Origin of the sequence: Bradyrhizobium dasycarpum (assembly GCF_042019905.1) — a bacterium.
Classification (GTDB): Bacteria; Pseudomonadota; Alphaproteobacteria; order Rhizobiales; family Xanthobacteraceae; genus Bradyrhizobium; species Bradyrhizobium japonicum_B.
Genome location: NZ_CP169574.1, coordinates 2,667,454 through 3,585,582, shown reverse-complemented (window position 1 = coordinate 3,585,582; position 918,129 = coordinate 2,667,454). Strand labels below are relative to the sequence as shown.

Sequence of the window (918,129 nt, the reverse complement as noted above, 5' to 3'; positions counted from 1 at the left end):
GGGACGGCCTCGTTAAGACAATGGCCGACGAACATGTGATTGGGAGCGCCTCACGGGAGCGTGTAGCAATCCCGGGATTGCGCCCCGTGGCCTCAAGAATTGCGAGCCGTCATGACCGTCGACCTCACCCGCCGCACCCTGCTGCAACTCGCCGGCGCCACCTCGCTTGCGGCGGCCGCCGCGGCGGCGGCGCGCGCCGAGGGCACGCCGCAGGGCGGGGGCCCGACCTATGCCAGCCGCACGCCGATGCGGGTCGGCATGGTGACGCTGCGGGTGAAGCACCTCGACACGATCGCGGATTATTATCGCGACGTGATCGGCCTCACCGTGATGGAGCGGTCGGCGACTGCGGCAAAGCTTGGCACGGGTGGCGTCACGCTGGTGGTGCTGGAGGGGCGCCCCGATGCAGCGATCGAGCCGCGCAACGCCGCCGGCCTCTATCACACCGCCTTCCTGATGCCGACCCGCAAGGACCTGGCGCGCTGGCTGGTCCACGCGGCTTCGCACCGCGTGAAGCTGTCGGGCTTTGCCGATCACCTCGTCAGCGAATCCGTCTATCTCGACGATCCCGAAGGCAACGGCATCGAGGTCTATGCCGATCGCGATCCCTCGCAATGGCAGTGGAGTGAGGGCAGCGTGAAGATGGCGACCGACGAGCTCGACATTCCTGACCTGCTGTCGCTGACCAATCCGCGTGTGCCCGACTATGCCGGGGCGCCCGAGGGCCTGCGCATCGGTCACATGCATCTGCGGGTCGGCGATCTCGCGCAGGCCGGCAATTTCTATCATGGTGCGATCGGTCTCGATCCCACCCGCAGCCGCAGCGGCGCAGCGTTCCTGTCGTCCGGCCGCTATCATCATCACCTCGGCATCAACGTCTGGCAGAGCCAGGGCGCGGGCCAGCGCGACGATCAGACGACCGGCCTTGTCTGGTTCTCGCTCGTCACGGAAAAGCCTGACATTGTCGCCGCCCAGGAGCTGCGCCTGCGCAAGGCCGGCGCGAAGGTCACGGCGCTTGCGGACGGCCTGGAGGCGGTCGATCCCTGGGGCACGCGCATACGCTTGCTCAAGGTTTGATAGCTGTTCAACCTGCCGCGCGTTGGACGCCAGCGTATTCGTCCGACCAGACGCAACGTCCGCCTCCCGCACGCTTTGCCGTATAGAGCGCGCGGTCGACTCGTTCCAGCAATTGCGAGGCCGAGCCCGTGGTGACATCGGTACTGACGAGAATGCCGGCGCTTGCGCCGATGCAGACCGGAATGTCCATCAGCAGGAACGGCATCGACAGCTTGCCAATGGCCTGCCGCGCCAGCGCGAGCGCCTCCTCACGACCGGCTTCGCCGGGCTTGACAGGTCGGAGCATCATGAATTCGTCGCCGCCAAAGCGTGCCGCGATGCCGGTGTTGCCGACGCAGGACGCCAGCCGCTCAGCCACTTGGCGCAGCAGATCGTCGCCGGCCTGATGGCCGTGACGGTCATTGACGGGCTTGAAGCCGTCGAGATCGAGGGCGACGATCGCGAAATCGCCGCGCGTCTCGGCCAGGGCCTGGAAGAACGCGGCGCGGTTCGGCAATCCCGTGAGAAAGTCGTGCGTGGCCTGCCGCGCCAGCCGATGCTTGGCCTCGACGCGTTCGACGAACGCGGCAGACAGATGCTTCGATGCCTCGCGCAGGGTCAGCCAGAAGAACACCAGCATGATCGCGCCGATCTTGTAGGCGAATTCGGGTCGGAGCAGACCGCCGACGATCGTCGGCAGCAGGAGGATGGCGGCCGTGTTCAGGATGATCCAAGGGCGGATCGCGGCGCGCGAGACCATGCCGACGCAGAACGACATCGAGAGGCCGAACGCGATCCACGCGCCTGGGTCGTCGTCGAGTTCGAGCGCACGATAGGAGAGCAGGCCTAGCGCAAGGCCGAACGCCGACGCGCCGGCGCCGTAGAGCCGCTCCCAGCGAACCACGTCTGCGTCCGACAATTGCGTGGCGCGAGATTTGTAGCGAAGCAGGGAATAGACGCGGGCGGCCGCGGTGACGAAGATTAATCCCGAAATGACGGCATAGCCTATGTCACCGCTCATGGCCGTCAGCGCCACAGCGCCCGTTACGGATGTCACGCCGATGGCGGACACTTGCGGCAATGACGTGTACAGGAGATCGACGAGCTCGCGCCGGATACGCGGATCGGGATGCAGATACCTGGACAACATTGTCAGCGGCATGGCCGGCACCATCGCTCCATCTTCCTAACAAGGGTTGGATGCGAGGCGCGGCACGACGGCTCGATATGCAACGTCCTTAAGAAGTGGTCAATGGAATGCTTGCTGGCGGATTTTCCGCGTGTTAGCAGCGGCCAATGGCGCCGTGCGCGCCTCGATGCGTGGGAATTTGCCTGCCATGTCCGATTTTCGCGGTGTCTTCCCCTACCTCGTTTCGCCTCTCGATGCCGATGGCACGGTGCGCACCGAAGTCCTCGGCAGGCTCTGCGACGACCTGATCGGCGCCGGCGTGCATGGGTTGACGCCGCTCGGCTCGACCGGCGAATTCGCCTATCTCAATGCCGCACAACGCGTCTCCGTGGTGCAGACCACGATCGAGGCCGCCAAGGGCCGCGTGCCGGTGATCGCCGGCGTCGCCTCGACCTCCACCGTGGATGCGGTGGCCCAGGCGAAGGCCTACCAGAAGTGTGGGGCCGACGGCATCCTGGCGATCCTGGAAGCGTATTTCCCGCTCACTGACGCCCAGGTCGAATCCTATTTCCGCGCCATTGCGGATGCCGTCGACATTCCCGTCGTCATCTACACCAACCCGCAATTCCAGCGCTCCGATCTCACCCTCGACACCATCGCGCGCCTCGCCGCGCATCCGCGCATCGGCTACATCAAGGATGCCTCGACCAACACCGGCCGGCTGCTCTCGATCATGAACCGCTGCGGGGATGCCTTGCGGGTGTTCTCGGCCTCCGCCCATATCCCGGCCGCGGTGATGCTGATCGGCGGCCTCGGCTGGATGGCGGGCCCGGCCTGCATCATTCCGCGCCAGAGCGTTGCGCTCTACGAGCTCTGCAAGGCCGGTCGCTGGAACGAGGCGATGGTCCTCCAGCGCAGGCTGTGGCGCATCAACGAAGCCTTCGCGCGCTTTAACCTTGCCGCCTGCATCAAGGCCGGGCTTGCGATCCAGGGCTACGACGTCGGCGATCCCGTCCCGCCGCAGGCACCGCTGACCGCCGAGGCCCGCAAGGTCGTGGAGACGGCTTTGCGCGAGCTGACATAGCGTTTGCCACGCGGCAATTTGCCCCGGCGCCCTGTCGGGAGCAAAATGGCTCTTACCTGACGGAGAAACTTCCCTGCGCTTGCGGCGTTGCCGCGTGAGCGACCTCTGTCGCCCACGCATCTGCGTCTCAGAGCCCGCATCCAGCACAAGACACGGTGATCACCCATGAACCGTCGCTATGCGATTGCCGCGGCAGCCTTCGCCGCCCTGCTGCTCGCCGTCACGGCCGCGAAGATCCTGCATGTCCCGATCTCCTATGTCCCGTGGGGGGCGCCCTCCGCGCGCGCCATCGAGCAGCGCGGGCCCCTGTCGGACGGCGAAAAGGCGACCATCGACATCTTCGAGCGCGTGTCACCCTCGGTCGTTCAGGTCGCTGTGAAATCGGCCGTCAACCCTCTCATGGGCGACGAAGGCCAGGGCGGCGGCGCGTCCGGCACGGGCTTCGTCTGGGACCGCGAGGGTCATCTCGTGACGAACAATCACGTCGTCGCCAATGGCAGCGAGATCGCCGTGCGCTTTGCGTCGGGAGAGGTCGCGCAGGTGGACCTCGTCGGCAGGGCTCCCAACTACGATCTCGCGGTGCTGCGGATCCGCAGCGTGCGCGAGCTGCCGGCGCCAATAGGACTCGGCAGCTCGAGCGACCTGAAGGTCGGCCAAGCCGCCTTTGCGATCGGCAATCCGTTCGGGCTGGATCAATCGATGACCAGTGGCATCATCAGCGCGCTCAAGCGCAGGCTTCCGACCCATGGCGGCCGGGAGATCGCCAATGTCATCCAGACCGATGCCGCGATCAATCCGGGCAATTCAGGCGGACCCTTGCTGGATTCCGCCGGCCGTCTGATCGGCGTCACGACCGCGATCATCTCGCCGTCCGGCTCGAACGCCGGCATCGGCTTCGCGGTGCCGGTCGATGTCGTGAACCGGATCGTCCCCGAGCTCATCCGCAGCGGCCGGGTGCCGACGCCCGGCATCGGCATCGTGGCGGCCGGCGAGGATGTTTCCACCCGGCTCGGCGTCGAAGGGGTGATCGTGGTGCGGATCGCCCCCGGCAGCCCGGCAGAGCGGGCGGGGATTCGCGGTGTCAATTTTTCGACGGGAGCGGTCGGAGACATCATCATCGCGGCCGAAGGCAAGCCGGTGCGGCGCCTCTCCGACCTGACCGACGCGCTGGAGCAGGCCGGAGCCGGCAAGACCGTCCGGCTCACGGTCAAGCGCGGCTCCGAAAGCCGTGACGTGAATGTAGGCATCATCGATATCGACCGGTCCTAGCCGGCCGGTCCGCAGCAGCCGCATGGGGCACGGGCGCGCATTGCAGATGTGCCGGGGCTCGGTTGTCTGGCCCGCAAAATCCGTTAAAACCGCCGCGGTCGTTTTTGCGGATTTCGAGGACACAGCGGAATGAACATTCTTCCCGGCAATTTGCGTTTCGGAGCGGGGCAGCCCGTCAAGCGTTTGGAAGACCAGAGACTGCTCACCGGGAAGGGACAGTTCATCGACGACAAGCCGGCCGACGGCGCGCTGTGGCTGCACGTGCTGCGCTCGCCGCACGCCCACGCCAGGATCGTCTCGATCGACACGGCCGCCGCAGCCGGGATGCCCGGCGTCACCGCCATCTATACCGGCGCCGATCTCGTCAAGGACGACATCGGCGCGATCCCGACCCTGAACATCTTCAAGCGCCCCGACGGCAAGCCCATGACGGTGCCGCCGCGCCGGCTGCTGGCCCATGAGGTCGTGCGTTATGCCGGTGAGGCTGTGGCCGCGGTGGTGGCGTCCTCGCGGGTCGAGGCGCAGAGCGCGGCCGAAGCGATCGTGATCGAGTACGACGTGCTGCCCGCAGTGGTCGATCCGGTCGAGGCCGTCAAGCCCGGCGCGCCCGTGGTGTGGCCGGAGGCACCGGACAACATCGTCGGCGCGATGAGCTATGGCGATGCCGCCAAGGTGGACGAGGCCTTCGCCAAGGCCGCGCACATTGTCGAGCTCGATCTCGTCAGCCAGCGCCTGGTGCCTTCCGCGATGGAGCCGCGCTCGACCATCGCGGAGATCGACAAGAAGACCGGACGCCTGCTGCTGCACGTGCAGTCGCAGACGCCGGCCTCGACCCGCGACGTGCTGGCGGAAGCGGTGCTCAAGCGTCCCAAGGACAGCGTCCGCGTCCTGGTCGGCGACATCGGCGGCGGCTTCGGCCAGAAGACCAACCTCTATCCCGAAGACGGCCTCGTCGCCTATGCCGCGACCAAGCTGAACAAGAAGATCCGCTGGCGCGGTGACCGCACCGACGAGTTCGTCGGCGGCACCCATGGCCGCGATCTGACCTCGACGGCGTCTTTCGCGCTGGATGAGAAGGGCAAGGTGCTGGCCTATCGCGTCAAGTCGATCGGCTGCACCGGCGCCTATTCTTCCGGAGCGGCCAACATCATCCCGCTGGTGCTCGGCCCCTTCGTGCAGACCGGCGTCTACGATCTGCCGCTGGTGCATTTCGAGGTGAAGTCGGTGATGACCCACACCGCACCGGTTGGCGCCTATCGCGGCGCCGGCCGTCCCGAGGCGGTGTTCATCGTCGAGCGCCTGTTCGACGCCGCGGCGCGCAAAATCGGCATGGATCCGCGCGCGATCCGCAAGGCCAATTACATCAAGCCGGCGCAGCTGCCCTACACCAATGCGGCCGGCCAGGTCTATGATTCCGGCGCCTTCGCCCACATGCTCGACCGCGCGGTGAAGCTCGCCGACTGGGACGGCTTTGCCGCGCGCAAGAAGGCGGCCAAGAAGAAGGGCCTGCTCTACGGCCGCGGGCTCACTTCCTACATCGAATGGACCGGTGGCCGCGCGCATACCGAAAAGGTCACGCTGCAAGCGACCTCGCAAGGGCGGGTCGTGCTGCATTCCGGCACCATGGCGATGGGGCAGGGCTTGCAGACCACCTACACCCAGATGATCTCCGACACGCTCGGCATTCCCATGGACAAGATCGACGTCGTCCAGGGTGACACCGATCTCGCCACGGGTTTTGGCAGCGTCGGCTCGCGCTCGCTGTTCGTCGGCGGCACGGCGGTCGCGGTTTCCTCCAACGATCTGATCCAGAGGGCGCGCGAGAAGGCGGCCAACGTGCTGGAGACCTCGGTCGAGGACATCGAATATCAGGGCGGCATGCTCACCGTGGTCGGCACCGACCGCCGCATCAGCCTGTTCGATCTCGCCGAGAAGGAGAGCGGCGCCAAGCTCAGCGTCGATTCCGAGGGCGAGGTGGATGGTCCCAGCTGGCCGAACGGCACCCATATCTGCGAAGTCGAGATCGACCCCGAGACCGGCGTCTCCAAGGTCGTGCGCTACACCACCGTCGACGACGTCGGCGTCGCGGTGAACCCGATGCTGGTCACCGGGCAGATCCATGGCGGCGTCGCGCAAGGCATCGGCCAGGCGCTGTATGAGGGCGTGTCCTACGACGCCGACGGCCAGCTGCTGACCGCGAGCTATCAGGACTATTGCATCCCGCGCGCCGACGACGTGCCGCCGATCGTGGTGACGCTGGATGATTCGGCGCCCTGCCGCACCAATCCGCTCGGCGCCAAGGGCTGCGGCGAATCCGGCGCCATCGGCGGCCCGCCCTGCGTCACCAACGGCGTGATGGACGCACTCGCCGAGCTCGGCATCACCCAGCTCAACACGCCGCTGACGCCGCAGAAGATCTGGCAGGCGATCCGGGACGCGAAGGCGGCGGGATAAGTGCGGGTCATTGTTACGCAGTCTACTGCGCCAAACTCAACTCGTCGTCCCGGGGCGCGCAAAGCGCGAGCCCGGGACCCATAACCACAGAGAGTGGTGTTGTGCGAAGCTGGTAACTGAGTCCCCATAACCACATTTGCCTGTGGTTATGGGTCGCTGCCTTCGCGGGGACGACACTGAGGATGTGGCCCCTGTTCGTCCTCAAATCCCCAGCATCATCTTCGCGATGATGTCGCGCTGGATCTCCGAGGTGCCGCCGAAGATGGTGTAGGCGCGGCCGTTGAGATATTCCGGCACCATCGTCAGCATCTCCTCAGGGATCGCTGGCTCGTGGTTGAGCTTGTAGAGCGGGCGCATCGGCTCGACGTGAAGCGCGTCGTGGCCGATCACGTCGACGCCGAGGCGCGTGACGGCCTGGCGGATCTCGCTGTTGCGCAGCTTCAGGATCGAGGACACCGCTCCGGGATTTTGCCCGGTCTGCAGCGCCGAGAGCACGCGCAGCTCGGTCATCTCCAGCGCGTTGATGTCGACCTCGACCTCGGAGATGCGCGTTGCGATATCGGGGCTGTCGATGGCGCGTCCGGTCAGGTCCGACTCGGCAAGGTCCGCGATCGCCCTCAAGCCCTCGCGCAGCTTGGCCGATGCGATGCCGGAGCCGCGCTCGAACTCGAGCAGATATTTGCCGTAAGTCCAGCCCTTGCCTTCCTCGCCGACGCGGTTGGCCACGGGCACGCGGACGTCGTCGAAGAACACCTGATTGACCTCGTGGTCGCCGCCGATGGTGAGAATGGGACGGGTGGTGATGCCCGGCGTCTTCATGTCGATCAGAATGAAGCTGATGCCGTCCTGCTGCCGCGGCCCGTCGCCGGTGCGCACCAGCGCGAACATGCGGTTGGCATGGTGCGCGTGCGTGGTCCAGATCTTGGTGCCGTTGATGATGTAATCGTCGCCGTCGCGCACGGCGCGCGTCTTCAGGGAGGCGAGGTCGGAGCCTGAGCCCGGCTCGGAATAGCCCTGGCACCAATAATCCTCGCCGGAGAGAATCCGCGGCAGGTAGAAGTTCTTCTGCTCCGGCGAGCCGAAGCCGATGATGACCGGCCCGACCATCTTCACGCCCATCACGTTGACATTGGGCACGCCGGCCCGCGCGCATTCGGTCTCGAAGATCCAGCGTTGCGCCGGCGTCCAGGGCGGCCCGCCGTACTCGACCGGCCAGCCCGGCGCACCCCAGCCCTGCTCGTGGAGAGCGCGCTGCCAGGCCATGCCGATATCGGGATCGGAGAACACCGACGGCGTCAGCGCGGTCGCGCGCTTCATCTCCTCGGTGAGATTCCTGGCGATGAAGCTGCGCACCTCGTTCTGGAAGGCACGCTCCTCGACATTGAAACTGAGGTCCATGATGCTCTCCCGGTGTCAGGCCTTGCGGCCGAGTTCGGCGTGGCGGGCATAGTGATGCGCGCTGCCGCCGAACAGCGTGTCGAAGGCGACGAGGCGCTTGAAATAGGCGCCGACCTCCAGCTCCTCGGTGACCCCCATGCCGCCATGGAGCTGGATCGACTGCTCGCCGACGAAGCGGGCGCATCTGCCGATCTTCGCCTTCGCGCCCGACGCCGCCCGGGCGCGCTCGGTCGGCGCAGCATCCACCTTCAGCGCGGCGCGCAGCGCTATCGAGCGCGCCTCGTCGACCTGCATGGCCATGTCGGCGAGTCGGTGGCGGATGACCTGGTTGGCCGAGAGCGGCCGGCCGAATTGTTTTCGGATCTTGGTGTATTCGAGCGTGGTGTCGAGCAGCGTCTGCATGATGCCGACGGCTTCGGCACCGAGCGCGGCCATGGCGCGATCGACGGCCCATTCGATCGCCGGCAGCGCGTCATGGCCGTCGCCGAGCAGAGCGTCTTCGGGCAGATGCACGTCGGACAGCTCGATATTGCAGGCGCGCCCGCCGCCGAGGCGCGCGTAGTCGGAGATAGCAAGGCCCGGCGCCGTTGCCGGCATGGCGAACAGGCCGATCCGCCCCGAAGGGCCGTGATGGTCGTGCATGAGCGCGGAGACGATGATCTCGTCGGCGGCATGGCCGTCGAGCACCGCGATCTTGCTGCCGGACAGGCGCCAGCCCTGCGCCGTCTTGGTCGCCGATGTCGCGACCTTGGCGAGGTCGAACCGTGCCGCGCGCTCGGAATGCGCAAACGCAAGCTTCAGCGATCCGTCGGCGACCTTGGGCAGGCTCGATTGCTTCTGCTCATGGCTGCCGCATCTGGCGATCAGTGCGGCGCCCAGCACCACGGTCGCGACATAGGGCTCCGACACCAGCCCGCGGCCGAAGGCCTCCATCAGGATGCCGATCTCGACCGCGCCGCCACCGAGCCCGTCGAATTCCTCGGGCAACGGCAGCGCCAGCCAGCCGAGCTCGGCGAACTGCTTCCACACCGCGGGACTGAAGCCGAGCGGATCGTTCGCCATCCTGCGGCGGTGAGCGGCATCGTAGCTTCCGGCCACGAAGCGCTCCGCGCTGTCGCGCAGCAGCTTCTGCTCGTCGCTGAGATTGAGATCCATGTTGTCTACTCCGCCGCCGCCGGCGGCTTGCGCACGGAAGGATGCAGGCCGGAGGGATCGACGATCATGCCGAACTCCTGAAGATTGTGGGCGTGGCAGAGCTGATGCAAGGCAAAGGCCTGATCAATCGCGGCGGGCTGGCCCATCACGTCGACCGAGCGGTTGACGGCTTCCTTGGTCATCTTCAGCGCGAAGGACGGCTTGGCCGCGATCCGGCGCGCCAGCTCCAGCACGCGCGATGAGAGCTCCGCGCGCGGCACGACCTGGTTGACCATGCCGAGCTGGTGCGCCTCCTGCGCGCTCCAGCTGTCGGCGGTGAACAGGAATTCCTTGGCCTTGCGCGGGCCCAGCTCCCAGGGATGCACGAACCATTCGACACCGCAGACGCCCATGGTGACGACGGGGTCGCAGAACTGCGCATCGTCGCTGGCGACGATGAGATCGCAGGCCCAGGCCAGCATCAGCCCGCCGGCGATGCACTTGCCGTGCACCTCGGCGATCACGGGCTTGGCGAGGTTGCGCCAGCGCCGGGTGATCTGGAGATAGATTTCCTGCTCGCGCGCGAAGCGGCCATGGGCGTTCGGCTCGGCAAAACCGCCCCAATTTCCGATCGGCGGGAAATCGACGCCGGCCGCATTCTTGCCGCCGGGGCGCAGATCGTGGCCGGAGGAGAAGTGCGGGCCATTGCCGGCCAGAATGATCACCTTGACCGCATCGTCCTGCACCGCCGCGTCGAAGGCGGCGTTGAGGTCGTAGGTCATCTGCAGGTTCTGCGCGTTGCGCGCCTCGGGCCTGTTCATCACGACCCGGGTGATCGCCGGCTCGGGCCGCTCCACGAGGATGGTCTCGAACGAGGTCATCGCGTTCCCTCTGACGATTTTCGTCTTGTTGCGGAGAGTTGACTATGTCGGTCGGGGATAGGCAAGAGGCTTGCGTCAGCCGGCTGGGGCTGCCGTGCGCAACTGTTTGTCGCCGTCATTCCGGGGCGCGAACCGCACCCGGAATCTCGAGATTCCGGGTTCGATGCTACGCATCGCCCCGAATGACGTTGGGAGGCTGGCGTCTTGCGTGTCCCATCTGGTAGTTTGCGCCAGATTCCACCGGGAGAAATTTAATGCGCAAGATCCTGACCGTGCTGGCGGCGCTGGCCTCGCTGAGCCTCACCAATTGCGGTTACAACGCGATCCAGAGCGAGGACGAGCAGATCAAGGCCGCCTGGTCCGAGGTCGTGAACCAGTATCAGCGCCGTGCCGACCTCGTGCCCAATCTCGTCAACTCGGTGAAGGGCTTTGCGCAGCAGGAGAAGGACGTGCTGCTCGGCGTCACCAACGCACGCGCCAAGGTCGGCAGCATCCAGGCAACGCCCGAGGTACTGAACGATCCCGCCGCCTTCCAGAAGTTCCAGGCCGCCCAGGGCGAACTCTCCAGCGCGCTGTCGCGGCTTCTGGTCGTGACCGAAAACTATCCGCAGCTGAAGTCCGACGCCCTGTTCAAGGATTTGATGTCGCAGCTGGAGGGGACCGAGAACCGCATCACGGTAGCACGCAACCGCTACATCAAGTCGGTGCAGGATTACAACGTCACCATCCGCTCCTTCCCGAGCAACCTCACCGCGATGGTGTTCGGCTACAAGGAGAAGCCGAACTTCTCGGTCGAGAACGAGAAGGCAATCTCGACCGCGCCGAAGGTGGATTTTAACACCGCTCCCGCGCCGTCGAAATAGCGGCGCGTCCGACTCAGATGCGCGCCCAACCCACCGCTGTCATTCCCCGCGGAAGCGGGGAATCCAGTACGCCGCGGCTCCGCCGTATCCCGCTGGCGTCTCTGGAATACTGGATCGCCCGGTCCCGGCTTCGCCAAGGCTACGCCGAGGCTCACACCGGTGCTCGGCGCGCCGAAGCTTCAGCGAAGGCGGCAAGCCGGGCGACGACAGCGAGAGTGTGGTCGGCGATTGTGGTACTCGCGCTGCTGCTCACCTTCGCGCTCCCCGCCTCCGCCGACGTCGCCGTTCCCCAGCTCACCGGCCGCGTGGTCGATCAGACCGACACGCTCTCCAGCAGCGACATCGCCGCGCTGTCGAAAAAGCTGCAGGACTTCGAGAGCCGCAAGGGCAGCCAGATCGCCGTCCTGATCGTGCCAACCACGCAGCCGGAGACGATCGAGCAGTTCTCGATCCGGGTGGCGGAGGCCTGGAAGATCGGCCGCAAGAAGGTCGACGACGGCGCGATCCTCGTCGTCGCCAAGGGCGACCGGCACTTGCGCATCGAGGTCGGTTACGGCCTCGAAGGCGCTCTGACCGACGTCACGTCGCGGCGGATCATCGATGAAGTCATCACGCCGAAGTTCAGGGCAGGCGATTTCGCCGGCGGCATCTCCGATGGCGTCGACCGCATGATGCGGGTGATCGAAGGAGAGCCCTTGCCGTCTCCCTCGCGCACCGCGAACTTCGCCCACAATCTGGACGACCTCGTGCCGGTCTTCGCCGTGGCGCTGTTTGCCTCGATCGGCGTGGGCGGCTTCTTCCGGGCGATCCTGGGACGGCTGCTCGGATCACTGGTGACCGGGGGCATCATCGCGGCGGTGACCTGGGTCATCCTCGGCTCCGCAGCGCTCGCCGCCGCCGTCGGCGTCCTCGGCTTCATCATCGGTTTCATCGCCGATCTGTTTTCGGCGATCACGCCGGGCACCGGCCGCTCGCGCAGCGGCTCCTGGTCGAGCGGCTCGTCGGGAGGCGGCTGGAGCAGCGGATCGTCGAGCAGCGGCGGGTTCAGCGGCGGCGGGGGCAGTTTTGGCGGCGGCGGCGCCTCGGGGAGCTGGTAGCGGTCATGAGCATCAAGCGCATTGCCAGACATCTCGTGCAGTATCATTGGCGGGCAAGGCAGATCTTTCCGCCAGACGTCCTCGCCCGCATCGAGCAGGCGATCAGGCGCGGCGAAGCCACCCATTCCGGCCAGGTCCGCTTCGTGGTCGAGGGCGCGCTCGACGGCGTGCCGCTGTTTCGCAACCAGCCGGCGCGGGCGCGTGCGCTCGACGTGTTCTCGCACTTGCGCATCTGGGATACCGCGCACAACAACGGCGTCCTGATCTATCTCCTGCTCGCCGATCGCGACGTCGAGATCATCGCCGATCGTGGCATCGACGCGAAGGTGGGCGCGGCGGGCTGGGAGAGCATCTGTCACGCCATGGAGGCGGAGTTCGCCTCCGGCCAGTTCGAGCGCGGCGTCATCGGCGGCATCGAAGCGGTGTCGCGCGAATTGGCGCGGCATTTTCCGCCGCAGGCCTCGCCTGCCAACGAGCTGCCGGATGCGCCGGTCGTGATGTGACGGACTGTGATGTGAGGGGCGGGTGCTGCTCGCTGCGTCATTGCCAGGAGCCCTTGCGACGAAGCAATCCAGACTGCCTCCGCGGAAAGATTCCTGGATTGCTTCGCTGCGCTCGCAACGACGATGTGGCTAGAGCGGGCGCTCGATCTGTCACCGGCGCGTAGCCTCATTCCTCCGCCGTTCATCTTGCCCCGGTTACAAATTGTTTCACGCCCGCCACACCGGTTCCATCTTCCCGGCCTAATTCGGCCCCTGATAATTTCCTAAAACTTCGGTAAGCGGGTCCCAAGGTAAGGATTTCGCAAGCAATGAAAGTTACCAAAAGGTCAATCCAGAGCGGAGTATTTGAACCGTGAGCGAACCAATGGCTGAGCAGGCTGCCCAGGACAACAGCGTCGTCGAAGCCGGGACGACCGCGCCGCAGGCTGTGGAGGCTGCCGGGATCGACGCCCCCTCGATCGCACCTGACCACGAGGCGCCGCCCAAGCCGGATCCGGTCGAGCCGCCGAAGATCGAAGCGTCGAGGATCGAGCTGCCGAAGGTCGAAGCCAAAGCCGAGACCAAGCCCGAGCCGAAGCCCGGCAAGCTCATCGTCATGGCGCCCTCGGAGCGTTCGTGGAACGGCTCTTGGGACCGCGAGGATTTTGCTCCACATGTGACGGCGGACGAGCCGCGCGAGGCCGGCAGCAAGCGGCGCCTGTCGGCGATGGCCGCGGTGGTGGCTATCGCAGCCGGGGTCGGCGCGATCAGCGGCGCGCTCGCAACCGCCGGCATGATGCATTTCGCAAGCCCCGCCCAGACGCCGGTGCAGGTCACTGATACCAGCGCGCTCGATGCTTCGGTCGCGCGGATCGATGCCGATCTCGTCGCGCTCAAGGCCAATGTCGAGCACAGCTCGAAGACGGGTCTGAGCCAGTTCAATCGCGCCAATGACCGCCTCGACAAGCTCGAGAAGGCGCAGGCCGAGCCGCTCGCCAGGATCGCAAAGCTGTCGGAAGCGGTCGACAAGCTGCGCGTCACGCCGCCGGCCGCGCCCACGCAGGCTGCCGCAGCTGCGGCGCCCGCGAAGGAGATCACCGGCTCGGTCGCGCCGACCCAGGTTGCGACCACCGCCGCACCGGCTCCGGTGGCTGCCGCCCCCAAGCCCGAGGTCGGCCGTCTGCCGACGATCGAAGGCTGGCGGCTGCGTAGCGCCGGCAATGGCGGCGCGCTGATCGAGGGCCGCGACGGCCTCTACGAGGTCTATCCCGGCGATCCCATTCCCGGCGTCGGCCGCGTCGATGCGATCCGCCGCCAGGACGGCCGCTGGGTGGTCGTCACCAGCAGAGGGCTCATCTTCGGACGCTGAGGGTTTCGATCTCCGACGTCAAAGAGGCGCTTCACCAGCACGTGAGGCGCCTTTTTTGCTTGAATAGGCATCCCGGCGCGGTGTTACCTAAGGCATGAGCCGCGCGCTGCGAATTCTCGTTGCTGCCGCCGTGGTGCTTGGCGGCGCCGCCTCGTCGTCGGCCGCGGAGACCGCACAGCTGACGCGCGGCACGGCAATCACCGATCCCGATCTGTTGCGCAAGCTCGACGACGGCGACGTCCTCACGATCGCGCGCCTGCTGGCGCCGGAGCGCAAGGCGGACGGTCCGCTGACGACCGACCGGCTGTTCGCGTCGCTGCCGCAGCTCAAGGACATTCCTCCCGCGATCGACGCGGAGCTCGAGCGCTACATCGCGAGGCAGAAGGCGGCTTGGCCGACCGAGACCATCGGCACCGGCGAAGGTTTCGACGTGCAGCTGTTCGATCAGGCCAATCTGACATCGCCCGACACGCGCTTCGTGCTGGCCGGCATCATCAATCGCATGGACCGCGCCTATGTCGCCGAAGAATCCTGCGGCGAGATCCGGTTGATCTACCGGCTGGCGCGGTTCGACGGTGGCAAGCCCGCGACGCGCCTGCCGATGACGTTCAATCTGGTGATGAAGGCGCGGGATGCGCGCCGGACGGAGGGGAGCGGCAAGCCGGTCACCTGCGCCGAGATCGCGCGGCGCTGGCTCGACAACGGCAATTGGCAGGAGCTGATCCGCGGCCGGGACGACGCCATGCTCGACCGCATCGAGACCAACATCCAAATCTCCGTCGCGCCGAAATCGGCGCTTCACGATTTCCGCTCCGACTATCTGCTCAAGGTGTTCAAGTACGACGCCGCGACGAAGACGTTTGCTGAAGCGGTGCTGGAGAACCAGATCGATCGCGACCGCATCCTCGCCGACGATGCGCTCCGGCGCGATTTCAAGCACTGGCTGCTCGCGCCCGGGAATCTGCGCGAATTCGATCGCGGCACGGTGCTGATCCCGGAAAGATTCCTGGCCAAGGCTGCGGTGGTGCCGACGCCCGCCGGCCTCGACGCTTCCGCGCTGCAGCCCGAGTTCGGCATGGTGCAAGGAGAGGAGAAAGGCGAGGGCGGCGACCCGGTCTTCACCGATGACGACGTGGTCGGCGCGCTGAAGCAGGCCGCCGCGCGCGGAGACATGCAGAACATCCGCTCGGTCGCGGGCTTTCAGCGTCGTCTCAATGACGTCACCTGCTCAGGATGCCACCAGACCCGCGGCATCGGCGGCTTCCATTTTCCTGGCGTCGACTGGCTCGCTGACAAGCCGTCCAATGCCGCCATCGTGCCGGCCTCGCCGCATTTCGTCGGCGATCAGCTGCGTCGCCGCGACATCCTGACCGCCTTCGCCGCGGGCAAACGTCCTGATTTCTCACGCGGATTCGCCAGTCGGCCGCAGACCCGCGGCAGCCGCGAGCTCGCCGGAAGCGAGTATCAGGACGGCTGGGGCGCGCATTGTTCCCCTGAGGATGCGGGATCGCGAACGCCGGACAAGAGTTTTACGTCATGGAACTGTGCTAACGGTCTCAGCTGTCAGGCCGCCGCGGCCTCGCGCCGCATCGGCATGTGCTTCATCAAGACGCGTTAGCCAACAAGCGATTTGGATGATTCATGACGGATACCGGCAACGCCAACAAGGCGCGCAATCGCCAGATCGCGCAGAACGAAGAAGCCAAGCAGGTCGCCGGCAGCGCCCGCGTCAGCGTCTGGGCGATCGCGATGGCCGTCGTCGTCGGCGGCATCCTGTTCACGCTCGGCTGGCTGTCGCTGCGGTAGGATCTCTGTCGACTGAGTCTCGGAGCGAGCCGCGAGATTCGCCTGACCCCGCTTGCGGGGCGAGGCCGACGCGAAGCGCGGAGAGGGAGAAGAAGAGTGCCCGCTCACTTGGCGTGGTTCGTCATCCGCTTGCCCGGCAGCAGCTCGTACGCCGGCTTCCAGCCGGGCAGGGCGGCGATGCGGCCGAGCCAGGCGTGGATGGCGGGATGGCTCGCCGCGAAGTCGAAGCCGTGCTCGTCGCTCGGATAGTGCAGATAGGCCATCATCGAGATATCGGCGACCGTCGGCCTTGCGCCGATCGCGAAGTCGTTGTGCTGAAGATGCCCGTCGAGAATGCCGAGGAAATCCTCGAGCCGGCGGCGAAAATGCTTCAGCACCTGCGGATCGTTCTTCTCGGTGAAGGCGCGCATGGAAGCGATAGGTCGCCATGTAGCCGGTGAGCTTGTGGTTGTCCCAGAACAGCCAGCGCAGCAGCTCGAAGTTTTCGTCCTCGGTCTCGGCGCCGAAGCGGCCATATCGCTCGGCGAGCCTGAGCAGGAGCGGCGCGGTCTGCGTCATCTTCACGCCGTCGATTTCGAGCACGGGAATCTCGCCCATCTCGTTCACCGCCTTGCGCCATTCCGGCGTGCGCGTGACACCGCCGGCAAAGTCGGTCCAGACCGGCTCGAACGTCTCGCCGCACAGCGTCAGCATCAGCGCGAGCTTGTAGCTGTTGCCTGACTCGGGGAAATAGTGGAGGCGGTAGCTGGGCATTGAACGCTCCTTGCCTTCGGCGGCCTGGACGACGATATTACATATGATCCGCGTAACAGAACATTTGTTCTGTCGTTGGTCAAGAGCTGGATGCTGGGCCGGATGAGCAGGGATTCAAAAACAGAGTCGGGCGAGCGCGAGCGATCCCTGATGCAGGCGACGCTGCGCATCATCGGGCGAGATGGGCTGGACGGCGTGACCCACCGGGCGGTCGCGGCCGAAGCCGGGGTTTCGCTCGGTGCGGTCACGCATCATTTCGGACCCCGTGATGCGCTGGTAGAGGCGGCGCTGCAGTTTGCTCTGGCGCGCGAGGTCGGCCGGCTGCGTGCGTTGGCCCTCGGCCTTCAGGATAAGGCATTCGAGGTCGAGGCCTGGATCGATGCGCTGGTCGACTTCTATGTCCGGGAGCTCGGCACGGACGCCGAGACGCATATCGCCTGCTATGAAGCTTTCCTGGCTGCCGCGAGGCAACCCTGCTATCGGCCCGTGGTCGCCGAGTGGTTTGACACGTGGCGGCAGAGTGCGGAGCTTGCGCTGAAGGCCGCGAAGTCGCCAAACCCACGCCCTCACGCCGAGTTGTTCGTCTCGGCGTTGATCGGCTTGCTGTTTCGTCAACTCGCCACGCCCAGGGCCGGCTTCCGCCGTGAGGCGAAGGCGGAGCTGTTGGAGCTGGTGGGCGGCTTGCTCGCGCGGAAGTAACGCCGGCGCGCCGGCCTATCCCACCGCTCCGTTCGACCGAAGCTGCTTGATCGCCCCCTCGTCGTACCCCGCAGCGCGCAAGATCTCGTCACTGTGCTCGCCGACAGCGGGCGGCTTGCGCGGCTGCACCTTCTTGGCGCCATCGATCCAGATCGGGCTGTTGATGGTGAGCATGGTGTCGTTCTCGAACGGCACCAGCACCTCGTTGTCGAGCATCTGCTTGTCGTTGGGGATGTCGTCCAGAATAGCGACGACCCCGAACACCAGGCCACTGCCGTCGAGGATTTTTCGCCATTCGGCGAGATCTTTCGTCGCGAAGGTTTCGTCCAGGATCTTGATCAGCTCGACCGAGCGGGCGTGACGGTCGGCCTTGGTGACGAAACGGGGATCATTGATCAGATCCTCGCGCCCCAGGCATTTGGCCAGCGTCGGAAACTGCTTCTCCTCGTTCAGCAGCGACAGGATCAGCCAGCGGCCGTCCTTGCACTGGTAGTGATTGGCGACCGCGTTCAACGCGCGTTCGCGCGGGCGCCGTTCGCCGAACTTGGCGCCGCACAGCTTTGCCTGCGCTAGCACGCTCGCCGCCCATACCCCGTTCGCCATCAGATTGGAGGCGACATGCGAGCCCTTGCCGGTCTTCTCGCGCTGATACAGCGCGGTGACGATGGCACCGTAGAATGCCATGGCGCAGGGATGGTCGCCCATGCCGGCGACCGAGCGCGCCGGCGTGGTGTCGGTGTCGGCGCGGACCAGATCCATCAGGCCGGAGCGCGCCCAATAGGCGTTGCTGTCGAAGCCGGGCTTGTTGGCCTCCTCGCCCTTCTCGCCATAGCCGGTGAAGGAAGCGTAGATCAGCCGGTCGTTGAGATGAGCGAGATGATCATAGGTGATGCCGAGCTTGGCCCGCACCGGCGGCGGCATGTTGGTGATGAAGACGTCGGCTTCGGCCACCAGCTTGTACAGCACGGCCTGCGCCTCCGGCTTGGCGAGGTCGAGCGCGATGCTCTTCTTGTTGCGGGCTTCCAGCAACCAGGCGAAATTGTGCTCGCCGGTCGGATAGCCCGGCAGGTTGGGCAGATTGCGGTAGGGATCCCCGGCGCCGGGTGGCTCGATCTTGATGACATCGGCGCCGAAATCGGACAGCACGGTCGCGGCCGCGGGCGCTGCGATGAAGCTCGCGCAGTCCAGAACCTTCAGGCCCGAAAAGATGCCCTTTTCCATCGCGGCGTCGCTCCCTCAGCTCTTGTCGTTTCCCGCGCGCTGGAATTGGCGCGGGCCGGTGGTGGGAGCCATTAGACCGATGTTTTGCGGGGATGCAACGGCGCCAGGCGCAGGGCCTCACTCCTCACCCGCAAGCAGCGCCGCATTGCCGCCGGCAGCAGCGGTGTTGATGGTTACTGTCTGCTCGGTGGCGAAGCGCGCGAGGTAGTGCGGGCCGCCGGCCTTGGGGCCGGTTCCAGAGAGGCCGTTGCCGCCGAACGGCTGCACGCCGACCACGGCGCCGATCATGTTGCGGTTGACGTAGATGTTGCCGACCTGGGCGCGGTCGATGATGGCTTCGATCGTGTCGTCGATGCGGGAATGGATGCCGAGGGTAAGGCCGTAGCCTGTGCGTTCGATCGCAGCAAGCACGCGCGCGAGGTGTTCCGCACGATAGCGCACCACATGCAGGATCGGGCCAAAAACCTCCTCGGTGAGCTGGCCGGCGTCCTTGAGCTCGAAGATGTGCGGCGCGACGAAGCAGCCCTCCGGTGCGTCGCCTGCAAAGTGCAGCTTCGCCTCGTTCTTCATCCGCGCGACATGCGCATCGAGGCGCTGCTTGGCCTCGAGGTCGATCACCGGGCCGACATGGGTCGCGACATCGGAGGGATCGCCGATCTTCAATTCGCGCGCGGCGCCCGCGATCATCTCGATCATGCGGTCGGCGACGTCCTCCTGCACGAACAGGAGCCGCAGCGCCGAGCAGCGCTGGCCGGCGGAGCGGAACGCGGAGGTGACGACGTCGTCGGCGACCTGCTCGGGCAGCGCGGTGGCATCCGCGATCATCGCGTTGATGCCGCCGGTCTCGGCGATCAGCGGCACGATCGGCCCGTCCTTGGCGGCGAGCGTCCGGTTGATCAGGCGGGCGACCTCGGTCGAGCCGGTGAAGACGACGCCGGCGATGTCAGGATGTGCGGTTAGCTTCGCGCCGATCTTGCCGTCGCCGGTGACGAGATGCAGCGCGCTTCTGGGGATACCGGCCTCGTGCAGCAGGGCGACGGCTTCGCGCGCGATGCGCGGCGTCTGCTCGGCTGGCTTTGCCACCACGCTGTTGCCGGCCATCAGCGCGGCCGTGACCTGACCCAGGAAGATCGCCAGCGGGAAATTCCATGGCGAGATCGCGACGAAGACGCCGCGGCCGCGCATCGCGAGCGCATTGCTCTCGCCGGTCGGGCCGGGCATCGCAGTATCAGCGCCGAACAGCTTGCGGCCTTGCGCGGCATAATAGCGGCAGAAATCCGCAGCTTCGCGCAGCTCCGACAATGCATCGTCGAGCGTCTTGCCGCCCTCGGCTTGCAGCAGCGCGATGAAGCGGGCGCTGCGGCTCTCCAGCAGATGCGCCGCCTGTTCCAGGGCCGCCGCGCGCGTGGCCGCCGGCGTCCGGCTCCAGGCGGCAAAGCCCCCGCGCGCCGCAGCGGCTGCCGCATCGGTCTGATCCGGCGGGGCATCGGTGATGGGCTTGAGGTCCACGGCCGCAGCCTTCACGTCGGCCAGCAATTGGTCGAGCGCGAGGCGCGCGCCGAATTCGACGCCGCGCGAATTGCGCCGCTCCGGCGCGAACAGGTCGGCCGGCAACGGAATCTTGGAATGGGCCGCCGCTTCCGGCCGGACAATGGCATCCGCCGGACGCTGCAGCAGTGCCGTCACAGGCACGCGATAATCGGCAGCCTGCGCCACGAAGGAGGAGTTGGCGCCGTTCTCCAGGAGGCGCCGTACCAGATAGGCCAGCAGGTCGCGGTGGCTGCCGACCGGCGCATAGGTGCGATAGGCGATGTCGGGCTGGTCCTTGGCGAGCTGCTCGTACAGCGCCTCGCCCATGCCATGCAGGCGCTGGAACTCGAATCCGCCGCTACCTGCGGCGAGCTCCAGCACGGTCGCGACCGTCAGCGCGTTGTGGGTGGCGAACTGCGGGAAGATGCGCGGCCGCAAGGCCAGCAGCTTCGTCGCGCAGGCAACGTAGTTCAGGTCCGTCATCGCCTTGCGCGTGAACACGGGATAGCCGTCCAGCCCGCGCTCCTGCGCGCGCTTGATCTCGGTGTCCCAATAGGCGCCCTTGACGAGGCGCACCATCAGCCTGCGGTCATGCGCGCGCGCGAGTGCGTCGACATGGTCGATCACGGCGCCGGCACGTTTCTGATAGGCCTGGATCGCAAGGCCAAATCCGTCCCAGCCTTTGAGCGAGGCATCGGCGAGCGTTGCTGCGATCACGTCGAGCGACAGCTCCAGCCGGTCGGCTTCCTCGGCATCGACGGTGAAGTTGAGGTCGTGGGCCTTGGCACGCTGCGCCAGATCGAGCAGCAGCGGCACCAGCTCGGCCATCACCCGCGCGCGGCTGATCGCCTCGAACCGCGGATGCAGCGCCGAGAGCTTGACCGAGATGCCGGGCCGATCGGGCAGGGAATGAGTGCCTGCGGCCTTGCCGATGGTTTCGATCGCGCTGGCATAGGCATCGAAATAGCGCGTCGCGTCGGCCGCCGTACGCGCGCCTTCGCCGAGCATGTCGAAGGAATAGCGCGACTTCTGGCCGGAGCGCGGCTGAGCCCGCTCCAGCGCCTGCTCGATGGTCTCGCCGAGCACGAAATGGTTGCCCATCAGCCGCATCGCCTGGCGCGTCGCAGTGCGTACCGCCGGCGCGCCCAGTCGCTTGACGAGGCGGCCGATGGTGCCGTCCGGCGTCTCGCCGGGCTGGATCACCCGTGCCGACAGCCCGAGTGCCCAGGCCGAGGCGTTGACCAGGAAGGCCGTGGACTTGGTCTCGTGGTGGATGAAGTCACCCTCGCCGAGCTTGTCCTCGATGAACTGGTCGGCGGTGCGCGCGTCGGGCACGCGCAGCAGTGCCTCGGCCAGCACCATCAGCGCGAGGCCCTCCTTGGTCGAGAGCGCGAACTCCCGCAGCATGTCCTCGACGCCACCAAGATTCCCTGCGAGCCGGTCGTCGCGCTTGCGGATTGCCTCGATCAACCGGGTCGCGGTCCGGTCGATCCGTGCCTCCTGCGGCGGGGCGAGATGCGCCGCCGGCAACAGCTGCGCGGCAAGCTCGGCATCGTCCGGCGCGTAGGGGGCGGCAAAGGGAGGCGGGATGTTCGGCATGGCGTGTCCTGTGGCTGAATTCAGGATAATGCCCGCGTGACCGCAGTTCGATAGACAATCTAGCTCATTTGCCTTAGAAAATGAAGATCGACACCAAAATGGCCTCAGAAGATATGGAACTGGATCGCGTCGACCGGAAAATCCTCTCGATTTTGCAGGAGGATGGGCGGATCGCCAATGTCGACCTCGCCGAGCGCATCGGGCTGTCGCCGACCTCGATCGGCGAGCGGCTGAAGCGCCTGCAGCGCGAGGGCTTCGTCGAGGGCTACGGCGCGCGGCTCAACCCGCACCGGCTGGGCCTTGGCCTTCTGGTGTTCGTCGAGGTGCTGCTCGACAAGACCACGCCCGACAACTTCGAACGGTTCGCGCGCGCGGTGAAGCTCGCGCCTGAAGTTCTGGAGTGTCACATGGTTGCCGGCGGTTTCGACTATCTTGTGAAGGCGCGGCTGGCAGACATGGCGGCGTATCGACGCTTTCTCGGCGAGACCCTGCTGGCGATGCCGGGCGTGCGCGAGACGCGGACCTATGCGGTGATGGAAGAGATCAAGCGCGACGCACCGTTGCCGGTGGGCTGACGAAATGCCGTCGCGATTGTCATTGCTGTGGCGTTGAACGTGCGGTCTTCCCAGGAAAAATAGCTATCCTCGTGCAATCGCAACGCCGGTCGTCGAATGCACTGGCCGTCTTCTGAAATTTTCTTGGCCCGCTCCCGGAAGGTGTTCCGGGAGGCAGCAAAGGCTGGCGGGCTTATACTTTGAGGTTCTCTGCGGAAGTCTTGCCCCGGTTTGCGATCTCTTCGTATTCCACCGTCTGTCCCTCGTTCAGGGTCGACAGACCGGCCTTCTGCACTGCCGAGATATGCACGAACACATCCTTGCCTCCCGACGCAGGCTGGATAAATCCATAACCCTTCGTCGGGTTGAACCACTTGACCGTACCTTTAGCCATCACGACTTCTCCGCGGGTCTTCCTCCGAAATCTCCGAACCGCCAGTCCCCGCCAACCGGCCGGTTCGGTCCTAACAGGATACGCGGAATGTGGCGGGCTTGGTAGCTCAAACCACATCGCCATTTCGCCGAATTCCGCTCAACTTCGCGGCGCTTTTGCCGGTTTTGCCCGTTTCGCGGTCAAATGACCCGCACGCCGCAAACCATGCTGCGGAAGAGGGAAGAGCGGCGGTTCTTGCTAACCCTCCCCCTCCAGGGGAGGGTGTCAGAGCAGTTGCGCCTGACGTCTGCCTTCAATAAGTGGCGGCCAGGTAATCGACGATCTTGCCGACATCCGCATCGTCGATCGGTGCGCCATAGACCTTGATCATCTTGGTCACCTCGGCCTGCCAGAAGCCCTTTTTGTCCTTCATCGGCGGCTGTGTCTTGATGTAGTCGGCCGAGTGGCAGGCGCTGCAATTGCCCTTGACGACTTCGAGACCGGGGCCCGGCTCGAACGCTGCGACCTCATCAGGGGTCTTGTAGTTGACCGGCGCTGCAAGTGCTGGCCCCAGCATCGCGGCAAGGCCGAGCGAGACGGCGAGGAGAACGGTGCGCTGCATGATCATTCTCCCTCAGGCCACGGTCACGCGGGTGGTTTCGACGACGTTGCGCAGATAACCCGCCGGGTTCCAGCGCGGCGTGTCCGGCTGCGTCTCGCCGCCATTGCCGGTGGCGCGCACCTTGAGTTCAACGCTGCCGGCCGCGAGCTTCACCGGCAGCCTCCATTCGCGGAAGGCGTATTTGCCGAGATCCTTGCCGAGCTTGGCGCTCGTCCAGCTCTTGCCGCCGTCGGTGGAGACCTGGACCTCCTTGATGCCCTTGCCGCCGTCGAAGGCGATGCCGCGCAGCGTCACAGCTCCCGCCTTCAGCTTGGCGCCGTCAGCCACGCTGGTGATGAAGGAGCGGATGGTGAAGCGGTTGATCGGGATGGTCGCTTTCGGCGCGGTGCCGGGCTCGATCGAATTGTCCGGTGTATCCGGAATGCGATAGGCCGACTTCATCCAGAAGCCGTCATAGACATTGTCGATGACGGTGATCTCGTTGAGGTGCTTGACCCAGTAGGTGCCGAAATAGCCGGGCACGATCAGGCGCAGCGGGAAGCCGTTGAGGAACGGCAGGTCCTCGCCGTTCATGCCATAGGCCAGCATCACCTCGCCGTCATTGGCGTGATCGACGTCGAGCGCCTTGACGAAATCGGGCGTCTTGTCGCTGACCGGTCCGTCCATGCCGCCAAACGTCACCTGCTTGGCGCCACTCTGCACGCCGGCCATCGCCAGCACGGACTTCAGCGGCACGCCGCGCCAGCGCGCACAGCCCATCGCCCCGTTGGCGAGCTGGCCGCCGGCGACGCGCGGCTCGAAGAAGCCGCGGCTGTTGCCGGAACATTGCGCGACGGCGACGATCTCCGTCGCCTTCATCTTCCGGATGTCCTTCAGCGACAGCTTGAGCGGCTTGTCGACCTTGCCCTTGACCTCCAGCGTGAACTTGTCGGGGTCGAGATCGTAGGGCAGGTCGGAGAGGTGATAGCGCACGAAGAACGCGTTGTTCGGCGTGATCGGACCGTCGTTGAAGATCGCAAACGGCGTCTCGAGTTGCGGCGGCCGGCTGGTCAGGCCGATCATCGGCCGCTTCTGCGGGTATTTCACCAGCGGCCGTTCGCCATTGGCGAACGGGAGTGTGATGGTGTCGAGGGCCGCCGCCCTCGTGGAATTCAGTGTGGCCGCAAGTGCGGTCAAGCCCGCTCCCTTGAGCAGGTCGCGTCGATCGAACATCCTCGTCTCCTCCCGGAGCTTTCTTCCGTAGCGGTCATCACCGCGGACCCGCGCTCATCTGCTGCAACGATCGGAACGAAGTCAATTCGTGCTTTCGCAGCTGGCCCATGCCGCTGCGTCGCAGCAGGCCGGTGTTACGCCTGTGACGCGATGGAACGAAAGTGTAGCCGCGACGGCAATGTGCTCCCTCGCCCCGCTTGCGCGGAGAGGGTTGGGGTGAGGCGGAGTCTCCGCAAGGGAGGAAGCAGTTGGACTCGCGGAGAGGCCCTCTCACCCGCCGCGCTGCGCGCGTCGGCCTCTCCCCGCAAGCGGGGAGAGGCGAACATCACGCCGCGACGCGCTGGCTGCGATCGACCAGCGCCGCCAGCTCCCTCGCATCCGCCACCACCCGCACGGCAAGCGGCTCGTCGCGGCCGCGGATCGCGACCTCCTGGTGCGGCAAGGCATCGTCGGCCAGGCCCGCGCTGCGGCTGATCTCGTCCGACACGATCGCCTCGCAGCCCAGCGTCTTGGTCATGTCCTGGAGGCGGGCGGCGACGTTGACGGCATCGCCCAGCGCGGTGAAGACGATGTGATCGCGATAGCCGATGTCGCCGATGATGACCTCGCCGCCGTGAATGCCGATGCCGAAGCGGATCGGCTGGCGAAGATCATGGCTCAGGAGCCGGTTCAGCTCGTCGAGTTGGGTGGCGATGCCGCTTGCCGCCTTCAGCGCCTGCCGGCAGGCGGTTTGCGGGTCGGCCGTGAGCCCGAACAGCGCCAGCATGCCGTCGCCGACGAACTGGTTGGGCTGGCCGCCATTCTCGATCACGGCCTGCGACACCGCGCCGAGGAAGCGGTTGACGATGAACACGGTGTCGAACGGCAGCCGCTTCTCGGCGAGCTGCGTCGAGCCGCGCATGTCCACGAACAGGCTGACGAGATAGCGCTCTTGGCCGATGCTCGCCGGCGCCGAGGCGTGCGCGGTCGCTGTCGTCGCTTGCGGGGTGAAGAGCTGGAAGAAGGAGAGGTCCGACGTCGGCCGCAACTGGCAGGCCAGCCGGATCGAGGGATCGTTGGTGCCGACGCGCGTCAGCACGAAGGCTTCGCGCTGCGACGGCTCGGGCAGGGCGGCATGATCGCCGATGATCCGGATGCGGCAGGTCGAGCAGCGGGCCCGGCCGCCGCAGACACTGGCATGCGGCAGATTGTGGCGCAGGCTCGCCTCCAGCACCGAGAGGCCCTTGGGAACCCGCACCGTCTTGCCGTTGCCGTAGGACAGCGCGATCACGCCGCCGCGCCGCTCGCGCCAGGCGCGCACGCCGCGCGCCGCCAGCGCCAGGCCCAGCAGCCCGAAATAGGCGATGGTGAAGCCGCCGGTGATGCGATCGAGCGTCGCGGCCTCGGCCGAGGTGCCGACCTGGCGTCTGGTGAGATTTTGCGCGCGCCATTCGCCGTCATCGGCTTCGAGCACGACGTTGCGGCCGCCCTGGTAGATGCCGAGCAGCGACAGCGTCGGGATCAGCACGGCGGCGGCGAGCAGATAGGGCGCCGCGCGCGTGAAGAACGGTTTGAGGCGTAGCCAGAAATAGATGCCGATGCAGCCATGGACCCAGGCGATCACGAGCAGGATCGTCATCTGCCAGAGCCGGCCGGGCGCGGCGACGAAGAACAGGTAGAGCTCCTGAGGGTAGAGCTTCTGGTGATCGTACAGCGTGTAGCCGAGCCGCACCCCGACCACGTGGCCCATGACCAGAGCAGGGATGCTCAAGCCGAGCGCGAGCTGCAGCGGCTCGGTCGTCCGCCAGCGGAACTGGCGGCGCTGATAAAGCGCGTAGATGCCGAGCCCCATATGCGTCAACGCGGCGGTATAGAACACGATCGCGACGGGCAGGAACTGCCAGAACAGGATGTGGTAGGTAACCCCGGCCTCCATGGCCTCGACCGAGATATTGCCGAGCGCATGGTTGAGGAAATGGCTGATCACATAACAGAACAGGATCACCCCGCAGACGAGCCGCACCTGCCGCACGCTGGTCGCGCGGACGAGTTCGGACATCTGTGCAGCAGCGGTGACCATGATTCGGTTGTATCAGCTCAGAGAGGAGCGCGCCCAGCGTAGCGGTTAATTCCCGATGTGGACAGGTTCGGGATCACATGCCTGGGAGGGAGCCCCACACACCGCCGTCGTCCCGGGACAAGCGAGCCCCGGGCGCGCGGATCCAGGACCCATAGCCCCAGGGAGATGTTGGGGTCGGCTGGCAACCACGAGGCTTCGCCAGACTCCTCCCTGGGGCTATGGGGCCCGGGTCGCGCTTCGCTTGCCCGGGACGACACCCAGGTTGGGGCTCCCCGCATTGACTCCCCCTCCCGGGTTGGCGAAAAGCGCGGCCGTGACGATCGCTGCCGATATCCCTGTGAAGCCAGACGGCGCCGAACGCCGTCTCATCCTTGTTGCCGTGCTCGTCATCGCCGCGATGACGCTGCTCCGCATCGTCTACGCGTCTGCGATCGAGCTGCGTACCGACGAGGCCTATTACTGGACCTGGTCGAAGGAGGGCGCGCTCAGCTTCCTCGACCATCCTCCGGGCATCGCCTGGCTGATCCGCCTCGGCACTGCGATCTTCGGCGACACGCCGCTCGGTGTCCGCTTCGGCGGCATCGTCGCGATGCTGCTGACGCAGCTGTTGCTCGCCGACATCGTCCGCCGCCTCACCCATGATGTGCGCGCGATCGTGCTCGCGGCGCTGATGCCGGAGGCCGCGCTCTATTACGGCCTGCTGATGGCCAAGGTCGCGCCCGACGTCGCCATGATCCCGTTTGCGGTGGCGATGATGTGGTCACTGGTGCGGCTGTCGGAGAGCGGCGACGGACGCTGGTGGCTGGCGGCCGGCCTGTTCGCCGGCCTCTCGATGCTGTCGAAATTCACCGCGATCATGTTCGCGCCGGCGGTTGCCGCCTTTCTGCTGGTGCCGGATTGGCGTTGGCGCTGGCTGCGCAGTCCCTATCCGTATCTCGCCGTGCTGGTTGCCACCCTCGTGTTCTCGCCTGTGCTGATCTGGAACGTGCAGCACGACTGGGCCTCGTTTCGTTTCCAGGGCGTGCGCGCCACCGCCAATTACGGCATCTCGCTAAGGACGCTCGGCGATTACATCGGCCTGCAGTTCGGCCTGGTCGGCTTCGTCATGCTGCCGGTGGTGCTGACCGGGCTGGTGCTGACGGCGTGGCGGGGCTATCGCACGCGCGAGCCGGTCGCGATCCTGTTGTCGACCGCGGTGCTGGTGCCGTTCCTGTATTTCCTCGCGAAGTCCACCACGCTGCGGGTCGGCGATACCTGGCCGATGTTCATGTGGCCGGTCGGCTTCGCCGCTGCTGCCGTGAACCTCGTGGCGATGATGAAGGAGGATTGGTCGGCGCGCATGCTGAGATCGTCGCTGTTCTGGGCGAGGACCGCCATCGTCTCCGGCATCGCCTTCGTCGTCATCGTGTTCCTCTATTACGTCGCCGCGCCCTGGAATCTGCTCGGCAGGATCGACCCCATCGGCGCCGAGGCCGGCTATGAGCAGGTCGCCGCCCGCGCACAGGCCGCACTGGACGAGACCGGCGCGACCTGGATCGCCACGACGGATTACCGCACCTACGCCATGATGCGCTGGCTGTTCAGGGGGCGCGTGCCCGTCATCGAGATCAACGAGCGCGGCCGCTTCCAGGATTTCGCCGATCCCGGCATGGACCGGATCAAGGGCCGCGCCGGCATCTATGTCGGCCGCGAGCCGGACAACCGTTCGCCGCTATGGCAGAACATTCCGGCGAAACGTGAACAGCTCGGTCAGGTCGAACGCCGCTGGCGCGGCCTCGTGATGGATACCTACGCGATCGAAAAGCTCTCCGGCTGGACCCCGGAGCTGTCACCGCCGAAGAATTCGCCGCTGTTTTGGTGGAAGGTGCTGGCGGGGGAATTTGAAGCGAGCGCGCGCCCAGCGGCGTGATCTCTCCACACGGGCAGTATCGTAGGACCTCCTAGCCTTGGTCAAGAGCTTTTGTGCCTTGGTGCAATCAGGGTAGCGCGGTGCTCACCGCTGTCCAGGACGCTTCGCGCCGGCTCCGCCGGTGCCGATGGCATCCTGGACAGCGACATCGCGCCGCGCTGTGGGGCTCGACAAGTCGGGACGAAGGAATGGTCACAGGCGGCCGAACAAAGGAATGAGGCTTACTGACTGGTGCCGGCCTGAGCACTCCCGTGATTGGCGTCGTACAGCGCTCGGTTCCTGAGGGCTGCGCACAAGGCCGAGAGTAGGCGATCGCCGACGCCTCGCAAGGCGCGTGCACGGCCGTGGCCGCGCTGCCGCAAGGCGTCATAGCGTTGCCGAGCGGCCGGGTCGTGCTGCACGGCAACGCGTGACCAGTGATGGACAGCGGTCTGCAGCCGCCTGTTGCAGGCAAAGCGCCGGATCACGAAGCGTTGCTTGCCGCTTTGCCGTGTGACCGGGGCGGCCCCTGCCAGAGCCCGCAAGGCGTGGTAATCTCGGGCGCGCAGCGGTTGCGCTGCCTCGGTGAGCAGCGTGGCGAGAACAATCCTGCCGATTCCCGGCCAGGAGCGAAGGATTGCCACGTCACGCTGCTCATCGCTCTGCCCCGACGAGTTCTCCTCGTCCTGTGCCGCCAGACTATCGCAAAGGCCGTCCAGGGCAGCGCCGGCCTCCTTGATCTGCCGATTGACCAGGCGCATGCGCGCGACAAGGCTGCGGATATGGACGCAGGCGGCCTCCGTGGTACCTGGGGCGACGAACAAGGCCGTCTTGCGCAGGGTCTGCAGCACGGTGGCGGCGTCGAGACGGCGGATACGGTGCTCCTTGAGGATGCGCGCAATCGTCTTCTCCGAGGCCTTGGCGGCCGCAGCAGGTGTCGGCACCTTCTGCCACAAGCTCAGGAACCAGTCGTCTGCGACATCATCGGCCAGCTCGGCCGCTTGCGGGTAATAACGCCACAACTGATGACGCAGACGGTTAGACAGACGCGTCCGTTCCTGCTGCAGTTCATCCAGCAAGCGCGACCATTCGCGCAACTTGATCACCGCCGGATCGTCGATGGCAAGCTGCCGGAAGGCCTTGCGATCGGTACGCAAGGAACCGCCCAGGACAAGAGCATCACGACTGTCATCCTTGGCACCTGCGACCGTGAAGCGATCACGGAAGCGATCAAGCTGCTTAGGATTGATGGCAAAGACCAGGAACCCATGCTCGAGCAGCATCTCCACCACAGGACCATGTGGCATCTCTATCGCCACCGCGATCTGCGCCGGTGCAGCCTTCGTCTTCTCGAGCAGCCAGTCGCGCAGCTCCACCAGACCGGCTCCGCCATGGACGAACTCTCGCTCGCCCAGCCGTCTTCCTTCAGCATCGAGCAAGCAAACACGATGGCTTTGCCTCGCCCAGTCGATCCCGACAAACCAGTGCACATTCTCGACCATTGATGGACCTCCTTCGCTTCCAAAAGGCGGGCCAACTGCGATCCTGATCAATCCCTGTACCGGCGCTCGCGGCGCAAACCTCCTAGTGGATCTCGATCGCAGCCGCTCCGCCGGGGCGCGGGTCCTACGTCGGTGCTCAAAGGCACAGGTGGGCAAGGCGGCTCCCGGCGGATCGGCCCGGCCGACCAGCCTACACCAAACCGACTGGCCTCCGAACGCCAGAAGGGTACAGGGTGGGCAAAGCGGAAGCGTGCCCACGCATTTGTTGCGATCGAGATAGATGGTGGGCACGGCGCAAGTGCGCCTTTGCCCACCCTACGATTCCGGTCTAGCGGAGAGAGCTCTCACCCTCTTGCCGCTACTCCTCCCCATCCTTCTTCCGCAGCAGATCCGTCGCCAGATCCGACAGCTTGGGGGGCGGCAGTGCGGCAAACGGCAGCGGGCGCGTGACGTCGATCGCGGCGAGGCCGAGCCGCGCCGTCAGCAAACCGTTCAGCACGCCTTCGCCGAGCCGCTGCGACAGCTTCGCCGCGATGCCATGGCCGAGCATCTGCTGCACCAGGCTGTCGCTCGCGGCCATGCCGCCGGTGATGGCGAGATGGGCGATGACGTGGCGCAGCAGGCGGATCATGCCGAGCGCGCCGGGGCGGCCGCCATAGAGATAAGCGAGCTGGCGGATCAGGCGCAGCGCGGCGACGAACACGAACAGCACGTCGATCGCGGCACGCGGGCTCACCGCGGTCACGATCGACACTTTCTGCGCAGCTGACGACACCAGCCGCCGCGCCTCGGCATCCAGCGGCGACATCAGTTCGCGCTCGGCAAGCCGGATCATGTCGGCGCCGTCGATGATCTCGCCGGCATGGCTTTCCAGCGTCGCGCGGGCGCGCGCGAGCTGCGGGTTCTGGTGCGCGATCTTGAGCAGGTCCTGCACGATGACGCGGCTCTCCTTGCGGTCGTCGCTGGCAAGGACGGCGGCTGCGCGCTGGTGCAGTTGCTCGATCGTCGCAAGACGCGCGAGGCCGAACGCTTCGCGTCCGATCACCACGGCCAGCGCCAGCGCGGTGACGGAGGCGAAAGCGAGGCCGACGAAGCCGAGCGTTTCGCTCCGCGCGAACAGATCCTCGATCAGATGGACCACGGCGAGCCCGGTGCCGAGCAGCGTCAGCCCGGCGAGCCCCGACCAGAACAGCGCGCCCCAGGGAAAGCCGCGCCGTGCGGGAACGGCGGCCGCGATCGGCACCGGCAGCGCCTGCGGATCGTGCTCCGGCGTGATCTGGATGGTGGCGCGGCCGAGCCGCGCCGTCTCGTCGGTTTCGGTGACGACGACGCCGGGATCGTCGAGCCGGAACGTCGCCGGCCGCCGTGGCTTCGATCGGTCGTTCATGCGAGCTTGTCTCCGATCAGGAACTGCAGGGCGCGGTCGAGGCGGATGTGTGGCAGCGTCGGCGGCTCGGTGCCGTCGCGCTCGAGGGTAGGCGGGCGGAAGCGCAGGAAGCGGAAATCGCTTCTCTCGGCAGCCTCGGTCGCAAGGCCGCGGAACGTATCAGTGCCGTTGAACAGCGGCTCGGGATCCAGCGGCAGGTCGCCCGGAAAGGTCGCCACTTCCGTGTTGCCGTCGAAGAACTCGCCGCCGGCGCTTTCGCCTGCGGCGGGCGTTCCCAGGATCGACGGCAATTTGTCGCGGCCGCGCGCGACCTGCGCTTCCCTCGTGGCGCGCACGGCGGCCAGCGCCACCACGTCGATGGTGGCACCGGTACTTTCCGCGCGCGCTACGGCGCCCGAGACGGCGCGGCGCAGCACCGCCTCAAGCCGGTCGTGGCTGGAATGATGCAGATGGTCGGCCTTGGTCGCCGCGAACAGGATGCGGTCGATGCGCGGCCGGAACAGGCTGGAGAGCAGGGTGCTGCGGCCGATGTTGAAGCAATCGAGAATGCCGGCCAGCGCAGCTTCGAGATCGTGCAGCGCCTCGGGACCGGAGTTGAACGCGGCGAGCGCGTCGGCCAGCACGATCTGGCGGTCGAGCCGGGCGAAATGATCGCGGAAGAACGGCCGCACCACGACGTCCTTGTAGGCCTCGAAGCGGCGCACCATCATCGCCCACAGCGATCCGTCCGGTGCCTGTCCGCTCACGGGCACGTCAAGCGGCGCGAAGGTCAGCGCCGGCGAGCCTGCGAGATTGCCGGGCATCAGGAAGCGGCCGGGCGGCAAGAGGCTCATGGCGAAGCGCTCGTCGCGGCAGGCGCGCAAATAATCGGTGAAGAGCTTCGCGGCGGCGAGCGTCGCCTGCTCGTCCTCGCGCGCGTCGGGCTTGAGCGTTGCGAGATGGGCGTGCCATTCGCCGGCGAGATGCGCGCGTGGCGCCTCGCGCGACAAGGCCAGGCTCTCCGCCGACCATTGCTCGAAACTCTTCTGCAGCAGCGGCAGGTCGAGCAGCCATTCGCCGGGATAGTCGACGATGTCGAGCGTCAAGGTGCGGTCGGCGCCGTTCGGGCGCTGGTACTCGATGACGAGCCTGAGCTCGCTGATGTCGACGGTCGAATTCGGCCAGCGCCGTTCCTCGACCAGCGCGCGCAGATGGCTCTCATAGGCAAAGCGCGGCACGGCATCGTCGGGCTGTGGCGCCAGATGCGCCCGCGCGATCCGGCCCGAGGCATAGGCGTCGAACACCGGAAACCGTCCGCCGCGGGTGAGGCCGTGGATCAGCGCGGTGATGAACACGGTCTTGCCGGCCCGCGACAGGCCGGTAACGCCTAACCGCACCGTCGGATTGAAGAAGTGCTCGCCATAGTCGATCAGCGCCTGCGCGGACAGCCGCGCTTCTTCGACCATATCCTGGAAACTGAATGCCATCTGAACGTTAGAGGATCCGGGGCGGGAGGAATGTGCGGCCGTTCACAAAAGTGGCAATTGCGTGAGGAAAATCAAGCTCCATACTTCCACCGCCTTTATCGGAGAATCAGCCGTTTGAACGACGCGCCGATCCCGAAACACCCATAGCAGAGGGCACTACCTCTTTTTGCGGATTGCCATGACCGTCTTCCAACTGAAACAGCTTGCATCCAGCTCTGTCCACGCCGCGGCCGACGCGATGGGCTGGCACTACGACCGCGCCGAGCTCATCGCCGACGGCATCGTCCACGCGATCGGAGTGCTCGCCGGCATCGTCGCGGCCACCGTGCTGGTGGTGCTGACGGCGATCTATGCCGACGCGACCGACGTCGTCGGCGTCTCTATCTACATCGCCGGCCTGCTCTCGATGCTGGTGCTGTCGGCGACCTATAATCTCTGGCCGGTGTCGCCGGCCAAATGGCTGCTGCGCCGGTTCGACCATTCCGCGATCTATCTCCTGATCGCAGCGACCTACACGCCGTTCATCCTGGAGGTGAAGGACAGCGGCTTTGCGCTGGTGCTGCTCGCCGGCGTCTGGTGCGTGGCCATATCAGGCATCGTGCTGAAGCTTTGCTACCCCGGCCGCTTCGACCGCGTCTCGGTCGGCATTTATCTTGCGATGGGCTGGAGCGGGGTGATGCTCTACGACGCCGTGGTCCGGGCGTTGCCGGCGCTGGCGCTGGGCTTCATCCTGGCCGGCGGACTGCTCTACAGTCTTGGCGTGATCTTCCACGCCTGGCGGCGGCTGCGCTTCCAGAATGCGATCTGGCACGGCTTTGTCTTGGCCGGCGCGGCATGCCATTATACCGCGGTGCTCGACCTCGTGTTGAGCTGAGCAAGCTCCGCGCCGCGGAATAAGTGCGCGCGGTGTCAAGCGGTATGAGACAAGAGGAGACGTCGCATGCAGGTGACCGGCAAGGTCGTGGTCGTCACGGGCGGCGCAAACGGCATCGGCAAGGCGCTGTGCGAGGCGTTTCACAATGCGGGCGCGGCCAAGGTCGTGGTCGCGGACATGGATGCCGCCAATGCCAGGGCGGTCGCCGCCATGGTGGATGGCGCGGCCTTCAAATGCGACGTCGCGCAGGAGAAGGACATTGCGCACGTCATCGAGGAGACCGAACGGCAGTTCGGGCCCATTGACCTGTTCTGCTCCAATGCCGGCATCGGCGGCGGTTTCGATCCGATGTCGGAAAATGCCGGCGGCGCCTCCGACGAACCGTGGCAGCGCAGCTGGGCGATCCACGTCATGGCCCATGTCTACGCGGCGCGGCATCTCGTCCCGCGCATGAAGGCGCGCGGCGGCGGCTATTTCCTCAACACGATCTCGGCCGCGGGCCTGCTGTCGCAGGTCGGCAGCCCCGCTTATTCCACGACCAAGCACGCCGCGGTCGGCTTTGCCGAGAATCTCGCGATCTCGCACAAGGCCCACAACATCAAGGTGTCGATCCTCTGCCCGCAGGGCGTCGACACCAACATGCTGCGCTCGATCCCGAAGGGCCCGCAATCCGGCGACGGCGATCTCGCCCGAGCAGGTCGCCAAGGACGTGCTCGCCGGCCTCGAGCAGGAAACCTTCCTGATCCTGCCGCACCCCCAGGTGCTCGGCTACATGCGCAAGAAGACCGAGAATTACGACCGCTGGATCGGCGGCATGGCCAAGATCCAGGCCAGGATGCGGGAAGAGTTCGGGAAGTGACCGTGAGGTCATCCCGAGGCGGTTGAAGCACATTTGCGCCAAACACTCGCTGTCGTCCCCGCGAAGGCGGGGACCCATAACCACAGGGAGACGTTTGGCGAAGATTGGCAGTTGTTCGGTGCTGATACCGGTGTGTAGCCGATAGATCACGCGGTATGGGTCCCGCCTTCGCGGGGACGACAGCGGTGGTCAAGCAGCCGACTCCGCCTCGCTCCCCACCCGGCTCTGCCGCAGCGCCCGCGCATAGAGCATCATGCCTTCGCGCACCTTGCGCTGCTCGGCTTCCGTCAGCGCCGCCAGCGCGCCGCGCACCTGTTGCCGGCCGAAGGCGTGCAGCGCCTCCAGCGTGCGCCGGCCCTTCGCCGTCAGCGACAACAGCTTGCTGCGCGCATCCGTCTCGTCCGGCGTCTCGCGCAGCTCGCCGCAATCGATCAGCTTGCGCACCAGGCGGCTGACGCTGGATTTCTCCAGCCGCAGGAAATCGCCGAGCTCGCCCGAGGTCATGGGTCCGCGGATGCCGATCTCCAGGATGGTGTGCACCGCCGACGGCGGATAGTCCGACGCCGCCACCGTCGCATCCATGAAGCCGAGCTCGCGCACCATCAACCGCGAGGCGGCGCGGATGTCGTCGATCAGCGCAAGCTCCGTCATCCTTGACTCCCGGCATATAGTTGTATCATACAACTATATGGGCGCAACGGCGCGCGCAAGCGTTTTGGAGTGGACCATGAGCGGAGCTTTGCCGGCAGGTCAGCGAATGAAGGGCAAGGTCTGCCTGGTCACCGGCGGCGGCAGCGGCATCGGCCGCGCCACCGCGCTGCGGATGGCGGCCGAGGGCGCCGAAGCGATCCTGGTTGCCGGCCGGCGCGAGGCCGAGATCGAGGCGACCGCCGCGTCATGCCGCGAGCTCGGCACGCAGGCGATCGCGCTCAAGACCGACATCACGCGCGAGGACGAGGTCGAGCGACTGGTCGGCACGGCCGTCGCGCGTTGCGGCCGGCTCGACGTCGCCTTCAACAATGCCGGATTTCAGGAGCGCCGCGCACCGTTGGAAGAACAGGGCACCGAGACCTACGACAGCGTGTTCGACACCAATGTCCGCGCGCTGTTCCTGTGCCTGCGGCACCAATTGCCTGTCATGCTGGCGCAGGGGCGCGGCAGCATCGTGGTCAACACCTCGGTCAGCGGCGTGCGCAATCCCAATCCCGGCTTCTCGCTCTATTCGGCCTCCAAGGCCGCCGCGATCTCGCTGACGCGCTCGGCGGCGCTGGAGAACGCCCCGCGCGGCATCCGCATCAACGCCATCGCGCCCGGCCGTGTCGTCACCGACATGATGCTGCGCGCCGGCGTCGGCGACGTCGCGACGGTGAGCGCCGGCCTGCCGCTGCGGCGGATGGGAAGTCCGGAGGAGGTTGCGGAGGCCGTGGTGTGGCTATCGTCGGATGCCTCGTCGTATGTCGTCGGGCATGTGCTGGCGGCCGACGGGGGCTTCCTGGCGTCGTAGCTTTCGTAGCCCGGATGGAGCGCCGCGCAATCCGGGGCCGACTTCGCTTGCGGCGTGATTCCCGGATTGCGCTGCGCTCCATCCGGGCTACGCGCGCCTCAATGCTTCTGCCCGTACAGCACCGGCACCGCGGAATCCACGACGACCTCGACGAGGCTCGTGCCCTCGAACGCCATCCCGCGCTTCAGCGCCTCGCCAAGCTCCGCGGCCTTGCTCACCCGCACCGCATGGCAGCCCATGCCTTCGGCGAGCCGCACGAAATCGATTCCCGGCAGCTCCAGCCCGGGCACGTTGCGCACCTGCATCACCTGGCTGAAGGCGCGCATCGCGCCGTAGCCGGAATTGTTGATGACGATGACGGTGAGCGGCAGCTTGCGCTGCGCGCCGGTCCACAGCGCCTGGATCGAGTACATCGCCGAGCCGTCGCCGATCAGGCAGATCGTGCGCTGCTTCGGCTTGCCGAGCGCCATGCCGACCGCGGCGGGCAGCGAATAGCCGAGGCCGCCGCTCGCCATGGTGTAGAAACTGTCCTGGCCGGGCATCGGCAGAAACTTTTGCATGGCCGGCCGGTGCGAGGGCACTTCCTCGACGAGGGAAGCACGATCCGGCATCGCCTGCGACAGCGAATGCAGCAGGAACTCGACCGGCAGTGGATCGGCGGCTTGCGGCGCCGGCGGCAGGGTGCGGCCCTTCGGTGCCGCGCGCTTGCTCTCCGGCAGCAACTCGAGCAGCATGGTCAGCGCCGGCTTCATCGTCGCGATGATGCTGGTGCCGACCGGCGTCACCGCGGCGGCATCCGGATCATCGGTGATCTGAAAAATGGTCGCCCCGCCGTCGAAGATCGCGGCATGGCCCTCGACATGGAAGGTGAATACCGGCGCGCCGACGACCACGACGAGATCGTGCGCGCGCAGCGCGTCGGACAGCTGCGCCGGCGAGGCGTGCAGGAAGCCGGCGAATTGCGGATGCCGCTCCGGGAAGGAGCAGCGCGCCGAGAATGGGCTGACCCAGACACTGGCCTTGGCCTTCTCGGCCACGCGCACCATCAGGTCCACCGCGCCGGCGCGGTCGACGCCGGGGCCGACCACGAGGACAGGGTGCTTTGCGCTGGCGAGCGCGGCAACCAGCGCCTTCATCGCGTCCGGCTCAGGGCCGATCTCACGGCTGACCTTGCGCGCTTCCACCGGGGCGGTCGCATGCGCCCAATCGTCGATCGGGATCGACACGAAGGTCGGACCGCACGGCGGCTGCATCGCGGTGTAATAGGCCCGCGCGATCGCGGCCGGAACGTCCTCGGGCCGCGCTGGCTCGACGCTGTATTTGACGTAAGGCCGCGGAAATTCCGAGGCGCGCTCGGCGTAGAGGAACGCCTGCAAGGGCAGGATCGAGCGCGCCTGCTGGCCGGCGGTGATCACCAGCGGGGTCTGGTTGCGGTGCGCGGTGTAGATGTTGCCGAGCGCGTTGCCGACGCCGGCCGCCGAATGCAGATTGACGAAGCCGGCATTGCGCGTCGCCTGCGCGTAGCCGTCGGCCATGCCGACGGCGGACGCCTCCTGCAGCGCCAGCACGTAGTCGATATCGTCGGGCCAGTCGGACAGGAACGGCAGCTCGGTGGAGCCGGGATTGCCGAATACCTTTGTGATGCCGAAGGCGCGCAAGAGGTCGAGCGTCGCCTGCTTGACGGTGACGGACTTGCTGCCGGTCTTGCCGTTCCTGGCCATGGTTTCCGTCCTTTCCTAGTTCCTCATCCTGAGGAGCGCGTCTTCGCGCGTCTCGAAGGATGAAGGCCCGGCTGGTGGCCTCGCCCTTCGAGACGCGCGCGAAGGGGCGCGCTCCTCAGGGTGAGGCTCCAACTTCCCAGATCGTCGCTAAGTTCGCAATGACGCCGGGGATACTAATGTCATTCCGGGGCGATGCGCAGCATCGAACCCGGAATCTCGAGATTCTCAGGTGCGCAATTGCGCACCATAGTCCGGTCCCTGCGGACCGTCCCGGAATGACGGTGTATCCATCACCACACCGCCGTGCCCTTCATCGTCGGCTGCCCCTCCGCGTTCGCCGTCCACAGCTCCATGCCATCAGCGGTCTCGTTGGCATTGACCGAAAACTCCGTGCCCTCGAACAGCGGCTGCAGCCCGCGATAGCTGAACTTCTTCGGCGCCTTGCCGCCGTGAAGCTTGGCCGCCAGCTCGATGATCAGCGCCGCCTGCAGCGGGCCGTGGAAGATCAGGCCCGGATAACCCTCGACCTTGGTGACGTAGTCGCGGTCGTAATGGATGCGGTGGCCGTTGAAGGTCAGCGCGGAATAGCGGAACAGCAGCACGGGATCGGAGACGTGGGTCTCGCGGTGCTGCGCCTTCGGCGGTGGCGGCGGAGCCTTCGCGCTTCCCGGCGCGCTGCTCGTCATCTCGCGATAGACGATGTCCTGCCGCTCGCGGATGGCGGTGCCGCGCGGCGAGGAAATGCTGTGCTCGACCGAGACGAAGCACAGCGTGCCGGTCGAGCCCGATTTCACCTGCACATCGGCGATGCGCGAGGTCCGGGTCGATTCATCGCCGACGCGCAGCGGCTGCAGGAACTCGATCTCGCCGCCGGCCCACATCCGGCGCGGCAGCGGCACCGGCGGCAGGAAGCCGCCGCGGGTGGGGTGGCCGTCGGGGCCGAGCATCGACATCGGAAACACCGGCTGCGCCAGGCACCAATGCACTGTGAACGGCGCGGCGTCGCCCTTCCTGGGCTCGCCGACGTCCTGGAACAGCGTCGCGCGCAGACCCATGACGAGCTGCGCGGTGACGATGTCGGTCGCCTCCGTGCTGCGGCCGATCCATTGCCGCAAATGATCGATGTCGAGCTTCTCGGTCATGATGCCTCGCTCTGCTATTTCCTGGCTTGGGGCTTTTCGCCGATCGCGGGCACGGCGCCGTAGCTGCGCGTCTCGCCGACGACGATCGGCGCCGGCGCGGGATAGCTGACACGGCCGTTCGGCGTGTCCACCTCGATGCGGCGCAGATGCGGATGGTGGGAAAGGTCGGCCATGGTGTTGACCTCGGCAAACGCAATGTCGGCGTCCGACAGCCGCTTCAACAACTCGTCGCGCGTCATCCTGCCGAAGATGTCCGCCACCGTCTGGTCGGTGAAGTCGCGGTTGCGCACGCGCTCGACCATGTTGGCGACGCGCGGATCGGCGGGCAGATCCGGCTGGTCCAGCACCTTCGCGCACAGCGTCTTCCACTCGCGCTCGCTCTGGATCGAGATCAGGATGTCCTTGCCGTCCTTCGAGGTAAACACGCCGTAGGGCGCGATCGAGGGATGGCGCAGGCCCATGCGCTTGGGCGGATTGCCCGCTTCCGAATTGAGCAGCGGCACGGTGCACCAGTCCGCCATGACGTCGAACATCGAGATGCGGATGTCGGCGCCCTTGCCGGTGCGCCCGCGCGCGATCAGCGCTTCCAGGATCGCCGCATGCGCGGTGGCGCCGGTGGCGACGTCGACGATCGACATGCCAACGCGCGAGGCGCCATCAGGATTGCCGGTGATCGAGGCCAGCCCGCTCTCGGCCTGGATCAGGAGGTCATACGCCTTGCGATGCGCGTAGGGACCCTCGTCGCCATAGCCGGTGATGGTGCAGGAGATCAGCTTCGGATAGTCCTTCAACAGCCGCTCGCGGGAGAAGCCGAGCTTGTCCATCGAGCCGGGCTTCAAATTCTGGATCAGTACGTCGGCGCCGGCGATCAGCTTCTCCAGTTCGGCACGGCCTTCCTTGGTGGTGAGATCGACCACCACCGATTGCTTGCCGCGGTTGAGCCAGACGAAGTAGCTGCTCTGGCCCTTGGCCGCCGCGTCATAGCCGCGGGCGAAATCGCCCTCGGGCCGCTCGATCTTGATCACCTCCGCGCCGGCGTCGGCCAGGCGCGAGGAGCAGAACGGCGCCGCCACCGCCTGCTCGACCGCAATCACCCTGATCCCGTCAAGTGCTCCCATGGCCGGACCTCAGTACGAGCGCGGCATGCCGAGCACGTGCTCGGCGACGAAGGACAGCACGAGGTTGGTCGAGATCGGCGCCACCTGGTACAGCCGCGTCTCGCGGAACTTGCGCTCGACATCGTACTCCTCGGCAAAGCCGAAGCCGCCATGGGTCTGGATGCAGGCGTTGGCCGCTTCCCAGGACGCGTCCGCCGCCAGCATCTTGGCCATGTTGGCCTCGGCGCCGCAGTCGAGCCCCGCCTCGTATTTGCGCGTCGCCTCCTTCACCATCAGCTCGGCCGCGCGCATCGAGGCGTAGGCCTTGGCGATCGGGAACTGGATGCCTTGATTCTGGCCGATCGGCCGGCCGAACACGCTGCGCTCCTTGGCGTAGTTGGTGGCCTTGGCGATGAACCATTTGGCGTCGCCGACGCATTCGGCGGCGATCAGGATGCGCTCGGCATTCATGCCGGAGAGGATGTAGCGAAAACCCTTGCCTTCCTCGCCGATCAGGTTCTCCGCCGGCACCTTCATGTCGGTGAAGAACACTTCGGTGGTGGCGTGGTTCATCATGGTGCGGATCGGGCGGATCTCGAGGCCGTTGTTCTTGGCTTCGCGCATGTCGACGATGAACACCGACAGGCCGTCGGTGCGCTTCTTGGCCTGCTCCTTCGGCGTGGTGCGCGCCAGCAGCACCATCAGGTCGGAATGCTCGGCGCGGCTGGTCCAGATCTTCTGGCCGTTGACGATGTAGCTGTCGTTGCCGTCCTTGCGCGCGAAGGTCTTCAGCGAGGAGGTGTCGGTGCCGCTGGTCGGCTCGGTGACGCCGAAGGCCTGCAGCCGCAGTTCGCCGCTCGCGATCTTCGGCAGGTACTTGGCCTTCTGCTCGGCATTGCCGTGCCTGAGCACCGTGCCCATCGTGTACATCTGGGCATGGCAGCCGCCGCCGTTGCAGCCCGCGCGCTGGATCTCTTCCAGGATCGCGGCGGCCGCCGACAGCTTCAGGCCCGCGCCGCCATATTCCTCGGGGATCAGCACCGAGAGATAGCCGGCCTGCGTCAACGCATCGACGAAGGCCGTCGGGTAGGCCATCTCGCGATCGAGCTTGCGCCAATATTCGCCGGGAAACTGGGCGCAGAGCTTTGCGACGGCGTCGCGGATATCGGCGTAATCTTCGGTGTGGTGTTCATCGCTCATGGCGTTTCCCGTTGGTAGCGGCAGTTAAGATAACGCCGGCCGATCCTCTGGCGTTGTGAAAACAATGCCAGCCCCCTATGCTCATTTGTTATAGCGTATGGAGTAGCCTTCCAGGATTGGCAAGCATGGATTTCCGGCAGCTCAGGACCTTCAGTTGCGTGGCGGAGCTCGGCAGCCTGTCCAAGGCGTCCGACACGCTGCGCGTGGCGCAGCCGGCGCTTTCCAGGCAAATCAAGCTGCTGGAACACGAGCTGCGCACCGAACTCTTCACCCGCAACGGCCGTGGCATGGTGCTGACCGAAGCCGGCCGGCTGCTGCTGGCGCGCACCTCCGGCATCGTGCGGCAGATCGACCAGATCCGCGACGACATCCAGTCGTCCCAGGGGCCGCCTTCGGGCCAGGTCGTGCTCGGCCTCGTTCCAACCGTCAGCTGCGTGCTGTCGGCGCGCTTTGCGCGGCGCTGCGTCGAGAAGTTTCCAGGCATCTCGCTGCGCATCGTCGAGAGCTACAGCGGCCATCTGGTCGAATGGCTGCATCGCGGCGAGATGGACCTCGCCATCCTCTACGGCCGCTCCGCCGACCTGCATCTCAACGTGGAGAGCCTCGGGCGCGACAACATCGTCGCGGTCGGCCCGCGCGGCTGCGGCCTTGCGCGCAAGAAGAGCGTCGATGTCGGCTGGCTGCTGCGGCAGCGGCTGGTGCTGCCCTCTCACTCGCACGGCCTCCGCGCGCTGATCGAGCACGCAGCCGCCCAGCGCAAGATCAAGCTCAACGTCCAGCTCGAGGCGGATTCCTTCCGCGTGCTGACGAGCCTCGTCGAGGAAGGCCTCGGCTTCGCGCTGCTGCCGCCTTCGTCGGTCCATGGCGAGGTCGCGGAGGGCCGGCTGGAAACCGCTTCCGTCTCAAAGCCGATGACGCGCGAGCTCATTTTCGCTTCTCCGATCGACCGGCCGGTCTCGACGGCCTCGCTCGCCGTCACTGCGCTCCTGCGCGAGGAGGTCGCCGCCTGCCGCAAGGACGGCGTGTGGGACATCAAATTGAGTTAGATGTGCCGACGTCGTAGAACACTCGGGCGACGACTTGCCTTCGCATCTGGCGCGAGCTGTCATGCCGGAATTTTATAGCTGGAGCGGCCGACTTACCGCTCGCGTGCCCCGGACGCAGCGCAGCACGCCCGGCGATGCGAAGCATTGTCCGGCGTGATGCGCTGCAGAGCCGGGGCCCATGTCGCAACGGGATCGGCGCTTGGTCCCGGCTCTGCGCCGCACCGCCGTAAGCGCGTTCACGCGCGTCTTCGGCGCGCTATGGCGCTGCGTCGCGTCCGGGACACGAGCGAACGAGATGCCGTCGTCGCAATGACGGAGGAGAGAGCCTATCCCGGAATCCGCACCGGCAGCGTCTCATACCCCTTGATGAAGCTGGAATAGATCCGCTTGGGCTCGCCGACCACCTCGATGCGCTCGAAGCGCTTCAGCATCTCCTCCCACACGATCTTGAGTTGCAGCTCGGCGAGGCGCATGCCGACGCAGCGATGGATGCCGAAGCCGAAGGAGAGGTGGGTGCGCGGGCGCGGGCGGTCGATGATGAACTCGTTCGGCTTGTCGAACATCTCCTCGTCGCGGTTGCCGGAGACGTACCACATTACGACGCGGTCGCCCTTGCGGATCGGCTTGCCGCCGATCTCGGTGTCCACTAGCGCGGTGCGCCGCATATGCGCGAGCGGCGTCTGCCAGCGGATCACCTCGGGCACCATGGAGTCGATCAGCTCCGGATTGGCGCGCAGCTTGTCGTACTGCTCCGGGTTCTCGTTCAGCGCCAGCACCGAGCCGGTCATGGTGTTGCGCGTGGTGTCGTTGCCGCCGACGATGAGCAGGATGATGTTGCCCATGAGATTGTCGGGATCCATATGGCGCGTGGCGTCGTTATGGGCCATCAGCGACAGCAGATCGTTGCGCGGCTCCGAGTTGACGCGCTCGTTCCAGAGCCTCGACATATAGGCATAGCACTCGTCCATCTCGCGGCGGCGCTCCTCGGCGCTGGCCACGATGCCGCTCTTGGGCAGCGCGGTCGAGACGTCAGACCAGCGCGTCAGCTTGCGACGCTCCTCCCAGGGGAAGTCGAACAGCGTCGCGAGCATCTGCGTCGTCAACTCGATCGAGACGCGCTCGACGAAATTGAAGGTCTCGTTGCGCGGCAGATTGTCCAGCACGGCCTGCGAGCGCTGGCGGATCAGCTTGGCGAGCTCGTCCAGGTGCTGAGGGGTGAACATCGGCGATACCGTCTTGCGCTGCGCCGAATGCCTGGGCTGGTCCATCGCGATGAAGCTCGGCCAGTCGTAGCCTTGCGGCACGTCGCGGATCGAGATGCCGCCGAGCGTCGAATCCGAGGAAAAGATGCCGTGATTGGTGTCGACATGCATGATGTCGTTGTATTTCACCACCGACCAGTACGGCTCGATCGGCGCGTTGGTGCAGTAATGCACCGGCTCTTCCTTGCGCAGCCGCTCGAACCACGGCCACAGCGTGTCGTCCTGGAACAGCCGGGGCGCGCCGGGATGGAATTGCGACAGCGGCGTCGCATAGGCCTCCTCGCGGGCCCTGCGCATGCGTTCGGCCTTGTCCACCTTAACCGGCGCTTGGATGTTCATCGTCGTGGCTCCAGTTGTTCTCTTGCTTCGCCTCTCCGCGCTAGTGGGGAGAAGGAGTTGACTCACGCCGCAATCTTCACCGGCAGCTCTTCCAGGCCCTTCACGAAGCTCGAATAGACCCGCCTGGGCTCGCCGACCACGTCAATATGGTCGAACCGCCTAAGAATCTCTTCCCAAATAATCTTGAGCTGCAGTTCGGCAAGCCGCAAGCCCACGCAGCGGTGAATGCCGAAGCCGAAGGACAGATGCGTGCGCGGGCGGGCGCGGTCGATGATGAAATCGTAGGGCTTTTCGATCGCCTCCTCGTCGCGGTTGCCCGAGACGTACCACATCACGACCTTGTCACCCTTCTTGATCTGCTTGCCGCGGAACTCGAAGTCGGAGAGCGCGGTGCGGCGCATATGCGCCAGCGGGGTCTGCCAGCGGATCACCTCGGGGACGAAACTGTCGAGCAGCGCCGGATTCTCGCGCAGCTTGCGATATTGTTCCGGATGCTGGCTCAGCGCGAGAAGCGAGCCGGACATGGTGTTGCGCGTGGTGTCGTTGCCGCCGACGATCAGAAGGATGAGATTGCCGAGGAAGTTCTTTGCATCCATGTCGCGGGTCGCGGCGCCATGCGCCATCATCGAGAGCAGGTCGCTCTTCGGCGGCTGCTCGGCGCGTTCCTTCCAGAGGTGGGAGAAGTAGGCCGCGCATTCGCCAAGCTCGGCCAATCGCTCCTCGTCGGTGGCGACGAGGCCGTCAGGCCCGGGAATCGTGGTGGCGATGTCGGACCAGCGCGTCAGCTTGCGGCGGTCCTCCCAGGGAAAGTCGAACAGCACCGCCAGCATCTGCGTGGTCAGCTCGATCGAGACACGGTCGACCCAGTCGAACACCTCGCCGCGGGGCAGATTATCCAGGCACTCGGCCGAGCGCTTGCGGATGTTGATGGCGAGATTGTCCAGGTGCGTCGGCGTGAACATCGGCGCCACGGTCTTGCGCTGCGCGGCGTGGCGCGGCGGATCCATCGAGATGAAGCTCTCGCGGCGCAGGTCCGGATCGACGTCGCGGATCGTGATGCCGCCGAGCGCGGAGGCCGAGGAGAACACCGAATGGTTGGTCTCGATCTCCATGATGTCGTTGTAGCGCGTGACCGACCAGTACGGCCCGAACATCGAGTCCTTGCAATAATGCACGGGGTCTTCCCGGCGCAGGCGATCGAAATAGGGCCAGAACGTATCGGTCCTGAACAATTCAGGGTCGCCCGGATCGAATTGCTCCAGCGGCAATGAATTGGCGCGATCACGCAATGCGTCGAGCTTGGCCGCGCTGATGGTCCCATGCATGACCGTTCTCCCTGGCACGAACCGCGCGTTCTCGTTGAATTCTGCGCTGCGGTATTTGATTTGTAATTACAGCCGGTTGTCTGCGCCGGAGCAAGGGGGAGTTTCGCCACATCCCACCCTTGCGAGAGGGCTTGGGCAGACGCGTAGCCCCGGATGGAGTGCAAGCGTAATCCGGGGCCGGCGTCGCTTGGGGCAACATCCCGGATTGCGCTTTGCTCCATCCGGGCGACCGATCAGCGTGATCCCTCGCACACCGTTCGTCGTGAAATCGTGCCAGAAACCGATTGGAATCGAGGTACATCGAACCCGGCCGTGTTGGGGATCGACCAATCTCTGATCTATAGTTTGATTGGAACAGACCGACATCTCGAGGTTGCCGCCGTGAACGACATGCAATGGAGCCCGATCGGCTCCGAGCCCATTCCGCCGCCGCTGCCGCCGACGCGGGTCGAGTTTTCCGGCAACCGCTCCGAGTTCCGAAAAATGGTCACCAAGGGTGCCATGTTGGAGCTCGTCACCTTCGGCTTCTACCGGTTCTGGCTGGTCACCGACATTCGCCGTCATCTGTGGGCGCACACTGCGATCGACGGCGATGCCGCCGAATATACCGGGCGGGCCAGGAGCTTTTGGTCGGCTTCCTGTTCGCGCTCGCGATCCTGGTGCCGATCTACCTCGCCTATTTCCTGATCGGCATCGAGTTCGAGCGCTGGCAGGGTTTTGCCTCGGTGCCGTTGTTCATCGGCTTCTTCGCCTTCGGCCAGTTCGCGATCTTTCGCGCGCGACGCTACCGGCTGACGCGCACGGTCTGGCGCGGCGTTCGGTTCTGGATGGACGGCTCGGGCTGGGCCTATTCGTTCCGCGCCATGGCCTGGGGTCTGCTGGTGTTGCTGACGCTCGGCTTGGCGCTGCCGTGGCGCGAGGCCGCGCTCGAACGCTACAAGATGCAGCACAGCCATTACGGCGATCTCCGCGGCGATTTCGAGGGCGATGGCTGGACCTTCTTCAAGCGCGCCTGGTGGCTATGGCTGCTCAGTCCGATCGCGGTCGTCATCTTCCCGCTCGCGCCGTTCTTCTATGCCGAATTCAAGGCGCGCGAATGGCGCTGGTGGCTCGACGGCATCCGCATCGGCGGCGTCAGCCTGTCCTCGGACCTGCCTCATGACGCCTTTTACGGCCTGTACTGGAAGGTGATCGGCTGGTGGATGCTGCTCACGGTCGCCTTCGCTGCCTACATGGCCGTCGGCGGCTTGTTGCTCGTTCAGCTGAGCGGCGTTCCGGCCGAGGAGATCTTCGCCGGTGACAACGGCACCAAGAGCATCCCGATGGTGGTGATGATGGTAGCAGGCTATTTCGCCCTGGCGCTCGCGATCAACATCGTGATGCGGGTCTATCTCCAGCGCGATCTCTGGGCCAAGGTGCTCGAGACCGTCGAGGTGCACGACATCGCGGCCGCGGCGGATGTGCGCGGCAGCGGCCAGCTTGCCAGCGCGCTCGGCGAAGGTTTTGCCGACGGGCTCGATGTCGCGGGATTCTAGGCTGTGAGTGAAACATTTGCCGCGGCGCCGGCGCAGTCAGCGAAGCCGACCATCTTCTTCGACGGAACGTCGAGCCGGAGGCGGCAGGTCACGCTGAGGTTCGGTGATACGCTGGAGATTGCCGAGGAGGGCGGGGCGCCGGTTCGCTGGGCTTACGCCGACATTCGCCGCGCTGACAGTCCGTCCGGTATCTTGCGCCTTTCGTGCACCGCCGCGCCGCCATTGGCGCGGCTGGAAATCCGCGACGCTGCGCTCGCCGCCGACGTGACGGCGCGCTGCATGCGGCTCGATGAGCACAGGACCTCGCGCCGCGGTGTCGCGAAGATCGTCGGCTGGTCGGTGGCCGCCGCCGTCTCCATCGTCTGCGTCGTTCTGTTCGGCGTGCCGCTCGCGGCCGACCGTCTGGCGCCGCTGGTGCCGAAACCCGTCGAACGGCGCATCGGCGACGCTGCCGAAGTGCAGGTGAAGACCATCTTCGGCCGCAATGCGTGCGAAGATCCCGCCGGCAAGGCCGCCTTCACCAAGCTCGTCAACCGCCTGCGCGATGCCGCCGGCCTCGACGACGATACCATGACCGCGGGCGTGCTGCCGACCTCGGTGCCGAACGCGTTCGCGCTGCCGGGCGGCAAGGTGTTCGTACTGAAAGGCCTGCTCGACAAGGCCGAAAGTCCCGACGAGCTCGCCGGCATCCTCGCGCACGAGCTCGGTCATCTCAAGCATTACGACAACATGCGCGGGCTGATCTACAACGGCGGCACCTCGTTCCTGATCGGCCTCTTGTTCGGCGACGTCACCGGCTCGTCCGCCGTGATCTTCGCCTCGCGCAGCCTGGTCGAAGCCTCCTATTCGCGCGAGGCCGAGACCGCCGCCGATACGTTCGCGATCGAGGTCATGCACAAGCTCGGCCGCTCGCCGAAGCCCGCCGCCGAATTGATGTTCCGCATCACCGGCAAGGAAGGCGGCTCGACGCTCACGACGATCCTCGCCAGCCACCCGCTGACCGAAGACCGCCTCGCCCGCATGACCAGGGAAGACCGCCCGGCCTCCGGCCCGCCGCTGCTGACGGACAAGGAATGGCAGTCGCTGAAGCTGATTTGCGGCAGCGGGAAGGTGTGAACAGCCGGCCGATCACTTCGCCGGCGCAGCCGGTGCGTTCGAGCCGGTGGTGACGCTCGGCGCATTGTTCGGACTGGTCGACGTCGCCTGCGGTCCGACCTCGCGCCCATTGTAGAAGAAGACGGTTGCGATCACGGCGATCACGAAGATCGCGCCGATCGCCCAGCCGGCCGGGCTGTTGCGGCGCGCTCTGTCGGCCCTGCGGTCATTGTCCTGATAGGTCATCGAGTTCTCCATCCTGAAAGCAGGAGAACCGCGCGCGATCGAAGCTGTTCCTAAGCGGGCAAAACGCCGCCGAGAGACCTATCGCGTTCCGTAGGCGCGGTCGCCGGCATCGCCAAGGCCGGGCAGGATGAAGCCGTTCTCGTCGAGGCCCTCGTCCACCGCCGCGGTCCAGATCGGCACGTCCGGATGCAGTCCGCGCAGGCGCTCCAATCCTTCCGGGGCTGCGATCAGGCAGGCGAGGCGGATGTCCCTGGCGCCGCGCTCCTTGAGCCGGTCGATGGCGGCGACAGCCGTGTTGGCGGTCGCGACGACAGGCGTCACCACGATGGCGAGGCGCTCGCTGAGGTCGGAGGGCGATTTGAAGAAATACTCGACCGCGGCAAAGCTGTGCGGCTCGCGGTAGAGCCCGATATGGGCGACGCGCGCGGTCGGCACCAGGTCCATCATGCCGTCGACGAAGGTCGTGCCGGCCCGCAGCATCGGCACGAACACCAGCTTCTTGCCGGCGATCTTGGCCGAATGCATCGTCGCCAGCGGCGTCTCGATCACGGTGTCAGTGAGCGGCAGATCGCGCGTCACCTCGTAGCAGAGCAGCATGCCGATCTCCTTGATCAGCTCCCTGAACGATTTGGTCGAGATGGACTTGTCGCGCACCAAGGTCAGCTTGTGCTGCACGAGGGGATGATCGACGATCGTGACGCCTTCCATGGGATGCCTTTCTTCCTTCTCCCCCTTATGGGAGTAAGGTGGCGCGAAGCGCCGGATGAGGGTTCTCACCCGGCTTCGCTTTGCGAAGCCACCCTCTCCCACAAGGGGAGAGGGTTTAGAAAACCGTGCCGTCGCTGATCACCTTGATCGGCGGCGAGCCATCGGGACGACGCGAAGATGCAATGGCGCGGCCCGCGGCCCAACTGCCGCCTTCCAAAATGCTGGCAAGCGGCAAGGTCTCCGGCGTGCGGCCGAGCTTGGCGCGAACCAGGTCCGCGAGCCGGTCCAGCAGCGCAATCGTCAGCGCGCGCCATTCCACGACCAGCAGCGAATCCACCGCATGCGCGCGCGCAGCATCGGCAGGATCGCGCAGGCGCAGCACGTCATGGTCGACGAACAGGCCGCCATTGCGGTATTCGGCAAGCCCCGTGAGGCCATCGATGTCAGTGACGCCAAATCCGGCGCGCTGCAGCGGCTCGATCAGGGAATAGCTCAGCCATTGCGACAGCTTGTGCAGCGGCACGAGGCCTGCCGTCGCGTCGTCGGCCTTGATCGCCGGATGGCGCCAGCAATCGCCGAGCGGGACGCCTGCAAGCTCGAGCCGCGAGGGCCAGATCGGTCCGAGCTGGTTCAGCACTGCGGCGAGGATCGCAGGCGCGGCAACGGCGCCGCCCTTCGCCTGCGCCGCGATGTGATCGAACAGGCCGCCCGGCCGTGGCGCGTCGCGCAGGCCGAACACGTCTGCGCGCTCCGCCGCCAAGGTGCCCAGACGCTGCAGCAGGTCGACGCGTCCCTCGAGGCCGAGCAGCGGATTGGCGTCGCTGACCTGAAAGGCGGAGGCGAGGGAGGCGAGCGGCAGTCTTGCCAGCACGTCCGCATCGGCCCTGAACGGCGCACGGACGTCACCCGAGAACAGGCCGCCCGCGAACATGTCGAGGCTCGCAATCGCGAGTCCCTCGGATCGGCCGATGCTTGCGCCGCTGGTCGCATCGCGATATCGCCACGCCGCGCCGGCACCGGCGTCGAGCAGCACGCTGACGATGGCAAGGTCGAATTCCGCCCGCGCCCGTGCCTCGCGGTCCGGCCACGATGCCGCGTCGGCGAGCCGCGCCCAGCGGTCGACGCCGCCGGTCACAAAATGGCGCCAGCGCGCATGGAACGGAAGCTCCAGCGTCGGATAGGCCTGTCGCGTCACCGCGAGCACGGCCTCCGCGACACCATCCATGCGATCGAGATCAACAGTGAAGTGGCGCAGGCCGCCGGCAAGGCCGATATCGAGCATCTGTCCGGCACGCGCGCGCACCGCTCCTGCGCTGAGCAGGGAGCGGGCCTGTCGTTCCAAAGCGTCCGCCATCGCGCGATCAGTATTTTTCCAGCGAACGTCCGACCACGCCATCGACGTCCTGCTCCGGCGCGATGTCGGTCGAATAATAGCCGGCGGCCTTCTTCGCGGCGATCTCGACATGAGCGTCGGCCGGGATCAGCTCAGGCGGGATCGGCACACGCTCGACGATGTCGATTCCCTGCGAGGTCAGCGCATCGTATTTCATGTCGCTCATCGACAGGAAGCGGTCGATGCGCTTGAGGCCGAGCCAGTGGATCGTGTCCGGCATCAATTGCTGGAAGCGCGCGTCCTGCACGCCCGCAACGCATTCGGTGCGCTCGAAGTAGGCCGCGGCGGCGTCGCCGTCCTCCTGGCGCTTGCGCGCGTTGTAGACCAGGAATTTGGTCACCTCGCCGAGCGCGCGGCCTTCCTTGCGGTTGTAGACGACGAGCCCGAGGCCGCCCTCCTGCGCGCCGCGGGCGGATTCCTCGATGCCGTGGATCAGATAGGGCCGGCAGGTGCAGATGTCGGAGCCGAACACGTCGGAGCCGTTGCATTCGTCGTGGACGCGGCAGGTGATCCTGGTGCGATGGTCCGGCAGCTTCGTCACGTCGCCGAACATGTAGACGGTGGTGCCGCCGATCGGCGGCAGGAACACCTTCATGTCCGGCCGCGTCACCAGCTCGGGGAACATGCCGGCGGTCTGCTCGAACAGCGTGCGGCGCAGCTCGGTCTCGCTGGTGCCGAAGCGCGTCGCAAGGCCGGGCAGGTACCAGACCGGATCGATCGCGATCTTTACCACGGAGACGCTGCCATTGGCGTGCACGACCTCGCCGTCGGCGCGCAGACGTTTCGCGGCGAGCGCTTCGCGGATCTCCGGCAGGTCCAGCCTTGCCCGCGTCACCGCGATGCTGGGGCGGATGTCGGCGCCTTCGGCGATCTCCTGGCGGAAGTTTTCCGCGACCAGATGCCCCCAGGGATCGAGCGCGACGATCTTTGCCGGATCCTGCCACTGCTCGAACGGCCCGATGGTCGCAGCCGGAAATGTGTTGGTGAGGTCGGGCCTGCGAATCGGATCGAGCGCGCGGGCGGAGACGGCGAGCGCACGGTACATGGCGTAGGAGCCGCCATGGCTGCCGATCACGTTGCGATCGCCGGCGCGCGATACCGTGCCGATGACCGGCCCACGGGCGCGCGCCTCGCCTGCGCCCCAGTGGATCGGAAAGGCGGAGGTCCGGCCCGGCTCCGGATGGGAGGTCAGGCGGATGTGGTCGGTACGGTTCGCGCGGCTCATGTCCAGGCTCCCAAAAAGCCAACGGCCCGCCGCTCGGACGGGCCTGGCTCGCTTGCGGCACCGCTCTCGGAACAGCCGGCGACGCAAGCTCAATCCAACATATTGTAACCCCGGCGAGCGACAGACAAGTTAATCGTGCGCGGCGCCCGGGACCCCTTCCCGCGCTCGTCCGGAGCGGCGAACGGCGCCAGAATGTTTCCTATATCTATGTAATTGCTGTCATTTTTGAAGGGGTGCCCGGTGCCTTGGCGGCCCGAACAGGTGACTGGATAAAACCTGCGGCTTCGGACATATCGACCGGATCGGCTCTATTCCGGAGACCCCCATGCCCGCCAGCTACATCGACCCCCGCAACGGACAGCTCTATCCCCTCGACCAGCCGCGCTGGTGCTCGGAGGAGCGCACGCCGCTGCTGGTGACGCCGGGAGCCGGCATCTCGCGTGGCGATATCGATAGCCGCACGCGCTCGCTCTGGCGCTATCGGGCCGCACTGCCGGTCGAGATTGCAAACCCGATCACGCTCGGCGAAGGCTGCACGCCGCTGGTTCAGCAGAATTGGGGCCAGCTGCGCCCGTTGTTCAAGCTGGAATGGTTCAACCCGACCGGCAGCTTCAAGGACCGCGGCTCTTCCGTGATGCTGTCGTTCCTCCGCCAGATCGGCATCTCGGCCATTCTCGAGGACTCCTCCGGCAATGGCGGCTCGTCAATGGCGGGCTTAGGGGCCGCCGGCGGCATGCGCGTGAAGATTCTTGCGCCGGCCTCGACCTCGCCGGCCAAGATCGCGCAGGTGCGCGCCTATGGCGCGGCGGTGCAGCTCGTCGAAGGCCCGCGCGAGGAATCCGAGGCGGAGGCCATCCGCCAGTCGAGCCAGACCTTTTACGCCAGCCACAATTGGCAGCCGTTCTTTCTCGAAGGCACCAAGTCGCTCGCCTATGAAATCTGGGAGGATCTCGGCTTCCGCGCGCCCGACAACGTCATCGTTCCCGTCGGCGCCGGCAGCAGCCTCCTGGGCTGCGCCTTCGGCTTCCGCGAGCTCAAGAAGGCCGGGCAGATATCGAAGCTGCCGCGGCTGTTCGCGGCGCAGCCGCTCAACTGCTCGCCGGTCGATGCGAGCTTTCAAGCCGGCGTCGACACGCCCGTCGCGCGCGAGGTGAGCAAGACAATCGCCGAAGGCACCGCCATCAAGCATCCGCTGCGCCTGCGCGAGATCATCGCCGCCCTGCGCGAGAGCGGCGGCGGCTCCGTTGCGCTCACGGAAGCTGAGATCGTCGCCGCGCTGCGCCGCCTTGCGCGCCAGGGCCTGTTCGTCGAGCCGACCAGCGCCAGCGCGGCGGCGGCACTGGACAAGCTCGCAGCCGCCGGCGCGATCAAGTTGACCGAGACCACGGTCGCGGTCCTCACCGGCACCGGGCTCAAGACCGCGACGACTGTGGCTGATCTGGTGCAGTAGGGTCGGAGCGGGCGCCGTGCTTACCCTCCCCTCCAGGGGAGGGTAAGCAACACCTCACTCCTTCAGCTCATTCACCTGCTTCACCCAGGCGCGCACGTCGGTGAGCACGGCGGGCAGCACGGCCTTGACCTCGGCGAGGGTCATGCCTGCCTTGATGCGGGGGTCGTACAGCAGATTGAGGATGTACTGGTCGTACACGTCGAAATAGCCCATCGAGACGTTGTCGTTGAACATGGTCCAGGGCACGCTCGTGGTGTCGTTGATCGGCCCGAGCGATTGCAGCAGCTCCTCATAGGCGCAGTCGAGAAAGACGAAATCGCCGTTGTCGACGGTGAGGATCACGTCGGAATGCTCGATCTCGAAATTGTCGTTCTTGCGGAAGCCGGATAGGCATTGCGGGTCGAGCGAGGAGCGGATCTCGCGCGCCTTCGCGGCGCCGTAGAAGCTGGTGAGGGTGCGGTAGACGTCGCGATCGCGCACCAGCTTCACCCGCACATTGGCCGCTTCGGAGGTCGCGGTCATGGCGATGTCGAGATGCTGCACGCGCTTGCCGATGTCGGCTACGACCTTGGCCAGCTGCGCCTTGCGATCGGCGCGGTCGCTCTCGGCGTAGACGCGCACCGGTCCGTCGAACTTGCGGATGCGGTCGACGCGGCCGGCGAGGTGATATTCGGCGCCGAACGCCGTCTTCAGGAAGCCGTCGACGATCTCGCCGTCAGTGAAGCTCTTCTTCTCGGCGCGCTGGCGCGAGGAGATTGCGGGCAATTCGCCGGCGGCGGCAATGGGAGCGATCTCAGGCGCGCAGGTGAGCGCTGCCAACGCCAGCAGGGCGGAGCGAAGGGCAGCCAAGGACGAATTCGATGCGCTCATCATGGTGCGACGCTGCCGCATTCACGCCGCGCGCACAAGGGTGCGAGGCCGCACGTCGTGCGGTTCCCGGCGTTGTCTGTCGCAAGAGAATGACAGTGCCGTAGGGTGGGGAAAGCGGAGCGTGCCCACGCCTCTGTGGCCGATCGTAAAGATCGTGGGCACGGCGCTTCGCGCCTTTGCCCACCCTACGAGGGCTTGCCTCTGGTCAGTTGTTCAGCACCACCACGGGGGTGCCGACCGCGACGCGGCTGTAGAGATCGCTGACGTCGTCGTTGGTCATGCGGAAGCAGCCCGAGGAGACCGCCTGGCCGATCGTCTCCGGCTCGTTGGAGCCGTGGATGCGATAGAGCGTCGAGCCCAGATACATCGCGCGTGCGCCGAGCGGGTTGTCGATGCCGCCCTTCATGTGGCGCGGCAGGTCGGGGCGGCGGGCCAGCATCTGCGAGGGCGGCGTCCAGTCCGGCCATTCCTTCTTGGCGGTGATCCTGTGCATCCCGCCCCAGCGGAAGCCGTCGCGGCCGACGCCGATGCCGTAGCGCAGCGCCTGACCGTTCCCGAGCACCAGATAGAGCCGGCGCTCGGCCGTGTTCACCACGATCGTGCCGGGCGCATAATTGCCGTTGTACATGACGGTGGTGCGGGGAATCAGGCTGGCGCCGCTGCCGAGAAAGCCGGAGGGACTGGTGCCCGTGAAGTCTATCATTCCCGCCGCGGATGCGGCGACCGCGCCGGCCAGCACGAGCGCCATTGCGGCGATCTGCGCGGCAAAAAACCGGATCATTGCTTCCCCCAGAAAAAAATCGATTCAACAAAGGCCACAGGCCATATTTACGGGCATTTCGCAAGCCACGGGCGCGTGAGGCAGGGCATCCTTAACGGATGGTGTCGCCAAATCGGCAACCGCGTCAATTTGCGCAAAAACGTCGAAGCGCTGTCAAGCAAGGCGGCGCCCGGTCGGCGTCAAGAACACGCGTCGGGACGAGACGCTGATGCCCCGTTCCGGATCCACCGGAACGGAGCATTGGCCAAACCCGCGCATCGTCATGCGGGGCAGGGCCGCGATGCCGGCTCTTGCTTTGACGGGCCGAGCGAACAATGATTGATCGCATGGATCGCCGGAAGCGGCCGGTTGCGGAGCAAAAAGAATGAACGGTGCGGAAAGCCTGGTGCGGACGATGGTCAAGGGCGGGGTGGACGTCTGCTTCACCAACCCGGGCACTTCCGAGATGCATTTTGTCGCAGCGCTCGATCGCGTGCCGGGCATGCGCTGCGTGCTCGGCCTGTTCGAGGGCGTGGTGACGGGCGCTGCCGACGGCTATTTCCGCATGAAGGGCACGCCGGCATCGACCCTGCTGCATCTCGGCCCCGGCCTCGCCAACGGCCTTGCCAATCTGCACAACGCCAAGAAGGCCAATTCCGGCATCGTCAACATCGTCGGCCAGCACGCGGTCTACCACATCGGCTACAACGCGCCGCTGACGTCCGACATCGAGGGCCTCGCCCGGCCGATGTCGTCCTGGGTCCGGACCTCGCCGGATGCCAGATCGGTCGCCGCTGACGGCGCCGCGGCCATTGCCGCCGCCAAGAGCGCGCCGCCGCAGATCGCCACCCTGATCCTCCCCGCCGACACCGCCTGGAACGAGGCCGACGGCATCGCCGAGGTCCCGGCCGAGCAGCAGCGCGCGAGCTATTCGCCGCAGGCGGTCGAGCAGGCGGCAAAGGTCCTGCATGGCGACGGCGAGGGCACGCTGCTCTTGATGACCGGCAGCGCCCTCAGCGAGCAGGGCCTGGCGTTCGCCGAGCGCATCGCGAACAAGACCGGCTGCACCGTGGTGGGCCCGACCTTCCGGCCCAAGATGGCGCGCGGCCGCGGCCGCTTCTCGATCGACCGCATCCATTACGTGATCGAGCAGGCGCTGCCGATGCTGGCCAAGTTCCGCCACATCGTGCTGGTCGAGTCCGACGACCCCGTGGCATTCTTCGCCTATCCGAACAAGCCGAGCATGCTCAAGCCGCAAGGCTGCGAGGTCCATCGCATGACGTCCTGGGGCGAGAACTCGGTCGCCGCGCTCGAGGCGCTCGCCGGCGCGGTGAAGGCCAGCGCCAGGGACGTCAAGCCGCAGGCTTTGCAGGAACTGGTCAAGCCGACTGGCGCGCTGACCTTCGCCTCGATCGCGCAGGCGATCGCCTGCGCGATCCCCGAGAACGCCATCATGGTCGACGAGTCCCTGACCACGGGCCGCGGCTTCTTCCCGCCGACCGCGGCGGCGGCTCCCCACGATTGGCTGCAGAACATGGGCGGCTCGATCGGCTTCTCGACGCCGCTGTCGATCGGCGCCGCGATCGCCTGCCCGGACCGCAAGGTCATCACCATGGTCGGTGACGGCAGCGCGATGTACACGATCCAGTCGCTGTGGACCCAGGCCCGCGAGAACCTCGACATCGTCACCATCGTATTCGCCAACCGCATCTACCAGATCCTGCGCGGCGAGTTCGACAATGTCGGCGCCGGCGAGCCCGGCCAGCGCGCCAACGACATGCTGCGGCTCGACCGTCCGACGCTGGATTTCGTGGCGCTGGCCAAGGGCATGGGCGTGCCCGGCCGCGCCGTCACCAATGCCGACGAGTTCAACAAGGCGCTGGCTGAGGCCGTCGCCGAGCCCGGGCCGCGGCTGATCGAAGTCCAGATGTAGGGCTGTACGCAACGCGGAGCGCCGAGAGCCCGGAGGCACGATGCAGACCGAGCTGACCAAGGTGATCGCCGCGCTCCGGGACTTCTACGCCCACGAGGGCTTCCTGTTCGAGAAGGACATCGGCGAGCGCGCGCTGACGCACCGCTTCGCCGTGCATCTGGAGAAGCAGTTCGCCGGCTGGTCGGTCGACTGCAATTACGACCGGCTCGGCGAGCGCACGCTGCATCTACCGCACGGCACCATCATCTCGACCGACGATCATCTGGGAAAATCGATCTACCCCGATGTGGTCGTGCATCAGCGCGAGATCCCGAACAATCTGCTCGCCGTCGAGATCCGCAAGGCGAGCAATCACACGCCGCTGGAGCACGACCAGCACAAGCTGAGGGCCCTGACCGACGTGCACGTCTGGTTTCCCTACTGGATCGGCGTGCTGCTGGTGCTGGACAAGGACCGGGTGACGATGTCGGAAGTCTATGTCAGCAGCGCTGCCGACGACACGCTGTCGCGCTGGTTCGCGACGCGGCTCGCGGAGGCCGGCCTCGGCGTCGCGGGGTAGCAGGCGCAATCATGCCGGCAGGACCCGCTCCGGGTGACCACCGACGACCCGCTGCCTTGCCGGTGACCTTGATGGTCGCCGTGTCGTCCGAGACCGGCAGCGGACTGGCGAGCAATGTGATCTCGGCCACAGTCCTCGTGTGGGATCGGACCTAATGTTGACAGACTTGCACGCGTCGATGCCGCAGGCCTAGCTTCGGCCCGTTGGGATCAGGCAATTTTGGAGGTTCTGATGCAAAAGTCATACTTGCTGGCCGCGACCGCGGCGCTGGCGCTCATCATGCAGACACCGCTCGCGCTGGCCCAGACCGCGCCCGCCGCCGGCGGGACCGCCGCGCCTGCGGCGACGGCCACTACGCCGGCGACGACGGCGGCACCGGCACCAGCTGCGACCACCGACAGCGCCAGCCAGCCGACCGACGCCAAGAAGAGCGCATCGAAGAAGCCGGCGAAGAAGAAGATGACGCGGCAGCAGGAAATCGATCACTCCGTCGACACCGGCACCGTGCCCGCGCGCTATCGCAGCTCGGTGCCCAAGCAATACCACCAATATATTCCGTTCGATAAGCGGTGACGGATCGCACGGGCGGGATGCTGGGCGTCGCGCTGCTGCGACCTTGAGAACGGGGCTTTCGAACAGCCGGGCCCTCCGACCAACGGTCTGCGACGAACCGCCTCTGCCAGGAGGACTCCGCTCGCAGATCCCCGGTGGCGGTCTGCGGGAGCAGTGCTAGAGTAGGCCGAAGCCGGGGGGAATGATGAGCGACGACGTGAAGGATGCTGGCCTTGTGGCCATGATCAGCAGCATCCTCGGAGGCAACAAGCGCGCAGAGAATGTTGCACCGCCGCCGCTCGCCGAGGCGCCGCCGACAATGCCCGCGAACGGAGCGGAACCGGTTTCGGCGCCCGTCACCGAGGCGACCTCGATCCGGCAAGAGGATGCGTCCGACGCTGCACCGGCCAGAATGGAGCCGGTCGAGCAGCCTGCAAAGATCGTCACGACGCGGGATGGCAGACAACTGCTGCCTGCCGAAGCGATCGCCGATCTCGTGCTGGGCGAGTTGCGCAAGCTGGAGGATTTTCCGGCGACCGGGGCCTCGATCACGGTCTATGGCTACCGGCAATGGAACGCGATGATCACCTTCGCGCCGTTCTCGACCAGTTTCCAGAATGCAACGCGGTTCCGTCAGGCCTTGCCGGATATCGTCTTCAAGCTCCGTCGTTTCGTCGAACTTGAGATATAGTCCGGGGGCCAGCGGCGTCGCCTGGCGCCGCCCCCGGAACGGTTCGACAGGATTGTGCATTGAGCGTCGCCTTTACCAAGGAAGAAAGCGCCGAGACCGCGTCCGAGACGCTGTTGCCGGATCGCCCGATCTCGCCGCACCCCAACCTCGTGACGGAAGCCGGCCTCAAGGCGTTGCAGACGCAGCTTCGAGAAGCCCGCGAGGCCTATGAAGCCGCGCAAGCCATCGATGACGTCAACGAGAAGCGCCGGCAATCGGCCGTGCCCCTGCGCGATCTCCGCTATCTCACGGAGCGGCTGCGCACGGCGCAGGTCGTTCCCGATCCGGTGTCGAACGATGTCGTCGCCTTCGGCAGCACGGTGACCTTCAGCCGCGCGGACGGCCGCGTGCAGACCTATCGCATCGTCGGCGAGGACGAAGCCGATCCGAAGGCGGGGACGATCTCCTTCGTCGCGCCGGTGGCGCGGTCGCTGATGGGCAAGGCGGTTGGCGATGTCGTCGGGGCAGGCGCGCAGGAGATCGAGATTTTGTCGATCGCGTAGCAATGCGCGCTATCGACAGGAGCGATCTCATTCGCCTAAAGCATGATCCGGAACAGCGCGAGGCCGTCGTCTCCGCCAAACGAAGCGCGATGGTTGGATGAGACGGTTTCTATCGGGAGCATTGCCGTTCTACGCGCTGGCCGGCCTAGCCGTGTGCATGTACCTCGTTCTGTACAGGACGAGCCTGTTCGACTTGAACGCGATCGTCCACGGCGCCACCGGGTCGGCATGGTTTCCGGCCTTCATGTTCGTCTGCGTGCTGCTGGAAGCGGTGTTCCCGTACTTCGGTTATTTTCCCGGAACGGCCTTGATCCTGATGTCGGTGGCGCTCAATCCCAAGGTGGATGGCTCCGTCTTCGTCGTGGCGTGGCTCGCCATCATCCTCGGCGCCGTTCTCAGCTACGGACAGGCTCGTTTCTTCAGGCCGTTCCTGCAGCGGGTGGCCTCGAAGGCGGCCCTGCGCCGATGCGAATCGCTGTTCGATGCCTACGGTCGTTACGCGCGCATCGCCCTGTTCATTCATCCCAACGCCTGCGCGATGTATTTCACCGCGCTCGGTCTTCTCGGCCGCAATCTGATGCGGGAGCTCGCTTATCTCTGCGTCGGAGCCGCGGCCGCCGTCGGTATTCTGTTCGTCATCGTGACCCGGCTGGTGTCGTCCGTCGGCCCCACCGACGATGGCGAATTGCAGCTGCTGCTGGCCGCCGCGCTGGTCGCCATCGGGACCCTGATCGGTCTCTACACGGCCTGGCGGACGCAGCCGGCCGCCTGAAGCGCCGCTCTCTCTCCACCGTCAATGACGTGCCCTACGCCGCCGGCAGCACAACGCCTGTCAGCTTCCCCAATTCCGCGATCAGCGCGTCCTGAAACTTCGGATCCGCCGCCTCGCTGGCCGGCTGCTGCCGCGCGAGATGATGCCAATAGCACCCGCTGACCAGGGCCGCGGGATCCTCGCTGACCGCCAGCCAGGTTTGCGTCCGTTGCCCGGTCTCGATATCGACCGGCGCGCCTGCGCCGCCCATCTTCGTGCGCACCCAGCCGGGATCGACGGCGTTGCAGAGGACCTCAGGCCAGCGCCGCGCCAGCGCGAAGGCGAGCGCGACCACATGCAGCTTGCTCTCGGCATAGGCCTTGGCCGCATCCCAGGGACGCCTGGTCCAGTCGAGGTCGTCGAGCGAACCTTCTCCACCCCGGTGCAATCCGCTGCTGAGATACACCAATCGACTCGGCCGTTCGATAAGCGCCGTCAGCATGTAAGGCGCAAGCGTGTTGATCGCGAGCGTTTCGGCATGGCCTTCCGGCGTCGTGCCACGGGCTGGCCGCGTGTAGACGCCGGCGTTGTGGATGACCGCGTCCATGCGCCCGATCGCGTTGACTTGCTCGGCGACAGCCTTTGTCGCGGCTGCGCTTCCGAGATCGCCGATCGCGACACTCGCGCAGCGCGACCTCCAGTTCGCCGAGCGCGTCGGCACGATCGGCCGAGCGCGCGTGCAGCACCACGCGGTGTCCTTGATCGAGCAGCGATTGCGCCGCCGCCCGGCCGAGGCCGTCGGTGCTGCCGGTGATGAAGATGGTCGCCATGGGCTACTCCAGAGGCCAATTCGGAATGCCGTAACCCTTTGATTCGACTGAGGCCGGCTACTGTGCATGGGGTTGTTTTCGAGATTTTGCCGGAGCGGGAGCAAACGCCCCAGTCCGTCGACACGCTTCGAGCTACGCCGGATCCGCTTCGCCCTGATTGGACGTGGCTGCGCCACGCGAAGTCTCTTGGCGGTGGCTGCGCCACGCGAAGCCTTTTGGCGAAGCGTGGTGGGCGCACAAGGGATCGAACCTTGGACCTCTCCCGTGTGAAGGGAACGCTCTCCCGCTGAGCTATGCGCCCGGGACCATCATGCAGGCGGCCGGACCTTGTCGGCCAGCCGGCGCATCGGAGCCCGCGATTTAGAAGTGCGGGCTTGAGGTGTCAAGTTTTCAGGCGCTGCGGGGGCGGAAAACCTCGCCCCGGTCACCCGATGCGCCACCGAGGCGCGATTTGGGCCGCTTACGCGCCCTGCTGGCGGGCGCGGGAGGCGTGGGCCTGCAGCGCCCGGATCCGCTCGGCCAGCGTTCCGCCGCCTTCGGGCAGGCTCGATGTGCCGTTGGTCGCGGCGTCGTTGGCCGGGCGCGGCGCCGGCTTCGGCGGCTGGCCGGCCTCGGCCGCCAGCAGCGCCTCGATCGGCGAGTTCGGGCCTTCGAGCTGCATCGCGAGCTTGGCCACCTCGGCGGCGATGTCGTTGATGCGCTCGCGCAACAGCGCATTCTCCATGCGCTCGGTCGCCCAGGAGCTCTCGGCCTGCTGCTGGATCGCGTTGACGTCGCGCTGCAGCTTGGCGCGCTCGTCGCGCGCGGTGCGGAGCTGGGCCTCGAGCGCGGCCTTTTCCGCGCGCAGGGTCTCGACGGCGGCCGACGACTTCGCGCTGCTCAAGCCGGCGATGTCGACGCGCAGCTCCTTGATGGTGCGCTCGGCCGCTTCATTGGCCTGGCGGAGCTGGTTGTTCTCGTACTCGCGCTCGGCGAGCAGCTTGCCCTGCGTGGCGAGGCGGCCTTCGAGATCGGCGACGCGGCCGGACAGCATCTCGGCTTCCTTGACCTGCAACAGCAGCTGGCGGTCGAGCTCGGTGACGCGCTGGCTGAGATTCTCGACCCGGCCACGCGCCTCGCCGAGCTCGCGCGAGGCGGTCTCGGATTCGGTGCGCTCCTGCGCGAGGCGCGCCTGGGTGGCGGCAAATTCCTTCTCGGCGTCGCCGACCCGGTTCTTCAATTCCTCGATCTGCGCGCGCACGGCGAGCAGCTCGACCTGGCGGCTCTCCGCCATCATCGAGCGGTCGGAGAGTTCAGAGTTGATCCTGGCGAGCTCGGCCTGCTTGTCGGCCAGCGCGATCTCGGCTTCGCGCAAGGCTGCGGTCTTGGTGTTGAATTCCTCCTCGGTGGCGCGAAGCTGCTCCTTCACCGCCTTCTCGCGCGCTTCGAGCGCGAAGATCGTGGCGTTCTTCTCGCCGAGCTCGATCTTCATGCGGTTGATGGCGTCGCTCTTCTTGCCGAGCTCGGCGAGCTGGCTCGTGGTCTTGTTCTTGAGCTGGTCGACGCTCATCTCGAGGCCGCCGCGCCGACATGGCGAATTCGGCGCGGAGCTGGTCCTTGTCGGCCTGGATCTCTGCCATCGACAGCGGCGTGGCGGCCTCCAGCCGGCGCGTGGTCAGGCGCACGGCGCGGTTATGCACCAGCGGCACGATGGCGAGCCCGCACAGCATCGACAGCAGGAAACCGATCGCCAGGTACATGATCGGCTCGACCATGGGGCAGAACTCCCGGAGCTAAGGAAAAATTTACCAACGACCATGCCATGGCGCGCCGGCAGAAAGCCAGCCCCGGCCTGTCGTTAACCTTGATCCGTAACCGGATGGGAGCAGAAGGGCCTAGAACGGGTTCCAGGTCGCCCGCGGGGTGTATTTGAGATAGCCGATATTGGCTCCCAGCCGCAGGCCGAGCCCGGAGCGGATCGGCACCAGCACGATGTTGTTGGCGGTGAGCGCCGTCATGCCGAAGCCGCCGATGATATAGGCCGAGCCGTCGAGACCGGCGAAGCGCTGGTAGATCGCGTTGGTGGCGGGCAGGTTGTAGACCAGCGTCATGGTGCGCGCGCCGTCGCCGCCCCAGTCGAAGCCGAGCGAGGGGCCCTGCCAGTAGACGCGCAGATCCCCGGCGTTCTTGGTGTAGAGCGTGCCCTCGCCGTAGCGCAGGCCGGCGACGAAGGCGCCGGAGCCTTCCTCACCCAGGATGTAGCCGTTGGGCAGACCCCATTGGCTGACCGCCTTCTCGATGATCGAGGCGAGCCCGCGCGAGACGTTGCCGAAGAAGCGGTGGCCGGCGGTGACGAGCTCGTCCGGCCCGTAGGTCGTGGGCGTTGGGGTCCGCTGCGGCGGCGGCAGGTCCGGCGGCGGCGCCGTCTGGGCCGAAGCCGGCACGATCCAGCCGACCATCGCGGCAAGCGCGAGCGCAGCAAGGCGTGATGCGAAAGTCATGAAAGAACCCCTGGTACCGAATCCGGTCGCTTCCTTAACCTGACGCCAACAGGCATGGCTCTAGGTTGCGCCGGATGTCCCCTCGACTCGGATGTTATCCGCAGCAACTATGACGGCACAACGGCAGGAAGATAGCCCTTTGCGCCCCGGAATCGCCTTGATCGGGTTTCTCGTCTGCCTGCTGTCGGGCATATGGATCGCCGGCTCGGGGCTGCCGGCCGTGGCTGCCACCACCGAGCGGGTCGTCGTCAATCGCTTCACCGGCGTCGCCATCGAAGGCTTCGATCCCGTCGCCTATTTCGTCGATGGCCAGGCGGTGCAGGGCACGGCGGAGTTCGAGGCGAACCTGTGGGGCGCGGTCTGGCGCTTCCGCAACGAGGGCAACCGCGCCTCCTTCCTGGCGCATCCCGAAATCTATGGGCCGCAATTCGGCGGCTACGATCCTGCCGATATCGCCCGCGGCGTCACTGTCCCCGGCAATCCCCGTTTCTTCGCGATCGCGGCGCAGCGGCTCTATTTGTTCAGCCGGGAAGCCAATCGCGACGCCTTCGCCGCCAATCCCGAACGGTTCCTCTATGAGGTCGGCAAGCGCTGGCCGGCGCTTCTGGAACAGCTCGGTCAGTAGCGGCCTACCGCCTGCGGGTCGCCCCAGGCGATGAATTCCGGGATGATGAAGCCGCGCGCCTGCTGCGCACCGAAGCGCAGCTCGCCGCCCTTGCCGTCGGTCACCCTGCCGCCGGCCGCGGTCACGACCGCAGCACCGGCCCCGACGTCCCATTCACAGGTGGGCCCGAAGCGGGGGTAGATGTCGGCGCTGCCTTCCGCGATCCGGCCGAATTTCACGGCCGAGCCGCAGGTCTTTCGCACGGCGTTGGGCCTGTCATCGATGAAGGCCTCGCTCCTGGGATCGCCATGCGAGCGGCTCACCGCTGCGATCCAGGGCTCGCCCCGCGCCGGCAGCTTGCGGGTGTGGATCGGCTCGGCCGCGCCGATGGTAGCGCCGTCAAGCCTCACGCGCTCGGCGCCGCGGCCGACGATGCCGCGCCAGAGCACGCCGAGCGCGGGCGCGCTAACGATGCCGAGCAGCGGCACGCCTGACGTCACCAGGGCGAGGTTGACGGTGAACTCGTCGCGACCGGCGACGAACTCCTTGGTGCCGTCGAGCGGATCGATCAGGAAGAAGCTGGCCTCAAACGGCGGCGAGGCGAGCTGGGCCCGCTCTTCCGAGAGCGTCGGCACGTCGCCTGCGAGCTGTGCCAGGCCCTCGGCGATGATGCGGTCGGCGGCGAGATCGGCCTCGGTCACCGGCGAGCCGTCCTGCTTGCCGTCGACCCGCATTGCCGCGCGGTTGACGGACAGGATCGCCTCGCCGGCCTTCACGACCAGCGCCGTCAGCGGCTCCATCAGCCCGGAGGCGGCCGCACCGTCGATGATCCGCTTCACCTGGATGCCTCAATCATCGGCAATTCGTTCCTTCTCGACTGATTCGGCCCGATCGATCGATTGGGCTTTATGTCCGCCTCGACCCGATCGCAAGCTAGCTGCCGCGGGCTGGCGAATGTTAGAACCCGCAGCATCCGTCAAGCATGCGTGATTCGCGGCGTCCAGCGCCGTGCAATTCCAGGAACCCTCCAGGACCCCTTTATATGTCTGACGCCTCGTCGCCCGCGACCGCTACTGCTCCCGATATGCTCGAACTCGCCGCGCTCCTGTGCTCGCGGGTCTGCCACGATCTCATCAGCCCCGTCGGTGCCATCGTCAACGGGCTCGAGGTGCTCGACGACGATCCCAAGCCCGAAGACCGCGAGTTCGCGCTCGACCTGATCCGCAAGAGCGCCAAGACCGCCTCGGCCCGGCTCCAGTTCTGCCGTCTTGCCTTCGGCGCGGCCGGCTCCTCCGGCGCGCAGATCGATCTCGGCGATGCCCAGACCATGGCGAAGGGCCACATCGAGGACGGCAAGTGCTCGATCACCTGGAATCTGCCGCGGCTCCTCCTGCCGAAGAACCGCGTCAAGCTGCTGCTCAACATGCTGGTCGTCGCCCAGCATACGATCCCGCGCGGCGGCATGCTGACGATCGACCCGATCGGCGAGGGCGAGACGATGAGCTTTCGCATCACCGCGACCGGTCATAACGCGCGCCTGCCGCAGAACATCTCCGAGCTGCTGAGCGGCGAGCGCGGGCCGGCCGCCGATGCGCACGCGATCCAGCCTTATTATACGCGGCTGCTGGCGCAGGCCTGCGGGCTCACCGTGAAGCTCGCGCCGGAAGGCGAAGCCATCACCGTTACCGCTTCGTAAACGGCGCGTCGCGCCCGGCCTCTTAAGCAAGTCTTTACGAGGCGCTTCGGCTTGTCCGGAGCGCCTTATCTCTTTGTTGGTTCCGTTCTTTTGCACATACTCAACCAATATTAAACGCTTTGCGGTGAAGCTGGCATCATTCCGAAATGGCGCATCACACCTCGTGCGCGCCCTTCCTTATGAAGGCCTGTTTTCATGGATGATCTGTTGCGGGAGTTTCTGACGGAGACCAGCGAGAGCCTGGACACCGTGGACAATCAATTGGTGAAGTTCGAGCAGGAGCCGAACAACGCCAAGATCCTGGATAACATCTTCCGCCTGGTCCACACCATCAAGGGCACCTGCGGCTTCCTCGGCTTGCCCCGGCTGGAAGCGCTGGCCCATGCCGGCGAGACCCTGATGGGCAAATTCCGCGACGGCATGCCGGTGACGGCCGAAGCCGTGACGGTGATCCTGTCCTCGATCGACCGCATCAAGGAGATCCTCGCAGGGCTCGAAGCCACCGAGGCCGAGCCCGAGGGCAACGACCGCGACCTCATCGACCAGCTGGAAGCGATGGTCGAGCAGGGCATGGCCGCGATGTCAGCGTCAATTGCGGCGGCTCCCGTCGCCGACGCCCCGCCGCTGGTGCCGGAAGCTCCGGCTGCCGCACCCGCCAAGGAGATGGCCACGGGCACGCTGATCGACCAGACCCTGGAGCGTCCGCTGCGTCCCGGCGAGGTCTCGCTCGACGAGCTCGAGCGCGCCTTCCGCGAGACCGCGATCGAAGCGCCGGTGCCTGCGCCGGTTGCCAAGGCCGAAGTGAAGGCCGAGGTGAAGGCCGAGGTGAAGGCCGAGCCCGCTCCCGAAGCCCCCGTTGCCAAGGACGCAAAACCCGCCAAGGAGAAGGCCGCGCCGAAGAAGTCGATGGCCGACGAGGGCGCCGGCGAGGGCGCCTCCATCGCCAACCAGTCGATCCGCGTCAACGTGGATACGCTGGAGCATCTGATGACCATGGTCTCCGAGCTGGTCCTGACCCGCAACCAGCTCCTGGAGATCTCCCGCCGCAACGAGGACACCGAGTTCAAGGTGCCGTTGCAGCGCCTGTCCAACGTCACCGCCGAGCTGCAGGAAGGCGTCATGAAGACGCGCATGCAGCCGATCGGCAATGCCTGGCAGAAGCTGCCCCGCATCGTCCGCGACCTCTCATCCGAACTCGGCAAGCAGATCGAACTGGAGATGCACGGCGCTGACACCGAGCTCGACCGCCAGGTGCTCGATTTGATCAAGGATCCGCTCACCCACATGGTGCGCAACTCCGCCGATCATGGCCTGGAGACCCCCGCCGAGCGCCTCGCCGCCGGCAAGGGCGAGCAGGGCACCATTCGCCTCTCCGCCTATCACGAGGGCGGCCACATCATCATCTGCATCGCCGACAACGGCCGCGGCCTCAACACCGAGAAGATCAAGGCCAAGGCGATCTCCTCGGGTCTCGTCACCGAGGCCGAGCTCGAGAAGATGAGCGAGGCCCAGATCCACAAGTTCATCTTCGCGCCCGGCTTCTCCACCGCGGCCGCCGTCACCTCGGTGTCGGGGCGCGGCGTCGGCATGGACGTGGTGCGCACCAATATCGACCAGATCGGCGGCACCATCGACATCAAGTCGGTGGCCGGCGAAGGAAGCTCGGTCACCATCAAGATCCCGCTGACGCTCGCCATCGTCTCCGCTTTGATCGTGGAAGCTGCCGGCGACCGCTTCGCGATCCCGCAGCTCTCGGTGGTCGAGCTGGTGCGGGCCCGCGCCAACTCCGAGCACCGCATCGAGCGCATCAAGGACACCGCGGTGCTGCGCCTGCGCAACAAGCTGCTGCCGCTGATCCACCTGAAGAAGCTCTTGAAGATCGACGACGGCGCGGCCTCCGATCCCGAGAACGGCTTCATCGTGGTCACTCAAGTGGGCAGCCAGACCTTCGGCATCGTGGTCGACGGCGTGTTCCACACCGAAGAGATCGTGGTCAAGCCGATGTCCACAAAACTGCGTCACATCGACATGTTCTCCGGCAACACCATCCTGGGCGATGGCGCCGTCATCATGATCATCGACCCCAACGGCATTGCCAAGGCGCTCGGCGCCGCCGGCTCCTCGGCCCATGACATGGGCGACGAGAACGGTGCCCATCACATCGGCTCGGGCGAGCAGACCACCTCGCTGCTGGTGTTCCGCGCCGGCTCCTCGCAGCCCAAGGCGGTCCCGCTCGGCCTCGTCACCCGCCTGGAAGAGCTGCCCGCCGACAAGATCGAGTTCAGCAACGGCCGCTACATGGTGCAGTACCGCGAGCAGCTGATGCCGCTCGTTGCCATGGAAGGCGTCACCATCGCCAGCCAGGGTGCCCAGCCGATCCTGGTGTTCGCCGACGACGGCCGCTCCATGGGTCTCGTCGTCGACGAGATCATCGACATCGTCGAGGAACGCCTCAACATCGAGGTCGGCGGCTCCTCCTCCGGCATTCTCGGCTCGGCCGTGATCAAGGGCCAGGCCACCGAGGTGATCGACGTCGGCCACTTCCTGCCCATGGCGTTCTCCGACTGGTTCACCCGCAAGGAGATGAAGCCGTCGCTGCACTCGCAGTCGGTGCTGCTGGTCGACGACAGCGCGTTCTTCCGCAACATGCTGGCCCCGGTGCTGAAGGCGGCCGGCTACCGCGTCCGCACCGCGCCGACCGCGCAGGAGGGCCTCGCTGCCCTGCGCGCGCAGAGCTTCGACGTGGTGCTGACCGACATCGAGATGCCCGACATGAACGGGTTCGAGTTCGCCGAGACCATCCGCGCCGACAACAATCTCGGTTCGATGCCGATCATCGGCCTGTCGGCGCTGGTGTCGCCGGCGGCGATCGAGCGCGGCCGGCAGGCCGGCTTCCACGATTATGTCGCCAAGTTCGACCGTCCCGGCCTGATCGCGGCGCTGAAGGAGCAGACCGCGGGCGCCGCCGGCGCCTCCGAGCTGAGCCGGGCCGCAGCGTAACCCAGGGGATCAGGAGACAGGCTTATGGCCAACAACAAGATGCAGTCCAGCGAAGGCGCCATGGTCGAATACGTCACCGCGATGATCGGCGGCCAGCTGTTCGGCCTGCCGATCTCCCGCGTCCAGGACGTGTTCATGCCCGAGCGCGTCACCCGCGTGCCGCTGTCCTCGCGCGAGATCGCCGGCGTGCTCAATCTGCGCGGCCGCATCGTCACCGTGGTCGACATGCGCGCCCGTCTCGGCCTGCCGCAGCCCGAGGATGGCAAGGTGCCGATGGCGGTCGGCGTCGATCTGCGCGGCGAATCCTACGGTCTTCTGATCGACCAGATCGGCGAGGTGCTGCGCCTGCCCGAAGCCGGCATGGAGGAAAACCCCGTCAACCTCGATCCTCGCATGGCCAAGCTCGCCGGCGGCGTCCACCGCCTCGACGGACAGCTCATGGTCGTCCTCGACGTCGATCGCGTCCTCGAGCTCGCGCCCGAGATGATGGCGGCCTGATACCGCGGCCTCACCGCCGACGTGCCAGTCATTGGAAGTGCCCCCAACGGGGGAGGAAGCAGAGGTTCACATGCGCACTTGTCTCGTCGTTGATGATTCCAGCGTCATCCGCAAGGTTGCGCGCCGCATCCTGGAGGGCCTCGATTTCCAGATCCTCGAAGCCGAGGACGGTGAGAAGGCACTGGAGGCCTGCAAGCGCGGCTTGCCCGATGCAGTGCTGCTCGACTGGAACATGCCGGTGATGGACGGTTACGAGTTCCTCGGCCATCTCAGGCGGATGCCCGGCGGCGACCAGCCCAAGGTGGTGTTCTGCACCACCGAGAACGACGTCGCGCATATCGCGCGCGCGCTGCATGCCGGCGCCAACGAATACATCATGAAGCCGTTCGACAAGGATATCGTGACGGCGAAATTCCAGGAAGTCGGCCTTATCTGAGCGATCGGCCGGTGGCCGACCGGATTCTTCGCCGCCCGTTTTCAACTGTACCCTTTCAGTCTGAGTTGGTGAGTAATGAGTGTTGCGTTCGCAGGGAATTCGGCCACGACGGCGTCGCGCGAAGCAGGGCCGCTGCGGGTGATGATCGTCGACGACTCCGTCGTCATCCGCGGTCTGATCTCGCGCTGGGTCGGTGCCGAGCACGACATGGAGGTCGCAGCCTCGCTGCGGACCGGGCTCGAGGCGGTCAACCAGATCGAACGCATCAACCCTGACGTCGCGGTGCTCGACATCGAAATGCCCGAGCTCGACGGCATTTCGGCGCTGCCGAGGCTGTTGGCGAAGAAGCGCGATCTGGTCATCATCATGGCCTCGACGCTGACCCGCCGCAACGCGGAAATCAGCTTCAAGGCGCTGTCGCTCGGGGCGGCCGACTACATTCCGAAGCCGGAATCGACCCGCGAGGCGTCGGCCGCGGACATCTTTCATCACGACCTGATCCAGAAGATCCGTCATCTCGGCGCGCGGCTGCGGCGCAAGTCCGCAGTCGCGAGCCCACCGCTGGCGCCCGCGAGCCCGGCTCCGGCCCCGCGCGGTCCCGTTGCGCGGCCCGCTGCGACCGTGCCGGCCGCGCCGTCGGGATCGCTGGCGCTTCGCCCCTTCTCCAATCAGGCTCCCAAGGTGCTGCTGATCGGCTCCTCGACGGGAGGTCCGCAGGCGCTGATGGCGCTCGTCACCGAGCTCGGCCCGGTGATCGACCGCTTCCCGGTGCTGATCACCCAGCACATGCCGCCGACCTTCACGACCATTCTCGCCGAACATCTGGCGCGTTCGAGCCGCCGGCCGGCAGCCGAGGCGGTCGACGGCGAGCCGGTGAAGCCGGGACGGATCTATCTTGCGCCCGGTGGCAAGCACATGCGCGTCGCACGTAACGGCGCGGACACCGTGATCGCGCTCGACGACGGCCCCGCCGTCAATTTCTGCAAGCCCGCGGTCGACCCGCTCTTCATCTCCGCCATCGACATCTGGCACGGCAACATTCTCTCCGTGATCCTGACGGGCATGGGCTCGGACGGCATGCGCGGCGGCAAGGACATCGTTGCCGCCGGCGGCAGCGTCATCGCGCAGGACGAGGCCTCCAGCGTGGTCTGGGGCATGCCGGGCGCGGCGGCCAATGCCGGCATCTGCGCGGCCATCCTGCCGCTCAACCAGATCGGCGCCAAGGTCAACCGCCTGTTTGCGGGAGACCGCTCGTGACGCCCACCGATTACGATTATCTGCGCAAGTTCCTGAAAGAGCGCTCCGGGCTCGATCTCTCGGCGGACAAGCAATATCTGGTCGAGAGCCGGCTCTTGCCGCTGGCGCGCAAGGCGAGCCTTCCCGGCATTCCCGATCTGGTGCTGAAGATCAGGAACGGCGACGGCCGGCTTGCGACCGACGTGGTCGAGGCCATGACCACCAACGAGACCTTCTTCTACCGTGACAAGATCCCGTTCGATCACTTGCGCGACACCATCCTGCCGGGCCTGATCCAGGCGCGCGCGGCGCGCAAGAGCCTGCGCATCTGGTCGGCGGCGTCCTCGACCGGGCAGGAGCCCTATTCGATCGCGATGTGCCTGAAGGAGATGGGCGCGGCCCTCGCCGGCTGGCGCACCGAGATCGTCGCCACCGACCTGTCACAGGAGGTGCTGGAGAAGTCGAAGGCCGGTGTCTACAGCCAGTTCGAGGTGCAGCGCGGCCTGCCGATCCAGATGCTGGTCAAATATTTCAAGCAGACCGGTGAGCTCTGGCAGCTCAATGCCGACATTCGCGCCATGGTGCAGTTCCGCCAGCTCAATCTGCTGCAGGACTTCTCTCATCTCGGCACGTTCGACGTGATCTTCTGCCGCAACGTGCTGATCTATTTCGACCAGGACACCAAGGCCGTGATCTTCGAGCGGATGGCGAAGGCCCTGGAGGCCGACGGCACGTTGCTGCTGGGGGCCGCCGAATCCGTCGTCGGCATCACCGACGCGTTCCGTCCCATCGCGGACCGCCGCGGTCTCTACCAGCTCAATCCCGCCCGCTCCGGCCGCCCGATGGGCGGATTGATGCCGCAGCCGCTGAAGCTCGCCGCGGCGAAGTGATCTTTCTTCCTTCTCCCCTTGTGGGTGAAGCTGGCGCGGAGCGCCGGATGAGGGGTTGTTTCGGCAAACTCAAAGCGTGAGAAGGGGAGAGGGTCAGAAGACAGCTCCTTCTACAGAATCGCATGCGGCAGAAACCGCGAGCGGTTGCCCGTGATCGGGCTCTCGTCCTCGCGGATCGACAATCCGCACGGCTCGTGATTCACCAGCCAGCTTCCCACCACCGGATAGAAGCCTGAGAAATTCGGCAGCGGTGCCAGGGCCTGGCGCACGAAACCTTCGGCGCCGTAGGGGCCCGCCTGCTCGTCGAGCGGCATCCCGCCGGACACCAGCGTGACGTTGGCGCCTTCGCGCGACAGCAGCGGCTTGCGCACATAGGACGTGCCGAGCTCGGCGGCGCGCGGGTCATCCTCGAAGAACGCCGGCAGCAGATTGGGATGGTTCGGAAACATCTCCCACAGCAGCGGCAAGATGCCCTTGTTGGAGAGCACCGCCTTCCACGGCGGCTCGATCCAGCGCGTCGGCGCGCCCTTGAGCTTGGCGCCGAAGGCGTCGTGGAACATCCACTCCCAGGGATAGAGCTTGAAGGCGAGCGCGATGTCGTTCTCGTCGAGATCGACGAAGCCGCCGCCTTCACCGCGCCAGCCGATCTGCTCGATGTCGAGCAGCCTGGTCGAGAGCCCGGCCTGGCGTGCGGTGTCCTCGAGATAAGCGAGCGTGCCGGCGTCCTCTGCGTTGTCGGTGATGCCGGCGAGATGGAGATGGCGCCCGGCAGCGATCTCCTTCCACGCCGCGATCAATCGCTCATGGATGGAATTGAACTGATCGGCTCGCGAGGGGATGACGCGGCGTTCGATCGCCTGTTCGAGCCAGGTCCATTGAAACACCGCGGCCTCGAAGATCGAGGTCGGCGTGTCCGCGTTGTACTCGAGCAATTTTGCCGGACCTTTGCCGTCGAACTTCAGATCGAGACGGCCATAGAGGCTGCGATCGTCGCGCTGCCAGCTTTCGGCGATCAGGCTCCAGAACGCGTCCGGTATCTTCAAGCGCCGCAAATAGCGCTCGTCGCCGATGACGCGGCCGGCAAGCTCGAGGCACATCGCCTCGATCTCGCCGGTCGGCGTTTCGATACCGCGCTCGATCTCGTCGAGCGTGAAGCCGTAATAGGCGCGCTCGTCCCAATAGCGTTCGCCGTCGATGGTGTGGAAGACGAAGCCGCATTTTGCTGCGGTCTCTCGCCAGTCGTCGCGCTTCGAGGCAGGTGATACGTTGCATCCGCTAACCGCCGCTGTGCCCTTGGATGATTTGACCACCGCCCGTCATGTTGAGCATGACGTCTCGACGTTTCATGGCAATTCAGTCTCCGACTCTCTGGTGCTGAACCTACAGTTTCCACCAGATGAGTGGCTCTCGGCAAGGGCAGGTGCTGCCGAGCTTGATCAGTCCCGCACAGCGCCGACAATCAGAATGTCCGCGCCGGCCGGAAGGTCGCGGACGGGGCTACGCGCATCGGCGTACGCGGCGCCAGTCGCAGGGATGGGCCGGCAAGATTTTGTGGACCGACGCCGGACGGCCTGACGGTCGGTACGTTCTTCCTGTGGATTTCGGCATGACCGTAGGAGCCGTCTCCTCCGGCGGACGATCCTCCGCTGCTCCGGCAGCTGCATGACTTATTGTACCATTGACCCGTCTTGGCGTCATACCAGGCGCCGTTCTCCCGAGACGTGGCGAACGTGGTGCACTGGAAGTGCTGGCCTGCCGGACAGTGTCCTTTGGCCTGGGCCGCAGTGGGGATCGCCACAGCAGCACACACGAGCACGGCACGGATCGCGGCGGCGAACGCTGATGTCTTCTCGCGTCTCATGACCGGGCCCTTCATGAACGCAGGCAAGGATGCCCGCGTAGGCGGGCCGCTGGTTGATGTGTGTCAACGCCGAGAGGTGTGGCGTTCGAGTCGCGGGCTCGGCATCGTCGCGATCACGCTGAAGGTTGCATTGTAAGGACCTCCACGGGTCTCGCTTCAATTCGAGAAATCGAACGTTTGTTGACCCCGCTCAATTCCCGACGGCGGAGATCGGGCTTCAGATATGGGTGGGTGTTTCATCAGGATCATTGCCTATGGAAACCAGTGCGCCCCACTCGAGTCCGCACGAGCATTCGGCGGCAGATTGAACGGTAAAGGAGAAAGCTCATGAGGCGTGCAATGTTCGTCACAGCAATCGCGCTCGCAAGCCTTGCCTGCGCTGCTACAGGGACGGCGGCCGGCGCAGCCAGCTCGGGCGGCAGCTCAGTGCAGGCCGGAACGCAGCAGATCGCGCCGACCCACACGAAGACCACTGGCAAGACAAAGACCAAGAGATCAAAGGTAGAGCGCCCGCACACGAATTGGCTCAATCCGCAGCCCGAACCGCCGTCGCCGTCCGGCAACAAGCCCATCCAGGGCGGCAACTGGCTCAACCCGCAGCCGGAGCCGCCGCGGCCGGACACGGCGAAGAAGTTGCACTAGAGGCGCCGCGTCTCGGCCAACGAAGTGCTGGCGCGCGGTCATGCGCGAACCGAAACAGCGCGATGGCCTTGTCGTCGCGCTGTTTCATTGCGTCTTCTTCAGTCGTTGGGACCGGGCGACTTGTTCGGCTTCACCGTCGGTACGTTCTTCTTGTGGATCTCGGCCTTGCCGCCCCAGGTCGGACTGCCGGGCGCGTTCTCGCAGCGGCAGCGGGGCGGACTCATGGGCGGACGGTCTTGCGGTTGCGGCTTGCAAACCTGGACCATGCCGGTCGGGCAGGGCGCGGCTTCCGCGCTCGCTGACAGTGATGCCAGCGCTAACAGGGCCAGTGCCGACGTCATCATCACACGCATCATTGCACCTCGATCTTGGTCGCCACGTGGGCGCATCATCATCGAGGCTTCACCATAAAGACCGGTGGCAGGTCCGGACTTGACGTGTCTCAATCACACAGTCGATTCAGCCGCCGCCGGAGAAGCCATGGCCGAACGAGCCGAAGCCGCCGCGGCTCACGCTGCTGTGGCCGGAATCGGACGAGGTTGCCGACGATGAATGGGACGACGAATCGCTGCTGAAAAAACTCGATCGCGACGACCAGCGCGAGCTGCTGCCTGAAGAGCTGCCGCTGCTGCTGCTGCAGGTCGTGGTGGTCTGCCCCGGCACGGCGCCAGGGGTCGGCTCGCAGTTTTGCCGCGGCATCAAGGTGTAGGCGGTGGTGCCGACCGCGAGCGTGCCCATCACCAGCAGCGCGACATGACCGGATCGCTTCACCGGCGGACGCGGCGGCGGTTTCTCGGCCACCGGCCGGCGCTTGCCGAATTCCTTCTTGGAAGCTTTGTCCGCCATCTCAATAGATCATGCTGGCAGCGTTGAGGAGGCCGGCCGCAAGCGAGGACAGGCCGAGCCAGATCGCGGGCGCAAGCTCGCCGGCATCGATACGGGTCGACAGGTTCGGCACCGGCACCTTGACGAGATAGAACACGATCACCTGGACGATCAGCGCGATGGTCGCCCAGATCAGGCAGTCCAGCACGTTGGCCGAATGGGCGATGGCGCTGACCAGCGGCGCCACGAAGCCGAGCAGGCTGAGCCCGAGCGCGATCGCCGCGGCCGGCTGGTTGTCGCGAATGAGCTGGAATTCGTTATGCGCGGTGATGCGGGTGTAGACGAACAGATAGGCCACGACCGCGATCAGTCCGGTGCAGAAATAGACCAGGAAGGCGGGCAGGCCGGCCAGTGATTGCAGGATCATCGTTCCCCCGTCGTGCAGCGACCATTCGTCGCCCGGGGAAGGATAGCGGTTCAAACGTTAAGCGAGGGATGAAGTCGTCTCGGCAGGGTCGGTGCAACCTCTCCCGCTTGCGGGGGAGGTCGGCGCGAAGCGCCGGGGGGTCTTTCCACGCGGGGATTGTGCCCCCGCGGAGACACCCTCACCCCGGCCCTCTCCCGCAAGCGAGAGAGGGTGAACCCCAAAAAACAAAACCCCGCCATTTGCGGCGGGGTCCAGGCTGGGAGGAGCGAGCCCTGCGGCTCGCGACGTAACCCAAAAGGTCAGGCGGGGATGCGTTCGTCGGCCTCGTGCGGCTCGCGCAGCACGTAGCCGCGGCCCCACACGGTCTCGATGAAGTTGCGGCCCTCGGAGGCGTTGGCCAGCTTCTTGCGCAGCTTGCAGATGAAGACGTCGATGATCTTCAGCTCGGGCTCGTCCATGCCGCCATAGAGGTGGTTGAGGAACATTTCCTTGGTGAGGGTGGTGCCCTTGCGGAGCGAGAGCAGCTCCAGCATCTGGTATTCCTTGCCGGTCAGATGCACGCGCTGGCCGCCGACTTCCACCGTCTTGGTGTCGAGGTTGACGACGAGGTCGCCGGTCTGGATGACCGACTGGGCATGGCCCTTGGAGCGGCGCACGATCGCGTGGATGCGGGCCACCAGCTCGTCCTTGTGGAAGGGCTTGGTCATGTAGTCGTCGGCGCCGACGCCGAGACCCTTGACCTTGTCCTCGATGCCGGCGAGGCCGGAGAGGATCAGAATCGGTGTCTTGATCTTGGAGACCCGGAGCTGCTTGAGCACATCGTATCCGGACATGTCGGGCAGGTTGAGGTCGAGAAGGATAATGTCGTAATCGTATAATTTACCGAGATCGACGCCTTCTTCCCCCAAATCGGTCGTGTAGACGTTGAAGCTCTCCGACTTCAACATCAGCTCGATCGACTGCGCGACGGCGCTGTCATCTTCAATCAGCAAAACGCGCATGCCAGTTCCCCATAGTCGCCGCTCCTGGGCGTCAGGTCGGCCGCATTCGCGGCACTCAACAAAACGCCTTTGAACAACTGATTCGGATCCTGACAACAGATGGTTAACAAATCCTGATTCTGGAACGCAAGTCCCTCGGGTGCAATTTTTGTCGAATCGCCCTAAGGTCTTGCGGTGAAGCAGCTTTCGTCACCCAGCTCCGTTCAAGTTCCACTTTAAGAGACGGGCCTAACCGACTCCCGCGACTCAGCCTTCTTCTGAAGGGGAGTCACGCTCAGTCACAAAGACAGTGACGCAATGATTAATGATGCGGGTAAACACGAAGTTAAGCGGCGTTCAGAAATATGGCGAAACTTAAGGTTTCCTCCGTGAAGTCCCGGGGATCGCTCGGGCGATCCGGAATTTGCGAAGGCGAGCACTATATGAAGGCCCTCATGTCGAACGCGCGCTCCTGATGAAGGCTTCCCGATGAAGGCTCTTGCCGAACAGATCGGCGACATCGACGGCATCAATATCTACGGCCGGGTGGTCGGCGTCCGCGGCCTGATGGTCGAGGTGGCCGGTCCTATTCATGCCATGTCGGTCGGCGCGCGGCTGGTGATCGAGACCGGCGCCAACCGTTCGATTCCTTGCGAGGTGATCGGCTTCTCCGGCAACAATGCTGTCGTGATGCCGTTCGCCGGCCTCGACGGCGTGCGCCGCGGCTGCAAGGCCGTCATCGCCAATGCCGCCAATCTGGTGCGGCCCTCGTCGGCCTGGCTCGGCCGCGTCGTCAACGCGCTGGGCGAGCCGATCGACGGCAAGGGACCGCTGCCGCAAGGCGCCTCGCCGATGCCGTTCCGCAATACGCCGCCACCGGCCCATTCGCGCAAGCGCGTCGGCAGCCCGCTCGATCTCGGCGTCCGCGCGATGAACACCTTCCTCACCTGCTGCCGCGGCCAGCGCATGGGCATCTTCGCCGGCTCCGGCGTCGGCAAGTCGGTGCTGCTGTCGATGCTCGCCCGCAACGTCGACGCCGATGTCAGCGTCATCGGGCTGATCGGCGAACGCGGCCGCGAGGTGCAGGAGTTCCTGCAGGACGACCTCGGCGAGGAGGGCCTGGCGCGCTCCGTCGTGGTGGTCGCGACCTCCGACGAGCCGGCGCTGATGCGGCGCCAGGCGGCGTATCTGACGCTCGCGGTCGCCGAATATTTTCGCGACGAGAACAAGGACGTGCTGTGCCTGATGGACTCGGTGACGCGCTTTGCCATGGCGCAGCGCGAAATCGGCCTGTCCGCCGGCGAGCCGCCGACGGCCAAGGGCTACACGCCGACCGTCTTCACCGAGCTGCCGAAGCTTCTGGAGCGTGCCGGCCCGGGCCTGGGGGAGGGCGCCATCACCGCGATCTTCACGGTGCTGGTCGACGGCGACGATCACAACGAGCCGATCGCGGACGCCGTGCGCGGTATCCTGGACGGCCACATCGTGATGCAGCGCTCGATCGCCGAGCGCGGCCGCTATCCCGCGATCAACATCCTCAAATCCGTCTCCCGGACCATGCCGAAATCGGCCGATCCGCAATTCTGGCCCGTGATCCAGCGGGCGCGCCAGGTGATGGCGACCTATGCCGACATGGAGGAACTGATCCGGCTCGGCGCCTACCGGGCCGGCTCCAGCCCGGAAGTCGACGAGGCGATCCGCCTGCACGAGCCGCTGGAGGCCTTCCTGCGCCAGCGCAAGGACGAAAATGCATCGCTTGCGGACGGCTACCGCCAGTTGGCGCAAATCCTCGGTAATTTGGAAACGGAACGCTAACTTTGTCCGGTCATCATCCGACCCCACAGAGTAGCAGAGCCGGTCTGGGCCTCCATCGGGCCCGTGGGGTGACCGGTATCGTCCCACGTGCAGCGGGGGGACTTCTGGGGAGTACGAGTCGATGAAGTCACGAGATACCCTCATTCGCCTGAAGAAGTTTCAGGTCGACGAGAAGCGCCGCCGGGTCACCCAGATCGAGACCATGATCGCCGATTTCCAGCGGATGTCGGTCGATCTCGAACGCGAGATCCAGACCGAGCAGGAGCGCGCCGGGATCAACGATCCCTCGCACTTCGCCTACCCGACCTACGCCAAGGCCGCGATTCAGCGCCGCGAGAACCTGACCCGCTCGGCCGACGAGCTCAAGGGCCAGCTCGACGAGGCCAAGGCCGCGCTGGCCGAGGCCTTCGAGGAGCTGAAGAAGGTCGAGCTGCTCGACGAGCGCGACCAGGCCCGCGAGCGCGCCGAAGAGAACGCCCGCGAGCAGGCCGACCTCGACAGCATCGGCCTGATGCGCGCTCGTATCGGCGCCGTCGCCTGACGGCCGACAAGCAAGGCTACCAAGAAACCCGCAGAACCCGGACCCGCAAGGTCCGGGTTTTCGCATGTGCTGTCCACAGCATGGCGCCGCGCCCCTTGGTGGTCGGCTTGGCCGCGCGCTATGGTGGTGATTGGTTCACCTCGCCCCGCTTGCGGGGAGAGGTCGGATCGGCCCTGCGATGCGTAGCATCGTCCGGCGCGATCCGGGTGAGGGGGACTCTCCGCGAGTTCGTCTGCAACCTTTCTCGCGCAGACTCCCTCACCCCGACCCTCTCAGGGCGAGCGTAGCTCGTCCCGACCCCGCGGGCGGGGAGAGGGAGGAAGATGAGGGGGCTGAATGCTGACGCCAGCAGAGCTGGTCGGGTTGATTGAGGCGGTGGCGAAGGGCGATCAGGCCGCGTTCGAGCGCCTCTACGCCGCCACGCGCGCGAAACTCTATGGCGTCGTGCTCCGTATCTTGCGCCGACAGGATCTCGCAGAGGAGGTCATTCAGGAGACCTACGTCAAGATCTGGAATGGCGCCGGCCGGTTCAATCCGGCGCTGTCGTCGCCGATCACGTGGATGGCCTCGATTGCGCGCAACGGCGCGATCGACGTCGTCCGCAAGAAGTCGGAAACGTCCATCGAGGAAGAGCCTCAGGCGATGGAGGTTGCAGCCGACAGTCCCGATCCGCTGGCGCGCCGGGAGATGACCGAAGAGCTGAAGCGGCTCTTGGAATGCATCGGCCGGCCTCGAGCCGGACCGTCAGCGGCTCGTGCTTCTCGCCTATTACAACGGCTGGAGCCGCGAGCAATTGGCGGAGAAATTCGCAGCCCCCGTCAACACGGTGAAGACGTGGCTCCGGCGCAGCATGTTGGATATCCGGGAGTGCCTCGGACTATGAATGGCTCGATCGTGAGGATGGTTCTGGATCGCAATTGATGGCCTACACTGAGGACCATATCGCGCTCGCCGCGGAATATGCGCTCGGCACGCTCGATGCCGACGAGCGCGCGCAGGTCGAGACCATGATGGCGGTGGACGAGGCGTTCGCCGCGATCGTGCAGGCCTGGTCCTTCCGGCTCGGCGGTCTTAACCAGATGGTCGGCTCGATCGAGCCGCGGCCGATCGTGTGGGAGAACATCAGGGCCGAGATCGCGCGCACGGCGCGGGCGCAGCAGCCGCCCGCGCTTGCGGAAGCTTCGCCGCCACCTCCGCCTGCACCGGAGCTGCCCGCTTCGGAGGCGGCAGAGCCGGCGACGGAGACTGCGCCGATCCCGGCGGGGTCGCAGGCCGAGGCCGCGCCGCCGGACATCGCGCCGCCGGACATGCCGCGTCCGGAGCCGGATACGCTTCCCGACGTCGCGCCGCAATTCATCCCGCAGGTCCATGCCCCGGATCTTGCCGTCGCGCGCGCGCCGCAGGCGGCGGTCGTCGACGATGGCAACGTGATTCGCCTCGAGGGCCGCGTCAAGCGCTGGCGCTCCATCGCATCCGTTGCCGGTGCGCTCGCGGCGGCGCTGCTCGTGACGCTGTCGCTCCAGATCTTCCTGCCCGACGCGCTGCCGAACGGCTTGCGTCCCGCTCCGCGCATCCAGACCGTGGAAGTGAAGGCGCCGGCCGCGCCGCTCGCCGCGTCCGCGCAATATGTCGCGCTGTTGCAGGGCCAGGCCGGCGGGCCCGCCTTCATTCTCACCGTCGACGGCGCGACGCGGAATTTCACGGTGCGCAAGGTCGGTGCGACGCCGGAGCCCGGCAAGAGCTTCGAACTCTGGCTGATCTCCGACAAGCTGCCGCGCCCGCGCTCACTCGGCGTGATCGGCTCCGGCGATTTCACCGCGCGTCCGCTGCTCGCCTCCTATGATGCCGAGATCGTCAACGGCGCGACCTACGCCGTCACCGTCGAGCAGGCCGGCGGCTCGCCCGATGGCCGGCCGACCTCAGACCCGGTGTTTTCCGGCAAGCTGATCGAGACCGTGCCGCCGTCCCAGCCGCAGGCGCCCGCGCAGAAATAGGTGCGTAGCCCGGATGGAGCGCAGCGTAATCCGGGACCGCTCCCGCATCTCGCCACGCTCATGTGGGCTACGATACCGTCGCTACGGTCCGCTTTGCCGTCGCATCCCGACAAGCCCCCTGAATCGGCCCCCGATTTGAACCTCGCCGCAATCCGTGGCGTCAAATTTCCGGAAATTGCAGTCGGCGCCGCCGATCGCGGAGCCGAAAGAGGGGCTAGAGATCAAATGGATGCAGCGAAAACGCCGGGCATCGTCGTTCACCAATATACGGGACTGCCGCAGGGGGCGGCGTTCGAGCATTGGCGCGAGCGGGCCTTCGGTCCCTGCGGCCTCGACATCGGACCGAGCCATGGCGACAGCATCGATTGCCGGCTCCAGGTCAGCGTGGTCGACAACATCACGCTCGCCATTCCCGAAGGCGCCTCCGCGCAATATTCCCGCACCCAGAGCCATCTCGCCGACGGCAGCGACGACCTCGTCCTGATCGCCGCCCATGCTGGCCGCGTCCGCGTCGGGCAGAACGGCCACACCGTCGAGCTTGCGCCCGCCCAGATGGTGCTCGTCGACATGAGCATCACCGGCACCGTCGGGCACACCGACGAAAACCGCTTCACCACCATCCGCATGCCGCGCCGCGCGCTGCTCGACATCAATCCGCGCGCCGAAGGCAAGCTGTCGCAAGTGCTCTCCGACGGCGCGGTCGCCGAGACCATCTTCCGCTACCATGCGCTCGCCGCCAATCACGCGCCGCATCTCGACGCGGTGGGTCAGCGCCTGACCGCGCAGCACATGGTCGATCTCGTCGGCCTCCTGCTCGGCACCGATGCCGAGCACGCGAGTCCCGCGCGCGGCCGCGGCCATGCGGCGGCGCGGCTCGACCTGATGCGCGCCGACGTGATGGCCGCGCTCGGCCGCAACGATCTGTGCCTGTCCGAGGTCGCGACGCGCTCGGGGCTGAGCCCGCGTCAGGCGCAACGTCTGTTCGAGCAGGCCGGCACGACCTTCACCGAATTCGTGCTGGAGCAGCGGCTGCTGCAGGCACGCAAGCTGCTCGGCGATCCCCGCGCCAGGGCGCGCAAGATCAGCGACATCGCACATTCCTCGGGCTTCGCCGATCTCTCCTATTTCAACCGCGCCTTCCGCAAGCGTTTTGGCGCGACGCCGTCGGAATTGCGCGAGGCGTGAGCAAAACCGTAGGGTGGATGAGCGAAGCGTAATCCACCGCTTCCTGCCCAAGTCGGCACCGGTCGGTGGGTAACGCCCGCGCCCGCGCTTGCGCGCGGCCGCCCGCTAACCCACCCAACGCATCAACATCTTGCGTTGCCTGACGGGCGAAACACCCGAGCCATAGGTCAATCTGCGCCGCCGAAAATATTCTTCTTTCCAGAAATTCGGAAATGGCGTATGTGTCGCGCAACCCGGCCCAAGGAAGAGGGGCGTATCGCGATCGTCACGAACGCGGGCCGGGCGGCGGTGGACGCCGATGGCATCGGCGCGACGGGTTTCGCAGGGCGGAGAGCCGTGAGCGAAGCGTCTCGCGCACACGACCGGTGCAATCGGCGTACGGCAAAATCGTGTGGTCCTGGCGCCCGGGGTCTGTGCGCCAAGTGTTGCGGTGATGTGGCGGCCCAACCGGGCCCGCGCATCGATGATCCGCAAGGCGACGGGGGCAATAGTGCAACGCTCCCCGGGGAGAGCACGACATAAGCCGTCAAACCACTGCGCAGGGAAGGCCGGGATGTCTCCGGTTGCCCTGTTCTCCGCTATGCACGAAGCACACGCAGTCTGCTCTTGGCATGGCGGTCCGCGGGAGCCACCGGCTCCCGGCCTTCCCTGCGCCCTCTTCATTGATGAGGGCGAAGCGACACGCAAAGCTCGGGCGAGCAAAAGCCGCGAGGATGCAATCCCATGTCAATCATTCCCCGACGCTCTCGTGCCCCGGACGCTGCGCAGCACGAAGTGATGCGCTGCAGAGCCGGGGCCCATGGAGCAGCATGTGCCGTGGCCTGCTGGGTCCCGGCTCTGCGCAGCAACGCTTGCGCGTTGCAGCGCGTCCGGGACATTCGATTCATGCATTGCCGCCGCCACACGCTCCGTCAAGGGGTGCGTCGGGAGGCCATGCTGAATTTGGGGCGTATGCAACCGGAAGCAATCGCGACCCCAGACATGAGAAAGCGCCCGTGGGGGGCGGGCGCTTTCTGTAGTCGACTTGGGGTTGGGGTCGTCTACATATCCACGTGGCGACTTTGGGGGGCTGATAAAGAGCCGCGTGAATTCCTGAAACTCATGTTCTCCTTAGCGAACGAGCGAGGTGTTCGCGCTGGTGATGGTGACCGGCTTGCCGGCCTTCATGACGCGTGCGGTCTGGGTGAGGCCTTCGTCTGAGCTCGTCGCGCGCGCAGTGATGCCAAGGCCCGCAATGGCGATGCCGGCAACGAGGGCAACGACCACGATCTTCAGATGGGTCGAGCGATCTGCGCTGTAAATCGAGTGGTTCATGGAAGGCTCCTGCCGCCATCTACCCGAAGTAGTCGCCTGCGTATTTGGGCAGGTTCATGCTTCCGGTGCCCAACAACCTAGTATTGGGGGGATTCGTTCCCAAGAGGCCATCACAAGAGCGTGACAGGACGTGATAGGTCGCGATCAAAAGCGACCCCTGATTGTGCATTTCTGTAATTATTTCAAAGCTGTAATGTGCCCGTCAGGCATCTTTTCGGCAGCTGGTCCACAAGGCGCCAGGAACCCAAAAAGCATTTGCCTGTGCCGAAAAACACACGGCTTCTTAAGGCAAATCAGACGCTTCCGACCGTTTTCAACCTCGCCCTGGGGTGGATTTCGGCCTGCGACAGCACGGTGGTCTGGGCCCGGAACCGCTCCACCAGGGACCGGACGAAGGGGCGAATGGCCGCAGAGGTGACCAGCACCGGCGCCTCGCCCTCGCGCGCGGCACGCTCGAAGGCTTCGCGCACGGCGGTCATGAATTCCGACAGCTTCGAGGGCTGCATCGCAAGGCTGCGCTCCTCGCCCTGGCCGATGATGGATTCGGCAAAGGCCTGCTCCCATTTCGCCGACAGCGCGATCAGCGGCAGATAGCCGGCGTAGGAGGTGTTCTGGGCGCAGATCTGGCGCGCCAGGCGCGCCCGCACATGCTCGACCATGGTCGCGGGATTGCGCGAGAAGGCCAGCGAGTCCGCGATGCCTTCGAGGATGGTGGAGAGGTCGCGGATCGAGATGCGCTCGGCGAGCAGCAATTGCAGCACGCGCTGGATGCCGGAGACCGTGACCTGTCCCGGCACGATGTCCTTGACCAGCTCGCTCTGCTCCTTCGGCAGCTCCTTGAGCAGCTTCTGCACCTCGCCATAGGAGAGCAGGTCCGACATGTTGGCCTTGAGCAGCTCGGTGAGGTGGGTGGAGAGCACGGTGGCGGCATCGACCACGGTGTAACCCTTGAGCGAGGCCTCCTCCTTGAGGCTGGCATCGACCCAGGTGGCGGGCAGGCCGAAGGTCGGCTCGGTGGTGTGGATGCCGGGCACCTGCACCTGGCTGCCGCCGGGATCCATGACCATGAACTGGTTCGGCCAGATCTTGCCGGTGCCGGCGTCGACCTCCTTGATCTTGATGATGTAGGTGTTGGCCTCGAGCTGGACGTTGTCGAGGATGCGCACCGCCGGCATCACGAAACCCATCTCGATCGCGAGCGAGCGGCGCAGCGCCTTGATCTGCTCGGTGAGGCGGTCGGTGCCGTCGGGGCCATTGACCAGCGGCAGCAGGGCATAGCCGAGCTCGATCTTGAGGTCGTCGATCTTGAGCGCGGCCGAGATCGGCTCGTCCGCCGCGGCGGCGCCCGGCGCACCCGGCGTTCCCGCAGCGGGTGCGGCCTTGGCGGCTTCCTCGGCCCTGGCGGTGACGCGGTTGCGGTTGCGGGCGTTCCAGGCCAGCACGCCGGCGCCGGCGCCGAGCGCCAGGAACGGGAGGGTCGGAATGCCCGGCAGCGCCGCCAGCACCAGCATCACCGCCGATGACATCGCCAGCGCCTGCGGATAGCCGGAGAACTGCTTCATCAGCGCCTTGTCGGCGGCGCCGGAGACGCCGGCCTTGGAGACGAGCAGGCCGGCCGCGGTCGAGACGATCAGCGCCGGCACCTGGGTGACGAGGCCGTCGCCGACGGTCAGGAGTGTAGGTGCGCCCGGCGTCGGCGAACGACATGCCCTGCTGGGCCACGCCGATGATAATGCCGCCGACGACGTTGATGAAGACGACCAGGAGGCCGGCGATGGCATCGCCCCGGACGAATTTGGAGGCGCCGTCCATCGCGCCGAAGAAGCCGCTCTCGTCCTCCAGCTCCTTGCGGCGCTCCTTGGCGACCTTCTCGTCGATCAGGCCGGCCGAGAGGTCGGCGTCGATCGCCATCTGCTTGCCGGGCATGGCGTCGAGGTGGAAGCGCGCGGCGACTTCGGCGATGCGGCCCGAACCCTTGGTGATGACGACGAAATTGACGATGATCAGGATGGCGAAGACGATGATGCCGATGACGAAATTGCCGCCCATCACGAAGTTGCCGAACGCCTCGATGACGTGACCGGCGGCGGCCGTGCCCTCGTGCCCGTGCGACAGGATCAGGCGGGTCGAGGCCATGTTGAGCGACAGGCGCAGCATGGTCGAGATCAGAAGGACGGTCGGGAAGGACGAGAATTCCAGCGGCGTCTGGATGAACAGCGAGGTCATCAGGATCAGGATCGAGAGCGTGATCGAGATCGCCAGGAACACGTCCAGCACGATCGCAGGCAGCGGCAGGATCAGCACCACCAGGATGGTGAGAACGCCGAGCGCCAGCGCGATGTCGCCGCGCTTGAGCACGGTGACGATGTCGTTGAGGGAGGGGATCGAGGGCCTCGTGCTGCCTACGCCCTGTCCTGCGGTGACGTCGACCATGGTAGCTGCCTCCCCGCGCGACTGCCGTCCGCGCGCCCCAACGTCTGCGCGGCGGCCGAAGGGCCGCCGTTCCGAAAGTGAGGCACCGCACTGGCGTCCACGGGGTTCCTCCCGTTCTACGCGGCCGACGACACTCGACTTCACCCGGCAATTCTTGCCGGGTGTATGGTTAGCAAAGGGTTAACGGAGGGTGGGAAGTGGGGCGGGCGGGGTGTTTCGGTCCCCAAAGCGTCATTCCGGGGCGATGCGAAGCATCGAACCCGGAATCCATCGGGCCGCAGGCGTTGTGGAGAAATGGATTCCGGGTTCGCGCCAAGAGGCGCGCCCCGGAATGACAGGAGAGGCTATTTCGCCTTCTGCATCTTCGTCACCGTGTACCCCGAGGCCGCCTCCTCGGCCTCGAAGGTCACCTTGTCGCCGACCTTCACCTGCTTGAGCATGGCGGGATCCTTGACCCGATAGACCATGGTCATGGGGTCCTCCATGCCGAGGCTCTTCGCCGGACCGTGCTTGAGCGTGATCTTGCCGGCGCTCTCGTCGATCTTCTTGACCTCGCCGCTGATCGAGGCGCCCTCGGCGGCGAGGGTTGCAGTCGCAAGGCCGACGGTCAGCGCCAGCGCGGCAGCGATACCGATGATGCGGTTCATGTGGATCTCCTTTCGCTTTACTTCACGGTGACCTGGCCGACCATGCCGTACTCGCGGTGGTCGGGAATGAGGCACGAATATTCGAAGGTGCCGGGCTTGCTGAACTTCCAGAGGATCTCGGTCGTCTTCTTTGGTGCAAGCCGGGCCGCATTGGGCTCGTCGTGCTCCATGTGCGGATGCTTCTTCATCTGCTCCGCATGCGCGAGGTTCTCCTTGGTCGTGGCGAGCAGGAATTCGTGGTCCTCCTTGCCGACATTGCGCAGCACGAAGCGGATCTGCTCGCCGCGCTTGACCTCGATTTTCGCAGGCGTGTAGTCCATCTCGTTCATCAGAATTTCGATTGTGCGTGCGGGCTTCTTGGGATCGCCGGGCTCGCCGGCCGAAAAGGTCGCGTGAGATTGCTTGTCATGCGCAAGGGCCGGCGCGGCCGACAGCGCAACCAGCGCGAGGCCGAGCTTGATCGTCTTCATCGTCATCTCCAGTTGATGGTTCATCGAAACGCTCACATCTTGTGCTTCATCGGCGGACGGCCTGGTGTCGGCCGCGCCGGCTCCGCGGCCGGCGCCGCGACCTCGTAGGCAACGGTGCCTTGCGGAAATTTGTAAGGACCGGGATCGCGATAATCGTCGCGCGCGAGGTCCTCGCGGATCTTCATCACCGTGAACATGCCGCCCATCTCGATCGGGCCGAACTGGCCGGTGCCGGTCATCATCGGCAGCGTGTTGTCCGGCGTCGGCATCTCCATGTTGCCCATCGCCATGCCGGTCGAGCCCATCGCCATGCCGTCGGGCGCGAGCTTGCCGACGGCCTTGGCGAGATCCTTGCGCGACACGCCGATCAGGTTGCGCACGTCGTGCCCCATCGCGTTCATGGTGTGATGCGACTTGTGACAGTGGAATGCCCAGTCGCCCGGATTGTCGGCGAGCACGTCGAACACCCTGACGGCGCCGACCGGCACGTCGGTCGTCGTCTCCGGATATTGTGCGCTCTCCGGGATCCAGCCGCCGTCGGTGCAGGTCACCGCAAAGCTGTGGCCGTGCAGGTGGATCGGATGGTTGGTCATGCTGAGATTGCCGATGCGCACGCGCACCTTGTCGCCGAGCCGGACCGGCAAGGGATCGATGCCGGGAAACACCCGCGCATTCCAGGTCCACATGTTGAAGTCGGTCATCTCGTTGACGTGGGGCAGATAGGTGCCGGGATCGACGCGATAGGTGCTCATCACGAAGACGAAGTCGCGGTCGACCGGCCGGAAGCTCTGGTCGCGCGGATGCACGACGACCATGCCCATCATGCCCATCGCCATCTGCACCATCTCGTCGGAATGCGGGTGGTACATGAAGGTTCCGCTTTTCTTCATCTCGAACTCGTAGACGAAGGTCTTGCCCGGCTGGATATGCGGTTGGGTCAGCCCGCCGACGCCGTCCATGCCGCTGGGAATGATCATGCCGTGCCAGTGCACACTGGTGTATTCGGGCAAGCGGTTGGTGACGAAGATGCGGAGCTTGTCGCCCTCGACCGCCTCGATCGTCGGTCCGGGCGACTGGCCGTTATAGCCCCACAGATTCACCTTCATGCCCTCGGCGAACTCGCGCACCACGGGCTCGGCGACGAGATGGAATTCCTTCCAGTCGCCGTTCATGCGGAACGGCAGCGACCAGCCGTTCAGCGTCACCACGGGGCGATAGTCGGGTCCGCTGGCGGGATGGAGCGGCGGCTGCATCACCACCTTGTCCATGTGCGGGGCTTCCGGAATCGACGCGGCCTGCACGCGGCCTTGAACCGCAGACGCGCCGACGAGCGCGGCGGTTCCCAAAAATCCTCGGCGGGAAAACATCTCGGTCTCCGTGTCAGTGGCCGCCGCCGGCGGCAGGCGCTGCCGCGGCGATGGCGGTTGGATTGTCGCCGCCGGCGGCCGGCACGCCGCCGCCGTTGACGGCGGTCTGCAAGTCGGCCTGGGCGAGAAAGAAGCGCTGCCTGGCGTCGATCGCGCCGCGCAGCGAGGCCAGGCGTTGCCGCGCCTCGGTCAGCAGCGCGAAGATGTCGACCTGCATGCTGGAGAAGCGCAGCTGCATCTCCTCGGTGATGATCTTGCGCAAGGGGATGATCTCGCGCTGGTAGTGGCTGGCGACGTCGTAGGTCGAGCGATAGACGCGATAGGCGTCGCGCGCTTCCGAGCGCACGTTGACGGCGCGCTCGGTCAGGCGGTTGAAGGCGAGATTGTAGGTCTCCGCCGCCTGCCGCACCCGCACCTCGCCGCCATCGAAGATCGGGATCTGGAACTGGACGTCGAAGCCGCGCTCGCGGAAAGGCGGCGCTTCCGGATCCTGCGTGCGGCGGGAGATGCCGGCGAGGTCGAGCAGGGTCACGAAGCGCGTCGCCTCGGTGAGGTTCAAGGCCTTGGCCAGTGCCACCAGCTCCAGCCGCGCGATCTGCAGGTCGATGCGATGGGCGACCGCGTCGGTCTCGATCGAAGGCAAGGTCAGCGGGCGGCGCGGCAGCGCCGGCAACGCGTTCGGCAGGCGGAAGTCGAGGCCGCCGTCCCACAGCCCCATCAGGCGTGCCAGTCTTTCGCGCGAGCTCGCTACCATCTGGCGTGCGGTGGCGAGGTCGGCGGTGGTCTCGGCGTAAAACACCTGCTCGCGGGCCTGGTCGAGCTTGTTGAGGGAGCCGGTCTCGCCGAGCTTGCCGGCGAGCTGTGCGGTCGATTCCGCCGTCGCCTTGGCGTCGGTCAGCAGCGCCACCATCTCGTTGCCGGCAACGGCGCGCCAATAGGCGCGGCGGACGTCGGCGGCGAGCCTCAGCGTTGCCAGCGCCGCGCGCAGCTGGGCCTGACGAAAATGCTCGCGGGCGATCTCGGAGCGGAACGGCAGGGTGGCGAGCGCGAGGATATCGCCGACCACCTGGCGCTCGATCTCGCTGGCGCCATTGCCCGTGATGCGCGAGACCGCGAACACGGGATTGGGCGGCAGGCTCTGCTCGACCAGATCGGCCTCGGCCAACGCCAGCTCGTTATAGGCGGCTTGCAGTCCCTTGTTGTTGAGCAGCGCGATCTGCACCGCGCTCTCGACGCTCAGCGTGCGCGCCAGCAATTGCTGAACGCGCGCCTCGACCGCGCCGGCGCCGTCGGCCGTTCGCACGAAGGCGACGTCCTTGTTGATGGCCCGGCTGGTCAGCTCGGAGACGGCGCTCATGCCGCTGTCGGGCGAGAACGCGGCGCAGCCGGAGACGCTGAACGCGGTGAGGACGAGCAGGCCTCGCGCAAGATGGCATGACATGGCGCGCTCCTACCGGTCCTGCTTCGGCTGCGGCGTCACCGCGTCGTTGCGGCCGCGCCATGGCGCCGGTGTCGCTGGCCGCAGGCTGGTGTAGGGCGCGATGGTCGACCGATAGCCGACCGGCACGACCTTCGCCGCCGGATCGGCCGGATCGGCGGCCGCGACCTGCGTGGTGGCCGGCATGCAGCCGGACAGCGCCTGCGCAACCAAAGCCAGCGCCGGCCAATAGAATCGAAAGTGTCGTCCACGCACCGCAGATGTTGCGGCGGACTCCGCCCCGGAAAGCGTCAGCATGATTCATCCCTGATCTGAAGGACCACAGGCCCGCGCGCGCGGAGAGCGCGCAACGGCCCGAAATCGTCGCGTCAGATCAGGCGATGGGAGGGCGGTAGTGCAGGGGCGGCGCCGCGCTGTGCAGGCTGGCGACGATCTCCGGCGCACAGGCGGTGACAGGCAGAAGCGGCATGGCGACGCTGGGCAGATCGGCCGGCAATGCGCTCACGCACATCATCGCGCAGCAGGGGCCGACCGTGCCCTGGCCGTCATGATGATGCGGCGCCGGTGCATCCCGTTCGGCGGTCTGGTGATGCGAGTGCGGTCCAGCGGGCTGATGCGAGGTGGCCTCATGCCCGTGGCCGGCAGGCATCTGATGATGCGCCGGCACGGCGTCCGCCAGCACGGCCTCATCGAGGCAGGGCGCCGGGCCGTTGCTCAAGGCGAGGCTTGCTGCCGGCGCGAGCACGCAGAACAGATAGGCGAGGGCAATGAGGCGCCCCACCCTGATCCGCACCGATCGTCTCAATCGCAGCAACATTGCGTCGTCAGGTTCCCAACGCGGCGATGGTGCCTGCGCTGATTGCAAGCTAATCGCAAAAGTGGCGGCCGCCAAGCACCTTGTTACCGCAGTGCACAGCGCATGCCCAATATCGCGCCACGATGCTTGACCATCAAGCGCCCAGCGAACATGTTCCGGCCGTGCTCGCGCCAAATCATCCAGGACAGAGACCGGCCTCCTTCACGCCTGATTCGCGTCAGGCCTGGGTGCGCCTCGTACTTGCGCTCGTCATCGGCTCGATCGGCGCCGTCGGCATGTGGGCCGTCGTGGTCGTGATTCCCGTGGTGCAGGCCGAGTTCGGGGCGACGCGCGGCGCCGTGTCGCTGGCCTTCACGCTGATGATGTTCGGTTTCGGGCTCGGCGGGGTGATCGCCGGCAAGATCACCGACCGGTTCGGCATCGTGCTCGCGATGGCGATCAGCATTGCCTTTCTCGGCATCGCCAATGTGCTCGCGGGCCTGTCGACGCAGCTCTGGCAGTTCGTCGCCGCCTATTTCCTGATCGGCCTCGGCACCTCGGCGACCTTCGCGCCGCTGATGGCGGAAGCCTCGCACTGGTTCGAGCGCTATCGCGGCCTTGCCGTGACCATCGTCGCCAGCGGCAATTACGTCGCGGGAACGATGTGGCCGCCGATCGTGAGCTGGGGCACCGAGACGATCGGCTGGCGCTACACCCATATCGGCATCGGCATCGTCTGTGCCAGCACGATGGCGCTTCTGGTCCTCGTCCTGCGCGCGCAGATGGGCGACGACCATGTCCGCGACCATGCCAATGCGCCGCCGCCCCGCGTCGATCTCAAGCTGTCGACCAACACGCTGACCGTGCTGCTCTCGATCGCCAGCATCTCGTGCTGCGTCGCCATGGCGATGCCGCAGGTGCACATCGTCGCCTATTGCGGCGATCTCGGCTACGGCGTGGCGCGCGGCGCCGAGATGCTGTCCTTGATGATGGGCTGCGGCATCATCAGCCGGATCGGCTCCGGCTATCTCGCCGACAAGATCGGCGGCATCCGCACGCTGCTGGTGGGATCGCTGGCGCAGGGCTTTGCGCTGGTGTTCTATCTGTTCTTCGACAGCCTCGCCTCGCTCTATCTCATCTCCGCGATGTTCGGCCTGTTCCAGGGCGGCATCGTGCCGAGCTACGCCATCATCGTGCGCGAGGCGATGCCGGCGAGCGAGGCGGCGACGCGCGTCGGCATCGTGATCTTCGCCTCGGTGTTCGGCATGTCGTTCGGCGGCTGGGTGTCGGGCGTGATCTTCGACGCCACCGGCTCCTACGGCGCGGCGTTCGCCAACGGCGTGGCCTGGAACGCGCTCAACATCAGCATCGTCGTGCTGCTGCTGATCCGCTCGCGGATGAGCGCGGTGAAGGCAGGCCCGGGTTTCGCGACCTAGGCTCCCTCAGGGCGCAAGCGGGTCCAGGAAGGGCGTATCGACCGCGCTGACATAGAAGATGACGACCCTGGTCTCCCCGTCTGTGCGGTTGTAGCCGGTCATTGGTACGTTGGGCGGTTCGACCAGGGCCTCGCCCGCCCTGACCGTGAGCGGCGGTTTGCCGGCCAGCTCCAGGGTGAAGGCGCCTTCGAGCACGTACACGGTCACCGGGAAACGGTGGGTGTGATAGACGGTCTTGTCGCCCGGCTTGAACGATGCGGTCATCACCCGCACCGATTGCTTCTCATCCTTCGGCAGCCCCTCAACCGCTTGTTGCAGCACCAGGTTTGGTTTGGCGACGCCATGCGCATCGTGGCCTTGAGCGACGGCTGCGGCGGTCCAGCCCAGCACGATTGCGGTGCTGAGGACGAGGCGAGGGCGCATGTTCAGGCTCCATTGCGGATCGCGAATGTGCAGCAGCCTAGGGGCGGTCGTTCAGGCCCGGGAGCCGCAACATTGCGGGGGGCGGCCGCAGAAGTGCATAATCTCTCCATGTTCGACTGGAACGATCTCAAATATTTCCTGGCGGTCGCGCGCCACGGCAGCACGATTGCCGCCGGCAAGGCGCTCGGCATCAGCCAGTCGACCGTGCATCGCCGGCTCGACGAACTCGAACGGCGGCTCGGTCGGGCACTGGTGGCGCGTCAGCAGACCGGTTACCGCCTGACCGAGTTTGGCCATGCGATGTTGCCATATGCCGAGCGCGTCGAAGCCACTATCGGCGACTTCGCGCGGCGCGCCAACGACGTTGAGCAGGACATGAAAGGTGTGATCCGCGTGACCTGTCCGGAGCCGATCGTTGCCCGGCTGATCCAATCTGGCCTGATCGACGTTTTTCACGCGCAGCATCCCTCGCTTCGGGTCGAGTTCGTGATGAGCGACCGCTATCTCGATCTGTCCAAGGGCGAGGTCGACGTGGCCTTCCGCTCGGGCGATACCGATGATGAACTGGTGGGGCGCAAGATCGCCGAGTCGATCTGGGCGGTGTACGCCAGCCGCGACTATCTCGAACGGCACGGCAAGCCCCAGCACATCGAGGATCTCGCGGGGCATCTGCTGGTCGGCCTGGACGAATCGCTGGCCCATCACCGTGCCGTCAAATGGTTGAAGGAGGTTGCGCCGGATGCCCGGATGTCTGCGCGCATCAACAGCGTGCTTGGTCTTGTCTCCGCGATCAAGTCAGGGGTCGGCATCGGGCCGCTTCCGATTGCGCTTGGGGACGCCGAGCCGGACCTCGTACGCGTGCTCGGGCCTATCCCGGAATTGACCCGGAATTGGCGTATCCTGACGCATCCCGATCTCAGGCGCGTGCCGCGGATCGCGGCGTTCTTCGAGTTCATCGTGCTGCAGCGCGACGCGCTGAAGCCTATCCTGACGGGATGATCTTTTACCGCCTCCGCTTTGCGGTCGGCTTCGCGGGCTTGGCGACGCGTGCCTTGGCCCCAGACTGCACGCGCAAGCCGTCGACGAACACGTCGAGCATGCGCAGCACCGAGGACTGCCAGCCGGGCTGGTCGTGCATGTAGCACATGCCGACGAGCGCCCTCAGCAGATCTTCCGGGCTGATGTCGCCGCGCATCTCGCCGGCCGCGACGGCGCGGTCGAGCAGCGAGCCGATCGCCTTGGTCAGCCGGTCCATCGAGAATGCCGCAAGCTCCGACGAGCTCTGGAAGGTCAGCGCCAGCGCGGCCGACATGCCTTTCTTGGTGGCGACGAATTCGACGTTGGAGCGCAGCCAGCGCCGCAACGCGTCGACCGGGTCCTTGGCGTTCTTCAACTGCTCGGCCAGCTCGCTGAGCTGGTCGACCTCGCGCCGGTACACCGCCTCGAACAGGTCCTCGCGCGTCGGAAAATGCCGATAGAGCGTGCCGATGCCGACGCCGGCGCGTTTTGCCACGGCTTCCAGGCTGGCCTCGGGGCCTCCGGCGCTGAACACGGCCTTCGCAGCCTCGAGCACGCGCTCGCGGTTGCGCACGGCATCGGCGCGGGGCTTGCGGGTGTGATCGGCGTGGTCGTCCATGGCGGGCAATGTAGATCACGAATTGGTTAGATTGAACCCTCGCCGGACCTTCGCAGGGCTGCATCGCGTTGGTGACGCAGGGGCTTTTGACGAATTCCAGATATTTTCGCACCGGCTCTTGTTAAGCGGAGGGTGCCTCCGTATCTTCGCCTGGTTGCTGACCGGCTTTCCCCCGGTCGGCGCATATCGACGGCGGCCACGGCGGTGGCGCGCTGCACGATGACTCATGCCCATCTCTGATCGGAGCCTTGTATGAACCACTCCATCAGCCTCACCGTGAACGGTGCGCGGCGCGACTTCGTCCTCGACGATCCGCGCGTCACGCTGCTCGATCTCCTGCGTGAGCGCCTCCATCTCACCGGAACCAAGAAGGGATGCGATCGCGGCCAGTGCGGCGCCTGCACCATTCTGGTCGACGGCAAGCGCATCAATTCCTGTCTCGCGCTCGCCATCAGCCATGACGGCGCCGACATCCTCACCATCGAGGGCGTCGCGCGCGGCGACCAGCTGCATCCGGTGCAGGCCGCTTTCATCGCCCATGACGGATTCCAGTGCGGCTTCTGCACGCCGGGCCAGATCATGAGCGCGATCGGCATGATGCAGGAGGCGCAGGCCGGCAACGAGCCCGAGCGCATCCGCGAATGCATGAGCGGCAATCTCTGCCGCTGCGGCGCCTATGCCGGCATCGTCGATGCCGTGCTCGATGCGCAAGGACAGATGGACCAATCCAATCAGAGGCGCTCGGCATGAAACCGTTCGATTACATCAGGCCTGCGACGGTCGCCGAAGCCGTTGCCGCCGCCGCTCAGCCGGGTGCGGTCTACCTCGCTGCCGGCACCAATCTGCTCGATCTGATGAAGGGCGGCGTCAGCCGCCCGGATCGCCTGGTCGACGTCACCCATCTCGACGGGCTCGATGCCATCGAGACTCTCGGCGACGGCTCGGTGCGCATCGGCGCGCTGGTGAGCAATGCCGATCTCGCGCATGATGCGGCCTTTGCAAAGTCCTATCCCGCCGTCGCCGAGGCGCTGCTCTCCGGCGCTTCCGCGCAATTGCGCAATGCCGCGACCGTCGGCGGCAATCTGTTGCAACGAACGCGCTGCGCGTATTTCTACGACACCGCCAGCCGCTGCAACAAGCGCGAGGCCGGCAGCGGCTGCGATGCCCGCGAGGGTGAGAACCGCAGCCACGCCGTGCTCGGCTGGAGCGAGAGCTGCATCGCCACGCATCCGTCCGACTTCTGCGTGCCGCTGGTCGCGCTCGACGCCATGGTCGAGATCGAGGGCAGGAGCGGCCGTCGCGAGATCGCGCTCGACGAGCTGCATCGCCTGCCCGGCGACACGCCCGCGCGCGAATCCGCGCTCGAGCCCGGCGACCTCATCGTCGCGGTGCGCCTGCCGCCGGCGGCGCGCACATTCGCGGCGCATGCGCGCTACCTCAAGGTCCGCGAGCGCACGTCCTATGCCTTCGCAGTCGTCTCCGCCGCCGCCGCGTTGCGGATCGAGAACGGCAAGATCGCGGACGCCCGGCTTGCGCTCGGCGGCGTTGCCGCAAAGCCCTGGCGGGCCCGCACCGCGGAAGACGTGCTGAGAGGCGTCGCGCCCACGGCAGACGTCTTCCAGGAGGCCGCCTGGCGTGCGCTGACCGACGCGAAGCCGTCCGGCGACAATGCCTTCAAGATCGAGCTCGCACGCCGCATCGTCGTGCGTGCGCTGACCCTCGCCGCCGCCGGTACGCCCGTGCGCATCCCCGCGCTGCCGGCGTCTCCCTTTGCTTCCACGTCCGGAGCCATTCATGCCTGAGCTCAACCTCACCAGCGCACCTGCCCATATCAGGCACGGTTCGAACATCGGCCAGCCGCTGACCCGCCGCGACGGCGTCCTCAAGGTCACGGGGCAGGCGACCTATGCCGCCGACAATCATCCGCCCGGTATGCTGTTCGCGGTGATCGCTGTTTCCAGCATCTCGCATGGCCGCGTGGTCTCGCTGGACGTCGCCGCCGCAAAACGCCATCCCGGCGTCGTCGATGTCATGACGCCGGAGCACAGGCCGCAGCTGGCGATCGATCCGGAGATCAAGACCAATCCGTTCGTGTTCCGGATGGAGGCGTTGCAGAGCAACGAAGTCCGCTACGCCAACCAGCCCATCGCGGTCGTGATCGCGGAAACGCTGGAGGCGGCGACGGAAGGCGCCGTGCTGCTGGCGCCGCGCTACGAGGCGTTGCCTCCGCTGGTGGGGCTCGACGCCGGCGCGAGTTTCGTGCCGCCGGTCGTCGGCGTCGGCAACCCCACCGAAAATCACCGCGGCGATGTCGAGGCCGGACTTGCCGCGGCCGAGAAACGGATCGAGGCGACGTACGAGACGCCGCCGCAATATCACAACGCGATGGAGCCGCACGGCATCGTCGCAAGCTGGGATGGCGACAGATTGTCGATCGACATGCCGACCCAGGGCCTGAAGCTGTCGCTGGCGCGCATTGCCGAACTGTTCGGCATCGCGCACGACAAGATCCATATCCGCAGTCCATTCCTCGGCGGCGGCTTCGGCTCGAAGGGGCTGATCGGCGGGCCGCAGGTGCTCGGCATCATGGCGGCAAAGCTGGTCGGCAAGCCGGTCAAGCTGGTGCTGCGTCGTGAGCAGATGTACGGCCCGGTCGGCCATCGTGCGCCGACGCGCCAGCGCCTGCGCCTCGGCACTGACGGCGAGGGACGTCTGACCGCGCTCGATCACCACGCGCGGACCGTGTCGAGCACGTTCGACGATTTCTACGAGCCCGCGGCCGATGCCTCGCACACGCTCTACACGGCGCCAGCGATCCGCACTTCGCATGACGCCGTGCGCGTCAACACGGGAACGCCGCTGTTCATGCGCGCGCCCGGCGAGGCGACGGGCTCGATTGCGCTGGAGAGCGCGATCGACGAGATGGCCTGGGCCTGCGGCATGGATCCGCTCGCCTTCCGCCTCAAGAACTACGCCGAGGTCGAGCCGATCAGCGGCAAGCCGTTTTCTTCAAAGGCGCTGCTGGCCTGCTACGAGCAGGGCGCAGCGCGCTTCGGCTGGGCCAAGCGTTCGCTGCAGCCACGGCAGATGCGCGACGATGCCGGCCTCCTGGTCGGCTGGGGCATGGGCACGGCGACGTTCCCGGCGCTGATGTTCCAGGCGGAAGCCCGCGCGGCGATCCGGCGCGACGGCTCGGGCGTGATGGAGATCGGCGCGCACGACATGGGGCAGGGCGCCTGGACCGCGCTGGCGCAGATCGCGGCCGACCAACTCGGCCTCGACATCGACCGCGTCGCGTTCAAGGCCGGCACATCCGACCTGCCCGATGCCGGGATCGCCGGCGGATCGGCGCACACCGCGACGGCGGGAGCTGCGATCCACAGCGCCGGTGCGGCCGTGATTGCGAAGCTCGCTGAGCTCGCGACCGGCGACGAACGCTCGCCGCTGTTCGGCGCCGGCAATGCCGGCGTGATCGCGCGCGAAGGCCGGCTGGTCCGGCGCGACGACGAGAGCCGCGGCGAGAGCTATTCCGAAATCCTGGCGCGTGCCGGCGTCACCGAGGTCGAGGCCCGCGGCACCGGCGCGCCGAACCCTGCCGCGATGGAGGAATATGCCATGCATGCCCACGGCGCGGTGTTCGCGGAGGTGAAGGTCGATCCCGAGCTCGGCCAGGTCCGCGTCACCCGCATGGTCGGGGCGTTTGCCACCGGGCGGATCGTCAATCCGCGCATGGTGCAGAGCCAGCTGTTCGGCGGCATGATCTGGGGCCTGTCGTTCGCGCTGCACGAGGAGGCCATCACCGATCGCCGGACCGGCCGCATCATGAATGCCAATCTCGGCGAGTACCACGTTCCAGTGAATGCCGACGTGCCGCCGCTCGACGTCATCACGGTCGAGGAGCACGACCCGCACGTCAACGCGCTCGGCATCAAGGGCGTCGGCGAGATCGGTATCACCGGCAGCGCCGGCGCGGTCGCCAACGCGGTCTGGCATGCGACCGGCGTGCGTGTCCGCAAGTTTCCGATCCGGATCGAGGAGCTGCTGACGCCGCGCTGAGGCGGCAGGCGCGGCGAGGTTCCCTCGCTCCGCCGGGTGTCAGTTCATCATTTTGCGGAGCGACTTGATCTGCGCTCGTAGCGCCGCGATGTATTTCTCGAGGGCCGCGCGCAGCTCTCGCGAGTGCAGCTGGTCGGCGTCGCTCAGCACGTCGTGGAGTGCGGCTTCGGTATTGGCGAGGGTGGTCTTCATGCGCGAGCTCCGTCTACGAAGCGGCCCCGGAGAGCCTAGGAGCCCGGGGCCATAACCTCAGCACCTCTACGGCAGGCTGCTCGGCTATGCTTCAAAATATAGAGGCGATTTGGCCGCCGGAAATTGAGCTGGCTCAATCTGGTTCGGAAAAGGCGGGGCCTCTTATCCTCCCGGATGCGGCCGATTGCGCGTCAGAACGTCGGCGGCGTGCAGGCCGAGATCACCTCGCACGGTCTGCCGCCGACGCAGCGGAAGCGGTGCGGCCGGCGGCTCTCGAAATAATAGGCGTCGCCCGGGTTGAGAATGCGGCGCTCGTCCTCGACGGTGACTTCGAGCTTGCCCGAGATCACGATGCCGCCTTCCTCGCCCTCGTGGACGAGGTGGACGCGTCCGGTGTCGCTGCCGGGCTCGTAGCGCTCTTTCAGGATCTGCAGGTTGCGGCCGAACAGATTGTCGCCGATCTGACGGTAGGAGATCGGTTTCTTGCCGACCTCGGTGAGCTCCTCGGCACGGTAGAAGATCTTGCGCCTGGACTCCGGCTCCAGGGCGAAGAACTCGGCGAGACCCATCGGGATGCCGTCGAGGATGCGCTTGAGCGCGCCGACCGAGGGGTTCATCTGGTTGGATTCGATCAGCGAGATCGTCGAGTTGGTGACCCCGGCGCGCTTGGCCAGCTCGCGCTGCGACAGCTTGTGGCGCGCCCGGATGAATCGCAGCCGTCCACCGATGTCGACGCTCATGAGCCCAGGTCCCTGTTGCGAGTGTTGCGGATCGCGCAAATATGGACCGGCAGGTCTAGACAAATCAATAGCTTGCGGCGCACCAGAAAAGGACTTGTTGCGCATGCCAAGCCGTGCCTCTGCTATGACGTCAGCAAAGGAGCGCGGCCGTGACCCTTCATCAGATTCCGAACACTATCAAGACCGACTCGTTCTGGATGCCGTTCACGGCCAACCGGCAGTTCAAGAAGGCGCCGCGCCTGTTCTCCTCGGCCGAGGGCATGCACTACACCACCGTCGACGGCCGCAAGGTGATCGACGGCTCCGCCGGCCTCTGGTGCGTCAATGCCGGCCATGGCCGCAAGCAGATCGCCGCCGCGGTCGAGCGCCAGCTGATGACGCTGGATTTCGCGCCGTCGTTCCAGATGGGCCATCCGCTGGCATTCGACTTCGCCGAGCGGCTCGCCGAGATCGCGCCTAAGGGCCTCGACCGCATCTTCTTCACCAATTCCGGCTCCGAGTCGGTCGACACCGCGCTGAAGATCGCGCTGGCCTATCACCGCGCCACCGGCCAAGCCAGCCGCACCCGCCTGATCGGCCGCGAGCGCGGCTATCACGGCGTCGGCTTCGGCGGCACCTCGGTCGGCGGCATGGTCGCCAACCGCCGCGCCTTCACCACCCTGCTGCCGGGCGTCGACCACATCCGCCATACCCACGACCTCAGCCGCAACGCCTTCGCCAAGGATCAGCCGGAGCATGGCGCCGAGCTCGCCGACGATCTCGAGGCGTCTGGTCGCCCTGCATGGCGCCGAGACCATCGCCGCCGTCATTGTCGAGCCGGTGCCGGGCTCGACCGCGGTGCTGCCGCCGCCGAAGGGCTATCTGCAGCGCCTGCGCGAGATCTGCGACAAACACGGCATCCTCTTGATCTTCGACGAGGTCATCACCGGCTTCGGCCGCCTCGGCACGCCGTTCGCCGCCAATTTCTTCGGCGTCACGCCGGACCTGATGACGACGGCCAAGGGCATCACCAACGGCACCATTCCCTGCGGCGCGGTGTTCGCGAGCCGCAAGGTGCATGACGGCATGATGGTCGGCCCGGAAAACATGATGGAGCTGTTCCACGGCTACACCTATTCGGCGCATCCGACCGCCTGCGCCGCCGGTATCGCCACGCTCGACATCTACAAGGACGAGGGCCTGCTCACGCGCGGTGCCTCGATGGCCGAATATTGGCGCGATGCGCTGCATTCGCTCAAGGGCCTGCCGAACGTCATCGACATCCGCAATTGCGGCCTGATGGGTGCGGTCGAGCTGGCGCCGCGCGACGGCGCCGTCGGTGCGCGCGGCTATGACGTCATGGTCGACTGCTTCAACACCGGCCTTTACCTGCGCATGAGCGGCGACAGTTTCGCGATGTCGCCGCCGCTTATCGTCGAGAAGAGCCATATCGACCAGATGGTCTCGATCCTCGGCGACGCCATCAAGAAGGTGGCCTGATAATTGCTCTCGCCGTTGCGAGTTGTGTCCTTGCAGCGGCGAGCGTGATGCCGCGGGAGTTTGACGAAGCGTGAAAGTTCTGATCCTCGGCAGCGGTGTCATCGGTGTCACCTCTGCCTACTACCTCGCACGTGCTGGTCATGAGGTGACGGTCGTCGACCGTCAGCCCGAGCCGGCGCTGGAGACGTCCTTCGCCAATGCCGGTGAGGTGTCGCCCGGCTATTCCTCGCCCTGGGCCGGCCCCGGCGTGCCGGTGAAGGCGGTCAAGTGGCTGTTGATGAAGCACGGCCCGCTGGTGATCCGGCCGAAGCTCGATCCCGTGATGTGGGTCTGGCTGCTCAAGATGCTGCGCAACTGCACCAGCGCGCGCTACGCGGTCAACAAGAGCCGGATGATTCCGATCGCGGAATACAGCCGCGATTCCTTGCGCCATCTGCGCCGCGACATCGGCATTCAATATGACGAGCGCGCGCAAGGCACGCTGCAGCTGTTCCGCTACCAGGCCCAGCTCGATGGCACCGCCGAGGACATCGCCGTGCTCAAGCAATATGGCGTGCCGTTCGAGGTGCTGAGCCGCGAGGGCTGCATCGCGGTCGAGCCGGCGCTGGCAGGCGTCAAGGAGAAGTTTGTCGGCGGCCTTCGCCTGCCGCAGGACGAGACCGGCGACTGCCACATGTTCACGCAGGCGCTGGCCAAGCATGCCCAGGCGCTCGGCGTGCGCTTCATGTTCAACACCTCGATCGACCGCATCGTCACCGAGGGTGCCCGCGTCAGCGGCGTTGCGACCAGCGCCGGGCTGTTGCAGGCGGACGCTTACGTGCTCGCGCTCGGCAGCTGGTCGTCGCGGCTCGCAGCGCCGCTCGGCATCTCGCTGCCGGTCTATCCCGTGAAGGGCTATTCGATCACGGTGCCGATCAGGACGCCTCCGGCGCGCCGGAATCGACCGTGATGGACGAAAGCTACAAGGTCGCGATCACGCGATTGGGCGATCGCATCCGCGTCGGCGGCACCGCGGAGATCTCCGGCTATTCGGACAAGCTCTACGATGCGCGCCGCGCCACGCTGGATCATTCGCTGACCGACCTGTTCCCGCGCGGCGGCGATCTCGCCAAGGCGACATTCTGGAGCGGCCTGCGTCCGATGACGCCGGACGGCCCGCCTGTGATCGGCCGGACGCATTACGCCAATCTCCACCTCAACACCGGCCACGGCACGCTCGGCTGGACCATGTCCTGCGGCTCAGGCCGCGTGCTCGCCGACATGCTCTCGGGCAAGAAGCCTGAGATCGACGTCAGTGCGCTGTCGGTGGAGCGGTACAAGCACCGGTTTGGGTGATTGACGCTGTCATTCCGGGGCGCCTCGAAGAGGCGAACCCGGAATCTCGAGATTCTCAGGTGCGCAATTGCGCACCATAGTTCGATGCTGCGCATCGCCCCGGAATGACAGCAATTGGCTACCCCGCTCCCGTCACGCAATTCACCCACAGCACGACGGACTTCGCATCCTGCGCCGGGTTCGAAAACCGATGCGGCCGCCGGCTGGCGAAGCGGAAGCTGTCGCCGGTCTTCAACGACCAGGTCTCGCTGTCCACCGTCAGCATCATCTCGCCTTCGAGCACGAGGCCGGCTTCCTCGCCGTCATGGGTGTAGAGTTCATCCCCGGTGGAGCCGCCGGGCTCCAGATGCACCAGGAACAAATTGAGCTTGTTGTCGGCGCTGGCCGGGCTCAGCAGCTGCTTCGACACGCCGGTGCGCCACAGCTTCAGCTCCGGCCGCTGCTGCCCGCGCGTCACCACCTGATCGGAGGCGCCGTCGGCGCTCGGGCTGGCGCCGAACAATGCGGCGATGCCGACGCCGAGCACGTCGGCGAGCGTCGCCAGCACCCGCAGCGACGGCGAGGACAGCCCGCGCTCGATCTGGCTGAGAAAGCCGATCGACAGCTCGGTGCGCGCCGCGACCGTCTCCAGCGAGAATTGCCTGACGCGCCTGAGATCCCGGATGCGGCGGCCGACCGCGACGTCCATCGCGGGCTCCGCCGGTTTGGTCACGGCCTTGGACTTCGCCCGCTTCGCCGGCTTCGTAGCGGCCGGTTTGCGCATTCTCTTGCCACCGCTCACGTCAAACCGCTTCCTTCATGTGCATGAAAACCGCTTGCATCGTCAGCGAAAGTGTGACCAAATTTTCATATTGGTGAAAATAGGCCGAAACGGCGCGGCCCGCAACGTCTGATCACGACATGCGCGAGCGCCGCCACCGGCCGGGTCCAAAGGGGGATGCGATGAAGCGTTTTGGTCTGGCCGCGATCGCGGCACTCGCACTTGCCACCGTCGTGCCGGCTTCGGCGCAACAGGTGCTGAAGGTCGGCTCGACGCCGACGGGCATTCCCTTCACCTTCCTCGACACCAAGACCAACACCATCCAGGGCATCATGGTCGATCTCATCACCGAGGTCGGCAAGGACGCCGGCTTCAACGTCCAGATCGAGCCGATGCAATTCTCGGCCCTGATCCCGTCGCTGACCTCGAGCAAGATCGACATCATTGCCGCCGCGATGTTCATCACGCCGCCGCGCAAGGAGGTCGTCGATTTCTCCGACCCGATCTACAGCTATGGCGAGGGCCTCGTGGTGCCGAAGACCGACACCAAGGCCTACGCCACGCAGGACGACCTGAAAGGCGCGACGGTCGGCGCCCAGGTCGGCACCGCCTTCGTCGACGCGTTGAAGAAGACCGGCCTGTTCGCCGAGGTGAAGGCCTACGACACCATTCCCGACATCCTGCGCGACGTGAACACCGGGCGACTCAAGGCCGGCTACGCCGATTATCCGATCCTCGCCTACAATCTGAAGCAGGGCGGCTTCCCCGAGGTGCGCCTGGTCGACGGCTACAAGCCCGTCACGGTCGGCTCGGTCGGCATCGGCGTCCGCAAGGGCGAGGCCGCGCTGCTCGGCAAGATCAACGCCTCGCTGGCGAAGCTGAAGGCCAACGGCACCATCGAGAAGATCCTGGATAAATGGGGCCTGAAGGCCCAGGGTTGATCCAGAGGTGCTGATCGTCAGCGACGGATCGATGAAGGCTGCGCGATGAAAGGCTTCTGGCACGACGCCGCCGAATTCTTCCCGATCCTGATGAGCGGCGTCGCGCTGACGATCGTCGTCACCATCGGCTCGCTGCTGCTCTCGACGGTGCTCGGCCTCGTCTGGGCGATGATGCGGGTGTCCGGCATCAAGCTGCTGACGATGCTCAGCGCCAGCCTGATCAACGTGATCCGCGGCATCCCGATCATCGTGCTGCTGTTCTATCTCTACTTCGTGATGCCCGAACTCGGCGTCACGTTGTCGGCCTTGCAGGCGGCGATCCTCGGGCTCGGCATCGCCTATTCGGCCTACCAGGCGGAAAACTTCCGCGCCGGAATCGAGGCGATCGACAAGGGCCAGATCGAGGCGGCGCAGTCGATCGGCATGGGCTGGTGGCTCACCATGCGCCGCGTGGTGCTGCCGCAGGCCGTGCGCATCGTGCTGCCGCCCTACGGCAACGTCATGATCATGATGCTGAAGGATTCCTCGCAGGCCTCCACCATCACGGTCGCGGAGCTCGCGCTGCAAGGCAAGCTGATCGCATCCTCGACCTTCAAGAACACCAGCGTGTTCACGCTGGTGGCGCTGATGTATCTCACCATGAGCATTCCGCTGATCCTCTTGGTCCGTCACTTCGAGAAGCGGGCCGGCAAGCGATGATCGAGCTGAACGACGTCCACAAGAGCTTCGGCAAGGTCGAGGTGCTCAAGGGCATCACGGCCTCCGTCGAGAAGGGCGAGGTGGTCTGCATCGTCGGCCCCTCCGGCTCCGGCAAGTCCACCATCCTGCGCTGCATCAACGGGCTGGAAAGCTACGATCGCGGCGAGATCAGCATCGAGGGCTTGAAGGTTGACCGCGAGGCGCCGTCGATCGTGAACATCCGCACCCAGGTCTCGATGGTGTTCCAGCGCTTCAACCTGTTCCCGCATCGCACGGCGCTTGAGAACGTGATCGAGGGACCGCTCTTCGTGAAGAAGGAGCCGCGTGCGCAGGCGCTGGAGCGCGGCCGCGCCCTGCTTGCCCAGGTCGGCCTCGCCGAGAAGGCCGATGCGCATCCGCCGCAGCTCTCCGGCGGTCAGCAGCAGCGCGTCGCGATCGCGCGGGCGCTCGCGATGCAGCCCAAGGCTATCCTGTTCGACGAGCCGACCTCGGCGCTCGACCCTGAACTGGTCGGCGACGTGCTCGGCGTCATGCGCAAGCTCGCCGACGACGGCATGACCATGGTCGTCGTCACCCACGAGATGGGCTTTGCCCGCGACGTCGCCGACCGCGTGCTGTTCATCGACGGCGGCGTCATCGTCGAGCAAGGGGCGGCCAGGACCGTCCTCAATCAACCCCAGCATCCGCGGACGCAGGATTTTCTCCGCCGCGTGCTGCATCCGCTCTGACCGGTCCTCGCCATGTCGCGCCTGCCTCTGCCGCCCTCGCTCTATGCCGACACCGCCGTCGCGCCGGTGGCAACGCCGCCGCTCGACGTCGACAAGAATGTCTCGATTGCGATCGTCGGTGGCGGCTACACCGGCCTTTCGACCGCGCTGCACCTGGCCGAGCAGGGCGTCGAGGCCCTGGTGCTGGAGGCGCAGGAGCCGGGCTGGGGCGCGTCCGGTAACAATGGCGGCCACACCAATCCCGGCTTGAAGCACGACCCCGATCAGATCGAGGCCGATTTCGGCCCCGAGCTCGGCCGCCGCATGATCGCGTTCGCCTACGGCACCACCAACTTCACCCATGATCTGATCCGCCGTTACCAGATCCCGTGCGAGGCAAGGCAGAACGGCACGTTGCGCGCGGCGTACAACGAGGCGAGCGCCGCGGCGATCGAGAAGACAACGCAGCAATGCATCCGCCGCGGCATGCCGGTGACCTATCTGAACCGCGAGCAGCTCCGCGCGATGACCGGCACCGACCGCTACATCGGCGCCATGCTGGACACGCGCGGCGGCGATCTGCATCCCCTCAGCTACGCCCGCGGTCTCGCGCGCGCCGCGATCTCGGCCGGCGCGAAGGTGCATGGCGAGACGCCGGCGCTGTCGCTGCGCCGCGAGGGCAGCCGTTGGCGCATCGAGACGCCGCGGGCAATCGTGCATGCCGACAAGGTGCTGCTCGCCACCAACGGTTTCACCGGGGATCTCTGGCCGGCGCTCCGCCGCACCATCGTGCCGGTGTTCTCCTCGATCGCCGCCACCGCGCCGCTCTCCGATGCGGTGGCTCGCTCGATCATGCCGACCCGTCCGGTGCTCTACGAGAGCGGCCACATCACGGTCTATTACCGCATCGATCAGGACAATCGTCTCCTGATGGGCGGCCGCGGCCCCATGCGCTGGATCAAGTCGCCGTACGATGTTGCCTATCTCATGCGGTACGCGGAGAGACTATGGCCGCAGCTCAAGGACGTTGCCTGGACCCACGGCTGGAACAGCCGGCTCGCCATCACTGGGGATCACTACCCTCATGTGCATGAGCCGGCCGAGAGCGTCCTGATCTCGCTCGGCTGCAACGGCCGCGGCGTTGCGCTCGCGACCGCGATGGGCGCACAGCTCGCGCGCCGGCTGATCGGCGGCGCCAGGGCGGAGATCGACATGCCCATCACCGGCATCAAGCCGATTCCGATGCACGCGTTCTGGCCAGTCGGGGTAACGACCGCCGTGATCGCAGGCCGGGTGCGGGACCGGCTCGGCATATGAAGACGGCGCCGCCCGATCAGGAGCGGCGCCATGCATTATGTTGGATATAGGATGTCAGCAGCGGCCCTGCTTCCACAGGCCGGGCGGACAGCTGTGACCGCGCCAGCCGACCTTGCGACCATGGTACCATCCGAACGACTTGCCATGGTGATGATGGCCCATCGAATGACCGTGACCATGGCCATGACCGCCGCCATGACCGCCCTTGGCCAGTGCAGGGCCTGTCAATGTAAACCCGGCCGCGATGATCAGCGACGCGGCGAGCGCAAGTTTCTTCATCATGTCCTCCACTGGGGCGAGCGCATTTGTCCGTTGAGCGAACGAACCGTGCCTAGCTAAGTTCCCCGCGAATGTGGAGGAGTCATGATGCTCGCCTGGATGCGTAATCGCGCGACAGCTCAACGCGCGCTGGCAGAATCGCGCGGCGATCCCTCGCACTCAGCCTTCCGCCACCGCGTCGGCCCAGGGCTGAAAGATCTCGACCGCGCCGAAATTCGTGTCGCCCTCGCGCATCACCACGCTCGGGCAGGCGAATTTCTGCGGCAGCGTCTGCACGCGGGTCTCTTCATAGTCGAAGCGCGCGGCCAGGGTCTTGCGCACGTCCTCCGGCAAACGGGCATCGCCGATCACCACCGCGCCTTCGCTGGCATCGATGCGCGGCTGATGGATCGCGGCGTCGAGATCCATGCCGTAATCCATCGCAAACGACACGAGCTGCAGCACCGACGGCAGGATGCGGCGGCCGCCGGATGCGCCGACCGCGAGGCGCTTGCCGTCCCTGGTCTCGGCGATGACGGGCGTGTAGTTGCAGAGGCAGCGCTTGCCGGGCGCGAGCGAGTTGGTGGTGCCGGGCGTCGGATCGAACCACATGATGCCGTTGTTCATGGCGATGCCGGTGTGCGGCGTCACATATCGCGAGCCAAAGGACGAGAGCAGCGTCTGCGTCACCGCGGCGATGTTGCCGTGGCGGTCGACCACGGAAAAATGCGTGGTGCAGGCCGGCGCCAGATATTCGGCACCGAGCGAGCGTTTGCCGTCGGCATCGCCCATGTCCTTGAGCCGCTCGCGGAAGGCCGCCTGCAGAGCGAGTGCATATTCGGCATAGGCGGCCGCGTCCGGCGCGCCTGCCGGCGTCAGGCTCTGCTGCAGCAGGCGCAGCGCGTGCGCCATGGTGGGCCCGGCCGTGAGCTCGGGCGTCGCATACACCTTGCCGCCGCGATACGGGATCGCCAGCGGGTCGCGCACATGCGCGCGGAACGCGGCGAGGTCCTCGACCGACAGCGAGCCGCCGTCAGCCTTGATGTCGGAGGCGATGCTCCGGGCGAGATCGCCCTGGTAGAAGTCGCGCGGGCCGGTCTCGGCGAGATGCGCCAGCGTCGCCTTCAGCGTGGCCTGCGGCAGCCGCGTCTCGGCCTTGATGCCCCAGGGCGCGGTCGGCGGCAGGCCGTCCTTCAGGAACGCCGCCGCGCTGGCGGGATAGCGCCTGAGATCGGCGGCCGAGCCCGAGATCGTCACCGTGGTCCACCAATCGACCAGCAGGCCTTCGCCGGCAAGCGCGGCTGCCGGCGCGACCAGATCCTTCCACGGCATCTTGGCGTAGCGGCGATGCGCCTCCTCCATCCCGGCGACGACGCCGGGCACCGCGATCGAACCGGGACCGTGGATGTTGCGATCGTCCTTCACCCGCGGCCACGGGAAGAGATCGGACGCGGCGCCTTCGCCGCTGAGCGGATAGTCGGCGACGCGCAGGCTCTGCGGCGCGCACATGCCGTAATCGATCACCTCATAGCGATTTTCCTTGGCGCGGTAGAGCACCATCGCACCGCCGCCGCCGATGCCGCTGTTCCAGGGCTCCAGCACGTTCAGCGCCATGGTCGTGGCCACGACCGCGTCCACGCAGTCGCCGCCCGCCGCCAGCACCTGCGCCCCGACTTCGGCCGCCCGCCGCGATTGCGAGGCGACGATGCCGCCCTTGGACGTGACGGCGGGTTTGCGGACGATCTGGTTGAGGCTGAACTGATGAGGCATGATGTCGTCTTGATGTTCTGAGCTGGCTTCGCTGCGCTGACTTGCTCCGCGATTGGCGAAGCCCGCGGACAATGGCACATTGCAGCCAACGAGAACATCCAAAGGGAGGCGCGACATGGCTGGTGTGAAAAGGGCGCGGGATGGCGCGGTCGGAATCCTGACGCTCGACGAGCCGGCGAGCCTGAATGCGATGACGCCGGATCTGCTCGGCGCGCTCGCCGCCGCCATCGGCGAGATGTCGCAGGACGAGACTATTCGGGCCCTGATCCTGACCGGCGCGGGACGTGGCTTCTGCTCGGGACAGAATCTGAAGGCGTCGGAGGCGCTCGGCGAAGATATCGCGGCCGGCGTCATGCGTTTCTACTGGCCGGCCTTCAAGGCGCTCCGCGGGTGCCGCGTGCCCGTCGTCGTCGCCGTGAACGGGGTGGCGGCCGGCGGCGGCTTCAGCCTCGCCATGGCCGGCGACATCATCGTCGCGGCGCGGTCGGCCAGCTTCATCCAGGTGTTCAGCCGCATCGCGCTGGTGCCCGATCTCGGCTCGACCTGGCTGCTGCCGCGGCTGATCGGCCGGCAGCGCGCGCTCGAGCTGATGCTGCTGAACGAGCCGCTGACGGCAGAGCGTGCCCAGGAGATCGGCCTGGTGCGGCAGGTCGTCGACGACGCGAAGCTGATGGACGAGGCGCTTGCTTTGGCGCGCCGGCTCGCCGAGGGCCCGACGCGCGCTTTGGTGGCGACCCGTCTGCTGATCGAGGAGAGCGAGCATGCGACCTACGAGGCGCAGTTCCGCCGCGAGATCGAGCTTCAGGCGGTGATCCGCAAGAGCGCCGATGCGGTCGAAGGCCGCAATGCCTTCGTCGAGAAGCGCAAGGCGAGGTTTACGGGCAGGTAGGGCAGGAGCGCGCTTGTCCCCCAGCCGTCATGCCCGGGCTTGTCCCGCCTGCGCGGCCGAAGCCGCTTCGGCGAGGCGAAGGCCCGGGCATCCACGTCTTCGTGTCCGCATCTCCAGAACGTGGATGGCCTGGACAAGCCCGGCCATGACGAAGGAGAGACGGAGACTAACGAGAAGCAGCGGAGACCGCAGCGTCACAGCCCGCGGTTCAGCCGGCTGGCCTGATACTTGGCGCGCCATTTCGGGCCGGGCCCGCGCATATAGTGGAGCTCGGGGCGGTAGGGGTCGCCGGCGACCCTGACCAGCGTCTGCCATTTGGCGGCGACGAAGCTCAGGGGGTGGCGAAGGAGGCTCAGGGAAGCGATCAACATGGCATCACCTCAATGCGGCTTGCCAAGCATGGCGGTGAAGGGGAGATCGAAAATCTCCTCGCCGTCGTCATCGCTGACATGGATCACCCAGTCGCGCCAGTCCTCGTTGCTCGGCGTCAGGATCATCGACCGCATGATCTGAGAGGCATGGTCGCGCGCCTCGGTCAGATTGGAGACGGCGGCGCCGTAGCGGTCGATCAGCGTGCCCTCGGTGTTGGAGCAGTGAAAATAGACCTGGACCATATGCGCCTCCTGGCGGAGCAACTGGGATGGCAAAGCGATACCACCTGACGCCTTCGCGAAACATTCGGGTTGAACCCGGTCAGGGAAGTTACGGATATTGGTCGGCCCCAAGGTCGTTACAGGTTTAATCACAGGCGGGTGATGTTGAACTGGACGGCATTTCCACGGCATGGAACAGCTTTTTGCAGGGAAGTCCGGGAGGCCGCTGTGAGCTATTTCACATCTCAGCGCGAACGCCGAAGGCTGCACGCATGTGCGGCGGCCTTGGCGGCGGTGCTCGGGCTTGGCTCGGTGGTGTCATCGGAGCCGCTCCGCCGCAGCGGCTATGCGGTCGGCACGGACATCTGTGGCAACGGCGATTTCGCTTTCCCCAGGATCCAGATCGACATGAAGGCCGGATTTTGCGCCGGGCTCGTTGCCAGCGAGGAGGATCGCCTCAAGTTTCCGCGCGCGATCGTCCAGGTGCCGGGCGGCGAGCTGTTCGTGGTGGCCGACATGGGCGGCTGGGGCCACGGCGACGGACGGCTGCTGCTGCTCGATCCGCGCGCGCCGCAGGGCGGGCGGCTCAAGGAGCTTCTCGCGGGAATCGAATATCCCTTCGGCCTCGCGATCGGCCCGGACAACAAGCTCTACGCCTCGACCGCCGAGACGATCTTCCGGTTCGATCCGCTCGCCGACAATCCGCGCGGGACGGTCGAAACCATCATCCGTCACTTGCCCGGCCGCCGGATCAAATTGCCCGGCGGCACCAGGCTCGAGGAGAGCGCGCATCCGCTCAAGCCGTTCGTCTTCGACAGGAACGGGCGGCTGTTCGTCAATGTCGGCTCGCACAGTGACGACTGCATCACGCCGGCTCCGATCACAAGGCCTTGCGCGGCGGCCGAGGGCGCTGCCGCCCTGGCCTCGATCTGGCTGTTCGCGCCGCCCGCGGGCGGTGTCTTCCCGGCGCTGAATCCTGGCGATCCCGATCCGCCGCACACCGTCTATGCGCGCGGCCTGCGCAACTCGATGGCTCTGGCGCTGCATCCGAATTTCCCCGATGCCGGCTACGCCTTCCTGCAAGGCGAGAACAGCCGCGACCTGCCCGATATCTTCAAGCCGAACGAGGAGATCAACGCGATTGTGCAGGGCGGGCATTATGGCTGGCCCTATTGCTACGACCTGTCGACGCCGAGCCCTGAATTCAGAACCGTGCTGCAATCCGGGCCCTACAAGTCGTTTTGCACGGCAGGCGCGCTCTACAAGCCGCCGCTCTCGCTGCTGCCGCCGCACGGCGCGCCGCTCGCGATGCTGTATTATCGCGGCGGCAAATTCCCGGAGCTGGAGGGCAAGCTGCTGGTCGGCCTGCACGGCTATCGCCCGACCGGCAGCCGCGTTCTCGTCTACGACCTCGACGACCGCGGTTTCCCGAGGCCAAGCCCGGCACCGGTGCGCTATCACGTCAGTTGTGCGGCCGAGCCGACGCGCAGCTTTCGGACCGAGGCCGGCGAAGTCGCCGCCGCGCCGTTCGACGAGCTGATCGCGGGCTGGCACCGCGTCAACGGTGCGCGGCCGCAAGGCGCGCCGGTCGGCATGACGGTCGCCGAGGATGGCGCGATCTGGCTGGTCGAGGACAAGAACCGCAGCGTGATCCGCATCGACCGTGCCGCGGGAGATCCGCCGCCACCGCTGCCGTGCGACACGCGCAGCGAGGCGATGATCGACCAGCTTGCGGCCTTCGTCGCCCAGAACGCGCAGAACAGCGCCCGGCTGACCACGCTGCGCAAAGGTCTCGTCGAGCGGCACTGCCTCGGCTGTCATTCGGATTTCGGCTTGAAGCCGGGGCAATCGGAGGCGGAGAAGGACGGCGCTGTGCTCCGCTTCATGCTCGCGCAGGACGGCTGGATCTATCCGGGCGACCCCGCGTCCGGCAGGCTGCGCACGCGCCTGCGCGGCATCGGCGCGGAGAAGCTGATGCCGCCGGGCGGCGAGAGCCTGCCGAAGACCGAACCCGGCTATGCGCGCCTGCTCGACACCATGGACCTGCTTGTTGCGAAGATGGTTCCGGGCGGGCGGATGCGGATCAAGCCCGGCCCGCCGCAGCGCAAGTTCTTTGGCAAGACCGGCAAGGAATGCGGCGAAATACCGGCTGGGAAGGTCGTTGTCGTGACACAAAGCAGCGCTGTAGACAAACCCGGCTTCAGCCGATTCTTCCGGCCGGCCGACCCCTACCTGAACGGCGAGTGCACCGACGGCGATGGCTATTACATCCGGCAGGAATTTCTGGTGCCTGTGCAGTAGCGTCCTCCTCGCCCTTGCGACGGCTTCCGCGCGAGCGGAGACGAAGCTGTTCGAAAGCGCGCAGGTGACGCCCGCCGGCGAATACACCTTCGGCATCGAGGGCCCCGCGGCGGACCTCGACGGCAATCTGTTCGTGGTCAATCTCGGCAAGCCCGGCACCATCGGCAGGCTGCCCGCGGGCGGTACGGCGTCGGAGCCGTTCACGGCACTGCCCGAGGGCAGCATCGGCAACGCCATCCGCTTCGATCGCAGCGGCACCATGTTCATCGCCGACTACAAGAAGCACAACATCTTCGCGATCCCGAAGGGGACGACCGCGCCGGCCATCTGGTTTCACTCCGACGAGATGAACCAGCCCAACGACATCACGATCGCCCGCGACGGCACGATCTATGCGAGCGATCCGAACTGGAAGGGCAGGGAAGGTCACATCTGGCGGATCGCAAGAGCCGCCGACGGCACGGTGCAGGGACAGCCGATGACGTCACCGCGCGCGATGGGCACCACCAACGGCATCGATCTCAGCCCCGACGGCAAGACGCTCTATGTCGGGGAATCCAGCAACGGCCAGATCTGGTCCTATGCCATCAACGGCACCGAGCTGACGGCGGCAAAGCTGGTCAAGACATTCCAGCCCGACACCGTCGACGGCTTGCGCACCGATATTGCCGGCCGTCTCTATGTCGCCCGCATCCTCAAGGGTACGATTGCGTTGCTGAAGCCCAATGGTGCGGTCGAGCGCGAGATCGCACTCAAGGCCAAGGAGCCGACCAACCTCGCCTTCGGCGGCAGCGACGGCAAGACCGTCTTCGTCACCCAGCGTCAGGGCGGCTTCATCGAGTCCTTCCGCACCGACCAGCAGGGCCGCGAGCACTGCCTGCAGCGCGGGCGCTGCTGAGAGCGAGCCGCCTGGGGACGGTCTGCTTCCATCAGTAGAACAGCGGCGCCGTGCGGCATTCTTCTTGCTTGCATCTGGCCGCCGCGGGGATCAAGACTTTCGTGGCACGTCGAGAGAATCTGCGACCACGGAGTGTTTGAGTGAAAGCCGTCCATACCGAACTGCACCGCAGCCACGATCCGCAATTCTTCCTGGTTCGCGGCGTCGTCAAGCGCACCACCGAGCAGCCGGAGCGCGCCGACCGCCTGCTCAAGGGGTTGAAGGACGGCAAGCACCAGCTGATCGAGCCGACCACCTTCGGGCAGGGGCCTCGCGCGCGCATTCACAGCCCGGAATATCTGACGTTCCTGAGCGAAGCCTGGGACGCCTGGACCGCGCTCGGCGATTCCGGCCCGGAGATGATCGGCAACATCCATCCGGTGCGCCATGCCGCGACCTATCCCACCCACATCGTCGGCAAGCTCGGCTGGCACACCGCCGACACCGCGGCGCCGATCGGGCCGGGCACGTGGGCGGCCGCCTGTGCCGCAACCGACGTCGCAGTTACCGCGGCGCAGATGGTGATGGACGGCGAGGACGCGACCTACGCGCTGTGCCGTCCGCCCGGTCACCACGCCTATCGCGACATGGCCGGCGGCTTCTGCTTCCTCAACAACAGCGCGATTGCCGCAGGCCATCTGCGGCAGAAGCACGAGCGCGTCGTCATCCTCGACGTCGACGTCCATCACGGCAACGGCACGCAAGGCATTTTCTATGCGCGGCCGGACGTCTACACGGTGTCGATCCACGCCGATCCCATCGCGTATTATCCCTATGTGTGGGGCTATGCGCACGAGCGGGGCGAAGGTCCGGGCCTCGGCACCAATCTCAACATTCCCCTGGCGATCGGCACCGGCGACGACGGCTACATGCAGGCGATGGAGCTCGCACGCAAGGCGATCGAATCCTTCGCCCCCGGCGCGCTCGTCATCGCGCTCGGTCTCGATGCCTCCGAACACGATCCGCTGAAGGGACTGGCCGTCACCACGCCGGGCTTCCGCCGCATCGGCCAGGCCATCGCCAGGATGGGCCTGCCGACCGTGTTCGTCCAGGAGGGCGGTTATCTCTCGGATATTCTGGGTGCGAACCTGACCTCGGTGCTGGCCGGCTTCGAAGAGGCGAGGTGAGGTCTCTGTCGGGTCGGTCGTCATGCCCGGGGCTTGTCCCGGGCACGCGCCGCCGCGAGCGACGAACGCTCAACCCGCTTTAGCTCGAGACCTGTGCTTGTTTCGCTTTACCTTGATTCAGATCGTGAGTTTCCCCCGTCTTCCGGCGCGGCTATGAGTGCGGCCTGATGGCCATTTGAGCGCGCTCCATGCATTCCGTTGCCCTGCTGACCGCCAGCTATGCCAAGGATATCGAACGCTTCTCGCTGCTCAGCGAGAGCATCGACACCTGGCTGACGGGATACACGCGGCATTATGTTCTCGTTAACGATGAGGACGTGCCGCTGTTCGAGCGCTTCGCGTCCGACAAGCGGGTCATCGTTCCGGCCTCGCGCTACCTGCCGAAATGGCTGTTCGCCCTGCCCCCGGCGCTTCAATTCATCAGCAAGCGGCGGGTCTGGCTGTCGCTGCTGTCGTCCCCGGTGCACGGCTGGCACATCCAGCAGATCCTGAAGATCGCCGGCGTTCTCAACGCGCCCGAGCAGCGCGTCTGCATTCTGGATTCCGACAATCTGTTCTTCCGCGAATTCGACGTTGGCCAATATGCCGGCGCTGAGAAGACGCCGCTGTTCGTCACGCCGAAGGACATCGGCGCCGACCACCCGCTGCATGGGCTGTGGTTGCGGACGGTCGATCAGCTCCTCGGCATCAAGGACCGCTCCTTTCCCGCCGACGATTATGTCGGCAATGCCTTGGTCTGGGACAAGGACACCGCGCGCGCGATGACCGCCGCCATCAAATCGGCGACGGGGCTGAACTGGGTCCTGGCGCTGTGCCGGAAGAAGAAGTTCTCGGAATACCTGATGTACGGCCATTTCGTCGCGAGCTCGCCCGCGCATCTGGCCAATCACCGGGTCACGGAAGACAGCATCGCGGTCTCGCATTGGGACGACACGCCGCTCGACCGTCCCGCCATCGAAGCCATGATGCGCGCCGCTTCGCCCGAGCAGGTCGCGCTCTGCATCCAGTCCTATTCGTCGACCTCGGTCGACGACATCCGCGAGGTGTTTCGCCTCTCGTCGCGCGATCGCCGGGCTCCGGGCCTTGCACCCGATCACATCGACGACGCGGCCGCCTTCGTCGCGCCGAAGACGCGCTGAGATCCGGCGCCTTCAGGCGTCTTTCGTGAACTTGCTGATCACGTCCAGGAATGGCTTCGGCTTAAACTCGCCGTCGAGCGGCAGCGGGCGGTTCGGCTGCTTGTCGGCGCGGGCGAAGGTGCCGTTGATCCAGCTGTAGCGATCCGAAAGTCCCCAGGTCAGGATCGATCGCACCGGGCCGCTGGTCGAGATCGCCGTCAGCAGGTCGTCGACGCGCTTGGCGACGATGGCGTCGCGCTGCGCAGGACTTCCCGCCAGCTTCTGGTCGTCGACGTCGAGCTCGGTGACGAGCACATCCAGTCCCCACGAGCGCAGCTCGGTGACGAATTCGGCGAGGCCGTGGGTGTCGATCTCGAGCTCGGCATGCAGATGCGATTGCAGGCCCACGGCGTGCAGCGGCACGCCCCGGTCGAGCAGGTCCATGATGAGATTGCGATAGGCCGCGCGCTTGGCGATGAACGAGTCCTTCGCCGACTCGATGTCGTATTCGTTGATCGCGAGCTTGACCGATGGATCGGCCGCGGCGGCGGTGCGGAAGGCCAGCGGAATCCAGCTCTGGCCCAGATGCTGCGTCCAGAACGTGTCGCGCCGGTCCTTCGGACTGCGCGGGTTGTCCGGGATCGGCTCGTTGACGACGTCCCACGACGTCAGCTTGTCCTTGTAGTAGGAGACGACGGTGCCGATGTGGTCGACATAGGCGCGCTCGACGCCTCTTGTGTCCTTGATCTGCTTGGTCCAGTCCGGAATGTCGTGATACCAGGCGAGCGCGTGGCCGCGCATCGTCAGGTCGTTGTCGCGCGCGAAATTCAGGATCGCGTCGGCGCGCTCGAAATTGAACGTGTGGGCGTTCGGCCGCAGCATCGGCCATTTCAGCTCGAGCACCGGCACCACCTGCGTGCAATAGGTGCTGATGGCTTCGCCGAGCCTGGGATCGGCCTGCAGGTCCCAGAGCGTGGCGGCCGCGCCAAAGCCGGGGCGGCGCTGCGCAAGCTTCGACGCCGGGGCCGCGGATGCCGTTGCTCCCGCCGCCAGGGCTGCGGCGCCGCCGAGGAGGAATTCGCGTCTGTCGAGCCTGGTCACGGCAGTCCTTTTCGAGCCAACGCAGCATCGTACCAAGCGGGGAGCTGCGACGCCGGGATTTTGCCGTGTTGGGTTAACCCCTGCCGTTTGCCGGCCATAGCCTCGCATGATGACGTTCAGGGAAGGCCAAATTTAACGCTAACGCGCGAAAGCGGCTTGAAGGCTTCATTTGCCGCCCGATCTGCGCACTTATGTGACAATCTTGAGCGATGTTGCGGCGCAGTTCGTTCGCCTCGCCGAGGTCCCATTGATTAACGGCCGCCACACTCGCAAGACCGCCCACGGTCCCGTGCTCGCATGCTGAACCGCCATTTCTCGATCTATCTCGTCGCCTACATCCTGCCCGCGGCGGTGGGCTTCTTCGCGGTCACGGCCTATACGCGGCTCCTCAGCCCGGCGGAGTACGGCGTGTATGTCGTCGGCATCAGCCTCGCCGGCATTCTGGGCGCGATCTTCTTCGCCTGGATCAAGCTGTCGGTGTCGCGCTATCAGGCGATGTCGGCGGAGGTGGATTTTCGCGGCACGGCGATGGTGGCCTTCGCCCTCACCGCGGCCGTGCTCTGCGCCACGACCCCCTTGGTCTTCCTGGTCCGCAGCGACGTCAGCGTCGAGCTGCTGCTCGCCAGCATGTTCGTCGCGATCATGGCCAATGCCGTCGATGTCGGCCAGGAGTTCGAGCGCGCCAAATTGCGCCCCTACCGGTTCGCCGCGATCTCGATCGTGCGCAGCGTGTCGAGCGTCGGGTTCGGCCTGATCGCCATCTGGCTCGGCTGGGGCGGATTGGGGCTGCTGGCCGCGTTCGGTCTGGGCTCGCTGACCGGGATCATCCTGAACCTGGTCGGCGACCGCACCAGGATCGCACGCTTCCAGCGCAGCCAGTTCATGCAGCTGGCGCGCTACGGCCTGCCGCTGACGCTGGCCGGATTGTCGGTCGCGGTCTATTCGGCCTGCGACCGGCTCATCGTCGCCTACCTGCTCGGCAAGGACGCCGCCGGCATCTTCGGCGTCGCGGCCGACCTGCCGCGCCAGTTCATGGTCATGATCGCATCCAGCGTTGCCGCTGCCACCGTGCCGCTGGTGTTCCGGTCTTTGTCCGAGAACGACGCCGCAGCGACGCGGGAGCGCTTGACCGAGAGCCTCGAGCTCCTGCTCGTCGTGGTCACGCCCGTTGCGGTCTGGCTCGCGCTTGCGGCGGACCAGGTTGCCGGCACGCTCGTCGGCGTCGACTTCCGTGCCGGCGTGTCGGCACTGCTGCCGACCCTGGTGCTCGCCCGCTTGTTCGGGATCGCCAATCAGTTTTACGTGCAGATCAGCTTCCAGCTCGCCGAGCGGCCCTTCATGCTGGCGGCGCAGTCCTTCCTCACTCTGGTCGTCAGCGTGGTGCTGATGGTCGTGCTGGTCGCCGGCTACGGCATCTACGGCGCGGCGCTGGCGACGCTCGCGACCGAGGCGATCGGTTTGCTCGTTGCAATCGCCCTGATGCATCGCGCTCATCCGGTGCCATTCGACTTCAACCGGCTCGCCGGGGTCGCGGTTTCGGCCGCGGCGATGGCCGCCGCCATCCTCGTTGCGCGTTCTCAGGCCGGCGGCACGGGCCTCATCGCGCTCATCATCGTCAGTCTGGCAGGCGGCCTCGCTTATGCCCTCGCGGCCTGGCTCCTCAACGTCGCCAATGTCCGGACGCTGTCGCTGCGGTTCCTGCGGAGCTTCAACCGTAGGGCTCTCGGCGTCTGAGCGGCGTCCTCGCTCGCGGGCAGAGCGGACATTCTGCCGCAGTGACTGGTGCCAGCTTCGGGCCAGCCCCGGCCGCAACCGACCTTCCGCCGGCTCGGGCCATCGTATATGAGGGATTTGTTGCCGGGCCGTGCCGAATATCGCCACAGACGGAACGTAAGCCGGCTGCGATTTCTTAATTCAATGATCGCAATCTGAGACATGATCGGCACAGGCCGGCATTTTCGACCGAGGATGGCATGAACAACCGACTGACCACGGCGCAATCCACCTGGGCAATGCGGTGTTGGGGCCTTCCCGGAATTGTGACGCTGGCGGCGGTGGCCCTGCTTGCGACGGTCGCGCCGGCGACCGCGGCCAAGCAGGCGCGCCAGGCGGCCGAGGCGGTGGCGCCGCGGCAGGCCGGCGACCCGATCATGGCAATCGTGTCGATCAAGAGCCAGCAGATCACTTTCTACGATGCCGAGGGCTGGATCGTGCGCGCGCCGGTGTCCACCGGCACCACCGGTCGCGAGACGCCGGCCGGCGTCTTTGCCATCCTCGAGAAGAACCGGGAGCATCGCTCGAGCATGTATGACGATGCCTGGATGCCGCATATGCAGCGCATCACCTGGAACGGGATCGCGCTGCATGGCGGACCGCTGCCCGGCTACGCCGCCTCGCACGGCTGCGTGCGGATGCCGTTCGGCTTTGCCGAGAATGTGTTCGACAAGACCTATATCGGCATGCGCGTGATCGTCTCACCGCACGACACGGTCCCGACCGATATCTCTCATCCCGCACTGTTCGTGCCGAAGCCGGAGGCCATCGCGGCAGCGCCCCGCGAGGCCGATAAGCTCGCCGTCGAGGCGGAGGAGGCGACTAGGGCCGCGGACGAGACGAAGAAGGCTGCTTCCGTCGCCGCCAAGGAGGCTGCCTCGCTCCCCGCCGCGCTGCGCAAGCTGGAACAGCAGAAGGCCCGCGCGGATGCCGAGCTCGCCTTCGTCGACAAGACGCTCGCGAACGCCAAGACCGATCAGGCCCGCGCCAAGGCCGAGGAGCTGAAGCAGAAGGCGGCAGCCAAGGCCGCCGACGCGGCGACGCAGCTCGATGCCGCCAAGGCCGCCGCGCTGCCGAAGCGCGATGCCGTGGCCGCGACGAAGGAGGCCGCAAAGGCTGCTGCGGCCAGAAAGGCTGAAGCCGTCAAGGCCGCGACCGACGCGAAGCTCGCAAGCGAGCCGGTCTCGGTCTATATCAGCCGCGCCACGCAGAAGCTTTACGTGCGGCGGAACACGCACAAGCCGGCGCCCGACGGCGGCGGCGAGGTGTTCGACACCAGCATCGAGGTCCCCGTCACGATCCGCAACCCCGAGCAGCCGATCGGCACGCATATCTTCACGGCGATGGCGAAGACCGATGCGGGCCTGCGCTGGAGCGTGGTCACGATCGAGAACGGCGACGAGGCCCGCAACGCCCTCGACCGCATCACCATCCCGCAGGACGTGTGGGATCGCATCGGGCCGACCGCATTGCCGCGCTCCTCGATCGTCATCTCGGACGAGCCGCTGAGCAGCGAGACCAATTATCGCACCGAGTTCGTCGCGGTGCTCAGCAACGAGCCGCAGGGCGGCTTCATCACCCGCAAGCCGACCGCGCCTGCCATGATCGCGAGCGACGACGGCTGGGACAACGGCTTCGGCTTCTTCTTCCAGCAGCGCGATCCCTACGTCCAGCAAGGCAATCCGCGCCGCCGCAGCCAGTATCAGTACTATCAGCCGGCGCAGCCGATGCAGCGCGGCTTTTGGTAGGGAAGCCGGGCTGCCTGCGGCGCAGGCTTATGGCCGCGCCGTGATCACCAGGGCCTGGATCTTGGCTTCGACCGGTCCGGAGCCATGGCGCGCGCGGATCGCAGCGGCGACAGCGTCCGTCGCGGCCTGAAGATCGCCGCCGGTTCTCGCCTCGATTTCGCCGCGCAGCGGCGTACCCTGGCAATAGGCGACCGCCACGAGGTCGGGCGACGGGGCGCGGCTGGTGGCTGCCAGCGTTTCGATCGAGACGTTGCCGAAACCGGCGCGTGCGAGATCGGCCCGTATGATCGCCTGGTCGAAATAGCCGTGCGGTGTCCGCGTTATGAAGCGGGGCGGATCGTCGGGAAACAGCTTGCGCAGGGCGGTCGCTGCGTCATCGGCGAACACGTTCTCCTCGATGCGGTCCCAGACATTGAAGAGAAACGTGCCGCCCGGCTTCAGGACGCGCTTTGCTTCCGAATAGCCCTTGACGCGGTCCGGAAAGAACATGGCACCGAACTGGCAGCAGACCACGTCGAACTCGGCGTCGCCGAACGGAAGCGCCAACGCATCCGCCTGGCGCCAGGAGATGCGATCATCGCCGGCCTGACGCTGCGCCGCGATCGCGAGCATCGGCTCGTTGAGGTCGGTCGCAACGTAGCGGACGTCGCGCGGCAAAGCCGCCGCCACGGCGCGCGTCACGGCGCCGGTGCCAGCCGCGATCTCGAGCAGCGCGGAGGGTGAGAGCGCAGCGACGCGTCTTGCGATGTCGCCGGCGTAGCCGGCGAAGATCATCGGGACGAGATGCTCATCGTAGAGCTTTGGGATGGAGCCGGCGAAAACCTTGTCAGTGTCGGACATGCTTGCCTCGCTGAAGGTTCGGACGTCAGCTCCGACCTTATCACGGATGCGCCGGCGAGGATGTGAAATAGACCGCCTCAACGCGGCGTTGCGCTCTCAGCGAACATCGGCGAAGTAGGTCATCGCGCCTTACGATTTCCCGCCGCCGACCTCGCGGATCGGCCGGGTGCCGTCCCAGGTCAACGCCGCCTGGCGGACGCGCTCGAAGAACGGTCCCTTGGTGCCGCTGATGTCCGAGATCTCGATCACCGTGCCCGGATGGGCCTGCGTGTCGAAATAGGCAAAGCGTCCGCGCTCGCCGCCGATCTGGCCCTCATGGCCGATCCTGTAGCCAAGCCCGAGCGCCTTGTCGTAGAGCGCCTGGTAATCGTAGCTCCAGTACGACATGTGCTGGAGCCCTTCGTGGCCGGCGTCCAGGAACTCCTTGTACAGCGAGGGCGCGTCGTTGCGCTGCTGGATCAGCTCGATCTGGAGGTCGCCCGAATTGGCCAGCGCGATGCTCATCTCGACGGCAGAGTCCTGGCCGCGATGGCGGAACCAGTCGGTCTTGACGCGGTCCATGTAGTACCAGGGTCCGACGCCCATCACCTCGATCCAGTGCTTCATCGCGGCGTGGATGTCCCGCACCACATATCCGTTCTGGCGCACCGCGCCGAAGATGCGGCTCATGTCTGCGCTCCTGTTCTCGATCTATTTCATTGCTACGGCAGCGGAAGACTGGAGCAGCGGAAGACTGGAGCAGCGGGAGACTGGCGCACGAGCACGGCCTCATGGTTCGAGACGCCCGCCTTGCGGGCTCCTCACCATGAGGGTCCGATATCTCGCCGAGAAACGAGACCTCATCCTGAGGGCCCGCCAACGGCGGGCGTCTTGAAGGATGGCCGCACGCGAGCTGCTAGCCACTCACTCACTTGACCTCGATGCCGGCGTCCTTGGCGACCTGCTTCCAGGCCGAGATGTCGCGGGCGTTGATGTCGCGCTGCTCCTCGCCGGGCACGAATTGCGGCGTGATGCCGAGCGCGAGCAGCTTCCCCTTCACCAGATCATCGCCGAGTGCCTCCTTCAGCGCCGCCGACAATTTCTGTGCGATCGGCGGAGCAAGGCCTGCGGGCGCATACATCGCCCAGGACAGGTTGCGGTCGAACGGCACGCCCTGCTCCTTGTAGCTGGCGACGTCAGGCAGGCTCGGCGAACGCTCGCCGCAGGCGGCCAGCGCCTTGATCGAGCCGTCCTTCACCAGCGGCGTCGCGGTTGCGACGTCGAGCGTCGCCAGCGAGATGTGGCCGCCGAGCAGGTCGCCGGCCAGCTTTGCGATGCCGTTGAACGGCACGTGATCCATCTTGATGCCGGTCTGCTGCATCAGGATTTCGGCACAGAACTGCCCGGTCGAGCCGACGCCCCAGCTGCCGTATTGGACCGGCTCGCCCTTCTTGGCCAGCGCGACCAGGCCCTTGATGTCATTGGCGGCAAAATTCCTGGTCGCGACCAGCATGATCGAGGAGGTGCCGACGCGGCCGATGGTGGTGAAATCCTTGATCGGATCGTAGGGCAGCTTCGGATAGATCGCCGGGGCCAGCACATGCGTGGTCATGCCGCCGACGGTGATGGTGTAGCCGTCGTTTGCAGATGTCGCGACCATCTGCGTGCCGAGCGTGCCGGCCGCGCCCGTGTGGTTCTCGATATAGATGCTCTGTCCGAGCGTCTTGCCCATCCTGTCCGCAAGCAGCCGGCCGACCACGTCGCCGCCGCCGCCGGCCGCATAGGGCAGCAGCATCTTGATCTTGTGGGTGGGGTAGACGGCCGGATCCTCGGCGTATGCGGGCGCTGCCGCGGGCAGGATCAGCAGTGATGATGCGACGAGGCGAAGCGTCACGATGACTTGCCGCGCGGGCAAGAAGCTGGCGAGGCGTGCCATGGCGTTGTCTCCCAATTGCTCTCCGCTTATCGGACGGAGTTGAATGCCACCCGCGCGCGGACTTGGTGCTGCGTCGCGGTCGACGATCACTCGAAAAGCCGAAACGAACGATCGTTCGTACGGTTGACTAGCGAACGATCGTTCGTTAGTCAAGCCGACATGGTTGTCCCGACCTCCAAAGCTGCGGATGCAGCCGTCCCCACGACGCGCGAGCGCATCCTCGCCGAAGCGCTCAACCTGTTCGCGCAGAGCGGCTATGGCGGCGCTTCGATGCGCGAGCTCGCGCGTCGCGTCGGCATCCGCGAGAGCAGCCTCTACAACCATTTTCCCGGCAAGGCCGCCATCCTCGAGGCGATCGTGGCCGAGCACGGTCCGGCAAGCTCGGCGAGCCGGCTGGAGGAGCCGCGCTACAAGCAGCTCGCGCGCCAGCCTGCCGCGTTCTGCCGCCAGTTCGCGCTCGACCTGGTCGAGCAATGGTCGGACCCGCGCGAGCACCAGTTCCAGAAGGTCATCACCGCCGAGCGCAACCGCGTCCCCGGCATCCGCGCCAAATTCGCCGATCATTTCTACGCGCGCGAAGAGAGCCTGATGACGGCCTATTTTCGCGGCTTCGCGCTGGCCGGCCTGGTGTCGACGCCGGATCCGCGCGAGACCGCGCGGCTGTTCGCGGCAGGCCTGATCTACATTCGTCTCGAGCATTACGTGATGGGCGCAGCGCCTTCGCCGCGGGCGAAGGTGCTCGAGGCGATTGACCGCTACCTCGACTTCTTCCTGTCGCTGATCGCGGCAGGGAACAGTGCGGACAACAAGAAACGAAAGCCAAAGGGAGAGAACCGTGGCAAGGCTGCCTCTGATTGATCCGGAGACGACGCGCGGCGACATCCGCGCCTCGTTCGACCGCATGCCGGTCAAGCTCAACATCTTCCGTATGATGGCCCATGCCGAGGCCAACATGATTCCGGCGATGCGGCTCGGCAATTCGATCCTGCACAAGCAGAAGCTCTCGTCCGTCAACCGCGAGCTTCTGATCCTCCAGGCCGCGCAGCTCGAGGGCGGCGCCTATGAATGGCGCCAGCACGTACCGATCGCGCTCGGCGTCGGCTGCACGCGGGCTCAGGTCGATGCGGTGGAGCGCGGCGACTACGATGCGGACGCGCTGAATGAGGCGGAACGCGCTTTGCTGAAGTTCGGGCGTGAAGTCGTCGAGAACGTCCGTGTGCCTGAGGCCATCTTTGCCGCCGCGCGAAAACACTTCAGCGACCAGGAGATCGTGGAGTCCATCGTCGCGCTCGGCTTCTACATGATGATGGCGCGCCTCACTGAAGCGACCGAAACGGATCTCGATCCCGCCGCCGGCATGGCGGTCTATGACGGCGGCAAGAAACAGGGCGGCTGAGGATGGCGGAGACCGAGAGCAAGCCGGAGCGCTTTATCCGACCGCCGAGCGCGGAATCGCTGGGCGAAGCGCCGGGCAGGGGGCGATTGAAAGGCCGCCATATCCTCATCGTCGGCGGCGGCCAGCGTGTGTTCGATGCCGTGACCGATCCGATCGGCAACGGCCGCGCCATGAGCATCCTCTGTGCCCGCGAGGGTGCGAAGGTCGCGGTCGCCGATCTCAACCACGCCTCCGCGCAGCAGACCGTCAAGCGCATCACCGACGAAGGCGGCGAGGCCTTCGCCATTGCCGCCGACGTCACGCGTGAGACCGATGTTATCCGCATGATCGGGCAGGCGCATCGCGCCATGGGCGGCCTCGACGGCATGGTGCTGAACATCGGCACCTTCGGCAAGACCGGCCTCGACAACGTCAGCCCGGAAGAGTGGAACAGGATCTACGACGTCAATGTTCGCGGCCCCATGCTGTGCTGCCGCGCCGCGCTGCCGAAATTCGACGATGGCGGCGCCATCGTCTTCATCTCCTCGATCGCCGCGCTGAAGGCCGGATCGCAAATGGCGGTCTATGATTCGTCGAAAGCCGCGCTCGGCGGCCTGATGCGCAACATCGCCCATCTCGGCGCGCGCCGCGGCATCCGCGCCAATCTGGTCTATCCCGGCCTCGTCGACACCCCGAATGGCCGCGAAGCCGGCGCCGGCCGCCCCAATCGCGGCAAGGGCCACATCCCGTTCGGCCGCCAGGCCACGGCCTGGGAGGTCGCCTACGCCGTGCTGTTCTTCCTGTCCGACGAAAGCGTCTATGTCACCGCGCAAACGCTCGCGGTGGATAGCGGCCTGAGCGGGATGTGAACTCTGTAGCCCGGATGGAGCGAAGCGCAATCCGGGACCGCAGCCTCATCGCACGGGCTGCCCCGGATTGCGCTGCGCTCCATCCGGGCTACGGAGGCGGCAAAGCAAATGATCGAGCGAGATGTTTCCGGGTCCATAGGCCATGAGGGCGAGCGCCATGGCGGCCCAGGTGAGGTGGATCGGCCAGCCGTCGGGCAACGTGAGCTCGACGATGATTGTCATGAACAGCAGTCCAAGCCCTGCGAACCGCGTGCCGAGCCCGAGCACGAGGAGGATCGGAAACATGATCTCGCCGCAGCCCGACAGGAATGCCATCAGGGTCGGTGCCGGAAAGTAGTAAGGCCCACCCGGCAGGTGCAGCATGAACTCAGCGCTGAACAGCGTCACGGCGGTGTCACTGAGCCTGAGGAAGCCGTCCCATTTGAGCATCCCCGAGCGCCAGAACGGCACCGCCAGCGCGAGGCGCAGCACGAGCAGGACGAGCGAGGGGACGGCGATCGCCTGCACCAGCTGATTGGCCTTGTCGACGAGCAGCCAGGGCGACGGCAGGCCGCCGCCGGTCGCCATGCGTTGGTCCGTGATCATGGTGCGTCTCCAGCAGCAAGCGAGGTGAAGGCACCGGCCTCGATCAGGCCGGCGATGTTCGAGGCAAGGTCGAAGTCGGGCGATGCATCCAGGGCGGTCGCGGCAGCTTCGCCGAGCGGTTGGCCGGATGCGAGGCAGGCGGCAAAGACGGCGCCGGCGGGTGGCAGGTGCCGCACCGCGACGTCGAATGCGGCCCGTGTGATCAGCGCGTCCTCCGGCCTGGACGCATCGATGCGCGCGGGGGGAGCGCTGCCACGATTGGCGGCGAAAATCGTCACCGCGGCGTATGGCGAACGAACGATCCGCATCGCCGGGTGCGGGATGAAGACGGCGTCCGCCAGACGTTCGGGGTCGATCGCGGACAGCCGGGCCGGGGACAGCGGCGCGGCGTCACCGGCATGATAGGCATCGAGCCAGGCTCGTTCGATGCGGGCGACATCGGCGAGCCAGGGCATATCCTGCGCATGCTCATAGGCTTCGATGAACCCGGGAAACTCGCGGCCATACTCGAACAGCAGCGGCGAGGCGGGCGGATGGCTGCGGACATGGAAGCGTGCCATGGCGCGGAAGAAGCCGGTCCCGGTGATGCGCTGCACCGCCGGATAGACCGCGGCCAGCGCCTCGATCAGGCTGACGGTGACGTTGTTGCGGTAGACGTCGTAGCGCCGGCCGGCGGCCTTACCGTTCGGGCCGGTCACGATTTCAGGCGTGCTGCGTGCGGGATCCAGCAGCGCCGGCGCGAATGCAGCGGCAAAGGACAAGCCGGCTTCAGGCCGCATGACGCTCTCCTGCCATCGCGGCGGACTGATGACGGTCGAGGATCGCCTGGGCGGCAGCGGCTTCCGCCTGCAGCACCGGCCAGTCCGGAATCTTGCTGTCCCATTCGATCAGCGTCGGCACCGCGCCGCGGCGCTGGATCACGATCTCGTAGAGCTTCCAGACGGCATCCGCGACCGGGCCGTCGTGGCTGTCGATCAACAGCAGATCGCCTTCGTCGTCGGCCTGCTCGGCATGGCCCGCAAGATGAATTTCCTGGACGTGGGACAGCGGGAAATCCGCGAGGTAGTCGAGCGCCGAATAGCCGTGATTGGTGGCGGAGACGAACACGTTGTTGACGTCGAGCAGCAGCCCGCAGCCGGTGCGCTCTGCAATTGCGCGAATGAACTCGGTCTCGCGCATCGAGGATTCGCGGAAGGCGACGTAGGTCGACGGGTTTTCCAGCAGCAACGGACGGCGGATCGCCTCCTGCACCTGGTCGATGTGGTCGCAGACGCAAGTCAGCGTCGCTTCGGTATAGGGAAGCGGCAACAGATCGTTGAAGAAGCTGGTGTCGTGGGTCGACCAGGCCAGATGCTCGGACACCAGCGCCGGCTGATAGCGCACCACCAGGCTGCGGAAGCGCGCCAGATGCGCCTTGTCGAGCGGCCGCGGCCCGCCGATCGACATGCAGACGCCATGCAGGGACAGCGGATGGTCGCGGCGGATCGCCTCCAGCGCGCGATGTGGTGGGCCGCCATCGCCCATGTAGTTCTCGGCGTGGACTTCGAAGAAGCCACGCCGAGGTCCTGGCCTCGAGGATATCAGGCAGATGCTCCGGCTTGAAGCTCGTCCCGGCAACGCCGCCGATGGGAATCGCGAAGCGAAGCGGCATGGCTGCCGGTCGGGTCGGCCTGATCGACGTGCTCATCGTGCTGCTCCGTTCGTGCTTGCTGGCGACGTCGTGAAGGCCGCTAGACCGGCTTGAGCGAGCCCTTCTTGCCGCCCGGCAGCTCGATGCTGGTGCAGGTGCCGCCCTGCACGAATTTCCAGGCGTTGCCCTGGTAGTCGACGGTCGAGGTGCCCTGGCAGGTCGTGCCCGGTCCCGCCGCGCAATCGTTCTGGCCCTTCAGCGCAACGCCGAAACACTTCTCTTTCTTGGCGGCGACGGCAGCGTCGGCCTCGGACTTGGTCAGCGGGCCGGCGGCGGCGAGGGTCGCGAGCGCGGTCGACATGGCGCCGGCGAGGACGAGCGAGGTGACGGCATGCTTGGCAGACATCGAGATTCTCCTGTTCGAGATGGCATCGCCTTGCAGGCGATGTGCGCGTGGTCCCCTTCGCTGCGCGCGCAGCCGGCGTTACTTGCAGGCTGCTCACAAAGCCGTGAGACCGATTGGATCGGGCGCACCGCCGGTGCGCTTGGCCGGTATTAGCGGGCAAGCCTCTGCTCAAAGCCAATGCCTTAGCTCTATCGAGACGGTAGCCGCCGCGCATTGGCGGCCGGAGCCCGTTCCTGCAAGACGTAACGGAGGAACGCCGGCGGCGTAGAACAAGGTCAGCGGCTCGGCGTGAACCGGCAGGCGAAGAGGGCGATGAAGGTTGATCCCGAACGACGGCTTCGTGCGATCGCAGGGCTGACGGTCAGCATCCGCCTCGCGGTGTCGGCGCTGGTGCTGGCTGCGATCCTGCTGACGGCCGCGCTCTCCAGCCTGCTCTGGTGGCGCACGGCGGAGGCGACCAGCCGACAACTCGCCTCGACCATCAACGAGCAGATCGTGGCCGCGGTGCGCAAGGAGGTCTCGGCCATCGTCGACGAGGCGCGCGCCGCGCACACCGCGATCCGCACCCTGTTCCTGCAGAACGTGCTCGACACCCGCGAGGCCGACAAGCGCGAGTTCGTGTTCCTCTCGCAATTGCAGTCGCAGGCGACGATTTCCTGGGTCGCGTTCGGCTGGCCCGACGGCTCCTTCTTCGCCGCGCACAAGCTCGGCGATCGCCGCCTGGAGATGATGGAGATCTCGCTGACCGACCATGCCGGCCAGCGCCGCGTCGATGAATATGACGTGGTGCCAGGCGACATCGAGTTCGCCAACCGCCGTTTCGAGCCGACCTCGTTCCGCGTCGCCGATCAGGCCTGGTTCAAGGCCGGGCTCGACGCGGACGAACCGCATTGGTTCAGGGTGACGGAGCACGCGATCGGCGAGCGGCCGTCGATCGCGTTCGCGGGGCCGATCGACGTCTATCAGGAGCGGCAAGGCGTTCTGGCCGTCATCATCGAATATACGAGGCTCGCGCGCTTCCTGTCGCAGCTCGAGGTCGGGCGCACGGGGACTGCGTTCATCGTCGATGGCAGCGGCGAGCTCGTCGCCGCCCCGGACAGGGACGCCGACGAGCTCCATCCGGCGCGCGGCGACACGGCGCTGCTGCCGCTGGCGCGCGCAGCGCTCGACAAGGCAGGGGAGGCCGGCCGCAAGGAGGCGTGGCGGAGCCGGCTCATTTCAGGCGGCGCGGCCTACGAGGTCGCGCTGACGCCGCTGCCGTTTCCTGGCTGGTCGCTCGCCACCGTGATTCCGGAGGCGGAGTTTCTCGGGCCCGTCGAGACGACGCTGCGCCGCCTGATCCTCGGCCTTGCCATCGGCGCCGTGCTCGCGGCGCTGGCCTCGGCGATGCTGGCGCGGTCCGTCATCGCCGCGCCGCTGTCGCGCGTCGTTGGCGAGCTTCGCCATGTCGAAGCCTTCGCGCTGGAGCAAGTGCGCCGCCATCCCTCGCGGCTCAAGGAGATCGCGAGCCTGTCCGGCGCAATCGCGGAAATGGCGTCCGGCCTGTCCGCCTTCCGCAAATTCATTCCGGCTGATCTCGTCCGCGGCCTGCTGCGCCAGGGTGTCGAGGCGAGGCCCGGCGGCACTGTCCAGGAGCTCAGCGTGATGTTCATCGACATTGCCGGCTTCACCGGGCTGTCGGAGCGGCTCGGCGATCGCGTGGTGCCGCTGCTGTCGCGCTATCTCGACGTCACCTCGGAGATCATCGTCGCCAATGGCGGCACCATCGACAAGTTCATCGGCGACGCCGTGATGGCATTCTGGGGCGCGCCGCAGCCGCAGGACGATCACGCCGCGCGATGCTGCCGCGCGGCGCTCGCCTGCGGCAAGGCCGTGGCAGAGTCCGGTCTGGTCGACGATCTCGGCCAGCCGCTCCAGATCCGGATCGGCATCAATTCGGGCCGCATACTGGTCGGCAATATCGGCTCGGAGCTGCGGCTGAACTACACCGTGATCGGCGATGCCGTGAATGTCGCGAGCCGGCTCGAAGGCGCCAACAAAGCCTACGGCACGCACATCCTGATCGGCGAGACGACCGAACGCCTGGCGCGCGGCGCCGTCATCACGCGTGAGGTCGACAGCATTGCGGTCTATGGCCGGGAGGAGGGATTGTTGGTCCACGAACTGATCGGGATGGTGGATGGAGAGATCATCGACGCCGAGGCGATCGGCTGGATCGCGGATTACGAGCGCGGCCTTGCCGCCTATCGCGCGCGGCGGTTCGCCGCTGCGCTGGCCGATTTCGAGGCCGTGTTGAAACAGCGCCGCCACGATCGTCCCGCCGAGCTGATGCGCGACCGCTGCCGTCAGCTCGCATCGGCCGCGCCCGACGCCGCTTGGCGGGCCGTGGCAGCCTTGGCGACGAAATAGCGGCGTCCGAGTCCGAGAATCGTGCCATCCGCGCATTTCACATCAGGCTCTTGAGCCCGCCGGACGTCTATAGTAAGGATTGCGTGGGTCTGCAGTTCACCCAGGCGTCACCGTCCCGCGAGGGAAGCTAAACCTGCAAGGCTCAATCGAACCGACACCAAACCTCGTGCCGCGTCGTAAGCCGGTGACCTCCGACAATCCTATCCGGATCGGCACTTTGAGGATTGGTCATGGCCAGAACTCCCATTGCCTTTGTTGCGGGCGACATCTCCGCGCTCGCGAAATCCGTGCGCGCCCAGCTTTTGCAGCGGACGTCGCCACCCGGACACGTCGAGCTGCTCAACATTCTTGCGCGCGCGACGGGACATAAGAACTACCAGCACTTCCGGGCAAACGTGGTCGGCAAGCCCGTGGACGACCGCGGCGGTCCCGCGGTCCAGCACGATGCCGTCGATCAGAAGCGTGTGCAACGCGCGGCGCGCCATTTCGACGATCACGGCAGGCTGCTACGTTGGCCGGCCCGCCACAATCTGCAGCAGCTGAGCCTCTGGGTGCTGTGGGCCGGCTTCCCGCCGCGGTGCAGCCTGGCCGAGGCGGAAGTGAAGATGCTGTTGAGTAGACAGCACGCTTTCGCCGACGATGCCTTGCTCCGCCGCGCGCTGTGCGATCACGGCCTGGTTTCCCGCACGGCCGATGGGCGAGCCTATCGCAGGATCGAGCGTCGGCCGCCGATGGAGGCGGCTGCGCTTCTGCGTCACCTCAAGACCGGCGCATCCAGACAATCGGAAGCCGTGCCATGATCGCAAGTCCGGACGTATTGCCTCTCGCGGGGCCTGCTCCGATTTGGGTGCAGACTTCCCGCGGGACTGTCCAATGCGCAAATGCAGGCGAGGGGCCGGCTATCCTGGCCATCCATGGCGGCATGGGTGGCCACGACCAGTCGTGGCTGCTGGCGCGCGCCCTCGCCACGACGCTCAGAGACAAGCAGGTGGTCGCCGTGTCCCGCCCGGGCTATCTCGGCTCGCGCCTCGCGCTCGGCGCATCACCCGACGAACAGGCTGATGTCTATGGAGCGCTGCTCGACGCGCTCGGGATTGCCAGCGCGGCGGTCGTCGCGGTCTCCGCCGGCGGTCCCTCGGCGCTGCAATTCGCAGCTCGTCACCCTTCGCGCTGCCGCTCGCTCGTGCTGGTATCGGCCTGCACCGGACAATTGCGAACGCCGCCGGAGATAGCAGCGCGCCTGCGCCTGATGCGACATCTCGCGCGCCTTCCCGGCCTGCCGCGCCTGCTGAAACGGCGGGCTGAACGGAATCCGCAGGCCGGTGCGCGCCGCGCCATTCCCGATGACGCCATGCGCGAACGCACTCTGCGCCATCCGCAGGCCGGTCCGCTCCTGCGCGCCTTGCAGTCGAGTGTGTTCGAGCATCTGTCCGCCCGGCTGCCGGGGACCGTCAACGACATCGCGCAGTTTGCCGCGCAGGATCAGCTGCCGGCGGGATCGATCTCGGCGCCAACTCTGGTCGTGCACGGCCGCGCCGATAATGTCGTGCCGTTCGCGCATGCCGAGAACGTCTGCCGGGCCGTTCCTCGGGCGAAGCTGCTGGCGCTCCCCGACGGCGGCCACGTTTCGCTCTTCACGCATCTGGACGTCGTGCGCAAGGCGGTCGAGCCGCTGCTCGAGGCACGCGAACACGCTCCGTCCCCTCATCACCTCGAGGCTCTCCCATGAAGACCACGCTGCTTACACCCGAAGACTACACCCGCTCGCCGTGGAAGAACGGCGGCGGCATCTTCACCGACATTGCGGGCGCCTGGCGCACCGAGGCGGCGACGAAGGATTGGAGCAGCCTGCTGTGGCGCTTTGCGAGCACGCCGATCGTGGCGCCCGGTCCGTTCTCGCATATGCCCGGCATCGACCGGCTGCAGATGGTCGTCAATGGGCGCGGGCTGGTGCTGAAGTCGCCGACGCAGGAGTTCGACGAGCGTGAACCTTTTACGACGGTGCGCTTCACCGGCGAGATGGAGATCGTGACCGTACTCGACGAAGGTCCGGTCGAGGTCGTGAACCTGATGGCCCGGCGCGGCGCGGCGGAGATCGAGCTCGTGGCGCTCATGGAGCCGGGCACGCGGCAGCTTGCCGCCGGCACGCATCTGGTCTACGCCGCGCGCGGCGATTGCCGCGTTCGCCTCGATGGTGAGGACTTCGCCATCCCCGGCACCGGCACGCTCAGGGTTGATTTGACCGAGGCATCGACGCTCGCGCTCGTGGCCGGCCTGGCGGTGCTGGGTTCGGTCCGGCTTCTCGGCTAGGCGGCATCGGCCCCGAAGGCCCGCTGCGCACAATCCATGCAACTGGCCAGGTTGACGCGGCGAAGCCGGGGCACGATATCTGCCCCGATGCAGGCCACAGCTGTAAGGGGCAGGACATGAACGCACCGACCAACAATGCCCCGACGCAAGCCGACGGTGTCATCGACTGGCTGACCAGCGGCACGCGCGACGAGCGCTTCATCGACGATATTTTCGCGCAGATGTGCATCCGGCTGCAGCAGGCCGGCATTCCGCTCAAGCGGGCGACGCTTCACGTCCAGATCAATCATCCGCAATGGCTGGGCGCCCGCATGATTTGGGCCGACGGGATGAAAGGGGCCGAGATCGCGCGGGTCGATTACGACGTTCGCGAGCGGTCCGAATATATCGGAAGTCCTGCCAACGAGATCCATGAGGGAGCGGACGAGCTGCGCGAGAATCTCGAGCGCGATCCCTCGCTCGGCCGCAAGCACGCTCTCTATGACGAGATGCGGGCCAGCGGCTTGACCGACTACGTCGCCTGGCCGCTGTACCACACGCTGGGCAAGCGGCACATCGTCACCTTCGCGACCGGCCGGCGAGGCGGTTTTGATCCCGCGCATATCGTCGCCCTCAAAAAGCTTCTGCCGGTGCTGGCGCTGGTCAGCGAGATCCGCATCAAGAACCGCCTGGCGCGCACCCTGCTGGAGACCTATGTCGGCGCCCATGCCGGCGAGCTCATCCTGGCCGGCGCCACAAGGCGCGGCACCGGCACGACGGTGCGCGCCGCGATCATGATCTGCGACCTCAGGGATTTCACCAAGATTTCCGACAATTGGCCGCGCGACGACGTCATCGACCTGCTCAACGATTATTTCGACGCGATGTCGGAGCCGATCGCGCGGCACGGCGGCGAGATCCTGAAATTCATCGGCGACGGCCTGCTCGCCATCTTTCCGCTTCAGGATCCCAACGCCTGCGCAAACCTGCTCCATGCCGTCACTGAGGCCCGTCAGGCCATGGTCGCCCTGAACGAGCGGAACAACGCGACCGGCCGCGCGCCGCTGAACTACGGCATCGGCGTTCACGTCGGCGACGTCATGTACGGCAATATCGGATCGGCCAGCCGGCTCGACTTCACCGTGATCGGCCCCGCCGTCAACATGGCCTCGCGCCTCGAAGCGCTGACCAAGCAATTGGGACGGAAGGTGCTCCTGTCGCGCGATTTTGCAGAGCTGGTGCAGCCGAAATTCGAGCTGGAGCACGTCGGCAAGCACGAGGTGCGCGGCTTCAGCGATCCGATCGAGCTGTTTGCGTATCACGGCTGAGGCGGCCATGGCCGGGCGATGGACGCCCCGGGCCGGAGGCGGGATTCCGGGCCAAGGCTCATCTGTTGCAAACGCGGAAGTGTGCAACTACGCTTCACCGCGACCAGCCCATGGTCCCCGCGATCAGCTGCGCACATGCCCAAATTTCTTCGCATCGGAGTCCATCAGTCGAACGTATCGGGGTACACGTCGAAGGCGTGGTGCGTCCGGCGGGTTGGCGCGTCGGTGTTCCTGAAGTGGGGCGCCGTGGAGGTTCATGGTGCGGGCGATGGGCGAAGGGTCTATTGGGCGCGGGTGCCGCAGGAGAAGACCGTTCGCTGCGGCACGGCGCAGCGCGCCCAGGACTACGCAAAGGCCGCGATCGCCCGGCGCCGCAATCATCGCTATGAGCCGCTGACTGGGCCGATTGCGCCCCGGCGCCGATCGGCCGAGCGCAGTGCCGAGCTCAAGCAGGCGCGGGCCACGATCCTGATCGTCGACATCGTCGGCTCGACCGCAAAAGCCGCGAAGCTCGGCGATGCGCGCTGGACCAAGATCATGGGCCATTATTACGCCGCAGTCCGCAAGGAGCTGAAGACGTGCGGCGGCAAGGAAGTCGTGACGACGGGCGACGGCGTGCTGGCCACATTCAGGAAGCCGGACGCCGGCATCGCGTGCGCGAGCGCTATCCAGAGAGCCATGCGCACGCTGGGCCTCGAGATCCGGATCGGCTTGCACGCCGGCGAATACACCATCAGCGGCGGCGAGATGGTCGGCCTCGCCTTTCACATCTGCACCCGCGTCGCGGCGAAGGCGCGCCCCGGCGAGGTGCTGGTGTCGAGCGCGGTCAGGGAATTGATGAAGACGCAGCCTGCGATCAGCCTGAGGGATCACGGCGTGCACCGGCTCAAGGGCGTGCCGGAGCGATGGAGGCTGTGGCGGGTCGCGGGGTGAGGGTCGCGGTCACCTCATCTGCACCACGACCTTTCCCTTGGCTCGTCCCTTTTCGAGATAGGCAAGCGCCTGTCTTGCCTGGTCGAACGGAAAGACCTTGTCGATCACCGGCCGGATGCGCTCGGCCGCGAGACGCGCGCCGATCTCGGCGAGTTGCCCGCCGTCGGGATGCACGAACAGGAACGAATATGCAGCGCCAGCCTTTGGCCTTGCGAATGATCTTGCCACTCAGCAAGCCGAACAGCAGCACCATGAAGACATTCATCCGCCGTCCGCGCGCGAACGCGGCGTCCGGCGGGCCGACCGGCAGCGCGACGACCGTGCGATCGTCGCGACCGCCGCCCTGGTCGGCGCTCTCGTGCTCGCCCGCGCGGTGAACGTCCCAAGCTGTCGAACGACTTTCTTCGCGCGACGAAGAACGCAATATTGAAGTGAGATACGCCTTCGATCCAAGGAGACGCCGCTTCGATTAATGGCTGCACCTTGATCGGCGAGAGCCAGAGCAATCATCAGAGGGCTGTTCCCGGCTGGGAACTGCAACGGTTCCTTTCTCCGGCGATTTGCGGCAGTTGCGTTAAGGTCAAAGACACCACACGCCTTTACGGGTCCTTCGCCCCTCTGTCCTAGCGTTTGACGTGGCTGGGACAATCTCAATGGGTTTCTTCGCGCGGCTCCGTGACGCTTTCGCGATTGGTGACACGACCGATCCGCTCGGTCGTTCGCTGCTCGTCGAGCAGTTCCGCGTGCTCCGCAAGCAGGTGCCGGTTCTCTACGCCGCGCTTCTGGTCAACAGCATCAGCGTAGGGCTGCTCCTGCCGGACACGGTCTCGACATGGCTGCGATTTGCATTGCCAGCCGCGCTCCTGGCGGCCTGTCTGTTTCGGCTGACGCAGTGGCTGCGGCTGAAGAAGGAGGATTTCAGCGCCGAGGAGGCTTACCGGGAGCTCGTAAGGGTCCGTCTCGCCACGGTCGTGATCAGCTCCAGCTTCGTGATCTGGATCCTGGCGCTGTTCATGGTGGTCGATCCCGGCCTGCGCGTGTCGGTCTCCCTGCTGCTCTTCATGGGCTGCGTCGGGACTGCCTACTGCCTCGGCAGCTTCCCGCCGTCGTCCCGGCTGACGATGCTGATAGCCGGCGCACCGATCGCGACACTCCTGCTGCTGTCCGGCGATAGGATGCTGATCTCGGTCGGGATCAATCTGCTGGCGCTGCTCGTCCTGCTCGCCCGGATGATCAACACCAATTTCCGCTCCTTCGTGGAGCTGGTCGAGACCCATGCACGGCTGTCCGAGAAAGGCGATCGCGCCCGGGCGGCTGAGCAGACCGCGACCGCGTTTGCGGAGCGCTTCGACCGGGCGCTCAACAACATGTCCCAGGGGCTCTGCTTCTTCGATGCCGATCAGCGCCTGATCGTCTGCAACCGGCAGTACGTCGAGGTCTACGATCTCGACCCGAAACTGGTCCGGCCGGGCATGAAGCTGAATGAGATCGTCGATCTGCGCTATTCGGCCGGTAGCGCCCCGAAGATGCCCAAGCAGGATTATCTGGTCTGGCGCAATAGCACTCCGGTGATCGCCGAGAACTCCGATACGACCGTGGAGCTGACCAACGGCAGGATCGTGCGGATCCGGCATCGCCCGATGGGGAAGGGCTGGGTCGCAACCCACGAGGATATCACGGAGCGCCATCGCACCGAGAGGGCGCTGGCAGAAGCGGAAGCCTCCTTCCGCCTGCTGTTCGAAGAGAATCCGCTTCCGATGTGGGTGGTCGATGCGAAGACGCACCGGTTCATCGCCGTAAATGGTGCGATGTGCAGGCACTACGGCTATTCCCGCCAGGATCTCCTCGCCATGTCCGAGCATCAGCTCGCCCATGCGGAGCAGCAGGCGACAGCCGAACGCGACTGCGAGTTGCACAGGACGGCCGACGGCGAGGTGATCGAGGTCGTGATCGAATCCCGGCCGCTGGTCTATGACGGGCGACCCGCCCATGTCTGCGTCGGCTTCGACGTGACGGAACGGAACAGGGCACAGCAAAGGGTGAGCTATCTCGCCGGTCACGACGCGCTCACGGAGCTGCCCAACAGGGCCGCCTTGGGCCAGCATCTCTCCGCCGCGATCGAGCGCGCTGAGATCACCGATAGCGCCTTCGCAGTGCTCTGCATCGATCTCGACCACTTCAAGGCGATCAACGACCGCTTCGGTCACGCCGTCGGCGACGCCGTGCTGCGCGAGGCCGCACGACGTCTGCAGGAGGTTTCGCAAAGGTCCTACGTGGCGCGCGTCGGAGGCGACGAATTCATCGGCATCATCGATGAAGCACCGCTGCCGGCAACGGCGGAGCTGCTCGCCACCAGGATGCGGGCGCAGTTCGAGCAGCCGATCGAGGTTGACGGCCATGCCCTGAAGATCGATCTCTGCGTCGGGGTCGCGCTGTATCCGAGAGATGCCGGCGATTCCGTTGCGCTGCTGGCCAACGCGGATGCCGCGCTCTATCGCGCCAAGCACGAGGGCCGGGGAGCCGTCCGCCTGTTCACCAGCGCGATGGACCAGCAGTTGCGGGACCGCCGTGAGCTCGAGCACGACTTGCAGGTCGCCGTGGAGCGGGGCGAGCTCTATCTGGAGTACCAGCCGCAGCAGCATCGCGATGGCACGCTGATGGGCTACGAGGCGCTCGTGCGCTGGCGGCATCCGGTGCGCGGAATTATCCTGCCGGGCGAGTTCATTCCGATCGCGGAGCGAAGCGGCTCGATCGCGCAGATCGACGATTGGGTCCTGATGGAGGCGTGCAGGGAAGCGGCGTCGTGGGATCAGCCGCTGCGGGTGGCCGTCAATGTCTCGGCGGCGCAGTTCCGCCGGGAAAACCTCGACCGGCAGGTCCGCCGGTCGCTGCGCGACAGCGGGCTTCCGGCCGCGCGCCTCGAGCTCGAAATCACCGAAGGCGTCCTGATCGAGGACATGCCGCGCGCCAAGAGGACGATGCAGTCGCTCAAGGCGCTCGGCATCCTGATCGCCCTCGACGATTTCGGAACGGGATATTCGTCGCTGTCATATCTCGAAGCGTTTCCGTTGGACCGCATCAAGATCGACCGCTCCTTCGTCGCCTCGCTCGGCCAGAGCGATCGCTCGCTCGCCATCGTCCGGGCCGTGATCGGCCTCGCCCATGGGCTTGGGGTGCCGGTCCTCGCCGAAGGCATCGAGACGGAGGAACAGATGTCGCTGCTGATGCAGGAAGGCTGCGACGAGATGCAGGGATATTTGATCGGGCGGCCGCGGAGCCTTGTGTCCACCCGGCCGAGCAAGAAGGCCTCCAGGCGCGCGGCTTTCTGACCGGCGGAGGCAGCGCGCCCTAGCCGGCCGGGCCGGCCCGATCGCATTTCGGGCATCGCCCGTCCGCGGCGACCGCGAGTTGCTGGCCGATTTCTTCCCTGAGGGCGTCCGCCTCGAAGGGCGTCCCGTCGCTCTTCAGGATTCGTTTGGCACGTTCGTAGGCATGGCTCTCGGCGGCGTCGTCGCCGACGCGGATGATCACCTCGCCGTGGAACGGGCAGATCGTGGTCGCGCGCGTTGTCCTCGAGCGCGTAGCGCACGGCCGTAGAGAGATCGTCGAGCTTCGCGGACATCATGGCTGCTTCCCCTGAGCGAGGCGGTCCCGATGGAATGTCTGTTGCCGGCGGCGGAGCTGGTGGCGGGCCGGCCGGGCGAAATCAATCAGCCCCGGTTTCCGAGGAGCATTTCCAACGGGCAACCGAGGCCGATTGCATGATCTGTCCAGGGCTGGGCCATTGAACGGCTGGGCCATCCAACCCGCGGTACCGACCTTCGTTCCATCGAACCTGCCGGCGAAGCCTCCCCTTGCGGAGCCGGCTCCCTGATCGCGGACGCTTGCACCCTGTCTTGCGAAGCGGTGCCCGGAGTGCCTAGGAGTCCGGGCTCCGCTTCGTACGGCACCGGAGCGACAGCGCGCCCGATACCATGCAAAGAATAGGAGTTGGCGGGCCCTGCGCATTGACCCATCGCAAACCTGGGAAAGGCCCGTAGGGAATCGTCCGCAATTTCGCCGGCGCGGATTCGGGCGCATGAAGGAAACATGCAGCGCCAGATTCTCTTCAGATGCCCGCGCACCGGCATGAACGTCCAGCAACGGATCGACGACGAGCGGCCCGAGGGGCGCGCGCCGGCGGACAGCTATGTCCCGGTGAGGTGCCCGGCCTGCATGTCGCTGCACTTCGTCAACAGCATCACTGGCAGGCTGCTGAACGAGCCGAACGGACAGTCCGGCTCCACGCCGCGTTCCGCCTGATCCGCTCCGGCCGATTGCGCCGCCGCGAGGATGGAGCGGCTCGTGGTTCGCCGCTGACTATTTGCTCTTCACGCCCGTCGAGCCGGAGCCTGGCACGGCCTGCTGGCCGCCTTGCGTCCGCCGCGGGTCGTTCGCGCTCGGCTGCTCGGTGGTGGATCTTGCCGGTGCGCTCGCGCCGCCGCTGTTGTTGTCCGACGACGTGTTCAGGCTCGACGCACCTGCTCCGGTCGTGCCGCCGGTGCCTGTCGAATTGATGCCCGATCCGGTTCTGGACGCGCCCGCGCCGCCTTGCGCGAATGCCGAAGCCTGCGCGAGAACCGCAATGAGGGCTGCGACAACAAATATCTTCATGTTCGCTCCTGTGCCTCGGGTCAGGCGGCCTCGGCGCTGGCCAGGGGGCTGGGGACTTCGAGCCGAGGCCGCCATTTGCCGGAATCGAACAATCCCAGCGCGGGCCAATGTCTGGGGACGCAGCTCCGTTCCTATGCCTCGCGCTTCAGGCCGACCAGCGGTCCTGCTCTTCCCGGTGCGCGTGCTCGTTGAGCCGTTCGGCCAATTCATCGGCAATCTGCTCCGACTCGGCCGAGGCCACCGGCTCGCCCTTGTGGGTCCTGAGCTTGTCCTTGTCGGCTTCGAGCGGGAAGTCGTCGGGGGTCAGTTCGGCATCCCTTGCGGTAGGCTTGGTCATGGCGCGCCTCGCTGTGTGCTCCGGAACAACGCCAACGAGGGCTGATTGTTGCAGCCGGGATAAAGCGCGCCGATCGACGGGCCGAAACGGGCCGCCCCAACGATCGGGGATCGTGCCTCTTGTCTGGCTATTTCTCGACGGCCCCGGTCCAGTCCTTGAAGCCGCCGACGTTATAGACCTTCTCGTAGCCCATATCCTTCAGCACCTTGCCGGCCAGCGCCGACCGGCCGCCGGAGGCGCAGTACAGGATCACGGTCTTGCTCTTGTCGAACGCCTTGTCGTGATAGGGCGATTCCGGGTCCGCCCGAAACTCCAGCATCCCCCGCGAGACATGCACCGCGCCCTCGATCTTGCCGCTGGCGGCGACCTCCGGCGCATCCCGCACGTCGAGGACGAGGGTGTTGCCGGCCTTGATCATCTCGGCGGCCTGGTCGGACGTGATCTTGGGCACCGCCGCGTTGGCGGCTTCGAGCATTTGCTTGACGCTGGTGGGCATGGGGGACTCCGGTGCTGGTTTCGGCCGGAGCATAGCACAGTGGGGCGTGCCTCGCCTCATCCTGTTGGAGGAGAGCGTGGCGCGCGCAATGATCGGCAGGGATCACGCCGATCGCGCCGCCGGCGCTGCCGGCGATCGGCATCCTCGCCGATCGGACGGCGATTGAGCCAGGGAGAGGGCGAAGCCGGAACCGGAGCGGATGCCTCATATTGCCCGTTCTTGCCGGTGAAGACCGCTGAATTGCCGTGCGGCAGCGGATTGGCCGGTTCTCGGAGCCTTGCGGCCGCCGGTCGACGAATGCAGTCCGTCCTTGTCACCGATCGCGTCAATGATGGCCGGGCGATGGAACTCGCGCGCGCGGCGGTCGTTGCTTGGCGGCGGCAGCTTTTGCGACAAGGAGAGCATGTGAACCGACGCCAGCTTGTTCAAGGGTCGGCAATGCTGCCGGCGTTGCTGCTCGGTTCGGGCGGCGGTTTTGCGGCCCCCTCGGACGTCGCGTTTGGGCCCTCTACGGTGAGGGACTTGGCCCGTATGCTGGCGGGGAAGCCGTACGAAGCGCCGGACGAGAAGCTTCCGAGCGGATTGAAGGACCTGGACTACGATCAGTATCGCTCGATCCGCTTTCTGCCCGAGCGGGCGCTCTGGCGCGGCAAGAATCTTCCGTTCGAAGCGCAGTTCTTCCACCGCGGCTTCTTCTACAGGAACAGGGTGAACATCTTCGAGGTCGCGGACGGAAAGGCATCCGAGTTCAAGTACCGCAAGGCGGACTTCTCCTTCGGCGAGAAAGTCCCGGCGTTCGAGGACAACGACATCGGCTTTGCAGGCTTCCGTATCCATGCGCCGATGAACCGTCCCGACTATTACGACGAGGTCTGCGTCTTCCTGGGCGCGAGCTATTTCCGCGCCGTGGCCAAAGGGCAGACGTATGGGCTTTCCGCCCGGGGGCTTTCGATCGATACGGGCGAAGCCAAGGGTGAGGAATTTCCGCTCTTCAAGGCCTTCTGGCTCGAGAGGCCGGCGCCTGGTGCGACCTCGCTGGTGATCCATGCCCTGCTCGACAGCAAGAGTTGCGCGGCGAGCTATCGATTCACCCTGCGCCCCGGCGACACGACGGTTTTCGACGTCGAGATGTCGGTCTACCCGCGCGTCGAGATGCCGCGGGCCGGGCTCGCGCCCATGACCAGCATGTTCTTCTACGGCCCGAACGACCGCAACGAAATCGACGATTTTCGTCCGTCCGTGCATGATTCCGACGGCCTCGCGATCTTCAACGGGAAGAGCGAAAGCCTGTGGCGGCCGCTCAGCAATCCCCGCGACCTCCAGATCAGCACCTTCCAGGATCTCAATCCGCGCGGCTTCGGCCTGATGCAGCGGGAGAGGAACTTCTCTGCCTATCAGGACATCGAATCCAGCTTCGAGCGACGGCCCAGTCTGTGGATGGAGCCGATCGGGGACTGGGGCGAGGGCGGGGTCGCGCTGATCGAAATCCCGACCAAGGAGGAGGTCCACGACAACATCGCCGCATTCTGGCGGCCTAAGAACCCGCTCCAGGCCAAGGGCGAACACAACTACACCTACCGACTGCACTGGGGCCCCGACAGCCCGAAGCCGCATTCCCTCGCCAGATTCACGCGAAGCGGGATAGGGGCGAGGGGCGAGGACGCGCGCCTCTTCGTGCTCGATCTGATCGGCGACAACCTGAAGGGCGTCGATCCTGCGGGCGTCAAGGGCATCGTCGCGGCGGAGAAGTCCGAGGTGAAGAACATCGTCACGCAGCCCAATCCTTACACCGGTGGCTGGCGGCTGAGTTTTCAGTGCCAGGTGAAGGGAGAGCCCATCGAGCTGCGGGCGTTCTTGGCCCAAGGCGACAAGCCCTTGTCTGAAGTCTGGGTCTACCGATGGGCACCCTGAGCACGGCACCGCGTCCGATTGCCGGCGATATCGCGACCCAACGCCTGCTGCCGCGGGAAGCCCCCCTTCCGATGGCTCCTGGCGATCTCGGAAACAAAGGGGTGCCGGACCGTGTCCCTGCGCCGGTCGCCTCCACGATGGCTTGGCGGCGCGGCCTGATCCTTCTCGCGACGGCGGCGCTCACGGGGGCGGGCGGCTATGAGATGTATCGCGTGCTGGAGGTCGGGGGCGTCACCGTCCTTGAAGCCATGGTGCTGGTGCTATTCCTGGTCTTGCTCGCCTGGGTCGCCTTCTCATTCGCCTCCGCGCTGGCCGGCTTCTTTGTGTTGCTGGCCGATCGTCGGGGCCCCTTCGCGCCGGACGCGGAACTGCCTGCGATCGCAAGCCGCACCGCCATGCTGCTTCCCACCTACAACGAAGATCCGCACCGATTGACGGCGCGGCTTCGTGCGATCATCGAGTCCTTGGAGGCGACCTCGCACGGGGAATTGTTCGACTGGTACGTTCTCAGCGATAGCACCGATCCGGACATCTGGGTCGCCGAAGAAAAGGCGCTCCTCGCATTGCGGCAGGTCGTCGAAACACGGCTGTACTACCGGCACCGCGCCGACAATACGGCCCGGAAAGCCGGCAACATTTCCGAATGGGTCACACGGTTCGGCGGCATCTACGACTTCATGATCGTGCTCGACGCCGATAGTCTCATGAGCGGGCAGACCATCGTCCGACTGGTCCATGCCATGGAAAAGAATCCGAGCGCCGGGCTCGTCCAGACGCTCCCCATGGTCGTCAACGCGCGAAGCCTGTTCAGCCGCGTCCAGCAATTCGCCGGCCGCCTGTACGGACCGATGATCGCCGCCGGCGTCGCCTGGTGGCACGGCTCCGAAGGCAATTACTGGGGCCACAACGCGATCATCCGGGTGAAGGCGTTCGCGGAAGCGGCCGCGCTGCCGCAGCTGCGCGGCCGCAAGCCGTTCGGCGGCCACATCCTGAGCCACGATTTCGTGGAGGCTGCGCTGATGCGGCGCGCCGGGTGGGGCATCTACATGCTGCCGACGCTCGGTGGAAGCTACGAAGAGGTGCCGCCCTCGCTGCTTGATTTCGCGGCGCGCGACCGACGCTGGTGTCAGGGCAATCTTCAGCATCTCGCTGTCGTGCCGGCGCGGGGCCTGCATTGGGTGTCGCGCCTGCATTTCGTGGTGGGTATAGGGGCATATCTGACGGCGCCGCTATGGCTGCTGTTCCTGCTGCTCGGGATGCTGATCTCGCTGCAGGCCCGCTTCGTGCGACCGGAGTATTTCCCGAAGGGCTTCTCGTTGTTTCCGACTTGGCCCGCTCAGGATCCCGTGCTCGCCGTCTGGGTGTTCGTCGCCACCATGGGTCTGTTGCTTTTGCCGAAGCTGCTCAGTCTGGTCCTGCTCTGGATGCGCCGCTTGGTGGGGCGCCAATTCGGCGGCGCATTGCGTGCCACCGCCGGAGTTCTCGCAGAGATCGTCGTCTCCGCGCTGATGGCGCCGGTGATGATGATCTTTCAGTCTGTCGCTGTCGTCGAGATCCTGGCCGGTCGCGATGCGGGCTGGCAGACCCAAAGGCGCGACGACGGCACCGTGGAGCGCCGCGAGCTGTATCGGAAATACGGCGTTCCAACCTTGTGCGGCGTCGTGATGGCGGCAAGCGCGTACGCGGTTTCGCTGCCGCTTCTGCTCTGGATGTCGCCGGTCATCGTAGGACTGCTATTCGCCGTTCCCATGGGGGCGCTGACCGCCAGACCCGCGCTCGGCAAATTGTTCGCCACCCCGGAAGAACGAGAGCCGCCTCCGGTCCTGCGGCGAGCGAACGAATTGAGCGCGTCGGCGGACGTAGGGATCAAGCCAGCATTGGTGGAACTGCGTTACGACGCCGCGCTCCTGGCCTTCCATCTCGCGCAACTGACGCCTCCTCGCGCCGCCACGCCCGCCACGGTCGACGCGAACCTGGCGGTCGGCTGTGCCAGGATCGATGCGAGCGATACTTTCGAAGAGGCCGCAGCGCACCTGTCCGCCCGGGAGATCTTTTCGATCCTGAACGACGGTTCGGCGCTCTCGACCGTGTTGCAGAAGCGATGAACGTGCTCTCGACAATTCCGTGTCGTCGGTCCATGGGGCGTTCGTCTGGCTGGCGTCGACGGTCCTGACGGCAGCGGTGGACGTCTCCTCGTTGGCGAGCTTGTCGGCTGGATCTCCTTCAGCTGCTTGACGGCCCGGGCCAGATCGAGATCGGCGTAGGCTTTTGCCTTGCGCTATTCGCCGTCCTTCATCCAGCCGGCATACATCTTGTCGATCGGGCCTGTCTTGCAGCCGGACGGCGGCCTCGTATGGGTGCTCGGGGAAGGGCGGAGCGATGCGACATGAAGTCCTACGCTTTTGCTGCCTTTTTCTCCACAGGCCATGTCGGAACCCAGGACCGCCGTTCGTCTTGAATCCGTGTCGCCTCGAACCGGAGTTCTGCGTACATGGCCCCGCGCGCCAACTGGAAAGGCTTCCTGAGACTGTCCCTCGTCACCTGTCCCGTGGCGCTCTATCCGGCCACGTCCGAGAGCGAGAAGATCTCGTTCAATCAGCTCAACCGGCAGACCGGCCACCGCGTCAAGTACCTGAAGGTCGACGCCGAGACCGGCGACGAGGTGCCGAACGAGGACATCGTAAAGGGCTATGAGCTGGACAAGGGTCAGTACATCGAGGTGTCCAAGGAAGAGCTCGAGGAGATCGCGCTGGAGTCCACGCGCACCATCGAGATCGACGAGTTCGTCGCCCGGTCGGACATCGATCCGCGCTATTTGATCCGCCCCTATTACATCCGGCCCGACGGCAAGGTCGGCCACGACGCCTTCGCGGTGATCCGCGAGACCATCCGCGAGATGGACAAGGTCGCGATCGGGCGCGTGGTGCTGACCAACCGCGAGCACATCATCGCGCTGGAGCCGATGGACAAGGGCCTCGTCGGCACCCTGTTGCGCTACCCCTACGAGGTGCGCAGCGAGCAGGACTATTTCGACGACATCCAGGACGTGAAAGTCACCAAGGACATGCTCGATCTCGCCCGGCACATCGTCAACCAGAAGGCCGGACGCTTCGAGCCGGAGAAGTTCGAGGACCATTACGAGACCGCGCTGATCGAGCTGATCAACGAAAAGCGCGCCGGCAAGGTGATCCGGCCCAAGGAGCGGCCGAAGGGCGAGAACGTCGTCGACCTCATGGAGGCGCTGCGGCGCAGCGTCGGCAAGGAGGCCCGGAAAGAGGTTAGGCCGGAGGCCACGCCCGCCAAGGCGGACAAACCCGCCAAGAAGCCGAAGAAGGCGGCGACCGGCCAGAAGGAGATGCTGATGCCGATCGCGGGCAAGAAGGCGGCCGCTGCCAAGGAATCGTCCGCGAAGAAGCAGGCCTCAGGGGCGCGGCGGAAATCGGCATGAAGCATCCGGCGACGCCGGACGGATCGGCACATGGCCAGGACCACGCCCTATGCCACCTGGTGCGCGAAGCGCCTCGCCGCAGGCCTCAAAGGCTTTCGTCAGGGCACTCCGGACAGGTATCGCCGATCGAATCGAGGACATCGTTGATCTCCGCGACGGCTTGATCGGCGGAGACGCCGTCCGGTGGATGCTGCCGCGCAAGCGCGACCGCGCGTCCCCGCGCATGCGGGTCGGCACGGTCCCTGGCCCAGCCATGCTCCTCGCATTCGCAGATCGCGCCGGCCTCCTGCAGCACGTGGGTGGCCCAGCCCCGCAAGGTCCGGGTCGCCGGCCGTCGTTCCCTTGTCATCAGCATTCGAGATCACTCCTGCGGGACGAATCCGGGGCGCCGCCAAATCGTTCCGCGCGTTAGCACGGAGCAGGGATTCCCGAACCACAGGGCTGGGCTTTGTCCCCGTATTCCCATGGAAGGGGAGCGCGCGGTGCGCCGCGGGTCTGCATGCGTTGCAGGCACTCGGCGGAGCTAGGAGGTTCGCCTTGAGGAACCAGGCGCCGCGAGGCGACTTGTGTCGCCATCGGTTCGGAGGACTCGCCATGGCCATTGATGCGTTCGCTGGCACCACGCCGGTGTTTCTCCCTGAGCAGTTCTTCGTCGGCCGCCTGGAAGGATGGGCGGTGGTTGAGAGTCTCGTCGGTGGGCTTCTGAAGCGCGCGTCGATCAATGCTCATGGCGAGCTCGACGCGGACACCGATACTGTCGTCCTGACAGAAACCTACACCTTCGATGACGGCCACAGCGACACGCTGCGCTGGACGATTCACAAGTTGGGCGAAGGTCAGTACACCGGTCATGAAAATCGCCTGGAAGGTGAAGCCGCCGGCGAGCAGGCCGGTTGTGCATTCCACTGGAAGTACACGCGCGACACGCCCCAGGGCGATGGCAAGTCGTTCAAGCTGAACTTCGATGATTGGTTCTATGCGATCGATGATCGTGCCTGCATCGTGCGCGGAAGCGCCGGGCGCGCGGGCATCCCGTTCGCGACGGCGCATGTGACGTATCGGAAACGGTCAAGTTCGTGAGAATCTGCAAACCCGGCACAACTGGTTGATCATATTCGATCTCGCACGGCTTCTGCATCAGAAGCCGATGCTGGAGCGACTTTGGCGAATGTGTCCGATGTGACACGACCTTGGATATGCGGGGATGCGGATGTGTGTCACGCAATGGTGAGCATGCCATTCGCGCAGCCGTGATTGTTCACCGCGTGTTTTTCCCGAGCGCATACCCACCTCATGTTCATCCAAGAAACGCGAAGGAAACGCCCGCAACAGAGCAGCCGATTCGAGCCAGCGCGAATGCTCCGCACAAGAACAACAGCCGTTCGGAGCACGACCATGACTGGACTCAGGATCTTTGTTATTGCAGCGACTATGTCGATTGGCGCGATAAGCTCTGCAAGCGCCCAGTGCCCATTGTGGGCGACTCAATATCCGAGTTTGTTTCAGGCGCAATATCCCGATCGGGATGTGTTGAACGACTGCGAGCTGACTCCAGCAGGCAGAATGGGCCTGGAACGCCCTGGCGGCGCGGCTCCCGTGTTTGGGCCCAACAGGGCTTATGAGACAACGCCTGGTGTTACGCAGCACCACGGCTTTCACCACCGATCGCGGTGAGTATCTGAAAATGGATCCGGATGGTCGGATCCCGGCGGAGAAACGTAGCGCCAAGTCGAATGACCACGCCGATCGAAGCAAGCACATCGTTGATCTCTACGACCGCTTGATCGGCGGAGACGCCGTCCGGTGGATGCTGCCGCGCAAGCGCGACCGCGCGTCCCCGCGCATGCGACGAATCCGGGCCGCCGCCAAATCGTTCCGCGCGTTAGCACGGGCAGGGATTCCGGGTGCGCAGGGCTTGGCTTGTCCACGTGTTCCGGAGGGCTGTGAAGAATGCGAGCCACGGGCAACCGGCGCGGCGGCTACGAGCTCAGCTCTAATTCAATCAGCTTGTGCGGTACACGCCGGCCCCGGGGCGGGTAGTTGCACGGTGTCGTCAGCTTGACGAGCGAGACAATCACTTCGCGGAACCCCACTTTTGTGGGACCTGTAGATCAAAGCGGAATTTCGGGCGGCCTTGCAAATCCTCCGTATTCCCTTTCGAGCAGTTGGGCGAAGGCAAGTGGGGTGCGGTCCTCGAATAACGGGCCGATGATCTGCACGCCAATGGGAAGCCCTGCCTTGGAGCGGCCGATCGGCATCACGGTGGCGGGCAGGCCCGGAGGCGTCGCGAGGGTCCCCCAGACGATCAGCGACAAATAGGGGTGAGTTTCGCCGTCGATATCGATCGTTCGATCTTCCTGTTCCGGCTTCTGGTCGTGCGGGAACGCGACCACAGAAAATGGCGGACACAGAACCACGTCGAATTCCTTGAACAGACCGGCCCATTGCTGGCGAAGGCGGGCCCGCGCGATCTCCGCAGCCATCCACTGGTGGTGGCTGAGCAGCGGCGCGCGCATTCGCCATGCCTTCAGGCTGTCGTCGTCAGGCTTCAGCGCAGAGACATTCTCCTGAATCATCTTGAAGAATTCCGGAGGCCGGCCGAACGCTGCGAAGTTTCTCACCATACGGGTATGCAGGCGTGCCGATTCGGCGAAATCAGGCAGCAGCGAGCTGGACCGCGCGACTTTTGCTCCTGCCCTCGCCAGCCAATTCGCAAGTTGATCAAGGGCGGCGCGTATCTCGCTGGCCACCGGCAGCAGAGGATGACTGTGGAGCACGAGAATGCGGAAGTCTTTCAGCGCCCCATGCCGCGGTGCCGGAAGTGAAAGGCGATAGGCTTTCGCTTCGTATTCATCCGGGCCCGCGATCACGTCGAGCGCAGTTGAGAGATCGGCGGCGGTTCGCGCCATCGGCCCGCAAACGCCCAATCCGCTGGTGAGATCGGTTGCCAGCGGAGGGGATCGGGGCGGCGCGTGCCCTCGCTGCGGGACCAGGTTGGACGTCGGCTTGTGGGCAAAGACGCCGCACAAATGCGCGGGCGCTCGCAGCGAAGCGCTGAGATCCGAGCCGAGTTCCAGCGGCACATAGCCGGCGGCAAGCGCGGCCGCCGATCCGCCGGATGAGCCTCCCGGCGTGCGCTCGAGGTCCCAGGGGTTGTTGGTCTTTCCGTAGATCGGGTTGAAGCATTGCCAGTCGGCAATCGCGGTGGCGAGGTTGGTCTTGCCCAGGATCACTGCGCCTGCTGCCTTGAGGCGGGCGACTGCAACGGCGTCTTCAGCTGCCCGCCAGTCGCGACCCGTCGGTAGCCCCCAGGTGGTCGGCAATCCCCCGACATTGAAGGATTCTTTGACCGTCATAGGTATTCCGAGCAATGGTCGGCGTTCGCCGCGCATCAGCGCGGCATCGGCCTCGCGCGCAGCCGCCCGGGCGCGTTCGAAATCGCGCACGACAACGGCATTGATACGGGAATCGAGGGCTTCGATCCGGCCAACCGCCTGCTCCACCAATTCGGTCGCCGAAACCTTGCGTGCGTCGAGCAGCGACCGCAACGCGCTCACGTCAGCGTAGTCCAGGCGCTGCTCGGAAATGGGCGAACGGGCGGGCTCTTGGCCGAAAGCCCGGGTGGGCGGTTTCATGGTCATGGTCGCGACGGTGCTGGCGGCTGCCCCTAGAAGGAATCGTCGGTTCATCGTCATGGTTGGCTCCTCCGGGCCGTTTCGGCGCGCCATTCCCGCCGCGTCCGATTTGGACTAGCATTGCGGACCAGCACGACGTCGGCATGGCCGCGGTTCTGTGCGGTTGGGGGAGGCTAGGCGCGTTGGCGCCACGACACCCGAAAGAGCGCCGAATGAACGCCGAAATTGGCACGAAAACGAAGCCAAACGCGGCTGGTGGCGACAAGCCGGCCCCGACTGCCCGTGGCGGTCTTCACTTTGATGGCTTTGATGTTGACCCGGGCCGTGGCGAATTGCGCGTTAGGGGCGCCGTGGTAGCCTTGCGCCCGAAGAGCTTTGCGCTCTTGGTTTACCTCGCCCGTCATCCCGGTCAGCTTCTAACCAAGGATCAGCTCATTGAAGCCGTTTGGTCCGATGTCGCGGTAACCGACGATTCTCTGGTTCAGTGCATCAGCGAACTGCGAGCCGCGCTCGGAGACAGCGATCAACGCCTGATCAAGACCGTGCCTCGCCGTGGTTACTTGCTGGACGCGCTTGCCGTCGACACGCTGCCCCTCGATGAGGGGGGCGGACAGGGTGCGGGTGCCCTCAACTCGCTCGGCTCGGCGGCGCAGGGGGCGCCGCGTCGCGGATCACTTCCGTGGCTGCTTGCGTTCGTGACCATATGTATTGCTGCGCTTGCAGGAGCGCTCTGGTTCGGGCTTCTGCACCGTGGACAAGACGGCGCCCTCGTCAGCAAGAACACGATCACGATTTTGCCGCTTGCAGGTATCGGCGGTGACAGCGCAGCTGTCCTCGCCGAGGCCGTTACTGAGGATCTCACCATCGAAGTGTCCCGCCTGCCAGACACACTCGTGATCGGATATCCAGCAGGGCAGTCGCCGGCCGGCTCCGATAATGATGCACAGAGCATCGGCCGCCGACTGGCGGTCGCCTACGTTTTGGGCGGCAGCTTGGAGCGGCAGGGAGAAGCTGTCTCGATCGTGCTGAAGCTGCAGGCGAGCGCCACTGGGGCGCTGTTGTGGTCGGGTAGGTTCGACTATGCCGAACAAGCCGGATGGAATTGGCGCCGCGACATCACGCCGCGTATCGCCAACGAGCTGAAAGTGCGCATTGACGAGGTCGAGACGCCTTTCGACCGGCCCTACGACGGGCGCAAGTTTGCCGCTATCGATCCCACGCTGCACGGCTGGCGTCTGCTGAAGCGCATCCATACACGAGAAGAGCCGCAGCGGGCGCGGGCCCTGTTCGAGCAGGCGTTGCAGATAGACCCCGATTCGGCCTCTGCGCTGGCGGGACTTGCCCTTAGTCACATCACCGAAGTGCTGGCGCGCTGGAGCAAGGCACCGGACATGCAGACCGCGCTCGCCGCGCAAGCGATCGAGCGTTCATTGGCGATGCAACCTAACGATCCCCGCGCAAACTACGTGCGAAGCTTGGTGTTATCCGCGCAAGGTCGGATCGACGATGCGGAGCAGGCGATTCAGCGCGTGCTATCACTCTATCCGAATCAACCGCGGGCGCTGCAACGGCTGGGTTTCTTGAGGCTGCAACAGGGCCGTCCAGCAGAAGTAGCCGCCCCGGTCATGCTATCGCTCCGTCTTGATCCAATCGATGCTGAACAGGTGAGCCTTGGCTACTTCACCTTGGGGATGGCTGAATTTCACCTTCATCATGATGAAGCTGCCTACGCGCACATGCGTCAGGCAACGATCAGTAGTCCCGAAAACGGCTTTGCTTGGCAATGGCGGGCGGCGATCGATGCCCTGCACGGTCGCGGCGAGCAAGCCAGGAACAATCTGACCGAATACCAGAAGCGTATTCCCGGCCACACGGTGAGCAGCCTGAAAGCGTCGGAATCCTCGCGCAACCCCACGTTCTGGCAGGAGCGCAATCGCTTCTATGAAGGTCTGAGGATGGCGGGGCTTCCAGAGTAACACTGCGGAGCCAGCTGCCTCGGCAAGAAGACCGTCTTGACCACCTATCCGTTCACGCAAACTCACTCGCCTCCATTCACGTCCGTTGATTTTCGTGAACGCGCTTCTGTGGGCGGCGAGACGACAAGTAAGCGCCCGGTCAGGCAAGTTGTTGATTTCACGATGGTGGGGCCGGCAGGACTCGAACCTGCAACCGGACCGTATCAAAGGGCTAAGCTAATCGCATGACACGCCTCGACTCAATAGAGGTCTTCGCTCTCTTCTAACTCCCCTCCTCATCGTCGAATTCATCAACAGACAGATCGAAATCTTCGATGAAGTCTGCTCTCAGCCGCCTCATACGGTCATTGTCGCCCCTCAAGCTCCGTAGAGTTGTCGTAATGGAAGTGAACCCTGTCTCGACGGCCAAGAAGCGAACCTTCTTGTCGAGAAGCAACGAGAAGAATGGGTCCTGTTCTATGAAGGCCGCATTTGTGCGTGAGTTGATTTCTCCAACGACGCTTTCATAAGCGTACAGCCACATCGGTCCTCTCAGCCCGTCCCTGTTCAATGAGCGGTCCCAATGCTGGAAATCTATCGAACCTTGGACTAGTTGACGCGAGTTGGCGCACGCGACCAGCAATGCCACCATGGAGTTCTCCATCTCGAACAGCCTGGCAAGCCGGCTCGCCGGCAGATTAATGTTAAGTCTGATCGCAAGAAAGAGAAGCCAGATGATCTCTCCGGTTCGGTTGGCCTGCGCAAGCACCGGGATACGATGTTCGATAAAATCCTTCACGTTTCCAATTTCAACGTCGTTGTGCTCGACTTGCCTAAGAATGAGCACCTCGACGAGGAAGGATATAAGGCTGGAGTTTCTTCGATAGGCACTTATTAGACTACTCTGGATGCCCTTCCAGCCGTCGGCGCGAACAAGCGCCGATCGAGCATTCTGCAACGCGAATTTCTCAACGTTTATATCTGGGTGGGCGATACAGATTCGCCCGATCTCGTAGAAGAATTGCTGAATGGCGGAATAGCTTGGACTGCCTCTTGGGATCTGAGCACGCACAGCCTGCTTCCAACCGGTGTCGTGTCGGAAAGATGTCGGATAGATAGCCGATTTTTCGCTGTTTAGCTCGAGCTCGAATTGTGCTGCTGATTGACGGAGTGCTGCAATCAAGCTTTCCCCAGACTGATCGTCGGCACTACTAATGGTGTAATCGTCGATGTATCGAGATGCATCTCGACTCGAAATCTTAAGTTTTTCCCGAAGTTGGGTGTCAATAGCCGACGCTACGACTTCGACTATTAACCTGGAGGTGTCGGGGCCCACGGGTAGGCCGATCGTCTGACCATCCTGACTATTTCGGCAAAGAAGATCAATGAGGTTGCCGTAGTCTGCGGGGTCGCGATGAGCTTTCGACCAAGGCTTCCCATAAATTGCCCACGGAATCGCGTGGGTGTATATTGAATGGAAGAAGGCTCGAATGTCGGCTGAGACAAATTCTTCACGTCGAGATGATAGGTCGACACGGAAGTCGTCGCGCAGGTCAATGCTTGAGCGCATAAGCGCGCGGGGTCCACTCCAGTCAAAAACAGGCGGAGATGCAGAAATTCCCGACTTCTTTGCCTTCTTTCTGAGGTCAACATAGTTGTCGGCAATGACCTTGGCTAACAAAAGATAGGAGATAGGATTTGGGACGCCGTGCCTGCGATCGTCTTTGCCGTATCTAGGAAAGTAGAACCAGCTCGGCTCTGTTGTGAAGCGATAAAATGCGGGTTTGTTTCGCACAGGAGGGAGAGCCTCTATGCCGTGGATGATTGATTTTCGATTCCGTGCGAGATCTTCCGACACGAAGCATGGTGGTAGCTCTGGGGCGAAATATCCGTGCGATATCAGCCTACGAAGGCGCTCAGATTTTGTCTTCGCAGTCATTCTTAACGTGCTCGATGAGAATCGCCGTAAAGTTGTGTGTCTATCATCGCTTAACCAACTTGTAAAATCTGTCGCCTTTCGGAATGCCGCAGCTGGTCTGTCCCCGAGCGGCGCCGGTTTATCGACCCAGTCCAATAGTTGTCCGCGAGGCTTAGTTTCTCGAAGAAGGAGCGTGTTTATTGCAATTCAAGAATATCCAAACTCACGAAACGCATTCCGGAAGGCTGGTGCTCCTGCAAGAGGTCTCGTCGATCACGTGACTTCTGGGTTCGTTGTGCTGGACAAGATGTCCCACATGCGCTCGAAGCGACGATCTCTGAACTGCTTATACGACGCGATATCGAACGCGAGCTTCTTTGGATCGCTGGCATATTCAGGCAAGAGAAGGTGCTTGGTGATGTCCATGCTTGCTGATTTCATTCGCGAGAAATAGTCCGATGGCAGTTCGGCGCGCTTACGGATGTTGTCCGTCGCGCCCATAAAACGAAGATTGCCGAGATGATTGATGTCCGCGCTCAACAAACCCATCTTCGATCTCAGCATGCTCTGCGGATAGATATGATCGACATGCGGGTCGTTCCCCTTGAATTTCACGTCGAAGGGCGATGCGCCCATTTGGTCCACGTAAATTTGGTTCAATAGGATGAAACGCAAGCGTGTCTCATTCATATGCGCTCGCGTCAGCTCCGTCGCTGATCCTCGCTTTCGGAAATACTCTTTAACCTCCGTCATCGGAAATCCGGCCGCGCTCGGTTTGCCAACGATTGTATGAAGTGAATTCACGACCGTATCTGTGCCTTGCGAATACCAACCAAATAGCTGTGCTTTGTAATGGTAGGCCTTCAGCAGTGTGCGGGTCGCCTCATTGGGTTTTGGATTGTGATACAGGAAGTCAAACATTGGAATGAAGCTGTTGTAGCTTCGAATGACCTTGTCGGCGTAGATCTTGAGGTCATTCTTTAGAAAGTCCCGCAGTTCCTGAAATGCTTGCTCTGCCTTCGTCCAGTTCGTGTTTATGGCGGTCATTAACGCATCGCCGTCGGGCCCGGTGAATTTTTCGGGCGATGCTTCCGCGCCGCGACCGTGTGCCACGAGCAGACATTTTAAAGGGAACGTCTTGTCGAATTGCAAATTGGTGCCGTTCAGCATCTCGGTCGTCTGCTCGATCACCTCTTCGATGTCCGACCAAGCCTCTTTCATGGCGGCAAACATGAGATCGGACGCGTCGAGCTTGGTCCCGCCCGAGTTTACGCGAACGAAGATGTCGAGAATCCTGTCGTACGGGTACTCGTTCGCAACGCCGTCGAGTTCTTGAATCCAAAAGTGCTTCTCTTCTCGAAGCAGCGAGAGTAACTGGCCAGAGTTCCGCCGTACGCGCTTCTCCCGCTCCCTCGCCTGCGGAGGCGTTTCCCGCCCATCGGGCGGAGCCGTGGCGTTCAGGTTGTCCATGGAAGTGTTGATGCGGTCGGCGACTTCCTCTGAGTTCCTCTGTCCGTCCCTAGTGATCGCATCGGCAACGCGATACCAAGGGAGTTGAAGTGGCTCGGCCGAGAATTGGACGCGATGTAGCAGGCCACGGTCATCCGGGACCATTCCGCTCGTGATGTCGAAGTAAGCTTCGGCCCTTCGATTATCGACGGAGATTATTGCGCCGCAAAATAGCGCGTAAAGCGTCTGCAAACGCTGCTGGCCGTCCAGAACGAAAACCTTCTCGACATCCTTCTTGCTCTTGCCCGGATCGTAGAAGTCGCTGAGGTCGGCGTCCCACTCGACCTTCTCCATGAATTTGCGTGCTTTGATCTCGTCCTTAGTGCGCCAGAACAGAAATGTTTGGATTGGATAATTGCGCATGAGGCTGTCGAACAGCCGTAGCATCTGATCCTCTTCCCAGACAAAGGGACGCTGGATATGCGGAAGGAAAATGGTTCGATTAATGTCTTCGATCAACCTAAACAATGAACTTGGTTTGTAACTCACGTACTGGGCCCCCCAAAAAGGCGAGGGCCAAGACTCTCCCGTCGCCCGCTATCTTCAACCCAACATTGTGGCCCGGTGCCTTGACTTCGTTCAAGCCCCAGGAGCTTCAAACGGGCGCTTATTTATCGGCTACCCAAATAAAATGGTTACTCCTGTCAGGGGAGGACAGTCAGGCCAGCCGGTTGTCAATCCAGCGCCGTGTGACCTGATCGCCCAACAAGCAATTGATTTCACTGGTGGGCCCGGCAGGACTCGAACCTGCAACCAGACCGTTATGAGCGGCCGGCTCTAACCATTGAGCTACAGGCCCCGCCGCGCGGCGGCTCGCTTTGGTCGCGGCCGGCAACGGTGCGCGGTTCGTTTACAGGGATGGCGGCGGGGGTGCAATGCTGACCCGGGCGGATGGTATCGCCAGAACGGCATCGCCGGTGGTTTTCAAATAACCGAAATCGGCGATGATGCCTGTATACCCCTGTTTTGCCCGACGAAGCAAAACCACCTCCTGAAGGCTCCCTTTTCGGGTCCGCTAACCCATTGAAATCACTGACCTCGTCTACTGTGCATGGGGTTGTTTCGCGACTTTTAAGGGGAGGGGCTCTCCTGAGCCCCTCCCGGTGTCGTGCCGGCGGTGCCGCCGTGTCCTTCGCTAATCCACCGAGACGCCGGCGAACTCCACCACCTTGCGCCACTTCGCGGTCTCGTCGGCGACCAGCTTGCCGAACTCGGCGGGCGTCATCGGCTTGGGGATGCCGCCGGTCTCGGCCAGCTTGGCCACCAGCTTGGGGTCCTTTAGCGCTTCGCCGACGGCCTTGTTGAGGATCTCGATCACCTCGGGCGGCGTGCCCTTCGGCGCGGAGATGCCGTAGAAGCCGACCGATTCGAAGCCCGGCACGGTCTCGGCGATCGCGGGCACGTCGGGCACGCTCGGCCAGCGCTGCGGCGAGGTCACGCCCAGCGCGCGCACGTTGCCGCCCTTCACCTGCTCCATGGCCGAAGGCAGGTTGTCGAAGATCAGCTGCACCTTGTTGGAGATGATGTCGGGGAAGGCGACCGCCGAGCCGCGATACGGCACGTGCACCATGTCGCACTTGGTCAGCACCTTGAACAGCTCGGCCGACATGTGCACCGAGGTGCCGTTGCCGGACGAGGCAAAGGAGATCTTGCCGGGATTGGCCTTGCAATAGTCGACGAACTCCTGGACCGTCTTGGCCGGGAACGCGTTGGACACGACCAGCATGTTGGTGAGCTGCATGATGCTGGCGACCGGCACGGTGTCGCGCAGGAAGTCGAACGGCAGCTTCTTGTACAGCGAGGTCGAGATCGCGTTGTTGGGCGCGACGAACAGCAGCGTGTAGCCGTCCGGCGGCGAGCTGATCGCGGCGGCGGCGGCGATGTTGCCGCCGGAGCCGGTGCGGTTCTCGACGATGACCTGCTGGCCGAGCCGCTCCGACAGCCACTGCGCCATGATCCGCGCCACGATGTCGACCGGGCCGCCGGCGGAAAATCCGATCAGCCAGTGCACGGGGCGGTCGGGATAGGCGGCGGAGGCGGGAGGTGTGGTGCTGAAAAAGACCTAAGAGGACTGCAAGCCCCAACAAACCGTTACGCAAAATTCGCAACATGACATCTCCCCATTGTTCTATTGTCCTTGGCGGCATGCTTTCACAAAATCGGGCCGCTGCCTACATCGCCGCAAGTCGCTGTTGACGCGGGCCTTTGAGGAACGACCATGCGATTCGCGATCATCCTCGTCAGCGCGGCGCTGCTCTCGAGCCCGGTTGCCGCTCAAACCGGAGCCACGGCCATTCCGACCCCGACACTCAGCCTCGGCACCGCCACGCCAGGCGGCGGCTTTCCGCTCTATGGCAATGCCTTCGCCGAGGTGATGAACGCGGCCGATCCGCGCATCTTGATCGCGCCGCGCAACACCAAGGGCAGCAGCGAAAACATCCCGCTGCTGGAGAAGGGCGAGCTCGATCTCGCGCTGGTCGCGGGCGAGCCGGCCTATGAGGCCTTCGCCGGCATCGGCCGCGCGCCCGTGCGCCTGAAGATCCTCACCGCGATCTATTCCAATCCCGGCCTATTCGTGGTGCGCGCGGACAGCCCCTACAGGACGATCCGCGATCTCGTCGGCCAGCCTGTCGCGTTCGGCGCCAGGGGCTCGGGCCTGCCGATCCTGGCGCGCTACGTGCTCGACGGCATCGGCCTGAAGCAGGACGAGGACTTCAAGGCCGTCTATCTCGACCGCGCCGGCGACGGCCCGGCGATGGTCGAGGATGGCCGCGTCGCCGCGCTGTGGGGCGCCGGCATCGGCTGGCCCGGCTTTGCCGCGGTCGCGTCGAGCGCCGCGGGCGCGCGCTTCATCGCGCCTGATGTCGAGGAGATGACGCGCATCCGCGCCAAGCATTCGTTCCTGAAGCCGCTGCTGGTGCCGGCGAACAGCTATCCGAAGCAGGACGCGCCGATCGCGTCGCTCGGCTCTTGGAGTTTTGTCCTCACGCGCGAAGACTTGCCTGATGATATTGCGTATCGCCTGGCGAGGACGCTGCACGGCGTTGAAGCCAGGTTCTGCAAGAAGCTCGCCCAGGCCTGCGAGACCACGGCGTCGAACACCGTCGCCGCCGCGCCGAAGATGGAGCTGATCCATCCCGGCGTGATGAGGTATTATCGCGAGATCGGGGTGGTGAAATGACGGTCGCTTAGTCGGTCGTCATTCCGGGACGGTCCGCAGGACCGAACCCGGATCTCGAGATCAGGTTCGGTGCTTCGCACCGTCCCGGGATGACGATCGCTTTAAGCGATCGTCACTTCTTCACCAGCGGGCACGCCGGGTCCGGCGGGCCGAACGCCTTGTCGCCGGAGATCGTGGTCAGGATCTTGTAATAGTCCCACGGATATTTGCTCTCCTCCGGCGTCTTCACCTGCACCAGCCAGAGGTCGTGCACCATCAGATTGTCCTCGCGTAAGCGGCCGTTGCGGGCGAAGAAATCCTCGATCGGCTTCTCGCGCATCTTGGCGGCGACCTTGAGCGGATCGTCGCTGCCGGTCTCCTTGATGGCGTTGAGATAGTGCATCACGCTGGAATAGACGCCGGCCTGCCACATCGACGGCATCTTGTTCATCTTGGCGAAGTAGCGCTTCGACCATGCGCGGGTCTTGTCGTCCATGTCCCAGTAGAACGAGGTGGTCAGGAGCAGGCCTTGCGCCGCCTGCAGGCCGAGGCCGTGGATGTCGGTGATCAGCGCCAGCAGCGCCGCCATCTGCTGGCCGCCCTTGAACACGCCGAACTCCGAGCCGGTCTTGATCTCGTTCATGTTGTTGGGGGGACCCGCGGCGATGCCGATGATCTTGGCCTTGGAGGCCTGCGCCTGCAGCACGAAGGAGGAGAGGTCCGGCGTTGCCAGCGGCGGCCGCACCGAGCCCAGCACCTTGCCGCCATTGGCGGTGACGACCGCGGAGGCGTCGCGCTCCAGCGAATGGCCGAAGGCGTAATCGTCGGTGATGAAGAACCAGCTGTCGCCGCCGCGCTTGACCACTGCGTCGGCGGTGCCGACCGCGAGCGCGCGGGTGTCGAACACCCACTGGATCGCGTAAGGCGAGCAGAACTTGCCGTGGAAGTCGGCGGTGCCGGTGGAGTGGGTGATGAACAGCCGCTTCTTCTCGTTGGCGATGTTCTGCACCGCGAGCCCGACCGCCGAGACCGGCACGTCGACGATCAGGTCGACCTGCTCGACGTCGAACCAGCGCCGCGCCAGCGAGGCGCCGATGTCGGCCTTGAGCTGATGATCGCCGACCACGACGCTGATCGGCTTGCCGAGCACGGTGCCGCCGAAATCGTCGATCGCCATCTGCGCCGCCGTCACCGAACCCTGACCGGTCGGCGCCGAGGCCGGGCCGTTCATGTCGGTGAGCACGCCGATCTTGACGACGTCGTCGGATAGCTGCGCCATGGCGGCGCCCGACATCAGCGTCGCAGCCAGCAACGTTGCTGCAAAGCCGGCCGCGACCGGCAGTCCAAATCTCGTTGGATTCACGTGTCTCCTCCCTGATCCGGCGCTTCTGGCCGGTGTTGCCCCGGGTGTGCCCCCGGCTGAATTGGTTTCTTTTGCAACTATTCGGGGGCGGGCGTCAATGTCAGGCTGCGAACCGGATCTGGCCTGCGGCGGAGGGATCGTAGCCGGTCAGCTCCTCGGCGCGCTGGCGCAGCCGTCTTTCGCCGAGAAACCGCAGCAGGGCCTGCATGGCAGGGCGGAAATAGCTGCGGTGCCGCATCGCGAGGTCGAAATTCTCCCAGACCAGCGGCACGAAATCGAGCCCCGCCGAGCGCGCGCTGGCACGCGTCGCGATGCCGCAATCGGCCTGGCCGGCGCGGACCAGCTCGGCAAGGTCCGGGCCGGTGAGAGCCGGCGTCTCGACCCGGCGCAAATCCCGCGTCGTGGCGCCGGCGCGCTTCAGCAGCACGTCGAGCAGCATCTGCGCCCCGGTGCCCTGTTGCCGCATCGCCATCCTGGCGCCGAGCGCGAGCACGTCGGCCAGGCCGTGCAGCTGCTTGGGATTTCCTGGCGGCAGCACGAGCCCCTGCTCGCGGCGCACGAACGCCACCAGCACCGCATCATGCAGGTCGGGCGCCGCGCGCAGCGCTTCGACACTGGCATCGCCGGCGACATCGTCGGAAGGGTCCCACCCGTGAAAATGCACCGCCGCCGCCATCACCTCGTTGCGCTGCAGGCGCTCGAGCCCGCGCATGCTACCCTCGCTGATCGATCCCAGGCCCGAGCCGGATTCGCGCAGGCTCCAATCCAGGAGCTCGTCCTGACTGCCGCCCACCACCGGCGGCGGCTCCGCGATCAGCATGCCGGCTGGACGCGCGAGGCCCGAGAGCACCCAGAGATCGAGTTCGTGTCGCGGGAAGAGCCACTTTCCGGTCACCTTGGTGCAGGGGATCGCGCCGGTGGTGACGAGTTCATAGAGCTTGCGCTCGCCGAGCCGAAGATAGTCGGCGGCCTCGCTGGTCGTCAGGAATTCCATCCTGCATTCCTATTGCAAATTCTTACTTCTTCTTGACGTTCGACGCAGGCTGGAAGTTCTGCAATTCAAGAGTTCGCGGGAACCATGCCTGATCATCTCGCTGCTTTGCAACACATCCTCGCATGCGATTTCTGCTTTGGTGAACGATTCCGAAGCGCGCAGCTTTGCCGAAATTTCCCGATTGGAGCGCGCGGAGCGCGCAAACGCGTCACGAGTGCGGCGCATTCGATCCGCATCATGATCGCGTCATAGCCAATGGGAACCTGATCATGGGCCGCCTGTCCGTTGCATTCGCGCTGTTCTGCGGCCTCACCGCGGGCATCGCGGCGTCATTCGCCGAGGACCGCAGCATCGTCCTCGCCACGACGACCGCGACCCAGGAATCCGGTCTGCTCGACTATCTGCTGCCGATCTTCCGCGACAAGACCGGCATCGAGGTGACCGTGATCGCGCGGCGCGCCGACGAGGTGCTCGACGGGCCGCGACGCGGCGAGGCCGACGTCGTGCTGATGCACGCGCGGCCGCAGGAGGAGAAATTCGTCGCCGACGGGTTTGGCGTGAAGCGTTTCGACGTGATGTACAACGACTACGTTCTGATCGCGCCGAAGAGTGATCCCGCGGCGGTGAAGGGCAAGGACATCGTGACCGCGCTGAAGGCGATCGAGGCCAAGGGCGCGCCGTTCGTGACCCGCGGCGATCGGTCGGGCACCCACGCCGCGGAGCTCGCGCTCTGGATCGTCGCCGGCATCGACATCGCGGCCGCCAAGGGCGCCTGGTATCGCGAGGCGGGGCAGGGCATGGCCTCGGCTCTCGAGGCCGCGCGGGCCGCGAATGCCTATGTGCTGTCGGATCGCGGCAGCTGGATCTCGTTCAGGGACCGCGGCGATCTCGACATCGTCGTCGAAGGCGATCGCCGGCTGCTCAATCAGTACGGCGTGACGCTGGTGAATCCTGCGAAGTTTCCCAACGTGAAGAAGGATCTCGCGCAGACCTTCATCGATTGGCTGACCTCGCCGGAGGGGCAGGGTGCGATCGCCGCCTACAAGATCGACGGCCAGCAGCTGTTCTTCCCGAATTCGGACAGGTCCGGCGGGTGAGGCCCACATCGCCGGCGGTTGCCAAAGCGGGCGATGCATGGTCCATCATGGCGCATGACCCAGCGCCTGCCGCCTTCGCTGACGCCGCTCGACACCGCGCTCGCCGCATTGCTGAGCGGGCTCGCGCCGCTTGCGCCGGTGGAGTTGCCGCTGCGCGAAGCGGCCGGGTGCATCGCGGCGGGCGCTCCGTTGCTTGCGGCCCACCCGCCGCACGACATTGCCGCCACTGACGGCTGGGCGCTCTGCGCCAATGATCTGGTCGGCGCATCCTCTTATTCGCCGCTGCCTTTGACGACAGCCCCGGCATGGATCGAGGCCGGCGACGCGATGCCGGCGGGATGCGACTGTGTGCTCGATGCCGACACGGTGGAGGTGTCCGGGCCGCTCGTGCAGGTGCTGGCAGAGGCCGTGCCGGGGCAGGGCGTCAGGCGCGCCGGCAGCGACATCGCGGCGCGCACGCCTGCGGGGGCCGATGGCTCTCCGGTCGGTGCGGCCGATCTGCTGCTCGCACGTGTTGCGGGCCTGGCGAAGCTCGGCGTGCGGCGGCCGCGGCTGCGCATCGTCAATGTGCCGGGTGCAACGGCAACGATGCACATGATCGCCGGTCTCGCGCGTTCAGCAGGACTGGACGTCGAACCGCGCGAAGCCGGCGCGCGCGATGAAGCATCGATTGCCGACGCGCTTGACGCCTCCTCGTGTGATCTCGTGCTGACCGTCGGCGGCAGCGGCGTCGGCCGCCGCGACGCCGCCGTGATGGCGCTGGCCCGGCGGGGCGAGGTGAAAGCACACGGCGTTGCGCTTCAACCTGGACGTACTGCCGCGGTCGGTCGGCTCGGACAGGTTCCCGCCGTGGCGTTGCCCGGCTCGCCGGATGCTGCGCTCGCGGCCTGGCTCGCGCTGGTGCAGCCGCTCGTCGATCGCCTGACGGCGCGCCGGACACGCCGACGCATCACTTTGCCGCTGGCGCGCAAGATCGCATCCAGCGGCGGCATCGCCGAGATCGTTCTGCTGGGCGGTGAGCGTGATGCCTGGATGCCGCTCGCAGTCGGGGAATGGCCGTTCCACACCATGGCCGGTGCGGACGCATGGCTGCTCGTTCCCGGCGACAGCGAGGGATTTGCGGCAGGAATGCCGGTCGATGCCTATCTGCTCCGGGAGTGATATGGGTTCGGCATGACGATGATCACCCCGCCGCAAGACCGCAGCGGTTTCGAACAGGCACAGTTCCTCAAGATCCTCTCGCGGGAGGAAGCCCTGGCACGCTTCGAGGCGGCGTTGTTCCCACGCTCGATTCCGGCCGAGCCGCGCGAGCTTGCCGATACGCTCGGCGCAGCCCTCGCGGAAGACGTCACGGCGCCGGTCGACGTTCCCCCTTCGACCGCTCCAATGTCGACGGCTTTGCCGTGCGCTCGGCGGATCTCGTTGCGGCGGGCGAAGGCAAGCCGGTGCGCCTTGTGTTGAACGGCGAAACGATCCAGTGCGGCACTGCGCCGAGGCTGCAAGTTGCGGCGGGAACCGCGACGGCGATCGCCACCGGCGGTCCGCTGCCGCGTGGCGCCGACGCCGTCGTCATGGTCGAGCACACCCAGCCGGCAGGGTCCGACACGATCGAGGTTCGTCGTGCCGTCTCGCCTGGGCAATTCGTGTCCTATGCCGGATCCGACATCGCGCGCGGCGAGGCGCTGCTGCGGGCCGGCACCATCATCGGCTCGCGCGAGATCGGCATGCTGGCGGCTTGCGGCATCGCCGAGGTGAAGGTCGCGCGCAAGCCGCGCTTGGCCGTGATCTCCACCGGCGATGAACTGGTTCAGCCCGGCCAGAGGCTCGCCCCCGCCGGGATTTACGACACCAACGGCGCCATCGTCGCGGCCGCGATCGACGAGAACGGCGGCGAGGCGATCTTCCTCGGCGCCATTCCGGACGACGAAGCCAAGCTCGAAGCGGCCATGCGCGGCGCGCTCGCGGATGCCGACATGCTGGTGCTGTCAGGCGGCACCTCGAAAGGCGCGGGCGACCTGTCCCATCGCATCATCGGCCGGCTCGGCGCGCCCGGCATCATCGCGCATGGTGTCGCGCTCAAGCCCGGCAAGCCGCTGTGCCTTGCGGTGTGCGACGGCAAGCCGGTGGTGATCCTGCCGGGCTTTCCGACCTCGGCAATGTTCACCTTTCACGACATGATCGTGCCGGTGCTGCGCAGGCTGGCCGGCCTGCCGCCACGCTCCGATGCGAAGGTGAACGCGACGGTGCCGGTACGCATCGCGTCCGAGCTCGGTCGCACCGAGTTCGTCATGGTCTCGCTGGTCGAGGGCAGGGATGGCCTGATCGCCTATCCCTCCGGCAAGGGGTCCGGCGCGATCACGTCCTTCGCGCAGGCCGATGGTTTCTTGCGCATCGACGCGCTCGCCGACCAGATGCCGGCCGGGACCGCAACCGAGGTGACGCTGTTCACGCCGCATGTGCGGGTGCCCGACCTCGTCATCGTCGGCAGCCATTGCACCGGCCTCGATCTCGTCACGGCTGGGCTCGCGCATGCCGGCCTGACCGCGCGCTCGATCGCCGTCGGCAGCCTCGGCGGACTTGCGGCCGCCAAGCGCGGCGAATGCGATGTCGCGCCGATCCATCTGTTCGACGACACGAGCGAGACCTACAACACGCCCTATCTTGTCGACGGGCTCGAACTGGTGCCGGGCTGGCGGCGGATGCAGGGCATTGTCTTCCGCAAGGGCGACCCGCGTTTCGAAGGCCTGGACGTGAAGCAAGCGGCTGCTGCTGCGCTCGCCGATCCCGCCTGCATCATGGTCAACCGCAATCAGGGCGCCGGCACGCGCATCCTGATCGATCGGCTGCTCGGCGGCGCGCGGCCGGAAGGTTATTGGAACCAGCCGCGGTCGCACAACGCGGTCGCGGCGGCCGTCGCCCAGCACCGCGCCGACTGGGGGGTGACCATTGCGCCGGTCGCCGCTGCGGCCGGCCTCGGTTTCATTCCACTTGCGGAAGAGCATTATGACTTTGCGTTGGTGACGGCGCGCAAGGGCCGTCCAGCGGTACAGGCGTTTCTCGATGCCCTCGGCTCGGACGAGGCGCGCGCGGCGCTGGAGCGGGCCGGCTTCCGGCCCGCGTAGACCCTCATGAACTTGCGTGACCGCCGTCGCGACCAAGAGGCATGAGCCAAGTCATGACCGCGTCCGCCCCCTCAATTTCCGCAAATTCGCTGCGATCGTCGCGGCGATCGGTACGCTGTTCTGGCTCTACACCTTCTATCACATCGCCAATGTCCCGCAGGGAGACCGCAGCGGCTTTCAATGGCTCGCGGTGTTTCCGCTCGGCATGGTCTTCGGGGCGTTCTTTCTGCCGGCCTGGCTGCTGGTTGCGATCGGCCGTCTGCCGCGATTCACCACGGCCCTCGGCCTTTGCGGCCTGATCGCCTTCGCGATCATCTGGGCGCAGCTTCTCAACGAGTTTCCGAAAACGTAACGCCGCCAAAGCGCGATGCGATGAGGATGAATCCATCGCGCTTCAGGTTGTTGTTCAAGCATGATCTTTTCGGAAGACCGCTGCGCACTTTTCCGGATCATGCTTTAGGCCGCGTCATCCAGCGCAGCCAGCCGCTCGGCTTCGGCGATGTCCTCGACCGTGTTGGCGTTGAAGAACGGATCGAGGGGCTCGGCGGGCCACGTCACCGTCGCCAGCGGATAGCGGGCGGTCCAGCGGTCGATCTTGCGGAGGTCTTCGACGACCAGCGCGTGGCGCAGCTCGTCGCGCAAGGCAACCCGCCACAGGCCGATGACGGGATGCGACTGCTCGCCTGACGCGGCGACGGCGAGCTGGGCGTTCGCGCGCTCGCGTGCCTCATGCAGGCGGGCAACCAGATCGCGCGGCAGGAACGGGCAGTCGCCGGCGGCGCTGAGCACCCATTCGACGCCCGTCCGGTTCGCCGCGGTCCAGTCCAGTGCCGCGAGAATGCCGGCGAGCGGGCCAGGAAAGCCGGGCACGTCGTCGGGGACGACCGGCAAGCCGAAGGCCGCGAAACGCGCGGGATCGCCGTTCGCATTGAGGATCAACCCGCTGCATTGAGGCTTCAGGCGCGCGATCACGCGGTCCAGAATGGTGCGGCCGCCGATCGTGCGCATCGGCTTGTCGCCGCCCCCCATGCGGCGGGCGAGGCCGCCGGCGAGCAGCACACCTTGCGTGGCCGGAAATTTAGTCGTCACCACCTTCACCCTTGCGCTTGTGCTTCGCCGATTCCTCCTCGACGTAAGCAAGGTTCTGGTCGTAGACGATGCGCTCCTCGCCCGCGAGGACGATGAAGCGCTTGCCGCGGGTGCGGCCGACCAGCGTCAAGCCCACCTGCCTTGCAAGATCGACGCCCCAGGCGGTGAAGCCGGAGCGCGACACCAGGATCGGAATGCCCATGCGGACCGTCTTGATCACCATCTCCGAGGTGAGGCGCCCCGTTGTGTAGAGGATCTTGTCGGAAGCGTCGACGCCGTGGCGATACATCCAGCCTGCAATCTTGTCGACGGCGTTGTGGCGGCCGACGTCCTCGGTGTAGCAGAGCGGTGTGCCCTCCTTGCACAGCACGCAGCCGTGGATCGCGCCGGCCTCGAGATAGAGCGAGGGCATGGTGTTGATGGTCTGCGTCATCTGGTACAGCCAGGACGTCCGCAGCTCCGCCTTCGGCAATGCGACGCTCTCGACGGCTTCGAGCAGGTCGCCGAAAGCGGTGCCCTGCGCGCAGCCCGAGGTCTGCGTGCGCTTCTTCAGCTTGGCCTCGAAATTGGTGTGATGTTCGGTGCGCACCACGACCACCTGGAGATCGTCGTCGTATTCGACCTCGGTGACCGCGTCGTTATACTTCAGCATGTTCTGGTTCAGCAGATAGCCGAGCGCGAGATATTCCGGATAGTCGCCGATCGTCATCATGGTGACGATCTCCTGGGCATTCAGGTAGAGCGTCAGCGGCCGCTCCATCGGCACCTTGATCTCGACCCTGGCGCCGGTCTGGTCGGTGCCGGTCACGCTCTGGGTCAGGCGCGGGTCGTCCGGATTGGGGACGATCAGGGGCACCGGAGCTTTGTCGATCTTCATCATGGCGGCGAGGTTAGCATGACATTCGGGTCAAGCCGATATATGCATGGCGGGGAATGAGCAAAATGCCTCTGTTCGTCATTGCGAGCCAACTGGTCCGCGCGAAGCGCGGCCCGATGACAGGCGCTGCGAAGCAATCCAGGATCTTTCCACGGAGCCAGTCCGGATTGCTTCGCTGCGCTCGCAATGACGGGGAGAAGCCGGAGGTTCCATCGGCCAGCGAGCCGTTGGCGGAGATCGAACGGTTATGAAAGTCATCGGCCTTGCAGGCTGGAGCGGGGCGGGCAAGACCACGCTGTTGGCGCGGCTGATCCCGCATTTCAACGCGCAAGGCCTGCGCGTCTCGGTGATCAAGCATGCGCACCATCGGTTCGACGTCGACGTGCCCGGCAAGGATTCCTGGCGGCATCGCGAGGCCGGCGCGGCCGAGGTGCTGGTTGCCTCGTCAAACCGCTGGGCTCTGATGCATGAATTGCGCGGCGCGGCAGAGCCGCGGCTGCCGGAATTACTGGGCAAGCTGTCCGCGGTCGATCTCGTCGTGGTCGAGGGTTTCAAGCGCGAGCCGCACCGCAAGATCGAGGTGCATCGCGCGGCCAACGGCAAGCCGCTGCTGTTTCCCGACGATCCCGGGATTGCCGGGATCGCGACCGACGCCGCCATTGACACTCACCTGCCGACTGTCCATCTCGACGACATCGAGGCTGCTGCCGCGTTGCTGCTGCGCACGGCGATGCCGGTCGAGGAAGTGGTGGCGGCAAGCGCCGCGATACGCTGACGAGGCACCATGGCGCAACTGTCGGACGATTGCTTTGCCTTTGGCGGCCCGATGATGTCGGTCGACGACGCCGTCGGCCTGATCACGACGCGCGTCAACGCGATCGCCGATCTGGAGACGGTGGCGCTCACCGACGCAGACGGGCGCGTGCTGGCGCGCGACGTCGCAGCGCCGCTGCCGTTGCCGCCCTTCACCAACTCGGCCGTCGACGGCTATGCCGTGCGCAGCGCCGATCTTCCTGTTGGCGCCGAGCAGGCGTTCCCGCTGGATGGCCGCATCCAGGCCGGCGGGCTCGCCCAGGCACCGATCAAGCCCGGCCACACCGCGCGCATCTTCACGGGCGCGCCGATGCCGCCCGATGCCGAGACCGTCTTCATGCAGGAGGATGTCCGCGTCGATGCGGCCGGCAGGATCGTGCTGCCGCCGGGGCTGAAGCGTGGGGCCAATGTCCGGCCCGCGGGTGAGGACATCCCGCAGGGACATGTCGCGCTGCGCGCGGGTCAGCGCTTGCGGCCGCAGCACGTCGCGCTGGCGGCGGCGTTCGGTCTGACCAGCCTCGACGTGGTCAGGCGCATTCGCGTCGCGGTGTTCTCGACCGGTGACGAACTGGCCTCGCCCGGCGAGCCGCGCGCGCCCTCGCAGCTGTTCGATTCCAACCGCTTCATGCTGATGGCGATGCTGCGCCGGCTCGGTTGCGAGATCAGCGATCTCGGCATTCTGCGCGACGAGCGCACCTCGCTTGCGAACGGCCTGAAGCAGGTGGCGGGTCGCCACGACCTGATCCTCACCACCGGCGGCGTCTCGACCGGCGAGGAGGACCATGTCAAGGCGGCGGTCGAGAGCATCGGCTCGCTGGTGCTGTGGCGGATGGCGATCAAGCCCGGCCGGCCCGTGGCGATGGGCATCATCGACGGCACGCCGCTGATCGGATTGCCCGGCAATCCCGTCGCGAGCTTCGTGACCTTCGTCCATGTAGTGCGGCCGACGGTGCTGGCGCTAGCGGGCGGATCGCCGGAGCCGTTGACGCCGATCCCGCTGCGCGCCGCGTTTACCTACAAGAAGAAGGCGGGCCGGCGCGAATATGTGCGCGTTTCCCTGCGACGCGCGCAGGACGGCCGGCTCGAGGCCATCAAGTTTCCGCGCGAGGGAGCGGGACTTCTGTCCTCGCTGGTCGAGACCGAGGGCCTCGTCGAGCTCGGTGAGAGCATCACGGGCGTGGAGCCGGGGCAGGATGTCGGCTTTCTGTCCTACGCCGATCTGCTGTAGCGGCCCTGCGTTGACGCCATCGCTTCGTCCCGCCATGTTGCGCCCATGACCAGAACGATGCTCGATCTCACCGGACTGAAATGTCCGCTACCCGCCCTGAAGACGCGCAAGGCGCTCAAGCCATTGCAGCCCGGCGATCAGCTCGAGGTTCATTGCACCGATCCCTTGTCGGTGATTGACATTCCGAATCTGATCCGCGAGACCGGCGACAAGGTCGAGATCACCGAGCGCAACGAGGCCCGCATCGTGTTCCTGGTCGAAAAGGGCGACGGCCCGTAGAAAGGTGCATATTCACGGCGGCGGCGTTTGACTATGCTGCGCCGTCGGGGAGACAGCCGGGTTTCGCTGCAATGCGAAAGGCGTGGGCGGTTGCGTGGATGGTCTCAAACCTAAGACATCGGGCATGACTTTCTCAACATCGAGGGCTAGCGCAGCCGCACCTGCCGCGGCGGGCCGCGAGCCTGCCGTCAAGCCCGGCAAGACGACGGCAGGGCCGGAGTTCGGCGCGCTGGCGCAGGCCTCCATCCTGATCGTCGACGACGAGCCGGGCATGCGCAATTTCCTGGTGCGCACGCTTGGACCGCGATGCAAGCTGGTGGACGAGGCGGCCGATACCGATCAGGCCTCGCGCAAGCTCGATTCCAACCGCTACGACGTCGTCATTCTCGACAACATCATGCCGGGCAAGAACGGCGTCGATTGGCTTGCCGAGCAGCGCGCCGTCGGCTTTTTCGCCGACGCCATCCTGATTACCGCCTTTGCCGACCTCGACACCGCGATCCAGGCCCTGCGCGCGGGTGCGGCCGATTTCGTGCTCAAGCCGTTCCGCTCCAACCAGATCCTCAACGCGGTGGCGCGATGCCTCGACCGTGTCCGCCTCCAGCGCGAGAACTACGTCCTGCGCTATGCCTTGCGTGCCTCGTCCGACCGCACCTTTCTGCGCGACAACCTGATCGGGCAGTCGGCACCGACGCTGCGCGTGCGCGAGACCATCGCACGGGTCGCGCCCCTGCCGACCTCGGTTCTCCTCACCGGCGAATCCGGCACCGGCAAGGAGGTAGCGGCGCGCTCGATCCACTCGCTGTCCGACCGCGCCGACAAGCCGTTCGTGCCGGTGAATTGCGCAGCGATCCCGCCCGACATGATCGAGGCCGAGCTGTTCGGGCACATCAAGGGCGCGTTCACCGGCGCCGATTCGGGGCGTGAGGGCCTGTTCCTGCATGCCCATGGCGGCACGCTGTTCCTCGACGAGATCGGGGAGCTGCCGCTGCCGATGCAGAGCAAGCTACTCCGCGTGCTCGAAGACCGCCGCGTCCGCCCGGTCGGCTCCGAGCGTGAAGTTCCGGTCGATCTGCGCTTCATCTTCGCAACCAATGCCGAGCTTCAGAAGGAGGTCGAGAGGGGCCGTTTCCGGGCCGATCTGTTCTACCGGCTCAACGTGGTGCAGATCCGCCTGCCGCTCCTGAAGGATCGCGGTGACGACGTGCTGGAGCTTGCCGGCATCTTCATGAGCAAGCTGTCGGTCCAGCTCGGCATGCCGCCGGTGCCGATCGACGCCTCGGTGCGGGCGGCGCTCGCAAGCTATGACTGGCCGGGCAATGTCCGCGAGCTGCGCAATCTGATCGAGCGCACGCTGATCCTCGGGGCCTTTCCCGACGATTTCGCCGGTCCGCGCAACGACGGTCAGTCGGCGCCCGCCGACAGCCTCGCCGAGCTCGAGCGCCGTCACATTCTCGGCGTGCTGAAGGAGGTGGGCGGCAATCGCGAGGAGGCGGCCCGGCGCCTCGGCATCTCGCGCAAGACCATCGACCGCAAATGCGCGTTGTGGGATGTCTGATGCTGCCGGCCGCAGCGGCGAGCTGGTGCGGGGACGCTCCGTCCGCTTCCGGCTGCTTGCGATCGCGTTGCTGCCGATGCTGGTCATCCTGCCGCTGCTGCTCGGCGTCGCGATCTATCGCTGGAACGCGAAATTCGACGCGACCCTGATTTCCAAGGTGAACGGCGACCTCACCATCGCCCATCAATATCTCGCCCGCATCCTGGAGAAGACCGGCGTCCAGGTCCGCGCGCTCGGCCTGTCGGCCCGCTTCCACGAGGTGCTGGCGCCGGATGCGCGCGGCTCCTTGCGGGATCTGCTCGACGAGGCCCGCAAGGAGATCGGTCTCGACTTCCTGTATCTGACCAACGATCGCGGCGAGGTCCTGGCCTCGTCGCCGCCTTTGCAGCATCAACCGCGACGCGACTGGCCGATCATCACATCGGCGCTGTCGGGGCAGGCCGCTGCGACCGGCGTCGACATTTTCGGCAATGACGAGCTCGCCGCGATTTCCCCGGCCCTCGCCGAGCGCGCGCGGTTGGACCTCGTGCCGACACCGAACGCGGTGCCGACCGACCGCAGCACGGAGACGCGCGGCATGGTGGTGCATGCGGCGAGCCGGGCGATGCTGCCCGACGGGAGCGCCGCGGCGCTGGTCGGCGGCACATTGCTCAACCAGAATCTCGAATTCATCGACACGATCAACGACCTCGTCTATCGCGCCGCGAGCCTGCCGGAGGGCAGCCAGGGCACCGCGACGCTGTTCCTGGACGACGTGCGGATCTCGACCAACGTCCGTCTGTTCGAGGGGCGGCGCGCGCTCGGCACGCGCGTGTCGGCGGCGGTGCGCTCGGCCGTGCTGGGCGAGGGGCGCACCTGGCTCGACAGCGCCTTCGTCGTCAATGACTGGTACATCTCCGCCTACGAGCCGCTGGTCGACAGCTATGGCAAGCGAGTCGGCATGCTCTATGTCGGCTTTCTGGAGAAGCCGTTCAGCGAAGCCAAATACCAGACATTGCTGATCATCATCGCGGCCTTCATCGCCATTACCGCCGCGACCGTACCGATCTTCCTGCGCTGGGCGACCTCCATCTTCATGCCGCTGGAGCGCGTCACGGCGACGATCGCCGAGGTGGAGCGCGGCAACCTGTCCGCCCGCACCAAGATGCCGGTGTCCGGTGACGAGATCGGCCGCGTCGCGGTTCATCTCGACGGCCTGCTCGACCAGATCCAGGAACGCGACCGGCAGCTGCGCGAATGGAACGAGGAGCTGAACGTCCGCGTGCTGGAGCGCACCCGGGACCTCGAGCACGCCAATCTCAAGCTCGAGGCCACCACCAAGCAGCTCGTCATGTCCGAGAAGCTGGCGGCGATCGGCGAGATCACCGCCGGCGTTGCCCACGAGATCAACAATCCGATCGCGGTGATGCAGGGCAACCTCGACGTCATCCGCAGCGTGTTCGGGGCCGAGGCCGACAAGGCCAAGGTCGAGTTTCGCCTGCTCGACGAGCAGATTCACCGCATCAGCCAGATCGTGACCAAGCTTCTGCAGTTTGCAAGGCCGGAGGAATATGCCGGCTATGTCGAGCGCCATGCGCCGGCCAGCGTCATCTCCGACTGCCTGCCGCTGGTGCAGCATCTTCTGAACAAGACCGAGATCGCCGTGGTCAGGGAGGATCGCGCCAATCGGCTCGTGCTGATGAACCGGAACGAGCTGCAGCAGGTGCTGGTCAATCTGATCGTCAACGCGATCCACGCCATGCCTGATGGCGGGACCCTGACGCTCCGCTCCTTCGATGCCGAGCGCGACGGCCATCGAGGCGTCGCCATCGAGGTCGCCGATACCGGCATCGGCATGAGCGAAGAGGTGATCGAGAAGATATTCGATCCCTTCTACACCACGAAACGGCGGCAGGGCACCGGGCTCGGCCTCTCCATCAGCCAGACGCTGATCAAGCGCCAGGGCGGGCAGATCACGGCCGAAAGTCACCTCGGTTCCGGAAGCACATTCACGATGTGGCTGCCGGAAGCGAGCTGATCGGACATTTTGTCCTGGGACATCGGACATTCTGTCTGCCGCGGCACATTGCGCTGCGGGAAGTCGTTGAATCATCACGATGTGATTTCTGGCACGCGCGTTGCTCATCTCAAGACAGGGTGTTGAGGGGGGACGAGGGCGCGATCGCCGTCGCTGCAACACTGCTTGCGAAGCGAAGAGACATCGCCCGCGACCAGTTGCTTGCTCGGCGCACATGAGGCGATGCGCGCCAGACGATTCCACTTCGGCATGAAATCCGATCGGTCATGCGGGCCCGCCAAGCCCGGCACATGACCGGTCTCATACCGATGTGCCCGCAAAGGCCGCGCTTGGGAGGAAATGCTTATGACGACTGCCGATACCGTCTATGCACCGGTTGGTGCTCCCGGCTTGCTCGATCGTGAACGCACGATCGCGAAGGCCGGTTTCAATCGCTGGCTGGTGCCGCCGGCCGCATTGTGCATCCATCTCTGCATCGGCATGGCCTACGGCTTCTCGGTGTTCTGGCTGCCGCTGTCGCGCGCGATCGGCATCTCGCAGAGCAAGGCCTGCGCCGACATCTCGCTGTGGCAGGAGCTGTTCACCACCACCTGCGACTGGAAGGTCGCGAGCCTCGGCTGGATGTACACGCTGTTCTTCGTGCTGCTCGGCGTCTCCGCCGCGATCTGGGGCGGCTGGCTCGAGCGTGCCGGCCCGCGCAAGGCCGGCTTCGTTGCGGCGCTGTGCTGGGGCGGCGGCCTGTTGGTCGGCGCTTTCGGAATCTATGTCCATCAGCTCTGGATCATGTGGCTCGGGGCCGGCGTCATCGGCGGCATCGGGCTTGGTCTCGGCTACATCTCGCCGGTGTCGACGCTGATCAAATGGTTCCCCGATCGCCGCGGCATGGCGACGGGCATGGCCATCATGGGCTTCGGCGGTGGTGCGATGATCGGCGCGCCGCTCGCCAATCTCCTGATCAATTACTTCAAGAGCGCGAGCGACGTCGGCGTCTGGCAGACCTTCGTCGTGATGGGGGTGATCTATTTCGTCTTCATGACGATCGGCGCCTTTTCGTATCGGGTGACGCCGCCCGGCTGGCAGCCGGACGGTTGGACGCCGCCGAGCGAGAAGAAGTCGATGATCACCGAGCACCATGTGCATCTCAACAACGCGCACAAGACGCCGCAATTCTGGTTGATCTGGTGGGTGCTCTGCCTGAACGTCTCGGCCGGCATCGGCGTGATCGGCATGGCCTCGCCCATGCTCCAGGAAATCTTCGCCGGCAAGCTGATCGGGCATCCGGAGCTGAGCTTCAGCCAGCTTTCGGGTGAACAGAAGGCTGCGATCGCAGCGATCGCCGCCGGCTTTGCCGGTCTGCTGTCACTGTTCAATATCGGCGGCCGCTTCTTCTGGGCCTCGATGTCCGACCTCATGGGCCGCAAGAACACCTACTACACGTTCTTCATCCTCGGCATCGTGCTCTACGCGCTGGCGCCGACCTTCGCGGCGATGGGCTCGAAATTGCTGTTCGTGCTCGGCTTCGGCATCATCCTGTCGATGTACGGCGGCGGCTTCGCCACGGTGCCGGCCTATCTGGCCGACATGTTCGGAACCCAGTTCGTCGGTGCCATCCATGGCCGGCTGCTGACGGCCTGGTCCACGGCCGGAATCATCGGCCCCGTGGTGGTCAACTACATCCGCGAGTTCCAGCTCGCTGCCGGCGTGCCACGCGATCAGCTCTACAACACGACCATGTACATTCTCTGCGCCATGCTGATCGCCGGTCTGATCTGCAACTACATGATCAAGCCGGTCGATCCGAAGTGGAACATGAGCCAGGAGGAGGTCGCCAGATTGCAGGCGGCGAGTGCCAAGAGCGCGGCGTCGATCCAGCACGGCTCGTTCGGCATCGGCAAGGGCGGTCTGGACGCCCGTGCCGCAATGTTCTGGGCCTTTGTCGGCGTGCCGCTGGCCTGGGGCGTCTGGAAGACGCTGGAGAGCGCGGTGAAGATCTTCTGATCGCACATCATCGCGAGCGGGAGCGCGGCCTGCGCGCTCCCGCAGTTCATTTCATGTGAAGGGGGCACCTCGAGCCTCGGAGCCAGAAGCCCGATACGACTTCGCTATCGCAGCATGGGAAGCCTTTATTGATCTCCGGACCAATTCAGGCTTCGTTCAATCGATTGGCGCGTTGGATGAACGCAAGGCCTTGTCCGGGCAGCAGCGATCCAGGCTGGCTCTTGGACTTCTGTTAACTGCCTCGGCGAGCATGATAATTTTCTTGGCATCTGGCATGCCAAGAGCTAGAACTGAACCTGTTCTGAAGACGAGATCGAGACGAATCGATGAGCCACGACGTGCATGAGGTCCGCCCGTTCGAGCATCCCGGTGAGGGACGCCGGCGCGCCAAGGCCACGCCCAAGGGGCGCCAGGTCGATCCGACCGCCGCGCACGAGATCGAGCAGCTGCTTGGCGACCGGCCGCGGCGGCGCGATCTCCTGATCGAATATCTGCACCTGATTCAGGACAAATATCACCAGATCTCGGCTGCGCATCTGGCTGCGCTTGCCGACGAGATGAAGCTCGCCTTCGCCGAAGTGTTCGAGACGGCGACGTTCTATGCCCATTTCGACGTGGTGAAGGAGGGCGAGCCTGACATTGCGCCGCTGACGATCCGCGTTTGCGACTCCCTGACCTGCGCGATGCTCGGCGGCGAGAAGCTGCTCGAGGATTTGCAGAGCGCGTCAGGTCCCGGCATCCGCGTCGTGCGCGCGCCCTGCGTCGGGCGCTGCGATACCGCGCCCGCTGCGGAAGTCGGTCACAACTTCGTCGATCATGCGACGGTAACGAGCGTGATGGCCGCCGCGAAAGGCGGCGACACCCACGCCCATCTGCCCGACTATGTCGGTTACGACGCCTATGTCGCCGGCGGCGGCTACAAGCTGCTGGGCCGGCTGCGCTCGGGGGAACTGTCGACGGACGATCTGTTGAAGTCGCTCGACGACGCCTCGCTGCGCGGGCTCGGCGGCGCCGGCTTCCCGACGGGACGCAAATGGCGCGCCGTGCTGGGCGAACCCGGTCCGCGGCTGATGGCGATCAACGGCGACGAGGGCGAGCCCGGCACGTTCAAGGACCGCTATTACCTCGAAACCGATCCGCATCGCTTCATCGAAGGCATGCTGATCGGCGCGCATGTGGTGCAGGCCTCCGACGTCTACATCTATCTGCGCGACGAATATCCAGCCTCGCGCGAGATCCTGGAACGCGAGATCGCAAAGCTGCCGCCGGGCGGCCCGACGCTGCACATGCGCCGCGGCGCCGGCGCCTATATCTGCGGCGAGGAATCCTCGCTGCTCGAGAGCATCGAAGGCAAGCGCGGCCTGCCCCGGCACAAGCCGCCTTACCCGTTCCAGGTCGGCCTGTTCGGCCTGCCGACGCTGATCAACAACATCGAGACGCTGTGGTGGGTGCGCGACATCGTCGAGAAGGGCGCCGACTGGTGGAAGGGCCATGGCCGCCACGAGCGGCACGGCCTGCGCAGCTTCTCGGTCTCGGGGCGGGTCAAGAAGCCCGGCATGAAGCTCGCGCCCGCCGGCATCACCGTGCGCGAGCTGATCGCCGAATATTGCGGCGGCATGGCCGACGGCCATCAATTTTATGCCTATCTGCCGGGCGGTGCGTCCGGCGGCATTCTGCCGGCGTCGATGGACGACATCCCGCTCGATTTCGGCACGCTGGAGAAATACGGCTGCTTCATCGGCTCGGCCGCGATCGTGATCCTGTCGCAAAGGGACAGCGTGCGCGCGGCGGCGCTGAACCTGATGAAGTTCTTCGAGGACGAGAGCTGCGGCCAGTGCACGCCGTGCCGCGTCGGAACCCAGAAGGCGGCGCTGCTGATGCAGAAGCCGGTCTGGAACCGCGCGTTGCTGGAAGAATTGAGCCAGGCGATGCGCGACGCCTCGATCTGCGGGCTCGGACAGGCGGCATCGAATCCGCTGTCCTCAGTGATCAAATATTTCCCTGACGAGTTCAAGGAAGCGGCCGAATGACCAAGATTACGTTCGAGCTCGACGGCAAGCAGGTCGAGGCCAAACCCGGCGAGACCATCTGGCAGGTGGCCAAGCGCCAAGGCCGCGACATTCCCCATCTGTGCTATTCGCCGGCGCCCGACTATCGTCCCGACGGCAATTGCCGCGCCTGCATGGTCGAGATCGAGGGCGAGCGCGTGCTGGCGGCGTCCTGCAAGCGCACGCCGTCGGTCGGCATGAAGGTGAAGACCGAGAGCGCGCGGGCGGTGTCCGCGCAGAAGATGGTGATGGAGCTGCTCGTCGCCGACCAGCCGGCGCGCGAGACCAGCCACGATCCGGAGTCGAAGTTCTGGCACTGGGCCGAGACCACGGGCGTGACCGAGAGCCGCTTCCCCGCTGCCGAGCGCTGGGCGACCGACGCCAGCCATCCGGCGATGCGCGTCAACCTCGATGCCTGCATCCAGTGCGGCCTGTGTGCGCGCGTGCCGCGAGGTCCAGGTCAACGACGTCATCGGCATGGCCTATCGTAATCACGATTCCAAGATCGTGTTCGACTTCGACGATCCCATGGGCGAGTCCACCTGCGTCGCCTGCGGCGAATGCGTGCAGGCCTGCCCGACCGGCGCCTTGATGCCGGCCGTGATGCTAGATGAGAAGCAGACCCGCGTCACCTATGCCGACAAGAAGGTGGACTCGCTCTGTCCGTTCTGCGGCGTCGGCTGCCAGGTCACCTACGAGGTCAAGGACGAGAAGGTGATCTATGCGGAAGGCCGCGACGGCCCTGCCAATCACAACCGTCTCTGCGTCAAGGGCCGCTTCGGCTTCGACTACATCCACCATCCGCATCGCCTGACCAAGCCGCTGGTGCGGCTGCCCAATGCGAAGAAGGATGCCAACGACCAGGTTGATCCGGCCAATCCCTTCACCCATTTCCGCGAGGCGAGCTGGGAGGAAGCGCTCGACATCGCCGCCAAGGGCCTCGTCAAGATCCGCGACGAGAAGGGCGTGAAGGCGCTGGCTGGCTTCGGTTCGGCCAAGGGCTCGAACGAAGAGGCCTATCTGTTCCAGAAGCTGGTGCGCACCGGCTTCGGCTCGAACAATGTCGACCACTGCACCCGTTTGTGCCACGCCTCCTCGGTGGCGGCGCTGTTCGAAGGCCTGAGCTCGGGCGCGGTGTCGGCGCCGTTTGCGGCGGCGATGGATGCCGAGGTCATCATCGTGATCGGCGCCAACCCGACCGTGAACCATCCGGTCGCCGCGACCTTCATCAAGAACGCGGTCAAGCAGAACGGCGCCAAGCTGTTCGTGATGGATCCGCGCCGGCAGACGCTGTCGCGCCACGCGACCAAGCATCTGCAGTTCAAGCCCGGCTCCGACGTCGCCATGCTGAACGCGATGATCAACACGATCATCACCGAAGGCCTCACCGACGACCAGTACATCGCCGGCTACACCGAGGGCTTCGAGGACCTCAAGGAGAAGATCAAGGAGTTCACGCCGGAGAAGATGGAAGCGATCTGCGGCATCCCGGCGCAGACGCTGCGCGAGGTGGCGCGGACCTATGCGCGGGCGAAGTCGTCGATCATCTTCTGGGGCATGGGCATCAGTCAGCATGTGCACGGCACCGACAATGCACGCTGCCTGATCGCGCTGGCGCTGATCACCGGCCAGGTCGGCCGTCCCGGCACCGGCCTGCATCCGCTGCGCGGCCAGAACAACGTGCAGGGCGCCTCCGACGCCGGCCTGATCCCGATGTTCCTGCCGGATTATCAGCCGGTGGGTCGCGACGATCTGCGCAGCAGTTTCGAGAAGCTCTGGCAACAGGATCTCGATCCCGTGCGCGGCCTGACCGTGGTCGAGATCATGAACGCGATCCATGCCGGCGAGATCAAGGGCATGTATATCGAGGGCGAGAACCCCGCGATGTCGGATCCTGATCTGCAGCATGCGCGCCACGCGCTCGCTATGCTCGATCATCTCGTGGTGCAGGACCTCTTCGTCACCGAGACCGCGTTCCACGCCGACGTGATCCTGCCGGCCTCGGCCTTTGCGGAGAAGGACGGCTCCTTCACCAACACCGATCGCCGCGTGCAGCTCGCCCGTCAGGTGATCAAGCCGCCGGGCGATGCGCGGCAGGATCTCTGGATCATCCAGGAGATCGGCAAGCGCATGGGCCTGCCGTGGAATTATTCCGGTCCCGGCGAGGTCTTCACCGAGATGGCGGAGCTGATGCCGTCGCTGAAGAACATCACCTGGGAGCGGCTGGTGCGCGAAGGCGCGGTGACCTATCCGGTCGATGCGCCCGACAAGCCCGGCAACGAGATCATCTTCACCACGGGCTTCCCGACTGCGAGCGGCCGCGGCAAGATCGTGCCGGCCAAGGTGATCCCGCCGGACGAGATTCCCGACGCCGAATATCCCATGGTGCTCTCGACCGGCCGCGTGCTGGAGCACTGGCACACCGGCTCGATGACCCGCCGCGCCCAGGTGCTCGACCAGATCGAGCCGGAGGCGGTCGCCTTCATGTCACCGAAGGACATGCGCAGGAAGCAGCTTGCGCCCGGCGATTTCATTCGGCTGGAGACCCGCCGCGGCGCCGTCGAGGTCAAGGTGCGCTCCGATCGCGACGTGCCGGAGAACATGGTGTTCATGCCGTTCTGCTACGCGGAAGCGGCGGCGAACCTGCTCACCAACCCCGCGCTCGATCCGTTCGGCAAGATCCCGGAGTTCAAGTTCTGTGCGGCCAGGGCCGAGCGCGTGGAGCTGCGGGACGCGGCGGAGTAGGACGTTCTTGTCGGGTTTGGCAGCCTAGCGCCGCCAAATCCGACTGTCGTCCCCGCGCATGCGGGGACGACAGCTTGTGGCGGGCAATTATACCCCATCCCCCCCGTCGCTTCGCTCCTCGCAATGACGGTGGTAGATATGGCCCATGTCCAAGGTCACCCCCGCCACACGCGCACTCGCAGCCGCCGGTGTTGCCTTCACCGTCCACGCCTACGACTACGATCCTGACGCCGAGAGCATCGGGCTGCAGGCGGCCGCCGCGCTCGGCGAGGATCCCGCGCGCGTGCTCAAGACGCTGATGGCGCAGGTCGACGGCAAGCCGGTCTGCGTGGTCGTGCCGTCGGACCGGGAAGTCTCGATGAAGAAGCTCGCCGCTGCGGCAAGCGGGAAGTCGGCGCAGATGATGAAGCCGCCCGAGGCGGAGCGCGTCACCGGCTACAAGGTCGGTGGCATCAGCCCGTTCGGACAGCGCAAGGCGGTGCGTACGGTGGTCGAGCAGAGTGCGCTCGCGCAGGAGCTGGTCTATCTCAATGGCGGCCAGCGCGGCTTGCAGGTGCGATTGAAGCCAGCCGATGTGCGGGATGTCCTCAAGGCGGTCGTTGCGGATGTACTGGCGTGAGCAGGATGGAGCGGGGTCATGAGGCGGCTGCTTCTGCCGTGGCTCGCGGTGCTGCTTGGCATCGGTCTTCCGGCTGAGGCGCATCAGGTCAACCTTGTCACGGCGCGCGTGGCGCTGGACGCCGATCGCACAGTCAGCGTCGAACTCGGATTGAAGGGCAGCGATGTCGATCGCCTGATCGGCATGCGGACCTATGACCCCAGACAAGACGCGGTCGATCCCGCCGCGGTCGAAGCAGCCAAGTCCGCCATCCTCGCCTATATAAGCACGCACCTGGCTGTCACGGGCGGTGCCAAGCCCTGTGTGGCCCGAGATGCGGCGATCCTGGCCGACGGCGACGGCATTCTCTATCGCAACGGATTTGTCTGCGCTGACGCCGCCGGCGACATCGTCTATCGCTCGACGGTGCTGACCGAGAAGGATCCGGCCGCGCGTCAAATCGTCCTGATTGCGCAGGGCCGGTCGGAGGCACAGGCCTTGCTCGACGCCGGCCATACGACAATCACGCTTTCAACAGCGCCGCCGTCGCTATCGTCGACCCTGCAGCGTTATCTGTTCACGGGCATCGAACACATCTTCCTCGGCTACGATCACGTCGCATTTCTGGTCGCCGTGGTGCTGTGGGCGAGACGGCTCGTTCCCGTCGTCAAGATCGTGACGGCCTTCACCATCGCCCATTCGATCACCTTGTCACTGGCCGCGCTGGATGTCCTCGTCATCCCGAGCCGCGTCGTGGAGCCCGCAATCGCGGCTTCAATCGTCTTCGTCGCCGTGGAGAACTTCTTCTCGCGCGACGTCGACAGGCGCTGGCGCGTGGCTTTCCTGTTCGGCTTGATACACGGCTTCGGCTTCGCCGGCGTGCTTCGCGAGGTCGGGCTGCCATCGAACGCAGTCCTGCCCGCGCTGGCAGCTTTCAACATCGGCGTCGAGATCGGACAGGTCGCGATCGTCGCGATCGCATTGCCGATCCTCCGTCTGGCCGATCGACCCGGTGTTGAAGATCGGTTCGAAGCGGTGAGGGCGCCGGCGCTGGTTTACGCGCTGTCCGCGGTGATCTGCCTGCTTGGCAGCTATTGGCTGCTCGCGCGCGTTTTCGAGGCCTGATCCCGAGCCGCCAACTCCTGGGACAATGCACTCCTATTCAAGCCACTCGCGACGGCATGCGGCTTCCTGAGCACCCCACCACTTGAGTTCGGGCGGAAGCTCTGTATAGATCTGAGTAGAATAGAATGACGTTCTGCACAATAGAACGAGGGAGGTGAGGCGATGCAATCCAATCTGTTTCCCGACACCGATCCACCGGTGCCGTTCGCGCCCGATGCCGTCACCGCCGCCTTCGAGATGATCCCGGACTTGCTGGCGCGCGATGCCGCTCTGACCTTCCGTGGACGCTGGCTCGACGTCGACTGCCTGCTCGGCCCGACCACCCAGCCCTTTCACGTTGCCATCCGCGCCGGGCAGATCGTGGACATGACGCCGGCACCCGTCCTGATGCGCTCCTGGCGGTTCGCCTACCGTGCGACGCCGGCTGCGCTTGCCGCCCATTGGCAGCAGATGCCACCAGCCGGCTGGCATGATCTGCTCGCGCTGACCAAGCGGGGACAGGCGACCCTTGAAGGGGATCTGCATCCCTTCATGACTCATCTTCAGTACTTCAAGGATCTCCTGGCGCTGCCCCGACAGAACGGTTTTGGAGGCGCGTCATGAACGGCTTCATCGAGCCGATCGTCGGGCGCTACGTGCACGTTGAAATCAACGGAGAGACCAACCGCATCTATTTCGAGGAGAACGGCAGCGGCATTCCCTTGGTCTGCCTCCACACCGCCGGTTCTGACGCGCGGCAATGGCGGCATTTGCTGACCGATCCCGAGCTCACCAGACATTTCCGCATCGTCGCCTTCGACATGCCTTGGCACGGCAAGTCCAATCCGCCCGACAGCCAGTATGGCACCGAGTACCGACTGACCACCGCAAGCTACACCGCGACCATCCGCGCGTTCTGCAACGCGCTGAAGTTGGAGCGCCCGGTGGTGATGGGCTGCTCGATCGGCGGCCGCATCGTGCTCAATCTCGCCATCGAGCACGCGCGCGAGTTTCGCGCCCTGATCGGGCTCGAGGCTGCGGACTTCCAGCAGCCCTGGTACGACACGGCTTGGCTGAACCGGCCCGATGTTCATGGTGGGGAGGTCTGCGCCGCGCTGGTGTCCGGGCTGATCGCGCCCAACGGCCCGGAAGCCTCGCGCAACGAAACGCTGTGGGGCTACAAGCAGGGCGGCCCCGGCATCTTCAAGGGCGATCTTTATTTCTATCGCGTTGACGGCGATCTGCGCGGCCGCACCGCTGACATCGACGTCAACCAGTGCCCGCTTTATCTCCTCACCGGCGAATACGACTTCTCCTGCACGCCGGAAGACACGCTGCGCACCGCCGCCGGCATTCCCGGCGCGAAGGCGACCGTGATGGAGCGGCTCGGCCATTTTCCGATGAGTGAAAATCCGGAACAGTTCCGGCGCTACATCGCGCCGGTGCTGCAAGACATCCTCAACAAGCAAAATTCGTAAACGGGAGGCTTATCTTATGAAGTTGCGTTGGATCATGGCGGCAATTCTGGCCGCACAAGCGAGCACCGCATTTGCAGCCGACAATGTGATCAGGATCGGCGTGCTCAACGACCAGTCCGGCGTATTCGCCGACAATGGCGGGCGGGGTTCGGTTGCCGCCGCAAAGCTCGCCGCAGAGGATTTCGGCAACGAGCTGCTCGGCAAGAAGATCGAGATCGTTTCGGCCGATCATCAGAACAAGCCGGATATCGCATCGGCCACCGCGCGCAAATGGTTCGACAATGAAGGTGTCGACATGATCGCGGACGGCGCGGCCTCCTCGGCCGGCTTTGCCATCCTCGAAGTTGCCAAGCAGAAGAACAAGATTTTCGTCATCTCGGGCCCCGGCTCCTCCGATTTCACGGGAAAAGCGTGCTCGCCGGTCAGCTTCCATTTCAACTACGACACCTATGCGCTGTCCAAGCTCACCAGCGATGCGATCACACGGGCCGGCGGCAAGACGTGGTATTTCGTGACGGCCGACTACGCCTTCGGTCACGCGCTGCAGCGCGACGCGACCAAGTTCATCGAGGCGGCGGGCGGCAAAGTGATCGGCTCGGCCGCGCACCCGCTCGGAACCGCCGACTTCGCGTCCTTTCTGCTGCAGGCGCAGGGATCCAAGGCCGACGTGGTGGGCCTGGCGACGTCGGGTGCCGACGTGCAGACCGCGATCAAGCAGGCGGGTGAATTCGGCATCGTCGAGGGTGGCCAGAAGCTCGCTGGCCTGCTCGTTTTCATCACGGACGTGAACTCGCTCGGCCTCAAGGTCACCCAGGGTTTGCAGGTGACGACCTCGTTCTATTGGGACCTCAACGAGCAGACCCGGGCCTGGTCGAAGCGCTATGCCGCTCTGATGGACGGCAAGGTCGCCAGCATGGTCCAGGCCGGAGTCTATAGCGGCGTTCACCACTACCTTGCCGCCGTGAAGGCGGCGGGCACCACGGACGCGACGGCCGTTGCCGCCAAGATGCACGAGTTGAAAGTCAATGATATGTACAACAAGGATGTTGCGATCCGCCCCGACGGGCGCGTGCTGCACACCATGCATCTGGTCCAGGTGAAGAAGCCGGAAGAATCCAAGTACAAGTTCGACTATTACCGGGTCGTCAGCTCCAAGCCGGGCGAAGAGGTGTTCCGACCGATGAGCGAAGGCGGCTGCCCGCTGGTGAAGTAACGACGTGACCGGGCGGCCCGCAGCCGCCCGGTCACAACGGTTCGAGGGAGAAGAACGGAATGTCTGGTTCGATTGGATTCGTCGGTCTTGGCGTCATGGGCGAGCCGATCTGCCGCAACCTGTTGCGCAAGAGCGGCCGGCCGGTGCTGGCGTTCGACCTCGCCGCAGAGCCGTTGGCGCGGATCGCGGCCGACGGAGCGAAGGCGGCAAAGTCGGTCGAGGACGTCGCCGCCGGCGCCGGGACGATCTTCCTGTGCCTGCCCAGCGCCAAGCATGTGATGTCGGTCTTCGAAGGCATCTTGCCGACCATCAGAAGCGGACAGACCGTGATCGATCTCGGCACCTCCGATGTCGGCCAGACGCGATCATTCGCCAAGCAGCTGGCTGACAAAGGCGCGCTCTGGATCGACGCGCCTATCGCGCGCACACGTCAGGCCGCGCAGGACGGCACGCTCAGCGTCATGGTCGGCGCCACGCCCGAGCACTTTGGCCGGGTCGAGCCGCTGATCCGCCATTTCGCCACGGACGTCACCCTCTGCGGCGGCACCGGGGCCGGGCAGGTCACGAAGATCCTCAACAACATGGTGCTGTTCGAGACGGTCAATGCGCTGGCGGAAGCCGTCGCGATCGCCAAGCACAGCGGCGTCGAGCCGAAGCTGCTGCTTGAAACGCTGTCCAAGGGGTCTGCGGACAGTTTTGCCTTGCGCAATCATGGCATGAAGGCGATCGTCGCCGAGGAATTCCCGCTGCGGGCCTTCTCGACCGAGTATGCGATGAAGGATCTCTCCTACGCGCTGGAGCTGGGCGCACAGGCCGGGCTGGACCTGCGCGGCGCGGCGCTGATGCGCACGATCTTCCAGGAGACGATCGACAAGGGCATGGGCGATGCGTACTTTCCCGTCATCGCCAAGCTCATCGATCCCTCTGGATTCCCGGACTAGGAGCCTGCATGCCCGGTGTCGCCGCCGTCGACCGCGCCCTGACCATCCTTGCGGCCTTCGAGGATGCGCCGGAGCCGATGACGCTGGCCGAGCTCGCCCGGCGCACCGGCATGTACAAGAGCACGCTCTTGCGGCTGATGGCCTCGTTACAGGAGTTCGGCTATCTCCTGCAGCTCGCCGACGGCCGCTACCATCTCGGGCCGACGCCCTTCCGGCTCGGCGCGATCTATCAGCGCGGCAACAACCTGTATGATCGCGTGATGCCGATCCTGCGCCAGCTCGTGGCGGACGGCACCGAAAGCCCTTCCTATCACGTGCGGCATGATGCCAAGCGCCGGCTCTGCGTCTTCCGCGTCGACTCCCAGCATTCGACGCTCGACCGGGTCGAGGCCGGCATGCTGCTGCCGCTGGATCGCGGCGCGGCCGGACGGGTCATCCTGGCTTTCGACGATGAAAAAGGCGAGAGCTATGACACGATCCGCGAGAGCTGCATCGCCTTGTCTTTTGGCGAGCGCGATCCCGATTGCGCCGGGCTTGCGTGCCCGGTGTTCGGCCCCGGTGGCAAATGCGTCGGCGCCCTGTCGCTCTCGGGGCCGAAGCCGCGCTTCACGCGGGACAATATCAAGGCGATGACGTCGTTGTTGCTGAAAGCCGCCGCCCGCCTGACGCGCGCGCTGGGTGGCCCGACCGAGCTGCTCGACAGTGCTTTATCGGCTTCGTCTGAAGACGCGCGTCCCGCGCGCCGGGCGAGGCGCTAGGCCGCCTATTGTTTCTGCAACAATTTCAGCCGGCAGCGCAGCGCTTCCCGGATATGCGCGCGCGCCAGCTTTTCCGCCTTGTCGCCGTCGCGCGCGGCGATCGCCACGATCATGGCCTGGTGCTCGTCGTGGCTGGTCGAGGGGCGCCCCGATACGGTGAAGGTGGTCGGGCCGAGCAGGGCGATCCAGTCCTGCAATTCCCGCGAGGCGTTGTCGAGATAGCGGTTCCGCGCGGCGCGGCAGATCGCCTCGTGGAAGGCGCGGTTCAGCCGCGCCATCTCGGCGGCGTCGGCCGTGGACGCCTCGACGAAGGCCTGCTCGATGTCTCTGAGTGCTTCGATCTCCGGCGTCGAGGCATGCTCGGCGGCGAGGCGCGCGGCGGCACCCTCCATGATCTCGCGCATGGCGTAGAGCTCGAGCACCTCCGAGATGTCGAGATTGCGCACGATCAGCCCGCGGCCGGCGGCGGGCTCGACGAAGCCGCGTGCGGCGAGCCGGCCCAGCGCCTCGCGAACCGGCGTGCGACTGACCTTGAGCCGTTGTGCGACTTCCTCCTCGCGCAGGCGGTCGCCGGCACGGTAGCTGCCGGCCTGAAGCGCCGCGCAGAGCGAGCGGAACACGGCTTCACCCAGCGCTACGCCGCTGCCCCGCAAAATCGTTCCGCCTGCCTTTGCCGGGCGTCTGGCCATGATGTCCTCGCAGCGCGCGACGCATTCTCTCCATGCGGAGATGCCGCTTGCGCCGTCGATGTATATCTTTGTATACAAAAGTACGCAATGGCGGGACAACGGGATGGGCAGCAAGTATGACGTGCTGGTGATCGGCGGCGGCAACGCGGCGCTGTGTGCAGCGATCAGCGCGCGGCGCGGCGGCGCGTCGGTGCTGGTGCTGGAGGGAGCGCCAAAATTCTATCGCGGCGGCAACACCCGCCACACCCGCAACATGCGCTGCGCCCATGATGCCGCCACCGAGATCCTGACCGGCCCCTACACCGAGGAGGAATTCTGGGAAGACCTGCTGCGCGTCACCGGCGGGCAGACCGACGAGGCGCTGGCGCGCCACATGATCCGGGAGTCCAAGGACATCCTGGACTGGATCGTGCAGCAGGGCGTGCGCTGGCAGCCTTCGCTCGGCGGCACGCTGAGCCTCGGCCGCACCAATTCGTTCTTCCTCGGCGGCGGCCGCGCGATGCTGAACGCGCTATATCTGACCGCCGAGCGGCTCGGCGTCGACGTCGAATACGATGCCGAGGTCACCGACCTCGTGATCGAGGACGGCATGTTCCTCGCCGCACGCCTCAAGCGGCCGGTCAGAGGCGAGACCGAGATCCGCGCCACCTCGCTGGTCGCCGCCGCCGGCGGGTTCGAGGCCAACATCGAATGGCTGAAGCAATATTGGGGCGAGGCCGCCGACAATTTCCTGATCCGCGGCACGCCCTATAATCGCGGCGCGATCCTGAAGATGCTGCTCGACAAGGGCGTGCAGGAGGTCGGCGATCCCACCCAGTGCCATGCGGTCGCGATCGATGCCCGCGCGCCCAAATTCGACGGCGGCATCATCACGCGGCACGACTCGGTCGTGTTCGGCATCGTCGTCAACAAGCACGCGCAGCGCTTCTACGACGAGGGCGAGGACATTTGGCCGAAACGCTACGCGATCTGGGGCCGGCTGGTGGCGGCGCAGCCCGACCAGATCGCCTACATCATCTTCGATTCCACCGTCGTCACCAGCTTCATGCCGACGCTGTTCCCGCCGATCGCCGGGCAGACGGTGGCCGAGCTCGCCGCCAAGCTCGAGCTCGATCCGGCCGCGCTGGAGAAGACCATCACCGAGTTCAACGCCGCGGTGCGGCCCGGCACGTTCGACCACACGATTCTGGACGATTGCGTGACCGAGGGCATCACGCCACCCAAGACACATTGGGCGCGCAAGATCGAAACGCCGCCTTTTCTCGCTTATCCGGTGCGGCCCGGCATCACCTTCACCTATCTCGGCACGCGCGTGAACAAGGAGGCGCGGATGCTGATGAAGGGCGGCAAGCCGTCGGCCAACATGTTCGCGGCCGGGGAGATCATGGCCGGCAACGTGCTCGGCAAAGGCTATGCCGCCGGCATGGGCATGACCATCGGCAGCGTGTTCGGACGGATCGCGGGACGGGAAGCGGCAAAACATGCACGGAACTAGGATTCTGGACGAAGCGGACCGTCTGATGACGGTCTGCAATTCCTGTCGCTATTGCGAGGGCCTGTGCGCGGTGTTTCCCGCGATGGAGATGCGCCGCGCTTTCTCCGACGGCGACCTCAACTATCTCGCCAATCTCTGCCATTCCTGCGGCGCCTGCTACGTCGATTGCCAGTTCTCGCCGCCACACGAATTCAACGTCAATGTCCCCAAGACGCTGGCGGTCGCGCGCGCGGAATCCTACGCGGCCTATGCCTGGCCTCAGGCGCTGTCCGGTGCGTTCGCGCGCAACGGTCTCGTCATCAGCGTCATCGCTGCGCTCAGCATGGCTGCGTTCATCCTTGGCTTTGCCGCCCTCAACGATCGCAGCGTGCTGTTCGGCGTGCACACCGGTCCCGGCGCCTTCTACAAGCTGATGCCACACAATGCGATGGTCGCCCTGTTCGGCGCCGCATTCCTCTATGCCGTTCTCGCGCTGGTCATGAGCGTGCGCGCCTTCTGGCGCGACATCGGTCCTGCGATCGGCGGCCGCGCCGAAGCCGGTTCGATCTTCCAGGCGATCCGCGATGCCGGCGAGTTGCGCTATCTCCATGGCGGCGGCGTCGGCTGCTACAACGAGGACGACAAGCCGACCGACCGGCGCAAGCTGTATCACCACCTGACCTTCTACGGCTTCATCCTGTGCTTCGCCGCGACGTCGGTGGCGACGCTGTATCACTATCTGCTCGGCCGCGAGGCGCCGTATCCGTGGTGGGACTTGCCCGTCGTGCTGGGCACGCTGGGCGGCATCGGGCTGATCATCGGCCCGATCGGTCTGTTCGCGGCCAAGATGCGGCGCGATCCGGCGCTGCTCGACGAGTTCAACTACGGCATGGATGTCGGCTTCATCGCCATGCTGTTCCTGACCGGCCTCACGGGCATGCTGCTGCTCGTCCTGCGCGAGACCGCCGCGATGGGGCCGCTGCTCGCGCTGCATCTCGGCGCGGTGTTCGCCCTCTTCATCACCATGCCCTACGGCAAGTTCGTGCACGGCATCTATCGCTTTGCCGCCTTGGTGCGCTACGCGCAGGAGCGGCGGACGGCGGCGTGACGAGTGCCACGCCGCCCCGTTCGAGCCGCCTTCTGCATCTCTCCTACGCCACCTCGCGCTCCGGCGCCGACGCCTGCTCGCGCGCCATCGTCGTCGCGGTGACGTAGTCGGTCTTGCCGGTGCCGAGCAGCGGCACCTTGTCGACCACCATGATCGCCGCGGGCACGGTCAGCTCGGACGCGCCGATCGCCTTGGCCTGGGTCTGCATTGCGCTGCGCTCGGCATTCTTCTCCGTCGTCAGCAGCACGATGCGCTCGCCCTTGCGCGGATCGGGGATCGACACTGCGACCGATGCGGCCTGCGGCCACAGCGCCGCCGCGATGGCTTCGACCGCGGACAGCGAGACCATCTCGCCCGCGATCTTGGCAAAGCGCTTGGCGCGGCCCTTGATGGTGATGAAGCCGGCGGCGTCGATCGAAACGATGTCGCCGGTGTCGTGCCAGCCCTCAGGCAGCGTTTCGAGCACGCCGGGATTTTCGGCCCGCAAATAGCCGAGCATCACGTTGGGACCACGCACCGAGAGGCGGCCGCCTTCCTCGATGCCGGGGACAGGATCGAGCCGGCTTTCCATCAGCGGCGACAGACGGCCGACGGTGCCGGGACGGTTGGCCATCGGCGTGTTCATCGCCAGCACCGGCGCCGTCTCGGTGACGCCGTAGCCTTCGAGGATGCGGATGCCGTAGCGCTCCATGAACACCTGGCGCGTGCGGTCCTTGACCGCTTCGGCGCCGGCGATCACGAGGCGCAGGGTGCGGAAGTCGTAAGCGTGCGCCGAGCGGGCGTAGCCGGTGAGGAACGTGTCGGTGCCGAACAGGATGGTGGCGCCTGTCTGGTAGATCAGCTCGGGCACGATGCGATAATGCAGCGGCGAGGGATACATGTAGATCGGAATGCCCGCCAGCATCGGCATCATCATTCCGCCCGTGAGCCCGAACGAGTGGAACACCGGCAGCACGTTGAACACCTTGTCGTTGGCATTGGCATCGACCCGCGCCAGCGCCTGCGCCGCGTTGGCGAGGATGTTGCGGTGGGACAGCACGACGCCCTTGGGCGTGCCTTCCGAGCCCGAGGTGAACAGCACCACGGCGGGATCGTTGGCCTGGCGGACAACGCGCGGCTTGGTGCCGGCGAGCAGGCCCTTGATCTTGTCGGCCGCGCCGATCGAAGCGCGGACGTCCTCGAGATAGACCACGCGCGCCTCCGCGGAGATCGCGGTCATCAGCTTGTCGAGCTTGCCCTTCTCGATGAAGGCCTTCGACGTCAGCACGGTCCTGACCTGCGCGGCCTTCATGGCGGCGAGCACGTTGACCGGGCCGGCCGAAAAGTTGAGCATCGCCGGCACCCGGCCGCTGTTTTGCAGCGCCATGAAGACGACGGCGACGCCGGCCGAATTCGGCAGCAGCACGCCGACATTCTCGCCGACGTTGGTGCCGTTCTCCAGCTTGCGGCTCAGCACCTGCGCGCCGAGGATCAGCTTGCGATAGGTCAGCTTGGTGCCGAGCGCATCCTCGATGATGACCTTGCCGGTGTCGCGGTCGCGATAGGCGTGTCCGAGCGCCTCGAACAGCGAGTGATCGAGCATGGCGTTCTTGACCAGGGCGTCGATCATCACGTCCTGGAGCGCGGCGCCGGCGGCATTGCGGCGCGCCTTGCCCTTGAGCGTTTCATCGACCGGGAGCTTGACCGGCGGCAGGATGGTGACCGTCACGCGCGGAAACCACGACCGCTTGATCTGGCTGCTGGTGAGATAGCTGAGATATGAACGCTGCGCGCCTTCGATGCGAACCGGCACGACCACGGCGTCGGCCTTGTCCGCGATCATCGCGGTGCCGTCATAGACCTTCATCAGCGACCCGGAGACGGTGATGCGGCCTTCCGGGAAGATCACCACGGGCTCGCCCGCGGCAACGAGCTTGATCAGGTCGCGCGCGGCCAGCGGCTTGGTCGGGTCCATGGTGTAGTGCTTGACGACGCGCAGAAACGGCTTGGCCCACCACGCCTTGGCGATGCCGGTGTCGACCGCGAAGCTGGCGTCGATCGGCAGCACGGCGTGCAGCAGCGGGCCGTCGATCAGGCTGACATGGTTGGGCGCGATCAGCATGCGCGTGCCCGGAGGCGGCAGGTTTTCCAGCCCGCGCACCTCGGTGCGGAACAGCGCGCGGAACAAGAGGCCGCCAGCATCGCGCACGCCTTCCTTGCCCCACTTGGTCATCACGAACCAGACCGCGCCGAAGCTGGCGAGGCCGAGGCCGAAGAAGATCCAGCCGATACGGAGGCCGGCCGCCTGCAGCAGCGCGACGAACAGCGAGCCGACCACCATGAAGGCCGCCTGCAGCACGTTGCCGGCGGCGATGATGCGGGCGCGCTCGGATGCTGCCGACCAGGCCTGGACCGCGGCGAAGGATGGAACGACGAACAGGCCGCCGCCGAACGCGAAGGCGATGAAGTCGGCCAGCATGCGCAGGCCGGCGAACGAGGTCGCGAAGCCAAACGCGGTGATCTCGTGCCCCTTGGCGGTCACGCCGATGGCCCAGGCCAGATCGAGGCCGGCAAAGCCCATGATGATGGCGCCGATCGGCACCAGCGCGAGGTTCGGGCGGACGTGGCTGAGGCTTGCGGCAAACAGCGACCCGATGGCGATGCCGATCGCGAAGATGGCAAGGCACAAAGTCACCACGCCTTCGGTGCCGCCGACGACATCCTTGACCAGCGCGGGCAGCAGCGACAGCACGATGGCGCCGACCAGCCAGAACCAGGACACGATCACGGTGCCGTCCCACAAGCGATGGTCGGCGTGCAAGGTCCTGAGCAGGCTGAGCGTCGAGGTCCAGGGATTGGCATCGACGGGCAGGTCGGGCGCGGAGGGCGTCGTCTGCGGAATGCGGGCGGCGAACGCCCATGACAGCAGGGCCAGCGCGACCACGGCGGATGCGACCCAGCCCATATGCGCGGAGCCGGCCACGAACTGGCCGCCGGCGACGGTGCCGAGCAGGATCGCCATGAAGGTCGCGCCTTCGACCAGCGCGTTGCCGGTCGCGAGCTCGCCGAGCTCGAGCTGGTCCGGCAGCATGGCGTATTTCACGGGACCGAACAGCGCGGCGATGGTGCCGAACAGCGCCAGCGCTGCGAACAGCAGCGGCACCGAATGCAGGAAGAAGCCGGCGGCGGCAAAGCAGGCTGCGAAGATCTCGACGAATTTGAGCCGCCTTGCGACGACGGATTTGACGTATTTGTCGGCGAGCTGGCCGCCGAGCCCGGACAGGATGAAATAGGGAAAGATGAAGACGGCGCCGGCCACCGTCACCAGCGCATCGCCGTGGCCGGTTGCGGCGCTGTAAAGCAGAATGATGACGAGTGCGTTCTTGAGCACGTTGTCATTGAGCGCCGAGAAGAATTGCGCCCAGAACAGCGGCGCAAAGCGGCGTGACGACATCAATTCCCTGATCATGACTAGTCCTGTCTTGGAAAGGCAGCCTGAGGTTGTTACCGGTGAGGCGTCACGACCGGAAGCGTATGGGGACGACGAGTGCAGGGGACGAAGTTGCCTGCCTGCTCTGTCCCGTCCGTCCTTCCGATCCTGTTGGTCTCCAAATGCTCTCGTTAGGTTCGCAACTATCTGGTCGCGGCCGCGTCGCCTCCGGCGGACGAGCCGCGCTGACCCGGATAGGGTCCAGGCGATGAGAAAACCTGAACCGCATCACGGAGGTAAGCGAGATCGACCGCGAATGTCCGGTCATGGTGAGTCCTTCGTTGCAACCAGTCCGGGATTCGGGCCGAACTTGAGGGGCACGACTGCATTCGCCTCAGGTGAGATGGGAGAGGTGGCGAAAGGGCGAGAAGCGGCCGAGAACGCTAAACCTGCGTCCTTCGGAACGCGCACGGTCGCGGCTGGCGCGCCACATCCGGAAGGCGGTCCGACGTTCGGCGAGCACGCCGGCGACGTCGCAGGCGTTGGCGATGCGATTGATCGGCGCCATGGCGAACCGCAGCAGGGCTCGGCCAAAGCCGGTCACGAGAGCGGCGGCGTCATCGAGGAAGGTGGCGGCGATATCAACAGCGAGGGTTTGCATTTTGCAGGTCTCCTGGTTAAATTGAACAATGTTCACATGAGTAGCTTGAAAATGAACAATGTTCAAGAAGAATCGCTGCGAGACCGGAAAAAAAATCGGCGGCGGCTCCAGATCCTGGAGATCGCGCGCGGCATTATCGCAACTAAAGGCTTGAGATCGCTAAAGGTTCGGGACGTTGCGGAGGCCGCCGGCTGTTCCGTCGGCAGCGTCTACAACGAGTTCGGCGACTTCGACGGCGTGATCCTGACCGTCAATCGGGAGACCGTGCAGGCCCTCACGGCCCGGCTTCGCGGGGTTCCCGCCGATGACCCCGTGCGCCAGCTCTACGGACTCGCCGCAACCTATCTCGACTTCTTTGCCGAGCACGCCAACTGCTGCGCTCGCTGTTCGAGCACCGGATGGAGGATGACCGCCCCTATCCCGACGACATCCTGCAGATGGTGATGGACGCCTTCGCGCTGATGCATCAACCCCTGGTGCGGCTGCTGCCGGATGCGGATGACGTGAAGATCGCGCTGCTGTCGCGCACGCTGTTCTCCGCCGTGCACGGCATCATCTCGCTCGGTCTCGAGGAGCGCATGGTGGCCGTGCCGCCCCAGATGCTGCGCCAGCAGGTCGAGCAGTTCATCGACGTGCATCTCGCCGGCCTTGGCATTCTGCCTTTGCGGTGAACGATGCAGGTCAACGAGGCTTGGGCCTCAGGCCCGTGCAGCCTCGCGCGGCCGGGCTGCAACGAGCACGACGTCGGGTCTGCCGCCGTCGACCTGGACCCGGTTGCGTCCCTTCTCCTTGGCGCGATAACAGGCGGCATCCGCGCGTCGCATCGCGTCCTCGAGCGTGGTGGTCCTGTCGGCGATGCAGGCGACGCCGATGCTGGCGGTCACCGCAAAGCAGCGATCGTCCCAGGCGAAGGTGAACAGCTCGATCGATCGCCGCAGCCGTTCGGCGGTATCGACCGCGTCGTAAGGCGAGCACTGCGCCAGGATCAGGCCGAATTCGTCGCCGCCCAGGCGCGCCACCAAATCGTGCGGACGCCGATCCTGTTGCAGCAGACGCGCGACCTGGCAGAGCAGGCGATCGCCGGCAAGATGCCCACAGCTGTCGTTGACATTCTTGAACTGGTCGAGGTCGAGCAGGATCAGGCTGAGCGAACCCGCTGCCGCAACGTCCAACTCGCCCTGCAGTCGCGCCTCGAAGGCGCGGCGGTTCGACAGGCCGGTCAGCCAGTCGTGCGAAGCCTGGAAGGCCAGACGTTCCTTCTCGGCATGCAACGCGTTCTCGAACGCCTGTCGTTGCAGCACCAATCGTCTGGTGTGCCAGATCAGGAGCAGGGCGAGCACGGCGGCGGTGACGATGTTGATGCCGGTCAGCGTCAGCTTGATGGCGCGGGAGCCTTCGCCGAGGACGGCCGAGAACCGCTTGGCATGCACGGTGAACTGGGAATTGAGCTCGGAGAGCCGCGACGATAGGGCTTGCACCCGGCTTGCGTCCTGAAGAGGACCGTTCTGCCACTCGGACCGAATGACCTCGCCGAAGACGCTCAGCTCCAGCAGCATGGGATCGGTGGCTCTCCACTCCTGGATCGCTTCCTGCAGGAAGCTGACGCGGTTGAAGTAGCGAAACAGCCAGATCAATCCCGGGACGTCATCGGGATGGTTGCCGCCTTGCAGGAAGCCGATGCGGGCCGCCTCGACGTCGACCGGATCGCGCTCGAGTGCCCAGCGCGCGAACTCGTCGCCGATGGGGACGGCGAGCGAGGCCTGGTACTGCGTGAACTGGCTGGCCTCGCCGGAATGCAGATAGAGATTGAGGAAATAGACGGCGTTCTTCTGCGAACGCGACCAAAATGCTTCGCCTGCGACATAGGCGCGGACCGACGACATCACCTCCAGGCTGAATCCCGCGATCGCCGCCTGGAGCACGACGACCATCACGAAAGGCGAGACAAGCTTGACGACGTGTAGGAAGCTGCGCCTCTTCATCGACGTCGCTGTTCTGCGAAACACCCTGGCGTTCCCCGAATCGCGCAATGCCCCTAACGGAGCGCCGCGCCTGCAATGCGAAGTAGAAGCGATGGTTGCTTAACTCGGCCTGAAAGGTGCGAAGGACTGCGTCGCAGGGTGAAGGCGTCGTGAAATGATCGCCAGCAGATTGCGTCAAATGCCGTCAAATCGCCCGACCGACTGGTCGCATTCGTCGTGTGCGCCCTGCTTGGGCGAGGACGGACGTGCCCCGGGCTAGACCAGCACCGGCTTGCGCACGCGGCCGGCGTCGCCGAACACGCGCAGGTACCGCTCGATCTCCGAGGGTATGCCGGTCGCCTTCTCCGGATTGTCGGAGAGCTTGACGGCAGGACGGCCGTCGACCGACGACACCTTGCAGACCAGCGAGATCGGATCGAGATTGAACGAGCCGTCCGGCGTGCAGCCGACGAAATCATTGGTGAGGTTGGTGCCCCATCCGAAGGAGAGCCGCACCCGGCCGGCAAAGTGATGATAGGTCTCCTCGATCGAGCCGACATCCATCGCGTCGGAGAAAACGAGCAGCTTGTCCTTGGGGTTGCGGCCCTTCTTCTCCCACCAGGCGATGATTTCCTCGCCGGCCTGGATCGGCGGCGCGCTGTCGGGCCGGAAGCCGGTCCAGTCGGCGACCCATTCCGGCGCATCGCGCAGGAAGGCCTTGGTGCCGAAGGCATCGGGCAGTGCGATCAGGAGGTTGCCGCCATAGGTCTGGCGCCACTGGTCGAGGACGCGATAGGGCGCCCAGCGCAATTCCTCGTCGTCCTTGGCGAGCGCCGCCGCGACCATCGGCAGCTCATGCGCATTGGTGCCGATCGCCTCGAGGTCGTTGTCCATCGCCAGCAGCACGTTGGACGTCCCGATGAAGGACGAGCCCAGGCCTTCCTTCACCGCCTCGACGCACCAGCGCTGCCAGAGGAAGCCGTGACGGCGCCTTGTGCCGAAGTCGGACAGGCGCAGGTTTTCCAGCTTGCGAAGACGCTCCACCTTGGTCCAGAGCTTGGCCTTGGCGCGGGCATAGAGCACGTCGAGCTCGAAGCGGCCGCGGCCCTTGATCGCCGCACGGGAGCGCAGCTCGTTGAGGATGGCGAGCGCCGGAATCTCCCACATCGTGGTGTGGGTCCACGGTCCATGAAAATGCAGCTCGTACTGGCCCTCGACCTTGCGCAGCTCGTATTCGGGGAGGCGGAATTCGGCCAGCCAGCGGATGAAGTCCGCCGAGAACATGTGAGTCTTGCCGTAGAAGGTGTTACCGGCGAGCCAGATCAGCTCCTTTTTGGTGAAGCGGATGGTGCGGGCATGATCGAGCTGGGCGCGCAGCTCGCTCTCGTCGATGATTTCGGCGAGCCGCACGTGGCGCGAGCGGTTGATGACCGAGAAGGTCACCTGCTGACTCGGGTAGGTCTCCCGAATCATTTGTAACATCAATAGCTTGTAGAAGTCGGTATCAAGCAGGCTGCGGATGATGGGATCCAGCCGCCAGCTGTGATTGTAGGTCCGGCTCGCAATGTCGGTCACTGTCATGGGCGAATTCTAGCGTGGCGGCCCGCGCGCAACCAGTGGAATTGGCCAGAGCTGGTCTTCCGAAAGACGGTATCGTTATCACGCCTTGATCACGCCTTGGCGGCCGTCGCTGCCACGGTCTCGAAGCTGGTTCCTGACCCAGCGATGGGCCGGGTCCTTCTGATAGCGCTGGTGCCAGACCATGAACATCGGCAGTTCCGCCAGCGTCCGCGTGCGGGACGCCAGCGGAATCCGCGTGTGCGCGAAATCGCGCATGATCCCGGACGCCAGCAGGCTCGGCATGCTCGCCAGCATCTGCGAGCCGCGCAGGAACGACGGCACGCCGGAGAAGCTCGGCACCGAGATCGCGATGTCACGGTGAAGGCCGTTGGCCGCCAGCCGTCGGTCGAAGTCGAGCCGCTCATTGTCGGTATAGACGACCGTGATGTGGCGCGCCGCGAGATAGGCGCCGCGGCCGGCCGGCGCGGTGCGCATCCTGGGATCGAAGTAGCAGACGTAATGATCGCTCAAGAGGCGCTTCTGCACGATATCGATACCGGACGGCGGCAGCGGCGTGATCAGGACGTCGCAGCGGTTTTCGCGCAGCATCGCGGGCGAGGGCGACTGCGAAGGGATCACGCGCAGGCTCAGGTCCTTCACCTGTGCGGCGACATGAGCGAAGAACCGCGGCAGCAGCAAATCGCGTTGGAAGTCATTGGCGGCGATCGTCAGCGAAAGCTGCGCACGGGCCGGCTCGAACGTGACGCCACCGGCAAAGCTCCGCATTTCGTCGATCAGCGCCCGGGCCTTGGCGGCGAGCGCCTGGGCATGCGCGGTGGCGACGATGCCGCGGCCGGATTTCGCGAACAGCGGATCGCCTGCGATCCGCCGCAGCTTGTTCAGGCCGTGGCTGACCGCAGATTGCGTCAGGCCGAGCCGGGTTGCCGCCGCGGTGACCGATCCCTCCTCCAGCACGGCGAGGAACAGTTCGAGCGCGTGGCCGTCGAGCGCCAAATGATCGATTTCTTTCATGCAATATATTATAATCGATCTATTTATCTGGGGAATAGACCGGGTCATGATCTCCCGACAAGCCGCGCGTCCGGACCGGGCGCCCCAGGGAGAGACACGATGAATGCCCAGGCGCCAGCCTTGCGGGATGCCCGCCTCAACCGTCCCGAGCCCCTGACGCCGCCGCTCGGCGACGGTGGTTTCTTCCAGCGCGACCGTTCCATCCATCCGCCGGCGCATGCGCCGGGCTACAAATCCTCGGTGCTGCGCTCGCCCCGGCAGGCGCTGCTGTCGCTGGAGGGCTCGATCTCGGAGATCACGGGTCCGGTGTTCGGCCACAACGATCTCGGTCCGCTCGACAACGACCTGATCCGCAACTACGCCAAGGACGGCGATCCAATCGGCGAGCGCATCGTCGTCCACGGCCGCGTGGTGGACGAGACCGGCCGCGGCGTACCGAACACGTTGGTCGAGTTCTGGCAGGCCAATGCTGGCGGCCGCTACCGGCACAAGAAGGACACGTATCTGGCGCCGATCGACCCGAATTTCGGCGGCTGCGGCCGCGCGCTGACCGACGACTCCGGTTACTACTACTTCCGCACCGTGAAGCCGGGGCCCTATCCCTGGCGCAACTACGTCAACTCCTGGCGTCCCGCCCACATCCATTTCTCCGTGTTCGGCTCAGGCTTCGCGCAGCGGCTGATCACGCAGATGTATTTCGAGGGCGATCCCCTGATCCCGATCTGCCCGATCCTGACGACGATACCGGACAAGGATGCGCTCGACCGCCTGGTCGCACCGCTCGACCTCAACGCCTCGACGCCGTTCGACTCACTCGCCTACCGCTTCGACATCGTGCTGCGCGGCCAGCGCTCCACCTATTTTGAAAATCGCACCGCGGGGAACTGAGCCAGGAAATCCAATCATGCCGCAGCCGCTCAACTATCTCAAGGAAACCGCCTCGCAGACGGCCGGGCCCTACGTCCATATCGGCCTGATCCCGGCGATGGCCGGCTTCGACATCTTCGAGAAGAACTTCTCGAACGTCCTGACAACGCCGAATACGCAGGGCGAGCGCATCACGCTGGAAGGCAAGGTGCTCGACGGCACCGGCACGCCGCTGCGCGACGTGCTGCTGGAGATCTGGCAGGCCAATGCCAGCGGCCGTTACAACCATCCGGCCGATCGTTCGGCCGGCGCGCCGGATGAGGAGTTTCGCGGCTGGGGCCGCGCCGGCTCCGACTTCGAGAGCGGCCTCGTGACGTTCGAGACCATCAAGCCGGGCGCGATCGTCGACAAAGCGGGCCGGACATGCGCGCCGCATGTCAATGTCTGGATCGTCGCGCGCGGCATCAATATCGGCCTCAACACGCGGCTCTATTTCTCGGACGAGGAAGCCGCCAACGCCGCCGACCCCGTGCTCAACCTGATCGAACAGCCGTCCCGGCGCTCGACCCTGATCGCAAAGCGCGGTGAGCGTGGCGGCAAGGTCGTATATTCCTTCACGATCAATCTGCAGGGGCCGGAGGAGACGGTGTTCTTCGACGTGTGAGGCCTCAGGTCTCGTCGCCGTGGAGCTGCGCGCGGAAGGCGCGCGGCGACACGCCCGTGGCTGCGGCATAGACGCGGCTGAAATAGGCGGGATCCTCGAAGCCGAGCGTGTAGGCGATCGTCGAGACCGGCAGATTGGTGTAGACCAGGTTCCGCCGCGCCTCGCGGATCAGGCGATTGAGGATGAGGTGCGAGGCGGTATCGCCGGTCGCCGCCCGTGTGATCCGGTTGAGATGGGTTGGCGTCACCGCCAGCGCCTCGGCATAGTCGGCGACGCTCCAACGTTCCAGATGATGCTGCTCCAGTAGCGCCTCGAAGCGGCGGAACAGGCCGGATTCGACCGTGCCGTTGCCGCCGCTCTCGCTCGTGAGCGCGCGTGCCACCAGCCCGATCATGGCGGACGACAATGCGCGCAGCACATGCGCCCGGCCGAAATCGCGCGCGGCGTGCTCGGCGAAGATCTGCTTCATGATGGCGCGGATCTGCGGCGTGCCGCGCACCACGGCCGAGCGCGACAGCGCGCCGCGCAGGCCCTCGGCGGCGAGCAGCGCCTCGTCCAAAATCTCCGCGGCGATGGTCAGCACCCAGCCTTGCGTGTCGGGCACGAAGCGGAAGCCGTGGACGTGGCCGACGGGCACGTTGACGACCTGCATCGGCTTGAGCGGCACCACGCGTCCGTCCAGCGTCGCCTCGCCGCCGCCGCGCTCGATCAGCAGCACCTGGTGCAGCCGGGCGTGGCGGTGCACGGCCAGGGTCCAGTCATGCAGCACCGAGCGCGACGCGATGGTCTCGCAATGCACGACGTCGGGCAAGTCGCCGGACTCGCCGAACAGGTTGTAGATCCGGATCGCGGGGGCAGGGCCTTTCATGTTCGAATAGTACAAGACAATGACGAAACCCTCCATCGGTATGCGGCATCAAATCTGCAAAAAAGTGCCGACGGGAGGACGCAAAAATGAAAGTTCAGGTCTGTATCATCGGCGGCGGGCCGTCCGGGCTGCTGTTGTCCCAGCTGCTGCACCTCAAGGGCATCGACACGATCGTGCTGGAGAAATACAGCCGCGACCATGTGCTCGCGCGCATCCGCGCCGGCGTGCTCGAGCATGGCTTCGCCAAGCTGATGCGCGAGGCGCAGTGCGGCGAACGCATGGACCGCGAGGGCGAGATCCACCGCGGCTTCGAGATCGCCCATGACGGCGTGCTGTCCAAGATCGACCTGCACAAGCATTCCGGCGGCAATTCGGTGCTGGTCTATGGCCAGACCGAGCTGACGCGCGACCTCTACGAGGCGCGGGACCGCCTCGGCGGCAAGGTCGTGCACAATGCGGAAGACGTGACGCCGCACGATCTGACGTCGGACCGGCCCTACGTGACCTACCGATCGAACGGCGAGACGGTCCGCGTCGAGTGCGACTACGTCGTCGGCGCCGACGGTTTCCACGGCGTCAGCCGCAAGTCGATCCCGAAGGACGTGCTGCGCGAATATGAAAAGGTCTATCCGTTCGGCTGGCTGGGGGTGCTGTCGCGCACCAAGCCGGTGTCGCCCGAGCTGATCTATGTGAAGCACGAACGCGGCTTTGCGCTGTGCTCGCTGCGCTCCCAGGTGCTCAGCCGCTACTACATCCAGGTGCCCTTGACCGACAAGGTGGAGGATTGGTCGGACGATGCGTTCTGGGCCGAGCTGAAGCGCCGCCTGCCGGATCAGGTGGCCGGCCGCCTGATCACGGGTCCATCGATCGAGAAGAGCATCGCGCCGCTGCGCAGCTTCGTCGCCGAGCCGATGAGCTATGGCCGGCTGTTCCTCGCCGGCGATGCCGCGCACATCGTGCCGCCGACCGGCGCGCGCGGACTGAACAGTGCCGCCTCCGACATCTACTATCTCTACCACGCCCTGCTCGCGCATTATCAGCGCGGCGATGAGTCCGGCCTCGAAGGCTATTCCGCCAAGGCGCTCGCCCGGATCTGGAAGGCGCAGCGCTTCTCCTGGTGGATGACGATGCTCTTGCACCGCTTTCCCGACCGGCTCGACTACGAGGATCGGCTGCAGCAGACGGAATTGGATTATCTGCTCTCGTCCGAGACGGCGCAGCGCCTGCTCGCGGAGAATTATGTGGGGCTGCCGTTCTGAAGCGTGACGAATTTCGCCAAGCACGATGCTGATTTTGTCTTCTTCCCTTCTCCCCTTGGGGAGAAGGTGGCGCGAAGCGCCGGATGAGGGGTTTCTCTCCGCGGACTCATTGAGAGAAGTGTGCGCGGAGAGAGACCCTCACCCGTCTCGCCGCTGCGCGGCGAGCCACCCTCTCCCACAAGGGGAGAGGGGAAGGTGGCGCCCGTAGCTGGCTATGCTACTTCCCCTCCAGCGTGTGGACCGGCGTCCAGTCCGGCGGCGGCGGAGCCACCGTTAGCGCTCTCGCACGCTTGGCGAACAAAGCTGACGCGGGATCGCTCTTCGCTGCGCGCTCGAACAATTCAGCCGCCTTCGTAAACTCCCGCGCGCCAGCAGGCCAGCCCTTCCGCATAGACCGCAGCCACCTTGACCTGCTGGCCGCTCTCGGCGCCCGTCTCGGCCAACGGCTCGAACACCCTGATGGCCTCGCCGCGGCCCAGCACCCTGATCGCATCGAGCTCGCGCCAGGCGAAGGCATCGCCGGTCTGCGCCATCGTCGTCTCGGAGGCCATGATCGCGGTGCCGTAATATTTGTTGGCGCCCTCGAGCCGCGAGGCGACGTTCACGGTGTCGCTCATCACGGTGTAATTGAAGCGGCGGCGCGAGCCGATGTTGCCGACCACGGCCTCGCCGCTGTTCAGCCCGATGCGATGCGACAGGCCGTGGCCGGCGAAGGCAGGGTGATCGGCGTTGAGCTCCGCCAGCTTTTCGTGGCACTTCAGCGCGGCGCGAACGGCATTGGTTGCGTGTGCGGGATCGTCGGCCGGCGCGCCGAACATGGCGACGATGGAATCGCCGATATATTTGTCGACGTAACCGCCGTGGCTTTCGATGATGTCGGTCATGGCCGACAGATATTCGTTCATCAGCGTCACCAGCTCGCCCGGCGTCATGGTCTCGGCAATGGACGAGAAACCGCTGAGATCGGAGAAGAACATGGTGACGTTGCGGATCTCGCCGCCGAGCGCCGGCATCTTGCCGGAGGCGACCATGGTCTCGATCACCTCGGGCGCGAGATAGAGCGCAAAGCTCTTGCGCAGGAAGCGCTCGTCGCGCTCGGCCAGCACGAAGCGGTAGCCGATCATCATCGCGATCGCGGCAAGGCTCGCCAGCGCCGGCTCGGTCAGCGGCAGCGCCAGGGCCTGAACGAAGGCCGCGACGGCCATTGCGGCGTAGACGGCGGTGAGCGCGAACCAGGCGATCACGGCGCCCCCGGGTGCGAGTGCGCAGGCCGCGCAGGCAATGATTGCCGCGAACGCGATCGTGACAATGGCCCGCATCGGATAGCCGAGCTCGGTTACGGCGTCGTGCTCCATCAGGTTTCGGACCGCCGTGGCGTGGACGAACACGCCCGCGACGTCGCTGCGGGATTTCTGCGGCGCGCTTGCCGGCGCGGGCAGGGCGCATCGCGCGGCCGGCGTGCCGTCACGACCGCCGGACAGGCGCATCGAGGTGAGCTTGCGGTCCTCGAAATTCAGGACGGTGCCAAGCAGCACGACCTTGCCGTCGAAAGCGCGGCGGAAGAAGTCGCGGTCGCCCTTTTCGACGCAGGCGCGCAGGTCGACGAAAGAAAAGGTCGGGATGTCGCCTCCCAGCCCCCGGAAGTTGAGCGTCATCGTGTTCGGCACCGCGCTCGGGATCGCGTAGCCGGACAAAGCGGTCGTGCCGGAAGGCGCAATGTCGGGCTTTGCGCCGGTCGCGCGCGCGGCGAGCTCGACCGCCATCGCGGGGACGGGCCGCCCTTCGATGGCGAAGCTCAGCGGCATTCGCCGGATGACGTCGTCGTGGTCGGTGTGGACATTGAGCGCCCGGACGGTGTTGCGCACGGCCACTTGCTGGGCGCGATAGGGCACTTCCGGATGGTCGTTGCTGAGGATTTCGCCAAGCACCAGCTTGCCGCTGTCGGAGATCTGGCGCAGCGCGATGAGGTAATCCCGATCGAATCCTTTCATGCGGCCGCCAAGCGCGGTGTCGCCAAAGGGAATCTCCGACTGCTCGATCGAGTTCTTGAAGATGACGTCGAAGCCGATCACCTTGGCGCCGCCTTCGGTGATGCTGCCGAGCACCCGGCCGATCTCGCGGGTCCAGGTCTGCGTCGGCGATCCCTTGAAGGGCGCCGTCTCGTAAGTCTCACCGTCGATCGCCACGACGACGACCGGCGAATTGGCGGGATCGCGGCGGTCGCCGATGAGCTTGCCGCGGAGCGCCGTGAGGATGTCGAGCGAGAGGCCTTGCAGGACCTGAAGCGGCGGAGACGTGAAAATTGCGCCCGCGAGGAGCGCAATCAGAATCGCTGCAACGATGTCCCGTCCCCCGATCCGCCGCATCGCCCCGTCGCCAACTCCGCTTATTCGAGTCCGCTATTCGAGCCGCAGCAGGCGGCCGATGATCGGGGTCGGCGATGCGGTGGCGCTGGCGTCGACCTGGAAGGTGTAACGCTTGCTGCCGAGGCTTGCGAGATAGCTGCCGCCCGGGGTCAGCGACTTTCCGGCCTTGGCGAAATCATAGAACCTGCCGCGGGTCATGACGTCGCTCTTGAGCGGCACGCTGATCGTGGGCTCCTTGCCGTCGGTGCGCTCGATCACCAGCGTGCTGCCGGTCTTGGCCTGGACCAGCGGCGCGACGCCATAGATCGTCGGCAGCCTGGATGGAGCGGCCTTGGCATCGGAGCGCACGGTCCGGAACGTGGTCGCGGCACTCTGGTTCGCTTCGCGCTCGGAGAGCTGCGCCGCCTTGGTGTCGCAGGGCACCTTGGCGCGCTGCACGTCGCCGAGCTGCACGGTGCTTTGCTCGGCACCGACCAGCACGACGCCTTCGCTGATCGTCTCGCGCAGGCAGGATTTGAGATAGCTGAGCGTAATGCTGGCCTTGGGGCCGAGCTTGATGATCTTGCCCGCCGCGACATAGTCCATGAACTCGATGCCATCGACCTTGCCTTGCACCTCCTCGACGATGGCGGCAGGGGTCTCCGCCAAGGCGGGGGCGGCAACACAGAACGCGCCGACAGCGGCGCCGATCAGGCATTTCATGGGAATTCTCATCCAGTTTTCGACCGACGGTAGGACCGGTCCCCGTCCTGGTCCGGTGCTTAGCAGCAGGGGTTCCAGACAAGTGTGACCAGAATCACTCTTTGTTGTTGGTGCCAGTCTAGCAGGAACAGGTTCAACCCGGCGACCGGAGAAAAACAGAGCCGCGGCAAGCTGTTGCTCGAATTGTCAGGCAGCCGGGACGGGCGCGGCTGGACCGCTCTCCGCTGCACTCTCTGGATCGGGAACGAGCGTGGCTTCGGTCTTCTGAAACGGCGTGGCCTGCTGCCCCGCGGCGATCTCCACGACCTCGTTCCAGCGCGACAGGAACGCATCGATGCAGGCCGGGTCGAATTGCCGCCCCCGGTGCTCGATCAGGTAGTTGCGCGCCGCCTCGAGCGGCATCGGCTCTTTATAGGGTCGCCGCGTCGTCAGGGCATCGAACACGTCGGCGACCGCGACGACGCGTGCGGCCACCGGGATCTTGTCCGCCTCGAGCCCGTTCGGATAGCCCGCGCCATCCCAGCGCTCGTGATGACCTGCGGCGATCTGCGCACCGAGCCGGATCAGCTCGCAGCTGGAATCCGCCAGGATCCGCTCGCCGATCGTCGCATGGGTCCGGATCACCGCCATCTCCGCGTCGGTCAGCCTGCCCGGCTTGAGCAGGATGTTGTCGGGAATGGCGACCTTGCCGACATCGTGCAGCGGCGCGGCCAGATAGATGTCGCGGCAGAGCCGGGCCGGTAGGCCGAGCTGCTCGGCGATGATGCGGCTGTATCGGGCGACCCGCAGCGTGTGCTCGCCGGTGTCGTTGTCGCGGTATTCGACCGCGAGCGCGAGCCGCAGGATGATCTCCTCCTCGCGCTCGCCGAGCTTTCGCGTCGCTGCCGCGACTTCACTGGCCAGATGCGCGGCACGATCGCTGAGCTTGCGTACGGCTGCACCGAGCTGAATCAAATTCCGCAAACGCACCGTCATCTCGACACTTTGCGGCTGCTTGGGCAGGAAATCGGTTGCACCGGCCTTCAGCGCTTCCATCTTGACGTCGTCGGTCTGGCGCGAGGTGATCATCGCGATCGGAATGTCGGCACGGCCGGGCAGGGTACGGAAAACGCGGATGAAGCTGATGCCGTCCATATGCGGCATCTCGTAGTCGACCAGCACGAGGTCGAAAACGCGCTCGCGTGCGCAGGACAGCGCTTCGACGGGATCGAGGAAGGTGGTGGCTTCGACCAGACCTTCGGCCTCGATGTGACGTTTCAGGAAGTTGAGGACGGAGCGGCTGTCGTCAACCAGGAGCGCTTGGGTCAGCATCGGTGGCCGGGGCTCTCTTCGCTGGCAAAGGCACGGACGCGACGCATAACCCGGCGGATTTAACGCGAAGCAAATGCGCTGCGAGGCCGCGCGTCGCTGCATGTCATTTCAGCAGGCTGTGCATGCCTGCATATGTCTGCGCGAGTTCCGGGCAAATGTCACCCGTAGTTGTACGGACCATCGCGTTAGGAGTTTGCTCACGGGATTCGCGTCAAACGTGTAGCGGAATTTTAGCAAAGGCGGGGCTTTGATGGCGCTCGATCCGACGGAGCCGAAATGGTCGCTGCGGTTACCCGCCGATTGCAGCATCGCTGCTGTGCGCAGCGTCTATGATCTCATTCGCGAGGCCTTCGGGCGCGAACAGCGGCTTCGAGATCGACTGCTCCAGCGTCGACAAGGCCGACGTGACCTCGATCCAGCTGCTGCTGTCGACCGCCAAGACCGGCGAGGCCCAGGGCCGGCCGGTGGTCCTGACCTCCTTCTCACAGTCTCTGCGAACCACCCTTCGTCGCGCCGGCTTCGCCAGCGAGGCGATGATCGATCAGCATTTCCTGCAAAAGAAAGATGGCACCTGATGGCCACGATTCTCACGGTCGACGATTCCCCCAGCATCCGGCAGATGATCAAGGTCGTGCTCGAGCCGGCCGGCCACAGCGTGATCGAGGCGGGCGACGGTGCGCAAGGCCTCGCCAAGGCCCAGGCCGGCAAGCTCGACCTCGTGATCACCGACCTCAACATGCCCGTCATGAACGGGCTCGAGTTGATCCGGGCCCTGCGCAAGCTGCCGAGCGCGGTCGGCATGCCCATCGTGTTCCTGACGACCGAATCGAACGACACGGTGAAGCAGGAAGCCAAGAGCGCCGGCGCCACCGGGTGGATCACCAAGCCGTTCAAGCCGGAGCAGCTGCTCGCCGTGGTCGGCAAATTGGTGCGCGCATGAGCGCGATGGAGCCGACCGAGATATTCCGTCAGGAAGCCAGCGAGCTCTTCGAGGTGCTCGAAGGAGCCCTGCTCGATCTCGGTCTGCGTCCCGATGACCGCGAGCTGGTCGATTCCGCCTTCCGCGCCCTGCATACGATCAAGGGCTCGGGCGCCATGTTCGGCTTCGACAAGGTCGCCTCCTTCACCCACGAATTCGAGACCGCCTTCGACCGCGTCCGCAAGGGCGAGATCAAGCCGACCCAGGAGCTGATCTCGGTCGCGCTCGCCGCCAAGGACTATATCCGCGCGCTGATCGAAGATCCGCAGTCGACCGACGACGTCATCGGCGAAGCCATCCTCGACGACCTCAAGCGCTTCGTCACGGCCGACCAGCCCGCCGCACCGGTCATGGACATCGCCGAGGCGCCGCCGCTGGCGCCTGGCGCGAGCAAGCAGGCCGGTTGGCACCTGTATCTCGAATTCGAATCCCACATCCTGCGCAACGGCTCGAACCCGCTCGATCTCCTGGAAGATCTCTGCAAGCTCGGTCCCTGCTTCGTCGTGCCGGTCACCGACGGCGTCCCGTTCCTCGACGAGTTGGATCCGGAAGACTGCTATCTGAAGTGGGACGTCAAGCTGCACGCGGCCTGCGACAAGGACGCGATCGACGACGTCTTCATGTTCGTCCAGGACGAGATGAAGCTGACGCTCTCGCCGCTCGAGCAGGCCGAGGCGCCCACGCCGGCGCCGCTGTTCCAGCTGCTCGACGAGGAGGTCGTCGCCGAGACGGCTGCGCCGGCGGTCGAGCCCGCGCCGGTCGTCGAACAACCCCTCGCAAAGGCGGAATTTGAAGCCGCGCCCGAACCGAAGCCCGAGATCAAGCGTGAGGCGGCGCCCGCGCGCCGCGAGGAGGCCAAGCAGGATCGCGGCATTGCCACCGTTCGCGTTCAGGCCGAGCGCCTCGACGAGTTGATGGACCGCGTGGGCGAGCTCGTCATCGCGCAGGCGCGTCTGACCCAGCTCGCTTCGTCCGGCTCCGACCTCTCGATCAAGATGATCGCCGAGGAAATCGAACGTCTCGCCTCGTCCTTGCGCGATACCACGATGGGCGCGCGCATGGTGCCGATCGGCTCGCTGTTCGGCCGCTTCCGCCGCCTGGTGCACGATCTCTCGCGCGATCTATCGAAGCCGGTCGAATTCGTGACCTCGGGCGAGCACACCGAGCTCGACAAGACTATGATTGAGTGCCTCGCCGATCCGCTGGTGCATCTGATCCGCAACGCCATCGACCACGGCATCGAGGACACCGCCACCCGTGCGGCCAATGGCAAGACCGAGCAGGGCCGTATCGAGCTCGCCGCCGTGCATTCCGGCGCACAGGTCCTGGTCACCGTGAAGGACAATGGCGGCGGCCTCAATACCGCGCGCATCCGTGCGAAGGCAGAAGAGCAGGGGCTGATCGCACCCGGAGCCGTGCTGACCGATCACGAAATCCATCAATTCCTGTTCCACCCCGGCTTCTCGACCGCGCAGACCATCTCGGCGCTGTCCGGCCGCGGCGTCGGCATGGATGTGGTCAAGCGCACCATCGAGAACATGCGCGGCTCCATCGACCTGTCGACCAGGTTCGGCGAGGGAACCACCGTGACGCTGCGTCTGCCGCTCACGCTCGCGATCATCGAAGGTCTGCTGATCCGTGTCGGCGAGGGCCGCTACATCATTCCGCTGTCCGCGGTGGAGGAATGCATCGAGCTGACCGCCGAGGACGAACGCTCCCGCGGCCGCAATTTCCTCAACGTGCGCGGCAATCTCGTGCCCTTCCTCCGGCTGCGCGAGATCATGGCCGCATCGGGCGCGCCCGACCGGCATCAGAAGACCATCATCATCTCGACCGGCGAGACCCATGTCGGTCTCGTCGCCGACCAGATCATCGGTAACCACCAGACCGTGATCAAGTCGCTCTCCAAGCTGCACTCGGACGTCACGATGTTCTCGGGCGCGACGATCCTGGGGGACGGCACCGCGGCGCTGATCCTCGACGTCGCGCAGCTGGTCGCGCTGGCGCAGTCGAAGGTGGAAAAGCAGCACATCAGCGAGGCGGCGTGATGAACGACGGTTTGACTGGCGAGCGTCAGACGGGCGCGATGCAGGTCGTCATGATCGGCCTCGGCGAGGAGAAATTCGCTCTCGATGCCGGCCTCGTGCGCGAGATCATCGATCCGGTTCCCGTGACCAGGGTCGCCGGCGCGCGGGCTTTCGTTCCCAGCGTGATCAACGTGCGCGGCAACGTCATTCCGCTCGCCGACCTGCGCATCCGTTTCGGCATGCCGCAGCTCGACGACACCGCCGACACGCGCATCGTCGTCATCGAGCTCGAGCTCGACGGCGAGCCGGTCCTGGTCGGCGTCACCGCCGACAAGGTCTACGAGGTCACCGAGATATCGCAGACCGACGTGCAGCAGACGCCGCGCGTCGGCATGCACTGGAAGCCGGAGTTCATCCGCTTCATCGCCAAGTGGCGCGAAGAGTTCGTCATCGTTCCGAACATGGAACGCATCCTGAATTGAAGTTGAGGTCTCGGGGCGAGACCTGTGGGGGCTGAACATGAGATTTACGGTCAAGGCCAAGCTGGCCAGTGCATTTGGTGTGCTCCTGGTGCTCTCGATGGCGGCAGGCGGCCTCGCCTATGTGAAGCTGACCGAGATGATCGAGACTGCCGATAATCTGGTGTCCCGCGCCGGCCGGATGGAGCGTGCGGCAGAGATCGAGAGGGGGATCCTGACCCAGGTTCGGTCCGAGAAGAATCTGCTTCTGGCGCCCGATAGCGAAGCGGATGGCTTCGTCGCCGAGATCGCAAAGCAGCGCGAGGCGCTTCTCAAGCTGAAAGAGGAGATTCACGCCGCAGCCTCCCCGGAAGGCAAGAAGCTGATCGAGAATTTCGCCGCCTCCTACGCCCGGATGAATGCCGTTCAGGACGACGCGCTCAAGACCGCCCGGACGAACAGGCCGAAAGCCGTGGAGCAGTCCGCGGTCGAGGTTCGCAAAGCGGTCCGCGAAGCGATGGACGCCGCCCACGCCTATGTCAACAACGTCAAGAAGAACATGGCGGACCGGGCCGCCATGGCGCATGAGGACGGCAATCGCGCCCATGTCATGCTGGTCTCGGCGGTGGGCGCATCGCTCGTGATCGGTCTGATCGCCGCGATCTGGATCTCGCTCAGCATCTCCCGCGGGCTCGGCCGTGCGGTCGGCCTCGCCGGTGCCGTGGCGGGCGGTGACCTGACCCAGACCATCAATGTTTCCAGCAATGACGAGATCGGTGATCTCGTGAAATCGCTGAACACCATGGTCGGGAAGCTTCGTCAGGTCGTCGAGGAGGCTCTCACCGCGGCAGGCAACGTCTCCGCCGGTAGCCAGGAGCTCTCCGCCAGCGCCGAGCAGCTCTCGCAGGGCGCGACCGAGCAGGCCTCGTCGGCCGAGGAAGCCTCCTCCTCGATGGAGGAGATGGCCTCGAACGTGAAGCAGAACGCCGACAACGCCAACCAGACCGAGAAGATTGCGGCGCAGTCGGCCAAGGACGCCGAAGCGAGCGGCGTTGCCGTGGGCCGTGCCGTCGAGGCGATGCAGACCATTGCCGAGAAGATCACCATCGTGCAGGAGATTGCGCGTCAGACCGACCTGCTGGCGCTCAACGCGGCGGTGGAAGCCGCCCGCGCCGGCGAGCACGGCAAGGGCTTTGCGGTGGTCGCCTCCGAAGTGCGCAAGCTCGCCGAGCGCAGCCAGGCGGCTGCGGCGGACATCGGCACGCTCTCGACGGAAAGCGTCAAGGTCGCGCAGGAGGCGGGCCAGATGCTGTCCAAGCTCGTGCCCGACATCAAGAAGACCGCGGAGCTGGTGCAGGAGATCACCGCGGCCTGCCGCGAGCAGGACGTCGGTTCGGCCCAGATCAACCAGGCGATCCAGCAGCTCGACAAGGTCGGCCAGCAGAACGCCAGCGCCTCCGAACAGGTGTCCTCGACCTCCGAGGAACTCGCCTCGCAGGCCGAGCAGCTGCAATCGACCATCTCGTTCTTCCGGATCGAGGACGCCGTGCGCAAGGAGAAGGCGGCGGCCGAGCCGATCGACCGCGCCGTCGGCCAGCTCCGGGCCAAGGCCGCGCACATGGCCGCGGTCGACCGCGGCACCAAGAAGCCGGTGCCTGCCCGCAAGACGGCGCGTGCGATGAAGGTCGCCGGTGGCGGTGGCTTCGCCTTCGACATGGATGACGGCGAAGACGATCGCGACGCCGAGTTTCAACGCTGATCAACCGGTCCGGCCTCGTGCCGGACCGTGCTCATTTCCAACCTTCGGAACCCCGGACCGCATCATGGCCGCAACCTCGCAATACCTGACGCTCGGGCTCGCCGGCGAGACGTTCGGCATCAGCATCCGCAACGTCCGCGAAATCCTCGACATGCGGCCGATCTCGCGGCTTCCGCACGCGCCGGACTTCCTGCTCGGCATGATCGACGTGCGCGGCAGCGGCTATCCGATCGTCGACCTCCGCATCAAGCTCGGCCTGCCAGCCGTGGCCGCCACCGAAGCGACCCGCATCATCATCCTGGACGTGCCGATGAAGGATCGTCTGGTCGGCGTCGGCTTCGTCGCCGACTGCGTGTTCGAGGTCACCGACATCGACGAGCAGGCGATCGAGCCGGTGCCCGAGGTCGGCGGCAAGTGGCAGTCCGACTATGCCGCAGGCATCGGTCGCAAGGGCGAGAAGTTCGTCGTGATCTTCGATCTCGCCAAGCTGATGGCGAACGACAAGCTTCCGGAAGGACGCGACGCCAGCGCGGATGCGCCCCGCGCGGCCTGAGTTTGTAAGATTGAAGCGTGCACACGCGTACCCATCCAGATCCGAATTCGAACCCACGAGATTGAAATGAGATTCACCGTCAAAGCCAAGCTCGCCTCTGCATTCGGCGCAGTCATCGTCCTATCGATGATCACCGGCGGCGTCGCCTTCAACAGCCTCTCCACTCTGACCGAGCAGCAGGAGCGCATCGTCGGGCAAGCCTATCGCACCAAGCTGGCTGCCGACGTCATGAGCGCGATCCAGGCGCAGCAGCGGGCCGAGAGCCGCATGATCCAGGCGGTCGCGGACAAGGACACCCAGGACAATTACAACGCGATGCTGACGCGCCGCGAGAAGACGCTCAAGCTCAACAGCGAGCTCTACGGCAAAGCAAGCGAGAACGGCCGGCGCATGCTCGATCAAGCCGCCGGCCCGATCAAGCGCATGAACGAGTTGGAGGACCAGGCCGCCAAGTTTGCGCTGCTCAACTCCAACAACAGGGCCGCGCAGCTGTGGAAGTCCGAGGGGCAGGCAGCGGTCAAGGACATCGACATGATGTTGGATGCTGCTCTCGCGGAGCTGGGCGGCAATGGCTCTGAGAGCCAGCGTACGGTCCTTGCATTGCTGACGGCCCGTGGCGAGATCGCGCGGCTCGCGCGATCGATCGTTCTCACTTACACGGCGACGACGGCGCAGGAAGTCGATGCCGACGTGAAGGAGACCACGCAACGGCTGGGCAGTCTCAAGGCGGCCGTGGCTCAGGCCAATCACCCGACGGCCGGCGCCATGAACGCTCAATTGGACCGCCTGACGAAGGTCGTGGAGAATGTTACGCGTTTGGCCCTCGAGGCAGGCAACATGAAGGCGGCGGCGATCGCGGGTGGTGACGGACGCAAGGCCTTCAACGAGGCCCTCGACGCCATCGAGCAATACGTCAAGCGAAATGAGAAGCAGATGGCCGAGGTCGCGGAGGAGGGCGCCAGGGACGCGGCCTTCGCGAAGATGTTGCTGATCGGCATGCTTGCCGCGGCGCTGTTGATTGCAGTCGCATCGGCGACCTGGATTGCGCTGAATATCAGCCGCGGGCTTGCCCGCGCGGTCGGTCTCGCCAACGCAGTGGCGATCGGCGACCTCAGCCAGAAGATCGACGTCTCGAGCAGGGACGAGGTTGGCGATCTCGTGGCGTCTCTCAACGCGATGACCGCAAATCTAAATGCCACCGCGGCCCTCGCCAACGAGATCGCGCAGGGCAATCTCACGGTCGAAGCCAAGCCGCTGTCGGACAAGGACACGCTGGGCCTGGCGCTCGAGCGCATGGTGGAGAAGCTCCGTCAGATCGTGTCGGAAGCTCTCACCGCGGCGCAGAACGTCTCGGCCGGCAGCCAGGAGCTCTCCGCCAGCGCCGAGCAGCTCTCGCAGGGCGCGACCGAGCAGGCCTCGTCCGCCGAGGAAGCCTCCTCCTCGATGGAGGAGATGGCCTCGAACGTGAAGCAGAACGCCGACAACGCCAACCAGACCGAGAAGATCGCCGCACAGTCGGCGAAGGACGCGGAAGCCTCCGGCGCCGCGGTCGGCCGCGCCGTCAACGCGATGCAGACCATTGCCGAGAAGATCACGATCGTGCAGGAGATCGCGCGCCAGACCGACCTCTTGGCGCTGAACGCGGCCGTCGAGGCCGCCCGCGCCGGCGAGCATGGCAAGGGTTTTGCGGTGGTCGCCTCCGAGGTGCGCAAGCTCGCCGAACGCAGCCAGGCCGCCGCGGCGGAGATCGGATCGCTGTCATCCGAGACCGTGAAGGTGGCGCAGGAGGCCGGCGCCATGCTTGCCAAGCTGGTTCCGGACATCAAGAAGACCGCCGAGCTCGTCGAGGAGATCACCGCGGCCTGCCGCGAGCAGGACGTCGGTTCGGCCCAGATCAACCAGGCGATCCAGCAGCTCGACAAGGTCGGCCAGCAGAACGCCAGCGCCTCCGAGCAGGTGTCCTCGACCTCGGAGGAGCTCGCCTCGCAGGCCGAGCAGCTGCAGTCCACGATCGCCTATTTCCGCATCGAGCAGGCCGCCAAGAGCCAGGCACCGGCCCCGATCGACCGGGCGGTGAGCCAGTTGCGCGCCAAGGCGGCCACCATGGCGGCCGTCGAGCGCCCGGCGAAGAAGGCCGTGCCGGCCAGGCCAGCGCGCGCCGCGAAGGTGGCCGGCGGTGGCTTCGCCTTCGACATGAACGACGGCAGGGACGACAGGGACGCCGATTTCCAGCGCTAGGACTTGTCAGGACTCCCGCGGACCGGCCCACCTTATGACGGGTGAACCGGTCCGCCTTCAACGGCTGCGTAACCCTTAGGATCGAAGATGGCCCGTACGCCCCGACATTCAGGACAGGCGGCGATCCCGGGCCGGGGCACGCGGCCATGATGCCGGCCGTGCAGGATGCGGGCGTCCATCTGTCGGACCGGCACTTCCGGACCATCGCCGAGCTCATCGAGGGACAGGTCGGCATCAAGCTGCCGCAGGGCAAGCGGCTGATGCTGGAGGGGCGGCTGCACAAGCGCGTGCGCGCGCTGAACTTCTCCGACCTCAACGAATATGTCGAGAACCTGTTCGAGCCGGATCATTTCGACAGCGAGCTCACCCATCTCATCGATGTGGTGACGACCAACAAGACCGACTTCTTCCGCGAGCCCCAGCACTTCACCTTCCTGCGCGACGCCGCGGTGCCCGCTCTGCTCAGATCCCATCGGCGCAACAACGCGAAGCTGAAGGTCTGGAGCTCGGCAAGCTCCACCGGCATGGAAGCCTATACGACCGCGATGGTGCTGGACGACATGACGCGGAACGGTTCGCGCTTTCAGTACCGCGTCCTCGGAACCGACATCTCGACCGCCGTGCTGCGGCTCGCCAAGGCCGCCATCTACACCAGGGACGTGCTCGCCCCGGTGCCGGAGCAGTTCGTGAAGCGATATTTCCTGTCATCGCGGGACAAGTCGCGCGGCGAGGTGAGGGTGGTGCCGGAATTGCGGCGGATGACGCATTTCATGCGGATGAATCTCATGGACGCGTCCTATCCGGTCGACCGCGACGTCGACATCATCTTCTGCCGCAACGTCCTGATCTATTTCGAGCGCGAGACGCAGCGCAAGGTCATCGAGCGGTTGTGCAGCCATTTGCGGCCGGGAGGCTATCTCCTGGTCGGCCATTCCGAATCGATGATTCACAGCGCCGTGCCGGGTCTGAAGCAGGTCCAGCCCACCATCTTCCAGGTTTGATCGGAGCGCCGCACCACCATGCCGAAGGAGAAAGTTCGCGTGCTGATCGTGGACGATTCGGCGTCGGTGCGCCAAATCCTGCAGACGATCCTCAACGATGACCCTGATATCGAGGTGATGGCAACGGCTTCGGATCCGTTCGTGGCGGCGCGTCGTCTCCAGAACGAGATTCCCGACGTCATCATCCTCGACCTCGAGATGCCGCGCATGGACGGCATGACGTTCCTGCGCAAGATCATGGCGCAGCGCCCGATCCCGGTGATCATCTGCTCCTCGCTGACCGAGGAGGGCTCGAACGTGATGTTCGAGGCCTTCGAGGCCGGCGCGGTTGACATCGTGCCGAAACCGAAGATCGACACGCGGCAGGCGCTGCTCGAATGCTCGACGCGGCTCCGCGAGGCCGTGAAGTCGGCGGCGCGCGCGCGGGTGCGCCCCCGCGCGGAACGCCGGGCCATCGAGAAGAAGCTGACCGCCGACGCCATCATCCCGCCGCCGGTGCAGGGCCGGGTGCGGCCGACGACGGAGCGCATCGTGTGCATCGGCGCCTCGACGGGCGGGACTGAAGCGCTCAACGACGTTCTGGAGATGCTGCCGGCGCACTCCCCGCCCATTGTTATCGTCCAGCACATGCCCGCAGGCTTCACCGCGGCCTTCGCCAGGCGGCTCGACGGCGTCTGCCAGATCAGGGTCAAGGAGGCCGAGGATGGCGAGCCGGTGCTGCCGGGCAGCGCCTATATCGCGCCCGGGGCCCGGCACATGCTGCTCCAGCGCATCGGCCTGCGCTACCAGATCGCGATCAAGGACGGTCCGCCGGTGTCGCGGCATCGCCCCTCGGTCGACGTGTTGTTCCGCTCGGCGGCCCAGCACGCCGGCGCCAACGCGCTCGGCGTCATCATGACCGGCATGGGCGATGACGGCGCGCGCGGCATGCTGGAGATGCGCAAGCTCGGCGCCGCGACGCGGGCGCAGGACGAAGAGAGCTGCGTGGTGTTCGGCATGCCCAAGGAAGCCATCGCCTATGGCGGCGTCGAGAAGGTCGTGTCGCTGCATCAGATCCCGCGCGAGATCATGCACTGGTATCAGGCCGGGCACGCGGCGGTGGCGGGTTGATGGCCATGTCCCTGGTTCCTGCAAACACGCTCGCTGAGGCGACCGCTGCGATCGAGGACGTCTCCTCGCGCATTGAGGACGTCTTCGCGCGCGTCGGCCGCGACCTCGGGCGCGGCCACCTCATCTTCCAGGAGCTGAACCAGGGCTTGGCTGCGCTCTCGGGCGAGCTCTCCGGCGCCGAGATCGAGGGCGCCGCGACGGCGCTGCAGGAGATCGCCGCGCGGCTGAGCGAGCTGGCGCGGGCGCTGCCGGCGGAAAGCGCGCTGCTGGAGACGATCGGCAAGAGCACGGCGGGGGCGTCTTCGCTGCTCAAGCCGCTGTTCAAGCACATCCAGATGATCACCATCATCGCGCGCAGCGCGCGCATCGAGGCTGCCTCGCTCGACGGCGACCGCGAGGGCTTTCTCGCCTTCACGCAGGAAGCCTATGATCTCGGCAAGGCCGTGCAGGGCTCGATCGAAGGCTGCGCGCGGGACCAGCAGCGCCTCTCGGAAGCGGTCGCCACCGCCTCCGGACGGCAGAGGGAGTTCGAGAGCCGCTACCGGGCCCAGCTGATGTCGGAGAGTGCCGAGCTCGGCGCCGCCTATGCCGGCCTGCGCGAGCAGCGCGGCAAGAGCAGCCATCTGGCCGAGCGCGCAAGTTCCAGCACCAGGAAGATCGCCGATGCGGTCGGCAGCGCGATCATCTCGCTGCAGGCCGGCGACAGCACGCGTCAGCGTCCGAGCACGTGTGCCACGGTCTCGGCCTCGCGCCCGTCACCGCGCCGAGCCTCGTCCCGGAACCTGTTCCGAACGACGACGTCATGCGCGCGATTTGCCGATTGCAGGCGGCCCAGCTCAGGGACGCCCAGCGCGAGTTCGGTGGCGACATCGGCCAGATCGTCGGCGCGCTCACCGCCATCCTGCGCGATGCGGGCAGCGTCGCCGGCCACGGCCGTATGCTGTTTGGCGGCGAGGAGGACGGCTCGTCGTTCCTGACGCGCATCAAGCAGGCGCTGGCGCACGCGTCGAACCTGATCGCCACCTGCGAAAGCGCGGGCCGCTCGGTCGACGAGGCGCTCGCGATCCTCGAGGACACGCTGGCAAAATTTTGCCAGGCGATCGCCGGCCTTGCCGAGGCGACGGTCGACATCACGCTGATCGGCATGAATGCCGGCCTCAAGGCGAGCCATCTCGGCAGCCGCGGCAGCGCCTTCGTCGTCATCGCCAACGAGCTCAAGGCCACCGCCGACCAGGTCTCGGCGGGGGCCGCGCGCCTCCGGCCCGTGCTCGACGGGATTGAGCGCTCAGCCGGGGAGCTGAAGCAGCTGCGCGTGCAGGGTCACCCCACGCAGCTTGCCAAGCTCGAGCCGCAGATCCTGCTGGCGCTGCGCGAGGTCGAGGCCGGCAATGAGCGGCTCGACAAGCAGATGAGCCGGCTCGTGAACGAAGGCGCGGAATTCGAGAGGCTGATGAATTCGGCCCAGGGACTGATGACCACGCTCGGCGAAAGCTCGGCAGCCTTGCCCGCGGTCGCGACGCGGCTGGAGACGGCGGCTGCGGGTGCGCAGCGGCTTCAGGTGGAGGTGCAGGATCAGGCGATACTCGACGATCTCTTCGCGCGCTACACGATGGAGCGCGAGCGCGACGTTCATCGCGACTTCCTGCAAACGATCGGGCTTGAGTCGACCGCCGCCGCGCGCCGGGTCGAGGCGGCCGAGACCGCGGACGACGGTATAGAATTGTTCTGACGCGCCGCGGCGATCGCCTCGCGCGGCAGGGTCAATTTGACGGGTCGGCTTTGCAGGGCATTAACCGTGGCGGAATGCTCGCCGCATCGGTCATTGTCGCGCCGCAGACTTGGGTTGCAGATACCGGTGAGGATTGCGGTGGATGCTTTCATGATGCGAGACGGCAAATACGCGGCCTGGTTCAGGACCCCGCGCGGCCAGGGCACGGGCATCGTGCATCTGGCGGATGGACGGATCTCCGGTAGCGACAGCTTCTTCACTTATGGCGGCTCCTATCGGTTCGCTGACGACCAGCACTTCACGGCAGTCCTGACCACGCGGCGGTATGCCGAGGGCCCGCCGACCGTGTTCGGTCCGGACGAGGTCGAGGTCGAGCTCGCGGGCGTGTACAGCGGAGCGCTGGCGACCTGCTCCGGCAAAGCCAAGCAGGCGCCCGACGTGCCATTCGAGGTGACGCTGATCTTCTGCCAGGAAGACGCGCCGGCAGTGGAAACCCGGTCCGCTGTCGTGAAGCTCAATGACAAATTGCCCAAGGGGCTCGACAGCCGTTCGCGGCCGCGCCAGTTCCCTCTGCCTCCGAGGCCTCCCGCGTCTTAGCCTTGCGTTGACGCTATCGCAGCGAAGCGGGCTGCGAATGCGCCGCGGCAACGGTGCATTTAGGGGCGGAACGTTACGATGAGGCCGCATGAAGGACGGACGAAACATGCCTCAGATCTGGATGACATACGAGGAACTGGCGACCCTCAGCGGCTGCACGTCCGCGGAAGCCAGAATGCGGGCCATCCATCTGTCGCTCGACCGCCGCAAGAGCCGCGACGGCGCAACGCGCGTCAAGCTTGACCTGGCGCTGACGGCCAAGTTCTTCGCATCGATCCGCGAAGCGGATTTCGATCTCGACGGCGCCATCGCCGCGCTCCAGAGCACGCACAGGCAAATGGCCGAACTGCTGGCGCCGGCCGGGTTCCGCGAGCGCGGTGCAGCCTGAGCGCTGCGCCTTACCGGGCTCACCGCAAGAGCGGCGCCCGTCGATCTCCACTGTCTTTTCGAATCAGGCATAGTCCTGTCTCCGGAATTTTCAGCCGGGGGCCGGGGTTTCAACCGCAACGGGCCATAGAGCCCGCGAGGAGAATGCCATGAGGACAGCCAGGGATCGGATCGGCGTGACACTGTGGGGAACGGCGGTGCTCGGTGCGCTGCTGATGGTCGCCGCCGCGCCGTCGCGTGCGGAGGTCATCAAGCTGCAGGCCGAGCTCAAGGGCAGCAATGAAGTCCCTCCGAACAATTCCTCCGGTTCAGGCAGGGCTGAGGCCACGTTCGATAGCGAGACCAAAGTCCTGACCTATACCGTCACCTTTACCGATCTGTCGGGGCCGGCGATGGGAGCTCATTTCCATGGTCCGAGTGAAGCGGGCAAGAACGCCGGCATCGTCTTGCCGTTCAAGACGGTGCAAAGCCCGATCCAGGGCAGCGCCACGCTGACGGACGCTCAGGCGGCCGATCTGTTGGCGGGGAAATGGTACGCGAACATCCATACGGCCGCCAACCCGGGCGGCGAATTGCGCGGGCAGATGACGAAGTAGGGATGATGTCCCGGCGGCGCTGAAGAAATTGTCGGCGCCGTGATCGTTCAGGCTGGCGGCCGGGGCAGGAAGGCCAGGATCGTCTGGGCGAGGAGGACACCGACGGTGCCGCCCGCCGCCTTTTGCAGCACGTCGAGGAAGCCCGGATCGCGATCGGGGATCAGCGCTTGCAGAACCTCCAGCCCCATCGCGACGGCCACGACGAGCGAGCAGGCCAGAACGAGCCGGCCGGGCAACAGGAAGGACAGCAGGAAGCCCAACAGGCCATAGGCACTGAAGCGCTCGATCACGACGATCCAATAGGCCTCGTGATGCCCCATCAGCGCCGGCCGTCCCGCCAGTCTTGCCAGGGTGGCATAGACGATGAGGGCGAGGCAGATGGCCGCGGCTGCGATGAGGTGATTTCGACGCATGGCCCACCATAGCCGCCCGGATGCGGTCCCGCCTTCGAAAGACGAGAACATCGTTAAAGCGCCTTTGAACGCCGGCGGGGATGGTCAGGCGACCAGGACGTCGCCGCCCGGTGCTGCGGCTGCGGAATGGCGGCGCGACTCGACCAGCTCGCTGAACTTGGCGAACGGGAGCGGGGCGGCGACGAGATAGCCCTGTCCTTCTTCGACACCGGACGCGATCAGGGCGCTGCGCTGCTCCTCGGTCTCGATTCCCTCCGCGACGACCGTCATCCGAAAATCCTTGGCGAGCGCGACCAGCATCTCGACGATCGTCGTGGTCGACGCATCCACGGTGATGGTGTCGACGAAGAACTTGTCGATCTTGATTGCGCTGGCGCCGAGCCCCTTCAGCCGCGACAAGCCGCTATGGCCGACACCGACGTCGTCGATGGCGACGCGGAAGCCATGGTCACGCAGCTCCGCCACCACGGTCGCGGCGTGCGCGAGATCGTCGAGCTCGTCGCGCTCGGTCACTTCGACCACGATCTGGCGTGCGGAGATTCTCGCCGTCAGGACCGTGCGCCGCAGCGTCTCGACGAAGCCGGCGCTCAGCAGGTGCTTGGGCACGACATTCACGGACATCTTGAAGCCCTTGTCCGCCTTCAGCACGGCCTGCAGATCGCAAAGCGCCGATCGCAGGATCTGCCAGGTCATCGCCTGGATGCGCCCGCTGGATTCGGCCAGCGGAATGAAGTTCACGGGCGGCACCACCGAGCCGTCCTTCCGGACCCAGCGCGCCAGCACCTCGCATCCGGTGATCCGGCCGGTCCTGAGGTCGAAGATCGGCTGGTAGTACGGCTTGAATTCGCCGGCTGCGAGGGCGCGATCGAGGTCCGCGACCGGCCCCTCCGTCCGGCGGCTGCGTGCCAGCAGGATGCCGAACAGTGCACCCAGTCCAAGCGCGACCGCGAGCGCCGGCCAATACGCTTCGCTGTTCCAGCTCGAAAGCACGGCCTGCTCGAGCCGGATCGTGGCGTGAAGCGGCAGGCGCGCGGACTGCCTGTCGAAGCTGATCGGTCCCGGCAGCGGCTTGTCGGCATCGAGCCGGAATTCGCCGAGCTTCTCGCCATTGCTCAAGGTGAGGATCACCTCGCTGTGCGCGCGCAGCTCGGCGGGCATGAGATCGAACAGGCCGGAATTGATGCCGACGATGGCGACCAGCGCCGAGCTGCGATTGACGTCCCTGAGTACGCCCAATGCGTCACCGCCGAACTGCTCGACGCGGAATAAAGCGAGCTGCTGGTCCTGCGAGGGCAGCATGTCGCGGCGATCCGCCCATCCCTTGTCGAACTCGAGGCGTCTCGGAATAGGCCGAGCAGATCACCGATCCGTCCGGATTGACGAGACGGACGTCCTTGATCGCCGAGCGCTGGTAGACATGGAGCCGGATGGCTTGCAGCGCCGCCGGCGCGCAGCTGGCAAGATCGCGCTTGGCGAGGTCGTCGAGGCTGGCTGCGGCGAAATCGACAGCCAGTTCGGAACGGCGCAGAACCACCTCGGTCAGCTCGTTCAGCTGGTGCACCTGCTGGTGGCGAATGACGGCCTCTGCCGCGAAATGGCCCGCCAGCCCAAACGCCATCATGCTCGCAAGCACGAGCGCCACAAACGGAAGGTTCGGTCGCTGGTGTCTCATCCGGTCCGGGCGGAATTCAGGGAGAGGCAGGGGACGATCTTGGCAATGACCTTGAGAATATCTTGGCAATTGATCCTAGCCAGCGGGGGCTAAGATAGGGTTTAACGGGCGGACCGGCCCGGAAGGGCGACCGCGTAATTTGCCTGACCGATGGTCCGCGCGGCCCAAGCATGAAAGTTGAGCAGTATGATCAGGACGTTAAGCCTCCTCCTGTCGTTGGTCCTCGGAAGCGCGGTGGCCTCCGCGCAGGGGACCAAGGACCAGCCAGCGGGCAATCAGCCCACCAGCCGCAGCGGCGCTGCGACGAATTCCGGTTCGGACAGCATGGGCGGAGCGTTCAAGGGGACGGGGACACCGAACTACGGAACCAGCCCCGGGATGGGCTCCCAGAAGAAGACGCGCAATTAGGTCTGAACGGCCGGGCGGACTGAAGCAGGGCGCCTGGTGGCATTCACCGGAGGCGGACGGGGACGGCCTGCGGATAAGGTTCACCGGATCTGTCGATGCGGGGCGCTGCGGAATCGCGGGCGGTCCGCAGCCGCAGCACCACGAACGCGATGTTAATCGCCAGCCAAATCAACATCGCGGAAATGGCAAAATGGATCACTGCCAGACCTCACTGCGGGATCTGGTCAACATCCAACAGTTGCCTTGGTTCCGCCCTGCACGGCGACGAACTGCAGGTGAGGAAGGAGGCATTGCTGCGAGGGCGGACAAGCTGCCCTCCGCGACGAACTTTTCCAGGACTAGCCCTTCTTGCCGGTCTTCGACTTCAACGAAAGACCAAGCCGCACAGCCATGCGCTTGATCGCATCCGGCGAGCGGCCGAGAAGTTTCGCCGCCTGCTCCAGCGAAGCCGAAGACTTGGCCAACTCCATGAGCCGGCGGTCTTCCTTGAACGACCAGGGCTTGCGCGCCATAACCGAAATGATCCTTTTGTCGACACAATGACAAAGCCGCCAAGCGACCCATGTTCGCTCGACGGCTTTGCTTGGGTGGGGCCGGGCTTTGGGGGAGCCCGGTGCGAAGATGGATATGCGTTTCGCGAGACTTCGCAACAAACAACGCGGATTAAGCTAACCGCTCAACCTTACCGCGACAAAATCGGCGGGCGAGATACGTATGATCCCGGTGAACCAGGGTTCATGGTGTCGGCGGGTCGAGTCCTGTAAGAAGAACGGAGCCTCTTCACCGCACCTCTGCCCTCACGTGCCGATCAATCTTCAAGCACCACGTTGCACAAACTTCATCTTCGTCTGACAAAAGTTTCGGCGCTGCCGATCTTGAAGTCGGCGCAACGAAAAGATGAAAATGAGCGCGGGAGGAACGTTCCGGCAAACGTGGGACATTCCAAATGACGGCTGTCTTGGTGTTGGTTTCGATTTTCGCGGCGGGCTTTGGCTGCGGCTATGGTGTGAGGGCATGGCGCTCGCGGAGGCGATCGGCACGATATCGTCTTTACGCGCCCTATACCCCGGCCTCGATGGCGACCGGTCGAACCCGGCCGCCATCATCGTAGACGACGCGCGCACTCCAACTCGAAAGCCGTGGCGAAATCGAAATAACCATGTGCGGTTAGGTTAACTCGTCGCCGTGCTTGAGCGCTTCGGAAAGGCAGCCTAAGACGAGACAATTGATGACGAGCGTTTGGCCGCCTCTGTTTTTCGGAGGCGCGCAGGTGGACATATATGGCGTATCTGATTGCGTTGCTGGGCGCGACGATCTGCGTCCTCATTCTGATTGTGTTTGTTTTTGGTTTCGGCCGGCATCTGAAAGATCTTGCAGGTCCCTGGATCATGAACGAGGGTCCTTCGAATGATTGATCAACGGCACAACGCGCCGCGCAGGTATCTCGTCGACGCCCAGGGGCACCGCGTTCTGGTCGGTCTTTCGCTGGAGGAGACGGCGGAATTCGAGGCGCTGGATCTTGCGCCGACGGAGACGGTGCAAATCGCGGCCGAAACCGGCCTCGGCAAGGCATCGGGTGCGGTTGACGACGCTCGGTGGCCTCGAGCTCTATTCCAAGCACGAAGGAGCCTGGCGGGCGTGGATCGCACGAAGCCAGGCGGAGCGGCCGCAGGATTTAGGCTTTGTTAACTATGCCTGACCGAAGGTAGCGGCTTAAATCTCGAATGTGGGGATAGCCCAAATGTTTCAGCTGTTCCTGAGAGCGCGCGCACACAATCTTCTCGGCTCTCGCCGCGAGGACAAAGGGTTCAAGGCGCGCTCCGTCGAGCGTGATGCGGAGACCGACCGGGTTCGGATCGGTGCCGTCCTGGCGGCGATCGAAACCGCATTGCAGGAGGCGGAGCGGGAGCAGGCCGGCCTCAACCGGCGCGTCGATGACGCACTTGCACGTGCATCCGTCACCTTCGGCAACGGCACCGACGAATATCTCGAGCGGGAGGCGCTCGACAATCATCACCAGGATCTTTTTGCGGCCGACATCTCCAACGGCCAGCGCCGGCTCAAGGAGTTGGCGAGCAGCATTGCGCACCTGAAGTTCGTCAAGACCGCAATGCTGACGCGCTTCCCGGATTTCAAGCCGCCGCAGCTCAACAGCTGACAGCAATTCGCCGCCGCTTTGCCGTTTGGCGCTTCGTTCCTTATTGCTATGATCCGGCAAACGTTCACGGTTCGAAGGAGCAACGACGTGCCGGTCAGAAATATGCGAAGGTTGATTGGATTGGCATGCGTGCTGACACTGGCTGCGCCGGCGACGGCGTCGGCCATTACCGCCGAAGTGGCGCGCGCATGCGATGCGGCGGTGGCCAAGGCCTTTCCGCCCAGGCAGATCGGCAACCCGGCGGCCGGAAGCACCAAGGGCACGGGCAAGGATCAGCGCGAATATTTCCAGAAATGCGTCGCCAACAACGGCAAGGTCGACGACGCTCCGGCGGAGACGTCCAAGGACGGCAAGCCGGCCAAATAGGACATCGAGGCTCGGCTAGCGACGTGGCGGCGGACAGGGCGAGTAGAACGCGCCGTTCGCCGCATTGATGCGTTCGACGCATTGATTGGGATCGGTGACCGTTCCGGCCACCGTGAAGTCGTAGCCCATGCCCTTGATCACCACGACGTAGCGCCCGGGAGCGAGCGTGAAGCCGTCCTGTTCCGGTTGCAGCAACAGCATTCTCGGCTGGTCGTCGACCGGGCCCACCTTGTAGGGGTAGGACATGCTGCGGATGACCCAGGAATCTCCCGCGCTGACCATGGAGGCTTTCCCGCTGGCATCGACGCCCATGGCTCGCGAGACTTTCGCGACGACCCGAACTTCGGTCCCGGTTGCATCGACACCACCATCGGGCCTGAACACGATGAACCTGACGTCGCCGTCCATCAACGTGGTCGCGCTCGGCGTGGTGATGGCCGCCGAGATCGCGACGCGGCGGTCCGGAATCTTGCCCGGCACCGACTTGAGCTCATGGAGCTGGCCCTCGCTCAAGGCGTAGACTCCGAACGTCGTCGGCAGAGGCATCGAGGGTTGTGCCGCCTGCGCCGGCTCTTTCGCGCTATCCGGCGTCCGTTCGACCGCCTCGCCGAGGGCGGCAGGCGGGCTGGGGCTCGGTTGCGATGCCGGACTGTTCGCTGCCCGCTCGGGCGGCGGCGCCATCTGCGACAATGCGGTCAGTTGCGACCGCAGCCGGGGCCAATAGACAGCCACGGTCGCGCCTGCGCCAATGAGCAGCAGGATGACAGCCAATCGAACCAGAAAGGTGAAGGCGCTGCCGCGCTTGGGTGGATCGGGCGATTGCGGCGGTGCCACGGGACGGCGCGGTGCTCCCGTCTCCTGCGCGGTCGGCGTCGCAGCGGAAGCGGATGGCGACGGAACTGAGGGGGGAGCGGGGGTCGGGATCGGCGGGGGCACCGGGACGGCGGTTGCCGCCACACCATTCTGTGGCTCCGAGGCGGCGCTGCGCGCGAAGGAACGTTCCACCTCCCTGATGGCGCGTTCGAGCACCTGCAGAAGCTCGCGGGATTCCCGCGCGTCGGCGTGGGTGAATTGCTCGAGCAGCTTGACGCGTGCCAGCTCATAGACGATCTCCCGCATCTGCTGGGGATCGTCGGAGACGGCGCGGATGCGGCTCGACAGGAGACGGATAAAGCCGGCCTTGATCTGTTGCGTCGAGGCGGCGCTGGCCGCAGTTTCGCCGGAGTCGGTCATCAAGGGCGACCAAGTAGCCCGGATGAGGCCATTTCGCTAGGCTTTTCCGCCTCGAGACGCCACGACCGAGGCAGCCCTCCCGCTGATTGCCGGGTCTGCCGGCGCCCCGCTCGGTCGTTCGAAGGTGCTTGCTTTTAGAGGAAAACCTGTGACATTTCGCGGAGCTCCTCATTCCGGTGTTCGATCATGCGCGGCGTTCTAGCAGTCTTCACGGCTTTGACATTCCTGGCTTCGCCTGCCGTTGCGCAAGGGATCAAGGATCAGGCCAACACCACGAGCTCCAGCATCATCACGACGCCCACGAAGAAGGCGCAGACCAATCAGGCGGCGTCGCGGCCGACCGCCGTTCGAAACCTGTCAGGCAGCCTGCCCGCTGGAAAGTCGGCACAGGGCGTCTGGCGCGACGGCAAGCTGGTCGCCGTTCCCCGCTGAGGCGGCCCAACGGAACCGTGAAGGAACGGTGATCGCCTCCCTGACGTTCTTGCTCGGGAGATAATTCATGAAACCACCAATTCTGATCGCCATCGCGTTGCTCATGCCCGCCGCTGCCTGGGCCCAGGGCGTCAACGATCCTTCGACGCCCAACCGCAGCGTGACCATCGTCAATCCGTCGCAGCCGGCGCCACCCAACGCGACGCGGAACATCCCGAGCCGGATCGAGCCCCCGTGACGACGCGGGGACACGCGCGGCCCTATTACGGGAACAGAACCCGTGGCAGCGGGTCGAGCCACCGCTAACCATCGTTCACCGGGCGGCGACCTCTTTGGTTAGCTATTGCGTTTGGTTAGCTATTGCGGGTTGACCTCGACCTCCAAGGTCGAGGTCCCCGCGTCATGTCGGTTCTTGCCCGAGATCAGCAGCGTGAACTTGTCAGTGCCGCGCGTCTGGCTCTCGGCCGAATAGCGGAAGCCGGAGCCGACGACGGCCAATTGGCCGCGGGACGGTCCGCTCACGACCGAGACGTTGAAGATCTGCATGTAGGACCAACGCAGGCCCTGGATGCACTCCGCGCCAGGCGCGATCGACATCGTCCATCTCACCGTATCATGCGACAAGGCAAACGGTGTTCGCTCCTTGATGCAGAGCGGGCTGGCGTGAGCCGCGAGGCCTGACATTGCGGACGCGGCAACGCCCAACAGCAGCGATGATCTTGCACGCATGCTCGGCAACTCCAGAGGGGAAACCGGAAGCTAGCAGCAATGAGCTAATGAGGTCTTAGAACGAGCCTTTGTTCCCTTCCGGTCTTGTGGCGCGGATCTCGGATAGCAGTACATCCGTCGGTCGTACTCGGAACGATGCGATACTGCTGCTGTTTTGCCCGACCGAGCAATCCGTATTTCGGAAGATTCGTAAGTCATTGATTTGGCTGGGGCCGGCTACTGTGCATGGGGTTGTTTTTCAACTTTTGAAGGGGCGGGGGTCTGAAGCACCCAAGGGCCGATGCAGCCGACTGCGAACCGGCTTCTTGCAATTGGGAACCTCATGAGCTGAAGTTGCAGCGGCCTCGGACTGCTGTGGCCCAACCCTTGGAGTCATCGGAGTGCAATCCACTCGCCGCAGTTCCTTGTCAGGTCGCCGGATACCGGGGGATGCACCGGTCAAGGTGCTGTTGGCTGCCGCGGTCGGACTGGCCGTGTCTGTTGCCGGTCCGCCCTCATGTCTCGCCCAGAGCGAACCCGAGCCCTCGCTCAGCGACTATCTTCCGCCGAGCGAGCCGGAAGTCTCGCGCGATGAATGGCGGCAGAGGATCGAGGAGGCGCGGCGCCGCGCCAAGGAGGTCTCGCGCGAGCGGCGCGAGCATCCCGAGCTGTACAAGCCGATCCCGGAGGATCCGGACCTCGTCGCGACCGAACGTCTGCTCCGCGACGACAGCCTGCAGCGAGGCGACATCGTCACGACCAAGAAGGGCATGTTCGTCTACCAGGGACGATCCGATCAACCGCGCCGCGACCAGGACTTCGTGCCGGTCGCACCGAAATCGGTGCGCTGAGCTAGTAGCGCCGCAAGATCTCGTTGAACTTGGGGTCGGTCACTTTCGTGGTTTCGAGCAGCAGCGACTTGCCCTGCGGCGTAGCCTGCACGTAGGCCGCGACCAGCAGCGGCTCGTAACGAGAGCGATTGGCGAGCGCCGCGCGGATGTCGGATTGCGCCAGCAGCCTGATCTCCTCGTCGCTCGCCGCGGCGCCCGAGGTCACGGTCCGGACGCGAGAGATCGCCACGTCGAGCAGCACCGATCCGGTCAGATAGGACATCTTCACCGCAGGCGTTGCCGCTTGGCCGGCCTGGGCCTGCAGCGTGCCGAGCGTGAGCCAGAGCGCCGGCCTGATCGGCGAGACCTTCAAGGCTGCGACGACGGCGGCTTGCGCGGCTTCGTTCTCGCTTGCCCTTCCGGGCGCATCGGCCGAAGGACGATGAAGAACGTCAGCGGCCCTGGCCGCCGCGTAATTCGCGAGCAGGTCTCCATCCAGCGAAACAGATGCCAGAACACCGCCGGCCGCCAGCTTGGCCTTCTCGGGCGGGATCTGGCCCGAGAACAAATCGCTCGCGCGAAAATTCGGTCGGGCGAGATCGCCGTAGAACGCCATGCCAGCATGAAGCGCCAGCAGGCTCGCGGTGCAAATGCCGAGGACGCGAAGCAGGATCATACGGCTCATGGAAATCGACGAGGCCTGTGCGGGCGAAGCAAACACGGGATTGAAAGGAACGCAGCGATCCTAAATTGCCATCAGACTATCGCCCTGGATCGTCAGCAGCGTCAAGTTTCCGGTCGCGTAAGCGCCGGTGTCGATGTTGATGCGGTTCGGGCGAATGTCGGGCACGCTGACCGGCGTATGACCGTGGACGACGTATTTGCCGAAACGCTCTTCGGAGGCCAAAAATTCCTCGCGGATCCAGAGCAGGTCCTCGTCCTTCTGACGCTCGAGCGCGATGCCGGGCTTGACGCCGGCGTGCACGAAGAAGAAGTCGCCGCAGGTAAAGGACGATGGCAATTGCTGCAGGAAGGCGAGGTGCTCGGGCGGCAGCGCGCGCCTCAGTCCTTCGATCAGCTCGACCTGTTGCTCCGCCGACGGGTTCATGGTCGGCGTGATGCCGTAGGAGACCAGCGTCAGGAGGCCGCCATAATGGCGCCACTCCTGCAGGCGGGCCGGGTCCTTGAGCACCTCGAGCATGAAGACCTCGTGGTTGCCCTTCAGGCAGACCGTCTCATGCGACTTCGAGCGCGCGATCAACAGATCGAGCACGGCGCGCGAGTCCGGGCCGCGGTCGACATAGTCGCCGAGGAAGACCTGAATGGCCCGCTCGGGCGCGGAACGGGCCAGATCGGCGTCGATGACGGTTAACAGCGATTGAAGCAGGTCGGCGCGGCCGTGCACGTCGCCGATCGCATAGACGCGGACGCCCTCGGGAAGCCGCGGCTTGGTCTTCTTTCGAAAGCGTGAGGAAAGGCCCATCAGGTCGGTCGAATCGCATCCAGCGTCACGAGCGGAAGTCGCGACCGCTCTTAGCAGAACAAGTCACACATCGGTATTCTTAATTGTTTCCGACCAACTCGCCCGCATTTTGATTAAAGGATCGCGCGGCCTTTGAGGCGTATTTCAAGAGGTCTCGCGTAGCGTCTCCCCAACAAGAACGGGGAGCGCGGCATGCGCAAAGTTGTAAAGTTCCTGGCGGCGATGGCCGCCATCGTGGTTGCTGCGGGGGTGCAGCAGCGCGCCGAAGCCGCTTTCGTCGGTGCGCCCTTGGGGCTGCGCGGTGCCATCCAGTACATCAAGTTCGACCAGCCGACGCTGGCGCCGATGGCCTTCACGCTGTTTTGCCTGAAGTACAAGGACGAGTGCAGGCCGCGGCCGCAGCAGATCGTGTTCAGGGGCGGCCGGCTGAAGCTCACGGCCGAGCGGCTGGCGCAGATGCAGGATGTCAACCGGCAGGTCAATACCGCCATCCGTCCCGAGGCCAATCTGGAAGGGCTGCGCGGCGAGAAATGGCTGCTGCATCCGGCAAGCGGCGATTGCAACGACTACGCCGTGACAAAACGCCACGAATTGATCGCCAAGGGCTTTCCCGCCCGCGCGGTGCTGCTCAGCGAGGTCGTGACCACCTGGGGCGAGCATCATCTCGTCGTCGTGGTGCGGACCTTCTCGGGCGATCTCGTGCTGGACAATCTCTCCGGGCACATCCTGCCGTGGTCGAAGAAGCCCTATCGCTGGGTCCGCATCCAGTCGCCCAAGAACCCGAACTACTGGGCCTCGCTCGGCGACCGCTCGGTCTGATCAGCCGCGTGATCCGGACTGGCTGACGCTCTGGGACAGACCCAGTCCCACGATCACCGAAAGACACAGGATTGCTGCGGGCCGCAGCAATCCTGGGCCGGCGAAGCCCTGAACCAGCGCAAAGAGCAGACAGGCCGCGGCGGACGCAGGGAAAAACGAGTCGCGTCCGCGCTGCAAAGCGCCGACAACCAGGCGCACCAGAGCGAGCAGGCTCGCCGCGATCAGGGCCGCCAGACCGAGCCATCCCATCTCCGCAAAGATAGCCATCGCTGCCGACGGCGCCGTCAAGATCGCTCCAGCGTCGCTTTGATAGATCCTCCCCACCGCGGCAAAGGTCCCTGCGCCCGCGCCGAACCAGCGCGTGTCGGCCAACATCCGCTCGAGGGCGGCCCTCGTTTCGGCGCCCATCTCCGGCACCAGCCGCAGCAGGACCGGTCCGGAGCTCTTCTCGAACAGGAAGGTCAGGACGATCGCTGCTCCAATCAGAGCTGCCAGCGACAGCGCGCCCGCGGCCAACGGCGAAAGGTCGAGCCTGCGGATGACGAGGATCAGCAGGATCAGTGCGATGCCGAAGCTTGCGGCCACCGCGCTGTTCGGGCCTGAGAGGCCGAAGATCGCAAGCGCGCTGATCAGGGCGCCGACAAGGCCCAGCAGACCAAGCACGATCGAGCGAAGCAGCGAATGATGCGTTTCGGCCCGCTCCGCGGCCAGCTGCATGACCGCCAGGTTCAGGACGAGGCCGAAGCCGGCCAGGGTTGTTGCAAGCTCGGAAGCTGCGGCGGCCTGTGCGCCTGCTGGTGACAGCCGATGCAGATCCAGGGTCAGGGCGGAGACTGCGGCGATGCCAGCGAGGACGAAGAGGACCAGTTCGGCCCGGCCGCGGTCACGCACCACCAGGATGGTCACGCCGAGCGCCGAGATCGCCGCAACCGCCAGGAGCAGCGCGCTGACGGTCAGGCCGATATCGGCGGTGATCGGGCCGAGTGACAGGCCACCTAGGACGTCATGAGCGCTCGCCCAGATCGGATGTGCCAAGCTCAGCGGAAGCGGGACGAGTTGAGCCGCGATGCACAGCGGCATGGCAATCAGGATCCAGCGGCCCCAGGAGGTCGCGCGAACGTAGTGCTCGTAGTCGGCTTTTCGCGCGCTTAGCGTGGCTGCCAGCAAGCTCAGTGCGGCGGCCATCGTCCCGAGCTGTGCACCGAACTTGGCGCCGGCGATTTCGAGAGCGGAAGCGGAAACGATGCAAACGATGAGGGCAAAATAAGCGAGGGACAAACGGCGCGCTCGATGCGGAATCCTGAAACTGTCAGGTCACCATACAAGCCGTCGATTGGTTTTCAAACAGAGGTATGCCTCGGTCCAGCATTTAAACCTTGGACCGTTTGCGCGCTCGTTGCAGCGTTGACGGCGCGATCGGCTTCAGCGGCTGGCTTTGACCGGGCGACCGAAGACGCGGGCGGCCCGTGCGGCGGCAAGGCCGAAGCGAGCGCCTGATCCAAAGAGGTAGCCGGCCTGGAGGGCGATCGCTGCGAACATTACGCCTTTCAGGCTGTCGAGCACGGTGACATCGAGCATCAAGCCGGCCGGGATTGCGGCGAGCAGCATGACAAAGGTCAACGGCAGCAGCACCAAAACGCGAAAGCGTTGGCCCAGCACGGCACCTACCAGAAAGCTGAAGATCAAAAGCGCGGTCATCCGAAACACTCCGTGCTTCGGACCCTAGGTTCCCCACCCTAAAAAGACCCTTAAGGTGTATGGCTAAATTTGGCCTATTGGCCGCAATTTGCCAGCAGCGAATGATAGGCCTCGCGCAAGCCGTTCAGGGCCACCAGGCCCTTGATCTCGCTGTCGCTTTCTTTGACCACGATGGACAGCGAGGCCGTCGTCTGCCACTTGCCGGCGGCAAAGGCCGAGACCTCGTCGGGCAGCAGCACCGCGGCGCCCGCGGCGGCCATGCTGGCCTCAACGGTCAAGGTGCCGCCGCCGCTCGCGGCGATGGTGACCTTGGGGTGGCTTCGGGGCGGGAAGGGCCGGATCAAGGCCACCAGCACGTCGATCTTGCCCTTGGGCGCGCAGCGCACGATCAGGCCGGCGAAGTCCGGGTCGGATTGGGTGGTGTCCGCGGTCTTCATGATGGCCGCGAAGCTTTCGCCGTCCTTGCCCCCTTGCGTGCGGCTGAACTTCCAGATGGAGGCGGGGGAAGCCACCTCGACTACGGGGGCGCTCAGGCACGAGGATCGCGCGCAGGGACCGGCCGGGTCCAGGAAATGGTCGGCGGGGCCGTCTGTGGCGCCAAGAAGCGATCCTGCCAAAACAAGGAACAGAAGGAGTCCAGGCACGGGGTTTCCTGCTCTTAGCGAACTCAGAAAATAGCAGAGGGCGGCGCGGCCAAGAAGCCTCGCTCTCGACACACCGATGGCGATTTGCCCTCGAACGGAGCACACCAAATACAATAAATGGTCACAATGGGTTAAACCAAGCCCCAAAACGTGTCCCACGCGCAACAGTAGCCCACGGATCGCTCCGTTAACCAGCGGGAACCCTTGTCGCACCTCCCCCCAAGCCGTACCAATCTACGTCAATTGGGGACTCTCGGGCGCGATTCATGCATTCATTTGCCAAGACCTATGTGTTGAAGCCTGCGTTGCTGGCGGCCGCTTTGGCGCTCGGGGCATGCTCGACCAATCCCGGCTCGGGACCGCTTACCGACGACGTCAACAACAAGATCCAGACGGAAAACGCGCCGGCCTATGAGCTGGTGCCGCTCAATCCGGCTACGGTGAAGATCCTGCATACCCATGAGCCGAAGGGGCTCGCCGGCGTGTTCACCGATCGCCGTCCGCCCGCTAGCATCGTGTTCGGTATCGGCGACGTCGTCAGCGTCACCATCTTCGAAGCTGCTGCAGGCGGTCTGTTCATCCCGGCGGAAGCCGGCGTCCGCCCCGGTAATTATGTGACGATCCCGGATCAGTCGGTCGACAATGACGGCTTCATCACGGTGCCCTATGCCGGCCAAATCAAGGCTGCGGGCCTGACGGCGGTTCAAATTCAGCGCGCGATCGTGGAGAAGATCGGCAACCGCGCGATCGAGCCGCAGGCCGTGGTGTCGATGTCCTCGCAGCGCACCCAGCTCATCAGCGTGCTCGGCGAAGTCAATTCGCCGGCGCGTTATCCCGCGAGCGCGGCGGGTGCCAAGGACCGCGTGCTCGATGCCATCACCCGCGCCGGCGGCATCAAGGGCCAGGGCTTCGAGACCTGGGTCATGCTGGAGCGCGGCGGCAAGCGGGCCACCGTGCCGTTCGAGAATCTCGTGATGGCGCCCGAGAACAACGTCTATGTTCGCCCGGACGACAGCATCTACGTCTATCGGGAGCAGCAGAAGTTTCTGGCGTTCGGCGCCAGCGGCCAGAGCGGCGAGTTCAACTTCGATGCCTGGCGCATCAACCTCGGCGAAGCCGTGGGCAAGGCCGGTGGTCTGCTCGATGGTCAGGCCGATCCCGCTGCCGTGTATCTCTATCGCCGCGAGCCGCGCGAGGTTGCCGCCCAGCTCGGCATCGACGTGAGCAAGTACACCTCGGAGACGATCCCGGTCATCTTCGCGGTCAATTTCCGCGATCCGGGTGGCTTCTTCCTGGCCACCAAGGTCATGATGAAGAATCAGGACATCATCTACGTCTCGAACTCGCGCAACGTCGAAGTTGCCAAGTTCCTGAACTACTTGCGGGTGATCATGGCGACCGGCAGCGATGCCGTGAACCTCTCCAACGACGCCCTGATCTTCCGCAACAACGTCAAGCTGGCCCCGTAAGACGCCGACTTGATCGACCAGAGGCTATGGCACCGGGGCTTTGTCCCGGTGCCGTTTTCGTTGGTTCTTTATCTATTCTCCTCATGAGGCAGCTGCAGATTCTCGCGGTGGCTTGTCGCGAGTTCATCGCTCGGTTCGCCCCCTTATGTCCCTTCCAGGGCCAACGCGACGGTCTTTTCGGAGGGAGACGTTCGTTGTGGGCTTCCGGACAGGACTCTTGCGTCCCCAATTGCCGGCTGAGGAATTGATGGATAAATTCCGTCAAGCGCGCCAATCGCAGGCTGTCTGTATGGTGCAACCCACCGGGGAGCGAGGGAGGCGCAATCCCTTCTATTGTTCGCCTGTCAGGTTATCGGCGCTGTCAACGAATTCGGAACGCGCCATCGCCTCCCGCCAGACCGCTGAGGTCGTTTTCGGAGAGGGGATACGCCGTTAGCAATAACCCCGATCAGCTCTTTGCGCTGCGTTGACACCCGATTGATCATGGACAGAATGGAGGTCATTCGACCTGAAGGTCAGGTCGCAACCATTTTGCTGAATACATATTTGCGATGGACAGAGCATGAACATAGCGGTCACCGCGCGCGAGATCATTCGCCACGTTCTCTTCATCACCAACGTGTACTCCGCTCTAAACTTGCTGAGGCGCTGGAGAGGACAATCGATGGCTCATTTGCATGCCGAGAAGATTTCAGATCGCTTCGATGCGATTTACAACTCGGGAGTCTGGCAGCATGGGGACGAGCAAACGCCGCTCTCCGGACATGGGTCGACCGTATCCGGGACCAGGGCCCTTCGCAGTCGCTTACCCGTCCTGCTGAACAAACTTGGGGGAAAAACTCTCATCGATATCGGGTGCGGCGATTTTTCTTGGATGCAGCACGTTCGCATCGATCAGGCCTATGTCGGCATCGATGTGGTGGCATCCGTCATCGCAACGAACAAGAAGGAGTATGCGAGCCCTAGCAGGACTTTTCTCGTAGCGGATGCAATCGAAGACCCGCTTCCGGACGGCGACATTGTGATCTGTCGGGAGCTTCTCTTTCACCTCTCGTTCGAGCATATACGGAAGCTCTTGGGAAACGTGCTATCGAAGCCGAGATCGTACTTAATGCTGACGACAGACAGAGCCACAAGCTTCAATTCGAATATCCCTACAGGGGACTATCGACTGCTCAATCTTGAGGCGTGGCCGTTCAACTTTCCGCCTCCGATCCACGAGATAGACGACGCATCTGGATATTTGCAGCGCACCACGGCCGTTTGGAGCGCGGAGCAGTTGCGCGACAAGGTTTGAGTGGCGTGCAGGCACTCTCCCAGTCAGACGCGATGTCATTGTTCTGAGGGGCCTCCTATGCATCGTCGGCGTCGATGGCTTGTCTGTACGCTCATGGCGATGGCGATCGTCTTTGGGATAAGCAATAGGGCCGCTCTAGGACAGACAACACCGGGCGTTCGCCATCGGATCGACGCCGTGGTGTCGGCCGAGCCCGATGCCCCAATACTAGAGCACCTGCGCGGAAGAAAAGGGTCATTATCGTTCACGGTCAGGTTGTCGGCGAACTCAAGAGAGAGCAGGTTTTACGGTCTTCTAGACTACGCGTTTTCGGGAGTTTTGGTGCCTCGGGTCGGAGTGGTACTCCTAAAGCAGACAAAGATCTGGGAGGAGGAGAAGTGCCATCAGCGCCGAGGGCTGCCGAAGGCCACCGTCACTCAGCTTGCCGGCAGCTTCGGCGAGGGTGAGGAGAAAATCGAGATATCCGCTATGAGGCGTCACATTGGAGTTTTGTTGTCGCAAGACGAGCTTACGCCTGGAATCAAGCTTGACGCCGCGGGGCAGGACGGCACCGTGATATTTTCTCTCCGAGCGCAATCTCGAAAGAGCCACTTTAACGTTGATCTACAGATTCATCAAATCGATTGTTATTTGTAATGGCTCATTCGGAAAAAGTGATGCGCTTCCATCCGATCGACATGCGCTGGTCATTCGGTTCCTTTGCCGCCGTCATTTTGCTTGCCGTTATCGTCAGTGCGCCATTTCCTTTCGGCTCGACCAATGACCTCTCGATCTCGTTTTGGTGCGTCTGTCTTGGAGTTGCACTCATGCTGGCCCCCGCGCAGGACCTGCGCGGCCCACATTTCTGGATAATCGGAGGGGTTGCAGCAATCGCAGCCGCCTACGGTTTGGTGTTGCACGAGCAACTCTCCGACCGCCCATTTTTCGCGCCATACCACCCGATCTGGAAACAAGCTTCGGATCTGCTGGGCGTGTCCATCGTTCCGTCGGCATCGATCGAGAAAAATCGGCCTTTCTTCGCGTTGGGCGCATCCCTTGCGAACATGCTTTCCATTCTACTTGAATAGTCATCGGCGCCAACCGCTCATGGGCGCGGCGGATCGTGTGGGCAATCGCGATCTCGGGCAGCATTTACGCGCTCTATGGTGTGCTATCGTTCCTGATCGATCCGACCATGATCTTGTGGCGGGACAAGAGCGCTTATCTCAGCAGCGTCACCGGCACCTTCATCAATCGCAATACCGCGGCTGCCTATTTTGGCTCTTGTGCAGTCATCTGGACCATCTTGGTCTTGATTGACGTCCGCCGGCACATACCCGGACGGCGTTTCCGGTGGAGCAATCTGTCCCACGACCTGGCGAAAATTCCTCAGGGGCCGATGGCGCTCAAATTCAGCGCGCTGCTGATCTGCGTCATGGCGATGTTCATGACCGGATCACGGGCTGGCGTGGCTGTTTCGCTCCTTTCCATGATCCTCGTCTTTGTCGTTCTCCTGCGGAAGGACCTGCCGCGTACAGGCATCTGGATTGCCTTGGCCGCCGGTGTCGTGCTGGCGATTTTTCTCCTGGAATTGCTCGGCGGCCGTGTCGCCAGCCGCTTCGAAACTCAGGGGCTGACTGACGGTGGCCGATGGGAGGGGTGGAGATCGTCACTGCTTATTATCGCAGACAATTCGTGGTTTGGCAGCGGCATTGGGACCTTCCAGTCGGCCTTTCCGGCGTTTCGCAGTCCCGATATCTCTGTTCGCGGTACCTGGAATGCCGCCCATTCGACTCCGTTGGAGATCGCTCTGGAATCGGGGATTCCGATGGCGCTGCTGCTAGCCGCAGGTTGGGCCATCGCGCTTGTGGTGCTTGCGGGTGGTGTTTTCGACCGTAAGCGTGATGCCTTCATTCCGTTGGCGGCTATTGGCGTTGCCTTGCTTGCTCTGCTCCACTCCTGCCTTGATTTCACGCTGCAAATACCTGGCTATACCATCCCCTACTTTGCACTTATGGGAGCCGGCCTGGCTCAATCCTTCCATTCTGGAGAAGGGCGAGACGAGCCGGAATTCTCGCCGATGATAAAGCGCCAACGCGGGGGCACTCAGATATCAGCCAAAACCGTCCTGTTTTGAAAAGGTTAACCCCTTAACTATTATTTTGGAATTGGTGGACACGGCTTGCGCTTTGAATTAGTTTCTCTTCGCTTTTAGTTCCGGCCATTAAGCCAAGCCAATTCTCGAGGAAGTTATGAGCTTTATCAGGGTTACGGTTCGGGTCGCTGTAGCGATCGGGGTGGTTGGTTTTGTGTGCAGCGCGGCCAATGCGGCCGTTTATCCACCCAGTCGGCAGCTGCAGGCCCAGGTTATCTCGGAATTCAAGGGTGCCCCCTACTCGCTGTTGCAGCAGTATCCCAGCGGGGGTCCGCAGCTGATATCGCGCGTGCGCGATCTTGGGGCTTCAGATCCAACGACCGTCCCCGGGCTGATTGAGTTGTTGAAGAATCCAGCTACCTCGAAAGACCAGATGCGCGCGATTGTAGCGGGACTCGCTCAGGTGGCCCGGATGGCAGCCCAAACCGATCAAGCATTTGCCAATGAAATCCAGACGGCAATTGCGGGGACGAACAATCCGGACGTGATTGCCGCTTACCAGGCGGCAACAGGCGACGTTGCAATTGCTGCGGCAGGCGGCGGTGCGGGCGGCGGCGGCACTGGTAGCGGTGGGCCGACGACAGGCCAAGGTCTAGTCGTCGGCGGTGCTGGCTCCGGTGTCCAGAATTTCGGTGGATTGCACTACGCCAACAGCGCGACGACGTATACGGGCTCAGTCACTCCTTCGACTGCCTATCAAGCTGTCAGCCCGACTCAATAGCATTTCAGGTTTCCGGCGGCATAATCTTACGGAAAATATACCAAGGCAGCGTCTCATGCGCTGCCTTTTGGTCATATGCTAACGCTCTCGCGGCATCCTCGCTATGATGCGCGTGGTGAGTCATCGATCGTTGATGCTTCGAAGCTGTGTCTGAGTGTACAAGCATGAGGACACGACGCCCCGCGTTTGTCCGCCAAGTGATCGGCATTGATTGATTTCAGGGAATTACCGGATGTTGCAGCTGAATAAGTCCGCCTCGGAGATCAATCGCGGATTCCCCGAGACGCCGGGCTCACCGTTTCAGTCGTTGACTCTCCATTTGGATATCGTCCGGCATCAATTTCCGACAATCGTCGTGATCATGTCCGCGTGCGTGATTTTGGCGCTTCTTTATCTATTCACCGAGGCTCCACAGTTTACCTCGACCGCTTCAATCGTCATCGACACCCGCAAAGTTCAGCTCTTCCAGCAGCAATCGATGCTCGGAGATATGGCTCCTGATTCCGCGTCGGTGGAAACGCAGGTCGAGATCCTCAAGTCCGAAAATATAAGCCTGTCGGTCATTCGTGACCTGCATTTAACGGAGGACCCGGAGTTCCTTGGTGGCGGCGGTAGTTTGATTGGCGCCATCGGCAATTTCTTCTCAGATCTGTTTTCCAACGGCAGCGTTGTTTCAGAGTTCAGATTGCAGCGCAAAGCTCTACAGCGCTTCGAGAGTAATCGTACCATCAAGCGCCTCGGTCTCACATACGTCATGGAGATCGGCTTCACGTCGCGGGATCCAGCGAAAGCGGCGCAGATCGCCAATGCGATCGCTGATGCCTACATTGTCGACCAGCTGGAAGCCAAGTATCAGTCGACGCGACGCGCTAGCGTTTGGCTGCAGGATCGCATCAAGGAATTGCGTGCTCAAGCTTCTGCAGCACAGAAAGCTGTAGTGGACTTCAAGACGGCCAACAACATCGTCGATACCGGCGGCCGCTTGATGAATGAGCAGCAGCTCGCCGAAGTGAACAGCCAGCTGGTTGGGGCGCATGCCTCCACGGCTGAGGCAAGGGCGCGGCTTGATCGTATCAACGATATCTTGAAACGCGAAATCCCGGATGCGGCAGTCGCAGACGCACTCAAGAACGAAACTATTGTCAAGCTGCGAGGACAGTACGTGGACATGGCGGCCAAGGAGGCTATCTGGGCGGCGAAGTATGGCCACGATCATCTGGCGGCAGTTAATCTGCGTCGCCAGATGGACGAGATCAAGCGAAACATCGTCGACGAGCTCAAACGCATCCAGGAGTCCTACAAGAGCGACTATGACATCGCCCTTACGCGCGAGGAAAGTATCAAGACCAGTCTCGCCACCGTAGTTTCCAGATCCCAGCTCACCAACCAAGCGCAGGTCCGGCTGCGCGAACTCGACAGCAATGCGCAGTCATATCAAGCGATGTACGACAATTTTCTGCAGCGATATATGGAGTCTGTCCAACAGCAATCTTTTCCGATCAGCGAGGCGCGCGTAATCAGCGCGGCGACTACTCCCCTAGTCAAGAGCTACCCTAAAACGCTGATCGTGCTCGGTGCTGCGTTGTTGGGCGGCCTCCTGTTGAGCTTTGGTCTGGCGGTCGTCCGTGAATTGATGGATCGAGTCTTCCGAACGACACAGCAGGTCGAGGAGGTGCTCGGCACGAGCTGCATAGCGCTGTTGCCGACGCTGAACGTGACACCCAAAAAAGACGCCGATATTGGCCTATTGCGCTACGTCGTCGACCATCCGTTATCGAGATTTTCGGAGGCGATACGCTCGACGAAAGTGGCGATCGATCTGAATTCCATCGTGCGACAAAACCGCGTGATAGCGATTACATCGACGTTGCCGAACGAGGGCAAGAGCACATTGTCGTCCAATGTCGCGCAGCTAATGGCCCATGGCGGCGGGCGCGTTCTGCTGATGGATTGCGATCTCCGCAACCCGTCGCTTTCTCGCGCTCTTGTTCCGGACGCTCAAACTGGCCTGGTCGAGGTCCTGGCGCAGAAGGTGGAGGCCCATGAAGCATTCACGATCGATCCGCAGACGGGGCTGTCGATTCTATCGGCCGGCGCGACCTCTAAGCTCCTGCACACCAACGAGATCCTGGCCTCGAAGAGAATGCATAGCCTGATCGCGGAGCTGCGGGAAAAGTTCGATTACATCGTGCTCGATATGCCACCCATGGCGCCCGTCGTCGACGTGCGGGTGACGTCACCCTTCGTCGATTCCTATATATTTGTCATCGAGTGGGGCAGGACTCTGATGGATGTGGTCAGCCACAACCTGCGTGGCTCGCCGGAAATTCAAGACAAGCTACTTGGAGTGGTTCTCAACAAAGCCGACACGAAACGATTAGCTCGATACGAATCGTATCATGGTCGTCATTATTACCAGAAGAACTATGCCCGTTACGGCTATGCCGAATAGCCTCGACGACCTCTGGCGAAAATGTTGCCGCGGCGCGCTATTTTCGACAGGTCTTGCTGGAGTTCTTTGGTCGCTAATCGCCACGCCATCGTTCTGGGCGGAGGCGCAGGTAAGTTCGGTCGCAACGCGGATATTGGTTGGTGAGCAGTTCAAACAAGGCGTGCTGGACCCAATAGCATTGCGTATCAATGCCCGCTCGCAATCGGCGCCTCAGTATCCAGATTTGGTGCGAGCCCGGGCGCTGATCGCCGTGCGATTTGCGGAGGAGGCATTGCAGTCGAGGAGATCCCAAGATCCTGACCAAAAATTGGCGGACGCGGAGGGCAAGCTGAAGTCATCCCTGATGCTGAATCCGGCCGACGCCTTCCTTTGGTTGATGCTGTATTGGGTAACGAACGAGCGCAGCGGTTTCGAAGCGGCAAATATTCGATATCTTGAACAATCGTATGCGGCCGGACCATATGAAGGATGGATCGCGCTCCGCCGCAACAAATTGGCGCTCGCGATATTTCCCTCGCTCGCCGGAGAGCTGCAGCAAAAGGTCATTGCCGAGTTCGCCGGCATGGTCGAGAGCGAATTCACCGAAGATGCGGCACGTAACCTGATGGGAATCGGATGGCCTCAGAAGGACAGATTGTTGGCGAGTCTCGCGCGCGTCAACATCGTCGCGCGCGAATCTTTCGCAAAACGGCTGGCGCAGGATGGTGTGAGGGTTGCTGTTCCAGGAGTCAATTTGCCCGAAAGGATGTGGCGGTGATGGATCGATTCCTTGCTCGGCTTATCCATCGGATCTGTGTGGCTCTTGTCTTGGTGTCGATTCAGCTCTTCTCGGCGGCTCATGCGCAAGCAACCAAACCGGGATTTACCATGCAAGGATCTGCCGACACCTCGGACTCTCCGGTAATCCGTGACGCCGCCAATCGTCCCTGTCTCAATGTTGAGGCTGCTGCTAAAGGACATAATTCGAACGGCGAACTGATGGATCATATCGTGAGCGTCAAGAATAACTGCTCTCGGATGATCAGGATCAAGATCTGCTATTACCGCAGCGATCACTGCAAGGAAGCGACCGTTTACGGCTACCAAAGGGTCGATACAATTCTCGGAATGATGAAAATGTCGACCTTCCGCTATTCACTCTCTCAGAAATGAGAGACGGGCCGTTGCGGATAGTTGAAGACATGTTCTGCATGTGAGTGGCAATTTGGAGCCGACGCTAGCGGTCGGTGCCTTCACGAGTCCCGTCCCCGACTTCGTCTTTCAGAAGACGATGGAGTTCGCTAGCTATCTTCTTGATCTCGAAATGCTCTAGAAAGCACTCGCGCGCCCGCCTCTGCATACGCTGTTTATCATCCTGCGGGAGAACAAGGAATTTCTCAATCATTCTGACGGTGCCTTCAAGGTTGTCGTCCTCCACGAGGCCGGCACCTTGGCTTTCGATTACGCGCCAAATGTTCACCTTGTTCGAGATCAATACGGGCCTCGAGCAGGCCAGTGCCTCCGCGACGACGACGCCGAAGTTTTCGCTGTGCGAGGGCAAGATGAAGGCTTCGGCCGATCGAAATGCTCCCCATTTGATGTCTCCGGTTAGCATTCCCGGCCAGTGAATTCTGTTCGCGACTCCCGCATGAGCAGCTTCCTCCAGAAGCGGCTTTTTCAATCCGGATTGATTGGGGCCGGCAATGACGAGATCAATGTCTGAGAAGCGGTCCGCGACCGCTGCAAAGGCGCGTATCAGGATATCGCATCCCTTCTTCTCGTGGATACGACTGAGGAAGAGGAGATAACGCCGATTGCCCAACGCTGGGATGGCAGATCGGAAGCTCATTTCCTGGATATCACGTTGCGGCGGTGGGTCAGCCGTGCCATATCCGACCACCGCTTCTCGGTACTTGTGGCCCCAATACGTGGTCCGCGCCAAATTCCGCTCGTCTTCTGTCGTGAAGAGCACGGCTCTCGCATTGGCCAGAAGCCTCCCCTCGATGAAAAGCCAGGAAATCTGCTTCAGGACATGCTTTGATCGGAAGTTCACGCGAAACCAAGGATCCAACATCCCATGGGTGTATACGAAGTACGGCACGTGCGATGAAGGAAGCGCCAAAGATGCGGCCAATCCTGTGAAGTTCCAGAGCCCGTTGACGACCACGCAGTCATAGTTGGATGCGTTTTGCCTCAGCCACCTGAGGAATTGATAGCTCACGCCGTAACGCTTTAGAAAACGGCGCCATCCTTCTCCGATTTGGTAAGTCCCGAGAGGATAGATCTTGATTGGAAAATTCACGAGAAAATCCGATTCCGGGAATCAAGAGAAGCAATTTCCATGCTGCCGGGCATAGCGTCGTTCTGACGTAGGAGTCCTTCGATGGGGCCCCCAGACTCGGGGGATGCTGTGGCGATCAGATGAAGGATTTTCAAGCCGGTGTCCTTGTTCGGGAGGCACTAACTTCAATAATGTCGGAATGTATCTGCTCAAAGCTCAGCGGGAACGCATTCAACCATGCGAGCTACATTACAGTCCGCGTTGTTCGAGCGAACAGCTTGGCTTTCTCGGGTATTGATCGCTGATGGACGGCGGGATTGCCGCCGATCAGCGAATAGGATTCACGGGAGACGTGCGTAACCACGGAGCCTGACGCAACCACGCAGCGGTCCGGCAGGTGAACGCCCTGTAAAATTATCGCGCCCGAGCCGACCATCGTATACGCACCGATCGTAATCGGAGAGCATGTCTGCTTGCACGACATTGGATTGACGCCGTGCGTGATCAGTTGACTACGATAGCCGGCGATCGCTGAAAATTGGCATAGCTCAACCCGGTCTGTGCAGTCGATATAATGCTGATGCGTCAGCAGGGTAGCATCGCCCATGATGAGTTCAGAACGCCGGTTGCTCCTGCTTCGGAAGAATGGCGAGTTGAGGCGGTGCGATAATCCGGCAATCCAGTTGAAATTTCCGATGAACGCATCCTCACCAAGGTACAATCTGTCGAGCCGGCCGATATAATTGAAATGACCGACGTGAGCTCTTGAGGAGAGGATGCATTCATCCGCGAAGATGAGCGACAGCCCGATGTGGGCGTCCCGATGAATGGAAAAGCCCCTAAGCATGTTCAAAATCAACCGGCGGATTTTCCACGGCAGAAAAAGGCAAATCGCTTGAATAAAGACCCTTAGCATGTCCCATCCCTGCCACTCTAAGCGCAATCGCGAAAGATGCCACCTTGGCCCACAATAGCCAAGGATGAGCGTCGTTTGCTCCATTTGAGTTCTTAAGGTTATTTCTTCCTGGGTAGAGAAGATTTGGCCTCTAGTGATATCTCGGCAAAGCACGTCCAATCCGGGAGGATGGCTCTTCAGCCATCCGCGCGCCGGGTTGAGAGCTGGTGCAGTGTTCCGGCAAACTAACATGCCTTTTTCTGGATGAACGCCATCAAGACGGTCTTGAAGGGCGGCGGCGTCAAATATTGTGCGGCCCGAAATGCACGGAAGATGGTGCGGCTGTTCGCATGATAGGCCGGCTCAGGATCCCAGCCATAGACGAAGTGATCGAAACGCTCAGGAGGAAAGTACCTTCGTAGCGCATTGCGCGTGTTGAGGCGATAAAGGGCCGGAAAGACGTCTTGGTCCTGACGCTCCGGCTGTGCTGACCTAAGGACTGCCCGGCTAATTGCTTCCGGAATCAAACGATTGGCCAACGCTATATATCCGTACCTGTTGGGCGTTCGGGCGCAAATCCAGCCTCCCGGCTTCAGCAGCCTGTCGAGTTCACTGCTGCTCTTCGCGGGATCCGGCAAATGCTCGAATGTGCAGTCTGATATGATGATGTCAGCGAAATTCGACGGCAGCGGCGCGCGTCCATCGGCGTCAAGAAGCAGGGCCTCATCGAGCGAGGGATTTACGAAAACGGCGCTGTCGACGTCCAAGCCTACGACCTTCGCGACGCGTCCTTTGAAATTACACAGATTGCGTCGATAGTCAGACGCGGTCTCAAGATGGCCCACGCCGCGACCAGCACCAAAGTCAATCATAGTTGTCGTTGCCGTTACGAGGGCATTGACCCTTTGATAAAAGGCAACGGTCCCGTCAATTCTTGAAAACCCGCCAGCCGACACCTCCGGGAAAAAGTATGAGTCGATTCTGGAGTTCATCTGAGCCAATCTTGAAAGAGATGGTGTTAACCTGGCCGTTGAGAATGTGAGGATCGCTAGACCGGCTTTCGCCCGGAGGAGCCGGCGTGATAGAGCAAATCTTGGTAAGCCGACGTTTCCCGGATCTCAAAAGCACTCTCGAGCGAGATGACGGTCCTGCTTTCGCGGTTGAGATGAAAACTCACTCTTCCCGGGACTAGCGGAGTTCTAAAGGACGTAATCCCAGCCTTCGCCTTGAGGCTGTTCGCTGCCTTTTCCGTCATGATCGTGATCTCGCCTGGTTCTGTCAAAAACGCAAGGAGCTCAATGTCGTTCTGAGGGGGATCCGTGAAGCCGTTCACAAGACCGGTCGAGAACCGGAAAGGTTGGGCTGTACCAGTCTTGGGTGCGTCGGTCGATTCGATTCGATGGAAATAGTAAAGAACGTCCTTGGTAATGGCAGGCATCGCGCCCGACTTGAACCACGCAATATAGAATGCTGCGAGGTCATAGAATGCATACTGTATGCTTGTAGACGGTCGAATTTCGGATCCTTCGGAGTAGTCGTTCCACGTGCATATGTTGACCGAGTCAGCATCGACCTCCATCGCGGCTTCCCACGACGCCCGAAACAACTCGCTGTTGCGGGATTCTGAGTACCAGCGATTATGAGACCGAAAGTCCTGTGGCCAAACTATCGAGGCCCAGGTCTTGCCGGCTTGCTTCATTTGCTTTGCAACCCGTTTTAGTATCTTGAGGTCGCTTAACTTGTCCGCACCCCACATGGAGGCGCCCCCGATCAGATCAAGAAATTCGGGAGCCTTACGGACGTCCAGGAAGGTCGGCGAAAAGACCGTCTCTTCCCCCCCTCAGACAATTTCTTCAGCGTCGCCCTCCATCGATCCACGTTCCACTGTTCGGGAGAAAAGGCGCCCAACATGAGGCGATGATCGTGATGACGTTCGACGTGAGGGCTTCGTGCAAGCTCTAGTATGGTCTTGACGATCGAATCAATTGGCGTTTTCGCAAGGAGAAGCGCGTCAATGGAAAGGGCGATCTTGAAGTCTTTCGGTCCAGCCTTCGCCGCCTCGAGCATGTTTCGCAAGTGTATCATATACGGGGATTGGTCTTCTACGCCTCCCATATTGAATTGAAAGCCGTCGAGGCCTATGTCGCGCGCCAGATTGATCTCATCAAGCATGTCTAGTACCGCCCAATTTGCCTCCGGGCGTGGAGGACGAGGCAACGGCCTTTCGCGAATGAAGCCCCCTTCTGCGCGGAGCTTGCCTTGAGATCCATCCGGCGACAGATAGTCAGCGTAAACGTCGGTCTCTCGTGGTTGATTGTCAAAGGACGTCGGGAACCAGTGCCAATGAGCGTAGACTTTCCGGTAGCGCTGGGGGGCGACAACCGCCTTCGCCGCGTTAAGGTTAAACGCGGCTCCTGTCATCATGATGGCCAATGACAGCATCTCGCGACGATTCACCTCGATGAATCGTGGCGCAAATCCAAATTTTTGTTTCGAAGAAACCAATGTTTTAAGCAACACGCAGTCGGGCAAGAATACTTATGCAATTGTCAATATCTCAGATAGTTTTCAAGCGCAAGGCGAGTACTCTCCGGCAGGAATGAAGCGCGAACGGTAGGATATGAAGCTGCTCACAAATATCAGAGGTCCGCTACAATCGTACGCGACATTCGACCGAGGCTTCGACTATTTCGTCGTTGGCTCCGCCGCGATCTATTTGTTCTTGTCTTTCGCCCAGGCTTGGGGGAATCCGCGCGCATCGCTCGTTGCGGCCATCATTCTCGCGATGAATGGGGTTGGCGCCGTGGTCGGTCTGCGAATAGCCCTCGCCAAATCCTATCCTCTGTTCGTCGTCTTCTTCATTTTTTCCTTTCTGTTCCTCTCCGTTGCACCCCTTCAGCAAATCGGAAATGACTTTGATGCAATCTTCTACAATCTCGAACTGCTAACCCTCGCAAGCTTCTTGTGCGCATTCATGACCGCAGCAGGGCTCTGCTTCATCCTGTATCGGTCCTTTCGGCGCTTCGAGGCTTGCCCAAACGGTTTCATGGATAGGAGCTTGGCTGCCGAACAGAATCCGAACTACGCTCTGCTGGCGGCTCTATCCGCTGTCATCTCTCTTGGATTGATTGCCTATCTCGGCCCTTCATTGTTTGCCGCAAATCGGGAGGCGTTCGCGTCGGGAAGCGCCGATTCGAGCAAAATGAGCACCATTCTGATCAGTTCGTTTTTTCGTCCGTTCAGCCTGGTGGCTCCTGTAATTGGCTGCAGTGTTGCTCTCGCCCGCAAGAATGCGGGTTGGGTAACATGTTTTGGAATTCTGGTATTGTTGGGCATTCTCATCAACAATCCACTCATCTCCGCTCGTTTTCGGGCGTCCGCGATCATTGTGTTCTGCGTTCTCGCAGTCGTCGGCCCGCGAAGCGTGCGGCTGTTCTTGATCACTTACTTTGCAGGCTTGTTGGCGTCCCCGATCTATGGATCCGTGTTCCGATACGCCAATGCGCCTTTGGATCAGCGGACCTTCTCTCGATTCTTTGTCCACGTGGATTTTTCGGGCCTTGATATATTCTGCTATGCGATCATGTGGGTCGAGATGAAGGGATTGGAATTTGGCTCTAATATTATGGGCGCACTCCTGTTTTTTGTGCCTCGCGGGCTTTGGGAGGGGAAGGGGAGGACAGTCGGCGAGGTGATGCATGATTACATCTTCAAATTGAAGGGATTCGGCACTGATAATGTGTCGGCGCCTCCGCCTGTCGAAGGCTATTTTAGCTTCGGCGTGCTCGGCGCGATCATCATGTCCATTGCAATCGTATTTGTCATCGATCGCGTGGAACGGAGGGGAATTCGGGCGCAAGCCTTGTCACCGTGGTACTTCATCCTTTGCCTGTCCCCAATGTTGTGCATGATCCTCCTTCGTGGACCGTTCCAAGTGGGCTGGTCTGAATGGGTCATCCACAGCGCGACCGTGATGACTTCGGCCGTTCTGCTTCTTCTTACAAGGCGGGCCAGTCATACCCGGCCAGCGAGGTCTCCTGCGACGGTTGCTACTTCAGGGGGGCATGGGACTTAGCGCGCCGTAATTCCCTTTGAAGTCACCCATGCGGCTGCGACCCCATGGGCGAGGGCAAGGGACACAAAAGCGCCCGTGATACCGAACGCTGAGCAAATCGGCAGCGCGATGACGCCCGTTATTGTCGCGGAAATTAAGCCGCCAGCTTGCATTAGACCCAAGCGGTGATTGGCCCTCAACCACATTCCAACGGTCGAGAGCGCTAGTGCGAAGCTTGTCGAGATCAATGCTACGGGGATGGCTTCTCCGAGCCCCGCGTACTTTGCACCAAAGATAAGGGTGGCTGCGTCGCGGCCAAACCAGATTGCCGCGAGGGCCAGTGGTAGCGGTGCGAGAACAATCAGGGTCAGGATGAGCAGGTGCGGTGTTTCGATCTGGCTAATCCTCGCGACGGCGATGCGCGGCGTGATGAATCCCGAGATTCCGCCAAGCAACTGAGCGAAGGGGGCGATCACGGCGAACATCAATCGATAGCTTGCTACGGCTTCAGGCGAGTCGAGGTACACGAAGATGAACGGATAGATATTGGTTGTCGCCAGGCCGAGCAGATTGTTCACTAGGAATGAATATCCAGCTCGAAAATGGGACTTCAGCGGAGTGTTCTGATGATCGGCGGTCTTGGGCGGGATGTTCTGGGTTGCGGATAGCAAAAAGATCAAATTGCCGAAGATGAAGGGGGCCGTATAGGCGAAGTGCGATTGCAGATCGAGGTATGGCAGCACCCAAGCCGATACAATCAGAACTGTCGCATAGGCCGTAGCAGCCACGGCGGATGCTCGCACGTGCCCCCGAACGTGCATAATTCGCCGAATGAATTGAACCGGGCCGGCAAAGCTGAAGAACAGGCAGGCCAGAGCCGCAACTGTGGGTGGTTGCGCTTCGGGAGTGCGGCTGTTCAAGACGAGTGCGCAACCTGCGCCCAACGCCAGACAGCAGAAAAGCACATTGATCACCCACAGGCGCCGCAACAATGCTTGTTGATTGTTATGCCCGCTAATTCCAGTTGCGATAATTGGATCGCAAATGAGCGCGTGATGAGCGCCAATGAGAATGAGATAGCAAGTATATCCGAGGCTCAGCTCGGCGAATTCGGCAAGCGGTAGCCGGCGCGCCACTACGGCCAGGTAAAAGAAATTGGAGAAGCTGAAGATGACCTGCTCGCAACCCAGAACGAAATATTTGATGAGATAGGCTTTCATCTTGCTGAAGTTGGATTGCTGCTGAGGACGGCAGGTCCTTCGAACTGTGGTGCGCGTGATTGCACAACGTTATAAGGTGATGCGGGGCCCCAGGCTATTTGCGTGAGGGTCGACGCGAGCTTGCTTGAGGATAGAGTTAACCGCTCGGCTTCTCGATTGGAGTGAGCGATTTCTAGGATCGGCCTGCCCATGCGTTTACCAGCATAGCAAAATTATGGGCTGGATCCGTTCCAGAGGGCGAAGGGCAACAGATCAGTAGGCTACGGGATCGCGGGTCACCTGTACGGCGGTCCGGAAGATGATCTTGATGTCGAGCCAGATGCTCCAGTGGTTGATGTACCACAAGTCAAGGTCGACTCGAGAAGTCATCTTATCGAGAGTCAGCGTCTCGCCGCGGTAACCATTCACCTGGGCCCAGCCAGTAATGCCCGGTTTGACGTGCTGGCGAAACGCGTAGTTGCTGATGACCTGCTCATATTCGGAGTTGTGCGCAGCCGCGTGAGGGCGGGGCCCGACCAGCGACATATCGCCCCAAAGGACGTTCAAGAGTTGTGGCAGCTCGTCGATCGAAGTCCTACGCAACCATCTGCCGATCGGAGTGACGCGAGGGTCGTTCCTGCGCGCCTGCAGAATGACCGGTCCATCTTCCATCACGCACATCGTGCGAAACTTGTAAATCTTGAACGTGCGGCCGTTAAAGCCGTTTCGGGTCTGCAGGAAGAACACCGGGCCGCTCGATGTACATTTGACGAGCGCCGCGGTCATCAGTATGACCGGTGCGAATACCAGCAGGCCTAGGCTCGCGCCGATCAGGTCGAGCGCGCGTTTGACAGCTCGTTCCCCCCGCGAAAATGGCGCGCGCCGAATTTCCGCGATCGTGCTGCTTCCGGCATTCGTGAGCGGGTGGCGCAAGAACTTTGAGACATTCGGGTCCGAAACGAGACTGACCGGTATCGGAAGGATTCTCAGCGCGTCCGCGATCTTGTCGATCGTGTGCCATTGGTCCCACTTGAACAGCAGAAATACCTGTTCGATCTGGCTCTCGCGCGCGTAAGCGATGAAGTCGTCGAGGTGCGAACCGATCGAGGGAACGAGCGACGGCCGGGTTAGCCATTCCGTACAGATCTCCATGACGTGCGTGATCTGGTAGCCGTGCTGTGTGAGTTCTGCCATTGCCTCTGCTGACATTAGTCCGCGCTCGGCGATCGCGACGGCACGTCGCTTGGCAAAGGCACCGGTACGCAGCGCGGTCGTGACAAATCGCGCAATGGCTGCTTTCGACAGCAGAAGCAGGACCGGTGCGACCAGATAGAACGAGATTATCGTGCCGCGCGAGATTTGGCTGCTTGCCTTCATGGCGAAGGTGACTACGATCAGCGCGCCGAACAAGGCGGTCCACGTTGCCAGTGTTTGCTTGTAGATCCGCGCCAGGTCGGCGAGGTTCTTGAGAGCGTAGCCGTGCTGAACCTTCATCAAGAGTATAAAGTTCAGCGCAACGAGGAGGCTGAGTGCAGTATAGACGTCGAGCTGGTCGTGCTCCGGCCGCGCGTAGATCTGATAACCAGCAGCACAGCTGATGCCGCTTGCCACGACGATGGCAGCGTCGGCGAAGAGCGCCATCAATTCAACAATTTCAGGTCGTGACCATCTCAGTACTAAACTTGAGCGCGTTGATCTCGGCTCGTCGAGCGCGTGAATTTCTACCGGATTGTCCGCGGTGGAGGTCGAGCGAGCTGGTGCAATCGTCATAATATTGAACTCAGGGCCAAGGTAAATCGGGTTCGCGTGCTATCAATGAAGGCCGCAGCAGAGAAAAGACGAACGAAAGAATAACCTTACCTATTGTGATCGTATTATCCTAATTTTGCCAACTGGGATACCAATTTGAAGGTAGGAGGGGGCTGCATGCGTCACGAACGGCGGCGATCAGGATCTAGAGTGACGCGGAGAGCGGCAATTGGTCTCGCGGCACTGACTGCAACCGGCCTTGCTGTCTTCGCCGTGCTTCCCGACGTGACGCCGCCCGTTCACGCCCCAGTCGATTCCTCGCTTCCCGCTAGTTTTTTCTTGGATGGCCCCTACGCCGCTCGTTTCGCTGGGGAGATGATTGCTGCCAAGGAGGGCTATTTCAAGCGGGGCATTGCGGTGAGAACTATTCCAGACGATCCTGATTTCGTCGAAACAGTCGCGAAGGAGAATGCAATCGGGGTTACGACGGGCCAGAAATTTCTGCTTGCGGTTTGGCGGGGGGTGTCTGTCACAGCCTTTGCAGCGAGCTTTCTCGACACCCCGGTCGCGATTTTTGCGCTTGAGCAGTCGGGTTTGCGTCACCCGGAGGATCTTGTCGGCAGACGCATCGGTTGTCGCGAGGGAAGTGAGGCAGAGGTCATCTTTGATGCAATGATGGCCAAGCTTCGATTGCCACGTAGCCGAGTCGTCAAGGTCCCCGATCGGGCCACCTTCCAGGCGTTGATATCTGGGGAGGTGGACGCGATTGTCGTGCCAACCGAACAGCAGCCGAGCCACGGAAGTGCGGCCTCCGTACCGTTGAGCATTATGAAGCCTCAGGACTATGCTCTCCACGTGCCGGGGCAGGTCTATTTCGCCAGCACCGACCTCATTCGGGGCCGGCCGTCCACAATCGCGGATCTCCTGCACGGCTTGGTTCGAGGTTGGCAATTTGCCTATGCGGACTATAGCCGTTCGATTCCGATCATTGTCGATTTTGACCGGTCGCACCTCGCTCCCGAGCGGGTCAGGTTCGAAATGGAGCAGCAGCGGTCTCTGGTGCTGCCTGTTGGGGCACGAATAGGCGAATACGACGAAAGTCGATGGCGAACGCTGCGCGACATCCTGGTCTTCGCGGGTCTTGGCAAGGAGAATGATGTGCTGTTTCAGGCCGTCAACACCCGATTCATTCATGATGAATACCGGCGAGCGCCGGAAAAGGGAGCCGCCGGCGCTTTTCGCGGAGCCGATTAGGCATCCGGTTGGTTGAGGGGGCGCTATGGTCCGTTGCCTTTTTCCGATCCCGTTGATAGATGTTGACGGATAAATGGGGCGGTCCAGACTGAAGTTTGAAAATTCTCTTTCGGCCGAATTCCATGACGGATTAACGAGGGCGGTGGACGATGGTGGCAAAGCAGACTATCCGGCTTTTGGGGCTGATGGTATCGGCAATGGTCGTATCGGGCGGTCAGCAGGCAACTGCGGCGATGCAGGTGTCGGCGCGTGTCGTTTCGATGCCAATTGAACAGATAGTCCCTGCTACCTTCTGGGCTCAATCGTATCCCTACCGCTATGTGCCGCGGCGGCGTTGTCCACAAGTCCGCGTGGAGACGCCCTACGGCTGGTATTGGGATCGGGTCTGCATAACTGAGACCGCCCCGATCCTTCGCCGGGCCTACTAGCCGGGAGGTTTCGCGACGGGCTGTCTTTGCTTTTCGCGGTTGAGCAGTTGAGATCCTTGGTGAAGCGTATTCATTATTAAAATGTTCAATTCTTTACTCCGTTAAGGAGAGCTGCCACCACTCGTCGGGCGCATGTGTAAGGAACGACAGACTGGCGCTTTGCCAACTTCGAAAAGCGCACGTTCTGGTCGGAAGGGTTCGCGGATAGCGAGGCCGCCTCGGATTGTACCATGATTGCCAAGTTCGATTGTGGCCCTGGCGTGTGGATGCTGGGCGAAGGTTTTCTTTCCGATGAATTCCGCGCCTGCGCCGGAGCTCAAGCTGCGTTTGGCCGCCGGGACGGCCATCGTTGAGCGGAGGCTGCGGAGCTCGCGTGGCGATCCATCCGTGATTTCGAGTTTTGGATACGGTTTTTGTTCAGGATTGATAGAATGCGTATTCTTTTGGTCGGCATCAATTACGCTCCTGATCTCATCGGCGTTGCCAAATACAACACGGAGCTTTGCGAAAGCCTTGTTGCGGAAGGCCATGAGGTGAAGGTCATTACCGGTCCTCCCTATTATCCGGCGTGGAGCATCTCCGCCGGTTCGAATGTCTCCTATTTCAGACGCTCGATCGTGGGGGGCGTGGGAGTCATGCGAGCCCCGATCTACGTTCCCAAGCAGCCGAGTGGCGCAAAGCGGCTCCTTCATCACCTGTCCTTCGCGCTGACAAGTTTGGTCCCAGTGCTGATTGATGCATATCATTGGCGGCCCGACATCATTCTTTCTGTCGCGCCATCATTGATGTCGGCGCGATTCGCTTCTTTCATTGCTCGTCGCATCGGTGCAAAGTCGTGGCTCCATGTGCAAGACTTCGAAATTGATGCCGCCTACGGTCTTGGATTGCTCCGGAATGCCTCACTGCGCAAAGTGATGCTCAAGACGGAAGCGGCGGTCCTCAAATCGTTTGATCGCGTTTCTAGCATCTGTCCGCAAATGGTGGAGCTTTTGTGGGACAAGCACGTCGACCCGCAAAAAACGATCGAGATCCGAAACTGGATCGACACGGATTTGATATTTCCGCGTCCGAGACAAACTAAGTATCGGGCATCTCTAAATATCGACGAAGACGACGTCGTTGCTCTTTACGCCGGAACGATGTCGGCCAAGCAAGGACTAGATCTCGTCGTCGAAGCGGCCGCTCTTCTGCGTGACAATCCCCGGCTGCATTTCATTTTGGCTGGTGAAGGGCCGCACAAGGCAAGATTGATGGAGATGGCTTCTGAGAATCCGAGAATCCATTTCTTGGGGCTGCAGCCGAACGAAAGTTTCAACGAATTGCTGGCGACCGCTGACATTCACTTACTCCCGCAGAGGGCGGAAGCAGCTGATCTTGTGTTGCCGTCCAAATTGGGGGCAATGTTTGCGTCCGCGCGTCCTGTCATCGCGATGGCAGAACAGGGCACCGGTCTTGCCGCCGAGGTGAAGGGGGCCGGCTGGCTCATTCCAGCGGGAGATGTGCGGTCTCTTGCAGACGCCATTCGTCAGTTAAGCGAAGATGCTTCTCTTCGCGAGAGACTAGGTGCGGGGGGACGAAAGCATTCCATCGAGAATTGGGATCGTCGTACGATCGTGCGTCGCTGGATCGAGAGCATGAGTGCGATTTGTGATCTGCCGAGCAGGACCGGACACGGGTCGGGGGTCGTTTCCGGGAAGGCGGTAAACGCGGTCAATGACGCTCTACCTCTCGCCTGAAGTGGCACGTCAGAATGTCTCCGGCGACAATGATCGGTTCCTGCTAGGATTGACGTGCCCAAAAGATCACTTCTAGATGTCTGCGATCGTCGCGGCAGCGGATTGGAACCGTGTGTGTCTGCAATCCCGGTGAAAGGCAAGTTTCGCAAATGAGTGGCCGTGTTGCGTTGATTTCAGGCGTTACTGGGCAAGACGGTGCCTATCTCGCCGAGCACCTTATATCACTCGGTTATGTCGTTCATGGCATCAAACGACGTTCGTCTTCCTTCAATACAGCTCGCGTTGATCATTTGTATCAGGATCCCCACCTCGGTGAGGTGCCGTTCCTGATGCACTACGGTGACATGACTGATTCCACGAATCTGATCAGGCTCGTGCAGCAGATCAGACCGACGGAGATTTACAATCTCGCGGCGCAGAGCCATGTCGGCGTCAGTTTTGAGAGCCCCGAATACACCGCGAATGCCGATGCCGTCGGGGTGTTGAGGCTTCTGGAGGCGATTCGTATCCTGGGCATGGAGAAGGTGACGCGGTTTTACCAAGCGTCTACCTCCGAACTCTATGGCCTGGTGCAGCAGATTCCGCAGACGGAGACTACGCCGTTTTATCCACGATCGCCCTACGGCGTCGCGAAGCTTTACGGATACTGGATTACGGTCAATTATCGCGAAGCGTACGGGATGTTTGCCAGCAACGGCATCTTATTCAATCACGAGAGTCCCATCCGCGGTGAAACCTTCGTGACCCGCAAGATCACCCGCGCTGTTGCCCGGATCGAGGTTGGGATCGAGGATACGCTTTATCTGGGCAATCTCGAGGCGAAACGAGACTGGGGGCATGCCAAGGACTACGTTGAAGGCATGCACCTGATCATGCAAGCGGATAAGCCGGACGATTTCGTGCTTGCCACGGGCGAGACCCGCTCGGTGCGCGAGATGGTTGAACTCTCCTTCAAGGAGGTGGGGCGGGACATCGAATGGCGCGGCAAGGGCGTTGATGAGATCGGCATCGACAAAAGCAGCGGCAAGACGGTGGTTCAGATCGACCCGGCTTATTTCCGTCCTACCGAGGTGGACATTCTGGTCGGCGACGCGAGCAAAGCGAACAGGATGCTGGGTTGGAAGCCGAAGCGGACGTTCATTCAGCTCGTGCACGAAATGGTTGCCAGCGATCTGAAGGATGCAAGGCGGGAGCGCTCGAGTGGCAGCCACAGCGTTTGATCTGAATGGCAAGAGCGTCTACGTCGCGGGGCATCGCGGGATGGTTGGCGGTGCGCTGGTGCGCAGACTGGCGCAAGAAAACGTACGGTTGCTGACCACGGAGCGCGCTGAAATCGACTTGATCAACCAAGCTCAGGTGTTCGATTGGTTTGCAAGGCAGCGGCCACAGGTCGTATTCGTCGCGGCGGCCAAGGTGGGAGGAATCTCCGCGAACGACACACTTCGCGCCGAGTTCATCTACGAGAACATTGCAATCGCGGCTAACGTCATCCACGCTGCTCATGTGCACGGTGTCGCAAAGCTGATGTTCCTCGGCTCATCCTGCATCTATCCAAAATTTGCGCCCCAGCCCCTGCGTGAAGATTCGATCTTGACCGGCCTGCTCGAGCCGACCAACGAGCCATATGCGGTTGCCAAGATCGCCGGAATCAAGATGGCAGAGGCTTATCGGAGCCAATATGGATCCGACTTTATCAGCGTGATGCCGAGCAACCTCTACGGCCCCGGTGACAACTATCACCCGGAATACAGCCACGTCGCAGCGGCCCTGATACGGCGCTTTCACGAAGCCAAGGTCGCAGGAAGCAAGAGCGTCGTCGTCTGGGGAAGCGGCTCCCCGCGCCGCGAGTTCCTCTTTGTTAACGACATGGCGGATGCTTGTGTTTATCTGATGAAGAACTATTCAGATGCGAAACCGATCAACATCGGAACTGGCAGCGATATTACCATCGCTGAGCTCGCCCAGATGATCGCGAGTATCGTCGACTATAAAGGGGATATCGCCTTTGACCCGACACGTCCTGACGGAGCTCCGCGCAAGCTGCTTGATGTCAGTCGTCTCTCAACACTCGGGTGGCAGGCCAAGACCTCTTTGGAGGCCGGGATGCGGCGCGCCTATGAGGCCTACCTGGCAGCCTAGGCATTCGCATAGACCATCAGTGAAATCTAGTCTTCTGTCGGCCGGTCTTACCAGAATGCGCGAGTTCCAAAAATTGGATCAGTTTCGTGTCCCGCAGGGGTTCCGCGGACGGGCAGCAATAGTGGTGGTGCTTTGGCAATTCGTTCAATCTACACTCTTTGCATTTTCGCCTCAGCCCTTTTTTGCTTGGCGGCGCTTTCTGTTGCGCGTGTTCGGAGCAAAGATTGGCCGTAAGGTGCTGCTGCGCCCGACTGTGCGCGTGACCTACCCCTGGAAGACTCAGATAGGGGATTTTTCCTGGATAGGTGATCATGTCGAGCTGTACAGCCTGGATCGCATTTCAATCGGGTCTCATTCGGTAATATCGCAGCGATCCTATCTCTGCACGGGATCGCATAACATGGAGGACCTCGCGTTCAGCTACATTACGGCCCCCATCACGGTCGGCGATCAAGTTTGGATCGCCAGCGACGTGTTTGTTGCGCCGGGCGTGAAGGTGGGCAGAGGAGCCGTCGTCGGCGCGCGGAGCACCGTACTTAAGGACGTTCCTCCCGAGGTCGTGGCCATTGGCGAGCCCGCGCGGGTTGTGCGCAAGCGCCTAGAGTTCGGTGAGGACAAGTCCTGCAATGCACTCTCAGAGCAATCCATTCCGACCAATCCCTTGGCTTGAGCCACAGATTTCGGTTTCTTGGCCCTACGTCGTCATTAAAAGGACGACATGCAGATCATGATGCAGATCCATACAATCTGGCTAGCAAAGGCGTATACTAAACTGAGAGATGGCTAGTTTGGGGATGTGATCAATAAACTTGGGCATCGGCCCGGCTTCGTCACAGAGTTTCAGATAAACGCTTGAGCATAATGTATTATATTGGAAATATGCTCTGAACTTTTGAGGTAGTTGTCGCGCTCCTCTTTGGAGAAGAAGACGAGGAAGTCGCCGGCGAAGACCTGCTCGATCGGGTTCAGGTTGGGCTGTAGCGCGGCTGGAACAGGATGCGCTCCTGTGGTGCGGATGGCGCTCCGCGCCGCCTTGCCTTAATGGCTGCGGAGATGGTCGAGGACGACGAATCCGCCCCTTTGCGAGGGGTCGGCGCCAGCACCTGTTCGAACTCGCCGTTGATGGAGCTGTTGATCACCCATGGCACGCTGATCCGGTCATGGCGTAGCGCAGTGATAAAGATCATGGTCTTCCTGTGGCAAAAGGTGCAGACGCCCTAGGGACGTTGACCACTCGGTCATCCATCCTCGTCGGCGCAGTGTTGGTTTTGATCCAGGTCTCGTCGATAAAGTCCAGGACTGCCCTATGTTCCTCGGCGAGGTATTCCGGGCTCATCTACTCGCGGCACTTTTAGATCAACGGTTCCGTCGCGGCGGCCCTGTTTACGTCATCAGAAAAAAGGATGGTAGGCAATACAACCTATGCGGTGAGGTCGTGCCGACAATGCCTATTGATTCCTACGCCAAATACTCGAAAAATCGAAATGGGCTAGAGGCAGAGCCGGAGGAGCGGCTGATGCCAAGAACTCTTCAGGAAGTGTTAGACGAAGTGGAGAGGGACATACAGCGTTATCGGGAATTCGACGATGCGGAGAAGGCTCGGTTCGATCGTGAGTACTATTTATGGACTGCGGAGGATCGAATTGAGTGGCAGGAGACACAAGCTGACAATGCCCAACGAATTCAAGAATTGCTGGAGAGGCGTGACGCTTTGCGCAGCCGGCTTTGTTAGGCGACTAGAGTTTTTTCTGCCGCTCGTCATGCTCGCGCGAGTGCAGGTCCGCACGCTCGACGCCGGTAGGTCTAGCATTGTGTAGCAGACCGCGACTCTAGCTCAGGACTACGTATGATGCGATCTATGGAAGAGCATCATTCGTATCGGAGTCTTCGTGAATCCATGAGGTTCTGTTGAGAGATCAGAGGACGACCGTCCTTCCCGAGGGGTACACCGCTTTCAAAATGACTTCGAACAACTACGTCCGCATGGGAATCGGTCCTTCTCCAAACATAAACGGCGCATTTGTTTGAGTCGCGGAATCGCACCTTCCGGTCCAACCTACACTTCCCAGAGCTGGATGGAATTCGCCGTCGCGCAGAGGCCGCCGCATGTGACGCACCAGGCAATTGCAGAAGTTCGCCGCGGCTCATGTTGCGAGGGCGGTCGGTACGGTGTCGGCATAAAGAGGGCGCCCGCGACGTGAGTCCTCGCCACCGAAAAGCACGCGGAATGCATTTTAGAGGAGTACTTCTACCCGTCGACTACGCTCTGACCGCATGGGTGCGAGCAGGTCGCGAGATAATCAGCTCTCTTGAGATGTGCGCTCACGTCCAACCGGTTGTATAGCAGCAAGTCGAAGGTCAAGCTTCGACCTCATGGGGGTCTCCCGTCGAAGCGGCTCTCGCTCCGCCATCAGCTCTGGTGCGCCGTCTCTTCGGCCCATTATTATCGCTTCTACGATTCGTAGCTGGAATACGCGGGCTGGCCGCATACGCAATACATTATGGCCAACATGCGGACGCATGTCGGATCATCGAAAGTTCGCCAGACGAAGTATATTGCGATGCGGTGGCGGCGCTATGACAATTGTAAGGCAATCGTGCCCAATCGTGGAGCAACGTGCGTGGTCGAAGGGGCTGAAGACGACCACGACGCAGTCCCTGACCACTAACATCTACAAGGTGAATGCTCCTTCATCCGTCTCTGGACGCTAGCTGGCGACGTTAGAGTCCATGCTGGTCTCTTCAGCAAGAGCTCTTCGCGGAGGGGACGCCGCGTTGCAGACCATTGCGCCGGGCACTAATGGCAAGACCTGCCAATTGCGAGCGCCGGAGGTTGTGAATTTCCTTCAGCAACATCAGGCGTCGAAGCTGTGCTCCGTTCAGGAGTGATTCAAACAGCGTGAGGATCTCGCGCGCCTGAACGTAGACCTCCATGCTGATAGCGTGTTGATCGAAGCCGTACGATCGGAGACGGGCTTCGATGTCGAGCGCCGCAGAAGCATCCAGTTGCCAGTCCAGGGCGTTACCGATCGTGTAGACTTCGGCGACATCCTGGAAGTCCGGGGCAATGCCTGCGAGATCTACTCGGCGAAGGGTCATCTCGACGGCCTTTTGGCGATAGGTGCTCAAGACTTTATGCCGCAGAACCCGGTAGCGTTGCATCTCCCAGGAGAGTTCTGCGATGTCGATAGCGAGCAGCCACTCGATGGCGGACTGGGGATCGAGGTCGCGGAAGATGACTGCCTGAAGCGCCTGATAGTGGTCGATGTTCTCTCCGGGAAGAAGTTGCGGTGGAGGACATAGCGCCTCGAACTGAGGCGGCACGACGCTGGCCGACTGCGGTTGACGAAGGTTGAGAGCGCCGTTCATTGACCTCGCACCTCTGATACCGGTCGCGACGACGGTCCAGCAACTATTTCGCCGTTCATCAGATGGACCGGGCTCGCATCCCAAAGCAGCTTTGCGATCGGCAGGGGTGAAATTTGCAGATTGGTCCACCAGGCTCTTTCATTTCCGTGTCGGTGCAGGGATTGGTGGTGCGATCGGCAAAGCGGCACCGTGAACTCGTCGCTCACCTTGCGGCCTAACGTTCTTGGTTGAGCAAACTTGAGGTGATGCGCGTCGGCGGGGGTCTTCTGGCAGACCAGACAACCTTGGGCGCGGATGAAGGCGAGGTGTTCCTTGCTTCGTTTTCGCGGCAGCTCTTTGGGGAAGGCGAGGCCGACTTGCTGTCCGGAAGCGGTGCTGGCAGCGGCGTGCGCCTGGTCAGATATCCCCGAAGCATGCTCCTCAGGTAGAGATGGTCCGACGGCCGACGCAGGCCGCTGCCCTGTTAAATCGAATTCAAGAGGGGCTACTTCCTCGGCCCTCTTTTGGTAGGCGGCTTCGAGCACGCGAGCGTCGCCCTCCAGGAGAGAATTCTTGAGAGGAAGGGAGATCTTTGCCCAGGCGAGCAGTCCGTCGCTACCCTCCTGTAAGGCCAGCTCGCCCAGAAGTCGGTCTAAGAGCTCTGCGGAGCGTTCTTGAGGCAAGACCGGGGGCCGGTTCAGGACGCCTCCCGGCTGCTTTGCTTTCGATCCTTGTGAGAGCTGAGGCTCGCTGGCCGCTTGAGGTCCTGTGACGACGTCTGGCGCGTCCAAATCGTCTTCGCCGGCAATCCCCACGAGAGCAAATAGGGCATACCGGCGGGCGTAAGTCAGCGCCGCGCCCATCCGGTGCGGCGCCTCGACCTCCTTGGAGGCGCAGACCGGCAGGTCCGATGAGATCCATTCCCCGGAGGCGTGGGCGAGCAGAGTGGTGAGATGGATCTGCCCGGTGACCTGCTCAATCCGGATGGTCTGGATGGTGGCGATCTCCTGCTGGCTTAGCGTCTTGCGGACGATGTCCAGGCCGGAGGCCAGGGACGCATAGCGGAAGGTGCGATCATCCTCCCGGGGGAAGGGCGACCGGATCACGGCAGTCAGGGTCTTTTCGGGGTTGGTCAGTTCAGCCTGGGCCCGGGCAAGGGCGGCGGCTATGGTCCCGATGCGCTCACTGGACTGATGCATGGGATCCCTCCGCCGTCTGGGCTTCGAAGCTGATCGCGCCGGACTTAGACCGCTTGGCTTTGATGCCATGACCAGTTGCCTCCTTGGCGTCCTCCGGCATGAGTTTCTTCAGATCGGCCTTGGCGGTTTCATGCTCACCATGCGCCTCTCGGGTTCGGAGGTAAGTGGCCGCAAGCTCCGCCCATTGGTTGGACGAGGACATATCAATGACCTTGACGGCTTCCAGTCTTGGGCGCGGCGTTTCGATGTTGAACAAAGCAGGGCGTTCACCGCTCTGGACGCAACGCCAGAACTTCTTCTCCGCGGTGAGCAAGAGGTGCTGGTACAGCGGGTCGGCGTGAAGCTTGATCTCGACCCATTTGCCGCCGCCGGTGATGATGGAGAGAACGGCGCTGCGGGATGCGGTGACCCACATGTTATGCTGCAGCTGAGCCATGTGCTTCTCAGCTGCGGCCTCCTCGGTGAAGGCCCAGGGCAACATGAACTTGGCTTCGAAGACGGCGCCGGTCTGCTCGACGGTCCCGTCCAGCGTTGCCGCCATCCATTTGTGGACGGGATGGCGGACGCGCTTCTGGATGTCCTTGACCGTGTGCCCGCTTGACCGTTGATACCAAGCGCGGTTCAAGACCTCGGTCACGGTGCCGAGCTGAACGATCAGATTGTCCGAGAGATCCTGCGGCTCCGCTTCGCCGCGCTTTTCGCGCCAGAGGCGTATGAGGCTCTCTTGGTCATCGCCCATGATGATGCGGGCATCCGAGCCGCCGATGAAATGGCGGCGGTCGTTCGGATTGAACCTGATGATTTGATGCTGTGGCTCGACTTGGTTGTCACTCGGTACGCTACGCACGGGTATCTCCTACTTCAAGAACAGCGGCGGTCTTCGCCGCACTGCCTGAAGCCCCGCGTCCGCGAGGTGAGATACCGATGCCGGCTATGTACCCGGTCGACTCAGTAACGCTCCAATCGCAGGGGAATGCCAGTCCTTTCTGCAGCAATCTTGTTGCTCTTGTCGGCGCAAAATCATCGCCAAGGTTCGGCAAAGGGAAAGTTCCAGACGAGCGGACCGCGTGGGACTCGATCTCGCCCGAAATTGACAAATCAAAGCCAACGAGCGAGGGGCAAGTATATGAGAGCGGGGCGGCGCTTATGGTCTTCAAACGCTCTAAGCTGCGCTCGGCCGATTCGCTCCCGAATGCGCGGGTAGCAACGAACGTCCTCCGATCGTCGCAGTTTCTTGATCTGAGGCTTGAAGTCATAAGCGCTTCGAGTGAGGTGTCGGGAAAAGAGCGGGACCCGAGTACAAGCCGGCATGGCCTCAAAACGAAAAATCATAGCGAACCGATTGAACGCCAAGCGAAGCACGGGCCCGACGACTGAGGCGGGTAAGGCGCGGTCGAGCCGCAACGCCCGACAACACGGGCTCTCGCTCCGAAACCTGGAGGACAATGTCGGCTCTGACGCAGCCGCTGGCGCAATCACGATGAGCTTTGCGGAGCGACAGCATGCCTCGACCGTGAATGACCTTGTTCGCGCCAGTATATGGCTGGCCCACATCCGACAGGCCCGCCATGGCATGCTCGCTGCGTTGCTAGATTGCCCGAACCCAAAGCAACTGAAGCGTCTTGCCGGCCTTGAGCGCTATGAAAGCTCCGCACGTGCTGCACAAAGACGTGTTTTGAGACGTTGGCTGAATGCGGAGTAGCAGCGTCAAAAGCGTGGCTAGCTTCCTCGCGCATGTCCCCGGGTAGCGATGGGTGGCAGTGAAGCGCCTTGCCTTCATCAATCGCCGGCATTCTAGCGAGGAGCGTGGCGGCATCGTGAAGCCGTCCGGCCTCGTAGATCAGCTGCTCAATGTCTATCGAGATCCGCACCCTTCGGTCAAGCCGGCTGCCTTTGCACATGCCTGCGCAGCTTTCGCGATTTGCTGCGCCTCTTTCAATTTGACATGGACTTCGGCAAGGCATGCCTTGATGGCTGGTGCTTCCAATGGCCGGTCAGGCTCCTCTGAAGAATTTGCATGGCGGAAGCGCGGGCTAGGAAGTCGGTCTCCACCGTAAAATTGTTGATGCGTGGGTCTTCCGGAACCGACCGAGTGGCCGCCGCTACGCCCCTCCCCAGCCTCTCTTCACAGTCGGCGTCGGGGACATCAATATTCTGCTTCGAACTCATACACCGTTTCGAGTCAACGGGGCCTTTGGTTGTTTTCAGCCAGCCGGACCTTCTTTCTAAGCCTCCGAGGTCTTCCATTGCTTTAAGCAATCTCATCAATTCGGAGACCATGTGTGCCAGAGTGGGTTTGCGCAGTTTTCGGACTCTAGATTTCTGCCTCATCGCGAAACGGCTCCCTGCCAGGACCGACGGAGATGTGGCTTGACCCGCAAGAACCATGCCAGTGAGTGCAACCGCAATTATTTGGCCGGCGTCCCTTTCCACCCATACGACTGGCGTACGATCTGGCCAGTGACGTCGTCCCTGTCGTCAGAAAGACGCCAGGCCGCCACCCCGAAGCAAACGGTTAAAATTACTGCTGTTGTTAACAGTAGCATTGATAGAAACTGACTCACACCCATCCCCCGCAAATCGACGTATGAGTGAGGACCATGGAACGTCGATTCGGAAAATACAGATGCGTTGACCTAAAAGGCAGGGTATCCCCAGCAGCCAGTGCGGATTTATCCGCGTGCAGTTGTCTCCATTTTGGCCGCGCGAGCCGCATCCTGCTCGAACAGCAGAGTGCTGATCGATTGATACGAAAAGCAGCCGACTTATGAACTCACATTCGAGACGAGCCGCGGCCTTGGGGCAAAGTGCAGGCGGCAACGTTTGGTGCGGGCGCGGACCACTCCGATAACGTCGAGCCGCATCTCGTAGGCGACCTCAACCGAATGGGCATCCGCTTCCAAGAGAGTGGTCTTGAGAAGAAAGCTGGTCAGCTGCGCTGACGAATCAGCAGGCGCCGGATGGCCTCGTCTCGGCGAACGAGAAGTGGAGGAGCGCGTGGGCCCCGCGACGAGCGTGCGTTGCAACAGCAGGAACTGGGTTGCGGCGTAGGGGTTAATGGAAATTTGGCGAAGGAGATCGTCAGATGCCCCATGCCAAGCCTCTATTAATTGCCGCCATCGTCGCACGCTCATTTCTGGTGGTCCTCGCGCTAGAGGGCATCGCTCATGCCGGGTCCGGGGGCGCAGGCACCGGGACGGGCCCGAGTAGCGCCAGCGCTGGCCCATCGGCACCTTCTGGAATGGGGACGGGTGCAGGTAACGCTGGTTCGTCAGCAACCCCGGGAGTGGGAACGAAAGATACTGCCACCAACGGAAATCCAGGCATCAACGCGGAGCCGAGCAATCCGAACGTTCAGCCTGCCACGCGGGCGAGGTCGCGGGCGGCCGCCCAAGCCGCACGAAATGCAGGGGCCGGCCACGCGCAAAATGGCCTGCCGATCGGCGCGGTCGGGAGCGGCACGAGCAAGGAGGATCAGATGGCCATCGGCCTAGCGTCTTCCCGAAACAGATCCGGGTCAGCAACACAGGCCCAAGGAAACACCAATGTTGATTCGGAAGGTCTCTCAGGGAGAGGCACGAGCCTTTCGGACCAGATCAGCCTTCCGCGCGCTGCACGAGCTGGAGACAAGGTGCTGGATGCCAAGTCGCAGGTTGGGCGACGGACGATTGTCTCGCCCCGACGCGTTCCAGGTCGAGCAAAATTGGGTTTATAGACAGAGGCGAGCCTCTTTTCGCGGTGTCCTGTAAATTCAAGCCTGCTGCCGGAAATGCCGAATGGGCAGCCGCTCTGTTGCTCAACCCATAGCAAGCGGCCCAGTAAAGTTCGCTCCCTTCAGGGCAGCGGCACACATCCGTCAAGGCAGCCGGCAGAGGTAGCGCCGGATCATCTTTGGCCACTACAAAAGCAAAAGCCCCAGCTCCTGGGCGGCCTGGAGCTGGGGCCTGATCCAGCTGGCTGGGGGGCCAAGGCAGCTTGATCAGACTTTGCCGAAGAGCATGCGAACCCAGCCGATCGGCTACTCGGTCCACGCCCGCGGTCGAATTACTCAAACCTCAACGGCCCCTGTCGTCCTTGCCGTTAGGACTGCCATCTCCGCCACCATTGCCCCAACCATTGTTGCCGCGGTGGTGCACCAAGCCACCGCCGGAATGGGCGATGGCCGTGCTGGTCAGAGAGGTCGAAAGCAAGGCTGTGATCGCAGGTGGCGTCACCACCGCGAACTTTCCGCAGGTCTTCAGAAATTCGCGACGGTCGTCATCTTGGTCGGGCATGGTGTTCTCCGCGTTGGCCGAAGGATTAAGGCGTCTAAATTAAATTAAATCAAATTAAATAAGTTCACTGATGGTGTGATCACGAGAATGCGACCCGAGGCGAGTTAGGTAGTCGCGTTCAGTCGGTATTCATTGGTGGGGGACCTACTGCGCCGCCTTCCAGGCACGTGAGTGACCATATGTCCTTTGACGCGTTGGCTGTACCGCTTGGCTGGCTCGACCGCACATCGCGCCGCCAAGATCGAGACCATCCTGGCAATGTAGGCTGAGCAGTTTGTGATTCGCTGCGGGTGCGGCGGCATGAAAACGATCGTGGGGCGAAAGCTCGGCTCGGTACTGGACCAACCGCTTGAACGCATTTCCGACTGCGCAGCTCGCCAACCTTCAGCCTGCGGCAGACGGAGCGCTGATCTCTTACGAGCTGCCGGTTCAATCCGATCATCGGGTAGGCGGGACAGGCGGCAGCTTCCTGTTGCCAAGTATCGGCTCGCCTGGTGCTCGGTCCAGTGGCGGATGTGGCCTTGCGAGGCCCGTCGTACCGGGCCGCGTCTCGTTGCTCGCCGTCCTTGTGTCGACCCCATCGAGCGTCGTGACGAGCGCCGCGAGGATCGTAACGATTACCGCAATAGCGAAAATTACGACTGAAGTGCGGTGGCTATTCCACTCTTTATTCATGAGGGGCCTCCACAACTTCCGAAACGTAATACGGCCCGGATAGTTCCCCGCGCGTTACTGGTGCGATGGAGTAAGACGTCGGTGGAAGTAAACTTCCGTGGCCTGCTCAGAACCGTCGAGCGGGATTAAATCGGACTTTGCATCACGACGAGATGGGTCTGAACGATGCCGGGGCACCCGAGGATTACTCGATGACCTCGTCGCTCTGAGGCAAGCACGACGCTGTTTTGTCGGGTGCGCGGGGGGCCGTGAGCGTCGGCTCAGACCAACAAACCCTCCTGATGTGGCGCGAAGATAAAATCCTGAGGTCTGAGGGCTTCCTCGCTATGTACCACCACGTCGTTTCCCAGACCGAGCGTGATCGTGCTCTCGTGTGTTATGGGATCAAACAGCGAGATACTCAGATCGCTGAAGTTCTCTATGTGAAGCGCGGAGACATCGATGTGATCGACTCCCAAATTCGAGAGCCCCTGCCCGAAATCCTCGACCTTGTCGTGGCCGTTGTCGAAATTGAACACAAACGTGTCGTTCCCGCCTTTAGCCAAGCCAAGCATCATCTGGGCATCGCCCCAGATATCATCATTTCCGGTGCCGCTTACTAGTTTATCGTCGCCGCCCCGTGCGTGGTCGGACATGGATCGGGCATCGCCGACGAGAACGGTCTCATAGCTGCCCGCCGAATGCGGATTTGGATCATCGCCACCAACCAGTGTGTCATTACCGCCGTCGGCGTGGCCGGACATGACCGACGCATCCCCATACGCCTGATTGACCAGCCCGGAGAAAACGGTTCCGCCGATATAGATGTCGTCTCCGCCAACAGCTCGATCACCCATATTCCCGCCAGCATCGCCAAAGAAGATATTTTGGTCTTGCGTGCCTGAGGCCTGGAAAGTGTCGTCGCCGCCGTGGGCACGATCGGACATATCGCCTGCGGCGTCGCCATAGAATGTACTTCCCCCCAAGCCGGTCTTGTTGAAGGTGTCATCCCCGCCTCGGGCGGAACCGGACATGTTGCCGCCAGCGTCGCCGGCGAAGACATTTCGATCGGTCAGGGTTACATCACTTGAGTCATTGAAGGTGTCATTCCCACCGGCGGCGAAGGCGGACATGTTTCCACCGGCATCACCAAAGACAAAATTGAACGGATTGGCTCCGCTCACGGCGAAGCTGTCGTTGCCGCCAACCGCATGACCAGCCATGTCACCGCCGGCATCGCCATAGAGATAGCTGTTGTACTCAGATCCGCTCGCAGTGAAGCTGTCATCGCCGCCACGGGTATAGCCGAGCAAGCTACCGCCCGCGTCGCCAAAGAACACTAGATTACTGTCCGGTCCGACATGGCCAACGAACGTGTCGTTGCCCCCCGCCGCGCGATTGATTAAGTTGCCGCCGACGTCTCCGTACACGGTGACGGTCTGATGCCCGCCACCGGAAACGTTAAAATGGTCGTCGCCACCACGGGCGTGACCGGACAAGATTCCGCCGGCATCGCCGTAGGCATTCACCTTCACCCCGGGTGTAAAGGTCGGGGGCAGTTCGAGATTAAGGGTGTCATCGCCGGCAATAGCCCAAGCCAAGATATCACCGCCCGCATCGCCATACATATTCAGGATGAAAGTCTCACCAATGGGAACAGCAGACGCGAGCACCTGCGCTGACAACGTATCATCGCCGCCCCGTGCATGATCGTAAATACTACCGCCCGCGTCGCCGAACAGACTTCCCGCGCCGGAAGTTACCAATGTGTCGTTACCGCCAATTGCGTGGTCGAGTAAGTCCAAACCCGCATCCCCGAATAATAGGTTCGTTGGTTCAGAACCAATCAGAGTTTGGCTCCCGCCATGCTGTCGTCCCGTGAGCGACCCAGTCGTATCGCCGAATAAAACCGCCATGGCCCCCTCCGTAAATTCTGATTCACGTGAAGATGCGCGGTGGACATCTACAACGCTTCGTTGCTATATATAAATCACATTTTAAATCAGTTGAATTAATAATTTAAATGATGTTATGAGGAGCTTGGCGACGAGTTTGCTAATCTGACGATGCGGCCTGCGCGGCCGCAGCACTTCCCCTGTGCCGCGGCCTTAGAAGGAATCTCGTCCCGTCCGATCCGAACTCAGCGTCCGCGGTAACACTGAGAATCGCAGCCGTCCCGCGGCTAGCCAGCGATCGCCCGTTACAGTTCGTGCAGGGGTCGATTGGACGGTCATGGCACCGCGAACATGCAATCGCGCTGCGGCCCGTAGCGTCTCAGAGCCAAGGAGGGACCGATGCGCCTTGTGTTGCCATACGTGGGAATCGGCATCTGCTTTTGTGTCGTGCTCTGGTTCGCGTCGAAGCTTGCCCTTTAGGGCGGCATTTTGCTCGTTCGGAGCGCCCGCCGATTTTGGCGCCGAATTCGTTGCTGCGGCCATCCGCTTCAAGGAAATGTAGTCGGGGTAATCGTATTGGGGTGGGAGCGGTATGGCGTATGAAATTGCCGGGCAGGGGCTTGGCTGGCATTCGCTTAGGACTCAAGAGCCGACTTCTCCTAAAGTGGCCAGCCTGCACAAACAAAGAAACCCGCAAGCTTATTCGCGGGTTTCACTCCTTGTGCTGCCGGCAGATCGCTGGCGATCTCTCGTTCCAAAGGCGGTAGTCGCAAGCTGCTATTTCTTTGGCGCAGAGCCATCCTTCAAGGAAGCGTTGTAGTCGGCCTGCGAACTATTCATGTTTGATTGATTGACGGGCGCACTGCTACCGGTCGTGGTCCCGACCGCGTTGGGTGTCTCTCCCGGTGCATGAGAAGCCGCCCCGGGCCGGTCCTGGTTGCCCACATAGCCGGATTCGCCGGAATTGCGGGTTTTGATGCCCTTATCAGCTTCAGTTTGCACGTCTTGAGCAACACTGGATTGAGGTGGCGCGCTCGTTTGTTGCTGCGCGGCAGCAGGTATCGATATGAGTGGAAGTGCGAAGAGCAATGCCAAAGACAAGTATCGCATGGCCATTCTCCATGTAGGCCCCGCCGTTCTATCAACGCGAGCAACCCCGAACATTTCCGCTAAACCTACAAAAACTTACGACTGGAGCGCTGTCACGTTCACAGAGGACGGACTACCCCAAGGCTGAACGCAATCTGTGTCCTTTGTCCGTGCTTCGCTAAGTCTTAGTGTTCAATACTATTGTGAGGCTCGCAGGAACGAGAGCGCGACGGTTTCGTTGTGCTTGTCTTCTGGACAAGAAGGATAGCAGTCATGGACCGTGAACATGTGAAGGGCGCCGCCGACAAGGTAAAAGGCGCTATCAAAGAGGGGACTGGCAAGCTCACCGGAGACAAGGATCTACAAGCCGAAGGCAAGATGGATAAGGCCAAGGGGTCCGTCCACAACACGGCGGGAGACGTGAAGGACGCCGTGCGAGACGCTGCTGACGCGCTCAAGAAATAAGTGAAGAAGAAACGTCTGAAACTAGCCGCCTCAGGCGGCTTTTTTTATGTCAGGCACGGCGCCGGACTTTGAGCGCGCCACTAGCTGAAATCGCCACGGCTTCCGCGTGTCGCTGGTTTCCCCCGCTCGTTGAGGCACCCGGCCCCGGAGCCGAGCGATGCACCGCTAGATGCATCCAAGAGCTTTCGTTGATTCAGGGTGTGCTGCATTCGCGGCATAGGCCAGTCAAAGTGCCACCTGCATCGCAACGGCCGGGCAACAAGTTTGGGGGAAACACCATGATCCATCGGACAATCTATCTGATTTCGGCAGCAATCCTTGCAGCTGCGACCCTCCTATTTGCCGAACTAGCGCCTGCAAACGCCCAAGTCGTGGCTCTCGGTGCAAGCAATACTGCGGGCAAGGGCGTTGGCGAGGCCGCAGCGTACCCGACCCAGCTTGAGGCCATCTTGAGATCGCGAGGCTCGCCTATGACGGTCGCAAATGCAGGTATCTCTGGAGATACGACCGGCGGAATGCTCGCCCATCTCTCCAGCTCAGTGCCTCAAAGGCACCAAGTTCGTCATTCTTCAGTTGGGCGGAAATGATAGTCGGAAAGGCGTTTCCGAAAATGAGCGACGCGCGAATATCGCAGCCATACAATCGCAGCTGCGGGCGCGCGGAATCCGAACGGTGAGCGCCGACGGGCTCGTCAGATCGGCTCTGAAGTCGGGCATGGCGCAGCCCGACGGGATCCATTTGACAGTAGCCGGGCACCAGCAAGTCGCAGTCGGGCTCGCGAAGATGATCCGCTGATCGAGTGGGCGATCGCGTTCTTACCGAGCACCCTCACTAAGGACACGGAACGCTTGATTGGCGGGTTTCGAATCGTCTTGGTTGTCGAGAACATCCCATCGCCCCTCGAACGGTGCGATGGTCTTCAGGCTCATGAACGCCGCGGTGTCCCAATTCTTGGGCGTCGACATTTGCCCAGCTACAGCGGAATTTCGCACGATGAAGTAGCGCACAGGCTGTTGCGCGTCTTCCTTGCCGAGTAGCACGTAGATGGTGAGTTGCGAAAGCGAATTGCGATTGCCGCACGTACCAAGGCTGGCTTCGCACCGTCTTGACCTGGACCTTTGTCAGGGCTGGATCGCCGTGCCGGCCGACGAGCAGATCGTAGCCGGCCGTGTTGCGATCGGCGAGCTGTGCGTCATAGCCTCGGCGAAGCAGCTCGCCCATTACGAAATATTCGCCCGCGTTGCCGGTGGGAATGCCAGATTTTCTTTTCTTGAGTTTCATTGTCAAAGTTCGAGGTGCAATCTCTGCAATGCTCATAAAGCTGATCTCCTCGTCGGTACAGTAAGAGAGCGCCATGGAGATTATTTGAATCTTTCTGCAAAAATTTGAACGAAGCAGAGCACTTCAGAAGGTTTGCAGAGCGGTTCAAGCCCCCTGGCCGGTCCTGTGCCCACCTGTCTCTGTTGCGCACGTACCGGCGCAGCAGTTCCGCCGGAGCCGTTGGTCAGGGTGACTCGCGCCATCAATGATGCGGAAGCGGCCCTAGCAGGATACGCTAGGGCCGTAAGGACTTTGGCTCAATACTCGCAAGCGGCGGCTATGTTAGGAAGTGGAAGTCCGTGGCATGCACGGCGCCATTGATTGTGATGGTCTCGTCGTGTTGGTCCAGAGCCGAGTGTACGAGCCACTGATTGCTCGACCCGATCTGCGTTAGCGTTGCTCCGTCGGCGGCTAACCCAAAGCCATGAAACTCCAGCGTGTCTCCTTGGGACGCGCCATTGCCCGCAAAGTCAGTGATAGTGGCACCAGCCGTTGCTCCCGAGACGAATACGAAATTGTCATTGCCTCCCCCACCGTTCAGATTGTCATTGCCGCCGCCACCGTTGATGGTGTCGTTGCCGCCGTTGCCGTTGAGGAAGTCGGCGCCTGACGATCCGGTGATGGTGTCGCCGAAGCTGGAGCCGGCCACGTTGTTGACGCCGCCGGTGATGGCATCGGTGCCGACCGAGCCGTCGCCGCTGGCGGTGCCGGCCGACAGATTGACGTTCACCGCAGCGGTTGCGTTGTTGTACTGGATTTGGGTGGCGCCGTTGCCGGTGATGGTGTCGTTGCCGCCGTTACCCTGGAACGAGTTGAAGCCGCTGAAGCCGGAGGCATTGTAGCTGTCGGCAGAATTGCCGCCGACCGCGCTGTTGACGCCGGTGAAGGTGTCGGTGCCGACCGAGCCGTCGCCCGAGGCCGATCCCACGCCGCCGGCGCCGATGGTGATCACGACGCCGGAGGTGGCATTGCTGTACTGCACCTGGGTGGCACCGTTGCCGGTGATGGTATCGTTGCCGGCATTGCCCTGGAACGAGTTGAAGCCGTTGTTGTAGCCCGAGGCGTCAAAGCTGTCGGCAAAATTGCTGCCGATCGCCGCATTGACCCCGCCGGTGAAGCTGTCGTGGCCGGTCGAGGCGTCGCCCGTCGCCGAGCCGGCCCCGTTCACCCCGATCGTGATGCTGACCCCGCCGGTCGCGTTGCCGTAGAGCACGCGGGTGGCGCCGTTGCCGGTGATGACGTCATCGCCGCCAAGGCCCTCGAACTGGTTGAAGTTGCCGTTGCTGGTGGAGACGTTCAGCGCACCGCCCAGGCCATAGCCGGTCGCGTCATACGTGTCGGCATAGCCGGTGCCCTGAACACCCTCGATGTTGCGCAGCGTGTCGGTGCCGATGGAGGCATCGCCGGTCACCGTGCCCGCGGCCATGGCGACCGCGATGCCACCCGTCACCGTGTTCAGGCTGTTGTAGCTCGCCGTGTCGAACCCGCCGCGGCCGTCCATGTAATCATCGCCGCCGAGCGGCGTGAACGTGTTGCTGTAGCTGGAGCCAAGCAGCGTGTCGTTGAACATCGATGCCTGAACGGCGTTCACGCCGGTGAAGGTGTCGGTCCCCTCGGTTGTGCCGGTCGCACTGCCTGCAACGGTGATGGCCGTGCCGGCCGTGGTCTCCAGATCGACAGAGACCGCCGCCTGCGCGATCGCGTAGTTGAGGCGGGTGTTGCCGTTGCCGGTGATGCTGTCGTTGCCGCCGGCGCCGGCAATATCGTTGAAGTTGCCGTTGCTGGTCGAGGCATTGAGAGCACCGGGGGCGCCATAGCCGGTGGTATCGAACACGTCGTCGAAGTTCGTGCCGCGAACCGCTTCCACATTGCGGAGCGTGTCGGTGCCGATGGTAGCATCACCGGTCACCGTTCCATTGGCCAGGTTGACGGTGATCCCCGCGCCGGTCGCCGGGTCATTGTTGTAGGCGACAATGTCATAGCCACCGCGGCCGTCGATATAGTCGTCGCCGGCGCGACCTTCGAAAGCCTCATAAGTGAAGCTGGCGTTGTTGCTGCCGTAGATCGTGTCGTCGAAGGCCGATCCATACACGCCCTGCAGGGCATTGGTGAAGGTGTCGTGGCCGACATTGGCGAGATCGCCGGCCGCCGTGCCCTGACCGGTCCCGGCCGCAAGATCGACCGTCACCGCAGCCGCCGCACCAAGATACTCCACCCGGGTCACGGACTGGCCGAGGGCGTTGATCTGGCCGGTGATGACGTCATCGCCGCCGCCGCCCTCGAAGGCGCTTTGGCCTGCGGCAACACCCGCCTGCGCGCTCGATCCGGTAAAGCCGGCGGCGTTGAAGGTGTCGTTGAAGGCCCCGCCGACGGCGCCCTCGATGTTGACGAGCGCATCGCTGCCGACCCCGGCGCCGCTGGCCGTGCCGGCCGCAAGATCGACCGTGACCGATCCGGTCGCCTCGGTGTAGACCGCCCGGTCGAAGCCGTTGCCGCCATCCAGCAGGTCATTGCCGCCGAGGCCCTGCAGGCGGTCAGTGCCGTCCGACCCATAGAGGCCGTCGATCTGGCTGGTGCCGACCAGGGTATCGTTGCCGGAGGTGCCGAGGACGGTATTGTTGAACACGAAGTCGGTGGCCACGAGGCTGCCGACCGCGATGTTGGCCAGCGTGATCGTGTTGCCGCCGCCGAAGTCGATGACGGTGTTCGGTCCCTGCTGGGTCGCATGCGCCTGGATGTCGGCGAGGGTGAAGATCCCCGTCACGCCGGTGACGTTGATGCGGTCGCCCTGGCCGCGGTTGAAGTCGCTGACGAAGTCGGCGCCGCCGCCATCGGCGTAGACGAAGGTGTCGGCCCCGAAGCCGCCGTTCAGATTGTCATTGCCGCCGCCACCGTTGATGGTGTCGTTGCCGCCGTTGCCGTTGAGGAAGTCGGCGCCTGAAGATCCGGTGATGGTGTCGCCGAAGTTGGAGCCGGCCACGTTGTTGACGCCGCCGGTGATGGTATCGGTGCCGACCGAGCCGTCGCCGCTGGCGGTGCCGGCCGACAGATTGACGTTCACCGCAGCGGTTGCGTTGTTGTACTGGATTTGGGTGGCGCCGTTGCCGGTGATGGTGTCGTTGCCGGCATTACCCTGGAACGAGTTGAAGCCGCTGAAGCCGGAGGCATTGTAGCTGTCGGCAAAATTGCCGCCGACCGCGCTGTTGACGCCGGTGAAGGTGTCGGTGCCGACCGAGCCGTCGCCCGAGGCAGAACCCGCGCCGCCGGCGCCGATGGTGATCACGACGCCCGAGGTGACATTGCTGTACTGCACCTGGGTGGCACCGTTGCCGGTGATGGTATCGTTGCCGGCATTGCCCTGGAACGAGTTGAAGCCGCTGAAGCCCGAGGCGTCAAAGCTGTCGGCAAGATTGCTGCCGATGGCCGCATTGACCCCGCCGGTGAAGCTGTCGTGGCCGGTCGAGGCGTCGCCCGTCGCCGTGCCGGCCCCGTTCACCCCGATCGTGATGCTGACCCCGCCGGTCGCGTTGCCATAGAGCACGCGGGTGGCGCCGTTGCCGGTGATGACGTCATCGCCGCCAAGGCCCTCGAACTGGTTGAAGTTGGCGTTGCTGGTGGAGACGTTCAGCGCACCGCCTAGGCCATAGCCGGTCGCGTCATACGTGTCGGCATAGCCGGTGCCTTGAACACCCTCGATGCTGCGCAGCGTGTCGGTGCCGATGGAGGCATCGCCGGTCACCGTGCCCGCGGCCATGGCGACCGCGATGCCACCTGTCACCGTGTTCAGGCTGTTGTAGCTCGCCGTGTCGAACCCGCCGCGGCCGTCCATGTAATCATCGCCGCCGAGCGGCGTGAACGTGTTGCTGTAGCTGGAGCCAAGCAGCGTGTCGTTGAACATCGATGCCTGAACGGCGTTCACGCCGGTGAAGGTGTCGGTCCCCTCGGTTGTGCCGGTCGCACTGCCTGCAACGGTGATGGCCGTGCCGGCCGTGGTCTCCAGATCGACAGAGACCGCCGCCTGCGCGATCGCGTAGTTGAGGCGGGTGTTGCCGTTGCCGGTGATCGTGTCGTTGCCGCCGGCGCCGGCAATATCGTTGAAGTTGCCGTTGCTGGTCGAGGCATTGAGAGCACCGGGGGCGCCATAGCCGGTGGTATCGAACACGTCGTCGAAGTTCGTGCCGCGAACGGCCTCCACATTGCGGAGCGTGTCGGTGCCGATGGAGGCATCCCCGGTCACCGTTCCATTGGCCAGGTTGACGGTGATTCCCGCGCCGGTCGCCGGGTCATTGTTGTAGGTGACGATGTCATAGCCACCGCGGCCGTCGATGTAGTCGTCGCCGGCGCGACCTTCGAAAGCCTCATAAGTGAAGCTGGCGTTGTTGCTGCCGTAGATCGTGTCGTCGAAGGCCGATCCATACACGCCCTGCAGGGCATTGGTGAAGGTGTCGTGGCCGACATTGGCGAGATCGCCGGCCGCCGTGCCCTGACCGGTCCCGGCCGCAAGATCGACCGTCACCGCAGCCGCCGCACCAAGATACTCCACCCGGGTCACGGACTGGCCGAGGGCGTTGATCTGGCCGGTGATGACGTCATCGCCGCCGCCGCCCTCGAAGGCGCTTTGGCCTGCGGCAACACCCGGTTGCGCGCTCGAGCCGGTAAATCCGGCGGCATTGAACGTGTCGTTGAAGGCCCCGCCGACGGCGCCCTCCATGTTGACGAGCGCATCGCTGCCGACCCCGGCGCCGCTGGCCGTGCCGGCCGCAAGATCGACCGTGACCGATCCGGTCGCCTCGGTGTAGACCGCCCGGTCGAAGCCGTTGCCGCCGTCCAGCAGGTCATTGCCGCCGAGGCCCTGCAGGCGGTCGGTACCGTCCAGCCCATAGACGCCGTCGATCTGGCTGGTGCCGACCAGCGTATCGTTGCCGGAGGTGCCGAGGACGGTATTGTTGAACACGAAGTCGGTGGCCACGAGGCTGCCGACCGCGATGTTGGCCAGCGTGATCATGTTGCCGCCGCCGAAGTCGATGACGGTGTTCGGCCCTTGCTGGGTCGCATGCGCCTGGATGTCGGCGAGGGTGAAGATCCCCGTCACGCCGGTGACGTTGATGCGGTCGCCCTGGCCGCGGTTGAAGTCGCTGACGAAGTCGGCGCCGCCGCCATCGGCGTAGACGAAGGTGTCGGCCCCGAAGCCACCGTTCAGATTGTCATTGCCGCCGCCACCATTGATGGTGTCGTTGCCACCGTTGCCGTTGAGGAAGTCGGCGCCTGAAGATCCGGTGATGGTGTCGCCAAAGTTGGAGCCGGCCACGTTGTTGACGCCGCCGGTGATGGTATCGGTGCCGACCGAGCCGTCGCCGCTGGCGGTGCCGGCGGACAAATTGACGTTCACCGCACCGGTTGCGTTGTTGAACTGGATTTGGGTGGCGCCGTTGCCGGTGATGGTGTCGTTGCCGCCATTACCCTGGAACGAGTTGAAGCCGCTGAAGCCGGAGGCATTGTAGCTGTCGGCAAAATTGCCGCCGACCGCGCTGTTGACGCCGGTGAAGGTGTCGGTGCCGACCGAGCCGTCGCCCGAGGCAGACCCTGCGCCGCCGGCGCCGATGGTGATCACGACGCCCGAGGTGGCGTTGCTGTACTGCACCTGGGTGGCACCGTTGCCGGTGATGCTATCGTTGCCGGCATTGCCCTGGAACGAGTTGAAGCCGCTGAAGCCCGAGGCGTCAAAGCTGTCGGCAAGATTGCTGCCGATCGCCGCATTGACCCCGCCGGTGAAGCTGTCGTGGCCGGTCGAGGCGTCGCCCGTCGCCGTGCCGGCCCCGTTCACCCCGATCGTGATGCTGACCCCGCCGGTCGCGTTGCCGTAGAGCACGCGGGTGGCGCCGTTGCCGGTGATGACGTCATCGCCGCCAAGGCCCTCGAACTGGTTGAAGTTGCCGTTGCTGGTGGAGACGTTCAGCGCACCGCTCAGGCCATAGCCGGTCGCGTCATACGTATCGGCATAGCCGGTGCCCTGAACACCTTCGATGTTGCGCAGCGTGTCGGTGCCGATGACGTAGTTGACGTTGTCCGTCACCGTGCCGGCAGCCATGTTGACCGCGATGCCGCCGGTCGCCAGCGTCATGCTATTGTAGCTGGCGGTGTCGAATCCGCCGCGGCCGTCGATGAAGTCATCGCCGCCCAGACCCGTGAAGGTGTTGTTGAAGTTGGATCCGAGCAGGGTGTCAGCGAAAGAAGAACCTTGTGCGGCATTCACACCCGTCAGCGAATCGGTGCCCTCCGTGGTGCCGGTTGAGCTACCCACGACATTCGTGGCAGTCACCCCGGCCTGATTGAGGTCGGTTTGCAAGTTGACCGTGACGCCGGCAAGTGCGCTGGAGTAATTGACACGCGTATTGCCGTTGCCAATGACGACGTCGTCGCCGCCACCTCCCTGGAAGTCGTTGAACGTGCCAAACGAGCCGATATTGGTGGTGCCCGCCGTGCCGAAGCTCGCAGCGTTGTAATAATCAGCGAAATTGGTGCCGCGCACGGCTTCGACACTGCGCAAGGTATCGGTACCGACCGTCGCATCGCCAGTGACGGTGCCGGCCGCCATGTTGACCGTGATGCCCGTCGTAGTCGTGAGGTCAGTGGCATAAACGACGACGTCGTAGCCGCCGCGGCCGTCGATGAAATCATTGCCACGACGTCCTTCGAATGCCTCGAACGAGCCGGATCCGTTGTCGCTTCCGAGCAGTATATCGTCGTAGTTCGAACCCCAGACATTCAGAATGTTGCTGATCGAATCGTGGCCGACATTGGCAACGTCACCTGAAGCCGTTCCGTAGGCTTGTCCTGACTGGATGTCGACCGTCACCCCGGCGGATGCTCCAATATAGCTCGCACGCGTCAGAGCGTGGCCCTGCGCGTTCCTCCCGCCGATGATCGTATCGTCACCTGCACCGCCCTCGAACTCGGAGAAGCCGATGATGGCGGCTGGCAAACCGGTACTTCCGGTGTAGCCCGTGCCGTCGAGATAGTCGTTGAAGTTGCTGCCGACGATACCATCGATCGAGATCAGAGTATCGGTTCCGACGCCCGCACCGGTTGCAGTGCCCGCTCCTAGGTCGACGGTGATGCCACCGGTTGCTTCGCTGTATATAGCGCGGTCAAAGTCCGCACCGCCATCGAGAGTGTCGTTGCCAACCCCGCCTGTCAGCGCATCCTTGCCCGCGCCACCCAAAATCATGTCATCGCCGGCACCGCCCTTGAGCGTGTCGTTGCCACCGAGGCCAGAAATCACATCGTTGCCGTCGCCGCCGGTGAGCGTATCAGCAACTTCTGTACCCGTTAGCATGAGCGGAGCCGCAGCGATCTTCTGCTCGAGCGCAGTGCCAGTATAGTCGCTCTGCACGCTGCTAAAGGTGGTGCCGCCACTCGCAGCGTCAGAGAGCGCCTGCGTTGTGTCGCCAAAGGCCACCTGTGCTGCCTGGGCGACTTGGCTAAGATCGGTGGTGTTCGAAAGGCTGGTTGAAATCTGGGCGTTGGATTCCTGGACGACCTGAGCAATCGCATCGAGGTCAGTCGTCGAGAGCTGCTGCGCGGGCGGAAGGGTGTTGTTGACCACGGTAGCCAATGCAGAAACCGTCGCAGACGCGCCGAGGTCAACACTGCCTGCGGTCACGGTCTGGGCCAGCGCGCCGATGACCGCCTCGGCAGAGGCACCCGTTGCCGCCGAGAGCTGAGTCATGGTTGCCTGCACCTGGATTGAGGCGGCGAGAACGTCAGCCGCACCGGGCGCGGCCGAGACCGTGCCGGCGATCGGATCCAGCGTGGTCAGGCTTACCGCATCAGAAAGTCCAAGCGCCGCCTTGACGGAAGCTTCGGCTGCCGCAGTGTCCCCGCCGGCGCCCGCGACCGCTACGATCAGGTTGGTGAGTGGGGTCACGACGGTCGAGCCGCTAGGAGCCTTCAGCGTGCCGTTGAACGGCAACCCGGTCAACACGTCTATGGTGTTATGGTCGCCATCATGAACACTCTGAAGCACCAGTTGACCGCCCGATGTATCCAGGCTGAACGTCCCGTCGCTCGCGGTGTAAGTAAACAATTCACCGGGATCCAGAACGCCATTGTAAGCGCCGTTTCCGTCCGCTACGTCGACAAAGACCAGGGCGTCGGCAATGTATCCGTCGGCAGCGATGATCACATCCGGATCATTGACCTGGATGTTCAGTACCTCGGTCTTTGGAGCGACGTCCGCGTGATCGAAGGAGCTCGCCGTGATGCTCAGCGCGATCGTCTGCTTTTCAGCAATCGCATCAGGCCTGAGCTGGATGGCAAGAGTGGGCACATCACTGAGCTGGACGATCCAGACTCCAGGGTCGTCTCCTGACTGGAACCCATCAGTCAGCCTGTATTCGGGCGGGACGCCGGCAATCTGAACAGTCGATGCCAGCGTGTCGCTGAGGTCGAGGTCGCTGATCTGAATGTTCAGGGCAATTGGCGAGGATGTAACGTTGACCTCGATTCGATCGTGAGTGATCGTCGGAGCCGTCGCTACCGGCGCGATGCTCACGGTCGCCGTTGCCTCCGTACTTGTCAGGGCGCCATCAGTGATGGTGTAGGTGAACGTCGCGGCGCCGTTGAAGTCATGGGCCGGCGTGAACGTGACGCTACCATCGCTGTTCAGCACCGCGGTACCGCCCGTTCCGGTCGTCACCGAACTGATCGAGAGCTCGGCGCTGGAATTGTCGATGTCGGTATCGTTGCTGAGCAGTTGCGCTCGTGTATAGGTGATGGCGGAGCCTTCGGTCGCGGCGAGGGTATCGGCGAACGCGGCGGGGGCATCGTTCACTGCAATGCCAGTGATCGTCTTGATTCCCGTGACCGGCGGGGCCACTCCATCGCTGACGCTGGTCGCGATCGAGAAGCTTCCGTTGAAGTTCGCTGCCGGGTTGAACCTCACGTCCGCCAGCAGGGCGTTGACGTCGGCAATTGCTCCGGACGCCGTCCAGACTCCTCCGGCGTAAGTCGAGGTCACCGCGCCTGAACTCGCAGTGCTCAGCGTGCCGGCGGCCGGGTCTGACAGCGTGAGGGTGACCGTGACCGTGCTGCTATCGTCGGCGACCACGATGTCTGTAAGATCGAGCGGCGAATCTTCCGTATAGGTCTCGGCAGCAGAGAGGTTGGTGGCGGTCGGGCCGTCGTTGACTGCTATTCCGCTGAAGACCTTGGTCCCCGTCACCGGCGGGGCCACGCCATCGCTGACGCTGGCCGCGACCGAGAAGCTTCCGTTGAAGTTCGCTGCCGGATTGAACTTCACGCCGGCCAGCAGGGCGTTGACGTCGGCAATTGCTCCGGACGCCGTCCAGACCCCTCCTGCGTATGTCGAGCTCACCGCGCCCGAGCTCGCGGTGCTGAGCGTGCCGGCGGCCGGGTTTGACAGCGTGAGGGTCACGGTGACATTGGCGCTGTCGATGTCAGTTACGACGATGTCGGTGAGATTGAGCGGCGTATCCTCGATATAGGTTTCGGCAGCGGAAAGGTTCGTGGCTGTCGGAGCATCGTTTACGGCGGCAACATTGACGGTGACCGTCGCCGTCGACGTTGCGCCAGCGCTGTCTTTCATCGTGTAGGTAAAGCTGGCGACGCCGAAGTAATTGGCGTCGGCCGTGAACACCACGTTGCCGCTGCTGTTCAACGAAACGGTACCGTGCTGCGCTCCTTGCACCGATACGATCGTCTTCGTATCGTTGGCGTCGACGTCCGTATCGTTGGCGAGCAATGCGGAAGCCATGATCGTGAGACTCGTGTCTTCGTTGACGCTCACGAGATCTGCAACCGCAACCGGCGCGTGATTGGCCGTAGGCTCGATGACGACCTGTAGTTTTTCGATACCCGTAACGAGAAGATCGAAGCTGTTGAAGAGGTAGGTGGCGCTGCCGTGCGCCAGTTTGGCCTGCAGCGCGGCGATATCTGCGACAAATGCCGCTGAGCTCGCCATAGCCTGGCTGACGATCAGCCGAAGCGTGTCTTGTCCGTTTCCGCCATCGTAGATGTCGATCGCGTTGACGTTTTCGGATGCGCTGTAGACGAGAACGTCGTTGCCCTTGCCTGCGCTAACGAGGTCGCTACCAGATCCACCATCCAGCGTATCGTTTCCATTGCCGCCAAAGATCAGGTCGATGCCCGCGCCGCCGTTGACCTTATCGTCGCCATTGCCCGCATCGATGATGTCGTTTCCGGCGGACCCATTAATGCTGTCGTTGCCGTTGCCGGAGCTGATGAGATCTCCACCGGCGCTGCCGGTGATGGCGTCGTTGCCGTTCGTGCCGATGATAATCATGGCGTCTCATCCTCCTCAAAAAGGGCGCATGCGTATCCGCGCGCCGCACGGGTGTATCCGTGTGGCGATGTCCAGGCAGATTGCGGGTGTGCTTGAGGAGCCCCCTTGCCCCTTGGAAAGCGTCCCTGCCTCTGAAAACAGTTTACTGTCGTGATGACAGCGTAAATTGATTTGTAACCATCTTACCCACGGCCTGCCGCGTTGCTTTACCCATTTGGGTAAAGGTGTGCGAAATCGCACAGGCTACTGCGGCTTAACCTAAACAGCCCCGCGCGTGCGCTTTGCGCAGCGTATCATCGCAGCTACCTGGATGGTGCCAGGCGCAGCAGGCTCACGAGTTCAGCCTGGCGGCTAGTGCCGGTCTTTGCGAAGATTGCCTTGAGCTGCATGCAGAATCGTATTTGGCTTGACTGATAGCGCTTGCGCGGCTGCGTCCACTGAGCTGCCTTTGGCAATCATTGCGGCAACGCGGGCTTCTGCAGGCGAAAGGTCGAACAACGCTTGAAGGATTTCCGGAGGCGGGCCGGGCTGCTGAATGACTGGTGTCACGTAAAGCAGGAACTCGGCTCCCGAAAAGACATCGCGTCCCGATCCACGCATCGGCAGAACATGGACTACAAATGCCTCGCGCGTGCGCGTCCTCCGGATGGGAATGGAAGCCCCATGAGCAGAGGCGGATCTTCCCTCCGACGCCGTGACGAAAAGAGCGTGAGCAGCTGGGTTCGAAATTTCGAGTTGAGAGCCGGTGCCAATCCGAATGTCGGGCTCATAGGCGAGCAGGGCATCGTTAGCCGCCAGCACCTTGCCGCCATGACCAAGCACAGCTGCCGCCAGGCCAGTCATTTTCAGACTCTCAACCGAGGCCCGCGCTCGCTCAAGGCCAACGCGTCCCGACAGCAGGGCAGCGCGCGCGATATGGGGTCGAAGATGATCGAGCTGGTCGGCGATCTCTCGCGGTACGGGGCCTTTTTTTGGGCCTTTTCGATCGAGACAACCAGGATGTCTCCCGCAGGGGAGTAGATCGAGGTGCCGATGCACCAGCCCAGACCACGGGGCCGAAGAAAATCAGTGTAAAAGGGTTCTCGATCCAGCTCCTCGGGAGTGAATGCATCAAGATCGGTAAGGAAGCGCGGTTCTTTGATCGGGACCAACCGCTCTCCCCGAGGATTCTTTAAATAGAAGGGACTAGCGATCCAAGCTTCTATGTGGGAGCGAATATTGTCGGTCGACAGCCACCGGGCGAGTCCCGGAGCGGCGGCAAACAGTAGGGCACCTTCAGCGTCAGCCAAACGTGCCAATCCGTCGAGTACAATCTTCCACCGCTCCGGTACTATCGCGGCTTCGTAAATCTCATCGACCAAACGGTCAGAATGCATTTGTAATGCCCAGCCCATCCGGGCTCTACAAAAGAAAGAAACGTGTCGCAATCCCTACTTGAGACGAAGCAATTCGGCTCGACCTTCCCCGCCGTTGTTCAACGCCGGTTCTCCCTGGGGTCAGCCGTTTTTGCGGAAATGCTAGTGATGGCTGCTGGCTTGCTCGCCTCGGTCGGGCCTGACGCCGAGTTGACGGACGAGAGCCTATGGAGCTGCCAGCCGGTCCGGACGCCTTCGTGTCCCCAGTCACTACTGAAATCATTGGCGAGCCCGAGAGGCGGCCACGATAGCCTTTGAAGATGATGTTGTTTTTTCCCGCATGAAGCGCCGAAGCAGCTTCAGCGGATCCGCCTCAAGCGCCTCCACGATAGCGATGAACTCGACAACATCCAAGCGGCGTTCGCCGCCCTCGTATTTGGCCACAAAGGATTGCGGCTTGCGCAGCTTCTTGGCGAGGGCGTGTTGACGGACGCCGGCCTTACGTCGCGTTGCGACAAGCAGGGTGATGAGGCGGGCATATTCGGCGGATTTGAGCGACTTTTCCATTGGCCGCCGGGTGTGATGCGATTCGGCGGCAGCCAATCTGATCCTAGAACGGGATTATCCCAAAAGAGGATCGAATTAACTCTCATGTGCGAAGCTGGTTGGCGAACCGCTCGGTTGTGCTGGACTTGTGCGGCCAGCGGAGCGCAATGGCGGGGTATGACAAATCCCAATAGGAGGCTCACAATGCTCGCTGAACTGCATCAGGACCCGCTTACTTCGCACTCCCGCGCTTCCAATATTCGGGAGCAGGCGCTGCTTCATCTTCTTCTCGGCCAGCTCATGGCCGCACGCTGGCAGCAGGGGCCGGCATGACATCGAGGTGCTCACCGGCGAGGTGGACCGGGGCGGCTACGACATCGTGCTGGAGGCCAACGGCATCCTCCGGCACGTCCAGCTGAAGTCGAGCTTCTCCGGCTCCAGCGTCCGGCACGTCACCGTCAGCACCCGGTTGCTGGAAAAGCCCAGCGGCTGCGTCATTTGGCTTGAGGTCGAGCAGCGCACGCTGGCCTTCGAGCGCTACTTTTGGTTCGGCGGCGAGCCGGGAGCGCGGCTGCCGGATCTGGGCGCGAAGATCAGCCGGCACACGCGTGCGGACAGCACCGGGCAGAAGCTCGAACGCCCCATGCACCGGGACCTCGGCAAGGCCTGCTTCGAGCGGGTCGATAGCGCGGATGAGCTGCTCGCCAGGTTGTTCGGCTAGGCAGCCCCAGAGAGAAGAGCGGCCAGCGATCCGCGGTTCGTGGGTGCGGCCGCTCGTTCTCTCAACGAACGGCGCAGGCCTTGAGACAACGCCAAAGCCTTTCGGGCCATCGGGGGCGAACAAGAGCAAAAAGGCGATAGCCTCTCCAAGGCCCAGGGAAGGCCGTGGAGGAGATTTGCCTCCTGGCCGCACTCCGACAGGTCCGGAATCCTTCAAATTCGTGCTTTTGAGGCAAACTTATCAATTGCTTGGCTCATAATCTCAAGCAAAAACAACGGCTTAATCGGTGCCGGGCGAGCCGTCACGGCTCTGTTCATCCAGTTGGAACGCGTCAAGCAGGGACCCTGTTGCCGCCGTGGGGAGGCCTGGTTGGCCCAAATAATGCTATAGTTGGGTGATACATCATTGTGGAGCCAAATCGATGCACCCGCTTCCCAAAAAGGTACAGCCACCTTCCCAGTTTGAAAAGCCCGCCAAGCAGCGTTTGCTCGAAAAGGCGGATGAGCTGTTTCGTTTGCTCGGGGTCAGGGTCGCTCCAATCTCGATCGCTCACGAGGCCCACACGAACATCGACACCTTCGCTAAATATTTCGGCCACGGTGAAGCGTTGGTGGGTCGTTTCATCAAGACGCTGATCGAGGAGTGCGAAGACTATTGGCGCTCTCTCGCCGCAGAACATCCGAACGATCCCGAGGCGCAGCTGCGGTGGTGGCTAGCCTTCGAAGAGGATCAAGACGGCTACATGATCCAGCCGCGGGTGTTGCTCTCACGCACTGCGGCCGAATTGTTCGAACCTCGCAGGCAGCAGCAGCCGCTTTTGCGGCAGATCGAGGAATATTGGCAGGCGGAGAGGCGTCGCGTGGTTGGACTGTGTCGGGCCGCGGGCTTTCGCGATCCTCTCGAGGCTCGCGGACAAGCTGCTTTTACTGGTGCACGGCGCACGCAACGAACGGGGTGCTTACGGGCGCATAACACCGAGTCGCGTGCTGCAGAAGACCGGGATAGAGCTTATGGTTGCCCACGGCGCCTCTGCCAGGCGCGCGACCGACGATGCCCCCGATCTGGATTGAGATTGAGCATGAGCACGACCGATGATGCCGCTGTGGTGGTCTTTACCTCCGAGACACGGCAGGAGCTTCTGGGGCACGCGGGGTCGCGCGGCTGGGTCCTCAGTCCCAAGAGTGTCGAGCACTGCCCCTACCTTGTTTGCTGTCGGCGGCAGAACTGGGAGAACAAGGCCGAAGGCATTGCCCCTCGGACCGCATTCCTGGTCGGCCGGATATCATCGCTCACGCCGCTCGATGAGACGAAGAACTCGCGGGGACAGGCTCGGTTTCACATCGGGATATCGGAGTTCGCCGACGTTGCTGTTGATGAGGTCTGGCGCAAGGAGCTGCGCAACCCCGTCGCCTATCTTGGCCTGAAGCAGCTCGGAATCCAGCTGAAGCGGCTGAAGTTTCAACCGGTGCCAGGCACGCGGCCGGCCGACTCTGCTGAGGTGCGAGAGGGGCTGACGATCGCCGAGGCGAAGAGAGCGCTGGCCGCCACCTTTGGCGTGCGGCCTGAAGATGTCGAGATCACAATCAAGGGGTGATCGGATTAACCAACGCCGCGATCGCGGGGCCATTCTCGCGCTAGTTGGTTTGAAGTATCAAGATAGATGGTGATATAGTTTGACCTATCCTTTGGAGAGAGGTCTCAATGAGTGATTTCCGCGTTGACCATTTGCCCATCGCCGATCTGAAGCCGAACCCGGCCAACGCCAGGCGGCATTCGCGCAAGCAGCTGCATCAGATCGCGGCCTCGATCCGCGAGTTCGGCTTCAACAGCATCGTGGTGATCGATGAGGACGGCATGATCCTGGTCGGACATGGCCGCGTCGAGGGCGCGCGGATGGCGGGGTTGGAGCGGGTGCCGGTGTTGCGGGTGGGCCATTTGTCGGCCGCGCAGAAGATCGCGTTCTCGCTCGCCGACAACAAGATCGCGCTGAACTCGGACTGGGACATGGACCAGCTGCGTGGGCTCTGGCGCGAGCTGATGGGTGTCGAGATCAATTTCGATGTGGAAGTCACCGGTTTCGAGACCGCCGAGATCGACCTGCTGGTGGATGGCGAAGCGGGGCGCGAGAAGCCCGACAAGAGCGATCTCGTTCCAGCCGTTGGGTCAGATCCGGTATCGCGGCTCGGCGACCTCTGGGTCCTTGGCGAGCATCGCTTGCTGTGCGGGGATGCCTGCGATCCCGCCTCCTTCGCGGATCTGATGGATGGTGACGAGGCGCGCGTGGTGTTCACGGACCCGCCTTACAACGTGCCGATCGACGGGCACGTCAGCGGGCTCGGCGCAGTCAAGCATCGCGAATTCAAGATGGCCTCCGGCGAGATGAGCTCTTTGGAGTTTGCGGGGTTCTTGAGTGTGGTATTCGGCAATATGGCGCGGGTGAGCGTGGACGGCGCGATCCATTTCGTCTGCATGGATTGGCGCCACATGGACGAGGTGCTCAAGGCGGCCGGCGGTGTCTATTCCGAGCTGAAGAATCTGTGCGTCTGGAACAAGAGCAACGGCGGCATGGGCTCATTCTACCGCTCCAAGCATGAGCTGGTGTTCGTCTACAAGGTGGGGCAGGGGCTGCACGTCAACACGATCGAGCTCGGCAAGCACGGCCGCTACCGCACCAATGTCTGGGACTATGCCGGCATCAACAGTTTCGGCGCCAGCCGTGCGAGCGAGCTTGAAATGCACCCGACGGTCAAGCCCACCGCGCTCGTGATCGACGCCATCAAGGACTGTTCGCGTCGTGGCGACATCGTGCTCGACCCCTTCTCTGGATCCGGCACGACCATCATGGCCGCGCAGAAGTGCCGGAGGCGGGCTCGGGCGATCGAGCTCGATCCGCTCTACGTCGATGTCGCGATCCGCCGCTGGCAGGCCTATACCGGGCAGGCCGCGACCATGGCTTTGACCTGTGAGACATTCGCCGAGGTTGAGCAGCGCAGGGCCGATCCACTCCAGTAGCAGGGCATTTGCTCGGCTCCGAACAAAGACGGGGCCATTCAGCCGGCTTGATCTGCCAGGTAGAATGGTATATCTATCTTGGTAGAAGGTGGATAATGAGCCTGAATATTAAGAACCGCGAGGCGCATGAACTAGCAACCGAGCTAGCGCAGCGGACTGGGGAGTCGCTGACCGCGGCGGTCACGAATGCGGTACGTGAGCGGCTGGAGCGGGTTCGCCGCGCGCAAGGTGCACGTCTGTCGGATCGTTTGTTGAAGATCGGCGAGGATTGCGCCAAGCACTTGAAAGAGCCGTACAGATCGGTCGATCACGGCGATCTGCTCTACGACGAGCGCGGACTGCCTCGATGATCCTCGATACATCTGCGCTCATTGCCATTTTGCGTGGCGAACCCGAAGCACGGCGCTGCGCGCTTGCGATCGAAGCGCATCCCATTCGGCGGATGTCTGCAGCCAATTTCGTCGAGGCAGCTGTCGTGATCGATGCCAGCCGCGATCCTATCGCTAGCCGCCGTTTCGACGAACTGGTGAAGGAAGCACAGATTTCGATCGAAGCTGTGACCGAGGCTCAGGCGCAGGTCGCGCGCGAGGCCTATCGCGATTTCGGCAAGGGCAGCGGCCATCCTGCCAGACTAAATTTCGGCGACTGCTTTGCTTACGCGCTCGCCAAAATCACTGGCGAGCCTTTGTTGTTCAAAGGTGACGATTTCATCCATACCGATATTGCTTCGGTCGACCCGTGACGATTTCCATCGCAACGGCTTCGGGCCAGCTATATTCAATTAAACATCTGAGGTTGCCATGGGGGCGCGGATTCCGTAGGTCGACAGACACCGAGGAGCAGATTGCGCGCAAGCGCAACCGGCTCGTTCTGGAGCAGGCGCGCGACGTCGGGCTGATTGGCAGGGCAAAGGACACGCGCTTGTCTGTCCGGTTGCCGGCAGGCTTGCTCGAAACGGCAAAGAAGCGGGCTCACGTGTCCTACGATACCCAACTCCTGGAGATCGCCTTGTCGCGTTTGGCGCTCGAAGACGATTTCGGGGCGCGACTTGTCCAGCGCAAGGGAAGAATCCCGGCAGAGATCGATCTTGCGATTTGATCTCCAGGGGCTCTGCGGAGGCAGAAGCCGCACAGCGCCTAGAGCGCTCAACCCGACCCGATTGCGAACTTGCCTGGGCCTCCGACGAACCCTTGGTCGAAAGCGGGCTGATGCTCAATGCCAGTGTTGTTCAGACAGACCCCCCGGACGCCGTCGATAGATTGCTGACGTATCGCGCCTTCCATCATTTGGCCGTCTACCTTGCCGAACTAACTCTTGTCTTGGCAGCTCGTGGCGGCCTGCTCGCCAATTCGGCGGCTTTGCTTGCTCAACACCATTAATTGCGGTAGAAAGCTCTTGCCTCGTGCGAGAGCCGGGTTGGGTCCTTTTTGGGACTTTGCGTGATGCACAAACCCGGCATGTAGTGCGGAAATGATGGCGTGACGCCTGATGGGTCTGAATCTCTGCTTGCAGGGATTTGGTAACCGGAGGTCACGCCGTTTTCGTTTGCGCATGTCCTCCTGAATTCCGTCATTCGAGGAGCACAACATGGCTCGCAATCTTAAGGGACAGTTTGAAAAGGGCACGTCGGGCAATCTCAATGGACGCCCGCGGAAGCAGCCGCATCCCATCTCCGACGATCAGGTTCGCCGCGATTTCTTCGATGCAGCAGAGATGCCGGTGGCGATGGTGGTGGGAAATAAGCGCGAGTTCGTTCCAGCGCGTGTTGCGATAGATCGCCAGCTGGTGGCTAAGGCCGTATCCGGTGATATGCGCGCTATCTGCGAATATAATAAGAGAAAGGATCGGTTTACGCTTGAGCATGTCGAGCTCCAGCTGAAGAATCTTGAGGCCATCTTCGCGGCCGAAGACCGTATCCGTATGTTTCCTGAAGATGTCACTGATGACTTTAAGCGTCTCTTGGCATTGTTGCGAAAGAAGATTGATCCGGACTATTTGCCGTAAAGACCCCGGAAAAATCCAATCTAATGCTCGGGAGCGCCTCTTCGGCGCTCCCTTTTCTATTCCAGGTGCTACGCAGATGCGACAGCCTGGATGTGCCACTTATCTTGACACTGCGCTTGAGAGCGGTTGTCCGCTCGATCTTGGCCTGTCTGAAGGGCCGTTCACTGGCGACCTGCGGGATGAATGAGAGAACATCGAGTGTACGATCCTGTCGCAGGTTGCAGGCCTGACTGGGGTGCTCACCTGCATCTCGTCGTCAAGGCCTGGGCGGCCGGAAGAGGCTTCCCCACCCCGGACGACTACATCGCCGCGATCGCCGCCGTGCATGGGTTCGCCGTGGCATCGCGCGATACGAGTGCGTTCAATGCCGCGAGTCTGATGATCATCGATCCGTGGATGGTGGTCCGCTTCTAGGGGCTGAGCGGAACTCTGTCGTCGGAACTCCCGAGGGCGGCGTTTGACCCAGAGCCGAAGTGTTGGTTGATCTAAGTGAAGCTCCCGCAGTGACCGTGAGAGCCGGAGCGAGAGCGCAACATCCTACGTTCGCTCTAGGGCGCTCTTAAGGGTCTTGAGTAGATATTCGGGCCGCCACGATTTTCCGACATTAACGGCATCCCGCAAGACTTGATGGGCTTGGAGGTCGGCGGCAACGTAGCCGCTGGCGAGAATGAACGGCACCGCCATTGCGCTGAGCGTCTCTGCGACCGGCGTGACCCACTCTCCGGCGAGGTTGACGTCTAGGATGGCAGCGTCAGGCCGGTCCCCCTTCAACACCTCCAAAGCACCATCCACATCTGCAACCGGACCGATCACGCGGTATCCGGCAGTCCTCAATGCGGTATCGACCTCCAATGCGATGAGATACTCATCTTCGACAACCAAGATTCGGGGAGCGTCGTGCACAATGTGTACCGAGGTTCAAGCATCCACAGGCGCGGTGATGTGAACCCTTAAACCGGTTGGCTCATACTTCAGTTCCACCGTGCCGCGTAAGCCCTGCACGGCGCTGAGATCGATCAGCCTGGAGCCGAAGCCAGAGCGAGACGGCGGAGTGACGGGTGGGCCGTTTTCCTCTCTCCAGTCGATGTGAAGGATAGTTTCTCCCTGCTCTTGCGACGTACGCCAGCTCAGGTGAACTACCCCTCCAGCATTGGAGAAGGCTCCATACTTCCACGCGTTGGTGACGAGTTCATGCAGAATGAGGCTCAACGGCAGGATCTGCCGCGGGTTGAGACGCACCGCCGGTCGGGGGTCACCCGGTATCGCTCCGGGCCCGCGGCCTTCAGCGATTGCTCCACAAGGGCGCTCAGATCGGCTTCAGCGCTGCCAGCCAACGCGATGGTCTCGGCTTCGGCCACAGCCTGGAACCGTCCCAAGAAGGCATCGCGGTATTCCTTGGCGGTGCGGCCCTCCACATCTGTCTGATTGGCGAGGGAGCGTACGATTCCAAGAAGATTCTTCATCCGGTGGCGGGTTTCCGCGAGGAGAATGTCTTTTTGGACGTCTCGTTGCCGCCTGTCGGTCACGTCTTCGAACAGGATCAGGATGCTGGAGCTGTTATTGTCGGGGTGAACAAGACGACGTGCACTGACCAGCATTGTGCGCGGGCCGATGGCCGGGAACTCGGCCGTCACTTCGTAGCCGACCACAGCGGTGGACCGAGGAATGATCTCGTTCACAAGGCGCCTGAGCCCGGGTATGTCCCATTGACCGTTGCCAAGGTCGAACAGACTCCGTCCAACGGTATCGTCGCGGCCAACCCTGAAGGTCTCATAGAACCCGCGATTGGCCGTAAGGACACTGGCGGTCTGGTCGAGCACCAGGAGGGGCTCCTCCAGGGTGTCAACGATCCCTTGCGCTTGGACATGCTCACTGCGCAGAAGCCGGTACAAGTCTTCGAGGTTCATTTGGCGTTCACCACAGGAGGTTCCGCTTAGGCTAATACGGAGTGTGGTCGTCCACAACCAAATTGGGCCTGTGTACGGAAGTGAACGTTGGCGAGTCCTGACCAGCGAAAGGCAGATAGAGATGAGGCTCTTTTCGCCCGATACTTGACCCGCTGTTCGTTCCGCGCTCTAGCGGCTTACGCCTTTTGAGCCATTCCCCACGAGTTCCAGCGCAGAAGCGAAAACATATATCTTGCGCGGCGACTGCGAAAAGGCGCACGGTCGCAGCATCACAGCCCGGACATCGGCTACTATCTGTGATGAGAACGCCGGTAGCGCTCCCGCCCCCTCGATCTGGGAGCAGCGCCATGTCAAAACGGCGTCGTTTCAAACAGACTCAATCACTCGAAGAGCGGCTTGCTGAAGAGGCAAAGCACTTGCGCGAACAAGCTACGCTGCTTCCGCCCGGGCCTTTGCGCGAGCAAGTCATGCGCAAGGCTCGCCAATGTGAAACCGGCTCGCACATGAGCGAATGGCTACAATCGCCTGGATTAAAGCCGCCGGATTGAACGACTTCAACGAGCAACTGTCGCGTTGAGCGCGCGTTGACCATTCATGGCAGAGTCGTTCGGCAGCGAATTTACAATCGTCGAGGTGACGTCGGATTCGGACTCCACGACCGAGCTTTGGCTTGCGCTCGCCAAGCCAAGTCAGGCGGTCACTCTCGTGCTTGCTGAAGTACCAGAAGGCTGGACTGCCCAGGTCATCCCAGCAGTTTTGACCGAAAAGCAGCTGAGAATGTTTGAACAAGTCAAGCTCAACCCCGGGGAGGTCTATCGGCTTTCTTCGGAGTGAGAGCGCGCTTGCTTGCTTTGCCTCCTCGACGTCTACTCGTCGCCCGTAGCTGACCTTCACGGCGATGCCTGCTGAAGGCCGCTTGTGAAGACTGAACGGGCAAGGCTCCGCCTCTGCGCGGGCTAGTCAGGCTTCTGTAGACGAGGCCTAGTCGATGCTCTCAAGCATCCTCGCCGCTCGAGTGCGATGCACCCCTTTTCTGCATCTCCATGTCGCCCCCTGCTAGACGGTGGACCTGAAGCAGCCCTGTTCGACCCCTGTAACGACCCTGATCATCTCCTGTTCTTGATCCTGTTACTGGCGTCCCCTTGGCGGTGCAGGTGGCTCATAAACTGCTCAGATGTGGGCATTTTCTCCTGCATGTTGCCCGCCAGCGACGATATCGCGCATATTTATCAGGCAGATCAGGTGCATGAGGACGTGACCTCACCCTCTAAGCCCTCTTGCTGCCCAGTGACAATCGTCTCATCGACTCATAGAAAAACCGCCGCTGCTGATTGCTCAGCATTGCGGCGGGCTGTCGTCGATTGAGCGGTTAGTGAAGCGCTTCAGTTCGTCACCGCACGTACCAATATCCCCACCAGCGGTGCGACACCGGACGCGCCTGCGCCTTCAGGGCGGCGACTTCCTCGACCGGGCGAAGCTGGGGACCATAGATCGCGGGCGGGTAAACGTCATCCCACAGTACAACGCCGCCTTGGACGGCGGCGGCCCGGTGTGACGGCGCCAGCGCGAGCTCGGCGGCCGGTGCAACCGAGACGGTCACGGCGAGACCAAGAGCGGCCAGGGCAATCGATGGAATAAGAGCGCGGAAGTTCATTGGATTGAATCCCTCGTAATATGCGATGCGAAATAATGCGACGGGTTCCGGACGGTTGCAAGGGCGTGGGCCGACCGGTCGGCCGAAATTTCCTGTTCGCGGAAACCGCAGTCAGGCCTGCCCGACGGCAACGATGTTGGAGAGGCCGGGCCCTGCGCGGACGTCTCTCTATATAGAGTGCTCCTCATCGAGTGAGCTTGATCGCTGCGATCGATGCGCGCGAGATTGCGCCGCGTGCACGCCAGAGGTCAGGCATGAACAATCTTTCGGCGGCCGGCGGGCAGCAGGAATCATGATGTCGACACAGTGCTCGCTCTTATAAGCTCTGGACTATCCAGGGCGACTCCCATGACTTCAGCATTCGTCTCCACTTTCATTTTCAGTGTCGGACTCATCTCGGGATACGCGTTGCGTGCTTGGCGTATCCAGCGAAGTCCCGCGGAATCATCCCGTGGCGCCTCGCGCCGAACGGCCGGTGCAACTCCCACCTCAACGTTCGGTCACGCCCGGCGAGCCTTTTAGGCCGCGTCCGATGCGCTGGCAGAACGCGTGATTTCACTGATACGAATGGGGCATGGCGAGATGAGCGAACCGAAGAGGGACGCGCCCCGGCGCTACATCGTGGATGGCGCGGGACAACGCGTGCTTGTCGGCCTGACGATCTCGGAGACGGCTGAGTTCGAAGCCCTCGATAATCCAGGCGCCCTGCCTGGCGCCGACTTGCTTGTCGAGGCGCGGCGGGTGCGCCAAGCCAGGCATGGCGAGCGTTGGCTGGAGCTCTACGTCAAGCACGAGCGGGCCTGGAACGATTGGATGGCCGAGACGCGTGCGCGGCTGCAGAAGCCCTGCTTGCTCAACTAGATCGGGCTCCGGGCTTCGGCACCCTCGGCGGGCGGTCGTCGTCTCACACCGCGAGCATGCGGCTGCCCTGGATGCTCATCAGGGTCAGGTTGCCGGTCGCATAGGCGCCGGTGTCGATGTTGACCCGGTTTGCCAGGAACTCGGCGCTGCGGACCGGCGTGTGACCATGCACGATATATTTGCCGAACTGCTGCTCGCTGCGCAGGAAGTCTTCGCGGATCCAGAGCAGATCGCGTTCGGCCTGCTCGGTCAGCGGAACGCCCGGGCGAACGCCGGCGTGGACGAAGAAGAAGTCCCCGCAACTGAAGCTCAGCCGCAGATTATCGAGGAACTCCAGATGTTCGGTGGGCATTGCCCGGATCAGATCGCGCATGATCGATGCGGGCTCGTCGCGCTTCAGGTCCGGCGGGGGAGCCCGTAGGACATCAACGTCTGGGCGCCGCCCACGGCGATCCAATCCTCGAACAGTGAAGGGTCCTCGAACACGCTGACAAGGAACGCCTCGTGGTTTCCCTTCAGGAAGACCGCGTTTCCACGACGGCTCCGTTCGACCAGGACGTCGAGCGTGGCGCGCGTATCCGGGCCGCGATCGATGTAATCGCCCATGAACACCTCGACCGCGTAGCGCGGCCGGCTGTGGGCAACGTCGGCGTCGATCACCCGCAACATGGGCCGGAGCAGATGCGCGCATCCGTGAATGTCCGAGATCGCATAGATTCGGACACCCTCCGGCAATTGCGGTTTGGGAACGGGCGGACGTGGTCGGGCGAGAGATATCATGGCGCTCAATCGATCGGGTGGTCGAAAAATTTCCCCAAGTCGCCGGCACCGAGGAGCTTCCATCCAACGAACAGCGTGCATTCGGCGAGGGAGCGTCCCTGTTCTCCGGCTCGATCACGCCAAAAGAAGGGCGCGGCAGTTTTTGCCGACTGCCCATGCGGGCAACGCGAATGATCGCTCGGCCAGAATTGCATGCCTGAATCGAATTTCCAGACGCACGCCCAGATAGAAATCCATCGAAATTCTCGCAACCGCTCGGGCGCAGCCTCATTGAGGAATTGCGTCGCCTGAAAGATGGGCGGCAAGACGCTCGCGCAACGATCAGCTAACGCGCCGGATGTGGAACTTGATTCAAAATAGGGCAACGCGTTCGCTCCTATGTCATCACTGTGACGACATTTTCAGCGCGACGAATTTCGCCGCGCATTTCAACGCGACACACGATCCTTGCGACGCAAAAGTTTTGCGTGCAGCGCCACAATGTCGCTGCGATCAGTCAACACCTTCCGTGCGGGGAAGTGACGAGTCTTCAGCATCACGATGAGCGTCAGGCACTCTCTCGATAAGCAGAGGTTCGAATGGCTGTTGCAACTTATGGTTCTGAAAACGCTCACACGCTGTCGTCGACGCGCGGTGGCTCTCTTCAGAGGCCATTTCAGATCGTCGTCATGGCGGCTGACTTTCTGCTGATCTTGTTGAGCTATGTCGCCGGGGCTTCGCTGTATGGCGTAGCGGTCGCTTCGCCCAATGACGGCGCTTCGGTGGGAGCGGGGCTGTTTGTCGGCGTGGTGTTCGTGGCGGTCGCCTATTTCCGGGACGTCTATGCCACGCACCGTCTGCTCAACGTCGTCTGGCAGCTTCGCAAGGCGGTGCTGATCTGGCTGACCTCGCTGACGATCCTTGCCGTTGCGGCCTTCCTGCTGAAGTCGACGGATGATCTGTCGCGCGGCGCCGTGCTCGTGTTCGCTGTGATCGGCGGACTCGGCCTGATCAGCCTCCGCTTCGTCTGGCAGGCGGTGTTCGGCACCAGCTTTGCGCGAAGCAGGCTGGTCGATCGCAAGGTGATCCTGCTCAGCCTCAAGCCGCTCGACTTCACATCGAGCCGCTTCAAGGACCTGCGGAGGAATGGCTTCGACGTGATGCGCCATTTCGTGCTCGGAGCCGATCGGGACGACGGCCACTGGGAGCGGCAGATTCGCGACGTGATCCGTCAGTCGCGTTCGGCCGACGTCGACGAATATCTGCTGGCGATCGACTGGAACGAGTTGCCGATGCTTCGCAAGCTGGTGCCATACTTGCGCGCCGTCCCACAGCCCATACGCCTGCTGCCGGACGACCCGGTCGCTGATCTCGTGGCCCGTCCCTTCCTGCCGGTCAGTGGAACCGTAGCGGTCGAAATCCAGCGGCCGCCTCTCACCATTCTGGAGCGGCTGCAGAAGCGCTGCCTCGACATTGGCGTGGCCGTGTTCGCGCTGGTGATGCTGACGCCGTTGCTGCTGACCGTTGCCGTGCTGATCAAGCTGGACTCCCCGGAAACGTCATATTCCGGCAATCGCGCCGCGGCTTCAACGGCAGGCCGTTCGAGATCTGGAAGTTCCGAACCATGACCGTTTGCGAAAACGGCGAGACCATCGCGCAGGCGACCAAGCAGGATGCCCGGGTCACCAAGATCGGGCGCTTCCTGCGCATGACGAGCATCGACGAACTGCCGCAGCTCTGGAACGTGCTGCGCGGAGATATGTCATTGGTCGGGCCGCGACCGCATGCGCTGGCCCATGACAATTATTATGACGAGCTGATCAGCAACTATGTCTACCGGCACCACATGAAGCCCGGATTGACGGGCTGGGCCCAGGTGAACGGGTTCAGAGGGGAGACGCCGACGATCGATCTGATGGAAAAGCGGGTCGAGTACGACGTCTGGTACGTCAGCAACTGGAGCATCTGGCTCGACCTGAAGATCATGGCCCGCACGGCGTCCGCGGTGATGTTCCAGGAAGCCTACTGACTGCTCAATGGCCCGATGATCGAAAGCGGCAGGCGGCGGAGCTCAGGTTCCGTCCCGTGTCGACCTGCCGAAGAGCCGCATGATCGCATCCCGCAAGGCGAGCAGCGGCGGCACCAGCACGAAGAAAGCCCCCATCGCAACGGAGACGATGACATGGCGGATCGAGAACGGTTCGTCCTGCTCGATCTCCCGCCGGCTCGGATCGATGGGCGCGGGCGAGAGTGTCGGCGCCGCCATCGGCTGCCGACGCGCCTTGCGTGGAGGAACCACGATCAACACGAACAGGATGTTGAGCAGCACCCAAATAGTCAAAATCGTGAGGACGATCAGCATCCCGAGCCCGCCGGAAAGGAACTACAAATATGAGCCGAGATTAGCCTCAGGGAACCCAGAAAGAAAGATGCCCAAAGTCTCGGCATTTTGAGGCGTCGAAGACCGGATTGTCTCGTCTTGTCGATGAACGTTGGCCAATTGACGCACTGTCCTAGCCGTCGCCGTCTTCGTCAATCCTTGCTTTTGGCTAGAGCAATAACTGCAAGTTGTGGATTCCGGACGAATACGGAGGCCGGAGCAGGTCCGGGTCGGCTTGGCGCGATCTCCGGTGGCGCAGGCGAAAGCGCGCTCGATCGCTGTCACGCAACAATTCCGCAAAGCACGAAAAAAGGCCCGCTGCCAAATGGCAACGGGCCCGAGGTCGTTCCAGATCGGCTGAGCCGGCGCCGCGCCTCTGCCTAGGTGTGCTCGACGTAGTAGCTGTTGTGGTGCTTCCCCTTGTACGCCTCGATGCGCTTGAGCATCTTCGGGTTGGCGCGGTTGAGCACGGCACCGAGCAGCTTCTTCTGGAGGACTTCCGATCCGGAAACCGACTCCTGTAGGGCGCTTCGCGTCGTCTGCCCCCATTCGATCACGTAGACCATGGCGTCGATCAGGAGGCTGAAGGCCTTCGAGTCCGCCACCGGCATCACCGGGGCAAGGTCGATCACGATGTATTCGTAGTGCTCTCTCAGCACCTTGAGCAGTTCGGCCATCGCCTTCGATCCGATGACATCGGCCGAATTGACCATGCGGGACGCCACGACGGAGGGCAGGAAATCCAGGCCCGTCTCCTTGCTTCGCTGCACATGGTAGCCGAGGCTCGCCGGATCGCTGAGAGCCTCGACCAGTCCGCTCTTGGCGTTGGGTGCGAGCTCTCGGGTCAGCGAGCGCGTGTGTAGATCGCCGTCGATCAGGACGGTGCGATGTCCGGTAAGGGCGATCAACTGTGCGAAGTTGGCCGCCACCGTCGTTTTTCCTTCCTTGGGCAGGGAGGACACGATGCCAATCACCTTGATCTCGCGGGTCAGGCGCGCAACGTCGATCGACACCTTGATGTTGCGCAACGTCTCGGCAAACCGCGAGAAGGGATGATCGACGACGTAGCGGGACAGATCGGCCGAACTTGGTCTGGCCGAGGTCGAAAGCAGCGCTCCGGTCGCCGTTGGCGGACGAATGTCGGGCAGGACCCCGAGGCACTTGACGCCGAGTTCCTCCTCGACCTCGGCGGGGGTCCGCAACACGTCGCTGAGCAGTTCACGCCCGAACGCGACACCGAAGCCAAGGCAGAGGCCGCCGACCAGGCCTCCCACCAGCGCCAGCATCGTGCGCGGCGAGCTCTTGCGATCCGGCTTTGTGGCGGTGCTGATCAGGCGCGCCTCGCTGAGCGGAAAGCTCTGATTCTGCGTCGCGCTCTGCAGCTTTTCCAGGAAGTTGTTGTAGAGATTGCGATAGGTGTCGGCGGCACTTTCGAGATCGCGCAGCTTGACCTCGGCCTGGCCCTTGTTGCCGGCCTGGGCGACAAGCTCCTTCACGTTCTTCTCGAGCGAGGCCTCCCGGCTCTTCGCGATCTCGTAGTCGCTGCGATAGGCATCGGCGATCCGACGCACCTCGTCGGCGATGTTCTTGCGCAGCTCCTCCATCTTGTTGGCCAGATTGACCGCCGCAAGGTGAGTCTTGCCGTAGCGCCTGGACCAGTCGGAATATTGGGCCTGCAGGTCGAGATATTGGGCGCGCAGACGGGTGATCACCGAGTTGTTGAGGGCATCCGTCACGGTCGACTGCGCAACATCCTGATCGGAAATCGTGTCGATCCGGTCAAGCCGGGCCTTGGCTTCGGCGGTCGCGGCCCGCGCCTGAACTAGCTGCGTGTTGAGGTCCGACAATTGCTGCTCGGACATCAGGCCGCGGCTGGTTCCGACGATGTTGTTCTCGGCCTTGAAGGTCTGGACGGCGCGGTCGCTGGCCGATGCCTGCTCGCTCAGTTCGAGGCTGCGCTGTTGCAGCCATTCGGTGGCCCGCTTGGTGGACTGATATTTGGCCTCCAGGGCCCCGACGAGATAGGCATTGGCGATCGCGTTGGCGATCTTGGCGGCCTTGTCGGGGCTCCGCGCTTTATAGCTCAGCGACAGGACATATGTCGTCAGCACGCGCTCCGTACGCAGATTCTTCTGGATCTGCTGGACCACCGCATGCTCGATCCGTTCCTGGCTCGCCGGCTCGCGGGAGCCGAACAGCGAGGTCACCTTGCCGATGATGATGGAGAGCAGACCCGGGCTGGAGCCGTTGAACTCCGGGTCTTCCGTCAGCTTGAGGCGGCGGACGACGGACAGAATGAGGTCGTCCGAGTTGATGATCTCCACCTGGCTGTCGACGTAGCCGGTGTCGATCAGGGCGCTGCTGGCGTTGCTGTCCTTGTCCAGAACTTGCGTCTGCCGCGTATCCATCATGATGCGGGCATTTGCCGTATACATGGGCTGTGCCATGGCCAGGTAGACGATCACCAGGGCCAGCGAAGCTCCCGTACAGACCGCGATGATCGGCCATTGGCGGCGAAGGACGTCGGTCACGCGCTCGAAGCTGAGGACCGCCCCGCCGAATTCGATGCCGAATCGGTGTCCCGACTGGAAATGTTCTCTAGGCTGGTACATGTGCTAACTGCTGCCCTTGGATCAATTGGGAAGGGGGACGGGCTTGAATGGATTGGCCAGCTTGGTCCTCCACTCGCCCTCGAGCAGGGCGCCGCCGCGGCCCGGCTGCGGCGAGGTCTTGATTTGCGATTGGGCCTGGACGCCGGAGCTGTCCTCTCCGGCGCCGGAATAACCCGCCTGCACGTTGAGATCGCCGATCCGCTGCACGAAATCCCTGATCTTGCGCGCGGCGTCCGGCTTGGTCGACGTGCAACGTGCTTCGGCAAGGCGCAGCGCAGCGCCGATGGACGAGCGATCGGCTGAAGCCGACACCGAGATGAGCGTCTCGACGGACGGCAGGACCGACGGATTCGTCGCGACATAGCGCGCGAGCCAATACCGCAACTTCTCCTTGTCGTTGCGCAACCGCTCGAGGAGCGAGGACGGCGACTTCACGAAGGTGTCGAGTTCGAGTTGCGAGGCGCGGCCCGAGAATTCGACGCATTGAGCGCGAGAAGCACCGGCGCTCGAGACGATCAGCGCAGAACCAATCAAGACAATCGCTAGCCATCGCGGCTGCGCATGGCGACGTGTTAGTCCGCGGCCCATCCGTGTTCCTTGCTTCTATTGCGATAGGAGAACAGGCGAAACTTGACAGGTAACTGTGTCATCTTTTTGTGCGACGCAAAAGCTGGTGCAAAGCTGGCGATAAAACAAACGCAAGCCCGCTTGTTCGCCGGTTGCAAAAACAAGTTCTACAATGCCTGCGAGATCGGCAAATCACGCCCATGAATGTTGCAACCTGAAAACATATCGGGCACTCGCGCAGCCGCTCGTCGCAAAGCCGACACAAGTCACGACGCGCGTTTATTGTTCCCCGTTGGCAAAGATTTCTCGTGCGACATCGGCACGCAGCAATCAATGTGCTGCAAGGGCCCGATCGCAACAGTGCCGAATTTCGCGCACACTTTGCGCGCAAATACTCGCAATCATCCCATGCCGATTGGCTTGCGCGCCGAAGCAGGCGCACATTGGATGAAAAGTGGCATGAACTTGGCGCTCGCATGTCCGAATGATCTGCAAGCTTTGAAATTATTGTCGGTCGTCATGCATCGAATGCGGCTCCGTGATTGCAGAGATTGATCACGCGTTGAGACCTGATACACACTGCTGCGGTGCAACAGCTACGGAATGTTGATGTGACGGAGTTGGTTCATCGTGAGAAGGCGCACGTCCTGCCGCTCGACAGCATCCGGGGGATCGCCGCGACTTCCGTGGTGATCCATCATCTGCTGCTGATGCCAACCTTTCTCGCGGCATTCCCGCACAACGCCTGGATCAACTGCTCCTTCTTCAGGAGTGCATGGCTGCTGGTCGATCTGTTCTTCGTTCTCAGCGGAATGGTCATGGCGCTCAGCTATGTCGAGAACGACTTCACGCGCTTCTCGCTGCGCGAGTTTATGGTACGGCGCCTGGCGCGAGTCTACCCGCTGCATATCGTCATGCTGCTGGCAAACCTCGTCTTTCGCCTGCTGCGCATCGGCCTGGTCATGGCGGGGGTGGTCGTCGCCGCGCCTGCGGCGTTCGAAGTGAACAATGCCTATTCCTTCGGCCTCAACGTCCTGCTTCTCCACTCGATGGGATTCATCGACTATCTCAGCTGGAATGCGCCGAGCTGGAGCATCAGCGTTGAGTTCTACACCTACCTGGTGTTTGGTCTGATCGTTCTCATTGCCCTGCGCATGCGCTCGCTGGCGTGGTTCTATGTCCTCTCCGGGCTGCTCGCGGTCGGAAGTCTCGTCTTCATCATCTTCGTTCTCGAAAAGAAGAGCATCGAGCTTCAGACGGATTTCGGCTTGCTACGCTGCTTCATCGGCTTTTTCCTGGGCGTCTTGATGGTGAGGATCGTCGATCGCCTGCCGGCCAAGCCGGGGCCTGCCGCGCAGGGCGCATTGCAATTCGTCGCCATCATCGTGAGCATCGTCCTGGTGTCCCTGGCGGAGGCCAATCCTGCCGCGACCTTCCTCGCGCCAGTGATGTTCGCGATCTTCCTCGGCAGCCTGCTGGCCTTTCCGGATGCGCTGCTGGTGCCGCGGATCCTGGTGGCCAAGCCGCTGGTCTGGCTCGGGCGTCGTTCGTACTCGATCTATATGGTGCACGCGCTCGTGGTGCTGCTGGCTGAATACTTCGTGCGGGGCGTGGGAGCGGGGCGAATCGCCGCCCTGGATTCGATCTGGGCAGGCCTGCCGGCTACGCTGAATCTCGTCGTTTCACTGGCCGCCGTGCTGGCGGTTTCGCACCTCACCTATCTCTACGTTGAAATTCCCGGCGGCAGGCTCCTGCGAAATGCATTCGGAAGCCCCCGGATTTTGCGCCATCCCCCGCCCGATCGGCGCGGCTGAGCAACTGAGCCGCGCATGAGCACCTTCGCGCTGCAACCCCGCAGGATGATGCTGATCAGCCTCAATATCGAGGCTATTGCGCTCGCAGCCTATCTGGTCCGGGATGCCTTCGGCGGTATGATGCGGTACTACACCAGCATCATGCATTTGGATGCGCTTTGGTTCGTGCCGGATGGCATTGCGCTTCTGTGCCTGGTCCAGTTCATCGTGCATTGCATCCTGCGCAATCGCAGTATCATGGCTGCAGTTGTTCTCGTGCAGATCATGCTGTCGCTGGTGCTCGGCTACTTCATGCTGGGGACGGTCAACGCGGCGATGTCGTCCTTCAAGATGATGCTCCCGGTGTTCGTCGGATTTTGTTTCTGCGACACCAGTCTGGGCTCCTACAAGAAGTTGCTGTCGGTCATCGCCGCGACGTTCTACCTCTCGCTGATCGGCGTGCTGCTGACGAAATTCTACTTCATGCCCTGGGTCGGATACAAATATGAGTCCTTCGGCGCCGTTCGTGAGGCGGGTCGCTTATGGTGGGCCTATGGCGGTGACGACCAGCGTCTCACGGGCTTTGCTGCCGAAAGTACCATGGCGGCCTTCTTCATACTCGTGTCCTTCGCAATTACGTCGATCCGCAAGAGCACGATTTGGTGCCTTCTGTACGGCTCTCTTGCGGTCTACATCATCCGTCTGACGACCAGCAAGACGACCATGATCGTCCTCGTGCTGTACTTGATTCTGCTGGTGTTCGTGCGGATGCTGCCGGAGAAGTCGCGCTTCTCCGCGATACGGAACATTGCGTTGTGGTCGTTTGCCGCGATCCTGGTGCCGTTCTTCATGATCGTGCTTGCTTCGGGTACCGCCGCGGTGCCGCACACGACCCTGTTCAGCATCGTCGATCGCATCAACAACAGCTGGCAACTGCCGTTCGTCTACCTGAGCCAGCTCATGCCCGTTGGTCTCGTGACCGGCTGCGGCGTGGGCTGCTTCAACTATCCGCAGAAGCTGTTCTCGCCGCTCGCCGCCTTCTGGGTTCCCGTCGACAATTTCTACATCGGCACGTATCTGATGTTCGGACTCCCGTTCGTCGCATTCATGGTGATGGTATTCCGGGCGACGTTCGGCACGACCGACGTCTACAAGCTAACGCTGATCTTCGTCGTCAACTTGTTCACGATCACCGTTCTGAACTACGGCCCGGCGTCCGGCCTGCTGATCATCGCGTTGAGCTTCAGCGAGGTGTTCTCGCGGCGCGCGGCCACGGCGCGGGCGGGCGACGCCGTGCCGATCATCGTACGGCCACCGATGCCGTCATTAGAAGGCTTCCGCCCGGATGTACCGGCGGCGAGCGGAAGCAGGTGAGAACGAACAATGCATAAACGGCTCGCATTCATCGACACACTGCGCGGCATTGCCGTGCTGGCCGTCCTGGTCCAGCACGTGTTCGAGGTCATCCTGGAAAAGCACCCGACGGGTGTCTATTACGGACCCCTCCACGACATATTCGGCTACTACATGAATTTTGGCCGGTTCGGCGTCGTGTTGTTCTTCTTCGTGAGCGGCTTCGTCATACCGTTCAGCTTCCCGGACAGCGCCACACCTGTGCGCGATTTTACGATCAGCCGCTTCTTCCGGCTCTATCCGGCTTACTGGACTTCGATCGTTATCGGGCTCGTGTCGGTGCAACTGCTGGATTCGAAGAGTTTTCCGCTGGGGCAGATCGCCGCGAACGTGACGATGTTGCAGACTTTCGTGAACGTCCCGAACCTCTGGGTGTTCTACTGGACGCTGGCGATCGAGCTCCTGTTCTACGTCGGATGCACCATCCTCTTTGCGATGGGGCTCTTGAACCAGCGCTTCACGGCGGTGACCATCGTCGTTGCCGCCGCGCTGGTCGGAACCACAGCCGCACTTTTCGTTGAGAGCAGGGCAGTCTCCTCGGTGATGGAGGTCGGCTTGAACCTCTCGGCGATGTTCCTGGGCAAGATCATCCGCGACACCGTCATTGGCGGCAAGCTGCGGTGGACCCATGTCACCGTCTGCACGCTTCTGTATGCGGTCTTCGCCGCCACCCTATCCGATCGCCGGTTTGGCGGCGTGTATCACGAGAATTTCTTCTACAGTTATTCGATCGGATCGGCATATATCTGCGCGGCGCTTGTCTTCATCGGCTTTGCCGTGTTCGGCGAGCGAATGGCATGGCGCCCGATGGCATTCGTCGGCGTGATCAGCTATTCGGTCTACCTGATGTCGCCATTCGCGATCGTCTACGTCCATCGCCTGGTATGGTTCGGCGACGGACCGCTCGGATGGTCGATCTTCCTGGTCGTCATCCTGGCATTGTCGATCCTCATCAGCTGGATGACATACACGTGGATCGAGAAGCCCAGCATTTCCTTCGGGCAAAGATTCCGCTCCGCGCGAAGAAAGCCTGTCGTCCTCGAGCCAGTGCTCAGCACCCAGGGTGCCGCAGAGTGATCAAGGCACCTCACCAGCCGGGCGCCGCCTATGACGGATCGTTCCTTCCTTCGCTCCAGGGCCTCCGCGCCATCGCGGCGCTGAGCGTGCTGATGGACCATTTCTACGACATGCCGAAGGGCGGCATGTACGACATCCCGAATCCCGGTTTTCTGCCGCCGCTTTGGCCCTGGGTGCAATCGGTGATCAATGTCGGCGGGCACGGTGTCGAGCTGTTCTTCATGATCAGTGGCTTCCTGATCCCGGCCAGCCTGATACGCCACGGGTCGCTGTCGCGATTCTTCTTCGACCGCGTCCTGCGCATCATGCCGGTGTTCGTCGTGCTGCACCTTGCGCTGTTCGCGATCGGTCCGATCGTGGCCTACAAGTTCTTCCGCGGCATCGATCTCACCAGCTATCTCGCGATCTTTGCGGCCAACCTGTTCTTCGTGCAGGACGCGCTCGGCCTGCCCATTGCCCAGCAGAATGCCTGGACGCTGACCTATGAGTGGGCGTTCTACATCTGGTTTGCGCTGACATTCTCGATGTGGCGCGCAGGGGGCAGGCTGCTGGCGGCGCCTCTCATCCTGCTGGGCGTGGCCTGCCTGATGCGCTGGCCTATCACCGCGTTCTTCTGCATTGGGATGCTGTTCAGCGCGACGGGATTTCGCATTTCCATTCCCGGACGGCTCGGTCTGATCGCAGGGCTCGTCTGCGGAGCCGCGCTGTATGCGAGCCTGGTGCTGTTTCATCCGTTCGTGGGCCTCATTCCCGGATTTCTGCTGTTCGCCATGGTGCTCGCCCCGGAATCAGGCCTCGGGAAGGCCCTGAGCACGCCGGCGCTCCAATACATCGGCAAGATCAGCTACAGCCTCTATCTCGTGCACCCCTTCGTGCTCTTTCCCTTGCAGGTGATTGGACTGAAGCTGGTTGCCGCCGGCGTCGACCGCTGGCCGCTGTGGGCGGCTTTCATCGGACTCGGGCTGGTGATGTCACTGGTTGCAAGTGCGATCAGCTATGAGCTGATCGAGGTCCGGCTGAGGCGATTGCTGGACGGCGCGTTCCGCGGCACGTTCCTTCGACCGCTGAAAGTGGGGCAATCGGCTTGAGAGAGCGCGTGTCGCGCTCACTTGACGGTGCGACCGGCGAGCTTGTGATAGGATCCAAGCAACCGTTCGCCAATGTGGTCCCAGTTCAGGGGGCCGGCCGCGGTCTGCCGCGCGCCGTCAGCCAACCTTGCGGCGAGTGAGTTCGACGTCAGCACGCGCTCGAGCGCATCGGCGAGCGCAGTGGCATCGCCGGGAGGAACCAGGAGACCATTGACGCCGTCCGTCACGACGTCGGGAATGCCACCGGTGGCGCTGGCGACGACGGGACGCGCATTCCCATAGGCGGATGCGAGCACCCCGCTTTGTGATGCATCCTTGTAGGGCAAGGCAACCACCGCAGCAGATTGAAATAGACGTCCGGTATCCGCAGGCGAAATGTAGGCATTGATGGTCTTGACCGTCGGCATCGCCTCCATCCGGGCGCCGAGCCGTGCCATCTCGGGGCCGCGCCCGGCGACGATTGCTTCATGCGCGACGCCGCGCCGGGCCAACATGTCGATCGCGTCGATGAACACGTCGAGGCCCTTGTAAGCCCACATCCGTCCAAAAAACAGGATGCGCCCGGGTTCCGGCTCGGTGAACGAGTTTTTGTCCGACGGAACCATAAGCACGCCGTGCATGCTGGAAACCGTCTCGCCCTTGAAGTCGGGCGATGCGCGATGAAAATCTGCAATGCAGCTCTCGCCGTGCGTCGTGACGATCGAGGCGGCCGCACGCATGCGCCCGCGCCAGGCATCTTCACGGGGCGAGGTGCCGGAGCCGCCCTCGGAGTGCGGGATAGCATCGTGAACGGTCAGCACCAGGGGAATGCCGAGCGGGCGCAGGAGCTGAATCAGCTTGGACGTGTAGATCTCGGGAACTTCGTGACAATGGATCACGTCCGGGCGAAAGGAAATTATGTCGACGAACGAAGCAGGGATGCCGATTGCGCCGCCGCGCCGCAGACTGAGGTCGCGAACTCGTGTCTCGAACGGCGCCGTCACGGCGATGTCGGCAAGCTCCCATTGCTGGTTCGCGTCCTTGCGGTTGAGCACAAGCCGAACGTCGCAATGATGCGCCAGTCCCGATGCGAGCCGGTAGGAATATTCCGCAAAATGCGGCGCGTAGATGGCCACGCGAAGGCGCTTGGGCATGTTAGTTCTTTCCGCTCCAGAGGTCGATCGGGAATGTACTCATCAAGGCGCGATGATCAAAGTTGAGGCGCGCAGCGCCACCCATCTCCCGACCTTCGTCAATGCTCGTCGCAAACTCGACGGCGAACCGGCCGGTGCCCTCATAATAGTCATGATACTTGAACTCGGCCTCCCCACTGCTCAATCGCACGTATCGAGCAGGTATCCCGAACGCCTCGGCAACGATGATGCCGTGGAGCGAACTGGCCAGAACCAGTTCAGCTTCGAGAATGGCGTCAATTCGCCGGTTCCAGGAACCCAACGGCGAGACCACCGTATCGGCGGTAGGATCGACGAGGTTCAAATCGTGCAAATTCGGAACAAAGACCCACGGTTTCTTGGCTGTAGGGTGAAAGCGATTTGGAAACAGCTGAGGGAGCAGCAACGCCGGGTCTCCGAACACTTCGGGGACCGCGATGCCCCGGCGCTGCAGAACCTCCCGGGTACGGGGGCCGCGCACCGCTCGCACGTCCAAATTCTGCACGCGGTGGTTGAGGTTGCCCTGGCCGGGACGCCCGTTTACGCCGCTTCCCCAGATCACATCGCCATTTCGCGCGTAGTGGAGCACCGAGCCGATCGCGAACAAGCGCGTTTGCCGCGGCACCTCATCGGCGAGCGTATACCCGAATTGCCGCAAGAGATGGTCAACGACAACGATCGAAAGATGATCGCCGAAATTGATCGTTCCGTCGTCGGGACGCCAGAAGAACAAGTCCACGTGAGGATAGGGCAGTTGATGAATAAAGTCGCAACCGACCTCGTTGATCAGCCGTCGTAGATTGCCTCGAAAATTCATGCTGCCTCGGATGTAGCTGCTTTCTTGCCGTAGTGTCCTCGTAAACAAGGCGACTATTGGACCATAGCGGCCAACGGCTCATTGACGAATGTCGACCTAACCCCGAATTGTGACAGGCTTCCAATTGCGCCACGAGATTATCAAGCCGCGCTCGATCGTTTCGGGCGTCATTTGGTCGGCGCTTGATTCTGCGGTCGGGCAGGCGCTCACGCTCGCAATCTACATGATCATGGCGCGGCTGCTGTCGCCGCAGATTCTCGGCATCGTGGCAACGGGAGCGCTGGCGCTCGAGTTCTGCCGGGCAGTCCTGATCGAGAGCATCGCGATTGCCGTCCAGGCGCGTCCCGATCCGAAGGATGAGGACTACACGGCCTCGTTCTGGCTCATCGCGGGCCTCTCCTTGTTTGCAGCACTCGCACTGTTCGCCTCGAGCGGCGCCATCGAACGATTCTCCGGTCTTTCGGATCTTGCCATCGTTCTCAAAGGATTTTGCATCGTGGTGGCCGTGCAAGGCCTGTCACGGACGCACGAAGCCTGGCTGACGCGCAATCAACTCTTTCGGTCTCTCGCCATCCGTTCGATTTCTTCAATCTCAGTTGGCGGAGCCGTAGGGATCGCGCTGGCGATACAGGGGTACGGGGTCCTTGCGCTGGTCGGACAGCTCGTCTCGACTTCGTTGATCTCGTTGGTCAGTCTTTGGGTCTTGACGCCCTGGCGCCCTCGGCTCCGGGTCAGTCGGCAGGCTGTCATCGATCTTCTGAGCTATGCGCGCTACGTGGCACTGACGGGAATCACGAACTTTGCCAATGCCAATTCCGATCTGATTTTCGTCACCTGGTATACCGGCGCCGCCGGCGCGGGCTTCTACAGCCTCGCCAAGCGCCTGGTCAACGCCGTGAGTACCGTGATCGGGAATGCGTTGAACCGCGTGTTCTTTTCGACCATCGCTGGCCTCCAGCATGACCGGGAAGCATCGCGTTCGACGCTGGTCGACTTCGTCAAGTACACGTCACTGCTGACGGCCCCGCTTTTCGCGGGCATAGCGGCTCTGGCGCCGGATCTCATCGTCGGTTTCTTCGGATCCAAGTGGGGCGAGGCCGCCCCTCTACTCGCGATCATGTCGATCACCGGGTTTTTGACGACGATCGGCCTCTACAATCACTCTGTGATCCTGGCATTCGGCAAACCGCACTGGCAGACCTGGCTGACGCTGATATACGCGGTTTCGAACATAGCAATCTTCATTCTCGCTGCGCCGTTTGGCCTTATCGCGATCGCTGTCGGCTACGTCGTTCGCGCCTTGTTGCTGTATCCACTATCCGCCGGAGCTTCGATGCGGATCTTGTCGCTCGGCATCAGGCCCTATGCTGCGGCGCTGATGCCCGCACTTGCGGGCTCCGCAGTGATGGCATGCGCGGTGGTTGCTGCCTCCATTGCCATGCCGGCCACGTCGCCATGGCTGCGTCTCGCCGCGCTCGTGCTGCTTGGTTCTTCGGTCTATCTTGCCGTCGTCATGGCGGTCGCCCGGCCGGCCGTGGTGCGGATATGGCAGGAAGTCCTGGGTCGCGTGCGGCGATCGTCCAAGACCTAGCCGGAATTCGGCCTCCACGCACCAGCTAGCTTGCGTTGGCCGCCTGTCTGGCCTCGGCAAGACCGAGCGGCTCTGGCTTCGTGACGCGGGCTGATCTTGCCCCGCCAGGCGCAAGCCGGTTGATCAATCTTCTAGCGGGATCTTCGACGTAGCGATATGTCACGTCGGCAACGACTGTTAGAACGATGCAGCAGACCAACGCAAACACTGGAAACACACTCGGTTGAAGGCCGAAATAGTGCCAGGCCGGCTTGAAAAGCAGGATCAGCAGCACTTCGTGAACCATGTAGATCGCATATGATGTATTGCCGAGGCGGCCGAGCCAATCGGAGCCGGGAAACCGGGCGAAGGCGCTTTCTCCAATGGCTGTGACGAGGATCGCGAGAGAGAACAATATGAGTGCAAGGTCGGGCTTGGCAAAGAAGTTGAGGACCAGGACCGAGACGGCAAACAGCGCTATTCCGGCGAATGCAACCGGCTTCTTGCGATAGTCGCTCGAGAGCCTGAACAGGACGCTTAGGAGAATCCCGTTCAGAAAGCTCGGAAGGGCCCGTAACATCCCGAAATCGAAAGTTGCCCCGTACATCTGTGAGCGTTCCTGCCAGATCGGCAGGTGAGCATGGGCAAGGATTCCGTAAGAGAGCGCGACGATGATCGCGAGCATCAGCGGCGAGATCCTCCCGGCCAGCAGCATGAACAAGGGGAATAGAAGGTAACAGAACAGCTCGGCGCTGATGGACCAGGCCGGCGAGTTGAAGCTGAGATGATCTGTGATGCCCCACGCCTGCACGAGGAACAGGTTCTGAATGAAATCCGTCCAGCTCGCATGCGAGGTCGGACCGGATATGCCGATGAGAGCAAGGCCCGCGAAAATCAACAAGGTGAGCAGATGCAAGGGGTAGATTCGCGCGATCCGCCTGATGAGGAAGCGCGCATAGGAGCGCAGGCCTGTCGAGCTTGAAGGATAGGAGTAGGAGATCACGAAGCCGGACAGGATGAAGAACATGTCCACGAATAGGCCATAGGACCCGTTCCAGGCCGGCGAGATGCCCTTGTCGATCAGTTTCAGGTGGAAGATGAAGACCCCGAGCGCGGCGACGAAGCGGTAGAAGTCGAGAACGACAAAACGTCTTGCTTCACTGGCTTCCATAGGGGCTCGGTTTCCTTGCGCGGTTCGTCGCTTTTCTAGAGACGAATTGTGACGCAAGTTCGCAAGCGCGGCGGCTGATGCGGCACATCCCGACGATCCCTCCGAATTCATGGGGCTCATCCGATTGTGGATGGATGGCAGAGAGCCCTTCGCTCATCGATGGGGCAGGCGCCCGACCAACGAACGATCAGGGGCCGGGACATGGTCCCGGCCCCCAGCGACGTTGGCGCCCGTTTAGGCAGATTTCGCCGTGCTCAGACGAACACGAAGTCGTGGCTGGTCAGGCTGGAGACGTAGACGTTCTTCAGCAGAATCGAATCGGTCGCCGAGAACGTGATGAGCGCGTTCGTGCCGGACTGCGTGATCTGGAGGTGGCTGTAGTCCTCCGCCAGCAGTTTCGAGATCGCGATCGTGTCGTGCGTCGTCCCGCTGCCGGCCTGGAAGTTGAGGATCTGGTCCTGGCCGTGGTCGTACGCGATGGTTGTCGAGTTCGGCGCCGCCGAGAACACGTCATTGCCGGCCCCGCCCTGGATCGTCACGCCGCTGGCGACGGCCGTGACGTTGTGGGTGCCATCGGACTTGGTCTGATCGGTGTACTGGAGCGCCTTGGCGGTGTTGTAGTTCTCGTGCTGCGTGACGCCGGCATGTCCGTTGAAGTTGAACAGGAAGACGTCCCTCGAGCCGTCGGCGTGACTGGCGATCTCCTGGGTCTTGATGCCGGCACTGTCATAGATGTCGGTCAGCTTGCTGCCGTCATTGTTGATGACCTGGGTATAGTCCAGAGTGCCGTCGGCGTGGGCCCTTGTGATCTCGACGATATTGCCCGAGGCATCGAGGTGCTGGTGCTGCGTCGTGTAGGATTGGCCTGTGATGTTGTAGTTCCAATTGTCCGATGTGCCGTCGGCGTTCTTGATATAGGCAGCGGACTTGATACCGCCGGTGTAGACCGTGGTGGAACTGTAGCCGTCGCTCTTGGTCGTCACCTCGCTGGTGATGATTCCTTTGGCGTCATACCAGCCCGAGGTCTTGGTGCCGTCGGCGCTCTGCACAAGGGTGAATGCCAGGCTGTCGTCGGCGTGGGTCCGCACGATGTGCGTAAGGAAACCGGTGGTATCGTAGGTATCGTGCTCTTTCGTGTAGTTCTGACCGATGACGTTGAAGAGATAGACATCCCTCGAGCCGTCGGAGTGATAGTCGGTTTGAGTCTTCTTGACGCCTGAAGCGTCGTAATTGGTCACGACGCTGCCACCGTCGCTGCCGACGACCTGGGTATAGTCGAGCGTGCCGTCGGCGTGCCAGCGGGTCACCTCCGTCGTCTTGCCGGTAGGATCGAGATGCTGGTGCTGCGTGGCATAGCTCTGGCCGGTGATGTTGTAGGTGTAATTGTCTTGGCTCAGGTCGGCATTGGTGATGTAGGCCGCAGTTTTCAGGCCGTTGGTATAGACCGTCGTCGAGTTGTAGCCGTCCGCCTTCGTGATCACCTCGCTGGTGAGCACCCCCTTGGCATCGTACCAGTCCGTTGTCTTGCTTCCGTCCTTGCTCTGCACCAGCTTGAACGCCATGCTGCCGTCCGCGTGCTTGCGGATCAGCGTCGTGAGGAAGCCGGTCGCATCGTAGACATCGTGTTCGGTCGTGTAGTTCTGGCCGGTGATGTTGTAGAGGAAGACGTCCTTGCTGCCATCAGCGTGGTACTCGGATTGTTTCGTCCGGACGCCCGTCGAGTCATAGATGACGACGACGCTGCTCCCGTCGTTGTTGACGACCTGTTTATAGTCGAGCGTGCCGTCCGCGTGCTTGCGGGTGACGGCCGTGACCTTGCCGGACGGATCGATGTGCTGGATCAGGGTGGTGTAGCTCTGGCCGGTGATGCCGAAGGCATAGTTGTCCAGACTGCCGTCGGCGTTCTTGATATAAGCTTTCGTCTTGACGCCGTTGCTGTAGAGGGTTGTCGAGGTGAAGCCGTCGGCCTTTTCGACCACCTCGCTGGTGAGGCTGCCGGCGGCATTGTACCAATTGGTCGTCTTGGTGCCGTCGGCGGTCTGCATCAGCTCGAAGGCCAGGCTGCCGTCGGCATGCAGGCGCGTCAGGGTCGTGAGGAATCCGGTCGAATCGTAGACGTCGTGCTGGGTCGTATAGTTCTGGCCCTTGATGTTGTACGTCCAGACATCCTTGCTGCGATCGGCATGGTAGGCGGTCTCGATCAGTTTCACTCCCGTGGCGCCGTACAGGGTGATCACGCTGCTGCCGTCACTATTGTAGACCTGGGTCGAGTCCAGCGAGCCGTCGGTATGGCTGCGGATCACCGAAGTGACCTTCCCGGAGGCGTCGAGGTGCTGCACTTGGGTGGTGAAGCTCTTGCCCGTGATGTTGTAGGTATAGTTGTCCTGCGAGCGGTCCGCGTTCTTGACGTAGGCGGCTGTCTTCACGCCGTTCGTGTAGAGCGTGGTGGAGTAATAGCCGTCGGATTTCTGGACGACTTCGCTCAGCAGGGTGCCGGCCGTGTTGTAGGTGTCGGTTGTCCGGGTTGCGTCGGTTCCGACATGAACGAATTTCGTCTGTACGCCGCCGGTGTAGCTGATCACGTCCTTGGAGCCGTCGCTGTACACGACGGTGGTCGAGGTCGGCTGCCCGCTTGAATTGAGGCCAGTGTCGGATTTCGAGAGCAGCTTTCCGCTAGAATCGTAAGTCTTCGTGCTGGTCCAGGTCGCCGCCGAGTTCGTCACCGAGAACGTATATCCGCCCTGGATCTTGGACAGCGCGTTGCCGTAATGGGCGATCATGTAGTCCATGGTCGCTTTCGAGGCGACCGGCAGGACGTGCGAGTCGGTCAGCGTGATAGTCTGCAGCGCCGTCGAGTCGCTAAGATCGGACAGCTGCGGCACGATTTCGGCCGCCGTACCGGTGACGTTGGTCCTCGTGTCCGGCGGAGTCGAAGTGGCCGGGGGCGCGTCGATCTCGATGATCAGCGGGTGGTCGCTGACCGGAATCGTAATCGAGCTGACGTCGGTGTAGCTGGCAATCGCCGTGGTTCCCGTCAGGGTGTCGTACACCTTCACCGAATGATGTACGCCGCCGAGGTTCACGGTGACCGTCTGGGCCGCATTGGTCAGCTCGGTATCGGTGGAGTCGTTCCAGAGCTTCGGCTCCGCCCACACGACCAGCTCGTAGGCGCCGTTGCTCTTGCCGAGCACCATGCTGTTGCCTGAGGCCGGCATGTTGCTCAGGGTGTAGTTCAGCGGATCAGTCGGCTGCTGGCCGCCCTTGCCGTCATCGGCCAGAATGGTCGTCAGGTTGTGAATCGCCGTCGCGGCGAGCTTGGGCGTTCCGTCGGAATCGAACAATCCGAAGTTCGCCTCCGGATTGGTGTTGGCGGCCGAGGAGTCGCGGTCGAACAGCTCGTAGAGGTAAGTCGCGCTCGCGCCGGCCTTGTAGGCGACGACCAGCGTGTTCAGGATCGATTTGGCCTGCACCGTCTCGTTGACGCCGAGATACTGGGTATTGTTTTGCGTGGTATAACCGGTTTCCGTGATGACGACGGGCTTTCCCGGTGCCGCGCCCATGACGGCGCTCAGCGTCGCCGCAATAGAGTCGCTCGGATTGAGGCCGGTGCTGACATAGGCATGGGCGTTGGCATAGTCGACCGAGCCCGACATGTTGCCGAGCTGGCTGTAGCCCTGGGGATCGTTGTAGGCCAGTGACAGATTGTAGACGGGGATGCTGGCGAGCGCCGCGTTGGAATTGACGGCCTGATAGAGCGCGCTCTGGAACTGAGCCGCGGCCGAGAGGCTGGAGCTGCCATTGTAGCTGAAGGGCTGGTGATTGGCCTCGTTGAGGCCCTCGATGGCGCTGATGCTGCCCGCGTGGGTCGCCGCGAACTTCTCGAGCGAGGCGATGTACTTCTGCAGTCCGGCCGTCCCCGCCTGCGGCAGGGCGGAGGAGACCAGGAAGTCGAACTTGTAACCGGCCGCGGCAAGGCCCTCGACCACCGGCTGTGCAGCGGGGCTGGTACCCATCGCATCTCGGAGATGGGTGACGCCGATGTATTCGAGGCTGTCGGCCATCAGCGCGAGATTGTTGTAGCCGGTCCACCCGAAGCCGGCATGCGTGTTGACGCCGATGGAGTTGATGAAGCCGCTGGCGGACAGGATGGTTTGATCGGGCATTGCACACTCGAGTTTCAGCGCGAGCAAAAATGCTCGCAGGGATTTGCGTTCAAGCATCTCTGTGGAGTGTGAATTTCAGATAAAAATCAGAAGCTGCAAATCGCGAGCGAAACGAGGTTCCTTGTGCAGGAACAAGACGTGGCCCGGTGCAGCAGAATAGTTGATGCGATGCCGGATCGGCGTGGCGCGAGAAAGGCGCTTTCAAGATTTTCTCGATTTGCGCTGCTGAATGTATGCGCAGGCGGCGCAGAAAGATTTCACAGTCCTTGTTGGGAGCGGGCTCACGCGACGCGCTTGTCGCCGTTCTCAGTATTTCGTTCGCACGAGAAGTTCGCAGATGCCGCTTCCATGGGCGATTAAGTCATGGATTATGCGCGCAAGAGTTGTGCATGCTCAGAGATAGTGCAGACGCTCGTTGCTGACGATTCCGGTTCCGTGCCGGACCCGGCGTGCATGACAGACGGTCGCTGCGAATCAGCCGCGGCGGGCCAGCATCAAGAAGTCGCCGCGCCATCCGATCACCGCCGTTGCAATCGCGGCGACTACGATCTTGCCAGCCAGCCATGTCGCGGGCTCCGACGGCAGCGAGCCGAGCGATCCGATCAGGAGCGCGGCCACCGAGGCCTGCATCACCAGCGGCCAGCGCGGGAACGCCTCGAACCGCAGGGTCGGGCCGAGTGCGACCAGGATCGTCGCGAGCGTGGCGACCGCGGCGCAGCCGACCGCCCCTCGCGGCGACAGGCCGGCCGTCATCGCGACCAGGGAGGCGGACACGACGATGGCGAGCTGGCCGGCCGCGACGAGCACCAGCCTGGTCGCACGCTTCTCGAGGTGAGGGACGACCGCGATCGTCGCCTGCAAATGGGTATGGAGGAAATAGAAGGCGGCGACCATTGGCGCCGTCTCCAGAAATCCAGCCAGGCTCGCCTGGGGCACCAGGATGCGTGCTGCATCTGGAATGAATCCAATCAGTCCGCCGAGCAGCACGAGGGTCGTGCAGATCATGAATTCGAACATCCGGCGCGCCGACTGCACCGATTTTGCGCTGCCTCCGTGTTCGAAGTCGTTGACGACCTCCGGATAGCTCACGGTGTGGATCGCCGCATTGAGGACCCAGAACGGACGCTGCAGCAGGTCGAGTGCCATCGAGAATCCGGCGCCGGCTCCCGTCGCGCCGAGCCGGCCGAGGACGACGACGCGGAGCAGCACCGGCACCGACAGATGGATGACGGACGCGCCCGCCGCCAGCATGCCGTAGCGGGAGAAGTCCTTCCAGTCGGCAAGCATCCTCTGCAACGGCACGCGTTCCATCGGGGTGCGATATGCGGCCAGGCCGGCGAGGAGGCCCAGAATGTGCCCCGACGCGATGCCGAGCAGCGCCGCTTCGGCCGTCCCCGAGATCACGCCTGCCGCGACGGCACCGGCCAGAAGACCGGTGGCACGCAGCGCAAGAAGAAAGGAGGCGATGCCGAGCCGGTCGGACAACCGGACCGACAGGAAATAGAGGTCCGTCAGGCCTTGCAGGACGGAGATGCCCAGACCCAACGCGACGATCCCTGTCGGGAGCACGCTGGCCAGAGACGCGCAGCTCCCGACCACGACGAGCACGGCCGCGCTCGACAGGCCGGCTGCAAGCAGCGACCACCTCAGCCGGGCCGCCTCGTTCTCTTTGGCTGCCGCCAGAAAGCGCAGTCCCGCCAGCTGCAGCCACTCGAACATCAGGACGCAGAGCAATTGGCTCGAGGCCAGCGCGAGGGAAAAGTTGGTGTAGTCGGCGGCGGGCAACAGATGGCTGATCGCGAAGATCAGGATGATCGCCGCGGCGCTCTGATAGACGTAGCCCGCCATCGCGAAGAGGCGTGTCATCGCGGAATGAGGCGCTCCTTGCCAACGGCCCGCCCCTGCGGCGCTTCGCTCGTCGCAGCGCGCATGCGCGACATCCGCTGTTCGCGCAATTGTTCATACAGGTTCTTGTATGAAGACAGCACGTCGGCAAAGATCCACTTGTTGGTATCGGCGATCAGGCGCCGGCTGATCTCGTCGATCTTGTGCGGATCGGCCGCGACCGCGAGCATGCTCCTGGCCAGGGATTGCGGATCGGCATCGGTCAGCCAGCCCGTCACGCCGTGCTCGATGACTTCGGGCATGCCGCCAAAGCGGGTTCCGAGCAGGGGCCTGCCGGCCGCCTTGGCATCTGCGACGACCAGTGGACCGGGGTCGTGCCAGATGGAGGGCGCAATCACCACGTCGACCTGCTTGTAGAAATCGTCCGGAGCCACGAAGCCCATGAACTCGATACGCGCATCCGGCGCGAGCGACCTGAGACGTCGCTGCTCCTCGTCGCTGACCCGGCCGGCGATCATCATGCGGATGCGATCCCGGGGCAGCAGAGCCAGAGCGCGCATGAGGTTGTCGATGCCTTTTTCCTCCGTGAGGCGGCCGATGAACCCGAACGTCACCTCCGTGGTGCAGACCGGGCGGGGATAGGGCTCATGCGGCGGCTCGGTCGAGGCGTTGCGGATCACGGTGCGGATCGGCGTCTCCGCGAACATGCCCATGTCGGTATGAATCGACAGGACGCGTTCGCTGACGCCGACCACGGCGCTGAGCCAATGCGTGGCGCGCTTGCGATGAAAGGTCAAAATCGCGCAGCTCGTGCAGGTGTGCTCGCAGGACCGTCCGTTGTCGAAGCGGGAGCAGCGCGGGCAGGTCAGATAATAGTCGTGCAGCGTGTGAAGCACGGGAACGCCGAGCTGGGCGGCAACCCGCCATATCGCGGTGGTGAGGCCCGACAGATTGTTGGAGTGCAGCACGTCCGGCTTGAAGGCCCGGATGCGTTCCGCGATCATGGGGGCCTGCATCTGCCAGTCGTCGATCGCGTGCCAGATGCTGCGCAGCGCGACGTTCTTCTGCTCCGTGAAGGGCAGATACACGTTGCGCACCGGCGCGGAGTAGACGTTGATGCCGTCGCAGGTTTCCGGGCCCTGCCCGGGCTTGGACGCGGCCCGGATCACCTCCACCTCGTCGCCGCGTTGCGCCAGACCTTCGGCGAAACGACGGGCGAAGATCTCCGCGCCGCCCACGATCTTGGGTGCCTGAGGCGTCGGATAAAGCGTGGACGTCAAAAGAACTTTCATCGCGTCAACCTCATGTGTGTAAAAGGCTCTACCGCGCCGGCCTGATCTCCAGGGCGGGAACGGCACTGTCATTGGCTGCAATCAGAACCGGTGTGCTCGAGACGGGGATCCAGACCCCGGACGCAGGCCTTGCCGCCTGGTCGCACGGCATCGCAAAGCTCGCTCCTTGCGGATCACCCTTGAGCCGGATTTCGTAGCGTCGGTCCGGAGCCTCGGACCAGACCGCAATTCTGCTCCCCGACGTCGTTGATGCATTGATCGACACGACGCCGCTGGCGAGCTCGCGACGTTCGGCACTCAGGCTGGAGCGAATGAAGGCCCAGGCGCCCTGCGCCGCGCAGGCGACCGGCTTCGGCGAATTGTCGAAGCGATAGAGCCCGAAATTGTCCTCCAGCTCCGATGGATTCTTGCCACTGTCCTTGAGCTCATAGAGCCACATGCCCTTGAGCCAGCGGGCCGCTGTCGATGCCCACAGGATCAGCTGCGCCGTATTGTCGGCCTGAGCCTGCTCGCTGACACCGCATTTGTTGACGGCCGTGGTCCAGCCCGTCTCGGTGACATAGATCGGGAAGTCGGGGTTTCCGCTGGCCTGGCCGACGAGGCGGTGAAACGCCGTCAGCCGGTCGATGATCTCGGCCGAGGTACGCTTGCTCGGGCCCATGCAGAAATTATAGAGATGGATCGACGCGCCGTCGGCATATTGAAGGATGCCGGATCGCAGCATCTTCTCCGTCCATGTCCAGCCCGGATCGTCGCCGAGCGCACCGACCAGGAAAGGCGAATTCGGCGCGACCCGTTTGACCGCGGGCCGCGCGACTTGCGCGAGTGCCAGGTAGTTTTCCGGCGAGAACGCGGCATCCTTCTTTGCCGCCAGGTTCCATTCGTTCCAGAGCTCGAAGAGCGGTTGCTGCGGCAGGACCGATTGCGCCGCCGCCGCGGCATAATCGGCGAACCGCTGCCGCGCCTCGTCGGTGGTGGGCGGCGAGGAATTCGGCACCAGGTGATGACCGAACGCGAGAATCAGAAGGGGGCGCGCGACGCCGGACCTGACTTGCGATTCCAGCCTGCCGAGCCTGGGCGTGAACCCCATCCGGCGGCCCCCGTCTCGAAATCGGACCAGGGAAAATCATCGCGGAAGGCGTTGAGGCCGAGCTGCTTGATCTGGGCGACGTTCTCCGAAGGCACGTATCCGCGCGCGCTCACCGGGCCGCCCAGGCCCTGATGCGTGCCGACCCCCAGCAGGAATCGGGCATCGAGCGGTTGCGCCTGCTGGGCGCAGACGGAGGCCGGCAGAACAATGGATGCGATGAGGCTCGCGAGGCGGAGACTGTCGCGAACCAAGGTGCGTGGGAATAGCGGAGCCATCAGAAATTCTTGGAGAGATCCGATTGCAGTCCCGCCTTCGCCTCGACCGGTGTCTGGTCGTTCTGCAGCAGCTCGAGATAGACCTGCTGCAACTGCCCATGCGTCTTCTGAACGTCATACAGCTGCTTGAACCGGTCGTAGCCGCGCTGCCCCAACACCCTGAGATCGAAATCGAGTGCCCGCCGGAAACCGTCCACGAGCGGTTGAATGCCGACAGGCTCGCAAAGCACGCCGGTGACGCCGTCGACCACGATCTCGGGCAAGGCTCCGCTGCGGAACGCCAGGATCGGTTTTGCCGCGCGCATCGCCTCCAGGGCAACGAGGCCGAAGGCTTCCCATCGTGACGGGATCACGACGAGATCGGCGGCCTCGAGCTGGGTCTCGATGGTCGGGCGGTCGAGCCAGCCCAGCAGGGCGACGTTGGACGGGACGCTCGGGCCTTCGTATTTGTTGACGACGGAGGCGCCGATCATGCGGATATCAAGCACGTCTTCGAGCGTGCGCGCCGCCTCGATCAGGAGATCAAAGCCCTTCTGACGGTCGAGGCGTCCGATGAAGAGAACCTTGACCTTCTTGGAAGTCCAGTCCGCCGCGAGAGGCTGCGGCGAGCGCGTCTTCGAGATGCCGTTATGGACGATGGTGAGCCGGTCGGCAGGAATGCCGGCGCGGACGGCTTCGTTGAACTCGTCGCCGGAGATGCAGATGATCCGGTCCGACGTTCGTGCGAGAAGGTTCTCCGCCGCCTTCGTCACCACGTGACTGAGGCGGCCGGTCTCGCGCGAAAACGCCCAGCCGTGCGGGCAATAGACGACGCGTGGTCCGTCCGAGCGGGCTGCAAGCGCGGGCCGGAGCACCAGACCCGCAAACGAGGAATGCAGGTGCACGATATCGGGACGGAAGGCATCCAGCGCCTGCATGCTCGCGCGCAGCATCTGGAATAGCCCGGCGACGCCGCGGCCGGATCGCTCGAACGTCGTAATCTGGTTGTCATCGATCCCAGGGAGATCGCGACGATGATCCGAGGGCACGATGTAATGCACGTTGTCGGCGCCGAAGCTGGCCTGTTGCTGAGGATGCAACTCGTTCAGATAGCTCGCAATCCCGCCCCGAATCGTCTCGGCGACATGCAGCACTTTGATTGATTGCCTTGCATAGGGCTGCGTCGAAGAGCCGGACATCGTGTATCCCTGTTCTGTGTTCGCGAGTGCGAAACACAGTTCCTCGAATACGTAGCGATAATGGGGCAGCGATGTGGTGATGTTGCGCCAAGCTCATTGCGCGCGCGTTTGTCACGGAACGATGACATTCTGTGGAACAACGCGAAGGCGCTCGCGTTGCAGCCAGTTGCAAACTGTTTGTGCGAAAACCGACGCGCGCTATAGGTGAAATGCATTGAACTTCAAGCAGCGCTGGCAATGCTTGCCGGCGGTGCGAGATGCTCGAGCAGTGACTTGGCCGATTTTTGCCACGAATAGAATGCGACACGTTCCTGCTGTCGTCGTCGTTCCTGCTCCGAGATGGCGCCGGTTGCCAATCTTTCGAGCATGAGTTGCTTCAATGCTTCGGCATCGTTGGCGTCAAAATACGCAGCGGCGTCGCCGCACGTCTCGACGACCGCATCAGCCGTCGAGGCGATGACCGGGCAACCGAAGATCATGGCTTCGAGTGGCGGCACGCCGAAACCCTCATAGAGCGAGGGAAACACGAATGCCGATGCATGCGCATAGAGCGCGGCAATCTCGCTGTCCGTCAGGCGTCCCGCCAGCAGCAGGCCGGAAACCTCCTGGCCCGAATTGTCCTGAAAGACCTTGCTGTTATCTCCTCCGACGATGACCAGCGGAACGTCGGCCCGATCGAGCAGCTGAACGGCGCGGATCGCCACGGAAAGATTCTTGTTCTTGGTCTTGGAGCCGACGAAGAGGAAGAACTTCTGCGGCTGAACGCCAAGCCTGGCAAGAATGCCGGGATCGGGCTTCGTCGCCGCGAAGTGTTCGGCGCTGTTGGGAAATACCGGAATGCGCGACGCCGATAGATTCAGCACCTCGGCAAGCTCGCGACGGGAGAAGCCCGACACGGTTGCGATGGCTGCGTGGCGCGCCAGCAGACGGCCCATCGTGCGATGGGCGGTCAAATAGCGCCAGTTGAAGAAGTCCGGCCTGCGAAAGACCTGAGCGTCGTGGATCACGATAATGTGGTCGCGATGGAAGACGGGGCCGGAATTGGCCAGGCTGATCAGGCGGCCTCCTGCCGCGGCGCGCGCCAGATCGATCTGATCCCAGGCATGACCACGCAGGCGGCCGACGGTGCGGATCTTGATCCGGTCGAGATCGAGGCCCTCGCTTGCATCCGCTGGCGTGAGCAATTGCCAGTCAGCGTTCCGCAGCGGGGCAGCAGTATGCTCCGAGGCCAGCAGCGCATCGATGGCCTTGACCATTTCAGCGGCATAGCGCTGAACGCCAGTGATCTTTTGCGACAGAAAGCGCCCGTTGATGAAGAACTTCAATTGGCTACCATGGGTTCATCGGCTTTCGGGTGGTGGACAAGCCCCACAGGAGCAATCGTTAGGTACGGAAATATGACGCTGCTCGCAGCCCGACGCCAAAACGCTCCGATTGCACCAGCGGAGCTGCCTTGCTGCGTATGGGGGCGCGGTGTAGATGTCGGCCATGAGTGACGATGCCCACACTCTCCGCAGCGGCCGACTTGCCACCACCATCAAGGCGCACGGTGCCGAGCTGTGCTCGTTGAAGGACGGCACCACCGAATTCGTCTGGCAGGCGGGACCGGAATGGCTGCGCCATGCGCCATTGCTGTTTCCGATCGTCGGGCGCCTCGCCAGGGACGAATTGCGGCATCGGGGCAAGACCTACCGGATGACCCAGCACGGCTTTGCGCGCGACAACCGCTTTGTGTGGACGGAACGCGGCGAGCGCCGCTGCGCGCTGGTGCTCGAGGACAGCGAGGCGACGCGTGCGCTCTATCCGTTCGCGTTCCGGCTGACCGCAACCTATACGCTCGACAACGCTGGCCTCGATCTGACGCTCACCATCGCCAACACCGGCAAGGAGACATTGCCGGCTTCGATCGGCGGTCATCCCGCGTTCAACTGGCCGCTCCAGGGAGGACTTGCCAAGGAGAGCTATTCGCTGACCTTTGCGAACGCGGAATCGTCTCCCGTCCGCCGCCTCGATGGCGGATTGCTGCGCGTGGCAACGGAGCCGAGCCCGGTCCAAGGTGCGGTGCTCCCCTTGTCCGAATCCCTGTTCACCGACGACGCCGTCATTTTCGACATGATCGCGAGCAACGCGGTCCGCTATGCCGCGCCCACCGGCCCCTGGCTCAAGATGTCATGGCGCGGCTTTCGCGAGCTCGGCGTCTGGTCGAAACCATCTGGCGCGCCATTCCTCTGCATCGAGCCCTGGCGCGGTTACGCCAGTCCAGCCGGATTCGACGGCGAGTTCAGCGACAAGCCCGGCCTGATGCACATCGCGCCAGGCGCCGAAGAGAGCTTGTCGTTCCGGATCGAGGTCGGATCGAGCTGAGGGCGCTCAGACTTCGATCCGCGTGAGATCCTCGCCGAGCACGACAGGACCCGCATAGTCCCGCCTGACATCTTCGAGCAGCGCGTTCAGCATGACGTCGTTGGTGCGCGGCCGGTGATGGGTCAGCGCGAGCTTCTTGACGCCGGCCTTGGCCGCGACCTTGCCGACGGTGTCGCCGCAGGCGATCGTGAACTTCGCAAGGCGGCGCAGGTGCTCGTTGTTGATCTCCGGCGTTGCGAGGAAGCAGCACTGCACGAGCAGGTCGGCACCCTGTGCCAGCCGCTCGAGCCCGGGGCAGGGGACCGTGTCGCCGGAAATTGCAATGACCTTGCCCTCCGCTTCGAAGCGGTAGCCGAGACACATCCATCGCGCCAGGAAGGCCGGCTGCATGTCGAGACCATCGCCATGCGAGACCAGCTCGGCGCTGATCTTCCAGCGTCCGGTGTCGAGAACGGGACCCGGTATGATGTCGGTCGCGACGACGGGTTTCCAGCCGCCAAGGGTCGGCTCGCCCTGATCCCGCCAGGCGATGTCCTTGTCGTAAACCTGCGCGATCAGCGTGTTGACGAGCCGCTCGGTATCCGGCGGCCCATAGACGCGCAACGTATCCTTGCGCCCGTGCATCCATGAATTCAGCATCACGTCGTAGAGGTCGCCGATGTGGTCGAAGTGATGGTGCGTGAGGAAGACCGTGTTGACCGCGCCGAGTGGAACGCCGGCCTTGCTGAGCTGCAGCACGACGCCGCGGCCGGCATCGAACAGGATATTCTCGCCACCGAGCCTGATCAGCGTGGTCGTTGCCATGCGGCGCGGGTCCGGCCGCGGGCCGCCGGTGCCGAGCAGTATGACCTCCATGGTGCCCACTCCAGCGTGAAGATGCGCCACAGTAGATACGAAGCCGGCCATGAAGCAAGCCGCGTAGGGGGCGCGATCTCGCCTGTGGCCATCCTTCGAGACGCCCGCCTTCGGCAAGCCCTCAGGATGAGGACCAGGTGCGCTGCACGACTTTCAACAAGCACGAATGCTGCTTAGCCTCATCCTGAGGAGACCGCCACCGGGTCCGCGCATAGCGCGGCCGATGACAGGCTCCGCGGTCGTCTCGAAGGACGAGGCGTGCGCTCAGATCGCGCAAAAGCCCCATAAGCGATAGCCCGGGGGTGGGGAAGGGGGCGCTCAGCGCGTGCTGGCGGCGATGGCCGGCCGGAGGCTTGACCGGTACAGTCCCATCGTCGTCAGGCGATGCGCCAGGTCCTGCGCGCGCCGTTCGACCAGATGCCATGTGGCGCGGGCGACGAGATAGCTCAGCCCGGCGGTGACGACATAGGCGATGAGCAGCGAGATCAGCCCGTCCGCGAGCGGCCAGATCTGACGCAGTCCGTAGATCACCGCGAAGTGCGACAGGTACATCGAATAGGAACTGCGGCCGAGCGCTTCGAGCGGCTCGAAGCGGACGGCAAGCTTGATGCAACCCGTCACCAGCACGCCGAGCACGAGATTGATCATGAGATAGTTGAACTCATGCGAGCCGGTGGCGCGGTCGGCGACGAAGGACAGCGCGATGAAGACGGCGAAGATCGCGGCGTCGGATCTGGTGAAGCCGTCGCGCAGCGAGAAGAACAGCGCGCAACCGATCAGGAACACCGGAAGCTGGTTCAGGAAGCTGAGATGCAGCGTGGTCCAGACGAACCCCTCGTGGCCTGGACCGTAATGGGCCGCGAACAGCGCGAAGGCCCACGGTTTGAACAGGCAGACATTGACGAGATGCAGCACGATCGCCAGCGCGAGATAGAGATGACGGCGCGACCCGAACGCGGTGATCAGGAGCGGGAAGACCAGATAGAAGGTCATTTCCGCCGCGATCGACCAGTCGCCGGGCACCACGCTGTTGACGCTGTCCGGCCAGAAGCCGTGCAGGAACGTCGCGGTCAGGATCACTTGAACCGGCCCGATGCCGCCGGGCGCATTGTCGCTCGGCCCGGTGCCGTTGATGGCGAGGTAGATCGGGATCGCGAGCCAGAACAAAGGCGCGATGCGAAGGAAGCGTCGGATGTAGAACTTGCGGGTCGGATTGGCCTCGCCGCTGCGCTGCGTCCACATCAGGCACATCGTCATGGCACTGACGAAGTAGAACACGTTGACGCCGGTCCAGCCCAACATGAAAGCGTAATCGACGGCGCGGATGTTCGACGGAAATGCCTGCGAGACGTGGATCGCCATCACGCCGGCGATGGCGAGGCCGCGTAGCAGGTCGAGCGTGTGCGAACGGGCGAATGGCCGGGGGCCGAGTTCGGTTCGGCCGGCAGCCAATCGGGTCTGCTCCTGCATCACGCCTGCTCCGTGGTACTCATTGTGCAGGCCGGACCATAGAGGGGCAGGCGGGCTTTCCGAAGCCGAAGGCATTCTTTACGTTAACCGGCGGTCGGGTCCTGCGGCGAAAGTGCGGGATCGGCCGCCACGGGCCAAGCAGCGGCTATGCACTCTTGATGCGCTGAATGGGAATTGTGGGCCAGTTCATACTTAATACGTCAAGACCATGACCAATATTGTTTGTGCGCCGTAACGCGCCTAGTATTCCGGCGGCTAATTTCGGGGGCTCGAACAAGTCGTGAATGTCCGTTCACATGACGGCGCGTTGCGCGGCGGCTTGAATCTCCAAGGCGGGCCGCAGGCCATTCAAGGCGGGCCGCAGGCAGACAGGACACCCAAGACCGTGGTCGATTCCGCACTTCGGGAATTGCGTCCCGCGGGCCGCGAGCGGCTGATCGTCGTCGAGGACGATCCGGTGACGCGGACCATGCTGGTCGGCTATTTCAGCGACAACAATTTCGACGTGGTCGGCGCCGGCTCCTGCGCGGAATGCCGCCAGGCGTTGCGCGGGCGCACCGATCTCATCTTCCTCGACGTGCAGCTGCCCGACGGCGACGGCTTCGAGCTCGCCAAGGAGATCCAGGCGAGCAGCAACGCCGGCATCATCTTCGTGACGCGCCGCGACACCGACGTCGATCGCATCCTCGGCCTGGAGATCGCCGGCGACCATTACGTCACCAAGCCGATCAATCTGCGCGATCTGCTCGCGCGCGCCCGCAGCGTGCTGCGGCGGCGCTCGCTCGACCGCAAGGCGGCGCGCAGTCGCAATTCGATCGCCTTCGGCGACTGGATCATCGACCTGACCCGGCGCGAATTGCTCGGCAGCGACGGCAAGCCGGTGTCGCTGACCCGCGCGGAATTCGACCTGCTCGCGGCGCTGGTCGGCGCCGACGGACGGCCGCTCAGCCGCGACTATCTGATCGAGGTCGTCAGCAACCGCCAGGCCGAGGTCGATATCCGCACGGTCGACGCGCTGGTGGCGCGGCTGCGCCGCAAGCTGGTCGGCAGCGGTACGCCCGTGATCGCGACCGTCACCGGCGTCGGCTACAAGCTCGCGCTCAGCGAGCGGCTGTAGGGTATCGTCTTCAACGCGCCGCGACGCGCTTCCACTTTGCCTCGATGCGAGCCTTGATCTTGCTGACCTTGGCCTCGTGGGCCGCCCAATAGGCGCGACTGGCGGCCGCCGTGCCTTGACGATACCGGGCATAGACGGCTTTGGGCTGCACCGGCATTTTCGGGCGGCTCGCGGGCTTTGCAGGCGCCGCAGCCGCAGCTGCGATCGGGGGCGCCGGCTCCGGAACAGCCGCCGCTTCGGCACCGGCCAAGGCCGAATTCATGGCGGCAAGGCGGTTACGGGCCCGGTTGCAATAGACCTGCGACCGCGGCGTCATCGCTTCCTCGCCATGGCCTGCCCGGTATTTCATGAGGGCGCGGCAGATCTCGCCGCCAGCCAGACGCCAGGCCTGGCTGAGATAAAGCACCCCGTAATGGATGTTGATGTCGGGTTCGGCGAGTTCCGCCTCGCTGCCCCGGAAGCCCAGCATGGCGGCCGTGTCGGGCCGCACCTGCATCAGGCCGATCTCGCCGGCGCTGCCGATCACGGCCGAATTGTACCCGCTTTCCACGAAGACGACCGCTTCGGCGATGTCCGCCAGCACATTGGTGCTCGCGGTTTCTCTCTCGATGATCTTCCGGATCAGGGCCCGGGATGACGGCGTTTCGCCTGCGCCGAACTCCGTGCTGCCGTCTGCGGCGTGCGCGCAGAGCGGGGCCGACAGCAGCAGGAAGACCGCCACGGTTTGCCACGCCGCGCAAAGATGTAAGCCTGCCCGATCCCACCGCATCGCTCCGTCATAGAGCGCCGGAGTTAACAAAACGGCTCCCGCGCCCGTCGGTTAGCGCGCGCGGGCGCTCTGATCGGTGGAGGGCATTTGCGACGGGCCGGCCAGGCGGTCGTCGATCGCATAGAGCGTGCAGGTCGGCGACCATTTCAGGCAGGCGGCCAGCGAGTCGCGCCGGGCCTCGTCGGCCGTGCTACGCCCCGCGCGCCAGCCGTAGCCGCCGTTCGGTGACACCGCGAAAGCCTTGTGCGGCAGCATGCTGGCGAGATAGCGCGCGAACTCGGCCCGCGCGGCCTCGTTGAGCTGGCGCGGCGGCGGCAAGGAATCGGGCGGGCTCAGGATGTCGCGACCGAGGAGAGCGCGCTCGCGCAGGAAGGCGTCGACATAGGGCGTCCATTGCGGACGGCCCGCCACCGAATAGAGATAGTGGCCTTCGTCGCCGTAGGCCGGCGCCGCGATGAATGTCGTGTTGCCGCCGCCGGCGCGAAACCCGTCATGGAGACGGCGCGCGAGCTCGGGGCTGAAGTAGGAATCGTTTGCCGCATAGACCCAGAGCGTCGGCACGCGCGAGGTCTTGCCGAAGGCGGTGAAGGCCTGCACCAGCCCGCTCGGATTGCAGACGTCGTCGTCGTCGCGCGAGCCGCGGCCGCCGGCGAAGTTGATCGCGGCGACGAGACCGGGCGGGGCCTGCGCGGTGAGCGCGATCGTTGCCAGCCCGCCGGCGGAATGGCCGGCCGCGATCATCCCCGATGTCGTCACGTCGGCCCGGCGCGCCATCGCATCGATCGCGGCGTGCAGATCGGCAACCGCGACCGCGGCTGCGGGCAAATAAGCGGCCTTCGCGCAGCCGCCGACGCTGTCGATGCGTCCGCCGGGCGAGGTGCCGTAGCCGCGCCGCATCACGATCAGCGCGGCAAAGCCGCGCCGGGCATATTCCAGCGCGAGGCCGTAATATTTGCGGGCCGACATCGTCGCGCGGTCCTCGAAGCTGCGCGGCGAGCCGTGGCTCAGCAGCGCCAGCGGATAGCGCTTCGTTCCCGCCGGGCGGACCAGGAAGGCCTCGAGCCCCTGGGGCCCCGCTTCTGCCATGGGGATGCGCAGGTCCTCGGTGTAGAATTCCGCAGCGCGCACTGGTGCCACCGCCGCGACGAGGCCGGCGATCAGCAGAAGCAGCTTGCGGGACAGAGCCATGGGACGATTCGACGGGCCTCGATGGCGGCAAACATAACATGATCTCCTTACTCGACCGTGAGCCCGCAGCCAACGCGGTGATCCCCGGGGGGCAGCGGGCGGGCGCCCGCTTGTGTCGCCCGCTGTCAACCCGTTCCGACAAAAATATTCCACTTTACCGAAATTCGGTTTCGGCGTATGTGTCGCCCATCCCGGCTCAACCAGGAGGGGCGATCTCGAGGTCGTCTTGATCGCGAGCCGGGCTTGCGGTGGACGCGGCAGCGTCGGCACGAGAGGCGCGGGCAGGGCGGGTCGTCCCTGTGAGCCCGTGGCCGCGTGCGGACGAACGGCGCTGTTCAGTTCGTCGCGCCGACATTCGACGGCACTGTGCACGATGCCGTCGACCCTGTGGCGCGAACGAATGCGCGTACGGCAAAACCGTGTGGTCCTGGCCGTCGTTGCTACGGTCAAGCCGGATCGAAGATGTGCGCGAACCCAACCGGGCGGACGGCATCGCCAATTCGAACGGCGAGGGAGGCCAGAAGGAAAGTTCGGCTCCCGGGAGAGCACGGCATAAGCCGTCCGACCACCGCGCAGGGAAGGCCGAGTGATCGGCACCACCTGTATGCTGCTGTGCGGTTCTTCCTGCGTGTGCATTTTCGCGCAGCGGACCGCGGGTGCGATGTCGGCACCCGGCCTTCCCTGCGCCCTCTTGGCTTTGAGGGTGGCGACGCAAGCAAAGCTCGGGCGAATTTGAGCCGCGAGGCTGCGATGCCATGTCTGCGACCTGAGCTGCGTGCCATAAGTGCCGATATCGTAGGGTGGGCAAAGCGAAAACGTGCCCACGCGTCTATCGCCGCATCGGACAGATCGTGGGCACGGCGCAAGGGCGCGCCTTTGCCCACCCTACGGCCCTTCGCAATTTTGTCGCGAGCTCCTCGCAATGACGTGGAGAGAGCGTGCGCGCCGCCCACCGCTCTCGCGCCCCGGACGCAGCGCGGCGCGTCTTCAGCGGTGCGCTGCAGAGCCGGGGCCCATCCATCCGCGTGCCGTGTCGCGCTGGGTCCGGGCTCTGCGCCGCAACGCTTTGCGCGTTGCGGCTTCTTCGTGACATGCGAGCGTCAATCCATCACCCCGGCACAACAGCGGCGCCGTTGTCGCTCGACGTGTTCGCCTCTTCGGCGAGCCTCGAAGGGCGATTTACGGCTCTCTGGGAGAATGGCGGACTCTTGCTGCGGCCACCCATCCAAGGAACGCCGCCCCCTCGCGCGTGTTGTGCCCTTGGCGGGGGGCCTGCCGATGCTATGGTGCTCCGCAATCTCCGTTACGACAGGACGAGGATATTCCAGTGGCTGATGTTCATCCCGCGGCGGGCAAGCAGGCTTCGCCAGACGCGCTCACCGATATTCCGCGGCTGGTGACGGCCTATTTCGCCGGCAAGCCCGATGTCGCGGATCCCGCGCAGCGCGTGGCATTCGGCACCTCCGGTCATCGCGGCACCTCGTTCAAGAACACATTCAACGAAGGCCATATCCTCGCCACCACGCAGGCGATCTGCGACTATCGAACGGAAAAGGGGCTGACCGGCCCGCTCTTCATCGGCATCGACACCCACGCCCTGGCCGAGCCGGCGCTGGTCAGTGCCGTCGAGGTGTTCGCCGCCAACGGTGTCGACGTCATGATCGACAAGGACGGCGGCTACACGCCGACGCCGGTGATCTCGCGCGCGATCCTCACCTACAACAAGGGGCGCACCGGCGGCTTGGCCGACGGCGTCGTCATCACGCCCTCGCACAACCCGCCGGACGATGGCGGCTACAAGTACAATCCGCCGCATGGCGGCCCGGCCGACACCGATGTCACGGGCGTGGTCGAGAAGCGCGCCAATGCCTACTTGGCCGACGCTCTCAAGGGCGTCAAGCGCATGGACTATGCCAAGGCGCTGAAATCATCGAACGTCCACCCGACCGACTTCGTCACACCCTATGTCGCCGATCTCGGCGATGTGGTCGATCTCGCGCTCGTCAAATCCGCCGGCATCAACATCGGCATCGACCCGCTCGGCGGCGCCGCCGTGCGCTATTGGCATCCGATCATCGAGCGCTACGGCCTGAAGGCCACCGTGGTGAACGAGGCGATCGATCCGACCTTCCGCTTCATGACGGTGGATTGGGACGGCAAGATCCGCATGGACTGTTCCTCGCCTTACGCGATGGCGAGCCTGATCGGCATGCGCGACCGCTTCGACGTCGCCTTTGCCAACGACACCGACGCCGACCGCCACGGCATCGTGACCCGATCTGGCGGCCTGATGAATCCGAACCATTATCTGGCGACCGCGATCTCCTACCTGTTCGCGCACCGCCCGAACTGGGGCAAGGACGCCGCGATCGGCAAGACCGTGGTGTCGAGCTCCATCATCGATCGCGTCGCCAAAAAGCTCGGCCGCAGGCTGGTCGAGACGCCGGTCGGCTTCAAATGGTTCGTCGACGGCCTGCTCACCGGCGGCTTCGGCTTCGGCGGCGAGGAGAGTGCGGGAGCCTCGTTCCTGCGCCGTGACGGCGGGGTGTGGACCACCGACAAGGACGGCATCATCCTCGGCCTGCTCGCCGCCGAGATCATGGCCAGGACCGGCCGCGATCCGAGCCAGCTGTTTGGCGATCTCACCGCCGAGTTCGGCGTGCCGCATTACGCTCGCATCGACGTCGCGGCGACGGGGCCGCAGAAGACCATCCTGAAGTCTGTCACGCCCGAGCAGCTCGGTCTGAAAAGCCTCGCCGGCGATCCCGTCCGCGCAACGCTGAGCAAGGCGCCCGGCAACGGCCAGCCCTTCGGCGGCATCAAGGTCGAGACCGATTTCGGCTGGTTCGCGGCAAGGCCGTCCGGCACCGAGGACGTCTACAAGATCTACGCCGAGAGTTTCCGCAGCCCCGAGCACCTGAAGAAGATTCAGGAAGAAGCGCAGGCAGGGCTGGCGAAGGTGTTCGCGGCGTAAGTTGTTCCGAGAGGTGCCGCTCTCTTACCCTCCCCTGGAGGGGAGGGTCGATCGCGCGTAAGCGCGAGTGGGGTGGGGTGATCTTTCCTCTTGGGCAGTACCCGTGTGGAGAGATCACCCCACCCCGCTCCGCATTTCGCTTTGCTTCATGCGAAGCGACCCTCCCCTCCAGGGGAGGGTAAGGCGCGTCTTGGGCATACTTGTATACATCTGTAACGGCAACGGCATTATTATACTCCTAAACTGGCCTTGAACGTATCTGTCCCTCTGCTATTGTATACATAACGCATACATAAGCCCCGTGGGAGTGAGACCGATGACAAAGCCCTTCCCAATGAATGCCTGGTACGCCGCCGCCTGGGATGCCGAGGTGAAGCCGGCGCTGCTGCCGCGGACGATCTGCGGCAAGCATGTCGTGATGTATCGCAAGGCCGACGGCTCGGTCGCCGCGCTGGAGGACGCCTGCTGGCATCGCCTGGTGCCGCTGTCCAAGGGCCGGCTCGAAGGCGACACCGTCGTCTGCGGCTATCACGGCCTGAAATTCAACGCGCAGGGCCGCTGCACCTTCATGCCCTCGCAAGAAACCATCAACCCGTCGGCGTGCGTACGCTCCTATCCCGTGGTCGAGCGCCACCGCTACATCTGGCTCTGGATGGGCGATCCCGCGCTGGCCGATCCCGCGCTCGTCCCCGACCTGCACTGGAATCACGATCCGGCCTGGGCCGGCGACGGCAAGACCATCCACGTCAAGTGCGACTACCGCCTCGTGCTCGACAATCTCATGGATCTCACCCACGAGACCTTCGTGCACGGCTCCTCGATCGGCAACGAAGCGGTCGCCGAGGCGCCGTTCGACGTCACCCATGGCGAGAAGACCGTCACGGTGACGCGCTGGATGCGGAACATCGAGCCGCCGCCGTTCTGGGCCAAGCAGCTCGGCAAGCCCGGCCTCGTCGACCGCTGGCAGATCATCCGTTTCGAGGCGCCGTGCACCATCGCGATCGATGTCGGCGTGGCGCCCGCCGGTACCGGCGCCCCGGAAGGCGACCGCTCGCAGGGCGTCAACGGCTTCGTGCTCAACACCATCACGCCGGAGACCGAGAAGACCTGCCACTATTTCTGGGCCTTCGTGCGCAACTACCAGCTCGGTGAGCAGCGCATCACGTCCGAGATCCGCGAGGGCGTCTCCGGCATCTTCCGCGAGGACGAATTGATCCTCGAAGCCCAGCAGCGCGCCATGGACGAGAACCCGGACCGCATCTTCTACAACCTCAACATCGACGCCGGCGCGATGTGGTCGCGCAAGCTGATCGACAAGATGGTGGCGAAGGAAAGCGCGCCGCAGCGCCTTCAGGCCGCGGAGTAGGTCATGGCCGAGCGTGAGGTCGACCGCTCCGTCTCGCAGACCGTGAAGGCGCAGCTCGCGCTGCGCGACCAGATCCTGTCCGGCACCTTGCGGCCGGGCGAGCGCATCTCCGAGCTGCAGGCGGTGGAGACCACCGGCGCCTCGCGCACTCCGGTACGCATGGCGCTGGTGCGGCTGGAGGAGGAGGGCCTCCTGGAGGCGATTCCCTCTGGCGGCTTCATGGTGAAGGCGTTCTCCGAACGCGACATCTCCGATTCCATCGAGCTGCGCGGCACGCTGGAAGGCCTCGCCGCGCGCTTTGCGGCCGAGCGCGGCGTCTCCGCGCGCGAGCTCGAGCCGCTGAAGGAGTGCCTGGCCGCGATCGACGAATTGCTGCGCCAGGTGCCGATCTCGATCGAAGCGTTCTCGTCCTATGTCACGTTGAACGCGCGCTTCCACGCGCTGCTCACCGAATTGTCGCGCAGCCCGCCCTTGATCCGCCAGATCGACCGTGCCTCGGCGCTGCCGTTCGCATCTCCCAGCGGCTTCGTGATGGCGCAATCGGCGCTGCCGGAGGCGCAGCAGATCCTGATCATCGGGCAGGACCACCACCGCGTCGTGATCGACGCGATCGAGAACCGCGAAGGCGCGCGCGCCGAAGCGATCATGCGCGAGCACGCACGGCTCGCCGTGCGCAACTTGCGGCTCGCGCTGCGCAACCGGACCCATCTGGACCTGTTGCCGGCGTTCGCACTGATCAAGTCCGCAGCCGACTGAGGGCCGTCACCATGCGCTTCATCGAAACCTGGACTCCGGCAACGCTCGTCTCGACGCGCGATCTCGCCCCCGGCATCCGCGAATTCCTGATCCGGCCGGATCAGTATGGCGCTGTCGCCTATCCGGTCGGCAGCCACATCAATATCAGCGTGACCATCGACGGCCTGCCGGAGACGCGATCCTATTCGCTGGTCGGCGAGGCCTCGCCGCACGGCTTCAAGATCGCGGTGCGCCGCGCTGACGATTCCCGCGGCGGCTCGCGCTACATGTGGCAGCTCAAGCCGGGCGCGCGGCTCGACATCACCCAGCCGGCCTCGCTCCTTGCGGTGGACTGGTCACGCGACAGCTATTGCCTGATTGCCGGCGGCATCGGCATCACGCCGATCCTCGGCGCCGCGCAGGCCCTGGTGCGGCGCGGGGCCGACGTCAAACTGCACTATGCGGTGCGCTCGCGGGCAGAGGCGGCCTATCTCGACGATCTCGCCGCGCTGCTCGGCGATCGCCTGGTCGTTCATGCCGGCGACGAAGGCAAGCGGCTCGATCTCGACGCGCTGTTCGACTCGCTCCCCAAGGGCGCGCTTGCACTGTTCTGCGGGCCGATGCGCATGCTCGATGCCGCACGCCACGCCTGGATCGGCGCCGGCCACCCGTTGCCCGACCTGCGCTACGAGACTTTCGGCTCCAGCGGCACGCTGCCGACCGAGGCGTTCCGGGTGCGCTTGAAGGGTTCGAATGTCGAGCTGGAGATCCCGCGCGAGCGCTCGATGCTGGATGTGCTCAATGCCAGCGGCCACGACGTGATGTACGACTGCAAGCGCGGCGAATGCGGCCTGTGCGCCATCGACGTGGTCGATGTCGACGGCGAGATCGACCATCGCGACGTCTTCTTCAGCGACCACCAGAAAGAGAGCAACCAGAAGATCTGCGCCTGCGTCTCCCGCGCGCGGGGGACCATCACGGTGGACACGTTGCTGCGGGCGGACGCGGTTTGAGGTGATCGTAGCCCGGATGGACGTGGAGAAGACCTACGCCGCGAAGGTCGCCCGGAGCTTCCTCGTCTCCAGCAGCGCCAGCACGCTGTCCGCCGACACCGGGCGGCTGATCAGGTAGCCTTGAATCTCGTCGCAGCCGATCTGCCTGAGATATTCCAGCTGGTCGGCGGTCTCGACGCCTTCGGCCACCACGCCGATGTCGAGGTCGCGGGCAAGGCCGATCACCGACTTCACGATCGCGGCGCAGTCGGGCTGCACCAGCATGTCGCGGATGAAGGACTGGTCGACCTTGATACGGCTGAACGGCAGCTTGCGCAGATAGGTGAGAGAGGAGAACCCCGTCCCGAAATCGTCCAGCGCCACTGTGACGCCGAGCTGCAGCAGCGCGTTGAGCACCGGCTCAGCCAAGCCGTATTTCGACAGCAGCATCGATTCCGTGATCTCGATCTCGAGCCGGTGCGGAGCGATCCTCGCCTCGCGGAGCGCCTGCACGATGATCTGGAGGATGCCGGCGTTGTGAAACTGCGCCGCCGAGAAGTTCACGGCGACCCTGATCTCGTCAGGCCATTTGGCGACTGTCGCGCAGGCGCGGCGAACGACCCATTCGCCGATCTCGTGGATCAGCCCGGTCTCCTCCGCGATCGGGATGAATTCGCTCGGCGGCACCAATCCGCGCTCGGGATGCTGCCAGCGCAGCAGCGCCTCGAAGCCGGTGATCCGGCTTCGGTCGAGGTCGAGGAACGGCTGGAATACGAGGAACAGCTCGTTTCGCGCGATCGCGCCCTCGAGGTCCGATTGCAGCGCCTTGCGATCGCGCGACACCTTGTCGTCGCTGGCCTCGAAGAAGCAGATGCTGCCCGGGCCCGCCTTCTTGGCGCGGTAGAGCGCCGTATCGGCATTCTTCATGATGTCGAGCGCCGCGCTGCCGTCGCGCGGCGCCAGCACGATGCCGACGCTGGTGGCGCCCACGATCTGGCGGCCCTCGATGCGGAACGGCTCGTCGAAGGCCGCGACGAAGCGCTCGGCGATCTCCAGGGCATCTTCCGGGCGCGCCAGATTGGTCATCACCAGCGCGAACTCGTCGCCGCCGATGCGCGCGACATGCTCGGCGGCGCGTGTGCAGCGTCGCAGGCGGTTGGCGACCTGGACCAGGAATTCGTCGCCGGCGGGATGGCCTAGCTTGTCGTTGACCTCCTTGAAGCGATCGAGATCGAGCAGCAAAACTGCAAACTCCTCGCCGGACAGCGTCAGCCGCTTGAGCGCAGCCTCGAGCGTCTCGTTGAAGGCGACGCGGTTGGGCAGGTGGGTCAGGGGATCCAGCCGCACCGTGCGCTCCGCCTCGATCTGCTGCGTGACGCGCCGCGCGAACGAGAACGAATTGACGAACACGCCACGCAACAGCACGCTGCCGTAAACCACGACGAGGAAGGCGATCAGGACAAAGGCCAGATCGCCGCTCCTGCCGAGGCAGATGGCGATCCCGACGAAGATCGGTGCCGTGAAGGCGATGGCCGCGATCGGGATGGTGGCGAAGGCGAGCGCGCCGCCGGCCAGCATGCCCGAGCACAGGCAGGTGATGACGAGCTGGCCGCCGGTCGAGGCGTCGGCGAAGAACGCGGCGGGGACGATGCCCCAGGCGGCGCCGAGGACGAAGGCATTTCGCACCAGGCGGTGCATGGCGCGGCGCGAGACGAATTGCGGCTTGGTGATGCGGCCCGCGGTGCGGGATTGCAGGCCGAACGCGATCGCCGCGCCGGCCACGGCGGCGGCCCAGATCAGCGCGGAAATCCGGTCCGGCGACTGCCAAAGCGCGATGGCGAGCACGATGGCGTTGAAGGCATTGGCAAGCATGATGCCGACCGAATAGCCGAGCACGAGCGACATCTGCTCGGCACGGATATGGCCGGCCACGGCTTCGTCCGTCACGGGACCGCCGAACGCCGACAGATCGCCGGCAAACAGCCGCGCGAAATAGGTGGTCAGTTGAGTCCGCATTCCAGAGCCTGCATGCGCCGTTGGTCCGGCTCGGTGCGGAGAATTCGCCGCAAACCTTTGACGAACTATGAATTATCCTTCGCCGCGGGATTGGCGCTGACCACTTCTGCGTGTTCGTGCCAAGTATCGATAACAAATCGATACAAATGCGGGATGGCAGAGGAATGCTGGCGTCCAACGCCGCTGTCATGCTCCGCGGAAGCGGGGCATCCAGTGCGCCGCGGCTTCAACCCTCGGCCGGGGGAGACGTCGTCCTCGATCGCGTGATAGGATTTGTGGACCGACCAGGCTTCCGTGCGCCGCGTCGGCAACGGATACGTTTACGATCCCGAGGGCCTGTTCATGAGCGAGCCTTCAGCCGACGTTTCGGCAACGGTCGAATACACGATGGACAAGTGGCGGATGGACCGCCTTCCCTGGGCGATGTGGGCTTGCGTCGCCGGCCTTGCGATCGCGCTTCATGCCGAAAGCCGCGGCCAAAGCGGAGCGGCCTTGGCCGCCGTCTATCTGGCTCTCCTGGGTCTGGCGTTCGCAGGCTTTGCACTGACGACGCTGATCGGACGATCCGGGCTGCCATTGCTTCTCGAATTGTTGATCGGCGTCCTTGTCCTGATCATCGTCTCCGGCGTGATCGGTGTGATCAGCGTGTTGGTCGGCGGGCCAAGCGGACGCTCCAATTATGTCGGCGCCGTGCCCAGTCTCTATTGGAGCCGTCTCGTGAATCCATCGCTGAATGTTTTCGGCTGGATGCTGCTCTATCTGGGCTTGGGATGGATCGCGTTTTCAGCTTACCGGCACCTCTACGCGGACCGGGCGGTCGTCTCCATGTCTGCCGCCGGCATCCGGTTTCACAGGCCCTGGCTCAAGGGCCTCTTCATTCCCTGGCATGAGGTGCGCGGGGTCGGCCATCTCGTCGTTCCCGGCATCTCGGGGGTGCCGTTCGTCAGTCCATATGCTGCGGCCGTCACGGTCGGTCAGGACTTCTATGAGCAGCATATCGCTCCGAAGCGCAGCTTCTTCGCGCCGCCCGGGTCTGAAGCCATGTTCCAGCCGAAAGGCGAGATGATGCAGGTGGTGCTTAGCGGCGCCGACATGACGGTCAAGCCGGAAGATTTTCTCGGGCCTGCCGAGGCGCGATGGAAGGCGTTCCGGGATCAACCGGGGTCGTCATCCCGGAACGGCGGCACCATCGTCTATGGACGGTGGTCGATCGACGGCTCCGCGTGGCAGGCCGTCTGGTTTCTTGCGCCTCTCATCAGCATCGCCGTGGTTATGCTGTACCGATAGTGGCAATCCCCGGAAACACTCAGCGTCCGAGCTGTTTCGGATCGTAGAAGAAGCGCTCCTCGAGAATCTCATTGCCGCGCCAGGTCTGCCAGGCGATCTCCTCCAGCGTCCGCGTCACGCCCTCAGTATTGGTGAAGGAGAATTTCCAGCGGCTGGCGACAATGTCGCCAGCGATCAAGCTGGGGCCGAGGCGCACGGCGGTGACGGCCTTGAAGGCCGCCAGCACCCCACGCTCCTTGTCCGCGAGCTTGTCGCGCCCGACCACCGGCGCGGCGAGATTCTCGTAGGTCGCGGCATCGGGCGTGTAGTAGTCGAGGATCGCTCCGACGAAGTCGCCATCCTCCAGCCTCTTTGCGAACGCTTCGACTACCTCACGGCTCGGCATGACGCACCTCCAGGACATAAACCGACTGTTAGTCTGTAAATACCGACTGGCGGTCGAAAAGTCAACTGGCGGCCGGCGCATGATTGGACTAGACGAGAGCCATGGCGAAGCAGGCGGAGCGGCGGGCGGCGACATCGGAGGCGATCCTGACGGCGGCCCGCCGCCTGTTCGGGACGCGAGGCTTCGCCGCCACCACCATGGACGAGATCGCGGAGGGGGCCCGCGTAGCCAAGGGCGCGGTCTATCATCACTTCAAGACCAAGGAGGCGGTGTTCGAAGCCGTGTTCGACCAGGTCTCGCGCGACCTCGTCGTCGAGATCGACGGAGCCGCGCGCGCGGAGAAAGACGTGCTGGCCGCGATGGTCGCCGGCACCCAGCATTACTTCGCCGCGACCGCGAACGGCCCGACCGGCCAGATCATCTTGCGCGACGGCCCTGCGGTGCTCGGCTGGGAGCGCTGGCGCGAGATCGACGCAAGACACTTTGGCGGCAAGCTGCCGCGCGCGCTGGCGGCGGCGATGGACGCCGGTCTCATCGCAAAGCAGCCGGTCGAGCCCTTGGCGCGGCTGCTGCTCGGCGCCGTCACCGAGGCTGCGGTCGCCTGCGCCGGGCGCGCTGACATCGCAAGGGCGGGCGCGGAATATGCCCGTGCGTTCAAGTCGCTGGTCGAGGCGCTGCGCGTCAAGGCATGATCGTGTTAGTGACGAACCGGAACGCCCGCTCCAACAAGAAGAACCGCAGCGCATGAACGCAACTTCCTCCCTCACGCCGTCCGATCCAGAGTTCGATTACATCATCGTCGGCGCCGGCTCTGCCGGCTGCGTGCTGGCCAACAGGCTGTCGGCGAACGGTAAGCACACAGTGCTGCTGCTCGAGGCCGGGCCAAAGGATTCCAACATCTGGATCCACGTGCCGCTCGGCTACGGCAAGCTGTTCAAGGAGAAGAGCGTCAACTGGATGTACCAGACCGAGCCGGAGCCCGAGCTGAAGGGCCGCCAGGTGTTCCAGCCGCGTGGCAAGACGCTGGGCGGCTCGAGCTCGATCAACGGCCTGCTTTATGTCCGCGGCCAGCACGAGGATTATGATCGCTGGCGCCAGCTCGGCAATACCGGCTGGGGTTATGACGACGTGCTGCCCTATTTCAAGAAGGCCGAGAACCAGTCGCGCGGCGCCGATCAATATCACGGCACGGGCGGACCGCTGCCGGTCTCCAACATGGTCGTCACCGACCCGCTGTCAAAGGCGTTCCTCGACGCCGCGGTCGAGAGCGGTCTGCCCTACAACCCCGACTTCAACGGCGCCACGCAGGAGGGCGTCGGCCTGTTCCAGACCACGACACGCAACGGCCGCCGCGCCTCGACCTCGGTGGCTTATCTCGGCCCCGCCAAGGCACGCGGCAATCTCAAGATCGAAACGAACGCGCTCGGCCACCGCGTGCTGTTCGAGGGCCGCCGCGCCGTCGGCGTCGAATATCGGCAAGGCGCGCAACTCAGGCGGGCCCGCGCGCGAAGAGAGATCGTGCTGTCGAGCGGCGCCTACAACTCGCCGCAGCTGCTTCAGCTCTCCGGCGTCGGCCCCGCCGATCTCCTGCGCAAGCACGGCATTGGCGTCGTGTTGGATGCGCCGGGAGTCGGTCACGACCTGCAGGACCACATGCAGGTCCGCATCGTGATGCGTTGCTCGCAGAAGATCACGCTGAACGACACCGTCAATCATCCGCTCCGCCGCACCATGGCCGGCGCGCGTTATGCGCTGTTCCGAAAGGGATGGCTGACGATTGCGGCCGGCACCGCCGGCGCGTTCTTCAAGACCAGCCCGCGGCTCGCCTCGCCCGACATCCAGGTGCACTTCCTGCCGTTCTCGACCGACAAGATGGGCGAGAAGCTGCACGATTTCTCCGGCTTCACCGCGTCGGTGTGCCAGCTCCGCCCCGAGAGTCGCGGTTCCCTGCGCATCAGAAGCGCCGACCCGACCGTGCCGCCGGAAATCCGTATCAACTACATGTCGACCGAGACTGACCGCACCACCAACGTCGAAGGCATCAAGATCTTGCGCAAGATCCTGAACGCACCGGCGCTGAAGCCGTTCGTGGTCAGCGAATACGATCCCGGGGCGAAGGTATCCACGGATGCCGAAATATTGGACTATTGCCGCGAGCGCGGCAGCACCATCTACCATCCGACCTCGACCTGTCGTATGGGCAACGACCCGCTCGCGGTGGTCGATCAGCGGTTGAAGGTGAGGGGTCTCGAAGGCCTGCGGGTCGTCGACGGCTCCATCATGCCGGACCTCGTCTCGGGGAACACCAATGCGCCGATCATCATGATCGCCGAGAAGGCTTCCGACATGATATTGGAGGATGCGCGGTAGAGCATGATCCGGAAAGGCGGGAACCGGTTTTCCGATCAGATCATGCTCAAAGATAACGACGCGCCTCTCGAAAGGACCAGGACTTGGCTACGCGACTGAAGATCGGCACACGCAAGAGCGCGATGGCGCTGGCCCAGACGGAAGAGATCGCGCGTCGCCTGACCGCCGCCGTGCCCGGTCTCGACGTCGAGATCGTCAAGTTCGACACCACGGGCGATCTCGATCAGACCAGCAAGCTGCTGCCGCATGGCGGCAAGGGCGGCGCCTTCGTGGCGCAGATCCGGGCGGCCGTGCGGTCGGGCGAGCTTCAAGCGGCAATGCATTCGCTGAAGGACATGCCGGGCAACGAGGACACGCCCGGCCTCGTGATCGGCGCCACGCTGTCGCGCGATCCGCCGACCGACGCTCTGGTGCTGCGCGACGGCGCGACGTTGCAGGCGCTGCGCCAGTCCCGCGGCAAGGGCTTCAAGCTCGGCACCAACGCGGTACGCCGCGCCGCCTATGCCCGCCGGCTGTTTCCGGAAGTCGAAGTGATCCACTTCCGCGGCGCCGCCGACACGCGCGTGCGCAAGCTCGACAATGGCGAGATGCAGCGGCTGCCGGATGGCGGCGCCGTGGGGCCGGCCGACGCGTTGATCATGGCGCGGTCGGGCCTCGACCGCGTCGGCCTCGCCGATCGCATCGCCTATGAATTCACCCCGGCTGAGATGCTGCCTGCGGCGGGGCAGGGCATCGTCGCCGTCGAATGCGCGGCGCAGGACTGGCAGACGCGAAAGATCCTGTCGTCGATCGACGATCCCGCCGCGCATGCCTGCGCCGACGCCGAGCGCGAGGTGCTGTGGGTGCTGAACGGTCATTGCAATTCGCCGGTGGCGGGCTTCTCGACCATCGCGGGCGATCGGATGTCGCTCACCGCGTCCGTGCTCGATCTCTCCGGCAACACCATCATCGAGGCCTCGCGCGAAGGCCCGGCCGATCGCCCGCGCGAGCTCGGGCGTGCGGTGGGCCTGGACCTGCTGACGAAGGGCGCAGCCGAGATCATCGAGCGCAGCCGGCCGCGCTGACGATGCGGAGAGACCGCTCGCCAATCATCCCCGCACGCGCTTGATCATCTGCTCGACATGGGCGATCGGCGTTTCCGGCTGGATGCCGTGGCCGAGATTGAAGATCAGGCGCCCTTGCGCGAAATTGGCCAGCACGTTGTCGATCGCGCGATCGAGCGCCGCGCCGCCCGCGATCAGCACCAGCGGATCGAGATTGCCCTGCACGGCGACCTTGCTCTGCACGTGGTCGCGGATGAAGGCCGGCTCCGCGGTCCAGTCCATGCTGACCGCATTGACGCCGGTCGCCTCGACATAAGCCGGCAGCAGCGCGCCGGCGCCGCGGGGGAAGCCGATGATCTTGGCATCCGGCACCTTGGCCCGCACCCCTCGACGATGCGCCGCGTCGGCTCGACCGACCAGCGCGCGAATTCGGTTGGCGGCAGCACGCCCGCCCAGGTGTCGAAGATCTGCAAGGCATTGGCGCCGGCTTCGAGCTGCGCCAGCAGGTATTGAACCGAGTTCTCGACCAGCACGTCGATGATTTCAGCGAACGCCTCCGGATGCCGGTAGGCCATCATCCGTGCCGGCGCCTGGTCGGGCGTGCCCTGGCCGGCGACCATGTAGGTCGCGACCGTCCACGGCGCGCCGCAGAAGCCGATCAGCGCGATCTTCGGGTCCAGCGCGCCGCGCACGAGCTTGAGCGCCTGGAACACCGGCTCGAGCTTGCCGAAGTCGGCGCGCGGCGAGAGCGTCGCGACCTTGGCGGGATCATCCAGCGGATCCAGCCGCGGGCCCTCGCCAACCTCGAACCGCACCGAGCGCCCGAGCGCGTAGGGGATGACGAGAATGTCCGAGAAGATGATCGCGGCGTCGAAGCCGAACCTGCGGATCGGCTGCAGCGTCACCTCGGCTGCAAGCTCCGGATTGAAGCAGAGGTCGAGGAAGCCGCCGGCCTTGGCGCGCACCTCGCGATATTCCGGCAGATAGCGGCCGGCCTGCCGCATCATCCACATGGGCGGGATGCTCTGGCGTTGGCCGGAGAGCACGTCGATGAAGGGCATTTTTGCAGATTGGGGCACGAATGGTCCTGAACAGGGTTATCGCCCCTGATACACCGCCTCGGCCCTCAGCGGAACAGGGGAACCAGCGCAGCAGGGCCGCGTTGTCCCAGCCGACGGAGGACATCATGGCTGAATTCAATCCCGCGCCGCCCGACAAGCATGCCGACGATCTGCACGAGGCGCTGGCCGCCGATCGGCAATCCAAGCTCGACGCCGGGCTGAAGGACACCTTCCCGGCATCCGATCCCGTGAGCGCGGCGCAGCCGACGCCCTCGAAGGCCGATGCCGAGGCCGACAGTCCCTCGCTCTGGGACAAGGTCAAGGCGATCTTCAGCTAGCGGGCGGAGGTACGCCGGATTCCGATAGGATCGCTAACATGTTGTTAGCGATGCGCCGATTGCGGCGTCCGTAGGACTACCGGGAAACCGGCAGACTCTGCGTATTGCCGGCGCGATTTCAGAGTTCACTAACAGAAGCGGCAGAGGCTCCGAAACATCGGAGAAATTCTGCTGCATGAGTGTTACGACCCAGCGAACTGGATGGAGCCACCTGCCGTTGCTTGCGGCGGCTTTCGTCGCGCTGACCGGCGCGGCCATCCTCGGCGTCAGCGGCTGGCGCGAATGGACCGCGCGCGATGCGGTGCTGAGGGGTGCCGAGACCGAAATGGCGAACGTCGCCCGGTCGCTGACCCAGCATGCCGAGGACAGCCTCGATCTCCTGGATTCCGGCGTAGTTGGCGTCGTCAGCCGGCTCGAGATGGACGGCACTGCGCCGGTCACGATCGCGAAGCTGCGCATCCTGTTGGAAGCGCGCAAGAAGGCCATCGAGCGCATTCACAGCCTCGCCATCATCGACGACCAGGGCAACTGGCTGACCTCGCCTGGCACGATCGGGTCAACGCTCAGCGATGATGCGTTCTTCCGCTATCATCAGCTCTCCCTGAGACGAGAGCCCTATGTCGGCCGTCCCGTAAAGAGCCTCCTGGACGGAGAATGGGTAGTCACGCTGTCGCGCCGCTTCAACAAGCCGGACGGCAGCTTCGGCGGCGTGGTGATCGCGGCCATCAGCTCAAAGTATCTTTCGCATTTCTACGAGCAGTTCGAGATCGGCCGCAACAGCTCGGTGTCGCTCACGCATGGCGACGGCCTGATGATCGCGCGCAATCCCAGCAACGACACGTTCGTCGGACGCAACGTTTCCGACACGCCGTTCTTCCGCGACGCCAACCTGCAGCGGCCGAGCGGCGCCTACCATTTCAAGTCGCCGCTGGATAATGCCGAGCGCGTCAGCTTCTTCAAGCGCAGCAGCCGTTTCCCGCTCCTCCTGATTGCCACGATCGACAAGGACGAGCTGCTGGCACCCTGGCGTGCCGCGGCAATCTCCCGCATGCTCTACGTCGTCGCGCTGGTGATGCTGATCGCAGTCATCGGCGCCGTGCTGGTACGGCAGCTGCAGCGCGGCCAGCGCATGGCCGCGGCGCTGGTCGAGAAGGAGGCGCATTTCCGCCTGCTCGCCGAAGGCTCCAGCGACATGGTGACCCGCATCGGGCTCGACGAGCACCTGCGCTATGTCTCGCCCTCGTCCGTACGCGTCGTCGGTTGGCGCCCCAATCAATTGATCGGCACGCCGGCTCTTGCGGGCATCAATCCGGAGGATCTGCCGGCGGTCCAGGCCGTCGTCGACGCCATGAAGCGCGGCGAGCGGGAGGAGGCGCGCCTCACCTACCGCAACTCGCACCGGCAAAACGGCGAAGTCTGGCTGGAATCGACCATGCGGGTGACGCGCAAGGACAATGGCCGCATCGACGGCGTGGTCGCGATCTCCCGCGACATTTCCGAGCACAAGAAGCTGGAGACCAGGCTCGAGACGTTGGCGATCGAAGACAGCCTCACCGGCCTCGCCAATCGCCGCCGTTTCGACGAGCGGCTGAAGGAGGAATGGGCGCGCGCTTATCGCGACCGCTCCAGCCTCGCTTTGCTCATGATCGATGTCGATCATTTCAAGGCCTATAACGACGAATACGGCCACCCCGCAGGCGATGCCTGCCTGCGCCTGGTCGCAAAGATCATCGCGGCCGAGACGCAGCGCGCCGGCGATCTGGCGGCGCGCTATGGCGGCGAGGAATTTGCCATGCTGCTGCCGAACACCGATGCCGTCGGCTGCGCCCAGGTCGGCGAACGGATCCGCAAGGCCATTCACGACGCCGGCCTCGTTCATGACAGCAATCAGGCCGCCGGTTGCGTCACCGCCTCGGTCGGCGGCGCGACGTGCCGGCCCGCGCTGGAGCGCACGGCGGGCGTGAGTGCGCTGGTCGAAGCGGCCGACCGCGCGCTCTATGCGGCCAAGGACGCAGGCCGCAACCGCCTGATGATGTCCGGCGAGCTCATGAACTTGATGCCCAAGGCGTCCGGCCAGTAGGCGGCTCAATAATGCGGCGGCGGCTCGTTGGCAGGCCCAGGCGCATTGGCCTCGGCGTCCTGCAGCCGCTCGCCGAGCTCTGCGATCTTTCGCGTCAACAGATCGATCTGCTTCCACTGCGCGGTGATGGTCTGGTTCAACGTCTCGATCGTGTCGTCCTGATAGGCGAGCCGCGTCTCCAGCGTGTCGATGCGCTCGCTCAGAGTCCTGATCTCATTCGTCACGCGCTGCGTCCTTATTCCGTTCGCGCAAACCGTGGCCGAGTGCGACGCGCTCGTCGAACACGAAGCATTCGCCGCGCCATCGGCTCTGCGCCTCCGGCACCTCTTCCAGATATCTGAGGATGCCGCCCTTGAGGTGATAGACCTCGGCAAAGCCGCGCGCGAGCAGATGCGCGCTGGCCTTCTCGCAGCGGATGCCGCCAGTGCAGAACATCGCGATCTTCCGATGCTTTGCCGGATCGAGCCGCTCGGCGGCGAAATCCTTGAACTGGCCGAAGCTCCTGATGCTGGGGTCGACCGCGCCCTCGAACGTTCCCATCGCCACCTCGAAGGCGTTGCGGGTGTCGAGCAGCAGCGTGTCGGGCGCGGAGATCAGCGCGTTCCATTCGCTTGCCTCGACGTAGGTGCCGACCTGACGGATCGGATCGGCAGCGGCGTCGCCAAGCGTGACGATCTCCTTCTTCAGCCGCACCTTGAGCCGCCCGAACGGCATCGTCTCGGCGGTCGAGAATTTCAATTCGAGATTGTCGAGCCTGCCGCCGAACAGGTCGCCGTGCGTCAGCTCATGCGCGAGGGCGTCGATCGCGGCCGGCGCGCCGGCGAGCGTGCCGTTGATGCCCTCCTGCGCCAGCAGCACGCTGCCCTTCAGCTTCAGGCCGGCGCAGAACGCGCGCAGGGGCTCGCGCAGCTCGCGGTAATCCGGGAGGGCGGCGAACTGGTAGAAGGCTGCGACTTTGGTGACCGAATGCGGATCAGACATGGCGGCTCGTTTAGCAGGCGCCCGCCGCTCCGAAAACCCACATCGCCGCCGGCCGCGAAGGTCCATACGTCCAGCGGATGGCAGCCATTTCGCTGGCATGCCAGCATTGCCGAGGGCTGCGGGAATGTGTCATGTAGACCCGGTTTTCCGAGATCGCGCGCCACCCGCGCCCACGGCCAAGAGAGCAAGAAATTCGATGAGAAGCTTCCATTTCCCCGGCAGGTCCACGGTTCACGCCACCAACGCGATGGTTGCGACCTCGCACCCGCAGGCCTCGCTCGCGGCGATCGAGGTGCTGCGCGAGGGCGGCACCGCGGTGGACGCGGCCGTGGCAGGCTCGGCCGTGCTCGGCGTGATCGAGCCGCAATCGACCGGCATCGGCGGCGATTGCTTCGCGCTGGTCCAGCCGCGCGGCGAGGGCAAGATCGTCGCCTATAACGGCTCCGGCCGCGCGCCGAAGGCGGCGAATGCCGACTGGTATCTTGAGCGCAAGATCAACTCCGTGCCGCTGACCTCGGCGCATGCGGTCTCGATCCCTGGCGTGGTCGATGCCTTCGCCACCGTCTTGCGCGATCACGGCAAGTTCGGCTTCGACCGGCTGCTGCAGCCCGCGATCAAGGCCGCCGAGGAGGGCTACGTTGTCGCGCCCCGCATCGCCTTCGACTGGAAGAACCAGTTCGAGAAGTTGAAGGCCGGCACCAACACCGTCCGCTACCTGTTGCCGGGCGGCAAGCCGCCGGTGGCCGGCGACGTCATCCGCCAGGCCGAGCTCGGCAAGACCCTGCGGGCGATCGCCAAGGACGGCCGCGATGCCTTCTACAAGGGCCCGATCGCGGAAGACATGGTCGAGACGCTGCGTGGGATCGGTGGCCTGCACACGCTGGACGACTTCGCCGCGCACACCACCGAGACGACAGCGCCGATCGGCACCATGTACAAGGGCTATGATTTTTGGCAGTGCCCGCCGAACGGTCCGGGCGTCACCGCGCTCCTGATGCTCAACATCCTGTCGCGCTTCGATCTGACCAAGTACGCGCCCGTCAGCGTCGAGCGTTTCCATCTCGAGGCGGAAGCCGCGCGCATCGCCTACATGAACCGCGAGATGCATGTCGCCTCTCCCGAGCACATGAAGATCAACGTCGCCGAGATGCTCGAGAAGGGCTTTGCCGACGAGTACATCAGCAAGATCCGCATGGACGGCCTGCTCGACCTGCCGAATGTCGCGCCGCCGATGAATCCCTCAACCATCTACATCACGGTGGTGGACAAGGACCGCAACGTCTGCTCGTTCATCAATTCAGTCGCGCATTCGTTCGGCTCGGCGATCGTCTCCAACAAGACCGGCGTCCTGTTCCAGAACCGCGCCGGCGGCTTCCGCATCCAGCCCGGACATCCCAACTGCATCGAAGGCGGCAAGCGCCCGCTGCACACGATCATGCCCGGCCTGCTCACCAAGGGCGGCCGTTCGACGATGTCGTTTGCCGTGATGGGCGGACAGTATCAGCCGACCGGCCAAACCCATGTCTTGACCAATATCCTCGATTACGGCTGCGACGTGCAGGAAGCGATCGACATGCCGCGCGGCCTGCACTACGAGGGCCAGTATCAGCTCGAGGACAGCGTGCCGGCCGCAATCGTCGAGGGCCTGAAGAAGCTCGGTCACAAGACCACCAGCGTGGTCGGCCCGCTCGGCGGCGCGCAGGCGATCTGGATCGATTGGGACAAGGGCACGCTCACCGGCGGTTCCGATCCGCGCAAGGACGGCTGCGCGCTGGGTTATTGATCGCAGCGCGAGTTCCTCGCGCGACATCATGAAAAGTTGACGAAAGGGCGATGCGGCATTTGCCGCATCGCCCTTTCCCGTTCGGAACGGAGCTCATTGCTTCAGGTTAAGGGGCGATGAGCGGTGCAGGCGTGCGCTGCTTGGAGAGATCAGCGGCGGAGGCGTCGATGTCCGACACACCAAGTTCCAGGCAATCAGCATTCGATCGGCGCGCCTTCATGGCCGGCGCGGCCGGCAGCGCGCTGGTCCCGATCACGGCGCGCGCGGCCACAGAGGAGGCCCGTGCCCCGGCGGCACAGGATCCGGCGCTTCCCGTCGATGTCACGCTGCGAGTCAATGGCAAGGACAAGCGCCTGCACATCGACGCGCGAACCACGGTGCTCGATGCGTTGCGCGACCATCTCAAGCTCACCGGCAGCAAGAAGGGCTGCGACCACGGCCAGTGCGGCGCCTGTACGGTTCTGGTCGACGACCGGCGGGTGGTGTCGTGCCTGACGCTCGCGCTTGCGGCAGAGGGGCAGGAGATCACGACGATCGAGGGCCTCGCCACCGACGATCGTCTGCATCCGATGCAGCAGGCCTTCATCGACAACGACGCGTTTCAGTGCGGATATTGCACGCCGGGCCAGATCATGTCCGCAATTGCCTGCGTCAAGGAGGGCCATGCCAGCAGCGAGGCTGACATCCGCGAGTATATGAGCGGAAATATCTGCCGCTGCGCCGCCTATCCCAACATCGTCGCCGCGGTGAAGCAGGCCGCGCCCGAGATCACGAAAGGCTAGGCGCATGCGACCGTTTTCGTACCAGAGGGCAACAGATCCCGATTCGGCCGTGCGGGCGCTCGGCGCCGCTGCGGCCGCGAACGATCCGCTGACCCAGGCCCGCGCGCAGCCGCTCGCCGGCGGCACCACGCTGATCGACTTGATGAAGCTCGACGTGATGCGGCCTGCCGCGATCGTCGACATCAATCCGCTCGCCCGTAGCTGGTCGGCAATCGAGACCAAGGGCGATGGCGTGCGCCTCGGCGCACTCGCGAAGATGTCGGACGTGGCCGCGCATGACGAAATCCAGCGCAGCTATCCGGTGATCGCCAATTCCCTGAAGCTCGCCGCAAGCGCCCAGCTGCGCAACATGGCGACGCTCGGCGGCAACGTGATGCAGCGAACGCGTTGCAGCTATTTCCGCGACGTGTCCTACGAAAACTGCAACAAGCGCAATCCGGGCTCGGGCTGCGCCGCCATGGACGGCGTCAACCGCATGCACGCGGTGCTCGGCGTCTCCGACCAGTGCATCGCGACCTATCCCGGCGATTTCGCGCAGGCGCTGATGGCTCTGGATGCAACTGTCGAAATCACCGGAAAATCCGGTGCCCGCAGCCTGCCGTTTGCCCAGTTGCACAAGGCGCCCGGTACCACACCCGAGATCGAGACCACGCTGCAACCGGGTGAGCTGATCTCGGCGTTCTCCATTTCCGGACGCTGGCCCCGTTCGGTCTATCTCAAGGCGCGCGACCGGCAGTCCTACGAGTTTGCGCTGTCCTCTGCGGCGGTCGCCCTCGACGTGCAGAACGGCGCGATCCGCGATGCGCGCGTCGCGCTCGGCGGTGTCGCCACCGTGCCTTGGCGGGCGCGCGAGGCGGAGGCGCTGTTGAAAGGACAGAAATTCGATGACGGCCTGGCGCAGCGTGTTGCCGATGCCGCCTTCGCGGACGCCAAGGGGCGGCGGCACAACAGCTTCAAGATCGCGCTCGGCAAGCGCGTCGTGGCACGTGCGCTCCAGCAGGCCGCAACGATGGAGATCTGATCATGAAAGCTGCTGCTCCCGAGCCGAAGGCGAACATGGGCCAGCCTGTGCCGCGCTACGACGCGGTCGTAAAGGTGACGGGACGCGCAACCTATGCGTCCGACATGCCGCTCGCCGACCCCGCCTATGCGTTCCTCGTCACCAGCGCCATCGCCAAGGGACGGATCGACAGCTTCGACCTCGATGAAGCCAGGCGTGTCCGCGGCGTGATCGATATCGTTACCCATGAGAATGCACCGAAGTTGAAGGACTCCAAGCTCTTCAGCAACGGCGGCTATGCGGGCACGACGATCCAGCCGCTGAAATCCGCCGATATCGCCCATGACGGCCAGATCATCGCGGTCGTCGTTGCCGAGACCTACGAGGCGGCGCGCGAGGCCGCCAACCGCATCAAGGTCAGCTACAGCGCGACCACGCCAAGCGCGACCTTCGACTCGCCGGGAACGACCGCTGCGGCTGCGAAGGGGCAGAATGCCCAGTTCAAGGAAGACCCGAAAGTCGGCGATTTCGCCAAGGCATTCGACGAGGCCGAGGTCAAGCTGACCGCGTCCTCGTCCTATGAGACGCCGACGCAGCATCACAACCCGATGGAGCTGTTCTCGACGAGCTGCGCCTGGATGGGCGACGAGCTCGTCATCTACGAGCCGAGCCAGTTCGTCTACGGCCTGAAGTATGGCGTGGCCGAGCAGCTCGGTATCGACGCCGACAAGGTGCGCGTGGTCAACCCCTATGTCGGCGGCGGCTTCGGCGCGCGCGGATCGATGACGCCGCGCACGGCGATCATCGCCGGCATCGCCAAGCGGCTGAACCGGCCGGTCAAGCTGGTCCCGACCCGCGACCAGGGCTTTACCATCACCACCTACCGCGCCGAGACCCGTCATGAGATCAAGCTTGGCGCGCGCCCCGACGGCAAGCTGGTCGCGCTCAGGCATGAGGGCGCCGAGGTGTCTTCGCGCCCCGACGCCTATTGCGTCGGCGGCACCAAGACGACGACGCGCCTCTATGCCTGCCCGAATGTCGACAGCCTCGTCTCGATCGTGCGAGCCGACCGCAACACGCCCGGCTTCATGCGCTCGCCGCCGGAGGTGCCGTATCTGTTCGCGCTGGAAAGCGCGATGGACGAGCTCGCGATCAAGCTGAACATGGATCCGGTCGAGCTTCGCCGTATCAACGACGCCACCAACGAGCCCATCGGCGGCAAGCCCTACACCTCGCGCTCGCTGATGGCCTGCTTCGACGAGGCTGCCAAGGCGTTCGGCTGGGCGCAGCGCTCGCCTCAGCCGAAATCGATGTCGGACGGGGACTGGCTGATCGGTTATGGCTGTGCCGCAACCTGCTATCCGGCGCAGATGGGACCGGCCGCAGCTCGCGTACGGCTGCAGCGCGACGGCCGCACCCGGGTCGAGATCGCCGGCCACGAGATCGGCACGGGCGCCTACACCGTCATTGCCCAGACTGCGGCCGAAAGGCTCGGCGTGCCGCTGGAGAAGGTCGCGGTCTTCATCGGCGACAGCGATCTGCCGCCGGCGCCCGTTGCCGGAGGCTCGAACTCCACGGCCAGCACCTGCTCGGTGGTGACGATGGTGTGCGACCAGATCCGGCAGCGCCTGTTCAAGGCGGTGATGCCGGGCCAAAGGCTGACGGACAAGGCCAGGGAGACCGTGGGCATCGGCCAGACGCCGGCCACGCAGGCCGCGAAGGGCGACCGGCCGCTGGATCTGGAGAAGGCATTCGACGCCCTCGGAGTTGGCGTGGTCGAGGAATATGGCGAGTGGAAGCCGGAAGGCGCGCCGCCGGATTCCTTCCGTGCCATGCATAGCGGGCAGGTGCGGCTCGTGGGTGGTCACCAGATGAAGGACCAGATCGCCTATGCATTCGGCGCGGAGTTCGTCGAGGTCCGCGTCAATCGCTTCACGCATGAGATCCGCTGCCCCCGCCTGGTCGGCGCCTTCGCCGCGGGCCGTATCATGAACCCGCGCACCGCGCGCAGCCAGCTGATGGGCGGACTGATCTGGGGCATGTCCTCGGCCTTGCTGGAGGCCACCGAGATCGACGAGCGCAATGCGCGCTACGTCAACGACAATCTCGCCGATTACCTCGTGCCGGTGAATGCGGACGTCGCCGACGTCGAGGTCATTCTGTTGTCCGAGCAGGATGACCGCATCAATCCCGTCGGCGTGAAAGGCGTCGGCGAGCTCGCCAATGTCGGCACCAATGCGGCGATCTGCAATGCGCTTTACCACGCCACGGGTCAGCGCATCCGCAAGCTCCCGGTCCGGCTGGAAAATATCGAGGTGTGAGGGGTGGAAACCCCACCCGCGTTGCGCTAGACACCTTCCGCCTCAAACGGAAGGTGCCTTATGCAGCGTTTCCAGCGCGCGCTCCTCACCCTGATGTCGGCGCTCGCGATCACCGTGATCGCCGGCGTGTCGCATTTCGTCTCCACCACGGCCTCGGCCCAGACCGCAGGAAAGACCATGACCACAGCTTCAGGCTTGCAGATCATCGATTCCACCGTCGGCACCGGTGCCTCGCCGCAGACCGGCCAGATCTGCGTGATGCACTATACCGGCTGGCTCTATGAGAACGGCCAAAAGGGCAAGAAATTCGACAGCTCCGTCGATCGCAAGGAGCCGTTCGAATTCCCGATCGGCAAGGGCCGCGTCATCGCCGGCTGGGACGAAGGCGTTGCCTCCATGAAGGTGGGCGGCAAGCGTACGCTGATCATCCCGCCGCAGCTCGGCTACGGCGCGCGCGGCGCCGGCGGCGTGATTCCGCCGAACGCGACATTGATGTTCGACGTCGAATTGCTCGCGGTGAAGTGACGGCGCAGCCGTCACTCCGGGGCGGCTCTAAGAGCCGAACCCGGAATCTCGAGATCCCGGGTTCGATGCTGCGCATCGCCCCGGGATGGATGACTGAGCAAGACAAACAAATGAGCAAGACAAAACAAAAAGACCGGCCTTTCGGCCGGTCTTCTCGCATTCAGATTGCCGTGCGTCACTCCGCCGCGCGCTTTGCGGCTGCCGCGGCGCGATCAACCGCATCCTTGGCCGCGTCCTTGGCATCGCCCATGGTCTGCTGGCCCTTGCCCTTGACTTCCTGGACCACGCCTTCGCCCTTCAGTCGGTCGGAACCGGTGGCTTCGCCGATGCCCTGCTTGGCCTTGCCGATCGCCTCGTTGGCGTTACCCTTGATCTTGTCGGTCGTACTGCCCATGAAACTCTCCTTTTCATTTTGCTCATAAGGCAACGTCCCGAAGCTATGAGGGTTCCAATTTTGGTATGGCTCGCAGGCGAAGCTTCGGGTTAGTTTGCCGCCCACGGAACCAACAGAAAGCAAAGTCCCATGACCGGCCATGACCACTCGCACTCCCACCATGATCACGATCATCATGATGATCGCTGGAAACATGACGGCGTGCGCGTCATTCCCGGCAACCAGCTCGATACCAACGTGCCGTCCACGGCCGGCATGGATCGTGCGGCCGCAATCAATTTCGCACGCGTCGGTGCGCAGAAATTGTGGGCGGGCACGGTCAGCATCAAGCCCGACGCCAAGACCGGCGCACATCACCACGGCCATCTCGAAAGCGTCATCTACGTCGTGAAAGGCAAGGCGCGGATGCGCTGGGGCGAGAGCCTGCAATTCACGGCGGAGGCCGGCCCCGGTGATTTCATCTTCGTTCCGCCTTACGTGCCCCATCAGGAGATCAATGCCAGCCCGGATGAGGTGCTGGAATGCGTGCTGGTGCGCAGCGACGGCGAGGCCGTGGCGATCAACCTCGACATCGAGCCGGTCGAGAAGCCCGAGACCGTGCTGTGGATCGATCCGGTGCATCGGGATCCGAACGAGAAGAAATAGCCTGAGGGTCAGCCTGCCGGCGTATGCGGCAGAACGGCGGGGAGGCCGTCGAAAAATATCCGGAAGCGCTGTCGGATGGCTGTCGGCCCATCCGTCCTTGGGCAGAACCCGCCCAAGGAGCTTCCGATGCCCAGGATGATCTTCCTCAATCTGCCCGTGACCGACCTCAAGCGTGCGACCGCCTTTTACGAGGCGATCGGGGCGACCCGGAACCCGCAATTCAGCGACGACACGGCGAGCTGCATGGTCTTTTCCGAGACCATCTACGCGATGCTGACGACCCACGATAAATTCCGTCAGTTCACGCCCAAGCCGATCGCCGACGCAAGGATCTCGAACCAGGCTCTGTTCTGCCTGTCCGCCGATACCCGCAACGAGGTCGACGATATCGTCGGCAGGGCCGAGGCCGCGGGCGGGGTGGCCGATCCCAGCCCCAAGGACGAATACAGCTTCATGTACGGCCGCAGCTTCGAGGATCCGGACGGTCATATGTGGGGTGTGAACTGGCTGGATATGGCTTCTGTCCCTCCGCAGCCCGCGATGGCGAACGCCTGATCGCCGTCTTTCCGAGCGCCAAATCCTAGAGGAGCATTCACGATGTCCAAGGTCGTACCCTGCATGTGGTTCAACGGCGATGCCGAGGAAGCCGCGAAATTCTACACCTCGCTCGTGCCGAACTCGGCCATCACGCACGTTCAGCGCAACGTCTCGGATGGTCCCTCCGGCAAGGAAGGCTCCGTGCTCGTCGTCGAGTTCACGGTGACCGGGCAGCCCCTGGTCGCGCTCAACGGCGGCATGACGATGGAGTACACCCACGCCATCTCGCTGATGATCCATTGCGACGACCAGGCCCAGGTCGACAGTGTCTGGAATGCCTTCCTCGCTCATGGCGGCAAGGAGGAGCAGTGCGGCTGGCTTAGGGATCGCTGGGGCGTGGCCTGGCAGGTGGTGCCGCAGGTGATGTTCGAATTGTTGTCGAGCCCCGACAAGGCCGCCGCCGCGCGCGCGATGCAGGCGATGATGAAGATGGTGAAGCTGGATGTCGACGCCTTGCGCCGCGCGTTCGAGGGCAAGTCGGCGGCGTAGGCAAACGCGATCCGTGTCGTAGAGTGGGCAAAGGCGCTTTTGCGCCGTGCCCACCATCTGTCTCCGGTTGAGAGAGAGCTGGTGGGCACGTTTTGCTTTCCTCACCCTACGGGACTGTGCCTGCAGCTAGTAATTGATCCTCAGCCCAACGCCGCCGTGGATCGTGTTGCCGACCGGCTGCGGGCCGAGCGTGCCGTTGGCGAAGAGATCCACGATCCAGCCTTTCTGCACGCGGAAGCCGAGGCGGCCGCCGTATTCGAACCAGCCCTGGTTGCCTATGGTCGGCACCACCGTGCCCTGGCCGGTCACGGTCGCCACGATGCCGCTGTAGACTCGCGAACGACTGCACCCAGCCGCCGTTGATGTTGGCCTCGACGTTGCTACCGAACAGATGCGTCCACTGGCCGCCGATCTTGACCAGGCTGGTGCGGTCGGTGCCATCAGCGATGGTGGCGTCGAACGGATTGAAGGCCACCGCATTGTCGCTGTAGCCGGACACGCGCTGCCAGAGCTGCCAGACCTCGATCGAGGCTGCGACTTCGTCGCGCGGCGACACGCGGCTGATCCACCCGGCGCGGCCGTAGACCGCGTAGTTCGAGGCGTTGGTCGAGCTCGTCACGCTCACCGGGCCGAGGCTGGTGTCGTAGCTGCGGGTGTAGCGCGCTTTCTCCCATGGCGTCAGGATCGTTCCGACGTCGAAGAACGGACGCGAGGAGCCCCAGTCGGTGAAGTCGTAGCGTAGCGCGAAGGCGCCGATCGGTGCGCTGGTGATCTTGTAGCCGCCCTCATTGTAGTGCGTGTAGGCGATGCCGGCGAGCAGCGACAGGTTGTTGGTGAGCTCCTTGCGGCCGTGGATGCCGGCCGAGAACGAGCCGGCCGAGCCGAATGCGCTGATGCAATCGCCGCAATTGACCTGCTCGTTGACGCCGAGCAGCACCGTGCCGAGCACCCGGTTGGTGATCATCTGGTTGAAGCGCTGATTGGCGAGACCGCCGATCGAATTGCCGCTGGAATCGGCGCCGGTCGGTCCCGACGGCGGAGGATACGGGCTCGGCGATGGCGACGGAGCCGGGCTCGGTGAAGGCGACGGGGAGGGGGTCGGCGTTGGTGACGGATAAGGCGAGGGAGAATAGGTCGGGGACGGAGTGGGATTGGGCTCGCACTCGGACCCGCACTCCGAGGCCTGTGCAGCCGCCGGTTGGGCATCGAACGTGACGAGCGCAAACGCTGCTGCTGCGGTCAGCGCAGCGGCAAGGATGAGGCGCCGGATGGTGAATTTCGCCATGGTCAGCGCCCGCACAGCATGCCGTCGTCGTGGACGGCGGGCGTGATGGTCGGCGAGGCGCCGGCATATTGGTTCACCGCGCACAGCCCGGCACTCGCAGCGCAGTTGGCGGCGAAGGTCCAGGGCGGCGTGCTGGACTTGGTGATGCTGACCTTGCCGCCGGTCGATGTGATGATCGCGGTGTCGCCGGGCTGGGTGAGCTGCACGCACTGGAAATTCGTCGTGCAGACGCTGGCTGCGCCGTCCTGAAGCACGACGACGGAGCGTCCGCGCTGCGAGAGGATGTCGAGCGTGGTGCCGCGCACGCCGATGGTCGCAAGCGGCGTCGTGATCTTGTAGGCGGACTTATCGGAATGTCCGGTGACGAAACGGAATGCGCCGGTGGTCATGCGGATCGCGACGTCGCGATAGCTGCGCTCGTCGTTGAAGACGGTGCGGTCGAGCTTCAGCGTGGCGCTGGGGCCGAGCGACAGATTGGTGCTGTCGGCCATCACGAAGCGCGCCGCGCTATCGGCGCCGGTGCGCACGGTCTCATCGCGCAGCATGCTGTCGCCGACATTGATCGGCGTGGTGGTCGCAGCGACGCGCACCACCTCGTTCTGGATCACGACGGCTTCGCCGACGCGCGTCTGCGCCAGCGCGCAAGGACCTGCGCACAAGGCGGCCGACAACAGGGTGGAGAAAAAGCCAGAAACGCAAATTCATTTCGCAACCGATCGATATGTCCCTGATCGTACCGGATCGCGCTTGCTTGTGTTGTGGCGGAATTATCACAAGCGGCGCGGGACGTGCGTCATGCTTAGTGACAGTTGCGGCAGAATGCGTTCAATGAAAAACGAAGCTTCCATTTTTGTCCGCGGTGACGCAAATTTGCCACGCAAAACAGCCCCACAGCAGCCGCTTCAATCGCCCGCGGTTCCAAAGATGTCGCGGAGCGCAGTCATTGCTGTCGCGATTTTCCTGGTCGCGCATCTCGCGCTGCTGATTGGATTGACGACGCCGGAAAAATTCGTCTTCGACGAGGTGCATTACGTGCCGGCGGCGCGGCAGATGCTGGCACCGGCGATGTCGCAGCCGATGCTCAATCCGATGCATCCGCCGCTGGCCAAGGAGCTGATCGCGGCCTCGATCGCGGTTTTCGGCGACAACGCGCTTGGCTGGCGCTATCCCGCGACATTGTTCGGCGCATTGGCGATCGTCGCGATCTATCTGTGCGGCCTCGCGCTGTTCGCGGCGCAAGGCCCTGCGATCGCCGCGGCGCTGATCGCGGGGCTGAACCAGATGCTGTACGTGCAGGCGCGCATCGCGATGCTCGACATCTTTGCGCTCGGCTTCGGTTTGCTCGCGACGGCCGCCTTCATGCATGGATTTCGACGAGAGCGGCCGCAGGCGCTGTTCGCGCTCGCGGGCAGCCTGTTCGGCCTCGCTGCTGCCTGCAAATGGAGCGGCCTGTTTCCGCTCGGCGTCTGCATCGTCATCGTAGCCGTGATCCGCCTGATGCAGGGCTGGCGCACGCTGTTCGCCGACGCCAAGCCGGACGACTGGTATCAGCAGGACCTTTGGCCCGGCCTCCGGCTGGATCATGCCGCGTTGTGTTTCGCGATCTTGCCGGGTGTGGCCTACCTTGCCGCTTTCGTTCCGCTCTACGGGATGTCGGTGCCGGAGCTGATCGAGGCGCAGCGGCGGATCTTCGCCGACAACACCACGACCGCGATTGCCGGGCATACCTACATGAGTTCATGGCCGTCGTGGCCGCTGCTCGCGCGGCCGGTCTGGTTCCTGTTCGACAAGATCGTGGACGACAACGTCTCCGCGATCGTCTTCCTCGGCAATCCGCTGGTTCTGTGGCCGGCTTTGCTCGCGCTCGTCGTCGTGCTGCGCGATTTCGTCGTCGAGCGCCGCTGGGATGCGTTCCTGATCGCGGCGTTCTATGTCGGTCCCTGGCTTGCCTGGGCGTTGCTGCCGCGCACGCTGGGCTTCATCTACTACTATCTGCCGACCGCGACGGCGGCCTCGCTCGCCCTGGTCTATGTGCTGCGCCGGGACAGCCTGCCGCGCTGGCTGCTGTGGGCCTATGTCGGCATTGCGGCGATCGGTTTTGCGGTCATGCTGCCGATCTCGGCGGCCTTTATCGGCACCTCGATGCGGAGCTTCAACCGGCTGATGCTGTTCCAGAGCTGGATATGACATCGCCGCCCGCCGGGTTGCGGCAGGCGGCGTGTTTCGCGCGATGACGGCGATTACTTCGACGCGGTCTTGGTGTCCATGTTCACGACCTGGACGCGGCGGTTGACCGGATCGGCGCCGTTGGCGGTATCCTTCAGCTTAGTCTCGCCGTAGCCGACCGTAACGAGATCGTTGCCGTTGAGCCCGTAGTTCTGCACCAAGTACTTCTTGATGGTGTCGGCGCGCCGTTCGGAGAGGCCTTGATTGTACTGTTCGCCGCCGGTCGCGTCGGTGTGGCCGGCGACCACGAAAGTCGAGCCCTTCAGCGCCGGATCGGACAGCGCCTTGCCGAGCGCCTGCACCGAGGGCATCGAGGTCTTGGCGATATCGGCCGAGTTGTAGTCGAACTGGATTTCCAGGTCGATCTTCGGCTTGGTCGCCGCGAGCTCGGCGATCTGCTCGCGCTCGCCCGTCGAGAGCGACCGGGTCGAGCGGTTGCGCACCGTGTTCAGGAAGGTCGCTTCCTTGGCTTGCACGGTCGTGTCGGTCTGCGGGCCGACGGACAGGCCGCGGGTTACCGGCTTGGGCTTCAGTGCATCCAGGATTTTGTCGGTGGAGACATTGTTGTCGCCGGCCAGTGCCAGGCCCGCCGTCATCGACAGGGCCGCGGAAAGAGCAATCGCCTTCAGTCCAAAGAATTTATCAAAACGGGTCATTGTCGTATCCTCGCTGTTACGCCTGATAGCGATTTGATGCTGCGAGCATAGGGCAGGTTCAAAGGCCCTGATGTGATCTTGGTCACGGTGGCCGACAGCGCTTCCAGGCTTGGTCTCGCGCATTTTCCGGCTTTCGGGCGGTGAACCGGCACATTTCGCGGCCTCTGCGGGAGCGGAGCCGATCGTCCCAATAGCAGTGGTCGCATCGTCCGCGGGACAGGTTCACGCCGCGGCAGGCCCGGTGTGATTGAAATCACGTTGGGGCGCCGGCTCCTTGTCGGGGAGACGGACTACCGCAGTGGCCCGCCAGACCGGACAATGTGCCTGAGCCGGAGGTCGCTACCGGCAGCCTCGGGGGGAGCGCCCAAAAGTCGCACGCTGACAGCGGGCTTGCGCTGCGGCGCAGCAACGAAAATGTCTTCTCCCTGCAAACTTGTCGCTAAAGAATGGCTATCGTGTTGACCGGCATGGCGCCGGTTCGCTCTACGGAGGAGACGTTAGATGAAGATCTTGCTTTCGGTCGTTCTGCTCGCCGCGTTTTCGGCATCGCCGGCTTTCGCAGCCAAAATGCAGCCCTGCACGGGCGAAGCGATGGGCAAGTCGATCACCGCGATGGGAACGGTGGATTCGCCGGCCAAGCAGGCGATGGCGAAGGAAATGGCTTCGGCCAACTCCGAGATGAGCAAAGCCAATATGCGCGGCGCCTGCAAGCACTACATGAAGATGCAGAAGATGAGCGCGAAATAGCCGAGCGTTCGCTGACCGGCCGCGCTGTCAGTAGATGGCAGCGCGGTTTTCTTTGCCTCGATTGTTTGCCTCCGCGCAGATCTCGCTACATTGCATTCTGCAATGTCACGCACGCCCAAACCCCATCCCCTCACCACGAGACAGGCCCGGCAGATCTGGCTGCATGCCCAGCGGCTGGATGAGCGCACCCCGTTCGGCGAGGGAGCACAGGCTGTCGCGGATGCGGTCGCTCATCTCGGCTATGTGCAGATCGACACCATCAACGTCATCGAGCGCTGCCATCATCACATTCTGTTCAGCCGGATCCCGTCCTATCGCCGCGCCGATCTGCGCCATGCCCAGAGCGCCGACAGAAGCGTGTTCGAATATTGGACCCACGCGCTCTCCTACGTGCCGACCGGCGACTTCCGCTTCTTCCTGCCGGCGATGCGCGAGCATCGGCGCGAGGGGCACAAATGGTTCGCCTCGGTGAAGCCCGCCGACATGCGCAAGGTGATGCGGCTGCTGCGGGCCGGTCCGCTGACCATCCGCGACATCGAGGATGACGTGCTCGTCGAGAAGGAGCATCTGTGGCAGAGCCGCAAGCCCTCCAAGCGGGCGTTGCAGCTGGCCTTCTATACCGGCGCTGTCACCATCAGCGAGCGGCAGGGCATGCTCAAGACCTACGAGCTGATGACGCGCCATTTCGGCTGGGACAGGCTGCCAAGGCCGGCCTCGGCAAGGGAGATCACGACCTATCTGCTCGACCGGGCGTTGCGGTCGCAAGGTGTGGTGAGCCTCGATTCGATCTGCCACCTCGACGCGCCGCGCAAGAAGGCGGTGGCCGGCCTGATCGCTTCCCGCGTGCGCCGCGGCGAGCTCGTGCCGGTCGCGCTCGACGGCGCCGGCAAGCAGGAGCATTGGGCGGCGCCGGCCGTGCTCGAGCCGAGCAGTGAGGCGGTCTCGCCCGATCTGGTCCACATCCTGTCGCCGTTCGATCCCCTGATCATCCAGCGCAAGCGCACCAATTTCATCTTCGGCTACAACCATCTGTTCGAGGCCTATGTGCCGAAGGCCAAGCGCAAGCTCGGCTATTTCGCGCTGCCCGTGCTGGTCGGCGACGAGATCGTCGCAGCGCTCGATCTCAAGACCGACCGGCAGGCCAAGAAGCTCTTGATGCAGAAATGGACCTGGGTCGGACAGGGCAAGAAGACCGCGGGCCGCACGGCGCTGAAGCAGCGGATCGAGGAGGAGCTCGATCGCTTCGAGCGTTTTCAGCTCTCAGAGTGAATTGCAGGACACCGCTCTCGTAGGGTGGGTTAGCCGATTCAAGCAGCCAGTCGCTCAACACTGAAATCTGCAAGGCGTAACCCACCGCGGTTCATCCACTCGGAAGAGAAGTGGTGGGTTACGTTTTCGCCGTCGCTCTTCGAGCTTCGCGGACGCTAACCCACCCTACGCAGCGTCGTCAGCCTATCGATCGAGACCCCAACCGCAATCCCCACCGCATACGCCGCCAGATTCCAGAGCGAGAAGATGCGGCCGAGCAACAAGGCGCCGGCGGTCGTCAGCCGGAATGCGTCGAGCCACGGCGCATGCACCAGGCGGGAGAATTCCACGACGAGCGCGATGATCGCCGCGAGCGCTGCAATCTGCGTCCGCGTGAGTCGCGGCAGCAAAACGCCGGCCAGCAGAAACACCATCGTGGCCCACAATAGCGAGCCGCCATACTTGACCACGAAAGCGGGGAGGCCGAGCGGAAAGCCGTACCAGCGCAACGACAGCCCGCAGGCGATGATGACGAGCGCGAGAGCGGCGCGGATCATCGCCTTCTGCATCGGCGCAATGGCTTGATCCGGCTGCGTGCCGTGCATTGCTCGCTCCATTGACTCTTCGCCCGCGATGCTGAAAACCGCCACTCGCCCACAAAAGCAACAACCAAGGGGGAAGCCATGAGCCAGACCACCACCTATGCCGGTTCCACCGGCGGCGCCAAGAACGTCAAGAGCGACATCGAAACGTCGACGATCCGCGCCATTTCCTGGCGCCTGATTCCCTTCCTGGTGCTGGCCTACTTCTTCTCCTATCTCGACCGCGTCAACCTCGGCTTCGCCGCTTTGACCATGAATGCGGACCTGAAATTCACCCCGCTGATCTTCTCCTGGGGCGCCGGCATCTTCTTCATCGGCTATTTCATCTTCGAGGTTCCGAGCAACCTCGCGCTGGAGAAATTCGGAGCCAGCCGCTGGATCGCCCGCATCATGGTGACCTGGGGGATCATCTCGGCGCTGATGGCGATGGTCAGCGGCGTCACCAGCTTCTACGTCCTGCGCTTCCTGCTCGGCGTCGCCGAGGCCGGCTTCTTCCCCGGCATCATTCTCTATCTCACCTATTGGTATCCGGCCGAATACCGCGCCCGCTTCCTGGCGGCTTTCGCCATCGCGGTGCCGGTCTCGACCGTGATCGGCGCGCCGATCTCGGGCCTCTTGCTCGGGCTCGACGGCCTGATGGGCCTGAAGGGCTGGCAGTGGCTGTTCATCATTGAGGGCATCCCTTCCGTGCTGCTCGGCATCGTCACCTGGTTCTATCTCACCGACAGGCCGGAGAAGGCGGATTGGCTGTCGGCCGAGCAGAAGGCCTGGCTCAAGGCGAAGCTCGATTCGGAGATCGCGGCCAAGCAGGCGGTGAAGCATTTATCGCTAGGCGAAGCGCTGTCCTCGCCCAAGGTGATCGCGCTCAGCCTGATCTATTTCGGCTTCGTCGGCGCGCTCTACGGCATGCAGTTCTGGCTGCCGCAGATCGTCAAGGCGTTTGGGCTGACCAACGCGCAGACCGGTTTTGTCACCGCGATCCCGTACCTGTTCGGCACCATCGCCATGATCCTGTGGGCGCGGCACTCCGATGCGAGGCGCGAGCGCGTCATGCATGTCGGCGCGCCGCTGCTGCTGACGGCGGTCGCGCTCGGTGTGTCCTCCTATCTCACCGATCCCACGGCCACGATGGTGGTGCTGACGATCGCGGCCATCGGCGTGTTGTGCTGCTTCGGCGTGTTCTGGACGCTGCCGACCGCCTGGCTCTCCGGCACCGCAGCCGCCGGCGCCATCGCCCTGATCAACTCGATCGGCAACCTCGCCGGCTTCGGCGGGCCGTATCTGATCGGCTGGGTCAAGGAAGCGACGGGCCAGACCTCGAACGGCCTGCTCGTGCTCGCCGTGCTGCCGCTGCTCGCCGGCATCCTGGTGTTCGTCGGCGGACACGACAGCAAGCATGAGTTCGCCGGGCAGGGGCGGGAAGACCATTAGCCCGTAGGTAGACAAGGCGCGCTCTTGCCCGCCGTACCCACCATTTTTCCCTACGCCGGCCAGGTTGGTGGCCTGCCATACAATAGCACCCCTGGAGGGCCGCCATTCCTATCCTCACCGCCCCTTAACGATCACGCATTTCTGATGACTGACGATTATTGACTTTCATCAGTAATTAGTCGACATTCCTCCCCATCGAGATGCAGGAGTGTCCTTCGATGTTCGTCCGGTTGGTTTTATCGAGCTATTCCAGGCTGTTGGCAGGCGCCGCGCTGGCCCTGATGGCCGCGACCCTGGCCGGGTGCAATGACACCGTCGCCGAGAAGGCCGAGCCGCCGCGGCCGGTTCTGGTCGCAACCGCGCATTATGATGCCGAGACCCCGGAGCGTAGTTTCGTCGGCACCGTCAGGCCGCGGATCGAGAGCGATCTCGGCTTCCGCGTTGCCGGCAAGGTTGCCAAGCGGCTTGTGGAAGTCGGTCAGACCGTCGAGATCGGCCAGCCGCTCGCCACCCTCGACGAGGTCGATTTGAAGCTGCAGGCCGAGCAGGCGCTGGCCGAGCAGACCGCCGCGACCGGCGTGCTGGCCCAGGCCGCCGCCGCCGAGCAGCGTGCCAAGGATCTGAAGGCCAAGGGCTGGACCACGGATGCGCAGATGGATTCCAGCCGCGCCGCTGCGGACGAAGCCCGCGCCCGCCTGAACCGCGCCGAGCGCGCGCTCGAATTGAGCAAGAACTCCCTTTCCTACGCGACGCTCGTTGCCGACGCCCGTGGCGTCGTCACCGCAACGCTGATCGAGCCCGGCCAGGTGGTCGCCGCGGGCCAGGCTTCGATCCGTGTCGCCCGCTTTGCCGAAAAGGAAGCGGTCGTCGCGATCCCTGAGACGCTGGTTGGACGCGCCAAGTCGGGCGTCGCCAGCGTCACTCTTTGGTCCGAGCCGGGCAAGAAATATGCGGCCAAGCTGCGCGAGATCGCGCCGACGGCCGATCCGGCCACGCGCACCTATCTTGCGAAATTCTCGCTGCCCGAGGCCGACGACAAGGTCTCGCTCGGCATGACGGCGACGCTGACGCTGTCGGACGCCGCGACCGAGCGCGTCGCGCGGCTGCCGCTGTCGGCGCTGTTCAACGAAGGCGGCAAGCCGTCCTTTTACGTCGTCGACGACAACGGCGCGCTCACCCTGAAGCCGGTGACGGTGAAGTCCTACGAGAGCAACGACGTGGTCATCACCGGCGGCGTGGAAGAGGGCGCCAAGATCGTCGCCCTCGGCGTGCAGAAGCTCGATCCGGGCCAGCGGGTGCGGGTCGTGTCGTCACTGAGTTTTTAGTTCCCCCTGTCATTCCGGGATGGTCCGAAGGACCAGACCCGAATCTCGAGATTCCGGGTTCGGCCCTGCGGTCCGCCCCGGAATGACAAGGAAATTGAGTTACGTCGTGTGAGGCGAGTTTCGGCCCCGGCGCAAATGCTTGGGCTGAAGCGGCGAAGCGATCCAGAACCTGCCCAGCCCCTGGATTGCTTCGCTGCCTCGCGACGACGGTTTGAACGGAGTGGCTGTCGTGTCTTTGGCAATTGGATCGTCTTTTCGGAGAGAGCGATGAAGCGCTTCAACCTTTCGGCCTGGGCCGTCAGCCATCCGACGCTGGTTCTCTTCATGATGATCATTCTCGGCGTCGCCGGCTTCTTCTCCTATGAGAAGCTCGGCCGCGCCGAGGATCCGTTCTTCACGGTGAAGGTGGTCAACGTCTCCGTGATCTGGCCGGGCGCGACCGCGCAGGAGATGCAGACGCAGGTCGCCGATCCCATCGAGAAGAAGATCCAGGAGCTGCCCTATTTCGAGAAGGTGCAGACCTATTCCAAGCCCGCCTTCACCGCGCTCCAGGTCACCTTCCGCGACAACACGCCGCCGAAGGAGGTGCCCTATCTCTTTTATCTCCTGCGCAAGAAGCTGGTCGACGTGCAGGGCCAGCTGCCGTCGGGCATTCTGGGACCCGTCGTCAACGACGAATTCTCCGACGTCGATTCCATCCTCTACATGATGACCGGCGACGGCGCGGATTACGCCCAGCTCAAGAAGGTTTCGGAAGGCTTCCGTCAGCGCCTGCTCAAGGTACCTGGCGTCACCAAGGTCGATGTCTACGGCAACCAGGACGAGCGCATCTTCGTCGAGTTCAGCCACGCCAAGCTCGCCACCCTCGGCATCACGCCGCAGGCGCTGTTCGATTCGCTCGCCAAGCAGAACAACGTCACCCCTGCCGGTACGGTCGAGACCTCCTCGCAGCGCGTGCCGCTGCGCGTCACCGGCGCGCTCGACGGTGCCAAGGCCGTGGCCGAAACGCCGGTCGAGAGCAACGGCCGCGTCTTCCGCTTGGGGGACATCGCCACCGTCACCCACGGCTATGTCGATCCGCCGAGCTTCGTCGTCCGCCAGGAAGGCAAGGCGGCGATCGGCATCGGCGTCGTCACCGCCAAGGGTGCCAACATCCTCGAGCTCGGCAAAGAGGTCGAGAAGGCGACCGCCGACTTTATGAAAGCGGTGCCGCAGGGCATCGACGTCAAGCTGATCGCCGACCAGCCCAAGGTGGTCGAGCATGCCGTCGGCGAGTTCGTGCATTCCTTCATGGAAGCGCTCGTCATCGTGCTGTTCGTCTCGTTCCTGGCGCTGGGCTGGCGCACCGGCATCGTGGTCGCGCTGTCGGTGCCTCTGGTGCTCGGTATCGTCTTCATCGTCATGAGCACGATGTCGCTCGACCTGCACCGCATCACGCTGGGCGCCCTCATCATCGCGCTCGGACTGCTGGTCGACGACGCCATCATCGCGGTCGAGATGATGGTGGTGAAGATGGAGCAGGGCTGGGATCGCATGCGTGCGGCGTCGTTTGCCTGGGAATCGACTGCGTTTCCGATGCTCACGGGAACGCTGGTCACGGCCGCTGGCTTCCTCCCCATCGGCTTTGCCAATTCCGCGGTCGGCGAATATGCCGGCAGCATCTTCTGGATCGTGGCGATCGCGCTGGTCGCCTCCTGGTTCGTGGCGGTGATCTTCACGCCCTATATCGGCGTCAAGCTGCTGCCTGACATGAAGGCGCACCACAACCACGATCCGCACGCGGTCTACGAGACCCGCATGTACCGCGGCCTGCGCGCCATCGTGAAATGGTGCGTCAACCACCGCATCACCGTGGTGGCCGCGACCGTCGGCGTCTTCATCGCCTCGATCGTCGGATTCGGCCAGGTCCAGCAGCAGTTCTTCCCGCTGTCGGAGCGGCCTGAGCTGTTCTTCCAGCTGCGCCTGCCCGAGGGCACCGCCTTCAACGTCACCGAAAAAGCGGTGAAGAAGGCCGAAACGCTGCTCAAGGACGACAAGGACATCGAGACCTATACGTCCTATGTCGGCCAGGGCTCGCCGCGCTTCTGGCTCGGCCTCAATCCGCAGCTGCCGAACGAGGCTTTCGCCGAGATCGTCATCGTCGCCAAGGGCGTCGAGGCGCGCGAGCGCATCAAGGCCAAGATCGAGAACGCGGCTGCCGAGGGCTTCCTGTCCGAGGCGCGCGTGCGCGTCGACCGCTTCAATTTCGGTCCCCCGGTCGGCTTCCCGGTCCAGTTCCGCGTGATCGGCCCCGACGCCAACAAGGTGCGTGAGATCGCCTACCAGGTCCGCGACGTCATGCGTCAGAACAAGAGCGTCAAGGACGTCCAGCTCGACTGGAACGAGCAGTCGCCTTACCTCAAGCTCGTCGTCGATCAGGACCGCGCCCGTGCCATGGGCCTGACACCGCAGGACGTCTCGCAGGCGCTCGCGATGCTGATCTCGGGCTCGCAGGTCACGACCGTGCGCGACGGCATCGAGAAGGTCGGCGTGGTCGCCCGTGCGGTCCCGTCCGAGCGCCTCGACCTTGGCGGCGTCGGCGATCTCACCATCACCTCGCGCAATGGCGTTGCCGTGCCGCTGCAGCAGATCGCCAAGATCGAGTACGCCCATGAGGAACCGATCATGTGGCGGCGCAACCGCGATATGGCGATCACCGTGCGCTCCGACGTCGTCGACGGCGTGCAGGCCCCTGATGTCACGAGCCAGATCACGCCGAAGCTGAAGCCGATCATGGATCACCTCGAGCCGGCCTACCGGATCGAGCCGGGCGGCGCCTTCGAGGAATCCGCCAAGGGCAATGCCTCGATCTTCATCCTCTTCCCGGTGATGGTCATGGTGATGCTGACGCTGCTGATGATCCAGCTGCAGAGCTTCTCGCGCCTGATCCTGGTGTTCCTGACCGCGCCGCTCGGCATCGTCGGCGCCTCGCTCGGCCTCAACGTCGCCAATGCCCCGTTCGGCTTCGTGGCGCTGCTCGGCCTGATCGCGCTCGCCGGCATGATCATGCGCAACACGGTCATCCTGGTCGACCAGATCGAGACCGACGTCTCCCACGGCCTGCCCCGGCGCGAGGCGATCGTGGAGGCCACCGTCCGCCGCGCCCGGCCCGTGGTGTTGACGGCGCTTGCCGCCATCCTCGCCATGATCCCGCTGTCGCGCTCGGCGTTCTGGGGTCCGATGGCGATCACCATCATGGGCGGCCTGTTCGTCGCGACCTTCCTCACGCTCCTGTATCTGCCGGGCCTCTACGCCCTGTGGTTCAGGAAGAGCCTGGACGAGGCAGGTATCCCCGAACAGCCTACCGCGCCGCAGCATGGGAGCGATGAGCATTCAGCTATTCCGCTTGCTGAAGCGGCTGAATAAGTGAGATGAAGTACTGATCGGTGAGTCCTGACTGATGGCCCTTATTTCGGAACATATCGAAGGCGACACCCGGGATCGTATCCTCGAGGTGGCCGAACGGCTGTTCCGTCAGATCGGCTACCAGAAGACCACGGTCGGCGACATCGCCAAGGAGCTCCGGATGAGCCCCGCCAACGTGTATCGCTTCTTCGAATCGAAGAAGGCGATCCATCAGGCGGTGGCCCGCTCCCTCATGGGCGAGGTCGAGCTCGAGGCGCAGCGGATCGTGGCAAGGCCCGGTCCGGTGCCGGAGCGCTTCCGCGAGCTCCTCACCACCATCCATCGCATGAACACCGAGCGCTATGTCGGCGACAACAAGCTGCACGAGATGGTCGAGATCGCGATGCAGGAGGATTGGGAGGTCTGCGTCAACCATATGGAGTGCATCGCCGGCGTCGTCGGCCAGATGATCGCGCAAGGCGTGGCCTCCGGCGAGTTCGAGACGAAGGATCTCCAGCTGGCCTCGCTGTGTGCCTGCACCGCGATGATGCGGTTCTTCCACCCCCAGATGATCGCCCAGTGCGCCACCAAGCCGGGCCCGAATATCGACCAGATGATCGATTTCGTCATCGCCAGTCTGTCGCCGCGCCACTGACGTTTGGGCCGGTTTCCCTCTATAAGCTCACCTGCCGTCATTCCGGGGCGCGCGTAGCGCGAACCCGGAATCTCGAGATTCCGGGTTCGATGCTCTGCATCGCCCCGGAATGACGGAGAGTGGAGAGCCAGCGTGACCGACAAAGACATTTACTTCTACGAGCCCTCCAAGGGCCACGGCCTCAAGCACGATCCCTTCAACGCCATCATCGCGCCGCGGCCGATCGGCTGGATCTCCTCCCGCGACAGCAAGGGCCACGTCAACCTCGCGCCCTACAGCTTCTTCAACGCCTTCTGCTACGTGCCGCCGATCATCGGCTTCTCCTCCACCAACTGGAAGGACACGGTGTCGAACATGGAGCAGACGCGTGAGTTCGTCTGGAATCTCACCACGATGGACCTCGCCAAGCACATGAACGCGACCGCCGCGCATGTCGCGCCCGAGGTCGACGAGTTCAAGCTCGCGGGGCTCACCGCCGTGCCCGGCAAGCTCGTCAACGTGCCGCGCGTCGGCGAAAGTCCGGTCGCCTTCGAATGCAAGGTGTCGGACATCATCCGCCTCAAGGGCGCCGACGGCAAGGAGGCCGACGCCTGGCTGACGTTGGGGGAGGTCGTCGCCGTGCACATCGACAAGGCCATGATCAAGGACGGCGTCTACCAGACCGCCGCCGCCCGCCCGATCGTCCGCGCCGGCCGCCGCGGCGATTATTTCGAGATCAAGCCGGAAAACATGTTCGAGATGGTGCGGCCGGACTAGGCCGGCCACCTCCGCTCCCTCCACGCCGTCATTCCGGGGCGACGCGTCAGCGTCGAGCCCGGAATCCGTTGAGCCACAGAGTGTGTGGATGAATGGATTCCGGGCTCGCGCCAAGAGCCGCGCCCCGGAATGACGTGGGGAGACATCTGGCCCCACCGCTCTCCCGGAACTGCCAGCACGACCCGGCCGTTATGGTCCGGGGCCGCCAGGCCGCGTCAATTTTGCAGGCGAAGTATTCGCCTCCGCCAGCCAGTTTCCGCTAAAATGCCCGACAACCGCGCCGATGCATGAGGTCAGCCATGAGCTTCCGCCGCGACACCCTGACCAAGCCGATCTTCTCCTGGGCGCGCGGCGTGCTGCCGTCGATGTCCGACACCGAGCGCGAAGCCCTCGAGGCGGGCGACGTCTGGTGGGACGCCGATCTCTTCACCGGCAACCCTGACTGGTCGAAACTGCTGAAAATTGCGCCAGCCAAATTGACCGAGGAGGAGCGGGCCTTTCTCAACGGGCCCGTCAACGAGCTCTGCTCCATGCTCGACGAGTGGAAGATTTTCTGGGAATGGCGGGACCTGCCGCAGGACGTCTGGCACTTCGTCAAGCGCGAAAAATTCTTCGGCATGATCATCCCGAAGGAGTTCGGCGGTCTCGGCTTCTCGCCTTATGCCCATTCGGAGGTGGTGCGAAAGATCTCGACCCGCTCGATCGCAGCTGCGGTCACGGTGATGGTGCCGAACTCGCTCGGCCCCGGCGAACTCCTGATGCGCTTCGGCACAAAAGAGCAGCAGGAGCGCTGGCTGCCGCGCCTCGCCGACGGCCGCGACATTCCCTGCTTCGGCCTCACCAGCCCGGAAGCCGGTTCCGATGCCGCCTCGATGGTCGACAGCGGCATCATCTGCAAGGGCGAGTTCGAGGGCCGCGAGGTACTCGGGCTCAGGCTGAACTGGCACAAGCGCTACATCACGCTCGGCCCGGTCGCGACACTGCTTGGCCTCGCCTTCAAGGCCTATGATCCCGATCATTTCGTCGGTGATCAGGAAGAGCTCGGCATCACCGTCGCGCTGATCCCGACCGATCTGCCCGGCGTCGAGATCGGCCAGCGCCATCTGCCGTCGATGCAGGTGTTCCAGAACGGCCCGAACCGCGGCCGCGACGTCTTCATTCCGCTCGACTATGTCATCGGCGGCCAGGCGCGGCTGGGGCAGGGCTGGAAGATGCTGATGACCGCGCTTGCCGCCGGCCGCGGCATCTCGCTGCCGTCGCTCTCGGCCGCGGGTGCCGCCTATGCCGCGCGCACCACCGGTGCCTATGCCCGCATCCGCGAGCAGTTCGGCATCTCCATCTCCAAATTCGAAGGCGTCGAAGAGCCGCTCGCCCGCATCGTCGCGACCGCTTACCAGCTGGACGCGGCGCGCCGGCTGACCTGCGCGGCGCTGAACGCCGGCGTCCATCCCGCCGTCATCTCCGGCATCATGAAGCTGCATGCGACCGAACGGATGCGCACCGCGATCGACGATGCCATGGACATCCACGGCGGCAAGGCCGTCATCGACGGTCCGCAAAACTATCTCGGCAATCTGCACCGTGCCGTTCCGGTCGGGATCACGGTCGAGGGCGCCAACATCCTGACGCGCAATCTCATCGTGTTCGGGCAGGGCGCGATCCGCGCCCATCCCTATCTGCTCGACGAGATGAATGCACTCGCCGACACCGATCGCGAGCGTGGCCTCACCGCGTTCGACAAGGCCTTCTGGAAGCATGTCGGCCATAGTCTTCAGACGCTGTTTCGTGCCTTCGGCCGGAGCTGGACCTTCGGCGCCTTCGCGCTTGCCCCGGATGCGGGCGACGCCACGCCATTCTATCGCCAGCTCTCGCGCTATTCGGCGGCGTTTGCGCTCTGCGCCGACATGGCGCTGCTGACGCTCGGCGGTGCGCTCAAGCGCAAGGAGATGCTGTCGGCGCGCTTCGGGGACATCCTGTCCGAGCTGTATCTGCTCTCGGCGGCGCTGAAGCGCTGGAACGACGAGGGCCGGCAGAAGGAGGATTTTGCCGCGCTGGAATGGTGCATGGCGACCGGCTTCAGGACCATCGAGAACCGGCTGGCCGAAATCCTCGCCAACCTGCCCAACCGCTTCGTCGCCGGCTTCCTCAAGCTCGTGGTCCAGCCGTTCGGCGCCCGCGTGCTCGGCCCGTCCGACCGCGTCGTGCACCAATGCGCGAGCCTGGTGCTGGAGCCGTCGGCGGCGCGCGAGCGCCTGACGCCGGATCTGGCTTACGTCGATGACGACGGCGGCTTTGCCCGGCTGGAGCATGCTTTCAAGTTGGTCACCGGCGCTGAGGCTATCGCCAGGCGCATGCGCGCCGCGCATATCCGCGGCTGGAAGGATGCCGTCACCAGGGGCGTGATCACGCAGGCCGAGGGCGAGCAACTGGCCGCTGCTCATGAAGCCGTCACAAAAGTGATCGAGGTCGATGATTTTGCGCCGGAGGCGCTGTCGCCGATTTACAAGAAAACCGTCAATGTGCATCAGTTCTTCCAGGAACTCGGTGAGCAGAGGGCGGCGGGCTGATGGCACGACCGGTATTCATCGTCGACGGCAGCAGGACGCCGTTCCTGAAGGCGCGCTCGGGACCCGGGCCGTTCACGCCGGTCGATCTCGCCGTGCAATGCGGCCGTCCATTGCTGGCACGCCAGCCGTTTGCGCCCGATAGTTTCGACCAGGTCATTCTCGGCTGCGTCAACGTCATCGCGGACGAGATGAATCCGGCCCGGGTTGCCGCGCTCCGGCTCGGCATGGGCGAGGACATGGTCGCCTTTACCGTGCAGATCAATTGCGGCTCCGGCATGCAGTCGATCGACACCGCCTATCGCTACATTCGCGAGGGCCATGCCGACATGATCCTGGCGGGCGGCACCGAGGCGCTGAGTCACGCGCCGCTGGTCTGGCCCAATTCGGGCGTGCGCTGGTTCGCCGGCCTTGCTACCGCCAAGGGGGTCGCCGCGAAGCTCGCCGCGGCCTTCAAGCTCCGCCCCCGCGATCTCAAGCCGATCATCGGCCTGGAGCGCGGGCTGACCGATCCGATCACCGATCTGAACATGGGCCAGACCGCCGAGGTCGTCGGCCATCTCTTCGGCATTACGCGCGCACAATCCGACGCCTACGCAGCCGAGAGTCATCGCCGGCTCGCGCAGGCGCAAGGCGCGGGCTATCTGAAAGGCGAGGTCGAGACGGCGTTCGCGCGCGACGGCAAGTTCTTCGACCATGACGACGGCGTGCGGCCGGACTCCACGGCGGAGACGCTCGCGAAACTCCGGCCGGTGTTCGAGCGGCCCTGGGGCCAGGTCACCGCCGGCAATTCCTCGCAGATCACCGACGGCGCCTCCTGGGTGATCCTGGCTTCCGATGCGGCGGTGGCGAAGCACAAGCTGACGCCGAAGGCTGCGATCGTCGACAGCCATTGGGCGGCGCTCGATCCTGGCATCATGGGGCTCGGTCCGGTGATGTCAGTGACGCCGCTGCTGCAACGCAATGGCCTCAGCATCAAGGATGTCGAGACCTGGGAGCTCAATGAAGCCTTTGCCACCCAGGTGCTCGGCTGTCTCGCCGCCTGGAACGACGACAAATTCTGCCGCGAGATCCTCGGTCTCGACGGCGCGGCCGGTGAGATCGACCGCGACAAGCTCAACGTCGACGGCGGGGCGATCTCGCTCGGCCATCCCGTCGGCACCTCCGGCAACCGCATCGTGCTGCATCTCGTCAACGCGATGAAGCGGCTCGGCACGCGCCGCGGAATTGCCACCGAATGCATCGGCGGCGGTCTTGGCGGGGCCATGCTGATCGAGGCGGTGTGACCATGGATTCCAAGATCATGACCGCGCTCGGCGATCGCGTCCTGGAGCTCGGGCCCAAGCCCGCGCCCGACAGTCCGTACAAGCATTTCAAGCTGACGCGCGATGCCGACGGCATCGCCTGGCTGCTGTTCGACCGCGCTGACGCAAGTGCCAACACGCTGTCCTCCGACGTCATGGAGGAGTTCGATGCGGTGCTCGCGGCGATCGAGACCGAGCGTCCGGCCGGCCTGGTGATCCGCTCGGCAAAACCGTCGGGCTTCATCGCAGGTGCCGACGTCAACGAATTCCGCGGTGCCTCCGATCCCGGCATGGTCGAGACGCGTATCCGCGCCGCGCACGCCGTGGTCGATCATCTGGAGGCGTTGAAGCTGCCGACCGTCGCGGTGATCCACGGCTTCTGCCTCGGCGGCGGGCTCGAGGTTGCGCTGGCCTGCCAATCGCGCATCGCGATCGACGGCGCGCGCTTCGGCTTCCCGGAGGTGATGCTCGGTCTGCACCCTGGTCTCGGCGGCACCGCGCGGTTCACCGCGCTGGTCAATCCGACCCAGTCGATGGCCTTGATGCTCACCGGCCGCACCATCGATGCGCGCCGGGCCAAGTCGCTCGGCCTCGTCGATGCCGTCACGCAGGAGCGCCACGTCAGGGGCGCGGTGAAGGATGCCCTGTTCGGCCGCGTGAAGCGAGCCAGGCCCGGCCTGATCACGCGCGCTGCCAGTTTCGGCCCGGTGCGCGGGCTCCTGGCAAAGCGCATGCGCTCGGAGACGGCAAAGGCCGCGTCCCGCGAGCACTATCCCGCGCCTTACGCGCTGATCGACCTCTGGGAGACCCATGGCGGCAGCAAGGCCGCGATGCTGAAGGCGGAGCAGGCATCCTTCGCCAAGCTGATGGTGACGCCGACCGCGCAGAACCTGATCCGCGTGTTCTTCCTGCGCGAGCAGATGAAGAAGGCGGCGGGCAGCGGCAATGCCGTCAAGCATGTCCACGTCATCGGCGCCGGCGCCATGGGTGGCGATATCGCGGCTTGGGTCGCCGGGCAGGGGATGCGGGTCTCGCTCGCCGACATGAAGGCCGAACCGATCGCGGGTGCGGTGAAGCGCGCTTCCGAACTCTACGGCAAGATCATCCGCAAGCCGATTGAGGTACGCGACGCACTGGATCGCCTCATCCCCGACATGAACGGGGACGGCGTGCGCAACGCCGATCTCATCATCGAGGCGGTCCCGGAAAAGCTCGAGCTGAAGCAGAAGGTCTATGCCGGGCTGGAGCCGCGGATGAAGCCGGGCGCAATCCTTGCCACCAACACGTCGAGCATTCCTCTCCAGGACCTGCGCACCACGCTGGCGCGGCCGGAGCGGCTGGTCGGCCTGCATTTCTTCAATCCGGTGTCGCGGTTGCAACTGGTCGAAGTCGTCAGTCACGACGGCAACGACGCGCAGGTATTGAAGGACGCGCTCGCTTTCGTCGGTGCGATCGACCGCCTGCCGCTAGCTGTGAAAAGCTCGCCCGGCTTCCTCGTCAACCGCGCGCTGACGCCTTACATGCTGGAGGCGATGGTGATGCTGGACGAGAAGATCGACCAGCGCCTGATCGACGCCGCGGCCGAGCAGTTCGGCATGCCGATGGGTCCGATCGAGCTCGCCGATCAGGTCGGGCTCGACATCTGCCTCGACGTCGGCGACATGCTGCGCACCAAGTTCGGCGATCTCTTGCCGCCGACGCCGGCCTGGCTGCGCGACAAGGTCGCCAGGGGCGAGCTCGGCCGCAAGACCGGCAAGGGCTTCTACAGCTGGAAGGACGGCAAGGCGGAGAAGGCACCGCTCCCCGAGACCGGTCCGCGCGTCACCGACCAGATGATCGACCGCCTGGTGCTGCCGATGTCCAACGTCTGCGTTGCGGCCCTGCGCGAAGGCATCGTCGACGATGCCGACGCTGTCGACGGCGCCATGATCTTCGGCACGGGTTATGCACCGTTCCGCGGCGGTCCGCTGAACTATGCGCGCACGCGTGGTGTGGAGAAGGTCGTATCCACCTTGCGCGGGCTCGCCGAGAGGTTCGGCGAACGGTTCGCGCCCGATCCGGGCTGGGACAGTTTCAAGTGAGAGAGACATGAGCGAGCAGGCGAATATCGGGCCACGCGGCGATCTTTGCATCCGCACGCTGGCGATGCCGGCCGACACCAACGCCAACGGCGACATCTTCGGCGGCTGGCTGCTGAGCCAGATGGACGTCGGCGGCGGCGTGTTTGCCTCGAAGGTCGCGAAGTCGCGGACCGTGACGGTCGCGATCGAGGCGATGAATTTTCGCAAGGCGGTCTATGTCGGCGATCTCGTTTCGGTCTATGCCAATCTCGTCCGCGTCGGACGGACCTCCCTCACCGCGCATCTGGAAGCCTGGGCGCTGCGGCGCGGCGAGGAGCATCCGTTCCTCGTCACCGACGGCAATTTCACCTATGTCTCGATCGACGAGCACGGCCGTCCGCAAGCGGTTCGCGCGACCGATACGACGATCGCGACGTAATCGCACGCAACGCGCGGCCTCATCTTAAGAATGTGTGGCCCGCCGCCAAACGCGCGTCGCCTGTAAGTCATTATCGTCGCGGCTTCGCCAAGAACCAGTCAAGAACCAGTCATAAAACGGATGAGGTCCCGGCGTACTCAATTGCGTGTCGATTCGGGGTGGAAACGGCCTCAAATGCCTGAGGAACCTTTGGGCAGGAGCACCGTTATTTGCCCGCACTGAGGAATCCACGGACCATGCCGGACAGCTACATTATCGAAGTCGATTCGCAGACCGCAGGTATCGTCGTTCGTTCTCAGGGAGGCTATTGTTTCTTCGCCTCATCGCACCGCTTCAACCGCCTCGAAGGCCAGCTTTTTCGCAACGCCCGCGAAGCCGAGCGCGCCGCGCGCAAGCTGGTGAACGGCGATGTGAAGGAAGCGGCGTAGTCTGCGCTGTCATTCCGGGGCGCACGTAGCACGGGCCCGGAATCTATCTCGCTGCAGAAATTGCCGACCAATGGATTCCGGGCCCGCGCCGTTCGGCGCGTCCCGGAATGACGTCGATGGTCACAGCTTCGTCGCCGCCCGCGACAGCAGCTTCCACTCGTCGCCCTGCTTCTGCCAGTTCATCAGGATGTGAAGATTGGTCGATACTTTCTTCCCGTCGGCCGCCATTTCCTGTTCGCCCAGCCAATGGAACCGGACGATGGCGGCGGGGCCGACGACCTTGATGGTCGGGTCCTTGTATTCGATCGAGAGGAATTTCGACTTGCCGTCGGTGGCGTTGGTGATGAAGGTCGCCTTGTCCTCGACCTTGCCGCTGGAATGGCTGTAGCTGAGATCGTCCCAGCACAGCGCGCCGAGCGCCTTCGGGTCGGCCGCAATCTGGGCGAGGCGGAAGACCTCGACCTTCTTCGCCACCGCCTCTTCGTCTGCCGAGGCGGCGAGCGCCGGTGCCGTGAGCGCAAGCGCGGAGACGGCGAGAGTCGAGAGAGCAAGGTCGCGTCGGTTGATCATCGTTTCCTCCTTTTTGGTCTTGTAAGGAGTGTTGCAGTCGTGCGCGGCTTTGTCGAGTGGTGCATCGTCGTCATGTCGATGCGTCATTGCGCGTTCGAGCCCGTATTGATACGTCTTCCGCATTGATGCGTCGCGGACTTGGGAAAGTAGGGAAATGATCGAGGCAATCGGCAGGGCGTTGTTGTTCGACATCGACGGCACGCTCGCCAACACCGACCCGCTGCATCTCAAGGCCTTCAACCAGGTGCTGGGGCCGCGCGGCCATGTGTTCGACCACGCGCGATTCTCCAGGGAGCTGCAGGGCTTCGCCAATGTGTCAATCGGTGACCGCTTTCTGCCCGACGAAACGCCGGCGCGGCGCGCCGCGATTCTGGCCGAGAAGGAAGAGATCTTCCGCACGCTCGTGGCCGGACAGGTCGAACCGTTGCCGGGTCTGATGGCGCTGCTCGACCGCGCGGACGCCGCCGGCGTTCCCATGGTCGCCGTCACCAATGCGCCGCGTCTCAACGCCGAGCTGCTGCTGTCGGGCCTCGGCATCACCGAGCGGTTCAAGGCGATCGTGATCGGCGACGAGCTGCCCTACGGCAAGCCGCATCCGCTGCCGTATCAGGAAGGGCTGCGCTTCGTCGGGGGCAGTGCCGCATCCTCGGTTGCGTTCGAGGATTCCCGCACCGGCGTGCAATCGGCGGCCGCCGCCGGCATTCCGACGATCGGAATCCGGACCAGCCTCAGCCATGACGATCTTGTCGGTGCCGGCGCCGTTGCCTCTGCAAGCGCCTTCGACGACCCGGATCTGCTCGCGCGCCTTGCCGCCGCCATGGCATGGTGAGCACCGCCTCGTCCGTTAACCGTGATCGGCGCGCGCATTGACCGAAGGCGCGAACCGCCGCACCATGCAGCTTCCTGATGTGAGGCCCTTGCCGTGACCGGACTGACCCATCGCCAAGCCGAAATCCTCAACATCGCGCGCGCTTCGGGCCGCGTCATGGTCGAGGAGCTCGCGCGCCGCTTCGAGGTCTCGGCGCAGACCATCCGCAAGGACCTCAACGATCTCTGCGAGCGGAGATCGCTGACCCGCATCCATGGCGGCGCCATCATCGCCTCCGGCGTCGAGAACCTCGCTTACGAGGCGCGCCGCTTCGTCGCCGCCGACGAGAAGAAGGCGATCGGAGCCGCAGCCGCCTCGCTGATCCCGAACGGATGCTCGCTCTTCATCAACATCGGCACCACGACGGAGGAGGTCGCGAGCGCCTTGACCTCGCATGAGGATCTCCTCGTCATCACCAACAATCTCAACGTCGCGATGCTGCTCTACCGCCATCCCCGCATCGAGGTCGTTGTCGCCGGCGGCACGGTGCGGCGCGCCGACGGCGCCGTGGTCGGCTCGACCGCGACGCAGCTGATCGGCCAGTTCAAGGTCGACTACGCCATCATCGGCGCGTCCGCGATCGACGAGGAGGGCGCGCTGCTCGACTTCGACTATCGCGAGGTCCAGGTCGCGCAGGCCATCATCGCCAATGCCCGCAGCGTCATGCTGGTTGCCGATTCCACCAAGCTGCGTCGCAGCGCGCCGGTGCGCATCGCCCACATCACCCAGATCCAGACCTTCGTCACCGACCAGGAGCTTCCCGAGCGCCTCGCCACCATCTGCCACAGCAAGGGCATCGAAGTGGTCGCGGCGATGCCGAAGGACGCGGACATCGACGATGCGCCGGCCGACGCCCAGGATGCGGTGCCTGACGCCGCGCCGGTGGTGCGGTTGAGATAGGGCTAAGCGTCGTCCCACGGGTTGAGCAGCGGAACGCCGGCGGGTTCGAAATCCGCTACATTGCGCGTAACGACGGTCAAGCCGTGAACCAGCGCAGTCGCTGCAATGAGGGCGTCGCGTTCGGCGCGCGGGTTGGGAACGTGGAGTTGGGCGCAGCGCTGCGCCACGGCCGTATCGATCGCCAGGATCCGCCCCTCGAAGCGGGCCAGAATTTGGCCATCGATCCAGGCGCGCAAGACAGCACCCTGCGCCGCGTCTTTGCGTTCAATCAGGCGCGCTCCGAGTTCAATTTCAAGGATCGAGATGGTGGACACGAAGAAGTTCGCCGCCGGCACAGCATTGGCCCAGGCGAGCACATTGCGATCCGCTCTATCCGGCCGCCTCAGTTCGGAAATGACGGTGGTGTCCAGAAGGAACATCAGTCGAGATCAACGGACTTGAATATTCCGCCGGTTATACGTGGCGGATCGAAATCGAAGTCCGTGTTCGCCTCCGCCAAAGCTTGGGCGAGGCTCATTTGCCCGCCGCTCAGGCGCAAATAATCCTCAATTGTCAGCAGGACGTGGGCGGGACGACCACGATCTGTAATGAAGACGGGGCCCTGCGAGGCCGCCTTCTTGGCGCCGCTCGTATCTTGGTTGAATTCTCGGCTGGTCAGGGTGGTCGCCATCCGTCAGCGCCTCTTTGCCTTCGCTTATCTTACGACCCCGAACCTATGTAGATATGTTTCTACATTCAAGGATTTCGATGCGTGTCCGGAGGGGTCGGGCCGACGCCGTTCAGTTGGGCTGTTTGCCTCGAATCGTGTCCGGCCTCTTGCTGATTTCTCTGTCTCACTGCTGTAGGAAAGTCTCCCTTTCATTTCCCTTCGCTTCTCTTTCGTCTTGCTTTCGATTTCCGATATGATCTAATCAAAAACGAAAGTAGCCGCTCGACGGAACGAGCGGTCGCCCGGGGGATGCGTCTGTTGGAGCGTATTTTCGACCTCGCCATCATCGGAGGCGGTGTGAATGGCTGCGGTATCGCGCGCGACGCGGTCGGCCGCGGCAATACCGTTTTCCTGTGCGAAATGAACGATTTGGCGAGCGGGACATCGTCCTGGTCGACCAAGCTGGTGCACGGCGGCCTGCGCTATCTCGAATATTACGAGTTTCGCCTGGTCCGCGAGGCGCTGATCGAGCGCGAAGTTCTCTGGGGCATCGCCCCCACATCATCCGCCCCCTCCGTTTCGTTCTGCCGCATCATGCCGGCCTGCGGCCCGCCTGGCTGCTGCGGCTCGGCCTCTTCCTCTATGATCACATTGGCGGCCGCCATTTGTTGCCGGCAACCCGCTCGGTCGATCTGGGACGTGACGAGGTCGGCAAGCCGCTCATCCCGAATCGCTACAGCCGCGCCTTCGAATATTCGGATTGCTTCGTCGATGACGCCCGACTCGTCGTGCTCAACGCGCGCGATGCCGCCGACAAGGGCGCCGAGATCTGCACCCGCACCCGCGCCACCGAGATCCGCCAGTCCGATGGCCTCTGGACCGTCGGCATGGTCAACACGCTGACCGGCGAGCGCTCGCAGATTCAGGCGAAGGCGCTGATCAATGCCGGCGGCCCCTGGGTCGAGGACGTGCTCGGCCGCGGCGCCGGCGTCAACGCCAAGGCCAAGGTGCGCCTGGTGCAGGGCTCGCACATCGTGGTCAGGAAGCTCTACGACCACGACCGCGCTTACATGTTCCAGAATGCCGACGGCCGCATCATCTTCGTGATTCCGTATCAGGATGATTTCACGCTGATCGGCACCACGGACCGCGACTATGACGGCGATCCTGCCAAAGTGAAGGCGACGACCGAGGAGATCCAGTATCTCTGCACGGCGGCGAGCGAATATCTGGCCAAGCCCGTCACGCCGGATGACGTGGTCTGGACCTATTCCGGCGTGCGCCCGCTCTATGACGATGGCGCCAGCGAAGCCAAGGCCGCGACCCGCGACTACGTGTTCGAGCTCGACACGCCCGGCGGAGTGCCGCTGCTGTCGATCTATGGCGGCAAGATCACGACCTATCGCCGCCTCGCCGAAGAGGCGCTGGAGCGGCTCGCGCCTTATCTGCGTAGCGCGAAGGCGCGCGAGGGCTGGACCGGCAAATGGCCGCTGCCCGGCGGTGACATGAACGTGTCCGATATCGACGGCCTGATCGCCGAGCTCCAGCGTGGCTATCCCTTCCTCAGCCACGAGCATGCGCGGCGGCTCGCGCGCGCCTATGGCACGAGGGCCGTCAAGCTGCTCGGCGACGCGAAATCGGCCGACGATCTCGGCCAGTCCTTTGGCGCGACGCTGACCGAGCGCGAGGTCCGCTACCTCATGGCCAATGAATGGGCCGTCACCGCCGAGGACGTGGTCTGGCGCCGTTCCAAGCTCGGCCTGCGACTATCTGCCGACGAGGTCGGCGCGCTTGACGACTGGATCAGGACCCACGCCGTGCCGCAAAGTCCCCTGCTGGAAGCGGGAGGACGCTCATGACCGTGACACTCGACCACGTGACCCGGACCGTCGATGGAATCCCGCATATCCGCGATGTCTCGCTGACGTTCGAGAGCGGCACGCTGAACGTGCTGCTCGGGCCGACGCTGTCGGGCAAGACCTCGATCATGCGGTTGCTCGCCGGTCTCGACAAGCCGACCACGGGCAAGGTGGTGGTGAATGGCAAGGACGTCACCGGCGCCGACGTGCGCCGGCGTTCGGTCGCCATGGTCTACCAGCAATTCATCAATTATCCCTCGCTCACGGTCTATGAGAACATCGCTTCGCCCCTGCGCGTGCAGGGCAAGCCCCGCGACGAGATCGAGGCGCGGGTGGCGGAGGCTGCAAAGCTGCTGCGGCTCGAGCCGTTCCTGAAGCGCACCCCGCTGCAGCTTTCCGGCGGCCAGCAGCAGCGCACGGCGATCGCGCGCGCCCTGGTCAAGGGCGCCGATCTCGTGCTGCTCGACGAGCCGCTCGCCAATCTCGACTACAAGCTGCGCGAGGAGTTGCGCGCCGAGCTGCCGCGCATCTTCGAGGCCTCGGGCGCGATCTTCGTCTATGCCACCACCGAACCGACCGAGGCGCTGCTGCTCGGTGGCAACACGGTGTGCATGTGGGAAGGCCAGGCGCTGCAGATGGGCGAGACGACCAATGTCTATCGCCGGCCGCAGACGCTGCGCGTCGCGCAGGTGTTCTCCGATCCGCCGCTCAACCTCGTGGGCATCGAGAAGAAGAACGGCTCGGTGCAATATGCCGGCGGCACGGCTTCGCCGGCCTCCGGTCTCTATTCAAGCCTCGCCGACGGGACCTATCGAGTCGGCTTCCGCGCGCATCAGCTCGCGCTCGCCAATGGCGAGGCCGATCGCCATGCGTTCCACGCCACTGTCACGGTGACCGAGATCACTGGTTCGGAGAGTTTCGTGCATTTGACCCGCGACGGATCGAACTGGGTGGCGGTGCTGCATGGCGTGCACGAGTTCGAGCCCGGCCAGACGCTAGACGCCGTGCTTGATCCCAACGATGTCTTTGTGTTCGACGCGGCGGATCGCCTCGTCGCGGCACCGAGCTCCTGAGGAGATGCGCCATGGCCCGCATTGACCTCGTCGATCTCGCCCATTCCTACGGCGGCAACAACGCGCCGCAGGAGACTTTCGCGCTGAAGCCGGTGACCATGACCTGGCGGCAGGGCGGCGCCTATGCGCTGCTCGGGCCGAGCGGCTGCGGCAAGACAACGCTGCTCAACGTCATCTCCGGCATCATCACCCCGTCGCGGGGGAAAATCCTGTTTGACGGGGTGGACATCACACCGCTGTCAACCCAGAAGCGCAACATCGCCCAGGTGTTCCAGTTTCCGGTGATCTACGACACCATGACGGTGGGGCAGAACCTGGCGTTTCCGCTGAAGAACCGCGGCGTGCCGAAGGCCGAAATCGACAAGCGCGTGGCCGAGATCGGCCGCCTGCTCGACCTTGAGCCCTATCTGAACCGCAAGGCGACGCGGCTGACCGCCGACGCCAAGCAGAAGATCTCGCTCGGCCGCGGCCTCGTCCGTTCCGACGTCGCCGCCGTGCTGTTCGACGAGCCGCTGACGGTGATCGATCCCGAGCTGAAATGGCAGCTGCGCTCCAAGCTGAAGGCGCTGCATCGCGAGCTCGACCTTACCATGATCTACGTCACTCACGATCAGACCGAGGCGCTGACCTTTGCCGACACCGTCGTCGTCATGCATGACGGCCGCGTGGTGCAGAGCGGCACGCCGGCCGAGCTTTTCGACAAGCCGGCCCATACTTTCGTCGGCTATTTCATCGGCTCGCCCGGCATGAACATCCTGCCGGCCGAGGTGAGGGGGCGGGAGGCCAGGGTCGGCGGCCACGTCATCGCGCTCACCCGCGCCTACGACAACCTGCCGGCCGGCGCCAAGATCGAGATCGGCGTCCGGCCCGAATTCGTCGAGGTCGTTGCGCCCGCGCCCGGCCTGCTCACGGCGAAGATCGAGCGCCTCGACGATCTCGGCCGCATCCGTTTTGCACGCGCGCGCTTCGGCGACGCCAAGCTCGCGGCGCGCGCGCCGGCGGGCTTCGCCAGTTCGGACGGCATGGCCGGTCTGAAATTCGATCCGTCACACGTCCACGTCTATGCCGACAGCCTTCTGGTGGAGGGAGCCGCCTGATGGACAAGACCGTCAACCAAAAAGCCTGGTTCCTGGTGCTGCCGGTGTTCCTGGTGGTCGCCTTCTCGGCGGTGCTGCCGCTGATGACGGTGGTGAACTATTCGATGCAGGACACTTTCGGCAACAACCAGTTCTTCTGGAACGGCGTCGGCTGGTTCAAGGAACTGCTCGATCCCTCGACCGATCTCGGCGGCCGATTTCTCGCCTCGCTCGGCCGCAACCTGTTCTTCTCGCTGGTGATCCTCGCGATCGAGGTGCCGCTCGGCATCGTGGTCGCGCTGTCGATGCCGCGCCAGGGATGGACCGTGGCCGCCTGTCTCGTCATCCTCGCGCTGCCGCTGCTGATTCCGTGGAACGTGGTCGGCACGATCTGGCAGATCTTCGGACGTCCGGACATCGGGCTGCTCGGCTACGTCCTCAACGCCGCGGGCATCGATTACAATTACGTCTCCAACGACATCGATGCCTGGGTCACCGTCATCGTGATGGACGTCTGGCACTGGACCAGCCTCGTCGCGCTGCTCTGCTATGCCGGTCTGAAGTCCATTCCCGAAGCCTATTACCAGGCCGCCCAGATCGACGGCGCCTCGCGCTGGGCCGTGTTCAAGGCGATCCAGCTGCCGAAGATGAACCGCGTGCTCTTGATCGCGGTGCTGCTGCGCTTCATGGACAGCTTCATGATCTACACCGAGCCGTTCGTCGTCACCGGCGGCGGGCCCGGCAACTCCACCACCTTCGTGTCGATCGAGCTCGTCAAGATCGCGCTCGGCCAGTTCGACCTCGGCAAGGCCGCGGCGCTGTCGCTGGTCTACAACCTCATCATCCTGATCGTGTGCTGGATCTTCTACACCGTCATGACCAATGCCGGCACCGAGCGTGCTGCCAAGGAAGGAGCCGCGTGATGCATTCGATCCCCGGCCGCCGCCTCATCATGGGGCTGTTCCTGGTCTTCCTGCTGCTGCCGATCTACTGGCTCGTCAACATGAGCTTCAAGACCAACAGCGAGATCGTCTCGACGATGACGCTGTGGCCGCATACCCCGACGCTGCAGCACTACAAGCGCATCTTCACGGACGAGAGCTGGTATTCCGGCTACATCAACTCGCTGACATACGTGGTCCTCAATACCGTCATCTCGATCTCGGTGGCCTTGCCGGCGGCTTACGCCTTCTCGCGCTACCGTTTTCTCGGCGACAAGCATTTGTTCTTCTGGCTGTTGTCGAACCGCATGGCGCCGGCCGCGGTCTACGCGCTGCCGTTCTTCAACCTCTATTCGGCGATCGGCCTGTTCGATACGCCTTGGGCGGTCGCGCTGGCGCACTGCATCTTCAACGTCCCGCTGGCGGTGTGGATCCTCGAAGGCTTCGTTTCCGGCGTGCCGCGCGAGATCGACGAGACCGCCTTCCTCGACGGCTATTCCTTCCCGCGCTTCTTCATCAAGATCCTGGTGCCGCTGATCGCGAGCGGCATCGGCGTCGCCGCCTTCTTCTGCTTCATGTTCTCCTGGGTCGAGCTTCTGCTCGCGCGCACGCTGACATCGGTGCATGCCAAGCCGATCGCCGCGATCATGACGCGCACGGTGTCGGCGGCCGGCATGGATTGGGGCCTGCTCGCGGCCGCCGGCGTGCTCACCATCATCCCGGGAGCGCTGGTGATCTGGTTCGTCCGCAACTACATCGCGCGCGGCTTCGCGCTCGGCCGGGTCTGAGGAGGCATCAATGGAATCCATCGCATGGATGGCCTGGACGCTGCCGACCGCGATCTTCTTTGCCGCGCTCGCCTGCACGCTCGCGGTGATGACCTGGCTCGCCGCAGTCTATCCCGAGGCCGAGCGGATCGGCGTGCTGCGCATCCCGACCACGCGCGGCGATCGCCTGTTCGTCTCGTTGATCGTGGCCGCCGTCATCCACCTCGTGTGGATCGGCGTCGTCGGCACCGATCCGGTCGCCACGCTGCCGATCGGCGAGGAGGGGTTTGAGATTTCGAGCCTGTGGCTCGCAAGTGGAATTTCGCTGGCCACGGCCGTGCTTATTTTTCGCACGGTCTGAAGCTCGCGAAGGGACGGCCAGATCCGGGGGCAACCCGGGCCTGTATAAAAGTTTGTCGCTGCAACGGAGGAACACCATGCGACAGTTTAGGAGAAGGAAAGGTCCATTGACCAAGAGCAGTTTTCTGACCATGTCGAGCGCTGCCGCGATTGTTGCGGTCTCGTTCGCTCTCTCGGCTCCGGTACGCGCCGCTGACGAGGCGACGATCCAGAAGTGGATCGCCGAATTCCAGCCCTCGACGCTGTCGAAGGAAGACCAGAAGAAGGAGCTGGAGTGGTTCGCCAAGGCCGCCGAACCTTTCAAGGGGATGGAGATCAACGTCGTCTCCGAGACCATCACGACCCACGAATACGAGGCGCAGACGCTCGCCAAGGCATTCTCCGAGCTGACCGGCATCAAGCTCAAGCACGACCTCATCCAGGAAGGTGACGTCGTCGAGAAGCTGCAGACCCAGATGCAGTCCGGCAAGAACGTCTATGACGGCTGGATCAACGATTCCGACCTGATCGGTACCCACTTCCGCTACGGCCAGACCATCGCGCTGTCAGACTACATGACCGGCGAGGGCAAGGACGTCACCAATCCGATGCTCGACGTCAACGACTTCATCGGCAAGTCGTTCGGCACCGGGCCGGACGGCAAGCTCTACCAGCTGCCCGATCAGCAGTTCGCCAACCTCTACTGGTTCCGCTACGACTGGTTCACCAACCCCGACTACAAGGCCAAGTTCAAGGCCAAGTACGGCTACGAGCTCGGCGTGCCCGTGAACTGGTCCGCCTACGAGGACATCGCCGAGTTCTTCACCAACGACATCAAGGAGATCAACGGCGTCAAGGTCTACGGCCATATGGATTATGGCAAGAAGGACCCCTCGCTCGGATGGCGCTTCACCGACGCCTGGCTGTCGATGGCCGGCAACGGCGACAAGGGCATTCCGAACGGTCTGCCGGTCGACGAATGGGGCATCCGCATGGAAGGCTGCCGCCCCGTCGGCTCCTCGGTCGAACGCGGTGGCGACACCAACGGACCGGCAGCGGTCTACTCGATTACCAAATACCTCGAGTGGATGAAGAAGTATGCCCCGCCGCAGGCCCAGGGCATGACGTTCTCCGAGTCCGGTCCCGTGCCGGCGCAGGGCAACATCGCCCAGCAGATGTTCTGGTACACCGCCTTCACGGCCGACATGGTGAAGCCGGGCATCGCCGTGATGAACGCGGACGGTACGCCGAAATGGCGCATGGCTCCCTCGCCGCACGGCTCGTACTGGAAGGAGGGCATGAAGCTCGGCTATCAGGACGCGGGCTCGCTCACGCTCCTGAAGTCAACGCCGCCGGATCGCCGCAAGGCAGCGTGGCTGTATCTTCAGTTCATCGTCTCCAAATCGGTGTCGCTGAAGAAGAGCCATGTCGGTCTCACCTTCGTCCGTGAATCCGACATCTGGGACAAGTCGTTCACGGAACGTGCGCCGAAGCTCGGCGGCCTCGTCGAGTTCTACCGCTCGCCTGCGCGCGTGCAGTGGACCCCGACCGGCAACAACGTGCCCGACTATCCGAAGCTGGCGCAGCTGTGGTGGCAGAACATCGGCGATGCGTCGTCCGGTGCGAAGACGCCGCAACAGGCGATGGATGCCCTCGCGGCCGCCCAGGACTCCGTCATGGAGCGCCTGGAGAAGTCCGGCGTGCAGGGTGCCTGCGGTCCGAAGCTGCACAAGAAGGAGAAGCCGGAATACTGGTTCGCCAAGGCCGAGAAGGACGGCACCATCGCGCCCCAGCGCAAGCTCGCCAACGAAAAGCCGAAGGGCGAGACGGTCGACTACGACACGCTGATCAAGTCGTGGCCGGCCACGCCGCCCAAGCGCGCGGAAGCGAAGTAAGTGCGGCGTAACGTCGTCAAAATGCGAAAGGCCGGGAGCGATCCCGGCCTTTTTCTTTGTGCTTGTGATGACGTGGGACGCGCGTCCCACACGTTCGATGTCATTGCCCGCGAAGGCGGGCAATCCAGTATTCCAGAGACGGCCGTGATTGAATCGAGAGGCCGCGGCGTACTGGATGCCCCGCCCCCGTGCGCAATTGCGCACTAGGCGGGGCATGACGGTTGTCGTGTGGAGGGTGGTTACTCCGCCGGCTCGGCCGCCGGCGTCGGGTAGTCCGTATAGCCCTTGGCGCCGCCGCCGTAGAACGTGGTCTTGTCCCAGTCGTTCAGCGGCGCACCCTGCTTCAGCCGCTCGACGAGGTCCGGGTTGGAGATGAAGGGCTTGCCGAAGGCGATGAGGTCGGCTGCGTTCGCGTCCAGCACCTTGGTGGCGAGATCGAAATCATAGCCGTTGTTGGCGATGTAGGCGCCGGAGAAGCGCTTGCGCAAGGATGCGTAGTCGAACGGCGCGAAGTCGCGTGGCCCGCCGGTGGCGCCTTCGACGACGTGGAGATAGACCAGCTTCAGCGCGCTGAGACCGTCGACGATGTGATCGAACAGGGCTTGCGGATTGCTGTCGGAGATGTCGTTGGCCGGTGTCACCGGCGAGATGCGGATGCCGGTGCGATCGGCGCCGGCTTCGGCGGCGACGGCCCTGGACACTTCCAGCATCAGCCGCGCGCGGTTTTCGATCGCGCCGCCATAGGCATCGTTGCGCTTGTTGGCGCCGTCCTTGGCGAACTGATCGAGCAGGTAGCCGTTGGCGCCGTGAATCTCGACGCCGTCGAAGCCCGCTTCGAGCGCATTCTTCGCGGCGCGCTTGAAATCGTCGACGATGCCTGGAATCTCGGAAAGCTCGAGTGCGCGCGGCTCGGAGACGTCGGCGAAGCCGCCGTTCACGAAGGTCTTGCCTTTGGCGCGGATCGCGCTCGGTGCCACCGGCGCTGCGCCATTCGCCTGAAGATCGACGTGCGAGATGCGGCCGACGTGCCAGAGCTGGATGAAGATCCTGCCGCCGCGCTCATGCACCTTGTCGGTGACCTTGCGCCAGCCGGCGACCTGGTCCTTGCTGTAGATGCCAGGAGTGTCCTGGTAGCCTTGCCCTTGTTGCGAGACCTGGCTTGCTTCGGTGATCAGAAGGCCGGCGGAGGCGCGCTGGCCGTAATATTCGGCGGCGAGCGCGCCGGGCACGAACGTTCCTGGTACGGCGCGGTTGCGCGTCAGCGGCGCCATCACGAGGCGGTTGGCCAGCGTGATCGGGCCGAGCTTGTAGGTCTCAAACAATTTGGTCGAACGGCTCATTTGGGATGTTCCAGACGGTGAAAGGTCAGGAACACTTGTGCATCGCGACATCATGCGCAAGAGACGAGCCATACGGAAAGTGCAGGCGAGCTACGCGCGGCAAGTCCCGCGTAGCATAATTCGTGTGCAATTCCGGCAGCGGCAGCCGATTTCGACTGCCGCATGCGATTGGCAAGTCAGGTCAGGCCCATGAAATCGCGCTTGCCGATCTCGACGCCGTTGTGGCGCAGGATGCCGTGGGCGGTCGCGCAGTGGAAGTAGAAGTTCGGCAGCGAGAACGCGCTGAGGAATTGCTGGCCCTTCAGGGTCGTGGTCTTGTCGGGCCCGGTCGGGAAGGTGACGTCCTTGGCATCTGCGCCCTCGAATTGCTCGGGCTTGAATGACTTCACGTAGTCGATCGTCTTCGCCAGCCGCTGCTTCAACTCCGCAAAGCTCGTCTCGGTGTCGGGCGTCGAGGGGACCTCGCTGTGGGTGAGGCGCGCGCAGCCCTTGGCGGCGAAATCGCTGACCAGCTGAATCTGCCTCGACAGCGGCAGCATGTCCGGAAAGAGGCGGGAGCCGAGCAGGACGCTGGGGTCGATCTTCTTGGCCGCGCAATGCGCCTCGGCTTTGGTCAGCAGCCCGGTGACGCTGTTCAGCATTTGCAGATAGGCGGGGACGACCGCGTCGTAGAAGGACATGTGTGCTCGCTTCGTGAATGGGAAATCTCAGGAGAAAACCTGAGCCACTCACATGGGAGCCTCAGGGAAAAATACAATCACGAAATCGGCTTGTGCGATGCGAAAATTCTCGCGCTGCTCGCGGTGGCGTCGCGCCACACCCACACTGTCATAGCCCGGCTCCCGACCGGGCGATCCAGTACTCCGAGGCGGTTTGGCTGAATCGAGAGCCGCGGTGTACTGGATGCCCCGGTCAAGCCGGTGCATGACAGTGGACGGGCCGCTACCGCACCACGCCCGCCGGCTGCGCCTGGACCGTGCCGCCGCGCATGCGGGCGAGCAGCTCGGCGGTCGGCCAGGAATCGGCCGGCAGGCCGAACTTGGTCTGCATTGCCTTCACCGCAATTCGGCTCTGCTGGCCCAGCACGCCGTCGACCTTGCCGACATTGAACCCGGCGCGCACCAGGAGCTGCTGCAATTCCTTCAGCTCGTTGAACGGCAGCTGCGGCACCGGTTGGGCCGGCTTGCGCATGGGCGCGGCGCCGGCAATGCGCGAGGCGAGATAGCCCGCCGTCGTCGAATAGATCAGCGAGTTATTCCACTCGGTGTAGGCGGCGAAATTCGCATAGGCCATGAAGGCCGGACCAAAGCGCCCCATCGGCAGCAGCACGGAGGCCGGCAGATTGTCGTTCGGCAGGGGACGGCCATCGGGATAGGTGACCCCCAGCTGCGCCCATGTCGAGCGCGGCTCCCGCACGGTGAGGTCGGTCTTTTCCCACGGCAGGTTCGGCGGCACCTTGATCTCCTCCAGCCACGGCTCGCCGCGCCGCCACTTCAAGCCGTTGGCGATGTAGTTTGCGGTCGAGCCGATCACGTCGGCTGGCGAGCGCAACAGGTCGCGCCGTCCGTCGCCGTCATAGTCGACCGCGTAGTTGACGTAATGCACCGGCAGGAACTGGGTCTGCCCGAGCTCGCCGGCCCAGGAGCCGATCATCTCGTCGGGATGCAGATCGCCGCGGTCGATGATCTTCAGCGCGGCGATGGTCTCGCCCACGAACATCTCGGAGCGGCGGCAGTCATAGGCGAGCGACACCAGCGATTTCAGCGTCGGCAGATTGCCCATGTTGGCGCCGAAGTCGCTCTCCAGGCCCCAGAACGCGGCAATCACCGCCGGCGGTACGCCATAGTCCTTCTCGGCGCGCGCGAACGCAGCCGCGTGTTGCTTGATGTGCTGCTGGCCGTTCTGCATGCGATAGGGCGCGGCCATGCGGCCGGCGAATTCGGTGAAGAGCTGGCCGAACACGCGCTGGCCGCGGTCGCGGTTGACGATGCCCTGGTCGTAGACGAGATAGGGCGAGGCCTCCGCGATCGTCCGCTGCGACACGCCGGCCGCCACCGCCTGGCTCTTCACGTCGGCCAGGAAGCGATCGAAGCTCGCGCCGTTGTGGCACGAGGTGGCGCGCGGCGAGGGCGCGGTCGCCTTGGGGGCTGGGGCCCTGGCGGGCGGAGGCTGGAGCTGGGCGGAGGCAGGAAAGGACAGCGCAGCGAGAGCAACGGCCGCGATCGCAAATCGGGTCTGGAGCATGGAGTTTCCGGCGGGGAGGAGACGCTTGGATTCTGAATGAAGTTTAATGGAAGTATGGTGCGCAAACCAGTGCCGCGGCTCCGCGACGCACCTTGAAACCTTGCACTCCGGCCGGGGTCATCCCTACCTGATGCTTGCCGGCCTGCAGGTGCTTCCAGCAGCCGCGGCCGGCTCTGGGAGACGGCCATGAACTATCTTCGTACCGCAATTCTGCTCGCAGGCCTGACCGCCCTGTTCATGGGCGTCGGCTATCTGATCGGCGGCGCCTCAGGCGCCGTGATCGCGCTGGTCATCGCCGCGGCGACCAATCTCTTCACCTACTGGAACTCCGACCGCATGGTGCTGTCGATGTACGGTGCCCATGAGGTCGACCGTTCGAGCGCGCCGGAGCTGGTCGGGCTCGTCGCCGAGCTTGCGGGCCGTGCCGACCTGCCGATGCCGCGGGTCTTCCTGATGGATGAGCCGCAGCCCAACGCGTTCGCGACCGGACGAAATCCGCAAAATGCCGCGGTTGCCGTCACCACCGGCCTGATGCGCCAGCTCAGCCGCGAGGAGCTCGCCGGCGTGATCGCGCACGAGCTCGCCCATATCAAGAATCACGACACGCTGCTGATGACTGTTACCGCGACCATCGCCGGCGCGATCTCGATGCTGGCGCAGTTCGGCATGTTCTTCGGCGGCAATCGCGAGAACAACAATGGCCTCGGCATCGTTGGCTCGATCCTGATGATGATCCTCGCCCCGCTCGGCGCCATGCTGGTGCAGATGGCGATCAGCCGCACCCGTGAATACGCCGCGGACAACCTCGGTGCGCGGATCGCGGGACAGCCGATGTGGCTGGCCTCCGCGCTGGTGAAGATCGAGGGCGCCGCGCATCAGGTCACGAACTACGAGGCCGAGCGCAACCCTGCGACCGCGCACATGTTCATCATCAATCCGCTGTCGGGTCATGGCGTGGACAATCTGTTCGCCACCCATCCGTCGACGCAGAACCGCATCGCTGCACTTCAGCAGCTGGCGGCCGAGCTCGGCACGCGGGCCGCGCCGTCGGTCGGCGCCAACGAGAACTATCCCCCTCGCAGCCCGTGGGGGCGCTCATCCTGGCGCGGTCCTTCCCGCGGCCCTTCGCGCGGCCCTTGGGGCTGACGGAACCGGCCAGGATCGAGGCCGGCTTTGTGACCTGGCGCACACAGGATCGCCGGAGCCGATGCTAACACGCGCAGATGATGCTTTCTTCGAAAGGGGATGCGTGGCCGGCCCAGTGCTGGCCGCCGTCGAAGATGACCAGAACTGCCGTGCCATTGCTGATCGTCCTCGGTGTGCTCGTCGGCCTGTCCACGCACATGGTGGTCAATTGCGGTGACGAGGACGATCCCGACATCTGCTCGGCCGTGATCGGCTTCTCGCCGCTGCGCGGCTCGCTGATCGCCTTTGCCTATGAAGGGCGCGGACGGATCGCGTTGCGTCATGGCGACGTCAGGCGGGCAATCGCCGACTTCAGCGAGGCCATTGACCTCAATCCCAATCGCGCTGCGCTCTATCGCGACCGCGCGCTCGCACGCCGCCAGAACGGCGAGTTCGAGCTCGCCATCGCCGATTATGACGAGGCGATCGCGCATGATCCCAAGCTCGCTGCGCCCTATCACCAGCGCGGTCTCGCGCTCGCCGCCATCGGTGATCTCGATCGCGCCATCCTGAGCTACAACACGGCGGTCCGGCTCGATCCCAGGGATGCCGAGGCCCGTCTCGCCCGCGGCTTGGCGTTCCTGGCCCGCGGTCAGGCCGATGACGCGCGCGCCGATTTCGAGGCGGCGCTGGCGCTGCCCGCCCGCAAGGACAGCCGCGCGCGCGAAGCGGCGCGCGCCAAGCTCGCCGAACTCGCGAGCGCCGAGCCGACACTGGTGGCCGCGCCGCGAAAATGAGGATCCGGCCCGGCATTCGCTGCGGCGCCTCTCGTCTTTAGGACAGGTGGCTTGCCGCATAGCGGCAAGCCGGGCGGGGGATTGCGCAAAGCGGACTGTCGCGGCTGCCCGCTGCGCGTATGAACCAATTCAACTAGTGTTGAGTTGGATCAAGACTGGCCGGGGCCAGAGTACATCCATGTCGTGCACCCCTGGAGGAGCTTCCAATGTGCAAATGGGCTTTGACGATCTTGACCGTGACTATTGCCCTGACAGCGGGGCAGGCTCGGGCCCAAAGATATGACCCGGCTTTTCCGGTTTGCTTGTACGTCGTTTCTTTCGGAATGACCCCTTACTATCGATGCAGCTTCACGACGATGGACCAATGCAGGGCGTCGGCAAACGGTCAGATGTGCGTCCTCAATCCCTACTACGCCGGGCCGGCGGCGAGAGGAAACTCTCGGCGTCATCATCGCCAGACCTACGCGCCACCGAGGCCGCCGATCCATTACCGGGCTGCACCCTATAACCAGTTCAATGAACCCTATTATGGGGCCTCCCAAGGTTATGCGCCCGGCGAGAAAGAGCGATTTCTCCAAAGTGTGAGGCAATACATGTGAGGAATGTCGCTCGACTGTGTTTGAGCAGCGCATCCTAGGGCTGGAGGCATCCCCGAGTCGCGGTCGCCCGATTGCGGCGGGCGCGCGCGAGCGTGGCGCGAAAGACAAACGCGGCGATCCGATCAAGCCGGAGATGACAAGGCAGACAAGCCCGCGAGCCTCCAGATCGCCAAGCCCGCGGCGGCGATCAGGGAAGAGCAACGGCTACGTCTTCTTTTTCGCTTTGGCTTTCTTCGCGGCCTTCTTCGCCGGCTTCTCGTTCTTTGCCTTCTCCGCCTTCACCGTAACAGGCGTGCTGGCGGCCAGGCGCATCGACCGTGCGTAGCTGTCGGCGACGTTGTCGGCGGACATCTGGAGGCGCTTGGCGGCGGCCGTGGCCTGCTCCAGGGTGGCCTTGGCCATCATCTTGAAGCGGTCGGCGGTCTCCTTGCTCTTGGCCTTGGCAGCCAGGCCGTTGAGGCGATCCCGCCGCTCCTTGGCGCGGGTCATCAGGCCCGTATGCAGCTGTCTGGCCAGTTGCCGGATCACGACATCCAGGTCGGCGTCCGCCATGTTCTCTCATCCCCTTCGAAAAGCGCTATCGATGCGGGCCGGACTATGCAGATCGGGCCCCGCCTTGGCAATTCCCGGCTGTGCGTCATCCGCAGCTTCCAGCGGGCCAAAACTGAAAAAGCCGCGCATGCCGCGCGGCTTTTTCGACGTTTCGGCGAGCCGCCTCACTTCAGCGAGGCAACCGCACCATTCGCCGCCGCCGGCTCGGGATCGAAGCCGAACACGCCGACCAGATATTTGTAATAGTCCGGCATCTTCTCCTTGAGCGCCTCGCGCGACTTCGGGTCGTGGAATTCGCTCTTGCCGGCCAGGAAAATGCTGGCGGTCACCGCGAAGAACTCCATGGGATTCTTCATCGCATAGGTGTCCTTGGGCAGCAGGTCCTTGGACTTGGCCAGGGCGTAATAGGCGATCACGCCCTTGTTGGCATAGCCGTCCGGCAGCAGCCGCGCATGATAGGCGTGAAGCAGCTCGTGCAGCAGCACGGCCTCCTTTTCGTAGCGCATCATGTCCGGGCGCAGCATGATCACGCCGAGCCCCGAATCGACCGCGAGGTCGACGGCGTTCGGATTGGTCCAGCGCTGCTTGTTCGGATCCCACACCGTGAGCGTCCGCGGCGCGGTGCGGCGGATGTCCGGCGTGACCCGGCCGTAGCACGCGGTCGCGGCGCCTTCGTCGAGGCAAGCCAGCTCGCTCGCGACGATCGGCACGGTATGGAAGAAGCGCAACACGCGCGGCGACAGGCCGGCGCCTTCGACGAGGTCGATCTGCTGCTTCAGATTGTCGGTGAGCTTGTCGACGTCCTTGCGCTCGGAATTCTCCGACAGGTCGAACATGTAGCCGCGATAGCTCTGGAAGCCCGGCGGCAGCGGCTGCGCCGCGTCGGCATCGAGCGATCCGGCGCGGGACGGACTGGCGAAGAGCGCGCCGACGATGGTTGCGGTCAGCAGCAACGCAATGCGCATGATGAAACCCCCTGATGTCACTTCACCCGGCAGAATAGGCCGCCGTTGTTTGCGAAAAGTGAGTGGGGCAAGACTAAGGCACCGATGTTGAGGCGTGCTTAACCGCTGGTTGCAGAACGTGCGCGCGGATTAGCGCGGGGTTAACCAAGCGTGGATCGGCCGCCTGCATGGGCGTATCATCCGCTCCGGGTCACAGGCCCAAAGTCCAGATAGCCGGAGGAGGATGCCATGTATGCCGCCATCCGTCAGGCCAAGGCAAAAAGCGGGAGCGCGGAAGAGTTGGCGCGCCGCATCAAGGACGGCGCCGTGCCGATCATCAGCGACGTCGATGGTTTTCGCGCCTACTACGTCGTCTATGCCGGCGACGACACGGTCACTGCGATCTCGATCTTCGACAAGTTCGAGCAGGCCGAGGAGGCGAACCGGCGCGCGATCGCCTGGATCGAGAAGAACCTGGGCCCGCTGCTGGCCGGCGACGCGCGCGCCGTGGCGGGGCCGGTGATCGTGCATACGCTGGCGTAGGGGACGATAGTGTCGTGCCCCGGACGCAGCGCAGCGCCCCCGGCGATGCGAAGCATCGTCCGGTGCGGTGCGCTGCAGAGCCGAGGCCCATGGTGCGGAGTGCGTGGCTCGCTGGGTCCCGGCTCTGCGCAGCAGCGCAAGAGCGCTGCAGCGCGTCCGGGACACGAGAGCTGAATACCCTCACAATTCCCGTGCATTCGAGAACGCGAAGCTCGACACCCGCCGCGTCGTCTCGTCCAGGATCAGCGTGCGCGTGATCGGCGGCTCGGCGCGCTGGGCGCAGTTTTCGCGCTCGCACAGGCGGCAGTTGACGCCGATCGGCGTTCCCTCGGTCTTCTCCAGGTCGATGCCGGCGGCGTAGGTCAGGCGCGCGGCGTGACGGATCTCGCAGCCGAGGCCGATGGCGAAGCGAGGTTGCGGCAGCGGATGCGGCGCGACCGGGCGGCGCACCATCTGTGCGATCGAGAAATAGCGCGTGCCGTCGGGCAGCTCGATCACTTGCTTGAGCAGGCGATCCGGCGTGTCGAAGGTCGAGTGCACGTTCCACAGCGGGCAGGTGCCGCCGAACTTGGAGAACGGGAAGGTGCCGGAGGAGAAGCGCTTGGAGACGTTGCCGGCATTGTCGACGCGCAGCAGGAAGAACGGAATGCCGCGCGCGTTCGGCCGCTGCAGGGTGGTGAGGCGATGGCAGACCTGCTCGAAGCCGGAATTGAAGCGCTGCGCCAGCACGTGGATGTCGTAATTGAGCGCTTCGGCCGCGGCGAGAAAAGCCGGGTAGGGCATCATCACCGCCGCTGCAAAGTAATTGCCGAGCGTGATGCGGAACAGCCGGCGCGGCGCGTCGTCGAGCGGTCCGGCACGGCCGATGATGCTCTCCAGGGCCTGCGTGCATTCGCCCAGGCCCAGCTGGAAGGCGAGCTGGAAGGCGCGGCCCGGCGGGTCGACCAGCTCCGAGATCAGCAATTGGCGGCGGTGGCGATCGAAACGCCGGAGCGTCTCGCGCATCACGTCGACGGGCATGATGCGGGTCTGGATCGAATGCTTTTCCCGCAGCCGCGCGGCCAGCGCCGCGTAGAGCCCTTCGGCCGGCACGTTCAGCTCGTCGCGGAGATTCTCCGCGGCCTGCTCCAGCTCCGGAAAATAGTTGCGATTGGCCTCGATCAGCTCGCGCACGCGCTCGACCGGATTGGCCTCATAGCGCGTGCCGACGTCGCGGTCGGCCATCTGGGCGGCGGCCAGCGTCTCGCCCTGGCGCGCCTCGGTATAGGCCGCGTAGAGCCGCTGCAGCGCATGGGTGACGCCGGGACAGAGCTCGGCGAGATCGCGCAGCTCCTGCTTGGGCACGTCGATCTGGCGGAACAGGGGATCGGAGAAGATCTCGTTCAGCTCGGCGAAAAAGCGGTCCTCGTCGGCGGTGGCGAGATCGCGCAGATCGAGGTCGTAGGTCTCGGCCAGCCGCAGCAGGATCTGCGCCGTCACCGGGCGCTGGTTGCGCTCGATCAGGTTGACATAGCTCGGCGAGATTCCGAGCCCCTCGGCGATCTGGGTCTGCGACAGCCCCAATTGCTGCCGGATCCTCCGGAAACGCGGGCCGACGAACAGTTTCTTGCCGGACTCGGCGGCCATATCCTGCGATCTCCATCTGCATCAGGGCAGTCTTACTGACCTAATATTTACAAACTTTACAAAATAACATCTATTACATGTTCTGATGTTACATGACATCACCAATATAAAACAAGCCACCTGTACGAAGTTTCTGTTTTCGCGTTTAGCTCTGACACGCATCTCGCAATGCAGTGTCAAGAATGTCGATGGCTCGCCATCGCCATCGTCAGCGAAAAGGAACAGGCACATGAACTACCAGCCGCGCGGCATCAGCTCCCTCCAGGGCCCGTCCTCGTATCAGGACGAGGTCAAGGCAGCCCAGGCGCTCCTCGAGACCCAGCCGACCTGGAACGGCGTGTCGGCCGAGGCCGTCGCCCGCATGCGCCTGCAGAACCGCTTCAAGACCGGCCTCGACGTCGCCCGCTACACCGCGGCGCTGATGCGCGCCGACATGGCGGCCTATGACAAGGACCCGACCAAGTACACCCAGTCGCTGGGCTGCTGGCACGGCTTCATCGCCCAGCAGAAGCTGATCTCGGTCAAGAAGCATTTCGGCGGCAAGACCGATCGCACTTATCTGTACCTCTCCGGCTGGATGATCGCGGCGCTGCGCTCCGAGTTCGGCCCGCTGCCCGACCAGTCGATGCACGAGAAGACCTCGGTGCCGGCGCTGATCGAGGAGCTCTACACCTTCCTGCGTCAGGCGGACTCCCGTGAGCTCAACGACATCTTCCGTCTGCTCGACAAGGCGCGCAAGGAAGGCGACAAGACCCGCGAGAAGGAGCTGATCGAGAAGATCGACAACTTCCAGACCCATGTCGTCCCCGTCATCGCCGACATCGATGCCGGTTTCGGCAACGCGGAAGCGACCTATCTGCTCGCCAAGAAGATGATCGAGGCGGGCGCCTGCGCCCTGCAGATCGAGAACCAGGTCTCGGACGAGAAGCAGTGCGGCCACCAGGACGGCAAGGTCACCGTGCCGCACGAGGTCTTCCTCGCGAAGATCCGCGCCTGCCGCCATGCCTTCCTCGAGCTCGGCGTCGAAGACGGCATCATCGTGACCCGCACCGACTCGCTCGGCGCCGGCCTGACGCAGCAGATCGCCGTCAGCCACAAGCCCGGTGACATCGGCGACCAGTACAACAGCTTCCTCGATTGCGAGGAAATCACCGCGGAGAACGCTCGCAACGGCGACGTCATCATCAACCGCAACGGCAAGATGATGCGTCCGAAGCGGCTGCCCTCGAACCTCTACCAGTTCCGCCCCGGCACCGGCGCGGACCGCTGCGTGCTCGACTGCATCACCTCGCTGCAGAACGGCGCCGACCTGCTCTGGATCGAGACCGAGAAGCCGCATATCGAGCAGATCGCCAGCATGGTCGACCGCATCCGCAAGGTCGTGCCGAACGCCAAGCTCGCCTACAACAACTCGCCGTCCTTCAACTGGACCCTCAACTTCCGCTGGCAGGTCTATGATGCCTGGAAGGACGCCGGCAAGGACGTCAGCAAGTACAACCGTGCCGAGCTGATGAAGGCGGAGTACGACGAGACGCCGCTGGCGCAGGAAGCCGACGAGCGCATCCGTACCTTCCAGGCGGATTCGGCCAAGCGTGCCGGCATCTTCCACCACCTGATCACGTTGCCGACCTATCACACGGCGGCGCTCTCCACCGACAATCTCGCTCGCGAATATTTCGGCGAGCAGGGCATGCTGGGCTACGTCAAGAACGTCCAGCGCGCCGAGATCCGTCAGGGCATCGCCTGCGTGAAGCACCAGAACATGGCCGGCTCCGACATCGGCGACGACCACAAGGAGTACTTCGCGGGTGAAGCCGCCCTGAAGGCGGGCGGTGCCCACAACACGATGAACCAGTTCGGCTAACCCATCACGCCATTCGACAGGAGACTGACAATGACCAAAGGCAGCAATTTCTGGGTGATCGGCGGCGAGTTCGGCTCGATGAACTTCCACAAGCTCGTGGAAGGCTCCGCCCAGGTCAAGGGTCCGTTCAAGACCCGCAAGGAAGCCGAGGACTGCTGGAAGGAAGTCTCGGAAGAGAGCCGCCACAAGGCCGGCGTCCGCTTCTCGATCGTGGAAGAGCCCTCGCGGGTCTCGGCCTGATCGCCCTCACTTAAGAAGACGTCCAAGGACGGACGGTCCCATCCAGGCCCTGCCTGGGTGGGATCGTCTGTTTTTGGCACAGGTCAAACGGCTGTGGGCGTCGTAAGTAGCTGGAATTGTAGGTCTTTGCGGAGGGTTTGGTTGCTGATAGGTTAAAGACGATAAGTCGAGGACGAGGCCGACAATGTCAGAGCCCGAGACCAGCGGGACCCATCCCGGCCAGCCGCGCCCGGTGCGGCTGCGCGATGCGCTGCTGCGCGCGCGGATCGAGGCCGCCGACCGGACCGGCGTCGTCGTCGATCTCCGGGACGCCGAGGTGGCGCGGCTCGAGATCCTCAATGATGCGCTCGATCCCCTGTTCGCGCAGGTGCCTGATCAGATCGACCTGTTCGACCGCGGCGTCAGCCAGGGCGATACGCCGAGGCTCTGGATCGACGTCGTCGCCCACATCGTGATGGGGCGCGACAAGCGGATGTACCGCTTCGTCCAGGACACCCGTTTCGGCCGCATCGTGCTCGCCGAATCGCACGACACCGCGGCAATCGTCGAGGCCGTCACTGACTATGTCGCGCGCCGCATGGTCGAGCGCGAGCGGGCCATGGTCGTTCCTCCCGAGCCGCAGGCACCGGTCGTCGCGCCACCGCGCCGCTCGCGCTTCTGGCCGTTCGTGTTCGGCTTCGTGCTAGGTGCGGCCGCGCTGTTCGGCGTCGCGGTGCTGGCGGCCTTGCGGAGCTGGTGAGGCATCCTCCGCCGTCATTCCGGGGCGTGCGAAGCGCGAACCCGGAATCTCGAGATTCCGGGCTCGGCTCTTTGAGCCGCCCCGGAAGGACCGCCAGTTCTAAATCAACCTCACATGCTTGATCTGCCCGACCTGAAACCCCGCCCCCAGGCTCCGCACCGTCTGCTCGCAGCGCCAGCCGGCATTGTCCTTCCCGATACGGAGCAGATTATACGCCGCCGCCGGATAGCGTCCGTGCGCAAGCGCGGAGGCCGAGGGCACGCCGAGCGCGGGAATGTCGCCGTTGGGACCCTCGACCCACACGGTCGAATGAACGTGGTCGTGCCCGTGCAGGATCAGCTCGACGCCGTGCCGCTTGAGCAACTTGAGCAGCGCGGGCGCGTCCGTCATCCGCTTCTGACGGGCGTCGGATTTCAGGGGATGATGCACCAGCAGCACGCGGAAGACGTCCTCGGTCGCGAGCCGTTCCAGGACCGCTTCGAGCGAGGCGAGCTGATCGCGTCCGAGCGTGCCCGTTGCCATCAGCGGCAGCGTCGGCACCGCCGTCGACAGGCTGATCAGCGCGAGCGGCCCGCGTCGGCGCACCGAGGGAAAACCGATGCGGCCGTCGTCGCCCGTAAGATAGGGCGCAAAGGTCTCGCCGAAGCGGTGCGAGGTGGCTCGGACATAGGCGTCGTGATTGCCGGGAATCGCTGTGACGCGGTCGGGCGGGCCGACATCGTCGAGCCAGGCGCGGGCAGGCGCGAACTCGGCTTCCAGCGCGAGGTTGACGAGGTCGCCCGTCACCGCGATGTGGTCGGGAGCCTGCGCCTTCATGTCCGCGACCAGCGCGTCGAGCACCTCGCGGCGCTGGTACTTGTGGCGATTGCGCGTCCAGTTGACGTAGCCGAAGGCGCGCTTGCCCGCGAGCTCGATCAGCCGTGGTTTCGGCAGCGGCGCAAGATGCGGATCGGACAGATGGGCGAGCGTGAAGGGAGCCAGCCTGTTGTGAGTCATGGGGCGCGATTGCCTCGCTATTGCTCCGCTGTAATGGCAAGCTCGCAAGCAACGCGCAAGCACGGCCTGAGCCGCGGCGTCGAGGAAGCCTGATGGGAGAGCGTCTGAACCGAGCCCGACGCAGAGCCGAGCCGCTGCTGCGGCGATTCTTCCATGCCTATTTTCTCCTGGTCCGCGGCATGACGCTCGGCGTCCGCGCCGTGGTGCTGGATGCCGACAACCGGGTGTTCCTGGTCAGGCACAGCTACGTCAGCGGATGGTACCTGCCCGGAGGCGGCGTCGACCACGGCGAGACCATGGAACAGGCGATGCGGCGCGAGCTCAAGGAGGAGGGCGATATCGACCTCACCGGTGCTGCCGAGCTGCATGGCATCTTCCTCAACAGCCACGTCTCCCGCCGCGACCACGTCGCCGTCTACGTGGTCAGGCAGTTCAGCCAGGACCGGCTGCCCGCACCCAACCGCGAGATCGTGGAATGTGGGTTCTTCGCGATCAATGCGCTGCCCGAGGGGACCACGTCCGGCACGCGGCTGCGGATCGCGGAAGTGCTCGACGGCAGGCCCCTGATTGCGACGTGGCGGTGAGGGCGGGCCGTGTCTGCGCATGAGGATCGTCATTCGACACGAGCAGACTGACGTCTCGGAACACCCGCCGGATCGGCGCCCCAAAATGGACCGGAGCGGCTGCGCTGCCCAATGGACCGCGCCGCGTTCCAATGCTATCCCGCGATTGCCATGACCGACCTTTCACTCACCGTCCTTCCCGAGGCCGCCGGCGACGCCCAGTCGATCGAGCGGCTGCACGAGCGCACCTTCGGTCCAGGCCGTTTCGTGCTCAGCGCCTATCGGATTCGCGAGCACGTCGACCATCTGCTCGAATTGTCCTTCACCGCCCGCATCGGCACGCTGCTGGTCGGCTCGGTCCGGCAGTTGCCGATCCTGATCGGCGAGACGCCGGCCCTGCTGCTCGGGCCGCTTACCGTCGAGCCGCCGTTCCGCGGCCACGGGGTCGGCCGCCTGCTGATGGAGCGTGCGCTGAAGGACGCGAAGGCGAAAGGCCACCGTCTCGTGCTGCTGGTCGGCGACGAGCCCTACTACAGTCGTGTCGGCTTCAAGCCGGTCCCCAAGGGCCGCGTCACCATGCCGGGCCCGGTCGATGCCGCGCGCATCCTGATGTTCGAGCTCGTCGACGGTGCCTTCGAGGGCGTGTCGGGCCCGGTCGGCCCCGACTGGAGCAAGGCGCGGGCCTAGGATTGGGCTGCCGCAGGGCTCGGCCGGCGCGGATGACCCAAAGCGCGCTCCATCGCCTGTCCAAAAAGCAGCTCGCGATCTGGCAGCGGAAAAGCAGTACTTTCTTCCAGCATCGAGAAGAGAACGCCCGTCCGCACATTGTCTCTCAATGACGGGGAGCTTTCTTCGGCGGCGGCTGCAATGCGCGCTGCTGGAACAGAACGTACCGGTTCACATCGCAGTACGTGTTCCACCGGCCGGATGCCGAAGCCAGACACTGCTCTCTCGTTCGGTAAAGACACTCGCCGGAGGGGCCCAGCTCTCCACCATAGACGCACCAAGGATAATCATAAGCATGTGCGGTGGTGATGGGCGCCATGAGCATCAGTGTGAGAAGGATCGTGCGCATCGTACCTCCATTCAAGAGCGGGGTGCCAGCAGTGAGCTGGCACCGAAGCGATAAGGTGATTGTTGAGCTACATCAAAGTCTCCCAGATGCATATTGTTTCTGCTGCCAATAGTTGTACTTGCCGATCACGTCTTGCTGTACCGTCCGAACCGACAAAGAGGCCGCCGAGTCTGGCCTGGCCGCGCGGGGCTGCGGGCGCCTTGATCGGACGTTTTCTACCTCCATGCTTGCGGCGGCTCGATGCCGGCTCGGCGACGCAGGCGCGGCTCGCAGCGCTCCATCCGGGCTGCGCCGCCGTCAATTGGAGGAGCAGCGCCCACCTCTCATACTTCGTCATTGCGAGCGCAGCGACTTGTCCGCCGAAGCCTTTGCGACGGCGGAAGCAAATCCAGAATCTGTCTATAGAGACAGCCTGAATTGCCTCGTCGCAAGGGCTCCTCGCAATGACGGTATGCATCGGGGCGCCCATGCCCCGACCGACGTCAAGCCTAGAACTTGAAGTTCGCGAACGCTCGCACGCCGATGCCGGGCAACAGCACCTGGTCCTTGTTGAAGGAGACGGCATTGCGGATGTTCTCGTTCAGCAGGTTGTTGCCGACGAGCCCGACATGCATCTCGCGCGCGCCGAACCAGCTTTGATCGAGCTTCGTCTTGTAGCTGACCTCGGCCCTTAGCAGGTTGTAGCCAGGCGTCGGGGTCTCCGCGATCGGTGCGATGTCGTTCTGCGCGAACGCGTGCAGCAGGTTGATCCGCGCAAACCAGTCGGCGTCGCGATAATACACACCACCGCCCAGCCGCTGAGGTGGAATGCGCGGCACGCTGGTGCCGTCGTCGAAGGTCGCGCGCACGATGTCGTATTGACCCTCGATGCCCCAGATCCCGTTCCAGACCGGCATCACGTCGTACTGGAACTGGAATTCGCCGCCCCGAAATGTAGCGTCGCGCTGCGAATAGACCGCCTGATTCAGTTCGAGGCCCGGGCCGAGCTGGCAAGCGCCGTCCTCGCACGTGTTGCCGGTCAGGCGCCGGTAGATAAAGCCGTTGAACTTGGTGTAGTAGCCGGTGATTTCGAAGCGAAGCGGCCCGACCGCCCGTCGCAGTCCCGCCTCGACCGACTTGGCCGTCTCGATGCCGAGATTGGGATTGCCGATGTCGAACGTGGTGGTGGCATCGTGGCCGCCGCGCGAAAACAATTCCGCCGGTTTCGGCGCACGCTCGACATATTGGCCGGTGATGCTCGCGACCAGATCCCACGGAAGGTTGTGGATCAGGCCGATGCTCCCGCTCACGGGCGTGAAGTTGCGGTTGACCGCCGTTGCGGGGCCGATCGCGGCCGGATCGACGGCGAGGTCGAACACATCGGGGACGAAGGCTGGCGCCGTGCCGCTCAGCCTTGCGCTCTCGACGCGCCCGGCGATCTGAGCCTTGGTCACTTCGTTGAACTTGAACTCGTTGAAGATGTAGCCGGCAACTTTCGTGTTCTTGTTCGGATCGAACAGACCGTTGATCGGACTGCCAGGATCGTCCGGACTCGGCGCGGTCAGCTTCTGGTGCGACGCCTGAACGCCCACGGCGGTGGTCAGCGCAGCAAAGCGAACGTCGAACGGCGCAAGCTGCACCTCGACGCGGCCTTCCTGTTCCTTGCTGGTGAAGGTCTGTCTCACGCCGAGGGAGGTGAGATCGGCAGAGTCGGCGAGCCCGACCTCATCGTGTTTATAGTCGGTGGCCCCAGCCCAGAACCGGATCGCATCGATGGCCGCAGCGTCCGGCCGATATTCGCCTTTTGTCGTGAACTTGGTTTGTCGCCCGTCGATCCGCGTCAGGAACTCGCTGCCCTCGATACCGGGAATGTGGTAGAGCGCGTTGTGCTGCGTGATCGCCGCGCCAACGTATCCGCCATCGAAGATGTAGGAGCCGCCGACAGATCCGCCGTAGGCCTGCGATGCCGAATTCGGCTGGCGACCGTTGAACGGCAGCGTCGGGTCGGTCAAGAACGGGTAGCTCGGGATGCTGTAGTCGCCGGCCTTGCGGCCAAAGGCATCGGCGTGCATGGCAAAGTTACCGCCGCCGGCGTCGAGCAGCACGGCACCTTCGGCCCCGCGATCGACAGACGTCACGGCCGTCCGTGTTTCCGCGGTGATGCAGCCCGGCGATCCCACGTTTGCCAGCGGCGCCTTGGTCGGGAGTCCGTAAGTTGCAAAGGGCGCCGCGCAGGATGGCAAGGCATCCGGAATTCGATTGTTGGTTGCGCTGACCACGCCGCCGATCGCGGTGGAGCCGTAGCGCAGCGTCGCCGGTCCGCGGATGACCTCGACCTGGTTGGCTGCCAGCGGATCAACCGGCACGAAATGATCCTCGCCGAGATCGGACGCGCCGTTGCTGCCGGTGCCGTTCTCGACGATGCCGACACGGTTGGTGTCGAGCCCGCGAATGATGGGGCGGCTGGATGCGCCGGGAGCGTATTCAGAGCCGGTGATGCCGGGCTTGGAGAACAGGAGATCGCCGAGCGTGCCGCCGCCGTTGCGCCGGATCTCCTCGTTCGGCACCACGGTGACAGTCGCGAACTGATCGGTCACAACAGGCAGCACGCCTTGCTGAGGCGCGGCAGGCACCGGAGCTGCCGGCGTTGCTTCCGCCGCTTGCTCGCGGCTGCGCACCCGCGCGGTTCGTGTACCGCGGCCTGGGTTGCGCGACGGCACCACCGCCCTGCGCACGATCGGGCTTGGCGCCGTCACGGTGACGGCGGGAATCTCGGTCGACGATTGGTTTTGCGCAGGCGTTTGGGCGAAAGCGGGCGTGGCGGCAGCGCCGAGCAGGAGCAGGCTTGCTCCGCCAAGTCGTTGCACGCGTCGCGATTTGAATGACATTGTCCTGATTCCAGTCAGGCGCCGTCCGGATGATGGTCTGCTGATCGGAGGCGGCCTGCCGTCGCGGTGCGACGGAATTCGACTTCAACTCTTCCCGGCCGAGCGCCTGAAAGCGGCGACGGCGGGCGTGATCAAGTGGTGTCGGGAGTCAGGAGGCGGGAGGGGCGCGCGGCTGAAACGCCGCGCCGGCCGATTTCAGATGGAGGAATTCGGCATCGGTGGTGCGATAGAGCAAGTCGATCGCCTGCGGCAGCTGCAACAGTGGCGGCGTCGCGAACAGGATCGTACCCGCCATCGCGACGACGGCGCAGATCGCGCAATTGTCCTCGCCCGGCTGCTCGCGATCGGGGCTTGACGGCGATTGCTTGTGAACCGCCGCGCGGCCGACCGCAGCTTGATCCTTGCTGCCCTCGACTTGGTGGAGCGCGGCCTGGGCCAGCGGTGTGGCCTGAGCGAACCAATGGCTGTGGCCGAACGTCAGCGCGAACTGCACCAGCATCGCGAACAACGCGAGCCGGGCACCGTGCCTGATATTCGACCGGAACCACTTCATCGGAAAACGCCACCCCCACATCGCGAGGCGCCCAGTCCCTGGGGCGTCACGATGTTATAATGTAACATCGCTCCAATCGTCAGCTGATGTCAACGGCACTCGACCCGCGCAGCGCGGGTCGCAGGCCGATGTGGCGTTCGAGCAACGGAGCGTTCAGCGCCCCTCGCGGACCCAGGTCGCTGCAAACGCGCCGAGCAGCAGCAACAGGCCGATCAGACCGGCAAAGATCGGCAGCACGCCGACGCCCTTGACGACGCTGGCATCGCGCATCCTGACTCCCATCCAGCCGTCGCCGGCAAAGACGCTGGCCGAACGCACCGGGAGGACGCGCGGCAGCTCGATGCTGGCGCCATTCGCGACGCGCACGGCGTTGCCGCCGGTCGCCTGCGTCAGCGGCTTCAAGGTCTCGACCGTGGAGGTGACTTCCGAAAACTCCTTCGGATTGGTCGGTCCGACATTGATGAGCGCCTTCAGCGTGCCGTCGGTGGCCTGCCACAGGCCGAGCTCGCTCGCCGGCAGGCTGGCGCGCCATTCGCCGGGCTCCCCTGCGCTCAGCGTCAAATCCTGCGACACGCCGGACGGCGAGGTCACGCTCACCGGCTGGACGCTGTCCGCCATGGTCTGGCGCACCACCACGAGATTCTTGCCCTGCACCTGGAGGCGCAGCGCCTCCTCGTCGAGGTCCGGCTGCTTCATCAGCCAGTGCGACATGCGCCGGAGCAGGTCCAGATGCGGGCCGCCGCCCTCATAGCCGCGCGCCCACAGCCAGATGTGGTCGGACAGCAGCAGCGCGACGCGGCCCTCGCCGAAGCGCGACAGGAACAACAGCGGCTTGCCGTCGACACCCGTCATCACCGGTGGGTTGACGGAATTGCGGGTATCAACGGTGCGGAAGAACCGGCTCCAGCGCGGCGGCTCGGAGGCGGAGCCTTCGAGGCCGCGGGTGACGGGGTGGCGTTTGCCGAGGTCGGACAGATGCGCATAGAACGGCTTTTTCGGTCACGCCGACCGGTTCGGCCGGCAGCACCGTATCCAGCGGCGTGCGCCAGATGCTGGTGTTGGAGGCGTAGTCGGGGCCGGCCGAGACCAGCACCGCGCCGCCCGAGCGGACATAGCGCGCGATGTTGTCGAAATAGGCGATCGGCAGCACGCCCTGACGGGCGTAGCGGTCGAAGATGATCAACTGGAATTCGTTGATCTTCTGCTGGAACAATTCGCGGGTCGGAAACGCGATCAGCGACAATTCGTTGATCGGCGTGCCGTCCTGCTTCTCCGGCGGCCGCAGAATGGTGAAGTGCACGAGATCGACGCTGGCGTCGGACTTCAAGAGGTTGCGCCAGGTGCGCTCGCCGGAATGCGGCTCGCCGGAGACCAGCAGCACGCGCAGCTTGTCGCGCACGCCGTCGATGGCGACGACGGCGCGGTTGTTCACCGGCGTCAGCTCACGCTCGAGCGGGGAGGCCTCGATCTCGACGATGTTCGGTCCGGCATGCTTGATGTCGACGTCGACGCTCGCGGCCTGGCCGCTCGAGAGCGTGCGCTCGTTGATGACCTCGCCGTCCCTGCGGATCGTGACCTTGGCACGCTCGCCGGTGACGCCCTGGTCATCGAGGCGGTAGCTGATGGTCTGGCTCTGCCCGACGATGCCGAAGCGCGGCGCGGCCGTGATCGCGATGCGGCGGTCGCGCTCGTCCTTCTGGCCGGTGATCAGCGCATGCACCGGCGCCTGGAAGCCGAGCGCGGCGGCGTTCGCCGGAATGTCGTGGACGCGGCCGTCGGTGATCAGGAACGCGCCGGCGACGCGGTCGACCGGCACGTCCGACAAGGTCGAGGCGAGGGCGCCGAACAGCCTGGTGCCGTCGGTCTCGCCGTCGGCCTGTCCGGCATCGACGACGCGCACCTCCAGCCCCTTGATCTTCTTCAGGCTGTCGACCAGCGCTTCCTGCGCAGCTGCGGCCTCGCGATTGCGGTTGCCGAAATTCTGGCTCGGGCTCTTGTCGACGACGATTGCGGCGACCGAGGTGAGGGGCTCGCGTTCCTCGCGGGTGAAGGAGGGGTTGGCGAGCGCCAGCAGGAACAGCGCCAGCGCGGCCACGCGCACGGCAGCGCCGCGCGCGCGAGCAATCAGCAGCACAATGGCGACGACGGCGATCGCGGCGAGCGCGAGCCACAGCACGATGGCGGGAACGAGCGGCGTGAAGGCGATGCCGTAATTCATTAAACCACCCTATCAACGTCATTCCGGGACGATGCAAAGCATCGAACTCCGGTGCGCAATCGCGCACCTGAGAATCTCGAGATTCCGGGTCTGGTCCTTCGGACCAGCCCGGAATGACGGAGTGTGTGGATCAAGCGCGTTACCCGCATCATTGCCCCAACCGTTCGATCAGGGCCGGTGCGTGCACCTGGTCGGCCTTGTAATTGCCGGTCAGGGTGTACATCACGATGTTGGCGCCGGCGCGGTAGGCGAATTCGCGCTGGCGGGTGTCGCCGCCGGTCACCGGCAGCATGGCCTGGCCGTCGGGCCGCACCGCCCAGGCGCCGGCAAGGTCGTTCGAGGTGATGATGATCGGCGAGACACCGTCGCCGCCGCGCGCCGGCCGCTGCGCGCTGTCGTCGTCCTCGTCGCGCGGCAGGGTCTCGACCCAGGTCTGGCCGGTGACGAAACGGCCGGGGAAGTCGCGCAGCAGATAGAAGGTCTTGGTCAGCACGTGCTCGCGCGGCACCGGCTCGAGCTCGGGCACATCGAGCGAGGACAGGATCTCGCGCAGCGTCTGCATGGCGGGGGTTTGCGCCGCGCCGTTCGCGCCGGGCGGGGCTTCGATCGCGTCGCGGGTGTCGAACAGCACGGTGCCGCCCTGCTTCATGTAGGCGTCGATCTTGTTGATGGCGTCCTGCGGCGGCTTTCGCGCGCCCGGCACGATCGGCCAGTAGATCAGCGGGAAGAAGGCGAGCTCGTCGCGCGCCGGATCAATCCCGACGGGATCGCCGGCCTCGAGCGCGGTGCGCTGGGCCAAAAACAGCGTCAGCCCGTTCATCCCCGCCTTGACGATGGAATCGACGTCGGCATTGCCCGTGACGACATAGGCGAGGCGGGTTTGCGCCGTCGCCTTCATCGCGAAATCGTCCGCGGCGCCGTCGGCGCGTGACGGCGTCGGCGCGAGCGTGGTGAGCAGCAGGCCGAGCACGATCATGGCGGGCGCGGCGCGGCGGCGCAGCAGCGCGGCGATCCCGCCGCCGAGCACCGCGACGATGAGGGCGTCGATCAGGAACAGCGCCAGCGCCGTCGACAGCAGCCAGCCGCGCAGGTCGCGCGGCTCGGCATTGGTGTAGGTCGCGTGGCGGGCGCGCAGGCTCGTGGTGTTGAGGGCCGCGATGCGGTCGGCGCTAGCAAGCGTGTTCACGGCGAGCGGTCCTTCGGCCGGGCCATAGAAGCCGGGCGGATGATCTGATGTGGCGCGGTCGCGGTAATCCGCGGGCAGCGGCTTTGCGGTCGCCGGCGGCGGGCCGAAGGCGCCGAAGCCGTCGAGGATGTGCAGCGGCGCCACCGTCTCTGTGGTCGCTTCGCTGGCAATTCCTGCGCCGGGCTTGGAGGTGTAGCCGGACATGTCGACCACCCGCCGCAGCATCTCGACGAAGGTGCCGGACATCGGCAGATCCGACCAGCGCATGTCGGCGCTGACGTGGAACAGGCTGACCAGCCCCTTGCCGCGATGCTCGCCGGTGACGAGCGGCGTGCCGTCCTCCAGCGAGGCCCAGCTCTTGGTCGCGAGCACGGCGTCGGGCTCGGCCAGCACCTGGCGGCTGACGGTGACGTCCTTGGGGACCGCGATGCCGGCGAACGGGCCGTCGCCCGCGAAGGAGGCCAGATGCTGCGGCTTCTCCCAGGTCAGGCTGCCGCCGAGCGTGCGGCCGCCCTTGCGCAGCTTGACCGGCACCAGGTCGTCCTCGGCCTGCGCCAGCCGGGGACCTGCGAACCGCACCAGGACGCCACCCTGGTCGATCCAGGCATTGAGGCGCTCGCGCAGCTCCGGCGCGATGGTGCCGACATCGGCGAGGATGATCATCGGCAGCTTCTGGTCCAGAAATTGTGTGATGCCCTGCTGCGGCGAGCCCTTGTCGGCGAGCCTGACGTCGGCGAACGGCGTCAGCGCACGGGCGAGGTAGAAGGTCGGCGCCAGCAGCGGCTGCGCGGTCTCGCTGGTCGAGCCCGAGACGATGCCGATGGCGCGGCGGCGCCAGCGCTTGTCGAGCAGCTGCACCGCGCCGACGGAACGCTCGCCCGAGATCTCCAGGCGGCTGATGTCGTTGCGCAGCTCGACCGGCAGATCGAACGCGGCGTCGGTCTCCTTGTCCTGCGGGCCGAACGAGAACCGCGCTTCGCCGATCGGCGAGGCCTTCTGGTCGAGCGCGCGCACGGTGCCGACCACGATGCCGCTGTCGGTGCGCAGCACCTTCACCGTCATCTTCGCGGCGGCGTTCTCGGCCGCGACCAGCGCCAGCGGCGAGGGGGTGCCGCCATCGAAGATGGTCAGGCTGCGCTCGCCGATGGTCTTGCCGAGGCCGGCCACGAATTCCTCGCCGCGGCCGGTGTCGACGCCATCCGACAGCCAGGCGATCTCGCAGTCGCCGGTGGCTTTCAGGAAGCGGTCGATCGCGGCGAGCGTGTCGACGCGGTCGACCGAATAGGGTTTTGGCGCGAGCTGGCGCAGCGCGACGCGCGCGGCGCCCGCCGGCATCAGGGTGATGTCGCGGCTCGGCTCGGACAGCGGCACCAGCGCGATGGCGCGACGGTCGTTGTCGGCGTTGGCGATCAACTCGTCGGCGGCCCTGATCCTGACATCCCAGTGCGATGCGGCGCTCCAGCCGTCGTCGAACACGATCATCAGCGGCGCCTTGCTGCCGGCGAGGCCGGTCTGCGGATTCCAGATCGGGCCGGCGGCGGCGAAGATCACCAGCGCCGCCGCAAGCAGCCGCAGCGCGGTCAGCCACCATGGCGTCCGCGAGGGCGTCTCCTCGCGCGGGGCGATGTCGAACAACAGGCGGGTCGGCGGAAACTCGATGCGGCGCGGCCGCGGCGGCATCACGCGCAGCAGCCACCACAGCACCGGCAGGCTGACGAGGCCGATCAGAAGCAGCGGTTGGGTGAAGGCGAGCGGCAGTCCCATCATGCGGCCGGCCCCGCCTTGATGGTCGTGGTGCGGGCGCCCGACTTGCTCACCTGCATGCCGGCATGCAGGAACAGCAAGAGCTCGGCGGCGGAGCGGTCGGTGGCGTGCGTCGTGAACAGCCAGTCGAGCTTGCCTGTCTCGGCGCGGATCTGGTCGCGATGCAGCGCGAGCCGCGTGGTGTAATCCTGCGCCCAGCTCTCGGCGCGGCCGGCGGTGATCACGCCGAACCCTTCGGGCTCGACGAACTCGACGCGGCCGGAATAGGGAAACGACTCTTCGGCGGGATCGACGACCTGCACCAGCGTGCCATGCGCGCCCGAGCCGGACAGCCCTGCGAGAGTCGTCCTGATCTCGGAGATCGGCGACCAGAAATCCGACAGCACGATGGTCTCGGCGAGCGCGGCAGGCACGAAGGACGGCGGCAGGCTGGGCCGATCGGCATCGTCATGCAGCATCGCCTGCGCCATCTTGTCGATGACGCTGCGGCTCGCCGTCGGCGCCATCAGCCCGGGGATCCCGACGCGTTCGCCGCCGGAGACCAGGAGCTCGGCCAGCGCGAAGGCGACGATCAGCGTGCGCTCGAGCTTGGACTCGCGCGCGGTCTTCGAGGCGAACGCCATCGAGGGCGAGCGGTCGGGCCAGATCCAGACCGTGTGCGAGGCTTCCCATTCGAGCTCGCGGACATAGAGATGGTCGTCGCGCGCCGAGCGCCGCCAGTCGACGTTCTGCGACGGCTCGCCGGAGACGAAACGGCGATATTGCCAGAAATTTTCGCCGGAGCCGGCGCGGCGCCTGCCGTGCAGGCCGTGGATGACGTTGGCGGCGATACGGCGGGCTTCGAGCACCAGGCGCGGCAAGGACGCTGCGAGCGTGCGGCTTTCGCCATCGGCACGTCGGATCGCGATGACCTCCTTCGCCGTGTGCCCGTTCTCCGCTGCCATCAACCGATCCGTGTCTTCAATTGCCGGATCACGTCCGGGATCGTGCGGCCCTCGGCGCGCGCCTGGAAGGTCAGTGCCATGCGGTGCTTCAGCACGGGCTCGGCGAGATCGAGCACGTCGTCGACCGAGGGCGCCAGGCGGCCGTCGATCAGCGCACGCGCGCGTACCGCCAGCATCAGGGATTGGCTGGCGCGCGGGCCGGGGCCCCAGGCGATGAACTTGCCGGATTCGCCGGCGTCGGGACCCGGACGGGCCGAGCGCACCAGCGACAGGATCGCCTCCACGACGGAATCGCCGACCGGCAGGCGTCGGATCAGCCGCTGCGCGGCGATCAGCGCGTCCGCAGTCATCGATCCCTTCGCCAGCGTTTCCTCGGCGCCGGTGGTCTCGAACAGGATGCGGCGCTCGGCGTCGCGATCGGGATAGTCGACGTCGATCTCCATCAGGAAGCGGTCGAGCTGCGCTTCGGGCAGCGGATAGGTGCCTTCCTGCTCCAGCGGGTTTTGCGTCGCGAGCACGTGGAAGGGCTTTGGCAGGTCGTGACGCGCGCCGGCCACGGTGATGTGCTGCTCCTGCATCGCCTGCAGCAGCGCCGACTGCGTGCGCGGCGAGGCGCGGTTGATCTCGTCGGCCATCAAGAGCTGCGCGAACACCGGACCCGAAATGAAGCGGAAGGCGCGCTTGCCCGTGGTGGTTTCGTCCAGCACCTCGGCGCCGAGAATGTCCGACGGCATCAGATCGGGCGTGAACTGGATGCGCTTGGCATCGAGGCCGAGCGTGACGCCGAGCGTCTCGACCAGCTTGGTCTTGGCAAGGCCGGGCACGCCGATCAGCAGCGCATGGCCGCCGGAGAGGATGGTGACCAGCGTGTTTTCGATCACGCGGTCCTGGCCGAAGATGACGGAGGCGATCGCATCCTTCGCGGCGCGAATCTGGCTCGACACCTGCTCGGCCGAACGGACGATCCCGTCCTCGAAGTTTCTCGACACTCTCCGCCATCCGTTCGCTCCTTCAGCCCGCCATGCGGCTGCCTGGGCCGTCATGTCATCGCATCGCGTCAAATCATGGGCCTATGCTAGGCTTGCAGGAAGGCCATGTATTCGTTGAATTAACCTATCCCCACCTTATCGGCTTCGGGTTATGTACGGCATCACGAAGTGGCGACCTCCACACCGGACTATCCCGGATGGAACCGCGTACCCGAGTACAACGTAGACCTGCACCAATCGTGCCAAAGACAGAGTCAGGGCAAACCATGGCGAACCAAGGGCAGAGCGCCGATCGTGGCCTCGAGGGGCTGACTGCCGCCGCCAAGAATGCTGCCAATGCCGAAGGCGGCAAGAAGGGCCTGCCGCCGGTGCACCTGTGGAATCCGCCGTTTTGCGGCGATCTCGACATCCGAATCGCCTCCGATGGTACTTGGTTCTATTTGGGCACGCCAATCGGGCGTCCCGCGCTGGTGCGGCTGTTCTCGACCATCCTCAAGCGCGAGGGCGACAAGCATTTCCTGGTCACGCCGGTGGAGAAGGTCGGCATCCGCGTCGACGATGCGCCGTTCATGGCGGTCGAGATGCAGAAGGACGATGAGAGCGGCCATCGCGTGCTGCGCTTCCGCACCAATGTCGACGACTGGGTCAGCTGCGATGCCGCGCACCGGCTGCGCTTCGAGCAGGCGGCGGACGGCGGGCTGACGCCTTACCTGCATGTCCGAGCCGATCTCTGGGCCAAGGTCACGCGGGCGCTCTATTACGATCTGGTTGACATGGGCGAGGAGCGGATGGTCGATGGCCAACCGATGTTCGGCGTCGAATCGGCCGGCGAATTCTTCGTCATGGCCGATGCGGAGCAGGTGAGGGCCGCGCTTTGACCAAGCCTATTCTGAAGAGCGACCAGGTTGTGCTCGGCGCGGCGGATTTCTTCGCCCGCTCGAAGGCGAAGCTCGGCTTCGACGTGCCGGCCGGCCTCTACGATCCCAACATCATTCCCGCCTCGGGCGATCCCGGCACCGACAAGATGCTGGAGATCATCGCACGCGAGCAGCCGGTGCGCCCCGCCGCGGTGCTGATCGCCGTGGTCGATCATCCCGAGCCGACCATTCTGCTGACGCAGCGCGCGGCGCATCTCAACGACCATGCCGGCCAGGTCGCCTTTCCCGGCGGCAAGATCGACGCGACCGATTCCTCGCCGCTGGACGCGGCGCTGCGCGAGGCCGAGGAGGAGGTCGGGTTGTCCAGGGACTTCGTCGAGCCGCTCGGCTATCTCGATCTCTACGGCACGGCGTTCGGCTTCCGCATCCTGCCGACGGTGGCCAAGGTCCGGCCGGGCTTCTCGCTCACCATCAACCATTCCGAGGTTGATGACGCCTTCGAGGTGCCGCTATCGTTTCTGATGAACCCGGTGAACCATCAGGTGCACAGCAAGGAATTCCGCGGCATGGAGCGGTCCTATTACGCGATGCCGTTCGCGGAGCGCTACATCTGGGGGGCCACGGCCGGAATGCTGCGTGTGTTGTATGAGCGGATCTATTCGTCATGATCCGGACGGTTCTGACCGAGATCGGAATCTTCCTCATCCCGTTTGCCGTCTATGCGCTGTTCCTGGCCGCGGGCCGCTCCGGTGTGTTCGCGCGCTCGTCCTGGCCGGTCACGATCGTCGCGCGCCTCACCCTGGTCGCGCTTGCGCTCGTCATCGCGGGCCTGATCGGCCTTGCGGAGTTCTCCGGCGCGCCGCCGGATTCGACCTACGTTCCCGCCCATATCGAGAACGGTCGGCTGGTGCCGGGCGTGGAAAAATAGGGGCAGCACGATGAGCGCGGAGCCTTTACTCGCGCCGGTCCTTGCCGATGCGCCCTGGCTGATCTCGGGCGGGACCGCGCGCGTCCTGCAATTGCTCAATGCCGACGGCGAGGAGGCGCGGGTGGTCGGCGGCGCGGTGCGCAACGCGCTGCTCGGTCTTGTGCCCGGCGACATCGACATCGCGACCACGGCCAGGCCCGAGGAGGTGATGCGACGTGCCAAGGCCGCCGGCATCAAGGGCGTGCCGACCGGCATCGATCACGGCACCGTCACGCTGGTCATCGACAGCCATCCCTATGAAGTCACGACGCTGCGGGAGGACACCGAAACCTTCGGCCGCAAGGCCAAGGTGGCGTTCGGTCGCGACTGGGTGAAGGACGCCGAGCGGCGCGACTTCACCATGAACGGCCTGTCGGCCGATGCAAAGGGCGTCGTCTACGATTATGTCGGCGGCATCGCGGATGCCAAAGCGCGCCGCGTGCGCTTCATCGGCGATCCCGACCAGCGCATCGCCGAGGACTATCTGCGCATCCTGCGCTTCTTCCGCATCCACGCCGCTTTCGGCGCGGGCGATCCCGACCGCGACGGCTATCTCGCCTGCATCCGCGGCCGCGCCGGCCTTGCCAGCCTCTCGGCCGAACGGGTGCGGATGGAGATGCTGAAGCTCCTGGTGGCGTCGGGCGCATCCGCGGCCGCGCTGGCCATGGCCGAGGGCGGCCTGCTGCAGACGCTGGTCGGCGGCGTCGTCTACACCGGGCCGCTGGCGACGATGATCGCGGTCGAGCGCGAGCTCGGCCTCGCCGCCGGCAGCACGCGGCGCCTCGCCGCGCTGACCGTCGCCGTGACCGAGGATGCCAAGCGCGTCGCCGCGCGCCTGCGGCTGTCCAATGCCGAGACCAAGGCGCTGGATTCGATGGGACACCGCTGGTGGCGTCTCGCCACCAAGGACGAGGCCAATGCGCGGCGGCTGCTCTACCGGCTCGGTGCCGAGCGCTATCACGATCGTGTGTTGCTGGGCTGGGCGCGGAGCGGCGGCGATGTCGCCTCCACGCGCTGGCGCGCGCTCGCCGAGCTGCCGCGGCGCTGGACGGCGCCGAAATTTCCGCTGAAGGCCGCCGACTTCATCGCGCGCGGACTGCCTGAAGGACCCGCGCTCGGACACGTGTTGACGCTCGCCGAGGACGCTTGGCTTGCGGCGGATTTTCCCCTAGAGGAAGCCGCACTCGCTGCCATCGCCGATCAAGCTGCGGCCCGCGTCAGCCGCGACGAGAGAACGTGACCATCGTCTCAGGCTTCGCCGACATCTCGATCTTCCAGCTGCTGCTGGTCGCGTTGATGGCGTTGTTTGCCTCGATCATCGGCGGTCTCGCCGGCTACGGCACCGGCGCCCTGATGCCGCTGGTGCTGGTGCCGCTGGTCGGCGCCGAGCCCGTGGTGCCGATCATCGCGATCTCCGCCATCTTCACCAATTGCAGCCGCGCGGTCGCTTACCTGCGCTACGCCGACCGCCGCCGCGCAGCTATCGTGCTCGCCTGCGCCGCGGTGACCACCGCGCTCGGCGCCTACGGCTATACGCGGCTGACCAATGCGGGCGCGGCGCTGGTGATCGGCGCCATGCTGATCCTGAGCGTGCCGCTGCGCCGCGTGCTCCGCCGCCGAAGCGTGCGGATCGGCGACGGCGGCCTTGCCGCCGGCTCGGTCGGCTACGGCGTCCTGGTCGGCGGCACCTCCGGCTCCGGCGTGATCCTGCTCTCGCTCCTGATGGCCGCGGGCCTGGAGGGCGCCGCCGTGATCGCGACCGATGCGATGATCTCGCTCGGCACCGGCCTGATCAAGATCTCCGTGTTCGGCCTTGCCGGCGCCGTCACCGCGCAGGTGCTCGCCTTCGCGCTCCTGATCGGGGTGATCGCGATCCCCGGCGCCTTCCTGGCAAAGGCCTTCGTCGAGCGGATGCCGCTGCACATCCACACCGCGATCCTCGATGTCGCTGTCATCACCGGCGGGCTGGTGATGATCTCGGCGGCGGCGAGGCAGCTCCTGGCGTAGATGGGTGGGCCCGATTGGGCATGCGAAACGATGCCCGCGATCAGGCTCGTTCTCACGAACGTCGCAGCTGATCCAACGGAAAAAGCGCCGGCTCAACGGTCCGCGGCAACTGTAACCCGAAGCGGACCTCAGACCATCGAGCCCGAGTAGCGGATCGGATTTCAATGCGTATGCAGTGCCGCCGAGCCCTTTTTAGGTCGCACTATGTAGGCCGTCCGCAGCCGTAGAAGCGGTTTCTCGAAGAACTCGAATGACAGCCCCGCCACGGGTACGAATGCCGCGAAAAGCACGGTCGCAGCTGGGAGCGCCCACCAAAAGTTGGCGTCTTGGCCAGCACGGTCTTTGATGAGGAATATTAAGACCTCGCGCAGGAAGAAATGCAGGAGATAGATCGAATATGACCACTCTCCGATTTTCCGGAGGCAGAAATCAACCTTCGGGGGAATGCTAATCGCTGAATTGTCGTACCAGGCGACGAAACTGCCAAAGGCGACGGCCTGCATCGTCGGAATGACTATCCATAATGCCGAGGGAGAGGGATAGGCCCCATCGAGGTTGAAGAAGCCGCCCTCGGCGTCGAATATTTGCCAGAAGATCAGGAACAGCAGCCCACATGTGAAAGCCACGACGCGACGTGCCTTTACGCCAAGGCCAGCCGTTGCGAAGAACATGCCCATCAGAAACTGGTCGATCGCCCCGACAATGGTCCAATACGCCACGAGCTGGACCTCTCCGTATCTGACCCAGAGGAGCGCACGCAGGCAGAGGCTGAGACAGATGCCGATGAGCAGTGCATAAGGCCCAAAGCGGTTGCTGAGCGCGAGCAGGTACGGGAACAGCAGGTAGAAGTGAAACTCGATCGTGATCGACCAGGCTCCGTTCGGCAACGTCGGCAACAAGACTCCGCGCCAGATCTGACTGAAGTAAACTGGGGGGCAATGTGAAGCTTGCCGAGAATATACCAGGCGGCCAGAGACACGGCGAGCAAGGGTGCCAATCTTACGGCGCGACTCCAGAGAAACGCGGGATAGTTGATCGCCTGCCCGTTCACCAGCTTGGCGAATAGGTAGCCGCTCAGCGTCATGAAGAGCCCAACGCCAACGTGCCCCTCATCCAGCAGCGCGAAAGGGAATGGCGGCGCGGCAGAGAACGGCACCGGGAAGTCAGTCGTCAGATGGGTGAAGTGCCACACGAAAACGAGGTAGGCCGCCAGAGCTCTGATGTGATCGAGGCGAGAAAAGTATAAGCCACTGCTGGATTTCATGAGATCACGAACGATGCTCGGTCTAAATCGACCAGCTAGGCTAACCAGCTGCTCGAAGCTTCATCACTAGGGTGATCGCAAGCGGCGAGTTCGTGGGCAACGTCTCGTCAGGACTGATGCCGAGGCCGGCATCGGCCGACGTGTCAATGGTCTTTTTTTCACGCGATCGCTTTTGCTTTTGAAGTCTTTGAAGGCGTTGCGACTTCGTTCTAAATCAACCTAAGGGAGCAATCATTTCCAGTTTCATAAAGAGCGGTTGTTCCACGGGCAATTTCTCTTGGAAGGATTGTTTGGTTAGCAAAGCTTTAGTGGAACCCATGATCGTTGAAAGTGGCCAGCGATGCGAGTTCGCATCGGGCGCCTTCGCGGTCGTCACTGAATGCGGCCGTGGGGATGCGTTGACGCTTGGTCGCCGCGAGCATCAGTTGCAGCTCCTCGTGCGGACTGAAGCCGGCGCCGGTCGCAAGACCGTTCGCGTGATCTCAGCGGCCATCGGTGAGCCACCGCGTATGTCCGCTCGTGGCCCGCAGCTGCCATAGTCGAGGCGAGGGATCGAAGTCTGCTTTGGACCTCTAATGGTGCAGGAACTGAAGCACTGCTTCAGGTGATGCAGCCGCCAGCGCTCCGACACAAAACCCGACGAAGCCAACCGCAGTAGCCCCGGCTAATCCGTGAGATGCCCAGCCGGTCGCCGCGCCAATCACGGTGCCCAACGTAATCGTGCAAATCGCCCAGATCACATGAAGAACGGTTTTTATCGTTCTGCCCATTCACTCAATCTACCACGGGCTCTTTCAACGGCCGTTCACAAGTTCATTAGAAGTCGTGCACTGCAATCTGAAGAGAATGAACTGAAACCTTGCCAGTAACCGCAAGTGGCCCCCATCAGCGAAGTTGCGCGTCGGCTGACGGAGGTCCGCTCGTTGGGGCAGAGCGGACGAGATTTGCTCAGCTTGAGTTCATTGCATTTGACCCTGAGCAGACATGATCGGCCGACTTTGATCCTGCTCAAAACGACCGATGCGATGTCCCCTACAAAGGCGTTGCACTTGGCACCCCCGAGTGCGGAGTCCCCATACCCATAGCGACAAAGGCCGCCGCCCCCACGGCGGCCTTTTTTTGCACCGTCACGCCGACGTGACAAAGAGATATATTTCCCACTCTGCAGGTCGGGTTCAGAATGGATCTACGGCGCGGATCACGGGGGGTCCAATGCACCGATTTATAGCTAGAGCCAACATAGATCACTTTATCGGCCTTCTGAACGCCGGTGATCTGACGGCTGACAAACGAACGGGCATCATCAAGCTGCTGATCGCCGAGTTGGATAAGCTCGCGCATGATCTGGAACAACTCGAATTTATCGAGAGAAGAGCGGCTGAATGTCGTGAAAGAGTGAACCATGTCAGGGACATACGGAACAGTCACCCCTTCAGCACAACGGAGCGCGAACAAGCGGAGCGGCTGCTTGTAAGCTGCGAAAACGTGCGAACGGTGCTTGAAGATTTTTGTCATCGCCTGCGCGCGAGAATCAATTCGCCGGGCGGAACAATCTCTACAGGTCCCCGCCGAGACCAGATACACTGAGCCCATCACCGACCGAGGGTTTGCCGTAGGCGTCGGTGGCTGAGAGACCGATCGCGCTCCCGCCTGCAAAATAAGGAGCGCGCCATGTGGAAATCCACGGCGACGGCACCGTTTGATCGCAACTTACAGCTGGCGGTGATCGACACCGCCGGACAGGTACATGCGCTGGTCTTCCCCTGTCGCCGCGTGCTTCGGGGCTGGGTAAATTCGCAGACCGATTTGCCCGTATATGTGTTTCCGACGCATTGGCGCGAATGGAACGCCGTCATAGAGGAAGCTTTGATTGGTGAGCCAGCGCGGGATCGGCTGGGATCTGCGAGCGATCATCAAGAGGGAACGTGACGGTCTCAATTAGCCCCGTGCCGCTAGCCGTAGTCGCATTGCTGAGTTGGACGCGCAGCGTCTTCTGCTCGTGATCCTTCGACATCCAGCCATGTCCGCCTGTTGCCCTGCGATTGGCAGATCGGCGGACATCGGAGGCGCTGGAGCGGAGCAGGCCGGCCTGACCGGGATGCGGTCTTGAGCGCGCCTACTCTTCGCCCTCTTCCTCGTCTTCATCCTCCTCATCGTCCTCTTCCACCTGCACCAGCACGGCCAGTGGCAGCGTCTCGCGGAACAGGTCGCCTTCCATGCCCATCCAGAGGCAGAGCGCGTCGTCCTCCTTCACCTCCGCAACCGTCAGCGGCTGGCCGCCGGATTTCAGCATCACCACATCGCCGGCTTTCAAGTCCATGGAGTGTTCCTTTCGCGTGATCGACCCGGAAGGGAAGCTAGCAAAGGGTCATGACGGGCCGATCACGCAGACCGGTCGTACCGAGAGAATCCGGCGGTGGGTTGCGATACGGCCGATATGACGCAGACACATGCGCTCGCGATTGGCTGGGTCGGAAAGAATTGTTGCCGTTCCTGGCCGGCTTTCCGACCGGGTTGTCGGATGCATTGCGCTTCGCCTCAACGGCTTGGGTCTGGTCCTGCAGCCCGCGGCGGCAGGCCAGCAGTCGCTTATGCCGCGCCCCGGGGCGGCCCGGTGGTGCGTGTTGCGCTGGCACGGCCTCGGGTTTCCAGCTACGCTAAGTGTGCAACGGGCCCCCTGGGGGATGCGTCGATGGCGGCCGGTGAGATGGATCAGAGCAACGTAGCAAAGTTTCCGCTCGTTGACCCGGACAGCCCCGAGATATCGGCGCTGGTTGCGATCATCCGGCGCCTTTCGGTCGCACGCAGCGTGCCGGAGATCATGGATATCGTCGCTCATTCTGCGCGGACGCTGATCGGAGCGGACGGGGTCACATTCGTTCTGCGCGAAGGCGACCGATGCTATTATGCGGAAGAGGATGCAATCGGGCCGCTCTGGAAGGGGCAGCGGTTTCCGATGTCGGCCTGCATCTCCGGTTGGTGCATGCTGGAGCGGCGTGCTGCCGTCATCCCGGACATCTATCAGGACGACCGGATTCCGCAGGATGCCTACCGCCCGACCTTTGTCCGTAGTCTGGCGATGGTGCCCGTTCGGCAGGACGACCCGATCGCGGCGATGGGCGCCTACTGGGCGAATTCCCGCGAGATTCAGCCGAGAGAGGTCCAGCTGCTGCAGACCATTGCCGACGCAGCTTCGCTGGCGGTGGCTTACGTCGATCAGCGCCGTCACGATCCATGGCGGCGCCTGCGCCTGGTCAGGGACTGGGCCAGGCAGAAGGGGCTGCGGCTTCGCTCTCTCAACCTGCCATTCGAGCTTGCCAAGCTCAAGCCTTGGCAGGCCGAGAATGAGCCCAGTTTGCCCCGGGCCATAGGCGTTGCGGCCGGATCGGTCGTCCTGGCCACCCTCGTAAGACTTGCGCTGGGCGAGCTCATCGGCCCAGGTGTCATCGCGTTTGCCACTTACTATCCCGCGGTCCTGCTTTCCACCCTGTGGGCCGGAAGTGGGTCGGGCCTTCTGACGCTCTTCGGTGCCGGCGTGATCGGCTGGTACGCTTTCATGCCGCCGGTCTACACCTTTGAAATCAAGGAGGCCGCGACGGTGGCGAGCCTGGCGCTTTATCTGGCATCGGGCTCAGTGATCATTTGGGGCGCCGAGCAATACCGCAGGCTCGCGGCAGCTTTGGCCGGAAAAGATCGTGAGCGTGAGCTTCTCATGGGGGAGCTCTTGCACCGCATGCGAAACATGATCGGGGTGGTGCAAGCGGTCGTCAACCAGACGCTCTCGCATGACGAGGACGCCCGCGCGACTCTCAGTCGGAGGATTGCGGCCGTCGTCACCGCCGATGGGTTCATGCAAGATGACATGAGCTATCAAAGCGACCTCGCCGAGCTTCTTGCGTCGGAACTTGCCGGCTATGAGCGCGCACGCTTTATCCTGTCGGGACCGGCGACGCAGCTTGCGCTGGATCAGTCGCGCGCCCTGGCGCTCTCGATCCATGAACTGGCGACCAACTCCGCCAAGTACGGCGCATTGTCTTGTCCGGAAGGCCGCGTGCTGGTGTCGTGGAGTATGGCCCCTGCAGAACTCCAGTTGGCCTGGCAGGAGCTGGGCGGGCCTCCGGTACGCACTCCCAAGCGCGAGGGTTTCGGCTCCAGGTTCGTGCGTCAGATGCTGGCCAAGAAAGGCGGAAGCATCAAGACTGAATGGCTGGAAGCCGGCGTGGTGCACAAGATCGTGCTGCCGAGGCACTGAGTTTCAGTGTTCTTGCCCGCGCATCAAAGTCGTTTCGCAAAATCCGCAAGTCCTTGATATTGCAGGGACCGTCTACTGTGCATGGGGTTGTTTTTCGACTTTTTGCTTGGCGCCCAGCTCAAGATCGATCCGGCACCAACTCGGTCAGCGAGCGGATGATGCGGTCGGGCTTGACGGTCGAGCCTTCGGGCAGGCCGTCGCCGTGCACGTCGATCCAGATCGAATAGATGCCGAGCCGCTGCGGCGTCACGACTTCCCATTCCAGATTGTCGCCGATCATCCAGGTGTCCTCAGGCGTGACGCCGAGCGCCTCCATCGCGTGCAGATAGGCGCGCTCCTCGGGCTTACCGAAGCCGTGCTCGCCCTCGATCTGGATGTGGTCGAAGCGATGCGCCAGCTCGAACCGCTCGACCTTGGCGCGCTGCATGTCGGCGGCGCCGTTGGTGACCAGCGCGAGCTTGACGCCGCGTGCCCTGAACGCGTCGATCGCATCATGCGCACCGGGGAAGACGAAGATCGCTTCCTCGCGGTAGGTGGTGAAGCGGTCGGCGAGGCGATCGGCGAGATCGTCCGAGAGGGCGCGATGGCCGTCGGCGGCGAGCGCGGCGAAGCCGCCGCGCACCGTGAGCCGCCGCGCCTCGCCGAGCTTCATCCGCCAGATCGGCTCCGCGGTCGACCAGAACTGCCTGGCATAGGCCAGCACCGCGGTCGCGACCTGCGGCGGCGGCAGCGGCGCAAGCTCCTCGGCGAATTCGTTCGCGATCGTATTCCAGGCGATCTCGGGCCGGCCATAGGCCGACAGGATGGTGTCGTCCATGTCGATCAGCATGGCGCGGGGGAGCGGCTTCGAAACGGTCACGGCCATTTCACCTCCGGCGGCATCGACGACAGGATCGACTCGACATTGCCGCCGGTCTTGAGCCCGAAGATGGTGCCGCGATCATAGAGCAGGTTGAACTCGACATAGCGGCCGCGCCGGATCAACTGCTCCTCGCGGTCGGCGGCGGTCCAAGCGCTGGCGAAATTGCGCCTGACGATCTCGGGGTAGATCTTCAGGAAAGCGCGGCCGACGTCCCTGGTGAAGGCGAGGTCGGCGTCCCAGTCGCCGCTGTCGTGCCAGTCGTAGAAGATGCCGCCGATGCCGCGCGGCTCCTTGCGGTGCGGCAGGTAGAAATACTCGTCGCACCATGTCTTGTACTTGTCGTAATCGGCAACGCCGCTGTTCTGCGCGCAGGCCTCCTTCATCGCGGCGTGGAAGGCGATGGTGTCGGCATCGTCCTGCGTGCGCCGGCGGTCGAGCACCGGGGTGAGATCGGCGCCGCCGCCGAACCAGGCCTTCGTGGTGACGACGAAGCGCGTGTTCATGTGCACGGCGGGCACGTTCGGGTTGCGCATATGCGCAATCAGCGAGATGCCGGAGGCCCAGAACTTCGGGTCGTCCGCCGCGCCGGGAATCTGGGCGCGAAATTCAGGGGCGAACTCGCCGTGCACGGTCGAGCAGTGCACGCCGACCTTTTCGAACAGTCGGCCGTGCATCATCGACATCACCCCGCCGCCGCCGGGCGCGCCGGTATGGTCGGCGCGCTGCCAGGGCGTGCGCTTGAAGCGGCCGGCTTCGCCCGGATAGAGGTCTTGCGGGGCGTCGTCCTCGAGCCGCTCGAAGCTCGCGCAGATGTCGTCGCGCAAGGCCTCGAACCAGGTGCGGGCGCGGGCCTTGCGGCCTTCGATCGTCGAATTGTCCATCTGCATTTCCCGGTCGCGTCCCATGCGGAGTGTGCCGTAGGGTGGACAAAGGCGCCCTTGCGCCGTGCCCACGTCTTCTTACCGTCATCTCGAATGGTGGGCACGCTCCGCTTTGCCCACCCTGCAAAACCTGTCCCTATCTGATGCCGAGCGATTTATGTGTCTGCACGCTGAGCCGCCATTGCGGATGGCGCAGGCAATAGTCGATCGCGCGCGCGGTGTTCTCGGCGACCTCGGGGCCGTCCATCGGCTGCAGCGAGAAGCGCTCGAAGGCGAGGTGCTCGAACGTCTCTGGCGCGGCGAGGGCCTGCGGGTAGACCAGTTTCAGCTCGTGGCCCCGGCGCAGCACCAGCTCGCTGCCGCCCTTGGGGCTGACGCAGATCCAGTCGAGGCCATCGGGCGCTTCGATGGTGCCGTTGGTCTCGACGCCGATCTCGAAGCCACGGGCGTGCAGCGCCTCGATCAGCGCGGCGTCGACCTGGAGCAGCGGCTCGCCGCCGGTCAGCACCACGTAGCGGTCGGCTTCGGCGGCGCGCCATTGCGCGGCGATGGTGTCGGCGAGCTCGGCGGCCGAGCCGTAGCGGGCGCCGAGTGTGCCGTCGGTTCCGACGAAATCCGTGTCGCAGAACTTGCAGGTGGCTTCAAAGCGGTCCGCCTCGCGCCCGCTCCACAGATTGCAGCCGGCAAAGCGGCAGAACACGGAGGCACGCCCGGCATGGGCGCCTTCGCCTTGCAGGGTCAGGAAGATTTCCTTGACCGCGTAACTCAATCGTCTCTCCTCAAACCTTCAGACTTGCGGGGTCCGGACCTGCCGCAGCGCCTCGCCGGCGGCCATCGCAGCGGTCATGGCGACATTGAGCGACCGCAGCCCGGCCCGGATCGGGATCACCAGCCGCGCATCCGCGGCCTCGACCACCGCCTCGGTGACCCCGGCGCTCTCGCGCCCGAATAGCAGGATGTCCGACGTGTGGTAACGGAAATCGCGATAGTCGGTGGCGGCCTTGGTGGTGAACAACAGCAGGCGGTGGCCGTGGACGGCGCGCCAGTCCTCGAACTTCAGCCAGGAATCGTGCCTGACGATGCTGACATGGCTGAGGTAGTCCATTCCCGCCCGGCGGAACGCGCGGTCGGAGACCGGGAACCCCGCCGGTTCGATGATATGGGCGTCCAGGCCGAGGCAGGCGCAGAGCCTGAGAATCGTACCGGTGTTCTGGGGGATGTCAGGTTGGAAAAGCGCTATCTGCATCGGGAATGGCGGGCTGGTTGCGGGACGGGAATGTCTCAATAAAACATCGCCTGCCCGGGAATTCGTGCATGGCACGCCCCCGCGCCGATAGCGGGCTTGCGCTCGCCCGGCAAGGGTGCCAATAGAACGATTCTGGACTGCTGTTTCGCCTGTTTAGAGGCGAATAAGCGAAGTTCTGCCGCCGCGGGGGGCCGCGGGCGCCGGCAGCCTTTCCGGGGACCTCATGGGCGCCCCCTGGAGCGGTTCCACCGGTTGCACAAGAAGAAAGGGTTGGAATCGTGACGACAGCGTCTTCGGCGGACCATCCGACACGCCGTGATTTCTTATTCGTTGCAACCGGGGCAGCTGCAGCAGTAGGGGCGCGGCCGCGCTCTGGCCTTTCATCTCGCAGATGAATCCTGACGCCTCGACCATCGCCGCCGGTGCGCCGATCGAGGTCGATCTCAGCCCGATCGCGGAAGGGCAGGACATCAAGGTGTTCTGGCGCGGCAAGCCGATCTACATCAGCCACCGCACCAAGAAGCAGATCGAGGAGGCTCGCGCCGTCAACGTGGCGAGCCTGCCCGATCCGCAGTCCGACGAGGCTCGGGTCAAGTCCGGTCACGATCAGTGGCTGGTCGTGATCGGCATCTGCACCCATCTCGGCTGCATCCCGATCGCTCATGAAGGCAGCTACGACGGGTTCTTCTGCCCCTGCCATGGTTCGGTGTACGATACGTCCGGCCGCATCCGCCAGGGCCCTGCGCCCTCGAACCTGCCAGTGCCGCCGTACCAGTTCGTTTCCGACACCAAAATCCAGATCGGCTGAGCTTTGGACCATAGTCCGAAGCTTCGCGCCGTCTCGTCGTACTATTTCCTCAGGATCGCATCATGAGCGGACCATCCGACTACCAGCCGAGCAATCCGGCCCTGCAATGGATCGAGCGGCGCCTGCCGATCTTCGGCCTCATGCACTCCTCGTTCGTCGCCTATCCCACCCCGCGTAACCTGAACTATTGGTGGACCTTCGGCGCCATTCTGTCCTTCATGCTGGGGATGCAGATCCTGACCGGCGTGATCCTGGCGATGCATTACACGCCGAATGCCGATCTCGCCTTCAAGTCGGTCGAGCTGATCGTCCGCGACGTGAACTACGGCTGGCTGCTGCGCAACATGCATGCGGTCGGCGCTTCGATGTTCTTCGTCGCCGTCTACGTCCACATGTTCCGCGGCCTTTATTACGGGTCGTACAAGGAGCCGCGCGAGGTGTTGTGGATCCTCGGCGTCATCATCTACCTCCTGATGATGGCGACGGGCTTCATGGGCTACGTGCTGCCCTGGGGCCAGATGAGCTTCTGGGGCGCCACCGTCATCACCAACCTGTTCTCCGCCATTCCCTATGTCGGCGAGAGCATCGTGACGCTGCTGTGGGGCGGCTATGCAGTCGGCAACCCGACGCTGAACCGCTTCTTCTCGCTGCACTATCTGCTGCCGTTCGTGATCGCGGGCGTCGTCGTGCTGCACGTCTGGGCGCTGCACGTCGCCGGCCAGAACAACCCTGATGGGGTCGAGCCGAAGACGGAAAAGGACACGGTGCCGTTCACGCCGCATGCCACCATCAAGGACATGTTCGGCGTCGCCTGCTTCCTGCTGCTCTACGCCTGGTTCATCTTCTACATGCCGAACTATCTCGGTGACGCCGACAACTACATTCCGGCGAACCCGGGCGTGACGCCGCCGCACATCGTGCCGGAATGGTATTATCTGCCGTTCTACGCGATTCTGCGTTCGATTCCCGACAAGCTCGCTGGCGTCATCGCGATGTTCGGGGCGATCATCATCCTGTGCTTCCTGCCCTGGCTCGACAACGCCAAGACCAGGTCGTCGAAGTACCGTCCGCTGGCCAAGCAGTTCTTCTGGATCTTCGTCGCGGTCTGCATCCTGCTCGGCTATCTCGGCGCGCAGCCGCCGGAAGGCATCTACGTCATTGCCGGCCGGATCCTGACGTTCTGCTACTTCGCCTACTTCCTGATCGTGCTGCCGCTGCTCTCGCGGATCGAGAAGCCGCGGCCGGTGCCGAACTCGATCTCGGATGCGGTGCTGGCCAAGACCGGCAGCCGATCGACACCGATGGTGTCGACCGCGATCGTGCTGGCGCTCGCCGGCTCGTTGTTCGCGGGCTCGATCGACAGCGCGAAAGCGTCCGAAGGCGGCGACAAGCCTCCGGGCAACAAATGGTCCTTCGCTGGGCCTTTCGGTACGTTCGATCGCGGCGCCCTGCAGCGCGGCCTGAAGGTCTACAAGGAGGTCTGCGCCAGCTGCCACGGCCTGTCTTACGTCGCCTTCCGCAACCTCGCCGAGCCCGGCGGGCCCGGCTATTCGGTGGCGCAGGCGTCGGCGTTTGCAGCCGAGTACAAGGTCAAGGACGGTCCGAACGATGCGGGCGACATGTTCGAGCGTGCGGGCCGGCCGGCGGACTATTTCCCCTCGCCATTCCCGAACGAGCAGGCTGCGCGTGCGGCGAACGGTGGTGCGGCGCCGCCCGACCTGTCCCTGATCACCAAGGCGCGCTCTTACAAGCGCGGCTTCCCCTGGTTCATTTTCGACGTCTTCACCCAGTACCAGGAGCAGGGGCCTGACTATGTCACCGCGCTGCTCCAGGGCTATGAGGACAAGGCGCCTGAGGGCGTGACCATCCCGGAGGGGTCCTACTACAACAAGTACTTCCCGGGCCACGCCATCAAGATGCCGAAGCCGCTCAGCGACGGCCAGGTGACCTATGACGACGGCTCGCCGGCCACGGTCGCGCAGTACGCCAAGGACGTCACCACCTTCCTGATGTGGACCGCCGAGCCGCACATGGAAGCGCGCAAGCGCCTCGGCTTCCAGGTCTTCGTGTTCCTGATCCTGTTCGCGGGCCTGATGTACTTCACCAAGAAGAAGGTCTGGGCCAGCTCGCACTGAGGCCGCGCCTGACGAGACAAGACATGCGAAAGCCCCCGCAAGGGGCTTTCTTGTGCGTGCAGTCATTCCGGGGCGCGCCTCTTGGCGCGAACCCGGAATCCATTCATCCACCGACGTTGAGGCCCGATGGATTCCGGGTTCGCGCTATCGCGCCCCGGAATGACGGGAGTGTGGATTGCGCCGCGCGCGTCCAGTGGCCAGAATACCGTCAACCGCTCCCTCAGAAACTCACCGGAGGACATCATGGGAACCGCCATCACCTTCAAGCGGCCGGACGGCAAGGACGCCTCGGGCTATCTCGCCAATGCCGCGCGCGGCAACGCGCCGGGCGTGGTCGTGATCCAGGAATGGTGGGGATTGTCGGATCAGATCAAGGGCCTGTGCGACCGCTTCGCGCTGGCCGGCTTCGATGCGCTGGCGCCCGATCTCTACAAGGGCAAGGTGGTGCCGTATCACGACACGGACAGCGCCAACAAGGAGATGAACTCGCTCGACTTCATGGACGCCACCACGCAGACGGTACGCGGCGCCGCGCAATATCTGTCGCGCAACGGCGCCAAGGTCGGCCTGACCGGCTTCTGCCTCGGCGGCGCCGTGACCATCATCGGCGCGACCAAGATTCCGGAGCTCGCGGCCGGCGTCGTGTTCTACGGCATCCCGCCGGAGCAGGCTGCCAAGCCCGCCGACGTCAAGATTCCGCTCCAGGCCCATTTCGCAAACAAGGACGATTGGTGCACGCCGGAGCTGGTCAACGGCTTCGAAAAGGCGATGAAGGCCGCCGGCAAGTCGCTCGAGCTTTTCCGCTATGACGCCGAGCATGCCTTCGTCAACGAGCAGCGCCAGGCCGTGCACGACCGTGAAGCCGCCGAGCTCGCCTGGGGCAGGGCGACGGAGTTTTTCCGCAAGCATCTGGGGTGAGACGTATGGCGACGTCGTCTCTCACCCGCCGCGTGCGCGGCCGGATCGTTGGGGGCGTGGCCGCCATTGCCGGCATCGTCGCGTTGACGACGGCTCAGGCGGCAGCAGAGCAGGCCTTCGTCACGCTGAACGGCAACCTCAAGACAGAGGCCTGGTGGGTCATCGCGGAATTCCATCCGTTCACGACGGAGGTTCGCGGCATCCCCGCGAACCAGATCCGCAAAAGCTGGTGCAAGGCGACCGAATTCCGCAAGGACCTGATTCCCAAGGAGCTGCTGTTGGAGAATGGCGCCGATGCGATGAAGGGCGCCGGCATGTCCTTTGCCGTCGAGGGTCGCTTCGACGGCGCCGCCACGCGGCAGATTGCTGTGGTCGGCGTGTTTCAGGAGTGTGCCGGCCCAAAGGGAAGGTTCATGCTGATCCTCGATCAGCCGGACGGCGAGAAGCCTAAGGTGCGCTTTGTCGACGCCATACGTACCAACCGCCAGTTCGCGGCTCTTTCGAAGGACAAGCGCGGCAAGCTCGTCCTTTGGGAATGCATGGAATGCGACGGTTATTCCGTGCTCAAATGGGATCGGAAGAAAAGCAGGTTCGGCTGGGAGCCGCAGGCCGAGGAGCCTTAGCCCGGCATGGGCGGCAAGCCGAGCGCGGCACGGCTCCGCCGCGCGGGGGACGGGTTTCTCACCTTGACGCCGTCCCCGCGCCATGGTGAGTATCGCCCCATGAGCACCGCCGTCCGCCCAGCCCGTTTTTGGTGGCGCACCTCCTGACGAGGTGGCCGGTGCGATTTTTCTTTCCCAAATCGTCTGAGGTCGCCAACGCAGTGCGGCGGCCTGATCGTTTGTCCTGTGTGGCGTTCCCTCGGCAAGTTTCGTAAGAGGACGACATGAACAGGACCGTCTTTGCCCTCCCGGCCAGAAGCGACTATGTGACCCGCGCAGGTCTTGCGATCACGCGCGTGGCAGAGCAGTTTACCGGCGGCGCCAGCCGGCTCGACGACCTCGTCAACCTGCTCGACCGCCGCCGCGGCGTGGTGCTGTCCTCGGGCACGACCGTTCCCGGCCGCTACGAGAGCTTCGACCTCGGCTTCTCCGATCCGCCGCTCAAGCTCGAGACAACGGGCTTCCAACTTCAAGCTCGAAGCGCTCAACCCGCGAGGCGAGGTGCTGATCGCCTTCCTCGGCGACGTCCTGCGCGAGCCCTGCGTGGTGATCTCCGAGAAGACGCCCGTGCGCCTCGCAGGCCACATCATCCGCGGCGACGCGCCGGTCGAGGAGGATCAGCGCACGCGGCGCGCCAGCGTGATGTCGCTGGTGCGCGACCTCGTCGCCGCCTTCTCCGCCAATGATGACGGGCTGCTCGGCCTGTTCGGCGCCTTTGCCTACGACCTCGTCTTCCAGATCGAGGATCTCGTGCAGAGGCGCCCGCGCGAGCAGGACCAGCGCGACATCGTGCTCTACGTTCCCGATCGCCTGCTGGCCTATGACCGCGCCACCGGCCGCGGCGTCGTGCTCTCCTACGATTTCGCCTGGAAGGGCAAGTCCACTGAGGGCCTGCCGCGCGAGACTGCGGAGAGCCCGTACCTGAAGACGCCGCGCCAGGGCTTTGCCGACCATGCACCCGGCGAATATCAGGCCACGGTCGAGACCGCGCGCGCGGCGTTCGCGCGCGGCGATCTGTTCGAGGCGGTGCCGGGACAATTGTTTGCCGAGCCCTGCGACCGATCGCCGGCCGAAGTCTTCCAGCGCCTCTGCGTCATCAATCCCTCTCCCTACGGCGCGCTGATGAATCTTGGGGAGGGAGAGTTTCTCGTCTCCGCCTCGCCGGAGATGTTCGTGCGCTCGGACGGGCGCCGCGTCGAGACCTGCCCGATCTCGGGCACCATCGCGCGCGGCAGCGATGCGATCGGCGATGCCGAGCAGATCCGCCAACTGCTGAACTCGGAAAAGGACGAGTTCGAGCTCAACATGTGCACCGACGTCGACCGCAACGACAAGGCGCGCGTCTGTGTCCCCGGCACCATAAAGGTGCTGGCGCGCCGCCAGATCGAGACCTACTCGAAGCTGTTCCACACCGTCGATCATGTCGAGGGCATGCTGCGCCCCGGCTTCGACGCGCTCGATGCTTTCCTCACCCATGCCTGGGCCGTCACCGTCACGGGCGCGCCGAAGCTGTGGGCGATGCAGTTCGTCGAGGATCACGAGCGCTCGCCGCGGCGCTGGTATGCCGGTGCGATCGGCGCGGTAAATTTCGACGGCAGCATCAACACCGGCCTCACCATTCGCACCATCCGCATGAAGGATGGCCTTGCCGAAGTGCGCGTCGGCGCCACCTGCCTGTTCGATTCCGATCCGGCCGCCGAAGACCGCGAATGCCAGGTCAAGGCCGCCGCGCTGTTCCAGGCGCTGCGCGGCGATCCGCCGAAGCCGCTGTCGACTTTCGCGCCCGATGCGACCGGCTCGGGCAAGCGGGTCTTGCTGATCGACCACGACGACAGCTTCGTGCACATGCTCGCCGATTATTTCCGCCAGGTCGGCGCCGACGTCACTGTGGTCCGCCATGTGCACGCGCTCGACATGCTCAAGCAGAAGACCTGGGATTTGCTGGTGCTGTCGCCGGGCCCCGGGCGCCCTGAGGATTTTGGGATCAAGAAGACCATCGATGCGGCGCTGGAGAAGAAGCTGCCGGTGTTCGGCGTCTGCCTCGGCGTGCAGGCCATCGGCGAATATTTCGGCGGCGAGCTCGGTCAGCTCACCCATCCCGCGCACGGCCGGCCCTCGCGGGTGCAGGTGCGCGGCGGGCGCCTGATGCGCAATCTGCCGAACGAGATCGTCATCGGCCGCTATCACTCGCTCTATGTCGAACGCGACAGCATGCCGGAAGTGCTGTCCATCACCGCCAGCACCGAGGACGGTGTCGCCATGGCGCTGGAGCACAAGACCCTGCCGGTCGCCGGCGTGCAATTCCACCCGGAATCGCTGATGTCGCTCGGCAATGAGGTGGGACTGAAGATTGTTGAGAATGCGTTCCGGCTGGATGCCGGGGCGAATTGAGTGCATGTTTCATGCTCGTCATTCCGGGGCGATGCGCAGCATCGAACCCGGAATCTCGAGATCCCGGCTCGAGCCGCTCCGGAATGACAGCTAACATGAGATACAAATGACCTTTGACCACGACATCAAGGCGAGCGTCCGCACCATTCCCGACTATCCCAAGCCCGGGATCATGTTCCGCGACATCACCACCCTGCTCGCGGACGCGCGCGCCTTCCGCCGCGCGGTCGATGAGCTCGTCAATCCCTGGGCCGGCAACAAGATCGACAAGGTCGCCGGCATGGAGGCGAGGGGCTTCATCATCGGCGGCGCGGTGGCGCACCAGCTCTCCGCCGGCTTCGTGCCGATCCGCAAGAAGGGCAAGCTGCCGCACACCACCGTGCGCATCGCTTATTCGCTCGAATACGGCATCGACGAGATGGAGATGCACGTCGACGCGATCCAGCCCGGCGAGCGCGTCATCCTGGTCGACGATCTCATTGCCACCGGCGGCACCGCAGAGGGCGCGGTGAAGCTGCTGCGTCAGATCGGCGCCAACGTCGTCGCCGCCTGCTTCATCATCGACCTGCCCGAGCTCGGTGGCGCCGCCAAGCTGCGCGCCATGGACGTGCCGGTGCGCACGCTGATGACGTTCGAGGGACACTGAGCCGCTTGCCGCGGTCAGATCGGCTCGGCCTTCAGCTCGGCCCGCCAATGCAGCAGGCGCTCCTTCAGGAGCGCGTTCCTGACATAGGCGCTGTCCTCGTCCTCCAGCCGCTCGCATTCGCCAAAGGACAGGGCGGCCTCGCCATGCGTGGTCCAGGCGGCCTGGAGGCTGCGGCAAGTGTGGCCGCCCTGGCGCAGCGAGAACCAGATGCGGTTCTGGATCGTCTCCAGGTTCGGCGCTTGGCCGACCCAGGTCTGCCCCGACGCTGCGCAGCGCACGACATAGATGCCCGCAATCGTCTTGCGCTCCTTATAGGCGGTGATCACTGCTTTCCGGTCGATGCTCACGGGCGGGCCTTTGGCTGAGGAAGGTTGCTGCCAAGCCTCAGTAGCGCCAGAGAAGCCAAGCGTCAATATTACCCGGATAAAATAATCGAAGGTGACCCCTGCACCTTTCGTCATTCCGGGGCGCGCGCCAGCGCAAGCTCAGGTGCGCAATTGGGCACCCGGGAATCCACTGCGCGTCATCCTCGCGGCCCGATGGATTCCGGGCTCGCGACTTCGTCGCGCCCCGGAATGACGCCGGTCAGGACCGTTGCAGGATCAGGCTGAGCTCGAGGCTCGCGGAAGGCGAGGTAATTGCGCCGGGTCCATTGATGCAGCTCGGTGGAGGAATCCTTTTCCTGGCGCAGGTAGCGGGTGAAGGAAAAGTTCAGCCGGTCGACATAGGTCTTGAGGAAGCCGGGCAGTGCGGGCAGGCGCAGCAGCCGGCCGCCTTCCATCGCGGCCGGCAGCTCGCCGCGCACCACATATTCGTTGTCGACCGTGATCAGGTTCATGCGCGGGATCTGCATGCGCAGCATCTCGTGGGCGCGCGCCGAGACGCGGTCGGTGTCGGCGACGAATAGGATCTGGGGCGCGACGTGGCGGCGGGCTGCTTCCTTCAACAGGCCGATTTCGTCGGTCATCTTGAAGAACTCGTCGAAGGCGTGGAAGCCGAGGTCGATCACCTTGGCAAGCCCGTCGTCGACGATGACGCGGTCCATCAGCTGCATCTTGCCGTAGGTGTCGATCACGTCGGCGGTCTCGGTGACGCCGGGCAGGTAGTCGAGCAGCGACGGCTCCTTCAGATTGACGTCGAAGGCCGCGACGTTGCCGTTCTTGAGCAGCAGGAATTCGCTCAAAAGCCGCGCCAGCAGGGTCTTGCCGACCTGCGGGCGGGGCGAGCAGATGATGTAGACGGGCGTTGCGGGCATCGGCAGCTATATCAGGCCAACTCACTGCCCAATCCAGCCGTATCAGCCCGGCTTGCGCAACTATTTTTCGCTGTTGCGGGTGACGGGCTTCGAACCGACGATGTCGGTCAGGCGGATGCGGTCGAACTCGCTCCAGACGTTGGCCAGCCAGTGCCGGACATAGCCGCGCAGCACGAAGGAATAGTTCGCGGCCTCGTCGTTGATGCCCTTGTTGGCGACGAACTTCAGGAACGGAACGGAGGACACCTCGACCTGTTCATAGGCCATTTCGTTGAGCTTGGGGATGGTCAGCTCGGTGGCGTCCTTGATGCGGTGGAAGTAGGAATTATAGGTCGCCTGATCCCACTGGAAGAACTGGGTGTCGTTGATGAAGTTCTTCACCAGGAAATATTTTGCACCGGTCATGAAGCCCGCGGTCTCGGCGATCTCGTCCAGCGAGGCGATCGAGGGTCCCAGGATGTGGAACACGGCAAAGGTGATCTGGCCCGCCTTGGCGGCGTCGAGGAAGCCGATGTCGCGCAGCGAGGCGAGCGCCGGCGAGAGCAGGCCGGCGCGGACGTCGATCACGGTCACCGACGGGCTGGTCGCATTGAGGGTGTCGAAGATCTTCATCTGATCCGATGTCGTCGTCATGTCGACGATCTCGGTGATGTCGGGGTGGAAGCGCTTCAGGGTTCCGCGCGGGGACTCCGTGTCGAAGGCGCGGGTCGGCACGTTGTTGGCTGAGAAATAATCGAGCAAGGTGCGCGACACCGTGGTCTTGCCGACCCCGCCCTTGTCCGCGCCCACCACAACCACTGCCGGCTTTGCCATTGCTGTCCCCTAACGCGCCCCCGATCGCGAGGTCGCAATCGGCCGGGCTCAAATCGATGTCCCAGGATGTCCCGAGTCTGCTGTTGGGCGCGAACATGGCAGAAACAAGGGAGAATTCAATTCCTCGGCATGTCGATACGGCAATTCCTGAAGTTTTTCCCAATCGCGGCGAAACTGCCGCGCATGGCGGCACACCGCATCCCTAATGACGGCCCCAAGGACCCATAGGATTGCCTATTGGATTGCCGGCCGGCATGCCCATGGGGTTGCTGTTCGCAGTTCCGGAGGGGCCGGGTGCCGGCACGGGTGGCGGAGCGACAGGGCCGCCGGCATCGTTCCAGGGGCCGTGATTTGGCGGCGGTAGGGCGTCCTGCTGGTCGACCGGCGCCTTGGCCTCGTCCGCTTCCTCGGTCGGCGGCAGCGGGCCCGGATCATGGCCGCCGGCAAACTTGACCAGTGCGTCGACCCTGGATTGCACCGAGGGGTGGGTTGCGAAGAGATCGGCGAAGCCCTCGCGGGGATTGTCGACGCAGAGCTCCATCACGGCCGAGGTCGCGCCGGGCAACTCGCCGCGATTCTCGATCTTGCGCAGCGCCGAGATCATCGCATCGGGATCTTTCGTCAGCTCGACGGAGCCTGCGTCGGCGAGATATTCGCGCGACCGCGACAGCGCGAGCTTGACCACCTGAGACAGCAGCCAGGCCAACACGATCAGGACGATCGCGATGATGATCACGATCACCGCGCCGCCGCCGGAGCTTTTGCTGTCGCTCGACGACGAGGACGAGCGCGACGACGACGAGGAGCCCGACGAGCCGCCGGAGCTCCAGTTGAAATTCGTGAACAGGCGGAAGAACATCTCGCCGAAGAAGCCGACCACGCCGGCGATGATGACGGCGACCACCATCAGCTGGACGTCGCCGTTCTTGATATGGGTCAGCTCGTGGCCCAGCACCGCCTCGATCTCCTTGTCATCAAGCGCATCGAGGATACCCGTGGTGACGGTGATGGAATATTGCCTGGGATTGAGGCCGGTCGCGAACGCGTTCAGCGCCGGGCTCTCCATGATCTTCAGCTTCGGCATGGTGATGCCGCGCGAGATGCAGAGATTCTCGAGCAGGTTGTAGAGCCGCGGCTCCTCCTGCCGGGTGACGCCGTGGCCGCCGGTCACCGCGTCGATCATCGACTGGTGGAAGAAATAGGCGATCACGATCCAGACCGCCGCCACGATGGTCGCGACGGGCGCGGCCTTGAGCAGATCGGAGAAGGCCTGTCTCAGATAGTACGCGGCGGTCTCTGTGTCGTTGATGAAGACTTCGGCGACCAGGGCGCCGGCATAGACCAGCACATAAACCAGCGCGAACAGGCCGCCGAGCAGCAGCATCGAACGAAACTTGTTCGAGGCGATATGCGTGTAGAGACCATACGCGGCCATGAATGCTTCCGCTTCCCTGTCATTCCGGGGCGATGCGATAGCATCGAACCCGGAATCCCGAGCTTTGTCGCTCGATCGAGATTCCGGGTTCGCGTCTGCGACGCGCCCCGGAATGACGAAGGTGAGATAACGTCAGAACTTCACCTGCGGCGCCGCCTCGACCTCGGTGCGGGTGGCGCCGAGATCGAAGAAGTCCTTCCTGGTGAAGCCGAACATGCCGGCGAACAGCGCAGCCGGCAGCTGCTGGATGCCGGTATTGTATTCCTGGACCGCGCTGTTGAAGAAGCGGCGGCTCGCCGCGATCTTGTTCTCGAGGTCGGAAAGCTCGGATGCGAGCTGCTGGAAATTGGCGTTGGCCTTGAGGTCGGGATAAGCCTCCGACAGCGCGATCAGCCGGCCGAGCGCACCGGACAGCTGGTTCTCGGCCGCGGACACCTGCGCCGGCCCCTGCGCGGACATCGCCGAATTGCGCGCCTTGATGACATCGTCGAGCGTGCCACGCTCATGCGTGGCATAGCCCTTCACGGTCTCGACCAGGTTCGGAACGAGGTCGTGGCGCTGCTTGAGCTGCACGTCGATATCGGCAAAGGCCTGGCCGACGCGCTGGCTCAGCGCCACCAGGCGGTTATACGCGCTGAAGGCGAACAGCGCGAGGACGACGATGACGCCGAGAACGATCCAGCCGGTCGACATGGAGGACTCCTGAAGAGGGAAGAAGGCGGGCGCTAGGATAGACCAAATTGGCGCAGGATGAGAGCCCGACGCATAAGGGAGGTAGGACTTGGTCGAACGGGGAGCCGCTCAAGTTCAAGGCAAAGCGAGCAACGAGGTTAACTTTCAGCAATGACGGCGTCGCCCCAGCGCCAGCGCCGGGCTGCTGCATAGGCTGCCTTGTCGCGCCGAGGTACCTTCGCAAGCCCAACGCCGTCTTCTGTGCAGAGCTTGGCCGTGATCTCGGCCTTGCCGACCTCCGTCGGCGCCAGCACGCGCGCGGCGCGGCTTGCGGGTTCTGTGCGGGTCAGCGCGACGTAGATGTAGCGCTCGTCCTCGAACGGCACCTCGGCGCCCTTGATCTGCCGGTGCGCTTGCGAGCGCGGCAGGCGCTGAGAGAAATGGCACCAGTCCGGCGCGATGAGCGGGCAGGGCCGTTCGTGCGGGCAGGGCGCGGCGACGTAAGCGCCAGCCGCGATCAGCTGCTGGCGCAGCGCGAGGATGCGGCCGTAGCCGGCCGGCGTGCCGGGCTCGATCACGACCAGCGCCTGGCGTGCTTTCGCCCACATCGCCTCCGCGAGCTTGCGCTGATCAGCTTCGCCGAATTCGCCGATGATGTAGCTGGCAATGACGAGATCGGCTTGTGAGACCTCGGCGAGGTTGGCGCCGGCATCGCCGGGCAGATATCGGCACTCGGCGAGCCGCGAGCTGTTGCGCGCCAGTTCGAGCGCGAGGCGGCTCAGCGTGGCGTTGGCGTCGAGCAGCGTAAAGTCCTGCAGCGACGGAAACGCCTCCGCGGCGGCCCAGCTCGCGGTGCCCGGGCCCGCGCCGACGTCGAGCAGCGTTCCCGGAGCGAAGTCCGGCGCAATCTCGGTGAGTGCATTCAGGCTCGCGGCCACCGCCGCGTAGGTCGCCGGCATCCGCGCCAGCGCGTAGGCGAGGGCATCGGCCTCGGACTTGATCGTGCCGGAGCCGCCGCCGGCACGATAGGCAGTCGAGATCTTTTGCGAGCGCTGGGCCGCGTCGGTGCGGGAGAAACCGTGGAGCTTGCCGTCGAGGGCCGCTTTCAGCTCGGCGGGAATGGTGGGGGCGATCATGTTTGCCCGCCGTCATCCCCGGGCGCGACGCAGCCGCGAACCCGGGAGTTCGAGACTGTTGCGCGAGATTCCGGGTTCTCGCTGCGCGAGCCCCGGAATGACGGCACAGACGTCACGCCACGTTCTGGTCGAGAATGTCCACGGCCTCGGCAAGGCTGACCGACACCAGCTGCGACACGCCGCGCTCGGCCATGGTGACGCCGAACAGGCGGTTCATCCGCGCCATCGTGATCGGGTTGTGCGTGATGATGATGAAGCGCGTGTCGGTCGAGCCTGTCATCTCGTGCAGGAGGTTGCAGTAGCGTTCGACGTTGTGGTCGTCGAGCGGCGCGTCGACTTCGTCCAGCACGCAGATCGGCGAGGGGTTGGTCAGGAACACCGCGAAGATCAGCGCCATCGCCGTCAGCGCCTGCTCGCCGCCCGACAGCAGCGACAGCGTCTGGGGCTTCTTGCCCGGCGGCTTGGCGATGATTTCGAGACCGGCTTCCAGCGGGTCGTCGCTCTCGATCAGGTGCAGCGCGGCTTCGCCGCCGCCGAACAGTTCGACGAACAGCCGCTTGAAGTGGTTGTTGACGACCTCAAACGAGGTCAACAGCCGCTCGCGCGCCTCCTTGTTGAGGCTCTGGATGCCCTGGCGCAGCCGCTTGATGGCTTCGACGAGGTCGTCGCGCTCGGTGACGAGGCCGGTGTGCTGGGTCTCGACCTCGCGTAGCTCTTCCTCGGCGCGCAGGTTGACCGCACCGAGACGCTCGCGGTCGCGGCGCATCTTTTCGAGCTCTTCCTCGATGTCGTGCAGCGGCGGCAGCTCGGCGCCGGGCTCGATCTCGGCGAGGCCTGCGACGGCCTGCGGCTCGACCTCGAGCATGTCGCGGATCTCGCGTTCGACGTCTTCCAACCGGCGGCGGGCGCCTTCCATGCGTTCTTCGGCGCGGGCGGTGGCCTCGCGGGCGCTGGAGAGAGCCTCCAGCGTCAGCTTCGCAACGCGGTCGGTCTCCGCCATCGCGCTTTCCGCGGTGGCGAGCGCGTCGGCGGCCATGCGGCGGTCGTTTTCCGCGTACTCGATCTCGGTGATCAGCGCGCTGCGCTTCTCGGCGAACACGGCCGGCGCGTTCTCGGGCTCGCTGCGCTCGATCGTAAGCTCGGCGATGCGGGCCTGGATGGTGTCGATATGGGAGGCCGCGCTCTCCTTGCGGTTCTGCCACTCGGTGCGCTCGGCGAGGATCGCCTGGACGCGGCGGTCGGCCAGCTCGGCTTCGCGCGCCAGCGCCTGCGCCTCGGCGCGGACCTGGGCGGCCATGCGGCGATGGCCTTCGATGTCGCTGCGGACGGCGGCAAGACGCGTCTCGGTGTCCTCGCTCGACGGCAGCTCGCCGATGCCGGCCTGAGCGTATTCGTAGGCAGCCTCGGCCTCGGCGCGGTCGGCGGCGAGGCGGCTGTGCGCTTCCGACAGCGTCGCCTTGCGCGCGGCATGGCGGCTGATCTCGCGCTCGGCGTTGGCATGACGCTCGCGCGCCACGTTGAGCTCGCGCTGCGCGGCGCGCCAGGCTTCGCGGCTGGCGCCTTCGGTGCTCGCCGCCATCTGCAGCTCGGACTCGGCGTTCTCCAGCGCCTGACGCTTGATCTGGGCGTCGATGCGGGCTTGCTCCAGCTCGTTTTCGATGTCGACGAGGCGGGCGCGCTCGGCGAGGCGGCGGGCGGCGCCGGTCGGGGCGTGCGCCGCGGCGACGAAACCGTCCCAGCGCCAGACATCGCCTTCTGGCGAGACCAGCCGCTGGCCGGTCTTGAGCTGCGAGACCAGCTCGGCGCCGCGTTCGCGCGGCACCACGCCGATCTGGGCGAGGCGGCGCGCCAGCTCGGCCGGCGCCTGAACATGGTTGGCGAGCGGCACCGCGCCTTCGGGCAGCTCCGGATCGCCTTCGGTGTGGCCGACATTGGTCCAGCGCATCGGCGCCGACGGATCGATCGGGGCGTCGAGATCGTCGCCGAGCGCGGCGCCGATCGCCTTCTCAAAGCCCTTGTCGACGGTGATGCCGTCGATGATCGGCGGCCACAGATTCTTGGTCTCGCCGTTGACGATCTTGGAGATCGTGCGCGCCTCGGTCTCGAGCCGCTGCACGCGCTTGTCTGCTTCGACCAGCGGCGAGCGCGAGGATTCCAGGGTCTGGCGGGCCGCGACGTGGGCTGCTTCGCTGGCCTGTGCCGCAGCTTCGGACGCCGCCAGCGTCTCTTCCGCGGTCTCGACCAGAGCGGTCAGCTCGTCGAGATCGCCGAAGCCGCCGGTCGCCTCGGTGAGCTTCTGCTCTTCCGCCGCGACGTTCGCGATCTCCTGGTCGAGCCGGGCGAGCTTGTCGCGGTGGGTGCGGACGTTGGCTTCGAGCTGATTGCGCTTGGCGGTGAGGTCGGCGAGCGCAGTGGTGAGCTCGGCGAATTGCTGCTCGGTCTCGGTCAGCACCGCCTCGGCCTCGGCGACACGCTCGTCGACGCCGGAGCGCTTCTCGACCCGCGACTTGATCTCTTCCTTCAGCTCGGCGTCTTCGGTGTCGAGCCGCTGCAGCGCGACGTCGGCATCCATGGTCTGCTGCTGGGCACGCGAGATGTCGCCCTCGAACTGGGCGAGGCGGCGCTCGAGCTCGGCGACGCGCTCCTTGGCCCGCTCTTCCTCGCGGTCGAGCAGCTCGCGGGCATTGGTCAGGCGCTGCAGCCCGGCCGCAGCGCGCGCTTCTGCATCGCGCAGGGCAGGCATCTCCGCGGCGCGGATCGCCTGGATGCGGGCGGCCTCGGCCTGGTGCTGGGTGCGCTCGGCCATCTCGCGGACGGCGAGGTCGTGAGTCTGGCCGGACTCGTTGACGTCGGCATGAGCGCCGATCCAGCGCAGATGGTACAGCGTGGCTTCGGCCTTGCGGACCTTGGCCGCGACCTCGCGGTAGCGCACTGCCTGGCGGGCCTGCTTCTTCAGGCCTTCCATCTGCCCTGCGAGCTGGCCGATCACGTCCTCGACGCGGGTGAGGTTGGTTTCGGCCGCCTTCAGCCGCAGCTCGGCTTCGTGACGGCGGGCATGCAGGCCGGCGACGCCGGCGGCGTCTTCCAGCACGCGGCGGCGCTGCTCGGGCTTGGCCTGGATGATCTCGCCGATCTTGCCCTGGTGGACCAGGGCGGGCGAGCGCGCGCCAGTGGCGGCATCGGCGAACAGGATCTGCACGTCACGGGCGCGCACGTCGCGGCCGTTGATGCGATAGACCGAGCCGGCCTCGCGCTCGATGCGGCGGGAGATTTCGAGCAGCTGGCTGTCGTTCATCGCCGCGGGCGCGGTGCGATCGGCATTGTCGATCGTCATCGTCACTTCGGCGTGGTTGCGCGCGGGACGGTTGCCGGAGCCGGCGAAGATCACCGCGTCCATGTCGGCGGCGCGCAAGCTCTTGTAGGAGGTCTCGCCCATCGCCCAGCGCAGCGCCCTCGACGAGATTCGACTTGCCGCAGCCGTTGGGGCCGACCACGCCGGTCAGGCCGGGCTCGATGACGAAGTCCGTGGGCTCAACGAAGGACTTGAAACCGTGAAGGCGCAGGCGGGTGATTTTCATAAGCACGCATCTCTGTTGGCAGGCGCGAATCCCCCTGCCGGGACAATACCATGAAAGGCAATGTCGCTATCCGGGCGAGTCGCGCGAGGCGCCTCATGCGGCTGGACAATGGCCGCGGTGGGCAGCGAGGGCAACCGGCGAAAGCCGCTTTTCCCAAGGGATTTATGCCGGAAAGATACGGCTTTGGAGGCGCGAATCAGAGCTGTCGCGTGCGAATCAGCTCTTCAGCAGCGGATTGATCTTCTTGGCGAACTCCTCGAACGAGGTCTCGCCCTTGATCTTCTCGCCGTTGATGAAGAAGGTCGGCGTCGAATCCACCTTGAGCACGTCGCTGGCGTATTTCTGGTCGGCGGCGATCTTGTCCAGCAGCGCCTGGTCCTTCAGGCAGGCTTCGACCTGCTGCTGGGTGAGGCCGGCCTGCTTGCCGATCCGCGTCAGGGTCTCGGTGGTGTTCTTCATGACCCAGTCGTTCTGCTGGCGGAACAGCATGTCGGTGACCGCGAAATATTTCGGCGCGTCGTCCTTGGCGATGCAGCGCGACAGCATCGAGCCGGCGGCGGCTTTGATGTCGAGCGGGAACTCGCGGAAGATGTAACGCACCTTGTTGGTGTCGATGTATTCCTTCTTGATCTTGGGGAACACCTGCTCGTTGAAGACGGCGCAGTGCGGGCACGTCATCGAGGCGTATTCGGTGATGGTGACGGCGGCATCCTTCGGGCCGAGCGCCATGTCGGGCAGCGACACCGGCTTGGCGACGTCGGCGGCCGACTGCGCCATGGCATCGGAGATGAGGCGGAGCGGCGAGAGCCCGGCGAGCGCGGCAAGCCCGGTCAGCGACAGCATCGTGGTGAAGGCGCGGCGGGTGATGATCACGGTCGGCTCCCGAATTGGCGTGGTCTCGCCCGGGGGGTGTCGAGGTTCCCGGGCGGCCTGTCGCTAGCTTGAAACGTGGTTTGAGGCAATGGCGAGCGACGAGGACGGGTCCAGATTGGCCGCGAAATGAGGCTCAATTTCGCTTGATGGCGGCCCCGAGCCGGGCCAGCGCCGTCTTCAGTTCTTCATCTTCGATCTCCCCAAGGCTCTCGGCCACCTTGGCGACGCGTTTGGGGTCCGGCGGGGCCGGCCGCTTCCGGGCCTGGGGCCGCGATAGGGGGCCTGGCGGAAGGCCAGCTTCCCGACCGCGCTCCAACCGAAGAAGCGATTGACCCGCTCCAGGATCACGTCGGCGGAGTGCTGGATCTCCAGCGCCATCGGCCCCTCGACCCGCAGCACCAGGGTCGCCGGCTCCTGCGGCTGCCCCTCGACCGGCCGCGGCCATTGCATCTTCAAGGGCTCGGCATGGGCGGCGATCTCGGCTCCTGCAATCTGCGCCCACCGCGTCACCAGCTCGCGCGCCGCGAAGCCCTGCTTGGCATAGGCCTCGGCAAAGACGTCGTCGAGCAGGATCCCGAGCGGCTTGGCGCTGATGGGGCCGGGTTTGGGCGGGAATTTGGCCATGGGGCCTTATAACACTTCGTCGAGAAGGCTACAGACCCGCGGTTCGTCATGGCCGGGCTTTGTCCCGCCTGCGCGGCCGAAGCCGCTTCGGCGCGGCGAAGTCCCGGCCATCCACGCTCTTCCCGCCCATCCGCTTCCCGCGAAGAAACACGTGGATGCCCGCGACCAGCGCGGGCATGACGTAGAGAGGCCAGTGCATTGCCGTTACAGTGCGGGAATGAGTTCTAGAACCGTCCGCAAGCCGAAGCCGGAACCTTCCGCACCGGAGACATCGGCTTGTCCTTCATTGCTGCTCGCCTGGTACGACCGCCACCGCCGCCGGCTGCCCTGGCGCGCCGCGCCCGGAGAGGTCTCGGACCCGTACCGGGTCTGGCTGTCCGAGATCATGCTGCAGCAGACCACGGTGAAGGCGGTCGGGCCCTATTTCGAAAAATTCGTCGCACGCTGGCCGGATGTCACCGCGCTCGGACGCGCCTCGCAGGATGACGTGCTGCGGATGTGGGCCGGGCTCGGCTATTACTCGCGCGCACGCAACCTCTATGCCTGCGCCGTCGCGGTGACGCGCGAGCATGGCGGCGTCTTTCCCGACACCGAGGAGGGCTTGCGCGCGCTGCCGGGGATCGGGCCTTATACGGCGGCGGCGATTGCGGCGATCGCTTTCGACCGCCGCACCATGCCGGTCGATGGCAATATCGAGCGCGTGGTGTCGCGGCTCTTTGCGGTCGAGGAAGAGCTGCCGCAGGCCAAGCCGCTGATCCAGCGACTGGCGGCGACGCTGCTGGCCGACAGCCGGGCCGGAGACAGCGCACAGGCGCTGATGGATCTCGGTGCCTCGATCTGCACGCCGAAGAAGCCGGCGTGCTCGCTGTGCCCGCTGAACGAGGCTTGCATCGCGCGTGCGCAAGGCACGCAGGAGACGTTTCCGCGCAAGGCGCCAAAGAAGAGCGGCACGTTGCGCCGCGGCGCCGCTTTCGTCGTGACGCGCGGCGACGAGCTGCTGGTCCGCAGCCGGCCCGAAAAGGGGCTGCTCGGCGGCATGACCGAGGTGCCGGGTTCGGATTGGCTCGCCGGCCAGGACGACGCGACCGCGAAGCGGCAGGCGCCCGAGTTGAAAGGATTGTCGCGCTGGCAACGCAAGGCGGGCGTGGTCACCCACGTCTTCACGCATTTTCCGCTGGAGCTCGTGGTCTACACCGCGCAGGCGGCGGCGCACACGCGCGCACCCGAGGGCATGCGGTGGGTGCCGACCGCGACCTTGGCCGATGAAGCGCTGCCCAACCTCATGCGCAAGGTGATCGCGCATGTGCTGGATCTTGCGCCGCGCCGAACCTCCTGACAGCACGCTGGCAGCAGCGCTGCGTTAGGGATTGCGAACGGAGGCTGCCAATGGTCAAGACCGCACTCGACGACTTTCCGAGACCGCCCTGTGCCGAGCTGCTGGGATGGCGACTGCTCGATGCCCGTCCGGAGGAAGGCTGGATCAGGCTCGCCTTCGAGGGCAAGCCGGAATTCTGCAATCCGGCGGGCTTCATTCAGGGCGGCATGCTCTCGGCCATGCTCGACGACACCATGGGCCCTGCAGTGCTGGTGATGAGCGAGGGCCGACTCTACACCACCACCATCAGCATGACGGTGAATTTCCTCAGTCCGGCGAAGCCTGGGACCATCATTGGCGAAGCCAAGGTGACCCAGCTCGGCAAGACAATCGCCTTCGTCGAGGCCAAGCTGATGGCGCAGGACGGCACGGTGCTGGCGACAGCGAGCGCGAGCGAGCGGCTGCTGGAGGCGGCGAGGGTGGTGGGGAAATAGCCGGGCCGCGGATGCGGTACCCCTTCTCCCCTTGCGGGCGAAGCGCCGGATGAGGGGTTCTATCCCCGAACTCTACAGCGAGACGAATGCGCGCAGCCAGACCCCTCACCCAAGTGAGTTTGCGTCTACCGGCGTCGCTGCCCTCTCCCGCAAGGGGCGAGGGCGCATTCATGCGCATCTCGCCTCGAGCGAGCACGTTACGCACTCGCCCGTGCATCCTTGCTCACGATCGGCGGCTTGGCGTTCAGCGCTTCCACCTGGAATCCCGCGACGCGCTTGTAATTGGCGGCGATGTCTTCCAGCTCCTGCTGCGACAGCACGTCGGTGACGATCTTATAGCCCTCGGGCGCGCGCTCCTCGACCAGCTGCATCACCTGCTCCGGGCCGTTCTTGCGGTTGAGCAGGACGAGATCGGTCGTCGCGGGCCGGCGCTCGGCCTCATAGGCGAGCAGCGCCGCGCTGGTCGGCCCGTGCGCGAGAATCTCGCGGGTGATGACGCGGGCATCGAGGATCGCCTGCGAGGCGCCGTTCGATCCGATCGGGTACATCGGATGCGCGGCGTCGCCCATCAGCGTGACCTTGCCGAACGTCCATTGCGAGACCGGATCGCGGTCAACCAATGGATATTCATAGGCGTGCGGGCAGTTCTTGATCAGGCCGGGCACGTCGAGCCAGTCGAACGTCCAGCTCTCGAACCAGGGCAGGAACTCCTCCAGGCGCGCGGTGCGGTTATAATCCTCGCGCCGCCACTGATAGGTCGGCGGCATGTGCCGCTCCGCGACCCAGTTGATCAGGTGGTTGCCGTTCGCGTCAGGCTCCTTGCTGATCGGGTAGCAGACGAATTTCAGGATCTCGTGCCCGGCCATGATCATGGTGCGGCCGGTGAGGAAGGCTTTCGCCGGGGTGACGCCGCGCCAGAGGATACGGCCGTTCCAGATCGGAGGGCCTTCGTTCGGATAGAGCTTTTCTCGCGCGGCGGAATGAATGCCGTCGGCGGCGATCAGGATCGCGCCTTCATGGGTCCCGGCCGCCTTGCCGGTCGCGCGGTCGATGAAGTCGGCGCGCACGCCGCTTGCGGTCTCGGTCCATCCGGTCAGATGATGGCTGGTGAGGATGTTGTCGCGGCCGAGCCGCTCGACCGCGGTGTCCAGCAGGATCTGTTGGAGGGTGCCGCGATGGATCGAGAATTGCGGCCATTTGTAGCCGGCCTCCAGCCCGCGCGGCTCGCTCCAGATCGGCTTGCCGTGCTTGGAGAAATAGGCGAGCTCGCGCGTCCGCACGCCGCTGGCATCCAGCTTGTCCAGCAGCCCGAGCTCGATCAGCTCGCGCACCGCATGCGGCAGCACGTTGATGCCGACGCCGAGCGGCTTCAGCTCGGCGACGCTCTCGAACACTTTCACGGGAACGCCGATCTGGTGCAGGCTGAGCGCAAGCGTCAGCCCGCCGATGCCGCCGCCGGCGATGAGTACGGTCATGACAAGGTCCCCCTCCGATTGACGGCGTCTTCGCACAGCCGGGCGGCGGTGGGCAACTGCGAAGAGGTCGCCTATGGACGGCACGGCGGAGGGCCGCTAACCTCGGACTTTCCCAACGAGGTCCGACATGCTCAAGCTCTACTACGCCACCGGCACCTGCGCGCTCGCCACCTACATTACCCTGGAGGAGGCCGGCGCCGACTACACGGCCGAACGGTTGAGCTTCAAGGACAACCAGCAGAACAGCCCTGATTATCTCAAGATCAACCCGAAGGGCCGCGTGCCGGCGCTGGTGACCGATCGCGGCGTCCTGACCGAGACGCCGGCGATGCTGGCCTACCTCGCTCAGACCTTCCCCAAGGCGAAGCTCGCGCCGCTCGACGATCCCTTCGACTTCGCCCAGGTGCAGTCGTTCAATTCCTATCTGTGCTCGACCGTGCACATCAACCACGCCCACAAGATGCGCGGCGCGCGTTGGGCGACCCAGGAGAGCTCGTTCGCCGACATGAAGGCGATGGTTCCGAAGACCATGGCCGCCTGCTTCAAGCTGATCGAGCAGAAGATGTTCGGGGGACCCTGGGTGATGGGCGAGCAGTACACGATCTGCGATCCCTATCTCTTCACGCTCTCCACCTGGCTCGAAGGCGACAGCGTCGACATCAATGCGATGCCGAAGATCGCCGATCACTTCAAGCGCATGTCCGACCGCCCCGCGGTGCGCAAGGTGATGGCGGCGCAGAAGGCGTGACGACTCTTGGAGGGTGGGTTAGCCGAGCAGATGCGCAAAGCGCATTTGCTCGGCGTAACCCACCAAGCTTCATTGATCTCTCGACGAGGTTGGCGGATGACGCCTTCGGCTAATCCGCCCTACGAAGTTTGTTCTCCAACTCCCGCCCGGTCTCCAGCATCAGCCTTCGCAGCCAGATCGAGCCGGGGTCCATCTGAGCCCGGGTCGGATAAAACATGAACTGCTCGTCGATCCCGGGGTCGAGCGGCGGCGTCACCGTGACGAGGCCGAGTTGCTTCGACAATGCGGCAATCAGCCGGCGCGGCACGAAGGCGACGAGGTCGGTGCGGGCGGCGACGTGCAGCGCTTCGAGATAACCTGACACCACCAGCGAAATGTGCCGCTCGATGCCCTTGGCTCGCAGCCAGGTGTCGATCAAATCCTCATTGCTGCCGCGAATGATCACGCCGACATGGCGTGCGGCCAGGAAGCTTTCGCGCCGCTTCAGCTTTGCGCCTATCGGATGACCGCGCCGCACCGCCAATGCGCCGCTGTCGGTATAGAGCAGCTGGCGGTGAAATCCCTTGAAGGCGTTTCCGATCGAGATCACGAGGTCGATGGTGCGGGCGAATTCGGCGTGGAAGATCGCAGATCCCCGCCATGGGACAACGTCGATGCGGATGTTGGGCGCGACCTGCGTCACCTTCTCCATGAACCGCGGCACCAACAGCTCGACCGCGAGATCCGGCATCATCAGGCGGAATTGCCGCTCGCTGCGCGCCGCATCGAAGTCGTCAGGCACAAACAGCCCGCGCACCTGATCCAGCGCCTGAGCGAGCGGCGCGCGCAAGGCCTGCGCCCGCGGCGTCAGTTCCATCCGCGCGCCGGTGCGCACCAGCAGCGGATCGCCGAGAATGTCGCGCAGGCGCTGCAATGCATGGCTCGCCGCCGGCTGGGACAGCCCCATCCGAAGCGCGGCGCGACTGACACTGGTCTCGCGCAGCAATGCGTCGAGTGCGGTCAGCAGGTTCAGGTCAAGCGAATTCAAATTCATAGGGTGAATACATATCATATCCACTATCGATTTGAAGAATGTAGATCGGCCGGCGATGATCTCGGTGTTCTCACCAAACGGAGATGCTGCCATGAGCGCTGCCGCCAACAAGAAACTGATGCAGGATATTTTCGCCGCTGCCGCCGATCCGGATCCGGCCGCGCGCGATCGCGCCCTGTTCACCGCAAGCCTTGCCGACGACGCCAAATGGGTGGTCACCGGCCAGTATTCCTGGTCGCGCGCCTTTTCGGGCAAGGAGGCGATCCTCAACGATCTGCACGGCTATGTGCGCAAGCGTCTGCGCGACCGCACGCGCACGGTCGCGCACCGCTTCATCGCCGATGGCGACGTGGTCGTCGTGGAGGCCAAGGGCGACAACGTCACGGCCGAGGGCGTGCGCTACGACAATGATTATTGCCTGGTGTTCCGTCTCGAGGAGGGCAAGATCAAGGAAATCCGCGAGTATTGCGACTCGATCCTGACGGAGAGGGCGCTGGGGCCGTTTCCGCAGGCAGCCGTGAGGGCTGCGAGCTGACCGGATTGGACGACGTCGCGTTCACCGCCCGACCCTGTCCGTCCCGCCTCGCGTTGTTTGTGCGAATGTGGCGGACGCTGGTGGAGCTCGCGCGGGCCCGGCGCCAGCGATCCCGTGCCCGGCGCCAGCTCGCTGCGATGACCGAGCGCGAGCTTCAGGATTGCGGCACGACCCGGGCCGAGATCGGCTACGAGCTGAAGAAGCCTGTGCGTCGCAAATAGATCGATGACGAGGAAGCGGCGCCGCTCGCGCCGCTTCCGCTGAATCTCCAACCCTCCGGAACCTTTGCAGCTCCCCGACGTTTCCTTCGGTTTCCGGGGCAATCGCGCCCCGAGACCGCGGGCTTTCTGGGACTTGTATGCTGGTTGGGGCTTCGGACGTTACAATACATGTGGGCCGCAGCTCATCCGGTCTGCGTGAACGCCTAAGGGATGCGACGTCGGACGCCCATCGCGAGCTCGATGCGCAATTGTCCGCGTTCGACCTGACCGGCTTTTCCGGCTATCGCCGCTTCCTTCATGCCAGTGCCGGTGCACTTCTTCCGCTCGAAGCCGCCCTGGCGGACGCCGGCGTGGATCGCACCTTTCCGGACTGGCCGGAGCGGTCGCGGAGCGCTGCCATTGCGACCGATCTCGATCGCCTGGGCGCAAGCGCGGCGGCGATGGTGTCGGTGCCGCCGCTCACGCGCAGCGGCGTGCTCGGTACCATGTACGTGCTGGAGGGCTCCCGTCTGGGCGCGAAATTTCTGTTGAAGACGGTCGCCGATGCGACCGATGCGCGCATCGGTGCGGCCACCCTTTATCTCCGCCACGGGACAGGCAAACGGCTCTGGCAGAGCTTCCTGTCAAAGCTCGACAGCGAGATCTGCGACGAAGCCGAGGTGATTGCGGCGGCGCGGGTCGCCTTCGCCGCGTTCGAGCAGGCGGCGGACCGCGCATGAACGAGGCGGTCAATCTCACCAATTGCGATCGCGAGCCGATCCACATTCCGGGCTGCGTGCAGCCGTTCGGCTTCTTGCTCGCTGTGCTCTCGGATTTCACCATTTGCATGGCTTCTGACAATGTCGGCAGCTTTCTCGGAAGCGACGTTGCCGATCTGCTCCAGCGGCCGTTGTCGACCGTCATCTCCGAAGCCGCTGTCCAGACCATCCGCAGCCATGTCGACCATCTGAGCGGGCCGGATGCCACCGAGCGCCTGTTCGGTCTCGAGGCTCCAGCCCGGCAAGCCGCTCTACGATCTCTCTCTTCATTTCTCCGGCGTCTACCTCGTCGTCGAGGCGGAGCCGAGCGTGCACGAGCCTGGCGTCAATTCCGGCGAGCTTGTCCGCCTGATGCTGGAACGGATTCGCAAGACGCGCGGCATGACGGATCTCGCGCGGGAGGCGGCGCGCCAGCTCAAGGTGCTGACCGGCTTCGACCGGGTCATGGTCTATCAGTTTCACCCGGACGGATCGGGTGAGGTGATCGCGGAGACGGCGGAGACGGGGCTCGAATCCTTCCTCGGCCTGCGTTACCCCGCCTCGGATATCCCAAGGCAGGCGCGTGCCCTCTATCAGCGCAACTGGCTGCGCATCATCGCCGACGTCAATGCCAAGCCGGCTGCGCTGACGTCGACGGCGACGCACAATGCGGGTTTGCTCGACCTTTCGATGAGCGTGCTGCGCTCGGTGTCACCGATCCATATCGAATATCTGCGCAACATGGGCGTGGCCGCCTCGATGTCGGTGTCGATCCTGCGCGATGGCAAGCTGTGGGGGCTGTTCGCCTGTCATCATTACTCGCCGCGCTACATCTCGTTCGACAAGCGTACCGCCTCCGAGCTGTTCGGGCAGATGTTTTCCTGGATCGTGGAGGGCCGCGAGCGCGAAGGCGACGTCGCCTATGAGGCCCGCGCCCATCAGGTGCAGGAGCGGCTGATCGAGATCGCGGCCTCGCACGAGCACAGTCGCCGCGCCATCGTCGACTTCCTCGGCGACTATCGCAAGATGATCGACTGCGACGGCGTCGCGGTGTGGTCCGACGACAAGATCGCGCTTCAGGGCGACACGCCCACCGAGGACGAGGTGAAGGACCTCGTCGCCTTCATCAACCGGACTTCGCCGGGACGGATCTTTGCCAGCGCGGAGATCGCCAAGGTCTATGCCGCCGGCCAGTCCTTCCGCGACCGCGCCGCGGGGTTTCTTGCGATCCCGATCTCACGGACCCCGCGCGACTGCCTGATCTTCTTCCGCCGTGAGGTCATGCGGTCCGTGAATTGGGCTGGCGCCCCCGACAAGGTCTACGATGAAGGTCCGAACGGACCGCGGCTGACGCCGCGCAAGAGTTTCGAGCTTTGGCAGGAGACGGTGGCAGGCCAGTCGAAGCCGTGGTCGGCGGCCGACATCCGCATCGCCGAGAGCCTGCGCGTCACCCTGCTGGAAGTGATCCTGCAATTGTCCGACCTCGCCGCGCGTGAGCGCCGCGGTGCGCAGGAGCGGCAGGAGCTGATGATCGCCGAGCTCAACCACCGCGTCCGCAACATCTTGAGCCTGGTCCGCGCGCTGGTGGCGCAGAGCAAGGACACCGCGACGAACGTGGAGGAGTTTGCCAGCGTTCTCGGCGGCCGTATCCAGGCTCTGGCCCGCGCCCACGACCAGATCACCAATCTGAACTGGGCGCCGGTGGCGCTGCGGACCCTCGTCGAATCCGAGGCCGGCGCCTATCTCGGGGCGCGTGCAGGCCGGGTCAAGATGGGCGGGCCCGATGTCGCGCTCGATCCCAAGGCATTTGCGACGCTGGCGCTCGTCGTCCACGAGATGATGACCAATTCCGCCAAATACGGCGCGCTCGCCGATTCCACCGGCAGCGTCGAGGTGGTCTGGCGGCTCGATCCGTCGTCGAGCCTCGTGATCGAGTGGAAGGAAAGCGGCGGTCCGCCGGTGCAGCCGCCGTCGCGGCGGGGCTTCGGCACCACGATCATCGAGCGCTCGGTGCCGTTCGATCTCAAGGGCGATGCCGAGATCCGCTTCGATCTTCTGGGAGTGCAGGCGAAGTTCGTCATCCCCGCAAATTTCGTAGAATTCGTGCCATCAATAGCAGGAGCCGCCATGCGCATCGAGGACCAGCAATCCAGCCGTCCCCGGCTGTCCGAGACCGCGCTGATTGTCGAGGACAATCTGATCATCGCAATGGCGGCGGAAGTCATCCTGCTCGATCTCGGCGCCCGCCACGTCGACACCGCCGCCAGCGTCGATCAGGCGCTGCGTTCGATCGAGCGGTCGCGGCCGAGCTTTGCCCTGCTTGATCTCAACCTCGGCAACGAGAGCAGCATCAAGGTGGCGCAGAAGCTGAAAGAGATCGGCGCGCCCTTCATCTTCGCAACCGGCTATGGCGAGCGCGCGCCGCTTCCGGCGGAGCTTGCCTCGGTGCCGGTGGTCCAGAAGCCGTACACGCTCGAAGTGGTCGAGCACGCACTCGGAAAATTGCAGCAGGCCAGCGTCCTCTAGGGATTCGCGTGCCGCGCTATGCACGCCGCTGCAGATTCTTGCATGACTTCGCATAGCTGCCGATAATATCAGCAGATCCGTGCGTAACGATGCGCGCACGCGCGAAGAATTTGAAGGTTCAATTAACGAGTGTCCTCCATTGTGTCGCGGTGCAGCGTGGGTCGCAAGGACGCGACGCGCGGCTGCCGGGGTGGCCGCTGACGATCGCCGGACTCGTTCGGCCGCTCGAAGTGAAATGCATCTTGGTGGACAGTGGGAATGCCGAAGTTTCGTTTGCGGATCAGGGGACGCCTGTACGCAGGCTTCATGGCCCTGGTGGCGGTTGGTCTCGTGATGGCCGTGGTGGCGGTCTGGAATTTGCGGGTGGTGCAGGATCAGGTCGCAAGACAATCTGCGCTCTCGGACAGCACGGCGCGGGTGCTGGAGATATCGACCCACCTTCAGGCCATCCAGCGCGCCAATCTGCGCTACATCTACGATGCCAACGAACCCGCGATGAAAGAGGCGCAAGAGCGCGAAACCGCAGCGACCGAGCTGTTGCGAGTCGGCGCGAAGGGGACGCTCTCGGAGGAGCGGCGGGCGCTCTACAACGGCCTCATCGACGACGTCGCCAAGATGCGACGGCTGCGTGACAATCTCGGAGACGCCGTCAACGAGGCGAGGACGGGCAAGGCGACGTTGCTGCCGAGCGGCGAAGAGCTGGCCGTGAAAATGGCCAAGCTGGTCGATACGGCGCGCGCAGCCGTCGACGAAGACACCGCGGCCCTCGTTGCCGACCTCGAATCCAGGGTCCTCCTCGTTCGGGTCGCCAACTGGCGTTTCCTGGCCCTGCGCGACACCCAGGGGCCGGCCAACTTCCGGGCCAGTGTGGACAGGGCGGCGCAACGGCTCGCCGCGATCGAAAAGAGCCCACAGGCAGCGGAATTGCGATCCACGCTCGCGCCGGTGAAGACCGCGCTCGGCATCTACAAATCCGCGTTCGAGACCACCTCCGCCGCGATGCTCCAGGCCGACGAGATCTACCACAACAACCTCGCGCCCCTCATCGTCGACAGCATCGGCAGGCTCAAGGTTGCTGAAACGACCCTGAAGAAGGACTATCAGGATTCTGCGCACCCATGCCGAAGACGTGATCGCGGGCACGACGACCATTCAGGAGATTGCAGGCGGCCTTGCCATCCTGTTCGGCAGCATCGTCGCCTTCCTGATCGCCCGCAGCATCGTCGGTCCCCTGACCTCGATGACGCGTGCGATGGGGCTGATTGCCGGCGGCAATCTCGCGGTCGAGATTCCCGGTCGTGGCAAGGCCGACGAGATCGGCGACATGGCCAAGGCGATCCAGGTGTTCAAGGACAACATGATCGAGACCGAGCGCATGCGCGCCGAGCAGGCCGAGCTCGAGGCGCGGCAGGCCGAAAGCCGCAAGCAGGACATGGCCAGGCTGGCGGATCAGTTCGAACAGGCCGTCGGCGAGATCGTCAACACGGTGTCGTCGGCGTCCAACGAGCTCGAAGCCTCCGCCGGCACTTTGACCACGACCGCCTCGCGGGCGCAGGATTTGTCGACGGAGGTGGCCAGCGCCTCGCAGGAGGCGTCGGCCAATGTGCAGGCTGTTGCCTCGGCGACCGAGGAGCTCTCCTCATCGGTGTCCGAGATCGCCCGCCAGGTGCAGGAATCCGCGCGGATCGCCGGCGAGGCCGTCGGTCAGGCGAGCAGGACCAACGCGCATGTCGGTGAGCTCTCCAAGGCCGCCGCGCGAATCGGCGACGTGGTCGAGCTGATCAGCACCATCGCCGGCCAGACCAACCTGTTGGCGCTGAATGCCACCATCGAGGCGGCGCGCGCCGGCGATGCCGGCCGCGGCTTTGCCGTGGTCGCTTCCGAGGTCAAGGCGCTGGCCGAGCAGACCGCGAAAGCCACCGGCGAGATCGGCCAGCAGATCTCCAACATCCAGGTTGCGACCGAGCAGTCGGTCGGCGCCATCAGGGAGATCAGCGGCACCATCGAGCGGCTGTCGGAGATCTCGTCGGCGGTCGCCGCCGCCGTGGAGCAGCAGGGCGCGGCGACGCAGGAGATTTCCCGCAACGTCCAGCAAGCGGCACATGGTACGCAGCGCGTCTCGACCAATATCGGCGACGTGCAGCGCGGCGCTTCCGAAACCGGATCGGCCTCATCCCAGGTGCTGTCTGCGGCGCGTTCTCTGTCGGCCGACAGCAGCCGGCTGAAACAGGAAGTCGCCAGGTTCCTGAGCTCGGTCCACGCCGCCTGAGTCGTGACAGCAAAGGGCCACGCGCATGCGCGTGGCCCCAGCTGAAGTCTCGCGATCAGGCGACCTTGGTCGTCATGTGCTTGAACATGTTGGCGCGCGCCTCGTCGTCCATCTCGGCCTTGAAGGTGAACTTGTCCTTCAAGGCGATCGCGCGCTCCGCTGCGGGGCGCGCCGAGATCTCGTCCACCAGCCGCTTCACGTTCGGGTATCGCGCAAAGGCGTCGTCACCGAGCTTGAACGGCAGCATCCGCGCCCAGCCCCACATCGCCATGTCGACGATCGAGTAGCTGTCGCCGACCAGGTAGCGGCGGCCTTCGAGGTGAGCGTCGAGAATCTTGTAGTGGCGATCGGTCTCGTACTGGTAGCGGTTATGGGCGTAGTCGTGGTTCTGGTCCTTCGGCGCGAAATGCTTGAAGTGCACCGCCTGGCCCGAATAGGGGCCGAGGCCGGTGGCGACGAACATCAGCCATGACAGCGTCTCGCCGCGCAGGCTGGCGGCGGGCAGGAACTTGCCGGTCTTCTCGGCGAGATAGAGCAGGATCGCGTTCGAGTCGAACACGATCGTCCCGTTGTCGTCGATCGCCGGCACCTTGCCGTTCGGATTGATCTTGAGATAGTCCGGCGCGAACTGCTCACCCTTGCGGGTGTCGACCTTCACGGGCTCGTACGGTAGGCCGGCTTCTTCCAGGTAAAGCGCGACCTTGGTCGGGTTCGGCGAGCCGTTGAAATAGAATTTGAGCATCGATCTCCCTCAATTCCGTGAGCTCGAGATGGGGTGCAGCGTGGCGTCTACGGGATCTATCTGCGTCGGTTCCACCGCGTCTGCAAGATAAGACTTCGTGACCGCGGCATGATGGAAACTTAAGTGTGCATTCAAGCAAGAATTTACCCTGTCCGGATCAACAGGAGGTGGTGTCTTGTCGTGAATACACGTCCATCGTATGTCCTCGATCGCATTGCGGAGACGTGCACGATGTTTCAGGCGAAGAGCTGTTCCCGGATTGCGTCGGTCTGCCTGCTTGCGGCGGCATTGGCGCATGTCACCCCAGCGCGGGGGCAGCAGCCGTCGTCTCCAGGAGAGCGGCTCCTGCTGGGGCGCATGTATGCAGGAAGTGACCTGAACAGGTACATGGCGCAACTGCGGGACGAGTTTTTCCAGCTCGATGCCGACCGCGATGGCAAGCTGACCGAGCACGATGCGGCGCTTCACACGCTGATGGAGGCGCCGCAGGCCAGAATCGCCTCCTTCATGCTCGTCATGCGCTACGATCTCGACGGCGATGCTGCGGTGACCGAAGATGAGGTCAGGCAAGTGACGCGATACGAGCAGAGGTCCCTGCAGGCGCAGCCTATGGAAAACAGGCCGCCGATCGGCCGGCTTGAGCAGGACATGGAGCGGGTCGTCAAGACGATCATGGCGTCCGATGCCGACAAGGACGGCAAGGTCAGCCTGGTGGAAGCTTACAAGCCGGCTCAGACTTCGGCGCGTCCTTCCAATAACGGGTATCCGCAACGTGTGCGCGATGCCTTGACACTCGATGCCGCGACATCCGGCGAGCTGTCGCTGGCGGGCTATCAGGCTGCCGGCGAAGTCTTGTTTCGCACCATCGATGCTGATGCCGACGTCAAGATATCCCAGCAGGAGCTAACGGATTTCCGCCGCAAGGCCGCCGACGCGGAGAACGTGGTGGCACGGCAGAAAAAGCTTCGCGATCAAGCCGAGATCGCCCGCAAGAAGCAGGAGGCAATCGACGCCGAACGGGCAGCCTGCGCCATCCCGAAGGCCTCGGATGCGAGCAAGGTCGTGCTCCTTAGTGCGTACGAGACGGACGCGTTGTCGAGCGTCACCATCGGCTCGCAGGACAACGAGGTCCGGGCCGGCCGCATCGTGGTCGAGCCCGGCAGCGAGCCGCTCTACGTCGTGATCGCGAGCTACCACCCGACGATCTGGCAGTTCAGCGGCGCCGTCCAGCGGGTCGAGCGGCTCGTGATGACGAGTTTGGGCACCGGTCCGAACGCGGGTGATCCGCGGCAGCCCTCTCTGGTGGGTGCCACGGGTATGCCGCGCGACCGCATTACGCTTCTGTCGCGATCGAATTGCTTCGGCTATTTCAGCGAGGCTCCCTCCAGCGCATCGTTTCAGACCGCGGCTTTCATCAGTAATTCAGCGGGCAAGCCGCCGGACGTGATCGCGACCAGATATTCGGTCGCGAGCTTCAGCATCCCGTCGGGGACGATCGAGACCGCCGCGGAGCAGCGTCAGAAGCTCGTCATCCGCAAGAGCGAGGGCACCCTCAACATCATCGGCGATCTCGCCAACGTCCTCATCCGGTCTGGGCCGAGCCGGGCCAAGGAGGAGATGGATCGCTTCTTCCCGGGCGGCGTGACCGAGATCGACCCGAATGCCGTGATCGCCAGCGCCGCGGTGACGCCCTATGAGGTGCTGCCGTCGCAGGCCGGGTTGGTCCAGCTGTTGGCCAAAGGCCGGATCACCGAGAACCGCGCGGGCGAATTTATCGTGCGCGAAAAGATCCGGTTTCCCGCGCAGCTGACCGGAGCGCATTCCGTCACGTTCCTGATCATGAAAGGCGTGCCCTATCCCGACGGCGATCCCGGCCATTCCTGCGTCATGATTGAAGGAAACGGAGAGAGTAAGGGCGCAGGCTGCCGCTCGCGCTGATCGGAGGCTCGCTCCGGCTGTATGCCTGACGGCTTCGCCCCGCCAGACGGGCAGGGAGTGCCGTTAGCCGTAATATGCAAAGCCGATCGCCGCCGTAAGGACCATCGCCGCGCCGACCGCCTCCAGGCGCAGCCCGAGCCGCGCGGCGAGATGCATGTCGGAGGCCCGCGCCGCCCGCTCCGATCCGCGCGAATAGCCGTGCACGATGACGTCGTGATTGAAATTGTCGTGCGCCTCGTTGCTGCTGGCGAGCCCGACGCAGATCACGAGCACGCCGAACAATGCGAGGCCGAAGAATCCGAGCAGGGCGATCAGGAACATCGGAAACATGCCGACCAGGAAGATCGGCAGCAGCGGCACCAACAGCAATGTCTCGGACTGTCGTCGCATGGGAGCGGGCCCGCCAGGACGGTTGGACCGGGTGATCCTAGTCCCGAATGAGGAGGTCCTCGATCAACACTCCGTCATTTCCGGGCGCGCGACGGCGGAGAACTACTCCGCCGCCATGCCGGCGCGGATCTCGGCGCGTAGCTCGTCGATCAGCTTGAGACCCTTCTTGGTCTCGACGTGCCAGAAGGTCCAGCCGTTGCAGGCTTGCGCGCCTTGCGCCACCGCTCCGATGCGGTGGATCGAGCCGACCTTGTCGCCGAACATGATGGCGCCGTCGGCGCGGACCAGGGCGCCGAGCTTCTTCTTGGCGTCGAACAGCTTCGTGCCGGGCATGATCATGCCGCGCTCGATCAGTTCGGAGAACGCGACCCGCGGCGCCTCGCGCGCAGTCATGAACGGGGCGAGGCTTGCCTCGGGCAGCGGCTCAACCGCGGCGATGCGCGCTTCGGCGGCCTTGGCGTAGGTTTTGTCGCGCTCGAAGCCGATATAGGAGCGGCCGAGGCGCTTGGCCACCGCACCGGTGGTGCCGGTGCCGTTGAAGGGGTCGATCACGAGATCGCCGGGCTTCGACGAGGACAGCAGCACCCGCGCGAGCAGGCCTTCGGGCTTCTGCGTCGGATGCACTTTCTTGCCGTCGGCGCCCTTGAGGCGCTCCTCGCCGGTGCAGAGCGGAATCAGCCAGTCGGACCGTGCCTGCACGTCCTCGTTGGCGGCTTTCAGCGCCTCGTAGTTGAACGTGTAGCCCTTGGCTTTCTCGTCGCGCGCGGCCCAGATCATGGTCTCGTGCGCGTTGGTGAAGCGGCGGCCGCGGAAATTCGGCATCGGGTTCGACTTGCGCCAGACGATGTCGTTCAGGAGCCAGAAGCCGAGGTCCTGCATGATCGCGCCGACGCGGAAGATGTTGTGATACGAGCCGATCACCCAGATCGTCGCCGACGGCTTCATCGCGCGGCGGGCGGCAAGCAGCCAGGCGCGGGTGAAATCATCATAGGCGGAGAACGAATCGAACTTGTCCCAGTCGTCGTCGACGGCGTCGACGTGGGATTCGTCGGGGCGCTTGAGATCGCCCTTGAGCTGGAGGTTGTAGGGCGGGTCGGCGAACACGAGATCGACCGAACCGGCCTGAAGCTTCGACATCTCGGCGACGCAATCGCCGAGGATGACGCGATGCGACGGAGACTCAAAATTTGTGCGGGGCGCCCTTGCAGACGCCCCGCGACGCGACTCTACCATGACTCAAGAACTCTGACTCAGGCGACGCTGTCGGCGACGCGGGACCAAACAACCGACTGACCGTTACATTGAAGCGGCAAAGTAAAAATCGACTTAACCCGCCGCTTTGCTGAGCAGGCCTCAAGTCGCGTTCTGCGTGCATGTCGTCGTGCGCATTCGCCGTGTTTTACAGTGCATTTCGCGCGTCTCCGGCCGGCGCAAGCAATCGTGGCTTGAAAAAGGCCGCAAATTTCTCTCGGAAAAAATTGCTCGACCCTCGGAAAAAATTGCTGGCATCGGCATGTTGCCGCACTAGGCAATTTTTGCCGGCCACGATATTGATAAAAGCAACGGAAATTTTACGTGTGTGGCGCGTTGAGCTTTCCCGCTTATGCGTCCGACGAAGCCGACGACCTGAATCAGGGACCCCAAAGGAAGGCCGCCATGCGTTACGATGACTTCCGCCGCAGCGACGACATCGAGGATCGTCGCGACGAAGGTGGCGGCTTTGGCGGCGGCGGAGGCGGCGGATTCGGCCTGCCGATGGGCGGCGGCGGGCTCGGCATCGGCACCATCATCATCCTCGGTCTCGTCGGTTACGCCTTCGGCATCGATCCGCGCATCCTGATCGGCGGCGCCGAGATCCTCACCGGCGGCGGCCATGCCCCGAGCTACCAGACCGACCGCCAGGCCTCCTCCGGCAAGCGCGGCGCGCCGACCGACGAGATGGGCAGCATGATCTCCGGAATCCTCGGCGAGCTCGACGACCGCTGGAGCGAGATCTTCCAGGCATCGGGCCAGTCCTATACCGGGCCGAAGATCGTGCTGTTCCGCAACGCCACCAATGGCGGACGCTGCGGCATGGCGCAGTCAGCGATGGGCCCGTTCTATTGTCCGCCGGATCGCACCATCTTCCTCGACACCGGTTTCTTCCGCGAGGTCGAGACGCGCTTCCGCGGCTGCTCCGGCAAGTCGGCGTGCAATTTCACCACCGCCTACATCATCGCGCACGAGGCCGGCCATCACATCCAGAACCTGCTCGGCATCATTCCGCGGGTGACGCGGCTGCAGCAGCAGGCGGGCTCGAAGGCGGAGGCGAATGCGCTCCAGGTGAAGGTCGAACTGCAGGCCGACTGCCTGTCCGGCGTCTGGGTCAATCGCGAGGCGAAGAAGCGTCCGAACTTCCTCGAGCCCGGCGACATCGAGGCAGCGCTGACCACGGCGAGCGCGATCGGCGATGATACGCTGCAGCGCAAGTCGACGGGCCGCGTCGTGCCGGATTCCTTCACCCACGGTTCGGCGGCGCAGCGCAAGCAATGGTTCATGACCGGCTACCAGCAGGGCACGGTCCAGGCCTGCAACACGTTCGGAGCGGGGGCGTTGTAGTGCGTCATTCCGGGGCGTGCGGAGCGCGAACCCGGAATCCGGATGTGATTGCGCGAGGTTCCGGGTTCGCGCTCCGCGAGTCCCGGAACGACATTTGAGGGTGAAGAATGGCCTCCATCGACGAAACCAAGCAGTTCATCCCGCTCAATATCGCGGTGCTCACGGTATCGGATACGCGCGCGCTTGCGGACGACAAGTCCGGCCAGACGCTGGTCGATCGTCTCACCGCTGCCGGCCATCGCCTTGCCGCGCGCGAGATCGTCACCGATGACATCGAGGCGATCCGCGACGTTGTTCGCCGCTGGATCGCGGATGCCGGCGTCGACGTCGTCATCACCACCGGCGGCACCGGCTTTACCGGGCGCGACGTCACGCCGGAGGCAGTCGAGCCGCTGTTCGAAAAGCGCATGGACGGTTTCTCGATCGCGTTCCACATGCTGAGCCACGCCAAGATCGGCACGTCGACGATCCAGAGCCGCGCCACGGCGGGCGTTGCGGGTGCGACCTACATCTTCTGCCTGCCCGGCTCTCCCGGCGCCTGCCGCGACGGCTGGGACGGCATCCTCGCGGCCCAGCTCGACTACCGTACGCGGCCCTGCAATTTCGTCGAGATCATGCCGCGTCTGGACGAGCATCTGCGAAGGCCGAAGGCGCAGGGCGCGACGGCGTAGGTGCGGATGGCTGACCGGTCTCTTTCCACGCCGACAGCCTCGTAGGGTGGGCAAAGCGCAGCGTGCCCACGATTTTTGCCATTGCTGAAAGGTGGTGGGCACTGCGCGCGAAGAGCGCGCCTTTGCCCACCCTACGATCCCTCTGCTGCCCTCTCCCGCAAGGGCGAGGGCACAGCAATGCGGATGGCACCCGCAGTGAGGTTAGAGATCCCGCTCCCAGGTCTCGCCGATCAGATCCTGCCCAAAACTGTGATGCGGCTCAGTGGCCACGAGCTTGAAGCCTGCACTCTTGTAGATGCCGCGCGCGGCGACCAGGATGCTCTGCGTCCACAGCGTCATCTTGCTGTAACCCCTCTCACGTGCGCCCTGGATGCACTGCTCGACCAGCGCGCGACCGACACCGAGGCCCCGTGCCTTCTTCTCCACCTGCAACAGGCGCAGCTTGGCGATCTCGTCCGTGGCCTTGACCAGGAAGACCGAGCCGACCGGCTCGCCGCCCAATTCCGCGATCCAGCAATGTTCGCGCGCGGCGTCGTAGTTCCGGATGAACTGCGCGCAGATCTCGGCGACCAGCGCCTCGTAGCTGATGTCCCAGTTGTAGTCCGCGGCATAGGCGGCGCCCTGTCGCGAGATGACCCAGCCCATGTCGCCGACGCGATGGCTGCGCAGCATGACAGCCGCGGGCTGGCTTCGGCGTTGCTCCAGCACGGATTCGATGGTCGCCATCGCCTGCGTGAGCCGCGATACATCGCTGGCCGAAAGCTGAGCCAGCATTGCGGCGACCTCGTTTTGCGAGCTCAGGTTCAGCTTGGCGAACGCCTGGCGGCCCTTGGCGGTGAGGCTGAGCTGGTATTGCCTGCGATCCGCGGGCAGGGGCCGTCGCGCGATCAGCCCCTTTTCGTCGAAGCTCTGGACGATGCGGCTGAGATAGCCGGGGTCGAGACCAAGCTCGCTTCCGATCTCTTTGGCCGCCAGCTCGTCGCGCTGCGCGAGCTCATACAGCACCCGGGCCTCGCTGAGGGAAAACGGGCTCCTTCCCAGGTGCTGGTCGAGCACGCCAAGTTTGCGGGTATAGAAGCGGTTGAATGCGCGGACCGCTGCAATGGGGTCGTCGGTACCGTCGATCGGCATGGATCACCTCAATGCTTGCCATTGTCAAATAATTATTTGATTTTGGCAAGTATTGGCTGATCTCAGTTGATCATGACGATGCGGCTGCGCAGCATGGTGCGGGACGAGCGGCCGAGCCGCCGGAGCAGCTGTGCCTCGGAATGCCGAGCCTGCGGCGGGTAGCCGCCGATCCGGTCGTAATGACCACGGGCAATTAGAAGCCCCTGGCCTCCGAGCGGGCCAATCAGCCCGCGCGCCACGGCCCGGAGGATGTCGCGCAATCCGGTATCTGCATAAGGCGAGCGGGCATAGCGGAACACCGCGGCCCGGTCCCGTCCGCTGCTCGCGACCGCCTGGATGAACTGGGTGGTCTCCTCGATCCAGCCGGTTTCCAGCACGGCGCCGGCCGGCAGGAACATCAACCAGGGCGAACGCGCCTGGAGCGCGCCGGCGGCGAGCGCGGCGCCCTGCGAGGTCCCCTCGAAGCCGACGAAACGGCAGCCCGCGACGTCGGCGACGCGCTCGATCACCCCGTTGCGGGTGCCGTCGACCAGGAGCACTTCCCGGACGACACCGGCGGCGGCGCCGGGCACCAGCGCGGCCAGAGTCGCCACCGCCGTCTGCTCGACGCCTTCGGTCGGAATGATGACGCTCAGCATGATTGAGGCTTCAATGTCCGCATTTCGGGAGAAGCGTAGCGCTGCATGCTGTTGTCATAAACCCGAAGCGTGGCCGAGTGCAACTTTCCGGCGGTGCCGCGGCATGCGATGGTAAACCCTCGCCAGTCATTGCAGTCAAAAGTGTCCTGCGCGGGCTGGTAATATTGCCGATTGTTTCGGCACAAGCCCGGCCCGACAGTATCAAACCGGGGCTTCATGGCGGCATTCTCGCTGCGCCGGCACTCCTGCCACAGCTGAGGATGCAGCTTGCAGGGAAAGGTCGAATGAAAATGTGTGATCTTGCGCGCAGGAGAGGCCTGATATGAACGCCGATCAAATCGCCGTCGGCGGCGCCGCTCTCGCCGAAGCAGGCCGCGCCCACCTTGCGGATCCGGGCGCTGATGCTGGGCGACCGCATCAATGCTTCCGGCCTGGAGATCGGGACGCTGGTCTCTTCCACCCCGGCGGCCTTCCGGGTCCATGCCGGTCTCGCCGTGGTCTTCCGCTACGGCGTCGTGGTGCTGATCGGTCTGCTCCCGTCGGAGGAGAAGGTTCTCATCGACAACCTGACGTCACGCGTGACCGGAGAGCTCAGCCCCTACGAAGAAGAGATCGCGCAGGCCCAGCTCTGCAGCGATGAGGCCGCCGAGGCGATCCAGCCGGGCGGGCCGATCTGCCTTGCCAAATTTTCCGACGACCGGCTGCTGCTGATTGCGGATGCGCTCGCCAAGAGCACGTCGCTGGCGCGCGACGAGCGGCGCGTCGCCGCGGTCTTCGACGTGATCGAGCCGTTTGCACGGGAGCTCGCCGAACACGGCCGCACGCCGCAACGGCGCAAGGCCATCCTGCAATTGATCGGCAACGCACTGCTGGTGCAGCAGCGGGTCGCCGGCCGCGTCGCCATCGCCGAGAAGCCCGACGTGCTCTGGGAGAAGCCCGAGCTCGATCGGCTCTATTCGCGCCTGGAGGACGAGTACGAGCTGAAGGAGCGCCTCGACACGCTCGAGCGCAAGCTTGCCGCGGTGTCGGAGACCGCCAACGCGCTGACCGACATCATCGACACCCAGCGCTCGCTCCGCCTGGAGATTGCCGTCGTGGTGCTGATCCTGATCGAGGTCGCGATGGGAAGTTTTCAGCTCCTGACCGGCAGCGGTCACTGAAGCATGACCCGGAAAAGTGCGAAGCGGTTCTCCGGAAAGAACATGCGTGAACAGGAACCAAAAGCACGAGGATTCATACAATCTCATCGCGCTCTAAGACGCGGCGGCGTGCCTGTCATGTTGGGGGGATTGCGCCTGCCATGCCGCGATCTCGGCAAGCTCGGCTTCGGGGCGGGTCCGGATCGTCTCGCATCGTCCGAGATAGAGCTCTCCGGCGTCGCCCTCGATCGTCATCCACTCGCCTTCGTCAAGCGTGGCGCTTCCGAGCTGGGCCCGCTTTGCGGCGGGATCGATCTTCAGCTCGCGGCAGCCGACCACGCAGGGTTTGCCCATTTGCCGCGCCACCAAGGCCGCATGCGAGGTGCGCGCGCCGATCGACGTGACGATGCCGGCGGCAAGCGCGAAGCCTGCGACATCGGCGGTGCTGGTGTCGGGGCGCAGCAGGATGACCGGCTCGCCCGCCGCCGATAGACGCTGGGCGCTTTCGGACGAGAACACCGCCCGTCCGATCCCAATGCCGCCGGAGGCGCCGATGCCGGTCACAGCTGGTCTGCCCGGAGCAACCAATCTGGTTTCGGTGAGCGAGGCGAGGTCGACCTCCGCGATCCGTTCCAATGCCTCGTCCTTCGAGATCAGGCCTTCATGCACGAGGTCGATCGCAATCCTGGCGGCGGCTCGCGGCGTGCGCTTGGCCGTCCGGGTCTGGAGGATCCAGAGCTTGCCGTTCTCGACCGTGAACTCGACGTCCTGCGCATCGGCGAACGCGTGCTCGAGCCGCCTCAGGACATCGCCGAGCTCAGATTCCAGTTTTGGCAGCTCGCGGGCGATCGCCTCTGGCGTATCGGGTGCGCGCCGTCCGGAAACGACGTCTTCGCCCTGCGCATCGAGCACGAGGTCGATCATCGGGCGCGGCGCGCCCGTCGACGGATCGCGCGAGAATGCCACGCCCGCGCCGGAGGCAAGACCGCCATTGCCGAACACCATCGCCTGCACGGTCACGGCGGTGCCCTCGAGCGCTTCGAGGTGCTGGAGGCTCCGATAAGTCTGCGCGCGCTCGCTCGTCCAGGAGCAATAAACAGCTTGGGCCGCCGCCTCCAACTGCGCGAAGGCATCCTCCAGCGAGCCGTCGCCTTGGTCCTCGATCAGCGCCTGCTCGCGGCCGGCGAGCCGCTCGAGCGCTTCACTGTCGAGCTCGCGGTCGCTGCCGGCGTATTCGGCTGCGACGAGTTCGGAGATGCGTGTGGCAAACCCGGCCTGGTCGAGCCCGAGCACGGTCTCGCCGAAGCTCTCCAGGAAACGGCGCCGGCAATCCCAGGCGAGCCGCGGCCGGCCGGTCGCGCGGATCAGGCCGTGCACGGCGTCCAGCGTGCAGCCGACATTGAGGACGGTTTCGAGCATGCCCGGCATCGATCGCGCCGCCCCCGAGCGCACCGACACCAGCAGCGGCTGCCGACGGTCCCCGAAGCGCTTTCCGGTGGCGCTCTCCAGAAACGAAATTCCCTCCTTCAAGCCGTCGCGCAGATGCCGCGTGGCGTGTGCATGGCCGGCGATGATCTCGACGCAGAGCTTGACCGGGAGCACGAAGGCGGGCGGCACCGGCAGGCCCAGCGCCGCCATGCGGGCGAGATTGGCGGCCTTGGCGCCGATTTCTTCGGCGGGCCGCAAGTCGGCGGCGTCAGCGCCGATACGCACGATATGCATGGTGGTCCCCTCAAGCTGCGAGATCGATCATGATGTGGCGGCGGAGCAGATGGCCGAACGCGGCGAAGCGATCGGTGGCGCGCTCGACGGCGCGGGCGAGCTCGATCACCGACAGCGAGGTCGCGACGTCGCAGCCGCCGCCGAAGACCAGCGCGGTCGTCGCGCGTTCGCGTCTGTCAGCGGCGTGTTCGGCGTCGATCAGGCGCGTCACGGCGGAAAGCGCGTCCTCTGATTCGGCGCGCCGTCCTTCCGGCACGTCGATCGCAGCGGCGATGCCGCTCGCGGCCACTTCGGTCGCGATCTCGGCCACGGCGCAAAGCTCGGCCAGCGATGCCAGCAAGGACGGTTCGGTCTTTTCCGGCATCAGCGAGGCGATGAATGCGGCCTGCTCCAGTTCGTCGATCGCTTCCTCTGCACGATCGATCAACTGGCCGATCAGCGGGCGCGCATTGAGCCGATCGACCTCGTTGCGGCTCTCGATCGCGATTCTGTCGGCCTTCTGCTCGATCATGCCGCAGCGTTGCGTCAGCAGCCTGCCGTCGGCGGGCTGGGCGGCGCGCAGGGCGGCAATGTGGCGCGAGATCGCCGCGACGAGATCGTGGGCGAGACCGATCTGGCGCAGCACGGCTGCGAGAAGAGCGCCATCGACGCGATCCAGGTGCCGCATCAGATCGGCTTCGATCTGGTCGCGCACCGTCCTCACCGAGCGGCCCGCCAACAATGCCTCGGTCGAGGCGCGCAGGGATGCCTTGAGGAAATCGATCGCGGCGGTGCGCCCGAGCGCCTGGTCGAGCCGCTCGCCGAAGCCGATCCGCGTGGGAGCGGCATTCCGCACCGCCGAGCCCAGCAGCTCGTTGCCGCCGAGTTCGAGGAAGCCGCGATGGCCGATCCGCTGACGCGCCGCCCACTCCAGGATGCGTGCCGCGTCCTCTTTGGCGACCCAGGTCCGGAGCAGCTTGCGCGCCTTATTCCAGTCGATCAGAAAGACCAGTGCGGCACCGAGCGCTGCGAGGAATTCGTTGCGATCGGCGGCGTGGTCGCCCTGATACTGGCCGGTGACCAGGTAGAAGGAATTGTCCTCGCCGAGGCCGGCTGCGGTGTGGCGATCAAGACCGCTCCAACTCGCCGCGAACGCGTCGAACAGCGAGATGAAGAATTTCGCCCGCGCCAGATGCACATCGGTGTAGGTGACGGTGACCGCGTTCTTCTTCACCGCGATCACGACGACATGGGCGTCCGTGGTGCCGATGTCGTTCTGGATCAGCAGCCGGCCGCTGGCGCGTGTTGCCATGGTGTCGAGGCCGGGGTGATTGAACTTCAGACCGCGCGTCGCGTTCAGGCCCTTCATGAAGGCGGCGACGGCCGGCCGGTCCTCGCTGTGCAGGCCGAAGACATGGGCGCCGTCGAGCGCTTCTTCCGCGCAGCTCGTTGCCAGCCTGTTGAGCTGTTTGTGCAGGTCCATGACGAGGCGATGCAGGCTGTCGCCGCCTGCGTCCACGCCGGTCAGTCGCACGATGTGGGACATTGCGATCTCATCGGCGGGGTCGAGCAGGCCGGCCGCGCGGATCGTGTCGAGGCGCGCCCGCGCTTTCTCGCCTTCGTTCGCCGCCCCGGCGGCGACGGCGCGGATCATGGTCGCCGCATCTTCCGCAATCGCCTGCATCAGCTGCGCCAGATCGGGAGCCGCGAGCCGACCCTGTCCGATCGGGCGGGCGCCGCCGATCAGCGCGGCGATCGCCGCGGGGGCGATGCCCGCAGCCTGACTCTCCACGCCAAGGTCGCTCGCGGGTCGACCCGGCTCCTGCGCATGCCGGGCCGCCGCCTGCAGCGCGCTCATCCGCACCTTGATGCGGTCGTTGGCGGCGAGCCCTTCCGCCACCAGCGCGGGCAACAGGATGCCGCCTTGTCCGAGCTCTTCGATGATATGGGTCTTCATGATCTGTCCGCTCGAGGATTGCTGCGATGCTTATGCCGCGAAACCGCGGCGGCATCATTGCGGCAGATCATTCATAAAAATGTCACGTGGCGTTGCGGCTGCGGATCAGCGCCGCACAATGTCGCGCAATCGTCATCTCTTCATCGGTCGGGATGACGAACACATCAATAGCACTTCCGCCAGCGCCGATCTGCTCGCGCGCCGCATCGTTCGCCGCAGCATCGATGCGCACGCCGAGCCAGCCGAGCCCCTCGCAGATCGCGCTGCGAATCTCCTTGGCGTGCTCGCCGATGCCGCCGGTGAAGACCAGGCAGTCGAGCCCGCCGAGTGCTGTGGCCATCATCGCGATCTGCTGCGCCGCGCGGTAAGTGAAGAGCTCGATCGCCTCCCGCGCCTCGGCCTCGCCGCTCGCCAGCAACGTTCGCATGTCCGCGGAGATGCCGGAGACGCCGAGCAGGCCGGACTGGTGATAGAGAAGGTGCTGGATCTGCTCGGCCGACATCTTCTCATGCTGCTGCAGATAAAGCAGCACGCCGGGATCGATGGTGCCGCAGCGGGTGCCCATGACGAGGCCGTCGAGCGGCGTCAGTCCCATCGTGGTGTCGATGCTGCGGCCATGGTGCAACGCGCACAGGCTGGCGCCGTTGCCGAGATGCGCGATGACGCTGCGCTTGGCGATGAGCTCCGGCGCGATCGCGGCGAGGCGGCCCGCGACATATTCGAAGGAGAGGCCGTGAAAGCCGTAGCGTCGGACGCCACGCTCTTCATATTGCCGCGGAATCGCAAAGCGCCGCGCCGGCTGCGCGAGGCCGTGGTGGAAGGCGGTGTCGAAGCAGGCGATCTGCGTCAGCGCAGGCCGGATCGCCGCAAGCGCGCGAACGGGCGCGAGGCAGCGCGGCTGGTGCAGCGGCGCCAGCGGCGTCAATGCCGCCAGCTTCGCGGTGACGTCGTCCGTCAGTACGACCGGGCCTGAATAATCCGGCCCCCGTGGACGATGCGGTGGCCGGCCGCGCGCAGGCTGTGCGCGCTGAACCTGCTCTCGATGAAGGCGAGCACGTCGGCGAACAAATGGCCGCCGTCGGCGTCCGGCGCCTCCTTCCGTGCCGCGAGCAGGTCCTCGCCCGTGGGACTCTTTACCACGAGGCGCGGTCTTGCCTCATGCTCGTCGAGCAGGCCCTTGCAAAGCAGGACGGGCTCGGCCGCCGAGATGTCGAACAGGCCGAACTTGATGCTCGAGGATCCCGAATTGAGGACGAGGACCGTGTCCGACATGGCTAGTCGCCGGCTTCGGCAGGCGTGTTGCCGCCGGAACTGTTGGGCCAGACCCAGTCGCGGATCTCCGGCATGTCCTCGCCGTGCTCGCGCACATAGCGCGAATGCTCGATCAGCTTGTCGCGGAATTGCTGCTTGGTCTGCGTGGCCTTGGCCGCGAGTCCGGGCACGCGTTCGATCGCCTCGATCGCGAGGTGGTAGCGGTCGAGCTCGTTGAGCACGACCATGTCGAACGGCGTCGTCGTGGTGCCTTCCTCGGCGAAGCCGCGCACGTGCATGCCGGCATGGTTGGTGCGGCTATAGGTCAGCCGGTGGATCAGGTAGGGATAGCCGTGATAGGCGAAGATGACAGGCTTGTCGCGCGTGAACAGGCCGTCGAAGTCGCGGTCGGACAGGCCGTGCGGATGCTGATCCTTCGGCTGCAGCGTCATGAGGTCGACGACGTTGACGACGCGGATCTTCAGATCCGGCAGCGCCTTTCGCAAGAGATCGACGGCGGCGAGCGTCTCCAGCGTGGGGACATCGCCGGCGCAGGCCATCACCACGTCCGGTTCGCCGCCAGCCTTCTCCGTCCCCGCCCAGCTCCAGATGCCGATTCCGGCGTCGCAATGCGTGGCGGCGTCCCGCATCGACAGCCATTGCGGCGCCGGTTGCTTGCCGGCAACGATGACGTTGATGCGGTTGTAGGTGCGCAGGCAGTGGTCGGCGATCCACAGCAGCGTGTTGGCATCAGGCGGGAAGTAGATGCGAACGATGTCGGCCTTCTTGTTGGCGACGAGATCGACGAAGCCGGGGTCCTGATGGCTGAAGCCGTTATGGTCCTGACGCCAGACGTGCGAGGTCAGGAGGTAATTCAGCGAGGCGATCGGGCGCCGCCACGGCAACTCGCGCGTGACCTTCAGCCATTTGGCGTGCTGGTTGAACATGGAATCGACGATGTGGATGAAGGCCTCGTAGCACGAGAAGAAGCCGTGCCTGCCGGTGAGCAGATAGCCCTCGAGCCAGCCCTGGCAGAGATGCTCGCTCAGCACCTCCATGACACGGCCATCCTGCGCCAGATGCACGTCGTAGGATCTGATCGGCTCCATCCAGACGCGTTCGGTCGCCTCAAACACGGCGTCCAGCCGGTTTGACGCGGTCTCGTCCGGGCCCATGATGCGGAAGTTACGCTCCTTCGCGTTGAGGCGGATGACGTCGCGCAGGAACTTGCCGAGCTCGCGCGTCGCTTCGGCCATGACGCCGCCGGGCTGCGGCACCTCGATCGCGAAGCGGTGGAAGTCCGGCAGCTTCAGCTCCTTCTTCAGCAGCCCGCCATTGGCATGCGGGTTGGCGCCCATGCGGCGGTCGCCGCGAGGCGCGAGCGCCTGAAGCTCGGGAACGAGGGCGCCGCTCGCGTCGAACAGCTTTTCGGGCTCGTAGCTGCGCATCCAGTCTTCGAGCACTTTCAGGTGCGCCGGATTCTCGCGGCAGCCGGCGACGGGGACCTGATGCGCGCGCCAGAAGCCCTCGACCTTCTTGCCGTCGACCTCCTTAGGGCCGGTCCAGCCCTTCGGGCTGCGCAGCACGATCATCGGCCAGCGCGGCCGCTCGACGCTGCCGCGCCCGTCGCGGGCGTGCTGCTGGATCGAGCGGATGCTGGCGAGGGCGACGTCGAGCGCGTCCGCCATGGCCCGGTGCATCAATTTGGGGTCGTCACCCTCGACGAACAGCGGCTCGTGGCCGAAACCGCGAAAGAGATCGCGGATTTCCGCATCTCGCATCCGGCCCAGCACGGTCGGATTGGCGATCTTGTAGCCATTGAGGTGCAGGATCGGCAGCACCGCGCCGTCATGGGCGGGGTTCAGGAACTTGTTGGAGTGCCAGGACGCAGCCAGCGGACCGGTCTCGGCCTCGCCGTCGCCGACGACGCAGGCGACGATCAAATCAGGATTGTCGAAGGCCGCGCCATAGGCGTGCACCAGCGCGTAGCCGAGTTCGCCGCCCTCGTGGATCGAGCCCGGCGTTTCCGGCGCCGCATGGCTCGGGATGCCGCCGGGAAAGGAGAACTGCCGGAACAGCTTGCGCATGCCGGCCGCATCGCGGGCGATCTCGGGATAGATCTCGCTGTAACTGCCTTCCAGATAAGTGTTGGCGACCATGCCCGGCCCGCCATGGCCGGGGCCGCAGACATAGATCACGTCGAGATCGAGCGCGAGGATCACGCGGTTGAGATGGGCGTAGATGAAGTTCAAACCCGGCGTCGTGCCCCAATGGCCGAGCAGGCGCGGCTTGATGTGCTCGGCCCGCAACGGCTCGCGCAGCAGAGGATTGTCGAGCAGATAGATTTGCCCCACGGAGAGGTAGTTTGCGGCGCGCCAATAGCGATCAAGCAGATCGAGATCGCTGCTCGCGACAGCTGATTGTTGTTGATTTGTCATATTCTTGCCGATCGTTGCCGAGCCAAGCCTCGCGATCGTCACCAACTTTGTTCCGGCGCGATCGATCCCGGGGCGACATCAAACGAGATCGTTACGACAGCCTTGTTGCGTGAGGTCAAAGGACCGCGCTCGAAATTTGGGCGATAGCTCCGCCTGGGTTGTTTTCCCATTCCTTGTTTGTGTTCTTGATTTGTTCCTATCTCGTGCTATCTTGGCTTCATGAGTCCAGCAGCATCCTCACATGCTCTCAAGCACCCGCCGGTCAAGGCGCCCTCCGAGCCGGCGGGTGCGGACTCTGATTTTCCGGAACTCGGCGTCGCCATCGACCGCGCCCGCCGGCGAGGGCGGGGGGCGCAGTCCAATGCCAGCGGCCGCTACGAGGCCGAGGCGCGCGTCGCTTTCGACGACGGCTGGCAGAGCCTGGAAGAGCTGCCGCCGTTCAAGACCACGGTCGCAATCGACACGTCGCGCAAGGTGATCACCCGTAACGACTCACCCGACATCGGCTTCGACCGCTCTATCAATCCCTATCGCGGCTGCGAGCACGGCTGTGTCTACTGCTTCGCCCGGCCGACCCACGCCTATCTCGGCCTGTCGCCGGGCCTCGATTTCGAATCGAAGCTGTTTGCGAAACCCGAGGCGCCTTCGCTGCTCGAGAAGGAGCTCGCCGCCTCCGGCTACGAGCCGCGGATGATCGCGATCGGCACCAACACCGATCCGTATCAGCCGATCGAGCGCGAGCACAAGATCATGCGCGGCATCCTCGAGGTGCTGGAACGTGCCGGCCATCCCGTCGGCATCGTCACCAAATCAGCGCTGGTATTGCGCGACATCGACATTCTCGCGCGGATGGCCAAGCGCAACCTCGCCAAGGTCGCGATATCAGTGACCTCGCTCGATCCGAAACTGGCCCGCACCATGGAGCCGCGCGCCGCGACACCGCCGAAGCGGCTGGAGGCGCTGAAGCAGCTCTCGGACGCCGGCATTCCGACCACCGTGATGGTGGCGCCGGTGATCCCCGCGCTGAACGATTGCGAGATCGAGCGCATTCTCGATGCCGCCGCCCATGCCGGCGTCAAGGAAGCCTCCTATGTGCTGCTGCGGCTGCCGCTTGAGGTGCGCGATCTCTTCCGCGAATGGCTGATGGCGAATTATCCGGACCGCTACCGCCACGTCTTCACCCTGATCCGCGACATGCGCGGCGGGCGCGATTACGATGCGAAATGGGGCGAGCGGATGAAGGGCACCGGCCCGATGGCTTGGACGATCGGCCGCCGCTTCGAGATCGCCTGCGAGCGGCTCGGGCTGAACAAGCGGCGCTCCAAGCTGACGACGGATCACTTTGCGCGGCCGAAGCGGAACGGCGACCAGCTCAGCCTGTTCTGATCGGAAACGGAAGAGGCGTCGCATGCTAGGGGAACACAACGTGCCGGTGCCGCGGCTCACGGTCATCACGCTCGGCGTCAGCGACATCCGCGCCAGCATCGCTTTCTACGACGCGCTCGGTTTCTCGCGCCGGCTGAAGGCGACCGGCGAGGCCGTCGCGTTCTACGATACCGGTGGTCCCGTGCTCGCTTTGTATGGCTGGGATCAACTCGCGGCCGACGCGGGGCTGCCAGACCAGCCGAGGCCGCAGGCCTTCCGCGGCATGACGATCGCCTGGAACTGTCGGACCCGTGAGGAGGTCGATGCGGTGATGGCCTTTGCGCTCGGCAAGGGGGCGAAGCTGGTGAAGACCGCGCACGAGACCGATTACGGCGGCTATTCCGGTTATTTTGCAGACCCCGACGGTCATCCCTGGGAGGTCGTTGTCGCGCCCGGCATCGATGTCGGCGACGACCGGCGGGTGCATCTGGCGGAGTAGATGCCTGAATAGCGGGAATTGCGAGAGGTTCCCGGTTGCGCAGGCCGGGCGCCTTGCGCACGATCCCCGCCATGATTCGGGACAAGTCCGCCACCAAGCCGGCCAAAGATGCGCCTAATAGGCCTGGGAAGAAGGCTGCTGCGAACAAGGCAGCGCCTGCCAAGCCGGCCAAGACGGCTGCGGCCCAAGCCATGGCCGCTCCCGCCGGCAAGAAAGGTATCATTGCCGTCGCTCCCCCGAGCTTTCGCCGCGAGCGCGCGCTGATCAAGCGCGGGGTCTGGCCGGTCGCCGGCTGCGACGAGGCCGGTCGCGGACCGCTGGCTGGGCCGGTGGTGGCGGCTGCCGTGATTCTCGACCCCGACCGCATCCCGCGCGGCATCGACGATTCCAAGCGCCTGACGGCCGAGGAGCGCGAAAAGCTGTTCGACAAGATCTGCGCCACCGCGCAGGTCTCGGTTGCCGTTGCCTCGCCCTCGCGAATCGATCGCGACAACATCCTGCGCGCCTCGCTGTGGGCGCTGAAGCGCGCCGTGGTGGCGCTGCCGGAGGCGCCCAGGCATGTTTTCGTCGACGGTCGCGACCGGCTCGACACGGAATGCGACTGCGAGGCCGTGATCGGCGGCGACGGCATCGTGCTGTCGATCGCCGCGGCCTCCATCATCGCCAAGGTGACGCGCGACCGCCTGATGTGCGCGCTGGCGCAGGACTGCCCCGGCTACGGCTTCGAGCAGCACAAGGGCTATGCCGTCCCCGAGCACCTCGACGCGCTCGACCGCCTCGGCCCCACCATCCACCACCGCAGCTTCTTCGCCCCGGTCGCGGCCGCGCGCGCCAAGCACATGCCGTGGACCGTCGAGCCGGTGCAGGATCTGTTCACGGTGACCGAGGTCGAGGTGCAGGTGGACGCGAACGTCGAGATCGACGCATCGGCCGCGCTCTAGGTTCTAGCCCCACTGCTTCGCCATCGTCATGCCCAGGCTTGTCCCGCCTGCGCGGCCGAAGCCGCTTCGGCGAGGCGAAGGCCGGGCATCCAGGTTCTTTGGAGCTGGCAGGAAAGACGTGGATGGCCGGGTCCAGCCCGGTCCTGACGATCTGTTGTGCGTGTGCCTTTGCCTCTCGCCGTAAGAACGGGGAGAGGGAGCACACCGAAGTTGCCACGGCACGAGACGCCCCTTATCAAAGTGGAAGTGAGCGAACAGGGCCGGCTGGACGGGTTGGCTGCATCTTTCGGGCGTTGCATGCGGTTTACCTCCCTGGTCATCGAGCTCATTCGCGCCCGGCCGCGGCTGATCGTATGGATCGCCGTGCTGCTGCAGGCTTTGATGTGGCTGGTCGTGGCGCTGGTGTTCTACCGCAGCCCGCCCGGTACCTTGGCGACGCTGCTGGCTTTCGGACGCGAATACCGGGTCGGCACCGACCTCGGTCCGCCCCTGCCGGTCTGGCTCGCCGACATCGCCTATCGCGCCGCCGGCGGTCACATGTTCGGTGTCTATGTGCTGGCCGAGCTCTGCGAGATCGCGACCTTCATCGCGCTGTATCATCTGTCCCGCGCCGTGGTCGGCTCGCAGCACGCGGTGCTCGCCGTGCTGCTGACCATGACGGTGCTCGCCTTCTCCTCCTCGGCGCTCGATTTCGGCCCCCTCGTGCTGGCCCGGCCGCTGTGGGCGCTGCTGCTGCTGCACTCCTGGCAGATCATCGGCCAGCGCCGCGGCAATGCCTGGTTCGCCTGGTCGATCGAGGCCGGCCTGTTGCTGCTGACGACGCCCGCGGCGATCTTCCTGCTGCTGCTGATCGTCGTGTTCGCGGTCTCGACCGCCGCCGGCCGCCGGACGCTGCGCGCGCTCGATCCGCTGTTCGCGCTGATCGTCGTCGCGGTGCTGGCGCTGCCCTATGCGGTCTGGCTGATGCGGGCGGAGACGCTTGCGATGCCGGCCCTGCCGCAAGTTGCGGAGCTGAGTGCCCGCGCCCTGCATGCGGCCTGGCTGCTGGGCGGCCTCGTGCTCGGAGCCGCCGCGATCCCGGCGCTGACCTTCCTCAACACCGGCCTGTTTGCCGGCAAGGGCGAGGAGCCGCCGATCATCTACCGGCCGCCGGTCGAGCCGCTCGCGCGCAACTTCGTCTATTTCTTCGCGCTCGCCCCGGTGCTGGGCGGGGTGCTGGTCTCCGGCCTGCTGGGGCTCGAATCCGTCGTCGGCGGCGCCGGCGTCGTGCTGGTCATGTCCGGGCTTGCCGTGGTGGTCGCGGCGGGCGATCTCATTGCGATGCGCCGCGCGCGGATGCTGCGCATGGTGTGGGCCGCCGCCGTCGTGGCCCCGGCCATCGGCGTCGTCCTGGGCGTCCTGCTGCTGCCCTGGACCGGCACGGGCGAGATCGCGACCTCGATGCCGGCGCGCGCGATCTCGGACTTCTTCGACGACAGCTTTGCCCGCCGCACCAACCACCGCCTGCGCGCCGTTGCGGGCGAAACGCAACTTGCGAGCCTGATCACGCTGCATTCAGGTCGTCCGCATCTTTTCATCGATGCCGACCCTGCGCGCACGCCGTGGATGAATCACGCCAAGTTCAGCGAGACCGGCGGCGTCGTGGTCTGGCGCGCCTCCGACACCGCCGGCACGCCGCCGCCGGACATCCTCAAGCGCTTTCCCGGCATTGTGCCGGAAGTGCCGCGTGCCTTCGAATGGCTGGTGACCGGCCGCCAGCAGCTGCTGCGCATCGGCTGGGCCATCGTGCGGCCGAAGGGGACGTGACACTCTCGTGCCCCGGACGCTGCGCAGCACGAAGTGATGCGCTGCAGAGCCGGGGCCTGTCTTGCCGCACGGTACGTGGTGCTTTTTGGGTCCCGGCTCTGCGCAGCGTCACTACGTGCCGTACCGCGTCCGGGACACGAGAGCATCAACCCGCCAGCACCTTGGCGATCGCACGCAGATCCTGCCACGCCAGCCGCTTGTAGGACGGCGAGCGGAGCAGATAGGCGGGATGGAACGTCGGCAGCGCCCGGATGGTGCGCGCCCCGGTCTCGTAGTCGAACCAGCGCCCGCGGGTGCGCATGATGCCCTCGCGCGTTCCCAGCAGTGTCTGGGTCGAGGGGTTGCCGAGCGTCACCAGCACATCCGGATTCACCAGCTCGATCTGGCGCTGGATGAAGGGCAGGCAGATCTGCGTCTCCTGCGGCGTCGGCGGGCGGTTGCCGGGCGGCCGCCACGGAATCACGTTGGCGATGTAGGCGGTGCTGCGGTTGAGGCCGATGGCGCCGATCATCAAATCGAGCAGCTTGCCGCTGCGCCCGACGAAAGGCAGGCCGTCGATGTCCTCGTCGCGGCCCGGCGCCTCGCCGACGAACATGATGCGTGCCTGCGGATTGCCGTCGGCGAACACCAGCCGCGTCGCGGTGTGCTTCAGCGCGCAGCCCTCGAAATTCTGCATCAGCTCGCGTAGCGCCTCCAGCGTCGGCGCGGCGCGTGCGGCGTCGCGCGCGGAGGCCATGGCGATGTCGGGAGCCGGCGCGGCCTCGCCGCGCATCACCGCCGGCGCGGCGTGCGGCCGCGGCACCTCGATCGCAGGTGCGATGCGCGGGGTCGCGGGCGGAGCATCCAATTCCGCCAGGCGGTCGATCGGTTCCTCGGCGAGCGCGCAGTCGACACCGGCCTCCAGATAGAAGGCAAGAAGCTCTCGGACGGTGGGTGCGGGTTCGGGGATCATGGAAAGTCAGACTTTTATATCAGTTTGGGGCGCCTTGCATCCCAGCGAAATGCATTTCCGCTGTTGTCCTGCCCGGAAAAATCGGAAACAAGAGGGCGCAAACGACCGAGGACCGTCTCGAGGGCTGAGATCAGATGAGCACCGAAGAACTTCCCCCGCGCGAATCCATGGAATTCGACGTCGTCATCGTCGGCGCCGGCCCCTCGGGCCTGGCGGCCGCGATCCGGTTGAAGCAGCTCAACGCCGACCTCAACGTCGTCGTGGTGGAGAAGGGCTCCGAGGTCGGCGCGCATATTCTCTCCGGTGCGGTGATCGATCCGGCCGGGCTCGACAAGCTGCTCCCGGACTGGCGCGAGGATCCCGATTGCTCGCTCAAGACTCAGGTGAAGGACGACCGCTTCTACTGGATGACGGGCGCCGGCGCGATCAGGCTGCCGAACTTCGTGATGCCGCCGCTGATGAACAACCATCACTGCTATATCGGCTCGCTGGGCAATGTCTGCCGCTGGCTGGCGCGCAGGGCCGAGGCGCTCGGCGTCGAGATCTATCCGGGCTTTGCGGCGGCCGAGGTGCTCTACGACGAGGCGGGCAACGTCAAGGGTATCGCCACCGGAGACATGGGCATCGGCCGCGACGGCAAGCCGAAGGACTCCTTTACCCGCGGCATGGAATTGCTTGGTAAGTACACGCTGTTCGCGGAAGGCGCCCGCGGCAGCCTGACCAAGCAGCTCATCAACAAGTTTGCGCTGGACGCCAACAGCGAGCCACCGAAATTCGGCATCGGCCTCAAGGAAGTCTGGCAGATCGACCCCGCCAAGCATCAGAAGGGCCTGATCCAGCATTCCTTCGGCTGGCCGCTCGACATGAAGACCGGCGGCGGCTCGTTCCTCTATCATTACGACGAGAATCTCGTGGCCGTCGGCTTCGTCGTCCACCTCAACTACGACGATCCCTATCTCTCGCCGTTCGACGAGTTTCAGCGCTTCAAGACCCATCCCTCGATCCGTGGCACTTTCGAAGGCGCCAAGCGGCTCGCTTACGGCGCGCGCGCCATCACCGAGGGCGGTTATCAGTCGGTGCCGAAGCTCAGCTTCCCAGGCGGCGCGCTGATCGGCTGCGCGGCCGGTTTCGTCAACGTGCCGCGCATCAAGGGCGTGCACAATGCCATGGGCACAGGCATGCTCGCGGCCGAGCATGTCGCAGCCGCGCTTGCCGCCGATCGGGCCAATGACGAGCTCGTCGAATACGAGAACGCCTGGCGGTCCTCCTCGGTCGGCAAGGACCTCTTCCTGGTCCGCAACGTCAAGCCGCTGTGGTCGAAGTTCGGCACGGTGATCGGCGTCGCGCTCGGCGGTTTCGACATGTGGTGCAACACGCTGTTCGGAGCTTCGCTGTTCGGCACCCAGTCACACGTCAAGCATGACCGCGCCACGCTCGATCCGGCCAAGCAGCACACGCCCAGGAACTACCCGAAGCCGGACGGGAAGATCTCCTTCGACAAGCTGTCCTCGGTGTTCCTGTCCAATACCAACCATGAGGAGGACCAGCCGGTCCATCTGAAGGTCACGGACATGAACCTGCAGAAGACCTCCGAGCACGACGTCTTTGCCGGTCCTTCAGATCGCTATTGTCCCGCCGGCGTCTATGAGTGGATCGAGGAGGGATCGGGTCCGCGTTTCCAGATCAACGCCCAGAACTGCGTCCACTGCAAAACCTGCGACGTGAAGGATCCCAACGGCAACATCACCTGGGTTCCCCCGGAGGGCGGCGGCGGCCCGAATTACGAGGCGATGTAAGGTAGGTCACGCCGGGAATCTGCCGCACGTTCGCGTGAGGATGCGGCTGCGGCCACCCGCCGCGGCCACGATAAGGCCATAGTGGCGGCGTCTTGGGGCGCTGTTGGCGGATTTACTTGCCGATTTGGCCCGCGTGGCGGGGATCGTCGGGTCCGAATCCTTGCGGCGAAGCGCCAAAAGCGGCATTGTCGGCCCAACAATTCCGGGTCCGGATGCCTCCGGCAGCGTCCGCATGCGATACGGTCATTGCTGCAAACCCAGGCACTACCAACTCAAGGCGAGCCCTGATGTTTTCAAATCGTTTCAACCGCTGGACTGTTGCCGCCATCGCCCTCCTGGGCACAGCGATCGCGGCCGTCCCCGGCAGGGTGCTGGCGCAGACGCCGGACCATCCCTCCGACACGGCGGCGCAGTTTCCGACCCGAAACGACCTGAAGTCGCTGACCGGTGCCGGCAGCTATCTTGCCGCCCGTCACGCCAGTGTCGAGCGCGACGCGGCCTCCGCCGCCGCATTTTACCGCTCGGCCTTGCGCACCGATCCGAAGAACAACGAGCTGCTCGACCGCGCCTTCATCTCGTCGGTCGCCGACGGTGACATCGACGAAGCGGTCAAGCTCGCCGAGCGCATCCTCACCATCGACAAGACCAACCGCGTCGCGCGTCTCGTCGTCGGCGTCCACGATCTCAAGGTGAAGAAGTACGCGGCCGCGCAGACCAACATCAGCCAGTCGATCCGCGGTCCGATCACCGACCTCGTCGCCACGCTGCTGTCGGGGTGGGCCGCCTATGGCGCCGGCGATGCCAAGGGCGGCGTCGCCACCATCGACAAGCTGGCAGGTCCCGAATGGTATCCGCTGTTCAAGGACCTTCACGCCGGCATGATCCTCGAACTCTCCGGCAAGGAGAAGGATGCCGGCACCCGCTTCGAGCGCGCCTACAAGCTCGACGATTCCATGCTGCGCGTGACCGAGGCCTATGCGCGCTGGCTGTCGCGCAACAACAAGGACTCGGCTGCCGCGACCAATGTCTATCAGGCCTTCGACAAGAAGCTCGCGCGCCATCCGCTGATCCAGGAAGGCCTGCGCGAGACCAGGGCCGGCAAGAAGATGCCGCCGCTGGTCGATTCCGCGCAGGCCGGCGCCGCCGAAGCGCTTTACGGCATCGGCGCCACGCTGACCCGCCGCGGCGGCGAGGATCTGGCGCTGGTCTATCTCCAGCTTTCGCTCTATCTCCAGCCGACGCACCCGCTGGCGCTGCTCTCGCTCGCCGATCTCTATGAATCGGTGAAGCGGCCGAAGATGGCGATCAAGGTCTATGAGCGCGTGCCCGCGACCTCGCCGCTCAAGCGCAATGCGCAGATCCAGCTTGCCATCGATCTGGATTCCGCCGACCGCACCGAGGAGGCGATCAAGATCCTCAAGGGCGTCACCGCGGAGGATGCCAAGGATCTCGAAGCCATCATGGCGCTCGGCAACATCGAGCGCGGCCGCAAGAGGTTCAGCGACTGCGGCGCGACCTATTCGCGAGGCATCGACGCCCTGACACCCGGCAACGACAAGGCCAACAGCGTCTGGTACTATTATCGCGGTATCTGCGAGGAGCGCTCCAAGCAGTGGGCCAAGGCCGAAGCCGACATGAAGAAGGCGCTCGAGCTGCAGCCCGACCAGCCGCACGTCCTCAACTATCTCGGCTATTCCTGGATCGACCAGGGCGTGAACCTCGACGAAGGCATGAAGATGATCAAGCGCGCCGTCGAGCAGCGTCCCGACGACGGCTATATCGTCGATTCCCTCGGCTGGGCCTATTACCGCATCGGCAATTACGAGGAGGCGGTGAAGAATCTCGAGCGCGCGATCGACCTCAAGCCCGAGGATCCCACCATCAACGATCACCTTGGCGATGCTTATTGGCGGGTCGGGCGCACGCTCGAAGCCAAATTCCAGTGGTCGCACGCCCGCGACCTCAAGCCCGAGCCGGAAGAGCTTCCGAAGATCGAGGCCAAAATCGCCAATGGTCTCGCCGACGATAATTCGAACTCTTCGGCCGCGCAGGCGGACAAGAAGAAGGACGACGGCAGGGGCGGCTGAGGTTTTGTTGGGGGCGTGTCGCCGATGCCGGCGTTGATCGAACAAGGACGGGCGAAGGTCAACTTGAGCCTTCGCGTGGTCGGCCGTCGTGCCGACGGCTATCATGATCTTGAAAGCGTGGTCGCGTTCGCCGACTGCGCCGACCGGCTCACGCTGGAGCCGGGGGGCGAGCTGAAGCTCACCACCACCGGGCCGCTGGCCGCGGCCTGCGGCGATACCGCCGACAATCTCGTGCTCAAGGCCGCCACGCTGCTCGCCGAAGCGGTGCCGGGCCTGAAGCTCGGCGCGTTCGCGCTCGACAAGGTGCTGCCGGTTGCCGCCGGCATCGGCGGCGGCTCGGCCGACGCCGCCGCGGCGCTACGGCTCTTGGCGCGTCTCAACGATCTCTCGCTCGATGATCCCCGCATTCAGAAGGTCGCGCTCGCGACCGGCGCCGACGTGCCGGTGTGCCTCGTCTCGCGCGCCTGCGACATGACCGGCGTCGGCGAGCAGCTGCTGCCGCTGAGCCTGCCGAGCATGCCCTGCGTCATGGTCAATCCGCGCGTGCCCGTCGCCACCAAGGACGTGTTTCAGGAGCTCGGCCTGCGCAACGGTGAATTGCGGGTCGGCGTCACCGACGTCATCCGTGCTCCGGCCTGGCCGGAAGAGGGCGGATCGATTGCCGATTGGGTCGCAGTGCTCGAACGCGTTCCCAATGATCTCGAAGCGCCTGCGCTGCGCATCCAGCCGGTGATCGGCGAGGTGCTGGAGGCCTTGCGCGACTCCGCCGGCGTTCAACTCGCCCGCATGTCCGGCTCGGGCGCGACGTGCTTTGCGATCTATGGCGCGGAAAACGAAGCGCATGCCGCCGCCCAAACGATTCGTCGCGATCACCCCGGCTGGTGGGTGCATGCGGGGACGTTGAGCTAGGTCTGATCGTCATTGCGAGCGCAGGTGCCGTAGGGTGGGCAAAGGCGCAAAGCGCCGTGCCCACGTTCATCCAAGATTTGCGATGAAAGCGATGGTGGCACGCTGCGCTTTGCCCACCATACGGCAGTGAGCTAGCCGTTGTCCTCAGCCAGTCCCAAGAATCGCCTGATCTCGCCCAGCACCTCCTGCGGCTTGTCGTGCTGCAGCCAATGGCCCGCACCGGCGATGGTCTCGACACGCGCCTCCCGGAAATAGCGCTCCAGGCCTGCGGCCCTGGCGCCGGCGAGAAAGCTTTCGCCGGCGTTGAGCAGCAAGGTCGGGCAGGCGATGCGCGACCACAGCGCGAGGTGATCGTCCGGCCAGAGCCGGTGCGGCGCCGATGCGCGCTGATACGGATCGAACTTCCAGCTGTAGCTGCCGTCCTCATTCTGCCGCGCGCCGTGGGTGGCGAGATGCAGCGCCAGGTCGCGGGCGAGCCGCTTGTTGTGAAGCATCATCTGGTCCGCTGCGTCTTCGAGGGTGGCGTAGCGGCGCGGCGTGCGGTCGTGCAGCCTGTCCAGCTGGCCGACCCATTTGCCGATGCGCTCATGCGCCGGCGGCTTCGGCGCGTCCGGCAGCATGGTCACGCCGTCGAGCACGACCAGCTTTGCGACCTGTTCAGGGAACGATCCTGAAAAGATCAGGCTCACCATGCCGCCCATCGAATGGCCGATCAGGGTGACCCGAGGCGCGGCGATGACGCGGACGAGCTGGGTGAGATCGTAGACATATTCGGTCAGGGCGTAGCTGCCGCCTCGGGTCCAGTCGGAATCGCCGTGGCCGCGCAGGTCCGGTGCGATCACGTGGAAATGCCGTTGCAACGACCGGGCAATGACGTCCCAGCTCCGGCAATGATCGCGGCCGCCATGAACCAGGATGAGGGCCGGCGCGCTCTCATTGCCCCAATCGGCGTAATGCAGCCGCAGACCGTGCGATTCATAGAAGCGGCTCTGCGGGATGCTAACCATTTGCCGGCCGCCGCGCCAATGCAAGCGACAGGCCGAGACCCGCGATGAAGACGCCGGAGCCCTGGGTGAGACGCCGCATCAGACGCGGTCGCCCGATCAGCTGCGTCCGGGTCGCGGAGGCCATCAGCACCACGACGATGTCGGCCAGCGTGTTCAACGCCACCGAGATCGCACCCAACATGATGAATTGCAGCGTGGGGCTCGATCCCGTGGGATCGAGGAATTGCGGAATGAAGGCGAGGAAGAACGCGGCGGTCTTCGGATTCAGCGCCTCGACCAGCACGCCGTCGCGGAAAGCGCGATCGTCGCCGGCAGCTTCGCTCTCGAGCGACAATGCGCGGCTGGCGCTCCGAAACGTCTTGATGCCGAGCCAGACCAGATAGAGCGCGCCGACGAATTTGACGGCGGCGAACAACTCGGCGCTGGCGAGGATGATTGCGGAGATGCCGAGGCTGCCTGCCACCACATGAACCAGCCCGCCCAGCGCGGTGCCCGCGGTCGATGCAAAGCCGCTGGCGCGGCCGTCGGACAAGGTCCGTGCCGCGACGTAGAAGATGCCGGGACCGGGAACGGCGGCGATGAGACAGGCTGCGGCCAGGAACAGCCAGATGTTGGTTTCAATCATCCTGTTTTCGTAGCGCAGCGGACCGCGATTGCAAGCCTTCAGGTTCGAAGAGCCTTCGTTTAATCCATGCGGCGGAAGATCACGCTGGCATTCACCCCGCCGAAGCCAAAGCCGTTGGAGATGGCATGCTGCATCGGCATCGGCCGCGCGGTGCCGGCGACGATGTCGATGCCATCGGCGCCCGCATCGGGGTCTTCGAGATTGAGCGTCGGCGGCGCGATCTGGTCGCGCAAGGCGAGCACGGTGAAGATCGCTTCCAGGCCGCCGGCGGCGCCGAGCAGATGGCCGGTGGCCGATTTGGTCGCGCTGACGGCAATGCCGCGGTTGCGGCCGAACAGCGCGGCGATCGCCCCGAGCTCGCTCTCGTCGCCGGCGGGGGTCGAGGTCGCGTGCGCATTCAGGTGCTGCAGATCCGTGGGCGCAAGCTTTGCCTGACGGAGCGCGATCTCCATGGCGCGGCGGGCACCTTCGCCATCGGGCGGACCCGATGTCATGTGGTAGGCGTCCGCCGTCGTGCCGTAGCCGACGATCTCCGCGATCGGCGCCGCGCCGCGCGCAAGCGCATGCTCGAGCGCCTCGATCACCAGGATGCCGGCGCCTTCGCCCATCACGAAACCATCGCGCTTGCGGTCGAAAGGACGCGAAGCGCGCGCGGGCTCGTCGTTGAAGCCGCTCGACAGCGCGCGGGCCGCGGCAAAGCCGCCGAGGCTGACGATGTCGATGCAGGCCTCCGCGCCGCCGCAGATCGCGACATCGGCCTCGCCAGCGCGGATCATGCGCGCGGCATCGCCGATCGCCTGCACGCCGGCGGCGCAGGCGGTGACCGGCGTGCCCAGCGGGCCCTTGTAGCCGTATTTGATCGAGACGTGGCCGGCGGCGAGGTTGGCCAGGAACGAAGGGATCGTGAATGGCGACAGCCGGCGCACGCCGCGCTGCTCGGTGATGCGCACCGCCTCCGCCATCGCCGGGAAGCCACCGACGCCGGAGCCGATGATCGTCGCGGTCCGCTCCAGCGCGCCTGCGTCCTGCGGCGTCCATTTCGCCTGCGCGACTGCTTCTGCCGTGGCGAGCAGCGCGAACAGGATGAAGCGGTCCATCTTGCGCTGGTCTTTTGACGCGGCAGCTTGCGCGGGATCGAAGCCACCGTCTGCATCGTCGGTCTTGTCAGGCACGAGCCCGGCAATGCGTGCCGGCAGCACCTGCGCCCATTCGGGCAGTGGGCGTAAACCGCTTTGGCCGGCGAGCAGCCGGCGCCAGGACAGTTCGACGCTGCAAGCCAGCGGCGACACCGCGCCCATTCCCGTCACGACGATACGACGCATGTCAGTCTCCATCCGGCGCGACAGCCGGGTTCATGGCCTTGAGCGAAGCGAGCCGTGTGCGCATCCCGCGGCTGGCGCGGGGACCTGCGATCACGACCGCATTGGCGAGCGTGATCGGCTGCATGTCCGCGGCGTCGACCACGACCGGATCAAGCGGGCGGCGGTCATTACGGTTCGCCAGCACGATGGATTCGCCTTTGGGCGCGAGGTGCTTGTTGCCCCAGGCCAGCAGCGCCACGATGACGGGAAAGAAGTCCCGCGCCTTGTCCGTCAGCACATATTCGTAACGCGGCGGCCGCTCATGATAGCGGCGGCGGACGAACATGCCTGATGCGGTGAGATGGGCGAGGCGCCGCGACAGGATGTTCGGCGCGATGCCGAGGCTCTGCGCGAATTCGTCGAATTTCGTCACGCCCTGAAACGCATCCCGCAGGATCAGGATGCTCCACCACTCGCCGACCGTCTCGACGGCACGGCCGACCGGGCATTCCTGGATGGAGGGGGATTTAGGCTGCATGGTCGGAAGGTAGGCAAGTGGCTTGCAAAATGCAAGTGACTGCGTGCGAGGAGCTATGTGGAGCGAGTGAGGCTGGATTCTGCTGGTGAGATGAAGCGCGCTCTCGTGCCCCGGACGCAGCGCAGCGCCTCTTAGCGGTGCGCTGCAGAGCCGGGGCCTATATTGATCATGATCGCGGATGTCGCATGGGTCCGGGCTCTGCGCAGCACGTTTCACGCTGCAGCGCGTCCGGGACACGAGAGCGAGCGCTGCCGTTGCGGCGTACTAGCGCAGCGAAGCAATCCAGCTTGTCTCCGCGGCGGGATTCTGGATTGCTTCGCTACGCTCGCAATGACGGGTGCAGGGAGCGCGCAAAGCGTGAGCGTCAGTCGCCTAGTGCGACCGCGCCAGGCAGAACGCCACCACCTGCTCCAGCGCGCTCTTCATCGGCGAGGACGGGAACAGCGCCAGCGCGTCCACGGCCATGGCGCCGTAGTGCTGGGCGCGGCTGAGCGTATCCTCCAGCGCGCGGTGCTTGTTCATCAATCCGATGGCGTGATCGAGATCGCTGTCGCCGATCTCGCCGCGCTCCAGCGCCCGGATCCAGAAGGCGCGCTCGGTGTCGTTGCCGCGGCGGAAGGCGAGCACGACGGGCAGGGTGATCTTGCCCTCGCGGAAATCGTCGCCGGTGTTCTTGCCGAGCTTGGCGCTCTTGCCGCCATAGTCGAGCACGTCGTCGACGAGCTGGAAGGCGATGCCGAGATTCATGCCGACCGAGCGGCAGGCGGTCTGCTCGGCCTTCGGACGGTTGGCGATGACGGGGCCGACCTCGCAGGCGGCGGCGAACAGCTCGGCGGTCTTGCCGCGGATCACGGCGAGATATTCGTCCTCGGTGGTCGCGGTGTTCTTGGCGGCGGCGAGCTGCATCACCTCGCCCTCGGCGATGGTGGCGGCCGCCGCGGAGAGGATGTCGAGCGCGCGGAGCGAGCCGACCTCGACCATCATGCGGAAGGCCTGGCCGAGCAGGAAGTCGCCGACGAGGACGCTGGCCTCATTGCCCCAGAGCATGCGCGCCGACAGCTTGCCGCGGCGCATCTCGCTCTCGTCCACGACGTCGTCGTGCAGCAGCGTGGCGGTATGCATGAACTCGACGGAGGCGGCGAGCTTGATGTGGCCGTCGCCGGTGTAGCCGGCGAGGTTGGCCATGGCGAGCGTCAGCATCGGCCGCAACCGCTTGCCCCCGGAGGAGATCAGATGGTTGGCGACCTCCGGGATCATGGTCACGTCGGAGCCGGTCCGCGACAGGATCGTGGCGTTGACGCGCTCCATGTCAGGGGCGACAAGGGCAACGAGCTGTTCGATCGACGCGCCGGGAGTTTCGAAAGGTACGATGACGGCCACGCCGGTCTCCAATATTTGCCCCGGAAGGGCTATTCTGACGGAAAGACAATAGAAACTGGCGGCGGATGCGGCAAGTGCTGCGGAACCATTGACATTTGCCGCTGCCCCGTTTTCAGGCAGGAGACCTGGGATTTGCGTGAACTGGTTCGGACCAACGACATGGTGCTGGTGTCGGCGATCGGCGCGCTGCTCGATGGCGCCAATATCCATCATCTGGTGCTTGACCAGAACATGAGCATCATCGAGGGCTCGCTCGGGATCTTGCCACGGCGGATCCTCGTGCATGAGGACGATGTCCAGGAGGCGAGGGAACTCCTCACCCAAGCCGGCCTCAGCCACGAACTGCGTGGCGATGAGTGAGGCGGCAGACATCACCGAGGATGCCATTCTCGGCGGCCAATTGCGCCTGAAGCAGAAGCGGTCCGGCCATCGCGCCGGGCATGACGCCATCCTGCTTGCGGCGGCGACCGAGGCCCGCAGCGGAGACCGCGTGGTCGATTTCGGAGCCGGCGTCGGGACGGCCGGGCTGGCGCTCGCCCGCCGCGTCCCCGGTATCGCCCTCAGCCTGGTCGAGATCGATCCGGAGCTGGCCGGGCTCGCGCGCGGCAACGCGGCGGCGAATGCGATTGCCGCCGAGACGATCGTGCTCGACGTCACGGCCGGCGCCGAGGCCTTTGCCTCGAATGGGCTGCCGCCCGACAGCGTCGACGTGGTGCTGATGAATCCGCCGTTCAACGATCCGGCCCGGCATCGCGGCTCGCCGGATCAAGCGCGTCACATCGCGCATGTGGCGACGGAGGAGACTCTGCATGCGTGGGTGCATGCAGCGCGGCGCATCCTCCGATCGAACGGCGTGCTGACATTGATCTGGCGTGCGGACGGCATCGCCGATGTCCTGGCGGCGTTGTCGCGCGGCTTCGGCAGCCTCTCGATTCTGCCGGTTCACGGCGACGCGGGGCGGCCCGCGATCCGCGTGCTGGTGCGTGCGGTCAAAGGTGGCCGGGCCCCGACGCGCTTGCTGCCGGGCCTTATGCTCAACGACGAGACACGCGTATCAAACAGCGAGATGACGGAGATTTTGGAGGAAAAAGCGGCCTTGCCGCTGGTGGAACCTTGACGGCTTACCGGGGGATCGATTCCGATTGCTGCTCGTGCGGAGTGGTCAGTCGGATCGCCATGAACAGCGCGCCGATCAGCAGCATCAGCAGATAGATTTTCATGGTGTTCTCCACCGCCTCATTGCAGCCTTCCAAGGGGAAATCTGCAAAACACGTTCCAGGCACTTCCAATGACAGTCGCGTGATAAGAAATGGTTAATCAGAGGTAACGGCATGGCCGAACAATTGAACGATCGTGAGAGTTCCGGCCTGGCCGACAAGCTCATGCAATTTCTTCCGGCGCGCTTCCGCCCCGGTACCGCGGTGGTGCCGGTGGTGCGGCTGTCGGGCGTGATCGGCGCGGTGACGCCGTTGCGCGCCGGTCTGACGCTTGCGGAATCGCGAGAGTGCTGGAGCGCGCGTTCTCGTATCGTCACGCCAAGGCGGTGGCGCTGGTGATCAATTCGCCCGGCGGCTCGCCGGTGCAGTCGCGCCAGATCTATCTGCGCATCAAGCAGCTCGCGGCGGAGAAGAAGCTGCCGGTGCTGGTGTTCGTCGAGGACGTCGCGGCCTCCGGCGGCTACATGATCGCCTGCGCCGGCGATGAGATCATCTGCGATCCCTCTTCGATCCTCGGCTCGATCGGCGTGGTCGGCGGCAGCTTCGGCTTCCAGGAGGCGATCAAGCGACTCGGCATCGAGCGGCGGCTCTACACGTCGGGCGAGCACAAGGCGATGCTCGACCCGTTCCTGCCCGAGAATCCCGACGACGTCGCCAAGCTGAAGGCGATCCAGCGCGAGATCCACCAGATCTTCATTTCGCTGGTGAAGGAGAGCCGCGGTGCGCGCCTCAAGGGCTCCGACGATACGCTGTTCACGGGCGAATACTGGGCCGGCGACAGTTCGGTCGCACTCGGGCTTGCCGACAGCATCGGCGATCTGCGCTCAACTCTTCGTGCCCGCTATGGCGACAAGGTTCTCACCCCCGTGATCGCGCAGCCGACCGGGCTGCTCTCCGGCCTTCTGGGACGGAAATCGCCCGGCGCGGGGCAGCTTTCGGCGCTGGAATCGATCGCCGGGTTGCCGGACGATCTGATCTCGGCGGTCGAGACGCGGGCAATCTGGGCGAAATTCGGGTTCTAGCCGGTGCCGTCCCGCGCCATTTCGTCCCTCGCGATGCCAATTGCGGCGCGGCCCGGACTGCGCGAGAATGCGCGTGGGGGCTGAGCACTAGACAAGGATCGACCGATGCCGCCGTTCGTCGCTTTCGCGGGCGTGCTGGGTGGGCTTGCCGTGGTCCGTTGGGCCTACAAGACCGCCGTCAAGATCAACCAGGAGCTGGAGGAGATGCGCCTGTCGCGCGTCGCCGAGACCGCCCGCATGGGGGATATCCAGAAGCTCAAGCGTGACCCCGTGACCGGAGCGTATCGGCCAGGTTAGCCGCTCCACAAACCGCTGCCGTAGGGGGGCAAAGGCGCTCTCGCGCCGTGCCCACCAATTCCCTCGGTGGCGACAGGCGGCGGGCACGCTTCGCTTCGCCCACCCTACGGCACCGTCCCCAAAGGATAGGCTGAAGCGCGACCCCGTGACTGGGGCGAACAGGCCGGGTTAGGGGGCCTCCGCTCAATCGCCATTCCGGGCTCGCGAAGCGAGAACCCGGATCCATCGAACACGGAGCGAGCGGCGCAATGGATTCCGGGCTCGCCCTGCGGGCGCGCCGGAATGACGGCCGAATCCGGCCCCTTCGCCTTGATTCCCACCCCCGCCGTCGATACGGTCCCGCGCGATTCAAAACCCCCGCGAGAGCCTGATCTGACGATGGACGCCTCCTTGCCCGCCCATATGCGCCCGGAACGCTCGTTCCAGGGCTTTATCCTCGCGCTCCAGCGGTTCTGGGCCGAGCAGGGCTGCGTGATCCTGCAGCCCTACGACATGGAGATGGGCGCGGGCACCTTCCATCCGGCGACCACGCTGCGGGCGCTCGGGCCCAAGCCCTGGAACGCGGCCTATGTGCAGCCCTCGCGCCGACCCAAGGACGGCCGCTACGGCGAGAATCCGAACCGGATGCAGCATTACTACCAGTTCCAGGTGATCATGAAGCCGTCGCCGCCGAACCTTCAGGAGCTTTACCTGAAGTCGCTGGCCGCGATCGGCATCGATTCCGCCGTGCACGATATCCGTTTCGTCGAGGACGATTGGGAGAGCCCGACGCTGGGCGCCTGGGGCCTTGGTTGGGAGTGCTGGTGCGACGGTATGGAGGTGAGCCAGTTCACCTATTTCCAGCAGGTCGCCGGCTTTGAATGCGCGCCGGTCGCGGGCGAGCTCACCTACGGGCTCGAGCGCCTTGCGATGTATGTGCAGGGCGTCGACCGCGTCTACGACCTCAACTTCAACGGCCGCGATGGCGATCAGAAGGTCACTTATGGCGACGTCTTCCTGCAGGCGGAGCAGGAATATTCGCGCCATAATTTTGAATATGCCGACACCGCGATGCTGTTCGAGCAGTTCAAGATGGCGGAAGCGGCCTGCCGAAAATATCTCGACGCCGGCTGGCGCGACGGCGGCAACAAGAAGCAGCATCTGATGGCGCTGCCGGCCTACGACCAGTGCATCAAGGCGAGCCACGTCTTCAACCTGCTCGACGCGCGCGGCGTGATCTCGGTGACCGAGCGGCAGAGCTACATTCTTCGCGTGCGCGAGCTGGCCAAGGCCTGCGGCGAGGCCTGGATCCATACTGAAGCGGGCGGAGCGGCCTGATGCCCGATCTTTTGCTTGAACTGTTCTCCGAAGAGATTCCCGCGCGCATGCAAGCCAAGGCGGCGGACGATCTGCGCCGTCTCGTCACCGACAAGCTCGTCGCCGAAGGCCTGGTCTACGAGGGCGCGAAGGCGTTCGCGACGCCGCGCCGCCTCGCGCTCACCGTGCACGGCATCCCGGCGCGTCAGCCGGATCTGAAGACCGAGCGCCGCGGGCCCAAGGTCGGCGCGCCCGATGCGGCCGTGCAGGGCTTTCTGAAGGCGACGGGTCTGAAGTCGCTGGAAGAAGCCAAGATCCAGCGCGATCCCAAGGGTGATTTCTACATCGGCTTGATCGAGAAGCCTGGCCGCGATGCGATCGACGTGCTCGCGGAAATCCTGCCCGTCATCATCCGGACCTTCCCCTGGCCGAAATCGATGCGCTGGGGGGCGCGTTCGGGCAAGTCAGGTTCGCTGAATTGGGTCCGGCCGCTGCACGCGATCACCGCGACGTTCGGGCTCGAGACCGAAGAGCCTGATGTCGTGAAATTCTCTGTCGACGGCGTCGAGGCCGGCCAGACCACCTACGGTCACCGCTTCCTCGCCCCGACGCCGATTCAGGTGCGCCGCTTCGAGGACTACGAAGCTAAGCTGCTGGATGCCAAGGTCGTGCTCGACCCCGAGCGCCGCAAGGATGCGATCCTCACCGACGCCAAGCAGCTCGCGTTTGCGCAAGGCTTCGAGCTGGTCGGGGACCAGAACCTGCTCGATGAGGTCGCAGGTCTCGTCGAATGGCCGGTGGTGCTGATGGGCTCGTTCGAGCCGGAGTTCCTGGCGACGCCGGCGGAGGTGATCCGCGCCACCATCCGCAACAACCAGAAGTGCTTCGTGGTCAGCGATCCCAAAACGGGCAAGCTCGCCAACAAGTTCATCCTGGTCGCCAATATCGAGGCGAGCGATGGCGGCAAGACGATCATCGCCGGCAACGAGCGCGTCATTCGCGCGCGGCTGTCAGATGCGAAGTTCTTCTACGAAACGGACCTGAAGACCAAGCTCGAGGACCGGCTGCCGAAGTTCGAGCAGATCGTGTTCCACGAGAAGCTCGGAACGCAGGCCGCGCGCATCAAGCGCATCGAGCGCCTCGCAGCCGAGATCGCGCCGCTGGTCGGCGCCGATGTCGCCAAGACCACGCGTGCCGCGCGTCTGGCGAAGACCGACCTGCTGACCGAGGTCGTCGGCGAATTCCCGGAGGTCCAGGGCCTGATGGGCAAGTACTACGCGCTGGCCCAGGGCGAGGATGCCTCCGTCGCCGCAGCCTGCGAGGAGCACTACAAGCCGCAAGGACCTGCCGATCGCGTGCCGACCGATCCGGTCAGCGTTGCGGTTGCGCTCGCCGACAAGATCGACACGCTGGTCGGCTTCTGGGCCATCGACGAGAAACCGACGGGCAGCAAGGATCCGTACGCGCTTCGTCGTGCGGCGTTGGGCGTGATCAGGCTGATCGCCGAGAACGCGTTGCGTCTGTCACTCATGAAGGTGGCGGCGTCCGCGCTCGCCGGTTTGTCGGTGAAACCAGCCGATGCCTCCAAGCTGCCGATCGATCTTCTCGCCTTCTTCGCCGATCGCCTGAAGGTCCAGCTCCGCGAGCAGGGCGCGCGGCACGATCTCGTCGACGCCGTGTTCGCACTCGGCGGCCAGGACGATCTCCTCATGATCGTCCGCCGCGTCGAGGCGCTCGGCAAATTCCTCGACAGCGACGACGGCAAGAACCTGCTCGCCGGCACCAAGCGCGCCAGCAACATTCTCGGCATCGAGGAAAAGAAGGACAAGCGCAGCTTCGACGGTGCGCCCGACGCCGCACTCTACAGCCTCACTGAAGAGAAGGCGCTGGCGAAGGCGATCGACGAAGTGACGGCCGAAACCCGCGCCGCCGTCGCCAAGGAAGACTTTGCCGCCGCGATGAGCGCGATGGCCAAGCTGCGTCCGCCGGTCGATGCGTTCTTCGACAAGGTTCGCGTCAACGACGACGATGCCAAGGTGCGCGAGAACCGCCTGAAACTCCTGAACGAGATCCGCAGCGCCACGCGCGCGGTGGCGGATTTCTCGAAGATCCAGGATTGAACTCCGGTTATTGCGGCTCTCGTGCCCCGGACGCAGCGCAGCGCGCCGCGTCTTCGCGGCGTGATGCGCTGCGGAGCCGGGGCCCACGGTAGCGGCGTGCGCGGAGCTTCTGGGTCCCGGCTCTGCGTCGCAACGCTTGCGCGTTGCGCCTTGTCCGGGACACGAGGGCAGCCTACAAGAAAGTGCCCCGCCCGGCGGGGGAAGACCGGGCGGGGCCTGATGTCCGATTGAACTGCTCGCGCCAGCCTGATGTGACGCGCCGGACATCTAGTCGAACTCGGTTCGATGCCGCCTCAGTCCAGCACCTCGACGATACGGCGCGAGCGCGGCTCGACCAGCACGGTCTCGCCGTTCACGACGGTGTAGCGATAGGTGGTGGCGCCGAAACGTTGCGGCACGTCGTAATAGGTGACGCCCGCCTCAGGTAAGGTAGTGCCGACCACGACGCGATCGGGGATGCTGAAGGCCGGCACACGCTGTTCGACGACGTAGTCGCGGAAAGCCGGCCGCTGCTCGACGGCGATGGTTGGGCCGCTGTCGACCACGGCGGGCGCGCGTCCGACGGTGACACTGGTTTGCGCCTGCGCCGCCAGAGGCGAGCCGATCGCGGCCGCGAGCGCTGCAAGAGCAAGAATCCTGTTCCGCATGGACAACTCCTTCGACGTGATGGTTCGGACGCGCAACAGGCGCGACCGGTTGCCAATGCGTGCGAGGTGGCAATGTTCCGGGAAAGCCCTGCCGCATTCGCGGCAATTTCAGGCAGTTTTCGTGGGCGCCGGAACCTGCCTCGTCCGTTGCGCGTCTCTACTCGCGGAACCGGGAGGGCTATGATCCGCCCGCGATTCGCCCCCTCCACAGAAAGATAGTTCATGCACATCACCGTCGCCCACATTTCGCCGATCCTGTCGTTGATTGCGGGTGTGCTCATCCTGATCATGCCGCGGCTGCTGAACCTGATCGTCGCGATCTTCCTGATCGTGAACGGCGCGATCGGGCTCGGGCTCCTGAAGTGGCTCCGCTTCTAGGCGTTCACTTTTCGGAACTGTTCGACTTGCGCGGGCCCGCCCAAAGTGGTGTAAGGCCCGCGATTTCCCATTCCTCTCGCAGGTTGTGTGCAAGCTATGGCCAAAGCCGCCTCGAAGCCCAAGAAAATCCCAGCGAAAATGCCAGCGAAATCAAAGTCCTCTGCCGCCGCAAAGGCCGCGCCGCCAGCCCGCAAGGCGCTGGCCAAGAGCGCGCCGAAGCCGGTCGCCAAAGCCGTTGCCAAGCCCGCAGCCAAGCCGGCGGCAAAAGGCCGCGACCAAGGCCGTTCTGCCGAAGGCTGCTGCCAAGCCCGCAGCGAAGAAGGCTGCGCCCGCGAAGGCGGCCCCAAGCGCCGTCAAGGCCGGCAAATGGGTTTACACATTCGGTGACGGCAAGGCCGAAGGCCGGACGGAGATGCGCGACCTGCTCGGCGGCAAGGGCGCCAACCTCGCCGAGATGGCCAATCTCGGCCTGCCGGTGCCTCCCGGCTTCACCATCCCGACCTCGGTCTGCACCTACTTCTACGCGCACGGCAAAACCTACCCGAAGGAATTGCAGGCACAGGTCGAGAAGGCGCTCGACCACGTCGGCAAGCTGACCGGCAAGATCTTCGGCGACACCAAGAACCCGCTGCTCGTCTCGGTGCGCTCAGGTGCGCGCGCCTCGATGCCGGGCATGATGGACACGGTGCTCAACCTCGGCCTCAACGATCAGACCGTCGAAGCGCTGGCCGAATTGTCGGGCGACCGCCGCTTCGCCTATGACAGCTATCGCCGCTTCATCACCATGTATTCCGACGTGGTGCTCGGCTTCGAGCATCATCACTTCGAGGAGATCCTCGACACCTTCAAGGACAGCCAGGGCTACACGCTCGACACCGATCTGTCCGCCAACGACTGGGTCGAGCTGGTCGGCAAGTACAAGGACGCGGTCGCGCGCGAGACCGGCAAGGACTTCCCGCAGGATCCGCACGACCAGCTCTGGGGCGCGATCGGTGCGGTGTTCTCATCCTGGATGAACGCGCGCGCGGTGACCTACCGCAAGCTGCACGACATTCCGGAATCCTGGGGCACCGCGGTCAACGTGCAGGCCATGGTGTTCGGCAACATGGGCGAGACCTCGGCCACCGGCGTTGCCTTCACCCGCAATCCCTCGACCGGCGAGAGCAAGCTCTACGGCGAGTTCCTGATCAACGCGCAAGGCGAGGACGTGGTGGCGGGCATTCGCACGCCGCAGGACATCACCGAGGAAGCGCGCAAGGAATCGGGCTCCGACAAGGCGTCGATGGAATCGGCGATGCCGGAGGCCTTCAAGGAGCTGACGCGGATCTACACGCTGCTCGAGAAGCACTACCGCGACATGCAGGACATGGAGTTCACGGTCGAGCAGGGCAAGCTCTGGATGCTGCAGACCCGCGGCGGCAAGCGCACCGCGAAAGCCGCGCTGCGCATCGCGGTCGAGCTCGCCAATGAAGGGCTGATCTCGAAGAAGGAAGCGGTGACGCGGATCGATCCGGCTTCGCTCGATCAGCTCTTGCATCCGACCATCGATCCCCACGCCAAGCGCGACGTGATCGCGACCGGCCTGCCGGCTTCGCCGGGAGCAGCCTCGGGCGAGATCGTGTTCTCCTCGGATGAAGCGGCCAAGCTTCAGGCCGACGGGCGCAAGGTGATCCTGGTCCGCATCGAGACCAGCCCGGAAGACATCCACGGCATGCACGCCGCCGAAGGCATCCTGACCACGCGCGGCGGCATGACCTCGCACGCGGCGGTCGTCGCGCGCGGCATGGGCAAGCCCTGCGTCTCCGGCTGCGGCACCATCCGCGTCGATTACGGCCGCGGCACCATGAGCATCGGCTCGCGCACCTTCAAGACGGGCGACGTCATCACCATCGACGGCTCGCTCGGCCAGGTGCTCGCCGGCCGCATGCCGATGATCGAGCCGGAGCTGTCCGGCGAGTTCGGCACGCTGATGAACTGGGCCGATCAGGTCCGCAAGATCGGCGTCCGCGTCAACGGCGATACGCCGGACGACGCGCGCACCGCGATCAAGTTCGGTGCCGAAGGCATCGGTCTCTGCCGCACCGAGCACATGTTCTTCGAAGAGACCCGCATCCGCACAGTGCGCGAGATGATCCTCTCCGAGGACGAGCAGTCCCGCCGCGCCGCGCTCGCCAAGCTGCTGCCGATGCAGCGCGCCGACTTCGTCGAGCTGTTCGAGATCATGAAGGGTCTGCCCGTCACGATCCGGCTTTTGGATCCTCCCCTCCATGAATTCCTGCCGCACACCCACGCCGAGGTTGAGGAAGTGGCGCGAGCCATGAACACCGATCCGCGGCGCCTCGCCGATCGCGCGCGCGAGCTCTCGGAGTTCAATCCGATGCTCGGCTTCCGCGGCTGCCGCATCGCGATCGCCTATCCGGAGATTGCCGAGATGCAGGCGCGTGCGATCTTCGAGGCGGCGGTCGAGGCCGAGAAGCGCACCGGCAAGGCCGTCGGCCTTGAGGTAATGGTGCCGCTGATCGCGACCAAGGCCGAGCTCGATCTCGTCAAGGCGCGGATCGATGCCACGGCGCAGGCGGTGATGCGCGAGACCAACACCAAGCTGGCCTATCAGGTCGGCACCATGATCGAGCTGCCGCGCGCCTGCCTGCTCGCGGGCGAGATCGCGCAGTCGGCCGAGTTCTTCTCGTTCGGCACCAACGACCTCACGCAGACCACCTACGGCATCAGCCGCGACGATGCCGCGAGCTTCCTCGGGACCTACGTGTCCAAAGGCATCCTCTCGGTCGATCCCTTCATCTCGCTCGACCAGGAAGGCGTCGGCGAACTGGTCAAGATCGGCGTCGCGCGCGGCCGCAAGACGCGGGCGAAGCTCAAGGTCGGCATCTGCGGCGAGCACGGCGGCGATCCGGCCTCGGTTGCCTTCTGCCACCATATCGGCCTCGACTACGTCTCCTGCTCGCCCTACCGCGTGCCGATCGCGCGCCTTGCCGCCGCACAAGCCGCGCTCGGCAAGGAGATCGCAAGCCAGGCGTAAGTCGAACGCAGATGTAATGCAAAAGAGGCGGGGCCAAAACCCCGCCTCTTTCATTTTGAGCGAGGGTCTCTCCTCTCGTCATTGCGAGGAGCCCTTGCGACGAAGCAATCCAGACTGCTTCTGCGGAAAGACTCTGGATTGCTTCGCCGCGCTCGCAATGACGGAGATCGCGGGACGCACTCGCCACATACTCGCTGTCATTGCCCGGCTCGACCGGGGCGATCCAGTACGCCGAGGCAGCGCTGATTGAATCGAGAAGCCGCGGCGTACTGGATGCCCCGCTTTCGCGGAGCATGCCACCGGTGGTGATGCGGACGGCGCTTTGCGCACCACCGGGAACCGCGCGCTCCGTATTGCTACGCGCCGTCAAGAGTTCCTTCACCATTCGCGTTGACCGGTCGTTTACCGCTTCACGTGACGAGGAATTTACCAACGCGCAGCATCGCCCCGTGAAAACACCTGTGTTCGCTTGAGTGTGCTGCTCGCGCAACGCCGATTAACGCCCCGGCAACCTAAATTGGATACTTACGATAAAGATCGAATTGCACGGATGTACTGCGGCTCGATTTTTCTGGCGTAAGCGTAGCGTGAGCGTGTTGATGTCAGTGTTGCGTAACCATCCGAAGGGCGCGCGGTTCGCGTCCTTCGGCATCGGTCTCTGCATCTTCGCATTGATGCCGAGAGAGACCGGCTATCAAGACATTGCCTCTCTGTTGGCCCGGCAACCCGGCGTCGCCGAGCGTTGGCAGAAACAGGTGTTCTCCGCGGCGTCCTCGATCCAGCTCGCGACCTACAGTTTTTCCCGCCCCATCGGCACCTCGGTTCCGCAGAGCGCGATGGTGCGCCTCGCGAGCCTCGACGGCCGCGACGTCACCGGCGCGATCCGCCGCAATCCGGCGCTGCAGACCGTGCCGCGCTACCAGGCGTCCGACTTTCCCAAGGTCGATCGATCCATGAAGGGTGATCGCCTCGCAATTGCTACACCGGGCCAGGCTCCGGAGACGGCCGCGCCCGCTGCGGCACCGGCGCAGGAAGATCCCGCGACGTCGAACAGCTCGGTGTTCGGCGCCAAGACCGCCGCCCTGCCACTGCCGATGTCACCGGAATCCGCGGCCGCGCTCGATCCCGAGCTCCAGGAAGCGCTGCGCGCGCCGCCGCTGCCGCAATACACCAACGCGCCTCAGGCCAGCGACGCCGCGCGCGCGCTCGCGACCGCGCCGCTCGAGGCGCTTAAGCGGACCACCGCGCCGACCACGCCGGTGCGCGATCCCTTCAGCGTCAAGACCGCCAACCTGTTCTTCGGCAGTTCCTCGCTCGGCGGCAATCTGGAGAGCATCGAGAGCTGGCAACCCGGCGCCGAGCCGCTGATCGTGATGCCCGATCCCGACATGAAAGCGACGGCCTCGCTGACGCCGCCGACCGTGGAGATCGCCAAGGACATCGAGAGCGGCGAGAGCGTTGCGCCGAAGGGCGAGGTCAATGCCGACAACCAGCGCACGAGGTCGCCGGCGGAGCGGCTCGCGCTCGACGACAAGTCGCGCGCCAAGTCCGAAAAGTGCCTCGCCGAAGCGGTCTATTTCGAATCCCGCGGCGAGGCGGTGCGCGGCCAGATGGCCGTCGCGCAAGTCGTGATGAACCGCGTGTTCTCCGGCAAATATCCGGACACCGTGTGCGGCGCGGTCTATCAGAACAAGCATCGTCATCTCGCCTGCCAGTTCACCTTCGCCTGCGACAACAATACCGACGTGATCCGCGAGCCCGAAATGTGGGAGCGCGCCAAGAAGATCGCCAAGGCCATGCTCGACGGCCAGATCTGGCTGCCTGAGGTCGGCAAGTCCACGCACTATCATGCCTATTGGGTGCGTCCGTCCTGGGTCGCCGAGATGAAGAAGATGTACAAGACCGGCGTGCACACCTTCTACCGCCCGCGCGCCTGGGGCGACGGCAGCGAAGAGCCGAGCTGGGGCACGCCGGCCCAGACCGCAGCGCTCTCCGCCGAGCTCGCCCAGGAGGCCAAGAGCTCCGCGGAGATGGGTGAGCGTCGGTAGCGCCTTCACGAAAGACCGTCATGCCCGGGCTCGCCCCGGGCATCCACGTTCTTCGTGCTTCGTCGGCAAGACGTGGATGGCCGGGACAAGCCCGGCCATGACGTTGTGGAAGCTCAGGCGCTTGAATTAGGCCTCGATATCCAGCGCACAGTCGAAATTTGGCGCCGAATGCGTCAGCGCACCCGCCGACGCATAATCGACACCGGTCGCCGCAATCGCGGCGATCGACTCCAGCGTGACCCCGCCGGACGCCTCCAGCTCGAGGCGGCCCTCGTTGAGCCTGACGGCCTCCCGCAGCGTCGCAAGGTCCATGTTGTCGAGCAGCACGGCGTCGGCCAGCTCGCTGTCGAGCACCTCGCGCAATTGCGACAACGTATCGACCTCGATCTCGATCTTGACGAGATGGCCGGCATGGGCGCGGGCGCGCTCCAGCACCGGACGGATGCCGCCGGCGACCGCGATGTGGTTGTCCTTGATCAGGATCGCATCGTCGAGGCCGAAACGGTGGTTGAAGCCGCCGCCGCAGCGCACCGCGTATTTCTCCAGCGCCCTGAGCCCCGGCGTGGTCTTGCGCGTGCAGCAGATGCGCATCTTCGTGCCTTCGGCGCGCGCGACATAATCCGCCGTCAACGTCGCGACGCCCGACAGGCGGCCGACGAAGTTCAGCGCAGACCGCTCCGCGGTGAGAATGGCGCGCGCGGGGCCCGAGATCGTCATCACCTGCTGTCCGCGGGCGACGCGTGCGGCGTCGCGGACATGGGCGCGCACCTCGATGTCGGCCGAGAGCTTCTGCAGCGTCGCGAGCGCGAGCGGCAGGCCGGCGATCACGCCGGACTGGCGCGCCACCAGGACCGCCTGGGCTCTGGTCGCTTCCGGGATCGTCGCAAGCGAGGCGATGTCGCCGGCGCGGCCGAGGTCCTCGTCGAGCGCGCGCTGCACGGCCGCGTCGATTGCGAGCGGTGAGAGGAAGGCATCGGGATAGAGCAGTGAGGTCGGGGTCATCGGGGCTTCCTTCAGGCAATCAGAACGCTGCGCGGGACTGGCCGCTCGCTCAGGCTCTCGGCGGCCTCGCGCATCGCGGCGAGGGTGGTCATCGTCCGCTGCGCCAGCGCGGGCACCTCCGCCGGGTGGTCGATGCGGAAATGCGCGCCGCGGCTTTCGCGCCGGCTCCACGCCGAAGCGGCGACAAGCAGGGCCGCGGTCGCCATGTTGCGCAGCGTGGTGCTCGTGGCCCCGCGTTCGAGCGCGGCGAAGTGGCGCACGGCTTCCACCAGGCCGTCATCGTCGCGCATCACGCCGACGCAGGAGCTCATCGTCGCCCGCAGCCGCCGCACGGCCGCGGCATCCGGCGCGCCGCCGCGCGGTGCCACCAATGCATCGGGAAGGCGGGCAGGGGAGGGAAGAACTCGGCCGGCGATGTCGTCGGCGATGCGCGCGGCGTAGACCACCGCCTCCAGCAGCGAATTCGAGGCCAGCCGGTTGGCGCCGTGCGCGCCGGTCGACGACACCTCGCCGCCGGCCCAGAGCCCGTCGATCGAGCTGCGGCCGCGCCTGTCGACCGCGATGCCACCCATATGGTAGTGCGCGGCGGGCGCGACCGGGATGGCCTGCCTCGCCGGATCGATGCCGGCGGCGATGCAGCTCGCATGCACGGTCGGAAATCTGTCGGCGAAGCGCGCGCCGAGCGCCGCCCGTGCGTCGAGGAAGGCGCCGCGCCCGGCTGCGATCTCGGCGAACACGCCGCGGGCCACGATGTCGCGTGGCGCGAGCTCCGCGAGCGGATGGCGCGTCGCCATGAAGCGCTCGCCATTGCCGTTGACCAGCGTCGCGCCTTCGCCGCGCAGGGCTTCGGTGGCGAGCGGTGCCGGATCGCCTCCGGTCATGATGGCAGTCGGGTGGAACTGGACGAATTCGGGGTCGGCGATCACGGCGCCGGCGCGGGCCGCGATGGCAAGGCCCGAGCCGCTGGCTTCAAGCGGATTGGTGGTGACGGCATAGAGGTGTCCGATCCCGCCGGTGGCAAGCACCACCGCGCGCGCGGCGAGCAGGAGCGGCCGTGCCGCGCGATTGCCGGCTTCGCGCAACTGAATCCCGGTGACGACGCCATCCTCGGTCAAGAGGGCTTCGGCGACGAGGCTTTCGATCACGCGGATGGACGGCGTCCGGCGCACCGCTTCGCTCAAGGCCGCGATGATCGCGGCGCCCGCCCCGTCGCCGCGCACATGCACGATGCGCCGGGCCGAGTGCGCAGCTTCCCGCCCGACCGCAAGCTTTCCTTCGAGACCGCGATCGAACGGCACGCCATAGGCGAGCAGGTCGTGGATGCGCGGCGCCGCCTCGCGGGCGATCCCGAGTGCGACCGCCTCGTCGACGAGGCCGCCGCCGACCGCGATCGTGTCAGCAGCATGCGCCTCCGGCGTGTCGCCCTCGGCCACCGCGGCGGCGATGCCGCCCTGCGCCCATGCGGATGATGCGCCCTGTCCGAGCGGTGCGGCCGAGATCAGCGTCACCGGACGCGGTGCAAGCTTGAGCGCGCAAAACACTCCGGCAAGACCGCCGCCGACGATGACGACGTCGTCGGTACGAGTGAGGTTGTGGATGTTGTTGGTCATTATTCTCTCCATTCACTCCGCTGTCGTCCCTGCGTTCGCAGGGACGACAGCAGTGTTTGTCGCTACAGGTCGCCCTCAATTCTTCAGATTGATCATCCGCTCGACCGAACGCCTTGCCCTCTCCGCGAGCGCGGGATCGATCGTCACCTCCTCACGGAGCGTCAGCAGGCTGTCCAGGATGTTGGCGAGCGTGATGCGCTTCATGTGCGGGCAGAGATTGCAGGGGCGCAGCATCTCCACGTCGGGCAGCTCGGCGCGCACATTGTCGGCCATCGAGCATTCCGTGATTATCACCAGCCGCCGCGGCCGCCGCTCACGCACCCAGTTGATCATGTGCGCGGTCGAGCCGGTGAAGTCGGCTTCCGCCAGCACGTCCGGCGGACATTCCGGATGCGCGATAATCTGCACTGAGGGATCGGCCTCGCGGAAAGCGCGCAGCTCTTCGCCCTTGAAACGCTCGTGCACTTCGCAGGCGCCTTTCCAGGCGATGATTTTCACGTCGGTTTTCGAGGCCACGTAAGTTGCGAGATAGCGATCCGGCAGGAAGATCACGCTTCGAGCGCCAAGGCTCTCGACCACCTGCACCGCGTTCGAGGAGGTGCAGCAGATGTCGACCTCGGCCTTCACCTCGGCCGAGGTGTTGACGTAAGCGACGACCGGCACACCGGGAAATCTCTCGCGCAGCAGGCGGACGTCGGCGCCGGTGATACTGGCGGCGAGCGAGCAGCCGGCGCGCGCGTCGGGGATCAGCACCGTCTTGTCGGGGTTGAGCAGCTTCGAGGTCTCCGCCATGAAATGCACGCCGCACTGGACGATGATGCCGGCCTTCACCTTGGTGGCTTCGACGGCGAGCTGCAGCGAATCGCCGCCGATATCGGCGACGCAGTGGAAGATCTCGGGGGACTGGTAATTGTGCGCGAGGATCACCGCGCCGCGGGCGCGCTTCAGCTCGTTGATCGCCAGGATCGTCGGCGCCATCAGCGGCCACTCGATCGGCGGGATCACATGCTTGACGCGCTCATAGAGCGGCGCGGTGGCGCGGGCGACCTCCGGCGTCCATGCCAGCGAGGGCGTCGGCAGCCCGGCTTCCGTTCGTGCCGGTGCGGCCCGGGGGGAGGCAGTCACCTGGCCTGGAGGCCGGTTGGCAAAGTCGTCGGGGCCGTAAATTGCAGCGATCGGCATCGAAGCCTCCCTCTTAAATCGATTATGCTCATTTTGAGTATATATGAGGTCCGAAAATACCGGCCAAGAGGCCAGTCGGGATATTATCGGATCGGCATATATACTCAGTCTGAGCAAATCAAACATAGCATGCTCTACCGGGGATTGCCAAGATGCGATCTCACACAATTCCGTCAGGCTTGGACGGGTCAGGTGAGGCCACATTGAAATGCAATGCTCCCGCGACAGCTCCTCGTGGAACGCAACCGTTTTTGACTTGGGATTTTCATGCAAGTGCATTAAATGGCACGTTCGCGGCGGCTACTTTGCCGCTCCGCCAACGACAGACGAGGAGCACCATGTCGACATCAGCGAGCGAACTTGCTCCGGCCCCACGTTCCTCCAACTGGCGCACCCCGGCCATCATCATTCTGTGCGGTTGTGCGATCGGCATGCTCGGCTTCGGTCCGCGCTCGGCGCTCGGTTTCTTCGTGCAGCCGATGAGCCACGAATTCTCCTGGGGCCGCGACGTGTTTGGCCTTGCGATCGCCGTGCAGAACCTGCTGTGGGGCTTGGGCCAGCCGTTCGCCGGTGCGGTCGCGGATCGCTTCGGCCTGTTCCGGGTGATGTGCGTCGGTGCGCTCCTCTATGCCGGCGGGCTGCTCCTGATGCGCTATTCCTCGACGCCGCTGTCACTCAACATCGGGGCCGGCGTGATGATCGGCTTTGGTCTGGCGGGATGCTCGTTCAACCTGGTGCTGTCGGCCTTCACCAAGCTCTTGCCCGCGGAGAAGCGCGGCATTGCGCTCGGCGCCGGCACCGCCGCGGGCTCGTTCGGCCAGTTCCTGTTCGCGCCGATCGGCGTTGCGCTGATCGATAATTTCGGCTGGCAGCAGGCGCTCTCCGTGTTCGGCTTCCTGATGCTGCTGATCATCCCGCTGTCGCTGGCGCTCTCGACGCCGCCTGTCGCAAGCACGGCCAATACGGCGCCTGCCGATGAGCAGACCATTACAAAGGCGCTCGCCGAAGCTTTCGGCCACCGCTCCTATGTGCTCTTGGTGCTCGGCTTCTTCACCTGCGGCTTCCAGCTCGCCTTCATCACCGTGCATCTGCCGGCCTTCCTGGTCGATCGCGGCATCACCGCACAAACCGGCGGCTGGGTGATCGCGGCGATCGGCCTGTTCAACATCGTCGGTTCGCTCAGCGTCGGCTATCTCCAGAACACACTGCCCAAGCGCTACATCCTCTCGACCATCTACTTCACGCGCGCGCTGGCGACACTCGCCTTCATCTCGTTTCCGATCACGCCGTTCTCGGCGATTGCGTTCGGTGCGATCTCCGGCCTGACCTGGCTCTCCACGGTGCCGCCGACCTCGGCGCTGGTGGCGCTGATGTTCGGCACGCGCTGGCTTGCCACGCTCTACGGCTTCGCCTTCGTCAGCCATCAGGTCGGTGGCTTCCTCGGCGTCTGGCTCGGGGGCATCGTGTTCGAGAAGTTCGGTTCCTACACGCCGATCTGGTGGCTCTCGATCCTGTTCGGCGTGCTCTCCGCGCTGATCAATCTTCCGATCGTGGAGAAACCGGTGGCACGGGCGGTTGCGCAGCCCGCCTGATCGGCTAAACATCCCGGACAGACAAGTCAGGGAGTTCAGTCGTGGCCACATTCAAGGCGATCCGGATCGACAAGGCGGACAAGGGCACCGTTGCCGCGCTCACGCAGTTCGATGAAGCCGAGCTGATGGACGGCGACGTCACCGTCCGGGTCGAATGGTCGACGCTGAACTACAAGGACGGCCTTGCGCTCACCGGCAAGGCGCCGGTGGTGCGCCGCTTCCCGATGATTGCCGGCATCGACTTCGCCGGTACGGTCGAGGCCTCCTCGCATCCGCAGTGGAAGGCCGGCGACAAGGTGGTCTGCACCGGATGGGGCATGGGCGAGACCCATCTCGGCGCCTATGCCGAGAAGGCGCGGGTGAAGGGCGACTGGCTGGTCGCCTTGCCGGAGGGACTCTCGGCGCGCGATGCCATGGCGATCGGCACCGCCGGGTTCACCGCGATGCTCGCGGTGCTGGCACTGGAGAAGCACGGTTTGTCGCCGAAGAGCGGCCCGGTGGTGGTGACCGGTGCCGCCGGCGGCGTCGGCTCGGTTGCGATCGCCGTGCTCTCCAAGCTCGGCTACCACGTCATCGCCTCGACCGGCCGGGCCTCTGAGGCCGACTATCTGAAGCACCTGGGAGCTGCCGAAATCATCGACCGCAACGACCTGTCGGCGCCGGCCAAACCTCTCGCCAAGGAGCGCTGGGCCGGCGGCGTCGACAGCGTCGGCTCGACCACCCTCGCCAATCTGCTCTCGATGACGCGATATGGCGGAGCGATCGCGGCGTGCGGCCTGGCGGCGGGCATGGACCTGCCGTCCTCCGTGGCACCGTTTATTTTGCGCGGAGTGTGCCTTCTCGGCATCGATTCGGTGATGTGTCCGATCGAGCCCAGAAAGGCCGCCTGGGAGCGCCTCGCATCCGACCTCGATCGGACGAAACTGGCTGAAATCACTAAGGAAATTTCGCTTGGCGAGGTTTCGGATTGGGGCGCAAAGATTCTGGCCGGTGAGGTGCGCGGCCGTATCGTGGTAAAAATTGTCTGACGGCGTTCAGACTTTACCAACCAAGCTGCTTCAATGTCGCCATGGTTCGTATGGTAAGCAGCGGGTAAAGAGATAAGGCATCGCCCGCTGCGGGGTTGGGTTCGGAGTTGAGCATGCTTGCGCGTTTTGTGTTGGGGGCTGTCACGGCGGCAGCAACGTTTGCGCCGGCCGTTGCCGGAAGCATGAACGCCGACGAGGCACGTCGCTTCGTCGCCGGCAAAGTGTTTGCCTTCACCTGTTTCGACGGCACCCGCGGTGCAGGCCGCATCCTCGACGATCTCGGCGCCGCTGGTGCGGTGCAGTTCTCGGGCGCGGGCCCGGTCAAGCATCTCCGCCTGCCCGGCAATACGCTCCAGATCCGCGGCCAGAATGTCTGCGCCTCGATCAAGGGGATTCCGTTCGAGCCCTGTTTCAACCTGGAAAAGACCGACGATCGCAGCTTCCGCGGCTCCGTGTCGGGCATGGGCTTCGCCTATTGCGACTTCCGTCACCAGGGCGGCAACCAGATGCTGATGGCCCGCGCCGCAGCGCGCCCGCGCTCGCTGCACAGGCCGGAGCACACCGGGTCGGTTAGCCCGGCCAACACCGAGGTCGCCGCGCGCGTGGAGACGCCGCGGGTCGAGAGCAGCCGGCTCGAGCCGGTGAAGGCGGAGGCCAAGGCCGAAGTGAGGTCCGAGCCCGCCAAGAACGAGGCCCCGCTGGAGCTGCGCCGCTCGACTCAGTGAGACGGCCCGGCGGGACGCCCGCACACTTCGTCGATAAAAATCTCCATCGAACATGAAGCCGCCGCGCCGTAGTCATACGGACGGCGGCTTTCATGCGTTGGTAGCGGTTCGCGCTTCAGTTTGCGTACGGCCGGGGGCGCGGCCCGATAAAAGGGTTCAACGATGTCGCTGTACTTTTTCCGCATCAGTACCGGTCGCTATTCCGGCGCCGCCGACCAGCCATATGAGTTCGAGGATCGCGCGGCCGCCTGGACCGAGATGACGGAGGTCTGCGCCAATTTGCTCGGCGGCATCGCGCGCAGCCTGAAGCCGAACGCCGAGTGGTGCATGGAGCTGCTCGACGAGAACAAGAAGCCGGTCTTCCGCATCAGCCTCGTCGGCGAGAGCGCCGGATGCAAGTCTTCTTGAGCGCGATCTCCAGTTGCAATTGACAACCGGGGCGAGAGACATCTTTCTCGCACTCAACCGTTTGAGCGTAAAGATCAGTATTACTGCGAGGGACCTGGTTAACCAAATCGGAATGTGCGGCGCTCAATTTTTGGGCAAGGGCGCAATCAACGCCAAGGCAGCCGACAACGACTCAGCTGCGCAATTCCTTTGGAGGAAAGGTACCCATGTTGAGCCTTGCTCAAAATCTGAGGATCGGGACCAAGCTGGCGATCGCTTCGGCGCTCGGGGTGTTTCTGGTCGGAGCCATGATCGCAAGCCAGATGCTCGGCAATGCGAGCGTCCAGGAGACCAGCCAGAGCGCACTTGCACAGCGGGAAATCGCCCGCGACGCGGTCAAGGCCGAAGCTGCGGTTCGCGGCATGCAGCTCGCCGTGCGAGACCTTCGTCTCGCCAACAACACGGCAGATCTTCAGAAGGCCATCCAGGCTCTGGGCGATCGGCAGGCCGCGATGGGCTCGCTGGTCGATGCCATGCTGAGACTTTCTCATGCGGCCGAGAACCGCGCTCGGATGGAGAAACTGAGATCGTTGGCCGCGGACTACGCAAAGGCTGCGCAGCAGATCGCCGCCGTCCGTGGCGAAGCCTTGGCCGCGAGCGGTGCAGACGGCGCGCCGCGCGCCGCGAAGCTCAATGAAGATGCCATTCGCATCGCGCGCGAGCTTACCCTGCCGATCGCAGCCCAACTCGACGGGCTGATCGGCCAGATCGCCGAGTACGCGAACCTTAGGTCCGAGGAGAAGAATGCTGCGGCCGCTGCCCAAATGAAATCGAGCGAGCGGCTTGCGATCCTGGTCGGCGCACTCGCCATGTTCGTCCTCGTCGGCTCCTGGCTGATGTCGTTCGTGACCATCGCCCGACCCATTCGGGCGCTCACCGTGGCCATGGACAAGCTCGCCGACGGCGATTTCTCGGTGGTGCTGCCCGGGCTCGGCCGCAGGGACGAGGTCGGCGGCGTCGCTGCGGCCGTCGAGAAATTCAAGATCGTCTCAGAACAGAAGGCGCGCGAAGAGGCCGAGGCCAAGATCAGGCAGGATCAGATCGCGGCCGCGCAGCGCAAGGCCGAGATGCACAAGCTTGCTGACGGCTTCGAAGCCGCGATCGGCGAGATCGTCGATACCGTGTCCTCGGCCGCGACCGAATTGGAAGCCTCGGCCTCGACGCTCACATCGACCGCGGCGCGTGGACAGGAGCTCACCACCATGGTTGCTTCCGCCTCCGAGGAAGCGTCCACCAACGTGCAGTCGGTGGCCTCGGCGACCGAAGAGCTGTCGTCGTCGATCACCGAGATCAGCCGCCAGGTGCAGGAATCCGCTCGCGTCGCGGGCGAAGCGGTGAGCCAGGCCCGCACCACGACCGACCGCGTCGGGGAGCTCTCCGCGGCTGCGGCGCGGATCGGCGACGTCGTCGAGCTGATCAACACCATCGCCGGCCAGACCAATCTCCTGGCGCTCAATGCGACCATCGAGGCCGCGCGCGCCGGCGAGGCGGGCCGCGGCTTTGCCGTCGTCGCCTCCGAGGTCAAGGCGCTGGCGGAGCAGACCGCGAAGGCGACCGGCGAGATCGGCCAGCAGATCGCCAGCATCCAGACCGCGACCGAACATTCCGTCGGTGCGATCAAGGACATCAGTCACACCATCGAGAAACTGTCGGAGATCTCCTCGACGATCGCGGCTGCCGTCGAAGAGCAGGGCGCGGCAACGCAGGAGATATCCCGCAACGTGCAGCAGGCGGCGGCAGGCACCCATCAAGTGTCGTCCAACATCGCCGACGTGCAGCACGGCGCGAGCGAGACCGGCTCGGCCTCCTCGCAGGTGCTGTCCGCGGCCCAGATGCTGTCCGGCGACAGCAATCGGCTGAAGCTGGAGGTCGAAAAATTCCTGGGTACCGTGCGCGCGGCGTGACGCTCGCGGTCAGCCTCGGAGGAAGCCGCCGGCCCGCTCCAATGATGCCGCGCATCAAGCCGTGTCCGTATCGCGGCACGAGATGTCCATGCGGCTGCAACAGACGGGCTGCAGTGAATGGCGATCACGGGCGCGAGCCGTAGTTTTACGTAGGTTCCTGTTAACGCCTGTTTGCGATTATGGGCGCAATCTCTCGGGACAAGAACCAGCCAGCATTGTTGAACTGACTTCCGCCCTGTCGTCCGTCGCGACAATTGCGGCGCGGGTCATTCTCGCGTTGCTGGCTATATCGGGGTTGTCGTGATGTCGAAACTGTCGATCGTATTCAAGCTCTTGACCGTGCTGTCGGTCCTTGTTCTCTCGCTCGCCGGCGTCGGCGTGACGGCGATCGGCACCATGCAGAACATCAACGCCCACACCGTCGAGATCGCGCAGAGCTGGCTGCCGAGCGTGCGTGCGCTCGGCTCCATGCGCGCCGACATCAACGAGCTGCGCGTCGCGCTCCGTCTGCACCTGATGCAGGATACCGCCGAAGGCAAGGACGCTGCCGAAAAGCGTCTGGCAGGCTTGCGCGAGCGTATTGAGAAGACACGCAAGGTCTACGAGCCGCTGATCACCGTCGCCGAGGAGCGCTCCATCTACGAGCAATGGAGCAAGGCGTGGACCGAGTATCTGAACGGCGTGCAGGAGACGATGGCGCTGTCGCGCAAGAGCGTCGGCCGTTTCCCGACCGATGCCAACGAGATGCTGCAGACCAAGGTCGCCAAGATGGCCCAGGCCGCCGATCCTCTGCTGCAGAAGAACATCGAGCTCAATAACCAGGGCGCCGAGCTGGAGACGAAGCAGGCGGCCGACAGCTACGCGTTGATCTTCCGCGTGCTGGTCGGCATCATCGTCGCGGCCGTCGTGATCGCGATTGCCGCCGCCTATTATCTCGTGCGTGACGTCTCGCGCGGCATCGCCTCGATCATCCGTCCGATGCAATCGCTCGGCGAGGGCGATCTCTCGGCCGAGGTCCCGCATCGCGGCGAGAAGACCGAGATCGGTTCGATGGCGGACGCGCTGCAGATATTCAAGGAGGCGTTGATCGCCAAGAAGGCCGCCGACGAGGCTGCCGCGCGCGACGCCGAGGCCAAGATCGAGCGCGGCCGCCGCGTCGATGCCATCACGCGCAATTTCGAGGTCATGATCGGCGAGGTCGTCGAGACGGTGTCGTCGGCCTCGACCGAGCTCGAGGCTTCCGCGGCCACGCTGAGCGGTACGGCGCAGCGCGGCCAGCAGCTCGCAACCGTCGTTGCGGCTGCGTCCGAGGAAGCTTCCACCAACGTCCAGGCCGTGGCGTCCGCCTCGGAAGAGCTGTCGTCCTCCATCACCGAGATCAGCCGTCGCGTGCAGGATTCGGCGCGGATGGCTGCGGAAGCCGTCGAGCAGGCGGCGCGGACCAACGACCGCGTCAACGCGCTGTCGCAGGCGGCCTCCCGCATCGGCGACGTCGTCGAGCTCATCAACACCATCGCGGGCCAGACCAACCTCCTGGCGCTGAATGCGACGATCGAGGCGGCGCGCGCCGGCGAAGCCGGCCGCGGCTTTGCCGTCGTCGCATCCGAGGTCAAGGCGCTGGCCGAGCAGACCGCCAAGGCGACCGGCGAGATCGGGGCGCAGGTCGCGGGGATTCAGACCGCGACGCAGGAATCCGTCAGCGCCATCCAGGAGATCGGCGGCACCATCGAGCGGCTGTCCGAGGTGGCCTCGGCCATCGCCGCCGCCGTCGAGGAGCAGGGCGCCGCCACGCAGGAGATTTCGCGCAACGTCCAGCAGGCCGCCCTCGGCACCCAGGAGGTCTCGTCCAACATCACCAACGTGCAGCGCGGCGCGATCGACACCGGCTCGGCCTCGGGTGAAGTGCTTTCGGCAGCGAAGTCGCTGGCGACCGACAGCACCCGCCTGAAGGTCGAGGTCGCGCAGTTCCTGGAATCGGTCCGCGCGGCCTGATCTTCAGCAGCATGATCCGGAAACGCGTGCAGCGGTTTTCCGCAAAGATCACGCCTCGAGCGGTTCAGCTGGTCGTCGGCGCAGCCGGCGGCGGCACCACCTGCCGCCGGAACAGGATTCGCTGGTAGAGCCAGCCGATCGCCACCAGCACGACGCCGAGGCACATGAACGACAGCGCGCGGTAGACGCCTGTCAGCGTCCATACGTCGATTGCGAAGGCCTTGAGGATGGTCAGCGCGATGACGGCGGCAGAGGCCAGCCGCGCACGCTCCGAATTGAACAGGATCCCCGCGCCGAGCAGCACCACCCCGAACGCCAGCCAGCCGATCGAATAGGTGTATTGCTCGGCGCTCGTGGTGCCGCCGTAGAGCAGCACCGGGCCGTGGTAGAAGCGGCGGATCTCCAGCGTCACGTAGCTGAGCGCGAACACCAGTGCGCCGCCCGCGATCGTGTTGGCGTAGGCGACGGAGCGGTGGCCCGCCACCGCATAGGACAGCAGCAGCATCAGCACCGCCGGCAGCGCGTAGCCGAGCAGCAGCAGGTTGAAGACGAGGCCGCCGACATTGACGCTGGAGAGCACCATCGGATTCTCCAGGATCAAGAGACCGAACACGGCGATGAACCCGGCAATCGCCGTGAGCACGACGGCGCCGACATTGTGCACGATGCTCTGGCTCCTCAGCCGCAACCGCTCCAGTCCGATCGCCATCGCGAGCGTGACGCAGACCTGCAGCGCGAATTCGAGCAGCGAGGGGCCCGCCGTCATGCGGCCACCGGTCGCAAAGTGCCGGATCTCCATGAAGGCAAGCAGCGCGGTGAACAGGATCGCGGCCGTCTCGACCATGCGCAGCGGCGGATCGTCGGCGCGTCGGCGCAGGAAGATGCTCGCGCCCCAGAACGAGGCCGCAGGCAGGCCGTAGCCCCAGAGCAGCCAATTGAAGATCGGCGTGGTGCCGACGGCATCGCCGACGATGCGTGGGTCATAGGCGATGCGCGCAGTGACGAGCGCGGCGAAAATGGCGGCGAGCCAGCGCAGGAACGGGATCGGCCGCTGCAGCGAGATCCAGGCGGTGCCGAGCGACATCAGCGCGAGCGCGATCGTCAGCCAGCCCTTCTCCAGCGCGAAGGTCAGCGCCAGCGCCAGCGCACCGAGCGTGCCGGTCGCGAACAAGGCGGTGGAGATCATGCTGCCCGGCCGGGTCTCGCGGCGCGTCAGCGCCTCGGTCGCCGCGCCAAAGCTTGCGGCGAGCAGCACCGCGAGGATCGCGAACGGGACCGAGCGGTCGAGATGGGCGATACGCGCGTAGAGCGCGACCAGGATCGCGATCGGCGTCGCGACGCCCGCCGCTGACCACACCACCGGGATGATCGCCGAGTTCGAGCGGCCCTGCGCCAGGAAGCCGGCGATGCCGAAGCCGGCGGCGAAAAGCGCGGCCGTCACCAGATGCAGCGTCACCGAGCTGCCGATCGCGCTGGGCCCGACGCCGGACATCGCACCGCCCGGCAGCACCAGCATGTCAGGATTGGCGCGCACCGCCCATTCGGCGAACACGATGAAGACGGTCGCCGCGGCCGCGCCGAGCGCGCCGGTCGCCGCCGGCGCGCGCCAGGCGACGAGTAGCGTACCGCCGACCAGCAGCGCAAACGCGATCAGCGCCAGGTCGGCATGCGCGCTCGACAGCACGATCAGCATCGCGCCGAACAGATAGGCGCCGAGCGAACCCGACGAGATCGGCTCGATCTCGCCGTCCTCGATTGCAGGCCCGAACATGAAGCCGCAGACGACGAGCAGCGCGGCCAGCACGAAGCCGGCGATGACATGGAAGGCGTGCGGCGCGACCTGGACCTGCTCGGCGTCGAGGCCGGGGAAGAGCCAGAGCACGGCGAAAGCGATCGTGGTGACCGCAAGCCAGCGCCACAGCCGGATCCGGGCAAGGCCGAAGCTCGCGGCGGTGACGACGGCGAGATAGATGTAGAGCGCCCAATAATCGGGCTTGCCACTGGAGACGAGCACCGGCGTCACGAAGGCGCCGACCACGCCGAGGCCGGCGAGCGCCGGCCCGTGCAGCAGCGCGGCAGCGAGCGTGCACATTGCCACGATGCCGAGCAGCACGAAGGCGGTGGCGGGCACGAGGAAGCCGTAGAGCGCGTAGGCTGCATAGATGGTGGCGAACGCAACCGCCGTTCCCGCCGCGGTGAGGATCGCCGGGATGTTGGCGATCGGCAGCGCCGCGATGTTGGAGATGCTCTCCTTGCGTCGGGTCCATTCGCCGGCGCCCAGCAGCGCGGCTGCGAACAGGCCGCCCAGGAACACGCGCACGCCGGGGCCGAGAAGACCGGCCTCGATCGAATAGCGCACCATGAAGAAGCCGCCGAGCGCGAGCGCAAGGCCGCCGATCCACACCACCCAGCGCGTGCCGAGCTGCTCCTCGAAGCCGGGCGCCGGCGCGGGCAGCGGCGGCGGTGCGCTGGCTTCAAGGCCGGCTTCGAGTGGGGGCGGCGAAACATCTGCGGCGACCGGCGCAGGCGGCGTAACCTCGGGCTCGTGTGCAAGCGGCGGCGGCTCTGCCGGCGCTGTTGCGGGCGCCTCCGTCTGCACCGCTGCGGGCATCAGCGGCGGCGGCTGGACCGGCCGTTGCGCATAAGACATCGCTTCGAGTGCGTTCAGTCGCCGGCGCAGCTCGGCCGCCTGGCTGGAGGCCTTGATGGCGATCAGGAAGGCGACGATCGCGATGATCAGCGCAAAGACGTCAAACGGGCCGTCGAACATGAAGCCTCCTGGCGACCGGCGGGCAGGGGCCGATCGCGCAAATCTCAGGATCTAGCGCCGGGAGCGTACGCGCAAGCCCGGTGCAGGCCGCTCCTGGAGCACGTCGCGGCGGAAGCGGTAGAGCGCCGCCGGCCGTCCGCCCGTCTGTGTCGACATCACCCCGGTCGGTTCGACCAGGGCTTCCATTTCGACCAGGCGGCGGAAATTCTGCTTGTGCAGATGCCGGCCGGAGATCGCCTCGACCGTATGCTGCAGTTCGGTAAGTGTGAATTCGGGCGGCAAAAGTTCAAACACGACAGGGCGATACTTCAGTTTTGCACGCAGCCGCGCGATCGCCGTGGCGAGAATCCGGCGGTGGTCGAACCGCATCGAGGTCCCGAGCGGAGGCAGCGTCTTGCGCGCTAATGCCGCAGGGCGGCCGTCGCGCCGCGCCTCCTCGACCAGCCCGGCCTCGTACAGCAGTTCGTAGCGGTCGAGCACGCGCTCTTCGTCCCAGGCAGCTCCCTCGAGGCCGAAGCAGAACCGCACGCGATCCTTGCGCGGCAGCGCGCGAAACGTTTCCGTCGTCTCCTCCGCGGCCCACTCGGTCAGCGCAGGGATGATGTCGCGGGCGATGATCGCCGGCGGCTCCTCGCGCCAGTCTTCCCAGGGGAAAAAGCGATACCATGGCGCGAAGCTCGCCGCGTTGGCTGCGAGTTCGCCATCCACCGCACGCGTCAGCGCGAGATAACCGATCGACACCATATGCGCTCCGGTGTCGCCCGCCTCGGCATGACGGCCGCGATCGCCGAAGGTGTAGAGCTGCTCGACATAGCCGAGCCGCAGGCCCGCCTGCTCCTCGACCCAGGCGCGCAGGCCGATCTCGAAGGTGCGGTGCGCGAGTGCGTCGAACGGGCCGAACGGCAGGCCAGCCAGCCCGTCGCTGCCGCGCGCGGTCAGGATCAGCGGCTCATGGCCCTCGATCGCGACGATCGCCGCGGTCAGGCCGATCTCGATCGGCGTCAGGAGCGGCTCGCTCATGCGGTGAAGATCGCAGGATTGATTGCGACGGTCTCGCCGCGGACTCGCTGTAACCTCTCCAGCTTGCGGGAGAGATCGGCGCGTAGCGCCGGGAGAGGGCTTTCTCCTCTAGGGGTTTGTCCCGCTGCGAAGACACCCTCTCCCCGACCCTCTCCCGCAAGCGGGAGAGGGGGCGCAGTCCCGTCGCGGCTGCTATTCGGCGCTCTTCTCATTCGAGCTCGATCACGAAGGGGCGGTCCTCGACCATCATCGCGCCCGGACCGATCTCGTCGAGCGCGCGCAGCATGCGGCCGTTGCGGCCGAGGGCCCGGTCGGCTAGGCCGACGATGCGCCGGTTCGGCGAGGCGATCGGCGAGGCCGCGCGGATCTTCCTGGCGATCTCGAGTTCGTCGCGGTTTGGATTGAGCGCGCAGACCGCCGCAAAGGCGCTCGCGGTGGAGCGGCTGATGCCGGCATAGCAATGGACTACGAGCGGCGCACTGCGGTCCCAGCCGCGCACGAAGTTCAGCACCAGATCGATATGCGCCTCGGACGGTGCGACGAACCCGTCCAGCTCCTCGGTGATGTCGTCCATCGACACCTTGAGATGATTGGCCGGCAGCACGGAGACCGGCCGCGCCACCTGCTCGACATTGGCCATCACGGTCAGCACATGGCTGGCCCCGGTGAGACGGACGGTTTCGGGAAGCGCGGCGAGGGAACAGACGTGGATCATGGGAGACCTTTTTGCCGCCGATTATAGCGAGCGCTCGCAGGGTGGGCAAAGGCGCAAAGCGCCGTGCCCACCATCTCGCAATAGCGCGCATCACGCTCAGTTTGGTGGGCACGCATCGCTTTGCCCACCCGACGAAGGATAATGCTACGCAAACACCGCGCCAAACCGCTCCAGAAACTGCTTCCCGGCCCGTGCCGCGGTCCAGGGCGTCAGGTAGTCGCGCCGGACGCTGTCGGTGAGGCCGGGATCCCTGCCGAACAGGCGCCTTGCCTCGCTTTCGCTGAAGCCGGCAAGCTCGGTCGCCTCCAGATAGGCCGCGCCGCGATCGGCGGCCTTGATGGCCTGCGTGATCTCCTCCGGCAGCACCGGCGGCAGTCCGAAGCGGATATGGATGGCGCCGAGCAGGCGTTTCTCCACGGCCTTGTAATGACCGTCGAGCACCGCCTTGAACGGCGAGATCATGTCGCCGATCACATATTCCGGCGCATCGTGCAGCAATGCGGCGAGCCGCATCCGCTGATCGGCGCGCGGCATCTCGTGCCGCAGCACGGTCTCCACCAGCAGCGTGTGCTGCGCCACCGAGAAGATATGCGCCCCGATGGTCTGCCCGTTCCAGCGCGCGACGCGCGCCAGCCCGTGCGCGATGTCGGCGATCTCGATATCCAGCGGGGAGGGATCGAGCAGATCGAGCCGCCGGCCCGACAGCATGCGCTGCCAGGCGCGGGACGGCGCTTCGCGCGCGGTCTTCTTCGCGGTCATCTGGTCTTGAGGCGCGGCTTGCGCTGCGTCTTGCCGCAGGTCGCGTGGCAATGGCAGTCGACGAGATGGTCGTTGACCATGCCGGTCGCCTGCATGAAGGCATAGACGATGGTCGGGCCGACGAACTTGAAGCCGCGCGAGGACAGCTCCTTGGAGATCTGCACCGACAGCGGCGTCGAGGTCGGCACGCTCGCGGTGGTCTTGAACTTGTTGACCAGCGGCCTTCCGTCCATGAAGTCCCACAGCAGCTTCGAGAAGCCAGGCCCCTTCTCCATGATGTCGAGATACGACCTGGCGCTCAGGATCGCGCCGTCGATCTTGGCCTTGTTGCGGACGATGCCGGCATCGTTCATCAGCGCGTGAATCTTCTTGGGCGTGTATCGCGCGATCTTCTCCGGCTGGAAATCGTCGAAGGCTTTGCGGAAATTGTCGCGCTTGCGCAGGATGGTGATCCAGGACAGGCCGGCCTGAAAACCGTCGAGCATCAGCTTCTCGTACAGCGCGCGGTCGTCATATTCCGGCACGCCCCATTCGGTGTCGTGATAGGCGACATAGAGCGGATCATCGCCCGGCCAGGGGCAACGCGTCAGGCCGTCGGGATGCAGGCGGGGAGCGCGGCTCATGCGATGGGGTGCTTGGCTGGAATGCGCACGACGTCGGGATCCGCGAGTTTCATGGCGAGCCCGCCGGCGGTGAGAGGCTGGCCGGCATCGAGCGCGTCCGCGACACGGTCGATGCGCACCAGGGCAATGCCCTTGCCGCCCGACGTCGAGCCGATGGTGCCGACCGGCTTGTCACCGGCGAGGATGGTCGCGCCGGCTTCGGGCGAGGCGCCGTCGAGCAGCACCTTCACGCTGCGGGTGCGCGCGGTGCCGCGGTGCTGCATGCGCGAGACGACCTCCTGGCCGACATAACAGCCCTTGTCGAAATCGACGCCGGCGAGGCGGTCCATGTTGGTCTCGTGCGGGAAGGCGTCGCCATACATGAAATCGAGCCCGCCGCGCGGCACGCCGAGCGCGATGCGGTGCGCCTCATACTCGGCGGCGTCGACCAGGTCGGCCCCGATGAGGTCGGACAGCTTCTGCTTGAGATCCTCGGGGATCAGGATGCGAAAGCCGAGCGCATCGTTGCGCGGGTCAGCGAAGGCAAGGTCCGGCTGGGCCGCAGGCTGGCCGTCCCAGGCCGCGAGCACGCCGAGATCGAGATTCTCCACCGTGACCTTGGCACGCAGCTTGTAGAATTTCAGCTTGGTGGCGAGGCTCTCTGCCAGCGCCTTCGGGCAGTCGATCAGGAACCCGCCGCCATGGCCCGCAGGGACCTCGGTGATCAGGAAATCCACGATGATCTTGCCCTGCGGCGTCAGCAACGCGCCGAATCGCCCCAGGCCCGGCTTCAGCCTGTCGAGGTCGGTCGTGATCAGGCCGTTGAGGAAGTTGCGCGCATCCTCGCCCGCGACCTTGACCACGCCCCGGTCGGGAAGAAACGCTGATTTCATGCGAAAATCTCTTGCGACATGTTGCTCCGGAACGTAAGCCCGCGAGGCATAAACGACAAGACCTCCAGCCCTGCGCTTGGGGACGAGAGAGGCCTTCAGCCATGACCCAGCGCTTCGATGTGATCCTCAAGAATGGCACCGTCGTCAACCAGGACGGCGAGGGTGTTCGCGATATCGGCATTGCCGGTGGCCGCATTGCCGAGCTGGGTCCTTTGTCGCACGCCTCCGCCGCCGAAATGATCGACTGCAAGGGCTTGCACATCCTGCCCGGCGTGATGGACACGCAGGTGCATTTCCGCGAGCCCGGCCTGACGCACAAGGAAGACCTCGAGACCGGTTCGCGCAGCGCCGTGATGGGCGGCGTCACCGCGGTGTTCGAGATGCCGAACACCGCGCCGCTGACGGTGACGGAGGCCGAGTTCACCGACAAGGTGAAGCGCGCCCATCACCGCATGCATTGCGATTTCGCCTTCTTCATCGGCGGCACCCGCGAGAACGTTCAGGATCTGCCGGTGCTGGAGCGCGCGCCCGGCTGTGCGGGGGTCAAGGTCTTCATCGGCTCCTCGACCGGCGCGCTGCTGGTGGAGGACGACGAGAGCCTGCGCCGCATCTTCCAGGTGATCCGCCGCCGCGCCGCTTTCCATGCCGAGGACGAGTACCGCCTCAACGACCGCAAACCGCTGCGCATCGAGGGTGACGCCCGCTCGCATCCGGTGTGGCGCGACGAAACCGCGGCGCTGATGGCGACGCAGCGCCTGGTCAAGCTCGCGCACGAGACCGGCAGGCGCATTCATGTGCTGCACATCTCCACCAAGGAGGAGATTGAGTTCCTGCGCGACCACAAGGACGTCGCCTCCTGCGAGGCGACGCCGCACCACCTGACGCTGGCTGCGCCCGAATGCTATGAGCGGCTCGGCACGCTGGCGCAGATGAACCCGCCGGTGCGCGGCGCCGATCACCGCGCCGGGATCTGGCGCGGCATCGAGCAGGGCATCATCGACGTGCTCGGCTCCGACCACGCCCCCCATACGCTGGAGGAGAAGCAGAAGACCTATCCGGCCTCGCCCTCCGGCATGACCGGCGTGCAGACGCTGGTGCCTGTCATGCTCGACCACGTCAATGCGGGTCGGCTCTCGCTGGCGCGCTTCGTCGACCTCACCAGCGCCGGTCCCGCGCGCCTCTACAACATGGCATGCAAGGGCCGCATCGCCGCCGGGTACGACGCCGACTTCACCATCGTCGACCTCAAGCGCAGCGAGACCATCACCAATCAATGGGTGGCGTCCAAGGCCGGCTGGACGCCTTATGACGGCTTGCGCGTCACCGGCTGGCCCGTCGGCACCTTCATCCGCGGCCACCGCGTGATGTGGCAGGGCGAGCTGGTGACGCCCGCGCAGGGCGAGGCGGTGCGGTTTCTGGAGACGCTGAAGCCGTAGGGTGCGAACTTCTGCTTCTTGCTCACTCTCATGCCCCGGCTTGACCGGGGCATCCAGTACGCCGCGGCGATAGTTGGCTGATGCGACTGCCGCCTCTGGAATACTTGCCCGCCTTCGCGGGCAATGACAGTGTGCCAGGAAGCGCAAGCTCAAATTGGGAGAGTCCGATGTCCCAGCCAACGCCCCTCATCACCACCGAGCAGCTCGCCGCCATGCTCGGCGATCCCAATCTCCGCCTCTACGACTGCACGACCTACAACGAACCTGTGCCGCCCGGCAGCGACGTGCCTTACCGCGCTGTGCCCGGCGACAAGACGTTTGCGGCCGGGCACATTCCGGGCGCCGATTTCCTCGATTTGCAAGGCGAGTTCTCCGACGCCTCGTCGCAGCACTTCTTCATGATGCCCGATGTCGCGCAGCTGGAGACCGGCTTCGGCCGGCACGGCCTCGATGCGGGCAAGACCGTCGTGCTCTACAGCATCGGCACCATGATGTGGGCGACACGGTTCTGGTGGATGCTGCGCTCGCTCGGCGTCGATGCGCAGGTGCTCGACGGCGGCTTCGACAAATGGAAGCAGGAGGGACGGCCGGTCGAGACAGGCTCCCCGAAAGGCTATCCGGCCACGAGCTTCATGGCCGCGCCGCGCGCCGGCTTCTTCGTCGACAAGGATGTGGTGAAGGCGCGGATCGGCGATCCCTCGACGGTCATCGTCAACGCGCTCGGGCCGCAGTTTCATCGCGGCCTCGAGGCCGAGCCGCTACGGCCGGCCCGGCCGTGTTCCCGGCAGCGTCAACGTATCCGCTGCGACGCTCGTCAATGCCGACAAGACGTTGACGACCCTTGCCGATGCCGAAGCCAAGTTCATTGCTGCGGGCGTCACCCGCGACAAGAACGTCATTCTCTATTGCGGCGGCGGCATCTCGGCGACGATCGACCTGTTTCTGTTGACCCAGCTCGGCTACGACAGATTGACGCTGTACGACGCCTCGATGGGCGAATGGGCGAGGGATCCGGCGCTGCCGATCGAGACGGATTAGGAGTGCGCTGCGCTTACCCTCCCCCTCCAGGGGAGGATAAAATCCCAGAGAAGAAATCTGGGAACCTTTGCCCTGGGGCTGCATCCAATGTCCGGAACCAATGGAGATAGGGTACCCGCCATGCCAGGGACCGCAGCCGGGCTGACCGCCGGCATCAGGACATCGGAAGCCGAGCTGATCGAGCGCGCGCGGCGCCGCGAGGAGGCTGCACTCCGCGAGATCATGCAGGCCAACAACCGCAGGCTCTACCGCCTCGCCCGCGGCATCCTGCGCAGTGACAGCGAGACCGAGGACGTGGTGCAGGAAACCTATGTCCGCGCCTTCACGCATCTCGACGGTTTTCTCGGTGACGCGGCGCTGTCGACCTGGTTGTCGCGCATCGCGATCAACGAAGCGCTCGGGCGCCTGCGCAGTCGGAGGCCGCAGGTCGAACTGGGATCGGTGCCGGAGGCAACGCTCGAAGCCCAGATCATCAAGTTTCCCATTTCGACCGCCGCCACCGATCCGGAAAAATCCATGGCCCAACGCGAGATCCAGCGCGTCGTCGAACATGCGATCGATGAATTGCCCGATGCCTTCCGCATGGTCTTCATCGCGCGCGTGATGGAGGGGATGAGCATGGAGGAGACCGCCGAGCTGCTCGGCATCAAGCCGGAAACCGTCAAGACGCGGCTGCACCGTGCGCGCACCCTGTTGCGCGAGAACGTCGAGAAGAAGATCGGTCCCGTCGTCTTGGACGCATTTCCGTTCGCCGGGCAGCGTTGCGAGCGCCTGACCGAGGCCGTGCTCAGGCGCCTTGGCATAGGTTGATTGGCGTCGGCGTGTAATTTTTCGGGAACGTTCGCGAAAAACGCCCATCCAATCCCTGTGAAGCAACGCGCCGGCCAAGGTCCGGCATCACAGGAGTAACAAGCCATGTTCACCCGACGGAGCGCGGCGATCGCCGCGGCCATTCTGTTGTCCAGTCCCGCGCTGCTGCAAAGCGCCGGCGCCGCCGACAAGCCCACCGATCCGCAGATCGCCCATATCGCCTATACTGCGGGCGTGATCGACATCAACGCCGCCAAGCAGGCGCAGAAGAAGGCGAAGAGCAAGGACGTCAAGGCGTTCGCCGAGGACATGCTGCGCGACCACGAGGCCGTTAACAGCCAGGCGCTCGCGCTGGTCAAGAAGCTGAACGTCACGCCTGAAGACAACGACACCAGCAAGGCGCTGTCCAAGCAGGCGAGCGACAAGCTCGCCGAGCTCGACAAGCTGAGCGGTGCTGCCTTCGACAAGGCCTATGTCGCCAACGAGGTCGCCTACCACAAGCAGGTCAACGGCGCGCTGGAGACCCAGCTCATTCCGTCGGCCGGCAACGCCGAGCTGAAGAGCCTGTTGCAGACCGGCCTTAAGATTTTTCAGGGCCATCAGCAGCACGCCGAACACGTCGCGGCCGAGCTGAAATAGGGAGTGTGCGATGATGTCGGGGCAGCCGTTTTCGCTTCCTATCGTGCTTGTCGTCGCGGCGATGGCCGTTCCTGCACGCGCCGCGACGATCGAGATCACGATGGAGAACCTCGTGATCTCGCCGGCTGAGGTCTCGGCCAAGGTTGGCGACACCGTCACGTGGATCAACAAGGACGTTTTCGCCCATACGGCCACCGCGAAGAACGGTGATTTCGACGTGGCGCTGCCGCCGAAGACATCGGCGACATCAGTTCTGAAGAAGGCGGGAACGGTCGAGTATGACTGCCGCTATCATCCCAACATGAAAGCGACGCTCAAGATCGCGCCGTGAGGAGGGCGCGCATTCCCGACCCCGGCAGGAACATCTCCCGGCCATCGCGAGACTAATGCTTGTCGGGGGGAAACGGCTTCCGTGCCACAATGCCTGCAGACTTCGCGAAGCTGTTCGCCAAATCCGCTTTGCAAAGTCATTCATCCGTTGACTGGCCCCGCCCGCGTGGCGGGGTCATTTTCGGCAGGGCCTACTGCCTGCAGATGTCGACCGAGAACTCGCCGTTGCGGATGCGGCCGGGAAAGCCTTCGACGAACTTGGCGACCGCGTCCTCGCCATAGGTGCCGACCAGCTCGGCAAAGGCTGCAAACAGGCTCGCCTGTGCCAGGCAGTCGCCGTCGACGCCGTCATGGCGCGCCTCGGCCCAGGCCTCGTTGAGGTAGCTCAGTGCGGCCTGCTTCTGCTCGTGGTCGGGCAGCGGCGCGCGGGCGGGTGCGTAGGAAATCGGCTGGCTCATGAAACTCGATCAGGGCTGGGGCGCGATCCACGGCGATGCGCTGTGCAAAAAGGTTTAGCACGGTCGTTAACGACCGCTAGGCCACATCTTTAAGAACGGTTAACGGCTGTGAACAAAGTCGATGACAGGGTTCCCGTCGCGCCGCGCCCGCATCTGCCGCCGTCATTCCGGGGCGCGACGAAGTCGCGAGCCTGGAATGACAGGTGGAGAGAACCTAGTTCGCGTAGCGCGCCGTCAGATCCCGCGAGATCTTCGAGCCTTCCTCGATGTAACGGCGGATCGCCACCGTCGCGGCCGGCGTGCAGCTCCGGTAGGTCTGCTGAAAGCCGTTATAGCCGCGGTTGAAACCGGCAATCATGCGGGTGCGGCGCTCGCCGGAGGGGGTTTCGGCATCGATCAGCGCCTGCATCTCGTTGCGCCATCTGTTGCCCTCATTGGCCCCGCAGATGCCGCGCAGATAGTGCAGCCCGCCGAGAATCTCGGCCAGCCGCTGCAAATCGGCGTCGAACGGCGCCGCCACGTCCTGAGCCCTGGCGGGTCCGCAGGCGCAGGCGACAAGCAGGGCAAAAATGGCCAGAAATCGCGTGGACATCGGCGGGGTGTATGCCTCTTCGAGGCTGGGGACGCAAGGCAAGCCGCGCTGGCGGTGCGCTCCCTCCCCCGCCTGCGGGGGAGGGTTGGGGAGAGGGTGTCTCCACAATGGGACAATCCCCTAGAGGAGAGAACCCTCACCCGGATCGCTGTCGCGATCCGACCTCTCCCGCAGGCGGGAGAGGTGCACCGGCGTTCGGGGCGCCAGCTATGCTTTAATGAGCCGCGCGGCGGACTGGATCACCTCGTCCAGCCCCCCGGTCAGCTTGAGGCCATCCAGGCCCGCCAGCGCGTCCGGGGCGATCCAGCGGTAGTCGTCGAGCTCGTCGTTCAGGACCGGCTCCTTGGCCACCCAGCGGGCGGCAAACGACATGATGAGGTAATGGCCGGCGCCAGGCGCGGCGGGCAGCACCTCGCGCCAGCCGGCAAGGCCGACGATCGCGATGTCGAGCCCGGTTTCCTCCGCGACCTCGCGGCTCAGGGCCTGGTGCAACGATTCGCCGAACTCGACCCGGCCGCCGGGCAGCGAATAGAACCCCTTCGCCGGCGAGCGGGCGCGTCGGGTCAGCAGTACCTTGCCGTCGCGGAAAATCGCGGCGCTGACGGCGAGCTGGGGGTGGGCGGGCTGAACGGGCGAAGCCATTTTCTAAACAAACCGGCTCAGTTCGCCATGATGGTGTCGACGTCGGCTTCGGCGCCGCCATGGATGATGCCGCCGCAGGCCGCGATCAGCGGCTTGACCCAGAGCGCGGCCTGCTCGGCGAGGCGGACTCGGGTCGTGTCCTTCTCGACCTCGCGCATGGCTGTGCCGACCGCGGTCAGGATCGAGGTCATGGTGTCCGTCAGGTGGTCGAACTGGGCGCGCACATTGGGATCGGCCTTCTCATAGGCTTCGATGGCGAGGTCGCGCGCCTTGAAATTCGACGCCGTGAAATGCTCGGCGTAGGAGAGCGGCGTCCAGGTCAGGAAATCGTCCGCGCATTCCGGCATGTCCGGAACCATTTCCAGCAGCATCACCGCTTCATTGAAATGGTTGAGATAGTCGGTGGCAAGCCCGGTCCGCGGGTTGATGTTGGCCACGCGCAGCCGCTCGGCCCAGGCGGCGGCCTCGGGGCCCGTCTGTACATGCGTCCGCGCGGGTTGGGAGGCCGTTGAGCTCATCCGCCGCAGTGTTAACGTTCGGGGTTAAAAGGACCTGAACGGACCCTATATAGGCACCCTGGGATGTGTGGACGCTTCGTCATAACTTCGGCCCCCGCGGCCTTGCGGCAATTGTTCGGCTATGTCGAGCAGCCGAATTTCCCGCCTCGGTACAACGTCGCGCCGACACAACCTGTTCCGGTCGTTCTGATCGAGAACGGCGCGCGGCATTTCCGCTTGATGCGCTGGGGCCTGTTGCCGACCTGGGTCAAGGATCCCCGTGGGTTTACGCTGCTGATCAACGCCCGCTCCGAAACCGTGCTGGAGAAGCCCGCCTTCAAGAACGCGATTCGCCGCCGGCGCGGCCTGATCCCGGCCGATGGCTATTATGAGTGGAAGACGGAGGGCGGCCGCAAGCAGCCCTTCTTCATCCACCGCGCCGACGGCGCGCCGCTCGGTTTCGCCGCGTTGTTCGAGACCTGGGCCGGGCCGAACGGCGAGGAGCTCGACACCGTCGCGATCGTCACGGCGGCGGCAGGCGCGGATCTCGCCGCGCTGCACGACCGCGTGCCCGTCACCATCAGCGAGCGCGATTTCGAGCGCTGGCTCGACGTCAGCGGCGACGAGATCGACGCGATCCTGCCGCTGATGACCGCGCCGCGCCCGGGCGAGTTCGCCTGGCACCCGGTCTCCACCCGCGTCAACCGCGTCGCCAATGACGACGAGCAGCTCGTGTTGCCGATCAGCGCGGAGCAGATGGAGTCGGAGGCCGAGGCGGCTAAGCCCAAGAAAGCCGTGCGGAAGGCAGCCGCTAGTCCGGCAGATGACGGGCAAGGATCGTTGTTCTAGGCGCGGTGCCGTAGGATGGGTAGAGCTCTTGCGAAACCCATCATGCATCAACGTGGAAGTGGCGATGGGTTTCGCTTCGCTCTACCCATCCTACGAGAGCGGAGTAAGCGGCACTTTAAACGACCTCCTTCGCCCGCAACGCCGCGATCTCCGCCGCAGCGAATCCGAGCTCACCCAGCACCGCATCCGTATCCGCGCCCAGCTCCGGCGCCATCCGGTCCAGCCGGCCGCCGCCATGGGCGAGCTTGAAGCCGCTGCCGGCAAAGCGCAGCCGGCCATAGGGCGTGTCCAGCTCCTGGATCGCGCCGCGCGCCTTGATTTGCGGATGGTCGATGACTTCCTCGACCTTCCAGATGCTGGCGCATGGCGCGCCGGCGTCCTCCAGAATGCTCTCCCATTCGCGCGCCGGCTTTGCCGCCAGCGCCGTCTCGATGATGGCACGCAGCGCAGCTTCGTTCTCGTTGCGCGAGAACCAGTCGGCAAAGCGAGGATCAGACAGCGTGTCCTCGCGGCCCAGCGCAGCCATCAGCGCGCGATATTGCTTCTCGTTGTTGACCGCGAGCAGGATGTGGCCGTCGCCGCATTTGAACAGGTTGGCCGTGGTCCTGCGGCTCACCGCCTGGTTGCCGGAGAGTGCCTGGCGATGGCCGGCGACCGACCAGTCCGCGATCTGGCCCGATAGAAACGCCAGCGTCGCCTCCAGCATGGAGACGTCGATCAGCTGCCCCTTGCCGGTGCGGTCGCGCTGGTACAGCGCGCTCGAGACACCAAAAGCAGCCGTGGCGCCCGACAGCACGTCGCAGACCGCAAAGCCGGCGCGCGTCGGTCCCGTCTCGGGATGGCCTGATATCGCCATGATGCCCGAGAGCGCCTGCATCTTGCCGTCATAGCCGGGCCGCAGCCGATCCGGGCCGGTCTGGCCGAAGCCCGACACTGCGCAATAGATCAGTTTCGGATTGATGGCGGAGAGCGCTTCATAGCCGATGCCGAGCTTGTCCATCACGCCGGGGCGGAAATTCTCCATGACGACGTCGACGCTCGCGGCGAGCTTCTTCACGATCGCGATCGCCTCCGGCTTCTGCAGATCGAGCGTCAGGCTGCGCTTGTTGCCGTTGACGGCCTGGAACGCCGGCGCCAGCCCGCGCTCGGCCCATTCGCGGGAAAGCGGCGTGCGGCGCATGTCCTCGCCCTCGCGCCGCTCGACCTTGATGACATCGGCTCCAAGCAGCGCGAGTTGGTAGCTCGCATAGGGGCCGGCCAGCACTTGCGTAAAATCCAGGATCTTCACGCCCTCGAACGGTCGCGTCACGTCGCTCTCCCTTGGCTTATTGTTGTTGGAGGACGTCAGGCGGCGCGGTTGCCGCGCGCGATCTCCTTCTGCTTGTCGAATTCGGCGCGGCGGCGCGCCAGCTCCTCAGGGCTGAGCTGGGCGACGTTGTTGTAGTCGAGCTTCCAGGAGGCGTCCTCGCTCCAGCGCAGCGGCGACTGCATCGTAGTCTGCGGGCCGCTCGCGGTCTCCAGCAGCTTGAGCGCAAGCTCCAGCGTCTGCGCCTGCGAGGTCACGTCGTGCGGCTTGCCGGCGGAATTGCCGAGCGGGAAATCCGAGAACAGGAAGCGCGGAACCGCCGCGTGCTCGATGATGTCCTTGGCGCAACCCATGATCACGGTCGGGATGCCGTTCGCTTCAAGATGCCGCGCCACCAGCGCGGTGGTCTGGTGGCAGACCGGGCAGTTCGGCACCAGCACCGCGACGTCGACCTCGTCGGCAAGGCAGCGCGCCAAAATCTCCGGTGCATCGGTGTCGAGCGTGACGCGGTGGCTGCGATTGGTCGGCGCGCCGAAGAAGCGCGGGGCGACCTCGCCGATGCGGCCGGCGGCGGACGCCTTCAACAGCTGCGGCAGCGGAAACCAGGTGCCGTTGTCGGTCGCCGAGGTGTGCTTGCGGTCGTAGCCGATGTGCGAGATGCGCAAATCGTGCTGCTTCGAGGTGTCGCCGTCATAGACCTGGTAGAATTTCGCGCTGCCGTTATATGCCGCGCCCGGCCCCTGGTCGCCCTTGGCGGGATCGTAGGGCGCGGCGGTGGTGACGATGGTCACGCGCGATTTCGCCAGCGGCTTCTTCAGCGGCTGGAACGGCGCTGCGGTGTAATGCGCCCAGCGATACGGCGTGGTGTAGCCGATCGCCGCGTAATATTCCCGCGTGCGCTGCATGTAGGGGACGGGAGAATCATAATCGGGCGCAAAGCCGAAGTCGTCGTCGCGCGGAGCGGACATGGGCGCGTCTCCTGGTTCTTGGTTGGCGACAGACTAGAGGGAGTTGCTGGGTTGCTCAACCGGGGAAGGGGCGGCGCAGGTCTGAATTGCATTGTACGCTAAAGCCGCATGGAAGGCGCCTCTTGCCCTCCCCTGGAGGGGGAGGGTCGGCTCACATGGAGCGTAGCGAAATGTGAGACGGGGTGGGGTGACGGTCTCTCCACATCCAACAGTGCCCGAGTGGAGGGATCGCCCCACCCCGCTCGCGCTTCGCGCGATCGACCCTCCCCTCCCAGGGGAGGGTGAAGAGCGTCACCTACCTGAACACATGCAGCGCCGCATATTGCAGCAGCATGATCGCCTTGGCGTCGATGATGCGGCCGTCGGCGATCATCGCCAGCGCTTCGTCGATGGAGAGCTCCAGCACCTCGATGTCCTCGCCCTCGTGCGCGAGGCCGCCGCCGTCGCTCACCCGCATCTCGGGCTCGTACTCGGCGACGAAGAAATGCAGCTTTTCGGTGATGGCGCCCGGGCTCATGAAGGCCTCGAACACCTTGTGGACGTGGTGCAGGCGATAGCCGGTCTCTTCCTCGGCCTCGGCGCGGATGCGCTCCTCGGGCTCGGCGTTGTCCAAGACGCCGGCGGCCGCCTCGATCAGGAGGTCGTCGTAGCCGCGGATGAAGGCGGGCAGGCGGAACTGGCGCACCAGGATCACGGTCCGCCGCGCGAGATTGTACGGCAGCACGGCGGCGGCGTTGTCGCGCTCATAGGTCTCGCGATGCTGTGTCTGCCACTCGCCGCTGGCGCGGCGATACTCGAACGTCGTGGTCTTCAGCGTGGTCCAGCCGTCCGAGAGCACGCGGACGTCCTTGATGCGGACGCGGTCGGAAACGGTCATGATAAGGATCTCAATTGCTTGGCGTGGTCGCGCGGCCGTCGAGCCACTTCTGGAACATCACGGAGGTCGATAGCTCGAAGCCCAGCGAGTCATAGAACGCATTGGCCGCGGCGTTCTCGCGCCGGACCAGAAGCTGCAGCTTGGCAATGCCGGCCGCGCGCAGCCAGTCTTCGGCCGCCGCCATGATGAGGCGGCCGAAGCCGCGCTTCCGGCTGTCGGGATCGACCGCGACGTAATAGACCCAGCCGCGATGGCCGTCATGGCCGACCATGATTGTCGCTGCGATCGCGCCATTGTCGCGGCCGATCAGCACCGTGGAATTGCCGCGCCGCCGCGCCAGCGCGATGTCGGCATGGGGATCGTTCCAGGGCCGCGTCAGGCCGCAGCGCTGCCACAGCGCGACGACGGTCTCGACATCGGCGTCGGCAATGGTGTCGATCGCAAGCGCGCTCACAGCACCTTCCCCGGGTTCATGATGCCGTGCGGGTCGAGCATCGCCTTGATCGCGCGCATCAGCTCGATCGCGGTCTTGTCCTTGACGTGGGGCAGCTCGTCGCGCTTGAGCACGCCGATGCCGTGCTCGGCGGAGATCGAGCCGCCCATGCGCAGCACGATCTCGAACACCACCGCGTTCACCTCGTGCCAGCGCGCGAGGTAATCGGCCGTGTCGGCGCCGATCGGCTGGCTGACATTGTAATGCAGATTGCCGTCGCCGAGATGGCCGAACGGCACCGGCCGCGCGCCGGGGATCAGCTTCACCACCGCGGCGTCGGCCTCGGCGATGAAGGCGGGCACGGCGGCGACGGGAACGGAGATGTCGTGCTTGATCGAGCCGCCCTCCGGCTTCTGCGCCGCCGACATCTCCTCGCGCAGCTTCCAGAAATTGTTGCGCTGGGCAAGGCTCGACGCGATCACGGCGTCGTCGACGATCTCCTCCTCCATGGCGCGGGCGAGGATCGTCTCCAGCGGCGTGCGGGCATCGTCACCGGGCGACGACAATTCCATCAGCACGTACCAGGCATGCTTTTCTGCGAGCGGATCGCGCACGTCGATGCCGTGGCGGACGGAGAAGTCCACCGCCATCTCCGACAGCAGCTCGAAGCTCGTCAGCGCGCCCGCGGCTTCGCCTTGCGCGATCGTCAGCAGCTTCAAGGCCGCGTCCGGCGACTTCAGGCCGACATAGGCGGTCTCGACCGCCCGCGGCTTCGGAAACAGCTTCAAGGTCGCCGCCGTGATGATGCCGAGCGTGCCTTCGGCGCCGATGAAGAGATTGTGCAGGTTGTAGCCGGTGTTGTCCTTCTTCAGCTTCGACAGCACGTTCAGCACGCGCCCGTCGGCGAGCACGACCTCGAGCCCCAGCGCCATCTCGCGTGCCACGCCATAGGCGAGCGCGGCGGTGCCGCCGGCATTGGTGGAGAGATTGCCGCCGATGGTGCAGCTGCCTTCGGCGCCCAGCGACAGCGGAAACAGCCGGTCGACGTCGGATGCCTTCTGCTGCGCCACCTGCAGCACGACGCCGGCCTCACACGTCATGGTGTTGGAGGCGGTGTCGACCTCGCGGATCTTGTCCAGGCGCCGCAGCGACACCACCACCTCGCCGTTGTGCGGGGTCTGGCCGCCGACGAGCCCGGTGTTGCCGCCCTGCGGCACCAGCGCGATCTTGTGCGCGGAGGCGAGCTTGCAGATTTCAGAGACCTCCGCGGTCGAGCCCGGGCGCAGCACCAGCGGCGAGCGGCCGTGGAACAGGTTGCGCTCCTCGGTGACATAAGGCGCGATGTCGTTGGCATCGGTAATGGCGTGGCGCTCGCCGACGATGTTGCGGAATTGCTCGATCAGCTCGGGCGCAAGCGGAGGAATGGCGGGTGTATTGACGTTCATTCTCGTGTCTCTTCTCAAGCTTCTATCGGGCAACCGCAGCCCGGCGCAGCCGGTCGTTGATCGCTTCGCCAAGGTCCTCTTCGGGAATTGCCATCACCGCGATCCCCCGCGGGCTCTTCGCGTCGAGCTCGCGAAGATAGCCGAACAGATTGGCGGCGGCTTCATCGAGATCACCTGTGGGCGACAGATTCATGACCTCGGCGGCAGCATCGACGCCAGGCAGGCGCGCGGCGCCGAACGCCAGCAGCGCCTCGCCCGGCGCCACCTCGCGTGCATCGAGCCGCACGGGGGCGCGCGGCGCGTAATGCGAGGCCAGCATGCCCGGCGCCAGCGGCTGGCTGTCGTCGCTGTCCGCTTCCGCTGGCGGCCGCGCCAACGGTGCCCCAAGCACCGCCTCGATCCGCTCGCGTGACAGCCCGCCGGGCCGCAGCAGCATCGGCGTCTCGAAGCAGCCGACGATGGTCGATTCCACACCGACTGCGACCGGCCCGCCGTCGATGATCAGGTCGATCCGCCCCGCCAGGTCGCTCTCGACATGGGCCGCCAGCGTCGGCGAGACGTGGCCGGAGATGTTGGCGGACGGCGCCACCACCGCCCCGCCGAAGGCGCGCAGGATCGTCTGCGCGACCGGGTGGGCGGGGATGCGGATCGCGACGGTGTCGAGCCCGGCGGTGGCGAGTTCCGCCACCGGGCAGCCCTCGATCTTCGGCACCACCAGCGTCAGCGGCCCCGGCCAGAACGCCTCGGCCAGCTCCAGCGCGCGCGCGTCGAACCGCCCGATCCGCCGCGCAGCCTTGAGATCGGCGACATGCGCGATCAGCGGATTGAACGCCGGCCGCCCCTTGGCGGCGTAGAGATGGGCAATCGCGGTGGCATTGGCGGCGTCCGCGCCCAGCCCGTAGACCGTCTCGGTCGGAAACGCGACCAGCCCGCCGGCGGCCAAGGCCCTGGCGGCAGCCTCCGCGCCGGCGGCGCCGGCCGGCAAAATCCGCGTTTCAAGGCCCGTTTTCACAGGGACAAAATTCCTCATCTCGGCCGCTTGCGGTGCGTCAAACCCGACGCTATAAGCCGCCTTCTTGTCGGAGTGTGGCTCAGCCCGGTAGAGCACTGCGTTCGGGACGCAGGGGTCGCAGGTTCGAATCCTGCCACTCCGACCAATCTTCCAAAAGTTGACGTTTTCCAGAGGCTTGGCAGACCGGCCGCCGGCGCCTCGGAACACCTTTCTGCAACGATTTCGGGATCGGGTCCACGGCCGATTTGGCCGGGCAGGGCGGCTTGTCCGCTCGGCATGGCTGGTCATGGGTCGACCCCGAGGAGCGAGCGTTGCGAGGCAGGTTAGAGGACGCCGCGCCGCCCTCATGGAATTCGAAGCGCGTCCCCTTGATGCGATCGCGTTGACCTCACGAACGCTCCAGCCCACCGCATAGCTGCACTCGGGATAACTGGTTGCTCTCCGGTCAGGCCGACGGCTAGATGAACGCACAGTCGATCGCGCGTTCGAGAGCGCGATCTGCCAATAAAAAACAGGGCGGAAATGAAATCATGAACAAGAAAATCCTGGCGCTCGTCGCAGCTTTTGGCTTCGCCGCCTCTGGGCCGGCTTGGGCTGCCTGGCCGGACGACAAGCCCATCGAAGTCGTGGTCGGCTTTGCGCCCGGCGGCGGCACCGATGTCATGGCGCGCAAGCTGCTGCCCTTTGTCGAGCGCGCGCTCGGCGGCAAGGCGAAATTTGTCGTCCTGAACAAGCCCGGCGCCGGTGGCGAGATCGCGTTTGCCTCGATCGCGCGCGGGGCGCCCGACGGCTATGCGATTGGTGTCGTCAATGTGCCGGGCTACAATTTCCTGCCGATGACCCGCCAGACCCAATACACCACGGATGAGATTCGGCTGGTCGCACGGGTCGTCGAAGATCCGAACGTGATCGTGGTGCCCGCGGACAGCAGATTCCAAAATTTGCCTGACATCATTGGCGCCTTGCGCAGCAAGCCGGGGTCGGTGAGCTTCGGTCACAACGGCGCCGGCACGAATGGTCATCTGGCCATTCGCATGCTCGCGGCTGTCGCGAAGGTCGAGCCCAACGAAATCTCCTACAGAGGAACGGCGGCACAGCGCACCGATCTCTTGGGTGGGCATCTGGACGTCGGGATGGTCACTCTCAGCGAGATTCCCGAGCTGCATGGCACCAATAAGGGACCACTTCGCGTCATCGCGATCCTGTCGAAGAAGCGCTTTGCAGCGCTGCCCGACGTTCCGACGGCAGAAGAGGTGGGTTTTCCGGTCATGACGACAGCCGAGCGCGGCTTTGCTGTCCCCAAGGGCGTTCCGGACGACATCGTCAGGAAGCTGGAAGCCGGGATCGCGGAGGGCCTGCGTCATCCGGACTACCTGACGGGGTCGCCAGGGGATGAGCCGGTAATCGCCTTCATGCCTGGCGCGGAGTGGCAGAAGCGCCTCGACGAGATGTCCGAGGCCTTGCGTCCTTTCGCCGAGCAGATGCGGGCAAGCGAACAGAAGTAACCCTGTTGCAAGCGGCTGTGGCGCGGCTACCTCCTCGCCACCAGCACGCCCACCAGAAACGCCACCATCAGCGCCGGCAGCGGGGCCTCGCGCACCATGCCGCGGACCATGTCGGGCCAGTGCTGCTCGGGGACCAGTCGCGGCGACCGCACGTTCGGCGCCGCTTCGATGCCCCAATGTGAGGCGAGCTCGGCGACTTCGCTCTGCGCCAGCCGCACGCCGTCGCGGACGCGGAAGATCGCGGCCTCCGCGCGCTCGCGCGGTGCGAGCTGCATCAGCGTCGCGACCGCCGTGCGCAACGTCATCTCGCCAAAGCCTTGCAGCCGCACCTGCTCTTCGGGTTCGGACGTCATGCGAAATCCCTCACGGCGCCAAATGGCGCGAGGGGAAATGCCGCCGCCGCGCACAGCACCAGCCTGGACACCGTGCCGGCCACGCCGCGCGCGAGATAGGCTCGCGTCAGCTGCCTCGTCATGCTCGTGCTCCATGCTCTGCATGGAAATGGCGGGCGTGGAGCTTGGTTCCTTCCGCCATTCGCGAATCTCGAGCTTCGTAGCTCGTAGGATGGGTAGAGCCCTTGCGAAACCCATCACCTTCGTCTGCGCGAGAAGGGATCGATGGGTTTCGCTGCGCTCTACCCATCCTACGAACCACCCATCGAATCGCCGCGTGCTGATTACTTCCGCAGCAGCTCGCTCAAGGCCGCCGTCGCCTCGGCGCAGCGGATGTCGTCGATCTCGCGCGAGAGGCTGAGCGCGCTCGCCTTCAGCTCTTCGATCTTCCAGCTGTCCGGATGCTGGCTTTCAAGCTGACCCAGCCGCTTGTTCAGATCGTCCAGTCTGGATTGGAGATGCCCGATGCTGGCGTCCCCATTCACTTTCCAAACGCGTTGTGCACGCATCGTCGTTCCCCTGATCGTCTCACGGCCTTGTGAGAGCGGTTCATGGCCGGAATGGGAGTTTGTTTTGTCCGGCTTCAGATCGCGGGGAACCGTTGCATATCCGCAACGAAGTTCCCGAATTTTCAGGAATGGTCGGCCGGCCCCGCACGATGATACCCGCAAGGCATGGAATTTGGTTGTGTCCGGTTATGACAATCGGGCGCCCCGGCCTGTGCGCGCGGTGCGCCGCTCGATAGGCTCGGAGCTCGAGGCACTCCCGACAACGAAGGAATGACGCGTGGCGAGATTTGTGACTGTTGCAGCCGGCCAGCTTGGCCCGATCGCCAGGACCGAGAGCCGGACCCAAGTCGTGGCCCGGCTGATGGTCTTGATGCGCGAGGCGAAGGCGTGCGGCTGCGACCTGATCGTCTATCCCGAGCTTGCGCTGACGACGTTCTTCCCGCGCTGGTATTTCGAGGATCAGGCCGAGATCGACCAATTCTTCGAGCGCGAGATGCCGGGCCCGGAGACGCAGGCCCTGTTCGATCTCGGCCGCGAACTCAGCATCGGTTTCTATCTCGGCTATGCCGAGCTGACGGTCGAGGCCGGGCTCGTCAGGCGCTACAACACGTCCATTCTCGTCGACAAGAGCGGCGCGATCGTCTCGAAGTACCGCAAGGTCCATCTGCCCGGCCATGCCGAGCACGAGCCGTGGCGGAAATTTCAGCATCTGGAGAAGCGCTATTTCGAGCCTGGCCGCGGCTTCGGCGTCGTCAGCGCCTTCGGCGGCGTGATGGGCATGGCGATCTGCAACGACCGCCGCTGGAGCGAGACCTATCGGGTGATGGGCCTGCAGGGCGTCGAGATGGTGATGATCGGCTACAACACGCCGGTGCACAATCCGCCCGCGCCCGAGCATGACGATCTCTCGCTGTTTCACAATCATCTGGTGATGCAGTCCGGCGCCTATCAGAACGGCACCTTCGTGGTCGGCGTCGCCAAGGCCGGCGTCGAGGAGGGCGTCGACCACATCGGCGGCAGCTGCATCATCGCGCCCTCCGGCGAGATCATCGCGCGATGCACGACCAAGGGCGACGAGCTCGCGCTCGCCCGCTGCGATCTCGATCTCTGCAATTCCTACAAGCGCACCACCTTCAATTTCGACGTCCACCGCCAGCCGCACGCCTATGGCATGATCGTCGAGCGGAAGGGCGTGACGACCATGGCGGATGGCGCGCCGGTGCGAGCGAAGTGATGCGTTCTCTCTTGTAGCTTCCGTAGCCCGGATGGAGCGTAAGCGTAATCCGGGGCCCCTCGCGAGGCATCTTCAACCGTCCCGGACTACGCCATCGCTCCATCCGGGCTACGCGGCCGTTCCTGTGTCGGCCTCTGTCAATCCGTTCCGCTGAAAATATTCCACTTTACCGAAATTCGGTTTTGGCGTATGTGTCGCCCATCCCGGCTCAACCAGGAGGGGCGATCTCGAGGTCGTCTTGATCGCGAGCCGGGCTTGCGGTGGACGCGGCAGCGTCGGCATGAGAGGTGCGGGCAGGGCGGGTCGTCCCTGTGAGCCCGTGGCCGCGTGCAGACGAACGGCGCTGCTAGGCTTCGTCTCGCTTGTAAGTTTCCGGCTCCGTCGACAGGGCTGGGAATATTGCGGCGACAGGGCGGGCCGTGCGTACGGCAAAACCGTGTGGTCCTGGCCGTCGTTGCTACGGTCAAGCCGGATCGAAGATGCGCGCGAGCCCAACCGGGCAGACGGCATCGCCAATTCGAACGGCGAGGGAGGCCAGAAGGAAAGTTCGGCTCCCGGGAGAGCACGGCATAAGCCGTCCGACCATCGCGCAGGGAAGGCCGAGTGATCGGCACCACCTGTATGCTGCTGTGCGGTTCTTCTGCGTGTGAATTTTCGCGCAGTGGACCGCGGGTGCGATGTCGGCACCCGGCCTTCCCTGCGCCCTCTTGGCTTTGAGGGTGGCGAGACGAAGCAAAGCTCGGGCGAATTTGAGCCGCGAGAGCGACGAAGCATGTCTGTCACCACACCGCGCTGTCATCGCCCGGCTTGACCGGGCGATCCAGTATTCCAGAGGCCGCAGTGATTGAACAGGGAAGCCGCGGCGCACTGGATTCCCCGCCGGAGCCTGTCATCGGGCTCGCCGAAGGCGAGACCCGGTGGCGGGGAATGACAGTGGTGATGGGAGGAAGCAGCCTACCGCCTCGCCCACCGCTCTCGTGCCTCGGACGCAGCGCAGCGCTCCTTCAGCGGTGCGCTGCAGAGCCAGGGCCCATCCATCCGCGTGCCGTGTCGCCCTGGCTCCCGGCTCTGCGCGGCAACGCCAAGAGGCGTTGCAGCTTGTCCGGGACACACGCACCCCAGCCGGCCGGCCTCCCAGAGCGGTGCTTTGCGGCTCGTTTGCCAGTCCCGTGGCGCTGCAATTTCCGTCTCGCGGTTTGCTTGCGGCTGTAGTATTTTCGTTTCAATCAAGCCGGTTAACGGGCGGGCAGGGGGAGGCAAATGAGGCGTGCGGGGCTGCTTGGCGTACCCTGGGTACGGCCGTGGTCGTGGCAGGCGTTTCTGCTCGCTTGCATCGTCATCGCAATGTCGGCTGTGCTTCAGGGCATCTGCGTCGCGCTCGGCGCGAAATTCTATTTTGCAGCGTTCCTGCCCAGCCTGTTCGTGCTCGGCCTCGTCGCGGGCGCGCCGGCGGCGGGGTTCGCTGCGCTGTTCACCATTCCGCTGGTGTGGTGGGCGTTCATTCCGCCCGCCTTCGAGTTCAACGCGCTATCCAGCGCGAATGCCGATTCCATCAACCTGTTCTGCCTGCTGGCCGTGCTGCTGATCGGCCTGGCCGATCTCTGCCGCGAGACGATGAAGATCGTCAGCCGCAGCGGGCTGAAGCCCCCGGGCGAGAGCGCGGCAACGAATCCGCAATAGATCGCTCTCGATATCGCCCCGGCACAGCGTTGGGCGTTGCGTGCGCGCAACAATCCGGCAACCATCCGCGCGCTTGCCGCGCGCCGCTAACTTTTCGAAAAAGATTTGGCCGCAATTTCTCCCCCGGGAATGACGAGGGAGTTTTCGGACATGAATGGTCACGCCATCCTGGAGAACGTGCGGCGCTATCGCGGCATCGCATCGCTCTATCGCCAGACCGCTGCATTCCGCCCGGGCCAGAGCTGGTCGCTGCTGGAGCAGGCGAGCGAGTGGGAGGCGCGGGCGCTGTCGGAGCTGGAAGCCTATTTCGCGGCGCGCATGGACCACGCCGCGCCGCTCGCGGCCTGATCGCCAGCGTCCGGCGCGGCCGTGAACCGGCCCGCCGCGGGCGCGACCGTGCTCGTGGCCATTACGGAGTTGTGTCGCGGCCCGCCTGTGCTAGCAACGGGCCGATCGAAATCTCCTCCACGCCGGCCGGGGCAAGCAATGACCACCTTCAACCGCATCTTCACGACGCAGCGCCTGCTCCAGATCATCGCGATCCTGGCGGCCACCGTCGCCATGAAGCTGATGAGCTGAGCGCCGGCGGCTCAGCGCTCGCCGAGCTCGGGCAGGTGAGGCAGGTAGTTCGACCCTTCCGAGCCCAGAAAATCGAACATCGCCTGCGCCGGCGGCAGTAGCACCTTGTCGCTGCGGCGGATCACGTACCATTGCCGCACGATCGGCAGGCCCGCGACGTCGAGCACGACGAGCCGGCCCTCGGCAAGCTCATGCGCCACGGTGTGGGCCGAGATGAAGGCGATGCCGAGCCCGGCGATCACCGCCTGCTTGATGGTCTCGTTGCTGCTCATCTCCATGCCGATAATCGGCTCGAGGTCGGACTTCTGGAACATGCCCTCCATCAGCGTCCGCGTGCCCGAGCCGGGCTCGCGGGTGAGGAAGGTCTCGTGCACGAGATCGGTCAGGCTGAGGCCGGAATCCTGCTCGAGCCAGTGTCCCTTGCGCGCGACGATGATGTGCGGATTGCGCCCGAGCTGGCGGACGTCGACCGAGACGTCGGCCGGTGGCCGACCCATCACCGCGAAATCGAGGTCGTAGCCGTGCATGGCCTCGCGGATCTCCTTGCGATTGCCGATGGTCAGCTTGATCTCGATCCTGGGATAGCGCTTGGAGAACGCCGCGATCGCGTGCGGCACGAAATATTTCGCGGTCGAGACCGCGCCGAGATGCACGGTGCCACCGGTCCGCCCGGCCAGGAGGTCGAGCGCGCCCTGGCAGTCCGTGATGGCGGCCTCGACCCGCTCGGCCAGCGTCAGCACCTCCTTGCCCGCCTCCGTCAGCAGCATGCCGTCGCCGGTCCGCTGCACCAGCGGCAGGCCGGCGAGGTCCTGAAGCTGCCGGAGCTGCTGGGTCACGGCCGGCTGGGTCAGCCCCAGATGGCCGGACGCCGCCGTCACACTGCCCTTGGCCGAGAGCGCCGCAAGGGAGCGCAGCTGCCGGATCGTCAGATGCCGGAGCTGAGCCGCCGCATGGCCGGGGCCATTATAAGAAAATTCTTTGAGGCTCATTATGAATAGAAATTTTCCTTATTAAGCCGCCCCTGTCAATCTCCTGATGCCGGGACGGACCGCACCGACCTCCACCGGGGAGGCAATCGGAGGCGGCGCCGGCACAGGGGATGGACGCAGATGACCGGGCAAATCAGGCTGGACGATCACCTTCAACGGTATTCCGAGACCGCGCCGCACGCGTTGGCCGTGGCAGCCGCGGTCGATGCCATCGCGGCGGCCGCCATCGAGATCGCCGACCTCATCGCGTCAGGCGATCTCGCCGACGCCTCCGGCCTGACCACCGGCCGCAACAGCGACGGCGACCTCCAGCGCAATCTCGACGTGCAGGCGGATGCGGTCCTGCGCCGCTGTCTCGGCCGGCTGCCGATCGCAGCGCTCGCCTCGGAAGAGATGCGCGAGGCCCAGATCGGCGACCCGCAGGGGCGCATCTGCATCGCCATCGATCCGCTCGACGGCTCCTCCAACATCGACATCAACATGACGGTGGGCACGATCTTCTCGATCCTGCCCGCCTCGGACGACCTCACGCTCGCCTTCCACCAGCGCGGCTCGGCGCAGCTCGCGGCGGGCTTCGTCACCTACGGTCCGCAGACGTCCCTGGTGCTGACGCTCGGCGAGGGCGTCGACATCTTCACGCTCGACCGCAAGGCAGGCTGCTTCCGCCTCGCGCGCGCCGGCGCGCAGATCGCCGAGGCCGGCGAGGAGTTTGCGATCAACGCCTCGAACCGCCGGCACTGGGATCCGCCGGTGCGGGCCTTCATCGACGAATGTCTCGCGGGTGTCGAAGGGCAAGCCAACCACGATTTCAACATGCGCTGGGTCGGCTCGCTGGTCGCCGAGGCCTATCGCATCCTCACCCGCGGCGGCGTCTTCCTCTACCCTTCCGACGCGCGTCCCGGTTACGGCGACGGCCGCCTGCGCCTGGTTTACGAGGCGCACCCGATGGCCATGATCGTCGAGCAGGCCGGCGGCTCCGCCACGACGGGGCGCGAGCGCATCCTCGACCTCTCGGCGCAGAGCCTGCATCAGCGCGTGCCGCTGATCATGGGCTCGAGCAACGAGGTGCGCCGCGTCGAGGAGCTGCATTGCGATCCGCTGCTGGTCGCCAGCGTCTCCGCACCGCTGTTCGCGCGGCGCGGTTTCTTCCGGCTCTGAGCGAGGCGTCCATGTCCAGGAAGCATCCGATCATCTCCATCACCGGCTCCTCCGGCGCCGGCACCACCTCGGTGAAGAAGACGTTCGAGCAGATATTCTTCCGCGAGAAGGTCAACGCCGCCTATATCGAAGGCGACGCGTTTCATCGCTACGACCGCGCCGAGATGCGCGCACAGATGGCCAGGAGGCCGATCGCGGCAACAAGCATTTCAGCCATTTCAGCCCCGAGACCAACCTGTTCGAGGAGCTGGAGCGCGCCTTCCGTGACTACGGCGAGACCGGCACGGCGGTGACGCGGCACTACGTCCACGACGCCGAGGAATCGGCGCTGCACGGCGCGGCGCCGGGCACCTTCACCGATTGGGAGAAGCTGCCGGAGAACTCCGACCTGTTGTTCTACGAGGGCCTGCACGGCGCCGTGGTCACCGACAAGGTCAATGTCGCGCGCTATGCCGACCTCAAGATCGGGGTCGTGCCCGTCATCAATCTCGAATGGATCCAGAAGCTGCATCGCGACCGCAGCGCGCGCGGCTACTCCACCGAGGCCGTCACCGACACCATCCTGCGGCGGATGCCCGACTACATCCACTACATCTGCCCGCAATTCACCGAGACCGACATCAACTTCCAGCGCGTGCCGACGGTGGACACCTCCAATCCGTTCGTCGCGCGCTGGATCCCGACGCCGGACGAATCGATGGTGGTGATCCGCTTCAAGAACCCGCGCGGCATCGACTTCCCCTATCTGCTGTCGATGCTGCCGCAGAGCTGGATGTCGCGCGCCAATTCCATCGTCTGCCCCGGCGCGAAGCTCGACCTCGCGATGCAGCTGATCCTGACGCCGCTGATCATGCAGCTCATCGAGCGCAAGCGGAACCTGAAGTGACGTACACCAACGATAATGGGAGGATCCGATGAACATCTCGGTTCATGCCGAAGCCGACCTCAATGCGGTCTCGCACAATGATCTCGCCAACGCCGTCCGCTTCCTCGCTGTCGATGCCATCGAGACGTCGCAGTCGGGTCATCCCGGCTTGCCCATGGGCATGGCCGACGTCGCAACCGTGCTGTTCTCGCGCTTCCTGAAATTCGACTCGGCGCATCCCAACTGGCCGGACCGCGATCGGTTCGTGCTGTCGGCCGGCCATGGCTCGATGCTGCTCTATGCATTGCTGCATCTGACCGGTGGCGACGTCAGCCTCGACGACATCAAGGCCTTCCGGCAATGGGGCTCGAAGACGCCGGGCCATCCCGAGTATGGCCATACGCCGGGCGTGGAGACCACGACGGGGCCGCTCGGGCAGGGGATCGCCACCGCGGTCGGCATGGCGCTCGCCGAGCGGATGGCCAATGCGCGGCATGGCGACGGGCTCGTCGATCACTTCACCTATGTGATCGCGGGTGATGGCTGCCTGATGGAAGGCCTCAGCCAGGAGGCGATCTCGCTCGCCGGCCATCTCGGGCTCGGCCGGTTGCTCGTGCTGTTCGACGACAACGGCATCTCGATCGACGGACCGACCTCGCTCGCGACGTCGGACGACCAGCTCGCGCGCTTCGCGGCCTCCGGCTGGTCGGTGCGCAGCATCGACGGGCACGATCCCGAAGCGATCGCGCAGGCCATCGCCGAGGAGCGGGAGATTGCAAAGCCGTCGCTGATCGCCTGCCGCACCATCATCGGCTACGGCGCGCCTGACAGGCAAGGCACCGAGAAGGCGCATGGCGCGCCGCTCGGCTCGGAGCAGACGGCGGCAGCGCGGCGGGCTCTCGGTTGGGACTACCAGCCCTTCGTGGTGCCGATGCCGGTGCGCAAGGCATGGCGGATGATCGGGCAGCGCGGACAGGTCGATCGGCTCGCCTGGCTCGATCGCTATGAACGCGCGACGCCGGAGCAGCGCGATCTGTTCGTCGAGAGCAAGGCGGTTGCCTTGCCGGCCGAGTACGCGCTGGCCGCGGCGAAATTGCGCGAGCGCTTCGCATCCGAGCGTCCGAAGCTTGCGACGCGGCAGGCCTCGCAACAGGTGCTCGAGGGCATCGCCGGGACCATCCCCGGCCTGATCGGCGGCTCCGCGGACCTCACCCATTCGAACCTCACGCATGCCAAGGCGCAGGCTCCCGTCAAGCGCGGGTCGTATGCCGGTGGCTACATCCATTACGGCATTCGCGAACACGGCATGGCCGCCGCGATGAACGGCCTCGCGCTCCACGGCGGTTTCATCCCCTATGGCGGCACCTTCCTGGCGTTCTCCGACTACAGCCGGCCGGCGATCCGCCTTGCCGCGCTGATGCGGTTGCGCGCCATTCATGTGATGACGCACGATTCCATCGGCCTCGGCGAGGATGGTCCGACGCACCAGCCCGTCGAACACCTTGCCGCGCTGCGGGTGATCCCGAACCTGCTGGTGTTCCGTCCCGCCGATGCGGTGGAGACGCTGGAAGCCTGGGACTGCGCACTCAGCTCCGAGAACCGTCCGTCCGTGCTGTGCCTGTCGCGGCAGGCGCTGCCGACCTTCCGCAGCGATGCGCGAGGCAAAAACCGTGTCTCTCGCGGCGCCTATCTCGTCGTCTCGCCGGACGGCGGCCGCGACGTGACGCTGATCGCAACCGGATCGGAAGTGTCGATCGCCCTGGAAGCCGCCCGCCTGCTTGCGACCGAGCACGTCCGTGCAGCCGTGGTCTCCGCGCCCTGCTTCGCCCTGTTCGAGGAGCAGCCGGACGATTACCGCGCCACCGTGCTCGGCACCGCGCCGCGCGTCGGTGTCGAGGCAGCCGTCGCCGGCGACTGGCATCGCTGGATCGGCCCGGAGGGCGAATTCGTCGGCATGCGCGGCTTCGGCGCCTCGGCGCCGGCACCGGTCCTGTACCGGGAGTTCGGCATCACGCCGCAAAGCATTGCGGAAGCGGCCCGCCGGGCGATCGCCCGCAAGCGTCAATAAGGAGGATCAATCGTGGCTCGTATCACCCTTCGCCAATTGCTCGATCACGCGGCCAGCCACGGCTACGCGGTGCCGGCATTCAACATCAACAATATGGAGCAGGGCATCGCGATCATGCAGGCGGCGGCCGAGGTCGACGCGCCCGTGATCATCCAGGCCTCGCGCGGCGCGCGCAGCTACGCCGGCGATCTCATGCTTTCGCACATGATCGACGCGCTGGAGCGGACCTATCCGGACATCCCGCTCTGCATGCACCAGGACCACGGCAATGACGAAGCAACCTGCGCGTCCGCGATCGCCCATGGCTTCACCTCCGTCATGATGGACGGCTCGCTCAAGGCCGATGCCAAGACGGCGGCCGATTACGACTACAATGTCGCGATCACCCGGCGGGTCGTCGATCTCGCCCACTGGGTCGGCGCTTCCGTCGAAGGCGAGCTCGGTGTGCTCGGCTCGCTGGAGCACGGCGGCGGCGAGCAGGAAGACGGCCACGGCGTCGAGGGCAAGGTCAGCCACGACCAGCTGTTGACCGATCCTGACCAGGCGGTCGACTTCGTCCGGGCCACCAAGGTCGATGCGCTCGCCATCGCGATGGGCACCTCGCACGGCGCCTACAAGTTCAGCCGCAAGCCGGACGGCGATATCCTGGCGATGCGCGTGGTCGAGGAGATCCACCGCCGGCTGCCGAACACGCATCTGGTGATGCACGGCTCCTCCTCGGTGCCGCAGCCGCTGCAGGACATGTTCAACCAGTTCGGCGGCGAGATGCCGCAGACCTGGGGCGTGCCGGTCGAGGAGATCGTCCGCGGCATCAAGAGCGGCGTACGCAAGGTCAATATCGACACCGACTGCCGGCTGGCGATGACCGCGATATTCCGCAAGGTTGCGGCCCAGAACCGCAATGAGTTCGATCCACGCAAATTCCTCAAGCCCGCGATGGACGCGATGCGCGAGCTCTGCCGCGAGCGGTTCGAGCAGTTCGGCACCGCAGGCCATGCCGGCAGGATCAAGGTCGTTCCCTTGAGCGAGATGGCGCGGCGCTACCGCGCCGGCGAGCTCGATCCGCGCGTCGACGCCCGCGAGCCGGTTGCGGCCTGATCAATCAGAAGAGCAGAGAAAAGAGGAGAGAGACATGAACGCACATGCAGGCACGGTCCGCGGCAAAGAGCGCTATCGCTCAGGCGTGATGGAATACAAGCGCATGGGCTATTGGGAGCCCGACTACACGCCGAAGGATACCGACGTCATCGCGCTGTTCCGCGTGACGCCGCAGGAAGGTGTCGATCCGATCGAGGCCTCTGCCGCGGTGGCCGGTGAATCCTCGACCGCGACCTGGACCGTGGTGTGGACTGATCGTCTCACGGCCGCCGAGAAGTATCGCGCGAAATGCTACCGCGTCGATCCGGTGCCGGGCACGCCGGGCTCGTACTTCGCCTATATCGCCTATGATCTCGACCTGTTCGAGCCGGGCTCGATCGCGAACCTCTCGGCCTCGATCATCGGCAACGTGTTCGGCTTCAAGCCGCTCAAGGCATTGCGGCTGGAGGACATGCGTTTTCCCGTTGCCTATGTGAAGACGTTCCAGGGACCGGCGACCGGCATCGTGGTCGAGCGCGAGCGGCTCGACAAGTTCGGCCGGCCGCTGCTGGGTGCGACGGTGAAGCCGAAGCTCGGACTTTCAGGCCGCAATTATGGCCGCGTGGTCTATGAGGCGCTGAAGGGGGGGCTCGACTTCACCAAGGACGACGAGAACATCAACTCGCAGCCATTCATGCATTGGCGCGATCGTTTCCTCTACTGCATGGAAGCCGTGAACCGCGCGCAGGCCGCCTCCGGCGAAGTGAAGGGCACGTACCTGAACATCACCGCGGGCACGATGGAGGACATGTACGAGCGCGCCGAGTTCGCCAAGGAGCTGGGGTCGTGCATCGTCATGATCGACCTCGTGATCGGTTACACCGCGATCCAGTCGATGGCCAAATGGGCGCGACGCAACGACATGATCCTGCATCTGCACCGCGCCGGGCATTCGACCTATACGCGGCAGAAGAGCCACGGCGTGTCGTTCCGCGTCATCGCCAAGTGGATGCGGCTTGCCGGCGTCGACCACATCCATGCCGGCACGGTGGTCGGCAAGCTCGAGGGCGATCCCAACACCACGCGCGGCTATTACGACGTCTGCCGCGAGGACTTCAATCCAGCCAAGCTGGAGCACGGGCTGTTCTTCGACCAACCCTGGGCGAGCCTCAACAAGCTGATGCCGGTCGCCTCCGGCGGCATCCATGCCGGCCAGATGCACCAGCTGCTCGACCTCCTGGGCGAAGACGTCGTGCTGCAGTTCGGCGGCGGCACCATCGGCCACCCCATGGGCATTGCGGCCGGCGCGATTGCCAACCGCGTGGCGCTGGAGGCGATGATCCTCGCGCGCAACGAGGGCCGCGATTACGTCCACGAGGGCCCGGAGATCCTGGCCAGGGCGGCCGAGACCTGCACGCCGCTGAAGGCGGCGCTCGAGGTCTGGAAGGACGTGACCTTCAACTATCAATCCACCGACACGCCGGACTTCGTGCCGACCGCGCTCGAAACCGTCTAAGGAGATTTGACATGAAGCTGACTCAAGGCTGCTTCTCGTTCCTGCCCGATCTCACCGACGATCAGATCACCAAGCAGGTGCAATATTGCCTGACCAAGGGTTGGGCGGTGAACATCGAGTTCACTGATGATCCGCATCCCCGCAACACCTATTGGGAGATGTGGGGGCTGCCGATGTTCGACCTTCAGGACGCCGCTGGCGTGATGATGGAGCTCGCCGAATGCCGCAGGGTGTACGGCGACCGCTACATCCGCATCAGCGGCTTCGATTCCAGCCATGGCTGGGAATCGGTGCGGATCTCCTTCCTCGTCAACCGGCCACCGAAGGAAGCCGAATTCGAACTGGTGCGGCAGGAAGTCGGCGGCCGCGCGATCCGTTACACGACGGTACGCAAGCCGCCCGCCCACGCCGCTCAATAACCGTTCTCCTCCGCGCGGAGCTCTCCCTGCTCCGTATCCTTGGCGGACCACTGCTTCGCCGCTCCCCCGCGGCGAAGCTCCTTTCTTCGAGGGCAGCCATGCTGGATGTTCCCCACGCAGCCACGACCGAGCCCGGCGAGACCCATTTCGATCTCCGCAAGGAGGCCGAAGCGGCCGGCATCACCGAGACGCTGCAACAGCTCGATCGGGAGCTGATCGGATTGAAGCCCGTCAAAAGTCGCGTGCGCCAGATCGCGTCGCTGCTGCTGATCGAGCGCATCCGCCAGCGTGCGGGGCTGGCGTCGGCACCACCGACGCTGCACATGTCGTTCACCGGCAATCCCGGCACCGGCAAGACCACGGTGGCGCTGCGCATGGCCAAGATCCTGCACGGTCTCGGCTTCGTGCGGCGCGGGCAGGTGATCTCCGTGACGCGCGACGATCTCGTCGGCCAGTATATCGGCCACACCGCGCCGAAGACCAAGGAGATCCTGAAGAAGGCGATGGGCGGCGTGCTGTTCATCGACGAAGCCTATTACCTGCATCGGCCCGACAACGAGCGCGACTACGGTCAGGAGGCCATCGAGATCCTGCTCCAGGTGATGGAGAACCAGCGCGAGGACCTCGTCGTGATCCTCGCCGGCTACGGCGAGCGCATGACGAGTTTCTTCGCCTCCAATCCCGGCTTCCGCTCGCGCATCGCCCACCACATCGAATTCCCCGACTATGCCGAGGCCGAGCTGCTCGTCATCGCCGAGCTGATGCTGAAGGAGCGGGGTTATCGCTTCTCGGCGGCAGCGCGCGAGGCGTTCGAGAAATACATCGCGCTGCGCCGGACCCAGCCGTTCTTCTCCAATGCACGCTCGATCCGCAACGCCGTCGACCGCATCCGGCTGCGCCAGGCCGATCGCCTGGTGTCCGATCTCGACCGTATGCTCGATGTCGCCGACCTCGAAACCATCGATCCCATGGACGTCCTGGCCAGCCGCGTCTTCAGCGGCAGCACTGAAGCGGGGAGTGCCAAGCCATGACCGGAGGGATCGTCATCGCGCCTTCGATCCTGGCTGCGGATTTCGCCCGCCTCGGCGAGGAGGTCGCGGCAATCGACACGGCCGGCGCCGATTGGATCCATTGCGACGTCATGGATGGACACTTCGTGCCGAACATCAGCTTTGGCGCCGATGTCATCAAGGCGATCCGACCGGTGACGAAGAAGATCTTCGACGTGCATCTGATGATCGCGCCTGTTGATCCCTATCTCGAAGCGTTCGCGAAGGCGGGGGCCGATGTCATTACCGTTCATGCCGAAGCGGGGCCACATCTCGATCGCTCGCTGCAGGCGATCCGCGCGCTCGGCAAGAAGGCCGGCGTCAGCCTGTGTCCCGCCACGCCCCAGAGCGCGATTGCCTACGTGCTCGATCGGGTCGATCTCGTGCTGGTGATGACGGTCAATCCGGGATTTGGCGGCCAGTCGTTCCTGCAATCCCAGCTCGAGAAGATCGTGCGGATCAAGGCCATGATCGGCGATCGGCCGATCCGTCTCGAGGTCGACGGCGGTATCACGCGCGACAATGCCGCTGCCGTAGCGGCGGCGGGCGCCGATACGCTGGTGGCGGGTTCCGCGGTGTTTCGCGGCCAGAGCGTTGCCGACTACGCCGCAAATATCCAGGCCATTCGCATCGCCGCCGAGACCGGAAGGGTTCCGAAGCTGCGGGATCACGCCGTGCAGCCGACGCGTCTCGGCGAAAGCGCGCGCACCCGGTAGATTGCGGGCGGCTCACCAGGCGATTGCGCCGAGGTGTCGACGGCTCGGTCTCGGAACTTCCCGGAGTCTTACGGAGAATTTGGCGCGAGTCTGCAATACCTTCACGCCAGGGTAACCAACGGTGTGGAAGTACGCATGCAATTAACGGCGACACAATGCGCCGGCTCACAATCTGTGGTTCAAGGACTGCAGGGGGCGTGGGATGCAGATTCAATATCGTCACTGGAATGCTGCCCATGGCTGGCGCGGAGCGGAGGCCCTGCGCGAGCCTCCCCAGCTCGTGCTCTATTTCGGCAGCCGTGAGCAATTGCTGGACGGCGCTCGTTATCGCGAACTGCGCGATCTCTATCCCGATAGCCATATCGCCGGTTGCAGCACCGGCGGACAAATCCATGGCGACGACATCTGCGATGATGAAGTGGTCGCGGTCGCCTTGCGCTTCGCGCACACGCAGGTCCGGCTGGTGCAGGAGATCGTCGAAGCTCGCGATGCGTCGCGGACCTGCGGCGCGCGCCTTGCCCGCCAGGTCCTGGCGGCGGATTTGGCGGGCCTGTTCGTCCTGTCGGACGGATTGGCGGTGAACGGGGGCGAACTGCTTGCCGGACTCACTGAAGTCCTCGGGCCGGATTTGCCTGTCACCGGCGGGCTTGCCGGCGACGGAACCCGATTTGAACAGACGATCGTTGGAGCCGACGCGGAGCCGTCGCCGAACCGCGTCGCCGCCATCGCATTCTACGGCGCCTCGTTCCGTTTCGCACATGGCTGCGCCGGCGGCTGGGACGTGTTCGGGCCCCGCCGCAAGGTCACGAAGGCGCTGGGATCGGTGGTCGTGGAGCTTGACGGCGAGCCGCCGCTGGACCTCTACACCCGCTATCTCGGCGAGGAGGAAGCCAAGGCGATGCCGGGTTCGGGTCTGGCATTCCCCTTGCGCATTCACGACGAGGCTGAGCCGAACCGGCAGATCGTGCGCTCGGTGTTCGCAGTGGACCGCGATGCCCGCACCCTGACGTTCGCCGCCGACATTCCGGAAGGATGCACCGCGCAATTGATGCGCGCCAATTTCGACAGTCTGGCCGCCGGCGCGGGCGAGGCGGGCAGGCAGGCGCGCAGCGCATTGTCGGACGGGGTCGACGGCGACAAGCTTGCAATCCTGGTGAGCTGCACCGGCCGCCGCAGGGTGATGGGGCAGCGCACGCAGGACGAGCTGGACGCCGTCGCCGCCGAACTCGGCGAGGACGTCGTCCGGATCGGATTCTACTCCTACGGCGAGTTCGCCCCACCGGCCGCGTCCGGCCGCTGCGAACTGCACAACCAGACCATGACGGTCACCGTCATCGCGGAGGCGGCAGCTTGACCACGCATCGGTTGCTCGCAAGACAGATCCGCCAGGCGACGGACGAATCCGGACAGGTCGATCTAACCAGGCTCGGTGAACTCGTCAGCGCGGCCTATGAGGAAAGCGATCGCGATCGCCGCCGCACCGACCGTGCCATCAAGCTGATGATCGAGGAGCTCGAGCAGACCCATAAGCGCGCCGAACAGGATCTGCGGCGGGCGCGCGAATTCCTCGACAGCATCATCGAGAATATCCCGATCGCGGTATTCGCCAAGGATGCGAAGGACTCCGCTACGTTCTGCTCAACCGCGCCGGCGAAGAATATTACGGAATGCCGCGCGACGAGATGCTGGGCAAGACTCCGGCCGAGATATTTCCGGAGAATGTCGCCCGCGTCGTCAACGAGCAGGATCGCCGCGTCGTCGATAGCGGCACGCCGATGTACCTGGAGGGGCATCTGCTCGATGTCGGCGTCAAGGGCCGCGATCGTCTGGTCAATTCGCGCAAGCTGCTGATCAGGGACGGTGCCGGCGCGCCGCAATATCTGGTCGGCGTGATCGAGGACGTTACCGAGAGGATCACCAACGAGGCGCGGATCAGCCATCTTGCGCACCATGACGCGTTGACCGACCTGCCGAACCGCAGCGCCTTCAACGCCGCGCTCGGCGAGCGACTGGAGCTGGCCCAGGAGGCCGCGACCAGCTTTGCCGTGCTCAGCCTCGATCTCGACCGCTTCAAGGAGGTCAACGACGTGTTCGGCCATCCCGTCGGCGACATGCTGATGCGGGCGGCGGCGGACCGGCTCGCCGCGGAAGCCGACGGTGCCTTCGTCGCCCGTATCGGCGGCGACGAGTTCATGATCCTGATGCCCGACCACGTCAGCCGCGAGGACGTTCAGTCGCTCGCCGAACGCCTGGTCGAGACCATCGGCAAGGAGCTCGAGGTCGACGATTATCTCCTTCGTGTCGGTGTCAGCGTCGGCATTGCGTTTTATCCGGACGATGGCGTCAATGCCGCCACGTTGCTCGCCAACGCCGATTCAGCCCTCCATCGTGCCAAGCGCGAGGGCAGGGGGCGGGTCCGCGTCTTCGAATCCGAGATGGACCAGGAGCTGCGGGACCGCCGGCTGTTGCAGCACGATCTGCGACAGGCGCTGGAGCAGAACCAGTTCCTGGTCTACTTCCAGCCGCAGGCGCGGATCGATGGCGAGGTCATCGGCTTCGAGGCTCTGCTGCGCTGGAATCATCCGACGCGCGGCTTCGTGGCGCCGGACCGGTTCATTCCGCTTGCCGAGGAAAACGGGCTGATCGTCGAGATCGGCGAATGGGTCTTGCGCGAAGCCTGCCGCGAGGCGGCATCCTGGCCGCGGCCGCTGCAGGTCGCGGTCAATCTGTCGCCGGTCCAGTTTCAGGCCGGCGATCTCGAACGCTCGATTCACCAGATCCTGCTGGAGACGGGGCTGACGCCGACACGGCTCGAAGTCGAGATCACCGAGGGTGTCCTGATCGGCGATTTCACCGGTGCGCTCCACCTGCTGCGGCGGCTGAAGGCGCTCGGTATCCGCATCGCGATGGACGATTTCGGCACCGGCTATTCCTCGTTGTCCTATCTCCAGTCGTTCCCGTTCGACAAGATCAAGATCGATCGCGATTTCATCTCCAATCTGGAGGCCTCGCCGCAATCGGCCGAGATCGTGCGCGCGGTCCTGAGCCTCGCGCACGCCTTGAACATCCCGGTCATTGCAGAGGGGGTGGAGACGGAAGCGCAGCGTGCCTTCCTGGCGCGCGAGGCCTGCGAGGAGATGCAGGGCTATCTGGTCGGCCGGCCCGACCTGCTCGAACGCTATCTCGACCTGGTTGGAATGACGGTGGAGCGCCGGCACTATGCCTAAAGCGCGACGTCATCGCGCTTGAGATCGCTGTTTAAGGATGATCTCCTCGGAAAATCGCCTCGCACCTTTCCGGATCATGCTAGCCGTTCGGTCCCGCGGTGCGGTTCCGGGCGTCAGCCGGCACAGTTTGGAACTTTGGCCCGGATATATATTTCCTCCCAGCGAGCCGAGGCCAAGCGCGCGGTGCACACAGCAAATCTTTTGCACAACCGCCATCGGCCTGACGCAAACTGGAGTAATAAGCTCTGCGAATGCGAGGGAGGGTCTCATGGAGAACGTACGTCGCTACCGGGCGCTGGCGTCCCTCTGTCGTCAGCAGGCAGCCTACCGGCCGCTCCAGAACTGGGAACTGCTCGGCCAGGCCGAACATTTCGAACATCTCGCCGAGGTCGCGCTCAAGGCGCATTTCGACGCGTGCAACGTGAAGTACGACGAGGCCGCCGAGCCGCCCGCGACCTGGGAGACCCCGGTCGCGGCATGACGGTGCCCCTTGGTCTCAATGCGACATCAGCGTCGGCACCGTCATGGCTTCCAGCATGGCGCGGGTGACGCCGCCGAGAACGCGCTCCTGCAAGCGCGAATGGCCGTAGCCGCCCATCACCAGGAGATCGAGGGCCTCATCGGCTGCCAGCGACAGGATGGTCGGCTGGATGTCGGAGCGCGTCGCCGCGAGGCCGACCGTGCGGGTCGACAGTCCACGTCGGCCGAGATGTCTTGCCAGGCTGCTCGCTGAAGCTTCGTCGGAGACCGCCTTGGCTTCGTTGATGGTGATGATCACGATCTCATCGGCGCGCGCCAGCAGCGGTGCGGCGTCGTGCACGGCGCGGGCCGCGACGCGGCTGCCGTCCCAGCAGATGCCGATCCGGTTCGCCCTGAACTCCCCATGGAAGGTGTAGGGCAGGAACAGCACCGGGCCACCCGCCTGAAACAGGATCTCGCCCGGCACGTCGTTGTCGAACGAGCTTTGCGCCGGATCAGGCTGAAGCACGACGCTGAGGTCGTGCAGCCGCGCCATCTCGCCGATCGCGCCGGCTGCGTCCGCCGGGATCGCGCCGAACGGGCGGCAGGCGTAGGCGATGCCGGCGTTCGCCGCTTCGATCTCGAACACCGAGAGCGCGGCCTCGGCCCGCTCCACGGCGCGCTCGCGTTCGAGCTCGAACACGGCGGCGACCGCGGCGCCGCCCTCCATCACGTAAGCCGCACTGGTCGCGACATAGCCGACGGCGACCGCGTCGAGATGGGCGTTGAACTGTGCCGCGAGTGAAATCGAGCCATCGATTGCCGGACGCATGGGACGTTCGGTTGGGATGTGGACGAGAATGTCTTTGTACATGGGGCGCCTCCGATGAAAATCCGGGGGCAGTTTTTCACTGCCGGAAGGACCCGCGTTGAGCTGCATCAAATGCGAGGGACGACCTTGCCGCGGCCATCGCTCGTTCTTTGCCAAGATTTAATCGGATGGACGGGACGCCGTAAGGTGACGATGTCCATGTTGGGCGCAAGGCGACACCTATCCAACATGGACATTCCGACATGAACGATCGCGCCAATTCCGACACCCCGACATCCCGCAAGATCTTGAGACCGCGCCGGCTCGCGCTGCTCGGCACCGTGGCCGCGCTCGGCGTGGCCGTGCTGGCGGCTTCTCCCGGCGCTTCCAAGTTCGGCCCGATCTCCGTCATCGCGCCGGCCCAGGCCGCCGAGACCGCGGCGACGCCGCCGGGCTTCGGTGACCTCGTCAGCAAGGTCAAGCCGGCCGTCATCTCGGTGCGGGTCAGGATCGACCAGGACAACGACAAGAGCGCCATGCTGCAACAGAACCGGATGGATTCCGACGGGGAGACGCCGTTCGATCAGTTCTCGCGGCAGTTCGGCTTCAGCTTCCCGGGCGAGCCGAACGGCATGCCGCGCCAGCGCCATCAGATGATCACCGGCGAAGGCTCCGGCTTCTTCATCTCCGCCGACGGCTATGCCGTGACCAACAATCACGTCGTCGACCACGCCACCTCGGTGCAGGTGACGATGGATGACGGCACCAGCTATACCGCGAAGGTCGTCGGCACCGACCCGAAGACGGATCTCGCGCTGATCAAGGTCGACGGCAACAGGGACTTTCCGTTCGTCTCATTCTCCGACCAGAAGCCGCGCATCGGCGACTGGGTGGTCGCGGTCGGCAATCCCTTCGGTCTCGGCGGCACCGTGACCGCCGGCATCGTCTCGGCCAGCGGCCGCGACATCGGCAACGGTCCCTATGACGACTTCATCCAGATCGACGCGCCCATCAACAAGGGCAATTCCGGGGGCCCGGCCTTCGACATGAACGGCAACGTGATCGGCGTGAATACCGCGATCTTCTCGCCCTCCGGCGGCTCGGTCGGAATCGGCTTCGACATTCCGGCCTCGACCGCAAAGCTCGTCGTCGCGCAGCTGAAGGACAAGGGCGCGGTGACCCGCGGCTGGCTCGGCGTGCAGGTGCAGCCGGTGACGGCCGATATCGCCGACAGCCTCGGCCTGAAGCAGGCGCGCGGCGCCATCGTCGACAGTCCGCAGGACGGCAGCCCGGCGGCGAAGGCCGGCATCGCGGCGGGCGACGTCATCACCGCCGTGAACGGCACCGCGATCAAGGACTCCCGCGATCTCGCCCGCACCATCGCCACCCTGGCCCCGGGCAGCTCGGTGAAGCTCGACGTCTTCCACAACGGCACGACCAAGACGTTGACGCTCGCCCTCGGCGAGTTGCCGAACGAGCGGCAGGCCAAGGCAAAAGGCGGGGCCGACCAGGGCAGAGAGCAGCCGAGCGCCGGGACGCCGCGCCTCGGGCTCGGCCTGGCTCCGGCCGGCGAGGTTCAGGGTGCCGGCCAGAAGGGCGTTGTCGTCACCGAGGTCGATCCGGAAGGGCCGGCGGCGCAGCGCGGCATCCAGACCGGCGACGTCATCCTCAATGTCGGCGGCAAGGCCGTGGCCAATGTCGGCGATGTCCGCTCGGAGCTGGCCGAGGCCAAATCGTCCGGCAAGCGCAGCGTGCTGTTGCAGGTCAGAAGCGCTGAGGCGACGAGGTTCGTCGCGGTGCCGCTCGCCTGAGGCGCACAGCTATCGGCAGACATCGAGAAGGCGGCCCTCGGGTCGCCTTCTCATTCGCCGTCAGGATTTGCGGACGCCAATCGATAACATTCTCGTTAACGGCAGGGATGGTGACCCGGTTCATATGAAAAAGCCGTGTTCGCCCATCACACTTCGAACTTGGTCAAGGTCCGCCGCGGCAATGACGCCGCGAACGGGTTGCAAGCGTGGAACTTCGAACCGGTCGCCGCTTTGTGGAACTGGCCGGTGGTTCGGATTTGATCGGTGCCGACATGGATCGATTGAAGCTCTCGCTGAGAGGTGCGCTGCTTGCGGCGCCGTTCGTGCTCTGGGACGGAACCGCGCTCGGTCGCGACGACGGCCGCTACGCGAACTCGCCGCTCAAGCCGTGGTTCGACAGCCTGCGCAGCCACCTCGGTCCATGCTGCTCGGACGCCGACGGTTTTGCCGTCGCTGATCCCGACTGGGAATCGCACAACGGACATTATCGCGTGCGTCTCGACGGCGAGTGGATCGACGTGCCGGACGAAGCCATTATCACCGAGCCGAACCGCGCCGGCCGCACCATGGTGTGGCCGGTGAAGACCGCGTTCGGGGTCTCGATCCGCTGCTTCATGCCGGGCAGCATGATCTGAGACGGCGCGTCAACGCTTGCTGGATTTGCGCTTCGACGATTTCTTCGACGATTTCTTGGACGATTTCTTGGCTGTCTTCCTGGTCGTCCGCTTCTTGGACGACGTCTTCTCGGCAGCCTTCTTCGGGACCTTCTTGCCCTTCTTGCGCGCCTTCGACAGCCCGATCGCGATCGCCTGCTTGCGGCTCTTCACGCGTCCGCCGCGGCCTTTGCGGCCGCTCTTGGCGGTGCCCTTCTTGTAGCGCCGCATCTCGCTTTCGACCTCGCTGCCGGAGCTGCGCGAGTAGCGGCGTTTCTTTGCCTTGCGTGCCATGCATGATTCTCCGTTGGCTCAGGAAAACCATCCGGACCCACCATGGTTCCGAAACAGCAGGCCAAGGCCGGCTGCACGCCTAGCCAGGCTAGAAGGAGTTCGCCAGCTCGATCTCCGCTTCCAGCACCTGGATGCGCCGCGCGGCCTCGGTGAAGGACAGATCGCGCGCATATTGCGCGGGCTGATAGGCCTCTTCGCTCAGCCGTTTCAGCCTCAGCCCCTGCGCCCGGGTCATCTGCTCGGCGAGAAAGATCCTGGCGTCGTATTTAGCTTGAACCTGCATCCGGCGTCTCCGTCTTCAAATCGTGGCTTGACTATATGTTCTTATTTTGTTCTAACAAGCCATGGACAACAGAATTAATGAAATTCGACGTAAAATCAGCGCCTTGAGGCTGGAGATGGCCGACGTCGAGGCGTCCGTGCGGGATCGCATCAACGGGGATCGCGATTGCGCCGAGCAGGCGCTGGCGCAGCTGGATCTGCGCCGAAAGATCAACTTGCTGATCGGCGAGTGGAAGGCGGCCGGCGGCGGCGATGTCCTGCCCGACGTCCACGACCGGGTGCGTCTGCGTCTCGTGAACACAGCCGGCAAGCCCGAGCGCGCGGCCCTCCGGCGCTGACATCGTTGAGGCGCTGCGTCTCACGCGCGTTTTAGGATTGCTTGTCCTCGACGAGGATGAACACGACGCCAGTGAGTGTCGCGCCGATCGCGAAGGTCGTCACCAATGTGAGTGCGAAGACGATCACGGTCTGGCTTCCGCCATTGGCGAGCAGGCTGGCGACCGCGGGATTGCACAGGATCAGCGCGAGACTGAAGACGAGGCCGAGGGCGGCGCCCATCAATGCATGCGTCATCAGCTTGATGAGGCCGGCGGCAGAAATCAGGTCTGGCGACTTTTTTGTGCGCATGGGAACTGCATCCCGATTTGGCATGCCAACGCGAGCGGCAATTCGCTTGTTCCAGAGGAATGAAGGAAATGTCATCGACCGCTTCATCCGACGTTCATGCTGGGCTTGCGAGGATGAGGCCCAGCAAAACGGGAACATCGATATGGGTAAGGTGGTCTTTCTCTATCGCTCGCTGGCCTATCGCAACGCGGCCGCGGACATTCTTCGCAAGGCGCGCAAGCTGCCGCGCGGGGCGGAGCGAAGCGCGGCGCGCCGCTATGCCAGGGCATTGCGCGATCTCGCCCACACGGAAGCCTGGCTCGAGGGCCGGGTTGCGCGCGACCCGCGGCTGGCACGACGGATGACCAGCGCCGCGTCCGGCTGATGCTCTTTCCGCTCCGTCTGAAACGGAGCGGACGTACTCGCTTCTCGCCTTGGCGTATCCTCTCGAGGCGAACCGGTCACCAATTTCGCTAACCGGATGCGCGCTGCAATTCGGCAGAGCCGGCGTCCTCTAACTTCCCGGATGCGGCCGCCGCCGTCTTGCGGGTCAACGGCACCTCCAGGCGGCACAACAGGCCCTCGGCGCGCCAATCGAACCGCGCTTGTCCGCCGAGCTGGGACTCGACGCTCGCCAACAGGCTCCGCGTGCCGAAGCCGCGCGATTTCGGAGTCGTGACGAGCGGACCGCCCGATTCCTCCCAGCTCAGCGTCAACAATTGATCCTCGACCTGCCAGCCGATCGTGAGCCGTCCCGACCTGGTCGAGAGGGCGCCGTACTTGGCGGAGTTGGTGAAGAGCTCGTGCAGGGCGAGCGCCAGCGTCTGGGCCGTGGTCGGCAGCAACTGGACCTCCGGACCTGCCAATATGATCTGGCCGCCGAGCGAGTAGGGCGCCAGCTCCTCGTCGATCAGCCTGGAGAGCTCGGCGCCCTGCCAGCTCGACAGTGACAGGATGGTGTGCACGCGTGCCAGCGCATTGATGCGTCCCTCGACGGCGTTGACATAGGCCTTGACCTCGTCGGCCCGGGTAAGACGCACGATCGACTGCGCCAGGGCCAGCGCGTTCTTGGCGCGATGATCGACCTCCCGCGCCAGCAGGTTCTGCCGTTCCTCGGCACGCTTGCGTTCGGTGATGTCAACGGTGACGCCGCTGACGCGGACGACGCGACCGCTATCGTCCACCGTCGCCGCCGCCGTGCCGACGCACCAGCGCACCTCTCCGTCCGGACGCATGATGCGGAACTCGGTCTCGTAGGCCCGCGTGCCCCTGTTGAACTCGGCGATCGCCTTGCGCAGCTGATCGACGTCGTCCGGATGCAGCAGCGCTTGAACGTTGGCCGGGTTGACCTCGAAGCTCTCGGGACTGACGCCGAAGATGCGATACTGCCCTTCGTCCCACATCCAGTCGCCGCTGATCCAGTCCCAATCCCAGGATCCCATCTTGCCGGCCGCGATCGCCATGCTGCGCCGTTGTTCGCTCTCGCGCAGCTTCGCCGTGGAGTTCTCCAGTTCCGCCGTGCGGGCGCGGACGCGATCTTCGAGCTCCCGGTTCAGCCGCTCGAGCTCGCGGGTCTTGCGGTAGAGCTCGGCAAACACCTTGATCTTGGCGCGCAGCACTTCCGGCACGACCGGAACCGGCACATAGTCGACCGCGCCCATCTCGTAGCCGCGCAGCCGGTCGATGTCGCTGACCTGGATGGCCGAGATGAAGATCATCGCGGTCTTCTGAAAGCGTGGATGCTCGCGGATCATCGCGGCGAGCTCGAAGCCGTCGAGCTCGGGCATGCAGACGTCGACAAGGATCACCGCGATCTCGGTCTTGAGCAGGACCTCCAGCGCCTCGCGGCCCGAGGAGGCAATCACGAGGTTCTCGCCGAGATCCTTCAAGATCACCTCATAGGCGAGCAGCTTGGCGGGCTGGTCGTCGACGAGGAGGATGTTGACCTTTTCGTGGTCCATACGTGGATCCAACTCAGCGGTGCAGCCACATGCGGATCGCAAGCAGCAATTGATCGGTGTTGACGGGTTTGGCGAGATAGTCGGACGCGCCGGCCTCCAGGCACTTCTCGCGGTCACCCTTCATCGCCTTGGCGGTCAGCGCGATGATCGGAAGGCGGGCGAAAGCCGGATTTTCGCGAATGACGCCGATGGTCTGATAGCCATCCATCTGCGGCATCATGATGTCCATCAGCACGATGGCGATTTCCGGATTGGATTCGACCAGCGTCACCGCCTCGCTGCCGGTCGTGGCCGTCAGCACCTTCATGCCGCGCCGTTCCAGCACGCTCGACAGCGCGAAGATGTTGCGGGCGTCGTCGTCGACGAGCAGGGCGGTCTTGCCGATCAGGTCCTCATCGGAACTGTTCAGCTTTTCCAGCATGCGCTGCTTCTCGATCGGAAGTTCGGTGATGACGCGGTGCAGGAACAGTGCGGTCTCGTCGAGCAGCCGTTCCGGCGATTCCACGCCCTTGACCACGATGCTGCGCGCCATGGTGTGGAGTTCCGCGTCCTCCTCGGCCGAAAGCTCGCGGCCGGTGAAGACGACGACCGGAACGTTCGACAGTGTCTCGTCGTTGCGGATCTCGTCGAGCACCTCGAAGCCGCTCATGTCGGGCAGGCGGAGGTCGAGCACCACGCAGTCGCAAGGCGTCTCGCGCAGCGTCGAGAGCGCACCGGCGCCGGTGTCCGTCGTGACGATCTCGATGTCGTCGTGATGCAGCAGCTCGCGGATCGAGAGCTGCTCGGCCTCGTTGTCCTCGACGATCAAGAGACGCTTGCGCCTGGGACGGGCATATTCCTTGATCTGAGCCAGCGCCGCGGAAACGCCTTCGGTCGTCGTCGGCTTGTTGACGAAGGAGAACGCGCCGCGTGCCAGCGCGTGCTGGCGGTCCTCGTCCAGCGTAATGATCTGCACGGGGATGTGGCGGGTCAGCGGATTGTGCTTGAGCTGGCTCAGCACGGTCCAGCCGAGCATGTCGGGCAGGAATACGTCGAGCGAGACGGCTCGCGGCTGGTATTGCTTGGCGAGCTCGAGCGCCTCCGCGCCGCGGGCGGCGACGAGCACCTTGAAGCCCTTGTCGCGGGCCAGGTCGACCAGTACGCGGGCGTAGTGCGGATCGTCCTCGACGATCAGGAGGATGGTGTCGCCGGGCTCGATGTTGAGCCGGTCGTCGGGAAGCTGCTCGATGACGCGCGGCTGGTCGGGCGCGGCCGTCTGTAGCGCCGGCGGCTGGCTGTGTTGCTGTGGCGCAGGCGCCGCGCGCGGCGCCAGCGTCGGGCCGGAATATTTGAGCGGCAGATAAAGCGTAAACGAGGAGCCCTTGCCCGGCGAGCTGCGCAGATGGATCTCGCCGCCGAGCAGGCTCGCGAGTTCGCGGCTGATCGCAAGTCCGAGGCCGGTGCCGCCGTATTTGCGGCTGGTGCCGGCGTCGGCCTGCTGGAACGCCTCGAAGATCAGCTTCTGCTTCTCCAGGGGAATGCCGATGCCGGTATCGGACACTTCGAACGCGATCACGGCCGGTGCCGAGTTCAGCACCGGGTGATCCGTTCCCCAGCCGCCGATGGCACCGGTGACCTTCAGGCGCACCTCGCCCTCGGCGGTAAACTTGAAGGCGTTGGAGAGCAGGTTCTTCAGCACCTGCTGCAGCCGCTTGGAGTCCGTGACGATGCTGCGAGGAAGGTTCGGGTCGACGTCGATCTTGAACGACAGATTGCGGTTGTCCGCCTCGTGCCGGAACGGCCGCCCGACGGTCTCGAGCAGGTTCGCGGTCAGGATTTCCTCGGCGTCGACCGTCACCGTGCCGGATTCGATCTTGGACAGATCCAGAATGTCGCTGATGAGATTGAGCAGGTCGGTGCCGGCGCCGTGGATGGTGCGGGCGAATTCGACCTGCTTGGCCGAGAGGTTGCCGTCCGGATTGTCGGTGAGCTGCTGTCCCAGGATCAGGATCGAGTTCAGCGGCGTACGCAGCTCGTGGCTCATATTGGCGAGGAACTCGGACTTGTACTTCGAGGTCAGCGCGAGCTCGGTCGCCTTTTCCTCCAGGGCGCGGCGGGCCTGCTCGATCTCCTGGTTCTTGCGTTCGACCTCGACGTTGCGCTCGGCAAGCTGCTGCGCCTTCTGCTCGAGCTGGTCGTTGGTCTGCTGCAATTCGCGCTGCTGGGTCTGGAGCTCGCCGGCGAGCTGCTGCGACTGCTTGAGCAGGCCTTCGGTCTGCATCGTCGCCTCGATCGAATTGAGCACGATGCCGATGGAGTCGGTGAGCTGCTCCAGGAACGTCATCTGCGACGTCGTGAAGGAGACGAGCGAGGCGAGCTCGATCACGGCCTTGACCTGGCCCTCGAACAGCACCGGCAGCACGACGAGGTTCTTCGGCGCGACGCGGAACAGCGCCGAGTTGATCGGCACCACGTCGGATGGAATCTCGCCGACGACGCGCGGCCGCTTGTCGAGCGCGCACTGGCCGATCAGGCCTTCGCCGAACTGCAGCACGCGCGGATACGGATAGATGCCGTCGCTGGCGTAGGAAGCCAGCAGCAGGAGCTGCGGATTGTCCTCGCTCTCGACCTGGTAGATCACGCCGGTATGCGCGTTCACCAGCGGCGACAGCTCGGTGAGCAGCAGCCGGCCGACGGTGGTGAGATCGCGCTGGCCCTGCAGCATGTTGGTGAATTTCGCCAGATTGGTCTTCAGCCAGTCCTGCTCGGTGTTCACGTCCGTCGTGAGACGGAGATTGGTGATCATCGTGTTGATGTTGTCTTTCAGCTCGGCCACCTCGCCGCGGGCGTCGACCTGGATCGACCGCGTCAGGTCGCCCTTGGTGACGGCCGTCGCGACCTCGGCGATCGCGCGCACCTGCGAGGTGAGGTTGGCGGCGAGCAGGTTGACGTTGCCGGTGAGGTCCTTCCACGTGCCGGCGGCGCCCGGCACGTTGGCCTGACCGCCGAGCCGGCCTTCGACGCCGACCTCGCGCGCCACCGATGTCACCTGGTCGGCGAAGGTCGCGAGCGTCTCGGTCATGTTGTTGATGGTGTCGGCGAGGGCCGCGACCTCGCCCTTCGATTTGACCGTGAGATTCTGCTTCAGATCGCCGTTGGCGACGGCCGTGACGACCTTGACGATGCCGCGCACCTGCTCGGTCAGGTTGGCCGCCATGAAGTTGACGGTGTCGGTGAGGTCCTTCCAGGTGCCGGCGACGCCGGGCACCTGGGCCTGGCCGCCGAGCTTGCCTTCGGTGCCGACCTCGCGCGCCACGCGCGTCACTTCGCCGGCGAAGGCGTTGAGCTGGTCCACCATGGTGTTGATGGTGTTCTTCAACTCGAGGATTTCGCCCTTGACGTCGACCGTGATCTTGCGGGAGAGGTCGCCGCGCGCGACCGCCGTGGTCACTTCGGCGATGTTGCGGACCTGTGTGGTGAGGTTCGCGGCCAGGAGGTTGACGTTGTCGGTGAGGTCCTTCCAGGTGCCGCCGACGCCGGGGACGACGGCCTGACCGCCGAGGCGGCCCTCAGTGCCGACCTCGCGCGCGACGCGCGTCACTTCGGCCGCGAAGGAGCGGAGCTGCTCGACCATCGTGTTCAAGGTGTCCTTGAGCAGCAGGATCTCGCCGCGCACGTCCACCGTGATCTTCTTCGACAGGTCGCCGCCGGCGATCGCGGTCGCGACCTCGGCGATGTTGCGGACCTGCGCGGTGAGGTTCGAGGCCATGAAGTTGACGTTGTCGGTGAGGTCCTTCCAGGTGCCGGCGACGCCGAGCACCTCGGCCTGGCCGCCGAGCTTGCCTTCGGTGCCGACCTCGCGCGCCACGCGCGTCACTTCACCGGCGAAGCCGTTGAGCTGGTCCACCATGGTGTTGATGGTGTTCTTCAGCTCGAGGATCTCGCCTTTCACGTCGACGGTGATCTTGCGCGACAAGTCGCCGCGCGCCACGGCGGTGGTCACCTCGGCGATGTTGCGGACCTGGGCGGTGAGGTTGCCCGCCATCGAGTTCACGGAGTCCGTAAGGTCTTTCCAGGTGCCCGCGACGCCGGGCACGTTGGCCTGACCGCCGAGGCGGCCTTCGGTGCCGACCTCGCGCGCGACGCGCGTCACCTCGCCCGCGAAGCGGTTGAGCTGGTCGACCATCGTGTTCAAGGTGTCCTTGAGCTGAAGGATCTCGCCGCGCACGTCCACAGTGATCTTGCGCGACAGGTCGCCGCCGGCGATCGCGGTCGCGACCTCGGCGATGTTGCGGACCTGGGCGGTGAGGTTGCCCGCCATCGAGTTCACGCTGTCGGTGAGGTCTTTCCAGGTACCGGCGACGCCGGGCACGCCGGCCTGACCGCCGAGCTTGCCGTCGGTGCCGACCTCGCGGGCAACGCGCGTCACTTCGCCGGCGAAGGCGTTGAGCTGGTCCACCATCGTGTTCAGGGTTTCCTTCAGCTGAAGGATTTCGCCCGACACGTTCACCGTGATCTTCTTCGACAAATCGCCCTTGGCGACCGCGGTCGCGACCTCGGCGATGTTACGGACCTGGCCGGTCAGGTTCGAGGCCATCGAGTTGACGCTGTCGGTGAGATCCTTCCAGGTTCCGCCGACGCCGCGCACCACCGCCTGGCCGCCGAGCTTGCCTTCGGTGCCGACCTCGCGGGCGACGCGCGTGACTTCGCCGGCGAAGGCGTTGAGCTGGTCCACCATCGTGTTGATGGTGTCCTTCAGCTCCAGGATCTCGCCGCGCACGTCCACCGTGATCTTCTTCGACAGGTCGCCGCCGGCGACCGCGGTCGTGACCTCGGCGATGTTGCGGACCTGCGCGGTCAGGTTCGAGGCCATCGAGTTGACGCTCTCGGTGAGGTCCTTCCAGGTACCGGCGACGCCGAGCACGTTGGCCTGTCCGCCGAGCCTCCCTTCGGTGCCGACCTCGCGGGCGACGCGCGTCACTTCACCTGCGAAGGCGTTGAGCTGGTCGACCATGGTGTTGAGCGTCTCCTTCAGCTGAAGGATCTCGCCCGAGACGTTCACCGTGATCTTCTTCGAGAGGTCGCCGCTCGCGATGGCCGTGGCGACGTCGGCGATGTTGCGGACCTGCGCGGTCAGGTTCGAGGCCATGAAGTTGACGTTGTCGGTGAGGTCCTTCCAGGTGCCGGCCACGCCGGGCACCTGGGCCTGACCGCCGAGCTTGCCTTCGGTGCCGACCTCGCGCGCCACGCGCGTCACTTCCGAAGCGAACGAGTTGAGCTGGTCCACCATGGTGTTGATGGTGTCCTTCAGCTCCAGGATCTCGCCGCGCACGTCCACCGTGATCTTGCGCGACAGGTCGCCGCGCGCCACGGCGGTGGTGACGTTGGCGATGTTGCGCACCTGCGCGGTCAAATTGCCGCACATCGCGTTGACGGAGTCGGTCAGATCCTTCCAGGTGCCGGCGACGCCGGGCACGATGGCCTGGCCGCCGAGCTTGCCGTCGGTGCCGACCTCGCGCGCCACGCGCGTCACCTCGGAGGCGAACGAGCGGAGCTGGTCCACCATCGTGTTGATGGCTTCCTTGAGCTGCAGGATCTCGCCGCGCACGTCGACCGTGATCTTCTTGGAGAGGTCGCCGTTGGCGACCGCGATCGTCACCTCGGCGATGTTGCGAACCTGATTGGTCAGGTTGTTCGCCATCGAATTGACGCTCTCGGTGAGGTCCTTCCAGACGCCGGTCACCTCCGGCACCTGGGCCTGGCCGCCGAGCTTGCCTTCGGTGCCGACCTCGCGCGCCACGCGCGTCACCTCGGAGGTGAACACGCCGAGCTGCTTGATCATGGTGTTGACGATGGTCGCCGACTGCAGGAACTCGCCGCGGAGCGGGCGGCCGTCGACATCGAGCTTGACGGTCTGGAGCAGGTCGCCTTGCGCGACGGCAGCGACCGCGCGTGTCACCTCGCGCGTCGGCCACAGCAAATCGTCGATCAGCGTGTTGACGGACCCCTCCATGTCGGCCCAGGAGCCCGAGGCGAGGCCGAATTTCACGCGCTGCCGGGTCTTGCCTTCGCGGCCGACCACCTGGCCGACCAGCTCGAGCTGCTGCGCCATGCGCTGGTTGGCGGCGATGATTTCGTTAAAAGTGTCGGCGATCTTGCCGTCGATGCCGAGGTAGTCGCCGCTCATGCGCACGGAGAAATCGCCGCTGCGCATGGCCTGCAGGGCCTGCAGCAATTCGGCCCGGGAATCCGGATCAGACGAACCGTTGGTTTTTGGCTTTGGGACGCGACGACCGGAGCGTGATGCAGTTCCGGGATCGATGTCGCTCATACAATTTTCCCCCGCAGACGTCGGCCAGATCCACGGCAAGACGCGATTGGTCAAAATAGAGCGTCAGCCAAATTCGAAATCAAGCGCCAAGGTTGCGGCGCGAGGAAATGGAACCTGTCTTGCTCAGCCCGACGTTAATAACCGCAATCCGCTGAATTGGTTCCACATGGGGATTGAAAACAAACGACGCCGGCGACCTGCCGTCCCACCGGTCCCCAGCGCCTCCTTCGGAACGGAGCGCCGAGCCTCGCGGTTAGCCTGCGTATAGAGGGAGAATAACATGAAAGCAGGACTTGCCGCGCTGATCGCCATGTTGCTTGCCGGGGCGGCCTTGGCCCAGGGCGGCGCCCCCAGCGGCCGCGGGGCGGTGACCGGAGATCCGGCCGCCAGCTCGGCCAACCCCAAGGCGGATTCACCGACCACGGGGACGGCGGCCCGCTCCAATCCCAGCGGAAGCGGCACCTCATCCTCGGGCGGCAAGGACGATAATGGCGATGCGGGCCGGGACAAGATGCCGGAGAGCAACCGCACCGTGCGGCCGGAGAGCCAGCAGCATCATCCGAACAGCAAGTAAGGAAACAAGGCGCTACTTGTCCGCCATGGTCCGCTCGGCATCCTTGACTTGCGCGCGCAGCAGCGGAAGCTGCTCGCGCGCGAAGGCTGCGAGGGCAGCGTTGTCAGGCGCCTTCAGATAGCTTTCGAGCAGCGTGATGGCCGATTCATATTCGGGTATCTGCGAGGCATAGAAGCTTCGGACGTAAGATGGTCCGTCCGAAGTTTCGGGCTCGATCAGGCTGGCGGCGACGGACTCAGTCTTGCCGACGCGGGGCTCAGCGCCGATCGTCTGCTGAATCTGCTTGAGAGCCTTGTCGCGTTTGGCCGCTTCCTCGGCGCGCAGGGCGGCGAGGTTCTTGACCTCGGCGTTGCCCTTCAGATCGGTGCTCTCCAGCAGACCCTGCTGAAAGCGGCTGAAATTGTAGAGCCCACCGATGACGTCGGTGGCGCTCGGAGGGCGGTCGAGCGGCTTGCGTTCACCAGTGCTGTCGGCAAGCGCAATGGTGCTGATCAATGCCATCATGATGGCGACGAGAACTCGCATCGATATCAATCGCGGATGGCGGGTGAAGTTCCCCGAACGTTACGATGCGGTAAGGGCATTGCGGCCCGCGAGTTCCGTCCCCACGTCTTTCCCATGAAACAGTCTGACATCTTCAGAGATAACGCCGACAATTGCCTTCAGCTCGCGGAGCGCGCCGAAGGACAACCTGCGCATAAGCGCTATTCGCGCATGGCGGACGCCTGGACGGCGCTGGCCCACGAGCAGGATTGGCTGGATGGCGAGGTCCCGCCCGTTGCCGCTCGCTTCCCTCAACATCAGGACGCGTGAGCGTTCTCCGCTTGGTAAATCCGGGTGTGAGATTGCGCACGGAATGCGAGCGGCCCATCCGGGATGATCGGGAATGGTCAATCGCGTCGGTCTCGATTCCAGAAGGAGGTTTTGCGATGGCTCCACGTCTGGCTCTGCTTTCACTCGTCTTCGCCTTTGGCGTCTCGGTTGCGTTCGCGACGGTGACGACGGTGCGCCAGGTGCATCTGGAGAATGCATCGGCCGCGGTCCATGCGACGCGCAGCTAGGGCCCGCCGGAACATTCGACGCCGCAGCGCGTAAGCGCTTCGACACATCATGAGAGGCGAAGGCACACATGGCCCATTCCGACCACGGCATCGTCAAGGACGAGCGCGCTGAGGAGCAGCCCCGCGACAAACAGCGTGCACAGTCCGTGCACAAGGCGGATCCGAAGGGTTCCCCCTCGCGCGAGGCGACGCGCGATCCGAAATTGAACGATAACAGCAAGACGCCGGGCTCCGGCATGACGCCGGATGATTCCGGCGGTGCGCCGAGCGGCTAGACCGAACTCCAGCTTTCGTGCGGGGAACGAGATCCCCGCGCGTGGAGTCGACAGGTTGCTTCCGGTTGGCATGCCCCCGGTGCGCCGGAAGCAATCTCCAAGGACGGCCCTGGCACCCACGGTGCCGGGGTCGTTTGCTTGTGGCCGGCTTCTACGGCTCAGTCCCGGTGCCGCCTTCGGGATCTCCGTGGGTATGCCCGTCGGGTCCCCGGCCGAATACGCCAAAGCTGCTCGACTTCACACCAGCCGCCGCCTCGACGCTGGCTGCGGCCAGTCCAGATCTGAGAAGCTCGCGGACCGCTGCGGCCCGCGTCGGCATGCGGTGCTTGAACCGGAAATCGTCGAGGGCGGCCAATTCCTCCGGCGAGAGCATGACCTGAAGGCGCTCAGCGCGAAGCTCGTTCATGGTCCATCACAAATTGAGTAGGTTGAGTAGGTTACTCAACGAACCAACTTGGCGCGGGTTCCATGGGAGGCGAGGGGTCCCGGACGGCATAAAAAACCAAGTATAGTCAATGGCATCATGTTTGAAACGAGGCCAAGAGCCGGGGCGGACAATGCCGGCGCGCCTGCGCATCGATCGACCTCTGACCGCTGCGAGACGTATGGCTGCCTGATGCTGGGGAGGATGCTGCGGCGCCTCGCTGAAGGCGCGATGCGCTCGGCCTGCGCCGCGCTGGAGGTGATGCGAAGCTTTCGCCTCAGCCACCACGCCGAGACCGCCACCGCCGCCCATACCAGAATGGCGGCGACGAATGCGCCGATCGCGGTCGTCGACACCACGACGTAGAAGACCGCCGCGAACGCTGCAAGACCGATGCTTCCGAGGCCGGCACCCGCCGCGTCGAGCGCCGCGGCCTGCTGCCCGCGCCTGACTCCGCTGAGGCCGGCCTTTTCCTTGGCGCGCCGCTCGTGGCTTTCGATCAGCGTGGCGCTGGCGCAGAAGACGGCGGGTAGCGCGAGGAAGAGTCCGCCGACGGAGACGCCGAAACGCGAGCTCACGGCCCCGGTGAGAACCGCCGCCAACCCGCCGAGCAGAAAGCGAACGCCATATTCGTACCATCGCGTCTGCTTCAGCGCCGATGGAGACAGCTTGACCAGCATCAGGCCGCACCTCCGAAGCCCGCGAGCAGACTGAAGGCGACGACGAGCCACACCGCAAGAGCGGCGATGGTGGCCGGCAACGCAGCGAGACGAAACCTCATCAGGAGATGGCAGACGGCGAGGCTGTAGCAGGCGAGCGCGAGGGCGCCGTAGATCATCGTCCAGCTCTCGGCGGCGGCATATTGCGGGCCGTGCTGGACGATGGCGATGCTGAGCGTGGCCAGCGCGACTGACGGAGCTGCGCCGAGCAGCCCGGCAAAAGTCTTCGGTCGCAGCATGTCGCCCAAGATCGCGAAAGCGGAGACGATCAGACCGCCGGCGATGAAGCGCACGAGATATTCGGTCATGGCCGTATCCACGAGGCTCGAGGCGGCCGCTTCGCCAACGTGAACGGCCGGAACAGTCGCTCGACGACGACGCCAAGCGTGAAGCCTGCCACCACGTCGCTGGCCCAGTGCGCGAGCAGCGCAACGCGGGTCAAGGACAGCGCCACGGCGAGGCCGCGCGCCAGCCGCCGCCGGACAGGCGGCAACAGGCCCGCCGCCGAAGCGAGTGCGCCCATATGCATGGCGTGACCGGACGGGAACGCGTCGCCGGATCGTCCCGAGAAGGGCACACCACGCCGGTGGCCGCTGACCGTCAGCCGGTCCGGTCGGGTCTGATCGAACACGGATTTCAGAAAATGCGGCAACACCGCGCTCGCCAGCGAGACCAGCAGAACATGATCTGCCATCGGACGCTGCTGCGGTCGCCTCAGTTGCGTGTAGAGCCATCCCGCAGCGGCCAGCGCGACGAGCACGTGCTCGTCGGCACCCCAGGTCAATATCTGGGCGGCGTGCTCGAGCCCTGCATTGGTATTGTCTGCGATCTCGTTCGCGATCGCCCTATCGATCCGGCTCGGATTGACTGTTACGAGCGCCATCGGTCAACCGGCGATGTTTCCTCATGACAGTTTTGTAAAAACGAAGAGACGAGGATCGTTCCTGCATTCCAGCGTTCGTTCTGCTACGGCTGGCCTGATCCACCCGCAGCGCCGTAGACCTGGCCGGTCGCATAGCTGGCGTCGGCGGCGGCAAGCTGCACGTAGATCGAGGCCAGCTCGACCGGTTGGCCGGGGCGGCCGAGCGGTGTCATGCCGCCGAATTTCTCGAGGCTTCTCCATCGTAGCCCCGCCGGAAACCTGGAGCGGCGTCCAGATCGGTCCCGGCGCGACGCCGTTGACCCGGATGCCCTTGGAGGCGAGCTGCTTGGCCAGCGACTTCACGTAGTTCATCGTCGCCGCCTTGGTCTGCGCGTAGTCATAAAGATCCGGCGAGGGATCGTAAGCCTGCTCGGAGGTCGTGCCGATGATGCAGGCTCCGGGCTTGAGATGCCGGAGCGCCGCCTTGGTGATCCAGAACGGCGCGTAGATGTTGGTCTTCATGGTGGCGTCGAAATCCTCCGAGGAAACGTCCAGGATGGAGGCGCGGGCCTGCTGCCGCGCCGCGTTGTTGACGATGATGTCGAGGCCGCCGAGGCCTTGTACCGCCTGCTCGACCAGCTTGTTGCAGAAGGCTTCGTCCGTGAGGTCGCCGGGAATTGCAAGTCCGATGCGTCCTTCCTTCTTGATCAATGCGATCACCTCCCGTGCGTCGGGTTCTTCCGCCGGCAGATAGTTGATGGCGACATCGGCGCCTTCGCGGGAATAGGCAATCGCGGCGGCGCGGCCCATGCCGGAATCGCCGCCGGTGATCAGGGCTTTGCGGCCGGCGAGCCGGCCGGAGCCCTTGTAGCTGGTCTCGCCATGGTCAGGCCGCGGCTCCATCTGGCCGGCGAGGCCCGGCCAAGGCTGCGACTGCTTCTTGAACGGCGGCTTCGGATAGCGGCCGACCGGATCGATCAAGGCGTGCTCGGCCATGGAGCTCTCTCCTTTCGCTGTGGACGCCAGCGAGGCTGCGGCGAGCGTTGCGCTCGCGGCGTGCATGACGTGGCGGCGGGACAGTGGGGTCTTGATGTGGTTCGACATGATGCTCTCCGCGATGGTCGAAGCTCAATGCGCGGAGCCGGTCGACGTGCCAGGCAAAGGACGCCGGGCAAGCCGGCGTCCTTCAGCAATGCGTTACTTGGTGGACTGGCCGACGCTCGGCGCCTTGCCGAGCTCCTTGGCCATGTCGAGATGGTGCTTCAGGGCGGGCAGCGTTTTGCCGGCCCAATCCTTCAGCTCGGCATTGTCGCCGCCCTTGGCGTAGCGCTCGAACAGCGAGACGGCGTCTTCATGGGCGCTGACCTGGTAGGAATTGTAGTCCGAGCTGAAGTCCTTGCCGTTCGCGCTCTTGAGCTTGTCGAGCTTGCTCTGGTGTGAGCTGTCGAGCTGTGTCGGAAGCGTGGCCTGGATCTTCTTTTCGCCGACCAGACCCTTGAGCTCGGTGCTGGTCTTGGTGTGATCAGTGATCATCTGCTGCGCAAAGCTCTTTTCCTGCGCGTTGCCCTTCTGCTGGGCAAGCTTGCTCGACTCGATCTCGAACATGTCGCTGATCGCGACCTGCTTGACGAAGTCGGGGGTGGAAGGCGCGACGCCGAGCGCCGAATTGACGCCGGTCTTCTCGCCCAGCGATTGGGCGAGCGCGGGGCCTGCGAGGAGCACGCAGGCAAGGGCGATGATGGTGCGTTTCATGGTCAAATCCTCGATAGGTCGCGCGACCACTTGCCGGCGACATTGCGCCGACCAACACGCCGAGGGCGCCGAGGTTCCTAATGCTAATCTGCGGGATTGCGCCCGGTGCGCGGATTGATGGGGTCGGTCGGCTTGCGCCGCAATCGCTCCGGCAGGAACGGCTCGGCCGCCGTTGCGGTCGCATCGGCACGCACGTCGGCATGGCGCTGCGCGCGCTCATGCGGCGTCGTGTTGTCGGTGATCTGCCGTTTGACGTCGAGGCCGTCGACGGGGTCGTTGACGCCGTGCTGGATATCGCGGAAATCGCTCATGGTTCACCTCATTCCTTTCCAGGCAGGATGGTTTCGAGCACCTGCCGCGCCGCTCCCTTGATCATCCCGCCTTCGTTCGGATCGCCCTTCATCAGGGCGAGGGAGAAGTTCTTGGCCTGTTGCAGCGTGATATGCGGCGGCAGCGGCGGCACCTCGGGATCGGTCTTCACCTCCAGCACGACCGGCATCTCGCTCGCTAGTGCCTGCTCCCAGGCCGTGCCGAGCTGCTCGGGGCTGTCGACGAAGATGCCGCGCAGGCCGATCATCTCTGCGAACCGGGAATAGGGCACGTCCGGAATGCGCTGCGAAGCCTCGAACTTGGGATCGCCGTTGATGACACGCTGCTCCCAGGTCACCTGGTTGAGGTCCTCGTTGTTGAAGACGCAGACGATGAAGCGCGGATCCCTCCAGCTGCGCCAGTACTTCGCCGCGGTGATCAATTCGGCCATGTTGTTCATCTGCATCGCGCCGTCGCCGACGAGGGCGATCACCGGCCGATCCGGATGGGCGTACTTTGCGGCGAGCGCATAGGGCACCGCGGCCCCCATCGAGGCGAGGCCGCCGGACAGCGAGGCAATCATGCCACGCCGCATCTTCAGGTCGCGCGCGAACCAATTGGCGCAGGAGCCGGAATCGCTGGTGACGATCGCGCGCTCGGGCAGGCGCGGGGACAATTCCCAGGCCACGAGCTGAGGATTGACCGGAGCCGCGGGCTGATGGGCCCGGCCATCCAGGGTCTTCCACCATTTAGTGACGTCGTCTGCGATCCGCTGGCGCCAGGCGCCGTCGCTCTTGGGCTTCAGTCGCGGCAACAATGCGCGGAGCGTCTCCGCAGCATCGCCGACGAGACCGACCTCCATGGGAAAGCGGATCGACAGCATGCTGGCGTCGATGTCGATCTGCACGCCGCGTGCGGCGTCTTCCTTCGGCAGGAACTCGGCATAGGGAAAGGCCGAGCCGACCATCAGCAGCGTGTCGCACTCGCTCATCATGTTGTAGCTGGGCTCGGTGCCGAGCAGGCCGATCGAGCCGGTGACCCACGGCAGGTCGTCGGGCAGCGCGGCCTTGCCGAGCAGCGCCTTGGCGCAGCCGGCCGACAGCCGGTCAGCGACGGCGATCACCTCGTCGGTGGCGCCCAGCGCGCCGGCGCCGACCAGCATGGCAACCTTCCTGCCGGCATTGAGGACCTCCGCGGCGCGATCGAGATCGGCCTCGCGCGGCGTAATGCTGGGGGCGCTGTAGCCGATGCCGGAATGCAGCGTGCCGTGGGCGCGAGGCGGGCTTTCGTAAGGCTCCTCCTGCAGGTCGTTGGGCAGGATGATCACCGTGGGGGGTCCGCCGCGCCAGCGCGATCCGAACCGCGCGATCGATCAGGTGCCGCACCTGTGCAGGCGAGGATGCCTGCATGACGTAGGCGCCGGCGACGTCCTTGAACATCGAGAGCAGGTCGAGCTCCTGCTGGTAGTGCCCGCCGAGGGCATTGCGAGCCTGCTGGCCGACGATCGCCAGCACCGGCTGGTGATCGAGCAGCGCATCGTAGAGCCCGGTGATGAGATGCGAGGCGCCCGGTCCCGAGGTCGCAATGCAGACGCCGAGTTCCCCCGAGAATTTTGCGTAAGCGGTCGCCATGAAGGCCGACATCTCCTCGTGCCGCGCCTGGACGAAGCCGATCTTGCCTTCGGCCCGGTTCATCGCGCCGAACACGCCGTTGATGCCGTCGCCGGGATAGCCAAAGATGTGGTGCACGCCCCATTGGTGCAGACGCTGGACGATGAAATCGGAGACGGTCTGGGACATCGCGCGAACCCTGGCTGAGTGTGTGAGCTCAGAGAACGGCTCCTTTCCTGCGATGTTCCTGGCCACCTCCGGGAACGCGCTCGGAACGATCGCCGCCCCCTCGCGATTGATTCACATATGGCTGAGTGGAGAATGACGATGCTGCATCAGGGTGAACTGGACCGCGACGAAATGGGCCGGCTGATCGGAAGCGACAAGGTCGAGGGAACATCGGTGTTCGGGGCCGATCGGAACAAGATCGGCTCAATCGAACGGGTGATGATCGACAAGATCAGCGGCAAGGTCTCCTACGCGGTGCTTGGTTTCGGTGGATTCCTCGGCCTCGGCAATGATCATTATCCGTTGCCCTGGCAATCCCTCAAATACGACACCGAACTGGGCGGCTACATCACCGCGATCACGGCCAAGGATCTGGAAGGTGCTCCGAAATACGGCGAGAAGACCGACTGGAACTGGAGCGATGACGCAGCCGTGCGCGGCATCAATGCCTATTACGGCGTCCCTTTCGCGTAGAAGGATCAACCGATGAGCAAGGAACGGCCTACCGACGATCCCCGTGATCAGAACGATTGGGGTTCGCACAGGCAGACGGACAAGCCCTGGAAGGGCAACCCCGAAAAGGAGCAGGGATCGGACGAGGTCAAGCCCGATCTCGAGGAAATGGCATCGGACCAAGACGCACTGAGACAGGTGCCGTCTTTCTCAGACTATCGAGGCGAGCACGGCGCGGACTTGCGAGCGGGCCTGGGGCCTTTACTCACCCCGCGGCCTGCTGCCCCGGCCCCGCATGCACGTGCACCTGTTTGGCGTTTAGCGCCTCGCCGCATTCCGAGCACACCATGATTGGGTCGAACAGCTGGCCGCAGCTCTTGTGCTGATGCAGCATCGGGCGGCCGCGCTCGTCGCCCATGTGTGTGTCGCCCCAATGCACCATCGCCATGATGATCGGGTAGAGGTCGAGACCCTTTTGCGTGAGGATGTATTCGTAGCGCTTCGGCGCCTCGGAATAGGGGACGCGACGCAGGATGCCGAACCGCACCAGCTTCTTCAGCCGCTCGGAGAGCAGGTGCCGAGTGATCTGAAGCGACGATTGAAAGCCCTCGAAGCGGCGCACGCGCAAGAAGCATTCGCGCAGGATCAGCAGCGTCCAGCGGTCGCCGACCACGGCCACTGTGCGGGAGAGCGAGCAGGGCTCTTCGTCCAGCGTGTCCCATTTCATGATGCCATCTCCGGAGCAGGCCAGTCAGTCAGAAAAAGGAACTGACTTGAATGATCAAAGCTATTTGCACGAAAGCCTATCATTCAGCCGTGTAGTTTGACAGTTCTATTTTAGAACTATAGCCTCGCTGCCACATACACCGCTCTCACCGGAGGAGGCGACCTTGCCCAAGCGAAACGCGACAGCGGCCGTGATCGGGGCCGGCGATTTCATCGGTTCCGAGATCGCCAAGAAATTTGCAGCCGAAGGCTTCACGGTTTTCGCCGGCCGCCGCAACGGCGACAAGCTGGCGCCGCTGGTGAGGGACATCGAGGCCGCCGGCGGCGAGATCCATGCGCGCTCGCTCGACGCGCGCAAGGAGGAAGAGGTCATCTCCTTCCTCAACGACGCCGACAAGCATGCGCCGCTCGAGGTCTGCATCTTCAATGTCGGCGCCAACGTCAATTTCCCGATTCTCGACATCACCGAACGCGTGTTTCGGAAAGTGTGGGAGATGGCCTGCTATTCCGGCTTCCTTGCGGGGCGCGAGGCGGCGCGGCTGATGCTGCCGCGCGGCGGCGGCAACATCTTCTTCACCGGCGCCACCGCCTCACTGCGCGGCGGCAGCGGTTTTGCGGCCTTCGCCAGTGCCAAGTTCGGCTTGCGCGCAGTGGCGCAGGCGATGGCGCGCGAGCTCGGCCCGAAGAACATCCATGTCGCGCACCTCATCATCGATTCCGGCGTCGACACCGAATGGGTGCGGCAGCGCCGACTGGAGTCGCTCGGGCCCGATGCGCTTGATAATCCCGATCTCTTGATGCCGCCGTCCTCGGTTGCGGACGCCTATTGGCAGCTCTACCGGCAGCCGAAGAGTGCCTGGACCTTTGAAATGGAAATCCGCCCCTTCGGAGAGAAATGGTGACCGCCTCGCAAAAGTCCGGCTAGACTAAGCTCAACACAGGCGAATTCCGGGAGGAGAAACCAAGTGAAGACTGCGATCACCGAGCTGTTCGGCATCGAGCATCCCATCATCCAGGGCGGCATGCATTTCGTCGGCTTTGCGGAGCTGGCCGCCGCCGTCTCCAATGCCGGCGGGCTCGGCATCATCACCGGTCTCACCCAGAAGACGCCGGAGCTGCTCGCCAAGGAGATCGCGCGCTGCCGCGACATGACCGACAAGCCGTTCGGGGTGAACCTCACCTTCCTGCCGACCTTCGCAGCGCCGCCTTATCCGGAATACATCGCCGCCATCGTCGAGGGCGGCATCAAGGCGGTGGAGACCGCCGGCCGCAGCCCGGAAGCCTACATGCCGGCGCTGAAGCAAGCCGGCATCAAGGTCATCCACAAATGCACCTCGGTCCGCCACTCGCTGAAGGCCGAGCGCATCGGCTGCGACGCCGTCAGCGTCGACGGCTTCGAGTGCGGCGGCCATCCCGGCGAGGACGACATTCCGAACATGATCCTGCTGCCGCGCGCGGCGGAGGAATTGAAGATCCCGTTCGTTGCCTCCGGCGGCATGGCCGACGGGCGCAGCCTCGTCGCCGCGCTGTCGCTGGGCGCAGCCGGCATGAACATGGGCACGCGCTTCATCGCCACCAAGGAAGCGCCGGTGCATCAGAACGTGAAGAACGCGCTGGTCGCGGCCACCGAGCTCGATACCCGCCTGATCATGCGCAGCTTGCGCAACACCGAGCGCGTGCTGAGAAATGCCAATGTCGATCGCCTCATCGAGATCGAGCGCGAGAAGGGCGACAAGCTGAAGATCGACGACATTCACGACCAGGTGGCGGGCGTCTATCCCAAGATCATGCTGGAAGGCCAGATGGACGCCGGCGCCTGGAGTTGCGGCATGGTCGCAGGGTTGATCCATGACATCCCCTCCTGCAAGGAACTCATCGATCGGATCATGGCTGAGGCGGAACAGATCATCCGTAGCCGCCTGATGGGTTTCCTGGACGGGACGGGGACGACGCGAAAGGTCGCCTGACACCGCCAAACTTCTTAACCACGGCGGCACTTGGCCGCTGGAATTCCACGCGACGCCTCCTAAATAGGGGTAAATTACCCCTTTCATAATGGAATTTCAGGAGGCGTCTGTGGTCCTGAAAAGCGGTTCTTTTGCAATTGCCGTTGCCCTCGTCATCGCATGGGGCGGCATCGCGCGCGCCGACGACTACAAACCAGGCGAATATCTCGGCCTCGATCTCTCCAGGGCCGTGCTGTCGCCGAAGCGTCTCGGGCCCGAGACGCAGTTCGCCCCGGTCGCCCTCGAAGCGCGCGGCGGCAACGAGGCGCAGGCACGCGCCGAGCCCGTCGACGTGCCGAAGAAGGTGGCGGCCGAGCGCGTCCGTGTGACAGAGCCGAAGGCCGCGCACGCGAAGAGCGCGCAGCCGCGCGGCGCAGCCCGCGCGAAGCTGGTGCATCGTCACGGCAACCCGCTCGACGCGCAGGCGATGGACACCCGCATCCAGACCTGGCCCTGCCGCACCGGCGGCATCTGCAACTGGAAGCGCTAGGGGTGATGGGATCAGATTTGATTGCTCCAAGGCATGTGCGCTCCCTCTCCCCGCAAGCGGAAGAGGTGAACGACCCGCGGCAGTCGATTTAACCTAAACCGATTCCGCGCTAGGCAGCGGCGCTGCGGCCGCTGCATCTCGCCCCGTCATCTCCTCGTCGCAAAATCGTCGGCACGGGGTCAAGAAACCGTAAGCCGGGAGTCAAGGAGCGCAGGCACCTTCCGTCGCGATTCGACGAAGGTTTCCGAATGGCAACGCTCCGCGCTTCGCGCGCATGGACCCGGCGGCAATTCCTGGTCCGTTCGACTTCAAGCCTGGCGGTTGCCTCGCTCGGCACGCTCGCAACCCCGTATCTCAGCCGCGCCGCTGATCGTCCGCAGGTCGCCGGCGGGATTCAGTCTGGCGACGTCTGCGACGGCTCCGCGGTGGTCTGGGCGCGCGCCGACCGACCCGCGCGAATGCGCGTGGAATGCTCGACCGTCGAGAGCTTCAAGACCGTCATTGCGTCGGCCTCGCGCGACGCGCTGCCGGACGCGGATTTCACCGCAAAGCTGCTGCTGAACGATCTGCCGCCGGGACAGGAGGTCTTCTACCGCATCCGCTTCGACGACATCGCAACCGGCCTTCGCGGCGAGAGCCGCATCGGCCATTTCAGCACCGCGCCGGCCGTCGGCCGGTCGATCTCGTTCGTGTGGTCCGGCGACGTCGCGGGGCAGGGCTGGGGCATCGACGTCGCGCGCGGCGGTTATCGCAGCTATCGCACCATGCTCGACAACCGTCCCGATTTCTTCATCCATTCCGGCGATCACATCTACGCCGACTGCACGATCCCGTCGGAGCAGAAGCTGCCGAACGGCGAGACCTGGCGCAACCTCGTGGTCGAGGAAAAGTCCGAGGTCGCGCACACGCTGGCGCAGTTTCGCGGCAATTACAAATACAATCATCTCGACGAGAACTATCGCGCCTTCCACGCGGAAGTGCCGATGTTCGCGCAATGGGACGACCACGAGGTCACCAACGACTGGTCGCCGACCGGCAGCTACGATGACGCAGGCTTCGAGGATGACGGCACCCCGCGCCTGGTCGCGCGCGCCCGCCGTGCCTTCTTCGACTTCATGCCGATCCGCGATATCGGCGCGCAGGGCCGGGTTTATCGGAAGATCGCCTACGGCCCGCTGCTCGACATCTTCATGATCGACATGCGCAGCTATCGCGACGACAGCTGGAACAAGGGCAGTGACCGGCGCGGCTGGATTCTTGGTGCCGAGCAGCTCGCCTGGCTGAAGCGCGAGCTCGCCGCCTCGCGCGCGACCTGGAAGGTGATCGCAGCCGACCTGCCGATCGGTCTGATCAGCCTGGACGCCGTCGCGCTCGGCGACGGGCCGCCTGATCGGCGCGAGCACGAGATCGCCGATCTGCTCAGCTCCATCAAGCGCGCCGGTGTGCGCAACATCGTCTGGCTCACCGCCGACATGCACTACACCGCCGCGCATCATTATGATCCGAGCAGGGCGCAGTTCCAGGAGTTTGAGCCGTTCTGGGAGTTCGTCTCCGGCCCGCTGCATGCCGGGACCTGGGGCCCGGCCGCGCTCGATGACACCTTTGGTCCGGTCGCGATGTACCAGAACGGCTGCAGCGCAGCGCAGGGCGAGAATCTGGCGCCTTGTTTCGGCCTGCAATTCTTTGGCCGTGTCGATATCGACGGCCGCAGCGGCGTCATGACCGTGACCTTGAAGGACGTCGATAATCGCAGCCTCTGGTCGGTCGACATCGCGCCGCAGCCGCAGGCGCGTCCGGCCGTGGTGGCGCAGCATTCGTGAGGGGCGGGCGCTCTGAGTTCGGTCGTCATGCCCGAGCGTCCCGGACAGGTCCGGTGCGCATCTAACCCGATCTTGATTGGCGGCCTCGTGCCCCCCGCGTTATAGTTTTCATTCCCACCACCTCTTTTCCATTACCAAAGAGAAAGAGTCCGTAGCCTGCGGCCTCGCCGCGTGTCCGGCGGATGCAATACGTCAGGAGCCTGTTCATGGACAATCTGAAGACGCAGGGCATCAGCATGCCCAAGCTCGGCCTCGGCACTTTTCGCATGCAGGGCGATGCCTGCCGCGCCGCGGTCGAGAGCGCGCTGTCGATCGGCTATCGCCACATCGACACCGCGGAGATGTATGCCAATGAGGAGCCGATCGGCTCAGCCATCGCGGCGTCCCGCCTGCCGCGCGGCGAGCTTCACGTTACCACCAAGGTCTGGCACGAGAACCTCACGCCGGATGCGATCCGGCGCGCCTTCGATGCCAGCCTGAACAAGCTCAGGCTCGACCATGTCGATCTCTATCTCGTGCATTGGCCGTCGAAGGCTGCGGATTGGGGCGCGGTATTCGAGACCTTGATGAGGCTCAAGGAGGAGGGACGCACGCGCGCGATCGGCGTCGCCAATTTCACCACGGCGCTGCTCAAGCTCGCGGTCGAGGACGTCAGGGCGCCGATCGCCTGCAACCAGGTCGAATATCACGCCATGCTCGATCAATCCAAGGTGCTGGCTTATCTCGCAGCGAAGTCGATCCCGCTCGTCGCGTATTGTCCGCTGGCGCAGGGGCGGGTTGCCACGGATCCGGTGCTGGCCGAGATCGGCGCCAGGCACAATGCGACCGCCGCGCAGGTCGCGCTGAAATGGCTGCTCGACCAGGACGGCGTCGCCGCGATCCCAAAGCGCCTCGCGCCGCGAGAGCCAGCAAGCCAACCTCGATGCGCTGAAGATCACGCTCGACGATGCCGACCGCAGGAAGATCGCAGCCCTGCCGAAGGATCGCCGCTGCGTCAATCCGGGTTTTGCGCCGCTGTGGGACTAGCTTCGCTTCGAACGCTCATGGAATCGTAGGGTAGGCAAAGGCGCACTTGCGCCGTGCCCACCACCTCTCAATCATTATGGAAGCGGTGGGCACGCTTCGCTTTGCCCACCCTACGAGACCGCAAGGAAATGGCCCCGTGAGGGGCCATTTCCAGGTCGCTTACCCGCATTAGTCCCAGTGATGGTGGCGATGGCTGCGCTTGATCACCACGACCTTGTTGCGATGGTGGCCGCGATGCCAGCCATGGTCGCGATGCTTGCGGAATTCCGCGCGAGCACCGTAGGGGCCGTGATGATGATGGTGATAGCCGCTACGCTTAATCACCACCGTCTCGGCGCTTGCCAGCGTCGGTGCCGCGATCACGAGCGCACCCAGGGCCGCAACCACATAACCAAGCTTCTTCATGATGTCCTCCTCCAAAACGAATGCCGAATTTAAACCGGGCATTCGCGCGAACGTTCCGGCAGATTCGCAGGAGAATTCTGAACAGCTGTTCAGGTGTCTAATCGCAACGCTGTTGCGGCGGCGTCGGCGCGCCGGTCGCGACGTATTTGCCGTCGCGGATCGTGTACTCGCCGCGCTCGCTGCGATTGTAGATCGCGCGCAGGCTGCCGTCCTTCAAGAGCGCCAAGCCGAACTCACGCGCTTGATGCAGCGACGGGAAGTACACCATCACATTGAGCAGGCCGTCGGCGCTGATCGTGGCCGACACCACCTCGTTCTCGTCCTTGGCGTCGCCGAAATTGCGCCGGTACATCACCCGGCCGTCCTTCCGGATCTCGTAGCTCAGGAGCGCACCCTTGTCGCGGTCGGGCTTGGCGGCGCAGTCGACCGCCCACGCGCCGAGCAGGCCCCATTGCTCGACCGTCGCGGCCAGCGTCCCGGCACTGGCTGCAGGCGTGATCGCCGCCCACAGCAGCGCAGCCGCGATCCAGCGGCTCAAACAACGCGTCATGTCCTTAAAGAACCCCGCCTCGAAGAATTCCAAAGTGTAGCATCCCGCCCGTTTCCGTCCATGGCGGCCGCCGATCACTCGCGAATTTGATCGGCGTCAATGAGCCCGGGCTTCTCCGGGGTAGGATGGCGTTTCCCGAAGGCGAACCTGGATAGACCAATGCTGAATCAAGTCGTGGATTTTGCGGGCGAAGTGCTGCCGGGGAGCTGTGCCGTGCCGCCTTATTCCGAGACCGAGTTTCTGGCCGAGCTGGGCGATCGCCTGCGGTCCTCGCGCCTGCGTTGCGACCTGTCGCGCCGCGAGCTGGCCCGTCGTTCCGGGATCTCCGAGCGCTATATCGCCCAGATCGAGGCCGGCAAGGGCAACGTCTCGATCGTGCTTTTGCTGCGGCTGGCCTCGGCAATCCACGGCAGTCAGCCCCAGGCCTGACGCTTCGAGGGGACGACCATGGGGCAGCTCGCACTCGCCGCCAAGGTCACCCACGTTCCGTCGTTGATGCTGTCGGAGCAGCCCGGCAGCCCGCTGCGAGCCGCGCGCGAGCCGGCGGTCAGGTCCTTGCGCGAACTCGGGCGGCGGGCGAAAGAGCGCCGCGTCACCTGCTTCGTGGTGTTCGACACCCACTGGCTCTCCAATTTCGGCTACCACATCAATGCCAATGCGAGGCATCGCGGCTCGTTCACGAGCCACGAGGCGCCGCAGATGATTCAGGACCTGCGTTACGATCTGCCGGGCGATACGGGCCTGGCGCAGGCCATCGCTGACAGGGCGGGGGAGGCGGGCCTGAACGTGATCGCCCATCAGGTGGCGAGCCTCGGGCTCGAATACGGCACGATCGTGCCGATGCACTACATGAACCCGGACGGCTTTGCGAAGGTCGTCTCGGTGGCCTCGCCGCTCTTCACCTCGTTCGAGGAGAGCCGGATCCTCGGTGAAGCGACCCGCCGGGCGATCGATGCATCGGGCGAGCGGGCCGCAATCCTCGCCAGCGGCTCGCTCTCGCATCGGCTCTGGCCGAACAAGAAGCTCGGTCCAGAGGCCTGGACCTCGGTTGCCAGCGAGTTCAATCGTCAGGTCGATCTGCGCGTGCTCGAGCTGTGGCAGGGCCGTCGCTACCGCGAATTCCTCGACATGCTTCCGGACTATGCCACGAAGTGCAACGGCGAAGGCGGCATGGCCGACACCATCATGCTATTCGCCGCGCTCGGCTGGTACGATTATCGCGGCGCCGCCGAGCAGCTCTGCGACTATTTTCCGTCGTCCGGCTCCGGCCAGGTCAACGTGGAGTTTCACGTCGAGGCGTGAGGCCGCGGCCTCAGGCCCGTTTCTCCACATTGGCGCTGCGGGCCGGCACGCCGAACTCCTTGCGGCAGACCTCGGCCAGCACGGCGATGCCCTCGCGAATCTGCTGATGCGTCGGACTTGCAAAGCACAGCCGCAGCCGTGAGCTGGAATGGCCCTTGTTGGTCGACCATTCCGGCCCCGGATTGATCGAGACGCCGGCGGCGAGCGCTGCCTGATACAGCTTCAACGTATCGACCCGGTCGGGCAGCTTCACCCAGAGGAAGATGCCGCCCTTGGGCTCCTCGAATTCCGCCGCCGTCCCGAACTGCTCGTTCAGCGCCTCCATCAGCGTGTCGAGCTTGGTGCGCAGGGCCTTCGTCAGGGCCGGCACATGGGTCGAAAAATGCGGCTTGCAATAGGTGGCGAGCACCATCTGCTCCAGCGCGCCGGAGCCGGCATCCGTCTTCAGCGCCAGCATCCGCGACATCACCTCCCAGGGCGCCACGATGAAGCCGACGCGCAGCGCCGGCGCGATCGATTTCGAGAACGAGCCGATATGGATCACGCCACCGCCGTCGCTCATCGCGTAGATCGCCGGCGGCCGCTGCCCGGACCAGACGAGGTCGGCATAGCAATCGTCCTCGAAAATGGGCACGCCATATTCGGTCGCAAGCCGGACCATCTCGACGCGGCGGCTCTCGGGCATGATGCTGCCGGTCGGGTTCTGCACCGTCGGGATGGTGTAGATGTATTTCGGGCGGATGCCGCGGCCCTTCAGATCGGCCAGCGTCGCGGCCAGCAGATCCATGCGCATGCCGTCCTTGTCGAGGGGCACGCCGACCACGTTGACGCCGAGCCGCGCCAGGCGGGTCAGGGAGCCCTGATAGCTGTCCTGCTCGAAGATCACGGTGTCGCCGCGGCTCAGCAGCGTCGCGTTGACGAGGTCGAGCGCCTGCAGCGAGCCGGAGACGATCAGGAGATCGTCGACCGTGCAGGTGATGCCGGCATCACGCTTCAGCTTCGTCACCAGGAATTCGCGCAGGGGCAGGTAACCCTGCGGGCCGTGTGCCAGCCCGTAGGTGGCGAGCGAGCGGCCCTCGCGCCGCAGCACCGTGTTGGTCGCTTCGATCAGCTCCTCGAGCGGCACCTGCTCGGAATCGTTGTTGCCGCCGACAAAGCTGTATTTGGCAAGGCCCGTCCAGCGCGCGGACGGGGCCGGCAGCCCTGCCGGAAACAGGGGCGCGAAATCGAAGCTGGACGTCATGGGGCGTTCCTCGTTTCTGTTCTTGTTGAACCGGCCGGCGTTGCACCGGCCAGCCTTGTGTCTTGCCGGCCGTCCGGGCCGGACGGCGTTATTTCCTGGTGACCGTCCGGGTCGGACGGCCCTGGCTGATGAAAGCGTAATGCGCATTGGCGACGCCGCCAACCATCAAGGCCTCGACCACGGGCTCGGCGATCTCGCCTGTCGCGGCCCAGTCGACCAGGAAATTGGCCCCGGTCCCGCCGCGCACGTCGTCGATGGGAATGAAGACCGAGACGGTGGCCAGCGGCTTCAAGGCCACCGGCGCCTTCAGATAGTTCTCGACCTGCTTGCCTGCGGTGTCGAAATAGGCGATGCGTTTGATCACCAGCGGCTGGGTCTCGGACGCGTTGTGAACACTCAAGGTCACCGAGAAGTCGATGCGCAGCTTGCCCTGGCTCATCGCCACGCTGGAGTAGGCGGGCACGTAGAATCCGCCGGAGACGGCGAGTTCTTCCTTCGGCATCGCAGTGAGGGAATCGGCAAAGTTCTGTTCGATATTGATCTTGGATTGTGCGGCGGCGGGCACGGCAACGGCGAGAGGGCATAGCAGCATTGCTGCGAGCACCCCCTTTCGCATGTGACGAATTGCTCGCTTGCCGTGCCGCAACCCGTCTCTAGGGTGCAAAACGGACCAATTTGGTATGCACGAGCTCATTCGCGACATCACTCTTTCTATCCTCTTCGCCTGGATGCTGGGCCTGCTCGCCCATTTCTCCCGGCAGCCGCTGATCCTGGCCTACCTTATCGCCGGCTTCTGCATAGGTCCATTCGGCGCCGGCTGGGTCCATTCGCAGGAATCGATCAGCGTCATCTCCGAGCTTGGCCTGATCTTCATGCTGTTCATGATCGGCCTGGAGATCGACCTGAAGAAGATCGTGCGGGCAGGGCGGGTGATCCTGTTCGCGGCGGGCAGCCAGCTGCTCGGCGGCTGCCTGCTCGGGGGGCTGTTCTTCGTCGGCATCGGCCTGGCGCTGGGCGGCGGGCACTTCGATGCGGTCTACCTCTCCGTCGCCTGCGCGCTGTCGAGCACCGTCATCATCGTCAAGGTGCTCTACGAGAAGCGCGAGCTCGATACGCTGCCGGGCCGCATCACGCTCGGCGTGCTGGTGCTTCAGGACATCTTCGCCATCCTGTTCCTGGCGGTGCAGCCGAGCCTCGCCAATCTGCAGATCAGCGTCATCCTGCTCTCGATCGGCCGCGTCGCGGTGCTGGTCGCGGCCGCGCTGCTGGTCAGCCGCTACGTGCTGCCGCGGCTGTTTCATCAGATCGCCCGGCGGCCCGAGCTGATCCTGCTCGGCGCGCTGGCCTGGTGCTTTCTGGTCGCCGAGACCGCGTACAGGCTGTCGCTGTCGCGCGAAATGGGCGCGCTGATCGCCGGCGTCTCGCTCTCGACCTTTCCTTACGCGCTCGACGTCACCGCCAAGGTCACCACGCTGCGCGACTTCTTCATCACCCTGTTCTTCGTCGCGCTCGGCATGACCATTCCCGTGCCCGGCCTCTCGGTGATCAGCCTCGCCTTGATGATCGCGGCGTTCACGGTGGTGAGCCGCCTCGTCACCACCTTCACCCCGCTCTATCTGATGAAGCAGGGCCTGCGCGCCAGCCTGCTGCCGGCGCTGAATCTGGCGCAGATCTCCGAGTTCTCGCTGGTCGTGATCCAGACCGGCATCACCGATCACCACATCGCAGCCGAGACCGCGAACGCCGCCTCCTTCGCCTTCGTGGTGCTGGCGGTGCTCTCGACCTTCGCGATGAGCCGCAGCGACGAAATCACCCGCTGGGCGATCGGTCCCTTGAAACGGATCGGCCTGCGCGACCTCGACCATGGCAGCGGCCATGGCGAGGAGGGGCACGAGGGTGGCCACGGCGAGGCCCGCCGCATCGTCATTCTCGGCTTCTTCCGTGCGGCGAGCGCGCTGCTGGCCGAGATCGAACGGCAGACGCCGGTGCTGCTCGAGCAGATCACGGTGGTCGACTTCAACCCCGATGTGTACCAGACGCTGCTTTCGCGCGGCCTGCACGTGATCTACGGCGATATCAGCAATGTCGATACGCTGCTCCATGCCGGCATCGGCAAGTCCGAGATCATCATCCTCAGCGTGCCGGATTCGCTGCTGAAGGGCGCCACCAACGAGAAGCTGGTCCGCCACGTCCGCGCGCTCAATCCGACCGCCCTGATCGTCGCCACCGCCGACCTCCTGGCCGACGTCGGCGCCCTCTACGAGGCCGGCGCCAGCTACGTCACCGTGACCCGGCTCAGCGATGCGCACGAGCTGTTCACGGTCATCGAGGCGGCCCAGGCCGGCCTCCTGGCCGACAAGCGCGCCGAGCTCGATCAGCGGCTCGGCGAACGGCGCGAGGTGCTGCCTTGACGGCATCCGGCGGCCTTCCTCTCCGCTGTCGGCGCCTATATCCTGGTATCTTCGGTGCAAGCTGGCCTGCGATGGCCCGCCGCCCGGAATATGCGGTTGCGTCCAGGACACTAGCGCCCCGGTCCAAGTCCGGCTAAGCCTCCCGGCATAACCGATAGAGATTGGGAAATGCCCGATAGCATTCAGGAAGTCTTGCAGGCCTTTGCCCGGGGCGAGCTCGTCGTCGTCACCGATGACGAGGACCGCGAGGGCGAGGGCGATCTGATCGTCGCCGCCTCGCTCTGCACCGCCGAGAAGATGGCGTTCATCATCCGCCACACCTCCGGAATCGTCTGCGCGCCGGTGACCAGCGAGGACGCGCGCCGCCTGCGGCTCGATCCGATGGTGGCCCATAACGATTCGCGCACACCACCGCGTTCACGGTGTCGATCGACTACAAGCCCGATGGCGGCACCGGCATCTCCGCCGAGGAGCGCGCCTCCTGCTGCCGCGCGCTGGCCAATCCCAACGTCGGCGCCAACGATTTCGCCCGGCCCGGTCACATCTTCCCGCTGATCGCCAAGGACGGCGGCGTGCTGTTGCGCTCCGGCCATACCGAGGCCGCGGTCGATCTCTGCAAGCTCTCCGGTCTGCCGCCGGTCGGCGTCATCAGCGAACTGATGAACGACGACGGCAGCGTGATGAAGGGCGAGCAGGTCGCGCAGTTCGCTGCCAGGCACAAGCTGAAGCACGTCACTATCGCGGACATGATCGCCTACCGCCAGGCGCGCGAGAAGCTGATCGAGCGGGTCTCGACCTTCGTCACTGAAAGCCCGATCGGACCGTTGCAGGGCTACGCCTACCGCTCGCCGTTCGATTCCATCGCCCATGTCGCTTTCGTCTATAACGGCGTCGGTGACGGCAAGAACGTGCTGACGCGCTTCCACAAGCCGAACATCGTCAAGGACATCTTCACCGGGCACAAGCGCATGGCGGCGGTGCTGGAGCATTTCAAGAAGTCCGGCCGCGGCGTTCTGGTCTACTTGCGCGACGGCGCGGCCGGTGTGCCCGTCGCGGCGCTGCCGGACGAGACCGCGACGGAGGCCGACCGCAACCGCCAGTGGCGCGAGGTCGGCGTCGGGGCGCAGATCCTGCGCGATCTCGGCGTCACCTCGATCCGGCATCTCACCTCCTCGGTGCACGACTACAAGGGCCTATCGGGCTTCGGCATCGAGATCGTCGCCAACGAGCAGCTCGAGAGTTGACGCGCAGTAGCGTTCCGGGATGGCGCTGAAGCGCCGGACCCGGAACGACCGGAAACCAGGACGCAATTGCACTTGTTGCCGCGGCGCTTTAGTTTGTCGGGCAATTGTTGACGGAACCAGACGTGAAAGGACGTTTCATGAGCGTGCGCCCTCAGGCCAAGGACAAGCCGGCTGCGGCTTCTTTCCAGTGGGACGATCCGTTCCTGCTCGATGAGCAGCTCACCGAAGACGAGCGCATGGTGCGCGACACCGCCCGTGCCTACGCCCAGGACAAGCTGTTGCCGCGCGTCGCCAAGGCCTATCTCGAAGAGAAGACCGACCGCGAGATCTTCAACGAGATGGGCGAGCTCGGCCTGATCGGCATCACGCTGCCGGAGGAATATGGCTGCGCCAATGCGAGCTATGTCGCCTATGGCCTCGTGGCGCGCGAGATCGAGCGGGTCGATTCCGGCTACCGCTCGATGAACTCGGTGCAGTCCTCGCTGGTGATGTACCCGATCTACGCCTATGGCGACGAGAACCAGCGCAAGAAATACCTGCCGAAGCTCGCCAGCGGCGAGTGGGTCGGCTGCTTCGGCCTGACCGAGCCGGACGCGGGCTCCGATCCCGCCGGCATGAAGACGCGCGCCGAGAAGGTCTCGGACGGCTATCGCCTCACCGGCAGCAAGATGTGGATCTCGAACGCGCCGATCGCGGACGTGTTCGTGGTCTGGGCCAAGTCGGCCGCGCACGACAACCAGATCCGCGGCTTCGTGCTGGAGAAGGGCATGAAGGGCCTGTCCGCACCGAAGATCGGCGGCAAGCTCTCGCTTCGCGCCTCCATCACCGGCGAGGTCGTGATGGACGGCGTCGTGGTTCCGGAAGACGCGCTGCTGCCCAACGTATCGGGCCTGAAGGGTCCGTTCGGCTGCCTCAACCGCGCCCGCTACGGCATCTCCTGGGGCGCGCTCGGCGCGGCCGAGGACTGCATGCATCGCGCCCGCCAGTACACGCTCGACCGCAAGCAGTTCGGAAAGCCGCTCGCCGCAACCCAGCTGGTGCAGAAGAAGCTCGCGGACATGGAGACCGAGATCGCTCTCGGTCTTCAGGGCTCGCTTCGCGTCGGCCGCCTGATGGACGAGGGCAAGTTCGCGCCCGAGATGATCTCGATCATGAAGCGCAACAATTGCGGCAAGGCGCTCGACATCGCCCGCACCGCCCGCGACATGCACGGCGGCAACGGCATCTCGATCGAGTACCACGTGATGCGCCACGTCCATAACCTCGAGACGGTCAACACCTACGAGGGCACCCACGACGTCCACGCCCTGATTTTGGGCCGCGCCATCACGGGCATTCAGGCGTTCTTCTAGTCACTGTGTTTTCCGCTGCGGCTAGCTTGCTCCACTGTCATCGCCCGCGCAGGCGGGCGATCCAGTATCCCAGAGACTTCGCTTTTGTCTCTGGCGCCGCGGCGTACTGGATACCCCGCCTTCGCGGGGTATGACGGCAGCGAGTGTGGCTACAGGAAGTCCCATGTCCGACAACGACGACGTCCCGTTCAACCGCAATTTTCCGCTGCAGCCGGGCCTCGTCGAGGAAGTCCGGCCGGGCGTGCGCCGCGTGCTCTGCAACAATCCAAGCCCGTTCACCTTCACCGGCACGGTCAGCTACATCGTAGGCACCGGCAACGTCGCGATCATCGATCCGGGTCCGGACGATGAGGCGCATGCGGCTGCGCTGCTCGATGCCGTGCGCGGCGAGACGGTGAGCCATATCTTCGTCACCCACACCCATCGCGACCATTCGCCGAACACGGCGCGGATCAAGCAGGCGACGGCGGCGCCGGTCTATGCCGAGGGTCCGCACCGGGCCTCGCGCCCGCGTTTCGAGAGCGAGAAGCACAATCCGGAATCCGGCGCCGATCGCGATTTCGCACCGGACGTCAACCTCGCCCATGGCGACGTCGTCGAAGGCGACGGCTGGCGGCTTCGAGGCCGTGGCGACGCCGGGGCACACCGCCAACCATCTGGCCTTCGCCTGGCCGGAGCGGAAGTTCAACTTCGTCGGCGATCACGTGATGGGCTGGTCGACCTCGATCGTGGCGCCGCCGGACGGCTCGATGATCGACTACATGGACTCGCTGGACCGGCTCGCCGCCCGCGAGGAAGACCTCTATTTCTCCGGCCACGGCCCCGAGATCCCCGAGGGCCAGCGCTTCGTTCGCTTCCTGATCCGGCACCGCAAGGCGCGTGAGGCCTCGATCCTGCACCGCCTCGCCAAGGGCGAGACCGACATCCCGACCCTGGTCCGCGCGATCTATATCGGCATCGATCCCAGGCTGACCACGGCCGCCGGCTATTCCGTGCTGGCGCATCTTGAGGATCTGGTCGCCCGCGGCGTGGTCGCCACGGATGGCGATCCCGTGATCGGCGGGACGTATCGGATGGCGAACGTCTAACTCTCCGCCGTCATTCCGGGGCTCGCGAAGCGAGAGCCCGGAATCCATTCATCGGCAAACTCTGCCGCCCGATGGATTCCGGGTTCGATGCTGCGCATCGCCCCGGAATGACGGCGGGAGTCACTTCTTCACCGTCTTTGCCGGTGCCTTCGGCGGCGCGACCGGCGTCTTCTTCACCGGCTTGAGCGCGTCGGCATCGGCGGCGGTGTTGAGGTCGTCGATGAATGTCTTGATCCGCGCGGCGTTGCTGCCGAGATCGTTGTCGAAATTACGCGAGGCCGAGCGGATATCGACGCGGAATCATCGCCGTCCGCCACGAATCTGATCGAAATGTCCTCGCGGAAACCCATGATCGGCGTGCGCGCCACCGCCTCGATGCGGCCGATGCGGCGCGGCGGCTGCGGCGCACGCTCGTCGATGACGATCCATTTGCGCTTGTGGACGAGCTGGAGGGCGATCGCATAGGCGCGGTCGACGGAAATCTCGAGCTCGACCGGCTCGACGGCGGGATAGAAGCGGCGCTGCTGCTCCGCCGAATAGAGGCCGGCATAGACCGCGGGGTTGGTGCCCTCGCCGGTACGCAGCCGCGCCAGGGCGTCGAAGCGCGGCGGGTCGATCGGGTCGGTGGTGATGTCGTAGATCGCCGGCAGCTTGCGATATTGCAGGGCCAGATAGGCGGGATAGGCGAGGATCGCTCCGTCGATCAGGAAAGCGAGCAGGATGCGCGCCATGCCGCGCGAGCCGTTCTGCCAGATCGCGGCAAAGCCGGCGAGCCCGAACAGGATCGAGAGACCGGCGATCGCGAGCCCGCCGACGAAGGTGGCGAGCGCCGGCTTCGGCTCCAGGAAATCGAAGCGGACGATGATGATCGACACCACCACCGCCACCACCGCGAACACGGCCAGATTGCGCGCCCAGCTCGCGAGGCTGGACACGGGCTCCGACTGATAGGGAGCGGAAAACCTGCGGGCCATCGAGTGAGCTCTGCCGGGTGTTGGGCGCGGTGCCGGCCGATTGGCGCGACGCTGCGCCGTTGAGACCACGGCGCGAGGGCAAATTCAAGGGAGACCGGACTGTTACGGCCCGTCATTCCGGGATGGCCCGAAGGACCAGGCCCGGATCTCGAGATTCCGGTCGGCTCTTCGAGCCGCCCGGAATGACGTTGTGTGAGCCTCACGCTGCGGCGTTCGGGAAGCGATAATCCTTGAACTGGTCGCGCAGCGCCGTCTTCAGGATCTTGCCGGTGGCCGTGTGCGGGATACCCTCGACGAAGGCGACGTCGTCGGGCATCCACCATTTGGCGATCTTGCCGTCCATGAACTTCAGGATCTCCTCGCGGGTGGCCTGCTGGCCCTGCTTGAGCTGCACGATCAGCAGCGGCCGCTCGTCCCATTTGGGGTGAAACACGCCGATCACGGCGGCTTCCGCCACGGCCGGATGACCGACGGCGAGGTTTTCGAGGTCGATCGAGGAGATCCACTCGCCGCCGGACTTGATCACGTCCTTGGAGCGGTCGGTGATCCGCATGTAGCCGTCCTCGTCGATGGTCGAGACGTCGCCGGTGTCGAAGAACCCGTCCTCGTCGAGGATGTCAGTGTCGACGCGGTAATAGGCCTTGGCGACGGCGGGGCCGGAGACCTTGAGGCGGCCGAAGGTCTTGCCGTCCCAGGGCAGCTCCTTGCCGGCATCGTCGGTGATCTTCATCTCGACCGCGAAGGGCGCATAGCCCTGCATCTGGAGCACGTCGAGCTTGGCATCGCCCGTGGCGTTCTGGAACGGCGGCTTCAGCGCCGCGACGCTGCCGATCGGGCTCATCTCGGTCATGCCCCAGGCGTGACGCACGTTCGAGCCCATATCGAGGAAAGCCTTGATCATCGAGCGCGGCATCGCCGAGCCGCCGCAGATCACCATCTTCAGATCCGGCAGCTTGAGATTGTTGGCGGACATGTGCTGGAGCAGCATCAGCCACACCGTCGGCACGCCGGCGGTGTGCGTCACCCTCTCGGTCGAGAGCAGCTCATAGACCGAGGCGCCGTCGAGCTTGGCGCCGGGCATGACCAGCTTGGTGCCCTGCGAAGGCGCGGAGAAGGCGATGCCCCAGCTGTTGGCATGGAACAGCGGAACCACCGGCAGCATTGTCTCGGACGCACTCGTTCCGAGGGCGTCGACATTGTTGGCCATCAGCGCGTGCAGCACGTTGGAGCGATGCGAATACAGCACACCCTTGGGATCGCCGGTGGTGCCGGAGGTGTAACACATCGCGGCTGCCGTGTTCTCGTCAAAGTCCTTCCATTTGAATTTGCCGTCCGCCTGCGCGATCCAGTCCTCGTAGGCGATCACGTTCTTCAGCGTGGTCTGTGGCATGTGCGCCTTGTCGGTGAGCACGACGTAGCGCTCCACGCTCGGCAGCTTGTCGGCGATCTTCTCCAGGATCGGAATGAAGGTGAGGTCTGTCATCACGATGCGGTCTTCCGCATGGTTGATGATCCAGGCGATCTGCTCGGGGAAAAGGCGGGGATTGACCGTATGGCAGATGGCACCGATCCCCATGATGCCGTACCACACCTCGAGATGGCGCCAGGTGTTCCAGGCGATGGTTGCGACACGATCTCCGAGCTTGATGCCGTCGCGCTCCAGCATCTGCGAGACCTTGAGCGCGCGCTTGTGGATCTCGGCGTAAGTGGTGCGATGGATCGGTCCCTCGACCGAGCGTGTGACCACCTCCTGCTTGCCGTGAATTTTGGCGGCGTGTTCGATGATCCGGTGGCAGAGCAGGGGCCAATCTTGCATCAAACCAAGCATTCCGACGTTCCTCCGAGAAGCCGCTGGGCGCGTTGTCGCTCTCAGCGTTGGGCCAAAGATTGCCATGACTTTTAGCCTGCCGGACTTTCGCCGCAAATGGTCTTGTCGCGGCTATATGTCCGCCGGCGCGGCAATGGTTACCGCTGCGCTGGGCCTGTCGCTTGTGCTGGTCGAGCAGGCAGAGGCGCGAAGGCATGCATCCCCCTGGACATCTTCGGTATCGCGGCACCCCGGCCGCGTCCGGCGGTACATTCCGCCAAAATTCCGCTGCCGAGACCGCGCCCCGAGGAGGCCCCCAAAGCGCCGGAAGCGACGCCGGCGGAGGCCGAGGACAAACCTTCCCGGGACAAGCCGTCTGCCGATAAGCCGGCAGCAGACAAGCCCGCCGAGGCCGCGGCGCCGCCCGAGAAGCAGGCCTCGGCCTGCCGCCTCGCGCTGACCGAGGAGATCGCGATCGCGCCGTCCATTCCGGATATCCGCGGCCCCGGCGCCTGCGGCGGCGAGGATCTGGTGCGGCTGGAAGCCGTGGTGCTGCCGGACAAGCGCAAGGTGACGGTCAAGCCGGCCGCGATCCTTCGCTGCACAATGGCGTCCGCGATCGCCGATTGGCTGCGCCAGGACATGGTGCCGTTGGCCAGCAGCCTCGGCTCGACCATCAGCGACCTCGATAATTTCAATTCCTTCGAATGCCGCGGCCGCAACCGCGTCGCCGGCGCGCTGCTGTCGGAGCACGGCAAGGCCAACGCCGTCGACGTGCGCGCCATCAAGCTGACCAACGGGCAGTCGATCGGCCTCACCGACCGCACCATGCCGCGCGAGGTGCGCGAACGCGTGCTGCACTCGGTCTGCGCGCGGTTTTCCACCGTGCTCGGCCCGGGCTCGGACTGGTACCACGAGGACCATATCCATCTCGATCTGGCGCAGCGGCGCAACGACTACCGGATCTGCCAATGGAATATCTGGGATCCGCTACCACAGGTCGCCCCGCTGCTGCCGGCGGAACGTCCCGAGGATGCGCCACCGCGCGAGGTTGCGGCCAAGCCCGAGGCCAAGCCTGAGGCCAAGCCTGAGGTCCGGGAAGGCGCTGACGAGGCGGCGGCGGAGAAGGCTCCAGCGCCTGCGGAGAAGCCGGCGGCCGAGGGCAACAAGTCCCGGCCGCACAAGCCTGCAACAAAAAAAGCGCCGGTGAAGCCGGCGCTTTGGGATGTCAGAGCATGATCCGGAAAAGTGCGCAGCGGTTTGCCGGAAAGATCATGCGCAAATGACAACCTAAAGCGCGATGACGATTCATCCAAATCTCATCGCGCTTTAGGCAGATCGGGCGGCGATCAGTAGCTGACCGCCTGGCTGTTGCCGAGCGCCAATCGCGAATTGTACGGCGAGTCGCCGTGCTTGGGTTCGAGCACCACGACGAGGGTGCCGACCTTGACGCGATCATAGAGATCGATCGCGTCCTCGTTGGTCAGGCGGATGCAGCCTGACGAGATCGAGGCGCCGATATATTCCGGCTGGTTGGTGCCGTGGATGCGGAACAGCGTGTCCTTGCCCCCTGAATAGAGGTACAGCGCGCGCGAGCCCATCGGATTGTCCGGGCCGGGGGCGACATAGGTCGGCACGCCCAGGCGTGAAATTTCGCCGGGGGTGGGGTGCCAGGCCGGCCACTCGGTCTTGCTGCCGACCTTGGCGATGCCCGACCAGGCCATGGCCTCTTCGCCCACGGTGATGCCGTAGCGGATCGCCTTGCCGCCCTCCAGCACGTAATAGAGGTAATGGTTGTCGGAATCGACCACGATCGAGCCCGGCGATTCCTTGCGGTGGTATTCGACGATGGCGCGGCGGAACGGCTCTGCGACCGGGGCGTTCTCGTATTTGACCTTGGCGAGGAGCTCCTTGTCCTTCGGCTTGAAGGCCTTGGTGTCAGTCGCCTCATAGCGAGTGGCCTGCATGCAGCCCGACAGCATCAGGCCGGCGGCCAAAATCCCAAACATAACTTTCAGCGACGACATGGTTTGGTTCCAATCAAAACAATACCGTGCGGAATGCCTGAGCCTAACGCCCAAGTTCCTCGACTCCGTTAATCCCATTATCGTTGAAATCTGCCACAATTCCAGCACTGAAGCCCTTTTCCCGCGCTGCGAGAGCCCAGCTGTGGCTTTTCTGCCGCAAATTTTGCAGCACTGTGCAGGTTTTTGGGCCGGAAATGGCCAGCTGTCGTTTCCACGCCACAGTTGAGCCGTGACGTGACCGCAAATCCAAACGCTTCCTTGATGCACTTGTCATCGTGAACTGGCCAGAATCGCGCTAAGGGCTGGCCTTCTGTCGCAGGTCTCCGGAGTCGTGCATGTTTTCGGTCTTTGTTCCCTCCGAGTCCGCCCTGAAGAAGGTCCTGATCGAGGATCTTTCCGCGTTGCCGGACGGCGCGGTCTGGATCGATCTCGTCAATCCGAGCGCGGCTGAGGACAAGGCGGTGGAGCGGCTCGCGGGCATCGCCATCCCGACCCGGGAAGACATGCAGGAGATCGAGATCTCCAGCCGCCTCTACATCGAGAACGGCGGGCGCTACATGACCGCGACGCTGATGTGCCACTCCGATACCGACATGCCCCGGACCACGCCGGTGACCTTCATCCTCGCCGACCACCGCCTGGTGACGGTGCGCTACGACCTGCCCAAGCCGTTCGCCCTCGTCGAGGCCAAGCTCGCCCGCTCCTGCACGCCGTCCGTCACCGGCGAGACGGTGCTGATGGAACTGCTGGACGCCGTGATCGACCGCTGCGCCGACATCCTGGAGCGGTGCGGCGCCGAGATCGACCAGGTCAGCCACGACATCTTCGAGCCGGAGAGCGAGCGCCACGGGCAGGCCAAGAGATATTCCCAGATCCTGATCTCGATCGGCCGCAAGGGCGACCTGACCTCGAAGGTTCGCGAGAGCCTTGTCTCGATCGGGCGCGTCGTGGCGTTCCTGTCCGCGGTCGTGGAGGGCGTGAAATGGTCGAAGGACATGCGCGAGCAACTCAAGACCATGCAGCGCGACGTGGCCTCGCTGACCGACCACGCCTCCTATCTCTCCAACAAGATCACCTTCGTGCTCGACGCCATGCTCGGCGTCGTCAATCTCGAGCAGAACAACATCATCAAGCTGTTCTCGGTCATGGCCGTTGTCCTGATGCCGCCGACACTGATCGCCTCCGTCTACGGCATGAACTTCAAGGTCATGCCGGAACTCGAATGGGTGCACGGCTATCCGATGGCGCTGGTGATGATGCTGATCGCCGCGATCGTCCCGTACTGGATCTTCAAGTGGAAGAAGTGGCTGTGATCGCGCCGCGCGCTCGGAAAATAGCTACCGAGACCTTACGCCGGCCGCACAGAGACGATGAATCGTGTCGCAGAATAGATCGGGATTGCGGCATCGCGGTGATGGGTGCATCGTGCCGCAATTCCTCCGGTAAAATTTGAGCGGTGGGCTGAACGTTTGCGCGAAACTTGTCTGCGATAAGTGGTGCGTAGCCGCGAGGAACAACCATGGTTGAAAAACACATAACGTCGCCCCGCAACGTCATCGATCTGGCGAACTATCGTCAGGTCTTGGCGAGCGGCAAGGCGTCGTCGATGTCGGTGCGCATGTGCCGGCACTGTGGTGCTCCGCTGCTCGACGGTGAGAACGACGACGACTGCTCGACCGCATTCAGCTCGGCCGCGCCGCGGCCGCGCGACAGGTCACGTCGGATTCGAATCGATTGAGGAACGGAAGACGAGGGCGATCCAGGTCTTGCGGCGGCGTTGTCTGGATCGCCTTGCTTCCTCTCTTTGCAGTCTTTTTCAGGACAGTCAGCTGCGACGCCTGATGGGCAGGTGCGCTAGAGGCCGACTGAACCGCCCGCTCAGCTGAAACAGAGCCCTGTGTCGGCCTCTGTCAATCCGTTCCGTTGAAAATATTCCACTTTACCGAAATTCGGTTTTGACGTATGTGTCGCCCATCCCGGCTCAACCAGGAGGGGCGATCTCGAGGTCGTCTTGATCGCGAGCCGGGCTTGCGGTGGACGCGGCAGCGTCGGCACGAGAGGTGCGGGCAGGGCGGGTAATCCCTGTGAGCCCGCGGCTTCGTGCGGACGAACGGCGCTGCTAGGCTTCGTCTCGCTTGTAAGTTTCCGGCTCCGTCGACAGGGCTGGGAATACTGCGGCGACAGGGCGGGCCGTGCGTACGGCAAAACCGTGTGGTCCTGGCCGTCGTTGCTACGGTCAAGCCGGATCGAAGATGTGCGCGAGCCCAACCGGGCGGACGGCATCGCCAATTCGAACGGCGAGGGAGGCCAGAAGGAAAGTTCGGCTCCCGGGAGAGCACGGCATAAGCCGTCCGACCACCGCGCAGGGAAGGCCGAGTGATCGGCACCACCTGTATGCTGCTGTGCGGTTCTTCCTGCGTGTGCATTTTCGCGCAGCGGACCGCGGGTGCGATGTCAGCACCCGGCCTTCCCTGCGCCCTCTTGGCTTTGAGGGTGGAGTGATCAAGCAAAACTCGGGCGAATTGCGCCGCGAGGCTGCGAAGGCGTGTCTGCAACCACATACTCAGTGTCATCGCCCGCCTTGTGCGCACTTGCGCACTGGGGCGGGCGATCCAGTATTCCAGAGGCCGCAGTGATTGAACCGAGAAGCCGCGGCGTACTGGATTCCCCGCCTTCGCGGGGAATGACAGGGGTGCTTGGAGAAGCAACTCTCGCCTCATACGCTCGCAATGACGAGGAGAGAGCCGGTGCCAAACTCCACTCTCGTGCCCCGGACGCAGCGCAGCGTCACTTCGACGGTGCGCTGCAGAGCCGGGGCCCATCTCTCCACGCGTGCCCTGTCGCTTTCGGAGGCCCGGCTCTGCGCGGCGGCACTGCGTGCCGCAGCGCGACCGGGACACGGGAACGGCCGGGGCCGCCGCTACGAACGGATCACACGTGCTGGCCACCGTTGATGTGGATCTCGGCGCCGTTGACGTAAGAGCTGGTGTCCGTGCACAGCACGTAGATGATCTTGGCGACCTCGTCGGGCGTGCCGAGGCGGTGCATCGGGATCTGCTGCTCGACGATCTTTTCGGTGCCCGGCGACAGGATCGAGGTGTCGATCTCGCCCGGCGCGATGGCGTTGACGCGGACGCCGATGCGGCCGAAATCGGAGGCCATCTCGCGCGTCAGCGAGGCGAGCGCGGCCTTCGAGGTGGCGTAGGCGGCGCCCGCGAACGGATGCACGCGCGAGCCCGCGATCGAGGTGACGTTCACGACCGAGCCCCTGGCCGCCTTCAATTCCTCGATCAGCCCGCGCGCGATCATGATCGGCGCGAAGAAGTTGACGTGAAAGACATGCGTCCAGGTCTCGAGGTCGGTGTCGACCGAGCCGAGCCTCGATCCGCCCGGTCCCTTCGGCGAGATCGCGGCGTTGTTGACCAGCGCATGCAGCATGCCGCCTTCGAGACGGTTGCGGATGTCGGAGATCGCGCGGGTCGTGTCCTTGGGATCGGCGAGGTCGACCTGGATGTGGTCCTCAGGACCGGCATCCCACGGGCAGTCCTCGGGGAAGGGGTGCCGCGAGCAGGTGATGACGCGCCAGCCCGCCGAGGAGAAGCGGATCACTGTGGCGTGGCCGATGCCGCGGCTGGCTCCGGTCAGGAGCAGCGTGCGGCGCGGCGCATTGGACGAATGCGGCATGGACATCTTTCAGGTCGGCCCAAAGCTCGAGACAAGGATCAAGATGAGGCTCAAGGATACATCCGCGTCTTGGACCACTTCTGGCCGGCCGCGTCACGACGAAATTCGATGCGGTCGTGCAAGCGGAACGGGCGGTCGTGCCAGAACTCGATCCGGGAGGGCGTGATGCGCCAGCCACTCCAGCCCGGCGGCCGCGGCACTTCGCCGATGACGTATCTGGCCGCGACTTTCGCGATGGCCTGTTCGAAGGCGAAGCGGCTCTCCAGCGCCTCGGACTGCTTGCTCGCCCAGGCGCCGATCTGCGCCTGCTTGGGCCGGGTGGCGAAATAGGCGTCGGCTTCGGCGTCGGTCACCGGCGTCACGTTGCCGCGGATGCGGACCTGACGGCGCAGCGACTTCCAGTGAAAAAGTAACGCTGCCTTAGGATTTGCGGCGAGTTCGCGGCCCTTCTGGCTGGCGATGTGGCTGTAGAAGACGAAACCCTCGGTATCGAAGCCTTTCATCAGCACCATGCGCACGTCGGGGAGGCCGTCGGGATCGACGGTCGCGAGCGCCATGGCGTTCGGATCGTTCGGCTCGCTCTTGATCGCCTCGTTCAGCCAGCTCTCGAACAGCGCAAACGGCTCGTCGGCGGCGGTGAAATCACCGGATGTTAAGGGTGTCTGGTGTTTCATCGAGGTCGTGTCGGTCATGTCTGGAGTCCGAGTTGCGTCCCGCGGCCCAAAACGCGTTGTCGTCCGCTACCGCCCTATATAGGGCATGGGGACGCGTTGGCCTATCGGCGATCCGGCCGTCCGGCTTCGTCATGACGATCATTCTCGTCGGGCTCGGAGCCGGGGGCTGCAGCTTTTCCCGCACCGACCAGAGTGCCTACGCCAAGGCCGACGACAGCGACCTCACCGGCTCGATCGCGCGGCCGGCGAAGGACGCCCCGCCGACCGAGACCGATATGGCCTTCGCCCGCAACGCCGCCACCGACGTCCTCAGCAAGGGCGACAAGGATTCCAGCCAGCATTGGGAGAATCCGGAGACCGGGGCGCGCGGCTCGGTGACGCCGATCGCGCAATCCTATGCCGCCGAGGACGGCCGCAAATGCCGCGATTTCCTCGCGAGCTACGTCAACGGGACGACCGAAAGCTGGCTCCAGGGCGCCGGCTGCCAAAGCAGCCGTGGCCGTTGGGAGATTCATACGCTAAAGCCGTGGCGGAGCTAGGAATCGGCGCACGCCCCTAGTTGCAAAAATGCCACTCTCTCCCCACATGGGTCGCAGGTGGGGCGGGGAGCCCTTTGAACAATTCGAATTCTTGAAGGAGACGTGACGGATGCGCGACCCCTATGAGGTCTTGGGGGTGCCGCGGAGCGCCAGCGCTGCCGCGATCAAGAGCGCCTATCGCAAGCTTGCCAAGAAGCACCATCCCGACAGCAACAAGGGCGACCCGAAAGCCGCCGAGCGCTTCTCCGAGATCAACTCGGCGAACGAGATCATCGGCGACGAGGACAAGCGCAAGCAGTTCGACCGCGGCGAGATCGACGCCGAGGGCAAGCCGCGCTTCCAGGGCTTTCCGGGCGGTGGCGGGCCGCGCGGCCGCGCCGGCCCCGGCGGGTTCGAAAGCTATACATTCCGCTCCGGCGGCGGTCCCGGCGCGGGCGGCGGCGCGTTCGAGGATATCCTCAACAGCATGTTCGGCGGCGGGATGCGCGGCGCCCGGCCGGGGGCCGGCGGCGGCGCTCAGTTCGACTTCGACACCGGCGGCATCGGGCTCGATCTCGACGTCAACGTTGCCATGTCCGTCTCGCTGGAAGAATCGGTCAAGGGCGGCGAGAAGCGCGTCCGGCTGCCGACGGGCAAGGAGCTCAACGTCAAGATTCCGGCCGGCGTGACCGAAGGCCAGCAGATCCGGCTGCGCGGGCAGGGCGAGAGCGCGCAGGGGCATCCGCCGGGGGATCTCCTGATCACCATCAACATCGCGCCGCACCCGTTCTTCAAGGTCGAGGGCGCCGACCTCCGGATCGACCTGCCTGTCACGCTCTACGAGGCGGTGCTCGGCGGCAAGGTCCGCGTGCCTACTCTCGGCAATGTCGTGGAGCTTTCGGTCCCCAAGAACACCTCCAGTGGCCGGACCTTCCGCCTCAAGGGCAAGGGCCTGCCGAAATCTGGCGGAACCGGGGATCTCTTCGTCACCGTCAGGATTATGCTACCGGACGGGAACGACGCCGAGCTTGAAGCATTGATGGAAAAGTGGCGGGACCAGCACCCCTACAATCCACGTAGCGGGCTTGGTTAGGTAATCGAACTGAAGGGGTTCTCCTAACGACCTAGGGCATCGTCGTGGAGATGATGCTCATCATATGCTTGAGGCGTGGTAGCGCTTCAGGAATTCGACGTATCGGCCGTCCGGCGGGGCAGCCGATAAAAAGGTGCGGCCTCGAGAGGGGGACCAGCGCGGTACCAAAAACCCCAATCGAGGCCGCCCGCGTCGATCGGCGGATCGAACGCTGCTCATTTTCGCGTGATCATCCGGTGCGATAATGAGACGCGCCGATGTCTTGATTCCAAATTTTCAATGACGGAATCTGGGCACCGCGCTCAAGCGGTGGTTAGGTGCCGTTTTTCTCGGCCTGGTCGTAGACCGCCTGCGCCACCTTGGTCAGCCGATCGCGATCGCCGCCGCCGCTGACGACGTAACCGACACCGCGTTCGGCCCAGAACAGCGCGCCGTCCTTGTCGGTCCTGGCGTAACGCATTTGCGTCGCACCATTCTCGGTCTTGGCGGTGTAGATCGTGTAGCGCTCGCCCGAGGCGCCCTCATACATCAGGAACGACGCCGGGCCGCTCGGCCCCGGCAAAAGCCGGCCGCCGACCAGCTTCAGCCCGCTGGCCTCCAGGTTCGGCGCGAACACGGTCCAGCCGCAGCGCCGGGTCAGCCAGGCCTGGAGGTGGTCGCGCTCGTTGCCGCCGACCTCGACGGGGTGGCGGACCTCGACGACATAGAGGCGGTGCGCGTCGAGCGCGTCCGCGGTGAGGCTCTGGAAGGTCGAGGGGGCGCTGGCGGCGCCATGTGCGACCCAACCGGCGGTGCCGCCGGCGACGAAGGCAACCAGCACAGCCGCGGCGGCGCCATAGAGCCATTGCCGCGGGCGGCGCTCCAGTCGCTCGAGCTCCAGCCGTGCCGGGACCGGCTCGTGGGCGATGGAATCGTAGCGGGCGTGCAGCATCTCCGCCATGGCGCGCCACGACTGTACCCGCTCTGCCTCGTCGGGATGGGCGGCCAGCCAGGCCTCGACGTCGGCGCGGCGCTCGGCCGGCAGCTCGCCGTCGACATAGGCGTGCAGTTCGTCCTCGGTCACTGGGATCTTGCGCTCGTTCATCTCGATCGTCTCTGGCTCTGTGGCCCACAATGTCGTCCAAAGTTCAACTTTGCTGGCAGCGTCGGCACGCTTGGGGCGGACGATCCGCGATGCATCAACCCCGCCATCATTTCACCCGCCTGAGCGTCGGGCGCTCGCCTTCCAGCGAGGCCTTGACGTGGGCACGGGCACGGGCCAGGCGCGACATCACGGTGCCGATCGGCACGCCCTGGATGTCGGCGACCTCGCGGTAGCTCATGCCTTCCAGCATGACCAGGAGCAGCACCGAACGCTGCTCCTCGACGAGCGTCGCCAGTGCCCTCTCGATGTCGCGCCCTTCGGCTTCGGTGCCGCTGGCATCGGGGTTGTTCTCCGTCAGCTGCATGAACTGCGGCCGCCTTGCCAGCGAGCGCCGCCGGTTCTTGTTGAGGTTGGTCAGGATCGTGTAGAGCCAGCTTCTGACGTCGCCTCCGAGAAACAATCGCTCCGAGCGCAGGGCCCGCACCAGCGTGTCCTGCACCAGATCGTCGGCCGCGTCCGCATCGCGCGTGAGCGCGCGGGCGTAGCGGCGCAACGCCGGGATCATGGCTTCCACACTCTCTCGAAACGCACTCATTGCGGTCTTGACGTCCTGGTCTCGGGCGCGAGCGCCTCAATGATCATAACACCCGAATGGAACGGCTATTCCGGTGCTCGAAACAGCGTTAACGCGGCGTATTAGGGCTGTACCGCAGAGGAGGGCTGGTGTACCTCCAGACCTCAGCAAGAGTTCGACGGGACGTTCCAACATGGCGCAGAATTCAGGTCTGATGCAGGGCAAGCGCGGGGTGATCCTCGGCCTCGCTAACAACCGTTCGATCGCCTGGGGCATCGCCAAGGCATGCCATGCCGCCGGCGCCGAGCTCGCCTTCACCTATCAGGGCGATGCGCTGAAGAAGCGCGTCGAGCCGCTGGCCGCCGAGATCGGCGGTCTCGTGCTCGGCCATTGCGACGTCACCGATGCGGCGACCATCGATGCGGCATTCGCGGTGCTGAAGGAGAAGTGGGGCAAGATCGACTTCCTGGTGCACGCGATCGCCTATGGCGAGCAGCTCGAAGGCCGCTACGTCGACACCACCGCGGAGAATTTCTCCAAGTCGATGCTGATCTCCTGCTACTCGTTCACGGCGGTGGCGCAGCGCGCCGAGAAGCTGATGACCGATGGCGGCTCGCTGATCACGCTCAGCTATTACGGCGCCGAGAAGTGGATGCCGCATTACAACGTGATGGGCGTGGCGAAGGCGGCGCTGGAGGCCAGCGTGCGCTATCTCGCCGCCGATCTCGGCGAGAAGAACATCCGCGTCAACGCCATCTCGGCAGGTCCGATCAAGACGCTTGCCGCCTCCGGCATCGGCGACTTCCGCTATATCCTGAAGTGGAACGAGACCAACGCGCCGATGCGCCGCAACGTGTCGACTGAGGACGTCGGCGGCAGCGCATTGTATCTGCTCTCCGAGCTCTCGCGCGGCGTCACCGGCGAGGTGCATCACGTCGATTCCGGCTATCACGTGCTGGGCATGAAGAGGCCGGACGCGCCGGACATCTCGTTCGGCGGCAAGGACTGATCTTCAGGCTGGAATCGCCGTGCCCACGATCTACTATCTTCGCCACGGCGAGACCGAGTGGAATGCGCTCGGCAGGCTTCAGGGCACCAAGGACATTCCGCTGAACGCGCGGGGGTGCGGTCAGGCCGTCCAGGCTGGCGGCATTCTGGCCGACCTGTTCAAGCGCGAGGGGCGCGACAAGGCGGCGCTGCCTTACGTGTCGAGCCCGCTCGGCCGTGCGCGCCAGACCATGGAGCTCGCGCGCGGCAAGCTCGAACTGCCGGTCGACGACTATGCGCTCGATGATCGGCTGCGCGAGATCGGCTATGGCAGCTGGGAAGGGCTGACGCTGGCCGAAAGCGAAGCGGCTGATCCCGAAATTTACGCCAGGCGCCTCGCCGACAAATGGAGCGTGGGTCCCGCCGGCGGCGAGACCTATGCCGATGTCCAGGTCCGCGTGCGCGCCTGGTACGATCAATTGCGGGGTGACACCGTCGCGGTCGCCCATGGCGGGACCTGCCGGGCCCTGATGGTGTGCCTCGGGCTGGAGACGCCGGCCAGCGCCGCAGAACTCTACATCGAGCAGGGCGCCGTCTACGTGTTCCGCGAGGGACGGCTGGAGAAGTTCAGCTAGGCAGCTCCCCGGTCATTCCGGGGCGGCGCGAAGCGCCGAACCCGGAATCTCGAGATTCCAGGTTCGCCTTCGGGCGCCCCGGAATGACCGAGTGTGTTTGACCCCGGTGTTCCCCCGCGTTACCACCACAAGTCAGCATTGACTTACGAGCCAGAGACGAATGTCCTTCAACACCTTCGGCCACATGTTCCGCGTCACCACCTTCGGCGAGAGCCATGGGGTGGCCATCGGCTGCGTGGTCGACGGCTGCCCGCCCATGATCCCGCTCACCGAGGCCGACATCCAGGGCGATCTCGACCGCCGCCGTCCCGGCCAGTCGCGCTTCACCACCCAGCGCCAGGAGCCGGACCAGGTGAAGATCCTGTCCGGTGTGATGGCGCATCCGGAGACCGGCGTGCAGGTGACGACGGGCACGCCGATCGGGCTCCTGATCGAGAACACCGACCAGCGCTCGAAGGACTATTCCGAGATCAAGGACAAGTTTCGTCCCGGCCACGCCGACTTCACCTATGAAGCCAAATACGGGCTGCGCGACTATCGCGGCGGCGGCCGCTCCTCCGCGCGCGAGACCGCGACGCGCGTTGCCGCCGGCGCCATCGCGCGAAAAGTGCTGCCCGACGTCAGGGTGCGCGGCGCTCTGGTGCAGATCGGCCCGCACAAGATCGACCGCGCGAAGTGGGACTGGGACGAGGTCGCAAACAATCCGTTCTTCTGCCCGGACAAGGACAAGGCCGCGTTCTTCGAGACCTATCTCGACGGCATCCGCAAAAGCGGCTCCTCGATCGGCGCGGTGATCGAAATCGTCGCCGAAGGCGTGCCGGCAGGCCTCGGCGCGCCGATCTATGCCAAGCTCGATTCCGATCTGGCGGGTGCGATGATGTCCATCAACGCGGTGAAGGGCGTCGAGATCGGCGCCGGTTTTGGCGCGGCGGAATTGACTGGAGAGGAGAACGCCGACGAAATGCGCACCGGCAATGATGGCACGCGCTTCCTGTCCAACCATGCCGGCGGTGTGCTGGGCGGAATCTCCACGGGGCAGCCGGTGGTGGTGCGTTTCGCGGTGAAACCGACCTCGTCGATCCTGCAGCCGCGTCGGACCGTCGATCGCAAAGGCGCAGACACCGAAATCTTTACGAAAGGCCGCCACGATCCCTGCGTCGGCATCCGCGCCGTTCCCGTCGGCGAGGCCATGATGGCCTGCGTGCTGGCCGATCATTTCCTGCGCGATCGCGGGCAGGTGGGGCGTTGATGTCGCGGTACTAGCCCACCGTGCAGCTTGACGGCCCCGCAACTTCGTCCGCAAATGCAGCCATGAACAGCTCCGAGTTTCAGCGCGTCTGCGATTGGCTGATCGATGGCGCCTGGTCGGCGGCAGAGCCGGACGAGATGATCGCCGATTTCTGCCAACGTCTGGTCGCGGCCGGCCTGCCATTGTGGCGCTTCGGCATCTTCATCCGCACGCTGCATCCTGAAATCTTCGGCCGCAACTTCATCTGGCGGCAAGGCCAGGGAGTCGAAATCGGCAGCGTCGATTTCGAGATCCTGGATACGCCCGAGTTTGCCCGCAGCCCGCTCCGCGTCGTGTTCGAGCAGGGCATCGAGGTGAGGGGACGCCCAGGCGATCCCGACGGCAAGCGATTCCTTTTCTCGACGACATACGGGCCGAAGGCGCGACCGACTATGTCGCGGTGCCGGTGCCCTTTCTCGACGGCTCCATCCATGCGACCAGCTGGATCACGCAGCATCCAGGCGGTTTCAGCGACGACGACATCGCGGCAATCCGCTCCGTCGTGACCCCGCTGGCGCGTGTCAGCGAGATCATCAGCCAGCGCCGTACCGCCGAGATGCTGCTCGACACCTATGTCGGCAACCGCGCCGGCGCGCGCATCCTCGGCGGCCAGATCCGCCGCGGTCACACCGACACCATGCAGGCGGCTATCTGGCTCTCGGACCTGCGCGGCTTCACCGCGCTGTCGGACCGGCTGCCGGCCGAGACCGTGGTCGAGATCCTCAACGGTTACTTCGACTGCCAGGTCAGCGCCATCCTCGCTCATGGCGGCGAGGTCTTGAAGTTCATGGGCGACGGTCTGCTCGCTGTGTTTCCGATCGACGAATATGTCGGCGATGCCGCGCATGTCTGCACGCAGGTGCTGGAGGCGGCGCGCCAGTCCCGCGCCAGCGTGGAGGCGCTCGCCATTCCGGTCGGCGAGGTCGTCGAACGTTTCCGCTTCGGCCTCGCGCTCCACGTCGGCAACATTCTCTATGGCAATATCGGCGGCGGCAATCGCCTCGACTTCACCTGCATCGGCCCCGCCGTCAATCTTGCCGCGCGGCTGGAGAAGATCGCAAGCCGGCTCGGCCGCACCATCGTGGCTTCGGAAGGCTTTGCCAATAATTGCCGCCACGACTGGCGCGAGCTCGGCGAGTTTCCGATCGCGGGATTTTCCAAGGCGCAGCGCGTCTACGGGCTGGCGGATGAGGCGCCGGCGCTGGCCGATCGAGCTGCTATTCCTCCGGCTCGGTCGTGAACAGCAATGGATAGCCCTTGGCGCGGCCGGCGTCGGTGGCGCGCGTCGCCTTGGTCTCGGCGACGTCCTTGGTGAACACGGCGACCACGCAGGCGCCGAGCTTGTGCGCGGTGATCATCACCTTGTAGGCCTGATCCTCGGTCATGCGGAATTCGGCCTTCAGCACCATGGTGACGAATTCGCGCGGCGTGTAGTCGTCGTTGATCAGGATGACCTTGTGCAGCTTCGGCCGCTCGACCTTGGTCTTCGTCCTGGTTTTTGGCGTCGTGACGGTATTGTTCATCGTGTCGCGAAACCCCGGGCCTTGATGAGCTTCAGCCTCCATCATAGGGAGGCGTCCGCGTTCCTCCAAGGCGCGGCCGGCGCGGTGGCTCATGCCGCTGCCGATTGGCAGGGATGCACTGATCGCGTCTGCGTGGCTTCGGGTCATCGCGTGCGCATGATCTTTTCGGAGAGCCGCTGCAAACGTCTCCGGATCATGCTCTAGGGAAGCGCGCGGACGAGCTGCAGCGCGGCGACCAGCGCAGTCACGGACAGTACCACCGATGCGATCATGTAGGCGGCCGAAGCGACGGTCTGGCCACGCTCGATCAGATACCAGGCATCGAGAGAGAACGTCGAGAACGTCGTGTATCCACCGCAGATGCCCACCGTCAAAAATATCCGGGCGGCCTGCGGCAGGTTCCATTTCGTCGCGAACAGCCCGGTGAGAATGCCGATCAGGAATGATCCGGTCACGTTGATGATGAGGGTACCCCAGGGAAAGTCGGTGCCGAACGCCCGGCCCGCACCGATGGACACCAGATAGCGCACGACTGCCCCGAGTGCTCCGCCGGCGGCGACCGCGAGAATGTATTGGATGTTCAACGTCTCGTTCCCTGGTTTGTGACCTGCATTAGTTGTTCCGCGCCGTCAGCCCGTTGCCGACCGCAAGTAGCCCCACCAGTGAAACCAGCGCGAAGCCGAGCCCCGCGAGGAATGTTCCGACCGGGCCATAGGCGTCCCACAGCGCGCCCGCGATCACGCTTGCGGCCAGCAAGGCAAGGCCGGTGAACAGGTTGAAATAGCCGAACGCGGTGCCGCGCAGATGGGGCGGCGCGGCGTCGGCGACCAGGGCCGAGAGCAGCCCCTGCGTCAGTCCCATATGCAGCCCCCACAGCGCGACGCCGAGTGCGAGGCCTGAAAGGTTCGGCAGCAGCGCAAGCGCGAGATCGGCACCGGCAAGGACGACGAGCCCGAGCGCGAGCAGGCCGGTCCGGTTGATCCGGTCCGAGAGCGCGCCGGCCGGATAGGCCGAGAGGGCGTAGACGATGTTCATCAGCACCAGCACCGCCGGCACCCACATCGCATTGAGCCCGATATTCTGCGCGCGCAGGATCAGGAAAGCCTCGCTGAAGCGCGCGAGCGTGAAGACGATTCCGACGGCGACGACACGCCAATAGACCGCTCCGAGCCGCCGCATGGCGGCGAGATTGAGCGGATTTCCTGCGGGCTCCCGGCTCGGATCCGGGGCGGGCTCGCTGACGGCGAACGCGATCAAGCCGAACGACAGGAAGGCCGGCAGCACCGCAACCCAGAACACGGCGGTGAAATTGTCGGCGGTCCACCACATCAGGCCGATCGCGGCAAGCGGCCCGACGAAGGCGCCGATGGTGTCGAGCGATTGCCGCAGGCCGAAGCTCGCGCCGCGCAGGCCGACGGGGGCGATATCGGCAATCAGCGCATCGCGCGGCGCGCCGCGAATGCCCTTGCCGACGCGATCGACGAAGCGCGCGGCCACCAGCCATCCAACGCTGGGCGCGAGCGGGAACAGCGGCTTGGTCAGGGCGGCGAGGCCATAGCCGAGTGCGGCGAGCAGCTTGCGGCGGCCGAGCCAGTCCGACAGCGCGCCGGAAAAGATCTTCGTGATCGAGGCCGTCGCCTCCGCAATGCCCTCGATGAAGCCGACGGTCAGCGTCGAAGCGCCGAGCACGGTCACGAGGTAGACCGGCAGCAGCGCGTGGATCATCTCGGAGGAGATGTCCATCAGCATCGAGACGAAGCCGAGCACCCAGATTCCTCTCGGCAGCCCGCCACGTGCAGCATTCGGTGTCGTCGCAGCCACGTCGTTGCCTTCTCCTGGCCTTGCACCAGACAACAAAAAACCCGCCGCCGGCGGGTCTGTCCATGCTCCCGCCGAAGGCAGAGGCTCAGAAATTGCCCCTCCTCAAGCAGGAGTCATCAGCCCACACGGTGATCGACCGCCGGGCGGTTGTCGGGGGACTCCATCCCCATCTGTCTGGCCAACCTAGCACGGAAATCGCTTCGGACAAGTGGGCGGGGAACTGTGTCCCCGTGCTCGTCGCTCCCGCTTCGCGCATCATGAGCCTGATGGTGCGAGGCGCACGAGCGTGTTCCGGCGGCGCTAGCGCGGCAACGCGGGGGCGGCATTGCGCAAAGCGCGCGTCCGCCTGAGCCGCAGATTCCAACTCGAATGTGAAGCGCAAGCGATCTTCGCGCTTTGCGGCAAGGAGATTGCATGTCACCATCGCGTCATACGACGGGAGACTGCGATGCGGTTGCTGTTCTCGATCGGGGCTGTGCTGGTGGCCGGCATGTTTGCCGGAGGTGACGTTGCGGGCGTCGCGGCACCAGGACCAAAATTCGAACCGTCCAAGAAACAGCTGCAGCGGCCGGCGGCCGACAGAGACGCGCAGACGGTCGACGTCGAGCTGGTCCTCGCAGTCGACGTGTCCTACTCCATGGACATGGACGAGCTTGCGATCCAGCGCGAGGGTTATGCGCAGGCGATCCAGTCGAAGGAGTTCCTGCAGGCGCTGAAGCTCGGCCCGAACGGCCGGATCGCGGTGACCTATTTCGAGTGGGCCGCCTCCAGCGACCAGAAGATCATCATCCCTGGCGGCTGGTCGACGGTCCCGAGACGGCGGATGCGGTCGCCGCCGAAATCATGAAGACGCCGATCCGGCGCGCCTCGCGCACCTCGATCTCGGGCGCGATCGCTTTCGCGATGCCGCTGTTCGATGAGGATCCCTATCGCGGCCTGCGTCGCGTGATCGACATTTCCGGCGACGGCCCCAACAACAATGGCGGCCCGGTCACGGTGGCACGCGATGCCGCGCTCGAGAAGGGCATCGTCATCAACGGCCTGCCGATCATGATCAAGGAGCCATCCTACTCGACCATGGATATCGACAATCTCGATTTCTACTACGAGGACTGCGTCATCGGCGGCCCCGGCTCCTTCGTCATCACGATCAAGGACCGCGACAAGTTCAAGGAGGCGATCCGCACCAAGTTGCTGATGGAGGTCGCCGGCCGCACGCCGGAGCGTCCTGTGATGCGGGTCGCCGACAAGGAGCCGCGCGTCAATTGCCTGATCGGCGAGAAGATCTGGTCGGACCGCTGGGGCCGCTGAAGTCCCCGGCTGAGAGCTTTTCCCGCTTGGCCGATGCCCGAACTTAACGCCTCGTTAACCGGAGCGTGGCCCTAATCGCATGGTTTCCGTTCGTTTCCAGTCGGCATCCTGACATCGCCGCGGCGAACGAAAGCGGGTTTGTGAGGCCCGTCTCCGAGCAATCCAATGGCCATCGTCACATCGAGCACCAACCAGATTTCGCCGGCCAACGAGCGGCTGTATCGCCAGAGTGCTCTGGTCGGCGACTGGAAGGGCAATTGGGTGGGCAACAACCAGCCCGTCGGTTTCAAGGTCGTCAACATCCGCGGGGCCCGGGCGCAGGTCGAGTACACCCACAACGGACGCACCGAGCGCGGCTTCGGCGAGGTTCAGGGCACGCTCATCACCTTTGGCGGGATCACGGTCGGCACCAAGGACGGCAAGAACATGGTGATGCTGTTCTCGTTCGGCGGCGCTGGCAAGCAGACCGCCAATCTCGAGAAGCAGGCCCCGCCGGCGTCCGACAGCCGCCTGATGGGGAGCTGGGGCGGCTATTCCAGCGAGAACGGCAAGAGCGCGAGCTTCAAGGTGCTGTCCGTCAATGGCAAGGAGGCCGAGGTCAGCGTCACCACCGACGGCGTCACCCGTAAGGGCACCGGCTACGTCTACAAGAACGTTATCATGTTCGGACAGACGCAGATCGCAACCGACGACGGGCAAAACGGCAAGATCATCTACCAGGTCGGCACCAAATCCTTCATGGTGCCGGTGACGAAATATCCGCCGGCGGATTCATCGTCCTCCGTGGACAAGACCGCATAACTTTCACGACCTCCGGTCCACCGGCTTGAGTCAGCGGCTTCTGCCGGTCGAACGGCCCAGGATCAAGCGGGCCTGCGCGAAGCCGCAAGCAGCGATCGACCGCCAGACTTCATCGGACAGCTCCACAGGATCTGGAGGCGTTTGCGGCGGACGGGTGACGTCCTGCCGCGGGCGAGCAGGGAACGTGCGGCATCAGGTTCGGTTGTGGGGAGGGGGCCGGCCGTCGCGTCGGCGCGGCCGCTTCGCTGGCATTGGTGATAGCGGGGGAGTATAATTTGGCAAAGCCTTGCCGGTAGTTTCAATGTCCAGATTTGCCCCTTCACCCGTGATTGCAGCCCTGCTCGCTGTGCTTTGCCTGACTGCATCGTCGGTTCACGCCCAGGTCGCGCCGCTGAGATATTGGATCCCCGGCGGGCCCTTCGGCCTCGGGGGCGGCGCCGACCAGAGTTCCGATGTTTACGGCAGTTCCCCCAGCTTCAACGCTGGCGATCTGGATTGCGCAGCAGCGCGACGACTGGCTTTTTCGTCGGCAGTCAGCGCGGCAATCTGAATTGAGCGGCCTCAGTCAAACCGGCCTCGGTCAGTCCGGTCTTGCCGGCAATTTCAGTGCGCTCTCATATGACAGCACGCAGTTCGGCTACAACACCAAGACCATGGGCGGCATGCCCGTGACGTTCTTTGCCGGTTTCGACACGTTGAAATATGGCAACGGCATCGGCAGCTCGGTTGCGCCGCTGACATCTGGCGCGGCACCCGGCACCGGCGCATTTGCTGGCGTCGAATTCAAGCCGACCTCCAATCTCAGCCTGTCGTTCGGCGCCGGTTTCATCCAGCAGGACTCGGGCCGCATGGACAGCGATATCAGATCGAACATGCTGCCGGGCGAGTCGCCGGCTCTGAGCGGTTTGCGCCGTTAGGGCCGCATCACCTGCTCCGGCGGACGCCGCAGCGACTTCGGCAGGTCCGGACCGGTTCCGAAACGTATCACGATATCGCATCGCCGTTCGCCGAGCCCGAGCGAGGCTGCAAATTGCTGCCTCAGCGTCGCCACCTCGACCGGCTGATTGACGAAGGAATATTTGAGCCCCAGCGCGGTCGCCTGCAAACCGAAGCGCTGGCAGGCGCGGCCGACCGCGATCCAGTGCGACTTGTCGCTGCGCTCGGCCGCGAGGACGACGACGCCCGCAGAGCTGGCGAGCTGGTCGCGGTACTTCTTGTTTTCCCCGCTCTCGGTGAAGAAGAGCCTCAGAAGCGGCCGCGCCAGCCACGATGGCAGGGAGGGATTTCCCGAGGCGGGCGCGAACAATCCGTCCATGGTCGCGAGCGCCTCCGCTTCGTTGAAGCGAATCCAGCTCACGAGCTCGCGCATGAAGGCCTTGTCGCGCATTTGCGCCGAGTTGCCTTCGAGCACGTAGTCAGTGACCCCGGCGATCGCGGCGCGTTCGGTCATCAGAAGGGCCGTGACACCGGGTTCGCGACAGGCGCTCTCGAGCCGGCGCAAGGTCTCGGGCGCGGCGGGCCTGCCATCGAACGCCGCGCGGGTGCATTGCCTGACCGGAATTGCGGACACCAACGTCGATGCATCCGGCGGGGCTTGCTCGAGTGCGATCACGATCCGCTCGCCGTCGATGACCGGATTGGCGCGCCAGCCCAGCGCGGACGCCGCGAGGATGAGGTTTTCGGCGGCGCAGCCGAGACTGACGAAGAGGTGATGGTCGTCGGGATCCACGGCCGCACAGCGGCGCGAGAAATCCGGTGCGATCGTGATTTCATCGCCGCGGGCAGAGAAGATCCACGGCTGGGTGTTGTGGCTGTTGGCCGCGAGGGTGGCAAAGCGCACGAGCTCGCGATCCCGCGACACGGCCTGCAGCGCAGCCCGAGACGCCGTTACCGCCTCATCGTAGGTCATCGCCGCCGCCGCTGCAGCGGGGAAGCCGCTGATAGCCGTCGTGGAAAAGCCCAGCGCAGCCGCGGCGAACTGTCGTCGGTCAAGCAAGAACGTCCGCTCCGCATCCCATGTCGCGCCAACGTCCTTAGCACCGAACGCGCTGCGACGATTGACCGGAATCAAGACCGGGCGCCGAGGCTGGAGCGCGATGAGATCTGGATGAATCCTCATCGCGCTCCAGGTCGTTGTTTGCGCATGATCTCGCTGCGCACCCTTCTTGGATCATGCTTTAGCGCGTGAAGCGCGCCACCAGCTCCACATGCGGCGTGTGGCGGAATTGATCGACCGGCACCACCGCCTCCAGCCGATAACCGCCGTCGATCAGCAGCCGTGCGTCGCGGGCAAAGGTCGCGGCGTTGCAGGACACCGCGATCACGACGGGCACCTTGCTCGCGGCAAGCTTCAGGGCCTGCGCCTGCGCGCCCTGCCGCGGCGGGTCGAACACCACGGCATCGAAATCGCGCAGCTCCTGCGGCACCAGCGGGCGGCGGAACAGGTCGCGCGGCTCGACCTTGATCGGCTTCAGTCCCGGTGTGCGCGCCGCCTTCGCCAGCGCTGCGACGGCGCCGGCGTCGTTGTCGTAAGCGGTGATGCGCGCCTTCTCGGCGAGCCGGAGCGCGAACGGACCGACGCCGCAGAAGAGGTCGAGAACGTCCTTGGCCTTGCCGATGCGCTCGGTGACAAGCGCGGCGAGCGTCTCTTCGCCCGCCACCGTCGCCTGCAGGAACGAGCCCGGCGGCAGCGTCACCTCGGCGCGGCCCATCTTCACCGTCGGCGGCAGGCGCTGCAGCACGAGCTCGCCGTGCCGCGTCAACCGCGCCAGGCGGTGCTGCTCGGCAACGCGCGACAGCGCCGTGACCAGCGGCGTCGGCAGCGGCCCGGAGCCGCGCACGTCGACATCGAGGCCGTTGGCGGTGGCGGTGACCTGGATGTCGAGCGGCTTGGTCACCGGCATCTTCGACGTCAGCGGTTCGGCGAGCGCCCAGGCGGCATCGAGCGCGCCGTCGAGCGCGGGATCGAGGATCGGGCAGCGATCGATCGGGATGACGTCGTGCGAGCTCGTCGCCGAGAAACCGACCTTGAGAACATCATGCGTGCCGAAGCGGCCGTGCAGCGTGATGCGCCGACGGCCGGCGCCATGGGCATCGACCAGCGGCGCCACCTCGCAATCGGTGCCGGCCTGCGCCAGCGTCTCCACCACGATGCCGCGCTTCCAGGCCTGATAGGGCTCTGCCGCCCAATGCTGGATCGCGCAGCCGCCGCAGACGCCGAAATGGGGGCAGAACGGTTCGATGCGCTCGGGGCTTGCGACATCGACCGCGAGCAGCTTGCGGCGATCCGGATGGTGGCCGACGACGTGATCGACCTCGACGGTCTCGCCGCCGAGCGTATAGGGCACGTAGACGGCATCGCCCGTGGTGAGGGCAGACGCCGTCGCCGCGATGGCCGACATGATCGATGGTCAGACGCTCAACCACGGCGCGCGCCCAGGAAGAATTCGGCATTGCCGTCGCCGCCCGCGATCGTCGAGGGGAATACCTCGATGTCGGTGCAGCCGAGCGAGGCCGCGAAGGCCACGATGTCGTCGCAGATCGCCTGGTGCACGGCGGCGTCGCGGACGATGCCCTTCTTGTTGTGCTTCCTGTCAGCCTCGAATTGCGGCTTGATCAGCGCCAGCAGGCTCATCGGCGCGGCGGCGAGGGACAGCGCCACCGGCAGCACCGTCTTGAGCGAGATGAAGCTGACGTCGATGACGACGACATCGGGCCGTGCCGGCAGGCGCTTGCCCTCATAGCTGCGGATGTCGGTCTCCTCCATGGAGACGATCTTGGGATGGTCGCGCAGCGAGGGATGCAGCTGGCTGGTGCCGACATCGACGGCGAACACCAGGCTCGCGCCGTTCGCCAGCAGCACCTCGGTGAAACCGCCGGTGGACGCCCCGACGTCGAGGCAGACATGGTCCTCGATCTCGATTCTGTAGCGTTCCAGCGCGCCGGCGAGCTTGACGCCGCCGCGGGAGACGTAGGGATGCGCGGGCTCGGCCTGGATTACCGCGTCCTCGGCGATCGTCTCCGACGGTTTGGCGACCTGCCTGTCGTCGGCCCTGACGAGGCCGGCCTCGATCGCCGCGCGCGCCCGCGCCCGGCTCTCGAACAGGCCGCGCTCGACCAGCAACACATCCGCGCGCTTGCGGGCAGGGGACATCGGATCTCCGGAGGCGACTGAAAGGCTTATGTAGCGATCAATCGCGCGGCTGCCATCCGGACGCAAGCCTCGAACGCGGCCAGATCGTGCCAGACGTCGATGGGTACCGTGGCCGGCGTCACCAGCGGGCAGCCATGCAGCTCCAGCGCGTGGATCATCATGAGATTGTCGACGAGGCCGAAATCCTCGACGATCAGGCCCTGCGCGTCGATCAGCCGCCCGTCCTCGGACGTGACGTCCATGAAGCGGCTGAGGCGGTCGGCATAGGTGGCGCCGTCATTGGAATAAGCGAGGCAGAACTTGCCGCGGCCGGCCATGTAGCCGAGCTCATAGACGGTGCCGGGATCGGCGCCGGCGCCGCGGAACGGGGTGAGGTTGGCGATGATGGCGTCGGCCTCGTCCATCATCGCGTCGTTGCCGCAGAATATCTGCCGCGCGGCGTCGGGTGCGGCGACGTCGATTGCGTTGTCGAGAGGATAGAGGCCGGTGAGACCGTGCGTCGCGCAGACATCGACTTTGCGACGGCCGATCTCGATGGCATCCGGCAGGAACACGTCGGGACCTGCCAGGTAGATCTTCATGGAGTCAGAACCGGAAAAATTTGGGCAGGGGCGCAAGCCACAGTGGGCGGTCTGCTCCCTCCCCCGCCTGCGGGGGAGGGCTGGGGAGAGGGTTGTCTCGGCACCGGGACGATCTCCCAGAGGATGGAGCCCTCACCCGACGCTTCGCGTCGACCTCTCCCGCAAGCGGGAGAGGTGAACCGGCTCAAGCCAGCTTGACCGTCTCGGCCTTGACGTCCTTGCCGAGCGCTTCGAACACCTTGGCGACGATGCCCTTGGCGTCGAGGCCGGCGCGGGCGTACATCGCGGCGGGCGTGTCGTGATCCTGGAACACGTCGGGCAGCACCATCGAGCGGAACTTGACCATGCCGCTGTCGAGTACGCCCTGGTCGGTCAGGAATTGCGCGACATGCGAGCCGAAGCCGCCGACCGAGCCTTCCTCGATCGTGATCAGGATCTCATGGTCGCGGGCGAGCTTGAGCACCAGCTCGGTATCGAGCGGCTTCATGAAGCGCGCGTCCGCGATCGTGGTGGACAGGCCGTGAGCGGCGAGCTCGTCGGCGGCCTTCTCGCATTCGGCGAGGCGCGTGCCGAAGGAGAGCAGGGCGATCTTGCTGCCCTGGCGGATCATGCGCCCCTTGCCGATCTCGAGCGGAATGCCAACTTCGGGCATCTCGATGCCGCGGCCTTCGCCGCGCGGATAGCGCAGCGAGCTCGGACGGTCGTTGATCGCCACCTGGGTCGCCACCATGTGGACGAGCTCGGCCTCATCGGCCGCCGCCATGATCACCATGTTGGGCAGGCAGCCGAGATAGGCGTTGTCGAACGAGCCGGCATGCGTCGCGCCGTCGGCGCCGACGAGGCCGGCGCGGTCGATCGCGAAGCGGACGGGCAGGCTCTGGATCGCGACGTCGTGCACGATCTGGTCGTAGCCGCGCTGCAGGAAGGTCGAGTAGATCGCGCAGAACGGCTTGTAGCCTTCGGTGGCGAGGCCAGCGGCAAACGTCACCGCGTGCTGCTCGGCGATACCGACGTCGAAGGTGCGGTCGGGGAAGGCCTTGTTGAAGATGTCGACGCCGGTGCCCGACGGCATTGCCGCGGTGATGGCGACGATCTTGTCGTCCTTCTGGGCTTCCTTGACGAGGCTCTGGCCGAACACGTTCTGGTAGGCCGGCGCGTTCGGCTTGGCTTTCGCCTGGGTGCCGGTGGCGACGTCGAACTTGACGACGGCGTGGTACTTGTCGGCGGATGCTTCCGCGGGGCCGTAGCCCTTGCCCTTCTGCGTCACGACGTGCACCAGGATCGGGCCGGTCTCCATGTCGCGGACGTTCTTCAGCACGGGCAGCAGGTGGTCGAGATTGTGGCCGTCGATCGGGCCGACATAGTAGAAGCCGAGCTCCTCGAACAGGGTGCCGCCGTCCATCATGAAGCCGCGGGAATATTCCTCGACGCGGTTGGCGCGGTTGGCGATGATCTTGGGCAGGCGCTTGTTGATCTGCTTGGCCGCATCGCGCAGCGTGCGATAGGTCTTGCCGGAGTAGAGGCGCGACAGATAGGCGCTCATGGCGCCGACTGGCGGCGCAATCGACATGTCGTTGTCGTTGAGAATGACGATCAGGCGCGAGTTCATCGCACCCGCATTGTTCATGGCCTCGTAGGCCATGCCGGCCGACATCGCGCCGTCACCGATGACGGCTATGACGTTGTTCTTGCCGCCGGAGAGGTCGCGCGCCACAGCCATGCCGAGGCCCGCGGAGATCGAGGTCGAGGAATGCGCGGCGCCGAACGGATCGTAATCGCTCTCGCTGCGCTTGGTGAAGCCGGACAGGCCGCCGCCGGTGCGCAGGGTGCGGATGCGGTCGCGCCGGCCGGTGAGGATCTTGTGCGGGTAGGCCTGGTGGCCGACGTCCCAGATCAGCCGGTCGCGCGGCGTGTCGAAGACGTAATGGATCGCGGTGGTGAGCTCGACCACGCCGAGGCCCGCCCCGAAGTGACCGCCGGTCACCGAGACAGCATCGATGGTCTCCTGCCGCAGCTCGTCGGCGACCTGGCGAACCTGCTCGACCTTGAGCTTGCGCAGGTCTTCCGGCGTCCGGATGGTGTCGAGAAGCGGCGTTTTACTGTATGCGTTCACGGCGATTTCCAATTTGTCAGCGCCGGAAGGTCGTTCCGGTGCGCGATGGGTTTGCACAATATCGGCGCAGCGCGAGTCCTAACCGTCGGAGCCACCTGCATGGGGCAAAGCCCCGTCTTCAAGCTTAGGTAAGCTTAAGTGCGCTCCGGTTCAGTCTCTGTGATCCCTGTCACTTAGATCGGCTTCGTCCGTCCCAAGCCAATTTCATTAGCAGTTTGAAGCTCTTGTCGTCGGTAATCGATGCCCACGCAAGGCTTGCAAAAAGCCACACTCCGCGCAGCTTTACACCAAAGCTGAGGCCAAAGCCAACCCGCCGGACCGATTAGGGGTATGCAGGTGCAACCGGCGGCCAGAGTGGTTAACCGTGGCGCGGGAGCCCGGGTTCCAGGTTTGCCCTGTCCCTTGTCAGGTTTTTCGCGCGGTTGGAGCGCCCTCCCACCCCAAGGAACCGTTCGGAGCCGGGCCATCCCGGCCCACCGTCATGGGATCGGGGTCCCTCGCGGGCACGCCGGCGTAATCATGGGGACATGGCAGCCCAGCGAAGACATTTCACCGGGCGCCGTCAAAAATGGATAGTGGCCCGGCCTATTGAACGTCGAGCGGCGCCGTGCCGGCGGCCTGGCTGTTGGCATCGGTGGTGATCTTGTCGACCCGCGCCTCGGCCTGGCGCAGCAGTTCCTCGCAGCGGCGCTTCAGCGCCTCGCCGCGCTCGTAGATCGTCACGGATTCCTCGAGCGGCACCTTGCCATCCTCGAGCCGCTTCACGATCGTCCGAGTTCCTCGATCGCGCGCTCGAAGGTGAGCCTGGAGACGTCGACTTGGGTGTTTTCGGCCATATCCGTTTCCGATTGCCCGATTCGCTTAGCCCGGCAGTGAAAGCGGATTTTGCGGGCTTAATGTGGCGAGTGCTTTCAGGCGCCCATCAGGGCGCCGACATGCGCCGTAACAGATTCTTTCAATCCTTGCAGGTCATAGCCGCCCTCGAGCACCGAGACAACACGCCCTCCGGCGGTCCTGTCGGCGAGATCCATCAGCTTGCGCGTCACCCAGGCATAATCCTCCGCGCGCAGATTCAGCGAGGCCAGCGGATCGCGGTAATGCGCATCGAAGCCGGCGGAGATGACGAGCAGCTCGGGGCTGAATTTTTCGAGCTGCGGCAGGATCAAGTTCTCGAACGCGGAGCGGAATTCCGGCCCGCCGTCCTCGGAGGCGAGCGGCGCGTTGACGATGGTGTCGTGGTCGCCGCGTTCGCTCTTGGCGCCGGTGCCCGGAAACAGCGGCATCTGGTGCGTCGAGCAGTACATCACCGTCGGGTCCGACCAGAAGATGTCCTGCGTGCCGTTGCCGTGATGCACGTCGAAATCGACGATGGCGGCGCGCTTGATGCCGTACTTGCGCTGTGCATGGCGCGCGGCGATCGCAACGTTGTCGAAGAAGCAGAAACCCATCGGCTTGCCGATCTCGGCGTGATGCCCGGGCGGGCGCACCGCGACGAAGGCGTTGCGATGCTCGCCCGCCATCACCGCTTCGGTCGCCGCAACCGCACCGCCGACGCCGCGCATCACCGCTTCCCACGTGCCCGGCGACATCGACGTGTCGCCGTCGATATAGACCTGGCCGCTGGCCGGCGCGATGTGACGCAGCTCGGTGACGTAGTGCTCGTTGTGGCAGAGCGTGACGAGATCGAGATCGCCTTCCGGCGCCTGATCGCGCGCCAGGAACTGGAAGCGCTCATGCGACAGCGCCTCCTCCACCGCACGCAGGCGATCCGGCCTTTCAGGGTGTCCCGGCGGGGTGACATGGTCGAGGCAGGCCTTGTGGGAAAGGAGAAGCGTGCTCATCAGGTCGGCCTCACAAGAAACGGGCTTTCGTCGTCGCTTGGCGCATCCGGCGCCAAAACGCAATGCAAAACCCAATCTAGGCGCTTGGTGGGCAATGGCAAAGGGGCGTCCCGGGCCGGCCGTTTGACCTGGATCAATTCACCCGCAGGATGCGGGTCGGCGGCAGCGGACCGATCGGCCCGTGCGCCCGGAAGAACGCGAACAGCGCGTCGGCGTCGTAACCGCCATATTGCGGCGACGTGCCCTGTTGGGCGACGGTAAAACCGTCGCCCCCGACGGCAAGGTAATCATTGAGCGTGACCCGGTAGCCGCTGCCGGGCTCGATCGGCCGGCCGTTGAGCGTCATCTTCTCGGGGATCACGCGCTCGCCGAATGGTTTCGACGCATCCCAGACATAGCTGAATCCGTTCGAGACCTGGAGGATCCGCGGCCGCTTCGGATCGAGCCATTGCTGCTCCAGCATGTCCTTGAGCTGGCTGCCGGTCAGCGTAATCGTGACGAGGCGATTGCGGAAAGGCTGGCTGGCGAAGACATCGCCGAAGGAAATCGCGCCGTTCTCCTTCGGCACGATGTCGGTGCGGATACCGCCGGGATTGGTCAGCGCGATGACCGCGCTGCCATCCTTGGCGTCCTTGGTCGCGGCGAGCTGCGCATCCGCGATGACGTCGCCGAGTGCGCTCTCGCCGGCCTCGTTCGGCACGCGCGACAGCGTTTGCGTCACCGATCCGGCCGGCCGGTTGGCGATCGGCGCCGAGAGTCGGTCGTAGGCCTCGATCAGCGCCGTCTGCTCCGCGTCTTTCGCCAGCGAGGCGTTGGCGACGAGGACGTTCTCGCCCCTGGCGCTGACGATGTCGCGTGTCGCGGGATCGAGCTTCAGGTCGATCGCCGTGACCAGCGTGCCGTATTTGTCGCCGCTGGTGACGAGCCGCCCGTCGATATCGCAGACATAGGCGCGGTGCGTATGACCGCTGACGACGACGTCGACGGCGCGGTCGAACTTCTTCACGATGTCGACGATCGGCCCGGTGATGCCGGGGCATTCGTTGTAGTCGCCGGCGGGCTCGCCGCCCTGGTGGATCAGCACCACGATGGCCTCGACGCCGCGCGCCTTCAGCTGCGGCACCAGCGCGTTCACCGTCTCGGCCTCGTCGCGGAATTCGATCCCCTTGATGCCCGATGGCGAGACGATGCCTGCGGTCTCCTTCAAGGTCAGCCCGATGAAGGCGATTGGGATGCCGTCGAACTCCCTGATCTCGTAGGGCGGCAGCACGCTTCTGCCGGTCGCGGTCTCGATCGTGGATGCCGCCAGATAACGGAATTTGGCGCCCGTGAAGGGATGCGGCCCCTGGCAGCCGTCGACCGGATGGCAGCCGCCGTTCTGCATCCTGAGCAGCTCGGTCGTGCCCTCGTCGAATTCGTGATTGCCGACGGAGGTGATCGCAAGCCCCATCATCGAGAGCGCTTCGATCGAAGGCTCGTCGTGAAACATCGCCGATAGGAACGGGCTCGCGCCGATCAGATCGCCGGCGGCGACGAAGATCGTGTTCCTGTGTCCTTCGCGCAGCTGCTTGACCAGCGTCGCCATGTATTCGGCGCCGCCAGCCGCCACCACCACCTTCTTGCTCTTGTCCTCGGGATCGCCGATGCGGATGCCGCCCGGCGGCGGCCGCAAATTGCCGTGGAAATCGTTGATCGCGAGGACGCGCAGCTCGATCGGTGCGGCGGTCTGGGCAGCGGCGGGAAGGGCGCAGGTGAGGGCGAGTGCGGCGAAGATGGATTTGTATCGCATGGAGCCAGATTAATCGTTCGGCGCGAAGATTTCACGAACGTTTCGCGCCGTCATCCCGGGGGGATCGCGACGTCGTCGAAGGAGAGAGGCGGAGGCGGCGGCGTCGTGACTCGGGCCGGGTTGCCTCTCGTGCCCCGGACGCAGCGCAGCGCTACTTCAGCGGTGCGCTGCAGAGCCCGGGCCCATCTCGCCGCGATCTCTTCCCTGCCATTGGTCCCGGCTCTGCCCAGCGACGCATTGCAGCGCGTCCGGGACACATCAAACAACCTATCCCAGCAGCACCGCATCCGCCGCCGCGACCGATTCCGCGCTCTCCGTCACCGTGCGCTCGAGCGCGCCGGCTTGCACGGTAATGTTCTCGGCGAAGAAGCGCGCGAGGGAGACGTAGCGCGCGGCGTCGGTGTTGCCGTCGGCCTTGGCGGCGAGCGCTTCGGACGCGAGCAGGCAGCCGCCGAGCGTGGCGCCGAACTGCTGCAAGTAAGGCGTCGCACCGGCGAGCGCATCGTTCGGCGCGGATGTGACGCGCTCCAGCAGCCACTTGCTGGTGCGCGCCAACGCCTCCAGCGCCTCGCGCAATTTGGCTCCGGTGGTGCCGAAAGCGGGATCGTTGGAGGCCTCGACCTTCTTGACGGTGGCCGCGAGTTCGTCGAGCAGCGCCCACACCGAGGCACCGCCATTGGCCGCGAGCTTGCGCGTGACGAGGTCGATCGCCTGGATGCCGTTGGTGCCCTCGTAGATCGCGGTGATGCGGGCGTCGCGGTAGTGCTGCGCTGCGCCGGTCTCCTCGATGAAGCCCATGCCGCCATGGATCTGCACGCCGAGATAGGCGACCTCGTTGCCGATGTCGGTGGAATAGGCCTTGGCCATCGGCGTCAGCAGCGCCGCGCGCGCGGCGGCTTCAGTGCGCACCTTCGGGTCCTTGGCGCGGGTCGAGACGTCGATCGCGACCGCGGTCGCATAGCAGATGGTGCGCGCGGCGGCCGTCTGCGCCCGCATCCGCATCAGCATGCGTTTGACGTCGGGATGAACGAAGATCGCATCCGAGCCGTCGGTCTTGCTGCCCACCGCGCGACCCTGCTTGCGCTCCTGGGCGTACGACAGCGCCTGCTGATAGGCGCGGTCGGCAACGCCGACGCCCTCGAGGCCGACGCCGAGGCGGGCCTGATTCATCATCGTGAACATGCAGCGCATGCCCTGGTTCTCTTCGCCGATCAGGAAGCCGATGGCGCCGCCGCGATCGCCCATGGTCATGGTGCAGGTGGGGGAGGCGTGCATGCCGAGCTTGTGCTCGACGCCGCTGGCAAAGATGTCGTTGCGCGCGCCGAGCGAGCCGTCGGGATTGACCATGAATTTGGGCACCAGGAACAGCGAGATGCCCTTGGTGCCGGCGGGCGCATCGGGCAGGCGGGCCAGCACGAAATGCACGATGTTGTCGGTCATGTCGTGCTCGCCATAGGTGATGAAGATCTTCGTCCCCTTGATCCGATAGGTGCCGTCGGCCTGCTTCTCGGCGCGGGTGCGCAGCGCGCCGACGTCGGAGCCGGCCTGCGGCTCGGTCAGCTGCATCGTGCCGGTCCATTCGCCGGAGACGAGCTTCTCCAGATAGATCTTCTTCAGCTCGTCGCTGCCATGCGCGTCCAGCGCCTCGATCGCCGAGGCCGTCAGCAGCGGGCAGAGGCCGAAGGCGACGTTGGCCGCGCTCCAGATCTCGGTGCAGGCGGCGTTGATCGCGATCGGCAGGCCCTGGCCGCCGAAATCTTCGGGGCCGGACACCGCGTTCCAACCGCCCTCAGTCCAGCGCTTGTAGGCGTCCGGCCAGCCCGGCGCGGTCGTGACCTTGCCGTCGCCGAGCTTGATGCCGTGCTCGTCGCCCACCTTGTTGAGCGGCGCCAGCACGTCGGTTGCGAACTTGCCGGCCTCCTCCAGCACCGCCGCGACGATGTCCGCGTCGAAATCGCCGTAGTGACCGGCCTCCACGGCAGCCTTGAGGCCGGCGCCATGGTTGAGCGACAGCAGCATGTCATTGATCGGCGCGCGGTAGGTCATGGCTCACTCCCGTGGACAAATATTGGCGCCGTATTCTCACGAAACGGGGGCGGTCTCAATGGCCGGCAGGCCGGCCGGGCGCCTGCCGGATCCTCCGGGTTCTCCACAACGGAGTGCGGCGTGGCGGATCGGCGGCTCGGTGTGGTATTTTGACCCTCCAGGCGGTTGAAATGCCGCCCCTCTCCCTATAGACCGGCTGCGACCGAGGGGAATCTGCGGGGCCGGTTCTTCCGTCGTTCCTCGGTCGCCTGATGGGGCGTAGCCAAGCGGTAAGGCAGCGGATTTTGATTCCGCCATTCGGAGGTTCGATCCCTCCCGCCCCAGCCAAGAACTTCCCCTCCGCTGAAATTCTGACGAAACCGGCCCGGTGCATCTGGCGCTGGCTCACACCGGGACGATGCTCCATGTCGTCGCCGACGGCACCTAACACGCTCGGCCGCCTGGCCCTGGCGACCAAGAGCTCCTCAGAGTTCGATCTTGGACAAGCATGGGCCGACGACAAGAAAGCATTCCGGGCCTCGGCGCTGCTGGGCGCCCACGATGTCGTCGCGGGACACAAGCTGCTCTTCCCGCGCGCACCATCTTCTCTCCTATCGACACGCTGTCCGTCGAGCGAGCCGGGTAGCACGGTGATCACATTTCCGCGGCTCTGCTGTCGATGGCGTTCATCGCAGCGGGGGTTTGCAGGCCAAGCCGCGTGCGCGCCGATGCCGGCCGCGGCGCCGCCTGGCGCGCAAAGATCGGCAATCACCGCCTGATCGATTTGCCACGTGACGATGATGCGCCCAGGATCCCCAGTGCAGCCGACAGCAGTCTGCGGGCTGGACGATCGATCGAGGGATCAATAACGTGATCCGGCATGTATTGATTTGGATCGATAAATCTTACAAAAACAAGGTCTTGATTGTGACTGCGATTGCTGTCGTCGGCATCGGCTGCAGGCTTCCGGGACATATCAACTCCCCGGACGCCTTGTGGGGGCGCTCCTGGCAGGCGCCGACCTCGTGGAGGAGATTCCGCCGCAGCGCTGGAATGCCGACGATTACTACGAGCCTGTCGCAGGCGTGGCGGGCCGCTCGGTTTCGCGCTGGGGCGCTTTCCTCGACGATCCGTCGGGCTTCGATCATCGCTTTTTCGGCATCGGCGAACCCGAGGCCCTCGCCATGGATCCGCAGCACCGGCTGCTGCTCGAGGTCACCTGGGAGGCCGCCGAACATTCCGGTCGCGATCCGCGCCGCCTGTTCGGGACCGACGCCGGTGTGTTCTTCGGCCTCTCGCATCAGGACTACATGCAGGTCACGCGTGACGCGGGTGCAATGGGCCTCGCCTACGCTTTCACGGGAACGCCCTTCAGCATGGCGTCGGGACGGGTCGCCCATGCGATGGGGCTCACGGGTCCTGCCATCAGCATGGACACGGCCTGCTCGTCCAGCCTCGTCGCCGTGCACGCGGCTCGGCGCAGCCTGCTCGCGCGCGAGTGCCACGTTGCGTTTGCCGGCGGGGCCATGTTGATGTTCTCGCCCACGACATTCGCCTCGGCGTCAGGGCTCGGCATGCTGTCGCCGACAGGGCGTTGTCATGCGTTTGACGCGCGCGCCGACGGCTTCGTGCGCGCCGAAGGCGTTGGGGTGGTGATGCTCAAGCGATTGAGCGACGCCCTGCGCGATAGCGATCGCGTGCTCGCGGTCATCCGCGGTAGTGCCGTCAACCAGGACGGTCGCACGCACAACATCCTGGCGCCTTCCCGCGCGGCCCAGATCGCGGTGATCGATCGCGCGCTTGCCGAGGCGCAGGTTGATCCCTCGTCCGTCGGCATGATCGAGGCGCACGGCACCGGTACGCCGGTGGGCGATACCGAGGAGTACCAAAGTCTCTCATCGCGGTATGGGCGACAGTCGCCCTGTGCTCTGGGCTCGCTCAAGAGCAACCTCGGCCACGCGGAATCGGCGGCGGGCGTCCTGGGTCTGATCAAAGCGACGCTCGCGCTTTCACATGGCGTCGTGCCGCGATCCCTTCACTTCCATCAGCTGCCTGCGCATCTCCAGCCAATCGAGACGCGGCTTTTCGTCCCGACGGACACCGCGCCTTGGCCCTCGACCGGCGCTGACGGACTCCGCCGCGCGGCCGTATCGTCCTACGGAATGTCGGGCACGAATGCCCACGTCGTGCTCGAGCAAGCGCCTCACGCGCCAGCTTCATCTTTCTCGCCGGAAGCCGCCGGAGCACGCGAGCAGCCGTGGTTGTTTCCGATGTCTTCGACCTCGCCGGAAGCGCTTCGCGTTTCGGCCGGGCGGCTTGCCGCTTGGCTGGACGCGAGCGCCGGCCATCATCGCCCCAGTGACGTCGCGCGGACTCTCGCCTGCAGGCGCGGGCACCGGCCGGTCCGGCACGCGCTCATTGCGACAACGCTCGGCGAGCTGACAGCGCAGTTGCGCGGGCTGGCGGCCGATCAATCCATCGATGCAGATTGGCCCGACCATGACGGAAGCGGTCCCGTCTTCGTATTCTCCGGACAGGGCTCGCAGTGGGAGTCAATGGGCGCGGCGCTGATCGACATCGACCCGGTCTTCGCCGGAATGGTTGGCGCCATTGAACCTCTGATTCAGACCCTCTGCGGCTTCTCGGTGACCGATGCCCTGCGTCGACCCGCGCAACTCGACGGCATTGAACGGATCCAGCCCGCCATTTTCACCATCCAGGTCGCGCTGGCGGCGTCCTTGAAGGCCAAGGGCGTGGTGCCGTCGGCGGTGATCGGCCATTCGATGGGCGAAGCGTCCGCGGCAGTCGTGGCCGGGGCACTCGCTCGAAGACGGCGTGCGGGTGATCTGTCATCGCGCCATGCTGTGCCAAACGCTCGCTGGATCGGGTGCCATGGCCGTGGTCGGGATGACGCCGGCGGCGGTTCGCGACGATCTTGCGCGCCGGCGGATCGACGACGTCGAGATCGCCGTACTGGCTGCACCGGCCTCGACGGTGGTGGGGGGCGCCGCCGCGGCCGTGCAGCGCCTCGTCGCCGCCTGGCAGGCCGAGGGCCGGTACGCCCGCGAGGTCGCGGTCGATGTGGCCTCGCACACGTCGCAAGTGGAGCCGATCCTCGCGCAGCTGTCGGAGCGCCTTGCGGGAGTGACTGCGCACAGTCCGCACACACCGATGTACAGCACCGTGCTGCTTGATCCGCGCGAGGCCCCCGTTTGCGATGGCGCTTACTGGATCGACAATCTTCGGCAAGCGGTCCGCTTCCGTCCCGCTGTGCAGGCGGCGCTCGAAGACGGTCACCGCGTATTTGTCGAGCTCTCGCCACATCCCATCGTGTCCCACGCGGTGTTGGAGAATGCTTCCGCAACGGACTTCGCCGTCCGCGCGCTTCCGTCGATGACCCGCGGCGAGCCCATGCACAACGGGCTTCTGGACCTGGTCGGCGCCATCTATGTCGCCGGCGCAGCGATCGATTTCAACGTCCTTTATCCGGATGGCCTGCTGCTCGACCTGCCGCTGCCGGCCTGGACGCACTATCCCCTGTTCCTTGCGCCCACGACGCCGGCCGCAGGTCCGCATCACCTGCCGTCAACGCATCCGCTGTTGAACGTCCACCGCGTCCTGCACGAAGAGCCGGAGCGCCACATCTGGGCTTGCGAGGTTGGTCTCGATGCCCATCCCTGGCTTGCGGACCACCGGGTGAACGGAACGCCGCTCTTCCCGGGCGCTGCCTTCTGTGAAATGGCGCTCGCTGCCGCGCGCACGGTCCTTGGCACGTCGCTCGTCGAAGTGCAGACCATCACATTCGACCACGCGTTGCGGTTGGAGCCATCGATGCCGATCGTCTGCACGGCAGTGCCGGACCGGCCGGGTGAGCTGAGTTTCAGGCCTCGAGAGCCAGGCGGAGAGCGAAGCGCGGGTCCATGCGAGCGCCCGGCTTTCTGGCGCGGCCGCTGCAAAGCCGCCGGCCGTGCACGACGTAGCCGCGCTGCGCGCCGCTCACGCGACATCCGTCGCGGCGGACGAGGTGTGGCGGTGGTTCGACTCGCAGGGCATCCAGTACGGCCCGTCATTTCGCGCACTGGCCCCGGACTTGGAATTATCCGCGGACGGCGCTTCGCTCTTTGCGGATCTTCGGCTGCCGACCTCGTTCCGAACAAGCGCGCGGGGCTATACGGTGCATCCCGTGCTGCTTGACGCGTGCTTCCAGACCGTCGGGGCGTTCGCCCGGGTGGTTTCGGAGACAAACGGGCGCTTGCTGCTGCCGCTCTCGGTGCGAAGCCTGCGGCTCCACCGCACGGACGCCGACGCGGCCCATTGCCTGACCCGCCTGGTCGCGGTCGACGCCCTGCACGTCGAGGTGGACATCGATCTGCTCGACGCCTCCGGTCGCGTGCTGCTCAGTGTCGAGGGATTGGCAATGGGGAGCGGCGCGGCCGAGCAGCATGCCGATGCCGTCGCCTGCAACTCGCGCCTGCTCGACATCACCTGGCAGTCATGGGACATCCCTCGAGCCACGGTCAGGCCGGAGGATGGCGCCTGGTTGCTGCTCGAGGCCGATGCTGCGGGACACCGCTTGATGTCGGATCTGGACGGGAATCTGCGCGAGCGCGGGTTCAAGTCTCGCATCCTCAGCGGCGCCGCGGCGGGGAAGGGGGCGCATGGCGCGGGCAGATCGAAGATGCTCTGCATCAGCATCGCCCCGGAGCTGTGGTGGTGGTCTTGCCACGCGGCAATGAGCCGGCGAGTCCCGACGTATCCCGGGCGAACATAAGCAGCCTGATCGACGTGACGGACGCGCTGGGTCAATGCGAGCGGCGGCCCCGCCTGTTCGTCGTGACATGTCTGGCGCAACGCGTGCTGCCGGACGACACCGTTGAGCTCGCGCATGCCGGTGTGCGTGGCTGGCTGCGAGCAATCGGTGCCGAGCTTCCCGCGCTCCATCCCACCCAGATCGACGTGAACCCGCAGGCGGACGTGTCATTGCTTCGGTCTCAGCTGCTGAGCGGTTCGGACGAGGACGAAACGGCGCTGCGCGGAGCGAGCGCATATGTCGCACGATTGCAGCGAAGCCCGCTCGGCCACGTCGATCGCCGCATGGTGGACCGCGACGCGGCCCGCGATGGTCTTCGCCTCGAGATCCGCGTGCCCGGTGACCTGCAGAGCCTGGAGATGGCCGCCTTCGAGAGGCGTGCGCCGGGCGCCGGCGAGGTGGAGGTCGCCGTCCATGCCACGAGCGTCAATTTCGCGGACGTGCTCGTCGCCCTTGGCCGCTATCCCTCACTCGATGGCCGTGCGCAGGGGCTCGGCCTGGACTTCGCCGGCGTCGTCACGGCCGTCGGCCCTGGTGTTTCGGCCTTTCGCGTCGGCGACCGCGTCGCCGGGCTCTGCGGCGGGAGCGCCTGGGGCACGTATCTGACTTGCGATGCACGCCTGGTGGTCGCGATACCCCGCGCGCTCACGGATGCCGAAGCGGCCGCCCTTCTCACGACAACGGCCACGGCCATGTATGGCCTCGAGGATCTGGCCCGGATCGGGCCCGGCGACAAGGTGCTCATTCATTCGGCGACCGGCGGCGTCGGGCAGGCGGCTGTGGCCATCGCCCGCTCGGCTGGTGCAGAGATATTCGCAACAGCGGGCTCCGAGGCGCGGCGAGAGCTGCTGCGCGCCGACGGCATCCGCCACGTGTACGATTCTCGAACCGTGGCATTCGCCGAGCAGATCCGGCAGGACACGGCGGGTTACGGTGTGGACGTCGTTCTCAACTCGCTCACGGGCGTGGCCCAGCGTGCCGGCCTGGAGCTCCTTGCGGCGGGCGGGCGCTTCGTCGAGATCGGCAAGAAGGACATCTATGGGGGCACGTGGCTGGAACTGTCGCCTTTCAAGCGTAACCTCTCGTTCTTTGCCGTCGACCTCGCGCAGATGTGCATGACGGCTCCGGCCCGCGTGCAGGCACTGCTCTCGCGCGTCATGCGTCGTGTCGGGGAGGAGCGGCTACCCCTGCCGAACATCGCGACCTATCCTCTCGCCGATGCGGCTGACGCCATTCGCGTTGTTGGCGGCGCCGGCCACACCGGAAAGCTCGTGCTCACCGTTCCAACGACCGGCCGTTTCCGCGTGCCGGCGGCGCCGGAGCGGTTCACACCGTTCAGACCCGATGGTGCCTACATCGTCACCGGCGGCCTTGGCGGGCTCGGCCTGTTCCTCGCTGATGCGATGTCCGCAGCCGGAGCCGGTCGCATCATCCTCAATGCGCGCGCCAAGCCCACCGAGGCGGCGACGAGCGTGCTGAGCGCGATGAAAGCACGGGGCACCGAAGTGCAGGTGATAAGTGCCGATATCGCGGAGCCATCGACTGCACGGCGCGTTGTCGGAGCTGCCACGGCGACCGGCCTGCCGCTGCGGGGTGTCCTGCACGCTGCCGCCGTCGTCGAGGACGGCATCCTCCCCTCCGTGACAGACGAGAAGCTGCATCGAAACTGGGCCCCCAAGGTCGAAGGCGCCTGGCATTTGCATGCGGCGACGCTGAAGCAGCAACTCGACTGGTTTTGCTGTTTCTCATCGGTTGCGGCGCTGTTCGGTTCGCCTGGGCAGTCCGCGTACGCCGCCGCCAACGGGTGGCTCGACACATTCACGCAATGGCGGCGCGCCCAGGGGCTGCCGTCCTCGGCGATCGCCTGGGCGGCGTGGGCGGATATCGGCGCCGGTGCGCATCTCTCGGCCCGCGGCGATGCGCGAATGATCGAGCCGCGCGACGGTGCTTACGCATTCGAGACGCTGCTGCGGCACGACCGCGGGTATGCCGCATACGCCCATCTCGACGGCGCCCCGTGGCTGACGGCGCTCGCCGCGCGCAGCCCGTTCGCGGCGGCGATGTCGCAGGTCGCAGAGGCAAAGGCCGAACCGGCGCGCCGCCTGCGCATGGAGTTGAGACGTGCGCCGCCCGACGAGCGGCCGGCCCTGCTGAGGCGTCTGATCATCGAGCATCTCGGTGTCATCTTGCGCCGCACGGTGAATCCGGACCGCTCGTTTTTCGATTACGGCCTCGACTCGCTCGGGACGCTCCAGCTGCTGATTGCGCTCGAGGCCGACACAGGTATCCGGCTCCGTTCCGTGAACGTGACGACCGTGCGTGCACTTGCGGACACGTTGAGTGGCGCCCTGCAGAAATCGCAGTCAGCTGGAGCAGATGCCCGTGACTGATCTGCGTCCGCTGCACGATTGGTCAGGGCCTCCGGCGGTGCTGACGCTGTGGCGTCCGTCTGCTGCGTCGATGGAGAGTGCGAAACGCGCACCGGTGTCTCCCGTATTGCCGAGCTACGAGCAGGAACAGCATCTATACGCTTTCCGTGCCTGTGAGCAGCGGCACGAGGCGATGGCGCGGCTGCTCGTCGTCGTGGGGACGAGCCCGGAAGGTGTGACCTCAGAGCCATGACTCATGTGGTGACCGCGCATCTGCGCAGGCACGACACCTATCACAGCTGGTTCGAAGAGCGTGGTGGCGCAATCGTACGGCACGTACTCCCGGACCCCGCGACTATCCAGATGGAGCCTTGGACGCTGGGCGAGGCGTGCGCGGAGGATTGGCAGAAACATGTCATGGCAACTCCAGCGCCGTTTGCATGGGATTGCTTTCGATTTGGCATTCTCCAGCGTGCGAGCGGGTTCACTTGCTTCGCAAGCATCGACCATCTGCACGCCGATGCGACCGTCATAGCGTTCCTGATGACGGAGATCCGCTCAGCGTATCGCGCGGTGCTCGACGGCGAGAGGCCGTTTCAGCCGGGGTCGCCGGGAAGCTATCTGGATTACTGCAGCACTCAGCGCCAGCGGGCGGCCGCGACGACGCTGGCGGATCCCGAGGTGAACCGATGGATCGCGTTCCTGTACCGCAACGGCGGCCGGATGCCCACTTTCGCCTTGCCGCTCGGTGTGCCGGAGGATCGCTATCACGCGGAGTACCTGCATGTGGACATCCTCGAGGACACCGTGATGGACGCATTCGAGTCCGCGTGCCGTGCGGCCGGCGCGCGGGCGATCGGCGGTCTGCTGGCGTGCGCAGCGCTGACCGAACGGGAATTGGCTGGCCGCTCGCACTACAGTGTCGTCACGCCCACGACGACGCGAAGATCGCCAAAGGCATTCAGGACAAGCGGTTGGTGCGTGGGAGTGGTGCCGATCGACTTCGACGTGCAACAGCGAAAGTTTCCTGAACTTGCCTTGATGGCCCAGCGCAACTTTGACGAACGGATGAGCCTGGCCGAGCTGCCGATCGAGCTCGTGTTGGAACTGGCGGCCGGATTGCCGACGGTCGGATCCGTTGCCTCAGGGGGCGTCATGCTATCCTATATGGATGTGAACGTTCCTCCGCTCAGCGCGCAGATTGCCCGCGAATGGCATCAGGCGAATGGCAGGGTCTATATCAACCAGGGCATCGCCGCGCAGGTTGCGATCTGGTTGTTCCGTACGCAACGTGGGCTCTCGCTCACGGCGGCCTATCCGGCCAACGAGACGGCCCGTGCATCGATGCACCGCTATGTCGAGACGTTTGCGGGCGCATGCCGCCGGGCCGCCGACGTGTTGATGCCGACGTACTCCGATGTCGGTCGTGAATGATGACGCGGGCGATGGCGCACCCGGCGAACGTGTCGAGCATGTCGCCGGCATTCTTGTCCTTCGCAGATCAGGCGATTTATCTCGCGCATGTCTCGCTTGGGCAGCATGCGGTGATCCAGGTGTTGTGGCGCTATCTGCGGCCCGTAGATATGGACGCGCTGACACGGTTTCGAGACAATCTCGCGCACGGTCATCTGGCGCGACTGATCCGGCCGGCGCTGCTTCCGTTCGGACGCCATCAATGGGCCGGCGCGCCACTGCCGTCGGATGCTTTGGCGGCCGCGGAGCCGCCGCTCGCCCCCAGGGCGATGCAGGCGTGGGCCGACGCGCAGGTGGCGCTTCCACTGGACCCTGTGCGCGGACCGGCATGGGCCCTGACGATCCAGACCTTTACCGATGGTTCCACGGTGGTCTCGCTCGTGGCGTCGCACTGCATCGCAGACGGACTGACGATTGCAGCCGCCGTGAGCGACGCCGTGCGTGGAGAGCGGCGGCTGCCAGCCTGTCCTGGATATTGGGGGGGACAGCGTTCCGCGACAACGCTCGGTGCCGAGCTCCAGCGCATGGTGCGTGACGCACCGGCGACGTTTCGAGCGCTCGGCGAGCTGGCCCGTACGGCGTACACCTCGCTCGGTACGTCCAAGACATTCGCTGCATTGCCAGTGGTGGCGGCTGCAGATGACCAGACTGTCGTGTTTCCGTCGGCCTTCATACGCGTTCCGACCTTGGTCTGGGACGCCAAAGCACGGAGTCGCGGCGCCGGCCGGCTTACGCTTCTGGCCGCGATCACCGCGGCGTTCGCCGAGGCACTCGGTCGCGTCCGAGGCGATGATGTGACCTTGTTGTTTCCCGTGAACCAGCGCGAAGGTCTGTCGCACACCGGCGGAAATGACGTCGCGCTCGCCACCGTGAAGGTGCGTGTCGACGAACTGCGCGGGCGCCTGGATGCGTTGCAGCGGCGTCTGCAGGCTACGCTGCTGCGGACGAGACGGAAGCCGAATCGACTTGCCGCAATGCTGCCCTTGGTGCCCTTTGTGCCCAGACGCGCATTTTCGGCTGCCAGCCGTCTGGCGCTTGGTGCGCTCGCCGACCTGCCGGTCACGTGTTCGAACCTGGGCGACTTGCCCAATGACGTATTCCAGATCGATGGCAACGCGTCCGATCGGATCTGCTTTCGCGGTATCGACCGCGCGGTCGCGCGCCGCGCGATCGAGGCGCGTCAAGGCGTGGCGACGCTCTTCGCCGGGGTCATACCTGGATATATCGCCCTGAGCTTCGTCGCCTATCAGCCTGGCGTGGTCACGGAGCCTCGGCATCTTCGTGCGCTCGTGGTAGGTCTCCTGGCTGACTACGAGCTTGCTGGCGAGTTTTTTGATGCTTGAGGCGAGCACGGCCGGCACCCCCGCACCCACGCGGCACCGTCTCGCCTGGCTGGACCAACTTGCCTATGAATTGTTCCGGGTCACCGGCCGGAGCCAGTTGATGCAATGCCTCTGGCTCTATGATCGCGACGTGAACCACGCCGCGCTGGTGCAAACATATGAACGGCTCACGGCATTGTCCTTCAATCGGCTCATTGAGCCGTCACCTCTACCCTGGGGCAGGCCACGTTGGGTGAAGCCGGCGGCAAGGTCCGTTCCGTTCGAACAGATTTCGGACCCGCTGCCCCGATCGCGGTTGCTGCAGTGGGCCGATCAGCACGCGCGCGCCCCGATCCATCCTGTCATCGGTCCCGCCGGTCGAATGGCCATCCAGCCATTCGACGATGGCAGCACAGCCGTGAGCATCGTCGGATCGCATCTGCTGCTCGATGGGATGGGAGCCTTGCGCGTCATCGCGTCTGCCGTGAACGGCACAGGCGTCCCGAATCCCTACTTGCCCAAAGGCGCCCGCGGGCCGCTGGTCGCGTGCCTGTCAGACGCCTGGCAGATCCTCGCCGACGCTCCGCAGACGGTTGCCGCTCTCGCCCGGATCGCACACACGAACCGGCACAGGCTCGCCGCTCCCGCAAAGCGCCCGGCGCTTGCAACCGTCGCGGCGGGTCACGACCCCTCAGCGATCGTGGAGCTTCCAGCTGTTGCGGTGACTGTTGATTCGCGGGCCTGGTTAGCGTGCGAGCAGCGGCTTGGTGGTGGCATGAATACGCTGCTGCCGGGCTTCGTGGCGTCCCTGGCATCGAGTCTGGGCCGCCGCCGTTTCTCGGATGGCGCTGTCAGCCTGCTTGTCCCTAGAAGCCGAAGGCGGGGGCTGGCCGACGAACGAGCGCTGGCGATCGAATTTCACATGATGAACGTCGCGCCTGAAGGGCTGACCAGGAATCTGGAGCCCGTGAATGCCGCGAGGGCGCTGCTTCGTGGCGCGCGGAAAAGTCAGACCGATGTGCTGACGTCGTTGCTCCCGGCCATCGCTTGATGCCCCGCACTGCGGCAAAGACGCTTGTGAACGGGTTGTTTGATTATTCTGATGAGCTGCCGGTAAGCTGTTCCGACCTGGGAATGCTGCCGGAAGGGCTCGCGCGCATCGACGGCGCGCCGTGCCGGCACTTGCTGACACGAGCCGTCGATGTCAACGTCACACGCCAGGACCTGGAGCGTTCCCATGGACACCTCGTCGTCGTGGCCTCTCGCTACGACAAGCAAGTGTCCCTCTGCATCGAGGCCTGCCAGCTGCGCCCCACACCAACCACGGCCGACGAGCTTCGCCTGCTGGTTTCTCGAACGCTCGCCGATTTTGGACTTGAAGCGGTCATCGAAGCCTGAGTCCGGCGCGTGACGGGAGCCGGTTCTTGCATGTGGATTCCAATCAATGGAACTGAGACCCTTAATGGGCAGCGGTCGTATCGTGCAGCAAGCAGGCAGGGGGCTTGAGGGTTGAGCTCTTCGCTTGCCAACAAACGGCGCGACGGGAGCAGCGACCCAGATGCTGGGGCGGACGACGTCCTGTGCTATATGGACCAGGGCTCGTTCGTCGCATTGCGTGCGCTCGGGCGCGGGCCGGTGGTGCAAGTCACCTGGTTTTATGATCGCGCTATCGATGAAGCCGCTGTGAGGGAGTTCAGCGAGTGCCTCTCGGGAGGGTTGCTGGGACGCCTCCTGCAACGTTCACCGCTGCCATGGGGACGGCACCGTTGGGTGGCCAACCCTGTACCGGGCCCGGTGACGTGGTTCCGCGACCCGCTGCCCCGCGAGCGTCTGCCCGAGCTGCGACGTCTGCTGCTTGATCTGCCCGTGGACCCCGAGCGCGGGCCTGGCTGGCGCTTGGCAGTCCAGGCCCTGGAGGGCGGTGGCTGCGCGCTGACGATGCTGGTGTCGCACACGATCGCCGACATGCGTGCCGCCAGTCTGGCCATCGCCGACGCGGTGGCCGGTCGACCTCTCGACCGCGGGTTTCCGGCCCCGTCATGGCGCTGGTCTCCCGTGATGCTGGCGCGCGACAGCGTCGAGAGCCTGCGTGCCCTGCCTGACGTCTGGTGCGCTCTGGCGGCTCTCGCGCGGCGGTCGCGTAAGGAGAGGGCGGGCTTGCCTGCTTCGAGCCCCCGCGTGCGAAGCGGCCGGCACCGCTTCGAGCCGGCCGTGGACGCGCCTCTCGTGCCGGTGGTCATCGACGCGGCAGCGTGCCAGCAGCGCGCGTCCGATCTTGGCGTTGCAAGCAGCACGCTGATCATGGCATTCGCGGCACGGCTCGCGTTCCGGATCGGCCGCGTGGACGCCTCAGGCCAAGTCAAGCTGGTGCTGCCGGTCAGCGACCGCCGTACCGACGACCGGCGCGGCAACGCGCTGCGGTCGATCACCGTGATGGCGGACCCCGATCCCTGCCGCAATGATCCGCGCGCCTTGCAGCGGGATTTCAAGGCTGCGCTGGCCTCGCTGAACCAGCACGGCGATGATCTGTCGCCGCTGTTTCCCCTGATCCCGTATGTGCCGCTGTGGCTGGTGCGGCGCCTGGAGCACGAGGCGCTCGGGGAGGGCCTGCCGGTCGGGTGTAGCCTGGTCGGCGAATTGCCGCTGGACGTGAACCGCCCCTGTGGCGAGGCCTTGCTTTTGCAGGCTACGCCTCTGGAGCGCTATACGGCCTCGGACCTCGCGCGGCTCGGTGGCTTCCTCTTCATCGCGTGCTATCGTGTCAACGAGCAGCTGTTGTGTAACGTGTCCGGCTACGTGCCGAACCAGGTCACGTCCAACGCCGAGCTGATGCCCTTCGTGCGCGATGCGCTTGCGGACATGGGTCTGTGCGGGACGATCGGCTGGCGATTGCCGATTGGCCAAGCGGATGGCGCGACGCCCGCCGAGCGCTCAAGCCACGCGCAGCGCGTCGACGATGTTCATGCGGGCAGCCCGCACGGCCGGCAGGAAACCTCCGAGGAAGCCCATCACGAGGGCGAAGACCAGCGACCGCAGGACGATCCCGGGCGTTAGCACAAACCGAAACGCAAGCTCGGAGAGCGACGTCCAGTTCAGTGTCGTGATCTTCACCTGCGTCATCAGTGACGCCAACAAGATTCCAACGACCCATCCGATCAGCGCGAGCAGCAGCGCCTCGACGAGGAATGCAACCAAGATCCGCGAGCGCCGAAATCCGAGCGCGCGCAGCACTCCTACCTCCATCATGCGGCTGGCCACGGCGGCGTACATTGTAATCGTCGCGCCGATGACTGCGCCGAGCGAGAACATCCCCGAAAGCGTGAGCCCGAGAACCTGAATGAACCCTGAGAGCAGGCGTGACTGCTCCTCATAGAAGATGCGCTCGCGCTTGGCCTCGATGGTGAGGCGGGGATCCGCTTCGAGGCGCGCCTTGAGGGTGTCGAAGCCGGAACGATCGGCGAGCCGTACCGTGATCGACGAGAAGAAGTCGCGTCGGAACGATTGCATGAGCTGCTCGCTGTCGCCCCAGATCTCGGAATCGAACCCGCTGCCGCCCGCGTCGAACCGTCCCACGATCTTCCACTCCCGCTGGGCAAACCGGAGGCTCGATCCAATCTCGATGTCTTCGAAGCGCCCCGCGAGGGCCCGGCCAATGACGATCTCGTTCGAACCCGGGCGAAACATGCGCCCCTCGGCGATCTGCACGTGCGGACGCACGTCGAGGGCGGCCGGACCGACGCCGCGGATCAACAGGTTGCTCGCCTGCCTGGTCTTGCGCCTTGGCTGCGCGATCAAAACCGCCACTTCCTTCGATACAAGCGGCGCTCCTTCGGCTCCGATGACGATTTCGGGCTGGCTTTCGATGATCCTGGCCTGCCGGCGATCGATCAAGCTCTGGATCTCGACTTCCGCAGAGCGGCGCACGAAGATGACGTTCGTGTCTTCGCCGGTCGCGACCAGCGTCTGCTTCAGTCCGGAGTCGAGCATGAGCACGGCGGCGTAGACGAAGACCACGAGGGCCATGCCGGTCGCGGTAAGCAAATTGGTGAGCTTGCGCTCCTGCAGGTTTCGCAAGCTGTAGGAGAGCAGCAGTGGCATGGTCAGCCCAACGCCCGAAGGCCGTCGACGATGCGGACACGGGCTGCCCTGCGCATCGGCCAGAGTGCGGCGAGAATCCCGACCACCAACGCTGCAAGTGCCTGCAGCATGACGGTGTTGACGCTGACGAACAGGGTCGGGAACAGCGTGGCGGAGAGCTCGGCAAGGCGGCCAGCGACCGGGGGCGTAAGCGCGATGCCGATCGCGCCGCCGATCAACGCTATCAGGACGGATTCCCCGAGGATCAATCGCGCCACGTAGCCGGGACTGAAGCCAATGGCTTTGAGGGTGGCGTACTCGCGGAGTCGCTCGCGGGCCGTCATCGCCATGGTGTTCGCCATCACGGCCAGGATGATGAAGATCACCACGAAGGAGACGATCTGAATGGAAATGAGGATCGCCTCGGTCTGCTTCACGAAGCCGATCTGGAAGGCGCGCTCCGTCTCGGTGAGCGTCTCGGCCAGCGAGTTTCGAAACACTTCGTCGATGGCTTGACTGACGTCGGCAACGCTGTCCAGGCTGACGACGTCGACCGCGAACACGCCCACCTGGTCGGCTTGTGCCTTGGAGCGCACACGCAGGGTCTCGTTCAGGTAGTCCCAGCGGAAGAACAGCTGCGACGTGTCGGTTTTGGTGTCTCGGCCGTCGAAGACGCCGCAGATTACAAACTCCCAATTGCCGGGGAAGATGGTTCCGCGCAGCTGGATCACGTCGCCAGCCTTGAAGCCGTAGCGTTTGGCGAGCTTGCGCCCGACAATCGCGCCGCGGCGCTCACTCAGGAAGGCGCGCCGCACCTCTTCCGGCACCAGGAGCTCGGGGAACATGTCGAGATAGCTCGCGGCATCGATCGCAAACTGGGGAAAGAAGTTTTTCGAATCCTTGTAGACGCCGCCGAACCAGCTCAAGTGGGTGACGCGCCGCACGCCTTCGACGGCGCTGATGCGCTTCTGATAGGATTTCGGCAGCGGAAGCGTAAAGGAGACGGCGTTGCGAGTCAGCAGCCGCGACGGAACGGCGCCATCCACGCCCGCATACCACGTCTTGACGACGGTCTGGAGCACGCCAAAGGCGAGGATAGCGACGATGAGACCGACGAGCGTCAGGGAGGTGCGGAGCCGGTGGCGCAAGACGTTGCGCGCCACGAGCGTGAGCCACTGGCTCATGATCGGCACTCACTCAAGGCGCTGCTCCACGAGATAGGAGAGATCGCCCTTCTCCAGATTCATGATGCGTTTCGCATGCGCAGCGGCGCGGTGATCATGCGTGACCATCACGATCGTCTTGCCCATGTCGCGGTTGAGCCGCTGCATGATCTCGAGCACCTCCTTCGCCGACTGCCGGTCGAGGTCGCCCGTCGGCTCGTCGGCCACCAGCACCGTCGGGTCGGTGACGATCGCCCGCGCGATCGCGACGCGCTGCTGCTGTCCGCCCGAGAGTTCCGAGGGCAGATGTTTGACGCGATCGCTGAGGCCGACCAGGCTGAGCGCGAGTTGCGCGCGGTCCCGGCGGTCGCGCCGCCCCAGGGTGGTGAGCGTGAGAGGCAATTCGACGTTCTCGAGCGCCGTGAGCACGGGCATCAGATTGTAGAACTGGAAGATGAAGCCTACGTTCGCCGCGCGCCAGTCGGCGAGTTCGGCTTCCGGAAGGAGCGTGATGTCCTCGCCGCCCACCTTGATCGAGCCCTGGTCCGGACTGTCGATGCCGGCGATCAGGTTGAGCATTGTCGATTTGCCCGAGCCCGACGGACCCATCAGGGCGAGGAATTCCTTGCGGCGGATGTCGAAGGTGAGTCTGGAAAGAACCGGGACGATCTGCGCGCCGCGGCGGTAGCTCTTGCTTACGTCGCTCAGCGCGATCAGCACGTCCTCTCCGGTCGGCCGGTCGGAGATGCGAAGCACGGTCACTTCGTGGCCTGCTTCACTGCGCGCCCGTCGACGAGATCTTCCAGCGGACGGACCACGACGCGCGTGCCGGCCTTGAGGTCGCGGACCTCGATCTGGTCGCCTATCTTCGCGCCGAGATCGACGCTCCGCAGACGGGCCTTGCCTTCCTCGACGACATAGAGATGCTGGCGCCCGTCGACCTCGAAGACGGCGGCCGCCGGCACGGCAAGCACGGGCTTGCGCTCTTTCTCCGACACCTCACGCCTCGAGGAAAGCCGCCTTTGCGCTCATGTCTGGAAGCATCCTCGGGTCGCGCTGCACGAACCGGATCTTCACCAGGGTCGATGCCTTGGCGCGATCCACGGTCGGCACCATCCGGCTGACCACGCCCTCGAAACGCTCGCCGGGGATCGCGTCCAGCTGGATCTCGACCGGTTGCCCCGCGTGGATGCTCAGGTACGACGACTCCGCCACGTCGGCTTCCACTTCCAGCGAGTCCATGTCGGCAATGGTGACGACCGCACCCTTGGTATCGACCGCCTGCGAGAACGGTGTGATCGTGTCGCCGACGTTGGCGTGCCGCGTGAGGACGACGCCGTCGAAGGGCGCCCGGATCTGGGTCTGTCCGACGGCAACTTCGGAGGCGCGCAGATTGGCCTGCGCCGCGGCGATGGCGGCCCCGTATCCGTTGAACGCGGCGCGCGCCTTGGCGAGGCGTGCCTCGGCGGTTTCGCGCGTCGATTCGCTGATGATGTTCTTCTCGCCGAGGGCCTCGGAACGCTTGAAGGCGATTTCCGCCTGCGTCAGCTCCGCCCGCCCTTGGGCCAGGTTGGCTTCCGCAACCTGCACGTTGGCGGCTGCCTGGTCGCGCACTGCCACCGTGTCGCTGCTCTCGAGGCCGGGCGATCACCTCGCCCTCGCGCACCTTGCTGCCTTCGAGCACACCGAGCCACTCGAGACGGCCTGTCGCCTTCGAGGCGACGGATGCCTTGCGTTGCGCAACGACGTAGCCGGTCGCGTTCAGCAGCGTCAGCGCCTGTGACGGATAGACGGAGTAGACCACCGCCGTCTCGACGACGATCTGCGCATGGCTGCGCCACAGCCACGTCGCGCCCCCGATGCCGACGAGCAGGGCGAGGAGAAGCACGCGCCCCAGGATTTGGCGCAACCGTCGGCGGCGGCGCGAGCCGGCGCTACGATCGATTGCAAGCGCGGAAAGATCGGAGGCGTCGGGTGCGCCGTCGATGAGGGCCTGGGGCAACGTCATGGTTTGATCATGGATTTCCGAGCAAAACAGCGCAGACTTTGAAGAAAATATCGTACTGAGAAAGCCGTAAGCCATGCGCTTGACCAGTGTCAATTAGCATGAAGGGCCGCGCTTGACATCCATGATTTCGTATTCTCCAAATCTTCCCACGGCTTGAAACATGGTCGATGGCATCCGCACCGACGCGAACGCCATCACGCGACACCTTCGAAAACCGGAGCGGGACCATCAGGTTTGCCATCGCAGTCCACGGGACACGAGGAGACATCGAGCCTGCGGCTGCCGTTGCAGGTGAGCTGCAGCGCCGCGGTCACGACGTCAGGATGGCCGTGCCTCCCAATCTCGTCGGGTTCGCCGAGTCGGCCGGCCCTTGTTCGGTGAGTTCTTACGGTCCCGATTCCCAACGCCAGCTCGAGGCGGAGGTTTTCCGCGACTGGTTCAAGTTGCGCAATCCGGTCAAGGTGCTGCGCCAGGCGCGCAAGTACCTCGCCGACGGCTGGGCGGACATGAGCGCGACCCTGACCGGGTTGGCGGCCCGTGCCGATGTGATCCTGAGCGGTACGACCTATCAGGAGCTGGCCGCCAACGTTGCCGAGGCCGAGGGGGTGCCGCTTGCCGCCCTGCATTACTTCCCCGTCAGGGCGAACAACCACATCCTGCCGGTTCGATTGCCCCCGAAACTGGTCGAGCCCTTGTGGTCGCTCGCCGAGTGGTCGCATTGGCGCCTGTTGCGGCCGGCCTATGACGAGCAGCGCCGCGCCCTCGGGCTTCCGCAATCCGGAATTCGTGCTGCGCGTCATATCGTCGAATCCGGCGCGCTGGAGATTCAAGCTTATGACAAGGTGTTCTTTCCTGGGCTCGAGGCGGAATGGAGCTGGAAGAGACCGTTGGTGGGCACGCTGACCCTGCAATCCGCGTCCGAGTTCGACGATTCCGTGAACTCCTGGATTGCCGCCGGCCGCCGCCCCCTTTACTTCGGGTTCGGCAGCATGCCGGTCGACAGACCGGCGGAGACCGTTGCCATGATCACAGATGCGTGCCGGGAGCTCGGCGAGCGTGCGCTGATCTGTTCCGGAGTCCTGCCGCTTGAAGGCGCGGCTCCCACACCGGACGTCATGATCGTGCCTTCGGTCAATCACGCCGCCGTGCTGCCGCGCTGCCGAGCCATCGTTCACCATGGCGGCGCCGGCACCACGGCCGCCGGCATGCGTTCCGGCGTCCCGGCTCTTGTACTGTGGATAGGCGCCGACCAGCCTATATGGGCGAGACAAATCAAACGCCTGGGCGTCGGCACCTCGCGTCGTCTCGCCGCAACGACCCGGGACACCCTTCGACACGGCCTGCGGACCGTCCTGGAGTCGGGCTGCGCCGCCCGGGCGCGCGAGGTGGCCGGGCAGATGACTCCGCCGAGCCGGAGCCTGGCGACCACCGTCGCCCTTCTCGAAGGGCTGGCCGGCACGCGTGTGCGATCTTGAGAATGCTCGGCGTCGGGTCTGCGGAGGGCGCGAAGCGCGAGGTCCAGGCTCACGCCGGCCTTCTGTGTAATGAGGTCGGACCTATGCTGCGCTCCCCGAACTTCGCCAAGTAAACCTCTTGACAGCGGGCATAATACTTAACATGTTAAGTATGTACGGCCAGCAAGGCGACGTTGTGCGTCGGAACGCGCATTGCTTTCTGCCGTCGCCACACAAAGAGCTGCCGGTCGCAACGGCTCGAACGAGGGAGGACCCGTGATGTCCAAGCTTGCGGAGAACATCGCCAGGGCGGAACGCTACCTTGCCCGGTTCGCGCAGCATGGGGTGCTCAACCGCATCGGCGGCGAGGACGTCCCAGCTGCGGACGGCGCGACATTCGAAACGATCTCTCCCGTCGATCTGAAGCCGCTCGCCAAGGTGGCACACGGCAAGGCCGCAGACATCGATCGGGCCGCGAAGGCCGCGCATGCGGCCTTTCCGCAATGGGCCGAGACCTCCGGGGAGGCGCGGAAAGCGCTCTTGCACAAGGTTGCCGATGCCATCGTCGCCCGCGCCGAAGAAATCGCCTTCGTCGAATGCATGGATACCGGGCAGTCCCTCAAGTTCATGGCCAAGGCGGCGCTGCGGGGCGCCGAGAATTTCCGCTTCTATGCCGACCGCGCGCCCGAGGCGCGCGACGGCAAGTCGCTTCGGACCGACGGCCAGGTGAACATGACCACCCGCGTGCCGATCGGTCCGGTGGGCGTCATCACGCCGTGGAATACGCCATTCATGCTGTCGACGTGGAAGATCGCGCCGGCGCTCGCGGCCGGCTGCACCATCGTTCACAAGCCGGCCGAATTCTCGCCGCTGACCGCGCGCCTGCTAATCGAGATCGCGGAAGAGGCCGGTCTGCCCAAGGGCGTCTGGAATCTCGTCAACGGCCTTGGCGAGGACGCCGGCAAGGCGCTGACCGAGCATCCGCTGGTCAAGGCGATCGGATTCGTCGGAGAAAGCCGCACCGGCTCGATGATCATGAAGCAGGGCGCCGATACCTTGAAGCGCGTTCATTTCGAGCTGGGCGGCAAGAACCCGGTGATCGTGTTCGCCGATGCCGACCTTGATCGCGCCGCGGATGCGGCGGTGTTCATGATCTACTCTCTCAACGGCGAGCGCTGCACCTCTTCCTCGCGCCTTCTCGTCGAGGCGAGCATCTATGACAAATTCACCGCGATGGTCGCGGAGAAGGCCGGCCGGATTAAGGTGGGACATCCGCTCGATCCCGAGACCGTCATCGGTCCGTTGATCCATCCGGTTCACGAGAAGAAGGTCCTCGACTACGTCGAGATCGGCAGGGCGGAGGGCGCGACGATCGCCACGGGCGGCCGCAAGGTCGATGGTCCCGGCGGCGGCTGCTACGTCGCCCCGACGCTCTTTACCGGCGCCAACAACCGAATGCGCATCGCACAGGAGGAAATCTTCGGGCCGGTGTTGACGGCGATTCCGTTCAAGGACGAGGCGGAGGCGCTCGCGCTCGCCAACGACGTCCAGTACGGCCTCACCGGCTATCTCTGGACGGCCGACGTCACGCGCGCCTTCCGCTTCACCGACCGGCTGCAAGCCGGAATGATCTGGGTCAATTCAGAGAACGTCCGCCACCTGCCGACGCCCTTTGGCGGGGTGAAGAGCTCCGGCATCGGCCGCGACGGCGGCGATTGGTCGTTCGATTTCTATATGGAGACGAAGAACGTCGCGTTCGCGACCACCGCGCATAAAATCCAAAAACTAGGCGGTTAAGCGGTCCGCAGCAGACCAAGGAGGATATCATGGCATTGCCTACGCCCAACCTTTATCCGCCATTCAACATCGTACGTCTCAGTCATGTCGAGTTTGGCGTGAGCGACCTTGCTAGGTCCCGCGCGTTCTATGTCGACACGCTCGGTCTGCAGGTGACGGACGAAAGCTCCGATGCGATCTATCTTCGGGCGATGGAAGAGCGCGGCCACCATTGCATCGTGCTGCGGAAGTCCGACAAGATCGAGGCCCGCGATCTCGGCTTCAAGCTGTTCGGCGAAGAAGACCTCGACAAGGCAGTTCATTTCTTCAAGAGCAGGGGTTTACCGGTCGAATGGGTGGAGCGTCCCTATCAGTCGCGCACCTTCCGTACCCGCGATCCGCACGGCATCCCGCTCGAGTTCTATTCGAAGATGGACCGGTTGCCGCCGATTCATCAGAAGTACGCTCTCTACAAGGGCGTGAAGCCGCTCCGCATCGACCACTTCAATTGCTTCTCGCCGAACGTGGACGAATCCGTCGCCTTCTACAACGAGATCGGCTTCCGCGTGACGGAGTACACCGAGGACGAGGAGACCGGGCGGCTATGGGCAGCCTGGACCCACCGCAAGGGCGGCGTTCACGACCTGGCATTCACCAATGGCCGCGGCCCGCGCCTGCATCACACGGCGTTCTGGGTGCCGACCCCGCTCAACATCATCGATCTTCTCGACCTCATGGCGACCACCGGATGGATCTCCAACATCGAACGCGGTCCGGGCCGCCACGGCATCTCGAATGCCTTCTTCCTCTACATCCTCGATCCGGATGGCCACCGCATCGAAATCTATTGCTCGGACTACCAGACCGTCGATCCCGATCTCGAACCGATCAAATGGGACCTGAAGGACCCGCAGCGTCAGACGCTGTGGGGGCGCCCGCGCCGAGATCCTGGTTCGAACACGGCAGCCTCTTCGCCGGGATTACGCCGCGCGACGCCGAGCTGGCGGCCCAGCCGATCATCGCGCCCTGATCGGCTGGCAACACATTCGACAAGGAAGGCCGCGCATGTCTCGTCCAAGGTTCATCAGCTTCACCCGCAACGCTGCGCCCGGCTACGGCCTGCTCGTGGACCGTGGCGTGGTCGATCTGTCCGGACGTCACGGCAACCGCTGGCCCAGCCTGCGTGAGGTGATCGAGGACGGTGCGCTGCTGTCTCTGGCCGAGGAGAGTGACGCGCGACCCGCGGATTTTCCGGTCGAAGACATCCGCTATGAGATCCCCGTGCCGACACCGGAAAAGATCATCTGCGTCGGCGTCAACTTTCCCGACCGCAACGAGGAATACAAGGACGGGCAGGCGGCTCCCTCAAATCCCTCGCTCTTCATCCGCTTTCCGCGCTCGTTCACCGGCCATGAACAGCCTTTGCTGCGTCCCCCGGAGAGCCCGCAGCTCGACTACGAGGGCGAGATCGTCATCGTGATCGGCAAGGGCGGGCGCAGGATTGCGCAGAGCGAAGCGCTCGGCCACATCGCCGCGCTGTCGCTGTGCAACGAAGGCACGATCCGCGATTGGGTAAGGCACGCCAAGTTCAACGTGACACAGGGTAAGAACTTCGATCGGACCGGTTCGATCGGACCCTGGCTCATCCCCTATACCGATGAGAGCCAGCTTGCCGACGTCAAGCTCGAAACGCGGGTCAATGGCGACGTCCGCCAGCAGGACCGCACGAGCCGGATGATCTTCTCCTTCCGCAAGATCATCAACTACATCTCGACGTTCACGACCCTGGTTCCCGGCGATGTCATCGTGACAGGTACGCCGACGGGCGCGGGCGCGCGCTTCGACCCGCCGATCTGGCTGAAGCCCGGCGACGTCGTCGAGGTCGAAGCGGAAGGAATCGGCGTGCTCCGCAACACGGTTGCTGATGAGGCGTGATCTGTTGGCGGCGCCACGCCTGCCGACTATCTGGCTTGATCAGGTCGTCGATGCGGCTTGCACGCGAATTCGGCCCTGGTCGTCCACGGCGATCGGAATGGCGTCGAGGGTGCAGTTCAGGCCGAGTCCTTCGACGCCGACGCCGTCCTGAACACGGAATCCGGCGCTGTGATTGGTGCACCGGAGAACCGTGCCGTCCGCGCTCAGCAAATTGTCGCCGCGATGATCCAGCGGCAGGTACTGGTGGGGACATGCATTGACGTAGGCCGTCAGAGTGCCCGCCGATCTGACGATCAGGATCGGAAAATCGGCCGGGCCGGATCTGATCGATTTGAAGCTGCCTTCGCCGATGTCATTGGCGTTGCACAGGATGGTTCCCTCGGCCGGCGCGCCGCGATAGCTCCGCCATGCGTCCAGTATCGCGACCTCCCTCAGGATGCCTTCAGCACGCCGCGCTGAATCTGGTCGGCCTCGATGCTCTCGAACAGGGCCTTGAAGTTGCCCTCGCCAAAACCGTCGTCTCCCTTCCGCTGGATGAACTCGAAGAAGATCGGACCGATCACGGTCTTGGAGAAGATCTGAAGCAGGATGCGCGTCAGCCCGCCATTGACGACGCCCTCGCCGTCGATCAGGATTCCGTGCTTGCGCATGCGATCGAGCGGTTCGGTGTGACCCTTCACGCGGTCAAATGATTTGTCATAGTAGATCGAGGGCGGGCCCGGCATGAACTCGAGCCCGCGCGCGGCGATGGCGTCGGTCGCCGAATAGATGTCGTCGGTGCCGACGGCGATGTGCTGGATGCCTTCGCCCTTGTACTGGCGCAGATATTCTTCGATCTGGCTCTTGTCGTCGGCGCTCTCGTTGATCGGGATTCGAATCTTGCCGCAGGGGGACGTCAGGGCGCGCGAGGTCAGGCCGGTCAGCTTGCCCGAAATGTCGAAGTAGCGGATCTCGCGGAAATTGAAGGTCTGGCTGTAGAACTTGTACCAGGTGTCCATGTTGCCGCGCATGACGTTATGCGTGAGGTGATCGAGATAGTAGAACCCGACGCCTTTCGGGGTCGGGTCGACTTCACCGGTCCAGTCGTACTCGGCCGAATAGGGCGAGCCCTTCGCGCCATAGGTCTCGACCAGGTACAGCAGGGATCCGCCGATGCCGACCACGGCCGGGACGTCGAGCGACTTGTCGCTGCCGGTATATTCAGTTCCGCCGAGCTCGAGGACGCGCTTCAGCGCATGTTTGGCATCGACGACGCGCCAGGCCATCGCCGGCGCGCAGGGACCGTGTTCTCCGACGAAGCGCGCCGCATGGGAGTTCGGCTCCCGGTTCAGGACGTAATTGATCTTTCCCTGGCGCCAAAGGGAGATGTCCTTGGTCTTGTGCCGCGCGACCTCCGTGTAGCCCATCTGCTCGAAGAGCTTGGCGAGCTGCTGCGGCTCCGGATGGGCGAACTCGACAAACTCGAAGCCATCGGTGCCGGCCGGATTGAGCGCCGAGATCGTGGCGGGCGGGGCATCGTGAGGGAAGGGGCCCAATGTCGCACTCCTGGAAAGCTGTCTGATCCGACGGAAATATACTGCCGGCAGCTTGCACGATCCCCGCAAAATCCGCTCGACAAAGCAAAGCAATGCGTGAAGCATGCGGATATTGGCATTTTTGCGCAAGGATCACGCATGGATCAGTTCGACGTCAAATTGCTGCAGGCGCTTCAGGCCAACGGCCGCCTGTCGAATTTTGAACTGGCCGACGTCGTCGGTCTATCGGCATCGCAATGCTCGCGCCGTCGCGCGGCGCTCGAAGATGCCGGCGCGATTGCGAGCTACCACGCTCACCTCGACCGCGAAATGCTCGGACTCGGCATCGTCGTCTTCGTGCAGGTAACGCTTGCGACACACTCGCCGGACAATTCGCGGCGCTTCCTCAAGCTGATCGAGAGTCGGGAGGAAGTGCAGGAGGCCTATGCGCTGACCGGCGAAGCCGATTACCTCATCAAGGTGACGATCACCGACTTGAAGGCGCTCGCGCGGCTTCTCAACGAGGTGTTTCTGCCGCACGACAGCGTCGCGCATGTGCGCTCGTCCATCGTTCTCGATAGCTTGAAGCACACCTCGCAATTGCCGCTTGGGCACCTCATCCCGGCCGAGGCGCGGGCTGCGGAGAGCTCCGGGTCCCGACGCAAAGATTCATCACGGCCTCGACGATCCGCAAAGAGTTGAGCTGGCGTGGTTTGCAGGCGATCGGTCTACGGCATGCCGGTCACATCCTGCTGGCGGCCGAAGTGCCGTGCCCGGCGGGTCCCTGTAGCCGGCCCAGGCGCTCGTCGGTCGGGCGGGACAAAAATTTTCGACGAGCCCTCTTGAACGGAAATCGATCCCTCCCTAGGTCGTTTGCCGCCCGGGGGCCGGTTCCGGACCCGGATTTTGGACATCGCTGAACCTATCAAGGAGGATGTGCATGCATTTCCGCCCGTTGCACGACCGTGTGCTCGTGCGCCGCATCGATGCCGAGGAGAAGACCGCCGGCGGCATCATCATTCCCGACACTGCCAAGGAGAAGCCGCAGCAGGGCGAGATTATCGCAGTGGGGCCTGGCGCGCGTAACGAGCAGGGCCAGCTCGTGCCGCTCGACGTCAAGGCCGGCGATCGGGTGCTGTTCGGAAAATGGTCGGGCACCGAGGTCAAGATCGAGGGCGAGGAGCTCTTGATCATGAAGGAAAGCGATCTTCTCGGCGTGGTCGGACAGGCCGGCGCGCTGAAGAAGGCGGCGTAACTGACAGTCATCGAACAGAAAGGAGATTGCAACATGGCTGCCAAGGACGTGAAGTTCGCGACCGAGGCCCGCGAGCGCATGCTGCGGGGCGTCGACACACTGGCGAATGCGGTGAAGGTCACGCTCGGTCCAAAGGGACGCAACGTGGTCATCGAGAAATCGTTCGGCGCGCCGCGCATCACCAAGGATGGCGTCACCGTCGCCAAGGAGATCGAACTCGAGGACAAATTCGAGAACATGGGCGCCCAGATGGTGCGCGAGGTCGCTTCGAAGACCAATGATCTCGCCGGAGACGGCACGACCACGGCAACCGTTCTGGCGCAGGCCATCGTCAAGGAAGGTGCCAAATCGGTCGCCGCCGGCATGAACCCGATGGATCTCAAGCGCGGCATCGACCTTGCGGTGGATGCCATCGTCACCGACCTCAAATCGCACGCCAAGAAGGTTACCTCCAACGACGAGATCGCCCAGGTCGGCACCATCTCCGCCAACGGCGACACCGAGATCGGCCGCTTCCTGGCGGAGGCCATGCAAAAGGTCGGCAACGAGGGCGTGATCACGGTCGAAGAAGCCAAGAGCCTGCACACCGAGCTTGAGGTGGTCGAGGGCATGCAGTTCGACCGTGGCTATGTGTCCCCCTATTTCGTCACCAACGCGGAGAAGATGCGAGCCGAGCTCGAGGATCCCTATGTGCTGATCCACGAGAAGAAGCTGTCGGGTCTCCAGTCCATGCTGCCGCTGCTCGAACAGGTCGTGCAATCCGGCAAGCCGCTGCTGATCATCGCCGAGGAGGTCGAGGGCGAGGCGCTGGCGACGCTGGTCGTCAACCGTCTGCGCGGCGGCTTGAAGGTGGCGGCGGTCAAGGCGCCCGGCTTTGGCGATCGCCGCAAGGCGATGCTGGAGGACATTGCGATCCTTACCGGCGGCACGGTGATCTCCGAAGACCTCGGTATCAAGCTCGAGAACGTGACGGTGAAGATGCTGGGCCGTGCCAAGAAGGTCGTGATCGACAAGGAGAACACCACGATCGTCGACGGGGCCGGCGCCAAGAAGGACATCGAGGCGCGCAGCCAGCAGATCAGAGCTCAGATCGAGGAGACCACGTCGGACTACGACCGTGAGAAGCTCCAGGAGCGGCTGGCCAAGCTGGCAGGTGGCGTCGCCGTGATCCGGGTCGGCGGCGCGACCGAGGTCGAGGTCAAGGAACGCAAGGACCGCGTGGACGACGCCCTGCATGCGACGCGGGCTGCCGTCGAGGAAGGCATCCTGCCCGGCGGCGGCGTGGCCCTGCTGCGTGCCTTCAAGGCACTGGATGGCGTCAAGACCGCCAATGCAGACCAGAAGGCCGGTGTTGATATCGTGCGTCGCGCTATCCAGGTGCCGGCCCGGCAGATTGTGCAGAATGCGGGCGAGGACGGTTCCGTCATCGTCGGCGAGCTCCTCGAGAACGAGACCTACACGTGGGGCTTCAACGCGGCGACGGGCGAGTACCAGGACATGGTCCAGGCCGGCGTGATCGATCCCGCCAAGGTGGTGCGTACCGCATTGCAGGATGCGGCCTCGGTTGCCTCGCTGCTCATCACCACCGAAGCGCTGGTGGCTGACAAGCCGAAGAAGACCGAGGCGGCGAGCGCTCCCGCGGTCGATTTCTGAGACGAACGAGCCCGGCGCTGCCGCCGGGCTCGCTTTCCCTGAGTGTTGTCACGATCATTGGATCTGTTTTCGAACGATTGGAGGATGAGATGATCAAGTATCGTACTTTCTCCGCTCGCGCGGAGAACACGCAAATGGCGCGGCACCTCGCGGCCCTGGCCGTTGCCGCCAGCCTCGCTCTCGTGCCCGTTGCGGCCCATGGCGCCGAGAGTCCCGGCTCTGGAGCCAGTGCAGCAGACACTTTCGAACGGTTGACGTTGCCGCCGATCCCATACCTGGACACGATGCCGTGGTCGAATTGGGAGCGGGCCAACGCCACCATGAAGGTGGATACGTTGCTGTCGCCGGTTCTCGGGCCATCGGGTATCCGTCTCGACGCTACCCCGCACGAATATGGCCGGCCTCAACCTGCCACGAGCTGAGGCGTCGAAGCGGCCGCGCGCCGCTCCGCTGTCTACGGAGGCGCGCTGCCGTGAACCGATGAGCCGAGGCCGAGCATCGAATGAGCGCGACGGTCATCCGATATGCTCATGCATCATGGCTCCGCAGCGGCTCGCTTGCTCAAGCCGAAGGAGGTGATGTGAGATGAGAGGCATCGTTGTTGCCGTCGCCTTGTTGGAAATGGCAAATGCACTCCAGGCCAGGGAGACGGACTTTCCGCGCGGAGAGGTACGGAGCTCGGCCGCGCCCGTCCGGCAGCTCGCGACGAGCTCCGGTGCGGCCTCGCGCACCGACACTGAGAAGCCGCGCCGCAACGAGCGCAAGAGCGCCGACTTTTCGGCCGAGCGCATCGTCCCTGACATCTGCACCGGGTGCTGATCGGCCTCCCGGCCGATCAGCGGTTCTGATTCTCACCGTGACGCGGTGATGGCCGGAGAGCCCGGATCGGTAAGGCGGGCGCAGACCTTGGCCCTGATCCGTTGCAACGCGCGCTGCTCGATCTGTCGGACACGCTCGCGCGAGATACCGAACTGACCGGCAAGGTCCTCCAGCGTCTTGTGCGGCTCGTCCAGATATCGGGCCCTGATGATGCTGTGCTCGCGGGCCGACAGTGCGGCAAGGGCTTCGGCGAGGGCGCACTTCTCCCGTTCACGATCGCTCGCCTCCAGCAGCAGGCTTTCGGGATCGGGGGAGGGATCCACGAGACGATCCTGCCACTCGTCCCCCTCGGTTTCGGCACTGAGCGGCATGTTCAGGGAGATGTCGCCGCGCAGCCGGCCGTCCATCTCGATCACGTCGCCTTCTCTCACGTTGAGGCTGCCCGCGATCTGCTTGAGCTGATCGGTGCGCAGATCGCCATCCTCCGGGACGCCGAGCCTGCTCTTGAGCTTGCGCAGGTTGAAGAACAGCTTCTTCTGCGCGGCGGTAGTGCCGAGCTTGACGAGCGACCATGATCTGAGGATGTACTCCTGCACGGCCGCCTTGATCCACCAATTCGCGTAGGTTGCGAGCCGAAAGCCTTTCTCCGGATCGAACCGCTTGACGGCCAACATCAGCCCGACATTGGCTTCGGAGATGAGGTCGGCGATGGCGAGGCCATAGCGCCGATGTTGAATCGCGATTTTCGCCGCCAGCCGCAGGTGGCTGGTCACCAGGCGGTAGGCCGCCTCGGGGTCGCCGCAATCACGCAGGCGGCGCGCATATTCAATTTCCTCGGGCGCCTCGAGCAACGGAAATCGATGGATCTCGTTCAGATAGCGGGACAGCCCGCCTTCGGAATGGATCGCGGGAAGCGAGGAGACAGGCAGCATCGCTCACTCCTCACTGACGTCAGCTGCGCAGAGCCGGTGCGCCCTGCTGCTTGAAGCACCTCGCACGGCGAGCCCTGCAGGCCGCGCAGTTTTGGCACAGGTCTTTCTCATGTCCAAATTCTCCAGAGAGCAATATGGTCAGAACCACCTGATCGCCCGACCCGCTGAGCCCAATCAGGCGCCCAGGCGCCTCAGGCCGGTGGTGCCTCTAGAATTTTAAGATGGGCTGAATGTTCCGGCGTGAATGAGCCGCAGGGCGCGCACCAGGCTGTCCCCTTGAACTGCAACGTCTTCGTTCTACCTTGATCCATGCACGCGGCGGGGCGCGCGCGCTTGTCGAGTAGCAGAGATCTTTGTTTGGTTCGTGAATGGATAATTATCGTGATCTCGTCAGCGCGGCCCTCGCGCTGTTCTGCGCCGCCGTGATGTTGGTGGCTGGTCACCTCTTCCTCGAGTGGCGCGCCAGAAATGGGGATCCCGGCATAGGGATGAAGGCGCCCAAGAGCGAAGACCTTCCTTCGCCGCTGATCTCGAATGGATCGCCCTCGAATAGGAAAATGATCGAGCTTCCGGCGGAGCTCAGAAAGAAGCGGGCCGCGTAGAGGCCGGTCTCGCCCTGAGCCCTCGGACGCCGGCCACCTGCTCAGATCGCACGCAGGCCTTCCTTGGGCATTTCCTGGATCAGCACATCGATATCGCCCTGCTCCAAGGTTTCCTTCTCCAGGAGTTTCGTCGCCGCGCGATCCAGAATCGGCCGCCGCGTCTTCAGGATGCCCTGGGTGCGCTGGAAGACCTGGTCGACGATGGCCTTCACCTCCTGGTCGACCGCGGCCGCGGTCTCTTCCGCATAGTCGCGCTCGCGACCGGGGTAGGGGCGGTCCACGCCTGCAAGGAAACTGCCGGGATCACGCTCATAGGCGACACTGCCGAGTTTCTCGGACATACCGTAACGCGTCACCATGCTGCGTGCGATATCGGTCACCCGGCGCAGGTCGTCGGCCGCACCGGTGGACAAATGCCCGAACACGATCAGCTCGGCCGCGCGGCCCCCGAGCAGCACCGCCATCTTGTTCTCCAGCTCCTCCTTGGTCATCAGGAAGCGGTCCTCGATCGGTCTCTGGATGGTATAGCCGAGCGCCCCCACGCCGCGTGGAATGATCGACACCTTGTGCACGGGGTCGGTCCCGGGCAGCGAGAGCGCGACCAAAGCGTGTCCCATCTCGTGATAGGCGACGATCTCGCGCTCTTTGGCATTGAGCAGGCGGTTGCGCTTCTCCAGGCCTGCGACCATGCGCTCGACCGCATTGTTGAAGTCGTTCATGCTCACCGCGTCGGCCCCGCGGCGGGTCGCCAGAAGCGCGGCTTCGTTGACGAGATTGGCAAGGTCCGCGCCGGTAAAGCCGGGCGTCAGGGCTGCGACCGTCTCCGCCTCGACTTGCTCGGCGAGGCGCACCTTCTTCATGTGGACCTTGAGGATCTCGATGCGGCCCTTCTTGTCGGGACGGTCGACTAGCACCTGCCGGTCGAAGCGGCCGGCGCGGAGCAGGGCGGGGTCGAGGATTTCCGGCCTGTTGGTGGCGGCGAGGATGACGAGTCCGGAGCGGGAATCGAAGCCGTCAAGCTCGACCAGCAGCTGGTTGAGCGTCTGCTCCTTCTCGTCGTGGCCGCCGGCGAAGGGACCGATGCCGCGGGCGCGGCCGAGCGCGTCGAGCTCGTCGATGAAGATGATAGCCGGCGCCCTTTCGTGCGCCTGCTTGAACAGGTCCCGCACCCGCGCCGCGCCGACGCCGACGAACATCTCGACGAACTCCGAACCGGAGATCGAGAAGAACGGTACCCTGGCTTCGCCCGCGACGGCCTTGGCCAGCAGGGTTTTGCCTGTGCCCGGCGGACCGACCAGCAGCACGCCTTTCGGCATGCGGCCGCCAAGTCGGCCATAATCGGTGGGATTCTTCAGGAAATCGACCACCTCACGTAGCTCGTCCTTGGCTTCGTCGACGCCTGCGACGTCGGCAAAGGTGACGCCGGTGTTGGACTCGACATAGACCTTGGCCTTGCTCTTGCCGATCGCCATCAGCCCGCCGCCGATGCCGCCGCCTTCCGCCATGCGACGGCCGATGTACCACCACAGACCGAAGAACAGCAGCACGGGCATGACCCACGACAAGAGGTCACGCAGAAACGTGCTTTCGATCTGTCCGGTGAAGCGGACGTTGTATTTCTCCAGCTCCTGCGCGACGTCCTGGTCGACGCGCGTGGTGACGAATTGCTTCTGTCCGCCGGCGAGCGGCTCCTTCAGCGTGCCTTGCAGAGTCCGATCGGAAATGCCGACAGTGTCGACCTTCCCCTGGCGCAGCAATTGCTGATATTCGCTGTAGGGAATCACGGCGATTTGGCTTGCCGTGGAGATGAGATGCTGGATCAGAAACACCGCGAAGATTGCGGCAACGGCATATCCGAGATTGAAGCGGACATTCTTGTTCATGCGGAAGCAGATCCGATGTTGTTGCGCCGCCGGGTCGCGTCGAGGCGCATGTTGCGCACACGATCAGGGCCCGGGACGCGTCCGGACCTGCGTCGTATCGACAAAACTTTTCCTCCTGCCTTCTGTTCCAGTCATCCCAAACGCGCTTCGGGTGAGAGGCGCCTCGCGCGCGCCGCGCCGTGCTCAGGCGACCGAGGTGGCAGGCAGCAATAAGGCCCGGTTGCAGGCCGGGCCTTTGCATCAGCTCACCAGGGATACCAGTAAGGATATGCCGCCGGATAATATCGGACGGTCCGGTAATATCGGGGGCCATAGTAGTATCGCGGCGGACCATAGACCGGCGCATAATAGACCGGAGGTGCGGCTGCGGCGGCCAATGCTCCGGTGAACATGCCGAGCGCGATGGCCGGACCGATGCCTGGACCACCCCAATGATGATGATGGCCCCGCCAATGGGCCGAGGCCGGCGCAACCGTTCCGATGAGGAGCGTTGCTGCCGCGGCGATTGCAAGAGCAAGCTTTCTCATGTGACTTCCCTCAAGTGCACGCCCGCGCAACGCGCAGGCTTCTCGATCCTCTGCATGAGTTTCGTTTCGCCGGACACAGGGCCCGGCAGTGCCTGAACTTAGGATTGGCGAGGACGAGTTCAAGTCTCGGCAAGCCCTTCGCCGATCCGACGTTTGGTCGCAGTGCGCTAGCTCAACGCGGCCGAGAGCTTCTGCATCACCCGGTCGAGCAGCTTCACCTCCTCGGCGCTGAGCACGCCGAGTAGTTCCGTCTCCCGCGCCAGTGCGAGAGGCACGATCTTGCGATAGAGCGCGCGGCCGGCCGGGGTCAGCGCGACGATCAGCTCGCGCCGATCGTCCGGATGATGCTTGCGGCTCGCGATGCCGCGCGACTGAAGGCCCTGGACGGCGCGGCTGACCTGCATCTTGTCGAGCGTCGTCAGCGGGCCGATCTCCTTGGTCGCGATTTCCGGGCGGACGCCGAGGATCGCAAGCACGCGCCATTCCTGCCGCGTCAGTGCAAAGCGCTCGGAATAGACCTCGGCGACGGCCAGCGACACCTGTTCGGCGAGGCGCGCCAGCCGGTACGGAAAATATTGCTGCAGGTCGAGCGCGCCACCATCCTGCGCCATGATGCGCCCGGTCGCTTCCCGGCCGCGCGCCGTCCCCGAACGTCCCATCACACCATTTCCGCGCCGCAAGTCCACCTGGCGGTTTCTTCCGCGTCCGTTGATCCAGATCAAATTCAGGAAATAGTAACATCTGATACCAATTTCGCAACGGCAAGTCCAGGGAGCGAAGCATCATGAAAATCGAGAAGATCCATCACGTCGCCTATCGCTGCGTCGACGCCAAGGCCACCGTCGAGTTCTACAAGAAAGTCATGAACATGGATATTCTCGGCGCCATTGCCGAGGACCGGGTGCCGTCGACCAAGGCGCCGGATCCCTACATGCACATCTTCCTCGATGCCGGAAACGGCAACATCCTCGCCTTCTTCGAGCTGCCGAACTCGCCGCCGATGGGCCGCGATCCCAACACGCCGGACTGGACCCAGCACATCGCCTTCCAGGTCAAGGACCTCGCCGAGCTCGAGGAAGCCAAGGCGCGCGCGGAAGCCGCCGGCCTCGACGTCGTCGGCGTCACCGATCACACCATCTTCAAGTCGATCTATTTCCGCGATCCCAGCGGTCATCGCCTGGAGATCGCGGCCTGGACCGCGACGCCCGAGCAGATCGAGCGCATGAAGTCGGTCGCCCACGAGATGGTCGAGGAATGGTCGCGCACCAAGCGTCCGCCGCGCCACACCGCCTGGATGCACGAGAAGGAATTCGCGGACGCGCATTGATCCTTGGCCGTGCATCAGGAAGCGAACATGAGCTACATCTATCCGAAGTTCGGCTATCAGCGGTCCCAGGAGCAGGCCGAGGGTAACGTGAAGCGGCACCCGATCGTGGTGATCGGTGCGGGTCCGATCGGCCTGACCGCGGCGCTCGACTGCGCGGCACGCGGCCAGCCGGTCGTGGTGCTCGACGACAACGACACCGTCTCGATCGGCTCGCGCGCGGTCTGCTACGCCAAGCGTCCGCTCGAGATATGGGACCGCCTCGGTTGCGCGGCGCCGATGGTCGAGCGTGGCATCAGCTGGAATGTCGGGAAGGTGTTCTTCCGGGACGAGCTGTCCTACCAGTTCAATCTGCTGCCCGAGGCCGACCACCAATGGCCGGCCATGATCAACCTGCAGCAATATCATCTGGAGGAGATGCTGGTCGCCAAATGCAGGGCCAATCCGCTGATCGAGCTGCGCTGGAAGCACCGCCTCATCAGCCTCAAGCAGGCCGCCGATCACGCGACCCTGGCGGTGGAAACGCCCGACGGCATCTTCACCATGGAGGCGCAATGGGTGATCGCCTGCGATGGCGCCAATTCCGACGTGCGCAAGATGGTCGGCGCCGAGTTCACCGGACAATTCTTCCAGGACCGCTTCCTGATCGCCGACGTCGCCATGAAGGCGGATTTCCCGACCGAGCGCTGGTTCTGGTTCGACCCGCCGTTCCACCCCGGCCAGTCCGTGCTGCTGCACCGGCAGGCCGACAATATCTGGCGCATCGACTTCCAGCTCGGCTGGGAGGCCAATCCCGATGAGGAAAAGAGGCCCGAGCGGGTGATCCCGCGCATTCGCGCCATGCTCGGCGAGGACACCGAGTTCACGCTCGAATGGGTCTCGATCTATCAGTTCGCCTGCCGGCGCATCGACAATTTCCGGCAAGGCAGGGTACTGTTCGCCGGCGACGCTGCGCATCAGGTCTCGCCGTTCGGCGCGCGCGGCGCCAACACCGGCGTGCAGGACATCGACAATCTCGCCTGGAAGCTCGCGATGGTGCTGCGCGGCGAAGCTTCGGAAGCGCTGCTCGACAGCTATCACGAGGAGCGTGCCTATGCCGCCGACGACAACATCCTGAACTCGACGCGGGCCACCGACTTCATCACCCCGAAGACCAAGCCGAGCCGCTATTTCCGCGACGCGGTGCTGGAGCTCGCCCGCCATCACGGCTTCGCGCGGCCGCTGGTCAACAGCGGCCGGCTCTCGACCCCGACCCCTTATCTGACGTCGGCGCTCAACACGCCCGACCAGGACGCGGTGCCGGGAGGCATGCGGCCCGGCACGAATGCGGCGGATGCGCCGATCGCGGTGGACGGCAAGCCGGCCTGGTTCCTGCATTGTCTCGGCGACGGCTTTACGGTCGTAGCCTTCGGCAAGGTGAGCGACAGGACCGAGATCGCGGTCGGGCCGTTCACCGCGAAGCTCATTCTCGTCGGCCGCGACATCGAGGATCCTACAGGTCTTCTTGCGGAGCGCTACGGTGCTGCGCCCGGGACCACCTATTTGTTCCGCCCCGATCAATATGTCGCCGCGCGCTGGAGCGGATTCGACGAGGCCAGGATCACACAGGCGGTGCTGCGCGCCGCCGGCCACGACACCGCCGACCGGACGGAGCTTGCGGCATGATGCTCAATTTGTCGCCGAACATCGCTGATCCCGACGATTTCTATGCCGAGCTGATCAACAGCCAGCGCGACCTCGACGAGGAGCAGGCGCTGCGCATGAACGCCCGGCTGATCCTGCTGCTCGCCAATCACATCGGCGACCGCAAGGTGCTGACCGAGGCGATCGGCTGCGCCCGCAGGGACGGCGGCTAGCTCGCGGAGACACCGGCCGCACCGACGCAAGAGGTCGTACGAAGCCGCCGGCAGCGCCGGGTTCCGGTCGTGCGATCTCGCCGGCCGGATTCGGCGCCAAGGTCATTTCGCGTCGAAAAGCCACGGGCACAAGCTGGAGCACGAGCCGCCTTTTCTTGACTTAGCTCAAGATGAACTCGGCGAACTTCGACATTGTCCCAGGTTCACACCAAGGTCGGAGGACGTCCCATGATAGGTCGAACCGTTGCTGCAGGGTTGCTGTTCGCCATCCTGGGCCAGCCAGCTCTCGCGCAATCGCCAGCGGACCATCAGAGCCATCAATCAGGACAGGACCAGCCACCGGCATCGCTGCAGTCGAGCTCTCCTGCAAACCCATCCGCCGAGCGGCAAAGCCCGGCGCGCGGTGGAGATATGATGGGAATGATGAAACGCGGAATGATGGGCCAAGGCATGATGGGCCAAGGCATGAAGGGGCATGGCACAGGCGGTGACGCCGTGGAGCCGCCGGTTGCCTTCCGCGTCATCTTCGCGCTGATGGATGCCGATGGCGACGGAACCGTGGCGTTGCCGGAGTTTCAGGTCGCTCACGAGCGAATTTTCAAGGCGATGGATCGCGACAAGGACGGCAAGCTCACCCTGGACGAGATGATGGCGTTCATGCACAGGAACAAGAGCGCCGTCGCGCCACAGCATTGAGCCGAACCGAAGGGCGGGCGCGTCAAGCCATGTCGTTTGATCGGGTCCTGCGATGGGCATTGGTTGCGATCGCCATCGCAGGCTTGGCCGCGGGTATTCTCGCGCGAGTCGCGGGCCAGCCTGATCTCGCCGATGTCGCCTGGGCGCTCGGCACGGCGCCCGTGATCGCGGGGTTGGCGGTCTCGATCGTCCAGGATCTGCTGCGAGGCCGCCTCGGCGTGGACGCCATCGCTCTGCTCTCGATGAGTGCGGCGTTGGCGCTCGGGCAGCCCCTCGCAGGGGCTGTGGTCGCGCTGATGTACTCTGGCGGCAACGTGCTGGAGGAGATCGCGATCGCACGGGCGGAGCATGATCTGCGATCCCTGGTTGACCGGGCGCCGCGGCAGGTCCATCGCAAATCCCGTGACCGAATAGAGGATGTCGCGATTGAGGATGTCGCGGTCGGCGAAGAGCTTCTGGTGCAGGCCGGCGAGATCGTGCCGGTCGACGGGGTCGTTGCGTCGGCTTTTGCCACGATCGACGAGTCCGCGGTTACCGGCGAGCCGATTCCGGTGGAGAAGACGCGCGGAAGCGCCGTTCTATCCGGTTCTCTGAATGCGGGTGAGACCTTCCAGCTGACCGTGACCGCGCCGGCCAGCGAGAGCACCTACGCGGGCATCGTGCGCATGGTGACTGCGGCGCAAACGGCGAGAGCGCCCTTTGTGCGCTTGGCCGATCGATATGCGCTGATCTTTCTGCCGGTAACGCTCGTCATCGCCTTTGTGGCATGGCACATCTCCGGCGACGTGACCCGCAGCCTCGCCGTGCTGGTGGCAGCGACGCCTTGCCCTTTGATTCTGGCCGCACCCGTGGCCTTCATCGCCGGGGTGGCGCAAGCTGCCCGCCGCGGCATCCTGGTCAAGGGTGGGAGGGCGCTGGAGGCGTTGGCCCGTGCGCACACGGTGCTATTCGACAAGACCGGGACCCTGACCGTAGGCGGGGCGCGGCTATTGTCCGTGGAAGTTGCGCCGGGCGAGGATCCGGACGAGGTGCTCGCACTCGGGGCGTCGCTTGAGCAAGCCTCGCATCACGTGCTTGCGAAGGCCGTCGTCGCTGCGGCCCTCGCCCGGGGGCTCAAGCTGAAGCCGCCGGATCATGTCAAGGAGACCATGGGTTCCGGCCTTAGCGGCCGGATCGACGGGCGCCAGGTCATGGCGGGCTCGCGACAGATGCTTCTCTCGCGGGCCGAGCTCTCGCCATGGGAGTTGCGGGCAGTGCGTCGCGCCTCGTGGCGCTCGGCGCTGATCGTCTTTGTCGCGGTGGACGGCCGTCTCATCGGCGCGTTGCTGCTGGCCGACGAATTGCGTGCCGATACGCCGCGGGCGATCAGGCTGCTGCGCGATGCTGGCATCGCGCGTATGGTGATGGTCACGGGTGATCGCGCCGCTGCGGCGCAGGCCATCGGGGCCGCGCTCGACCTCGATGCCGTGCTGGCCGATCGCGTTCCCTCGGACAAGGTGGAAGCGGTGCGGAGCGAGCAGCGGCTGCATCCGACCATCATGGTCGGCGACGGCATCAACGACGCCCCGGCGCTGGCCGTGGCCGACACCGGGGTCGCGCTCGGCGCGCGCGGTGCGAGCGCCTCCTCGGAGGCGGCGGATGTGGTGATTCTGACGGACCGGCTCGATCGGGTCGGCGAAGCGATCATCATCGCGCAGCGCGCGCGGCGCATTGCGCTGCAAAGCATCTTCGTCGGCATGGGATTGTCGTTGGCGGCAATGGCCGCCGCCAGCCTCGGCTGGCTCGATCCCGTGCCGGCCGCGATCGTTCAGGAGGTGATCGATGTCGCCGTCATCCTGAACGCGCTGCGAGCGCTCAATCCGCCCATGGTCAGGACTGGCCCGCGCCTCAGCGCGGAGCAGGGGCTGACATTGCATCACGATCATCAGGCTCTGCTCAGGGATCTCGACCGCTTGCGACAGATCGTCGATGCGCTGGACGATGGAGGGCCCGAATCCGCCGCTGCCTTGATTGGCGAGGCCCACCACCTGGTCCAGGGCAGCGTCGTGCTGCACGAACGCGAGGACGAAGACAGCGTCTATCCGAAGCTCACGGAGGTGCTGCGCGACCGCCACGGGCTCGCTGCCATGAGCCGTGCGCATCGCGAGATATTGCATCTCGCGCGGCTGCTCGCTCGGATCGCGGAGGATCTGCCGTCGGAGAAGATCGACCGCTACCTCATTCGGGACGCCCAGCGCGTGATCGAGGCGATCGAAACGCTGGTGCGCATGCACACGGCCCAGGAGGAGGACATCTACGAGGCCGTGGCGGCATAGGCGATCGCCGTGCCGTGCGCTGGAGCCCGGCTCCGCGGCGATGGCGGCGCCATCCGGTCAGGACATGCGGTGGGCGCCGCCGGCTGCCACGGGATTTCAATGCTCCGGCGGTTGCCAACCGGCATGGTCAAAATACTCGCCGTATTGAGCGAGCGCCCGCACAATCTTAATGGCTCCCTGATCGCGGCGGGCCCCGGTCTTCATACTGGCCGCACCATCGATGATCTGCTCGAGGACCAGGTGAAGTTGCTGGTCGGCCTGCTCGGGCAGCTTGCAGTTCCCCACCACGTCATCGACTTGCGCCTGGATTCGCGCCGCCAGAGCCTCATATTGCGCAGGCGTAAACACATTGCCGTGAATGGGTGCCAGCGATTGCCTCATCGCGAGCGCGATGTCGTTCATGCCGCGCCGCAGGACAGCATCAGTCGGCCACTTCTTGCCGTGGTCGAGCGTCGGCCGGACTGTCGCGATTGGTCCTTCATGCGCGTGTGGTCCGGCGGCGAGAGCAGGCTGCCCCAGGACGACACAGAGTGCGAGGGCTGCCAGCGGGAGTGATTTGGGTGAGATGATCACGGGACTTCCTCCGAAGAGCTTCTTTGCCTTCAGGTGGGGGATCTCGGCAGGTAGGAGTTTGCGCTGGAGCAAAGTCTCGCGCGGAATGAGCTGCGGCCCCGCGACGCAGGATGCGTCGGGATTCAGCCATCAGGCCGGCGTCGGGCAATTGGCTGAATTGGAATGCTTCAAGCGCCTGCTTCGATTGAGCCCATCACGAGCAGCTTGAGTCAGCTCAATGCAACGCGGCTCGATCAGTTCAAGCTGGCGCCGAAATGCTGTGAGGCAAGGTCATGCAGAAGCTCAAACGGGTCTTTTGGGGCAGTCTGGCGGTTCTCGTCCTGCTGTGGCTGGTTGCGGAACCGCAGCCATTTGGTCCGGGTCCCTTCTTTCCACTTCGCGAGAGGATGGTCCAGTTGAGCGGCGTCCTGGCAATCGGTTGCATGAGCATGGCGATGATCCTCGCGCTACGGCCGAGTTGGCCGGAGGCGTGGCTGGGCGGTCTCGACAAGATGTACCGCTTGCACAAATGGCTCGGGATCGCAGCCCTTGTCGCTGCCGTTGTCCATTGGCTCTGGGCCAATGGTCCGAAATGGGCGGTCGGTTGGGGCTTGCTGACCCGACCAAAGCGTGGCGCGCGGCCCGCCATCGAAAACCCCATCGAGGCCTTCTTCGACGGCCTTCGTGGGCCGGCGGAGGGGCTGGGGGAATGGGCCTTCTATGGCGCCGTGGTGCTGATTGCTTTGGCGCTCATTCAAATGTTTCCCTATCGGCTTTTCTACAAGACGCATCGGCTCCTCGCCGTCGCTTATCTGGTTCTGGTCTTCCATGCGGTCACGCTGATCAAGTTCAGCTACTGGATGTCGCCGCTCGGCTGGATCGTCGGGGCGCTGCTTGCTGTCGGAACATGGGCGGCGGCCGTTGCGCTGTTGCGGCGCATTGCCGCCCGCCGGCAGGTCCAAGGCAGGATCACGTCGCTCAAATATTATCCCGGCGTCAGGACAATCGAGACCGAAATCGAGGTGCCTCATGGCTGGCCGGGGCATAGGCCGGGCCAGTTCGCATTCGCCACGTCCGACGTCTCCGAGGGCGCGCATCCCTACACGATCGCCTCCGGCTGGAACGCTGCAGACCCCAGGATCGTCTTCATCACCAAGGAGCTCGGCGACCACACCGGCCGGCTACGCGAGAAGCTCCGCGTCGGACAGGAGGTGAAGGTGGAAGGGCCCTATGGCTGCTTCACCTTCGACGACGATTGCTCGCATCAGATCTGGATCGGCGGCGGTATCGGCATCACGCCCTTCATTGCCCGCATGAAACAGGCGGCCATGAAGAACGTTCCTGGCTGCGCTGTCGCGCAGGCGGTTGACCTCTTTCACACCACCGCTGATGTGGATGAAGAAGCCCTCGGCAAGCTTGCAGCAGATGCGCGCTCGGCAAATGTTCGTCTCCACGTTCTCATCGACGCCCGTGATGGCCGCTTGACCGGCGACCGCATTCGCGAAGCCGTACCGCAATGGCGCGAGGCGAGCATCTGGTTTTGCGGTCCGGCGGCTTTCGGGGAGGCGCTCAGGCGAGACTTCCGTGCGCACGGCTTTCCTGTCGAACTGCGGTTTCATCAGGAGCTGTTCGCGATGCGATGACGGAAGCCGCATCTGCCGTCCGCTTCCCGGCTTGCCCCGGCAGCCTTTCCCTGTAATCTGCAACAAACAACAGGGAAGGGATCGATGGGAGGAGTCTTGGAGGGCGTGCGTGTGCTCGATTTCGGGCGCTATATCGCCGGGCCCTATTGCGCGACGCTGCTGGCCGAATTCGGCGCCGAGGTCATTCGCGTCGAGAAGCGCGACGGCAGCGAGGACCGCTTCGTGGCGCCGGTCGGCGAGAACGGCGAAGGCGCGCTGTTTCTCCAGGTCAACCGCAACAAGAAATGCGTCACGCTCGACCCGATGAAGGTTGAAGGGCAGGAGGTGATGCGCCGCCTGGTGGCGACCGCAGACGTCGTCGTCGCCAATCTGCCGCCGCAGACCCTGCGCGCGATGAAGCTGGACTACGAGTCCTTGAAGGCGATCAAGCCCGATATCATCCTGACCACGGCGACCGCGTTCGGCGGGCCCGGCCCCTGGTCCGACCGCGTCGGCTTCGACGGTGTCGGGCAGGTGATGTCCGGATCGGTGTACATGACGGGCGCAGGCGATCCGCCGTACCGCGCCGCGGTGAACTGGGTCGATTTCGGCACCGCGCTGCATTGCGCGTTCGGCACGCTTGCCGCCCTGATCGAGCGCGGCAAGTCCGGGCGCGGGCAAATCGTGGAGGGCGCGCTGCTCGCAACCGCGTTGTCCTTCACCAATGCGACGCTGATCGAGCAGGCGCTGATCAACGTCAATCGCGTGCCGACCGGCAATCTCGGCCAGACCGCGGCTCCCGCCGACATCTACCGCACCAGGGACGGCTGGGTGCTGTGCCAGGTCACGGGCCATCCGCTGTTCAAGCGCTGGGCGCGGCTGATGGGCGAGGAGGACGTATGGCTGAACGATCCGCGCTTTGCCGACGATATCAGCCGCGGCAACAATGGCCGCATTATCAGCGAGCGGATGGCGCGCTGGTGCGCCGAGCGCACCACGCAGGAGGCCGTCGATACGCTGGGCCAGGCCATGATTCCGACCGGCCCCGTGCTCTCACCGCAACAGGCGCTGGATCATCCGCACATCCGTGCCGCCGGCTTCATGCAGGACGTCGACTATCCCGGCCTGCCGAGCCCGGCCCCGGTGACACGGGCCGCGGTCCGGCTGTCGGAAACGCCGGGCGAAATCGCAAGCCGCCCGCCGATGCTCGGGGAGCACACCGATCTCGTCCTCAAAGAGCTCGGCTATGACGAAGCGGAGATCGCGGCGCTTCGGCAAGGCGGCATCATCTAGCATCGCAGCAGCCGCTTCAGCGCCAGCGCGTCGGCTGGGGCGGCGCTCTTCTGGTCATTGTCGAAATAGACATAGACGTCGCAGCCCTGCCGCTTCCAGGACTTGATGCGCTTGGCCCATTGCGCCAGCGCGCGCTTGGTATAGTGACCATGATAGCGCCCGCTGGGCCCGTGCCCGCGCACATAAACGAAGTCCGCCGTGCGCTTCCACGGCGCCGGCGCGTCGTGATGGTCGGACAGGCACAGCGAGATGTTCTCGTCGGACAGCATGCGCAGGATGCGCGGCTGGTACCAGCTCGGATGTCGGAATTCGAAGCTGTAACGCCGCTTCCGCGACAGCAGCTTGAAGAAGGATGCGAGGCGATCGGGGTTCGCCTCGAACTGCGGCGGCAGCTGGAACAGGATCGGGCCGGCTTTGCCGCCGAGCCGCGAGATGCGGTCCTCCAGCAGCTCGAGGCTGTTGACGGAGCGCTCCGACAGGCGCTTCCAATGCGTGATGAATTTCGAGGCCTTCCAGGCGAAGACGAAATCCCGCCCGGTCTGCTCGCGCCATCCCGTCACCGCTTCGGGCGTCGGCGTGCGGTAGAACACGCCGTTCAGCTCCGTGGTGTCGAACTGTCCGGCGTAGTAGCTGAGCTGTTGCTTCAGCGTCACGCCCTCGGGAAAGAACGGGCCGCGCCAGGAATCGTAGTGCCAGCCCGAAGTTCCGATCAGAACGCGCGCCATTGTCTCCGTGCCCTGCGTTGCCCTTGCCGGAGGGGAACGTCCGGGCGGCCGATACGTTGCTGGTGAAATCGCCATTGCCAAGGACCGGAACCGATGTACGCGCTGTTCGAAGGGAGCAAGCAGATCGGCGATCCCTTTCCCACCGAGAAAGAGGTTTGGGAAGCCGCCTTGATCGAGGGCCTCGTGACCGACGTCCCGGTCGCGGACGAGGAGGGCGGCAAGCTGCTGCCGGCCGGATATCACGTCGCGCGCGTCGAGGAGACGTTCGCGCCGAAGCGAGACTGGAAGCTGCCCCGCGAGATCTCGTGAGCTAGTTCGACGCCAGCGCCGCCTTGGCCACCTCGGCCATCCAGCTCGACGCCACGGGCAGGATGGCGTCGTTGAAATCGTAGCGCGGGCCATGCAGCTCGGCGCCGTTGCGCAATTCGCCATTGCCGATCCAGACGAAGGCGCCCGGCCGCTGCTGGAGATAATGGGCAAAATCCTCGCCCGCCATGCTGGGCGCGAGGTCGCGCCGCACGGGCGCCCGGACCTTTTCCGCAGCGATGCGCGCGAGGTCCGCCTCAGGCGGCGTGTTGACCACCACACCCACCCCCAGACAATCTCGGGCGTGACCTTGACGCCGAAGCTCGTCGCGATTCCGGCACAGGTGCGTTCGATGCCGTCGAGGATGACGTCCTTGACCGCTTCGCGGTGGTAGCGCAGCGTGCCGCGGATGGTCACGCGTCCGGCGATCTGGTTCGGCGCTGTGCCGCCTTCGATGGTGCAGAGCGACAGCACGGCGGTGTCGAGCGGATCGACGCCGCGCGCCACGATCGATTGCAGCGCCACGATCAGATGGCCGGCCGCCATGACCGGATCTCGCGTCAGGTGCGGCATGCCGGCGTGGCCCGCATGGCCCTCGATGGTGATGGTGATGCGTCCGCCGGAGGCCATGACGACGCCGTCGTGCACGGCGATGGTGCCGGCGGCAAGGCCGGGCCAATTGTGAAAGCCGAACACCCGCTGCATCGGAAAGCGGTCGAACAGCCCGGCCGCGACCATCGCGCGCGAGCCGCCAAAGCCTTCCTCCGCCGGCTGGAAGATGAGATCGACCGTGCCGCTCCAGCTGGTATCAGCGGCGAGCAGCGCGGCAGCGCCGAGCAGCGCGGCGGTGTGGCCGTCATGGCCGCAGGCATGCATCACGCCCGGCGTCTTGGACGCATAGGGCAGGCCGGTGTCCTCGGTGATCGGCAGCGCGTCCATGTCGGCACGCAAGCCGACGCGGCTCTGCGCATGCCCGCGCGTCAAGGTCGCGACGATGCCGTGGCCGCCGATACCGGCCTCGAATGGAATGCCGAGCTCGGTGAGCCTGTCCTGCACGAAGGTGGCGGTGGCTTTTTCCTGGAGCGACAGCTCCGGGTGGGCATGAAGGTGCCGGCGCCACGCGGTCAGTGTCTGGTGCAGCTCAGGTGTCAAGGCAACGCTCTCTCGCAAGGTGTCGGTTGCCGTCACCATAGCGGATTATCGGTGCCTTGCACCAAGCGCCTTGGAATGCCTCGCGTGCAGCAATGAGATCGGCGATCGCTGGGGCATCAACCGTGCCGCGTGCTCCACTTCACCTCTCCCGCTTGCGGGAGAGGCCGGGAGAGGGCTCGATCGTCATTGGGAGTCTCACTGCGGAGACAACCCTCTCCCCAACCCTCTCCCGCAAGCGGGAGAGGGGGCGCACCTCGCTTGTTGTCGCATCTCTCTAAGCCGCCAGCTTCGCCAGCCCCTTCCAGTCGAAGCTGATGCCATGCCCGGGCCGGTCCGGCGCCAGCGCCTTGCCGTCCTCGAGCACCAGCGCATGCTCGATGTATTTGTCGAGCCCAAAGCCGTGCGCCTCCAGATAGGAGCGGTTCGGGCAGGCCGCGAGCAGGTGCACGGTGATGTCGTGGGCGCCATGGCTGGTGACGGGCAGGTTGAAAGCCTCCGCCAGCCGCGCGATCTTCATGAAGGCGGAAACGCCGCCGCAATTGGTGACGTCGGGCTCGGGATAGGACACCGCGCCTGATACGATGTAGTTCTTAAACTCCCACAGCGAGCGCAGATTCTCGCCCGCCGCGATCGGCACGCCGCCGGCCTGCATGATGCGCGCGTGCCCGGCGACGTCGTCGGGGATGGTCGGCTCTTCCAGCCAGGTGAGGTCGTAGGGAACGAAGGCGCGCGCGGCCCGGATCGCTTCCTCCACCGTCCACTTCATGTTGGCATCCGCCATCAGCGGAAAGCCGTCGCCGAGATGCTGCCGCATCGCGGAGACCTTCGCGACGTCGGCCTTCAGGTCGGGCCGGCCGACCTTCATCTTGATGGCGCGAAAGCCCTTCGCGAGATTGCCGTCGGTCTGCGCGAGCAGCTCATCCACGGAGAGATCGAGGTCGATGCCGCCGGCATAGCATGGCACCCGTGCGTCGAAGCCGCCGAGCAATCGATACAGCGGCAGCTTGGCGCGCCGCGCCTTCAGATCCCACAGCGCGATGTCGAGCGCGGAGAGCGCCAGCACCACCGGCCCGCCGCGGCCGCCATAGTGCAGTGCCCACCACAGGTGATGCCAGAGCGCTTCGGTATCGTCGGCCTCGCGTCCCTCGATCAGCGGCGGGATCTCGCTCTTGAGGATGTCCGCCACAGCCCCGCCGTTGCGTCCCACCGTATAGGTGTAGCCGACACCCTCGGCACCATCGGCATCGCGGATGCGGCAGGTGATCAGCTCGAAGGCCGTGATCTCGCCATGGGTGGAATCCGACAGCGTGATCGGGAGGGGGATCCGGTAGAGGCCGGTCTCGATATTGGCGATGCGCGGCATGGTGCCTCCCTGTTTTTCTTTTGGTTCGTAGGGTGGGTTAGCTAGCGGTTGCGCGAAGCGCAAACGCTGGCGTAACCCACCTCTTCTGTTGCCGTGAATGGATATGGTGGTGGGTTACGCCCCGGGACTGCGCGCTGCGCAGCCCAAGGCTAACCCACCCTACAACCCAACTCACCGCATCGTCGCGAGTTGCACGGCCAGTGCGCAGGCGCGGTCGTATTCGTCGAGATTGATCCATTCGTCGACCGTGTGCGCCTCGTTCTGGCCGGCGCCGAAGGTCACGGTCGGAATGCCATGACGGACCATCCAGTTGGCATCGAGGCCGCCATTGGCCGTGCGCACGTTCGGCGTGCCGCCGACCGCGGTCACGGCCTCGACCGCGCGCTTGATCACGGGCTGGCTGTCCTTCATGCGGAACGGATAATAGTCGGTCTCGGCCTTGAACTTGACCTTGCCGGACTTGCCTTGCGCATTCGTGACCTTCTTGGCCGCCTTCTCGAACGCGGCCTTGTAGGCCCTGGTGATCTCCTTGAAGAACTTTCCGTCATGGCTACGGCTTTCGCCGCGCACATGGACGTAATCGGTGACGACGTTGGTGGCATCGCCCGCGGGGCGGCCTTCGCCGCCGGTGACGGGGCCGACATTGCTGGTGCCCTGCCGCTTGCCCTTCACCACCTTGCCGAACCAGCCGCCGGCCTTCACGTCGGCGAGCGCCAGCGCCATGATCATGGTCGAGGAGATGCCGCGCTCCGGCGCGACGCCGGCATGCGAGGCGCGACCGAAGATCTCGACGGTCCAGCGGTCGGCGCCGACCGCGCCGATCACGACGTTGGACGCCGCGCCGCCATCATAGTTGAACGCCATCACCGGCTTGCCGAGCGCGTCGAGCTTGACGTGGCGGGCGCCGTAGAGCCCGCTCTCCTCGCGTACGCAGAACAGCAGCGTGATCGGCGGATGATCGAGCTTCTGCTTTTCGAGCTCGGCGGCCAGCGTCACCAACACGCCGCAGCCGCAGCGATTGTCGCCACCGAGCGCGGTCCTGGCCTCGTTGACGATCTTGCGCCCGGACAGTTTCGGCTTGGCGCCGGCGCACAGCGGTACGGTGTCCATGTGGGTCATGAACATGATGCGCGGCTGGTTGTGCAGCGCGCCGCGGCCGGGCAGGTCGACGATGAGGTTGCCGGTCTCGGTCGGCACGGGAATGCGGGTGTTGGCATCATCGAGCCGGATCGCCTTCGCCGGCACGCCGCTCTCCTTCAGCGCGGCCATGAGCTCGCGCCCGATCGCCGCCTCCTGTCCGGTCACGCCTTCGACCGAGAGAAAGCACATGAGACGGTCGGTGGCGGCTTTGGTGTCGACGGGCATGGACTCGAATTCCCCTGATGCAGATTCGTAGGATGGTAGAGCGAAGCGAAACCCATCACCTCTCCGCAAGAACGATGGGTTTCGCTTCGCTCTACCATCCTACGGATTCGCAGTCGTGTAAGTCAAAAACATCACGACGCCGAGTGCCAGCATGGCAGCCATGAACAGCAGCACGGCCGGGAGTCCCGCGAGCGCTGCCACCGCGCCCGTCATCGACTGCATCAGCGCCGCGCCGAGGAAGAAGGCGAGGTTGATCGCGGCCAGCGCCTTGCCCGCCACTTGCGCATCGACGAGCTGGCGGGACATGCCGAACAGCAGGGGCTGGGCGGAGGTCGCAAGGCCAATCAGCACGAACAGCACGAGGTCGTATTGCGGCGGCATCACGGGCAGGCCTGATAGCACAGAGACCGCATAATACGGCGCCCCGAGCGCCATCATCGCCAGCAGCAGCGCTCCGGCCATATGCGAGCCCGCCACCAGCGCGCGACGCCGGCCGAGCCGGCGGTCGATCACGCCGATGACAAGCGGACCTATGATCATGGCCAGCGTGAATGCGCCGAGCTGGTTGCCGGCCTCGACCCGCGACAATCCCTTGACCTCCATCAGCCACGGCCCGCCCCACAAGCCGCGCAGCACCAGCGAGCTCGCCAGCGATACCAGCGCCAGCGCGATCAGGCCGCGCAAGGGCCGCGAGAGGCCGAGCCTGAGCACCTCGATCATCTGCGACAGCGGCGAGGACTCGTCCTTGTGCTCGGCCGGCTGATGCGGCACCAGCGCGAACACGGCGAGCGCGACCGCGACGCCGCCGAGCGCGGACATCCAGAACCCGGCGCGCCAACCCCAAGTGTCGACCACGAGGGCGAGCGGGCTCGCCGACAGCAGCATGCCGATATTGCCGATCGAGAGGATCGCGCCCGACCACAACCCGAACCGCGCCGCAGACAATTGCTTCGCCGCCAGCGTCATCGGGCACATCAGCATGCCCGAGGTAGCGACCCCCAGCATGAACTGCCCGACCGCGAAGCTCGCAGGGCCGGTGGCAAACCCCGACGCGACCGCGCCGAGCACGGTGACCGCCAGCAGGCTCAGCGACACCGGTCGCACGCCGAAGCGGTCCATCGCCGCCCCGACCGGGATCTGCGCCGCCGCAAACGCGAAAGGATAGATCGAGGTGAGGCTCGCCAGCGCCTGCGGATCGAGATGGAAATCCGCCGCCATCAGATCGAGGCTGACGGCCGGAATGGTGCGCAGCAGGGTCGAGAGCATGTGGCCGCAGGCGAGCGCCACGAGCGCAAGGATCAGCACGCGGGTGGCGGTGCTCGCGTCGTTGGCGGCTGTGGTCATGAGCGTTCCGTCCCGGCAAGGGTTTTGGATGGCTTACATGATGGTGAGGAGAGCGCCAATGGCGGCAGCGCGACCCCCTCATTCCGGATTGGGGTTTCAGCCGGCAATCCGCACGGCGTTCGCCAGGTGCTTCTGACTGTCCTGGCGAAGCACCGGGCGTGCGGTACTGTCGGCCTCAGGCCTGCTTTGCTTTAATTCGAGTCCAGTTCCCCCAGCAGCTTTCCTGCATCCTCCAGCAGCTCCTGGATCGCCCGTTGCTCAGTGATCCGATCCCGCGTGAAGGCGCCGTGCTTGCGCGCGTTGCGGTTGCCCCGTGGCGCGCCCGATCCCAGGGCACCGCCGTGCATGCGGCAGCGCAGCTTGCCGCGGACGGCCGGCGCGCGGCAGGCGAGGCCGCCGCGTGCGGGCGCCGCAGCGCGGGCTCGCCGCCATCGCGCGCGTGTTGCGCATACGATCGGCGCTCACGTGGTGGCACCCTGCAACATTTCGGTCCGGTCGTGCTCGTGGTCGCCGGCTCCGCGGGACGGGACCAGTCCCGCGACTGTCGCGGTGCCCGGCTCGCCCACGGTCAGGTGCGCATGCTGCGCGACATTCCCCACGATTGCGCTGCCGCCGTCCTGCACCGACAGATTTTGCACCGTGATCGGACGCTCGCCGTTGCCGCGGTGGCGGTTGAGCGCTTCCATCTGCGCGGCGAAGGTGCGGGCCAGGCGGGTCAATGTGCGCGAAATGCCTTCTTGCTGCGAGAGGCCCTCGGTGAAGGCGAGGCGGGATGCGGCGCGCATCGTGGCGACGTGAACGGACACCATCTGCGCCGTCAGCATGGCCTCGAGCGAATCCCTGGGGGCGATGCCTTTCACCATCGAGATCATGAAGGCAAGATTGTCCTCGTCGGGCTTCTGCAGGATCACGCTGGCTTTCATCAATTGCTTGAGGATGCCGTGCAGCGCGTCGCGGTCGACGGCGCCGAGCGCCTCGCCCAACAGCCGTTCGCCGGTCTGGGCGTCGGGATGCTGGATCACGATTTCCCGTCGATTGAGCTTGATCCGTGGGCTCGGCCGGCTGCCGTCATATCTGGCGGCGGCGGACGTCGTGCTGTTGCGGGTCAGGGCAGTCGTCATGTCGATATCTCCTTTGGGCCCACGGTAGGCGCGAGGCGGACTCGCGCGTGCGAGGCCGACCCGTGCGCTGCCGTGCGGCGGTTGCGATTGTCGGATGTCGATGAGCGGCTTGTGCGCGATTGAACAAGGCGCCCGTGGCCGGTCAGGCCGGGGTGCTCACGGTTGTCGCGACGATGCAACTATACCCCTGTTTTGCCCGACAACACAAAATCCATTTCGCCCCATCCGAAGCTTGCGGTCCTGCTGTAAGTCCTTGTTCCGACAGGGGCCGTCTACTGTGCATGGGGTTGTTTTCGCATTTTTTGTTTGGAAGCAGCGCGCACGTGCCGTGCGGCGGAATGAAGGCGCCCGAACGCGATTGCGAAATCCGGCGCGACCGCTATTCATGTTCCTCCAATGCGTCGCACCAACAAGCCTGCACAAGCGGCGCTGGTGAGGTCTGGGGAGAGAACCAATGCAACGAACCGTCCGCCTGCTGGCCGTCATCGCCGGATTGTGCGCCTCTGTGCTGCCCACCGAAGTCATGGCGCAGAAATATCCGGTGCGGCCGGTCAAGGTCATGGTCGGCTTCAGCGCCGGCGGGCCGGTCGATGTCGTCGCGCGCATCGTCGGCGATCGCCTCGGCAGCAAGCTGGGACAGCCCTTCGTGATCGAGAACCGCGCCGGCGCCAACGGCATGATCGCGGCCGAAGGCGTCGCGCGCGCCGACGCGGACGGCTACACCATGCTCGCCTGCAACTCCTCCACCATCACGCTGAACAGGACGCTGTTCAAGGACATCCGCTACGACCCCGAAAAGGACTTCGCACCGCTCACCACCGTCGTGTCGGCGCCGCTGGTGCTGGTGGTCAATCCGGAGAATCCCAAGACGGCCGACATCAAGACCGTCGCCGATCTCGTCGCCGCGGCGAAGGCGGCGCCCGGGGCGCTGGCCTACGGCTCGGGCGGCAACGGCAACCTTGCCCATCTCGCCATGGAGCTGCTTAGCCAGAAGGCCGGCATCAAACTGATCCACGTGCCCTATCGCGGCGGTTCGGCCGCCGAGGTCGGCATTCTCGCGCAGGAGGTGCTGGCGGTGTTCGATCCGCTCTCCGCCGTGCCGCTGGTCAAGGCCGGCAAGCTGCGCGCGCTCGCGGTGTCCTCGGCCGAGCGGCTGCCGTCGCTGCCCGACGTGCCGACCGTCGCGGAAGCGGGCTATCCCGGTTTCGACATCTCGTTCTGGGTCGGCTTCTTCATGCCGAAGTCGACGCCGGCGCCGATCCTCGAGACGCTGCACCGGGAAATCGTCGCGGCGGCCAAGGATCCCGCAATCGCCGAGAAGCTCGGCTCGCAAGGCGTCGTCAGCGTGCTCAGTCCCGCCGACTACGCCGCCAAGATCGCGAAGGAAACGAAGGACCTTGCCGAGGTCGTCGCCGCGGCGAACATCAAGGCGGAGTGAGTCTCTACTCGCCACCCGCCAGCTGCGCCAGCCGGTCGAGCAGGGGGCGTTGGCCTGCGTTGATCTTCTCCCGCGCTGCTTCGAGCGTGAACCATTCGGCGCGATCGACCTCCGGGAAGGTTTGCCGTTGGCCGCTTCGTGGCGGCCATTCCATCTCGAACGTGTTGCTGCGAACGCAGCTCACGTCGAGATCGAGCTCGGCGGCGAAGGCGGTGACGAGCTTGCCGCCGCGCTGCTTGACCTGACCAAGCGCGGTCAGCGGCCCGGACAGATCGAGCCCAAGCTCCTCGGCGAATTCGCGCCGCGCGGCGATATCAGCATCTTCTTCGTCCGCATATTCCCCCTTTGGGATCGACCATGCGCCGAGATCCTTGTTGCGCCAGAACGGCCCCCCGGGATGAACGAGGAGAACCTCCAGCTTCCGGCGCCTCCGATAGGCGATGATCCCGGCACTCTTCGATGGCATCGCGGGGTTCCGTGCAGAGGATCAGCTTTCGTTCGGGAAAAAGTGGAACAGGCGGTTTTTACGCCGGTTAGTAAGCACGTTCATTTGATAAGAAGGAAGTGACCCATGATCCGCCTGTTGGCAACCACGGCCTTGGGGCTGGTGCTGGCGAACACCGCCTTTGCGCAATCGCCCGGCACGGCCACGAAGTCCGAGCAGACCCCGCAATCCCAGACGAATTCCACAGCGCCGTCCACCACCTCGCCATCCGGCACCGCTGATGCGCAGCGCACCACATCGCAGCCGCAGCAATCACCGGCGACTGGAACGTCGGCACAGAATACGCAGAGCCCCGCGTCGTCTGGGGCCGCAAATCCCGGCACAACCAACAATGCCGCGAACGGCACGGACGCCTCGCGGCCGCAGAGCGGCACGGCGAACGCGAACACGGCCGGCAACCAGCCCGCGTCGCAGCAGAGCGCCAACCCGCCACCGGCCAACAGCAACCAGGCGCAGGATCGGTCCAATCCGCCTCCGACCAACAGCAATCAGGCCCAGCAGGCCCCTGCGTCGTCCGGGACCAACCAGGCCCAGCAGGCCCCGAATGCCCCAGCGAGCAATCAGGCGCAGGGCGAGCGGACCGGAACCGGCTCACAGGCGGCCGCGCCGACCGACGTCAATCTCAACCGGCAGCAGGAGACAAAGATCAGCACGTCGATCTCGCGCCTGAACGTGCGGCCTTTGACCAGCGTCAATTTCTCGCTGAACGTCGGCACGGTGGTGCCGCGCGACGTGCATCTGTCGACGCTGCCGCCGGACGTCGTCGAGATCGTGCCGCAATATCGCGGCTACAGCTTCGCGCTGGTCAAGGATCAGATCGTCGTGGTCGACCCGGCGACGTACAAGATCGTGACGGTGTTGCCGTATTCGGGGCAATCCACCGCGACAACGACGACGACCACCCGCGAGCGCAGTGCCAGCAAGTTCTCCGATCGCGATCGTGAGGTCATCCGCAAGCATGCGAAGACCCGTACCGAAGGACGAAGCGAGGCGCGGACCACCGGCAGCACGGCGCGAACCGAGATCCACGTCGGCGAGCGCGTGCCGGACACTGTCGAAGTGGAGGAATTCCCGAGCACGGTCTATCGGGACGCGCCGGGTCTGCGGGAATACCGCTACATTCATCGCGATACCCGGACCTACCTCATCGAGCCCCGCGAACGGCGCGTGATCGAGGAGATCGACTAGCGGTGATGTCGGAGCCACCCTTTAGGGTGGCTCCGAGCACTAGCCCGAAGGCCGTTCGCGCGATGCGAAGCGAACGGCGCGGGCCTTCGCGCTCTTTCCGGCCGCGCGCGCCGCAATCATGCTGCGCGCCTTGCCGTGCGCGGACGCGCTTTTGCGCAGCAGGGTCGCGAATTGCTTGCGGGCTCGGCTCGTCGACAGCCGGGCGGCGAGCTGCTCGGCCTTGCGAATGAAGCCGATGGCGGAAGGTGTCAGGTTGACTGGAACCCAGGCGACGTCCTTGGCCTTCGAGAGGCTGCCGACACCTTCGCAAGGCGCCTCGCGCGGCAGGTCGATCCGGATTGCAATCGCCTCCGAACGCTCGGTCCAGTCCTCGGCCTTGGTGCCGGTGATGATGCGGACATAGTCGCGCGTCTCGCGTGGCAGCCCACTCTCTTTGGCAAGCCACTTCTGAATGCGGCCCGGGCCTGCGTTGTAGGCGGCTGCGGCGAGGCCGAGATTGCCGAAATCATCGCGCAGCTTGCGCAGGAACTTTGCCGAGGCCGGCAGCGCCTTCATGGGATCGAAGGGATCGTCGAGCCCGACTTCGGCAGCCGTCTCCGGCATGAACTGCGCAACGCCCTGAGCGCCGGCGTGGCTGACCTCGTTGGACTTGAAGCGGCTCTCCTGCCAGAGCAGGCGGGCAAAGAACGGCACGGGAATGCCGCTGGCCTCGGCGGCTTCGCGAAGCGCATGGCAGAATTTGTCCGTCGGCGAAACGGGATCCTCTGCGACAGGTTCGCTCGCGCGCAGCGGCTCGATCGTTTCCTCATGCGCAGCGCGCGCGTTGGCGAGCTCGATGGCCTGGACGCTGGCGAGGAAGAGTTCGACCATCGGAACCAGCGGCGAGGCATGATTGTTCTGAAGAACGGCGGTGTCGAAAGTTGATGTTTTCCGGGACGCCGACGGATCGAGGTCGCACATCAGAAGCAGAAACGCGGCGCAAGCCGCGACGACAAATCGCATTTGCTGGGACAACCTCGAACTGTGGGAATGAACGGCCAGCGATGCGCCGGCGCTAGGAAGTTCTTAACCTTCCGATTGCGGCAAAGCTGCGATCTCGCCGGTTCCTTCGGTGTTAGTACGGTGTTCCCAAAAAGAAACTGCCCGCGATTGCGGATCATTATTTTCAGAATGGGACGAGCGATCATGATGCGATGGATGCTTGGCGCGGTGATGTCGCTGTGGCTCGTCTGCCCGGCGCTTGCGGGCAATCTCGATGCGAAGGCCGTGAACGATGCAGCGCGCCCGGATAAGCCGCCAGCTGCCGACAAGATCAGCGCGTCGGTGACGAAGCTTCAGATTCTGCTCGATCGTGCGCAATTCTCTCCGGGCCAGATCGACGGCAAATTCGGCGAGAACGCGCAGAAGGCGCTGAAGGCGTTCGCGGAGCAGAACGGTCTTGCCTTTGACAAGACCATCGCACCGGAACTCTGGGACAAGCTGAACGCAGCCAGCGAAGGCCCCGTCCTCGTCGACTACAAGATCACCGACGCGGACGTGAAGGGGCCATTCCTCAAGAAGGTGCCAACCAAGCTCGAGGACATGAAGTCGCTGGAGGCGCTGAGCTACACCAGTCCGCTCGAAGGGCTCGGCGAAAAATTCCACATGAGCGAAGAGCTGTTGAAGGCGCTCAATCCGGGAAAGGCGTTCGACAAGGCCGGCGAGACGATCGTCGTCGCCAACGTCGCGGCGCGACGGGAGCTTCCGCGCATCGTTCGGATCGAGATCGACAAGACGCAGGCGACGTTGAAGGCCTACGAGGGCTCTGGTCGGCTGGTCGCGTTCTACCCGGCGTCAATCGGCAGTCCGGATCGCCCGACCCCGACGGGGACGCTGAAAGTCACCAGCAGCCATGAGCTGCCGACCTATCGCTACAATCCGGAATACAAGTTCAAGAGCGTGAAATCCAAGAGGCCCTTCGAGATCAAGCCGGGGCCCAATAGCCCGGTCGGATCGTACTGGATCGGGCTATCGGCGCAGGGCTACGGCATCCACGGGACGGCCGAGCCGGACAGGGTCAGCAAGTCCGCATCGCACGGCTGCGTCAGGCTCACCAATTGGGACGCGCGCGTGCTCGGCGAGAATGCCAAGCGCGGCATCCCCGTCGTCTTCCTCGATGCGCCGACGGAATCCTCCTCGAAGCAGCGGGGCACGGCAGCCGGCAAGCGCGCGGCGAACTCGTCGAACTAGTCCTTGGGAAAGTCCTTGCGCATCGCGATCTCGGCGGCGTCGGCAGGCGACAGTACGGTCTGGTCGAAAGCGGCCTGCGGCTTCGTCATGATGTCGTAGAGCGAGATGCCCTTGATGGGCTTGCCCATCAGCTCGCGGACGCAGTCGGCGAGCGTGCCGTTGTAGACGAGATAGGGCGGGCCCCGGTCCTTCTGCCTCTCGCCCTTCAGCGACGGCCACTTCTTCAATTCGGCCGGCGCGTCAAAGGCGATCGGCGATCCCTCTTTGAACATGCGTTGGGCCCCGGTGGCTTTGGATTGCCAGGAATCCTACAGCCGCCGGGTAAACACGCGTTAAAGAATTGGTTTCAAATCAGCCGGCGACGAAGGCGAGCAGGGTGCCGTTGGCCTTGGCCGGCGGCACGCAGACCGCAGGCCCGCTGCGCACGGCAGCCGAACCAAGCGCCTTCTCCGTCGCCGCCAGATCGCCGCTGACAAGCACCAGCGCGGCGCCGCCGCGCTTGGCGAGGCCGCCGAGCGGCACGCCCGGATAGCGCTTTCCGAGCTGCTCCAGCGTGAGATAGACGAAGTCGGCGCGATCGCTGCCGGAGGCCACGGTCAGGGCGCCGTCGGGCTCCGCCTTGGGCTCGCGGTCGATCAGCCGGCCGAGATGCGCGGCGTCTTGCGCCGGCTCGGGCGTTGCGATCAGAATCTGCTTGATCCGCTTCGCCGCGTTGGCGTGCCTCATCAGCTCGGGAATCCACACGGTGTCGCGCGTCTTGTGCTGGCAGGCGAAGATGCGCACGCCGCCGGGCGCCTCGGCCGTGGGCCACATGAAGGTGCGGAATTTTGCCGCCGAGACAGTGCCGTTTGGCAGCGTCACCGGCCGCTCGAAATCGGTCGGGCCGATCGGCGTCAGGCCACGAGCGCGGATCTCCTCCGTGCCGGCGGCGGAATCGACCGCGGTGAAGGCGATGCGCTCGATGCCTTCGCCGCGCTTGTCGAGGAAGGCGCGCGCCGGCGCGTTGTGCTCGGTCGCGGCGAGCACGCCGAGCAGCTCCATATAGTCGGGATCGAACATGATGGTGTAATTGCCGGTGCCCATATGCGCGCTATGGGTGCCGCGCGGGGAGACGGTGAAGCCGAGCCGCCGGTAGTTCTCGGCGGCCTTGTCGAGGTCCTTCACCATGATTACGGCGTGGTCGATACCGATGACGTTCTTGAGAGCCACTGTTCTTGTCCCGCGAATGCAAACTGACTTGGATTACCGCTGATCCTGTCTACGCCGGATAGGCGGCCAAGTCATTTTCAAATCGGGGTGAGGTGCGGAATTTCGTTTCGTGAAATGCGACGCCGTTGGATGACCAGGTCAGTGTGCCTGCTCGAGATAGGCGGCGAGGATCGCGCGCTCCTCGCCAGTCATCTCGGTGATGTTGCCCGGCGGCATCGCGCCGGACCAGGCTGCGACACGGCCGACCATGCGGATGTTGAGATGGATGTGCTCGGGCGTATCGAGCAGGATGCCCTTCGGCGCGGTCACGATCCCGGCCCAGACCGGCTCGGCCGCGTGGCACATGCTGCAGCGGGACATCACGATCTCCTCGACAGCATTGCGCGTGGGTTGGGCTGACAGCGCGCCCGTCCTCACCTCGCGTGGGCCGGCTGCGGACAGGAACAGGATCGCGATCACGCCGATTGCCGCCACGCCCCACACCCACCATGGTGATTTGCGCCCGGCATGCCGCGCGTTGAAGAAATGGCGGATCACGGGGCCGAGCGCCAGGATGATCGCGACGATGATCCAGTTGAAGCGTGTGGCGTAGAGCAGGGGATAGTGGTTGCTGATCATCAGCACGACGACGGGGAGCGTCAGATAATTGTTGTGGACCGAGCGCTCCTTGCTGGCCTTGCCGAGCTTCGGATCGGGCGCCTGCCCCGCGATCAGGCTGGCCACGATCTTCTTCTGGTTCGGGATGATCAGCGCGAAGACGTTGGCGACCATGATGGTGCCGATGATCGCCCCGATCTGGTTGAAGGCGCCGCGGCCGCTCAGCACGTGGGTGAAGGCGTAAGTCAGCGCGACCAGGAACAGATAGCCGCCGATGGCGAAGGGCAATTCGTGCTGCGCAAGTCCGGTGCGACAGGCGGCTTCATAAAGCAGCCACGCCAGCGCGAGGCTGCAGAAGCTGAACAGCCCGGCCTGGAACGGCGTGATGTCGAGAATCGCCTTGTCGACCAGGAACAGGCCGGCCTCGAGATAATACACCACCACCATCAGCGCGAAGCCGGACAGCCAGGTCGTGTAGGCCTCCCATTTGAACCAGGTCAGCTCGTCCGGCATCTGGCTGGGGGCGACCAGATATTTCATGATCCGGTAGAAGCCGCCGCCATGGACCTGCCAGGCCTCGCCCTGCACGCCATCGGGCAGGTCGCGTCTCGGCCTGAGGCTGAGATCGAGGGCGATGAAATAGAAGGAACTGCCGATCCAGGCAATCGCCGCCACCACATGCAGCCAGCGGAGCAGCAGGCTCGCCCATTCCGATACGATGGATCCCCACATGATGCCCCCAACAATGGTGGCGGCGATGCCGCGGCTTTGCTGACCGCGACGTGCAGCCGCGCCCTGACATCTGTCGCATCGATCTGCCGCATTTTCCAGTACGATGGAACGCGCCCGATGCACATCGTGCGAGCACGGGCTGACGTGGAGTTCGGCGGCGTGTAGCTTGCCGCGGAGCATTTGCGGGGCGATCGACGTTGACGTTTGCGACGTGCAGGCCGGGAGGATGACAACGTGAAGAGCAGGATTTCGACCGCGGTGCTGGCTGCGGGGTTGATCGTGGCCGCGACCGGTGCACAGGCCGAGCCGGTGTTGCAGGGCAAGGACGCTTATGGCGATTGGCAGGCCGACAAGCCGGGCACGATCAGGCTGATCCGGCCGCAGGATCTGGTCAGGCCCGGCGCCACGCGGTCGGTTGCGAGCTCGTCGCGCGTGGTGCCGCGGCCGCCGGAGGCCGCACTCCGGGTGCCCGCGGGCTTCAAGATCGAGCTGTTCGCCGAAGGCCTGCGCGCGCCGCGCATCGTGCGGGTGGCGCCGAACGGCGATGTCTTCGTCGCGGAGACGCGGGCCGGCACCATCCGCGTGCTGCGCGCCGGCGAGGGCGGCAAGGTCGCGAGCAACGATGTCTTTGCCAGCGGCTTGCGCCAGCCTTTCGGCATCGCCTTCTTCCCGAACGGCGACAATCCGCAATGGGTCTATGTCGCCAACACCGACAGCGTCGTCCGCTTTCCCTATCAGGCCGGCGATCTCAAGGCGCGCGGCAAGGCCGAGACGATCGTGCCAAGCCTGCCGCATGACGGCGGCCACTCCACCCGCGACATCGTCTTCACGCCAGACAACAAGCGCATGCTGGTCTCGGTCGGCTCGCTCAGCAATGTCGCGGAAGGCCTGGGCACGCCGCCGGGCGGATTGGAGGCCTGGTCGAAAGCGCAACCGCTCGGCGCGGCCTGGGCCAGCGAGACGGAGCGTGCGGCGGTGCTGGCTTTCACGCCGGACGGCAAGGAACGCAAGATCTACGCCACCGGCATCCGCAATTGCGTCGGCCTTGCGGTCCAGCCACAGACCGGTCTGCCGTGGTGCTCGACCAACGAGCGCGACGGCCTCGGCGACGATCTCGTGCCCGACTACGTCACCAGCGTGAAGGAAGGCGCCTTCTATGGCTGGCCGTGGTTCTACATCGGCAGCAATGAAGATCCGCGCCATTCCGGCGCGCGGCCGGATCTCAAGGACAAAGTGACGGTGCCCGACGTGCTGATTCAACCGCATTCGGCCTCGCTCGGCATGACGTTCTACCAGGGCACGCAGTTTCCGAGCGAGTATCAAGGCGACGCGTTCGCCGCTCAGCATGGCTCCTGGAACCGCTCGAAACGCACCGGCTACAAGGTGATCCGGATCAGGATGAAGGACGGCAAGCCAACCGGCGAGTACGAGGATTTCGTCACGGGGTTTGTGGTGAGCGACACGGAAGTCTGGGGAAGGCCGGTGGGAGTGGCGGTGGCAAAGGACGGATCGCTGCTGGTGTCGGAGGATGGCAACGGCACGATCTGGCGGGTGACGCACTGATCCTACCCTCCCTGGAGGGGCAGGGTCGGCGAAGCGCCGGGGCGGGGTGATCTCTCCACTCGGGCAGCGTTCGATGCGGAGAGACCGTCACCCCACCCCGCTACGCATTCCGCTTCGCTGCCTGCGTAGCGACTCTCACCTCCAGGGGAGGGTGAGAGCAGCACGCTCGCCTCACCTAGCCCCGTCTCACGCTCGCTCCGCCGTCCACCGGCAGGGTCACGCCGGTGATGAAGTTCGCCTCGTCGGAGGCCAGAAACAGCGCGGCGTTGGCGACGTCCCACCCCGTTCCCATCTTCCTGCGCAGCGGCACCTTGCTGTCGCGGTCGGCTTCGACCTCGGCGCGGGTCTTGTGCCATTCGCGGGCGCGGGTATCGACGGCCATCGGCGTATTCATCAGGCCAGGCAGAATGACATTGGCGCGGATGCCGTATTCGGCGTTCTGGTAGGCGAGCTGCTCGGTGAAGGCGATCATCGCCGACTTCGTCGCCTTGTAGGCGACGTAAGGATAGGTCGTGATCGCCGCCATCGAGGAGATGTTGATGATGGCGCCGCTCTTCTGCGCGCGCATGATCGGGATCACTTCCTTGGCGGCGAGTATGCAGCTCTTCAGGTTGATGGCGACGACGCGGTCGAACGCTTCCTCGGTGATTTGAAGGAGCTCGGCATCGCCGCCGGAGAGGCTGACGCCGACATTGTTGTGCAGCACGTCGATCCGCCCCCAGCGCGACTGCGTCTCCTCAACCATCGCCTTGATGTCGGCCGACTTGGTCACGTCGGCCTTGAACGCCGCGGCGGTGCCGCCCTTCGGGGCGATCATCGCAACGGTCTCCTGCGCGGATTCCAGATGATGGTCGACGCACAGGACCTTCGCGCCCTCGCGCGCGAAGGTCAGCGCGGTGGCGCGGCCGTTGCCTATGCCTTCGCCGGGGCTTTGTCCGGCTCCGACCACGATGGCGACCTTGTCGTTCAGGCGCATGACGCTTTCTCCCCGCTTTTTCATCACGATAGCACGGACGATGCGAGGCAGAAGACAGATCGTGCCGATCATGGTCGCGCCCGGCGCACGCGGTCCCGCCGGGCATGCATGGCTGTATCGCGACGGCGAAAGCACATGCGGGCCAACGGCTTCCATGGCACAGGAACCGACCTCACGCGATCGGCGTTTGTTGCGGAGCCTGCCCCGCGCTAGGCTCTGTCCCGGGGGACTTCCCAACCGCCAGTGGCTTGCCGATGAATCTGCTCGATCCGCAAGGTCCCGTGGCTGCGGCCAACAGAACGATTCTGGTCGATTCCGTCTTCATCATGCTCGTGATCGTGGTGCCGACCATTGTCGCGATCCTGGCCTTTGCGTTCTGGTTTCGCGCCTCCAACACCAAGGCGCGCTACCAGCCCGACTTCGTCTATTCCGGCCGCGTCGAGATGGTGGTGTGGTCGATCCCGGCGCTCACCGTCATCCTGCTCGGCGGCGTTGCCTGGATCGGCTCGCACCAGCTCGATCCCGCGGCACCCGTGCCTGGGACCGGCAGTCCGGTGCGGATCCAGGCCGTCTCGCTCGACTGGAAATGGCTGTTCATCTATCCGGACCAGCGCATCGCCACCGTCAATACGCTGACGGTGCCGGCCGGCGCCGAGCTGAATTTCCAGCTGACGTCGTCGAGCGTGATGAACACGTTCTTCATCCCGCAGCTCGGCAGCATGATCTACACCATGAACGGCATGGTGACGAAGCTGAACCTGCGCGCCGACAATGAAGGCAAGCTCCAGGGCCTGTCCGCGCACTTTTCCGGCGACGGCTTCCCCGACATGATGTTCGACGTCAACGTGATCTCGCCGCTCGCCTTTCCCGATTGGGTGGCGAGCACGGCGAAGACCGGCGCGGTGCTGAACGAGGCCAGCTACAGGAAGCTGATGCAGCAAGGCATCGAGAAGGGACGACCTTTCTACCGCCTGGAGGATCCGCGCCTGTTCGACCTGATTGCGACCCAGCACATTCCGCCGGGGCCGGGCCCGGAGCTGATCTCCGAGGCCGGCCGTCCGCACGTTGGAGGCCATGATGCTCGGTAAGCTCGACTGGTCGGCCATTCCGTTCGATCAGCCGATTCCGCTCATCGCCGGCGCGATGGTGCTGGTCGCGATCCTCGCGGTGCTGGCCTGGGTCGTGGTGAAGGGGCATCTGCCTTATCTTTGGCACGAATGGATCACCAGCGTCGATCACAAGCGGATCGGCGTGATGTACATCCTGCTGGCATCGGTGATGCTGCTGCGCGGCGGCAGCGACGCCATCATGATGCGGATCCAGCAGGCGGTCGCCTACCAGTCGCAGGGCTATCTGCCGCCCGAGCACTACAACCAGATCTTCTCGGCGCACGGCACCATCATGATCTTCTTCGTGGCGATGCCGTTCGTGATCGGGCTGATGAACCTCGTCGTGCCGCTTCAGCTCGGCGTGCGCGACGTTGCGTTCCCGACCCTCAATTCCGTCGGTTTCTGGCTGACGGCGACCGGCGCATTGCTGGTCAATATCTCGCTCGTGGTCGGCGAGTTCGCGCGCACCGGCTGGCTCGCCTTTCCGCCGCTGTCGGAATTGTCCTATTCGCCCGGCGTCGGCGTCGACTACTACGCCTGGTCGCTGCAGATCTCCGGCGTCGGCACGCTGGTCGCCGGCATCAATCTCGTCACCACGGTGCTGAAGCTGCGCACCAAGGGCATGAACTATCTGCGCATGCCGATGTTCTGCTGGACCACGCTGGCCTCGAACCTGCTCATCGTCGCGGCCTTTCCGATCCTCACCGCCACGCTCGCGATGCTGCTGCTCGACCGCTACCTGGGCTTCCATTTCTTCACGAACGAAGCCGGCGGCAACGTCATGATGTTCATGAACCTGATCTGGGCCTGGGGCCATCCCGAGGTCTACATCCTGGTGCTGCCGGCCTTCGGCATCTTCTCGGAGGTGGTCTCGACCTTCTCCGGCAAGGCGTTGTTCGGCTATCGTTCCATGGTGCTTGCGACGATGGCGATCTGCGTCGTCTCCTTCATGGTCTGGCTGCATCATTTCTTCACGATGGGGGCGGGTCCCGACGTCAACGCCATCTTCGGCATCGCCAGCATGATCATCGCGGTGCCCACGGGCGTGAAGATCTACAATTGGCTGTTCACGATGTATGGCGGCCGCATCCGTTTCGCGACGCCGATGCTGTGGACGGTCGGCTTCATGGTCACTTTCATCATCGGCGGATTGACCGGCGTCCTGCTCGCGGTGCCGCCGGCCGACTTCGTGCTTCACAACAGCATGTTCCTGGTGGCGCACTTCCACAACGTGATCATCGGCGGGGTGCTGTTCGGCGCCTTCGCCGGCCTCGAATACTGGTTTCCCAAGGCGTTCGGCTTCCGCCTCGACGAGCGTTGGGGGAAGGCGGCGTTCTGGTTCACCTTCATCGGCTTCTACGTCACGTTCATGCCGCTCTACATCGCCGGCATGCTCGGCATGACGCGGCGGATGCAGCATTACGACGTCGCGGCCTGGCGCCCCTGGATGATCGTCGCGGCGGTCGGCGTGGCGGTGCTCACGATCGGCGTGATCTGCCAGATCGTGCAGCTCGTGGTCAGCATCCGCAACCGGGAGGCGCTGCGCGACCGCACCGGCGATCCCTGGGACGGCCGCTCGCTGGAATGGGCGACCTCGTCGCCGCCGCCGGTGTTCAATTTCGCCTTCAATCCCGACGTGCGCGGTGCGGATGCCTATTGGGACATGAAGGTCCATGCCCGGCAGCAATCGCTCGATCATGACAGGCCGGACTATCAGGACATCGAGATGCCCCGGAATTCCCCGACCGGCTTCGTCTGCGCGTTCTTCGCCACCATCATGGGCTTTGCGCTGATCTGGCACATCTGGTGGATGGTGATCCTCGGTGGCCTCGGTGCCTGGGCGACCTTCGTCGTGTTCGCCTGGCGCGACCATGACGAATACGTCATCCCGGCCGCGGACGTCGCAGCAACGGACCGCATCAATCTCGACGAGCGCCGCGGCCTCGTCAGCATGGCGGGGACGGTCTGATGGCGATGACCGCGACCGCCGGCCACGCGCACGCCGATCCGCATCACATCGGCGTCGTCATCGAGCATCCCGGACCCGCGCCGAAGCGGATCGTGACCGCCTACGGTTTCTGGATCTTCCTGCTCTCGGACATCGTGATGTTCTCCTGCTTCTTTGCAGCCTATGCGGTGCTATCGGGCCAGACCGCCGATGGCCCGAAGGGCTCGGAAATCTTCGAACAGAAGAACGTGGCGATCGAGACTGTCTGCCTGCTGCTGTCGAGCTTCACCTGCGGCATGGCCAGCATCGCCGCCGATGTGCGCAACCGGTTCTGGTTCTATCTCGCCATGGCCGTGACCTGCGTACTCGGGCTGATCTTCCTCGTGCTCGAGTTTCGCGAATTCGCCGACCTCGTCGCGCGCGGCTATGGCCCGTCGCGCAGCGCCTTCCTGTCCGCATTCTTCGCGCTGGTCGGCTGCCATGGCCTGCACGTCTCCGCCGGCATGTTGTGGCTGCTCACCATGATGGCCCAGGTGTTCGCAAAGGGCTTCCGCGCCGACATCTTGCGCCGGATGACGTGCTTTGCCTTGTTCTGGCACGCGCTCGACATCATCTGGGTCGCGGTGTTCTCCGTCGTCTATTTGCTCGGGAGCGGCGCATGAGCGATCAGACCCACACGCGCACCGACCATGACCTCGCGCCGGGCGAGGAAGAGCAGCATAGCGTCGGCGCGCGCATTCTCGGTTATGTCGTCGGGCTAGTGCTCGCGCTGCTGCTCACGGCGACATCGTTCTTCATTGCCGGCACCGACCTGGTCTGGCAGCCCTCCATCCCCGTCGCCCTGATCGTGCTGGCGATCGCACAGATGGGCGTGCATCTGGTCTTCTTCCTGCACATCACGACCGGCCCCGACAACACCAACAACGTGCTGGCGCTGGCCTTCGGATTGCTGGTGGTGTTCCTGGTGGTCGGCGGATCGGTGTGGATCATGGCGCATCTGAACGCCAACATGGCGCCGATGGACCAGATCATGCGGATGCAGTGACGAGACCCCGCCCCAAAAGAAGAGCCGCTTGTGATGACAAGCGGCCCAAGTCTAGGGAGGAAACGCCCAAGCAAAGACAATCCGATGAGGATCGTCCGCCAAGGAAACGCCCGCGCAAGCGCTTGCGTACGCATACAAATGCAGCAAGTCCCGGCCTGGTTCAATTCCGGATCAATACGGACCCGGACTACTACTCACGGCTGCGTGAAGCGCTTTGTTCACTTCGGGCGGCGGCAGTTATAAGCCTTGCGGAAGCCGGCCGCCTGGGCGTCGTCCTCCGAGCAGAACCAGCGGTCCGGCTTGGTGGTCGCCGGGTAGCTCGGGCAGCCCCGCAAATGATAGATGCCGATATTGCCGGTGACGCGCGCGCGCGCCGCAAGCTTACCCTTGATGCTGCAGCTCGGGGGCATCGTCAGCTCCTCGGGGAACAGCACGGCGCGAATCTCCTTGTCGCGATCCGGACGGCAGGCCGAGCCCAGGAGTGCGCCGTCCTTCTTGCCGGCGCGGAAATCCTGCGGCGCAACAAAGCAGCCCTTCCAGATTCCGGCCGAGGCCGTCTTGGCTTCGCTGGCCGCCGGCTTGACGTTCGCCTTGATCGGCTCTCGCGCGACCGCAAAGCCGAGCTTGATCAGCTGCTCGTTCAGGCTGGCCTTGTCGCCCTCGGCCGTGCAGATGGCGCGGTGCCGCTTGCCGAAGCTCTTCTCCGGCCCGACATCGTCGCAGCGCACGGAGCGCTTGTTGATCAGCTTGGCCAGCTGGTCGCGTGCCTCGATACCGCAGGTCCAGGGATCGGCGTGATCGTCGATGCAGACCTGGTCCAGCTCGGGCGCATCGACGCCGTCGAGCCGGTAGGTGACGTCGCCGAGCTGGATGGAATTGCCGTCGCGGGCCGTCGCGGCGGCGGTCAGCGCCGCGGCCGGCTGGGCAGACGCCAGGAGGCCGGGCAAGGCGCAGAACCAAACGAGCGCGAAGGCGCGGGCGGCGGCAAAGACATTTCGGAAGGACATGCGGTCTCGCTATCGATTGCCAGTCTGCCCGTTCCTAGCATCCGGATATGGCGATACCAATGGTCTGCACCCCGCGAAGTGCGACATTCCGGCCTCGCGGCTTTACTCCCCCGCTGCTCTGACCCTATCGTTCGCGGGCCTTGCGAACCGTGCAGGCCGAATCGCCCGGAAAGCGGCGAGGGCGGGAGGAAAAGGTTGCGATGAAAGACCCCGTGGACGTCCTGATCATCGGCGCCGGCGCTTCGGGCGCCGCGGTGGCGTGGTCGCTGGCCGAGACCAAGATGCACATTCTCTGCCTGGAGCAGGGCGGCTGGATGAACCCGGCGGAATATCCGAGCACCGGCCGGGACTGGGAGGCCAAATTCTACGGCGAGTGGTCGTCGAGCCCGAACGTGCGCGGCCGGCCCGAGGACTATCCTGTTAACGACGACAATTCGCCGATCAAGGTCGTCAACTACAATGCGGTCGGTGGCTCGACGGTGATGTACACCGCGCATTGGCCGCGGCTGCATCCCTCCGATTTCAAGGTGAAGACGCTGGACGGGGTCGCCGACGACTGGCCGATCGACTACGACGCGCTGACCCCGTTCTTCGAGGAGAACGACCGCATGATGGGCACGTCGGGCCTGTCAGGCGATCCGCTCTCGCCGCTGACCCATCCGCCGATGCCGCAGCAGCCGCTCGGCCTGTCCGGCGCCATCATCGGCAAGGCCATGAACCAGCTCGGCTGGCATTGGTGGCCGTCGGACACCACGGTCGCGACAATGGACTATGAGGGCCGGGCGCGCTGCATCAATCTCGGCCATTGCACGCCGGCCTGCGCGCAAGGCGCAAAGTCGTCCACCGATATCACCTATTGGCCGCATGCGATCCGCGCCGGCGTCGAGCTGCGCACCCATTGCCGGGTGCGCGAGATCACCACCGACGAGAACGGCATGGCCTCCGGCGTGGTCTATTACGACAAGGACGGCGTCGAGCAGTTTCAGCCCGCGCATGTCGTCATCATCGCCTGCAACGGCGTCGGCACGCCGCGGCTGCTCTTGAACTCGGCCTCCAGCCGCTTCCCGAATGGGCTTGCAAATTCATCGGGCCTCGTCGGCAAGAATTTGATGTTCCATCCCTATGCGCAGATCTACGGCTATGTGACGGAGCCGACCGACAGCAACCGTGCGCCGCCGACCTGCCTGTGGAGCAAGCAGTGGTATGACACGGACCTGTCGCGCGGCTTCGTGCGCGGCTATGGCGTGCAGTTCGTGCGGGGCGCGGGCCCGGTGTTCGAGGCCGTCGTCAGCGAGCAGAAGGGCATCTTGCCCTGGGGTGAAGATCATCACCGCATCTTCCGCAAGCTCAATGGCCATCGCCTGGGTTTCTCCGCGATCTGCGAGGATCTGCCGGAGGAGCACAACCGGGTCACGCTCGATCCCGTGCTGAGGGATAGCCACGGCATTCCCGCGCCGAAGGTCGACTACACGATCAGCGAGAACAGCCGGAAGATGATGGAGCATGCACTCGCCCGCGGCCGGGAGGTTCTGGAGACGGCAGGCGCGACCGACATCTGCATCAACTCGCCGATCTCCTGGGGAGGCTGGCACCTGCTCGGCACTGCGCGGATGGGCACCGATCCGGAGCGCTCCGTCGTCAACGAATGGGGCCGCACGCACGACGTGAAGAACCTCTTCATCGTCGACGGCAGCATCTTCGTCACCTCGGGCGGCGTGAACCCGACCTCCACCATCCAGGCCCTCGCGCTCTACATCGCCGACCAGATGAAGCAGCGCCTCGCCAATTTGTTCGATTGATCATGATGTGGATCCAAGCAAGCGACGGCCTCGGTGCACCTCTCCCGCTTGCGGGAGAGGTCGGCACGAAGTGCCGGGTGAGGGTTCTCTCCTCTGCGGGAGCCCCTCTGTGGAAAGACCCTCACCCCAACCGTCCCCCGCAAGCGGGGGAGGGAGCGCACCTTCACTGCGGCTGCAAAGTTTCCACGAGAGGACGACATGCCTGAACAGCTCACGCCGCGGCAGCGCCAGGATCTCCGCACGATCGCTGCCATGATCATTCCTCCGAGCGAGGAATATCGCGTCCCGGGCGCGGATGACGACATCATCCAGGCCGACATCCTTGCGACGCTCGGCCGCGACGCCAAGCCGGTGGCAGCGGCGCTGGACCATCTGGCGAGGCTTGCGGGGATGCCGCTCGCCGATATCGCCCCCGATGCGCGCGATGTCGTCGCGCAGGAGTTCCGCAGGGACGGCGGCGCGGCCGCCGCAACACTCGTCCGCGTGGTCCTGCAATGCTACTACCGCGACGACCGCGTGCTGCGCTCGCTCGGGCCTCGAGCTGCGCGCGCCGTTCCCCAAGGGCCACGTGCTGCCGGACGGCGACTGGTCGCTGCTCGATCCGGTCAAGGCGAGGGGCGGCTCGCTGAGGCGGGCGCCCTAGCCATCTGGGCAGTCCAGCCCTGCGGTCCCGGCGGGCACCTTGCGCGGCGGCGAACAGGCCACCATCTGTGTGAGCCTTCAAGGACTCTTGCCATGCTGGATTTCACTTCGGATATCGTCGATGGCACGCCGTCATCGCGAACGGCGGCGGCTGCTCCGGTCGATGACCGGGCGTTGCTGGACGCCTATTCCAATGCCGTGATCGACGTCACCGACCGGGTCGGCCCCGCGGTCGTGCGGGTCGAGACCGGACCAAAAGTGCCTGATAGACGCGAACGCGGCGGGCTCGGCTCGGGCATCGTGATCTCGCCGGATGGGCTCGTGCTCACCAACAGCCACGTGGTCGGCACGTCGAAGGAGATCCGGCTGCGCGATGTCGAGGGTCATGTCGGCGACGCCCAGGTGCTCGGTGTCGATCCCGATACCGACCTCGCCTTGCTGCGCGCCAACGGCGTGCGCCATTTGCCCTATGCCGCGCTCGGCAATTCCAAGACGTTGCGTCGCGGCCAGCTCGTGATCGCCATCGGCAATCCGCTCGGCTTCGAATCGACCGTCACGGCCGGCGTGGTTTCGGCGCTCGGCCGCTCGATCCGCTCGGTGAGCGGGCGCACCATCGAAGACGTGATCCAGACCGATGCCGCGCTCAACCCTGGGAATTCCGGCGGGCCGCTGGTGTCCTCGCATGCCGAGGTGATCGGCATCAACACCGCCATCATCAACGGTGCGCAGGGCATCTGCTTCGCGGTCGCCAGCAATACCGCGCAATTCGTGCTGTCGGAGATCATCCGCCACGGCTATGTCCGCCGCGCCTATATCGGCGTCGCCGGGCAGACCGCGCCGGTGCCACGGCGGCACGCGGTGCTGGCCGGCGTCGAGAACAAGATGGGCGCGCTGCTCGCGCAGATCGAGCCGGACGGCCCTGCGGCGAAGGCGGGCCTGCTGCCCGGCGACGTCGTGATCAGGCTCGATGGCGTCGAGATCAACGGCGTCGACGACCTGATCCGCGTGCTCGACCGCGACCGGATCGGCCGGCGGCTCGCCATGGACGTGCTGCGGCTCGGCCGGCTCCGGGCGATCGACATCGACCCGATCGAGCGCAAGCCGCAACGCTAGCTGCAGGCTCAGGGGCGAGGTATGACAATGTCATGCCCCGTCCCAGGAACAATGCCGCATGATGCCGGCGCATGAGACCTACGACGTCATCGTCGTCGGTGCTGGTGCCGGCGGCATGACGGCGGCCGCCGTGGCGGCGGCCGAAGGCCTGCGCGTGCTGGTGCTCGAGAAGACTGCGTTCGTCGGCGGCACCACGGCCTGGTCCGGCGGCATGGTCTGGATCCCTGCCAATGCGAAAATGATGGAGGCCGGGCTCTCCGACAGTGTCGCGGATGCCGTCCAATATCTGTCGAGCACGGTGCCCGAGCCCGCCAATGCCGGCCTGCGCGCCGCCTTCCTCACGCGCGGGCCCGAGGCGGTCGCCTATCTCGAAGCCAACACCGAGGTTCGTCTTCAGCCGGTGAAAGCCTATCCGGATTATTATCCGGAACGACTGGGCGCGACCTCAGGCGGCCGCGTGCTGGAGCCGGTTGCTTTCGACGGCAGGCGGCTGGGCCAGGGCTTTGCGCGCCTGCGGCCACCGCTGCCGGAGTCCACGCTGTTCGGCGGGATGATGGTCGATCGTCTCGATCTTCCGCATCTGCGCAGCGTTGGGAAATCGCTGCGCTCGACCATGCGCGCGGCAAGGCTGGTTTTGGCCTATGCGTTGCAGCGGCTGCGAAGACCGCGTGGCACGACGCTGCATCTCGGCAATGCGCTTGCCGCGCGGCTGTACGCCTCGTTGCTGGCGCGGCAGGCCGAGTTTCTCTTCAGCGCCGAGGTCGAAGATCTCTCGATGCAGGGTGACCGCGTCAACGGCGTGGTGATCCGCCATGGCTCCCGCGACCGGCCGATCGCAGCGCGCCGCGGCGTGGTGCTGGCGACCGGCGGCTTTTCGCACGACGCCGTGTTGCGCAAGCGTCTTTTTCCGGCGGCGGCCGGATTGGACTCGGCGGCCAACACCTCCAGCACCGGCGACGGGCTGCGGCTCGCCGCAACGACAGGCGCCGCGCTCAACACGGAGGCGACCAGCCCGGCCTATTGGGTGCCGGCCTCGCCCTTCGCCAGGGCCGACGGCAGCCGGGGCGTGTTCCCGCACATGGTGGCCGACCGCGCCAAGCCGGGCGTGATCGCCGTCAATGCCGCGGGCCGGCGCTTCGTCAACGAAGCGCTGTCCTGCCACGAATTCGTGCTGGCCATGCTGCGCGACGGCGACGGCGAGCCGGACCGGCCGTTCCATTTGATCTGCGACCGCCGCTTCCTATGGGCTTACGGTCTCGGCCGCATCAGGCCGTTCACGCGCCGCTATCGGCGTTATGTAGCGAGCGGCGAGCTGATCGAGGCAGCCGATATCGCGCAGCTCGCCACCAGGATCGGCGTCAAGCCGTCCACCCTCATGGCAACGATCGCAAACTACAATGCTGATGCGGAGGAGGGCCGCGACCCCGAGTTCGGCCGCGGCAGCACCCTCTATCAGCGCCATCTCGGCGATGTCAGCCACAAGCCCAACCCATGCGTGGCCCCGATCACGCGGGCGCCGTTCTTCGCGATGCGCATTCATCCGGCCGATCTCGGCACCGCGATCGGCATGAAGGTCGACGCGCAGGCCCGTGTGCTGCGCGCGGACGGCAGCCCGATTGCCGGCCTCTATGCCTGCGGCAACGACATGGGCTCGATCATGAACGGCAACGATCCGGCTCCGGGCATCACGCTCGGGCCGGCGCTGACGTTCGGGTATATCGCAGGACGGCATCTGGCGGAGAGAACGACGACAGCGGCGGGTGCTGCGAAGGAATCTGTCCGATTGTCGTAACTGCTATATCCGCGTCATTGCGAGCGCAGCGAAGCAATCCAGGCTGTTTCTTCGGCGGGATTCTGGATTGCTTCGTCGCATCAGCGCAAAATTGCTACGCAGTTTTGTCGCGAGCTCCTCGCAATGACGACGAGAGGCCGTCGCTCTTCTAACGGTTACTCCGCAGCGGCCGCAAAGCGGCTGTTCTCAAGCTCCGCCTCAAGCCGCGCGGTCTGGGCTGCCGCGAGCTTGACGTTGGCTTCCTTGACATGGCCGAAGCCGCGGATCGTCTCCGGCACGCGCGCGAGCCGCGCCAGCAGCGGGATCTGTGCCGCCTGCAGTCCGACGATCCGCTGATCGATCATCGCCAGATAATCCGAGACCAGCTTGCGCTCGGTCCGGCGCTCCTCGGTGCGGCCGAACGGATCGAACGCACTGCCGCGCAGGAATTTCAGCCTGGCGAGCACGCGGAAGGCATGGAGCATCCAGCCGCCAAACTCCTGCTTCTGGAGCCGGCCCGTCACCTTGTCGCGCTTGGCGAAGATCGGCGGGGCAAGATGGTACTTCAGCGTGAAATCGCCGTCGAACTTCTCAGACACTTTCTTCGCAAAGCTGCCATCGGTATAGAGCCGCGCGACCTCGTACTCATCCTTGTAGGACATCAGCTTGAACAGGTTCTTCGCGACGGCCTCGGTCAGCTCCGTTGACGCGGCCGAAACGGCGCTCTCCGCCTTGCGTACCTTGGCGACGGCCGCGAGATAGCGGTCGGCGTAGGCCTTGTCCTGATAGAAGGTCAGGAATTCGGCGCGGGTCGCGATGATGTCGTCGAGTGACTTCGCGGGCGCGGACGCACGGCTCTTGAACTGCAGCACGCTGCGCACCCGCGACATGTCGTGGGCGGCGAGGCGACCCCAGGTGAAGGCGAGCTTGTTCATCTCGATCGCGGCGCCGTTGATCTCGATGGCGCGGAGCAAAGCCTCCAGCGACAGCGGGATCGCGCCCTTCTGAAAGGCGAAGCCGAGCATGAAGGGATTGGTCGCGATGGAATCGCCCATCAGCGCCGCGGCAATGCCGGTGGCGTCGATGATGTCGAGGTTGCTATCGCCGATCGCGTCGCGCAGCACGGTCTGCATCGTGCCCATCTCGAAGTCGAGATCCGGATTTTGCACGAAGCTCGCGGTCGGCTGCAGATCGGCGTTGATATAGGCCTTCGTCACGCCGCGCTCGGCACGGCTGAGGGCGGCGGGGCCGGCCGAGACGATCATGTCGCAGCCGAGAATGACGTCGGCGCCCCCGGTGGTGATGCGGACGGCGGAGATGTCCTCCGGCTTCGGAGCGATGCGGACGTGGCTCATCACCGCACCGTTCTTCTGCGACAGGCCGGTGAAATCCAGCGCCGAGCAGCCGCGGCCGTCGACATGAGCGGCCATGCCGAGCAGGGCGCCGATGGTGATGACGCCGGTGCCGCCGATGCCGGTGACGAGGATGTTGTAGGGGCCGTCCAGCTCACGCGCCGGCGGCAGCGGCAGGTCGGCAAACAGCTGGCCGGAATCGACCGCCGAAGTCTTCATGCGCTTCAGCGTGCCGCCGTGCACGGTGACGAAGCTTGGGCAGAACCCTTCGACGCAGGAAAAATCCTTGTTGCAATTGGACTGGTCGATCTGGCGCTTGCGGCCGAACTCGGTCTCCAGCGGCTGCACCGAGACGCAGTTGGACGCCTGCGAGCAATCGCCGCAGCCTTCGCAGACCAGCTCATTGATGAAGGCGCGCTTGGCGGGATCAGGATAGAGCCCGCGCTTGCGGCGGCGGCGTTTCTCGGCGGCGCAGGTCTGATCGTAGATGATGACGGTGAGGCCCTTGATATCGCGCAGCTCGCGCTGCACGGCATCGAGCTCGCGGCGATGATGAATGGTCGCGCCTTGCGGGAAGTAATTCCCGGCTGGATACTTCGTGGGATCGTCCGAGACGATCGCGAGCCGCTTGACACCCTCGGCCCAGACCTGATGGGCGATCTGCGCAACGTTGAAGGCGCCCTCGGCCGGCTGGCCGCCGGTCATCGCGACGGCATCGTTGTAAAGGATCTTGTAGGTGATGTTGATGCCGGCGGCCGATGCCGCGCGAAGGGCGAGAAGCCCGGAATGCGTATAGGTGCCGTCTCCGAGATTCTGGAAGATGTGCTTTTCGCTCGTGAAGGGCGACTGGCCGATCCAGTTCACGCCCTCGGCGCCCATATGCGAGATCAGATCGGTGCGCCGGGTCGGCATGCTCAGCGCCATGCCGTGGCAGCCGATGCCCGCCATGGCGCGGCTGCCTTCGGGCACGCGCGTCGAGGTGTTGTGCGGGCAGCCCGAGCAGAAGAACGGCGTGCGCGCGAGCTTGATCTGCGTGCTGGTGGTGACGGGATGGTCGAACGCCTCGAGCCGAGCGAGGCGCTGCTCCAGCACCGGGCTGTGATGGCCGAGCTTGCGCAGCCGCGCCACCAACGCGCCCGCAACGATGGTCGGCGTCAGCTCGCCCTCGCTCGGCAGCAGCGGCGCGCCGCTTTCGTCGCGCTTGCCGGTGACGGTCGGGCGCTTCGAGGCATCGATGTTGTAGAGGATGCGCATCAGCTGGTCTTCGATGAAGCCGCGCTTCTCCTCGACCACGAGCACGTCCTGCAGACCTTCCGCGAAGCGCTTGGCGCCGCTTTCCTCCAGCGGCCAGGTCAGCGCGACCTTGTAGATGCGAAGGCCGAGATCCTGCGCGTCCTTGTCGGTGATGCCCAAATCCGCCAGCGCCTGCCGCAGGTCGAGATAGGCCTTGCCGGTCGCGACGATGCCGAGCCGCGCCGGCTTGGAATCGAGCACGATGCGGTCGAGCCGGTTGGCACGGGCGAAGGCCTGCACCGCGGCCATCTTCGGCCCGAACAGGCGCTTCTCGGCTTCGAGCGGCGGATCGGGCCAGCGGATGTTGAGGCCGCCGGGCGGCATCTCGAAATCGTCGGGGAGCACGATCTTGACGCGTTCAGGGTCGCTGTCAATCGAGGCCGAGCTCTCGACCGTTTCGCTGATCGCCTTGAAGCCGACCCAGCAGCCGGAGAAGCGCGACAGCGCAAAACCATAGAGGCCGAGGTCGAGATAGTCCTGCAGCGTTGCAGGATTGATCACGGGGATCAGCGCCGCGGCGAACACCTGCTCGCTCTGATGCGCCAGCGTCGAGGACTGGCAGCCGTGGTCGTCGCCGGCGAGCGCGAGCACGCCGCCGTTGAGCGCGGTGCCCGCGGCATTGGCGTGCTTGAGCGCATCGACCGAGCGGTCGACGCCGGGACCCTTGCCGTACCAGATGCCGAACACACCGTCGACCTTGGCGCCGGGAAACAGGCCGACCTGCTGGCTGCCCCAGACCGCGGTCGCGGCGAGATCTTCGTTCAGGCCAGGGACGAACGCGATGTCGTGCTGCTGGAGGTGCGACTTCGCTCGCCACAACGCGTGGTCGTACATGCCGAGCGGAGAGCCGCGATAACCCGAGATGAAGCCGCCGGTGTTGAGTCCCTGAAGCCGATCGCGTTCGCGCTGCAACATGGGTAAGCGGACCAGGGCCTGGGTGCCGGACAGGAAGATCCGCTTCGATTCGAGCCGGTATTTATCGTCCAGCTCGACCTGCAACAGCGTCATTTCGTGGAGTCCTTATTGTTCTGGTCCGGCGAGGAATTTTGCACCGCGGGAGGATTGCGGCCTTGCGAAGCGGAGGGTCCCAGTCAAGAGCATGGGGCGGCGAAGTCAATACGGCTGGCCGCATCCGTGGCGCTCCTGCTAGTCATGGCTTGCGAGCGGAGGACATCATGGCTGCAAACGCATTCGACACCGAAATCACCGAGACGACCGAGACCCTGATCGGACCGTGGCGCCAGCCGCGTCAGATGCTACAGGCGCAAACCTACGACGCGCATGCCTCGATCCATGACGACGCCACCGCGCAGAAGCTCGGCTTCAAGGGCGGCACCATCGAAGGCCCGACGCATTTCAGTCAGTTCGCCCCGCTCGGCGCGCGATTGTGGGGACAGGCCTGGTTCGAGACCGGATGTCTGTCCGCGCATTATCGCAGCGTCTGCTACGAGGGCGAAGAGGTGCAGGCGATCCTGTCGAAGCCATTGCCCGGCACCAGCCAGTGCCAGATCCAGATGGTCAAGCGCGACGGCACCGAGGTGCTGCGCGGTACGGCTTCGGTCGGTGAACCGCACGCGGCGACGGCGCTGGAGGCCCGCCTGGCCGAGCTCAAGCCGCTCGCCGATCCCGTCATCCTGCGCGATGTGAAGGTCGCGCATACCAGCAAGCGGCAGACGGTGCGGATGGCGTTCGACCAGATCATGGGCGACCTCTACCCGTTCTCCCTCAGGCAGAAGCTCGCCGTCATCACCGAGAGCTCGCCCTACTACTCGACTGCCGACGATCCGTGGGGCAGGCCGATCATCCCGATGGAGATGCTGAGCGTGCTGTTCCAGTACCGCTCCAAGGACGATCCGCTGCCGGCCAAGGGCCCGGCCGTCGGCCTGTTCGCCGACCAGGAGATCCGGCTGGTGAAGGGGCCGCTGTTCGTCAACGAGGACTACGAGGTCGAGCGCGAGGTGGTCGCGCTCTCCGGCAGCCGCCGCACCGAAAGCGCCTGGGTGAAGACGCGCGTGTTCGACAAGACCGGTGCGGTGGTGGCGACCATGCTGCTCAACATGGCGACGCTGAAGGATTCTTATGCGCCGTATGAGGACGAGTATCGGCGGTTGTACGGCGCGGGGCGGTAGGGGCAAGGCGTCGCACACACGTGCGTCGTCATTCCGGGGCGGCGCGTAGCGTCGAGCTATGATGCGCGATTGCGCATCAGAGAATCCTTTCACCTCGGGTACTGCGGCCCGATGGATTCCGGGCTCGCGACTGCGTCGCGCCCCGGAATGACGGCTGGTGGGAAGTCTCGCCACCGCTTAAGCATTGAGCAAATGCACGCCGTAAAACCGCCGCACAGCGAATGAGCACACGCGCACTCATCTCGTAACATTTTGACAAAGAAGCGAATTTCTCGAAGCTCTCCTTCCCATCGCAATTGTACACAATGGCACGCCGTTTGCAGAACTCCCAACCAAGAGAGTTCTCGCGGGGCCTGCGTCATGTTGAACTCGGTCAAGCCGACATTGGGCGTCATCGACGCCGAGCCCGAGCCGGTCAGACTCGACTGGTCCGCCACCGCGCTTCTGATCATCGACATGCAGCGCGACTTCATGGAGCCCGGCGGCTTCGGTGAGACGCTCGGCAACGACGTCAGCCAGCTTGCGCGCGCGGTGAAGCCGATCGGCGCGGTGCTGAAAGCGGCGCGTGACACCGGCATGCTGGTCATCCACACCCGCGAGGGCCATCTGCCCGATCTCTCCGACGCGCCCCCGGCCAAGATCGAGCGCGGCGCGCCGTCCTTGCGCATCGGCGATCCCGGCCCGATGGGTCGCATCCTCATTCGCGGCGAGGCCGGCCACGACATTATTCCCGAGCTCTATCCGCTCGACAGCGAGGTCGTGATCGACAAGCCCGGCAAGGGGGCGTTCTACGCCACCGAGCTCAATGACGTGCTGGAGAGATACGGCATCGAAAACCTGCTGGTCTGCGGCGTCACCACCGAAGTGTGCGTCAACACCACGGTGCGCGAGGCCAATGACCGCGGCTACCGCTGCGTCGTCATCTCCGACGGCTGCGCGTCCTACTTTCCCGAGTTTCACGAGATGGGCCTGAAGATGATCAAGGCCCAGGGCGGCATCTTCGGCTGGGTCGCGGATTCAGCCGCAGTTCTGGAGGCAATGAAGGTTTCGACCACATAGGGGTACTATCATGAGCACATTGACGGGGGCGGCCGGCAGTTCTGATCTGAACAAGTCCGAGTTCAAGCCGGCGCTATGGACATCGGGCGACTGGAATGCGTTTTTCGGCTTCGGCACCAACATCCTCGTCAACATGCTGGTGCTCACGGGCCTGTTGCGCTTCGTCCTGAAGATGCCGGACAGTCTGGTGTTCGGCCGCATCCTGCCCGCGCTCGGGCTGATGATGTGCCTGTCGACTTTCTACTACGCCTACCTTGCCTACCGTCTGGCGCAGAAGACCGGCCGCAACGATGTCTGTGCGCTGCCGTCGGGCGTCAGCGTGCCGCACATGTTCATCGTCACCTTCGTGATCATGCTGCCGATCACCCTGAAGACCGGTGATCCGCTCAAGGGCTGGTCCGCAGGCCTGGTCTGGGTGTTCTTCCAGAGCTTCATTCTCATGATCGGCGGCTTCATTGCGCCGTTCATTCGCAAGATCACGCCGCGCGCGGCGCTGCTCGGCACGCTTGCCGGCGTCTCCGTCACCTTCATCTCGATGCGGCCGGCGCTGGAAATGTACATGACGCCGCAGATCGGTCTGGTCTGCTTCGCCATCATCCTGGTGAGCTGGTTCGGCGGTGTGAAGTATCCGCGCGGCATTCCCGCGGGCCTCGTCGCCATCGCCGTCGGCATGATCATCGCATGGGGCTCCAACCTGTTCGGGCTAGGCCTCGGCGGCTTGAGCATTGCGGGCGTGGGCGCGGCATTTGCCAATTTCGGCTTCTCGGTGCCGATCCCGGCAATAGGCTATGTCTTCTCCGGCTTCGAATTCCTCGGCATCATCCTGGTCACCGCCATTCCGTTCGGCATCTACGACCTCGTCGAGGCCATGGACAATGTCGAGAGCGCGGAAGCGGCCGGCGACGACTATCCGACCACGCGCGTGCTCACGGCCGACGGCGTCGTCAGCCTGATCGGCTGCCTGATGGGCAATCCCTTCATCAACGCCGTCTATATCGGCCATCCCGGCTGGAAGGCGATGGGCGGCCGGATCGGCTATTCCGCTGCGACCGGCATCATGGTGATCGTGCTGTCCTGGTTCGGCATCATCTCGGTGCTGCTGGCCCTCGTGCCCGTCGTCGCGATCTCGCCGATCCTGCTCTATATCGGCATGCTGATCGGTGCGCAGGCTTTCCAGACCACGCCGGTCAAGCACGCGCCCGCGATCGTGCTGGCGCTGACGCCGCATCTGGCCGCCTGGGCCAAGCTGCAGATCGACACCATGCTCGGCTCCACCATGAACGCGGCGGCGACCGTCGGCGGCATGGCCGCCGACAAGGCCGACGCCGTCAAGGCGGCCGCGATCGCCGCGCTGCCGCAGCAGGGCGTGTTCTATCACGGCCTGGAGGTGATGGGTGGCGGTTCCATCCTTGGCGGCCTCATCCTCGGCGCGATCGGCGTCTTCATCATCGAGCGCGATTTCGAGAAGGCGTCGGCCTTTGCTCTGGTCGGTGCCGTGCTCACCTATTTCGGCTTCATGCATGGCGAGGCCGTCGGCATCGGCGGCGGCTTTGGCGTCACGCCTGCGGTCGCGCTGGCTTACGCTGCGATGGCCGCCGGCCTGTTCGCGGCCAGCAAGCTCGGCGCCAGCGAACATTATGCCGCGCATCCGGAGATGTCGGCGGCGCCGGCGGAATAGGCAACCCGCGAGCGCGTTCGAAGCGGCCGGCAAATGCCGGCCGCTTTCATTCAGGGCCGCACCGCCGGCGTTTCCATCGGCAGGCCACGCGCGCGCGACATCAGATAGAGCTCGAGCGCGACGAGCTCGGGCGAGCCGTAGTCATACGCTTGGGCCCGGACGCCCGTCATGCAGCTCCGCAGCCGCCGCTCGAGCGATCCCAGCGTCTGCCATTCCAGGCGGTAGAGCGGATAGCCGGTCGGCTGCGCTTGCGTGATCGGCGCGCCCGCGAGGCGCTTGTCGAAATTGTCGTCATGGCAATGGGTGCAGGCGAGATTGAGCTGGCCCTCGCGTTGCATGAAGAGCTCGCGGCCCTGCTCCACGAAGGGTTTTGCCTGCGGATCGTCGCCGGCCGTGATCGCGACACCGCGCGATTGATGGGCGACGAACGCGGAGAGCGCCAGGAGGTCGCGGCTCTCGTAGGGCAGCGGCGTTGCCTGCTGGTGATCGGCGCGGCAGAGATTGATGCGCTGGTCGAGCGTGACGGGGCGGCGAAGCGCCTTATCGATAGCGGGGTAGCGCGCCGCGACGCCCTTCATGCTGGCGCGCGCCTCCCCATGGCAATCCGCACAGGCCTTCTCCGCGCTGCCGGTCTTCTTCGTCCAGAGCGCTTCGCCATCGAGCACGAACAGCATGGCCGGATTGGAGGTGTCGTCGTCCTGCATCGCCCGGGTATCCGGCCCCATGAACGAATAGCCGGATCGGCGCGCATCGGGCGGGATTTCGCCGGCAATCAAGGCAGGGGCCGCGGCGAACAAGGCCGCCGCCGCTATCGCGCGCCAAACGCTCATTCGACCGTGATCGATGCCGATGCGGTTGTCGAATAGCCGTTGTCGCCGATCCATTCGAACTCGAATCTGCCGCTGTCCTTGGCGACGGTGAAGAACGACAGATACGGATTGGCCGCGATCGCCGGAAAAAGATCGGCGCGAAAGATCTCGGCGCCGTTGTAGCGGCAGGTGAAGCTCGTGATGATGTCGCGCGGCACCAGCTTGCCGTCCACGGTGTGGCGAAATCCGGTCTCCATGATGTGCGAGGTCAGCGCGCGGATCTCGATGACGTCGCCGCGTCTGGCCTTGGCGGGAACGTTGATGAGCGCGGCCATCAGTTCATTTCCTCGGTGCAGGCGGCCAGCGTCACGACCACGTCGGCGGCGACCTGCCAGAACGTGTCGTCGGACAGGCGCGCGATCGCCACCACTTTCTGGGTGTCGGCGAGCCTGATCCGGGTCGAGACCTGGGCCCGGCCGGAGAAGGGGCCGAGATAGAAATTGCCGATGTTCGGCTGCGGGTTCTTCTCGTTGAAGACGTGGATGCTCTTGACGTGGTCATCTGCCGTCATCGGGCTTGCGACGCTCACCGTCATCGGCACCACGTTGCCGTTCTCGACCAGCGGCGGAATGTCGAGCTTCACCCTGCCGGTGCGAATCGGGGCTTCGCCGACGATATTGCGGATCGCGTGATTGAGCATCGCGGGCGTTGCTTGAAGCGGACGCAGGGTGACGACCGGGATCGTCCCGGCGGCTGTGACGCCTCCGGCGAGGCTCAGGAATTGTCGTCGCGTGGTTGGCATGAACGATCCTAGTCGCGAAGCGTTGCAAGAAAGGCCACGATGTCCTCGATCTCGGAAGCCGACAAGATCGGCCTGCCGACGAAGTTGCGTCCGACCCGCACGAGGCCGTCGGTGCGATAATAGGACGGCATGATGGTCTGAGCGTTGAATCGTGACGCATCGACCAGTCGAAGCCGCAACTGGCTCACCGTCCATCGGTTCCCGGCGCCGGCAAGGTCGGGCGCGAGATCCCCCTGGAATCGCGTTTCTGGGAACGGGCCGGAGTGACAGAGGATGCAGGTCGTGGTGCGCGCGAGCACGAGTGCGCGTCCGCGCACGGCATCGCCGGGCGAGCCGGTGAGCGAGGCGGGAATGCCGTCGCCGACGATCTCATAGGCGACGAGCTCGTCCGCGTGGGTAGGCGAGGAGAAGCCCGCCACAATCAATACCGCGATCGCAAATGCTCGATGGGGCGACTGAGATCGCCGCGAACTCCACTTGCCTCTACCGCTTGCGGGAGAGGTCGCGCCCAACGGGTCGCGAAGGCGCGCCCGATGACAGGCTCCGGCGCGGGTGAGGGCTCTTTCCTCTTGGGGAGTCTTACAAGTGGGGACACCCTCTCCCCAACCCTCCCCCGCAGGCGGGGGAGGGAGCGCATCGTGGTCGTGGCGACAGCTTGCTCTCATCCTGCGCTAGCCAAAACATTCAGCCGTGATGGTTTCAAACCAGCGCTCCGCTTCGATCGCTTCGCGCGCCCGCAATTCGCGTGGCGCGTCGACCGGGCTGGTGGCGCCGCCCTCGACCTCGGCGAAGATGTCGCCCCTGGGCTGGTAGTTGCCGGCGAGCGAGAAGCCGTAGCCGGGCGCGACGGTGCTGTAGCAGACCCCTGTGAGTCGTGGCGCCTCCGGTGTGCGACCCGCGAGCAGGCTGACGATCGCTGCGGCGCAGGCCTTGCCTTGCCCGCTTGCAGCCGATGCCGATTTGGGAATGCCGCCGCCGAGGCAGGCATCGCCGATGACATGGATGTTCGGGACGAGTTTTGACTCGAAGCTGACGGGATCGATCGGACACCAGCCGGTCGCATCTGCAGCGCCCGCGATCTCGGCGATGCGTCCTGCCCGTTGCGGCGGGATGACGTTGGCGACATCGGGCGTGTAATTGCCGAATTCGGTGACGATGGTCATGGTCGCCGGATCGACCGAGGTGACGCGGCCGCCTTGCGACAGCGCGATGCGCTCGATCATGTCGCCGTAGAGCTCCTTCCAAGCCTTCTCGAACAGCCGCTGCTGGGAGAAATTGTCCTTGGCATCGAGGATCAGCACCTTGGAGCGGGGCTTGTTCGTCTTCAGGTAATGCGCGATCAGGCTGGCGCGCTCGTAAGGCGCGGGCGGACAGCGCGAGGGATTGGCGGGAATGGCAATGGCGACCGTGCCGCCGTCGTCCATCGCTTCCAGCTGCTTGCGCAGAAGCAGCGTCTGCGCGCCTGCCTTCCAGGCATGGGGCATTTTTTCCGATGCCGCCTCGTCGTAGCCGGGCAGGGCTTCGACATGGAAGTCGATGCCGGGCGAGAGCACGAGACGATCATAGGGCAGCACCGTGCCATCGGCCGTCGTGACGTGTCGCTGCTGCGGCTCGATCTTCGCGGCGGCCTGGCTGATCACGGTGACGTCCGCAGCAGCGAGCTTGTCGTAGCCGAAATGTTGCGTCTCCATCTTGCGCAGGCCGGCGATCACCTCGTTACTGAACGGGCAGGAGGCGAAGATCTTGTTCGGCTCGATCAAGGTGACCTGCAGGTTCGCGCCGGCGCGCTTGAGCGCACGCGCGCAGGCCGCGCCGCCGAAGCCGCCGCCGACCACGACGATGCGGCCTGCCGATTGCGCGCGCAGGATCGAAGGTATGGTGAGCGATGCGGCCGCGGCGGTGATGCCGAGGACGGCATTCCGCCGTGTCACCGGCACATTCATGGGACTTGTCCGGAAAAGCATGCGGCGGCGGCCGTCGTGGCCGCCGCCGCGTGTCTCAGGCAAAGGTGATGTTCTGGTCGCGCAGCGGCACCGAGCGGATGCGTTTGCCGGTCGCTGCGAAATACGCGTTGAGCACCGCCGGCGCCGCGACGCCGATGGTGGGTTCGCCGACGCCGCCCCAGAACCCGCCGCTCGGCACCATCACCGATTCCACCTTCGGCATCTCGCCGATGCGCATCGAATTGTAGGTGTCGAAGTTGGTTTGCTCGATCTTGCCGTCCTTGACGGTGCAGCCGCCGTAGAACAGCGCGGAGAGGCCATAGACGAAGGAGCCTGCGATCTGCCGCTCCACCTGCGCCGGATTGACGACGTAGCCGGGATCGGTGGAGGCGACGATGCGATGCACCTTGATCTTGCTGCCGTCGGTCACCGAGATCTCGGCGGCGGCGGCGACATAGCTGCCATAGCCCATCACTTGCGCGATGCCGCGATAGACGCCCTGCGGGGCCGGCTTGTCCCAGCCGATCTTCTCGGCGACCGCATTGAGCACCGCGAGGTGCTTGGGGTGATTGCCCATCAGCTTGCGGCGGAATTCGAGCGGGTCCTGGCCTGCGGCCTGGGCCAGCTCGTCCATGAAGCATTCCATGTAGATCGCGTTGTGATTGACGTTGACGCCGCGCCAGAAGCCGGGCGGGACGTGCGGGTTGCGCATCGCGTGCTCGATCAACAGATTCGGCACCGAATAGCCGAACGCGGCCTCGCCGGATTGGGCGACGCCCTGGAAGGCCGCCGGGTCCATGCCGTTCTGCAGCGCTTCGGGGCGGAGCGAGAACAGGATCGATTGCCCGGACAGGCGGTAGTGCAGCGCGATCAGATTGTTGTTGGCATCGAACGCGCCGGTCATCTTGCACTGGGTGATCGGGTGATACCTGCCGTGCGCCATGTCCTCTTCGCGCGACCACAGCAGCTTGACCGGGGTGCCCGGCATCTGTTTGGCGATCATCACGGCCTGACGGACATAATCGGTCTGGCCGCGCCGGCCGAAGCCGCCCCCAAGCATTACCTTGTGGACGTCGCACTTCTCAGCCGGCAGGCCGGAGGCCTCCAGCACGGCTGCGAAGGCCGCTTCGCCGTTCTGCGTGCCGCACCAGACCTCGCATTTATCCGCGGTGTAGAGCGCGGTGGCGTTCATCGGCTCCATGGTGGCGTGGTTCTGGTAGGGATAGGAGTAGACGGCCTCGACCTTCCTGGCTGCGCTGGCGATGGCGGCCTTGGCGTCGCCGTTCTTGTTGCCGACATAGGCCGGCTGGTCGTCCTTGAGCCCCTCGGCCAGCCATTTTGCAATCGACTCGCTCGAGACCTTGGCGTTGTCACCCTCGTCCCAGACGATCGGCAGCGCCTCCAGCGCGGTCTTGGCGTGCCACCAGGTGTCGGCGACCACGGCAACCGCGGTATCGCCGACCTTGACGACCTTCCTGACGCCTTTCATGGCGGCGATCTTGGCTTCGTCAAAACTCTTCAGCTTGCCGCCGAACACCGGGCAGTCCTTGATCGCGGCGTTCAGCATGCCCGGCAGCTTGATGTCGGCGCCGTAGATCATGGCGCCGGTGGTCTTGTCGAGGGTGTCGAGCCGCTTCACGCCCTTGCCGATCAGCTTCCAGTCCTTCGGATCCTTCAGCTTGACCTCTGTCGGCGGCGTCAGCTTTGCGGCGGCTTCGGCGACCTTGCCGTAGGTCGTGGTTCGGCCCGAGGGCTTATGGGTGATGACGCTGTTTTCGGCCGTGCATTCGGAGGCCGGCACTTTCCATCCGTCGGCCGCGGCCTGGATCAGCATCACGCGCGCGGTGGCGCCGCCCTTGCGGACATAATCCTGCGAGGAGCGGATGCCGCGGCTGCCGCCGGTGGAGAAATCGCCCCAGACGCGCTTGCGGGCGACGCTCGTGCCGGGTGTCGGGTATTCGGTCGTGACCTTGGTCCAGTCGCATTCGAGCTCCTCGGCCACGAGCTGGGCGAGGCCCGTGAGCGAGCCCTGGCCCATCTCGGAGCGGGCGATGCGGATCACGACAGTGTCATCGGGCCTGATCACGACCCAGGCGCCGATTTCGGGCGAGCCGTCCGCGGCGCGGACCACGGCGGGGCCGCCGAAGGGGATGTCGAGGCCGATGGCGAGGCCGGCGCCCAGCGTGGCGCTGCCGATGACGAAGGCACGGCGGTTCATCCTGGGAGAAACATGCTCGTTCATGGGGCGGCTCCTTACGCGCTGGCGATCGTGTGGATCGCTTCACGCACCTGTTGGAAGGTGCCGCAGCGGCAGATGTTGGTGATGGCCTCGTCGATGTCGGCATCGGTCGGTTTCGGCTTCTCGTTCAGCAGCGCGGCCACGGCCATGATCATGCCGCTCTGGCAATAGCCGCATTGCGGCACGTCCTGGGCAATCCAGGCCTCCTGCACCTTATGGAGGGTGTCGCCCGAGGCGAGCCCTTCGATCGTGGTGATCTTCTTGCCCTCGGCCTCGCTGACCGAAACCCCGCAGGAGCGGGTGGCGACGCCTTCGATGTGAACCGTGCAGGCACCGCATTGTGCAATGCCGCAACCGTATTTCGTGCCGGTCAGGCCGGCATTCTCGCGAATCGCCCACAGCAAGGGCGTATCCGGCTCGACGTCGAGGGTGAAGGTTTTTCCGTTGATTGTTAGGTTTGCCATCGCAGTCCCCTGATTGGCCCAATCCACCGATTGAACTCAGGCGCGCAATGTGTCCGGCAAACTGGAACGGTTCAAATCAACAGTCCGAGGGGTCGCTGCCGAAGAATCTGGCTATCGCGGGCCGCAAGATCTCTCTTCAGGCGCCGGCTGCCGGGCTTGAGGCGACGTCTGCGGTTCCAGCGCATGTGGCCGAGCGACAGTTTGTCCTTTTTGCCGGGATGCAAGACGACCGCGCTTTGCTACACTGCGCCGACGCAAAAGGAGTTCCATCGACGTGCCAAGCCCCTGCAACGTGTTGATGCTCTATCCGCTGTTCACGGCGGAATCGTTCTGGAGCTTTGGCGAATCTTGCAAGCTGATGGGGGTGCGGCGTCCCGCGGCTCCGCTCGGTTTGATCACCGTCGCCGCGATGCTGCCCGAGAGCTGGACGGTCCGGCTGATCGACTGCAACACGCAGGAGTTCGATGACGACGAGCTTGCCTGGGCCGACGTCGTCTTCACCGGCGGCATGTTGCCGCAGCAGGCGGATACGCTGCGCCTGATCGATATGTGCCGAGCGGCGGGCAAGCCGGTTGTCGTCGGCGGGCCCGATCCGACCTCCAGCCCGCACATCTATGAGAAGGCCGACTTCCGGGTGCTCGGCGAGGCCGAGAGCGTCATCGACGACTTCATCGCGGCTTGGGAGAGCGGGGCACGCTCCGGCACCTTCACCGCGCCGAAGTTCCAGGCTGATGTCACCAGGACGCCGGTGCCGCGCTTCGACCTCCTGAAGTTCGAGGACTATCTCTATCTCGGAGTGCAATATTCCCGCGGCTGCCCGTTCACCTGCGAGTTCTGCGACATCATCGAGCTCTACGGCCGCGTGCCAAGGACCAAGACGATCGAGCAGATGTTCGTCGAGCTCGAGACGCTCTACAAGATGGGCTACCGCGGCCATCTCGACTTCGTCGACGACAACTTCATCGGCAACAAGAAGTCGCTCCGCCAGTTCCTGCCGCAGCTCGCCGAATGGCAGCGCGCCCATGGTTACCCCTTCGAGCTGTCGACCGAGGCGTCGGTCAATCTCGCCGACGATCCCGAACTCCTGGAGCTGATGGGCGCGGCCAACTTCTTCGCCATCTTCGTGGGCATCGAGAGTCCCGATCCCGCGACCCTGGTCGCGATGCGCAAGAAGCAGAACACAAGGCGCAACATCGCCGAGAGCATCCACAAGATCTATGCCGCCGGCATGCTGGTCACCGCCGGCTTCATCGTCGGCTTCGACAACGAGAAGGTCTCGATGGCCGATGCGATGATCGATTTCATCGAGGAGGCCGCGATTCCCGTCGCCATGGTCGGCCTGCTCTACGCGTTGCCGAACACGCAGCTGACGCGGCGACTGGAGCGCGAAGGGCGGCTGCATCCGGGCCACGACGTGGCGCCGACCATCGGTGCCGATCAATGCACGGCCGGCATCAACTTCGATCCGGTCCGCCCGCTGCGCGACATTCTGACGGACTACAAGCGGGTGCTGGAGCACATCTACAGCCCCGCAGCCTATGCGGGACGTATCGAACGCCTGATGACGTTGCTCGATCGATCCAGGCAGCGCTCCGAGCTCGCCGAAGGGGATATCCGCTCCAAGCTGGGCGCCATGGATACGGTGCACAAAGTGGTCACCGCCCTTCCCGAGGCGCGGGGGCCGCTGTGGCAGGCTTTCATGAACTGCGCCAAGCGCGATACGTCATCTGCACGCATCGCGGTGCAGATGATCGCCGCCTACGCCCACCTCGGACCGTACTCGCGCAAGGTCATCGCTGCCATCGACACCCGCCTTGCCGCGATCGAGGACGAGACGGTCGTTCCGGCGGCGACGTCCGGCATGACGGCTGCCCGGCATCTGGCTTAAGGGGGCCTTACTTCACCGCCAGCCGCAGGAAGCTCATCACGCTGCCGAGGGCGGCAAAGCCGGCACCGAGCGCCAGCGCCAGCGTTGCGCCCTCGTGGCCGGCGAGCGCAAAGCAGGCGGCGGCAAGCGCGGCGCCGGTGGTCTGTCCCGTCAGGCGTGCGGTGGCGACGATGCCCGAGGCGCTGCCGCTGCGATGCGGCGGCGCGCTCGACATCACGGCCTTCATGTTCGGCGCCTGGAAGAAGCCGAACCCCATGCCGCAGATCACCATCCGCCAGATGATGTCGGCAATGGCGGGGTTGGCGGGAAGCGTCGCGAGCAGCGCCATGCCGAGGCCGAGCAGCACGAGGCCGACGCCGCCGAGCAGGCCGACGGCATGGCGGTCGGACAGGCGTCCGGCGATCGGCGCCATGATGCCGACCACCAGCGGCCACGGCGTCATGAAGAAGCCCGTCTCGACCTGCGAGCGGCCGAGCACGTCCTCGAAATAGAACGGCAGCGCGACGAAGGCGAGGCCCTGGACCGCGAAGGAGCACACGGCCGTTGCCGCCGACAGCGCGAACATGGGCCGGGCGAACAGGTCGATCGGCAGCATCGGCGCGGGATGGTCGGCGTGCCGGCGCGTCAGGATCAAGCCGAGCGCGAGCGCGGCGACCAGCTCGATGCCCACGAGCACAGGCGACAGATTGTGCGCGGCGCTGCCGATGCCGGTGATGAACAGGCCGAGGCAGGCCGACGCCAGGATCGCGCCGAGGACATCGAAGCCGTGATCGGCGCGCGGCGTCTTCGGCAGCATCGCAAAGCCGATGCCGGTCGCGACGAGGCCGAACGGGATGTTGACGGCGAACAGCCAGGGCCACGGACCGAACGCCAGGATGGCCGACGCAATCGAGGGTCCGAAGGTGAAGGCGGTTGCGACCACCAGCGCGTTGTGGCCGAAGCCGCGGCCGAGCATCCGTCCGGGATAGGCGAAGCGCACCAGCGCCGTGTTGACGCTCATGATGCCGCTGGCGCCGAGGCCCTGCAGCGTGCGCGCGAGCAGGAGGCTCTCCAGCGACCACGCCACCGCGCAGAACAACGAGGCGATGGTGAACAGGATCAAGCCGCCGAGATAGATGCGCTGGTGCCCGACGATCTCGCCGAGTGCGCCGAGCGGCAGCAGCGTTGCCACCAGCGCGATCTGGTAGACGTTAACGACCCAGACCGACTGCTCCGGGCTGACGTGCAGATCGGCGGCAATGGCGGGCAGGGCGATGTTGGCGATCGCGGTGTCGAGCGAGGCCATCGCCAGCGCGGTGAAGATCGCGGCGATCGCCCAGCGGCGCTGGGCTGCCGGGAGGCCATCGGCGATGGGGCGGTCGGGCTCGCGCGCGGCGGCGGGGAACGTGGTTGTCATTGCGTTGGCGCGGCGCTCCGGCGCGTGGCTCCAAGGTACAATTGGCATGTACTACGGCGGGACCGCCTTCCACAGCCATCCGCTTGCATGCTCTCCATGCGCGAAAAGGTGCGGCGGCGGTGCCCGGGGCTCAAAACAAAAAATCGAAAAACAACCCCATGCACAGTAGAATGCCCCTTGAAAGATAAGGGATTTTCGAAACGCCGCGTCGGCGGTTGCGATCACGTTGACGCATCGGCCAAACCCCTGCGGATGCAAACCGCGGACGCATACGGTGAAGCCCGCAGCGCGCATCTGTCGGCCGACGTCGAGCCGGATCAACACTCCCGCAGCAGGCGCGCGGAGCTTTCCTGGAGGGCGATGGAAGGGGCCGCCGACATGCAGATCCTGCTCAGGGAAATCCGGAATACTCCTTTGCTGTGCGGCAACTCATCTGCCGGCGAGGCTGATTCGTTCTCGCGGGTAGGCCCAGTCACTGCAGGTGCGAGCGGGTAATATTCGCCGCTCTACCCTTCTACGGGCCAACCTTGACCCGGTCCTCCCAGTCCTCCCACGCGACGTTATTGATCTCCAGATAGCTCGAAACGGCTGAGCCGATGGTCGGAAAGAACTGGGCTTCGCCAAGCTGAGCATACAAACCAAAACGCTTCAGCTTGTCCTTCACGGGATCCTTGAGCTCGGCAAAGCAGAGTTTAATGCCCCTGGCCTTGAGCGCCTCGTCCAGTTCGGCAACAGTATCGCAGGCGGTAACGTCTACGCTCGTGACCGGTTCGGCGGCGACGACCAGCCAGCGCACAGGCGTTGGCGATGTCTCGATCGCGGCCAGAATTCGCTCCTTGAAGAACTCAGCGTTAGCGAAGAACAGCGGCGCATCCCATCGGAACAGCACCAGTCCGGGGATCAAACGGGCATCGGGATATCTCGTGATGTCGTGATAGCCCTTGACACCGTAGGCGCGCCCGAGAATCGCGGAGTGCGGACGCCATCCGTCCCACAGGAATTCCGCAATGGCCACCGCAACGGCGAGGCCGATTCCCGGAATTGGACCCAACACGGCCACGCCCACGAAGCACAGCACGGTCAACCAGAACTCCCACCGCTGGATCCGGTAGATCCGCTTGAGATCGTTGATCTCGATCAGGCCGATCGCGGCTGCGATCACCACTGCCGCCAATGCGGCATTCGGCAGGTGCTGCAACAGATTGGGCGCAAGCAGTAGCAGGAACGCGATCGCGAGCGCGCCGACGACATTCGCCAGCTGGGTGCGCGCGCCGGCGGTTTCGGCAACCGGCGTACGCGACGAACTGCTGCTGATCGGGAAACCCTGAAAGAAGCCGGTCGCCAGGTTGGCCGCGCCAAGACCCACCATTTCCTGGTTCGGATCGACCTTGTCACCCAAACGCGCAGCATAGGTTCGCGACAACACGCTGGTGTCGGCGAACGAGACCAGAGCGATGGCGAATCCGCCGGCCAGCACGGGGATCAGATCGCTGTATCCGATCCTGGGAATAGCAAAAGCCGGCAGACCTTGCGGAAGTGGCCCCAGGACCTTCACACCATGACCGGTTGCCAGATCAAGCAGTGCCACGACAAGGGTCGCTCCGACGACGGCAATCAGGACTCGCGGAAGTCGTTTGTTGCCCTTGAGCAGCAGGATGACGATCAGCGTGCCAAGCCCGACTGCGAATGCGGCCCAGTTCATCTTGCCTTCGTGGATCCCGGTGGCGATAGCCCAAAGGTCTTTCAGCGGGCCCTCGCTCTCGATCGAGAAGCCGAGCAGCTTTGGCAGCTGGCTAATCAAGACGGTCAGCGCGATGCCGTTCATGTAGCCATAGCGTATCGGCTTGGACAGAAGCTCGGTCAAGAACCCCAACCGCGCGATGCCCGCCACAATGAGCACAGCTCCTGAAACGAGCGCCATCATCGCGGCAAGCATTGCTGCGCGCACCGGATCACCGCCAGACAAGGGGGCAATCACGCCGAGGATGACGGCAGCCAGCGCCGAGTCGGGGCCAAGCACGACGATCCGACTCGGACCGAACATCGCGTAGACAAGAAGAGGGACGATGGTGGCGTAGAGCCCGTGGATGCCCGGCAGGCCGGACGCCGCGGCATAAGCGATTCCGACCGGAACGAGCATGGCCGCCAGCACGAGACCTGCGAACACATCCTGCCGAAGCCAATCAGCTTCGTAGTGGCGAAGCGTATGGATTCCGGGGGCCCAACGTGTCCAATCGTTCACGGAGTTCACTCCAATGGCCGGCCGCCCTGCGGGCTATGGCCCATACCGGCGGCAGGCTGGTGTCGGCTCGCCGATCGCGCGCAAAGATCTGGCAGCGTCTCGAACGTTCCCTTGACGCAAATCAGCGTTGTCGACGCCTCGACGCTTCTGCGGCGTAGCAACGTTCAGGACGTGGAGCAAGAACCTGCGCTTCCGGAATTGATACCGTCGCTCCCTATCCCCCGGGGACAGATAGCATTTGGCGCGTTGCGCGGGCTGAGCGCGCGCCTCGTCCTTCGAGACGATCGCTTCGCGGCCGCCTCAGGATGGGGCTAAGCAGCATCTATGCCGTCAAACCAGCGCCACGCACTCTGTCCTCATCCTGAGGATTTGCCGGAGGCGGGCGTCTCGAAGCATGGCCGCAAGCTTGCAGCGGCAGGGCCGTCGTCCCGCCCGTCGATTGTCTCCCGGCTTCACGGCAGAAGCGTCGTGAACTCATAGATGACGACGGCGGCGCCGAGACAGCGCCGCCAAGGATTCACGCCGCGAAAAATCTCATCGATGCCCCAGATGATGAGTCCGCCTTTCAACACGATCGTCAAGCCGACGCTGGCTTTGCCTGCGGAAGGCCAGATCCAAAGCAGAACGCCCGCAACGATCACGATCCATAGAGTGAGATTGGGCCATTGCGCGATGGTGATGACACCGGTTTCGCGGCTTCGGAAGAACCACTGAAGGAATCGCCGCACGATGAACTCGCCGATCAGAGCTCGATCTCACCCTCGTCACGCCCCTTCCAATAAGCAATGCGGCTCGCCTTGACCTTGATCAGGACGATGCCCATTCCGGCCATATCCTTCGCGATTTCGGCGAGCGATGTCGTGGGCATGAACTTTCCTCCAGTGAGGCCGGAGCAACGGCGCGATGCGCTGCATGTTCCGCGCTCATATTGCTCAAACGAAAACCGCCCCCGACGTCGGTCGGAGGCGGTTTCGAATTGATCGGATCAGTGTCCAGTGCCGGGCTTGGTGGTCTTCGGCGGCTTGCCGTCTTCCATGCGGCCCTCGTTGCGAAGATCGCGTCCCTCCTGAGCCTTGCGCTGGCTCTCGGGGTCCTTGCCGTGCTCGTTCATCTCTTCCTTGATGTAACCGGCACCTTCCTTGATCTTGCCTTCAACGCTCATGATGTTCTCCTTCTATATGGGAGACAACGCGGCGGCGGACTGACCGTTCCGGCATCACCGGGCGGTGATGTTGTGCGGAACCAGCGCGTAGGATGGTTAGAGCACTTGCGAAACCCGTCATGCTGCGGCCTGGCTTGGACCGATGGGTTTCGCTGCGCTCTACCCATCCTACGGGATCGGTCTTTATCTAGAACTGATACCGCCGCAATCCGCCATCTACCGGGATCACCGTGCCCGTGATGTACCGCGCCACCGGCGAGGCCAGGAAGACCGCGAGCGCCGCCAGATCCTCCGGCTCGCCCCAATAGCCGACCGGAATTTCCTCTTCCGCAAAGCGCTCGCGATAATCGGGTGCGTAGTTGCGGCGGATCTGCTCGCTCATGATGCGGCCGGGCGGGATGCAATTGATGGTGATGCCGTGCTCGCCGACCTCGCGCGACAGGCCCTTGGCCCAGGCGTGCACCGCGGCCTTGGCGGCGAAGGCGGCGTTGAGGCCTTCGGGCTCGGACTTGCCGGTGATGTTGACGATGCGCCCCCATTTGCGTTCGATCATCTGCGGCAGCAGCGCATGCGCGATGCGGCGGTAGCTGGTGAAATTCAGCGCGATCGCCTCGTCCCATTTGCTGTCGGGCGCATCGACCGGCAGCGGCCGGCTGCCGCCGGCATTGTTGACGAGGATGTCGACATGGCCGAGCTCCTTCAACGCGAAGGCCGCGATCCGCTCCGCCGCGTCCTTGGCCATGACGTCCTGCTCGAACGGCGTGATCAGCCCGCCGCCGACTTCCTTCACGAGCTCTGCGAGCAAGTCGCCGCGCCGCGCCACGCCGACGACGCGCACGCCTTCGGCCGCGAGGCCCTTGGCAATGGCGCGTCCGATGCCGATGCTCGCGCCGGTGACAACAGCGGTTTTCAATTTGAGCCCGAGGTCCATGGTTACACGCTCTCTTGATTGTCTTCTTGCTTGTTGCTGATCGCTTCCTGTCCCATCCCGCCGGCCTTGCGAATTGCCTGAGCGGGACGAGCAGTGGTAACCAAGAGCGGCGTTGAAGGAAACACGAAAAAGAAAAAGGCGTTGAGCGATGGTCTGGGATCCGCAGCAATATCTGAAATTCTCCGGCCATCGGCTCCGGCCCGCCGTCGACCTCTTGATGCGGATTCCAGATTTTGGCCCGCGCGAGATTGTCGATCTCGGCGCGGGCGCCGGCAACGTCACCAAACTGATCAAGGAGCGCTGGCCGGAGGCGAGCGTGACTGGCGTCGAAGGTTCGGCCGAGATGGTCGCCGCCGGCCGCAAGGCGGCACCGGATGTGGAATGGTCACATGAAGATCTCGGCCATTGGCATCCGGCCAGGCTATACGACCTGATCTACTCCAATGCCGCACTGCACTGGCTGCCCAATCATGCGGCACTGTTTCCGTCGGTGATGGAGAGGGTGAAGCCTGGCGGCATGCTTGCGGTGCAGATGCCGCGCAACTTCCTGGCGCCGTCGCATGTGTTGATCGGCGAGACCGCGCTCGATGGTCCGTGGCGATCCAAGGTCGAGCATCTCGTCACGCCGCCGCCGGTCGAGGGGCCAGCCTACTACCATGATCTTCTCGCGCCGATGTCGGCCAATATCGACATCTGGGAGACCGAATATCTGCAAGTGCTCGAAGGCGACAACCCGGTCAAGGAATGGACCAAGGGGACTTGGCTGACGCGCTATCTCGACGTGCTCGCGGGGGACGAGAAGATCGCGTTCGAAGCCGCCTATGGCGCGCGCGTTGCGAAAGCCTATCCGAAAAATGCGGCGGGGCAGACCCTGTTCCCGTTCCGCCGTCTCTTCATGGTCGCCCAGCGCAAGGGCTGATGCATTGCCGCAATGCACATAAGCGCTCTTTCCCATGGACGGGCCCGCATGCCGGGTTGCGCAGACAGCGTCCGTCAAGATAGCTTGGGTGCGGTAAATTGGGCTTAGGTCTGGTTGTTCGGCTTGCGGATTGCTGCCAGTACTGACCGCAAAACAAGAAGAACCCGGTTTCGAGGTCGTTGGGGAGGTCTTCATGCGCAAACTGCTACTCGCGGTCGCGGCGGCCGCATTCGGTCTGGCCCCCGCTGCTGCGTCGGCGCAAGCCCCGATCGTCATCAAGTTCAGCCACGTCGTCGCCAACGACACCCCGAAAGGGAAGGGCTCGCTGAAATTCAAGGAGCTGGCCGAGAAATACACCGACGGCAAGGTCAAGGTCGAAGTCTACCCGAACTCCACGCTCTACAAGGACAAGGAGGAAATCGAGGCGCTGCAGCTCGGCTCGGTGCAGATGCTCGCGCCCTCCACCGCGAAATTCGCGCCGCTCGGCGTCAAGGAGTTCGAAGCGCTGGATCTTCCCTGGCTGTTCAAGGACGATGCGGTCTATGCCAACGCGATGAAGGGCACGATCGGCAAATGGCTGTTCCAGAAGCTCGAGGCCAAGGGCATCACCGGTCTCGCCTATTGGGACAACGGCTTCCACATGCTCTCCGCCAACCGCGCCTTGCTGAAGCCGACGGATTTCCAGGGTCTCAAATTCCGCATCTCCGGATCGAAGATCGCCGACCAATATCTCCGCATCATGGGCTCGATCCCTCAGATCATGGCGTTCTCGGAAGTGTACCAGGCCCTGCAGACCGGCGTGGTCGACGGCTGCGAGAACACCGCGTCGAACTACCTGACGCAGAAGTTCTACGAGGTGCAGAAGGACATCACCGTGTCCTATCATGCCCATCTGCAATATGCCGTGATCGTCAATTCCAAGTTCTGGTCGGGCCTGCCGCCCGACATCCGCGCCCAGCTCGACAAGGCGATGGCGGAGGCGACCGACTACACCAACTCGATCGCGCGCCAGGAGAACGAGGACGCGCTGACCGCGATCAAGAAGACGGGCAAGACCAATCTGCACTATCTCACCGATGCCGACCGCAAGGCCTGGCAAGAGGCGATGCAGCCGACGTATAGATGGGCAAAGGGGCGGGTCGGGCAGGAGGTGCTCGATCTCCTTGCCAAGGAACTCGACGTCAAGATGAACTGACGGCCACGGCCCAATAAGAACAACGCCGACGGTCGGGGGTGATCGCACTCCCGGCCGTTTCGCTCTTGAATGGACGAACCGAAGCTGGGGGGACCAAGTTGCTGCGAGTGCTGAATCGTTTTCTCGATCATCTCGAGGAATGGCTGATCGCGACGATGATCGCAGCCGCGACGTCGCTGATCTTCGTCGCCGTGCTGCACCGCTACGGCGCCGGGCTGTCGATCGACATCGCCAAATGGGCGGAAGCCCGCAACCTGGCTTTCCTGGCCGTTCCGATGCGCGCGGTGTTCGCCTGGCTGGCCGCGCTCGACCTGTCCTGGGCGCAGGAGCTCTGCATCTACATGTTCATCTGGATGGCCAAGTTCGGCGCCGCTTACGGCGTACGGACCGGCATCCATGTCGGCGTCGACGTGCTCGTCAACATCCTTCCGGGCGGATCGCGCCGGCGCGTCATCACCTTCGGGCTGTTGTGCGGCGCGCTCTTTACCGCCATCGTCGCCTATTTCGGCGCCGCCTTCGTCGGCCACATGTGGCACAGCGGCCAGCAGTCCAACGATCTGGAAGCGCCGATGTGGATGGTCTATCTCACCATCCCGGTCGGCTCCGGCCTGATGTGCTTCCGCTTCCTGCAGGTCGCCTGGTCGTTCTATCGGACCGGCGAGCTGCCGCACCACGACGTGGCGGGGGTCGAAGGCGTCGAGGTGGATCCCGTGCATCCGGCCCCGGTCACGCCCACCCAGGTGGTTCGGGACGAGCGCAGCCCGCTGGGCTGGATCCTGATGCTGCTGCCGGTCCTGATCGTTGCCGTGTGTATCGCGCATGCAGGCCATATCATCGCGCTGCCGCAGGGCCTCCGCGTCGTCATCGTGTTCGCGCTGCTGCTGTCCTTGATGCTGACGGGCATGCCGATCTCGATCGCGCTGGGTCTCACCGTGCTCAGCTTCATGTTCACGCTGACCGACGTGCGAACCGAATCGGTGGCGCTGAAGCTGTTCACCGGCATCGAGAATTTCGAGATCATGGCGATCCCGTTCTTCATCCTGGCCGGTAACTTCCTGACCCATGGCGGGGTGGCGCGGCGGATGATCGCCTTCGCAACCTCCCTGGTCGGCCATTGGTACGGCGGTCTCGCCTTGTCGGGCGTGGTGGCCTGCGCGCTGTTCGCCGCGATCTCCGGCTCGTCGCCGGCGACCGTGGTGGCGATCGGCTCGGTGATCCTGCCGGCGATGGTCGCGCAAGGCTTCCCGAAGCGGTTCGGCGCCGGTGTGATCACGACCTCGGGTTCGCTCGGCATCCTGATTCCGCCCTCGATCCCGATGGTGCTCTACGCCGTCTCCACCAACAGCTCGGTGGGCAAGCTCTTCATCGCCGGCATCGTGCCGGGATTGGTGCTGGCCTCCCTGCTCGGCGCCACGACGTTCTATCGCGCCTGGCGCAACGATTATCCGCGGATGCCGAAGGCGACGTTCATGGAGCGTCTCGACGCCTTCCGCAAGTCGATCTGGGGCATCCTGCTGATCGTGATCGTGATCGGCGGCATCTACAGCGGCCTGTTCACGCCGACCGAAGCCGCCGCCGTCAGCGCGGTCTACGCCTTCATCGTCGCGGTGTTCATCTACAAGGATCTGAAGCTGCGCGACGTGCCGCGGGTGCTGCTGTCATCGGCGAACCTCTCGGCGATGCTCCTCTACATCATCACCAACGCCGTGCTGTTCTCGTTCCTGATGACCTACGAGAACGTGCCGCAGGCGCTGGCGCAATGGATGATCGACCAGGGCCTGGGATGGATCGGGTTCCTGCTGCTCGTCAACCTGCTGCTGCTGATCGCGGGCAACGTGATGGAGCCGTCCTCGATCATCCTGATCATGGCGCCGATCCTGTTTCCGGTCGCGATCAAGCTCGGCATCGATCCCATTCATTTCGGCATCCTGATGACGGTCAACATGGAGGTGGGCCTGTGCCATCCGCCCGTCGGCCTCAATCTCTACGTCGCCTCAGGCATCGCCAAGATGGGGATCACCGAGCTCACGGTCGCGGTGTGGCCATGGCTGCTCACCATGCTGGGCTTCCTCGTGGTGGTGACGTATTGGCCCGGCCTGTCGCTGTGGCTGCCGAGGCTGCTGGGGATGTAGCCGAAGGAAAACATCGTAGCCCGGATGGAGGGTAAGCGTAATCCGGGGCTTTCTTCGTGCCAGGATCGAAGTCCAAAGATTGCGCTTCGCTTCATCCGGGCTAGGCATCCTTCCGTCGGCAATGGCAATCGCCCGCAGGATGCGGTTAGATGCCGCGCAGCCGGCCGGGAGGATGCAGCATGACTGAAAGCAACAGCGAGCCGAAGGACGCAACGCCGTCCGTCATCGCGCAGCAAGCGGCGATGCTGAACGCGCTGCCGTTTTCCGACACGCGGGATTTCGACGATGCCGCGCGCGGCTTCCTCGGCAGCATCGAGAACGCCGAGATCACGAGCCCGCAGGGGCGGACGGTCTGGAGCCTTCGGCCTTACGGTTTCCTGTCCGCCGAAGAGGCACCGCCCACGGTCAATCCGAGCCTGTGGCGGCAGTCGCGTCTCAACATGCAGCACGGCCTGTTCGAGGTCGTGCCCGGCGTCTACCAGGTGCGCGGGCTCGACATCGCCAACATGACGCTGATCGAGGGCGACAGCGGCGTCATCGTCGTGGACACCCTGACCTCGATCGAAGGCGCCCGCGCCGCGCTCGATCTCTATTTCAAGCATCGCGGCGTGAAGCCGGTCTCGGCCGTCATCTTCACGCACACCCACACCGACCATTGGGGCGGTGCCCGCGGCGTGGTGGAGGAGGATGCGCTCGCGAGCGGCCGCGTGCCCCTCATCGCGCCGAACCTGTTCATGGAGCACGCCGTCTCCGAGAACATCATTGCGGGACCGGCGATGCTGCGCCGGGCGCAGTACCAGTTCGGGCCGCTGCTCGCCAAGGGGGCGCGGGGACAGGTCGATTGCGGTCTCGGCAAGTCGATGGCGGCGGGATCGGTTGCGCTGTTGCGCCCGACCGACCTGATCATGGCGACCGGCGACACGCGCTTGATCGACGGCGTCGCGTTCGAATTCCAGATGGCGCCGAACAGCGAAGCGCCGGCGGAGATGCACTTCTTCGTCCCGCGCTACAAGCTGCTGAACCTCGCCGAGAACTGCACGCACAATTTCCACAACCTGCTGCCGTTCCGCGGCGCCGACGTGCGTGACGCGCTGGCCTGGTCGAAATATCTGGGCGAGGCTGTGCAGCTCTGGGACGGCAAGGCGGAGGCGATGTGCGGCCAGCATCACTGGCCGGTGTGGGGACGCGAGCGCATCGGCACGATGATCCGGCAGCAGCGCGACCTCTATAAATTCGCGCATGATCAGACCATCCGCCTGATGAATCACGGCCTCACGGCTGCCGAGATCGCCGAGACGATCAAGCTGCCGAAGAGCCTGGAGGGCGCCTGGCACGGCCGCGGCTATTACGGCCACATCCGCCACAATGTGAAGGCGATCTACCAGAAATATCTCGGCTGGTACGACGCCAATCCGGTCAATCTCGATCCGCTGCCGCCGGTCGAGTCTGGCAAGAAGTATGTCGAGTACATGGGCGGGGCGGACGCGATCCTGGCGCGGGCGCGCACCGATTTCGACAAGGGTGAATTCCGCTTCGTCGCGCAAGTGCTCGGGCATCTCGTCTTCGCCGAGCCTGACAATGCGGCGGCACGCGGTCTCTTGGCCGATACGCTGGAGCAGCTCGGCTACGCCGCCGAAAGTGCGACCTGGCGCAACGCCTATCTGTTCGGCGCCCAGGAATTGCGCCAGGGCATGCCGAAGGTGCCGGCACGCCCGCCGATGCCGCGCGAGACGCTGGCCGCGCTACGCACCTCGCAGCTCTGGGATGTGCTGGGTATTCGCCTCAACGGTCCCAAGGCGGAAGGCAAGCACATCGTCCTGAACTGGAGCTTTTCCGACACCGGCGAGACCTTCGTGCTCAATCTGGAGAACTGCGCGCTCACCTACAGAGAGGGGGTGCAGGCCGAAGGCGCCGATGCCAGCTTCACGCTGGCGCGCGCAACGCTCGACGAGGTGATCGCCAAGCTGACGAGCTTTCCGGAGGCAGTTACGGCCGGCAAGGTCAAGCTATCAGGCAACCCGATGAAGCTGGCCGAGCTGATGGGCCTGATGGACGAATTCCCGAGGATGTTCGAGATCGTCGAGCCGAAGCGGGCGGCGGTGAGGTAAGGACACTGGCGCGCCACATTCAGTGTCGTCCCCGCGAAGGCGGGGACCCATAACCCCAGGGAGAAGTGTTGGGCGACACTGGAAACTACGAGTCTTCGCAAGACTATTGCTGCGGAGTATGGGTCCCGGATCGGCGCGCGCTTGCGGCGCGCTTGTCCGGGACGACAGTTGTGGGTGTGACTACCTACTCCGCGCTGCTCACCAGCTTGATGCGCGGCGCCTTTTCTTCGGCGAGGCTGCGGTAGGCCGCGAGATAGTCCAGCGCCATGCGGCGCGCCGTGAAGCGCGTCTCGAATTGCCTGCGGATCGCGGCGCGGTCGAGTTGCGGAAGGCGGTTCACCACGCCCGCCGCGCTGATCACGTCCTCGACGATGAAACCGGTCAGGCCCTCGTCGATGATCTCGGGCACCGAGCCGCGGTTGAAGGCGACGACCGGCGTTCCGCAGGCCATGGCCTCGATCATCACGAGGCCGAACGGCTCCGGCCAGTCGATCGGCAGCAGCAGCCCGAGCGCGCCGCTGAGGAAATCGGACTTCTCGTGATCGCTGATCTCGCCGATGAATTCCACCAGCGGATTGTTCTCGATCATCGGCCGGATCAGCTCGTCGTAGTAATCCTGGTCGGCACGATCGACCTTGGCCGCGATCTTCAGCGGAATGCCGCAATGCGTCGCGATCTTGATGGCGCGGTCGACGCCCTTCTCGGGCGCGATGCGGCCGAGCACGGCGAGATATTCCTGTCGCGTGGACTTCGGCGTCAGCAGGTTCTCCGGAAGACCGTGATGGATCGTCGTCACCCAGTTGGCCTGCGGCACCGGCCGCCGCTGCGCGTTGGAGATCGAGATGACGGGCATCTTGGAGAAGGTTTTGAAGACCGGCTGATGCTCCGGCAGGTCGAGCCGGCCGTGCAGCGTGGTCAGGAACGGCGTCGGCTGCCGGTGGAACAGCGACCAGGGGTAATAGTCGAGATGGAAGTGGAGGAAGTCGAATTCCTCGTCGTCACATTTCTGCCGCACCCGCTCCAGCAGCACCATGTGCAGCGCATTGGGATCGCGCACGGAACCGTCGAGGCGAAGCGCCTTCGGCCACAACGCATCGAGCTTGGCCGAGGTCTGCGAGTCGCCGCTGGCGAACAGCGTCACGTCGTGTCCCAGGGCCACCAGTTCCTCCGTCAACCAATGCACCACCCGCTCGGTGCCGCCATACAGCTTGGGTGGAACAGCCTCCGTCAACGGAGCTACCTGCGCGATGCGCATCTCACCATCTCCTCTGCGATCATGATTGTCGAAACCCCCGCCAGTACGGCACCGGCTATGCCAGACAGGGGAACGTTCCCGCACTTGCGAAGTTCCTTCTCCCAAACGTTACTTCTTCGACACGTTGGGGAGCGTCGCGATCCTGCCACCACATCTTCGCAGATCGTCCGCATCCGCGTGTCGTGATCGCCAAGCCCGGGAACCCGGGCGAAGAGGTCGATGTTCAGTCGACCAGTAACAAACGAAGACCAACTACGGGGCGATAGCCATATGGATCAGCTTTCTGGATACGCGCGCAGGCCATTTGCCTTTGTCTTGCGCTATCTCCGGCGTCGTCTCGCGTCGCATTTGGTGATCCTGAGCGCGGTCGTTGCCGCGGTTGCCTGCTCGGTAGGCACCCAGTACGGAGTCAAATTCCTCGTCGACAGCCTGTCGGCGGGACCAGGGAATGGCGGCAGCGTATGGCTGGCATTCATTTTACTCATGTCGCTGATCGCTGCCGATAACTTCCTGTGGCGGATCGCGAGCTGGACCGCGAGCTTCACCTTCGTTGGCGTCACGGGGGATTTACGCCGTGACATTTTTCGTCATCTGACCGGGCACGCCCCGAGCTATTTCTCCGACCGCATGCCGGGCATGCTGACGAGCCGCATCACGGCGACGTCGAATGCGGTGTTCACGGTGGAGAACATGTTCGTCTGGAACGTGCTGCCGCCATGCATCGCCACAATTGCGGCAATCGCCCTGATTGGAACCGTCAGCCCTTACATGGCGCTCGGGCTGACCGTGATCGCGGGCGGCATGGTGGTCGCGATGTTCCACCTGGCCGCCGCCGGCAAGCCCCTGCATGACGATTTCGCCGACAAGGCGGCGGTCGTGGACGGCGAGATGATCGACGTGATCAGCAACATGCCGCTGGTGCGGGCCTTCTGCGGCATCGGCCACGAACATGAGCGGTTCGACGCGACGGTGAATCGGGAACTCACCGCGCGAAGCCGCAGCCTGCGTTATCTGGAGAAGCTGCGGCTGTTGCATGCCGCCGTGACCGTGCTCTTGACGGTGGGGCTGATGGCTTGGGCCGTCACGCTCTGGCAGAAGGGTGCGGCGACCACCGGCGACGTCGTGCTGGTCTGTACGCTCGGCATCTCCATCCTGAGCGCCACGCGCGATCTCGCGGTGGCGCTGGTCGACGTCACCCAGCACGTCGCCCGCCTGACCGAGGCGATCGCGACGCTGCTGGTGCCGCACGAGCTGCGCGATCACCCCGAGGCCGAGCCGCTGCTCAAGAGCGGCGCGGCGATCGCGTTCAACAACGTCACCTTCGGCTATCCCGGCGGGGAGAAGATCTTCGAGCGGTTCAGCCTTCGCTTGCAGCCTGGCCAGCGCGTCGGCCTGGTCGGCCAGTCCGGCGGCGGCAAGTCGACGCTGTTCACGCTGCTGCAGCGCTTCTATGACGTCGAAGATGGCAGCATCACCATCGACGGCCAGGACATCTCGAAGGTCACGCAGCTGAGTCTGCGCGAGGCGATCTCCGTCGTGCCGCAGGACATCTCGCTGTTTCACCGCTCGATCCGCGAGAACATCCGCTATGGCCGCCCGAACGCGACCGACGACGAGGTGCTGCGCGCGGCGATCGCGGCGCGCTGCGACTTCATCGACAGCCTGCCCGAAGGCCTCGACACCATGGTCGGCGATCGCGGCGTCAAGATGTCCGGCGGCCAGCGCCAGCGTATCGCGATTGCGCGCGCCTTCCTGAAGGACGCGCCGATCCTGCTGCTGGACGAGGCCACCGCCGCGCTCGACAGCGAATCCGAGGAGGCGATCCGCGAGGCGCTGTCGCGCCTGATGCGCGGTCGCACCGTGATCGCGATCGCGCATCGGCTGGCAACGCTGCGCAATTTCGACCGCGTGGTGGTGCTGAGAAATGGTAAGATCATCGAAGACGGATCGCCTGAGCGCCTCATGCAGGGGCACGGACCCTATCGTGAACTGGTCACGCAGGAGATGAGTAGGCTGGCGCAAGCCGCCGCGTAAGCCAACAGTCGCGTTCTCGAGTCGGTCGCGTTTCAAAACAAGCGCAGGGGAGCTGCTCATGTCGGCCGAAGCCGTAACCCAACTCGTCTCCGTGACGCGGACCTCCGAACAGGTCGCGGAGCAACCTTTCTACATTCCGATGACCGGGCCCTCGGCGCGGCCGCGGCGGTCGCTCAAGCACGACGACATGTTCATCGTGCTCGACAGCCACGGCGACATCGGCGCATCGGCAGGCGGGCCGGATGGCCTGTTCCATCACGATACGCGCTACCTCGCGCGGCTCGAGCTCGTGCTCGACGATCTCCAGCCGCTGCTGCTCGGCTCCAACCTGCGCGACGACAATTCGGCGCTGACCGTCGATCTGACCAATCCGGACATCTACCGGCAGGACAGCCTCGTCCTGCAGAAGGATCTGCTGCACATCGTGCGCACGATCTTCCTCTGGCGCGGCACCGCCTATCAGCGCATTGGCGTGCAGAACCATGGCGAGCGGCGCACCAGCTTCGAGCTGACGCTGCTGTTCGACAATGATTTTGCTGACCTGTTCGAGGTTCGCGGCGAGCGCCGCCCGCACCGGGGGACCGGCACGAGCAGATTGGTCGGGCCGACCGACGTGCTGTTCGAATATCGCGGTCTCGACGACACCGAGCGCACCACGGCGCTGCATCTCGACCCGCGTCCGACGCGATTGTCGGTCAACGCGGCGACCTGGCAGCTCGAGCTGGACCCGCACGAATCGACTTCGCTTTTCGTGGCCGTGTCCTGCAACCGGCCGATCGCGGAGAAGCCGGCGCGGTTCTTCCGGGGACTGCTCGCCCACCGCCGCGAGATGCGCCATTCCACCATGGGCGCCGCCAGCATCGAGACCTCCAACAACATCTTCAACGAGGTGCTGTGCCAGGCCATGGCCGACCTCAACATGCTGATGACGGAGACGCCGCAGGGGCGTTATCCCTATGCCGGCATTCCCTGGTACTCGACGACGTTCGGCCGCGACGGCCTGATCACCGCGCTCCAGATGCTGTGGGTCGATCCGCGCATCGCCAAGGGCGTCCTGCGCCGGCTCGCGCATTTCCAGGCGGAGGAGGTCGACCCGCTCGCGGACGCGGCCCCCGGAAAGATCCTGCACGAGATGCGCGGCGGCGAGATGGCGGCGCTCGGGGAGGTGCCGTTCGCGCATTATTACGGCAGCGTCGATTCGACTGCTTTGTTCGTGCTGCTCGCGGGAAGCTATTTCGAGCGCACCGGCGACGAGGCCACGCTGATCGAGTTGTGGCCGGCGATCGAGGCGGGGCTGGCCTGGATCGATGGCCCCGGCGATCCCGACCAAGACGGCTTCGTCGAATACCAGCGCGCGACCGAGAAGGGGCTGGCCAACCAGGGTTGGAAGGATTCCTACGACGCGATCTTCCACGCCGACGGCCAGCTCGCGGAAGGCAATATCGCGCTCGCCGAGGTCCAGGGCTACGTCTATGCCGCCAAGCAGCTCGCCGCGCGTTGCGCCTTGCGGCTCGGCAAGCTGGACCGTGCGCGCAAGCTCGACGCCGACGCCAGGGCGCTGGCCGAACGCTTCGAGCAGGCGTTCTGGTGCGAGGAACTCGGCACCTATGCGCTCGCCCTCGACGGCAGGAAGCGGCCGTGCAAGGTGCGGACCTCGAACGCCGGTCAGGTGCTGTTCAGCGGCATGATCCGCGAGGACCGCGCCCGCCTCGTCGCCGCCGATCTGATGCGGCCGCATTTCTTCTCGGGCTGGGGCATCCGCACCGTGGCGCAGGGCGAGGCGCGCTACAATCCGATGTCCTACCATGACGGGTCGATCTGGCCGCACGACAACGCGCTGATCGCGCTCGGGCTCGCGCGCTACGGCCTCAAGCACTCGGTGGCGCATGTCTTCAAGGGGCTGTTCGACGCGGCGACCTACATGGACCTGCGCCGGCTGCCCGAATTGTTCTGCGGTTTCCGGCGCGAGAAGCGGCGAGGCCCGACGCTCTACCCGGTCGCCTGCGCGCCGCAGGCCTGGGCCAGCGCCACGCCGTTCACGCTCCTGGAGGCGGCGCTCGGGCTCGAATTCGACGTGGCGCGCGGCGAGATCTGCCTGCGCAACCCGCATCTGCCGGCGTTCCTCAACGAGGTGATCTTGCGCGATCTGCGGCTGGGCGATTCCAGCGTCGATCTGCGCGTCAGCCGCCACGGCGACGACGTGGCGCTGGAGGTGATGCGCACGCGCGGCCAGATCCAGGTCTCGATCGTGCTGGCGCGCTAGCGGCGCGCAAGGAGGGCGTCATGCGTGCGAATGGAGCATTGATCCTTGGTATAGCCATCGTTGCGAGCCTGGCGGTCGCCACCTCGCACGCCGCGGACGAGCCGCCGACAGGCCCGCGCGAGGCCAACGCGCCGGCAACTCAGCCACCGGCCTCGACCGTACCCGTAACGCCGAAGGATGCCGCCCCGCCGCCGTCGGTGACCATCATCGGCGCGAGCGAGGCCCATGGCGTGCTCGGCCGCGACGTGCGCAGTGCGGCCGGCGAGGACATGGGCCGGATCGTCGACGTCATCGTCGATCGCACCGGCCATGTGCGCGCTGCCGCGATCGATTTCGGCGGGTTTCTCGGCGTCGGCAGCCGCAAGATCGTGGTGGAATGGAACGCGCTGCGCTTCGGCAAGATTGCCAACAAGAAGGACAGCATCACGCTGGAATTGACCAAGGCGCAGGTCGCGGCCGCGCCGGAATACAAGGAAGACACGCCGATCGTCGTGCTCGGCGCGTCCGGCAGCCTTCAACCGCTGCAAGCGATCCAGTGAGGTGCGGGGAGGGTCCACCGCCTGTGCTGTTGTCGAGGAAGCTGAACCATGCCAATCGCGAGGGCCGCGTTGAACAGGACAACGTCGCCGCGCCATCGGTCGCCGGCGTCCCGGCGCCGTCGCGCCAGAGCCTGCGTGGCCTCGACTGGTTCATCTTCTTCCTTGCCGACGTACAGACCGGATTCGGCCCTTTCATCGCGGTCTACCTGACCACCCAGAAATGGACCCAGGTCGAGATCGGCCTCGTGCTGTCGATCGGCGGCATCGTCGCGTTGATCGGGCAGATGCCGGGCGGGGCGATCATAGATGCCGCGAAATCGGAGCGTCTCGTCGCCGCCCTCGCGATCACGACCATCGGGGCCTGCGCGCTCGCCTATGCCGCGATGCCGATCTTCGCGGTCGTGGTGACCGCCGCCACCCTGCATGCGATGGCGAGCTGCGTGCTGGGCCCGGCGATCGCCGCGATCAGCCTCGGTCTCGTCGGCCCGCTCGCGATCGGCGAGCGGCTCGGCCGCAACGCGCGCTTTGCCTCGCTCGGCAACGGCGTCGCGGCGGCAGTGATGGGCACGGCGGGCTATCTGCTGTCGAGCCGCTCGGTCTTCCTGGTCACCTTCCTGCTCGTGATTCCGACCCTGATCGCGCTCTCGCGCATCCGCGAGAGTGAGGTCGATATCAGGCGCTGTCACGGCGAGATGCCGCCTGAAGCCGCCGACCGTGCCGACACCAATATCTGGCACCTGATCCGGCAGCGTCCGCTGATCATCTTTGCCCTGAGCGTTCTGCTGCTGCAACTGGCGAACGCCTCGATGATGCCGCTGATGGCAAGCGCGGTGACGGCGCGGTCCGCCCAATGGGCGACGGTGCTCGTCGCCTTTTGCATCGTCGTCCCGCAGGCGATCGTGGCGCTGCTGTCGCCGACGGTCGGGCGCAAGGCGCAGGCGTGGGGTCGGCGACCGCTGCTGCTGATCGGGTTCGGCGCGCTGGCGATTCGCGGCCTGTTGTTTGCGACCGTGCGCGATCCCTATCTGCTGGTCGCCGTGCAGGTGTTCGACGGCATTACCGCCGCGGTATTCGCCGTGATGATTCCGCTGATCGTCGCCGACGTCGCCTTCGGCAGCGGCCATTTCAATCTGGCGCAAGGAATCGTCGGCACCGCAACGGGCATCGGAGCGTCGCTGAGCACCGTGCTCGGCGGCTATGTCAGCGACAAGTTCGGCAACGCGACCGCCTTCATCGGGCTGTCCGGCGTTGCCGCGACCGGACTCTTGCTGATTCTCCTTGCGATGCCGGAGACGCGGCGTACGGCATGATGGCTGGCCCAAAGAAAATGGCCGGCCGAAACGGGTTCGGCCGGCCAAGTTGGTAGGGAGGAGGAGGATCAGGCGAAGCTCAGGCGTCCAGATGTTGCAGACGTTGGCGGTTGCGCAGCACGATCTGGCGGGCGCCGGAGAAGCCGAGGATGCCCTGGGTGTGAAGCTGGGACAGCGCGCGCGACACGGTTTCAAGGGTGAGGCCGAGATAGTCGCCGATGTCGCGGCGACACATCGGCAGCGCCATCATGCCGGCGACGGCGAGGCGGCGGTCCATTTCGAGCAGGAAGGTCGCGACGCGCTCCATCGCGGTCTTGCGGCCCAGCAGCAGCATGTGGTCTTCGGCATGGCGCAGCTCGGAGGCGGTCATCGCCCAAAGCTTGCGGGCAACCTGGACGTCGGTGCCGGCGGCCTTCTCAAGGCTCGCGCGCTTCACGAGGCGCACGGTGGTGTCGATGATGGCTTCGGCGGCAAGGCGGTGAGCCGGGCCGGACTCGAGGCCGAACACGTCGCCGGGAAGATGGAAAGCGCCGATCTGGCGACGGCCGTCGGAAAGCAGCTTGTAGCTGCTCACTGCGCCCGACACGACCTGGTAGACATATTCGGCCGGCTCGTCCTCGCCATAGATCTCCTCGTCCTTGCGGTAGGAGAATTCCGTGGCGACCAGACCCACGTGGCCGGTGATGGCGCCGAACTGGTCGGTGACGGGATGGGCGGGAGCGGCCTTGCCGATAATCTGGGTGTTGATCGCGGGGGTGTTGATCGTCTGGGTCAGCATTGCGCCATCTCCGTTGTGATGGCGCCTTGGTACGCGGTATCGGGGGCTTCGAAAATTTCGATCGATATCTTAAGGGGGGCGCCTTACGTAGAATCCCGTAGGTCAGGCGACGGGACGGTCCTGGATGGCGTGGCGGATGCACTTGACCAGGTTTTCCTCGAGGAAGCGGCTTCAAAACCACCTCCTTGATGCCCGCCGTCGCCGCCCGGGCCGAGATGTTCTCGTCGGGATAGCCGGTGATCAGGATTACAGGCGCATCGCGGTCGGATTTGCGCAAGCGGCCGGCCAGGTCGATGCCGTTGATGTCGGGCATCTTGTAGTCGATGACGTAGCAGTCCGGTCCGGCCGCGCTGCCGAGGTTGAGCAGCGCCGTGCCGCTCCTGAAGGTCCGCACGGCAAAGCCGTCGGTCTCCAGCAGGAACCGCAGGGATCCCAGGACGGCGGCGTCATCGTCGACCACGAAGACGGTGGGTCGGGCCGGGGATGACGGCCGCGCAGGGGGTGAGCTGACCTCGATCATGTTGTCTGGTTAGCACCGCGCCGGGAAGGTGCCTTGACCTGCCTCAATCGTTGAGCATGCCGGCGCGCATCGCCAACCGGACCAGTTCCGAGAGGCTGTTGGCCTGCATCTTGGTCATGACATTGGCCCGGTAGACCTCGATAGTGCGCGGGCTGATGTCGTATTCGCGGGCGATCAGCTTGTTGGAGAGGCCCGCAATCAGCCCTTCCATGACCTGGCGCTCCCTGGGACTCAAGGACGCGACGCGGGCGGCGATGTCCTGCGCGACGACCTCGTTCTTGGCGGCGGGCTCGGCCTGGCGGATCGCCGACTCGATCATGGCGGTGAGGCGGTCGTCGTCGAACGGTTTTTCCAGGAAGTCGACCGCCCCGAGCTTCATCGCCTCGACCGCGAGCGGCACGTCGCCATGACCGGTCATGATCAGGATCGGGAACGGGCTCTGCTGCGCCTTCATCCGCTTGAGCAGCTCGATCCCGTCGAGGCCGGGCATGCGCACGTCGGAGACGACGCAGCCGAAGCCGAGGCCGGGCAGGGCCTCGAGAAAAGCGAGTGCGTCGTCGAACAGCGTGACGTCGAAGCCGGCGGAATCCAGCAGGAAATTCAACGAATCGCGCATCGCGGCGTCGTCGTCGATGACATAGACACGTCCCTTGGTCGTCATGGTCAGCTTTCGTCCGTTGCCGGTAAGGTGAAGCGGAATGTCGCTCCGCCCGCTGCGTTGCTCTCGGCCCACATGCGGCCGCCGTGGGCCTCGATGATCGAGCGGCTGATGGAGAGTCCGACACCCATGCCGGTGTCCTTGGTGGTGAAGAAGGTCTGGAAGAGATTGGGGAGAACGTCGTCCCGGAAGCCGGCGCCGGTGTCGGAGACCTCCACCTCGATCATGTCGTCGGCGACGCGGGTGTTGGCAACGACGAGCTCGCGGCGCGGCGACTGCGCCATGGCCTCCAGCGCGTTGCGGAACAGATTGACCAGCACCTGCTGGATCTGCACCCGGTCGGCGAGCACGAGATCGGCGTCGGGATTGAGGCTGAAGCGGAGCTGCACGTTCTGCTCGCGCGCGCCGGCAAGCCCGAGCGCGCCGGCCTCCTCGATCAGCTTGGACAGGCTTTCCACCCGCTTCTCTGACTCGCCGCGGGAGACGAAGTCGCGCAGGCGCCGGATGATCTGGCCGGCGCGCAGGGCCTGCTCGGCCGCGCGATCCAGCGCGTTTTCGACCTTCGGCGTGTTGGGATCGCTGCTGCCGGCGAGCAGGCGCCGCGACCCCTTCATGTAATTGCTGATCGCCGCCAGCGGCTGGTTGAGCTCGTGGGCGAGCGCCGAGGCCATTTCACCCATCGCGGTCAGCCGCGAGACGTGGACCAGCTCGGATTGCAGTTCCTGGAGCCGGGCCTGGGTCTGCTGGTGCTCGGTGAGGTCGCGGACGAAGCCGGTGAAATAGGGCTCGCCGGCGCGCTGCGTCTGCCCGACGGACAGGTGCATCGGGAAAGTCGTGCCGTCGCGGCGCTTGCCCGTCACGATGCGGCCGATGCCGATAATGTGCGGATCATTCGTCCTGAGATAGCGTACGAGATAGCTGTCGTGACGCGACTGATCGGGCTCCGGCATCAGGATGCTGACGTTCCGGCCGATGGCTTCCTGCCGGGTGTAGCCGAACAGCCGCTCCGCGGCGCTACTGAACAGCTGCATGATGCCGCGGGAATCGATGACGATCATGGCGTCCGGCACGGTCTCGAGAATCGAGCGAAGATGATTCTCCTGGGAGCGCAGGGCGTCCTCGAGATGCTTTTCCTCGTTGATATCGAGGAAGATTCCGCTGAGGTGACGTGGCGTTCCTGAATCGTCCCGGATCACGCCGGCCCTGGCCCGTATCCATTGACCGGTCCCGGAGGCGCCGCCCAACCTGAAGGACAGGTCAAGTCCTCCGCCGCCTTCCGAGGCGCGCCCGATCGCCTTCAGAAGGTGGTCCCGATCGCCGGGTTCCAGCAAAGACAGAAAGAGCTCGTAGCTGACGGACTGGTCCCGCTCGAGGCCAAACAGCCGCCTGGCCATGTCCGACCATTCGAGGTCGTGCGTCTTTAGATCAAGGTCCCAGGTGCCCACCCCGAATTCCTCGATGCGAACCGGGAAATGCTCGCCCCGACCATCGTCTGCCGGTTGGGTCTCGCGGGTCGGCGCCAAACTCTGCTCCTCGTCTCGGCGCGGTCGGCAGGATGCCGTTACCGCTGGCGCAATTTCGCCCAAGGCGCGCTCCGAGGCAAGCGCGGACGTTGAATTCACTGGCGGATTCCATTGGGGAGGACAAGGGAGCCGGAAGCGCTCATTTTGATCTATCTCATCCTGCTGCACGGCAGCGGGCTTAGGCTTCAACAAAACCCGGTGATATGGAGATAGTCGATGACATACGCGACGGTGATGGTCAGCCTGGCGCTCGATCAGTCCAACGAGGCGCGTCTTCAGGTGGCCGGTGAGCTCGCCGAACGATTCGAGGCGGCCATCGTCGGGGTCGCCGCGGCACAGTTCGCGCCGCCGCTCTATTTCACCGACGGCGCCGAGGCCCAAGCGCTGATCGACGAGGGCGAGGCTTCGGTCAAGCGGCGGCTCGCCGGCCTCGAGGCGCAATTCCGGGTGGCGACCAAGAATCGCGGCGGACATGCCGAGTGGCGCAGCGCGATGGACTTTCCGGCGCGATTCGTTCTGACGCAGGCGCGCTGCGCCGACATCATCGTCAGCGGCGGGCAGAGCCCGGCCTTCTCCGACGCGTTCGCGCTCGCAAGTCCCAAGGACCTGGTGATGCAGGCCGGCCGCCCGCTTCTCGTCGTCCCCGATCGGGTCACGTGGCTCGACCTGCGCAGCGTGCTGGTGGCGTGGAAGGATACGCCGGAGGCGCGGCGGGCAGTGGCCGACGCGCTGCCGATGCTGCGCAAGGCGAGGGACGTCACCATCGCGACAATTCCCGAGCGGGACGACGACCGTTCGGTCGTGATGGCCGGCGTCACCGACGTTGCCGCCTGGCTCGCCCGTCATGGCGTCACGGCGACGGCGCGCCTGTGCGAAGGCACCCGGAACGGAAACGCCTCGGCGCAACTGGAAAAAGTCGCAGGGGACGTCGATGCCAGCCTGATCGTCGCGGGCGCCTATGGTCATTCGAGGTTTCGTGAACTGATCCTGGGAGGCGTCACCCAGTATCTGGTCACGCAGACCGCCCGCTGCGTGCTGCTGTCGCACTGACGGCCGGCCGGAATCGAATCGAGGAGGACGCGCCGTGTACAGATTTCTTGAACAGACAGTCGACGGTTACATGACGCGCAACGTCAAGACGGTGCAGCGCGACCGTGACTTGTTCGAGCTCAGCGAGATGTTCGAGACCGACGATTTCAACTCCTATCCGGTCGAGGACGACGGGCAGGTGGTCGGCATCGTCACCAAGTTCGATATCCTGAAGTGCTTCGCCTTCACGCCGAGCCAGATGATGCCGCGCTATGACGACCTGATGAGCCGCAGGGTCGGCGACGTCATGACGCCGGAGTTCATCTATGTCAGCCCCGATACGCGGCTGACGCGCGTGCTCCAGATCATGGTCGAGCACCGCATCCGGAGCATCATCGTGCTCAACAGCGCGCAGAAGCTGGTTGGGATCATCGCCCGCGAGGACGTCATCGCGGCACTCAAGGCGACGACGCGCGACTGACGCGCCATCCTGATCGAGAATCTCATCGTCGCCTCCGTGATTGTACGGAGGCTGCTCCCGTTTGCGCGTCACGCCGGACCAGCTCCCGCGGAAAGACGGTCGATGCGGCGCCAGCCCGCATCCAGGTGAGTTTCCTGCATGGTCTCTGCCTTCACGAAGAGAGAAGGCAATTCGATCGCCTACGGCGGAAATACAGGGAACCAGCAAGATCTTCGGCGGCTGCGGAGAACTTAAGTGCCGCCCTTGATTTCAATCAATTCCCGGTGAGGACGAATGTGGTTTCTGGCGGTGTGTTCTTTCAGAGAGAATCCGCATGAGCCAGCCCTCCATTTCCAAATCCATGACCATCGGTGAAAGCGGCTTGGCTGTCGTGTTCGCAGTCACCGCCTTCCTGTGCGTGATCGCTTCGGCCAAGGCGCTCGACGCGCCCTTCGCCTTCCATGCCGCGCTCAGCGCGGCGGCGAGCCTCGCGGCGCTGTTCGTCATCGTCAACCGCTACCTCGATCGCCCGGCGGCGCTGCCGCCGGCGGAGATCAACGGACGCCCCAACTACAATATGGGCCCGATCAAGTTCTCGGCGTTCATGGCGATGTTCTGGGGTATCGCCGGCTTCCTGGTCGGCCTCATCATCGCCTCGCAGCTGGCCTGGCCCGCGCTGAACTTCGATCTGCCCTGGACCAGCTTCGGCCGCCTGCGGCCGCTGCACACCTCCGCCGTGATCTTCGCCTTCGGCGGCAACGTGCTGATCGCGACCTCCTTCTACGTGGTGCAGAAATCCTGCCACGTGCGCCTCGCCGGCGACCTCGCGCCGTGGTTCGTCGTCCTGGGCTACAATTTCTTCATTCTGATCGCCGGCACCGGCTATCTGCTCGGTGTCACTCAGTCGAAGGAATATGCCGAGCCGGAATGGTATGCCGATTTGTGGCTGACCATCGTCTGGGTCGTCTATCTGCTGGTCTTCCTTGTCACGATCATCAAGCGCAAGGAGCCGCACATCTTCGTCGCGAACTGGTTCTATCTCGCCTTCATCGTGACGATCGCGGTGCTGCATCTCGGCAACAACCCGGCGCTTCCCGTCTCGGTGTTCGGCTCGAAGTCCTACGTTGCCTGGGGTGGCATCCAGGACGCCATGTTCCAGTGGTGGTACGGCCACAACGCGGTCGGCTTCTTCCTGACCGCCGGCTTCCTCGCCATCATGTACTACTTCATCCCCAAGCGCGCCGAACGGCCGATCTATTCCTACCGGCTGTCGATCATCCACTTCTGGGCGCTGATCTTCCTCTACATCTGGGCAGGTCCCCACCATCTGCACTACACGGCGCTGCCCGACTGGACGCAGACGCTGGGCATGACCTTCTCGATCATGCTGTGGATGCCCTCCTGGGGCGGCATGATCAACGGCCTGATGACGCTGTCGGGCGCCTGGGACAAGCTGCGCACCGACCCCGTGCTGCGCATGCTCGTGGTCTCCGTCGCCTTCTACGGCATGTCGACCTTCGAAGGCCCGATGATGTCGATCAAGGTGGTCAACTCGCTCAGCCACTACACCGACTGGACCATCGGCCACGTGCATTCCGGCGCGCTCGGCTGGGTCGGCTTCGTCTCCTTCGGCGCGCTCTACTGCCTGGTGCCGTGGGCCTGGAATCGCAAGGGCCTGTACAGCCTGAAGCTCGTCAACTGGCACTTCTGGGTCGCGACCCTCGGCATCGTCCTCTACATCTCGGCGATGTGGGTGTCCGGCATCCTGCAGGGCCTGATGTGGCGCGCCTACACCTCGCTCGGCTTCCTCGAATATTCGTTCATCGAGACCGTCGAGGCGATGCATCCTTCTACATCATCCGCGCGGCAGGCGGCGGCCTGTTCCTGATCGGCGCGCTGATCATGGCCTACAATCTCTGGATGACCGTTCGCGTCGGCGAGCAGGAAGTCCAGATGCCCGTCGCTCTCCAGCCGGCGGAATGAGGAGCTAAAGCAATGTCGTTCTGGACACGCCACCAAGTTTTCGAAAAGAACTCGATCATCCTGGTCGTCGGCATCCTGCTGGTGGTCGCGATCGGCGGGCTCGTCGAGATCACCCCGCTGTTCTATCTCAAGAGCACGATCGAGAAGGTCGACGGAGTCAGGCCCTACACGCCGCTGGAGCTGGCGGGCCGCAACGTCTACGTCCGCGAGGGCTGCTATCTCTGCCACTCGCAGATGGTCCGTCCGCTGCGTGACGAGGTCGAGCGCTACGGCCACTTCTCGCTCGCGGCCGAGAGCATGTACGACCACCCGTTCCAGTGGGGCTCCAAGCGCACCGGTCCGGACCTTGCCCGCGTCGGCGCCAAGTATTCCGACGACTGGCACGTGACCCATCTGACCAACCCGCGCGCGATCGTGCCGCAGTCGGTGATGCCCGGCTATCCGTTCCTCGGCAAGGCCGAGGTGGACCCGGATGCGATCGCCGGCGACATGCGCACGCTCAGGACGGTCGGCGTACCCTACAGCGACGAGCAGATCGCCAATGCGGCTGCCGATTTGAAGGCTCAGGCGGACCCGGACAATACCGGCGCCGACGCCTTCACCAAGCGCTACGCCAAGGCCGTCGTACGCAATTTCGACGGCAAGACCGGCTCGCCGACTGAGATGGACGCGCTCGTCGCGTACCTGCAGATGCTCGGCACGCTGGTCGACTTCAAGATCTACAACGAGAAAGCCAATCTTCGCTGAGAAGGCATGAACGATGAAAGCCATCCTTACAGTCCACAATCTTGCGTCAGATCTCGTGACGACGATCTGGACACCGGTGTTCGTCGCGATCTTTCTCGCGATCATCGCCTACGCATTCTGGCCCCGTAACAAGGCTGTGTTCGACAAGGCAGCGCACCTGCCCTTGCGGGAGGAGTAGAGAACCATGACTGATCATTCTAGCGACATCGATTCCGTCTCCGGCAAGTCCACGACCGGCCACGAATGGGACGGCATCAAGGAGCTCAACACGCCGCTGCCGCGCTGGTGGGTGATCACCTTCTACCTCACCATCCTCTGGTCGATCGGCTACTGGATCGTCTATCCAGCCTGGCCGCTGATCCAAAGCAATACCACCGGCATGTTCGGCTACTCCTCGCGCGCCGACGTCGCGGTCGAGCTCGCGAACCTCGAGAAGATCCGCGGTGACAAGATGGCGGCGCTGGGCACTGCCTCGCTCGCCGACATCGAGAAGGACCCGGCCTTGCTGGCGCTCGCCCGCGCCAAGGGCAAGACCGTGTTCGGCGACAATTGCGCGCCGTGCCACGGCTCCGGCGGTGCCGGCGCCAAGGGTTATCCGAACCTGAACGACGATGATTGGCTGTGGGGCGGCTCGCTCGACCAGATCATGCAGACCATCCAGTTCGGCGCGCGGTCCGGTCATGCCAAGGCGCATGAAGGCCAGATGCTCGCCTTCGGCAAGGATGGCGTGCTGAAGCCGGACGAGATCGTCACGGTCGCCAATTACGTGCGCTCGCTGTCGGGCCTGTCGACCCGAAACGGATATGACGCCGCCAAGGGCCAGAAGATCTTCGCGGAAAACTGCGTCGCCTGCCACGGCGACAACGGCAAGGGCAACCTGGAGGTGGGCGCCCCGAACCTGACCGACAAGATCTCGCTTTACGGCACCGACGAAGCGAGCCTGATCGAGACCATCAGCCAGGGTCGTGCCGGCGTGATGCCGGCCTGGGAAGGGCGGCTCGATCCCGCCACCATCAAGGCGATGGCGGTCTACGTCCACTCGCTCGGCGGCGGAAAATAGCGGATCCGCGGCATCAAGGCTCAAACGGGGGTGAACAAAAGTGCCCCCGTTTGAGCTGGATCAACTGACGCGGCGGTGTCGGGTCTAGGTTTAATCGCACCTCTTTCAGAAGTCCGAGCGATGAACAAGACCGTCAATCCGAACGAGCTCAAGCCTGTGGACGACGTCGGGCCGCTCTATGCGCCCCGCCAGAAGGTCTACCCCCAGAGCGTCTCCGGCACGTTCCGCCGGATCAAGTGGGGCCTGATGGCGATTTGCCTCGGCATCTACTATTTCCTGCCGTTCGTGCGCTGGAACCGCGGCCTCGGCGCCCCCAGCCAGGCGGTGCTGATCGATCTGCCCAACAGCCGCTTCTACTTCTTCTTCATCGAGCTGTGGCCCCAGGAGGTCTACTACTTCACCGGCCTGTTGATCGTGGCCGCGGTGGCGCTGTTCCTGATGAACTCGGTCGGCGGCCGCATCTGGTGCGGCTATCTCTGTCCGCAGACGGTGTGGACCGATCTGTTCTACGCGGTCGAACGCCTGATCGAGGGCGACCGGCGCGAGCGGATGAAGAAGGCCAAATCGTCCGATCCCTTGAAGCTGGAGCGTGTCTCCGAGATCGTGCTCAAGCATTCGATCTGGCTGATGATCGCCTGGTGGACCGGCGGCGCCTGGGTGCTCTACTTCAACGACGCGCCGACGCTGGTGAAGGAGCTCGTCACCTTCCAGGGGCCGATGCTCGCCTATATCTGGATCGGCATCCTCACCGCAACGACCTATATCCTCGCCGGCTACATGCGCGAGCAGGTCTGCACCTATATGTGCCCGTGGCCGCGCATCCAGGCCGCGCTCACCGACGAATGGGCGCTCAACGTCACCTATCGCTATGACCGCGGCGAGAAGCGCACCTCTGTCAAGAAGGCCGCCGAGCTGCGCGCGCTCGGCCAACAGGTCGGCGATTGCGTCGATTGCTACCAATGCGTCGCGGTCTGTCCGACCGGCATCGACATCCGCAACGGACCGCAGATGGAATGCATCCAGTGCGGCCTCTGCATCGATGCCTGCGACAACGTGATGGCCAAGATCGGCCGGCCGAAGCGGCTGATCGGCTACGACAACGACATCAACATCCATCGCCGCCAGGAAGGGAAGGCGCCGGTCTACCGGATCGTCCGGGCCCGCACCATCGTCTACAGCGCGATCATCGCGGCGGTCGGCGGCTTCATGGTCTATACGCTGGCGACCCGCAGCCTGCTCGACGTCAACGTGCTGCACGACCGCAATCCGGTCGCGGTCAAGCTCAGCGACGGCTCGATCCGCAACGCCTACACGGTGCGGCTGCTCAACAAGAGCGGCTACGATCGCGCCATCGCCATCGACGTGGAGGGGCCGATCAATCCCACGATGCATGTCGTCGGAGTCGATTCGGTGACGCCGGATCGGCCGATCATCGTGATCCCGCGCGACTCCACCAGCGAGCTGCGGCTGCTCGTCACCGCGCCCGCCGAGAACAATCCGGAGAAGTCGATTCCGGTCCGCTTCCACGTCATGGATATCGGATTGGGCGTGGCCGCGAGCGCCACCGACAATTTCGTTGCGCCGTAAGTCGAGGAGACCATCATGTCATCCAAGCCGCTGACCGGAACCAAGGTGTTCCTGATGCTGGTCGCTTTCTTCGCCCTCGTGATCGGCGTCAACGCCACCATGATGAAGCTGGCGATCGCGACGCTGCCAGGAACCGAAGTCGACAGCGCCTATGCCGCAGGCCTGACCTACGACCGCGAGATTTCGGCGGCGCAGGACCAGGCGCTGCGCAAATGGAAGGTCAACGCCCATATCGAGCGCCGCAACGACGGCGGCGCCTTGGTGCAGGTCGAGGCGCGCGACGCCGGCGGCAAGCCGATCTCGGGGCTGAAATTCGGCGGACGCCTGGAGCGGCCGACCGACAAGCGCGCCGATCTCGCCGTCGAGCTCACCGAATCCGGAATCGGCCTCTATCGCGGCGATGCCGCATCCGTTGCGCCGGGCCAATGGGACCTGGTGATCGAGGGCGAGGCGCGGGGGTCGCGCGTGTTCCTGTCGCGCAACCGCGTGATCCTGAACTGAAGGATTTTGTCATGCACGTCACGCGGGATTTCTCGCACTACGTCCGGGCCGCGGGCGAGGGCGTCCAGCACATCGACCTCGCGGTCGAAGGCGTTCATTGCGCCGGCTGCATGGCCAAGATCGAGCGCGGCTTGTCCGCCATCCCCGATGTCACGCTGGCGCGTGTCAACCTGACCGACCGCCGCGTCGCGCTGGAATGGAAGGCGGGCACGCTCGACCCTAGCCGCTTCATCGATAGGCTCGAGGAGCTCGGCTATAAGGCCTATCCGTTCGAGACCGAGAGCGCGGAGGCGGCGGAGGTCGCCGAATCGCGTCTTCTGCTGCGCTGCCTCGGCGTTGCCGCCTTCGCCACCATGAACGTGATGATGCTGTCGATCCCGGTGTGGTCGGGCAACGTCTCGGACATGCTGCCCGAGCAGCGCGACTTCTTCCACTGGCTCTCGGCGCTGATCGCATTGCCGGCGGCGGCCTATGCCGGCCAGCCGTTCTTCCGCTCCGCCTGGCGCGCGCTGTCGGCGAAGACGACCAACATGGACGTGCCGATCTCGATCGGCGTGATCCTCGCGCTTGGCATGTCCGTGGTCGAGACCATCCACCACGCCGAGCACGCTTACTTCGACGCGGCGATCATGCTGCTGACCTTCCTCCTGGTCGGCCGCTTCCTCGACCAGAACATGCGGCGGCGCACCCGCGCGGTCGCCGGCAATCTCGCCGCGCTCAAGGCGGAGACGGCCGCCAAGTTCGTCGGCCCCGACGAGATCTCGCAGGTTCCGGTGGCGGCCATCAATCCCGGCGACATCGTGCTGCTGAGGCCCGGCGAGCGCTGTGCGGTCGACGGCACCGTGATCGAGGGGCGTTCTGAGATCGACCAGAGCCTGATCACCGGCGAGACGCTCTATGTCACGGCCGAGCAGGGCACGCCGGTCTATGCGGGATCGATGAACATCTCCGGCACGCTGCGGGTGCGGGTCTCGGCCGCCTCCGAGGCGACGCTGCTGGCCGAGATCACGCGGCTACTCGACAACGCGCTGCAGGCCCGTTCGCGCTACATGCGGCTCGCCGACCGCGCCTCGCGGCTGTACGCACCCGTAGTGCATGCGACCGCGCTTCTGACCATCCTCGGCTGGGTCATAGCCGGTGCGTCCTGGCATGATGCGATCGTAACCGGCGTTGCGGTGCTGATCATCACCTGTCCCTGCGCGCTGGGGCTGGCCATTCCGACCGTGCAGACCATCGCCTCCGGCGCGATGTTCAAGTCCGGCGTGCTGCTGAATTCCGGCGACGCAATCGAGCGGCTGGCCGAGGCCGATCACGTCATCTTCGACAAGACCGGCACGCTGACGCTGCCCGATCTCGAAGTGATGAATGCCGCCGACATCCCCGCCGACATCTTCGAACTCGCCGGCCGGCTCGCCCTGTCGAGCCATCATCCGGTCGCCGCCGCCGTCGCCCAGGCCGCCGGCGCCAAATCGCCTGTCGTCGGTGCGGTCGAAGAGGCCGGGCAGGGCGTCCGCGCAACCGTGGACGGCGTCGAGCTTCGCCTCGGTCGCCCCTCTTTCTGCGGTGCCGAAGCGCTGGTCGGCAGCGTCGATCCCGAAGCCTCCATCGTCGCATTCAGCAAAGGCAGCGAGAGATTCCTCCTCTCGGTCCGCCAGGGCCTGCGTCCGGATGCGAAGGTGGTGATCGCGGCGCTCAAGGCGCGCAACATCGGCATCGAGATTCTCTCCGGTGATCGCGAAGCGGCCGTGAAGGCGGCGGCCAACGCGCTCGACATTCCCGAATGGCGAGCCGGCGTCACGCCGGCGGACAAGATCGCGCGGATCGAGGAACTGAAGCAGCGGGGCGCCAAGGTGCTGATGGTCGGCGACGGCATGAACGACGCGCCTTCGCTGGCGGCGGCCCATGTCTCGATGTCGCCGATCTCGGCCGCGCATCTGAGCCAGGCCACCGCCGATCTCGTCTTCCTCGGCCGGCCGCTGGCGCCGGTGGTTGCCGCCATCGACGCCTCGCGCAAGGCGCTGCATTTGATGCGGCAGAACCTCTGGCTCGCGATCGGCTACAACGTCCTCGCCGTGCCGGTCGCCATCAGCGGCGTCGTGACGCCCCTGATCGCGGCGGCTGCCATGAGCGGATCGTCGATCCTGGTCATGCTCAATTCGCTTCGCGCGCGTAGCGCCTCGCGGGAGATCGTGTGATGGAGATCCTGGTCATCCTGGTCCCGCTGGCGCTGATGCTCGGCGGTGCCGGTCTCGTCGCCTTCCTGTGGTCGCTGAAGAGTGGCCAGTACGATGATCTCGACGGTGCCGCCTGGCGCGCCATCGCCGACGAGGAACCGGCGCCGGAAGCTCCAACCAAGCGCTAGCGCTTCAAGGCGAAGGTGAGCAGGGCCGCGGCCGCAAGGGCCGTGCCGACGCCGAGCACGCAGGCTGGCCATCCGAAAGCGTCGAACAGGCGCCCGAGCACGGCCGTACCGACCAGCCCGCCGCCAAAATAGCATGCAAGATAGGTCCCGCTGGCAATGCCGCGGTTGTCAGCAGCCGCCTGTCCGACGAAGGCGGTGGTGGCGGCCTGTGCGAAGAACGTGCCGACGCCGACCAGAACCATGCCGGTGAGGACTTCGCTCAGATGTGGCCTCAGCATCAACGGCAGGCCGAGCCCGGCGATGGCGAGCGCGACCCAGATCGTCGGACGCGTTCCGAGCTTTGATGCCACCCTGCCGGCCAGAAGCGTCGTGACGACCGACGGCAGGAAGACGAAATAGACGACGCCGAGGTCCATCATGCCGAGCGACAGCGGGGGCCGGACCAGCACGAAATTGACGAAGGTGAAGGTGCCGATGAAGGCGAACAGGATGCAGAAGCCGATGCCGTAGGCGGCCCGGAGCGACGGATTGCGCCAGTGCGCGATCGCGGCGATCAGCGGCGATGTCGCAGGCATGGTCGCATGCATCGGCGGTACACGCTTGATCGTGAAGAAGACCAGGATTGCTCCGGCCAGATTGAGTGCGGCGAAGACGTAGAAATTCCAGGCAAGGCCAAGGCCGTCGGCGAGCGCTACCGAGAAGAGGCGGCCAACGAGGTTGCTGGCGACGTTTCCGGTGATGTAGGCGGCAAAAGCGCCACCGGCATCAATCGTGCTGCATTGCTCGCCGAGATAAGCGAGCGTCAAGGCAAAGGCAGAGGCCATGCACAGGCCCTGCGCGACCCGCAAGACCGTGAAGACGGCAAGGTTCGGCGCGCTCGCCAGCAGGCTCGTCGGGATGGCGAGGAGCGTAAGGCTGATAAGGATGCCGGTCCGCCTGTTGATGCGCGGGCTGAAGAGGCCGATCACCAGACCTGCGACGGCCATGCCGAAGGTGCTGGCATTGACGGCGAAGCCCATCGCCGCGGGCGAGACGCCGTAATGGCGCGTCAGCACCGGCAGGATCGCCTGCGTCGCGAACAGGTCGACGACCGTCAGGAAGGCGGTCAGCCCGATCACGACCGAGCGAAGCACGAGACCGGACAAATGCGCGTCCATCGCCAACGCGGACGGCTTGATCGGCGTGGAGAGGTCGGTCATGGCGTTGCGCTCCGCAGATCTGTCATCCGGGCTGGTGCGAACGGGATCGCAAAGCGGCCCGGAGCACCAGACCCGGAATCTCGAGACTCTCAGGTGCGCAATTGCGCTCCATAGTTCGCTTCGCGCCCCGGAATGACCCGTTACCAAAGGCCGTTACATATGATGGTCGTTGGGATCCTTGCGGACGTCGCCGACGTAGAGAACGACGGTCTCCTTGCCGAGGTTCTTCCACCAATGCGAGGTGCCGTGGACCTCTGGACGGATGTCGCCGGCCTTGTGCACGATCGGCTCGGCGCAGTTGGAGGCGTATTCGACGATCTCGCCCTGCTGCACGAAGATCAGCGCAGGACGGTCGTCATGGCTGTGCCACGGCACGATGCCGCCGGGCGCGATGGTCAGCTTGCGGAAGCGCAGCTCGCGGCCCTCGATACGGGCGGGCTGCTTGCCGAGGTCGATGGCGCCCAGCGTCACGTCGGTGACGCCGACCGGCTTGTAGTCGACCATCTTTTGCGCGTTCGGCTTGACCTTATCGGCCGGGCATTCGCCCGCGACGGCAGGCTGCGACGCGAATGTCAGCGCACCGACGACGGCGAGGCCGGACCAGACCAGGCGCGACAATGTGGGATGCTTGGACATGGGAAGTCTCCTGTGTTGGCCGCAACCTCGCTGGTCGCCGGCTATGACGGGAGCTTGGTCGAGATCGCGTCGATCCTGAAATGCCGGCTTGCTCTCGATGCGATAGCGATGCGCTATGTTGATGCGCGGCGGCTATCGATCCGATTGGGCAACGGCATTTCCGCTTTCGTACCATTCGGCGTCCGATGACAGGGCGCCCGATTGGCGTCCGGTATCGCGGCCGCCCCTTGCGGCCAGCCGAACCGGGAAACTAATATTCACCGAATGCAATGCCGGAGCAGACGATGACATCTCTCTCGCCAGCCGATGCCGAGCAGCTCAGGCTTGCCTTCCAGCGCTGCCGCGACATGGACGGCACGCTGAACGAGCAGCTCCGCGCCTATGCCGATGCCAGCCGTGCGGTCTTTCCGGCCTATGGCGAGGCAGTCGATCGCCTGGTCGCGAGATTGGGCGGGAACGGCGGCGGCGAGACCGCGCCGCGTCCCGGCGATGCGATGCCGCCGTTCATGCTGCCGGACGAGGGCGGGCGTCTGGTCGCGCTGCCTGCGCTGCTGGAGCGCGGTCCGCTTGCCGTGATGTTCTTCCGCGGCCATTGGTGTCCCTATTGCCGGCTCAATGTTCGCGCCGTGGTCCAGGCGCTCGATCAGATCGAGGCCATGGGAGCGCAGGTCGTCGCAATCATGCCGGAGACGCAGGAATACACTGGACAACTCAAGGCCGAATCCGGCGCGCCGTTTCCGATCCTGACCGATCTCGACAACGGCTATGCGCTCTCGCTCAATCTCGCGATCTGGCTCGGCGCCGAGATCCAGCATCTGCTGTCGTATCAGGACATGGCGAAATTCCACGGCAATGACGGCTGGATGCTGCCGATCCCGGCCGTGTTCGTGGTCGGCCGCGACGGAATGGTCAAAGCGCGCTTCGTCGATCCCGATTTCCGCAAGCGCATGGAGATCGATGATCTGCTCGCGGCGCTGGAGAGCGCGAGCCGGGAGAACTGAGCTTTTCTTCCCTTGCGGGAGAAGGCGGCGCGGAGCGCCGGATGAGGGTATCTAGTCCCATACAGGGATGTCCGCCGAGATATACCCCTCACCCAAGTGAGTCCGGATCTGCCAGCGTCGCTCCCCTCTCCCACAAGGGGCGAGGGCACAGCAATTCGCATCTCGCTAGAGCGCGGATGCTCGCCCAGCTAGCCAGCAATCGCCCGCCAGTCGGCGCCGCGCAGCATGCGCATCACGGCGTTGGCGACCGCCGTGCGCTGGCGGCCGGCCACGCCGTAGAGGCTGACGGTGCGGCGGGCGTCCAGTCCGGCGACGGTGGCGCGGGTCAGCGTTTCCGGCAAAGGCGAGGTGTGCGGTACCATGGCGACGCCGATGTCGGCTTCGACCAGCTCGATCAGGTCGCGCTCGCTCGAAATCTCGTGGCCATGCTCGATGCCGTGCTCGCGCAGGCTCGCGGAGATGCGGCGCGAATGCTCGCAGAAGGTCCGGCTCAGCAATTGCTCCGAGCGCAAATCGTCCAGCTCGATGCTGCTGCGGCCGGCCAGCCGATGTCCGTCGCCAACGACGAGCTCGAAGCTCTCGGTGAACAGCGGCCAGGCGTCGAGCCGATCCCAGGCCTCGTCGATCTCGGCGGCGATGCCGAGCTCGGCTTCTCCCTTCTTGAGGAAATCGGCGACCTCACGGCTCGTCCCGCGCAGGAAGCGCAATTCGAGCCGGTTGAACTGCCGCCTGATCTCGTTGAGATGCGGGATCAGCAATGCCAGGTCGATCGAATGCGTCAGCGCGATGCGCAGCGCGCCGACTTCACCGCTCCTGAACGAGGAGGCGAGCGAGCGCGCGCCGACCGCAGCATCATAGCACTGCTTCAGGAGCGGATGCATGCGCTGGCCGAGCTCGGTCAGTTGCGCCGCCGGTCGCTCGCGGCGAAACAGGTCGCCGCCGAGCTCGGCCTCGAGCTGTTTGATCGCGCGCGTCAGCGAAGGCTGCGTGACGTTGCACTCCTCCGCCGCGCGCGTGAAATTGAGCAGTCGCGCCACCGCGAGGAAATAGCGGACCTGGTGCATTTCCATGGATCGGCTCCCAGCAAGATCGGCTGGAAATCTAGCCGATCGGAGCTGGAAATGACATCCCGCCCGCGATAGCGCGGACGTATGGAGTCGGAAGCCAGCCGGTATTTCCGTTCGGGCCGCCGATCCTCCAGGGTTTTGCGAAGGCTTGAAGTTCAGTCATCGCCAACGGAGACCCTGCCATGAACATACCGCTGAAGCCGCAGACATCGCAGCCTGCCCGCGCGCTGGCCGGCAAGGTCGCGCTCGTCACGGGCTCGACCAGCGGCATCGGTCTCGGCATCGCACGTGCCCTAGCGGCGGCCGGCGCCGATGTCGTCCTGAACGGCCTCGGCGTCGCCAGCGAGATCGGCCGGACGCGCGAGCAGATCGCCGCCGAGTTCGGCGTCAGGGCGAGCTACTCGCCGGCCGACATGACCAGGCCGAAAGCGATCGCCGAGATGATCGCGGCGACCATCGCCGAGTCCGGCCGGCTCGACATCCTCGTCAACAACGCCGGCATCCAGCATGTCGCGCCGCTCGAGCAATTTCCTGTCGAGAAATGGGACCAGATCCTCGCAATCAACCTGACCTCGGCCTTCCACACGACGCGGCTCGCGCTGCCGGCGATGCGCCGGAACGGGTTTGGCCGGATCATCAACGTCGCCTCCGCGCACGGCCTGGTCGGCTCGCCGTTCAAGGCGGCCTATGTCGCCGCCAAGCACGGCATCGTCGGTCTGACGAAGGTGACGGCGCTGGAGACGGCGGAGGAGGGCATCACCTGCAACGCCGTGTGCCCGGGCTACGTCTATACGCCGCTGGTCGAAGCGCAGATCGACGGGCAGGCCAAGGCGCACGGCATCTCCCGCGATCAGGTCATCCGCGATGTGCTGCTGGCACAGCAGCCGAACAAGCGCTTCGCCACGGTGGAAGAGCTCGGCGCACTGACGGTGTTCCTGTCGACGGACGCGGCGGCTTCGATCACCGGCATTGCGCTTCCGGTCGACGGCGGCTGGACCGCGCATTGAGATGGGCCGGCGCAGCAAGCCGCAGCGGCATGTGAATATTCGATCGGTGCAAGCCCACCAGGAGCAGGATATGAATGGCATGCAGGACAACACGCAGAGCAAGGGCGCGGATCTGCCCGGCCAGGTCGTGCTCGTGCTCCAGGGCGGCGGCGCGCTCGGGTCCTACCAGGCCGGCGTGTATCAGGCGCTGCATGAGGCCGGCATCGAGCCGGACTGGATCATCGGCACCTCGATCGGCGCCATCAATGCCAGCCTGATCGCGGGCAATGCGCCCGGCCAGCGGCTGGCGCATCTGAAGGAATTCTGGAGGCGGATGGAGCAGAATCCGGTCTGGAATCTGCGCACCGCGTTTCCCGGCTTCAACGAGAAGCTCACCTATTGGTCGACCGTCACCAACGGCATTCCAGGATTCTTTCGCCCCAATCCGCTGGCGCATGCCGGTGATTCCTATCCGCTGGGAGCGGATCACGCCGGCTTCTATTCGACCGCACCGTTGGAGAGGACGCTACTCGAGCTGGTCGATTTCAGCCTGGTCAACAGCTGCTCGCCGCGGCTGACGGTCGGCGCAGCCCATGTCCGCAGCAGCCAGATGCGCTATTTCGACAGCCGCGACGGCGAGCTGACCGTGAAGCACGTGATGGCCTCCGGCGCGCTGCCGCCGGCGTTTCCGGCGGTGCGTATCGACGGCGAGCTCTATTGGGACGGCGGCATTCTGTCCAACACGCCGACCGAAGCCGTGTTCGACGACAATCCGCGCAGGAATTCGCTGATCTTCGCCGTGCATCTGTGGAATCCGATCGGCGCGGAGCCGACGACGATGGCGGAAGTGCTGAACCGGCACAAGGACGTGCAATATTCGAGCCGTATCGCGAGCCAGATTGCCCGCCAGCAGCAGGCCCACCGCCTGCGCCACGTGATCAATCAGCTCGCCGTGCGCCTCTCCGAGAACGAGCGCCGCGACCCCGCAGTGCGGGAGTTGATCAGCTACGGCTGTCCGACCCGGATGCATGTCGTGCGGCTGCTGGCGCCGCAGCTCGATCGTGAGACCCATACCAAGGACATCGACTTCAGCCCCTCCGGCATCATGCGGCGCTGGGACGCCGGCTATGCGCATACGCGGTCCGTGCTCGAACGAAAGCCGTGGATCGGCGAATTCGATCCGCTCGCCGGCGTGGTGCTGCACGAGCATATGGACGTGCTGCCGATCGCGGCGGAGTAGGACGGCTCTTGCATCATCGAATTGCCACAGGCCTTGCGGATCGTCGGTCACCTCGCAGCCGAAGGCCGTGCAGATGGTGTCCGCGAACGATCTCGAGGCAACGCTCGATCAGGTCCGCGCCAACGCAGCGGGAGCGGTGGCCGGCGTGTTCGGCCCTGACACGCTGACCTGGCGGATCGATCGCGAGGCCGTCATCTTTCTTGGCGCCGGCCGCGCGCTGCTGCTGCAATTGGCCCATCCCTGGGTTGCCGCGGCCATCGCCGAGCATTCCAAAACGTTTTCCGATCCGATCGGGCGCTTCCATCGCACCTTCGGCATCGTCTTTGCCATGGTGTTCGGCTCGCTCGAGCGGGCGCTGCTGTCGTCGCGCCAGCTGCACCGGCGTCACAGCATGATCGTCGGAGAGATGCCCGAGACGGTCGGCCCGTTCGCGGCAGGCTCGCGCTACTGCGCCAACGACATCGCAGCGCTGCGCTGGGTTCATGCGACGCTGGTAGAGACGGCGCTGATGGCGCACGACCTGGTCCTGCCACCGCTCTCGGCGGAAGAGCGCGAGCGCTACTGGGCCGAGAGCCAGATGTTCGGTGCGCTGTTCGGGCTGACGGGAAATGACCTGCCTGCCGACTGGTCCGGCTTCGCGGCCTACACCGCGGCGATGGTGGAATCGGACACGCTGACGGTTAGCGCGGCGGCACGTGAGACCGCGGCGCAGATCTTCACTGGCGTGCGCCCGTGGTTGCGGCCACCGCGCTGGTATCGCGCGCTCACGGCAAGGATGCTGCCGGAGCGCTTGCGTGCGGGCTTTGGCTTCGAGCTCCATGCGCGCGAGATCCGATCAGCCGACAATGCGCTGACATGGATAAGGCGCGTCTATCCGAAATTGCCCGACAGGCTGCGCTATGTCGGTCCCTACCAGGAAGCGCAGGCGCGGCTGCGGGGCGAGCCGCGGCCCGACTGGATGACGCGCTGTCTCAACCGCGCGTGGATCGGACGGCCGCAGATGGATGCGCGCGGCAAGGGGTGAGCCGATCTCTCGTGTCCCGGACCAGCCACAACGCGCAAAGCGCGTTGCGGCGTAGAGCCGGGACCCAGAGGGCCACGAACTGCGACGCGATGGCCCCGGCTCGGCAGCGCACCGTCGAAGAGGACGCTGCGCTGCGTCCGGGGCACGAGAGGGGAGCGAGGCGCTCGCAATGACGGAACGAGTGGGAGTGCCGTCGCGCCTCACACCGACGCCAGCTTCCGGTACAGCGCGCTGTAGCTGCCGGCCGAGATGCTCCAGGAGAACGATCGTCCCATGGCGCTGCGGCGCATGGTGTCGAGCTGGTCCTGCGCCATGAAGGCCGAGAAGGCCCGGCGGACGCCGCCGAGGAAGGAATCGCGCGAGGGTTTCGCGAACAGGAATCCGGTCTCGCCATCGGTGATGGTCTCGGCAAGGCCGCCGGTCTGGTGTCCGATCGGCAGCGAGCCGAAGCGCTGGGCGTACATCTGGCTGAGGCCGCACGGCTCGAAGCGCGACGGCATCAGGGTGAAATCGCTGCCTGCAAAGATGCGGCGCGCCTGGGCGTCGTTGAAGCCGATCACGACGCCGATGGCGTCGGGGCGGCGTCGATGCGCGTCGATCAAGGCCTGCTCGAGGCGCCGGCTCGCCAGAGCCGGTGACCACGATCTGGCCGCCGGCATCGACGATCTCGTCGGCCGCCGACAGCACGAGGTCGATACCCTTCTGGTGCACGAGGCGCGCGACGATGCCGAACATCGGGCCGCGCGAGACCGCTAAGCCAAACTGCTTGCGGACGTAATCCGCATTGGCCCTCTTGCCGGCCCAGTCGCCGGCGCCGAACTGCTGGGCCAGCTGGGCGCAGGAGCGCGGATCCCAGCTCTCGTCGATGCCGTTGAGGATCCCGGTGAGCTCGGCGGCGTCCGAGCGCAGGCGGAGCAGGCCCTCCAGACCGCAGCCGAACTCGGCCGTGGTGATCTCGCGCGCATAGGTGCCGCTGACGGTAGTGAGGTGCGAGGCGTAGACGAGGCCGGCCTTGAGGAAGGAGAGCTGGTCGTAGAACTCGATGCCGTCGATGTGGAACGAGCTCTCCGGTGCGCCGATCCGCCGTAGCGCGTCCTTCGGGAAGAGGCCCTGATAGGCGAGGTTGTGAATGGTCAGGATCGACGGCAGCCTGGCGCCCTGCCAGGCGAGATAGGCCGGCACCAGCGAGGCCTGCCAGTCATTGGCATGGATCAGGTCTGCTGCCCAATTCTTGTCCAGCTTGCCCATGGCCAGCTCAGCGGCGGCGGAAGCAAAGCGCGCGAAGCGGATATCGTTGTCAGGCCAGTCGCGCCCGGACTCGTCGCCATAGGGATTGCCGGGCCGGTCGTAGAGTTGCGAGCAGAGCAGTACGTAGACCGGCAACCCGTCCTTGGTCGCGGCCCGGCCGAGCGAGCATGCCGGCATTTCCGCGAACGCCGGGCAGCGGCCAACGATCTGAATATGCGTGAGTTGTTCGATGATGTCGCGATAGCCGGGCAGCATGACCCGGATATCGGCAAAGGAGCGAAGGGCGCGGGGGAGAGCTGCGGACACGGCGCCAAGGCCGCCGACGCGGACGAAGTCGTCCATCTCAGTCGTGACGAACAAGACCCTCAAGAACAGCTGCCCTCTTCCGATCCCGTTTGCTGCTATGCAAGAACGGGTCCAGTTGCCCACGAAATCTCAAAGCCCGCCCACGCGGCACGTCCGTTCGGTAAAGACTTTCCTACTCAGCCGCCGCCCTCTAGGGTCGCCGCATCAACAAGAGAGAACATTGAAGGTTCCAAGGGGCTCCGGGGATGCAGCTAGCAGATAAGCATGAGGGGACGACGACAAAGGCCTTCGCCGGCCTCCGGGTCCTGGATTTTTCGACCACCATCGCCGGTCCTCACTGCGCGCGCATGCTTGCCGACATGGGCGCCGAGGTCATCAAGATCGAGACCGAGGGCGGCGAGACGATGCGGACCCGGCCGCCGCTGCGCAAGGGCTGCAGCACCACGTTCGGCCAGCTCAATGTCGGCAAGAAGAGCGTGGTGCTCGACCTCAAATCGGAGGACGGCAAGGAGGCGGTCCGCCGGCTGGCCGCGACGTCGGACATCCTGGTCGAGAATTTTCGTCCGGGCGTGATGCACCGGCTGCGGCTCGACTACGACAGGCTGCGCGCCGTCAATCCGAGGCTGATCTATTGCTCGATCTCCGGCTACGGCCAGAGCGGCCCTTCGGCCGAGCTGCCGGCCTATGCGCCGGTAATCCATGCCGCCTCCGGCTACGACATGGCGCATCTGGCCTATCAGCCCGGCCGCAACCGTCCCGATTATTGCGGCATCTATCATGCCGACGTCGTCACCGGCACCTATGGCTTCGGCGCGATCGCGTCCGCGCTCTATCAGCGGACCGTGAGCGGGCTTGGCCAGCATATCGACGTGTCCATGCTGGAATCGATGCTGTCGCTGACGCTGACCGAGCTGCAGAGCGCGCAATTCGCGGTGAAGCCGCCGCCGCGCCCGATGTTCGGACCGACCGAGACGGCAAACGGCTACGTCATGATCACAGTCGCCAGCGAGAAGACGTTCCAGGGATTGATGGGCGTGATCGGCCGCGGCGAATGGATCACCGACCCGCGCTTCTCGACCTATGCCCCGCGTCGCGACAATTGGGCCGAGGTGATGGACGGGGTCGAAGCCTGGTCGCGGCAGCTCACGACCGATGCGTGTCTCGCCGCGCTCGGCGCGGCCGGCGTGCCGGCTTCGGCCTATCGCACCGTGGCCGAGGCGCTGGCCGATCCGCAGCTCGCGCACCGGCAGGCGCTCACCTCCGTGCAGGACGAGGGCGGCTCCTTCAAAGTGCTCAACCTGCCGTTCCGGATGTCGGGCGCCGACACCGCGCCCGCCAGGACGATGGCCGGGCTCGGCGAGCATACCGATGCGCTGCGCGAGGAGATCGGCCTCGCCGATGATGCGCCAATTCCGACAGGCAAAACGGCCGTGACACGCTGAGCAACATTGCGCCGCACTGCGGCGTGTGATCTCGCGCGCGTTCCTCTTGCGGTGGCGCGCTTTTGCCGCCACTCTCGCCTCCAGTCATTCAGCGATCCGAAACATCGGACGAGGGATCCCGGGAGGAACCATGACGAAGTTTGCTGCTGCGGCGCGCAAGCACGCGCCGATATTCCTTGTTGCGGCATTTGCCCTCCTTCCACTGACTAGTCCTGCGCAGGCGCAGAAGTCCGGCGGCAGCATCACCGTCGGCCAGGAGCTGGAGATTGCCGGCTTCGATCCGCTCAAGGTCGGCGTCTACGACACTTCGACCTTCACCGCTGCCGCCGCCATCTTCGACACGCTCACCACACTGGACGAGAAGGGACAGGCCGCGCCGAAGCTCGCGGTATCCTGGACTCATTCCGACGACTACATGACGTGGACCTTCAAGCTGCGCGAGGGCGTGAAATTCCACGACGGCACCCCGTTCAATGCGCAGGCCTTCAAGGAAAATTTCGACCGGCAGAAGGATCCCGCCAACAAGTGCCGCTGCGCCTTCTACATCACCAACATCAAGGAAGTGCTGGCGCCGGACGAATACACCCTCGTCTACAAGCTCACCGACCCTTCCGTGAATCTGCCGGCGGTGATCACGATCCAGAGCCAGAACAACGCGGTGCATTCGCCGACGGCCTGGAAGACCAAGGGCGACGACTACAATCGCAATCCCGTCGGCACCGGCCCCTACATCCTGAAGTCATGGACCGCCGGCGACCGCATGGTGCTGGAGAAGAATCCAAACTACTGGGACAAGGGCCGGCCCTATCTCGACCGCATCATCCTGAAGCCGCTGCCCGACGCACAGTCGCGCTTCGCCTCGCTGCAATCGGGCGAGGCCGACATCATCTGGGACGACGAGAACGACGCCGACAACATCATGAAGGCGCAGAAGGACCCCAAGCTCACCGTGCACACCTACAAGGGCTCGGGCGCGGCAGTCTACGCCTTCAACACCAAGGTCGCGCCGTTCGACGATGTCCGCGTCCGCCAGGCGCTGGTGATGGCGATCGACCGCCCGAAAATGTCACAGGCGATCACCAACGGTCTGAGCCGGCCCGCGAGCAATCCTTACGGCGACGGCTCCTGGGTGAAATGCAAGGACGACGGCGCGCTGCCGTTCGACGTCGAGAAGGCCAAGGCCCTGATCAAGGATTACGGCAAGCCGGTCGAGTTCAAGATGCTGGTGACCGCGACGCCGCGCGGCCGCATGGTCGGGCAGGTGCTCCAGCAGTTCTGGAAGCGTGTCGGCGCCAACATGGAGATCGAGCAGGTCGACCAAGCCACCATTCCCTCGCGCGCCTTCACCCGCCAGTTCCAGATGACGCCGTGGCGCATCGTCGATCTCGCCGATCCCGATCCGCAGATGTACGCGAATTTCCGCAGCGGCAGCCCGCTGGCGCTCGCCGGATACTCAAACCCCGAGCTCGACAAGCTGCTGGACCACGCGCGCGTTACGGCCGACCTCGGTCAGCGCAGCGAGGATTACTGCGCCATCAGCCGCCTGATCAACAAAGAGGCGATCTGGTTCTGGACCTTCCAGAACACCTATTACGCGCTGTCGAGCGCCAAGCTGAAGGGCTTCCCGAAAATGTACAATGGCGTGATCGACGTCTCGAGGACCTGGCTGGAATGATGGCGCGATGCTGAACTTCGTCGTTCGGCGGCTGCTTGCCATGCTGCCGGTGCTGCTCGCCGTCTCGCTGCTGACGTTCCTGATTGCCTCGCTGCTGCCGGGCGATCTCGCTCTCGTCATCCTCGGCGATCAGGCGACGCCGGAGAACGTGGCGGCGCTGCGCCGCGACATGGGGCTCGACCAGCCGCTGTGGTGGCGCTATCTCAGCTGGCTCGGCCAGGTCCTGCAGGGCGATCTCGGCCGTTCGTTCCGCACCGGGCAGACGGTGTTGCAGGCGGTCGCCGAGCGCATTCCGGTCTCGCTGCAATTGATGCTGATGGCCGAGTTCCTCGGCCTCCTGATCGGCGTTCCCGTCGCGATCGCCTGTGCCGCGCGTGCCGGCGGCGCGTTCGACCGCTTCATGACCGGCAGCGCGTTCGCGATGCTGTCGATGCCCTCCTTCCTGGTGGCGATCCTGCTGATCTATCTGTTCGCGGTCGAGCTGCACTGGCTGCCGGCGACCGGCTATGTGCCGTTCACCGAGGCGCCGCTCGGCAATCTGCGCTTCTTCGTGCTGCCGGCGCTGACGCTCGCCCTCGCCGAATGGCCCGGAATCATGCGGGTGCTGCGTTCCGACATGATCGCGACCCTGCAGGAGGACTATATCGCGCTCGCCAAGGCAAAAGGCCTCAAGCCCGCGCGCATCCTGTTCGTGCATGCGCTGAAGCCGTCGTCGCTGACCCTGGTGACGGTGACCGGCATCAATATCGGCCGTCTGCTCGGCGGCACGCTGATCGTGGAGTCGATCTTCGCGCTGCCCGGCATCGGCCGCCTCCTGGTCGGCGCGATCTATACCCGCGACCTCGTCATCCTCCAGGGCGTGGTGCTGCTGGTCGCCTGCGGCTTCGTCATCGTGAATTTCATCGTCGACATGCTCTACGCCGTGCTCGACCCCAGGATCCGCCATGGCCACGCTTGAGCTCTCGCTGCAGGACGAGGCGGCGCCCGTGCCGGTCGGCCGCCAGCGCAAGCTCGGCCTGCTGTTCTGGATCGCGAGCAGCTGGCTTGCGATCATCCTCGCGCTCGCAATCCTCGCGCCGGTGCTGCCGCTGCAGAATCCCGTCGACATGGACATGCTGGAGCGCCGCGCCGCGTTCTCTTCCGAGCACTGGCTGGGGACCGACGGGCTCGGCCGCGACGAGCTCGCCCGCCTGATTTTCGGCGCGCGGACCTCGCTGACGGTCGGGCTGATCGCACCGATGATCGGTCTTGCCATCGGCGGCGCGCTCGGCCTGCTCGCCGGCTATTTCCGCGGCCGGTTCGAGATCATCGTGGTCGGCAGCATGGACGTGCTGCTGGCCTTTCCGCCGCTGATCTTCGCACTTGCCGTGACCGCCTATCTCGGCCAGTCCGTCCCCAACCTCACCGTGATCCTCGGCGTGCTCGGCATTCCCGCCTTCATGCGCGTGGCGCGGGCGGCGACGCTGACGCTGGCGCGGCGGGAATTCGTGATCGCCGCCGAGGCGCTCGGCGCCAGCCATGCGCGCATCCTGCTGCGCGAGTTGCTGCCGAACGTGATCCTGCCGCTGCTCGCCTTCTTCCTGCTCGGCGTCGCCGTCACCATCGTGGTCGAGGGGGCGCTGTCCTTCCTCGGCCTCGGCGTGCCGCCGCCGATGGCGAGCTGGGGCAGCATGATCGGGGAAGGGCGCGACAGCCTCGACGTCGCGCCGCGGCTGGCGTTCCTGCCGGCGACCGGACTTTTCGTGACCGTGCTGGCCTTCAATCTGGTCGGCGACACCTTGCGGGCGCTGACCGATCCGCGCCAGGGGGGCGCTGTGAGCGCCCCGCTATTGACCATCGCGGACGTCACGGTCGAGCTGCCGACGCCGCGCGGCAATTTGCGCGCGGTGGATCATGTCGATCTGTCGCTGCAGGCAGGCCGCACGCTCGGCATCGTCGGCGAATCCGGGTGCGGCAAGACCATGCTGTCGCGCGCGGTGCTTCAGCTGCTGCCGAAGAAAGCAAAGCTCACGGGCCGCGTAATGTTCGACGGCCAGGATCTGGTGCGGCTCGCGCCGGAAAGCCTGCGGCGCCTGCGCGGCCGCGATCTCGCGGTCGTATTCCAGGATCCCATGACCTCGCTCAATCCGGTGCTCACGATCGGCACGCAGTTGATGGAGACGATCCAGGAGCATCTCGAACTCGATGCTCCGGCGGCGAAGGCGCGCAGCATCGAGCTCTTGGCCGCCGTCGGCATTCCCGCGCCGGAGCAGCGGCTTGGGCAATATCCGCATCAATGTTCCGGCGGCATGCGCCAGCGCATCGCGATTGCGATCGCGCTGTCCTGCGAGCCGAAGCTCTTGATCGCGGACGAGCCGACCACCGCGCTCGACGTCACCATCCAGGCGCAGATCCTCGATTTGCTCGCGCGCGAGCAGCGCCGCCGGCACATGGCGATGATCATCATCACCCACGATCTCGGCGTCGTCGCCGGCCGTGCCGACGAGGTCGCGGTGATGTATGCGGGCAGGGTGGTGGAGCGCGCGCCGACCTCGGCGTTGTTCAAGCGCATGCACATGCCCTACACAGAGGCGTTGCTGGCAGCGATTCCCAAGCTGGATGCCGCGCCGCATACGCCGCTGCCGGCCATCTCCGGCCGACCGCCCGATCCGACGCGGCCGCTGCGTGGCTGCTCCTTCGCGCCGCGCTGCCGTTATGCCACCGGCCGCTGTCGTGAGGCCAAGCCTGCGCTGGCAAGCGCCGAGATGCCTGATCATCTCTATGCGTGCTTCCACCCGATCCAGATGGCGGAGGGAATTGGCGCATGATGCAGCTTGCCGTGCGCGCCGAGCCGCTTCTGAACGTCGACAATCTCGTCGTCGAATATGGCCTCGGCAACAAGACCGTGCATGCCGTCTCCGGCGTCAGTTTTCAGGTCGCGCGCGGCGAGACGCTGGGGCTGGTCGGCGAATCCGGCTGCGGCAAGTCGACGCTGGGGCGCGCGGTGCTGCAATTGCGCCGCGCCAGATCCGGCCGCGTGCAGTTCGACGGCGAGGATCTCACCGCGATGGAGGGCGAGGCGCTGCGCAGGATGCGCCGCCGCGTGCAGCTGATCTTCCAGGACCCGATCGCCTCCTCAACCCGCGCCGCCGGATCGGCGACATCGTGGCCGAGCCGCTGATCATCGCCGGCGTCAAGGATGCGGCCGAGCGCAGGCGGCGCGTCCACGAGGTGCTGTCGGCGGTCGGGCTTGATCCTGACCTCGTCACAGGGCGCCTGCCGCACGAGTTCTCCGGCGGCCAGTGCCAGCGCATCTGCATCGCGCGGTCGCTCGTGCTCAATCCCGAGTTCATCGTCTGCGACGAACCGGTCTCGGCGCTCGACGTCTCGATCCGCGCGCAGATCCTCAACCTGCTGGAGGAGATGAAGGCGCGCTTCGGCCTGACGCTGCTGTTCATCGCGCATGATCTTGCTGTGGTCAAAGCGGTCAGCGACCGCGTCGCAGTGATGTATCTCGGCCGGCTTTGCGAGGTCGGCCCTGCCGAGCAATTGTTCGCGAGGCCGGCACATCCCTATACGGAGCTGTTGCTGCAGGCGATCCCGGTGCCCGATCCGGACGTTCGTCCCGTCGAGAGCGTAGCGGGCGGCGAGCCGCCATCGCCGATTGCGCCGCCGTCCGGGTGCCGCTTCCGCACCCGCTGCCCGCGGGCCGATCAGCGATGCAGCGCGGAGATACCGGAGTTGCGTGAAGTCGCACCCGGCCAGTTCGCGGCTTGCCATCATCCGCTGGCTTGAACTAAGACCGGTTTGTCTCGCCTTGCCGGCCATGGCATGGTGGCGCGGCGACAAGAAGCATGCGGGAGGACGTCGATGAAGAGTTACAAGGTTGCCGATTTCAAGGCGCCGCTGCAGGAGTTCGACGAAGCGACGCCGCAGCCGTCGGGCACGCAGGTGCTGATCAAGGTGAAGGCGGCCGGCGTCTGCCACAGCGATCTCCACATCTGGGAAGGCGGTTACGATCTCGGCCACGGCCGCAAGCCGCTGTCGCTGAAGGACCGCGGCATCAGCCTGCCGCTGACCATGGGCCACGAGACCGTCGGTGAGATCCTGGCGTTCGGCCCCGACGTGAAGCCGACCGACCAGGGCGAGCTGAAGATCGGCGACGTCGGGCTGGTCTATCCCTGGATCGGCTGCGGCAAGTGCGCCACCTGCCTTGCCGGTGACGAGAACATGTGCCTGACGCCGCGCTCGCTCGGCGTCTATTGCGACGGCGGCTATTCCGATCACATGCTGGTGCCACATCCGCGCTATCTGCTCAATCTGCGAGGGCTCGATCCGGCGACGACCGCGCCCTATGCCTGCTCGGGCGTCACCACCTACAGCGCGCTGAAGAAGGTCGAGCAGCATTTCGACACGCCGATCGTGATGTTCGGCGCGGGCGGTCTTGGCCTGATGGCGCTGTCGCTGTTGAAGGCGATGGGCGGCAAGGGCGCGATCATGGTCGATATCGACGCCAGGAAGCGCGAGGCGGCGGAGAAGGCCGGCGCGCTCGCCACCGTCGATCCCAAGGCACCAGATGCGCTGGAGCAGCTTGCCAGGAAAGCGGGCGGGCCGATCCGCGCCGTGATCGACCTCGTCGGCAATGCAGCCACGACGCAGCTCGGTTTCGATTGCCTCACCAAGGGCGGCAAGCTCGTCATCGTCGGCCTGTTCGGTGGCGGCGCGACCTGGGCACTGCCGCTCATTCCGATCAAGGCGATCACGATCCAGGGCAGCTACGTCGGCAACTTGCGCGAAACGCAGGAGCTGCTTGATCTGGTGCGGACCAAGAAGGTGCCGCCGATCCCGGTCACGACGGCCCCGCTCGCCAAGGCCAACGACGCGCTGCTGCAATTGCAGCAGGGCGCGGTGGTCGGGCGCACGGTGCTGACGCCGTAATCCATCTGTCATTCCGGGGCGGTCCGTAAGGACCGAACTACGGTGCGCAATTGCGCACCTGAGAATCTCGAGATCCCGGGTTCGGCTCTTCGAGCCGCCCCGGGATGACGCGTCCTACAGGAACCCCCATGTCCGCAAATAACGCCTTCCACATTGCCGTGCTCGCCGGGGACGGCATCGGTCCCGAAGTCATGGCGCCCGCACTCGAGGTGCTGCGCAAGGTCGGCGAGAAAGCGGGCCTCGGCTTCCGTTTCACCGAGGCACCGGCCGGGGCGACCAATTATCTGGCGACCGGCAAGTCGATGCCGGATTCGACGATCAAGCTGTGCGAGGAGGCGGATGCGATCCTGCTCGGGGCCTGTGGCCTGCCGTCGGTGCGCTATCCCGACAATACCGAGATCGCGCCGCAGATCGAACTGCGCTTCATCTTCGATCTCTATGCCGGGGTGCGGCCCGCGCGCCTCATTCCGGGCGTGCCGAGCCCGATCGTCGGCGCCGACCAGCGCGGCATCGATCTCGTCGTGATCCGCAGATCCACGGAGGGGCTGTTCGCTTCGATGGGAAAGGGCGTCGTCACCCACGAGGACGCGCGTGAGACCATGGTGATCACGCGCCGGACCTCCGAGCGCCTGTTCGAGTTTTCGTTTCGCCTGGCCGAGCGGCGCAAGGCGCGCGGCAAGCCGGGGATGCTCACTTGCGTCGACAAGGCGAATGTGTTCAAGGCGTTTGCATTCTTCCGCGGCATCTTCGATGAGATCGCGAAGAAGCATCCCGAGGTGAAGACCGACCGCCTCTATGTCGATGCCTGCTCGGCGATGCTGGTGAAGCGCCCCTGGGATTTCGACGTGATGGTGATGGAGAACATGTTCGGCGACATCGTCTCCGACATCACAGCCAGCCTGATCGGCGGCCTCGGCATGGCGCCGTCTGCCGATATCGGCGACAAATACGCGGTTTTCCAGCCCTGTCATGGCACCGCGCCCGATATCATGGGGCAGGGCAAGGCCAATCCCACCGGCATGATCCTGTCGGCGGCGATGATGCTGGACTGGCTCGCCGACAAGCACGGCGTCGAGAGCGCCGCGGAAGCGGGCGAGACGATCGAGCGGGCGGTGGATCAGGTCTATGCCGGCGGCATCAAGCCGATGGAATTTGGCGGCAGCAACGGCACCGCCGACATCACCAGGGCGTTGCTCGCGGCGCTGTAATTAAAAAGGGGCCCGCGGGCCCCTTCGTTCACCAGCGGCGCCAGTGGTGGTGATGACGCCAGCCCCACGGACGCGGGCCGTAGAAGCGCGGGCCGCCATAGTAGCCGTAGGCGCGGTAGTAGTTCGGGCGCCACCAGCAGCGGCCCCAGGGGTTACAGACCCAACGCACCTGATCGACGTCGGCGGCCGGGCCCTTTGCAATCTGGTTCGCCTGCGGAATGCCGTTCGGCATGGCCGCGAGGGCCGGTCCCGAAGCGAGCGCCACACCGCCGATGGCAGCCAGACCGAGCACAGCAAGTTTGAATGTCATCGCAACCTCCCTCATTGATGGCGGGAGAACTATCGCGCGATCAACTGGTTGCTGCCGCAGCAAGCTGCACGAGGAATTTAATCTTCCTGAATAGAGGTTCAGCTACCTGCCCTGGAACCGCGGTTTGCGTTTCTCCATGAAGGCCTGCCGGCCCTCACGGAAATCCGCGCTGTCCATGCAGGCATGGCCGATCGCCTTGATGGCGTCCATGTCGCGCTGGCTTTCGTCCTTCAGCACCTGCGCGATCGTGATCTTCGCGGCCTTGATCGCGAGCGGAGCGTTCTCGGAGATGGCATGCGCGATCGCCATCGTCTCACCCCACAGCTCATCGATCGGGAACAGGCGCTCGACGAGGCCGATCCGCAGGGCCTCCGCGGACTCGATGCGCATGCCCGTGTACATCAGCAGCCGGGCCCAGGACGGCCCGACCAGCGATACCAGATGCTTCAGGCCGTCATAACCATAGGCGATGCCGAGCCGCGCCGCGGGAATGCCGAATTGGCTGCCGTGTGCGGCGAGGCGGATATCGGCGAGCATCGCGACCTGCATGCCGCCGCCGAGACAGAAGCCCTCGATGCAGGCGATGGTCGGCTTGGGAAAGTCGGCGAGCAACGCGCGCTGGGCCGCGCTGCGCTTGGCGTATTGCTCGGACGCCGCCGCATTGTGGCGGGTCTTCTCGAACTGGCTGATGTCGGCCCCGGAGACGAAGGCCTTGCCGCCGGCGCCGCGCAGGATCACGACGCGCACCGTCTCGTCGTCGCGCAGGGCCGTCAGTGCCTCGCCAAATCCCTCCCACATCTCCAGCGACATCGCGTTGCGCTTGTCGGGATTGTTGAAGGTGATCACGCCGACGCCGTCAATGACGCGCTTGAGGATCTTGCCGTCGGCGTAGGATTTCTCATCGGAAGTGTCGGGCATCGCGCGCTCGCTTGTCATTGACAAGGTGCAATGTGCTGCGAGGGCATCGCCGCGGTCAACGGCAACAGGCGAGGCCGCCTGCATCCGCCTGTGCCGCCATTGCATGGCGGCGGTGCCGCTGCGCCGGCAAGACAGGACGAGCGACACGGAATCTGACAACAAAAGGGGCAGTCAGATCGCCCCGGAAGCGAAGGCCGCGCGCGGAAAGCGCGCGGGCCAAGACGGACGCAAGGACATGCGATCCGGATCCCGTTCAATCCGGCCGCGCCCCGTGACGCGGCGGATTGAAGATCGGCCGTGAAGGCCGATCGTCGGTCGATCTCAGCTTTCGTTCGCCGCGATCGATTCCATCAGCGAGACCAGCTGACGCTGCACCGTCTGGTCCTTGATCTTGCTGTAGGCACGCAGCAGGCGCAGGCTGAAGGCCGAATCGAGGAAGAGCAGGCTCTCGACTTCGCGCGCCTTGTTGTCGCCGTCGTAGAAGAAGGTCACGGGCACGTCGAGCGCGGAGGCGATCTGCTGAAGGCGAGCTGCGCCCACGCGATTGACGCCCTTCTCGTACTTCTGGACCTGCTGGAAGCTGACGCCGAGCTTCTCGCCGAGCTCGGCCTGCGAGATCTTCATCTCGACGCGCCGCAGGCGGATCCGCTTGCCAAGCTCGATGTCCGGCTTGCCGGCACTACGCTGCTTCATTCTCTTTGCCGCTGCTTTCATCTTCGTTCTCACCTTTGTTCTTCGGTTGAAAATCCCCCGAAGAGCTGGGTCAGGGGTTCGCCCATGTACGAGTCCTTGAATTCATGCGGGTGCACGAACTCTTCCTTAAACCACGGGAAACGAGCTGGACTGAAAGCTTCGATCAGCCAGTCGATCATGTGCCGCACGCGCGGAATACGGCCGCTACCGGGATGGTAGGACAGCCAGATATCCAGCGGTCGGTTCAGCTCGACCTCCAGTGGAATCAATTTCCCGCCAAGCGCAATGGCGTAGCTGGGGAAGACGCCGATGCCGGCGCCATTCGCGACCGCCCAATAGTTGGCGCTTCGAGACATTGGTCTTCATGACCAGAAGGTCCCGTTCCGAAACGCCCGGGAAGAAGCTTTCGAAAGATTCCTTGGCGGCGAGCTGGTCGGCGAATTGCAGCACCAGGCGATGCTTGATCAGTTCCGCGGCCGAACGCGGCGCGCCATGCTTTGCGATGTATTTCTCCGAGGCCCAGAACATCAGGTGCATGCGGCCGAGCCGCACCAGCTTGATGTCGAGGGCCGAGGGACGGGACAGATGGATGGCGACGTCGGCCTCATGGCGCGAGACATCGGCCGAGCGCATCGCGCAATGCAGGTCGACCAGGATCTTCGGATAGGCCTGCTGAAACTCGACCAGGCGCGGGGCGAGCCAGAACGTGCCGAGCCCCTCGGTGACGGCGACCCGGACCTCCCCGGACAGCGCGTTGGCCATCGAATCGCTGGCCCGCAGCACGTCGAAGGTGGCAGCCTCCATGCGCTCGACGGCGGAGACCACCAGCGCACCTTCATCGGTCAGATGGGTGCCGTGGACGTCGCGGGTGAACAGCGTGGTGCCGGTCTGGCGTTCGAAATCGTCGATCCGCCGGCGCACCGCGTTGATCGACAGCGACAGGCGTTCGGCCGCCGACCGGAAACTTCCGCATCGGACGACTTCGAGAAATATGCGGGCCGCATCCCAATCCGAGAGGCCGCTGAGATTTGTTTTTGGGCGTTCCGCCAGAGGAACGCCCCTTTCCGCCAAGGAGTGCATACAAGTCCCTTCGGACAGCTAAACTGGCAGAATCTGGCGCAAACCACAACCACTGCGGGTTGGGGGATGATAAGTTTTGAACTGTCATCCTTACTATCTAGGTGGGTGGTATTTAGATGCTGGCATGGGCCGGGAATCGGGTGAATTTGTCGCCTGAACGAGGGGTGTGGGCGTGAGTTCCGTTGCGAGCCGTGAAATGGCTGCGGGATTGCAGGCGCTGTCCGCAACGACGGTCTTTGCGCCCAAGCCGGCGCCCTCTCCTTCGATGGATCAATTGCAGCGCGCCAGGCGTTCGCTTCCGGACTACTTCGAACATCGCCAACAGAACAGCGCGGCGAGGTTGGCCGGAATTGCAGTTCCACAACAGAAACCCTCTGAAATCAGGTTCGGAGGGGCAGCGGCCTCATGCTATCCTCGATATTCCAGGGAAGCCGAGGGGATCGTCACAATCACGTCTCGCAGGCCGAATTAACGGAAAGAACGCCGGTGTCGCATTCAGACGAACAATTGCAGTCGGTGCTGGAAACGCTCGAGGGATGCCGCAAGGTGCTCAATGCGTGCAACAGCCGGGAGTCGGCCGATCTGCTGTCCATCGTCATCCTCGACGTCAGGATGAAGCTCAAAGGAATAGACAGTGCCGATCTCAAGGCATTGTGCGATGAAATGCTGCGGAGCGCTGCGAGCGAGCCGCCGCCCCCTTCCAAGCAGACGCAGGACCAGCCCCGGCGTCCGCTGCTCCGCGTGGTGAAGTAGCCGCGCCGCCGAACCTCGCTTTTTGGCGAGATTTGTGCGCGTCTCGATGCCGCACCTGTGATCGCAGACGGCATCGGGCGGAGCCCTGGTTTCGTGCGCCTCTGTTGCGCATTCTCCGGCATCGGCTACACCAGAGCCGGTTCGGCTCCGGCCGGGCGCATTTCCCGCGCGCCGTACCGGTACCTGAGATGGCTCAGACGGCATCATGCAAAATGTTTCGATCCCGGCGGCTCTGATTGCCGGCCTCGTCAGCTTCCTTTCACCTTGCGTCCTGCCGCTGGTCCCGCCCTATCTGATCTACCTCACGGGCGCCACGATCGAGCATGTCGAGAGCGACGAGCCGGCGGAGGCCTCCAAGCGCGCCATCCTGTTGTCGGCGCTGCTGTTCGTGCTGGGATTCTCCACGATATTCGTCGCGCTCGGCGCCAGCGCCTCGCTGATCGGCGGGCTGATTCGGGCTTGGTCGGCGGAGCTGTCGATCCTCGCCGGCATCGTCATCATGGTCATGGGCCTGCACTTCCTCGGGCTGACGCGCATCGGCCTGTTGATGCGCGAGGGACGGCTGCCGATCCCGAAGCCGGTCGGCCTCTGGGGCGCCTATATCATGGGCCTCGCCTTCGCCTTCGGCTGGACGCCCTGTATCGGCCCGATCCTCGCCGCGATCCTGTCGATCGCCGCGGCTGAAACCACGGTAATGAAGGGCGCGGGTCTGCTCGCGGTCTATTCCGCGGGCCTCGGTATTCCCTTCCTGATCGCCGCCCTGATGATCGAGCAGTTCTCGGCACTGTTCGCGCGCATGAAGGGCCACCTCGTCAATGTCGAACGCGCCATGGGCATCCTGATGGTGATCACCGGCATCGGCTTTCTCACCGGCGCGGTCTCGAATGTGAGCATCTGGCTGCTGGAGACCTTTCCGGTACTGCAGACGATCGGCTAGCTGCCCCGCGGGAACCGGGTTTTTACGGATGAAGATGTAGAGGAACCGTCGAAACCCGTCAGGCATGCTGTCACGGAACGACGATTCCAAACCTTTCCGGTCCCGAGGCGTTGCATCCGGGGACAACTTGCATGGTGGAGATCACGTGACCAAGACACTGCGCTTAGAACCCTTGTCGGACAACGCGGCGTTGGTTGCCTGGCAGTTTTTGGGGCAGCCGTTGCAGGAATGGCCGAGCTGGGTTCAGTCGAATTGCTCGCTGCAGAAGGATGCCGACGGAAAATTCGAGCTTCGGCACGAGCGGCGCAGCGGCACTCAGATCGTCTATCTCGGCGAGTGGCTGGTGAGAGATCTTGATGGCGGCGTAGACTTCTACACGGACGCCGAGATCTGGTCGCGGTTCGCTGCCAAGCGCTGAAGCGCTGAGAGATTGAGCCGGCGCGTCGAGTCGCGCCTTAGTCTTTCTTGCTCGAGCTCCGGGCGATCAAAAGCCTGTGTGGCTGGTGGGGCAAAAAGCCTCGCGTAGGACCCACCCACACAATGCAATCTGTAGTAATATTTCATTGTACTACACCCTGAGGGGCAATTCTTCTGAACCTATACTGAAACGAGCATTTGGACCAATCGACATCTTCGGCGCCCCTCTCCCCCTAAAGCATTTTGAGCAGGAGCAAGCGATGGGAACCGACGTGAATGTTCATCCCGGTCACGGCAAGGCCGGACGTCAACCGACGCGACAATTTCTCGATACGCTTTCCGGACACGAAGATCCGGGCATGTTTGGGCGGATGTTTCCGACCCTGGAGCTGTTGGCGGTGGACGATGGTCCGCTGCGCGAGCTCGCCGACGCGATGAAGGACCCCAACCCCGGCGACGCCGCGGAAACAATCTCAACGTGCCGGCGGGCTTCACCTATCTCGGCCAGTTCGTCGATCACGACATCACGCTCGATCTGACCTCCTTCGGCGAGAAGGAAGCCGATCCGATGGCGGTCACGAATTTTCGCACGCCGGCACTCGATCTCGACAGCATCTATGGTCTCGGCCCCGACGGCAGCCGCCATCTGTACGCGCGCAATTCGGCGAGCGACAGCGGCAAGACTCCGGGTCCCAAGCTCCTGATCGGCAAGACCGTCAACGTCGATGACATCACCGGGGATCATCGCAACGACCTGCCGCGCAATCCCGAGGGGTTTGCCCTGATCGGCGATCACCGCAACGACGAGAATTTGCTCGTCGCGCAGACCCACCTTGCGATGCTGAAGTTCCACAACAAGGTCTGCGATCAGCTCGCGGCGTCGGGCAAGCCAGCGGGCGAGATCTTCGAGGAAGCGCGCCGGATCGTGACCTGGCACTATCAATGGATGGTCCTGCACGATTTCGTCGAGCGGATCACCGAGAAGGGGATCGTGGCGAAGATTCTCGAGCAGGGGCGGCGCTTCTACCGCTTCAAGAAGACGCCCTACATGCCCGTCGAGTTTTCAGGCGCCGTCTACCGTCTCGGCCACAGCATGGTTCGTCAAGCCTACAGCCACAACAGGATCTTCACATTCGGACCAGGCAACATCCCGGCGACCCTCGACCTGCTGTTCAGGTTCACCGGGCTGTCGGGAGGGATCATTGGAGATCTCGCGCCCAATCCGATCCAGCCGCCGCTCCCTCTTCCGGTGCTTTCGAGCAATTGGATCATCGACTGGCGGCGTTACTTTCAGGTGCTGCCGAACAATCCTGCGGGCGTGACGCTCAATCCCTCGCGCAAGATCGATCCGTTCGTCGTGCCGCAGCTCCACACCTTGCCGGGCGACGGCGGCAGCCTGCCGTTCCGCAATCTCAAACGCGGCGTGTTGCTGGGACTGCCGTCCGGACAGGACGTCGCCAAGGCCATGAAGATCAAGAATCCACTGTCCCCGGAAGAAATCTCGAAGGGGAGCGACGGTGCTGTGGCGAAGAAGCATGGTCTGCACCAGCACACCCCGCTCTGGTACTACATCCTCAAGGAGGCGGAGCAGCGGGGCGGCGGCGAAAGGCTCGGACCGGTCGGCGCGACGCTGCTCGCCGAGGTCTTCGTCGGCCTCGTCCATGGTGATCACCAGTCGTACCTATGGCTCAAGGGCAAGAGCTGGAAGCCGACGCTTCCATCGCAAGTGCACGGCGAATTCACGATGGCCGATCTCTTGCGTTTCGTCGGGGATATCAGCCCGATCGACGGCATCTCGACCGTCTAGTCTTGGTCCCCGCCGGCGTTGCAGGCGATGGGGTAGACCGGCGCGCACGGCGCGCCGGTCTGGACGGTTGCAACAAGGCTCACGGCTTGAACACGTAGCCCGGCTTGATCGCTGCCGTCTCCGGGATCGGCGGCAGATCGGCGAACAGCTCGGGACGGTCCTTCATGACCTTGAGAATGTGCTTCGGCTCGATATGCGCATTGACGTCGAAGGTCGATTTGAGGATTCCGAGACGGGCGAGCCGGTCCTCGGCGCTCCACAGCGCGCGGTAATTGTTCGCCGACAGCCGGCGGTCCGCCTGCTGGATGTTGAACTGCATCGCGGTCTCGGCGACCTCCTGCTTCAGTCCCGGAATCCAGCGCGTGGCAACTTGCGCCGCCTGTTTCGGATTCTTGCGCATCCATTGGTCGGCCTCGGAGACGGCCGCGAGGAATTTCTCGATGGTCTCGCCGTTGGCCTGCACCCACGGGCGAAGCGCCACATTGAAGCCGATATAGGAGATCACATCGCCGCCCCTGATGATCTCGACCGCGCCCGGCACGTCCTTGCCGGCGACGATCGGCCAGGGATCCCAGCCCGAGAACGCATCGATACCTTTGGCGAGCAGGGCGACCGTCATGTCCGGGGGCGGCGTGTTGACCAATGTCACGTCGTCGGGTTTCAGCCCGGCCTTCTCCAGCGTCGCCAGGATATAGAGATGGTTGATCGTGCCGAAGGATGCCGCGATTTTCTTGCCCTTCAGCGTCGACAGGTCGCCCTTGACGATGCCCGAGCCTTCGCGCGCGATGATCGCCATGGTCGCGTCGGACCCGGCCTTGGTGGCGTTGCCGCTGTAATTGCCGAGTGCGACGAGGTCCATGCCGCGCAGCACGGCACCGATCATGGGCACGCCGACCTGCACGATCTCGCTCTCGCCCGCCTGCAGCGCGTTCAGCGCGTCGACGCCGGTGGCGTAGGGGCGCGCGATCGTGACGTCGAGCCCGTACTTCTCGAAGAAGCCGCGCTCGAGTGCGATCGGCAGGCCGATCTGGTCGATGCCGGTGACCATGCCGGCCTTCAGTTTCGTCAGGTTCTGGGCGCTCGCCGGCACCATGCCGGCGAGAAGCGCTAGTCCAAGCAGCACGAGTCGTTTCATAGTCTCAGCCTCCCTCTTTTATCGGCCCCACCGCTGTTACCCAGTAGGGCCGGGCGACGGCGTTGAGGTCCGTTCTTTTGACGCCACGCAGTTCGATCGAATGCTCGTCGGTGCCCGACACGCGTCCGTATTGCTGGAACGCGAGCACATGGAAGCGCTCCGGCGTGAACGGCAGCTCGATCTGGACATTCACCTTTTCCGATGTGCCTTTGAGCTCCGGCGCGATCTTGCCCGGGGCTGCGATCGTCAGCCAGAGCTGAAACAGCGCCCAGGCCGCGACGGCGCCGAGCACGACGCGTGCCTTGGTCGAGCGCAAGACATCGGAGGCGATGCTCATGCCGCACGCACCATCTGCAGCACCCGCGCGGACAGCTGCTTGAAGTGGTCGTCCTTGACGAGGTCGTCCCAGACGCGCGGACGAGGAAGGTCGACAGCGATCTGGTCGAGCACGCGCCCCTTCGACAGCACGACCACGCGGTTGGCGAGAAAGACCGCTTCAGCCACGTCATGGGTGATGAAGATCACCGTCGGCTTGCGCTCCTGCCAGATGCGGGTCAGCTCCTCCTGGAGGGTCATGCGCGTCTGCGCATCGACGCTGGCGAACGGCTCGTCCATCAGCAGGACGTCGGGATTGTTGGCGAGTGCGCGCACCACGCCGACGCGCTGCTGCATGCCGCCGGAGAGCTCGTTGGGATAACGGTGCGCCGCGTGCGAGAGCCCGGCTAGCGCGAGATATTCGCGCGCGATGCGGTCGCGCTCGGCCTTCGGCACACCACGCATCTTCGGCCCGAAGCCGACATTGTCGAGCACCGTCTTCCAGGGAAACAGCGCGAACGACTGGAACACGACGCCGCGCTCGGGGCCGGGCCCGTGCACCGGCTTGCCGTCGAGCAGGATGTCGCCCTTCGAATAGGGAATGAAGCCGGCGATCATGTTCAGGATCGTCGTCTTGCCGCAGCCGGAAGGGCCGACCACCGAGATGAACTCGCCGGGCTCGACGTCGAGCGAGACGTCGTGGACGGCGGTGACGTGTGCGCCCGCATAGGGGTCGAAATAGGTCTTGCCGAGATTGCGCAGTGAGAGCGTCTTCATGATGTCACCAATCCCCAACGCTGGCCGGTCGCGCGCTCGAGCGGCGCGAGGATCCAGGCGTCCACGATGTACCAGAGCAATCCGAGAATGATCATGCCGAGGATGATCTCGACGGTAGAGCCGGCGCGGCGGGCGTCGAACATCATGAAGCCGATGCCGGAGGTGCCGACGATCATCTCGACGGCGATCAGTGCGCGCCAGCCATAGCCGAGCCCGTTGCGCAGGCCGGTGATGATGTTCGGCAGCGCGCCCGGCAGCGTCACCTCCCACAGCACGCGCGCACGCGAGGCCCCGAGGCTCAGGGCAGCACGCGCGAGGTCCCGCGGAACGGATTCGACGCCGAGCACGGTGTTGAGCACGACCGGGAACAACACGGTGTAGACGATGACGAAGGTCATCGTCGTCAATCCGAAGCCGAACCAGATCAGCAGGATCGGCAGCCAGGCGATGTCGCCGATGGCCTGGAAGAACAGCAGCACCGGCCAGCAGATGCGATGCGCCCAGCGGCTGGTGCCGATCAGGATGCCCAGGGGAATGCCGAGCGCTATGCCGGCCGCGGCGCCGGTCGCGAGCCGGATCAGGCTGTCCTGGAGATAGTCAGGCAGGATGCCCTTGTAGGTCAGCGTGAAGAACGCACGTACGACGTCGGCCGGTCCCGGAAAGAACGCGCGCGGAAACAGACCGGCCTCGCTCACCGCGGTCCACAGCGCCAGCACCGGGATGAACGGAATGATCGCGGCGAGCCCCGGCCAGCGCTGGGTCAGGCGGGTATAGCCCGCCCAGATTTGCAGCATCAGATTCATGCGCGCCTCACCATGCCCCAGCGCTCGATGGTCGCGCGCTCGAGCGGAACCAGCAGCAGACGATCGATCAGAAGCCAGAGAACGCCGATCACGATCATGCCGAACACGATCACCTCGGTGCGGTAGAAGTCGCGTGCGACGAACAGCATGTAGCCGAGCCCGACATTGGTCGCGATCATCTCGGCGGCGATCAGGCCGCGCCAGGCAAAGCCAAGGCCCGTGCGGATGCCGGTGACGATGTTGGGGAGCGCGCCCGGCAGCAGCACCTCGGTCAGCAGCGCCCAGCGGCCGGCGCCGAGCGAGGCGGCAGCGTTGCGCAGCGTGTGCGGAATGGTCCTGACGCCGAGCAGGGTGTTGTAGGCGACGACAAAGAACACGGCATTGAAGATCACGAAAACGATCGCGCCAAAACCGTAGCCGAACCACAGCGTCGCGATCGGGATCCAGGCAATGCCGGCGAGCACCGAGAAGAAGCGGAACAGCGGCGTCAGGAAGGACGCGACCGTCGGGCTCACGCCCATGGCGATGCCGAGCGGCACGGCGGTGGCGATGCCGATCAGCGTGCCCAAGGCGACGCGCAGGAGGCTTGCGCCGACATGGGCGAACAACGTGCCGTCGCGGATCGAGATCCAGCGCGGCGGTGCCGACCGCGCCGACGGAGGGAAACACGCGCGGATTGACGTTGAAGAGCGGGACGACGGCGGCCCAGATCGCGACCAGGGCAAGCAGCGGCGCGACAAACATCGCGATTCCCGCCAGCGAATTGACGCTGCGGATCAGCCGCGACGATCGACCTTTCAGACTGCCCGTCACCTGCATCTGGCCTCCCTGACGTTCAGCTATGCCCGTTCCGGCATTTCGCGCTGATTACTCCACGGTCCTGCAACAGATCCCGGGCGAAGCAAGGCTACGGCCCGAGCCCTCGTGTTACGGGTCATGACGTCTTCTCTTGCGCTTGAGGGGCGACGTCCTCGTCACGCGCACGTCCGATCCGCCCACTCTCCGTGTCGCCGCAGCGATGACCGTCTTCCGGTTCGACAGCTTCAATCGGGTGTAGCCAAGCAGCCGCTCCATCGCGGCGCGTGCTTTCTCCGGGTTGCCGCTCTCGATGGCCCGCGCCGCCGCCGCGTGGTTCGGCAGATTGTCCTTGAACCAGCCGCCGGGGCCCTCGACGGCGACGGTGAATACGGTGCTCAGAATGGTATCGATCGCGCCGCGAAAGCCCTGAAGCACCGGATTGTGGGTCGCATCCAGGATGGCAAGATGAAAAGCCTTGTCGGCTGCGAGAGCGCTGGCCTGGTCTCTTGCCGTCTGCATCGCAGCCAGAGCCGTGTCGATCCGCCAGCGATCGTTCCTGGTCGCACGTTCGGCGGCGAGCGCTGCGGCGGCCGGCTCGATGATCGAGCGCACCTCCTGGATTGCCAGCAGAAGGTCGCGATCCGGCTCGTCCTGGCCGACGAGCCAGCTCAGCACGTCGCGGTCGAGCAGGCTCCATTCGTGGCGCGGCAGCACGTGCGTGCCGTGGCGCGGCCGCACGCTGACGAGACCCTTCGCAGCAAGCGTCTTGATGGCCTCGCGTACCACGCCGCGTCCGACGCCGAACCGGGTTTCGAGCTCAGGCTCGGGCGGCAGAGTCGTCCCTACGGGAATGAGATCCTGAGCGATCTCGCGGCCGAGCGTCGTCAGCACGGCACGAATGCGGCCGGGCTTGATCGGCTTGTCGACGGGGCTCGGGCGCGCCTCTTGCCACTCTTATGTTCTCCCGCCCCGGCCGGTCTCAGCCGGTTCATTTATTTTTGGCTGCCACGCCCGGCAGCGGCACAATCATCCGATGTTTAACATCGGATGATTGCGTGAAGGCAAGCTGAATTGTCGCAGGGATCGCTGTGTTGCGCTGCGATATGCAATGGGGCGACGTCCAGCGTGCAGATGAGCGGTGGCAGATGTCGGTGTCCGTCGTCGCCGCTGAAAACAGCTGGCGGCCGGATCTATCGGCCAGCAGCAGGATGCTGGCATCCCCATGGCGCTGAGCCATTGCACAATTGTCATGGGCCAGAGATGAAAGCTGCAGTGCAATAGATGGCGTGTCGGCCGTTCCTGCGTCGAACTGTATCAGCGGCAGGCTTATCAGCGTCCGGCCGGGGCATCCGAATTGGGCTTCCGTGCCGCCATGGATTTTCATACCCTCTCTGAACGCAAGCCGCATACCGGCTGCACTCACGGCCTGGCGACAGGGTCGGAGCATCAAAGGGAGGGGAGACGATGAAGCGAAGATCATTTCTCGCTGGTATCGGCGCGACAACTGCGGCGGCTACGATCGGCATGCCGTCGATCCTCAGGGCGCAAGCGCCGGTCACGCTGAACGGCGCGGTCCAGTTCAACGACGACCACGCCTTCAACCGGGCTCTGCTCCGGTTCGAGGAGCTGGTGAAGAAGTATTACGGCAAGCCCGTCAATTTCACCCTGCACAGGAACTCTTCGCTCGGCCTCGAGAAGCAGTATTTCGAGTACATGTCGCAAGGTAAGGCGGTCGATTACGGCATCGTCTCGCCGGCGCATATGTCGACCTTCGCCAAGGCGGCCCCGTTCATCGACGCGCCTTTCGTGTTCAAGGGCATCGAGCACATGAACAAGGTGGTCGAGGCCAGTATTCTGGCGCCGGTCGCCGACGAAGTGGCGGCGAAAGCCGAGGTCGTTCTCATCGGGTACGCCGGCGGCGGCATCCGCAACATCTTCGCCAACAAGCCGCTCAAGAACCTGGCCGATCTCAAGGGGCTCAAGGTCCGCGTACAGGGTGCGCCGATCTGGTCGAAGACCTTCGCGGCGGTCGGCATGAGCCCGACCGTGATTGCCTATAACGAGGTCTACAACGCGATTCAGAACGGCGTGATCTCGGCCGGCGAGAACGAAGCGGCCGGCGTCGAAGCGATGAAATTCTACGAAGTCGCGCCGCATCTCAACCTGACTCAGCACGCCGTGTCGATCCGGCCGATCTGCTTCTCGGTGAAGACGCTGAAGACGTTGCCGAAGGATCTGCAGGACGCGATCATGAAGGCCGGCAAGGAGGCCGGCGATTACGGCCGTCAGCTTGAGTCCAGCGAGGAGGTCGTCAAGCTCGACACGCTCGAGAAGGCCGGCAAGCTCAAGCGCGTCCCCTTCGAGGAGCGGGACGCCATGAAGAAGCTCGCCGACCCCGTGATGGCCACCTACGCCAAGGAGATCGGCGCGGAAGGCATTTTCGAGAAGATCAACGCCGTCTGAGATCCTTGCGTCCGCCGAGAGCATATCCGGGCAGGCCCCGCTTCCTGCCCGGAGTTGGCGGATGTTTTGGCGCTGGGAGTTCCAATGACTGAAATGCCCGTCCCGTCCACACCGTCGCTGTGGCGCCGCGTCACGGCGGCCTATGCCAAGTTGCTGGAATTCCTGCTGGCCGCCTGCGTCGGCTTCCTCGTTATTCCGGTCACGCTGCAGATCATCTCACGCTACACGCCGTTCATTCCGTCCTACATCTGGACGGAGGAAATGGCGCGCTTCATGTTCATCTGGACGATCATGATCGGTGCCATGGTCGGCGTGCGCGAAGCGCAGCATTTCGAGGTCGACGTATGGCCCGACCTTTCGCGGCGCTCGGAAGCGGCAGTGCGGATACTGGCGCGTCTCGGCATATTGGCGCTGGCGCTGGTGTTCGTAACGGCTGGCCTCGAGTTCACCCGCTTTGCCTGGAACAGAACGTCGGAGCTGGCCGATCTGCCGCTTTGGCTGATCCACGTCGCCTGGCCGGTCGCCGGAGTAACATGGATCGTGTTCGCGGGCGAGCAGATCCTCGATGAAGTGCGCGTCGTGGTCGGGGCAAGGCAATGAGCGGCAATGTACTCTCCGCCGGACAGGCCGCGATGGTGCTGTTCGGGGTCTTCGTCGGCCTGCTCATCGTGCGCGTACCAGTCGCCTTCGCGCTCGGCGTTGCCTGCGTGCCGATCCTGCTGATCGAGCCGCACCTGTCGCTGATGACGCTCGCGCAGGAAACCTTCAATGCCTACAATTCATTCATCCTGCTGGCGGTGCCGTTCTTCCTGCTGACGGCCAACCTGATGAGCATCGGCGGCATCACCGACCGCCTGGTGGCGCTGTCGCGCTCGATGGTCGGGCACTGGCCGGGATCGCTGGCGCAGATCAACGTCGTGCTGTCGGTGTTTTTTGCCGGGATATCGGGCTCCTCGACTGCCGATGCGGCGAGCCAGTCCAAGATTTTCATCGATGCGCAGACCAAGGAGGGTTACGATCTCTCGTTCTCCATCGCCATCACGGCGGCCTCCGCGGTTCTTGCGGTCGTCATTCCGCCCTCGATCCTGATGATCGTCTGGGGTGGGCTGATCTCGACCTCAATCGCTGCGATGTATCTGGCCGGAATCGTGCCCGGCCTGCTGATCGCGGGCGCGCAGATGGCGACGGTGCACGTCTATGCAGTGCGCCGCGGCTATCCGACCTATCCGAAGTCGAGCTGGGTCGACATGCGTTGCGCGATCTGGCGGTCGATACCGGCGCTGATGACGCCGTTCATCATCGTTGGTGGCATTCTGCTCGGCTGGTTCACCGCGACGGAATCCGCCTGCGTCGCCGTGCTCTATTCCGTGGTGCTCTCGGCGTTCTTCTACCGCGAGACGGGGATCCGGGAATTGTACAGGGCCTTGCTCGATACCGGGCGCCTCGCCGGCGTGGCGCTGTTCTGCGTCGGTACCGCCAGCGCGTTCGGCTGGTTGCTGGCCTATTACAAGATCCCGCAAGAACTGCTGGCCAATGTCTCGACCTGGGGGATGGGCGCTGTTGCGGCCGGGTTCTTCATCGCCTTCTGCTTCCTGGTGGTGGGCTGCTTCCTCGACGCCATCCCAGCGATCATCATCGTCGGCACCGTGCTGGAGCCGCTGGCCAAGTCCGTCGATCTTCATCCCGTCCAGTTCGCGATCATTTCCATCGTCTCGCTGGCCTTCGGGCTGGTGACGCCGCCCTATGGCCTGTGCCTGATGATCGCCTGTTCGATCGCCGGCGTGCGGCTGCGCTATGCGCTGAAGGACACGGTGATCATGCTGATCCCGATGCTGCTGGTGCTGGCGGCCGTCATCATCTGGCCCAGCGTGTCGCTGTTCCTGCCGCGCCTGATCGTGCCGGAGATGCTGAAATGAACGCGCCCCCGCGGCCGGCGGCCGCGGGCTCCGTTCGGCTGGCTACAGGTTGCTCTCGGTGATGGCCGCGTACACCATGCTGCGCAGCTCGCGCCGGATCGGATACGCGCTCGACGGCAGCACCTGCGTCATGAAGATCGTGATCAGCTCTTCAGCCGGATCGATCCAGAACGAGGTTGTCGCCGCGCCGCCCCAATTATATTCGCCGGGGCTGCCGGCGATCAGCGTTTCGGCGGGACGCATCGTCACGGCAAAGCCGAGGCCGAAGCCGATGCCATTATAAGTCGCTTCGGAGAACAACGAGCGGGATACCTCCGGCAGCGCGCGGCCGCCCGGAATGTGGTTGCTTGTCATCAGCGCCAGTGTCTTGGGTCCGATCAGCCTGACACCGCCGAGTTCGCCGCCGTTGAGCAGGGCGCGGCAGAAGGTGAGATAGTCGGCGACCGTCGAGCACAGCCCGCCGCCGCCGGAGATGAAGGAGGGCGGAGACAGAAAAGAGCTCGTCGCCGGATCGTCCTGCAGCGTCAAACCTTCGCGACGCTGGCCGGCATGGAAGGTCATGCCGCCACCGGGATCGGCGGAATAGCAGGCGGCAAAGCGATGCGCCTTCGAGGTCGGCACGTGGAAATCGGTGTCTGTCATGCCGAGCGGATCGAGGATGCGTGATTTAAGGAATTGCTCGAAAGGCACCCCGGAGATCTTGCCGACGAGATAGCCGAGCACGTCGGTCGAGACTGAATAATTCCAGGCGTCCCCCGGCGAGAACTCCAGCGGGATCTTGGCCAAGCCCTCGATCATGGTCTGGAGCGTGCCCGACTTCTCGACCTCGCCGATCTTCTCGCTGCGGTAGGCGGCGTCGACATTGGAGCGCTGCTGGAAGCCGTAGGTGAGGCCGGAGGTGTGGCGCAGCAGGTCGACGATCAGCATCGGCCGGGACGGCGGCCGGGTCAGGAACGCCGGATAGGTGCCGGCGACGAAGACGCCGAGATCCTTCCATTCCGGAATGTACTTGGCGACGGGCTCGTCGATCGCGACGAGGCCTTGCTCGACCAGCATCATGAAGGCGACGCTGGTGAGCGGCTTGGTCATGGAATAGATGCGGTAGATGGTGTCGTCCTTCACCGGCAGCTTGCGCTCGACATCGGCAAGGCCCTGGACGGAGCTGTGCGCGACCTTGCCGCGGCGGTAGACCAGAAGATGCGTGCCTGGGAATCGGCCGGCATCGATGTACCGGCTCTTCAGATGCGCATCGACGCGGTCGAGCGCGGCCTTGGACATGCCGACGGATTCGGGCGAGGCGGGGGTGGGCGCGAGCATCAGTTTCCTCCGGGCAGTTCTGTCGGTTCGTTGATAGCGAAATGACGGCCTCATTCCAAGCCGCTCGCGCTTAACGCAGGGGCCCCGGCTGGTGTAGGCTGTCCCCTGGAACGCCTCCAAGGAGCCCCCGGGGGCGAACGAGAAAAACACAGGGCAAGCCATCATGACCCAGTTCAACGAGACCGATCTTACCGAAGCCGTCATCAGGAGCTTCGACAGCACCCCCAATCCCCGCGCGAAATTCCTGCTCCAGGAATTGGTGAGGTCGCTGCACGATTACGTGAGCAAGACCGGCCTCACCTTCGAGGAATGGGACTACGCCATCGATTTCCTGACCCGCACCGGGCAGAAATGCACCGATACGCGCCAGGAATTCATTCTCCTGTCCGACGTGCTCGGCGTGTCCATGCTGGTCGACGCGGTCAACCATCGCGACCGCGAGGGCGCGACACAGACCACCGTGCTGGGCCCGTTCTATGTCGGCGAGCACAAGGTGACCGCGCACGGCACCGATATCTCGCCGCACAACCAGACCGGCGAGAAGATGTTCGTGCAGAGCCGCGTCACGGATCTGAAGGGCAAGCCGCTCGCGGGCGTTCCCGTCGACGTCTGGCATGCCGATGACGACGGCTTCTACGATTCCCAGAAGCCGAACTACGACGAAGTCGGCGCCTCGGCGCGGGCGCGCTTCATCACCGACGATGACGGCCGTTTCTTCTTCCGCACCATCCTGCCGTGCAGCTATCCGATTCCGACCGACGGCCCGGTCGGCGAGATGATCGTGCAGACGGGCCGCCATCCGATGCGGCCCGCGCATGTGCACTTCCTGGTCAACGCCAAGGGCTATGAGCCGCTGATCACTCACGTCTTCATGGACGGCGACAAATATCTCGATTCCGACGTGGTGTTCGGGGTCAAGGACGACCTCATCGCCAAGGTCGAGCCGCGCACCGATCCCACGATGCCCGACGGCACCAAGGCGAGCGGGCAGTGGCACCTGATGACCTACGAATTCCACCTCAAGCCCGGCGGCGGCGTGGCGCCGAAACCGCTGGGGGTGAAGGCGACCGAGTCGGCGTGAGGCGGCGTGCCTACCGCGCGTGCAGCAAAGCCAGCAGCACGACGACCGCGCAGGCGAGCGCCGCCGTTGTCAGCTTCCAGAACATCAGCGGGCTGCGCTCGAGCAGCGGCGTGATCCGGGTGTCGAGATAGGCCGGGTTGGGCGTACGCAGCTCGAAGATGAACTCCGAAAGATCCTCGTGCCGCTTGTAGGGATCGGGATGGAGCGCGCGCCGGAGCGCGCCGTCGATCCATGCGGGCACATTGCGGTCATCGTCGGCCGGGCGATATTTGAGCTTTCGCACGTCCGCCTTGCGGCGGATCCTGGCGATCTGGGCGCCGTAGGGCAGCTTTCCCGTCAGCATCTGGTAGCAGATCACGGCCAGTGAAAACATGTCGGAACGCGGCGAGCCGCCTTGCCCGAGAAAATATTCCGGCGCGGTGTACTGCATCGTTCCCAGGATTTCGTCGGCCTCGTCCGGCGGTGCGGCCTCGGCGACGCCGGCGACCCTGACCGATCCGAAGTCGATGATCTTCGCGGTGCCGGTCTTGTCGATCAGGATGTTGTCGGGCCTGAGGTCCTGATGCAGCATCTCCATGCGATGGAAGGCGCGCAGGCCCGCGGCGATCTGCTCGATGATGCCGCGCACGGTTTCGAGATCGGGCCGCGGATTGTCGGTCATCCACTGCTTCAATGTCTGCCCCTCGACGAATTCCGTGGCGACGTAGAGATAGCCGCGCCGCCGCGACTGCGACAGCGGCTTGAGCACATGCGGGCTGTCGATCCGCCGCGCGATCCACTCCTCCATCAGGAAGCGCTTGAGATAGGCGGCGTTGTCGCGCAGGTCGACCGAGGGCAGCTTGAGTGCGACCGGCTGCTCGGTCTCGGTGTCGACGGCGAGGTAGATATGGCTGCGGCTGCTGCCGTGGATCTCCCGGACGATCCGGTAGCCGTCGAACATCGCCCGCGGCTCCGGTAGCGAAGGCAGCGGCAATTCCGAGCTCTGATTGAAGATGCCGGCCGGCTCGCGCTGCGGCACCGCGTCGATGCGCAGGATCTGGACGGTGATGTTGTCGTCGCTGCCGCGCCGGTAGGCTTCCTCGACGATGGCCTTGGCCGCCGCGTCGAGGTCGGCATGTTCGTTGATCGCGCTCGTGATGTAACGCGCATCGACGAACTCATAGGCGCCGTCGGTGGCCAGCAGGAAGGTGTCGCCGGCCTCGACCTCGAACGCCTGGTAGTCGATCTCGAGCTGCGGATTGATGCCGAGCGCGCGGCCGAGATAGGTCTGCTCGGACGAGACGATGATGCGGTGATCGTCGGTCAGCTGCTCCAGCGCCTTGCCGGCGACGCGGTAGATGCGGCAGTCGCCGACATGGAACATGTGCGCGGTGGTCGCCTTGATGACCATGGCGCTGAGGGTGCAGACATAGCCCTTGTCGCGGTCATAGGCATATTGGCTCTTGCGCGTCTGCGCATGCAGCCAGGAATTGGTCGCCTCCAGCACGCGGCGGGCGGAGGTCTTCACCGTCCAGGATTCCGACGTGCAGTAATAGTCCATCAGGAAGCTCTTGACCGCCGACTCGCTGGCGATCTGGCTCACGCTGCTGCCTCGAGATGCCGTCGGCGAGGACCGCGGCGATGCCCTTCAGGCTGAGCAGCGGCTCCTCCGGAATCAGCACGCCGTGGAAATCCTGGTTGACGGGCTTGCGGCCCTTGTCGGAATGCTGGCCGACCGAAATCAGGAGTCCGCGGGTCATCGTCATCACCGGGAGAGGGGAGCCTCACCCTGCTCGGGCAAGGCTCCCCTGTCGAGACGGATTCGATCAGGCCGCGACGCGGGGCTTGGCCGCCCTGTCGACTTGGCGCTTCGGCAGGGTCATCACGTGCGTGGCATAGAGCGTCATGCCGGTGAAGGCGAGGCCGCCGACGAGGTTGCCGAGCACGGTCGGGATCTCGTTCCAGATCAGATAATCCATGATCGAGAACTTGGCGCCGAGCAGCAGGCCCGACGGGAACAGGAACATGTTCACGACGGAATGCTCGAACACCATGTAGAAGAACACCAGGATCGGCATCCACATCGCAATGACCTTGCCGGGCACCGAGGTCGAGATCATGGCGCCGACGACGCCGGTCGAGACCATCCAGTTGCAGAGCATGCCGCGCAGGAACAGCGTCGCCATGCCCGCCGCGCCGTGCGCCGCGTAGCCGAGCGTCCGGCCCTCGCCGATGTTGCCGATCGCCGCGCCGACCTTGTCGGGCGCCTGGGTGAACCCGAACGTCGTGACGAAGGCCATCATGAAGGCCACCGTGAAGGCGCCGGCGAAGTTGCCGACGAAGACCAGCCCCCAATTGCGCAGCACGCCATTGAGCGTGACACCGGGGCGCTTGTCGATCAGAGCGAGGGGCGAGAGCACGAACACGCCGGTCAGGAGGTCGAAGCCCAGCAGGTAGAGCATGACGAAGCCGACCGGAAACAGCAGCGCGCCGACCAGCGGCTGGCCGGTGTTGACGGTGATCGTGACGGCGAACCATGCCGCCAATGCCAGGATGGCGCCGGCCATATAGGCGCGGATGATGGTATCCCGGGTGGACATGAAGATCTTGGACTCGCCGGCATCCACCATCTTGGTGACGAATTCCGAAGGCGCGAGATACGACATTCAATGGTTCCTTTGCTTCGTAAGTGAGATCGACGCGCCCTCCTCGAGAGCGCGGCTGAACGTCCTGGGTCGTGCGGGCGGCCGGCCGCGCACGGGGCTATGGAAAGTTTGGAAGCCGTGGGAATCGCGTCACGAGGATTGAGCCGGCGAGGGCCGCGAAGCAGGTGAGCTTCCGGATGCAGCCGCCAGAGGCTGCAACAATGCGGCAAGCCGCAGTCTTCGTTGACGCCAATGGAAATGCAAGTTGTGTGCCGCATGGTGGTGCTTGAAAGATGTAGCAAAATCAATGAGATGTCGTTTTGCGCAGGTGTCCCTCCACGCTGTCCTTGGCCTCTTGCGTGAGCTTCTGCACAAGGTTTGTGCGCCGCACAAGAATCGAGCAGTCCGCAAATTTCACAAGCGGAACCGGCCTGCGGCAGGCTGGCGCAGTGTTATTAACCTCCTGATTTTCCGATATTTTCCGTTATGCCGGCCTTGGCACGAAGCTTGAATGGTTCCGGCCGACGCCATTGAAGCCGTCCCGCGAGACTTCTCATCCGATTTGCCGACGCCACCAAGGCGGGGGTCTCCCCCGTCGCGCGTTCGCATGCGCCAAAGATGGCGCCGCCGGACGGACGGGCTGCTCGTGTGCACAGACGCCACTCAATTCTGCAACGACGCAAAGGACGACACTGCCTATGACCAAGCGCACCCGCCGGCCCGCGGAGACGGGCCTCAGCCGCCGTCAATTGTTGAAAGCCACCGGCTCCACCGCCGCACTTCTCGCCGCAGCAAAGCTGAACTTCCCCGCCGGCGCCTTCGCGCAGGACGCAGGCCCCGAGGTCAAGGGCGCCAAGCTCGGCTTCATCGCGCTCTCCGATGCCGGACCGCTCTTCGTCGCCAAGGACAAGGGCCTGTTCGCCAAATACGGCATGCCCGACACCGACGTGCAGAAGCAGGCCTCATGGGGCACCACGCGCGACAACCTCGTGCTCGGCTCCGAAGGCAACGGCATCGACGGCGCGCATATCCTCACCCCGATGCCGTATCTGATCTCGGCCGGCAAGGTGACGCAGAACAACCAGCCGACGCCGATGTACATCCTGGCGCGGCTCAATCTCGACAGCCAGTGCATCTCGGTCGCCAATGAATATGCCGACCTCAAGCTCGGCGTCGATGCATCGCCCTTCAAGGCGGCGCTGGAGAAGAAGAAGGCCTCCGGCAAGGCGGTGAAAGCCGCGATGACTTTCCCCGGCGGCACGCACGATCTCTGGATCCGCTACTGGCTCGCCGCCGGCGGGATCGACCCCGACAAGGACATCGAGACCATCGTGGTGCCGCCGCCGCAAATGGTGGCCAACATGAAGGTCGGCACCATGGATTGCTTCTGCGTCGGCGAGCCCTGGAACCTGCAGCTGATCCATCAGAAGATCGGCTACACCGCGGTCAACACGGGCGAACTCTGGAACAAGCATCCGGAAAAATCCTTCGGCATGCGCGCCGCCTTCGTCGACAAGTACCCCAAGGCCGCCAAGGCGCTGCTGATGGCGGTGATGGAAGCCCAGCAATGGGCCGACAAGGCCGAGAACAAGGCTGAGCTTGCCGCCATCATGGGCAAGCGGCAGTGGATGAACTGCCCGGTCGAGGACGTGCTCGACCGCAGTGCGGGCAAGTTCGACTACGGCATCCCCGGCAAGGTGGTCGAGAACTCGCCGCATATCATGAAGTACTGGCGCGACCATGCCTCCTATCCCTTCCAGAGCCACGATCTCTGGTTCCTCACCGAGGACATCCGCTGGGGCAAGTACGAGGCTGGCTTCGACACCAAGGCGCTGATCGCCAAGGTCAATCGCGAGGACATGTGGCGCGACGCGGCCAAGACCCTCGGCGTCGCGGCTGCCGACATTCCGGCTTCGACCTCGCGCGGCAAGGAGACTTTCTTCGACGGCAAGGTGTTCGATCCGGAAAATCCGGCTGCCTATCTGAAGTCGCTCGCGATCAAGCGCGTCGAAGTCTGATGGAGCCCTGCGGCCGCCCGCGGGGCGGCCGCATCGTCCCCGCCAAAGCCGGAGAGAGATAGCGATGAACATGCCTGCCACGAAGATCGAGCTTGAGACCGCGACGCCTGCCGCAGCCGCTGCACCGGTCGTCGCGATGACGCCGAAGCGGCCGCCGCGCGCCGAGACCTACGCGCGCATGGCCCGGGAGACCGCAGTGCGCGTGATCCCGCCGCTGGTCGTGATTGCGCTGCTGACGCTGGTCTGGGAGCTGATCTGCCGACGCGCCGGCTCGGCGCTGCCGCCGCCGTCGAGAGTGTTCAAGGACACCAAGGAGCTGATCCTCGATCCGTTCTTCGATCATGGCGGCATCGACAAGGGCCTGTTCTGGCATTTGTCCGCCAGCCTGCAGCGCGTCGCCTTCGGCTATTCGCTCTCGGCCATCGCCGGCATCGCGCTCGGCGTGCTGGTCGGCCAGTCGGTCTGGGCGATGCGCGGGCTGGATCCGCTGTTTCAGGTGCTGCGCACGATTCCGCCGCTGGCCTGGCTGCCGCTGTCGCTCGCCGCGTTCCGCGACGGTCAGCCCTCGGCGATCTTCGTCATCTTCATCACCTCGATCTGGCCGATTATCATCAACACGGCGGTCGGCATCCGCAACATCCCGCAGGACTATCGCAACGTCGCGGCGGTGGTGCAGCTCAATCCGCTCGAATTCTTCTCCAAGATCATGATCCCGGCGGCGGCGCCCTACATCTTCACGGGCCTGCGCATCGGCATCGGCCTGTCGTGGCTTGCGATCGTCGCGGCAGAAATGCTGATCGGCGGCGTCGGCATCGGCTTCTTCATCTGGGACGCCTGGAACTCCTCGCACATCAGCGAGATCATCCTGGCACTGTTCTATGTCGGCATCATCGGCTTCGTGCTGGATCGCCTGATCGCGGGTCTCGGCAAAATCGTCACCCGCGGCACCGCGCAGAGCTGAGAGGAGAGGGCACATGACCGCCTATCTGAAACTCGACCACATCGACAAGGTCTTTACCCGCGGTGCCGCCACCACGGAGGTCTTGAAGGACATCAACCTCACGATCGAGAAGGGCGAATACGTCTCGATCATCGGCCATTCCGGCTGCGGCAAGTCGACCCTGCTCAACATCATCGCAGGGCTGACCGGCGCCACCACGGGTGGCGTGCTGCTGGAGAATCGCGAGGTAAACTCGCCGGGGCCCGATCGCGCCGTGGTGTTCCAGAACCACAGCCTGCTGCCGTGGCTGACCGTCTACGAGAACGTCAGGCTCGGGGTCGACAAGGTCTTCGCCAAGACTAAGTCCCGCGCCGAGCGCGACGCCTGGGTGATGCACAATCTCAACCTGGTGCAGATGGCCCACGCCCGCGACAAGCGCCCGTCCGAGATCTCCGGCGGCATGAAGCAGCGCGTCGGCATCGCCCGGGCGCTGGCGATGGAGCCCAAGGTGCTGCTGCTGGATGAGCCGTTCGGCGCGCTCGATGCGCTGACCCGCGCGCACTTGCAGGACTCGGTGATGGCGCTGCATCAGAAGCTCGGCAACACCATCCTGATGATCACGCACGACGTCGACGAGGCCGTGCTGTTGTCCGACCGCATCGTGATGATGACGAACGGGCCGAGCGCGCGCATCGGCGAGGTGCTGGACGTGCCGCTGGCACGGCCGCGCAAGCGGCCTCGAGCTGGCCACCAATGCGACCTATTTGAAGTGCCGCCAGCGCGTGCTCGAATTCCTCTACGAGCGTCATCGCTTCGTCGAGGCCGCGTAAACCCAGTTAACGCGAGCGGCACGCTCAAATAATCGACACCTCGCTCAATCCTTGTGCGCCGCACAAGGATTGAGCGAATCGCAAATTTACCGTGCGAACAAGCCCTGCGAAAAATTCGGGCAACGCGAATAACGTTCTGAAATCCCTGTCTTTCCCGCGTGCGCGCAACTGGCACGGAAATTGAAATGTATTTGCGCGACGCCAACGACGACGTCCCTCAACATCATCAATCAGCATCGTGAACTCGCCACCGGGGTGAAGCCTGAGCGCGCCTCCGTGGCCGGAGGCTGAGCCTGCAACGACGCAGCGGTGAGCCTGGAAGGGATACTCAATGACGAAGAATCCAACCTGGATTTCGGATTGGCGCCCCGAAGACGAGGCGTTCTGGAATGCGACCGGCAAGACCATCGCGCGACGCAACCTGATCTGGTCGATCGTGGCCGAGCATATCGGCTTCTCGGTCTGGCTGATCTGGAGCATCGTCACCACCAAGCTGCCGCAGGCCGGCTTCCACTACACCACCGACCAGCTGTTCCAGCTCGTCGCGGTGCCGGGCCTGATCGGCGCATTGATGCGCTTTCCCTACACCTTCGCAGTGACGACGTTCGGCGGCCGCAACTGGACCATCTTCAGTGCGGCGATCCTGTTCATTCCGACCTTGTCGCTTGCCTATTTCGTCAGCCAGCCCGACACGCCGTTCTGGCTGATGCTGCTGGTGGCCTCGACCGCGGGTCTGGGCGGCGGCAATTTCGCCTCCAGCATGACCAATATCTCCTTCTTCTTCCCCGACCGGATGAAGGGGTGGGCGCTCGGCCTGAATGCGGCCGGCGGCAATATCGGCGTCTCCAGCGTGCAGCTCCTGACCCCGATCCTGATGACGCTGGCCGTCTTCAACCTGTATCAGGCGACGCCCGTCGACGGCGTCTTCCTCCAGAATGCCGGCCTGATGTGGGTGCTGCCGATCGCCATCGCAGTGCTCGGCGCGGTGTTCTTCATGAACAACCTCACCACCGCGAAATCGTCGGTGAAGAACCAGCTCGCGATCGTCAAGCGCAAGCACACCTGGATCATGGCGTACCTCTATATCGGCACGTTCGGCTCCTTCATCGGCTATTCCGCGGCATTTCCGCTGTTGATCAAGACGCAATTCCCGGCGATCTCGATCTCGATCGCGTTCCTGGGGCCGCTGGTCGGCTCGCTGTCGCGTCCCTTCGGCGGCTGGCTCGCCGACAAGGTCGGCGGCTCCATCATCACCTTCTGGAACTTCATCCTGATGGCGGCGGCCACCGTCGGCGTGCTCTACTTCGTCGGACAGAAGGATTTCATCGGCTTCCTGTCGATGTTCCTGATCCTGTTCGTGACGACGGGCATCGGCAACGGCTCGACCTACCGCATGATCCCTTCGATCTTCCGCGAGCAGAACCTGTTCAAGGTGCGCGGCAAGGGCGATGCGGAGCGCGCGGCCGCCATGAAGACGGCGAGCATCGAAAGCGGCGCGGCGGTCGGCTTCATCGGCGCGGTCGGTGCGGTCGGCGGCTACCTGATCCCCAGCGGCTTCGGCAAGTCGATCGCCTTGACCGGCGGCCCGCAGCTCGCGCTTGCGATCTATCTAGGCTTCTACGCCTCCTGCCTCGCTCTGACCTGGTGGTTCTACCTGCGTCGCAGCCCGCAAAGCGAAGGCGTGCCAAGCCTCGCCGAGGCTCGCGTGTAGCACTTGGTACAAATCTCGCTTCTCCCCGTACGCGGGGAGAAGTCCCTCTGATGACGTTTGATCCATGAACTTTTTCCGCAACGGCGCGGACGAAGGCAGACCGAAACAGACAGGAGAACATCATGACGCCAGAACAGATCGCCCTCATCCAGCAGAGCTTTTCCAAGGTCGCGCCGATATCGGAACAGGCCTCGGTGCTGTTCTACGATCGTCTGTTCGAGGTGGCGCCGTCCGTGCGCGCGATGTTTCCCGAGGACATGACCGAGCAGCGCAAGAAGCTGATGGGCATGCTCGCCGCCGTCGTCGGCGGCCTGTCCAATCTGGACTCGATTCTTCCCGCGGCCTCCGCGCTCGCCAAGCGCCACGTCGCCTACGGCGCGGCGCCCGAGCACTATCCCGTAGTCGGCGCGACGCTGCTGTGGACCCTGGAGAAGGGCCTTGGCGAAGCCTGGACGCCCGAGCTGGCAAAGGCCTGGACCGACGCCTACGGCGTGCTGTCCGGCTACATGATGTCCGAGGCCTACGGCGCACAGCCGCAGGCCGCTGAATAGGAGATGTCTCGTGAGTGAACCGCTGGTCATCGTCGGTAACGGTATGGCGGCCGCGCGTCTGGTCGACGAGCTCGCCAAGTCCGCGCTCGGTCGCTACGCGGTCGCCGTTATCGGCGAGGAGCCGCGGCTCGCCTACAATCGCGTGCTGCTCTCATCCGTGCTGGCCGGCGAGACCGGCTCGCACGAGATCGAGCTCCGGCCGGCGGACTGGTGGCGCCATCGCGGCGTCACCGTGCGCTACGGCTATCGCGTCACCGAAATCGATGTCGGTCGCCGCGAGCTCAAGATCGAGGGCGAGGAGAGCATGGAATATTCCAAGCTCGTGCTCGCCACCGGCTCGACGCCGCTGCGCCTCAATTTGCCGGGCGCCGACCTCGCCGGCGTGCACACCTTTCGCGATACGCGCGACGTCGACCTCTTGCTGACGCTGGCCGCGGCCAGAAAGCGCGTCGTTGTCGTCGGCGGCGGCCTGCTCGGACTTGAAGCTGCCTACGGCCTCGCCAAGGCGGGGGCGCCGGTGACGCTGCTGCATCTGATGGACCGGCTGATGGAGCGCCAGCTCGACGGGCCGGCGGCAGATCTGCTCAAGACGCTGGTCGAGCGCAAGGGCATCCGCATCCTGCTCAACGCCTCGACCGCCCGCATCCATGGCGATGGACATGTCGAGGCCGTCGAGCTTGCCGATGGTAGCCGTATCGAGGCCGACGCTGTGATCTTCGCTGCCGGCATCAGGCCGAACGTCGCGCTGGCGAAAGAGGCGGGGATCGCTGTCAATCGCGGCGTCGTCGTCAACGACGTGATGCAGACGTCCTCGTCCGACATTTTCGCGCTCGGCGAGTGTGCCGAGCATCGCGGCACCTGCTATGGCCTGGTCGAGCCCGCCTATGAGCAGGCGCGGGTGCTGGCGCGGCACCTGGCCGGCCGGCCCGCCGCCTATCAGGGCAGCGTCGTCTCGACCAATCTGAAGGTGTCCGGCGTCAGCGTGTTCTCCGCCGGCGATTTCATGGGCGGGGAGGGCAGCGAGAGCCTGGTGCTGACCGACCGCAGACGCGGCACCTACAAGAAGCTCGTGATCGCAGACGGCCGGCTCACCGGTGCGGTGCTGATCGGCGATAACGCCGATGCGCTCTGGTATCTCGAGTTGATCCGCAATGGCGACAAGGTGACGGCGATCCGCACCGACATGATGTTCGGCCGCGCGCTCGCGCGTCCTCCCAGGGCGGCGTGACCGGCAAGCTTGACAAGGCAGTTCGACATGACGGCAATCGATCCCTCGCTCCGCGCCACCAAGACGACTTGTCCCTATTGCGGCGTCGGTTGCGGCGTGCTGGCGACGCCCGACGGCAAGGGTGGCGCGGCGATCGCGGGTGATCCTGATCATCCCGCCAATTTCGGCCGGCTCTGCTCCAAGGGCTCGGCGCTCGGCGAGACCGTCGGACTGGAAAACCGGCTGCTCTATCCGATGATCCGCTGCAAGGGCGTGCTGGAACGCGTCGCCTGGAGCGATGCGCTCGATCACGTCGCCCATCGCATGCAGCACATCGTGGCCCGCGACGGCGCCGACGCGGTCGCGTTCTATCTCTCCGGCCAGCTCCTCACCGAGGACTATTACGTCGCCAACAAGCTGATGAAGGGTTTTGTCGGCACGGCCAACGTCGACACCAATTCGCGACTCTGCATGTCGTCCTCCGTCGCCGGTCATCGCCGCGCCTTCGGCGCCGACACCGTGCCCGGCTGCTACGAGGATCTCGACCAGGCCGATCTGCTCGTCTTCGTCGGCTCGAATGCGGCCTGGTGCCATCCGGTGCTGTTCCAGCGCATGCTGAAGAACCGGCAGGAGCGCGGCGCACGGATGATCGTGATCGATCCGCGCCGTACCGACACCGCCGAGGACGTCGACCTGTTTCTCGGCCTCAAGCCGGGCACCGATACCGCGCTCTTCTCCGGGCTGTTCGTCGATCTCGTCGACAACGGCGCGTTGGACACGGATTACGTCGCGAACCACACATCGGGCTTCGAGGACGCGCTGGCGCGCGCGCGGAGCATCGCCGGCAGCGTCCGCGCGACGGCGCTTGCCACGGGCCTGTCCGAGCAGGACGTCGCCACCTTCTTCAGGATGTTTCGCGAGACCCCGCGCGTGGTCACGCTCTATTCGCAAGGAGTCAACCAGTCGGCGCAGGGCACCGATAAGGTCAACGCGATCCTGAACTGCCATCTGGCGACGGGGCGGATCGGCAAGCCGGGCGCCTCGCCGTTCTCGCTCACCGGCCAGCCCAATGCGATGGGCGGCCGCGAGGTCGGCGGCCTCGCCAATATGCTGGCCGCTCATATGGGTTTCACGCCGCCGGACATCGATCGTGTCAGGCGGTTCTGGAAGGCGCCGCGCATCGCCACCCATGAGGGCCTGAAGGCGGTGCAATTGTTCGAGGCCATCAACCGCGGTGAGGTCAAGGCGCTCTGGGTGATGGGCACCAATCCCGCGGTGTCGCTGCCGGATGCGGACTTCGTGCGCGAGGCGTTGAAGAAGCTCGAGTTGTTCGTGGTCTCCGAGAACGTGCTGTCCAACGACACCGTCGAGGCGGGTCCGCATGTGCTGCTGCCGGCGCTGGCCTGGGGCGAGAAGTCGGGCACTGTGACCAATTCCGAACGCCGCATCTCGCGCCAGCGCTCGTTCCTGCCGGCGCCGGGCGAGGCGCGCCCCGATTGGTGGATCCTGAGCGAGACCGCAAAGCGTCTCGGCTTCGGCGACAGTTTCAACTACAAATCCGCCGCCGAGATTTTCCGCGAGCACGCCGCGCTCTCGGCATTCGAGAATGATGGCAGCCGCGATTTCGACATCGGCGCGCTGACCTCGCTGTCCGACGAGGGCTTCGACGCCCTGAAGCCGGTGCAATGGCCCGTGCGCGACGGTGGCGCGCCCGGCGAGCGTTTCTTCGCGAGCGGCGGCTTCTTCACCAATGACGGCAGAGGCCGCTTCGTCGCGCCGGAGGTGCCGTTACTGCGCAGCGAGACCGGTCCCTCGCGCCCCCTCAGGCTCAACACCGGACGCATCCGCGATCAGTGGCACACCATGACGCGCACCGGCCTCAGTCAGCGGCTCGGCGCGCATCTGCCCGAGCCGTTCGTCGAGATCCACCCCGATGACGCCAGCAAATATGGCATCGTCCATGACGGCTATGCCCGCCTCACCACCGACTACGGACAATGCATCCTGAAAGCTGTTGTGAGCGATCGCCAGCAGCGCGGCGCGCTGTTCGTGCCGATCCACTGGAGCGCGATGAATGCCTCGCACGGCCGCGTCGGGGCGCTGGTGCAGTCGTTCACCGATCCGTTCTCCGGACAGCCGGAATCGAAGGCGACGCCGGCCGCGATCGCGCCGTATGAATTCGTCTTCCGCGGCTTTGCGCTGTCGCGGCAGCAGCTCGACCTTCCATCAAACGTGTTGTGGACCCGCGTCACGGTCGCCGGCGGCTTCGGCTATCTGTTCGCCGACAACGCGGATCTGTCGCGCTGGCCGGCTTGGCTCGACGGCATCGCCGGCGAGGACGTCGCCGAATATCGCGATTTTGGCGGCGGTATCTATCGCGCCGCCTCCTTCGCCGGTGATCGCATCGAGGCCTGCCTGTTCGTCGGCCCCGGGCATGACGCCGGCGATTGGGAGGTGGTCAAGACTGCCTTTGCGGCCGATCACGTCAGCGACGAGCAGCGCCGTATGCTGCTCTCGGGCAAGTCGACCGAGGGGGCGGCCTCGACCGGGCCGATCGTCTGCGCCTGCTTCGGCGTCGGTCGCGGCACCATCTGCGACACCATCGCCGCCGGCGCGCGCACGGCGGCCGAGATCGGTGCCGAGCTCAAGGCCGGCACCAATTGCGGCTCCTGCATCCCCGAGCTGAAGCGGCTGATTGCGGCGACGGATGTGCCGGTGAAAGAAGCCAAGCTCGCCGGCGCGGCGGGGTAGGCCTCGCAGGGTGGGTTAGCGCAGCGTAACCCACCCCTTCTGCTGCCGCGGAGGTGAAAGAGGTGGGTTACGCCTTCGGCCAACCCACCCTACGCAGCGCTCGCGCCGCTGCCATGTCTCCACCCAATCGACGCGCCCTCGATAGTGCCCTATGCTGCCGCGCGCTCTCCCTCAACAATCACAACAACAAATGATGTACCTGGAAACGCCGCCGCGGCCGATCGAAACCACGCTGTTCTCCGCCATGCCTGACAAGTTCCGCCGCAAGGGGGTGCGGAGCGATTGGGCCGATGCCAACCGGCCACATGTGCCGACCGACAGTTTCATCGAAGGGCCATCCTTCGACGCGGACGGCAACCTCTACATCGTCGACATTCCCTTCGGCCGAATCTTTCGCATCGCGCCCGATGGGGAATGGTCGCTGGTGATCGAGTACGAGGGATGGCCGAACGGGCTGAAGATCGCCGCCGACGGCCGCATTCTGGTTGCCGATTACATGCACGGCATCATGGAGCTCGATGCCAGAGCAGGCCGCATCAAGCCGGTCGTGACCGCGCGCAATTCGGAATCGTTTCGCGGCTGCAACGATCTGCATCTGGCCTCCAACGGCGATATCTTTTTCACCGATCAGGGCCAGACCGGCCTGCATGACCCGAGCGGCCGGGTCTATCGGCTGGCATCGAACGGCCGGCTCGATTGCCTGATCGACACCGGCATCAGTCCCAACGGCCTGGTGCTCGACCCGACCGAAACCGTGCTGTTCGTGGCAATGACGCGCGACAACGCAGTGTGGCGGCTGCCGTTCATGAAGGACGGCAGCGTGTCCAAGGTCGGCCGCTTCTGCTCGCTGTTCGGCACCAGCGGTCCCGACGGCATGACGATGGATGCGAAGGGCCGCTTGTTCGTCGGCCACGCCTCGCTCGGCCACGTTTTCGTGTTCGCCCCCAACGGCGAACTGATCGCGCGGATCAAGTCGTGCGCGGGGCCGAACTGCACCAACGTCGCGATCGGCGGCGTCAGGAAAGACAGGCTCTATATCACGGAATCGTCGACCGGCAGCATTCTGGTCGCCGACATCAGCGGATTGAACCCCTGAGCTCGTTAGCGGTTGGCTGAGCTGAAGAACGACAGCGGAGCGAACATGAACGCAAAACCCTTCGGCCGAACCGGCGCCGATGTTTCCGTCATCGGGCAGGGCACCTGGTATCTCGACCACGGCGACCGCGAGCGCGCGGTCGCCGCGCTTCAGCGCGGGCTCGATCTCGGCATGACGCATATCGACACCGCCGAGATGTACGGCGATGCGGAGCTCGTCATTGCCGATGCCATCGCGGGACGTCGCGACGAGGTGTTCCTGGTCTCCAAGGTGCTGCCGATCAACGCCTCGCGCCGGGGAACCATCACTGCCTGCGAGCGCTCGCTGAAGCGGCTCAAGACCGATCGCCTCGACTGCTACCTCCTGCATTGGCGCGGTTCCTATCCGCTGCAGGATACCGTGGCCGCGTTCGAGGAGCTGGTGCAGGCAGGCAAGATCAAGTCCTGGGGCGTCTCCAATTTCGACGCCGACGATCTCGACGAGATTCTCGAAGTCTCCGGGAAGGGCCGGATCGCCTGCAATCAGGTGCTCTACCATCTGAAGGAACGCGCGATCGAGCATGCGGTGATCCCCTGGTGCGAGACGCATGGCGTCGCGGTGGTCGCCTATTCCCCCTTCGGCCACGATGATTTCCCGGATGCGCGCAGCAAGGGCGGCGCCGTGCTGGCGCGCATCGCAGAGGCGCGTCGCGCGACGCCGCGTCAGGTCGCGCTGAGCTTCCTGACCCGTGCGACTACGGTGTTCGCGATTCCGAAGGCGTCATCGGCGGAACATGCCGGCGAGAATGCGGCGGCCGGCGACCTCGTGCTGACGAAGGACGAGATTGCAGAGCTCGATGCGGCGTTTCCGCGCGGGCCGAAGCCGCGCAGCCTGCCCATGCTGTAGTGCACAAACGCCCATTCTTAACGGAGGATTGACGCGCGCGTCGGCCCTTGCATATCGGCATCCTGTTTTCGGAAGTTGTGAACGCGGCGCATTTGGCGTTTTTTACAACCGTTCCTCGATCCGCATTTGCCCGGGTTCCTGCCGTGACACCGCCGCCCGCCGCAGCCGCAAGGCTCGACACTATTCCCATGCCCGTGCCGGAGAAGAAGCAGAAGGCCCGCCGCGCGCCTGCGCGCGTCGATCATCCCTTCAAGGGCATCGCGCTGGTGTTGCTCTCCACGATCTTCCTGGGCTGTTCCGACGTCACCGCGAAATATCTGTCGACCAGCCTGCCCTCGATCGAGATCACCTGGATCCGCTTCGTCACGTTCGCGCTGCTATTCACGCCGGTGATGCTGCCGGGCTCGCCGCTCCACGCCATGCGCACCGAGCGGCTCGGCCTGCAGCTGATGCGCGGCGCCGCACTGCTCGGCTCCTCGCTGTTCTTCATTACCGGTCTTGCATTTCTGCCCATCGCCGAAGCCTCCGCCACCGGCTTCGTCTCGCCGCTGTTCGTCACCGCGCTGTCGATCATTTTCCTCAGCGAGAAGGTCGGCATGCGCCGCTGGATCGCGACCGCGATCGGTCTGACGGGCGTCTTGATCATCCTGCGGCCGGGCACCAGCGCGTTTCATGCCGCCGCGTTCTTCCCGATCATCTCGGCATTCTGCTGGGCCGCCGCGCTGATCCTGACACGGATGATGAGCGGTCGCGAAGCGGTGCTCACCACCATGGCTTATTCTGCGCTGACCGGCGTTGCGATCCTCAGCGTCATGGTGCCCTTCGTCTGGGTCACGCCGAGCTGGACTGCAATCGGCCTCGGCATTGTGATCGGCGTTGCTTCGACCGTCGGCCAGTGGATCATCGTGCTGGCCTATCGCTACGGTGATGCCTCGGTGCTGGCGCCGTTCTCCTACACGCAGCTGCTCTGGGTCAGCATTTTGGGCTTCTTCATTTTCGGCGAGGTCCCTGACGTCTGGACCGTGGTCGGCGCCGCCTTCATCGTCGCCAGCGGCCTCTACATCGCCCATCGCGAGCGCGTCCGGCGGGCCCAGCTGCTGGTCTTGGAGGAGCGTTCCCCGAACCCCTGACGCAAGTTCGCGCGTCCCGCTTCGTGCTATCAATGGCGCCAACGAAAAGGGGAGGAGCCGGATGCGCGCGGCGATTTTCAGGAACGGTGAGATTGTCGTCGGGGAGATGGCCGAGCCCAGGCCCGGCGCCGGCCAGGTGCTGGTCAAGACGCTCGCCTGCGGCATCTGCGGCTCCGACCTGCACGCGCGCCAGCACGCCCATCGCCTGGCGGAGATGGCGCAAAAGACCGGCCGTAAGCCGATGGACCTCTCCCGCGACGTCGTGTTCGGCCACGAGTTCTGCTGTGAGATCGTCGACTACGGAGCCGGCACCGCGCGCAAGCTGAAGCCGGGCACGCGCGTCTGCTCGCTGCCGGCGCTGGTGACGCCTGGGGGGATCGAGGGCATCGGCTATTCCAACGACAATATCGGCGGCTACGCCGAGGCGATGTTGCTCAGCGAAGCGCTGCTGCTCGAAGTGCCCAATGGTCTGGCGCCGGAACATGCCGCGCTGACCGAGCCGCTTGCCGTCGGCGTCCACGCCGTGGCGAAAGCCAATATCCGTGGCGGCGAGGTGCCGCTGGTGATCGGCTGCGGCCCGGTCGGGCTTGCGGTGATCGCCGCGCTGAAGCTGAGGGGACTGCACCCCATCGTCGCCGCCGATTATTCGCCGGCGCGGCGTGCGCTCGCAGCCAGGCTCGGCGCCGATGTCGTCGTCGATCCCAGGGCGTCGCAGCCCTATGCGACCTGGGCCGAGCACGCGCAAATGTCCGACGCGGAGAAGGCGGCACGGCCGCCGTTCCAGGCGATGCTGCCGGCGCTGAAGCCCGCGATCATCTTCGAATGTGTCGGCGTGCCCGGCCTGCTGCAGCAGGTGTTCGAGGGCGCGCCGCGCGATGGCAGGATCGTCGTGGTCGGCGTCTGCATGGAGAGCGACAGAAACGAGCCGATGCTCGGCATCATGAAGGAGCTGAACGTCCAATACGTGCTCGGCTACACGCCGGAGGAGTTCGCCGCGTCACTGCGCCTGATCGCCGAAGGGCAGGTGGACGCCGCCGCCATGGTGACGGCCGAGGTCGGCCTCGATGGCGTCGCAAAGGCGTTCGCCGACCTCGCCAATCCCGAAGCGCACACCAAGATCATCGTGCAGCCATGGCGGTAGCAACTTGGCAGGGTGTTGTAGGGTGGGTTAGCCCCGCGACTGCGCGAAGCGCAGTTCGCACGCGTAACCCACCACTTCTCTTGCGGCGGAGGTAGAAGAGGTAGGTTACGCCGAGCAAATGCGCTGCGCGCATCAGCTCGTCTAACCCACCCTACGAGATCTCGCTCAGTATTTCGCGGGCACGTACATCTCCGGCGGGACCGGCCCTCGCTGATAATCGGGGTTGCGCACGCGCGGCGGCAGCGTCACCGGAGCCCGCACCACCTCCTGGTACGGGATCTGAGTCAATAAATGTGCGATGCAGTTGAGCCGGGCGCGCTTCTTGTCCACGGCATCGACGATCCACCACGGGCTGTCCGGCAGATGCGTATGCTCCAGCATCGTCTCCTTGGCCTTGGTGTACGCCTCCCAGCGACTGCGAGATTCGACGTCCATCGGGCTCAGCTTCCACTGCTTCAAGGGATCCTTGATGCGCATGGTGAAGCGGAACTGCTGCTCGTCGTCGGTGATCGAGAACCAGTACTTGACCAGGATGATGCCGGAGCGGATCAGCATGCGCTCGAACTCCGGCACTGTCTTGAAGAACTCCTGATATTCGTCCTCCGAGCAGAAGCCCATCACGCGTTCGACGCCGGCGCGGTTGTACCAGCTACGATCGAACAGCACGATCTCGCCGCCGGCTGGCAGGTGCGCGACGTAGCGCTGGAAATACCATTGCGAGCGCTCGCGCTCGTTCGGCGCCGGAAGCGCCGCGACGCGGCAGATGCGGGGATTGAGACGCTGGGTGATGCGCTTGATGACGCCGCCCTTGCCGGCGGCGTCACGGCCCTCGAACAGCACCACGACCTTCTTCTTCTCGCTCTGCACCCAGTCCTGAAGCTTGATCAGCTCGCCCTGGAGGCGGAGCAGCTCCCGGAAATAGAGCCTGCGATCGATCGTCGGACACGGCATGCCCGTCTCGTCCAGAAGCTCGTCGAACCTCGTGTCATCGAGCTCCATCTCCAGCTCTTCGTCGAGATCGTCGGCCATTTCCTGGATGATGCGCTCGCGCTTGGAGGTCTGGGATTTGCGGTCGGATGCGGTCATGGGTCCCTCTCTCGGCTCGGATACCAGCCACAACGACCATCGGCGGCGTTTGTTGCGACCATGTGACAACGTGCAGCCCCGCTGACGCAGCTCACACCGGCAGCGCGATCGAATACTTCACCTGGCTCAGCGCAAAGCTCGATCTCGATCGAGGCGATGCCGTCGAGACGGGTCAGCTTGGTCTTCAGGAACGTCTCGTAGGAGGCGAGGTCGGCGGCGACGACGCGCAGGAGATAATCGCGATTGCCGGTCATCAGATAGCATTCCAGCACCTCGTCCCATTTCGAGATCGCGCGGGCGAAGCGGTTGAGGTCCTCCTCCTTCTGCCGCGCCAGCTTGATCGAGATGAAGACGCTGACATGCAGGCCGAGCGCCTTCTGGTCCACGGTCGCGACATAGCGCGAAATGACGCCGCGCTCCTCCAGCAGCTTGACCCGGCGATGGCAGGGCGAGACCGACAGGCCGACCTTGTCGGCGAGCTCCTGCATGGTCATGCGGCTGTCGGCCTGCAGCAGGGCGAGAATCTTGCGGTCGATGGTGTCGAGGTCTGGCATTGGGATGAAACCTGCATTTCTGGCGACATTGTGGGAAACTATCCCAATTTATTCAGATGTACCGCAAGAAATTGAGATATTTGGCGACCCCCGCAGGGGTATGATCGGCGGATCAGATTCCGGAGCATCGCCATGCCCGTCGATTCCGCCCGTCTGGACACATTGACCGCCCTCAGCCGCAAGGCGCTGTGGTTGTCGTCCTGGACCATCCACCATGCCAACCACATCCGCGCCAATGCGGATGGACTCAAGGTCGGCGGCCACCAGGCTTCATCGGCCTCGCTCGCGACCATCATGTCGGCACTGTACTTCCACGTGCTGCGCCCGGAGGATCGCGTCGCGGTGAAGCCGCATGCGAGCCCGGTGTTCCACGCCATCCAGTACCTGTTCGGCCGGCAGAGCCGCGACAAGCTCGAGAACTTTCGCGGCTTCAAGGGCGCGCAGTCCTATCCGTCGCGTACCAAGGACGTCGACGACGTCGACTTCTCGACCGGCTCGGTCGGCCTCGGCGTCGCCCAGACGCTGTTCTCTTCGCTGGTGCAGGACTACGTCAAGGCGCACGGCTGGATGAAGGACCGCCGCGAGGGGCGCATGATTGCCCTGGTCGGCGATGCCGAGATGGACGAGGGCAACATCTTCGAGGCGCTGGCGGAGGGCTGGAAGCACGGCCTGCGCAACACCTGGTGGGTGGTCGACTATAACAGGCAGTCGCTCGATGCCGTCGTGCGCGAGGGTCTGTGGGAGAAGTTCGAGACCATGTTCCGCAATTTCGGCTGGGACGTGGTGATCGTGAAATACGGCCGCCTGATGCGCGAGGCCTTCGCCGAGCCCGGTGGCGAGGCCTTGAAGCGCTGGATCGACAATTGCCCGAACGCGCTCTATGCGGCGTTGTGCTTCCAGGGCGGCGCGGCCTTCCGCAAGCACCTGCATGACGAGATCGGCGACCAGGGCCCGATCACGAAGCTGATCGACAAGCGGAGCGACGACGAGATCTTGGCACTGATGTCGAATCTCGGCGGCCACGACATGGCGAGCATGCTCGAGGCATTCGACTCCATCGATCACGATCGCCCGGTCTGCTTCATCGCCTACACGATCAAGGGCGTCGGCCTGCCGTTCCAGGGCCACAAGGACAACCACGCCGGCCTGATGACTGTTACGCAGATGGAGAAATATCGCGACAGCCAGAACATCCGGCCCGGGCACGAATGGGACAAGTACGAGGGCCTGTCGCAATCCGCCGCCGAGCTCGACGCATTCCTCGCACGCGTGCCGTTCAACCAGGACGGCCGCCGCCTCAGCGCACCTGTGATCGAGGTGCCCGCCCAGCTCGCGTTCAAGCCGTCGCCGCAGATGTCGACGCAGCAGGGCTTTGGCCTCGTGCTCAACGAGATCGCGCGCAGCGACAGCGAGCTGGCGAGGCGCATCGTCACGACCTCGCCCGACGTCACCGTCTCGACCAATCTCGGCCCGTGGGTGAACCGCCGCGGCCTGTTCGCGCGCGCCGAGAAGGCGGATTTATTCCGCAGCGAGAAAATACCCTCGACCTACAACTGGGACGCCTCGCCCAAGGGCCAGCATCTGGAGCTTGGCATCGCCGAGATGAACCTGTTCATCATGCTCTCCGCGCTCGGCCTGTCGCACCAGATCAACGGCGAGCGGCTCTTGCCGGTCGGCACGCTCTACGATCCCTTCATCGAGCGCGGCCTCGATGCGCTGAACTATGCCTGCTACCAGGATGCCCGCTTCATGGTGGCGGCGACGCCGTCGGGCATCTCGCTCGCGCCGGAGGGCGGCGCGCACCAGTCGATCGCGACGCCCTTGATCGGCATGGCGCAGGATGGCCTCGCCTCGTTCGAGCCGGCCTTCGTCGACGAGCTCGCCGTGATCATGGGTTGGGGTTTCCAGCACATGCAGCGCGAGCCGGGCGAGGGTGGCTCGGTCTATATGCGCCTCTCGACGCGCAGCATCGAGCAGGCGCAGCGGATCATGACACCGGAGCTGCAGCAGGGCATCACCGACGGCGCGTACTGGTTGCGCAAGCCGGGCCCGAATGCCGAGGTCGTGATCGCCTATACCGGTGCGGTCGCGCCAGAGGCGATCGAGGCAACCGGCTTCATCGGCGAAAGTCGCCGCGATATCGGCCTGCTCGCGATCACCTCGGCCGATCGCCTGCATGCGGGCTGGACCGCCGCACGGAAATTGCGGCGCGATCGCCGCGGCGTGCAGCATCTCAGCCACATCGAGAGATTGCTGGCGCCGCTGCCGCGCGATTGCGGCATCGTGAGCGTGATCGATGGCCACCCTGCCGCGCTCGGCTGGCTCGGCAGCGTCCGCGGCCACCGCGTCGAGGCGCTCGGCGTCGAGCAGTTCGGCCAGACCGGCAGCATTGCGGACCTCTATCGGCACTACGGCATCGACGCCAACGCCATCATCGATGCGGCCGAAAGCCTCACCACCGGCGCACCGGTGCTGCATCGGAAAATGGCGGTGTAGTTGAGGTAACTCAACTGTCATTCCGGGGCGGCTCGGAGAGCCGAACTACGGTGCGCTTGCGCACCTGAGAATCTCGAGATTCCGGGTTCGATGCTTCGCATCGCCCCGGAATGACGGCCGAGAGAACCTTGCCACGTTCCCGCCATCGGCTCATATAACCTCCGTCCGCCGCAACGCTGGCCCGCATATGGCGGGTTCAATTGCCGGCGCTTTCGTGCAAGGATGCCGGCCGAAACGCCCCCACCATGCCCCCAAGAAGAGGTTAACGATGGTCAATCGCATGCAATTCTACATCGACGGCGCCTGGGTCGATCCGGTCGTCAAGAAGTCCACCGCCGTGGTCAATCCCGCCACGGAAGAGGCGATGTACGAGGTTGCGCTGGGCTCCAAGGCCGACGTGGACAAGGCGGTTGCCGCCGCCAAGCGCGCCTTCGCGACCTTCTCCCAGACCAGCCGCGATGAGCGCGTCGCGCTGCTCAGCAAGGTCATCGAGGTCTACAAGGGCCGCCTCAAGGAGATCGGCGCCGCCGTCTCCGACGAGATGGGCGCACCGCTGCCGATGGCGGAAAAGCTCCAGGCCGGTGCCGGCCTTGGCCATCTCATGACCACGCTCGACGTGCTCAAGAACTATCATTTCGAGGAGCCGGTCGGCACCGCCATGGTGCTGCGCGAGCCGATCGGCGTGGTCGGCATGATCACGCCCTGGAACTGGCCGCTCAACCAGATCGCCTGCAAGGTCGCGCCGGCGCTCGCCGCCGGCTGCACCATGATCCTGAAGCCCAGCGAGTTCACGCCGACCTCGGCGCTGATCTTCGCGGAAATCCTTCATGAAGCCGGCGTGCCGAAGGGCGTGTTCAATCTCGTCAACGGCCTCGGTCCCGAGGTCGGTGCCGCCATGAGCGAGCATCCCGACATCGACATGATCTCCTTCACCGGCTCGACCCGCGCCGGCATCGACGTGGCCAAGCGCGCCGCTCCCACCGTGAAGCGCGTCAGCCAGGAGCTCGGCGGCAAGTCGCCGAACGTCATCCTCGAAGGCGCCGACCTCACCAAGGCGGTGACCGGCGGCGTGATGCACATGTTCAACAATTCCGGCCAGTCCTGCAACGCGCCCTCGCGCATGATCGTGCCGCTGTCCAAGATGAAGGAAGTCGCAGCGATTGCGAAGGCGGTCGCCGACAAGACCAAAGCCGGTGATCCCCGCGCCGAAGGCACCACTATCGGACCGGTGGTCAACCGCGGCCAGTGGGACAAGATCCAGGGCTTGATCAAGAAGGGCATCGACGAGGGCGCAACGCTCGTCGCCGGCGGCCCGGGCCTGCCCGAGGGCGTCAACAAGGGCTTCTATGTCCGCCCGACCATCTTCGCGGACGTCACGCCCGACATGACGATCGCGCGCGAAGAGATCTTCGGACCGGTGCTGACCATCATCGGCGCCAAGGACGAAGCCGACGCGGTCAAGATCGCCAACGACACGCCCTATGGCCTCGCCGGCTACGTCTACGGTCCATCGGTCGAGGACGCCAAGCGAGTCGGGCGCCAGATCCGCGCCGGCAACGTCAACCTCCAGGGCGTGCCCAACGACCGCACCGCGCCGTTTGGCGGCTACAAGCAGTCCGGCAACGGCCGCGAGTGGGGCAAGTTCGGCCTCGAGGACTTCCTCGAAGTGAAGGCCGTCGCCGGCTTCAACGCGGCGTAGTTCATACGGCGCTTGCACTACAGGGAATGCCGGCTTCCAGGGAAGCCGGCATTCTTTGCTCGGAGACCGGCCGCTTCCACTGCGACAACAGCCCGTCAAATCAAGAAAAGCAAAGGGACGGAACGTGAGGAAATTGATCATCGCATTCGTTGCGCTGGTGCCGCTCTCAGGCGCTGCGCAGGCCCAGACGGTGAAGGATCTGCTCAACACCCTCCGGACGAAATGGAACGAACCGACCGAGCCGTTCAAGATCATCGACAACGTCTACTATGTCGGCACCAACGGACTCGCGTCCTACCTGATCACATCGCCCCAAGGGCATATTTTGGTCGATACCGTGATGCCGGAATCGACGTCGCAGATCAGGACGAGCATCGAGAAGCTTGGCTTCAAAATCAGCGACATCAAGTATCTCGTCAACACCCACGCCCATATCGACCACACCGGCGGCTTTGCCGAGTTGAAGCAGGCGAGCGGCGCGCAGATGGTCGCGGGCGATGCCGACAAGCCGTTGCTCGAAGGCGGCTACTATCCTGGTGCGCAGGAGGAGAAGGCGCTCGACTTTCCGCCGGTGAAAGTGGACCGAACGGTGCGTGAGGGCGACACCCTTGCGGTCGGCAGCGTTGTGCTGACGGCGCGCGAGACGCCCGGCCATTCGCCGGGCTGCACCAGCTGGGCCTTCTCGGTGAAGGACGGCGATGCAACACGCTCGGTCCTCATCTTCTGCAGCGGCACGGTCGCGCTGAACCGGCTTGTCGGCAACCCGACCTATTCCGGCATCGTTGACGACTATCGCAAGACCTTTGCGCGCGCCAAGGACATGAAGGTCGACATCCTGCTGGCTCCTCATCCCGAGATGTACAAGATGGCTGAGAAGCGCGCCAAGCTCGCCGTCGGCGGGCCCAATCCGTTCGTCGATCCCGGCGAGTTCAAGGTCTATGCGGCGTCGCTGGAGAAGGCCTTCGAGGAGGCGCTCGTCAAGCAGACCGCAGCGGCTCAGGAGAAGAAGGGGTAGGCGTGGTAGGTCGTGGGTGCGCTGTGGAGCCTATCCTCCCACCGCGCCCTGCGTATTCACATACAGCGCATAGATCGACTGGCTCGCGGCCATGAACAGACGGTTGCGCTTGAGTCCGCCGAAGCAGACGTTGGCGCAGCGCTCGGGCAGCGCGATGCGGCCGATCATGACGCCGTCGGGCGCGAACACCACGACGCCGTCGAGCTCGGGATCGCCCATGCCCCAGCCGCACCAGAGATTGCCGTCGATGTCGCAGCGCATGCCGTCGGGCGTGCCGGGACCGGCATCGATGTGGACGCGCTTATTCGAGATCGTGGTGCCGTCGGCCGAAACGTCATAGGCGAGGATTTTCCGGTTTGGCACGCCGCGCGATTCCACCACGTAGAGGATTGTCTCGTCCGGCGAGAAGCACAGTCCGTTCGGCCCGAGCACGCCTTCGGCGACGACGGTTGCCTTGCCGGTCGCCGGATCGAGCCGATAGACGTTCGGCTCGATCTCGGGCTCGGCCTTGTAACCCTCGTAATTGCCGAGCAGGCCGAAGGTCGGATCGGTGAACCAGATCGAGCCGTCCGATTTGACGACGACATCGTTCGGCGAGTTCAGCCGCTTGCCGTTGAATTGATCCATCAGCACCGTGATGCTGCCGTCATATTCGGTGCGGGTCACGCGGCGCCCGCCATGCTCGCAGGTGACGAGCCGGCCCTGGCGATCGCGCGTGTTGCCGTTGGCGAAATTGGAGGGTTTGCGGAACACGCTGACGGCGCCGGTCTCCTCCTCCCATCTGATGATGCGCTGGTTCGGGATGTCGCTGCAGAGGAGATAGCGCCCGTCGCCGAACCACACCGGACCCTCAGCCCAGCGCAGGCCGGTCGCGAGCCGCTCCACCGCCGACAGTTTCAGCCAGTATTTTTCGAAGCGGGGATCGAGCGCGTGGATGGCCGGATCGGGATAGTAGCTCGCCGGCCGCCAGCCCGGCCGTTCCTGGGTGTGGGACGATGCCTCATTCATGTCGGTTCTCTCGTTTCGTTCCCTCTGGACAATCCTGCTATCATTGGGGACACCTAATCGCAATTCGGACACCACGGGCGAGGAAGACATGCCGCGTATTTTGATGACGGGAGCTTCAGGCGGAATCGGCACCAGCCTGCGAAAGCTGCTGCCGCCGATCTATCCGGATCTGCTGCTCTCCGACATCAAGCCGCCCGCCGATCTCGGCGCGAACGAAAAGTTCAAGGCGGCGGACCTCGCCGATCTCGCGCAATGCGAGGCGATCTGCGAGGGGATCGACGGCATCATCCATTTCGGCGGCTATTCGGTCGAAGGCAGCTGGGACCAGATCCTCCAGGCCAACATCATCGGCGGCTACAATCTGTTCGAGGCCGCCCACCGCAAGGGCGTCAAGCGCGTGGTGTTCGCCTCGTCGAACCACGCCGTCGGCTTCTATCCGCGCCACCACAGGATCGGCACCGACGTCACCGCGCGGCCGGACAGCCGCTACGGCGTCAGCAAGGTGTTCGGCGAGGCCGTCGGCGCGCTCTATGCCGACAAGCACGGGATGAAGGTGACCTGCCTGCGCATCGGCAATTTCGGCGAGATGCCGCTCGACCAGCGCCGGCTCTCGATCTGGCTGAAGCCGGACGACCTCGTGCAGCTCTGCCGCATCGGGCTCGAGCATCCCGACATTCATTTCGAAATCTTCTACGGCGCTTCTTTCAACGAGCGCGCCTGGTGGGACAACCACCGCGCCTACGAATTCGGCTATCGCCCCACCGGACGCGCCGAGGATTTCCGCGAGCACGCCATGGCCGAGCAGGCCAAGCTGAAGCCGGATCTGGTCGGCGATTATTTCCAGGGCGGCACGTTCTGCAGCATGGAGTTCGACGCCGATCCGAGCAGGATCATCGATTGGACGAAGCGGTAGGGAGGCGCGCCCGACATGGTTTTGAGCGGCCGAAGCCTTGCTCGGCCGCTCAAACCTATGCTCGCGCCGGATCAGAACAGGCCCGGAATCAACATCGCGACCTTCTCCCTGTAGTGCCGGTACTGATCTCCGAACAGAGTGACCAGGTCGCGCTCCTCCAACCAGATGCCGACGAAGATGTAAACCGTCGTCACCGTCGCGAACAGCAGGTGGCCGAGTGTCATGGTGGGTGTCGACCAGAACGCGATGATGAAGCCGAGATAGATGGGATGCCGGATCAGGCGATAGAGGTCCGGCGTCTTGAACTTCATCGGCTCGGCGAGTCTACCTGCAAAGTGGCTGACGACTTGGGTCAGTCCGAACAGCTCGAAATGGCTGATCAGGAACGTGCTGTACAGTACGATAAGCCAGCCGGCGAAGCCGCCAACTACAGCGGCGTAGACAGCAATCGGCGTCTCGAATGCCCAAACAATGGACGTGATCGGCCGCCACTGCCAGAAGAGCAGGATCAGGCTCAGGCTCGCCAGCAGCACATAGGTGCTGCGTTCGAGCGCGGGTGAAGTGAACGCGGCGAACAACTTCTTGAAGCCTTGGCGAGCCATCCCGCTGTGTTGGACGGCAAACAGGGACATCAGCGCGAGGTTGACCAAGAGGGCCTGTGCGGTCGAGCCGGCCACACCGCTGTCGATCGTCTTGGGCACGATGAGCTGCGAAATGAAGCCCACCGCGTAGAGAAAAGTCCCGAAGAAGATGAGATACGCGAGGACGCCGTAGCCGAGCACGAAGCTTCGTGCCGCGAGCGAACTTGCCGTCTGAGCGGGTCCGTTATGCATGGTGATGGACATGATGGAGTTTCCAGTTTCGCGGAGGGGATGGAATGGCTGATTTGGTGGCGTGCCACTGTTGCCTTCATCACATTGCAGGGGCTGTCGGGAGCGTCGGAGCCTTGCATCTGCCGAGGCGTTTCTGGACCGTTGCGCCGCTCGCGCCTTCGGCATGAGGATCGTCGAACGTCGTCGCGGCCGAAGCCAGAACAATCGACGTCATGACGGCCCCGAACGTCACCATCGCCAACGCGGCGGTTCTGGTCTTGACGTTTCCCTGTTTGAAATGCCTGAATCTGGAGGACTTGGCTTCAGGAGCGTCGGATTGGAAGAAAGATTTCATGACTATTTCCTCGAATTGAAACTGTTGCTGGGACTGCAAATCCCCTGATGGTGAAGCGCGTCTTGACCCGTTCTATCGCTTGAGGTCGTGGCGTGGCCCGCATCGGCGGCCCTTCGCGAACTGCATTGCGGCCTTCTCGCGGTTCGCCAGCATGCTGGCGACAGACCGATTGATCAGTCGACGCAGCCGCAGCAGGATGCCGGCGAGATATCGCTGCGAGGGGCTCAGTGCGGGCGGCGCGTGAGACTGAATGGACATTTCCTTTCCTTTCACGGAATCGAGTATCGATGACGGCGCCCGCCGCTGATCTGCTATTCGGCGGCTGCCGTCTGCGGTGCAGGATCGCTGCGGACGACCACGGTCGTGGCGACCTTGTAGAATTCCTCGCCCGGCATGCCGACGCGCCGTGCATGCTCGCGGATCGACTCCCCGTCGCGGGCTTCATAGATGCAGAAGGTGCCGATGCGGCCATCGGCCTCATGGACCGCATAGCTGCGAATCCAGCGAACGCGGTCGGACATCTGCTCGTTGCCGATCCGCGCGGACTTCGCGCCCGCTGCTTCCAGTTCGCTCAGGTTTGCCCAGGCGCTTGGGCGACGAATGACATAGAGTTCCATAAGACGTCTCCTCGGGGTTGATGCTGCCAGTCGGTTGGTCGTGACCGATGGCCGTGAGGAGCTATAGGCGCCGCCGGCGCTGATCGTCCTTACCGGTGCCTGATCATTGCCTGATCCTTGTCTGAACCTTTTCCGTCTCTCCCAGACACACCGATATGACCCTCAGGTTTGGACCCTTCGAGCTCGACGAAGCGGGCCGTGCGCTTCTTCACGCGCAGCGGGAAGTCGCGTTACAGCCCCGCGTGTTTGACCTGCTGGTCTACCTGACGCGTAACCGGGACCGAGTCGTCACCAAGGAAGAGCTGCTCGATACCCTCTGGCCTGACGTAACGGTCACCGACAATTCCCTGCAACGGGCAGTGAGCATGCTGCGTGGCGTGCTCCGCAAGGGTGGGATGGATGGCGTCATCCGGAACATGCCAGGCAGGGGATATCGTTTCTGCATCGACGGCGTATCGGAGCTGCAGGTTGCTGCTCCCGGGACGATCGAAGAGCAAGCCCCGGACCTGCGGGCGCAAGCGCAGCGCGCCGTTGCCGCGCAGGCCTGGGACAAAGCCGCAGCGCTGTTCGAGGCGGCCGATACCGTCCAACCGCTCGAAGGCACCGACTTGCACCAATGGGCGCTGGCTTTGCAGTGCACCGGCAGGGCCGATGCGGCCCTGCCTCTCTTGGCTCGCGCAGTTGCCGTCCACACCAGGGCCGGCAACGTGCCGCTCGCCGTCACCGACGCCGTCACACTCTCCGGTTTGCATTTCGAGCGCGGCCAGTCGGCGATTGCCAAGGGCTGGCTCGCCCAAGCGGAGGATTGGGCCTGCGAGATCGAGGATCCCGCCACGACTGCGTTAACTCTCTGGATGAAGTCAAGGTCGCCGCGTTCGACGGCGAGCCTGAACAGGCGCTTTCTCTTGCCGACATCGCGTACAGCACGGTCCGGCACAAGGACGCTGTTGGCATCGAGGCGCTGAGTCTTGCCTATCGCGGGTTCTACCGGCTGTGTCTGGGCGATACGCGCGCAGGACTGGCGGACCAGGACCTCGCCGCTGCGATGGCGCTCTCCAGCGGCGATATCGATCCTATTGTCGGAGGCATCCTCTACTGCAACATCCTGTGGGCGGCGCGGATGTTCGGAGATTGGGCGAGGGCCGACCAGTGGACGCTGGGCTATCAGAAATATTGCACCGAGAGCGGGATGGAATTGACCGGGTCCTGCCAGCTTCATCGGTCCGAGGTTCTCGGCGTCAGGGGCTCGCTCGTTGAAGCCCTGTCCCGCATTCAGGACTCGCTGGCACGGCTCACCGGCGATGCACCTTGGGCGATCGGCGACGCCAACCGCGTGCTTGGCGACGTTCACGCGGCGATCGGTAACGACGACGACGCGCTCGAAGCCTATGAGAAGGCTTACGCGCGCGGCTGGTGCCCGGAACCGGGCCGCGCCATGCTGCTGCTGGAACGTGGTGAGGCTGAAGCCGCCTACGCCAGTCTCGAACGTAGTTTGATCGGAAAGACCTGGTGGACCCTGCAACGGCGAGGAATCCTGTTCGCGCATCTTGCGCTTGCCGCCGCGCACACGGGTCGTCGTGAGCAGGCATTAAAGCTGATCGAGGAACTCTCCGGAAGTCCCGACCGGTGGCCGATGCCGTCGATCCGGGCATTGACGAACGAGGCGCAATCGGTCCTCGCCCATGCGCGCGACGATTACGACTCTGCGCTGCGGCATCTTCATCTGGCCCGGCAGCTATGGTCGAGCATCGACGGTCGAGTGCAGGCCGTCAGGTTGAGGCTCCGCATCGCGAAGCTGCAGTTGGCGCATGATGACGTTCGAGGCGCTTCGGCGGAAATTCACGCAGCTCAGCTCCTGGCCAGCGAACTCGGCTCGCGGAAGTACGGGGCCGAATGCGCGGCTTTGCGGCGCGAGGTTGATATCCGAACGAGCGGACGCGCTGCCTAGCGACCGTCCACGCCGTTCGTGCGCCTCGACATCAGAAATGCAGGTTGATCCTCAGCAACGCCTGGTGCCGTTCGAACTGCTCCAGGTTGAGGCTGCGATTGTCGCCGAGCGCCTTGCCCGCAACTTGCATCTGCCATGTCCCGGAGATGCCGACTTCCTTCGAGATGCTGTAGGAGAAGGTCGGGCCGGCGAACACGGCATCGCCGAGGAAGCGGTCGAGTGCGCTGCCGTCATACGCCCGTGCGTAGCGAAGACCGAGGCCAAGCACGAGTTCAGGCTGCACTGCGTACGAGATCGCCGCCTGGAGCTGCATCTCGGAATCGTGCCGCCAAAGATTGGTGGCGATCTCGCGGGTTCCTCCGGTCCCGTACCAGACGTTGAAGGCCGCAAACAGCCTGTTCTTAACCAGCTCGCGATCGAATAGCGCGGCAAACTCCGCGCCATATTGCTGGATATGCAGGCCGGTGGCGTCGTCGATCCGGCTCCAGCCGGGCTGTGCGTGGAGGGTCAGCCCGAAGGGCGCGACGGTGCGATCGACCAGCTTGTAGCGCAGTTCGAGCGCGCCGCCGCCGAAAGAGACGTCCGAATGATCGGCAAGTCCCGGAACGCCGTTGATGCGCTGTCCGCTCAGTGCAAATCCGGGTGCGATCCGGAAATTGTCCGAGACCGTGTATTTGACCTGATTGAGGTTGCCCCAGGCCGCGTAGCTGCCGGAGCGCTTGCCGAACGCACCGACATTCTCGAACTCGATCTCGATATCGCCGGGCTTGCCGATGTCGGAGCCCATGCTGAAGCCGAAAATGTGCTCGGTGTCGATCTCCGCGTGGGCCGACGGCAACCCGCCCGCCAGCTTGTTGGCGCCGAGGCCGGGTGTGGAGCCGGGCCATGGAGCCGCATATGCGAGGCCGCGTGGGCCCTCATCAGCGGAGGCGGAGACGCAGCTCGCCAGATGACCGACGATGGTCGCCGCCGCCAATGCGCCCGGGAAGCTCGATCTTCTCACCACGACATTCCACCAACCTACGCAAACCAAGGGACCGATCGACGCCGGGGCTCTGGGTTCGCGCGCAAGCCCTCTGCGATTGCAAGTCATTCGCAAAAGGATCCCATAGAATGGCCGGGAATGCAACTACTTGCTAATCGTTCTTAGTTGCGTTCGAGACCAGACCTGCGCGTCGCAGGCTGAAGAGCAGGGAAGTCTGGTGGTGGCGCACGGGTGGTGGGGGGTCCACGAGGTTCAGCTACGTGCGCCATGAGAGCTGGAGTTCCACCGAACCGTGCCGGAGAAGCTGGAAAGCTGGCAGCACTCCGCGCGCGTTAGGGAGCATCGAGATCGGCAAACCCGATGCAGGATCACCTTGCCGTTGAAACGGCGACGGGCCGTGAGATGCTCGCTCGGGGAGGCCCCGGCCACCCACCCTCAGGCCTGCAACCCGGCTTATTGACAATCAGAGGGCCGGCCTTACGACGACTTCAAAGCTGAAGGAGCGACCTGATGACGAGTGGCTTGCGCAAGGGTTTAACCAGCTATGGCGACGCCGGCTTCTCGCTGTTCCTGCGCAAGGCCTTCATCAAGGCGATGGGCTATTCCGACGACGCGCTGGAGCGCCCGATCGTCGGGATCACCAACACCTATAGCGACTACAATCCCTGCCACGGCAACGTCCCGCAGATCATCGAAGCCGCCAAGCGCGGCGTGATGCTGTCCGGCGCGATGCCGTTCGTGTTTCCGACCATCTCGATCGCCGAGAGCTTTGCGCATCCGACCTCGATGTATCTGCGCAACCTGATGGCAATGGATACCGAGGAGATGATCCGCGCCCAGCCGATGGATGCGGTGATCGTGATCGGCGGCTGCGACAAGACGCTGCCGGCGCAGGTGATGGCGGCGATCAGCGCCGACCTGCCGACCGTGGTGATTCCGGTCGGTCCCATGGTGGTCGGTCATCACAAGGGCGAGGTGCTCGGGGCCTGCACCGATTGCCGCCGCCTTTGGGCGAAATATCGTGCCGGCGAGATGGACGATTCCGAGATCGAGGCGGTGAACGGGCGTCTGGCGCCCTCGGTCGGCACCTGCATGGTGATGGGCACGGCCTCGACCATGGCCTGCATGATCGAGGCCATGGGCCTGTCGCTGCCGATGAGCGCGACGATTCCGGCGCCGCATGCCGAACGCTTCCGTCTCGCCGAGGCGAGCGGGCGGGTTGCCGCCGAGATGGCCAAGACCAAGGGGCCGAAGCCGAGCGAGCTGCTGACGCCGGCTTCCTTCAGGAATGCGCAGGTGGTGCTTCAGGCGATCGGCGGCTCGACCAACGGCCTGATCCATCTGACCGCGATGGCGCATCGCTCGCCGCACCGGCTCGACCTCGAGGTCTTCGACCAGATCGGCCGCGAGGTGCCTGTGCTGGTCGATCTCAAGCCGTCCGGCGAGCACTACATGGAGCATTTCCATCACGCCGGCGGCGTGCCGAAGCTGCTTGCGCAGCTCGGCGACCTCGTTGATCTCGATGCCAGGACGATCTCCGGCCAGACGCTGCGCGATGTCGTGGCGAATGCCGAGGACGTGCCCGGGCAGGACGCGATCCGCTCGCGCGACAATTCGATCAAGAAGGAGGGCGGCCTCGCCGTGCTGCACGGCAACCTCGCGCCACGCGGCGCGGTGATCAAGCAATCGGCGGCGAGCCCGAAGCTGCTCAAGCATACCGGGCGCGCGGTGGTGTTCGAATCCGTCGAGGACATGACCTTGCGGGTCGACGATCCCGATCTCGATGTCACCGCCGATGACGTGCTGGTGCTGCGCAATGCCGGTCCGAAGGGGGCGCCGGGGATGCCCGAGGCCGGCTATCTGCCGATCCCGAAGAAGCTGGCGCGCGGCGGCACCAAGGACATGGTGCGCATCTCGGATGCGCGCATGAGCGGCACTGCGTTCGGCACCATCGTTCTGCACATCACGCCGGAATCCGCCGTGGGCGGGCCGCTCGCCCTGGTGCAGAACGGTGACATGATCAGCCTGGACGTCGCCAAGCGCAGCATCGAGCTGCTGGTCGATGCGGCCGAGCTCGAACGCCGTCGCGCCAACTTGAAGCCGGCCGCAGCGCCCGAAGAGGCACGCCGCGGCTACGCCTGGCTGTTCAACGAGACCATCATGCAGGCCGACGAGGGCTGCGATTTCGATTTCATGCAGAGGGCCGGGCCTGCGAAGGGTTGAGCGAGCGCGGCACTACTTGCCCTTGCTCGTGAACTTCTTCACGGCGGTGCGGAAGTCCTCGGTGTTCATTGCCATGATGATCTTGTGCTCCTCGGCATCGAGCTGCTGCTTCACCGGCGTGGTCGCGGCCTGATAGACCAGCTGCTTGGTGCCGGCGATCGCAGCCGGCGGGTTCTGCGCAAGACGCTCGGCGAGCTGTCGCGTCGCCGCCTTCAGCTCCGCGGCGGCAACGACCTTGGCGACCAGGCCCCATTCATAGGCCTGCTGCGCGGTGAAATTGTCCTCGGACAGGAAGATCTGCAGCGCCCGGCGCGAGCCGACCGTGCCGACGATGCCGACCGTGGAGCCGCCGTCCGGCGACACGCCGATCTTGGCATAGGCTGGCGTGAACTTGGCATCGTCGGCGGCGATGCAGAGATCGGTGACGAAGGCGAGGCCCATGCCGGCGCCGGCGGCCGAGCCGTGCACGCTCGACAACGAAATCTTCGGCATGCGCCTGACCATCTCGATGAAGGCATGATAGTGCTTCAAGAGCTCGCCGACGACCGGTGTCACGGTGCCTGCCTCGGCGGCCGCCCCGATCGTCTGCAGATCGCCGCCGGCCGAGAAGGCGCGGCCTTCGCCTTCGATCACCAAGACCTTGATGGCGTCGTCGTCCTCGATATAGGCCGCGAGCTGCTCGAGCTTCTGCGCAATCGCGAGGTTGATCGAGTTGTATGCGGCAGGGCGGTTGAGCGTGATGGTCGCGATCGGGCCGTCGATCCGCAGCAGGGCAGGATCGTCGGGCTTTGAAACGGGAGCTGGCATTTCGAAAATCCCCGGCATGAGGTAATTGCTGCAACTAAATCGCAGAAGCCGAGGGGTGACAATCCCCGCCTGCTGCTCTTGCACTGGGCCAAACGATAGGCTCAAATGGGCAGCCTTTTCCAAGGGACGGACACGAGCGCCGGCTCCTCGTAAGGTCAGCAACCAGAATCAGCGAGAGGAGATGGCATGGGTCACGCTCGTGTCTTCCGGAAATGGGCTGTCCAATGAGCGGCGGTCCGGTGATCATTGTCGGTGCCGGCCATGGCGGCTACCAGGTCGCGGCATCGCTGCGCCAGGCCGGCTTTTCCGGCCGCGTCTGCCTGATCAACGACGAGGCGCATCTGCCCTATCAGCGACCGCCGCTGTCCAAGGCTTACATCAAGGGCTCGGCCGGTCCCGAGAGCCTGATGTTCCGCCCCGAAAAGTTCTACCACGACCAGAACATCGAGCTGATCGCCGGCCGCGCGGCCTCGATCGATCGCGCGGGGCACAAAGTGCAGCTCGCCTCCGGCGAAACGCTTGGCTACGGCCATCTCGTGCTGGCGACCGGCGCACGCAACCGGCTGCTCGATCTGCCCAACGCCAACCTGCCCGACGTGAAGTATTTGCGCATCCTCGACGAGAGCGAAGCGCTGCGGGCGATCATGCCGTTGAAGACGCGCGCCGTGATCATCGGCGCCGGCTTCATCGGCCTCGAATTCGCCGCCACCGCGCGGATCAAGGGCCTCGAGGTCGACGTGCTCGAGCTCGCCCCGCGCGTGATGGCGCGGGCGGTGACGGCGGAGGTGTCGGACTATTTCCAGGCGCGGCACCGCGAGGCCGGCATTCGCATCCACCTCGGCGTGCAGGCGACCTCGATCGAGGCGGAGGGCGGCAAGGTCACCGGCGTCTCCCTGAGCGACGGACGGCATCTGCCCGCCGACCTCGTCGTGGTGGGCGTCGGCGTGCTGCCGAACATCGAGCTCGCGGCGGAGGCGGGGCTGCCGGTCGCGGCCGGCATCATCGTCGACGAATATCTTGCGACGGCCGATCTAGACATCTCCGCGATCGGCGATTGCGCGCTGTTCGCAAGCCCGCGCTTCGGCGGATCGCTGCGGCTGGAATCGGTGCAGAACGCGACCGACCACGCCCGCTGCCTCGCGGCGCGGCTGACCGGCGACAAGAAGCCTTACGACGGCCATCCCTGGTTCTGGAGCGACCAGGGCGACGACAAGCTCCAGATCGCGGGGCTGACCACCGGCTACGACCGCGTCGTGCTGCGCGGCAACCCGGCGAACAAGGCGTTCTCGGCGTTCTGCTACAAGGGCGACAGGCTGCTCGGCATCGAATCGATCAACCGCGCCGGCGATCACATGTTCGGCCGCCGCCTGCAGGCCATGGACCGCTCGATCACGCCGGAGCAGGCCGCGGACGAAAGCTTCGACCTGAAGAGCGCGCTGGCGTAACTAAGAGGCTCCGAGAACAGCCTTCACCTCCGCGGCCGTCGGCATCGATGGCCCCGCGCCCATCCGCTGCACGCTGATCGAGGCGGCGGCATTGGCGAAGGCGAGGGCGGCGCGCAAAGGCACATCGTCGGCAAGTTGCGCGGCGAGCGCGCCGACAAAGCAGTCGCCGGCGCCGGTGGTGTCGATCGCCTTCACGGCGCGCCCCGGCACGGTGATCTCCTCGCGCCCGGCAAGCGCAAGCACGCCGCGCTTGCCGAGCGTGACGCAGATGGTCTGATCCTGACGGGCCTGAAGTTTTCGCGCGACGTCGATGATCCTTGCGGCCTCATCGTCGTCCGACAGCTCGCTGCCCCCGAGGAAGCCGAGCTCGGTCTCGTTCAGCACGAGGATGTCGACCAGCGCCAGCAGCTCGCCCGGCATCTTCTGCGCCGGCGCAGGGTTCAAGACAGTCACGGCGCCGGCCTCACGCGCGCGCCCGAAGAATGCAGCGATTGTCGGCAGCGGAATCTCGAACTGGCTGACCGCGACGTCGCCTTTCAGCAGCGGCACCACCTCGACGTCCTCAGCGCCGACAAGCCCGTTCGCCCCGGGAACGACGACGATGGTGTTGTCGGCCTCCGCCACCGTGATGATCGCGGTCCCGGTGTGCGCCTCGGCCGTCTCCACGACATAGCCGAGATCGATGCCCTGCTCCTCGAGGAAGGCTTTCAGCTCGGCTCCGAACAGATCCTTCCCCAGGCGCCCGATCAACGTCGTCCCGGCGCCGAGCCGTGACGCTGCCACGGCTTGGTTGGCGCCTTTTCCGCCCGGAAAATACAGCACCTGTCGGCCCGCGACGGTCTCGCCGACCTTGGGGTGGCGATCGGCCGTCGCCACCACATCCATGTTGATGCTGCCCGCGACGAAGACGCGCCCCATCTGGATCTAGACCCTGACCTCGAACTCGTGCCTGACCTTGGCAATATCGACCAGCGTCGGCAGGCCGGCCTCGTTGCCGAGGCGCTGGATCTTGAAGGTCGAGGCGGCCCTCGCGAAATCGAAATGCTCGCGCCAGCTTTTGCCGGGATGAGCGAGGTAGGAATAGACATAGGCGCCGTGGAAGACGTCGCCGGCGCCGTTGGTGTCGATCACGCGTTCGCGCGGGATCGGCATCGCCGGCATCACCTGCACCGTTCCGGTCTCGTCGTACCAGAACAGGCCCTTCTCGCCCATGGTGACGCCGCCGATCTTGCAGCCGCGGCCCTTGAGATAGTCGAGCATCTTCTCCGGCGTCAGGTCCATCTGCTCGCACAGGCGCTCGGCGACGATGGCGACGTCGATGAATTCCAGCAGCTCGTGGGTGTTGGTGCGCAGGCCGCCGCCGTCGAGCGAGGTCAGGATGCCGGCCTCGCGGCACACCTTTGCGTAGTGGATCGCCGCGTCCGGCTGGTGGCCGTCGACATGCAGCGCGCGGCAGCCGCCGAGATTGAGCATCGGAAAGGGATGGATGTGCTCGTCGTCGCGGCAGCGGACGATGGCGCGCTTGCCGTCCTTGGGCATGATGAAGGACAGCGAGGACTGGTTGACCTTCCGCCCGTGCAGCGAGATCGCGTATTTCGCGCACATGTCCTGGAACATGCGTCCCAGCCAGTCATTGGCCACCGTGGCGATGAGATCCGGCACGATGCCGAGCTTGGCGCAGCAGAACGCCGCCGTCACGGCGTTGCCGCCGAAGGAGACGGCGTAGTCCGAGGCGACGTGCTTTTCGTCGCCGCTCGGCATGTGGTCGGTGATGAAGACGACGTCGATATAGGTCTGTCCGATGAAGAGAGCCTGCATTGCCTGTCCGTCATGCGCTTGTGGTCCCGGCCGGTGCGCTTACTGTAGCACCGGTTCCGCTCCGGCGGGACGCTGAAATTATTCGCAAAACTGCCGCCCGAAGCGCTTGAGGTCAGCATGGTCAGGGAATACGACCATCACCGGGCAATGCCAAGTCCGGACAAACGCCGTGTTTCGGCCCATGGGTTCCAGGGCCATGAAAGGGGCGATCAGAGGGAGAAAAATGATCACCGGCCTCGATCACGTCGTCGTACTGGTGAGGGACATCGGGGCGGCCAAGGCGGCCTACCAGACGCTGCTCGCCCGCGCGCCGGCCTGGCAGAACTCGGGCGAGGGCGCCGATCGCGTGCTGTTCACCCTTGCAAACATGACGATCGAGTTGATGGCGCCGAGCGGCTTCAGCGTGACGGCGGATCGCATGCGGGCATTGCTCGATGACCAGGAGGGCATGCTCGCCAGCCTGTGCTTCCGTGTCGCGGACATCAGCCGGATGCACCGCCGGCTGGAGCGGGTGGCCCTGAACCCGGATCCGGTCACCGAGGTCGAAAGCAGCGACATCGAAACAGGTAACGTCCTGCACTGGAAGCGCACACGCGCCGCCACGGAACTCACGCGCGGCGTGCGCATGTTCTTCCTCGAGCTGGCCGACGAGCGTCCGCTCTCGGTCGCCACCGACATCGCGCCGGTCGACGCGCTCGACCACGTCGTGGTCACCACCGAGGATTCCGAACGGGCCGCCGCACTTTACGGCGCGCGGCTCGGCCTCGATCTGGCGCTCGATCGCTCGCACCAGGATTGGGGCCAGCTGATGTTCTTCCGCTGCGGCGACCTCATCGTCGAGGTGGTCCGCCGGCCCGTCGCCGGCAGCGACCTCGCGCATGACCGTCTGTGGGGTCTGAGCTGGCGCGTCGCCGACATCGACGCCACCCGTGCCCGCCTGATCGCGGCCGGCCTCGACCTCAGCGAAGTGCGCAACGGCCGCAAGCCGGGCACGCGGATCATGACGGTGCGGAGCGGCACCTGCGGCGTGCAGACCGTGCTACTGGAGCGCTCGCCGAAGCCGGTGGAGTGACGGAGCGTACGATGTCGTGTCCCGGACGCGCTGCAACGCTCTTGCGTTGCTGCGCGTCCGGGGCACGAGATCGTTCTCAAAGGCCCGTGCGCGTGTTACACGCCATATCCAGACCACCCCAGCGAGCACCGGTTTGGCGAAGGCAAAGCGAACTCTGAAATGGCAGCGCGACCCCGAGGGGATGCGGCTGCGCATTCTCGAAGCCGCCAAGCAGGAGTTTTCCGCCCATGGTCTCGCCGGCGCGCGCGTCGACCGCATCGCGGCCAAGGCCGGTGCCAACAAGCGCATGCTGTACTACCACGTCGGTAACAAGGACGAGCTCTACCTGGCGGTGCTCGAAGGCGCCTATGACAAGATCCGCAGCGAGGAGCGGGGGCTCGATCTCGAGCATCTCGATCCGCCCGAGGCGATCAGGCGGCTGATCGAGTTCACCTGGAATTACTTCCTGCGCAATCCCGAATTCCTGTCCTTGCTCCAGACTGAGAACCTCGCGCGCGCAAAACACCTGAAGAAATCGACCAAGGTCAAGTCGATGCACTCGCCCTTCGTCGAGATGATCCGCACCGTGGTGCGGCGCGGCGTCGAGTCCGGCGACTTCCAGGTCGCGGTCGACCCGGTGCAGCTCTACATCTCGATCGCGGCGCTCAGCTTCTTCTATCTCTCCAACTCGGCGACGCTCAGCGTGATCTTCGGCCGCGATCTCCTGGACAAGAAGGCCAAGGACGAACGGCTGGCGCACATGGTCGGCCTCGTGCTGGCTGCACTGACGGGACAGTCGGTGGCGCTGTTCGAGGTCGCGAAGGCGCCGAAGTCGCGCGCCGTGGTGGCGCAGACGGTTTAGTCCTCCATTCTCTCTGCTGTCATTCCGGGGCGGTCCGTAGGACCGAACCCGGAATCTCGGGATCCTCAGGTGCGCAAGGGCGCACCGTGGTTCGATGCTTCGCATCGCTCCGGAATGACGACGCTGGTGTGCCGGAACCCGCGCCCAAAACGTCACAGGGAAAGCTCTAGACAGTATTTATCCAACGGGTTAATTTCTCGGCACAACGAAGAAGACTGCCGGGAGTGAAAATTGGCCGAGCCGAAGCCGCAAAATGCTGTTTCCAAGCTGCTGAATGCCGCCTGGGTTCGGCCGTTCTTGTTCCTGGTCTTCATCGTCGTCGCCTGGGATCTCGCCATCCGGCTCTTCAGGATCCCCGCCTACCAGATCCCGTCGCCGCTCGATGTTGTTGCCGTGCTGCGGACCGAGTGGCCGGAACTGCTGCGCCAGTCCTGGCCGACCACCTATGCGACCGTGTGCGGCTTCCTGCTGTCGGCGCTGTTCGGCATTCCCGTCGCGATGCTGATCGCCGGCTCGAAGACGGTGGAGAGCTACGTCTATCCGCTGCTGGTGTTCTCCCAATCCGTGCCGAAGATCGCGATCGCGCCGCTGTTCGTGGTCTGGTTCGGCTTCGGCATCATTCCGAAGGTGATCTCGGCGTTCCTGCTCGGCTTCTTTCCCGTGGTCGTCTCTGCCGTGCAGGGCTTCAAATCGGTCGATCCCGACATGGTCGATCTCGCCCGCGCCATGCAGGGCAGCCGTTTCCAGGTGTTCCGCGCGGTGAACCTGCCGCATGCGCTGCCGGCGATTTTTTCCGGCCTCAAGGTCTCGGTGACGCTCGCCGTGGTCGGTGCTGTCGTCGGCGAGTTCGTCGGCTCCAATTCCGGCATCGGCTACGTCATGCAGCGCTCGATCGGCACGTTCGATCTGCCGACGATGTTCGCGGCGCTCGTCATCCTCGCGCTGCTCGGCGTGGTCCTGTTCTGGATCGTGGACCGGATCGAGAAGCTGGTGATTCCCTGGCATGTCAGCCAGCGCGAGGACGTGATCTTTGCATCTTGAGGGCATGATCCGGAAAAGTGTGCAGCGGTTTTCCGATCCGATCATGCTCAAACAAAAACCAGCAACGAACGGCCACCAACGGCCGACGTAACAGACGGCAAGGGAGAGAAACGATGAAGCGGTTGATTGGGGCTGTCTCGGCGGTGCTGATGGTTCTTGCGGCCATGCCGGCGCAGGCGGCCGACAAGGTCGTGCTGATGCTGAACTGGTACGTCTATGGCGAGCACGCGCCGTTCTATTACGGCAAGGCCAAGGGCATCTATGCGGCCGAGGGCATCGACCTCGAGATCCAGGAAGGTCGCGGCTCGGCCGCCACCACCCAGGCCGTCGCGGCCAAGACCGCCGATTTCGGCTATGTCGACGTCCCCACCATGATGCGCGCCGCAATCAAGGGTGCCCCCGTGGTTGCGGCCGGCGTGCTGCTGCAGACCTCGCCGATGTCCGCCATGGGCTTCGCCGACAAGAACATCAGGAAGCCGGAAGATATCAAGGGCAAGACGGTAGCGATCACGCCGGCGGATTCCATGACCCAGATCTGGCCGCTGTTCCTGAAGAAGACCGGCCTGAAGGAGAGCGACTTCAAGACCGTTGCCGGCGACGGCCAGACCAAGCTCAACGCCGTCATCAACGGCCAGGCTGATCTGCTGCTCGGCTACGTCATGGACCAGTCGATGAAGATCAAGGACGCCACCGGCAAGGACGTCTATCCGATCAAGTTCGCCGACTACGGCATCAACATGGTTTCATCAGGCATCATCGCCAACACCGACTACGTGAAGGCCAATGCCGACCTCGTCCGCCGCTTCATGTCGGCGACCACGAAAGCGGTCGAAGCCGCCGAGAAGGAGCCGAAGGCGGCGGCGCAATCGATCCTCGATGCCAACCCCAAGGGCGGCAAGATCGACACGCTGACGCAAGGTTTCGAGCTGACCATTCCGCTGTATCGGACCGCGGAGACCAAGGGCAAGCGTCCGTTCCAGGTCACCGACCAGAACATGACTGATACGGTCAATCTGATGGTCGAATATGGCGGGCTCGACGCCAAGGCCAAGGACAACCCGAAGGCGTTCTACACCAACGATTATCTGCCGAAGAGCGGCTCGTGACCGACAAGCACACCGTCATTCCGGGGCACCCGAAAGGGCGAACTCTGGTGCGCTCTTGCGCACCTGAGAATCTCGAGATTCCGGTCTGGTCCTTCGGACCATCCCGGAACGACGGGGTGTATCGTCCAGGGGACTTAGCCGAATGAACCCCGCAACGAAGACCGCTGACATGCAGCCCGCCGCTCACCTCCGATTGGTGTCGGACCGCGCCGGCGACGCCTCCGGCATCAAGCTGTCGGGCGTCTCCAAGACCTACCGCACCCGCGACGGCGACGTGCCGTCGCTGCGGCCGCTCGACTTCCACATCGATGACGGCGAGTTCTTCGTCGTGGTCGGCCCATCCGGCTGCGGCAAGTCCACGCTGCTCAAGCTGATCTCGGGCCTGCTGGCGCCGACCACGGGCGAGATCGTGGTCGAGGGCCAGAAGGTGACGACGCCGCACGGCAATGTCGGCATCGTGTTCCAGAACGCGCTGCTGCTGCCCTGGCGCAACATCCTGGGCAACGTGATGCTGCCGATCGACATGAAGCGGCTGCCGCGGCAGCAATATCTCGACCGCGCCAAGTCGCTCCTCAAGCTGGTCGGCCTCGAAGGCTTCGAGAAGAAGCTGCCCTGGCAGCTCTCCGGCGGCATGCAGCAGCGCGCTTCGATCTGCCGCGCGCTGGTGCATGACCCCAGGATCATGCTGATGGACGAGCCGTTCGGCGCGCTCGACGCGCTGACGCGCGAACGCATGAATCTCGAATTGATGCGGATCCAGCGCGAGACCAAGAAGACGGTGCTGCTGATCACGCACTCGATTCCGGAGGCCGTGTTCCTCGCCGACCGCGTGCTTGTGATGACCGAGCGGCCCGGCGCGGTGGCCGCGATCTACGACGTGCCGCTGCCGCGCCCGCGCTCGCTCGACGCGATGGCCGATCCTGTTTTCACCGAGCTCGTGCAGCGCATCCGCAAGCATTTCTTCTCGCAGGGTGCATTGGATTAGCTGTCATGGCGTTTTCCGAAGGAGCCACGTGCACGCTGCGCTCCCTCCCCCGCCTGCGGGGGAGGGTTGGGGAGAGGGTGTCTGCGCTGGAAAGATTCCCCAAGAGGATAGAACCCTCACCCGCCGCGATCAGGCGCGCAAGTGCGCTGCCGAGCGCGTCGGCCTCTCCCGCAAGCGGGAGAGGCGAGTCGCCCGTGGGCATACCGCTCGCACCAAGCTCACCTCGTTCTGTTGTTAGACCATGTCACCCCGCCTGAAGCTGCGAGACATCGCCTTCTTCGAACGTCCCGTGCAATTCGCGCGGCCGTTCCGCTTTGGCGCGATCACGATCAACGCGACGCCGCAGCTGTTCGTGCGGGTCGAGATCGAGGTCGAGGGCAAGACTACAAACAAGGGCGTTGCCGTCGGCGCCAGTGCCGAGCTGCTGGTGCCCAAATGGTTCGACAAGCGGCCGGAGCTGTCGCCGGCGCAGACGGTCGACGGGCTGCGACGGTCGCCTCGAGATCGCGCGCGGGCTCTATCTGGCGCGGACCGGATACCAGACCGCGTTCGACCTCCATGCCTCCTGCATCGGGGCGCAGATCGCGACCTGCGCGAAGAAGAACATTCCGGCGCTCGCTGCGGCCTACGGCCCGGCGGAGATCGACAAGGCGATCCTCGATGCGCTGCTGCGCGGCGTTGAAACCAGCTTCTTCGACGGGATGGCCGGCAACATCGCCGGCATCGATGCCCGGCTTGCTCCTGACCTGAGCGAGGGGGAGATTAGGACGTTCCTCTGCAGCCGGGTGCCGCTGCAGCGTGTTGCCATCAGGCATACCGTCGGGCTTGACGATGTCGTTGAAGGCGAGGGCGGCGTTGCCGATCTGCGCGAGAACGCAGGTGCGCGCTATTTCAAGCTCAAGCTGTCGGGCGATCCTGCGGCCGACGCGGCGCGGCTTGCCCGGATCGGCAAGGAGCTCGATACGCTGGGGCATGACTACAAGGTGACGCTCGACGCCAACGAGCAGTACGCCGACCTCGCGGGGTTGCGTGCGCTGATCGACCGGCTCGATCATGACGCCGCGCTGCGCCAGATCGCGGCGCGATTGCTTTATGTCGAACAGCCAATGCCGCGCGACATCACCCGGCAATCGCCGCTCGGCGCGCTGGCAGATCGCGGTTTCATCATCGACGAAGCCGACGATTCCTACGATGCTTTTCCGGCCGCCTGGGCGCTCGGCTATCGCGGCATCTCCTCCAAATCCTGCAAGGGCCTCTACAAATCCATTGTCAACGCGACGCGCGCGGCGAGATGGAGCGCGGGCGGCGAGCAGTACTTCGTGACCGGCGAGGACCTCACTTGCCAGGCCGGTCTCGCCGTGCAGCAGGACCTCGCCCTCGGCGCCTTCATCGGCGTTACCCACGCCGAGCGCAACGGCCATCACTATGTCGACGGCTTTGGCGAGACGCCCGCCGCTGAGGCGCAAGCCTTTGCCGCCGCGCACCCCGCTCTCTACGCCGATGCCGGACAGGGCATCCGCCTTTCCATTCACGACGGCGATCTCCTGACGGGATCGCTTCATGCTGCGGGTTTTGCGACCTCAGTCCATCCGGACTGGTCGGCGCTCCGCCCGCTCGAACAGCCGACATCACTTCAGGAGTATCCGGCATGACCACCCAACGCCTCGGCCTCATCATGAACGGCGTCACCGGCCGCATGGGGCTCAACCAGCACCTGATCCGCTCGATCGTCGCCATCCGCGACCAGGGTGGCGTCCGCCTGAAGAACGGCGATCGCGTCATGCCAGATCCGATCCTGGTCGGCCGCAGCGCCGACAAGGTCGAGGCGCTCGCCAGGCGCTTCAACATCACCCGCTGGACCACCGACCTCGATGCCGCGCTCGCCGACAAGAACGACACCATGTTCTTCGACGCTGCGACCACGCAGGCGCGCCCCGGTCTTCTGACCCAGGCCATCAACGCCGGCAAGCATGTCTATTGCGAGAAGCCGATCGCGACGAATCTCGAGGACGCCGTCGAGGTCGTCAAGCTCGCAAACGCCAGAGGCGTCAAGCACGGCACGGTGCAGGACAAGCTGTTCCTGCCCGGCCTGAAGAAGATCGCCTTCCTGCGCGATTCCGGTTTCTTTGGCCGCATCCTCTCGGTGCGCGGCGAGTTCGGCTATTGGGTGTTCGAAGGCGGCTGGCAGGAGGCGCAGCGGCCGTCCTGGAACTATCGCAGCGAGGACGGCGGCGGCATCATTCTCGACATGGTCTGCCACTGGCGCTACGTGCTCGACAACCTGTTCGGCAACGTCCAGAGCGTGGTCTGCATCGGCAACACCGATATTCCGGAGCGTTTCGACGAGCAGGGCAAGAAGTACAAGGCGACCGCCGACGATTCTGCCTACGCCACCTTCCAGCTCGAGGGCGGCGTCATCGCCCACATCAACATGTCCTGGGTGACGCGCGTCTATCGCGACGACCTCGTCACCTTCCAGGTCGACGGCACCCACGGCTCGGCGGTCGCGGGCCTTTCCGATTGCATGATCCAGGCGCGGCAGGCGACCCCGAGGCCGGTGTGGAATCCCGACGAGAAGCGGCTGCACGATTTCTACGGCGACTGGCAGAAGCTGCCTGATAACGTCACCTACGACAACGGCTTCAAAGAGCAGTGGGAGATGTTCATCCGCCACGTCTACGAGGATGCGCCCTACAAGTTCACGCTGCTCGAAGGTGCCAAGGGCGTGCAGCTCGCCGAATGTGCGCTCAAGAGCTGGAAGGAGCGGCGCTGGATCGACGTCGCTCCGATCCAGGCGTGAGATTGAAGGTTTCAATGTTTGCTAAGCCGTCATTGCGAGGAGCGGAGCGACGAAGCAATCCAGACTGGTGCCGCGGAGGCATTCTGGATTGCTTCGCTTCGCTCGCAATGACGGGGAGAGGTGTGAACCATGAATAAGCCCGTCCAACCCAATTCAATGTCGTCCTTGTCGCTCAAGCTGCCTCGCGCCGATCGCTCGATCGAAACCTATCGGCTTGCGGCCTCGCGGACCTTTCCTGCCAGGCTCGAAGGCACGCTGAATCGCATCGCCTTCTCGGCGGTGCATACGGTGGCCGAACCCTTCGCAGACAATGATCCCTGGCTGTCGGCTGCCGTCGACTGGGACAAGACCATCGCCTTCCGCGAGCACGTCTGGGACCTCGGCCTCGGTGTTGCCGAAGCCATGGACACCGCGCAGCGCGGCATGGGGCTGGACTGGCCGACCTCGCTGGAGCTGATCACGCGTTCGGTCGGCGCCGCCAAGCGCCGCAATGCGCTGGTGTTCTCGGGCGCCGGCACCGACCATCTCGCGGTCGAGGATGCCAAAAACCTCGACGACGTGATCCGCGCCTACGAGGAGCAGATCTCTGCGGTCGAGAAGGTCGGCGGCCGCATCATCCTGATGGCCTCGCGCGCGCTGGCCAAGCTCGGCCGCAACGCCGACGACTATGCGAAGGTCTATGACCGCGTGCTGTCGCAGGTCCGCGAGCCCGTGATCATCCACTGGCTCGGCGATATGTTCGATCCGGCGCTGGCCGGCTATTGGGGCGCTAGGGATCTCGACAAGGCGATGGCTACGGCGGTCGCCGTCATCAACGGCAACGCCGCCAAGGTCGACGGCGTGAAAGTCTCGCTGCTCGACAAGCAGCGCGAGATCGATATGCGCAGGCGCCTGGACAAGCGCATCAAGATGTATACCGGCGATGACTTCAATTACGCCGAACTGATTGCCGGCGACGAACAAGGCTTTTCGCACGCCCTGCTGGGCATCTTCGACGCCATCGCGCCGGCGGCGTCCTATGCGCTGTCGCGGCTGGCGGCGGGCGACGAGGCCGGCTTCCACGACGTGCTGGGTCCGACCGTGCCGCTGTCGCGTCACATCTTCAAGGCGCCGACGCGCTTCTACAAGACCGGTGTGGTCTTCATGGCCTATCTCAACGGCCACCAGGATCATTTCACCATGGTCGGGGGACAGGAGAGCACGCGCTCCACGCTGCATCTGGCCGAACTGTTCCGTCTCGCCGACAAGGCTGGCCTGCTCGCCAACCCTGAACTTGCGACGCAGCGGATGAAAACCGTGCTCGCCACCCGCGGAATCGAATCCTGATGCGCGACTTTTCGTCCGACCACCGCTGGCTGTCGCTGAACACGGCAACCGTCCGCAAGCAGGCCGACCTCGTCGGGATTGTCGAGGCCTGTGCGAAGCACGGCATTCGCGCCATCGATCCCTGGCGCGACCAGGTCGCAAGCGTCGGCCTCGAGCGCGCCGTGCGGGCGGTGCGCGATGCCGGCCTCGATCTCTCAGGCTATTGCCGCGGCGGCATGTTCACCTCGGACGCGTCGCGCCGCGGCGAGGTGCGGGACGACAACAGGCGCTGCGTCGATGAAGCCAAGGCGCTAGGCGCGCCCTGCATCGTCCTTGTCGTCGGCGGCCTGCCGCAATATTCGCGGCCGGGCAGCGAAGCCTCGAAGGACATCGCGGCGGCGCGCGGGCAGGTCGAGGACGCGCTCGCGGAGATGCTCGACTATGCGAAGCAGGCCAAGCTTCCGCTGGCGATCGAGCCCTTGCATCCGGCCTATGCGGCCGACCGCGCCTGCGTGAACACGACCAAGCAGGCGCTCGATATCTGCGACCGGCTCGACCCCGGCCGCAGCGGCATGCTCGGCGTCGCCCTCGACGTCTATCACATCTGGTGGGATCCGGAGCTGATGGGCCAGATCGCGCGCGCCGGCCAGGATCGCCTGCTCGCCTTTCACGTCTGCGACTGGCTGGTGCCGACCAGGGACATCCTCAACGACCGCGGCATGATGGGCGACGGCGTCATCGACATCAAATCGGTGCGTCAAGCGGTCGAAGCGCAGGGCTTTGCCGGCTATTCCGAGATCGAGATCTTCTCCAACGATTGGTGGGGCAAGCCGATGGACGAGGTGCTGCGCACCTGCATTGCCCGGCACAGAACGGTGGTTTAGGTACTCTGGCACCGCCGTCTTTGCGCTGCGGATTGCACAGATGAATCAAACGGTTGGCTACTGTGCATGGGGTTGTTTTCGCAATTTTTGTGTTGGGGCTTCAGCCGATCGTACACGGCACGCTCAAAAAGCCGCGAAACCGCACCCGTCCGCCCCGCACCGGCTTGCCGCTCAGGGCATAGTTCGGGAAGCGCGCCAGGAAGCATGAGATCGCGATCGCTCCTTCCAGCCGCGCCAGCGCCATGCCGGCGCATTGATGCGCGCCGGTGGCGAAGGCGAGATGCCGGTTCGGCGCGCGCGCGATGTCGAAGCGTTCAGGGTCGGGAAACTGCGCGGGATCGCGGTTGGCCGCACCAATGCACAGCGTCACCGACGTGCCGGCCTCGAGCATGATACCGCCCAGCTCGACGCGCTCGGTGGTCATGCGGTTGCCGAGCTGGTTCGAACTCCGTAGCGCAGCATCTCCTCGACCGCGGTCTTGATCATGTCGGGATTGTCGATCAGCCGCTGCTTCTGGTCCGGATGCTGGTCCAGCGCGACGAGGCCGTTGCCGATCAGGTTGGTGGTGGTCTCGTGGCCGGCGTTGAGCAGGAAGATGCAATTGTGCAGCAGCTCCTTCTCGGTCAGTCGCTCGCCGTTTTCCTCTCCCTGGATCAGGCGCGTCAGCACATCGCGCTCGGGATTGCCGGGCCTGGCGCGCCGGCGCTCCACCAGCGTTTCCAGATAAGCGAGGAAATCCGTCACCGCCTTGTTGCCGCGCGCAGCCGCGTCAGGCGACACCACGGGTTCGAGCGCGCCGAGGATCGCCAGCGACCAGTCGCGCAGCGGCCCGCGCTCGTCATGGGGTACGTCGAGCAGATTGCCGATCACCTCGATCGGGATGGACGCGGCGAAATCCTCGATCAGCTCGCATCGGCCCTTGGCCGCGATGGCATCGAGCAGCCCGTCGACCAGCTTGATGAGATCGCCCTCCATGCCGGCGATCGCCCGCGGCGACAGCGCGCCCATGATCAGGCGGCGCACGCGCGTATGCGACGGCGGATCGTTGAAGACCAGGCTGGTGGTGTGATGCTCGTAGAGCGGGGTGTCGCCGTATTTCGGCAAGAACTCGCGCTTCTTGTCCGAGCTGAACGATTTGGTGTTCTTGTAGGTGGTGACGAGATCGTCATAGCGGGTCAGGAACACGGTGCCGCTACGCAGGCGCTTGACCGGTTCGTTCTCCCGCAGTGCACGATAGGTCGGATAGGGGTTGTCGTAGAACTCGGGCGTCAGCTTCTCGAGGTCGAAGCTTGCTGCCAGCTCCTTCGCATCTGCGTTCATCCCGTTATACTCGCCGGTTAAAGCCGTTATGCCGTTTTTGTTGTTCTGATCGGCGCATGCATGCGTCTACAGTCTGCGCACCTTGCTAGCCGACCGGACAGGAAAATGCACGCCCACGCCGATGCTGCCGACACGGCCCCGAACTGGCCCGACGATATTTTCGCGGCCTTGCAACGCTTCGACGTCCGGCAGGTGCCTTACGTGCCCGATGCAGGCCATGCGAAGCTGATCAACCGCGTGCTGGCCTCGTCCACGATGCGCGGCATTCCCCTGACCACGGAGGAGGAGGGCGTGGCGCTGCTTGCGGGCGCCTGGGCCGGCGGACAGCGCGGCGTCTTGCTGATGCAGTCGAGCGGCGTCGGCAATTGCATCAACATGCTGTCGCTGATCCCGATCCTGCGCTTTCCCTTCCTGACGCTGGTGACCATGCGCGGCGAGTGGGGCGAGTTCAATCCCTGGCAGGTGCCGATGGGATCGACCACCCAGGGCGTGTTCGAGCTCTCGGGCGTCCAGGTGCTGCGCGCCTCGCACGCGGCCGAGGTGCCGGCCGTGCTGGAGGCCGCTGCATCGCAAGCCTACAGCGCGCTGACGCCCACCGCCGTCCTTCTGTCGCAGCGCCTGATCGGCGCCAAGGTTTTCACCAAATGAGCAAGGCCAATCTTCTCGACCGCCGTCAGGTGGTCTCCACGCTGCTGGCGAACCGCAAGGACGTCGTCGCGATCGGCGGCTTGGGTGCCTCCACCAACGACATGTGCGCGGCCGGCGACCACGCCCGCAACTTTTACCTCTGGGGCGGCATGGGCGGCGCGGCGATGATCGGCCTCGGCCTCGCATTGGCGCAGCCGAAATTGCCGGTATTGGTCATCACCGGCGACGGAGAGATGCTGATGGGCATGGGCAGCCTTGCCACGATCGGCCTGCAGAAGCCCTCCAACCTCTCGATCGCGGTGCTCGACAACGAGGCCTATGGCGAGACCGGCGGGCAGACCAGCCACACCTCGGCCGCTGCCGACCTCGTCGGCGTCGCCCGGGCCTGCGGCATCAACGACAGCCGGGCTGTCACGACCATGGCCGAGGTCGAGGCCTTTGCCAAAGCCGTCCATGACATCTCGGGCGGGCCGCGCTTTGCCAATGTGAAGATCGACAGAGCCGGCCTGGAGCGGATCTTGCCGACCCGCGACGGGACTTTCATCGTCAACCGGCTGCGCGGCGACCTCGGCTTCCAGCCGATTTGAGGCGGGGCTGCTCGTTTCCTGCGGCGTCCAGGTCCTGCACACGGCCCGTCCAGACGGGCAATTTGCACTGAAGTTACAACGCACTTGGGTTGCGATGCAACATAGTGCTTGACTTCCGCGTGGGTGAGTGCTTACTCACCAAAATGAGCTCATTGCGTATGACGGGCGACCTGAGGCGTCAATTGATCCTCGGCGCCGCGAAACGTTGCTTTGCCCGACACGGTTATAACGGCACCACGACGAAGAGCGTGGCGGCCGCCGCTGCCATTTCCGAGGCGCTGCTGTTCAAGCATTTCCCCTCCAAGGCGGCGCTGTACGCTGAAATCCTCAGCGACGAATGCGAGGCAGACCCGGCGCTCACCGAGCTGCTCGAACGGGAGCCTTCGACCGCCACGCTGGTCGAGGTGATCCGCAGCATGGTCCAGCATTTCCTCCACATCGCCGATGGTCCCGATCGGGAAGAGGCGCAGCGCCTGCGACTGATGGCCACGAGCCATTTGGACGATGGCGAATTCGCTCGTTTGCTGTATGCCAAGATCGAGACGCTGATCGGAGCGACCTTCGTCGCCTCGTTCGAACGTGCCGTTGTCGCCGGGGACGCGCGGCCATGCAGCGGCGAGCCGTTCAACCTGTTCTGGTTTGCGCATCACACGGTGATGACGGCAGCGCTGACCAGGCTGTCCGCCACGCCTTGCCTCGTCTACGGCAGGGCAGACGACCTCGAGCGGCAGCTCTGTGAGTTTCTCCTGAGAGGCATCGGACTTAACGACGCCGCAATTGCTTCGCATCTGGGCCACGATCAGGCCGCGGATGCCGGCAAGACGGCGATTGCAGAAAGTGCATGATATGAACATCGTAACCGAGCACAAGATTTCGGGCGAACCGATCGACAACAAGGCTCCCAAGCGTCCGGTCCGGCCGGTGCTGTGGTTCATCATCGTCGGCACGCTGCTCGCCGCGCTCGTCGGTGGCCTCGTCTGGTTCAACTATTTCCGCGGCCAGATGATCAAGCAGTTCTTCGCCAACAACAAGCCGCCGCCGACGGCCGTCAGCGCGGCGGAGGCGAAGTCCGAGGTGGTGCCGAACCTGCTCACCGCGGTGGGCAGCCTCGTCGCCGTGCATCAGGTCGACGTCAGTGCCGACGTCAACGGACGCGTCACCGAGATCAAGTTCCAGCCGGGCACGCGTGTCGAGGCCGGCACGCCCCTCGTGCAGCTGTTCGATGCGCCGGAGCAGGGCGACCTCGCCAATTACAAGGCCCAGGCGACCGTCGCGCAGCTGTCGCTCGACCGTGCCAAGCAGCTGGCCTCGCGCCAGTTCGGCCCGCAGGCGACCGTCGATCAGGCGCAGGCTGCCTATGACCAGGCGCAGGCGGGCATCGCCAAGACCGAGGCGCTGATCTCGCAAAAGCTGGTCCGCGCACCGTTCGCCGGCGATCTCGGCGTCCGCAAGGTCGAGGTCGGTCAATACCTGACGGCAGGTACGGCGATCGTATCGCTGACCGATCTGTCGGAGCTGTGGGCCAACTTCACGGTGACCGAAAAGGATTCCGGCAGCCTCAAGGTGGGTCAGACCGTCCGGCTCAAGGTCGACGCCTATCCGGGCCGTACCTTCGAAGGCAAGATTACCACGATCGAGCCGCAGATCTCGACCGACACCCGCAACATCCGCGTGCAGGCGACGATCGCCAATCCGGAGAAGATCCTCAAGCCCGGCATGTTCGTGACGACCACGGTGGTGCTGCCGGACAAGCCGGCCGTCATCACCGTTCCCGAGACGGCGGTCGACTACACGCTGTACGGCGACTCGGTGTTCGTGATCACCGAGAAAAAGGAAGAAGACGGCAAGACCAGCCTCTCCGCGGTGCGCACCTTCGTGCAGACCGGCAACCGGGTCGAAGGTCGCGTCGAGATCCTCAAGGGCGTGAAGCCGGGCGACAAGGTCGTCGCCGTCGGCCAGCTCAAGCTGCAATCGGGCGCAGCGGTGTCGATCTCGACCGACCCGGCTCCGCAGATTCCGGCGCAGCCGCCGCGCTATTGATCCATGACGCTCAAGTGATCCGGCCTGGCCGGATCACTTCTCTTGAGACAAAGAAATCGAGATCGCCGCGATGGCCCTTACCGATATTTTCATCAAGCGCCCGGTTCTGTCGGTCGTCGTCAGCCTGCTGATCCTGCTGATCGGCCTGCGCGCGGCGATGGTGCTGCCGATCCGGCAATATCCCAAGCTGTCGAACACGGTCATCAACATCACGACCGTCTATCCCGGCGCGTCGGCGGATCTGATCCAGGGCTTCATCACGACGCCGATCGAGCAGGCGGTCGCCTCGGCCGAGGGCGTCGATTACATCACCTCGTCCTCGGTGCTCGGCACCTCGACGATTCAGGTCTACATCAAGCTGAACTTCGACCCGAACCAGGCGCTCACCGAGGTTCTGGCGAAGACGAACTCGGTCAAATATCTGATCCCGAAGGAATCCAACGACCCGATCGTTACCAAGACCACCGGGCAGACCACGGCCGTGATGTATCTCGGCTTCTCGTCCGAGGAGCTGTCGGGCTCGGCGATCTCCGACTACCTCACGCGGGTCGTGCAGCCGGTGCTTTCGACCGTCGATGGCGTCGCGTCGGCTGACATTCTCGGCGGGCAGACCTTCGCGATGCGGCTCTGGCTCGATCCTGTGAAGATGGCCGGCCGCAACGTTTCGGCGACCGACGTTGCCGCTGCGATCCAGGCCAATAACTTCCAATCTGCGGCAGGCCAGACCAAGGGCTATCTGATCGTCTCCAACGTCTCGACGAACACCGATCTTACCAATGTCGAGCAGTTCAAGAAGATGATCGTGAAGGCCAAGGACGGCGGCTTCGTGCGGATGGAGGACATCGCCACCGTCGAGCTTGCCGCCCAGAGCACGAACGCCAGCGTCGCCTTCAACGGCGAGCACGCGATCTTCATCGGTGTGCAGGCGACGCCGCAAGGCAATCCGCTGACGCTGGTCAAGGGTGTCCGCGCGCTGTTCCCCGAGCTCGAACGCAACCTGCCGCCGTCGATGAAGATGAAGGTCGCCTACGATTCGACCAAGTTCATCCAGTCTTCGATCGACGAGGTGGAGAAGACACTGGGCGAAGCCGTGATCATCGTGATCGTGGTCATCTTTTTGTTCCTGGCCTCGCTGCGATCGGTCATCATTCCCGTCGTCACGATTCCCCTGTCGATGATCGGCGTCTGTACCCTGATGCTGGCGCTGGGCTTCAGCTTCAACCTGTTGACGCTGCTTGCGATGGTGCTGGCGATCGGCCTTGTGGTCGACGACGCCATCGTGGTGGTGGAGAACATCCACCGCCATTTGGAGGAGGGCAAGACGCCAGTCCAGGCGTCGTTGCAAGGTGCGCGTGAGATCGTGGGTCCCGTGATCTCGATGACCATCACGCTCGCCGCGGTGTACGCGCCGATCGGTTTCCTCGGTGGCCTCACCGGTTCATTGTTCCGCGAATTCGCCTTCACGCTGGCGGGCTCGGTGATCGTGTCCGGCGTGATTGCGTTGACCTTGTCGCCGATGATGTGCTCGGTGCTGCTGAAGAACACCGAAGAGGGCCGCTTCGCCAAGTTCGTGAACCGGGTGTTCGGCGCGATGACGCGCTGGTACGGCCGCAAGCTCGACCGCTCGCTCGATTACAAGGCGATCACCGGCCTGTTCGCGGTGACCATCCTCGGGCTTGTCGGCTTCCTCTACATGCACACGTCGAAGGAGCTGGCACCGGAGGAAGACCAGGGCATCGTCTTCGCGGTGACCAAGGCACCGAAATACGCGAACATTGATTATGTCGATTTCTACGGCGAGAAACTCGACAAGGAGTTCCAGAAATTCCCCGAGACCGATCTTCGCTTCGTGCTGAACGGCATCAACGGTCCGCAGGGCGGCATCGCCGGCATGCTGCTCAAGCCCTGGGACGAGCGCAAGCGCTCGTCGATCGCTTTGAAGCCGCTGGTGCAGGCCGAGCTCTCCAAGATCGAGGGCGTGCAGGCCTTCGCGTTCAACCTGCCGCCGCTGCCCGGCGGACCCGGCGGCCTGCCGGTGCAGATGGTAATCAACTCCACGGCCAGCTTCCAGACGGTTTATGAACAAATGGAAAAGCTGAAGGACGCGGCGCGCAAGAGCGGCATGTTCATCGTCTCCGACAGCGACCTCGCCTATAACCAGCCGAACGTCGAAGTCACGATCGATCGTACCAAGGCGCAGGATCTGGGCGTCAACATGCAGAATCTCGGTTCGACGCTCGCGGTCTTGCTCGGCGGCAACTACATCAACCGCTTCAATCTCGAGGGCCGCTCGTACCAGGTCATTCCGCAGGTGCCGCGCATCAACCGGCTCTCGCCGGAATCGCTCGGCGGCTATTATGTGACCACGAACACCGGCCAGCAGCTTCCGCTGTCGACGGTGGTCTCGATCAGGACCAAGACCGACCCGAACTCGCTGACGCACTACAACCAGCTCAATTCGGCGACGTTCTCGGCCGTGCCGATGCCGGGCGTGACCATCGGCGCGGCGGTCGACTTCCTCGAAAGCGAGGCCAAGAATCTGCCGCAGGGCTTCAGCCACGACTATCTGGCGGACTCCCGGCAATACGTTCAGGAAGGCAACCAGCTCGCGATCACATTCGGCTTCGCGCTGATCATAATCTTCCTGGTGCTGGCAGCGCAATTCGAGAGCTTGCGCGATCCGCTGGTGATCATGATCTCGGTGCCCATGGCGATCGTCGGTGCGCTGATCCCGCTGTTCTTCGGCGTCGCGACCATGAACATCTACACCCAGGTCGGCCTGCTGACCCTGGTCGGCCTGATCACCAAGCACGGCATCCTGATGGTGGAATTCGCCAACGAGCTCCAGGTCAACGAGCGGCTCGACCGCCGTTCGGCCATCGAAATGTCGGCCCGCATCCGCCTGCGGCCGATCCTGATGACGACGGCCGCGATGGTCACCGGCCTGATCCCGCTCCTGACCGCGACCGGGGCGGGCGCGGCCAGCCGCTTCTCGATCGGTCTGGTCGTCGTGGCCGGCATGTCGATCGGCACGCTGTTCACCCTGTTCGTGCTGCCGGCGGTGTACGTGGTGCTGGCGACCGACCACCGCGCGGCGGCCGATTCCGAGCGAAACAAGCAGGTCAACGAGCTCGATCTCGGCGCCAAGGCCTTGCGGCCGACCTGAGACGGCTCGCACGCGAACCAGAGGGCGGCAGCGGCCAGACCGTTGCCGCCCTTTTTTCGTTGTGCCACGGCATCTGCCATTTCGGCGCCGCAGCCGCAGCGGACCTCCGGCCTGCGGCAATCGCTCAACGCCATGATATCGTCGTGAAGCCGCACGGCGGCACCATCGACGTGGATACCGAACCCGGTGTATTACCGAATTCACCATCACCCTGCCGCGCGATGGCGGCAGGCGGCACGTCCGGAGGCAAGTGGTGAACGTTTACATCTTGGTCGTTGACGACGAGCCCGACGTCGAGGCGCTGTTCCGGCAGCAGTTCCGACGCAAGCTGCGCGCCGGCCGCTTCCAGATGGAGTTCGCCACCTCCGCGCCCGATGCGCTCAAGCGCGCCGCCGAGATCCGCACCCCCTCGTTGATCCTGTCCGACGTCAACATGCCCGGCATGGGTGGGCTGGACATGCTGCCGAAGGTGCGTGCCGCGCATCCGGACGTTCCCGTCATCATGATCACGGCCTATGGCGATGCCGAGACGCGGCGGAAGGCGATCGAGCGCGGCGCCGTCGGGCTGCTCACCAAGCCGATCGACTTTGCCTTGCTGCGACAGGAGATCGACACGAGGCCTCGAGCAAGCCGCATGAGCACGACCATCCTCTTCGTCGACGACGAGCCGGATCCTCGAGGCGCTGGTCCTGCAAAAGTTCCGCAGGCAGATCCGCGACGGAGAGGTGACCATCATGTTCGCCCGCGACGGTCTCGAGGCGCTGGCCTCACTCGAGCAGAACCCGCAGGTCGACATGGTGGTTTCCGACATCAACATGCCCCGGATGGACGGGCTGTCGCTGCTGGCGAAGCTCCAGGAGGCCGAGGAGAAGAAATCAACCATCATCGTCTCCGCCTATGGCGACATGAGCAACATTCGAACCGCCATGAACCGCGGCGCGTTCGACTTCCTGACCAAGCCGATCGACTTCGCCGATCTGGAAGCCACGATCGGCAAAACGATCCGCCACGTCGAGATGCTGCACGAAGTGCGCCGGCGCCAGATGGAAGCCGAGCGCGCCCATGCCGCGCTGTCGCGTCATTTCTCGCCCGAGCTGGCCAAACGTCTGGCCGCCAGCGGCGAAGGCGAGGGGATCGAAGTGAAGTGGCGAGATGTCGCCACCATCTTCACCGACATTACGGGCTTCACCTCGCTGGTCGAGACCGCCCCGCCCGAGGCATTGGGCAAGCTGCTCAACGAGTATGTCGGCGGCATGACCGAGATCGTCTTCGCGCATGAAGGGACGGTCGCAAAGATCATCGGCGATGCGATCCAGGTGCTCTTCAACGCGCCCGGAGATCAGCCGGATTATGCCACGCGCGCGGTCGCTTGCGCTCATGCGCTCGATGCCTGGGCGGAGGAGTTCCGAGGCCGGCAACATGCGATGGGCATCACCTTTGGTGCGACCCGCATCGGCATTCACGCCGGGCCGGCGCTGGTCGGCAATTTCGGCGGCAACCGTTACTTCGACTACACCGCGTACGGAGATTCGATCAACATCGCGGCGCGGCTGGAGGCCGCCAACAAGCATCTGGGGACGCGCATCTGCGTCAGCGCCAGCGTTGCCGAAGCGGCTGAGAATTTCCAAGGGCGCCCCGTGGGTGAGCTGATGCTGCGCGGACGCAGCGAGCCGTTGCGCGCGTTCGAGCCGTTGCCGCCGGCAAAATACGAGGCGCCGGAAACCGCGCTGTATGCGGAGGCTTTCGCCAGGATGGCGGCCGGCGAGGCCGCGGCCATGCCTGCCTTTGCCGCGCTGGTCGGCGCGCATGCCGACGATTCCCTTGCCGGTTTTCACCTGAAGCGCCTGCTCAACGGCGCCAAGGGCATTCGCATGAAGCTTGAATAGGAGTTCGTCATGATCCGTGATTTCCCTTCTGGCAACTACCGCTTCATTCCATCCGTGTTTCAATATTCGGCGGGAGCCGCCGCGGATGACGGCTACGAGATCGAGCGCGTCCGCTTCGATCGTTGTGTCCCGCTCGCGGGAGGCTTTGCGCTTGCGGCGAAGTTCATCCAGGAAGCAGGGCGTCCGCTGACAGCGTTCTGCGCCTGCGAGCTGCGTTCGCCGGCGGCCTTCAGCGAGGAGGGCTTTCGCGCGTTCAACCTGCACTATGTCAAGACGCTGTCGGAATGGGGCATCTTCGACGGTACCACCAATCCGGTGGCGCGCAGCAATGTCTGTCCCGAGATCGATCCGCCCTCCGAACCGTCGTTCTATGCATTCTCATTCACGCGGCCGTCCCGCTCCAAGGCACCGTCTTTCGTGATCGCCGGCGGGGCCGAGGCGCGCGAGGGCAGCGGCACCTATGTCGAACGCACAGTGCGCTATCGCGATCTCAGCCCGGAGGGCCTGCGCGAGAAGGTGCGCTTCACCACCTCGCAGATGGAGAATCGGATGGCGGCGTTCGATTTTGGATGGAAAGACACGACCGGCGTCCAGGCCTATTCCGTCCACGACTTTCATCACGCGCTGGCCGACGAGTTGGTTCGCCGCGGCGCGCTGCGCTCCGGCCTGACCTGGCATTTCGCACGGCCGCCGGTGGTCGATCTGGAATACGAGATGGATTGCCGCCGCGTGATGCGGGAAGTCGTGATTTGAGATCCTTATCCTGAAGAGCGGTCAGCAGGCCGCGTCTCGAAGCATGGCCGCAGGCGACAGCGGGGCCTTCATGATTCGCCCGGCGATGCAAAGCATCGTCCGGAGGCGCGCGCTCCTCACCATGAGGTAACTTCTACCGCTGCCGCGGATCGAGCGCGTCGCGCAGGCCGTCGCCGAGCAGATTCAGCGACAGCACCACGAGAAAGATCGCAAGTCCCGGCCAGATCGCCATCCACGGCGCCTGTGTCAGGAAGCGTTGCGCGGCGTTCAGCATGCTGCCCCAGGACGGGGCCGGCGGTTGCTGGCCGAGCCCGAGGAACGACAGCGCAGCTTCGGCGATGATGGCGGCGGCGATCGAGAGCGTCGCCTGCACCAGCAGCGCGGGCAGGATGTTCGGCAGAATATGCGAGAGCGCGATCCGCCACGGCGGATTGCCGAGCGCGCGCGCCGCCTCGACATAGTCCTCGGCCTTGACCACGAGGACCTGGCCGCGGGTCAGGCGGATGAAGATCGGTGTTGCCGAAATGCCGATCGCGATCATGGCATTGCCGAGGCTCGGCCCGAGGAACGCAGCAAGCGCGATCGCCAGGATCAGGAACGGGCACGCCAGCATCGCGTCCGTGACCCGGCTGATCAGCGCATCGATGAAGCCGCCGCGATAACCGGCGAGGAGGCCGAGCGGAACGCCGATGCCGAGCGCGATCGCGACCGAGATGAGGCCCGCGAGCAGCGAGGCCCGCGCGCCGTAGACGATACGGCTGAGGATGTCGCGGCCGAGCTCGTCGGTACCGAACCAGTGCGCCGCATTGGGCGGCTTGCGCACCAGGCTCCAGCTCGTCGCGATGGGATCATAGGGCACGATGAGCGGGGCTAGCACGGCGAGCAGCATGAACATCGTGAGCACGATGAGGCCGAACACCGCCGCCTTCCGCTTGAACAGCCGCCGACGCGCGCGGCGGGCCGGGCTGTCCAGCTCGTCGGAATGCGTGAGAGGGCTCGGCAGCGCGGCGTCGGTCATGAATTTAGCCCCGAAGCCGCGGATTGACGAGGATGTAGGCGATGTCGGCCACGAGGTTCAGCGTGATGTAGATCGTGGCTGTTACCAGCACCACGCCCTGCACCACGGCATAATCGCGGTTGAACACGGCATCCACGATCAGCTTGCCGAAGCCGGGAATGGAGAAGATCTGCTCGGTCAGGACGGCGCCCGACAGCAGCGTGCCGAGCTCGAGCGCGCCGAGAGTGATGACAGGGGTCAGCGCATTGCGCATGGCGTGCTTGAGGATCACCGAGCGCTCCAACAGTCCCTTGGCGCGCGCGGTGCGAACGTAATCGCTTTCCAGCACCTGCAGCATGGCGCTGCGCGTATGCCGCATCAGGACAGCGGCAATCGCATTGCCGAGCACGAAGGCCGGCATGATGGTGACTGCCAGGCTGGCGCGCCAGTTCTCTGTGAGCGGCACGTAGCCGGACGCCGGCAGCCAGCCGAGCTCAATCGAGAACAGGAAGATCAGCATGATCCCGAGCCAGAAGTTCGGGGTCGAGATGCCCCACAGCGCAAACAGGTTCGCGCAATAGTCCCAGGCCGAACCCTTCTTCACGGCGGCGACGATGCCGGCGGGAATGCCGATCAGGAACGCGATCACGATCGCCATCGAGCCGAGCTGCAGGGTCACCGGCAGCTTCTGCGCGATCAGCTCGCGCACCGGCATCTTGTTGCGCAGCGACTCGCCGAAATCGCCCGAGAGGACGCCCTTGATCCAGTAGACGTACTGGACCGGCACGGGCTGATCGAGCCGGTACTGGCGGCGGATCTGCTCGATCACGGCCGGATCGCGCTCTTCGCCCGCCATCACCAGCGCAGGATCGCCCGGCAGCAATTGCTGCAGCGAGAAGATCAGCACCGAGACGAAGAACAGCGTCGGCACGATCTGCGCAAGGCGGCGGGCGAGGAAGTTCAGCATGGTCGCACCTGTGTCCAGGGCGCGGCGCAACATGAAATGTTGCGCCGCTGAACCGGGACCCAGCTTGCACGGTTCGTCGTCGCCGTGGGTCCCGGCTCTGCGAAGCAGCGCTTCCGCGCTGCGCCGCGTCCGGGACACGGACTGAGTTTCAGATCGATCACTTCAGCTTCAGCCCGATCACGCGCACGAGGCCGTCGGGCATCTGCTTGTAGCCTTCGAGCCTGGTCGTGTGCGCGATGATGATGCGGCGGTGGTAGAGGTAGAGCAGCGGCTCCTCCTCCTGCACCAGTTTGGCGAGCGTCTCATAGCTCGCCTTGCGCTTGGCGGGATCGGTGACCAGCCGCGCCTCCTCGAGCGCCTTGTCGGCCTGTGGGTTGTTCCATGCGCCGTAATTCTGCGGCGCGCCGTTGTGCAGGAACACGAAGGTGTTGCCGTCGGGATCGACGCGGCCGCTCCAGGCGAGCATGTAGGCCTGATAGTCGCCGGCCTCGGCCTGCTTCAGCCCGGTTGCGAATTCGGTGAGGCGTATTTTCATGTCGAACCCGGCTTCCGCCGCCATCGACTGGATCACCTGCGCTGGCGTCTCGGTTTCCGCGCCCTTGGGCACCAGGAAATCGACGCTGACCGGCGGCGTCACGCCGGCTTCCTTGAGCAGCGCCTTGGCCTTCTCGACGTTGCGGGGACGGACCGGAAGCGATTTCTGATAATAGGGGTGATCAGGGTTGACCCATTGGTTGCCGACCTGGAACTCGCCGTTGAACACGACCTGGTTGATCGCCTCGCGGTCGATGGCGAAGTCGAGCGCCTGGCGCACCTTGGCGGACTGGCTGAGCGGTCCCTTGGCCTTGTCCTTGCCGATGTTGAGCGTGAGACCCTGGTAGCCGAGCTCGATCGCGGTTGCGACCTTCAGGCGCGAGTCGGCGCGCACCTCCTTCAGATCAGTGGCGAGCACGCGCTCGATCAGGTCGAGGCCGCCGGATTTTAGATCTGCGAGCCGCACGGTGGCATCGACGATCGGCTGGAACACGATCTTGTCGATGAACACGTTGTCCTTGTTCCAGTAGTCCGCGAACTTCTCGAACACGATGCGGTCCTGCTGCACCCGCTCGACGAATCTGTAGGGGCCGGCGCAGACCGGGCGCAGGCCGAACTTGTCGCCGGCCTCTTTGGCCGCCTTCGGCGACATCATCATCCCGGCACGGTCGGTGAGCTGGGCGAGCAGCGGCGAGAACGGCGACTTCAGCACCAGCTTGACGGTGAGGGGATCGACGACCTCGATGTGATCGACCGAGGCCAGCTCCGGCTTGCGGAACGAGCCGGTGAACGTCAGATGGCGTTCCAGCGAGAACTTGACGGCCTCCGCATCGAGCGGCTCGCCGTCGTGGAATTTCACGCCGGGGCGCAACTTGATGACCAGGCCCTTGCCGTCGTCGACCGTCTCGCTCGACAGCGCGAGCTGCGGCACGATGTTGAGCTTCTCGTCGATGTCGAACAGCTTGTCGCAGAAGGCGGAGAACACGATGCGGCCGACATAGGTGCGCGCCATCGTGGGATCGAGGATATCGGGATCCTCGGCGAGGCCTATGCGAAGCGTGGTCTGAGCCTGCGCGGCTGCGATCGACAACAGGAGGGTGGCGGCCGTTGCGGCCAGGCGAAACATCTTCATCGGACAATCCCCATTGCTTCGGCTATTTCGTTGTGGACGCTGTGTCTTGTATACCAACCCCGGCGAAGGTCCGGCCTTCCGTCTTTTGGCTGAAGGCCGCGACCAATCTTGCAAGCGCCGGCGAAAATCCGCCGGCTACCGGCAGAATGGCATCGGCAGACGGCAGCTCTGCCGTGCGGTGACAGGCGGCGGCGTGGCCTTTGCCGTCCGCCGTGAGCTTCGGCGCCTCGCTGCGGCAACGCTCGATCACGAACGGGCAGCGGGTGTGGAAACGGCAGCCGGCCGGAGGATTGAGCGCGCTCGGGATTTCGCCCTCCAGCAGGACCGTCGTTCGTTTCGCCTTCGGCTGCGGCAGCGGGATCGCGGACAGAAGCGCCCGGCTGTAGGGATGACGTGGCGCGGCGAACAGCGCGTCGGCCTCCGCCGTCTCGACGATCTGGCCGAGATTCATCACCGCCACATGGTCGGCGATGTGCTTGACCACGGCGAGGTCGTGCGAGACGAAGATGTAGGCGAGGCCGAGCCGGTCCTGCAGCTCACGCAGCAGGTTGAGGATCTGCGCGCGGATCGAGACGTCGAGCGCCGAGACCGGCTCGTCGCAGATGATCAGCTTCGGCTCGACCGCGAGCGCGCGGGCGATGGCGATGCGCTGGCGCTGGCCGCCGGAGAATTCGTGCGGATAGCGCCGGGCCAGCCGCGGCTCCAGCCCGACCAGCCGCAGCAGCTCGGCGACGCGTGCGCGGCGCTGCGCCGGCGGCACGAGATCGTGCAGCGCCAGCGGTTCGGTCAGGATCTGGCCGACCGTCATGCGCGGGTTGAGCGAGGCATAGGGGTCCTGGAAGATGATCTGCGCCTCGCGGCGGAACGCGCGCAAGCCGCCGGCGTCGAGCGCGAGCAGGTCGCGGCCGTCGAACCGCACCGTGCCCGAATCCGGCTCGATCAGCCGCAGCACCAGGCGGCTGATCGTGGATTTGCCGCAGCCAGATTCGCCGACCAGCGCCAGTGTCTTGCCGGCCTGAAGCGAGAAGGAAACACCATCGACCGCCTTGACGTGCGCCAGCGGCCGGCCGAACAGCGAGCGCTGGGCGACGAAATGCTTGACCAGGCCGTTGACCTCGAGCAGCGCGGTCATCGTGTCTGCTCCTCGCGGATGCAGGTCCCGTGTCCCGGGCGCGGCGCAACATGCAATGTTGCGCCGCTGAACCGGGACCCAGTCTGCGGCGCGATGGGCCCCGGTACAGCGGGGCACCACGGCGCTTCGCTTGTGCTGCGCCGCGGCCGGGGCACAAGAGAGGAGACGGCCGCCATCACGCCACCAGACGTTCGAGCGGCGCGCGGATGCAGCGCGAGAGGTGACCGGGGCTGACTTCCAGCAGCGGCGGCGGCGCCTTCGTACAGGCGTCCAGCACGAATGGGCAGCGCGCCGCGAAACGGCAGCCGGCCGGCGGCTGCGCCATGTTCGGCACCATGCCTTCGATCGTCGCAAGCTGCTCGGCACGATGGTCGAGCCGCGGGATCGAGCCGAGCAGGCCCACTGTGTAAGGATGCTGCGGGGCGGAGAACAGCTCATCCACCGGCGCCCGCTCGACGATCTCGCCGGCATACATCACCGCGACCTCGTCGCAGACTTCGGCGACGACGCCGAGATCGTGGGTGATCAGGATGATGGCGGCGCCGCTGGCCGCCTTCAGCTCGCGCATCAGCTCCAGGATCTGGGCCTGCAGGGTGACGTCGAGTGCCGTGGTCGGCTCGTCCGCGATCAGGAGGTGCGGATCGCAGGCCAGCGCCATCGCGATCATCACGCGCTGACGCATGCCGCCCGACAGCTTGTGCGGATATTCGTCGATGCGCCGTTCGGGCGAGGGGATGTGGACGCGGCGCAACAGCTCGATCGTCCGCTCGCGCGCGCTTTTCCGCGAGCCGCCGCGATGGCGCAAGATGGTCTCGATGATCTGGTCGCCGATCGTGAAGCTCGGATTGAGCGAGGTCATCGGCTCCTGGAAGATCATCGCGAGCCGGTTGCCGCGCAAATCGCGCAGGGTGTGGTCCGTCGTCCGCAGCAGATCGAGGCCGTCGAAGCGGATCGCGCCGGTTATTTCCGCGCTTTGCTTCGGCAGGAGGCCCATGATCGCGAGCGACGTCACGCTCTTGCCGCAGCCGGATTCGCCGACGAGGCCCAGCGTCGCGCCGTTGGCCACGCTGAGATCGACGCTGTCGACCGCGTGGGTGATGCGGCCGTCGTCGCCGTGGAAACGGATGCGCAGGTCCCTGATCTCGATGAGAGGGCTCGTGCTCATGACTGGCTTGCGCGTGCGGCTGCGATGCTGGCGTCGATGACGCTGCGATCGGTGTTGCCGGCCGGGTTCTTTCGCGTCGGCATCGACGCGCGAAAGTGCACCCAGAGCTCATGGCTGACGCGTTCGAGCCGTTCGAGCTCGCCGAGCGGGTCGGGATGATCGTCGGCGCGAATGTCCAGCACCGGCCATTCCTCCTCGCCGTGGATCAGCAGCGCCGCGGACTGCTTGCCGCGCTTGTCGCCGCCGGCGGCTTCCCCTGCGCGCATCGCCGCGAGCAGGCGGCGCGGGAAGGGCAGGCTGTCATTGGCGAGATAGGTCTTTGCCGTCTCGGCAAGCACGTCGGCGCCCGCGAGCATGTTGCCGGCGATCGAATAGCCGCTGCCTGCGACATGCCCGCACCAGTCGACGCAGTCGCGGCCGGTATGCGCTGCGATTGCGCCGCTCGCATCCATGATGTGAACCTGCCGGCTTTCGCGGCCCTCGTCCGCCGCGAGCAGCGTTGCGAGCACGTCGTGGACGTTGAGACCCTCGCGCAGCAACTTGACCCCGTCGATGCCGTAATAGGGATTGACGAAGGCCTGCGTCGCGATCGCGCCGAGGCCGACCGCGATATAGGGCACGCGGGCGCCGACGGCGAAGAAACGGGTCGCGACCGCGATGCCGAACTGGCCGGTGGCAGGATCTTTCGCGATGATCGACCAGGTCATGTGCGCCCTATCAGCGTCCCGCGGCGTAACCTTGCATGCCGCGCGGATTGGCGGCGGCGCGCCGGCGCGGACCGACACGCGAGGCCGCGGTGAGGCGGCCTTCGGACCAGTCGGGGCCGACCTCGACGACGTGCCCGCGCTCGCGCAGGTTCTCGATCGTTGCCTTGGGCACACGGTTCTCGACCACGAGCACGCCGGGGCGCGCGGTGCGTGGCCAGAACGAGATCGGGAAATGCTCGGAGTGCCAGGCCGGCGCGTCGATCGCCTCCTGGAGATTGAGGTTGCAATGGACGTGGCGCAGGAAGAACTGGGTGATCCACTGATCCTGCTGATCGCCGCCGGGCGAGCCCCAGGCGAGGTACGGCTCGCCGTCGCGCAGCGCCATGCTCGGCGACAGCGTGGTGCGCGGCCGCTTGCCGGGCGCCAGCGAACTCGGCTGGTTCTCTTCCAAATCGAACATCTGAGCGCGGCTGCCGAGGCAGAAACCCAGCTCGGGAATGACGGGCGAGGATTGCAGCCAGCCACCGGACGGCGTCGACGACACCATGTTGCCGGCCTTGTCGATGATGTCGAAATGCACGGTGTCGCCGCGCACCTCGCCGAAGCGCCCCACGGTCGGCTCGCCCGCGCCCAAAGCGCCAACGGCCTCGCGTTGGCCTTCTGCGCGGCGCAGCTTGACGACGCCGCCGAAGCCCTCGACTGCGCCGGGCCGGAGATCGAGCGAAGCCTTCTCGGTCACGAGCTTGCGGCGCTCGTCATTATACGCATCCGACAGCAGCGTCCCGATCGGGATTTCGCTGAATTTCGGATCGCCGTAGAACTTCTCGCGGTCGGCGAAGGCGAGCTTGGCGCATTCGATCTGGAGATGGATGAACTCCGGCCCGGTCGAGTCGAGCCCGTCGAGCGCAAAGCCCTTGAGCAACGCAAGCTGCTGCAGCGTCACCGGGCCCTGGCTCCAGACGCCGGCCTTGCACACGGTGTAGCGGCCGTAATCGTAGGTAAGCGGCGCCTCGATGGTCGGCTGCCAGCGCGCCATGTCGTCGGCGGAAAGCACGCCGCGATGCGGCGAGCCGCTGACGTCCATCACCTCCTGGGTTCGGCAGAACCGGTCGATGGCCTCGGCGACGAAGCCTTGCGACCAGGCTTTGCGCGCGCGCTCGATTTCAGCATCGCGGCCACCGCCACCGCTTTCCGCTTCGCTCAGGATCCGGGCGTAGGTCGCAGCCAGTGTCTTGTTGGTGAACAGCGTGCCGGGCGTCGGCACCTCGCCGTTCGGCAGGTAGACGGCGGCCGAGGTCGGCCAGTGCTTGCGGAACAATTGCTCGACGGTCTGGATCGTGGCGCAGGCGCGCTCCACCAGCGGGTAGCCGTCGCGTGCATAGGAGATCGCGGGCTCCAGCACGTCGCGCACGCGCATTGTGCCGTAGTCGCGCAACAGCATCATCCAGGATTCGAACGTGCCGGGGACGCAGGCCGCGAGCAGGCCGGTGCCCGGCACCATGTCTAGGCCCTCGCTCCTGTAGTGCGCGATTGTGGCGCGCGCCGGCGCCGGGCCCTGGCCGCAGATCACCTCGGTGCGGCCGCGCTTCACATCGTGCACGATGACGGGCACGTCGCCGCCGGGGCCGTTCAGATGCGGCTCGACCACCTGGAGCGCGAAGGCGGTGGCGACGCCGGCGTCGAAGGCGTTGCCGCCTTTCTCGAGGATGGCCATGCCGATTGCGGTCGCGATCCAGTGCGTGGTGGCGAGGACCCCGAACGTGCCCTCGATCTCGGGGCGCGTCGTAAAGGGATCGGGATTGACGTTGCTGGCCATCGGATACCTCATTTGCGGCGCGCGCAATTGATCACAGAGGCAGGCCGCCGCCAAATGCGCAGGCTGCATGGCACGCGCGCGTCACGCCGGGACCGGCGCGGTGTTGACCGCATGGCAGGCGACGCCGCCGATCAGTTCCGGGGCCTCCTTGCGGCAGAGATTGAACGCCAGCGGGCAGCGCGGGTTGAAGGCGCAGCCGGAGGGCGGGTTGATCGGGTTCGGGATCTCGCCTTTCACCGGAATGCGCTGGCGGCCGCTCATGGCAAGGTCGGGCACGGCACCCAGCAGCATCTTGGTGTAGGGCATGCGCGGATTGGCGAACAGCTCGCGTCCCTCCGCGATCTCGACGATGCGGCCGAGATACATCACGCCGACGCGGCTTGCCATGTGGCGGACCACGGCGAGGTTGTGGCTAATGAACATGTAGGTCAGGCCGAACTTGTCCTGGAGGTCGCGCATCAGGTTGAGGATCTGCGCCTGCACCGAGACGTCGAGCGCGGAAGTCGGCTCGTCGCAGACGATGAACTCGGCATCGGAGGCGAGCGCCCGCGCAATCGCGATGCGCTGACGCTGGCCGCCGGAGAATTCATGCGGAAACTTCAGCCGGTCGTCGGGATGCAGGCCAACCAGCGTGAGCAGCTCGGCGACGCGGGCCCGGATGTCACGCTCGCCCTGGATCAGGTCGAAGGCGCGGATCGGCTCGGAGATGATGGCGTCGACGCGGAAGCGCGGGTTCAGGCTGGCATAGGGATCCTGGAAGATCATCTGGATGCGGCGGCGCAGCTTCCGCCGCGCCGGCGCCTGCCGCGGATCCGTCATCGAGACGCCGTCGATCAGGACGTCGCCGGCGCTCGGCGGCAGCAGCCCGACGACCATCCGCGCCACCGTGGTCTTGCCCGAACCGGACTCGCCGACCAGCGCAAAGGTCTCACCCTTCCTGATGTCGAAGGTGACGTGATCGACCGCCTTGAGATATTCGAGGTGCCCGCCCTCGAGCACGCGGTTGAGCCAGGGTTTCGAGACGTCGAACACCCGGCGCAGATTTGTGGCCTGAACGAAGGGGGCGTTCATGCCGCGCTCTCCGCCGGCACGTTGTCGTAGAGGTGGCAGGCGACCGATTGTGTGCCGCGCGGCAGCGGCTCCGGCCGCTCGACCCGGCAGCGGTCGAAGGCGAAGGCGCAGCGCGGATTGAACGAACAGCCGCGCGGGATCGCCGAGAGGCGCGGCATCGAACCGGGGATTTGCTGGAGGCGCTTGTCGTCGCCGGCCAGCGTCGGAATCGCGCCCATCAAGCCCTTGGCGTAGGGGTGCAGCGGATTTCTGACGACATCCTGCACCGGACCGATCTCGGCGACACGGCCGGCATACATCACCGCGACGCGGTCCGAGGTCTCCGCGATCACGCCCATGTCGTGCGTCACCAGCATCACGGCGGTGCCGTGATCGCGGCCGAGCCGCTTGATCAGCGAGATGATCTGCGCCTGCACGGAGACGTCGAGCGCGGTGGTCGGCTCGTCGGCGATGATCAGCTCGGGCTCGGCGCAGATCGCGAGCGCGATCACGACGCGCTGACGCATGCCGCCGGAGAATTCGTGCGGATAGCCGTCGATGCGCCTGTCCGGCGCGGGGATGCCGACCTCGGCGAGCAGGTCGATGGCGCGGCGGCGGGCGGCGGATTCGGACAGGTCCAGGTGGGTCCTGATCGTCTCCACGATCTGGTCGCCGACCCGGTAGAGCGGATTGAGCGAGGTGAGGGGATCCTGGAAGATCATGCCGATCCGCTTGCCCCGGATGCGGCGCATCTCCTCCGGCGGCAGATGGTCGATGCGCTGGCCGGCAAGACGTATCTCGCCGCCGGCGATGCGGCCGGGGGGATCAATCAGGCCGATCACGGCAAGACCAGTGACAGATTTGCCGGCGCCGGATTCGCCGACCACGCCCAGCACCTCGCCCTTGGCGATGTCGAAGGAGACGCCGTCGATAGCGCGCAGCGTGCCGCGGCGGGAGGCGAACTCCACCTGGAGGTTGCGTACGGAGAGGATTGGTTCGGTCATGAGCGAGGCGGACTCATCGAAGTGTTGCTCATCGGAGTTTCGGATTGAGCGCGTCGCGCAGCCAGTCGCCCAGCAAATTGATCGACAGGATCAGCCCGGCGAGCGCCAGGCCCGGGAAGGCGACAATCCACCATTCGCCGGCGAACAGGTAATTGTTACCGATGCGGATCAGCGTGCCGAGCGACGGCATCGTGTCGGGCAGGCCGACGCCCAGGAAGGACAGCGTCGCCTCGGTGATGATGGCGAGCGCCAGGTTGATGGTGGCGATGACCAGGATCGGTCCCATTGTGTTGGGCAGCACGTGGCGCAGCATGATCGTCGGCGCCGGCAGGCCGATCAGCTGCGCGGCAGCCACGTAATCCTTGTTCTTCTCGACCATCACGGAGCCGCGCACCGTTCGGGCATAGCCCACCCAGAAACTCAGGCCGATCGAGATCACCAGCACCACGAGCATGCTGGTGGCATCCAGCCGGTTGCCGAAGATGGATTTGGCGATGCCATTGACCAGCAGCGCGATCAGAATGGCGGGAAAGGTGAGCTGCACGTCGGCGATCCGCATGATCACGCCGTCGACCGCGCCGCCGAAATAGCCGGCGATCAGGCCGAGCGCGATGCCGAGCGCGCCGGCGAAGATCACGCCGGCGACGCCCACCGCGAGCGAGATGCGCATCCCGTAGAGGATGGCGGAGAAGACGTCGCGGCCCTGCTCGTCGGTGCCGAGCAGGAACGGGCTCTGGCCGTCGGCGGTCCAGAGCGGCGAGATGCGCGAGTTCATCAACTGGAGCTGCGCCGGATCGAACGGGTTCTGCACCGCGAGGGCGGATGCGAAGATCGCGAGCAGGAAGAACAGCACGGTGATGGCCGCCGCCACCATGGTCAGCTTGGAACGGCGAAACGAATAGAAGATGTCGCTGTCGAGCGCGCGGCTCAGCCAGCTGCGGCCGACGTGGGCGGGCGGCGTGCTCTGCTCGTCGGGATTGGAGGCGACTGCGTCGGACATGCAGGGCTGCCTTATGAGGCGCGGCCGACGGTCGCGCGGAGGCGCGGATCGACCACGGAGTAGAGGATGTCGACCACCAGGTTGATGGTGACGAAGATCAGCGAAACCATCAGCAGGTAGGCGGCCATGATCGGGATGTCGACGTTTTGCACGGCCTGCACGAACAGAAGTCCCATGCCCGGCCATTGGAACACGGTTTCGGTGATGATCGAAAATGCAATAACCGAGCCAAACTGGAGTCCGGCCACCGTGATCACGGGAATCAGCGTGTTCTTCAGCGCGTGGCCGAAATGGATGGCGCGGGTGGTCAACCCCCGGGCACGGGCGAAGCGGATATAGTCGGTTCGCAGCACCTCCAGCATCTCCGCCCGCACCAGCCGCATGATCAAGGTCATCTGGAACAGGCCGAGGGTGATCGAGGGCATGATCAATGCCTTCAATCCCGACAGCGTGAGCAGGCCCGTGCTCCACCAGCCGAGCTTGACCACCTCGCCGCGGCCGAACGAGGGCAACCAGCCCAATGTCACGGCGAACAGGTAGATCAGCAGAATGCCGATCAGGAAAGTCGGCAACGAGATGCCGACAAGCGAAACCGCCTGGAACAGCTTGGCCAGCATGGTGTCGCGCCGGAGCGCCGAATAGACCCCCATCAGAATCCCGAACACCATTGCAAAGACGGTGGCGCAGATCGCAAGTTCCAGCGTGGCGGGCATCCGCTCCATCAACAAAGTCGAGACCGGCTGCCGGAACTGATAGGAGACGCCGAACTTGAACTGCGCGGCATCGGCGAAGTAGCGCACGAACTGCACCGGCACGGGATCGTCGAGCCCGAGCGATTTACGCACGATTTCGCGTTCGGCCGCCGATGTGTCGATCGAGACGATCTGGTTGACGGGGTCGCCGGCGAAACGGAACATCGAGAAGGCGATGATGCCCACGGCGAACATGACGCCGATGGCCTGAACGGCGCGGCGAAGCGTGAAAGCGAGCATGCCTTCCACTATCCTTGGGTGCGTGCGGCCGACGACTTCGTCAGCCGGAAAAAGGAAAGGTCCCGGCCGCCTGGTGCGCCGGGACCTCGTGTTCGACTGACGCTATTCCTTCTTGGTCGCCCAGTGGAACATGACCAGATTGTCGGCGCGCTGCGGCAGGTTGACCTTCTTCGATACGCCCCAGGCCAGTGCCTGCTGATGCAGCGGAATGTAGGCCCAGTCCTTGATGCTGATGTCGTAGGCCTGCTTGATCAGCTGGTTGCGCTTGGCGGTGTCGGTCTCCACCAGCACCTTGTCGGTGATGGCGTCGAATTCCTTGTTGCAATAACCGCCGAGATTGGCCTCGCCGCGCGAGGATTTCGCATCGTCGCGGCAGCCCATGATGTCGTACAGCACGTTGTGCGAGTCCATCGTGCTCGGCGTCCAGCCCAAGAGGTAGAACGAAGTCTGGTAGCCGCCTTGCTTGAGCACCTTGGCGAAGTACTGCGCCTTCGGCTGCGCCAGGAGATTGATCTTGACGCCGATGCGGGCGAGCATGCCGACGACGGCCTGGCAGATCGCGGCGTCGTTGACGTAGCGATCGTTCGGGCAATCCATCGTGACCTCGAAGCCGTCGGGATAGCCCGCTTCGGTCAGGAGCTTCTTGGCGCCGTCAGGATCGAATTTCGGCCGCGTGAACTCCTTGGACAGCGCAAACAGTTCCGGCGCGATCATCAGCGCCGACGGCGTCGACAGTCCGCGCATCACGCGCGTCTTGATCAGCTCGATGTCGATCGCCTTGTAGAAGGCTTCGCGGACTCGGGCGTCCTTGAACGGGTTCTTGCCTTTGATGTTGGAGTAGAGCAGCTCATCGCGCGTCTGGTCGAAGCCGATGAAGATGGTGCGCAGCTCCGGCCCCTTCAGCACCTGGGCGTTCGGGCTGGAATCGACGCGGGAGATGTCCTGGATCGGCACCGGCTCGATGACGTCGACTTCGCCGGAGAGCAGTGCGGCGACGCGGGTGGCGTCGGAGGAAATCGGGGTGAAGACGATCTCCTTCAGGTTACCTTCCACCTTGCCCCAGTAATTGGGATTGGCCTTGAACACCGTCTTCACGCCGGGCTGATGGCTTTCGATGATGAAGGGACCGGTGCCGTTCTCGTGCAGCGAGGCGTAGCTGGGCGTGGTCGCCGCCACCGGCGTCGGATCGACGACGTTGTTCGCCTCGGCCCATTTCTTGTCCATGATGTACCAGACATCCCACGAATTGTGCAGGATGGGATTGGGGGAGGGCAGGACGAAGTCGACGGTGTAGTCGTCGACCTTGACGACCTTGACGTCGGGCGCAAGACGGGTCTGCATGTTGGACCCCTTCTTGCGGACGCGATCGGCCGAGAACACGACGTCGTCGGCGGTGAAGGGGTCGCCGTTGTGGAACTTCACGCCCTTGCGCAAATGGAAGCGCCATCGGGTCGGCTCTGGAGTTTCCCAGCTCTCCGCCAGCGCGGGAATGATCTTGAGGTCCTTGTCGCGCGCGGTGAGGCCCTGGTAGACGTGACCGAGATGCGCGTGGGTCGTGCTCTCGTTGAGCGTGTAGGGATCAAGGGACTTCAGGTCACCCTGGTTGGCATAACGGAGCGTTTGGCTCGACGCCGGCGTGACCGCCAACGCAAGCGTACCGGCGAGCGTCGTCGCAAACAGACTTCGACCTAGTGACATTCTTGACCCTCTCCACTCTGCCATGCCGATGATTTTTGATTGTTCGGCGGGGCTGATTGATCCATGTTGCCCAGAGTTCTCGACCGGTGCAAGCGCCATTCCAGCAAGGAACGCGCCAAGTTGCGCCGCTGTGCAGCAATGCAGACCATGCCGCCCGGCATGGAAGATCGCTTCTTTCGACTTTGGTTGACCATACCGGCCGATTGCGGCACGGCTCGCGCCGAGCCTGCGTCAGGTCGCTTGCGTCGCAGCACAACTCGCGGCGATACTCCGACAGGTCGCTCGAATCTCATCCGGAGGGGACATGAAAGTAAACATCGAAATCGACTGCACCCCCCTCGAGGCTCGCCAGTTCTTCGGTCTGCCCGACGTGGGGCCGATGCAGACGGCGGTGATGGACAAGCTGCAGCAGCAGGTGCTCAGCAACATCGAGAAGGTCTCGCCGGAATCGCTGATCCAGAGCTGGTTCACGTTCGATCCGAAGATCGCCGAGCGGTTTCAGGATATGTTCGTCACGATGGCCGGCCTCGGCGGCACGCGCAGCAGCGACAAGAAAAAATAGTGTCGTCCGGGCAGGAGGGGGCGCAGGAGAGAGGCCGGCTTCGTCCGCCGGGTCTCGCCCTGTTGCTCGCAGAAGCCCGTGGCCTGCTCGAGCTCAATGCAAGCCTCTTGCTGTCGCCGCTCCTGATGCGGGCGCCGCGGGGCGACGGCCATCCCGTGCTGGCGCTGCCGGGCTTTCTCGCCAGCGACCTCTCGATGGCGCCGATGCGGCGCTATCTCAGCGAGCTCGGCTACGAGACGCATGCCTGGCGGATGGGCCGCAATCTCGGCGGGCTGGGCCGGATGCGGACGCGCTGCGCGCCCGACTTGCCGAGATTCATGCCGCGAGCGGGCGCAAGGTCAGCCTGGTCGGGTGGAGTCTCGGCGGCGTCTATGCCCGCGATCTCTCGCTTTGGGCGCCCGACATGGTTCGCTACGTCATTACGCTCGGCAGCCCTTTCGCCAATGACGTGCGGGCGACCAACGCCACGCGGCTCTACGAGGCGCTGTCCGGCGAGCGCGTCGAGGATTTTGCGGAAGCGCGCGAGGCGATCGCCGGCGATCTGCCGGTGCCGACAACCTCGATCTATTCGCGGGCCGACGGTGTGGTTAACTGGCGGACCTGCTTGTTGCGTCCCTCCGACCGTGCCGAAAACATCGAGGTGCACCTGGCGAGCCATATCGGGCTCGGGGTGAATCCTGCGGCGCTGTGGGCGGTGGCCGACCGTCTGGCCCAACCGGAGGGGGAATTCTCCCCATTTGACCGGGCAGGGCCGTTTGCCATTGCATATGCCCCGCCGGAACAGGCAATATCGGCCTGACGAGAAGCGCCGGCTAAGGCGCCCGTCAAATCGTTGCGGGAGGGAATTATGGCTGACGGTAAGAAGCTGTCGTCGCTGGACGCGTCGTTTCTCTATCTGGAAACGCCGGAAATGCCGATGCATGTCGGCAGCATGGCGATCTTCCGCCTACCCGACGACTACAAGGGCGACTTCTTCGAAGACTTCAAGGCGATGATCGTCTCGCGGCTGCACATCGCGCCGATCCTGAAGGCGCGGCTGGAGAAGGCGCCGCTCGACATCGACCATCCCTCCTGGGTCGAGGACGACCAGTTCGACATCGATCGTCACATCTTCCGCGCCAGCCTGCCGCAGCCGCGCGACCGCGCCACGCTCGAGCGCATCGTCGGTTGGATGCATGCCAAGCTTTTGAATCGCGCCCGCCCGCTCTGGGAGTTCTACGTGTTCGAGGGCATGAAGGACAACGAGGTCGGGCTCTATTCCAAGATGCACCATGCCGCGATCGACGGCGGCGCTGGCGCGGCGTTGACCAACATGATCTACGACATCTCCCCGATCCCGCGGAAGGTCGAGCCGCCGACGGCTGGAAGCAAGCCGGGGCAGGAGCCGCGCGACATCGCCGCGAACCTGCTGGATTCCTATCAGCAGCTGTTCAGCCAGCCGCTGGATGCTTCGCAGGCTGCGAAGAACCTTCAGCTGCCGCGCACCGGCAAGAGCGACATCGGCTCGATCCTGTTCGACAACGCGATGTACCAGATCGAGAGCGCGGTACGCTTTGCCGGCAACATCCCGACCGTGCTCAAGAGCGTGTCCGACGTGCTCGGCAAGGTCGCCGATCCCAAGTCGCGCGAAAGCCTCGCCAGCATGGTGTCGCCGCCGACCATGCTCAACAAGACCATCTCGTCGGAGCGCAGCTTCGCCGGCGTGTCGATCCCGCTGTCGCGGGCGAAGGCGCTGGCCAAGCAGGCCGGCGGCAAGCTCAACGACGTCGTGCTGGCGCTGGCCTCGGGCGTGGTTCGCCGCTATCTCCTTCAATATGGCACGCTGCCGGCGAAATCGCTGACGGCGGCGGTGCCGATCTCGCTGCGCGAGGAAGGCAACACCGAGGCCAACAACCAGGTGTTCGGCATGATCTGCGCGATCGCGACCAACATCGACGATCCCAAGGCGCGGCTCGAGGCCATCATCGCGCAGTCGACCAAATCCAAGGAGATGTCGCATCCGCTGCGCGCGCTGATGCCTCAGGTCTCCAACATCTCGATGCTGGGCGCGCCGATCATGGTGCAGATCCTGGCCTTGCTCTACAGCCGCTCGAACCTCTCGGACGTGCTGCCGCCGGCCGCCAACATCACGGTGTCCAACGTGCCGGGACCGCGGCAGACGCTCTATGCCGCGGGGGCCGAGTTGCTGCACATCTTCCCGGTGTCGATCTCGACGCACGGGCAGGCGCTCAACATCACCGTTCAGAGCTACCGCGACCAGCTCGATTTCGGCTTCATCGTCGGCGCCAACATCATTCCGCACGTGCAGGTGATGTGCGACATGCTGCCAGAGGAGTTCGCCGCGCTGGAGGCTGCCTACGCGCCACCGGCGGCGGACATCAAGGGTGCTGCCGAGTAGGAATGTTGCAATGATCGAAATGCCGCCGCTCCAGTTCGCGACGACGAACGGAATCCGCATGGGCTATTACGAGGCTGGCCCGGCCGACGACAAGCCGCCGGTCGTGCTGTGCCACGGCTGGCCCGAGCTCGCCTTCTCCTGGCGCCACCAGATCAAGGCGCTGAGCGAGGCCGGCATCCGGGTAATCGCCCCGGACCAGCGCGGCTATGGCGCGACCGACCGGCCCGAGCCGGTCGAGGACTATGACATGGAGCATTTGACCGGCGATCTCGTCGGCCTGCTCGATCATCTCGGGATCGACAAGGCGATCTTCGTCGGTCACGACTGGGGCGGCTTCGTCGTCTGGCAGATGCCTTTGCGGCACCCTTCGCGCGTCGCCGGTGTGGTCGGGGTCAACACCCCGCATTGGGACCGCGCGCCGATCGATCCCATCGCGCTGTTTCGCCAGCGCTTCGGCGATCAGATGTATATCGTCCAGTTCCAGGATCCCGCGCGCGAGCCGGACAGGATTTTCGGCAGCCGGGTCGAGCAGACTTTCGACGCCTTCATGCGCAAGCCGCTGGGGCGGCCTGCTGCGAAGCCGGATGAGCCGCCGATCGCAGGCGTCGGCGCCGCGGCAAAAACCAATCTGGCCTTCCCGCAGATGATCGCGGCCTACGATGCCAAGGTCGATCCGCGAACGCCGATCCTGTCGACCGATGAGAAGAAGGTGTTCGTCGACACGTTTACGAGGACCGGCTTCACCGGCGGCATCAACTGGTATCGCAACTTCACCCGCAACTGGGAACGCGCGAAGGGACTGGATCATCACATCCATGTGCCGTCGCTGATGATCATGGCCGAGAACGATGCGGTGCTGCCGCCGTCGGCGGCCGACGGCATGGAGAAGCTGATCGGCGATCTCGAGAAGTATCTGGTGAAGGACAGCGGCCATTGGACGCAGCAGGAGAAGCCGGAAGAGGTCAGCGCCAAGCTGATCGAATGGCGTAGAAGGCGGTTCGGGTAACGACGCAGTCGTCGATGTAAATGAGACGTCATTCCGGGACGGTCCGAAGGGATCGCGAAGCGACCCAGAGGACCGGACCCGGAATCTCGAGATTCCGGGTTCGATGCTGCGCATCGCCCCGGAATGACGGCAATAGGGGGAAGCGCACTTAATGTCATCCACGAATCGTCTGGACCCGATCCCGCATCCGCCGACCAAGCCCGTGGTCGGCAACATGCTGTCGCTGGATTCGGCTGCGCCCGTGCAGCATTTGACACGGCTCGCCAAGGAGCTCGGCCCGATCTTCTGGCTCGACATGATGGGCTCGCCGATCGTGGTGGTCTCAGGCCACGACCTCGTCGACGAGCTTTCCGATGAGAAGCGCTTCGACAAGACGGTGCGAGGTGCGCTGCGGCGCGTGCGCGCGGTCGGCGGCGATGGCCTGTTCACGGCCGATACCAAGGAGCCGAACTGGAGCAAGGCGCACAACATCCTGCTTCAGCCCTTCGGCAACCGCGCCATGCAGTCCTATCACGGCAGCATGGTCGATATCGCCGAGCAGCTGGTGCAGAAATGGGAGCGGCTCAACGCCGACGACGAGATCGACGTCGTGCACGACATGACCGCGCTGACCCTGGACACGATCGGCCTGTGCGGCTTCGACTATCGCTTCAATTCGTTCTACCGACGCGACTACCACCCCTTCGTCGAGTCGCTGGTGCGCTCGCTCGAAACCATCATGATGACGCGCGGCTTGCCGTTCGAGCAGCTCTGGATGCAGAAGCGGCGCAAGACGCTCGCCGAAGACGTCGCCTTCATGAACAAGATGGTCGACGAGATCATCGCCGGACGCCGCAAGAGCTCAGAAGGGATCGACGACAAGAAGGACATGCTCGCGGCGATGATGACCGGCGTCGACCGCGCAACCGGCGAACAGCTCGACGACGTCAACATCCGCTACCAGATCAACACGTTCCTGATCGCGGGCCACGAGACGACCAGCGGTCTGTTGTCCTACACGCTTTATGCGCTGCTCAAGCACCCCGAGATCCTCAAGAAGGCCTATGACGAGGTCGATCGCGTCTTCGGTCCCGACGTCAATGTGAAGCCGACCTATCAGCAGGTGACGCAGCTCACCTACATCACGCAGATCCTGAAGGAGGCGCTGCGGCTGTGGCCGCCGGCGCCGGCCTATGGCATCTCGCCGCTGAACGACGAGACGATCGGCGGCAAGTACAAGCTTCGGAAGGGCACGTTCACCACGATCCTGGTGACCGCGCTGCATCGCGATCCCTCCGTCTGGGGTCCGAATCCCGATGCCTTCGATCCCGAGAATTTCAGCCGTGAGGCGGAGGCGAAGCGGCCGATCAACGCCTGGAAGCCGTTCGGCAACGGCCAGCGCGCCTGCATCGGCCGCGGCTTTGCCATGCACGAGGCCGCGCTGGCGCTCGGCATGATCCTGCAGCGCTTCAAGCTGATCGACCACCAGCGCTACCAGATGCATCTGAAGGAGACGCTGACGATCAAGCCGGAGGGCTTCAAGATCAAGGTGCGTCCGCGCGCCGATCGCGAGCGCGGTGCTTATGGCGGACCGATTGCGGCCGCCGGTTCGGCGCCGAAGGCCGCGCGCCGGCCGACGGCCCGGCCCGGCCACAACACGCCGATGCTGGTGCTTTACGGCTCCAATCTCGGCACCGCCGAGGAGCTGGCGACGCGCATGGCCGACCTTGCGGAGATCAACGGTTTTGCCGTGCATCTCGGCCCGCTCGACGATTACGTCGGCAAGCTGCCGCAGCAGGGCGGCGTGCTGATCATCTGCGCCTCCTACAACGGCGCGCCGCCTGACAACGCGACGCAGTTCGTCAAATGGCTTGGCGGCGATTTGCCGAAGGATGCCTTCGCCGGCGTGCGTTACGCCGTGTTCGGCTGCGGCAACAGCGATTGGGCGGCGACCTATCAATCGGTGCCGCGCTTTATCGACGAGCAATTGTCGAAGCATGGCGCGCGTGCGGTCTATCCGCGCGGCGAGGGCGATGCGCGCAGCGATCTCGACGGCCAGTTCCAGAAATGGTTCCCGGCTGCCGCGCAGGTCGCGACCAAGGAATTCGGCATCGACTGGAATTTCACTCGCACCGCGGAGGACGATCCGCTCTATGCGATCGAGCCGGTCGCGGTCACCGCCGTCAACTCCATCGTTGCGCAGGGCGGCGCGGTGGCGATGAAGGTCCTCGCCAACGACGAGCTTCAGAACAAGAGCGGGGCCAATCCGTCGGAGCGCTCGACGCGCCACATCGAGGTTCAGCTGCCCGCCAATGTCAGTTACCGGGTCGGCGATCACCTCAGTGTCGTCCCGCGCAATGATCCGACGCTGGTGGATTCGGTGGCCCGTCGCTTCGGTTTCCTGCCCGCCGACCAGATCAGGCTGCAGGTTGCCGAGGGGCGCCGCGCCCAATTGCCGGTCGGCGAGGCCGTGTCGGTCGGCCGCCTGCTCAGCGAGTTCGTCGAGCTGCAGCAGGTCGCGACCCGCAAGCAGATCCAGATCATGGCGGAGCACACCCGATGCCCCGTGACCAAGCCGAAGCTGCTGGGCTTCGTCGGCGAGGAGGCGGAGCCGCTCGAGCGTTACCGCGCCGAGATTCTCGCCAAGCGCAAATCGGTGTTCGACTTGTTGCTCGAATATCCGGCCTGCGAATTGCCGTTCCACGTCTATCTGGAGATGCTCTCGCTGCTGGCACCGCGCTATTATTCGATCTCGTCCTCGCCGTCGGTCGATCCCGCGCGTTGCAGCATCACGGTCGGCGTGGTTGAAGGGCCGGCCGCCTCAGGTCGCGGGGTCTACAAGGGCATCTGCTCGAACTATCTCGCCAATCGCCGCGTCGGCGACGTGATCTACGCCATCGTGCGCGAGACCAAGGCCGGCTTCCGGCTTCCCGAGGATCCGTCGGTACCGGTTATCATGATCGGCCCGGGCACGGGCCTCGCGCCGTTCCGCGGCTTCCTGCAGGAGCGCGCCGCGCGCAAGGCGAAGGGAGCCACGCTCGGTCCGGCGATGCTGTTCTTCGGCTGCCGGCATCCCGATCAGGATTTTCTCTACGCGGAGGAACTGAAGGCGCTGGCTGCCAGCGGCATCACCGAGCTGTTCACGGCGTTCTCGCGGAGCGAGGGACCGAAGACCTATGTGCAACACGTGCTGGCCGCACAGAAGGACAAGGTCTGGCCCCTGATCGAGCAGGGTGCGATCATCTATGTCTGCGGCGACGGCAGCAAGATGGAGCCCGACGTGAAGGCGGCGCTGGTCGCGATCCACCGCGAGAAGAGCGGCAGCGATGCGGCCGCAAGCGCACGGTGGATCGAGGAGGTGGGCACGAAGAACCGCTATGTGCTCGACGTCTGGGCGGGTGGGTAGACCTGTAGGGTGGACTAGCGAAGCGTAATCCACCAATTCTGTCCGAGCGGAACGCCAAAGAGGTGGGTTACGCTGGCGGACTGCGCTTCGCGCAGCCGCGAGCTAACCCACCCTACGAATGCTGATCATGCTAAAGCTCGCCCATGATTCCCTGGGAAAAGATCGACACCGCAAGAATCCCCGGCTCCGACGAGGAGCTCCGGCTGATGCGGCGTGGCAAGGAGTTTTCGATCAAGCTCGGCACCAACGAGCTGATGAACAATCGCTTGTCCGGCTCGGAAGCCGCGCTCGCAACGCTTGCGGCGAAGCAGATCGAGAAGGTCGCCAAGCCGGTCGTCCTGATCGGCGGGCTCGGTATGGGCTTTACGCTGCGTGCGGCGCTCGCCGTGCTCGGGCCCAAGGCGAAGATCGTGGTGTCCGAACTGGTGCCGGCGGTGGTGGCCTGGGCGAGAGGTCCGATGGCGGAGGTCTTCGGCGACAGCCTTGATGATGCCAGGGTGAAGATCCGGGAAATCGACGTCGGCGAAATCATCCGCGCGCAGCGGTCGGCCTTCGACGCCATCCTGCTCGACGTCGACAATGGGCCGGAAGGGCTGACCCGCAAGGGCAATGACGCGCTCTATGGCGCGAGCGGGCTCGCGGCAGCGAAGACGGCGCTACGCCCGGGCGGCGTGCTCGCGGTCTGGTCGTCGGGACCCAACCCCGCCTTCACCAGGCGTCTCCGCACCGCCGGCTTCGATGTCAACGAAGTCAATGTTCGCGCGACCGGCAGGGGCGGCGGTGCACGCCACGTGATCTGGATTGCCAAGATACGGTAGGGTGGGCAAAGCGAAGCGTGCCCACCACTTGTGGTGGGCACAGCGCGCGAAGAGGCGCGCTTTTGCCCACCCTACGATTTGTGTTTGCTGGGCTGGTTCTTCAGCTTGAAGAGCTGACGTCGCCGCCGCTTTAGGCCGCCTGCGCCGCCGCGCCATGCGCGTGCTTGTCGATGGCGTCGATGATCTCCGGCCAAAATCGCATCGGCAGCGCGTGGCCCATGCCTTCGATCATCAACAATTTGGCGTTCGGGATCGACGCCGCCGTATCCTTGCCGCCTTCGGGACGGACCAGCGGATCGACGGTGCCGTGAATGACCAGTGTCGGTATCATCACCGCGTGCAGCCGCTCCTTCCGGCTGCCGGACGCCAGCACGGCGCGGAGCTGGCGGCCGACGCCCGACGGATTGAGTCCGCGCGCGAACACGCGCTCGGCCCGCTCGAGATCGAGCGCTTCCTCCTCCGGAAAATGTCCGGCGCGCAACACTTTCCAGGTCTGGCCGAAGCGGACGATGAACTCCTCCTTGCTGCGCGGCGGCGGCGCCATCAGCATTGCGGCGGCCTCGCGCGAAGGCGGCGGGATGCGCGGATTGCCGGTGGTCGACATGATCGATGTCAACGAACGGACGCGGTGCGGAAACGACAGCACCACTTCCTGGGCGATCATGCCGCCCATGGATGCCCCGACCAGATGCGCCGACTTGATGCCGAGCGCATCCATCAGCCCGACCGTGTCCTTCGCCATGTCGATCAGCTTGTAGGTCGCGGCGACGGGAATCCTGAGGAAGCGAAGCTTCAGCAGCTCGAGCGGCGTCAGCCGCTTGCCGCCGGTCAGATGGCTGGACTTGCCGATATCGCGATTGTCGAAGCGGATCACGCGGAACCCCCGTGCGGCGAGCTGCTCGCAGAACGCGTCGTCCCAGTGGATCATCTGCGCGCCGAGACCCATGATCAGCAGCAGCGGCTCGGCATTGTCGTTGCCGAAGATCTCGTAGCAGATGTCGATGCCGTTGGCGCGGACGGTCTGGGGCGGCTGATGGGTGGTCACGGATCCCTCCTGCTCATCGGTGTTGTATCGCACGGATTGCCGCCACAAAGAAGCGGCGTGCCGAGCAGTGCGTGCGCTTGCCGGTTGACCGGCACCGCGCAACGGTGTGGTATGGCGCAAAAGAAGGGCATCGCAGCTCTCGTTTTCAGGAGGACGCCGATGACCGACAAGACCAACGACCCCGTTGCCATGTGGCAGAAGATGGTCGGCGAGATGGAGAAGGGGTTCAACTCTTTCGCCAACCAGGCCATGTCGTCGCCGGAATTTTCCCAGGCGATGAACCGCGCCGGCGGAGTTGCTGCAGGTGCTCAGAAGCAGCTCGGCGAACTCATGGAGAAATACCTCGTCTCGATGAACCTGCCGAGCCGGGAGCAGGTCACGGGTCTTGCGGAACGGCTTCAGTCGGTTGAGGCTCAGATCGGCGAGATCAAGACGATGCTGAGCCGGATGGCGGCGAATTCCGGCATCACGCAAGGCTTCGACAGCACCCCGCGGCCGCCACGGACGAAGCGCCCGCCTTCCGAGCCCGGAGAGCAGACATGAACGGGCCGGCGGGACTCGATCTCGCGTCCATCCCGGAGCGGATCCAGACCGAGGTGCAGCGCGCCATCCAGCGCAGCATCAAGGGCGTTGAATATTTCTCGACCTCGGGCCCTTCGCTCGGCTCGACGCCGAAGGACGTGCTGCATTCGCGCGGCACCATGAACCTTTATCATTACCGGCCGATGTCGGACGAGATCTACCGCGTGCCGGTGCTGATCGTGATGGCGACCACCAATCGCGGCTACATCCTCGACCTCGTCCCCGGGCAGAGCTTCATCGAGTTCCTGCTCAAGCGCGGATACGACGTCTACATGCTCGATTGGAGCGCGCCGCGGCCGGAGGAGAAGAGCCTGCGGATGGAGGATTATGTCCTCGACTTCATCCCGGATTGCGTCCGTCGCGTGCAGGCCGATTCCGGCGAGCAGGACGTCTCCGTCATCGGCTATTGCTTCGGCGGTGTGCTGTCGCTGCTGTACGGCTCGATCCACAAGGACGGGCCGATGAAGAACCTGATCTGCTTCACCACGCCGATCGACTTCCGCGAGATGAAGCTGTTCTCGAACTTTTCCGACCGCCGTTATTTCGACGTCGACCGTCTCGTCGACAGCGTCGGCAACGTGCCGCCGGAGATGATCCTGTCTTCGTTCGAGATGCTGCGCCCGGCCTCACGCACGGTGAGCCAGATCCAGCTCTGGGAGAACATCTGGAACGACGAGTTCGTCAAATCCTACCGCATGTTCGATCGCTGGGCGACCGACACGCTGCCGCTGGCCGGCGAATATTTCCGCACCATCACCAAGGACCTGATGTGGGAGAACAAGCTGTTCAACGATACCATGTCGGTGGGCGGCCGCACGGCGAAGCCTCGAGAACATCAAGGTGCCGATGCTGCATGCGGTCGCCGAGCACGACCACATCGTGCCGTATGAGGCCGCCAAGCACCTGATCGCGAAGATCGGATCTGCGGACAAGGAAGAGGTGATCCTGAAAGGCGGCCACGTCTCGCTGGTCGCGGGTGCCAACGCCGTGAAGCGGCTATGGCCGAAACTGGATTCCTGGCTGGGAAAGAGATCGACATGAGCGAGCAGCGTTCCTATCCGCGTCACGTCAAGACGGACGCCGGCGATATCGAGATTCTGTCTGATGGCGCCCGCGGACGAGGCCGCGGTGCTCGCCTTCGGCAAGGGTCTGCCGACCCACGATTTGCTGTTCCTGCCGCGCAATATCAGCGAGCCGAAGGTGCTGTCGGCCTGGGTCAAGGAGATCGAGCGGGGCGCGATCACGAGCCTGCTCGCGGTCAAGAACGGCAAGGTCGTCGGCTGCGGCACGCTGGTGCGCGATCCCCATTCCTGGTCGCCCCATGTCGGCGAGATCCGGATGGTGGTCTCGCTCGATGTGCGCGGGAAGGGGGTGGGGCGGGCGCTGTCGCAGGAGACCTTTGCGCTCGCACTCGGGGCGGGCCTGGAAAAGCTTTCGGTTCAGATGACGGTCGACCAGCAGGCGGCAATCGCCGTGTTCGAGAGCCTTGGCTTCAAGGCCGAAGCGCTGCTGCGGGACCACGTTCGGGACGTCGACGGCAAGACCCATGACATCGTCGTGCTCGGTCACAACATCGCGCAGGTCCAGGCCCAGATGGAGGCCTATGGCCTGCCGGGCGCGGTGCAGCACTAGGGATCGCCAAAAAGGCGGTCGGCGCCAATGGCCCAAGGAGGCATCAGGGTGCCTCCGGTCACGGCTATTCACGATCTTGTGATATCGCAGTGCAATATGGATATTGCAGTGCACAATTAACTATGCCATATAAGTCGTGCCCCGGGCCAACGCGGACGGGGTGAGCCCATAGCTCAGACCAATGAGGATGGAGAGAACCCCATGACCACTGAAACCAACAGCGTTTTCGAGGGCTTCAAGGACGCTTTCAAGAACATCCAGAATTTGGAAGTTCCCGAGGCCGCCCGCGAGTTCGTCAAGAAGACTGCCAACACCGCCAAGGACCGTGCTGCCGAGGCTTTCGCAGGCTCCGAGCGCGTGACCGCCGCCGTCGAGAACGCGGTGACCGAATCCGTCACGGAAGCCGGCAAGATCAGTCGCAACATCCAGCAGGCGATCTACGAGGACGCCGAGGCGTTCCTCTCGAGCATCGACAAGCTCGCCTCCGCCAAGTCGTTCAGCGAGGCCCTCGAGATCCAGTCGGGCCTGCTCCGCTCGCGCGGCGAAGTGTTCGTCTCGCGTGCCAAGGCGACCGCCGACTATTTCGGCAAGCTCGCTGCCAACGGTGCGAAGTCCGCTCAGGACAACTTTGCCAAGGTCTACAACAAGACCGCCTGATCCGGCGCCCTGAGCAGAAACTGAATTTGAGGCCCGCTTCGGCGGGCCTTTTGTTTGTGATTGCGCTGCTTCCACCGTCATTCCGGGGCGCCGAAGGGCGAACCGGGAATCCAGAGGTTATGGCGCGAGATTCTCAGGTGCGCAATTGCGCACCATAGTTTCGATGCTTCGCACCGCCCCGGAATGACGTAGTCTCCAATTCAATGACTCCACCCGCCACCTTCACTTTCGACACTCCCGGCGATGCCGAACGCGCGGCCGAGCTGCGCCGCGTCAAGGCGCTGGCGACGCTGGTGCTGGCCTCGACGCTTGCGCTTTTCATCGTGGCAAAATGGCTCCTGCCGGTGCACCCGTTATTCGGCTTCATCGCTGCCTTCGCGGAAGCCGCGACCATCGGCGGCCTCGCCGACTGGTATGCCGTGGTTGCCCTGTTCAAGCGGCCGCTTGGCCTGCCGATCCCGCATACCGCGATCATCCAGAGCAACCAGGCCCGCATCGCCGACAAGCTCGGCGAGTTCATCCAGGTGCATTTCCTCGAGGCCGGTCCCGTCGAGGCCAAGCTGAAGGAAATAGATTTCGGCTCCTTCATTGCCGACTGGCTGCGCGACCGTAAGCGCAGCGATGATCTGGCTCGCTTCGCGCTCCGCCTGTTGCCCGAAGCCTTCTCGGCGACGGAGACCTCCGGCTTGATGACCTTCATCATCCGCCGCATGTCATCGCAGCTCCAGGCGATCGACCTCGCGCCGCTTGCCGCCGGCACGCTGCGCGGCTTCGTGGCGGAGGGACGCCACCAGATTCTGTTCGACGATCTCCTGCGGGTGATGCACGAGACGCTGAATCAGAAAGAGACCATGGCGATGATCCGCGAGAAGGTGCGCGCGGAATTGCCGACCCTGCTCAGGCTCTATCGTGCCGACAAGTTTCTGGTGAACAAGATCGTGGCGTCCGCCACCGCGTTCTTCAACGAGGTGCGCAGCGATGCCACGCATCCGTTCCGCGGCGAGTTCGATCGCATGGTGCTGAGCTTCGTCGACCGGCTCGGCACCGATCAGGCCTATATCGACCGCATCGCCGGATTGAAGCGTGACCTGCTGGCGCGGCCCGAGCTCGCCGATCTTGCCCGCACGGTCTGGGCCAACACGCGCTCGTTCATCGAGCGCAGCGCGAGCGGCGAAACGCAAGTGCTGCAGCATCATCTCGCCGGCATGTTCGTCGCGGCAGGCGATGCGCTTGCCGGCGACGCCGAGCTGCGCGGCGAGATCAACAAGGGGCTGGTGACGGTGTTGCGCAGCTTCATTGCCGATCAGAAGGGCGGCGTGTCGATCTTTATCTCCGATCAGGTCAAGGCGTGGGATATGGCACAGCTGATTTCGCTGATCGAAATCAATATCGGGCGCGACCTGCAATACATCCGCTTCAACGGCTCGCTGATCGGCGGCCTCGCCGGCCTGGCGCTCTACTCCGTAGAATTCCTGCTCCGATGGCTGTGACTTTTGCGTCACGACCTCCGCCATTAGCACACAGGCCTATTGTCGCCTCGGCTCGCCCCGGCTTGAATGCCGGGAACCGGCTGCGCAGCTGATTCATGCTGCAGTGCGGAACGATCAAGAAGCCGGAGCGTTGGAATTCAGATGCTTTGCCGGCCTTGTCCCGGCGTCCTTATCCAGTTCTTCCCAGGGGAAACATTGATGACCGCTACTGCCCAGACGCTGCGTCCGCCGTCCCGCACCCTGATGTTTCTGGAGGGACGCGCGATCCACGAGTTCGGCGCATTCCTCGGCGCACTTCCGCTGCTGAGCCTCGCGCCGCGCGGCGATGGGCATCCCGTGCTGGTGCTGCCGGGCCTCGTGGCTTCGGACGCGTCCACACGTGCGCTGCGTTCGTTTCTGACTGGCAAGGGCTATGCGGTGAGCGGCTGGCGTCAGGGCCGCAATTATGGCCTGCGCGACGGCGTCCAGGATGCGATGGTCGATTTGGTCGACGAGCTCAGCGACAGGCATGGTCGTACGATCAGCCTGGTCGGCTGGAGTCTCGGCGGCCTCTATGCGCGCCAGCTCGCCAAGATGAGGCCGGAGCGCGTGCGTCAGGTCATCACGCTCGGAAGTCCTTTCGCCGGCACCCCCCATTCGACCAATGCCTGGCGCGTCTATGAATGGGCCAGCGGACGGAAGGCCGACGAGGTCGATCCGCAGTTCGGCGGCGACCTTGCCGTACCGCCACCGGTGCCGACCACCGCCATCTTCAGCCGCACCGACGGCGTCTGCGCCTGGCAGGGCTGCATGGAGAAAGCGGGAGCGCAGACCGAGAGCATCGAGGTCGAGAGCAGTCATTGCGGCATGGGCCATCATCCGGCCGTCGTCTATGCCGTGGCCGATCGCCTCGCGCAAAAGGAAGGCCAGTGGCGGCCGTTCGACCGTAGCGGCTGGCGCAGCCTGGCGTATCCCGATCCGCACAGGTGACGCTTCGCCGCTCCCCGCCTGCGGGAGAGGCCGACACGCGTCGAGCGATGCGAAGCATCGTCCGGACGTGGCAGGTGAGGAGACTCTCCGCGAGTCCATCGACTAGTGAGCTTGCGGTTGCAGCCCTCGCCCCGAGACCAAGAGCGTTGCTCGCGTCCATTGTCGCGCCGCCACCAAACGCGCTATGCCTGCCGCATGGCGCATCCGCTCTCCCGCATCATCGACCAGCTCAAGCGCGAACCGTCGCGCACCGGCTCCATCGTCATCACGGTGTTTGGCGATGCCATCGTGCCGCGCGGCGGCGTGGTGTGGCTCGGCACGCTGCTTGAATTCTTCGAGGGTCTGGACATCGATAGCGGCGTCGTCCGTACCGCGATGTCGCGCCTTGCAGCCGATGGCTGGCTCACCCGGGAGAAGGTCGGTCGCAACAGTTTCTATCGGCTTGCCGACAAGGGACGCCAGACGTTCGAAGCTGCCACGCGCCACATCTACGACCCGCCGCCGTCGGACTGGACCGGGCGCTTCGAGCTGCTGCTGATCGGCAACGGCGAGGATCGTGACATCTCGCGCGAGGCGCTTCGCAACGCCGGCTTCGGCAGTCCGTTGCCGGGGGTGTGGGTCGCGCCATCGGGCTTGCCCGTGCCGGAAGAAGCTGCGGGCGCCATCCGTCTCGAAGTCTCGGCGGAGGATGACAGCGGGCGCCGCCTCCTCAGCGCGAGCTGGCCGCTGCAGCGCACCGCGGACGCCTATCTGAAGTTCATGAAGACGTTCGAGCCGCTGCGCGCCGCGATCGCGCGCGGCACGGAGCTGTCCGAAGCCGATGCCTTCACCGCGCGCATCCTGCTGATCCACTATTATCGCCGTGTCGTGCTGCGCGATCCGCTGCTGCCCGAAAGCCTGTTGCCGGCGGACTGGCCGGGTAGGGCGGCGCGAGAGCTTTGCGGCGAAATCTATCGCGCGCTGCTCCCGCCGTCCGAGCAATGGCTCGATGGTCATGGAACCAATGAAAAGGGGCCATTGCCGCCGGCGCGGAAACTCCTGGAACGGAGGTTCGAGGCCTGAGTTTTTATGTTACAGAAATATCTTGCATAAGATAATTCTTGTTATACATTGCCTCCCAATCAATCGGGAGGATGCGCATGTATACTCAGGCGCTGAACACGGCCGAGACCGAGGACCGCGGTCTTGAGGACGCGGCCAAGGCTGCGCAGTTCCAGGCCCGCATCGACGCCGAGGAGCGCATCGAGCCGAACGACTGGATGCCGGCGGCCTACCGCAAGACGCTCACCCGCCAGATCTCCCAGCACGCCCATTCCGAAGTCGTCGGCATGCTGCCGGAAGGCAATTGGATCACGCGCGCGCCGACGCTGCGCCGCAAGGCCGCGCTGCTCGCCAAGGTGCAGGACGAGTGCGGCCACGGCCTCTATCTCTACGCCGCTGCCGAGACGCTTGGCGCCTCGCGCGAAGAGCTGGTCGACGCGATGCTCGCCGGCAAAGCCAAATACTCCTCGATCTTCAATTATCCGACGCTGACCTGGGCCGATATCGGGACCATCGGCTGGCTGGTCGACGGCGCCGCGATCATGAACCAGATTCCGCTGTGCCGCTGCTCCTATGGCCCCTATGCGCGCGCGATGATCAGGGTCTGCAAGGAGGAGTCCTTCCACCAGCGCCAGGGCTACGAGATCATGCTGACGCTGTGCCGGGGCTCGGACGAGCAGAAGGCGATGGCGCAGGACGCGCTGAATAGATGGTGGTGGCCGGTGCTGATGATGTTCGGCCCGCCCGATGCGGCCAGCCAGCACAGCGACACCTCGACGAAGTGGAAGATCAAACGCTTCTCCAACGACGAGCTGCGCCAGAAATTCGTCGATGCCACCGTGCCGCAGGCGCAATATCTCGGCCTCACCATTCCCGATCCCGGCATGACGCAGGATGCCGACGGACACTGGCGCTACAGCGACATCGACTGGGCCGAATTCAAGCAGGTGCTCGCCGGCAACGGCCCCTGCAATCGCGACCGTATGGCCGCGCGCCGCAAGGCCCATGCGGAGGGCGCCTGGGTTCGAGAGGCGGCCGCAGCCTATGCGGCGAAGCGCGCGCAACGCCAGACCGCGCAAGCCGCGGAATAGGGAGCCCAATATGACCACGCCGAACACGCCGCTGTGGGAAGTCTTCATTCGCAGCCGCAACGGGCTCGCGCACAAGCATGTGGGATCGTTGCATGCGAGCGATGCCACCATGGCCCTGCAAGCCGCTCGCGACATCTATACCCGCCGCGGCGAAGGCCTGTCGATCTGGGTCGTACCGTCCAGCGCGATCACCGCGAGCGATCCCGCCGAGAAGGGCATGATGTTCGAGCCGGCGGAATCGAAGATCTATCGCCACCCCACATTCTACGAGGTGCCCGAGGAAGTGGGGCATATGTGATGCCCGTCGCCAACATTGAAGTCTCCGAAACGCCGCTGGTGCTCTACACGCTGCGCCGCGCCGACGATGCACTGATCCTCGGCCACCGGCTGTCGGAATGGTGCGGGCATGCGCCGATGCTGGAAGAGGACATGGCGCTGTCCAACATCGCGCTCGATCTGATCGGCCAGGCGCGCGAGCTCTACAGCTACGCTGCCAAAGCTGAAGGCAAGGACAACGACGAGGACAAGCTCGCTTACTTGCGTGACGTCAGGCAGTACCGCAACCTGCTGCTGGTCGAGCAGCCGAACGGCGATTTTGCCCAGACCTTGGTGCGGCAGTTGTTCTATTCCGCGTTCGCCGACCTCCACTGGCGTGCGATGATGACCTCGCGCGATGCGCCGCTGGCTGCGATCGCCGCCAAGTCGGAGAAGGAGAGCGCCTATCATCTGCGCCACGCCTCGGAATGGCTGATCCGGCTCGGAGACGGCACCGATGAAAGCCACGCCCGCGCGCAGGCCGCAATCGATCACCTCTGGGCCTTCACCGGCGAGATGTTTGAGGTGGACGAAGGCGAGCGTGCCCTGATCCATGCCGGTATTGCCATCGATCCCGGGCTGTTGCGCGGTCGCTGGCTGCAGACGATCTCCGATGTCGTCGGCGAAGCCACGCTCGTCCTGCCGCAGAATAATTGGATGCAGCAGGGCGGCCGTACGGGCCGGCACAGTGAGCATCTCGGCCATCTTCTGGCCGAGCTGCAATCGATGCAGCGCACCTTTCCGGGGCTGACATGGTGAGCGTTCTGGAGCGCGATAGCGAGCTGCGCCGGCGCGCCTGGGACGCGGCCGCAAGCGTGGTCGATCCGGAGATTCCGGTCTTGACCATCGCCGATCTCGGCGTGCTCCGTGACGTCGTCGTTCTCGACGGCGATCAGGTCGAGGTCGAAATCACGCCGACTTACTCGGGTTGTCCGGCGATGAACATGATCGCGCTGGAGATCGAGCTGGCGCTGGAGCGCGCCGGTTTCCGTCATCCGAAGGTGCGAACCGTGCTGTCGCCGGCGTGGACCACCGATTGGATGAGCGAGGACGGGCGCCAGAAGCTGCGTGCCTACGGCATCGCGCCGCCGCAAGCGACGAGCTCGCGCCGCGCGCTGTTCGGCGCGCAGGCCGTGGCCTGCCCGCAATGCGGCTCTGAGGACACCGAGCTGCTATCCGAATTCGGCTCGACCTCTTGCAAGGCGCTGTGGCGCTGCAAGGCCTGCCGCGAACCCTTCGATTACTTCAAGTGTCATTGAGGCACACAAATGCCAACCCCATCGTCATTGCGAGGAGCTCTTGCGACGAAGCAATCCAGGCTGCTTCCGCGGAAGGATTCTGGATTGCTTCGCTTCGCTCGCAATGACGGCAGTGAGACCAATGTAGGGTGCCCGTGATGTCCGCCGCAGCGCCACGCTTCCATCGCTTGGCCGTCAGCGACCTTCGCCGCGAGGCCTCCGACGCCGTATCGATGACCTTCGCCATTCCCGGCGAGCTCGCGCGGGACTACGCCTTCACGCCCGGCCAATATCTGACGCTCCGCACCATGCTGGACGGAGAGGAGGTGCGCCGCTCCTATTCGATCTGCTCCGGCCCTGACGACGGCGAGATCCGCATCGCCGTGAAGAAGGTCGATGGCGGCGCATTCTCGAGCTGGGCAGCCGAGGATATCAAATGCGGCGACGAGCTCGACGTGATGACGCCGACCGGCCGCTTCGGCGTGGTCCCCCGGCAGACCGGGCGCGCATTCATGTCGGCTTCGCCGCAGGCTCCGGCATCACCCCGATCCTGTCGATCGTGAAGGGCGTGCTCGCGCGCGAGCCGGACAGCCGCTTCTTCCTGTTCTACGGCAACCGCAGCACCGACAACATCATGTTCCTCGAAGCATTGGAGGAACTGAAGGACCGCTTCATGGATCGCCTCTCGCTGTTCCATGTCATCTCCGGCGAGGAGCAGGACATCCCGATCCTGCATGGCCGGCTCGACGGCGACAAGGTGAGGGTGTTGCTGCGCTCGCTGGTGCCTGCGACAAGCGTCGATCATGTCTATATTTGCGGGCCGCTCGGCATGAGCGAGGACATCGAGGCCACCTGCCGCGCGCTCGGCATCGTGCAGGATCGCATCCACGTCGAGCGCTTCGTCTCCGAATTCGGCGGCAAGCCGCGGCCGAAGAAGGCGGTTGCCCCCGACGCGCCGCCGAAGGCGATCGCCTCGCTGATCATCGACGGCAAGCGCCGCGAGGTGCCGGTGGCCGAGGACGAGGCGATCCTCGACGCCGCGCTGCGCGCCGGCGTCGATCTGCCCTTTGCCTGCAAGGGCGGCATGTGCTCGACCTGCCGGGCCAAGCTGGTTGAAGGCGAAGCGCCCATGGACATCAACTATTCGCTGGAGCCGTGGGAGCTCAAGGCGGGCTTCGTCCTGACCTGCCAGGCCAAGCCGTCGTCGGAGCGCGTCGTGGTCGATTATGACCATGTCTGACAGGGCGTATCAGGGCCCGGCGATGCAAATGCGTCGCATTATTTGACAGGCCTGGCCAACCAGCAGAACATCATGTGCAAGCATTTGACCGGGAGAGGCGCGTGAACCTCAAAGCCGCTTTGTCGCCTGAGAATGTTGCCCGCGCCTGCGCCGAGGCGATGTGGGCGGAGGACGACGCCTCCAAGGGACTCGGCATGGAGATCGTCGAGATCGGTCCGGGCTTCGCGACGCTCGCGATGACGGTGCGGCCGGACATGGTCAACGGCCAGCGCATCGCCCATGGCGGCTTCATCTTCACGCTGGCCGATTCCGCATTCGCCTTTGCCTGCAATTCGCACAACGACCGCGTCGTCGCGGCGCAGGGCCAGATCACCTTCATCAAGCCGGGCAGGCTCGGGGATCGCCTCGTTGCGAAGGCGCGTGAGGTCACGCGCGGCGGGCGCTCCGGCATCTATGACGTGCGGGTCACCGTCGGCGACGTCGTGATCGCGGAATTTCGCGGACATTCACGGGTCATTCCCGGAACCTGGCTGCCGACCCAGGAGCCCTAGAAAGAACAAGACAACAAAAAGAAAACCGATGATGTGGGGAAACGAAGATGAACCTGACGAGGCTCGAGCAAGGCGGCAGCGCCTATAGCCCCGAGATGGACGCGCATGAGCGTGCCTCGCGCGACGAGATCATGGCGCTGCAGAAGCAGCGGCTGGCCTGGTCGCTGAAGCACGCCTACGACAACGTCACGCATTATCGCAAAGCCTTCGATGCGGCCGGGGTGCACCCGTCCGATTTTCGGGAACTATCCGATCTTGCGAAATTTCCGTTCACCGTGAAGACAGATCTGCGGGACAATTATCCGTTTAACATGTTCGCCGTGCCGCGCGAGAAGCTGGTGCGCGTGCATGCGTCCTCCGGCACGACGGGCAAGCCAATCGTCGTTGGTTATACGCAAGCCGATATCGACACCTGGTCGCAGGTGATGGCGCGTTCGATACGCGCCGCCGGTGGCCGCACCGGCATGATCATCCACAACGCCTACGGCTATGGCCTCTTCACCGGGGGGTTAGGGGTGCACTACGGCGCCGAGAAGCTCGGCTGCACCGTGGTGCCGATCTCCGGCGGCATGACCGAGCGGCAGGTGCAGCTCATCAACGATTTCCGGCCCGACATCATCACGGTGACGCCGAGCTACATGCTGGCGATCCTCGACGAGTTCAAGCGCCAGAAACTCGATCCGCGCCAGTGCTCGCTCAAGGTCGGCATCTTCGGTGCCGAGCCATGGACCAACGCCATGCGCGGCGAGATCGAGGACGCCTTCGACATGGACGCGACCGACATCTATGGCCTGTCCGAGGTGATCGGCCCCGGCGTCGCGCAGGAATGCATCGAGACCAAGGACGGCCTGCATATCTGGGAGGATCATTTCTACCCCGAGGTGATCGATCCCGAGACCGGCGCGGTGCTGCCCGATGGCGAAAAGGGCGAATTGGTCTTCACCTCGCTCACCAAGGAAGCGTTCCCGGTGATCCGTTATCGCACCCGTGACCTGACGCGCCTGTTGCCGGGCACGGCACGGCCAGGCATGCGCCGCATGGAGAAGGTGACCGGCCGCTCCGACGACATGATCATCCTGCGCGGCGTCAATTTGTTCCCGACCCAGATCGAGGAGGTGCTGCTCGCGACCGATTGGTGCGGCGGCCACTTCATTCTCGAGCTGACCCGCGAAGGCCGCATGGACGAGCTCACCATCATCGCCGAGGCACGGCCGGAGAGCTGGGACGGCCGGGGCCTCGTCGACCACGCCGACCGGATCTCGACCCACATCAAGAACACGATCGGGATCAGCTCGAAGGTGAGGGTGGTCGCGCCGGCCACGCTGGAACGCTCGCTCGGCAAGGCCAAGCGGCTCTACGACAAGCGTCCCAAGGATTAAGTCTCGCCCCTCACGGCGAGGAGGCGCGTTGGCGCCGTCTCGACCATGCAGACCCGGCTTGCGCTGCGGACCCTCATCCTTCGAGGCGCCTGCTTTGCGGGCTCCTCGGGATGAGGGGAGGCGGTTGACTTGACCGGCCCCAGAGGCGACAAGGCCCGCGAGAAATCGCGGGTCTTTCATGTCGTCACTGGATGCCAAATCCGTCGAAGCGCGCTGCGTGCGCCTCAACGCCAAGGCCGAAAATGCCGCCGCCCTTGCGCCGACGGTCGAGCGTCACGCGCTGACGCGGGGTCCGAACGATCTCCTGATCGAGGTGAAGGCAGCCGCCGTCAATCCCTCCGACGTGAAGGCCGCGACCGGGCTGATGCCCTATGCCGTGTTCCCGCGCACACCGGGCCGCGATTATGCCGGCATCGTCATCGACGGGCCGGCCGGCACGGTCGGCCGCGAGGTGTTCGGATCCTCCGGCGATCTCGGCATCCGCCGCGACGGCACCCATGCCAGCCATCTCGTGGTCGAGGCCGACGCCGTGGTGGAGAAGCCGGAGACGCTGTCGTGGGAGGAGGCTGCCGGCATCGGCGTGCCCTTCGTCACCGCGATGGAAGGCTTTCGCCGCGCGGGCTTGCCGAAGAAAGGCGACACCGTGCTGGTGTTCGGCGTCAACGGCAAGGTCGGCCAGGCCGCGGTGCAGATCGCGACCTGGCAGGGCGCAAGCGTCATCGGCGTGGTCCGCAAGGCGGAAGCCTATCAAGGCCACAGCAACGCGTCGATCGAGGTGATCGATGCCTCCGCGACCGACGTCGCCGGGCGCGTGCGCGAAGTGACCGGCGGCAAGGGCGCCGACATCGTCTTCAACACGGTGGGCGATCCCTATTTCGAGGCAGCACACAAGTCGCTCGCCTTGCGCGGTCGCCAGATCCTGATCGCTGCGATCGACCGCATCGTGCAGTTCAACATCCTCGAATTCTACCGCGGCCAGCATACCTATGTCGGCATCGATACGCTCGGCCTGTCCTCGGCGGCAACCGGCGCGGTGCTGCGCGACCTTGGCCCAGGCTTTGCGAGCGGCCACCTCAAGCCATTCCCGATCAAGGCGAATGTCGTCTATCCGCTCGAGCGCGCCAAGGAGGCCTATGTCGCCGTCGCCGGCTCTTCGCGCGACAGGGTGATCCTGAAGCCGTAATCATGGAATCGTCCGCCCTGGTCATCCTCGCCGGCCTCGGCATCGGTCTGGTCTACGGCGCCGTCGGCCTGCTCAGCGGCTTCTGCCTGATGAGCAGCATGCGCGGCTGGCTGGCCGAGGGAGACGGACGGCTGGTGCGGACCTATGCACTGGCGATCGCGGTGGCAATCGCCGCGAGCCAATTCCTCGCCGGCAACGGCATGGTCGATCTCGGCAAGACAATCTACCTGCAACCATCGTTCTCGGCGCCGGTTCTGTTCCTCGGCGGCCTGCTGTTCGGCTACGGCATGGTGCTGTCGAATGGCTGCGGCTCGCGCGCGCTGGTGCTGCTCGGCCGCGGCAATCTCCGCTCGTTCGTCGTCGTGATCGTGCTCGCCATCGCTGCCCAAATGACACTCAAGGGCCTGATCGCGCCGGCGCGCATCGCGCTGGTTCAGGCTTCGCAGAGCACCGTCAACGTGAACTCGCTGCCGTCCTTGCTGGCGACGCTTGGTCTGACCGAAGCGCTTTCGCGCGTGGTTGCCGCTGCGGCAATGGTCGTCGCGTTGATCGTGTTCGCTTTCGCGCACGCCGGGTTCCGCCGCTCGCCAGGCCAGATCGCAGCGGGGATCACCGTTGGCCTCCTCGTCGCCGGCGGCTGGGTCGTGACCGGTCATCTCGGCGCCGACGACTTCAATCCCATCCCGGTGACCTCGCTGACATTCATCGCGCCGATCGCCGACAGCCTGCAATACGCCATGCTCTCGACCGGCCTGACGTTGAACTTCGGCATCGCCACGGTCGCCGGCGTCTTCGCCGGCAGCTTGGCGACGGCGCTCGCAACCCGCCGCTTCAAGCTCGAAGGCTATTCCTCGCCGCGCCATATGCTGCGCTCGGGCAGCGGCGCCGCACTGATGGGGATCGGCGGCGTGATGGCATTTGGTTGTTCGATCGGACAGGGGCTGACCGGCATGTCGACGCTCGCATTGGGCTCGTTGGTCGCGCTCGCCGGCATCCTGCTCGGCACGACCGCCGGCCTGCGCGGACGCTTGCGGGTTCATCCGGCCCGGGCTGCCGAAGCGGGCTCGACGACCGCCTGAGCTAATCCACCGCCTTCGTCACGATGCGGATCTCCGACGTCAGCGTCCGGTGCACCGGGCACTTGTCCGCGATCTCCATCAGCTTCCTGCGCTGCTCGGCATCGAGCGCGCCGTCGATCGTGATGTCGCGCTCGATCTGGTCGAGCATGCCCTCGCGCGTATCGCACTCCGCACAATCCTTGGCGTAGATCTTGGAGTGCTTCAGAGCGACGGTGACACGGTCGAGCGGCAGCGACTTGCGGTCGGCATAGAGGCGCATGGTCATGGAGGTGCAGGCCCCGAGACCGGCAAGCAGGAGATCGTAGGGCCCGGGGCCCGCGTCCTCGCCGCCGGCGGCCGCCGGCTCGTCCGCCACGAGCCGATGCGGACCGACAATGATGCTCTGGTTGAACTTGCTCTTGCGGGTCTCCTGCACCACGACCTGCCGCGGTGCCTCGGGGAGATCCATCGCCTTCGCGGGCTTCGCGGTGTCGATGTAGCGGCCCGCCCAGGCCGCGATCACGTCGGCCGCGTAGAGCGCGTCGGCTGGCTTGCTGAGCAGATGATCGGCGTGATCGAGCGAGACGAAGCTCTTGGGATGCCTGGCAGCAACGAAGAGCTTGGTGGCGTTGTCGATGCCGACGGTGTCGTCGACAGGAGAGTGCATCACCAGCATCGCCTTGTGCAGGCCGGCGACATCGCTCATCAACTCGTGCTCCGCGATGTCCTCGAGGAATTCGCGCTTGATCCGGAACGGACGTCCCGCAAGCGAGACCTCAACCTCGCCCTGTGCGCGAATGTCGTCAAGATGCGCCTTGAAGAGGCCGGTTACGTGCGCCGGGTCGGATGGGGCCGCGATGGTCGCGACGGCCCTAGCTTCCGGAATCTGTCCGGCGGCCGCGAGGATCGCGGCGCCGCCGAGACTGTGGCCGATCAGGATCGACGGCGCCTTGCGGGCGCTGCGCAGATGATCGGCGGCGCGCACGAGATCGGCGACATTGGAAGAGAACGTGGAGTTGGCGAAATCGCCTTCGCTCGAGCCGAGCCCGGCGAAGTCGAAGCGCAGCACCGCGATGCCCTTGGCGGCGAGCGCGACCGCGATCCGCTTGGCTGCCAGCGTATCCTTGCCGCAGGTGAAGCAGTGCGCGAACAGCGCGTAGGCCGCGGGCTCGCCGTCCGGCAATTCCAGCGCGGCCGCCAGCTGATGGCCGCCTTCGCCCGTGAATTGAAAGCGTTCCGTCGGCATGGCTTTCCCTCGCTCCAATCTGAACCCTAATCGCCCGAATAGCGCTGCTCGGCCCAGGGATCGCCGCGGTTATGATAGCCGCGGACCTCCCAGAAGCCTGGCGCGTCCTCGGTCCGGAATTCGATGGCCTGGAGCCATTTCGCGCTCTTCCAGAAATACAGATGCGGCACGACCAGCCGCACCGGGCCGCCATGCTCTTCCGTCAGCGGCCGGCCGGACCAGCTATGGGCGAGCAGGGCGTCCTCCGCAGCGAAGTCTTCCAGCGCGAGGTTGGTGGTGTAGCCATCATAGGAATGCAGCACAACGAAGCGCGCATCCTCGCGCGGCTGGCAGGCCGCCAACAATTCGCGCGTGGCGAGCCCTTCCCACTCGTTGTCGTAGCGCGACCAGGTCGTGACGCAATGGATGTCGGAGGTGAATCGGGCCTGTTTCTGCGCCGCGAACTCCGCAAAAGTCCAGAACACCGGGGTCTGGATTGCACCGTAGACGTCGAGCCGCCAGCGCTCGCGCGAAATCGGCGGCGTGATGCCGAGATCGAGCACCGGCCAATCCTTGGTGAGATGCTGGCCCGGCGGCAGGCGCTGATCTTCCGGCCGCGCGATCCTGCCGGTGAGGAAGCGGCCCTCACGCGCCCATGCTTCCTTGGTGCGCGTCAATTTGCTGTCGGGCGGCTCGTTGTCGTCAGCCATGGCCGTCCAGCCTCTCTGTCCCCGTGTTGGAAAGGCTTACATCGCCTTTCCGAGCAGAAATGGCAACTGGCGGGGGCCTCGCACCGTGCCTTGCGACCAGGTCACCGTGCCTGCCGGATCGAGCCGGAAGTCCGGGATGCGCTTCAGCCATTCCTCCAGCGCAACCTGCATCTCCATACGCGCCAGGTTGGAACCGACGCAGCGGTGGATGCCGAGGCCGAAGGCAGCGTGGCGGTTCTCGCGGCGGTCGATCACGACTGTGTCGGCATCCGGAAACACGTTGGGATCACGATTGGCGGCCGGGAAGGACAACAGCACCATGTTGCCCGCCTTGACCGGACAGCCCGAGATCGTCGTGTCCTTGACCACCTCGCGGGCCATCGTCACCGGCGAATAGGCGCGCAGCAGCTCCTCCACCGCGATCGGCATCAGGCCGGGCTCAGCGATCAGCCGCTCGCGATCGGCCGGCGTCTTCGCCAGATGCCAGAGCGAGGAGCCGATCGCGCTCCAGGTGGTGTCGATGCCGGCGATCAGGAGCAGGCGCAGCGAGCCAAGGACGTGGGAGTCTTCGAGCGGGTTGCCCTCCTTGTCCCTGGCGTTCATCAGATAGGAGATGAGATCGTCGGTCGGGTCGGTCTTGCGCTTCTCGATGTGCGCGCTGAAATAGGCGCTCATTTCCTGCACGGCCTGCAGCAGCTTGCTCTCGTCCTTGATGCCGAGCTCGAGGATCATGTGGATCCATTTGATGAAGAGATCGCTGTCGCTTTCGGGAATGCCCAGCATGTGCGCAATCGCCCGAACCGGAATATACTTGCTGTAGCGCGCGGCGGCATCGACCTTGCCGTCGGCGATGAATCCGTCGATCAGCTCATTGCAGATCGCGCGCATCCGCGGTTCCAGCTTCTTCATCGCGTCCGGCGTGAACGGCGGCAGCAGGAGCTGCTTGGCCGGCTTGTGCACGGGCGGGTCGGAGGTGATCGGCGGAGCTGCGTTCCTGGCGACTTCGGGCCGGACATCGCGCACGATGATGCGGCGCGAGGAGAAATGCTCGGTGTCGTTGGCGATCTCGCGCACGGCCTCATAGGTCGTCGGCATGTAGCATCCGAGAAAGCGATTCGTGTGTACGACCGGGCTTGCGGCGCGCATCTCCTCCCAGATCGGGAACGGGTCTTCCGTCCACTGCGGATCGGTGTGGTCGAAATCGTTGACCCAGTCGGTGACGGGCGGATGGGCGACAGGTTGGCTGACGTCGGACATGACAGGGAATCCTTGGGCTGGCGGTCGAATCGCGCGGGCACACAGGGAGCCCGTGCTACTCCTCGATCACGTCGATTGCGATTTCCGGGCAATTGGCTTTGGCAAGCCAGGCCTTGTCTTCGAGCCCGGGCGGGACCGTGCCGTCGCCGGCTTCGTGCGCGTTGCCAAATTCGTCGAGCTCGAAAAGTTCCGGCGCGAGCGCCTTGCAGCGCGCGTGGCCCTGGCATTTGTCGGGATCGACGTGAACCCTCAGTCGCTCTGTCATGGCGGCGTCCTTGGTCGTATCCGCGCGTGGCCCGCAGGGCGGCGCGTCCTCATGTCAATTTTATCCGCGGCACTTACCGCGGGCTTTAAGTTATATGCTATTACATTCGCGACAGGCTTTCCCTGTCAAGCGCAAACTTGTAGGCTTGGCCACAACATGCGCTCCCAACTCGCCCGCAAGCCCGAAAACACCTACCATCATGGCGATCTTCGCGATGCTTTGATCAAGGCCGCGCTACGCGAGGCGGAGCAGGGCGGCGCCGAGGCGATCAGCATCAAGGCACTGGCTAAGCAGCTCGGTGTGTCTCAGCCGGCGCCGTATCGACACTTTGCCGATCGCGAGGCGCTGCTTGCGGCGGTGACGGCGGAGGCGTTCCGGCAGCTCAGTGCGATCCTGCGCGAGGCGATGGCCAGGCCGTCGAAGCAATCGAAATTGTCACGGCTGGCACAGGCGACCCTGGATTTCGGCCTGCGCCGCAACGGCATCTACCGCCTGATGTTCGCCTCGCGCACCGTCTCCTGCGCAGCCAAGGGCAGCGAACTGCACGAGGTCACGCGCGAGACGTTCGCGTTGGTGATCGAGGCGCTGGAAGCGCCTGCCGTCGGCTATTTGCGCGAGCGGCAAGCGCTCAAGATCTGGGCGGCGCTGCACGGCGTCGTGATGTTGGCCGAGCAGGGCCTGTTCACCGGCGAGGCGGCCCATGCCACGCGCGAGGAGCTGGTCGAGGATTTCGTCAACGAGACCAAGGCCGCGCTCGCGCTCGCGATCAGAGCCGCGCGGCGTCGAAAAGCGACGGGTGCCTAAGCCTTCGCTCCCAACAGCGTCATCAGTTTGTCGACGGCGCTGTCAGGCGTGGTCACGACGGGACGGCCGGTGGCGTCTGCGACCAGCGGTGCCGTCGCCGCGATGCTGAACTGCGCCAGCGCGATGACGTCGCAATCGCGCAGGTCCTGTGACGCTTCGACGATCAGCCGGTCGTGCGTGGCGCGGTCGCCGCGGTCGAGCGCCGCCAGCGCGCCGTCGGCAAGTTTCGGAACGACCTGGACCGAGGCCGGAAACTCCGGCGGCATCGAGGCCAGCGTCGGCGGAAAGGTGGAGAGCAAGCCGATGCGCCTGCCCATCGTCACCGCGCGCTCGATCATCGCTTCGTTCGGCTTCAGCACCGGTATCGGCGCCTGCGCGCGCGCGACCGCTTCGATGCAGGGGCCGAAGGCCGAGCAGGTGAACAGGATTCCGTCCGCGCCCGTCGCCGCGGCATAATCGCCGAGTGCCAGGAAGCGCTCGGTCATGGCGTCGTTGAGCTGGCCGTCACGGGCCAGATCCGCCGACAAGCTGTCGTCGAGCAGGTTCATCAGCCGCGCCGCCGGCCACGCCTTCGCGAACGCGGCCTCGATCGGGGCGATGGAGTGCTTGAGGGCGTGGATCAGGGCGATGCGAGGGGGCGTCGTCATGGAGCGTGACTATCTGGGTTCTCGTGCCCCGGACCCGGCGCAATGCGAAGTATTGCGCTGCAGACCCGGGCCTATTCTCTTGCATCTCTCTTGCATCAGAAGCCGTGGCCTCCCGGGTCCCGGCTCTGCGCAGCAGCGTTGCACGCTGCTGCGCGTCCGGGACACAGACGTTTACTTGAACGGGATGGCGTACATCAAGCCGCCCTTGCTCCAGAGGCCGTTGAGGCCGCGATCGAGCTTGAGCGGGCTGGCCTTACCGACATTGCGCTCGTAGATCTCGCCGTAATTGCCGGTGGCCTTGATCGCGGTCACCAGCCATTTGTTGTCGAGCCCGAGCCGAGAGCCGAGATCGCCGGAGGCACCTAACAGGCGCTGGATCGCAGGCGTCTGCGATTTCGTCATCTCCTCGACATTGGCTTGGGTGACGCCGAGCTCTTCGGCCTCGATCAGTCCGTAATGCAGCCAGGTGATGATGTCGCTCCAGACCTCGTCGCCGTTGCGGGTGAAGGGGCCGAGCGGCTCCTTGCTGATGGTCTGCGGCAGCACGATGTAATCGGCGGGGTTCGGCGCCGCGGTGGTCACCGCGCCGGCAAGCGCGGAGGCGTCCTGGGTCATCGCATCGCAGCGGCCGCCGAAGAAGGTCTGGTACATGGTGTCGACGCGGTCGAACACCAGCGGCTTCCAATCGATGCCGTTGGCGCGGCCGTAATCGCCGAGCGTGACCTCGTGCGTGGTGCCCTGAGCAACGCAAACCGTGGCGCCCTTGAGGTCCTTGACGTCCTTGACGCCCAGATCCTTCTTCACGACAAAACCCTGGCCGTCGTAGAAGTTGATCGGCCCGTGCCGCAAGCCCAGCGTCACACCGCGCAGATACGTTTGCGTCGAGTTGCGGTAGAGCACGTCGATCTCGCCCGATTGCAGCGCGGTGAAGCGGTTCTGCGCGGTCAGCGACACGTAGCGTACCTTGCTGGCGTCGCCGAGCACGCCGGCCGCGAGCGCGCGGCAATAATCGACGTCGAGACCCCTGTAATTGCCTTGCGAGTCCGGCGCGGAGAAGCCGGCAAAGCCGGCGCTGACGCCGCACACCAGCGTGCCCCGGCTCTTCACCGTGTCGAGCGTCGCGGCGGATGCGACGACCGTCGATGCGGCGAGCACACTCGCCGCGATAACCACTTTCCTCATCATGCTACTCTCCCCTCACTGATTGACGCTACGCAACACGTTGTCGACGGCCGTGCCGAGCTTGTCGACGATCAGGTCGATCTCGTCGGCGGAGGCGATATAGGGCGGCGCCAGCAGCACGTGGTCGCCGCGCACGCCGTCCACGGTGCCGCCGCCCGGATAGCAGCCGAGCCCACCAGCGAAGGCTTCCGCCTTGATCCTCTGATGGAGCTTGAGCGCGGGATCGAACGAGGTGCGGCTGGCGCGATCGGCAACCAGCTCGATCGCCCAGAACAGGCCGCGACCCCTGATATCGCCGACATGGCGGTGATTGCCGAAGCGCTCGATCAGCCGCTGCTCGAGCTGCCGGCCGCGCTCCCTGACGCGGTCGAGCAGGCGATCCTCGCGGATCACATCCTGCACCGCGAGCGCCGCCGCGCAGGCGAGGGGATGGGCCAGGTAAGTATGGCCGTGCTGGAAGGCGCCCGAGCCTGAGCGGATGGTGTCGATGATCTTGCCGCTCGCGAGCATCGCCCCGATCGGCTGGTAGCCGCCGCCCAGCCCCTTTGCGACGGCCTGGATGTCGGGCGCGACACCTTCCTGCTCCCAGGCGTGCGTGGTGCCGGTGCGGCCCATGCCGCACATGACCTCGTCGAGGATGAGCAGAGCACCGTGCCTATCGCAGATCTCGCGCACCGCCCTGAAGTAGCCGTCCGGTGCCGTCACCGCGCCGGCCGTGGCGCCGACGACCGGCTCGGCGAGGAATGCCGCGACGTTATCTGGGCCGAGCCGCTGGAACTCGGATTCCAGCTCGGCCGCCAGCCGTGCCACGAACTGCGCGTCCGACTCATGGTCGCGCTTCTCGTGATAGGCGAAGGCCGGTGTCACGTGGCTGAAGGCGCCGGAGAGCAGCGGCGCGTAAGGCGCGCGCCGCCATGCATTGCCACCGGCGGCGAGCGCACCGAGCGTGTTGCCGTGGTAGCTCTGTCGCCGCGCGATGAAATGCTGCCGCTGCGGCTCGCCGCGCTCGATAAAATATTGCCGCGCGAGCTTGATGCTGGCCTCGATCGCCTCGGACCCGCCGCTGACGAAATAGGCATAAGCGAGGCCGCCGGGCTCGTGCCCGACCAGCGTCTCGGCGAGGGCTTCGGCGGGCTCGGACGAAAAGAAGGCGGTATGCGCATAAGCCAGGATCGAGGCCTGCTTGGCGATCGCCGCGATCACGCGCGGATGCTGATGGCCGAGGCACGAGACGGCCGCGCCGCCGGAGGCGTCGATCACGCGCCGTCCGTCCTCGGCGAAAAGATAGACGCCTTCGCCGCCGATCGCCTTGGGCGGCGTCTCGCGCAGCGAGCGGTGCAGCACGCGGCTGGGGCGGACGGCCATGGGTCAACCCTTCTCTGAAACGTAGATGGAGCCAGCAGCGAGCCGCGCCTCGGTATTCTCCAGGCGCTTCTTCGCGGCAGCGCCGCCGAGCGAGAACGTCACGGCAGCCAGCGACTGCGCGATCGCGATCGCGCCGGTGAGGCTTGGGAAGAAGCCGGGGGACGAGGCCGCCTCGAACAGCAGCACGTGGTCGGCGCCCTCGGCCATCGGCGCGGAAAGGCTGTCCGCGATCGCGATCAGTGTCGCGCCGCCGCGATAGGCGGCCTGTGCGACACCGACGCTCGCATGGGTGTAGGGCAGAAAGCCGATGACAATGACGGCCTCGCCGGGCCGGAAGGCGCCGAGGTCGAGATCGTCGGGGCCGGATGTGCCGATGAGTTGCACCTGCTCGGGCCGGAACAACCTCAGTTCATAGTTCAGCAATTCCGCAACGCTGCGGCAGCTCCGATAGCCCGCGATCCAGATCCGCTTGGCCTCGTGCAACGCACGGGCCGCCTCCGCAATCGGCTGGGCGGGAATCCGCGGAAGACCGGCTGCCTCGGCCTCGAGCTTGTCGGTGACGAGCGTGACATCGGCGTTCGGGCCGGGCCGGCGGCCTCTGGCACGGCCCGAGAAGGGCGAAGTCGGCGATGGTCGCCGAGCCTCGGTCAACGCCGCCCGCAATTCGTCCCAGCCGGAATAGCCGATCGCCTTGGCGAGACGCGTGAACGCGGCGGGGTCGGCGCCGGCCTCCGCTGCGAGGTCGCGCATCGAACGGGTGGTCGCGTCGTAATCGTTGGCGGCGACGAAGCGTCCGACCTCCTGCAGCCGCATCGGGAGGCGATGGCAATGCAATACGCAGTTCGCTCAACGGCGAGGATTTCGCGGGCTCGGCCATGCAACATTTGTTGCATGAATTTTCTATCGGTGCAACACTTGACGTGCGTTGCCGGAATTGTCGCTCCTCAGAAGGAATTTTGCGCTGTGACCACGGACGCCCGGAGACCGCCGCCGCGCCGCCTGTTCGGCGCATGGGGACGCCGCAACCTGCAAGGCCTGTTCTGGCAGGTGCTGGTGGTCGGGATCGCGCTCGCGGTCATCGGCTTCCTCTGGTCGAACACCGTCACCAACCTCTCGGCTCGCCGCATCACGACCGGCTTTGCCTTCCTCGGCCGCGAGGCGGGCATGCCGATCGCCGACAGCCTGTTCGCCTACAATCCGAGGGACACGTATCTCTGGGCCTTCGTCGTCGGCGTCGGCAATACCTTGCGCATTGCCGTGATTGGGATCGTGCTCGCGACGGTCCTGGGCACGCTGATCGGCATCTCGCGCTTGTCGGCCAACTGGCTGCTGTCGCGACTTGCCGCCGTCTATGTCGAAACGCTCCGCGACATCCCGCTGCTGCTGCAGCTCCTGTTCTGGTACGTGCTGATGCAGGCGCTGCCGGCCGCGCGTGCGGCATGGCGGCCGATCGAAGGCGTGTTCCTGTCCAATCGCGGCCTGATCCTGCCCGCAATTCCGTTTGGTCCGCTGCAGCTGTGGGTGCTCGGCGCCGCTGCGATCGGATGTGCCGCGTTCTATCTCGTCAGAAGGTGGCTTATCGCACAGCAATTGCGCGACGGCAGGCCGCGGCCGGCCTGGCCGTTTGCGCTTGCCCTGATCGTCGCGCTGCCGGCGCTGGTGTCGATGCTGCTCGGGGTCTCCTGGTCAATCGAATGGCCGCAGCTGCGCGGCTTCAATTTCGTCGGCGGGCTGACGCTCGCTCCGGAATATTTCGCGCTGTTGATCGCGCTCGTGACTTACACTTCGGCCTTCATCGCCGAGATCGTGCGCAGCGGAATCCAGTCCGTGCCCCGCGGGCAATGGGACGCCGCCAATGCACTTGGCCTGCGCCGCAGCTTCATGCTGCGGCAGATCATCCTGCCGCAGGCGCTGCGTGTCATCGTGCCGCCGATGACGAGCCAATATCTCAACCTGACCAAGAATTCCTCGCTTGCCGTGGCGATCGGCTATCAGGACGTGGTCTCGATCGCCAACACCACGCTGAACCAGACCGGACAGGCGATCGAAGCCATCGCGCTGATCATGGCGGTGTTCCTGACGATCAGCCTTTCCATCAGCTTCTTCATGAACTGGTACAATGCGCGCATCGCGTTGGTGGAGCGCTGATCATGACTGTTATCGTCGATACTCCGGCGGCACCGCGCGCCGCCCGCCGTCCGCAGATCGGAAACCCCGTGCTGCGCTGGCTGCGCGCCAATCTGTTTTCGTCGATCCCGAACGGCGTTTTATCGGTCGTGCTGCTGGCGATTCTCGCCAAGGGCATCTTCAGCTTCGTGCAGTGGGGTATCGCGAATGCAGTGTGGCTGACGCCTGCGAACGATTCCGGCGCCTGCCGCGCGGTGCGCGGCGTCGGCGCCTGTTGGGCGATCATTCCGGAAAAGTACCGTTTCATCCTGTTCGGGACCTATCCGTTCGACGAGCAGTGGCGGCCGGCACTGTCCGTGCTGCTGTTCATCGCGCTGTTCTATCTCCTCGAGCCGCCGCGCTCTGTGGCGGCGCGAGCTCGTCCTGGTCTGGATCGGAGCGCTCGCGCTGATCAGCGTGTTGATGTGGGGCGGGGTGCTCGGGCTTTCCTTCGTCTCGCAGGATCGCTGGGGCGGCCTGCCGGTGACGCTGATTCTCGCGACCTTCGGCCTTGCATTCGGCTTTCCGCTCGGCATCCTCGTCGCGCTCGGCCGGCGCTCAAGCTGCCTGCGATCCGCTCGCTCAGCGTGCTCTATGTCGAGCTGATCCGCGGCGTGCCGCTGGTGAGCTTGCTGTTCATGGCGAGCGTGATGTTCCCGCTGTTCATGCCCAGCGGCTTCAACATCGACAAGCTCTTGCGCGCGCAGATCGCGATCATCCTGTTCGCAGGGGCCTATCTAGCCGAGGTCATCCGCGGCGGCCTGCAGGCCGTGCCTCGCGGGCAATACGAGGCCGCCGAGGCGCTCGGGCTGTCCTATTGGCGCAAGAACCGGCTGATCATCCTGCCGCAGGCGATCCGTCACGTCATCCCGCCGCTGGTCAACACCTTCATCGCCTTCTTCAAGGACACCAGCCTTGTCCTCATCATCGGCATCTTCGACCTGCTGACGACGGCCAAGACCGCGATCATCGATCCGGCGTGGCAACAGTTCTCGGTCGAGGTGTATATCTTCGTCGCCGCGATCTACTTCGTGTTCTGTTTCGGGATGTCGCGGTACAGCCGGAGCCTGGAAGCGACAAGCGGGCGGTGACGTCCCGTGTTCCGGACCAGGCGCAGCGCGCCGGCGCTGCAGCGCACCGCCGAAGCGGCGCTGCGCTGCGTCCGGGGCACGTCCGGCTACTTCTTCACCTTCGGATCGATCGGCGTCGTCCCGCGCAGGCCCAGAACATCCTCCAGCACCTTTGCGCCGGCGATCACTTGCGCATCCGCGCGCGGTGCGCCGACCACCTGCACGCCGACCGGCAGGCCGGACGCCGTGAAACCGCACGGCAGCGACAGCGAGGGACAGCAGGCGAGCGTGATCGCGTAGACGATGCCGAGCCATTCGACGTAATTGTCGAACCTCTTGCCGGCACATTCGGCGACGTAGCGGTGCTCGATCGGGAAGGGCGGCACGATCGTGGTGGGTGTCAGCAGCAGATCGTAGGTCTTGAAGAATTCGACCGCCCGCGCGGTCATGCCGACGCGCTGGGCCTCGGCGCGCCTCGAGCTGCTCCACCGTGAGCTTGAGGCCTTCCTCGATGTTCCAGATCACCTCGGGCTTGAGCAGGTCGCGCTTGGTCCTCAGCAATTGCGCCTTGCTGATCGCGAAATCGAACGCGCGCAGCACGTGGAAGCACTCATGCGCCTCGCGCCAGTCCGGATGCGCTTCCTCGACGATGGCGCCGGCCTCGGCGAAGCGTTCCGCTGCTTTCCGCGTGATCGCTTTCACCTCGGGGTCAACAGGCGTGATGCCGAGATCCGGCGAGTAGGCGATGCGCTTGGGTCGCTTGCCTGACTGTGCCGCCGACAGGAACGAGATCGCGGGCGCCGGCAGCGACAGCGGGTCGTCCGCATAGTCGCCGCTCATGGCATCCAGCAGCAGCGCGAGATCCTCGACGTTGCGCGCCATCGGGCCCTGCACGCCGAGATTGCGATCGATTCCCGCCTTCGGCGTATGCGCGACCCGGCCGATGCTCGGCCGCATGCCGACGACGCCGCAAAAGGCGGCGGGGCTGCGCAAGCTTCCGCCCATGTCCGAGCCTTGGGCGAGCCAGGCCATGCCGGTGGCCAGGGCCACCGCTGCGCCGCCCGAGGAGCCTGCCGCGGACTTCGTCGTATCCCAGGGATTGAGTGTCGCGCCGAACACCTCGTTGAAGGTGTTGGCACCGGCACCGAATTCCGGCGTGTTGGACTTGGCGTAGACGACCGCGCCGTTGGCCTCGAGGTTCTCGACCATGAGGTCGGACTTGGCGGGGACGTTATCCCTGAAGATCGGCGAGCCCTGCGTGTTCAACACGCCTGCAACGTCGGTCAGATCCTTGATCGGCACGGGCAGGCCCGCGAGCAATCCCCGCGCGCCCGCGGGCTTGTGCATCAAGGCCTTGGCGCTGTCCCGCGCGCGATCGAAACACAGGGTCGGCAGTGCATTGACCCTGCCATCGACTTCATTGATGCGCTTTTCCAGCACGTCCAGCAGTTCGAGCGGCGAGACGTCGCCGGAGCGCAGCTTGTCGACGACGGCGCATGCGGTTTGACGGATCAGGTCTTGGGACAATTGATTTACTCCTACCTCTAGCTTGTCATTCCGGGGCGCCCCGGAGGGCGAACCCGAATCTCGAGGTTCCGGGGTCGATGCTTTGCATCGCCCCGGAACGACGGTGTTAGAAAATTTTCGGGCAGCTAACCCCAACCCGCGCTGATGCCGCCGTCCACCGTGTAGATCACGCCCGACGTATAGCCGGCGCGGTCCGAGGCCAGGAACGCCATGAGGTCGCCGATCTCGCGCGCATGCGCGGGGCGGCCGAGCGGCAGGCCCTTCTGGAATTCCTTGTAGCGGCTTTCGTCGCCGAACTGCTGCTTCGCCCGCGTCTTCAGCGGCGTGACGTGGCGATCGGTGTCGACAGGGCCCGGATTGATGCCGACCACGCGGATGTTGTCGGCGAGACTTCTTCCGCCGAGCGCGCGGGTGAAGGCCATCAGCGCGGCATTGCCGGCGCTGCCGCAGATGTAATTGGCGTCGAACCTCTCGCCGGCCGCGCCGATGTCATTGACGATGACGCCGCCGCCCTTGGCCTTCATCTGCGCGTAGATATGCCGCGTGAGGTTGATATAGCCGAACACCTTCAATTCCCAGGCGTGACGCCAGGCCGCCTCGTCGATCTTGTCGATCGAGCCGCCGGGGATGTCGCCGGCATTGTTGACGAGCACGTCGATGTCGGCGGCCTCTTTCGCCAGCCGCGCCACATCCTCTTCCTTGCGCAGATCCACGATGCTCGTTGCGGCATCGATCTGGTGGGCGGCGCGCAGGCGGTCGGCCAGCGCCTTCAGCGCCTCGCCGCTGCGGGCGGCGAGCAGGAGATGTGCGCCTTCTTCGGCAAACGTCTCGGCCGCGGCAGCGCCAATGCCCTTGGACGCGCCCGTGATCAGGACGCGCTTGCCACGCAGATGCAGATCCATGAGGGGACTCGCAGGATAGGAACAGGATCAAATCAGTAGGCGCTTGGCCGCGCCACGGTCAACATTGCAGTGCAGCGTTGCACTGCCGACGCGTTTGGTCCATTGCAGTGCGGTCAAAAAGCGCGGCGGCTGCCGGACCAACCAAGGACGTTCTCGATGAGCAAGAAACAATACCGGATCGCGGTCATTCCCGGCGACGGCATCGGCAAGGAAGTGATGCCCGAGGGCCTGCGCGTCCTGGAGGCGGCGGCGAAGAAGCACGGCGTCGCCCTGCATTTCGACCATTTCGACTTCTCGTCCTGGGACTATTACGAGAAGCACGGCCAGATGATGCCCGATGACTGGAAGGAGAAGATCGGCAAGCACGATGCGATCTATTTCGGTGCGGTCGGCTGGCCGGCCAAGATTCCGGACCACGTCTCGCTGTGGGGCTCGCTGATCAAGTTCCGCAGGGAGTTCGACCAATATGTGAACCTGCGTCCGGTGCGGCTGATGCCCGGCGTGCCGTCGCCGCTCGCGGGCCGTAAGCCCGGCGATATCGATTTCTGGGTGGTGCGCGAGAACACCGAAGGCGAATATTCCTCGGTCGGCGGCCGCATGTTCCCGGATACCGACCGCGAGTTCGTGACCCAGCAGACGGTGATGACCCGCACCGGCGTCGACCGCATCCTGAAATTTGCCTTCGAGCTCGCGCAGTCGCGGCCGAAGAAGCACCTGACCTCGGCGACCAAGTCCAACGGCATCTCGATCACCATGCCCTATTGGGACGAGCGCGTGGAGGCGATGGCCAAGAAGTATCCGGGCGTGAAGTGGGACAAGTACCACATCGACATCCTGACCGCGAACTTCGTGCTGCACCCGGACTGGTTCGACGTCGTGGTCGGCTCCAACCTGTTCGGCGATATCCTGTCCGATCTCGGCCCGGCCTGCACCGGCACGATCGGCATCGCACCGTCAGGCAACATCAATCCCGAGGGGGACTTTCCCTCGGTGTTCGAGCCGGTGCACGGCTCGGCGCCCGATATTGCGGGGCAGGGGATTGCGAACCCGATCGGGGCGATCTGGTCCGGCGCAATGATGCTCGAGCATCTCGGCGAGAAGGAAGCCGGCAAGTCGATCGTCGAGGCGATCGAGCGCACGCTGGCCGAACGCACGCTGCGCACGAAGGATCTCGGCGGCAACGCCGACACCACGGCGTGCGGCAAGGCCGTTGCGGACATGGTGGATTAAGGCCGCGGAGCGAGGCAGGTAGCCGCGAGTTCTCGCCGAACCACGTCCTGTGATCATAGTCCCGGATCGGCGCGCTTGAGGCGCGCTTGTCCGGGACGACAGCGGATAGATACCGGCTTCTACTTAGCCCGCGATCTTCTCGATCGCGGCCTGATCCAGGCCGAACTTCTTCCCGGCCTCCAGAATCTCCTGCCAGGTCGTTGGGTCGACCGGAATGCCTTCAGCGAGACGCTTTCTCTTGGTTTCGCGCTCGGGCTCGCCCGCGATTCTGACCTTGTCGACGCCGGGGGCGGGCGGCGAGCCGGTATGCCAGGCGACGAAACTCTCGACTTCGCGCGCGAGGTTCTCGCCGGTGCCAAGCTTGCCGGGATCGATGACGATCGAGAGCATGCCGTTGAGGACGTTGTGCTTGCCGTCCGACGAACCCTTCACCACCTGACCACCGGAGAGCGCGCCGCCGAGGATCTCGCACACAAGCGCGAGGCCCGAGCCCTTGTGCTCGCCGAAGGGGAGGATGGCGCCGTACGGCGGGATCACGGTGTAGCGCGGGTTGACGGTGGGCTTGCCATCATGATCGATGATGGTGCCGGGCTCCAGCTCGACGCCCTTGTTGTGGGCGACGCGGGTCTTTCCCTGCGCGATCCTGCTGGTGGCGAAGTCGAGCACGATGGGATCCTTGCCGGCGCGCGGAATGCCGACGCAGAACGGGTTGGTGCCGTGGCGCGCATCGCTGCCGCCCCAGGGCGCCACGATCGGCCGCGAGATCACGTTGACGAAATGGATCGAGACCAGGCCGTGGTCGATGCACTGCTCGGCCCAATGGCCGATGCGGCCGATGTGATGCGCGTTGGAAAGGCCGACCAGGCACACGCCGTTGCGCTTGGCGCGCTCGGCCGCCAGCTCCATCGCTTCATGGCCGATCACCTGGCCGTAGCCGGTGAGGCCGTCGAGCGTGAGCAGCGGACCGGTATCGAGCACGATCTTGACGTGCTGGTTCACGGCGAGGCCGCCATTGGTGACGCTCTGGACATAGCGCGGAATCATGCCGACGCCGTGCGAGTCGTGGCCCTTGAGATTGGCTTCGACGAGATTGGTGGCGACCAGCTCGGCCTCGCGGTCGGATGAGCCGCCGGCCTTGACGATGGCGTGAATGGCACTGGTGAGCGGCTCAGCCTTGATGGTGCGGTAGTCGGCCATTGTTGTTGCTCTTGTCCTTTCACGATGTGGCGGGTTGTGTAGGGTGGGTTAGCGAAGCGTAACCCACCACTTCTTCCCCACGGAAGCAGAAGAGGTGGGTTACGCCGAGCCGATGCGCTTTGCGCATCGGCTCGGCTAACCCACCCTACGATTTTACGATGCGGCGGCAATGGACCAATGCCGCTTCGATCAGGTTCTCGCTCGCTTCCGGCGTGCGGAAGGCGGAATGCGCCGACAGCGTCACGTTCGGCAGCTTCGTCAGCGGATGATCGCCGGGCAAGGGCTCGGTGTTGAAGACGTCGAGGCCGGCATGGCGGATGTGGCCCGACTTCAGCGCCTCGATCATGGCGGCTTCGTCGACGATCGCGGCGCGCGCGGTGTTGATGAGGATGACCCCGGGTTTCATCCTGCCGATCTTCTCGCGCGTGATCATGCCGCGCGTCTCGTCGTTGAGCAGCAGATGCAGGGACACGACATCGCTCTTCGCCAGCACCGTATCGAGATCGGTGAATTCGACGCCGGGGTAGCTCTTCGGCGAGCGGTTCCAGGCAATCACCTTCATCCCGCTGCCGGACGCGATGCGCGCGACCTCCGCGGCGATGCCGCCGAAGCCGACCAGCCCGAGCGTCTTGCCGGTGAGCTGCATGCCGTCCTCGCGCAGCCAGTTGCCGACGCGCATCTCGCGGTCCATCATCGCGATGACGCGGGCCGAGGCCCACATCAGCGCAATCGCGGCTTCGGCGACCGCGGTGTCGCCGTAGCCTTTGATCAGATGCACGGAGATGCCGAGCTCGGCGAGCTCCTCCGGATTCATGTAGCTGCGTGCGCCGGTGCCCAGGAACACGACGTGCTTGAGGCCGGTGCACTTCTTCGCAACCTCAGTCGGCAGCGCGGTGTGGTCGACGATCGCGATCTCGGCGCCGTCGAGGATTTCAGGGTATTGCTCCGGCTTGATGTCGGGGTCCCGGTGAATCCGCACCTTGGGATCACCGGGCTTCCCCAGCCGCTCCATGATCACGGCCAGGCTTTCATTGGCGTCGACGAAAACTCCGCGCATGGCTCTCTCCGATCAGGACGCGACGCCGGCGATCGCCAGCACGGTATGCATGAGGACGTTGGTACCTGCGGCGCAATCACCCTGCGTGGCGTCCTCCAGCTCGTTGTGGCTGATGCCGTCCTTGCAGGGCACGAACACCATCGCCGCCGGCATGATCGTGTTGAGGTTGCAGGCGTCGTGGCCGGCGCCGGAAGTGATACGGCGCGAGGAATAACCGAGCGTCTTCGCAGCGCTCTCCACCGCTGCGATCAGCTTGGGATCGAAGTGTGTCGGCGGCTTGCGCCAGACCAGATCGATCTTCACCTCGACCTTGCGGCGTGCAGCGATCTCGGCAATCGCGGCGCGCAGATCGCGGTCCAGCGCGTCCATGATCGCGCCATCCGCGCTGCGGCAATCCATCGTGAAGGCGATCTCGCCGGGAATGACGTTGCGCGAGGGGTTGGCGATCACGGCCTCGCCGATGGTGCCGACCGCGTTCGGCCCGTGCTTCTTCGCGATGGCCTCCATCGCCAGCACGATCTCCGACAATGTCGCGAGCGCATCGCGCCGCAGCGGCATCGGGGTCGAGCCGGCATGGCTCTCGAAGCCGGAGATCTTGCCGTCGTACCACAGCACGCCCTGGCCGGAATCGACGACGCCGATGGTCTTGCCCTCGGCCTCCAGGATCGGGCCCTGCTCGATATGCAATTCGACGAAGCAGCCAAGCTTCTGGAAGCCGACCGGCCTGTCGCCGCGATAGCCGATGCTGTCCAGCGCCTGGCCGACGGTCGTGCCTTCGGCGTCCTTGCGCGACAAAATGTCGTCGGTGGTGAAGTCGCCGACATAGGCCGCGGAAGCCATCATCGCAGGCGCGAAGCGCGAGCCTTCCTCATTGGTCCAGTTGACGATGCAGATCGGTGCCTCGGTCTCGATACCGGCATCGTTCAGCGTGCGGATCACTTCCAGCGCGCCGAGCGTGCCCAGGATGCCGTCGTACTTGCCGCCGGTCGGCTGGGTGTCGAGATGCGAGCCGATGCCGACCGGCAGCTTCGACATGTCGCGGCCCTTGCGCAGGCCGAACTGCGAGCCGAGCGCATCGGTGTGCACCTCGAGGCCAGCCTCCTCGCAGGCCTTGCGGAACCAGTCGCGCACCTGCTTGTCCTCGGCACTCAACGTCAGCCGCCTTACGCCGCCCTTGGCCGTCGCGCCGAATTGCGCGGTCTCGTGGATGGAGCCCCAGAGGCGGGCGGAATCGATTTGCAGGTTGGTGACGGCTCGGCTCATGCGGTCGGTCTCTCAGTTGTCATTCCGGGGCGGCTCGAAGAGCCGAACCCGGATCTCGAGATTCCGGGTCTGGTGCTGCGCAGCATCCCGGAATGACGTTGAAGGTTGTCCGGCGCCTTTTTCAATGACGCGCCTGCGCGGGCGCGTCAACCGCGAGGCTGCTCTGCGCAATCTGCCGTGCAAGCTCGGCGACGCGCTCCACGGCAACGACGTCGGGCGAGGCGAGCCAGCTCGCGGTGAAGGTCAGCGGTGCGATCGCCAGATCGGTGTCGAGCAGCTGCAGCCGCCCGTCGGCGAGCTCGTTCTCGACGATGGCGTCGGGAATCACGGCGACGCCCAGCCCCTCGACCGCCATATGGATGACGGTGGCGAGCGAGGCGGACGCATGCAGGCGGATCGGCGGCAGCTCCGGCCGGTCGAACACCTCGCGCACCACCTCGTAAGGCTTGGTCTTGCGCGGGAAGGTGATGATCGGAAACCGCGCGAGGTCGGCCGGCGTCACCGGGCCCTTGCCGAGCCCGAGCGAAGGGCTTGCAAGAAACCCGATCGGATAATCGGCGAGCACGCGGTTGTGCACGCCGGAGGCGGACAGCGGTCCCACCACGAACGCAAGCTCGATCTCCTGCGCGAGCAGGCGCGCGGTGAGGTTCGGCGTGATGTCGACCTCGATTTCCAGCGACAGATTCGGATAGACCTGGTTGACGCTCTTCACGAGGCGCGGCAGCCAGGTGTGCACGATGGTCTCGGCGACGCCGAGCCGCATCACCCCGCGCATCGCCGAGGCATCGCTGATCTCCGCCATCATCTGTGCGCGCAGCCCGATCAGCTTCTCCGCATAGACCATCATCTGCCGGCCGCTCGGGGTCGGTGAGGCCACGCGATGATCGCGATTGAGCAGCTTCACGCCCATCTCGCGCTCGAGCTGGGCGATGCGCTGGGAGATCGCCGGCTGGGTGGTGTTGAGCCGTTGGGCGGCGCCGCGAAAGCTGCCGAGCTTCACCACCCACAGGAACGTCTCGATCGACCTGAAGTCCAGCATGGAAGGATTTTCCCAGTCGATAAATCAGATTTATCGATATTGATTAGAAACGACGATTAGACTTTATAGCACGCGTGGTGTTGGCTTGTCTTTGTCGAGTTTATGGGCAGGTCAATCACATGACTGTTTTGGTGGCAGCGCAGCAAACTGAAACAACCGACACGCTGCCGAGCCGCAAGGCCCGGCTCGCTTACCGCGAGGGGCTGGTCGCCTCCACCGCCGGCGTCGCCCCGGGCTTCGTCCAAGGCAATCTGGCGATCCTGCCGGCGGACTATGCCGGCGCCTTTCACCGCTTCTGTCAGCTCAATCCCAAGCCGTGCCCGATCATCGGCATGTCCGATGTCGGCAGCCCTTTCATCCCGGCGCTCGGCGCCGACCTCGACATCCGCACCGACGTGCCGCGCTACCGCGTCTGGCGCGATGGCGAGATCGTCGACGAGCCGATCGACGTGACCAAGTACTGGCGCGACGATCTCGTCACCTTCGTGCTCGGCTGCTCGTTCTCGTTCGAGGAGGCGCTGCTCGACGAGGGCATGCCGATCCGCCACATCGAGCAGAACGTGCGCGTGCCGATGTACCGCACCAACATTCCTTGCGGCGAGGCCGGACCGTTCGCAGGTCCCATGGTGGTATCGATGCGCCCGTTCAAGCCGGCGGATGCGATCCGCGCGGTGCAGATCACCTCGCGCTATCCCGCCGTGCACGGCGCACCCGTGCATCTCGGCCACCCGCATCTGATCGGCATCAAGGACATTTCCAAGCCCGACTATGGCGATCCGGTGACCGTCGCCGACGACGAGATCCCGGTGTTCTGGGCCTGCGGCGTCACCCCGCAATCGGTCATCAACGCTGCCAAGCTTCCGTTCGCGATCACGCATTCACCCGGCCTGATGCTGGTCACGGATCTCAAGAACAGGACCCTGGCCGTGATTTAACGGGCAGCATCTGCTGCTTCTTCGAGCTTTACCGCATCCGTCAATCGCTTCATTCGATCATCTGAAATTCAGTCACAAAGGACTCTGCCATGACGATCACTCGCCGCGACGTGTTGTTAGGTGCCACCGCCACCGCTGCACTGGTGCCTCTCGCTGCACGCGCACAGACGTCGGAGGTCGTGATCGGCGTGATCTATCCGTTCTCCGGCGGCAGCGCGCAGCAGGGTGTCGATGCACAGAAGGCCTACGAGACCGCGCTCGAGGTCATCAACAAGGATACCGATTTCGGCCTGCCGCTGGCCAAGGGCGAAGGCCTGCCGGGCCTCGGCGGCGCGAAGATCCGTCTCGTCTTCGCCGACCACCAGGCCGATCCGCAGAAGGGCCGCGCCGAGGCCGAGCGCCTGATCACGCAGGAGAAGGTCTGCGCCATCATCGGCACCTACCAGAGCGCCGTCGCCGTTACCGTCAGTCAGATCTGCGAGCGCTATCAGGTCCCGTTCGTCTCCGCCGACAATTCCTCTCCGAGCCTGCATCGCCGCGGCCTGAAGTACTATTTCCGCGCCGCGCCGCACGACGAGATGTACTCGGCCGCCATGTTCGACTTCTTCGATGCCATGAAGAAGAAGGGCACCAAGATCGAGACGCTGTCGCTGTTCCACGAGGACACCATCTTCGGCACCGATTCCGGCAACGCCCAGGCCAAGATCGCGGGCGAGCGCGGCTACAAGATCGTCACCGACATCAAGTATCGCGCCAACTCGCCCTCGCTCTCGGCCGAGGTGCAGCAGCTCAAGTCGGCGAATGCCGACGTGCTGATGCCCTCGAGCTACACCACCGACGGCATCCTCCTGGTCAAGACCATGGCCGAGCTCGGCTACAAGCCGAATGCGATCGTGGCGCAGGACGCCGGCTTCTCCGAGAAGGCTCTCTATGATGCCGTCGGCGACAAGCTCGAAGGCGTGATCTCGCGCGGCACGTTCTCGCTCGACTTGGCGCAGAAGCGGCCGATGGTCGGCAAGATCAACGACATGTTCAAGGCGAAGTCGGGCAAGGACTTCAACGATCTCACCTCGCGCCAGTTCATGGGCCTGATCATCCTCGCCGACGCCATCAGCCGGGCCAAGTCGACCGATGGCGAGAAGATCCGCGACGCGCTGGCGGCGACTGACATCCCGGGCGAGCAGACCATCATGCCCTGGAAGCGCGTCAAATTCGACGAGATGGGCCAGAACAACGACGCCGACCCCGTGCTGCTGCAATATATCGGCGGCAAGTTCGTCACCATCTTCCCGCCGCAGGCTGCGATCGCCGAGGCGGTCTGGCCGATGAAGTAAGCGCTGCGGGAGCAGGGGAGCACATCGCGATCGTCGCGCGAGCCTCGTCATTGCGAGGAGCGAAGCGACGAAGCAATCCAGACTGTCTACGTGGCGGGATGCTGGATTGCTTCGCTTTGCTCGCAATGACGGAGCAAACGATGACGTTTCGAACGGGGGACGACTTTTGACAGCCCAAGCCATTATCCAAAGTCTCGCGAGCGGCCTGCTTATGGGCCTGCTCTACGGATTGATCGCAGTCGGCCTCGCGCTGATCTTCGGCCTGATGGACGTCACGAACTTCGCCCATGGCGAGTTCCTGATGATCGCGATGTATCTGTCCTTCTTCCTGTTTGCGTTCTTCGCCATCGACCCCTTGCTATCCGCGCCATTGGTCGCTGCCGCGCTCTTTGTCTTCGGAGCGGTGATCTACTTGCTCATTGTGCGCTTCGCCATGCGGGCCAAGGCCAATGCAGGCATGGTGCAGATCTTCACCACGTTCGGCCTCGCCATCGTCATGCGCGGTCTCGCGCAGTACTTCTTCACGCCTGATTATCGCAGCATTCCGCAGTCCTGGCTCGGCGGCAAGACCATCTCGATTGCCGGCATCTTCCTGCCGGAGCCGCAGCTGGTCGGCGCGCTGGTCTCGATCGCCGCCTTCGCAGGGCTCTATTTCTTCATCCACCGCACCGATTTCGGCCGCGCGATCGAAGCCACGCGCGAAGATCCCGGCGCGGTCGCGCTCGTCGGCATCGACAAGAACCGCGTCTTCGCCTTCGGCTGGGGGCTCGGCGCCGCGCTGGTCGGCCTCGCCGGCGCGATCATGGCGAGCTTCTTCTACATCTATCCCGACGTCGGCGCGTCCTTTGCCCTGATCGCCTATGTCACCGTGGCGCTCGGCGGCTTCGGCAGCGTGTTCGGCGCCTTTGCCGGCGGCATCATCGTCGGCCTGGTCGAAGCCACCACCGCCCTTGTGCTGCCGCCGTCGCTGAAGTCGGTCGGCATCTACGCGGTCTATCTGCTGGTCGTCTTCATCCGGCCGCGCGGCCTGTTCGGATCGATCTGATGGACAAGGATTTTGCAGCGCGGCGCCGCCGCGATCTCATCATCGCCGCGGCGCTCGCCATGATTGCGGCGCTGACGCCATTGTTCGTCAAGGACGTCGTCGTCCAGAACATCCTGATCCTCACGCTGATGTATGCGGGTCTGTCGCAGAGCTGGAACATCCTGTCCGGCTATTGCGGGCAGATTTCGCTCGGGCACGCGCTGTATTTCGGCCTGGGTGCCTACACCACCGAGCTGCTGTTCACCAAGTTCGGCGTGCTGCCCTGGTTCGGCATGCTGGCGGGCGGCGTGGTGTCGGCACTGATCGCGATGGGGCTCGGCTATCCCTTCTTCCGCCTGCGCGGCCACTACTTCGTGATCGCCACCATCGTCATCGCCGAGATCGGATTGCTGCTGTTTCACAACTGGGAATGGGCCGGCGCTGCGATGGGCATCACCATTCCGATCCGCGGCGACAGCTGGCTGAAATTCCAGTTCCTGCGCACCAAGCTGCCGTATTTCTACTTCGCGCTCGCGCTGTGCTGCCTCGCCTGGTTCGTGACCTGGTGGCTGGAAAACTCCAAATGGGGATTCTGGTGGCGCGCGGTGAAGGACAATCCGGAAGCTGCCGAGAGCCTCGGTGTCGACGTGTTCAATTCCAAGATGGGCGCGGCCGCGGTCTCCGCCTTCCTGGTCGCCATCGGCGGCAGCTTCTACGCCCAGTTCGTCTCCTACATCGATCCCGAAAGCGTCATGGGCTTCCAGTTCTCGCTGCTGATGGCGCTGCCCGCCGTGCTCGGCGGCATCGGCACCCTGTGGGGGCCGGTGCTGGGGGCCGCCATCCTGATCCCGCTGACTGAGCTGACGCGCTTCAAGTTCGGCGGCTCCGGGCGCGGCGTCGACCTCATCGTCTACGGCACGCTGATCGTCCTGATCTCGCTGGCCCTGCCACGGGGGCTGCTCAGCCTGTTCTCACGGCCGAAGAAGACGGGAATAGCCCGATGACCGCGCTCCTCGAAACCCGCGGCGTCTGGCAGCGCTTCGGCGGCCTCGTCGCCAACAGCGACGTCTCGATCTCGGTCGGTCCCGGCGAGATCGTCGGTCTGATCGGCCCTAACGGCGCCGGCAAGTCGACGCTGTTCAATCTCATCGCCGGCGTGCTGCCGCCGACCCAAGGCTCGATCCTGTTCGATGGCGAGGACGTCACCCACATGCCGGCGGCGGCGCGCTGCCAGCGCGGCATCGGGCGCACCTTCCAGGTGGTGAAGAGCTTCGAGACCATGACCGTGATCGACAACGTCATCGTCGGTGCGCTGGTGCGCAACAAGGTGATGCGCGAGGCGCGCCGCAAGGCGCACGAGGTCTTGGAGTTCACCGGCCTTGCCGCGCGCGCCGACGTGCTGGCGAGCGACCTCGTGCCGGCCGAGAAGCGCCGCCTCGAAGTCGCCCGCGCGCTCGCGACCGAGCCGAAGCTGCTGCTGCTCGACGAAGTCCTCACCGGCCTGACGCCGACCGAGGCGCAGACCGGCGTCGCGCTGGTGCGCAAGGTGCGCGATGCCGGCATCACCGTGCTGATGGTCGAGCACGTCATGGAGATCGTGATGCCGCTGGTCGACCGCGCCATCGTGCTCGACCTCGGCAAGGTGCTGGTCGAGGGCAAGCCTTCGGACGTCGTCCGCGATCCCAAGGTGATCAAGGCATATCTGGGAGATCGTCATGCTGTCGGTGCGTGAAGTCACGACCGCCTATCAGGGCCTGGTCGCGATCTCCGCGGTCTCGATCGAGGTCCAGAAGGGCGAGATCGTCTGCGTCGCCGGTGCCAACGGCGCCGGCAAGTCGACGCTGCTGAAGTCGATCGCCGGGGCTGAGCGGCCGCGCTCGGGCAGCGTGACCTTCGACGGCAAGCAGATCAACGGCATGGCGCAGCACCACATCACGGCGGCCGGCATCGCCTATGTACCGGAGAACCGCCGCCTGTTTCCGCGCCTGTCGGTGCGGGACAATCTGCGCCTCGGCAGCTATCTCTATCGCAGCGAGGCCGACCGCGAGGGACCGCTCGAGCTCGTCTTCAAGCTGTTCCCGCGCCTTCAGGAGCGTTTGGAGCAACGCGCCGAGACGCTCTCCGGCGGCGAGCAGCAGATGCTCGCCATCGGCCGCGCACTGATGACGCGTCCGCGGCTCTTGATGCTGGACGAGCCCTCGCAGGGTATCATGCCGAAGCTGGTCGACGAGATCTTCCAGGCGGTGAAGCTCATCCGCGACTCCGGCATGACCGTCCTCATCGTCGAGCAGCGCATGGCCGAATGCCTGGAGATCGCCGACCGCGCCTACATCCTGCAGACCGGCCGCGTGCTGATGCAGGGCGCAGCAAGCGAGATCAAGGGCAACCCTGACGTGCGGAAGGCGTATCTGGGGCTGTAATTAAAGGCGCGCGGGCTCCCCACCGTCGCCGCAACCGTCATTGCGAGGAGCGTAGCGACGAAGCAATCCAGAATCCCTCCGCGGAAACAGCCTGGATTGCTTCGCTACGCTCGCAATGACGGGGGCAGAGCGGCGCTAATGCCCGTGCTCCGGCAGCGTCACCCCAAATACCTTGGTCAGATCCTTCACCTGCTCCGGCGACAAATACCGCGGGTTCATCCCGCGCAGCAGCAGATACAGCTTCGCTGTCTCCTCCAGCTCTTCCGTGGCGAACACCGCCGCTTCCAGCGTGTCGCCTGCAACGACCGGGCCGTGATTGGCAAGCAGCACGGATGAATATCGTCCCGCCAGTCCCTTGATCGCGTCCGCGACCGCGGGATCGCCGGGGCGGTAATAGGGCACGAGCGCGGTGGCGCCGCATTTCATCAGGTAATAGGCCGTCATCGGCGGCAGCACGGCGCGCGGGTCGATCTCGGGCAGCATCGACAGTGCGACGGAGTGGGTGGAGTGCAGATGCACGATCGCGCGTGCATTGCCGCGCGTATCGTACAGCGCCGTATGCAGCGGAACTTCCTTGGTCGGCGCATCGCCAGAGACCAGCCGGCCCTGATCGTCCAGCCGCGACAGCTTTGCCGGATCGAGGAAGCCGAGCGAGGCGTTGGTCGGCGTCACCAGCCAGCCGCCGCCGTCCAGCCGGACGCTGATATTGCCGGAGGAGCCCGGCGTCAGCCCGCGCTCGAACAGGGACCGTCCGAAGCGGCAGATATCCTCGCGCAGCCGCGTCTCGTTGCTGTTTTCAGTCCTCATGGCCGTCATGTCCGCTTGTCTCACGCTTTGGCAGCGCGGCCAAGCCGTGATAACGGTTCGCCGAGCCGCCGCAAAGGCCGGCCGTCCGGGAAACGTCGCAAGGATCAGTTGCACATGTCCGCCTCCACGTCTCAGAAACAGCGCATCGCCGTGATCGGGCTCGGCTCGATGGGGTATGGCATGGCGACCTCGCTGAAGCGCGCCGGCCATGCCGTCACCGGCTGTGACGTATCGGCCGATGCGGTGGCGCGCTTCGTGAAGGATGGCGGGGCGGGGGCAAAGACCCCGGCTGAGGCCGCCAAGGACGCCGACATCGTCGTCAGCGTCGTCGTCAATGCCGCGCAGACCGAGACGATCCTGTTCGGCAAGGATGGTGCCGCCGAGACCCTGCCGAAGGGTAGCGTGTTCGTTTCCTCGGCCACCATGGATCCGGACGTGGCGCGGCGCCTTGCCAGGCAGCTGGAGGCGACGGGCCGGCTTTATCTGGACGCGCCGATCTCCGGCGGGGCGCAGCGTGCCGCGCAGGGCGAGTTGACGATCCTGGCCTCCGGCAGTCCCGCTGCATTTGCGAAAGCGCGGCCCGCGCTTGATGCCATGGCCGCAAAGCTCTATGAGCTCGGCGATGCAGCAGGGCAGGGCGCTGCCTTCAAGATGATTAACCAACTGCTCGCCGGCGTGCACATCGCCGCCGCCAGCGAAGCGATCGCGTTCGCGGCCAAGCAGGGCCTCGACATCCGCAAGGTCTACGAGGTGATCACGGCCTCCGCCGGCAATTCCTGGATGTTCGAGAACCGCATGCCGCACGTGCTCGACGGCGACTACACGCCGCGCAGCGCGGTCGAGATCTTCGTCAAGGAGGATCTCGGCATCATCCAGGACATGGCGCGCAGTGCCCGATTTCCAGTGCCGGTCTCCGCCGCCGCGCTCCAGATGTTTCTGATGACATCAGCCGCCGGCATGGGCCGCGACGATGACGCGTCGGTGGCCCGCATGTATGCGCAGGTGACCGGCGTGAAGCTGCCCGGCGACAAGTAAGTTTGAGGGGATTTCCAATGCCGCGTTTTGCCGCCAATCTCTCGATGATGTTCACCGAGGTGCCGTTCCTCGATCGTTTCGATGCCGCCGCGCAAGCCGGCTTCACCGCGGTCGAGTTTCTCTTCCCTTATGAGCATCCCGCCGAGGCGGTTGGCGAGCGGCTCAAGCGCAACGGCCTGACCCAGGCGCTGTTCAACCTGCCGCCGGGCGACTGGAATGCCGGCGAGAAGGGCTTTGCGGCGCTCCCCTCGCGGTTCAACGACCTCAAGGCGAGCCTGGAGACGGCGCTGCCCTACGCCAAGGCGACCGGCGTCAAGCGCCTGCACCTGATGGCCGGCATCGCCAACCGCGGCGAACGCGTCGCGATCGAGGCGTTCTACAAATCGGTGGCCTGGGCTGCGGAGTTCTTCGCCCCTCACGGCATCGACGTCGTGATCGAGCCGATCAATGCGCGCAACGTGCCCGGCTACTTTCTCAACGATTTCGGCTTCGCTCGCGACCTGATCCAGGAGCTGAGGCTTGCGAACCTCAAGCTCCAGTTCGACATCTATCACTGCCAGATCATCCATGGCGACGTCACCATGCGGCTGCGCGAGATGATGCCGATCATCGGCCACATCCAGATCGCCAGCATCCCCTCGCGCAACGAGCCCGACGGCGAGGAGCTGAACTATCCGTTCCTGTTCGACGAGCTCGACCGGCTCGGCTATGCCGGCTTCGTCGGCTGCGAGTACAATCCGCGCGGCAAGACCATTGATGGGCTCGCCTGGTTCAAGCCCTATGCTGGAGTGAAGCCGTGACACGTGCGGCAACGATCTCTCTCGGCTGCATCGCCGACGACTACACCGGCGCCTCCGATCTCGCCAACACGCTGACGCGCGCCGGCCTGCGCACCGTGCAGACCATCGGCGTGCCCTCGGACGATCTGGCGTTGCCCGAGGTCGACGCTGTCGTGGTGTCGCTGAAGAGCCGCTCGATCGACGCCGGACTTGCCGTCTCGCGCTCGCGCGCGGCGGACAAATGGCTGCGCAGCCGCGGCGCGGGCCACGTGCTGTTCAAGATCTGCTCGACCTTCGATTCCACCGATTCAGGCAATATAGGTCCGGTGATGGACGCGTTGCGCGCCGACAGCGGCGAGGGTGCCGTTCTGGTGACGCCGGCGTTCCCGGAGACCGGCCGGACCGTCTATCAGGGCAACCTCTTCGTCGGCGCCGTGCCGCTCAACGAGAGCCCGCTGAAGGACCATCCGCTTAACCCGATGCATGATTCAAACCTGGTGCGCGTGCTGGCGCGCCAGAGCAGGACGCAGATCGGTCTCGTCGACCTCGCGACTGTCGCGCGCGGCGCGGATGCCGTGCGGGCGCGATTGGCCGAGCTCGCCGGCAAGGGTATCGGTGCTGCCATCATCGACGCCGTGTTCGATCGCGACCTCGAAACCATCGGCCTCGTCGCCGCTGAACACCGCCTGTCGGTCGGTGCCTCCGGCATCGGCCTTGGGCTCGCGCGCGCGCTGGTGTCGACGGGCAAGGTCAAGCGCGGTGCCGCGAGCAGCGAGTCTGGAGCTGCTGTCGGCGGACCTGCAGCGTGCCTTGCCGGAAGCTGCTCGCAGGCCACGCTTCAGCAGATCGCGAATGCCGAACGCATCATGCCGGTGCTCCATCTCGACCAGGACCGTATTATTACGGGTGCGAACGAAGCCGAGCGCGCGCTCGACTGGGCGAGGCCGCGACTTGCCGACGGCCCGGTGCTGATCGCCTCGAGCGCGAAGCCCGAGGAAGTCGCCGCATTGCAGGCCCGCCACGGGCGCGATGCTGCGGGTCACGCCATCGAGCAGGCGATGGCCGACATCGCGGAAAACCTCGTGAAAGCAGGGGTCCGGCGCCTCATCGTTGCCGGCGGCGAGACGTCCGGCGCGGTCGTCGACCGCCTCGAAATCCCGGGCTTCCTCGTCGGCGCGGAGATCGCCGCGGGCGTGCCGGTGCTGCGCGCCGTCGGCGCCGCAGCAGGCGAAATGCTGCTCGCGTTGAAGTCCGGAAACTTCGGCGGCCCGGAGTTCTTCGCGGATGCGCTTAGGCTCATGCGCTGAGCGCAGACCGTTTTTAGGTTCCTGTTCATCTCTTTCGACTTCCGTGCTCGCGCGGAGTCGCAGTCAATATCTTTCGCAGACGGTCTGCTGTCTGATGTCGGCGCTGCTCCCCTTTGGTTGATTCCTTAGAGCTCCCGACGCGCGCCCGCGCCAGTACAACGAGACCCGATTATGTTTGCCAAGTTTTCCATCCGCGCCAAGATCATCAGTGTCGTGGCGTTCTTGCTGGTCGCGATGACCGGCATGGGCCTGCTCGCCGTCACGAAGATGCGGACGATGAACGCCAACACCCTCGACATCACCACCAACTGGATGCCGAGCGTCAAGGTGATCGGCGACCTGCGGGCCGCAGTCATCACGTATCGGAACGTGGTGCGCCAGCACATGCTGGCCGATGCTTTGGACGACAAGCTCGCGGTGGAGAAGACCGCCGCCACTGTGACCGAGGCTCTCGCCAAGACGCGCAGCAAGTATGAGGCCATGATCAGCTCGCCGGAGGAGCGGGCACTCTACAGCCAGTGGTCCAAGCTCTGGGACGATTACAAGAAAGGCACCGAGGAGGTGATGGCCTTGTCGCGCAAGGAGGCCGGCAAGATCCCGCGCGAGGCGCAGGAGCTCAACTCCAAGACGGTCAACAAGATCGGGCTTCAGGCGGATGAGGTCCTGAACAAGGACATCGAGCTCAACACCAGGGGTGGCGAACAGGCGGCTCAGGATGCTGCCGACAGCTATTCCTATGCCTTCATGCTGGTTTCGGTCATTCTCGGCGTCGCCGTCCTGGTCGGCATTGGTCTCAGCTTCTACCTGGTCAGCGACGTCTCGAGCGGCATCAACTCCATCACCCAGCCGATGCAAGCGCTGGGTCGGGGCGATCTGGCCGCCGAGGTCCCGCATCGCGGCGAGAAGACGGAGATCGGCGCCATGGCCGACGTGCTCCAGATCTTCAAGGAGGCGTTGATCGCCAAGAAGGCTGCGGACGAAGCCGCGGCGGCGGATGCCGAGATCAAGATCGAGCGCGGCCGCCGCGTCGACGACATCACCCGCGAATTCGAAGCCATGATCGGCGAGATCGTCCAGACCGTCTCGTCGGCTTCGACCCAGCTCGAGGCCTCCGCCTCGACGCTGACGCTGACAGCCGAGCGCTCGCAGAGACTGGCGACGACCGTTGCCGGAGCTTCGAGGAAGCCTCGACCAACGTGCAGTCGGTGGCCTCGGCGACCGAGGAGATGGCCTCGTCGGTCGGCGAGATCGGCCGTCAGGTGCAGGAATCGGCGCGGATGGCGGGCGACGCCGTCGGTCAAGCGCGTGCCACCACCGAGCGCGTCAGCGAGCTGTCGAAGGCGGCGGCCCGCATCGGCGACGTCGTCGAGCTGATCAACACCATCGCCGGCCAGACCAATCTGCTGGCGCTGAACGCGACCATCGAGGCGGCGCGCGCGGGTGAGGCCGGCCGCGGTTTCGCCGTCGTCGCCTCCGAAGTGAAGGCGCTGGCCGAGCAGACCGCGAAGGCCACCGGCGAGATCGGTCAGCAGATCTCCGGCATCCAGGCGGCGACCAACGAATCGGTCGGCGCGATCAAGGAAATCTCCTCGACCATCGAGCGTCTGTCGGAGATCTCGTCGGCGATTGCAGCAGCCGTGGAAGAGCAGGGCGCGGCGACGCAGGAGATCGCACGCAACGTGCAGCAGGCCGCGCAGGGCACCCAGCAGGTCTCTTCCAACATCACCGACGTGCAGCGCGGCGCGACCGAGACCGGAACCGCCTCCTCGCAGGTGCTGTCGGCGGCGCAGATGCTGTCGAACGACTCGGGCCGCTTGAAGAGCGAGGTCAGCAAGTTCCTGACCAACGTCCGCGCAGCCTGAACCTCCCCAACAGATTTGCTCTGCGCAAGGGCGGCGCCATTGGCGTCGTCCTTTTGCGTTGGACGTTTGCCCACCAGACGGTCCTGACGCAGATGAGCCGTACCGCAGCAATATGGCGGGAGCTTACTCCGTAAAAATGCGGCAGAGTTCCTGTCGGTATCTCAGTAGAAGTGCGTAGCGCCGCTAATACCTTCCGACGTCAACGGTGATACGAAAAGGAGTCGAGATTCATACCGCCGCAGACCGAGCTGTTGATTCGACGTGTAATCTTCGAATGCTATTGGGGAAATGATGTCCTGGATCAACAATGTACGTGTCTCCGCCAAGGTGTCCGCCGTGTTCGCGGCAATCTGTCTCGTCGTGGCCGTCAGCAGCGGGGCGATTTACAACTCTCTCGGCGTGATGAATTCCACCGCGAAGATGACAGTCCATACCTACCAGGTGCTGGAGCAGCTCTCCGAGGTCGTCAGCGGTATGGTGAATTCGGAAACAGGTGTTCGCGGTTATCTCGTTTCGGCCGATACCGGTTTTCTAGGTCCCTATGAGTCCGGCCAGAAGCAGTTTCAAGCGGCAGTGGCAAAGGTTGCCAGCCTGACGTCGGATAACGCGGCTCAGCAGAAGCGCATTGATCGCGTCAAGGCGTTCGCCAGCGATTGGACGACGAATGTTGCGCAGCGCGAAATCGCGATGATGAAGGATCCGGCAACCCAGGCGAAGGCGCGCGAGCTCGAAGCATCTGGCGCCGGCAAGAAGGCTATGGATGGATTGAGGGCCGTGGTGCAGGAGATGGACGCAGAAGAGCGTTCGCTGCTGACCGTACGTGCCGTAGCCTCCGACGCGGCGTCGGCCAATGGAACCCTTGCCATCATGATCGGCGGCATCGTTACCTTGTTGCTCTCGCTGGCGGGCGCTTTCGGCGTCGCAGTTGTGGTCACCCGGCCCATTCAGCGTATAACCACCGAGATGGGTACCCTCGCAAAGGGTGATACCTCCGTGGCGATATCGGGCACCGAACGCAAGGACGAAATTGGCCGGATGGCCAATGCGGTCCAGGTATTCAAGACCAATGCAATCGAAGTCGAACGCCTGAAGGCAGAGCAGGTCGAGGTCGAACGCCGGAACGCAGAGCAACGCAAAGCTGACATGTTGAAGCTTGCCGACGATTTCGAAGGTGCGGTGGGTGAGATCATCGGAACGGTGTCCTCCGCTTCAACGCAGCTGGAGGCATCGGCTACTACTCTCACGGGAACGGCCGACCGCTCCCAGCGGCTGGCGACGACGGTTGCCAGCGCGTCGGAAGAAGCCTCGACCAACGTGCAGTCGGTGGCCTCGGCGACCGAGGAGATGGCCTCGTCGGTCGGCGAGATCGGCCGTCAGGTGCAGGAATCGGCGCGGATGGCGGGCGATGCCGTCGGCCAGGCCCGCGCCACCACCGAGCGCGTCAGCGAGCTGTCGAAGGCGGCGGCCCGCATCGGCGACGTCGTCGAGCTGATCAACACCATCGCCGGCCAGACCAATCTGCTGGCGCTGAACGCGACCATTGAGGCGGCGCGCGCGGGTGAGGCCGGTCGCGGTTTCGCCGTCGTCGCCTCCGAGGTGAAGGCGCTCGCCGAGCAGACCGCGAAGGCCACCGGCGAGATCGGTCAGCAGATCTCCGGCATCCAGGCGGCGACCAACGAATCGGTCGGCGCGATCAAGGAAATCTCCTCGACCATCGAGCGTCTGTCGGAGATCTCGTCGGCGATTGCAGCCGCCGTGGAAGAGCAGGGCGCGGCGACCCAGGAGATTGCCCGCAACGTGCAGCAGGCCGCGCAGGGCACGCAGCAGGTCTCTTCCAACATCACCGACGTGCAGCGCGGCGCGACCGAGACCGGAACCGCCTCCTCGCAGGTGCTGTCGGCGGCGCAGATGCTGTCGAACGACTCGGGCCGGCTGAAGACCGAGGTCAGCAAGTTCCTGACCAACGTCCGCGCGGCGTAGAGTCTCTGTCCGATCGAACGACGAGCGGCGCCAGAAAGCGCCGCTCGGTCCGCCTTGCCGGGAGCATCATATCGCTCGCGGTCGCACTTCTGAGCGTGCCGTAGTTTTGCGGGCGCGACGTTTCATCGATGGTTAAATCGGGTTTACGATGATGGGCGGAGGGCCGGCTCATGCCGGGCGGGGCCCTCTGCGAATGACTTTCTACTGAATCCGAGTTTTTGGGGAGCCCCGATGCGCAAGAATTTTCCGGTCACCGATGTCGAGTATCCGGTCAGCGACGAGACGCTGATCGTCTCGCGGACCGATCTCAAGGGCAAGCTCACCTACTTCAACGAGGACTTCCTTGCCGCCGCCGGCTTTACGTCGGCGGAGCTCATGGGCCAGCCGCACAACATCGTTCGTCACCCCGACATGCCGCCGGAGGCGTTTGACAACCTCTGGGATACGCTGAAGGCCGGCAAGCCCTGGCTGGGCGCGGTGAAGAACCGCCGCAAGAACGGCGACTTCTACTGGGTGCTGGCGACCGCCTCTCCGATCCGCGAGAATGGTGAGGTCAAGGGCTATACTTCGATCCGCACAAAGCTGCCGGCCGACCAGCGCAAGCTCGCCGAACAGGTCTACGCCGCGATCCGCGAGAAGAAGCCGCATGGCTATCGCATTGACGCCGGCATCATCCGCCGCCGCTCGTGGCTGGACCGCTTCAGCGTCTTCACCGGGACGCTGAAGGCGCGCCTCGTTACGACGATGGCGCTCCAGGCGCTGTTCATGCTTGCGCTCGGCATCGGCGGCGCGCTCGCCAGCGGCGGTTCGACCAGCCTGATTCTGACGGCGCTGGCCGTCGTCGGCGCCGCCATCGTCGGTTTCGCGGGCATTGCGACCATGCGCGCGATCGGTGGGCCGATGCAGCAACTCAACGAGATCCTGGTCAACCTTGTGCAGGACAAGCTGGACAATCGCATCGTGATCGAGCGCGACGACGAGATCGGCGAGGCGCTACGCAACATTCAGACGGTGCAGACCATCATCCGCTTCAGCCGCGACGAGGTGCAGGCGGTGCAGCGCCGCGCCGAAGCGCAGCGCAAGGCGGACATGACCAAGCTCGCCGACGGCTTCGAGGCCGCGATCGGCGAGATCGTCGAGACCGTTTCGTCGGCCGCAACCGAGCTCGAGGCTTCGGCCTCGACGCTGTCCTCGACCGCGGGCCGGGCGCAGGAATTGGCGACCGCGGTCGCAACCGGCTCGGAAGCAGCCTCCACCAATGTCCACTCGGTGGCGTCGGCCGCCGAAGAGATGTCGTCCTCGGTGCGCGAGATCGGCCGCCAGGTGCAGGACTCCTCCCGGATTGCGAACGAAGCGGTCAGCCAGGCCCATGCCACGACCGAGCGCGTCAGCGAATTGTCGCGGGCCGCAGCGCGGATCGGCGACGTCGTCGAGCTCATCAATGCGATCGCCGGCCAGACCAATCTGCTGGCCCTCAATGCCACGATCGAGGCGGCGCGAGCCGGTGAGGCCGGGCGCGGCTTCGCCGTCGTGGCCTCCGAGGTCAAGGCGCTCGCCGAGCAGACCGCCAAGGCCACCGGCGAGATCGGCCAGCAGGTCGGCGGCATTCAGGCGGCGACGCAGGATTCGGTCAGCGCGATCGGCGAGATCAGCGGCACCATCGCGCGTCTATCGGAGATCGCTTCGGCGATCGCGGCAGCCGTGCAGCAGCAGGGCGCGGCAACCCAGGAGATCGCCCGCAACGTTCAGCAGGCCGCCCAAGGCACCCAGCAGGTCTCGTCCAATGTCGGCGACGTCCAGCGCGGCGCCTCCGAAACCGGCTCGGCGTCCTCGCAGGTGCTGTCGGCGGCGCAGATGCTGTCGCGCGATTCCAATCGCCTCAAGCTCGAGGTCGGCAAGTTCCTGAACTCCGTCCGCGCCGCCTGACGGCACGATCGTCCGGATCGCATGATGAACTGCCTGAGTTGCGATCGTTTCTGATCGCGGCAATCGCTGAGGCTTGCGCCGCATCTGGCGGGCAACGATTCGGTAATCATACGGTCGATGCATCGCCTGCAAAGGCGATGTTCGCGGTGATCTTTGATGTGAGACAACGCTGCGTTGCCGAAGCCGGATATTGCTTCCCTGGAACTGCTCATTCTGGAGCAGTACGCACGAGGGGAAGCGAGCGGTGCACTTGCGAATTGGAACGATCCTGCCTCTGATTGTCTCGGCTCTCGCCCTGATGGGAGTGGCCGCCACCGGTTACACGGCTCTTGGGGCCTACCACGGCCGACAGGAGGCGCACGCCTTCGTCGAGCTCAACGGGATATCGCAGCTGTTGTTGCTGAGCGCCGGACAATGGGCTCTCGAGCGGGGAACGACCAACGCGGCGCTGAACACGCCCGAGCCTGTCGGTGCAGACCGCCGCGCCGAAATTGACCGTATCCGTGCCGCCTCGGGACAGGCGTTCCGGGATGCCGCGCAGCGTCTGCGCAACTTGCCTGCGATGAAATCCATCGAGCCCGGCATTGCGGAAGCCGAGCGCGCGCTCGCGGGGTTCGAGAGCCTGCGCCGCAAGGTGGACGCCGATCTGGTCAAGCCGAGGGCTGAGCGCGATCCTGCGGTCGTCAACGCGGTCGTTCCGGCCTTGACCGAGCTCATCGAGATCGCCGCCAACCGGCCGCGGCTGACTTTGGAGACGTTGACCGATGCGCCATCGCCGGCAATGACGCGGCTTGTCGGGCTTCGCCATCTCACGGCAGAGATGGCCGAGAATGCCGGCCGCGAGCGAGCCTTCCTCGCGGGCCTGATCAGCGCCCATGCAAAACTCACCGCGGACGGCATCGGCTTGGTGTCCGGATTCCGCGGCCATGTCGAACTCGCCTGGGAGACCATCTCACCCGTGGCCCAGCGCGCCGATGTCTCGACGGGTCTTGGCCAGGCGATCAAGGACGTGGAACAGAAATATTTCCGCACCTACGGCTCGCTGCGCGCAGATGTCATCGGGGACGGCAGGACGGGCGAATACAAGATCTCAGGCACCGATTATATGGCGAGTGCGACGAGCGCCATCAACGCGATCCTGCAGCTTGGTCAGGCCATCGCAGCGGATGCGGATCGGGAGGCGGCGGGGCTGGCGGCAAGGAGCACGACAAATCTGGCCGTCAGCGGCGGCATTCTCCTTGCGAGCGTCGCGCTCGCGCTGCTCAGCTTCTGGGTCGCATTCTCGCGGATCTTGCGTCCGCTGTCCGCGCTGACGAGGGCCATGGGCGAACTTGCCGGCGGCAATTTCTCCGTCGTCCTGCCCGGCCTCGGCCGTAAGGACGAGATCGGCGATATGGCGCAGGCGGTCGAGGTCTTCAAGGTCAAGGCCGAAGAGAAGGCACGCATGGAGGCCGAGGCCAAGATCGTGCAGGATCGGATTGCCGCCGAGCAGCGCAAGGCCGACATGCACCGGCTCGCCGGCGCATTCGAGACGGCCATCGGCGAGATCATCGACACGGTGTCCTCCGCATCGACCGAGCTCGAAGCCTCGGCCGGCACGCTGAACACGACCGCCGAGCGCGCCCAGCAATTGGCGGTCGTCGTGGCGGCGGCGTCGGATGAAGCGTCCTCCAACGTTCAATCGGTCGCGTCGGCGACCGAGCAGCTCTCGTCATCCGTCAACGAGATCAGCCGACGGGTACAGGATCAGGCCCGGATGGCCAACGAGGCGGTTGGCCAGGCCGGAAGAACCAACGACAGGATCGGCGAATTGTCGCGAGCGGCCTCCAGAATCGGCGACGTCATCGAGCTGATCGACCAGATCGCGGGACAGACCAATCTTCTGGCGCTCAACGCCACGATCGAGGCCGCGCGAGCGGGCGAGGCCGGCCGTGGCTTTGCGGTGGTCGCGTCCGAGGTGAAGGCACTGGCCGAACAAACCGCGAAAGCCACCGGAGAAATCTCCCAGCAGATCACCGGTATTCAGGCGGCCACCCAGGATTCCGTCGGTGCAATCCGTGACATCGGCGGCTCGATCGGGCGCCTGTCGGAGATCGCCTCGGCCATCGCCGCGGCCGTCGAAGAGCAGGGCGCAGCGACGCAGGAGATTGCACGCAACGTGCAGAAGGCGGCCCAGGGAACGCAGCAAGTATCGGCCAATGTCGGCAACGTCGAGCACGGCGCCACTGAGACCGGTTCGGCCTCGTCTCAGGTGCTGTCGGCGGCGCAGATGCTGTCGCGTGACTCCAATCGCCTCAAGCTCGAGGTCGGCAAGTTCCTGGATACGGTCCGCGCCGCCTGAGGCGTCCCTCGGCTACGCCACCCGCCACTCCGGCACCCCGTCGGCAGCCATCGCGATCTCGCCGAGCGAGCCCACCGGCGTGCGATCCATGTTGAGCAGATGGGACAGCGTCGCGCCGTCGCTCGCCGGAATCCGTGCCAGCGTGCGGCGGTCGTGCTCGGTGCGCAGCATCACGACGCCGTGCTCGACCTCGCCGCTACGGCCATAGAGCACGGTGAAACTCTCCACCCTGCCTTTGCCGCTGGCCTCGGTGACGAACTCCGGCACCGCGCGCTTGTTGCGATCGGCCTCGCCTTGCACGCTGGTCTCCTGCGCCAGCGCCGCGCCCGGCGGCGCCTTGGAGACCACCAGGGCGTGATGCTTGGTGACGAAGCCGCCCTGGCCATAGAGCAGGCCGAGCTTGGCGCCGTCGCGCATCCGCCGCACCATCGCGCAGGCCGCATGCGTCATGTAGGTGTTGAGTGGCGCGCCGAAGAAGGTGAGGCCGCCGGTCACGGTCGGCTGCACGTCGGCGGAAAGCCCGAGCGTCCGCCGCGCCATCTTGGGCACGCAGGGGAAGCAGCTGTAGAGCTCGATCGCGTCGAACTTTCGGCCGTCGCCGCCGGCGAGGTCCATCACCGCTTTCAGCACCGCGTTCTGCGGATGGCTTTCGTAGAACTGGTCGCGCAGCAGATAATCGCGCGGCTCTTCCGCCGAGGCGCCGCCGAGCGGATAGACCAGTCGGTCCTCCGCGATCCCGGCCGCGCGGGCCTTGGCAAGGCTGGTGAGCAGCAGCGCGCCGCCCATGTTGACGCTGGGATTGGCGACCATGAGCTTGCTGTAGGGCCACGCGATCAGGCGGTTGTCCGCGGTCGGCGTCGTGATCTCCTCGGGCGTGTAGCGCCGCTTCAGCCAGGCATTCGGATTCTGAGCGGCGGCTTCCGAATAACGCGACCACAGCGTGCCGGATTCCGCCATCGCCTCGCGCGGCGTCTGGCCCCAATGCGCGGAGGAGGCAGCCTCGTAGAACGGATAGACCGTGACCGGTCGGAACACGCCGAGCTTGACCGCCAACGGCTTCTGGAACGCCGCGCCGCGCTTGGGCTCCTCGACGTCATGGGCGAACGGCGTCCATGGCAGCTTGACGCCGGCGCGCTCCGCCTTGGTCGCGGTCGACTGCGCCTCGGCGCCGCAAACGGCGGCCACGGTGCACTCGCCGCGCGCAATCCGCTTGGCCGCTTCGTGGATGTAGCGGATCGGGCTCTCGCCGCCGACAGGACCGTAATAGCAATGCGCAGGCGTGACGCCGAGGCGCCGCGCCAACAGCTGCTCGGGATCGCGATAGCGCCAGCTCAGGAAGTTGACGACGTCGAGCGACTGCACCTCGCCGAGCAGCTTTGCACCGGCATCTGCCTCCGCGCGCCGCAGCGCCTGTTCGAGCAGATCGAGCGGTTCGAGGCCGTCGCTAATTTCCTTCGGGCGGTCGACGATCTCGCCGACGCCGACGATGACGGGGATGCGGTCTTCGGTATTCTTGTTCTTATCTGTCATACGTCAATTCACTATCAGTTGGTCGTCATTGCGAGCGCAGCGAAGCAATCCAGATATCTTTCCGCGGCGGCAGCCTGGATTGCTTCGCTGCGCTCGCAATGACGGAGTAGCCATCACTCCGCCACCAGCGCATTCATGTGCTCGACGGCTTCGGCGAACTCTTCCTTGAACTCCTGCACGACGGCGCCGGCGGACTTCACGCTGTCGATCAGGCCGACGCCCTGGCCGACGAAATAGCTGACGAGATCGCGCGCCTTGGCGTTGCCGCCTGCCGCCGCGCGGTCGATCGAGGTGAAAGCGTCGCGGCTGATGATGCTTTGCAGCGGCATCGGCAGTGCGCCCGGGCTGTCCGGGGCGCGGTCCCAGGCGTCGGTCCAGACCGAGCGGAGCTGCCGCGCCGGCTTGCCGGTGCGGCCCTTCGAGCGCACCGCGTCGCGCGAGGACGCGGCGATCATCTTCTCGCGAAAAATCTCGCTGGTCTCGGACTCGACCGTCGCCAGCCACACCGAACCGGTCCAGACGCCCGCCGCGCCCATCGCCATGCAGGCCGCCATCTGCCGGCCCGTCATGATGCCGCCGGCCGCCAGCACCGGCACATCGCGAATGGGCTTGATCGCCTTGATCACCTCCGGCACCAGCACCATGGTCGAGACCTCGCCGCAATGGCCGCCGGCCTCGGTGCCCTGCACCACGAGAATGTCGACGCCGGCCGCGACCTGGCGTAGCGCGTGCTCCTTGGCCCCCACCAGCGCTGCGACCGGCACGCCGTGCGCCTTGCCCATCTCGATCATCGCCTTGGGCGGCACGCCCAGCGCATTGGCGATCAGGCGGATCGGATGGTTGAAGGAGACCTCGAGCAGCTGCAGCGCGGTCTTTCCGTCGAACGGCTGCGGCTGATCGGCTGCGACCTCCGTGCTCGTCAGCTCGATATCGTATTTCTTCAGGAGATCGCGCGTGTAGTTGCGATGCTCCTGCGGCACGCGCGCCTCCAGGCTCTTCCAGGTGACATCCTTTTCGCCTGATGTCGAGATGTTCTCGGGGATCAGCACGTCGATGCCGTAGGGCTTGCCGTCGACGTGGTCGTCGATCCATTTCAGCTCGCGTTCGAGCGTATCGGGTGTGTGCACGGTGGCACCCAGCACGCCGAAGCCGCCGGCGCGACTGACCGCGGCGACGACATCGCGGCAATGGCTGAAGGCCAGCAGCGGGAACTCGATTCCCAGCATGTCGCAGATCGGCGATTTCATGGCTCTCTCCCGGCCCCCGGCGTTTTCGTTCTCTGCAAAGAAGCGCCAGCCGGTCGATGACATGCCGGATTCGACCATGCATCTTGTGTTCAGGCGTTGCGTTTTGCCCTCGGGCGCCACCGTCATTCCGGGGTTCGCGTTGCGAGAACCCGGACCCCATTTTTCAGAGCATTCCTGTTTCAGAGCATTCCTGGCGGAGCGATGGATTCCGGGTTCGCCCTGCGGACGCCCCGGAATGACCGGGAAGGGGCCTGCCATGACAAAACGTGACGTTGTCCGGCCCGGCAATGCGTTGCGATGCCCTTGCCATCGGCCATTCCCGGTCTAATTAATGCAGACGCATCTTTCCGCCGGAGCCCCGCATGACCGACGCCCCCGCCTACGTGCCGCCCAAAGTCTGGACCTGGAACAAGGAGAATGGCGGGCAATTCGCCAGCATCAACCGCCCCATTGCCGGTCCCACCCATGACAAGGAGCTGCCGGTCGGCAAGCATCCGCTTCAGCTTTATTCGCTGGCCACCCCGAACGGGGTGAAGGTCACGGTGATGCTGGAGGAGCTGTTGGCGCTCGGCCACAAGGGCGCCGAATACGACGCCTGGCTGATCAGGATCGGCAATGGCGACCAGTTCGGCAGCGGTTTTGTCGATATCAACCCGAACTCGAAAATCCCGGCGCTGATGGACCGCTCGGGTCCGGAGCCGATCCGGGTGTTCGAATCCGGCTCGATCCTGTTTTATCTCGCCGAGAAGTTCGGCGCCTTCCTGCCCAAGGACGTCAAGACCCGGACCGAGGCGATGTCCTGGCTGTTCTGGCAGATGGGCAGCGCGCCCTATCTCGGCGGCGGCTTCGGCCATTTCTACGCCTACGCGCCGACCAAGATCGAATACGCCATCGACCGTTTTGCGATGGAGACCAAGCGCCAGCTCGACGTGCTCGATAGGCGCCTTGCCGACAACGAGTACCTCGCGGGCAAGGAGTACACGATCGCCGACATGGCGGTGTGGCCCTGGTACGGTGCGCTCGCCAAGGGGCTGGTCTATGGCGCCGGCGAATTCCTGTCGGTGCAGGACTACAAGAACGTCCAGCGCTGGACCGATGAGATCGCCAAGCGTCCGGCCGTGAAGCGCGGTCGCATGGTCAACCGCGTCTCGGGCGACCCCGCCAGCCAGCTCCACGAGCGGCATGATGCAAGCGATTTCGAGACCAAGACCCAGGACAAGGTCGCACCGGCGACGTGAGGTACGTAGGGCGGATGAGCCGAAGGCGTAATCCGCCACTCTCGTCCAGTAGGCGTTCGGCGGATTACGCTTCGCTAATCCGCCCTACGATCAATCCGGCAGCATCTCGCCGGAGCCGCCAAGATCGGCCGGCAGATCGACATATTTCGGCAGGCCATCCCGGATCGACACCATCTTGCTCGCGTAGTTCGCATGCAGGGTCGGCTGGTGCCGGTATCCTTTCAGCAGATTGGCGTAGACGTCGATCAGCCGCATCCGCGGATGCTCGGTCATGACGTGGCCGCCGCAGCGCTTGCAGAATTTTCGGTAGGAATGCTCGGTCTTGTTGAACGTCCCGAGCTCGGCCTCGCCCTTGGTGATGCGCACGCTGCCGGACTTCCACAGGCTGAACGCATTGATCGGCGCCGCTGACCAGGCCTGGCAGTCGGCGCAATGGCAATAGCCCGCAAACATCGGCTTGCCTGTTACCTCGACCTCGACCGCTCCGCAGAAGCAACCGGCGCGATAGCGCGTCTCGGGCTCGGCCTGCGCATCTCCGCCATCCGCCAGGAGGTCGTTATAGCCGGGGTCCTTGCGCATGAAATTGCGGATGAAATCGCACTCGACCGAGAGCTTGCGCCCCTGCGACCGCACCGCGTCCAGCGTGGCGCGGCCGAGCTTCGAGCCAATGCCGCGGCCGCCGAGCTCCGGCGGCACCTCGGTGTGCACCAGCGTGATCGCGCCGTCGCTCTTGCGGTAGGTGACGAAGGCGATCGCCCCGTCGACGTCGAGCTCGAACCGCTCGCGTTCCTCGTTATCGCGAAAGGATTCCGGCATCATGTTGCTCCCGGGTTCGACGACTTGGTTTTTGCGCCTTCCGCGGCCGGAAACACCACGCGGTCGTCGGTGCGGCAGTAGCGGTCGGCGAACATGCGGCCGATCGGATGATAGCGGTCCATGTGCACCCGCATCGCCTCGTCGTCCCACAGCTCGTCGCGGATGTGGAAGTGGAGGCCTTCGCCCATGATCAGTTTGCGATCGTCGTTGACGTCGATCAGCTTCCAGAGCTTGCACTCCATCGCCCAGGGCGTGTCGGCGAGCCGCGGCACGGCGATCTCAGTCGAGGGCGCGAGCTTGAGGCCGAGATAGTCGGGCTCGCCGATATCAGGGGGAAAGTCGCCGCTGCTCTCGTGCATCGCCCGCGCCAGCGGTTCATCGGCGAGGTTGACCACGAATTCGCCGGTGCGCTGGATGTTGAGGAAGGTGTCCTTGTCCTCTCCGTTCGGCTTGCGGTTGGCCGCGAACATGCAGAGCGGCGGATCTTCGCAGAAGGCGTTGAAGAAGCTGAATGGGGCCGCGTTGACGATTCCGGTCGGTCCGATCGTCGTCACCCAGGCGATCGGCCGCGGCAGGACGAAGGAGGTCAGCACCTTGTAGCGCTCGCGGGGCGTCAGCTCGCTTGCGGCGTAGTCCATCGGCGGCTCCGAGGGAGGGGAGAGCTTCGTAGGGTGGGCAAAGCGAAGCGTGCCCACCATCTCTTGCGTTGGCCGTGATGGTGGGCACGGCGCGCGAAGAGCGCGCCTTTGCCCACCCTACGGCATCTCGTTGATCACGCCATGCTCAGTTCGTGGCGTCCCACCACCATCCAATGCACCTCGTCCGGGCCGTCGGCAAAGCGCAAATGGCGCACGTCCTGATACATCTCGGCGAGCGGGGTCCAGTGCGAGATGCCGGTGGCGCCGTGCATCTGGATCGCCTGGTCGATGATCCTGCAGGCGCGCTCCGGCACCATGGCCTTGACCATGGAGACCCAGACGCGGGCCTCCTTGTTGCCGAGCACGTCCATGGCCTTGGCGGCCTTCAGCACCATCAGCCGCATCGCCTCGATCTCGCAGCGCGCCTGGGCGATGATCTGCATGTTGCCGCCGAGATGGGCGATCTTCTTGCCGAAAGCTTCGCGGGTGAGGCCCCGCTGCACCATCAGATCGAGCGCCTTCTCGGCCTTGCCGATGGTGCGCATGCAGTGATGGATACGCCCCGGTCCGAGGCGGAGCTGTGAGATCTCGAAACCGCGGCCCTCGCCGAGCAGCATGTTCTCCTTCGGCACCCGCACGTTGTTGAAGCGCATGTGCATGTGGCCGCGCGGGGCGTGGTCCTGGCCGAACACGTACATCGGGCCGAGCACCTCGACGCCGGGCGTGTCGCGCGGCACCAGAATCTGCGACTGCTGCTTGCTCGGCGCTGCATCCGGGTTGGTCTTCACCATGACGATCAGGATCTTGCAGCGGGGATCGCCGACACCCGAGATGTAGTACTTCTCGCCGTTGATGACCCATTCGTCGCCGACCAGCTTCGCAGTCGTCGAGATGTTCTTGGCGTCGGAGGAGGCGACGTTCGGCTCGGTCATGACATAGGCCGAGCGGATCTCGCCATTGAGCAGCGGCTTCAGCCACTTCTCCTTCTGCTCCTTGGTGCCGACGCGCTCCAGCACCTCCATGTTGCCGGTGTCGGGCGCCGAGCAGTTCATGGTCTCGGACGCCAGCGGGCTCTTGCCGAGCTCGGCCGCGATATAGGCGTAGTCGAGATTCTTCAGGCCCTGGCCGGTCTCGTCATCGGGCAGGAAGAAGTTCCAGAGGCCTTCCTGCTTGGCCTTGTTCTTGGCTTTCTCCAGCACTTCGAGCTGCTTCGGCGTGAAGCTCCAGCGATCTTCCTTGCCTTCGCCGGCCTTGGCGAACTCGATCGACATCGGCTCGACGGTGTCGCGGATGAATTTCTTGACATGATCGTAGAGCGGCCGGACCTGCTCCGACATCCTGAGGTCGTTGAGCTCGTCGCCGGGATTGAGGGTGTAGTTGGTGGTGCGGGGAATGTAGGTGTGTTTTGTCATTGTTCCTCCCGGGGACGCTGAGATCGTTCTGGCGGCAGGATAGTGCCAGCGCGGTCAAAGTGCGAGCGCGCATTTCTTTCGCGCCGAGCCCTGCCACGCGATGGAATATCGCGAGGGCGTTTGAAATCTTGTTTGAATGGGGGAGGCGGCGCCACGCTCTCGGTGTCGTCCCGGACAAGCGCGCCCTAAGCGCGCGCAGGTCCGGGACCCATAATCACAGGGAGTGGTTTGGCGAAGACTCGTAGTTGTCAGCTCGCGCCATAACCGCTCCCCGTGGTTATGGGGCCGACGACACCGGATGTGTCGTTGCCAGATCAGCTCGGCATCCGATGCATCGCGCAGATCTTGTTGCCGTCGAGATCGCGCAAGTACGCGAGATAGAGCTTGCCGCCGGGGCCCTGGCGCACGCCGGGCGGATCCTCGATCGAGGTCCCGCCGGCTGCGACGCCCGCCGCGTGCCATTTGTCGACCTGCTCCGGCGAATTGCAGGCGAAGCCGATGGTGCCGCCGTTCGCGCAGGTTGCCGGCTCGCCGTTGATCGGCTTCGACACCGAGAACACGCCGGTCTTGGTGATGTAGAAGATGCGGTGGCCGTCGACCCTGGCCGGCCGGACCTCGAGCGTGCTCAGCAGATTGTCGTAGAACGTCTTGGCCTTGTCGAGATCGTTGGTGCCGATCATGATGTGCGAGAACATTTGCCCATTCCCTTCTGCGCTGACAAAACGAATTGCCGTAGGGTGGGCAAAGCGCAGCGTGCCCACAACGACATTCGAAAAATGCTCATGGTGGGCACGGCGCAAGAGCGCCTTTGCCCACCCTACGAAATCTCAAAACGCCGTATAGCCGCCGTCGATCACGAACGTATCCGCCGTGTGATACGACGACGCCTTGCTCATCAGATAGACGGCGATGCCACCGAAATCGGATGCTTCGCCGAAGCGCCGCATCGGTATGCGCGGCATCACGTTGGCGACGAATTTCTCATTGGCCATGAGACCTGATGTCATGTCGCTCCTGATCCAGCCGGGCAGGATCGCGTTGGCGGTGACGCCGTGGCGGGCGAGTTCGACGCCGAGGGCGCGCACCAGCGCGTTGATCGCGGCCTTGGTCGCGGCGTAATGCTCGTTGCGCGCGGTGCCGAAGATCGAGGCGAGGCTCGAAGTCGCAACCAGCCGGCCGAAGGCGTCGCCGGCGTTGGCGCGCTCGGTCATGTGCTTTGCGGCGGCCTGAAACGCGTGGAACACGCCGTCCAGATTGGTCGCGAACATCGTGCGCCATTCCTCCTCGGTGCGCTCGATGAAGGAGCGTCGGCCGCCGCCGCCGATGCCGGCATTGGCGAAGCAGCCGTCGACCCGGCCGAACGTGTCGAGCGTCGCCTTCATCGCCGCATTGACCGAGGCCGGGTCGCTGACGTCGCAGACGCGGGTGTCGACCTTGCCTGAGAGCCCGGCCATGCTGGCGGCAGCGGCCTTGTTCTTGTCGGGGTTGCGGCCCCAGATCGAGACGTTGCAGCCCTGGCTGGCGAGCGCCTGCGCGATGCCGAGGCCGATCCCGCCATTGCCGCCGGTGATCACGGCGACGCGGCCGGTGAGGTCGAAAATGTTCATGGCGCGTTTCCTTTTTTTGACAAGGCTTCTCAACATGCGGACGATCAGCCGCTGCGCGCAAGATTGCTTGCCATGCTCTGATCACCATGGACAAGACCGCGCCAAAAATCAAATATGCGCCCCGGCAAAACAAATTCCGGTCTGCGAAACTGGCGCAGGCCGCAACTGGCGAGGACACCATGCAGTTCAAACACGTCACGCTCGATTTCGATGGCTCGGTCGCGGTCCTCAAGCTCGACCATCAGGAGGTGATGAACGCGGTCTCCGTGGACATGCTGGGCGGCCTTTCCGAAGCGCTCGATACGATCGAGGAGAAGAAGGACGAGGTGCGCTGCGTCGTCCTGACCGGCGCGGGCCGCGCCTTCTGCACCGGCGCCAATCTGCAAGGGCGCAACAACCAGTCGAAGAAGACCAAGGCCGGCCTGACGCTGGAGACCGGCTTTCACCCCTTCTTGCGGCGCATCCGCAATCTGCACTGCCCGATCGTCACCGCGGTCAACGGCCCGGCGGCCGGTGCCGGCATGAGCTTTGCGCTACTCGGCGACATGATTCTGTGCGCGCGATCCTCCTACTTCCTCCAGGCGTTCCGGCGCATCGGCCTTGTGCCGGATTGCGGCTCGACCTGGCTGCTGCCGCGCCTGGTCGGCCGGGCGCGTTCGATCGAATTGTCGCTGATGGGTGAGCGGCTGCCGGCCGAGAAGGCGCTGGAATGGGGCCTCGTCAACCGCGTCTATGACGACGGCGTGCTGATGGACGAGGCGATGAAGCTCGCGCGCGAGCTTGCCAGCGGGCCGACCGTGGCGCTCTCGCTGATCCGCAAGCTCTATTGGGACAGCCCGGAAAATTCCTTCGAGGATCAGCTCAATCTCGAGTTCCAGTGCCAGCTGCGCGCCGGCGACACCCAGGATTTCCGCGAGGGCGTCGGCGCGTTCCTGGAGAAGCGGCCCGCGCAGTTCAAAGGCAAATGATCGAAGCGGAGCTTTCGCGCAGCGTCCAGCGCTGGTGCCCGGGCGCGACCGGCGTCACGGGCGCGGCAAAGCTGTCCGGCGGCGCCAGCCAGGAAACCTGGCGCTTCGACATCACGCATCCGGATGGCGTGATCGGCGCGATCCTGCGCCGTTCGCCGAAGGGCTATGGCGCGGCGCCGACCCGCGCGGCGGGCCTTGCCGCCGAGGCGCAGCTGATGCAGCTCGCTTTCGAGGCCGGCGTGCCGTCGCCGCGCGTGATGCACGTGCTCACACCAGAGGACGACCTCGGCACCGGCTTCATCATGCAAAGGATCGAGGGCGAGACCATCGCACGCAAGATCCTGCGCGATGCCGAGTTCGCCGCGGCACGGCCGCTGCTGGCGCGGCAGATCGGCGGCATCCTTGCGGGCCTCCACAGGCTGCCGAAGGACAAGTTGCCGGAGTTGCGCAGCCGCGGCGCGACGCAGGAGATTGCCGAGTTCGAGCGCGACTATCACAGCCTGAACTGGCCCAAGCCCGTGTTCGAGCTGGCGCTGCGCTGGCTGCGCGACCACGATCCCGGCCCGTCGGCCGAGACCACGCTGGTGCACGGCGATTTCCGCAACGGCAATCTCATCATCGGCGCCGACGGCGTGCGTGCCGTGCTGGACTGGGAGCTCGCCCATCTCGGCGATCCCATGGAGGATCTCGGCTGGGTCTGTGTGAACTCCTGGCGTTTCGGCGAGATCGACAAGCCCGTCGGCGGTTTTGGCACACGCGAAGAGCTGTTCGCCGGCTACGAGGCCGCGGGTCGCAAGGTCGATCCGGCGCGTGTGAAGTTCTGGGAGGTGATGGGCACGCTGCGCTGGGGCATCATGTGCGGCGGCATGATGCAGCGGTTCCGCGAAGGCCCCGATCATTCCATGGAACGCGCCATGATCGGCCGCCGCGCCAGCGAGACTGAGATCGATCTGTTGCGGCTCTTGGCGCCGCGCGGGAGCTGACACATGCAGGACGAGCCGACCCCGATCGAGCTGACCAAATCGGTCGCCGATTTCCTTCGCAGCGACATCACGCCGCTGATCTCCGGCCATCAGGCCTTCAAGCTGCGCGTCGCCATCAACATCCTCGATCTCGTGACGCGGCAGCTGACGCGGGAAGAGGGGAGCGATGCTGCCGAAGTGGAACGCCTGCGCGCGCTGCTCGGCATGGGCGGTTCGGTCATGGAGCTGAACCGCGCACTGGCCGAGCGAATTGCGAAAGGCGAGATCGATCTGGCAACCCCCGGCCTCGCTGAGCATCTGTGGGCGACCACGATGGACAAGCTCGCCGTCGACCAGCCGAACTATGCATCGTACAAGCGGGAGCTGGGGCGCAATTCGTAGGATGGGTAGAGCGTAGCGAAACCCATCATCTCACATCTCGCTTCACCATTGATGGTTTCGCTGCGCTCTACCCATCCTACGCGCTCCCTCCGCCGTCATTCCGGGGCGTCGCGAAGCGGCGAGCCCGGAATCCATCTATCCATTGTCTCTGACGCTTAATGGATTCCGGGCTCGCGCCCCAAGCGGGGCGCGCCCGGAATGACCGCGCAGAGCGCGGTCACTTCCCCAGCCATTTCGGCGGTCGCTTCTCGGAAAACGCCTTCGGGCCTTCGATGTAGTCCTGCGAGGCCACCATCGCCTGTACCGCCGGGTAGTCCCGCTGCTCCGCGATCGCCTGCTCCAGCGAGACGCCGAGGCCTTTCTGAATCGCCTGCTTCGACGCCCGGATCGACATCGGCGAGTTCTTGCCGATCATCTCGGCCCAGCGCAGCGCGGCGGAAAGCGCCTCGCCCTGCGGCACCACCTCGTTGACGAAGCCGAGCTCGAAACCTTCCCTGGCGCTGACATGGCGCGCCGTGAGGATCATGCCCATGGCGCGCTTGAGGCCGATCTGTCGCGGCAGCCGGTGCAGGCCGCCGGCGAGCGCGGCAAGGCCGACGCGCGGCTCGGGCAGGGCGAAGGTGGCGTTCTCCGAGGCGATGATGAGGTCGCAGGCGAGCGCGATCTCGAAGCCGCCGCCCATGGCAACGCCGTTCACCGCCGCGATGATCGGCTTGTCGCAGTCGAAGCGCGAGGTGAGGCCGGCAAAGCCGCCCTTGTCCCAGCCCCGCTTGCCGCCGGCCGCCTGCCATTTCAGGTCGTTGCCGGCGCAGAACGCCTTGTCGCCGCTGCCGGTGACGATCGCGATCCACTGCTCGGGATCCGCGGAGAAATCGTCGAACACCCTTTGCAGCTCGAAATGCGCATCGGTGTGCAGCGCGTTGTAGACTTCGGGGCGCGACAACGTCACGATCGTGATCGGTCCCTTGCGTTCCACCTTGGAAAATTTCAGCTCCATCCCGTGCTCCCTGCATTCTCTCGTGAAGGAAAATTGGCGTCATACTACCGCGCCTTAGTGCCCCGGCACCATCGAATTGCGCTGGCGCGCCTTGCGTAGCCGTCACGTCTCGCCTTGCTTGACTTGCACGCGGTCTTCTCCGCTTAATCGCGCGAAGCAAGAATGCGCCCAGCGCCTTAACGCAAAACGATAAAATCAATCCGGGAGAGAACCTGTGGATTTCTCATTGCCTGCCGATCTCGTCGCCTATCTCGCGGAGCTCGACCGTTTCATCGCGCGCGAGATCAAGCCGCTGGAGCAAGCCGACGACAACATCCGCTTCTTCGACCATCGCCGCGAATGGGCACGTACCGACTTCGAGAACGGCGGGCTGCCGCGGCATGAATGGGAAACGCTGCTGCGCAAGGCCAAGGACCTCGCCGACGCCGCCGGCCATCTGCGCTTTCCGGTGCCGAGGCAATACGGCGGCAAGGACGGCTCCAACCTCTGGATGGCCGTGATCCGCGAGCACTTCGCCGCGCAAGGCCTCGGCCTGCACAACGACCTCCAGAACGAGCACTCCATCGTCGGCAACTTCCCCGTCGTCACCATGCTCGACCGTTACGGCCGCGACGACCAGAAGGCGATGATCGACGGCTCGATCAAGGGCAAGTACCGCATCACCTTTGGTTTGACCGAGCCGCATCACGGCTCGGATGCGACGCACATGGAGACGCGCGCGGTGCCTGCCACGCGCGACAACGTCAAGGGCTGGATCATCAACGGCGAGAAGATGTGGACCACCGGGATGCATGTCGCGACGCATTGCGCGCTGTTCGCGCGCACGTCCGGCAATGACGGCGATGCGCGCGGCATCACCTGCTTCCTGGTGCCGGCCAAGAGCCCGGGCGTCAGGATCGAGGAATACATGTGGACCTTCAACATGCCGACCGATCATCCCCGCGTCAGCTTCACCGACGTGTTCGTTCCGGAGGATGCGCTGTTCGGCGAGGTCGGTCGCGGCCTCTCGCTGGCGCAATGCTTCGTGCACCAGAACCGCATCCGGCAGGCGGCGAGCTCGCTCGGCGCCGCCGTCTACTGCATCAACGAGAGCGTGAAATATGCGCGCGAGCGCAAGCCGTTCGGTCGAGCGCTGGCCGAAAACCAGGCGATCCAGTTCCCGCTGGTCGAGCTCGCCACCCAAGCCGAGATGCTGCGGCTTCTGATCCGCAAGACCGCCTGGGAGATGGACCAGCTCACCGAGGAGCAGATCGAGCGTACGCTCTCCGACCGCGTCTCGATGTGCAACTACTGGGCAAACCGCCTCTGCTGCGAATCCGCCGATCGTGCCATGCAGGTCCACGGCGGCATGGGCTATTCACGCCACAAGCCATTCGAGCACATCTACCGCCACCACCGCCGTTACCGCATCACCGAAGGCAGCGAGGAGATCCAGATGCGCAAGGTGGCAGGGTTCCTGTTCGGCTATATGGGGCCGGGGAAGCATTGAGGCTTGCACGACTGTCGTAGGGTGGGATAGCCGTAGGCGTAACCCGCCTCTTTCGCTTCCACGTGGAGGGAGGTTGGAGGGTTACGCGCCACGATCGCGCTTCGCGCAATCGCAGCGCTAACTCACCCTACGGCATTGCCCGTTCAATTCACCCGCCGATCCTTCCCCGCCCAATAGGGCTCGCGCAATTGCCGCCGCAAAATCTTGCCTGAGGGGTTCCTCGGCAGCGCCGGCAGGAACTCGACGCTCTTGGGCGTCTTGTAGCCGGCGATGCGGGTCCGGGTGAAGTTGATGATATCGGTGGCGGTCGCTTCCTTGCCCGGCTTCATCACCACCACGGCCTTCACCGCCTCGCCCCATTTGTCGTCGGGCACGCCGATCACCGCGGCCTCGGCGACATCAGGGTGATCGCACAGTGCGCTCTCGACCTCGGCGGGGTAGATGTTCTCGCCGCCGGAGATGATCATATCCTTGATGCGATCATGGATGTAGAGATAGCCGTCCTCGTCCATGTAGCCGGCATCGCCGGTGCGCAGCCAGCCGTCACTGCGCAGCGTCGCGGCGGTGGCCTCCGGCAGGTTCCAGTAACCGGCCATGTTGGAGCCTGAGCGCGTCGCGATCTCGCCGACCTGGCGCGGCGGCAACGGCTTGCCGTCCACGTCCAGGATCGCGATCTCGACGCCCGGCAGCGCCTTGCCGGCCGAGCGCATCCGCTCCAGTCCCTCGACGTGGTCCTCCGGCGGCAGCGCGACGATGGTGCCCGTCGTCTCCGTCATGCCGTAGAGCTGCACGAAGCCGCACTTGAACACCTCGATGCATTCCTTCAGCAGCGCAGCGGGAATCGGCGAAGCTCCATACAGCATGTATTTCAGCCTGGAGAAATCCACCGTCCTGGCGCGCGGCTGCCGCACCACGAACTGCATCGCCGCCGGCACCATGAACAGTTTGGTGATGCCCGATTGCTCAAAGAAGTCCAGCACCTTGGTCGGATCGAACTCGCGTGCGATCACGCCGCGGGCGCCGTGATACAGACCCATCACGCCCCAGCCCGAGCCGCCGATGTGGAACACCGGCATCGCCACCAGCGAGACGTCATCGTGCGACCACCGGTTCCACTCCGGCTTGTCCTCGGCATTGCCGGATTGCACCAAATTGAGGAAGTTGGCGTGGCTCAGCATCGCGCCCTTGGGCTTGCCTGTCGTGCCCGACGTGTAGAGCTGGATCGCGATATCCCTGGCATCGATCGGCAGCTTCGGATCGTCGCCGCTCTGCGCATCGCGCCAAGTCGTAAAATCCTGCCACTCCGGCGCGCCGCCCTCGGTGGTGATGATGGTGCGCACGCCGGGAATCTGGTCCCTGATCTGGCGGACCTGCGTGAGGAACTCCGGTCCGACGAACAGCACCGGCGCCTTGCAATCCGAAACGATGAAGGCGACCTCGGGTCCCGCCAGCCGCCAGTTCACCGGCGCCATCACGACGCCGGCCTTCATGGCGCCCATCAGCAGCTCGAAATAGAGGTCGCTGTTCTTGTCGAGATAGGCGATGCGGTCGCCCTTCTTCACGCCCATCGCGATCAGGGCGTTGGCGACCTTGTTGGTCTTGATGTCGAACTCGGCAAAGCTGGTGGTGCGGCCCTCGAACTCGTAGGCGACGGCATCGCCGCGGCTCTTGGCGCGTTCGCGCACCATGTCGGCGAGATTCGCCAGTTTCTCTGTGGACATGTTTCTCCCGTGGCGCTTTGTCTTTATACGGGGAGTGTGGAGTCAATCGCGGGTGATGACAAGATGGGAGCCCCGGACAAGCGCGCCCTAAGCACGCGCAGATCCGGGACCCATACGCCGCAGCAGGGATTTGGCGACGACTCGAAGCGACCTGTCTCGCTCCACGACTCCTCCCTGTGGTTGTGGGTCCCCGCCTTCGCGGGGACGACAACTGGGGGCGTGGTGAAAAACGTCAGCCCCTTACACGTCCGCCCCTTTTCAAAGCGCCTTCAGCCCCGCTTCGCCCGATCCTTCTCGTTCTGCGCCATGATGCTCTCGCGCGCGGTCTTCCAGTCCTCGTCGCTCCAGTCGCGGAGCTGATAGAAATTGCCGCCCATCGCCAGCGCCTGGGCGCCGTCCATCGCGATGGTCTCGCCGTTGATCCAGTCGCAACCGCCGGAGATCAGGAACACGGCGACGTTCTGCAGTTCCTCCATGGTGCCGACGCGGCCCATCGGGTTCATCGCCTTGGTGCGCGCGCCGGCTTCATCGCCCGGCTTGATGCGCTTGCTCATGCCTTCGGTCGGGATCTCGCCCGGCGCAATGGTGTTGAGGCGGATGCCGTAGCGGCCCCATTCGGTCGCCAGCGACATCGTCATGGTATGGATCGCCGATTTGCTCATCGCCGACGGCACGACGTAAGGAGAGCCGTTGCGCACCCAGGTCGTGGTGATCGAGACGACGTTGCCGGGCTGCTTCAAGGCGATCCAGCGCTTGCCGACTGCATGGGTCACGTAGAACGTGCCGTGCATGACGATGTTGGCGACCGCATCGAAGCCGCGCGGCGACAGCTCCTCGGTACGCGAGATGAAATTACCGGCGGCGTTGTTGATGAGGTCGGTCAGCGGAGCCTCGCGGAAGATGTTCTCCACCATCTCCTCGACCGCGAGCGCGTTGCGGATGTCGACGCCGTGGCTGGTGACGCGGCCGCCATAGAGATCCATCAGCTCGGTCGCGGTCTCGTCGCACACGATCTTGCGCCGGCCGCAGATGTGCACTTCGGCGCCGAGCTGCAGGAAGCGCGCCGCCATCGACTTGCCGAGACCGGTGCCGCCGCCGGTCACGAGAATGCGCCGGCCGGCCAGAAGATTTTCCTTGAACATGGCTGTTTCCCCCGTAGGGATTGTCAGTTAATTGGTCGATTGACTAAATCCGGCTGCCAGCGTCCTGTAAAGCGGCAACCGGTCAAGAACAGGGGAGAATTCGTCCATGGAAGAGCGCGTCTCGATCTCGATCTCGGAAGGCGTCGCCGACGTGCGCCTGGTGCGCGGCGACAAGATGAACGCGCTGGATCAGGCCATGTTCGAGGCGCTTGTCGCCGCAACCGAGCGGCTTTCGAAGGAGAAAGGCCTGCGCGCCGTCGTGCTCTCCGGCGAGGGCCGCGCCTTCTGCGCCGGGCTCGACATGGGACGTTTTGCCGCCATGAAGGAGAAGGGCGGCAACGGAATTCCGGGTGGCGAAAATCGCGATCTCACCAAGCGCACGCACGGCCAGGCGAACTTTGCGCAACAGGCGGTGTGGGGCTGGCGCCAGCTTCCCGTGCCTGTCATCGCGGCCGTGCACGGCGTTGCGTTCGGTGGCGGCTTCCAGCTCTCGCTCGGCGCCGACATGCGCTTTCTGTCGGCGGATGCGCGGATGTCGATCATGGAGATCAAATGGGGCCTCGTGCCTGACATGGCGGGCACGCCGATCCTGGCGAGCCTCGTGCGTGACGACATCCTGCGCGATCTCACCTATACCGGCCGCATCTTCTCCGCCCAGGAGGCGATGACATACGGCCTCGCCACGCGCATCTGCGACGATCCGCGTGCGGCGGCGCTCGAGGCCGCGCGCGAGATCGCGGGCAAGAGCCCCGACGCGATCCGCGCCGCGAAGCGGATGCTGAACAATCTATCGGTCGATCCGGGCCCGGCGCTGCTCGCCGAGTCCGTCGAGCAGCAGAAGCTGATCGGCAGCCCGAACCAGACCGAGGCGGTGCGGTCCAATCTGGAGAAGCGCGCGGCGAAGTATGCGGATTGATCACAGTCGTTCCGGGATGGCCCGAAGGACCAGACCCGGAACCTCGAGATTCTCAGGCGCGCAATTGCGCGCCTGAGTTCGCTCTCCGAGCCGCCCCGGAATGACGGCAGTTAACAACAAAGAAAAACAACAATGAGCGAAACGTCTGACTTCCTCGGCATCGTCTCCGGCGACCGCCGCCGCAGCCACGCTGAAATCGCCGCTCGCGCCGATCGGATCGCCTCCGGGCTCGCCAAGATCGGCGTCCGCCCAGGCGATTGCGTCTGCATGCTGATGCGCAACGACATCGCCTTCCTCGAGGCCGCCTATGCCACGATGCGGCTGGGTGCCTATGGCGTGCCGATCAACTGGCACTTCAAGCCGGAGGAGATCACCTACATCCTGAACGACACCGGCACCTCCGTCCTGATCGGACATGCCGACATGCTGCACACCCTGCGCGACGCGATTCCTGCGGGCGTCACCGTGCTCAGCGTGCCGACCCCGCCGGAGATCCTGTCCAGCTACAAGATCGATCCCGATCATCTGAAGACTCCTAGCTTCGCGACCGACTTCGAATCCTGGCTCGCGCAGCACCCGCCCTATGACGGCCCAATCGTGCCGCAGCCGATGAACATGATCTATACGTCAGGCACCACCGGTCATCCCAAGGGCGTCCGGCGCAACGCGCCGACACCGGAGCAGCAGGCCGCCGGCGAGCGCATGCGCGCGATGATCTACGGGCTCAAGCCCGGCGCCCGCGCGCTGCTGCCGGGGCCGCTCTATCATTCCGCGCCGAATTCCTTCGGCATCCGCGCCGGCAAGCTCGGC

At 64.8% G+C, this 918,129-nt stretch carries 770 protein-coding genes, 4 tRNA genes, 78 pseudogenes and 1 riboswitch (1 of these 853 only partly in view); of the genes and pseudogenes, 473 read left to right on the top strand and 379 right to left on the bottom strand.

Annotated elements, in window-relative coordinates:
- Positions 1-111: 111 nt before the first annotated feature.
- Entirely contained in the window at positions 112-1,077 is a 966-nt protein-coding gene (locus ACETMP_RS17270) for a VOC family protein (protein ID WP_375157130.1), read from the top strand.
- 7 nt (positions 1,078-1,084) lie between these two features.
- Here ACETMP_RS17270 and ACETMP_RS17265 read toward each other — a convergent pair whose 3' ends face one another.
- Positions 1,085-2,218 carry a diguanylate cyclase domain-containing protein gene (locus ACETMP_RS17265; RefSeq protein ID WP_375157129.1) on the bottom strand — a complete coding sequence of 378 codons (1,134 nt, stop codon included), beginning with the start codon at positions 2,216-2,218 and terminating at the stop codon, positions 1,085-1,087.
- Positions 2,219-2,393: 175 nt separating this feature from the next.
- On the opposite strand from ACETMP_RS17265, the gene ACETMP_RS17260 reads away from it, so the two are divergent.
- From ACETMP_RS17260 to ACETMP_RS17250, 3 genes are all read left to right on the top strand, one after another.
- Positions 2,394-3,269, top strand: a complete 876-nt coding sequence (locus ACETMP_RS17260; RefSeq protein ID WP_375157128.1) for a dihydrodipicolinate synthase family protein — start codon at positions 2,394-2,396, stop codon at positions 3,267-3,269.
- Between the two features lie 165 nt (positions 3,270-3,434).
- Positions 3,435-4,538, top strand: a complete 1,104-nt coding sequence (locus tag ACETMP_RS17255) for a S1C family serine protease (protein ID WP_375157127.1) — start codon at positions 3,435-3,437, stop codon at positions 4,536-4,538.
- 129 nt (positions 4,539-4,667) lie between these two features.
- Positions 4,668-6,992, top strand: a complete 2,325-nt coding sequence (locus ACETMP_RS17250; protein ID WP_375157126.1) for a xanthine dehydrogenase family protein molybdopterin-binding subunit — start codon at positions 4,668-4,670, stop codon at positions 6,990-6,992.
- A 201-nt stretch (positions 6,993-7,193) separates the two neighbouring features.
- Here the strand turns inward: ACETMP_RS17250 and ACETMP_RS17245 are convergent, their stop codons facing one another.
- From ACETMP_RS17245 to ACETMP_RS17235, 3 genes are read right to left on the bottom strand one after another with little or no spacing between them, the layout of a single operon-like run.
- Positions 7,194-8,390, bottom strand: a complete 1,197-nt coding sequence (locus ACETMP_RS17245; protein ID WP_375157125.1) for an acyl-CoA dehydrogenase family protein — start codon at positions 8,388-8,390, stop codon at positions 7,194-7,196.
- A 15-nt stretch (positions 8,391-8,405) separates the two neighbouring features.
- Positions 8,406-9,545, bottom strand: a complete 1,140-nt coding sequence (locus ACETMP_RS17240) for an acyl-CoA dehydrogenase family protein (protein WP_375157124.1) — start codon at positions 9,543-9,545, stop codon at positions 8,406-8,408.
- A gap of 5 nt (positions 9,546-9,550) precedes the next feature.
- Positions 9,551-10,405 (bottom strand): enoyl-CoA hydratase, encoded by an 855-nt coding sequence (locus ACETMP_RS17235; RefSeq protein WP_375157123.1) that lies wholly within the window; start codon positions 10,403-10,405, stop codon positions 9,551-9,553.
- A 254-nt stretch (positions 10,406-10,659) separates the two neighbouring features.
- On the opposite strand from ACETMP_RS17235, the gene ACETMP_RS17230 reads away from it, so the two are divergent.
- The 6 genes from ACETMP_RS17230 to ACETMP_RS17205 all read left to right on the top strand — a co-directional run bounded on the left by ACETMP_RS17230 (position 10,660) and on the right by ACETMP_RS17205 (position 16,022).
- On the top strand, positions 10,660-11,268 hold the full coding sequence (locus ACETMP_RS17230) for a LemA family protein (protein WP_028134535.1): 609 nt from the start codon (positions 10,660-10,662) through the stop codon (positions 11,266-11,268).
- Between the two features lie 215 nt (positions 11,269-11,483).
- Positions 11,484-12,365 (top strand): TPM domain-containing protein, encoded by an 882-nt coding sequence (locus ACETMP_RS17225; protein WP_375157122.1) that lies wholly within the window; start codon positions 11,484-11,486, stop codon positions 12,363-12,365.
- A gap of 5 nt (positions 12,366-12,370) precedes the next feature.
- Positions 12,371-12,868 carry a TPM domain-containing protein gene (locus ACETMP_RS17220; protein ID WP_375157121.1) on the top strand — a complete coding sequence of 166 codons (498 nt, stop codon included), beginning with the start codon at positions 12,371-12,373 and terminating at the stop codon, positions 12,866-12,868.
- Between the two features lie 364 nt (positions 12,869-13,232).
- Positions 13,233-14,216, top strand: a complete 984-nt coding sequence (locus ACETMP_RS17215) for a hypothetical protein (protein WP_375157120.1) — start codon at positions 13,233-13,235, stop codon at positions 14,214-14,216.
- A gap of 94 nt (positions 14,217-14,310) precedes the next feature.
- A complete protein-coding gene (locus ACETMP_RS17210; RefSeq protein WP_375157119.1) occupies positions 14,311-15,834 on the top strand; it encodes a hypothetical protein in 1,524 nt (507 codons plus the stop codon).
- A gap of 23 nt (positions 15,835-15,857) precedes the next feature.
- On the top strand, positions 15,858-16,022 hold the full coding sequence (locus tag ACETMP_RS17205) for a hypothetical protein (protein ID WP_196236002.1): 165 nt from the start codon (positions 15,858-15,860) through the stop codon (positions 16,020-16,022).
- A 104-nt stretch (positions 16,023-16,126) separates the two neighbouring features.
- Here the strand turns inward: ACETMP_RS17205 and ACETMP_RS17200 are convergent.
- Positions 16,127-16,775: pseudogene (locus ACETMP_RS17200) on the bottom strand (glutathione S-transferase family protein).
- A 90-nt stretch (positions 16,776-16,865) separates the two neighbouring features.
- Here ACETMP_RS17200 and ACETMP_RS17195 point away from each other — a divergent pair.
- On the top strand, positions 16,866-17,474 hold the full coding sequence (locus ACETMP_RS17195) for a TetR/AcrR family transcriptional regulator (protein WP_245269345.1): 609 nt from the start codon (positions 16,866-16,868) through the stop codon (positions 17,472-17,474).
- 15 nt (positions 17,475-17,489) lie between these two features.
- Here the strand turns inward: ACETMP_RS17195 and ACETMP_RS17190 are convergent, their stop codons facing one another.
- Together ACETMP_RS17190 and putA are read right to left on the bottom strand one after the other, a co-directional pair.
- On the bottom strand, positions 17,490-18,695 hold the full coding sequence (locus ACETMP_RS17190) for a CaiB/BaiF CoA transferase family protein (protein WP_375157118.1): 1,206 nt from the start codon (positions 18,693-18,695) through the stop codon (positions 17,490-17,492).
- 117 nt (positions 18,696-18,812) lie between these two features.
- On the bottom strand, positions 18,813-21,824 hold the full coding sequence (gene putA, locus ACETMP_RS17185; protein WP_375157117.1) for a bifunctional proline dehydrogenase/L-glutamate gamma-semialdehyde dehydrogenase PutA: 3,012 nt from the start codon (positions 21,822-21,824) through the stop codon (positions 18,813-18,815).
- 113 nt (positions 21,825-21,937) lie between these two features.
- On the opposite strand from putA, the gene ACETMP_RS17180 reads away from it, so the two are divergent.
- Complete coding sequence (locus ACETMP_RS17180) at positions 21,938-22,399, top strand: Lrp/AsnC ligand binding domain-containing protein (protein WP_375161926.1); 462 nt, start codon at positions 21,938-21,940, stop codon at positions 22,397-22,399.
- A gap of 172 nt (positions 22,400-22,571) precedes the next feature.
- Here ACETMP_RS17180 and ACETMP_RS17175 read toward each other — a convergent pair whose 3' ends face one another.
- The 4 genes from ACETMP_RS17175 to ACETMP_RS17160 all read right to left on the bottom strand — a co-directional run bounded on the left by ACETMP_RS17175 (position 22,572) and on the right by ACETMP_RS17160 (position 26,644).
- On the bottom strand, positions 22,572-22,772 hold the full coding sequence (locus ACETMP_RS17175) for a cold-shock protein (RefSeq protein ID WP_008563500.1): 201 nt from the start codon (positions 22,770-22,772) through the stop codon (positions 22,572-22,574).
- A 292-nt stretch (positions 22,773-23,064) separates the two neighbouring features.
- The gene (locus ACETMP_RS17170) at positions 23,065-23,373 is read right to left on the bottom strand and encodes a cytochrome c (protein ID WP_375157116.1); all 309 of its coding nucleotides are present in this window, start codon (positions 23,371-23,373) and stop codon (positions 23,065-23,067) included.
- Between the two features lie 12 nt (positions 23,374-23,385).
- Positions 23,386-24,585, bottom strand: coding sequence for a molybdopterin-dependent oxidoreductase (locus ACETMP_RS17165; RefSeq protein WP_375157115.1), 1,200 nt, complete (start codon positions 24,583-24,585; stop codon positions 23,386-23,388).
- A gap of 325 nt (positions 24,586-24,910) precedes the next feature.
- Positions 24,911-26,644, bottom strand: coding sequence for an adenylate/guanylate cyclase domain-containing protein (locus ACETMP_RS17160; RefSeq protein WP_375157114.1), 1,734 nt, complete (start codon positions 26,642-26,644; stop codon positions 24,911-24,913).
- A gap of 397 nt (positions 26,645-27,041) precedes the next feature.
- On the opposite strand from ACETMP_RS17160, the gene ACETMP_RS17155 reads away from it, so the two are divergent.
- The gene (locus tag ACETMP_RS17155; protein WP_375161925.1) at positions 27,042-28,553 is read left to right on the top strand and encodes a glycosyltransferase family 39 protein; all 1,512 of its coding nucleotides are present in this window, start codon (positions 27,042-27,044) and stop codon (positions 28,551-28,553) included.
- Positions 28,554-28,774: 221 nt separating this feature from the next.
- Here the strand turns inward: ACETMP_RS17155 and ACETMP_RS17150 are convergent, their stop codons facing one another.
- The 3 genes from ACETMP_RS17150 to ACETMP_RS17140 form a co-directional block, all read right to left on the bottom strand.
- The gene (locus tag ACETMP_RS17150; protein WP_375157113.1) at positions 28,775-30,034 is read right to left on the bottom strand and encodes an IS110 family transposase; all 1,260 of its coding nucleotides are present in this window, start codon (positions 30,032-30,034) and stop codon (positions 28,775-28,777) included.
- 358 nt (positions 30,035-30,392) lie between these two features.
- Positions 30,393-31,421: a YcjF family protein gene (locus tag ACETMP_RS17145; RefSeq protein WP_375157112.1), complete on the bottom strand. Its 1,029-nt coding sequence runs from the start codon at positions 31,419-31,421 to the stop codon at positions 30,393-30,395.
- Positions 31,418-32,887, bottom strand: coding sequence for a YcjX family protein (locus ACETMP_RS17140; RefSeq protein WP_375157111.1), 1,470 nt, complete (start codon positions 32,885-32,887; stop codon positions 31,418-31,420). The genes ACETMP_RS17145 and ACETMP_RS17140 overlap by 4 nt, the downstream gene beginning before the upstream one ends.
- 178 nt (positions 32,888-33,065) lie before the next feature.
- On the opposite strand from ACETMP_RS17140, the gene ACETMP_RS17135 reads away from it, so the two are divergent.
- Both ACETMP_RS17135 and ACETMP_RS17130 read left to right on the top strand, forming a co-directional pair.
- A complete protein-coding gene (locus ACETMP_RS17135; RefSeq protein WP_375157110.1) occupies positions 33,066-33,761 on the top strand; it encodes a hemolysin III family protein in 696 nt (231 codons plus the stop codon).
- 66 nt (positions 33,762-33,827) lie between these two features.
- Positions 33,828-34,620: pseudogene (locus ACETMP_RS17130) on the top strand (SDR family oxidoreductase).
- Between the two features lie 189 nt (positions 34,621-34,809).
- Here ACETMP_RS17130 and ACETMP_RS17125 read toward each other — a convergent pair.
- A complete protein-coding gene (locus ACETMP_RS17125; protein WP_375157109.1) occupies positions 34,810-35,271 on the bottom strand; it encodes a MarR family winged helix-turn-helix transcriptional regulator in 462 nt (153 codons plus the stop codon).
- 76 nt (positions 35,272-35,347) lie between these two features.
- On the opposite strand from ACETMP_RS17125, the gene ACETMP_RS17120 reads away from it, so the two are divergent.
- Positions 35,348-36,124, top strand: a complete 777-nt coding sequence (locus ACETMP_RS17120) for an SDR family NAD(P)-dependent oxidoreductase (protein ID WP_375157108.1) — start codon at positions 35,348-35,350, stop codon at positions 36,122-36,124.
- Positions 36,125-36,222: 98 nt separating this feature from the next.
- Here the strand turns inward: ACETMP_RS17120 and mdlC are convergent, their stop codons facing one another.
- From mdlC to ACETMP_RS17100, 4 genes are all read right to left on the bottom strand, one after another.
- Positions 36,223-37,845 (bottom strand): benzoylformate decarboxylase, encoded by a 1,623-nt coding sequence (mdlC, locus tag ACETMP_RS17115; protein ID WP_375157107.1) that lies wholly within the window; start codon positions 37,843-37,845, stop codon positions 36,223-36,225.
- 290 nt (positions 37,846-38,135) lie between these two features.
- Complete coding sequence (locus ACETMP_RS17110) at positions 38,136-38,987, bottom strand: MaoC family dehydratase N-terminal domain-containing protein (protein WP_375157106.1); 852 nt, start codon at positions 38,985-38,987, stop codon at positions 38,136-38,138.
- A gap of 14 nt (positions 38,988-39,001) precedes the next feature.
- The gene (locus ACETMP_RS17105; RefSeq protein WP_375157105.1) at positions 39,002-40,105 is read right to left on the bottom strand and encodes a CaiB/BaiF CoA transferase family protein; all 1,104 of its coding nucleotides are present in this window, start codon (positions 40,103-40,105) and stop codon (positions 39,002-39,004) included.
- Positions 40,106-40,114: 9 nt separating this feature from the next.
- Positions 40,115-41,284 (bottom strand): acyl-CoA dehydrogenase family protein, encoded by a 1,170-nt coding sequence (locus ACETMP_RS17100; protein WP_375157104.1) that lies wholly within the window; start codon positions 41,282-41,284, stop codon positions 40,115-40,117.
- 125 nt (positions 41,285-41,409) lie between these two features.
- Between ACETMP_RS17100 and ACETMP_RS17095 the strand changes: the two genes are divergently transcribed.
- Positions 41,410-42,330, top strand: a complete 921-nt coding sequence (locus ACETMP_RS17095; RefSeq protein ID WP_257178154.1) for a LysR substrate-binding domain-containing protein — start codon at positions 41,410-41,412, stop codon at positions 42,328-42,330.
- A 326-nt stretch (positions 42,331-42,656) separates the two neighbouring features.
- Here the strand turns inward: ACETMP_RS17095 and ACETMP_RS17090 are convergent, their stop codons facing one another.
- Both ACETMP_RS17090 and ACETMP_RS17085 read right to left on the bottom strand, forming a co-directional pair.
- Entirely contained in the window at positions 42,657-43,931 is a 1,275-nt protein-coding gene (locus tag ACETMP_RS17090) for a cytochrome P450 (RefSeq protein ID WP_375157103.1), read from the bottom strand.
- Between the two features lie 62 nt (positions 43,932-43,993).
- Positions 43,994-45,256 (bottom strand): cytochrome P450, encoded by a 1,263-nt coding sequence (locus ACETMP_RS17085; protein WP_375157102.1) that lies wholly within the window; start codon positions 45,254-45,256, stop codon positions 43,994-43,996.
- Positions 45,257-45,646: 390 nt separating this feature from the next.
- Between ACETMP_RS17085 and ACETMP_RS17080 the strand changes: the two are divergent.
- Positions 45,647-46,791 (top strand): annotated as a pseudogene (locus tag ACETMP_RS17080) (DUF898 family protein).
- A 3-nt stretch (positions 46,792-46,794) separates the two neighbouring features.
- Positions 46,795-47,907, top strand: a complete 1,113-nt coding sequence (locus tag ACETMP_RS17075; RefSeq protein ID WP_375157101.1) for a M48 family metallopeptidase — start codon at positions 46,795-46,797, stop codon at positions 47,905-47,907.
- Positions 47,908-47,919: 12 nt separating this feature from the next.
- Here the strand turns inward: ACETMP_RS17075 and ACETMP_RS17070 are convergent, their stop codons facing one another.
- The 4 genes from ACETMP_RS17070 to ACETMP_RS17055 form a co-directional block, all read right to left on the bottom strand.
- Positions 47,920-48,132, bottom strand: coding sequence for a hypothetical protein (locus ACETMP_RS17070; protein ID WP_375157100.1), 213 nt, complete (start codon positions 48,130-48,132; stop codon positions 47,920-47,922).
- A 78-nt stretch (positions 48,133-48,210) separates the two neighbouring features.
- The gene (upp, locus tag ACETMP_RS17065) at positions 48,211-48,840 is read right to left on the bottom strand and encodes a uracil phosphoribosyltransferase (RefSeq protein ID WP_028134563.1); all 630 of its coding nucleotides are present in this window, start codon (positions 48,838-48,840) and stop codon (positions 48,211-48,213) included.
- A gap of 115 nt (positions 48,841-48,955) precedes the next feature.
- Positions 48,956-50,194 (bottom strand): URC4/urg3 family protein, encoded by a 1,239-nt coding sequence (locus ACETMP_RS17060; RefSeq protein WP_375157099.1) that lies wholly within the window; start codon positions 50,192-50,194, stop codon positions 48,956-48,958.
- Between the two features lie 7 nt (positions 50,195-50,201).
- Positions 50,202-51,458 carry a GTP cyclohydrolase II gene (locus ACETMP_RS17055; RefSeq protein WP_375157098.1) on the bottom strand — a complete coding sequence of 419 codons (1,257 nt, stop codon included), beginning with the start codon at positions 51,456-51,458 and terminating at the stop codon, positions 50,202-50,204.
- 325 nt (positions 51,459-51,783) lie between these two features.
- Here ACETMP_RS17055 and ACETMP_RS17050 point away from each other — a divergent pair, with 325 nt between their 5' ends.
- Positions 51,784-52,908, top strand: coding sequence for a pyridoxal-phosphate dependent enzyme (locus tag ACETMP_RS17050; RefSeq protein ID WP_375157097.1), 1,125 nt, complete (start codon positions 51,784-51,786; stop codon positions 52,906-52,908).
- A gap of 54 nt (positions 52,909-52,962) precedes the next feature.
- On the opposite strand, the gene ACETMP_RS17045 is transcribed toward ACETMP_RS17050, so the two are convergent.
- Entirely contained in the window at positions 52,963-53,778 is an 816-nt protein-coding gene (locus ACETMP_RS17045; protein WP_375161924.1) for a DUF2927 domain-containing protein, read from the bottom strand.
- Positions 53,779-53,983: 205 nt separating this feature from the next.
- Positions 53,984-54,481 (bottom strand): L,D-transpeptidase, encoded by a 498-nt coding sequence (locus ACETMP_RS17040; protein ID WP_375161923.1) that lies wholly within the window; start codon positions 54,479-54,481, stop codon positions 53,984-53,986.
- 442 nt (positions 54,482-54,923) lie between these two features.
- On the opposite strand from ACETMP_RS17040, the gene ACETMP_RS17035 reads away from it, so the two are divergent.
- The 6 genes from ACETMP_RS17035 to ACETMP_RS17010 all read left to right on the top strand — a co-directional run bounded on the left by ACETMP_RS17035 (position 54,924) and on the right by ACETMP_RS17010 (position 59,587).
- Entirely contained in the window at positions 54,924-56,471 is a 1,548-nt protein-coding gene (locus ACETMP_RS17035; RefSeq protein WP_375157096.1) for an acetolactate synthase large subunit, read from the top strand.
- A gap of 40 nt (positions 56,472-56,511) precedes the next feature.
- Positions 56,512-57,030 carry a hypothetical protein gene (locus ACETMP_RS17030; protein ID WP_375157095.1) on the top strand — a complete coding sequence of 173 codons (519 nt, stop codon included), beginning with the start codon at positions 56,512-56,514 and terminating at the stop codon, positions 57,028-57,030.
- A 231-nt stretch (positions 57,031-57,261) separates the two neighbouring features.
- Entirely contained in the window at positions 57,262-57,603 is a 342-nt protein-coding gene (locus ACETMP_RS17025) for a hypothetical protein (protein ID WP_375157094.1), read from the top strand.
- Positions 57,604-57,787: 184 nt separating this feature from the next.
- Positions 57,788-58,273, top strand: a complete 486-nt coding sequence (locus ACETMP_RS17020; protein WP_375161922.1) for a hypothetical protein — start codon at positions 57,788-57,790, stop codon at positions 58,271-58,273.
- Positions 58,274-58,332: 59 nt separating this feature from the next.
- The gene (gene greA / locus ACETMP_RS17015) at positions 58,333-58,815 is read left to right on the top strand and encodes a transcription elongation factor GreA (protein ID WP_375157093.1); all 483 of its coding nucleotides are present in this window, start codon (positions 58,333-58,335) and stop codon (positions 58,813-58,815) included.
- A gap of 97 nt (positions 58,816-58,912) precedes the next feature.
- The gene (locus ACETMP_RS17010; protein WP_375157092.1) at positions 58,913-59,587 is read left to right on the top strand and encodes a hypothetical protein; all 675 of its coding nucleotides are present in this window, start codon (positions 58,913-58,915) and stop codon (positions 59,585-59,587) included.
- Positions 59,588-59,621: 34 nt separating this feature from the next.
- On the opposite strand, the pseudogene ACETMP_RS17005 reads toward ACETMP_RS17010, so the two are convergent.
- From ACETMP_RS17005 to ACETMP_RS16990, 4 genes and pseudogenes are all read right to left on the bottom strand, one after another.
- Positions 59,622-60,396, bottom strand: a pseudogene (locus ACETMP_RS17005) (SDR family NAD(P)-dependent oxidoreductase).
- Between the two features lie 226 nt (positions 60,397-60,622).
- Positions 60,623-60,697, bottom strand: a tRNA-Val gene (locus tag ACETMP_RS17000).
- A gap of 159 nt (positions 60,698-60,856) precedes the next feature.
- Positions 60,857-62,150 (bottom strand): annotated as a pseudogene (locus ACETMP_RS16995) (hypothetical protein).
- A 120-nt stretch (positions 62,151-62,270) separates the two neighbouring features.
- A complete protein-coding gene (locus ACETMP_RS16990; protein WP_126262186.1) occupies positions 62,271-62,876 on the bottom strand; it encodes a DUF1134 domain-containing protein in 606 nt (201 codons plus the stop codon).
- A 139-nt stretch (positions 62,877-63,015) separates the two neighbouring features.
- On the opposite strand from ACETMP_RS16990, the gene ACETMP_RS16985 reads away from it, so the two are divergent.
- On the top strand, positions 63,016-63,501 hold the full coding sequence (locus ACETMP_RS16985) for a YHS domain-containing (seleno)protein (RefSeq protein ID WP_375157091.1): 486 nt from the start codon (positions 63,016-63,018) through the stop codon (positions 63,499-63,501).
- On the opposite strand, the gene ACETMP_RS16980 is transcribed toward ACETMP_RS16985, so the two are convergent.
- Positions 63,495-64,319: a 3'(2'),5'-bisphosphate nucleotidase CysQ gene (locus ACETMP_RS16980; RefSeq protein ID WP_375157090.1), complete on the bottom strand. Its 825-nt coding sequence runs from the start codon at positions 64,317-64,319 to the stop codon at positions 63,495-63,497. The genes ACETMP_RS16985 and ACETMP_RS16980 overlap by 7 nt on opposite strands.
- Before the next feature lie 203 nt (positions 64,320-64,522).
- On the opposite strand from ACETMP_RS16980, the gene chpT reads away from it, so the two are divergent.
- The 6 genes from chpT to ACETMP_RS16950 all read left to right on the top strand — a co-directional run bounded on the left by chpT (position 64,523) and on the right by ACETMP_RS16950 (position 71,236).
- Complete coding sequence (gene chpT / locus ACETMP_RS16975) at positions 64,523-65,176, top strand: histidine phosphotransferase ChpT (protein WP_028134580.1); 654 nt, start codon at positions 64,523-64,525, stop codon at positions 65,174-65,176.
- Between the two features lie 195 nt (positions 65,177-65,371).
- Positions 65,372-68,176 (top strand): chemotaxis protein CheW, encoded by a 2,805-nt coding sequence (locus ACETMP_RS16970; RefSeq protein ID WP_375157089.1) that lies wholly within the window; start codon positions 65,372-65,374, stop codon positions 68,174-68,176.
- Positions 68,177-68,200: 24 nt separating this feature from the next.
- Positions 68,201-68,674, top strand: coding sequence for a chemotaxis protein CheW (locus ACETMP_RS16965; protein WP_375157088.1), 474 nt, complete (start codon positions 68,201-68,203; stop codon positions 68,672-68,674).
- Between the two features lie 70 nt (positions 68,675-68,744).
- Positions 68,745-69,110 (top strand): PleD family two-component system response regulator, encoded by a 366-nt coding sequence (locus ACETMP_RS16960; RefSeq protein ID WP_007600538.1) that lies wholly within the window; start codon positions 68,745-68,747, stop codon positions 69,108-69,110.
- A gap of 75 nt (positions 69,111-69,185) precedes the next feature.
- Entirely contained in the window at positions 69,186-70,367 is a 1,182-nt protein-coding gene (locus tag ACETMP_RS16955; RefSeq protein WP_375157087.1) for a chemotaxis response regulator protein-glutamate methylesterase, read from the top strand.
- On the top strand, positions 70,364-71,236 hold the full coding sequence (locus ACETMP_RS16950) for a CheR family methyltransferase (protein WP_375157086.1): 873 nt from the start codon (positions 70,364-70,366) through the stop codon (positions 71,234-71,236). The genes ACETMP_RS16955 and ACETMP_RS16950 overlap by 4 nt, the downstream gene beginning before the upstream one ends.
- 110 nt (positions 71,237-71,346) lie before the next feature.
- Here the strand turns inward: ACETMP_RS16950 and ACETMP_RS16945 are convergent.
- Positions 71,347-72,508: pseudogene (locus tag ACETMP_RS16945) on the bottom strand (glutathionylspermidine synthase family protein).
- A gap of 916 nt (positions 72,509-73,424) precedes the next feature.
- Between ACETMP_RS16945 and ACETMP_RS16940 the strand changes: the two are divergent.
- A complete protein-coding gene (locus tag ACETMP_RS16940; protein ID WP_375157085.1) occupies positions 73,425-73,739 on the top strand; it encodes a hypothetical protein in 315 nt (104 codons plus the stop codon).
- Between the two features lie 98 nt (positions 73,740-73,837).
- Here ACETMP_RS16940 and ACETMP_RS16935 read toward each other — a convergent pair whose 3' ends face one another.
- The 4 genes from ACETMP_RS16935 to ctrA all read right to left on the bottom strand — a co-directional run bounded on the left by ACETMP_RS16935 (position 73,838) and on the right by ctrA (position 75,992).
- Positions 73,838-73,963: a hypothetical protein gene (locus ACETMP_RS16935; RefSeq protein ID WP_375157084.1), complete on the bottom strand. Its 126-nt coding sequence runs from the start codon at positions 73,961-73,963 to the stop codon at positions 73,838-73,840.
- A 235-nt stretch (positions 73,964-74,198) separates the two neighbouring features.
- Complete coding sequence (locus tag ACETMP_RS16930) at positions 74,199-74,585, bottom strand: hypothetical protein (RefSeq protein ID WP_375157083.1); 387 nt, start codon at positions 74,583-74,585, stop codon at positions 74,199-74,201.
- A 1-nt stretch (position 74,586) separates the two neighbouring features.
- Positions 74,587-74,991: a DUF350 domain-containing protein gene (locus ACETMP_RS16925; RefSeq protein WP_375157082.1), complete on the bottom strand. Its 405-nt coding sequence runs from the start codon at positions 74,989-74,991 to the stop codon at positions 74,587-74,589.
- A gap of 299 nt (positions 74,992-75,290) precedes the next feature.
- Positions 75,291-75,992, bottom strand: a complete 702-nt coding sequence (gene ctrA, locus ACETMP_RS16920; protein WP_016848562.1) for a response regulator transcription factor CtrA — start codon at positions 75,990-75,992, stop codon at positions 75,291-75,293.
- 468 nt (positions 75,993-76,460) lie between these two features.
- Here ctrA and fliI point away from each other — a divergent pair, with 468 nt between their 5' ends.
- The 5 genes and pseudogenes from fliI (at position 76,461) to ACETMP_RS16895 (ending at position 81,506) form a co-directional block, all read left to right on the top strand.
- On the top strand, positions 76,461-77,786 hold the full coding sequence (gene fliI, locus ACETMP_RS16915) for a flagellar protein export ATPase FliI (protein WP_375157081.1): 1,326 nt from the start codon (positions 76,461-76,463) through the stop codon (positions 77,784-77,786).
- Between the two features lie 121 nt (positions 77,787-77,907).
- On the top strand, positions 77,908-78,327 hold the full coding sequence (gene fliJ / locus ACETMP_RS16910; protein WP_011084990.1) for a flagellar export protein FliJ: 420 nt from the start codon (positions 77,908-77,910) through the stop codon (positions 78,325-78,327).
- Between the two features lie 336 nt (positions 78,328-78,663).
- Positions 78,664-79,210 (top strand): annotated as a pseudogene (locus ACETMP_RS16905) (sigma-70 family RNA polymerase sigma factor).
- A gap of 37 nt (positions 79,211-79,247) precedes the next feature.
- Entirely contained in the window at positions 79,248-80,321 is a 1,074-nt protein-coding gene (locus ACETMP_RS16900) for an anti-sigma factor domain-containing protein (protein ID WP_375157080.1), read from the top strand.
- Between the two features lie 225 nt (positions 80,322-80,546).
- Positions 80,547-81,506, top strand: a complete 960-nt coding sequence (locus ACETMP_RS16895) for an AraC family transcriptional regulator (protein WP_375157079.1) — start codon at positions 80,547-80,549, stop codon at positions 81,504-81,506.
- A gap of 1,110 nt (positions 81,507-82,616) precedes the next feature.
- On the opposite strand, the gene ACETMP_RS16890 is transcribed toward ACETMP_RS16895, so the two are convergent.
- The 8 genes and pseudogenes from ACETMP_RS16890 to ACETMP_RS16855 form a co-directional block, all read right to left on the bottom strand.
- Positions 82,617-82,820 (bottom strand): hypothetical protein, encoded by a 204-nt coding sequence (locus ACETMP_RS16890; protein WP_375157078.1) that lies wholly within the window; start codon positions 82,818-82,820, stop codon positions 82,617-82,619.
- 293 nt (positions 82,821-83,113) lie between these two features.
- Positions 83,114-85,253: pseudogene (gene flhA / locus ACETMP_RS16885) on the bottom strand (flagellar biosynthesis protein FlhA).
- 344 nt (positions 85,254-85,597) lie between these two features.
- Positions 85,598-85,900: a copper-binding protein gene (locus ACETMP_RS16880; RefSeq protein ID WP_375157077.1), complete on the bottom strand. Its 303-nt coding sequence runs from the start codon at positions 85,898-85,900 to the stop codon at positions 85,598-85,600.
- A gap of 17 nt (positions 85,901-85,917) precedes the next feature.
- Entirely contained in the window at positions 85,918-86,394 is a 477-nt protein-coding gene (locus tag ACETMP_RS16875; protein ID WP_375157076.1) for a cupredoxin domain-containing protein, read from the bottom strand.
- Between the two features lie 8 nt (positions 86,395-86,402).
- Complete coding sequence (locus ACETMP_RS16870) at positions 86,403-87,737, bottom strand: copper oxidase (protein WP_375157075.1); 1,335 nt, start codon at positions 87,735-87,737, stop codon at positions 86,403-86,405.
- A 13-nt stretch (positions 87,738-87,750) separates the two neighbouring features.
- A complete protein-coding gene (locus ACETMP_RS16865; RefSeq protein WP_375157074.1) occupies positions 87,751-89,178 on the bottom strand; it encodes a TolC family protein in 1,428 nt (475 codons plus the stop codon).
- A 9-nt stretch (positions 89,179-89,187) separates the two neighbouring features.
- Positions 89,188-89,472 (bottom strand): hypothetical protein, encoded by a 285-nt coding sequence (locus ACETMP_RS16860; RefSeq protein WP_375157073.1) that lies wholly within the window; start codon positions 89,470-89,472, stop codon positions 89,188-89,190.
- A 76-nt stretch (positions 89,473-89,548) separates the two neighbouring features.
- Complete coding sequence (locus tag ACETMP_RS16855; RefSeq protein ID WP_375157072.1) at positions 89,549-89,968, bottom strand: hypothetical protein; 420 nt, start codon at positions 89,966-89,968, stop codon at positions 89,549-89,551.
- Between the two features lie 251 nt (positions 89,969-90,219).
- Here ACETMP_RS16855 and ACETMP_RS16850 point away from each other — a divergent pair, with 251 nt between their 5' ends.
- The gene (locus tag ACETMP_RS16850; protein ID WP_375157071.1) at positions 90,220-91,407 is read left to right on the top strand and encodes an MFS transporter; all 1,188 of its coding nucleotides are present in this window, start codon (positions 90,220-90,222) and stop codon (positions 91,405-91,407) included.
- A 6-nt stretch (positions 91,408-91,413) separates the two neighbouring features.
- On the opposite strand, the gene ACETMP_RS16845 is transcribed toward ACETMP_RS16850, so the two are convergent.
- A complete protein-coding gene (locus ACETMP_RS16845) occupies positions 91,414-91,830 on the bottom strand; it encodes a cupin domain-containing protein (protein ID WP_375157070.1) in 417 nt (138 codons plus the stop codon).
- Positions 91,831-91,923: 93 nt separating this feature from the next.
- Between ACETMP_RS16845 and ACETMP_RS16840 the strand changes: the two genes are divergently transcribed.
- Positions 91,924-92,829, top strand: coding sequence for a LysR family transcriptional regulator (locus ACETMP_RS16840; RefSeq protein WP_375157069.1), 906 nt, complete (start codon positions 91,924-91,926; stop codon positions 92,827-92,829).
- Positions 92,830-92,833: 4 nt separating this feature from the next.
- On the opposite strand, the gene ACETMP_RS16835 is transcribed toward ACETMP_RS16840, so the two are convergent.
- Positions 92,834-93,466: a TetR/AcrR family transcriptional regulator gene (locus ACETMP_RS16835; RefSeq protein WP_375157068.1), complete on the bottom strand. Its 633-nt coding sequence runs from the start codon at positions 93,464-93,466 to the stop codon at positions 92,834-92,836.
- Positions 93,467-93,718: 252 nt separating this feature from the next.
- Between ACETMP_RS16835 and ACETMP_RS16830 the strand changes: the two genes are divergently transcribed.
- The 3 genes from ACETMP_RS16830 to ACETMP_RS16820 are packed head-to-tail and all read left to right on the top strand — an operon-like array spanning position 93,719 to position 97,522.
- Positions 93,719-94,216: a (2Fe-2S)-binding protein gene (locus ACETMP_RS16830; RefSeq protein ID WP_375157067.1), complete on the top strand. Its 498-nt coding sequence runs from the start codon at positions 93,719-93,721 to the stop codon at positions 94,214-94,216.
- Positions 94,213-95,268 carry an FAD binding domain-containing protein gene (locus tag ACETMP_RS16825; protein ID WP_375157066.1) on the top strand — a complete coding sequence of 352 codons (1,056 nt, stop codon included), beginning with the start codon at positions 94,213-94,215 and terminating at the stop codon, positions 95,266-95,268. The genes ACETMP_RS16830 and ACETMP_RS16825 overlap by 4 nt, the downstream gene beginning before the upstream one ends.
- A complete protein-coding gene (locus tag ACETMP_RS16820; RefSeq protein ID WP_375157065.1) occupies positions 95,261-97,522 on the top strand; it encodes a xanthine dehydrogenase family protein molybdopterin-binding subunit in 2,262 nt (753 codons plus the stop codon). Before ACETMP_RS16825 ends, ACETMP_RS16820 begins: the two co-directional genes overlap by 8 nt.
- Positions 97,523-97,561: 39 nt before the next feature.
- On the opposite strand, the gene ACETMP_RS16815 is transcribed toward ACETMP_RS16820, so the two are convergent.
- Positions 97,562-97,714 carry a hypothetical protein gene (locus ACETMP_RS16815; protein ID WP_375157064.1) on the bottom strand — a complete coding sequence of 51 codons (153 nt, stop codon included), beginning with the start codon at positions 97,712-97,714 and terminating at the stop codon, positions 97,562-97,564.
- 191 nt (positions 97,715-97,905) lie between these two features.
- Positions 97,906-98,454 carry a cupin domain-containing protein gene (locus ACETMP_RS16810; protein WP_375157063.1) on the bottom strand — a complete coding sequence of 183 codons (549 nt, stop codon included), beginning with the start codon at positions 98,452-98,454 and terminating at the stop codon, positions 97,906-97,908.
- A 197-nt stretch (positions 98,455-98,651) separates the two neighbouring features.
- Here ACETMP_RS16810 and ACETMP_RS16805 point away from each other — a divergent pair.
- Positions 98,652-99,933: pseudogene (locus tag ACETMP_RS16805) on the top strand (aspartate aminotransferase family protein).
- Positions 99,934-100,003: 70 nt separating this feature from the next.
- Positions 100,004-101,268 (top strand): annotated as a pseudogene (locus ACETMP_RS16800) (D-amino acid dehydrogenase).
- Positions 101,269-101,386: 118 nt separating this feature from the next.
- Here the strand turns inward: ACETMP_RS16800 and ACETMP_RS16795 are convergent.
- Positions 101,387-102,031, bottom strand: coding sequence for a helix-turn-helix domain-containing protein (locus tag ACETMP_RS16795; protein WP_375157062.1), 645 nt, complete (start codon positions 102,029-102,031; stop codon positions 101,387-101,389).
- Between the two features lie 179 nt (positions 102,032-102,210).
- On the opposite strand from ACETMP_RS16795, the gene ACETMP_RS16790 reads away from it, so the two are divergent.
- The 4 genes from ACETMP_RS16790 to ACETMP_RS16775 are packed head-to-tail and all read left to right on the top strand — an operon-like array spanning position 102,211 to position 105,692.
- Positions 102,211-102,969 carry an ABC transporter substrate-binding protein gene (locus tag ACETMP_RS16790; RefSeq protein WP_375161810.1) on the top strand — a complete coding sequence of 253 codons (759 nt, stop codon included), beginning with the start codon at positions 102,211-102,213 and terminating at the stop codon, positions 102,967-102,969.
- A gap of 45 nt (positions 102,970-103,014) precedes the next feature.
- Positions 103,015-103,668, top strand: coding sequence for an amino acid ABC transporter permease (locus ACETMP_RS16785; RefSeq protein WP_375161809.1), 654 nt, complete (start codon positions 103,015-103,017; stop codon positions 103,666-103,668).
- Complete coding sequence (locus ACETMP_RS16780; protein ID WP_375161808.1) at positions 103,665-104,396, top strand: amino acid ABC transporter ATP-binding protein; 732 nt, start codon at positions 103,665-103,667, stop codon at positions 104,394-104,396. Before ACETMP_RS16785 ends, ACETMP_RS16780 begins: the two co-directional genes overlap by 4 nt.
- A 12-nt stretch (positions 104,397-104,408) precedes the next feature.
- Positions 104,409-105,692: an NAD(P)/FAD-dependent oxidoreductase gene (locus ACETMP_RS16775; protein ID WP_375161807.1), complete on the top strand. Its 1,284-nt coding sequence runs from the start codon at positions 104,409-104,411 to the stop codon at positions 105,690-105,692.
- Between the two features lie 54 nt (positions 105,693-105,746).
- Here ACETMP_RS16775 and ACETMP_RS16770 read toward each other — a convergent pair whose 3' ends face one another.
- Together ACETMP_RS16770 and ACETMP_RS16765 are read right to left on the bottom strand one after the other, a co-directional pair.
- Positions 105,747-105,974 carry a hypothetical protein gene (locus ACETMP_RS16770; protein WP_375161806.1) on the bottom strand — a complete coding sequence of 76 codons (228 nt, stop codon included), beginning with the start codon at positions 105,972-105,974 and terminating at the stop codon, positions 105,747-105,749.
- A gap of 156 nt (positions 105,975-106,130) precedes the next feature.
- A complete protein-coding gene (locus ACETMP_RS16765) occupies positions 106,131-107,720 on the bottom strand; it encodes a gamma-glutamyltransferase family protein (protein ID WP_375161805.1) in 1,590 nt (529 codons plus the stop codon).
- A gap of 115 nt (positions 107,721-107,835) precedes the next feature.
- On the opposite strand from ACETMP_RS16765, the gene ACETMP_RS16760 reads away from it, so the two are divergent.
- A complete protein-coding gene (locus ACETMP_RS16760; RefSeq protein ID WP_375161804.1) occupies positions 107,836-108,609 on the top strand; it encodes an enoyl-CoA hydratase-related protein in 774 nt (257 codons plus the stop codon).
- Between the two features lie 194 nt (positions 108,610-108,803).
- On the opposite strand, the gene ACETMP_RS16755 is transcribed toward ACETMP_RS16760, so the two are convergent.
- Positions 108,804-108,980, bottom strand: coding sequence for a hypothetical protein (locus ACETMP_RS16755; RefSeq protein WP_375161803.1), 177 nt, complete (start codon positions 108,978-108,980; stop codon positions 108,804-108,806).
- A gap of 9 nt (positions 108,981-108,989) precedes the next feature.
- Positions 108,990-109,223: a DUF6894 family protein gene (locus tag ACETMP_RS16750; RefSeq protein ID WP_028134617.1), complete on the bottom strand. Its 234-nt coding sequence runs from the start codon at positions 109,221-109,223 to the stop codon at positions 108,990-108,992.
- Between the two features lie 207 nt (positions 109,224-109,430).
- Here ACETMP_RS16750 and ACETMP_RS16745 point away from each other — a divergent pair, with 207 nt between their 5' ends.
- The 4 genes from ACETMP_RS16745 to ACETMP_RS16730 all read left to right on the top strand — a co-directional run bounded on the left by ACETMP_RS16745 (position 109,431) and on the right by ACETMP_RS16730 (position 114,706).
- Complete coding sequence (locus tag ACETMP_RS16745) at positions 109,431-111,503, top strand: PQQ-dependent sugar dehydrogenase (protein ID WP_375161802.1); 2,073 nt, start codon at positions 109,431-109,433, stop codon at positions 111,501-111,503.
- Positions 111,460-112,401 (top strand): SMP-30/gluconolactonase/LRE family protein, encoded by a 942-nt coding sequence (locus ACETMP_RS16740; protein ID WP_375161801.1) that lies wholly within the window; start codon positions 111,460-111,462, stop codon positions 112,399-112,401. Before ACETMP_RS16745 ends, ACETMP_RS16740 begins: the two co-directional genes overlap by 44 nt.
- A 140-nt stretch (positions 112,402-112,541) precedes the next feature.
- On the top strand, positions 112,542-113,567 hold the full coding sequence (locus tag ACETMP_RS16735; RefSeq protein WP_375161800.1) for a histone deacetylase family protein: 1,026 nt from the start codon (positions 112,542-112,544) through the stop codon (positions 113,565-113,567).
- A 188-nt stretch (positions 113,568-113,755) separates the two neighbouring features.
- The gene (locus tag ACETMP_RS16730) at positions 113,756-114,706 is read left to right on the top strand and encodes a DUF6492 family protein (protein WP_375161799.1); all 951 of its coding nucleotides are present in this window, start codon (positions 113,756-113,758) and stop codon (positions 114,704-114,706) included.
- Between the two features lie 12 nt (positions 114,707-114,718).
- Here the strand turns inward: ACETMP_RS16730 and ACETMP_RS16725 are convergent, their stop codons facing one another.
- On the bottom strand, positions 114,719-115,786 hold the full coding sequence (locus tag ACETMP_RS16725) for an endo-1,4-beta-xylanase (protein WP_375161798.1): 1,068 nt from the start codon (positions 115,784-115,786) through the stop codon (positions 114,719-114,721).
- Between the two features lie 297 nt (positions 115,787-116,083).
- On the opposite strand from ACETMP_RS16725, the gene ACETMP_RS16720 reads away from it, so the two are divergent.
- Both ACETMP_RS16720 and ACETMP_RS16715 read left to right on the top strand, forming a co-directional pair.
- A complete protein-coding gene (locus ACETMP_RS16720) occupies positions 116,084-117,520 on the top strand; it encodes a lipopolysaccharide biosynthesis protein (protein ID WP_375161797.1) in 1,437 nt (478 codons plus the stop codon).
- Between the two features lie 239 nt (positions 117,521-117,759).
- Entirely contained in the window at positions 117,760-119,307 is a 1,548-nt protein-coding gene (locus ACETMP_RS16715; protein ID WP_375161796.1) for a L,D-transpeptidase, read from the top strand.
- Positions 119,308-119,334: 27 nt separating this feature from the next.
- On the opposite strand, the gene ACETMP_RS16710 is transcribed toward ACETMP_RS16715, so the two are convergent.
- From ACETMP_RS16710 to ACETMP_RS16700, 3 genes are all read right to left on the bottom strand, one after another.
- Entirely contained in the window at positions 119,335-120,147 is an 813-nt protein-coding gene (locus ACETMP_RS16710; protein WP_375161795.1) for a class I SAM-dependent methyltransferase, read from the bottom strand.
- A 129-nt stretch (positions 120,148-120,276) separates the two neighbouring features.
- Positions 120,277-120,816, bottom strand: a complete 540-nt coding sequence (locus ACETMP_RS16705; protein ID WP_375161794.1) for a VOC family protein — start codon at positions 120,814-120,816, stop codon at positions 120,277-120,279.
- Positions 120,817-121,054: 238 nt separating this feature from the next.
- Positions 121,055-122,062: a Bug family tripartite tricarboxylate transporter substrate binding protein gene (locus ACETMP_RS16700; RefSeq protein ID WP_375161793.1), complete on the bottom strand. Its 1,008-nt coding sequence runs from the start codon at positions 122,060-122,062 to the stop codon at positions 121,055-121,057.
- A gap of 159 nt (positions 122,063-122,221) precedes the next feature.
- Between ACETMP_RS16700 and ACETMP_RS16695 the strand changes: the two genes are divergently transcribed.
- The 3 genes from ACETMP_RS16695 to ACETMP_RS16685 are packed head-to-tail and all read left to right on the top strand — an operon-like array spanning position 122,222 to position 124,306.
- Positions 122,222-122,920, top strand: a complete 699-nt coding sequence (locus ACETMP_RS16695) for a TetR/AcrR family transcriptional regulator (protein WP_375161792.1) — start codon at positions 122,222-122,224, stop codon at positions 122,918-122,920.
- Positions 122,898-123,458 carry a carboxymuconolactone decarboxylase family protein gene (locus ACETMP_RS16690; protein ID WP_375161791.1) on the top strand — a complete coding sequence of 187 codons (561 nt, stop codon included), beginning with the start codon at positions 122,898-122,900 and terminating at the stop codon, positions 123,456-123,458. Before ACETMP_RS16695 ends, ACETMP_RS16690 begins: the two co-directional genes overlap by 23 nt.
- Positions 123,459-123,460: 2 nt before the next feature.
- Positions 123,461-124,306 carry an SDR family NAD(P)-dependent oxidoreductase gene (locus ACETMP_RS16685; protein WP_375161790.1) on the top strand — a complete coding sequence of 282 codons (846 nt, stop codon included), beginning with the start codon at positions 123,461-123,463 and terminating at the stop codon, positions 124,304-124,306.
- A gap of 45 nt (positions 124,307-124,351) precedes the next feature.
- On the opposite strand, the gene ACETMP_RS16680 is transcribed toward ACETMP_RS16685, so the two are convergent.
- From ACETMP_RS16680 to ACETMP_RS16665, 4 genes and pseudogenes are all read right to left on the bottom strand, one after another.
- Entirely contained in the window at positions 124,352-124,891 is a 540-nt protein-coding gene (locus tag ACETMP_RS16680) for a DoxX family protein (RefSeq protein WP_375161789.1), read from the bottom strand.
- Positions 124,888-125,670: a putative DNA-binding domain-containing protein gene (locus tag ACETMP_RS16675; protein WP_375161788.1), complete on the bottom strand. Its 783-nt coding sequence runs from the start codon at positions 125,668-125,670 to the stop codon at positions 124,888-124,890. The genes ACETMP_RS16680 and ACETMP_RS16675 overlap by 4 nt, the downstream gene beginning before the upstream one ends.
- A pseudogene (locus tag ACETMP_RS16670) lies at positions 125,660-126,578 on the bottom strand (DUF692 domain-containing protein). The gene ACETMP_RS16675 and the pseudogene ACETMP_RS16670 overlap by 11 nt, the downstream one beginning before the upstream one ends.
- 43 nt (positions 126,579-126,621) lie before the next feature.
- The gene (locus ACETMP_RS16665) at positions 126,622-126,927 is read right to left on the bottom strand and encodes a DUF2282 domain-containing protein (protein WP_028134631.1); all 306 of its coding nucleotides are present in this window, start codon (positions 126,925-126,927) and stop codon (positions 126,622-126,624) included.
- Positions 126,928-127,239: 312 nt separating this feature from the next.
- On the opposite strand from ACETMP_RS16665, the gene ACETMP_RS16660 reads away from it, so the two are divergent.
- The 6 genes from ACETMP_RS16660 to ACETMP_RS16635 all read left to right on the top strand — a co-directional run bounded on the left by ACETMP_RS16660 (position 127,240) and on the right by ACETMP_RS16635 (position 133,886).
- Positions 127,240-129,336, top strand: a complete 2,097-nt coding sequence (locus ACETMP_RS16660; RefSeq protein ID WP_375161787.1) for an adenylate/guanylate cyclase domain-containing protein — start codon at positions 127,240-127,242, stop codon at positions 129,334-129,336.
- A gap of 230 nt (positions 129,337-129,566) precedes the next feature.
- Complete coding sequence (locus ACETMP_RS16655) at positions 129,567-130,136, top strand: DUF2087 domain-containing protein (RefSeq protein WP_375161786.1); 570 nt, start codon at positions 129,567-129,569, stop codon at positions 130,134-130,136.
- Complete coding sequence (locus tag ACETMP_RS16650; RefSeq protein ID WP_375161785.1) at positions 130,133-131,065, top strand: alpha/beta fold hydrolase; 933 nt, start codon at positions 130,133-130,135, stop codon at positions 131,063-131,065. Before ACETMP_RS16655 ends, ACETMP_RS16650 begins: the two co-directional genes overlap by 4 nt.
- The gene (locus ACETMP_RS16645; RefSeq protein WP_375161784.1) at positions 131,062-131,646 is read left to right on the top strand and encodes a HutD family protein; all 585 of its coding nucleotides are present in this window, start codon (positions 131,062-131,064) and stop codon (positions 131,644-131,646) included. The genes ACETMP_RS16650 and ACETMP_RS16645 overlap by 4 nt, the downstream gene beginning before the upstream one ends.
- A 116-nt stretch (positions 131,647-131,762) precedes the next feature.
- On the top strand, positions 131,763-132,953 hold the full coding sequence (locus ACETMP_RS16640) for an adenylate/guanylate cyclase domain-containing protein (protein ID WP_375161783.1): 1,191 nt from the start codon (positions 131,763-131,765) through the stop codon (positions 132,951-132,953).
- A 135-nt stretch (positions 132,954-133,088) separates the two neighbouring features.
- Positions 133,089-133,886, top strand: a complete 798-nt coding sequence (locus ACETMP_RS16635) for an adenylate/guanylate cyclase domain-containing protein (protein ID WP_375161782.1) — start codon at positions 133,089-133,091, stop codon at positions 133,884-133,886.
- A gap of 9 nt (positions 133,887-133,895) precedes the next feature.
- Here ACETMP_RS16635 and ACETMP_RS16630 read toward each other — a convergent pair whose 3' ends face one another.
- Positions 133,896-134,114 carry a zinc-binding dehydrogenase gene (locus ACETMP_RS16630; RefSeq protein WP_375161781.1) on the bottom strand — a complete coding sequence of 73 codons (219 nt, stop codon included), beginning with the start codon at positions 134,112-134,114 and terminating at the stop codon, positions 133,896-133,898.
- A gap of 425 nt (positions 134,115-134,539) precedes the next feature.
- Between ACETMP_RS16630 and ACETMP_RS16625 the strand changes: the two genes are divergently transcribed.
- A complete protein-coding gene (locus ACETMP_RS16625) occupies positions 134,540-137,215 on the top strand; it encodes an EAL domain-containing protein (RefSeq protein WP_375161780.1) in 2,676 nt (891 codons plus the stop codon).
- 19 nt (positions 137,216-137,234) lie between these two features.
- Here ACETMP_RS16625 and ACETMP_RS16620 read toward each other — a convergent pair whose 3' ends face one another.
- A complete protein-coding gene (locus ACETMP_RS16620; protein ID WP_375161779.1) occupies positions 137,235-137,417 on the bottom strand; it encodes a hypothetical protein in 183 nt (60 codons plus the stop codon).
- Between the two features lie 558 nt (positions 137,418-137,975).
- Between ACETMP_RS16620 and ACETMP_RS16615 the strand changes: the two genes are divergently transcribed.
- A complete protein-coding gene (locus ACETMP_RS16615; RefSeq protein WP_375161778.1) occupies positions 137,976-138,188 on the top strand; it encodes a hypothetical protein in 213 nt (70 codons plus the stop codon).
- 57 nt (positions 138,189-138,245) lie between these two features.
- On the opposite strand, the gene ACETMP_RS16610 is transcribed toward ACETMP_RS16615, so the two are convergent.
- From ACETMP_RS16610 to ACETMP_RS16595, 4 genes are all read right to left on the bottom strand, one after another.
- Complete coding sequence (locus ACETMP_RS16610; protein ID WP_375161777.1) at positions 138,246-138,539, bottom strand: hypothetical protein; 294 nt, start codon at positions 138,537-138,539, stop codon at positions 138,246-138,248.
- Between the two features lie 145 nt (positions 138,540-138,684).
- A complete protein-coding gene (locus ACETMP_RS16605) occupies positions 138,685-138,876 on the bottom strand; it encodes a hypothetical protein (protein WP_375161776.1) in 192 nt (63 codons plus the stop codon).
- A 127-nt stretch (positions 138,877-139,003) separates the two neighbouring features.
- Positions 139,004-139,372, bottom strand: a complete 369-nt coding sequence (locus ACETMP_RS16600) for a rhodanese-like domain-containing protein (protein ID WP_375161775.1) — start codon at positions 139,370-139,372, stop codon at positions 139,004-139,006.
- 204 nt (positions 139,373-139,576) lie between these two features.
- A complete protein-coding gene (locus ACETMP_RS16595; RefSeq protein ID WP_375161774.1) occupies positions 139,577-139,801 on the bottom strand; it encodes a hypothetical protein in 225 nt (74 codons plus the stop codon).
- On the opposite strand from ACETMP_RS16595, the gene ACETMP_RS16590 reads away from it, so the two are divergent.
- The 3 genes from ACETMP_RS16590 to ACETMP_RS16580 all read left to right on the top strand — a co-directional run bounded on the left by ACETMP_RS16590 (position 139,778) and on the right by ACETMP_RS16580 (position 144,731).
- On the top strand, positions 139,778-141,283 hold the full coding sequence (locus ACETMP_RS16590) for a glucan biosynthesis protein G (protein ID WP_375161773.1): 1,506 nt from the start codon (positions 139,778-139,780) through the stop codon (positions 141,281-141,283). The genes ACETMP_RS16595 and ACETMP_RS16590 overlap by 24 nt on opposite strands.
- The gene (mdoH, locus tag ACETMP_RS16585; protein ID WP_375161772.1) at positions 141,271-143,388 is read left to right on the top strand and encodes a glucans biosynthesis glucosyltransferase MdoH; all 2,118 of its coding nucleotides are present in this window, start codon (positions 141,271-141,273) and stop codon (positions 143,386-143,388) included. Before ACETMP_RS16590 ends, mdoH begins: the two co-directional genes overlap by 13 nt.
- Before the next feature lie 386 nt (positions 143,389-143,774).
- Positions 143,775-144,731: a Ku protein gene (locus ACETMP_RS16580; protein WP_375161771.1), complete on the top strand. Its 957-nt coding sequence runs from the start codon at positions 143,775-143,777 to the stop codon at positions 144,729-144,731.
- Positions 144,732-144,816: 85 nt separating this feature from the next.
- Here the strand turns inward: ACETMP_RS16580 and ACETMP_RS16575 are convergent, their stop codons facing one another.
- Positions 144,817-145,086, bottom strand: a complete 270-nt coding sequence (locus tag ACETMP_RS16575) for a hypothetical protein (RefSeq protein ID WP_375161770.1) — start codon at positions 145,084-145,086, stop codon at positions 144,817-144,819.
- A gap of 239 nt (positions 145,087-145,325) precedes the next feature.
- Here ACETMP_RS16575 and ACETMP_RS16570 point away from each other — a divergent pair, with 239 nt between their 5' ends.
- On the top strand, positions 145,326-145,811 hold the full coding sequence (locus tag ACETMP_RS16570) for a DUF3833 family protein (RefSeq protein ID WP_375161769.1): 486 nt from the start codon (positions 145,326-145,328) through the stop codon (positions 145,809-145,811).
- 1,031 nt (positions 145,812-146,842) lie between these two features.
- Here the strand turns inward: ACETMP_RS16570 and ACETMP_RS16565 are convergent.
- Positions 146,843-148,426 (bottom strand): amidase, encoded by a 1,584-nt coding sequence (locus tag ACETMP_RS16565; protein WP_375161768.1) that lies wholly within the window; start codon positions 148,424-148,426, stop codon positions 146,843-146,845.
- A 152-nt stretch (positions 148,427-148,578) separates the two neighbouring features.
- On the opposite strand from ACETMP_RS16565, the gene ACETMP_RS16560 reads away from it, so the two are divergent.
- Positions 148,579-150,342: a winged helix-turn-helix domain-containing tetratricopeptide repeat protein gene (locus tag ACETMP_RS16560; protein ID WP_375161767.1), complete on the top strand. Its 1,764-nt coding sequence runs from the start codon at positions 148,579-148,581 to the stop codon at positions 150,340-150,342.
- 262 nt (positions 150,343-150,604) lie between these two features.
- Here the strand turns inward: ACETMP_RS16560 and ACETMP_RS16555 are convergent, their stop codons facing one another.
- The 4 genes and pseudogenes from ACETMP_RS16555 to ACETMP_RS16540 all read right to left on the bottom strand — a co-directional run bounded on the left by ACETMP_RS16555 (position 150,605) and on the right by ACETMP_RS16540 (position 155,859).
- Positions 150,605-152,179: an RNA-directed DNA polymerase gene (locus ACETMP_RS16555; protein WP_375161766.1), complete on the bottom strand. Its 1,575-nt coding sequence runs from the start codon at positions 152,177-152,179 to the stop codon at positions 150,605-150,607.
- Positions 152,180-152,512: 333 nt separating this feature from the next.
- Positions 152,513-154,237 (bottom strand): DUF262 domain-containing protein, encoded by a 1,725-nt coding sequence (locus ACETMP_RS16550; RefSeq protein WP_375161765.1) that lies wholly within the window; start codon positions 154,235-154,237, stop codon positions 152,513-152,515.
- 234 nt (positions 154,238-154,471) lie between these two features.
- A tRNA-Ile gene (locus tag ACETMP_RS16545) sits at positions 154,472-154,547 on the bottom strand.
- A gap of 336 nt (positions 154,548-154,883) precedes the next feature.
- Positions 154,884-155,859, bottom strand: a pseudogene (locus ACETMP_RS16540) (Bug family tripartite tricarboxylate transporter substrate binding protein).
- 107 nt (positions 155,860-155,966) lie between these two features.
- Between ACETMP_RS16540 and ACETMP_RS16535 the strand changes: the two are divergent.
- Positions 155,967-156,929, top strand: a complete 963-nt coding sequence (locus ACETMP_RS16535) for a TAXI family TRAP transporter solute-binding subunit (RefSeq protein ID WP_375161764.1) — start codon at positions 155,967-155,969, stop codon at positions 156,927-156,929.
- Between the two features lie 112 nt (positions 156,930-157,041).
- On the opposite strand, the gene ACETMP_RS16530 is transcribed toward ACETMP_RS16535, so the two are convergent.
- Together ACETMP_RS16530 and ACETMP_RS16525 are read right to left on the bottom strand one after the other, a co-directional pair.
- On the bottom strand, positions 157,042-158,271 hold the full coding sequence (locus ACETMP_RS16530) for an ABC transporter substrate-binding protein (protein WP_375161763.1): 1,230 nt from the start codon (positions 158,269-158,271) through the stop codon (positions 157,042-157,044).
- Between the two features lie 100 nt (positions 158,272-158,371).
- A complete protein-coding gene (locus ACETMP_RS16525; protein ID WP_375161762.1) occupies positions 158,372-159,265 on the bottom strand; it encodes a substrate-binding domain-containing protein in 894 nt (297 codons plus the stop codon).
- 269 nt (positions 159,266-159,534) lie between these two features.
- On the opposite strand from ACETMP_RS16525, the gene ACETMP_RS16520 reads away from it, so the two are divergent.
- The 4 genes and pseudogenes from ACETMP_RS16520 to ACETMP_RS16505 all read left to right on the top strand — a co-directional run bounded on the left by ACETMP_RS16520 (position 159,535) and on the right by ACETMP_RS16505 (position 163,836).
- Positions 159,535-160,362, top strand: a complete 828-nt coding sequence (locus tag ACETMP_RS16520; RefSeq protein ID WP_375161761.1) for a substrate-binding domain-containing protein — start codon at positions 159,535-159,537, stop codon at positions 160,360-160,362.
- A 54-nt stretch (positions 160,363-160,416) separates the two neighbouring features.
- Positions 160,417-161,523, top strand: a complete 1,107-nt coding sequence (locus ACETMP_RS16515) for a molybdopterin-binding protein (RefSeq protein ID WP_375161760.1) — start codon at positions 160,417-160,419, stop codon at positions 161,521-161,523.
- A gap of 12 nt (positions 161,524-161,535) precedes the next feature.
- Positions 161,536-163,484: pseudogene (locus ACETMP_RS16510) on the top strand (molybdopterin biosynthesis protein).
- Positions 163,485-163,500: 16 nt separating this feature from the next.
- On the top strand, positions 163,501-163,836 hold the full coding sequence (locus tag ACETMP_RS16505; RefSeq protein WP_375161759.1) for a hypothetical protein: 336 nt from the start codon (positions 163,501-163,503) through the stop codon (positions 163,834-163,836).
- Between the two features lie 104 nt (positions 163,837-163,940).
- Here ACETMP_RS16505 and mobA read toward each other — a convergent pair whose 3' ends face one another.
- Together mobA and fdhD are read right to left on the bottom strand one after the other, a co-directional pair.
- Complete coding sequence (gene mobA / locus ACETMP_RS16500) at positions 163,941-164,582, bottom strand: molybdenum cofactor guanylyltransferase MobA (protein ID WP_375161758.1); 642 nt, start codon at positions 164,580-164,582, stop codon at positions 163,941-163,943.
- Entirely contained in the window at positions 164,563-165,453 is an 891-nt protein-coding gene (fdhD, locus tag ACETMP_RS16495; RefSeq protein WP_028134660.1) for a formate dehydrogenase accessory sulfurtransferase FdhD, read from the bottom strand. The genes mobA and fdhD overlap by 20 nt, the downstream gene beginning before the upstream one ends.
- Before the next feature lie 244 nt (positions 165,454-165,697).
- Here fdhD and mobB point away from each other — a divergent pair, with 244 nt between their 5' ends.
- From mobB to ACETMP_RS16420, 15 genes and pseudogenes are all read left to right on the top strand, one after another.
- Positions 165,698-166,225, top strand: coding sequence for a molybdopterin-guanine dinucleotide biosynthesis protein B (gene mobB / locus ACETMP_RS16490; protein ID WP_028134662.1), 528 nt, complete (start codon positions 165,698-165,700; stop codon positions 166,223-166,225).
- A gap of 9 nt (positions 166,226-166,234) precedes the next feature.
- Positions 166,235-167,491, top strand: coding sequence for a gephyrin-like molybdotransferase Glp (glp, locus tag ACETMP_RS16485; RefSeq protein WP_375161757.1), 1,257 nt, complete (start codon positions 166,235-166,237; stop codon positions 167,489-167,491).
- A 45-nt stretch (positions 167,492-167,536) separates the two neighbouring features.
- On the top strand, positions 167,537-167,770 hold the full coding sequence (locus tag ACETMP_RS16480) for a sulfurtransferase TusA family protein (RefSeq protein WP_028134664.1): 234 nt from the start codon (positions 167,537-167,539) through the stop codon (positions 167,768-167,770).
- Between the two features lie 124 nt (positions 167,771-167,894).
- Entirely contained in the window at positions 167,895-169,328 is a 1,434-nt protein-coding gene (locus ACETMP_RS16475; protein WP_375161756.1) for a sigma-54-dependent transcriptional regulator, read from the top strand.
- A complete protein-coding gene (locus tag ACETMP_RS16470; RefSeq protein ID WP_375161755.1) occupies positions 169,321-171,345 on the top strand; it encodes a cache domain-containing protein in 2,025 nt (674 codons plus the stop codon). The genes ACETMP_RS16475 and ACETMP_RS16470 overlap by 8 nt, the downstream gene beginning before the upstream one ends.
- Positions 171,346-171,690: 345 nt before the next feature.
- Entirely contained in the window at positions 171,691-173,343 is a 1,653-nt protein-coding gene (locus ACETMP_RS16465; RefSeq protein WP_028134667.1) for an OFA family MFS transporter, read from the top strand.
- A gap of 326 nt (positions 173,344-173,669) precedes the next feature.
- Entirely contained in the window at positions 173,670-175,373 is a 1,704-nt protein-coding gene (locus ACETMP_RS16460) for an NADH-ubiquinone oxidoreductase-F iron-sulfur binding region domain-containing protein (RefSeq protein ID WP_375161754.1), read from the top strand.
- Positions 175,370-178,136 (top strand): annotated as a pseudogene (gene fdhF / locus ACETMP_RS16455) (formate dehydrogenase subunit alpha). The gene ACETMP_RS16460 and the pseudogene fdhF overlap by 4 nt, the downstream one beginning before the upstream one ends.
- Positions 178,137-178,281: 145 nt before the next feature.
- Entirely contained in the window at positions 178,282-178,755 is a 474-nt protein-coding gene (gene ybaK, locus ACETMP_RS16450) for a Cys-tRNA(Pro) deacylase (RefSeq protein WP_375161753.1), read from the top strand.
- A gap of 18 nt (positions 178,756-178,773) precedes the next feature.
- Entirely contained in the window at positions 178,774-179,859 is a 1,086-nt protein-coding gene (locus ACETMP_RS16445) for a HupE/UreJ family protein (RefSeq protein ID WP_375161752.1), read from the top strand.
- Positions 179,860-180,021: 162 nt separating this feature from the next.
- Positions 180,022-180,462, top strand: coding sequence for a hypothetical protein (locus ACETMP_RS16440; RefSeq protein ID WP_375161751.1), 441 nt, complete (start codon positions 180,022-180,024; stop codon positions 180,460-180,462).
- The gene (locus ACETMP_RS16435) at positions 180,459-181,316 is read left to right on the top strand and encodes an alpha/beta fold hydrolase (protein ID WP_375161750.1); all 858 of its coding nucleotides are present in this window, start codon (positions 180,459-180,461) and stop codon (positions 181,314-181,316) included. Before ACETMP_RS16440 ends, ACETMP_RS16435 begins: the two co-directional genes overlap by 4 nt.
- 16 nt (positions 181,317-181,332) lie before the next feature.
- On the top strand, positions 181,333-182,529 hold the full coding sequence (locus ACETMP_RS16430) for an ABC transporter substrate-binding protein (protein WP_375161749.1): 1,197 nt from the start codon (positions 181,333-181,335) through the stop codon (positions 182,527-182,529).
- A gap of 59 nt (positions 182,530-182,588) precedes the next feature.
- Positions 182,589-183,470 (top strand): NAD(P)-dependent oxidoreductase, encoded by an 882-nt coding sequence (locus ACETMP_RS16425; RefSeq protein WP_375161748.1) that lies wholly within the window; start codon positions 182,589-182,591, stop codon positions 183,468-183,470.
- Positions 183,471-183,478: 8 nt separating this feature from the next.
- Positions 183,479-184,228, top strand: a complete 750-nt coding sequence (locus ACETMP_RS16420) for an IclR family transcriptional regulator (RefSeq protein WP_375161747.1) — start codon at positions 183,479-183,481, stop codon at positions 184,226-184,228.
- A 5-nt stretch (positions 184,229-184,233) separates the two neighbouring features.
- On the opposite strand, the gene ACETMP_RS16415 is transcribed toward ACETMP_RS16420, so the two are convergent.
- Positions 184,234-184,917, bottom strand: coding sequence for a GntR family transcriptional regulator (locus tag ACETMP_RS16415; protein WP_375161746.1), 684 nt, complete (start codon positions 184,915-184,917; stop codon positions 184,234-184,236).
- Positions 184,918-185,020: 103 nt separating this feature from the next.
- On the opposite strand from ACETMP_RS16415, the gene tcuA reads away from it, so the two are divergent.
- Both tcuA and tcuB read left to right on the top strand, forming a co-directional pair.
- Positions 185,021-186,412, top strand: a complete 1,392-nt coding sequence (gene tcuA, locus ACETMP_RS16410; RefSeq protein ID WP_375161745.1) for an FAD-dependent tricarballylate dehydrogenase TcuA — start codon at positions 185,021-185,023, stop codon at positions 186,410-186,412.
- Entirely contained in the window at positions 186,399-187,499 is a 1,101-nt protein-coding gene (tcuB, locus tag ACETMP_RS16405; RefSeq protein ID WP_375161744.1) for a tricarballylate utilization 4Fe-4S protein TcuB, read from the top strand. The genes tcuA and tcuB overlap by 14 nt, the downstream gene beginning before the upstream one ends.
- Positions 187,500-187,542: 43 nt before the next feature.
- Here tcuB and ACETMP_RS16400 read toward each other — a convergent pair whose 3' ends face one another.
- A complete protein-coding gene (locus ACETMP_RS16400) occupies positions 187,543-190,947 on the bottom strand; it encodes an acyl-[ACP]--phospholipid O-acyltransferase (protein ID WP_375161743.1) in 3,405 nt (1,134 codons plus the stop codon).
- 673 nt (positions 190,948-191,620) lie between these two features.
- Between ACETMP_RS16400 and ACETMP_RS16395 the strand changes: the two are divergent.
- Positions 191,621-192,240 (top strand): annotated as a pseudogene (locus ACETMP_RS16395) (TetR/AcrR family transcriptional regulator).
- A 27-nt stretch (positions 192,241-192,267) separates the two neighbouring features.
- Here ACETMP_RS16395 and ACETMP_RS16390 read toward each other — a convergent pair.
- The 3 genes and pseudogenes from ACETMP_RS16390 to ACETMP_RS16380 form a co-directional block, all read right to left on the bottom strand.
- On the bottom strand, positions 192,268-193,575 hold the full coding sequence (locus tag ACETMP_RS16390; protein ID WP_375161742.1) for a GGDEF domain-containing protein: 1,308 nt from the start codon (positions 193,573-193,575) through the stop codon (positions 192,268-192,270).
- A gap of 231 nt (positions 193,576-193,806) precedes the next feature.
- On the bottom strand, positions 193,807-195,111 hold the full coding sequence (gene pncB, locus ACETMP_RS16385; RefSeq protein ID WP_375161741.1) for a nicotinate phosphoribosyltransferase: 1,305 nt from the start codon (positions 195,109-195,111) through the stop codon (positions 193,807-193,809).
- Between the two features lie 89 nt (positions 195,112-195,200).
- Positions 195,201-196,122 (bottom strand): annotated as a pseudogene (locus tag ACETMP_RS16380) (LysR family transcriptional regulator).
- A gap of 99 nt (positions 196,123-196,221) precedes the next feature.
- On the opposite strand from ACETMP_RS16380, the gene pcaH reads away from it, so the two are divergent.
- Positions 196,222-197,010, top strand: coding sequence for a protocatechuate 3,4-dioxygenase subunit beta (gene pcaH, locus ACETMP_RS16375; RefSeq protein ID WP_028134684.1), 789 nt, complete (start codon positions 196,222-196,224; stop codon positions 197,008-197,010).
- Positions 197,011-197,026: 16 nt separating this feature from the next.
- The gene (gene pcaG, locus ACETMP_RS16370) at positions 197,027-197,653 is read left to right on the top strand and encodes a protocatechuate 3,4-dioxygenase subunit alpha (protein WP_257178036.1); all 627 of its coding nucleotides are present in this window, start codon (positions 197,027-197,029) and stop codon (positions 197,651-197,653) included.
- Positions 197,654-197,657: 4 nt separating this feature from the next.
- Here the strand turns inward: pcaG and ACETMP_RS16365 are convergent, their stop codons facing one another.
- Complete coding sequence (locus ACETMP_RS16365; protein ID WP_375161740.1) at positions 197,658-198,557, bottom strand: helix-turn-helix domain-containing protein; 900 nt, start codon at positions 198,555-198,557, stop codon at positions 197,658-197,660.
- Between the two features lie 50 nt (positions 198,558-198,607).
- On the opposite strand from ACETMP_RS16365, the gene pobA reads away from it, so the two are divergent.
- A complete protein-coding gene (gene pobA, locus ACETMP_RS16360) occupies positions 198,608-199,780 on the top strand; it encodes a 4-hydroxybenzoate 3-monooxygenase (protein WP_375161739.1) in 1,173 nt (390 codons plus the stop codon).
- A 217-nt stretch (positions 199,781-199,997) separates the two neighbouring features.
- Here the strand turns inward: pobA and ACETMP_RS16355 are convergent.
- The 3 genes and pseudogenes from ACETMP_RS16355 to ACETMP_RS16345 form a co-directional block, all read right to left on the bottom strand.
- Positions 199,998-202,146 (bottom strand): annotated as a pseudogene (locus ACETMP_RS16355) (CHASE2 domain-containing protein).
- Positions 202,147-202,179: 33 nt separating this feature from the next.
- Entirely contained in the window at positions 202,180-202,848 is a 669-nt protein-coding gene (locus tag ACETMP_RS16350) for a hypothetical protein (RefSeq protein WP_375161738.1), read from the bottom strand.
- A gap of 186 nt (positions 202,849-203,034) precedes the next feature.
- On the bottom strand, positions 203,035-204,159 hold the full coding sequence (locus ACETMP_RS16345; protein WP_375161737.1) for an HD domain-containing phosphohydrolase: 1,125 nt from the start codon (positions 204,157-204,159) through the stop codon (positions 203,035-203,037).
- A gap of 250 nt (positions 204,160-204,409) precedes the next feature.
- Between ACETMP_RS16345 and ACETMP_RS16340 the strand changes: the two are divergent.
- The 13 genes and pseudogenes from ACETMP_RS16340 to ACETMP_RS16280 all read left to right on the top strand — a co-directional run bounded on the left by ACETMP_RS16340 (position 204,410) and on the right by ACETMP_RS16280 (position 217,593).
- Positions 204,410-204,734: pseudogene (locus tag ACETMP_RS16340) on the top strand (lipid asymmetry maintenance protein MlaB).
- Complete coding sequence (locus tag ACETMP_RS16335; RefSeq protein ID WP_018317043.1) at positions 204,734-205,099, top strand: response regulator; 366 nt, start codon at positions 204,734-204,736, stop codon at positions 205,097-205,099. The pseudogene ACETMP_RS16340 and the gene ACETMP_RS16335 overlap by 1 nt, the downstream one beginning before the upstream one ends.
- On the top strand, positions 205,096-207,186 hold the full coding sequence (locus ACETMP_RS16330) for a chemotaxis protein CheA (RefSeq protein WP_375161736.1): 2,091 nt from the start codon (positions 205,096-205,098) through the stop codon (positions 207,184-207,186). Before ACETMP_RS16335 ends, ACETMP_RS16330 begins: the two co-directional genes overlap by 4 nt.
- Positions 207,186-207,647 carry a chemotaxis protein CheW gene (locus ACETMP_RS16325; RefSeq protein ID WP_028134693.1) on the top strand — a complete coding sequence of 154 codons (462 nt, stop codon included), beginning with the start codon at positions 207,186-207,188 and terminating at the stop codon, positions 207,645-207,647. Before ACETMP_RS16330 ends, ACETMP_RS16325 begins: the two co-directional genes overlap by 1 nt.
- 37 nt (positions 207,648-207,684) lie before the next feature.
- Positions 207,685-209,382, top strand: coding sequence for a methyl-accepting chemotaxis protein (locus ACETMP_RS16320; protein ID WP_375161735.1), 1,698 nt, complete (start codon positions 207,685-207,687; stop codon positions 209,380-209,382).
- 64 nt (positions 209,383-209,446) lie between these two features.
- Positions 209,447-209,935 (top strand): chemotaxis protein CheW, encoded by a 489-nt coding sequence (locus ACETMP_RS16315; protein ID WP_375161734.1) that lies wholly within the window; start codon positions 209,447-209,449, stop codon positions 209,933-209,935.
- Positions 209,936-210,001: 66 nt separating this feature from the next.
- Complete coding sequence (locus ACETMP_RS16310; RefSeq protein WP_375161733.1) at positions 210,002-212,173, top strand: methyl-accepting chemotaxis protein; 2,172 nt, start codon at positions 210,002-210,004, stop codon at positions 212,171-212,173.
- 146 nt (positions 212,174-212,319) lie between these two features.
- On the top strand, positions 212,320-213,174 hold the full coding sequence (locus tag ACETMP_RS16305; protein WP_375161732.1) for a CheR family methyltransferase: 855 nt from the start codon (positions 212,320-212,322) through the stop codon (positions 213,172-213,174).
- An 18-nt stretch (positions 213,175-213,192) separates the two neighbouring features.
- Complete coding sequence (locus tag ACETMP_RS16300) at positions 213,193-214,284, top strand: chemotaxis response regulator protein-glutamate methylesterase (protein ID WP_375161731.1); 1,092 nt, start codon at positions 213,193-213,195, stop codon at positions 214,282-214,284.
- Positions 214,285-214,289: 5 nt separating this feature from the next.
- Positions 214,290-216,013, top strand: a pseudogene (locus tag ACETMP_RS16295) (chemotaxis protein).
- Between the two features lie 150 nt (positions 216,014-216,163).
- Positions 216,164-216,610, top strand: coding sequence for a hypothetical protein (locus tag ACETMP_RS16290; RefSeq protein WP_375161730.1), 447 nt, complete (start codon positions 216,164-216,166; stop codon positions 216,608-216,610).
- A gap of 106 nt (positions 216,611-216,716) precedes the next feature.
- Positions 216,717-216,998, top strand: coding sequence for a hypothetical protein (locus ACETMP_RS16285; protein ID WP_375161729.1), 282 nt, complete (start codon positions 216,717-216,719; stop codon positions 216,996-216,998).
- A gap of 148 nt (positions 216,999-217,146) precedes the next feature.
- A complete protein-coding gene (locus tag ACETMP_RS16280; protein WP_375161728.1) occupies positions 217,147-217,593 on the top strand; it encodes a CHRD domain-containing protein in 447 nt (148 codons plus the stop codon).
- A gap of 47 nt (positions 217,594-217,640) precedes the next feature.
- Here the strand turns inward: ACETMP_RS16280 and ACETMP_RS16275 are convergent, their stop codons facing one another.
- From ACETMP_RS16275 to ACETMP_RS16255, 5 genes are all read right to left on the bottom strand, one after another.
- Positions 217,641-218,006 carry an antibiotic resistance protein VanZ gene (locus ACETMP_RS16275; protein WP_028134702.1) on the bottom strand — a complete coding sequence of 122 codons (366 nt, stop codon included), beginning with the start codon at positions 218,004-218,006 and terminating at the stop codon, positions 217,641-217,643.
- 84 nt (positions 218,007-218,090) lie between these two features.
- Positions 218,091-219,305 (bottom strand): EAL domain-containing protein, encoded by a 1,215-nt coding sequence (locus ACETMP_RS16270; RefSeq protein WP_375161727.1) that lies wholly within the window; start codon positions 219,303-219,305, stop codon positions 218,091-218,093.
- Positions 219,247-219,627: a CSS-motif domain-containing protein gene (locus tag ACETMP_RS16265; protein WP_375161726.1), complete on the bottom strand. Its 381-nt coding sequence runs from the start codon at positions 219,625-219,627 to the stop codon at positions 219,247-219,249. The genes ACETMP_RS16270 and ACETMP_RS16265 overlap by 59 nt, the downstream gene beginning before the upstream one ends.
- A 502-nt stretch (positions 219,628-220,129) precedes the next feature.
- Positions 220,130-220,285, bottom strand: a complete 156-nt coding sequence (locus tag ACETMP_RS16260; protein ID WP_375161725.1) for a hypothetical protein — start codon at positions 220,283-220,285, stop codon at positions 220,130-220,132.
- 139 nt (positions 220,286-220,424) lie between these two features.
- A complete protein-coding gene (locus ACETMP_RS16255; protein WP_375161724.1) occupies positions 220,425-220,598 on the bottom strand; it encodes a hypothetical protein in 174 nt (57 codons plus the stop codon).
- Positions 220,599-221,366: 768 nt separating this feature from the next.
- Here ACETMP_RS16255 and ACETMP_RS16250 point away from each other — a divergent pair.
- The 3 genes from ACETMP_RS16250 to ACETMP_RS16240 all read left to right on the top strand — a co-directional run bounded on the left by ACETMP_RS16250 (position 221,367) and on the right by ACETMP_RS16240 (position 222,610).
- Positions 221,367-221,501 carry a hypothetical protein gene (locus ACETMP_RS16250; RefSeq protein WP_283805919.1) on the top strand — a complete coding sequence of 45 codons (135 nt, stop codon included), beginning with the start codon at positions 221,367-221,369 and terminating at the stop codon, positions 221,499-221,501.
- Positions 221,502-221,827: 326 nt separating this feature from the next.
- Positions 221,828-222,244, top strand: a complete 417-nt coding sequence (locus ACETMP_RS16245) for a hypothetical protein (protein WP_375161723.1) — start codon at positions 221,828-221,830, stop codon at positions 222,242-222,244.
- A gap of 129 nt (positions 222,245-222,373) precedes the next feature.
- Positions 222,374-222,610 carry a hypothetical protein gene (locus ACETMP_RS16240; protein WP_375161722.1) on the top strand — a complete coding sequence of 79 codons (237 nt, stop codon included), beginning with the start codon at positions 222,374-222,376 and terminating at the stop codon, positions 222,608-222,610.
- Positions 222,611-222,625: 15 nt separating this feature from the next.
- Here ACETMP_RS16240 and ACETMP_RS16235 read toward each other — a convergent pair whose 3' ends face one another.
- Positions 222,626-223,843 (bottom strand): hypothetical protein, encoded by a 1,218-nt coding sequence (locus tag ACETMP_RS16235; protein ID WP_375161721.1) that lies wholly within the window; start codon positions 223,841-223,843, stop codon positions 222,626-222,628.
- 186 nt (positions 223,844-224,029) lie between these two features.
- Here ACETMP_RS16235 and ACETMP_RS16230 point away from each other — a divergent pair, with 186 nt between their 5' ends.
- On the top strand, positions 224,030-224,275 hold the full coding sequence (locus ACETMP_RS16230; RefSeq protein WP_375161720.1) for a hypothetical protein: 246 nt from the start codon (positions 224,030-224,032) through the stop codon (positions 224,273-224,275).
- 67 nt (positions 224,276-224,342) lie between these two features.
- Positions 224,343-224,513, top strand: coding sequence for a hypothetical protein (locus ACETMP_RS16225; protein ID WP_375161719.1), 171 nt, complete (start codon positions 224,343-224,345; stop codon positions 224,511-224,513).
- 119 nt (positions 224,514-224,632) lie between these two features.
- Here the strand turns inward: ACETMP_RS16225 and ACETMP_RS16220 are convergent, their stop codons facing one another.
- On the bottom strand, positions 224,633-224,872 hold the full coding sequence (locus ACETMP_RS16220; RefSeq protein WP_375161718.1) for a hypothetical protein: 240 nt from the start codon (positions 224,870-224,872) through the stop codon (positions 224,633-224,635).
- A 605-nt stretch (positions 224,873-225,477) separates the two neighbouring features.
- On the opposite strand from ACETMP_RS16220, the gene ACETMP_RS16215 reads away from it, so the two are divergent.
- A complete protein-coding gene (locus ACETMP_RS16215; protein WP_375161717.1) occupies positions 225,478-225,834 on the top strand; it encodes a hypothetical protein in 357 nt (118 codons plus the stop codon).
- Position 225,835: 1 nt separating this feature from the next.
- Here the strand turns inward: ACETMP_RS16215 and ACETMP_RS16210 are convergent, their stop codons facing one another.
- Complete coding sequence (locus tag ACETMP_RS16210) at positions 225,836-226,498, bottom strand: hypothetical protein (protein WP_375161716.1); 663 nt, start codon at positions 226,496-226,498, stop codon at positions 225,836-225,838.
- A 60-nt stretch (positions 226,499-226,558) separates the two neighbouring features.
- A complete protein-coding gene (locus ACETMP_RS16205) occupies positions 226,559-227,296 on the bottom strand; it encodes a metallophosphoesterase family protein (protein ID WP_375161715.1) in 738 nt (245 codons plus the stop codon).
- Between the two features lie 192 nt (positions 227,297-227,488).
- Here ACETMP_RS16205 and ACETMP_RS16200 point away from each other — a divergent pair, with 192 nt between their 5' ends.
- Positions 227,489-228,115, top strand: a complete 627-nt coding sequence (locus tag ACETMP_RS16200; RefSeq protein WP_375161714.1) for a transglutaminase-like cysteine peptidase — start codon at positions 227,489-227,491, stop codon at positions 228,113-228,115.
- Here ACETMP_RS16200 and ACETMP_RS16195 read toward each other — a convergent pair whose 3' ends face one another.
- From ACETMP_RS16195 to ACETMP_RS16185, 3 genes are all read right to left on the bottom strand, one after another.
- Complete coding sequence (locus ACETMP_RS16195) at positions 228,116-229,393, bottom strand: hypothetical protein (RefSeq protein ID WP_375161713.1); 1,278 nt, start codon at positions 229,391-229,393, stop codon at positions 228,116-228,118.
- A 144-nt stretch (positions 229,394-229,537) separates the two neighbouring features.
- Positions 229,538-229,813 carry a hypothetical protein gene (locus ACETMP_RS16190; protein ID WP_375161712.1) on the bottom strand — a complete coding sequence of 92 codons (276 nt, stop codon included), beginning with the start codon at positions 229,811-229,813 and terminating at the stop codon, positions 229,538-229,540.
- Positions 229,814-229,887: 74 nt separating this feature from the next.
- Entirely contained in the window at positions 229,888-230,457 is a 570-nt protein-coding gene (locus ACETMP_RS16185; protein ID WP_375161711.1) for a hypothetical protein, read from the bottom strand.
- A gap of 266 nt (positions 230,458-230,723) precedes the next feature.
- Here ACETMP_RS16185 and ACETMP_RS16180 point away from each other — a divergent pair, with 266 nt between their 5' ends.
- The 9 genes from ACETMP_RS16180 (at position 230,724) to ACETMP_RS16140 (ending at position 239,682) form a co-directional block, all read left to right on the top strand.
- Positions 230,724-231,926, top strand: coding sequence for a polysaccharide biosynthesis/export family protein (locus ACETMP_RS16180; protein ID WP_375161710.1), 1,203 nt, complete (start codon positions 230,724-230,726; stop codon positions 231,924-231,926).
- A gap of 562 nt (positions 231,927-232,488) precedes the next feature.
- Positions 232,489-233,223, top strand: coding sequence for a class I SAM-dependent methyltransferase (locus ACETMP_RS16175; protein WP_375161709.1), 735 nt, complete (start codon positions 232,489-232,491; stop codon positions 233,221-233,223).
- A 93-nt stretch (positions 233,224-233,316) separates the two neighbouring features.
- A complete protein-coding gene (locus tag ACETMP_RS16170; RefSeq protein ID WP_375161708.1) occupies positions 233,317-233,859 on the top strand; it encodes a hypothetical protein in 543 nt (180 codons plus the stop codon).
- A gap of 20 nt (positions 233,860-233,879) precedes the next feature.
- Complete coding sequence (locus ACETMP_RS16165; RefSeq protein ID WP_375161707.1) at positions 233,880-234,290, top strand: hypothetical protein; 411 nt, start codon at positions 233,880-233,882, stop codon at positions 234,288-234,290.
- A 35-nt stretch (positions 234,291-234,325) separates the two neighbouring features.
- Positions 234,326-235,339 (top strand): O-antigen ligase family protein, encoded by a 1,014-nt coding sequence (locus ACETMP_RS16160; protein WP_375161706.1) that lies wholly within the window; start codon positions 234,326-234,328, stop codon positions 235,337-235,339.
- A gap of 115 nt (positions 235,340-235,454) precedes the next feature.
- Positions 235,455-236,078 carry a hypothetical protein gene (locus tag ACETMP_RS16155; RefSeq protein WP_375161705.1) on the top strand — a complete coding sequence of 208 codons (624 nt, stop codon included), beginning with the start codon at positions 235,455-235,457 and terminating at the stop codon, positions 236,076-236,078.
- A gap of 232 nt (positions 236,079-236,310) precedes the next feature.
- Positions 236,311-238,530, top strand: a complete 2,220-nt coding sequence (locus ACETMP_RS16150; protein ID WP_375161704.1) for a polysaccharide biosynthesis tyrosine autokinase — start codon at positions 236,311-236,313, stop codon at positions 238,528-238,530.
- On the top strand, positions 238,478-239,287 hold the full coding sequence (locus tag ACETMP_RS16145) for a hypothetical protein (protein ID WP_375161703.1): 810 nt from the start codon (positions 238,478-238,480) through the stop codon (positions 239,285-239,287). The genes ACETMP_RS16150 and ACETMP_RS16145 overlap by 53 nt, the downstream gene beginning before the upstream one ends.
- Complete coding sequence (locus ACETMP_RS16140) at positions 239,284-239,682, top strand: hypothetical protein (protein WP_375161702.1); 399 nt, start codon at positions 239,284-239,286, stop codon at positions 239,680-239,682. Before ACETMP_RS16145 ends, ACETMP_RS16140 begins: the two co-directional genes overlap by 4 nt.
- A gap of 64 nt (positions 239,683-239,746) precedes the next feature.
- Here ACETMP_RS16140 and ACETMP_RS16135 read toward each other — a convergent pair whose 3' ends face one another.
- The 5 genes from ACETMP_RS16135 to ACETMP_RS16115 form a co-directional block, all read right to left on the bottom strand.
- Positions 239,747-240,811 carry a glycosyltransferase gene (locus ACETMP_RS16135; protein ID WP_375161701.1) on the bottom strand — a complete coding sequence of 355 codons (1,065 nt, stop codon included), beginning with the start codon at positions 240,809-240,811 and terminating at the stop codon, positions 239,747-239,749.
- Positions 240,812-241,034: 223 nt separating this feature from the next.
- Positions 241,035-241,706, bottom strand: a complete 672-nt coding sequence (locus tag ACETMP_RS16130; protein ID WP_375161700.1) for an acyltransferase — start codon at positions 241,704-241,706, stop codon at positions 241,035-241,037.
- Positions 241,707-241,930: 224 nt separating this feature from the next.
- A complete protein-coding gene (locus ACETMP_RS16125) occupies positions 241,931-242,677 on the bottom strand; it encodes a class I SAM-dependent methyltransferase (RefSeq protein ID WP_375161699.1) in 747 nt (248 codons plus the stop codon).
- A gap of 56 nt (positions 242,678-242,733) precedes the next feature.
- On the bottom strand, positions 242,734-243,441 hold the full coding sequence (locus ACETMP_RS16120) for an endo-1,3-alpha-glucanase family glycosylhydrolase (protein WP_375161698.1): 708 nt from the start codon (positions 243,439-243,441) through the stop codon (positions 242,734-242,736).
- Between the two features lie 14 nt (positions 243,442-243,455).
- Positions 243,456-244,217: a hypothetical protein gene (locus tag ACETMP_RS16115; protein WP_375161697.1), complete on the bottom strand. Its 762-nt coding sequence runs from the start codon at positions 244,215-244,217 to the stop codon at positions 243,456-243,458.
- Positions 244,218-244,305: 88 nt separating this feature from the next.
- Between ACETMP_RS16115 and ACETMP_RS16110 the strand changes: the two genes are divergently transcribed.
- Entirely contained in the window at positions 244,306-245,760 is a 1,455-nt protein-coding gene (locus tag ACETMP_RS16110; RefSeq protein WP_375161696.1) for a hypothetical protein, read from the top strand.
- On the opposite strand, the gene ACETMP_RS16105 is transcribed toward ACETMP_RS16110, so the two are convergent.
- Both ACETMP_RS16105 and ACETMP_RS16100 read right to left on the bottom strand, forming a co-directional pair.
- Positions 245,757-246,959 carry a lipopolysaccharide biosynthesis protein gene (locus ACETMP_RS16105; RefSeq protein ID WP_375161695.1) on the bottom strand — a complete coding sequence of 401 codons (1,203 nt, stop codon included), beginning with the start codon at positions 246,957-246,959 and terminating at the stop codon, positions 245,757-245,759. The two genes, ACETMP_RS16110 and ACETMP_RS16105, sit on opposite strands and share 4 nt — an antisense overlap.
- 252 nt (positions 246,960-247,211) lie before the next feature.
- The gene (locus ACETMP_RS16100) at positions 247,212-248,708 is read right to left on the bottom strand and encodes an undecaprenyl-phosphate glucose phosphotransferase (RefSeq protein WP_375161694.1); all 1,497 of its coding nucleotides are present in this window, start codon (positions 248,706-248,708) and stop codon (positions 247,212-247,214) included.
- Positions 248,709-248,897: 189 nt separating this feature from the next.
- On the opposite strand from ACETMP_RS16100, the gene ACETMP_RS16095 reads away from it, so the two are divergent.
- The 6 genes from ACETMP_RS16095 to ACETMP_RS16070 all read left to right on the top strand — a co-directional run bounded on the left by ACETMP_RS16095 (position 248,898) and on the right by ACETMP_RS16070 (position 254,914).
- Positions 248,898-249,941 (top strand): ABC transporter substrate-binding protein, encoded by a 1,044-nt coding sequence (locus ACETMP_RS16095; protein ID WP_375161693.1) that lies wholly within the window; start codon positions 248,898-248,900, stop codon positions 249,939-249,941.
- 658 nt (positions 249,942-250,599) lie between these two features.
- Positions 250,600-250,722, top strand: coding sequence for a hypothetical protein (locus ACETMP_RS16090; protein ID WP_375161692.1), 123 nt, complete (start codon positions 250,600-250,602; stop codon positions 250,720-250,722).
- A gap of 78 nt (positions 250,723-250,800) precedes the next feature.
- Entirely contained in the window at positions 250,801-252,105 is a 1,305-nt protein-coding gene (locus ACETMP_RS16085) for a WcaI family glycosyltransferase (RefSeq protein ID WP_375161691.1), read from the top strand.
- A gap of 149 nt (positions 252,106-252,254) precedes the next feature.
- The gene (gmd, locus tag ACETMP_RS16080) at positions 252,255-253,325 is read left to right on the top strand and encodes a GDP-mannose 4,6-dehydratase (protein ID WP_375161690.1); all 1,071 of its coding nucleotides are present in this window, start codon (positions 252,255-252,257) and stop codon (positions 253,323-253,325) included.
- Positions 253,306-254,244 carry a GDP-L-fucose synthase family protein gene (locus tag ACETMP_RS16075; protein ID WP_375161689.1) on the top strand — a complete coding sequence of 313 codons (939 nt, stop codon included), beginning with the start codon at positions 253,306-253,308 and terminating at the stop codon, positions 254,242-254,244. Before gmd ends, ACETMP_RS16075 begins: the two co-directional genes overlap by 20 nt.
- A gap of 55 nt (positions 254,245-254,299) precedes the next feature.
- Positions 254,300-254,914, top strand: a complete 615-nt coding sequence (locus ACETMP_RS16070) for a putative colanic acid biosynthesis acetyltransferase (protein ID WP_375161688.1) — start codon at positions 254,300-254,302, stop codon at positions 254,912-254,914.
- A gap of 295 nt (positions 254,915-255,209) precedes the next feature.
- Here the strand turns inward: ACETMP_RS16070 and ACETMP_RS16065 are convergent, their stop codons facing one another.
- Complete coding sequence (locus ACETMP_RS16065; protein ID WP_375161687.1) at positions 255,210-255,431, bottom strand: hypothetical protein; 222 nt, start codon at positions 255,429-255,431, stop codon at positions 255,210-255,212.
- A 119-nt stretch (positions 255,432-255,550) separates the two neighbouring features.
- Between ACETMP_RS16065 and ACETMP_RS16060 the strand changes: the two genes are divergently transcribed.
- Entirely contained in the window at positions 255,551-255,976 is a 426-nt protein-coding gene (locus ACETMP_RS16060; protein WP_375161686.1) for a hypothetical protein, read from the top strand.
- Positions 255,977-256,986: 1,010 nt separating this feature from the next.
- On the opposite strand, the gene ACETMP_RS16055 is transcribed toward ACETMP_RS16060, so the two are convergent.
- The 6 genes from ACETMP_RS16055 to ACETMP_RS16030 all read right to left on the bottom strand — a co-directional run bounded on the left by ACETMP_RS16055 (position 256,987) and on the right by ACETMP_RS16030 (position 266,724).
- Entirely contained in the window at positions 256,987-257,613 is a 627-nt protein-coding gene (locus ACETMP_RS16055; RefSeq protein WP_375161685.1) for a hypothetical protein, read from the bottom strand.
- Positions 257,610-258,791: an ERF family protein gene (locus ACETMP_RS16050; RefSeq protein ID WP_375161684.1), complete on the bottom strand. Its 1,182-nt coding sequence runs from the start codon at positions 258,789-258,791 to the stop codon at positions 257,610-257,612. The genes ACETMP_RS16055 and ACETMP_RS16050 overlap by 4 nt, the downstream gene beginning before the upstream one ends.
- Positions 258,775-259,593, bottom strand: a complete 819-nt coding sequence (locus tag ACETMP_RS16045) for a YqaJ viral recombinase family protein (protein WP_375161921.1) — start codon at positions 259,591-259,593, stop codon at positions 258,775-258,777. The genes ACETMP_RS16050 and ACETMP_RS16045 overlap by 17 nt, the downstream gene beginning before the upstream one ends.
- A 3,253-nt stretch (positions 259,594-262,846) precedes the next feature.
- Positions 262,847-263,065: a hypothetical protein gene (locus ACETMP_RS16040; RefSeq protein WP_259218935.1), complete on the bottom strand. Its 219-nt coding sequence runs from the start codon at positions 263,063-263,065 to the stop codon at positions 262,847-262,849.
- Between the two features lie 935 nt (positions 263,066-264,000).
- Positions 264,001-265,635, bottom strand: a complete 1,635-nt coding sequence (locus tag ACETMP_RS16035) for a hypothetical protein (protein WP_375161683.1) — start codon at positions 265,633-265,635, stop codon at positions 264,001-264,003.
- 756 nt (positions 265,636-266,391) lie between these two features.
- A complete protein-coding gene (locus tag ACETMP_RS16030) occupies positions 266,392-266,724 on the bottom strand; it encodes a hypothetical protein (protein WP_375161682.1) in 333 nt (110 codons plus the stop codon).
- Between the two features lie 252 nt (positions 266,725-266,976).
- Between ACETMP_RS16030 and ACETMP_RS16025 the strand changes: the two genes are divergently transcribed.
- Together ACETMP_RS16025 and ACETMP_RS16020 are read left to right on the top strand one after the other, a co-directional pair.
- Positions 266,977-267,168: a CsbD family protein gene (locus tag ACETMP_RS16025; protein ID WP_375161681.1), complete on the top strand. Its 192-nt coding sequence runs from the start codon at positions 266,977-266,979 to the stop codon at positions 267,166-267,168.
- A 1,044-nt stretch (positions 267,169-268,212) separates the two neighbouring features.
- Entirely contained in the window at positions 268,213-268,557 is a 345-nt protein-coding gene (locus tag ACETMP_RS16020) for a hypothetical protein (protein WP_375161680.1), read from the top strand.
- Positions 268,558-268,765: 208 nt separating this feature from the next.
- Here the strand turns inward: ACETMP_RS16020 and ACETMP_RS16015 are convergent, their stop codons facing one another.
- The 4 genes from ACETMP_RS16015 to ACETMP_RS16000 all read right to left on the bottom strand — a co-directional run bounded on the left by ACETMP_RS16015 (position 268,766) and on the right by ACETMP_RS16000 (position 280,770).
- The gene (locus ACETMP_RS16015; protein WP_375161679.1) at positions 268,766-278,812 is read right to left on the bottom strand and encodes a tandem-95 repeat protein; all 10,047 of its coding nucleotides are present in this window, start codon (positions 278,810-278,812) and stop codon (positions 268,766-268,768) included.
- 351 nt (positions 278,813-279,163) lie between these two features.
- Complete coding sequence (locus ACETMP_RS16010; protein WP_375161678.1) at positions 279,164-279,655, bottom strand: helix-turn-helix transcriptional regulator; 492 nt, start codon at positions 279,653-279,655, stop codon at positions 279,164-279,166.
- A gap of 2 nt (positions 279,656-279,657) precedes the next feature.
- Positions 279,658-280,188, bottom strand: coding sequence for a hypothetical protein (locus ACETMP_RS16005; RefSeq protein ID WP_375161677.1), 531 nt, complete (start codon positions 280,186-280,188; stop codon positions 279,658-279,660).
- Between the two features lie 258 nt (positions 280,189-280,446).
- The gene (locus ACETMP_RS16000; protein ID WP_375161676.1) at positions 280,447-280,770 is read right to left on the bottom strand and encodes a helix-turn-helix domain-containing protein; all 324 of its coding nucleotides are present in this window, start codon (positions 280,768-280,770) and stop codon (positions 280,447-280,449) included.
- A 147-nt stretch (positions 280,771-280,917) separates the two neighbouring features.
- Between ACETMP_RS16000 and ACETMP_RS15995 the strand changes: the two genes are divergently transcribed.
- The 9 genes and pseudogenes from ACETMP_RS15995 to ACETMP_RS15955 form a co-directional block, all read left to right on the top strand.
- Complete coding sequence (locus ACETMP_RS15995) at positions 280,918-281,046, top strand: hypothetical protein (protein WP_375161675.1); 129 nt, start codon at positions 280,918-280,920, stop codon at positions 281,044-281,046.
- Positions 281,047-281,053: 7 nt separating this feature from the next.
- Positions 281,054-281,434, top strand: a complete 381-nt coding sequence (locus ACETMP_RS15990; protein WP_375161674.1) for a hypothetical protein — start codon at positions 281,054-281,056, stop codon at positions 281,432-281,434.
- 421 nt (positions 281,435-281,855) lie between these two features.
- On the top strand, positions 281,856-283,028 hold the full coding sequence (locus tag ACETMP_RS15985; protein WP_375161673.1) for a hypothetical protein: 1,173 nt from the start codon (positions 281,856-281,858) through the stop codon (positions 283,026-283,028).
- A 107-nt stretch (positions 283,029-283,135) separates the two neighbouring features.
- The gene (locus tag ACETMP_RS15980; protein WP_375161672.1) at positions 283,136-284,446 is read left to right on the top strand and encodes a site-specific DNA-methyltransferase; all 1,311 of its coding nucleotides are present in this window, start codon (positions 283,136-283,138) and stop codon (positions 284,444-284,446) included.
- Between the two features lie 95 nt (positions 284,447-284,541).
- Positions 284,542-284,796 (top strand): type II toxin-antitoxin system VapB family antitoxin, encoded by a 255-nt coding sequence (locus tag ACETMP_RS15975; protein ID WP_028134735.1) that lies wholly within the window; start codon positions 284,542-284,544, stop codon positions 284,794-284,796.
- Positions 284,793-285,188 (top strand): type II toxin-antitoxin system VapC family toxin, encoded by a 396-nt coding sequence (locus ACETMP_RS15970; RefSeq protein WP_028134736.1) that lies wholly within the window; start codon positions 284,793-284,795, stop codon positions 285,186-285,188. Before ACETMP_RS15975 ends, ACETMP_RS15970 begins: the two co-directional genes overlap by 4 nt.
- Positions 285,189-285,241: 53 nt before the next feature.
- Entirely contained in the window at positions 285,242-285,544 is a 303-nt protein-coding gene (locus ACETMP_RS15965) for a hypothetical protein (protein ID WP_375161920.1), read from the top strand.
- A gap of 489 nt (positions 285,545-286,033) precedes the next feature.
- Positions 286,034-286,450, top strand: coding sequence for a DUF5681 domain-containing protein (locus tag ACETMP_RS15960; protein ID WP_375161671.1), 417 nt, complete (start codon positions 286,034-286,036; stop codon positions 286,448-286,450).
- A gap of 249 nt (positions 286,451-286,699) precedes the next feature.
- A pseudogene (locus tag ACETMP_RS15955) lies at positions 286,700-286,864 on the top strand (VapC toxin family PIN domain ribonuclease); the annotation flags it as partial.
- A gap of 123 nt (positions 286,865-286,987) precedes the next feature.
- Here the strand turns inward: ACETMP_RS15955 and ACETMP_RS15950 are convergent.
- From ACETMP_RS15950 to ACETMP_RS15940, 3 genes are read right to left on the bottom strand one after another with little or no spacing between them, the layout of a single operon-like run.
- Positions 286,988-287,332: a response regulator gene (locus ACETMP_RS15950; RefSeq protein WP_375161670.1), complete on the bottom strand. Its 345-nt coding sequence runs from the start codon at positions 287,330-287,332 to the stop codon at positions 286,988-286,990.
- Positions 287,333-287,368: 36 nt separating this feature from the next.
- Positions 287,369-287,659: a hypothetical protein gene (locus tag ACETMP_RS15945; protein WP_375161669.1), complete on the bottom strand. Its 291-nt coding sequence runs from the start codon at positions 287,657-287,659 to the stop codon at positions 287,369-287,371.
- A complete protein-coding gene (locus ACETMP_RS15940; RefSeq protein ID WP_375161668.1) occupies positions 287,656-288,357 on the bottom strand; it encodes an HWE histidine kinase domain-containing protein in 702 nt (233 codons plus the stop codon). Before ACETMP_RS15940 ends, ACETMP_RS15945 begins: the two co-directional genes overlap by 4 nt.
- Before the next feature lie 347 nt (positions 288,358-288,704).
- Between ACETMP_RS15940 and ACETMP_RS15935 the strand changes: the two genes are divergently transcribed.
- Entirely contained in the window at positions 288,705-288,905 is a 201-nt protein-coding gene (locus tag ACETMP_RS15935; protein WP_375161667.1) for a hypothetical protein, read from the top strand.
- A 46-nt stretch (positions 288,906-288,951) separates the two neighbouring features.
- Positions 288,952-289,191 (top strand): hypothetical protein, encoded by a 240-nt coding sequence (locus ACETMP_RS15930; RefSeq protein ID WP_375161666.1) that lies wholly within the window; start codon positions 288,952-288,954, stop codon positions 289,189-289,191.
- Between the two features lie 556 nt (positions 289,192-289,747).
- On the opposite strand, the gene ACETMP_RS15925 is transcribed toward ACETMP_RS15930, so the two are convergent.
- Positions 289,748-290,011, bottom strand: coding sequence for a hypothetical protein (locus ACETMP_RS15925; RefSeq protein ID WP_028134743.1), 264 nt, complete (start codon positions 290,009-290,011; stop codon positions 289,748-289,750).
- A gap of 582 nt (positions 290,012-290,593) precedes the next feature.
- On the opposite strand from ACETMP_RS15925, the gene ACETMP_RS15920 reads away from it, so the two are divergent.
- Positions 290,594-290,872, top strand: coding sequence for a hypothetical protein (locus ACETMP_RS15920; protein WP_375161665.1), 279 nt, complete (start codon positions 290,594-290,596; stop codon positions 290,870-290,872).
- A 43-nt stretch (positions 290,873-290,915) separates the two neighbouring features.
- Here ACETMP_RS15920 and ACETMP_RS15915 read toward each other — a convergent pair.
- Together ACETMP_RS15915 and ACETMP_RS15910 are read right to left on the bottom strand one after the other, a co-directional pair.
- Positions 290,916-291,652, bottom strand: a pseudogene (locus ACETMP_RS15915) (metallophosphoesterase family protein).
- A gap of 5 nt (positions 291,653-291,657) precedes the next feature.
- Positions 291,658-292,017: a hypothetical protein gene (locus ACETMP_RS15910; protein ID WP_375161664.1), complete on the bottom strand. Its 360-nt coding sequence runs from the start codon at positions 292,015-292,017 to the stop codon at positions 291,658-291,660.
- A gap of 303 nt (positions 292,018-292,320) precedes the next feature.
- Between ACETMP_RS15910 and ACETMP_RS15905 the strand changes: the two genes are divergently transcribed.
- On the top strand, positions 292,321-293,259 hold the full coding sequence (locus tag ACETMP_RS15905; protein ID WP_375161663.1) for a hypothetical protein: 939 nt from the start codon (positions 292,321-292,323) through the stop codon (positions 293,257-293,259).
- Entirely contained in the window at positions 293,193-293,660 is a 468-nt protein-coding gene (locus ACETMP_RS15900; RefSeq protein WP_375161919.1) for a sugar transferase, read from the top strand. The genes ACETMP_RS15905 and ACETMP_RS15900 overlap by 67 nt, the downstream gene beginning before the upstream one ends.
- 42 nt (positions 293,661-293,702) lie before the next feature.
- On the opposite strand, the gene ACETMP_RS15895 is transcribed toward ACETMP_RS15900, so the two are convergent.
- The 3 genes from ACETMP_RS15895 to ACETMP_RS15885 all read right to left on the bottom strand — a co-directional run bounded on the left by ACETMP_RS15895 (position 293,703) and on the right by ACETMP_RS15885 (position 297,157).
- On the bottom strand, positions 293,703-293,993 hold the full coding sequence (locus ACETMP_RS15895) for a hypothetical protein (RefSeq protein WP_257177961.1): 291 nt from the start codon (positions 293,991-293,993) through the stop codon (positions 293,703-293,705).
- Between the two features lie 398 nt (positions 293,994-294,391).
- On the bottom strand, positions 294,392-296,623 hold the full coding sequence (locus ACETMP_RS15890) for a Wzz/FepE/Etk N-terminal domain-containing protein (protein WP_375161662.1): 2,232 nt from the start codon (positions 296,621-296,623) through the stop codon (positions 294,392-294,394).
- Positions 296,624-296,644: 21 nt separating this feature from the next.
- On the bottom strand, positions 296,645-297,157 hold the full coding sequence (locus ACETMP_RS15885; protein ID WP_375161661.1) for a hypothetical protein: 513 nt from the start codon (positions 297,155-297,157) through the stop codon (positions 296,645-296,647).
- A 644-nt stretch (positions 297,158-297,801) separates the two neighbouring features.
- Here ACETMP_RS15885 and ACETMP_RS15880 point away from each other — a divergent pair.
- From ACETMP_RS15880 to ACETMP_RS15865, 4 genes are read left to right on the top strand one after another with little or no spacing between them, the layout of a single operon-like run.
- A complete protein-coding gene (locus ACETMP_RS15880) occupies positions 297,802-299,004 on the top strand; it encodes an acyltransferase family protein (protein WP_375161660.1) in 1,203 nt (400 codons plus the stop codon).
- Between the two features lie 15 nt (positions 299,005-299,019).
- A complete protein-coding gene (locus ACETMP_RS15875; protein WP_375161659.1) occupies positions 299,020-300,357 on the top strand; it encodes a hypothetical protein in 1,338 nt (445 codons plus the stop codon).
- Positions 300,358-300,366: 9 nt separating this feature from the next.
- Complete coding sequence (locus ACETMP_RS15870) at positions 300,367-301,473, top strand: acyltransferase family protein (RefSeq protein ID WP_375161658.1); 1,107 nt, start codon at positions 300,367-300,369, stop codon at positions 301,471-301,473.
- Positions 301,470-302,561 (top strand): acyltransferase family protein, encoded by a 1,092-nt coding sequence (locus tag ACETMP_RS15865; RefSeq protein WP_375161657.1) that lies wholly within the window; start codon positions 301,470-301,472, stop codon positions 302,559-302,561. Before ACETMP_RS15870 ends, ACETMP_RS15865 begins: the two co-directional genes overlap by 4 nt.
- Positions 302,562-302,578: 17 nt before the next feature.
- Here the strand turns inward: ACETMP_RS15865 and ACETMP_RS15860 are convergent, their stop codons facing one another.
- Both ACETMP_RS15860 and ACETMP_RS15855 read right to left on the bottom strand, forming a co-directional pair.
- The gene (locus ACETMP_RS15860; protein ID WP_375161656.1) at positions 302,579-303,694 is read right to left on the bottom strand and encodes a glycosyltransferase family 4 protein; all 1,116 of its coding nucleotides are present in this window, start codon (positions 303,692-303,694) and stop codon (positions 302,579-302,581) included.
- Between the two features lies 1 nt (position 303,695).
- Entirely contained in the window at positions 303,696-304,529 is an 834-nt protein-coding gene (locus ACETMP_RS15855) for a polysaccharide pyruvyl transferase family protein (RefSeq protein ID WP_375161655.1), read from the bottom strand.
- Positions 304,530-304,653: 124 nt separating this feature from the next.
- On the opposite strand from ACETMP_RS15855, the gene ACETMP_RS15850 reads away from it, so the two are divergent.
- Positions 304,654-306,120 (top strand): lipopolysaccharide biosynthesis protein, encoded by a 1,467-nt coding sequence (locus ACETMP_RS15850; protein WP_375161654.1) that lies wholly within the window; start codon positions 304,654-304,656, stop codon positions 306,118-306,120.
- A gap of 25 nt (positions 306,121-306,145) precedes the next feature.
- Here the strand turns inward: ACETMP_RS15850 and ACETMP_RS15845 are convergent, their stop codons facing one another.
- The 8 genes from ACETMP_RS15845 to ACETMP_RS15810 all read right to left on the bottom strand — a co-directional run bounded on the left by ACETMP_RS15845 (position 306,146) and on the right by ACETMP_RS15810 (position 318,438).
- Entirely contained in the window at positions 306,146-307,270 is a 1,125-nt protein-coding gene (locus tag ACETMP_RS15845) for an acyltransferase family protein (RefSeq protein WP_375161653.1), read from the bottom strand.
- A 254-nt stretch (positions 307,271-307,524) separates the two neighbouring features.
- Positions 307,525-311,433, bottom strand: coding sequence for an RHS repeat protein (locus ACETMP_RS15840; protein ID WP_375161652.1), 3,909 nt, complete (start codon positions 311,431-311,433; stop codon positions 307,525-307,527).
- A gap of 474 nt (positions 311,434-311,907) precedes the next feature.
- Positions 311,908-313,299, bottom strand: a complete 1,392-nt coding sequence (locus ACETMP_RS15835) for a hypothetical protein (RefSeq protein ID WP_375161651.1) — start codon at positions 313,297-313,299, stop codon at positions 311,908-311,910.
- The gene (locus tag ACETMP_RS15830; protein WP_375161650.1) at positions 313,296-314,570 is read right to left on the bottom strand and encodes a glycosyltransferase family 4 protein; all 1,275 of its coding nucleotides are present in this window, start codon (positions 314,568-314,570) and stop codon (positions 313,296-313,298) included. Before ACETMP_RS15830 ends, ACETMP_RS15835 begins: the two co-directional genes overlap by 4 nt.
- A 28-nt stretch (positions 314,571-314,598) precedes the next feature.
- The gene (locus ACETMP_RS15825; protein ID WP_375161649.1) at positions 314,599-315,660 is read right to left on the bottom strand and encodes a hypothetical protein; all 1,062 of its coding nucleotides are present in this window, start codon (positions 315,658-315,660) and stop codon (positions 314,599-314,601) included.
- Positions 315,591-315,935 carry a hypothetical protein gene (locus ACETMP_RS15820; protein ID WP_375161648.1) on the bottom strand — a complete coding sequence of 115 codons (345 nt, stop codon included), beginning with the start codon at positions 315,933-315,935 and terminating at the stop codon, positions 315,591-315,593. The genes ACETMP_RS15825 and ACETMP_RS15820 overlap by 70 nt, the downstream gene beginning before the upstream one ends.
- Entirely contained in the window at positions 315,935-317,113 is a 1,179-nt protein-coding gene (locus tag ACETMP_RS15815) for a glycosyltransferase (RefSeq protein ID WP_375161647.1), read from the bottom strand. Before ACETMP_RS15815 ends, ACETMP_RS15820 begins: the two co-directional genes overlap by 1 nt.
- A gap of 221 nt (positions 317,114-317,334) precedes the next feature.
- Positions 317,335-318,438, bottom strand: coding sequence for a glycosyltransferase family 4 protein (locus tag ACETMP_RS15810; RefSeq protein WP_375161646.1), 1,104 nt, complete (start codon positions 318,436-318,438; stop codon positions 317,335-317,337).
- A 163-nt stretch (positions 318,439-318,601) separates the two neighbouring features.
- Between ACETMP_RS15810 and ACETMP_RS15805 the strand changes: the two genes are divergently transcribed.
- Entirely contained in the window at positions 318,602-319,477 is an 876-nt protein-coding gene (locus ACETMP_RS15805) for an aldose 1-epimerase family protein (RefSeq protein WP_375161645.1), read from the top strand.
- A 6-nt stretch (positions 319,478-319,483) separates the two neighbouring features.
- Here ACETMP_RS15805 and ACETMP_RS15800 read toward each other — a convergent pair whose 3' ends face one another.
- Together ACETMP_RS15800 and ACETMP_RS15795 are read right to left on the bottom strand one after the other, a co-directional pair.
- Positions 319,484-320,332: an MBL fold metallo-hydrolase gene (locus ACETMP_RS15800; RefSeq protein ID WP_375161644.1), complete on the bottom strand. Its 849-nt coding sequence runs from the start codon at positions 320,330-320,332 to the stop codon at positions 319,484-319,486.
- A 318-nt stretch (positions 320,333-320,650) separates the two neighbouring features.
- Complete coding sequence (locus ACETMP_RS15795) at positions 320,651-321,802, bottom strand: acyltransferase family protein (protein ID WP_375161643.1); 1,152 nt, start codon at positions 321,800-321,802, stop codon at positions 320,651-320,653.
- 280 nt (positions 321,803-322,082) lie between these two features.
- Here ACETMP_RS15795 and ACETMP_RS15790 point away from each other — a divergent pair, with 280 nt between their 5' ends.
- Positions 322,083-322,919 (top strand): winged helix-turn-helix domain-containing protein, encoded by an 837-nt coding sequence (locus ACETMP_RS15790; protein ID WP_375161642.1) that lies wholly within the window; start codon positions 322,083-322,085, stop codon positions 322,917-322,919.
- Positions 322,920-322,929: 10 nt separating this feature from the next.
- Here the strand turns inward: ACETMP_RS15790 and ACETMP_RS15785 are convergent, their stop codons facing one another.
- Entirely contained in the window at positions 322,930-323,640 is a 711-nt protein-coding gene (locus ACETMP_RS15785) for a transglycosylase SLT domain-containing protein (RefSeq protein WP_375161641.1), read from the bottom strand.
- Between the two features lie 99 nt (positions 323,641-323,739).
- Positions 323,740-324,876, bottom strand: coding sequence for an alpha/beta hydrolase family protein (locus ACETMP_RS15780; protein ID WP_375161640.1), 1,137 nt, complete (start codon positions 324,874-324,876; stop codon positions 323,740-323,742).
- A gap of 1,327 nt (positions 324,877-326,203) precedes the next feature.
- On the opposite strand from ACETMP_RS15780, the gene pgm reads away from it, so the two are divergent.
- From pgm to ACETMP_RS15760, 4 genes are all read left to right on the top strand, one after another.
- The gene (gene pgm, locus ACETMP_RS15775; protein ID WP_375161639.1) at positions 326,204-327,850 is read left to right on the top strand and encodes a phosphoglucomutase (alpha-D-glucose-1,6-bisphosphate-dependent); all 1,647 of its coding nucleotides are present in this window, start codon (positions 326,204-326,206) and stop codon (positions 327,848-327,850) included.
- A gap of 316 nt (positions 327,851-328,166) precedes the next feature.
- On the top strand, positions 328,167-329,216 hold the full coding sequence (locus ACETMP_RS15770; protein ID WP_126260544.1) for an aromatic ring-hydroxylating dioxygenase subunit alpha: 1,050 nt from the start codon (positions 328,167-328,169) through the stop codon (positions 329,214-329,216).
- 3 nt (positions 329,217-329,219) lie between these two features.
- Positions 329,220-329,972, top strand: a complete 753-nt coding sequence (locus ACETMP_RS15765; RefSeq protein ID WP_375161638.1) for a GntR family transcriptional regulator — start codon at positions 329,220-329,222, stop codon at positions 329,970-329,972.
- 11 nt (positions 329,973-329,983) lie between these two features.
- Positions 329,984-330,964, top strand: coding sequence for a PDR/VanB family oxidoreductase (locus tag ACETMP_RS15760; protein WP_375161637.1), 981 nt, complete (start codon positions 329,984-329,986; stop codon positions 330,962-330,964).
- Between the two features lie 33 nt (positions 330,965-330,997).
- On the opposite strand, the gene ACETMP_RS15755 is transcribed toward ACETMP_RS15760, so the two are convergent.
- Complete coding sequence (locus ACETMP_RS15755) at positions 330,998-332,959, bottom strand: putative bifunctional diguanylate cyclase/phosphodiesterase (RefSeq protein WP_375161636.1); 1,962 nt, start codon at positions 332,957-332,959, stop codon at positions 330,998-331,000.
- A 294-nt stretch (positions 332,960-333,253) separates the two neighbouring features.
- Here ACETMP_RS15755 and ACETMP_RS15750 point away from each other — a divergent pair, with 294 nt between their 5' ends.
- Entirely contained in the window at positions 333,254-334,246 is a 993-nt protein-coding gene (locus tag ACETMP_RS15750; RefSeq protein ID WP_375161635.1) for a hypothetical protein, read from the top strand.
- Between the two features lie 19 nt (positions 334,247-334,265).
- On the opposite strand, the gene ACETMP_RS15745 is transcribed toward ACETMP_RS15750, so the two are convergent.
- Positions 334,266-334,631, bottom strand: coding sequence for a nuclear transport factor 2 family protein (locus tag ACETMP_RS15745; protein ID WP_375161634.1), 366 nt, complete (start codon positions 334,629-334,631; stop codon positions 334,266-334,268).
- 101 nt (positions 334,632-334,732) lie between these two features.
- Between ACETMP_RS15745 and ACETMP_RS15740 the strand changes: the two genes are divergently transcribed.
- From ACETMP_RS15740 to hemC, 3 genes are all read left to right on the top strand, one after another.
- A complete protein-coding gene (locus ACETMP_RS15740) occupies positions 334,733-335,323 on the top strand; it encodes a TetR/AcrR family transcriptional regulator (protein ID WP_375161633.1) in 591 nt (196 codons plus the stop codon).
- Between the two features lie 52 nt (positions 335,324-335,375).
- The gene (locus tag ACETMP_RS15735) at positions 335,376-337,001 is read left to right on the top strand and encodes a GMC family oxidoreductase (protein ID WP_375161632.1); all 1,626 of its coding nucleotides are present in this window, start codon (positions 335,376-335,378) and stop codon (positions 336,999-337,001) included.
- A gap of 83 nt (positions 337,002-337,084) precedes the next feature.
- A complete protein-coding gene (gene hemC, locus ACETMP_RS15730; RefSeq protein ID WP_375161631.1) occupies positions 337,085-338,065 on the top strand; it encodes a hydroxymethylbilane synthase in 981 nt (326 codons plus the stop codon).
- 24 nt (positions 338,066-338,089) lie between these two features.
- On the opposite strand, the pseudogene hemE reads toward hemC, so the two are convergent.
- Positions 338,090-339,123: pseudogene (gene hemE, locus ACETMP_RS15725) on the bottom strand (uroporphyrinogen decarboxylase).
- Positions 339,124-339,230: 107 nt separating this feature from the next.
- Between hemE and ACETMP_RS15720 the strand changes: the two are divergent.
- Positions 339,231-339,443: a hypothetical protein gene (locus ACETMP_RS15720; protein ID WP_375161630.1), complete on the top strand. Its 213-nt coding sequence runs from the start codon at positions 339,231-339,233 to the stop codon at positions 339,441-339,443.
- Between the two features lie 175 nt (positions 339,444-339,618).
- Positions 339,619-341,523 (top strand): diguanylate cyclase, encoded by a 1,905-nt coding sequence (locus tag ACETMP_RS15715; protein WP_375161629.1) that lies wholly within the window; start codon positions 339,619-339,621, stop codon positions 341,521-341,523.
- A 5-nt stretch (positions 341,524-341,528) separates the two neighbouring features.
- On the opposite strand, the gene ACETMP_RS15710 is transcribed toward ACETMP_RS15715, so the two are convergent.
- On the bottom strand, positions 341,529-341,747 hold the full coding sequence (locus ACETMP_RS15710; RefSeq protein ID WP_257176205.1) for a SlyX family protein: 219 nt from the start codon (positions 341,745-341,747) through the stop codon (positions 341,529-341,531).
- Positions 341,737-342,504 (bottom strand): rhodanese-related sulfurtransferase, encoded by a 768-nt coding sequence (locus ACETMP_RS15705; protein WP_375161628.1) that lies wholly within the window; start codon positions 342,502-342,504, stop codon positions 341,737-341,739. Before ACETMP_RS15705 ends, ACETMP_RS15710 begins: the two co-directional genes overlap by 11 nt.
- A 196-nt stretch (positions 342,505-342,700) precedes the next feature.
- On the opposite strand from ACETMP_RS15705, the gene ggt reads away from it, so the two are divergent.
- The 5 genes from ggt (at position 342,701) to ACETMP_RS15680 (ending at position 348,915) form a co-directional block, all read left to right on the top strand.
- Positions 342,701-344,287, top strand: coding sequence for a gamma-glutamyltransferase (gene ggt / locus ACETMP_RS15700; RefSeq protein WP_375161627.1), 1,587 nt, complete (start codon positions 342,701-342,703; stop codon positions 344,285-344,287).
- A 167-nt stretch (positions 344,288-344,454) separates the two neighbouring features.
- Entirely contained in the window at positions 344,455-345,069 is a 615-nt protein-coding gene (locus tag ACETMP_RS15695; protein ID WP_375161626.1) for a (2Fe-2S)-binding protein, read from the top strand.
- Positions 345,070-345,073: 4 nt separating this feature from the next.
- On the top strand, positions 345,074-346,090 hold the full coding sequence (locus ACETMP_RS15690) for an FAD binding domain-containing protein (RefSeq protein ID WP_375161625.1): 1,017 nt from the start codon (positions 345,074-345,076) through the stop codon (positions 346,088-346,090).
- Between the two features lie 2 nt (positions 346,091-346,092).
- Positions 346,093-348,390 carry a xanthine dehydrogenase family protein molybdopterin-binding subunit gene (locus ACETMP_RS15685; protein ID WP_375161624.1) on the top strand — a complete coding sequence of 766 codons (2,298 nt, stop codon included), beginning with the start codon at positions 346,093-346,095 and terminating at the stop codon, positions 348,388-348,390.
- A 60-nt stretch (positions 348,391-348,450) separates the two neighbouring features.
- On the top strand, positions 348,451-348,915 hold the full coding sequence (locus tag ACETMP_RS15680; protein WP_375161623.1) for an FKBP-type peptidyl-prolyl cis-trans isomerase: 465 nt from the start codon (positions 348,451-348,453) through the stop codon (positions 348,913-348,915).
- 175 nt (positions 348,916-349,090) lie between these two features.
- On the opposite strand, the gene ACETMP_RS15675 is transcribed toward ACETMP_RS15680, so the two are convergent.
- Complete coding sequence (locus ACETMP_RS15675) at positions 349,091-349,309, bottom strand: CsbD family protein (RefSeq protein ID WP_375161622.1); 219 nt, start codon at positions 349,307-349,309, stop codon at positions 349,091-349,093.
- Between the two features lie 129 nt (positions 349,310-349,438).
- Between ACETMP_RS15675 and ACETMP_RS15670 the strand changes: the two genes are divergently transcribed.
- From ACETMP_RS15670 to ACETMP_RS15660, 3 genes are all read left to right on the top strand, one after another.
- Positions 349,439-349,954 carry a cupin domain-containing protein gene (locus tag ACETMP_RS15670; RefSeq protein WP_028134790.1) on the top strand — a complete coding sequence of 172 codons (516 nt, stop codon included), beginning with the start codon at positions 349,439-349,441 and terminating at the stop codon, positions 349,952-349,954.
- A gap of 126 nt (positions 349,955-350,080) precedes the next feature.
- On the top strand, positions 350,081-350,509 hold the full coding sequence (locus ACETMP_RS15665; protein ID WP_375161621.1) for a VOC family protein: 429 nt from the start codon (positions 350,081-350,083) through the stop codon (positions 350,507-350,509).
- A gap of 42 nt (positions 350,510-350,551) precedes the next feature.
- On the top strand, positions 350,552-351,040 hold the full coding sequence (locus tag ACETMP_RS15660) for a VOC family protein (protein ID WP_375161620.1): 489 nt from the start codon (positions 350,552-350,554) through the stop codon (positions 351,038-351,040).
- A 126-nt stretch (positions 351,041-351,166) separates the two neighbouring features.
- Here ACETMP_RS15660 and ACETMP_RS15655 read toward each other — a convergent pair.
- Positions 351,167-352,325: pseudogene (locus ACETMP_RS15655) on the bottom strand (hypothetical protein).
- A 2-nt stretch (positions 352,326-352,327) separates the two neighbouring features.
- On the bottom strand, positions 352,328-352,933 hold the full coding sequence (locus ACETMP_RS15650; RefSeq protein WP_375161619.1) for a FecR domain-containing protein: 606 nt from the start codon (positions 352,931-352,933) through the stop codon (positions 352,328-352,330).
- 148 nt (positions 352,934-353,081) lie between these two features.
- On the opposite strand from ACETMP_RS15650, the gene ACETMP_RS15645 reads away from it, so the two are divergent.
- Positions 353,082-354,512: a phospholipid carrier-dependent glycosyltransferase gene (locus ACETMP_RS15645; RefSeq protein ID WP_375161918.1), complete on the top strand. Its 1,431-nt coding sequence runs from the start codon at positions 353,082-353,084 to the stop codon at positions 354,510-354,512.
- Between the two features lie 53 nt (positions 354,513-354,565).
- On the opposite strand, the gene ACETMP_RS15640 is transcribed toward ACETMP_RS15645, so the two are convergent.
- On the bottom strand, positions 354,566-355,207 hold the full coding sequence (locus ACETMP_RS15640; protein WP_375161618.1) for an OmpA family protein: 642 nt from the start codon (positions 355,205-355,207) through the stop codon (positions 354,566-354,568).
- A 501-nt stretch (positions 355,208-355,708) separates the two neighbouring features.
- Between ACETMP_RS15640 and ACETMP_RS15635 the strand changes: the two genes are divergently transcribed.
- Both ACETMP_RS15635 and ACETMP_RS15630 read left to right on the top strand, forming a co-directional pair.
- Positions 355,709-355,954, top strand: coding sequence for a hypothetical protein (locus ACETMP_RS15635; RefSeq protein ID WP_028134798.1), 246 nt, complete (start codon positions 355,709-355,711; stop codon positions 355,952-355,954).
- A gap of 102 nt (positions 355,955-356,056) precedes the next feature.
- A complete protein-coding gene (locus tag ACETMP_RS15630) occupies positions 356,057-357,223 on the top strand; it encodes a winged helix-turn-helix domain-containing protein (protein ID WP_375161617.1) in 1,167 nt (388 codons plus the stop codon).
- A gap of 155 nt (positions 357,224-357,378) precedes the next feature.
- On the opposite strand, the gene ACETMP_RS15625 is transcribed toward ACETMP_RS15630, so the two are convergent.
- A complete protein-coding gene (locus ACETMP_RS15625; RefSeq protein ID WP_375161917.1) occupies positions 357,379-357,807 on the bottom strand; it encodes a DUF2809 domain-containing protein in 429 nt (142 codons plus the stop codon).
- Positions 357,808-357,885: 78 nt separating this feature from the next.
- On the opposite strand from ACETMP_RS15625, the gene ACETMP_RS15620 reads away from it, so the two are divergent.
- The 10 genes from ACETMP_RS15620 (at position 357,886) to ACETMP_RS15575 (ending at position 372,150) form a co-directional block, all read left to right on the top strand.
- Complete coding sequence (locus tag ACETMP_RS15620) at positions 357,886-359,235, top strand: MFS transporter (protein WP_375161616.1); 1,350 nt, start codon at positions 357,886-357,888, stop codon at positions 359,233-359,235.
- A gap of 218 nt (positions 359,236-359,453) precedes the next feature.
- A complete protein-coding gene (locus tag ACETMP_RS15615) occupies positions 359,454-360,560 on the top strand; it encodes an efflux RND transporter periplasmic adaptor subunit (RefSeq protein WP_028134802.1) in 1,107 nt (368 codons plus the stop codon).
- Positions 360,561-360,827: 267 nt separating this feature from the next.
- Entirely contained in the window at positions 360,828-363,965 is a 3,138-nt protein-coding gene (locus ACETMP_RS15610; protein ID WP_375161615.1) for an efflux RND transporter permease subunit, read from the top strand.
- A 34-nt stretch (positions 363,966-363,999) separates the two neighbouring features.
- Positions 364,000-364,599: a TetR/AcrR family transcriptional regulator gene (locus ACETMP_RS15605; RefSeq protein ID WP_375161614.1), complete on the top strand. Its 600-nt coding sequence runs from the start codon at positions 364,000-364,002 to the stop codon at positions 364,597-364,599.
- 132 nt (positions 364,600-364,731) lie between these two features.
- Positions 364,732-365,355, top strand: a complete 624-nt coding sequence (locus ACETMP_RS15600; protein ID WP_375161613.1) for a flavin reductase family protein — start codon at positions 364,732-364,734, stop codon at positions 365,353-365,355.
- A 299-nt stretch (positions 365,356-365,654) separates the two neighbouring features.
- Positions 365,655-367,922 (top strand): acyl-CoA dehydrogenase, encoded by a 2,268-nt coding sequence (locus ACETMP_RS15595; protein ID WP_375161612.1) that lies wholly within the window; start codon positions 365,655-365,657, stop codon positions 367,920-367,922.
- Positions 367,922-369,205 (top strand): acetyl-CoA C-acetyltransferase, encoded by a 1,284-nt coding sequence (locus ACETMP_RS15590; RefSeq protein ID WP_028134807.1) that lies wholly within the window; start codon positions 367,922-367,924, stop codon positions 369,203-369,205. Before ACETMP_RS15595 ends, ACETMP_RS15590 begins: the two co-directional genes overlap by 1 nt.
- A gap of 2 nt (positions 369,206-369,207) precedes the next feature.
- Positions 369,208-371,304 carry a 3-hydroxyacyl-CoA dehydrogenase NAD-binding domain-containing protein gene (locus tag ACETMP_RS15585; RefSeq protein ID WP_375161611.1) on the top strand — a complete coding sequence of 699 codons (2,097 nt, stop codon included), beginning with the start codon at positions 369,208-369,210 and terminating at the stop codon, positions 371,302-371,304.
- Between the two features lie 7 nt (positions 371,305-371,311).
- Positions 371,312-371,722 (top strand): acyl-CoA thioesterase, encoded by a 411-nt coding sequence (locus ACETMP_RS15580; protein ID WP_375161610.1) that lies wholly within the window; start codon positions 371,312-371,314, stop codon positions 371,720-371,722.
- Positions 371,723-371,958: 236 nt separating this feature from the next.
- On the top strand, positions 371,959-372,150 hold the full coding sequence (locus ACETMP_RS15575) for a hypothetical protein (RefSeq protein ID WP_028134810.1): 192 nt from the start codon (positions 371,959-371,961) through the stop codon (positions 372,148-372,150).
- Positions 372,151-372,270: 120 nt separating this feature from the next.
- Here the strand turns inward: ACETMP_RS15575 and ACETMP_RS15570 are convergent, their stop codons facing one another.
- Positions 372,271-372,720, bottom strand: a complete 450-nt coding sequence (locus ACETMP_RS15570) for a nuclear transport factor 2 family protein (RefSeq protein ID WP_375161609.1) — start codon at positions 372,718-372,720, stop codon at positions 372,271-372,273.
- Between the two features lie 154 nt (positions 372,721-372,874).
- On the opposite strand from ACETMP_RS15570, the gene ACETMP_RS15565 reads away from it, so the two are divergent.
- A complete protein-coding gene (locus ACETMP_RS15565; protein WP_375161608.1) occupies positions 372,875-373,549 on the top strand; it encodes an HAD family hydrolase in 675 nt (224 codons plus the stop codon).
- Between the two features lie 93 nt (positions 373,550-373,642).
- The gene (locus ACETMP_RS15560; RefSeq protein ID WP_375161607.1) at positions 373,643-374,488 is read left to right on the top strand and encodes a DeoR/GlpR family DNA-binding transcription regulator; all 846 of its coding nucleotides are present in this window, start codon (positions 373,643-373,645) and stop codon (positions 374,486-374,488) included.
- 2 nt (positions 374,489-374,490) lie between these two features.
- On the opposite strand, the gene ACETMP_RS15555 is transcribed toward ACETMP_RS15560, so the two are convergent.
- Entirely contained in the window at positions 374,491-374,907 is a 417-nt protein-coding gene (locus tag ACETMP_RS15555; protein WP_375161606.1) for a type II toxin-antitoxin system VapC family toxin, read from the bottom strand.
- Positions 374,907-375,158, bottom strand: coding sequence for a type II toxin-antitoxin system Phd/YefM family antitoxin (locus ACETMP_RS15550; RefSeq protein WP_375161605.1), 252 nt, complete (start codon positions 375,156-375,158; stop codon positions 374,907-374,909). Before ACETMP_RS15550 ends, ACETMP_RS15555 begins: the two co-directional genes overlap by 1 nt.
- 288 nt (positions 375,159-375,446) lie before the next feature.
- Between ACETMP_RS15550 and glpD the strand changes: the two are divergent.
- The 7 genes and pseudogenes from glpD to ACETMP_RS15515 all read left to right on the top strand — a co-directional run bounded on the left by glpD (position 375,447) and on the right by ACETMP_RS15515 (position 383,087).
- Positions 375,447-376,996 (top strand): annotated as a pseudogene (glpD, locus tag ACETMP_RS15545) (glycerol-3-phosphate dehydrogenase).
- Entirely contained in the window at positions 376,993-378,069 is a 1,077-nt protein-coding gene (locus tag ACETMP_RS15540; protein WP_375161604.1) for an ABC transporter ATP-binding protein, read from the top strand. Before glpD ends, ACETMP_RS15540 begins: the two are co-directional and overlap by 4 nt.
- Positions 378,070-378,080: 11 nt before the next feature.
- Positions 378,081-379,166, top strand: coding sequence for an ABC transporter ATP-binding protein (locus ACETMP_RS15535; RefSeq protein ID WP_257176177.1), 1,086 nt, complete (start codon positions 378,081-378,083; stop codon positions 379,164-379,166).
- Entirely contained in the window at positions 379,166-380,068 is a 903-nt protein-coding gene (locus tag ACETMP_RS15530; protein ID WP_375161603.1) for a carbohydrate ABC transporter permease, read from the top strand. Before ACETMP_RS15535 ends, ACETMP_RS15530 begins: the two co-directional genes overlap by 1 nt.
- Positions 380,068-380,874, top strand: a complete 807-nt coding sequence (locus ACETMP_RS15525) for a carbohydrate ABC transporter permease (RefSeq protein WP_375161602.1) — start codon at positions 380,068-380,070, stop codon at positions 380,872-380,874. The genes ACETMP_RS15530 and ACETMP_RS15525 overlap by 1 nt, the downstream gene beginning before the upstream one ends.
- A gap of 10 nt (positions 380,875-380,884) precedes the next feature.
- Complete coding sequence (locus tag ACETMP_RS15520) at positions 380,885-381,214, top strand: DUF2160 domain-containing protein (RefSeq protein WP_375161601.1); 330 nt, start codon at positions 380,885-380,887, stop codon at positions 381,212-381,214.
- Positions 381,215-381,344: 130 nt separating this feature from the next.
- Complete coding sequence (locus tag ACETMP_RS15515) at positions 381,345-383,087, top strand: ABC transporter substrate-binding protein (protein WP_049820242.1); 1,743 nt, start codon at positions 381,345-381,347, stop codon at positions 383,085-383,087.
- Between the two features lie 239 nt (positions 383,088-383,326).
- On the opposite strand, the gene ACETMP_RS15510 is transcribed toward ACETMP_RS15515, so the two are convergent.
- From ACETMP_RS15510 to ACETMP_RS15500, 3 genes are all read right to left on the bottom strand, one after another.
- A complete protein-coding gene (locus ACETMP_RS15510; RefSeq protein ID WP_375161600.1) occupies positions 383,327-384,427 on the bottom strand; it encodes an alkene reductase in 1,101 nt (366 codons plus the stop codon).
- Positions 384,428-384,603: 176 nt separating this feature from the next.
- The gene (locus tag ACETMP_RS15505) at positions 384,604-385,107 is read right to left on the bottom strand and encodes a DUF1993 family protein (protein WP_257176174.1); all 504 of its coding nucleotides are present in this window, start codon (positions 385,105-385,107) and stop codon (positions 384,604-384,606) included.
- A gap of 262 nt (positions 385,108-385,369) precedes the next feature.
- A complete protein-coding gene (locus ACETMP_RS15500) occupies positions 385,370-386,671 on the bottom strand; it encodes a lytic murein transglycosylase (RefSeq protein WP_375161599.1) in 1,302 nt (433 codons plus the stop codon).
- Positions 386,672-386,857: 186 nt separating this feature from the next.
- Here ACETMP_RS15500 and htpX point away from each other — a divergent pair, with 186 nt between their 5' ends.
- The 3 genes from htpX to ACETMP_RS15485 all read left to right on the top strand — a co-directional run bounded on the left by htpX (position 386,858) and on the right by ACETMP_RS15485 (position 389,192).
- A complete protein-coding gene (gene htpX / locus ACETMP_RS15495; protein WP_375161598.1) occupies positions 386,858-387,817 on the top strand; it encodes a zinc metalloprotease HtpX in 960 nt (319 codons plus the stop codon).
- A 134-nt stretch (positions 387,818-387,951) separates the two neighbouring features.
- Positions 387,952-388,593 (top strand): tetratricopeptide repeat protein, encoded by a 642-nt coding sequence (locus ACETMP_RS15490; RefSeq protein WP_375161597.1) that lies wholly within the window; start codon positions 387,952-387,954, stop codon positions 388,591-388,593.
- Positions 388,594-388,799: 206 nt separating this feature from the next.
- Positions 388,800-389,192 carry a DUF3551 domain-containing protein gene (locus ACETMP_RS15485; RefSeq protein WP_375161596.1) on the top strand — a complete coding sequence of 131 codons (393 nt, stop codon included), beginning with the start codon at positions 388,800-388,802 and terminating at the stop codon, positions 389,190-389,192.
- 204 nt (positions 389,193-389,396) lie between these two features.
- On the opposite strand, the gene ACETMP_RS15480 is transcribed toward ACETMP_RS15485, so the two are convergent.
- Positions 389,397-389,744 (bottom strand): hypothetical protein, encoded by a 348-nt coding sequence (locus ACETMP_RS15480; protein ID WP_375161595.1) that lies wholly within the window; start codon positions 389,742-389,744, stop codon positions 389,397-389,399.
- 164 nt (positions 389,745-389,908) lie between these two features.
- A complete protein-coding gene (locus ACETMP_RS15475) occupies positions 389,909-390,709 on the bottom strand; it encodes a hypothetical protein (protein ID WP_375161594.1) in 801 nt (266 codons plus the stop codon).
- 228 nt (positions 390,710-390,937) lie between these two features.
- Between ACETMP_RS15475 and ACETMP_RS15470 the strand changes: the two genes are divergently transcribed.
- A complete protein-coding gene (locus ACETMP_RS15470) occupies positions 390,938-391,231 on the top strand; it encodes an antibiotic biosynthesis monooxygenase (RefSeq protein WP_035676462.1) in 294 nt (97 codons plus the stop codon).
- A 180-nt stretch (positions 391,232-391,411) separates the two neighbouring features.
- Here ACETMP_RS15470 and ACETMP_RS15465 read toward each other — a convergent pair whose 3' ends face one another.
- Positions 391,412-392,857 (bottom strand): short-chain fatty acyl-CoA regulator family protein, encoded by a 1,446-nt coding sequence (locus ACETMP_RS15465; RefSeq protein ID WP_257176166.1) that lies wholly within the window; start codon positions 392,855-392,857, stop codon positions 391,412-391,414.
- A 229-nt stretch (positions 392,858-393,086) separates the two neighbouring features.
- Here ACETMP_RS15465 and ACETMP_RS15460 point away from each other — a divergent pair, with 229 nt between their 5' ends.
- From ACETMP_RS15460 to ACETMP_RS15450, 3 genes are all read left to right on the top strand, one after another.
- Positions 393,087-394,721: an isocitrate lyase gene (locus ACETMP_RS15460; RefSeq protein ID WP_028134830.1), complete on the top strand. Its 1,635-nt coding sequence runs from the start codon at positions 393,087-393,089 to the stop codon at positions 394,719-394,721.
- A 30-nt stretch (positions 394,722-394,751) separates the two neighbouring features.
- Positions 394,752-394,961 carry a hypothetical protein gene (locus ACETMP_RS15455; RefSeq protein WP_028134831.1) on the top strand — a complete coding sequence of 70 codons (210 nt, stop codon included), beginning with the start codon at positions 394,752-394,754 and terminating at the stop codon, positions 394,959-394,961.
- A gap of 184 nt (positions 394,962-395,145) precedes the next feature.
- The gene (locus tag ACETMP_RS15450; protein WP_257176165.1) at positions 395,146-395,700 is read left to right on the top strand and encodes a hypothetical protein; all 555 of its coding nucleotides are present in this window, start codon (positions 395,146-395,148) and stop codon (positions 395,698-395,700) included.
- Positions 395,701-395,799: 99 nt separating this feature from the next.
- On the opposite strand, the gene ACETMP_RS15445 is transcribed toward ACETMP_RS15450, so the two are convergent.
- Positions 395,800-396,681 (bottom strand): metallophosphoesterase family protein, encoded by an 882-nt coding sequence (locus tag ACETMP_RS15445; RefSeq protein ID WP_375161916.1) that lies wholly within the window; start codon positions 396,679-396,681, stop codon positions 395,800-395,802.
- 107 nt (positions 396,682-396,788) lie between these two features.
- Here ACETMP_RS15445 and ACETMP_RS15440 point away from each other — a divergent pair, with 107 nt between their 5' ends.
- Both ACETMP_RS15440 and ACETMP_RS15435 read left to right on the top strand, forming a co-directional pair.
- On the top strand, positions 396,789-397,280 hold the full coding sequence (locus ACETMP_RS15440; protein WP_375161593.1) for an NUDIX domain-containing protein: 492 nt from the start codon (positions 396,789-396,791) through the stop codon (positions 397,278-397,280).
- 150 nt (positions 397,281-397,430) lie between these two features.
- Positions 397,431-397,946 (top strand): GNAT family N-acetyltransferase, encoded by a 516-nt coding sequence (locus ACETMP_RS15435; RefSeq protein WP_375161592.1) that lies wholly within the window; start codon positions 397,431-397,433, stop codon positions 397,944-397,946.
- 145 nt (positions 397,947-398,091) lie between these two features.
- Here ACETMP_RS15435 and ACETMP_RS15430 read toward each other — a convergent pair whose 3' ends face one another.
- The 7 genes and pseudogenes from ACETMP_RS15430 to ACETMP_RS15400 all read right to left on the bottom strand — a co-directional run bounded on the left by ACETMP_RS15430 (position 398,092) and on the right by ACETMP_RS15400 (position 408,865).
- Positions 398,092-398,304, bottom strand: coding sequence for a DUF3551 domain-containing protein (locus tag ACETMP_RS15430; RefSeq protein WP_375161915.1), 213 nt, complete (start codon positions 398,302-398,304; stop codon positions 398,092-398,094).
- A gap of 518 nt (positions 398,305-398,822) precedes the next feature.
- On the bottom strand, positions 398,823-401,201 hold the full coding sequence (locus ACETMP_RS15425; protein ID WP_375161591.1) for a TonB-dependent receptor: 2,379 nt from the start codon (positions 401,199-401,201) through the stop codon (positions 398,823-398,825).
- A gap of 148 nt (positions 401,202-401,349) precedes the next feature.
- A complete protein-coding gene (locus ACETMP_RS15420; RefSeq protein ID WP_375161590.1) occupies positions 401,350-401,754 on the bottom strand; it encodes a DUF2946 family protein in 405 nt (134 codons plus the stop codon).
- A gap of 153 nt (positions 401,755-401,907) precedes the next feature.
- Positions 401,908-403,972, bottom strand: a pseudogene (locus ACETMP_RS15415) (hypothetical protein).
- A 148-nt stretch (positions 403,973-404,120) separates the two neighbouring features.
- Entirely contained in the window at positions 404,121-406,925 is a 2,805-nt protein-coding gene (locus ACETMP_RS15410) for a DUF4159 domain-containing protein (protein ID WP_375161589.1), read from the bottom strand.
- Positions 406,922-407,866, bottom strand: coding sequence for a DUF58 domain-containing protein (locus ACETMP_RS15405; RefSeq protein WP_375161588.1), 945 nt, complete (start codon positions 407,864-407,866; stop codon positions 406,922-406,924). The genes ACETMP_RS15410 and ACETMP_RS15405 overlap by 4 nt, the downstream gene beginning before the upstream one ends.
- A pseudogene (locus ACETMP_RS15400) lies at positions 407,866-408,865 on the bottom strand (AAA family ATPase). Before ACETMP_RS15400 ends, ACETMP_RS15405 begins: the two are co-directional and overlap by 1 nt.
- A 256-nt stretch (positions 408,866-409,121) precedes the next feature.
- Here ACETMP_RS15400 and ACETMP_RS15395 point away from each other — a divergent pair.
- Genes ACETMP_RS15395 through ACETMP_RS15375 form a run of 5 tightly spaced genes read left to right on the top strand, consistent with a single transcriptional unit; the run spans position 409,122 to position 412,707 of the window.
- Entirely contained in the window at positions 409,122-409,733 is a 612-nt protein-coding gene (locus tag ACETMP_RS15395; RefSeq protein WP_375161587.1) for a DUF1285 domain-containing protein, read from the top strand.
- Positions 409,730-410,401: a CoA pyrophosphatase gene (locus ACETMP_RS15390; RefSeq protein ID WP_028134843.1), complete on the top strand. Its 672-nt coding sequence runs from the start codon at positions 409,730-409,732 to the stop codon at positions 410,399-410,401. Before ACETMP_RS15395 ends, ACETMP_RS15390 begins: the two co-directional genes overlap by 4 nt.
- Positions 410,398-410,661, top strand: a complete 264-nt coding sequence (locus tag ACETMP_RS15385) for a DUF6111 family protein (RefSeq protein ID WP_375161586.1) — start codon at positions 410,398-410,400, stop codon at positions 410,659-410,661. The genes ACETMP_RS15390 and ACETMP_RS15385 overlap by 4 nt, the downstream gene beginning before the upstream one ends.
- A 10-nt stretch (positions 410,662-410,671) precedes the next feature.
- Positions 410,672-411,940 (top strand): CCA tRNA nucleotidyltransferase, encoded by a 1,269-nt coding sequence (locus ACETMP_RS15380; protein WP_375161585.1) that lies wholly within the window; start codon positions 410,672-410,674, stop codon positions 411,938-411,940.
- Positions 411,937-412,707 carry a sulfite exporter TauE/SafE family protein gene (locus ACETMP_RS15375; RefSeq protein ID WP_375161584.1) on the top strand — a complete coding sequence of 257 codons (771 nt, stop codon included), beginning with the start codon at positions 411,937-411,939 and terminating at the stop codon, positions 412,705-412,707. Before ACETMP_RS15380 ends, ACETMP_RS15375 begins: the two co-directional genes overlap by 4 nt.
- 161 nt (positions 412,708-412,868) lie before the next feature.
- On the opposite strand, the gene ACETMP_RS15370 is transcribed toward ACETMP_RS15375, so the two are convergent.
- The 3 genes and pseudogenes from ACETMP_RS15370 to ACETMP_RS15360 all read right to left on the bottom strand — a co-directional run bounded on the left by ACETMP_RS15370 (position 412,869) and on the right by ACETMP_RS15360 (position 415,486).
- Positions 412,869-413,603: an acyltransferase family protein gene (locus ACETMP_RS15370; protein WP_375161583.1), complete on the bottom strand. Its 735-nt coding sequence runs from the start codon at positions 413,601-413,603 to the stop codon at positions 412,869-412,871.
- Between the two features lie 47 nt (positions 413,604-413,650).
- A pseudogene (locus ACETMP_RS15365) lies at positions 413,651-413,971 on the bottom strand (acyltransferase family protein); the annotation flags it as partial.
- 1,032 nt (positions 413,972-415,003) lie between these two features.
- Positions 415,004-415,486: a hypothetical protein gene (locus ACETMP_RS15360; protein WP_375161582.1), complete on the bottom strand. Its 483-nt coding sequence runs from the start codon at positions 415,484-415,486 to the stop codon at positions 415,004-415,006.
- Positions 415,487-415,642: 156 nt separating this feature from the next.
- Here ACETMP_RS15360 and ACETMP_RS15355 point away from each other — a divergent pair, with 156 nt between their 5' ends.
- Positions 415,643-415,900, top strand: a complete 258-nt coding sequence (locus ACETMP_RS15355; RefSeq protein ID WP_375161581.1) for a hypothetical protein — start codon at positions 415,643-415,645, stop codon at positions 415,898-415,900.
- A 187-nt stretch (positions 415,901-416,087) separates the two neighbouring features.
- On the opposite strand, the gene ACETMP_RS15350 is transcribed toward ACETMP_RS15355, so the two are convergent.
- Positions 416,088-416,291, bottom strand: coding sequence for a DUF2158 domain-containing protein (locus ACETMP_RS15350; protein WP_375161580.1), 204 nt, complete (start codon positions 416,289-416,291; stop codon positions 416,088-416,090).
- Between the two features lie 372 nt (positions 416,292-416,663).
- Here ACETMP_RS15350 and ACETMP_RS15345 point away from each other — a divergent pair, with 372 nt between their 5' ends.
- Entirely contained in the window at positions 416,664-418,223 is a 1,560-nt protein-coding gene (locus ACETMP_RS15345; protein ID WP_375161579.1) for a GAF domain-containing protein, read from the top strand.
- A 118-nt stretch (positions 418,224-418,341) separates the two neighbouring features.
- Here ACETMP_RS15345 and ACETMP_RS15340 read toward each other — a convergent pair whose 3' ends face one another.
- The 4 genes from ACETMP_RS15340 to ACETMP_RS15325 form a co-directional block, all read right to left on the bottom strand.
- Positions 418,342-419,088 carry an HAD family hydrolase gene (locus ACETMP_RS15340; protein ID WP_375161578.1) on the bottom strand — a complete coding sequence of 249 codons (747 nt, stop codon included), beginning with the start codon at positions 419,086-419,088 and terminating at the stop codon, positions 418,342-418,344.
- Positions 419,079-419,966 carry an oxygen-dependent coproporphyrinogen oxidase gene (gene hemF / locus ACETMP_RS15335; protein WP_375161577.1) on the bottom strand — a complete coding sequence of 296 codons (888 nt, stop codon included), beginning with the start codon at positions 419,964-419,966 and terminating at the stop codon, positions 419,079-419,081. Before hemF ends, ACETMP_RS15340 begins: the two co-directional genes overlap by 10 nt.
- Positions 419,967-420,102: 136 nt before the next feature.
- Positions 420,103-420,735 (bottom strand): 7-carboxy-7-deazaguanine synthase, encoded by a 633-nt coding sequence (queE, locus tag ACETMP_RS15330; RefSeq protein ID WP_375161576.1) that lies wholly within the window; start codon positions 420,733-420,735, stop codon positions 420,103-420,105.
- Between the two features lie 18 nt (positions 420,736-420,753).
- Positions 420,754-421,212, bottom strand: a complete 459-nt coding sequence (locus tag ACETMP_RS15325; RefSeq protein ID WP_375161575.1) for a tRNA (cytidine(34)-2'-O)-methyltransferase — start codon at positions 421,210-421,212, stop codon at positions 420,754-420,756.
- 278 nt (positions 421,213-421,490) lie between these two features.
- On the opposite strand from ACETMP_RS15325, the pseudogene petA reads away from it, so the two are divergent.
- The 6 genes and pseudogenes from petA (at position 421,491) to ACETMP_RS15295 (ending at position 428,772) form a co-directional block, all read left to right on the top strand.
- A pseudogene (gene petA, locus ACETMP_RS15320) lies at positions 421,491-422,020 on the top strand (ubiquinol-cytochrome c reductase iron-sulfur subunit).
- Between the two features lie 62 nt (positions 422,021-422,082).
- The gene (fbcH, locus tag ACETMP_RS15315; protein WP_375161574.1) at positions 422,083-424,155 is read left to right on the top strand and encodes a cytochrome b/c1; all 2,073 of its coding nucleotides are present in this window, start codon (positions 422,083-422,085) and stop codon (positions 424,153-424,155) included.
- Positions 424,156-424,398: 243 nt separating this feature from the next.
- The gene (locus ACETMP_RS15310) at positions 424,399-425,073 is read left to right on the top strand and encodes a dienelactone hydrolase family protein (protein WP_128924116.1); all 675 of its coding nucleotides are present in this window, start codon (positions 424,399-424,401) and stop codon (positions 425,071-425,073) included.
- A gap of 5 nt (positions 425,074-425,078) precedes the next feature.
- Entirely contained in the window at positions 425,079-425,696 is a 618-nt protein-coding gene (locus ACETMP_RS15305; RefSeq protein ID WP_375161573.1) for a hypothetical protein, read from the top strand.
- Positions 425,697-425,959: 263 nt separating this feature from the next.
- Positions 425,960-428,126 (top strand): annotated as a pseudogene (locus tag ACETMP_RS15300) (anthranilate synthase component I).
- A 106-nt stretch (positions 428,127-428,232) separates the two neighbouring features.
- Positions 428,233-428,772 (top strand): adenine phosphoribosyltransferase, encoded by a 540-nt coding sequence (locus ACETMP_RS15295; protein ID WP_018323310.1) that lies wholly within the window; start codon positions 428,233-428,235, stop codon positions 428,770-428,772.
- 14 nt (positions 428,773-428,786) lie between these two features.
- Here the strand turns inward: ACETMP_RS15295 and ACETMP_RS15290 are convergent, their stop codons facing one another.
- From ACETMP_RS15290 to ACETMP_RS15250, 9 genes and pseudogenes are all read right to left on the bottom strand, one after another.
- A complete protein-coding gene (locus ACETMP_RS15290) occupies positions 428,787-429,119 on the bottom strand; it encodes a GIY-YIG nuclease family protein (RefSeq protein ID WP_375161572.1) in 333 nt (110 codons plus the stop codon).
- 238 nt (positions 429,120-429,357) lie between these two features.
- A pseudogene (locus tag ACETMP_RS15285) lies at positions 429,358-430,027 on the bottom strand (hypothetical protein).
- A gap of 60 nt (positions 430,028-430,087) precedes the next feature.
- Positions 430,088-430,840, bottom strand: a complete 753-nt coding sequence (locus ACETMP_RS15280) for a hypothetical protein (RefSeq protein ID WP_028134861.1) — start codon at positions 430,838-430,840, stop codon at positions 430,088-430,090.
- Positions 430,841-431,042: 202 nt separating this feature from the next.
- Positions 431,043-432,275: a M48 family metallopeptidase gene (locus ACETMP_RS15275; protein ID WP_375161571.1), complete on the bottom strand. Its 1,233-nt coding sequence runs from the start codon at positions 432,273-432,275 to the stop codon at positions 431,043-431,045.
- A gap of 132 nt (positions 432,276-432,407) precedes the next feature.
- Positions 432,408-432,968 (bottom strand): LemA family protein, encoded by a 561-nt coding sequence (locus ACETMP_RS15270; protein ID WP_028134863.1) that lies wholly within the window; start codon positions 432,966-432,968, stop codon positions 432,408-432,410.
- A gap of 137 nt (positions 432,969-433,105) precedes the next feature.
- Positions 433,106-434,083, bottom strand: a complete 978-nt coding sequence (locus ACETMP_RS15265) for a small ribosomal subunit Rsm22 family protein (RefSeq protein WP_375161570.1) — start codon at positions 434,081-434,083, stop codon at positions 433,106-433,108.
- 112 nt (positions 434,084-434,195) lie between these two features.
- A pseudogene (gene smc, locus ACETMP_RS15260) lies at positions 434,196-437,661 on the bottom strand (chromosome segregation protein SMC).
- 216 nt (positions 437,662-437,877) lie between these two features.
- Complete coding sequence (locus tag ACETMP_RS15255; RefSeq protein WP_028134866.1) at positions 437,878-438,534, bottom strand: DsbA family protein; 657 nt, start codon at positions 438,532-438,534, stop codon at positions 437,878-437,880.
- A 133-nt stretch (positions 438,535-438,667) separates the two neighbouring features.
- A pseudogene (locus tag ACETMP_RS15250) lies at positions 438,668-439,158 on the bottom strand (DUF721 domain-containing protein).
- A gap of 217 nt (positions 439,159-439,375) precedes the next feature.
- Here ACETMP_RS15250 and mutY point away from each other — a divergent pair.
- Positions 439,376-440,494, top strand: coding sequence for an A/G-specific adenine glycosylase (mutY, locus tag ACETMP_RS15245; RefSeq protein ID WP_375161569.1), 1,119 nt, complete (start codon positions 439,376-439,378; stop codon positions 440,492-440,494).
- A 50-nt stretch (positions 440,495-440,544) separates the two neighbouring features.
- Positions 440,545-440,967, top strand: coding sequence for a PaaI family thioesterase (locus tag ACETMP_RS15240; protein ID WP_375161568.1), 423 nt, complete (start codon positions 440,545-440,547; stop codon positions 440,965-440,967).
- Positions 440,968-441,164: 197 nt separating this feature from the next.
- Here the strand turns inward: ACETMP_RS15240 and ACETMP_RS15235 are convergent, their stop codons facing one another.
- Positions 441,165-442,442: a flavin-dependent oxidoreductase gene (locus ACETMP_RS15235; RefSeq protein WP_375161567.1), complete on the bottom strand. Its 1,278-nt coding sequence runs from the start codon at positions 442,440-442,442 to the stop codon at positions 441,165-441,167.
- A 127-nt stretch (positions 442,443-442,569) separates the two neighbouring features.
- Here ACETMP_RS15235 and ACETMP_RS15230 point away from each other — a divergent pair, with 127 nt between their 5' ends.
- Positions 442,570-443,190 (top strand): glutathione S-transferase family protein, encoded by a 621-nt coding sequence (locus ACETMP_RS15230; protein WP_375161566.1) that lies wholly within the window; start codon positions 442,570-442,572, stop codon positions 443,188-443,190.
- 109 nt (positions 443,191-443,299) lie between these two features.
- Here the strand turns inward: ACETMP_RS15230 and ACETMP_RS15225 are convergent, their stop codons facing one another.
- On the bottom strand, positions 443,300-444,223 hold the full coding sequence (locus ACETMP_RS15225) for a LysR family transcriptional regulator (RefSeq protein ID WP_375161565.1): 924 nt from the start codon (positions 444,221-444,223) through the stop codon (positions 443,300-443,302).
- Positions 444,224-444,314: 91 nt separating this feature from the next.
- Here ACETMP_RS15225 and ACETMP_RS15220 point away from each other — a divergent pair, with 91 nt between their 5' ends.
- The 5 genes and pseudogenes from ACETMP_RS15220 to ACETMP_RS15200 all read left to right on the top strand — a co-directional run bounded on the left by ACETMP_RS15220 (position 444,315) and on the right by ACETMP_RS15200 (position 450,511).
- Positions 444,315-444,758 (top strand): nuclear transport factor 2 family protein, encoded by a 444-nt coding sequence (locus ACETMP_RS15220; protein WP_375161564.1) that lies wholly within the window; start codon positions 444,315-444,317, stop codon positions 444,756-444,758.
- 5 nt (positions 444,759-444,763) lie between these two features.
- Complete coding sequence (locus ACETMP_RS15215; protein WP_375161563.1) at positions 444,764-444,979, top strand: DUF1127 domain-containing protein; 216 nt, start codon at positions 444,764-444,766, stop codon at positions 444,977-444,979.
- Positions 444,980-445,116: 137 nt separating this feature from the next.
- Positions 445,117-445,698, top strand: coding sequence for a biliverdin-producing heme oxygenase (locus ACETMP_RS15210; protein ID WP_375161562.1), 582 nt, complete (start codon positions 445,117-445,119; stop codon positions 445,696-445,698).
- Positions 445,695-448,242, top strand: a pseudogene (locus tag ACETMP_RS15205) (HWE histidine kinase domain-containing protein). Before ACETMP_RS15210 ends, ACETMP_RS15205 begins: the two are co-directional and overlap by 4 nt.
- A gap of 258 nt (positions 448,243-448,500) precedes the next feature.
- Positions 448,501-450,511: pseudogene (locus ACETMP_RS15200) on the top strand (methyl-accepting chemotaxis protein).
- Between the two features lie 55 nt (positions 450,512-450,566).
- Here the strand turns inward: ACETMP_RS15200 and ACETMP_RS15195 are convergent.
- Entirely contained in the window at positions 450,567-451,253 is a 687-nt protein-coding gene (locus ACETMP_RS15195) for a glutathione S-transferase family protein (protein WP_375161561.1), read from the bottom strand.
- Positions 451,254-451,640: 387 nt separating this feature from the next.
- Between ACETMP_RS15195 and ACETMP_RS15190 the strand changes: the two genes are divergently transcribed.
- Positions 451,641-453,191 carry a hypothetical protein gene (locus ACETMP_RS15190; protein ID WP_375161560.1) on the top strand — a complete coding sequence of 517 codons (1,551 nt, stop codon included), beginning with the start codon at positions 451,641-451,643 and terminating at the stop codon, positions 453,189-453,191.
- 63 nt (positions 453,192-453,254) lie between these two features.
- On the opposite strand, the gene ACETMP_RS15185 is transcribed toward ACETMP_RS15190, so the two are convergent.
- A complete protein-coding gene (locus tag ACETMP_RS15185; RefSeq protein ID WP_375161559.1) occupies positions 453,255-453,581 on the bottom strand; it encodes a hypothetical protein in 327 nt (108 codons plus the stop codon).
- Positions 453,582-453,683: 102 nt separating this feature from the next.
- Positions 453,684-454,814 carry a site-specific DNA-methyltransferase gene (locus tag ACETMP_RS15180; RefSeq protein ID WP_375161558.1) on the bottom strand — a complete coding sequence of 377 codons (1,131 nt, stop codon included), beginning with the start codon at positions 454,812-454,814 and terminating at the stop codon, positions 453,684-453,686.
- Between the two features lie 423 nt (positions 454,815-455,237).
- Here ACETMP_RS15180 and ACETMP_RS15175 point away from each other — a divergent pair, with 423 nt between their 5' ends.
- Together ACETMP_RS15175 and moaB are read left to right on the top strand one after the other, a co-directional pair.
- Entirely contained in the window at positions 455,238-456,179 is a 942-nt protein-coding gene (locus ACETMP_RS15175; protein WP_375161557.1) for a neutral zinc metallopeptidase, read from the top strand.
- A gap of 107 nt (positions 456,180-456,286) precedes the next feature.
- Positions 456,287-456,850 (top strand): molybdenum cofactor biosynthesis protein B, encoded by a 564-nt coding sequence (moaB, locus tag ACETMP_RS15170; protein WP_375161556.1) that lies wholly within the window; start codon positions 456,287-456,289, stop codon positions 456,848-456,850.
- Between the two features lie 201 nt (positions 456,851-457,051).
- Here moaB and ACETMP_RS15165 read toward each other — a convergent pair whose 3' ends face one another.
- Positions 457,052-457,981: a GNAT family N-acetyltransferase gene (locus tag ACETMP_RS15165; protein WP_375161555.1), complete on the bottom strand. Its 930-nt coding sequence runs from the start codon at positions 457,979-457,981 to the stop codon at positions 457,052-457,054.
- 62 nt (positions 457,982-458,043) lie between these two features.
- The gene (locus ACETMP_RS15160; protein ID WP_375161554.1) at positions 458,044-458,619 is read right to left on the bottom strand and encodes a glycosyl transferase; all 576 of its coding nucleotides are present in this window, start codon (positions 458,617-458,619) and stop codon (positions 458,044-458,046) included.
- A gap of 401 nt (positions 458,620-459,020) precedes the next feature.
- Here ACETMP_RS15160 and ACETMP_RS15155 point away from each other — a divergent pair, with 401 nt between their 5' ends.
- Positions 459,021-459,779, top strand: a complete 759-nt coding sequence (locus tag ACETMP_RS15155; RefSeq protein WP_375161553.1) for an RMD1 family protein — start codon at positions 459,021-459,023, stop codon at positions 459,777-459,779.
- 93 nt (positions 459,780-459,872) lie between these two features.
- Here ACETMP_RS15155 and ACETMP_RS15150 read toward each other — a convergent pair whose 3' ends face one another.
- From ACETMP_RS15150 to ACETMP_RS15135, 4 genes and pseudogenes are all read right to left on the bottom strand, one after another.
- Positions 459,873-461,480: a PEP/pyruvate-binding domain-containing protein gene (locus tag ACETMP_RS15150; protein WP_375161552.1), complete on the bottom strand. Its 1,608-nt coding sequence runs from the start codon at positions 461,478-461,480 to the stop codon at positions 459,873-459,875.
- 10 nt (positions 461,481-461,490) lie between these two features.
- Positions 461,491-463,416, bottom strand: coding sequence for a hypothetical protein (locus tag ACETMP_RS15145; protein WP_375161551.1), 1,926 nt, complete (start codon positions 463,414-463,416; stop codon positions 461,491-461,493).
- A gap of 82 nt (positions 463,417-463,498) precedes the next feature.
- Positions 463,499-464,688 (bottom strand): annotated as a pseudogene (locus tag ACETMP_RS15140) (acetate/propionate family kinase).
- Between the two features lie 2 nt (positions 464,689-464,690).
- Positions 464,691-467,105, bottom strand: a complete 2,415-nt coding sequence (locus ACETMP_RS15135) for a phosphoketolase (protein ID WP_375161550.1) — start codon at positions 467,103-467,105, stop codon at positions 464,691-464,693.
- 219 nt (positions 467,106-467,324) lie between these two features.
- Here ACETMP_RS15135 and ACETMP_RS15130 point away from each other — a divergent pair, with 219 nt between their 5' ends.
- The 4 genes from ACETMP_RS15130 (at position 467,325) to ACETMP_RS15115 (ending at position 471,716) form a co-directional block, all read left to right on the top strand.
- Positions 467,325-468,491, top strand: a complete 1,167-nt coding sequence (locus ACETMP_RS15130; RefSeq protein ID WP_375161549.1) for a PA0069 family radical SAM protein — start codon at positions 467,325-467,327, stop codon at positions 468,489-468,491.
- Positions 468,492-468,513: 22 nt separating this feature from the next.
- Positions 468,514-468,969, top strand: coding sequence for a VOC family protein (locus ACETMP_RS15125; protein ID WP_375161548.1), 456 nt, complete (start codon positions 468,514-468,516; stop codon positions 468,967-468,969).
- A 71-nt stretch (positions 468,970-469,040) separates the two neighbouring features.
- Complete coding sequence (locus tag ACETMP_RS15120; protein WP_375161547.1) at positions 469,041-469,910, top strand: ribonuclease HII; 870 nt, start codon at positions 469,041-469,043, stop codon at positions 469,908-469,910.
- A gap of 297 nt (positions 469,911-470,207) precedes the next feature.
- A complete protein-coding gene (locus ACETMP_RS15115) occupies positions 470,208-471,716 on the top strand; it encodes a glycosyltransferase family 39 protein (RefSeq protein WP_375161546.1) in 1,509 nt (502 codons plus the stop codon).
- Between the two features lie 145 nt (positions 471,717-471,861).
- Here the strand turns inward: ACETMP_RS15115 and ACETMP_RS15110 are convergent, their stop codons facing one another.
- Positions 471,862-472,668, bottom strand: a complete 807-nt coding sequence (locus ACETMP_RS15110; RefSeq protein WP_375161545.1) for a uracil-DNA glycosylase — start codon at positions 472,666-472,668, stop codon at positions 471,862-471,864.
- 134 nt (positions 472,669-472,802) lie between these two features.
- Here ACETMP_RS15110 and ACETMP_RS15105 point away from each other — a divergent pair, with 134 nt between their 5' ends.
- The 3 genes from ACETMP_RS15105 to ACETMP_RS15095 all read left to right on the top strand — a co-directional run bounded on the left by ACETMP_RS15105 (position 472,803) and on the right by ACETMP_RS15095 (position 477,460).
- The gene (locus tag ACETMP_RS15105; RefSeq protein WP_375161544.1) at positions 472,803-474,464 is read left to right on the top strand and encodes an electron transfer flavoprotein-ubiquinone oxidoreductase; all 1,662 of its coding nucleotides are present in this window, start codon (positions 472,803-472,805) and stop codon (positions 474,462-474,464) included.
- 287 nt (positions 474,465-474,751) lie between these two features.
- Positions 474,752-476,551 carry a tetratricopeptide repeat protein gene (locus ACETMP_RS15100; protein ID WP_375161543.1) on the top strand — a complete coding sequence of 600 codons (1,800 nt, stop codon included), beginning with the start codon at positions 474,752-474,754 and terminating at the stop codon, positions 476,549-476,551.
- Between the two features lie 24 nt (positions 476,552-476,575).
- On the top strand, positions 476,576-477,460 hold the full coding sequence (locus tag ACETMP_RS15095; RefSeq protein WP_375161542.1) for a 4-(cytidine 5'-diphospho)-2-C-methyl-D-erythritol kinase: 885 nt from the start codon (positions 476,576-476,578) through the stop codon (positions 477,458-477,460).
- Positions 477,461-477,591: 131 nt separating this feature from the next.
- On the opposite strand, the gene ACETMP_RS15090 is transcribed toward ACETMP_RS15095, so the two are convergent.
- From ACETMP_RS15090 to ACETMP_RS15070, 5 genes are all read right to left on the bottom strand, one after another.
- Positions 477,592-478,467, bottom strand: coding sequence for an alpha/beta fold hydrolase (locus tag ACETMP_RS15090; RefSeq protein WP_375161541.1), 876 nt, complete (start codon positions 478,465-478,467; stop codon positions 477,592-477,594).
- Positions 478,460-479,092 (bottom strand): LysE family translocator, encoded by a 633-nt coding sequence (locus ACETMP_RS15085; RefSeq protein WP_375161540.1) that lies wholly within the window; start codon positions 479,090-479,092, stop codon positions 478,460-478,462. The genes ACETMP_RS15090 and ACETMP_RS15085 overlap by 8 nt, the downstream gene beginning before the upstream one ends.
- A gap of 59 nt (positions 479,093-479,151) precedes the next feature.
- Positions 479,152-480,414, bottom strand: a complete 1,263-nt coding sequence (gene fabF / locus ACETMP_RS15080) for a beta-ketoacyl-ACP synthase II (RefSeq protein WP_375161539.1) — start codon at positions 480,412-480,414, stop codon at positions 479,152-479,154.
- A 1-nt stretch (position 480,415) separates the two neighbouring features.
- Complete coding sequence (locus ACETMP_RS15075) at positions 480,416-480,931, bottom strand: winged helix-turn-helix transcriptional regulator (RefSeq protein WP_375161538.1); 516 nt, start codon at positions 480,929-480,931, stop codon at positions 480,416-480,418.
- Between the two features lie 372 nt (positions 480,932-481,303).
- The gene (locus ACETMP_RS15070) at positions 481,304-482,311 is read right to left on the bottom strand and encodes a polyprenyl synthetase family protein (protein WP_028134903.1); all 1,008 of its coding nucleotides are present in this window, start codon (positions 482,309-482,311) and stop codon (positions 481,304-481,306) included.
- A 132-nt stretch (positions 482,312-482,443) separates the two neighbouring features.
- On the opposite strand from ACETMP_RS15070, the gene ACETMP_RS15065 reads away from it, so the two are divergent.
- The 6 genes and pseudogenes from ACETMP_RS15065 to glyS all read left to right on the top strand — a co-directional run bounded on the left by ACETMP_RS15065 (position 482,444) and on the right by glyS (position 488,263).
- A complete protein-coding gene (locus tag ACETMP_RS15065; protein ID WP_028134904.1) occupies positions 482,444-482,671 on the top strand; it encodes a DUF2007 domain-containing protein in 228 nt (75 codons plus the stop codon).
- Positions 482,664-483,428 carry a tRNA1(Val) (adenine(37)-N6)-methyltransferase gene (locus tag ACETMP_RS15060; RefSeq protein ID WP_375161537.1) on the top strand — a complete coding sequence of 255 codons (765 nt, stop codon included), beginning with the start codon at positions 482,664-482,666 and terminating at the stop codon, positions 483,426-483,428. Before ACETMP_RS15065 ends, ACETMP_RS15060 begins: the two co-directional genes overlap by 8 nt.
- Positions 483,429-483,642: 214 nt before the next feature.
- Positions 483,643-484,550 (top strand): annotated as a pseudogene (locus ACETMP_RS15055) (S49 family peptidase).
- 105 nt (positions 484,551-484,655) lie between these two features.
- Positions 484,656-484,847 (top strand): hypothetical protein, encoded by a 192-nt coding sequence (locus ACETMP_RS15050; protein WP_028134907.1) that lies wholly within the window; start codon positions 484,656-484,658, stop codon positions 484,845-484,847.
- Between the two features lie 378 nt (positions 484,848-485,225).
- Positions 485,226-486,164 (top strand): glycine--tRNA ligase subunit alpha, encoded by a 939-nt coding sequence (locus ACETMP_RS15045; protein ID WP_080135680.1) that lies wholly within the window; start codon positions 485,226-485,228, stop codon positions 486,162-486,164.
- Positions 486,164-488,263, top strand: a complete 2,100-nt coding sequence (gene glyS / locus ACETMP_RS15040) for a glycine--tRNA ligase subunit beta (RefSeq protein ID WP_375161536.1) — start codon at positions 486,164-486,166, stop codon at positions 488,261-488,263. The genes ACETMP_RS15045 and glyS overlap by 1 nt, the downstream gene beginning before the upstream one ends.
- Before the next feature lie 293 nt (positions 488,264-488,556).
- Here the strand turns inward: glyS and ACETMP_RS15035 are convergent, their stop codons facing one another.
- On the bottom strand, positions 488,557-488,910 hold the full coding sequence (locus ACETMP_RS15035; protein WP_028134910.1) for a DUF1236 domain-containing protein: 354 nt from the start codon (positions 488,908-488,910) through the stop codon (positions 488,557-488,559).
- Between the two features lie 222 nt (positions 488,911-489,132).
- On the opposite strand from ACETMP_RS15035, the gene ACETMP_RS15030 reads away from it, so the two are divergent.
- The 3 genes and pseudogenes from ACETMP_RS15030 (at position 489,133) to ACETMP_RS15020 (ending at position 494,373) form a co-directional block, all read left to right on the top strand.
- On the top strand, positions 489,133-489,288 hold the full coding sequence (locus ACETMP_RS15030) for a DUF3096 domain-containing protein (RefSeq protein ID WP_008562090.1): 156 nt from the start codon (positions 489,133-489,135) through the stop codon (positions 489,286-489,288).
- Positions 489,289-489,384: 96 nt separating this feature from the next.
- A pseudogene (gene ppdK, locus ACETMP_RS15025) lies at positions 489,385-492,325 on the top strand (pyruvate, phosphate dikinase).
- A 599-nt stretch (positions 492,326-492,924) separates the two neighbouring features.
- Positions 492,925-494,373, top strand: coding sequence for a cell wall hydrolase (locus ACETMP_RS15020; protein ID WP_375161535.1), 1,449 nt, complete (start codon positions 492,925-492,927; stop codon positions 494,371-494,373).
- Between the two features lie 126 nt (positions 494,374-494,499).
- Here the strand turns inward: ACETMP_RS15020 and nadC are convergent, their stop codons facing one another.
- The 3 genes from nadC to nadA all read right to left on the bottom strand — a co-directional run bounded on the left by nadC (position 494,500) and on the right by nadA (position 498,167).
- A complete protein-coding gene (gene nadC / locus ACETMP_RS15015) occupies positions 494,500-495,375 on the bottom strand; it encodes a carboxylating nicotinate-nucleotide diphosphorylase (RefSeq protein WP_375161534.1) in 876 nt (291 codons plus the stop codon).
- A gap of 11 nt (positions 495,376-495,386) precedes the next feature.
- The gene (locus ACETMP_RS15010) at positions 495,387-496,985 is read right to left on the bottom strand and encodes an L-aspartate oxidase (RefSeq protein WP_375161533.1); all 1,599 of its coding nucleotides are present in this window, start codon (positions 496,983-496,985) and stop codon (positions 495,387-495,389) included.
- 75 nt (positions 496,986-497,060) lie between these two features.
- Positions 497,061-498,167, bottom strand: a complete 1,107-nt coding sequence (gene nadA / locus ACETMP_RS15005; protein WP_375161532.1) for a quinolinate synthase NadA — start codon at positions 498,165-498,167, stop codon at positions 497,061-497,063.
- A 338-nt stretch (positions 498,168-498,505) separates the two neighbouring features.
- Between nadA and ACETMP_RS15000 the strand changes: the two genes are divergently transcribed.
- From ACETMP_RS15000 to ACETMP_RS14975, 6 genes are all read left to right on the top strand, one after another.
- The gene (locus ACETMP_RS15000) at positions 498,506-499,759 is read left to right on the top strand and encodes an MFS transporter (RefSeq protein WP_375161531.1); all 1,254 of its coding nucleotides are present in this window, start codon (positions 498,506-498,508) and stop codon (positions 499,757-499,759) included.
- 41 nt (positions 499,760-499,800) lie between these two features.
- Positions 499,801-500,787 carry an MDR family oxidoreductase gene (locus tag ACETMP_RS14995; RefSeq protein WP_375161530.1) on the top strand — a complete coding sequence of 329 codons (987 nt, stop codon included), beginning with the start codon at positions 499,801-499,803 and terminating at the stop codon, positions 500,785-500,787.
- 113 nt (positions 500,788-500,900) lie between these two features.
- A complete protein-coding gene (locus ACETMP_RS14990; RefSeq protein WP_028134917.1) occupies positions 500,901-501,512 on the top strand; it encodes a hypothetical protein in 612 nt (203 codons plus the stop codon).
- Positions 501,513-501,674: 162 nt separating this feature from the next.
- Entirely contained in the window at positions 501,675-501,920 is a 246-nt protein-coding gene (locus ACETMP_RS14985; RefSeq protein WP_375161529.1) for a hypothetical protein, read from the top strand.
- Positions 501,921-502,126: 206 nt separating this feature from the next.
- Complete coding sequence (locus ACETMP_RS14980; RefSeq protein WP_375161528.1) at positions 502,127-503,863, top strand: methyl-accepting chemotaxis protein; 1,737 nt, start codon at positions 502,127-502,129, stop codon at positions 503,861-503,863.
- 303 nt (positions 503,864-504,166) lie between these two features.
- On the top strand, positions 504,167-505,855 hold the full coding sequence (locus ACETMP_RS14975; protein ID WP_375161527.1) for a methyl-accepting chemotaxis protein: 1,689 nt from the start codon (positions 504,167-504,169) through the stop codon (positions 505,853-505,855).
- Positions 505,856-505,919: 64 nt separating this feature from the next.
- Here the strand turns inward: ACETMP_RS14975 and ACETMP_RS14970 are convergent, their stop codons facing one another.
- The 6 genes from ACETMP_RS14970 to ACETMP_RS14945 all read right to left on the bottom strand — a co-directional run bounded on the left by ACETMP_RS14970 (position 505,920) and on the right by ACETMP_RS14945 (position 512,614).
- Positions 505,920-508,625 carry a DUF2339 domain-containing protein gene (locus ACETMP_RS14970; RefSeq protein ID WP_375161526.1) on the bottom strand — a complete coding sequence of 902 codons (2,706 nt, stop codon included), beginning with the start codon at positions 508,623-508,625 and terminating at the stop codon, positions 505,920-505,922.
- A gap of 51 nt (positions 508,626-508,676) precedes the next feature.
- The gene (locus tag ACETMP_RS14965; protein ID WP_375161525.1) at positions 508,677-509,645 is read right to left on the bottom strand and encodes an NAD regulator; all 969 of its coding nucleotides are present in this window, start codon (positions 509,643-509,645) and stop codon (positions 508,677-508,679) included.
- Between the two features lie 208 nt (positions 509,646-509,853).
- A complete protein-coding gene (locus ACETMP_RS14960; protein ID WP_375161524.1) occupies positions 509,854-510,360 on the bottom strand; it encodes a tyrosine phosphatase family protein in 507 nt (168 codons plus the stop codon).
- Positions 510,361-510,504: 144 nt separating this feature from the next.
- The gene (locus tag ACETMP_RS14955) at positions 510,505-511,119 is read right to left on the bottom strand and encodes a YfbR-like 5'-deoxynucleotidase (protein ID WP_375161523.1); all 615 of its coding nucleotides are present in this window, start codon (positions 511,117-511,119) and stop codon (positions 510,505-510,507) included.
- A complete protein-coding gene (locus ACETMP_RS14950; protein WP_375161522.1) occupies positions 511,116-511,742 on the bottom strand; it encodes a DNA-3-methyladenine glycosylase I in 627 nt (208 codons plus the stop codon). The genes ACETMP_RS14955 and ACETMP_RS14950 overlap by 4 nt, the downstream gene beginning before the upstream one ends.
- Entirely contained in the window at positions 511,739-512,614 is an 876-nt protein-coding gene (locus ACETMP_RS14945; protein WP_375161521.1) for a YgfZ/GcvT domain-containing protein, read from the bottom strand. Before ACETMP_RS14945 ends, ACETMP_RS14950 begins: the two co-directional genes overlap by 4 nt.
- A 101-nt stretch (positions 512,615-512,715) precedes the next feature.
- Between ACETMP_RS14945 and ACETMP_RS14940 the strand changes: the two genes are divergently transcribed.
- The 5 genes and pseudogenes from ACETMP_RS14940 to ACETMP_RS14920 all read left to right on the top strand — a co-directional run bounded on the left by ACETMP_RS14940 (position 512,716) and on the right by ACETMP_RS14920 (position 516,868).
- Positions 512,716-514,050: a dihydroorotase gene (locus ACETMP_RS14940; protein ID WP_375161520.1), complete on the top strand. Its 1,335-nt coding sequence runs from the start codon at positions 512,716-512,718 to the stop codon at positions 514,048-514,050.
- A 167-nt stretch (positions 514,051-514,217) separates the two neighbouring features.
- Positions 514,218-515,088, top strand: a pseudogene (locus tag ACETMP_RS14935) (sulfurtransferase).
- 120 nt (positions 515,089-515,208) lie between these two features.
- Complete coding sequence (locus tag ACETMP_RS14930) at positions 515,209-515,898, top strand: RNA polymerase sigma factor (RefSeq protein WP_375161519.1); 690 nt, start codon at positions 515,209-515,211, stop codon at positions 515,896-515,898.
- 105 nt (positions 515,899-516,003) lie between these two features.
- On the top strand, positions 516,004-516,537 hold the full coding sequence (locus ACETMP_RS14925) for a DUF4142 domain-containing protein (protein WP_375161518.1): 534 nt from the start codon (positions 516,004-516,006) through the stop codon (positions 516,535-516,537).
- Between the two features lie 10 nt (positions 516,538-516,547).
- Positions 516,548-516,868 carry a cupredoxin domain-containing protein gene (locus ACETMP_RS14920; protein WP_375161517.1) on the top strand — a complete coding sequence of 107 codons (321 nt, stop codon included), beginning with the start codon at positions 516,548-516,550 and terminating at the stop codon, positions 516,866-516,868.
- Between the two features lie 190 nt (positions 516,869-517,058).
- Here ACETMP_RS14920 and ACETMP_RS14915 read toward each other — a convergent pair whose 3' ends face one another.
- From ACETMP_RS14915 to ACETMP_RS14900, 4 genes are all read right to left on the bottom strand, one after another.
- Positions 517,059-517,325, bottom strand: coding sequence for a hypothetical protein (locus ACETMP_RS14915; protein ID WP_028134933.1), 267 nt, complete (start codon positions 517,323-517,325; stop codon positions 517,059-517,061).
- A 214-nt stretch (positions 517,326-517,539) separates the two neighbouring features.
- Complete coding sequence (locus ACETMP_RS14910; protein ID WP_375161516.1) at positions 517,540-517,917, bottom strand: TIGR02301 family protein; 378 nt, start codon at positions 517,915-517,917, stop codon at positions 517,540-517,542.
- 207 nt (positions 517,918-518,124) lie between these two features.
- Positions 518,125-518,559, bottom strand: a complete 435-nt coding sequence (locus ACETMP_RS14905) for an NUDIX hydrolase (protein WP_375161515.1) — start codon at positions 518,557-518,559, stop codon at positions 518,125-518,127.
- Positions 518,560-518,576: 17 nt separating this feature from the next.
- Positions 518,577-519,077, bottom strand: coding sequence for a hypothetical protein (locus ACETMP_RS14900; RefSeq protein WP_375161514.1), 501 nt, complete (start codon positions 519,075-519,077; stop codon positions 518,577-518,579).
- Between the two features lie 63 nt (positions 519,078-519,140).
- Here ACETMP_RS14900 and ACETMP_RS14895 point away from each other — a divergent pair, with 63 nt between their 5' ends.
- Entirely contained in the window at positions 519,141-519,905 is a 765-nt protein-coding gene (locus ACETMP_RS14895) for an SOS response-associated peptidase (RefSeq protein ID WP_375161513.1), read from the top strand.
- 115 nt (positions 519,906-520,020) lie between these two features.
- On the opposite strand, the gene ACETMP_RS14890 is transcribed toward ACETMP_RS14895, so the two are convergent.
- The 6 genes from ACETMP_RS14890 to ACETMP_RS14865 all read right to left on the bottom strand — a co-directional run bounded on the left by ACETMP_RS14890 (position 520,021) and on the right by ACETMP_RS14865 (position 525,946).
- Positions 520,021-521,214, bottom strand: a complete 1,194-nt coding sequence (locus ACETMP_RS14890) for a CaiB/BaiF CoA transferase family protein (protein ID WP_375161512.1) — start codon at positions 521,212-521,214, stop codon at positions 520,021-520,023.
- Between the two features lie 35 nt (positions 521,215-521,249).
- Entirely contained in the window at positions 521,250-522,179 is a 930-nt protein-coding gene (locus ACETMP_RS14885; RefSeq protein ID WP_375161511.1) for a glycine reductase, read from the bottom strand.
- A 295-nt stretch (positions 522,180-522,474) separates the two neighbouring features.
- Positions 522,475-523,056, bottom strand: coding sequence for an NUDIX domain-containing protein (locus ACETMP_RS14880; protein WP_375161510.1), 582 nt, complete (start codon positions 523,054-523,056; stop codon positions 522,475-522,477).
- A 10-nt stretch (positions 523,057-523,066) separates the two neighbouring features.
- Entirely contained in the window at positions 523,067-523,510 is a 444-nt protein-coding gene (locus tag ACETMP_RS14875; protein ID WP_375161509.1) for a GNAT family acetyltransferase, read from the bottom strand.
- Entirely contained in the window at positions 523,507-524,934 is a 1,428-nt protein-coding gene (locus ACETMP_RS14870; RefSeq protein ID WP_375161508.1) for an FAD-binding oxidoreductase, read from the bottom strand. Before ACETMP_RS14870 ends, ACETMP_RS14875 begins: the two co-directional genes overlap by 4 nt.
- A gap of 22 nt (positions 524,935-524,956) precedes the next feature.
- Positions 524,957-525,946, bottom strand: coding sequence for an L-threonylcarbamoyladenylate synthase (locus tag ACETMP_RS14865; protein WP_375161507.1), 990 nt, complete (start codon positions 525,944-525,946; stop codon positions 524,957-524,959).
- A 68-nt stretch (positions 525,947-526,014) separates the two neighbouring features.
- On the opposite strand from ACETMP_RS14865, the gene ACETMP_RS14860 reads away from it, so the two are divergent.
- Both ACETMP_RS14860 and ACETMP_RS14855 read left to right on the top strand, forming a co-directional pair.
- Positions 526,015-526,091, top strand: a tRNA-Pro gene (locus tag ACETMP_RS14860).
- Positions 526,092-526,407: 316 nt separating this feature from the next.
- Positions 526,408-527,451, top strand: coding sequence for a tripartite tricarboxylate transporter substrate binding protein (locus ACETMP_RS14855; RefSeq protein ID WP_375161506.1), 1,044 nt, complete (start codon positions 526,408-526,410; stop codon positions 527,449-527,451).
- A gap of 26 nt (positions 527,452-527,477) precedes the next feature.
- On the opposite strand, the gene ACETMP_RS14850 is transcribed toward ACETMP_RS14855, so the two are convergent.
- From ACETMP_RS14850 to ACETMP_RS14840, 3 genes are all read right to left on the bottom strand, one after another.
- Positions 527,478-527,804, bottom strand: coding sequence for a hypothetical protein (locus ACETMP_RS14850; RefSeq protein WP_375161505.1), 327 nt, complete (start codon positions 527,802-527,804; stop codon positions 527,478-527,480).
- Complete coding sequence (locus ACETMP_RS14845; RefSeq protein ID WP_375161504.1) at positions 527,801-527,926, bottom strand: hypothetical protein; 126 nt, start codon at positions 527,924-527,926, stop codon at positions 527,801-527,803. Before ACETMP_RS14845 ends, ACETMP_RS14850 begins: the two co-directional genes overlap by 4 nt.
- Positions 527,927-528,127: 201 nt before the next feature.
- A complete protein-coding gene (locus tag ACETMP_RS14840) occupies positions 528,128-528,352 on the bottom strand; it encodes a hypothetical protein (protein ID WP_028134947.1) in 225 nt (74 codons plus the stop codon).
- A 277-nt stretch (positions 528,353-528,629) separates the two neighbouring features.
- On the opposite strand from ACETMP_RS14840, the gene ACETMP_RS14835 reads away from it, so the two are divergent.
- From ACETMP_RS14835 to ACETMP_RS14825, 3 genes are all read left to right on the top strand, one after another.
- Positions 528,630-529,586 carry an N-carbamoyl-D-amino-acid hydrolase gene (locus ACETMP_RS14835; protein WP_375161503.1) on the top strand — a complete coding sequence of 319 codons (957 nt, stop codon included), beginning with the start codon at positions 528,630-528,632 and terminating at the stop codon, positions 529,584-529,586.
- A gap of 1,260 nt (positions 529,587-530,846) precedes the next feature.
- Positions 530,847-531,266, top strand: a complete 420-nt coding sequence (locus ACETMP_RS14830) for a DUF4118 domain-containing protein (RefSeq protein ID WP_375161502.1) — start codon at positions 530,847-530,849, stop codon at positions 531,264-531,266.
- Between the two features lie 150 nt (positions 531,267-531,416).
- A complete protein-coding gene (locus tag ACETMP_RS14825) occupies positions 531,417-531,614 on the top strand; it encodes a hypothetical protein (protein WP_375161501.1) in 198 nt (65 codons plus the stop codon).
- A gap of 242 nt (positions 531,615-531,856) precedes the next feature.
- Here ACETMP_RS14825 and ACETMP_RS14820 read toward each other — a convergent pair whose 3' ends face one another.
- The gene (locus ACETMP_RS14820; protein WP_375161500.1) at positions 531,857-532,834 is read right to left on the bottom strand and encodes a LysR family transcriptional regulator; all 978 of its coding nucleotides are present in this window, start codon (positions 532,832-532,834) and stop codon (positions 531,857-531,859) included.
- 120 nt (positions 532,835-532,954) lie between these two features.
- Between ACETMP_RS14820 and ACETMP_RS14815 the strand changes: the two genes are divergently transcribed.
- The 11 genes and pseudogenes from ACETMP_RS14815 (at position 532,955) to ACETMP_RS14765 (ending at position 545,410) form a co-directional block, all read left to right on the top strand.
- Positions 532,955-533,992 (top strand): class 1 fructose-bisphosphatase, encoded by a 1,038-nt coding sequence (locus ACETMP_RS14815; protein WP_375161499.1) that lies wholly within the window; start codon positions 532,955-532,957, stop codon positions 533,990-533,992.
- A gap of 11 nt (positions 533,993-534,003) precedes the next feature.
- Positions 534,004-534,878 (top strand): annotated as a pseudogene (locus ACETMP_RS14810) (phosphoribulokinase).
- Positions 534,879-534,906: 28 nt separating this feature from the next.
- Positions 534,907-536,925 (top strand): transketolase, encoded by a 2,019-nt coding sequence (gene tkt, locus ACETMP_RS14805; RefSeq protein WP_375161498.1) that lies wholly within the window; start codon positions 534,907-534,909, stop codon positions 536,923-536,925.
- A 12-nt stretch (positions 536,926-536,937) separates the two neighbouring features.
- Positions 536,938-538,023 (top strand): class II fructose-bisphosphate aldolase, encoded by a 1,086-nt coding sequence (fba, locus tag ACETMP_RS14800; RefSeq protein ID WP_375161497.1) that lies wholly within the window; start codon positions 536,938-536,940, stop codon positions 538,021-538,023.
- 34 nt (positions 538,024-538,057) lie between these two features.
- Entirely contained in the window at positions 538,058-539,518 is a 1,461-nt protein-coding gene (locus ACETMP_RS14795) for a form I ribulose bisphosphate carboxylase large subunit (protein ID WP_375161496.1), read from the top strand.
- An 11-nt stretch (positions 539,519-539,529) separates the two neighbouring features.
- Entirely contained in the window at positions 539,530-539,937 is a 408-nt protein-coding gene (locus ACETMP_RS14790) for a ribulose bisphosphate carboxylase small subunit (protein ID WP_028134957.1), read from the top strand.
- Positions 539,938-540,035: 98 nt separating this feature from the next.
- Complete coding sequence (gene cbbX, locus ACETMP_RS14785; RefSeq protein ID WP_375161495.1) at positions 540,036-540,968, top strand: CbbX protein; 933 nt, start codon at positions 540,036-540,038, stop codon at positions 540,966-540,968.
- On the top strand, positions 540,965-541,702 hold the full coding sequence (gene rpe, locus ACETMP_RS14780; RefSeq protein WP_375161494.1) for a ribulose-phosphate 3-epimerase: 738 nt from the start codon (positions 540,965-540,967) through the stop codon (positions 541,700-541,702). The genes cbbX and rpe overlap by 4 nt, the downstream gene beginning before the upstream one ends.
- A 202-nt stretch (positions 541,703-541,904) precedes the next feature.
- Positions 541,905-543,056, top strand: coding sequence for an FIST signal transduction protein (locus ACETMP_RS14775; protein WP_375161493.1), 1,152 nt, complete (start codon positions 541,905-541,907; stop codon positions 543,054-543,056).
- A gap of 313 nt (positions 543,057-543,369) precedes the next feature.
- On the top strand, positions 543,370-544,929 hold the full coding sequence (locus ACETMP_RS14770) for a putative bifunctional diguanylate cyclase/phosphodiesterase (protein WP_375161492.1): 1,560 nt from the start codon (positions 543,370-543,372) through the stop codon (positions 544,927-544,929).
- Between the two features lie 268 nt (positions 544,930-545,197).
- On the top strand, positions 545,198-545,410 hold the full coding sequence (locus tag ACETMP_RS14765) for a hypothetical protein (RefSeq protein WP_375161491.1): 213 nt from the start codon (positions 545,198-545,200) through the stop codon (positions 545,408-545,410).
- Between the two features lie 15 nt (positions 545,411-545,425).
- Here the strand turns inward: ACETMP_RS14765 and ACETMP_RS14760 are convergent, their stop codons facing one another.
- The gene (locus ACETMP_RS14760) at positions 545,426-546,262 is read right to left on the bottom strand and encodes a universal stress protein (RefSeq protein WP_375161490.1); all 837 of its coding nucleotides are present in this window, start codon (positions 546,260-546,262) and stop codon (positions 545,426-545,428) included.
- A 200-nt stretch (positions 546,263-546,462) separates the two neighbouring features.
- Here ACETMP_RS14760 and ACETMP_RS14755 point away from each other — a divergent pair, with 200 nt between their 5' ends.
- Positions 546,463-548,010, top strand: coding sequence for a Do family serine endopeptidase (locus ACETMP_RS14755; protein WP_375161489.1), 1,548 nt, complete (start codon positions 546,463-546,465; stop codon positions 548,008-548,010).
- A gap of 272 nt (positions 548,011-548,282) precedes the next feature.
- Positions 548,283-548,645, top strand: a complete 363-nt coding sequence (locus ACETMP_RS14750; protein ID WP_375161488.1) for a hypothetical protein — start codon at positions 548,283-548,285, stop codon at positions 548,643-548,645.
- A 9-nt stretch (positions 548,646-548,654) separates the two neighbouring features.
- Here ACETMP_RS14750 and ACETMP_RS14745 read toward each other — a convergent pair whose 3' ends face one another.
- Both ACETMP_RS14745 and ACETMP_RS14740 read right to left on the bottom strand, forming a co-directional pair.
- Positions 548,655-548,957, bottom strand: a complete 303-nt coding sequence (locus ACETMP_RS14745; protein ID WP_375161487.1) for a DUF6496 domain-containing protein — start codon at positions 548,955-548,957, stop codon at positions 548,655-548,657.
- 88 nt (positions 548,958-549,045) lie between these two features.
- The gene (locus ACETMP_RS14740; RefSeq protein ID WP_375161486.1) at positions 549,046-549,240 is read right to left on the bottom strand and encodes a DUF3072 domain-containing protein; all 195 of its coding nucleotides are present in this window, start codon (positions 549,238-549,240) and stop codon (positions 549,046-549,048) included.
- Positions 549,241-549,355: 115 nt separating this feature from the next.
- Here ACETMP_RS14740 and ACETMP_RS14735 point away from each other — a divergent pair, with 115 nt between their 5' ends.
- Positions 549,356-549,577 carry a hypothetical protein gene (locus ACETMP_RS14735; RefSeq protein ID WP_375161485.1) on the top strand — a complete coding sequence of 74 codons (222 nt, stop codon included), beginning with the start codon at positions 549,356-549,358 and terminating at the stop codon, positions 549,575-549,577.
- 31 nt (positions 549,578-549,608) lie between these two features.
- On the opposite strand, the gene ACETMP_RS14730 is transcribed toward ACETMP_RS14735, so the two are convergent.
- Entirely contained in the window at positions 549,609-549,866 is a 258-nt protein-coding gene (locus ACETMP_RS14730) for a hypothetical protein (protein ID WP_375161484.1), read from the bottom strand.
- A 142-nt stretch (positions 549,867-550,008) separates the two neighbouring features.
- Here ACETMP_RS14730 and ACETMP_RS14725 point away from each other — a divergent pair, with 142 nt between their 5' ends.
- Positions 550,009-550,230: a hypothetical protein gene (locus ACETMP_RS14725; protein WP_375161483.1), complete on the top strand. Its 222-nt coding sequence runs from the start codon at positions 550,009-550,011 to the stop codon at positions 550,228-550,230.
- 88 nt (positions 550,231-550,318) lie between these two features.
- Here the strand turns inward: ACETMP_RS14725 and ACETMP_RS14720 are convergent, their stop codons facing one another.
- Together ACETMP_RS14720 and ACETMP_RS14715 are read right to left on the bottom strand one after the other, a co-directional pair.
- Entirely contained in the window at positions 550,319-551,806 is a 1,488-nt protein-coding gene (locus ACETMP_RS14720; protein ID WP_375161482.1) for an HWE histidine kinase domain-containing protein, read from the bottom strand.
- A gap of 13 nt (positions 551,807-551,819) precedes the next feature.
- Entirely contained in the window at positions 551,820-558,116 is a 6,297-nt protein-coding gene (locus ACETMP_RS14715; RefSeq protein ID WP_375161481.1) for a HAMP domain-containing protein, read from the bottom strand.
- 280 nt (positions 558,117-558,396) lie between these two features.
- Here ACETMP_RS14715 and ACETMP_RS14710 point away from each other — a divergent pair, with 280 nt between their 5' ends.
- Complete coding sequence (locus ACETMP_RS14710; protein ID WP_375161480.1) at positions 558,397-558,690, top strand: hypothetical protein; 294 nt, start codon at positions 558,397-558,399, stop codon at positions 558,688-558,690.
- Positions 558,691-558,702: 12 nt separating this feature from the next.
- Here ACETMP_RS14710 and ACETMP_RS14705 read toward each other — a convergent pair whose 3' ends face one another.
- On the bottom strand, positions 558,703-559,215 hold the full coding sequence (locus tag ACETMP_RS14705) for a DUF4142 domain-containing protein (protein ID WP_375161479.1): 513 nt from the start codon (positions 559,213-559,215) through the stop codon (positions 558,703-558,705).
- A gap of 93 nt (positions 559,216-559,308) precedes the next feature.
- Between ACETMP_RS14705 and ACETMP_RS14700 the strand changes: the two genes are divergently transcribed.
- From ACETMP_RS14700 to ACETMP_RS14690, 3 genes are all read left to right on the top strand, one after another.
- Positions 559,309-559,503: a hypothetical protein gene (locus tag ACETMP_RS14700; protein ID WP_375161478.1), complete on the top strand. Its 195-nt coding sequence runs from the start codon at positions 559,309-559,311 to the stop codon at positions 559,501-559,503.
- Positions 559,504-559,619: 116 nt separating this feature from the next.
- Positions 559,620-559,751: a hypothetical protein gene (locus ACETMP_RS14695; protein ID WP_257177091.1), complete on the top strand. Its 132-nt coding sequence runs from the start codon at positions 559,620-559,622 to the stop codon at positions 559,749-559,751.
- A 68-nt stretch (positions 559,752-559,819) separates the two neighbouring features.
- Positions 559,820-560,026 carry a hypothetical protein gene (locus tag ACETMP_RS14690; RefSeq protein WP_257177092.1) on the top strand — a complete coding sequence of 69 codons (207 nt, stop codon included), beginning with the start codon at positions 559,820-559,822 and terminating at the stop codon, positions 560,024-560,026.
- Between the two features lie 151 nt (positions 560,027-560,177).
- Here ACETMP_RS14690 and ACETMP_RS14685 read toward each other — a convergent pair whose 3' ends face one another.
- The 8 genes and pseudogenes from ACETMP_RS14685 to ACETMP_RS14650 all read right to left on the bottom strand — a co-directional run bounded on the left by ACETMP_RS14685 (position 560,178) and on the right by ACETMP_RS14650 (position 565,891).
- On the bottom strand, positions 560,178-560,432 hold the full coding sequence (locus ACETMP_RS14685) for a hypothetical protein (protein ID WP_375161477.1): 255 nt from the start codon (positions 560,430-560,432) through the stop codon (positions 560,178-560,180).
- Positions 560,433-560,662: 230 nt separating this feature from the next.
- Positions 560,663-561,130, bottom strand: a pseudogene (locus tag ACETMP_RS14680) (hypothetical protein); the annotation flags it as partial.
- Positions 561,130-561,477 (bottom strand): DUF3147 family protein, encoded by a 348-nt coding sequence (locus ACETMP_RS14675; RefSeq protein WP_375161476.1) that lies wholly within the window; start codon positions 561,475-561,477, stop codon positions 561,130-561,132. The pseudogene ACETMP_RS14680 and the gene ACETMP_RS14675, both read right to left, overlap by 1 nt.
- A complete protein-coding gene (locus tag ACETMP_RS14670; RefSeq protein WP_375161475.1) occupies positions 561,474-562,052 on the bottom strand; it encodes a phosphatase PAP2 family protein in 579 nt (192 codons plus the stop codon). The genes ACETMP_RS14675 and ACETMP_RS14670 overlap by 4 nt, the downstream gene beginning before the upstream one ends.
- An 83-nt stretch (positions 562,053-562,135) precedes the next feature.
- Positions 562,136-563,027 (bottom strand): annotated as a pseudogene (locus ACETMP_RS14665) (SDR family oxidoreductase).
- A 201-nt stretch (positions 563,028-563,228) separates the two neighbouring features.
- Entirely contained in the window at positions 563,229-563,783 is a 555-nt protein-coding gene (locus tag ACETMP_RS14660) for a DUF4142 domain-containing protein (protein WP_375161474.1), read from the bottom strand.
- Positions 563,784-563,866: 83 nt separating this feature from the next.
- Positions 563,867-564,094: a hypothetical protein gene (locus ACETMP_RS14655; protein WP_375161473.1), complete on the bottom strand. Its 228-nt coding sequence runs from the start codon at positions 564,092-564,094 to the stop codon at positions 563,867-563,869.
- 8 nt (positions 564,095-564,102) lie between these two features.
- Positions 564,103-565,891, bottom strand: a pseudogene (locus tag ACETMP_RS14650) (thiamine pyrophosphate-requiring protein).
- 138 nt (positions 565,892-566,029) lie between these two features.
- Here ACETMP_RS14650 and ACETMP_RS14645 point away from each other — a divergent pair.
- Positions 566,030-566,404, top strand: coding sequence for a PRC-barrel domain-containing protein (locus tag ACETMP_RS14645; protein WP_375161914.1), 375 nt, complete (start codon positions 566,030-566,032; stop codon positions 566,402-566,404).
- A 244-nt stretch (positions 566,405-566,648) separates the two neighbouring features.
- Here ACETMP_RS14645 and ACETMP_RS14640 read toward each other — a convergent pair whose 3' ends face one another.
- Positions 566,649-567,110 (bottom strand): winged helix-turn-helix transcriptional regulator, encoded by a 462-nt coding sequence (locus ACETMP_RS14640; protein WP_375161472.1) that lies wholly within the window; start codon positions 567,108-567,110, stop codon positions 566,649-566,651.
- Positions 567,111-567,273: 163 nt separating this feature from the next.
- Between ACETMP_RS14640 and ACETMP_RS14635 the strand changes: the two genes are divergently transcribed.
- The 5 genes and pseudogenes from ACETMP_RS14635 (at position 567,274) to ACETMP_RS14615 (ending at position 572,451) form a co-directional block, all read left to right on the top strand.
- Positions 567,274-568,011, top strand: a complete 738-nt coding sequence (locus ACETMP_RS14635) for an SDR family oxidoreductase (protein ID WP_375161471.1) — start codon at positions 567,274-567,276, stop codon at positions 568,009-568,011.
- A gap of 63 nt (positions 568,012-568,074) precedes the next feature.
- Positions 568,075-569,076: an NAD(P)H-dependent flavin oxidoreductase gene (locus tag ACETMP_RS14630; protein ID WP_375161470.1), complete on the top strand. Its 1,002-nt coding sequence runs from the start codon at positions 568,075-568,077 to the stop codon at positions 569,074-569,076.
- 109 nt (positions 569,077-569,185) lie between these two features.
- Positions 569,186-569,605, top strand: coding sequence for a hypothetical protein (locus ACETMP_RS14625; RefSeq protein WP_375161469.1), 420 nt, complete (start codon positions 569,186-569,188; stop codon positions 569,603-569,605).
- 248 nt (positions 569,606-569,853) lie between these two features.
- Complete coding sequence (locus ACETMP_RS14620) at positions 569,854-571,425, top strand: alkaline phosphatase D family protein (RefSeq protein WP_375161468.1); 1,572 nt, start codon at positions 569,854-569,856, stop codon at positions 571,423-571,425.
- Positions 571,426-571,631: 206 nt separating this feature from the next.
- Positions 571,632-572,451: pseudogene (locus ACETMP_RS14615) on the top strand (aldo/keto reductase).
- A 168-nt stretch (positions 572,452-572,619) separates the two neighbouring features.
- Here the strand turns inward: ACETMP_RS14615 and ACETMP_RS14610 are convergent.
- Positions 572,620-572,856 carry a hypothetical protein gene (locus ACETMP_RS14610; protein WP_375161467.1) on the bottom strand — a complete coding sequence of 79 codons (237 nt, stop codon included), beginning with the start codon at positions 572,854-572,856 and terminating at the stop codon, positions 572,620-572,622.
- A gap of 97 nt (positions 572,857-572,953) precedes the next feature.
- Entirely contained in the window at positions 572,954-573,406 is a 453-nt protein-coding gene (locus ACETMP_RS14605) for a hypothetical protein (protein ID WP_375161466.1), read from the bottom strand.
- Between the two features lie 159 nt (positions 573,407-573,565).
- Here ACETMP_RS14605 and ACETMP_RS14600 point away from each other — a divergent pair, with 159 nt between their 5' ends.
- The gene (locus tag ACETMP_RS14600; protein ID WP_375161465.1) at positions 573,566-573,835 is read left to right on the top strand and encodes a helix-turn-helix domain-containing protein; all 270 of its coding nucleotides are present in this window, start codon (positions 573,566-573,568) and stop codon (positions 573,833-573,835) included.
- Between the two features lie 18 nt (positions 573,836-573,853).
- Complete coding sequence (gene hpaD, locus ACETMP_RS14595; protein WP_375161464.1) at positions 573,854-574,708, top strand: 3,4-dihydroxyphenylacetate 2,3-dioxygenase; 855 nt, start codon at positions 573,854-573,856, stop codon at positions 574,706-574,708.
- 10 nt (positions 574,709-574,718) lie between these two features.
- Here the strand turns inward: hpaD (ACETMP_RS14595) and ACETMP_RS14590 are convergent, their stop codons facing one another.
- The gene (locus ACETMP_RS14590) at positions 574,719-575,951 is read right to left on the bottom strand and encodes a PLP-dependent aminotransferase family protein (protein WP_375161463.1); all 1,233 of its coding nucleotides are present in this window, start codon (positions 575,949-575,951) and stop codon (positions 574,719-574,721) included.
- Between the two features lie 88 nt (positions 575,952-576,039).
- Positions 576,040-576,567, bottom strand: coding sequence for a DUF3124 domain-containing protein (locus ACETMP_RS14585; protein ID WP_375161462.1), 528 nt, complete (start codon positions 576,565-576,567; stop codon positions 576,040-576,042).
- A gap of 64 nt (positions 576,568-576,631) precedes the next feature.
- On the opposite strand from ACETMP_RS14585, the gene ACETMP_RS14580 reads away from it, so the two are divergent.
- The 4 genes and pseudogenes from ACETMP_RS14580 (at position 576,632) to ACETMP_RS14565 (ending at position 582,046) form a co-directional block, all read left to right on the top strand.
- Entirely contained in the window at positions 576,632-578,362 is a 1,731-nt protein-coding gene (locus tag ACETMP_RS14580; protein ID WP_375161461.1) for a cation:proton antiporter, read from the top strand.
- Between the two features lie 168 nt (positions 578,363-578,530).
- A pseudogene (gene ribB, locus ACETMP_RS14575) lies at positions 578,531-579,606 on the top strand (3,4-dihydroxy-2-butanone-4-phosphate synthase).
- Between the two features lie 137 nt (positions 579,607-579,743).
- Complete coding sequence (locus tag ACETMP_RS14570; protein WP_028135001.1) at positions 579,744-580,958, top strand: acyl-CoA dehydrogenase; 1,215 nt, start codon at positions 579,744-579,746, stop codon at positions 580,956-580,958.
- Positions 580,959-581,121: 163 nt separating this feature from the next.
- Positions 581,122-582,046 (top strand): annotated as a pseudogene (locus ACETMP_RS14565) (MBL fold metallo-hydrolase).
- 120 nt (positions 582,047-582,166) lie between these two features.
- On the opposite strand, the pseudogene ACETMP_RS14560 reads toward ACETMP_RS14565, so the two are convergent.
- Positions 582,167-583,020, bottom strand: a pseudogene (locus ACETMP_RS14560) (DUF1499 domain-containing protein).
- A 199-nt stretch (positions 583,021-583,219) separates the two neighbouring features.
- Complete coding sequence (locus ACETMP_RS14555; RefSeq protein ID WP_375161460.1) at positions 583,220-584,848, bottom strand: fatty-acid--CoA ligase; 1,629 nt, start codon at positions 584,846-584,848, stop codon at positions 583,220-583,222.
- A 64-nt stretch (positions 584,849-584,912) separates the two neighbouring features.
- Here ACETMP_RS14555 and ACETMP_RS14550 point away from each other — a divergent pair.
- Positions 584,913-586,066, top strand: a pseudogene (locus ACETMP_RS14550) (extensin family protein).
- A 110-nt stretch (positions 586,067-586,176) separates the two neighbouring features.
- Here ACETMP_RS14550 and ACETMP_RS14545 read toward each other — a convergent pair.
- Complete coding sequence (locus ACETMP_RS14545; protein WP_257177117.1) at positions 586,177-586,854, bottom strand: L,D-transpeptidase; 678 nt, start codon at positions 586,852-586,854, stop codon at positions 586,177-586,179.
- 335 nt (positions 586,855-587,189) lie between these two features.
- On the opposite strand from ACETMP_RS14545, the gene ACETMP_RS14540 reads away from it, so the two are divergent.
- The gene (locus ACETMP_RS14540; protein ID WP_375161459.1) at positions 587,190-588,167 is read left to right on the top strand and encodes a magnesium transporter CorA family protein; all 978 of its coding nucleotides are present in this window, start codon (positions 587,190-587,192) and stop codon (positions 588,165-588,167) included.
- 206 nt (positions 588,168-588,373) lie between these two features.
- The gene (locus ACETMP_RS14535) at positions 588,374-588,592 is read left to right on the top strand and encodes a hypothetical protein (protein WP_028135008.1); all 219 of its coding nucleotides are present in this window, start codon (positions 588,374-588,376) and stop codon (positions 588,590-588,592) included.
- Between the two features lie 1,193 nt (positions 588,593-589,785).
- On the opposite strand, the gene ACETMP_RS14530 is transcribed toward ACETMP_RS14535, so the two are convergent.
- Together ACETMP_RS14530 and pdxH are read right to left on the bottom strand one after the other, a co-directional pair.
- Entirely contained in the window at positions 589,786-590,538 is a 753-nt protein-coding gene (locus ACETMP_RS14530; protein WP_028135009.1) for an SDR family NAD(P)-dependent oxidoreductase, read from the bottom strand.
- 50 nt (positions 590,539-590,588) lie between these two features.
- Entirely contained in the window at positions 590,589-591,230 is a 642-nt protein-coding gene (gene pdxH, locus ACETMP_RS14525) for a pyridoxamine 5'-phosphate oxidase (protein ID WP_257193345.1), read from the bottom strand.
- Between the two features lie 113 nt (positions 591,231-591,343).
- On the opposite strand from pdxH, the gene ACETMP_RS14520 reads away from it, so the two are divergent.
- Positions 591,344-591,751: an RT0821/Lpp0805 family surface protein gene (locus ACETMP_RS14520; protein ID WP_375161458.1), complete on the top strand. Its 408-nt coding sequence runs from the start codon at positions 591,344-591,346 to the stop codon at positions 591,749-591,751.
- 109 nt (positions 591,752-591,860) lie between these two features.
- Positions 591,861-592,823, top strand: coding sequence for a DnaJ C-terminal domain-containing protein (locus ACETMP_RS14515; protein WP_375161457.1), 963 nt, complete (start codon positions 591,861-591,863; stop codon positions 592,821-592,823).
- Positions 592,824-593,136: 313 nt separating this feature from the next.
- Here ACETMP_RS14515 and ACETMP_RS14510 read toward each other — a convergent pair whose 3' ends face one another.
- Together ACETMP_RS14510 and ACETMP_RS14505 are read right to left on the bottom strand one after the other, a co-directional pair.
- On the bottom strand, positions 593,137-593,907 hold the full coding sequence (locus ACETMP_RS14510) for an anti-sigma factor family protein (protein ID WP_375161456.1): 771 nt from the start codon (positions 593,905-593,907) through the stop codon (positions 593,137-593,139).
- A gap of 106 nt (positions 593,908-594,013) precedes the next feature.
- Entirely contained in the window at positions 594,014-594,502 is a 489-nt protein-coding gene (locus tag ACETMP_RS14505) for a sigma-70 family RNA polymerase sigma factor (protein WP_375161455.1), read from the bottom strand.
- Positions 594,503-594,674: 172 nt separating this feature from the next.
- Here ACETMP_RS14505 and fabI point away from each other — a divergent pair, with 172 nt between their 5' ends.
- From fabI to ACETMP_RS14485, 4 genes and pseudogenes are all read left to right on the top strand, one after another.
- On the top strand, positions 594,675-595,490 hold the full coding sequence (gene fabI, locus ACETMP_RS14500) for an enoyl-ACP reductase FabI (RefSeq protein WP_028135015.1): 816 nt from the start codon (positions 594,675-594,677) through the stop codon (positions 595,488-595,490).
- 13 nt (positions 595,491-595,503) lie between these two features.
- Complete coding sequence (locus tag ACETMP_RS14495) at positions 595,504-596,103, top strand: histidine phosphatase family protein (protein WP_375161913.1); 600 nt, start codon at positions 595,504-595,506, stop codon at positions 596,101-596,103.
- Positions 596,104-596,263: 160 nt separating this feature from the next.
- The gene (gene aroC / locus ACETMP_RS14490; RefSeq protein WP_375161454.1) at positions 596,264-597,352 is read left to right on the top strand and encodes a chorismate synthase; all 1,089 of its coding nucleotides are present in this window, start codon (positions 596,264-596,266) and stop codon (positions 597,350-597,352) included.
- Between the two features lie 62 nt (positions 597,353-597,414).
- A pseudogene (locus tag ACETMP_RS14485) lies at positions 597,415-598,631 on the top strand (adenylate/guanylate cyclase domain-containing protein).
- Here ACETMP_RS14485 and clpS read toward each other — a convergent pair.
- The 3 genes from clpS to ACETMP_RS14470 all read right to left on the bottom strand — a co-directional run bounded on the left by clpS (position 598,609) and on the right by ACETMP_RS14470 (position 600,735).
- On the bottom strand, positions 598,609-598,914 hold the full coding sequence (gene clpS / locus ACETMP_RS14480; RefSeq protein WP_375161453.1) for an ATP-dependent Clp protease adapter ClpS: 306 nt from the start codon (positions 598,912-598,914) through the stop codon (positions 598,609-598,611). The pseudogene ACETMP_RS14485 and the gene clpS overlap by 23 nt on opposite strands.
- 200 nt (positions 598,915-599,114) lie before the next feature.
- Positions 599,115-599,498, bottom strand: coding sequence for a fluoride efflux transporter CrcB (gene crcB / locus ACETMP_RS14475; RefSeq protein ID WP_375161452.1), 384 nt, complete (start codon positions 599,496-599,498; stop codon positions 599,115-599,117).
- A gap of 28 nt (positions 599,499-599,526) precedes the next feature.
- Entirely contained in the window at positions 599,527-600,735 is a 1,209-nt protein-coding gene (locus ACETMP_RS14470) for an MFS transporter (protein WP_375161451.1), read from the bottom strand.
- 100 nt (positions 600,736-600,835) lie between these two features.
- Positions 600,836-600,912, bottom strand: a riboswitch (Fluoride riboswitch).
- A 271-nt stretch (positions 600,913-601,183) separates the two neighbouring features.
- Between ACETMP_RS14470 and ACETMP_RS14465 the strand changes: the two are divergent.
- The 3 genes and pseudogenes from ACETMP_RS14465 (at position 601,184) to ACETMP_RS14455 (ending at position 603,764) form a co-directional block, all read left to right on the top strand.
- Positions 601,184-602,046, top strand: a pseudogene (locus tag ACETMP_RS14465) (DUF1194 domain-containing protein).
- Between the two features lie 165 nt (positions 602,047-602,211).
- Positions 602,212-602,847 carry a hypothetical protein gene (locus ACETMP_RS14460; protein WP_028135022.1) on the top strand — a complete coding sequence of 212 codons (636 nt, stop codon included), beginning with the start codon at positions 602,212-602,214 and terminating at the stop codon, positions 602,845-602,847.
- A 301-nt stretch (positions 602,848-603,148) separates the two neighbouring features.
- A pseudogene (locus ACETMP_RS14455) lies at positions 603,149-603,764 on the top strand (hypothetical protein).
- Here ACETMP_RS14455 and ACETMP_RS14450 read toward each other — a convergent pair.
- From ACETMP_RS14450 to ACETMP_RS14410, 9 genes and pseudogenes are all read right to left on the bottom strand, one after another.
- Positions 603,761-604,843 carry an Acg family FMN-binding oxidoreductase gene (locus tag ACETMP_RS14450; RefSeq protein WP_375161450.1) on the bottom strand — a complete coding sequence of 361 codons (1,083 nt, stop codon included), beginning with the start codon at positions 604,841-604,843 and terminating at the stop codon, positions 603,761-603,763. The pseudogene ACETMP_RS14455 and the gene ACETMP_RS14450 overlap by 4 nt on opposite strands.
- 181 nt (positions 604,844-605,024) lie before the next feature.
- Positions 605,025-606,273: pseudogene (locus ACETMP_RS14445) on the bottom strand (class I SAM-dependent RNA methyltransferase).
- Positions 606,266-607,000 carry a TlyA family RNA methyltransferase gene (locus ACETMP_RS14440; protein WP_375161449.1) on the bottom strand — a complete coding sequence of 245 codons (735 nt, stop codon included), beginning with the start codon at positions 606,998-607,000 and terminating at the stop codon, positions 606,266-606,268. Before ACETMP_RS14440 ends, ACETMP_RS14445 begins: the two are co-directional and overlap by 8 nt.
- 26 nt (positions 607,001-607,026) lie before the next feature.
- Positions 607,027-607,581, bottom strand: coding sequence for a nucleoside 2-deoxyribosyltransferase (locus ACETMP_RS14435; protein ID WP_375161448.1), 555 nt, complete (start codon positions 607,579-607,581; stop codon positions 607,027-607,029).
- A gap of 184 nt (positions 607,582-607,765) precedes the next feature.
- Positions 607,766-609,694 carry a 1-deoxy-D-xylulose-5-phosphate synthase gene (gene dxs / locus ACETMP_RS14430; RefSeq protein ID WP_126256656.1) on the bottom strand — a complete coding sequence of 643 codons (1,929 nt, stop codon included), beginning with the start codon at positions 609,692-609,694 and terminating at the stop codon, positions 607,766-607,768.
- Positions 609,695-610,279: 585 nt separating this feature from the next.
- A pseudogene (locus tag ACETMP_RS14425) lies at positions 610,280-610,530 on the bottom strand (exodeoxyribonuclease VII small subunit).
- A 75-nt stretch (positions 610,531-610,605) separates the two neighbouring features.
- The gene (locus tag ACETMP_RS14420; protein WP_375161447.1) at positions 610,606-611,535 is read right to left on the bottom strand and encodes a histone deacetylase family protein; all 930 of its coding nucleotides are present in this window, start codon (positions 611,533-611,535) and stop codon (positions 610,606-610,608) included.
- Between the two features lie 133 nt (positions 611,536-611,668).
- The gene (locus ACETMP_RS14415; RefSeq protein ID WP_375161446.1) at positions 611,669-613,324 is read right to left on the bottom strand and encodes a bifunctional metallophosphatase/5'-nucleotidase; all 1,656 of its coding nucleotides are present in this window, start codon (positions 613,322-613,324) and stop codon (positions 611,669-611,671) included.
- 267 nt (positions 613,325-613,591) lie between these two features.
- A complete protein-coding gene (locus ACETMP_RS14410; protein WP_375161445.1) occupies positions 613,592-615,370 on the bottom strand; it encodes an acyl-CoA dehydrogenase in 1,779 nt (592 codons plus the stop codon).
- A gap of 252 nt (positions 615,371-615,622) precedes the next feature.
- Between ACETMP_RS14410 and ACETMP_RS14405 the strand changes: the two genes are divergently transcribed.
- From ACETMP_RS14405 to ACETMP_RS14370, 8 genes and pseudogenes are all read left to right on the top strand, one after another.
- Positions 615,623-615,697 (top strand) — tRNA-Gln (locus ACETMP_RS14405).
- A 647-nt stretch (positions 615,698-616,344) separates the two neighbouring features.
- Positions 616,345-619,218: pseudogene (locus ACETMP_RS14400) on the top strand (acyltransferase domain-containing protein); the annotation flags it as partial.
- A gap of 98 nt (positions 619,219-619,316) precedes the next feature.
- The gene (locus ACETMP_RS14395; RefSeq protein WP_375161444.1) at positions 619,317-620,120 is read left to right on the top strand and encodes a polyketide synthase dehydratase domain-containing protein; all 804 of its coding nucleotides are present in this window, start codon (positions 619,317-619,319) and stop codon (positions 620,118-620,120) included.
- Between the two features lie 14 nt (positions 620,121-620,134).
- Positions 620,135-622,549: an SDR family NAD(P)-dependent oxidoreductase gene (locus tag ACETMP_RS14390; protein ID WP_375161443.1), complete on the top strand. Its 2,415-nt coding sequence runs from the start codon at positions 620,135-620,137 to the stop codon at positions 622,547-622,549.
- A gap of 219 nt (positions 622,550-622,768) precedes the next feature.
- Positions 622,769-623,962 (top strand): annotated as a pseudogene (locus ACETMP_RS14385) (condensation domain-containing protein); the annotation flags it as partial.
- A gap of 11 nt (positions 623,963-623,973) precedes the next feature.
- Positions 623,974-625,344 carry a hypothetical protein gene (locus ACETMP_RS14380; RefSeq protein ID WP_375161442.1) on the top strand — a complete coding sequence of 457 codons (1,371 nt, stop codon included), beginning with the start codon at positions 623,974-623,976 and terminating at the stop codon, positions 625,342-625,344.
- A complete protein-coding gene (locus ACETMP_RS14375) occupies positions 625,337-626,374 on the top strand; it encodes a hypothetical protein (RefSeq protein ID WP_375161441.1) in 1,038 nt (345 codons plus the stop codon). The genes ACETMP_RS14380 and ACETMP_RS14375 overlap by 8 nt, the downstream gene beginning before the upstream one ends.
- Positions 626,374-626,721 (top strand): hypothetical protein, encoded by a 348-nt coding sequence (locus ACETMP_RS14370; RefSeq protein WP_375161440.1) that lies wholly within the window; start codon positions 626,374-626,376, stop codon positions 626,719-626,721. The genes ACETMP_RS14375 and ACETMP_RS14370 overlap by 1 nt, the downstream gene beginning before the upstream one ends.
- Positions 626,722-628,254: 1,533 nt before the next feature.
- Here ACETMP_RS14370 and ACETMP_RS14365 read toward each other — a convergent pair.
- The 5 genes from ACETMP_RS14365 to ACETMP_RS14345 are packed head-to-tail and all read right to left on the bottom strand — an operon-like array spanning position 628,255 to position 632,183.
- Complete coding sequence (locus tag ACETMP_RS14365) at positions 628,255-629,421, bottom strand: ABC transporter permease (protein WP_375161439.1); 1,167 nt, start codon at positions 629,419-629,421, stop codon at positions 628,255-628,257.
- 2 nt (positions 629,422-629,423) lie between these two features.
- On the bottom strand, positions 629,424-630,584 hold the full coding sequence (locus ACETMP_RS14360; RefSeq protein WP_375161912.1) for an ABC transporter permease: 1,161 nt from the start codon (positions 630,582-630,584) through the stop codon (positions 629,424-629,426).
- A 9-nt stretch (positions 630,585-630,593) separates the two neighbouring features.
- Positions 630,594-631,310 carry an ABC transporter ATP-binding protein gene (locus tag ACETMP_RS14355; RefSeq protein ID WP_375161911.1) on the bottom strand — a complete coding sequence of 239 codons (717 nt, stop codon included), beginning with the start codon at positions 631,308-631,310 and terminating at the stop codon, positions 630,594-630,596.
- 11 nt (positions 631,311-631,321) lie between these two features.
- Positions 631,322-631,561: a hypothetical protein gene (locus ACETMP_RS14350; protein WP_375161438.1), complete on the bottom strand. Its 240-nt coding sequence runs from the start codon at positions 631,559-631,561 to the stop codon at positions 631,322-631,324.
- A gap of 1 nt (position 631,562) precedes the next feature.
- Entirely contained in the window at positions 631,563-632,183 is a 621-nt protein-coding gene (locus ACETMP_RS14345) for an efflux RND transporter periplasmic adaptor subunit (RefSeq protein WP_375161437.1), read from the bottom strand.
- A gap of 555 nt (positions 632,184-632,738) precedes the next feature.
- Between ACETMP_RS14345 and ACETMP_RS14340 the strand changes: the two genes are divergently transcribed.
- The 4 genes and pseudogenes from ACETMP_RS14340 (at position 632,739) to ACETMP_RS14325 (ending at position 637,736) form a co-directional block, all read left to right on the top strand.
- Positions 632,739-634,046: a glycosyltransferase gene (locus ACETMP_RS14340; RefSeq protein WP_375161436.1), complete on the top strand. Its 1,308-nt coding sequence runs from the start codon at positions 632,739-632,741 to the stop codon at positions 634,044-634,046.
- 258 nt (positions 634,047-634,304) lie between these two features.
- On the top strand, positions 634,305-635,822 hold the full coding sequence (gene hpaE / locus ACETMP_RS14335; RefSeq protein ID WP_375161435.1) for a 5-carboxymethyl-2-hydroxymuconate semialdehyde dehydrogenase: 1,518 nt from the start codon (positions 634,305-634,307) through the stop codon (positions 635,820-635,822).
- 29 nt (positions 635,823-635,851) lie between these two features.
- Positions 635,852-636,831: pseudogene (gene hpaD / locus ACETMP_RS14330) on the top strand (3,4-dihydroxyphenylacetate 2,3-dioxygenase).
- Positions 636,832-636,866: 35 nt separating this feature from the next.
- Complete coding sequence (locus ACETMP_RS14325) at positions 636,867-637,736, top strand: fumarylacetoacetate hydrolase family protein (protein WP_375161434.1); 870 nt, start codon at positions 636,867-636,869, stop codon at positions 637,734-637,736.
- A gap of 39 nt (positions 637,737-637,775) precedes the next feature.
- Here ACETMP_RS14325 and ACETMP_RS14320 read toward each other — a convergent pair whose 3' ends face one another.
- Both ACETMP_RS14320 and hppD read right to left on the bottom strand, forming a co-directional pair.
- The gene (locus tag ACETMP_RS14320) at positions 637,776-638,063 is read right to left on the bottom strand and encodes a Rieske (2Fe-2S) protein (RefSeq protein ID WP_375161910.1); all 288 of its coding nucleotides are present in this window, start codon (positions 638,061-638,063) and stop codon (positions 637,776-637,778) included.
- A gap of 104 nt (positions 638,064-638,167) precedes the next feature.
- Positions 638,168-639,271, bottom strand: coding sequence for a 4-hydroxyphenylpyruvate dioxygenase (gene hppD, locus ACETMP_RS14315; protein ID WP_375161433.1), 1,104 nt, complete (start codon positions 639,269-639,271; stop codon positions 638,168-638,170).
- A gap of 138 nt (positions 639,272-639,409) precedes the next feature.
- Between hppD and ACETMP_RS14310 the strand changes: the two genes are divergently transcribed.
- From ACETMP_RS14310 to ACETMP_RS14290, 5 genes are all read left to right on the top strand, one after another.
- Positions 639,410-639,952 (top strand): Lrp/AsnC family transcriptional regulator, encoded by a 543-nt coding sequence (locus ACETMP_RS14310; RefSeq protein ID WP_375161909.1) that lies wholly within the window; start codon positions 639,410-639,412, stop codon positions 639,950-639,952.
- Between the two features lie 238 nt (positions 639,953-640,190).
- Complete coding sequence (gene groES, locus ACETMP_RS14305; protein WP_375161432.1) at positions 640,191-640,505, top strand: co-chaperone GroES; 315 nt, start codon at positions 640,191-640,193, stop codon at positions 640,503-640,505.
- Between the two features lie 33 nt (positions 640,506-640,538).
- Complete coding sequence (gene groL / locus ACETMP_RS14300) at positions 640,539-642,158, top strand: chaperonin GroEL (RefSeq protein WP_375161431.1); 1,620 nt, start codon at positions 640,539-640,541, stop codon at positions 642,156-642,158.
- Positions 642,159-642,247: 89 nt separating this feature from the next.
- Positions 642,248-642,580, top strand: coding sequence for a hypothetical protein (locus tag ACETMP_RS14295; RefSeq protein ID WP_375161430.1), 333 nt, complete (start codon positions 642,248-642,250; stop codon positions 642,578-642,580).
- A gap of 163 nt (positions 642,581-642,743) precedes the next feature.
- Positions 642,744-642,977, top strand: a complete 234-nt coding sequence (locus ACETMP_RS14290; RefSeq protein WP_375161429.1) for a hypothetical protein — start codon at positions 642,744-642,746, stop codon at positions 642,975-642,977.
- Between the two features lie 32 nt (positions 642,978-643,009).
- Here ACETMP_RS14290 and rpoH read toward each other — a convergent pair whose 3' ends face one another.
- The 4 genes from rpoH to ACETMP_RS14270 all read right to left on the bottom strand — a co-directional run bounded on the left by rpoH (position 643,010) and on the right by ACETMP_RS14270 (position 647,580).
- A complete protein-coding gene (gene rpoH / locus ACETMP_RS14285; RefSeq protein WP_375161428.1) occupies positions 643,010-643,909 on the bottom strand; it encodes an RNA polymerase sigma factor RpoH in 900 nt (299 codons plus the stop codon).
- Positions 643,910-644,552: 643 nt separating this feature from the next.
- Positions 644,553-646,394: an ATP-dependent zinc metalloprotease FtsH gene (gene ftsH, locus ACETMP_RS14280; RefSeq protein WP_375161427.1), complete on the bottom strand. Its 1,842-nt coding sequence runs from the start codon at positions 646,392-646,394 to the stop codon at positions 644,553-644,555.
- Positions 646,395-646,639: 245 nt separating this feature from the next.
- Positions 646,640-646,921 (bottom strand): hypothetical protein, encoded by a 282-nt coding sequence (locus tag ACETMP_RS14275; RefSeq protein WP_057030022.1) that lies wholly within the window; start codon positions 646,919-646,921, stop codon positions 646,640-646,642.
- A 167-nt stretch (positions 646,922-647,088) separates the two neighbouring features.
- Positions 647,089-647,580 (bottom strand): MarR family winged helix-turn-helix transcriptional regulator, encoded by a 492-nt coding sequence (locus ACETMP_RS14270; RefSeq protein WP_375161426.1) that lies wholly within the window; start codon positions 647,578-647,580, stop codon positions 647,089-647,091.
- 125 nt (positions 647,581-647,705) lie between these two features.
- On the opposite strand from ACETMP_RS14270, the gene ACETMP_RS14265 reads away from it, so the two are divergent.
- The 5 genes from ACETMP_RS14265 (at position 647,706) to ACETMP_RS14245 (ending at position 653,112) form a co-directional block, all read left to right on the top strand.
- A complete protein-coding gene (locus ACETMP_RS14265; protein WP_375161425.1) occupies positions 647,706-648,248 on the top strand; it encodes a VOC family protein in 543 nt (180 codons plus the stop codon).
- A gap of 27 nt (positions 648,249-648,275) precedes the next feature.
- The gene (locus ACETMP_RS14260) at positions 648,276-649,910 is read left to right on the top strand and encodes an FAD-dependent oxidoreductase (RefSeq protein ID WP_375161424.1); all 1,635 of its coding nucleotides are present in this window, start codon (positions 648,276-648,278) and stop codon (positions 649,908-649,910) included.
- Positions 649,907-650,101, top strand: coding sequence for a DUF2783 domain-containing protein (locus tag ACETMP_RS14255; protein WP_375161423.1), 195 nt, complete (start codon positions 649,907-649,909; stop codon positions 650,099-650,101). Before ACETMP_RS14260 ends, ACETMP_RS14255 begins: the two co-directional genes overlap by 4 nt.
- 255 nt (positions 650,102-650,356) lie before the next feature.
- Complete coding sequence (locus tag ACETMP_RS14250) at positions 650,357-650,797, top strand: EF-hand domain-containing protein (RefSeq protein WP_375161422.1); 441 nt, start codon at positions 650,357-650,359, stop codon at positions 650,795-650,797.
- Positions 650,798-650,826: 29 nt separating this feature from the next.
- Positions 650,827-653,112 carry a heavy metal translocating P-type ATPase gene (locus ACETMP_RS14245; protein ID WP_375161421.1) on the top strand — a complete coding sequence of 762 codons (2,286 nt, stop codon included), beginning with the start codon at positions 650,827-650,829 and terminating at the stop codon, positions 653,110-653,112.
- A gap of 96 nt (positions 653,113-653,208) precedes the next feature.
- Here the strand turns inward: ACETMP_RS14245 and ACETMP_RS14240 are convergent, their stop codons facing one another.
- A complete protein-coding gene (locus tag ACETMP_RS14240) occupies positions 653,209-653,685 on the bottom strand; it encodes a hypothetical protein (RefSeq protein ID WP_375161420.1) in 477 nt (158 codons plus the stop codon).
- A gap of 272 nt (positions 653,686-653,957) precedes the next feature.
- On the opposite strand from ACETMP_RS14240, the gene ACETMP_RS14235 reads away from it, so the two are divergent.
- Positions 653,958-655,307, top strand: coding sequence for a ferric reductase-like transmembrane domain-containing protein (locus ACETMP_RS14235; RefSeq protein WP_375161419.1), 1,350 nt, complete (start codon positions 653,958-653,960; stop codon positions 655,305-655,307).
- Positions 655,308-655,391: 84 nt separating this feature from the next.
- Positions 655,392-656,579 carry a CaiB/BaiF CoA-transferase family protein gene (locus ACETMP_RS14230; RefSeq protein ID WP_028135056.1) on the top strand — a complete coding sequence of 396 codons (1,188 nt, stop codon included), beginning with the start codon at positions 655,392-655,394 and terminating at the stop codon, positions 656,577-656,579.
- Here ACETMP_RS14230 and ACETMP_RS14225 read toward each other — a convergent pair.
- Entirely contained in the window at positions 656,576-657,304 is a 729-nt protein-coding gene (locus tag ACETMP_RS14225) for a DUF72 domain-containing protein (RefSeq protein ID WP_375161418.1), read from the bottom strand. The two genes, ACETMP_RS14230 and ACETMP_RS14225, sit on opposite strands and share 4 nt — an antisense overlap.
- 93 nt (positions 657,305-657,397) lie before the next feature.
- Here ACETMP_RS14225 and ACETMP_RS14220 point away from each other — a divergent pair, with 93 nt between their 5' ends.
- Entirely contained in the window at positions 657,398-657,613 is a 216-nt protein-coding gene (locus tag ACETMP_RS14220; protein WP_375161417.1) for a hypothetical protein, read from the top strand.
- Position 657,614: 1 nt separating this feature from the next.
- Here the strand turns inward: ACETMP_RS14220 and ACETMP_RS14215 are convergent.
- The 6 genes and pseudogenes from ACETMP_RS14215 to ACETMP_RS14190 all read right to left on the bottom strand — a co-directional run bounded on the left by ACETMP_RS14215 (position 657,615) and on the right by ACETMP_RS14190 (position 663,955).
- Positions 657,615-658,762: pseudogene (locus tag ACETMP_RS14215) on the bottom strand (amidohydrolase).
- A 274-nt stretch (positions 658,763-659,036) separates the two neighbouring features.
- A complete protein-coding gene (locus ACETMP_RS14210) occupies positions 659,037-660,125 on the bottom strand; it encodes a mandelate racemase/muconate lactonizing enzyme family protein (protein ID WP_375161416.1) in 1,089 nt (362 codons plus the stop codon).
- A gap of 171 nt (positions 660,126-660,296) precedes the next feature.
- Positions 660,297-661,490, bottom strand: coding sequence for a M20/M25/M40 family metallo-hydrolase (locus tag ACETMP_RS14205; RefSeq protein ID WP_375161415.1), 1,194 nt, complete (start codon positions 661,488-661,490; stop codon positions 660,297-660,299).
- 99 nt (positions 661,491-661,589) lie between these two features.
- On the bottom strand, positions 661,590-662,834 hold the full coding sequence (locus ACETMP_RS14200) for an MFS transporter (RefSeq protein WP_375161414.1): 1,245 nt from the start codon (positions 662,832-662,834) through the stop codon (positions 661,590-661,592).
- 191 nt (positions 662,835-663,025) lie between these two features.
- The gene (locus ACETMP_RS14195) at positions 663,026-663,289 is read right to left on the bottom strand and encodes an HGGxSTG domain-containing protein (protein WP_375161908.1); all 264 of its coding nucleotides are present in this window, start codon (positions 663,287-663,289) and stop codon (positions 663,026-663,028) included.
- 6 nt (positions 663,290-663,295) lie between these two features.
- Positions 663,296-663,955: a hypothetical protein gene (locus tag ACETMP_RS14190; protein ID WP_375161413.1), complete on the bottom strand. Its 660-nt coding sequence runs from the start codon at positions 663,953-663,955 to the stop codon at positions 663,296-663,298.
- Positions 663,956-664,409: 454 nt separating this feature from the next.
- Here ACETMP_RS14190 and ACETMP_RS14185 point away from each other — a divergent pair, with 454 nt between their 5' ends.
- Positions 664,410-665,393, top strand: coding sequence for a Bug family tripartite tricarboxylate transporter substrate binding protein (locus ACETMP_RS14185; RefSeq protein WP_375161412.1), 984 nt, complete (start codon positions 664,410-664,412; stop codon positions 665,391-665,393).
- A gap of 4 nt (positions 665,394-665,397) precedes the next feature.
- On the opposite strand, the gene ACETMP_RS14180 is transcribed toward ACETMP_RS14185, so the two are convergent.
- Positions 665,398-665,859 carry an NUDIX domain-containing protein gene (locus ACETMP_RS14180; RefSeq protein ID WP_375161411.1) on the bottom strand — a complete coding sequence of 154 codons (462 nt, stop codon included), beginning with the start codon at positions 665,857-665,859 and terminating at the stop codon, positions 665,398-665,400.
- A gap of 105 nt (positions 665,860-665,964) precedes the next feature.
- Between ACETMP_RS14180 and ACETMP_RS14175 the strand changes: the two genes are divergently transcribed.
- Positions 665,965-667,086, top strand: coding sequence for a DUF1236 domain-containing protein (locus tag ACETMP_RS14175; RefSeq protein ID WP_375161410.1), 1,122 nt, complete (start codon positions 665,965-665,967; stop codon positions 667,084-667,086).
- 39 nt (positions 667,087-667,125) lie between these two features.
- Here the strand turns inward: ACETMP_RS14175 and ACETMP_RS14170 are convergent, their stop codons facing one another.
- Positions 667,126-668,088, bottom strand: coding sequence for a lytic transglycosylase domain-containing protein (locus tag ACETMP_RS14170; protein ID WP_375161409.1), 963 nt, complete (start codon positions 668,086-668,088; stop codon positions 667,126-667,128).
- A gap of 183 nt (positions 668,089-668,271) precedes the next feature.
- On the opposite strand from ACETMP_RS14170, the gene ACETMP_RS14165 reads away from it, so the two are divergent.
- The gene (locus ACETMP_RS14165) at positions 668,272-669,315 is read left to right on the top strand and encodes a L,D-transpeptidase family protein (protein WP_375161408.1); all 1,044 of its coding nucleotides are present in this window, start codon (positions 668,272-668,274) and stop codon (positions 669,313-669,315) included.
- Here the strand turns inward: ACETMP_RS14165 and ACETMP_RS14160 are convergent.
- From ACETMP_RS14160 to ACETMP_RS14150, 3 genes are all read right to left on the bottom strand, one after another.
- Positions 669,312-669,587 (bottom strand): hypothetical protein, encoded by a 276-nt coding sequence (locus tag ACETMP_RS14160; RefSeq protein ID WP_375161407.1) that lies wholly within the window; start codon positions 669,585-669,587, stop codon positions 669,312-669,314. The genes ACETMP_RS14165 and ACETMP_RS14160 overlap by 4 nt on opposite strands.
- 79 nt (positions 669,588-669,666) lie before the next feature.
- Complete coding sequence (locus ACETMP_RS14155) at positions 669,667-670,524, bottom strand: VOC family protein (RefSeq protein ID WP_375161406.1); 858 nt, start codon at positions 670,522-670,524, stop codon at positions 669,667-669,669.
- A 138-nt stretch (positions 670,525-670,662) separates the two neighbouring features.
- On the bottom strand, positions 670,663-671,853 hold the full coding sequence (locus ACETMP_RS14150) for a urate hydroxylase PuuD (RefSeq protein WP_375161405.1): 1,191 nt from the start codon (positions 671,851-671,853) through the stop codon (positions 670,663-670,665).
- Positions 671,854-672,087: 234 nt separating this feature from the next.
- Between ACETMP_RS14150 and ACETMP_RS14145 the strand changes: the two genes are divergently transcribed.
- Complete coding sequence (locus tag ACETMP_RS14145) at positions 672,088-673,416, top strand: PQQ-dependent sugar dehydrogenase (RefSeq protein WP_375161404.1); 1,329 nt, start codon at positions 672,088-672,090, stop codon at positions 673,414-673,416.
- Between the two features lie 175 nt (positions 673,417-673,591).
- On the opposite strand, the gene ACETMP_RS14140 is transcribed toward ACETMP_RS14145, so the two are convergent.
- Positions 673,592-674,392, bottom strand: coding sequence for an SDR family NAD(P)-dependent oxidoreductase (locus tag ACETMP_RS14140; RefSeq protein WP_375161403.1), 801 nt, complete (start codon positions 674,390-674,392; stop codon positions 673,592-673,594).
- A 254-nt stretch (positions 674,393-674,646) separates the two neighbouring features.
- Here ACETMP_RS14140 and ACETMP_RS14135 point away from each other — a divergent pair, with 254 nt between their 5' ends.
- From ACETMP_RS14135 to cyoD, 4 genes are read left to right on the top strand one after another with little or no spacing between them, the layout of a single operon-like run.
- Positions 674,647-675,480, top strand: a complete 834-nt coding sequence (locus tag ACETMP_RS14135) for a cytochrome ubiquinol oxidase subunit II (RefSeq protein ID WP_375161402.1) — start codon at positions 674,647-674,649, stop codon at positions 675,478-675,480.
- On the top strand, positions 675,470-677,470 hold the full coding sequence (cyoB, locus tag ACETMP_RS14130; RefSeq protein ID WP_375161907.1) for a cytochrome o ubiquinol oxidase subunit I: 2,001 nt from the start codon (positions 675,470-675,472) through the stop codon (positions 677,468-677,470). Before ACETMP_RS14135 ends, cyoB begins: the two co-directional genes overlap by 11 nt.
- Positions 677,470-678,111, top strand: a complete 642-nt coding sequence (locus ACETMP_RS14125; RefSeq protein WP_375161401.1) for a cytochrome (ubi)quinol oxidase subunit III — start codon at positions 677,470-677,472, stop codon at positions 678,109-678,111. Before cyoB ends, ACETMP_RS14125 begins: the two co-directional genes overlap by 1 nt.
- Positions 678,108-678,494, top strand: a complete 387-nt coding sequence (gene cyoD, locus ACETMP_RS14120) for a cytochrome o ubiquinol oxidase subunit IV (RefSeq protein ID WP_375161400.1) — start codon at positions 678,108-678,110, stop codon at positions 678,492-678,494. The genes ACETMP_RS14125 and cyoD overlap by 4 nt, the downstream gene beginning before the upstream one ends.
- 218 nt (positions 678,495-678,712) lie before the next feature.
- On the opposite strand, the gene ACETMP_RS14115 is transcribed toward cyoD, so the two are convergent.
- Positions 678,713-679,501, bottom strand: coding sequence for a thermonuclease family protein (locus tag ACETMP_RS14115; RefSeq protein WP_375161399.1), 789 nt, complete (start codon positions 679,499-679,501; stop codon positions 678,713-678,715).
- A gap of 200 nt (positions 679,502-679,701) precedes the next feature.
- Here ACETMP_RS14115 and ACETMP_RS14110 point away from each other — a divergent pair, with 200 nt between their 5' ends.
- The 4 genes and pseudogenes from ACETMP_RS14110 to ACETMP_RS14095 all read left to right on the top strand — a co-directional run bounded on the left by ACETMP_RS14110 (position 679,702) and on the right by ACETMP_RS14095 (position 684,847).
- Positions 679,702-681,300 carry a GMC family oxidoreductase gene (locus tag ACETMP_RS14110; protein ID WP_375161398.1) on the top strand — a complete coding sequence of 533 codons (1,599 nt, stop codon included), beginning with the start codon at positions 679,702-679,704 and terminating at the stop codon, positions 681,298-681,300.
- Positions 681,301-681,498: 198 nt separating this feature from the next.
- Positions 681,499-681,943: pseudogene (locus tag ACETMP_RS14105) on the top strand (hypothetical protein).
- 92 nt (positions 681,944-682,035) lie between these two features.
- Positions 682,036-683,055 (top strand): S1C family serine protease, encoded by a 1,020-nt coding sequence (locus tag ACETMP_RS14100; protein WP_375161397.1) that lies wholly within the window; start codon positions 682,036-682,038, stop codon positions 683,053-683,055.
- A 58-nt stretch (positions 683,056-683,113) separates the two neighbouring features.
- Complete coding sequence (locus ACETMP_RS14095) at positions 683,114-684,847, top strand: FAD-dependent oxidoreductase (RefSeq protein ID WP_375161396.1); 1,734 nt, start codon at positions 683,114-683,116, stop codon at positions 684,845-684,847.
- Positions 684,848-685,002: 155 nt separating this feature from the next.
- Here ACETMP_RS14095 and ACETMP_RS14090 read toward each other — a convergent pair whose 3' ends face one another.
- The gene (locus ACETMP_RS14090; RefSeq protein ID WP_375161395.1) at positions 685,003-688,479 is read right to left on the bottom strand and encodes an indolepyruvate ferredoxin oxidoreductase family protein; all 3,477 of its coding nucleotides are present in this window, start codon (positions 688,477-688,479) and stop codon (positions 685,003-685,005) included.
- A 167-nt stretch (positions 688,480-688,646) separates the two neighbouring features.
- On the opposite strand from ACETMP_RS14090, the gene ACETMP_RS14085 reads away from it, so the two are divergent.
- From ACETMP_RS14085 to ACETMP_RS14075, 3 genes are all read left to right on the top strand, one after another.
- Positions 688,647-689,600, top strand: coding sequence for a hypothetical protein (locus tag ACETMP_RS14085; RefSeq protein ID WP_375161394.1), 954 nt, complete (start codon positions 688,647-688,649; stop codon positions 689,598-689,600).
- A gap of 360 nt (positions 689,601-689,960) precedes the next feature.
- Positions 689,961-690,659 carry a cysteine hydrolase family protein gene (locus ACETMP_RS14080; RefSeq protein WP_375161393.1) on the top strand — a complete coding sequence of 233 codons (699 nt, stop codon included), beginning with the start codon at positions 689,961-689,963 and terminating at the stop codon, positions 690,657-690,659.
- 10 nt (positions 690,660-690,669) lie between these two features.
- A complete protein-coding gene (locus tag ACETMP_RS14075; RefSeq protein ID WP_375161392.1) occupies positions 690,670-692,337 on the top strand; it encodes a regulator in 1,668 nt (555 codons plus the stop codon).
- A 50-nt stretch (positions 692,338-692,387) separates the two neighbouring features.
- On the opposite strand, the gene soxA is transcribed toward ACETMP_RS14075, so the two are convergent.
- The 7 genes from soxA to ACETMP_RS14040 form a co-directional block, all read right to left on the bottom strand.
- Positions 692,388-693,167: a sulfur oxidation c-type cytochrome SoxA gene (soxA, locus tag ACETMP_RS14070; protein ID WP_375161391.1), complete on the bottom strand. Its 780-nt coding sequence runs from the start codon at positions 693,165-693,167 to the stop codon at positions 692,388-692,390.
- Positions 693,164-693,481: a thiosulfate oxidation carrier complex protein SoxZ gene (gene soxZ, locus ACETMP_RS14065; protein WP_375161390.1), complete on the bottom strand. Its 318-nt coding sequence runs from the start codon at positions 693,479-693,481 to the stop codon at positions 693,164-693,166. The genes soxA and soxZ overlap by 4 nt, the downstream gene beginning before the upstream one ends.
- A complete protein-coding gene (locus ACETMP_RS14060) occupies positions 693,481-693,948 on the bottom strand; it encodes a SoxY-related AACIE arm protein (RefSeq protein WP_375161389.1) in 468 nt (155 codons plus the stop codon). Before ACETMP_RS14060 ends, soxZ begins: the two co-directional genes overlap by 1 nt.
- 8 nt (positions 693,949-693,956) lie before the next feature.
- Positions 693,957-694,382, bottom strand: a complete 426-nt coding sequence (gene soxX, locus ACETMP_RS14055; protein WP_375161906.1) for a sulfur oxidation c-type cytochrome SoxX — start codon at positions 694,380-694,382, stop codon at positions 693,957-693,959.
- A gap of 237 nt (positions 694,383-694,619) precedes the next feature.
- Positions 694,620-695,891, bottom strand: a complete 1,272-nt coding sequence (locus tag ACETMP_RS14050) for an FCSD flavin-binding domain-containing protein (protein WP_375161388.1) — start codon at positions 695,889-695,891, stop codon at positions 694,620-694,622.
- 55 nt (positions 695,892-695,946) lie between these two features.
- Positions 695,947-698,133, bottom strand: a complete 2,187-nt coding sequence (locus tag ACETMP_RS14045; protein ID WP_375161387.1) for a molybdopterin cofactor-binding domain-containing protein — start codon at positions 698,131-698,133, stop codon at positions 695,947-695,949.
- Between the two features lie 11 nt (positions 698,134-698,144).
- On the bottom strand, positions 698,145-698,594 hold the full coding sequence (locus ACETMP_RS14040; protein ID WP_028135089.1) for a (2Fe-2S)-binding protein: 450 nt from the start codon (positions 698,592-698,594) through the stop codon (positions 698,145-698,147).
- Between the two features lie 268 nt (positions 698,595-698,862).
- Between ACETMP_RS14040 and ACETMP_RS14035 the strand changes: the two genes are divergently transcribed.
- On the top strand, positions 698,863-700,482 hold the full coding sequence (locus ACETMP_RS14035; RefSeq protein WP_375161905.1) for a B12-binding domain-containing radical SAM protein: 1,620 nt from the start codon (positions 698,863-698,865) through the stop codon (positions 700,480-700,482).
- 7 nt (positions 700,483-700,489) lie between these two features.
- Here ACETMP_RS14035 and ACETMP_RS14030 read toward each other — a convergent pair whose 3' ends face one another.
- The 6 genes from ACETMP_RS14030 to ACETMP_RS14005 form a co-directional block, all read right to left on the bottom strand.
- Positions 700,490-701,878: an MFS transporter gene (locus ACETMP_RS14030; protein ID WP_375161386.1), complete on the bottom strand. Its 1,389-nt coding sequence runs from the start codon at positions 701,876-701,878 to the stop codon at positions 700,490-700,492.
- 514 nt (positions 701,879-702,392) lie between these two features.
- Positions 702,393-704,120, bottom strand: coding sequence for a SulP family inorganic anion transporter (locus tag ACETMP_RS14025; RefSeq protein ID WP_375161385.1), 1,728 nt, complete (start codon positions 704,118-704,120; stop codon positions 702,393-702,395).
- 452 nt (positions 704,121-704,572) lie between these two features.
- Positions 704,573-704,848, bottom strand: a complete 276-nt coding sequence (locus ACETMP_RS14020; RefSeq protein WP_375161384.1) for a hypothetical protein — start codon at positions 704,846-704,848, stop codon at positions 704,573-704,575.
- A gap of 14 nt (positions 704,849-704,862) precedes the next feature.
- Positions 704,863-704,988 (bottom strand): hypothetical protein, encoded by a 126-nt coding sequence (locus tag ACETMP_RS14015; protein WP_375161383.1) that lies wholly within the window; start codon positions 704,986-704,988, stop codon positions 704,863-704,865.
- A 117-nt stretch (positions 704,989-705,105) separates the two neighbouring features.
- Positions 705,106-705,282 carry a hypothetical protein gene (locus ACETMP_RS14010; protein ID WP_018322718.1) on the bottom strand — a complete coding sequence of 59 codons (177 nt, stop codon included), beginning with the start codon at positions 705,280-705,282 and terminating at the stop codon, positions 705,106-705,108.
- Positions 705,283-705,469: 187 nt separating this feature from the next.
- Entirely contained in the window at positions 705,470-706,213 is a 744-nt protein-coding gene (locus tag ACETMP_RS14005; RefSeq protein WP_375161382.1) for an SDR family NAD(P)-dependent oxidoreductase, read from the bottom strand.
- A gap of 148 nt (positions 706,214-706,361) precedes the next feature.
- On the opposite strand from ACETMP_RS14005, the gene ACETMP_RS14000 reads away from it, so the two are divergent.
- The 5 genes and pseudogenes from ACETMP_RS14000 to ACETMP_RS13980 all read left to right on the top strand — a co-directional run bounded on the left by ACETMP_RS14000 (position 706,362) and on the right by ACETMP_RS13980 (position 712,567).
- Positions 706,362-707,132: a methyltransferase domain-containing protein gene (locus ACETMP_RS14000; protein ID WP_375161381.1), complete on the top strand. Its 771-nt coding sequence runs from the start codon at positions 706,362-706,364 to the stop codon at positions 707,130-707,132.
- Positions 707,133-707,325: 193 nt separating this feature from the next.
- Entirely contained in the window at positions 707,326-708,327 is a 1,002-nt protein-coding gene (locus ACETMP_RS13995; RefSeq protein WP_375161380.1) for a DctP family TRAP transporter solute-binding subunit, read from the top strand.
- 155 nt (positions 708,328-708,482) lie between these two features.
- Positions 708,483-708,959 (top strand): annotated as a pseudogene (locus ACETMP_RS13990) (TRAP transporter small permease); the annotation flags it as partial.
- Between the two features lie 207 nt (positions 708,960-709,166).
- Positions 709,167-710,459 carry a TRAP transporter large permease gene (locus tag ACETMP_RS13985; protein WP_375161904.1) on the top strand — a complete coding sequence of 431 codons (1,293 nt, stop codon included), beginning with the start codon at positions 709,167-709,169 and terminating at the stop codon, positions 710,457-710,459.
- Positions 710,460-710,638: 179 nt separating this feature from the next.
- A complete protein-coding gene (locus ACETMP_RS13980; RefSeq protein WP_375161379.1) occupies positions 710,639-712,567 on the top strand; it encodes an alkyl/aryl-sulfatase in 1,929 nt (642 codons plus the stop codon).
- Positions 712,568-712,751: 184 nt separating this feature from the next.
- Here the strand turns inward: ACETMP_RS13980 and ACETMP_RS13975 are convergent, their stop codons facing one another.
- Positions 712,752-713,822, bottom strand: a complete 1,071-nt coding sequence (locus tag ACETMP_RS13975) for a glycosyltransferase family 4 protein (RefSeq protein ID WP_375161378.1) — start codon at positions 713,820-713,822, stop codon at positions 712,752-712,754.
- Between the two features lie 270 nt (positions 713,823-714,092).
- Here ACETMP_RS13975 and ACETMP_RS13970 point away from each other — a divergent pair, with 270 nt between their 5' ends.
- From ACETMP_RS13970 to ACETMP_RS13955, 4 genes are read left to right on the top strand one after another with little or no spacing between them, the layout of a single operon-like run.
- Positions 714,093-715,856: an ABC transporter ATP-binding protein gene (locus ACETMP_RS13970; protein WP_375161377.1), complete on the top strand. Its 1,764-nt coding sequence runs from the start codon at positions 714,093-714,095 to the stop codon at positions 715,854-715,856.
- Positions 715,857-715,914: 58 nt separating this feature from the next.
- On the top strand, positions 715,915-718,119 hold the full coding sequence (locus ACETMP_RS13965) for a glycogen debranching N-terminal domain-containing protein (protein ID WP_375161376.1): 2,205 nt from the start codon (positions 715,915-715,917) through the stop codon (positions 718,117-718,119).
- Positions 718,120-718,139: 20 nt separating this feature from the next.
- Positions 718,140-718,658: a PRC-barrel domain-containing protein gene (locus ACETMP_RS13960; protein WP_028135104.1), complete on the top strand. Its 519-nt coding sequence runs from the start codon at positions 718,140-718,142 to the stop codon at positions 718,656-718,658.
- Positions 718,659-718,681: 23 nt separating this feature from the next.
- Positions 718,682-719,968, top strand: a complete 1,287-nt coding sequence (locus ACETMP_RS13955) for an MFS transporter (protein WP_375161375.1) — start codon at positions 718,682-718,684, stop codon at positions 719,966-719,968.
- 79 nt (positions 719,969-720,047) lie between these two features.
- Here ACETMP_RS13955 and ACETMP_RS13950 read toward each other — a convergent pair whose 3' ends face one another.
- From ACETMP_RS13950 to fixL, 4 genes and pseudogenes are all read right to left on the bottom strand, one after another.
- A complete protein-coding gene (locus ACETMP_RS13950) occupies positions 720,048-720,746 on the bottom strand; it encodes a helix-turn-helix domain-containing protein (RefSeq protein ID WP_167771794.1) in 699 nt (232 codons plus the stop codon).
- 102 nt (positions 720,747-720,848) lie between these two features.
- Positions 720,849-721,266: pseudogene (locus ACETMP_RS13945) on the bottom strand (response regulator transcription factor).
- Between the two features lie 43 nt (positions 721,267-721,309).
- Entirely contained in the window at positions 721,310-721,927 is a 618-nt protein-coding gene (gene fixJ / locus ACETMP_RS13940) for a response regulator FixJ (protein ID WP_028135108.1), read from the bottom strand.
- 2 nt (positions 721,928-721,929) lie between these two features.
- Positions 721,930-723,447, bottom strand: coding sequence for a sensor protein FixL (gene fixL / locus ACETMP_RS13935; RefSeq protein ID WP_375161374.1), 1,518 nt, complete (start codon positions 723,445-723,447; stop codon positions 721,930-721,932).
- 216 nt (positions 723,448-723,663) lie between these two features.
- Between fixL and ACETMP_RS13930 the strand changes: the two genes are divergently transcribed.
- The 10 genes and pseudogenes from ACETMP_RS13930 (at position 723,664) to ccoS (ending at position 733,176) form a co-directional block, all read left to right on the top strand.
- Positions 723,664-724,497, top strand: a complete 834-nt coding sequence (locus ACETMP_RS13930; protein ID WP_375161373.1) for a universal stress protein — start codon at positions 723,664-723,666, stop codon at positions 724,495-724,497.
- Positions 724,498-724,531: 34 nt separating this feature from the next.
- Positions 724,532-724,957 (top strand): HPP family protein, encoded by a 426-nt coding sequence (locus tag ACETMP_RS13925; protein WP_375161372.1) that lies wholly within the window; start codon positions 724,532-724,534, stop codon positions 724,955-724,957.
- Positions 724,958-725,270: 313 nt separating this feature from the next.
- A pseudogene (ccoN, locus tag ACETMP_RS13920) lies at positions 725,271-726,919 on the top strand (cytochrome-c oxidase, cbb3-type subunit I).
- Positions 726,920-726,931: 12 nt separating this feature from the next.
- A complete protein-coding gene (ccoO, locus tag ACETMP_RS13915) occupies positions 726,932-727,666 on the top strand; it encodes a cytochrome-c oxidase, cbb3-type subunit II (RefSeq protein ID WP_375161371.1) in 735 nt (244 codons plus the stop codon).
- A gap of 13 nt (positions 727,667-727,679) precedes the next feature.
- Entirely contained in the window at positions 727,680-727,844 is a 165-nt protein-coding gene (locus ACETMP_RS13910; protein ID WP_028135114.1) for a cbb3-type cytochrome c oxidase subunit 3, read from the top strand.
- 6 nt (positions 727,845-727,850) lie between these two features.
- Complete coding sequence (gene ccoP / locus ACETMP_RS13905) at positions 727,851-728,726, top strand: cytochrome-c oxidase, cbb3-type subunit III (RefSeq protein ID WP_375161370.1); 876 nt, start codon at positions 727,851-727,853, stop codon at positions 728,724-728,726.
- A gap of 120 nt (positions 728,727-728,846) precedes the next feature.
- Complete coding sequence (gene ccoG, locus ACETMP_RS13900) at positions 728,847-730,313, top strand: cytochrome c oxidase accessory protein CcoG (RefSeq protein WP_375161369.1); 1,467 nt, start codon at positions 728,847-728,849, stop codon at positions 730,311-730,313.
- Between the two features lie 15 nt (positions 730,314-730,328).
- A complete protein-coding gene (locus tag ACETMP_RS13895) occupies positions 730,329-730,814 on the top strand; it encodes a FixH family protein (protein ID WP_375161368.1) in 486 nt (161 codons plus the stop codon).
- An 11-nt stretch (positions 730,815-730,825) separates the two neighbouring features.
- Positions 730,826-733,009, top strand: coding sequence for a cation-translocating P-type ATPase (locus tag ACETMP_RS13890; RefSeq protein ID WP_375161367.1), 2,184 nt, complete (start codon positions 730,826-730,828; stop codon positions 733,007-733,009).
- On the top strand, positions 733,009-733,176 hold the full coding sequence (gene ccoS / locus ACETMP_RS13885) for a cbb3-type cytochrome oxidase assembly protein CcoS (protein ID WP_028135119.1): 168 nt from the start codon (positions 733,009-733,011) through the stop codon (positions 733,174-733,176). Before ACETMP_RS13890 ends, ccoS begins: the two co-directional genes overlap by 1 nt.
- Here ccoS and ACETMP_RS13880 read toward each other — a convergent pair.
- Complete coding sequence (locus ACETMP_RS13880) at positions 733,173-734,375, bottom strand: MFS transporter (protein ID WP_375161366.1); 1,203 nt, start codon at positions 734,373-734,375, stop codon at positions 733,173-733,175. The two genes, ccoS and ACETMP_RS13880, sit on opposite strands and share 4 nt — an antisense overlap.
- 153 nt (positions 734,376-734,528) lie before the next feature.
- Entirely contained in the window at positions 734,529-735,011 is a 483-nt protein-coding gene (locus ACETMP_RS13875; RefSeq protein ID WP_375161365.1) for a cupin domain-containing protein, read from the bottom strand.
- 12 nt (positions 735,012-735,023) lie between these two features.
- Between ACETMP_RS13875 and ACETMP_RS13870 the strand changes: the two genes are divergently transcribed.
- Together ACETMP_RS13870 and ACETMP_RS13865 are read left to right on the top strand one after the other, a co-directional pair.
- Positions 735,024-735,200 carry a hypothetical protein gene (locus ACETMP_RS13870; protein ID WP_196236014.1) on the top strand — a complete coding sequence of 59 codons (177 nt, stop codon included), beginning with the start codon at positions 735,024-735,026 and terminating at the stop codon, positions 735,198-735,200.
- Positions 735,201-735,295: 95 nt separating this feature from the next.
- Positions 735,296-736,012 carry a peroxiredoxin-like family protein gene (locus ACETMP_RS13865; RefSeq protein ID WP_375161364.1) on the top strand — a complete coding sequence of 239 codons (717 nt, stop codon included), beginning with the start codon at positions 735,296-735,298 and terminating at the stop codon, positions 736,010-736,012.
- 188 nt (positions 736,013-736,200) lie between these two features.
- On the opposite strand, the gene ACETMP_RS13860 is transcribed toward ACETMP_RS13865, so the two are convergent.
- Positions 736,201-737,082 (bottom strand): LysR family transcriptional regulator, encoded by an 882-nt coding sequence (locus tag ACETMP_RS13860; RefSeq protein ID WP_375161363.1) that lies wholly within the window; start codon positions 737,080-737,082, stop codon positions 736,201-736,203.
- 179 nt (positions 737,083-737,261) lie between these two features.
- On the opposite strand from ACETMP_RS13860, the gene ACETMP_RS13855 reads away from it, so the two are divergent.
- The 3 genes from ACETMP_RS13855 to ACETMP_RS13845 all read left to right on the top strand — a co-directional run bounded on the left by ACETMP_RS13855 (position 737,262) and on the right by ACETMP_RS13845 (position 740,329).
- A complete protein-coding gene (locus tag ACETMP_RS13855) occupies positions 737,262-738,086 on the top strand; it encodes a 3-hydroxybutyrate dehydrogenase (protein WP_375161362.1) in 825 nt (274 codons plus the stop codon).
- Positions 738,087-738,156: 70 nt separating this feature from the next.
- Positions 738,157-739,305, top strand: a complete 1,149-nt coding sequence (locus ACETMP_RS13850; protein WP_375161361.1) for a patatin-like phospholipase family protein — start codon at positions 738,157-738,159, stop codon at positions 739,303-739,305.
- 73 nt (positions 739,306-739,378) lie between these two features.
- Positions 739,379-740,329 (top strand): oxygenase MpaB family protein, encoded by a 951-nt coding sequence (locus ACETMP_RS13845; RefSeq protein WP_375161360.1) that lies wholly within the window; start codon positions 739,379-739,381, stop codon positions 740,327-740,329.
- Positions 740,330-740,529: 200 nt separating this feature from the next.
- Here the strand turns inward: ACETMP_RS13845 and glgA are convergent.
- Positions 740,530-741,946: pseudogene (gene glgA, locus ACETMP_RS13840) on the bottom strand (glycogen synthase GlgA).
- Between the two features lie 182 nt (positions 741,947-742,128).
- On the opposite strand from glgA, the gene ACETMP_RS13835 reads away from it, so the two are divergent.
- From ACETMP_RS13835 to ACETMP_RS13805, 7 genes and pseudogenes are all read left to right on the top strand, one after another.
- Entirely contained in the window at positions 742,129-743,325 is a 1,197-nt protein-coding gene (locus ACETMP_RS13835; RefSeq protein ID WP_375161359.1) for a CaiB/BaiF CoA transferase family protein, read from the top strand.
- A gap of 130 nt (positions 743,326-743,455) precedes the next feature.
- Complete coding sequence (locus ACETMP_RS13830) at positions 743,456-745,000, top strand: ABC transporter substrate-binding protein (protein WP_375161358.1); 1,545 nt, start codon at positions 743,456-743,458, stop codon at positions 744,998-745,000.
- Positions 745,001-745,007: 7 nt separating this feature from the next.
- Positions 745,008-745,958 carry an ABC transporter permease gene (locus ACETMP_RS13825; protein ID WP_375161357.1) on the top strand — a complete coding sequence of 317 codons (951 nt, stop codon included), beginning with the start codon at positions 745,008-745,010 and terminating at the stop codon, positions 745,956-745,958.
- Positions 745,945-747,807: a dipeptide/oligopeptide/nickel ABC transporter permease/ATP-binding protein gene (locus ACETMP_RS13820; protein ID WP_375161356.1), complete on the top strand. Its 1,863-nt coding sequence runs from the start codon at positions 745,945-745,947 to the stop codon at positions 747,805-747,807. Before ACETMP_RS13825 ends, ACETMP_RS13820 begins: the two co-directional genes overlap by 14 nt.
- Positions 747,804-748,774 (top strand): annotated as a pseudogene (locus tag ACETMP_RS13815) (ABC transporter ATP-binding protein). The gene ACETMP_RS13820 and the pseudogene ACETMP_RS13815 overlap by 4 nt, the downstream one beginning before the upstream one ends.
- Before the next feature lie 75 nt (positions 748,775-748,849).
- Complete coding sequence (locus ACETMP_RS13810) at positions 748,850-749,917, top strand: alcohol dehydrogenase (RefSeq protein WP_028135134.1); 1,068 nt, start codon at positions 748,850-748,852, stop codon at positions 749,915-749,917.
- A 128-nt stretch (positions 749,918-750,045) separates the two neighbouring features.
- Positions 750,046-751,125: an isocitrate/isopropylmalate dehydrogenase family protein gene (locus tag ACETMP_RS13805; RefSeq protein WP_375161355.1), complete on the top strand. Its 1,080-nt coding sequence runs from the start codon at positions 750,046-750,048 to the stop codon at positions 751,123-751,125.
- A 28-nt stretch (positions 751,126-751,153) separates the two neighbouring features.
- On the opposite strand, the gene ACETMP_RS13800 is transcribed toward ACETMP_RS13805, so the two are convergent.
- The 4 genes and pseudogenes from ACETMP_RS13800 to ACETMP_RS13785 form a co-directional block, all read right to left on the bottom strand.
- Positions 751,154-751,435: a hypothetical protein gene (locus ACETMP_RS13800; protein ID WP_375161354.1), complete on the bottom strand. Its 282-nt coding sequence runs from the start codon at positions 751,433-751,435 to the stop codon at positions 751,154-751,156.
- Between the two features lie 102 nt (positions 751,436-751,537).
- Positions 751,538-752,353: an enoyl-CoA hydratase gene (locus ACETMP_RS13795; RefSeq protein WP_375161353.1), complete on the bottom strand. Its 816-nt coding sequence runs from the start codon at positions 752,351-752,353 to the stop codon at positions 751,538-751,540.
- A gap of 321 nt (positions 752,354-752,674) precedes the next feature.
- Positions 752,675-753,046: a helix-turn-helix domain-containing protein gene (locus ACETMP_RS13790; protein WP_020608151.1), complete on the bottom strand. Its 372-nt coding sequence runs from the start codon at positions 753,044-753,046 to the stop codon at positions 752,675-752,677.
- 29 nt (positions 753,047-753,075) lie between these two features.
- Positions 753,076-754,126 (bottom strand): annotated as a pseudogene (locus ACETMP_RS13785) (LysR family transcriptional regulator).
- 486 nt (positions 754,127-754,612) lie between these two features.
- Here ACETMP_RS13785 and ACETMP_RS13780 point away from each other — a divergent pair.
- From ACETMP_RS13780 to ACETMP_RS13760, 5 genes are all read left to right on the top strand, one after another.
- Positions 754,613-754,879 carry a hypothetical protein gene (locus ACETMP_RS13780; protein WP_375161903.1) on the top strand — a complete coding sequence of 89 codons (267 nt, stop codon included), beginning with the start codon at positions 754,613-754,615 and terminating at the stop codon, positions 754,877-754,879.
- A 205-nt stretch (positions 754,880-755,084) separates the two neighbouring features.
- Positions 755,085-755,816: a cytochrome c biogenesis CcdA family protein gene (locus ACETMP_RS13775; protein ID WP_375161352.1), complete on the top strand. Its 732-nt coding sequence runs from the start codon at positions 755,085-755,087 to the stop codon at positions 755,814-755,816.
- A gap of 145 nt (positions 755,817-755,961) precedes the next feature.
- Positions 755,962-756,234, top strand: coding sequence for a hypothetical protein (locus ACETMP_RS13770; RefSeq protein WP_036025895.1), 273 nt, complete (start codon positions 755,962-755,964; stop codon positions 756,232-756,234).
- A 259-nt stretch (positions 756,235-756,493) separates the two neighbouring features.
- Entirely contained in the window at positions 756,494-756,772 is a 279-nt protein-coding gene (locus tag ACETMP_RS13765) for a hypothetical protein (protein ID WP_375161351.1), read from the top strand.
- Positions 756,712-758,040 (top strand): heme peroxidase family protein, encoded by a 1,329-nt coding sequence (locus tag ACETMP_RS13760; RefSeq protein WP_375161350.1) that lies wholly within the window; start codon positions 756,712-756,714, stop codon positions 758,038-758,040. Before ACETMP_RS13765 ends, ACETMP_RS13760 begins: the two co-directional genes overlap by 61 nt.
- A gap of 79 nt (positions 758,041-758,119) precedes the next feature.
- Here ACETMP_RS13760 and ACETMP_RS13755 read toward each other — a convergent pair whose 3' ends face one another.
- From ACETMP_RS13755 to ACETMP_RS13735, 5 genes are read right to left on the bottom strand one after another with little or no spacing between them, the layout of a single operon-like run.
- Complete coding sequence (locus ACETMP_RS13755) at positions 758,120-759,175, bottom strand: ABC transporter substrate-binding protein (protein WP_375161349.1); 1,056 nt, start codon at positions 759,173-759,175, stop codon at positions 758,120-758,122.
- A 4-nt stretch (positions 759,176-759,179) separates the two neighbouring features.
- Complete coding sequence (locus ACETMP_RS13750; RefSeq protein WP_028135144.1) at positions 759,180-759,512, bottom strand: hypothetical protein; 333 nt, start codon at positions 759,510-759,512, stop codon at positions 759,180-759,182.
- The gene (locus tag ACETMP_RS13745) at positions 759,509-760,267 is read right to left on the bottom strand and encodes an ABC transporter ATP-binding protein (RefSeq protein WP_375161348.1); all 759 of its coding nucleotides are present in this window, start codon (positions 760,265-760,267) and stop codon (positions 759,509-759,511) included. Before ACETMP_RS13745 ends, ACETMP_RS13750 begins: the two co-directional genes overlap by 4 nt.
- Positions 760,264-761,070, bottom strand: a complete 807-nt coding sequence (locus tag ACETMP_RS13740; RefSeq protein WP_375161347.1) for an ABC transporter permease — start codon at positions 761,068-761,070, stop codon at positions 760,264-760,266. Before ACETMP_RS13740 ends, ACETMP_RS13745 begins: the two co-directional genes overlap by 4 nt.
- A complete protein-coding gene (locus ACETMP_RS13735; protein ID WP_375161346.1) occupies positions 761,067-761,639 on the bottom strand; it encodes an ABC transporter permease in 573 nt (190 codons plus the stop codon). The genes ACETMP_RS13740 and ACETMP_RS13735 overlap by 4 nt, the downstream gene beginning before the upstream one ends.
- Here ACETMP_RS13735 and ACETMP_RS13730 point away from each other — a divergent pair.
- Positions 761,620-761,937 (top strand): hypothetical protein, encoded by a 318-nt coding sequence (locus ACETMP_RS13730; RefSeq protein ID WP_375161345.1) that lies wholly within the window; start codon positions 761,620-761,622, stop codon positions 761,935-761,937. The genes ACETMP_RS13735 and ACETMP_RS13730 overlap by 20 nt on opposite strands.
- A 60-nt stretch (positions 761,938-761,997) precedes the next feature.
- On the opposite strand, the gene ACETMP_RS13725 is transcribed toward ACETMP_RS13730, so the two are convergent.
- Both ACETMP_RS13725 and ACETMP_RS13720 read right to left on the bottom strand, forming a co-directional pair.
- Positions 761,998-762,759, bottom strand: coding sequence for a FadR/GntR family transcriptional regulator (locus ACETMP_RS13725; protein WP_375161344.1), 762 nt, complete (start codon positions 762,757-762,759; stop codon positions 761,998-762,000).
- Between the two features lie 97 nt (positions 762,760-762,856).
- Positions 762,857-763,252: a hypothetical protein gene (locus ACETMP_RS13720; RefSeq protein WP_375161343.1), complete on the bottom strand. Its 396-nt coding sequence runs from the start codon at positions 763,250-763,252 to the stop codon at positions 762,857-762,859.
- An 80-nt stretch (positions 763,253-763,332) separates the two neighbouring features.
- Between ACETMP_RS13720 and ACETMP_RS13715 the strand changes: the two genes are divergently transcribed.
- The 3 genes from ACETMP_RS13715 (at position 763,333) to ACETMP_RS13705 (ending at position 766,247) form a co-directional block, all read left to right on the top strand.
- Complete coding sequence (locus tag ACETMP_RS13715; RefSeq protein ID WP_375161342.1) at positions 763,333-764,331, top strand: TRAP transporter substrate-binding protein; 999 nt, start codon at positions 763,333-763,335, stop codon at positions 764,329-764,331.
- 84 nt (positions 764,332-764,415) lie between these two features.
- Complete coding sequence (locus tag ACETMP_RS13710) at positions 764,416-764,931, top strand: TRAP transporter small permease (RefSeq protein ID WP_375161341.1); 516 nt, start codon at positions 764,416-764,418, stop codon at positions 764,929-764,931.
- Entirely contained in the window at positions 764,928-766,247 is a 1,320-nt protein-coding gene (locus tag ACETMP_RS13705; RefSeq protein ID WP_375161340.1) for a TRAP transporter large permease, read from the top strand. The genes ACETMP_RS13710 and ACETMP_RS13705 overlap by 4 nt, the downstream gene beginning before the upstream one ends.
- Positions 766,248-766,289: 42 nt before the next feature.
- Here the strand turns inward: ACETMP_RS13705 and ACETMP_RS13700 are convergent, their stop codons facing one another.
- Entirely contained in the window at positions 766,290-767,564 is a 1,275-nt protein-coding gene (locus ACETMP_RS13700) for a serine hydrolase domain-containing protein (protein WP_375161339.1), read from the bottom strand.
- Between the two features lie 163 nt (positions 767,565-767,727).
- Here ACETMP_RS13700 and ACETMP_RS13695 point away from each other — a divergent pair, with 163 nt between their 5' ends.
- Positions 767,728-768,645: an intradiol ring-cleavage dioxygenase gene (locus ACETMP_RS13695; protein WP_375161338.1), complete on the top strand. Its 918-nt coding sequence runs from the start codon at positions 767,728-767,730 to the stop codon at positions 768,643-768,645.
- A gap of 10 nt (positions 768,646-768,655) precedes the next feature.
- Here ACETMP_RS13695 and ACETMP_RS13690 read toward each other — a convergent pair.
- Both ACETMP_RS13690 and ACETMP_RS13685 read right to left on the bottom strand, forming a co-directional pair.
- A pseudogene (locus ACETMP_RS13690) lies at positions 768,656-770,390 on the bottom strand (protein kinase).
- 60 nt (positions 770,391-770,450) lie between these two features.
- Positions 770,451-771,290, bottom strand: coding sequence for a formate/nitrite transporter family protein (locus ACETMP_RS13685; protein WP_375161337.1), 840 nt, complete (start codon positions 771,288-771,290; stop codon positions 770,451-770,453).
- Between the two features lie 677 nt (positions 771,291-771,967).
- Between ACETMP_RS13685 and ACETMP_RS13680 the strand changes: the two genes are divergently transcribed.
- From ACETMP_RS13680 to ACETMP_RS13630, 11 genes and pseudogenes are all read left to right on the top strand, one after another.
- The gene (locus tag ACETMP_RS13680; protein ID WP_375161336.1) at positions 771,968-773,287 is read left to right on the top strand and encodes a CmpA/NrtA family ABC transporter substrate-binding protein; all 1,320 of its coding nucleotides are present in this window, start codon (positions 771,968-771,970) and stop codon (positions 773,285-773,287) included.
- Positions 773,288-773,351: 64 nt separating this feature from the next.
- Positions 773,352-774,248: a nitrate ABC transporter permease gene (ntrB, locus tag ACETMP_RS13675; protein ID WP_375161335.1), complete on the top strand. Its 897-nt coding sequence runs from the start codon at positions 773,352-773,354 to the stop codon at positions 774,246-774,248.
- A gap of 13 nt (positions 774,249-774,261) precedes the next feature.
- Positions 774,262-775,057: pseudogene (locus ACETMP_RS13670) on the top strand (ABC transporter ATP-binding protein).
- A gap of 331 nt (positions 775,058-775,388) precedes the next feature.
- Positions 775,389-776,768, top strand: a complete 1,380-nt coding sequence (locus tag ACETMP_RS13665) for an MFS transporter (RefSeq protein WP_375161334.1) — start codon at positions 775,389-775,391, stop codon at positions 776,766-776,768.
- Positions 776,769-776,890: 122 nt separating this feature from the next.
- Positions 776,891-777,319 carry a globin family protein gene (locus tag ACETMP_RS13660; RefSeq protein ID WP_375161333.1) on the top strand — a complete coding sequence of 143 codons (429 nt, stop codon included), beginning with the start codon at positions 776,891-776,893 and terminating at the stop codon, positions 777,317-777,319.
- A 10-nt stretch (positions 777,320-777,329) separates the two neighbouring features.
- Entirely contained in the window at positions 777,330-778,547 is a 1,218-nt protein-coding gene (locus ACETMP_RS13655) for an NAD(P)/FAD-dependent oxidoreductase (protein WP_375161332.1), read from the top strand.
- A gap of 27 nt (positions 778,548-778,574) precedes the next feature.
- Positions 778,575-781,277 carry a molybdopterin-dependent oxidoreductase gene (locus ACETMP_RS13650; RefSeq protein WP_375161331.1) on the top strand — a complete coding sequence of 901 codons (2,703 nt, stop codon included), beginning with the start codon at positions 778,575-778,577 and terminating at the stop codon, positions 781,275-781,277.
- A gap of 193 nt (positions 781,278-781,470) precedes the next feature.
- Positions 781,471-782,373, top strand: a complete 903-nt coding sequence (locus ACETMP_RS13645) for an SMP-30/gluconolactonase/LRE family protein (protein WP_375161902.1) — start codon at positions 781,471-781,473, stop codon at positions 782,371-782,373.
- A 45-nt stretch (positions 782,374-782,418) separates the two neighbouring features.
- Complete coding sequence (locus ACETMP_RS13640) at positions 782,419-783,258, top strand: aldo/keto reductase (RefSeq protein ID WP_375161330.1); 840 nt, start codon at positions 782,419-782,421, stop codon at positions 783,256-783,258.
- A 188-nt stretch (positions 783,259-783,446) separates the two neighbouring features.
- Positions 783,447-784,388 (top strand): DMT family transporter, encoded by a 942-nt coding sequence (locus ACETMP_RS13635; protein ID WP_257180868.1) that lies wholly within the window; start codon positions 783,447-783,449, stop codon positions 784,386-784,388.
- Positions 784,389-784,449: 61 nt separating this feature from the next.
- Positions 784,450-785,529, top strand: coding sequence for a zinc-binding dehydrogenase (locus ACETMP_RS13630; RefSeq protein WP_375161329.1), 1,080 nt, complete (start codon positions 784,450-784,452; stop codon positions 785,527-785,529).
- A 165-nt stretch (positions 785,530-785,694) separates the two neighbouring features.
- Here the strand turns inward: ACETMP_RS13630 and ppk2 are convergent, their stop codons facing one another.
- Both ppk2 and ACETMP_RS13620 read right to left on the bottom strand, forming a co-directional pair.
- Positions 785,695-786,615 carry a polyphosphate kinase 2 gene (gene ppk2 / locus ACETMP_RS13625; protein WP_375161328.1) on the bottom strand — a complete coding sequence of 307 codons (921 nt, stop codon included), beginning with the start codon at positions 786,613-786,615 and terminating at the stop codon, positions 785,695-785,697.
- 91 nt (positions 786,616-786,706) lie between these two features.
- Positions 786,707-787,169, bottom strand: a pseudogene (locus ACETMP_RS13620) (Lrp/AsnC family transcriptional regulator).
- Positions 787,170-787,301: 132 nt separating this feature from the next.
- Here ACETMP_RS13620 and ACETMP_RS13615 point away from each other — a divergent pair.
- The 3 genes from ACETMP_RS13615 (at position 787,302) to bla (ending at position 792,379) form a co-directional block, all read left to right on the top strand.
- Positions 787,302-789,665 (top strand): transketolase, encoded by a 2,364-nt coding sequence (locus ACETMP_RS13615; RefSeq protein ID WP_375161327.1) that lies wholly within the window; start codon positions 787,302-787,304, stop codon positions 789,663-789,665.
- Between the two features lie 268 nt (positions 789,666-789,933).
- Positions 789,934-791,364: an aldehyde dehydrogenase family protein gene (locus ACETMP_RS13610; RefSeq protein ID WP_028135169.1), complete on the top strand. Its 1,431-nt coding sequence runs from the start codon at positions 789,934-789,936 to the stop codon at positions 791,362-791,364.
- Positions 791,365-791,488: 124 nt separating this feature from the next.
- A complete protein-coding gene (bla, locus tag ACETMP_RS13605) occupies positions 791,489-792,379 on the top strand; it encodes a subclass B3 metallo-beta-lactamase (RefSeq protein WP_028135170.1) in 891 nt (296 codons plus the stop codon).
- 30 nt (positions 792,380-792,409) lie between these two features.
- On the opposite strand, the gene ACETMP_RS13600 is transcribed toward bla, so the two are convergent.
- On the bottom strand, positions 792,410-793,387 hold the full coding sequence (locus ACETMP_RS13600) for an SMP-30/gluconolactonase/LRE family protein (protein WP_375161326.1): 978 nt from the start codon (positions 793,385-793,387) through the stop codon (positions 792,410-792,412).
- Positions 793,388-793,475: 88 nt separating this feature from the next.
- On the opposite strand from ACETMP_RS13600, the gene ACETMP_RS13595 reads away from it, so the two are divergent.
- Positions 793,476-794,300 carry an NAD-dependent epimerase/dehydratase family protein gene (locus tag ACETMP_RS13595; protein ID WP_375161325.1) on the top strand — a complete coding sequence of 275 codons (825 nt, stop codon included), beginning with the start codon at positions 793,476-793,478 and terminating at the stop codon, positions 794,298-794,300.
- Between the two features lie 71 nt (positions 794,301-794,371).
- Here ACETMP_RS13595 and mddA read toward each other — a convergent pair whose 3' ends face one another.
- The 4 genes from mddA to ACETMP_RS13575 all read right to left on the bottom strand — a co-directional run bounded on the left by mddA (position 794,372) and on the right by ACETMP_RS13575 (position 796,084).
- Positions 794,372-795,133, bottom strand: a complete 762-nt coding sequence (mddA, locus tag ACETMP_RS13590) for a methanethiol S-methyltransferase (protein WP_375161901.1) — start codon at positions 795,131-795,133, stop codon at positions 794,372-794,374.
- Between the two features lie 79 nt (positions 795,134-795,212).
- Positions 795,213-795,467, bottom strand: coding sequence for a hypothetical protein (locus ACETMP_RS13585; RefSeq protein ID WP_375161324.1), 255 nt, complete (start codon positions 795,465-795,467; stop codon positions 795,213-795,215).
- A 72-nt stretch (positions 795,468-795,539) separates the two neighbouring features.
- A complete protein-coding gene (locus ACETMP_RS13580) occupies positions 795,540-795,725 on the bottom strand; it encodes a hypothetical protein (protein WP_375161323.1) in 186 nt (61 codons plus the stop codon).
- 53 nt (positions 795,726-795,778) lie between these two features.
- Complete coding sequence (locus tag ACETMP_RS13575; RefSeq protein WP_375161322.1) at positions 795,779-796,084, bottom strand: nickel-binding protein; 306 nt, start codon at positions 796,082-796,084, stop codon at positions 795,779-795,781.
- Between the two features lie 155 nt (positions 796,085-796,239).
- Here ACETMP_RS13575 and ACETMP_RS13570 point away from each other — a divergent pair, with 155 nt between their 5' ends.
- On the top strand, positions 796,240-797,049 hold the full coding sequence (locus ACETMP_RS13570; RefSeq protein WP_375161321.1) for a transcriptional regulator: 810 nt from the start codon (positions 796,240-796,242) through the stop codon (positions 797,047-797,049).
- Positions 797,050-798,063: 1,014 nt separating this feature from the next.
- On the opposite strand, the gene ACETMP_RS13565 is transcribed toward ACETMP_RS13570, so the two are convergent.
- Complete coding sequence (locus ACETMP_RS13565) at positions 798,064-799,035, bottom strand: transporter (protein ID WP_375161320.1); 972 nt, start codon at positions 799,033-799,035, stop codon at positions 798,064-798,066.
- 492 nt (positions 799,036-799,527) lie between these two features.
- Between ACETMP_RS13565 and ACETMP_RS13560 the strand changes: the two genes are divergently transcribed.
- Positions 799,528-801,240, top strand: coding sequence for an IlvD/Edd family dehydratase (locus tag ACETMP_RS13560; RefSeq protein ID WP_375161319.1), 1,713 nt, complete (start codon positions 799,528-799,530; stop codon positions 801,238-801,240).
- Between the two features lie 12 nt (positions 801,241-801,252).
- On the opposite strand, the gene ACETMP_RS13555 is transcribed toward ACETMP_RS13560, so the two are convergent.
- Positions 801,253-802,047, bottom strand: coding sequence for an enoyl-CoA hydratase/isomerase family protein (locus ACETMP_RS13555; protein ID WP_375161318.1), 795 nt, complete (start codon positions 802,045-802,047; stop codon positions 801,253-801,255).
- Between the two features lie 224 nt (positions 802,048-802,271).
- Here ACETMP_RS13555 and ACETMP_RS13550 point away from each other — a divergent pair, with 224 nt between their 5' ends.
- Positions 802,272-803,492 (top strand): NAD(P)/FAD-dependent oxidoreductase, encoded by a 1,221-nt coding sequence (locus ACETMP_RS13550; RefSeq protein ID WP_375161317.1) that lies wholly within the window; start codon positions 802,272-802,274, stop codon positions 803,490-803,492.
- Here ACETMP_RS13550 and ACETMP_RS13545 read toward each other — a convergent pair whose 3' ends face one another.
- The gene (locus ACETMP_RS13545) at positions 803,493-804,410 is read right to left on the bottom strand and encodes a ribokinase (protein ID WP_375161316.1); all 918 of its coding nucleotides are present in this window, start codon (positions 804,408-804,410) and stop codon (positions 803,493-803,495) included.
- Between the two features lie 6 nt (positions 804,411-804,416).
- A complete protein-coding gene (locus tag ACETMP_RS13540) occupies positions 804,417-805,310 on the bottom strand; it encodes a sugar kinase (RefSeq protein WP_126256500.1) in 894 nt (297 codons plus the stop codon).
- Positions 805,311-805,533: 223 nt separating this feature from the next.
- Here ACETMP_RS13540 and ACETMP_RS13535 point away from each other — a divergent pair, with 223 nt between their 5' ends.
- The 9 genes and pseudogenes from ACETMP_RS13535 to ACETMP_RS13495 all read left to right on the top strand — a co-directional run bounded on the left by ACETMP_RS13535 (position 805,534) and on the right by ACETMP_RS13495 (position 815,344).
- Positions 805,534-806,382 carry a VOC family protein gene (locus tag ACETMP_RS13535; RefSeq protein WP_375161315.1) on the top strand — a complete coding sequence of 283 codons (849 nt, stop codon included), beginning with the start codon at positions 805,534-805,536 and terminating at the stop codon, positions 806,380-806,382.
- Positions 806,383-806,515: 133 nt separating this feature from the next.
- Positions 806,516-807,223, top strand: a complete 708-nt coding sequence (locus ACETMP_RS13530; RefSeq protein WP_196236015.1) for a TetR/AcrR family transcriptional regulator — start codon at positions 806,516-806,518, stop codon at positions 807,221-807,223.
- A gap of 231 nt (positions 807,224-807,454) precedes the next feature.
- Complete coding sequence (locus ACETMP_RS13525; protein WP_135162343.1) at positions 807,455-808,264, top strand: ABC transporter permease; 810 nt, start codon at positions 807,455-807,457, stop codon at positions 808,262-808,264.
- 113 nt (positions 808,265-808,377) lie between these two features.
- Entirely contained in the window at positions 808,378-809,370 is a 993-nt protein-coding gene (locus ACETMP_RS13520) for an ABC transporter substrate-binding protein (RefSeq protein ID WP_375161314.1), read from the top strand.
- Between the two features lie 142 nt (positions 809,371-809,512).
- On the top strand, positions 809,513-810,355 hold the full coding sequence (locus ACETMP_RS13515) for an ABC transporter ATP-binding protein (RefSeq protein WP_375161313.1): 843 nt from the start codon (positions 809,513-809,515) through the stop codon (positions 810,353-810,355).
- A 241-nt stretch (positions 810,356-810,596) separates the two neighbouring features.
- Positions 810,597-812,007: pseudogene (locus ACETMP_RS13510) on the top strand (hypothetical protein).
- A complete protein-coding gene (locus ACETMP_RS13505; RefSeq protein ID WP_375161312.1) occupies positions 812,004-813,155 on the top strand; it encodes a Gfo/Idh/MocA family protein in 1,152 nt (383 codons plus the stop codon). The pseudogene ACETMP_RS13510 and the gene ACETMP_RS13505 overlap by 4 nt, the downstream one beginning before the upstream one ends.
- Before the next feature lie 129 nt (positions 813,156-813,284).
- On the top strand, positions 813,285-814,481 hold the full coding sequence (locus ACETMP_RS13500; RefSeq protein ID WP_375161311.1) for a dihydrodipicolinate synthase family protein: 1,197 nt from the start codon (positions 813,285-813,287) through the stop codon (positions 814,479-814,481).
- On the top strand, positions 814,481-815,344 hold the full coding sequence (locus ACETMP_RS13495; protein WP_375161310.1) for a sugar phosphate isomerase/epimerase family protein: 864 nt from the start codon (positions 814,481-814,483) through the stop codon (positions 815,342-815,344). The genes ACETMP_RS13500 and ACETMP_RS13495 overlap by 1 nt, the downstream gene beginning before the upstream one ends.
- Before the next feature lie 100 nt (positions 815,345-815,444).
- Here the strand turns inward: ACETMP_RS13495 and ACETMP_RS13490 are convergent.
- A pseudogene (locus ACETMP_RS13490) lies at positions 815,445-816,664 on the bottom strand (cytochrome P450).
- A 105-nt stretch (positions 816,665-816,769) separates the two neighbouring features.
- Here ACETMP_RS13490 and ACETMP_RS13485 point away from each other — a divergent pair.
- The 8 genes and pseudogenes from ACETMP_RS13485 to ACETMP_RS13450 all read left to right on the top strand — a co-directional run bounded on the left by ACETMP_RS13485 (position 816,770) and on the right by ACETMP_RS13450 (position 825,744).
- Positions 816,770-817,312, top strand: coding sequence for a phosphonopyruvate decarboxylase (locus ACETMP_RS13485; RefSeq protein ID WP_375161309.1), 543 nt, complete (start codon positions 816,770-816,772; stop codon positions 817,310-817,312).
- The gene (locus tag ACETMP_RS13480; protein ID WP_375161308.1) at positions 817,309-817,899 is read left to right on the top strand and encodes a thiamine pyrophosphate-dependent enzyme; all 591 of its coding nucleotides are present in this window, start codon (positions 817,309-817,311) and stop codon (positions 817,897-817,899) included. Before ACETMP_RS13485 ends, ACETMP_RS13480 begins: the two co-directional genes overlap by 4 nt.
- Positions 817,900-818,057: 158 nt before the next feature.
- Entirely contained in the window at positions 818,058-818,744 is a 687-nt protein-coding gene (locus ACETMP_RS13475; RefSeq protein ID WP_375161307.1) for a TetR/AcrR family transcriptional regulator, read from the top strand.
- A 1-nt stretch (position 818,745) separates the two neighbouring features.
- Entirely contained in the window at positions 818,746-819,939 is a 1,194-nt protein-coding gene (locus tag ACETMP_RS13470) for an efflux RND transporter periplasmic adaptor subunit (protein ID WP_375161306.1), read from the top strand.
- A gap of 70 nt (positions 819,940-820,009) precedes the next feature.
- A complete protein-coding gene (locus ACETMP_RS13465) occupies positions 820,010-823,105 on the top strand; it encodes a MexW/MexI family multidrug efflux RND transporter permease subunit (RefSeq protein WP_375161305.1) in 3,096 nt (1,031 codons plus the stop codon).
- A 253-nt stretch (positions 823,106-823,358) separates the two neighbouring features.
- Positions 823,359-823,743: pseudogene (locus ACETMP_RS13460) on the top strand (response regulator).
- Positions 823,740-824,991, top strand: a pseudogene (locus tag ACETMP_RS13455) (adenylate/guanylate cyclase domain-containing protein). The pseudogenes ACETMP_RS13460 and ACETMP_RS13455 overlap by 4 nt, the downstream one beginning before the upstream one ends.
- A gap of 9 nt (positions 824,992-825,000) precedes the next feature.
- A complete protein-coding gene (locus tag ACETMP_RS13450; RefSeq protein WP_375161304.1) occupies positions 825,001-825,744 on the top strand; it encodes a hypothetical protein in 744 nt (247 codons plus the stop codon).
- 133 nt (positions 825,745-825,877) lie between these two features.
- On the opposite strand, the gene ACETMP_RS13445 is transcribed toward ACETMP_RS13450, so the two are convergent.
- The 12 genes from ACETMP_RS13445 to ACETMP_RS13390 form a co-directional block, all read right to left on the bottom strand.
- Positions 825,878-826,762, bottom strand: a complete 885-nt coding sequence (locus tag ACETMP_RS13445) for an ABC transporter permease (protein ID WP_375161303.1) — start codon at positions 826,760-826,762, stop codon at positions 825,878-825,880.
- Between the two features lie 4 nt (positions 826,763-826,766).
- Positions 826,767-827,708: an ABC transporter permease gene (locus tag ACETMP_RS13440; RefSeq protein ID WP_375161900.1), complete on the bottom strand. Its 942-nt coding sequence runs from the start codon at positions 827,706-827,708 to the stop codon at positions 826,767-826,769.
- A gap of 157 nt (positions 827,709-827,865) precedes the next feature.
- On the bottom strand, positions 827,866-829,374 hold the full coding sequence (locus ACETMP_RS13435; RefSeq protein ID WP_375161302.1) for an ABC transporter substrate-binding protein: 1,509 nt from the start codon (positions 829,372-829,374) through the stop codon (positions 827,866-827,868).
- Positions 829,375-829,396: 22 nt separating this feature from the next.
- A complete protein-coding gene (locus tag ACETMP_RS13430; RefSeq protein ID WP_375161301.1) occupies positions 829,397-830,506 on the bottom strand; it encodes an ABC transporter ATP-binding protein in 1,110 nt (369 codons plus the stop codon).
- Positions 830,507-830,681: 175 nt separating this feature from the next.
- On the bottom strand, positions 830,682-831,671 hold the full coding sequence (locus ACETMP_RS13425; RefSeq protein ID WP_375161300.1) for an ABC transporter ATP-binding protein: 990 nt from the start codon (positions 831,669-831,671) through the stop codon (positions 830,682-830,684).
- Positions 831,668-832,378 carry a DUF1028 domain-containing protein gene (locus ACETMP_RS13420; RefSeq protein ID WP_375161299.1) on the bottom strand — a complete coding sequence of 237 codons (711 nt, stop codon included), beginning with the start codon at positions 832,376-832,378 and terminating at the stop codon, positions 831,668-831,670. Before ACETMP_RS13420 ends, ACETMP_RS13425 begins: the two co-directional genes overlap by 4 nt.
- 10 nt (positions 832,379-832,388) lie before the next feature.
- Complete coding sequence (locus tag ACETMP_RS13415; RefSeq protein WP_375161298.1) at positions 832,389-834,194, bottom strand: gamma-glutamyltransferase family protein; 1,806 nt, start codon at positions 834,192-834,194, stop codon at positions 832,389-832,391.
- 81 nt (positions 834,195-834,275) lie between these two features.
- On the bottom strand, positions 834,276-835,265 hold the full coding sequence (locus ACETMP_RS13410; RefSeq protein ID WP_375161297.1) for an ABC transporter ATP-binding protein: 990 nt from the start codon (positions 835,263-835,265) through the stop codon (positions 834,276-834,278).
- Positions 835,262-836,248 (bottom strand): ABC transporter ATP-binding protein, encoded by a 987-nt coding sequence (locus ACETMP_RS13405; RefSeq protein ID WP_375161296.1) that lies wholly within the window; start codon positions 836,246-836,248, stop codon positions 835,262-835,264. The genes ACETMP_RS13410 and ACETMP_RS13405 overlap by 4 nt, the downstream gene beginning before the upstream one ends.
- Positions 836,249-836,276: 28 nt before the next feature.
- Positions 836,277-837,248, bottom strand: coding sequence for an ABC transporter permease (locus tag ACETMP_RS13400; protein WP_375161295.1), 972 nt, complete (start codon positions 837,246-837,248; stop codon positions 836,277-836,279).
- Positions 837,249-837,259: 11 nt separating this feature from the next.
- Entirely contained in the window at positions 837,260-838,240 is a 981-nt protein-coding gene (locus tag ACETMP_RS13395; RefSeq protein ID WP_375161294.1) for an ABC transporter permease, read from the bottom strand.
- Positions 838,241-838,342: 102 nt separating this feature from the next.
- Positions 838,343-839,938, bottom strand: coding sequence for an ABC transporter substrate-binding protein (locus tag ACETMP_RS13390; protein ID WP_375161293.1), 1,596 nt, complete (start codon positions 839,936-839,938; stop codon positions 838,343-838,345).
- 304 nt (positions 839,939-840,242) lie between these two features.
- Between ACETMP_RS13390 and ACETMP_RS13385 the strand changes: the two genes are divergently transcribed.
- The 6 genes and pseudogenes from ACETMP_RS13385 (at position 840,243) to ACETMP_RS13360 (ending at position 848,107) form a co-directional block, all read left to right on the top strand.
- Complete coding sequence (locus tag ACETMP_RS13385) at positions 840,243-840,500, top strand: DUF6489 family protein (RefSeq protein WP_028135213.1); 258 nt, start codon at positions 840,243-840,245, stop codon at positions 840,498-840,500.
- Positions 840,500-841,299, top strand: a pseudogene (locus ACETMP_RS13380) (esterase/lipase family protein). Before ACETMP_RS13385 ends, ACETMP_RS13380 begins: the two are co-directional and overlap by 1 nt.
- Before the next feature lie 48 nt (positions 841,300-841,347).
- The gene (locus ACETMP_RS13375) at positions 841,348-842,898 is read left to right on the top strand and encodes a wax ester/triacylglycerol synthase family O-acyltransferase (protein ID WP_375161292.1); all 1,551 of its coding nucleotides are present in this window, start codon (positions 841,348-841,350) and stop codon (positions 842,896-842,898) included.
- Between the two features lie 10 nt (positions 842,899-842,908).
- Entirely contained in the window at positions 842,909-843,904 is a 996-nt protein-coding gene (locus ACETMP_RS13370; RefSeq protein WP_375161291.1) for an alpha/beta fold hydrolase, read from the top strand.
- A gap of 151 nt (positions 843,905-844,055) precedes the next feature.
- Positions 844,056-847,289, top strand: coding sequence for a bifunctional cytochrome P450/NADPH--P450 reductase (locus ACETMP_RS13365; RefSeq protein ID WP_375161290.1), 3,234 nt, complete (start codon positions 844,056-844,058; stop codon positions 847,287-847,289).
- Positions 847,290-847,432: 143 nt separating this feature from the next.
- Positions 847,433-848,107, top strand: coding sequence for a spermidine synthase (locus tag ACETMP_RS13360; protein WP_375161289.1), 675 nt, complete (start codon positions 847,433-847,435; stop codon positions 848,105-848,107).
- Between the two features lie 130 nt (positions 848,108-848,237).
- On the opposite strand, the gene ACETMP_RS13355 is transcribed toward ACETMP_RS13360, so the two are convergent.
- Positions 848,238-849,152, bottom strand: a complete 915-nt coding sequence (locus ACETMP_RS13355; protein ID WP_375161288.1) for an alpha/beta fold hydrolase — start codon at positions 849,150-849,152, stop codon at positions 848,238-848,240.
- A 159-nt stretch (positions 849,153-849,311) separates the two neighbouring features.
- Here ACETMP_RS13355 and ACETMP_RS13350 point away from each other — a divergent pair, with 159 nt between their 5' ends.
- From ACETMP_RS13350 to ACETMP_RS13275, 16 genes and pseudogenes are all read left to right on the top strand, one after another.
- Positions 849,312-849,695, top strand: a complete 384-nt coding sequence (locus tag ACETMP_RS13350) for a hypothetical protein (protein WP_375161899.1) — start codon at positions 849,312-849,314, stop codon at positions 849,693-849,695.
- Positions 849,692-850,775 (top strand): annotated as a pseudogene (locus tag ACETMP_RS13345) (PHA/PHB synthase family protein). The gene ACETMP_RS13350 and the pseudogene ACETMP_RS13345 overlap by 4 nt, the downstream one beginning before the upstream one ends.
- Positions 850,772-851,366, top strand: a pseudogene (locus ACETMP_RS13340) (GNAT family N-acetyltransferase). The pseudogenes ACETMP_RS13345 and ACETMP_RS13340 overlap by 4 nt, the downstream one beginning before the upstream one ends.
- Before the next feature lie 201 nt (positions 851,367-851,567).
- A complete protein-coding gene (locus ACETMP_RS13335; RefSeq protein ID WP_375161287.1) occupies positions 851,568-852,023 on the top strand; it encodes a phasin in 456 nt (151 codons plus the stop codon).
- A gap of 203 nt (positions 852,024-852,226) precedes the next feature.
- Positions 852,227-853,513: a DUF445 domain-containing protein gene (locus ACETMP_RS13330; RefSeq protein WP_375161286.1), complete on the top strand. Its 1,287-nt coding sequence runs from the start codon at positions 852,227-852,229 to the stop codon at positions 853,511-853,513.
- A 198-nt stretch (positions 853,514-853,711) separates the two neighbouring features.
- On the top strand, positions 853,712-854,482 hold the full coding sequence (locus ACETMP_RS13325; protein WP_375161285.1) for a lipase family alpha/beta hydrolase: 771 nt from the start codon (positions 853,712-853,714) through the stop codon (positions 854,480-854,482).
- Positions 854,483-854,677: 195 nt separating this feature from the next.
- The gene (paaX, locus tag ACETMP_RS13320) at positions 854,678-855,544 is read left to right on the top strand and encodes a phenylacetic acid degradation operon negative regulatory protein PaaX (RefSeq protein WP_375161284.1); all 867 of its coding nucleotides are present in this window, start codon (positions 854,678-854,680) and stop codon (positions 855,542-855,544) included.
- A gap of 77 nt (positions 855,545-855,621) precedes the next feature.
- Positions 855,622-856,614: a 1,2-phenylacetyl-CoA epoxidase subunit PaaA gene (gene paaA, locus ACETMP_RS13315; protein ID WP_375161283.1), complete on the top strand. Its 993-nt coding sequence runs from the start codon at positions 855,622-855,624 to the stop codon at positions 856,612-856,614.
- 10 nt (positions 856,615-856,624) lie between these two features.
- A complete protein-coding gene (paaB, locus tag ACETMP_RS13310; RefSeq protein WP_028135228.1) occupies positions 856,625-856,912 on the top strand; it encodes a 1,2-phenylacetyl-CoA epoxidase subunit PaaB in 288 nt (95 codons plus the stop codon).
- The gene (gene paaC, locus ACETMP_RS13305; protein WP_375161282.1) at positions 856,912-857,688 is read left to right on the top strand and encodes a 1,2-phenylacetyl-CoA epoxidase subunit PaaC; all 777 of its coding nucleotides are present in this window, start codon (positions 856,912-856,914) and stop codon (positions 857,686-857,688) included. The genes paaB and paaC overlap by 1 nt, the downstream gene beginning before the upstream one ends.
- The gene (paaD, locus tag ACETMP_RS13300; RefSeq protein ID WP_375161281.1) at positions 857,682-858,188 is read left to right on the top strand and encodes a 1,2-phenylacetyl-CoA epoxidase subunit PaaD; all 507 of its coding nucleotides are present in this window, start codon (positions 857,682-857,684) and stop codon (positions 858,186-858,188) included. The genes paaC and paaD overlap by 7 nt, the downstream gene beginning before the upstream one ends.
- 137 nt (positions 858,189-858,325) lie before the next feature.
- Positions 858,326-859,407 (top strand): annotated as a pseudogene (paaE, locus tag ACETMP_RS13295) (1,2-phenylacetyl-CoA epoxidase subunit PaaE).
- 101 nt (positions 859,408-859,508) lie between these two features.
- A complete protein-coding gene (gene paaI / locus ACETMP_RS13290; RefSeq protein WP_028135232.1) occupies positions 859,509-859,958 on the top strand; it encodes a hydroxyphenylacetyl-CoA thioesterase PaaI in 450 nt (149 codons plus the stop codon).
- Between the two features lie 47 nt (positions 859,959-860,005).
- A complete protein-coding gene (paaK, locus tag ACETMP_RS13285) occupies positions 860,006-861,337 on the top strand; it encodes a phenylacetate--CoA ligase PaaK (RefSeq protein ID WP_375161280.1) in 1,332 nt (443 codons plus the stop codon).
- Positions 861,338-861,515: 178 nt separating this feature from the next.
- Positions 861,516-862,520 (top strand): zinc-binding alcohol dehydrogenase family protein, encoded by a 1,005-nt coding sequence (locus tag ACETMP_RS13280; protein ID WP_375161279.1) that lies wholly within the window; start codon positions 861,516-861,518, stop codon positions 862,518-862,520.
- 2 nt (positions 862,521-862,522) lie between these two features.
- Positions 862,523-863,599, top strand: a complete 1,077-nt coding sequence (locus ACETMP_RS13275; protein WP_375161278.1) for a YeeE/YedE family protein — start codon at positions 862,523-862,525, stop codon at positions 863,597-863,599.
- Between the two features lies 1 nt (position 863,600).
- Here ACETMP_RS13275 and ACETMP_RS13270 read toward each other — a convergent pair whose 3' ends face one another.
- The 4 genes from ACETMP_RS13270 to ACETMP_RS13255 are packed head-to-tail and all read right to left on the bottom strand — an operon-like array spanning position 863,601 to position 867,035.
- On the bottom strand, positions 863,601-864,824 hold the full coding sequence (locus ACETMP_RS13270; protein ID WP_375161277.1) for an alpha/beta fold hydrolase: 1,224 nt from the start codon (positions 864,822-864,824) through the stop codon (positions 863,601-863,603).
- A gap of 26 nt (positions 864,825-864,850) precedes the next feature.
- Positions 864,851-865,513, bottom strand: coding sequence for a sulfite oxidase-like oxidoreductase (locus ACETMP_RS13265; protein ID WP_375161276.1), 663 nt, complete (start codon positions 865,511-865,513; stop codon positions 864,851-864,853).
- 36 nt (positions 865,514-865,549) lie between these two features.
- Positions 865,550-866,770, bottom strand: coding sequence for a cytochrome P450 (locus tag ACETMP_RS13260; RefSeq protein ID WP_375161275.1), 1,221 nt, complete (start codon positions 866,768-866,770; stop codon positions 865,550-865,552).
- Positions 866,771-866,825: 55 nt separating this feature from the next.
- Positions 866,826-867,035, bottom strand: coding sequence for a ferredoxin (locus ACETMP_RS13255; protein WP_028135239.1), 210 nt, complete (start codon positions 867,033-867,035; stop codon positions 866,826-866,828).
- Positions 867,036-867,191: 156 nt separating this feature from the next.
- On the opposite strand from ACETMP_RS13255, the gene ACETMP_RS13250 reads away from it, so the two are divergent.
- Positions 867,192-867,839, top strand: coding sequence for a TetR/AcrR family transcriptional regulator (locus ACETMP_RS13250; RefSeq protein ID WP_375161274.1), 648 nt, complete (start codon positions 867,192-867,194; stop codon positions 867,837-867,839).
- Here ACETMP_RS13250 and ACETMP_RS13245 read toward each other — a convergent pair.
- The 4 genes and pseudogenes from ACETMP_RS13245 to ACETMP_RS13230 all read right to left on the bottom strand — a co-directional run bounded on the left by ACETMP_RS13245 (position 867,836) and on the right by ACETMP_RS13230 (position 871,910).
- Complete coding sequence (locus ACETMP_RS13245; protein ID WP_375161273.1) at positions 867,836-868,486, bottom strand: aspartate/glutamate racemase family protein; 651 nt, start codon at positions 868,484-868,486, stop codon at positions 867,836-867,838. The genes ACETMP_RS13250 and ACETMP_RS13245 overlap by 4 nt on opposite strands.
- Positions 868,487-868,657: 171 nt before the next feature.
- A complete protein-coding gene (locus tag ACETMP_RS13240; RefSeq protein ID WP_375161272.1) occupies positions 868,658-869,671 on the bottom strand; it encodes an amino acid ABC transporter substrate-binding protein in 1,014 nt (337 codons plus the stop codon).
- A gap of 12 nt (positions 869,672-869,683) precedes the next feature.
- Complete coding sequence (locus tag ACETMP_RS13235) at positions 869,684-871,033, bottom strand: aspartate aminotransferase family protein (RefSeq protein WP_375161271.1); 1,350 nt, start codon at positions 871,031-871,033, stop codon at positions 869,684-869,686.
- A gap of 3 nt (positions 871,034-871,036) precedes the next feature.
- Positions 871,037-871,910 (bottom strand): annotated as a pseudogene (locus tag ACETMP_RS13230) (MurR/RpiR family transcriptional regulator).
- An 86-nt stretch (positions 871,911-871,996) separates the two neighbouring features.
- On the opposite strand from ACETMP_RS13230, the gene ACETMP_RS13225 reads away from it, so the two are divergent.
- Positions 871,997-873,181, top strand: coding sequence for an amino acid ABC transporter permease (locus ACETMP_RS13225; protein WP_375161270.1), 1,185 nt, complete (start codon positions 871,997-871,999; stop codon positions 873,179-873,181).
- Positions 873,182-873,183: 2 nt separating this feature from the next.
- Positions 873,184-874,290: pseudogene (locus tag ACETMP_RS13220) on the top strand (amino acid ABC transporter permease).
- Positions 874,291-874,376: 86 nt separating this feature from the next.
- On the opposite strand, the pseudogene ACETMP_RS13215 reads toward ACETMP_RS13220, so the two are convergent.
- Positions 874,377-875,796: pseudogene (locus tag ACETMP_RS13215) on the bottom strand (amidase).
- A gap of 125 nt (positions 875,797-875,921) precedes the next feature.
- Entirely contained in the window at positions 875,922-876,698 is a 777-nt protein-coding gene (locus tag ACETMP_RS13210; protein WP_375161269.1) for an SDR family oxidoreductase, read from the bottom strand.
- Between the two features lie 156 nt (positions 876,699-876,854).
- On the opposite strand from ACETMP_RS13210, the gene ACETMP_RS13205 reads away from it, so the two are divergent.
- On the top strand, positions 876,855-877,928 hold the full coding sequence (locus tag ACETMP_RS13205) for a tartrate dehydrogenase (protein WP_028135244.1): 1,074 nt from the start codon (positions 876,855-876,857) through the stop codon (positions 877,926-877,928).
- A gap of 123 nt (positions 877,929-878,051) precedes the next feature.
- On the opposite strand, the gene ACETMP_RS13200 is transcribed toward ACETMP_RS13205, so the two are convergent.
- From ACETMP_RS13200 to ACETMP_RS13185, 4 genes are all read right to left on the bottom strand, one after another.
- Complete coding sequence (locus ACETMP_RS13200; protein ID WP_375161268.1) at positions 878,052-879,125, bottom strand: malate/lactate/ureidoglycolate dehydrogenase; 1,074 nt, start codon at positions 879,123-879,125, stop codon at positions 878,052-878,054.
- Positions 879,126-879,270: 145 nt separating this feature from the next.
- Complete coding sequence (locus ACETMP_RS13195) at positions 879,271-880,182, bottom strand: NAD(P)-dependent oxidoreductase (RefSeq protein WP_375161267.1); 912 nt, start codon at positions 880,180-880,182, stop codon at positions 879,271-879,273.
- A 12-nt stretch (positions 880,183-880,194) separates the two neighbouring features.
- Positions 880,195-881,445, bottom strand: a complete 1,251-nt coding sequence (locus ACETMP_RS13190) for a Zn-dependent hydrolase (RefSeq protein WP_375161266.1) — start codon at positions 881,443-881,445, stop codon at positions 880,195-880,197.
- A 121-nt stretch (positions 881,446-881,566) separates the two neighbouring features.
- A complete protein-coding gene (locus tag ACETMP_RS13185; RefSeq protein WP_375161265.1) occupies positions 881,567-882,484 on the bottom strand; it encodes a LysR family transcriptional regulator in 918 nt (305 codons plus the stop codon).
- A gap of 119 nt (positions 882,485-882,603) precedes the next feature.
- Between ACETMP_RS13185 and ACETMP_RS13180 the strand changes: the two genes are divergently transcribed.
- The 6 genes from ACETMP_RS13180 (at position 882,604) to ACETMP_RS13155 (ending at position 888,197) form a co-directional block, all read left to right on the top strand.
- Positions 882,604-883,419 carry a putative hydro-lyase gene (locus ACETMP_RS13180; RefSeq protein WP_028135249.1) on the top strand — a complete coding sequence of 272 codons (816 nt, stop codon included), beginning with the start codon at positions 882,604-882,606 and terminating at the stop codon, positions 883,417-883,419.
- An 89-nt stretch (positions 883,420-883,508) separates the two neighbouring features.
- Entirely contained in the window at positions 883,509-884,753 is a 1,245-nt protein-coding gene (locus ACETMP_RS13175) for an ABC transporter substrate-binding protein (protein ID WP_028135250.1), read from the top strand.
- 166 nt (positions 884,754-884,919) lie between these two features.
- A complete protein-coding gene (locus ACETMP_RS13170) occupies positions 884,920-885,798 on the top strand; it encodes a branched-chain amino acid ABC transporter permease (protein WP_257177393.1) in 879 nt (292 codons plus the stop codon).
- Positions 885,798-886,781, top strand: coding sequence for a branched-chain amino acid ABC transporter permease (locus ACETMP_RS13165; protein WP_375161264.1), 984 nt, complete (start codon positions 885,798-885,800; stop codon positions 886,779-886,781). The genes ACETMP_RS13170 and ACETMP_RS13165 overlap by 1 nt, the downstream gene beginning before the upstream one ends.
- Positions 886,778-887,509: an ABC transporter ATP-binding protein gene (locus ACETMP_RS13160; RefSeq protein WP_375161263.1), complete on the top strand. Its 732-nt coding sequence runs from the start codon at positions 886,778-886,780 to the stop codon at positions 887,507-887,509. Before ACETMP_RS13165 ends, ACETMP_RS13160 begins: the two co-directional genes overlap by 4 nt.
- Positions 887,493-888,197 carry an ABC transporter ATP-binding protein gene (locus ACETMP_RS13155; RefSeq protein WP_375161262.1) on the top strand — a complete coding sequence of 235 codons (705 nt, stop codon included), beginning with the start codon at positions 887,493-887,495 and terminating at the stop codon, positions 888,195-888,197. Before ACETMP_RS13160 ends, ACETMP_RS13155 begins: the two co-directional genes overlap by 17 nt.
- Positions 888,198-888,332: 135 nt before the next feature.
- Here the strand turns inward: ACETMP_RS13155 and ACETMP_RS13150 are convergent, their stop codons facing one another.
- Positions 888,333-889,013, bottom strand: coding sequence for an aldolase (locus ACETMP_RS13150; RefSeq protein ID WP_375161261.1), 681 nt, complete (start codon positions 889,011-889,013; stop codon positions 888,333-888,335).
- A 99-nt stretch (positions 889,014-889,112) separates the two neighbouring features.
- Between ACETMP_RS13150 and ltnD the strand changes: the two genes are divergently transcribed.
- The 8 genes from ltnD (at position 889,113) to ACETMP_RS13110 (ending at position 900,234) form a co-directional block, all read left to right on the top strand.
- Positions 889,113-890,039, top strand: a complete 927-nt coding sequence (gene ltnD / locus ACETMP_RS13145) for an L-threonate dehydrogenase (protein WP_375161260.1) — start codon at positions 889,113-889,115, stop codon at positions 890,037-890,039.
- Between the two features lie 17 nt (positions 890,040-890,056).
- Positions 890,057-890,839 (top strand): 2-oxo-tetronate isomerase, encoded by a 783-nt coding sequence (gene otnI, locus ACETMP_RS13140; RefSeq protein ID WP_375161259.1) that lies wholly within the window; start codon positions 890,057-890,059, stop codon positions 890,837-890,839.
- Complete coding sequence (gene otnK, locus ACETMP_RS13135; protein WP_375161258.1) at positions 890,836-892,125, top strand: 3-oxo-tetronate kinase; 1,290 nt, start codon at positions 890,836-890,838, stop codon at positions 892,123-892,125. Before otnI ends, otnK begins: the two co-directional genes overlap by 4 nt.
- Positions 892,126-892,296: 171 nt before the next feature.
- Positions 892,297-893,499 carry an MCP four helix bundle domain-containing protein gene (locus tag ACETMP_RS13130; protein ID WP_375161257.1) on the top strand — a complete coding sequence of 401 codons (1,203 nt, stop codon included), beginning with the start codon at positions 892,297-892,299 and terminating at the stop codon, positions 893,497-893,499.
- Positions 893,403-893,987 (top strand): methyl-accepting chemotaxis protein, encoded by a 585-nt coding sequence (locus tag ACETMP_RS13125; protein WP_375161256.1) that lies wholly within the window; start codon positions 893,403-893,405, stop codon positions 893,985-893,987. The genes ACETMP_RS13130 and ACETMP_RS13125 overlap by 97 nt, the downstream gene beginning before the upstream one ends.
- Before the next feature lie 291 nt (positions 893,988-894,278).
- A complete protein-coding gene (locus ACETMP_RS13120) occupies positions 894,279-895,967 on the top strand; it encodes a methyl-accepting chemotaxis protein (protein WP_375161255.1) in 1,689 nt (562 codons plus the stop codon).
- Between the two features lie 231 nt (positions 895,968-896,198).
- The gene (locus ACETMP_RS13115) at positions 896,199-897,893 is read left to right on the top strand and encodes a methyl-accepting chemotaxis protein (RefSeq protein ID WP_375161254.1); all 1,695 of its coding nucleotides are present in this window, start codon (positions 896,199-896,201) and stop codon (positions 897,891-897,893) included.
- A gap of 244 nt (positions 897,894-898,137) precedes the next feature.
- A complete protein-coding gene (locus ACETMP_RS13110) occupies positions 898,138-900,234 on the top strand; it encodes a methyl-accepting chemotaxis protein (RefSeq protein WP_375161253.1) in 2,097 nt (698 codons plus the stop codon).
- 12 nt (positions 900,235-900,246) lie between these two features.
- On the opposite strand, the gene ACETMP_RS13105 is transcribed toward ACETMP_RS13110, so the two are convergent.
- Both ACETMP_RS13105 and ACETMP_RS13100 read right to left on the bottom strand, forming a co-directional pair.
- Positions 900,247-901,764, bottom strand: coding sequence for an acetyl-CoA acetyltransferase (locus ACETMP_RS13105; protein ID WP_375161252.1), 1,518 nt, complete (start codon positions 901,762-901,764; stop codon positions 900,247-900,249).
- 113 nt (positions 901,765-901,877) lie between these two features.
- Positions 901,878-903,011, bottom strand: a complete 1,134-nt coding sequence (locus ACETMP_RS13100; protein WP_375161251.1) for a nitronate monooxygenase — start codon at positions 903,009-903,011, stop codon at positions 901,878-901,880.
- Positions 903,012-903,373: 362 nt separating this feature from the next.
- On the opposite strand from ACETMP_RS13100, the gene yghU reads away from it, so the two are divergent.
- Positions 903,374-904,249 (top strand): glutathione-dependent disulfide-bond oxidoreductase, encoded by an 876-nt coding sequence (gene yghU / locus ACETMP_RS13095; protein ID WP_375161250.1) that lies wholly within the window; start codon positions 903,374-903,376, stop codon positions 904,247-904,249.
- Positions 904,250-904,339: 90 nt separating this feature from the next.
- Here the strand turns inward: yghU and ACETMP_RS13090 are convergent, their stop codons facing one another.
- The 7 genes and pseudogenes from ACETMP_RS13090 to ACETMP_RS13060 all read right to left on the bottom strand — a co-directional run bounded on the left by ACETMP_RS13090 (position 904,340) and on the right by ACETMP_RS13060 (position 908,916).
- Complete coding sequence (locus ACETMP_RS13090) at positions 904,340-904,702, bottom strand: GFA family protein (RefSeq protein WP_375161898.1); 363 nt, start codon at positions 904,700-904,702, stop codon at positions 904,340-904,342.
- 108 nt (positions 904,703-904,810) lie between these two features.
- Positions 904,811-905,065 (bottom strand): annotated as a pseudogene (locus ACETMP_RS13085) (GNAT family N-acetyltransferase); the annotation flags it as partial.
- On the bottom strand, positions 905,065-905,703 hold the full coding sequence (locus ACETMP_RS13080) for a flavin reductase family protein (protein WP_375161249.1): 639 nt from the start codon (positions 905,701-905,703) through the stop codon (positions 905,065-905,067). The gene ACETMP_RS13080 and the pseudogene ACETMP_RS13085, both read right to left, overlap by 1 nt.
- 134 nt (positions 905,704-905,837) lie before the next feature.
- Positions 905,838-907,115, bottom strand: coding sequence for an acyl-CoA dehydrogenase family protein (locus ACETMP_RS13075; RefSeq protein ID WP_028135267.1), 1,278 nt, complete (start codon positions 907,113-907,115; stop codon positions 905,838-905,840).
- Positions 907,116-907,429: 314 nt separating this feature from the next.
- Positions 907,430-907,810, bottom strand: coding sequence for a VOC family protein (locus ACETMP_RS13070; protein ID WP_375161248.1), 381 nt, complete (start codon positions 907,808-907,810; stop codon positions 907,430-907,432).
- Between the two features lie 132 nt (positions 907,811-907,942).
- Complete coding sequence (locus tag ACETMP_RS13065) at positions 907,943-908,722, bottom strand: SDR family NAD(P)-dependent oxidoreductase (protein ID WP_375161247.1); 780 nt, start codon at positions 908,720-908,722, stop codon at positions 907,943-907,945.
- A gap of 44 nt (positions 908,723-908,766) precedes the next feature.
- The gene (locus ACETMP_RS13060; protein ID WP_375161246.1) at positions 908,767-908,916 is read right to left on the bottom strand and encodes a hypothetical protein; all 150 of its coding nucleotides are present in this window, start codon (positions 908,914-908,916) and stop codon (positions 908,767-908,769) included.
- On the opposite strand from ACETMP_RS13060, the gene ACETMP_RS13055 reads away from it, so the two are divergent.
- Genes ACETMP_RS13055 through ACETMP_RS13045 form a run of 3 tightly spaced genes read left to right on the top strand, consistent with a single transcriptional unit; the run spans position 908,902 to position 911,054 of the window.
- On the top strand, positions 908,902-909,690 hold the full coding sequence (locus ACETMP_RS13055) for an enoyl-CoA hydratase/isomerase (RefSeq protein WP_375161245.1): 789 nt from the start codon (positions 908,902-908,904) through the stop codon (positions 909,688-909,690). The genes ACETMP_RS13060 and ACETMP_RS13055 overlap by 15 nt on opposite strands.
- The gene (locus tag ACETMP_RS13050; RefSeq protein WP_375161244.1) at positions 909,687-910,673 is read left to right on the top strand and encodes a phosphotransferase family protein; all 987 of its coding nucleotides are present in this window, start codon (positions 909,687-909,689) and stop codon (positions 910,671-910,673) included. The genes ACETMP_RS13055 and ACETMP_RS13050 overlap by 4 nt, the downstream gene beginning before the upstream one ends.
- A 3-nt stretch (positions 910,674-910,676) precedes the next feature.
- Positions 910,677-911,054: a DUF6285 domain-containing protein gene (locus ACETMP_RS13045; RefSeq protein ID WP_375161243.1), complete on the top strand. Its 378-nt coding sequence runs from the start codon at positions 910,677-910,679 to the stop codon at positions 911,052-911,054.
- Between the two features lie 217 nt (positions 911,055-911,271).
- Here the strand turns inward: ACETMP_RS13045 and ACETMP_RS13040 are convergent, their stop codons facing one another.
- Positions 911,272-912,051 carry an enoyl-CoA hydratase-related protein gene (locus ACETMP_RS13040; RefSeq protein WP_375161242.1) on the bottom strand — a complete coding sequence of 260 codons (780 nt, stop codon included), beginning with the start codon at positions 912,049-912,051 and terminating at the stop codon, positions 911,272-911,274.
- A gap of 214 nt (positions 912,052-912,265) precedes the next feature.
- Here ACETMP_RS13040 and ACETMP_RS13035 point away from each other — a divergent pair, with 214 nt between their 5' ends.
- Complete coding sequence (locus tag ACETMP_RS13035) at positions 912,266-913,540, top strand: acyl-CoA dehydrogenase family protein (RefSeq protein WP_375161241.1); 1,275 nt, start codon at positions 912,266-912,268, stop codon at positions 913,538-913,540.
- 143 nt (positions 913,541-913,683) lie between these two features.
- On the opposite strand, the gene ACETMP_RS13030 is transcribed toward ACETMP_RS13035, so the two are convergent.
- Positions 913,684-915,261, bottom strand: a complete 1,578-nt coding sequence (locus tag ACETMP_RS13030; RefSeq protein ID WP_375161240.1) for a fatty acid--CoA ligase — start codon at positions 915,259-915,261, stop codon at positions 913,684-913,686.
- A 269-nt stretch (positions 915,262-915,530) separates the two neighbouring features.
- On the bottom strand, positions 915,531-916,403 hold the full coding sequence (locus tag ACETMP_RS13025; RefSeq protein ID WP_375161239.1) for an SDR family oxidoreductase: 873 nt from the start codon (positions 916,401-916,403) through the stop codon (positions 915,531-915,533).
- A 106-nt stretch (positions 916,404-916,509) separates the two neighbouring features.
- Here ACETMP_RS13025 and ACETMP_RS13020 point away from each other — a divergent pair, with 106 nt between their 5' ends.
- Both ACETMP_RS13020 and ACETMP_RS13015 read left to right on the top strand, forming a co-directional pair.
- Positions 916,510-917,319, top strand: a complete 810-nt coding sequence (locus ACETMP_RS13020) for a crotonase/enoyl-CoA hydratase family protein (RefSeq protein WP_375161238.1) — start codon at positions 916,510-916,512, stop codon at positions 917,317-917,319.
- 132 nt (positions 917,320-917,451) lie between these two features.
- A protein-coding gene (locus ACETMP_RS13015; RefSeq protein WP_375161237.1) for an acyl-CoA synthetase crosses the window boundary here: on the top strand, positions 917,452-918,129 show its 5' portion. Its footprint extends 867 nt past the window's final position; only the first 678 of its 1,545 coding nucleotides appear in the window; its start codon is at positions 917,452-917,454; the stop codon falls past the right edge of the window.

Coding starts and splice junctions, on each gene's coding strand:
- ACETMP_RS16520 (WP_375161761.1), top strand. CDS start 159,535: ATGGGCCGCCTGTCCGTTGCATTCGCGCTGTTCTGCGGCCTCACCGCG.
- ACETMP_RS17040 (WP_375161923.1), bottom strand. CDS start 54,481: ATGATAGACTTCACGGGCACCAGTCCCTCCGGCTTTCTCGGCAGCGGC.
- ACETMP_RS14985 (WP_375161529.1), top strand. CDS start 501,675: ATGTCGCTGTACTTTTTCCGCATCAGTACCGGTCGCTATTCCGGCGCC.
- mdlC (WP_375157107.1), bottom strand. CDS start 37,845: ATGGCCAGGAACGGCAAGACCGGCAGCAAGTCCGTCACCGTCAAGCAG.
- ACETMP_RS15745 (WP_375161634.1), bottom strand. CDS start 334,631: ATGCCGAGCCGTGAGGTAGTCGAAGCGTTCGCAAAGAGGCTGGAGGAT.
- ACETMP_RS15625 (WP_375161917.1), bottom strand. CDS start 357,807: ATGCACGGCACGCAGCCGGATCAAGCCATTGCGCCGATGCAGAAGGCG.
- ACETMP_RS13875 (WP_375161365.1), bottom strand. CDS start 735,011: ATGTCCAAGCATCCCACATTGTCGCGCCTGGTCTGGTCCGGCCTCGCC.
- ACETMP_RS14555 (WP_375161460.1), bottom strand. CDS start 584,848: ATGCTTGGTTTGATGCAAGATTGGCCCCTGCTCTGCCACCGGATCATC.
- ACETMP_RS17195 (WP_245269345.1), top strand. CDS start 16,866: ATGCTGGGCCGGATGAGCAGGGATTCAAAAACAGAGTCGGGCGAGCGC.
- tcuB (WP_375161744.1), top strand. CDS start 186,399: ATGCACGGAACTAGGATTCTGGACGAAGCGGACCGTCTGATGACGGTC.
- ACETMP_RS14410 (WP_375161445.1), bottom strand. CDS start 615,370: ATGACCTACCGCGCGCCGATCAATGACATGCTGCTGTCGCTCAACCAT.
- ACETMP_RS14830 (WP_375161502.1), top strand. CDS start 530,847: ATGAGGCGTGCGGGGCTGCTTGGCGTACCCTGGGTACGGCCGTGGTCG.
- ACETMP_RS16990 (WP_126262186.1), bottom strand. CDS start 62,876: ATGACTTTCGCATCACGCCTTGCTGCGCTCGCGCTTGCCGCGATGGTC.
- ACETMP_RS15155 (WP_375161553.1), top strand. CDS start 459,021: ATGCTGGGCGACCGCATCAATGCTTCCGGCCTGGAGATCGGGACGCTG.
- ACETMP_RS14545 (WP_257177117.1), bottom strand. CDS start 586,854: ATGTCGTCGCTGAAAGTTATGTTTGGGATTTTGGCCGCCGGCCTGATG.
- ACETMP_RS16415 (WP_375161746.1), bottom strand. CDS start 184,917: ATGGCCAGACGCCCGGCAAAGGCAGGCGGAACGATTTTGCGGGGCAGC.
- ACETMP_RS13810 (WP_028135134.1), top strand. CDS start 748,850: ATGAAGAGTTACAAGGTTGCCGATTTCAAGGCGCCGCTGCAGGAGTTC.
- ACETMP_RS16120 (WP_375161698.1), bottom strand. CDS start 243,441: ATGTGGGGTGCGGACAAGTTAAGCGACCTCAAGATACTAAAACGGGTT.
- ACETMP_RS16130 (WP_375161700.1), bottom strand. CDS start 241,706: ATGCTAAGGGTCTTTATTCAAGCGATTTGCCTTTTTCTGCCGTGGAAA.
- ACETMP_RS13325 (WP_375161285.1), top strand. CDS start 853,712: ATGACCGCTACTGCCCAGACGCTGCGTCCGCCGTCCCGCACCCTGATG.
- ACETMP_RS15310 (WP_128924116.1), top strand. CDS start 424,399: ATGGGAACCGCCATCACCTTCAAGCGGCCGGACGGCAAGGACGCCTCG.
- ACETMP_RS15430 (WP_375161915.1), bottom strand. CDS start 398,304: ATGGCGCCCATCACCACCGCACATGCTTATGATTATCCTTGGTGCGTC.
- ACETMP_RS16165 (WP_375161707.1), top strand. CDS start 233,880: ATGCGCTTCCATCCGATCGACATGCGCTGGTCATTCGGTTCCTTTGCC.
- ACETMP_RS13730 (WP_375161345.1), top strand. CDS start 761,620: ATGCCGATCAGCGTGCCCAAGGCGACGCGCAGGAGGCTTGCGCCGACA.
- ACETMP_RS13570 (WP_375161321.1), top strand. CDS start 796,240: ATGACCCTCAGGTTTGGACCCTTCGAGCTCGACGAAGCGGGCCGTGCG.
- ACETMP_RS15675 (WP_375161622.1), bottom strand. CDS start 349,309: ATGGGCAGTACGACCGACAAGATCAAGGGTAACGCCAACGAGGCGATC.
- ACETMP_RS13585 (WP_375161324.1), bottom strand. CDS start 795,467: ATGAAATCTTTCTTCCAATCCGACGCTCCTGAAGCCAAGTCCTCCAGA.
- ACETMP_RS13650 (WP_375161331.1), top strand. CDS start 778,575: ATGACGGCAATCGATCCCTCGCTCCGCGCCACCAAGACGACTTGTCCC.
- ACETMP_RS16065 (WP_375161687.1), bottom strand. CDS start 255,431: ATGATCTTTATCACTGCGCTACGCCATGACCGGATCAGCGTGCCATGG.
- ACETMP_RS15845 (WP_375161653.1), bottom strand. CDS start 307,270: ATGGAAGCCAGTGAAGCAAGACGTTTTGTCGTTCTCGACTTCTACCGC.
- ACETMP_RS16635 (WP_375161782.1), top strand. CDS start 133,089: ATGCCCAAATTTCTTCGCATCGGAGTCCATCAGTCGAACGTATCGGGG.
- ACETMP_RS16770 (WP_375161806.1), bottom strand. CDS start 105,974: ATGATGAAGAAACTTGCGCTCGCCGCGTCGCTGATCATCGCGGCCGGG.
- ACETMP_RS15165 (WP_375161555.1), bottom strand. CDS start 457,981: ATGCCGATCGACGGTACCGACGACCCCATTGCAGCGGTCCGCGCATTC.
- ACETMP_RS17135 (WP_375157110.1), top strand. CDS start 33,066: ATGACCGTCTTCCAACTGAAACAGCTTGCATCCAGCTCTGTCCACGCC.
- ACETMP_RS15715 (WP_375161629.1), top strand. CDS start 339,619: ATGAGTGTTACGACCCAGCGAACTGGATGGAGCCACCTGCCGTTGCTT.
- ACETMP_RS16935 (WP_375157084.1), bottom strand. CDS start 73,963: ATGAGTCCGCCCCGCTGCCGCTGCGAGAACGCGCCCGGCAGTCCGACC.
- cyoB (WP_375161907.1), top strand. CDS start 675,470: ATGCTCGGTAAGCTCGACTGGTCGGCCATTCCGTTCGATCAGCCGATT.
- ACETMP_RS14855 (WP_375161506.1), top strand. CDS start 526,408: ATGAACGCACAGTCGATCGCGCGTTCGAGAGCGCGATCTGCCAATAAA.
- ACETMP_RS14940 (WP_375161520.1), top strand. CDS start 512,716: ATGACCCAGCGCTTCGATGTGATCCTCAAGAATGGCACCGTCGTCAAC.
- ACETMP_RS13545 (WP_375161316.1), bottom strand. CDS start 804,410: ATGGGGCGCGTCTTCGTCGCGGGCAGCATCAACATGGATGTGGTGGCG.
- ACETMP_RS14255 (WP_375161423.1), top strand. CDS start 649,907: ATGATGCTCAATTTGTCGCCGAACATCGCTGATCCCGACGATTTCTAT.
- nadC (WP_375161534.1), bottom strand. CDS start 495,375: ATGACCCCGACCTCACTGCTCTATCCCGATGCCTTCCTCTCACCGCTC.
- ACETMP_RS16010 (WP_375161678.1), bottom strand. CDS start 279,655: ATGACTGGCCTGGCGGCAGCTGTGCTTGGTCATGGCGGCAAGGTGCTG.
- ACETMP_RS13720 (WP_375161343.1), bottom strand. CDS start 763,252: ATGAAAATCCATGGCGGCACGGAAGCCCAATTCGGATGCCCCGGCCGG.
- ACETMP_RS17090 (WP_375157103.1), bottom strand. CDS start 43,931: ATGAACATCCAAGCGCCGGTTAAGGTGGACAAGGCCGAACGCATGCGC.
- ACETMP_RS14850 (WP_375161505.1), bottom strand. CDS start 527,804: ATGACGTCCGAACCCGAAGAGCAGGTGCGGCTGCAAGGCTTTGGCGAG.
- ACETMP_RS15095 (WP_375161542.1), top strand. CDS start 476,576: ATGCCGGCGTTGATCGAACAAGGACGGGCGAAGGTCAACTTGAGCCTT.
- ACETMP_RS13640 (WP_375161330.1), top strand. CDS start 782,419: ATGAACGCAAAACCCTTCGGCCGAACCGGCGCCGATGTTTCCGTCATC.
- pdxH (WP_257193345.1), bottom strand. CDS start 591,230: ATGACCGACACGACCTCGATGAAACACCAGACACCCTTAACATCCGGT.
- ACETMP_RS16270 (WP_375161727.1), bottom strand. CDS start 219,305: ATGCTGCCCTCGCAGGACCAGCAGCTCGCTTTATTCCGCGTCGAGCAG.
- ACETMP_RS17175 (WP_008563500.1), bottom strand. CDS start 22,772: ATGGCTAAAGGTACGGTCAAGTGGTTCAACCCGACGAAGGGTTATGGA.
- ACETMP_RS14590 (WP_375161463.1), bottom strand. CDS start 575,951: ATGACGTCCAGCTTCGATTTCGCGCCCCTGTTTCCGGCAGGGCTGCCG.
- ACETMP_RS16020 (WP_375161680.1), top strand. CDS start 268,213: ATGGTGAGTTGCGAAAGCGAATTGCGATTGCCGCACGTACCAAGGCTG.
- ACETMP_RS13715 (WP_375161342.1), top strand. CDS start 763,333: ATGAAGCGAAGATCATTTCTCGCTGGTATCGGCGCGACAACTGCGGCG.
- ACETMP_RS16235 (WP_375161721.1), bottom strand. CDS start 223,843: ATGACCGACTCCGGCGAAACTGCGGCCAGCGCCGCCTCGACGCAACAG.
- ACETMP_RS14685 (WP_375161477.1), bottom strand. CDS start 560,432: ATGAACGAGCTTCGCGCTGAGCGCCTTCAGGTCATGCTCTCGCCGGAG.
- soxZ (WP_375161390.1), bottom strand. CDS start 693,481: ATGGCCGCGCTCATCAACGTTCCCGCCAAGGCCAGACGCGGCGACGTC.
- ACETMP_RS13080 (WP_375161249.1), bottom strand. CDS start 905,703: ATGGACTACGCCGCAAGCGAGCTGACGCCCCGCGAGCGCTACAAGGTG.
- ACETMP_RS17270 (WP_375157130.1), top strand. CDS start 112: ATGACCGTCGACCTCACCCGCCGCACCCTGCTGCAACTCGCCGGCGCC.
- ACETMP_RS13255 (WP_028135239.1), bottom strand. CDS start 867,035: ATGACAGAGCGACTGAGGGTTCACGTCGATCCCGACAAATGCCAGGGC.
- ACETMP_RS15500 (WP_375161599.1), bottom strand. CDS start 386,671: ATGCTCCAGACCCGATTTGCGATCGCGGCCGTTGCTCTCGCTGCGCTG.
- ACETMP_RS14690 (WP_257177092.1), top strand. CDS start 559,820: ATGGCCCATTCCGACCACGGCATCGTCAAGGACGAGCGCGCTGAGGAG.
- ACETMP_RS15920 (WP_375161665.1), top strand. CDS start 290,594: ATGAGCGAACCGAAGAGGGACGCGCCCCGGCGCTACATCGTGGATGGC.
- ACETMP_RS17100 (WP_375157104.1), bottom strand. CDS start 41,284: ATGAGCGATGAACACCACACCGAAGATTACGCCGATATCCGCGACGCC.
- ACETMP_RS14370 (WP_375161440.1), top strand. CDS start 626,374: ATGCCCCGCACTGCGGCAAAGACGCTTGTGAACGGGTTGTTTGATTAT.
- ACETMP_RS14695 (WP_257177091.1), top strand. CDS start 559,620: ATGGCTCCACGTCTGGCTCTGCTTTCACTCGTCTTCGCCTTTGGCGTC.
- ACETMP_RS15940 (WP_375161668.1), bottom strand. CDS start 288,357: ATGAACCTCGAAGACTTGTACCGGCTTCTGCGCAGTGAGCATGTCCAA.
- ACETMP_RS14420 (WP_375161447.1), bottom strand. CDS start 611,535: ATGAGCACGCTTCTCCTTTCCCACAAGGCCTGCCTCGACCATGTCACC.
- ACETMP_RS16955 (WP_375157087.1), top strand. CDS start 69,186: ATGAGTGTTGCGTTCGCAGGGAATTCGGCCACGACGGCGTCGCGCGAA.
- ACETMP_RS13470 (WP_375161306.1), top strand. CDS start 818,746: ATGAACATCGTAACCGAGCACAAGATTTCGGGCGAACCGATCGACAAC.
- ACETMP_RS13020 (WP_375161238.1), top strand. CDS start 916,510: ATGGAAGAGCGCGTCTCGATCTCGATCTCGGAAGGCGTCGCCGACGTG.
- ACETMP_RS13660 (WP_375161333.1), top strand. CDS start 776,891: ATGACGCCAGAACAGATCGCCCTCATCCAGCAGAGCTTTTCCAAGGTC.
- htpX (WP_375161598.1), top strand. CDS start 386,858: ATGAACTATCTTCGTACCGCAATTCTGCTCGCAGGCCTGACCGCCCTG.
- ACETMP_RS14920 (WP_375161517.1), top strand. CDS start 516,548: ATGATGTCGGGGCAGCCGTTTTCGCTTCCTATCGTGCTTGTCGTCGCG.
- ACETMP_RS15980 (WP_375161672.1), top strand. CDS start 283,136: ATGAGTGATTTCCGCGTTGACCATTTGCCCATCGCCGATCTGAAGCCG.
- ACETMP_RS15145 (WP_375161551.1), bottom strand. CDS start 463,416: ATGAAGACCCATATCATCGAAGAGCTCGGACAAGGCGGCATCCTGTTG.
- ACETMP_RS17110 (WP_375157106.1), bottom strand. CDS start 38,987: ATGACCGAGAAGCTCGACATCGATCATTTGCGGCAATGGATCGGCCGC.
- ACETMP_RS16600 (WP_375161775.1), bottom strand. CDS start 139,372: ATGCCCACCAGCGTCAAGCAAATGCTCGAAGCCGCCAACGCGGCGGTG.
- ACETMP_RS16740 (WP_375161801.1), top strand. CDS start 111,460: ATGGCTATTACATCCGGCAGGAATTTCTGGTGCCTGTGCAGTAGCGTC.
- ACETMP_RS15735 (WP_375161632.1), top strand. CDS start 335,376: ATGAACGCAACTTCCTCCCTCACGCCGTCCGATCCAGAGTTCGATTAC.
- ACETMP_RS13950 (WP_167771794.1), bottom strand. CDS start 720,746: ATGCTGACCCAGACGATCAACACCCCCGCGATCAACACCCAGATTATC.
- ACETMP_RS15960 (WP_375161671.1), top strand. CDS start 286,034: ATGGCTCGCAATCTTAAGGGACAGTTTGAAAAGGGCACGTCGGGCAAT.
- ACETMP_RS15085 (WP_375161540.1), bottom strand. CDS start 479,092: ATGATTGAAACCAACATCTGGCTGTTCCTGGCCGCAGCCTGTCTCATC.
- ACETMP_RS16030 (WP_375161682.1), bottom strand. CDS start 266,724: ATGCGATACTTGTCTTTGGCATTGCTCTTCGCACTTCCACTCATATCG.
- ACETMP_RS13680 (WP_375161336.1), top strand. CDS start 771,968: ATGACCAAGCGCACCCGCCGGCCCGCGGAGACGGGCCTCAGCCGCCGT.
- ACETMP_RS15130 (WP_375161549.1), top strand. CDS start 467,325: ATGAGTCCAGCAGCATCCTCACATGCTCTCAAGCACCCGCCGGTCAAG.
- ACETMP_RS13260 (WP_375161275.1), bottom strand. CDS start 866,770: ATGTCCGACGTCAGCCAACCTGTCGCCCATCCGCCCGTCACCGACTGG.
- ACETMP_RS13430 (WP_375161301.1), bottom strand. CDS start 830,506: ATGACCGCGCTGCTCGAGGTCAACGGCCTGGTCAAGCATTTCGTCGCC.
- ACETMP_RS14540 (WP_375161459.1), top strand. CDS start 587,190: ATGTTTTCGGTCTTTGTTCCCTCCGAGTCCGCCCTGAAGAAGGTCCTG.
- ACETMP_RS13515 (WP_375161313.1), top strand. CDS start 809,513: ATGAACCCCGCAACGAAGACCGCTGACATGCAGCCCGCCGCTCACCTC.
- fdhD (WP_028134660.1), bottom strand. CDS start 165,453: ATGATGAAGATCGACAAAGCTCCGGTGCCCCTGATCGTCCCCAATCCG.
- ACETMP_RS16245 (WP_375161723.1), top strand. CDS start 221,828: ATGTTTCAGCTGTTCCTGAGAGCGCGCGCACACAATCTTCTCGGCTCT.
- putA (WP_375157117.1), bottom strand. CDS start 21,824: ATGCCGAACATCCCGCCTCCCTTTGCCGCCCCCTACGCGCCGGACGAT.
- ACETMP_RS14795 (WP_375161496.1), top strand. CDS start 538,058: ATGAACGCACATGCAGGCACGGTCCGCGGCAAAGAGCGCTATCGCTCA.
- cbbX (WP_375161495.1), top strand. CDS start 540,036: ATGCTGGATGTTCCCCACGCAGCCACGACCGAGCCCGGCGAGACCCAT.
- ftsH (WP_375161427.1), bottom strand. CDS start 646,394: ATGAACAAGAATGTCCGCTTCAATCTCGGATATGCCGTTGCCGCAATC.
- ACETMP_RS17150 (WP_375157113.1), bottom strand. CDS start 30,034: ATGGTCGAGAATGTGCACTGGTTTGTCGGGATCGACTGGGCGAGGCAA.
- ACETMP_RS16785 (WP_375161809.1), top strand. CDS start 103,015: ATGAAAGGCTTCTGGCACGACGCCGCCGAATTCTTCCCGATCCTGATG.
- ACETMP_RS13980 (WP_375161379.1), top strand. CDS start 710,639: ATGACTGAAAGCAACAGCGAGCCGAAGGACGCAACGCCGTCCGTCATC.
- aroC (WP_375161454.1), top strand. CDS start 596,264: ATGTCCTTCAACACCTTCGGCCACATGTTCCGCGTCACCACCTTCGGC.
- ACETMP_RS15405 (WP_375161588.1), bottom strand. CDS start 407,866: ATGGCAGCGGAGAACGGGCACACGGCGAAGGAGGTCATCGCGATCCGA.
- ACETMP_RS16580 (WP_375161771.1), top strand. CDS start 143,775: ATGGCCCCGCGCGCCAACTGGAAAGGCTTCCTGAGACTGTCCCTCGTC.
- ACETMP_RS15550 (WP_375161605.1), bottom strand. CDS start 375,158: ATGGCGACCACCCTGACCAGCCGAGAATTCAACCAAGATACGAGCGGC.
- ACETMP_RS14460 (WP_028135022.1), top strand. CDS start 602,212: ATGGCCATCGTCACATCGAGCACCAACCAGATTTCGCCGGCCAACGAG.
- ACETMP_RS17120 (WP_375157108.1), top strand. CDS start 35,348: ATGAGCGGAGCTTTGCCGGCAGGTCAGCGAATGAAGGGCAAGGTCTGC.
- ACETMP_RS16570 (WP_375161769.1), top strand. CDS start 145,326: ATGGCCATTGATGCGTTCGCTGGCACCACGCCGGTGTTTCTCCCTGAG.
- hpaD (WP_375161464.1), top strand. CDS start 573,854: ATGGGGCAGCTCGCACTCGCCGCCAAGGTCACCCACGTTCCGTCGTTG.
- ACETMP_RS17180 (WP_375161926.1), top strand. CDS start 21,938: ATGGAACTGGATCGCGTCGACCGGAAAATCCTCTCGATTTTGCAGGAG.
- ACETMP_RS13395 (WP_375161294.1), bottom strand. CDS start 838,240: ATGCTCGCTTTCACGCTTCGCCGCGCCGTTCAGGCCATCGGCGTCATG.
- ACETMP_RS16425 (WP_375161748.1), top strand. CDS start 182,589: ATGTCTGGTTCGATTGGATTCGTCGGTCTTGGCGTCATGGGCGAGCCG.
- ACETMP_RS16970 (WP_375157089.1), top strand. CDS start 65,372: ATGGATGATCTGTTGCGGGAGTTTCTGACGGAGACCAGCGAGAGCCTG.
- ACETMP_RS16060 (WP_375161686.1), top strand. CDS start 255,551: ATGTTCCTCGGCGAGGTATTCCGGGCTCATCTACTCGCGGCACTTTTA.
- ACETMP_RS15685 (WP_375161624.1), top strand. CDS start 346,093: ATGAAAGCTGCTGCTCCCGAGCCGAAGGCGAACATGGGCCAGCCTGTG.
- ACETMP_RS15035 (WP_028134910.1), bottom strand. CDS start 488,910: ATGCGGAACAGGATTCTTGCTCTTGCAGCGCTCGCGGCCGCGATCGGC.
- ACETMP_RS16315 (WP_375161734.1), top strand. CDS start 209,447: ATGGCCGCAACCTCGCAATACCTGACGCTCGGGCTCGCCGGCGAGACG.
- ACETMP_RS16100 (WP_375161694.1), bottom strand. CDS start 248,708: ATGACGATTGCACCAGCTCGCTCGACCTCCACCGCGGACAATCCGGTA.
- ACETMP_RS15930 (WP_375161666.1), top strand. CDS start 288,952: ATGGCAGAGTCGTTCGGCAGCGAATTTACAATCGTCGAGGTGACGTCG.
- ACETMP_RS16810 (WP_375157063.1), bottom strand. CDS start 98,454: ATGAGCGTCGACATCGGTGGACGGCTGCGATTCATCCGGGCGCGCCAC.
- paaC (WP_375161282.1), top strand. CDS start 856,912: ATGCCCGTCGCCAACATTGAAGTCTCCGAAACGCCGCTGGTGCTCTAC.
- ACETMP_RS16640 (WP_375161783.1), top strand. CDS start 131,763: ATGAACGCACCGACCAACAATGCCCCGACGCAAGCCGACGGTGTCATC.
- ACETMP_RS13250 (WP_375161274.1), top strand. CDS start 867,192: ATGCGCTCCCAACTCGCCCGCAAGCCCGAAAACACCTACCATCATGGC.
- ACETMP_RS14225 (WP_375161418.1), bottom strand. CDS start 657,304: ATGGCGCGCGTTCTGATCGGAACTTCGGGCTGGCACTACGATTCCTGG.
- ACETMP_RS15535 (WP_257176177.1), top strand. CDS start 378,081: ATGGCCCGCATTGACCTCGTCGATCTCGCCCATTCCTACGGCGGCAAC.
- ACETMP_RS13970 (WP_375161377.1), top strand. CDS start 714,093: ATGGATCAGCTTTCTGGATACGCGCGCAGGCCATTTGCCTTTGTCTTG.
- ACETMP_RS16830 (WP_375157067.1), top strand. CDS start 93,719: ATGAACCACTCCATCAGCCTCACCGTGAACGGTGCGCGGCGCGACTTC.
- ACETMP_RS16320 (WP_375161735.1), top strand. CDS start 207,685: ATGAGATTTACGGTCAAGGCCAAGCTGGCCAGTGCATTTGGTGTGCTC.
- ACETMP_RS13185 (WP_375161265.1), bottom strand. CDS start 882,484: ATGCTGGACTTCAGGTCGATCGAGACGTTCCTGTGGGTGGTGAAGCTC.
- ACETMP_RS16875 (WP_375157076.1), bottom strand. CDS start 86,394: ATGAACCATCAACTGGAGATGACGATGAAGACGATCAAGCTCGGCCTC.
- ACETMP_RS17070 (WP_375157100.1), bottom strand. CDS start 48,132: ATGACCTATCAGGACAATGACCGCAGGGCCGACAGAGCGCGCCGCAAC.
- ACETMP_RS15270 (WP_028134863.1), bottom strand. CDS start 432,968: ATGTCGACCGGCTGGATCGTTCTCGGCGTCATCGTCGTCCTCGCGCTG.
- ACETMP_RS16110 (WP_375161696.1), top strand. CDS start 244,306: ATGAAGCTGCTCACAAATATCAGAGGTCCGCTACAATCGTACGCGACA.
- ACETMP_RS15305 (WP_375161573.1), top strand. CDS start 425,079: ATGGCGACGTCGTCTCTCACCCGCCGCGTGCGCGGCCGGATCGTTGGG.
- ACETMP_RS14045 (WP_375161387.1), bottom strand. CDS start 698,133: ATGAACGAGCATGTTTCTCCCAGGATGAACCGCCGTGCCTTCGTCATC.
- ACETMP_RS15135 (WP_375161550.1), bottom strand. CDS start 467,105: ATGACAAATCAACAACAATCAGCTGTCGCGAGCAGCGATCTCGATCTG.
- ACETMP_RS13450 (WP_375161304.1), top strand. CDS start 825,001: ATGATCCGTGATTTCCCTTCTGGCAACTACCGCTTCATTCCATCCGTG.
- ACETMP_RS13600 (WP_375161326.1), bottom strand. CDS start 793,387: ATGAATGAGGCATCGTCCCACACCCAGGAACGGCCGGGCTGGCGGCCG.
- ACETMP_RS16890 (WP_375157078.1), bottom strand. CDS start 82,820: ATGAACCACTCGATTTACAGCGCAGATCGCTCGACCCATCTGAAGATC.
- ACETMP_RS15860 (WP_375161656.1), bottom strand. CDS start 303,694: ATGCCCAAGCGCCTTCGCGTGGCCATCTACGCGCCGCATTTTGCGGAA.
- ACETMP_RS15995 (WP_375161675.1), top strand. CDS start 280,918: ATGCTCGCTGAACTGCATCAGGACCCGCTTACTTCGCACTCCCGCGCT.
- ACETMP_RS17035 (WP_375157096.1), top strand. CDS start 54,924: ATGAACGGTGCGGAAAGCCTGGTGCGGACGATGGTCAAGGGCGGGGTG.
- ACETMP_RS14230 (WP_028135056.1), top strand. CDS start 655,392: ATGGGAGGAGTCTTGGAGGGCGTGCGTGTGCTCGATTTCGGGCGCTAT.
- ACETMP_RS15020 (WP_375161535.1), top strand. CDS start 492,925: ATGTCAGTGTTGCGTAACCATCCGAAGGGCGCGCGGTTCGCGTCCTTC.
- ACETMP_RS13390 (WP_375161293.1), bottom strand. CDS start 839,938: ATGTCACTAGGTCGAAGTCTGTTTGCGACGACGCTCGCCGGTACGCTT.
- ACETMP_RS13280 (WP_375161279.1), top strand. CDS start 861,516: ATGTCGTCACTGGATGCCAAATCCGTCGAAGCGCGCTGCGTGCGCCTC.
- ACETMP_RS16715 (WP_375161796.1), top strand. CDS start 117,760: ATGAACAACCGACTGACCACGGCGCAATCCACCTGGGCAATGCGGTGT.
- ACETMP_RS13695 (WP_375161338.1), top strand. CDS start 767,728: ATGACCCAGTTCAACGAGACCGATCTTACCGAAGCCGTCATCAGGAGC.
- ACETMP_RS13755 (WP_375161349.1), bottom strand. CDS start 759,175: ATGAAACGACTCGTGCTGCTTGGACTAGCGCTTCTCGCCGGCATGGTG.
- ACETMP_RS15575 (WP_028134810.1), top strand. CDS start 371,959: ATGCCGGACAGCTACATTATCGAAGTCGATTCGCAGACCGCAGGTATC.
- ACETMP_RS14030 (WP_375161386.1), bottom strand. CDS start 701,878: ATGACAACCACGTTCCCCGCCGCCGCGCGCGAGCCCGACCGCCCCATC.
- ACETMP_RS15220 (WP_375161564.1), top strand. CDS start 444,315: ATGAGCGCTGCCGCCAACAAGAAACTGATGCAGGATATTTTCGCCGCT.
- ACETMP_RS17055 (WP_375157098.1), bottom strand. CDS start 51,458: ATGAGCCGCGCGAACCGTACCGACCACATCCGCCTGACCTCCCATCCG.
- ACETMP_RS13240 (WP_375161272.1), bottom strand. CDS start 869,671: ATGATGAGGAAAGTGGTTATCGCGGCGAGTGTGCTCGCCGCATCGACG.
- ACETMP_RS13435 (WP_375161302.1), bottom strand. CDS start 829,374: ATGAAGATGTTTCGCCTGGCCGCAACGGCCGCCACCCTCCTGTTGTCG.
- ACETMP_RS16175 (WP_375161709.1), top strand. CDS start 232,489: ATGAACATAGCGGTCACCGCGCGCGAGATCATTCGCCACGTTCTCTTC.
- ACETMP_RS16190 (WP_375161712.1), bottom strand. CDS start 229,813: ATGACCGCGCTTTTGATCTTCAGCTTTCTGGTAGGTGCCGTGCTGGGC.
- ACETMP_RS16155 (WP_375161705.1), top strand. CDS start 235,455: ATGAGCTTTATCAGGGTTACGGTTCGGGTCGCTGTAGCGATCGGGGTG.
- ACETMP_RS14775 (WP_375161493.1), top strand. CDS start 541,905: ATGCAGATTCAATATCGTCACTGGAATGCTGCCCATGGCTGGCGCGGA.
- ACETMP_RS16965 (WP_375157088.1), top strand. CDS start 68,201: ATGGCCAACAACAAGATGCAGTCCAGCGAAGGCGCCATGGTCGAATAC.
- ACETMP_RS13245 (WP_375161273.1), bottom strand. CDS start 868,486: ATGACGACGCCCCCTCGCATCGCCCTGATCCACGCCCTCAAGCACTCC.
- ACETMP_RS13685 (WP_375161337.1), bottom strand. CDS start 771,290: ATGTCGTATCTCGCGCCTTCGGAATTCGTCACCAAGATGGTGGATGCC.
- ACETMP_RS15925 (WP_028134743.1), bottom strand. CDS start 290,011: ATGAACTTCCGCGCTCTTATTCCATCGATTGCCCTGGCCGCTCTTGGT.
- ACETMP_RS14955 (WP_375161523.1), bottom strand. CDS start 511,119: ATGACCGCGAAGAAGACCGCGCGCGAAGCGCCGTCCCGCGCCTGGCAG.
- ACETMP_RS15125 (WP_375161548.1), top strand. CDS start 468,514: ATGCTAGGGGAACACAACGTGCCGGTGCCGCGGCTCACGGTCATCACG.
- soxA (WP_375161391.1), bottom strand. CDS start 693,167: ATGAGCGTTTGGCGCGCGATAGCGGCGGCGGCCTTGTTCGCCGCGGCC.
- ACETMP_RS15050 (WP_028134907.1), top strand. CDS start 484,656: ATGCCGCCGTTCGTCGCTTTCGCGGGCGTGCTGGGTGGGCTTGCCGTG.
- ACETMP_RS13070 (WP_375161248.1), bottom strand. CDS start 907,810: ATGTTCTCGCACATCATGATCGGCACCAACGATCTCGACAAGGCCAAG.
- ACETMP_RS14440 (WP_375161449.1), bottom strand. CDS start 607,000: ATGTCCCCTGCCCGCAAGCGCGCGGATGTGTTGCTGGTCGAGCGCGGC.
- ACETMP_RS14605 (WP_375161466.1), bottom strand. CDS start 573,406: ATGACGCGTTGTTTGAGCCGCTGGATCGCGGCTGCGCTGCTGTGGGCG.
- ACETMP_RS14670 (WP_375161475.1), bottom strand. CDS start 562,052: ATGGCGCTCGTAACAGTCAATCCGAGCCGGATCGATAGGGCGATCGCG.
- pncB (WP_375161741.1), bottom strand. CDS start 195,111: ATGACAGTGACCGACATTGCGAGCCGGACCTACAATCACAGCTGGCGG.
- ACETMP_RS14435 (WP_375161448.1), bottom strand. CDS start 607,581: ATGAAGATCTACCTGGCAGGTCCCGACGTGTTCCTGCCGGATGCCATC.
- ACETMP_RS16750 (WP_028134617.1), bottom strand. CDS start 109,223: ATGGTCCAGGTCTATTTTCACTGCTCCAACACCGAGGGCACGCTGATC.
- ACETMP_RS14275 (WP_057030022.1), bottom strand. CDS start 646,921: ATGAGAAAGCTTGCTCTTGCAATCGCCGCGGCAGCAACGCTCCTCATC.
- ACETMP_RS16280 (WP_375161728.1), top strand. CDS start 217,147: ATGAGGACAGCCAGGGATCGGATCGGCGTGACACTGTGGGGAACGGCG.
- ACETMP_RS16615 (WP_375161778.1), top strand. CDS start 137,976: ATGCAGCGCCAGATTCTCTTCAGATGCCCGCGCACCGGCATGAACGTC.
- ACETMP_RS13740 (WP_375161347.1), bottom strand. CDS start 761,070: ATGAATCTGATGCTGCAAATCTGGGCGGGCTATACCCGCCTGACCCAG.
- ACETMP_RS14770 (WP_375161492.1), top strand. CDS start 543,370: ATGCCGCGCGACGAGATGCTGGGCAAGACTCCGGCCGAGATATTTCCG.
- ACETMP_RS16180 (WP_375161710.1), top strand. CDS start 230,724: ATGCATTCATTTGCCAAGACCTATGTGTTGAAGCCTGCGTTGCTGGCG.
- mddA (WP_375161901.1), bottom strand. CDS start 795,133: ATGCATAACGGACCCGCTCAGACGGCAAGTTCGCTCGCGGCACGAAGC.
- ACETMP_RS17255 (WP_375157127.1), top strand. CDS start 3,435: ATGAACCGTCGCTATGCGATTGCCGCGGCAGCCTTCGCCGCCCTGCTG.
- ACETMP_RS15690 (WP_375161625.1), top strand. CDS start 345,074: ATGCGACCGTTTTCGTACCAGAGGGCAACAGATCCCGATTCGGCCGTG.
- ACETMP_RS17240 (WP_375157124.1), bottom strand. CDS start 9,545: ATGGATCTCAATCTCAGCGACGAGCAGAAGCTGCTGCGCGACAGCGCG.
- ACETMP_RS15210 (WP_375161562.1), top strand. CDS start 445,117: ATGCTGGTTGGGGCTTCGGACGTTACAATACATGTGGGCCGCAGCTCA.
- ACETMP_RS14820 (WP_375161500.1), bottom strand. CDS start 532,834: ATGAGCCTCAAAGAATTTTCTTATAATGGCCCCGGCCATGCGGCGGCT.
- ACETMP_RS13235 (WP_375161271.1), bottom strand. CDS start 871,033: ATGGCCGTCCGCCCCAGCCGCGTGCTGCACCGCTCGCTGCGCGAGACG.
- ppk2 (WP_375161328.1), bottom strand. CDS start 786,615: ATGACCGCATCCGACCGCAAATCCCAGACCTCCAAGCGCGAGCGCATC.
- ACETMP_RS13910 (WP_028135114.1), top strand. CDS start 727,680: ATGAAAGCCATCCTTACAGTCCACAATCTTGCGTCAGATCTCGTGACG.
- ACETMP_RS15565 (WP_375161608.1), top strand. CDS start 372,875: ATGATCGAGGCAATCGGCAGGGCGTTGTTGTTCGACATCGACGGCACG.
- ACETMP_RS16310 (WP_375161733.1), top strand. CDS start 210,002: ATGAGATTCACCGTCAAAGCCAAGCTCGCCTCTGCATTCGGCGCAGTC.
- ACETMP_RS15105 (WP_375161544.1), top strand. CDS start 472,803: ATGAGCACCGAAGAACTTCCCCCGCGCGAATCCATGGAATTCGACGTC.
- ACETMP_RS17190 (WP_375157118.1), bottom strand. CDS start 18,695: ATGGAAAAGGGCATCTTTTCGGGCCTGAAGGTTCTGGACTGCGCGAGC.
- ACETMP_RS16085 (WP_375161691.1), top strand. CDS start 250,801: ATGCGTATTCTTTTGGTCGGCATCAATTACGCTCCTGATCTCATCGGC.
- ACETMP_RS13630 (WP_375161329.1), top strand. CDS start 784,450: ATGCGCGCGGCGATTTTCAGGAACGGTGAGATTGTCGTCGGGGAGATG.
- ACETMP_RS13190 (WP_375161266.1), bottom strand. CDS start 881,445: ATGAGCCGAGCCGTCACCAACCTGCAAATCGATTCCGCCCGCCTCTGG.
- ACETMP_RS14200 (WP_375161414.1), bottom strand. CDS start 662,834: ATGACCACAGCCGCCAACGACGCGAGCACCGCCACCCGCGTGCTGATC.
- ACETMP_RS14175 (WP_375161410.1), top strand. CDS start 665,965: ATGATCCGCCTGTTGGCAACCACGGCCTTGGGGCTGGTGCTGGCGAAC.
- ACETMP_RS14765 (WP_375161491.1), top strand. CDS start 545,198: ATGGAGAACGTACGTCGCTACCGGGCGCTGGCGTCCCTCTGTCGTCAG.
- ACETMP_RS14900 (WP_375161514.1), bottom strand. CDS start 519,077: ATGAGCTCAACGGCCTCCCAACCCGCGCGGACGCATGTACAGACGGGC.
- ACETMP_RS14885 (WP_375161511.1), bottom strand. CDS start 522,179: ATGTCCGCTCCGCGCGACGACGACTTCGGCTTTGCGCCCGATTATGAT.
- ACETMP_RS15485 (WP_375161596.1), top strand. CDS start 388,800: ATGTGCAAATGGGCTTTGACGATCTTGACCGTGACTATTGCCCTGACA.
- ACETMP_RS14640 (WP_375161472.1), bottom strand. CDS start 567,110: ATGAAATGGGACACGCTGGACGAAGAGCCCTGCTCGCTCTCCCGCACA.
- ACETMP_RS16350 (WP_375161738.1), bottom strand. CDS start 202,848: ATGAAATGCCTGATCGGCGCCGCTGTCGGCGCGTTCTGTGTTGCCGCC.
- ACETMP_RS16710 (WP_375161795.1), bottom strand. CDS start 120,147: ATGTCCGACACTGACAAGGTTTTCGCCGGCTCCATCCCAAAGCTCTAC.
- ACETMP_RS16210 (WP_375161716.1), bottom strand. CDS start 226,498: ATGAGCCGTATGATCCTGCTTCGCGTCCTCGGCATTTGCACCGCGAGC.
- ACETMP_RS15640 (WP_375161618.1), bottom strand. CDS start 355,207: ATGACCCGTTTTGATAAATTCTTTGGACTGAAGGCGATTGCTCTTTCC.
- ACETMP_RS13210 (WP_375161269.1), bottom strand. CDS start 876,698: ATGGATCTGCATCTGCGTGGCAAGCGCGTCCTGATCACGGGCGCGTCC.
- ACETMP_RS13415 (WP_375161298.1), bottom strand. CDS start 834,194: ATGGCCAGCAACGTCAATCCCGATCCCTTTACGACGCGCCCCGAGATC.
- ACETMP_RS15870 (WP_375161658.1), top strand. CDS start 300,367: ATGCATAAACGGCTCGCATTCATCGACACACTGCGCGGCATTGCCGTG.
- ACETMP_RS13745 (WP_375161348.1), bottom strand. CDS start 760,267: ATGAAGACGCTCTCACTGCGCAATCTCGGCAAGACCTATTTCGACCCC.
- ACETMP_RS15615 (WP_028134802.1), top strand. CDS start 359,454: ATGTTCGTCCGGTTGGTTTTATCGAGCTATTCCAGGCTGTTGGCAGGC.
- ACETMP_RS13050 (WP_375161244.1), top strand. CDS start 909,687: ATGATCGAAGCGGAGCTTTCGCGCAGCGTCCAGCGCTGGTGCCCGGGC.
- ACETMP_RS13425 (WP_375161300.1), bottom strand. CDS start 831,671: ATGAGCACGAGCCCTCTCATCGAGATCAGGGACCTGCGCATCCGTTTC.
- ACETMP_RS14645 (WP_375161914.1), top strand. CDS start 566,030: ATGCTGCATCAGGGTGAACTGGACCGCGACGAAATGGGCCGGCTGATC.
- ACETMP_RS14910 (WP_375161516.1), bottom strand. CDS start 517,917: ATGTCCACGCGATTTCTGGCCATTTTTGCCCTGCTTGTCGCCTGCGCC.
- ACETMP_RS15765 (WP_375161638.1), top strand. CDS start 329,220: ATGGCCGAGCGTGAGGTCGACCGCTCCGTCTCGCAGACCGTGAAGGCG.
- ACETMP_RS13055 (WP_375161245.1), top strand. CDS start 908,902: ATGCAGTTCAAACACGTCACGCTCGATTTCGATGGCTCGGTCGCGGTC.
- ACETMP_RS15160 (WP_375161554.1), bottom strand. CDS start 458,619: ATGCTGAGCGTCATCATTCCGACCGAAGGCGTCGAGCAGACGGCGGTG.
- ACETMP_RS16780 (WP_375161808.1), top strand. CDS start 103,665: ATGATCGAGCTGAACGACGTCCACAAGAGCTTCGGCAAGGTCGAGGTG.
- ACETMP_RS15835 (WP_375161651.1), bottom strand. CDS start 313,299: ATGACACGCCTCTTCGCGATGGCGGGCTACGTCTATCAGAGCGCCGCG.
- ACETMP_RS16345 (WP_375161737.1), bottom strand. CDS start 204,159: ATGCTGACCCAAGCGCTCCTGGTTGACGACAGCCGCTCCGTCCTCAAC.
- ACETMP_RS13200 (WP_375161268.1), bottom strand. CDS start 879,125: ATGGCCGACTACCGCACCATCAAGGCTGAGCCGCTCACCAGTGCCATT.
- ACETMP_RS16845 (WP_375157070.1), bottom strand. CDS start 91,830: ATGCGCCCTCGCCTCGTCCTCAGCACCGCAATCGTGCTGGGCTGGACC.
- ACETMP_RS16335 (WP_018317043.1), top strand. CDS start 204,734: ATGGCCACGATTCTCACGGTCGACGATTCCCCCAGCATCCGGCAGATG.
- ACETMP_RS16070 (WP_375161688.1), top strand. CDS start 254,300: ATGCGCGAGTTCCAAAAATTGGATCAGTTTCGTGTCCCGCAGGGGTTC.
- ACETMP_RS16365 (WP_375161740.1), bottom strand. CDS start 198,557: ATGGAGGGTTTCGTCATTGTCTTGTACTATTCGAACATGAAAGGCCCT.
- ACETMP_RS14760 (WP_375161490.1), bottom strand. CDS start 546,262: ATGTACAAAGACATTCTCGTCCACATCCCAACCGAACGTCCCATGCGT.
- ACETMP_RS13580 (WP_375161323.1), bottom strand. CDS start 795,725: ATGTCCATTCAGTCTCACGCGCCGCCCGCACTGAGCCCCTCGCAGCGA.
- ACETMP_RS15120 (WP_375161547.1), top strand. CDS start 469,041: ATGATTCGGGACAAGTCCGCCACCAAGCCGGCCAAAGATGCGCCTAAT.
- ACETMP_RS13645 (WP_375161902.1), top strand. CDS start 781,471: ATGTACCTGGAAACGCCGCCGCGGCCGATCGAAACCACGCTGTTCTCC.
- ACETMP_RS14085 (WP_375161394.1), top strand. CDS start 688,647: ATGGCTGCAAACGCATTCGACACCGAAATCACCGAGACGACCGAGACC.
- ACETMP_RS15340 (WP_375161578.1), bottom strand. CDS start 419,088: ATGGCCGTGACCGTTTCGAAGCCGCTCCCCCGCGCCATGCTGATCGAC.
- ACETMP_RS14980 (WP_375161528.1), top strand. CDS start 502,127: ATGTTGAGCCTTGCTCAAAATCTGAGGATCGGGACCAAGCTGGCGATC.
- ACETMP_RS13130 (WP_375161257.1), top strand. CDS start 892,297: ATGTTTGCCAAGTTTTCCATCCGCGCCAAGATCATCAGTGTCGTGGCG.
- ACETMP_RS14750 (WP_375161488.1), top strand. CDS start 548,283: ATGGATCGATTGAAGCTCTCGCTGAGAGGTGCGCTGCTTGCGGCGCCG.
- ccoP (WP_375161370.1), top strand. CDS start 727,851: ATGACTGATCATTCTAGCGACATCGATTCCGTCTCCGGCAAGTCCACG.
- mutY (WP_375161569.1), top strand. CDS start 439,376: ATGAGTTCTAGAACCGTCCGCAAGCCGAAGCCGGAACCTTCCGCACCG.
- ACETMP_RS16420 (WP_375161747.1), top strand. CDS start 183,479: ATGCCCGGTGTCGCCGCCGTCGACCGCGCCCTGACCATCCTTGCGGCC.
- ACETMP_RS14585 (WP_375161462.1), bottom strand. CDS start 576,567: ATGCGAAAGGGGGTGCTCGCAGCAATGCTGCTATGCCCTCTCGCCGTT.
- ACETMP_RS17145 (WP_375157112.1), bottom strand. CDS start 31,421: ATGAACGACCGATCGAAGCCACGGCGGCCGGCGACGTTCCGGCTCGAC.
- ACETMP_RS16895 (WP_375157079.1), top strand. CDS start 80,547: ATGGATGCAGCGAAAACGCCGGGCATCGTCGTTCACCAATATACGGGA.
- ACETMP_RS13350 (WP_375161899.1), top strand. CDS start 849,312: ATGACCGACAAGACCAACGACCCCGTTGCCATGTGGCAGAAGATGGTC.
- ACETMP_RS15425 (WP_375161591.1), bottom strand. CDS start 401,201: ATGTCATTCAAATCGCGACGCGTGCAACGACTTGGCGGAGCAAGCCTG.
- tkt (WP_375161498.1), top strand. CDS start 534,907: ATGAACATCTCGGTTCATGCCGAAGCCGACCTCAATGCGGTCTCGCAC.
- ntrB (WP_375161335.1), top strand. CDS start 773,352: ATGAACATGCCTGCCACGAAGATCGAGCTTGAGACCGCGACGCCTGCC.
- ACETMP_RS13835 (WP_375161359.1), top strand. CDS start 742,129: ATGCAGCTAGCAGATAAGCATGAGGGGACGACGACAAAGGCCTTCGCC.
- ACETMP_RS14950 (WP_375161522.1), bottom strand. CDS start 511,742: ATGAGCCGCGCTCCCCGCCTGCATCCCGACGGCCTGACGCGTTGCCCC.
- ACETMP_RS15465 (WP_257176166.1), bottom strand. CDS start 392,857: ATGGCCGCCGAGTCCGGCAAGAAACTGTTCGTCGGCCCGCGTTTCCGG.
- ACETMP_RS14970 (WP_375161526.1), bottom strand. CDS start 508,625: ATGTTCGACGGCCCGTTTGACGTCTTTGCGCTGATCATCGCGATCGTC.
- ACETMP_RS17160 (WP_375157114.1), bottom strand. CDS start 26,644: ATGGTCACCGCTGCTGCACAGATGTCCGAACTCGTCCGCGCGACCAGC.
- ACETMP_RS17155 (WP_375161925.1), top strand. CDS start 27,042: ATGACGCTGCTCCGCATCGTCTACGCGTCTGCGATCGAGCTGCGTACC.
- ACETMP_RS14205 (WP_375161415.1), bottom strand. CDS start 661,490: ATGCCCGTCGACACCAAAGCCGCCACCGACCGTCTCATGTGCTTTCTC.
- ACETMP_RS15175 (WP_375161557.1), top strand. CDS start 455,238: ATGCGTTACGATGACTTCCGCCGCAGCGACGACATCGAGGATCGTCGC.
- ACETMP_RS16445 (WP_375161752.1), top strand. CDS start 178,774: ATGAGGCGGCTGCTTCTGCCGTGGCTCGCGGTGCTGCTTGGCATCGGT.
- ACETMP_RS16460 (WP_375161754.1), top strand. CDS start 173,670: ATGAGCCACGACGTGCATGAGGTCCGCCCGTTCGAGCATCCCGGTGAG.
- ACETMP_RS16250 (WP_283805919.1), top strand. CDS start 221,367: ATGGCGTATCTGATTGCGTTGCTGGGCGCGACGATCTGCGTCCTCATT.
- ACETMP_RS16265 (WP_375161726.1), bottom strand. CDS start 219,627: ATGATGGCGTTTGGGCTGGCGGGCCATTTCGCGGCAGAGGCCGTCATT.
- ACETMP_RS13830 (WP_375161358.1), top strand. CDS start 743,456: ATGACGAAGTTTGCTGCTGCGGCGCGCAAGCACGCGCCGATATTCCTT.
- ACETMP_RS16790 (WP_375161810.1), top strand. CDS start 102,211: ATGAAGCGTTTTGGTCTGGCCGCGATCGCGGCACTCGCACTTGCCACC.
- ACETMP_RS14655 (WP_375161473.1), bottom strand. CDS start 564,094: ATGAGCGATTTCCGCGATATCCAGCACGGCGTCAACGACCCCGTCGAC.
- ACETMP_RS13385 (WP_028135213.1), top strand. CDS start 840,243: ATGAAAGTAAACATCGAAATCGACTGCACCCCCCTCGAGGCTCGCCAG.
- ACETMP_RS14700 (WP_375161478.1), top strand. CDS start 559,309: ATGAAACAGTCTGACATCTTCAGAGATAACGCCGACAATTGCCTTCAG.
- ACETMP_RS13335 (WP_375161287.1), top strand. CDS start 851,568: ATGACCACTGAAACCAACAGCGTTTTCGAGGGCTTCAAGGACGCTTTC.
- ACETMP_RS16255 (WP_375161724.1), bottom strand. CDS start 220,598: ATGGCGCGCAAGCCCTGGTCGTTCAAGGAAGACCGCCGGCTCATGGAG.
- ACETMP_RS16055 (WP_375161685.1), bottom strand. CDS start 257,613: ATGAACGGCGCTCTCAACCTTCGTCAACCGCAGTCGGCCAGCGTCGTG.
- ACETMP_RS16475 (WP_375161756.1), top strand. CDS start 167,895: ATGACTTTCTCAACATCGAGGGCTAGCGCAGCCGCACCTGCCGCGGCG.
- ACETMP_RS14705 (WP_375161479.1), bottom strand. CDS start 559,215: ATGCGAGTTCTCGTCGCCATCATGATGGCATTGATCAGCACCATTGCG.
- ACETMP_RS14140 (WP_375161403.1), bottom strand. CDS start 674,392: ATGCGCCTGAACGACAAGGTCGCCATCGTGGTCGGAGCCGGACAAAGC.
- ACETMP_RS16040 (WP_259218935.1), bottom strand. CDS start 263,065: ATGCCCGACCAAGATGACGACCGTCGCGAATTTCTGAAGACCTGCGGA.
- ACETMP_RS15770 (WP_126260544.1), top strand. CDS start 328,167: ATGACAAAGCCCTTCCCAATGAATGCCTGGTACGCCGCCGCCTGGGAT.
- ACETMP_RS15630 (WP_375161617.1), top strand. CDS start 356,057: ATGTCACGCACGCCCAAACCCCATCCCCTCACCACGAGACAGGCCCGG.
- paaK (WP_375161280.1), top strand. CDS start 860,006: ATGAACCTGACGAGGCTCGAGCAAGGCGGCAGCGCCTATAGCCCCGAG.
- ACETMP_RS16900 (WP_375157080.1), top strand. CDS start 79,248: ATGGCCTACACTGAGGACCATATCGCGCTCGCCGCGGAATATGCGCTC.
- ACETMP_RS15840 (WP_375161652.1), bottom strand. CDS start 311,433: ATGCCCGATCAAACCATCCTGTCCGCCAGCGGCTTCATCAACTCCATC.
- ACETMP_RS13865 (WP_375161364.1), top strand. CDS start 735,296: ATGACATCTCTCTCGCCAGCCGATGCCGAGCAGCTCAGGCTTGCCTTC.
- ACETMP_RS16860 (WP_375157073.1), bottom strand. CDS start 89,472: ATGCTGACGCTTTCCGGGGCGGAGTCCGCCGCAACATCTGCGGTGCGT.
- ACETMP_RS15755 (WP_375161636.1), bottom strand. CDS start 332,959: ATGCGGACTCAACTGACCACCTATTTCGCGCGGCTGTTTGCCGGCGAT.
- ACETMP_RS16330 (WP_375161736.1), top strand. CDS start 205,096: ATGAGCGCGATGGAGCCGACCGAGATATTCCGTCAGGAAGCCAGCGAG.
- ACETMP_RS14965 (WP_375161525.1), bottom strand. CDS start 509,645: ATGAGCGAGCCGCTCCTGACGCCGATCGAGATCGGCCTGACCGCGGCG.
- ACETMP_RS16035 (WP_375161683.1), bottom strand. CDS start 265,635: ATGGCGGTTTTATTCGGCGATACGACTGGGTCGCTCACGGGACGACAG.
- ACETMP_RS14610 (WP_375161467.1), bottom strand. CDS start 572,856: ATGAAGAAGCTTGGTTATGTGGTTGCGGCCCTGGGTGCGCTCGTGATC.
- ACETMP_RS16825 (WP_375157066.1), top strand. CDS start 94,213: ATGAAACCGTTCGATTACATCAGGCCTGCGACGGTCGCCGAAGCCGTT.
- ACETMP_RS16565 (WP_375161768.1), bottom strand. CDS start 148,426: ATGACGATGAACCGACGATTCCTTCTAGGGGCAGCCGCCAGCACCGTC.
- ACETMP_RS13175 (WP_028135250.1), top strand. CDS start 883,509: ATGACGATCACTCGCCGCGACGTGTTGTTAGGTGCCACCGCCACCGCT.
- paaB (WP_028135228.1), top strand. CDS start 856,625: ATGACCACGCCGAACACGCCGCTGTGGGAAGTCTTCATTCGCAGCCGC.
- ACETMP_RS15420 (WP_375161590.1), bottom strand. CDS start 401,754: ATGAAGTGGTTCCGGTCGAATATCAGGCACGGTGCCCGGCTCGCGTTG.
- ACETMP_RS15985 (WP_375161673.1), top strand. CDS start 281,856: ATGCACCCGCTTCCCAAAAAGGTACAGCCACCTTCCCAGTTTGAAAAG.
- ACETMP_RS15830 (WP_375161650.1), bottom strand. CDS start 314,570: ATGAAAGTTCTTTTGACGTCCACGCTTTATCCGACGCCTCAGGCACCC.
- ACETMP_RS13330 (WP_375161286.1), top strand. CDS start 852,227: ATGACTCCACCCGCCACCTTCACTTTCGACACTCCCGGCGATGCCGAA.
- ACETMP_RS14960 (WP_375161524.1), bottom strand. CDS start 510,360: ATGATCCACGTCTGTTCCCTCGCCGCGCTTCCCGAAACCGTCCGTCTC.
- ACETMP_RS14180 (WP_375161411.1), bottom strand. CDS start 665,859: ATGCCATCGAAGAGTGCCGGGATCATCGCCTATCGGAGGCGCCGGAAG.
- ACETMP_RS15410 (WP_375161589.1), bottom strand. CDS start 406,925: ATGATGGGACTGCCGCTCGCCTTCACCCAACCGCTGCTTCTGATCGGC.
- ACETMP_RS14600 (WP_375161465.1), top strand. CDS start 573,566: ATGCTGAATCAAGTCGTGGATTTTGCGGGCGAAGTGCTGCCGGGGAGC.
- ACETMP_RS15240 (WP_375161568.1), top strand. CDS start 440,545: ATGGTCAAGACCGCACTCGACGACTTTCCGAGACCGCCCTGTGCCGAG.
- ACETMP_RS13805 (WP_375161355.1), top strand. CDS start 750,046: ATGTCCGCAAATAACGCCTTCCACATTGCCGTGCTCGCCGGGGACGGC.
- ACETMP_RS14260 (WP_375161424.1), top strand. CDS start 648,276: ATGAGCTACATCTATCCGAAGTTCGGCTATCAGCGGTCCCAGGAGCAG.
- ACETMP_RS14975 (WP_375161527.1), top strand. CDS start 504,167: ATGTCGAAACTGTCGATCGTATTCAAGCTCTTGACCGTGCTGTCGGTC.
- ACETMP_RS14270 (WP_375161426.1), bottom strand. CDS start 647,580: ATGGGACGTTCGGGGACGGCGCGCGGCCGGGAAGCGACCGGGCGCATC.
- ACETMP_RS15635 (WP_028134798.1), top strand. CDS start 355,709: ATGAAGATCTTGCTTTCGGTCGTTCTGCTCGCCGCGTTTTCGGCATCG.
- ACETMP_RS13125 (WP_375161256.1), top strand. CDS start 893,403: ATGGCGGGCGACGCCGTCGGTCAAGCGCGTGCCACCACCGAGCGCGTC.
- ACETMP_RS15780 (WP_375161640.1), bottom strand. CDS start 324,876: ATGGCTCTGTCCCGCAAGCTGCTTCTGCTGATCGCCGGCCTCGTCGCG.
- ACETMP_RS14040 (WP_028135089.1), bottom strand. CDS start 698,594: ATGGCAAACCTAACAATCAACGGAAAAACCTTCACCCTCGACGTCGAG.
- ACETMP_RS16720 (WP_375161797.1), top strand. CDS start 116,084: ATGCTGAACCGCCATTTCTCGATCTATCTCGTCGCCTACATCCTGCCC.
- ACETMP_RS15100 (WP_375161543.1), top strand. CDS start 474,752: ATGTTTTCAAATCGTTTCAACCGCTGGACTGTTGCCGCCATCGCCCTC.
- ACETMP_RS14135 (WP_375161402.1), top strand. CDS start 674,647: ATGAATCTGCTCGATCCGCAAGGTCCCGTGGCTGCGGCCAACAGAACG.
- ACETMP_RS16285 (WP_375161729.1), top strand. CDS start 216,717: ATGCCTCAGATCTGGATGACATACGAGGAACTGGCGACCCTCAGCGGC.
- ACETMP_RS16325 (WP_028134693.1), top strand. CDS start 207,186: ATGAACGACGGTTTGACTGGCGAGCGTCAGACGGGCGCGATGCAGGTC.
- ACETMP_RS16815 (WP_375157064.1), bottom strand. CDS start 97,714: ATGAAGACCACCCTCGCCAATACCGAAGCCGCACTCCACGACGTGCTG.
- ACETMP_RS13535 (WP_375161315.1), top strand. CDS start 805,534: ATGATCACCGGCCTCGATCACGTCGTCGTACTGGTGAGGGACATCGGG.
- ACETMP_RS13375 (WP_375161292.1), top strand. CDS start 841,348: ATGGCTGACGGTAAGAAGCTGTCGTCGCTGGACGCGTCGTTTCTCTAT.
- ACETMP_RS15280 (WP_028134861.1), bottom strand. CDS start 430,840: ATGGCAAAGCCGGCAGTGGTTGTGGTGGGCGCGGACAAGGGCGGGGTC.
- ACETMP_RS17060 (WP_375157099.1), bottom strand. CDS start 50,194: ATGGCGGACGCTTTGGAACGACAGGCCCGCTCCCTGCTCAGCGCAGGA.
- ACETMP_RS15000 (WP_375161531.1), top strand. CDS start 498,506: ATGTCGACATCAGCGAGCGAACTTGCTCCGGCCCCACGTTCCTCCAAC.
- ACETMP_RS17245 (WP_375157125.1), bottom strand. CDS start 8,390: ATGGACCTCAGTTTCAATGTCGAGGAGCGTGCCTTCCAGAACGAGGTG.
- ACETMP_RS13845 (WP_375161360.1), top strand. CDS start 739,379: ATGGTGTCCGCGAACGATCTCGAGGCAACGCTCGATCAGGTCCGCGCC.
- ACETMP_RS17170 (WP_375157116.1), bottom strand. CDS start 23,373: ATGCAGCGCACCGTTCTCCTCGCCGTCTCGCTCGGCCTTGCCGCGATG.
- ACETMP_RS15045 (WP_080135680.1), top strand. CDS start 485,226: ATGGACGCCTCCTTGCCCGCCCATATGCGCCCGGAACGCTCGTTCCAG.
- ACETMP_RS15230 (WP_375161566.1), top strand. CDS start 442,570: ATGCTCAAGCTCTACTACGCCACCGGCACCTGCGCGCTCGCCACCTAC.
- ACETMP_RS13820 (WP_375161356.1), top strand. CDS start 745,945: ATGGCCACGCTTGAGCTCTCGCTGCAGGACGAGGCGGCGCCCGTGCCG.
- ACETMP_RS16005 (WP_375161677.1), bottom strand. CDS start 280,188: ATGCATTCTGACCGTTTGGTCGATGAGATTTACGAAGCCGCGATAGTA.
- ACETMP_RS16820 (WP_375157065.1), top strand. CDS start 95,261: ATGCCTGAGCTCAACCTCACCAGCGCACCTGCCCATATCAGGCACGGT.
- ACETMP_RS14160 (WP_375161407.1), bottom strand. CDS start 669,587: ATGTTCAAAGAGGGATCGCCGATCGCCTTTGACGCGCCGGCCGAATTG.
- ACETMP_RS15225 (WP_375161565.1), bottom strand. CDS start 444,223: ATGAATTTGAATTCGCTTGACCTGAACCTGCTGACCGCACTCGACGCA.
- ACETMP_RS13120 (WP_375161255.1), top strand. CDS start 894,279: ATGTCCTGGATCAACAATGTACGTGTCTCCGCCAAGGTGTCCGCCGTG.
- ACETMP_RS13165 (WP_375161264.1), top strand. CDS start 885,798: ATGGACAAGGATTTTGCAGCGCGGCGCCGCCGCGATCTCATCATCGCC.
- ACETMP_RS13445 (WP_375161303.1), bottom strand. CDS start 826,762: ATGACCGACGCCGCGCTGCCGAGCCCTCTCACGCATTCCGACGAGCTG.
- ACETMP_RS17265 (WP_375157129.1), bottom strand. CDS start 2,218: ATGCCGCTGACAATGTTGTCCAGGTATCTGCATCCCGATCCGCGTATC.
- ACETMP_RS13115 (WP_375161254.1), top strand. CDS start 896,199: ATGCGCAAGAATTTTCCGGTCACCGATGTCGAGTATCCGGTCAGCGAC.
- fixJ (WP_028135108.1), bottom strand. CDS start 721,927: ATGACGACCAAGGGACGTGTCTATGTCATCGACGACGACGCCGCGATG.
- ACETMP_RS13045 (WP_375161243.1), top strand. CDS start 910,677: ATGCAGGACGAGCCGACCCCGATCGAGCTGACCAAATCGGTCGCCGAT.
- ACETMP_RS14210 (WP_375161416.1), bottom strand. CDS start 660,125: ATGCCGCGCATCGCCAATATCGAGACCGGCCTCTACCGGATCCCCCTC.
- ACETMP_RS14360 (WP_375161912.1), bottom strand. CDS start 630,584: ATGAGCCAGTGGCTCACGCTCGTGGCGCGCAACGTCTTGCGCCACCGG.
- ACETMP_RS14870 (WP_375161508.1), bottom strand. CDS start 524,934: ATGAACGTCAATACACCCGCCATTCCTCCGCTTGCGCCCGAGCTGATC.
- rpe (WP_375161494.1), top strand. CDS start 540,965: ATGACCGGAGGGATCGTCATCGCGCCTTCGATCCTGGCTGCGGATTTC.
- ACETMP_RS15665 (WP_375161621.1), top strand. CDS start 350,081: ATGCCCAGGATGATCTTCCTCAATCTGCCCGTGACCGACCTCAAGCGT.
- ACETMP_RS16610 (WP_375161777.1), bottom strand. CDS start 138,539: ATGAAGATATTTGTTGTCGCAGCCCTCATTGCGGTTCTCGCGCAGGCT.
- ACETMP_RS13160 (WP_375161263.1), top strand. CDS start 886,778: ATGACCGCGCTCCTCGAAACCCGCGGCGTCTGGCAGCGCTTCGGCGGC.
- ACETMP_RS14075 (WP_375161392.1), top strand. CDS start 690,670: ATGAGCACATTGACGGGGGCGGCCGGCAGTTCTGATCTGAACAAGTCC.
- ACETMP_RS14000 (WP_375161381.1), top strand. CDS start 706,362: ATGGTCTGGGATCCGCAGCAATATCTGAAATTCTCCGGCCATCGGCTC.
- ACETMP_RS16685 (WP_375161790.1), top strand. CDS start 123,461: ATGGCGGAGACCGAGAGCAAGCCGGAGCGCTTTATCCGACCGCCGAGC.
- ACETMP_RS15800 (WP_375161644.1), bottom strand. CDS start 320,332: ATGGAGGTCATACTGCTCGGCACCGGCGGCCCGCGGCCGGACCCGCGC.
- paaA (WP_375161283.1), top strand. CDS start 855,622: ATGTATACTCAGGCGCTGAACACGGCCGAGACCGAGGACCGCGGTCTT.
- hpaE (WP_375161435.1), top strand. CDS start 634,305: ATGTCCAAGCTTGCGGAGAACATCGCCAGGGCGGAACGCTACCTTGCC.
- ACETMP_RS14990 (WP_028134917.1), top strand. CDS start 500,901: ATGCTTGCGCGTTTTGTGTTGGGGGCTGTCACGGCGGCAGCAACGTTT.
- ACETMP_RS16050 (WP_375161684.1), bottom strand. CDS start 258,791: ATGCATCAGTCCAGTGAGCGCATCGGGACCATAGCCGCCGCCCTTGCC.
- ACETMP_RS13540 (WP_126256500.1), bottom strand. CDS start 805,310: ATGCAGGCTCTCTTCATCGGACAGACCTATATCGACGTCGTCTTCATC.
- ACETMP_RS14340 (WP_375161436.1), top strand. CDS start 632,739: ATGGCATCCGCACCGACGCGAACGCCATCACGCGACACCTTCGAAAAC.
- ACETMP_RS13410 (WP_375161297.1), bottom strand. CDS start 835,265: ATGAACGCCCCCTTCGTTCAGGCCACAAATCTGCGCCGGGTGTTCGAC.
- ACETMP_RS14710 (WP_375161480.1), top strand. CDS start 558,397: ATGAAAGCAGGACTTGCCGCGCTGATCGCCATGTTGCTTGCCGGGGCG.
- ACETMP_RS14110 (WP_375161398.1), top strand. CDS start 679,702: ATGAAAGACCCCGTGGACGTCCTGATCATCGGCGCCGGCGCTTCGGGC.
- rpoH (WP_375161428.1), bottom strand. CDS start 643,909: ATGCTGCCTGTCTCCTCGCTTCCCGCGATCCATTCCGAAGGCGGGCTG.
- ACETMP_RS15660 (WP_375161620.1), top strand. CDS start 350,552: ATGTCCAAGGTCGTACCCTGCATGTGGTTCAACGGCGATGCCGAGGAA.
- ACETMP_RS13405 (WP_375161296.1), bottom strand. CDS start 836,248: ATGACCGAACCAATCCTCTCCGTACGCAACCTCCAGGTGGAGTTCGCC.
- ACETMP_RS14660 (WP_375161474.1), bottom strand. CDS start 563,783: ATGAAACGCACCATCATCGCCCTTGCCTGCGTGCTCCTCGCAGGCCCC.
- ACETMP_RS17205 (WP_196236002.1), top strand. CDS start 15,858: ATGACGGATACCGGCAACGCCAACAAGGCGCGCAATCGCCAGATCGCG.
- ACETMP_RS17020 (WP_375161922.1), top strand. CDS start 57,788: ATGAGCGACGACGTGAAGGATGCTGGCCTTGTGGCCATGATCAGCAGC.
- pobA (WP_375161739.1), top strand. CDS start 198,608: ATGAAAGTTCAGGTCTGTATCATCGGCGGCGGGCCGTCCGGGCTGCTG.
- fliI (WP_375157081.1), top strand. CDS start 76,461: ATGAAGGCTCTTGCCGAACAGATCGGCGACATCGACGGCATCAATATC.
- ACETMP_RS16660 (WP_375161787.1), top strand. CDS start 127,240: ATGAAGGTTGATCCCGAACGACGGCTTCGTGCGATCGCAGGGCTGACG.
- ACETMP_RS13575 (WP_375161322.1), bottom strand. CDS start 796,084: ATGGAACTCTATGTCATTCGTCGCCCAAGCGCCTGGGCAAACCTGAGC.
- fabF (WP_375161539.1), bottom strand. CDS start 480,414: ATGCGTCGTATCGTCGTGACGGGAATGGGCGCGGTGTCGCCGCTGGCT.
- ACETMP_RS13090 (WP_375161898.1), bottom strand. CDS start 904,702: ATGTTTGCGGGCTATTGCCATTGCGCCGACTGCCAGGCCTGGTCAGCG.
- ACETMP_RS14150 (WP_375161405.1), bottom strand. CDS start 671,853: ATGTGGGGATCCATCGTATCGGAATGGGCGAGCCTGCTGCTCCGCTGG.
- ACETMP_RS16435 (WP_375161750.1), top strand. CDS start 180,459: ATGAACGGCTTCATCGAGCCGATCGTCGGGCGCTACGTGCACGTTGAA.
- gmd (WP_375161690.1), top strand. CDS start 252,255: ATGAGTGGCCGTGTTGCGTTGATTTCAGGCGTTACTGGGCAAGACGGT.
- cyoD (WP_375161400.1), top strand. CDS start 678,108: ATGAGCGATCAGACCCACACGCGCACCGACCATGACCTCGCGCCGGGC.
- ACETMP_RS15815 (WP_375161647.1), bottom strand. CDS start 317,113: ATGTCCGGCTCTTCGACGCAGCCCTATGCAAGGCAATCAATCAAAGTG.
- tcuA (WP_375161745.1), top strand. CDS start 185,021: ATGGGCAGCAAGTATGACGTGCTGGTGATCGGCGGCGGCAACGCGGCG.
- ACETMP_RS15610 (WP_375161615.1), top strand. CDS start 360,828: ATGAAGCGCTTCAACCTTTCGGCCTGGGCCGTCAGCCATCCGACGCTG.
- ACETMP_RS15115 (WP_375161546.1), top strand. CDS start 470,208: ATGCGGTTTACCTCCCTGGTCATCGAGCTCATTCGCGCCCGGCCGCGG.
- ACETMP_RS17235 (WP_375157123.1), bottom strand. CDS start 10,405: ATGACCTCGTTCGAGACCATCCTCGTGGAGCGGCCCGAGCCGGCGATC.
- ACETMP_RS15355 (WP_375161581.1), top strand. CDS start 415,643: ATGTGGAAATCCACGGCGACGGCACCGTTTGATCGCAACTTACAGCTG.
- ACETMP_RS16090 (WP_375161692.1), top strand. CDS start 250,600: ATGATTGCCAAGTTCGATTGTGGCCCTGGCGTGTGGATGCTGGGCGAA.
- ACETMP_RS16480 (WP_028134664.1), top strand. CDS start 167,537: ATGACCAGAACGATGCTCGATCTCACCGGACTGAAATGTCCGCTACCC.
- ACETMP_RS14095 (WP_375161396.1), top strand. CDS start 683,114: ATGATGCCGGCGCATGAGACCTACGACGTCATCGTCGTCGGTGCTGGT.
- ACETMP_RS15090 (WP_375161541.1), bottom strand. CDS start 478,467: ATGGTTAGCATCCCGCAGAGCCGCTTCTATGAATCGCACGGTCTGCGG.
- ACETMP_RS14915 (WP_028134933.1), bottom strand. CDS start 517,325: ATGAGCCAGCCGATTTCCTACGCACCCGCCCGCGCGCCGCTGCCCGAC.
- ACETMP_RS16695 (WP_375161792.1), top strand. CDS start 122,222: ATGGTTGTCCCGACCTCCAAAGCTGCGGATGCAGCCGTCCCCACGACG.
- ACETMP_RS14375 (WP_375161441.1), top strand. CDS start 625,337: ATGCTTGAGGCGAGCACGGCCGGCACCCCCGCACCCACGCGGCACCGT.
- ACETMP_RS14570 (WP_028135001.1), top strand. CDS start 579,744: ATGAGCGTGCGCCCTCAGGCCAAGGACAAGCCGGCTGCGGCTTCTTTC.
- ACETMP_RS16430 (WP_375161749.1), top strand. CDS start 181,333: ATGAAGTTGCGTTGGATCATGGCGGCAATTCTGGCCGCACAAGCGAGC.
- ACETMP_RS17105 (WP_375157105.1), bottom strand. CDS start 40,105: ATGGGAGCACTTGACGGGATCAGGGTGATTGCGGTCGAGCAGGCGGTG.
- ACETMP_RS13040 (WP_375161242.1), bottom strand. CDS start 912,051: ATGGAGCTGAAATTTTCCAAGGTGGAACGCAAGGGACCGATCACGATC.
- ACETMP_RS15555 (WP_375161606.1), bottom strand. CDS start 374,907: ATGTTCCTTCTGGACACCACCGTCATTTCCGAACTGAGGCGGCCGGAT.
- ACETMP_RS16205 (WP_375161715.1), bottom strand. CDS start 227,296: ATGGGCCTTTCCTCACGCTTTCGAAAGAAGACCAAGCCGCGGCTTCCC.
- ACETMP_RS15380 (WP_375161585.1), top strand. CDS start 410,672: ATGAGCGCGGAGCCTTTACTCGCGCCGGTCCTTGCCGATGCGCCCTGG.
- glp (WP_375161757.1), top strand. CDS start 166,235: ATGGCGCAACTGTCGGACGATTGCTTTGCCTTTGGCGGCCCGATGATG.
- ACETMP_RS15680 (WP_375161623.1), top strand. CDS start 348,451: ATGCAGCGTTTCCAGCGCGCGCTCCTCACCCTGATGTCGGCGCTCGCG.
- ACETMP_RS16525 (WP_375161762.1), bottom strand. CDS start 159,265: ATGGAATTCCTGACGACCAGCGAGGCCGCCGACTATCTTCGGCTCGGC.
- ACETMP_RS14220 (WP_375161417.1), top strand. CDS start 657,398: ATGTACGCGCTGTTCGAAGGGAGCAAGCAGATCGGCGATCCCTTTCCC.
- fbcH (WP_375161574.1), top strand. CDS start 422,083: ATGAGCGGACCATCCGACTACCAGCCGAGCAATCCGGCCCTGCAATGG.
- ACETMP_RS14005 (WP_375161382.1), bottom strand. CDS start 706,213: ATGGACCTCGGGCTCAAATTGAAAACCGCTGTTGTCACCGGCGCGAGC.
- ACETMP_RS16655 (WP_375161786.1), top strand. CDS start 129,567: ATGGCCAGAACTCCCATTGCCTTTGTTGCGGGCGACATCTCCGCGCTC.
- ACETMP_RS15590 (WP_028134807.1), top strand. CDS start 367,922: ATGGCACGACCGGTATTCATCGTCGACGGCAGCAGGACGCCGTTCCTG.
- ACETMP_RS17030 (WP_375157095.1), top strand. CDS start 56,512: ATGCAGACCGAGCTGACCAAGGTGATCGCCGCGCTCCGGGACTTCTAC.
- ccoO (WP_375161371.1), top strand. CDS start 726,932: ATGTCGTTCTGGACACGCCACCAAGTTTTCGAAAAGAACTCGATCATC.
- ACETMP_RS15490 (WP_375161597.1), top strand. CDS start 387,952: ATGACCAGAACTGCCGTGCCATTGCTGATCGTCCTCGGTGTGCTCGTC.
- ACETMP_RS15395 (WP_375161587.1), top strand. CDS start 409,122: ATGGCGAACCAAGGGCAGAGCGCCGATCGTGGCCTCGAGGGGCTGACT.
- ACETMP_RS14515 (WP_375161457.1), top strand. CDS start 591,861: ATGCGCGACCCCTATGAGGTCTTGGGGGTGCCGCGGAGCGCCAGCGCT.
- ACETMP_RS16645 (WP_375161784.1), top strand. CDS start 131,062: ATGAAGACCACGCTGCTTACACCCGAAGACTACACCCGCTCGCCGTGG.
- ACETMP_RS14190 (WP_375161413.1), bottom strand. CDS start 663,955: ATGACGACTGCCCTGACCCGCAACAGCACGACGTCCGCCGCCGCCAGA.
- ACETMP_RS16880 (WP_375157077.1), bottom strand. CDS start 85,900: ATGAACCGCATCATCGGTATCGCTGCCGCGCTGGCGCTGACCGTCGGC.
- ACETMP_RS14905 (WP_375161515.1), bottom strand. CDS start 518,559: ATGGCTTCGCCCGTTCAGCCCGCCCACCCCCAGCTCGCCGTCAGCGCC.
- ACETMP_RS16440 (WP_375161751.1), top strand. CDS start 180,022: ATGCAATCCAATCTGTTTCCCGACACCGATCCACCGGTGCCGTTCGCG.
- ACETMP_RS16960 (WP_007600538.1), top strand. CDS start 68,745: ATGCGCACTTGTCTCGTCGTTGATGATTCCAGCGTCATCCGCAAGGTT.
- ACETMP_RS13155 (WP_375161262.1), top strand. CDS start 887,493: ATGCTGTCGGTGCGTGAAGTCACGACCGCCTATCAGGGCCTGGTCGCG.
- ACETMP_RS15695 (WP_375161626.1), top strand. CDS start 344,455: ATGTCCGACACACCAAGTTCCAGGCAATCAGCATTCGATCGGCGCGCC.
- ACETMP_RS15060 (WP_375161537.1), top strand. CDS start 482,664: ATGAGTGAGGCGGCAGACATCACCGAGGATGCCATTCTCGGCGGCCAA.
- ACETMP_RS16465 (WP_028134667.1), top strand. CDS start 171,691: ATGACGACTGCCGATACCGTCTATGCACCGGTTGGTGCTCCCGGCTTG.
- ACETMP_RS13195 (WP_375161267.1), bottom strand. CDS start 880,182: ATGCGCGGAGTTTTCGTCGACGCCAATGAAAGCCTGGCCGTGATCATG.
- ACETMP_RS14725 (WP_375161483.1), top strand. CDS start 550,009: ATGGGTAAGGTGGTCTTTCTCTATCGCTCGCTGGCCTATCGCAACGCG.
- ccoG (WP_375161369.1), top strand. CDS start 728,847: ATGAACAAGACCGTCAATCCGAACGAGCTCAAGCCTGTGGACGACGTC.
- ACETMP_RS14620 (WP_375161468.1), top strand. CDS start 569,854: ATGGCAACGCTCCGCGCTTCGCGCGCATGGACCCGGCGGCAATTCCTG.
- ACETMP_RS16170 (WP_375161708.1), top strand. CDS start 233,317: ATGGCGATGGCGATCGTCTTTGGGATAAGCAATAGGGCCGCTCTAGGA.
- ACETMP_RS15265 (WP_375161570.1), bottom strand. CDS start 434,083: ATGATCGCCCCCACCATTCCCGCCGAGCTGAAAGCGGCCCTCGACGGC.
- ACETMP_RS15580 (WP_375161610.1), top strand. CDS start 371,312: ATGAGCGAGCAGGCGAATATCGGGCCACGCGGCGATCTTTGCATCCGC.
- ACETMP_RS13595 (WP_375161325.1), top strand. CDS start 793,476: ATGCCGCGTATTTTGATGACGGGAGCTTCAGGCGGAATCGGCACCAGC.
- ACETMP_RS15475 (WP_375161594.1), bottom strand. CDS start 390,709: ATGCGCATTGCGTTGCTGCTGACCGCAACCATCGTCGGCGCGCTCTTC.
- paaX (WP_375161284.1), top strand. CDS start 854,678: ATGGCGCATCCGCTCTCCCGCATCATCGACCAGCTCAAGCGCGAACCG.
- ACETMP_RS14675 (WP_375161476.1), bottom strand. CDS start 561,477: ATGACCGAATATCTCGTGCGCTTCATCGCCGGCGGTCTGATCGTCTCC.
- ACETMP_RS13420 (WP_375161299.1), bottom strand. CDS start 832,378: ATGACCTGGTCGATCATCGCGAAAGATCCTGCCACCGGCCAGTTCGGC.
- ACETMP_RS16575 (WP_375161770.1), bottom strand. CDS start 145,086: ATGCTGATGACAAGGGAACGACGGCCGGCGACCCGGACCTTGCGGGGC.
- ACETMP_RS13850 (WP_375161361.1), top strand. CDS start 738,157: ATGAATGGCATGCAGGACAACACGCAGAGCAAGGGCGCGGATCTGCCC.
- ACETMP_RS16870 (WP_375157075.1), bottom strand. CDS start 87,737: ATGTTTTCCCGCCGAGGATTTTTGGGAACCGCCGCGCTCGTCGGCGCG.
- ACETMP_RS15440 (WP_375161593.1), top strand. CDS start 396,789: ATGGGAGAGCGTCTGAACCGAGCCCGACGCAGAGCCGAGCCGCTGCTG.
- ACETMP_RS13610 (WP_028135169.1), top strand. CDS start 789,934: ATGGTCAATCGCATGCAATTCTACATCGACGGCGCCTGGGTCGATCCG.
- ACETMP_RS16515 (WP_375161760.1), top strand. CDS start 160,417: ATGACCCAGCGCCTGCCGCCTTCGCTGACGCCGCTCGACACCGCGCTC.
- ACETMP_RS16930 (WP_375157083.1), bottom strand. CDS start 74,585: ATGGCGGACAAAGCTTCCAAGAAGGAATTCGGCAAGCGCCGGCCGGTG.
- ACETMP_RS13800 (WP_375161354.1), bottom strand. CDS start 751,435: ATGACATTCAAACTTGCTGTGCTCGGTCTGGCTGCCATCGGCGGTGTG.
- ACETMP_RS13205 (WP_028135244.1), top strand. CDS start 876,855: ATGAGCAAGAAACAATACCGGATCGCGGTCATTCCCGGCGACGGCATC.
- ACETMP_RS15820 (WP_375161648.1), bottom strand. CDS start 315,935: ATGGCTCCGCTATTCCCACGCACCTTGGTTCGCGACAGTCTCCGCCTC.
- ACETMP_RS15075 (WP_375161538.1), bottom strand. CDS start 480,931: ATGCAGCCTAAATCCCCCTCCATCCAGGAATGCCCGGTCGGCCGTGCC.
- groES (WP_375161432.1), top strand. CDS start 640,191: ATGCATTTCCGCCCGTTGCACGACCGTGTGCTCGTGCGCCGCATCGAT.
- ACETMP_RS13765 (WP_375161351.1), top strand. CDS start 756,494: ATGGGAACCGACGTGAATGTTCATCCCGGTCACGGCAAGGCCGGACGT.
- ACETMP_RS16305 (WP_375161732.1), top strand. CDS start 212,320: ATGATGCCGGCCGTGCAGGATGCGGGCGTCCATCTGTCGGACCGGCAC.
- ACETMP_RS15970 (WP_028134736.1), top strand. CDS start 284,793: ATGATCCTCGATACATCTGCGCTCATTGCCATTTTGCGTGGCGAACCC.
- ACETMP_RS15975 (WP_028134735.1), top strand. CDS start 284,542: ATGAGCCTGAATATTAAGAACCGCGAGGCGCATGAACTAGCAACCGAG.
- ACETMP_RS14740 (WP_375161486.1), bottom strand. CDS start 549,240: ATGCAGGTTCAAGCTAAATACGACGCCAGGATCTTTCTCGCCGAGCAG.
- ACETMP_RS15890 (WP_375161662.1), bottom strand. CDS start 296,623: ATGTACCAGCCTAGAGAACATTTCCAGTCGGGACACCGATTCGGCATC.
- ACETMP_RS16275 (WP_028134702.1), bottom strand. CDS start 218,006: ATGCGTCGAAATCACCTCATCGCAGCCGCGGCCATCTGCCTCGCCCTC.
- ACETMP_RS15875 (WP_375161659.1), top strand. CDS start 299,020: ATGAGCACCTTCGCGCTGCAACCCCGCAGGATGATGCTGATCAGCCTC.
- ACETMP_RS17010 (WP_375157092.1), top strand. CDS start 58,913: ATGAGACGGTTTCTATCGGGAGCATTGCCGTTCTACGCGCTGGCCGGC.
- ybaK (WP_375161753.1), top strand. CDS start 178,282: ATGTCCAAGGTCACCCCCGCCACACGCGCACTCGCAGCCGCCGGTGTT.
- ACETMP_RS15505 (WP_257176174.1), bottom strand. CDS start 385,107: ATGTCCTTCTACGACGCGGTCGTCCCCGCCTATCTGCAAATGCTGAAC.
- ACETMP_RS13880 (WP_375161366.1), bottom strand. CDS start 734,375: ATGACCGACCTCTCCACGCCGATCAAGCCGTCCGCGTTGGCGATGGAC.
- ACETMP_RS15895 (WP_257177961.1), bottom strand. CDS start 293,993: ATGCTGATCGTCCTCACGATTTTGACTATTTGGGTGCTGCTCAACATC.
- ACETMP_RS16025 (WP_375161681.1), top strand. CDS start 266,977: ATGGACCGTGAACATGTGAAGGGCGCCGCCGACAAGGTAAAAGGCGCT.
- ACETMP_RS13105 (WP_375161252.1), bottom strand. CDS start 901,764: ATGACAGATAAGAACAAGAATACCGAAGACCGCATCCCCGTCATCGTC.
- ACETMP_RS16755 (WP_375161803.1), bottom strand. CDS start 108,980: ATGTTGATCGCTTCCCTGAGCCTCCTTCGCCACCCCCTGAGCTTCGTC.
- ACETMP_RS13500 (WP_375161311.1), top strand. CDS start 813,285: ATGAATAAGCCCGTCCAACCCAATTCAATGTCGTCCTTGTCGCTCAAG.
- ACETMP_RS14925 (WP_375161518.1), top strand. CDS start 516,004: ATGTTCACCCGACGGAGCGCGGCGATCGCCGCGGCCATTCTGTTGTCC.
- ACETMP_RS14060 (WP_375161389.1), bottom strand. CDS start 693,948: ATGCCAACCACGCGACGACAATTCCTGAGCCTCGCCGGAGGCGTCACA.
- upp (WP_028134563.1), bottom strand. CDS start 48,840: ATGGAAGGCGTCACGATCGTCGATCATCCCCTCGTGCAGCACAAGCTG.
- ACETMP_RS17025 (WP_375157094.1), top strand. CDS start 57,262: ATGCAAAAGTCATACTTGCTGGCCGCGACCGCGGCGCTGGCGCTCATC.
- ACETMP_RS14840 (WP_028134947.1), bottom strand. CDS start 528,352: ATGCGTGCACAACGCGTTTGGAAAGTGAATGGGGACGCCAGCATCGGG.
- ACETMP_RS14790 (WP_028134957.1), top strand. CDS start 539,530: ATGAAGCTGACTCAAGGCTGCTTCTCGTTCCTGCCCGATCTCACCGAC.
- ACETMP_RS13475 (WP_375161307.1), top strand. CDS start 818,058: ATGACGGGCGACCTGAGGCGTCAATTGATCCTCGGCGCCGCGAAACGT.
- ACETMP_RS17050 (WP_375157097.1), top strand. CDS start 51,784: ATGCCCGCCAGCTACATCGACCCCCGCAACGGACAGCTCTATCCCCTC.
- ACETMP_RS14720 (WP_375161482.1), bottom strand. CDS start 551,806: ATGGACCACGAAAAGGTCAACATCCTCCTCGTCGACGACCAGCCCGCC.
- ACETMP_RS14825 (WP_375161501.1), top strand. CDS start 531,417: ATGAATGGTCACGCCATCCTGGAGAACGTGCGGCGCTATCGCGGCATC.
- ACETMP_RS14115 (WP_375161399.1), bottom strand. CDS start 679,501: ATGTCCTTCCGAAATGTCTTTGCCGCCGCCCGCGCCTTCGCGCTCGTT.
- pcaH (WP_028134684.1), top strand. CDS start 196,222: ATGAATGCCCAGGCGCCAGCCTTGCGGGATGCCCGCCTCAACCGTCCC.
- ACETMP_RS16200 (WP_375161714.1), top strand. CDS start 227,489: ATGCGCAAAGTTGTAAAGTTCCTGGCGGCGATGGCCGCCATCGTGGTT.
- ACETMP_RS16535 (WP_375161764.1), top strand. CDS start 155,967: ATGCGATTCGCGATCATCCTCGTCAGCGCGGCGCTGCTCTCGAGCCCG.
- mobB (WP_028134662.1), top strand. CDS start 165,698: ATGAAAGTCATCGGCCTTGCAGGCTGGAGCGGGGCGGGCAAGACCACG.
- ACETMP_RS13635 (WP_257180868.1), top strand. CDS start 783,447: ATGCCCGTGCCGGAGAAGAAGCAGAAGGCCCGCCGCGCGCCTGCGCGC.
- ACETMP_RS15720 (WP_375161630.1), top strand. CDS start 339,231: ATGGCTGAATTCAATCCCGCGCCGCCCGACAAGCATGCCGACGATCTG.
- ACETMP_RS15525 (WP_375161602.1), top strand. CDS start 380,068: ATGCATTCGATCCCCGGCCGCCGCCTCATCATGGGGCTGTTCCTGGTC.
- ACETMP_RS13750 (WP_028135144.1), bottom strand. CDS start 759,512: ATGAGCATCGCCTCCGATGTCTTGCGCTCGACCAAGGCACGCGTCGTG.
- ACETMP_RS14745 (WP_375161487.1), bottom strand. CDS start 548,957: ATGGCACGCAAGGCAAAGAAACGCCGCTACTCGCGCAGCTCCGGCAGC.
- ACETMP_RS13075 (WP_028135267.1), bottom strand. CDS start 907,115: ATGACAAAACACACCTACATTCCCCGCACCACCAACTACACCCTCAAT.
- ACETMP_RS14235 (WP_375161419.1), top strand. CDS start 653,958: ATGCAGAAGCTCAAACGGGTCTTTTGGGGCAGTCTGGCGGTTCTCGTC.
- ACETMP_RS16680 (WP_375161789.1), bottom strand. CDS start 124,891: ATGATCACGGACCAACGCATGGCGACCGGCGGCGGCCTGCCGTCGCCC.
- ACETMP_RS14165 (WP_375161408.1), top strand. CDS start 668,272: ATGATGCGATGGATGCTTGGCGCGGTGATGTCGCTGTGGCTCGTCTGC.
- ACETMP_RS17215 (WP_375157120.1), top strand. CDS start 13,233: ATGGCTGAGCAGGCTGCCCAGGACAACAGCGTCGTCGAAGCCGGGACG.
- ACETMP_RS13890 (WP_375161367.1), top strand. CDS start 730,826: ATGCACGTCACGCGGGATTTCTCGCACTACGTCCGGGCCGCGGGCGAG.
- ACETMP_RS16150 (WP_375161704.1), top strand. CDS start 236,311: ATGTTGCAGCTGAATAAGTCCGCCTCGGAGATCAATCGCGGATTCCCC.
- ACETMP_RS14010 (WP_018322718.1), bottom strand. CDS start 705,282: ATGAGCGTTGAAGGCAAGATCAAGGAAGGTGCCGGTTACATCAAGGAA.
- ACETMP_RS16225 (WP_375161719.1), top strand. CDS start 224,343: ATGAAACCACCAATTCTGATCGCCATCGCGTTGCTCATGCCCGCCGCT.
- ACETMP_RS15360 (WP_375161582.1), bottom strand. CDS start 415,486: ATGACAAAAATCTTCAAGCACCGTTCGCACGTTTTCGCAGCTTACAAG.
- ACETMP_RS13505 (WP_375161312.1), top strand. CDS start 812,004: ATGACCACCCAACGCCTCGGCCTCATCATGAACGGCGTCACCGGCCGC.
- ACETMP_RS15350 (WP_375161580.1), bottom strand. CDS start 416,291: ATGGACTTGAAAGCCGGCGATGTGGTGATGCTGAAATCCGGCGGCCAG.
- ACETMP_RS13555 (WP_375161318.1), bottom strand. CDS start 802,047: ATGCCAGCTCCCGTTTCAAAGCCCGACGATCCTGCCCTGCTGCGGATC.
- ACETMP_RS16230 (WP_375161720.1), top strand. CDS start 224,030: ATGCGCGGCGTTCTAGCAGTCTTCACGGCTTTGACATTCCTGGCTTCG.
- ACETMP_RS16665 (WP_028134631.1), bottom strand. CDS start 126,927: ATGTCTGCCAAGCATGCCGTCACCTCGCTCGTCCTCGCCGGCGCCATG.
- ACETMP_RS15195 (WP_375161561.1), bottom strand. CDS start 451,253: ATGCTCAAATTCTATTTCAACGGCTCGCCGAACCCGACCAAGGTCGCG.
- ACETMP_RS13370 (WP_375161291.1), top strand. CDS start 842,909: ATGATCGAAATGCCGCCGCTCCAGTTCGCGACGACGAACGGAATCCGC.
- ggt (WP_375161627.1), top strand. CDS start 342,701: ATGAGAAGCTTCCATTTCCCCGGCAGGTCCACGGTTCACGCCACCAAC.
- ACETMP_RS14580 (WP_375161461.1), top strand. CDS start 576,632: ATGCACGAGCTCATTCGCGACATCACTCTTTCTATCCTCTTCGCCTGG.
- ACETMP_RS15740 (WP_375161633.1), top strand. CDS start 334,733: ATGGCGAAGCAGGCGGAGCGGCGGGCGGCGACATCGGAGGCGATCCTG.
- ACETMP_RS15705 (WP_375161628.1), bottom strand. CDS start 342,504: ATGTCTGATCCGCATTCGGTCACCAAAGTCGCAGCCTTCTACCAGTTC.
- ACETMP_RS16865 (WP_375157074.1), bottom strand. CDS start 89,178: ATGTCATGCCATCTTGCGCGAGGCCTGCTCGTCCTCACCGCGTTCAGC.
- ACETMP_RS15295 (WP_018323310.1), top strand. CDS start 428,233: ATGACCTTTGACCACGACATCAAGGCGAGCGTCCGCACCATTCCCGAC.
- ACETMP_RS16145 (WP_375161703.1), top strand. CDS start 238,478: ATGGTCGTCATTATTACCAGAAGAACTATGCCCGTTACGGCTATGCCG.
- ACETMP_RS15905 (WP_375161663.1), top strand. CDS start 292,321: ATGGCGGCTGACTTTCTGCTGATCTTGTTGAGCTATGTCGCCGGGGCT.
- ACETMP_RS16835 (WP_375157068.1), bottom strand. CDS start 93,466: ATGGACGACCACGCCGATCACACCCGCAAGCCCCGCGCCGATGCCGTG.
- ACETMP_RS15760 (WP_375161637.1), top strand. CDS start 329,984: ATGCGCTTCATCGAAACCTGGACTCCGGCAACGCTCGTCTCGACGCGC.
- ACETMP_RS16290 (WP_375161730.1), top strand. CDS start 216,164: ATGATGCGAGACGGCAAATACGCGGCCTGGTTCAGGACCCCGCGCGGC.
- ACETMP_RS15325 (WP_375161575.1), bottom strand. CDS start 421,212: ATGCAGATAGCGCTTTTCCAACCTGACATCCCCCAGAACACCGGTACG.
- ACETMP_RS16925 (WP_375157082.1), bottom strand. CDS start 74,991: ATGATCCTGCAATCACTGGCCGGCCTGCCCGCCTTCCTGGTCTATTTC.
- ACETMP_RS13150 (WP_375161261.1), bottom strand. CDS start 889,013: ATGACGGCCATGAGGACTGAAAACAGCAACGAGACGCGGCTGCGCGAG.
- ACETMP_RS15515 (WP_049820242.1), top strand. CDS start 381,345: ATGTCGAGCGCTGCCGCGATTGTTGCGGTCTCGTTCGCTCTCTCGGCT.
- ACETMP_RS13520 (WP_375161314.1), top strand. CDS start 808,378: ATGAAGCGGTTGATTGGGGCTGTCTCGGCGGTGCTGATGGTTCTTGCG.
- ACETMP_RS13705 (WP_375161340.1), top strand. CDS start 764,928: ATGAGCGGCAATGTACTCTCCGCCGGACAGGCCGCGATGGTGCTGTTC.
- ACETMP_RS14295 (WP_375161430.1), top strand. CDS start 642,248: ATGATCAAGTATCGTACTTTCTCCGCTCGCGCGGAGAACACGCAAATG.
- ACETMP_RS14730 (WP_375161484.1), bottom strand. CDS start 549,866: ATGCGCACAAAAAAGTCGCCAGACCTGATTTCTGCCGCCGGCCTCATC.
- ccoS (WP_028135119.1), top strand. CDS start 733,009: ATGGAGATCCTGGTCATCCTGGTCCCGCTGGCGCTGATGCTCGGCGGT.
- ACETMP_RS13855 (WP_375161362.1), top strand. CDS start 737,262: ATGAACATACCGCTGAAGCCGCAGACATCGCAGCCTGCCCGCGCGCTG.
- ACETMP_RS14170 (WP_375161409.1), bottom strand. CDS start 668,088: ATGCGATTTGTCGTCGCGGCTTGCGCCGCGTTTCTGCTTCTGATGTGC.
- ACETMP_RS13365 (WP_375161290.1), top strand. CDS start 844,056: ATGTCATCCACGAATCGTCTGGACCCGATCCCGCATCCGCCGACCAAG.
- ACETMP_RS13665 (WP_375161334.1), top strand. CDS start 775,389: ATGACGAAGAATCCAACCTGGATTTCGGATTGGCGCCCCGAAGACGAG.
- ACETMP_RS13360 (WP_375161289.1), top strand. CDS start 847,433: ATGATTCCCTGGGAAAAGATCGACACCGCAAGAATCCCCGGCTCCGAC.
- ACETMP_RS15030 (WP_008562090.1), top strand. CDS start 489,133: ATGCACATCACCGTCGCCCACATTTCGCCGATCCTGTCGTTGATTGCG.
- ACETMP_RS14530 (WP_028135009.1), bottom strand. CDS start 590,538: ATGCCGCATTCGTCCAATGCGCCGCGCCGCACGCTGCTCCTGACCGGA.
- ACETMP_RS15605 (WP_375161614.1), top strand. CDS start 364,000: ATGGCCCTTATTTCGGAACATATCGAAGGCGACACCCGGGATCGTATC.
- ACETMP_RS15385 (WP_375161586.1), top strand. CDS start 410,398: ATGATCCGGACGGTTCTGACCGAGATCGGAATCTTCCTCATCCCGTTT.
- ACETMP_RS15185 (WP_375161559.1), bottom strand. CDS start 453,581: ATGCGACGACAGTCCGAGACATTGCTGTTGGTGCCGCTGCTGCCGATC.
- ACETMP_RS13100 (WP_375161251.1), bottom strand. CDS start 903,011: ATGAAATCGCCGATCTGCGACATGCTGGGAATCGAGTTCCCGCTGCTG.
- ACETMP_RS13975 (WP_375161378.1), bottom strand. CDS start 713,822: ATGCGCATCGCGCAGGTAGCTCCGTTGACGGAGGCTGTTCCACCCAAG.
- ACETMP_RS14845 (WP_375161504.1), bottom strand. CDS start 527,926: ATGACGAGGCAGCTGACGCGAGCCTATCTCGCGCGCGGCGTGGCCGGC.
- ACETMP_RS17045 (WP_375161924.1), bottom strand. CDS start 53,778: ATGAGCGCATCGAATTCGTCCTTGGCTGCCCTTCGCTCCGCCCTGCTG.
- ACETMP_RS16605 (WP_375161776.1), bottom strand. CDS start 138,876: ATGACCAAGCCTACCGCAAGGGATGCCGAACTGACCCCCGACGACTTC.
- ACETMP_RS14125 (WP_375161401.1), top strand. CDS start 677,470: ATGGCGATGACCGCGACCGCCGGCCACGCGCACGCCGATCCGCATCAC.
- ACETMP_RS15450 (WP_257176165.1), top strand. CDS start 395,146: ATGTCAGAGCCCGAGACCAGCGGGACCCATCCCGGCCAGCCGCGCCCG.
- chpT (WP_028134580.1), top strand. CDS start 64,523: ATGTCTGACGCCTCGTCGCCCGCGACCGCTACTGCTCCCGATATGCTC.
- ACETMP_RS13895 (WP_375161368.1), top strand. CDS start 730,329: ATGTCATCCAAGCCGCTGACCGGAACCAAGGTGTTCCTGATGCTGGTC.
- ACETMP_RS14735 (WP_375161485.1), top strand. CDS start 549,356: ATGGCCGACGTCGAGGCGTCCGTGCGGGATCGCATCAACGGGGATCGC.
- ACETMP_RS15510 (WP_375161600.1), bottom strand. CDS start 384,427: ATGAGCCGTTCGACCAAATTGTTTGAGACCTACAAGCTCGGCCCGATC.
- ACETMP_RS16400 (WP_375161743.1), bottom strand. CDS start 190,947: ATGATCAGGGAATTGATGTCGTCACGCCGCTTTGCGCCGCTGTTCTGG.
- ACETMP_RS15435 (WP_375161592.1), top strand. CDS start 397,431: ATGACCGACCTTTCACTCACCGTCCTTCCCGAGGCCGCCGGCGACGCC.
- ACETMP_RS13775 (WP_375161352.1), top strand. CDS start 755,085: ATGCAAAATGTTTCGATCCCGGCGGCTCTGATTGCCGGCCTCGTCAGC.
- ACETMP_RS17085 (WP_375157102.1), bottom strand. CDS start 45,256: ATGCATGGGACCATCAGCGCGGCCAAGCTCGACGCATTGCGTGATCGC.
- ACETMP_RS16760 (WP_375161804.1), top strand. CDS start 107,836: ATGGCTGGTGTGAAAAGGGCGCGGGATGGCGCGGTCGGAATCCTGACG.
- ACETMP_RS16125 (WP_375161699.1), bottom strand. CDS start 242,677: ATGAACTCCAGAATCGACTCATACTTTTTCCCGGAGGTGTCGGCTGGC.
- ACETMP_RS14930 (WP_375161519.1), top strand. CDS start 515,209: ATGCCAGGGACCGCAGCCGGGCTGACCGCCGGCATCAGGACATCGGAA.
- ACETMP_RS13825 (WP_375161357.1), top strand. CDS start 745,008: ATGCTGAACTTCGTCGTTCGGCGGCTGCTTGCCATGCTGCCGGTGCTG.
- ACETMP_RS15585 (WP_375161611.1), top strand. CDS start 369,208: ATGGATTCCAAGATCATGACCGCGCTCGGCGATCGCGTCCTGGAGCTC.
- ACETMP_RS17250 (WP_375157126.1), top strand. CDS start 4,668: ATGAACATTCTTCCCGGCAATTTGCGTTTCGGAGCGGGGCAGCCCGTC.
- ACETMP_RS15595 (WP_375161612.1), top strand. CDS start 365,655: ATGAGCTTCCGCCGCGACACCCTGACCAAGCCGATCTTCTCCTGGGCG.
- ACETMP_RS15460 (WP_028134830.1), top strand. CDS start 393,087: ATGAACTACCAGCCGCGCGGCATCAGCTCCCTCCAGGGCCCGTCCTCG.
- clpS (WP_375161453.1), bottom strand. CDS start 598,914: ATGAACAATACCGTCACGACGCCAAAAACCAGGACGAAGACCAAGGTC.
- ACETMP_RS13270 (WP_375161277.1), bottom strand. CDS start 864,824: ATGCCGACGGAACGCTTTCAATTCACGGGCGAAGGCGGCCATCAGCTG.
- ACETMP_RS16940 (WP_375157085.1), top strand. CDS start 73,425: ATGAGGCGTGCAATGTTCGTCACAGCAATCGCGCTCGCAAGCCTTGCC.
- ACETMP_RS15805 (WP_375161645.1), top strand. CDS start 318,602: ATGAGTGACGATGCCCACACTCTCCGCAGCGGCCGACTTGCCACCACC.
- ACETMP_RS16470 (WP_375161755.1), top strand. CDS start 169,321: ATGTCTGATGCTGCCGGCCGCAGCGGCGAGCTGGTGCGGGGACGCTCC.
- ACETMP_RS17125 (WP_375157109.1), bottom strand. CDS start 35,271: ATGACGGAGCTTGCGCTGATCGACGACATCCGCGCCGCCTCGCGGTTG.
- groL (WP_375161431.1), top strand. CDS start 640,539: ATGGCTGCCAAGGACGTGAAGTTCGCGACCGAGGCCCGCGAGCGCATG.
- ACETMP_RS15275 (WP_375161571.1), bottom strand. CDS start 432,275: ATGGCCGCGTATGGTCTCTACACGCATATCGCCTCGAACAAGTTTCGT.
- ACETMP_RS13790 (WP_020608151.1), bottom strand. CDS start 753,046: ATGAAGCAGCGTAGTGCCGGCAAGCCGGACATCGAGCTTGGCAAGCGG.
- ACETMP_RS16775 (WP_375161807.1), top strand. CDS start 104,409: ATGTCGCGCCTGCCTCTGCCGCCCTCGCTCTATGCCGACACCGCCGTC.
- ACETMP_RS16300 (WP_375161731.1), top strand. CDS start 213,193: ATGCCGAAGGAGAAAGTTCGCGTGCTGATCGTGGACGATTCGGCGTCG.
- ACETMP_RS13615 (WP_375161327.1), top strand. CDS start 787,302: ATGCCCGTCGATTCCGCCCGTCTGGACACATTGACCGCCCTCAGCCGC.
- otnI (WP_375161259.1), top strand. CDS start 890,057: ATGCCGCGTTTTGCCGCCAATCTCTCGATGATGTTCACCGAGGTGCCG.
- ACETMP_RS15825 (WP_375161649.1), bottom strand. CDS start 315,660: ATGGGGTTCACGCCCAGGCTCGGCAGGCTGGAATCGCAAGTCAGGTCC.
- ACETMP_RS16625 (WP_375161780.1), top strand. CDS start 134,540: ATGGGTTTCTTCGCGCGGCTCCGTGACGCTTTCGCGATTGGTGACACG.
- ACETMP_RS16705 (WP_375161794.1), bottom strand. CDS start 120,816: ATGAGCCGCATCTTCGGCGCGGTGCGCCAGAACGGATATGTGGTGCGG.
- ACETMP_RS13030 (WP_375161240.1), bottom strand. CDS start 915,261: ATGTCCACAGAGAAACTGGCGAATCTCGCCGACATGGTGCGCGAACGC.
- ACETMP_RS15455 (WP_028134831.1), top strand. CDS start 394,752: ATGACCAAAGGCAGCAATTTCTGGGTGATCGGCGGCGAGTTCGGCTCG.
- ctrA (WP_016848562.1), bottom strand. CDS start 75,992: ATGCGCGTTTTGCTGATTGAAGATGACAGCGCCGTCGCGCAGTCGATC.
- glyS (WP_375161536.1), top strand. CDS start 486,164: ATGCCCGATCTTTTGCTTGAACTGTTCTCCGAAGAGATTCCCGCGCGC.
- ACETMP_RS13180 (WP_028135249.1), top strand. CDS start 882,604: ATGACTGTTTTGGTGGCAGCGCAGCAAACTGAAACAACCGACACGCTG.
- ACETMP_RS15570 (WP_375161609.1), bottom strand. CDS start 372,720: ATGATCAACCGACGCGACCTTGCTCTCTCGACTCTCGCCGTCTCCGCG.
- ACETMP_RS14880 (WP_375161510.1), bottom strand. CDS start 523,056: ATGACCGTTTCCGACCGCGTCCGCATCAAGGACGTCCGCGTGCTCTCG.
- ACETMP_RS14090 (WP_375161395.1), bottom strand. CDS start 688,479: ATGACGCTGTTGCAGGTCGAGCTGGACGATAAATACCGGCTCGAATCG.
- fliJ (WP_011084990.1), top strand. CDS start 77,908: ATGAAGTCACGAGATACCCTCATTCGCCTGAAGAAGTTTCAGGTCGAC.
- ACETMP_RS13560 (WP_375161319.1), top strand. CDS start 799,528: ATGACGAGTGGCTTGCGCAAGGGTTTAACCAGCTATGGCGACGCCGGC.
- ACETMP_RS16765 (WP_375161805.1), bottom strand. CDS start 107,720: ATGCCTCATCAGTTCAGCCTCAACCAGATCGTCCGCAAACCCGCCGTC.
- ACETMP_RS15110 (WP_375161545.1), bottom strand. CDS start 472,668: ATGATCCCCGAACCCGCACCCACCGTCCGAGAGCTTCTTGCCTTCTAT.
- ACETMP_RS14185 (WP_375161412.1), top strand. CDS start 664,410: ATGCAACGAACCGTCCGCCTGCTGGCCGTCATCGCCGGATTGTGCGCC.
- ACETMP_RS17210 (WP_375157119.1), top strand. CDS start 14,311: ATGAGCCGCGCGCTGCGAATTCTCGTTGCTGCCGCCGTGGTGCTTGGC.
- ACETMP_RS15795 (WP_375161643.1), bottom strand. CDS start 321,802: ATGCAGGAGCAGACCCGATTGGCTGCCGGCCGAACCGAACTCGGCCCC.
- ACETMP_RS14310 (WP_375161909.1), top strand. CDS start 639,410: ATGGATCAGTTCGACGTCAAATTGCTGCAGGCGCTTCAGGCCAACGGC.
- ACETMP_RS16015 (WP_375161679.1), bottom strand. CDS start 278,812: ATGATTATCATCGGCACGAACGGCAACGACGCCATCACCGGCAGCGCC.
- ACETMP_RS17095 (WP_257178154.1), top strand. CDS start 41,410: ATGGATTTCCGGCAGCTCAGGACCTTCAGTTGCGTGGCGGAGCTCGGC.
- ACETMP_RS15480 (WP_375161595.1), bottom strand. CDS start 389,744: ATGGCGGACGCCGACCTGGATGTCGTGATCCGGCAACTGGCCAGACAG.
- ACETMP_RS13550 (WP_375161317.1), top strand. CDS start 802,272: ATGAGCGGCGGTCCGGTGATCATTGTCGGTGCCGGCCATGGCGGCTAC.
- nadA (WP_375161532.1), bottom strand. CDS start 498,167: ATGCCGATCGCTGCAATTTACGGCCCCGACGACTTTGCCAACCGGCCT.
- ACETMP_RS14755 (WP_375161489.1), top strand. CDS start 546,463: ATGAACGATCGCGCCAATTCCGACACCCCGACATCCCGCAAGATCTTG.
- ACETMP_RS14895 (WP_375161513.1), top strand. CDS start 519,141: ATGTGTGGACGCTTCGTCATAACTTCGGCCCCCGCGGCCTTGCGGCAA.
- ACETMP_RS13995 (WP_375161380.1), top strand. CDS start 707,326: ATGCGCAAACTGCTACTCGCGGTCGCGGCGGCCGCATTCGGTCTGGCC.
- paaD (WP_375161281.1), top strand. CDS start 857,682: ATGGTGAGCGTTCTGGAGCGCGATAGCGAGCTGCGCCGGCGCGCCTGG.
- ACETMP_RS14380 (WP_375161442.1), top strand. CDS start 623,974: ATGGCGCACCCGGCGAACGTGTCGAGCATGTCGCCGGCATTCTTGTCC.
- ACETMP_RS14325 (WP_375161434.1), top strand. CDS start 636,867: ATGTCTCGTCCAAGGTTCATCAGCTTCACCCGCAACGCTGCGCCCGGC.
- ACETMP_RS14510 (WP_375161456.1), bottom strand. CDS start 593,907: ATGAACGAGCGCAAGATCCCAGTGACCGAGGACGAACTGCACGCCTAT.
- ACETMP_RS14415 (WP_375161446.1), bottom strand. CDS start 613,324: ATGCGATACAAATCCATCTTCGCCGCACTCGCCCTCACCTGCGCCCTT.
- ACETMP_RS15855 (WP_375161655.1), bottom strand. CDS start 304,529: ATGAATTTTCGAGGCAATCTACGACGGCTGATCAACGAGGTCGGTTGC.
- ACETMP_RS15180 (WP_375161558.1), bottom strand. CDS start 454,814: ATGGTAGAGTCGCGTCGCGGGGCGTCTGCAAGGGCGCCCCGCACAAAT.
- ACETMP_RS16700 (WP_375161793.1), bottom strand. CDS start 122,062: ATGGCACGCCTCGCCAGCTTCTTGCCCGCGCGGCAAGTCATCGTGACG.
- ACETMP_RS14945 (WP_375161521.1), bottom strand. CDS start 512,614: ATGAAATCAGCGTTTCTTCCCGACCGGGGCGTGGTCAAGGTCGCGGGC.
- ACETMP_RS17260 (WP_375157128.1), top strand. CDS start 2,394: ATGTCCGATTTTCGCGGTGTCTTCCCCTACCTCGTTTCGCCTCTCGAT.
- fabI (WP_028135015.1), top strand. CDS start 594,675: ATGGCGCAGAATTCAGGTCTGATGCAGGGCAAGCGCGGGGTGATCCTC.
- ACETMP_RS15190 (WP_375161560.1), top strand. CDS start 451,641: ATGGCGCAACTGCGGGACGAGTTTTTCCAGCTCGATGCCGACCGCGAT.
- ACETMP_RS13025 (WP_375161239.1), bottom strand. CDS start 916,403: ATGTTCAAGGAAAATCTTCTGGCCGGCCGGCGCATTCTCGTGACCGGC.
- ACETMP_RS14290 (WP_375161429.1), top strand. CDS start 642,744: ATGAGAGGCATCGTTGTTGCCGTCGCCTTGTTGGAAATGGCAAATGCA.
- moaB (WP_375161556.1), top strand. CDS start 456,287: ATGGCCTCCATCGACGAAACCAAGCAGTTCATCCCGCTCAATATCGCG.
- ACETMP_RS15150 (WP_375161552.1), bottom strand. CDS start 461,480: ATGCATATCGTGCGTATCGGCGCTGACGCCGCCGACTTGCGGCCCGCC.
- mdoH (WP_375161772.1), top strand. CDS start 141,271: ATGGGCACCCTGAGCACGGCACCGCGTCCGATTGCCGGCGATATCGCG.
- ACETMP_RS13960 (WP_028135104.1), top strand. CDS start 718,140: ATGCGTGCGAATGGAGCATTGATCCTTGGTATAGCCATCGTTGCGAGC.
- ACETMP_RS13495 (WP_375161310.1), top strand. CDS start 814,481: ATGCGCGACTTTTCGTCCGACCACCGCTGGCTGTCGCTGAACACGGCA.
- ACETMP_RS15620 (WP_375161616.1), top strand. CDS start 357,886: ATGAGCCAGACCACCACCTATGCCGGTTCCACCGGCGGCGCCAAGAAC.
- ACETMP_RS13265 (WP_375161276.1), bottom strand. CDS start 865,513: ATGGCTGACGACAACGAGCCGCCCGACAGCAAATTGACGCGCACCAAG.
- ACETMP_RS14080 (WP_375161393.1), top strand. CDS start 689,961: ATGTTGAACTCGGTCAAGCCGACATTGGGCGTCATCGACGCCGAGCCC.
- ACETMP_RS14535 (WP_028135008.1), top strand. CDS start 588,374: ATGGTTGAAAAACACATAACGTCGCCCCGCAACGTCATCGATCTGGCG.
- ACETMP_RS14100 (WP_375161397.1), top strand. CDS start 682,036: ATGCTGGATTTCACTTCGGATATCGTCGATGGCACGCCGTCATCGCGA.
- ACETMP_RS13965 (WP_375161376.1), top strand. CDS start 715,915: ATGTCGGCCGAAGCCGTAACCCAACTCGTCTCCGTGACGCGGACCTCC.
- ACETMP_RS13480 (WP_375161308.1), top strand. CDS start 817,309: ATGAGCAAGGCCAATCTTCTCGACCGCCGTCAGGTGGTCTCCACGCTG.
- ACETMP_RS15540 (WP_375161604.1), top strand. CDS start 376,993: ATGACCGTGACACTCGACCACGTGACCCGGACCGTCGATGGAATCCCG.
- ACETMP_RS17230 (WP_028134535.1), top strand. CDS start 10,660: ATGCGCAAGATCCTGACCGTGCTGGCGGCGCTGGCCTCGCTGAGCCTC.
- ACETMP_RS13065 (WP_375161247.1), bottom strand. CDS start 908,722: ATGAACATTTTCGACCTCACCGGCCGCGTCGCCGTGATCACCGGCGGC.
- ACETMP_RS13795 (WP_375161353.1), bottom strand. CDS start 752,353: ATGCCCGACACTTCCGATGAGAAATCCTACGCCGACGGCAAGATCCTC.
- ACETMP_RS13485 (WP_375161309.1), top strand. CDS start 816,770: ATGCACGCCCACGCCGATGCTGCCGACACGGCCCCGAACTGGCCCGAC.
- hemF (WP_375161577.1), bottom strand. CDS start 419,966: ATGGACAATTCGACGATCGAAGGCCGCAAGGCCCGCGCCCGCACCTGG.
- ACETMP_RS13710 (WP_375161341.1), top strand. CDS start 764,416: ATGACTGAAATGCCCGTCCCGTCCACACCGTCGCTGTGGCGCCGCGTC.
- ACETMP_RS14815 (WP_375161499.1), top strand. CDS start 532,955: ATGACCGGGCAAATCAGGCTGGACGATCACCTTCAACGGTATTCCGAG.
- ACETMP_RS15235 (WP_375161567.1), bottom strand. CDS start 442,442: ATGACCGTACTCATCGCCGGCGGCGGCATCGGCGGGCTGACGCTTGCG.
- ACETMP_RS13465 (WP_375161305.1), top strand. CDS start 820,010: ATGGCCCTTACCGATATTTTCATCAAGCGCCCGGTTCTGTCGGTCGTC.
- ACETMP_RS16730 (WP_375161799.1), top strand. CDS start 113,756: ATGCATTCCGTTGCCCTGCTGACCGCCAGCTATGCCAAGGATATCGAA.
- ACETMP_RS14520 (WP_375161458.1), top strand. CDS start 591,344: ATGACGATCATTCTCGTCGGGCTCGGAGCCGGGGGCTGCAGCTTTTCC.
- ACETMP_RS14050 (WP_375161388.1), bottom strand. CDS start 695,891: ATGAATGTGCCGGTGACACGGCGGAATGCCGTCCTCGGCATCACCGCC.
- ACETMP_RS14715 (WP_375161481.1), bottom strand. CDS start 558,116: ATGAGCGACATCGATCCCGGAACTGCATCACGCTCCGGTCGTCGCGTC.
- ACETMP_RS16220 (WP_375161718.1), bottom strand. CDS start 224,872: ATGTCGATCGCGCCTGGCGCGGAGTGCATCCAGGGCCTGCGTTGGTCC.
- ACETMP_RS14265 (WP_375161425.1), top strand. CDS start 647,706: ATGAAAATCGAGAAGATCCATCACGTCGCCTATCGCTGCGTCGACGCC.
- yghU (WP_375161250.1), top strand. CDS start 903,374: ATGACCGACGCCCCCGCCTACGTGCCGCCCAAAGTCTGGACCTGGAAC.
- ACETMP_RS14245 (WP_375161421.1), top strand. CDS start 650,827: ATGTCGTTTGATCGGGTCCTGCGATGGGCATTGGTTGCGATCGCCATC.
- ACETMP_RS16650 (WP_375161785.1), top strand. CDS start 130,133: ATGATCGCAAGTCCGGACGTATTGCCTCTCGCGGGGCCTGCTCCGATT.
- ACETMP_RS15010 (WP_375161533.1), bottom strand. CDS start 496,985: ATGACCAACAACATCCACAACCTCACTCGTACCGACGACGTCGTCATC.
- ACETMP_RS13930 (WP_375161373.1), top strand. CDS start 723,664: ATGACATACGCGACGGTGATGGTCAGCCTGGCGCTCGATCAGTCCAAC.
- ACETMP_RS14015 (WP_375161383.1), bottom strand. CDS start 704,988: ATGCCCACGACATCGCTCGCCGAAATCGCGAAGGATATGGCCGGAATG.
- pcaG (WP_257178036.1), top strand. CDS start 197,027: ATGCCGCAGCCGCTCAACTATCTCAAGGAAACCGCCTCGCAGACGGCC.
- ACETMP_RS13275 (WP_375161278.1), top strand. CDS start 862,523: ATGGAATCGTCCGCCCTGGTCATCCTCGCCGGCCTCGGCATCGGTCTG.
- ACETMP_RS17140 (WP_375157111.1), bottom strand. CDS start 32,887: ATGGCATTCAGTTTCCAGGATATGGTCGAAGAAGCGCGGCTGTCCGCG.
- ACETMP_RS15345 (WP_375161579.1), top strand. CDS start 416,664: ATGGCGGCCGGTGAGATGGATCAGAGCAACGTAGCAAAGTTTCCGCTC.
- ACETMP_RS16675 (WP_375161788.1), bottom strand. CDS start 125,670: ATGCGGCCTGAAGCCGGCTTGTCCTTTGCCGCTGCATTCGCGCCGGCG.
- ACETMP_RS16560 (WP_375161767.1), top strand. CDS start 148,579: ATGAACGCCGAAATTGGCACGAAAACGAAGCCAAACGCGGCTGGTGGC.
- ACETMP_RS17165 (WP_375157115.1), bottom strand. CDS start 24,585: ATGTTCGATCGACGCGACCTGCTCAAGGGAGCGGGCTTGACCGCACTT.
- ACETMP_RS15530 (WP_375161603.1), top strand. CDS start 379,166: ATGGACAAGACCGTCAACCAAAAAGCCTGGTTCCTGGTGCTGCCGGTG.
- ACETMP_RS15670 (WP_028134790.1), top strand. CDS start 349,439: ATGACCGGCCATGACCACTCGCACTCCCACCATGATCACGATCATCAT.
- ACETMP_RS15520 (WP_375161601.1), top strand. CDS start 380,885: ATGGAATCCATCGCATGGATGGCCTGGACGCTGCCGACCGCGATCTTC.
- ACETMP_RS15470 (WP_035676462.1), top strand. CDS start 390,938: ATGTATGCCGCCATCCGTCAGGCCAAGGCAAAAAGCGGGAGCGCGGAA.
- ACETMP_RS13700 (WP_375161339.1), bottom strand. CDS start 767,564: ATGCTCGCGCCCACCCCCGCCTCGCCCGAATCCGTCGGCATGTCCAAG.
- ACETMP_RS14505 (WP_375161455.1), bottom strand. CDS start 594,502: ATGAGTGCGTTTCGAGAGAGTGTGGAAGCCATGATCCCGGCGTTGCGC.
- ACETMP_RS15935 (WP_375161667.1), top strand. CDS start 288,705: ATGTCAAAACGGCGTCGTTTCAAACAGACTCAATCACTCGAAGAGCGG.
- ACETMP_RS13400 (WP_375161295.1), bottom strand. CDS start 837,248: ATGTCCGACGCAGTCGCCTCCAATCCCGACGAGCAGAGCACGCCGCCC.
- ACETMP_RS16795 (WP_375157062.1), bottom strand. CDS start 102,031: ATGCGCAAACCGGCCGCTACGAAGCCGGCGAAGCGGGCGAAGTCCAAG.
- ACETMP_RS13440 (WP_375161900.1), bottom strand. CDS start 827,708: ATGCTGAACTTCCTCGCCCGCCGCCTTGCGCAGATCGTGCCGACGCTG.
- ACETMP_RS16105 (WP_375161695.1), bottom strand. CDS start 246,959: ATGAAAGCCTATCTCATCAAATATTTCGTTCTGGGTTGCGAGCAGGTC.
- ACETMP_RS13860 (WP_375161363.1), bottom strand. CDS start 737,082: ATGGAAATGCACCAGGTCCGCTATTTCCTCGCGGTGGCGCGACTGCTC.
- ACETMP_RS14365 (WP_375161439.1), bottom strand. CDS start 629,421: ATGCCACTGCTGCTCTCCTACAGCTTGCGAAACCTGCAGGAGCGCAAG.
- ACETMP_RS17220 (WP_375157121.1), top strand. CDS start 12,371: ATGAGCATCAAGCGCATTGCCAGACATCTCGTGCAGTATCATTGGCGG.